The organism is Leclercia sp. CFBP8987 (assembly GCF_034044995.2).
Taxonomy (GTDB): Bacteria; Pseudomonadota; Gammaproteobacteria; order Enterobacterales; family Enterobacteriaceae; genus Enterobacter; species Enterobacter tamurae.
Window position 1 is genome coordinate 2114727 of the sequence record NZ_CM188255.1, and the last position, 922746, is coordinate 3037472.

The 922746-nt window shown below is 56.2% G+C and carries 886 protein-coding genes, 3 tRNA genes, 12 pseudogenes, 1 riboswitch and 1 other annotated feature (2 of these 903 running past the window's edge); of the genes and pseudogenes, 389 read left to right on the top strand and 512 right to left on the bottom strand.

Annotation, left to right across the window (positions count from 1 at the left end):
- On the top strand, positions 1–280 hold the 3' portion of the coding sequence (locus SOM40_RS10240; RefSeq protein ID WP_320456925.1) for an MBL fold metallo-hydrolase. 701 nt of this gene lie to the left of the window's left edge; 280 of the gene's 981 nt are visible here — the last part of the coding sequence; its start codon lies off the left edge, out of view; its stop codon occupies positions 278–280.
- 15 nt (positions 281–295) lie between these two features.
- On the top strand, positions 296–1150 hold the full coding sequence (locus SOM40_RS10245) for an alpha/beta fold hydrolase (protein ID WP_313824637.1): 855 nt from the start codon (positions 296–298) through the stop codon (positions 1148–1150).
- Positions 1151–1189: 39 nt separating this feature from the next.
- Here the strand turns inward: SOM40_RS10245 and SOM40_RS10250 are convergent, their stop codons facing one another.
- Together SOM40_RS10250 and manA are read right to left on the bottom strand one after the other, a co-directional pair.
- Entirely contained in the window at positions 1190–2740 is a 1551-nt protein-coding gene (locus SOM40_RS10250) for a YdgA family protein (RefSeq protein ID WP_106993744.1), read from the bottom strand.
- A 101-nt stretch (positions 2741–2841) separates the two neighbouring features.
- Positions 2842–4014, bottom strand: coding sequence for a mannose-6-phosphate isomerase (manA, locus tag SOM40_RS10255; RefSeq protein ID WP_320456924.1), 1173 nt, complete (start codon positions 4012–4014; stop codon positions 2842–2844).
- A 200-nt stretch (positions 4015–4214) separates the two neighbouring features.
- Between manA and fumA the strand changes: the two genes are divergently transcribed.
- Together fumA and fumC are read left to right on the top strand one after the other, a co-directional pair.
- Entirely contained in the window at positions 4215–5861 is a 1647-nt protein-coding gene (gene fumA, locus SOM40_RS10260; RefSeq protein ID WP_106993746.1) for a class I fumarate hydratase FumA, read from the top strand.
- Positions 5862–6000: 139 nt separating this feature from the next.
- Positions 6001–7395: a class II fumarate hydratase gene (gene fumC / locus SOM40_RS10265; protein WP_320456923.1), complete on the top strand. Its 1395-nt coding sequence runs from the start codon at positions 6001–6003 to the stop codon at positions 7393–7395.
- Here fumC and tus read toward each other — a convergent pair whose 3' ends face one another.
- The 6 genes from tus to rstA form a co-directional block, all read right to left on the bottom strand.
- A complete protein-coding gene (tus, locus tag SOM40_RS10270; protein WP_320456922.1) occupies positions 7396–8325 on the bottom strand; it encodes a DNA replication terminus site-binding protein in 930 nt (309 codons plus the stop codon).
- Positions 8326–8398: 73 nt separating this feature from the next.
- On the bottom strand, positions 8399–9697 hold the full coding sequence (rstB, locus tag SOM40_RS10275) for a two-component system sensor histidine kinase RstB (RefSeq protein WP_320456921.1): 1299 nt from the start codon (positions 9695–9697) through the stop codon (positions 8399–8401).
- A 65-nt stretch (positions 9698–9762) separates the two neighbouring features.
- Positions 9763–10533 (bottom strand): ABC transporter ATP-binding protein, encoded by a 771-nt coding sequence (locus SOM40_RS10280; protein ID WP_320456920.1) that lies wholly within the window; start codon positions 10531–10533, stop codon positions 9763–9765.
- The gene (locus SOM40_RS10285; protein ID WP_320456919.1) at positions 10530–11582 is read right to left on the bottom strand and encodes a FecCD family ABC transporter permease; all 1053 of its coding nucleotides are present in this window, start codon (positions 11580–11582) and stop codon (positions 10530–10532) included. Before SOM40_RS10285 ends, SOM40_RS10280 begins: the two co-directional genes overlap by 4 nt.
- Positions 11579–12580, bottom strand: a complete 1002-nt coding sequence (locus SOM40_RS10290) for an ABC transporter substrate-binding protein (RefSeq protein ID WP_414672270.1) — start codon at positions 12578–12580, stop codon at positions 11579–11581. The genes SOM40_RS10285 and SOM40_RS10290 overlap by 4 nt, the downstream gene beginning before the upstream one ends.
- 96 nt (positions 12581–12676) lie before the next feature.
- Positions 12677–13393 (bottom strand): two-component system response regulator RstA, encoded by a 717-nt coding sequence (gene rstA / locus SOM40_RS10295; protein WP_320456918.1) that lies wholly within the window; start codon positions 13391–13393, stop codon positions 12677–12679.
- Between the two features lie 128 nt (positions 13394–13521).
- Here rstA and SOM40_RS10300 point away from each other — a divergent pair, with 128 nt between their 5' ends.
- Complete coding sequence (locus tag SOM40_RS10300) at positions 13522–13857, top strand: GlpM family protein (RefSeq protein WP_106993753.1); 336 nt, start codon at positions 13522–13524, stop codon at positions 13855–13857.
- Here SOM40_RS10300 and folM read toward each other — a convergent pair.
- The 3 genes from folM to ydgH form a co-directional block, all read right to left on the bottom strand.
- Positions 13854–14576: a dihydromonapterin reductase gene (folM, locus tag SOM40_RS10305; RefSeq protein ID WP_106993754.1), complete on the bottom strand. Its 723-nt coding sequence runs from the start codon at positions 14574–14576 to the stop codon at positions 13854–13856. The two genes, SOM40_RS10300 and folM, sit on opposite strands and share 4 nt — an antisense overlap.
- Positions 14577–14614: 38 nt before the next feature.
- A complete protein-coding gene (locus SOM40_RS10310) occupies positions 14615–15997 on the bottom strand; it encodes an amino acid permease (protein WP_106993755.1) in 1383 nt (460 codons plus the stop codon).
- Between the two features lie 186 nt (positions 15998–16183).
- Complete coding sequence (ydgH, locus tag SOM40_RS10315; RefSeq protein ID WP_320456917.1) at positions 16184–17137, bottom strand: DUF1471 family protein YdgH; 954 nt, start codon at positions 17135–17137, stop codon at positions 16184–16186.
- Between the two features lie 536 nt (positions 17138–17673).
- Here ydgH and pntA point away from each other — a divergent pair.
- The 3 genes from pntA (at position 17674) to SOM40_RS10330 (ending at position 21829) form a co-directional block, all read left to right on the top strand.
- A complete protein-coding gene (gene pntA / locus SOM40_RS10320; protein WP_320456916.1) occupies positions 17674–19203 on the top strand; it encodes a Re/Si-specific NAD(P)(+) transhydrogenase subunit alpha in 1530 nt (509 codons plus the stop codon).
- 10 nt (positions 19204–19213) lie between these two features.
- Positions 19214–20602: a Re/Si-specific NAD(P)(+) transhydrogenase subunit beta gene (gene pntB, locus SOM40_RS10325; RefSeq protein ID WP_166182315.1), complete on the top strand. Its 1389-nt coding sequence runs from the start codon at positions 19214–19216 to the stop codon at positions 20600–20602.
- A 111-nt stretch (positions 20603–20713) separates the two neighbouring features.
- Positions 20714–21829 carry a mechanosensitive ion channel family protein gene (locus SOM40_RS10330; RefSeq protein ID WP_225758927.1) on the top strand — a complete coding sequence of 372 codons (1116 nt, stop codon included), beginning with the start codon at positions 20714–20716 and terminating at the stop codon, positions 21827–21829.
- Between the two features lie 38 nt (positions 21830–21867).
- On the opposite strand, the gene uspE is transcribed toward SOM40_RS10330, so the two are convergent.
- The 6 genes from uspE to SOM40_RS10360 form a co-directional block, all read right to left on the bottom strand.
- The gene (gene uspE / locus SOM40_RS10335) at positions 21868–22818 is read right to left on the bottom strand and encodes a universal stress protein UspE (RefSeq protein ID WP_106993760.1); all 951 of its coding nucleotides are present in this window, start codon (positions 22816–22818) and stop codon (positions 21868–21870) included.
- 134 nt (positions 22819–22952) lie between these two features.
- Positions 22953–23705, bottom strand: coding sequence for a fumarate/nitrate reduction transcriptional regulator Fnr (gene fnr, locus SOM40_RS10340; protein ID WP_032617879.1), 753 nt, complete (start codon positions 23703–23705; stop codon positions 22953–22955).
- Between the two features lie 182 nt (positions 23706–23887).
- Complete coding sequence (gene ogt, locus SOM40_RS10345; protein WP_106993761.1) at positions 23888–24403, bottom strand: methylated-DNA--[protein]-cysteine S-methyltransferase; 516 nt, start codon at positions 24401–24403, stop codon at positions 23888–23890.
- 10 nt (positions 24404–24413) lie between these two features.
- Positions 24414–25940, bottom strand: coding sequence for a p-aminobenzoyl-glutamate transporter (abgT, locus tag SOM40_RS10350; protein WP_320456915.1), 1527 nt, complete (start codon positions 25938–25940; stop codon positions 24414–24416).
- A 36-nt stretch (positions 25941–25976) separates the two neighbouring features.
- A complete protein-coding gene (locus SOM40_RS10355; protein WP_320456914.1) occupies positions 25977–27422 on the bottom strand; it encodes a M20 family metallopeptidase in 1446 nt (481 codons plus the stop codon).
- A complete protein-coding gene (locus SOM40_RS10360) occupies positions 27422–28732 on the bottom strand; it encodes a M20 family metallo-hydrolase (RefSeq protein WP_320456913.1) in 1311 nt (436 codons plus the stop codon). The genes SOM40_RS10355 and SOM40_RS10360 overlap by 1 nt, the downstream gene beginning before the upstream one ends.
- 175 nt (positions 28733–28907) lie before the next feature.
- Between SOM40_RS10360 and SOM40_RS10365 the strand changes: the two genes are divergently transcribed.
- From SOM40_RS10365 to SOM40_RS10375, 3 genes are all read left to right on the top strand, one after another.
- Complete coding sequence (locus SOM40_RS10365; RefSeq protein WP_106993765.1) at positions 28908–29816, top strand: LysR family transcriptional regulator; 909 nt, start codon at positions 28908–28910, stop codon at positions 29814–29816.
- Positions 29817–30154: 338 nt separating this feature from the next.
- Entirely contained in the window at positions 30155–30718 is a 564-nt protein-coding gene (gene smrA, locus SOM40_RS10370; RefSeq protein ID WP_225758923.1) for a DNA endonuclease SmrA, read from the top strand.
- A gap of 3 nt (positions 30719–30721) precedes the next feature.
- The gene (locus SOM40_RS10375; RefSeq protein WP_320456912.1) at positions 30722–31678 is read left to right on the top strand and encodes a zinc-dependent alcohol dehydrogenase family protein; all 957 of its coding nucleotides are present in this window, start codon (positions 30722–30724) and stop codon (positions 31676–31678) included.
- Here the strand turns inward: SOM40_RS10375 and SOM40_RS10380 are convergent.
- Positions 31675–32712 carry an AI-2E family transporter gene (locus SOM40_RS10380; protein WP_320456911.1) on the bottom strand — a complete coding sequence of 346 codons (1038 nt, stop codon included), beginning with the start codon at positions 32710–32712 and terminating at the stop codon, positions 31675–31677. The genes SOM40_RS10375 and SOM40_RS10380 overlap by 4 nt on opposite strands.
- 134 nt (positions 32713–32846) lie before the next feature.
- Between SOM40_RS10380 and SOM40_RS10385 the strand changes: the two genes are divergently transcribed.
- From SOM40_RS10385 to SOM40_RS10400, 4 genes are all read left to right on the top strand, one after another.
- Positions 32847–33014 (top strand): protein YdgV, encoded by a 168-nt coding sequence (locus SOM40_RS10385; protein ID WP_422655537.1) that lies wholly within the window; start codon positions 32847–32849, stop codon positions 33012–33014.
- Positions 33015–33129: 115 nt separating this feature from the next.
- Positions 33130–33492, top strand: a complete 363-nt coding sequence (gene mdtJ, locus SOM40_RS10390) for a multidrug/spermidine efflux SMR transporter subunit MdtJ (RefSeq protein ID WP_166182323.1) — start codon at positions 33130–33132, stop codon at positions 33490–33492.
- Entirely contained in the window at positions 33479–33808 is a 330-nt protein-coding gene (mdtI, locus tag SOM40_RS10395) for a multidrug/spermidine efflux SMR transporter subunit MdtI (RefSeq protein ID WP_166182324.1), read from the top strand. Before mdtJ ends, mdtI begins: the two co-directional genes overlap by 14 nt.
- A gap of 85 nt (positions 33809–33893) precedes the next feature.
- Complete coding sequence (locus SOM40_RS10400) at positions 33894–36056, top strand: bifunctional diguanylate cyclase/phosphodiesterase (RefSeq protein ID WP_320456910.1); 2163 nt, start codon at positions 33894–33896, stop codon at positions 36054–36056.
- A gap of 1 nt (position 36057) precedes the next feature.
- Here SOM40_RS10400 and SOM40_RS10405 read toward each other — a convergent pair whose 3' ends face one another.
- The 9 genes from SOM40_RS10405 to ynfM all read right to left on the bottom strand — a co-directional run bounded on the left by SOM40_RS10405 (position 36058) and on the right by ynfM (position 42731).
- The gene (locus tag SOM40_RS10405; protein WP_106993772.1) at positions 36058–36882 is read right to left on the bottom strand and encodes a trypsin-like serine peptidase; all 825 of its coding nucleotides are present in this window, start codon (positions 36880–36882) and stop codon (positions 36058–36060) included.
- Positions 36883–36985: 103 nt separating this feature from the next.
- The gene (ydgU, locus tag SOM40_RS10410; protein WP_475421985.1) at positions 36986–37069 is read right to left on the bottom strand and encodes a small membrane protein YdgU; all 84 of its coding nucleotides are present in this window, start codon (positions 37067–37069) and stop codon (positions 36986–36988) included.
- Positions 37070–37161: 92 nt separating this feature from the next.
- A complete protein-coding gene (gene asr, locus SOM40_RS10415; RefSeq protein WP_106993773.1) occupies positions 37162–37470 on the bottom strand; it encodes an acid resistance repetitive basic protein Asr in 309 nt (102 codons plus the stop codon).
- Between the two features lie 167 nt (positions 37471–37637).
- A complete protein-coding gene (locus SOM40_RS10420) occupies positions 37638–38192 on the bottom strand; it encodes a thioredoxin fold domain-containing protein (protein WP_312077606.1) in 555 nt (184 codons plus the stop codon).
- Positions 38193–38352: 160 nt separating this feature from the next.
- Positions 38353–39840: a carboxypeptidase M32 gene (locus SOM40_RS10425; RefSeq protein ID WP_106993775.1), complete on the bottom strand. Its 1488-nt coding sequence runs from the start codon at positions 39838–39840 to the stop codon at positions 38353–38355.
- A gap of 160 nt (positions 39841–40000) precedes the next feature.
- Positions 40001–40333 carry a DUF1493 family protein gene (locus SOM40_RS10430; protein WP_320456909.1) on the bottom strand — a complete coding sequence of 111 codons (333 nt, stop codon included), beginning with the start codon at positions 40331–40333 and terminating at the stop codon, positions 40001–40003.
- Entirely contained in the window at positions 40327–40770 is a 444-nt protein-coding gene (locus SOM40_RS10435) for an STM2901 family protein (RefSeq protein ID WP_320456908.1), read from the bottom strand. The genes SOM40_RS10430 and SOM40_RS10435 overlap by 7 nt, the downstream gene beginning before the upstream one ends.
- A gap of 6 nt (positions 40771–40776) precedes the next feature.
- A complete protein-coding gene (locus SOM40_RS10440) occupies positions 40777–41262 on the bottom strand; it encodes an Hcp family type VI secretion system effector (RefSeq protein WP_262664555.1) in 486 nt (161 codons plus the stop codon).
- A gap of 218 nt (positions 41263–41480) precedes the next feature.
- Positions 41481–42731 (bottom strand): multidrug efflux MFS transporter YnfM/SxtP(Kp), encoded by a 1251-nt coding sequence (gene ynfM / locus SOM40_RS10445; protein ID WP_225758916.1) that lies wholly within the window; start codon positions 42729–42731, stop codon positions 41481–41483.
- A 122-nt stretch (positions 42732–42853) separates the two neighbouring features.
- Between ynfM and ynfL the strand changes: the two genes are divergently transcribed.
- The 3 genes from ynfL to bioD all read left to right on the top strand — a co-directional run bounded on the left by ynfL (position 42854) and on the right by bioD (position 45922).
- Positions 42854–43753, top strand: a complete 900-nt coding sequence (gene ynfL, locus SOM40_RS10450) for a multidrug efflux transcriptional activator YnfL/SxtR(Kp) (protein ID WP_106993777.1) — start codon at positions 42854–42856, stop codon at positions 43751–43753.
- Positions 43754–43880: 127 nt separating this feature from the next.
- The gene (mlc, locus tag SOM40_RS10455) at positions 43881–45101 is read left to right on the top strand and encodes a sugar metabolism global transcriptional regulator Mlc (protein ID WP_320456907.1); all 1221 of its coding nucleotides are present in this window, start codon (positions 43881–43883) and stop codon (positions 45099–45101) included.
- Positions 45102–45226: 125 nt separating this feature from the next.
- Positions 45227–45922, top strand: coding sequence for a dethiobiotin synthase (gene bioD, locus SOM40_RS10460; RefSeq protein ID WP_106993778.1), 696 nt, complete (start codon positions 45227–45229; stop codon positions 45920–45922).
- Here bioD and clcB read toward each other — a convergent pair.
- From clcB to SOM40_RS10495, 7 genes are all read right to left on the bottom strand, one after another.
- Positions 45857–47167 (bottom strand): voltage-gated ClC-type chloride channel ClcB, encoded by a 1311-nt coding sequence (gene clcB / locus SOM40_RS10465; RefSeq protein ID WP_106993779.1) that lies wholly within the window; start codon positions 47165–47167, stop codon positions 45857–45859. The genes bioD and clcB overlap by 66 nt on opposite strands.
- A 91-nt stretch (positions 47168–47258) precedes the next feature.
- A complete protein-coding gene (gene osmV / locus SOM40_RS10470) occupies positions 47259–48407 on the bottom strand; it encodes an osmoprotectant ABC transporter ATP-binding protein OsmV (protein ID WP_166182337.1) in 1149 nt (382 codons plus the stop codon).
- Positions 48407–49054: an osmoprotectant ABC transporter permease OsmW gene (osmW, locus tag SOM40_RS10475; RefSeq protein WP_106993781.1), complete on the bottom strand. Its 648-nt coding sequence runs from the start codon at positions 49052–49054 to the stop codon at positions 48407–48409. Before osmW ends, osmV begins: the two co-directional genes overlap by 1 nt.
- 9 nt (positions 49055–49063) lie before the next feature.
- Positions 49064–49963 carry a glycine betaine ABC transporter substrate-binding protein gene (gene osmX, locus SOM40_RS10480; RefSeq protein ID WP_225758911.1) on the bottom strand — a complete coding sequence of 300 codons (900 nt, stop codon included), beginning with the start codon at positions 49961–49963 and terminating at the stop codon, positions 49064–49066.
- Between the two features lie 18 nt (positions 49964–49981).
- Entirely contained in the window at positions 49982–50692 is a 711-nt protein-coding gene (gene osmY, locus SOM40_RS10485; RefSeq protein ID WP_106993783.1) for an osmoprotectant ABC transporter permease OsmY, read from the bottom strand.
- A gap of 258 nt (positions 50693–50950) precedes the next feature.
- Complete coding sequence (locus SOM40_RS10490) at positions 50951–51694, bottom strand: YoaK family protein (protein ID WP_166182338.1); 744 nt, start codon at positions 51692–51694, stop codon at positions 50951–50953.
- A 170-nt stretch (positions 51695–51864) separates the two neighbouring features.
- Positions 51865–52488, bottom strand: coding sequence for a glutathione S-transferase family protein (locus tag SOM40_RS10495; protein WP_320456906.1), 624 nt, complete (start codon positions 52486–52488; stop codon positions 51865–51867).
- On the opposite strand from SOM40_RS10495, the gene SOM40_RS10500 reads away from it, so the two are divergent.
- From SOM40_RS10500 to pgaD, 10 genes are all read left to right on the top strand, one after another.
- Entirely contained in the window at positions 52487–53167 is a 681-nt protein-coding gene (locus tag SOM40_RS10500) for a histidine phosphatase family protein (RefSeq protein ID WP_320456905.1), read from the top strand. The genes SOM40_RS10495 and SOM40_RS10500 overlap by 2 nt on opposite strands.
- Before the next feature lie 97 nt (positions 53168–53264).
- A complete protein-coding gene (locus SOM40_RS10505) occupies positions 53265–53975 on the top strand; it encodes a YnfC family lipoprotein (protein WP_320456904.1) in 711 nt (236 codons plus the stop codon).
- Positions 53976–53986: 11 nt separating this feature from the next.
- Complete coding sequence (locus SOM40_RS10510) at positions 53987–54286, top strand: putative quinol monooxygenase (RefSeq protein WP_106993787.1); 300 nt, start codon at positions 53987–53989, stop codon at positions 54284–54286.
- Between the two features lie 186 nt (positions 54287–54472).
- Complete coding sequence (locus SOM40_RS10515) at positions 54473–55087, top strand: hypothetical protein (protein ID WP_320456903.1); 615 nt, start codon at positions 54473–54475, stop codon at positions 55085–55087.
- 434 nt (positions 55088–55521) lie between these two features.
- A complete protein-coding gene (locus SOM40_RS10520) occupies positions 55522–56274 on the top strand; it encodes a Slam-dependent surface lipoprotein (RefSeq protein WP_320456902.1) in 753 nt (250 codons plus the stop codon).
- Positions 56275–56326: 52 nt separating this feature from the next.
- Positions 56327–57742: a surface lipoprotein assembly modifier gene (locus SOM40_RS10525; RefSeq protein WP_320456901.1), complete on the top strand. Its 1416-nt coding sequence runs from the start codon at positions 56327–56329 to the stop codon at positions 57740–57742.
- Positions 57743–58065: 323 nt separating this feature from the next.
- Positions 58066–60531: a poly-beta-1,6 N-acetyl-D-glucosamine export porin PgaA gene (gene pgaA, locus SOM40_RS10530; protein WP_414672269.1), complete on the top strand. Its 2466-nt coding sequence runs from the start codon at positions 58066–58068 to the stop codon at positions 60529–60531.
- A 9-nt stretch (positions 60532–60540) separates the two neighbouring features.
- On the top strand, positions 60541–62556 hold the full coding sequence (pgaB, locus tag SOM40_RS10535; RefSeq protein ID WP_320456899.1) for a poly-beta-1,6-N-acetyl-D-glucosamine N-deacetylase PgaB: 2016 nt from the start codon (positions 60541–60543) through the stop codon (positions 62554–62556).
- Positions 62553–63887, top strand: a complete 1335-nt coding sequence (gene pgaC, locus SOM40_RS10540; protein ID WP_312996396.1) for a poly-beta-1,6-N-acetyl-D-glucosamine synthase — start codon at positions 62553–62555, stop codon at positions 63885–63887. The genes pgaB and pgaC overlap by 4 nt, the downstream gene beginning before the upstream one ends.
- On the top strand, positions 63884–64321 hold the full coding sequence (pgaD, locus tag SOM40_RS10545) for a poly-beta-1,6-N-acetyl-D-glucosamine biosynthesis protein PgaD (protein WP_166182345.1): 438 nt from the start codon (positions 63884–63886) through the stop codon (positions 64319–64321). Before pgaC ends, pgaD begins: the two co-directional genes overlap by 4 nt.
- A 42-nt stretch (positions 64322–64363) precedes the next feature.
- Here the strand turns inward: pgaD and SOM40_RS10550 are convergent, their stop codons facing one another.
- Complete coding sequence (locus SOM40_RS10550; RefSeq protein ID WP_320456898.1) at positions 64364–65299, bottom strand: LysR family transcriptional regulator; 936 nt, start codon at positions 65297–65299, stop codon at positions 64364–64366.
- A 31-nt stretch (positions 65300–65330) separates the two neighbouring features.
- Entirely contained in the window at positions 65331–66233 is a 903-nt protein-coding gene (locus SOM40_RS10555) for a LysR family transcriptional regulator (protein ID WP_262673376.1), read from the bottom strand.
- A gap of 394 nt (positions 66234–66627) precedes the next feature.
- On the opposite strand from SOM40_RS10555, the gene SOM40_RS10560 reads away from it, so the two are divergent.
- From SOM40_RS10560 to SOM40_RS10570, 3 genes are all read left to right on the top strand, one after another.
- Positions 66628–67545 carry an alpha/beta hydrolase gene (locus SOM40_RS10560; RefSeq protein ID WP_320456897.1) on the top strand — a complete coding sequence of 306 codons (918 nt, stop codon included), beginning with the start codon at positions 66628–66630 and terminating at the stop codon, positions 67543–67545.
- 33 nt (positions 67546–67578) lie between these two features.
- Positions 67579–68343, top strand: a complete 765-nt coding sequence (locus tag SOM40_RS10565) for an SDR family NAD(P)-dependent oxidoreductase (protein WP_320456896.1) — start codon at positions 67579–67581, stop codon at positions 68341–68343.
- A gap of 146 nt (positions 68344–68489) precedes the next feature.
- Positions 68490–68807 (top strand): nitroreductase, encoded by a 318-nt coding sequence (locus SOM40_RS10570; RefSeq protein WP_320456895.1) that lies wholly within the window; start codon positions 68490–68492, stop codon positions 68805–68807.
- Positions 68808–68874: 67 nt separating this feature from the next.
- Here SOM40_RS10570 and SOM40_RS10575 read toward each other — a convergent pair whose 3' ends face one another.
- Positions 68875–69744, bottom strand: coding sequence for a LysR family transcriptional regulator (locus SOM40_RS10575; protein WP_320456894.1), 870 nt, complete (start codon positions 69742–69744; stop codon positions 68875–68877).
- A 101-nt stretch (positions 69745–69845) separates the two neighbouring features.
- Here SOM40_RS10575 and SOM40_RS10580 point away from each other — a divergent pair, with 101 nt between their 5' ends.
- The 3 genes from SOM40_RS10580 (at position 69846) to catA (SOM40_RS10590) (ending at position 72296) form a co-directional block, all read left to right on the top strand.
- Positions 69846–70805 (top strand): NAD(P)H-dependent flavin oxidoreductase, encoded by a 960-nt coding sequence (locus tag SOM40_RS10580; protein WP_320456893.1) that lies wholly within the window; start codon positions 69846–69848, stop codon positions 70803–70805.
- A gap of 69 nt (positions 70806–70874) precedes the next feature.
- On the top strand, positions 70875–71495 hold the full coding sequence (locus tag SOM40_RS10585; protein WP_320456892.1) for a LysE family translocator: 621 nt from the start codon (positions 70875–70877) through the stop codon (positions 71493–71495).
- A gap of 117 nt (positions 71496–71612) precedes the next feature.
- Entirely contained in the window at positions 71613–72296 is a 684-nt protein-coding gene (catA, locus tag SOM40_RS10590; protein ID WP_320456891.1) for a type A chloramphenicol O-acetyltransferase, read from the top strand.
- On the opposite strand, the gene SOM40_RS10595 is transcribed toward catA (SOM40_RS10590), so the two are convergent.
- On the bottom strand, positions 72283–73473 hold the full coding sequence (locus tag SOM40_RS10595) for an MFS transporter (protein WP_320456890.1): 1191 nt from the start codon (positions 73471–73473) through the stop codon (positions 72283–72285). The two genes, catA (SOM40_RS10590) and SOM40_RS10595, sit on opposite strands and share 14 nt — an antisense overlap.
- Positions 73474–73533: 60 nt before the next feature.
- Positions 73534–74670, bottom strand: coding sequence for an alpha/beta hydrolase (locus SOM40_RS10600; RefSeq protein WP_320456889.1), 1137 nt, complete (start codon positions 74668–74670; stop codon positions 73534–73536).
- Positions 74671–74793: 123 nt separating this feature from the next.
- Between SOM40_RS10600 and SOM40_RS10605 the strand changes: the two genes are divergently transcribed.
- Complete coding sequence (locus SOM40_RS10605) at positions 74794–75678, top strand: LysR family transcriptional regulator (RefSeq protein WP_320456888.1); 885 nt, start codon at positions 74794–74796, stop codon at positions 75676–75678.
- Between the two features lie 141 nt (positions 75679–75819).
- Here the strand turns inward: SOM40_RS10605 and SOM40_RS10610 are convergent, their stop codons facing one another.
- The 4 genes from SOM40_RS10610 to SOM40_RS10625 form a co-directional block, all read right to left on the bottom strand.
- Positions 75820–76389: a hypothetical protein gene (locus SOM40_RS10610; RefSeq protein ID WP_320456887.1), complete on the bottom strand. Its 570-nt coding sequence runs from the start codon at positions 76387–76389 to the stop codon at positions 75820–75822.
- Between the two features lie 93 nt (positions 76390–76482).
- A complete protein-coding gene (locus SOM40_RS10615; protein WP_320456886.1) occupies positions 76483–76965 on the bottom strand; it encodes a glutathione peroxidase in 483 nt (160 codons plus the stop codon).
- A 103-nt stretch (positions 76966–77068) separates the two neighbouring features.
- Positions 77069–77308 (bottom strand): DinI family protein, encoded by a 240-nt coding sequence (locus SOM40_RS10620; protein ID WP_106993802.1) that lies wholly within the window; start codon positions 77306–77308, stop codon positions 77069–77071.
- A gap of 99 nt (positions 77309–77407) precedes the next feature.
- Positions 77408–79597 carry a TonB-dependent siderophore receptor gene (locus SOM40_RS10625; protein ID WP_320456885.1) on the bottom strand — a complete coding sequence of 730 codons (2190 nt, stop codon included), beginning with the start codon at positions 79595–79597 and terminating at the stop codon, positions 77408–77410.
- Positions 79598–79994: 397 nt separating this feature from the next.
- Here SOM40_RS10625 and SOM40_RS10630 point away from each other — a divergent pair, with 397 nt between their 5' ends.
- Positions 79995–80183 (top strand): hypothetical protein, encoded by a 189-nt coding sequence (locus SOM40_RS10630; protein ID WP_320456884.1) that lies wholly within the window; start codon positions 79995–79997, stop codon positions 80181–80183.
- Positions 80184–80481: 298 nt separating this feature from the next.
- Here the strand turns inward: SOM40_RS10630 and SOM40_RS10635 are convergent, their stop codons facing one another.
- Positions 80482–80835: a helix-turn-helix domain-containing protein gene (locus SOM40_RS10635; protein WP_225758894.1), complete on the bottom strand. Its 354-nt coding sequence runs from the start codon at positions 80833–80835 to the stop codon at positions 80482–80484.
- A 336-nt stretch (positions 80836–81171) separates the two neighbouring features.
- On the opposite strand from SOM40_RS10635, the gene oqxA reads away from it, so the two are divergent.
- Together oqxA and oqxB are read left to right on the top strand one after the other, a co-directional pair.
- Positions 81172–82347 (top strand): multidrug efflux RND transporter periplasmic adaptor subunit OqxA, encoded by a 1176-nt coding sequence (oqxA, locus tag SOM40_RS10640; protein ID WP_225758893.1) that lies wholly within the window; start codon positions 81172–81174, stop codon positions 82345–82347.
- A gap of 24 nt (positions 82348–82371) precedes the next feature.
- On the top strand, positions 82372–85527 hold the full coding sequence (gene oqxB / locus SOM40_RS10645; RefSeq protein ID WP_320456883.1) for a multidrug efflux RND transporter permease subunit OqxB: 3156 nt from the start codon (positions 82372–82374) through the stop codon (positions 85525–85527).
- Positions 85528–85590: 63 nt separating this feature from the next.
- Here the strand turns inward: oqxB and oqxR are convergent, their stop codons facing one another.
- From oqxR to SOM40_RS10660, 3 genes are all read right to left on the bottom strand, one after another.
- On the bottom strand, positions 85591–86070 hold the full coding sequence (gene oqxR / locus SOM40_RS10650; protein WP_010430601.1) for an efflux pump transcriptional repressor OqxR: 480 nt from the start codon (positions 86068–86070) through the stop codon (positions 85591–85593).
- 137 nt (positions 86071–86207) lie between these two features.
- Positions 86208–87596 (bottom strand): sensor histidine kinase, encoded by a 1389-nt coding sequence (locus SOM40_RS10655; RefSeq protein WP_320456882.1) that lies wholly within the window; start codon positions 87594–87596, stop codon positions 86208–86210.
- Entirely contained in the window at positions 87596–88273 is a 678-nt protein-coding gene (locus SOM40_RS10660) for a response regulator (RefSeq protein WP_262673394.1), read from the bottom strand. Before SOM40_RS10660 ends, SOM40_RS10655 begins: the two co-directional genes overlap by 1 nt.
- A gap of 202 nt (positions 88274–88475) precedes the next feature.
- Between SOM40_RS10660 and SOM40_RS10665 the strand changes: the two genes are divergently transcribed.
- From SOM40_RS10665 to atzF, 9 genes are all read left to right on the top strand, one after another.
- Complete coding sequence (locus SOM40_RS10665) at positions 88476–89312, top strand: MipA/OmpV family protein (protein WP_312187106.1); 837 nt, start codon at positions 88476–88478, stop codon at positions 89310–89312.
- 182 nt (positions 89313–89494) lie between these two features.
- Positions 89495–89776 carry a hypothetical protein gene (locus SOM40_RS10670; protein WP_039032642.1) on the top strand — a complete coding sequence of 94 codons (282 nt, stop codon included), beginning with the start codon at positions 89495–89497 and terminating at the stop codon, positions 89774–89776.
- A gap of 344 nt (positions 89777–90120) precedes the next feature.
- Positions 90121–90219: riboswitch (guanidine-I (ykkC/yxkD leader) on the top strand.
- Between the two features lie 57 nt (positions 90220–90276).
- Positions 90277–91335, top strand: coding sequence for a putative urea ABC transporter substrate-binding protein (locus tag SOM40_RS10675; RefSeq protein ID WP_225758886.1), 1059 nt, complete (start codon positions 90277–90279; stop codon positions 91333–91335).
- 17 nt (positions 91336–91352) lie between these two features.
- The gene (locus SOM40_RS10680) at positions 91353–92168 is read left to right on the top strand and encodes an ABC transporter permease (protein WP_225758885.1); all 816 of its coding nucleotides are present in this window, start codon (positions 91353–91355) and stop codon (positions 92166–92168) included.
- Positions 92165–92941, top strand: a complete 777-nt coding sequence (locus SOM40_RS10685; protein ID WP_320456881.1) for an ABC transporter ATP-binding protein — start codon at positions 92165–92167, stop codon at positions 92939–92941. Before SOM40_RS10680 ends, SOM40_RS10685 begins: the two co-directional genes overlap by 4 nt.
- A gap of 4 nt (positions 92942–92945) precedes the next feature.
- On the top strand, positions 92946–93653 hold the full coding sequence (locus tag SOM40_RS10690; RefSeq protein ID WP_320456880.1) for an urea amidolyase associated protein UAAP1: 708 nt from the start codon (positions 92946–92948) through the stop codon (positions 93651–93653).
- 11 nt (positions 93654–93664) lie between these two features.
- Positions 93665–94297 carry an urea amidolyase associated protein UAAP2 gene (locus tag SOM40_RS10695; RefSeq protein WP_320456879.1) on the top strand — a complete coding sequence of 211 codons (633 nt, stop codon included), beginning with the start codon at positions 93665–93667 and terminating at the stop codon, positions 94295–94297.
- Positions 94298–94449: 152 nt separating this feature from the next.
- A complete protein-coding gene (gene uca, locus SOM40_RS10700) occupies positions 94450–98052 on the top strand; it encodes an urea carboxylase (protein ID WP_320456878.1) in 3603 nt (1200 codons plus the stop codon).
- Positions 98049–99839 (top strand): allophanate hydrolase, encoded by a 1791-nt coding sequence (gene atzF / locus SOM40_RS10705; protein WP_320456877.1) that lies wholly within the window; start codon positions 98049–98051, stop codon positions 99837–99839. The genes uca and atzF overlap by 4 nt, the downstream gene beginning before the upstream one ends.
- Positions 99840–99896: 57 nt before the next feature.
- On the opposite strand, the gene SOM40_RS10710 is transcribed toward atzF, so the two are convergent.
- The 7 genes from SOM40_RS10710 to SOM40_RS10740 all read right to left on the bottom strand — a co-directional run bounded on the left by SOM40_RS10710 (position 99897) and on the right by SOM40_RS10740 (position 105798).
- Positions 99897–100388 (bottom strand): GNAT family N-acetyltransferase, encoded by a 492-nt coding sequence (locus SOM40_RS10710; protein ID WP_320456876.1) that lies wholly within the window; start codon positions 100386–100388, stop codon positions 99897–99899.
- Positions 100376–100642, bottom strand: a complete 267-nt coding sequence (locus tag SOM40_RS10715; protein WP_225758878.1) for a type II toxin-antitoxin system TacA family antitoxin — start codon at positions 100640–100642, stop codon at positions 100376–100378. Before SOM40_RS10715 ends, SOM40_RS10710 begins: the two co-directional genes overlap by 13 nt.
- Before the next feature lie 134 nt (positions 100643–100776).
- Positions 100777–101376: a Tat proofreading chaperone DmsD gene (gene dmsD, locus SOM40_RS10720; RefSeq protein ID WP_320456875.1), complete on the bottom strand. Its 600-nt coding sequence runs from the start codon at positions 101374–101376 to the stop codon at positions 100777–100779.
- Between the two features lie 43 nt (positions 101377–101419).
- A complete protein-coding gene (locus tag SOM40_RS10725; protein ID WP_320456874.1) occupies positions 101420–102274 on the bottom strand; it encodes a dimethyl sulfoxide reductase anchor subunit family protein in 855 nt (284 codons plus the stop codon).
- Position 102275: 1 nt separating this feature from the next.
- Entirely contained in the window at positions 102276–102893 is a 618-nt protein-coding gene (locus SOM40_RS10730; protein WP_501050768.1) for a DMSO/selenate family reductase complex B subunit, read from the bottom strand.
- A gap of 10 nt (positions 102894–102903) precedes the next feature.
- Positions 102904–105342: a selenate/tellurate reductase subunit YnfE gene (gene ynfE / locus SOM40_RS10735; protein ID WP_320531008.1), complete on the bottom strand. Its 2439-nt coding sequence runs from the start codon at positions 105340–105342 to the stop codon at positions 102904–102906.
- 150 nt (positions 105343–105492) lie between these two features.
- Positions 105493–105798, bottom strand: coding sequence for a DUF1161 domain-containing protein (locus SOM40_RS10740; RefSeq protein WP_312077557.1), 306 nt, complete (start codon positions 105796–105798; stop codon positions 105493–105495).
- 106 nt (positions 105799–105904) lie between these two features.
- Here SOM40_RS10740 and SOM40_RS10745 point away from each other — a divergent pair, with 106 nt between their 5' ends.
- Positions 105905–106615, top strand: coding sequence for a YnfC family lipoprotein (locus SOM40_RS10745; protein WP_262673871.1), 711 nt, complete (start codon positions 105905–105907; stop codon positions 106613–106615).
- Between the two features lie 39 nt (positions 106616–106654).
- On the opposite strand, the gene SOM40_RS10750 is transcribed toward SOM40_RS10745, so the two are convergent.
- A complete protein-coding gene (locus tag SOM40_RS10750) occupies positions 106655–106984 on the bottom strand; it encodes a DUF1283 family protein (protein ID WP_312077555.1) in 330 nt (109 codons plus the stop codon).
- Between the two features lie 147 nt (positions 106985–107131).
- Here SOM40_RS10750 and SOM40_RS10755 point away from each other — a divergent pair, with 147 nt between their 5' ends.
- From SOM40_RS10755 to SOM40_RS10785, 7 genes are all read left to right on the top strand, one after another.
- Positions 107132–107458, top strand: a complete 327-nt coding sequence (locus SOM40_RS10755; RefSeq protein WP_225758874.1) for a YnfA family protein — start codon at positions 107132–107134, stop codon at positions 107456–107458.
- A 109-nt stretch (positions 107459–107567) separates the two neighbouring features.
- Positions 107568–108782 carry a D-mannonate dehydratase ManD gene (gene manD / locus SOM40_RS10760; protein WP_106993827.1) on the top strand — a complete coding sequence of 405 codons (1215 nt, stop codon included), beginning with the start codon at positions 107568–107570 and terminating at the stop codon, positions 108780–108782.
- 11 nt (positions 108783–108793) lie between these two features.
- Entirely contained in the window at positions 108794–109807 is a 1014-nt protein-coding gene (locus SOM40_RS10765; RefSeq protein WP_320531007.1) for a Zn-dependent oxidoreductase, read from the top strand.
- A 53-nt stretch (positions 109808–109860) separates the two neighbouring features.
- Complete coding sequence (locus tag SOM40_RS10770) at positions 109861–111240, top strand: MFS transporter (protein ID WP_320531006.1); 1380 nt, start codon at positions 109861–109863, stop codon at positions 111238–111240.
- A 125-nt stretch (positions 111241–111365) separates the two neighbouring features.
- Entirely contained in the window at positions 111366–112910 is a 1545-nt protein-coding gene (locus tag SOM40_RS10775; RefSeq protein ID WP_106993830.1) for an MFS transporter, read from the top strand.
- Positions 112911–113127: 217 nt separating this feature from the next.
- The gene (locus SOM40_RS10780; protein WP_106993831.1) at positions 113128–114591 is read left to right on the top strand and encodes a mannitol dehydrogenase family protein; all 1464 of its coding nucleotides are present in this window, start codon (positions 113128–113130) and stop codon (positions 114589–114591) included.
- A 161-nt stretch (positions 114592–114752) separates the two neighbouring features.
- Positions 114753–115184 (top strand): universal stress protein, encoded by a 432-nt coding sequence (locus SOM40_RS10785; protein WP_106993832.1) that lies wholly within the window; start codon positions 114753–114755, stop codon positions 115182–115184.
- 42 nt (positions 115185–115226) lie between these two features.
- Here SOM40_RS10785 and SOM40_RS10790 read toward each other — a convergent pair whose 3' ends face one another.
- Both SOM40_RS10790 and ydfG read right to left on the bottom strand, forming a co-directional pair.
- Entirely contained in the window at positions 115227–115913 is a 687-nt protein-coding gene (locus SOM40_RS10790) for a GntR family transcriptional regulator (protein ID WP_106993833.1), read from the bottom strand.
- Positions 115914–116004: 91 nt separating this feature from the next.
- On the bottom strand, positions 116005–116751 hold the full coding sequence (ydfG, locus tag SOM40_RS10795; RefSeq protein ID WP_032618025.1) for a bifunctional NADP-dependent 3-hydroxy acid dehydrogenase/3-hydroxypropionate dehydrogenase YdfG: 747 nt from the start codon (positions 116749–116751) through the stop codon (positions 116005–116007).
- 153 nt (positions 116752–116904) lie between these two features.
- Between ydfG and dcp the strand changes: the two genes are divergently transcribed.
- Positions 116905–118950, top strand: a complete 2046-nt coding sequence (dcp, locus tag SOM40_RS10800; RefSeq protein ID WP_320531005.1) for a peptidyl-dipeptidase Dcp — start codon at positions 116905–116907, stop codon at positions 118948–118950.
- Between the two features lie 446 nt (positions 118951–119396).
- Positions 119397–120035 (top strand): hypothetical protein, encoded by a 639-nt coding sequence (locus SOM40_RS10805; protein WP_320531004.1) that lies wholly within the window; start codon positions 119397–119399, stop codon positions 120033–120035.
- A 270-nt stretch (positions 120036–120305) separates the two neighbouring features.
- Here SOM40_RS10805 and SOM40_RS10810 read toward each other — a convergent pair whose 3' ends face one another.
- Positions 120306–120596: a Bor family protein gene (locus SOM40_RS10810; RefSeq protein WP_106993836.1), complete on the bottom strand. Its 291-nt coding sequence runs from the start codon at positions 120594–120596 to the stop codon at positions 120306–120308.
- Positions 120597–121012: 416 nt separating this feature from the next.
- Here SOM40_RS10810 and SOM40_RS10815 point away from each other — a divergent pair, with 416 nt between their 5' ends.
- Positions 121013–121534, top strand: coding sequence for a hypothetical protein (locus SOM40_RS10815; RefSeq protein WP_320531003.1), 522 nt, complete (start codon positions 121013–121015; stop codon positions 121532–121534).
- A 51-nt stretch (positions 121535–121585) separates the two neighbouring features.
- On the opposite strand, the gene SOM40_RS10820 is transcribed toward SOM40_RS10815, so the two are convergent.
- The gene (locus SOM40_RS10820; protein WP_320531002.1) at positions 121586–122779 is read right to left on the bottom strand and encodes an MFS transporter; all 1194 of its coding nucleotides are present in this window, start codon (positions 122777–122779) and stop codon (positions 121586–121588) included.
- Positions 122779–123303 carry a GNAT family N-acetyltransferase gene (locus SOM40_RS10825; protein WP_106993898.1) on the bottom strand — a complete coding sequence of 175 codons (525 nt, stop codon included), beginning with the start codon at positions 123301–123303 and terminating at the stop codon, positions 122779–122781. The genes SOM40_RS10820 and SOM40_RS10825 overlap by 1 nt, the downstream gene beginning before the upstream one ends.
- 98 nt (positions 123304–123401) lie before the next feature.
- On the opposite strand from SOM40_RS10825, the gene SOM40_RS10830 reads away from it, so the two are divergent.
- The 9 genes from SOM40_RS10830 (at position 123402) to zinT (ending at position 132424) form a co-directional block, all read left to right on the top strand.
- Positions 123402–124304, top strand: coding sequence for a LysR family transcriptional regulator (locus SOM40_RS10830; RefSeq protein WP_320531001.1), 903 nt, complete (start codon positions 123402–123404; stop codon positions 124302–124304).
- Between the two features lie 42 nt (positions 124305–124346).
- Complete coding sequence (locus tag SOM40_RS10835) at positions 124347–124667, top strand: hypothetical protein (protein ID WP_320531000.1); 321 nt, start codon at positions 124347–124349, stop codon at positions 124665–124667.
- Between the two features lie 295 nt (positions 124668–124962).
- On the top strand, positions 124963–126066 hold the full coding sequence (locus SOM40_RS10840) for a cobalamin-independent methionine synthase II family protein (protein ID WP_320530999.1): 1104 nt from the start codon (positions 124963–124965) through the stop codon (positions 126064–126066).
- Between the two features lie 204 nt (positions 126067–126270).
- A complete protein-coding gene (urtA, locus tag SOM40_RS10845; protein ID WP_320530998.1) occupies positions 126271–127542 on the top strand; it encodes an urea ABC transporter substrate-binding protein in 1272 nt (423 codons plus the stop codon).
- A gap of 25 nt (positions 127543–127567) precedes the next feature.
- The gene (urtB, locus tag SOM40_RS10850) at positions 127568–129142 is read left to right on the top strand and encodes an urea ABC transporter permease subunit UrtB (protein ID WP_106993843.1); all 1575 of its coding nucleotides are present in this window, start codon (positions 127568–127570) and stop codon (positions 129140–129142) included.
- A complete protein-coding gene (gene urtC, locus SOM40_RS10855; protein ID WP_106993844.1) occupies positions 129142–130215 on the top strand; it encodes an urea ABC transporter permease subunit UrtC in 1074 nt (357 codons plus the stop codon). Before urtB ends, urtC begins: the two co-directional genes overlap by 1 nt.
- Complete coding sequence (urtD, locus tag SOM40_RS10860) at positions 130215–131006, top strand: urea ABC transporter ATP-binding protein UrtD (RefSeq protein WP_166182394.1); 792 nt, start codon at positions 130215–130217, stop codon at positions 131004–131006. Before urtC ends, urtD begins: the two co-directional genes overlap by 1 nt.
- A gap of 9 nt (positions 131007–131015) precedes the next feature.
- Complete coding sequence (urtE, locus tag SOM40_RS10865) at positions 131016–131714, top strand: urea ABC transporter ATP-binding subunit UrtE (RefSeq protein WP_166182395.1); 699 nt, start codon at positions 131016–131018, stop codon at positions 131712–131714.
- A gap of 68 nt (positions 131715–131782) precedes the next feature.
- Entirely contained in the window at positions 131783–132424 is a 642-nt protein-coding gene (gene zinT / locus SOM40_RS10870) for a metal-binding protein ZinT (RefSeq protein ID WP_320530997.1), read from the top strand.
- Between the two features lie 93 nt (positions 132425–132517).
- Here zinT and ydeE read toward each other — a convergent pair whose 3' ends face one another.
- A complete protein-coding gene (ydeE, locus tag SOM40_RS10875) occupies positions 132518–133711 on the bottom strand; it encodes an efflux MFS transporter YdeE (protein WP_225758860.1) in 1194 nt (397 codons plus the stop codon).
- A 193-nt stretch (positions 133712–133904) separates the two neighbouring features.
- Between ydeE and eamA the strand changes: the two genes are divergently transcribed.
- Complete coding sequence (gene eamA / locus SOM40_RS10880) at positions 133905–134804, top strand: O-acetylserine/cysteine exporter (RefSeq protein ID WP_320530996.1); 900 nt, start codon at positions 133905–133907, stop codon at positions 134802–134804.
- A 32-nt stretch (positions 134805–134836) separates the two neighbouring features.
- Here the strand turns inward: eamA and marB are convergent, their stop codons facing one another.
- The 3 genes from marB to marR form a co-directional block, all read right to left on the bottom strand.
- The gene (gene marB / locus SOM40_RS10885) at positions 134837–135052 is read right to left on the bottom strand and encodes a multiple antibiotic resistance protein MarB (protein ID WP_106993850.1); all 216 of its coding nucleotides are present in this window, start codon (positions 135050–135052) and stop codon (positions 134837–134839) included.
- A 176-nt stretch (positions 135053–135228) separates the two neighbouring features.
- Entirely contained in the window at positions 135229–135612 is a 384-nt protein-coding gene (gene marA / locus SOM40_RS10890) for an MDR efflux pump AcrAB transcriptional activator MarA (protein ID WP_072250842.1), read from the bottom strand.
- Positions 135613–135630: 18 nt separating this feature from the next.
- On the bottom strand, positions 135631–136065 hold the full coding sequence (gene marR, locus SOM40_RS10895; protein ID WP_106993851.1) for a multiple antibiotic resistance transcriptional regulator MarR: 435 nt from the start codon (positions 136063–136065) through the stop codon (positions 135631–135633).
- Between the two features lie 257 nt (positions 136066–136322).
- On the opposite strand from marR, the gene SOM40_RS10900 reads away from it, so the two are divergent.
- On the top strand, positions 136323–136991 hold the full coding sequence (locus tag SOM40_RS10900; protein WP_106993852.1) for a MarC family NAAT transporter: 669 nt from the start codon (positions 136323–136325) through the stop codon (positions 136989–136991).
- A 36-nt stretch (positions 136992–137027) separates the two neighbouring features.
- Here the strand turns inward: SOM40_RS10900 and SOM40_RS10905 are convergent, their stop codons facing one another.
- Positions 137028–138224, bottom strand: coding sequence for a sugar transporter (locus SOM40_RS10905; protein WP_106993853.1), 1197 nt, complete (start codon positions 138222–138224; stop codon positions 137028–137030).
- A gap of 175 nt (positions 138225–138399) precedes the next feature.
- Here SOM40_RS10905 and SOM40_RS10910 point away from each other — a divergent pair, with 175 nt between their 5' ends.
- Positions 138400–139188 (top strand): PhzF family phenazine biosynthesis protein, encoded by a 789-nt coding sequence (locus SOM40_RS10910; protein WP_106993854.1) that lies wholly within the window; start codon positions 138400–138402, stop codon positions 139186–139188.
- Positions 139189–139205: 17 nt separating this feature from the next.
- Entirely contained in the window at positions 139206–140000 is a 795-nt protein-coding gene (locus tag SOM40_RS10915; RefSeq protein ID WP_106993855.1) for a PhzF family phenazine biosynthesis protein, read from the top strand.
- Between the two features lie 90 nt (positions 140001–140090).
- On the opposite strand, the gene SOM40_RS10920 is transcribed toward SOM40_RS10915, so the two are convergent.
- From SOM40_RS10920 to SOM40_RS10945, 6 genes are all read right to left on the bottom strand, one after another.
- On the bottom strand, positions 140091–140768 hold the full coding sequence (locus SOM40_RS10920) for an SDR family NAD(P)-dependent oxidoreductase (RefSeq protein WP_320530995.1): 678 nt from the start codon (positions 140766–140768) through the stop codon (positions 140091–140093).
- A gap of 1 nt (position 140769) precedes the next feature.
- Positions 140770–141240 carry a NanQ anomerase/TabA/YiaL family protein gene (locus SOM40_RS10925; RefSeq protein ID WP_225758855.1) on the bottom strand — a complete coding sequence of 157 codons (471 nt, stop codon included), beginning with the start codon at positions 141238–141240 and terminating at the stop codon, positions 140770–140772.
- Positions 141237–142406 carry a sialidase family protein gene (locus tag SOM40_RS10930; RefSeq protein WP_320530994.1) on the bottom strand — a complete coding sequence of 390 codons (1170 nt, stop codon included), beginning with the start codon at positions 142404–142406 and terminating at the stop codon, positions 141237–141239. The genes SOM40_RS10925 and SOM40_RS10930 overlap by 4 nt, the downstream gene beginning before the upstream one ends.
- 1 nt (position 142407) lies before the next feature.
- Positions 142408–143820: a sodium:solute symporter family protein gene (locus SOM40_RS10935; RefSeq protein ID WP_106993859.1), complete on the bottom strand. Its 1413-nt coding sequence runs from the start codon at positions 143818–143820 to the stop codon at positions 142408–142410.
- A 77-nt stretch (positions 143821–143897) separates the two neighbouring features.
- Complete coding sequence (locus SOM40_RS10940) at positions 143898–144782, bottom strand: dihydrodipicolinate synthase family protein (RefSeq protein WP_320530993.1); 885 nt, start codon at positions 144780–144782, stop codon at positions 143898–143900.
- Positions 144783–144800: 18 nt separating this feature from the next.
- A complete protein-coding gene (locus SOM40_RS10945) occupies positions 144801–145946 on the bottom strand; it encodes an iron-containing alcohol dehydrogenase (protein WP_320530992.1) in 1146 nt (381 codons plus the stop codon).
- A 175-nt stretch (positions 145947–146121) separates the two neighbouring features.
- On the opposite strand from SOM40_RS10945, the gene dtnK reads away from it, so the two are divergent.
- The 3 genes from dtnK to SOM40_RS10960 are packed head-to-tail and all read left to right on the top strand — an operon-like array spanning position 146122 to position 149078.
- Positions 146122–147336, top strand: a complete 1215-nt coding sequence (gene dtnK / locus SOM40_RS10950; protein WP_320530991.1) for a D-threonate kinase — start codon at positions 146122–146124, stop codon at positions 147334–147336.
- A complete protein-coding gene (locus SOM40_RS10955; protein WP_106993862.1) occupies positions 147329–148315 on the top strand; it encodes a D-threonate 4-phosphate dehydrogenase in 987 nt (328 codons plus the stop codon). Before dtnK ends, SOM40_RS10955 begins: the two co-directional genes overlap by 8 nt.
- 1 nt (position 148316) lies before the next feature.
- The gene (locus SOM40_RS10960; protein ID WP_320530990.1) at positions 148317–149078 is read left to right on the top strand and encodes a DeoR/GlpR family DNA-binding transcription regulator; all 762 of its coding nucleotides are present in this window, start codon (positions 148317–148319) and stop codon (positions 149076–149078) included.
- 3 nt (positions 149079–149081) lie between these two features.
- Here SOM40_RS10960 and SOM40_RS10965 read toward each other — a convergent pair whose 3' ends face one another.
- On the bottom strand, positions 149082–150026 hold the full coding sequence (locus SOM40_RS10965) for an L-lactate dehydrogenase (protein WP_320530989.1): 945 nt from the start codon (positions 150024–150026) through the stop codon (positions 149082–149084).
- A 151-nt stretch (positions 150027–150177) separates the two neighbouring features.
- Between SOM40_RS10965 and SOM40_RS10970 the strand changes: the two genes are divergently transcribed.
- Positions 150178–150660, top strand: a complete 483-nt coding sequence (locus tag SOM40_RS10970; protein WP_262673849.1) for a GNAT family N-acetyltransferase — start codon at positions 150178–150180, stop codon at positions 150658–150660.
- On the opposite strand, the gene ptrR is transcribed toward SOM40_RS10970, so the two are convergent.
- Positions 150614–151492 (bottom strand): putrescine utilization regulator PtrR, encoded by an 879-nt coding sequence (ptrR, locus tag SOM40_RS10975; protein ID WP_166182412.1) that lies wholly within the window; start codon positions 151490–151492, stop codon positions 150614–150616. The genes SOM40_RS10970 and ptrR overlap by 47 nt on opposite strands.
- 99 nt (positions 151493–151591) lie before the next feature.
- On the opposite strand from ptrR, the gene sad reads away from it, so the two are divergent.
- From sad to SOM40_RS11045, 14 genes and pseudogenes are all read left to right on the top strand, one after another.
- On the top strand, positions 151592–152974 hold the full coding sequence (gene sad / locus SOM40_RS10980; protein WP_320530988.1) for a succinate-semialdehyde dehydrogenase: 1383 nt from the start codon (positions 151592–151594) through the stop codon (positions 152972–152974).
- A gap of 204 nt (positions 152975–153178) precedes the next feature.
- Positions 153179–153977: pseudogene (locus SOM40_RS10985) on the top strand (Fic family protein); the annotation flags it as partial.
- Between the two features lie 171 nt (positions 153978–154148).
- Entirely contained in the window at positions 154149–155726 is a 1578-nt protein-coding gene (locus tag SOM40_RS10990; RefSeq protein WP_320530987.1) for a methyl-accepting chemotaxis protein, read from the top strand.
- 63 nt (positions 155727–155789) lie between these two features.
- Positions 155790–156716 (top strand): glutaminase B, encoded by a 927-nt coding sequence (gene glsB / locus SOM40_RS10995; RefSeq protein WP_320530986.1) that lies wholly within the window; start codon positions 155790–155792, stop codon positions 156714–156716.
- 161 nt (positions 156717–156877) lie between these two features.
- Complete coding sequence (locus SOM40_RS11000) at positions 156878–158329, top strand: GGDEF domain-containing protein (protein ID WP_106993871.1); 1452 nt, start codon at positions 156878–156880, stop codon at positions 158327–158329.
- Positions 158330–158510: 181 nt separating this feature from the next.
- A complete protein-coding gene (locus tag SOM40_RS11005) occupies positions 158511–159503 on the top strand; it encodes a sensor domain-containing diguanylate cyclase (RefSeq protein ID WP_320531011.1) in 993 nt (330 codons plus the stop codon).
- 52 nt (positions 159504–159555) lie between these two features.
- Entirely contained in the window at positions 159556–160521 is a 966-nt protein-coding gene (locus SOM40_RS11010; protein ID WP_261643564.1) for a sensor domain-containing diguanylate cyclase, read from the top strand.
- Positions 160522–160602: 81 nt separating this feature from the next.
- Positions 160603–161130 carry a GNAT family N-acetyltransferase gene (locus SOM40_RS11015; protein ID WP_320530985.1) on the top strand — a complete coding sequence of 176 codons (528 nt, stop codon included), beginning with the start codon at positions 160603–160605 and terminating at the stop codon, positions 161128–161130.
- 118 nt (positions 161131–161248) lie between these two features.
- A complete protein-coding gene (locus tag SOM40_RS11020; RefSeq protein ID WP_320530984.1) occupies positions 161249–162700 on the top strand; it encodes a tagaturonate reductase in 1452 nt (483 codons plus the stop codon).
- A gap of 216 nt (positions 162701–162916) precedes the next feature.
- Positions 162917–163831 (top strand): bestrophin family protein, encoded by a 915-nt coding sequence (locus SOM40_RS11025; protein WP_106992830.1) that lies wholly within the window; start codon positions 162917–162919, stop codon positions 163829–163831.
- Positions 163832–163962: 131 nt separating this feature from the next.
- Positions 163963–164958, top strand: a complete 996-nt coding sequence (locus SOM40_RS11030; protein WP_320530983.1) for an alpha/beta hydrolase — start codon at positions 163963–163965, stop codon at positions 164956–164958.
- A 47-nt stretch (positions 164959–165005) separates the two neighbouring features.
- On the top strand, positions 165006–165746 hold the full coding sequence (locus SOM40_RS11035; RefSeq protein ID WP_320530982.1) for a response regulator: 741 nt from the start codon (positions 165006–165008) through the stop codon (positions 165744–165746).
- Complete coding sequence (locus SOM40_RS11040) at positions 165743–167044, top strand: ATP-binding protein (protein WP_320530981.1); 1302 nt, start codon at positions 165743–165745, stop codon at positions 167042–167044. The genes SOM40_RS11035 and SOM40_RS11040 overlap by 4 nt, the downstream gene beginning before the upstream one ends.
- 256 nt (positions 167045–167300) lie before the next feature.
- On the top strand, positions 167301–168491 hold the full coding sequence (locus SOM40_RS11045) for a cytochrome c biogenesis protein/redoxin (RefSeq protein WP_320530980.1): 1191 nt from the start codon (positions 167301–167303) through the stop codon (positions 168489–168491).
- On the opposite strand, the gene tam is transcribed toward SOM40_RS11045, so the two are convergent.
- Positions 168492–169250, bottom strand: a complete 759-nt coding sequence (tam, locus tag SOM40_RS11050; protein WP_320530979.1) for a trans-aconitate 2-methyltransferase — start codon at positions 169248–169250, stop codon at positions 168492–168494.
- Positions 169251–169325: 75 nt separating this feature from the next.
- On the bottom strand, positions 169326–169910 hold the full coding sequence (locus SOM40_RS11055; RefSeq protein WP_225758835.1) for an NUDIX domain-containing protein: 585 nt from the start codon (positions 169908–169910) through the stop codon (positions 169326–169328).
- Between the two features lie 87 nt (positions 169911–169997).
- Between SOM40_RS11055 and SOM40_RS11060 the strand changes: the two genes are divergently transcribed.
- From SOM40_RS11060 to SOM40_RS11080, 5 genes are all read left to right on the top strand, one after another.
- Positions 169998–170759 carry a DeoR/GlpR family DNA-binding transcription regulator gene (locus SOM40_RS11060; RefSeq protein ID WP_320530978.1) on the top strand — a complete coding sequence of 254 codons (762 nt, stop codon included), beginning with the start codon at positions 169998–170000 and terminating at the stop codon, positions 170757–170759.
- Between the two features lie 191 nt (positions 170760–170950).
- Positions 170951–171289 (top strand): hypothetical protein, encoded by a 339-nt coding sequence (locus SOM40_RS11065; RefSeq protein WP_146145502.1) that lies wholly within the window; start codon positions 170951–170953, stop codon positions 171287–171289.
- A gap of 137 nt (positions 171290–171426) precedes the next feature.
- On the top strand, positions 171427–171765 hold the full coding sequence (locus tag SOM40_RS11070; protein ID WP_261643582.1) for a metalloregulator ArsR/SmtB family transcription factor: 339 nt from the start codon (positions 171427–171429) through the stop codon (positions 171763–171765).
- The gene (locus SOM40_RS11075; RefSeq protein WP_320530977.1) at positions 171755–172186 is read left to right on the top strand and encodes a YeeE/YedE family protein; all 432 of its coding nucleotides are present in this window, start codon (positions 171755–171757) and stop codon (positions 172184–172186) included. Before SOM40_RS11070 ends, SOM40_RS11075 begins: the two co-directional genes overlap by 11 nt.
- A 10-nt stretch (positions 172187–172196) precedes the next feature.
- Entirely contained in the window at positions 172197–172607 is a 411-nt protein-coding gene (locus SOM40_RS11080; RefSeq protein WP_320531010.1) for a DUF6691 family protein, read from the top strand.
- On the opposite strand, the gene SOM40_RS11085 is transcribed toward SOM40_RS11080, so the two are convergent.
- Positions 172604–173152 carry a GNAT family N-acetyltransferase gene (locus SOM40_RS11085; protein ID WP_320530976.1) on the bottom strand — a complete coding sequence of 183 codons (549 nt, stop codon included), beginning with the start codon at positions 173150–173152 and terminating at the stop codon, positions 172604–172606. The two genes, SOM40_RS11080 and SOM40_RS11085, sit on opposite strands and share 4 nt — an antisense overlap.
- A gap of 169 nt (positions 173153–173321) precedes the next feature.
- On the opposite strand from SOM40_RS11085, the gene grxB reads away from it, so the two are divergent.
- The 5 genes from grxB to SOM40_RS11110 all read left to right on the top strand — a co-directional run bounded on the left by grxB (position 173322) and on the right by SOM40_RS11110 (position 178297).
- Positions 173322–173957: a glutaredoxin 2 gene (grxB, locus tag SOM40_RS11090; RefSeq protein ID WP_320530975.1), complete on the top strand. Its 636-nt coding sequence runs from the start codon at positions 173322–173324 to the stop codon at positions 173955–173957.
- A gap of 104 nt (positions 173958–174061) precedes the next feature.
- The gene (locus SOM40_RS11095; RefSeq protein ID WP_312186984.1) at positions 174062–174838 is read left to right on the top strand and encodes an isocitrate lyase/PEP mutase family protein; all 777 of its coding nucleotides are present in this window, start codon (positions 174062–174064) and stop codon (positions 174836–174838) included.
- Positions 174822–175889, top strand: coding sequence for a bifunctional transcriptional activator/DNA repair enzyme AdaA (locus SOM40_RS11100; RefSeq protein WP_320530974.1), 1068 nt, complete (start codon positions 174822–174824; stop codon positions 175887–175889). Before SOM40_RS11095 ends, SOM40_RS11100 begins: the two co-directional genes overlap by 17 nt.
- Positions 175890–175937: 48 nt before the next feature.
- Positions 175938–176792, top strand: a complete 855-nt coding sequence (gene dapF / locus SOM40_RS11105) for a diaminopimelate epimerase (protein WP_320530973.1) — start codon at positions 175938–175940, stop codon at positions 176790–176792.
- Positions 176793–177046: 254 nt separating this feature from the next.
- Positions 177047–178297 (top strand): MFS transporter, encoded by a 1251-nt coding sequence (locus SOM40_RS11110; RefSeq protein ID WP_320530972.1) that lies wholly within the window; start codon positions 177047–177049, stop codon positions 178295–178297.
- 53 nt (positions 178298–178350) lie between these two features.
- Here the strand turns inward: SOM40_RS11110 and SOM40_RS11115 are convergent, their stop codons facing one another.
- Together SOM40_RS11115 and SOM40_RS11120 are read right to left on the bottom strand one after the other, a co-directional pair.
- Complete coding sequence (locus SOM40_RS11115; protein WP_320530971.1) at positions 178351–179574, bottom strand: MFS transporter; 1224 nt, start codon at positions 179572–179574, stop codon at positions 178351–178353.
- A 385-nt stretch (positions 179575–179959) separates the two neighbouring features.
- The gene (locus tag SOM40_RS11120) at positions 179960–180868 is read right to left on the bottom strand and encodes a LysR family transcriptional regulator (protein ID WP_320530970.1); all 909 of its coding nucleotides are present in this window, start codon (positions 180866–180868) and stop codon (positions 179960–179962) included.
- A 122-nt stretch (positions 180869–180990) separates the two neighbouring features.
- On the opposite strand from SOM40_RS11120, the gene SOM40_RS11125 reads away from it, so the two are divergent.
- Entirely contained in the window at positions 180991–182379 is a 1389-nt protein-coding gene (locus tag SOM40_RS11125) for an MFS transporter (protein ID WP_320531009.1), read from the top strand.
- Positions 182380–182470: 91 nt separating this feature from the next.
- A complete protein-coding gene (locus tag SOM40_RS11130) occupies positions 182471–183307 on the top strand; it encodes an alpha/beta fold hydrolase (protein WP_261643602.1) in 837 nt (278 codons plus the stop codon).
- Positions 183308–183348: 41 nt separating this feature from the next.
- Here the strand turns inward: SOM40_RS11130 and SOM40_RS11135 are convergent, their stop codons facing one another.
- From SOM40_RS11135 to SOM40_RS11155, 5 genes are all read right to left on the bottom strand, one after another.
- Positions 183349–184530 carry an aminotransferase-like domain-containing protein gene (locus SOM40_RS11135; RefSeq protein ID WP_106992853.1) on the bottom strand — a complete coding sequence of 394 codons (1182 nt, stop codon included), beginning with the start codon at positions 184528–184530 and terminating at the stop codon, positions 183349–183351.
- Positions 184531–184629: 99 nt separating this feature from the next.
- On the bottom strand, positions 184630–186624 hold the full coding sequence (locus SOM40_RS11140) for a TonB-dependent receptor domain-containing protein (protein ID WP_320530969.1): 1995 nt from the start codon (positions 186622–186624) through the stop codon (positions 184630–184632).
- Between the two features lie 10 nt (positions 186625–186634).
- Positions 186635–187696, bottom strand: coding sequence for a 7-bladed beta-propeller protein YncE (yncE, locus tag SOM40_RS11145; RefSeq protein WP_320530968.1), 1062 nt, complete (start codon positions 187694–187696; stop codon positions 186635–186637).
- A gap of 116 nt (positions 187697–187812) precedes the next feature.
- Positions 187813–189105 (bottom strand): type II toxin-antitoxin system HipA family toxin, encoded by a 1293-nt coding sequence (locus SOM40_RS11150; protein WP_414672298.1) that lies wholly within the window; start codon positions 189103–189105, stop codon positions 187813–187815.
- Between the two features lie 29 nt (positions 189106–189134).
- Positions 189135–189386 carry a helix-turn-helix domain-containing protein gene (locus SOM40_RS11155; RefSeq protein ID WP_106992856.1) on the bottom strand — a complete coding sequence of 84 codons (252 nt, stop codon included), beginning with the start codon at positions 189384–189386 and terminating at the stop codon, positions 189135–189137.
- Between the two features lie 806 nt (positions 189387–190192).
- Here SOM40_RS11155 and SOM40_RS11160 point away from each other — a divergent pair.
- Together SOM40_RS11160 and SOM40_RS11165 are read left to right on the top strand one after the other, a co-directional pair.
- Entirely contained in the window at positions 190193–193993 is a 3801-nt protein-coding gene (locus tag SOM40_RS11160; protein WP_320530966.1) for an NAD(P)-binding protein, read from the top strand.
- 298 nt (positions 193994–194291) lie between these two features.
- Positions 194292–195632 carry a glycoside hydrolase family 10-like protein gene (locus SOM40_RS11165; protein ID WP_320530965.1) on the top strand — a complete coding sequence of 447 codons (1341 nt, stop codon included), beginning with the start codon at positions 194292–194294 and terminating at the stop codon, positions 195630–195632.
- 69 nt (positions 195633–195701) lie between these two features.
- Here SOM40_RS11165 and SOM40_RS11170 read toward each other — a convergent pair whose 3' ends face one another.
- Complete coding sequence (locus SOM40_RS11170) at positions 195702–196958, bottom strand: MFS transporter (RefSeq protein ID WP_320530964.1); 1257 nt, start codon at positions 196956–196958, stop codon at positions 195702–195704.
- 148 nt (positions 196959–197106) lie between these two features.
- Here SOM40_RS11170 and SOM40_RS11175 point away from each other — a divergent pair, with 148 nt between their 5' ends.
- Positions 197107–197385 carry a VF530 family protein gene (locus SOM40_RS11175; RefSeq protein WP_106992861.1) on the top strand — a complete coding sequence of 93 codons (279 nt, stop codon included), beginning with the start codon at positions 197107–197109 and terminating at the stop codon, positions 197383–197385.
- Positions 197386–197394: 9 nt separating this feature from the next.
- Here the strand turns inward: SOM40_RS11175 and glgX are convergent, their stop codons facing one another.
- The 5 genes from glgX to SOM40_RS11200 all read right to left on the bottom strand — a co-directional run bounded on the left by glgX (position 197395) and on the right by SOM40_RS11200 (position 207028).
- Positions 197395–199470: a glycogen debranching protein GlgX gene (glgX, locus tag SOM40_RS11180; RefSeq protein WP_106993541.1), complete on the bottom strand. Its 2076-nt coding sequence runs from the start codon at positions 199468–199470 to the stop codon at positions 197395–197397.
- Positions 199471–199499: 29 nt separating this feature from the next.
- On the bottom strand, positions 199500–202016 hold the full coding sequence (gene treY / locus SOM40_RS11185) for a malto-oligosyltrehalose synthase (protein WP_320530963.1): 2517 nt from the start codon (positions 202014–202016) through the stop codon (positions 199500–199502).
- Positions 202016–203788, bottom strand: coding sequence for a malto-oligosyltrehalose trehalohydrolase (gene treZ, locus SOM40_RS11190; protein ID WP_320530962.1), 1773 nt, complete (start codon positions 203786–203788; stop codon positions 202016–202018). The genes treY and treZ overlap by 1 nt, the downstream gene beginning before the upstream one ends.
- 254 nt (positions 203789–204042) lie before the next feature.
- The gene (locus tag SOM40_RS11195) at positions 204043–205593 is read right to left on the bottom strand and encodes a methyl-accepting chemotaxis protein (RefSeq protein WP_320530961.1); all 1551 of its coding nucleotides are present in this window, start codon (positions 205591–205593) and stop codon (positions 204043–204045) included.
- A 217-nt stretch (positions 205594–205810) separates the two neighbouring features.
- Complete coding sequence (locus tag SOM40_RS11200) at positions 205811–207028, bottom strand: diguanylate phosphodiesterase (RefSeq protein WP_320530960.1); 1218 nt, start codon at positions 207026–207028, stop codon at positions 205811–205813.
- Positions 207029–207181: 153 nt separating this feature from the next.
- On the opposite strand from SOM40_RS11200, the gene SOM40_RS11205 reads away from it, so the two are divergent.
- On the top strand, positions 207182–208162 hold the full coding sequence (locus SOM40_RS11205; protein ID WP_320530959.1) for a mannuronate-specific alginate lyase: 981 nt from the start codon (positions 207182–207184) through the stop codon (positions 208160–208162).
- Here SOM40_RS11205 and SOM40_RS11210 read toward each other — a convergent pair.
- Positions 208159–208908, bottom strand: a complete 750-nt coding sequence (locus SOM40_RS11210) for an SDR family oxidoreductase (RefSeq protein ID WP_106992866.1) — start codon at positions 208906–208908, stop codon at positions 208159–208161. The genes SOM40_RS11205 and SOM40_RS11210 overlap by 4 nt on opposite strands.
- Positions 208909–209033: 125 nt before the next feature.
- Between SOM40_RS11210 and SOM40_RS11215 the strand changes: the two genes are divergently transcribed.
- Complete coding sequence (locus SOM40_RS11215) at positions 209034–209939, top strand: LysR family transcriptional regulator (RefSeq protein ID WP_320530958.1); 906 nt, start codon at positions 209034–209036, stop codon at positions 209937–209939.
- Positions 209940–209964: 25 nt separating this feature from the next.
- Here SOM40_RS11215 and SOM40_RS11220 read toward each other — a convergent pair whose 3' ends face one another.
- Positions 209965–210393, bottom strand: coding sequence for an OsmC family protein (locus SOM40_RS11220; RefSeq protein WP_106992868.1), 429 nt, complete (start codon positions 210391–210393; stop codon positions 209965–209967).
- Between the two features lie 134 nt (positions 210394–210527).
- Between SOM40_RS11220 and SOM40_RS11225 the strand changes: the two genes are divergently transcribed.
- The 4 genes from SOM40_RS11225 (at position 210528) to SOM40_RS11240 (ending at position 213498) form a co-directional block, all read left to right on the top strand.
- Positions 210528–211049, top strand: coding sequence for a VOC family protein (locus tag SOM40_RS11225; protein WP_320530957.1), 522 nt, complete (start codon positions 210528–210530; stop codon positions 211047–211049).
- Positions 211050–211191: 142 nt separating this feature from the next.
- The gene (gene bdm, locus SOM40_RS11230; protein ID WP_106992870.1) at positions 211192–211407 is read left to right on the top strand and encodes a biofilm-dependent modulation protein; all 216 of its coding nucleotides are present in this window, start codon (positions 211192–211194) and stop codon (positions 211405–211407) included.
- Positions 211408–211487: 80 nt separating this feature from the next.
- Positions 211488–211625, top strand: a complete 138-nt coding sequence (sra, locus tag SOM40_RS11235) for a stationary-phase-induced ribosome-associated protein (RefSeq protein ID WP_039028746.1) — start codon at positions 211488–211490, stop codon at positions 211623–211625.
- Positions 211626–211800: 175 nt separating this feature from the next.
- Positions 211801–213498, top strand: a complete 1698-nt coding sequence (locus SOM40_RS11240) for an NAD-dependent malic enzyme (RefSeq protein ID WP_166182457.1) — start codon at positions 211801–211803, stop codon at positions 213496–213498.
- Between the two features lie 48 nt (positions 213499–213546).
- On the opposite strand, the gene cspE (SOM40_RS11245) is transcribed toward SOM40_RS11240, so the two are convergent.
- Positions 213547–213759, bottom strand: coding sequence for a transcription antiterminator/RNA stability regulator CspE (gene cspE, locus SOM40_RS11245; RefSeq protein ID WP_166182458.1), 213 nt, complete (start codon positions 213757–213759; stop codon positions 213547–213549).
- 333 nt (positions 213760–214092) lie between these two features.
- Here cspE (SOM40_RS11245) and SOM40_RS11250 point away from each other — a divergent pair, with 333 nt between their 5' ends.
- Positions 214093–214257: a YnfU family zinc-binding protein gene (locus tag SOM40_RS11250; RefSeq protein WP_219906973.1), complete on the top strand. Its 165-nt coding sequence runs from the start codon at positions 214093–214095 to the stop codon at positions 214255–214257.
- Between the two features lie 101 nt (positions 214258–214358).
- On the opposite strand, the gene SOM40_RS11255 is transcribed toward SOM40_RS11250, so the two are convergent.
- From SOM40_RS11255 to SOM40_RS11265, 3 genes are all read right to left on the bottom strand, one after another.
- Positions 214359–214577 carry a cold shock domain-containing protein gene (locus SOM40_RS11255; protein WP_106992873.1) on the bottom strand — a complete coding sequence of 73 codons (219 nt, stop codon included), beginning with the start codon at positions 214575–214577 and terminating at the stop codon, positions 214359–214361.
- Positions 214578–214878: 301 nt separating this feature from the next.
- Positions 214879–215226, bottom strand: coding sequence for an HNH nuclease YajD (gene yajD / locus SOM40_RS11260; RefSeq protein WP_106992874.1), 348 nt, complete (start codon positions 215224–215226; stop codon positions 214879–214881).
- Between the two features lie 53 nt (positions 215227–215279).
- Positions 215280–216494: an MFS transporter gene (locus SOM40_RS11265; protein WP_320530956.1), complete on the bottom strand. Its 1215-nt coding sequence runs from the start codon at positions 216492–216494 to the stop codon at positions 215280–215282.
- 362 nt (positions 216495–216856) lie between these two features.
- Between SOM40_RS11265 and SOM40_RS11270 the strand changes: the two genes are divergently transcribed.
- Positions 216857–218563: an ABC-F family ATP-binding cassette domain-containing protein gene (locus SOM40_RS11270; RefSeq protein WP_225758799.1), complete on the top strand. Its 1707-nt coding sequence runs from the start codon at positions 216857–216859 to the stop codon at positions 218561–218563.
- A gap of 39 nt (positions 218564–218602) precedes the next feature.
- On the opposite strand, the gene SOM40_RS11275 is transcribed toward SOM40_RS11270, so the two are convergent.
- Positions 218603–219202, bottom strand: coding sequence for an inorganic diphosphatase (locus SOM40_RS11275; protein ID WP_166182461.1), 600 nt, complete (start codon positions 219200–219202; stop codon positions 218603–218605).
- A 273-nt stretch (positions 219203–219475) separates the two neighbouring features.
- Between SOM40_RS11275 and adhP the strand changes: the two genes are divergently transcribed.
- Positions 219476–220486: an alcohol dehydrogenase AdhP gene (gene adhP / locus SOM40_RS11280; protein WP_166182462.1), complete on the top strand. Its 1011-nt coding sequence runs from the start codon at positions 219476–219478 to the stop codon at positions 220484–220486.
- 33 nt (positions 220487–220519) lie between these two features.
- On the opposite strand, the gene SOM40_RS11285 is transcribed toward adhP, so the two are convergent.
- Entirely contained in the window at positions 220520–221026 is a 507-nt protein-coding gene (locus tag SOM40_RS11285) for an RrF2 family transcriptional regulator (RefSeq protein ID WP_320530955.1), read from the bottom strand.
- 202 nt (positions 221027–221228) lie between these two features.
- On the opposite strand from SOM40_RS11285, the gene SOM40_RS11290 reads away from it, so the two are divergent.
- The 9 genes from SOM40_RS11290 (at position 221229) to SOM40_RS11330 (ending at position 231046) form a co-directional block, all read left to right on the top strand.
- Complete coding sequence (locus SOM40_RS11290) at positions 221229–222431, top strand: NAD(P)/FAD-dependent oxidoreductase (RefSeq protein ID WP_320530954.1); 1203 nt, start codon at positions 221229–221231, stop codon at positions 222429–222431.
- A gap of 143 nt (positions 222432–222574) precedes the next feature.
- On the top strand, positions 222575–224194 hold the full coding sequence (locus SOM40_RS11295) for a TIGR04028 family ABC transporter substrate-binding protein (RefSeq protein ID WP_320530953.1): 1620 nt from the start codon (positions 222575–222577) through the stop codon (positions 224192–224194).
- 10 nt (positions 224195–224204) lie between these two features.
- A complete protein-coding gene (locus tag SOM40_RS11300; protein ID WP_225758795.1) occupies positions 224205–225149 on the top strand; it encodes an ABC transporter permease in 945 nt (314 codons plus the stop codon).
- Positions 225146–225997 carry an ABC transporter permease gene (locus tag SOM40_RS11305; RefSeq protein WP_320530952.1) on the top strand — a complete coding sequence of 284 codons (852 nt, stop codon included), beginning with the start codon at positions 225146–225148 and terminating at the stop codon, positions 225995–225997. Before SOM40_RS11300 ends, SOM40_RS11305 begins: the two co-directional genes overlap by 4 nt.
- Positions 225994–227595, top strand: coding sequence for a dipeptide ABC transporter ATP-binding protein (locus tag SOM40_RS11310; protein ID WP_320530951.1), 1602 nt, complete (start codon positions 225994–225996; stop codon positions 227593–227595). The genes SOM40_RS11305 and SOM40_RS11310 overlap by 4 nt, the downstream gene beginning before the upstream one ends.
- A complete protein-coding gene (locus tag SOM40_RS11315) occupies positions 227592–228581 on the top strand; it encodes a putative FMN-dependent luciferase-like monooxygenase (protein WP_320530950.1) in 990 nt (329 codons plus the stop codon). The genes SOM40_RS11310 and SOM40_RS11315 overlap by 4 nt, the downstream gene beginning before the upstream one ends.
- A 9-nt stretch (positions 228582–228590) precedes the next feature.
- Positions 228591–229682, top strand: a complete 1092-nt coding sequence (locus SOM40_RS11320; RefSeq protein ID WP_320530949.1) for an alkylhydroperoxidase domain protein — start codon at positions 228591–228593, stop codon at positions 229680–229682.
- Between the two features lie 96 nt (positions 229683–229778).
- On the top strand, positions 229779–230372 hold the full coding sequence (locus SOM40_RS11325) for a TetR/AcrR family transcriptional regulator (protein ID WP_106992887.1): 594 nt from the start codon (positions 229779–229781) through the stop codon (positions 230370–230372).
- A 74-nt stretch (positions 230373–230446) separates the two neighbouring features.
- On the top strand, positions 230447–231046 hold the full coding sequence (locus SOM40_RS11330) for an NAD(P)H-dependent oxidoreductase (RefSeq protein WP_320530948.1): 600 nt from the start codon (positions 230447–230449) through the stop codon (positions 231044–231046).
- Between the two features lie 86 nt (positions 231047–231132).
- Here the strand turns inward: SOM40_RS11330 and araJ are convergent, their stop codons facing one another.
- The gene (gene araJ, locus SOM40_RS11335; protein WP_320530947.1) at positions 231133–232308 is read right to left on the bottom strand and encodes an MFS transporter AraJ; all 1176 of its coding nucleotides are present in this window, start codon (positions 232306–232308) and stop codon (positions 231133–231135) included.
- Between the two features lie 201 nt (positions 232309–232509).
- Between araJ and ppk2 the strand changes: the two genes are divergently transcribed.
- The 3 genes from ppk2 to SOM40_RS11350 all read left to right on the top strand — a co-directional run bounded on the left by ppk2 (position 232510) and on the right by SOM40_RS11350 (position 234022).
- Positions 232510–233334: a polyphosphate kinase 2 gene (gene ppk2, locus SOM40_RS11340; RefSeq protein ID WP_166182471.1), complete on the top strand. Its 825-nt coding sequence runs from the start codon at positions 232510–232512 to the stop codon at positions 233332–233334.
- 176 nt (positions 233335–233510) lie between these two features.
- Positions 233511–233699 carry a hypothetical protein gene (locus SOM40_RS11345; protein ID WP_312997505.1) on the top strand — a complete coding sequence of 63 codons (189 nt, stop codon included), beginning with the start codon at positions 233511–233513 and terminating at the stop codon, positions 233697–233699.
- Positions 233699–234022 (top strand): CcdB family protein, encoded by a 324-nt coding sequence (locus SOM40_RS11350; RefSeq protein WP_106992892.1) that lies wholly within the window; start codon positions 233699–233701, stop codon positions 234020–234022. Before SOM40_RS11345 ends, SOM40_RS11350 begins: the two co-directional genes overlap by 1 nt.
- A 98-nt stretch (positions 234023–234120) precedes the next feature.
- Here the strand turns inward: SOM40_RS11350 and fdnI are convergent, their stop codons facing one another.
- From fdnI to fdnG, 3 genes are read right to left on the bottom strand one after another with little or no spacing between them, the layout of a single operon-like run.
- Positions 234121–234777 carry a formate dehydrogenase-N subunit gamma gene (gene fdnI / locus SOM40_RS11355; protein ID WP_106992893.1) on the bottom strand — a complete coding sequence of 219 codons (657 nt, stop codon included), beginning with the start codon at positions 234775–234777 and terminating at the stop codon, positions 234121–234123.
- On the bottom strand, positions 234770–235654 hold the full coding sequence (gene fdxH, locus SOM40_RS11360; protein ID WP_106992894.1) for a formate dehydrogenase subunit beta: 885 nt from the start codon (positions 235652–235654) through the stop codon (positions 234770–234772). The genes fdnI and fdxH overlap by 8 nt, the downstream gene beginning before the upstream one ends.
- 11 nt (positions 235655–235665) lie before the next feature.
- Entirely contained in the window at positions 235666–238713 is a 3048-nt protein-coding gene (fdnG, locus tag SOM40_RS11365; protein ID WP_166182475.1) for a formate dehydrogenase-N subunit alpha, read from the bottom strand.
- A gap of 222 nt (positions 238714–238935) precedes the next feature.
- Between fdnG and yddG the strand changes: the two genes are divergently transcribed.
- Positions 238936–239823, top strand: coding sequence for an aromatic amino acid DMT transporter YddG (gene yddG / locus SOM40_RS11370; protein WP_320530946.1), 888 nt, complete (start codon positions 238936–238938; stop codon positions 239821–239823).
- A 120-nt stretch (positions 239824–239943) separates the two neighbouring features.
- Here the strand turns inward: yddG and SOM40_RS11375 are convergent, their stop codons facing one another.
- On the bottom strand, positions 239944–240876 hold the full coding sequence (locus tag SOM40_RS11375) for a LysR substrate-binding domain-containing protein (RefSeq protein WP_261643672.1): 933 nt from the start codon (positions 240874–240876) through the stop codon (positions 239944–239946).
- 171 nt (positions 240877–241047) lie between these two features.
- On the opposite strand from SOM40_RS11375, the gene SOM40_RS11380 reads away from it, so the two are divergent.
- From SOM40_RS11380 to SOM40_RS11410, 7 genes are read left to right on the top strand one after another with little or no spacing between them, the layout of a single operon-like run.
- Positions 241048–241998, top strand: coding sequence for a branched-chain amino acid ABC transporter permease (locus SOM40_RS11380; protein WP_320530945.1), 951 nt, complete (start codon positions 241048–241050; stop codon positions 241996–241998).
- 9 nt (positions 241999–242007) lie between these two features.
- The gene (locus SOM40_RS11385) at positions 242008–243114 is read left to right on the top strand and encodes a branched-chain amino acid ABC transporter permease (RefSeq protein ID WP_106992899.1); all 1107 of its coding nucleotides are present in this window, start codon (positions 242008–242010) and stop codon (positions 243112–243114) included.
- Positions 243111–243878 (top strand): ABC transporter ATP-binding protein, encoded by a 768-nt coding sequence (locus SOM40_RS11390; protein WP_106992900.1) that lies wholly within the window; start codon positions 243111–243113, stop codon positions 243876–243878. Before SOM40_RS11385 ends, SOM40_RS11390 begins: the two co-directional genes overlap by 4 nt.
- A complete protein-coding gene (locus SOM40_RS11395) occupies positions 243871–244590 on the top strand; it encodes an ABC transporter ATP-binding protein (RefSeq protein WP_320530944.1) in 720 nt (239 codons plus the stop codon). The genes SOM40_RS11390 and SOM40_RS11395 overlap by 8 nt, the downstream gene beginning before the upstream one ends.
- A gap of 23 nt (positions 244591–244613) precedes the next feature.
- Positions 244614–245771, top strand: coding sequence for a branched-chain amino acid ABC transporter substrate-binding protein (locus tag SOM40_RS11400; RefSeq protein ID WP_320530943.1), 1158 nt, complete (start codon positions 244614–244616; stop codon positions 245769–245771).
- 17 nt (positions 245772–245788) lie between these two features.
- Positions 245789–246271 carry an L-2-amino-thiazoline-4-carboxylic acid hydrolase gene (locus tag SOM40_RS11405; RefSeq protein ID WP_106992903.1) on the top strand — a complete coding sequence of 161 codons (483 nt, stop codon included), beginning with the start codon at positions 245789–245791 and terminating at the stop codon, positions 246269–246271.
- Positions 246268–247494 (top strand): Zn-dependent hydrolase, encoded by a 1227-nt coding sequence (locus tag SOM40_RS11410; protein WP_320530942.1) that lies wholly within the window; start codon positions 246268–246270, stop codon positions 247492–247494. The genes SOM40_RS11405 and SOM40_RS11410 overlap by 4 nt, the downstream gene beginning before the upstream one ends.
- Positions 247495–247632: 138 nt before the next feature.
- On the opposite strand, the gene SOM40_RS11415 is transcribed toward SOM40_RS11410, so the two are convergent.
- A complete protein-coding gene (locus SOM40_RS11415) occupies positions 247633–249120 on the bottom strand; it encodes an MFS transporter (RefSeq protein WP_320530941.1) in 1488 nt (495 codons plus the stop codon).
- Positions 249121–249235: 115 nt separating this feature from the next.
- Here SOM40_RS11415 and SOM40_RS11420 point away from each other — a divergent pair, with 115 nt between their 5' ends.
- The 8 genes from SOM40_RS11420 (at position 249236) to mazF (ending at position 259298) form a co-directional block, all read left to right on the top strand.
- Complete coding sequence (locus tag SOM40_RS11420) at positions 249236–249811, top strand: TetR family transcriptional regulator (RefSeq protein ID WP_313825732.1); 576 nt, start codon at positions 249236–249238, stop codon at positions 249809–249811.
- A gap of 199 nt (positions 249812–250010) precedes the next feature.
- The gene (locus tag SOM40_RS11425) at positions 250011–251402 is read left to right on the top strand and encodes a NarK family nitrate/nitrite MFS transporter (protein WP_312186884.1); all 1392 of its coding nucleotides are present in this window, start codon (positions 250011–250013) and stop codon (positions 251400–251402) included.
- 67 nt (positions 251403–251469) lie between these two features.
- Positions 251470–255210 carry a nitrate reductase subunit alpha gene (locus SOM40_RS11430; RefSeq protein ID WP_320530940.1) on the top strand — a complete coding sequence of 1247 codons (3741 nt, stop codon included), beginning with the start codon at positions 251470–251472 and terminating at the stop codon, positions 255208–255210.
- On the top strand, positions 255207–256751 hold the full coding sequence (gene narH / locus SOM40_RS11435) for a nitrate reductase subunit beta (RefSeq protein ID WP_142489509.1): 1545 nt from the start codon (positions 255207–255209) through the stop codon (positions 256749–256751). The genes SOM40_RS11430 and narH (SOM40_RS11435) overlap by 4 nt, the downstream gene beginning before the upstream one ends.
- Positions 256751–257446, top strand: a complete 696-nt coding sequence (gene narW / locus SOM40_RS11440) for a nitrate reductase molybdenum cofactor assembly chaperone (RefSeq protein ID WP_320530939.1) — start codon at positions 256751–256753, stop codon at positions 257444–257446. The genes narH (SOM40_RS11435) and narW overlap by 1 nt, the downstream gene beginning before the upstream one ends.
- Complete coding sequence (gene narI, locus SOM40_RS11445) at positions 257443–258123, top strand: respiratory nitrate reductase subunit gamma (protein ID WP_106992911.1); 681 nt, start codon at positions 257443–257445, stop codon at positions 258121–258123. Before narW ends, narI (SOM40_RS11445) begins: the two co-directional genes overlap by 4 nt.
- A 600-nt stretch (positions 258124–258723) precedes the next feature.
- On the top strand, positions 258724–258972 hold the full coding sequence (locus tag SOM40_RS11450; RefSeq protein ID WP_059307895.1) for an AbrB/MazE/SpoVT family DNA-binding domain-containing protein: 249 nt from the start codon (positions 258724–258726) through the stop codon (positions 258970–258972).
- Positions 258972–259298 carry an endoribonuclease MazF gene (mazF, locus tag SOM40_RS11455; RefSeq protein ID WP_106992912.1) on the top strand — a complete coding sequence of 109 codons (327 nt, stop codon included), beginning with the start codon at positions 258972–258974 and terminating at the stop codon, positions 259296–259298. Before SOM40_RS11450 ends, mazF begins: the two co-directional genes overlap by 1 nt.
- Before the next feature lie 28 nt (positions 259299–259326).
- Here mazF and nhoA read toward each other — a convergent pair whose 3' ends face one another.
- From nhoA to SOM40_RS11475, 4 genes are all read right to left on the bottom strand, one after another.
- On the bottom strand, positions 259327–260172 hold the full coding sequence (gene nhoA / locus SOM40_RS11460; protein ID WP_320531079.1) for an N-hydroxyarylamine O-acetyltransferase: 846 nt from the start codon (positions 260170–260172) through the stop codon (positions 259327–259329).
- Positions 260173–260243: 71 nt separating this feature from the next.
- Positions 260244–261899, bottom strand: coding sequence for an ABC transporter permease (locus SOM40_RS11465; protein WP_320531080.1), 1656 nt, complete (start codon positions 261897–261899; stop codon positions 260244–260246).
- Between the two features lie 38 nt (positions 261900–261937).
- Positions 261938–262906, bottom strand: a complete 969-nt coding sequence (locus SOM40_RS11470; protein ID WP_320531081.1) for an ABC transporter substrate-binding protein — start codon at positions 262904–262906, stop codon at positions 261938–261940.
- Positions 262903–263595: an ABC transporter ATP-binding protein gene (locus SOM40_RS11475; RefSeq protein WP_312078187.1), complete on the bottom strand. Its 693-nt coding sequence runs from the start codon at positions 263593–263595 to the stop codon at positions 262903–262905. The genes SOM40_RS11470 and SOM40_RS11475 overlap by 4 nt, the downstream gene beginning before the upstream one ends.
- Positions 263596–263731: 136 nt before the next feature.
- Between SOM40_RS11475 and SOM40_RS11480 the strand changes: the two genes are divergently transcribed.
- Positions 263732–264307: a flavin reductase family protein gene (locus SOM40_RS11480; RefSeq protein WP_262673753.1), complete on the top strand. Its 576-nt coding sequence runs from the start codon at positions 263732–263734 to the stop codon at positions 264305–264307.
- Here the strand turns inward: SOM40_RS11480 and SOM40_RS11485 are convergent.
- The 5 genes from SOM40_RS11485 to SOM40_RS11505 form a co-directional block, all read right to left on the bottom strand.
- The gene (locus SOM40_RS11485) at positions 264301–264918 is read right to left on the bottom strand and encodes a S1 family serine peptidase (protein WP_320531082.1); all 618 of its coding nucleotides are present in this window, start codon (positions 264916–264918) and stop codon (positions 264301–264303) included. The two genes, SOM40_RS11480 and SOM40_RS11485, sit on opposite strands and share 7 nt — an antisense overlap.
- 15 nt (positions 264919–264933) lie before the next feature.
- Complete coding sequence (gene fusA, locus SOM40_RS11490) at positions 264934–267036, bottom strand: elongation factor G (RefSeq protein WP_320531083.1); 2103 nt, start codon at positions 267034–267036, stop codon at positions 264934–264936.
- A gap of 298 nt (positions 267037–267334) precedes the next feature.
- A complete protein-coding gene (locus SOM40_RS11495; RefSeq protein ID WP_320531084.1) occupies positions 267335–268597 on the bottom strand; it encodes a glycerate kinase type-2 family protein in 1263 nt (420 codons plus the stop codon).
- A 3-nt stretch (positions 268598–268600) separates the two neighbouring features.
- Positions 268601–269668, bottom strand: a complete 1068-nt coding sequence (locus tag SOM40_RS11500; protein ID WP_312186866.1) for a tartrate dehydrogenase — start codon at positions 269666–269668, stop codon at positions 268601–268603.
- A gap of 15 nt (positions 269669–269683) precedes the next feature.
- Positions 269684–270991 (bottom strand): MFS transporter, encoded by a 1308-nt coding sequence (locus SOM40_RS11505; RefSeq protein ID WP_320531085.1) that lies wholly within the window; start codon positions 270989–270991, stop codon positions 269684–269686.
- Positions 270992–271120: 129 nt separating this feature from the next.
- On the opposite strand from SOM40_RS11505, the gene SOM40_RS11510 reads away from it, so the two are divergent.
- Positions 271121–272017 carry a LysR family transcriptional regulator gene (locus tag SOM40_RS11510; RefSeq protein WP_320531086.1) on the top strand — a complete coding sequence of 299 codons (897 nt, stop codon included), beginning with the start codon at positions 271121–271123 and terminating at the stop codon, positions 272015–272017.
- A 184-nt stretch (positions 272018–272201) separates the two neighbouring features.
- On the opposite strand, the gene pptA is transcribed toward SOM40_RS11510, so the two are convergent.
- The 11 genes from pptA to SOM40_RS11565 form a co-directional block, all read right to left on the bottom strand.
- The gene (gene pptA, locus SOM40_RS11515) at positions 272202–272432 is read right to left on the bottom strand and encodes a tautomerase PptA (protein WP_039028695.1); all 231 of its coding nucleotides are present in this window, start codon (positions 272430–272432) and stop codon (positions 272202–272204) included.
- Between the two features lie 32 nt (positions 272433–272464).
- A complete protein-coding gene (locus tag SOM40_RS11520) occupies positions 272465–273085 on the bottom strand; it encodes a glutathione S-transferase family protein (RefSeq protein WP_320531087.1) in 621 nt (206 codons plus the stop codon).
- 39 nt (positions 273086–273124) lie between these two features.
- A complete protein-coding gene (locus SOM40_RS11525; RefSeq protein ID WP_320531088.1) occupies positions 273125–274012 on the bottom strand; it encodes a transporter substrate-binding domain-containing protein in 888 nt (295 codons plus the stop codon).
- Between the two features lie 9 nt (positions 274013–274021).
- Positions 274022–274795: an amino acid ABC transporter ATP-binding protein gene (locus SOM40_RS11530; protein ID WP_225758760.1), complete on the bottom strand. Its 774-nt coding sequence runs from the start codon at positions 274793–274795 to the stop codon at positions 274022–274024.
- Entirely contained in the window at positions 274779–275702 is a 924-nt protein-coding gene (locus SOM40_RS11535; RefSeq protein ID WP_106992935.1) for an amino acid ABC transporter permease, read from the bottom strand. The genes SOM40_RS11530 and SOM40_RS11535 overlap by 17 nt, the downstream gene beginning before the upstream one ends.
- Before the next feature lie 9 nt (positions 275703–275711).
- Complete coding sequence (locus tag SOM40_RS11540) at positions 275712–276221, bottom strand: GNAT family N-acetyltransferase (RefSeq protein WP_262673741.1); 510 nt, start codon at positions 276219–276221, stop codon at positions 275712–275714.
- Between the two features lie 9 nt (positions 276222–276230).
- Entirely contained in the window at positions 276231–277163 is a 933-nt protein-coding gene (locus SOM40_RS11545; RefSeq protein WP_106992937.1) for an ABC transporter substrate-binding protein, read from the bottom strand.
- A gap of 11 nt (positions 277164–277174) precedes the next feature.
- On the bottom strand, positions 277175–278491 hold the full coding sequence (locus tag SOM40_RS11550) for an NtaA/DmoA family FMN-dependent monooxygenase (protein ID WP_501050815.1): 1317 nt from the start codon (positions 278489–278491) through the stop codon (positions 277175–277177).
- A 15-nt stretch (positions 278492–278506) separates the two neighbouring features.
- On the bottom strand, positions 278507–279628 hold the full coding sequence (locus SOM40_RS11555; protein WP_262661033.1) for an amidohydrolase: 1122 nt from the start codon (positions 279626–279628) through the stop codon (positions 278507–278509).
- The gene (locus SOM40_RS11560; protein ID WP_320531089.1) at positions 279625–280620 is read right to left on the bottom strand and encodes an LLM class flavin-dependent oxidoreductase; all 996 of its coding nucleotides are present in this window, start codon (positions 280618–280620) and stop codon (positions 279625–279627) included. Before SOM40_RS11560 ends, SOM40_RS11555 begins: the two co-directional genes overlap by 4 nt.
- A gap of 110 nt (positions 280621–280730) precedes the next feature.
- A complete protein-coding gene (locus SOM40_RS11565; protein ID WP_313824852.1) occupies positions 280731–281270 on the bottom strand; it encodes a P-loop NTPase family protein in 540 nt (179 codons plus the stop codon).
- Positions 281271–281619: 349 nt separating this feature from the next.
- Between SOM40_RS11565 and SOM40_RS11570 the strand changes: the two genes are divergently transcribed.
- Positions 281620–283155 carry a methyl-accepting chemotaxis protein gene (locus tag SOM40_RS11570; protein ID WP_320531090.1) on the top strand — a complete coding sequence of 512 codons (1536 nt, stop codon included), beginning with the start codon at positions 281620–281622 and terminating at the stop codon, positions 283153–283155.
- Between the two features lie 127 nt (positions 283156–283282).
- Complete coding sequence (locus SOM40_RS11575; RefSeq protein WP_106992943.1) at positions 283283–283429, top strand: hypothetical protein; 147 nt, start codon at positions 283283–283285, stop codon at positions 283427–283429.
- Here the strand turns inward: SOM40_RS11575 and SOM40_RS11580 are convergent.
- Positions 283426–284040: a Fic/DOC family protein gene (locus SOM40_RS11580; protein ID WP_320531091.1), complete on the bottom strand. Its 615-nt coding sequence runs from the start codon at positions 284038–284040 to the stop codon at positions 283426–283428. The genes SOM40_RS11575 and SOM40_RS11580 overlap by 4 nt on opposite strands.
- 180 nt (positions 284041–284220) lie before the next feature.
- Between SOM40_RS11580 and SOM40_RS11585 the strand changes: the two genes are divergently transcribed.
- The 3 genes from SOM40_RS11585 (at position 284221) to ansP (ending at position 288509) form a co-directional block, all read left to right on the top strand.
- Entirely contained in the window at positions 284221–285468 is a 1248-nt protein-coding gene (locus SOM40_RS11585) for an MASE1 domain-containing protein (protein WP_320531092.1), read from the top strand.
- A gap of 2 nt (positions 285469–285470) precedes the next feature.
- Positions 285471–286778 carry an HdeD family acid-resistance protein gene (locus SOM40_RS11590; RefSeq protein WP_320531093.1) on the top strand — a complete coding sequence of 436 codons (1308 nt, stop codon included), beginning with the start codon at positions 285471–285473 and terminating at the stop codon, positions 286776–286778.
- A gap of 234 nt (positions 286779–287012) precedes the next feature.
- Positions 287013–288509, top strand: coding sequence for an L-asparagine permease (ansP, locus tag SOM40_RS11595; protein WP_106992947.1), 1497 nt, complete (start codon positions 287013–287015; stop codon positions 288507–288509).
- Positions 288510–288641: 132 nt separating this feature from the next.
- Here ansP and SOM40_RS11600 read toward each other — a convergent pair whose 3' ends face one another.
- Entirely contained in the window at positions 288642–289034 is a 393-nt protein-coding gene (locus SOM40_RS11600; RefSeq protein WP_106992948.1) for a RidA family protein, read from the bottom strand.
- A 118-nt stretch (positions 289035–289152) separates the two neighbouring features.
- Here SOM40_RS11600 and SOM40_RS11605 point away from each other — a divergent pair, with 118 nt between their 5' ends.
- On the top strand, positions 289153–289746 hold the full coding sequence (locus SOM40_RS11605) for a TetR/AcrR family transcriptional regulator (RefSeq protein WP_414672302.1): 594 nt from the start codon (positions 289153–289155) through the stop codon (positions 289744–289746).
- Positions 289747–289843: 97 nt separating this feature from the next.
- Here the strand turns inward: SOM40_RS11605 and yncE (SOM40_RS11610) are convergent, their stop codons facing one another.
- On the bottom strand, positions 289844–290905 hold the full coding sequence (gene yncE / locus SOM40_RS11610; RefSeq protein WP_262673732.1) for a 7-bladed beta-propeller protein YncE: 1062 nt from the start codon (positions 290903–290905) through the stop codon (positions 289844–289846).
- A 264-nt stretch (positions 290906–291169) separates the two neighbouring features.
- Between yncE (SOM40_RS11610) and pqqU the strand changes: the two genes are divergently transcribed.
- Positions 291170–293284 (top strand): TonB-dependent receptor PqqU, encoded by a 2115-nt coding sequence (pqqU, locus tag SOM40_RS11615; protein WP_320531095.1) that lies wholly within the window; start codon positions 291170–291172, stop codon positions 293282–293284.
- An 89-nt stretch (positions 293285–293373) separates the two neighbouring features.
- Here pqqU and SOM40_RS11620 read toward each other — a convergent pair whose 3' ends face one another.
- The 3 genes from SOM40_RS11620 to SOM40_RS11630 all read right to left on the bottom strand — a co-directional run bounded on the left by SOM40_RS11620 (position 293374) and on the right by SOM40_RS11630 (position 295978).
- Complete coding sequence (locus SOM40_RS11620; protein ID WP_320531096.1) at positions 293374–294042, bottom strand: GntR family transcriptional regulator; 669 nt, start codon at positions 294040–294042, stop codon at positions 293374–293376.
- Between the two features lie 257 nt (positions 294043–294299).
- Positions 294300–295337: an NADPH-dependent curcumin/dihydrocurcumin reductase gene (curA, locus tag SOM40_RS11625; RefSeq protein ID WP_320531097.1), complete on the bottom strand. Its 1038-nt coding sequence runs from the start codon at positions 295335–295337 to the stop codon at positions 294300–294302.
- A gap of 65 nt (positions 295338–295402) precedes the next feature.
- Positions 295403–295978 (bottom strand): helix-turn-helix domain-containing protein, encoded by a 576-nt coding sequence (locus SOM40_RS11630; protein WP_166182517.1) that lies wholly within the window; start codon positions 295976–295978, stop codon positions 295403–295405.
- Between the two features lie 152 nt (positions 295979–296130).
- Here SOM40_RS11630 and SOM40_RS11635 point away from each other — a divergent pair, with 152 nt between their 5' ends.
- Both SOM40_RS11635 and SOM40_RS11640 read left to right on the top strand, forming a co-directional pair.
- Positions 296131–296649, top strand: a complete 519-nt coding sequence (locus SOM40_RS11635; protein ID WP_225758744.1) for a GNAT family N-acetyltransferase — start codon at positions 296131–296133, stop codon at positions 296647–296649.
- Positions 296646–297095 carry a DMT family transporter gene (locus SOM40_RS11640; protein WP_225758743.1) on the top strand — a complete coding sequence of 150 codons (450 nt, stop codon included), beginning with the start codon at positions 296646–296648 and terminating at the stop codon, positions 297093–297095. The genes SOM40_RS11635 and SOM40_RS11640 overlap by 4 nt, the downstream gene beginning before the upstream one ends.
- A 2-nt stretch (positions 297096–297097) precedes the next feature.
- On the opposite strand, the gene SOM40_RS11645 is transcribed toward SOM40_RS11640, so the two are convergent.
- The gene (locus tag SOM40_RS11645; RefSeq protein WP_262673725.1) at positions 297098–297331 is read right to left on the bottom strand and encodes a YdcY family protein; all 234 of its coding nucleotides are present in this window, start codon (positions 297329–297331) and stop codon (positions 297098–297100) included.
- Between the two features lie 74 nt (positions 297332–297405).
- On the bottom strand, positions 297406–299004 hold the full coding sequence (locus SOM40_RS11650; RefSeq protein ID WP_320531098.1) for an ABC transporter substrate-binding protein: 1599 nt from the start codon (positions 299002–299004) through the stop codon (positions 297406–297408).
- Between the two features lie 281 nt (positions 299005–299285).
- Here SOM40_RS11650 and SOM40_RS11655 point away from each other — a divergent pair, with 281 nt between their 5' ends.
- Genes SOM40_RS11655 through SOM40_RS11665 form a run of 3 tightly spaced genes read left to right on the top strand, consistent with a single transcriptional unit; the run spans position 299286 to position 305771 of the window.
- Positions 299286–300626 (top strand): SrfA family protein, encoded by a 1341-nt coding sequence (locus SOM40_RS11655; RefSeq protein WP_320531099.1) that lies wholly within the window; start codon positions 299286–299288, stop codon positions 300624–300626.
- A gap of 4 nt (positions 300627–300630) precedes the next feature.
- The gene (locus SOM40_RS11660; RefSeq protein ID WP_320531122.1) at positions 300631–303612 is read left to right on the top strand and encodes a virulence factor SrfB; all 2982 of its coding nucleotides are present in this window, start codon (positions 300631–300633) and stop codon (positions 303610–303612) included.
- Positions 303609–305771 carry a virulence factor SrfC family protein gene (locus SOM40_RS11665; RefSeq protein WP_320531100.1) on the top strand — a complete coding sequence of 721 codons (2163 nt, stop codon included), beginning with the start codon at positions 303609–303611 and terminating at the stop codon, positions 305769–305771. Before SOM40_RS11660 ends, SOM40_RS11665 begins: the two co-directional genes overlap by 4 nt.
- 95 nt (positions 305772–305866) lie before the next feature.
- Here SOM40_RS11665 and SOM40_RS11670 read toward each other — a convergent pair whose 3' ends face one another.
- Entirely contained in the window at positions 305867–306040 is a 174-nt protein-coding gene (locus SOM40_RS11670; protein WP_106993544.1) for a GhoT/OrtT family toxin, read from the bottom strand.
- Between the two features lie 412 nt (positions 306041–306452).
- On the opposite strand from SOM40_RS11670, the gene SOM40_RS11675 reads away from it, so the two are divergent.
- On the top strand, positions 306453–306782 hold the full coding sequence (locus tag SOM40_RS11675) for a TehB family protein (RefSeq protein WP_225758737.1): 330 nt from the start codon (positions 306453–306455) through the stop codon (positions 306780–306782).
- A 15-nt stretch (positions 306783–306797) separates the two neighbouring features.
- Complete coding sequence (locus tag SOM40_RS11680; protein ID WP_059307860.1) at positions 306798–306980, top strand: DUF1869 domain-containing protein; 183 nt, start codon at positions 306798–306800, stop codon at positions 306978–306980.
- A gap of 10 nt (positions 306981–306990) precedes the next feature.
- Here the strand turns inward: SOM40_RS11680 and SOM40_RS11685 are convergent, their stop codons facing one another.
- The 8 genes from SOM40_RS11685 to ymcF (SOM40_RS11720) all read right to left on the bottom strand — a co-directional run bounded on the left by SOM40_RS11685 (position 306991) and on the right by ymcF (SOM40_RS11720) (position 316008).
- Positions 306991–308439, bottom strand: a complete 1449-nt coding sequence (locus SOM40_RS11685) for a flagellin N-terminal helical domain-containing protein (RefSeq protein WP_320531101.1) — start codon at positions 308437–308439, stop codon at positions 306991–306993.
- 188 nt (positions 308440–308627) lie between these two features.
- Positions 308628–310052, bottom strand: coding sequence for an aminobutyraldehyde dehydrogenase (gene patD, locus SOM40_RS11690; protein ID WP_166182525.1), 1425 nt, complete (start codon positions 310050–310052; stop codon positions 308628–308630).
- A 24-nt stretch (positions 310053–310076) separates the two neighbouring features.
- Entirely contained in the window at positions 310077–310883 is an 807-nt protein-coding gene (locus SOM40_RS11695) for an ABC transporter permease (RefSeq protein ID WP_225758735.1), read from the bottom strand.
- Positions 310873–311817: an ABC transporter permease gene (locus SOM40_RS11700; protein WP_320531102.1), complete on the bottom strand. Its 945-nt coding sequence runs from the start codon at positions 311815–311817 to the stop codon at positions 310873–310875. The genes SOM40_RS11695 and SOM40_RS11700 overlap by 11 nt, the downstream gene beginning before the upstream one ends.
- A gap of 1 nt (position 311818) precedes the next feature.
- Positions 311819–312832, bottom strand: a complete 1014-nt coding sequence (locus SOM40_RS11705) for an ABC transporter ATP-binding protein (RefSeq protein ID WP_320531103.1) — start codon at positions 312830–312832, stop codon at positions 311819–311821.
- 17 nt (positions 312833–312849) lie between these two features.
- Positions 312850–313995 carry a putative ABC transporter substrate-binding protein YdcS gene (gene ydcS / locus SOM40_RS11710; RefSeq protein ID WP_313825087.1) on the bottom strand — a complete coding sequence of 382 codons (1146 nt, stop codon included), beginning with the start codon at positions 313993–313995 and terminating at the stop codon, positions 312850–312852.
- A 292-nt stretch (positions 313996–314287) separates the two neighbouring features.
- Positions 314288–315706 (bottom strand): aminotransferase-like domain-containing protein, encoded by a 1419-nt coding sequence (locus SOM40_RS11715; protein ID WP_320531104.1) that lies wholly within the window; start codon positions 315704–315706, stop codon positions 314288–314290.
- A 113-nt stretch (positions 315707–315819) separates the two neighbouring features.
- Entirely contained in the window at positions 315820–316008 is a 189-nt protein-coding gene (gene ymcF, locus SOM40_RS11720; protein ID WP_106992970.1) for a cold shock small protein YmcF, read from the bottom strand.
- Between the two features lie 378 nt (positions 316009–316386).
- Here ymcF (SOM40_RS11720) and SOM40_RS11725 point away from each other — a divergent pair, with 378 nt between their 5' ends.
- From SOM40_RS11725 to SOM40_RS11755, 7 genes are all read left to right on the top strand, one after another.
- Positions 316387–317415 (top strand): LLM class flavin-dependent oxidoreductase, encoded by a 1029-nt coding sequence (locus tag SOM40_RS11725; RefSeq protein ID WP_313825086.1) that lies wholly within the window; start codon positions 316387–316389, stop codon positions 317413–317415.
- Positions 317416–317593: 178 nt separating this feature from the next.
- Positions 317594–318076 carry an Hcp family type VI secretion system effector gene (locus SOM40_RS11730; RefSeq protein WP_166182533.1) on the top strand — a complete coding sequence of 161 codons (483 nt, stop codon included), beginning with the start codon at positions 317594–317596 and terminating at the stop codon, positions 318074–318076.
- Positions 318073–318552, top strand: coding sequence for a DUF2778 domain-containing protein (locus SOM40_RS11735; RefSeq protein WP_320531105.1), 480 nt, complete (start codon positions 318073–318075; stop codon positions 318550–318552). Before SOM40_RS11730 ends, SOM40_RS11735 begins: the two co-directional genes overlap by 4 nt.
- 469 nt (positions 318553–319021) lie before the next feature.
- Entirely contained in the window at positions 319022–320428 is a 1407-nt protein-coding gene (locus SOM40_RS11740) for a cytochrome ubiquinol oxidase subunit I (protein WP_320531106.1), read from the top strand.
- Entirely contained in the window at positions 320428–321438 is a 1011-nt protein-coding gene (gene cydB, locus SOM40_RS11745) for a cytochrome d ubiquinol oxidase subunit II (protein ID WP_261643785.1), read from the top strand. The genes SOM40_RS11740 and cydB overlap by 1 nt, the downstream gene beginning before the upstream one ends.
- Positions 321438–321566: a DUF2474 domain-containing protein gene (locus SOM40_RS11750; RefSeq protein ID WP_106992974.1), complete on the top strand. Its 129-nt coding sequence runs from the start codon at positions 321438–321440 to the stop codon at positions 321564–321566. Before cydB ends, SOM40_RS11750 begins: the two co-directional genes overlap by 1 nt.
- A 503-nt stretch (positions 321567–322069) precedes the next feature.
- Positions 322070–322300 carry a DUF2554 family protein gene (locus tag SOM40_RS11755; protein WP_225758728.1) on the top strand — a complete coding sequence of 77 codons (231 nt, stop codon included), beginning with the start codon at positions 322070–322072 and terminating at the stop codon, positions 322298–322300.
- Here the strand turns inward: SOM40_RS11755 and SOM40_RS11760 are convergent, their stop codons facing one another.
- Entirely contained in the window at positions 322301–324265 is a 1965-nt protein-coding gene (locus SOM40_RS11760; protein WP_320531107.1) for a peptidase U32 family protein, read from the bottom strand.
- 80 nt (positions 324266–324345) lie between these two features.
- Positions 324346–324873 (bottom strand): helix-turn-helix domain-containing protein, encoded by a 528-nt coding sequence (locus SOM40_RS11765; RefSeq protein WP_320531108.1) that lies wholly within the window; start codon positions 324871–324873, stop codon positions 324346–324348.
- Between the two features lie 89 nt (positions 324874–324962).
- On the opposite strand from SOM40_RS11765, the gene SOM40_RS11770 reads away from it, so the two are divergent.
- On the top strand, positions 324963–326129 hold the full coding sequence (locus SOM40_RS11770; RefSeq protein ID WP_320531109.1) for a benzoate/H(+) symporter BenE family transporter: 1167 nt from the start codon (positions 324963–324965) through the stop codon (positions 326127–326129).
- Here the strand turns inward: SOM40_RS11770 and SOM40_RS11775 are convergent.
- The gene (locus tag SOM40_RS11775) at positions 326109–326981 is read right to left on the bottom strand and encodes a helix-turn-helix domain-containing protein (protein WP_106992979.1); all 873 of its coding nucleotides are present in this window, start codon (positions 326979–326981) and stop codon (positions 326109–326111) included. The two genes, SOM40_RS11770 and SOM40_RS11775, sit on opposite strands and share 21 nt — an antisense overlap.
- 186 nt (positions 326982–327167) lie before the next feature.
- Here SOM40_RS11775 and SOM40_RS11780 point away from each other — a divergent pair, with 186 nt between their 5' ends.
- Entirely contained in the window at positions 327168–328064 is an 897-nt protein-coding gene (locus SOM40_RS11780) for a DMT family transporter (protein ID WP_262660991.1), read from the top strand.
- A gap of 39 nt (positions 328065–328103) precedes the next feature.
- On the opposite strand, the gene SOM40_RS11785 is transcribed toward SOM40_RS11780, so the two are convergent.
- Both SOM40_RS11785 and SOM40_RS11790 read right to left on the bottom strand, forming a co-directional pair.
- Positions 328104–328781, bottom strand: a complete 678-nt coding sequence (locus SOM40_RS11785) for a DUF3313 domain-containing protein (RefSeq protein WP_106992981.1) — start codon at positions 328779–328781, stop codon at positions 328104–328106.
- 140 nt (positions 328782–328921) lie between these two features.
- A complete protein-coding gene (locus SOM40_RS11790) occupies positions 328922–330514 on the bottom strand; it encodes an ABC transporter substrate-binding protein (protein WP_320531110.1) in 1593 nt (530 codons plus the stop codon).
- Between the two features lie 114 nt (positions 330515–330628).
- Between SOM40_RS11790 and pepT the strand changes: the two genes are divergently transcribed.
- Entirely contained in the window at positions 330629–331858 is a 1230-nt protein-coding gene (gene pepT / locus SOM40_RS11795) for a peptidase T (RefSeq protein WP_320531111.1), read from the top strand.
- Between the two features lie 134 nt (positions 331859–331992).
- On the opposite strand, the gene tehB is transcribed toward pepT, so the two are convergent.
- Complete coding sequence (tehB, locus tag SOM40_RS11800) at positions 331993–332589, bottom strand: tellurite resistance methyltransferase TehB (protein ID WP_320531112.1); 597 nt, start codon at positions 332587–332589, stop codon at positions 331993–331995.
- The gene (tehA, locus tag SOM40_RS11805; RefSeq protein WP_106992987.1) at positions 332586–333590 is read right to left on the bottom strand and encodes a dicarboxylate transporter/tellurite-resistance protein TehA; all 1005 of its coding nucleotides are present in this window, start codon (positions 333588–333590) and stop codon (positions 332586–332588) included. Before tehA ends, tehB begins: the two co-directional genes overlap by 4 nt.
- Before the next feature lie 122 nt (positions 333591–333712).
- Here tehA and ydcK point away from each other — a divergent pair, with 122 nt between their 5' ends.
- Positions 333713–334693, top strand: coding sequence for a YdcK family protein (gene ydcK, locus SOM40_RS11810; RefSeq protein WP_261643801.1), 981 nt, complete (start codon positions 333713–333715; stop codon positions 334691–334693).
- Here ydcK and rimL read toward each other — a convergent pair.
- The 4 genes from rimL to SOM40_RS11830 form a co-directional block, all read right to left on the bottom strand.
- On the bottom strand, positions 334688–335236 hold the full coding sequence (gene rimL / locus SOM40_RS11815) for a 50S ribosomal protein L7/L12-serine acetyltransferase (RefSeq protein WP_320531113.1): 549 nt from the start codon (positions 335234–335236) through the stop codon (positions 334688–334690). The genes ydcK and rimL overlap by 6 nt on opposite strands.
- A 65-nt stretch (positions 335237–335301) precedes the next feature.
- Positions 335302–336957 (bottom strand): glucan biosynthesis protein D, encoded by a 1656-nt coding sequence (locus tag SOM40_RS11820; RefSeq protein WP_261643803.1) that lies wholly within the window; start codon positions 336955–336957, stop codon positions 335302–335304.
- 250 nt (positions 336958–337207) lie between these two features.
- Entirely contained in the window at positions 337208–337981 is a 774-nt protein-coding gene (locus SOM40_RS11825; RefSeq protein WP_106992991.1) for an ABC transporter substrate-binding protein, read from the bottom strand.
- A gap of 11 nt (positions 337982–337992) precedes the next feature.
- Complete coding sequence (locus SOM40_RS11830) at positions 337993–339162, bottom strand: pyridoxal phosphate-dependent aminotransferase (RefSeq protein WP_320531114.1); 1170 nt, start codon at positions 339160–339162, stop codon at positions 337993–337995.
- Between the two features lie 110 nt (positions 339163–339272).
- Between SOM40_RS11830 and SOM40_RS11835 the strand changes: the two genes are divergently transcribed.
- Positions 339273–340115, top strand: coding sequence for a LysR substrate-binding domain-containing protein (locus tag SOM40_RS11835; protein ID WP_166182552.1), 843 nt, complete (start codon positions 339273–339275; stop codon positions 340113–340115).
- On the opposite strand, the gene SOM40_RS11840 is transcribed toward SOM40_RS11835, so the two are convergent.
- A complete protein-coding gene (locus SOM40_RS11840) occupies positions 340102–341610 on the bottom strand; it encodes a carboxylesterase/lipase family protein (protein WP_320531123.1) in 1509 nt (502 codons plus the stop codon). The two genes, SOM40_RS11835 and SOM40_RS11840, sit on opposite strands and share 14 nt — an antisense overlap.
- 42 nt (positions 341611–341652) lie before the next feature.
- A complete protein-coding gene (gene hglS / locus SOM40_RS11845; RefSeq protein WP_320531115.1) occupies positions 341653–342996 on the bottom strand; it encodes a 2-oxoadipate dioxygenase/decarboxylase HglS in 1344 nt (447 codons plus the stop codon).
- A 274-nt stretch (positions 342997–343270) separates the two neighbouring features.
- On the opposite strand from hglS, the gene SOM40_RS11850 reads away from it, so the two are divergent.
- Both SOM40_RS11850 and SOM40_RS11855 read left to right on the top strand, forming a co-directional pair.
- Positions 343271–344194 carry a LysR substrate-binding domain-containing protein gene (locus SOM40_RS11850; protein ID WP_225758712.1) on the top strand — a complete coding sequence of 308 codons (924 nt, stop codon included), beginning with the start codon at positions 343271–343273 and terminating at the stop codon, positions 344192–344194.
- Between the two features lie 280 nt (positions 344195–344474).
- Positions 344475–346853: a glucose/quinate/shikimate family membrane-bound PQQ-dependent dehydrogenase gene (locus SOM40_RS11855; protein WP_320531116.1), complete on the top strand. Its 2379-nt coding sequence runs from the start codon at positions 344475–344477 to the stop codon at positions 346851–346853.
- Positions 346854–346893: 40 nt separating this feature from the next.
- Here SOM40_RS11855 and SOM40_RS11860 read toward each other — a convergent pair whose 3' ends face one another.
- From SOM40_RS11860 to SOM40_RS11875, 4 genes are all read right to left on the bottom strand, one after another.
- Positions 346894–347346: an energy transducer TonB gene (locus tag SOM40_RS11860; RefSeq protein WP_312996057.1), complete on the bottom strand. Its 453-nt coding sequence runs from the start codon at positions 347344–347346 to the stop codon at positions 346894–346896.
- Positions 347347–347508: 162 nt separating this feature from the next.
- The gene (locus SOM40_RS11865) at positions 347509–349200 is read right to left on the bottom strand and encodes a methyl-accepting chemotaxis protein (RefSeq protein WP_312996055.1); all 1692 of its coding nucleotides are present in this window, start codon (positions 349198–349200) and stop codon (positions 347509–347511) included.
- Positions 349201–349373: 173 nt separating this feature from the next.
- Positions 349374–350492, bottom strand: a complete 1119-nt coding sequence (locus tag SOM40_RS11870; RefSeq protein ID WP_106993000.1) for an S-(hydroxymethyl)glutathione dehydrogenase/class III alcohol dehydrogenase — start codon at positions 350490–350492, stop codon at positions 349374–349376.
- Between the two features lie 29 nt (positions 350493–350521).
- A complete protein-coding gene (locus tag SOM40_RS11875) occupies positions 350522–350797 on the bottom strand; it encodes a metal/formaldehyde-sensitive transcriptional repressor (protein WP_032610935.1) in 276 nt (91 codons plus the stop codon).
- Positions 350798–351027: 230 nt separating this feature from the next.
- Between SOM40_RS11875 and SOM40_RS11880 the strand changes: the two genes are divergently transcribed.
- Positions 351028–351351, top strand: a complete 324-nt coding sequence (locus tag SOM40_RS11880; RefSeq protein WP_146145505.1) for a hypothetical protein — start codon at positions 351028–351030, stop codon at positions 351349–351351.
- 68 nt (positions 351352–351419) lie between these two features.
- Here the strand turns inward: SOM40_RS11880 and SOM40_RS11885 are convergent, their stop codons facing one another.
- The gene (locus SOM40_RS11885; protein WP_320531117.1) at positions 351420–352793 is read right to left on the bottom strand and encodes an FAD-binding oxidoreductase; all 1374 of its coding nucleotides are present in this window, start codon (positions 352791–352793) and stop codon (positions 351420–351422) included.
- A gap of 175 nt (positions 352794–352968) precedes the next feature.
- Between SOM40_RS11885 and SOM40_RS11890 the strand changes: the two genes are divergently transcribed.
- From SOM40_RS11890 to SOM40_RS11915, 6 genes are all read left to right on the top strand, one after another.
- A complete protein-coding gene (locus tag SOM40_RS11890) occupies positions 352969–353166 on the top strand; it encodes a hypothetical protein (RefSeq protein ID WP_106993003.1) in 198 nt (65 codons plus the stop codon).
- 1 nt (position 353167) lies between these two features.
- On the top strand, positions 353168–353938 hold the full coding sequence (locus SOM40_RS11895; RefSeq protein ID WP_106993004.1) for a hypothetical protein: 771 nt from the start codon (positions 353168–353170) through the stop codon (positions 353936–353938).
- A gap of 162 nt (positions 353939–354100) precedes the next feature.
- Positions 354101–355084 (top strand): DUF1852 domain-containing protein, encoded by a 984-nt coding sequence (locus tag SOM40_RS11900; protein WP_106993545.1) that lies wholly within the window; start codon positions 354101–354103, stop codon positions 355082–355084.
- A gap of 27 nt (positions 355085–355111) precedes the next feature.
- Positions 355112–356134 (top strand): methionine synthase, encoded by a 1023-nt coding sequence (locus tag SOM40_RS11905; RefSeq protein ID WP_106993005.1) that lies wholly within the window; start codon positions 355112–355114, stop codon positions 356132–356134.
- Positions 356135–356344: 210 nt separating this feature from the next.
- Positions 356345–356671 carry a DMT family transporter gene (locus tag SOM40_RS11910; RefSeq protein ID WP_106993006.1) on the top strand — a complete coding sequence of 109 codons (327 nt, stop codon included), beginning with the start codon at positions 356345–356347 and terminating at the stop codon, positions 356669–356671.
- Positions 356668–356994, top strand: coding sequence for a DMT family transporter (locus SOM40_RS11915; RefSeq protein ID WP_312186783.1), 327 nt, complete (start codon positions 356668–356670; stop codon positions 356992–356994). Before SOM40_RS11910 ends, SOM40_RS11915 begins: the two co-directional genes overlap by 4 nt.
- Before the next feature lie 61 nt (positions 356995–357055).
- Here SOM40_RS11915 and SOM40_RS11920 read toward each other — a convergent pair whose 3' ends face one another.
- Positions 357056–357940, bottom strand: a complete 885-nt coding sequence (locus SOM40_RS11920) for a LysR family transcriptional regulator (RefSeq protein ID WP_320531118.1) — start codon at positions 357938–357940, stop codon at positions 357056–357058.
- A gap of 312 nt (positions 357941–358252) precedes the next feature.
- Here SOM40_RS11920 and SOM40_RS11925 point away from each other — a divergent pair, with 312 nt between their 5' ends.
- The 4 genes from SOM40_RS11925 to SOM40_RS11940 all read left to right on the top strand — a co-directional run bounded on the left by SOM40_RS11925 (position 358253) and on the right by SOM40_RS11940 (position 362363).
- Positions 358253–360670 carry an excinuclease ABC subunit UvrA gene (locus SOM40_RS11925; protein ID WP_414672301.1) on the top strand — a complete coding sequence of 806 codons (2418 nt, stop codon included), beginning with the start codon at positions 358253–358255 and terminating at the stop codon, positions 360668–360670.
- Between the two features lie 116 nt (positions 360671–360786).
- Positions 360787–361011, top strand: coding sequence for a hypothetical protein (locus SOM40_RS11930; protein WP_501050861.1), 225 nt, complete (start codon positions 360787–360789; stop codon positions 361009–361011).
- Between the two features lie 84 nt (positions 361012–361095).
- On the top strand, positions 361096–361668 hold the full coding sequence (locus tag SOM40_RS11935) for a DUF1349 domain-containing protein (protein WP_106993010.1): 573 nt from the start codon (positions 361096–361098) through the stop codon (positions 361666–361668).
- A gap of 221 nt (positions 361669–361889) precedes the next feature.
- Positions 361890–362363 (top strand): hypothetical protein, encoded by a 474-nt coding sequence (locus tag SOM40_RS11940; protein WP_106993011.1) that lies wholly within the window; start codon positions 361890–361892, stop codon positions 362361–362363.
- 340 nt (positions 362364–362703) lie between these two features.
- Here the strand turns inward: SOM40_RS11940 and SOM40_RS11945 are convergent, their stop codons facing one another.
- From SOM40_RS11945 to SOM40_RS11965, 5 genes are all read right to left on the bottom strand, one after another.
- Positions 362704–365394 carry a sulfotransferase gene (locus SOM40_RS11945; RefSeq protein WP_320531120.1) on the bottom strand — a complete coding sequence of 897 codons (2691 nt, stop codon included), beginning with the start codon at positions 365392–365394 and terminating at the stop codon, positions 362704–362706.
- Complete coding sequence (locus SOM40_RS11950) at positions 365391–374837, bottom strand: cadherin domain-containing protein (protein WP_501050318.1); 9447 nt, start codon at positions 374835–374837, stop codon at positions 365391–365393. Before SOM40_RS11950 ends, SOM40_RS11945 begins: the two co-directional genes overlap by 4 nt.
- A gap of 78 nt (positions 374838–374915) precedes the next feature.
- A complete protein-coding gene (locus SOM40_RS11955) occupies positions 374916–376148 on the bottom strand; it encodes a beta-barrel domain-containing protein (protein WP_320530014.1) in 1233 nt (410 codons plus the stop codon).
- Complete coding sequence (locus SOM40_RS11960; RefSeq protein WP_320530015.1) at positions 376138–378228, bottom strand: peptidase domain-containing ABC transporter; 2091 nt, start codon at positions 378226–378228, stop codon at positions 376138–376140. Before SOM40_RS11960 ends, SOM40_RS11955 begins: the two co-directional genes overlap by 11 nt.
- A 134-nt stretch (positions 378229–378362) precedes the next feature.
- Positions 378363–379571: a TolC family protein gene (locus SOM40_RS11965; RefSeq protein ID WP_261645322.1), complete on the bottom strand. Its 1209-nt coding sequence runs from the start codon at positions 379569–379571 to the stop codon at positions 378363–378365.
- Between the two features lie 728 nt (positions 379572–380299).
- Here SOM40_RS11965 and SOM40_RS11970 point away from each other — a divergent pair.
- Entirely contained in the window at positions 380300–381226 is a 927-nt protein-coding gene (locus tag SOM40_RS11970; RefSeq protein WP_320530016.1) for a hypothetical protein, read from the top strand.
- Positions 381227–381437: 211 nt separating this feature from the next.
- On the opposite strand, the gene SOM40_RS11975 is transcribed toward SOM40_RS11970, so the two are convergent.
- On the bottom strand, positions 381438–382376 hold the full coding sequence (locus tag SOM40_RS11975; protein ID WP_225758695.1) for a LysR family transcriptional regulator: 939 nt from the start codon (positions 382374–382376) through the stop codon (positions 381438–381440).
- Positions 382377–382587: 211 nt separating this feature from the next.
- Here SOM40_RS11975 and SOM40_RS11980 point away from each other — a divergent pair, with 211 nt between their 5' ends.
- Both SOM40_RS11980 and SOM40_RS11985 read left to right on the top strand, forming a co-directional pair.
- Complete coding sequence (locus SOM40_RS11980; RefSeq protein ID WP_320530017.1) at positions 382588–383718, top strand: alkene reductase; 1131 nt, start codon at positions 382588–382590, stop codon at positions 383716–383718.
- A 115-nt stretch (positions 383719–383833) separates the two neighbouring features.
- Positions 383834–384661 (top strand): N-acyl homoserine lactonase family protein, encoded by an 828-nt coding sequence (locus tag SOM40_RS11985; protein ID WP_320530018.1) that lies wholly within the window; start codon positions 383834–383836, stop codon positions 384659–384661.
- Between the two features lie 167 nt (positions 384662–384828).
- Here SOM40_RS11985 and SOM40_RS11990 read toward each other — a convergent pair whose 3' ends face one another.
- Genes SOM40_RS11990 through hflK form a run of 4 tightly spaced genes read right to left on the bottom strand, consistent with a single transcriptional unit; the run spans position 384829 to position 390467 of the window.
- Positions 384829–386721, bottom strand: coding sequence for a heavy metal translocating P-type ATPase (locus SOM40_RS11990; RefSeq protein ID WP_320530019.1), 1893 nt, complete (start codon positions 386719–386721; stop codon positions 384829–384831).
- Complete coding sequence (locus tag SOM40_RS11995) at positions 386718–387749, bottom strand: SPFH domain-containing protein (RefSeq protein WP_225758691.1); 1032 nt, start codon at positions 387747–387749, stop codon at positions 386718–386720. The genes SOM40_RS11990 and SOM40_RS11995 overlap by 4 nt, the downstream gene beginning before the upstream one ends.
- Complete coding sequence (hflC, locus tag SOM40_RS12000; protein WP_106993021.1) at positions 387742–388722, bottom strand: protease modulator HflC; 981 nt, start codon at positions 388720–388722, stop codon at positions 387742–387744. The genes SOM40_RS11995 and hflC overlap by 8 nt, the downstream gene beginning before the upstream one ends.
- On the bottom strand, positions 388719–390467 hold the full coding sequence (hflK, locus tag SOM40_RS12005; protein WP_320530020.1) for a protease modulator HflK: 1749 nt from the start codon (positions 390465–390467) through the stop codon (positions 388719–388721). The genes hflC and hflK overlap by 4 nt, the downstream gene beginning before the upstream one ends.
- Before the next feature lie 477 nt (positions 390468–390944).
- Between hflK and SOM40_RS12010 the strand changes: the two genes are divergently transcribed.
- The 3 genes from SOM40_RS12010 to SOM40_RS12020 all read left to right on the top strand — a co-directional run bounded on the left by SOM40_RS12010 (position 390945) and on the right by SOM40_RS12020 (position 394411).
- Complete coding sequence (locus tag SOM40_RS12010) at positions 390945–391532, top strand: DUF4142 domain-containing protein (protein ID WP_320530021.1); 588 nt, start codon at positions 390945–390947, stop codon at positions 391530–391532.
- 117 nt (positions 391533–391649) lie between these two features.
- Positions 391650–392531, top strand: a complete 882-nt coding sequence (locus tag SOM40_RS12015; protein ID WP_320530022.1) for an SDR family oxidoreductase — start codon at positions 391650–391652, stop codon at positions 392529–392531.
- Positions 392532–392578: 47 nt separating this feature from the next.
- Positions 392579–394411 (top strand): glycoside hydrolase family 15 protein, encoded by a 1833-nt coding sequence (locus SOM40_RS12020; RefSeq protein WP_320530023.1) that lies wholly within the window; start codon positions 392579–392581, stop codon positions 394409–394411.
- Here SOM40_RS12020 and SOM40_RS12025 read toward each other — a convergent pair.
- Complete coding sequence (locus SOM40_RS12025) at positions 394386–395216, bottom strand: DMT family transporter (RefSeq protein WP_320530024.1); 831 nt, start codon at positions 395214–395216, stop codon at positions 394386–394388. The genes SOM40_RS12020 and SOM40_RS12025 overlap by 26 nt on opposite strands.
- Before the next feature lie 80 nt (positions 395217–395296).
- Between SOM40_RS12025 and SOM40_RS12030 the strand changes: the two genes are divergently transcribed.
- Complete coding sequence (locus tag SOM40_RS12030) at positions 395297–395974, top strand: SOS response-associated peptidase (RefSeq protein WP_320530025.1); 678 nt, start codon at positions 395297–395299, stop codon at positions 395972–395974.
- Positions 395975–396016: 42 nt separating this feature from the next.
- Here the strand turns inward: SOM40_RS12030 and SOM40_RS12035 are convergent, their stop codons facing one another.
- From SOM40_RS12035 to SOM40_RS12055, 5 genes and pseudogenes are all read right to left on the bottom strand, one after another.
- Complete coding sequence (locus SOM40_RS12035; protein WP_106993028.1) at positions 396017–396418, bottom strand: type II TA system antitoxin MqsA family protein; 402 nt, start codon at positions 396416–396418, stop codon at positions 396017–396019.
- A 2-nt stretch (positions 396419–396420) separates the two neighbouring features.
- Positions 396421–396720 (bottom strand): type II toxin-antitoxin system MqsR family toxin, encoded by a 300-nt coding sequence (locus SOM40_RS12040; protein ID WP_320530026.1) that lies wholly within the window; start codon positions 396718–396720, stop codon positions 396421–396423.
- A gap of 313 nt (positions 396721–397033) precedes the next feature.
- Positions 397034–397228 carry a cold shock small protein YmcF gene (gene ymcF / locus SOM40_RS12045; RefSeq protein ID WP_475421986.1) on the bottom strand — a complete coding sequence of 65 codons (195 nt, stop codon included), beginning with the start codon at positions 397226–397228 and terminating at the stop codon, positions 397034–397036.
- A 116-nt stretch (positions 397229–397344) separates the two neighbouring features.
- Positions 397345–398316: pseudogene (umuC, locus tag SOM40_RS12050) on the bottom strand (translesion error-prone DNA polymerase V subunit UmuC); the annotation flags it as partial.
- 160 nt (positions 398317–398476) lie between these two features.
- Entirely contained in the window at positions 398477–403051 is a 4575-nt protein-coding gene (locus SOM40_RS12055; protein WP_320530027.1) for an NACHT domain-containing protein, read from the bottom strand.
- 307 nt (positions 403052–403358) lie between these two features.
- On the opposite strand from SOM40_RS12055, the gene SOM40_RS12060 reads away from it, so the two are divergent.
- From SOM40_RS12060 to SOM40_RS12070, 3 genes are all read left to right on the top strand, one after another.
- Positions 403359–404624, top strand: a complete 1266-nt coding sequence (locus tag SOM40_RS12060) for a Y-family DNA polymerase (RefSeq protein ID WP_320530028.1) — start codon at positions 403359–403361, stop codon at positions 404622–404624.
- A gap of 516 nt (positions 404625–405140) precedes the next feature.
- Positions 405141–406925, top strand: coding sequence for an ATP-dependent nuclease (locus tag SOM40_RS12065; protein ID WP_320530029.1), 1785 nt, complete (start codon positions 405141–405143; stop codon positions 406923–406925).
- Positions 406918–408693 carry an ATP-dependent helicase gene (locus tag SOM40_RS12070; protein ID WP_320530261.1) on the top strand — a complete coding sequence of 592 codons (1776 nt, stop codon included), beginning with the start codon at positions 406918–406920 and terminating at the stop codon, positions 408691–408693. The genes SOM40_RS12065 and SOM40_RS12070 overlap by 8 nt, the downstream gene beginning before the upstream one ends.
- Before the next feature lie 406 nt (positions 408694–409099).
- Here SOM40_RS12070 and arsH read toward each other — a convergent pair whose 3' ends face one another.
- Entirely contained in the window at positions 409100–409798 is a 699-nt protein-coding gene (gene arsH / locus SOM40_RS12075; RefSeq protein ID WP_262671742.1) for an arsenical resistance protein ArsH, read from the bottom strand.
- 85 nt (positions 409799–409883) lie between these two features.
- On the opposite strand from arsH, the gene SOM40_RS12080 reads away from it, so the two are divergent.
- The 4 genes from SOM40_RS12080 (at position 409884) to SOM40_RS12095 (ending at position 412684) form a co-directional block, all read left to right on the top strand.
- A complete protein-coding gene (locus tag SOM40_RS12080; RefSeq protein WP_023479906.1) occupies positions 409884–410204 on the top strand; it encodes a transcriptional regulator in 321 nt (106 codons plus the stop codon).
- Positions 410205–410246: 42 nt separating this feature from the next.
- Positions 410247–411536 (top strand): arsenic transporter, encoded by a 1290-nt coding sequence (locus tag SOM40_RS12085; RefSeq protein WP_023479682.1) that lies wholly within the window; start codon positions 410247–410249, stop codon positions 411534–411536.
- Positions 411537–411548: 12 nt separating this feature from the next.
- On the top strand, positions 411549–411974 hold the full coding sequence (gene arsC, locus SOM40_RS12090) for a glutaredoxin-dependent arsenate reductase (protein ID WP_312190863.1): 426 nt from the start codon (positions 411549–411551) through the stop codon (positions 411972–411974).
- Between the two features lie 107 nt (positions 411975–412081).
- Entirely contained in the window at positions 412082–412684 is a 603-nt protein-coding gene (locus tag SOM40_RS12095; protein WP_023479883.1) for a site-specific integrase, read from the top strand.
- 326 nt (positions 412685–413010) lie between these two features.
- On the opposite strand, the gene SOM40_RS12100 is transcribed toward SOM40_RS12095, so the two are convergent.
- On the bottom strand, positions 413011–413199 hold the full coding sequence (locus SOM40_RS12100; RefSeq protein WP_023479866.1) for a hypothetical protein: 189 nt from the start codon (positions 413197–413199) through the stop codon (positions 413011–413013).
- Positions 413200–413407: 208 nt separating this feature from the next.
- On the opposite strand from SOM40_RS12100, the gene SOM40_RS12105 reads away from it, so the two are divergent.
- On the top strand, positions 413408–413602 hold the full coding sequence (locus tag SOM40_RS12105; RefSeq protein WP_023479757.1) for a hypothetical protein: 195 nt from the start codon (positions 413408–413410) through the stop codon (positions 413600–413602).
- 638 nt (positions 413603–414240) lie between these two features.
- Here SOM40_RS12105 and SOM40_RS12110 read toward each other — a convergent pair.
- Positions 414241–414468 carry a hypothetical protein gene (locus SOM40_RS12110; protein WP_320530030.1) on the bottom strand — a complete coding sequence of 76 codons (228 nt, stop codon included), beginning with the start codon at positions 414466–414468 and terminating at the stop codon, positions 414241–414243.
- Between the two features lie 312 nt (positions 414469–414780).
- Complete coding sequence (locus tag SOM40_RS12115) at positions 414781–414999, bottom strand: cold shock domain-containing protein (RefSeq protein ID WP_106995985.1); 219 nt, start codon at positions 414997–414999, stop codon at positions 414781–414783.
- Between the two features lie 280 nt (positions 415000–415279).
- Between SOM40_RS12115 and cspF the strand changes: the two genes are divergently transcribed.
- From cspF to SOM40_RS12130, 3 genes are all read left to right on the top strand, one after another.
- On the top strand, positions 415280–415492 hold the full coding sequence (gene cspF / locus SOM40_RS12120) for a cold shock-like protein CspF (RefSeq protein WP_106995984.1): 213 nt from the start codon (positions 415280–415282) through the stop codon (positions 415490–415492).
- Between the two features lie 102 nt (positions 415493–415594).
- Positions 415595–415738, top strand: a complete 144-nt coding sequence (locus tag SOM40_RS12125; protein WP_234006120.1) for a YnfU family zinc-binding protein — start codon at positions 415595–415597, stop codon at positions 415736–415738.
- Between the two features lie 155 nt (positions 415739–415893).
- Positions 415894–424476, top strand: coding sequence for a GH36-type glycosyl hydrolase domain-containing protein (locus SOM40_RS12130; protein ID WP_320530031.1), 8583 nt, complete (start codon positions 415894–415896; stop codon positions 424474–424476).
- A 19-nt stretch (positions 424477–424495) separates the two neighbouring features.
- Here the strand turns inward: SOM40_RS12130 and SOM40_RS12135 are convergent, their stop codons facing one another.
- Complete coding sequence (locus SOM40_RS12135) at positions 424496–424729, bottom strand: YnaE/YdfK family cold shock protein (protein WP_032992301.1); 234 nt, start codon at positions 424727–424729, stop codon at positions 424496–424498.
- 153 nt (positions 424730–424882) lie between these two features.
- On the opposite strand from SOM40_RS12135, the gene SOM40_RS12140 reads away from it, so the two are divergent.
- The 4 genes and pseudogenes from SOM40_RS12140 to SOM40_RS12155 form a co-directional block, all read left to right on the top strand.
- Positions 424883–425059 carry a YnfU family zinc-binding protein gene (locus SOM40_RS12140; RefSeq protein WP_213076229.1) on the top strand — a complete coding sequence of 59 codons (177 nt, stop codon included), beginning with the start codon at positions 424883–424885 and terminating at the stop codon, positions 425057–425059.
- A 79-nt stretch (positions 425060–425138) separates the two neighbouring features.
- The gene (locus tag SOM40_RS12145) at positions 425139–425411 is read left to right on the top strand and encodes a hypothetical protein (protein WP_280713838.1); all 273 of its coding nucleotides are present in this window, start codon (positions 425139–425141) and stop codon (positions 425409–425411) included.
- 202 nt (positions 425412–425613) lie between these two features.
- Positions 425614–426522, top strand: coding sequence for a kdo(2)-lipid IV(A) palmitoleoyltransferase (gene lpxP / locus SOM40_RS12150; protein WP_280713837.1), 909 nt, complete (start codon positions 425614–425616; stop codon positions 426520–426522).
- Between the two features lie 295 nt (positions 426523–426817).
- Positions 426818–426931, top strand: a pseudogene (locus SOM40_RS12155) (VapC toxin family PIN domain ribonuclease); the annotation flags it as partial.
- 188 nt (positions 426932–427119) lie between these two features.
- Here the strand turns inward: SOM40_RS12155 and SOM40_RS12160 are convergent.
- Entirely contained in the window at positions 427120–427887 is a 768-nt protein-coding gene (locus SOM40_RS12160) for an alpha/beta fold hydrolase (RefSeq protein WP_320530032.1), read from the bottom strand.
- A 59-nt stretch (positions 427888–427946) separates the two neighbouring features.
- Positions 427947–428768, bottom strand: a complete 822-nt coding sequence (locus SOM40_RS12165; protein ID WP_320530033.1) for an alpha/beta fold hydrolase — start codon at positions 428766–428768, stop codon at positions 427947–427949.
- Positions 428769–428916: 148 nt separating this feature from the next.
- On the opposite strand from SOM40_RS12165, the gene SOM40_RS12170 reads away from it, so the two are divergent.
- Positions 428917–429384, top strand: coding sequence for a MarR family winged helix-turn-helix transcriptional regulator (locus SOM40_RS12170; protein ID WP_320530034.1), 468 nt, complete (start codon positions 428917–428919; stop codon positions 429382–429384).
- Positions 429385–430320: 936 nt separating this feature from the next.
- On the opposite strand, the gene SOM40_RS12175 is transcribed toward SOM40_RS12170, so the two are convergent.
- Positions 430321–431106 carry an IclR family transcriptional regulator gene (locus SOM40_RS12175; RefSeq protein WP_071444128.1) on the bottom strand — a complete coding sequence of 262 codons (786 nt, stop codon included), beginning with the start codon at positions 431104–431106 and terminating at the stop codon, positions 430321–430323.
- 148 nt (positions 431107–431254) lie between these two features.
- Between SOM40_RS12175 and SOM40_RS12180 the strand changes: the two genes are divergently transcribed.
- Both SOM40_RS12180 and SOM40_RS12185 read left to right on the top strand, forming a co-directional pair.
- Positions 431255–432847 carry an MFS transporter gene (locus SOM40_RS12180; RefSeq protein ID WP_312187273.1) on the top strand — a complete coding sequence of 531 codons (1593 nt, stop codon included), beginning with the start codon at positions 431255–431257 and terminating at the stop codon, positions 432845–432847.
- Positions 432848–432857: 10 nt separating this feature from the next.
- Entirely contained in the window at positions 432858–433886 is a 1029-nt protein-coding gene (locus SOM40_RS12185; protein ID WP_180210379.1) for an HlyD family secretion protein, read from the top strand.
- A 257-nt stretch (positions 433887–434143) separates the two neighbouring features.
- Here SOM40_RS12185 and pdxR read toward each other — a convergent pair whose 3' ends face one another.
- Complete coding sequence (gene pdxR, locus SOM40_RS12190; protein WP_320530035.1) at positions 434144–435523, bottom strand: MocR-like pyridoxine biosynthesis transcription factor PdxR; 1380 nt, start codon at positions 435521–435523, stop codon at positions 434144–434146.
- A gap of 109 nt (positions 435524–435632) precedes the next feature.
- On the opposite strand from pdxR, the gene SOM40_RS12195 reads away from it, so the two are divergent.
- The 3 genes from SOM40_RS12195 to SOM40_RS12205 are packed head-to-tail and all read left to right on the top strand — an operon-like array spanning position 435633 to position 437169.
- Positions 435633–436058, top strand: coding sequence for a GNAT family N-acetyltransferase (locus tag SOM40_RS12195; RefSeq protein WP_071444132.1), 426 nt, complete (start codon positions 435633–435635; stop codon positions 436056–436058).
- Between the two features lie 7 nt (positions 436059–436065).
- Positions 436066–436674: an FMN-dependent NADH-azoreductase gene (locus tag SOM40_RS12200; protein WP_228302848.1), complete on the top strand. Its 609-nt coding sequence runs from the start codon at positions 436066–436068 to the stop codon at positions 436672–436674.
- 15 nt (positions 436675–436689) lie between these two features.
- Positions 436690–437169: a carboxymuconolactone decarboxylase family protein gene (locus SOM40_RS12205; RefSeq protein WP_048993039.1), complete on the top strand. Its 480-nt coding sequence runs from the start codon at positions 436690–436692 to the stop codon at positions 437167–437169.
- A 194-nt stretch (positions 437170–437363) separates the two neighbouring features.
- On the opposite strand, the gene SOM40_RS12210 is transcribed toward SOM40_RS12205, so the two are convergent.
- On the bottom strand, positions 437364–437813 hold the full coding sequence (locus SOM40_RS12210) for a carboxymuconolactone decarboxylase family protein (RefSeq protein WP_071444133.1): 450 nt from the start codon (positions 437811–437813) through the stop codon (positions 437364–437366).
- Between the two features lie 857 nt (positions 437814–438670).
- Here SOM40_RS12210 and SOM40_RS12215 point away from each other — a divergent pair.
- Positions 438671–439750 (top strand): DUF2442 domain-containing protein, encoded by a 1080-nt coding sequence (locus SOM40_RS12215; RefSeq protein WP_320530036.1) that lies wholly within the window; start codon positions 438671–438673, stop codon positions 439748–439750.
- A gap of 26 nt (positions 439751–439776) precedes the next feature.
- Here SOM40_RS12215 and SOM40_RS12220 read toward each other — a convergent pair whose 3' ends face one another.
- From SOM40_RS12220 to SOM40_RS12255, 8 genes and pseudogenes are all read right to left on the bottom strand, one after another.
- On the bottom strand, positions 439777–440241 hold the full coding sequence (locus SOM40_RS12220; protein WP_320530037.1) for a hypothetical protein: 465 nt from the start codon (positions 440239–440241) through the stop codon (positions 439777–439779).
- The gene (locus tag SOM40_RS12225; protein WP_320530038.1) at positions 440222–442261 is read right to left on the bottom strand and encodes a hypothetical protein; all 2040 of its coding nucleotides are present in this window, start codon (positions 442259–442261) and stop codon (positions 440222–440224) included. The genes SOM40_RS12220 and SOM40_RS12225 overlap by 20 nt, the downstream gene beginning before the upstream one ends.
- On the bottom strand, positions 442258–443988 hold the full coding sequence (locus tag SOM40_RS12230; RefSeq protein ID WP_320530039.1) for a site-specific integrase: 1731 nt from the start codon (positions 443986–443988) through the stop codon (positions 442258–442260). Before SOM40_RS12230 ends, SOM40_RS12225 begins: the two co-directional genes overlap by 4 nt.
- Entirely contained in the window at positions 443981–445270 is a 1290-nt protein-coding gene (locus tag SOM40_RS12235) for a site-specific integrase (RefSeq protein ID WP_320530040.1), read from the bottom strand. The genes SOM40_RS12230 and SOM40_RS12235 overlap by 8 nt, the downstream gene beginning before the upstream one ends.
- A 73-nt stretch (positions 445271–445343) precedes the next feature.
- Positions 445344–445649 (bottom strand): annotated as a pseudogene (locus tag SOM40_RS12240) (Y-family DNA polymerase); the annotation flags it as partial.
- Between the two features lie 166 nt (positions 445650–445815).
- A complete protein-coding gene (gene dsbG / locus SOM40_RS12245) occupies positions 445816–446571 on the bottom strand; it encodes a thiol:disulfide interchange protein DsbG (protein ID WP_225758683.1) in 756 nt (251 codons plus the stop codon).
- Positions 446568–448589, bottom strand: coding sequence for a protein-disulfide reductase DsbD family protein (locus SOM40_RS12250; RefSeq protein ID WP_320530041.1), 2022 nt, complete (start codon positions 448587–448589; stop codon positions 446568–446570). The genes dsbG and SOM40_RS12250 overlap by 4 nt, the downstream gene beginning before the upstream one ends.
- 46 nt (positions 448590–448635) lie before the next feature.
- Positions 448636–448971 (bottom strand): copper-binding protein, encoded by a 336-nt coding sequence (locus SOM40_RS12255; protein ID WP_225758681.1) that lies wholly within the window; start codon positions 448969–448971, stop codon positions 448636–448638.
- A 218-nt stretch (positions 448972–449189) separates the two neighbouring features.
- On the opposite strand from SOM40_RS12255, the gene SOM40_RS12260 reads away from it, so the two are divergent.
- Entirely contained in the window at positions 449190–449513 is a 324-nt protein-coding gene (locus SOM40_RS12260; RefSeq protein ID WP_320530042.1) for a YebG family protein, read from the top strand.
- Positions 449514–449605: 92 nt separating this feature from the next.
- On the opposite strand, the gene SOM40_RS12265 is transcribed toward SOM40_RS12260, so the two are convergent.
- Genes SOM40_RS12265 through SOM40_RS12275 form a run of 3 tightly spaced genes read right to left on the bottom strand, consistent with a single transcriptional unit; the run spans position 449606 to position 450899 of the window.
- Positions 449606–450079, bottom strand: coding sequence for a LysR substrate-binding domain-containing protein (locus SOM40_RS12265; protein ID WP_320530262.1), 474 nt, complete (start codon positions 450077–450079; stop codon positions 449606–449608).
- A gap of 28 nt (positions 450080–450107) precedes the next feature.
- Complete coding sequence (locus SOM40_RS12270) at positions 450108–450512, bottom strand: LysR family transcriptional regulator (protein WP_414672277.1); 405 nt, start codon at positions 450510–450512, stop codon at positions 450108–450110.
- Positions 450513–450899, bottom strand: a complete 387-nt coding sequence (locus SOM40_RS12275; protein ID WP_262673656.1) for a winged helix-turn-helix transcriptional regulator — start codon at positions 450897–450899, stop codon at positions 450513–450515.
- A gap of 112 nt (positions 450900–451011) precedes the next feature.
- Here SOM40_RS12275 and SOM40_RS12280 point away from each other — a divergent pair, with 112 nt between their 5' ends.
- Positions 451012–452061: an NAD(P)-dependent alcohol dehydrogenase gene (locus tag SOM40_RS12280; RefSeq protein WP_106993035.1), complete on the top strand. Its 1050-nt coding sequence runs from the start codon at positions 451012–451014 to the stop codon at positions 452059–452061.
- Positions 452062–452086: 25 nt separating this feature from the next.
- On the opposite strand, the gene SOM40_RS12285 is transcribed toward SOM40_RS12280, so the two are convergent.
- From SOM40_RS12285 to SOM40_RS12305, 5 genes are all read right to left on the bottom strand, one after another.
- Positions 452087–452944 carry an alpha/beta hydrolase family protein gene (locus tag SOM40_RS12285; protein ID WP_320530043.1) on the bottom strand — a complete coding sequence of 286 codons (858 nt, stop codon included), beginning with the start codon at positions 452942–452944 and terminating at the stop codon, positions 452087–452089.
- 94 nt (positions 452945–453038) lie between these two features.
- Positions 453039–453515, bottom strand: a complete 477-nt coding sequence (locus SOM40_RS12290) for an SRPBCC family protein (protein WP_320530044.1) — start codon at positions 453513–453515, stop codon at positions 453039–453041.
- A 15-nt stretch (positions 453516–453530) separates the two neighbouring features.
- Positions 453531–454250, bottom strand: a complete 720-nt coding sequence (locus SOM40_RS12295; protein WP_414672275.1) for a DUF1571 domain-containing protein — start codon at positions 454248–454250, stop codon at positions 453531–453533.
- A 173-nt stretch (positions 454251–454423) separates the two neighbouring features.
- Complete coding sequence (locus SOM40_RS12300; RefSeq protein ID WP_320530264.1) at positions 454424–454861, bottom strand: GNAT family N-acetyltransferase; 438 nt, start codon at positions 454859–454861, stop codon at positions 454424–454426.
- Between the two features lie 106 nt (positions 454862–454967).
- Positions 454968–456068 (bottom strand): oxidoreductase, encoded by a 1101-nt coding sequence (locus tag SOM40_RS12305; protein WP_312079600.1) that lies wholly within the window; start codon positions 456066–456068, stop codon positions 454968–454970.
- Between the two features lie 142 nt (positions 456069–456210).
- Between SOM40_RS12305 and SOM40_RS12310 the strand changes: the two genes are divergently transcribed.
- Positions 456211–457083 (top strand): LysR family transcriptional regulator, encoded by an 873-nt coding sequence (locus SOM40_RS12310; RefSeq protein ID WP_261645339.1) that lies wholly within the window; start codon positions 456211–456213, stop codon positions 457081–457083.
- 43 nt (positions 457084–457126) lie between these two features.
- Here the strand turns inward: SOM40_RS12310 and SOM40_RS12315 are convergent, their stop codons facing one another.
- Positions 457127–457618: a GNAT family N-acetyltransferase gene (locus SOM40_RS12315; protein WP_320530045.1), complete on the bottom strand. Its 492-nt coding sequence runs from the start codon at positions 457616–457618 to the stop codon at positions 457127–457129.
- A gap of 116 nt (positions 457619–457734) precedes the next feature.
- On the opposite strand from SOM40_RS12315, the gene SOM40_RS12320 reads away from it, so the two are divergent.
- Complete coding sequence (locus tag SOM40_RS12320) at positions 457735–458673, top strand: LysR family transcriptional regulator (protein WP_320530046.1); 939 nt, start codon at positions 457735–457737, stop codon at positions 458671–458673.
- On the opposite strand, the gene SOM40_RS12325 is transcribed toward SOM40_RS12320, so the two are convergent.
- From SOM40_RS12325 to SOM40_RS12340, 4 genes are all read right to left on the bottom strand, one after another.
- On the bottom strand, positions 458670–459089 hold the full coding sequence (locus SOM40_RS12325) for a translesion error-prone DNA polymerase V autoproteolytic subunit (protein WP_106993043.1): 420 nt from the start codon (positions 459087–459089) through the stop codon (positions 458670–458672). The two genes, SOM40_RS12320 and SOM40_RS12325, sit on opposite strands and share 4 nt — an antisense overlap.
- Positions 459090–459317: 228 nt before the next feature.
- Positions 459318–459677, bottom strand: coding sequence for a helix-turn-helix domain-containing protein (locus tag SOM40_RS12330; protein WP_106993044.1), 360 nt, complete (start codon positions 459675–459677; stop codon positions 459318–459320).
- Positions 459678–459680: 3 nt separating this feature from the next.
- The gene (locus tag SOM40_RS12335; RefSeq protein ID WP_166182593.1) at positions 459681–459983 is read right to left on the bottom strand and encodes a type II toxin-antitoxin system HigB family toxin; all 303 of its coding nucleotides are present in this window, start codon (positions 459981–459983) and stop codon (positions 459681–459683) included.
- A gap of 282 nt (positions 459984–460265) precedes the next feature.
- Entirely contained in the window at positions 460266–461150 is an 885-nt protein-coding gene (locus SOM40_RS12340; protein ID WP_312079602.1) for a DMT family transporter, read from the bottom strand.
- Positions 461151–461240: 90 nt separating this feature from the next.
- Here SOM40_RS12340 and SOM40_RS12345 point away from each other — a divergent pair, with 90 nt between their 5' ends.
- The 3 genes from SOM40_RS12345 to SOM40_RS12355 all read left to right on the top strand — a co-directional run bounded on the left by SOM40_RS12345 (position 461241) and on the right by SOM40_RS12355 (position 463400).
- Positions 461241–462575, top strand: a complete 1335-nt coding sequence (locus tag SOM40_RS12345) for an aminotransferase-like domain-containing protein (protein ID WP_320530047.1) — start codon at positions 461241–461243, stop codon at positions 462573–462575.
- Positions 462576–462882: 307 nt separating this feature from the next.
- Positions 462883–463065, top strand: a complete 183-nt coding sequence (locus tag SOM40_RS12350; protein ID WP_039028538.1) for a con-10 family general stress protein — start codon at positions 462883–462885, stop codon at positions 463063–463065.
- A 116-nt stretch (positions 463066–463181) separates the two neighbouring features.
- Positions 463182–463400 carry a hypothetical protein gene (locus tag SOM40_RS12355; RefSeq protein WP_166182596.1) on the top strand — a complete coding sequence of 73 codons (219 nt, stop codon included), beginning with the start codon at positions 463182–463184 and terminating at the stop codon, positions 463398–463400.
- Positions 463401–463467: 67 nt separating this feature from the next.
- On the opposite strand, the gene SOM40_RS12360 is transcribed toward SOM40_RS12355, so the two are convergent.
- A complete protein-coding gene (locus SOM40_RS12360; RefSeq protein ID WP_320530048.1) occupies positions 463468–464736 on the bottom strand; it encodes an MFS transporter in 1269 nt (422 codons plus the stop codon).
- Positions 464737–464745: 9 nt separating this feature from the next.
- Positions 464746–465273 carry a cytochrome b561 gene (gene cybB, locus SOM40_RS12365; protein WP_320530049.1) on the bottom strand — a complete coding sequence of 176 codons (528 nt, stop codon included), beginning with the start codon at positions 465271–465273 and terminating at the stop codon, positions 464746–464748.
- A gap of 185 nt (positions 465274–465458) precedes the next feature.
- Here cybB and gap point away from each other — a divergent pair, with 185 nt between their 5' ends.
- Positions 465459–466460 carry a type I glyceraldehyde-3-phosphate dehydrogenase gene (gene gap / locus SOM40_RS12370; protein ID WP_320530050.1) on the top strand — a complete coding sequence of 334 codons (1002 nt, stop codon included), beginning with the start codon at positions 465459–465461 and terminating at the stop codon, positions 466458–466460.
- Positions 466461–466563: 103 nt separating this feature from the next.
- Positions 466564–467490, top strand: coding sequence for an alpha/beta hydrolase (locus SOM40_RS12375; protein WP_320530051.1), 927 nt, complete (start codon positions 466564–466566; stop codon positions 467488–467490).
- A gap of 98 nt (positions 467491–467588) precedes the next feature.
- Here the strand turns inward: SOM40_RS12375 and aldA are convergent, their stop codons facing one another.
- Both aldA and SOM40_RS12385 read right to left on the bottom strand, forming a co-directional pair.
- A complete protein-coding gene (gene aldA / locus SOM40_RS12380) occupies positions 467589–469028 on the bottom strand; it encodes an aldehyde dehydrogenase (RefSeq protein WP_106993051.1) in 1440 nt (479 codons plus the stop codon).
- A 199-nt stretch (positions 469029–469227) separates the two neighbouring features.
- Positions 469228–470031, bottom strand: coding sequence for a YdcF family protein (locus SOM40_RS12385; protein WP_106993052.1), 804 nt, complete (start codon positions 470029–470031; stop codon positions 469228–469230).
- Positions 470032–470220: 189 nt separating this feature from the next.
- Here SOM40_RS12385 and SOM40_RS12390 point away from each other — a divergent pair, with 189 nt between their 5' ends.
- From SOM40_RS12390 to SOM40_RS12405, 4 genes are all read left to right on the top strand, one after another.
- A complete protein-coding gene (locus tag SOM40_RS12390) occupies positions 470221–471873 on the top strand; it encodes an MFS transporter (protein WP_414672276.1) in 1653 nt (550 codons plus the stop codon).
- A 33-nt stretch (positions 471874–471906) separates the two neighbouring features.
- On the top strand, positions 471907–472986 hold the full coding sequence (locus SOM40_RS12395) for an HlyD family secretion protein (RefSeq protein ID WP_166182601.1): 1080 nt from the start codon (positions 471907–471909) through the stop codon (positions 472984–472986).
- Positions 472983–474359 carry an efflux transporter outer membrane subunit gene (locus SOM40_RS12400; protein WP_320530052.1) on the top strand — a complete coding sequence of 459 codons (1377 nt, stop codon included), beginning with the start codon at positions 472983–472985 and terminating at the stop codon, positions 474357–474359. Before SOM40_RS12395 ends, SOM40_RS12400 begins: the two co-directional genes overlap by 4 nt.
- Positions 474360–474422: 63 nt before the next feature.
- Positions 474423–475082, top strand: a complete 660-nt coding sequence (locus tag SOM40_RS12405) for an O-methyltransferase (RefSeq protein ID WP_320530053.1) — start codon at positions 474423–474425, stop codon at positions 475080–475082.
- 80 nt (positions 475083–475162) lie between these two features.
- Here SOM40_RS12405 and hrpA read toward each other — a convergent pair whose 3' ends face one another.
- A complete protein-coding gene (gene hrpA, locus SOM40_RS12410) occupies positions 475163–479065 on the bottom strand; it encodes an ATP-dependent RNA helicase HrpA (protein ID WP_320530054.1) in 3903 nt (1300 codons plus the stop codon).
- A 203-nt stretch (positions 479066–479268) separates the two neighbouring features.
- Between hrpA and azoR the strand changes: the two genes are divergently transcribed.
- The 3 genes from azoR to nadS all read left to right on the top strand — a co-directional run bounded on the left by azoR (position 479269) and on the right by nadS (position 480730).
- The gene (gene azoR, locus SOM40_RS12415; protein ID WP_106993057.1) at positions 479269–479874 is read left to right on the top strand and encodes an FMN-dependent NADH-azoreductase; all 606 of its coding nucleotides are present in this window, start codon (positions 479269–479271) and stop codon (positions 479872–479874) included.
- A gap of 237 nt (positions 479875–480111) precedes the next feature.
- The gene (locus SOM40_RS12420; RefSeq protein ID WP_313824658.1) at positions 480112–480444 is read left to right on the top strand and encodes a type II toxin-antitoxin system RelE/ParE family toxin; all 333 of its coding nucleotides are present in this window, start codon (positions 480112–480114) and stop codon (positions 480442–480444) included.
- 1 nt (position 480445) lies between these two features.
- Positions 480446–480730 carry a NadS family protein gene (gene nadS / locus SOM40_RS12425; RefSeq protein ID WP_262661521.1) on the top strand — a complete coding sequence of 95 codons (285 nt, stop codon included), beginning with the start codon at positions 480446–480448 and terminating at the stop codon, positions 480728–480730.
- Positions 480731–481386: 656 nt separating this feature from the next.
- Here nadS and paaY read toward each other — a convergent pair.
- From paaY to paaA, 13 genes are all read right to left on the bottom strand, one after another.
- Complete coding sequence (paaY, locus tag SOM40_RS12430) at positions 481387–481983, bottom strand: phenylacetic acid degradation protein PaaY (protein WP_320530055.1); 597 nt, start codon at positions 481981–481983, stop codon at positions 481387–481389.
- 10 nt (positions 481984–481993) lie between these two features.
- The gene (gene paaX, locus SOM40_RS12435) at positions 481994–482929 is read right to left on the bottom strand and encodes a phenylacetic acid degradation operon negative regulatory protein PaaX (protein WP_225758661.1); all 936 of its coding nucleotides are present in this window, start codon (positions 482927–482929) and stop codon (positions 481994–481996) included.
- Between the two features lie 87 nt (positions 482930–483016).
- Positions 483017–484333: a phenylacetate--CoA ligase PaaK gene (gene paaK, locus SOM40_RS12440; RefSeq protein ID WP_106993550.1), complete on the bottom strand. Its 1317-nt coding sequence runs from the start codon at positions 484331–484333 to the stop codon at positions 483017–483019.
- Between the two features lie 34 nt (positions 484334–484367).
- Positions 484368–485573, bottom strand: a complete 1206-nt coding sequence (pcaF, locus tag SOM40_RS12445) for a 3-oxoadipyl-CoA thiolase (RefSeq protein ID WP_320530056.1) — start codon at positions 485571–485573, stop codon at positions 484368–484370.
- On the bottom strand, positions 485573–485995 hold the full coding sequence (gene paaI, locus SOM40_RS12450) for a hydroxyphenylacetyl-CoA thioesterase PaaI (RefSeq protein WP_225758659.1): 423 nt from the start codon (positions 485993–485995) through the stop codon (positions 485573–485575). Before paaI ends, pcaF begins: the two co-directional genes overlap by 1 nt.
- Positions 485985–487409, bottom strand: a complete 1425-nt coding sequence (gene paaH, locus SOM40_RS12455; protein ID WP_320530057.1) for a 3-hydroxyacyl-CoA dehydrogenase PaaH — start codon at positions 487407–487409, stop codon at positions 485985–485987. Before paaH ends, paaI begins: the two co-directional genes overlap by 11 nt.
- 1 nt (position 487410) lies before the next feature.
- On the bottom strand, positions 487411–488196 hold the full coding sequence (gene paaG, locus SOM40_RS12460; RefSeq protein ID WP_320530058.1) for a 2-(1,2-epoxy-1,2-dihydrophenyl)acetyl-CoA isomerase PaaG: 786 nt from the start codon (positions 488194–488196) through the stop codon (positions 487411–487413).
- A gap of 2 nt (positions 488197–488198) precedes the next feature.
- Positions 488199–488966: a 2,3-dehydroadipyl-CoA hydratase PaaF gene (gene paaF / locus SOM40_RS12465; protein WP_320530059.1), complete on the bottom strand. Its 768-nt coding sequence runs from the start codon at positions 488964–488966 to the stop codon at positions 488199–488201.
- Positions 488963–490033, bottom strand: coding sequence for a 1,2-phenylacetyl-CoA epoxidase subunit PaaE (paaE, locus tag SOM40_RS12470; protein WP_312995970.1), 1071 nt, complete (start codon positions 490031–490033; stop codon positions 488963–488965). The genes paaF and paaE overlap by 4 nt, the downstream gene beginning before the upstream one ends.
- Before the next feature lie 7 nt (positions 490034–490040).
- On the bottom strand, positions 490041–490538 hold the full coding sequence (gene paaD / locus SOM40_RS12475; protein WP_106993068.1) for a 1,2-phenylacetyl-CoA epoxidase subunit PaaD: 498 nt from the start codon (positions 490536–490538) through the stop codon (positions 490041–490043).
- 14 nt (positions 490539–490552) lie between these two features.
- Positions 490553–491299, bottom strand: a complete 747-nt coding sequence (gene paaC / locus SOM40_RS12480; RefSeq protein WP_320530060.1) for a 1,2-phenylacetyl-CoA epoxidase subunit PaaC — start codon at positions 491297–491299, stop codon at positions 490553–490555.
- 8 nt (positions 491300–491307) lie between these two features.
- Positions 491308–491595 (bottom strand): 1,2-phenylacetyl-CoA epoxidase subunit PaaB, encoded by a 288-nt coding sequence (paaB, locus tag SOM40_RS12485; RefSeq protein ID WP_320530061.1) that lies wholly within the window; start codon positions 491593–491595, stop codon positions 491308–491310.
- Positions 491596–491606: 11 nt separating this feature from the next.
- Entirely contained in the window at positions 491607–492536 is a 930-nt protein-coding gene (paaA, locus tag SOM40_RS12490; protein WP_312995962.1) for a 1,2-phenylacetyl-CoA epoxidase subunit PaaA, read from the bottom strand.
- Positions 492537–492818: 282 nt separating this feature from the next.
- Between paaA and paaZ the strand changes: the two genes are divergently transcribed.
- The gene (paaZ, locus tag SOM40_RS12495; protein ID WP_320530062.1) at positions 492819–494864 is read left to right on the top strand and encodes a phenylacetic acid degradation bifunctional protein PaaZ; all 2046 of its coding nucleotides are present in this window, start codon (positions 492819–492821) and stop codon (positions 494862–494864) included.
- A 176-nt stretch (positions 494865–495040) separates the two neighbouring features.
- Complete coding sequence (gene tynA / locus SOM40_RS12500; RefSeq protein ID WP_320530063.1) at positions 495041–497308, top strand: primary-amine oxidase; 2268 nt, start codon at positions 495041–495043, stop codon at positions 497306–497308.
- A 142-nt stretch (positions 497309–497450) separates the two neighbouring features.
- Here the strand turns inward: tynA and SOM40_RS12505 are convergent, their stop codons facing one another.
- Positions 497451–498950 (bottom strand): aldehyde dehydrogenase family protein, encoded by a 1500-nt coding sequence (locus tag SOM40_RS12505; protein WP_320530064.1) that lies wholly within the window; start codon positions 498948–498950, stop codon positions 497451–497453.
- Positions 498951–499185: 235 nt separating this feature from the next.
- On the opposite strand from SOM40_RS12505, the gene feaR reads away from it, so the two are divergent.
- Positions 499186–500091, top strand: a complete 906-nt coding sequence (gene feaR, locus SOM40_RS12510; protein WP_320530065.1) for a transcriptional regulator FeaR — start codon at positions 499186–499188, stop codon at positions 500089–500091.
- On the opposite strand, the gene SOM40_RS12515 is transcribed toward feaR, so the two are convergent.
- The 4 genes from SOM40_RS12515 to SOM40_RS12530 all read right to left on the bottom strand — a co-directional run bounded on the left by SOM40_RS12515 (position 500092) and on the right by SOM40_RS12530 (position 503616).
- Positions 500092–500418, bottom strand: a complete 327-nt coding sequence (locus SOM40_RS12515) for a YdbL family probable chaperone protein (RefSeq protein ID WP_320530066.1) — start codon at positions 500416–500418, stop codon at positions 500092–500094. It lies immediately after the preceding gene.
- A 7-nt stretch (positions 500419–500425) separates the two neighbouring features.
- On the bottom strand, positions 500426–500617 hold the full coding sequence (locus SOM40_RS12520) for a YnbE family lipoprotein (RefSeq protein WP_059307766.1): 192 nt from the start codon (positions 500615–500617) through the stop codon (positions 500426–500428).
- Positions 500614–503250 (bottom strand): YdbH family protein, encoded by a 2637-nt coding sequence (locus SOM40_RS12525; protein ID WP_320530067.1) that lies wholly within the window; start codon positions 503248–503250, stop codon positions 500614–500616. The genes SOM40_RS12520 and SOM40_RS12525 overlap by 4 nt, the downstream gene beginning before the upstream one ends.
- 201 nt (positions 503251–503451) lie before the next feature.
- Positions 503452–503616: a hypothetical protein gene (locus SOM40_RS12530; protein WP_166182623.1), complete on the bottom strand. Its 165-nt coding sequence runs from the start codon at positions 503614–503616 to the stop codon at positions 503452–503454.
- 403 nt (positions 503617–504019) lie between these two features.
- On the opposite strand from SOM40_RS12530, the gene SOM40_RS12535 reads away from it, so the two are divergent.
- On the top strand, positions 504020–505009 hold the full coding sequence (locus SOM40_RS12535) for a 2-hydroxyacid dehydrogenase (RefSeq protein WP_320530068.1): 990 nt from the start codon (positions 504020–504022) through the stop codon (positions 505007–505009).
- A 137-nt stretch (positions 505010–505146) separates the two neighbouring features.
- Complete coding sequence (gene hslJ, locus SOM40_RS12540; RefSeq protein ID WP_225758646.1) at positions 505147–505560, top strand: heat shock protein HslJ; 414 nt, start codon at positions 505147–505149, stop codon at positions 505558–505560.
- On the opposite strand, the gene SOM40_RS12545 is transcribed toward hslJ, so the two are convergent.
- Positions 505561–505827 (bottom strand): putative hemolysin, encoded by a 267-nt coding sequence (locus tag SOM40_RS12545; RefSeq protein WP_262673615.1) that lies wholly within the window; start codon positions 505825–505827, stop codon positions 505561–505563.
- 267 nt (positions 505828–506094) lie between these two features.
- On the opposite strand from SOM40_RS12545, the gene nifJ reads away from it, so the two are divergent.
- The 3 genes from nifJ to SOM40_RS12560 all read left to right on the top strand — a co-directional run bounded on the left by nifJ (position 506095) and on the right by SOM40_RS12560 (position 511478).
- Positions 506095–509619 carry a pyruvate:ferredoxin (flavodoxin) oxidoreductase gene (gene nifJ / locus SOM40_RS12550; protein ID WP_320530069.1) on the top strand — a complete coding sequence of 1175 codons (3525 nt, stop codon included), beginning with the start codon at positions 506095–506097 and terminating at the stop codon, positions 509617–509619.
- A 400-nt stretch (positions 509620–510019) separates the two neighbouring features.
- Entirely contained in the window at positions 510020–511129 is a 1110-nt protein-coding gene (gene ompC / locus SOM40_RS12555) for a porin OmpC (RefSeq protein ID WP_261645367.1), read from the top strand.
- Between the two features lie 136 nt (positions 511130–511265).
- Entirely contained in the window at positions 511266–511478 is a 213-nt protein-coding gene (locus tag SOM40_RS12560; RefSeq protein ID WP_106993083.1) for a KTSC domain-containing protein, read from the top strand.
- Positions 511479–511523: 45 nt separating this feature from the next.
- Here the strand turns inward: SOM40_RS12560 and SOM40_RS12565 are convergent, their stop codons facing one another.
- The 3 genes from SOM40_RS12565 to SOM40_RS12575 all read right to left on the bottom strand — a co-directional run bounded on the left by SOM40_RS12565 (position 511524) and on the right by SOM40_RS12575 (position 512847).
- Positions 511524–511937 carry a GFA family protein gene (locus SOM40_RS12565; RefSeq protein WP_106993084.1) on the bottom strand — a complete coding sequence of 138 codons (414 nt, stop codon included), beginning with the start codon at positions 511935–511937 and terminating at the stop codon, positions 511524–511526.
- A 97-nt stretch (positions 511938–512034) separates the two neighbouring features.
- On the bottom strand, positions 512035–512541 hold the full coding sequence (locus SOM40_RS12570; RefSeq protein ID WP_312079629.1) for a hypothetical protein: 507 nt from the start codon (positions 512539–512541) through the stop codon (positions 512035–512037).
- 228 nt (positions 512542–512769) lie between these two features.
- Positions 512770–512847 carry a hypothetical protein gene (locus tag SOM40_RS12575; RefSeq protein WP_225759512.1) on the bottom strand — a complete coding sequence of 26 codons (78 nt, stop codon included), beginning with the start codon at positions 512845–512847 and terminating at the stop codon, positions 512770–512772.
- Positions 512848–512880: 33 nt separating this feature from the next.
- On the opposite strand from SOM40_RS12575, the pseudogene SOM40_RS12580 reads away from it, so the two are divergent.
- Positions 512881–512985: pseudogene (locus SOM40_RS12580) on the top strand (hypothetical protein); the annotation flags it as partial.
- A 74-nt stretch (positions 512986–513059) separates the two neighbouring features.
- On the top strand, positions 513060–513995 hold the full coding sequence (gene ttcA / locus SOM40_RS12585) for a tRNA 2-thiocytidine(32) synthetase TtcA (protein ID WP_106993087.1): 936 nt from the start codon (positions 513060–513062) through the stop codon (positions 513993–513995).
- 45 nt (positions 513996–514040) lie between these two features.
- Here the strand turns inward: ttcA and dbpA are convergent, their stop codons facing one another.
- The 4 genes from dbpA to SOM40_RS12605 all read right to left on the bottom strand — a co-directional run bounded on the left by dbpA (position 514041) and on the right by SOM40_RS12605 (position 518172).
- Entirely contained in the window at positions 514041–515414 is a 1374-nt protein-coding gene (gene dbpA, locus SOM40_RS12590) for an ATP-dependent RNA helicase DbpA (RefSeq protein ID WP_106993088.1), read from the bottom strand.
- 28 nt (positions 515415–515442) lie between these two features.
- Entirely contained in the window at positions 515443–515619 is a 177-nt protein-coding gene (gene ynaL / locus SOM40_RS12595; RefSeq protein WP_269468323.1) for a proline-rich small protein YnaL, read from the bottom strand.
- A gap of 281 nt (positions 515620–515900) precedes the next feature.
- Positions 515901–516884 (bottom strand): zinc transporter ZntB, encoded by a 984-nt coding sequence (gene zntB, locus SOM40_RS12600; protein ID WP_106993091.1) that lies wholly within the window; start codon positions 516882–516884, stop codon positions 515901–515903.
- A gap of 169 nt (positions 516885–517053) precedes the next feature.
- Entirely contained in the window at positions 517054–518172 is a 1119-nt protein-coding gene (locus SOM40_RS12605) for a methyl-accepting chemotaxis protein (protein WP_261645369.1), read from the bottom strand.
- A 601-nt stretch (positions 518173–518773) separates the two neighbouring features.
- On the opposite strand from SOM40_RS12605, the gene SOM40_RS12610 reads away from it, so the two are divergent.
- Entirely contained in the window at positions 518774–520006 is a 1233-nt protein-coding gene (locus tag SOM40_RS12610) for a diguanylate cyclase domain-containing protein (protein ID WP_261645370.1), read from the top strand.
- A 44-nt stretch (positions 520007–520050) separates the two neighbouring features.
- Entirely contained in the window at positions 520051–520617 is a 567-nt protein-coding gene (locus tag SOM40_RS12615; protein ID WP_166182634.1) for a DJ-1/PfpI family protein, read from the top strand.
- Positions 520618–520646: 29 nt separating this feature from the next.
- Here SOM40_RS12615 and SOM40_RS12620 read toward each other — a convergent pair whose 3' ends face one another.
- From SOM40_RS12620 to SOM40_RS12750, 27 genes are all read right to left on the bottom strand, one after another.
- Positions 520647–521126 (bottom strand): hypothetical protein, encoded by a 480-nt coding sequence (locus SOM40_RS12620; RefSeq protein ID WP_261645371.1) that lies wholly within the window; start codon positions 521124–521126, stop codon positions 520647–520649.
- 27 nt (positions 521127–521153) lie between these two features.
- The gene (locus tag SOM40_RS12625; RefSeq protein WP_320530070.1) at positions 521154–522431 is read right to left on the bottom strand and encodes a VasL domain-containing protein; all 1278 of its coding nucleotides are present in this window, start codon (positions 522429–522431) and stop codon (positions 521154–521156) included.
- 22 nt (positions 522432–522453) lie between these two features.
- Positions 522454–522906, bottom strand: a complete 453-nt coding sequence (tssE, locus tag SOM40_RS12630) for a type VI secretion system baseplate subunit TssE (RefSeq protein WP_320530071.1) — start codon at positions 522904–522906, stop codon at positions 522454–522456.
- The gene (tssJ, locus tag SOM40_RS12635; protein ID WP_320530266.1) at positions 522899–523435 is read right to left on the bottom strand and encodes a type VI secretion system lipoprotein TssJ; all 537 of its coding nucleotides are present in this window, start codon (positions 523433–523435) and stop codon (positions 522899–522901) included. The genes tssE and tssJ overlap by 8 nt, the downstream gene beginning before the upstream one ends.
- Complete coding sequence (tssG, locus tag SOM40_RS12640) at positions 523416–524519, bottom strand: type VI secretion system baseplate subunit TssG (RefSeq protein WP_320530072.1); 1104 nt, start codon at positions 524517–524519, stop codon at positions 523416–523418. Before tssG ends, tssJ begins: the two co-directional genes overlap by 20 nt.
- Positions 524474–526237 (bottom strand): type VI secretion system baseplate subunit TssF, encoded by a 1764-nt coding sequence (tssF, locus tag SOM40_RS12645; protein WP_320530073.1) that lies wholly within the window; start codon positions 526235–526237, stop codon positions 524474–524476. Before tssF ends, tssG begins: the two co-directional genes overlap by 46 nt.
- 23 nt (positions 526238–526260) lie before the next feature.
- A complete protein-coding gene (locus SOM40_RS12650; protein WP_320530074.1) occupies positions 526261–526995 on the bottom strand; it encodes a YidX family protein in 735 nt (244 codons plus the stop codon).
- Positions 526996–527058: 63 nt separating this feature from the next.
- The gene (gene tssA / locus SOM40_RS12655) at positions 527059–528654 is read right to left on the bottom strand and encodes a type VI secretion system protein TssA (RefSeq protein WP_320530075.1); all 1596 of its coding nucleotides are present in this window, start codon (positions 528652–528654) and stop codon (positions 527059–527061) included.
- Positions 528654–532073, bottom strand: a complete 3420-nt coding sequence (locus tag SOM40_RS12660) for an ImcF-related family protein (protein ID WP_320530076.1) — start codon at positions 532071–532073, stop codon at positions 528654–528656. Before SOM40_RS12660 ends, tssA begins: the two co-directional genes overlap by 1 nt.
- A complete protein-coding gene (locus tag SOM40_RS12665; RefSeq protein ID WP_320530077.1) occupies positions 532060–533214 on the bottom strand; it encodes a KPHS_23130 family T6SS system protein in 1155 nt (384 codons plus the stop codon). Before SOM40_RS12665 ends, SOM40_RS12660 begins: the two co-directional genes overlap by 14 nt.
- Before the next feature lie 3 nt (positions 533215–533217).
- A complete protein-coding gene (locus SOM40_RS12670) occupies positions 533218–533484 on the bottom strand; it encodes a PAAR domain-containing protein (RefSeq protein ID WP_320530078.1) in 267 nt (88 codons plus the stop codon).
- Positions 533485–533538: 54 nt separating this feature from the next.
- Positions 533539–534105, bottom strand: coding sequence for a tetratricopeptide repeat protein (locus tag SOM40_RS12675; protein WP_320530079.1), 567 nt, complete (start codon positions 534103–534105; stop codon positions 533539–533541).
- 69 nt (positions 534106–534174) lie between these two features.
- Positions 534175–534960 carry a DUF2931 family protein gene (locus tag SOM40_RS12680; protein WP_320530080.1) on the bottom strand — a complete coding sequence of 262 codons (786 nt, stop codon included), beginning with the start codon at positions 534958–534960 and terminating at the stop codon, positions 534175–534177.
- Positions 534929–535576 carry a DUF2931 family protein gene (locus tag SOM40_RS12685; protein ID WP_320530081.1) on the bottom strand — a complete coding sequence of 216 codons (648 nt, stop codon included), beginning with the start codon at positions 535574–535576 and terminating at the stop codon, positions 534929–534931. The genes SOM40_RS12680 and SOM40_RS12685 overlap by 32 nt, the downstream gene beginning before the upstream one ends.
- A 97-nt stretch (positions 535577–535673) precedes the next feature.
- Positions 535674–536321 carry a DUF2931 family protein gene (locus SOM40_RS12690; protein ID WP_320530082.1) on the bottom strand — a complete coding sequence of 216 codons (648 nt, stop codon included), beginning with the start codon at positions 536319–536321 and terminating at the stop codon, positions 535674–535676.
- Positions 536318–537901 carry a T6SS phospholipase effector Tle1-like catalytic domain-containing protein gene (locus SOM40_RS12695; RefSeq protein WP_320530083.1) on the bottom strand — a complete coding sequence of 528 codons (1584 nt, stop codon included), beginning with the start codon at positions 537899–537901 and terminating at the stop codon, positions 536318–536320. The genes SOM40_RS12690 and SOM40_RS12695 overlap by 4 nt, the downstream gene beginning before the upstream one ends.
- A 2-nt stretch (positions 537902–537903) precedes the next feature.
- The gene (locus SOM40_RS12700) at positions 537904–540441 is read right to left on the bottom strand and encodes a DUF2345 domain-containing protein (protein WP_320530084.1); all 2538 of its coding nucleotides are present in this window, start codon (positions 540439–540441) and stop codon (positions 537904–537906) included.
- 371 nt (positions 540442–540812) lie between these two features.
- Entirely contained in the window at positions 540813–541280 is a 468-nt protein-coding gene (locus tag SOM40_RS12705; RefSeq protein ID WP_320530085.1) for a putative T6SS immunity periplasmic lipoprotein, read from the bottom strand.
- Positions 541274–541828: a type IV secretion protein Rhs gene (locus SOM40_RS12710; protein ID WP_320530086.1), complete on the bottom strand. Its 555-nt coding sequence runs from the start codon at positions 541826–541828 to the stop codon at positions 541274–541276. The genes SOM40_RS12705 and SOM40_RS12710 overlap by 7 nt, the downstream gene beginning before the upstream one ends.
- A complete protein-coding gene (gene tssH, locus SOM40_RS12715) occupies positions 541821–544454 on the bottom strand; it encodes a type VI secretion system ATPase TssH (RefSeq protein ID WP_320530087.1) in 2634 nt (877 codons plus the stop codon). The genes SOM40_RS12710 and tssH overlap by 8 nt, the downstream gene beginning before the upstream one ends.
- A gap of 170 nt (positions 544455–544624) precedes the next feature.
- On the bottom strand, positions 544625–545116 hold the full coding sequence (hcp, locus tag SOM40_RS12720; protein ID WP_041908841.1) for a type VI secretion system effector Hcp: 492 nt from the start codon (positions 545114–545116) through the stop codon (positions 544625–544627).
- Between the two features lie 4 nt (positions 545117–545120).
- Complete coding sequence (locus tag SOM40_RS12725; RefSeq protein ID WP_320530088.1) at positions 545121–546839, bottom strand: OmpA family protein; 1719 nt, start codon at positions 546837–546839, stop codon at positions 545121–545123.
- 3 nt (positions 546840–546842) lie between these two features.
- Positions 546843–547496, bottom strand: coding sequence for a type VI secretion system protein TssL, short form (tssL, locus tag SOM40_RS12730; protein ID WP_320530089.1), 654 nt, complete (start codon positions 547494–547496; stop codon positions 546843–546845).
- Positions 547493–548830 (bottom strand): type VI secretion system baseplate subunit TssK, encoded by a 1338-nt coding sequence (tssK, locus tag SOM40_RS12735; RefSeq protein WP_320530090.1) that lies wholly within the window; start codon positions 548828–548830, stop codon positions 547493–547495. Before tssK ends, tssL begins: the two co-directional genes overlap by 4 nt.
- 13 nt (positions 548831–548843) lie before the next feature.
- Positions 548844–550379, bottom strand: a complete 1536-nt coding sequence (gene tssC / locus SOM40_RS12740; RefSeq protein WP_320530091.1) for a type VI secretion system contractile sheath large subunit — start codon at positions 550377–550379, stop codon at positions 548844–548846.
- 42 nt (positions 550380–550421) lie between these two features.
- The gene (gene tssB / locus SOM40_RS12745; RefSeq protein WP_106993109.1) at positions 550422–550913 is read right to left on the bottom strand and encodes a type VI secretion system contractile sheath small subunit; all 492 of its coding nucleotides are present in this window, start codon (positions 550911–550913) and stop codon (positions 550422–550424) included.
- Between the two features lie 419 nt (positions 550914–551332).
- A complete protein-coding gene (locus SOM40_RS12750; protein WP_320530092.1) occupies positions 551333–552949 on the bottom strand; it encodes a peptide ABC transporter substrate-binding protein in 1617 nt (538 codons plus the stop codon).
- A 185-nt stretch (positions 552950–553134) separates the two neighbouring features.
- Between SOM40_RS12750 and mpaA the strand changes: the two genes are divergently transcribed.
- Positions 553135–553848: a murein tripeptide amidase MpaA gene (gene mpaA / locus SOM40_RS12755; protein WP_262673604.1), complete on the top strand. Its 714-nt coding sequence runs from the start codon at positions 553135–553137 to the stop codon at positions 553846–553848.
- Here the strand turns inward: mpaA and ycjG are convergent.
- Positions 553839–554804 carry an L-Ala-D/L-Glu epimerase gene (ycjG, locus tag SOM40_RS12760; protein ID WP_106993112.1) on the bottom strand — a complete coding sequence of 322 codons (966 nt, stop codon included), beginning with the start codon at positions 554802–554804 and terminating at the stop codon, positions 553839–553841. The two genes, mpaA and ycjG, sit on opposite strands and share 10 nt — an antisense overlap.
- 105 nt (positions 554805–554909) lie before the next feature.
- On the opposite strand from ycjG, the gene tpx reads away from it, so the two are divergent.
- Positions 554910–555416, top strand: a complete 507-nt coding sequence (gene tpx, locus SOM40_RS12765) for a thiol peroxidase (protein ID WP_032611112.1) — start codon at positions 554910–554912, stop codon at positions 555414–555416.
- Between the two features lie 38 nt (positions 555417–555454).
- Here the strand turns inward: tpx and tyrR are convergent, their stop codons facing one another.
- The 3 genes from tyrR to SOM40_RS12780 all read right to left on the bottom strand — a co-directional run bounded on the left by tyrR (position 555455) and on the right by SOM40_RS12780 (position 559567).
- The gene (tyrR, locus tag SOM40_RS12770; protein ID WP_106993113.1) at positions 555455–556996 is read right to left on the bottom strand and encodes a transcriptional regulator TyrR; all 1542 of its coding nucleotides are present in this window, start codon (positions 556994–556996) and stop codon (positions 555455–555457) included.
- Positions 556997–557123: 127 nt separating this feature from the next.
- Entirely contained in the window at positions 557124–558173 is a 1050-nt protein-coding gene (locus SOM40_RS12775; RefSeq protein ID WP_106993114.1) for a YcjF family protein, read from the bottom strand.
- On the bottom strand, positions 558170–559567 hold the full coding sequence (locus tag SOM40_RS12780) for a YcjX family GTP-binding protein (RefSeq protein ID WP_320530093.1): 1398 nt from the start codon (positions 559565–559567) through the stop codon (positions 558170–558172). Before SOM40_RS12780 ends, SOM40_RS12775 begins: the two co-directional genes overlap by 4 nt.
- A gap of 154 nt (positions 559568–559721) precedes the next feature.
- Here SOM40_RS12780 and SOM40_RS12785 point away from each other — a divergent pair, with 154 nt between their 5' ends.
- Positions 559722–560732, top strand: coding sequence for a LacI family DNA-binding transcriptional regulator (locus SOM40_RS12785; RefSeq protein WP_320530094.1), 1011 nt, complete (start codon positions 559722–559724; stop codon positions 560730–560732).
- A gap of 34 nt (positions 560733–560766) precedes the next feature.
- On the opposite strand, the gene SOM40_RS12790 is transcribed toward SOM40_RS12785, so the two are convergent.
- From SOM40_RS12790 to pspA, 15 genes and pseudogenes are all read right to left on the bottom strand, one after another.
- On the bottom strand, positions 560767–561681 hold the full coding sequence (locus SOM40_RS12790; protein WP_320530095.1) for an OmpG family monomeric porin: 915 nt from the start codon (positions 561679–561681) through the stop codon (positions 560767–560769).
- 66 nt (positions 561682–561747) lie between these two features.
- A complete protein-coding gene (locus SOM40_RS12795) occupies positions 561748–562830 on the bottom strand; it encodes an ABC transporter ATP-binding protein (protein WP_166182659.1) in 1083 nt (360 codons plus the stop codon).
- 2 nt (positions 562831–562832) lie between these two features.
- On the bottom strand, positions 562833–563510 hold the full coding sequence (gene pgmB / locus SOM40_RS12800; protein ID WP_320530096.1) for a beta-phosphoglucomutase: 678 nt from the start codon (positions 563508–563510) through the stop codon (positions 562833–562835).
- Positions 563500–565779 (bottom strand): glycoside hydrolase family 65 protein, encoded by a 2280-nt coding sequence (locus SOM40_RS12805; RefSeq protein ID WP_320530097.1) that lies wholly within the window; start codon positions 565777–565779, stop codon positions 563500–563502. The genes pgmB and SOM40_RS12805 overlap by 11 nt, the downstream gene beginning before the upstream one ends.
- Positions 565773–566831, bottom strand: a complete 1059-nt coding sequence (gene ycjS, locus SOM40_RS12810) for a D-glucoside 3-dehydrogenase (RefSeq protein ID WP_225758631.1) — start codon at positions 566829–566831, stop codon at positions 565773–565775. Before ycjS ends, SOM40_RS12805 begins: the two co-directional genes overlap by 7 nt.
- 11 nt (positions 566832–566842) lie before the next feature.
- Positions 566843–567631 (bottom strand): 3-dehydro-D-guloside 4-epimerase, encoded by a 789-nt coding sequence (gene ycjR, locus SOM40_RS12815; RefSeq protein ID WP_106993120.1) that lies wholly within the window; start codon positions 567629–567631, stop codon positions 566843–566845.
- Positions 567632–567648: 17 nt separating this feature from the next.
- Positions 567649–568701 carry a D-guloside 3-dehydrogenase gene (gene ycjQ / locus SOM40_RS12820; RefSeq protein ID WP_225758630.1) on the bottom strand — a complete coding sequence of 351 codons (1053 nt, stop codon included), beginning with the start codon at positions 568699–568701 and terminating at the stop codon, positions 567649–567651.
- A 28-nt stretch (positions 568702–568729) separates the two neighbouring features.
- A complete protein-coding gene (locus SOM40_RS12825) occupies positions 568730–569572 on the bottom strand; it encodes a carbohydrate ABC transporter permease (RefSeq protein ID WP_166182665.1) in 843 nt (280 codons plus the stop codon).
- Positions 569559–570440: pseudogene (locus SOM40_RS12830) on the bottom strand (carbohydrate ABC transporter permease). The gene SOM40_RS12825 and the pseudogene SOM40_RS12830 overlap by 14 nt, the downstream one beginning before the upstream one ends.
- Before the next feature lie 22 nt (positions 570441–570462).
- On the bottom strand, positions 570463–571755 hold the full coding sequence (locus SOM40_RS12835) for an ABC transporter substrate-binding protein (RefSeq protein ID WP_106993124.1): 1293 nt from the start codon (positions 571753–571755) through the stop codon (positions 570463–570465).
- Between the two features lie 14 nt (positions 571756–571769).
- Positions 571770–573467, bottom strand: a complete 1698-nt coding sequence (locus SOM40_RS12840; RefSeq protein WP_106993125.1) for a sugar phosphorylase — start codon at positions 573465–573467, stop codon at positions 571770–571772.
- Positions 573468–573650: 183 nt separating this feature from the next.
- Positions 573651–573875, bottom strand: a complete 225-nt coding sequence (gene pspD, locus SOM40_RS12845) for a phage shock protein PspD (RefSeq protein ID WP_106993126.1) — start codon at positions 573873–573875, stop codon at positions 573651–573653.
- A 14-nt stretch (positions 573876–573889) separates the two neighbouring features.
- On the bottom strand, positions 573890–574249 hold the full coding sequence (gene pspC / locus SOM40_RS12850) for an envelope stress response membrane protein PspC (RefSeq protein WP_225758628.1): 360 nt from the start codon (positions 574247–574249) through the stop codon (positions 573890–573892).
- Positions 574249–574473, bottom strand: coding sequence for an envelope stress response membrane protein PspB (pspB, locus tag SOM40_RS12855; RefSeq protein WP_106993128.1), 225 nt, complete (start codon positions 574471–574473; stop codon positions 574249–574251). Before pspB ends, pspC begins: the two co-directional genes overlap by 1 nt.
- A gap of 54 nt (positions 574474–574527) precedes the next feature.
- Positions 574528–575196 (bottom strand): phage shock protein PspA, encoded by a 669-nt coding sequence (gene pspA / locus SOM40_RS12860; RefSeq protein ID WP_106993129.1) that lies wholly within the window; start codon positions 575194–575196, stop codon positions 574528–574530.
- A 166-nt stretch (positions 575197–575362) separates the two neighbouring features.
- On the opposite strand from pspA, the gene pspF reads away from it, so the two are divergent.
- From pspF to pdeR, 10 genes are all read left to right on the top strand, one after another.
- Complete coding sequence (gene pspF / locus SOM40_RS12865) at positions 575363–576340, top strand: phage shock protein operon transcriptional activator (RefSeq protein WP_262661445.1); 978 nt, start codon at positions 575363–575365, stop codon at positions 576338–576340.
- Between the two features lie 88 nt (positions 576341–576428).
- The gene (gene sapA, locus SOM40_RS12870) at positions 576429–578069 is read left to right on the top strand and encodes an ABC transporter substrate-binding protein SapA (protein WP_106993131.1); all 1641 of its coding nucleotides are present in this window, start codon (positions 576429–576431) and stop codon (positions 578067–578069) included.
- The gene (gene sapB, locus SOM40_RS12875) at positions 578066–579031 is read left to right on the top strand and encodes a putrescine export ABC transporter permease SapB (RefSeq protein WP_320530098.1); all 966 of its coding nucleotides are present in this window, start codon (positions 578066–578068) and stop codon (positions 579029–579031) included. Before sapA ends, sapB begins: the two co-directional genes overlap by 4 nt.
- Positions 579018–579908, top strand: coding sequence for a putrescine export ABC transporter permease SapC (gene sapC / locus SOM40_RS12880; protein WP_262673591.1), 891 nt, complete (start codon positions 579018–579020; stop codon positions 579906–579908). Before sapB ends, sapC begins: the two co-directional genes overlap by 14 nt.
- Positions 579908–580900 carry a putrescine export ABC transporter ATP-binding protein SapD gene (gene sapD / locus SOM40_RS12885; RefSeq protein WP_225758627.1) on the top strand — a complete coding sequence of 331 codons (993 nt, stop codon included), beginning with the start codon at positions 579908–579910 and terminating at the stop codon, positions 580898–580900. The genes sapC and sapD overlap by 1 nt, the downstream gene beginning before the upstream one ends.
- A 1-nt stretch (position 580901) precedes the next feature.
- Positions 580902–581708: a putrescine export ABC transporter ATP-binding protein SapF gene (sapF, locus tag SOM40_RS12890; protein ID WP_106993135.1), complete on the top strand. Its 807-nt coding sequence runs from the start codon at positions 580902–580904 to the stop codon at positions 581706–581708.
- Positions 581709–581829: 121 nt separating this feature from the next.
- Positions 581830–582618: an enoyl-ACP reductase FabI gene (fabI, locus tag SOM40_RS12895; protein WP_166182672.1), complete on the top strand. Its 789-nt coding sequence runs from the start codon at positions 581830–581832 to the stop codon at positions 582616–582618.
- 161 nt (positions 582619–582779) lie between these two features.
- Positions 582780–583787 (top strand): CMD domain-containing protein, encoded by a 1008-nt coding sequence (locus SOM40_RS12900; protein ID WP_262673590.1) that lies wholly within the window; start codon positions 582780–582782, stop codon positions 583785–583787.
- Between the two features lie 88 nt (positions 583788–583875).
- Positions 583876–585810: an exoribonuclease II gene (locus tag SOM40_RS12905; RefSeq protein WP_320530099.1), complete on the top strand. Its 1935-nt coding sequence runs from the start codon at positions 583876–583878 to the stop codon at positions 585808–585810.
- Positions 585811–586133: 323 nt separating this feature from the next.
- Positions 586134–588125, top strand: a complete 1992-nt coding sequence (gene pdeR / locus SOM40_RS12910) for a cyclic di-GMP phosphodiesterase (protein ID WP_225758623.1) — start codon at positions 586134–586136, stop codon at positions 588123–588125.
- Here pdeR and SOM40_RS12915 read toward each other — a convergent pair.
- The gene (locus SOM40_RS12915) at positions 588122–588991 is read right to left on the bottom strand and encodes a crotonase/enoyl-CoA hydratase family protein (RefSeq protein WP_106993140.1); all 870 of its coding nucleotides are present in this window, start codon (positions 588989–588991) and stop codon (positions 588122–588124) included. The genes pdeR and SOM40_RS12915 overlap by 4 nt on opposite strands.
- A 192-nt stretch (positions 588992–589183) precedes the next feature.
- Here SOM40_RS12915 and yciZ point away from each other — a divergent pair, with 192 nt between their 5' ends.
- From yciZ to osmB, 3 genes are all read left to right on the top strand, one after another.
- Positions 589184–589366, top strand: coding sequence for a protein YciZ/DeoL (yciZ, locus tag SOM40_RS12920; protein ID WP_106993141.1), 183 nt, complete (start codon positions 589184–589186; stop codon positions 589364–589366).
- Positions 589367–589434: 68 nt separating this feature from the next.
- Positions 589435–590190: a DNA-binding transcriptional regulator YciT gene (yciT, locus tag SOM40_RS12925; protein WP_106993142.1), complete on the top strand. Its 756-nt coding sequence runs from the start codon at positions 589435–589437 to the stop codon at positions 590188–590190.
- A 261-nt stretch (positions 590191–590451) separates the two neighbouring features.
- On the top strand, positions 590452–590667 hold the full coding sequence (gene osmB, locus SOM40_RS12930) for an osmotically-inducible lipoprotein OsmB (protein ID WP_106993143.1): 216 nt from the start codon (positions 590452–590454) through the stop codon (positions 590665–590667).
- A gap of 113 nt (positions 590668–590780) precedes the next feature.
- On the opposite strand, the gene yciH is transcribed toward osmB, so the two are convergent.
- From yciH to pgpB, 5 genes are all read right to left on the bottom strand, one after another.
- The gene (gene yciH, locus SOM40_RS12935) at positions 590781–591107 is read right to left on the bottom strand and encodes a stress response translation initiation inhibitor YciH (protein ID WP_320530100.1); all 327 of its coding nucleotides are present in this window, start codon (positions 591105–591107) and stop codon (positions 590781–590783) included.
- Complete coding sequence (gene pyrF, locus SOM40_RS12940; protein WP_225758622.1) at positions 591107–591844, bottom strand: orotidine-5'-phosphate decarboxylase; 738 nt, start codon at positions 591842–591844, stop codon at positions 591107–591109. The genes yciH and pyrF overlap by 1 nt, the downstream gene beginning before the upstream one ends.
- A 184-nt stretch (positions 591845–592028) precedes the next feature.
- A complete protein-coding gene (lapB, locus tag SOM40_RS12945) occupies positions 592029–593198 on the bottom strand; it encodes a lipopolysaccharide assembly protein LapB (RefSeq protein WP_106993146.1) in 1170 nt (389 codons plus the stop codon).
- Positions 593199–593204: 6 nt separating this feature from the next.
- Positions 593205–593513 (bottom strand): LapA family protein, encoded by a 309-nt coding sequence (locus SOM40_RS12950; RefSeq protein ID WP_106993147.1) that lies wholly within the window; start codon positions 593511–593513, stop codon positions 593205–593207.
- Between the two features lie 151 nt (positions 593514–593664).
- Complete coding sequence (gene pgpB, locus SOM40_RS12955; protein ID WP_166182679.1) at positions 593665–594429, bottom strand: phosphatidylglycerophosphatase B; 765 nt, start codon at positions 594427–594429, stop codon at positions 593665–593667.
- Positions 594430–594626: 197 nt separating this feature from the next.
- Between pgpB and ribA the strand changes: the two genes are divergently transcribed.
- Positions 594627–595217 (top strand): GTP cyclohydrolase II, encoded by a 591-nt coding sequence (gene ribA, locus SOM40_RS12960; RefSeq protein WP_106993149.1) that lies wholly within the window; start codon positions 594627–594629, stop codon positions 595215–595217.
- Between the two features lie 48 nt (positions 595218–595265).
- On the opposite strand, the gene acnA is transcribed toward ribA, so the two are convergent.
- The 6 genes from acnA to topA all read right to left on the bottom strand — a co-directional run bounded on the left by acnA (position 595266) and on the right by topA (position 602742).
- Positions 595266–597941, bottom strand: a complete 2676-nt coding sequence (acnA, locus tag SOM40_RS12965; protein WP_320530101.1) for an aconitate hydratase AcnA — start codon at positions 597939–597941, stop codon at positions 595266–595268.
- 167 nt (positions 597942–598108) lie between these two features.
- On the bottom strand, positions 598109–598210 hold the full coding sequence (gene ymiC / locus SOM40_RS12970; RefSeq protein ID WP_225758619.1) for a small membrane protein YmiC: 102 nt from the start codon (positions 598208–598210) through the stop codon (positions 598109–598111).
- 126 nt (positions 598211–598336) lie between these two features.
- Positions 598337–598507, bottom strand: a complete 171-nt coding sequence (locus tag SOM40_RS12975; RefSeq protein WP_501050319.1) for a YciX family protein — start codon at positions 598505–598507, stop codon at positions 598337–598339.
- 2 nt (positions 598508–598509) lie between these two features.
- A complete protein-coding gene (locus tag SOM40_RS12980) occupies positions 598510–598650 on the bottom strand; it encodes a YmiA family putative membrane protein (protein WP_225758618.1) in 141 nt (46 codons plus the stop codon).
- Between the two features lie 335 nt (positions 598651–598985).
- On the bottom strand, positions 598986–599960 hold the full coding sequence (gene cysB / locus SOM40_RS12985) for an HTH-type transcriptional regulator CysB (protein ID WP_106993152.1): 975 nt from the start codon (positions 599958–599960) through the stop codon (positions 598986–598988).
- 187 nt (positions 599961–600147) lie between these two features.
- Positions 600148–602742, bottom strand: coding sequence for a type I DNA topoisomerase (gene topA / locus SOM40_RS12990; protein WP_106993153.1), 2595 nt, complete (start codon positions 602740–602742; stop codon positions 600148–600150).
- A 396-nt stretch (positions 602743–603138) separates the two neighbouring features.
- Here topA and SOM40_RS12995 point away from each other — a divergent pair, with 396 nt between their 5' ends.
- A complete protein-coding gene (locus SOM40_RS12995; RefSeq protein WP_106993154.1) occupies positions 603139–603390 on the top strand; it encodes a YciN family protein in 252 nt (83 codons plus the stop codon).
- A gap of 34 nt (positions 603391–603424) precedes the next feature.
- Here SOM40_RS12995 and sohB read toward each other — a convergent pair whose 3' ends face one another.
- A complete protein-coding gene (gene sohB / locus SOM40_RS13000) occupies positions 603425–604471 on the bottom strand; it encodes a protease SohB (protein ID WP_262673585.1) in 1047 nt (348 codons plus the stop codon).
- A gap of 249 nt (positions 604472–604720) precedes the next feature.
- Here sohB and SOM40_RS13005 point away from each other — a divergent pair, with 249 nt between their 5' ends.
- Positions 604721–605482 (top strand): YciK family oxidoreductase, encoded by a 762-nt coding sequence (locus tag SOM40_RS13005; RefSeq protein WP_106993156.1) that lies wholly within the window; start codon positions 604721–604723, stop codon positions 605480–605482.
- Positions 605479–606069, top strand: a complete 591-nt coding sequence (cobO, locus tag SOM40_RS13010; protein WP_262673584.1) for a cob(I)yrinic acid a,c-diamide adenosyltransferase — start codon at positions 605479–605481, stop codon at positions 606067–606069. Before SOM40_RS13005 ends, cobO begins: the two co-directional genes overlap by 4 nt.
- A gap of 32 nt (positions 606070–606101) precedes the next feature.
- Here the strand turns inward: cobO and rluB are convergent, their stop codons facing one another.
- The 6 genes from rluB to rnm all read right to left on the bottom strand — a co-directional run bounded on the left by rluB (position 606102) and on the right by rnm (position 610214).
- The gene (rluB, locus tag SOM40_RS13015) at positions 606102–606977 is read right to left on the bottom strand and encodes a 23S rRNA pseudouridine(2605) synthase RluB (protein ID WP_261645307.1); all 876 of its coding nucleotides are present in this window, start codon (positions 606975–606977) and stop codon (positions 606102–606104) included.
- A gap of 276 nt (positions 606978–607253) precedes the next feature.
- On the bottom strand, positions 607254–607745 hold the full coding sequence (locus SOM40_RS13020; RefSeq protein WP_106993160.1) for an Hcp family type VI secretion system effector: 492 nt from the start codon (positions 607743–607745) through the stop codon (positions 607254–607256).
- Position 607746: 1 nt separating this feature from the next.
- Positions 607747–608019: a hypothetical protein gene (locus SOM40_RS13025; RefSeq protein WP_320530102.1), complete on the bottom strand. Its 273-nt coding sequence runs from the start codon at positions 608017–608019 to the stop codon at positions 607747–607749.
- A complete protein-coding gene (locus tag SOM40_RS13030; protein ID WP_166182693.1) occupies positions 607994–608515 on the bottom strand; it encodes a DUF2778 domain-containing protein in 522 nt (173 codons plus the stop codon). Before SOM40_RS13030 ends, SOM40_RS13025 begins: the two co-directional genes overlap by 26 nt.
- A 200-nt stretch (positions 608516–608715) precedes the next feature.
- The gene (locus tag SOM40_RS13035; protein ID WP_106993163.1) at positions 608716–609336 is read right to left on the bottom strand and encodes an L-threonylcarbamoyladenylate synthase; all 621 of its coding nucleotides are present in this window, start codon (positions 609334–609336) and stop codon (positions 608716–608718) included.
- Entirely contained in the window at positions 609333–610214 is an 882-nt protein-coding gene (rnm, locus tag SOM40_RS13040) for an RNase RNM (RefSeq protein ID WP_320530103.1), read from the bottom strand. Before rnm ends, SOM40_RS13035 begins: the two co-directional genes overlap by 4 nt.
- A 138-nt stretch (positions 610215–610352) precedes the next feature.
- Here rnm and trpL point away from each other — a divergent pair, with 138 nt between their 5' ends.
- From trpL to SOM40_RS13085, 9 genes are all read left to right on the top strand, one after another.
- Positions 610353–610397, top strand: a complete 45-nt coding sequence (gene trpL, locus SOM40_RS13045) for a trp operon leader peptide (RefSeq protein ID WP_106993556.1) — start codon at positions 610353–610355, stop codon at positions 610395–610397.
- Positions 610374–610468, top strand: a sequence feature (Trp leader region). (Overlaps the previous gene by 24 nt.)
- A gap of 24 nt (positions 610469–610492) precedes the next feature.
- Positions 610493–612055: an anthranilate synthase component 1 gene (locus SOM40_RS13050; RefSeq protein ID WP_320530104.1), complete on the top strand. Its 1563-nt coding sequence runs from the start codon at positions 610493–610495 to the stop codon at positions 612053–612055.
- Positions 612055–613650 carry a bifunctional anthranilate synthase glutamate amidotransferase component TrpG/anthranilate phosphoribosyltransferase TrpD gene (gene trpD, locus SOM40_RS13055; RefSeq protein ID WP_320530105.1) on the top strand — a complete coding sequence of 532 codons (1596 nt, stop codon included), beginning with the start codon at positions 612055–612057 and terminating at the stop codon, positions 613648–613650. The genes SOM40_RS13050 and trpD overlap by 1 nt, the downstream gene beginning before the upstream one ends.
- Before the next feature lie 3 nt (positions 613651–613653).
- Complete coding sequence (trpCF, locus tag SOM40_RS13060; protein ID WP_261645310.1) at positions 613654–615012, top strand: bifunctional indole-3-glycerol-phosphate synthase TrpC/phosphoribosylanthranilate isomerase TrpF; 1359 nt, start codon at positions 613654–613656, stop codon at positions 615010–615012.
- Positions 615013–615022: 10 nt separating this feature from the next.
- Positions 615023–616216: a tryptophan synthase subunit beta gene (trpB, locus tag SOM40_RS13065; protein WP_106993168.1), complete on the top strand. Its 1194-nt coding sequence runs from the start codon at positions 615023–615025 to the stop codon at positions 616214–616216.
- Positions 616216–617025, top strand: a complete 810-nt coding sequence (trpA, locus tag SOM40_RS13070) for a tryptophan synthase subunit alpha (protein ID WP_312995832.1) — start codon at positions 616216–616218, stop codon at positions 617023–617025. Before trpB ends, trpA begins: the two co-directional genes overlap by 1 nt.
- A 156-nt stretch (positions 617026–617181) precedes the next feature.
- Positions 617182–618393 carry a selenium metabolism membrane protein YedE/FdhT gene (gene yedE / locus SOM40_RS13075; protein WP_320530106.1) on the top strand — a complete coding sequence of 404 codons (1212 nt, stop codon included), beginning with the start codon at positions 617182–617184 and terminating at the stop codon, positions 618391–618393.
- A complete protein-coding gene (yedF, locus tag SOM40_RS13080) occupies positions 618390–618623 on the top strand; it encodes a sulfurtransferase-like selenium metabolism protein YedF (RefSeq protein WP_039030671.1) in 234 nt (77 codons plus the stop codon). Before yedE ends, yedF begins: the two co-directional genes overlap by 4 nt.
- Positions 618624–618712: 89 nt before the next feature.
- Positions 618713–618985, top strand: a complete 273-nt coding sequence (locus SOM40_RS13085; protein WP_103179906.1) for an ElaB/YgaM/YqjD family protein — start codon at positions 618713–618715, stop codon at positions 618983–618985.
- 30 nt (positions 618986–619015) lie between these two features.
- Here the strand turns inward: SOM40_RS13085 and ompW are convergent, their stop codons facing one another.
- Positions 619016–619648, bottom strand: coding sequence for an outer membrane protein OmpW (gene ompW, locus SOM40_RS13090; RefSeq protein ID WP_166182701.1), 633 nt, complete (start codon positions 619646–619648; stop codon positions 619016–619018).
- A gap of 225 nt (positions 619649–619873) precedes the next feature.
- Here ompW and SOM40_RS13095 point away from each other — a divergent pair.
- From SOM40_RS13095 to yciA, 4 genes and pseudogenes are all read left to right on the top strand, one after another.
- A pseudogene (locus tag SOM40_RS13095) lies at positions 619874–619963 on the top strand (YkgJ family cysteine cluster protein); the annotation flags it as partial.
- A 25-nt stretch (positions 619964–619988) separates the two neighbouring features.
- Entirely contained in the window at positions 619989–620732 is a 744-nt protein-coding gene (locus SOM40_RS13100) for a YciC family protein (RefSeq protein WP_106993172.1), read from the top strand.
- Positions 620733–620788: 56 nt separating this feature from the next.
- The gene (locus tag SOM40_RS13105; RefSeq protein ID WP_106993173.1) at positions 620789–621328 is read left to right on the top strand and encodes a septation protein A; all 540 of its coding nucleotides are present in this window, start codon (positions 620789–620791) and stop codon (positions 621326–621328) included.
- A 105-nt stretch (positions 621329–621433) separates the two neighbouring features.
- On the top strand, positions 621434–621829 hold the full coding sequence (gene yciA, locus SOM40_RS13110) for an acyl-CoA thioester hydrolase YciA (RefSeq protein WP_106993174.1): 396 nt from the start codon (positions 621434–621436) through the stop codon (positions 621827–621829).
- A 42-nt stretch (positions 621830–621871) separates the two neighbouring features.
- On the opposite strand, the gene tonB is transcribed toward yciA, so the two are convergent.
- Positions 621872–622603 (bottom strand): TonB system transport protein TonB, encoded by a 732-nt coding sequence (gene tonB, locus SOM40_RS13115; RefSeq protein WP_166185311.1) that lies wholly within the window; start codon positions 622601–622603, stop codon positions 621872–621874.
- Between the two features lie 221 nt (positions 622604–622824).
- On the opposite strand from tonB, the gene SOM40_RS13120 reads away from it, so the two are divergent.
- Positions 622825–623121: a YciI family protein gene (locus tag SOM40_RS13120; RefSeq protein ID WP_032611245.1), complete on the top strand. Its 297-nt coding sequence runs from the start codon at positions 622825–622827 to the stop codon at positions 623119–623121.
- Between the two features lie 35 nt (positions 623122–623156).
- Here the strand turns inward: SOM40_RS13120 and leuE are convergent, their stop codons facing one another.
- Together leuE and SOM40_RS13130 are read right to left on the bottom strand one after the other, a co-directional pair.
- The gene (gene leuE, locus SOM40_RS13125) at positions 623157–623792 is read right to left on the bottom strand and encodes a leucine efflux protein LeuE (RefSeq protein ID WP_261645314.1); all 636 of its coding nucleotides are present in this window, start codon (positions 623790–623792) and stop codon (positions 623157–623159) included.
- A 70-nt stretch (positions 623793–623862) separates the two neighbouring features.
- Positions 623863–624036 (bottom strand): YciY family protein, encoded by a 174-nt coding sequence (locus SOM40_RS13130; protein WP_146145509.1) that lies wholly within the window; start codon positions 624034–624036, stop codon positions 623863–623865.
- 142 nt (positions 624037–624178) lie between these two features.
- Here SOM40_RS13130 and cls point away from each other — a divergent pair, with 142 nt between their 5' ends.
- Together cls and SOM40_RS13140 are read left to right on the top strand one after the other, a co-directional pair.
- Positions 624179–625639 carry a cardiolipin synthase gene (gene cls, locus SOM40_RS13135; RefSeq protein ID WP_106993177.1) on the top strand — a complete coding sequence of 487 codons (1461 nt, stop codon included), beginning with the start codon at positions 624179–624181 and terminating at the stop codon, positions 625637–625639.
- A 37-nt stretch (positions 625640–625676) separates the two neighbouring features.
- Positions 625677–626006 (top strand): HI1450 family dsDNA-mimic protein, encoded by a 330-nt coding sequence (locus SOM40_RS13140; RefSeq protein WP_032611249.1) that lies wholly within the window; start codon positions 625677–625679, stop codon positions 626004–626006.
- Between the two features lie 43 nt (positions 626007–626049).
- Here the strand turns inward: SOM40_RS13140 and oppF are convergent, their stop codons facing one another.
- The 6 genes from oppF to SOM40_RS13170 all read right to left on the bottom strand — a co-directional run bounded on the left by oppF (position 626050) and on the right by SOM40_RS13170 (position 633058).
- Positions 626050–627054, bottom strand: a complete 1005-nt coding sequence (gene oppF / locus SOM40_RS13145) for a murein tripeptide/oligopeptide ABC transporter ATP-binding protein OppF (RefSeq protein WP_320530107.1) — start codon at positions 627052–627054, stop codon at positions 626050–626052.
- Positions 627051–628064 carry an ABC transporter ATP-binding protein gene (locus SOM40_RS13150; protein WP_225758606.1) on the bottom strand — a complete coding sequence of 338 codons (1014 nt, stop codon included), beginning with the start codon at positions 628062–628064 and terminating at the stop codon, positions 627051–627053. Before SOM40_RS13150 ends, oppF begins: the two co-directional genes overlap by 4 nt.
- A gap of 11 nt (positions 628065–628075) precedes the next feature.
- Positions 628076–628984 carry an oligopeptide ABC transporter permease OppC gene (gene oppC, locus SOM40_RS13155; RefSeq protein WP_320530108.1) on the bottom strand — a complete coding sequence of 303 codons (909 nt, stop codon included), beginning with the start codon at positions 628982–628984 and terminating at the stop codon, positions 628076–628078.
- A gap of 14 nt (positions 628985–628998) precedes the next feature.
- The gene (gene oppB, locus SOM40_RS13160; RefSeq protein ID WP_106993181.1) at positions 628999–629919 is read right to left on the bottom strand and encodes an oligopeptide ABC transporter permease OppB; all 921 of its coding nucleotides are present in this window, start codon (positions 629917–629919) and stop codon (positions 628999–629001) included.
- Between the two features lie 85 nt (positions 629920–630004).
- On the bottom strand, positions 630005–631636 hold the full coding sequence (gene oppA, locus SOM40_RS13165) for an oligopeptide ABC transporter substrate-binding protein OppA (protein ID WP_106993182.1): 1632 nt from the start codon (positions 631634–631636) through the stop codon (positions 630005–630007).
- 774 nt (positions 631637–632410) lie between these two features.
- A complete protein-coding gene (locus tag SOM40_RS13170; RefSeq protein ID WP_106993184.1) occupies positions 632411–633058 on the bottom strand; it encodes a YchE family NAAT transporter in 648 nt (215 codons plus the stop codon).
- A gap of 476 nt (positions 633059–633534) precedes the next feature.
- Here SOM40_RS13170 and adhE point away from each other — a divergent pair, with 476 nt between their 5' ends.
- Entirely contained in the window at positions 633535–636216 is a 2682-nt protein-coding gene (gene adhE, locus SOM40_RS13175) for a bifunctional acetaldehyde-CoA/alcohol dehydrogenase (protein WP_106993185.1), read from the top strand.
- Positions 636217–636303: 87 nt separating this feature from the next.
- Here adhE and tdk read toward each other — a convergent pair whose 3' ends face one another.
- Positions 636304–636918 carry a thymidine kinase gene (gene tdk, locus SOM40_RS13180; protein WP_225758603.1) on the bottom strand — a complete coding sequence of 205 codons (615 nt, stop codon included), beginning with the start codon at positions 636916–636918 and terminating at the stop codon, positions 636304–636306.
- Positions 636919–637467: 549 nt separating this feature from the next.
- Here tdk and hns point away from each other — a divergent pair.
- Positions 637468–637881, top strand: coding sequence for a histone-like nucleoid-structuring protein H-NS (hns, locus tag SOM40_RS13185; RefSeq protein ID WP_106993187.1), 414 nt, complete (start codon positions 637468–637470; stop codon positions 637879–637881).
- Positions 637882–638086: 205 nt separating this feature from the next.
- Here the strand turns inward: hns and galU are convergent, their stop codons facing one another.
- The 3 genes from galU to rssA form a co-directional block, all read right to left on the bottom strand.
- Positions 638087–638995: a UTP--glucose-1-phosphate uridylyltransferase GalU gene (gene galU, locus SOM40_RS13190; protein ID WP_106993188.1), complete on the bottom strand. Its 909-nt coding sequence runs from the start codon at positions 638993–638995 to the stop codon at positions 638087–638089.
- Positions 638996–639196: 201 nt separating this feature from the next.
- Positions 639197–640210 (bottom strand): two-component system response regulator RssB, encoded by a 1014-nt coding sequence (gene rssB / locus SOM40_RS13195; RefSeq protein ID WP_106993189.1) that lies wholly within the window; start codon positions 640208–640210, stop codon positions 639197–639199.
- Between the two features lie 92 nt (positions 640211–640302).
- Positions 640303–641205: a patatin-like phospholipase RssA gene (gene rssA, locus SOM40_RS13200; protein ID WP_166182707.1), complete on the bottom strand. Its 903-nt coding sequence runs from the start codon at positions 641203–641205 to the stop codon at positions 640303–640305.
- 118 nt (positions 641206–641323) lie between these two features.
- Here rssA and SOM40_RS13205 point away from each other — a divergent pair, with 118 nt between their 5' ends.
- The 4 genes from SOM40_RS13205 to SOM40_RS13220 all read left to right on the top strand — a co-directional run bounded on the left by SOM40_RS13205 (position 641324) and on the right by SOM40_RS13220 (position 643032).
- Positions 641324–641782 carry a YchJ family protein gene (locus SOM40_RS13205; RefSeq protein ID WP_166182708.1) on the top strand — a complete coding sequence of 153 codons (459 nt, stop codon included), beginning with the start codon at positions 641324–641326 and terminating at the stop codon, positions 641780–641782.
- 46 nt (positions 641783–641828) lie between these two features.
- Complete coding sequence (gene purU / locus SOM40_RS13210) at positions 641829–642671, top strand: formyltetrahydrofolate deformylase (RefSeq protein WP_032611289.1); 843 nt, start codon at positions 641829–641831, stop codon at positions 642669–642671.
- A gap of 156 nt (positions 642672–642827) precedes the next feature.
- Positions 642828–642912, top strand: a tRNA-Tyr gene (locus SOM40_RS13215).
- Between the two features lie 35 nt (positions 642913–642947).
- Positions 642948–643032, top strand: a tRNA-Tyr gene (locus tag SOM40_RS13220).
- Between the two features lie 143 nt (positions 643033–643175).
- Here the strand turns inward: SOM40_RS13220 and SOM40_RS13225 are convergent.
- Positions 643176–643619, bottom strand: a complete 444-nt coding sequence (locus SOM40_RS13225; protein ID WP_261643886.1) for an Lrp/AsnC family transcriptional regulator — start codon at positions 643617–643619, stop codon at positions 643176–643178.
- A 107-nt stretch (positions 643620–643726) separates the two neighbouring features.
- Here SOM40_RS13225 and SOM40_RS13230 point away from each other — a divergent pair, with 107 nt between their 5' ends.
- Positions 643727–644623 (top strand): DMT family transporter, encoded by an 897-nt coding sequence (locus SOM40_RS13230; RefSeq protein ID WP_320530109.1) that lies wholly within the window; start codon positions 643727–643729, stop codon positions 644621–644623.
- On the opposite strand, the gene narI (SOM40_RS13235) is transcribed toward SOM40_RS13230, so the two are convergent.
- The 5 genes from narI (SOM40_RS13235) to SOM40_RS13255 form a co-directional block, all read right to left on the bottom strand.
- Complete coding sequence (gene narI / locus SOM40_RS13235) at positions 644620–645297, bottom strand: respiratory nitrate reductase subunit gamma (RefSeq protein ID WP_106993195.1); 678 nt, start codon at positions 645295–645297, stop codon at positions 644620–644622. The two genes, SOM40_RS13230 and narI (SOM40_RS13235), sit on opposite strands and share 4 nt — an antisense overlap.
- Complete coding sequence (gene narJ, locus SOM40_RS13240; RefSeq protein ID WP_166182711.1) at positions 645297–646007, bottom strand: nitrate reductase molybdenum cofactor assembly chaperone; 711 nt, start codon at positions 646005–646007, stop codon at positions 645297–645299. Before narJ ends, narI (SOM40_RS13235) begins: the two co-directional genes overlap by 1 nt.
- Positions 646004–647539: a nitrate reductase subunit beta gene (narH, locus tag SOM40_RS13245; RefSeq protein ID WP_320530110.1), complete on the bottom strand. Its 1536-nt coding sequence runs from the start codon at positions 647537–647539 to the stop codon at positions 646004–646006. The genes narJ and narH (SOM40_RS13245) overlap by 4 nt, the downstream gene beginning before the upstream one ends.
- Positions 647536–651279 carry a nitrate reductase subunit alpha gene (locus SOM40_RS13250; RefSeq protein ID WP_320530111.1) on the bottom strand — a complete coding sequence of 1248 codons (3744 nt, stop codon included), beginning with the start codon at positions 651277–651279 and terminating at the stop codon, positions 647536–647538. The genes narH (SOM40_RS13245) and SOM40_RS13250 overlap by 4 nt, the downstream gene beginning before the upstream one ends.
- Positions 651280–651661: 382 nt before the next feature.
- Positions 651662–653056 (bottom strand): NarK family nitrate/nitrite MFS transporter, encoded by a 1395-nt coding sequence (locus SOM40_RS13255; protein ID WP_106993199.1) that lies wholly within the window; start codon positions 653054–653056, stop codon positions 651662–651664.
- Positions 653057–653365: 309 nt separating this feature from the next.
- On the opposite strand from SOM40_RS13255, the gene narX reads away from it, so the two are divergent.
- Together narX and narL are read left to right on the top strand one after the other, a co-directional pair.
- On the top strand, positions 653366–655162 hold the full coding sequence (gene narX / locus SOM40_RS13260; protein ID WP_320530112.1) for a nitrate/nitrite two-component system sensor histidine kinase NarX: 1797 nt from the start codon (positions 653366–653368) through the stop codon (positions 655160–655162).
- Complete coding sequence (narL, locus tag SOM40_RS13265) at positions 655155–655805, top strand: two-component system response regulator NarL (protein WP_039030700.1); 651 nt, start codon at positions 655155–655157, stop codon at positions 655803–655805. Before narX ends, narL begins: the two co-directional genes overlap by 8 nt.
- A 2-nt stretch (positions 655806–655807) precedes the next feature.
- Here the strand turns inward: narL and SOM40_RS13270 are convergent, their stop codons facing one another.
- The 7 genes from SOM40_RS13270 to nasR all read right to left on the bottom strand — a co-directional run bounded on the left by SOM40_RS13270 (position 655808) and on the right by nasR (position 668194).
- The gene (locus tag SOM40_RS13270; RefSeq protein ID WP_320530113.1) at positions 655808–657211 is read right to left on the bottom strand and encodes a YchO/YchP family invasin; all 1404 of its coding nucleotides are present in this window, start codon (positions 657209–657211) and stop codon (positions 655808–655810) included.
- A gap of 176 nt (positions 657212–657387) precedes the next feature.
- Positions 657388–659898 carry a nitrate reductase gene (locus SOM40_RS13275; protein ID WP_320530114.1) on the bottom strand — a complete coding sequence of 837 codons (2511 nt, stop codon included), beginning with the start codon at positions 659896–659898 and terminating at the stop codon, positions 657388–657390.
- Positions 659895–663875: a nitrite reductase large subunit NirB gene (nirB, locus tag SOM40_RS13280; protein WP_320530115.1), complete on the bottom strand. Its 3981-nt coding sequence runs from the start codon at positions 663873–663875 to the stop codon at positions 659895–659897. Before nirB ends, SOM40_RS13275 begins: the two co-directional genes overlap by 4 nt.
- 11 nt (positions 663876–663886) lie before the next feature.
- On the bottom strand, positions 663887–664675 hold the full coding sequence (locus SOM40_RS13285; protein WP_106993205.1) for an ABC transporter ATP-binding protein: 789 nt from the start codon (positions 664673–664675) through the stop codon (positions 663887–663889).
- 9 nt (positions 664676–664684) lie between these two features.
- Positions 664685–665563 carry a nitrate ABC transporter permease gene (ntrB, locus tag SOM40_RS13290; protein WP_106993206.1) on the bottom strand — a complete coding sequence of 293 codons (879 nt, stop codon included), beginning with the start codon at positions 665561–665563 and terminating at the stop codon, positions 664685–664687.
- A 1-nt stretch (position 665564) separates the two neighbouring features.
- Positions 665565–666812: a CmpA/NrtA family ABC transporter substrate-binding protein gene (locus tag SOM40_RS13295; RefSeq protein WP_106993207.1), complete on the bottom strand. Its 1248-nt coding sequence runs from the start codon at positions 666810–666812 to the stop codon at positions 665565–665567.
- Positions 666813–667039: 227 nt separating this feature from the next.
- Positions 667040–668194 (bottom strand): nitrate regulatory protein NasR, encoded by a 1155-nt coding sequence (gene nasR / locus SOM40_RS13300; protein ID WP_320530116.1) that lies wholly within the window; start codon positions 668192–668194, stop codon positions 667040–667042.
- Positions 668195–668265: 71 nt separating this feature from the next.
- Here nasR and ychN point away from each other — a divergent pair, with 71 nt between their 5' ends.
- Together ychN and SOM40_RS13310 are read left to right on the top strand one after the other, a co-directional pair.
- Complete coding sequence (gene ychN / locus SOM40_RS13305; RefSeq protein ID WP_166182721.1) at positions 668266–668619, top strand: DsrE/F sulfur relay family protein YchN; 354 nt, start codon at positions 668266–668268, stop codon at positions 668617–668619.
- Positions 668620–668725: 106 nt separating this feature from the next.
- A complete protein-coding gene (locus SOM40_RS13310) occupies positions 668726–670510 on the top strand; it encodes a methyl-accepting chemotaxis protein (protein WP_320530117.1) in 1785 nt (594 codons plus the stop codon).
- 37 nt (positions 670511–670547) lie between these two features.
- On the opposite strand, the gene SOM40_RS13315 is transcribed toward SOM40_RS13310, so the two are convergent.
- Both SOM40_RS13315 and chaB read right to left on the bottom strand, forming a co-directional pair.
- The gene (locus SOM40_RS13315; protein ID WP_106993210.1) at positions 670548–671243 is read right to left on the bottom strand and encodes a gamma-glutamylcyclotransferase; all 696 of its coding nucleotides are present in this window, start codon (positions 671241–671243) and stop codon (positions 670548–670550) included.
- A 193-nt stretch (positions 671244–671436) separates the two neighbouring features.
- Positions 671437–671667: a putative cation transport regulator ChaB gene (gene chaB, locus SOM40_RS13320; protein ID WP_166182724.1), complete on the bottom strand. Its 231-nt coding sequence runs from the start codon at positions 671665–671667 to the stop codon at positions 671437–671439.
- A 268-nt stretch (positions 671668–671935) separates the two neighbouring features.
- On the opposite strand from chaB, the gene chaA reads away from it, so the two are divergent.
- A complete protein-coding gene (gene chaA / locus SOM40_RS13325; protein ID WP_320530118.1) occupies positions 671936–673036 on the top strand; it encodes a sodium-potassium/proton antiporter ChaA in 1101 nt (366 codons plus the stop codon).
- 203 nt (positions 673037–673239) lie between these two features.
- On the opposite strand, the gene kdsA is transcribed toward chaA, so the two are convergent.
- Genes kdsA through hemA form a run of 6 tightly spaced genes read right to left on the bottom strand, consistent with a single transcriptional unit; the run spans position 673240 to position 678543 of the window.
- Positions 673240–674094 carry a 3-deoxy-8-phosphooctulonate synthase gene (gene kdsA / locus SOM40_RS13330; RefSeq protein WP_106993213.1) on the bottom strand — a complete coding sequence of 285 codons (855 nt, stop codon included), beginning with the start codon at positions 674092–674094 and terminating at the stop codon, positions 673240–673242.
- Between the two features lie 35 nt (positions 674095–674129).
- The gene (gene sirB1, locus SOM40_RS13335; RefSeq protein WP_166182726.1) at positions 674130–674939 is read right to left on the bottom strand and encodes an invasion regulator SirB1; all 810 of its coding nucleotides are present in this window, start codon (positions 674937–674939) and stop codon (positions 674130–674132) included.
- Positions 674940–674942: 3 nt separating this feature from the next.
- Complete coding sequence (sirB2, locus tag SOM40_RS13340) at positions 674943–675335, bottom strand: invasion regulator SirB2 (protein ID WP_320530119.1); 393 nt, start codon at positions 675333–675335, stop codon at positions 674943–674945.
- Entirely contained in the window at positions 675332–676162 is an 831-nt protein-coding gene (prmC, locus tag SOM40_RS13345; RefSeq protein WP_312187639.1) for a peptide chain release factor N(5)-glutamine methyltransferase, read from the bottom strand. Before prmC ends, sirB2 begins: the two co-directional genes overlap by 4 nt.
- On the bottom strand, positions 676162–677244 hold the full coding sequence (prfA, locus tag SOM40_RS13350) for a peptide chain release factor 1 (protein ID WP_106993217.1): 1083 nt from the start codon (positions 677242–677244) through the stop codon (positions 676162–676164). Before prfA ends, prmC begins: the two co-directional genes overlap by 1 nt.
- Positions 677245–677286: 42 nt before the next feature.
- Entirely contained in the window at positions 677287–678543 is a 1257-nt protein-coding gene (hemA, locus tag SOM40_RS13355; RefSeq protein WP_225758591.1) for a glutamyl-tRNA reductase, read from the bottom strand.
- Positions 678544–678753: 210 nt separating this feature from the next.
- Between hemA and lolB the strand changes: the two genes are divergently transcribed.
- From lolB to dauA, 4 genes are all read left to right on the top strand, one after another.
- Positions 678754–679365, top strand: coding sequence for a lipoprotein insertase outer membrane protein LolB (lolB, locus tag SOM40_RS13360; RefSeq protein ID WP_106993219.1), 612 nt, complete (start codon positions 678754–678756; stop codon positions 679363–679365).
- Positions 679362–680231, top strand: coding sequence for a 4-(cytidine 5'-diphospho)-2-C-methyl-D-erythritol kinase (gene ispE, locus SOM40_RS13365; RefSeq protein ID WP_320530120.1), 870 nt, complete (start codon positions 679362–679364; stop codon positions 680229–680231). Before lolB ends, ispE begins: the two co-directional genes overlap by 4 nt.
- Before the next feature lie 123 nt (positions 680232–680354).
- The gene (gene prs, locus SOM40_RS13370) at positions 680355–681302 is read left to right on the top strand and encodes a ribose-phosphate diphosphokinase (RefSeq protein WP_003856663.1); all 948 of its coding nucleotides are present in this window, start codon (positions 680355–680357) and stop codon (positions 681300–681302) included.
- Positions 681303–681422: 120 nt separating this feature from the next.
- On the top strand, positions 681423–683099 hold the full coding sequence (gene dauA, locus SOM40_RS13375; protein ID WP_166185320.1) for a C4-dicarboxylic acid transporter DauA: 1677 nt from the start codon (positions 681423–681425) through the stop codon (positions 683097–683099).
- Here dauA and SOM40_RS13380 read toward each other — a convergent pair.
- Complete coding sequence (locus SOM40_RS13380; RefSeq protein WP_320530121.1) at positions 683085–684128, bottom strand: MerR family transcriptional regulator; 1044 nt, start codon at positions 684126–684128, stop codon at positions 683085–683087. The genes dauA and SOM40_RS13380 overlap by 15 nt on opposite strands.
- Positions 684129–684248: 120 nt before the next feature.
- Positions 684249–684524, bottom strand: coding sequence for a stress-induced protein YchH (gene ychH, locus SOM40_RS13385; protein ID WP_106993222.1), 276 nt, complete (start codon positions 684522–684524; stop codon positions 684249–684251).
- A 276-nt stretch (positions 684525–684800) separates the two neighbouring features.
- Here ychH and pth point away from each other — a divergent pair, with 276 nt between their 5' ends.
- Both pth and ychF read left to right on the top strand, forming a co-directional pair.
- The gene (gene pth / locus SOM40_RS13390) at positions 684801–685385 is read left to right on the top strand and encodes an aminoacyl-tRNA hydrolase (protein WP_106993223.1); all 585 of its coding nucleotides are present in this window, start codon (positions 684801–684803) and stop codon (positions 685383–685385) included.
- 126 nt (positions 685386–685511) lie between these two features.
- A complete protein-coding gene (ychF, locus tag SOM40_RS13395) occupies positions 685512–686606 on the top strand; it encodes a redox-regulated ATPase YchF (protein WP_225758588.1) in 1095 nt (364 codons plus the stop codon).
- A 58-nt stretch (positions 686607–686664) separates the two neighbouring features.
- Here ychF and SOM40_RS13400 read toward each other — a convergent pair whose 3' ends face one another.
- From SOM40_RS13400 to ftrA, 5 genes are all read right to left on the bottom strand, one after another.
- Positions 686665–688431: a glycosyltransferase family protein gene (locus SOM40_RS13400; RefSeq protein WP_320530122.1), complete on the bottom strand. Its 1767-nt coding sequence runs from the start codon at positions 688429–688431 to the stop codon at positions 686665–686667.
- A gap of 5 nt (positions 688432–688436) precedes the next feature.
- On the bottom strand, positions 688437–689291 hold the full coding sequence (locus tag SOM40_RS13405) for a hypothetical protein (protein ID WP_320530123.1): 855 nt from the start codon (positions 689289–689291) through the stop codon (positions 688437–688439).
- Positions 689278–689925: a class I SAM-dependent methyltransferase gene (locus SOM40_RS13410; protein ID WP_320530124.1), complete on the bottom strand. Its 648-nt coding sequence runs from the start codon at positions 689923–689925 to the stop codon at positions 689278–689280. Before SOM40_RS13410 ends, SOM40_RS13405 begins: the two co-directional genes overlap by 14 nt.
- A gap of 21 nt (positions 689926–689946) precedes the next feature.
- Entirely contained in the window at positions 689947–690912 is a 966-nt protein-coding gene (locus SOM40_RS13415) for a glycosyltransferase family 2 protein (RefSeq protein ID WP_320530125.1), read from the bottom strand.
- A gap of 87 nt (positions 690913–690999) precedes the next feature.
- Positions 691000–691989 (bottom strand): transcriptional regulator FtrA, encoded by a 990-nt coding sequence (gene ftrA / locus SOM40_RS13420; RefSeq protein ID WP_320530126.1) that lies wholly within the window; start codon positions 691987–691989, stop codon positions 691000–691002.
- A gap of 109 nt (positions 691990–692098) precedes the next feature.
- On the opposite strand from ftrA, the gene SOM40_RS13425 reads away from it, so the two are divergent.
- Positions 692099–692494, top strand: a complete 396-nt coding sequence (locus tag SOM40_RS13425) for a rhodanese-like domain-containing protein (protein WP_320530127.1) — start codon at positions 692099–692101, stop codon at positions 692492–692494.
- 41 nt (positions 692495–692535) lie between these two features.
- On the opposite strand, the gene SOM40_RS13430 is transcribed toward SOM40_RS13425, so the two are convergent.
- Entirely contained in the window at positions 692536–693921 is a 1386-nt protein-coding gene (locus SOM40_RS13430; protein WP_320530267.1) for a purine-cytosine permease family protein, read from the bottom strand.
- A 322-nt stretch (positions 693922–694243) separates the two neighbouring features.
- Here SOM40_RS13430 and SOM40_RS13435 point away from each other — a divergent pair, with 322 nt between their 5' ends.
- From SOM40_RS13435 to SOM40_RS13445, 3 genes are all read left to right on the top strand, one after another.
- On the top strand, positions 694244–696517 hold the full coding sequence (locus SOM40_RS13435) for an FdhF/YdeP family oxidoreductase (protein WP_320530128.1): 2274 nt from the start codon (positions 694244–694246) through the stop codon (positions 696515–696517).
- A 104-nt stretch (positions 696518–696621) separates the two neighbouring features.
- Positions 696622–697029: an MbcA/ParS/Xre antitoxin family protein gene (locus SOM40_RS13440; protein WP_106993229.1), complete on the top strand. Its 408-nt coding sequence runs from the start codon at positions 696622–696624 to the stop codon at positions 697027–697029.
- Positions 697026–697715, top strand: a complete 690-nt coding sequence (locus SOM40_RS13445; protein ID WP_320530129.1) for an RES family NAD+ phosphorylase — start codon at positions 697026–697028, stop codon at positions 697713–697715. The genes SOM40_RS13440 and SOM40_RS13445 overlap by 4 nt, the downstream gene beginning before the upstream one ends.
- Before the next feature lie 9 nt (positions 697716–697724).
- Here the strand turns inward: SOM40_RS13445 and SOM40_RS13450 are convergent, their stop codons facing one another.
- From SOM40_RS13450 to SOM40_RS13465, 4 genes are all read right to left on the bottom strand, one after another.
- On the bottom strand, positions 697725–698126 hold the full coding sequence (locus SOM40_RS13450; protein ID WP_320530130.1) for a YybH family protein: 402 nt from the start codon (positions 698124–698126) through the stop codon (positions 697725–697727).
- A gap of 110 nt (positions 698127–698236) precedes the next feature.
- On the bottom strand, positions 698237–699304 hold the full coding sequence (locus SOM40_RS13455) for an FUSC family protein (RefSeq protein WP_320530131.1): 1068 nt from the start codon (positions 699302–699304) through the stop codon (positions 698237–698239).
- A 302-nt stretch (positions 699305–699606) separates the two neighbouring features.
- Positions 699607–700086, bottom strand: coding sequence for an Hcp family type VI secretion system effector (locus SOM40_RS13460; protein WP_320530132.1), 480 nt, complete (start codon positions 700084–700086; stop codon positions 699607–699609).
- A gap of 237 nt (positions 700087–700323) precedes the next feature.
- A complete protein-coding gene (locus SOM40_RS13465) occupies positions 700324–701016 on the bottom strand; it encodes a hypothetical protein (RefSeq protein WP_320530133.1) in 693 nt (230 codons plus the stop codon).
- 692 nt (positions 701017–701708) lie between these two features.
- Here SOM40_RS13465 and SOM40_RS13470 point away from each other — a divergent pair.
- Entirely contained in the window at positions 701709–702164 is a 456-nt protein-coding gene (locus tag SOM40_RS13470; RefSeq protein ID WP_320530134.1) for a hypothetical protein, read from the top strand.
- Between the two features lie 223 nt (positions 702165–702387).
- On the opposite strand, the gene SOM40_RS13475 is transcribed toward SOM40_RS13470, so the two are convergent.
- The 18 genes from SOM40_RS13475 to SOM40_RS13560 all read right to left on the bottom strand — a co-directional run bounded on the left by SOM40_RS13475 (position 702388) and on the right by SOM40_RS13560 (position 717563).
- Positions 702388–703083, bottom strand: a complete 696-nt coding sequence (locus SOM40_RS13475; protein ID WP_320530135.1) for a hypothetical protein — start codon at positions 703081–703083, stop codon at positions 702388–702390.
- 554 nt (positions 703084–703637) lie between these two features.
- Positions 703638–704564: a catechol 1,2-dioxygenase gene (gene catA / locus SOM40_RS13480; RefSeq protein WP_320530136.1), complete on the bottom strand. Its 927-nt coding sequence runs from the start codon at positions 704562–704564 to the stop codon at positions 703638–703640.
- 36 nt (positions 704565–704600) lie between these two features.
- A complete protein-coding gene (gene catC, locus SOM40_RS13485) occupies positions 704601–704891 on the bottom strand; it encodes a muconolactone Delta-isomerase (RefSeq protein ID WP_312079335.1) in 291 nt (96 codons plus the stop codon).
- A gap of 15 nt (positions 704892–704906) precedes the next feature.
- The gene (locus SOM40_RS13490; protein ID WP_262673550.1) at positions 704907–706019 is read right to left on the bottom strand and encodes a muconate/chloromuconate family cycloisomerase; all 1113 of its coding nucleotides are present in this window, start codon (positions 706017–706019) and stop codon (positions 704907–704909) included.
- The gene (gene pcaD / locus SOM40_RS13495; RefSeq protein ID WP_320530137.1) at positions 706016–706783 is read right to left on the bottom strand and encodes a 3-oxoadipate enol-lactonase; all 768 of its coding nucleotides are present in this window, start codon (positions 706781–706783) and stop codon (positions 706016–706018) included. Before pcaD ends, SOM40_RS13490 begins: the two co-directional genes overlap by 4 nt.
- Positions 706784–707446 carry a 3-oxoacid CoA-transferase subunit B gene (locus tag SOM40_RS13500; RefSeq protein ID WP_320530138.1) on the bottom strand — a complete coding sequence of 221 codons (663 nt, stop codon included), beginning with the start codon at positions 707444–707446 and terminating at the stop codon, positions 706784–706786. It abuts the gene before it with no gap.
- A 9-nt stretch (positions 707447–707455) separates the two neighbouring features.
- Positions 707456–708142, bottom strand: a complete 687-nt coding sequence (locus SOM40_RS13505; protein WP_320530139.1) for a 3-oxoacid CoA-transferase subunit A — start codon at positions 708140–708142, stop codon at positions 707456–707458.
- Positions 708139–709464, bottom strand: coding sequence for an MFS transporter (locus tag SOM40_RS13510; RefSeq protein ID WP_242685323.1), 1326 nt, complete (start codon positions 709462–709464; stop codon positions 708139–708141). The genes SOM40_RS13505 and SOM40_RS13510 overlap by 4 nt, the downstream gene beginning before the upstream one ends.
- Before the next feature lie 24 nt (positions 709465–709488).
- On the bottom strand, positions 709489–709983 hold the full coding sequence (locus SOM40_RS13515) for a flavin reductase (protein ID WP_312187595.1): 495 nt from the start codon (positions 709981–709983) through the stop codon (positions 709489–709491).
- Between the two features lie 9 nt (positions 709984–709992).
- The gene (locus tag SOM40_RS13520) at positions 709993–710925 is read right to left on the bottom strand and encodes a PDR/VanB family oxidoreductase (RefSeq protein WP_320530140.1); all 933 of its coding nucleotides are present in this window, start codon (positions 710923–710925) and stop codon (positions 709993–709995) included.
- Positions 710926–710934: 9 nt separating this feature from the next.
- A complete protein-coding gene (locus SOM40_RS13525) occupies positions 710935–711675 on the bottom strand; it encodes an SDR family NAD(P)-dependent oxidoreductase (protein WP_320530141.1) in 741 nt (246 codons plus the stop codon).
- A gap of 10 nt (positions 711676–711685) precedes the next feature.
- Entirely contained in the window at positions 711686–712165 is a 480-nt protein-coding gene (locus tag SOM40_RS13530; protein WP_312079404.1) for an aromatic-ring-hydroxylating dioxygenase subunit beta, read from the bottom strand.
- Positions 712165–713475, bottom strand: coding sequence for an aromatic ring-hydroxylating oxygenase subunit alpha (locus SOM40_RS13535; RefSeq protein WP_320530142.1), 1311 nt, complete (start codon positions 713473–713475; stop codon positions 712165–712167). The genes SOM40_RS13530 and SOM40_RS13535 overlap by 1 nt, the downstream gene beginning before the upstream one ends.
- Positions 713476–713503: 28 nt before the next feature.
- Positions 713504–714016: a nuclear transport factor 2 family protein gene (locus tag SOM40_RS13540; protein WP_261643945.1), complete on the bottom strand. Its 513-nt coding sequence runs from the start codon at positions 714014–714016 to the stop codon at positions 713504–713506.
- Between the two features lie 11 nt (positions 714017–714027).
- Positions 714028–714384, bottom strand: coding sequence for an IacB protein (locus tag SOM40_RS13545; RefSeq protein ID WP_225758565.1), 357 nt, complete (start codon positions 714382–714384; stop codon positions 714028–714030).
- A gap of 21 nt (positions 714385–714405) precedes the next feature.
- Entirely contained in the window at positions 714406–715533 is a 1128-nt protein-coding gene (locus SOM40_RS13550; protein WP_320530143.1) for an acyl-CoA dehydrogenase family protein, read from the bottom strand.
- A gap of 106 nt (positions 715534–715639) precedes the next feature.
- Positions 715640–716764: an amidase gene (locus tag SOM40_RS13555; protein WP_320530144.1), complete on the bottom strand. Its 1125-nt coding sequence runs from the start codon at positions 716762–716764 to the stop codon at positions 715640–715642.
- Between the two features lie 334 nt (positions 716765–717098).
- Positions 717099–717563, bottom strand: coding sequence for a MarR family winged helix-turn-helix transcriptional regulator (locus SOM40_RS13560; protein WP_166182752.1), 465 nt, complete (start codon positions 717561–717563; stop codon positions 717099–717101).
- A gap of 278 nt (positions 717564–717841) precedes the next feature.
- Between SOM40_RS13560 and hpaX the strand changes: the two genes are divergently transcribed.
- Positions 717842–719224 (top strand): 4-hydroxyphenylacetate permease, encoded by a 1383-nt coding sequence (hpaX, locus tag SOM40_RS13565; RefSeq protein ID WP_320530145.1) that lies wholly within the window; start codon positions 717842–717844, stop codon positions 719222–719224.
- Between the two features lie 84 nt (positions 719225–719308).
- Here the strand turns inward: hpaX and SOM40_RS13570 are convergent, their stop codons facing one another.
- A complete protein-coding gene (locus SOM40_RS13570) occupies positions 719309–720505 on the bottom strand; it encodes an MFS transporter (RefSeq protein ID WP_320530146.1) in 1197 nt (398 codons plus the stop codon).
- A 115-nt stretch (positions 720506–720620) separates the two neighbouring features.
- On the opposite strand from SOM40_RS13570, the gene SOM40_RS13575 reads away from it, so the two are divergent.
- Entirely contained in the window at positions 720621–721577 is a 957-nt protein-coding gene (locus SOM40_RS13575; RefSeq protein ID WP_320530147.1) for an AraC family transcriptional regulator, read from the top strand.
- Positions 721578–721588: 11 nt separating this feature from the next.
- Here the strand turns inward: SOM40_RS13575 and SOM40_RS13580 are convergent, their stop codons facing one another.
- From SOM40_RS13580 to SOM40_RS13590, 3 genes are all read right to left on the bottom strand, one after another.
- Positions 721589–722338, bottom strand: a complete 750-nt coding sequence (locus tag SOM40_RS13580; protein WP_106993255.1) for a phage antirepressor KilAC domain-containing protein — start codon at positions 722336–722338, stop codon at positions 721589–721591.
- 128 nt (positions 722339–722466) lie between these two features.
- Positions 722467–723303 carry an MBL fold metallo-hydrolase gene (locus SOM40_RS13585; protein WP_320530148.1) on the bottom strand — a complete coding sequence of 279 codons (837 nt, stop codon included), beginning with the start codon at positions 723301–723303 and terminating at the stop codon, positions 722467–722469.
- Positions 723304–723315: 12 nt separating this feature from the next.
- The gene (locus SOM40_RS13590; RefSeq protein WP_320530149.1) at positions 723316–724113 is read right to left on the bottom strand and encodes an OBAP family protein; all 798 of its coding nucleotides are present in this window, start codon (positions 724111–724113) and stop codon (positions 723316–723318) included.
- Positions 724114–724341: 228 nt separating this feature from the next.
- On the opposite strand from SOM40_RS13590, the gene SOM40_RS13595 reads away from it, so the two are divergent.
- Positions 724342–726105 carry an alpha,alpha-trehalase gene (locus tag SOM40_RS13595; protein ID WP_320530150.1) on the top strand — a complete coding sequence of 588 codons (1764 nt, stop codon included), beginning with the start codon at positions 724342–724344 and terminating at the stop codon, positions 726103–726105.
- 79 nt (positions 726106–726184) lie between these two features.
- Here the strand turns inward: SOM40_RS13595 and SOM40_RS13600 are convergent, their stop codons facing one another.
- Positions 726185–726439: a GlsB/YeaQ/YmgE family stress response membrane protein gene (locus tag SOM40_RS13600; RefSeq protein ID WP_106993259.1), complete on the bottom strand. Its 255-nt coding sequence runs from the start codon at positions 726437–726439 to the stop codon at positions 726185–726187.
- A 207-nt stretch (positions 726440–726646) separates the two neighbouring features.
- Between SOM40_RS13600 and ycgR the strand changes: the two genes are divergently transcribed.
- A complete protein-coding gene (gene ycgR / locus SOM40_RS13605; protein ID WP_106993260.1) occupies positions 726647–727378 on the top strand; it encodes a flagellar brake protein YcgR in 732 nt (243 codons plus the stop codon).
- Positions 727379–727414: 36 nt separating this feature from the next.
- On the opposite strand, the gene emtA is transcribed toward ycgR, so the two are convergent.
- A complete protein-coding gene (gene emtA, locus SOM40_RS13610) occupies positions 727415–728026 on the bottom strand; it encodes a membrane-bound lytic murein transglycosylase EmtA (protein WP_106993261.1) in 612 nt (203 codons plus the stop codon).
- 113 nt (positions 728027–728139) lie between these two features.
- Here emtA and ldcA point away from each other — a divergent pair, with 113 nt between their 5' ends.
- Together ldcA and SOM40_RS13620 are read left to right on the top strand one after the other, a co-directional pair.
- A complete protein-coding gene (gene ldcA, locus SOM40_RS13615) occupies positions 728140–729054 on the top strand; it encodes a muramoyltetrapeptide carboxypeptidase (protein ID WP_106993262.1) in 915 nt (304 codons plus the stop codon).
- A 98-nt stretch (positions 729055–729152) separates the two neighbouring features.
- Positions 729153–730820: pseudogene (locus tag SOM40_RS13620) on the top strand (potassium/proton antiporter); the annotation flags it as partial.
- Here SOM40_RS13620 and SOM40_RS13625 read toward each other — a convergent pair.
- From SOM40_RS13625 to SOM40_RS13635, 3 genes and pseudogenes are all read right to left on the bottom strand, one after another.
- Positions 730818–730907, bottom strand: a pseudogene (locus tag SOM40_RS13625) (hypothetical protein); the annotation flags it as partial. The pseudogenes SOM40_RS13620 and SOM40_RS13625 overlap by 3 nt on opposite strands.
- 67 nt (positions 730908–730974) lie before the next feature.
- Positions 730975–732045: a catabolic alanine racemase DadX gene (dadX, locus tag SOM40_RS13630; protein WP_320530151.1), complete on the bottom strand. Its 1071-nt coding sequence runs from the start codon at positions 732043–732045 to the stop codon at positions 730975–730977.
- 12 nt (positions 732046–732057) lie between these two features.
- A complete protein-coding gene (locus tag SOM40_RS13635) occupies positions 732058–733356 on the bottom strand; it encodes a D-amino acid dehydrogenase (RefSeq protein ID WP_320530152.1) in 1299 nt (432 codons plus the stop codon).
- 322 nt (positions 733357–733678) lie between these two features.
- On the opposite strand from SOM40_RS13635, the gene SOM40_RS13640 reads away from it, so the two are divergent.
- A complete protein-coding gene (locus SOM40_RS13640) occupies positions 733679–735211 on the top strand; it encodes a SpoVR family protein (RefSeq protein ID WP_106993266.1) in 1533 nt (510 codons plus the stop codon).
- Between the two features lie 119 nt (positions 735212–735330).
- Here the strand turns inward: SOM40_RS13640 and fadR are convergent, their stop codons facing one another.
- Complete coding sequence (fadR, locus tag SOM40_RS13645; RefSeq protein WP_320530153.1) at positions 735331–736050, bottom strand: fatty acid metabolism transcriptional regulator FadR; 720 nt, start codon at positions 736048–736050, stop codon at positions 735331–735333.
- A gap of 197 nt (positions 736051–736247) precedes the next feature.
- On the opposite strand from fadR, the gene nhaB reads away from it, so the two are divergent.
- The gene (gene nhaB, locus SOM40_RS13650; protein WP_312187559.1) at positions 736248–737786 is read left to right on the top strand and encodes a sodium/proton antiporter NhaB; all 1539 of its coding nucleotides are present in this window, start codon (positions 736248–736250) and stop codon (positions 737784–737786) included.
- A gap of 142 nt (positions 737787–737928) precedes the next feature.
- Positions 737929–738459: a disulfide bond formation protein DsbB gene (dsbB, locus tag SOM40_RS13655; protein ID WP_106993269.1), complete on the top strand. Its 531-nt coding sequence runs from the start codon at positions 737929–737931 to the stop codon at positions 738457–738459.
- 117 nt (positions 738460–738576) lie between these two features.
- Here dsbB and ycgN read toward each other — a convergent pair whose 3' ends face one another.
- From ycgN to SOM40_RS13680, 5 genes are all read right to left on the bottom strand, one after another.
- Complete coding sequence (gene ycgN, locus SOM40_RS13660; protein WP_106993270.1) at positions 738577–739020, bottom strand: cysteine cluster protein YcgN; 444 nt, start codon at positions 739018–739020, stop codon at positions 738577–738579.
- Positions 739021–739113: 93 nt separating this feature from the next.
- Positions 739114–739773 carry a fumarylacetoacetate hydrolase family protein gene (locus SOM40_RS13665; protein ID WP_106993271.1) on the bottom strand — a complete coding sequence of 220 codons (660 nt, stop codon included), beginning with the start codon at positions 739771–739773 and terminating at the stop codon, positions 739114–739116.
- Between the two features lie 47 nt (positions 739774–739820).
- Positions 739821–740096, bottom strand: coding sequence for a YcgL domain-containing protein (locus SOM40_RS13670; RefSeq protein WP_166182762.1), 276 nt, complete (start codon positions 740094–740096; stop codon positions 739821–739823).
- Between the two features lie 147 nt (positions 740097–740243).
- Complete coding sequence (locus tag SOM40_RS13675; protein ID WP_274486777.1) at positions 740244–740561, bottom strand: hypothetical protein; 318 nt, start codon at positions 740559–740561, stop codon at positions 740244–740246.
- On the bottom strand, positions 740561–740800 hold the full coding sequence (locus SOM40_RS13680; RefSeq protein ID WP_320530154.1) for a PH domain-containing protein: 240 nt from the start codon (positions 740798–740800) through the stop codon (positions 740561–740563). Before SOM40_RS13680 ends, SOM40_RS13675 begins: the two co-directional genes overlap by 1 nt.
- A gap of 111 nt (positions 740801–740911) precedes the next feature.
- Here SOM40_RS13680 and SOM40_RS13685 point away from each other — a divergent pair, with 111 nt between their 5' ends.
- From SOM40_RS13685 to SOM40_RS13695, 3 genes are read left to right on the top strand one after another with little or no spacing between them, the layout of a single operon-like run.
- Complete coding sequence (locus tag SOM40_RS13685) at positions 740912–741274, top strand: GtrA family protein (RefSeq protein WP_320530155.1); 363 nt, start codon at positions 740912–740914, stop codon at positions 741272–741274.
- Positions 741271–742182 carry a glycosyltransferase family 2 protein gene (locus SOM40_RS13690; RefSeq protein WP_320530156.1) on the top strand — a complete coding sequence of 304 codons (912 nt, stop codon included), beginning with the start codon at positions 741271–741273 and terminating at the stop codon, positions 742180–742182. Before SOM40_RS13685 ends, SOM40_RS13690 begins: the two co-directional genes overlap by 4 nt.
- Positions 742182–743642 carry a glucosyltransferase domain-containing protein gene (locus tag SOM40_RS13695; protein ID WP_320530157.1) on the top strand — a complete coding sequence of 487 codons (1461 nt, stop codon included), beginning with the start codon at positions 742182–742184 and terminating at the stop codon, positions 743640–743642. The genes SOM40_RS13690 and SOM40_RS13695 overlap by 1 nt, the downstream gene beginning before the upstream one ends.
- An 81-nt stretch (positions 743643–743723) precedes the next feature.
- Here the strand turns inward: SOM40_RS13695 and SOM40_RS13700 are convergent, their stop codons facing one another.
- From SOM40_RS13700 to SOM40_RS13795, 20 genes and pseudogenes are all read right to left on the bottom strand, one after another.
- Positions 743724–745478, bottom strand: a complete 1755-nt coding sequence (locus SOM40_RS13700) for a tail fiber/spike domain-containing protein (protein WP_320530158.1) — start codon at positions 745476–745478, stop codon at positions 743724–743726.
- A gap of 54 nt (positions 745479–745532) precedes the next feature.
- Positions 745533–748010, bottom strand: a complete 2478-nt coding sequence (locus SOM40_RS13705) for a host specificity factor TipJ family phage tail protein (RefSeq protein ID WP_320530159.1) — start codon at positions 748008–748010, stop codon at positions 745533–745535.
- The gene (locus SOM40_RS13710) at positions 747997–748362 is read right to left on the bottom strand and encodes an NlpC/P60 family protein (protein WP_320530160.1); all 366 of its coding nucleotides are present in this window, start codon (positions 748360–748362) and stop codon (positions 747997–747999) included. Before SOM40_RS13710 ends, SOM40_RS13705 begins: the two co-directional genes overlap by 14 nt.
- A 13-nt stretch (positions 748363–748375) precedes the next feature.
- Positions 748376–748846, bottom strand: a complete 471-nt coding sequence (locus SOM40_RS13715) for a hypothetical protein (RefSeq protein ID WP_320530161.1) — start codon at positions 748844–748846, stop codon at positions 748376–748378.
- Positions 748847–748869: 23 nt separating this feature from the next.
- Positions 748870–749154 carry a hypothetical protein gene (locus SOM40_RS13720; protein ID WP_320530162.1) on the bottom strand — a complete coding sequence of 95 codons (285 nt, stop codon included), beginning with the start codon at positions 749152–749154 and terminating at the stop codon, positions 748870–748872.
- The gene (locus SOM40_RS13725; protein ID WP_320530163.1) at positions 749154–750641 is read right to left on the bottom strand and encodes a phage head spike fiber domain-containing protein; all 1488 of its coding nucleotides are present in this window, start codon (positions 750639–750641) and stop codon (positions 749154–749156) included. The genes SOM40_RS13720 and SOM40_RS13725 overlap by 1 nt, the downstream gene beginning before the upstream one ends.
- A complete protein-coding gene (locus SOM40_RS13730) occupies positions 750638–751189 on the bottom strand; it encodes a hypothetical protein (RefSeq protein WP_320530164.1) in 552 nt (183 codons plus the stop codon). The genes SOM40_RS13725 and SOM40_RS13730 overlap by 4 nt, the downstream gene beginning before the upstream one ends.
- Positions 751189–753516 carry a tape measure protein gene (locus tag SOM40_RS13735; protein ID WP_320530165.1) on the bottom strand — a complete coding sequence of 776 codons (2328 nt, stop codon included), beginning with the start codon at positions 753514–753516 and terminating at the stop codon, positions 751189–751191. The genes SOM40_RS13730 and SOM40_RS13735 overlap by 1 nt, the downstream gene beginning before the upstream one ends.
- 57 nt (positions 753517–753573) lie before the next feature.
- Positions 753574–753948: a hypothetical protein gene (locus SOM40_RS13740; protein ID WP_320530166.1), complete on the bottom strand. Its 375-nt coding sequence runs from the start codon at positions 753946–753948 to the stop codon at positions 753574–753576.
- A gap of 72 nt (positions 753949–754020) precedes the next feature.
- On the bottom strand, positions 754021–754764 hold the full coding sequence (locus SOM40_RS13745) for a DUF6246 family protein (RefSeq protein ID WP_320530167.1): 744 nt from the start codon (positions 754762–754764) through the stop codon (positions 754021–754023).
- Between the two features lie 50 nt (positions 754765–754814).
- Positions 754815–755570: an Ig-like domain-containing protein gene (locus tag SOM40_RS13750; RefSeq protein WP_320530168.1), complete on the bottom strand. Its 756-nt coding sequence runs from the start codon at positions 755568–755570 to the stop codon at positions 754815–754817.
- 58 nt (positions 755571–755628) lie between these two features.
- A complete protein-coding gene (locus SOM40_RS13755) occupies positions 755629–756012 on the bottom strand; it encodes a phage tail termination protein (protein WP_320530169.1) in 384 nt (127 codons plus the stop codon).
- A complete protein-coding gene (locus tag SOM40_RS13760; protein ID WP_320530170.1) occupies positions 756009–756377 on the bottom strand; it encodes an HK97 gp10 family phage protein in 369 nt (122 codons plus the stop codon). Before SOM40_RS13760 ends, SOM40_RS13755 begins: the two co-directional genes overlap by 4 nt.
- Positions 756378–756379: 2 nt before the next feature.
- Positions 756380–756736, bottom strand: a complete 357-nt coding sequence (locus SOM40_RS13765) for a hypothetical protein (protein WP_320530171.1) — start codon at positions 756734–756736, stop codon at positions 756380–756382.
- Positions 756736–756909, bottom strand: coding sequence for a hypothetical protein (locus SOM40_RS13770; protein ID WP_320530172.1), 174 nt, complete (start codon positions 756907–756909; stop codon positions 756736–756738). Before SOM40_RS13770 ends, SOM40_RS13765 begins: the two co-directional genes overlap by 1 nt.
- Positions 756909–757289 (bottom strand): DUF7370 family protein, encoded by a 381-nt coding sequence (locus SOM40_RS13775; RefSeq protein ID WP_320530173.1) that lies wholly within the window; start codon positions 757287–757289, stop codon positions 756909–756911. The genes SOM40_RS13770 and SOM40_RS13775 overlap by 1 nt, the downstream gene beginning before the upstream one ends.
- Before the next feature lie 167 nt (positions 757290–757456).
- Positions 757457–757699, bottom strand: a pseudogene (locus tag SOM40_RS13780) (hypothetical protein); the annotation flags it as partial.
- Positions 757700–757709: 10 nt separating this feature from the next.
- The gene (locus tag SOM40_RS13785) at positions 757710–758804 is read right to left on the bottom strand and encodes a major capsid protein (protein WP_320530175.1); all 1095 of its coding nucleotides are present in this window, start codon (positions 758802–758804) and stop codon (positions 757710–757712) included.
- 11 nt (positions 758805–758815) lie between these two features.
- Positions 758816–759244: a hypothetical protein gene (locus SOM40_RS13790; RefSeq protein WP_320530176.1), complete on the bottom strand. Its 429-nt coding sequence runs from the start codon at positions 759242–759244 to the stop codon at positions 758816–758818.
- 3 nt (positions 759245–759247) lie between these two features.
- A complete protein-coding gene (locus tag SOM40_RS13795; RefSeq protein ID WP_320530177.1) occupies positions 759248–760630 on the bottom strand; it encodes a DUF2213 domain-containing protein in 1383 nt (460 codons plus the stop codon).
- Positions 760631–760707: 77 nt separating this feature from the next.
- Here SOM40_RS13795 and SOM40_RS13800 point away from each other — a divergent pair, with 77 nt between their 5' ends.
- A complete protein-coding gene (locus tag SOM40_RS13800; protein WP_134215703.1) occupies positions 760708–760908 on the top strand; it encodes a hypothetical protein in 201 nt (66 codons plus the stop codon).
- On the opposite strand, the gene SOM40_RS13805 is transcribed toward SOM40_RS13800, so the two are convergent.
- From SOM40_RS13805 to SOM40_RS13820, 4 genes are read right to left on the bottom strand one after another with little or no spacing between them, the layout of a single operon-like run.
- Positions 760901–761902 carry a phage minor head protein gene (locus SOM40_RS13805; protein ID WP_320530178.1) on the bottom strand — a complete coding sequence of 334 codons (1002 nt, stop codon included), beginning with the start codon at positions 761900–761902 and terminating at the stop codon, positions 760901–760903. The two genes, SOM40_RS13800 and SOM40_RS13805, sit on opposite strands and share 8 nt — an antisense overlap.
- Positions 761829–763286: a DUF1073 domain-containing protein gene (locus SOM40_RS13810; RefSeq protein ID WP_320530268.1), complete on the bottom strand. Its 1458-nt coding sequence runs from the start codon at positions 763284–763286 to the stop codon at positions 761829–761831. The genes SOM40_RS13805 and SOM40_RS13810 overlap by 74 nt, the downstream gene beginning before the upstream one ends.
- Before the next feature lie 28 nt (positions 763287–763314).
- Entirely contained in the window at positions 763315–764877 is a 1563-nt protein-coding gene (locus SOM40_RS13815; protein ID WP_320530179.1) for a terminase large subunit domain-containing protein, read from the bottom strand.
- Complete coding sequence (locus SOM40_RS13820) at positions 764874–765437, bottom strand: terminase small subunit (RefSeq protein WP_256024929.1); 564 nt, start codon at positions 765435–765437, stop codon at positions 764874–764876. The genes SOM40_RS13815 and SOM40_RS13820 overlap by 4 nt, the downstream gene beginning before the upstream one ends.
- Positions 765438–765461: 24 nt before the next feature.
- Between SOM40_RS13820 and SOM40_RS13825 the strand changes: the two genes are divergently transcribed.
- On the top strand, positions 765462–765707 hold the full coding sequence (locus SOM40_RS13825; RefSeq protein ID WP_317457713.1) for a hypothetical protein: 246 nt from the start codon (positions 765462–765464) through the stop codon (positions 765705–765707).
- Positions 765708–765938: 231 nt separating this feature from the next.
- Here the strand turns inward: SOM40_RS13825 and SOM40_RS13830 are convergent, their stop codons facing one another.
- The 23 genes and pseudogenes from SOM40_RS13830 to SOM40_RS13940 all read right to left on the bottom strand — a co-directional run bounded on the left by SOM40_RS13830 (position 765939) and on the right by SOM40_RS13940 (position 776030).
- Positions 765939–766127, bottom strand: coding sequence for a hypothetical protein (locus SOM40_RS13830; RefSeq protein ID WP_320530180.1), 189 nt, complete (start codon positions 766125–766127; stop codon positions 765939–765941).
- A gap of 89 nt (positions 766128–766216) precedes the next feature.
- The gene (gene lysC, locus SOM40_RS13835; RefSeq protein WP_422655542.1) at positions 766217–766543 is read right to left on the bottom strand and encodes an Rz1-like lysis system protein LysC; all 327 of its coding nucleotides are present in this window, start codon (positions 766541–766543) and stop codon (positions 766217–766219) included.
- Positions 766485–766781 (bottom strand): annotated as a pseudogene (locus tag SOM40_RS13840) (hypothetical protein); the annotation flags it as partial. The pseudogene SOM40_RS13840 and the gene lysC, both read right to left, overlap by 59 nt.
- Before the next feature lie 70 nt (positions 766782–766851).
- The gene (locus tag SOM40_RS13845) at positions 766852–767346 is read right to left on the bottom strand and encodes a lysozyme (protein ID WP_320530270.1); all 495 of its coding nucleotides are present in this window, start codon (positions 767344–767346) and stop codon (positions 766852–766854) included.
- A gap of 7 nt (positions 767347–767353) precedes the next feature.
- Positions 767354–767653, bottom strand: a complete 300-nt coding sequence (locus tag SOM40_RS13850) for an SHOCT domain-containing protein (protein ID WP_320530182.1) — start codon at positions 767651–767653, stop codon at positions 767354–767356.
- Positions 767654–767830: 177 nt separating this feature from the next.
- Positions 767831–767905: transfer RNA gene (locus SOM40_RS13855), tRNA-Ile, on the bottom strand.
- 92 nt (positions 767906–767997) lie between these two features.
- A complete protein-coding gene (locus tag SOM40_RS13860; protein WP_320530183.1) occupies positions 767998–768687 on the bottom strand; it encodes a bacteriophage antitermination protein Q in 690 nt (229 codons plus the stop codon).
- On the bottom strand, positions 768687–768797 hold the full coding sequence (locus SOM40_RS13865; protein ID WP_320530184.1) for a PPVAKH motif-containing phage-derived small protein: 111 nt from the start codon (positions 768795–768797) through the stop codon (positions 768687–768689). The genes SOM40_RS13860 and SOM40_RS13865 overlap by 1 nt, the downstream gene beginning before the upstream one ends.
- The gene (locus SOM40_RS13870) at positions 768794–768976 is read right to left on the bottom strand and encodes a hypothetical protein (RefSeq protein WP_058106376.1); all 183 of its coding nucleotides are present in this window, start codon (positions 768974–768976) and stop codon (positions 768794–768796) included. The genes SOM40_RS13865 and SOM40_RS13870 overlap by 4 nt, the downstream gene beginning before the upstream one ends.
- The gene (locus SOM40_RS13875; RefSeq protein WP_320530185.1) at positions 768973–769572 is read right to left on the bottom strand and encodes a recombination protein NinG; all 600 of its coding nucleotides are present in this window, start codon (positions 769570–769572) and stop codon (positions 768973–768975) included. The genes SOM40_RS13870 and SOM40_RS13875 overlap by 4 nt, the downstream gene beginning before the upstream one ends.
- Positions 769565–769735: a NinE family protein gene (locus SOM40_RS13880; RefSeq protein WP_320530186.1), complete on the bottom strand. Its 171-nt coding sequence runs from the start codon at positions 769733–769735 to the stop codon at positions 769565–769567. The genes SOM40_RS13875 and SOM40_RS13880 overlap by 8 nt, the downstream gene beginning before the upstream one ends.
- Positions 769728–770165, bottom strand: coding sequence for a recombination protein NinB (locus SOM40_RS13885; protein ID WP_312077139.1), 438 nt, complete (start codon positions 770163–770165; stop codon positions 769728–769730). Before SOM40_RS13885 ends, SOM40_RS13880 begins: the two co-directional genes overlap by 8 nt.
- A 209-nt stretch (positions 770166–770374) precedes the next feature.
- The gene (locus SOM40_RS13890) at positions 770375–770614 is read right to left on the bottom strand and encodes a DUF2767 family protein (RefSeq protein WP_312077141.1); all 240 of its coding nucleotides are present in this window, start codon (positions 770612–770614) and stop codon (positions 770375–770377) included.
- A gap of 34 nt (positions 770615–770648) precedes the next feature.
- Complete coding sequence (locus SOM40_RS13895) at positions 770649–771113, bottom strand: hypothetical protein (protein ID WP_320530187.1); 465 nt, start codon at positions 771111–771113, stop codon at positions 770649–770651.
- Positions 771114–771398: 285 nt separating this feature from the next.
- Positions 771399–771824: a hypothetical protein gene (locus tag SOM40_RS13900; protein WP_320530188.1), complete on the bottom strand. Its 426-nt coding sequence runs from the start codon at positions 771822–771824 to the stop codon at positions 771399–771401.
- Positions 771790–772140 (bottom strand): hypothetical protein, encoded by a 351-nt coding sequence (locus SOM40_RS13905; RefSeq protein ID WP_320530189.1) that lies wholly within the window; start codon positions 772138–772140, stop codon positions 771790–771792. The genes SOM40_RS13900 and SOM40_RS13905 overlap by 35 nt, the downstream gene beginning before the upstream one ends.
- Entirely contained in the window at positions 772137–772424 is a 288-nt protein-coding gene (locus tag SOM40_RS13910; protein WP_320530190.1) for a hypothetical protein, read from the bottom strand. Before SOM40_RS13910 ends, SOM40_RS13905 begins: the two co-directional genes overlap by 4 nt.
- Positions 772421–772720, bottom strand: a complete 300-nt coding sequence (locus tag SOM40_RS13915; RefSeq protein ID WP_320530191.1) for a protein ren — start codon at positions 772718–772720, stop codon at positions 772421–772423. The genes SOM40_RS13910 and SOM40_RS13915 overlap by 4 nt, the downstream gene beginning before the upstream one ends.
- On the bottom strand, positions 772717–773589 hold the full coding sequence (locus SOM40_RS13920) for an ATP-binding protein (RefSeq protein ID WP_320530192.1): 873 nt from the start codon (positions 773587–773589) through the stop codon (positions 772717–772719). Before SOM40_RS13920 ends, SOM40_RS13915 begins: the two co-directional genes overlap by 4 nt.
- The gene (locus SOM40_RS13925; RefSeq protein ID WP_320530193.1) at positions 773574–774425 is read right to left on the bottom strand and encodes a replication protein; all 852 of its coding nucleotides are present in this window, start codon (positions 774423–774425) and stop codon (positions 773574–773576) included. The genes SOM40_RS13920 and SOM40_RS13925 overlap by 16 nt, the downstream gene beginning before the upstream one ends.
- Positions 774412–775056, bottom strand: coding sequence for a GIY-YIG nuclease family protein (locus SOM40_RS13930; protein WP_320530194.1), 645 nt, complete (start codon positions 775054–775056; stop codon positions 774412–774414). Before SOM40_RS13930 ends, SOM40_RS13925 begins: the two co-directional genes overlap by 14 nt.
- Before the next feature lie 85 nt (positions 775057–775141).
- Positions 775142–775681, bottom strand: a complete 540-nt coding sequence (locus tag SOM40_RS13935; protein ID WP_320530195.1) for a toxin YdaT domain-containing protein — start codon at positions 775679–775681, stop codon at positions 775142–775144.
- 103 nt (positions 775682–775784) lie between these two features.
- On the bottom strand, positions 775785–776030 hold the full coding sequence (locus tag SOM40_RS13940) for a transcriptional regulator (RefSeq protein ID WP_320530196.1): 246 nt from the start codon (positions 776028–776030) through the stop codon (positions 775785–775787).
- 127 nt (positions 776031–776157) lie between these two features.
- On the opposite strand from SOM40_RS13940, the gene SOM40_RS13945 reads away from it, so the two are divergent.
- Complete coding sequence (locus SOM40_RS13945; RefSeq protein ID WP_320530197.1) at positions 776158–776850, top strand: S24 family peptidase; 693 nt, start codon at positions 776158–776160, stop codon at positions 776848–776850.
- Positions 776851–776863: 13 nt separating this feature from the next.
- On the opposite strand, the gene SOM40_RS13950 is transcribed toward SOM40_RS13945, so the two are convergent.
- Positions 776864–777238, bottom strand: a complete 375-nt coding sequence (locus SOM40_RS13950) for a hypothetical protein (protein ID WP_320530198.1) — start codon at positions 777236–777238, stop codon at positions 776864–776866.
- Between the two features lie 441 nt (positions 777239–777679).
- Between SOM40_RS13950 and SOM40_RS13955 the strand changes: the two genes are divergently transcribed.
- The 26 genes from SOM40_RS13955 (at position 777680) to minE (ending at position 790317) form a co-directional block, all read left to right on the top strand.
- Positions 777680–777928 carry a transcriptional antitermination N peptide gene (locus SOM40_RS13955; protein ID WP_320530199.1) on the top strand — a complete coding sequence of 83 codons (249 nt, stop codon included), beginning with the start codon at positions 777680–777682 and terminating at the stop codon, positions 777926–777928.
- Positions 777929–777974: 46 nt separating this feature from the next.
- Positions 777975–778601: an Nmad5 family putative nucleotide modification protein gene (locus SOM40_RS13960; RefSeq protein ID WP_320530200.1), complete on the top strand. Its 627-nt coding sequence runs from the start codon at positions 777975–777977 to the stop codon at positions 778599–778601.
- A gap of 37 nt (positions 778602–778638) precedes the next feature.
- Positions 778639–778803 carry a hypothetical protein gene (locus tag SOM40_RS13965; RefSeq protein ID WP_320530201.1) on the top strand — a complete coding sequence of 55 codons (165 nt, stop codon included), beginning with the start codon at positions 778639–778641 and terminating at the stop codon, positions 778801–778803.
- Positions 778804–778946: 143 nt separating this feature from the next.
- The gene (locus SOM40_RS13970) at positions 778947–779309 is read left to right on the top strand and encodes a hypothetical protein (protein ID WP_320530202.1); all 363 of its coding nucleotides are present in this window, start codon (positions 778947–778949) and stop codon (positions 779307–779309) included.
- Entirely contained in the window at positions 779306–779464 is a 159-nt protein-coding gene (locus tag SOM40_RS13975) for a hypothetical protein (RefSeq protein ID WP_320530203.1), read from the top strand. The genes SOM40_RS13970 and SOM40_RS13975 overlap by 4 nt, the downstream gene beginning before the upstream one ends.
- Complete coding sequence (locus SOM40_RS13980) at positions 779464–779673, top strand: cell division protein FtsZ (protein WP_414672278.1); 210 nt, start codon at positions 779464–779466, stop codon at positions 779671–779673. The genes SOM40_RS13975 and SOM40_RS13980 overlap by 1 nt, the downstream gene beginning before the upstream one ends.
- Positions 779674–779683: 10 nt before the next feature.
- Entirely contained in the window at positions 779684–779926 is a 243-nt protein-coding gene (locus tag SOM40_RS13985; protein WP_320530205.1) for a hypothetical protein, read from the top strand.
- A 72-nt stretch (positions 779927–779998) separates the two neighbouring features.
- On the top strand, positions 779999–781003 hold the full coding sequence (locus tag SOM40_RS13990) for a hypothetical protein (protein WP_320530206.1): 1005 nt from the start codon (positions 779999–780001) through the stop codon (positions 781001–781003).
- Positions 781004–781011: 8 nt separating this feature from the next.
- Positions 781012–781209, top strand: a complete 198-nt coding sequence (locus tag SOM40_RS13995; protein ID WP_320530207.1) for a thioredoxin reductase — start codon at positions 781012–781014, stop codon at positions 781207–781209.
- Positions 781206–781364, top strand: coding sequence for a phage-type recombination accessory function protein (locus SOM40_RS14000; protein WP_320530208.1), 159 nt, complete (start codon positions 781206–781208; stop codon positions 781362–781364). Before SOM40_RS13995 ends, SOM40_RS14000 begins: the two co-directional genes overlap by 4 nt.
- Positions 781361–781987: an ERF family protein gene (locus SOM40_RS14005; RefSeq protein ID WP_320530209.1), complete on the top strand. Its 627-nt coding sequence runs from the start codon at positions 781361–781363 to the stop codon at positions 781985–781987. The genes SOM40_RS14000 and SOM40_RS14005 overlap by 4 nt, the downstream gene beginning before the upstream one ends.
- Positions 781988–782476, top strand: coding sequence for a single-stranded DNA-binding protein (locus tag SOM40_RS14010; protein WP_320530210.1), 489 nt, complete (start codon positions 781988–781990; stop codon positions 782474–782476).
- Between the two features lie 8 nt (positions 782477–782484).
- Positions 782485–783033, top strand: coding sequence for a 3'-5' exonuclease (locus tag SOM40_RS14015; RefSeq protein WP_320530211.1), 549 nt, complete (start codon positions 782485–782487; stop codon positions 783031–783033).
- A gap of 21 nt (positions 783034–783054) precedes the next feature.
- Positions 783055–783384, top strand: coding sequence for a hypothetical protein (locus SOM40_RS14020; RefSeq protein WP_320530212.1), 330 nt, complete (start codon positions 783055–783057; stop codon positions 783382–783384).
- On the top strand, positions 783384–783542 hold the full coding sequence (locus tag SOM40_RS14025) for a DUF1317 family protein (protein WP_320530213.1): 159 nt from the start codon (positions 783384–783386) through the stop codon (positions 783540–783542). The genes SOM40_RS14020 and SOM40_RS14025 overlap by 1 nt, the downstream gene beginning before the upstream one ends.
- Positions 783539–784090, top strand: a complete 552-nt coding sequence (locus tag SOM40_RS14030) for a phage N-6-adenine-methyltransferase (RefSeq protein WP_320530214.1) — start codon at positions 783539–783541, stop codon at positions 784088–784090. The genes SOM40_RS14025 and SOM40_RS14030 overlap by 4 nt, the downstream gene beginning before the upstream one ends.
- Positions 784087–784305, top strand: a complete 219-nt coding sequence (locus tag SOM40_RS14035; protein ID WP_320530215.1) for a hypothetical protein — start codon at positions 784087–784089, stop codon at positions 784303–784305. Before SOM40_RS14030 ends, SOM40_RS14035 begins: the two co-directional genes overlap by 4 nt.
- Before the next feature lie 12 nt (positions 784306–784317).
- Positions 784318–785034, top strand: a complete 717-nt coding sequence (locus tag SOM40_RS14040; RefSeq protein ID WP_320530216.1) for a DNA cytosine methyltransferase — start codon at positions 784318–784320, stop codon at positions 785032–785034.
- A gap of 294 nt (positions 785035–785328) precedes the next feature.
- Positions 785329–785547, top strand: a complete 219-nt coding sequence (locus SOM40_RS14045; RefSeq protein ID WP_320530217.1) for a TraR/DksA family transcriptional regulator — start codon at positions 785329–785331, stop codon at positions 785545–785547.
- A gap of 196 nt (positions 785548–785743) precedes the next feature.
- Positions 785744–786142 carry a phage protein NinX family protein gene (locus tag SOM40_RS14050; RefSeq protein ID WP_320530218.1) on the top strand — a complete coding sequence of 133 codons (399 nt, stop codon included), beginning with the start codon at positions 785744–785746 and terminating at the stop codon, positions 786140–786142.
- The gene (locus SOM40_RS14055; RefSeq protein ID WP_320530219.1) at positions 786105–786344 is read left to right on the top strand and encodes a DUF4222 domain-containing protein; all 240 of its coding nucleotides are present in this window, start codon (positions 786105–786107) and stop codon (positions 786342–786344) included. Before SOM40_RS14050 ends, SOM40_RS14055 begins: the two co-directional genes overlap by 38 nt.
- 9 nt (positions 786345–786353) lie before the next feature.
- Positions 786354–786971 carry an Eac protein gene (locus SOM40_RS14060; protein ID WP_320530220.1) on the top strand — a complete coding sequence of 206 codons (618 nt, stop codon included), beginning with the start codon at positions 786354–786356 and terminating at the stop codon, positions 786969–786971.
- A gap of 317 nt (positions 786972–787288) precedes the next feature.
- Positions 787289–788338, top strand: a complete 1050-nt coding sequence (locus SOM40_RS14065; protein ID WP_320530221.1) for a tyrosine-type recombinase/integrase — start codon at positions 787289–787291, stop codon at positions 788336–788338.
- 177 nt (positions 788339–788515) lie between these two features.
- The gene (gene minC, locus SOM40_RS14070) at positions 788516–789208 is read left to right on the top strand and encodes a septum site-determining protein MinC (RefSeq protein WP_106993273.1); all 693 of its coding nucleotides are present in this window, start codon (positions 788516–788518) and stop codon (positions 789206–789208) included.
- 23 nt (positions 789209–789231) lie between these two features.
- Entirely contained in the window at positions 789232–790044 is an 813-nt protein-coding gene (gene minD / locus SOM40_RS14075) for a septum site-determining protein MinD (RefSeq protein WP_106993274.1), read from the top strand.
- A 3-nt stretch (positions 790045–790047) separates the two neighbouring features.
- Positions 790048–790317, top strand: a complete 270-nt coding sequence (gene minE, locus SOM40_RS14080; protein ID WP_032611475.1) for a cell division topological specificity factor MinE — start codon at positions 790048–790050, stop codon at positions 790315–790317.
- 59 nt (positions 790318–790376) lie between these two features.
- On the opposite strand, the gene rnd is transcribed toward minE, so the two are convergent.
- The 5 genes from rnd to yoaA all read right to left on the bottom strand — a co-directional run bounded on the left by rnd (position 790377) and on the right by yoaA (position 796772).
- Complete coding sequence (rnd, locus tag SOM40_RS14085; protein WP_320530222.1) at positions 790377–791504, bottom strand: ribonuclease D; 1128 nt, start codon at positions 791502–791504, stop codon at positions 790377–790379.
- Between the two features lie 74 nt (positions 791505–791578).
- Complete coding sequence (fadD, locus tag SOM40_RS14090) at positions 791579–793264, bottom strand: long-chain-fatty-acid--CoA ligase FadD (protein ID WP_146145510.1); 1686 nt, start codon at positions 793262–793264, stop codon at positions 791579–791581.
- Positions 793265–793468: 204 nt separating this feature from the next.
- Positions 793469–794062 (bottom strand): Slp/YeaY family lipoprotein, encoded by a 594-nt coding sequence (locus SOM40_RS14095; protein WP_262663535.1) that lies wholly within the window; start codon positions 794060–794062, stop codon positions 793469–793471.
- Between the two features lie 37 nt (positions 794063–794099).
- A complete protein-coding gene (tsaB, locus tag SOM40_RS14100) occupies positions 794100–794795 on the bottom strand; it encodes a tRNA (adenosine(37)-N6)-threonylcarbamoyltransferase complex dimerization subunit type 1 TsaB (protein WP_106993277.1) in 696 nt (231 codons plus the stop codon).
- A 66-nt stretch (positions 794796–794861) separates the two neighbouring features.
- Positions 794862–796772 (bottom strand): DNA repair helicase YoaA, encoded by a 1911-nt coding sequence (yoaA, locus tag SOM40_RS14105; protein WP_106993278.1) that lies wholly within the window; start codon positions 796770–796772, stop codon positions 794862–794864.
- A 127-nt stretch (positions 796773–796899) separates the two neighbouring features.
- Here yoaA and SOM40_RS14110 point away from each other — a divergent pair, with 127 nt between their 5' ends.
- Complete coding sequence (locus SOM40_RS14110; RefSeq protein ID WP_225758554.1) at positions 796900–797244, top strand: RidA family protein; 345 nt, start codon at positions 796900–796902, stop codon at positions 797242–797244.
- A 5-nt stretch (positions 797245–797249) separates the two neighbouring features.
- Here the strand turns inward: SOM40_RS14110 and SOM40_RS14115 are convergent, their stop codons facing one another.
- Positions 797250–797435: a YoaH family protein gene (locus SOM40_RS14115; protein WP_166182766.1), complete on the bottom strand. Its 186-nt coding sequence runs from the start codon at positions 797433–797435 to the stop codon at positions 797250–797252.
- A 61-nt stretch (positions 797436–797496) separates the two neighbouring features.
- Between SOM40_RS14115 and pabB the strand changes: the two genes are divergently transcribed.
- From pabB to pdeD, 4 genes are all read left to right on the top strand, one after another.
- The gene (pabB, locus tag SOM40_RS14120) at positions 797497–798849 is read left to right on the top strand and encodes an aminodeoxychorismate synthase component 1 (RefSeq protein WP_320530223.1); all 1353 of its coding nucleotides are present in this window, start codon (positions 797497–797499) and stop codon (positions 798847–798849) included.
- A gap of 3 nt (positions 798850–798852) precedes the next feature.
- On the top strand, positions 798853–799431 hold the full coding sequence (locus SOM40_RS14125; protein WP_106993282.1) for a CoA pyrophosphatase: 579 nt from the start codon (positions 798853–798855) through the stop codon (positions 799429–799431).
- Positions 799432–799614: 183 nt separating this feature from the next.
- Positions 799615–800979, top strand: coding sequence for an L-serine ammonia-lyase (sdaA, locus tag SOM40_RS14130; protein ID WP_106993283.1), 1365 nt, complete (start codon positions 799615–799617; stop codon positions 800977–800979).
- Positions 800980–801143: 164 nt separating this feature from the next.
- A complete protein-coding gene (gene pdeD, locus SOM40_RS14135) occupies positions 801144–802736 on the top strand; it encodes a cyclic di-3',5'-guanosine monophosphate phosphodiesterase PdeD (protein ID WP_106993284.1) in 1593 nt (530 codons plus the stop codon).
- On the opposite strand, the gene yoaE is transcribed toward pdeD, so the two are convergent.
- Together yoaE and SOM40_RS14145 are read right to left on the bottom strand one after the other, a co-directional pair.
- Complete coding sequence (gene yoaE / locus SOM40_RS14140) at positions 802737–804296, bottom strand: CNNM family cation transport protein YoaE (protein WP_106993285.1); 1560 nt, start codon at positions 804294–804296, stop codon at positions 802737–802739.
- Positions 804284–804442 carry a protein YoaL gene (locus SOM40_RS14145; protein ID WP_371811700.1) on the bottom strand — a complete coding sequence of 53 codons (159 nt, stop codon included), beginning with the start codon at positions 804440–804442 and terminating at the stop codon, positions 804284–804286. Before SOM40_RS14145 ends, yoaE begins: the two co-directional genes overlap by 13 nt.
- A 317-nt stretch (positions 804443–804759) precedes the next feature.
- On the opposite strand from SOM40_RS14145, the gene manX reads away from it, so the two are divergent.
- From manX to mntP, 5 genes are all read left to right on the top strand, one after another.
- Positions 804760–805734: a PTS mannose transporter subunit IIAB gene (gene manX, locus SOM40_RS14150; protein ID WP_166182768.1), complete on the top strand. Its 975-nt coding sequence runs from the start codon at positions 804760–804762 to the stop codon at positions 805732–805734.
- 46 nt (positions 805735–805780) lie between these two features.
- A complete protein-coding gene (locus tag SOM40_RS14155) occupies positions 805781–806578 on the top strand; it encodes a PTS mannose/fructose/sorbose transporter subunit IIC (protein ID WP_106993287.1) in 798 nt (265 codons plus the stop codon).
- Between the two features lie 12 nt (positions 806579–806590).
- The gene (locus SOM40_RS14160) at positions 806591–807442 is read left to right on the top strand and encodes a PTS mannose transporter subunit IID (RefSeq protein ID WP_039030789.1); all 852 of its coding nucleotides are present in this window, start codon (positions 806591–806593) and stop codon (positions 807440–807442) included.
- A 56-nt stretch (positions 807443–807498) separates the two neighbouring features.
- Positions 807499–807957, top strand: coding sequence for a DUF986 family protein (locus SOM40_RS14165; RefSeq protein ID WP_166182769.1), 459 nt, complete (start codon positions 807499–807501; stop codon positions 807955–807957).
- A 389-nt stretch (positions 807958–808346) separates the two neighbouring features.
- Positions 808347–808910, top strand: a complete 564-nt coding sequence (gene mntP, locus SOM40_RS14170; RefSeq protein ID WP_106993561.1) for a manganese efflux pump MntP — start codon at positions 808347–808349, stop codon at positions 808908–808910.
- Here mntP and rlmA read toward each other — a convergent pair.
- The 7 genes and pseudogenes from rlmA to mgrB all read right to left on the bottom strand — a co-directional run bounded on the left by rlmA (position 808907) and on the right by mgrB (position 814131).
- Positions 808907–809722, bottom strand: a complete 816-nt coding sequence (rlmA, locus tag SOM40_RS14175) for a 23S rRNA (guanine(745)-N(1))-methyltransferase (RefSeq protein ID WP_166182770.1) — start codon at positions 809720–809722, stop codon at positions 808907–808909. The two genes, mntP and rlmA, sit on opposite strands and share 4 nt — an antisense overlap.
- Positions 809723–809785: 63 nt before the next feature.
- Entirely contained in the window at positions 809786–811504 is a 1719-nt protein-coding gene (gene ftsI2 / locus SOM40_RS14180; protein WP_320530224.1) for a peptidoglycan DD-transpeptidase FtsI2/PBP3(PARA), read from the bottom strand.
- A gap of 217 nt (positions 811505–811721) precedes the next feature.
- Positions 811722–811931: a transcription antiterminator/RNA stability regulator CspE gene (cspE, locus tag SOM40_RS14185; RefSeq protein ID WP_001062678.1), complete on the bottom strand. Its 210-nt coding sequence runs from the start codon at positions 811929–811931 to the stop codon at positions 811722–811724.
- Positions 811932–811943: 12 nt separating this feature from the next.
- Positions 811944–812088: pseudogene (locus tag SOM40_RS14190) on the bottom strand (DUF2627 domain-containing protein).
- Positions 812089–812614: 526 nt separating this feature from the next.
- Positions 812615–813604 carry an MBL fold metallo-hydrolase gene (locus SOM40_RS14195; RefSeq protein WP_320530225.1) on the bottom strand — a complete coding sequence of 330 codons (990 nt, stop codon included), beginning with the start codon at positions 813602–813604 and terminating at the stop codon, positions 812615–812617.
- A gap of 19 nt (positions 813605–813623) precedes the next feature.
- Positions 813624–813914 (bottom strand): YebO family protein, encoded by a 291-nt coding sequence (locus tag SOM40_RS14200; protein ID WP_106993294.1) that lies wholly within the window; start codon positions 813912–813914, stop codon positions 813624–813626.
- A 73-nt stretch (positions 813915–813987) separates the two neighbouring features.
- Positions 813988–814131 carry a PhoP/PhoQ regulatory lipoprotein MgrB gene (mgrB, locus tag SOM40_RS14205; protein WP_103180034.1) on the bottom strand — a complete coding sequence of 48 codons (144 nt, stop codon included), beginning with the start codon at positions 814129–814131 and terminating at the stop codon, positions 813988–813990.
- Between the two features lie 158 nt (positions 814132–814289).
- Between mgrB and SOM40_RS14210 the strand changes: the two genes are divergently transcribed.
- A complete protein-coding gene (locus SOM40_RS14210; RefSeq protein WP_106993295.1) occupies positions 814290–814529 on the top strand; it encodes a YobH family protein in 240 nt (79 codons plus the stop codon).
- A 54-nt stretch (positions 814530–814583) separates the two neighbouring features.
- On the opposite strand, the gene kdgR is transcribed toward SOM40_RS14210, so the two are convergent.
- Entirely contained in the window at positions 814584–815375 is a 792-nt protein-coding gene (gene kdgR / locus SOM40_RS14215; protein WP_106993296.1) for a DNA-binding transcriptional regulator KdgR, read from the bottom strand.
- 178 nt (positions 815376–815553) lie between these two features.
- Here kdgR and SOM40_RS14220 point away from each other — a divergent pair, with 178 nt between their 5' ends.
- A complete protein-coding gene (locus SOM40_RS14220) occupies positions 815554–816927 on the top strand; it encodes an MFS transporter (RefSeq protein WP_320530226.1) in 1374 nt (457 codons plus the stop codon).
- A 47-nt stretch (positions 816928–816974) separates the two neighbouring features.
- On the opposite strand, the gene htpX is transcribed toward SOM40_RS14220, so the two are convergent.
- From htpX to msrC, 4 genes are all read right to left on the bottom strand, one after another.
- Entirely contained in the window at positions 816975–817856 is an 882-nt protein-coding gene (htpX, locus tag SOM40_RS14225) for a protease HtpX (RefSeq protein WP_106993298.1), read from the bottom strand.
- Positions 817857–818050: 194 nt separating this feature from the next.
- Complete coding sequence (gene prc, locus SOM40_RS14230; protein WP_106993299.1) at positions 818051–820099, bottom strand: carboxy terminal-processing peptidase; 2049 nt, start codon at positions 820097–820099, stop codon at positions 818051–818053.
- Between the two features lie 19 nt (positions 820100–820118).
- Positions 820119–820805 (bottom strand): RNA chaperone ProQ, encoded by a 687-nt coding sequence (proQ, locus tag SOM40_RS14235; RefSeq protein WP_106993300.1) that lies wholly within the window; start codon positions 820803–820805, stop codon positions 820119–820121.
- 97 nt (positions 820806–820902) lie between these two features.
- A complete protein-coding gene (gene msrC, locus SOM40_RS14240; protein ID WP_106993301.1) occupies positions 820903–821400 on the bottom strand; it encodes a free L-methionine (R)-S-oxide reductase MsrC in 498 nt (165 codons plus the stop codon).
- A gap of 131 nt (positions 821401–821531) precedes the next feature.
- Between msrC and yebS the strand changes: the two genes are divergently transcribed.
- The 5 genes from yebS (at position 821532) to SOM40_RS14265 (ending at position 827575) form a co-directional block, all read left to right on the top strand.
- Entirely contained in the window at positions 821532–822815 is a 1284-nt protein-coding gene (gene yebS / locus SOM40_RS14245) for a membrane integrity lipid transport subunit YebS (protein WP_166182775.1), read from the top strand.
- Positions 822784–825417, top strand: a complete 2634-nt coding sequence (locus SOM40_RS14250) for a PqiB family protein (protein WP_106993303.1) — start codon at positions 822784–822786, stop codon at positions 825415–825417. The genes yebS and SOM40_RS14250 overlap by 32 nt, the downstream gene beginning before the upstream one ends.
- A 75-nt stretch (positions 825418–825492) precedes the next feature.
- Positions 825493–826935 carry a 16S rRNA (cytosine(1407)-C(5))-methyltransferase RsmF gene (rsmF, locus tag SOM40_RS14255; RefSeq protein ID WP_106993304.1) on the top strand — a complete coding sequence of 481 codons (1443 nt, stop codon included), beginning with the start codon at positions 825493–825495 and terminating at the stop codon, positions 826933–826935.
- Positions 826936–827039: 104 nt separating this feature from the next.
- A complete protein-coding gene (locus tag SOM40_RS14260) occupies positions 827040–827279 on the top strand; it encodes a YebV family protein (protein WP_106993305.1) in 240 nt (79 codons plus the stop codon).
- 104 nt (positions 827280–827383) lie between these two features.
- A complete protein-coding gene (locus SOM40_RS14265) occupies positions 827384–827575 on the top strand; it encodes a YdfD/YebW family protein (protein WP_106993306.1) in 192 nt (63 codons plus the stop codon).
- On the opposite strand, the gene pphA is transcribed toward SOM40_RS14265, so the two are convergent.
- Positions 827576–828220, bottom strand: coding sequence for a protein-serine/threonine phosphatase (pphA, locus tag SOM40_RS14270; RefSeq protein WP_320530227.1), 645 nt, complete (start codon positions 828218–828220; stop codon positions 827576–827578).
- A 177-nt stretch (positions 828221–828397) separates the two neighbouring features.
- Here pphA and SOM40_RS14275 point away from each other — a divergent pair, with 177 nt between their 5' ends.
- Positions 828398–829345 carry a VirK/YbjX family protein gene (locus SOM40_RS14275; RefSeq protein ID WP_313824129.1) on the top strand — a complete coding sequence of 316 codons (948 nt, stop codon included), beginning with the start codon at positions 828398–828400 and terminating at the stop codon, positions 829343–829345.
- Positions 829346–829744: 399 nt separating this feature from the next.
- Here SOM40_RS14275 and SOM40_RS14280 read toward each other — a convergent pair whose 3' ends face one another.
- From SOM40_RS14280 to yobA, 3 genes are read right to left on the bottom strand one after another with little or no spacing between them, the layout of a single operon-like run.
- Positions 829745–830083 carry a YebY family protein gene (locus SOM40_RS14280; RefSeq protein WP_225758544.1) on the bottom strand — a complete coding sequence of 113 codons (339 nt, stop codon included), beginning with the start codon at positions 830081–830083 and terminating at the stop codon, positions 829745–829747.
- 14 nt (positions 830084–830097) lie between these two features.
- Positions 830098–830970 (bottom strand): copper homeostasis membrane protein CopD, encoded by an 873-nt coding sequence (copD, locus tag SOM40_RS14285; protein ID WP_261644004.1) that lies wholly within the window; start codon positions 830968–830970, stop codon positions 830098–830100.
- Positions 830971–831345 (bottom strand): CopC domain-containing protein YobA, encoded by a 375-nt coding sequence (gene yobA, locus SOM40_RS14290; protein ID WP_320530228.1) that lies wholly within the window; start codon positions 831343–831345, stop codon positions 830971–830973.
- A 136-nt stretch (positions 831346–831481) separates the two neighbouring features.
- On the opposite strand from yobA, the gene SOM40_RS14295 reads away from it, so the two are divergent.
- From SOM40_RS14295 to exoX, 3 genes are all read left to right on the top strand, one after another.
- Positions 831482–831712 carry a DNA polymerase III subunit theta gene (locus SOM40_RS14295; protein ID WP_032611906.1) on the top strand — a complete coding sequence of 77 codons (231 nt, stop codon included), beginning with the start codon at positions 831482–831484 and terminating at the stop codon, positions 831710–831712.
- A gap of 107 nt (positions 831713–831819) precedes the next feature.
- Entirely contained in the window at positions 831820–832476 is a 657-nt protein-coding gene (locus SOM40_RS14300; RefSeq protein WP_312076956.1) for a nitrilase-related carbon-nitrogen hydrolase, read from the top strand.
- A 24-nt stretch (positions 832477–832500) separates the two neighbouring features.
- On the top strand, positions 832501–833163 hold the full coding sequence (gene exoX, locus SOM40_RS14305) for an exodeoxyribonuclease X (RefSeq protein ID WP_106993313.1): 663 nt from the start codon (positions 832501–832503) through the stop codon (positions 833161–833163).
- Here the strand turns inward: exoX and ptrB are convergent.
- From ptrB to yebF, 3 genes are all read right to left on the bottom strand, one after another.
- A complete protein-coding gene (gene ptrB / locus SOM40_RS14310; RefSeq protein ID WP_225758540.1) occupies positions 833145–835226 on the bottom strand; it encodes an oligopeptidase B in 2082 nt (693 codons plus the stop codon). The two genes, exoX and ptrB, sit on opposite strands and share 19 nt — an antisense overlap.
- A gap of 90 nt (positions 835227–835316) precedes the next feature.
- Complete coding sequence (locus SOM40_RS14315; protein WP_320530229.1) at positions 835317–835967, bottom strand: tellurite resistance TerB family protein; 651 nt, start codon at positions 835965–835967, stop codon at positions 835317–835319.
- A gap of 87 nt (positions 835968–836054) precedes the next feature.
- On the bottom strand, positions 836055–836408 hold the full coding sequence (gene yebF, locus SOM40_RS14320) for a protein YebF (RefSeq protein ID WP_106993316.1): 354 nt from the start codon (positions 836406–836408) through the stop codon (positions 836055–836057).
- Positions 836409–836556: 148 nt separating this feature from the next.
- On the opposite strand from yebF, the gene purT reads away from it, so the two are divergent.
- Positions 836557–837735, top strand: a complete 1179-nt coding sequence (gene purT, locus SOM40_RS14325; RefSeq protein WP_106993317.1) for a formate-dependent phosphoribosylglycinamide formyltransferase — start codon at positions 836557–836559, stop codon at positions 837733–837735.
- Between the two features lie 90 nt (positions 837736–837825).
- On the opposite strand, the gene SOM40_RS14330 is transcribed toward purT, so the two are convergent.
- The 3 genes from SOM40_RS14330 to zwf all read right to left on the bottom strand — a co-directional run bounded on the left by SOM40_RS14330 (position 837826) and on the right by zwf (position 842027).
- Positions 837826–838467 carry a bifunctional 4-hydroxy-2-oxoglutarate aldolase/2-dehydro-3-deoxy-phosphogluconate aldolase gene (locus tag SOM40_RS14330; protein ID WP_106993318.1) on the bottom strand — a complete coding sequence of 214 codons (642 nt, stop codon included), beginning with the start codon at positions 838465–838467 and terminating at the stop codon, positions 837826–837828.
- Between the two features lie 39 nt (positions 838468–838506).
- Positions 838507–840318, bottom strand: a complete 1812-nt coding sequence (gene edd, locus SOM40_RS14335; protein WP_320530230.1) for a phosphogluconate dehydratase — start codon at positions 840316–840318, stop codon at positions 838507–838509.
- 233 nt (positions 840319–840551) lie between these two features.
- On the bottom strand, positions 840552–842027 hold the full coding sequence (zwf, locus tag SOM40_RS14340; RefSeq protein ID WP_106993320.1) for a glucose-6-phosphate dehydrogenase: 1476 nt from the start codon (positions 842025–842027) through the stop codon (positions 840552–840554).
- A gap of 322 nt (positions 842028–842349) precedes the next feature.
- Between zwf and SOM40_RS14345 the strand changes: the two genes are divergently transcribed.
- Both SOM40_RS14345 and pyk read left to right on the top strand, forming a co-directional pair.
- Positions 842350–843255, top strand: a complete 906-nt coding sequence (locus SOM40_RS14345) for a MurR/RpiR family transcriptional regulator (protein WP_106993321.1) — start codon at positions 842350–842352, stop codon at positions 843253–843255.
- Positions 843256–843378: 123 nt separating this feature from the next.
- Entirely contained in the window at positions 843379–844821 is a 1443-nt protein-coding gene (pyk, locus tag SOM40_RS14350; RefSeq protein ID WP_106993322.1) for a pyruvate kinase, read from the top strand.
- A gap of 92 nt (positions 844822–844913) precedes the next feature.
- Here the strand turns inward: pyk and lpxM are convergent, their stop codons facing one another.
- The 3 genes from lpxM to znuA all read right to left on the bottom strand — a co-directional run bounded on the left by lpxM (position 844914) and on the right by znuA (position 848284).
- Positions 844914–845885, bottom strand: coding sequence for a lauroyl-Kdo(2)-lipid IV(A) myristoyltransferase (gene lpxM, locus SOM40_RS14355; protein WP_320530231.1), 972 nt, complete (start codon positions 845883–845885; stop codon positions 844914–844916).
- A gap of 116 nt (positions 845886–846001) precedes the next feature.
- Positions 846002–847324, bottom strand: a complete 1323-nt coding sequence (mepM, locus tag SOM40_RS14360) for a murein DD-endopeptidase MepM (protein WP_106993324.1) — start codon at positions 847322–847324, stop codon at positions 846002–846004.
- 15 nt (positions 847325–847339) lie between these two features.
- The gene (znuA, locus tag SOM40_RS14365; protein ID WP_166182787.1) at positions 847340–848284 is read right to left on the bottom strand and encodes a zinc ABC transporter substrate-binding protein ZnuA; all 945 of its coding nucleotides are present in this window, start codon (positions 848282–848284) and stop codon (positions 847340–847342) included.
- A gap of 78 nt (positions 848285–848362) precedes the next feature.
- Between znuA and znuC the strand changes: the two genes are divergently transcribed.
- Positions 848363–849118, top strand: coding sequence for a zinc ABC transporter ATP-binding protein ZnuC (gene znuC, locus SOM40_RS14370; protein ID WP_106993325.1), 756 nt, complete (start codon positions 848363–848365; stop codon positions 849116–849118).
- The gene (gene znuB, locus SOM40_RS14375; protein ID WP_261644024.1) at positions 849115–849900 is read left to right on the top strand and encodes a zinc ABC transporter permease subunit ZnuB; all 786 of its coding nucleotides are present in this window, start codon (positions 849115–849117) and stop codon (positions 849898–849900) included. The genes znuC and znuB overlap by 4 nt, the downstream gene beginning before the upstream one ends.
- A gap of 41 nt (positions 849901–849941) precedes the next feature.
- Here the strand turns inward: znuB and ruvB are convergent, their stop codons facing one another.
- The 6 genes from ruvB to aspS form a co-directional block, all read right to left on the bottom strand.
- Positions 849942–850952 (bottom strand): Holliday junction branch migration DNA helicase RuvB, encoded by a 1011-nt coding sequence (gene ruvB / locus SOM40_RS14380; protein WP_106993327.1) that lies wholly within the window; start codon positions 850950–850952, stop codon positions 849942–849944.
- A gap of 8 nt (positions 850953–850960) precedes the next feature.
- On the bottom strand, positions 850961–851572 hold the full coding sequence (gene ruvA, locus SOM40_RS14385) for a Holliday junction branch migration protein RuvA (RefSeq protein ID WP_106993328.1): 612 nt from the start codon (positions 851570–851572) through the stop codon (positions 850961–850963).
- Positions 851573–851654: 82 nt separating this feature from the next.
- Positions 851655–852176, bottom strand: coding sequence for a crossover junction endodeoxyribonuclease RuvC (ruvC, locus tag SOM40_RS14390; protein ID WP_106993329.1), 522 nt, complete (start codon positions 852174–852176; stop codon positions 851655–851657).
- A gap of 34 nt (positions 852177–852210) precedes the next feature.
- A complete protein-coding gene (locus SOM40_RS14395) occupies positions 852211–852951 on the bottom strand; it encodes a YebC/PmpR family DNA-binding transcriptional regulator (protein ID WP_106993330.1) in 741 nt (246 codons plus the stop codon).
- Positions 852952–852978: 27 nt separating this feature from the next.
- On the bottom strand, positions 852979–853422 hold the full coding sequence (gene nudB, locus SOM40_RS14400) for a dihydroneopterin triphosphate diphosphatase (RefSeq protein WP_106993331.1): 444 nt from the start codon (positions 853420–853422) through the stop codon (positions 852979–852981).
- A 1-nt stretch (position 853423) separates the two neighbouring features.
- Complete coding sequence (aspS, locus tag SOM40_RS14405) at positions 853424–855196, bottom strand: aspartate--tRNA ligase (protein WP_320530232.1); 1773 nt, start codon at positions 855194–855196, stop codon at positions 853424–853426.
- A 240-nt stretch (positions 855197–855436) separates the two neighbouring features.
- Between aspS and SOM40_RS14410 the strand changes: the two genes are divergently transcribed.
- The 5 genes from SOM40_RS14410 to cmoB are packed head-to-tail and all read left to right on the top strand — an operon-like array spanning position 855437 to position 859013.
- Positions 855437–856003, top strand: a complete 567-nt coding sequence (locus SOM40_RS14410) for a hydrolase (protein ID WP_320530233.1) — start codon at positions 855437–855439, stop codon at positions 856001–856003.
- A complete protein-coding gene (locus tag SOM40_RS14415) occupies positions 856000–856818 on the top strand; it encodes a DUF72 domain-containing protein (protein ID WP_261644030.1) in 819 nt (272 codons plus the stop codon). The genes SOM40_RS14410 and SOM40_RS14415 overlap by 4 nt, the downstream gene beginning before the upstream one ends.
- A 50-nt stretch (positions 856819–856868) precedes the next feature.
- Positions 856869–857264, top strand: a complete 396-nt coding sequence (locus tag SOM40_RS14420; RefSeq protein ID WP_106993335.1) for an MAPEG family protein — start codon at positions 856869–856871, stop codon at positions 857262–857264.
- Between the two features lie 40 nt (positions 857265–857304).
- Positions 857305–858045 (top strand): carboxy-S-adenosyl-L-methionine synthase CmoA, encoded by a 741-nt coding sequence (gene cmoA / locus SOM40_RS14425; protein ID WP_225758531.1) that lies wholly within the window; start codon positions 857305–857307, stop codon positions 858043–858045.
- Positions 858042–859013, top strand: coding sequence for a tRNA 5-methoxyuridine(34)/uridine 5-oxyacetic acid(34) synthase CmoB (gene cmoB, locus SOM40_RS14430; RefSeq protein ID WP_106993337.1), 972 nt, complete (start codon positions 858042–858044; stop codon positions 859011–859013). Before cmoA ends, cmoB begins: the two co-directional genes overlap by 4 nt.
- 137 nt (positions 859014–859150) lie before the next feature.
- On the opposite strand, the gene cutC is transcribed toward cmoB, so the two are convergent.
- Complete coding sequence (gene cutC / locus SOM40_RS14435) at positions 859151–859894, bottom strand: copper homeostasis protein CutC (RefSeq protein WP_320530234.1); 744 nt, start codon at positions 859892–859894, stop codon at positions 859151–859153.
- Positions 859895–859903: 9 nt separating this feature from the next.
- Positions 859904–860464, bottom strand: coding sequence for a VOC family protein (locus SOM40_RS14440; protein ID WP_312187509.1), 561 nt, complete (start codon positions 860462–860464; stop codon positions 859904–859906).
- A 175-nt stretch (positions 860465–860639) separates the two neighbouring features.
- On the opposite strand from SOM40_RS14440, the gene argS reads away from it, so the two are divergent.
- Positions 860640–862373: an arginine--tRNA ligase gene (argS, locus tag SOM40_RS14445; RefSeq protein WP_320530235.1), complete on the top strand. Its 1734-nt coding sequence runs from the start codon at positions 860640–860642 to the stop codon at positions 862371–862373.
- A gap of 38 nt (positions 862374–862411) precedes the next feature.
- Here argS and SOM40_RS14450 read toward each other — a convergent pair whose 3' ends face one another.
- From SOM40_RS14450 to SOM40_RS14545, 20 genes are all read right to left on the bottom strand, one after another.
- A complete protein-coding gene (locus SOM40_RS14450; protein ID WP_225758529.1) occupies positions 862412–862861 on the bottom strand; it encodes a DUF3421 domain-containing protein in 450 nt (149 codons plus the stop codon).
- A 50-nt stretch (positions 862862–862911) separates the two neighbouring features.
- Positions 862912–863202, bottom strand: coding sequence for a hypothetical protein (locus SOM40_RS14455; protein ID WP_262673503.1), 291 nt, complete (start codon positions 863200–863202; stop codon positions 862912–862914).
- 218 nt (positions 863203–863420) lie between these two features.
- Entirely contained in the window at positions 863421–864560 is a 1140-nt protein-coding gene (gene bglB, locus SOM40_RS14460; RefSeq protein ID WP_106993343.1) for a beta-galactosidase BglB, read from the bottom strand.
- A gap of 4 nt (positions 864561–864564) precedes the next feature.
- The gene (locus SOM40_RS14465; protein WP_225758528.1) at positions 864565–866148 is read right to left on the bottom strand and encodes an MFS transporter; all 1584 of its coding nucleotides are present in this window, start codon (positions 866146–866148) and stop codon (positions 864565–864567) included.
- 260 nt (positions 866149–866408) lie between these two features.
- Positions 866409–866801: a flagellar protein FlhE gene (flhE, locus tag SOM40_RS14470; protein WP_312187501.1), complete on the bottom strand. Its 393-nt coding sequence runs from the start codon at positions 866799–866801 to the stop codon at positions 866409–866411.
- The gene (gene flhA, locus SOM40_RS14475) at positions 866801–868879 is read right to left on the bottom strand and encodes a flagellar biosynthesis protein FlhA (protein ID WP_320530236.1); all 2079 of its coding nucleotides are present in this window, start codon (positions 868877–868879) and stop codon (positions 866801–866803) included. The genes flhE and flhA overlap by 1 nt, the downstream gene beginning before the upstream one ends.
- The gene (gene flhB, locus SOM40_RS14480; protein ID WP_106993563.1) at positions 868872–870020 is read right to left on the bottom strand and encodes a flagellar biosynthesis protein FlhB; all 1149 of its coding nucleotides are present in this window, start codon (positions 870018–870020) and stop codon (positions 868872–868874) included. The genes flhA and flhB overlap by 8 nt, the downstream gene beginning before the upstream one ends.
- Before the next feature lie 132 nt (positions 870021–870152).
- Positions 870153–870716 (bottom strand): helix-turn-helix transcriptional regulator, encoded by a 564-nt coding sequence (locus SOM40_RS14485; RefSeq protein ID WP_312076995.1) that lies wholly within the window; start codon positions 870714–870716, stop codon positions 870153–870155.
- A 77-nt stretch (positions 870717–870793) separates the two neighbouring features.
- The gene (locus tag SOM40_RS14490; RefSeq protein WP_106993347.1) at positions 870794–871018 is read right to left on the bottom strand and encodes a hypothetical protein; all 225 of its coding nucleotides are present in this window, start codon (positions 871016–871018) and stop codon (positions 870794–870796) included.
- A 317-nt stretch (positions 871019–871335) separates the two neighbouring features.
- Positions 871336–871980 carry a protein phosphatase CheZ gene (cheZ, locus tag SOM40_RS14495; protein ID WP_106993348.1) on the bottom strand — a complete coding sequence of 215 codons (645 nt, stop codon included), beginning with the start codon at positions 871978–871980 and terminating at the stop codon, positions 871336–871338.
- 10 nt (positions 871981–871990) lie between these two features.
- Positions 871991–872380: a chemotaxis response regulator CheY gene (gene cheY, locus SOM40_RS14500; protein ID WP_032611971.1), complete on the bottom strand. Its 390-nt coding sequence runs from the start codon at positions 872378–872380 to the stop codon at positions 871991–871993.
- A 16-nt stretch (positions 872381–872396) separates the two neighbouring features.
- Positions 872397–873446, bottom strand: coding sequence for a protein-glutamate methylesterase/protein-glutamine glutaminase (locus tag SOM40_RS14505; protein ID WP_106993349.1), 1050 nt, complete (start codon positions 873444–873446; stop codon positions 872397–872399).
- Positions 873443–874312: a protein-glutamate O-methyltransferase CheR gene (gene cheR / locus SOM40_RS14510; RefSeq protein ID WP_106993350.1), complete on the bottom strand. Its 870-nt coding sequence runs from the start codon at positions 874310–874312 to the stop codon at positions 873443–873445. Before cheR ends, SOM40_RS14505 begins: the two co-directional genes overlap by 4 nt.
- A gap of 23 nt (positions 874313–874335) precedes the next feature.
- Positions 874336–875937 carry a methyl-accepting chemotaxis protein IV gene (tap, locus tag SOM40_RS14515; protein ID WP_320530237.1) on the bottom strand — a complete coding sequence of 534 codons (1602 nt, stop codon included), beginning with the start codon at positions 875935–875937 and terminating at the stop codon, positions 874336–874338.
- Positions 875938–875981: 44 nt separating this feature from the next.
- A complete protein-coding gene (gene tar, locus SOM40_RS14520; RefSeq protein ID WP_106993352.1) occupies positions 875982–877637 on the bottom strand; it encodes a methyl-accepting chemotaxis protein II in 1656 nt (551 codons plus the stop codon).
- Positions 877638–877720: 83 nt separating this feature from the next.
- Complete coding sequence (locus SOM40_RS14525; RefSeq protein ID WP_320530238.1) at positions 877721–878686, bottom strand: Csu type fimbrial protein; 966 nt, start codon at positions 878684–878686, stop codon at positions 877721–877723.
- Positions 878683–881067: a fimbria/pilus outer membrane usher protein gene (locus SOM40_RS14530; RefSeq protein WP_261644056.1), complete on the bottom strand. Its 2385-nt coding sequence runs from the start codon at positions 881065–881067 to the stop codon at positions 878683–878685. Before SOM40_RS14530 ends, SOM40_RS14525 begins: the two co-directional genes overlap by 4 nt.
- Positions 881043–881762, bottom strand: a complete 720-nt coding sequence (locus SOM40_RS14535; protein WP_225759507.1) for a fimbrial biogenesis chaperone — start codon at positions 881760–881762, stop codon at positions 881043–881045. The genes SOM40_RS14530 and SOM40_RS14535 overlap by 25 nt, the downstream gene beginning before the upstream one ends.
- Positions 881763–881817: 55 nt before the next feature.
- Positions 881818–882297 carry a Csu type fimbrial protein gene (locus SOM40_RS14540; protein WP_409418452.1) on the bottom strand — a complete coding sequence of 160 codons (480 nt, stop codon included), beginning with the start codon at positions 882295–882297 and terminating at the stop codon, positions 881818–881820.
- Positions 882298–882381: 84 nt separating this feature from the next.
- Positions 882382–882951: a Csu type fimbrial protein gene (locus SOM40_RS14545; protein ID WP_320530239.1), complete on the bottom strand. Its 570-nt coding sequence runs from the start codon at positions 882949–882951 to the stop codon at positions 882382–882384.
- Between the two features lie 425 nt (positions 882952–883376).
- Between SOM40_RS14545 and SOM40_RS14550 the strand changes: the two genes are divergently transcribed.
- The gene (locus SOM40_RS14550) at positions 883377–884636 is read left to right on the top strand and encodes a dicarboxylate/amino acid:cation symporter (RefSeq protein ID WP_225758520.1); all 1260 of its coding nucleotides are present in this window, start codon (positions 883377–883379) and stop codon (positions 884634–884636) included.
- Between the two features lie 585 nt (positions 884637–885221).
- Here SOM40_RS14550 and cheW read toward each other — a convergent pair.
- The 6 genes from cheW to flhD form a co-directional block, all read right to left on the bottom strand.
- A complete protein-coding gene (gene cheW / locus SOM40_RS14555) occupies positions 885222–885725 on the bottom strand; it encodes a chemotaxis protein CheW (protein ID WP_032611989.1) in 504 nt (167 codons plus the stop codon).
- Positions 885726–885746: 21 nt separating this feature from the next.
- Positions 885747–887777, bottom strand: a complete 2031-nt coding sequence (cheA, locus tag SOM40_RS14560) for a chemotaxis protein CheA (RefSeq protein WP_313824147.1) — start codon at positions 887775–887777, stop codon at positions 885747–885749.
- 4 nt (positions 887778–887781) lie between these two features.
- Positions 887782–888711 carry a flagellar motor protein MotB gene (gene motB / locus SOM40_RS14565; protein ID WP_166182855.1) on the bottom strand — a complete coding sequence of 310 codons (930 nt, stop codon included), beginning with the start codon at positions 888709–888711 and terminating at the stop codon, positions 887782–887784.
- Entirely contained in the window at positions 888708–889595 is an 888-nt protein-coding gene (motA, locus tag SOM40_RS14570; protein ID WP_032611994.1) for a flagellar motor stator protein MotA, read from the bottom strand. Before motA ends, motB begins: the two co-directional genes overlap by 4 nt.
- Before the next feature lie 123 nt (positions 889596–889718).
- Entirely contained in the window at positions 889719–890297 is a 579-nt protein-coding gene (gene flhC, locus SOM40_RS14575; protein WP_166182856.1) for a flagellar transcriptional regulator FlhC, read from the bottom strand.
- A gap of 2 nt (positions 890298–890299) precedes the next feature.
- Positions 890300–890650 carry a flagellar transcriptional regulator FlhD gene (gene flhD, locus SOM40_RS14580; protein ID WP_106993361.1) on the bottom strand — a complete coding sequence of 117 codons (351 nt, stop codon included), beginning with the start codon at positions 890648–890650 and terminating at the stop codon, positions 890300–890302.
- A 786-nt stretch (positions 890651–891436) separates the two neighbouring features.
- On the opposite strand from flhD, the gene uspC reads away from it, so the two are divergent.
- Positions 891437–891865, top strand: a complete 429-nt coding sequence (gene uspC, locus SOM40_RS14585; protein WP_106993362.1) for a universal stress protein UspC — start codon at positions 891437–891439, stop codon at positions 891863–891865.
- A 20-nt stretch (positions 891866–891885) separates the two neighbouring features.
- Here uspC and otsA read toward each other — a convergent pair whose 3' ends face one another.
- The 6 genes from otsA to SOM40_RS14615 form a co-directional block, all read right to left on the bottom strand.
- Positions 891886–893310 carry an alpha,alpha-trehalose-phosphate synthase gene (gene otsA, locus SOM40_RS14590; RefSeq protein ID WP_106993363.1) on the bottom strand — a complete coding sequence of 475 codons (1425 nt, stop codon included), beginning with the start codon at positions 893308–893310 and terminating at the stop codon, positions 891886–891888.
- Positions 893285–894091, bottom strand: a complete 807-nt coding sequence (otsB, locus tag SOM40_RS14595; RefSeq protein WP_106993364.1) for a trehalose-phosphatase — start codon at positions 894089–894091, stop codon at positions 893285–893287. Before otsB ends, otsA begins: the two co-directional genes overlap by 26 nt.
- A 175-nt stretch (positions 894092–894266) precedes the next feature.
- Positions 894267–895247, bottom strand: coding sequence for an arabinose ABC transporter permease AraH (araH, locus tag SOM40_RS14600; protein WP_106993365.1), 981 nt, complete (start codon positions 895245–895247; stop codon positions 894267–894269).
- Between the two features lie 14 nt (positions 895248–895261).
- Complete coding sequence (araG, locus tag SOM40_RS14605) at positions 895262–896776, bottom strand: L-arabinose ABC transporter ATP-binding protein AraG (RefSeq protein ID WP_225758517.1); 1515 nt, start codon at positions 896774–896776, stop codon at positions 895262–895264.
- A gap of 69 nt (positions 896777–896845) precedes the next feature.
- Positions 896846–897835, bottom strand: a complete 990-nt coding sequence (gene araF / locus SOM40_RS14610; protein WP_106993367.1) for an arabinose ABC transporter substrate-binding protein AraF — start codon at positions 897833–897835, stop codon at positions 896846–896848.
- A gap of 313 nt (positions 897836–898148) precedes the next feature.
- The gene (locus SOM40_RS14615; protein WP_312077018.1) at positions 898149–898706 is read right to left on the bottom strand and encodes a DJ-1 family glyoxalase III; all 558 of its coding nucleotides are present in this window, start codon (positions 898704–898706) and stop codon (positions 898149–898151) included.
- Between the two features lie 539 nt (positions 898707–899245).
- On the opposite strand from SOM40_RS14615, the gene SOM40_RS14620 reads away from it, so the two are divergent.
- Positions 899246–899749 (top strand): non-heme ferritin-like protein, encoded by a 504-nt coding sequence (locus SOM40_RS14620; RefSeq protein ID WP_225758515.1) that lies wholly within the window; start codon positions 899246–899248, stop codon positions 899747–899749.
- 167 nt (positions 899750–899916) lie between these two features.
- Positions 899917–901260 carry an anaerobic C4-dicarboxylate transporter gene (locus tag SOM40_RS14625; RefSeq protein ID WP_106993369.1) on the top strand — a complete coding sequence of 448 codons (1344 nt, stop codon included), beginning with the start codon at positions 899917–899919 and terminating at the stop codon, positions 901258–901260.
- Positions 901261–901340: 80 nt separating this feature from the next.
- Here the strand turns inward: SOM40_RS14625 and SOM40_RS14630 are convergent, their stop codons facing one another.
- Both SOM40_RS14630 and azuC read right to left on the bottom strand, forming a co-directional pair.
- On the bottom strand, positions 901341–901592 hold the full coding sequence (locus tag SOM40_RS14630) for a DUF2766 family protein (RefSeq protein ID WP_106993370.1): 252 nt from the start codon (positions 901590–901592) through the stop codon (positions 901341–901343).
- 95 nt (positions 901593–901687) lie between these two features.
- Positions 901688–901771, bottom strand: a complete 84-nt coding sequence (gene azuC / locus SOM40_RS14635) for a stress response protein AzuC (RefSeq protein WP_098946254.1) — start codon at positions 901769–901771, stop codon at positions 901688–901690.
- Positions 901772–901983: 212 nt separating this feature from the next.
- Between azuC and SOM40_RS14640 the strand changes: the two genes are divergently transcribed.
- Positions 901984–903405 (top strand): MFS transporter, encoded by a 1422-nt coding sequence (locus tag SOM40_RS14640; protein ID WP_320530240.1) that lies wholly within the window; start codon positions 901984–901986, stop codon positions 903403–903405.
- Between the two features lie 42 nt (positions 903406–903447).
- Here the strand turns inward: SOM40_RS14640 and SOM40_RS14645 are convergent, their stop codons facing one another.
- Positions 903448–904086 (bottom strand): RpiB/LacA/LacB family sugar-phosphate isomerase, encoded by a 639-nt coding sequence (locus SOM40_RS14645; RefSeq protein WP_032612023.1) that lies wholly within the window; start codon positions 904084–904086, stop codon positions 903448–903450.
- A gap of 294 nt (positions 904087–904380) precedes the next feature.
- On the opposite strand from SOM40_RS14645, the gene yecR reads away from it, so the two are divergent.
- From yecR to tyrP, 3 genes are all read left to right on the top strand, one after another.
- Positions 904381–904716 carry a YecR family lipoprotein gene (gene yecR / locus SOM40_RS14650; protein ID WP_106993372.1) on the top strand — a complete coding sequence of 112 codons (336 nt, stop codon included), beginning with the start codon at positions 904381–904383 and terminating at the stop codon, positions 904714–904716.
- A gap of 207 nt (positions 904717–904923) precedes the next feature.
- Positions 904924–905421 (top strand): non-heme ferritin, encoded by a 498-nt coding sequence (gene ftnA / locus SOM40_RS14655; protein ID WP_106993373.1) that lies wholly within the window; start codon positions 904924–904926, stop codon positions 905419–905421.
- A 236-nt stretch (positions 905422–905657) separates the two neighbouring features.
- Positions 905658–906869, top strand: coding sequence for a tyrosine transporter TyrP (tyrP, locus tag SOM40_RS14660; protein ID WP_320530241.1), 1212 nt, complete (start codon positions 905658–905660; stop codon positions 906867–906869).
- A 78-nt stretch (positions 906870–906947) separates the two neighbouring features.
- On the opposite strand, the gene SOM40_RS14665 is transcribed toward tyrP, so the two are convergent.
- Positions 906948–907616 (bottom strand): YecA/YgfB family protein, encoded by a 669-nt coding sequence (locus SOM40_RS14665; protein WP_166182865.1) that lies wholly within the window; start codon positions 907614–907616, stop codon positions 906948–906950.
- A gap of 428 nt (positions 907617–908044) precedes the next feature.
- Here SOM40_RS14665 and SOM40_RS14670 point away from each other — a divergent pair, with 428 nt between their 5' ends.
- The 5 genes from SOM40_RS14670 to SOM40_RS14690 all read left to right on the top strand — a co-directional run bounded on the left by SOM40_RS14670 (position 908045) and on the right by SOM40_RS14690 (position 913078).
- Positions 908045–909166 carry a branched-chain amino acid ABC transporter substrate-binding protein gene (locus SOM40_RS14670; protein ID WP_320530242.1) on the top strand — a complete coding sequence of 374 codons (1122 nt, stop codon included), beginning with the start codon at positions 908045–908047 and terminating at the stop codon, positions 909164–909166.
- 100 nt (positions 909167–909266) lie between these two features.
- Positions 909267–910181 carry an ABC transporter permease subunit gene (locus SOM40_RS14675; protein WP_059309089.1) on the top strand — a complete coding sequence of 305 codons (915 nt, stop codon included), beginning with the start codon at positions 909267–909269 and terminating at the stop codon, positions 910179–910181.
- 10 nt (positions 910182–910191) lie between these two features.
- A complete protein-coding gene (livM, locus tag SOM40_RS14680) occupies positions 910192–911493 on the top strand; it encodes a high-affinity branched-chain amino acid ABC transporter permease LivM (protein ID WP_106993377.1) in 1302 nt (433 codons plus the stop codon).
- Positions 911490–912365, top strand: coding sequence for an ABC transporter ATP-binding protein (locus SOM40_RS14685; protein ID WP_166182867.1), 876 nt, complete (start codon positions 911490–911492; stop codon positions 912363–912365). Before livM ends, SOM40_RS14685 begins: the two co-directional genes overlap by 4 nt.
- Positions 912362–913078 carry an ABC transporter ATP-binding protein gene (locus SOM40_RS14690; protein ID WP_261644076.1) on the top strand — a complete coding sequence of 239 codons (717 nt, stop codon included), beginning with the start codon at positions 912362–912364 and terminating at the stop codon, positions 913076–913078. Before SOM40_RS14685 ends, SOM40_RS14690 begins: the two co-directional genes overlap by 4 nt.
- 12 nt (positions 913079–913090) lie before the next feature.
- Here SOM40_RS14690 and SOM40_RS14695 read toward each other — a convergent pair whose 3' ends face one another.
- The 4 genes from SOM40_RS14695 to SOM40_RS14710 form a co-directional block, all read right to left on the bottom strand.
- On the bottom strand, positions 913091–914662 hold the full coding sequence (locus SOM40_RS14695; protein WP_320530243.1) for a phosphoethanolamine transferase: 1572 nt from the start codon (positions 914660–914662) through the stop codon (positions 913091–913093).
- A 285-nt stretch (positions 914663–914947) separates the two neighbouring features.
- Positions 914948–915229: a heavy-metal-associated domain-containing protein gene (locus SOM40_RS14700; protein WP_320530244.1), complete on the bottom strand. Its 282-nt coding sequence runs from the start codon at positions 915227–915229 to the stop codon at positions 914948–914950.
- On the bottom strand, positions 915226–915582 hold the full coding sequence (locus SOM40_RS14705) for a mercuric transporter MerT family protein (protein WP_166182870.1): 357 nt from the start codon (positions 915580–915582) through the stop codon (positions 915226–915228). Before SOM40_RS14705 ends, SOM40_RS14700 begins: the two co-directional genes overlap by 4 nt.
- A complete protein-coding gene (locus SOM40_RS14710) occupies positions 915560–916705 on the bottom strand; it encodes a transglutaminase-like domain-containing protein (RefSeq protein ID WP_320530245.1) in 1146 nt (381 codons plus the stop codon). The genes SOM40_RS14705 and SOM40_RS14710 overlap by 23 nt, the downstream gene beginning before the upstream one ends.
- A gap of 608 nt (positions 916706–917313) precedes the next feature.
- On the opposite strand from SOM40_RS14710, the gene SOM40_RS14715 reads away from it, so the two are divergent.
- Together SOM40_RS14715 and SOM40_RS14720 are read left to right on the top strand one after the other, a co-directional pair.
- On the top strand, positions 917314–917982 hold the full coding sequence (locus SOM40_RS14715) for an Ssp6 family T6SS pore-forming effector (protein ID WP_320530246.1): 669 nt from the start codon (positions 917314–917316) through the stop codon (positions 917980–917982).
- A gap of 198 nt (positions 917983–918180) precedes the next feature.
- Positions 918181–918660, top strand: a complete 480-nt coding sequence (locus SOM40_RS14720; RefSeq protein WP_166182872.1) for an Hcp family type VI secretion system effector — start codon at positions 918181–918183, stop codon at positions 918658–918660.
- A 169-nt stretch (positions 918661–918829) separates the two neighbouring features.
- Here SOM40_RS14720 and SOM40_RS14725 read toward each other — a convergent pair whose 3' ends face one another.
- Entirely contained in the window at positions 918830–919084 is a 255-nt protein-coding gene (locus tag SOM40_RS14725; protein WP_320530247.1) for a lF-82, read from the bottom strand.
- A 683-nt stretch (positions 919085–919767) separates the two neighbouring features.
- Between SOM40_RS14725 and SOM40_RS14730 the strand changes: the two genes are divergently transcribed.
- The 3 genes in view from SOM40_RS14730 to SOM40_RS14740 are tightly spaced (at most 57 nt apart) and all read left to right on the top strand, a layout consistent with a single transcriptional unit that may run on beyond the window.
- Positions 919768–920751 (top strand): autoinducer 2 ABC transporter substrate-binding protein, encoded by a 984-nt coding sequence (locus tag SOM40_RS14730; protein ID WP_106993384.1) that lies wholly within the window; start codon positions 919768–919770, stop codon positions 920749–920751.
- Between the two features lie 57 nt (positions 920752–920808).
- Entirely contained in the window at positions 920809–922290 is a 1482-nt protein-coding gene (locus SOM40_RS14735; RefSeq protein ID WP_320530248.1) for a sugar ABC transporter ATP-binding protein, read from the top strand.
- Positions 922283–922746 carry the 5' end (the start) of an ABC transporter permease gene (locus SOM40_RS14740; RefSeq protein WP_320530249.1) on the top strand. It continues 517 nt past the right edge of the window, so the window shows 464 of its 981 coding nt (coding positions 1–464); its start codon is at positions 922283–922285; its stop codon lies beyond the right edge, outside the window. The genes SOM40_RS14735 and SOM40_RS14740 overlap by 8 nt, the downstream gene beginning before the upstream one ends.

Consider the following 922746-nt stretch of genomic DNA (forward strand, 5'->3'; position numbering starts at 1 on the left):
AGGGAAGGCTATCAACTTTATCGGGGATCTGATCCACGCCCCGGCCGTGCAGTTCCCGCACCCGGAAGTGTCGATTCGCTTTGATGTGGATGCAAAAAAAGCCACCGCCTCCCGGGGACAGGAGTTTAACGCCCTGGCGAAAGACGGCGAGTGGATGGCGGCGGCACACCTGGCCTTCCCGGGCATCGGGCATATCACCACCAGTGCCCAGGGTTACCGCTGGAACCCGGCAATATATGGCCCTTATCAACGTGCGGCCGACGTGCCCCTGCTGAAATAAGACGAGGAAAACATCATGAAAAGTTACACCGTAACGGCTAATGGCATTCGTCAGTTCGTGGTTGAAGAGGGAGAAGGCGCCCCGGTGATCCTGCTCCACGGTTTTCCGGAAACCAACTACGCCTGGCGCTATCAAATTCCCGTCCTGGCAAAACATTACCGGGTTATCGCCCCGGATTTGCGCGGCTACGGGGAGACCGATAAACCGGCCTCCGGGTACGATAAACGCAACATGGCGCGGGATATCCGGGAGCTGATGCGCGCCCTGGGTCTGGAGAAAGTGGTGCTGGTGGGGCATGACCGCGGCGCGCGCGTCGCGACACGCTTTGCGAAAGATTACCCTGAGCTGGTGGACCGTCTGGTGGTGATGGATAACGTGCCGACGCGTATCGTGGCGCGAGATCTCAACGCCTCTATCGCCCGTGCCTACTGGTTCTTCCTGTTCCATCTGGTGCCCGATCTGCCGGAAGCCCTGATTGCCGGTCGGGAGCATATCTGGTTACGCCATTTCTTCTCGGACTGGACCTACGATCCCGCCACCATCAGCGGTGAGGCATTTGATACCTACGTGCGGGCGTATCAGGCGCCCGGTGCCGTGCGCGGAGCGATGGCGGACTATCGCGCCAACGCCGAGGATGTGGCGCAGGATCTGGCCGATGCGGAGGTGAAAATTGCCTGCCCGGTGATGTCGCTGTGGGGCAATGATTTTCACGCCGTGGGGAAACTGTTCGATATGCCGAGCGTCTGGGCAGAAATGGCGGACGATCTCAGGGCTTATGCCATTGAAGAGTGCGGCCATCTGCCGCAGGAGGAACAGCCGGAGAAAGTGAACGCCCTGCTGATGGACTTCCTCACCGGCTGGAAAGGATGACCGGCAATAAAAAACCCCTCGAAGAGGGGTTTTATACGCTTACTGCTGCGGTACAACCGGTGCGGCCGGTGGTGCCGGAACCGCTGGCGCGGCAGGTGCGCCCGGTACGCCCAGGTTCAGCGTCGGAACGCCAAACATGCCGACAAACTCTTCCAGCGGCATTTTCTGACCGTTCAGGGTTACCTGACCATTGCTGTACTGCAGGCTGGTGCTGATCACGTTATCTTCCACGGTGGTGATGCGGAACATCTGACCCATCGCCGCCAGGCCTTTAACCTGCTGGCTGGCCAGCTTGCCAGCGTCATCTTCGTTATAGCCTTCCAGCTTCGCAATCTGGGTCATGAACTCGGTCGCCATGTCCATCGGGATGGTCAGCTTGCTCTCCAGCGATTTCACGCTGCGATCCACTTCCTGAGTCAGGGTCTGGGCTTCACCCGTGGCGGTGGCCGGATCTTTCAGGAACAGCGACAGGTTGAAGTTGGTCTCGCCTTTGCTGTTTTTCCAGCTCAGCGGCGCCAGGGTCACCACTGGCTCGCCTTTCAGCAGGATCGGCAGGCTGCTGAAGAAGACTTCTGTTGCTTTCTGCTGATACAGGGCCGGGTTTTCCATCAGCGTTTTATCTGCCATCAACGCCTGGCTCTGGGTACGATACTGCTGGCTGAACTGATGCCACGCCTGGCCGTCGATATTGCCGATTTTCAGCGTCAGCTTGCCGGTACCCAGATCCTGGTTCTGCACCTTCAGGCTCTTCAGGCTGTAATCCAGCTGGCTGTTAACGCTCTTACCGTCTTTCGACAGCTCAGCCTTACCGTTCAGATCTGTCCCTTCCAGCACCGCCATCTCTTTGCCTTCAATGGCGATAGCCAGCTTATCGAGAGTCACTTTCTGATCGCCGATCCGCTCGTTAAAGTCGGTCAGATGGCTGTTGCCCTCGGTTTTCAGGTTGTTGAAGGTAAGCTGCACTTTCTGGCCGTACTCATTGACGGCATTTACCAGGCCGCTTGCCGCTTCACCTTTCAGGGAGAAGGCCTTGCCATCACGATCGGCATCCAGCTGGAAATTGCCGCCGCTGAAGGCCACTTTTTCATCGCCATTCTCGTAATTCAGCGCTTTCAGCGCGATGTCGGAGCTTGTATCACCGGAATAGCTGATGCGGGTATTGGCCTCGAACGGGGATTCATTCTTCGCCAGATCGAACAGCGGCTTAGAGGCTTCGTTGTTCACCAGCGTCGATTTCACCGAGGCCATGGACGGGATAAGGTTAAAATGCTTCAGTTGGGCCAGCGGGAAGGGGCCGTGATCAACCACTTCGTTCAGGATCAGGCTCTGCCCTGGCTGCAGCCATGGACTTTGCGTGCCAGCGGCTGGTTTCAGCACCAGCTGCAGATGGCTTTTGAACAGCCCGCGCTGGTAATCCTGATAGCCCAGCTCCAGACCGGCTTCCGGTGCGGTACGCTTCAGTTCGCTATTGGCCTGCGCCACCATCTCTGCCAGATGGCTCTCCAGCTGTTTCCCGGTATACCAGGCCGCACCTGTCCAGACCACCCCTAATGCAACAATAACGCCTGCAGCTATAACCGATTTCTTCATCGTGATTATCCCTAAAATGAAACCGAGCGGTAAAAACCGCCCAGTGAGGTCATAAGATTACCAATAGCTTAGCAACAATTGTTAAAAAATTCAGTAGACCACTAGAGCTTGTTGAAAACCCGAGCCAGACGGCCCACGCCGCTGACGCTGACCGGCGAGTCACTGGCGGCAATAAACGCCGACTCGCCCGGCTTCAGCACCAGACGCTCGTCGCCTTTGCTGACCACCGCTTCGCCCTCGACGCAGAAGAGGATCGCCGCGCTCTGCTGGGCAATCTCAGCGTCGGCGCTGCTGAGGTCGTGCAGCGAGAAGGCAAAATCCTCCACCGGGATCGGGAAGTCCAGCTCCGGGCCATTTTTCACCGGCTGGGTCAGCAGCTCTGCCGCCGGTTTGGCGACGAACTTAACGTTAGCCACCAGTTCAGGAATATCGATGTATTTCGGCGTCAGGCCCGCACGCAGCACGTTATCGGAGTTGGCCATCACCTCCAGCGCCACGCCCTTGAGATAGGCGTGCGGCGTTTCGGCGAACAGGAACATCGCTTCACCCGGCTCCAGTTTGACCACGTTCAGCAGCAGCGGCGAGAACAGGCCGCTGTCGTCCGGGTAGAATTCAGAAATGACGCGGATGGTCTGCCACGGCTCACCCTGCTGGCTGTTGAGCGCCGCTTTCAGCACCCCCAGCGCGCGGGATTTTTCGTCGCCCTGCATGTTCAGCAGGCTGGCAAAGAGGTGGCTCAGGCGATCGGCATCCGGCTTTTCGAGGAAGTGAGCAATGGCGCTGTGCGCCCCGGCCACCGGCTGCAGCAGGGAGACAATTTCAGAGAATTCGCGGAAGGCGTTCATCGCCAGGAACGGCGTTAAGGCGAACACCAGCTCCGGTTTGTGATTCGGATCTTTGTAGTTACGCTCGGCGGCATCCAGGGGAATACCCGCCGCATTCTCTTTGGCAAAGCCCGCTTCGGAGGCCTGCTTGTTCGGGTGAACCTGAATGGAGAGCGGCTGATCGGCGCACAGCACCTTAAAGAGGAACGGCAGTTCGCCAAAACGATCGGCGACTTTACTGCCCAGCAGCGTGGTTTTATCTGCGTCGATGACCTCGCGCAGGGAACGCTCCCCGCGGGCATCGGTAATTTTTGAGCTGCTCTTCGGATGCGCGCCCATCCACAACTCTGCCATCGGCAGATTGTCCGGGTTGGCGATACCGTAGAGATCCGTTAACGCAGTTTTACTTCCCCAGGCGTAGTTCTGCACTGAGTTGATGAGTTTTTGCATTATCAAGCCCTGTTTCAAATGTGGAATTAACTGCCCGTATTAAAGCAATAAACCGTCCGGAAGTAACCTGCGCACGGAAAAAGTCGTACTAGTCTCAGTTTTTGTTAAAAAATTGTGTAGGATAAGCCAACTCGCTTTTAAGCAGGGCAAACGGAACATCTGCCTGAACCATAATCAGCAATGTCGTAAGTGAGAGATCAATGTCGAATAAACCCTTCCATTATCAGGATCCTTTCCCGCTGGCAAAGGATCAGACCGAGTATTACCTGTTAACCCGCGACCACGTCTCTGTCTCTGAGTTTGAAGGACAGGAGATCCTGAAGGTTGACCCGCAGGCGCTGACCTTACTGGCGCAACACGCCTTCCACGATGCCTCCTTCATGCTGCGCCCGGCGCATCAGCAGCAGGTGGCGGATATCCTCAGCGACCCGCAGGCCAGTGAGAATGACAAATACGTCGCCCTGCAGTTCCTGCGTAACTCCGATATCGCGGCGAAAGGCATTCTGCCGACCTGTCAGGACACCGGCACCGCCATCATCACCGGTAAAAAAGGCCAGCGCGTCTGGACCGGCGGCGGCGACGAAGCGGCTCTGGCGCACGGCGTCTATAACACCTACATCGAAGACAACCTGCGCTACTCGCAAAACGCCGCGCTGGATATGTACAAAGAGGTAAATACCGGCACCAACCTGCCGGCGCAGATCGACATCTACAGCGTCGACGGCGACGAATACAAATTCCTCTGCATCGCCAAAGGCGGCGGTTCAGCCAACAAAACCTATCTTTATCAGGAAACCAAGGCGCTGCTCTCTCCGGGCAAGCTGAAAAACTACCTGGTAGAGAAGATGCGCACCCTCGGCACCGCGGCTTGCCCGCCGTACCATATCGCGTTTGTCATCGGCGGCACCTCGGCTGAAAGCACCCTGAAAACCGTCAAGCTGGCCTCCACCAAATACTACGACGGCCTGCCAACCGAAGGTAACGAGCACGGTCAGGCGTTCCGCGACATCCAGCTTGAGCAGGAGCTGCTGGTGGAAGCGCAGAACCTCGGCCTCGGCGCGCAGTTTGGCGGCAAATATTTTGCCCATGATATCCGCGTGATCCGCCTCCCGCGTCACGGCGCCTCCTGCCCGGTGGGGATGGGCGTCTCCTGCTCGGCGGACCGTAACATCAAGGCTAAGATCAACCGCGACGGTATCTGGATCGAAAAACTGGAAAACAACCCAGGCAAATACATTCCGGAAGAGTTACGTAAAGCGGGCGAGGGCGAAGCGGTCCACGTTGACCTTAACCGTCCGATGAGCGAGATCCTCGCCCAGCTGTCGCAGTACCCGGTCTCCACTCGTCTCTCCCTGAACGGTACCATTATCGTTGGCCGTGACATCGCGCACGCTAAGCTGCAGGAGCGTCTGGATAACGGCGAAGGGCTGCCGCAGTACGTTAAAGATCACCCGATCTACTACGCAGGCCCGGCAAAAACCCCGGACGGCTATGCCTCCGGCTCCTTAGGCCCAACCACCGCCGGACGCATGGACTCCTACGTGGATCAGCTCCAGGCCAACGGCGGGAGCATGATCATGCTGGCGAAGGGCAACCGCAGCCAGCAGGTAACGGACGCCTGCCACAAACACGGCGGCTTCTACCTCGGCAGCATCGGCGGCCCGGCCGCGGTGCTGGCGCAGGGCAGTATCAAAAGCCTCGAGTGTGTGGAGTACCCGGAGTTGGGGATGGAAGCCATCTGGAAAATTGAAGTGGAAGATTTCCCGGCGTTTATCCTCGTGGATGACAAAGGCAACGACTTCTTCAAACAGATCCAGTCCTCTCAGTGTGCGGCCTGTGTGAAGTAGTTTGAAAACCCGCCGGGTGGCGCTGCGCCACCCGGCAACAAAAAGAGCGCACAAAGCGCCATACCCTTTCCCCGTTCTCATCAATACTTGTTTCTTTGAGCTGTGAGCAATCCACTTCAGTGTTATCAAGGAGAAAGTAATGACCACCTCACGCAGTGAGAAAGATTCGATGGGTGCCATCGACGTCCCGCAGGACAAACTCTGGGGCGCGCAAACCCAGCGTTCGCTGGAACATTTCCGCATTTCCACTGAAAAAGTGCCGGTTTCGCTGATCCAGGCTCTGGCGCTGACCAAACGTGCTGCCGCCAAAGTAAACCAGGATCTAGGCCTGCTGGCGGCGGAAAAAGCCACCGCGATTATCAACGCTGCCGATGAAGTGCTTGCCGGCAAGCATCCCGATGAATTCCCGCTCGCCATCTGGCAGACCGGCTCTGGCACCCAGAGCAACATGAACATGAACGAAGTGCTGGCCAACCGCGGGAGCGAACTGCTCGGCGGCGTGCGCGGTATGGAGCGTAAGATCCACCCCAACGATGACGTCAACAAAAGCCAGAGTTCCAACGACGTCTTCCCGACGGCGATGCACGTGGCGGCGCTGATTGCCCTGCGCGAACAGCTGATCCCCCAGTTGAACGTGCTTAAACAGACCCTCGACGACAAAGCCCGGGCCTTTGCCGATATCGTCAAAATTGGCCGCACTCATCTGCAGGATGCCACGCCCCTGACCCTCGGCCAGGAGATCTCTGGCTGGGTAGCGATGCTCGACCACAACCTGCGCCATATCGACCATAGCCTGCCGCACCTGGCGGAGCTGGCGCTGGGCGGTACCGCGGTGGGGACCGGGCTCAATACCCATCCAGAGTATGCAGTGCGCGTGGCGGAAGAGCTGGCGACCATCACCGGCCAGCCGTTTGTCACCGCGCCGAACAAGTTCGAAGCGCTGGCCACCTGCGATGCGCTGGTCCATGCCCACGGGGCGCTGAAAGGGCTGGCGGCCTCGCTGATGAAAATCGCCAACGACGTGCGCTGGCTGGCCTCCGGGCCGCGCTGCGGCATCGGCGAGATCAGCATTCCCGAGAACGAGCCGGGCAGCTCCATCATGCCGGGCAAGGTCAACCCGACCCAGTGCGAAGCCATGACCATGCTCTGCTGTCAGGTGATGGGCAACGACGTGGCGGTGAACATGGGCGGGGCCTCAGGCAACTTTGAGCTGAACGTCTATCGCCCGATGGTGATCCATAACTTCCTGCAGTCGGTGCGACTGCTGGCGGATGGCATGGAGAGCTTTAACGAGCACTGCGCGGTGGGCATTGAGCCGAACCGCGAGCGCATCAGCCAGCTGCTTAACGAGTCGTTAATGCTGGTGACCGCGCTCAATACCCATATCGGCTACGACAAGGCGGCGGAAATCGCCAAAAAAGCGCACAAAGAGGGGCTGACCCTCAAAGCCGCTGCCCTGGCGCTGGGGTATCTCACCGAGGCCGAGTTCGACAGCTGGGTTCGCCCGGAAGAGATGGTCGGCAGCCTGAAATAGTTACTCCGCCACGTACAGGTGCAGCCGCGGGATGATTAAGCGCAGCGGCTGTGCCTGCGGTTTATAGCGGTGCTGAACGTTATCCGCATCGTAATTCAGTAGTTCACCAATATCCGGGATCACCGCCCCCTGGTCGGCGTCGTACAGGGCGATCAGCGGCGTCGGACAGGCATACTGAACCTGCTTCTGCTGTCCGGCATACCAGACCCGGGCGATGGGTTGCACCTTCACCGGCCGTTTGATCTTCAGCCGCGCCTCCGCCGGCAGGGAATGAATGGCGGTGTACTCCGCCTCCAGCCGCTCCACCCACTGATCCCGGGACCAGGGCGCCACGGCGCGCGGGGACTTGAGGCTTTTCTCCAGCATCGCCAGCACTTCATCGCGGGTGAAATTTTTGATGATGTGCTTATTGGCCCAGCCGAAGCGCAGGGTGGCGGGGTGGTTGATGACCGTTAACGTGCGGTAGGCGTTGAGAGTAATCAACCCCGGCAACTGATGATGCACCCACTCAAAGCGGGCGGCGGGAGCCAGTCCAGAGTCCTCGGTGACGATTTTTTCAAATTCCGCCTTCAGGGCGTTAATGCTCGCGATCTGGTCCGTCAGCTGCGCCCTGTGGACGGCATCGCTCTGCAGGCAGATCACCCCTGGCAGGCGCACGGCGGCCTTGCTGCTGCGGGTTTCCGACTGCTGCTGAATAAACAGGTGACGGTAATGTTGCAGCGCCATCATCAGCGCCTCCTTGCCAATATGCTGCTTCACCGCGATGGCGTTGAGCGGATCGTGCTCGGCGCCTTTGGCGACGTCCGGCAGGGAAAAGACGCGGCCCGCCAGTAAGCGGCAGGACTGCAGATCGTCCGTGAGTTGTGCCAGCTCATGCTCCATCTGGCGGAAGGTTGAGTTTAAGCGTTCGAGCAGATCGTAAGTTGCCATAGCACACCACATTAGTTACAACATACTCAATATATAGCACAGCACGCCGGGTCAGGCCAGCGTGCGGTTTGGGTCAGTCAGGGATCGGCAGGGCGATGTGGTGCCAGACGGGCCAGGTAAAGCAGAACCGGGCTCCGCCGAGATCGCTCGCGTCACAGCTGACGTCACCCCCCAGCGCCTGGGCGATAGAGTGGACGATAGCCAGCCCGAGCCCGCAGCCGCCGGTAGCGCGGTCCCGGCTCGGGTCGAGACGGACAAAGGGCTCAAACACCTGCTGGCGGGCCTCTGGCGCGATACCGGGGCCATCATCTTCCACCGACAGCGTGGCGCGACTGCCGTTCAGCTGCAGCGAAATCCGCAGGGTATTATCGCTGTAGCGCAGGGCGTTATTGACCAGGTTATCCAGCACCCGCTCCATCAAACGCATATCCAGCGCGCCATAGTCCCCGTTCATGCTGTCGATCAGCAGCCTGCGCTGGGGGTTGACGCTCTGGACGTCCTCAACGTAGCTGCGCAGCCAGCCGGGCAGGTCCGGGGTAGTGAGCTTCAGTTCATTCTGCGGACGGTCGAGGCGGGCATAGGTCAGCAGCTCCTCTATCAACGCTTCAAGCTGGCCGATATCACGGTTCAGCGCCTGCGACTCCGCCGCGGTCAGGTTTTCACTCATCTCCAGCCGGTAGCGCAGCCGCACCAGGGGAGTGCGCAGCTCGTGGGCGATACCGTCGATCAGCTGTTTTTTGCTGGCGATCAGAGCATTGATATTGTCGGCCATCTGGTTAAAGGCCACCCCGAGGCGCTCAAAGCTGGACCCGCTGTCGAAGTGGATCCGCTCGGTCAGATGTCCGTCGCCAAAGCGCTGGGCGGCGGCCTCGAGGCGCAGCATGTCCTGCCAGTGAGGCCGCATCCAGATAAACACCGGGAAGGCCAGCGAAATGGCGATAAAGGCCAGCAGGGCGATATCCAGCAGGCGCATCTGGTGCAGGAAGTAGAGGTAGGGCACCGGACCAACCGCCAGCACGTAGTGGCTGCGCGGGATGCGCTGGATAAAGGTGTACTGATCGTCCAGCGCTACGATGTCACCGCTGCGCAAACGCTGCATGGTCGGGGCATCCAGGTCGTACTTTTTCAGCGGCTCGATGCGCAGCTTGAAGGAGAGATTCAGATCCAGCTCTTTGATGGTGCGCGCCCAGTCGTGAGGGGGGATCTCACGCAGTTCGCTGCGCATCAGATAGAGCGAGCTTTTCATCAAATCATCCAGCGACTGCCTGCCTGCGCGCTCGGCGGTGAACTTGTAGACCAGCCCGACCAGCATGGTCATCACCAGGAAGCAGACAAACAGCAGGAGGTAAAACTGCACGAACAGTTTTTTCATTACATATTACCCAACTACAACGCGTTAATGATGCTGCCCCGCCAGAGGAAGGGACCTGGCACACTTTACGCAATCGGCTGCCTCATGGCATAGCGAATATTTAACGTAGCGCCTCGCTTAATGACGTTCGCTTTGACATGCCAGGCATTCTCGATCAGATCCGGAGTCAACACGGCATCAGGCGGCCCGCTGGCCATCACTGTACCTGATTTCAGCAGGACCAGCCGCTGGCAGTAGTTGGCGGCGAGATTAAGATCGTGCAGCGCCACCACCACCGTGACGGGCAGCTGCGTTATCAACGTCATCAGCTCCAGCTGATACTCAATATCCAGGTGGTTAGTGGGCTCGTCGAGGATCAGTAGCCCCGGCTGCTGGGCCAGGGCGCGGGCGATTTGCGTCCGCTGCCGCTCCCCGCCGGAGAGTTGCCGCCACAGCCGGTGACGCAGACCGGAGAGTTTCATCAGCCGGATCGCGTTCTCAACCGCGATGTCGTCGGTTTCGTTCCAGCCAAAAAGTCCCCTGCGGTGCGGGGTGCGTCCCAGACGAACAATCTGCTCAACGCAAAGCTCGCCGTCGACCTCAGCGTGCTGAGGCACAAACGCCAGCTGTTTGGCCCGCTCCCGCAGGGGGATCTCGTTGAGTGGGGTACCGTCGAGCCGGATGTGGTGGGCATGACGCGGCAATAACCCGGCCAGACAGCGCAGCAGCGTGGATTTACCCGAGCCATTCGGCCCCAGCAGGCCAACAACTTCACCCGTCGCCAGATCCAGGTCGATATCGTGCAGGATTTTTCGCGACTGCAGGGTTACCTGCAATCCGCGTAATGCAATAGTCATACTCTTTTCTCCCGGCTGCGATACAGCAGGACCACAAAAGCGGGCGCGCCCACCAGCGCGGTCACCACGCCAATGGGTAGCACCTGATGAGTAATAAGCGTCCGGGAAACCACATCGGCGAGGATCATAAAATGACTCCCGATCAGGAAGGTCAGGGGAATGGCGCGGCGATGCCCGGGACCACACAGCATCCGGGTAATATGCGGGATCACCAGCCCGACAAACCCTACCGCACCAATGATACTGACCATCACCGCGGTCACCAGCGCACAGGTGAGGAGCAGCATCATGCGCACGAGGGCTACCGGCACGCCCAGCGTGGTCGAAACATCGTCCCCGAAGGTAAAGGTATCCAGCGAACGCGAAAAGGTGAATATCACCGTAAATCCGGCCAACACCACCGCCAGAGCCAGCAGGGCATCCGGCCAGCGAACGCCGCTCAGACTCCCCAGCAGCCAGAACATCACGCTGCGCGACTGCTCCGCATTTGCGGAGGTGCTGACAATGTACGCGGTCATGGCGTTGAACAGCTGCGTGCCGGCGATGCCCGCCAGCAAGATGCGTGGTGGGCTGTCGGTCATGCCGTGGGTGATCAGCATGATAAGCCCAAACGCGCAGCAGGCGCCCAGAAAGGCCCCCCCGCTGATACCCAGCGTACTGCCACCCAACCCCAGTAACATGACGCAGACCGCGCCCAGCGATGCCCCCGAGGAGATCCCCAGCAGATAGGGCTCGGCCAGCGGGTTACGCAGAATGGCCTGCATCACCAAACCGCACAGCGCCAGCCCCCCTCCGCTGCAGGCCGCCATCAGGGCCCGGCTCATGCGGTACTGCCAGACAATGCCTTCCTCAACCTGCGGCAGAGGCCAGGTGCCCAGCCCCAGACCGTTGAGGATGGCTTTGCCCGCAGTGGTATACGAAACCGGCATATCACCCACGGTCGCGGCGAAAACCAGCATTAACGGCAGCGTCAGTAACCCAACAGCCATCAGGCCAGGCTGTCGCCAGCGCGGCGCGATAAAGGGAACACGGAGAGTTACTATGTTCATCGTTCAGCCTGAAACGCCGCCAGTTTTTCACTGATCGCCTCGACGGCATCGACATTGCGCAATGATGGATTCAGGGACATCGCGGGCACGACAATAATGTGGCCTTTTTTCACGGCGGGTAAGTTTCTGGTTACCGGGTCATCGTACAAAAAGGCTTTTTTAACAGCCACATCATCAGCCGGGTAAAGCCGCCGGGACATCTCTGCAATCACGATCACGTCAGGCTGCGCCTGGACAATGTGTTCCCAGGTTACGGCGGGCCATTCATCCCGGGAATCAATAATGTTCTTCAGTCCCAGGGTGTGGCTGATCCAGCCCGGCGTGCCATAATCGCCCGCCACCCAGGGCTCGCCTTTGAGACGGCTGCTGGAGAACCAGAACACCACTTTCAACGGTTTGACGTGCTGAGAAGCAACGCGCGTCTGTGCCTTCTGAATACGCAGGTTCAGCGCCTCGTTGAGTTTTTTTCCCTGCGACTGGACATCGAAAAGGGTAGCCAGCTCATCGATTTCACGTTCGATTTCCGCGATGGAGAACGGTGTGCTGCGAGCGCCGTCGGCATTCGAGCTGTCGGTGACGCTTTTGCCGATGCAGTCGGCGGGGGAAATCCAGGTCGGAATACCCAGGGTGGCAAACTGCTCGCGAGTGCCTGTTTCCCCCTGCGGCCCGATATGCCAGTGATATTGCGCCAGCACCAGATCGGGATTTTGTGCAGTCACCGCTTCAAAGGATGGGGCGTTATCTGCCAGTTTTTTTATTCCCTTACCGCGCTCCGCCAGCGTATCGGGGAGTGGACCAAACCAGACCGACGTGGCGCTGATCTTCTTTTCAAGCCCCAGCGCCAGCAGGAGCTCCGTCTCGTGCTGCCCGACAGTCACCACCCGCTGCGGGGCGTGCGTAAAGGTCTCTTTGATCCCGCAGTTTTCTATCGTCAGCGGATAAACCGGTGCCGCAAAAACCGAATGTGCGAAGGTTGCCAGAACCGACGCCAGCACCATCTGTTTGATTACCACAATCCCACCCTCATAATTGTTATGTTATAACATAATACATATTATGCAGACGGGCGCAAAAGATTAATCAGCAGGAGAGAGTCAGATATCCCAGGCGTGCGGCGCGAAAAGATAGCCTTTATTGCGCACGGTTTTAATCCGGAAGGGTTCGGTGGCGTTATCCAGCAGTTTTTTGCGCAGGCGGGAGATCGCCACGTCCACGCTGCGGTCCATGCCATCGTAGCTGACGCCGCGCAGGTTTTTCAGCAGCGCGTCCCGGTCCATGATCTGTCCGGCATGGGTCGCCAGCTCCCACAGCAGATCGAAATCCGCCGTCGACAGCGCCACCTGCTCACCGGACAGCAGAACCTGACGATTCACCGGATCGATGGACAGCGTGCCAAACCTCAGGGCTTTATGCGGGGTTAACAGCGGGGCGGGGGCATCACTGGAGGCCGCAACGTGCTGGCGCAGATGCAGGCGCAGGCGTGCGAGCAGCACTGCCGGTGGGGTGGTTTTCAGAATATAGTCGTTGGCCCCCATCTCGAGGGATAAAATATGGTTCATGTCGCTGTCGAGGGAGGTCAGCAGCACAATCGGGCCCTGCCAGCGGGCACGCAGATCCCGGCACAGGGTCATACCGTCTTTACCGGGTAACATAATATCCAGCAGCACCAGATCGGGTTTTTCGCTCGCCACTAGCCCTTCGGCACGATCCCCACGCGGTTCGACGATAACGTCCATATCATGTTTAGCCAGATACGCGGCTATCAACTGGCCGACTTCGGGTTCATCTTCAACGTATACGATCTTGTTCATAGCCAGTCTGCGTCTGCGAAAAAAACCAACATACACCGCATAACCTTAACCTTACATTAATCATTCGCAAATAGTTGCCGTTCCGCTATGCTGCCGGGGATTGTTATTCAGTTGTTAAGGGAAATGGGATGGGACTGGTGATAAAAGCGGCCATCGGCGCGCTGGTGGTTTTACTGATTGGCATACTGGCAAAAACGAAAAATTATTACATCGCCGGGTTGCTGCCGCTGTTCCCGACTTTTGCCCTGATTGCCCACTATATTGTCGCCTCCGAGCGCGGCATCGAGGCGCTGCGCACCACCATCATCTTTGGCATGTGGGCAATTATTCCGTACTTCCTCTATCTGCTGTCGCTGTGGTACTTCATCGGCGTGATGCGTCTGCCCCTGGCGCTGGGCGGGGCAGTGGTCTGCTGGTGCCTCAGCGCCTGGGTATTAATCTTCTGCTGGAGCCGTTTTCACTAGCGTAACGGCCGCCCGCCATCGACGCCGAACGACCGGCCGGTCACATAGCAGCTGGTCAGAATGTAGTCGATTAAGTCGATCACCTCTTTTTCACCGGGGGCGATCTTCATCAGCGATTTATTCAGCGCCTGCTGGCGATAGTCGGCATCGTCGTGCTCGTTAAAGAGGATCAGCGACGGGGCGATGGCGTTGACCTTCACCTCCGGCGCCAGCTTGCGGGCAAACGAGCGGGTCATGTTATCCAGCGCGGCTTTGCTGGCGGCATAGGCAATATGCTTGTCGCTGCCCCGTTCCACCACGTAGTCGGTGAAGTGGATGATGTCGCTGGCAGCATGGCCATGACCGCGAAGCAGATCCTGCAGGGCATGGTTCAGCAGGTAGGGGGCGTGAACGTGGATCTGCAGCATGCAGGAGAGGGTTTCGCTGAGCGAGGTCCCCGGAGTTTCCGACATCCATGCGCTGGCGTTATGAATGATACCGCGTAACGCCGGGGTTTCGGCTTTCACGCGCTCGGCAAAGGCCAGAATTCCCTCGTCAGTGGAAAAATCGGCCTGAATGCAGGTCGCGCCCGCCTCGCACAGGGTGGCAATCGCGGGATATTTCGTCCGATAGCTGACGATCACCGGCTGATGAAGATTCAGAAAGTGGTGGGCAAGCGCGAGGCCGATGCGACGGCCTCCGCCAGTAATCAGGATCGGGAGCGGCTTTGCATGTCCCATCGTATTCTCCTTATCCGTTCGACGATGGGAAAAGTCGCTTATCCCATCAGCATCCACGTTGCCGGTAATGCGGCAACCAGTAACATTCCAATCAACACCATTTCACGGCGTTTAAGCGCGTGTTGCAGCTGATGCGTACGTCGGGCGTAAATAAACACCAGCAGCCCAGGCGCATAAAGTACCACGGAGAGCAGCAGATGCATCGGACCAGAGGCATACAGCAGCCATAAGCCATAAATACAGGCTCCCATTCCCACGACGGTGTGCATTGGGCGGGTCGCTATTTTTAACAAATATGCGCCCACCAGGAAATAGGGTACCAGAATCATTTCCGAGGCGATGGTTAACAGCGTGTTATAGTCCGAACCTGTGAGCCAGATCAGCACCAGACAAACCTGCACGCTGATGTTGGTCAGCCACAGCGAGGCGGAAGGGGCACTGTTTTTGTTCTGACGGGCAAACAGACGGGGAAACGCTTTATGCGTCGCGGCCAGGAACGGCACTTCGGCCGCCATAATGGTCCAGCTCAGATAGGCCCCGCAGACCGACACGATCAGCCCGGCGGCAATCACCACTTCGCCCCAGGAACCCATCATGTTGACCATCAGGCCCGCCATCGACGGGTTACGCATCTCCGCCAGCTCAGGGCGGGCGACCACGCCCAGGGAGAGCAGGGTAACCAGCAGATAAACGGTCAGCGCAGCCAGCACCGCCAGCAGCGTGGCGCGGCCAACATCCTGCTTATTGCGCGCCCGGGCCGACACCACCACCGCGCCTTCCACCCCGATAAACACCCACAGGGTGATGAGCATGGTGTTTTTCACCTGCTCCCAGACCGGGACGCCCAGCGCCACGCCGGAAAAGTCCATGCTGAACACATCGAGACGAAACGCGATAAACGCCAGCACCACAAACAGCCCCAGCGGCACCAGCTTCGCCAGGGTCGCGACCAGGTTGATGCTCGCAGCGGTCTGCACGCCGCGCAGCACCAGGAAATGGACGAACCACAGCAGTACCGAGGAGCCGACGATGGACTGCCAGGTATTGCCATCGCCAAACAGGCGCAGTTCAGGCGTATCGGTAAAGAAACTCAGCGCAGAGAAGACGATCACCAGATAAGAGACGTTGGCGATCACCGCGCACAGCCAGTAACCCCATGCGGAACAGAAGCCCACCAGCTCACCAAAGCCTTCACGGGCGTAGGTGAAAATGCCGCCGTCGAGATCGGGACGGATGCGCGTCAGCAGCAGCATGGCGAAGGCCAGCAGCAGGATCCCGACACCGGTGATCCCCCAGCCGATAAGCAGCGCGGACGGGCTGGCAACGGCTGCCATATTCTGCGGCAGACTGAATACACCTGCACCGAGCATGGAGCTTAAAACAAGCGCAGTTAAAGCGCTCAGGCCAAGTTTCTTTTCCATTGGCTTCCTTTTTAAAAAGGGTCAGATCCAGAATAATTATTTCGTCGAAGCGCATAAAAATGGTGGATCACACTAAGGCGCGGGATTTTACGGAGTGTCACGAAGGCATGCAATGAGGAAGGGCTGAATTGTGCTTAAAAAGCCAAAAAAAAGGCGGCATTACGCCGCCTTTGGGTATCTGATGACTTATTTGTACAGATCGGCGCTGATGGTGATGTTATTACCGCGTTCCTGCCACTGGCGGGTGATGTGGTAATACTTGGCCCCTTTCTTCGCCGCACGCTTCGCCACCTGGTAGGAGATCTCGGTCATGTTGCCGTAGTTACCGGTGAACTTGATGCTGTCGAACGGCACCATCTGCGCAGCAGTGGCGTTGTTCAGCTCTTCAATTTTGGTGCCGTCGTTGAGAGTAACGCTGTAGCGGCCGCCTTTGGTGGTCTGGGTTTCAAAGAAACGGCCCACACCGGCAACGGAGGCACCAGGCGCTGCGCTGGTTGCCACGCCAGGGATTTCCACTTTCTTCGCTTCTTCGCCGCCTTTAGCGATCGCTGCGCGACCTGCCTCAGAGTTGGCCGGGATCGCATCCGGGCTTTGCAGGACGCGTTTTTTGGCGTCTTTTTTGTAGACGTAGGCGGTGATGCGCTGGTTGCCGCCATCGTTGGCATCGATCTGGCGAACGATGTAGTAAGAGTCAGCCCCTTTCGCCTTCGCGGCTTTGGTGATGGCGTCGTTCACATCCGGCTGGCTGCGGTAGAAGCCCTGAACGGTGACGGTATCAAACGGTTCAAGCATCACGGCCTGATCTTTAGGCAGCTCCATCACATTGTTGATAACGCGATTTTTCTGCACTTCCGCTTTTGGGGCATTCTCTTTATACAGTGCAACGGTTACGCGCTGGTTGCCGCTGCTGCCGTATTCGGAGTTATCCACGACGTAAAATGCGGCGGCGCCCTCTTTATCGGCGCGTTTGGAGGCGGCATTGACCGCATCGCTAATGGAGTTAAAACGACCTACGATCGTAACGCTATCGTAAGGTTTCGTAGCAGCCGCTTGCTCCGGCGTTAACTCTGTTGCGGCATTGGCAGACAGGGCGGTCGCAGCAAGGAGTGCGGACGCCAGGAGAGTGTTCTTAAGCTTCATAAAAATAATCCTTCGCCTTACGCAAACCAGGTACTGGTCTAATTGTTAATTTGAAAACGTTGACGATTATGGCATTTAACACCCGTCGCTGTCTGCGCGATTTTTCACGACCGATGCGAAGTAAGTTGCCAAAATATATAACCTTTACTGATATGTTGAAAAAACACGCGTTTGACCAGTAAAACTCATAAAGCATATAACTTCCACTGGTTGATTTAATGTTAATAAGTTGTTTCTGGCTGGGGCTATATCGTGTTTTTGCCGCTTCGCCTGAGCTAAACATCGGCCCTGGCGGTGAAATAAGAGCAGATATGCCTGTCTGAGACCCCGATCGCTTATTTTTGACAGATAAAGTCATAAATAGTGTTTTCTTGCTGTGGATCACAGGCGGTATTTTCAGTAGGTTATAGAAAGTTTGTTACTGTTTTATTTTCTGCGGGTAGAGGTGAGTGGCAGGTTAAGTCCTGTCACTGCTGTTGTATACCCGTGATGAATGTTCGACAAACCATCATCAAAAACCGATGGAAGGGATTACTATGCGTATTGGGGTACCAAGAGAACGGTTTGCCAATGAAACCCGCGTAGCGGCGACACCGAAAACGGTGGAGCAGCTGCTCAAACTGGGTTTTACCGTCGCGGTTGAAAGCGGCGCGGGCAAGCTGGCAAGTTTCGATGACGAGGCGTTTATTCAGGCTGGCGCAGAGGTTGTCGACGGCGATAACGTCTGGCATTCGGACATTATTCTGAAGGTTAATGCACCGGAAGAGAATGAGATCGCGCTGCTCAATCCGGGCACCACGCTGGTGAGCTTTGTCTGGCCGGCGCAAAACCCGGAGCTGATGGAGAAGCTGGCGGCGCGTGGCGTCACCGCGATGGCGATGGACTCTGTGCCGCGCATCTCGCGTGCGCAGTCGCTGGACGCCCTCAGCTCAATGGCGAATATTGCGGGCTACCGCGCCATCGTCGAAGCTGCACACGAATTTGGTCGCTTCTTTACCGGACAGATCACCGCGGCGGGTAAAGTTCCCCCAGCGAAGGTGATGGTTATCGGGGCAGGTGTTGCTGGTCTGGCCGCCATTGGCGCAGCCAACAGCCTGGGCGCGATTGTCCGTGCCTTTGACACCCGTCCGGAAGTGAAAGAGCAGGTGCAGAGTATGGGCGCCGAGTTCCTTGAGCTGGACTTTAAAGAAGAGGCTGGCAGCGGCGACGGTTACGCCAAAGTGATGTCCGAAGCCTTTATCAAAGCCGAGATGGCGCTGTTCGCCGCCCAGGCGAAAGAGGTGGACATTATTGTCACCACCGCGCTGATCCCGGGTAAACCGGCGCCGAAGCTGATTACCCGTGAAATGGTCGACACCATGAAGGCCGGTAGCGTGATCGTCGATCTGGCTTCGCAAAATGGCGGCAACTGCGAATACACCGTTCCGGGCGAGGTTACCACCACCGCCAACGGCGTGAAGGTGATCGGCTATACCGATCTGCCGGGCCGTCTGCCGACCCAGTCTTCTCAGCTGTACGGTACCAACCTGGTCAACCTGCTGAAGCTGCTGTGCAAAGAGAAAGACGGCAATATCACCGTTGATTTTGACGACGTAGTGGTGCGCGGCGTGACCGTGGTTCGCGAGGGTGAAATCACCTGGCCAGCACCACCGATTCAGGTCTCTGCGCAGCCGCAGGCAGCCGCCAAAGCCGCGCCGGCACCAAAAGAGCCGGAAAAACCGGCGTCCCCGTGGCGTAAGTTTGCCTTTATGGCGCTGGCTATCGTGCTGTTCGGCTGGCTGGCAGACGTCGCACCGAAAGAGTTCCTCGGACACTTCACCGTCTTTGCGCTCTCCTGCGTAGTGGGTTACTACGTGGTCTGGAACGTCTCCCATGCGCTGCATACGCCGCTGATGTCGGTCACCAACGCCATCTCCGGGATCATCGTGGTTGGGGCATTACTGCAGATTGGTCACGGCGGCTGGGTCAGTTTCCTCAGCTTTATCGCGGTACTGATCGCCAGTATCAATATTTTCGGTGGTTTCACCGTGACTCAGCGCATGCTGAAAATGTTTCGTAAGGGATAAGGGGTAACCTATGTCTGGAGGATTAGTTACAGCTGCATACATTGTTGCCGCGGTCCTGTTTATTTTCAGCCTCGCGGGGCTTTCAAAACATGAAACGTCGCAGCAGGGTAACAACTTTGGTATCGCCGGGATGGCGATTGCGCTGATTGCCACCATCTTCGGGCCGGACACCGGCAACGTGGCGTGGATCCTGGTGGCGATGATCATCGGCGGTGCGATTGGTATCCGTCTGGCGAAGCGCGTTGAAATGACTGAAATGCCGGAGCTGGTGGCGATCCTGCACAGCTTCGTGGGTCTGGCAGCGGTGCTGGTGGGCTTTAACAGCTACCTGTATCACGAGCCGGGGATGGAGCCGATTCTGGTGAACATCCACCTGACCGAAGTGTTCCTCGGGATCTTCATCGGTGCGGTGACCTTTACCGGTTCTATCGTGGCGTTCGGCAAACTGCGCGGCAAGATCTCCTCTAAACCGCTGATGCTGCCAAACCGTCACAAGCTGAACCTGGCGGCGCTGGTCGTCTCCTTCCTGCTGATGGTGGTGTTTGTGCGCACCGACAGCGTGGGCATGCAGGTGCTGGCTCTGCTGGTGATGACCATTATCGCCCTCGCCTTCGGCTGGCATCTGGTAGCCTCCATCGGTGGCGCAGATATGCCGGTGGTGGTCTCAATGCTGAACTCCTACTCCGGTTGGGCGGCAGCGGCGGCGGGCTTTATGCTGAGCAACGACCTGCTGATCGTGACCGGTGCGCTGGTCGGTTCGAGCGGGGCAATCCTCTCCTACATCATGTGTAAGGCGATGAACCGCTCGTTCTTCAGCGTGATTGCCGGGGGCTTTGGCACCGACGGACAGACCTCCAGCGGTGATGAAGAGGTGGGTGAGCATCGTGAGATCAACGCCGAAGATACCGCTGACATGCTGAAGAACTCCCACACGGTGATCATCACCCCGGGCTACGGCATGGCGGTAGCGCAGGCTCAGTATCCGGTTGCGGAAATCACCGAGCGTCTGCGTGCCCGCGGCATCAAGGTGCGCTTTGGTATTCACCCGGTTGCCGGGCGTCTGCCGGGTCACATGAACGTGCTGCTGGCGGAAGCGAAAGTACCGTACGACATCGTGCTGGAGATGGATGAGATCAACGACGACTTCTCCGACACCGATACCGTGCTGGTGATTGGCGCGAACGATACCGTTAACCCGGCCGCGCAGGACGATCCTAACAGTCCTATCGCCGGTATGCCGGTTCTGGAAGTGTGGAAGGCGCAGAACGTTATCGTCTTCAAACGCTCCATGAACACCGGTTACGCTGGGGTACAGAACCCGCTGTTCTTCAAAGAGAACACCCACATGCTGTTTGGCGATGCCAAGGCCAGCGTGGATGCGATCCTGAAAGCGCTGTAATTCGGCAACGCACTCTAAAAAAACCGCCCCTCTGGGCGGTTTTCTCATTTCTGCAGGCTGTGCACGCTCACTGTCTATACTTTCCTTTTTTGCGTAAAGGGAGGAGGGAGCATGCAGTTCTTGTCACGTTTCGATTTTTTGACGTTAATGATGACCCCCAGATTCTGGATTGGCTTTGCCACGGTGACGGTGGTAACCCTGCTGATCTACTGGCTACTGAAACGCCTCATCACCTTTGTCCATAAGGGCATTACCAACTGGGGTGACAAACATCCCGCCACCCACAAGATGCATTTTGTCCTCACGGAGATGCTCAACAGAACCAGCCGGGTGCTGCTGTTTGTGGTCGCCTTTCTGTTTAGCCTGCGGTTTGTCGAACTGCCGGATCGCCTCTACGGCGCCCTGAGCCATGCCTGGTTCCTGGTGCTGGCGATTCAGGTGGCGCTGTGGATGGATCAGGGGGTGGTCTCCTGGCTACGGCACGTGATGCTGACCCCGGGGAGTCACAAAAACCCCGTTACCCTGGTGATCACCGGGCTGATCCTGCGGGCGATTGTCTGGTCAGTGATGCTGCTGTCTATTCTGGCCAACGCAGGCGTCAACATCACCGCGCTGGTAGCCAGCCTGGGGGTAGGGGGTATTGCCATTGCGCTGGCGGTACAGACCATTCTCAGCGACGTCTTTGCTTCGCTCTCCATTGGTTTCGACAAGCCCTTTGAGATCGGGGATTTTGTGGTGTTCAACGACGTGGCCGGGACGGTGGAGCATATTGGCCTTAAGACGACGCGTATTCGCAGCCTGAGCGGGGAACAGATTGTCTGTGGTAATGCGATCCTGCTTCAGCAAACCCTGCATAACTACAAGCGGATGCAGACCCGTCGTATCGTCTTTACCTTCGGCGTGGCCAGCGATACGCCGCCGGAAAAGCTGCGGGTTATTGGCGATAACGTGAAGAAGATCATCACTGATATCGGCGAAACGCGTTTTGACCGCGCCCACCTGCTCGGTTTTGATAAGGACAGGCTCACCTTTGAGGTGGTGCATATCGTCAACACGGCGGATTACAACAAGTACATGGATATCCAGCAGGAGATCAATATCCGTATTCTTGAGAGCCTGAATGATGAAGGGGTAAAACTGGCCTTGCCAAGCATGGTGCTGCATGCGCCGTGGATGAAAGAGGGCGAGGGCGCGCAACAGCCGCCTCAGCCCGTCACTCAGAGCTAAAAAAAAGCCCGCCGTTATGGCGGGCTTTTCACTGTGAGTTAATCGTCTTCGTCGTCGTCCAGCTCAACCGGGGTTTGATACTGGTCCGGCTTAATGACCAGCAGGTCACAGCGCAGATGATCGATCACCTGTTCCGCCGTATTACCCAAGAAGGCGGCAGAGATACCGGTGCGACCGATGGTGCCCAGCACCACGATCCCCGCCTGCAGATGCTCTGACAGATCCGGGATCACCTCTTCAGGCAGACCTTTCTCGACGTGGGTCAACTTCTCATCAATACCGAATTTCTGTCGCAATGCTTTCATCGCCAGCAGGTGCTGGCCGCGAATGGCGTCGTTATACACGCTCGGATCAAATTCCGGCAGTTCGATGGCAATGTTAATCGGGGTAATCGGGTAGGCCCCCACCAGGTGGACTTCGGTATGGTTGACCTGTTCGGCGAGCTGAATGGTCTCTTTCACCAGCTTTTCGTTCAGGGCGTTGTGATAGTTCTCTTCGCTGGCGAGATTCACCGCCACCACCGCTTTACCGCCTTCCGGCCACGGCTGGTCTTTCACCATCCACACCGGGCACGGGCATTTACGCAGCAGGTGCCAGTCGGTCGGGGTGAAGATCACCGCTTCCAGCTTGTCGTGCTGGTGGGCCATCTTCAGCAACAGGTCATGTTTGCCGCTGACCACTTCCTGAATGATGGCTTCGAACGGACGGTTGTGCCACACCACTTTGATCTCAATGGGGACACCGGCTTCAAGATAGAATTTTGCCTGCTCGCGGATCCAGGCGGTACGCTGGCTGATCACTCCCTGACGCATAGCGGTGCGTTCGTCAGGCGACAGAAGGGTGGTCATTTCGTAAGAAAAGTCATATATCGGCAGAAACGCTTTAATTCTGCCACCAATCCGTTGATGTAAATAGACAGCTCGTCGTAACGCCGGTTGATCGTCCTGATTAGGATCGATGGCCACCAGCATGTTTTGATACTTTGCCATACAGGTCTCCTTACTACTGTCACCACAGTCTGTAATTAAAAGAGTAACCTATATATCTGAAATGAAACAGAGGGGAAGATTTGCCAGATCAATAAATCAGTAAAATTATCGATCTGGCAGGGAATCAGAGGACGTTATGCCACGTTACGTGAGTGGCCCGCCAGCACTGCCAGCGCTTCACCGTTTTCAATGGTGATATATTTGCCTTTCACCGCCAGCATCCCGCTTTTCTGGAAACGACCCAGCAGACGGCTGATGGTTTCCACGGTCAGGCCCAGGTAGTTACCAATATCGCCACGGGTCATGGTCAGACGGAACTCACGCGGAGAAAAACCGCGCTCGGCGAAACGACGGGACAGGTTGTAGATAAACGCCGCCAGACGCTCTTCAGCGTTCTTTTTGGACAGCAGCAGGATCATGTCCTGATCGCCTTTGATCTCACCGCTCATCAGACGCATCATCTGCTGGCGCAGGTTCGGCATTTTGCCTGACAGGTCGTCGAGGGTTTCAAACGGGATTTCGCAAACCATTGAGGTTTCCAGCGCCTGGGCAAAGCTCGGGTGGTTACCGGTGCCAATGGCATCAAAGCCCACCAGATCGCCCGCCAGGTGGAAGCCGGTGATCTGCTCGTCGCCCTGTTCGGTGATGGTATAGCTCTTGATGGTGCCAGAACGGATAGCGTACAGCGATTTCAGTTCGTCTCCCGCTTTAAACAGCGTCTGCCCTTTCTGAATCGGCTTTTTACGCTCGATAATATTATCAAGCTGATCAAGCTCGTGCTCATTCAGGGTAAACGGGATACAGAGCTGGCTGATGCTGCAGTCCTGACAATGGATAGCACAACCGCCAGACTGAATGCGTCGAATAATTCGCTTTTCCGGGATCATAGGTTTGCTCAAGCCTTAATTGATATTAGTCAATTTTAACATCTTTTTGGACCCGGCGTAAGCCTGGTAAACCATCAATCAGGACAAGAAGCGTGAATGCGGTAGCATGTTCTTGAAATTCCACAAATTAGCTGCGGACTTTATCGCTAACATAAGGAAAATTAAGCACTAAAAGCCTGGAACTACAGCAATAAATACCCTTCGTGACGCAGCAACCACTCCTTGCGCTGCACCCCGCCGGCATAGCCGGTCAGGGTACCGTTGCGGCCGATCACGCGATGGCAGGGCACTACAATACTGACCGGGTTTGACCCGTTCGCGGCACCCACCGCGCGCGCCGCGCCCGGGCGTCCGAGCTGTTCCGCCAGCTGACCATAATGCATCACCTGACCGCAGGGAATGGATCGCAACGCCTGCCAGACTTCACGCTGAAAAGGGGTGCCGGCCGTGGCGGTCGGCAGAGTGTCAATAATGCTGAGATCGCCCTCGAACCAGGCGGCCAGCTTATCGCTAAGCCCGCCTGGATTGCTGGCGCTGATACGCTCGTAGCCCTGCGCCCGGTAGTGGATATTGAGCAGCTCCACCATCCGGTTGCTGTGCTCCTCCCACTCGACGGCGCGCAGGTTGAACTGCTCATCCGCAATCACCCACAGTGGCCCCAGCGGGGTGGCAATTTTATCTTCGAGTAATCTCAGCATATGCTCTTCCTTAATTCAGTCGCGGGTAGACCCCCGGCCCGATGGGCAGGCCGACAAGATACCATGCCACCAGCATGAGCAACCATACTCCTAAAAAGATAAGCGGATAGGGTAGCACCAGCGAATAGTAGGTACCCAGTTTGGCCTCGGGCTTGTAGCGCTGCAGGAAGCCTAAAAACAGCGGCACGAACGGCGACACCGGGGCCAGCGGGATCACTGAAGAATCCGCCACGCGGAACAGGATCTGCGCGAAGGCCGGGTGGAAGCCCAGCAGCATAAACATCGGCACGAAGATCGGGGCCAGAATCGACCAGATGGCCGACCCGCTGGCGATAAACATGCACAGCAGGGAGGAGAGCAGCGCCAGGCCGACAAACGCGGGCACGCCGCTCAGGCCGGCGGTTTCCAGCAGGTCGGTCAGGCCCACCGCCATAAACTTGCCCATGTTGCTCCAGTTAAACATGGCCACAAACTGCGCCAGCGGGAACACCATCACGATAAACCCGGCCATCTCCTTCATCGGCTCGATCATCAGCTGAGGCAGATCGCCCTGACGACGCACTTTCCCGGTGGCGATGCCGTACGCCAGCGACACCACAAAGAAGAAGAGGATAATCAGCGGCACGATGCCTTTGATAAACGGCGAGGGCAGCACGGTGTGCTGGACCGGATCGCGCAGGATGCCGTTCTCCGGTACCACCATCAGGGCGATGGCGGCGATAAACAGCAGGGACACTACTCCGGCAACCCGCAGCCCGCGACGCTGCTCCGGCGATAACGCGTCCAGCTTCTCGTCGCTGCTACCCTGCCACTTGCCCAGACGTGGCTCCACGATCTTATCGGTGATCACCCCCCCGACAATCGTCAGCACAATCACCGAGCTGGCCATAAAGTACCAGTTGTCGATCACGCTGACGTGCATCGCAGCATCGATGGTTTTGGCCGCTTCGGTGCTGATGCCGGAGAGCAGCACGTCGGTGGTGACGATCAGCAGGTTAGCGGTAAAACCACACCCGACCCCGGCAATCGCCGCCAGCAGGCCTGCCACCGGATGACGCCCGACGGCGAGGAAGATCAGCGCGCCCATCGGAGGCATAATCACCAGTGCCGCATCTGAAGAGATATGGCTGAAGAAGGCGATAAACAGCACCATATAGCTGGCGTAACGCGCGTTGACCTGAGAGGCCATTTTCACCATCAGGGCGGGCAGCAGACCGGAACGTTCGGCCAGTCCGGCACCCAGCACCAGGGCGAGGATCGCCCCCAGCGGGGCAAAACCGCTAAAGTTTTTGATCACATTCGGTAAAAACCAGTGCAGCCCTTCGACGCTCAGCAGGTTTTTAACTGCCACCATGCTGCCATCGGCCGGGTTGCGGGCGCTGACGTTAAAGGCCGACAGCACGGCGGTGGCCGCGGCCAGGATCACAATCAAATAAACGAACAGCAGGAAAGGGTGCGGCACTTTGTTGCCGACTCTTTCAACCCAACCATAGAGCTTGCCGGATGGGGAATGCGAAGGTATGGAAGACATACTCATGGGCGTTCCTCGGGAGTGTTGTGTTGTTATGTTTTATTATTTTAAAGGTGACGGTGTCACATTTTCTGGGATCGGGCAGACGTACGGTTTTTCATTTAACTGTTGAGCAAACTCCTCGCGGCAGGCGGCCAGTAGCGCCGGGTCTTGCAGCAGTGCCAGGGCAGTAGCGCCCATCACTTTTCCGGCCAGCAGCATCCCTTTATGAGCGATAGAGGTACGGCCCTGGGCCACCAGCTGCCAGGTGTGCAGCGGTGTGCCGACGGTAAAGCAGGGGCTGAAGCACTGGGCGACCGGCATTTTCCAGCTGACGTCGCCCACGTCGGTAGAGCCCGCCAGCACGTTATCGGTGATGGCATAGGGGGCCACCTCATCCACCAGCAGGGTCTGCTGATGTCGACGGGCAAACTGCTTGCCTTCTTCTCCGCCGGTAGCGGCGATATTTTTCAGGCTGTTTTGCAGATCGTTGTCGGTCAGCGTGGCGCGGATCTCCGCCGCAAAGGCGCGTTCTTCCTCGCTCCATGCCGGGGTGCCGAAATGCTGTAGAGCGCTGTACATGGCGGTCTCCAGGGTGCGGTTCGGCAGATAGCTGGAGCAGGCTTTATCGAAGCGGCGTTCAACGCTGGTTTCGGTCATCAGCGCTGCGCCCTGGGCAATCTTTTCGATCCGCTCGTAGATCTGCTGCGCATCGGCCATCTCCGGGGCGCGGATCAGATACAGCACTTCCGCCTGGGCCTGCACCACGTTTGGAGAGATCCCGCCGGTATCGGTGATGGCGTAGTGGACGCGGGCTTTTTCAATGATGTGCTCGTTGAGGAAGTTGGTCCCGGTGGTCATCAGGGTGACGGCGTCCAGCGCGCTGCGCCCCAGATGCGGGGAGTTAGCGGCATGGGCTGCGGTACCGTGGAAACGCCACGCCGCCTGGATGTTGGCTAAGGTGCTGACGTTAAACATCCCGGCAAAGGCTTCCGGATGCCACGTAACCGCGGCGTCCACATCGTCGAACAGCCCTTCGCGCACCATAAAGGTTTTACCCGATCCGCCTTCTTCGCCAGGGCAGCCGTAAAAACGTACCGTACCGCTGCCGCCGTGCTGCTCCAGCCAGGATTTTGCCGCCACCGCAGCCGCCAGCCCGGCGGTGCCGAGCAGGTTATGCCCGCAGCCGTGGCCGTTGGCCCCCGGGGTCTCTGTTTGCGGGGTGGCGCAGTGCGCCTGCTGGCTTAACCCTGCCAGGGCATCGTACTCCCCCAGAATGGCAATCACCGGTTGCCCCTCGCCGTAACTGGCGATAAAGGCGTTCGGCACGCCGCCCGCCTCGCGGGTCAGGCTAAAACCGGCCTCTTCGAGGGCGCTGGACAGCCGTTCAGCGGACCAGAACTCTTCGAAGCGGGTCTCAGGATGATCCCAGATCTCATCGGCAATCCTGGTGAAGTGCTGAGATCGGGTGTCGATAGCATCCTCAACAAAACGGTACATGCTCTGCATTACACACCTCGCGTCCACGGGAAGTTAAGCGCGGTTCGCGCCAGGGTTTCGATGGCGATGAGCATCACCGTCTCGTCGAAATCGAATTTTTCGTTGTGGTGTCCGGCGCTGAGGGTGGTGCCAAACACCATATAGGAGGCGAGGCCGCCGTTCTGCTGAACCCGGGCCATCATCAGGGTGGCATCTTCCGATCCGGCAGGGGCTTTTACTCTGTCGATGGCCTGCTCCACACCCGTCACCCGGGATGCCTGCTCGCGCAGATAGTTCACCCACGCCGGCGAGGGTGCGCTGGAGGTCGCTGCACCCATCAGACGCAGCTCGGTGCTGACGCCGTGCATCGCCGCCGCCCCGTCAATGACCGCTTTCGCGCGCTCGAACACATAGTTATTAATGGCTTCGCACTCGCCGCGGGTCTCCACCTTCAGCAGCGCAGTGGCGGGGACGACGTTACGCCCGCTCCCCGCCTGCATCACGCCGACGTTGACGCGGGACGCGCCTTCGCTGTGCGGGGCGATGCTGTGCAGGCCAATGGCGGCCTGGGCGGCGGCCAGCAGAGCATTGCGTCCCTCTTCGGGTTTGCCCCCCGCGTGCGCCGCCACACCGGTGAAGCGCACGTCAAACTTGGTGGTGGCCATAAAGTTATCGCTGCCGCAGATCACAGTACCCGCCGGCACGCCGGTGCCAATGTGGATGGCGGTGAAGTAGTCCACGCCGTCGAGTGCGCCCGCTGCAACCATGGCTCGTGCGCCGCGGGTGCCCTCTTCGGCAGGCTGGAAGATCAGTTTGATGGTGCCGTTCAGCTGCGCGCGGTACTGCATCAGCAGGTGCGCCAGCCCGAGTCCAATGGTGGTGTGGCCGTCGTGGGCGCAGGCATGCATCATGCCGCTGTTGCAGGAGGCAAAGCCTTCCCGGACCGGAAGATGGTCATCCTGAGTAGATTCATCCAGATCCAGCGCGTCCATATCGACCCGAAACGCCAGCGTCGGCCCCGGACGGCCGGTATTGAGTGTGGCCACAATCCCGGTGAACCCGCCTTCAAAGATGCTCAGCCATTTTTCCGGCGCACCCTGCTGACGGGCGCGGGCAAAGGCCTGGGCCAGGGTCGCCTCGTCGGGCAGGCCCATCCGGCTGTCAGCGTCGACCACATCGCGGCCCATCGCCAGTTCGTAGCCCAGTTGATCCAGAACCTCTGCCACTTTTGCCGCGGTGCGGAACTCCACCCAGCCGGACTCGGCAAAGTGATGGAAGTCGCGTCGCCAGGCGGTGAGTTGCGGGAAGAGGGTTTGCAGGTCCTGCGCCAGTGTATGCATATCGTTTCCTGTCATCATAAGAATATGTGAACTGCTTCACACTGTGATAGTTTTTACTTATCACTAACCGTTTTTTCACAGATTTAACCGTTCGTGGCTTACCCTGGCACAATCAATTCCATTACAGTAGATGACAGTTTCTTTACTCTGATAAACAACGGTTATCGGTGCCGACATGACATTCCAGGTAAAATTTCATCAGTTGCGGGCCTTTGTGGAAGTGGCGCAGCAGGGGAGCATCCGTGGGGCGGGGCGGGCGTTGAATCTGTCGCAACCGGCGTTAACCAAATCCATTAAAGAGCTGGAAGAGGGCATCGCGGCGCAGCTGTTTATTCGCCGCAGCAAAGGGGTGACCTTAACCGAGTGCGGGGAGAGTTTTTACCAGCACGCCAGGCTGATCCTCGAGGAGTTACGCAGCGCCCAGGACGATATTCGCCAGCGACAGGGCCAGCAGGCCGGACAGATTAATATCGGGATGGGGGCCAGCATTGCCCGCCTGTTAATGCCTGGGGTCATTTCCCGCTTCCATCAGCAGCATCCGCAGGTCAAGGTGCGTATTATGGAAGGACAATTAGTGTCGATGATTAATGAATTACGCCAGGGGGAACTTGATTTTACCATCAATACCTATTACCAGGGGCCGTATGATCATGAATTCACGTTCGAAAAATTGTTTGAGAAGCCTTTTGCGATATTTTGTCGGGCAGGCCATCCGGCAATAGAAGCTGAATCTATTAGCGAATTACTTAAATATAGCTGGACGATGCCGACGCCGCGAGGCAGTTATTATAAGCAGCTGGAAGAGATGTTTTCCCACCGGGATCAGATCCCCCATATAGGCGTAGTCTGCGAAACCTTTTCGTCCTGTATTAGTCTGGTCGCGCAGAGCGATTTTCTCAGCATTCTGCCGCAGGAGCTGGGCTGCGACCCGCTGCTGGCCAACAGGCTGGTGATGTTGCCGGTGAAAGAGCCGTTACCGAAAGCGACCTATTACCTTATTCAAAGAAGGGATTCCCGACAGACGCCGTTGACTACCGCATTAATCACACAATTCAGACGGCATGCCCGGCAGGTTATTTATTAGACAGTATGAGGATAAAAAAATGGAGCCCATCGACATCCAATAGACTCCACAGTACACACAGCATTGCTCCACATGCATCTCTGCTTATTATTTCCATTGTGCAGATACCTTCATGTATAACATCTTTTGGTGATAAATAAAGAAATTAAGTCCACGCGATCATAAAAATTTAATGTAAGTCATAAAGTTAATCATTAATAAAATTTCGTTTTAGTCCAGTTACATTAATTATTAAATTAACTGAACTGATTATTATTTTTTTAATAGTCAATCGACGCCGCATTGAGCCCCGAGAAAGGGGCAGGTATAGTACCCTGTCAGCTAAGCAGGAGGATGCCATGAACCCAGACGATAAATCGCTTTTTCTCAACGCGATGGAGGATGTCCAGCCTCTCAGGCGTTGTGCCGACGTTCACTGGCAACCCGCCCCGACAACGCGCGTCCGTCAGCCTGTGGACACCAGCCAGCTGGATAACTTTCTCACCACCGGCTTTCTGGATGTCATTCCTCTGGCAGAGCCGCTTTCGTTTCAGCGTGAAGGAGTGCAACTGGGGGTCATCGATAAGCTGCGCTCGGGCAAATACCCCCGCCAGGCGAGCCTCACCCTATTGCGTCAGCCCGTTGAGCAGTGCCGCCAGCAGCTGTTTACCTTTATCCGCCAGGCGGAGCGCGACGGCTTACGTAACCTGATCATCATTCACGGTAAAGGCCGCGACGATAAGTCTCACGCCAACATTGTGCGCAGCTATCTGGCGCGCTGGCTGACGGAGTTCGAGGCGGTGCAGGCCTATTGTGTGGCCCAGCCTCACCACGGCGGCAGCGGGGCCTGTTATGTCGCGCTGCGCAAGTCCAGCGAGGCAAAACTCGAAACCCGCGAGCGACTGGCCAAACGCAGCCGCTAGATCATGGACAACACCGCATTATGCTACCGCCAGTTTGGTGAGCCTGAGTCAGTTTTGCAGCGGGAAACCGCGGTAAAAGCGCCGCTGCAGCCGGACATGCTCCGGGTGCAGATGCTGCTCTCTCCGGTCAACGCCTCGGATCTGATCCCCATCACCGGTGCTTACCGGCATCGCATTACCTTGCCCGCCATCGCCGGATATGAAGGCGTAGGGCGGGTGATTGCCGCCCCCGTCGGTTTCACCCACCTGTTGGGCCAGCGGGTGCTGCCGCTGCGGGGAGAAGGCACCTGGCAGCACTATGTCGACTGCCCGGCGGCGCTGGCGATCCCGGTTCCGGATATTATTGATACTCTTCTGGCGGCGCGGGCGTTTATCAACCCTCTGGCGGCCTGGCTGATGCTCAACCTCTGGCCTGTGCAGGGTAAACGGGTGCTGCTGACCGCCGCCGGATCGGACTGCGCCATTCTGCTGGGACAGTGGGCGCTCCGGCGTGGGGCGACGGACGTATACGGCATTCATCGCTCGGCAATTCATGCCGACAGGCTGCGGGGGATAGGGATCGTCCCGATAGCGCAGCAGGAGAGCGACAGCGTGCGCGCCATCGCCGCCGCCAGCGATATCGTCTATGACGCCACGGGGGGCGAGCTGGCGCAGAGCATCTTAAGTGCAATGCGTAACAGCGCGGCATTTATCTGCTACGGGTTGCTCTCCGGACAACCCTTTACGTTACAACGTCACTTTCCACCGATGCACTGGTTTCATATTCGCAACCACTTTGACGCGCTTAGCCCGCAGGCATGGCAGGCAGCGTTTATCGAAATCTGGCCGCTGCTGACCAGCAGCCACTACAGTGGCGCCCGGCTGCTGCCGTTCAGTGCCTGGCAGACGGCCCTGGCCGACTACCGGCAGGCGGGGCGAGACCACAAGCCGCTGCTGGAGTTTACCTGCGATACCCCTTAGCTCGCATGGCTCATATCACTGAGCAGCAGCGCAATGCTTTTGCCGCCGGAGGTCTGCTCCAGCGCAATCTTGACGATAATGGTCAGGGGCACCGAGAGCAGCATTCCCACCGGCCCCAGCAGCCAGCCCCAGAAGATCAGCGACAAAAATACCACCAGCGTCGAGAGGCCCAGTCCGCGCCCCATTAACCGGGGCTCGAGAATGTTGCCGAAGATCAGGTTGATAAACAGATACCCCGCCAGCAGCACCAGCGCCGGGTAAAAGCCGCTGAACACCAGCACCTGCGCAATCGGTGGGATAGCCGCCAGCACCGATCCGATGTTCGGAATATAGTTCAGGGCAAAGGCCAGCAGCGCCCAGACGAAGGCGAACCGGACCTCCAGCACCGCCAGCATTCCCCAGACCACCAGCCCGGTCACCAGGCTGATGGCGGTCTTTAACACCAGATAGTGCGAGACGCTGTTGAGGGCGCGCTGGATCGCAGCCATGCCTTCCACCGGGCGGGACATCAGAGGCTGGAGCTTCGCCGGCAGCTGCGGCACCTCCAGCAGCATAAATACCACCGTCAGCAGCAGTAAAAAGATAGCGGTCATGGCGCTGGAAAGCTGCGACAGTAGGGCGGTCACCAGCGTCATGGCGGCATTGGGATCGATGTACTTCAGCAGCTCTTCCATCGACACTTCAATCCCGGCCCGCTGCAGCCAGGGCTCCAGATGCAGCAGCGGCACGGCCAGCGAGGAGCGGTAGTGCGGCAGGGTGCGCGCCAGCTCATTCAGCGAGGTGCCCAGATAGGCCACCAGCAACGCCATGAAGATCACGATAAGCAGGATCGGCAGTGTGATTGCCAGCACCCGGGGAAGACGCAGCCGCACCAGCCACCGCACCAGCGGATGCAGCACCACGGCGATAAACAGCGCCAGAATAAAGGGCACAATAATATCCGCCGCAACGCGGATCCCCGTCAGCACAATCACCAGCATGCCAAGCATGATGACTATTTTTAATCCGTTGAGAGTAATAATGGGTTTGGCCATGCTGGCTCCTGATACCGTTCTTTTTATATATTCTAACGGCGCGGCGCGTTTAAAAAATTAACCAAACACAAACAGTAAGGGTAAAGAAATGAAAAGGCTTTGAGTAAAATCCTGGCTTGTGGTAAAAATCAGCTGTGTTTAACTACCGGAGACAATTTTCATCTGCACTGACGAGAAGCAACACCGCAGATAATTGTAATTTTATGGACAATCTGTTCAGGACGCATTTTTCAAACATCTCTGCTTTCTCCTCCTCTTTTTGCCTGCTGTCTGGCGAGCAACACTGGCGCAACGCGCTGTAGATCCTCTCTCTGCCTGAGCTGGCGCTTTGCGCCCGGCTGAATCTTCATTCGTTTTTACCCGGCTGCCACCTTTGGCGAGCCGCGAAGGATTATATTCTCAAGCAGGAGAAAAAATATGTTTTACTGGATCCTCTTAGCCCTGGCTATCGTTGCTGAAATAACCGGCACACTTTCAATGAAATGGGCCACCATCAGCGGTGGTCACAGCGGCTATATTTTAATGCTGTCGATGATTGCGCTGTCCTATATTTTCTTGTCTTTTGCGGTTAAAAAAATCGCGCTGGGCGTGGCGTACGCATTATGGGAAGGGGTAGGTATTTTCTTAATCACCCTTTTTAGCGTTTTACTGTTTGATGAGTCGCTGTCGCTAATGAAAATGGCGGGTCTGACGACGCTGGTCGCGGGAATAATATTCATTAAATCCGGTACCCGCAAACCGGCAAAACAGCGCAAGGAGGCGACCCATGCCACAGTTTGAGTGGGTTCATGGCGCCTGGCTGGCGCTGGCCATCGTCCTGGAGATTGCCGCCAACGTGTTGCTGAAGTTTTCCGACGGTTTTCGCCGCAAAGTGTTCGGCCTGCTGTCGATTGCGGCGGTACTCGCCGCCTTCAGCGCCCTGTCGCAGGCGGTCAAAGGTATTGAGCTGTCGGTGGCCTATGCCCTGTGGGGCGGTTTCGGGATTGCGGCGACGCTGGCGGCGGGCTGGATCCTGTTTGGGCAACGGCTGAATAAGAAGGGCTGGATTGGCCTGCTTCTGCTGCTCGCCGGGATGATCATGATAAAACTGGCCTGATACTCTCGCTGCCTGCCATTACAGGCAGCGAAATTTATGACCTGTATTACGCTTAGTCTGAGGGCATTAACATAATGAGGAATGAATGCATACCCTTTTAAGCTGGCGTAAAATCCCTTCTGCAAAAACCTTGTTTGTCATGATTTTTATGGCAGGGCTCGGCTTAATCGTCTCGGTTGTGATCCTGCTCTACCTCTCGCTCAACCTCATCAGCAGTAAAGCCAATGAAATCGACGAACAGCGCACGGCCCTCTCCGTACAGGGTGCCGTTCAGACCTCTGTCAACCGGGTCTGGTCGCTGGTGATTGATAATGCCGTCTGGGATGACGCGGTGCGCGAAGCCTACCGCCCGGCGCTGGACGTGGACTGGCTCTATAACACCTGGGGCGCAGGATACAAGGTGAATAACCTGTATGACGGCACCTTTGTGCTCGACGAACGTTTCCGGGTGCTGTGGGGCTCATTCAGAAGCCAGCCTTTCACGGAAAAGAACCTCGACTTCTTTGGCGATGGCCTGAAATCGCTGATCCAGATGCACCCCAATGCCCTGAAATCGGATAAAAATATCTACGCCGGGATCACCCGCACCCGCGCGGGGATTGCCTTTGTCGGCGTCGGTCTGATCCGCCCGACGATGGGCAGCCTGCAGGCAGGGGATAATACCCGCCGCTTTCTGGTCATCACCCGCCACATCAATCCGCAAATTTTGCGCGATCTGGGTAACACCTTTCAGATCGACGATCTGACCTTTACCCCGGAGCAGATCACCGACGTGAGCGTGCCGCTGAAAAGCGCCTCGGGCGAGGTGCTGGGCTTTCTGTCGTGGACGCCGCGCCTGCCGGGGGCCGCCGCGGCGAAGGCCGCTTCGCTGGACATCACCCGGATCGTGCTGTTCACCGCGGCGCTGATTTTGCTGTTCATCCTCTTCAGCTGCGTGGGGCTGTATAAACTGGCGCGCGGTGAGAACCTGGCGCGAAAGGTGGCGCGTACCGACTGGCTCAGCCATTTACCTAACCGCCGGGCGCTGATTGAAGAGCTGGAGCGGGTGAGCCTGCGCGGCGATACCGATCGCAAAAGCGTGGTCTTTATCGACCTCGACGGCTTTAAAGACGTGAATGATATCTACGGTCATGAGGTCGGGGATGAGCTGATCGTGATCATCGCCGGGGCGTTACGCGACAACGTGCCGAAGGACGGTATGCTGGCCCGCATGGGCGGGGACGAGTTTGCCATGACCATCGGCGGAGAGAACGCCGAAGCGCTGGCCTCAGCCTTTGCGGGCTTTGTCCTCGATTATCTTCACAACGCGATCCGCGTCGGGGAGCGCACCATCCATATTGGCGCCAGTATCGGCATCGCCAGCGGCACCCTGGTGGAGTGCACCAGCTCGGAGCTGTTCCGTCGCGCCGATATCGCCATGTACCACTCCAAAATCACCGGCAAGGGGCGGGTGACGCACTATGATACGGAGCTGAACAGCGTCCGGGAGCGCCAGGTGGCGATTGAAGGCCAGATCCGCAGCGGCCTTGAACGTGAAGAGTTTGATGTTTGGTATCAGCCGATCATTGATGCGCGCAGCCAGAAGATGGTGAGCGTGGAGGCGCTGGTGCGCTGGCCGCGTCGCCCGGAGGGGCCGCTGCCGCCGGACGTGTTTATCACCATCGCCGAGACCAGCGGACTGATTTACGCCCTGGGGCAGTTTGTCCTGCGCCGGGCCTGTCAGGATCTGGAGCCCTTCGCGGATTTAAAACTGTCGGTCAATATCTCACCCGCCCAGTTCCGCGACCCGGATTTTGAGGCCAAAGTGGCCGGCGCGCTGGAGTTCAGCCGCTTCCCGGCCACGCGCCTGCAGCTGGAAGTCACCGAAACCTACGTGCTGGAAAATCCCGAGCGGGCCCGCTCAGCTATCAGCAACCTTAAAGCCCAGGGCATCGCCGTGGCGCTGGACGATTTTGGCACCGGCTACTCCAGCATCGGCTATCTGAGGCGCTTTAACTTCGACACCATTAAGATCGACAAATCGCTGGCGGGGCTGGTGGATCGTGACGAGCAGGCCGCGGCGCTGGTCAGCGGCACGGTACGCATCGCCAGCGCTCTGGGGATGTCCGTGGTGGCCGAAGGGGTGGAGAACGAGAAGCAGATGAAACTGCTGCGGCTGGCGGGCTGCGATCAGTTGCAGGGCTTCTGGTACAGCCAGCCGATGCCAATAGAGGCGATTAGGGCGCTACGCCAGCAGCGACAGTGTTAAATCACTGCTGGGCCAGCTCTTCCAGCTTGTCACGAAAACCGGTAATCGACAGGGCGCGGTTATCGGCCCGCCAGCGATCTTTGGCCGCAGGGGCGGAGCTTTGTACTCCGATAACCTGCCAGCCTTCGGCGGTTTGCAGCATCAGCGGCGAGCCGCTGTCCCCGGGCAGGGTATCGCACTGATGCGACAGCACGCCGGTTTGCGCCCAGCCGGTGACGATGCAGTCCTGATGGGTATAAAGCACGTCGAGATGATCTTCCGGGTAGCCCGCCTGATTTACCTTGCGGTCGGCCGCTTTCAGGGCGGCGGTCAGGGCGTCTTTGTCACCGGTAAACAGCGGCAGCGGGGTGATCCCCGACGGCGGATTACGCAGCACCACCAGACCAAAATCCCACGAGGCGGCAGACGGCGGCACGATCCAGCCATCGCCGTCGGCTTTCAGCCGCCGTCCCAGTGATGACGGAACGCGTCCTTCAATGCCGTGGATCTCATAGCGCCAGCTGCCTTTTAGCGACACAAAGCGCAGGGCAACGGCGGTATCCGGTTTACCGTTCGGCGGCACCAGCAGACAGTGACCGGCGGTCAGCGCCAGCCGGGGGGTGATGAGGGTCGCGGTACACAGATTTCCGCTGGCGGTTTCCAGTTGGCCAATGGCATCCCACGGCGAGCTGGACGGATCGGTGACACGCGTACGGTCGTCATGACCAAAAAACAGCGTTTGTACCTCTTTTTTGACGTTCGCAGCGTCGTCGCTGCCATCGTCCGCATGACTCAGCCCAGAAAAGAGAAAAAACGTTCCCAGTACAACCACAACAGATTTACGCATATCACACTCTGAAGGGGGATAATTATGATTATTAAATATGAACCCTGGTTATTAACTATAGACGGGACAGCGCGAAAGTGGGAGTAAAATCAGCGTGCTACATTCATGAAATATAAAACACACTGGCGATAAGTGCGCATAAAATAAGCGTGATAAGAATGAACTCAAACCGATAGCGCTGAAACATAACGCCCTCCGGATAGAAAAACGGCGCTGCAACCAGGGTGGTTCAGCGCCGGGGACCAACGCACCCCTCAGGGCACGTTAAGGTAAGGCGGCTTATGCAGCCGGTTTTGCTGCCGGGGCTGCAGCGTCATGTTTAACGGCTTTTTTATGGTGTTTTTTGGCAGCCTGCGCTTTCTGAGCAACCGGCGCCGCGTCTTCTTTTTTCACCGCTTTTTTATGGTGCTTTTTAGCAGCCTGCGCTTTCTGTACCGCAGCTTTGTGGTGTTTTTTGTGATGCACGGTTTTCGCAGCCGGTGCTGCGGTTGCCGCTGGTGCAGCAGTGTTGGCGACGGTGTCAGCAGCGAATGCAGCAGAAGAGAGACCCATTGCAGCGGCAACAACCAGAGCTAATACTTTTTTCATCATCCTACCCTCGAATTTGGTTTTTCATTTAACCCCACTGCGGGGCCGTTGAAAGAACTATATCCCTGAAAACTGAGGGCTTCCGTGAGTGATTGGTGACGGCGTGTAACGCAATGTACAAAGGCGGGTGTAACGCGTACGAACGAGCCCGCTCGTACGCGTTATCGTTATTTCTTCAATGCCGCGAGAATGGCTGCCGGGGGTTGGCTTCCCACTATTGTGCGCGTTTCGGGCTCGACCACCACCATCACCGGCGTGACGGTGATGCCCAGCCTGTCTGCCAGCGCGGACTGACGTGTGACCAGATCGGAACAGGCCGGGGTAGTGTCGTTATCAGGTAAAAATCCTGCCATTGCCTGCTGAAGGCTTTTCGTCTTATCGGTGGAGCACCATACGCGCCCCATATCTTCTATCACCGAGTCGCGAATCGATTTCGGGGCAACGGTCAAAAATGACATGGTTAACCCGGCGTCCGTATACTTTTTAACGTTTTTCACCACCGTGCTGCAGTAGCTACACTGGTTATCAATAAACACCAGCAATTTGTACTTTTCGGCGGGTGCCTGGAAGGTGATGGGGTGGAGGTCGTCCAGTGAGCGGGTGATATCGTCGTAAGCTTCTTGCGGCGTGTTGTCCGTGGCAGGGGGCGTCGCGGCGAAAGCGCCGGAACTCACCGCACACAACAGGGCAATAGCTATATTTTTGGTAATGCCATTCATCATTTATCCCTTTGTTTATGATTTATGCCTGGTCTGTTAATGGCTTGATTATGCGAACAGGTTAATACCTCATACAGAAAGTGACGGCACGTAGATATGTGCAAAATCATCTTCTTATTGCATAAAGGGAAAAAAACGCCGGAGCAGGCTCCGGCGGGAGGTATTACAGATAGCGCGAGGTGAGATGGTCGCGGAAGTAGCGGCTGTTAAGATCTTCCCCGGTGGCCTGCTCGATCAACTGGGCGGTGGTGAAGCGGCTGCCATGCTGCCAGATGTTCTGGCGCAGCCAGTCGAACAGGGCGCTGAAATCCCCGACGGCGATGGCGGCGTCCAGATCCGGCAGGGCTTTTTTGGCCGCAGCGAACAGCTGGGCAGCGTACATTGCCCCGAGGGTGTACGACGGGAAGTAACCAAAGCCGCCGTCTGTCCAGTGGATGTCCTGCATACAGCCGTTGCGGTAGTTATCTTTGGTCGATAAGCCCAGCCACGCCTGCATCTTCTCATCCCACAGCGCCGGGATGTCCTCCACCTCGATGTCGCCGTTAATCAGCGCCCGCTCGATCTCGTAGCGCAGCACCACGTGCGCCGGATAGCTGACCTCGTCAGCATCCACGCGGATATAGCCGGGCTTGACGCGCTGGTTCCAGGCGACAAAGTTCTCCGGCGTAAAGGCCGCCTGGCTGCCGAACCGCTCGCGCACTGCCGGGAGCAGGTGGTTCAGGAACGCCTTGCTGCGCCCAAGCTGCATCTCAAAGAACAGGCTCTGGGATTCGTGGATGGCGGTAGAGCGCGCCAGGGCGATGGGCTGACCGAGCCAGTTGCGCGGCAGGTTCTGCTCGTAGCGGGCGTGACCGGTTTCGTGGATCACACCAAACAGGGCGCTGAGCAGCTCCTCTTCGTCGTAACGGGTGGTGATGCGCACATCTTCCGGCACGCCGCCGCAGAACGGGTGGGCGCTGACGTCCAGCCGACCGGCGTTAAAATCGAACCCGAGGGTCTTCATCGCCTCCAGCCCCAGCTCACGCTGGATCGCCGTCGGGAACGGGCCCTGCGGGGGCACGAAGGATTGCTGCGCCTGCTTCTCGACCACCTGGTTCAGCAGGTCCGGCAGCCAGGATTTGAGATCGCCAAACAGCACGTCGAGGCGGGCACTGGTCATGTCCGGTTCGAAAATATCCAGCAGCGCATCGTAAGGGGTGCAGCCTTTGGCGTCGGCGCGCAGGCGGGCTTCTTCCCGGCTCAGTTTTACCACCTCTTTCAGGTTGGCGGCAAAGCCCGGCCAGTCATTGGCCGGACGCTGGGTGCGCCAGGCATGCTCGCATTTACTGCCCGCCAGCGATTTGGCTTCCACCAGCGACTCCGGCAGTAGCGCAGCTTGTTGATAGTGGCGGGTCATCTCCCGCAGGTTGGCCTGTTCGACGTCGTTCAGATCTTCGCTTTCGGCATTACGCAGCCAGTCAGCTACTTTCGCATCGGTCAGGATTTGGTGTTGCAGGACGCTCAATTCAGCCAGCGCTTCGCCGCGGGCAGTACTGCCCCCTGCTGGCATCATCGTAAACATGTCCCAACTGGCGATGGCGGAGAGATGGGAGAAGCGGGAGAGACGCTGGAAGGTACGGGTGAGTTGCTGATAAGAAACGTTTTTCTGCATAGTTCTTGTTCTCGTTCAGATGGATGTGTTCAGGTGAGTTTACCGTGATTTATGAGCGAATCATGCACTTTTCATGTATTCGTTTGAGGCGAGGAAAAGGAATGGGCTGGCCACCGCAGAGTGCTGATATGAAAAAGGGGCCTAATCGCCCCTTTGATTGTTAGTCATATAACCATTTACCTGCTTTTGCAGACTCAGCAAGCATACGAAGTGTTAGCGGTTCTGGTTCATCGTCGTCCTTTCCGCTAGTGAATAAGGAGTAAAGGATAAATGTCTCCTCAGGCCAGTATCGGTAAAAGTCGAAGTTGGCAGGGTCCACATCAAAGCGTTGAAAATATTCCCTCATGATGTCTGCCCCTGTTTCACTTGCCCAAACGTAATCACCTGTGGAGAGGCTGGTATCAAGGGATACGGGCCATGACTTCCTGGTAAACAGGGCAGGTTTGTTGAACCGTTCACAGTACCAGCTAATCACATCTTCATTTGTCACCATAACTTGTCGTTTCCTTTGGCTATGGTGTTGTATTTCATTGTCGCCTTATAAGCGATGGCTGAGACATCAGCAGCAATAACAAAAATCCCAAGGACAGGAATCCATCGACCCACAAATGCACCGAGATTGGTAACATAGGCAAACTTCATCCTTCTGATACTTGAGTTAGTCAAGGTGGGTAAGCGTCTGGTTTCGATGTTCAGCCAGTGACGTAACTGTGAGCTGAGTGGTGATGTTCCGGGGGTTGTCCCTCCAGGTTTGCCTCTTGTCGCTATTTCAGGTTGACCTAGCAGAATTAGCCCAACGGTTAAAAGATCGCTTGTTCCGAACTGTTCAGCCGCTTCATCAAGAAAAATCCAAAAGAGCAACTCTCCGGCGGAAAGGTTGGAGTATCCCTTATAGAAATACGTTCCGTTAAGTTCTTCCACACTATCCATGCATAGTTACCTGGTTACACGTTCTGCCCATGCGTCGGAATACTGAATATTTCCGTCCTTGAATGTCCACGTGATTTTAGCGTAGCGTAATTGTACCTGCTCAAGGTGACCTGCATTTATCACAGTTTTTGTGTCGTGCATCATTGGTGTGACTGAAACAATCTTCACCCCTTCCAGGAACATGTTGTAATACTCAACTTCCTGGCCTGCATCATTGATGCGATACCATTTAAACTCCGCACTCTGAAGAGTTTGCCCTGTAGCTACAGCTTTCATGAGATAAGGGGATGAACTGTCGAACTCCTTTTCGAACATCAGGGCACCGTGAACGCGTGTCCCTGTAAGTTTTCCGGTATTGCCATCGGTCGGGATATAGAGGTTATGGCTGAATGATGTGATTTCTATGGATTGCTCACGGTGCCTTACATCTACAGAACCCTTGATGAGAGCGCCGCCATCGTCTTTTAGCCAAAGATAAGCCGGTATTGCCATATTTCATTTCCTTATGATATGTATGGGTAATCCGTTGAAAGCCTAACCTGTATGCAATGATGAGTAAATGAACAATATGCGGTAAGTTATTGTTTAGTAATGCTTGATATGGAATTTAGAATGATTAAAAACGAAAAAAACCCGTACTCGTTTTGCACAAATACGGGGTCGTAAATAAAGCCAGGGATAGATTTGCTACTGGTGATCACCTGATGAGTTTATTTCAAACGACAATGAAGGCTCCTGCCCACCAGCAACGCCCCACACAGCATCAATGCAATAAACCCGCCCACGCCGTTCCAGCCGTACTGATGCCAGAACACGCCGCCGAGTGTCCCGGCGATACTGGAGCCCAGATAGTAGCTGAACAGATACAGCGAAGACGCCTGGCCCTTGGCGCGACGGGCGCGCGGGCCGATCCAGCTGCTGGCGACCGAGTGGGCAGCAAAAAAGCCGGCGGAGAAGAGCAGCATCCCGGCAAAAATCACCCACAGGTTACTTACCAGGGTTAGCAAGACCCCGGCCAGCATAATGCCCGTCGAGGCCAGCATCACCGGGCCGCGCCCGAAGCGGGTGGTCATCGCCCCGGCTTTCGGTGAACTCCAGGTCCCGGTCAGGTAGGCCACCGACAGCAGGCCGACCAGCGCCTGGTTCAGGTGCCAGGGGGCGAGCATCAGCCGGTAACCAATGTAGTTAAACAGGGTGACAAACGAGCCCATCAGCAGGAATCCGGTCAGGAACAGCAGAGGCAGACCCCGGTCGCGCCAGTGCAGGCGGAAGTTAATCAGCAGTGTTTTAGGTCGCAAGGCGGTAGGGCGAAAGTGGCGCGATTCCGGCAGGATTTTCCAGAACATCAGCGCCGATGCCAGCGCAAAGCAGCCGATCGCCGCCAGCGCAATTCGCCAGCTGAAGAAGTCGGTAAAGACCCCGCTCAGCAGCCGTCCGCTCATCCCGCCAATAGAGTTACCGCTGATATAGAGCCCCATCGAGAAGGCGACAAAGCTGGGGTGGATCTCCTCGCTAAGGTAAGTCATGCCCACCGCCGCCACGCCGCTGAGGGAGAGGCCGATCAGCGCGCGCATGATCAAAATCCCGTGCCAGCTGGTCATCATCGTCGACAGCAAAGTACAGACCGAGGCCAGCAGCAGGGCGGTGACCATCACCGGTTTGCGCCCGATGGCGTCCGACAGCGGCCCGGTAAAGAGTAAACCAACCGCCAGCATCCCGGTGGAGATTGAGAGCGAGATACTGCTGGTGGCAGGCGTCACGCCAAACTCGTGCGACAGCACTGGTAGGATCGGTTGCACGCAGTAGAGGAGGGCGAAGGTCGCCAGTCCGGCGGAGAACAGCGCCAGGGTAACGCGCATAAACTGCGGGGTGCCGCGTTTGATTAACTGAACCGGACGGGGCCTGGTTGGTATATCGATATCATCTGTCGGGGCGATATCAGCCGTTGTTGTACGACTCACGTAAGTTCCTTGCTTCAACATCCCCGTGATTTCTGGTGACGGGTATGACCACAGGGATCAGGGTAGGAAAATGTAAATATTCTGTCTAATATATTAATAATCTCAAATGATACGTTAAAGATATGAATATCGAACTGCGTCATCTGCGCTACTTTGTCGCCGTCGCTGAGGAGCTGCATTTTGGGCGCGCCGCGGCGCGGCTGAATATCTCCCAACCGCCGCTGAGCCAGCAGATCCAGGCCCTGGAGCAGCAGGTGGGAGCCCGTCTGCTGGCCCGCACCAACCGCAGCGTGGGGCTGACGGCGGCAGGGCGCCAGTTTCTGGCCGACAGCCGCCAGATCCTGATTCAGGTGGACGAGGCGGCCGCCCGGGCAGAACGCCTGCATCATGGCGAAACCGGGGAGTTACGCCTCGGGTTTACCTCGTCTGCGCCCTTTATCCGCGCCATTTCGCACACCCTGTCGACCTTTCGCCGCCTCTCACCGGATGTGCATATCCAGACCCGGGAGATTAACACCCGGGAGCAGATCGTCCCGCTCAGCGAAGGTTCGCTGGATCTCGGCCTGATGCGCAATACCCAGCTGCCGGATACCCTGGCGTGGCAGCGGGTGCTGCGCGAGCCGCTGCTGGTGATGATCCACCGGGATCACCCTCTGGCGGCCAAACCGGCCATTTCTCTTGCCGAGCTGGCTAACGAGCCGTTTGTCTTTTTTGATCCGCGTGTTGGCACCGGCCTGTATGACGACATCCTGGGGCTGTTGCGCCGCTACGGTGTTACCCCGGTCATCACCCAGGAGGTGGGTGAGGCGATGACCATTATCGGCCTGGTGGCGGCCGGGCTGGGGGTGTCGATCCTGCCAGCCTCGTTTAAACGCCTGCAGCTGAATGAAATGCGCTGGGTAGCGATAGCCGAACCGGATGCGGTGTCAGAGATGTGGCTGGTATGGTCGAAGCATCATGAGCTCAGCGCTGCGGCACAACGTTTCAAAAAACTGTTGATTCAGGCCTCGTCGGGCGGTTAAGCCGCAAAAAAAGCGGGTAAAAATGTGCTGTAAATCACAAGGCTAAGTAAAAATTTGACGATCACTGTAGAAGTGCTTCACCATAGCCCACAGTTTATTTCGAAGCTCGAAAATAAGGGAGTACGTGGTGGTTGCTGATAGTCAGCCTGGGCATATCGATCAGATTAAGCAGACCAATGCGGGTGCAGTATATCGCCTGATTGATCAGCTTGGGCCGGTCTCGCGCATCGATCTTTCCCGCCTTGCGCAACTGGCACCTGCCAGTATCACCAAGATTGTACGAGAAATGCTCGAAGCGCATCTGGTGCAGGAGACCGAAATTCAGGAGCCGGGCAGCCGTGGCCGTCCGGCGGTAGGGCTGGTGGTGGAAACCGAAGCTTGGCACTACCTCTCGTTGCGCATCAGCCGGGGCGAAATCTACCTGGCGCTGCGCGATCTCAGCAGCAAGCTGGTGGTGGAAGAGCAACTCCCGCTGGCGCTGAAAGCTGAGCTGCCGCTTGAGGTACGGATCACCGCGCTTATCGATCAATTCTTTATACATCACCAGCAGAAGCTGGAGCGTCTGACCGCCATCGCCATCACCATGCCGGGCATTATTGATACCGAAAATGGTATTGTCCACCGGATGCCGTTCTACGACGACGTCAAAGAGATGCCGCTGGGAGAGGTGCTGAAAAACCACACCGGCGTGCCGGTCTATATTCAGCATGACATCAGCGCCTGGACCATGGCCGAGGCATTGTTCGGCGCTTCACGCGGGGCGCGGGACGTGATTCAGGTGGTGATTGACCACAACGTGGGAGCCGGGGTGATCACCGATGGCCGTCTGCTACACGCCGGGAGCAGCAGCCTGGTGGAGATTGGCCATACCCAGGTTGATCCCTACGGCAAACGCTGTTACTGCGGTAACCACGGCTGCCTGGAGACCATAGCCAGCGTGGATAGCGTGATGGAACTGGCCCAACTCCGGCTCGGCCAGTCGATGAGTTCTACGCTGCATGGCCAACCCCTGACCGTGGCGTCGCTGTGTGCGGCCGCCCAGCAGGGGGATCTGCTGGCCAAAGATATCATTACCGGCGTGGGCACCAACGTCGGACGCATCATTGCCATCATGGTTAACCTCTTTAACCCGCAAAAGATCCTGATCGGTTCGCCCCTGAGCCAGGCGGCAGACGTCCTCTTCCCGGCGATCGCCGACTCCATCCGCCAGCAGTCCCTGCCGGCCTACAGTAAACATATCGTGGTGGAGAGCACCCAGTTTACCAATCAGGGGACGATGGCCGGTGCGGCGCTGGTGAAAGATGCGATGTACAACGGGTCCCTGCTGATCCGTCTCCTGCAGGGTTAACAGATTCCTGTAGTCTTACCAAAAATTGCGCTATCTCAAACTGGGCGGATAGCGCATGCCTTAGACTTCCCCCACTGAATTATTTCCTAGATTTATATTTCCAAAGCATAACGGTGGAGTGAGTGATGCTTAAGCGTTTCTTTGTAACGGGTACTGATACTTCTGTCGGTAAGACGGTGGTGTCCCGCGCCTTACTGCAAGCCCTGATGGCTAGCGGGAAGCGCGTAGCAGGGTACAAACCGGTAGCAAAAGGGAGTAAAGAGACGCCAGAGGGATTGCGCAATAAAGATGCGCTGGTGTTACAAAGCGTCTCCTCGCTTGAACTGCCTTATCACGCAGTGAACCCCATTGCGCTCAGCGAAGATGAGAGCAGCGTGGCGCACAGCGGGCTGGTTAATTACACCCTGTTATCAAACGGGCTTGCCAGCCTGAGCGAGCAGGTCGATCACGTGGTGGTAGAAGGGACCGGCGGCTGGCGCAGCCTGATGAATGATTTGCGTCCGTTATCAGAGTGGGTAGTGCAGGAGCAACTCCCGGTCCTGATGGTGGTGGGCATTCAGGAAGGCTGTATTAACCACGCCCTGTTGACGGCACAGGCGATTGCCAATGATGGCCTGCCGCTGGTGGGCTGGGTGGCAAACCGCATTAATCCGGGCCTGGCCCACTATGCTGAAATCATTGAGGTGCTGAGTAAAAAGCTGCCGGGTCCGCTGGTGGGCGAGCTGCCGTATCTGCCCCGCGCTGAGCAGCGCGAGCTAGCGCACTACATCGACCTCTCGACTCTCAGCAGTGTGTCGCCCGTAGATCGAGTCGTGGCGTAACGTCCGCGACAGGACTGACGCCACCACGCAGGCAATCAGCAAGCCGGGTAGAAGCAGATACTGCCCGGTCATTTCACAGACCATCAGCGCCGACATGATTGGCGCGTGCGTCGTCGCAGCGAGCAGCGTCGCCATCCCCGCCAGTCCGAGTAAAATCGCGGTTTCAGACCCGGGTATCCACAGCATAAAAAGTTGCGCAAACAGCATCCCGGTCGCCATGCCGACAAACAGCGTGGGCGTAAATACCCCGCCCGGTGCCCCCGAGCCGCTGCTGGCGAGTACGGCCAGCAGCTTGCAAATGAATACCCCGGCAATCACCGACAGCAGCGGCGGCGCGAGCAGAAACCCCTGCACCACGCTGTAGCCATTGCCCCACACCTTTGGCGTCAGCAGCGAGAGCAGACCGACGATCAGCCCACCCAGCGCCAGCTGCCACGGCGGCGAGAGCCGCAGGCGCAGAAACAGGGAGTGACTGAAATCCATTAACCACATCAGCGCCGGGCCGCAGATGCCGGCCAGCAGGCCCATGCCGACCATCAGGGCGTAATCCACCCCGGTGAGCGTTTGGCTGAAATGTACTTCATACAGCGTGCTGGCGTCGGGGCTGAGCAGGCGAGTGGTGAGCAGGGCGACCACGGCGGCAATCACCACCGGGCCGAGCGAGGCCAGCATCAGGGTACCGAATAAGATCTCGGCAATAAACAGGCTCCCGGCTAAGGGGGCGTGGTAGGCGCTGGCCATCCCGGCGGCGGCCCCGCAGGCGATCCACAGTTTCCATTCTGATTTCGGCGTAAAGCGCCGGGCAAAAAAGGAGGCGGCGAGGGCGGCCAGCAGGATCATCGCTCCTTCGCGCCCAATGGCGCTACCGCTGGCGACCACCAGTAATGATGCCAGAGATTTCACCAGGCTGGCACCGTAGTCAAACTGCCCGTCGCCCGTCTCCAGGGCTTCCATATAGTCGGTAGGCGCATGCGGACGCTGCGCCGTCATGCGCTGCCATCCCCATAGCAACAGCCCGGCCGCCAGCCCGCCCAGCGCGGGGGTGAGTGCACGGCGCCAGGGCGAAAGCGCGCTGGCGGCATTCACCAGGCTGCCGCTCTCATTACTGAGAAACAGCCACTCCAGCAAATACATGGCGTGACGAAACAGCGCCACGGCCAGCGCTGCCAGCACGCCGGTGACGGTGGCAATCAGCAGCCTGCGAAACATCGCGCGGATGTCAGGGTAAGCATGGAGTCGATGCATGGGTTACGCGTAAACAGGGAAGATACAATATTGTGAGGGGAAATCGGGGGGTTAGCAACGTAAAGAGCCGGGCAGAGCCCGGCTGACAGGATTAGCTTTCGCTATAAATATTCAGCGCCCGGCGCGTGCGGCCAGAGCTGAGGTATTCCGCAATATAGTCCTGGGAAATCTCGCCGTTATAGCGCCCGTCCTCATCGACAATCGGCATCCAGCTGGTGTTGCTCTCGTACAGACGCGACAGCACCACGCGCAGGTTGTCTTCCGCCTTGCCGGTCATGCGGAACGGGTGGATCAGATCGGCGCAGGTGCCGTTGGCATGACGCGCTTCGCGGCGCTTCACAAAGCCCAGCGGCTTGCCGTTTTCGTCCACCACGGTGACCGCGCGGATGTCGTTGTCATCCATGATAGCGAAGGCTTCAGGCAGCGGCGTCGCCGGGCGCACGGTCAGGGTCGGCTGCTGATCGGTCACATCTCCCGCCGAGACCAGCAGCAGGCGCTTCAGGGTACGGTCCTGGCCGACAAACGAGCCGACAAACTCATTCGCCGGTTTTGCCAGCAGTTCGTCCGGGCTGGCGCACTGGACAATTTTCCCCTGGCGGAAGACGGCGATACGGTCGCCGAGCTTCAGCGCTTCGTCGATGTCGTGGCTCACCAGCATCACGGTCTTTTTCAGCTTGCGCTGCATCTCGAGGAACTGGTTCTGGATCACCTCGCGGTTGATCGGGTCGACCGCACCGAAGGGCTCATCCATCAGCAGTACCGGAGGATCCGCCGCCAGAGCGCGGATCACGCCGATACGCTGCTGCTGACCACCGGACATCTCGCGCGGATAGCGGTTGAGGAATTTATGCGGGTCCATCGCCACCATATCCATCAGCTCTTCGGCGCGGGTTTTACACCGGGCTTTGTCCCAGCCCAGCATTCGCGGCACCACGGTGATGTTCTCTTCGATGGTCATGTTCGGGAAAAGACCAATCTGCTGGATCACGTAGCCGATGTTGCGGCGCAGTGTGACGGTATCCATGTCGCTGGTATCCTGACCGTTGATCAGGATCTTGCCGCTGCTCGGGGTAATCAGGCGGTTAATCATCTTCAGGGTGGTGGTCTTGCCGCAGCCGGACGGGCCTAGCAACACACACATTTCCCCTTCTGGCACGTTCAGGTTGACGTTGTCCACGGCCTTAAAGGTCTGGCCCTGTTTCTGTGAAAATTGTTTGGTGAGGTTTTCCAGTTTTATCATTATCGAATCCCCTTTGGAGTCAGAACGATCTGCAGACGGTGCAGTAACCAGTCGAGCACAATCGCTAAAAGACAAATCATCAGTGCACCGGCAATCAGCATACGAATATCGCTTCCGCCAATGCCGTTAAGCAGCAGCAGGCCCAGCCCGCCCGCGCCAATGACGGCGGCAATCGCCATCACGCCGATGTTCATCACCACGGCGGTACGGATCCCGCCAAAAATCACCGGCAGCGCCATAGGGATCTCTACCCAGCGCAGACGTTGCCAGAAGGTCATGCCGATCCCGCGACCCGCTTCGCGCAGACCTGGCGGCAGGCTGTCGAGCGCGGTGTGGGTGTTACGCACAATCGGCAGCAGCGAGTAGAGGAATACCGCCGTAATGGCGGGCAGGGCGCCAATACCCTGACCGATCATGGAAAAGAGCGGGATCATCAGGCCGAACAGAGCAATCGACGGGATGGTCAGCACGATGGTGGCAATCCCCAGCACCGGGGTCGCCAGCCATTTGTGACGCACAATCAGAATGCCCAGCGGCACGCCAATGATGATGGCCAGGCCCACGGCCAGCGCCACCAGCCACAGATGCTGCAGCGTCAGGCTTAACAGATAGCCCCAGTTATCAATAATGTAGTGAACCGTATCCATAGCGCCTCCTTACAGCAGCTGCTTGCTACGCAGGAAATCACGGGCGACCTGCTGCGGTGACTGATGATCGATATCCACCTTCTTGTTGAGCTCGGTGATAACGTCGTTATTGAGCTGGGCGGAGAGTGTGTTCAGCGCCTCCTCCAGACCCGGATTGGCTTCCAGCGTGTCCTTACGCACCACCGGGGTCACCGCATAGCTCGGGAAGAAGCCTTTATCATCTTCCAGTACCTTCAGGTCGAAGCCCTTCACGCGCCCGTCGGTGGTGTAGATCAGCCCGGCGTCAACGAAGCCGTCGCGCACCGCGTTATAGACCAGACCGGGGTCCATCTGGCGGATCTGCGGGCGATCCAGCTCCAGGTTATAGGCGGCCTGCAGCGGCTTCATGCCGTCGCTGCGCCCGGAAAACTCGAGGTCCAGACCCAGCATCCAGTTGTTGTCCGGGTCGGTTTTACGCACCTGCTCGACCTTAGCGACCAGCTCCGACATGGTGTTGATATTTTCCGCTTCGGCGCGCTTACGCTGCATGGCAAAGGCGTAGGTGTTGTTCATGTCCGCGGGGTTGAGCCACACCAGACCATGTTTGGCATCAAGACGTTTCACCGTCTCGTAAGACTCCTGCGGGGACATGCGTTTGTTGATGTGGTTAAAGATGATCAGCGACGTACCGGTGTACTCCCAGGTCATGTCGATCTGCTTGTTGATCATCGCATTGCGGGAAATCACCGTCGCAATGTTGGTCTGGGGCTGCACCTGGAATCCTTTCTTTTGCAGGTACTGCACGGTCATGGCCGAGAGAATATGCTGCTCGGTAAAGCTCTTGGTCGCCAGAATCAGCGGTGCGGCGAGCGCCTGGCTGGAGAAGAGCGCGGCGGCGCACAGCGCCGTCAGGCCGGTAAACAGTCTCATAGAAGCTCCTTGTTATAATTATCGCGCGAGATGCGGGCTCATCAGACGACCCAGCGCCGCCAGCAGCGTATCCAGAATCAGGGCGAACAGGGCGGTGGCCGCCGCGCCCAGGATCAGGGTCGGGAAGTCGTTCAGGTAAATACCCGGGAAAATCAGCTCGCCGTAGCTGCTGGCGCCAATCAGGAAGGCCAGCGGGGCCGTACCGACGTTAATCGCGGTAGCGATGCGGATCCCGGAGAGCATCACCGGCCAGGCATTAGGAATTTCGACCTGGCGTAGACGCTGCCATTTGGTCATCCCGATCCCGTTCGCCGCTTCCAGTAACGACCCAGGCACCGAGCACAGCCCGGCATAGGTGTTACGCACAATCGGCAGCAGCGAGGCCAGGAACAGGGCGATGATCGCCGGGGTATCGCCAATGCCAAGCACCACCATCGCCAGAGCCAGAACGGCCAGCGGCGGCAGGGTGTTACCGACGTTAAAGATCTGCATCACGTATTCGGCGATACCTCGCGCAGCCGGACGGCTCAGCAAAATACCGCTGGGGATACCAACCAGCAGGGCGAAGAACATGGACGAGAAGACTAAAATCAGATGCTGTTGCCCGAGATAGACCAGGTCAACCTGGCGCGCTTTGATCGTCTCGAGCCCAATTCCCCAGACGAGGAGGGCGACGACCACAATAATCGCGCCGACAAAAAGCAGCGAACGTTTGAATAATGGATGCATTGCGATGTGTCTCCCTGTGCGCATGCGTTATAGCAACCACCGGTTGCCTGTTGTTATGCCATGAATCGGCAGGGGTAATTGAGCTATAGCAAGCGTTTGGGAAGGGTTCCAGCGAAGCGGTAAAATCTGTAACCCTATGAAAGTGAGGGAAACTCGCGGTTAAGCCTTATGGGATAAGGCCTGGTCAGGGGCAGACAGAATAGTCTTAAAGATAAATTCATTAAGTGACACCGTCACTTAATGAATGGGCGGCGTCCGTTATTTGCTAAACGCAGCGCGGACTTTTCGCACCCGTAGCGAGGTATTAATGATGGAGAAGGTGGCCACGAAAACCAGCATCAGCCCCAGCGCCAGCATCGCATGAAAGTCAAACCACCTGAACAGTATCAGCCCCGCGATACCCCCGGTGATAAAGGAGAAAAGGGTGGTGAGATGGGTTTTAAGCTGGCTTCTCTGAGCTGCCGTATCTTTGGAATAATCCCGGCGTAGCATCGCCACCACCACGGAGGCCAGCGAAATGCCTGCATCGGTTAAGGTGCCGGTAATGTGGGTGGATCTTACCCGACCGCCGGAAAGCTGGGTGGAGGTTGAATTATGGATCCCCATCAGGCCACAGAGGAAAACAATAATTTCCCGATTGGTGGTGAAGGTATGGAAAAACATCTCATACAGTGAGACGCCAGCCAGTAATAATCCTTCAATAAACAGAACCTGACAAAAAATGAGCCGCACATTATGCATGATGCCCCATAAAACAATAATCCGCGCAATGATTGCGCCCGTCACAAACGACAGAATAATGGTGGCAAAGAAGATAATATCGTTCAGATCCGTCGAGGAGACTTCGCTGGAAAATTGTGAGGTGTTGCCGGTCATATGGGAAGGAAAAAAACCGAAGGCCCCCAGCGCAATGGCATTCAGTAATCCTGCGGAGGTAGCCAGCCAGAGGGCAAGCCGACGATCCTCCTGATGCGTTCGTTCTTTCTTGAGTTTTATCAGCAAAGAATACCTCCGGTTTGAGCTTTGCCTGAATAATCAGGCTAGCAAAGACAATTCGCGGGTTGTCCAGGATAGCGCTTAATTATTACGGCACCGGAGGCCTGTGTGGATTTAGTAATTAATTAAAATAACCCTGCTAAGAAAGCGATTATTAAGCATCGGGCGGGCTATGTTCACAGCATGCCATTATTTCCGTGGCGTAAAAAAGCCTCGCGCTGGTTTAAGCGTTCAAACCATGCCTCAATGGCGCGAACCTGCGGCTTTTCAAACGGGGTCATCTTCCAGCGGTTCACCGACAGCCCCAGCACCACGTCGGCAAGGGTAAAGGTCTCGCCCGCTACCCACGCCCAGGTGTGTTGCAGCTGCTGCTCAAGGATCATGATGTGGTGGTTCCACTCCTTAATTCCCGCCGCAATCCGCGCGGGATCGTTAAACTCCGGGTTTTTGCGCCCCAGCGCCGGGAAGACGTAGCGCCAGGCGTTATTGAATTCCGTTGCCTGCCAGTCCATCCAGCGCTCTATATTGGCGCAGGCCTGCGGATCTGCGGAGAGCAGGTCATCGCGTCCGGTTTTGCGTACCAGATAGCGGCAAATGGCATTGGATTCCCACAGCACAAAGTCGCCGTCGATCAGCACCGGCACCATGGCGTTCGGATTCAGCTTACGGAAGGCGTCGGTTTCCGTCGAGGCAAAGCCGCTGCCGTAATCTTCCTGCAGATAGTCCAGACCGGCTTCTTCGCAGGTCCAGAGCACTTTGCGCACGTTGATGGAGGTGGTTTTGCCGAGGATTTTTAGCATGGTGCAGGCATCCTTTTTAAGAGTGTTTAAGAGCAGGTCAACCCTAAATAGGGTAGTAGTTCCTTCTGCCTTTATCGCGTTAGTCTGTTTACGACAAAAGGACCACAACAAGAAGCACGGTATGGAAATTATTTTGATGCGTCATGGAAGGCCTGCTTTTACAGGTGCTTCAAGAGTAATAAGCCTGGAGATGGCAGAGTGGATTTCACACTATAATCTCTCAGATACGGGCAGCGATCTGCCCCCGCAATCCAGTCAGGCGTTAGCATCCAGCGCGTTGCAGATCCTGAGCAGCCCACTTCCCAGAGCGATTTCCTCCCTGCACGCATTAGGGCGTACACCGGATCGCATTGATGACGTCTTCAGAGAAGCTGACCTGCCCGCATTCCATATACCCGGTATTAGGTTAGCCCCCACTTTATGGGCGTCGGTTTTCCGTATTATGTGGCTGTGTGGCATCTCCCCTCATGTTGAGCCCCTGGCGACAGCTAAACAACGCGCCGTTCAGGCTGCGGATATCCTCGTAACATGTGCAAAAGCATCAAACGGCCCTGTGCTGCTTATGGGGCATGGGGTGATGAATCGGCTGATTGCGAGGGTACTTAAATTGTCAGGCTGGAAGGAGGTTCGTCGACAGGGTAGAGGTTACTGGAACGCAGGAATCTACCGCTTAGACTAAGTGAAGATGTTGATTTTTCGCGGCTATTTGCAAAGAATTTGGTAACGTGAGTCTCCTGTCACCTTAGCGTGCAATCGGATTAATAAAGGAATGGTTAATGAAAGCAAGGGCGCTTTTCAGTCTCTGTTTTTTGGCAATGTCATCTCATGCCGCTGCCTATACGCAGTTCAAACCTGCGGTCTTAAATGCTGCGCTTTTGTTCCAGCATGATGCAACAACCGGCAACGTAAAACATAGCCTTCAGTGGGTCCGGGACGTTGAGGGTAAACTGCAGGTTATGACAGAAGTGAGATATGACCCCAGCGGGTGCTTTACCCATATCAATATGATCGACAGGGCCACTCCCCGGGAATTCCATCTGGTAAACAAGGATGGCGTACTGAGCTCATTCAAAGGTGAGCATATTACTGGAAAAATCAATAAACGCTGCGAAATTACCGAGCTTGAGAATAAAAAGGGCAAATTTTTGCTCAGCTATAATGTGCGCGGGTTGCTTGAAACGATGGTTGATAAAAGTACGGGGGAGGTTGTAGAACGATATGAATATCAACATAGCCAGTTCCCTGTACGGGTAAGAAACTACAAAGAGCGACTGGACAAGCGGATCTATTACCCATCCGGAAGTGCGCAATTTATTGATTCAGAAATAGTGTCAAAAGGAGAGGAGCGCACTGTCCGGGTGAAGCAGAGCTGTGCTTACACCCCAGATGGCAATGCAGATAAATGCTCACTGATAACCTCCACTGATGACGACTACCGCGGTTCTTTCTTCCTGTGGATTTCTAATCACGAAACAGAGTACTTCTGAGTTTATTAAACATGTTAAAAGTTATCGCCGAAGATTTTATCAAACCCGAGTTCGTCGACGTCGTTCTCCCTTTGTACCGCGAACTCATCGCGGCGACGAAGAAAGAACCCCTGTGTATTGCTTATGATTTGTACCGGGATGAAAAAGATCCAGGGCATTTTATTTTCATTGAAGAGTGGCCCGACCGCGCAGCACTCGATGCGCATTGTGCCAGCGAGCATTTCACTCGGCTTGTTCCTTTAATTGATCAATATGCGCGTAAAGCGGCGCAGTATATCCTGATGGATGGTCGGGTGGAGCCGGAGCGATAGCGTCGCCGTGCCAAACGCGAGGAAATTGACAAAAAATAGGCAAGTAATATTGTTAAAAGAAAATAATGACCGCAGTTTGTTGGCGCATTCACAATTAACCTGATGAGAATTTTCCCGTTAAGTTGCAAAGCAAACTTTGTGGATGTAAATTACAATCTTAAATTCATTGCAATTATCAGAGGGAAAATGAAAATTCGCCTGCAATACCCCTTATATTTAGTAGTTTTATCTTCTTCACTTATGTCTGTATCAGCAAATGCAATTCCTCCTGTTAAGGCCGTAGACGTCAAATCATTTGACATTGGTGGTGTTAAAACGGGAATGAGCATTGAAGAAGCGCAAGCTGCAATGCAGAAAAACTTTGGTATAAAGCCTGCTCAAATAAGGGCATCAAAGTCGATGGAAAGTCAGACTCCAAGTATCGTTACAGGGAGTCAGCAGATTATGCACCTGGTATACGAAGATAATGGAACCCGTATGCAGGTGAATTTCGAACCCCGAGTTCCTTATAACAAATCTAATCCGATGGCTGTTTCGCAGGTCCTCTATGAAATACCTTGGACGAAAGAAAATGAAAACAATATGGTCGAGGCTGCCTTGAATAAGTACGGGCCGGTATCAACTGGTGGTGTATTTCCTGTTTGGTGTGAAAAACCAATGCCTACTTCAGGAATGGGCTGTGAGAGCGGTACGGCAAGCCTTTCTATGGGAAACACGAAAATTGAGCTGATTGATCCTGCATGGCAGAATGCCGTCATAAATTACATGGATCAACAAAAAAAGACTAAGCCTATGTTGTAAAAAATGAATCCGGATTCATTGTAAATTTGTTTTAGTGAGTTACTGGATCCGGATTTATTAAGCCACGAACCAAACATTCTTAAGTCCTTTTGGTATCTGAACATCGCCTTGCCTGTCGTTATGAATTTTCTGATGCAGACTGCAGTCCGCACGCCCTAAGTGACATTATTTGTCATGATCAAGAGAGAGGATGAATAAGGGCGCATAATAAAAAGCGCGTGCAAAAAGCGCTAATTAATCGACTTAACTCAAATTAACGCTGATTAACCGATCCGTAGGCGCAACGTTGTATTAACGGCGGCTAAGATTAATCTTAGAATTACCGGGAATAAGAACTATTCATTAGAGATGCTGAATGTTTTGACGTAAATTTATTCGTAAAAAATTTTGTTACAAATCCTACGAATTTATTCACAACCAAGGACGTTTAGCGTATGGGGATCTTAAAACCTGGTTTATTACTGACTGCTTTTGTGCTGACTGCATGTGGCGGTGGCGGCGGCGGCGGCGGTGGTGGCGGCGGCGGTAGCGACAGCACGCCCCCGGTAACTACTGCGCCTGTGCAAACGGATAACGGCAATCCGGCTACCACACCGGAAACCCCTGCCGCGGCACCGGCCAGTCTGTCCACCGGTGGTACCATTTCTGGTTGGACCTACACCACCCCGGAGGGTCGTGAATACGTTATGCGCGGCACCGGGATCTCTGCGGGCCTGACGCAAACCCAACGGCTCACCCGTGACGACCATTCCCCGGTCTCCTCAACGTCATGGTGCTGCGGTCGCATGAGTTACACCACGTTTGGTACCTGGACACAGTATGAAAAAGGTCAGCATGAGGTCTTCTACACCGGGGATGCCACGCTGGCGGCTAACGTGCCAACCCAGGGAACGGCGACCTATGTGGGTTACGGTATGCGTGAAAATATCCTGAGCGATGCCAGCTTTAACATTGATTTCGCGGCGAAAACCATCAACGGTACCATTGCCGGAAATGAAGTCTTTGGTAGCGAAGTGGCGATGCAGGGCAACATTGCCAACGGTGGTTTCACCGGTAGTGCGCAATCCGGCGAGCAGGCGGGGACCTTCACCGGTCATTTCAATGGCCCCACGGCTGAAGAGTTAGGCGGTCTGGCGCAGTTTGCAGACACGACTAAAAACGCATCCTTTGGCGCGACACGTCAATAAATCGTTTTCCGGTCAGCCTGGCTGACCGGACCTTCAGATGGTAAGCCTTTCTATGAATATTTTGCGTACTGGCGCACTGAGTTTGCTGTGCCCGCTCAGCGTTGCGTTTGCTGCGCCGCCGGAAACCGACTCGATTCCTGCTGCTCCCCACTTTGAACGACTGACCACGCCGGACAAGCGCACCGTGCCTGGCGAAAAGACGCTGCATGTTACCAATGCTCAACTGGCGGAACAGCCAGAGCTGGCGATGGCGCTGCTTGATCAGGCCATTCGTGAAGAAAAGTGGCCGATGGTTCGTGCCATTTTATCTGTCTATGCGGCGTCACCCAATCCGGATTCTACCCTGATTCATTTTGCAAAAGCCGGTCTGGCGCGCAGTAAGGGACATTATGCAGAGGCGATTGAACACTATCGCGCTATTCTGAGCAGTCATCCTGACTTTGCTGCGGTGCGTCTGGATTTAGCGCGTGCCATGTTTGAAAATCGTCAGTTTGACGCCGCTGATTATCAATTTCGTCGTGTATTACAAAGCAATCCGCCTGAGAATATTCAGCAGGTCATTGCACAATATCTTGAGCGCATTCAGAAAGGCAGCGCATTAACGGGTTCATTCAGCGTGAGTTATCTGAATGACAGCAATGTGAATAATGCTTCATCAGGTAAAACCATTCGGGTTGGCGATCGCCTGTTTATTCGTAATAAGGATAGTTTCCCTCAGCGCGGAGAAGGTTTCTGGTTCAATGGCGCATTACAAAAAGATGTTCAACTCTACGATCAGCATGGCTTGCGATTCCTTGGTACGGTAAACGGTAAGAGTTACTGGAATAATCATGATTTTGATGATATTACCACCCGTGCTTATGCCGGATATCAATGGCGTAATTTCCGCCAACAGTTTGCCCTGTTGCCTTTTTATGAAAAAAGATGGTATGGCACCGAGGCGTACTCTTCTGGCCCTGGTGTCCGCGCCGAATACAGTTATTTACTTACGCCCACCTGGCAGGTGAGTCAGGCGCTGGAATATCAGAAACTGGATTATGATGATGAAGATTATCGATTCTTGCGCGGACAAAATCGTTACTCTTCCACAACCCTGTCCCATGCCTTCAGTAACCGGGTGTCAGGATTTGCCGGCTTCGATCTGCTCGATCAGCAGACCTTCACTCGCAGTGAATCTAACCATCGGGTAGGTTTGCGCAGCGGGGTGCAGGTTGATATGCCCTGGCAACTCTCCTTTGCCGCCACCACGGCCATTGCCAGACGCAATTACCAGGCCGACAGTGATATCTTCTCGACACGACGGAAAGATAACGAACAGATCTATAACCTCTCGCTCTGGCATCGCGACCTTTATTTCTTTGGGGTTATGCCGAAACTGAATTTCACCTATAAACGGGTCGATAGCAATATCGATTTCTATGATTATCGACAGAGGAATGTCACGCTTTCTCTGGATAAGAATTTTTAGCAGACGTTGGCCAGCACTTTTTACTGAGTATGCAGAAAAAGTCTAATACGAAAGGGTGAAATTAACATGAAAAGCACGCTCCGGCGTGTTTTTTTATTTTATGGGTTGGTAAAAGGTAAATATGGCTGCTAACTTTTGGAGCGGTGCCCCGGTGTTGTGTGATAATACGTAGCCCTTGCCTTGATAATGAGAAATACGGAAAAAGCATGATATTTTAAATTCATCTGCGCTTTTTTGTTGCTTGCTTAGTTATTAAATTTTCGTCATCTTCTAGTCATGAATAAATGAAAAGCTCACGTTAAAACAGAGAAAAAGGGTTAGCTATGTTCAGAGTTTTCTGCTCCTCTTGCGTCATTAAACCCTTGCGTTCAGGACGATACTTATTAATGGTGAGTATGTTATTCCCGACATGGGTATATGCCGAAACCTCTACCTACGACGAACTTATTATTCAGGCGCGGGATGGCGACCGCCAGCCTTTATTGCAATACCTTGCCGTTCGCGAAAAGCAGACCCAGTTAACGGCGGGAGAGATTGCTGACTGGCTTCAGGTTTCCTCATGGGCCAATAATGACGTTGAGACGCTGGCGGTATGGGATCGTTATCGCCAAAGCATGGACATCCCTGCCAGAGGGCAAATCGCTGCCGCCCGCGCGCTGCGTAACCAAAAGCAGTGGAATGCCTCGCTGGCCGTCTGGGAAACCGTTCTGCAAACTGAGCCCGGCAATAGCGATGCCCGCACAGGCTGGATAATGACGCTCGCAGATGCTCATCGCAACGAGCAGGCCATCACCGAAGCCCAACGCTGGGCAGACGAGGAGCCGGGGCCAGAGAGAGAGGCCCTGCTGGCTTATGTTTATCATGCTCAGGGGAAAAACTGGGATTCAGTACTGGCGGCCAGCCAAATCGATACCGATTCAGACCACAACAAAAACGTGGTGCCCACGCTGCTGGCTGCCATGTCGGCCAACCGCATTGCCGGCCCCGCGCTGACCCTTTCAGAGCGTTACCCGCAGCCTGATGCCATTACACGTCAACTTGAACTGGATGCGGCGGCGCAAACCGTCCGCGCTGCGTTCACGCCCACCCGCAATGAAGATGAACGATTCCTGGTGGCTGATAAAGCCCTGGCTCGCTATGACGCGCTGATTGCCGCGTGGGAACAACAGCCCGAGGCGCAAGGTGATGTGCGACGCGCCAGAATTGACCGACTGGGGGCGCTGGTGATCCGTAAACGCATGGATGAGACGATAGCCGAATTTGAATCGCTCGAGGCGAGCGGAACGCCGGTTCCTGACTACGCCAGAAGATGGGTCGCTTCTGCCTATCTTGCGCAGAAGCAGCCGGACAAAGCCGAGTCGCTGCTTGAAAGCATCTATTTTCCGCGCGGCTCGACCCTGGCATCACAGCCGATGACCATGGACGATCAACAGGAACTGCTGTTTGCCCGTCTCGATAACAACCATTTCGACGAAGCGGAGCAGCAACTGGATGCCTACACCAGAGAGACTCCTTATCTGCAAAAGGTCTATGGCTCTCCCACGCCGCAGCCCAATGACAACTGGCTGCTGGCCAGAACCTTACGAACCGAATACCTGGTGGCCGTCAATAATTTGCCTGCAGCCGAGACGCATGCGGAGCAGTTGGCGCGTACAGGATCGGGTAACCAGGCACTGCGTATTGCCTATGCGTCAGTGCTGCTGGCGAGAGGATTACCTCGTGCCGCAGAGCGCGAACTTAAGCTTGCCGAAGTCCTGGAACCCAGCAACCTGGCGCTGGAAAGGCAACAAGCATGGACGGCCATGGAGCTTCAGGAGTGGCAGCAGGCCGACGAACTGACGAAGGATGTGGTCACCCGCAGCCCGGATGACGCCGCCACGTTGCAGCTTGAACGACTGATGGAGGTGCATAACAAAGCTGAACTGCGGATAGCCGGGTCTCAGGGCATCTCATCCGACAGTCCGGTCAGTGGCAAAAATGATTTTACTCTCAACGCGGCGCTTTATAGCCCACCCATTAACCAAAACTGGCGACTGTTTACCGGCTACAACTTTGCCCGTGGCGATTTTGAGGAGGGGAAGGGAATAAGTCGGGACCTGCTGGCGGGCGCGGAATGGACGTCAAGGGATAGCTGGGCCGAAATGGAGGTCTCCGGGCGCAACGATGGCAGCGATCAGAAAATCGGCGGACGCCTCTCTGGCTGGTACGATTTCAGCGACAGCTGGCGGGTCGGGGGCTCGGCGGAGCGGCTATCACGTAACACCCCGCTGCGTGCCCTGCGCAATGGGGTAAACGCCAACGGTGGCGATCTGTGGTTGCGCTGGTATCAGAACGAACGACGCGAATATCAACTTTCACTTTCCGGCGCCCATTTCACCGACGGCAACGATCGACTGGAATATGGCATCAGCGGTAAAGAACGCCTCTGGACGCTGCCACGTTTTACGCTGGATTTTATCCCCGGCATCGGCGGCAGCCATAACAGCAAAGAAAATGTGCCTTATTACAACCCCAAACGTGATGTTTCGGCGGTAGCAGGGCTGCGCGCCGAACATGTGCTGTACCGCCATTACGAGACGGTCTGGAAGCAGCAGTTTGAGGCGGGGGCGGGCGGTTACTGGCAAAAGGGGTACAGCGCTGGGGCCATCAATCAGTTAGGTTACGGGCAACGTATTCAATGGAATAACGTAGTGGATGCCGGGGTGACACTTACCTGGGATAAGCGTCCTTACGACGGTAAGCGGGAGCGCAATATTGCCCTCGCATTTGATCTGAATGTCAGGTTTTAAGGGCGATTGATGATGAAACGATGGCTTCTCGCCGCGAGGGTAATAGTTGGGTGGATGATGATGAGCATGTGTGCACTGGCCGCGGCACCGCGTTATCTTCCTCCCGCCGAGCGGCCGGCGCTGTATGCGGATCAGCGCTGGCCCACAAACAGCTTTCTGGTGCTGGGCTGGCATGACGTGGAGGACGGTGCCGCCGATCAGCGTTATCTGTCCGTGCGCACCAGCGCTCTGAACGACCAGTTTGCCTGGTTGCATGATAATGGCTACCACCCGATTAGCGTGCAGCAGGTGCTGGATGCCCATGCCGGGAAAATCACCTTGCCTGAAAAGGCGGTGATGCTGACCTTTGATGATGGATACAGTAGCTTCTCAACGCGCGTTCTGCCGCTGCTTCGGTTGTTCAAATGGCCTGCTCTGTGGGCGCCTGTCGGCAGTTGGGTGGATGCACCGGAACATTCGCTGGTGGATTTTGGCGGACTAAAAACGCCGCGGGAAAAATTTGCCACCTGGAAGATGGTACGCGAGGCCAGCGAGTCGGGGCTCGTGGAAGTGGGGGCGCACACCTGGGCCTCCCATTACGGCCATCAGGCCAATCCGCAAGGCAGTAAGGAACCCGCAGCCGCTAACCGTTTTTACGATAAAACCAGCGGACAGTACGAAACGGATGCGCAGTTTGAAAAGCGGATGAGTGCCGACCTGTCTCGCATTACGGGCAAAATCGAAGAGGTCACCGGGAAAGCACCGCGAGCCTGGGTCTGGCCTTACGGGGCGGCGAGCGGGACCACACTGAAGATCGCGCATCAGCAGGGCTACCAGATGGCTTTCACCCTGAACCAGGGGCTGGCGAATGCCTCAAATCTGGAAGATGTTCCCCGGGTGCTGATTTCCAATAACCCTTCGCTGCGTAGCTTCGCCAGCCAGATAGCTCAGGTCAGGGAACCTGAAACCATGCGGGTTATGCATGTCGATCTCGACTATGTGTACGACAAAAACCCGACTCAGCAGCGCAAAAATATCGATCTGCTCATTCAGCGGGTTTTCGATATGAAGATAACCCATGTCTTTTTACAGGCTTATGCCGATCCGAAAGGGGACGGCAACGTCAATGCGCTCTATTTCCGCAGTCGCTGGCTACCTATGCGGGCGGATCTGTTCAACTTCGTTTCCTGGCAGTTGCAGACCCGTGCCGGGGTGAAGGTTTACGCCTGGATGCCGGTCCTGGCGTTTGGGTTAGACCCCTCTGTGCCACGCGTGGCGGCGTGGTCGTCAGACACCGGACGAAGTGCGCCAGATAATCGCCAGTACTTGCGCTTATCACCCTGGAATGCGGTTGCCCGGCAGAGAATCAACGACATCTACGAGGACCTGGCGCGGCACGCCAACTTCAGCGGCATTCTGTTCCATGATGACGCTTTTTTGACCGACTTTGAGGATGCCTCCCCGGATGCGCTCAAAGCCTATCGTTCAGCAGGCTTCCCGGACGACCTTGCGCAGATCCGCGCCAACCCGCAACTGCTGGCGCGCTGGACGCGCTTTAAAAGTCGCGCCCTGATTGATTTTACCCGACAGCTCACGCAAACCGTGCGTGCGGTGCGCGGTCCACAGATCAAAACCGCCCGCAACATTTACGCCATGCCGATACTGGATCCGCAGAGCGAAACCTGGTTTGCGCAAAACCTGAATGATTTTCTCGGCACCTACGACTGGACAGCCCCGATGGCGATGCCGCTGATGGAAAATGTCCCGGTCAACGATGCCAATGCCTGGCTGGACAGACTCGTCGGGCAGGTAGCCCGTTTCCCGGGCGCGCTGGATAAAACGGTTTTTGAACTTCAGGCCCGCGACTGGCGTAAGGGGGCAGGGCAGGACAACATTAGCGGTGAAATGCTTAACGGGTGGATGCGGCAGCTCAAGATGAGCGGTGCCAGAAACTATGGCTACTACCCGGACGATTTCATTAACGATCAACCCCGGATGGCAGAGATCCGTTCTGCTTTTTCCTCCTACTGGTATCCGCAAAAATGACCGATCGCCTCATCGCCTTCCTGATCCTTTGCCTGATGTTCAGTTTTCCGCTCGGCGTGGCGGTGATTTTTACCGGTGAAGTGATCCTTGATTTCGTCTTTTTCTGGCCGCTGTTTATGTCGGCCCTCTGGATTAGCGGTGGACTTTACTTCTGGTTTCACCGCGAGCGCCACTGGCCATGGGGGCCGGGCACACCGCCACCTGTACTCGAAGGCAATCCGCTGATTTCCATTCTTGTGCCGTGCTTTAACGAAGGGTTGAATGCCCGTGAGACTATCGAAGCGGCGCTGGCGCAACGTTATGAAAATATAGAAGTGATTGCTATCAATGACGGTTCTATCGACAGCACCGCGGCCGTGCTGGACAAGCTGGCGAGTGAATATTCGCGGCTGCGGGTGATACACCTGGCGGAAAATCAGGGTAAAGCGGTAGCCCTGCAGGCGGGTGCTGCGGCGGCACGCAGTGATTTTCTGGTGTGTATTGATGGTGATGCGCTGCTGGATAAGGATGCGGCAGTGTATATGGTCGCCCCGCTGCTCAATTACCCTCGCGTGGGGGCGGTGACCGGTAATCCGCGTATCCGTACGCGTTCAACGCTGGTGGGGCGAGTCCAGGTGGGGGAGTTTTCATCTATCATCGGCCTTATCAAGCGTACCCAGCGCGTCTATGGTCAGGTCTTTACCGTTTCCGGTGTCATTGCCGCTTATCGCCGTCGCGCCCTGGCAGAGGTGGGATACTGGAGCCCGGATATGATCACGGAAGATATTGATATCAGTTGGAAGTTACAGCTGCGCCACTGGTCAATTTTCTTCGAACCTCGTGCGCTGTGTTGGATTTTGATGCCCGAGACGCTAAAAGGGCTTTGGAAGCAGCGTCTGCGCTGGGCACAGGGGGGCGCGGAGGTATTTATTGTCAATATGCGTCGCTTGTGGAGCTGGGAGTACCGACGCATGTGGCCTCTGTTTATTGAGTTTTGTATGTCAACCGCATGGGCCTTTGCCTATGCCGTCAGCATTCTGTTGTTCCTCTTCGGGCTGCTTATTCCGATGCCCGATTCTTTATATGTTCAACACCTTTTCCCACCGGCTTTTACTGGCCTGATGCTGGGCGTGGTCTGTCTGTTGCAGTTCATGGTCAGTCTGATTATTGAAAGACGCTACGAGAAAGGTATTGCGGCGTCTCTGTTCTGGATTATCTGGTTTCCGGTGGTGTACTGGATGTTGAGCCTGTTCACTACGCTTGTGGCTTTCCCGAAAGTCATGCTGCGCCGCAAACGCAGCAGAGCTCGTTGGGTGAGTCCCGATCGCGGTATTGGGAGATTAAAACCATGATCCAACCTTTAATTTTTACTGAACAACGGCTGTTTCCACGCGCGCTGGATGCCCTGTTAACGATCGTGGCCTGGCTGGGGTTTAGCTGGCTGATTTACAATGGTCTGATAACCGCAATTGAACATGATCCTTTTATAGGGACCAGGCCGTTCTACACCACGCTCAGTACGCTGAGTATCTACCTGCTGGTGGCCTGTCTTATCAGTCTGGCGCTGATCGGCTGGGCAAAATACAACCAGCTGCGCTTTCGTATTGAACGGCGTAAGCGTCGGCCAGAACTTGAGCGCCATGAAGTTGCGGCAAGTTTCAATATCACCCCCGAACTGGCGCTAATGATGAGTCAGGCCAAGATCTTTACCCTCGCCCATTACGAGACGGGGGCAATTGACCGTGTGTGGATGGCAAAAATCCTCGCTGACGTGCAGCGCGAGTAACGAAAAACCTGCCGGTAATGCTGAATGTTTGCTGGCAGGTTTTTAAGGATTGCCTGCGGCTTGCTTAGTACAGGAGGGCATGAACCCTGGCTCATAACGTAATGTCTCAATAATCATCGAGAGTGCCGGCAGGAGCTGACGCTCGCTGGAATAAAATATATGGAACCCCTGACGCGGCGGACACCACGCCTCAAGCACTGCCTGAAGACGGCCATTTTCCAGCCCCGGACGGGCAAGTATCTCCGGCACATAAGCCAGGCCATATCCCGCCAGCGCGGCGTCGAGGGCGGCATACACCGTATTGAAGATCAGAGGGCCATCGACACGGCAGGCCTGAACGCCGTCTCCCTTTTTCAGTTCCCAGGGGCTGATCCCCTCCTTCATAGCGTATCGGGTGTTGATGCAGGCGTGCCGGACTAAATCCTCGGGCGTGAGTGGGAGATCTTTTCCGGAGAGATAATCCGGGGAGGCGACAATCACGTTTCGCCAGTCGGGTGATATGCGGACTGACGCCATATTTTTGCCGAGCCTGTCGCCCGGCCTGATACCGGCGTCAAAACGGTCAGCAACAATATCCGTCAGGGCCGGATCGTTGGATACCTCCAGCTGTACGTCAGGATAGTGACGCAAGGCAGGAGAAAGGCGCGGCCAGACGAAGGTGTTCCAGGCGAAATCCGACGCCGTTATCCGCACGGTACCGGCGATTTTGCTCCCCAGCTCGCTCAGGGAGGCCAGTTCATCGGCAATCACATCGAAGCGGGGTGACACCCGCTCCAGCAGGCGCAGCCCTGCCTCCGTAGGAGAGACGCTGCGCGTGGTGCGGATCAGCAGCCGTAGCCCCAGCCGCGCCTCAAGATTACGGATGGTGTGGCTTAACGCCGACTGAGAAACGCCCAGTTCAGCGGCCGCCCGGGTAAAACTGAGTTCCCGGGCGATAGTGATGAACGCCACGATATCCCTGAAGATTTCACCTGACATATTCCGCCTCGTTTATGCGTTAAAAGCCCCGTCAGGGCTGCTGCTCATGGAACCGCAACGCCTCAACCATCAGCGTCATCGCCCGGGAATGCTGGCGTCGGTTAGGGTAGTAGAGATGCAGGCCCGGCCAGAGCGGGCACCAGGCTTCGAGTACCGACACCAGCTCGCCTGAATCCAGCCAGGGCTGAACCATATCCTGTGGCAGGTAGGCCAGACCCAGGCCCGCTTTTGCGGCCTCGAGAATGTCGTAGGCGTTATTACAGATGACGGGGCCGCCGATCCTGACGGCGAACTCACGCTGCTCCTCGGTAAACTCCCAGTCATAGAGGCCGCCATAGGTGGAGGTGCGCAGCCGGATGCACCTGTGTTGAGTGAGATCCTCAGGCCGCTCGGGTAGGGGAAAGCGCGTGAAATAATCTGCCGAACCGACAACCGTATTCTTCACGTCCGGGCTGATTCGCACCGAGATCATATCCTGCGCCAGCTCCATGCCAAACCTGACCCCGGCGTCATAGCCTCTCGCGGCAATATCGACGCTGGCATACTCGCTGATCAGCTCAACGGTGATGTCCGGATACTGCTGCAAAAAAGGGGAGAGTTTAGGCCACAACACCTGGCGGATGGCGTAGTCAATGGCGGTGATGCGCAGGGTGCCGGTTGGCTTGTCCCGCAGGTCGTTCAGGGATTCCAGCTCCTTCTCGATGTATGCAAATTCCGGCACGATCCTGTCTACCAGGTGTTGACCCGCCATCGTCAGGGTGACCCGGCGCGTGCTGCGCAGCAACACGCGCACGCCAAGCCGCTCCTCCAGACCGCGGATGCTGGCACTCAGGGCGGGCTGGGTGACGCCCAGCTGTGCCGCTGCCCGGGTAAAACTCCCGGTCTGCGCTATCGCGATAAGTGCTAATAGATCGCTGAAACCCTCGCGAGCCATGTCTTCCTCACTAAGAAGCGATAAAGGGGATAAGTGGGGCTTAAAAAGATTAATGAATTCTGTTTATAAATGCAAGAAACAGGCAGGGCTGGTCGGGGTTGAAGAGGTTATGTATATTTACCTTCAAGCAAATACGATAGCCGGGAAAATATCTCCGGGCGTGATTGGGGAAATAGTCTAGCTGTATTAAGTTGACTCTGGTGAATATTGTATTTCGCGCCATAGCTTTGTTGTAATTAACCCTAAAACACTTCAATCAAACTGATAATAATATCGGTCGGGAGGCCTCATGTCTTTATCTAAGGTTTCATTATTATTGGCATCAATACTTATTGCCAATACGGCACTCTCTGCACAAACAGAGCCAACGACCGTTGCGGAAGGTATTAATGTCATGAACGCGCAAAAAGTCTCATTTCAAAACGGCACCATCAACATGGCGGCCAATCTCTACCTGCCGCCCAATTTCGATAGCGCGAAAAAATACCCGGCGATTGTGGTTTCCCATCCCTGGGGCGGAGTAAAAGAGCAGACGTCGGGTCTGTACGCCCAACAGCTGGCGAAGCGCGGATTCATCACCCTGGCCTATGACGCCTCTCACTACGGTGAAAGCGGAGGCTTACCGCGTGACCTCGAAAACCCGGCCGATCGGGTGCAGGATATCCGCAGCGCGATTGGCTATCTGAGCACTCTCCCGCAGGTTGATGCCGCCCGCATCGGAACCCTGGGGATCTGTGCTGGCGGCGGCTATACCCTCCACGAAGCGCAAACCGATCTGCGGGTTAAAGCGGTTGCCGGGGTGGTGACCTATGACATCGGGGATGCCACCCGTAACGGTATTGAGGGATCGCCTGTCTCTGCTGACGACAGGGTGAAATTACTGCAAAGCGTCGATGCTCAGTTAAATAAAGAGGCCGCCGGTGCGCCGGTGCGGGGTGAACAACTGCTCCCGGCGCGGGATAGCGTCAATGCCAGCACGCCCAACTTTGTGCGCGAAGCGACGGAGTATTATCTCACCCCACGCGGCGCGCATCCGAATGCCCGCAACCGGTATGTGGTGACCAGCCCGGGGCTACATATGGCGTATTATCCGCTCGAGCATATGGCGGATATTTCTCCGCGGCCGGTATTATTAATTGCCGGAGGAAAAGCGGAAACCCGTAAATTTAGCCAGCAGGCTTATGATAATGCCAAACAGCCGAAGGAGTTAACGATTATTCCTGGCGCATCGCATTTTGATTTATATGACAAGCCGCAGTTCGTTAATCCGGCGGTAGAGAAACTCGCTGCCTTCTTCAGTAAAAATCTTTAATAACCCGCTTCGTCTTCAATCAGGAAATTATTTATGACTTATTCTCTCGAAAATAAAATTGCCTTAGTGACCGGTGCCGCTTCGGGTATTGGTCTTGCCACTGCAAAAGCCTACGCGGCGGCGGGCGCCTCCGTGATGCTGGCTGATATCAACGCCGGGGCGGTGAATCAGGCCGCTGAGTCGCTGGTGGCTTCGGGCTACACCGCCAGAGCGGTGACCTGCAATGCGGCGGATCTGGATGACGTCGCGGCGATGGTGGCGGAGACTGTCGCCACCTTTGGCCGTCTCGATATCGCCTTCAACAACGCCGGTATTCAGAATGTGCTGGCGGAGATCGCCGATGCCACCGCAGAGGATTTCGACCGCGTCACGGCGGTAAACCTGCGCGGGGTCTGGGGCTGCATGAAGTATGAACTGCAGCAGATGCGTAACCAGGGGAGCGGCGTTATCGTGAACTGCTCTTCGATCGGCGGGATTGTGGGCGGGGCACAACGCGCTAACTACCATGCCGCCAAGCATGGGGTGCTGGGCCTGACAAAAAGTGCTGCGCTTGAATATGCCGCGCGCAATATTCGCGTCAACGCCGTCTGCCCGGGGCTGATCTGGACCCCGATGGTTGACGCCATGGTTGCCGCTGGTCAAAAAGAGGCGCTGGAGGCGATGGTGCAGGGCGTGCCCATGCAGCGTCATGGCAAGGCAGAAGAGATTGCAGATGTGGTGCTTTGGCTCTCCAGTGACGCATCATCCTACGTCACAGGCCAGTCCATCTCGATTGATGGCGGCCTGACCATGCGTTAATCCCTCATCTGGCCAGATGCCAGCGGCGGCCTCTGGCCTTTTCAAACTTAAGAAAGTCTTACTATTTAAGCAGTGATTAATTCATTTATTATATATATTCCGATAGCAGCAATTTTTTGCGTTTCAAACCGTCATGAGGGATAAAAATGGACAAAAATTTCACGCCAGAACAAATCGACATGATAAACCGTATCGTCTTTGCACACCTTGACCAGATGAAACAGAAAACGGCTGAAATTGTTGAAGAAACAGAAAGAGCAGCACACCAGCAGCTCCAGGACAGCGGGATCGATATAACAGATTTCTCTCCTGCTAATCAGAGTTTTTTGATGGTGACGCTCATCCAGAACCTGATAGATCGCGTTCATGGCGGCGATATGGCCGTTGCCCAACAGTTAATAACGATGGAAGCCAAAAGGCTTAACATCAGCGTAAACGTTGAGGCTGATCAATCGAGAAGTTAGGTCCCGTTTTATGCGCAGCTACAGGGTGCTTTCTGCCTGACAGGCGCATGGACCTTCACCGGAAACGCTAACGCAGTTTTGCCACCCATTCTTCGCAAAAATCCAGATAGGCCCGCACCAGGGCTGAAGGATGTTTATGACGGGCGTAAACAAGGTGCAATGGCAGGACTTGTTTGGCTGTTTCGGGCAAAAGCGCTATCAGCTCACCGTTCTCCAGCCAGGGCCTGGCTAATAAATCGGGGAGCTGTGTGACGCCCATACCACTCAGTGCGTAATGTATTAATCCCTGGACATTATTAGTGGAAAAGAAGGGTTCGTATTTTACTTTTTCCGTTCCTGACCCCCATTCAAAAGAACTCTGATTCAGGCTTTCCCAGGCAGCAACAGGAAGTCGGCCCATTTCAGCCAGTGACGTTGGCGTACCATGTCGGGCCAATAATGAGGGACTTGCCACGAACAAAACTTCCACTGTCATGAGAGGTTTAGCAATTACATCATCCGTATTTAAGTTGCCCATTCGTAGCGCAACATCGACGCCATCTTCAAACAAATCAACGACTCTTTCGCTTGAATGACAAAAGACATTGATATCCGGATAGCGCTGCTGAAATTCAATCAGTAAATCCCACCAGATAGAGAAATTAGGGGGCACGGACAGACGTAACTTACCCTGTAAGTTGTGGGCTGAGGTTACCGACTTTTGTGCATCCTCCAGCAATTCGATACCCAGACGAGCCTGTTCAAAGAACTGTTGTCCTTTATGGGTTGGCCTAACACCCTGTCGTGAGCGTTCCAGGAGTTGAACGTTCAAGGCCTGCTCAAGCTCATTAATTTTTCGACTTAACGTGGAGATGGGCACCCCTGTTTTGTCACTCGCCGCAGAAAAGCTTCCGGCATTCATCACCGCGATGAACAATTTCGTTGCATTAAAATCCATTGTTCTTTCCATTTTTGGGGATGATGTTCCTATTTTTGATGATTCCATTCCATTTTTCAAAGGGTAAAATTCTCCAGTCTGATTTTCTCCAGGATTTAAAAATGAATAACCGCGTCACTAAAATCTTAAACATTCGCTATCCACTCATTCAGGCACCTTTGTATTTCCTGACCAATGCGGAACTGGTTGCTGCGGTGTCAAACGCGGGTGGGCTGGGCACGCTGGGTCCCCACGCCGGGCAAGAAAGTCAGCCAGGCTCGCGCTTTGTGGCGCTGGATCGTATGCGGAAGGAGATCCGAAAAGTTAAAAAACTGACGAATAAACCCTTTGCTGCGACCCTGATTAACGGTCCGGATATGAGCTTCTGGCGACCCACTGCTGAGATGCTGGTCGAAGAAGGTGTAGAGGTAGTGCTTATCAATGAAGTGCTGGATGCAGAGATATTTGAATTCTTTAAAAGCAACGGCATAAAAACCCTTTATCGCGCTCTGACACCCACTATCGCTAATTCAAAAGAAGCAGAAAAATTAGGAGCCGACATCATCATCGCCACAGGTTTTGACGAAGGTGGGACCGTACCGAGCCGGGAGATTGGCACATTCAGCATCGTTCCCATGATCGTTGATAGCGTGAACGTGCCGGTCATCGCAGCGGGTGGAATAGGTGATGTGCGCGGCGTGCGTGCCGCAATGGCTCTGGGGGCAGAAGGGGTCTATGCGGGCACTCTTTTTTTGACTGCGCTTGAAAACCCAGCGGCTGAAAAAGTTAAACGTCTGATTGTCGACTCCACGGCAGAGGATTTGCTGTTGTTCCGCACACTGCCAGCCTATTACCGTAGCTTGCCCACCGATTTGAGTCCAAAGCTGGCAGAGTTAGATGCTCAGAACACGGATCGTGAAACCATGTTTAAGGCCATGAACGGCTATCACTCGCTGTGGCAGGCGATGAGGCTGGGGAATTTTGATCAGGGTGTTGTGTCAACCGGCACAGGTATTTCCGTCATCAAATCCATTCGTCCGGCGGCAGAGATTGTTTCAGACCTGATGCAGGACTTTTTATAACAAAAATAGCCTCAATGAATTGATTGGGAAAAAGTAACTCGGTAACATCCACGCTTTCGGATAAAGAAAATGTCGGTTACCGATTCACTTCTCGCTTTCTCTCTCGCGGCACTCTTGCTTACCCTCACCCCTGGCCTGGATACGGCACTCATTCTTCGAACCGCCTGTGCTGAAGGGGGTAAAAAGGCTTTTCAGGCTGCGCTTGGAATTGATGCTGGTTGTTTCGTCTGGGGAGCGCTTGTCGCGCTCGGTCTCGGCGCTCTGATGGCGGTTTCAACGCTCGCTTACACAGTACTGAAAATCTGCGGGGCGGCTTACCTTTGCTGGCTGGGCCTGCAATTACTGATGCGCCCCCGAACCTCTTTCAGTCAGAACGCGGATGACACGGCTGCCCACGGGAACTGGTTTATCAAAGGCATGCTCGGAAACGTACTCAATCCCAAGATGGGCATTTTTTATGTGTCGTTTCTACCTCAATTTATCCCCGCCGGGCATTCACCTGTACTCTGGACATTTATCCTCGTCGGCATTCATGTCCTGATCGGCACCCTGTGGTCAGCCACGCTAATCATCTCCACGCACTTTGCATCAGGTATCCTGAAAAGACCCCGTGTTATCAGCGCCATGGATCGTGCAACCGGGGGACTCTTTTTATGCTTTGCCGCCAGACTGGCGTTCAGCAGCCGATAACGGGCTTTAGAGTCGTAGGCCGGGCAAGCGAAGCGCCCCCGGCACCCGAGTGTTTGCTTAACTTAAGAAAAAGCTTAGGCTAACATCGTATATATTCTTGCTAATCAAAGGCTAAAAATGAAAACAACAACCCCGGAATATACCTCTGTTGATCTCTCTGGTTGGGCAAGAAAGGAGCACTTTGAGGTATTTCAGTCGTTTGCTCAATCGACAATTAACCAAACGGTTCTGGTAGACATTACTGCGCTGTTAAAGCATATCAAAAAGGTTGGCTGGAAATTTTACCCTACTGTGATTTCCCTCCTGTCTGAAATCGTAAACAGGCATACGGAGTTCCGTATGGCCATGAAGAACAATGAGCTGGTTATATGGAACAGAGTTCATCCAAGCTATACCATTTTCCATAATGAAACCGAGACCTTTTCATCCTTATGGAGTCAATACGATGGCAATATTCAACACTTCCAGACGGTTTATTCAGAAGATGTTGCCCAATACGGGAATAACCTTGCTTATTGGCCTAAAGGTGAGTCGCCGGATAATGTATTTTTCGTTTCTTCAATTCCCTGGGTGACCTTTACCAACTTTAATATCAACGTTGCTAATATGCAGAACTTCTTTGCCCCCATGTTCACCTTTGGGAAATACTATGAACATGAGGGGAAAGTCTTGTTGCCTCTCGCCATTCAGATACATCACGCCGTGTGCGATGGTTTCCATGTGGCAAGACTGTTCAATGAGTTACAGGTGATGTGTAACGACATAATCCACCACCCGTCGGGGCTGGCTACTTCCCGGTAGCGCTTTTCCGCGCGGTGAACCCGGTCAGCACCACCGCGCTCAGCAGCAAAATAGCGCTCATCGCAAAGGTGCTCTGCCAGCCGATATGGTCAAACACCATTCCGCCTGCCGTGGAGCCCAGCGCGATTGAGAGCTGGATCACCGCCACCATCAACCCGCCACCGGCTTCTGCATCCTCGGGCAGGGTACGGGCGATCCACGTCCACCATCCCGTTGGCGCCGCCGTGGACAGCAGACCCCAGAACCCCAACAGCAGGGCGACGATCCAGAGGCTGTGCCCGACCAGGATTAACAGCCCGGCAATGGCGGCCATCAGAAGCGGAATAGCCATTAGCGTCAGATAGAACCTGGCGTTCAGGAACAGGGCAACGATCAGCGTGCCAATAAAACCCGCGATACCGATGGTGAGCAGGATCAGCGATAGGCCGGAGGCGCTGACGTGGGTGACAGTCTCCAGGAACGGACGCACATAGGTGAACAGCGCAAACTGACCCATAAAGAACAGGCCGCAAGCCAGCAGACCGGTAGACACCACCGGCAGACGGAACAGGCGAAAAACGGTCCCGCGTGAGGTCTGACTTTTATTGCCATTCATATCGGGCAGGCTAAACCACTGCCAGATAAACGCTGCGGTTGCCACCGGGACCAGACACAGGAAGGCTCCGCGCCAGCCGATGGTGGCACCAAGATAGCTGCCGAGTGGGGCAGCCACGACCGTCGCCAGGGCGTTACCGCCGTTGAAAATCGCCAGCGCACGGGAGACCTGATGCTGCGGCACCAGGCGAATGGCCGTCGCTGCCGACATAGACCAGAAGCCGCCGATGGCGATCCCAATCAGGGCGCGTCCGGCCATATAGACCAGATAGCTGGAGGCAAACGCAATAATCAGCCCCGATACCGCCATCAGGATCGTCATGCCCAGCAGGAGGGTTTTACGATTCATATTCCCGGCAATATGCGAAAGGCTAAGGCTGGTCAGGACCGCCAGCGCGCCGGAGATGGCAATCCCCTGGCCCGCCAGACCCTCGGTGACGCCCAGATCGCTGGCAATGGGGGTCAGCAGGCTGACCGGCATAAACTCCGATGCAATCAGGACAAATACGCACAGGGTCATGGCAAAAATGCCGCCCCAGTACGCGCGTTCGTTATTCTGTGTGGTTTGGCTCAGTGTGGACATAATCAGATTTCATGAAGGGAAGGGGTAACGCCACCTGCCAGGGACAGGCAGCGTAAAGGGTTATTTCAGGCTGGTTTTGAAGAACTGCTCAAACTGTGCAAACGGGATCTTACCGGCGACGTTGTCGTACAGATCGACATGGTTAGCACCCGGGACAATCACCAGTTCTTTCTGCTTGCTGCCAACGGCTTTGTAGGCATCTTCAGCGAAATAGCGTGAGTGCGCTTTTTCACCGGTGACGATCAGCGTCGGGATGGTGATCTCTTTGGCATAGCTCAGCAGCGGCATATTCATGAACGACAGCGGCATCGTCGCGGTCCATGCGCCGGTGGAGTTCACGGAGCGTTCGTGGAAGCCGCGCGGCACCCGGTAGTAATCAAAGAACTCTTTCAGGACCGGATGCGGATCTGCCGGTAACGCTTCGGGCAGAATGCGGTCAGCCGCGGTCACTTTGCCGTTCTGGTCGACATTAATATCGTGGCCGCCGTGGGCAAAGGTGCCGCTTTCGGCATCTTTCCAGCGCTGTTCGTTCAGATACGCCAGCACGGCATGGCGATCTGCCGCAGAGTAGCGATCTTTGCCATCCCCCACGCCGTGGCCCATCGCGCGGCTCATGTCGTACATCACGCTGGTGGCGACCGCTTTCACGCGGGTATCCATAGACGCCGCGTTCAGCGCCATCCCGCCCCAGCCGCAGATGCCGAGAATACCGATGCGGTTGCGATCAACTTCTTTTTGTAATCCCAGGAAATCAACCGCGGCGCTAAAGTCCTCGGTGTTGATGTCCGGAGAGGCGACATTCCGCGGCTGGCCGCCACTTTCGCCTGTATAAGAGGGATCGAACGCGAGGGTCACAAATCCTTCTTCCGCCAGGGTCTGGGCATACAGGCCGCTGGACTGCTCTTTCACCGCGCCAAACGGCCCGCTTACTGCAATCGCCGCCAGCTTGCGATCGCCCCGGTCTTTCGGCAGGTACATATCGGCCACTAAGGTGATCCCGTAGCGGTTCTGGAAGGAGACCTTGCGGTGATCGACCTTATCGCTCTCGGCAAAGGTCTTGTCCCACTTCGTGATCATCGAAACGGGCGCGTTCGGATTGGTGGTATCTGCATAACTCATTGTCGTTACTCCACTTAAGGATGCGCACAGCAGCATCGCGGGTATGGCAGCTGTCAGTTTTCGGGTGAATGTTTTCATAGGAGGCACCGGGCTGTGTTGTTGTGTGGAGTCCAGTATAGTTAGCAGTAATAGTGCTGATTAGAGGCCGAATACTGCTAAGATTCATACCATATTGTTATGAATTATTGAGGGGAGAGGGTGATGGCGAAGCGGGAAAACTACAACGAGCTGTACCTGTTTATGCAGGTGGTGCGGGAGGGCAGCTTCACCGCCGCCGCGCAGCGGCTGGGGCTGGCTCAGTCGGGGATCAGCCGTTCGGTGCGCGACCTCGAAGCGCGGCTGGGCGTCCAGTTGCTGGTGCGCACCACCCGCAGGCTGTCGCTGACCCAGGCCGGGGAGCAGCTCTATCAGACCACCGAGTCCGGGTTTGATGCGCTGGATACCGGGCTCGCCACTCTGGCGCATTATCGTGAGACCCCCTCCGGCACGGTGCGCATCAATGCCAGCCAGCACGCTATCGAGAAGTGTCTCCTGCCAAAGCTGGCGATATTCAAACAGCGTTACCCGGATATCCGCCTGGAGCTGATGAATGAGAGCCGCTTCGTGGATATCATCGCCGAGCGGTTCGATGCCGGCGTCCGGCTGGGGCCTGAGGTTGGGCAGGGGATGGTCGCGGTACGCATTACCCCCGACATGGAGATGGCGGTGGTCGGTACGCCCGACCACCTGCGCCGCTACGGCTTTCCCCAGATCCCCGCGGATTTAGCGGCCCACCCCTGCATTGCCTATCAGTTTGCCGACGGCGGACTCTATCAGTGGGAGCTGGTTCTGGACGCCAAAAGCATTACCCATCGCCCCGAAGGACAGTGGGCCTTTTCTGACAGCTATATGGAAGCCCAAGCCGCCCGGCTGGGACTGGGGCTGGCCTACGTCCCGGTTGAGCTGGTGGCGGACGATCTGGAGCGCGGAACGCTGATCCGGGTGTTGCAGCGCTACAGCCTGCGCATGGACGGGCTGTTCCTCTACTATCCGCACCGCAACGTGTCGCCCGCCTTGAGGGCGGTGATTGATACCCTGAAAATCTGAATGTGATTTTGTAGGCCGGGCAAGCGCAGCGCCCCCGGCGTTGCCTTTCTGGAACGTCTTTGCTTAAAAAATTGAGCGATACCTTCAGATGAGTTTTACCAGGCCATATTTCCCCGGGCTGAAAGAGAAGTAATACTACATTTACCTGTAAATAAATTCGTAGTTAACGATATACGTCCCAATTTTATTTACGCGAGCTGTTACCCATACTCCTGTCATTCCCTGCTTACGGTGGCTGCGCAGATACTCTTTATTGGTACAAAGCTGTATCCATCTGGTAGTGTTCTGATCTTTTATCCAGATCCCTGCTTCACAATGCCCATGCTTACCTCTCGATGGCCCCGGGAAGACAACCTCATATTCCGATTCATAGCCAATTATGTTGTCCGGGAAGAGATAAACATAGACATCATAACAGTTTAAGCTCAATAACAATCCCAGGCTAAAACCGCCGAGAAATGCATTACTAAGATACTTTAATGTTTTGTTAAAAGTGCGACGATAAAAAGCGTAGATAAAAGAGAAACTTCCCATCAGTATGCTGAAAGAAATATACGTTAACCATTCAGGTATCGATTTTTTTAGAATGGTTTTATGGGAGAGGCTGGATGCCCACAACATATACCAGCACCATAAACCCGCAATGATGAGTGTCACGGCTGTAATGGACCATTTCTTGTATTTATTTTCGAAGTAATAACTTTTATTCATAATTATATTTTTTTATAGGTATTAAAAGAGAAACTGGCTTTGCTCCGTAAGGCTATTTTAACTTATTAATGTGAACAGGCATCCGGTTTCCACTTAGATTTTGAGCGCAGCAACAATAGAATCTTCAATTTTCTCCGGCGTAGAAATCGGTGCAAAACGCTTGAGCGGTTTACCGTCGCGTCCAATCAGGAACTTAGTGAAGTTCCACTTGATCCGCCCACCCAGCACGCCGGGCAGTTCCGCTTTCAGGTAACGAAACACCGGGTGCGTTGCGGGGCCGTTAACCTCCACTTTCCCGAACATCGGAAAGCTCACACCGTAGTTAATGTTACAGGTCTGCGCAATGTCGTCGGCACCGCCGGGTTCCTGCTTACCGAACTGGTTGCAGGGGAAACCCAGTACTACCAGCCCCTGATCGGCATATTTTTTGTAGAGCATCTCAAGGCCTGCGTATTGCGGCGTGAAGCCACAATGGCTGGCGGTATTCACCACCAGAACGACCTTACCTGCATAGTCGGCCATAGAGATGTGCTCGCCACGCAGGCTGGTGGCAGTCAGTTGATGGAAGGTCGTCATGTCGGAAACCTCAAAGCAGCGCTTTTTTGCAAACGTTCTGGATTATAGACGCTGGTTTTAATCACGTCTGCTTCTGCCACGAAGCGGTCTCCGGATCGTTAAATCACTCCGCAACCAGCCACATATCTGCTTCGTCAAACATCTCCTCCAGCATGCGGTTCAGCTTCTCTCGATCGCTTTTACTGGCATCGCTGTTCAGGCCGTTGGCCTGCATCGGTTTTACCTTCACCTCGGCATCCGGAAAGATCCGGTGCACCCGGGTGGTTAACTCAGCCAGGATGATCTCCCTTGCACCGGGGAGTCCCGCAACATTTCTTTTGTCGTAAACCAGTTCAACGAACATCATATATCCCCTTAAATACTGTTTTAATGTACAGCATTCTTACCGGGGTAATGACATCTGTCAACTGCCGCCCGCTATGCAGGCGGCAGTTAATGCGTATCAGAATAAGACCGAGTAGTTCAGGCCGAAGGTACGACCGCGACCTTTGTAGGTATAGAGGTTCTCAGCGCCGTAGGTTGGGCTGTAAAGACCCGGTGCCCGCTGTCCCCATGCGGTGGTGTAGTCTTCATCCAGCAGGTTTTCGACGCTAAAGCTCAGCTTGCCCACCGGCAGAAGATAACTGCCGATGAAGTCAGCGGTGTTATAGCCATCAATGTGCTTACCGGCTTCGTCAGACAAATCAAACGTCTGCGTACTTTGCAGACGCAAGGTCCAGTCGCCCGGGGCCCAGGTGACCCAGGCGCTCATCTTGGACGGGCTGGCGCTATCTACCGTCAGTTTCTCCCATTTTCCGTCGACGCGGGTTTCTGATTTGATGAGGTTGAAGTTGGTGCCGGTGCTCCACGCGCTGTCGGTGAAGAAATAATCCACCTGACCCTCAACACCGTAGATGCGACGCTCGTCATCTTCGACGTTGATGGTCATGTCGCTTTTATTGATGTTGATGGTTTTGTCGGAAAGCGAATAGTATCCGGCGATCTGCGTGCGCAGGTTGTCCCCGGTGTAGCGCCAACCCAGCTCGTACGCATCAACCTTAATGCCGTCGAGTTTTGAGTCATTCACGTTCACGCTGTTGACCAGACGATAATGGCCGTTTACCAGTTGATAGGTGCCGGAGCCGTAATATTTCGCCAGATCCGGGATCTCAAAGCCCTGGGAGAAGTTGAACCACAGCTGCTGGCGCTCGGTCAGATGACCCAGGATACCGGCGTTAAACAGCAGGTTGTTGTAGTCGGTTTTCCCGCCTGGCACAGCATCTGCCGAGGAGGCTCTGCCGGTGGCAATACCCTGTTGTTGGGCGTAACCAATAAAGTCATCGACCTTGTTTTCCGTATACTGATAGCGCACGCCGCCGCTCAGGGTGATCGCGGAGAAGTCGTAGCTCGATTGCAGGAACGGAGCGAGGTTGGTGATGCTGTAACCCGGATAGCGTCCCACGTTGTAGGCATTATCCAGCTTCATACCCCCGCTGGCTGCCGCTTTGTTAAGGTCGAAGAATTGCTGATTGGCGTCGAAGGTTTCATGCTCGGCATCGACACCCCATGTCAGGGTCAACGCATCCAGCGGTTTGCTGTTGAGGGTGAGTTTGCCCCCGTAGAAATCGGTCTTTTGCTGGGATGCACCAATGTTGGTGACCCGGCCGCCTGCAAGCGTAGGGAAGGGGTAGTAGGTCAGGCTTTCATCGCGGTAGTAAATCTGAGCGAGCAGATCCTGGCCCCAGAAATCGGTGTTGGAATATTGCAGGTTGATCAGGTGGCGTTCGGTGCCCGGAATACGGTCGGAGTCGAGATTGTTTTTGTTGTAAGCGTCGCCGGAACCGGTCACTGCCGAGAAGTTCTCGCCAAGATAGAGACCGTGCTTACCGTCGGATTCACTTTTGTAATACTGCGTGGTGAGCTGCAGTTGCTGGTGGTCATCGATATTCAGGGTGCCGGTGCCCATCACGTCCAGACGGTCAGAGTATTGCAAACCGGTCTGGGTATTATCAATGTTCACCTCGTTGCCTTTGCCGTCGTACCAGCCGCCAAAGCGCTGATACGCGACGGAAAGCCGCCCTGAAGCGTTGTCGTTGCCGCCGCTGAACGCCGCCGCGATGTTTTCGTCATTATCGTTATGGCTATTGAAGCCCGTCTTCAGGCCGGTCTGGAACTCGACTTCCGTTTCCGGCTGGCCCTTTTTGGTGACGATATTGATTAAGCCGCCGGTACTGCCGCCGCCGTAGAGGGAGGTTGCGCCGGAGATGACTTCAATGCGGGAGATATTGAACGGATCGATTGAGTCCAGCTGGCGGCTGTCGCTGCGCGAGGAGTTTAACCGCACCCCGTCGACCATCACCATCATCGAACGGCCACGCATATTCATACCGTAATTGGTTCGCCCCTGGCTGCTGACATCCATCCCGGGGATCAGCTGCGCCAGCACCTCTTTAAGCTCTTTACCACCCTGAACCTGCTGTTCAATATCAGCCTGTTCAATGACCCAGGTGGTCTGCGCCATATCGGTAATGCTGTGGTTTGTGCGGCTGGCGGAGACCACCAGCGACTCTTCTTTTTGTCCTTCAGCCGAGGCATTAGCGGCTAACATCATTAACAAGCACGGGTTTAAAGCCCAGAGGTAACGCGGTTTCATTATTATGATCATCCTGATTTTTCGAGGTGTCAGAGGCGCTAATGCCCGGCACCGCAAGAACATCACCCGCCAAGGTGATAGTGATTATCAAGATGATATGAATAATCATTACAATGTAAACAGGTTGTGTTAAAAAATGTTTCTATAATGGCTTGATGTTTATGGGGTTTTTGGTGCAGGGCAGGTATAAACAGTTTCACAGGACGGGCAAGCGAAATGCCCCGGCAGCCTTTTCTGGAAGACGTCTCGCAAACCTCAAAGTAACCCTAGGTAATTCAGGGTTAACGCTTTTCTTCATATCCTCAGGGTCGTAAAGTCACTGCGTTGCGGCACATCCGCAATCGGGCGTAGGAACTCATCGGTGATTATATTTTCTGCATAAAGAGGATGCCTTATTATGGCTACTACCCTAGCCCTGACTTATCTGCATTCTGACGAAAGCATTATTCATCCACTTATCACCCAGCCGGATCTGGAGGAGATGGATCTCTTCGAGTCCGCCGATCGCTGCGCCGCCCTGGTCAGCGTGCTGCTCGAAACCGACGACCCCGCAACACGCTCTTCGCTCTGTGAACGCCTGCTGTAAACCCTCCGCCACCTGGGAGTTCGCAATTGAATCACGGAGGGCATTTTTAGCATTTCAATGTGATAATCAACGGAGTCTGGTCACAGACTCCTTAAAAATTCGGTTAAGTTGATGCTAACTCAAGTTAGTGGAGGTGCATTGCTCAGCCAATATGGCTTTTAGTGTTAGTAATTTCTGATCTTTTCAGCCTGCATTTCATCCATCTGCATTCCGCTTTGCAACAGCCATCGTGCACCTCGCTGCACCGTGTTTATACACAGTGTCGCGGCTACAGATCAACGTTGCAGCAAAATATGCATTACTGGCGTAGCTCCTGCGTTTCCGGGCCACCCATACTCCGCCGCCATGCCCCAGGCGCCTGACCATACTGACGCTTAAAGCTGCGGTTGAAGGACTGCTGGGAGTCAAAGCCCAGTGCGATCGCCACGTTCAAAATCGGCTCGTCGCTGCGGGTTAAGCGCTCAACCGATTTTTGCAGCTTTTGCGCGCGAATGTACCCGGCGAGGGGATAGCCAGTATGTTCCTTAAACAGACGCTGGAGATGCCATTTTGAGTAGCCGGAACGCCTGGCAACGGACTCAATATCCAGACGGCTATCCAGGTTGTTGTCGATCCAGTCGAGTAAATCATGCATAAATGCGCCAGTGTTCATCTGGTTATCCTCACGCTGCCTGTATAAAGGTATCTTTATCTGTTGCATTTAAAGGTGGCGCGTTTTTCGGTTAATTGCAAATTTTATTATTGCATTTAAATCCCTGAGCGAAACGGGTGTTTTAACATCGACTCAAATAGCACATTAAGTGCAACAATTATTCTTGCACTTAATTAAGCGCCTTCCTACAATCGCCGGGAATAGTGTATTCGCAACTGTTACAGTTTTGTGGCGATGAACGACACAAATGGCCTTAAGCCAGCCACCGGACAAAGGAAGTAGCGCAGCGCCTCCCCTGCGTCTTGCCCGGCGGCTACAATTACCGGAATAAAAATAATGAGCCTGCAAAAAACCTGGGGTAACTTTCATCTGAGCGCACTGGGGGCGATGTTCGCCTCCGTGTTGCTCGTCGGGTGCGATGACAGCGTCGCGCAAAACGCTACGCCACAAGCACCCGCTGTCAGTGCAGCTAACGTGGTCGTGAAATCCATCAGCCAGTGGGATAGCTTTAACGGCCGGATCGAAGCGGTGGAGAGTGTTCAGCTACGCCCGCGCGTTTCCGGCTACATTGATAAAGTGAATTACACCGACGGCCAGGAAGTGAAGAAGGGCGAGGTGCTGTTCACTATTGATGACCGAACCTATCGCGCCGCACTGGAACAGGCGCAGGCGAACCTGGCGAGAGCCAAAACGCAGGCCAGCCTGGCGCGTAGTGAAGCGAACCGTACCGATAAATTAGTCAATACCAACGTGGTATCCCGCGAAGAGTGGGAGCAGCGTCGTTCGGCTGCCACCCAGGCGCAGGCCGACATTCGCGCGGCACAGGCGGCGGTTGATGCCGCGCAACTTAACCTCGATTTCACCAAAGTCACCGCGCCTATCGATGGCCGCGCCAGCCGCGCGTTGATCACCAGCGGTAATCTTGTCACCGCGGGTGACAGCGCCAGCGTCCTCACCACGCTGGTCTCGCAGAAGACGGTTTACGTCTACTTTGACGTGGATGAGTCGACCTACCTTCACTATCAAAATCTGGCCCGCAGCGGGCAGGGTGCGTCCAGCAATCACACGGCGCTACCGGTCGAGATTGGCCTGACGGGCGAGGAGGGGTATCCCCATCAGGGCAAAGTGGATTTTCTGGATAATCAGCTAACGCCGAGTACCGGCACTATCCGCATGCGCGCGCTGCTGGATAACGCGCAGCGTCAGTTCACGCCGGGCCTTTTTGCCCGCGTACGCCTGCCGGGCAGCGCGGAATTCAAAGCTACGCTGATCGACGACAAGGCGGTGCTGACCGATCAGGATCGCAAGTATGTTTACGTGGTTGATAAAGAGGGTAAAGCACAGCGTCGCGATATCACGCCAGGACGTCTGGCAGACGGTCTACGCATCGTGCGGCAGGGGCTGAACCCTGGCGATAAAGTGATCGTCGACGGTTTACAAAAAGTGTTTATGCCGGGTATGCCGGTTAACGCCAAAACCGTTGCCATGACCGCCAGCGCCGCCCTCAACTGATCCCTTGACCTGAGAATCCGACCCATGGACTTTTCCCGCTTTTTCATCGACAGGCCGATTTTTGCCGCGGTGCTGTCGATTCTGATTTTTATCACAGGGTTAATCGCCATCCCGCTGCTGCCGGTGAGCGAATATCCTGACGTCGTGCCGCCAAGCGTGCAGGTGCGCGCGGAGTACCCGGGGGCCAACCCAAAAGTGATTGCTGAGGCCGTGGCGACGCCGCTGGAAGAGGCGATCAACGGCGTTGAGAACATGATGTACATGAAGTCCGTCGCGGGCTCCGACGGCGTGCTGGTGACCACCGTCACCTTCCGTCCGGGAACCGATCCGGATCAGGCGCAGGTACAGGTGCAAAACCGCGTCGCGCAGGCCGAAGCGCGTCTGCCGGAAGACGTGCGGCGCTTGGGTATTACCACCCAGAAACAGTCCCCGACGCTGACGCTGGTGGTGCATCTGTTTTCGCCCAACGGTAAGTACGACTCCCTGTATATGCGTAACTACGCCACGCTGAAGGTGAAGGACGAGCTGGCACGCCTGCCCGGTGTTGGTCAGATCCAGATTTTCGGCTCGGGTGAATACGCGATGCGCGTCTGGCTGGATCCCAACAAGGTGGCGGCCCGCGGGCTGACCGCTTCGGATGTGGTCACGGCGATGCAGGAGCAGAACGTGCAGGTATCCGCCGGGCAGCTTGGTGCCGAGCCGCTGCCGAAAGAGAGCGATTTCCTGATCTCCATTAACGCCCAGGGCCGTCTACATACCGAAGAAGAGTTTGGCAATATTGTCCTGAAAACGACGCAGGACGGTACGGTCGTGCGCCTGCGCGACGTGGCGCGTATCGAAATGGGGTCCGGCAGCTATGCGCTGCGTTCCCAGTTGAACAACAAAGACGCGGTCGGGATTGGTATCTTCCAGTCTCCGGGGGCGAACGCCATCGATCTGTCTAACGCGGTGCGCGCTAAAATGGACGAACTGTCGACCCGTTTCCCGGAAGATATGAAGTGGGCGGCACCTTACGATCCGACCGTTTTCGTGCGCGACTCCATTCGTGCAGTCGTGCAAACGCTGCTGGAAGCGGTGGTGCTGGTAGTGCTGGTGGTGATCCTGTTCCTGCAAACCTGGCGCGCGTCGATCATTCCGCTGATCGCGGTGCCGGTGTCGGTGGTGGGGACCTTCAGCATTCTCTATCTGCTGGGCTTCTCGCTGAATACCCTGAGTTTGTTCGGGCTGGTGCTGGCCATCGGTATCGTGGTGGACGACGCCATCGTGGTGGTGGAAAACGTCGAGCGAAACATTGAAGAGGGGCTTGCTCCGCTCGCGGCGGCGCATCAGGCGATGCGGGAAGTGTCCGGGCCGATTATCGCGATTGCGCTGGTGCTGTGCGCCGTGTTTGTGCCGATGGCGTTTCTCTCGGGCGTTACCGGGCAGTTCTACAAGCAGTTTGCGGTGACGATCGCGATTTCCACGGTCATCTCTGCCATCAACTCGCTGACGCTCTCTCCGGCGCTGGCAGCACTGCTGTTAAAACCGCACGGCGCGCCGAAAGATTTCCCGACCCGGCTTATCGATCGTCTGTTCGGCTGGATTTTCCGTCCGTTTAACCGCTTTTTCCATCGTAGCTCGAACGGCTATCAGGGGCTGGTGGGCAAAACGCTCGGCCGACGCGGGGCGGTGTTTGGGGCGTATCTGCTGCTGCTCTGTGCCGCAGGCGTCATGTTTAAAGCGGTTCCTGGCGGGTTTATTCCGACGCAGGACAAGCTGTACCTGATTGGCGGCGTGAAGATGCCGGAAGGTTCATCGCTGGCGCGCACCGATGCGGTGATCCGCAAAATGAGCGAAATCGGGATGAATACCGAAGGCGTGGACTACGCGGTCGCATTCCCGGGGCTGAACGCGCTGCAGTTCACCAATACGCCGAATACGGGGACGGTCTTCTTCGGCCTTAAGCCGTTCGACCAGCGTAAACATACTGCGGCGGAAATTAACGCGGAGATAAACGCGAAAATCGCGCAAATCCAGCAGGGTTTTGGCTTCTCCATCCTGCCGCCGCCGATTTTAGGGCTGGGTCAGGGGTCGGGGTATTCCCTGTACATTCAGGATCGCGGCGGTCTGGGCTATGGCGCGCTGCAAAATGCGGTAAACACCATGTCCGGTGCGATTATGCAGACGCCGGGAATGCACTTCCCGATCTCAACCTACCAGGCTAACGTTCCGCAGCTGGACGTGCAGGTTGACCGTGACAAGGCGAAAGCGCAGGGTGTGTCGCTGACCGATCTTTTCGGTACGCTGCAAACCTATCTGGGCTCGTCGTACGTGAATGACTTCAACCAGTTCGGGCGTACCTGGCGCGTGATGGCGCAGGCCGACGGGCAGTTCCGCGACAGCGTGGAAGACATTGCGAATCTGCGCACCCGTAATAGCCAGGGTGAAATGGTGCCGATTGGCAGTATGGTGAATATCACGACCACCTACGGCCCGGACCCGGTGATTCGCTACAACGGTTACCCGGCGGCGGATCTGATTGGCGATGCCGACCCGCGCGTACTTTCGTCCTCGCAGGCGATGGCGCAGCTGGACGGAATGTCGAAGCAGATCCTGCCAAACGGGATGAACATTGAATGGACGGACCTGAGCTTCCAGCAGGCCACGCAGGGCAATACGGCGCTGATCGTCTTCCCGGTCGCGGTGCTGCTGGCGTTCCTGGTGCTGGCGGCGCTGTATGAAAGCTGGACGCTGCCGCTGGCGGTGATCCTCATCGTGCCGATGACCCTGCTCTCTGCGCTGTTTGGCGTCTGGCTAACCGGTGGCGATAACAACGTGTTCGTGCAGGTAGGGCTGGTGGTGCTGATGGGACTGGCGTGTAAAAACGCGATTCTTATCGTGGAGTTTGCCCGCGAGCTGGAAATTCAGGGCAAAGGCATTATGGAAGCCGCGCTGGAGGCGTGCCGCCTGCGTTTACGCCCGATTGTGATGACCTCCATCGCCTTTATTGCCGGGACCATTCCGCTGATCCTCGGCCATGGCGCGGGCGCAGAAGTGCGCGGCGTTACCGGGATCACGGTCTTCTCCGGGATGCTGGGGGTGACGCTGTTTGGTCTGTTCCTGACGCCGGTGTTCTATGTGACGCTGCGTAAGTTCGTGACGCGCGGCAAAAAAGCGGAAAGGGATGTTCTGCCCGCGTAGGGATGTTGCAGATAATAAAAAACCGCCTTCATAGCAAGGCGGTTTTTTTGCATTCAAAGAAAGTTAAAGGGCTTCTTTATACTTGGCGATAAGTTCAGGCACCGGATCGCAGCCGCTGGTATCGGCTTTTTTCACTTCTTCCAGCGCGCTTGCCACGGTGTGGCGCGCCAGTACCTGTAACGAAGCCTGCTCCGCTTCTTCGGAGATAGACTTGAAGTACCAGCAGGCATTAGCGCTGACTACGCAGCGGGCCGGTACGTCAGGACGTGATGCCCACAGCTTTTTATCTTCGATGACGGAGAGGTAGATATCGCGCAAGGTGATCTCTTCCGCCGGGCGTCCAAGATGAATAGAGCCGTTACGGCCAAGCGTGGAGACGATAATACCGTCACGCGTGAGAGGAACCATCAGTTTGCGGATGAAGCTCGGGTTTGCTTCCAGACCGTAGGCCAGAATCGCACTCGTCGAACGTTCACCCAATTGCTCCGCCATTGCTACGCTGAGAACCATCTGCAAAGCTGTCGGGAAGCGATAATCTAACATTTTTGTATCCTGGGTTGCGGTGAATCTTGTTCTTTTTGGCACCGCAGAGGTGAATAAGCAATAAACAACAATATAACAAATACGGTAATTATTTTGAAGCAATCTGCGGCATTTGCGATCGAACCCCTTGTTCTTGTTTAGCTAAACGTGCGGTTCGGGAAGTCAACCGTCACCATCAGGCCACCTTCTGCGGAAGTGCTCAGGTTTACACAGCTGTTGTGCTGCTGCGCCACCGCTTTAACGATGGCAAGCCCCAGTCCACTCCCGCTTTGCAGTTGATTGGGATCGCGGAAAAATCGGTCGAACACGCGCTCGCGTAATTCAACCGGAATGCCGGGCCCTGCATCGGAAACGTGTAGCTGAGTGGATTTCTCTAATGAACGAACATCCACCTGAATCCGCCCACCCTCAGGGCTGTACTTCACGGCATTTTCAATCAAATTGTCGATCAGCGACATCAGACATTCCCGGATACCTGAAATCCAAACTTCATCTTCAGCGAAGAACTCCAGCTCAACCCTGCGCTCAGAGGCTAACGGTTCCAGCGCAGCCATTCGATCCTGGATGAGGGACATCAGCGGTACGGGCTCCATAACCGTGTCAATGCGTGCTTCACTGTGCATCATCAGCAGCAACTGATTGACGAGACGCGCAGCACGGCTATTGCTGCGAACAATCCCTGCAAGCAATTCCTGTTGGCTCTGGCTGAGTACATACGATTGCAACGCTTCCACGTTGATTCGCATCGCCGCCAGCGGCGTTCGCAGTTCGTGAGCCGCATCGGCAATGAAAACCCGCTCCCTTTCCGCGCTTTCTCGCACCCTGGCGAGAAAGTCGTTAATTGCATCCACCATCTGGCGAAGCTCCCTGTGTTTTGGTACAGCTTTTAAGGGGGAGAGATCGTCTGGCGTGCGCAATGAAATTTCATTGACCACCTTGTTCCAGGGGCGCATGGCAATGCGAATTGACAGCCACGCGGGGAACAGAAGAAAAGGGAAACAGACCAACAGCGGCAGGATGTAATAGCCGCGCGAGTTCAGGTAGATAAAGAAGTTCCAGCCGCTGGCAGGGGTGAACAGGGTGACTTCCACGTCGGAGTGAGCGGATTTAAGGGTGCGGCTGGTCCAGGCTCGACCTTCACTCTGAACATGCTCCATTTCTCCGGGACGGGTGTTGGTTACCCCCACAGGTGCGCCCGCAGATGAAAAAATAACGGCACCGTTCTTGCGAACGATGAGGTTAATCGATAGTGCGGGATCTTCACCGCCGCCATAGCTTTCGCGTAACGCCTTGCTGAAGGCTTCCAGGACTTCGGTTCGCGCCTGCGGGCGCTCGTCCATTCGCTCAACCAGGGTAAAAAGCGTTTCGTAAGTCTTACTGCCCGTGAGTATGGGAGGGCTGCGCAGGTCCTCCCAGAGAATGAAGGTTAAAAAAAGAGTCCACAGCAGGGTAAGCAGCAGCATCTGGGCGATGATAATTCGGCCTACCAGCGTTGGGCGCCTCAGGTGATACCACGCGTTTCGCATTAAGTCGTTACCTTCTGAACAGCAACGGTATCAATAACATACCCGACGCCACGCACCGTTCGCACGTAACCGTCGCCGATCTTTCGCCGCAAATTCCCCATATGCACGTCGAGCGCATTACTGAGGTTCTCTTTGTTGCCGAATATCCGTTCTTCCAGAAACCGTCGCGTTATCACGCGGTCAGCACGCAGCATCAACGTTTCAAGCAGCGCGTATTCACTGGCCGTCAGTTCGACGTGACGCGCGTTTACCGTCACGCGCCGCGTCGGCATATGAAGGAATAAGCCTCGAATTTCTATCGTCTCATTCTCGAAACCGTAACTGCGCCGCGCAAGGGCTCTTACCCGCGCCAGCAGTTCGGCGAGAACAAAAGGTTTAACGAGATAGTCGTCTGCGCCTGCATCCAGCCCGTACAGGCGATCCTGCAGCGTGCCTCGCGCCGTCAGGATGATGACGGGGATCCCCTTAAGCTGCTGGCGTAAGCGCGTCATGAGGCTCATGCCGTCGCCGTCGGGCAGCCCCAGGTCGAGCAAAATAAGTTCTGGCACGCAGACGTCAAGCTGATGTAGTGCATCCTCTTTACGGCGAACCCATATGACGTCAAATCCTTGATCGGCAAGGGCGATACGTACGCCATTGCCCAGATCCAGGTCGTCTTCGATTAGTAGAATTTTCACACTGGTAACTGTATCAACCGTGAATGAAGAACATCTTAAGAAAAAACGGTATCAGGAAATCTATCCGGTTTACAGCACCCGCGCGCGCTTCAGTCTTTCTTCATTTTCGGCTCATAAGAACCTTAGGGTCAGTATTCAAAATGGGCGTCCTGGCGTTTAACCGCTTGCATCGTCACCATTTGAATCCAGAAGGACTTCTTTAATGAGAAACATTGAACTGCGTCATACGTCCCCACACTTGCTCTCGGGCCGCAGCCTGAAAAACATCGTGCCGGGCGTCGTTCTGGCGTTACTGGCCACGCCTGTACTGGCGGCAGAACAGAGCCAGGGTAACGTCTTAACACTGGGCGGAGGCGTGGATGTCGCGCCACGCTACTCGGGTTCGGATAAAAGCCGCGTCAGTGCGGCGCAGGTGGTGGATTACGCCATGGCAAACGGCTTCTTTATCAGCACCACGCGAGGGATTGGTTACGGCAACAACATCGGCAACCTGGATTACAGCGCCGCAGTGAGCTATCGAACAGGCCGTAAAGATAAAGACGTGAGCAGTGATTCGATCAGCTCCGGCAGCGATTACCTGAGGGGTATGGGCGACATCAAAGGCTCGGCCATCGTTGTGCCTGGGCTGGGGTATAAGGTGACCGGCTGGCTTCATCTGCAGCTGCAGGCTGAGGTCCCGGTTTCAGAGAGAGACAACGGGGAGGCGGTGCATTTCGGTATTATCAGCCCGCTCTATACATCACCAAAAAATGAGGTGACGCTGGCGCTGACAGGCAGTTGGGGATCCGACAAGTATATGCAGACGTACTATGGTGTCAGTTCCGCCCAGTCGAGCGCATCGGGATTTGCCCGACATGACGCCGGAGCCGGTATTTATGCCTGGTCGATGAATCTGGACTGGACCCACAGGCTCACCTCGCGCTGGAGCGTGCTTGCCTCAGCGGGTGCAACGCAGTTGACGGGGGATGCGGGTGATAGTCCTATTGTTCAACGCAAAACGTCGCCCACGGGGAGTTTGAAGGTGACGTACAGTTTTTGAGGGTTGGTTTCTTATGGATATGAGCGCGCAATAGCGATGAATTCGAGCCGCCCCGGGAAGTGGCGGACGGGCGAGGAGTGGGCGTAGGTCCGCTCTGAGCGAACAGTGGACATTGAGCAATCCTTTCCTATGCCGACGTTTTATGTTTTCCTTTACTTAGGAAACGGAACAAGGAAATCACCGTGAAAATCTATTGGACCCTAAAAAGTATTACCGAACTAAAAGACTTATCTTTTCGGGAGCGCGGAAGACGGTGGCGGAGCGCGTATAAATCGGCCTTCAGGCACTGGCAGACCTGGTGCGGTCTCGCCATCTGCGGGGCCTTCAGCGGCGCTGGAGCGCATTTTGGCGGCATGGTCGGCACCGTAATATTTGCCGGGCTGGGCGGCTTTATTTACGGCCAGATCGTGACACTCGTTGTCCTGAAATATTATCGGCACCGGCTGAAGGGCGAAGCCAATTGATTTGCCTGGAAGGCTTCCAGACTCAGCCCTCATTGCGCAAACCGCATACCCTGTGAACTGCTCACGGTTAATAAAAAACGATGCTAATAACGCCCGCTATTGGCACAAAGCGGACCCTCTGTTTCGGGCATTAAGTTCATCAACTTTGCCCAAATACGTGATTAACCAACTCCCATCTAACCAGCCTTTCCTGAGCACCACCACAGTGCACCCACCCCGCACCGCCTCCCCAAAACAGTGAAACCCAATCCGTACATTCTCCCAAGCCACTAATAAATATCACAAAAAATTCCTGGCACACCCTTTGCAATCACCAATCACGAAGGGCAGCACCACACAACATGACAATAGCTGGCTAGGGTTCCGGTTCACTTTGGTGAATGACTGGTCCAAGAGCTGGCGACCTCTGAGAGGTTACACGGCGGGACAAAAGCCCGGGAGACAGCAGCACCAGACGGTGTCGCGCTGCCCCCTTATTTTGTGCCACTCAGAGGTCAAGCATGAACAAAACGCCATTACTCCGCTCTCTTGTACTGTCGCTGGCAATGCTGGTCAGTCTCCCCACCTTTGCGGCCGTTAAAAAAGAGTTCAACGTCTGCTGGACCATCTACGCAGGCTGGATGCCCTGGGGCACCATCAGCACTAACAAAATCATTGATAAATGGGCCGACAAGTACGGCATCAAAATCAACGTCGTGCAGCTCAACGACTACATCGAATCCATCAACCAGTACACCGCTGGCCAGTTTGACGGCTGCACCATGACCAACATGGATGCGCTGACCATTCCGGCGGCGGGCGGGGTGGATACCACGGCGCTGATCCTTGGCAGCTACTCGGAAGGCAACGACGGCGTGGTGATGAAAGGCGAGGGCAAAACCCTTACCGACCTCAAAGGCATGAAGATTTATCTGCCGGAACTGTCCGTCTCCCACTACCTGCTGGTGCGCGGGCTGGAGAAAGCCGGGCTGGCGGAGAAAGACGTCACCGTGGTCAACACTTCAGACGCGGATATCGTCTCGGCCTTCGCCACGCAAAATGTGCAGGCCGCCGTGGCCTGGAACCCGCAGCTCTCGGTTATCAAAGGCACACCGAAAACCACCGAGGTGTTCAGCTCCTCGCAGGTGCCCGGCGAGCTGATCGACATGATGGTGGTCAACAGCGAAACCCTGAAGGACAACCCGGCGCTGGGCAAAGCGCTGACCGGGGCATGGTACGAGATGATGGGGCTGATGATAGCCCAGGATGCGAACGCCCTGAATGCGATGGCGGCGGCGTCCGGCACCGATCTCACCGGCTATCAGGCGCAGCTCAAAACCACCCACCTGTTCTACACCCCGCAGGACAACATCGCCTTTGTCACCTCGGCGGATCTGGTGAAAACCATGCAGCGCGTGGCGGCGTTCTCCTTCGATAAAGGGCTGCTGGGCGATGGCGCACAGAGCGCTGATTTTATCGGGATGAGTTTCCCGGGCAACGTAACCCAGGGCGATGCCAGCAACGTCAAACTGCGCTTTGACGACAGCTTCGTGAAGATGGCTGCCGCGGGCCAGCTGTAATGAGTGACGGAGTCTCCATGCGACAAATTAATCGTCATCCCACACCGGGCATGCGGCTGATGCTGGTGATGCTGCCCTTTGTCCTGCTGCTGGCCGCCTATTTTTTGGGCTCGGCGGTGCGCCTCGAGGCCAACCCCCAGGACAAGCTGCTGCCCGGTCTGCAGCAGATGCTGGATGCGATCTCGCGGATGGCCTTTACCCCGGATAAACGCAGCGGCGAGTACCTGTTCTGGGTCGATACCCTGGTGAGCCTGGCGCGTCTGCTGGTGGGGCTTTCGATCGCCTCGCTGATCGGCCTGTGCATCGGCGTCACCGCCGGGGTGTTCCCCCTGTGGCGCGCGTCGCTGTCGCCGCTGATGACGGTGCTGTCGATGGTCCCGCCGCTGGCGATTTTACCGGTGCTGTTTATTGTTTTCGGCCTCGATGAGCTGTCAAAAATCATGCTGATTGTTATCGGCATCACCCCGATGCTGGCCCGGGATCTGGAGCATCGCGCCTGTGAAATCCCGCCGGAGATCCTGATCAAAGCCCAGACCCTGGGGGCCAACAGCTGGACGCTGGTGCTGCGGGTGGTGTTGCCGCAGCTGCTGTCGCGCCTGCTCACCTCGCTGCGCCTGCTGCTTGGTTCGGCCTGGCTGTTCCTCATCTCGGCGGAGGCCATCTCCTCCACCGCCGGGCTGGGGTATCGCATTTTCCTCGTCCGCCGCTATATGGCGATGGACGTAATTATCCCCTATGTCCTGTGGATCACGCTGCTGGCCTGGCTGATGGATCTGGCCCTGCGCCAGCTGCACAAACGCTGTTTCCCATGGGCAGAAGGAGGGAAAGCATGAGTTTTATCACCATCAACAATATCTGGCAGGAGTACGGCGACCATGTGGTGCTGGAGCGCCTGAATCTGCAGATCAACGAGGGCGAGTTCTGCTCGATGGTCGGTGCTTCCGGCTGCGGGAAATCGACCTTTCTGCGCCTGCTGCTGGGGCAGGAGACGCCAAGCCGGGGAACGATCACCCTGGACGGTAAACCGCTGAGCGCCGAACCGGACAGCCGCCGGGGGGTGGTGTTCCAGCGCTACTCGGTCTTTCCGCACCTCAGCGTGCTGGATAACGTCGCTATCGGCCTCGAACTGCCGCAATCCCCGCTGTTCGGACGGCTGTTTGGGGCGAAAAAACGCGCCGCGCGGGAGCAGGCCGCGCAGATGCTGGAGAAGGTCGGCCTCGGCCATGCCCTGGATAAATATCCCGCCCAGCTCTCCGGCGGGATGCAGCAGCGCCTTGCCATCGCCCAGGCCTTTATCATGCAGCCGCGGGTTCTGCTGCTGGACGAACCCTTCGGCGCGCTGGATCCCGGCATCCGCAAAGATATGCACGCGCTGCTCCTGCAGCTGTGGGGCGAAACCCGCATGACGGTGTTTATGGTCACCCACGATCTCTCCGAAGGCTTCAACCTCGGCACCCGCCTGCTGGTGTTTGACAAGGTGCGCCTCGACCCGCAGGCCCCGAACGCCTACGGGGCGCGCATTACCTACGACATTCCGCTCAACGAGACCCGGCTCTCCGCGCTGAGCGGTTCGGCTCCCGACAACGTTTATGCCTTAAGGGGTTAACACTATGACGACTTTACGTGAAGCGATCCTGCCTGGCGGCGGCCACCTCTCATTTGTGCTTAAGCGCGGACAGATCCTGCGCATGACCGACCTCGACGGCGGGGCGAACGTCAGCCTGATGATGCTCAACCCGCACGAGAAGAGCGAACGCCTGAACCTACCGGACACCCTGAAAGGCCAGCACACCGCGCGCCTGACCGCCGGGCACTGCTTCTACTCCGATATGGGCCGGGTACTGGCGGGCATTACCGCTGATACCGCTGGCTGGCACGATCCGTTCGGCGGGGTGCTTAATGCCGCCGAAGTGACGGAAAAATATGGCCAGGGACGCTATCAGGAATTGCGCAACGGCTTCTACCGTAACGGCACCGACAACCTGCTGGTGGAGATGGGCAAGTGGGATCTCAACCTTGAGGATCTGCTGATGGTGGTCAACTTCTTCAGCAAAGTGACCGTGGACGATCACGGGCAGTTCAGCTTCCACCGCGACCATTCCCAACCGGGCAGCTACGTCGAGCTGTTCGCTCCGATGGACACATTGATGGTGATGACCGCCCTGCAGCATCCGATGGACCCGTCCACCGAGTATGCCCCGCGCCCGGTACAGCTGGGCTGGCGGCAGGCAGAGGACGAGGAGGGGGCCATTAACGCACTCCTCACGCGCCCGGAAAACGGCCGCGCCATCACCAACACCCAACTTTTCGCCCTGTAAGGAGCCGCAAGATGACGAATGTCCGCGAAAAACAGCCCCAGGAGGCGACCTTCCGCCACGTGATCCCGGCGGGCGAGCCCTACCTGTTTGAAGTGAAAAAGGGCCAGACCCTGCGCCTGCTGGATCTGGAGGGTAACCAGGCGGTGGATACCCTGTTCTATAGCGCCGAAAACCCGCGGGAGCGCTACGACGCCCAGCGCACGCTGCGTCGGCAGAACAACGCCTATCTGACCAGCGGGAGCGTGCTCTACTCCAATCTCGGCAACCCGCTGCTGACCATCGTGGCCGATACCTGTGGACGACACGATACGCTCGGCGGGGCCTGCGCCCAGGAGAGTAACACCGTGCGCTATGCCCTCGACAAGCGCCATATGCACAGCTGCCGGGACAACTTCCTCTGTGCCTGTCTGCACGACGGCCGCCTGCAAAAGCGCGATATCGCGGCCAACATCAACTTCTTTATGAACGTGCCGGTCACCCCGGAGGGCGGGCTGACCTTTGCCGACGGTATCTCCGCCCCAGGGAAATACGTCGAGCTGCGCGCGGAGTGCAACGTCATCGTGCTGATCTCCAACTGCCCGCAGCTGAACAACCCCTGCAACGGCTGGAACCCGACCCCGGCGGAGGTGCTGGTATGGAACTGACGCCCACCCGCTGGCAGCGCCTGCGCCAGATGCTTTACCGCCTGTTCGAGGTGCGCGCCGGACGCATCCTGCCGTAAACGTTTTTTCCCCGTGGACGACCATGCGGTGAGCCAATTTTCGGCGGGACGACCCGCCACGATTGAGTCTGAACTATGTTGACGAAACTCCTGATTGCCAACCGCGGGGCGATTGCCTGCCGCATTCTGCGCACGCTGCGCGCCATGAACATCGGCGGCGTGGCGGTCTATTCCGAAGCGGATATCAGCAGCCTGCATCTTCGCGAGGCCGACGAGGCCCTGAGCCTGGGCGACGGCCCGGCGGCGAACACCTATCTGGTCAGTGAAAAAATCATTGCCGCGGCGAAAGCCAGCGGTGCTCAGGCCATTCACCCTGGCTACGGCTTTCTCTCAGAGAATGCCGCCTTTGCCGAAGCCTGCGAGACCGCGGGTATTGCCTTTGTCGGCCCCACGCCGGAGCAGCTGCGACTTTTTGGCCTGAAACATACCGCCCGGGCGCTGGCCAGGGCCCAGGGGGTGCCGATGCTGGAAGGCACCGAACTGCTGGCGGATGTGAATGAGGCGCTGGCAGCCGCCGAACAGGTCGGCTACCCGGTGATGCTGAAAAGCACCGCGGGCGGGGGTGGGATCGGCATGCGCGTCTGCTCTACCGCCGCCGAACTCCTGGAGGCATTCGATGCGGTGGTGCGGCTGGGTAAAAACAACTTCAGCGATGCGGGGGTGTTTATTGAAAAATACATCGAGCGGGCGCGGCATCTCGAAGTCCAGCTGTTTGGCGACGGCGAGGGGGAGGTGATAGCCCTCGGCGTGCGCGACTGCTCGGTGCAGCGACGTAACCAGAAGGTGCTGGAGGAGACCCCCGCACCGAACCTGCCCGACGGGATGGCGGACGCCCTGTGCCATGCTGCGATCACCCTGGGTAAAGCGGTCAACTACCGCAGCGCGGGCACCGTGGAGTTTGTCTACGACAGCAACGAAGAGCGGTTCTACTTCCTCGAAGTGAATACCCGTTTGCAGGTGGAGCACGGCGTCACCGAGCAGGTGTGGGGCGTGGACCTGGTGCGCTGGATGATTGAGCTGGCGGCCGGAACCTTGCCGCCGCTGGCGGAACTGTGCAATAGCCTGCAACCTGACGGCCATGCCATTCAGGCGCGAGTTTATGCGGAAGATCCCGGTCGTCAGTTCCAGCCCTCACCGGGCCTGCTCACCGAGGTGGTGTTCCCGGCGGATGACCGCCGCTCACTGCGCATCGATACCTGGGTAGAGTCCGGCTGTGAAGTCCCGCCATTTTTTGATCCGATGCTGGCGAAAATCATCGCCTGGCAGCCCACACGCGATGCGGCGATGGAGGCCCTGCACGCCGCCCTGGGTAACACGCATCTGTACGGCGTGGAAACTAACCGCAGCTACCTGCAGCAGATCTTAACCTTTACCCCGTTCGCCAGCGGCGAGCCCTGGACCCGCTGTCTGGAGGGGCTAACCTACCAGGCTTCTACCCTGGAGGTGCTGAGCGCCGGAACGCAAACCACGGTGCAGGATTACCCAGGGCGCATTGGCTACTGGGCGGTCGGGGTGCCGCCATCGGGACCCATGGACAGCCGGGCGCTGCGTCTCGGCAACCGTCTGCTGGGCAACGACGACCGCGCCGCGGCGCTGGAGATCACCCTCAGCGGCCCGACGCTGAAATTTAACTGCGATGCCCAGCTGGTGGTGACCGGGGCAGAGATTGACCTCACCCTCGACGGCGAGCCGCTGGAAAACAACCGTGTCTTTACCGTGCAGCGCGGCATGACGCTGCGAATGGGGGATATCACCAACGACGGCGTACGCAGCTATCTGTGCCTGCGCGGCGGGTTTAACGTCCCGGATTACCTCGGGAGCAAAAGCACCTTTACCCTCGGGCAGTTTGGCGGCCACGCCGGACGCGCCCTGCGTACCGGGGATGTGCTGCACATTGCGCCATTGACCGCGCCATGTCCGGAGCAGGCGCTGCCTCAGGCCTTACGCTCCACCCTCGAGGCGGTGCGGGAACTGCGGGTGATCTACGGCCCGCACGGCGCGCCGGAATATTTTACTCCTGAATACATGCAGACCTTCCTGACCACCGACTGGGAAGTGCATTTCAACTCCAGCCGCACCGGCGTGCGCCTGATCGGCCCTAAACCCGAGTGGGTGCGCGACAGCGGCGGCGAAGCGGGGCTCCATCCGTCGAACATTCACGACAACCCCTATGCCATCGGCGCGGTGGATTTTACCGGCGATATGCCGGTGATCCTCGGCCCGGATGGCCCGAGCCTGGGCGGGTTTGTCTGCCCGGTCACCATCATCGAGGCCGATCTGCCCGCGGTCGGGCAGCTGAAAGCGGGGGATAAAGTGCGCTTTGTTCCCGTCGGCATCGCCACCGCCCGACGTCTGGCGCAGGCAGAGGAGGCGCAAATCGCCAGCCTGCACCCGCTGGCGGTCGACTGGCAGCCAGCCAAAATCACCTCGCCGGTAGTGCTGGAGCAGGGGCAGTCCGATAAACGGCTGGTGGCACGGCTTTCCGGCGACACCCATCTGCTGCTGGAGATTGGCGAACCGGAGCTGGATCTGGTCCTGCGTTTTCGCGCCCACGCCCTGATGCAGGCCCTGGAAGCGCGGTCCCTGGACGGCGTTACCGATCTGACCCCGGGCATTCGCTCCCTGCAAATTCACTATCAGCCTGAGGCGCTCAGCCTGACAGCGCTGCTGGAGGTGGTCGCTGGGTTGTGGCAGGACGTGTGCCTGCAGGATGCGCTGGAGGTGCCGTCGCGCGTCGTCTGGCTGCCGCTCTCCTGGGACGATCCGGCCTGCCAGAAAGCCATCGACAAATACATGACCACCGTGCGCCGGGATGCGCCCTGGTGCCCAAGTAACCTCGAGTTTATCCGCCGCATTAACGACCTGGCGAATATCGACGAGGTCTACAAAACGGTATTCGACGCCAGCTATCTGGTGATGGGGCTGGGGGATGTCTATCTCGGCGCGCCGGTGGCGACGCCGCTCGATCCGCGTCATCGTCTGGTCACCACTAAATACAACCCGGCACGCACCTGGACGGCGGAGAACTCGGTGGGGATCGGCGGGGCTTATCTGTGCGTCTACGGCATGGAGGGGCCGGGCGGGTATCAGTTCGTTGGGCGCACGCTGCAGATGTGGAGCCGTTATCACGCGGTAGAGGATTTTGGCGGCAAGCCCTGGCTGCTGCGCTTCTTCGATCAGATCCGCTTCTACCCGGTCTCCGCTGACGAGCTGCTTACCATCCGCCGCGATTTCCCGCTGGGGCGCTATCCGCTGCGCATCGAGCACACCACCCTGAAGCTTGCCGAATATCAGCAGTTTCTCGCTGACGAAGCCCAGGACATTGAGGCGTTTCGTACCCATCAGCAGGGGGCGTTTAACGCCGAGCGTGAGCGCTGGATCGCCAACGGCCAGGCGCACTTCGACAGCAGTGACGTGCTGGCGGAGGAGGGCGAGGATGCTCCGCTCCAGCCGGGACAGGCCGGGATAGACAGCCCGATATCCGGCAATCTGTGGCAGGTGAACGTTGAGGTCGGTACCCCGGTGCGCGAAGGTGATGTGCTGGTGGTGCTGGAGTCGATGAAGATGGAGATCCCGCTGGTGGCCTCACGGGACGGCGTGGTTAGTCAGGTGCGCGTCCAGCCGGGTTCCTCAGTGCGGGCGGGTCAGTGTGTGGTGGTTCTGGAGAAAACAGCATGATGCATCCCTTTGATTTACGCCTCGATGTACTGGCGCAGGCTTACCGCGAGGGCCGCTTCACGCCGCGGGAGGTGATTGCCGCCCTGCGCGAGCGGGCGCAGGCCCTGAACCCGGAGTTCAACACCTTTATTTATCTGCTTACCGCCGAAGAGCTGGAGCCCTATCTGGCCGCACTGGAGGGCGCGTCGCCGCAGACGCTGCCGCTCTACGGCGTGCCCTTTGCCATCAAAGACAACATCGATCTGGCGGGGATAGAGACCACTGCCGCCTGTCCGGCGTTTGCCTACCGGGCAGAACAGGATGCGACTATCGTCGGCCAGCTGATTGCGCTGGGGGCCATTCCGCTGGGTAAAACCAATCTGGACCAGTTCGCCACCGGCTTAAACGGCACCCGCTCGCCCTGGGGCGCCTGTCGCAACAGCGTTAATGCGGATTATCCGTCAGGAGGCTCCAGCGCCGGTTCGTCCCTGGCGGTGGCGCTGGGGCTGGCCAGCTTTGCCCTTGGCACCGATACCGCCGGGAGTGGTCGCGTGCCGGCCTCGCTGAATAACCTGGTCGGGCTGAAGGCAACCAGGGGGTTAATTTCCACTGCTGGGGTAGTCCCGGCCTGCCGCACTCTGGACTGCGTGACCTTCTTCACCACTACCGCCGCCGAAGCCAGCCAGCTGCTGGCGCTAACGGCGGTGAAAGACTCGCGGGATGACTACAGCCGCGCTAATCCGGCATGGAACGGGGCGCAGGCGTTCGGCCTACCTGAAAAAGGTTTCCGTTTTGGCGTGCCGGACCGGCTGGAGTTTCTCGGCTGCGCGGAGAGCGAAGCGCTATATCACTCTGCAAAAAACCGTTTAATCGCGCTGGGTGGCATCCCGGTGACCATCGACTTTTCTCCGTTTTTAGCGGCGGCAACGCTGCTCTACGACGGCCCGTGGGTCGCCGAGCGCTATCACGTTGCGGGGAAAATGATTGAGCAGCAGCCGGAGGCGGTCCTGCCGGTCATCCGCGACGTGCTGCGCAAAGCCCCCGGAACTGACGCGGTGGCGGCATTTGACGCCCAGTACAAACTTCAGCACTTCAAAACGCTCTGCGACGGGATCATGGCGGATCTGGACTGTGTGTTAACCCCGACCTATCCGCGTCCGGTGACCCTGGCGGAACTGGCGGAGGAGCCGGTAAAACGCAACTCCGAGCTGGGAGTCTACACCAACTTTATGAACCTGCTGGACTATGCCGCCGTGGCGGTGCCTGCGGGCGTGATGGCGAATGGTTTGCCGTCAGGCGTGACGTTGTTTGGGCGGGCTTTTACCGACCAGTATCTGCTCAGCCTGGCCGGGGCGTTACAACGTCACCAGAAGCTGACTTTGCCCGGCGATCGCCAGATTCAGGCGGCTACACCCGTTACCACCGCCAGCCACGATCGCCTGTCGGTGGTGGTCTGCGGGGCGCATCTCGACGGGCTGGCGCTGAACCATCAGCTGCGTCAGCGGGGGGCAACGCTCCGCGAGACCACCCGTAGCGCAGCGCACTATCGGCTGTATGCTCTGGCCGACGGTAAACGCCCCGGCATGGTGCGCGACCGCGAACAGGGGGCGGCCATCGCCGTTGAGGTGTGGGATCTGCCCCATACCGAAGTGGGATCGTTTCTGGCCGGGATCCCGGCACCACTGGGGCTCGGCAAAGTTGAACTGGAGGACGGACGCTGGTTAACGGGATTTATCTGCGAGGCGTATGGTCTGCAGGGGGCAAAAGATATCACTTCGTTTGGCGGCTGGCGGGCATGGATCGCCTGAGCATTCAGGTAAATCTGACATCTCCCCGGAGCATTTTCAGGGGAGTTTGGATGTTTGTTACAGGGGAACAGGCAAACGGAGAAAAAGCGTATTTTCTTGCGTGGTGGAGGGGGTAAAGCCATGGTGCAGATAAAACTGTTTTGCAGCGTTTGAAAGGGCATGAACCATAACCGCCCGAACGCCAATATTCTCAGCGACACGGCAGATGCGCAACACTGCATCATGAAGTAAATCTGCGCCAAGGCCTGTGCCGTGATAACTGGCATCAACAGCCAGCCGCGCCAGAATAATAACAGGGACAGGATCGGGCATGTTTCGTTTCAGGCTACCGGTTGCGATGGCATGCGTTACGCTACCGGTAGCAAGCGAGTAAAAACCGACAACCTGTGAAGAGTGTTCCCTGCATACCACAAAAGTCCTGGCAGCACCGAGAGATTGATTTTTTAATCCCCGGTTTCTGATCCATTCATCCAGGACCCCCTCTCCACAGTAAAATTCAGAAAGAATATGCGTTGCATTGAGTGGTGTCGGTGCTGTTATTTTTCCCACTGCGGTTTTCTCGCCAGAAGGGTATCTAAAGCAGGATTCGCAGTAACAGGGGCATCCAGCATATCGATAAATTCAGCGTATTGCGCATCGTTGAGGTTGAACATACGCTGGTCAAGAATAACGTTTTCAGCAGCCTGACAGGCCATTTCCAGTATAAAGTCTGTACGGGTTTTATGGAGAATGCCTGCTGCCGTATCGATCAGCGCTCGCTGAGCCTCTTTAGCTCTGATGTTGAGCTGAACGTCAGATTTCATAATGTCTTCCTGTATAGCAAATGGTATACATATTCTACACCTATTGTATAGCAACTGCTATACGGAAATCTTTTCAGTAGTGTTAGTTCGACTGAACATGAGCGCAGCCAGTGGGTCACACTGGCTGCCTGTCATTAACGGTAGAGCGGCTTCTCCGCCACCGGGATCAACAGCGTGGATTGCCAGTCGGCCAGCGTCAGCTGGGCCAGCTGTCCGAGCGCCCGGTAGAACGGGTGGCCTGCGTTTTCGACAAACACGGTGAGAAAACGGGTGCTCCACGGCAGCAAATGCCAGGCCAGAAGCTGATCCCGCTCCGCATCACGCCCTGTTTCTGCCAGCCAGGCGGCCAGCAGCAGCAGGGTACTGAAGTGATCTTCCGGTTCGTTCTGCGCCATCTTAAAGACAATGCCGTTGTCGCGCATCCACTGACGCAGCGCCAGGGTGGAGTCGCCGAACAGCACCGATTCGCGATCCAGCCAGACCGATCCCCATGGCGGGGCGGGCAGCGCCCAGGGGCCGATAAACAGCCGCTGCCAGGCATCCGGGAGCGATTCGTCAGACGGCTGGCGCAGGGCGTCGGCGATGGGGGCTAACTGCCCGGGCGGCAGCGGCCAGTCCTGCTGCCAGTCGCCCTGAGTCAGGGCCGTCACCAATGGGGCAGCCTGCTCGCTGTCCGGGGCGAAATAAAACAGTGCGCCCAGGACCCGGGCGGTAAACGCAAAACCTTCATTCATTACTGCATTCCTTGAACGGCGCGGGTTGCCCCGCGCTGACACATTATCCGGCAATCGCCATACCTACGGTCATATGCAGGCCATAGAAGACGCCACGGCCAATAAGCTCTCCGGCCACTACCAACAGCAGCCCCAGCGTGAGTCCCGGTAAGGTCGGGACTTTGCGCCGTACCAGCGCGCAGAGCCAGCAGCCCAGTCCGGCCGCCAGCAGTATGATACGCCACACCTGCAGGGAACCATAATCGGGCACCAGGGCATTGGCCTGCTGGACGGAAGTGTGGATGTTCCCGAGATCGTGACTCTGCATGACCACTGCCGCCACGCCGATCAGCAGCGCCACCACGGCGATCCCTGCCGCCACATGGGCGTTAAACGGCATTCTCGCCAGCCGCATCAGCAGGGCAGCAAACAGCGGGCCGCCGAGGAGCATCGTCAGGAAGAAATTGAGGGTGGTGTAGCCGTTATGCCAGGTGGGCACCGTATCAATCTGATACACGCGGGTCATCGCCCAGACAAACACCAGCCCCAACACCATGCTCAGCACCAGCCAGATCTTGCCCAGCGTTGCCGGCATTTTGCCGAGGACGGCCACCAGCCACCAGAAGCCGCCGACGGCAAAGAACAGCGACCCGCTGGCAATTTCGTTGCTCAGGCCTGAGGCGCCGACGCGGTTCAGGGAGTTAAAGGCGCGTAGCGGTGAGCCGAGGTGCAGCACCGAGGCGACAAAACCCAACCCCATCACCAGCCATAAAAAGAACATGCTGCGCACCAGGCGGTAGCGCACCACCGGGTCGTGCTCGCGGATCCAGGCTGCGCCTGCCACTATCAACGCCCCGACGACGCACTGACCGAACACGGTAAAAATGACCAGCGGCCATTCATGCCATCCATTTCCCATCTCACACCTCCTTTGGATTGGCCAGATAGCCGGTGGTATCACCCGTGGGTCGGCTGTTGGCATTGGGTTTAATGACGATACTCGGCTTCGTAAAGTGCGCCGACGGCAGCGGGGCGACGGCGGCCAGCTTGCCGTGTTTCTGACGCAGCTCCTCAATCGGGCCGAAGTCCAGAGCCCGCAGCGGGCAGGACTCGACGCAGATTGGTTTTTTACCGTCGGCGGCACGCTCATGGCAGCCATCACACTTGGTCATATGGCCTTTGGCGGCGTTGTACTGCGGGGCGCCGTACGGGCAGGCCATATGGCAGTAGCGACACCCGATGCAGACATCCTCATTCACCACCACAAAGCCGTCGTCGCGCTTGTGCATCGCCCCGCTGGGGCAGACTTTGGTGCAGGCCGGATCCTCGCAGTGGTTGCAGGCGATGGAGAGGTAGTAGGCAAACACGTTCTGCTGCCAGACGCCGTTGTCCTCCTGCCAGTCGCCGCCCGCGTACTCATAGATGCGGCGGAAGCTGACGTCCGGGGTCAGGTCCTTGTAATCCTTGCACGCCAGTTCGCAGGTTTTGCACCCGGTGCAGCGGCTGGAATCAATAAAAAATCCATACTGAGTGGTCATCGGCTACTCCTTACGCCTTCTCGATTTGCACCAGATTGGTGTGTTGTGGGTTGCCCTTCGCCAGCGGCGACGGACGGTGCGTGGTCAGGGTGTTCATGCAGGCCCCGTGGTCAACGCGGTCGCCCTGCATATCCGCCTGATGCCACGCCCCCTGGCCCATGGCGCTGACGCCCGGCATGATCCGCGGCGTGACTTTGGCGGCAATGCGCACTTCGCCCCGGGTGTTAAAGACCCGCACCATGTCGCCGTTTTGGATGCCGCGCGCCCGGGCATCCACCGGGTTAAGCCACACTTCCTGGCGGCAGGCGGCCTGCAGCACGTCCACGTTGCCGTAGCTGGAGTGGGTGCGGGCTTTATAGTGAAAGCCGAACAGCTGGAGTGGGAACTGGCCGCGATCGTCCGAGTCCCAGCCTTCGAAGGTGGAGGCATACACCGGCAGCGGGCTGATGGTTTCATCCGCCTGCAGCTCCCACGTGCGGGCGATCTCTGCCAGCCGACTGGAGTAGATCTCGATTTTGCCCGACGGGGTTTTCAGCGGGTTGGCCTCAGGATCGTCGCGGAATTTCTTGTAGGCCACAAAGTGACCGTTGGGATCTTTTCGCTTATAGATGCCCATCTCTTTGAGCGCCTCGTAAGAGGGGAGCTGCGGATCTTTCGCCACCATTTTGGCGTACAGATACTGCAACCACTCCTCCTGAGTACGGCCTTCGGTAAAGCGCTGATGGATATCCGGTCCGAGTCGTTTCGCCACTTCGCTCATGATCCAGTAGATAGGTTTACGTTCGAATTTTGGCGCGGTCACCGGCTGGAGGAAAATTAGGTAGCCCATATTCCCGGCGTAATCGTTGGGAATAATGTCCTCCTGCTCGACGGTCATCAGATCGGGCAGCAGCAGGTCGGCATATTTCGCCGACGAGGTCATGAAGTTGTCGATTACCACGATCATTTCGCACTTATTTTCGTCCTGCAAAATGTCGTGGGTTTTGTTGATGTCCGAGTGCTGGTTGATGATGGTGTTGCCGGCGTAGTTCCAGATGAACTTAATCGGCACGTCGAGCTTATCTTTGCCGCGCACCCCGTCGCGAGTAGCGGTCATCTCCGGCCCGCGGGCGATGGCGTCGGTCCAGCTAAAGCAGGAGATCTGCGTTTTGACCGGGTTATCCGGCAGCGGCATCCGCTCGATGGTGATGGTGTAGGTCGATTCACGCGCGCCGCTGTTGCCGCCGTTAATCCCGACGTTGCCGGTGAGGATCGGAAGCATGGCGATGGCCCTTGACGTTAGCTCGCCGTTGGCCTGGCGCTGCGGACCCCAGCCCTGGCAAATGTACGCCGGTTTTGCCGTACCGATCTCCCGGGCCAGCTTGATAATCCGGTCTGCGGGAATACCGGTGATAGCCGCGGCCCAGTCCGGGGTTTTGGCGGTGGCGTCCTCGCCGTGGCCCAGAATATAGGCCTTGTAATGGCCGTTGGCCGGGGCACCTTCCGGCAGCGTTTTCTCGTCGTAGCCGACGCAGTATTTATCGAGGAACGGCTGATCGACGAGGTTTTCGTTTATCAGCACCCAGGCGATACCGGCTACCAGCGCCGCATCCGTGCCGGGCCGGATCGGGATCCACTCGTCTTCACGCCCGGCGGCGGTGTCGGTGTAGCGAGGATCGATGACGATCATGCGCGCATTCGAGCGTTCGCGCGCCTGCTCCAGGTAATAGGTAATCCCGCCGCCGCTCATGCGCGTTTCCGCCGGGTTATTGCCGAACATCACCACCAGTTTGCTGTTCTCGATATCGGAGGTGCTGTTGCCGTCGTTACTGCCGTAGGTGTAGGGCATGGCGCAGGCGATTTGCGCCGTACTGTAGGTACCGTAATGGCTGAGGAACCCGCCGTAACAGTTCATCAGACGCGCTACCAGAGAGGCGTAGGGCGAGGAGCGGGTGATGTTACCGCCCACAATTCCGGAACTGTAATTAATGTAGACCGCTTCGTTGCCGTATTTAGCCACAACGTCACGCAGGCTGTTGCTGAGCAGATCCAGCGCCTCATTCCAGCTGATGCGCTCGAACTTGCCTTCGCCGCGTTTACCGACGCGTTTCATGGGGTAATTCAGGCGGTCGGGATGGTTTATCCGTCGACGGATCGAGCGACCGCGCAGACAGGCGCGTACCTGATGGTTGCCGTAAACATCGTCGCCGGTATTGTCCGTTTCGACCCAGTACACTTCCTCATCCCGGACGTGCAGCCGTAGCGCGCAGCGACTACCGCAGTTCACCGAGCAGGCTCCCCACACCACTTTATCCGCGCCGGGATTAAGCGACGTGTTGAGGGCGGCAGCGGCAGGGCGTAAACCGAAGGGTAATGACACACCGCCAGCGGCCAGCGCAAGCGACCCGATGGCGGTGGATTTGACGAGGGTGCGGCGGCTGATCCCGCCGCTTTGCGCATTATCTGACATGGCTCACTCCATTATGTTCTTTATTAATGAACGTTTTCAGCCGTGATTAGGATCGGGCTAATGGAGTGAGAGTGTTACCCATTAAGGGGGAGATAATCTTAATGTATATCAAAACAAAGGGGATTCCCCCGCCTTAACGGGGGAGAACGTTTACTGTGGCTCGCGTGGTGCAGGGGCCTGATTGCCGCCGCCGCTGACCGGGTAGTTTCCGCTGCTGGTGCGGGTGTAGAGGATTTTTAGAGTGTCATTGGCGCAATGACCCACCACTTCAGCGTCGGGTTTATCGGCCTGATCGTTTGGCACAATGTTCAGCATAAAGCCGGATTCCGGGACGCCATTGTTGATAATTCTCTGCTGAATATCGCTTTTGATCCGCTCGCAGTTGTCGGGCGCGGCCAGCGCGGCCGGGGCAATGCCCGCCAGCAAAAGTGCAGTAATCCAGGGTAACCGTGTCATATCTGCCTCCTTACGACTGTGTGTGACTATAATATTAGCAGGGTTAATGTAAATGGTTGTATTTGCTACTATGACGGGCAATTATCTTCATCTATCGGTAGGTCATGTGAATAAACACGCGCTTATGCTTCTCCTGGCGGGTCTGTTGGTGGGGTGTGACAACACCAGCGCACCGCTGTCGTTTACGCCAGAGATGGCCAGCTTTTCTAACGAGTTCGATTTTGATCCGCTCCGCGGACCGGTGAAGGATTTCAGCCAGACGCTTTTTAATGACAAAGGGGAAGTGGCGAAGCGCGTCAGCGGGACGCTGTCGACAGAAGGGTGTTTTGACAGCCTGGAAATGCAGGATCTGGAGTCGAACTCCGGCATCGCTCTGGTGCTGGATGCCAACTACTATCTCGATGCCCAGACTCAGCAGAAAAAGCTGCGGTTGCAGGGTAAGTGCCAGCTGGCGGAGATGCCTGCCTCGGGCGTCTCATGGGATACCGATGACAACGGGTTTATCGTGAGCGCCCACGGCAAAGATATGGAAATACGTTATCGCTACGATACCGACGGCTATCCGCTGGGTAAAACTACCGTGGCCGGGGAGCAACACCTGACGATTACGGCGACCCCGTCGGCCGACAAGCGCAAGCGAATGGACTATACCGCGGTCAGTCTGCTGAACGATAAACCCTTGGGAAATGTGAAGCAGACCTGCGAGTACGACCGACATAACAACCCGGAGGAGTGCGAGCTGGTGATTGTGGATGCGAGCGTGAAGCCTGCGGTGTCGCGGAAGTACACCATCAAAAACAGCATTGAGTATTACTAACCACCGCGCAGCAGGCTGCGCGGTGCGTTCGGACTGAAATCAGGGGGCCATCGTGCGGCCGGTGCGGCGATCCAGGCAGCGCAGGGTGTTCGGCTCCCAGTAGGCATTGACGTTGGCGCTCTGCTGGCATTTATCCCGCGCATCAAAGGCTACATCTTCTTTATCCCACTCTTTCTCCGCGCGGGTATTCACCTTATGGCGCAGGTTGCGGGTGTCGTTCCATTGCTCTTTATCCATGGCGGCATTCTGGCGGCTCTGGGCGCTGTCGCCGGATTCAATAATCAGTTTGCTGGTGTTGGCGGATACTGGCGCGACGAAGACCGAGGCCAGCAGGGCAACCAGACAGAGGCATGAGCTCAATTTACGCATAGCGATTTCCTTATGAATGGTGGAGATTCGAATCCCACCGCAGATTCTATAACAGTCCATTTTGAGGGCAAACCCATATCGGGTATGTGGAAAGGATCCTCTCACATTCGGGTATGATACCGCATCACTCCTCAGACAACGTTAAATATGTTTAAAACAACTTTGCTCTTTTTTGCCACCGCGCTGTGCGAAATTATCGGCTGTTTTCTGCCCTGGCTGTGGCTGAAGAAAGGCGCGTCGGTGCTGCTGTTAATCCCCGCGGGCGTTGCCCTGGCGCTGTTTGTCTGGCTGTTAACGCTCCATCCCGCAGCAAGCGGACGCGTCTATGCCGCCTACGGCGGGGTGTATGTCTGCACCGCGCTGCTGTGGCTGCGGGTGGTGGATGGCGTTAAGTTAAGCCCGTACGACTGGGCTGGCGCCGCGATCGCGCTGTGCGGCATGTTGATTATCGTCGCAGGCTGGGGGCGCGCTTAAGCGCCCAATCTGTGATCAAGCGGGGATTTTTCGATCTTCATACTTGTATGGTAGTAGGGTTGTTGCGTAAATTTCCTGCATCACAACAAGAGATGTAAGGAACCGGAAAATGAAGATTGTAGGGGCTGAAGTATTTGTCACCTGTCCAGGGCGCAACTTTGTCACGCTGAAAATCACCACCGACGAAGGGATCGTCGGTCTGGGTGATGCCACCTTAAACGGCCGCGAACTGTCCGTGGCCTCGTACCTGAAAGATCATCTCTGCCCGCAGTTAATTGGCCGGGATGCCCACCGTATCGAAGATATCTGGCAGTTCTTCTACAAAGGCGCCTACTGGCGTCGCGGCCCGGTCACTATGTCGGCGATTTCCGCCATCGACATGGCGCTGTGGGATATCAAAGCCAAAGCTGCCAACATGCCGCTGTACCAGCTGCTGGGCGGTGCCTCCCGTGAAGGGGTGATGGTTTACTGTCACACCACTGGCCACACCATCGACGATGTGCTGGAAGATTACGCCCGTCATAAAGAGATGGGATTCAAGGCCATCCGCGTCCAGTGCGGCGTGCCGGGAATGAAAACCACTTACGGCATGTCTAAAGGAAAAGGGCTGGCGTATGAGCCTGCCACCAAAGGCAACTGGCCGGATGAACAGCTGTGGTCAACCGAAAAATACCTCGATTTTACCCCGAAACTGTTTGACGCCGTGCGCAGCAAGTATGGCTTTAATGAACACCTGCTGCACGACATGCACCACCGCCTGACGCCGATTGAAGCCGCGCGCTTCGGCAAGAGCATCGAGCAGTACCGCATGTTCTGGATGGAAGATCCAACCCCGGCCGAGAACCAGGAGTGCTTCCGCCTGATCCGCCAGCATACCGTCACCCCGATTGCGGTGGGCGAGGTGTTCAACAGCATCTGGGATTGCAAACAGCTGATTGAAGAGCAGCTGATCGACTATATCCGCACCACCATTACCCATGCGGGTGGCATCACCGGGATGCGTCGGATCGCTGATTTCGCCTCGCTGTATCAGGTGCGTACCGGCTCCCACGGCCCGTCGGATCTCTCCCCGATTTGCCACGCGGCGGCGCTGCACTTTGACCTGTGGGTACCGAACTTTGGCGTGCAGGAGTACATGGGCTATTCCGAGCAGATGCTCGAGGTCTTCAACACCAACTGGACCTTCGAAGACGGCTACATGCATCCGGGCGATAAGCCGGGCCTGGGCATCGAGTTTGATGAAAAACTGGCGGCAAAATATCCCTACGATCCAGCCTACCTGCCGGTTGCCCGTCTGGAAGACGGCACGCTGTGGAACTGGTAAAGGAGCAGAAGATGAAAAGTATCGTTATTCAACAACCGAATATGCTGGTTATCGAAGATCGCCCATTACCGACCCCCGCAGCGGGCGAGGTGCGCGTCAAGGTGAAGCTGGCGGGGATCTGCGGTTCCGACAGCCATATCTATCGCGGCCATAACCCGTTCGCCAAATACCCGCGTGTTATCGGTCATGAGTTTTTCGGCGTGATTGATGCCGTCGGCGACGGTGTCGATACCGCTCGCCTGGGGCAGCGCGTGTCGGTGGATCCGGTGATCAGCTGCGGACATTGCTATCAGTGTTCGGTGGGTAAACCGAACGTCTGCGCCTCGCTGGTGGTGCTGGGCGTGCACCGCGATGGCGGCTTCAGCGAATACGCCGCGGTCCCGGCTAAAAATGCGAAGGTCATTCCGGACTCCATCAGCGACAAGCACGCGGTGATGATTGAGCCCTTCACCATTGCGGCCAACGTTACCGGACACGTTAGTCCGACCGAGCAGGACGTGGCGCTGATTTACGGTGCCGGTCCGATGGGGCTGGTTACCGTTCAGGCGCTGAAGGGCGTCTATAAGGTCAAGCAGGTGATTGTGGTCGATCGCATCGACGAGCGTCTGGCGATGGCCCAGCGCAGCGGGGCGGACTGGGTGATTAACAATGGCAACCAGTCCCTGCCGGCGCTGCTGGAGGAGAAGGGCATCAAGCCGACATTGATTATCGATGCGGCCTGCCATCCGTCCATTCTGCAGGAAGCCATCACCCTGGCCGCACCGGCGGCGCGCATCGTGCTGATGGGCTTCTCCAGCGAGCCGAGCCAGATCGTGCAGCAGGGGATCACCGGCAAGGAACTGTCGATTTTCTCCTCACGACTGAACGCCAATAAGTTTCCGGTTGTGATCGACTGGCTGACGAAGGGACTTATCGATCCCGACAAACTGATTACTCACTCCTTTGAGTATCGGCATGTAAAAGACGCCATCGAACTGTTTGAGAAAGACCAGCGGCAGTGCTGCAAGGTGTTGCTGACGTTCTAATAACTATGAATGCGGTTTAGCGGTACGCATCTTACCCTGTTGAGATAGCCATTATGACTCAAGTACAACATGAAAGATCCACATCTGACCTGATCAAAGCCGCCGTCTCAGGATGGCTCGGAACCGCGTTAGAGTTTATGGACTTCCAGCTTTACTCGCTGGGCGCAGCATTAGTCTTTCACGAGATCTTCTTCCCGGAACAATCGGCGGCGATGGCGCTGATTCTGGCGATGGGGACCTACGGTGCGGGCTATATCGCCCGTATCGTCGGGGCCTTTATCTTCGGCAAAATGGGCGACCGCGTGGGGCGCAAAAAGGTGCTGTTTATCACCATCACCATGATGGGGATCTGTACCACCCTGATCGGCGTGCTGCCGACCTATGCGCAGATTGGTATCTTCGCGCCGGTGCTGCTGGTGACGCTGCGTGTTATCCAGGGTCTGGGCGCAGGGGCGGAAATCTCCGGCGCGGGCACCATGCTGGCGGAATACGCGCCAAAAGGAAAACGCGGCATTATCTCCTCGCTGGTGGCGATGGGTACTAACTGCGGCACCCTGAGCGCCACGGCGATCTGGGCGGTGATGTTCTTTGCCCTCGACCGCGAAGAACTGCTGGCCTGGGGATGGCGCGTGCCGTTCCTTGCCAGCGTGGTGGTGATGATCTTTGCCATCTGGCTGCGTATGAACCTGAAAGAGAGCCCGGTCTTCGAGCAGGTTAATGCCGAAGAAGCCCCGGCACAGGCGGCTGTGCAGGAAAGCACCCTGGGTGCAATGATGAAGAGCAAATCGTTCTGGCTGGCAACCGGCCTGCGTTTCGGCCAGGCGGGTAACTCCGGTCTGATTCAGACGTTCCTGGCCGGTTATCTGGTACAGACGCTGCTGTTTGATAAAGCTATCCCGACCGACGCCTTAATGATCAGCTCGATCCTCGGCTTTATTACTATCCCGCTGCTGGGCTGGTTGTCGGATAAATATGGCCGTCGTCTGCCTTATATTCTGCTGAGTATTTCCGCCATTATTCTGGCCTACCCGATGCTGTCGATTATTGTCGATAAATCCTATACGCCTGGCGTGATTATGCTGTCGATTATCGTGATCCATAACTTCGCGGTACTGGGACTCTTTGCCCTGGAAAATATCACCATGGCTGAAATGTTCGGTTCACGAAATCGCTTCACCCGAATGGCGATATCGAAAGAGGCGGGCGGTCTGGTGGCGGTTGGTTTTGGTCCGGTGCTGGCGGGTATCTTCTGCAACATGACCGGCTCCTGGTGGCCAATTGTGGTGATGGTGATGCTCTATTCCTTCATCGGCCTAATCTCAGCCCTGCTGATGCCGGAAGTGCGCGACCGCGATCTGAGCATCCTGGAGGATGCCGCAGAAGACAAATCTGTCGCGCTGGGCATCAACAATAAACATCGCGCTATCTCCTGACCCTGATGACTCTCCTGCCAACGCAGGGGAGTCTTTTTTTATCCCTCGCAAAACACAACGCTATTACCAACCATTTCAGGGAAGCATCGGGAATTAACTGGATTATTTTCAGGTAAGGAAACTGTATGTCTCGTGCAAAGAAAAACATCACCATACCGGTGAGTATTGGATACGGATTAACCGATATTATGGGCGGCGGCGCTTTTACCGTCATCGGCGCCTGGCTGCTATTTTTCTACACCACCTTTGTGGGCTTGTCCCCAATGGAAGCGGCCTCGATCGTTGCCATCGCCCGTATTGTCGATGCGGTAGTCAGCCTGTTTATGGGCAGCCTGACCGACCACTTCTATAAGAACTATTTTGGTAAGAAATTTGGCCGTCGGCGCTTTTTCCTGCTGATTGGTGCGCCGCTGATGCTGGTCTACGCCTTGCTGTGGCTCGACGGCATGAGTTACGGTTTCTACCTCGCGGTCTATCTGGCGTTTGAAATCATTGCCGCCATGGTGCTGATCCCGTGGGAAACGCTGCCGTCAGAGATGACCAAAGAGTTTAACGGCCGCACCAAACTCTCCACCTGCCGCATGTTCCTCTCGGCCTCCGGCACCTTCCTGGCAACCTTTATTCCCGGGCTGCTGATCGGCCATTTTGGCGAGCAGAGCGCCAATGCCTACCTGATTAACGGCGTGATCTTCGCGGTGCTGTTCATGGTCTGCGTCTTAATCTCGTGGAAAGTGACCTGGGAGCGGGAGCTCACCCCGGAGATGCAGGCCGAGCTGGAAAAGTCAGCCTTGCCCACCAGCTTCTCTGACAAACTGCGAATGGTTGTCGAGCTGTTCAAATCCTACGCCTCGACGCTGAAAATCCGCGCTTTCAGAAAGCATCTGGCGATCTATCTGCTGTCGTTCACCGGCAAAGATGTCTACAACACCGTGTTTGTCTTCTTCTGCGTCTACTGCCTGAACGTCTCGTCATCCCTGGCGGGCAGCCTGCTGTCGATGAGTATCGTTGGTTTGCCGGTGACGCTCATTGCGGGCCTCGGGATCATCAAATACGGTCCGGCCCGGCTGTACGTTTTTGCCTATCTGGTGATGATGCTGTGCCTTGCCGGTTTCCTGGCGGTGTACCAGATCCCGGCGTTGAATACCGTTTTCACGCTGTTCATCCTGGCCGGGTTGTATCAGGTGGGCCGCTGCGTGCTGGAATTCACCCCGTGGAACGTGTTCCCGTTCATTCCCGATATTGACGAAATGGTCAGCCGTCAGCGCCGGGAAGGGCTGTTCGCCGCGGTGATGACTTTCTCGCGCAAAACCACGGTTGCCATCGCCACCTTTGTGGTCGGTTTTCTGCTGCAAACCGGGGGCTTCGTGAAGGGGAGTCAGGTCCAGCCGCCGGAAGCGATTCATATGATCGCCATGCTGATGTTTATCGGTACCGCCGGGCTGCTGATCCTCGCCCTCTGGCAGGCCCTGACGTTCCGTCTGAACAAACAGACTCACCAGATCTTCGTGGAAGAGGTGGAGCGGTTGCGGGCCAATGGTTCTAAAGCGGCGGTTGAACCCCACGTGCGGCGCATCGTGGAAGACCTGACGGGCCATGACTACGACAGGCTCTGGACGGAGCAGACTCCGGTTGTATCTCAAACGCGTGAAAGCGTCACCACGACCGGATGAGTGGTTTACAGCATTTTAATGCTGTCACACAACTTGCAATTGATGTCACACCAGATGGTGAAAAGTTAACGTAAATCAATATCACGCCAGCAACAATCAGTATGGTTAACGGCAGAGAATTTTTTATGCCATCTACCATTCTAGTTGGGTTAGTAAGCCGGGCGGGTAAGCACTACCGCCCGGATCGATCGCTTAATCACTTTTAACGAGTACTATCATGAAAAATCCGTTATTACATGCGCAAGCCACGCTTCCTCACTACAACCGCGATGCCTTACAGTCGCGCATCGTGCATCTGGGTTTTGGCGCCTTCCACCGCGCCCATCAGGCGGTGTATGCCGATATGCTGGCAGCGGAACACGGCAGCGACTGGGGATACTGCGAAGTTAACCTGATCGGCGGCGAGCAGCAGATCGCGGATCTTAAGGCCCAGGATAACCTCTACACCGTCGCCGAAATGTCAGCCGATGCCTGGACGGCGCGGGTGGTTGGGGTGGTGAAAAAAGCGCTGCACGCCCAGGTGGATGGGCTGGAAGCGGTGCTGGCTGCCATGTGCGAACCGCAGGTGGCGATCGTCTCGTTGACCATCACCGAGAAAGGCTACTGCCATGCGCCGGCCACCGGGCAGTTGATGCTGGATCACCCATTGATCGCCGCCGATCTGCAGAATCCACATCAGCCGGTTTCCGCGGTAGGCGTCGTGGTGGAAGCGCTGGCGCGACGTAAAAATGCCGGTCTGCCTGCCTTCACCGTGATGTCCTGCGACAACATGCCGGAGAACGGCCATGTAATGCGCAATGTTACCTGTGCCTATGCCCGGGCGGTTAGCAGCGAGCTGGCCGACTGGATCGAAGCCAACGTCACCTTCCCGTCCACCATGGTCGACCGTATCGTGCCTGCCGTCACCGCCGACACGCTGAGCAAAATCGAACAGATTACCGGCGTGCGCGATCCGGCGGGGGTGGCCTGCGAGCCGTTCCGTCAGTGGGTCATCGAAGACAACTTTGTCGCCGGACGTCCGGCCTGGGAGAAAGCGGGTGCCGAGCTGGTGGCCGACGTGATCCCGTTCGAAGAGATGAAGCTGCGCATGCTCAACGGCAGCCACTCATTCCTCGCCTATCTGGGTTATCTGGCCGGGTATCAGCACATCAACGACTGCATGGAAGACGCGAACTACAAGCGTGCCGCCCACGCGCTGATGTTAAACGAGCAGGCCCCGACGCTGAAAGTCACCGGGGTGGACCTGGCCCGTTACGCCGATCTGCTGATCGACCGCTACAGCAACCCGGCGCTGCGCCACCGTACCTGGCAGATCGCCATGGATGGTAGCCAGAAGCTGCCGCAGCGTATGCTGGACTCCGTGCGCTGGCACCGGGTGCACCAGCGCAGCTTCCCACTGCTGGCGCTGGGCATTGCGGGCTGGATGCGCTATGTCGGTGGCGTCGATGAACGCGGCGAGGCTATCGAGGTATGCGATCCGCTGCTGCCGGTGATCCAGGCGGCGGTACAGGGCAGTGCAGAAGGTGAAAGCCGCGTGAAAGCCCTGCTGGGGATTGAGACCATTTTCGGTCAGGAGTTGCCGCACGACAGCGTCTTTGTTGAAGCTGTGATGAACGCTTACGCTGGGTTGCTGAAGAACGGGGCGAAAGCCACCGTCGCTCACTACGCCGCGCAGATTTAACCCCCTCCACATGCCGCCGTTTCCGGCGGCATGATCGTATTCCCACATTTCTTTACTCATACCGCTTATTTCCTGACCCAGCCGTTTAACCTTCGTTTGATAAAGTCATGTCACTCTGAATATCGTTAAGCAACATATTATCGATATAAGGAGAAAGGCGTATGTATAAGAAGATATTGATGCCTGTCGATGTATTTGAAATGGATTTAAGCGATAAGGCGGTGCGTCACGCGGCATTTCTGGCGCGGGCGGATAATGCTGAAATTACGTTATTAAATGTTCTCCCGGTCAACAGTCGCGCCATGCTGCGGGGCTTCTCCTCGGATATTGTCAAATTCGAGGCTTATATGACTGAAGAGTCCAACAAAAAGATGAATGCGTTAAAGCGGCTGTTTGATATTCCGACTGAGAATATTCATACCCTGGTGCGGTTTGGCAGCGTGCGCGATGAAATTATCGCGCTGGGTAAAGAAGGGGAGTTCGATATCATTGTTATCGGCTCGAAAAAGCCGGGGGTAACAACGCATCTGTTGGGCTCGAATGCCGAATCGGTATTACGCTATGCCAAAATTCCGGTATTAGTGGTGCGCTAAATTCATTTCCGCATCCCGGGTATTCGACGGGATGCGGATCTCTTACTCTTCGCTGAACCAGTCGCTGTTTTCCTGACGGATTAACTGCACCGACTCGCCAATCTCCTGCAGATGCAGGGTCATCGCTTTTTCGACCGCATCGGCGTCGCGCTTTTCCAGCGCAGTGAAAATATCATGATGCTGACGCAGTAACATCTCCGGCGGTGAGACGTGGTCAAGGCTCATGTAGCGCACCCGGTCCATCGTCGCCTTGATGTTCTCGATGGTATCCCACGCCAGCTGACAGCCGGCAATCTGCGCCAGCTTCTGGTGAAACTCGTCGTCGAGCAGGAAAAAATCGTTCAGCTGCTTACGTTCAATGGCGATGCGCTGCTGGTGGAGGTTCTGCTCCAGCAGATAGCACTGATGATCGTCCACCAGGCTTGCCGCGCGACGGACCACGGCGCACTCGATCGCCTGACGGACAAAGCAGCCATTCTGCACCTGGGTGAGGGAGATCTTATTCACGTAGCTGCCGCGCTGAGGGCGGATCTGAATCAGGCCATTTTCAGCCAGCTTAATAAAGGCTTCGCGAACCGGCTGGCGGGAGACATCAAAGCGGACCGACACCTCTTTTTCCGAGAGTGGCGTTCCGGGTGGGATCAGACAATGCACAATGTCGCTGCGCAAAATACGGTAAATCTGCTGATTAACGGGTTGGGTCGGATTAAGTTGCGATTCAGCGGCCATTGGTTGTGATTTCTCAGAGAATTAACCGGTAAATACTACCATTCTTTTGCCGGGCATCCCAGACCTGGCCCGCAGGCCAGGTCCGGAAAAATCATCCGCGATGGACGCTCAGACCGGCAAAACTCTGGCTGACCGGCATCATTTCAACGGTGTTGATGTTGACGTGCTTCGGCAGGGTAGCCACCCACCAGACCGCCTCGGTGACATCGTCCGGCGTCAGGGCAGTGGTGTTCTCGTACGTTTTACCTGCTTTGTCGTCATCGCCTTTGAAGCGCACGTTGGAGAACTCCGTCCCGCCAACCAGACCCGGCTCGATATCCGTCACGCGAATAGCGGTGCCGTGCAGATCGGTGCGCAGATTCAGGCTGAACTGACGCACAAAGGCTTTGGTCGCACCGTAGACGTTGCCGCCCGCGTATGGCCAGCTGCCCGCCGTGGAGCCGATGTTAATGACATGACCGCGGTTGCGCTCAACCATGCCAGGCAGCACGGCGCGGGTCATATAGACCAGACCTTTATTATTGGTGTCGATCATCGTTTCCCAGTCTTCGACGCTGGCTTTATGCGCAGGCTCAAGGCCCAGCGCCAGTCCGGCATTGTTGACCAGCACGTCGATGTCGCGCCATTCAGCTGGCAGGTTAGCAATCATCTCTTCGATGGATGCGCGGTTACGCACGTCCAGCTGCGCGGTCAGAATGCTGTCCCCGAGCTCCTCTTTCAGCTCCTGCAGACGCTCCTGGCGACGGCCGGTGGCAATCACCTTATGCCCGTTGGCGACGAAGCGACGCGTGATGCTTTCACCAAAACCTGCTGTCGCCCCGGTAACTAAAATAATCATGTCACTGTTCCTCAACGCTTTTTGTGTAGTACTACCATAGCATGTGATCTGACGCAGAGTAAGGCGACTTTTCGACCCCTGTTGGTGACAGAGATTGCAGCCACTGCCGGGCTGGCCTACTCTGGTGAAATTCATCGTATTCAGGAGTCTGATATGTCTGGCACTAATCCCTTTTTCGCAACCAGCCTGCTGCCGTACCAGGCGCCGCATTTTGATCTGATCGACGACAGCCACTATCGTCCGGCGTTTGACGAGGCGATCCGCCAGAAGCGCGAGGAGATCGCCGCGATCGCCGGATGTGCGGCGGCACCTGACTTTACCAATACCGTGCTGGCGCTGGAGAAGAGCGGCGGCCTGCTGAGCCAGGTGAGCAACGTCTTCTTCGCCATGACCTCGGCACATACCAATGATTATCTGCAGCAGCTGGAAGAGGCGATCTCTACCGAACTGGCGGCGCTGGCCAATGATATCTGGCTGAATGATGCGCTCTTCGCCCGGGTCGATGCTGTCTATAACGCCCGGCAGACGATGGCCCCGGACGCAGAGTCCCTGCGCCTGATCGAGGAGCTGCATCAGCGCTTTATTCTCGCCGGAGCCCGGCTGGGAGAGGCAGAAAAGCAGGCGCTGAAAACCATCAATACCGAGTCTGCCGCGCTCACCAGCCAGTTTAACCAGCGTCTGCTGGCAGCCGATAAGGCGGGTGGGTTGGTGGTGGATTATCCTCATCAGTTGGATGGGCTCAGCCAGACAGAGCTGGCTGCGGCCGCTCAGGCGGCGGCGGAGAAAGGTCTCAGCGATCGCTGGTTGATTCCGCTGCTGAACACCACCCAGCAACCGGCCCTGCAACAGCTGCGCGATCGCCAGACCCGGGAAAATCTGTTCCTGGCAGGCTGGCTGCGTACGCAAAAAAACGATGCCAACGACACCCGCGAGCTGGTACGGCGTCTGGTGGCGCTGCGGGCGCGCCAGGCGGAGCTGCTGGGCTTCGACAGTTATGCCAGCTGGAAAATTGCCGATCAGATGGCCAAAACTCCCGACGCCGCGCTGGCGTTTATGCGCGGGATTGTCCCGGCTGCGCGCGGGCGTGCATTGCAGGAGCAGGCCGATATCCAGAAGGTGATTGATGACGAACAGGGTGGGTTTGAGGTACAGGCCTGGGACTGGTCGTTTTACGCCGAGCGCGTGCGGCTGGCGAAGTACGCCCTCGATGAATCCCAGGTTAAGCCCTATTTTGCCCTCAATCGGGTGCTGACCGACGGTGTCTTCTGGGCGGCGACCCAGCTGTTCGGCATTACCTTTGTCGAGCGCAGCGACATCCCGGTTTACCATCCTGATGTACGCGTCTGGGAGATCTTCGACCACCACGGAGAAGGGATGGCGCTGTTTTACGGCGACTTCTTCGCCCGCGACTCCAAAGGCGGCGGGGCGTGGATGGGGAATTTTGTCGAGCAGTCCCATGAGTTTGGTACGCGTCCGGTGATCTATAACGTCTGCAACTATCAAAAGCCTGCCGCAGGCCAGCCGGCGCTGATCTCCTGGGATGATGTCATCACCCTGTTCCACGAGTTTGGTCATACCCTGCACGGGCTGTTTGCCAGCCAGCGTTACGCCACGCTCTCCGGGACCAACACACCGCGCGATTTTGTGGAGTTCCCGTCGCAAATTAACGAGCACTGGGCCAGCCATCCACAGGTCTTTGCCCACTATGCCCGCCACTATGAAACCGGGGAGCCGATGCCAGACGCCCTGCGCGAGAAAATGCTCAGCGCCACCCAGTTTAACAAAGGCTATGACATGACCGAGCTGCTCAGCGCCGCGCTGCTGGACATGAACTGGCACGGATTAACCGCCAGCGAAGCGCCAGAGGATGTCGAAGCCTTCGAAACCGCAGCCCTGGAGCGGGAGCAACTCCATCTCACCGCTGTACCGCCGCGCTATCGTAGCAGCTATTTCGCCCATATCTTCGGCGGTGGTTATGCCGCGGGTTATTACGCCTATCTGTGGACGCAAATGCTGGCCGATGACGGCTATCAGTGGTTCGTGGAAGAGGGCGGACTGACCCGCGAAAACGGACAGAAATTCCGCGAGGCGATTTTGTCGCGTGGGAATAGCACTGATTTAGCGGAACTTTATCGGGTTTGGCGTGGGCACGATCCGCAGATTGAGCCGATGCTGGTGAAACGCGGATTGAGTGCGTAAGGGCTTTTTAGGCTTGAAAAAGACCGGGCGCAATGCCCGGTTTTTGTCCGGTTTTTTCTTCCCCAAAACTCCTCCCCAAAATGAATCCTTAATCACTACCACTATCGAACTGACGGTAAAACAAGCCTGATGAAAGAGGGTACGTACCACGCCTGCCCCTGCATAGTAACGAGTGAGACGATTAAATATGCGCTGTAAGCAATTGTTGATTTGCATAGAAATTAACCGCAGCCGGATTTGAGGACTCACCCCTGACTAAATTCACCAAAGAGCTAATGGCCATACACTTTCGCGCTAAGCAGGAAGGCCTGACGCCGCATACTATCAGCCCTCACTTTTATTAAAATTCAAAACCCGGCTCAATTGCAGGACTTTATTGTTTCTATTGTCTTGTCATCAAGTCTGATATATTTGATGATATAGGCATTATTTTTATATGGGTTTTTATGAAGCGCGTCGCCTATATTATTACAGGATTACTTTTCAGCTCATATAGCATTGCCGGCGGCGAGTTGATGGTTAATAATTCGCCGCTTACGCTGATTTTTAATGACGGGAATCAGGCAAATGTTTCAACCTGTACCGATTTTGTGGCTCTGCGCATGGCAGGTGAGCAAGTGAAGGAGCTTCCAGGGCTTTCAGATCCTGATTTCCATGATGCCAAATCTGCCTTGTTTGGCTGCTGGCTCAGTGCGTATGTCATTAAACATGGCATGATGACAGTTAATGCCGCAGCGCCTGACCTGCCTACCGTACTGAAGCATTTCCCGGCTAATGCGGCCTTTGTCGTTAGCGATTATGAAGCGAAGACAATACAACGCGACTTTTCCAATAAAACGATTCAGGACTTTACACCCGATCTGACTTATAACGACGATCAGGCGGTTTCAACGGCACAAGATACGGGCTACAGAGTAAAAGATTATTATTCTTATTTAGACAAAAATGGCAATCAGCTAAATGTGTTGGCGCTGGTGGGGTATTCATTAAGCGGCACTGCAGGTAGCAAGACATTCTGGCGAATTGACGATACCAGTCAGCCAATATGGAAAGTTACTATGCTGGATGAAAACAGCCCCCTGTAATGTATGAAAGGCGCTCAATGAGCGCCTTTTGCTCAGTGACCGCTTGCAGTTTGTTGACGCTCCAGCCATGAGACAGGGCGCAGGGCTTCATGGGAACCCGCAACGCTAAGGATAAGCAGATCGGTGTTAATCATGGATTACAGCGAATCTATCGAGGGCGGGGCGAAAGAAGTCGAGGTCATGGGTAGGGTAGCAGTGTACTAACAAAACCGGGCGCAATGCCCGGCTCTTTTTCCGTATAAGCAGGAATAAACCCTGCCGACGAAATCTTTATTTGGCGCAGTAAACGCGCGCTTCACGCGGCGTATAAATACCAAAGGTAACAACGCCCAGCAGGCCATTCACAAAAGTCTGCTGCACTTCAGTACGAACGACTTTGTCTGCACTGCCGCACACCTGAGCTGCGTCGATTTGCTTAGACTGGCCGATACCGCTAACGAAGAAATGGTGCGTTGTGACTTTCTGTGGTTCGAAAGTTGTTCCTTTATTTACCGAAAATGATTGTTGAGCACAGCCGGAAACTGCACCTGCAATCAGCGCTACCATGATTAACTTTTTCATAAATGATCCTGTTGTTTGTATAATTCGAAAAAATGATGACATGATTAATGAACGCTACATATTAGACCAGTCGAGTGGGAGTTTATTAAGTAGCCAATGGCTAAAAATTATATGTAATCCCTTCGACATAATCGCAACTTCGGGAACATCTTCTGGCCACGGATGATGGCATGGCAAATGCACTGTATAATTAACCCTAAGGATAATCCTAAAGGCGCTCTATTCTTCCACCTCCATACCCGTGCCCTGAACAAACTCCCTACGTTGTACGTCACCAGCAAGGCACTGGTGGCGAGGGCATGTCTGGCCGTTATGAGCGAGGGGAAGTCATACGCTCCATGAGAATTACTCTTTGAAAACGCTGACAAATTATTGTATTTAATATGGACAACAAACTATACACAATAAAGGACGATATGAAATTGAATAAAACCCTGATATTAGCAATGATCTCAATTGGACTTACAGGGTGTGCCAAGGTATTACCACTTGATTATGATAATTACAATGGAAGTGATGCTGCGACGTTGTATGTTCTTAACCGTGAGGGCAATGTAGGGACCATATATCTGGGTTCATACACCATGAACAGCAAAGACAATTGCTACGATATGTCCGATCGCTATGAACTTGACTCTAACGTTTTTCAGGCTAAAGGGAATATAATAGTAAGCAAGGTGAAACCGGATGTTCTGTACTCTGTATCGCAGATCAACAGTTCCGGACGATTTATTCAAAGTACTAACTCTTCACTCATTCCAGAAGCCGGGAAATATTACTATATAGTCTCAGGAAACAAGGCTGTGCAGGTCCCTTCTGACTTCGTTCCTGATGCTTCCGTCAACTCCGATGAAATAGTCAACAAATACAGCAATAATCCGGTCAAATACTGGAATGTTAAAAAAATCTGCAGTCGCCCGTTCTGGAAGATTGGCTGATTCAAAAACCATTGCTTAGCTATGATCAATTTTCCGATAAATCGCGCGACATCAACGTTGCTGGATCAATTGCCCAGCAATATGTCGTTTCCAGAGCACCACGGAAATTGCTGAAATGCACAAAGTTATAATAGCGGAAATAAGCAGCATACCGGATATGCCATATTTTTCTATCAGCATGGCATAGGCACCCGGAGCAAGCGCCGCGAGGAAAAAGCCCGGTGACAGCAATACGCCTGTTTTTCGGGCGTACTGCTGCGGTTCAAACAAGGCGAGCGGAAGGAGGGCCTTTACAATTGTGCTCAGGCCGTTCACGGCACCGTAAACCAGGACAAAGGAGATGGCAGCCAGGGGAGTCGTGCTACCCATCAGGCCAGCAAGAAAACAGAGTGGCAACAGGATGCCGATAATGAGGTTCAGGTTTAGCGCGGAGATGCGCGCACCGGCGACGACATCCAGAAGACGGGCGGTGACCTGTCCCAGACCCCAGAGCATGCCAGCCAGTGCAGGCAGCCCAAACGCGGTCAGTATGCGGGGAAACTGTGTCGATACGCCGGTCGAGACAAAACTGAGCAACGCAATCAGGGCCGCATACCACAGGCCGCTAATGAATGCTTTTCGACTCTCCACTTCCCTTGCCGTCGCAATTGTGAGCCGATCGGTAGTGGGCGGTGATACCGGATCGCCTGTCGGAACGGCGTACAGAAAAAGCAGGCTTACCAGGCCCGCACAACCGTAAACGATGAGGGCATGTCGCCAGTCGGTGAAATGTAACAGGGCATCGCCTATCGGCCAAAACGCTGCAGAAGCCAGACCGCCGAGCAGGGTAATGTGAGAGATTATCCGCCGGGCGCCTGTACCTGCGGTTTCCACCAGTAAGGCAAACGCGGCGTCATAAAGGGAAAGCCGCATACCGATGCCCGTCAGCACCCATATCGCAATCCACGCTGTGCTGGTGTGAACAAAAGCCATAAGAAAACAGCCGACAATAATAGCGAGGGTACCCGTCATCATCATCGCGCGTCCGCCGATGCGGGCCATGACATGACCTGTGAGCGGTGAAACCAGCCCCATAACCAGCATGGCGACAGTCAAACCGGAGAAAGTCATCACAGGCGTCCAGCCCCTCTCCGCCATGATGGCATTCCCTAGCGCTCCGGGCATATAAAACGTAATCCCCCAGTTGATAAGCTGCGTCATGCCGATACAGAAAACGATGCGGCCTGTCAGATTTCCGTTTTTCACTATTGTCTCTCCGGAAGCGTGGCATCGCCCTGTCCGAGCGTGCGCTGCAGGAGGACCGTATCAAGCCAGCGTCCGTGTTTGAACCCGACCGATCTGAGTGTGCCCGTCATGCTGAAGCCTGCGCCACTATGCAGGGCAATAGAGGGGGCATTCTCGCTGTTACCCACTATGGCCACGAGCTGACGAAAACCCTGTGTTTCTGCCCAGGTTACCGCATGGGTTAACAGTCGTTTGCCGATACCCCGGCCCAGAAACGTAGGGTCGATATATATCGAGTCTTCCAGGGTTAAGCGATATGCAGGTCGCTCCCGGTAAAAGGAGAGGTAGCAATATCCGCAGACCTGGCCTTCATCAATCGCGACGAGCCAAATCAATCCTGCAGCACGTACCTTTTTCAGGCGATTTGCCATTTCAGCGATATCTGGTGGGGTGGTTTCAAAGCTGGCGGTGCCATGTAATACGTGATAAGCATAAATCTGTTGAATGGCAGGAATATGTTGTTCGTCGGCTTCAATTATTTTCACTGGTACAGCTCCTCTTCTAATCATAAAAAGAGCCTAATCCCGATGAATAATTTCAGACAGACCGTGGAGCTTATCTGCGGCATAAGGAAAACGTTGAGATGGCAACCCTTAACCTCGATCACCTTGTGACCTTCAGGATGGTCATCAGCCGGGGGAGTTTCTCCGGGGCGGCTGAAGCGCTTGGAATATCGCAACCCGCCGTCAGTCTGCAGATAAGACAACTGGAGCAGGTGTTTCAGGTTCGGCTTATTGAGCGAACCAGCCGGGGAATAAAGCCCACGCCTGCTGGCATGACTCTCTCTGAGCATTCCACGAAAATTGATGCAGCCGTCGGCGCTGCTGTTGAATCAGTATCCCTGCATTCGGACGAAATCACTGGCACAGTTGTTGTCGGGACAGGCGCAACGGCCTGCATTCACCTGCTGCCGCCTTTACTGCAACAGTTGCGACTCCGCCATCCTCTGTTGAAAGTGGATGTTCGCACAGGCAATACCTCAGATATCGTGCGGGGCGTGGAAGAAAATCGTATCGATATTGGTCTGGTTACACTACCGGCAGCAGGCAAATGCCTGAGCGTTAGCCCGCTGGGCACGGATGAGTTTGTGGTGATCATGGAAAAAGATCTCTCCGGGCGGAGCGCAAAAGCGCTTTCTCCGGACGACCTGTTGCCGCTGCCATTGATTATCTTTGAGCCCGGAAGCGGAACCCGTTCCCTGATCGATGAGTGGTTCCGCGATGCCGGATATGCTGCCCGCCCAGTAATGGAACTTGGCAGTATTGAAGCCATTAAACGGATGGTTCGTGCTGGGCTGGGTTACAGTATCGTTCCTCGCATGGCAGTCGACGTCATGGAAGAACGAGAGGGGCTTAGCCTGCATTCAATGGTCCCCCCACATTATCGCACTCTCGGAACGATCATGCGGGAGGACAGGATTGTCAGCAGAGGGATCAACGAGGTATTGAAACAGTTACACTGTGTTTTCGCCAAAGATAAGCACTAGTCTTGTATGTTTTTACCCAAACAATAAGCTATGGACACCAAAATGGATTTCTCCCCTCTACTGCACGCCTTAGCCGCCTTAACCCTCCAGTGCCTCTGCGGCCTCAGACTGGGCAAATGGGGCATCGGCGGAGCAATGGGCTGTCTGTGGTTTATCGCCCGGGAACAGACTCAGGCGGAATACCGCTGGATCGCCCTGTTTGGTCACGGCAAGCGCGCCAACATGCCGTGGTGGGGCGGGTTTGACTGCCAGGTCTGGAACCTGGCCAGCCTGCTCGACTGGCTGGTGCCGGTCGTGGCCTGCACAGCCGTCTGGCTTGTTGCGCGTTATCGGTCTTCGTCCGCCAGCTCAAACCTCGTTTAACCTTCATTTATCTTGCTCATGCTAACCTGGTCAGGATCCGCAGCCCGGTATGGATTACCGGGTCCGTAGATATCAAAATACAAATCTATCCATGCAAGCATTTACCGCCAGTCTCTGGCGGTTTTTTTTGTCTTTCGCTCAACATGAATTTTTTTCATCACCCATGAATTTTTCTCGTTTGCCGGGAGGCGGGCGCTGTGACATCTTTTGGACATATAGCCATCCAGAAGTCTAAAGTTCACATAATGAATTATCACTGTCGGCAATTACCTGGCGACAGTTAAAGGAGATAAGCATGCAGCGACAACACGCCCCGAACCGCGCCGATGTGGTAGGCAGTTTCTTACGTCCCGACGCCATCAAACAGGCGCGGGTGAAATTTGCCAGCGGTGAGATCGACGCGCAGCAGCTGCGTGCGGTAGAAGACGAGGCGATTCGCCATGTGGTGGAGCAGCAATGCGCTTGTGGCCTGCAGGTGGTGACTGACGGTGAGTTCCGCCGCGCCTGGTGGCATTTTGATTTCTTCGATGGCCTGCAGGGCGTAGAGCGTTACGACTCGAACCAGGGGATCCAGTTCAACGGCGTGCAGACCAAAGCCCACGGCGTGCGCGTCACCGGCAAGCTGGGGTTCGGTAGCCATCCGATGCTGGACGACTTCCGCTATCTGCAGAGCGTCAGCGGCAACGCCCAGCCGAAGATGACCATCCCGAGCCCGAGCGTGCTGCACTTCCGCGGCGGGCGTAAGGATATCGACGCCACGGTCTATCCGGATCTGGATGTTTACTTTGATGACCTGGCGCAAACCTGGCGCGATGCGATCCATGCTTTCTACAACGCCGGTTGTCGCAACCTGCAGCTGGACGACACCGTCTGGGCCTACCTCTGCTCGGACGATCAGCGCCGCCAGATCCGCGAGCGCGGAGATGACCCGGACCAGCTGGCGCGCACCTATGCTCGCGTGCTGAATAAGGCCCTGGAAGGCAAGCCGGACGATCTGACCATCGGGCTGCACGTCTGTCGCGGTAACTTCCGCTCGACCTGGATCTCCGAGGGGGGCTACGAGCCGGTGGCCGAAATCCTGTTTGGCACCGTTAACGTTGATGCCTTCTTCCTCGAATACGACAACGATCGCAGCGGCGACTTTGCCCCGTTACGCTTTGTCCGTCCGGGCAAACAGCAGGTGGTACTGGGCCTGATCACCACCAAAAGCGGCGAGCTGGAGAACCCGGAAGGGGTGAAAGCGCGTCTGGAAGAGGCGGCGAAGTATGTGGCGAAAGAGCAGATCTGCCTCAGCCCGCAGTGCGGCTTTGCCTCCACCGAGGAGGGCAACGCCCTGACCGAAGCCCAGCAGTGGGATAAGGTTCGCCTGGTCACGCAAATCGCCAGCGAAGTCTGGTAAGTGCTTATCCACAGCGTTGCATTAATTAAGTGCAACGCTGTGCCATTCTGATCCGCCCCTGCGTGTAAAACCCTCTCCAGCCCCCTGATCCGGCTGCTTTTTCATTCTGGCATCCTTTTTGCTCTGACTAATCCTGAATGCTTTTTCTGCGTCCACGCCGTAACGGACGATTTCGCACAGCGTTGTTTTTCAGGAGTGAAAATTATGCATCGTCGTACCTTAATCAAAGCCTTTGCTTTATCGGCCTCCGTGGTGGCCATGGGGATGAGTTTCAGCGTGCAGGCAGCCGACACCATCAAGATTGGCATCATGCACTCGCTCTCCGGCACGATGGCGATTTCCGAAACGCCGCTGAAAGACGTGGCGCTAATGACCATCGACGAGATCAACGCCAAAGGTGGGGTTCTGGGCAAAAAACTGGAGCCGGTGGTGGTGGATCCCGCCTCCAACTGGCCGCTGTTTGCCGAGAAAGCCCGTCAGCTGTTGAGCCAGGATAAGGTGGCGGCGGTCTTTGGCTGCTGGACCTCGGTGTCGCGCAAATCGGTGTTGCCGGTGTTTGAGGAGCTGAACGGTCTGCTGTTCTACCCGGTGCAGTACGAAGGGGAAGAGATGTCACCGAACGTCTTCTACACCGGGGCCGCACCTAACCAGCAGGCCATCCCGGCGGTGGAGTACCTGATGAGCGAAGACGGCGGCGAAGCGAAACGCTTCTTCCTGTTGGGCACTGACTACGTTTACCCGCGCACCACCAACAAAATTCTCCGCGCTTTCCTGCACTCGAAAGGCGTTCAGGATAAAGACATCGAAGAGGTCTACACCCCGTTCGGCCATAGCGATTACCAGACTATCGTCGCCAGCATCAAGAAATTCTCTGCCGCAGGCAAAACCGCGGTGGTCTCCACCATCAACGGCGATTCCAACGTGCCGTTCTACAAAGAGCTGGCGAACCAGGGCGTAAAAGCCACCGATGTGCCGGTCGTCGCCTTCTCGGTGGGTGAAGAGGAGCTGCGCGGCATCGATACCAAACCGCTGGTGGGCAACCTGGCGGCGTGGAACTACTTCGAGTCGGTGGATAACCCGGCCAACCAGACCTTCGTCGCCGCGTATAAAAACTGGGCTAAAACGCAGAAGCTGCCGAACGCCGGCACTGTAGTGACCAACGATCCAATGGAAGCCACCTACGTGGGGATCCACATGTGGGCCCAGGCGGTAGAGAAAGCGGGTACCACCGACGTGGATAAAGTGCGTGCCGCCATGGCCGGTCAGTCCTTCAAAGCGCCGTCGGGCTTCACCCTGACCATGGATGCCACCAACCACCACCTGCATAAGCCGGTGATGATTGGCGAGATCGAGGGTAATGGCCAGTTCAACGTCGTGTGGCAGACCGAAGCCCCGGTGCGTGCCCAGCCGTGGAGCCCGTACATCGCCGGGAATGACAAAAAGCCCGACACCCCGATCAAAACCGCCAGCAACTGAATCCGGATCATAAAGAGGTAAAGCCATGAACGTCATGCGCATGATCTTCGCTCTCGTATGGCTTGCCGGACTGCTGCCAGGGATGGCACAGGCAACGGACGCCGATAACTTTGTCGCTGCCAGCCGCAGCCAGCAGGCGGTACTGCTCGAGCAGTGGGCCGCCGCACCCGATCCCGCCCGACTGGCGCTGCTGCGCGCCTTGCAGCAGGAAAATGTCTTTGTCGATAGCCATAAACAGGCCTTCACCCGGGAAAACGGCGCCTTAACCGCTCTCGGTGAAGCCGCCCAGCCCGAGGGGGCCACCAAAGCCGTGCGGCTCACCAACCGCCTGCGGGTGCTGGCCGCCACGGCGCTCGCCACCCATCAGCTGACAGGTGACAGCGTCACTGAAAGGCTGGCGGCGGCGAAACAGCTCCAGCGCGATCCCCAGCCGCAGATGTTGCCTTTTTTACAGCGTCAGCTGGCAAGCGAGAGCGATGACGCGGTGCGTCAGGTGCTGAGCCTGGCCGTCGCCAGCCTGCAACTGACCAGCACCCAGCCAGCGGTGCGCCAGCAGGCCGTCACGCTGCTGGGCGAGTCGAGCGATCCGGAGGTGCAGTCCCGACTGCTGCCATATACCCATGTGCAGACCGAGCCGGACGCTGGCGTGCGGGAAGCCGCCGCGGAAAGCCTGCGCCAGATCCAACACCGTCAGACCATCAGCGACCTGCTGGGCCAGGCGTTTATGGGTCTGTCGCTGGGCTCCATTCTGCTGCTGGCCGCGCTCGGCCTGGCGATCACCTACGGCCTGCTGGGGGTGATCAACATGGCCCACGGCGAAATGCTGATGCTCGGGGCCTACGCCACCTGGATGGTGCAGCAGGCGATGGCGCAGTTTACCCCGCAGTGGCTCACCTTCTACCCTCTGGTGGCGCTGCCGGTGGCGTTCGCGCTTACCGCAGGCGTAGGCATGGCGCTGGAACGCACGGTGATCCGCCACCTCTATGGCCGTCCACTGGAAACATTGCTGGCGACCTGGGGTATCAGCCTGATGCTGATCCAGCTGGTGCGCATGATCTTCGGGGCGCAAAACCTTGAGGTCGCTAACCCGGCGTGGCTCTCCGGCGGCGTGCAGGTCTATGCCAGCCTGATCCTGCCGTGGAATCGGCTGGTGGTGTTGGGCTTTGTGTTGCTGGTGCTCTTTTTCACCTGGCTGATCCTCAACAAAACCCGGCTGGGGCTCAACGTGCGGGCGGTGACGCAAAACCGCAGCATGGCAGCCTGCTGCGGGGTGCCCACCGGACGCGTCGATATGCTGGCCTTCGGGCTGGGTTCCGGCATTGCCGGTCTCGGCGGGGTGGCGCTGTCGCAGCTGGGCAACGTCGGGCCGGAGCTGGGCCAGGGCTATATCATCGACTCCTTCCTGGTGGTGGTGCTCGGCGGCGTGGGTCAACTGGCCGGCAGCGTGGCAGCCGCCTTTGGGCTGGGGATTTTCAATAAGATCCTCGAGCCGCAGATGGGGGCCGTACTCGGCAAAATCGTGATTCTGGTGGCGATCATTCTGTTTATTCAGAAACGTCCTCAGGGCTTGTTTGCACTGAAAGGGAGGGTAATCGACTGATGAGCCAGCCACTGACCTTAACCCTGGCGCGGAGAGCGCCGCGCAGCGTACCGATACTCCTCGGCCTGCTTCTCGCCGCACTGCTGGTGCTGCCGTTTCTGGCCCTGCTGCCCGCCACCCATCCGCTGGCGGTCTCCACCTGGATGCTGACCCTGGTGGGCAAAATCCTCTGCTATGCGATTGTCGCCGTAGCGCTGGATCTGGTCTGGGGCTACGCCGGCATGTTGTCTCTGGGCCATGGCCTGTTCTTTGCCCTCGGCGGCTACGCGATGGGGATGTACTTGATGCGCCAGGCTGCGGGCGACGGGCTCCCGGCCTTTATGTCGTTTCTCTCCTGGAGCGAGCTGCCCTGGTTCTGGTGGGGCACCCAGCATTTTGCCTGGGCGCTGGTGCTGATCGTGATGGTCCCCGGCCTGCTGGCGCTGCTGTTCGGCTGGTTTGCCTTCCGCTCAAAAATCAAAGGGGTCTATTTCTCGATCATGACCCAGGCGCTGACCTTCGCCGGGATGCTGCTGTTCTTCCGCAATGAAACCGGCTTTGGCGGCAACAACGGCTTTACCGGCTTTACCACGCTGCTGGGCTTCCCGGTCACCGCCACCTCGACGCGCATCGCCCTGTTTATTGCCACCGTGCTGCTGCTGGCGGCGTCGCTGGGAGTGGGTTACGCGCTGGCAAAAAGTAAGTTTGGCCGCATTCTGACCGCGGTGCGCGACGCGGAAAACCGGTTGACCTTCTGCGGCTACGATCCCCGCGGGTTTAAGCTGCTGGTCTGGACCCTATCCGCAGTGCTGTGCGGGCTGGCCGGGGCGCTGTACGTTCCGCAGGTGGGGATCATCAACCCCGGCGAGATGTCGCCGACTAACTCCATCGAAGCGGCAATCTGGGTGGCGCTTGGCGGACGCGGCACGCTGATCGGTCCGGTGATGGGCGCCGCGCTGGTCAATGGGGCAAAAAGCTTTTTCACCGTGGCGATGCCGGAGTACTGGCAGCTGTTCCTCGGGCTGATCTTTATCGCGGTCACGCTGTTCTTACCCCGCGGCGTAACGGGACTGTTCCGCAAAGGAGACCAGTAATGAGCGAGCAATTATTTACCCGCCAGCTGCCCGGGGATCGCTACCGCGACCAGACCGACCCGGTGCTGCAGCTGGAAGGAATTAACGTCAGCTTTGACGGTTTTAAGGCGTTGACCGATCTGTCGCTCAATATCGGCGTAGGCGAGCTGCGCTGCGTGATCGGCCCCAACGGCGCGGGAAAAACCACGCTGATGGATGTCATCACCGGCAAAACGCGGCCCCAGAGCGGGCGGGCGATATACGATCAGTCCACCGATCTCACCACCCTCGATTCGATCGCCATTGCCCGCCAGGGCATCGGGCGCAAGTTTCAGAAGCCGACGGTGTTTGAGGCCCTGACGGTGTGGGAGAACCTCGAGCTGGCGATGAAGGGGGATAAATCGGTGTGGGCCAGCCTGCGTGCCCGGCTGAGCAGCGAGCAGGGGGACAGGATCAACGAGATGCTGAGCCTGCTGCGCCTCGGCGCGGAGCGGCATCGCCGGGCGGGGTTGCTGTCGCACGGTCAGAAGCAGTTTCTCGAGATCGGCATGCTGCTGGTGCAGGAGCCGCATCTACTGCTGCTCGACGAACCGGCCGCCGGGATGACCGACGCTGAAACCGAGTACACCGCCGAACTGTTTCGCACTCTGGCGGGGAAGCACTCGTTGATGGTGGTGGAGCATGACATGGGTTTTGTCGAAACCATTGCCGATCACGTCACCGTTCTGCATCAGGGCCGGGTGCTGGCTGAGGGCTCGCTGCGCGAGGTTCAGGCCAACGAGCAGGTGATTGAAGTCTATCTCGGACGCTAAGGAGCGCGGATGCTACAGGTTAACGAACTGAATCAGTATTACGGCGGGAGCCACATCCTGCGCGGGGTCAGCTTCGAGGCGCTGCCCGGAGAAATCACCTGCCTGCTCGGGCGTAACGGGGTGGGCAAAACCACGCTGCTGAAATGCCTGATGGGGCTGATCCCGGCCCGCAACGGGGAGATCCTCTGGCAGGGCAAACCCATTACCCACGCCAGACCACATCAGCGGGTGCAGGCGGGGGTGGCCTATGTGCCTCAGGGGCGGGAGATCTTTCCCCGCCTGACGGTGGAGGAGAATCTGCTGCTCGGGCTGTCGCGTTTTCCGGCGCGCGAGGCGAAGCAGGTGCCGGAGGAGATCTGGCAACTGTTTCCGGTATTGCAGGAGATGAAGCAGCGCCGGGGGGGCGATCTCTCGGGTGGGCAACAGCAGCAGCTGGCGATTGGCCGGGCGCTGGCGAGCCGTCCTCAGCTGTTAATTCTTGATGAGCCGACGGAGGGGATCCAGCCGTCGGTGATTAAGGAGATTGGTCAGGTGATCCGCCAGCTGGCGAATCGGGGCGACATGGCGATCCTGCTGGTAGAGCAGTTTTACGACTTCGCCGCCGAGCTGGCCGACAGCTATCTGCTGATGTCCCGGGGCAGCATCATCCAGCGCGGCCGCGGGGAAAATATGGAACAGGAGGGCGTTCGCGGCTTGGTGGCAATATAACGGGGTTGTTTTGCGGTATGTTATAATATAACATCCAAAACTCTTTAAAATGGAGTGAGGACGTTATCTTGGCAGGACCTATTGGTAAATATGCAATGACTCTGGGGGCGCTGCTGGTCAGCGGCCAGCTGTATGCCCACTCGCACGGCCATCAGATGACCGAGGCGGAACAAAAAGCGGCCAACGGCGTGTTTGACGACAAAGAGGTGAAGGATCGGCCGCTCTCCAACTGGGACGGCGTCTGGCAGTCAGTCTATCCATTCCTGCTGAGCGGCGATCTCGACCCGGTGTTCAAAAAGAAAGCTGAGAAAGACAGCAGCAAAACCTTTGACGAGGTGAAAGCCTATTATCGCACCGGCTACGCTACCGACGTGGAGACCATCGGCATTGAGAACAATGTGATGGAGTTCCACACCGGCAAAAACGTCAGCCGCTGTGAATATGTCTCTAACGGCTACAAGATCCTGACCTATGCCTCCGGCAAGAAGGGCGTGCGTTACCTGTTTGAATGTAAGGATGCCAGTAGCAAGGCACCGAAGTTTGTCCAGTTCAGCGACCACACCATCGGCCCGCGCCAGTCTGCCCATTTCCATATCTTTATGGGCAACACCTCCCACGAGGCGTTATTAAAAGAGATGGATAACTGGCCGACCTATTATCCAAACGAAATGTATAAAAAGCAGGTGGTAGAGGAGATGCTGCACCATTAATTCGGTGCGGCCTGTGCGCCGGGTGGCGGCTATGCCTTACCCGGCCTACGGGTTTGTAGGCCCGTGCAAGCGAAGCGCCGCCGGGCACTGCTCTTAAGCTACACGAGGCATATCAACCCACGCCTTTACCCGCATTCCACGCAAAATCATCATCCACGCCAGCACAATGGCGACCATCATAATCACAAACAGCGACCAGTGCGGGAGGTGGGTCAGGATCAGCCCAGTGATCATCGGGTTAAAGGCCGCGCCCAGCCAGCCGAGCGCCTGAGCGGAGAAGTAGCTCGCTTTCATCCCCGGCGGGGCGATGTTGTCGATCAACATATATTCGCCCGGGGCATAGATGATTTCGCCAATGGTAAAGACCGCCGCGGCGAGCCCCCAGTAGACCAGGTTCTCCCCGGAGAGCATAAACCCGGCCAGACCGAGGACGAAGAACAGGGTGCCCAGGGTCATCAGCGGGCGGATGTTACGCGCCGACAGCTTGCGGCCAATGATGTACTGCAGCGACACCACCATCGCGGCATTCACCGGCAATACCACGGCCACCACATTCTGCGCGAAATCGCTGTCGTAATCCGCCGCCAGCACGTACTGAGAAATACAGCTGGCGAAGGAGCCGCCCACGTAGGAGGCCAGCAGCCCGGAGAGGGTATACCAGAATAGCGCCCGATCCCGCAGCAGCACCGACGGCTGCCACGGCACCGGGGCCTGTTCGCTGTCTGCCACCACGCTCTTCTGCACATAAACCTGAATGAGCACCAGCGGTAAGGCGGCGCAGAAGGCCGCCATCCAGAAGGGCAACTGCAGGCTGTACATCATCAGCAGGGTGCTTAACGGTGGCCCGATGGTCCAGCCAATGTTGAGAAAGCTGTAGTTAAGCGAAAATACCCGCGCCTTTTCCGCCGGGTTCAGCACATCGGAAAACCAGGCTTTCAGCACCGTGGAGAAGATCGAATAAGCGCAGTTGATCAGCGCGAAGGCCAGCACCACCAGCACCACGTTGTCCACCAGCGGGATCGCCAGAAAGCCCAGCGCCACCGCCGTAATGGCGATCAGCATGTAGCGTTTTTTATCGAACTTGTCGGCCAGGATGCCAAAGCCCAGGCTGAAAACCACCCCGATAGTCAGCGCCACCGTCAGGGCATAACCAATATTCTCCACGCTCATGTTGTAGACGCGGGTGAGATAGATGGTCATAAACGGCAACGTCGCGCCGCGCCCAATGGTGAGTAACAGCGACGACGCCAGCAGCGCTGCCGTTGAGCGCCTGAGTGATGATTTCATTTTCCTGCCCGACAATTGCGTGTGAATTTTTTGTTATGTCTTATCAGGATTATCACGGCATAAGAGGCTTGTATAGCTCCAAATTTATCCCTAAGTGCTTCGCCTGACTGCCAGAATTAATGATCTGTTCCTCGGCGTTTTTTTTCGTTACTTTGAAGAGTGTTTACAAAAATTTAATAAACAGGGGCAGGGTATGACACGCAAAGACGGGCTGCTGGCATTGCTGGTGGTGGTGGTTTGGGGGCTGAATTTTGTGGTGATCAAAGTCGGATTGCACAACATGCCGCCGCTGATGCTGGCCGGTTTACGCTTTCTGCTGGTGGCCTTCCCGGCGCTGTTTTTTGTCGCCCGCCCGAAAATCCCGTTTCGTTTGCTGCTCGGCTATGGCCTGACCATCAGCTTCGGTCAGTTTGCCTTTCTGTTCTGCGCCATTAATTTCGGCATGCCCGCCGGGCTGGCGTCGCTGGTGCTGCAGGCTCAGGCCTTCTTCACCATCATCCTCGGGGCGCTGGTGTTTGGCGAGCGTCTGCAGGGCAAACAGCTGGCAGGGATTGCCCTCGCGGTGGTCGGCGTGCTGGTGCTGGCTGAAGCCAGCCTCAACGGGCAGCACGTCGCGCTGCTGGGCTTTTTACTGACCCTGGCGGCGGCCTTCTGTTGGGCCAGCGGCAATATCTTCAACAAAAAGATCATGCAGCTTGAGACGCGTCCAGCGGTGATGTCCCTGGTGGTGTGGAGCGCCCTGATCCCGATAGTGCCCTTTATGGCGGCGTCATATCTGCTGGATGGCCCGACGGTGATGCTGCATAGCCTGGTCACCCTCGATCTGACTACTGTGCTGTCGCTTTTCTATCTGGCCTTTGTCGCCACCATTGTTGGTTACGGCATCTGGGGGGCATTGCTCGGTCGCTACGAAACCTGGCGGGTGGCACCGCTGTCGCTGTTGGTCCCGGTAGTGGGCATCGCCAGTGCGGCGTTCTTGCTGGATGAAAAACTGGGCGCGTTGCAGCTGGTGGGGGCGCTGCTGGTGATGGCCGGGCTCTATATTAACGTCTTCGGCCTGCGGGTGCGTCGGGCGGCACGGGTCAAAGGGTAAAAAAAGCCCCGCACGGGCGGGGCCAAAACGAATCAGACGCCCTGATTGTAATAGGGCACGCCTAATTCGTCGGATTTGTCGCTGCCTGCGCCCATATGGTTAAAATCGTGGGGCGACTGGCCATTAGCCGTTGGCAGGATCATGGTGTCGCGGCTGTTCTGCGGCGAAACACCTGGCGTTTGCTCCGCAAAACTCTGGCCGGAGACCAGCACCAGGGCGGTGAAAACAGCGGAAGCGAATAATTTCATAATTTCCTCGATACGTCTTAGAGCCTATCCCATTAGGCTATTTTATTTGCCATTTTGAACCTGGGCAGTGCTCACAATCCTCACGTACTTAAAGTACGCTCCGGTTGTTCCGTGCTGTCCGTGTTCAAACTGTCTGCAACAATTACGCCTACTGGGATAGCCTAAAATACAGGCGATTAGCAGTTACAGTGATTGATCGGAAGCAGATACCGGGATTCCCCGCGCATATTGGTGATGCGATATTTATGCGGTGGAACGTCGAAGTAGTTTTTGAACGTGCGGGTCAGGGTCTGCTGCGATTCAAACCCGTAACGCTCAGCCAGATACAGGATCGGCTCGTTACTTTCCTTCAGCTTCTGTGCGATTTCCGTTAATTTGCGGCTGCGGATGTACTGGCCTAATGAGTGGCCGGTCTCTTTTTTAAACATCCGTTGCAGGTGCCATTTTGAGTAACCTGAACGCTCAGACACTTTCTCAAGCGAGAGCGGTGACTCCAGGTTATCTTCGATCCAGCCCAAAATGCTATGAATAGTGATGGCGTCAGTATTGCGTCTGGACATCGTCATACCTCTTTCTGTTTACGGCAGGATCTTCTTAAGCAAGTGCTCAAGCGTTGCCACTTCGTCCGCCGTTAAGTTTTTTGTTAGTTCCTGGTGCAGTTTTTGTCCTACTAATTGATGACATTGTTCACACATTGCCGCGCCGTCGCTGGTCAGTTGCACCAGTACGCCGCGTTTGTCATTCGGGTTCGGGCGGCGTTCAATCCACCCTTTGCAGACCAGACGATCCATCATGCGCGTCAGCGCACCGAGGTCGACAGACAGGATCTTCTTCAGCTCAACCGGGGTGATACACACTTCGCAGCGCACAGAACAGAGCACTTTAAACTGGGTTGCGGTGATATCCAGCGGTGACAGATAGTCATTGAGCAGGCGGTCTTTCTTTTGGTTAACCATATAGATAAGCCGACCCAGCGGAATGATTTCGTTGAAGAGGTCACTGGTGCTTTTCACAATGGTTGCCCTGGCAAGTAGTTTAATCACGGCAGATATTATTGCTCAGGCAACTATAAGTCAACTGAATGCATAAGCTTATGACACGATTTGCTAAAGCGATTCAGATCACATTTTTGTCCGCTTCACGGATCGTCATATCACTGGGGTAAATTGATTGCGGAGCGAAAATAATACTTACGATGTGAGCATGGTTGTTACGGTCGTTTTAACCCTATACTTGGCTGGTAAAATTTTGCTAAGGACAACTCTATAAAATGGTTGATTTATTTAAAGCAATTGGCCTTGGGCTGGTGGTGTTGCTGCCGCTGGCAAACCCGTTAACCACGGTTGCGCTTTTCCTCGGCCTCGCGGGCGACATGAACCGTGAACAGCGTAATCATCAGTCGCTGATGGCCTCCGTTTACGTCTTCGCGATCATGATGGTGGCGTACTACGCCGGGCAGTTGGTCATGAACACCTTCGGGATCTCCATTCCCGGGCTGCGCATTGCGGGTGGTCTGATCGTGGCGTTTATCGGTTTCAGGATGCTCTTCCCGGCCCCGAAATCACCGGATGCTGCTGACGCCCAGGACGCGCTGGAAGACAAGCAGGGCAGACCGGCCCCGAACATCGCCTTCGTGCCGCTGGCGATGCCAAGCACTGCGGGCCCGGGGACCATTGCGATGATCATCAGCTCCGCTTCGACGGTGCGCAGTGGCTCTGATTTCCCGGAGTGGGTGGTGATGATTGCCCCGCCGCTGATTTTTGCCATTATCGGCGTGATCCTGTGGGGCTGTCTGCGTAGCTCGGGCGCGATTATGCGCTGGGTGGGCAAAGACGGTATCGAAGCGATCTCCCGTCTGATGGGTTTCCTGCTGGTCTGTATGGGCGTGCAGTTTATTATTAACGGCGTGCTGGAAATTATTCAAACCTACCCTAACTAACAAAGCCGGGTGGCGCGCTGCCACCCGGTCACTTCTTTAGCCGTGATGGGGCTGCTCTTCCAGAGCGACAGGCCATTTCCTGAAGATCAGCACCGACCAGATTAACGCCGCCAGCGCCGGGATCGCCCCCAGATAGCCAATCGACGCCATCGACAGATGCAGGATCACCTGATTCCCCACCAGCGCGCCTGCGCCAATCCCCAGATTGAAAATCCCGGAGAAGAGGGCCATCGCCACGTCCGTGGCATCCGGCGCCAGGGCCAGCACTTTCACCTGCATCCCAAGGCCGATAATCATAATCGCCACACCCCAGACGACGCTCAACAGCGCGAGACTGGTCTCGCTACCCGAGGCGGGCAGCAGCAGCAGCAGACACCCCAGCAGCAGAGCAATAGCGCTGCTCACCAGCAGCGAGGCGTGACGGTTGCCGAGCTTACCAAACAGCAGGCTGCCGATAATCCCCGCGCCACCTAACAGCAACAACAGTATCGTGGCGAAGCTGGCGCTGAACCCGGCGATGGTCTGCACAAACGGCTCGATATAGCTGTAGGCGGTGTAGTGCGCGGTGACCACGACCACCGTCAGCAGATAGAGGCTCATCAGCGCCGGACGACGCATCAGCAGCGGCAGGCTTTTCAGCGATCCGGAGTGCTCGCTCGGCAGTTTCGGTAACAGCTTGATCAGGCACAGCAGGGTGAACAGCGCCCCGAGCCCGATAACGAAAAAGGTGGTGCGCCAGCCGAACAGCTGCCCAACGATGCGCCCGATCGGCAGTCCGAGCACCATCGCCAGCGCGGTGCCGGTAGCCAGCAGGCTCAGCGCCTGGGCGCGCTTCCCGGCGGGGGCCAGGCGGATCGCCAGCGAGGCGGTTATCGACCAGAAAATGGCGTGCGCAAAGGCAATCCCGATCCGGCTAATGACCAGCACCGTGAAGTTCCACGCCAGGAACGACAGCACATGGCTGGCAATAAACAGGACAAACAGCCCGATCAGCAGCTTGCGCCGCTCCATCTGGCTGGTGAGCAGCATAAAGGGTAACGACATCATCGCCACCACCCAGGCATAGATGGTGAGCATGATCCCCACCTGCGCGGTCTCCATGCCGAAGCTGCTGGCGATATCCGACAGCAGGCCGACGGGAACAAATTCAGTGGTGTTAAAGATGAAGGCGGCAACGGCGAGCGTGACCACGCGTAGCCACGCGACCCTGCGGGAAACGGTGTGAGTTGTCATGGAGATGTCCGGGAGTCGTTACGTCAATGAGGTGGGACGATCTTAAAACCTTCCCTGGTGGAAATACAATCGTTTTGTGATCTGGATCTCACTCCGTCCTAAAACTAATCGCTGGTGAAACCGGCTATTTTCCATAAATATAGGATGCAACATAACGTTAACAGTGGGTCAGGCGATGCAGGAAATTGAGTTTTATCTGGTGGATGCGTTCAGTGAGGTCTCGTTTGGCGGCAACCCGGCGGCAGTTTGTCCATTGCCGGAATGGCTGCCGGACGAGACGCTGCTGCGCATGACGCGGGAGCACAACCAGTCCGAGACTGCCTTTTTTGTGCGCCACAAGGGCGGCATCGAGCTGCGCTGGTTCACCACGAACGGCGAGGTCAACCTCTGCGGTCATGCCACGCTGGCGACCGCCTGGGTACTGTTTAACGAGCTGGACTATCCCGACGTCCGGATCCATTTTGATACCGCCTCCGGCAGGCTGACCGTCACCCGCGAGGGCGACTGGCTGACCCTCGATTTCCCTGCCTGCCCGAGCGAGCCGCAGACCCCGCCGCCAGAGATGCTTGCCGCGCTAGGGGTCCAGGACTACGTCGAAGCCCGCAAAGGGCGCGCCTGGGTGATTGTGCTGGAGAGTCGTGAGCAAGTTGAGGCGGTCACGCCGGATATCAATGCCATGACCCCCGGCGAGCATAAGGTGTCGATCACTGCCCGCGGTGAAGGCGAATACGATTTCGTCAGCCGCTTTTTCTCCCCGGGCGCGGCCCTGTGGGAAGATCCGGTCACCGGCTCGGCTCACACTATGCTGATCCCATACTGGAGTGAAAAGTTAAATAAAACGTCGCTCTTCGCCCGGCAGGTTTCTGCCCGCGGTGGCGATGTGCGCTGTGAACTGAAAGGCGACCGGGTATTAATGAGCGGCAGGGCATCGCTGTATATGAAAGGTCATCTGTTTTTACGCTAACGATAAGGGTTAACCCAATGAAAGAAATTGAATTTTATCTGGTCGATGCGTTTAGCGACCGCGCGTTTGGTGGGAATCCTGCAGCCGTTTGCCCGCTCGAGGAGTGGCTGCCGGATGACGTGCTGTTAAAGATGGCCCAGCAGCATAACCAGTCGGAGACCGCGTTTTTCGTGCGCACCGATGCGGGTTTTGAGCTGCGCTGGTTTACGACGCAGTACGAGATTAACCTCTGTGGTCACGCCACGCTCGCCAGCGCCCATGTGATTTTTGAGTATCTCGATTATCCGCACACCGAGATTGTCTTCTCCACACGCTTTGTCGGCGACCTTAAAGTCACCCGCAGCGGTGACTGGCTGACCCTGAACTTCCCGGCGTGGAGCAGCGAGGTGGTAGACAACCCACCTGCATTACTGTTCAGCACTCTGGGCATCACCGGGGCCAAAGAGGTACGGGCAGGGCGCGACTACATGGTGGTGCTGGAAAACCAGCAGCAGGTTGAGGCGTTGACGCCGGATATCGACGGCATGATGCCGCTGGATAAGATGGTCTGTGTCACCGCTCCGGGGGATGAGTATGACTTTGTCAGCCGCTTCTTCTGCCCGGGCGAGTCGGTGGCGGAAGATCCGGTCACCGGCTCAGCCCACAGCATGCTGATCCCGTACTGGAGCGAGAAGCTGGGTAAAACGGCGATGCAGGCGCGGCAGGTCTCCCCCCGCGGCGGCGATCTCCGCTGCGAGCTGAAGGGCGACCGGGTATTGATTGGCGGCCAGGCAGCGCTTTATCTTAAGGGCACCGTGTTCCTGCGGAGGTAAAAGCAAAACGGCAACCGAAGGTTGTCGTTTTTAGTGTTTGCTCCCTCTCCCTGTGGGAGAGGGTCGGGGTGAGGGCATCAGGCCGCACATTCACCCCAACGACGCCCCACCGCACAGCACCAGTTCCTGCCCGGTGATGGGTGCGGCCTCGGCGCTCAGGAGATAGTTCACCATCGCCGCCACCTCTTCCGGGGCGATCAGCCTCCCCATTGGCGGCACGTTTGGCGGTGATGTCTCACGTCCTGGCGCACTCAGCATCGGTGTTGCCGTCGCTCCCGGGGCCACCACGTTGGCGGTGATCCCGCGCGGGGCCAGCTCGGCTGCCCAGCTGCGTACCATGCCCACCAGCGCCGCTTTGGTCGCCACATACTGCGAACGCCTAGCGGCACCCCGTGAGGTACGACTCCCGATCGCCACCAGCCGTCCGCCCGCTGTCATCCGCGGGGCAAAATGGTTGAACAGGATCTCCGCGGCATGAATATGCAGCCCCCATAGCCGGGCGCTGACCGCCGGGTCCAGCTCGCCGAGCGGGGCAGCCGCCATCATGCCAGCGGCATGCACTATCGCCTGTGGCACCGGTAGGGTATTCAGCGCGGCTGCGAGCGTGACACTGTCACTCAGATCTACGCTTACACTGGTAAAATTCGGATGTCCGCACTCCACTCCGCGTCGGCTTAACCCCGTCACCTGCCAGCCTTCTGCCAGCAGGCGGGTGACGATAGCTTCGCCAATCCCCGAACTGGCCCCGGTGATAATCGCATGGCGCATATCACACCTCCAGCAGGGCGCGCGGCACCTTGAACACCGCCTTGCGCACGGTCATAGGTTGGTTAACGGCACACAGCGCCTGATGCGGCTCCCCGGGCAGAAACACCGCGAAATCACCGGGCTTCAGGGTGATGCTCACCGGGTGCACCGCGCCAGGAGCAATAAACAGATCCGGTTTGCGCTCTTCGTCGCCAGGTTGCGCGACAGACTGCATCCCGGCGCGGATCGTCTCCTCTCCCGTCAGCACCACCTGAATATCGGCCCACTGATGGTGATACTCGGTATGCCGCTCGGCAAGTGGCTGGGTCTGCGCCGGGCCGATATGACAGAACCACGGGCAGCCCTCGGGCTGCCAGCGTCCATCGTCCCGGGCGGACAGCGCCGTAAGCGTACAGTCGGCGCGATCGAGGATCTGCCGCAGCACAGGCGGGAGCCCGGCCAGCGGCAGGGCATTAAGATGACCAATAATCACTGCTGCGCCTCCTTTACCCACTCCGGCGACACGCGCACATACTTGATCGCCTGACGGAACCAGGTATAGGCGATATGCAGCGACCCGTCGGCACCCTGTTTGATGCTCGGATAGGAGAACTCGCGGTTGAGTTTCTCCAGCGAGTTGTTGGTCATGCAGTAGCCGTCGCCCTCATCGAGGTTGCGCTGCCAGGCCCAGCTTTTGCCGCCGTCAACAGAGATGGCCACCGTCATCGGCGCGCGCGGTGCACCCCAGAAAGCGGCGCGACCGTCCTTCACTTCCGGCTCTTTGCGCCCGTCGCCGTCGTCGATTTCGTCATACAGCGAGGCGCGACGCTCCAGCGCACCCGCTGCGCTCATGTGGTTGAACACCAGCGCCAGCTCGCCGCTCGCAAGGGTGGTGACCTGAATCGACGAGTTGTTGTTCGGCAGTTCGGTCGGTTCCGGCACCGACCAGCTTTCGCCGTTGTCCAGCGACTGGCTGATATAGATATTGTCCGCCCAGCGGCTGCGGTACAGCGCCACCAGATGGCCGTTGTTCAGGGCGGTGATATTCATATGCACGCAGCCGAGGCTCTCCGGCACCTCGACGTCGCGCCAGCTTTTTCCCTGGTCTTCGGAAATTTTCACCGCGCTGATGTCGTCGTTACCCACCCATTTCTCGCCCGGCTGAGTGCGGCAGTAGAAGACCGGCAGTAGCCAGTTGCCGTTCTCCAGCACGGTAATCGGCTGGCGAATAAAGGTGCCAGGCTTATCCAGCAGGGTGGCGATCTCGCCCCAGCTGTTGCCCAGATCCTCAGACTTACGGTAGCGCACGATGGCGGTATCCTGATTGCCGGAGAGCTGCGCGGTCCACAGCAGCCACAGCACGTTGTCCGGGGCGAGGAACAGCACCGGGTTCTGCTCCGAGCGGCTGGCGTCGTCCGACAGCTTCACCGCCTCGCTCCACTGGTTGCTACCGGGAGCCAGACGTGATCCCCAGACCGAAATATCAGCGATCCCCTCCTGGGTGCCGCCAAACCAGACGCACATCAGGGAGCCATCCGGTAGCGGCAGCAGGTTGGCTGCATGATTCTGCGGGCAGGAAGAGGGCAGCATGGCCGTTTCCACGCGGGCATCCTGCGGCGTCGGGCGAACAATCCCGTCACAGGTTACGGTTACAGACATATCAGACTCCATTATGTTGAACAGGGGCAGGCGCTTTACGATCCGCTTTATTTGGGATCAGGCGGTCGAGAACCATAATCACCGCCGGGGTGATCAGCGCGATATACATATTGTTAATACCAAACGGGTCGCCCAGCAGATACCACACCGAGGTCACGACACAGGCGCCAATCAGGCCGGCATTCGCGCCGCGGGCACTTTTGAAGAACGGGGCATAGAAGGCGATCACTGCCACCACCGTAATCGACAGACGAATGGCGCGGGTGAAGAACGACAGCTTCAGCACCTCCGGTACCAGCAGAACGAAAATCAGCGGCAGGAAACCAATCAGCAGCGATATCCAGCGGGTCGCTTTAAATTCCTGCTCCGGGGTTGGGTTGCGGTAAGGCACGTAGAAATCTTTCACTACCAGCGAGGCAATAGCCAGCGCCACGGTACTGACGCTAACGAAAATCGAAGCCACAAGTGACGTTGTCACTAAACCGGCCAGCCACGGGTTCATGTCCTGCAGGAAGATTGGCATCGCGTACAGGCTGTCGATCTCCGGGTGCAGATATTTCGCCGCCACGCCAATCACCGCAATGGCCAGCGCAATCGGCAGGCAGAAGAAGAAGGCCACCCAGGTCGAACGTTTAGCCGATTTCACATCTTTAGTGGACGAAATCGCCTGAATCACAAACTGGGTACAGAAGATGGAGCCGATGGTGCCAATCAGCCAGGCAAAGATGGTGCTGGCCCCGATGTTGCCATCCCAGGTCCAGTAGTAAGAAGGCATCTGCTCAATCATTGGCGTAAAACCGCCGGTTTTGGAGAGCGCAAAGCCCATGATCACCAGGATGCCGAAATACTTGAGGGCGCTGTGCAGGAGCGTGACCCAGGCCACGCCCTTCATGCCGCCAAAGGCGAAGTAGAAGGTACTGACAATCGCGGTAATAAAGGCCGCGACCGGCAGGTTAACCTTCAGCACGGTGGAGATCGCCGCCGCACCTGAGACATAGTTGCCGACGTTCACCAGCAGCAGGGCGTAGATCATGATGATCGAGATGATGTTTTTAGTGCTGTTGCCGTACTTCTCGGCAATCGCCCCGGAGATGGTGATTTTGCCGGTGCTATAGATGCGCTTCACCAGCAGCAGGCCAAACAGCGGGAAACCAATGGCTGCGCCAATCACCGACCAGGAGGCGGCAAAACCATCCTCGAACGCCGCCTGCGCGGTACCGATGGTGGATTTGGCGCCGATGTACTCCGACATCAGCAAAATCCCGACGATAAACGCCGGCATTGCGCGGGAGCCTTCCATAAAATCGCCGGAGTTTTTACTGCGCAACCGGAAGGTCAGCCAGGTGGTAAACAGGATGTAGACAATCACAATGCCTACGATGATCAGGGTATCTTCAGCGGTAAAGTTGTTCATCTTTGCCTCTCTTCAGGGCGTAGGAAACCTGGGCGCCAGCGGCACCCGGTATTCTTATGGACGAAATCAAACGCCGGTTACTGCAGTGACGTTGTCACTATCTGGCGGATCTGTTCAGTCTGTTGCGCATCGAAAGCCACCGCGTAGCGGCTTTCACCCACCTCTTCGCCCATCACCTGCAGCGCCTTTTTCACAGCTGCCGGGGAGAAGGCCACGTTGTATAAACGGGTCCGCAGTTCAGTCACCCCTTCCTGCGCCTGACGCGAGCCGTCAATATCGCCCGCATGGAAACGCGCCCAGATGGCGTTGATTGCCTCCGGTGCGACGTTGGCCAGCCCGGAAATACAGGCGGAACAACCTTCGACAAAGCCCTGATGGATCAGCGAGTCCGGGCCGTTCAGCACGTCGAAACCGTCGATATCCTGGGCGGCCTTCAGGAAACCGCTCAGGCTCTCGTAGCTGCCCGCGCTGTCTTTAATCCCGATAATGTTCGGGTGCGAGGCCAGCACGCGCGCGGTCTGCGGCTCAATGGTATTGCCGGTTCGCGCCGGAATGTTGTACAGGAAGACCGGCACCGTCAGGGCATCGGCGATGGCGGTGTAATGGGTAATCAACTCCGCCTGCGTCAGGGGGACAAACCACGGGGTGATCACCGAAACGGCATCCACGCCCAGCGTTTCAACCTGCTTGCCGAGGCGAATGGTGGCCCGGGTGGAGATCTCCCCGATGTGCGCCACCACCGGCGCGCGTCCGGCGACTTCTTCCACGCAGGTGCGGGTGACGGCCACTTTTTCCTCTTCGGTCAGGACAAAGAACTCACCGTTGGTGCCGCCGCAGAAAATACCGTTACCCGCCGCGAGTTGGCGCTGGATCTGGCGTTTCAGGCCCGTCAGATGCAGACCGCCATCCTCGGTAAAGGGGGTGACGATCGCCGTCAGCACGCCTTCAATCTTGTTACGCATTTCTCACTCCTTCGATGTTTACATTTCGGGGAACAGGGTCTGGTAAATGCCCTGCACCTCGGCATGGCTGACCTGACGCGGGGCGTTGTTCATCAGGCGTTTAACGTTCAGGGCGGCATCGCTCAGGGAGGCGATGTCATCCCGCGGGACGCCCAGCGTTTCGAGGTTGTCCGGTAAATTCAGACGACGCACCAGGGCGGCAAACCACTCCACCAGCGCGTGAGATTTCTCTTCTGCCGACAGGGAGGTATCGGCACCCGGCACCAGATCCCAGACCTGAGCGAATTTTTCGATCGCGTTCGGGCGCACCACGCGCATGCAGGGCGCCAGCAGAATGGCGTTGGCTACCCCGTGCGGGAGGTGGTATTTGCCCCCCAGCGGATAAGAAAGGGCGTGCACCAGATGGGTACCGGCATGGGCAATGGCCACGCCGCCGTAGTACGAGGCCCACAGCATCTCCAGCTTCGCCGCCAGGTTGTGCGGCTCGGCGCAGGCGGTTTCGATGTTGTTCAGCAGTTTGCGCAGGCCAATCAGCGCCGCGTTATCGCTCACCGGATTCGCCACGGTGGCGGTAAAGCACTCGATCAGGTGGCACAGCGCGTCGATCCCGGTCGAAGAGGCAATGTGCGGCGGCATGCTGGTGGTGAGTTCCGGTAACAGGGCCACGTAATCCGGCAGCAGCACCGGGGAGATGATGCCGATTTTGGTGCTCTGCTCAGGGATGGCGAGGATCGCGTTCGGCGTGGCTTCAGAACCGGTGCCGGCGCTGGCCGGAATCAATAATGAGGGGAGGCGAACGGTCGGTTTTTCTCCCGCCAGCAGGGCGTCCAGCCCCGGAGAAGAGTTATGGCACAGGACGGAGAGCAGCTTGGCCACATCCAGTACGCTGCCGCCGCCCACGCCCACCACCAGATCAACGTCGGTGTCGTTGATCCCGGTCAGCAGGGCGCGAACGTCATGATCGGTTGGCTCCGGCGGCACGCTGTCGATCACGCTGACGTGGCGGTTGTCGGCTTCCAGCAGAGTGCGGATAGCGCGGGCCGCGTCCAGACGGGCGATATTGCCGTCGGTGACCAGTAAAAGGCGCGTCTTGCCGGCCAGCAGGGGCGCGAGGGCCGGGATGGCCCCTGCACCGCTGATAATCGTACTGTTAATGGTTAACACATTGCTCTCCTGTTGCTGTGTCTGTGATTAATTTCGCTCAAAAAAGGCAATCACAGTCATCGTGTGTCTAAATTTATAATTTATTCGCAAACTGAATAACTTGATCTTGCTCACATATAATCAATCATGATTGAATATAATCATTAACAGGAAATGCGAACCTTTGGGGATGTAAGTGAACAACCTGAACAGAGAAGTGGTGGTGATCGCCGATGACTTTACCGGCGCTAACGATGCGGGGGTCAGCCTGGCGTTAAGCGGCAAAAAAGTCAGCGTGGCGTTTCAGACTCCCTTTACCGGCGACACCGATGCGCTGGTTATTAATAGCGACAGTCGATCCCTTCGGGCATCAGAGGCCGCTGAAAAGCTGGCGCGCTTTGCCGCCGAGATTGATGCCGCAAAATGGCTGGTGAAGAAAATCGACTCCACCCTGCGCGGCAACCCGGGGGCAGAAGTCGAGGCGCTGCTGCGTCTTAGCGGTCAGCGTCAGGCGATTATCGCCCCGGCATTCCCGGCAGCGGGACGTACCACGCAAAACGGCGTCTGCCTGGTGAAGGGCGTGCCGGTCACGGAGACCGAATTTGCCAGCGACCCGAAAACCCCGGTGCGTCATGCCCATATCGCGGCAGTGCTGGTGGAGCAAACTGCGCTTAACAGCGTGGTGGTTACCCCGGCGCAGCTGGCGGCGGCTCTACAGGGCGATGCGCACCTGCTGATTGTGGATGCGCAGAGCGACGACGAACTGGATCAGATTGTCAGTGCGGCCTTTGCCAGCATTGAGCGTCCGCTGCTGGTGGGCTCCGCCGGGCTGTGCGATGCCCTGGCGCGCCGTCTGGCTACCCCGCGTCAGCTGCTGGCGGTAATCGGTTCGATGAGTGAGATTGCGCAACAGCAGATCCAGCTCGTCCGCAATCACCCTGATGTCAGTACGGTACTGATTGATATTAATGATGTGTTTAACGGTGCGCTGGCGGGTTATCAGCAGCAGATCGCTGCGGCGCTGGCGGCGGGCCAGCACTGCGTGGTGCATACCTGCGCCGATACTCAGGCCCGGCATCGAATAGATGCCCTGTGTCAGCAGCGCGGATTAAGCCGCGCCGCGCTGGGGGAGACCATCAGCGCATTTCTGGGGGAATTAACGCGCAACGTGCTTGAGAGCCACAACCCGGCGGCGCTGTATGTCTCCGGCGGCGATGTGGCGATGGCGGTTGCCCGCGCGCTCAACGCGCAAGGGTTTGCCATTCGCGGACAAGTGGCGCAGTGCGTGCCGTTTGGTCGGTTTTTGGGTTGTCACTGGCAGGGGCCAGTCATGACCAAAGCGGGCGGTTTTGGTACTGAATCCACGCTGCTTGAGGTTTTGCATTTTATCGAGGAGAAGATGAGTGACTAATATCATTGCTGTAACCATGGGCGACCCGGCGGGCATCGGCCCGGAGATCATTATCAAATCCCTGACCGAGGGCGAACTGTCCGGCGCGGAGGTGGTGGTGGTAGGGTGTGCCAGAACCCTGCAACGGGTGCTGGCGAAAGGCATCACCGCCCCGGCGGAGTTACGCGTGATTAGCCGCGTCAGCGAGGCGCAGTTTGGCCCGGCCATTATTAACGTGCTGGATGAACCGCTGGCGGATCCCGAGGCGTTGCAGCCTGGGGTGGTGCAGGCCCAGGCCGGGGATCTGGCCTATCGCTGCGTGCGTCGCGCCACCGGGCTGGCGATGGCGGGCGAGGTAAAAGCCATTGCCACCGCGCCGCTAAACAAAGAGGCGCTGCATCTGGCGGGCCATCACTATCCGGGCCATACCGAACTGCTGGCGCACCTCACCGACAGTAAAGATTACGCCATGGTGCTCTATACCGATCAGCTGAAAGTGATCCACATCACCACCCATATCGCGTTGCGCAAATTCCTTGATACCCTCAACCAGGATCGGGTAAAAACCGTGATTGGCATTGCGGACACCTTCCTTAAGCGCGTGGGATATAAGAATCCGCGCATCGCCGTGGCCGGGGTCAACCCGCACGCCGGGGAGAACGGTCTGTTTGGCGACGAAGAGATTAAGATTGTCGGTCCGGCCGTACAGGCGATGAAGGCACAAGGGCTGAATGTGTCAGGGCCGTGCCCGCCGGATACAGTGTTTATGCAGTGCCATGAAGGGATGTACGACATGGTGGTGGCGATGTACCACGATCAGGGCCACATTCCGTTGAAATTACTTGGGTTTTATGACGGGGTGAACATCACCGCCGGGCTGCCGTTTATCCGTACTTCTGCCGACCATGGGACCGCGTTTGACATTGCGTGGACAGGTAAAGCGAAGTCTGAGAGCATGACGGTCTCTATCCAGTTAGCGATGCAAATCACACGGGAATAATATGAAGGGATATAGCCGGTTAGAACAGATAATGGACTACCTGAAAGGGCACAACCTGGTGACGGTGGATCAGCTGGTGGTGGCAACGGATGCCTCGCCCGCGACCATTCGCCGGGATCTGATTAAGCTCGATCAGGAGGGGGTCATCAGCCGCACCCACGGCGGCGTAACCCTGAACCGGTTTATTCCTTCCCAGCCCACCACCAGCGAAAAAATGCAGCGTAGCCTGGCGGAGAAACACGCCATCGCCTGCGCGGCCGCCAGCTTTGTGAAGGCTGGTGACGCGGTGGTGCTCGATGCGGGCACCACCATGATTGAACTCGCTCGCCAGCTGACCCATCTACCGTTGCGCATCATCACCAGCGATCTGCATATCGCCCTGTTTCTGTCGGAGTTTAAGCAGATTGAGGTGACGATCATTGGCGGGCGCATCGATGACTCCAGCCAGTCCTGTATTGGCGAGCACGGTCGCCGCCTGCTGCAGAACATCTGGCCGGATATCGCTTTTGTCAGCTGTAACGGCTGGGATCTGGAGCGCGGCATTACCTCGCCGACGGAAGAGAAAGCGGCCCTGAAGCGGGATCTGATCGCTAACGCCCGACGCCGGGTGCTGCTGGCCGATAGCTCGAAATACGGCGCCTGGTCGCTGTTTAACGTGGTTCACCTCAACACCCTGACCGATATCGTCACCGACAAACGGCTGGACGAAGGGGTGCAGCAGACCTTAAGCCAGCTGGATGCCACCCTGACCCTGGCACCTTGAGGCTCAGGGCAGGCGGACGATATTAGCTTTGATCACCTCCGCCGAATGGCGGAATTTTTGCACTTCATCCTCTGCCAGCTTCAGCTCAATGATCTGCTGGACGCCGCTCTGGGCCAGCACCGCTGGTACTCCGATCGCCACGCCGTCCACACCATACTCCCCGTCCAGAATGCAGGAGATTGCCAGCGCCCGGTGGCTGCCGGTAAAGATATTGCGGCAGATCTCAGCGATGGTGGCGGCGATACCGTACTCGGTGCAACCCTTGCGGGCGTAGATCTCAAACCCCTGTTTGCGCACGCGCTCCGCCAGCGCATCAAAATCCAGCGTTTTGCCGGTGTGGCGTTGATACACCTCGGCAATCGGCGAGCCGTAGACCGACGAATGGGACCACACCGGGAACTGCGTATCCCCGTGCTCGCCCAGAATAAAGGCGTCAATACTCTGCGCCCCTATATCCAGCGCCTGGGCCAGGGTGCGGCGCAGACGGGTGGTATCCAGCCACACCCCGGTACCAATCACCTGATTGCGCGGCATGCCGGAGAGCTGCCACACCTGCCAGGTAATTATGTCGCACGGGTTAGTGGCAATCAGGAAAATGCCGTTAAACCCGCCCGCCATCATCTGCGGCACAATGCTTTTCACAATGCGGGCCGTGGCGGTCAGCTCATCCAGCCGGGTCTGCCCCGGTTTGAGCGCGCCGCCGGAGACGGTGATCACCGCGATATCCACATCGGCACAGTCGCTGGCCTCGCGGGTGGAGATGGTCATCATCCCGGGCATATAGGCCGCGGCATCTGACAAATCCCAGGCGTGGCCTTCGCTGCGCGGCTGGTTGATATCCACCAGCAGCAGCTCTTCGCAGATATTCTGGTTCAGCAGGGCGTACGCGGCGGAGGTACCGACGTTTCCGGCCCCGATAATCATTACTTTGCGGGCTTTGGTGTTCATTGTTTTTCCTGATGTTTTAACCGTGACTGTGCCCAAACTTACCCCCGGGCGGCAGGGGGCGCAATGGCTGGCGGCAGCTATAAGTTAAAAATATGCCTGTTCCTTCGCCGCCCGGCGCTATGGTGGAGAAAAACGACAAAAGGAGCCTGCCATGTATTCCATTACCTCAGAATCGCCCGCCCATCCGGATATCACCACCCTGATTGCCGACCTCGACAGCTACCAGAGCGCGCTCTATCCGGCGGAAAGCAACCATCTCTTGGATCTGACCGGGCTACCGGAGCACAGCCTGATCATGATGGTGATCCGCGATCGCCAGCTCAATGCCGTCGGCTGCGGAGCCGTGGTGCTGAACGCTGACGGCAGCGGGGAGATGAAGCGGGTCTATATTGATCCGACCCATCGTGGGCAAAAGCTGGGGGAAAAACTGCTGGCGGCGCTGGAAGATGAAGCCCTCAGCCGGAGCTGTCATACCCTGCGGCTGGAGACCGGGATCAAGCAACTGGCAGCCGTGCGTCTGTATGAACGCTGCGGATACCAGATGTGCGAGGCCTTTCCCCCATACGCCCCCGATCCATTGAGCCTGTTTATGGAGAAGGCGCTGGTGGCTGATCTTCGTTTAGCAGTGCTATAAACGCTTCGAGCTGGCGGGTCATCGCCCCCCGACGCCATACCAGCCAGGTGGTGAGCCAGCGCCAGTTTTCTGCCAGCGGCCAGGCTTCCACCTGATGATGGCCGGGCATGCTTTCCAGCATGGAGCGCGGCATCAGCGCAATCCCCGCCCCGGCAATCACGCAGGCCAGCATGCCGTGGTAGGACTCCATCTCATGAATGCGCCCCGGCGTGGCGCGATCCGCATGAAACCAGCTCTCGAAATGTCGGCGATAGGAGCAGTTGGCGCGAAAGGCGTAGATATCGCGCCCGCTGATTGCCAGCGCCCGATCCACCTTCGGCTGCCCGGCGGGCACCACCAGCATCATCTCCTCCCGGTAGACCGGCATCCCTTCGAGTTCCGGGTGGGTTAACGGTCCGTCGACAAACGCCGCGCTCAGCGTGCCTTCCAGCACCCCGTCGATCATCGTCCCGGAAGGGCCGGTCGCCAGCGCAAACTGAATCCGCGGATAGCGCTGGTTAAACTGCGCCAGCGAGGCCGGGATACGCACCGCGGCGGTGCTCTCCAGCGACCCGAGGGTAAACAGCCCCTGGGGTTCATCACCCGCGACTACCATTCGGGCCTCATCCACCAGGGCGAGGATCTGTCGGCTGTAGCGCAAAAAATTATGCCCCGCCGGAGAGAGGCGCAGCCGCTGATTCTCGCGGATAAACAACTCCACGCCGAGATCGGCCTCCAGCTGCTTGATGCGGGTAGTCAGGTTCGACGGCACGCGATGCACCTTCTGCGCGGCCTGGGTGATGCTGCCGGTCTGGGCGACGGCGTTAAACATTTCCAGCTGGGTCAGATCCATATCGTTCTCGTTTCGTGAATAAGGTGGTCACTATTATTCATTTTTAAGAAATAGCAGAGTGCGCCACACTGAAGCAACTGTTATTACACGGAGCCGATCATGACTACACCTTCTGTTAACCATGCCCTGTCCATCAACCCGGCAAACGGTGAAACCCTGGCCGTGTGGCCGTGGGCGACCGTCAGCGAGGTTGAACATGCCCTCGCGCAGACCGATGCCGCATTTCGTCAGTGGCGCAGCGTGCCGGTAGCGGCGCGTGCGCAAAAATTACGCGATTTGGGCGATGCCCTGCGCAGCCGCGGTGAAGAGATGGCTCAGATGATCACTCGCGAGATGGGCAAACCCATCGCTCAGGCGCGCGCAGAGGTGGCGAAATCCGCCGGTCTCTGCGACTGGTATGCCGACCACGGCCCGGCCATGTTGACCACCGAGACGACCCAGGTAGCGGACGCGGTGATTGAATATCGCCCCCTGGGCCCGGTGCTGGCGGTGATGCCGTGGAACTTCCCCCTGTGGCAGGTGCTGCGCGGCGCGGCGCCGATTATCCTCGCGGGCAACAGTTATCTGCTGAAACATGCCCCTAACGTGCTGGGTGCCGCGAACCTGATCGAACAGATTTTTAACGATGCCGGTTTCCCCCAGGGAGTGTTCAGCCAGCTGAATGCCACTAACGACGGGGTAAGCCAGATTATTGCCGATCCGCGCATTGCGGCGGTGACCGTCACCGGCAGCCTGCGTGCCGGGGCGGCGATTGGTGCTCAGGCCGGAGCGGCGCTGAAAAAATGCGTCCTTGAACTGGGCGGGTCCGATCCCTTTATCGTCCTGAATGACGCCGATCTGGATCTGGCGGTCAAAGCGGCGGTCACCGGCCGCTATCAGAACACAGGACAGGTCTGTGCCGCCGCCAAACGCTTTATCGTCGAGGCGGGGGTTGCGGATGAATTCAGCCGGCGGTTTGTAGAGGCCACCGCGGCCCTGAAAATGGGTGCGCCGGACGCAGAGGAAAACTACCTCGGCCCGATGGCGCGCTACGATCTGCGTGACGGGCTGCATCAGCAGGTACAGGCCACGCTGGCCGAAGGCGCCACCCTGTTACTGGGCGGCGAGAAGGTGGCCGGGGCAGGGAACTACTATGCGCCAACGGTGTTGGGCAACGTGACGCCTGCGATGACCGCGTTTCGTCAGGAGCTGTTTGGCCCGGTCGCAGCCATCAGCGTAGCAACCGATGCGGATCATGCCCTTCAGCTGGCCAACGACAGCGATTTCGGCCTCTCAGCGACGGTGTTTACCGCCGATGCTGCAACGGCGGATCGCTTTGCCCGCCAGCTCGAGTGCGGCGGGGTGTTTATCAACGGCTACAGCGCCAGTGATGCCCGGGTGGCGTTCGGTGGGGTGAAGAAGAGCGGCTTTGGCCGGGAGCTGTCGCACTTTGGCCTGCATGAGTTCTGTAATGTGCAGACGGTGTGGAAAGACCGGGTGTGATCTAGCGCCGGTGTTTTGCCGGGTGGCGCTGCGCTTACCCGGCCTACCGATCTGTAGGCCCGTGCAAGCGCAGCGCCGCCGGGCAAATCGGCACATTTGCGAAACGTGTCGATAAAAATCCATTTTTTAAGCATTTAGGCGTGACATGTTTATACCATCGACATAAAAAAGCTATATGTCGATAAAAATGGTTTTTTTAAACATATGAGCTGGGATCCCGTAGTACCAGTACCCTATAACGAACTTCCCGCGCTCCCCCCCCGATTTGGAAAGCATTGAAACACGCAGAGTACTCAAAGCCTGTATCAGTGCGCGCGCAGCGATGGCAGAGCTAAAAACTGCGGGTGAATTAATACCTGATCAGAGTTTGTTGATAAATATTCTTCCGATGCTGGAAGCAAAGGATTCTTCCCGTATAGAGAATATTGTCACCACCAGCGATCAGCTTTTTCAGTACGTCGACCGCGCCGAAAATGCCGATCCCGCTACGAAGGAAGCACTACGCTACCGTACAGCGTTATACGATGGATATCTCCATCTCAACAGTTACCCCTTATGTACAAATACCGCGATAAAGATTTGTACTACGCTGCGAGCCGTGCAAACCGATATTCGTAAAACACCGGGTACCGTTTTGCGCGACCAGTACGAGGATGTGGTCTATACCCCGCCAGTTGGCGAGACAACTATCCGCGATCTGCTGGCTAACTGGGAGCGCTTCCTCCATGCAGAGGATGATGTCGATCCGCTGATCAAAATGGCAATCTCGCACTATCAGTTTGAATGCATTCATCCTTTCCCTGACGGTAACGGGCGCACGGGACGGATCCTGAATATCCTGTATCTAATTCAGTCAGGCTTGTTGTCGTTGCCCATTTTGTATTTGTCTCGTTTCATCCTGGAAAGGCGTAACGATTACTACACCTTGTTGCGTAGTGTGACTGCGAATGGGGATTGGCAATCATGGATCCTCTTTATGCTCGAAGCAGTAGAGAATACGGCTATATGAGAAGTTGTATATCAATACCCGATTATTACTTGAATTAAATCATTAGTATCCTGAAAGGGTTGGGAAGAATTGTACCTCCAGCCCCTTGTCATCTCCCTGAAATAGTTCTGTCATTTTCACTGCGTAGACTCGCCCACGTCTAAGGCATTGTTAATGAATACAATTATGAACTTAACCAAAATTTTCCGCCGCTTTACTCCCCGGCAGTTTGGTTTGCTGGCGGGGATCTTCTGCATTATCGGGCTCTTTTCCGCCCTGCAAATCTCTTCTTCGGTTTTACTCTCCGTCTCGCTGCGTGATGCCCAGCGCAATGAACAGCGTAACCAGATGGCGTACCTGCAACAGACCAAGGTCGATCAGGCGCGTATATCCCTGCTGGCGGCCAGCGATCTGCTTAACCGGGCGGGGGTTTACTTTATGCAGGATAAAGAGACCGGCTCGGACGGAAGCTGGCACAGCCTGATGGATGAGGCCCAGCAGGCGTTACGGGATTCTCAGCAGGCCTGGCAGGCGTGGCAGGCGATGCAGCCGCCGCGGGATGAGGCACTGCTCAACAGCTATCAGCTGTTCTTCGATGCCATCCGCGAACAGGCCGATGGACTGGTCAACAGCCAGTCGATTGACGCCTTTTTTGCCGTACCCGCCCAGGCTTTTCAGGCCGATTTCAATGACAACTACGCCCGCTATCAGCAGGCAAGCGCCCAGCGCGCCGCGGAAGGGCGTCAACTGCTGACCGCCAGCCTCTCCAGCCTTCAGTTCCTCTATCTACTGGCTCCGGTGGTGCTGGTGGCGATCGCCGTGGCGGTGTGGTTTGCGATGTCGCGCTGGGTGATCGTGCCCCTGCGCCGCCTGATCGCCCATATCAATCTGCTGGCGGCGGGGGATCTCTCCGCGCCGCCGCCCGGCGTGAAGCGTTTCAACCGCGAGATGGCGCAGCTTGGTGACAGCGTCGATACCCTCCAGCAGGGCCTGCAACAGTTGGTGACCCAGGTCAGCGAGGCGACCACCTCGATGGTGACCAATATTGGTTCCCTGGCGCAGGGCAATCAGAAGCTTTATCACCAGTCGGCGCGCCAGGCGCAGGAGCTGAAAGAGGTCACCGCGCACATTGCCGATCTGGAGACCCACGTCGAGGGCAACAGCGGCTATGCCAGGCTGGCAAGCTCCCGGGCGGACGAGGCGCGGGCGATGGCGGCAGGCGGGGATCGGATGATGGAGACGGTGAACGCCTCGATGGCGGCGATCGTGGAGCGTTCTTCCGAGATGCGCGGCATCGTGGCGATCATCGATAACGTGGCGTTTCAGACCAATATTCTGGCGCTGAATGCGGCCATCGAAGCGGCGCATGCCGGGAATCAGGGGCGCGGCTTTGCAGTAGTGGCGCGGGAAGTGGGCCTGCTGGCGCGCAAAAGCAGCCACTCGACGCAAACCATTCAGCAGCTCATTAACCACTCGTTGCAGGGCATCGAAGAAGGCTCGAAAGCGGTCACCAGGCTGGAGGATAACCTGCAGCAGGTGATCGGTCTTGTGGGCAATCTCTGCAGCTTACTGAACGAGATTTCCGCCGCCACCCTCAGCCAGGGCGACAGCATTCACCGGATGACCGGCCAGCTGCAGGCCCTGAACCAGGTGGCGCGCCAGACCGACGACCTGGTTAACACCGCCTCCATGGCCTCCCAACGGCTGCATGATGAATCCGGCCTGCTGTTACAGGCGGTGTCGCGGTTCCGACTTCCTGCCTGACGTCATCCATAAGCCTCTGTTATACTCGCAGGCCGTTTTTGGCCTGTGAGCAAGGAGCAACCGATGGCTGCGAACATCAATAATCAGATGCTGGAAGCCATTCTGGCGCAAGTACGTCCCTTACTGGGCCAGGGTAAAGTGGCCGATTACATCCCGGCGCTGGCGTCGGTTAACGGCAACAAGCTCGGGATCGCCATCCGTACCGTCGACGGCCAGCACTTCCAGGCCGGGGATGCCACCGAGCGTTTTTCTATTCAGTCGATCTCGAAAGTCCTCAGCCTGGTGGCGGCCATGCGTCAGTATGACGAGGACGAGATCTGGCAGCGGGTGGGGAAAGATCCCTCCGGCCAGCCGTTCAACTCCCTGCTGCAGCTGGAGATCGAACAGGGCAAGCCCCGCAATCCGTTTATCAACGCCGGGGCGCTGGTGGTGTGCGATATGCTGCAAAGTCGTCTTAGCGCACCCCGTCAGCGGATGCTGGAGATCGTGCGTCAGCTCTCCGGGGTGAGTGATATCGCCTACGATGCTGCCGTGGCCCGATCGGAGTTCGAACACTCGGCGCGCAATGCGGCGATCGCCTGGCTGATGAAGTCGTTCGGTAATTTCCATAACGATGTGCCGACGGTTCTGCAAAACTATTTTCACTACTGTGCGCTGAGGATGAACTGTGTCGAACTGGCTGACACTTTTCTGTTTCTGGCCGCGCAGGGCTATGCGCCGCACCTCTCTGAGCCTGTGGTCACCTCGATGCAGGCCCGGCAGGTGAATGCCCTGATGGCGACCAGCGGCATGTATCAGAGCGCCGGTGAATTCGCCTGGCGGGTGGGGCTGCCTGCTAAATCAGGGGTTGGCGGTGGGGTGGTGGCGATTGTGCCGCACGAGATGGCCATTGCGGTCTGGAGCCCGGAGCTGGACGAGACGGGAAACTCCCTTGCAGGCGTCGCGGTGCTGGAGCGTCTGAGCCAGAAGCTGGGGCGTTCGGTCTATTAAGCGGGTCCTGCGGCGGGGGCTGACCGCCGGACCGTTAACCCCCCCTTAACGGGGTGGTGATTGTCATACCCCTAATGTGATATACATTAATCCCAAACTTTTAACATTCACCCGCGCGGGTGAAAATCATTGTTAAAAGCAACCCTATGGATTGATATTGCATGTCTTCTGCCTCCACCAGAACCTTCGCGCTTTTTCAGCCGCAAAGTCCCTTACGTAATGCGGTGGGCATATTTGTCCTGACCACGCTGTTCTATTTTATTGGCGCGCAGCTACGTCTGGTGGAGTCTCTGTCGATGTTCTGGCCGCTGAATGGGGTGATGGCGGGGGTGTTTGCCCGTTATGCTTACCTCAACCGGCTGCACTACTATGCGATATCGTACATTGCCATGCTGCTGTACGATCTTATCACCACCAACTGGGGTATCACCTCGCTCGGCATTAACCTCTCGAATATGATGTTTATTGTCACCGTTGCGCTGCTGGTTCAGCGCGACAGGCGGCTGAAAAACAGTACCCCGGATCCGGTCAATGCCCTGCGGCTGTTTAACTATTGCCTGCTGGCCGCGCTACTGTGCGCCCTGGTCGGGGCGCTGTCGTCAGTCGGGTTGGACAATCGCACTTTCTGGCCGCTGGTCGCCGACTGGTTTAGCGAACAGTTTTCCACCGGGGTGTTAATCGTTCCCTGTCTGCTGACCATCACCTGGCCCGCGTTCACCCGGACCCTGCGCGCCAGCCATTTGATGCCGGTGGTGTTACTGGTGATCTCTGTCGTGGCCTCGGTGGCGATCGGCGGGGCCGGTGCGCTGGCGTTTCCGATGCCGGCGTTGATCTGGTGCGCGGTGCGTTATTCGCTGCCGGCAACCTGCCTGCTGACCTTTGTCACCGGGGCGGTGGAGATCACCCTGGTCGCCAACTCCATTATTACCATCGTGGCGACCACGCCGCTCACCACCCCGATGATGTTCTCCGCCCGTCTGGGGATCGCCACCATGGCCATCTGCCCGATAATGGTGTCGGTTAGCATGGCGGCGATCAACTCCCTGATCCGCCAGGTCTCCCTGCGTGCCGATTATGACTTTTTAACCCAGGTTTACTCCCGTTCCGGGCTGTATGAAGCGCTGAAGCGCGATGAGGGAACACGCAAAAGCCCGCTGCTGACCGTCATGCTGCTGGATATCGACTATTTTAAAAGCATTAACGACAACTTCGGTCATGAGTGTGGCGATACGGTCCTGGCGGCCTTTGCCCGTAAAGTGCAGGAGACCGTGGGGAGCGAGGGGCTGGTGGCGCGAATGGGTGGGGAGGAGTTTGCGGTGGTGATCAACACCACGTCGGCACAGCAGGGTTACGCCCTGGCGGAACGTATCCGTACCACCATTGAACAGTATCCGTTCAAATGGCGCGGGCAGGCGCTGTTTTTAACCGTCAGTATTGGTCTGGGCAACGGAAAATCGGAGTCGTGGCAGCTGACGGACGTTTTCAATCGTCTGATGAGCGAAGCGGATGATTATCTGTATCGCTCGAAAAAAGCAGGGCGAAATCGCACCAGCGCCCGAATGACAGAGATAACGTCTGCTGCGCAAAAGGCTGCGGCATCGGAACCGCTGTAATCGTTTGCCTGCACGGCACACGGGCCACTAGCATATATTCATGAAACTGATAAATGCCTTGATACGTATTTTGTACGTCAATAATATAATGGGGTGATTATTTCGGAAAATTCGTGTGATGAACGCATCTGACAGACTCAGTAAATCCCCTCGCGTGCCTGGCAGACGGTTTATCAAACGCATGTTCCTGATGCGAGTGCTTGGAACATTTCTCTGCTTTTTCCCCATTCTTTCGGTGCTGGTGGAACAGCAACGTTCACCCTGGCTTATGGGTCTTCTGGCGATAAACGCCTTTATCTGGCCGACGCTGGCCTTCTGGCGTGCGCGTCGCTCTGCCGCGCCGCTGAGTACCGAACACCAAAACCTGGTGCTGGACGCCGGTGCGGGCGGGTTCTGGATCGCGATGATGTCGGCGAACCCGCTGCCGTCCGTCGCCATTGCTACTATCCTACTGGCCGATCGGCTGGCGGCCGGGGGGTTCCCGCTGATGAAAAAAGCCGGAGCGGTGATGCTGGCGGTCTTCATGGCCAGCTGGCTGACGCAGGGGATGGCGCTGGTTCCCTGGGTGTCGGAGCGTACGATGTACGCCACGCTGCCGCTGATTGGCATCTATACTGTAGCGCTGAGCGTGCTCACCAACAGTATCGCCATGCGGCTGCGCTTTAAATCGCGCGAGCTGGAACGCATTGCGATGATGGATCCGCTGCTCGACATTGCTAACCGGCGTCTGCTGGAGAAGCGTATCGATCATGAGCTGCACAAGCTGCGGCAGACCTGCAGCGAATCGGCGCTGATGTTTATTGATATCGATAACTTTAAAGAGGTTAACGATCGCTTCGGCCATAAGGTAGGGGATATGCTTTTAGTGACAGTGTCACAGATATTGCATATCGCCACTCGCCAGAGCGATACCCCGGCGCGGCTGGGCGGGGATGAGTTTGTGATCCTGCTGCCGGATACGACTCTGGACGAGGCGCACGTTGTCGCGTCCCGCATTATGGATGCCGCCGCCGTGATCGACGGCGTAGCGGAAGACGTGGTCCAGTGTACGATGAGTATTGGCATCGCCATTGCCACCCGGGAAATGAAAAATGTTACAGACTGGTTACAGGCGGCCGACACTGCACTGTACCAGGCGAAACGTGAAGGGAAAAACCGCATCTTTGCCCACTAAGCGGCGTCAGGATGCGCTAAGCTTTTAAAAAGCCTGATGTCCGGAGCCCCCAATGAAATCACCCTCACGACCCAACAATGAAGTGGAGCGTCTCAGCGCCTTGCGCGAATCCGGGCTGCTGGAGATCGAGAATCACCCGAGCTATGACCGTGTGACCCGGCTGGCAAAACGCCTGTTTTCCGTCCCGGTGGCGATGATCAATCTGGTGGACGAGCATGTGGTGGTGGTTAAATCCGCCGATGGCGGTGACGCCACCAATCTGCCGCGAAATCTCTCTTTTTGCGGCCATACCGTGCTCAGTAATGCCCCGCTGGTAGTGCCTGATACCCTCGACGATGCCCGTTTTGCGGATAATCCGCTGGCGACCGACGATAATCCTGTCCGGTTTTATGCCGGTCATCCACTGCATCTGCCCAACGGTGCGACGGTGGGATCGCTGTGCATTATCGACCACCAGCCGCGGCAGTTTTCGTCCTCTGACGTTGAGGCGTTGGCCGATCTGGCGGCGCTGGTGGAGGCTGAATTCGCGGCAATCTGCGCCAACATCGTCGACGACCTGACCGGGCTGTATAACCGCCGTGGTTTTCATCATCTTGCTACCTACGCCATCAGCGCCGCACGCCGTCGGGCTGAGCCGCTGACCCTCGCCTGGCTGGATCTCGACCGCTTCAAACAGATTAACGCCCGGTACGGTCGCGCCGATGGCAATAACGCCCTGAAGGCGATGGCCGGTCTGCTGAGTTCCACCTTCCGCCAGGCCGACGTGCTGGCGCGCTACGGCGGGGATGAGTTTGCGATCCTGTTTGCCAACAGCGACGAGAAGGGGGCGTGGATCGCCATGCAGTATCTCACCGAGCAGGCCGCGGTATGGAATGAGCATGCCGAGTATCCGTGGGCGCTCTCTTTCTCCTGGGGCGTCAGAGAGTTTGATCACGATCGCGACGATCTGGCCAGCTGGCTGACCACGGCCGATGAGATGATGTACTCCATGAAACAGCAGCGCGGCACCGGATGCTGAGATAAGAAAATCCTCTGACACAGGCCCTTGTGTTACAAAAATGTAAAGCGCATGGTGATGCCGTTGATAAAAAGGAGAATAATGATGCCATCACCTGCTATTCAGATCTTTTCGCGTGAGGATATCCTTGCGCACCTCCCTCAATTAGCTGACATCCTGCACAGCTGTGTCACCGGCGGCGCGTCGGTGAGCTTTATGTTGCCCTACAGCCATGAGCAGGCCAGCTCATTCTGGCGTGGCGTGGCCGACAGCGTCGGGCGCGGGGAGCGTACCCTGCTGATATCGACCAATGCCGAAGGCGACATCACCGGCACCGTGCAGCTGATCACCGATCAGCCCGACAACCAGCCGCACCGGGCAGATGTTGCCAAACTGCTGGTTCACCAGAACGCGCGCCGCAACGGTGATGCCGGACGACTGATGCAGGCTCTGGAAAACGTGGCCCGCGACAAGGGTAAAACCGCGCTGGTGCTGGATACGGCCACCGGCAGCGGGGCGGAGACCTTCTATCAACGGGCGGGATGGCAAAAAGTGGGGGAGATCCCGCGCTATGCCCTGATGCCCGACGGTGAGATGACGGCTACCTCAGTCTTCTACAAATTCTTATAGATCCTGTCACAATTCGCACCGGGTTTGATCCAGACCGGGGTTTGTGGTCGTTAAGTTTTGATAAGTTATCGTACCAATCTTATCAGGCTGTATGACTAATCATTACAAGGACCCCATTGTGAACACACTGAACCGTCGTGATTTCCCCGGTGCTCTCTATCCTGAACGTATCATCCAGTTTGGTGAGGGCAACTTCCTGCGCGCGTTTATTGACTGGCAGATTGACCTGCTCAATGAACATACCGACCTCAACGCCGGTATTGCGATTGTCCGCCCGATCAAAAGCGATTTCCCGCCTTCACTGAGCACCCAGGACGGCCTCTATACCACCATCATCCGTGGTCTGAACGAGCAGGGCGAAGCGGTCAGCGACGCGCGTCTGATCCGCTCAGTTAACCGCGAAATCAGCGTTTACGACCAGTACGATGAGTTCCTGAAGCTGGCACATAACCCGGAGATGCGCTTTGTCTTCTCCAACACCACCGAAGCGGGCATCAGCTATCACGCCGGGGATAAGTTCGAGGATGCGCCTGCGGTGAGCTATCCGGCAAAACTGACGCGTCTGCTGTTCGAGCGTTTCAGCCATTTCAACGGTGCCGCCGATAAAGGTTGGGTGATCGTCCCCTGCGAACTGATCGACTATAACGGCGACGCCCTGCGCGAACTGGTGCTGCGTTATGCTCAGGAGTGGGCGCTGCCAGCGGCCTTTACCCAGTGGCTGAACGACGCTAACAGCTTCTGCTCAACCCTGGTTGACCGCATCGTCACCGGCTATCCGCGTGACGAAGTGGCCCAGCTCGAAGCCTCTCTCGGCTATCACGATGCTTTCCTCGATACTGCTGAACACTTCTACCTGTTTGTGATCCAGGGGCCGAAATCACTGGCGCAGGAGCTGCGTCTCGACAAGCTGGCGCTGAACGTGCTGATTGTTGATGACATCAAGCCTTACAAAGAGCGCAAAGTGGCGATCCTCAACGGGGCGCATACCGCTCTGGTGCCGGTGGCCTTCCAGGCCGGGCTGGATACCGTGGGTGAGGCGATGAACGACACCGAGATCTGTGCGTTTGTTGAAAAAGCTATCCATGAAGAGATCATTCCGGTGCTGGATCTGCCGCGTGATGAGCTGGCCTCCTTCGCCAGCGCCGTGACGGGCCGTTTCCGCAACCCGTATATCAAACACCAGCTGCTGTCGATCGCCCTTAACGGTATGACCAAATACCGCACCCGCATTCTGCCGCAGCTTCTGGCAGGGCAGCAGGCCAGCGGCAAACTCCCGGCGCGTCTGACCTTTGCCCTGGCGGCGTTGATTGCCTTCTACCGCGCAGAACGTAACGGCGAAAGCTATCCGGTGCAGGACGATGCACACTGGATCACCCGTTTCCAGCAGCTGTGGACCCAGCATCATGACCAGCAGATCACCACCCGTGAGCTGGTGACGGCGGTGCTGAGCGTCAGCGAGCACTGGGAGCAGGACCTGACTCAGGTCAATGGCCTGGTAGAGCAGGTTGCGCTGGATCTGGATGCGATTCTGCTGAAAGGGATGCGCGAAGCGGTTAAACCGCTGTGTTAATTCGTTGAACTTTTCCCTCTCCCTTTGGGAGAGGGTTGATCCCCTTCATCCATAATAGTTACAACATACTTTAACCTATTCCTGTTACGCCACATCTTAGCCCCCGTGCGGTCTGCCATCCGCCTCGCAACAACGTCATCATTTTTTAACATGCTTGCAACCGTGACGACGATCACGTTTAATAGTCACCGCTCTTTTTTCCCGATGAAGCTGACTATGATTGTTCGTCCTCAACAGCACTGGTTGCGCCTGATCTTTGTCTGGCACGGTTCCGTGCTGACCAAAATCTTTTCCCGCCTGTTTCTTAACTTTTTGCTCTCTATCGTCGTGATCCTGATGCTGCCCTGGTATACCTCGCTGGGCATCCGGCTGACGGTAGCACCGTTCAGCATTCTCGGGGTCGCTATCGCGATTTTCCTCGGTTTCCGCAATAACGCCTGCTACGCGCGCTATGTCGAAGCGCGCCTGCTGTGGGGCCAGCTGATGATTGCCTCGCGCTCGCTGTTCCGCGAAGTCAAAAACACCTTGCCGGACGATCCGGCGCTGGGTGAGTTTGTTCGCCTGCAAATTGCCTTTGCCCATTGCCTGCGCATGACCCTGCGCAGACAGCCGCAGGCCGACCAGCTGTCGGCCTATCTTTCCGAGGAGAACCTGCGCCTGGCGATGGACTCCAGCTCGCCTGCCAACCGCATCCTGCTGATCATGGGAGAGTGGCTGGCGGTCAGGCGCCGGAAAGGGGAGCTGTCGGATATTCTGTTCCACAGCCTGAATATTCGTCTGAATGATATGTCGATCGTGCTGGCCGGCTGCGAGCGTATCGCCAACACCCCGGTGCCTTTTGCCTACACCCTGATCCTGCACCGCACCGTCTACCTGTTCTGCATCATGCTGCCGTTTGCCCTGGTCAGCGATCTGCACTATATGACGCCGTTCGTGTCGGTACTGATCTCCTACACCTTTATCTCGCTGGATACCCTGGCGGAAGAGCTGGAGGAGCCGTTCGGCGTCGAGAATAACGACTTGCCGCTGGATGCCATCTGCAATGCGATGGAGATTGATTTGCTGCAGATGAATGATGAGCAGGAGATCCCGGCGCGCAAGATGCCAGACAAGTATTACCAGCTGACGTAGGAGTTTGTATCCCACTGTATCTGCGCCGGAGCAGGATACAGCACCTTGCAAAACGGGCAATTTTGCACATATTCGCCATACATCATGGTGGTGAGATAAGCGGGTGTTATTCATAACCCGGAGATACCACCATGATGAACAAACTGGCTTACTCAACCCTCGCTCTGACGCTCTCTCTCGCCACCGTTTCTGCCTGTCAGGCCGAAGCGGCAGGCACCGACTATGCCGCCGCCTTTAAACAAATCCGCCAGATTGACGCGGGCGATCTGAATATTGGCTATGTCGATATCGGCCCGAAAAACGGCGAGCCGGTGATCCTGCTTCACGGCTGGCCGTATGATATTCACAGCTACGCCCAGGTCGCTCCCGCGCTGGCGGCCAAAGGCTACCGGGTGATCGTCCCGTACAACCGCGGGTTCGGTACCACGCATTTTCTGTCACCCACCACACCGCGCAACGGTCAGCCTGCGGCCATGGCAAAAGATGTCATTAACCTGATGGATGCTCTGAAAATCAAACGTGCGGTCTTCGCCGGTTATGACTGGGGCGCCAGAACGGCGGATATCGTGGCGGCGCTGTGGCCGGAGCGTGTTAAATCGCTGGTTTCGGTGAGCGGGTATCTGATTGGTAACCAGAAGGCCGGGGAAAAACCGCTCCCGCCGCAGGCTGAGCTGCAGTGGTGGTATCAGTTCTATTTCGCCACCGAGCGCGGCGAGAAGGGCTATGCCGCCAACACCCATGACTTTGCCAAACTCATCTGGACCCTGGCCTCGCCCGGCTGGAAATTCAGTGATGCCACCTTTAACGTCAGCGCCAAAGCCCTGGATAACCCGGATCACGTGGCGGTGACCATCAGCAATTACCGCTGGCGCCTGGGACTGGAAAAAGGTGAGCGCCGCTACGACAGCTATGAACAACGGCTGGCAGCGGGCCCGACCATCAGCGTGCCGACCATCACCATCGAAGGCGACAATAACGGCGCACCGCACCCGGCACCTGAGGTGTATGCCCCGAAGTACACCGGTAAATATCAGCATCGCACCTTTACTGGCAACATCGGCCACAACCCGGCCCAGGAAGATCCGCAGGACTTTGTTAAGGCGGTGGTGGATGCGGATAAGTTGTAAGCAATCTATGCTATTTTTGGCGCATCGCTGATAAACAGGAGCTTAGGGTGGAGACAACCGATCACATTCTTGTCGTTGATGACGACCGGGATATTCGCGAGCTGGTCGTCGATTATCTGGTGAAATCGGGCTACCGCGCCACCGGCGCCGCCAACGGCAAAGAGATGCGCGCCGTGCTCGATAAACAGGCGGTCGATCTGGTGGTGCTGGATATCATGATGCCCGGCGACGACGGGCTGACCCTGTGCCGCCAGCTGCGCAGCGGTCAACATAAAGATCTGCCGATTTTGATGTTGACCGCGCGCCACGACGACATGGATCGCATCCTGGGCCTTGAGATGGGTGCGGACGATTATGTGGTCAAACCCTTTGTGGCGCGCGAGCTGCTGGCGCGGATCAAAGCCATACTGCGCCGCCATCGCACGCTGCCGCCCAACCTGCAGGTGACCGAAGCCGGGCGGATCATCGCTTTTGGCGACTGGCAGCTCGACACCAGCGCCCGTCATCTGCTGGATGCCTCCGGCACCATCGTGGCGCTGAGCGGGGCGGAGTACCGTCTGCTGCGGGTGTTTGTCGATCATCCCCAGCGCGTATTAACCCGCGATCAGCTGCTTAACTTCACCCAGGGGCGGGATGCCGAGCTGTTTGAGCGCTCCATCGATCTGCTGGTCAGCCGCGTGCGTCAGCGTCTGAATGAGGATGTACGCTCACCACGGTATATAAAAACAGTGCGCAGCGAAGGGTATGTCTTTTCGATGCCGGTGAGCATTCTTGAGGCTAAAGAGTGAGGCTCTGGCCGCGTTCGCTGCATTATCGTCTGCTGGTGATCGTCCTGCTGGGATTGCTGCTCGCCAACGGCCTGAGCCTGACCCTGGTGATGGCCGAGCGCATGAGCAGCGTGCGCAACGTGATGCTGGGCAATCTGCAGGACGATGTCTCCACCAGTGTGGCGATTCTGGATCGGCTGCCGGCGAATGAGCGGGCGCAGTGGCTTCCGCGCCTTGACCGGGATAACTATCACTATCTGCTGGGGCCGGGGGAGCCGGGGGCTCCGCCGGCTGACGCCCGTTCCCGGGATGCAGTCCGCACCTTAACGGAGACGCTGGCGACCCACTATCCGCTGCGCTTCACGGCGGTACCGGGGCCGGTTTCGCATATTCAGGCGCACCTGACGCTGCGCGACGGCTCGCCGCTGACGCTGGATCTTACTCCCCGGATGCCGCCGGTGGCCCGCTGGCTGCCGGTGGTGTTTATTATTCAGCTGCTCCTGGTAGTGATCTGCGCCTGGCTGGCGGTGCGCCAGGTGGTGCTTCCCTTCACACGTTTTACCCGGGCAGTGGATACCCTCGAGCCCACCAGCCCCAATCCGCTGACCCTCACCGAGCAGGGCCCGCTGGAGGTGCGCCACGCCGCGCGGGCGTTCAATGCGATGCAGGACCGGATCCAGACCTCCCTGAAGGAGAGGGCGCAGATCCTTGCCGCCATTTCTCATGACTTGCAGACCCCCATTACCCGGATGCGGCTGCGGGTGGAGATGGCCGACCAGCCGGAGCTGCGCGACAAACTGACCCAGGATCTGGACAGCATGACTCGGCTGGTGCGGGAGGGGATCGACTACGCCCGTTCGTCTGGGGTATCACCCGAGCCGGTGCGCAAGGTCGATCTCTATAACTTTATTGATACGCTGGTCTGTGATTACGCCGATACGGGTAAAAACGTGCAGTTTAACGCGACCCGTACTGCCGTCCCTTTTGCTACCCGTCCGCAGGCGCTGCACCGCATCCTGACCAATCTGCTGGATAACGCCCTGAAGTTTGGCGACGCCGCAGAGGTGACGCTGACGGTGCACGACGACAGAGTGCAAATCGCCGTGGCGGATAACGGCCCGGGTATTCCGCGACATGAGCTGGCGGCGGTGTTACAGCCGTTCTACCGCGTGGAATCCTCCCGCAACCGGGAAACTGGCGGCACCGGGCTTGGGCTGGCGATTGCCGCTCAGCTCACCGCCCAGCTTGATGGTCAATTGCAGCTGGCGAACCGGCCCGAAGGCGGGCTTTGCGCACGGATTACCTTGCCGGTGACCTGACTTTCTCCCTCTCCCTTTGGGAGAGGGTTGGGGTGAGGGGGAACAAGCCGCACCGGTGCTTACCGCCGGGTGGCGGCTTCGCCTTACCCGGCCTACGAAACCACCGAAACCCGCCATTTGTACCAAACTGTATCCACCCGCTAAACAAATACAGCACCTGACAAAAATCGCAATCCACCACACATGCCGAACACATCTCCACGCTGTAATAGCCTCACTGCAATCGTCGCAGCCAACTGCTTTAGTGAGGTCTGTTATGTTTCTCGTGATCGCATTTTTAGGGGGCATGGTCAGCCTGCTCAGCCCCTGTACGCTTCCGGTTATTCCGCTGCTGTTCGCCGGCTTTCGTGGGCAGAAGCGCCAGCTTATCGCCATGCTGTTCGGCATGGTGCTCATGTTTACCCTGGTCGCCAGCCTGATCACCGTCGCCAGCGACTGGGTGGTCAGCGCGACCCTGGTCGGGCGCTGGATTGCGCTGGGGTTGTTGAGCCTGGCCGCGCTGGCCCTGATCTTCCCGACCTTTGCGCAGCGCATTGCTGGCCCGGCATTACGCCTCGGCAATACAATTAATACCCGCAGCACCCGCACCCGGGGGATAACCTCGGCGATGTTCGCCGGGCTGGCGGTCGGACTGCTGTGGTCACCGTGCGCCGGGCCGGTGTTAGGGGCCATTCTCAGTCTGAGTATCGCAGGGCATAACCCCGTCGCCACCGGTAGCCTGCTGGCGGCCTACGGCAGCGGCTGTGCGGTGATGCTCGCGCTGCTCGGCTTTAGCGGGCAGGCATTGATTGCGCGGCTGAAAACCAAATCAGGACTGATGGACGGGCTGCGAAAAGCGGCGGGGGTGGCGATGCTGATGTCGGTAGCCTTTACCGCATTCGGGCTGAATAGCGTCTTTCAGGGGGCAAACGGCGTGGCCGACCGTCTGGAGAAAACGCTGCTGCAGCTGGCGCCGGAAAGTCAGCCTCAGCCGACCCTCCAGCCGGTCGCGCAACCGGTCACCACCAGCGCCATGCCGTCGCTTGAAGGCGGTACCGGGTGGCTGAACGGTGAGCCGGTCACTCGGGCGTCGTTAAAAGGCAAAGTGGTGCTGATCGACTTCTGGACCTGGGACTGCATCAACTGTCAGCACGCCCTGCCGCACGTTCGCGAGTGGGCCAATAAGTATCAGGCCCAGGGACTGGTGGTGATTGGGGTACATACGCCGGAGTATCCGTGGGAAAAACCGCTGGCGTCGGTGCAGCAGGCCATCAACAAATGGCAACTCCCGTACCGGGTGGTTACCGACAACAACTATAAGATCTGGACGGCCTTCGGTAATCGCTACTGGCCAGCGCACTATTTCTTCGATGCCAAAGGCCAGCTGCGCTACGTCTCGTTTGGGGAGGGGAATAACGACAAGCAGGAGCAGGTGATCCAGCAGCTGTTGAAAGAGGCGAAGGCGTAGTTACGGTTCGCGTCGCGCAACTATAAACAACCGCGGAAAAGCCAGCAGTATCTGCCCGTTCTCCTGCAGCGGATACTGCTCCTCCAGCAGCTGATGATAGCGGTGCAAATAGCGTTGTTGCTCGCGCTCATTCAGCTCCTGCAGCCAGGGGCGCAGGCCGGTGGCGCTCACCCAATCGATAATGGCCTGATGTGAACTCATCTGGTGATAATAAGTAGTGCGCCAGATATCCACCTCGCATCCCGCCTCGGTCAGAATGTCGTAATACGCATGGACGCCCAGCAGGGCAGCGCGGCCGCGATCCGGATAATCCTGTTCAGATGCCACCTCCCGCATCAGCACATGGGTTGGCTCGAGATCGTTATCCGGCATCTGGATCGCCAGCACGCCGTGCAGTTTTAGCAGCGAGACCAGATGCGGCAGCAGTTCGTAGTGGTTTTCCACCCACTGCAATGAGGCGTTGGCGTAAATCACACTCAACGCCTTTTCCGGGCGATAGTGGCGAATATCGGCCTCAACAAAATGGCAGCCCGGCAGGGCGGCTCTGGCTTCTGTCAGCATAGCGGGTGAGGTATCAACGCCCGTGATATGTGCCGAAGGCCAGCGTTGTTGCAGCAGCGCCGTGCTGTTACCGGGCCCGCATCCCAGGTCGACCACATCGGTGACCTCATCCAGCGCAATGCGGGAGAGGAGCTCTAAGGCGGGGCGAGTACGTTCGGCACCGTACTGCAGATAGAGAGCGGGGTTCCAGTCGGTCATGCAGTCATCTCCGGTTTGTTCTTTCCAGAAGTGTAGATGATGATGACAGAAACCCGTTTCTGTCGGTGTGATTCGCTAGAGGATCCCCTTCAGGGCAACGTGATACAGCAGCATGATGGTTTTGCCATCGACAATCAGGCCGTCATCGATGGCCTGCAACGCCTGGTCAACAGGCCACTCCAGCACCTCGATATCTTCACCTTCGGCTTCAATGCCGCCTCCCTGGCCTTTGCGATCGTCAGGACGATACTCCGCGATGTAAAAGTAGAGTTTCTCGGTGACCGAGCCGGGGCTCATAAAGGCGTCGAAGACCTTCTCCACGCGGTCGATCTGATACCCGGTCTCTTCTTCCGCTTCGGCTTTAATCCGCTGTTCCGGCGCCATGTTGTCGAGCAGACCGGCGGCGGTTTCAATCAGATAGCCGTCGTGACCATTGATGTACACCGGAAAGCGGAACTGGCGGGTCAGGATCACCGTCCGTTTGTCGCGGTTGTAGAGCAGAATGGTCGCGCCGTTACCCCGGTCGTAAGCCTCGCGGTTCTGGCGTTGCCACTCCCCGTTACGGCGGCGCACATCGAAGGTATATTTTTTGAGTGTGTACCAGTCATCTGACAGCGTTTTGCTGTCGAGAATGCGTACTTCTGCACGATTTGATTGCACGGTGCCTCCTGTTTACGTAGAGTGGGCATCATAAACTGCACTTTCGTGCAATATCAAGATCAAACATGCAACCTCAGGAAAAGACCCATGCTCACTCGTCAACGCAAACAGCTGATCCTCGAAAAACTGAGTTCCGAAGGGCAGGTGCTGTCAAAAAACCTCAGCCTGGAATTTGAGGTGTCGGAAGATACCATTCGTCGGGATTTGCGTGAGCTGGCGGCTGACGGCCGCTTACAGCGAGTCCACGGCGGCGCACTACCGGCATCACAGGCGGTCTCCAGTTTTGCCGAGCGCAGCAGTCTGGGTATCGAGGCGAAAAAGCGGGTGGCGAAGAAGGGGGCGGAGCTGATCTCCCCGGGCCAGGTGGTGATTATTGACGGGGGGACCACCACCGCTGAGCTGGTGCGCTGCCTGGCTGCAGATCTCTCTTTCACCGCCGTAACCCATAGCCCGGGCATTGCTCTGGCGCTGGTGGACTATCCGCAGGTGGAGGTGATCCTGATTGGCGGGCGGCTGTTCCGCCACTCGGTGGTCACGGTAGGTGCTGCGGCCATAGAAGGTATTGCGCATATCCATGCCGATCTGTTTTTCATGGGGGTAACCGGGATACATCCTGACGCCGGGTTAACTACCGGAGATTATGAAGAAGCGTGCATCAAACGTGCATTTTCCGGCAGAGCTGCAGAAACGGTAGTGCTGGCCTCCCCGGAAAAAATCAACACTGCATCATCCTTCAGGATCGGTGAGCTATCGCTAATTAATACTGTGGTGGTTGAGGCCGATAGCGACAGCCGCTGGGTGGAGGCGGTCACTGGGCAAGGTGTTTCGGTTGTTAAAGTCAGATCCTGATAATTCCATTATTATGTTGCTTAAGTCTTATTTTCCGCGTTTATTCTCTTTGCCAGGAAAAATCACTCCGGCCACACGGCATGCCATACAAAAGCAAATAGATGCAAATATCAGCCAGCTCCGCTAAACAGAGGAAGAGCGCAGCCGCATAAGCTACGCTTCAGCTAATGCTTATTTAATAAAAGGACTGCATGATGCTGCAAAAAATCAGCCTGATATCTCTCGCCTGTTTGCTGTTTACCGGGTGTATGTCCAATGAGGGCACATCCCCCGAAGAGAAGAAGTTTCGCAAAGTCGAGTCCGCGGCAAGCGAGTGCGCCGAGATTGTGAAAAACCAGACTATCGAACTCACCGCCGAAGGACAGGATGCCAATACCCGCTGGACGACCATAGAGTATGTGGTGCCTGGCCAGCATACCCGCACGGTGGAGTATCGTACCTCCTCGGTGCTGGATAACGGCGAGCCGGGCAAGGCGTGGCAGACCTGTATGTCGGACAAAAAAGCCCTGGTGCCTGAACTGAAAATATAAACTTTTGCCAGGAATAACCGGCAGCGATCCCAGGATCCCTGTCGGTTTTTTTTTGCAGCACGGTCCGACATACAATATACTAAATTACAATATACTAAATTACATTATATAAAATTATATATTGATGGATGCAAACCATGGCTGTGATGGCAGATACTGATATTCAGGATGCAATGAAACAGGCGGCGTCAGGTGCCGCGGAGATCTTACGTGGTTTGTCCAATGCGGACAGGCTGCTGTTGATGTGTCAGTTAAGTCAGGGGGAAGCGAGCGTCGCGCAACTCGAAGAGGCGGTGGGGATCCACCAGCCTACGCTCTCCCAGCAGTTGGGGGTGCTACGCCGTTTAAAGCTGGTGGAGACCCGACGCACCGGCAAACAAATTTTCTACCGGATTGAGGATCAGCGGATCTTCGCGCTGCTCAATACCCTGTATGACCTCTATTGCCCACAGGCAGGAGACAATCATGTCGATTGATTTTATTCACTTTACGCCGCTGAGTAGCCTCGGCGGCGGGTTGTTAATCGGGCTTGCCGCCATACTGCTGATTCACTTTTGTGGGCGCATCGCCGGGATCAGCGGCATTGTGGCGGGCATGCTGACGAAGCAGACCCGGAAAGAAGGGTGGCGGATCGCTTTTTTAGCCGGTCTGATTGGCTCGCCGCTGCTGTTTGCGCTGTTTTTCCCGTTGCCGGACATTAACGTTGAGGCCTCCTGGCCGGTGATTATCGTGGCCGGTTTGCTGGTGGGCATCGGGACACGTCTCGGCTCGGGGTGTACCAGTGGGCACGGCATTTGCGGACTGTCGCGCTTTTCTAAGCGATCTCTGGTCGCCACGCTGACCTTTATGGTTGTCGGCATTGTTATCGCAACGCTGACCGGTTTATGGCTGGGCTGAGGAAAATATGATGCTGGTAATTATGGCGTTTCTGTGTGGTCTGATTTTTGGCGCCGGCTTGCTGATTAGCGGTCTGGCGAATCCTGAAAAGGTGCTTGGTTTTCTGGATCTCTCTCAGGCCTGGGATCCCTCACTTGCCTTCGTGATGATTGGGGCGATTGCGGTGGGGATCATTGGCTTTGCGCTGGTGAAAGGCAGAAAAAAGGCGTTTTGCGGGGTGCCGATTCTGCTACCAGACAATAACACCGTTGACCGCACACTGGTGGTGGGCGCGATCCTGTTTGGTCTGGGCTGGGGGCTGGCAGGCATTTGTCCCGGGCCGTCGTTGATATTGTTGGGTGCGGGCATTGGCAAGGGACTGCTGTTTGTTTTATCAATGCTTGCCGGGATGTGGATCGTTACCCGGGTCCGGTCATCTTAATCCACTTCTGGAATCACCAGGGAGGTGAGCACGTGGTCCTGCCAGACCCCATTGATCTTGAGATAAGAGGGCGCATACCCCTCTTTAACGAAGCCGAGGCTGGCCAGGGTTTTACTGCTGCGCGCATTATCAGGTAGGTGGTTTGCCATAATCCGATGAAAGCGGTAATTGACCTGCACATAGCTCAGCGTTTCCTTCAGCGCCTCGTGCATCAGTCCTTGCCCCTGATAAGCGCGATCGAGCGAGAAGCCGAGATAGCACGCCTGGAAAACACCAAAGATAAAGTTGGTGAAGTTGATGCTGCCGATTATTTTATTCTCGCCTTTTAAGGTGAAAACCAGTTGCAGGCATTTTCTCGCGTTGTAATCGCTCTGCGCACTCTCAATTCGTTGAGATACGCTCTCCAGCGTGAAATATTCCTCATCACGCAAGGGCTCAAAGGGCGCGAAATGCGATCGGTTTTCCCGCAGGAAAAGCAGGAGGCTGTCTGCCAGATCGGACGTCAGCAGATAAACGTCCGTCCTTTCGGTGGAGAATAACTTCATGTCGCGCTCTCATTAACATTATTGTCACATCGATTGTACTGATAATGATGTTGATTTCCAGCCTGCAACTGACTCAACCTACTAAAGTTAGGCTGGAAACCTTGACCCGATTTGCCAGAGGCTATGGCGTAGACATCCTGTTATCGAACTGTTCTGAAAAGAGAGTGCTATGAAATTATATGTGTATGAGCATTGCCCGTTCTGTATCCGCGCGAGAATGATCTTCGGCCTCAAACAGGTGCCTTTTGAGCTGGGCGTGATCATGGAAGGGGATGCGGAGACGCCAACCCGCATGGTGGGTAAAAAGGTTGTGCCGATCCTGCAGAAAGAAGAGGGCGTATACATGCCGGAAAGCATGGATATCGTTCACTACGTTGACCAGCTTGATGGCGCGCCGGTTATTACCGGGGAGTGCAATCCGGTCATTGAAGCCTGGTGCAAAGAGAATACGCGTGCCGTATTCAATCTGGCGATCCCGCGTTTTACCCGCGCCGATTTTAAAGAACTCGCCACACCCGCCGCGCGCGAGGCCTATACTCAGCGCGAGATTAACGCCTTTGGCGATATGGATACGTTGATGGCGAATAGCCAGACCTACATCGACACGCTGGTGGAAGCGCTCGGTAAAATCGAGGCGTACTTGCAAGGGCGACATCCTGTCAGTATCACTGATTTTTATCTCTTCCCGATCCTGAATTCGCTGACGATTGTGAAAGGCTTCCCGTACACAGAGGCGCTGCGCGGTTATCTGGACCATATTTCCTCGGCCTGTAACGTACCGCTGTTTACAGACAAAGCTTTATAACGGCCAGGGGGTATGCCCCTTAAAAAATGGTCTTCCGATTTTCGGTTGTGAGGGATTCATCGAATCCCTTAGATTCACCCTGTACCTTATTACAGGAGAGAATCATGACCTTCGCTGAACTTCACCATCAACACACACCCTTAGTTATCGCTAATGTCTGGGATGCGACCAGTGCTATAGCGGCGCAACAGGCAGGTTATCAGGCTCTGGGGACGTCAAGTGCAGCCATCGCTGCGATGCTGGGTTACGAGGATGGAGAAGCAATGTCGTTTGACGAATTGCTCTATATTGTCACGCGGATCACGTCCGTCAGTAATCTGCCATTAAGTGTTGATGTTGAAGCGGGGTATGGCAGTAACGCGGATGAGATAGCGGAGCATCTTAAGCGTCTTGCGCAGGCGGGCGTGGTAGGGATAAACCTTGAGGACAGTAAAGTCGTTAACGGGGTCAGACGACTTGTGGACGCGCTGCTATTCTCCAGGAAGTTAGAAGCGATTCGCACCCGGTTGAACGCAGAGAATCATCAGTTGTTTCTTAATATCCGTACCGATACCTACCTGCTGGATCATGAGCACGCGTTACAGGAAACGCTTTACCGGGGCCGCCTCTACAAAGCCGCGGGCGCGGACGGGCTTTTTGTTCCATGCCTGACGTCAGAACAGGATATAGCGATGATTGCTAAGGAGCTCAACCTGCCATTGAACGTCATGTGTATGCCCGATCTCGCCACCTTCGGGAGACTGAAGCAAGCAGGAGTAAGCCGTATCTCAATGGGGAACGTTGTGCATTCGGCTATTCAGTTGCAGCTGAAGAATTTGCTGGAACGTATCCAGGCGCAGCAGTCATTTGCAGAGGTCTTTATTGATGAAAGTGCTCAATAGTAAGCAGTGCGATCTCTGGTATCAGGCATTACTTGAGCGTGATTCCGGGTATACGGGGGTATTTTATGTCGGCGTCAAAACGACAGGGGTATTCTGTATTGCGGTATGCCGGGCCCGGAAACCGAAACGTGAGAATGTGGAGTTTTATACAGATTTTAAATCTGCCCTCGATGCCGGGTACCGTCCCTGTAAAGTGTGTCGACCCACTGAAAATGCGCACAGTGCGCCGACGTTCATCGAACAGGCGCTTGAGCTTGTTCGCGCAGATCCTAAAACCAGGATAAGCGATACGGCTCTACGTAATCATGACATTAGCCCCGAGCGGGTGCGGCGCTGGTTTCTGCAAAATCACGGTATTACTTTTCAGGCATTTCAACGAATGCAGCGGGTTAATATTGCCCTGCAGGAGTTAAAAAGTGGACGTAACGCGACCGATGTCGCTTTTGACAGTGGTTACGAGTCATTAAGCGGTTTTGGCTATACCTGTAAACGTCTTACGGGCGTTGCGCCGACCGAACAGACCAGGGTGATCGTTATTCAACGTTTCACCACCACGCTTGGCCCCATGTTTGTGTGCGCCACGGAACGGGGAGTGTGTCTGCTGGAATTTACCGACCGTCGTATGCTGGAGACAGAGTTTCGCGATCTCCAGCGTCTGTTAAAGGCGAGGATCATGGCGGGGGAAAATAGTCATACCCGCCAGACGGAAAGAGAGATACATGAGTACTTCTCTGGTACCCGGCAACATTTTGATCTCACGCTGGATGCCCCGGGCACGGATTTCCAGCGCGCCGTGTGGCAGGCGTTACGCGACGTTCCTTACGGTCAGACATCCTATTATCAATCCCTTGCCGGGCAGATTGAAAAACCGGCTGCCGTACGCGCGGTAGCGGCGGCAAATGGCGCTAACCGGATAGCCATTGTAATTCCATGTCACCGGATTATCGGCAAAGAGGGGGCAATGACCGGTTACGGGGGAGGGATCGCACGTAAAGAGTGGCTTATTGAACATGAACGAAAGCAGCGTTCACTTTTTTGTCCTGCGGGCTGAAAAATACGGTAATGTATTTGTTAAATAAACAAATTCAGAACGCTATCCATGACACCTTTGCTATTCCATAAATATCACGGGCTCGGTAATGATTACCTGGTGTGCCACCGTTCTGTCGCAGAGCAGCTGAGCACCGAGCAGATTCGTATCCTATGCCATCGCCATTATGGTGTAGGCTCTGACGGTCTGCTTATTGACAGTGGGGATCAACATCAGCCCACCTTACGCATCATCAATCCGGACGGTTCAGAAGCCGAGAAAAGCGGTAACGGTCTGCGCATCTATGCTCGCTATCTTTTCGATATCGGCCGCGTCGGACACGAGCCGTTTTTAGTGCACACCGCAGGTGGGGATGTACGTTGCCGGGTACATGACGATCCGCATCAGATCACGGTGGAGATGGGGCAGGCGAATTTCAGTCCGGCGGCACTGCCCGCGCTGATTGACCAACCTGAAGTGCTGAATCATCCCTTAAAGATGGCGGATGAAACTATCCTGGTATCGCTGGTCTCAATGGGCAATCCACACTGTGTTGTGCTGGTGGATAAGCTCGATCTGGCGCTGGTTCACCGCTTAGGGCCGCAAATAGAAAATCATCCTGTGTTCCCGAAACGCACCAACGTCCAGCTGGTGGAGGTCGTCGATCGCACTACGCTGCGTATTGGTATCTGGGAGCGGGGCGCCGGTTTTACGATGGCTTCCGGCAGCAGCAGCTGTGCAGCAGCCAGCGTTATGCGTAAATTAGACCGGGTCGATAATTGGGTCAGCGTGAATATGCCCGGTGGGCAGCTGCAAATCAGCTTTGATGACAATTTTCAGGTCAGCATGTCTGGCCCGGTGCATAAAATTGCCAGCCTGACGCTGGACGAAGACTGTTTTGCTGGTGGGAAGGTCGCCAGCTGATTTTGCGTCTTCTCGGACTGGCAGCCTGCAACGGGTTGCCGGTCGTTTTAGGATTAACTACCGCGTTCTATAGCCTGATTCATCCTTTCCCTTATATTTCTCTGCGACCAATAGCCCTCACATCATAAGCTGGCAAATTATACATTTCGTTAACATTTATATTGCAGCTGCTGATGAATAATCTTAATAATATTTAGGCGCTTATATTTCATAGCGATCCAATATGTTAATAAAAATAATTATCAGGATAACTTATGACGACAAAACCTGCCGCTGAAGTGAGTGCGGTACCGGGTCTGTTTCAGACGCTAAAAACCTTCCCGGCAACTGTCCATGCGCTGCTCTTTTTTACCTTCATTGTTCGCTTTAGCTATTTCATGGCATGGCCGTTTATCGCGGTGATCATGACGCAGAATTACCATATGTCGCCGATTGCCATTGGCGTGGCGATGACCAGCAGTGCGCTGTTATCGGTGGCGCTCGGCATGTATGGCGGGCAGATTTCGGACAGGTTAGGGCGCCGGATCATTCTTCTGCTGGGCTGTGGCTTTTCTGCCGTAGGCTATATCACCCTGGCGCAGGCCACCGGGATGGGGCTGTTTATTACCGGCCTGATGATCATCGGCGTGTGTTTTGCGTGGGTTGATCCCCCGGTGCGTGCTCTGATGAGCGATCTACTTGGCGATCGCCGCCGCCGTGCACTGGCCCTGCAAATGCGTTACTACCTGATCAACGTCGCGGCGGTATTTGGTCCGCTGGTCGGGATAGTCTTTGGCCTGACATCCCAGAAGGGGACGTTCCTGATCACCGGGCTGACCTATCTGCCGTTTTTTGTCTACGTGCTGCTGTTTATCCCGGCGGGTAAACTGCTGGGGGAACAGCAGGGGGCCAGCGCCCCGGCGATTAAGCTGCATCAGGTGATGGGAATCATTGCCAGGGACAAAATCTATATTGCGGCACTGCTGTGCAGCATTTTATGCAGCATTGTTTTTATCCATTACGAAGCTGTATTGCCGCAATACCTGATGTTACTTGACGGCAACGCGGCGGTTAAGTTGATAACCCTGATACTGGTGACCAATGCCTGTACCGTGCTGGTGTTCCAGAGTTTTATTATGCGGTTTCTGGCGCAAATCAACCTGCCAAAACGCATTCTGCTGGGTGGCGCCATTTTTGCTTTGTCGCAGCTCTGCATGTTTGCCACGCGTTCGACGGAAGTCTGGCCATGGCTGACGGTCACCGTCGTGTTCAGTATGGGGGAGGCGATTCTGATGCCGAACCTGAACATCCTGCTCGATCAACTGGCACCGGCTGAGCATCGCGGTGCTTATCTGGGGGCTTCAACATTAACGACGCTGGGGGTAGCTCTCGGGCCGTTGATCGGCGGCGTGATGCTGGCCATGACCGGAGCGGGCGTATTTATCAGCACCGCATTACTGAGCCTGCTGCTGTGTGCAATTATTTATGCTTGTCGGGTCAGGATGTTGGTGCGTTTGCAGGATTGATAGTGATGATAGCCAGCATGGAACATAAAGCCTGAGGATCCTCAGGCTTTATTTTAATGTGAGCGCTGTCTTCGTCGGATATATAGCCATACGAAGGTCAGCGTGAGTAATGGAATTCCATGGAAAATAATAATGACCATTGAGGGCGCTAACCAGATATAGAAGGGCGCCACTATCAACATTCCAACACCAAAACCTGTCATCTGTAAGAGCGTGATCAGGCTAAAAATAGGTAGCCTTAATGATTCAACTTCACTTTGGATGCGTGAGATGAGGCTAACATCCGCAAGTCCATCTCCAGTGCCTGCGAAGAAAATAAAGAATAATGCCAGAGAGACGGCGTTTTGTTGGAACGTTAAAATAAACCCCAGCGACATTAATGCTACACCATAAAAGAATAAACGCTCAGTTCGTATCCCTCGCTTAAGCAAAAGATAATTTGCCGCTCTTGCACCTGCAAATTTCCCACCGGCCCAGACTGCCAGCAGAAGACCCATCGTTTTTCCTGGTGATTCAGACGTCAGAAGCTCTGAAATGACAGGAAACCCTACGTTGTGGGCAGCACTCCCGAGAGTATCAGCCATAGTTACCAGCAACATGCCTGCCATCAGCGGTGCTGTTTTAAGTCCTTTAACAAGATTACTCCATTCGTTACGCTGATTTTTCTTCTCTACGCCCGCCGGGGTAACCAGAAAGCGTAAAGGCAGTATAGATAAACCTGCAAGGAGGTAAGTGAGAATATTGGTGATGAATACCAGCTCATAACCGTTCGCAGCCAGCAAAATACCCGACACCATACTACCCGTAACTGCACCGGTCGCAGATGCTGATGTTAACCAGGCATTAGTCGCAACCCGGCGGGAATCATCCACCCAGTATGGCAACTGGCTGTTTAGCCCAATTGCAAACATCGAATTGCCTATGCCAATTCCCAGAGCGATAAAAGGCAAAAGATAGATTTGTACGGAATAAGGAAAAATTAATAATGATGCCAGCAGCGCCGCGCGAAGAACATCCAGTATTACCAGGGGCAGGCGTCCGGTGAAACGTCTGAAATAAGGGACGCCAAACAAGCTTGCTAAAATTCCGCCGGTAACGCGACAGGCCAGAAAAATACTCACTTGCATCACACTTTGGCTTAGCACGTATACATAGGTGGATAATGCCACCATGTTTAAAAAAGCGCCGAAATCGGAGATAAAGCGGGCGGAAACGATCAGCCAGCCATTTCTGGCAGACCGATTAATCATTTCTTCATCCGGGTGCGCATCAGTCATACAGTTATCCTTTGCGGAAACGACAGGTGATCAGCAACAAGTATCATAGTCTGCAGCGTAATTTCACACAGCCTACAAAATATAGAAAAGACGCGACCGGACGGTATCCTGTGCCAGATGAACATTGAGCTGGTCTGCGAGTCTGAATCCCTTGATGGCGAATCCAGGTGTCTGACATCTTAAGTCTCTTAGTCCTGAGCAGACAGGACTATTTCGCGGTTATAAACATCAGTGCGCATAATGTATATTATGTTAAATGCGATATTGCGATACCCAGGTCAGCCATCTCCTCAGCACCACTCCCGGCATTTACCGCTTTAATAACTCCCGCTCACGCCCTGATTCTGGCGCGCCGAATCGAAGATGTGCGATTCGGCGCGCGGATTCACTGTCCCACCGTCCGACACACCGCAATCACCCTCTCTCTCAGCCAGCGATGGCCGGGATCGTTTTCCATTCTGGGATGCCACATCTGCGATACCGTTATGGTTCGGGTTTTAAAGGGCAGCTCAAAAACATGCAGTTGTTCTGTCATATGCGGGTTTTGCAGATAGAGCGCCGGCACCATGGCGACAAGATCGGACGCCAGCGCCACGGACAACGCTGTCGGAAATCCGGGCACCACGCTGGCAATCTTTCGCGTCATCCCTGCCTCTGCCAGCGCATCATCCACAAACCCGTGTAACGATCCGTCGGGCGCGGCCACCACATGACCCCAGGAGACATAGTCGTTGAGGCCGATGCTGGTTAACGATGCCAGCGGATGCGTCTTACGAACCGCACCCACAAACCTGTCCTGAAAAAGTCGTTGGAGACGAATTTCCGGGCCCATATTGCTCTGCACGCCAATCTCCAGATCCACCAGGCCCTCGCGCAGATAGCGGGATGTTTTTTCAGGTTTCGGTGCAAAGCGGATGCAGACGTCAGGCGCCACTTCAGCCACGGCGGCAATCAGCGCCGGGCCAAACGCGACGACAAATCCATCATTGGCTCTGATAGTGAAAAAACGCGCCAGATTTTGCACGTTGAGCGTCTCCATGGAAGGTTGCAGCACCGCCCTCGCCTCATGCACCGCGTTCCGGGCGCGATCCCGGGACGCTTCAGCCCAGGGCGTCAACACCATATTGCGTCCTGCCCGCACCAGGATCGGATCCCCCGTCACGTCCCGTAGCCTGCTGAGCGTGCGGCTCATGGCTGACGTACTCAGGTTTAAACGCCGCGCTGCCCCTGCAACGCTGGCCTCTGCCAGCAGAATGTCGAGCGCGACGAGCAAGTTAAAATCAGGATCGGACATGAGAACCTCTGAGCTTAGATAAGGCGTTCGGTGCAATGATTAAGTGTAAACGCTGCATCTTCCGCACTCTATACCCCAGGAATATAGTTTCTTCATCTCAACACCCTCGAGGATTCCAGATGATGACACTATTTTCAAACCAACCCGGTGACGAAGGGCTGCCAGGCCAGGCGCGCGCCCGGGTTATGATCGCCGTGATGATGACCACGCTGATGGGCGTATTTGATGGCACGATGATCAACATTGCCCTGCCCTCGATGGCGCAAGCCATGCAGGTGCCCGCGGGTTACGCCGTCTGGTTCGCCAACGGTTATCTGCTTTCTGCGGCCATGACGTTGCTCATTTTCGCCGCGCTCGCGGCCCGCTACGGAACGCGCCCTGTTTTTCTGGCGGGCCTGGCGACATTCACCCTGACATCACTGGGCTGCGCGCTGGCAACAACGCCGGTGATGCTTATCGGAATGCGCATTTTGCAGGGGATCGGCGGCGCGGCCACATTGAGTATCGCCCCGGCGATCCTGCGCTCCGTCTTTCCGGGGCGACTGCTCGGGCGCGTTCTGGGTCTGCACGCCCTGCTGATTGCGTCCAGTACGGCTATTGCCCCCGTGCTGGGCGGCACCATCCTCGACATTCTGAGCTGGCAGTGGCTGTTTGCCATTAATTTGATTCCGGGAACCCTCGCGCTGGTGCTGGCAGGCAAGGCATTACCGGGACACGTCACGTCCGGCATGGCTGGGTTCGATTTACCCGGCGCAGTGCTGTCGGCGACGCTTCTGGGTTCAACGATCATGATGGCCAACAGCTTTTCCCGCCCTCACGAGGCGCTCTGCTGGGGGCTCCTCGCCCTGGGCTGCACGGTTGTGTTTATCTGGCATATCCGCCGCGTCCGCGCGCCGATACTGCCGCCCGCCATTTTCCACAACGGGCGTTTTACCCTCGCCGCCTTAACATCGCTGGCCTCTTTTATCAGCCAGGGCATCACTTTCATCGCGTTGCCTTTCCAGTTTCAGACTGTGTATGGCTACAGCCCTGTTGTGTCCGCACTGCTGTTTATCCCCTGGCCGATCGGCATCGTGCTGATTGCGCCTCATCCAGGCCGTTGGGCCGATACGTTTTCTGCGCCGCTGATCTCCACCCTTGGGCTGATTATTTTTGTCGTCGGGTTGATCCTGCTGGCGACGCTGCCCGCCACGCCTGCCATGTGGGATATCTGCTTACGTAGCCTGGTGTGCGGGATTGGGTTCGGCTGTTTCCAAAGCCCCAACAACCGGGAAATGCTGGCGAATGTTTCCCGGGAGTATGCCAGCTATGCCTCCGGGATCTTGTCCATCGCGCGGACGTTTGGGCAATGCCTGGGCGCTGCGGTAGTCGGGATCCTGCTCGCCGTTATGTCGACTGAAGCCGTTAATATTGCCCTGTGGATCGCCGTCGCCGCCTCTGTCGCATCGGTGGTTTTCAGCCTGAGCCGGCTGCGCAAATCGCTGAACTACTCATTTGGAGGCAATCGCTAATTATCTCAACTAGACTTCTAAGCGGCTGTTCGTCATCACGTATCGGCTCAGCCACTTCACTCAGGTTTTTTCACTCCCCGAGAGGTCTACCATGTCATTTGTCACCACAAAAGATAATGTCAGTATCTTCTATAAAGATTGGGGCCCCAAAGATGCACAACCTATCTTCTTCCATCACGGCTGGCCATTAAGCGCGGATGACTGGGATAACCAGTTACTGTTCTTTTTAGCGGAAGGTTTCCGGGTCATCGCCTCCGACCGTCGTGGTCATGGCCGTTCCGATCAGGTCAGCGACGGCCATGATATGGACCATTACGCGGCCGATGTCTCTGCCATTGTTGAGCATCTGGATCTGCACAATGTGGTACATGTCGGCCACTCCACCGGCGGTGGTCAGGTGGCGCGTTATGTGGCGCAATACGGCCAACCGCAGGGCCGGGTGGCGAAAGCCGTTCTGATCAGCGCCGTACCGCCATTGATGGTCAAAACGCCAGACAATCCGGGCGGCACGCCGATTGAGGTGTTCGATGGGTTCCGTCAAGCGCTGGCGGCAAACCGGGCGCAGTTCTATCTCGACGTGGCGACAGGTCCTTTCTACGGCTTTAACCGTGACGGGGCTGAAATTTCGCAGGGCACCATCCAGAACTGGTGGCGACAAGGGATGATTGGTAGCGCGAAGGCGCACTATGAAGGCATTAAAGCGTTTTCAGAAACGGATCAGACCGCCGATCTGAAAGCGATCACCCTGCCGGTGCTTATTTTGCAGGGGGATGACGATCAGGTTGTGCCTTATAAGAACGCCAGCCTGCTCCAGGATGAACTTCTCAGCAACAGCACCCTGAAAGTGTATCCGGGCTATCCGCACGGGATGCACACCACACATCCAGATACCATCAACAAAGATTTACTGGAATTTATTCGCAGTTGATAAGTTACAAACGGGTGGCCAGGGCCACCCGTTCCGGGAAGTTACAGGGAGGCTTTTAACCGCGCCACTGCTTCTTTCAGGTTCTCATCCGTGACGCTGACGTAAGACATACGCAGCGTGGCATGATCCGGTTCGTTGCAGTAGAAGAACTCCCCAGGCACATAGACCACGCCGTTGTTCAGCGTCTTTTTCAGCCACTCCGTGGTGTTCATCTCGTATTTGAATTTCGCCCACAGGAACATGCCGCCCATCGGTTTATGGAAGGTCAGATGATCGCTCAGCTCACTTTCTACGTGCTGACACAGGATCTGGCATTTGTGTTTATAAGCCTCGCGGATCAGGTCGATTTGCCCGGCCAGGCGGCCGCTCTCCAGGTAGTGATACGTCAGCGACTGCGATAATGAGCTGGTGTGCAGGTCGGTCGCCTGCTTGAGGATCACCACCTGACGTTTTATCCAGTCCGGCAGCACTAACCAGCCAACCCTTGCGCCTGGCGCGAGGATTTTTGAAAAGGTGGAGGTGTAAATGACGTTATCACTGCAGCCCATCTCTGCCGCCCAGGCTTTCAGTGGCGTGAAGGTCTTGTCGGTGAAGTTGATTTCACCGTAGGGATCGTCCTCGATGATAACAAAATCGTAGCGCTGGGATAATTCCACCAGTTGCTTACGACGCTGCTCTGCCAGAGTGACGCCGCCCGGGTTACCGAACGTTGGCACAATATAGACGGCTTTGACGCGCGTGGTCTTAACCAGCGCTTCCAGCTCATCGATAATCATCCCTTCGCCGTCGGTCCCCACCGACATCAGGTTAGCTTCCGCTAACTGCAGAACCTGCAGTGCAGCAAGATAAGTTGGGCGTTCGACGACCACGATGTCGCCCGGGTTAATCAGCGCCCGCGCCAGAATATCCAGTGACTGCTGGGAGCCGGAGGTCACCACCACGTCGTCCACGCCGCAGTTAATCCCCCTGCCGCTCAGCAGCTGGCAGATGGCGCCGCGCAGCTCCGGGCTGCCCTCGCTCAAACCGTACTGAAACGCCTCTTTCCAGGTGCTGGAGAGCACCTTCTCCATAGCCAGTTCCAGCCCTTCACGATCGAAAAGATCCGGGTTGGGAATGCCCCCGCCGAGTGAAATCACCCCTTCCATCTTGCTGTGTTTTAATAATTCTCTGATCGCGGATGACTGGAGGTTTTGTACTTTGTGGGCAATTTTGTTCTGCGACATCTTTTATTATCCTGGTTTGTTGTATCCCAGTTTAAGTATCACATGTAGAACGTTTTAACCAGCCGAAGAGACCGGAGCCCACAGGCTCCGGCAGTGGGATCAGAACTCGATACGGGCACCAACGTTATAGCGTCGACCTTCCAGCATAGAAGACTGGTTGTAAGAGGTGCGGTAGATCGGGTTCACATCAAACAGGTTATAGATGCCGGTCATCAGCGTCACGTTCTTGTTCAGATGATAACGCGCGCCCAGGTCGACCAGCGCGTAGGCGTCCGTTTCGCTCGATTTGCCAATGTCCGGGGAACTGCTGCGCCAGCTGGCTTTGGTCCACAGCTCGAGATCATTCACCGCGTTCCAGGTCAGGGAGACGTTGGCCATACTTTCCGGGAAATCGCTCAGGGCATAGCCTTTATACTCCCCGCTCTGCTGTTCGCTGTGCGTGTACGTATAGTTGGCGTTGGCTTTCAGGGAAGCGGTAACCTGCCAGTCGCCGTTCAGCTCCAGACCGTAGATCTGCGCATCGCTGACGTTGGCGTACTGGAAGACGGTATCGGCGACATACCCGTTATAGGTACACTTCTGCGTGTCCGACGCGGTACAAATGAGATGGTCGCTGATTTTGTTCTTGAATTTGGTGTAGAAAAGCGTCGCGTCCAGCGCCAGCGCATCCCGCTGCCAGTACAGGCCCAGCTCGGTGTTGACACTCTCCTCCGGCTTCAGATCGTCATTCCCGATACCGATTTCCGAGTAAGGATAAGCCCCGTATACGCTGGTAAAGCCTTCGTTATTCTGGCGCAGATCCGGTTTCTTATAGCCAGCAGAGACGCCGCCCTTCAGCGCCCAGCTTTCATCGATGGTCCAGTTGCCGTAGAGCTTAGGCGTGACGTGGTAACCGAAATAGCTGTCGTGATCCAGACGCGCCGAGGTGGTCAGGGTGAAGTCCGGAACGATCATCCAGGCATCTTCAGCAAATACCGCCCAGCCGTCGCGCGTAATTTCACTCACCGGCGTAACGCCCGGGGCTTCTTTATCCTTGATACCGAACTCATCGTCCAGTTCGTTGCGGGTAAAGTTCACGCCCAGCGTCAGCTTGTGATCGCCCAGCGTAAAGGTATTGGCGCTGTTGGCCTCGTAGTTTTTCTGGGTAATAAACTGCGATGACATCCCCGGGACGCGGTACTCGGTTTTGGCTTTTTCGTAGCTGACGAAGTTCTTCACTTCCAGGATATCGCCATACCAGGCATGTTGTGACAGCGAGGCGGCATCGCGATCAAAGCCCCAGTACCACTGCTTATCGTTATGGGTCTTCTCCTGGTTGCCCTTGGTGGCATTCAGATCCCAGAGCTGGGTATCGGTCGGCGACATAGAGATGGTCGCGTCCAGATTCCCGGACTGATGCTTCACAAAGCGTTCATCGTTGATGCTGTCATCGTCGCGGCGATCGAGATAATCGGCAGCCACACTCACCCCGAGCTTGCCCGGGATCACCGGCCCCATTAAAAAGAGGTTGGTCTGGTTGGTATTGCCGTATTCGCTCTTCTCCTGCAGGAAGTAGTTATCCTCCAGAACTCCGGTCCACGTCTCCAGGTTATAGGCTTTTTTGGTAATGACGTTTACTACACCGCCGATGGAGTCAGAGCCATACAGGGAGGACATCGGCCCGCGGATCACTTCGATTCGCTCGATGGCGGAAAGCGGCGGCATAAAGGCGGCTTCGGTGCCGATATGGTGTCCATACGGGCGGGATTCGCGGGTAGCCTGTTTGATACCGTTCACCATGTACGAGGTATACGTAGAGTCCATCCCGCGCATCTGCACATCGCCGGTCGCCAGGCTACCGTGACCGTTACCGACCAGCACGCCCGGCATTTCGCGCAGGGCTTCGGTGACGTTCTGATTCGAGCGAGTGTTCAGCTCTTTTTCATTTACCACGGAGATTGTCGCTGGTGCTTCGCGGCGTTCCTGGCTAAAACCGGTCGCGGTTACCACCAGTTCATCTTCGTTCACAGCGGTGTTTTCTGCGGCGAAAACGGCCACCGGCAGGTTAGCCAGGGCGAGCGAAACCGCCACGGCCATGCGTGTTTGCTTTATCACAACAGGATCCTTAGAACTGGGTTAAATCAATCTTGAGCACGTAATCAGCGTTATTCGCTTTCTCATCCTGCTTGACGCTGGCGTAGAGCGTGCGTGCATCGGCAGAAAGCGCGAGGCTGTTAGGCATCGCCGCGGTTTTAATGGTGTGTTTCAGGCGGTTGTTGGTCGCGTCGATCACGCTAATCTGACGATCGTTGCGATGGGTGACATAGACTTCATCGCGCGCGGCGTTGTAGAGCACGGCAACGGAATTAGGTGTCGGGACACGGTGCAGGAGTTTGCCGGAATTCAGCTCCACAACCAGTAGATCTTTGGTGTTGGTGTCCGCGATATACCCCACCCCTTTCGCGGTGTTGAGCGCGATGTTGAGGAAGTAATGTTCCGGATCGGCAGGATCGACTTTTACGCGGGCAAGCGGCTGCGAGGTTTTACCATCCAGGGTGATCAGCTCCCCGGCGCCGGAGACAACGTAAACCTTGTCGCCTGCCTCATCCACGGCAAAACCGACGGGCTCCAGTTTTTCCAGCGTCTGGTCCAGCGCCTGCTTATGTGTATCCACGACCCACAACAAACCTTTACCTTTGCGCCCAATCCCGGAGACATAAAGACGCTGATGCTTCTTATCCAGCACCACTTCCCGAACGTGGGCTTTCTTATTCGGATCTGAATCGTCGCTCAGCTGGATCGTTTTGATGACCTTATTGTTACGCGTGTCGAGCAGCGTGACCGACCCTTCCAGGGCATTGCCCAGATAGAGAATGTGCTGCTCCTGATCCAGCGCGACGGCAAAGGTGCGACGTTCGGTCGGGATCTGGTGCTCAATGTTCAGCGTGGAGGCCGCCAGCTGGAAGACCAGCCCTGCCGTCTTGTCTTTATCAAACGAGGGTGCAGAGGCGGCATAGAGGGCATTCTGGCCTTTATCATAGGCCAGCTCATAGACTCCCGGCCCCAGCGGCTGGACGAGAAAATCCTTCTCAGTGAACTCTTTAGCGAATAGCGAGCCAGCGTGCATAGCCAGACAAATGGCGAGGGCACACAGAGTTTTGTTCTTTACGGCAGAGGCGTTTTTCATGTCATTATTCTTTACAGTTGCTTACGTAAAGAAAAATGATAATGAAAATAAATATCATTTACAATTGTAAATATATCTCAATTACCTACCAGTTTTGGTACCCGTATCCATTGCGATTACGTGGCCAACCCATTGAAACGCCCTATCCTTGCCGCCTGGCTGGCCAGACCGTCGAAAATAGCCTTGCTCACCTGCGGCGGGAAATCTGACGGCAGTTCTGCCCTGACGGAGGCGATAACCTCGTTGGTGCGATCGGCCATCTCCGTCATCAAACGGCGGGCAGCCTCCTGCGAAAAGCCTGCAAAGGCCGCGGTGCTGATAAAGTGACGCGGCTGGATCATCGCGAAATGGTACTGCCGGTTCTTCCCTTGCAACGCCATCGCCATCTTGGCCTTTTTGAGGGGGATCCCCCCGGCCTCGAACAGCGGAAACGCGGAGATCACGTCGTACAGCGGCGTCATGCGAAATGAGGAATCCGCCTCAATAAACAGGCTGAAATTCTTGCCGTGGCCATCAATGGCGGCCAGCATCCAGAACAGGATCTGCGTCTTAAAGAACATCTCGCGATCCTGTCCCGCCAGGCGCGAACCAAGCAGCAGCTTCATGGCGTCGGCGATCCCGGGCCCACCATGCGACTCATATTTCAGCGCCGGTGAGACGCCCAGGGCCTGACAAAAATCCTCCTGCGGCAGACGCATCAGCCAGCCGCTACGGGCCCAGCGCCGATCGAAACGCTCGATAATCAGCACTTTTTTGCCACCAAACTGCGCCATTTCGGCATGCGCAACGGGGAAACCAAAGGCTTTTGCGATGCGCAGGCACAGCCATTCGTTCTCGCAGCTTTCGCTCAGGTCGATGTTGTTCTGCTCGATTCTGCCGATCGGCAGCTTGAAAATATGGCTGGTTGGGGTACTGCCCTGGGGCCGCTGCCAGCGATCCTGATACCACAGCAGCGCCGTTTTCTCCTGCGCCCCGGCCAGCGAAATGCGGAAATCGGCCTCCTCCTCTGTCATCCCCAGCGGTGCCATCTGATATCCGTCGAGCAGCGCGGCAATCTGCTCATCATCCAGTGGTTCAGCCACCATATCCATTACCGGAGGGATCTCCTGCCCGGGCGGATAGAGCTGAATAGCGCCGACGCAGTCCCGGCCGACGCTGGCAAGCAGATCAAAAGGATGGGCGGTCTCAACCTGGAAACGGGCCTGCATGCGGGCAATGATCGCCTCGGAGTCAGGCAGCAGGTTGCTGAAGAAATTAAAAACCTGCGCGCCTTTGATCCTGCCGTGCTGCAGCGGCAGTGAGAGGGAAATCCCGCGCGAACCGGGCTCTGCTAGCCACTCGGGGGCATACTGAAAGGACATCGCCCCGCTACCGTCGCGATGCAGCGTACCTACCACGTCGCCATTCATCGCGACAGTCAGACGTTGTGCGCGCACCCTTACCACTCCTTCGTCCAGGCGTTGTTATCCGGAAGCGAAGCACCGCGTTTCACCACGTGCAGCTCCAGATCCAGCGCCGCGAGAATTTTGAACAAGGTTTCCAGCTTGGTTGAGCCCGGTTTGTTCTCGAAATCCGATACGGTGGTTTGTTTGATGCCAACCTGTTCAGCCGTCGCCGTTTGGGTTAACTTATTGACCTTACGCTGATCCCGGACGGCCTGTGCCAGAGCGTCTGCTGATGTCACTTTCATGATTATCCCCCATAGCGGATATTTTGAGAAAATCCCCTACAGGGGATAAAATGAGAATAACCCCTTCAGGGGATAAGTGCAATTTATCCCCTCAAAAGGATACGTGTCCGCTCCTGGCCTGTTGTTCTGTCAGACTCTGTTAATGAGCACTATGCTGAGGTACATATTTGAAAGAGCAGTTATTGTATGTTGTAACTACGGATAGTGTTTATATTGCAGTAGTTTATTTATTGCGCTTAGAAGATTCTTGTTTTTATATTCACCCCATAATTAGAGCCCACCAAAAATAATTAACCATAAAGGCTCGCTTGCCGGTTCGTTAATTCAGATGTGTAAAACACGCGGTGACGGGAAACTAACGTACCGGCATCTAATGCTTTACGCGGACAATAAAAAATAATGTCGCTTAACCGAAGCGTGACATGTAAAAAAAGCATCGCTATCCACCAATGATTTTAATCATCTTTTTGAAAACCGAAGCCGACGCCCCATGAAAAGACCCCGCTGTTCATCAGCGTTCCCGTCTATGATTTAAAGATAAGAGAGCGGTAAATCTGGTTCGCACTTATTTCTGCAAGGGATGTTGAAACAAACCTGGTACTTCCGGGTGGTTTTTTTTTGACTCTGTTTCGCGTTTAATCAAATAAGTGGAGGGGATAAATATGCCTGGACTTGAAGTAAACCGTAGTGAGGTTCTTATTATTCTGCCGAGTATTGAACCCTGAAAGGGATAATTAATTTTCCCATTTAAATACCATGCCGGTTTGTTTTTTATTGATTAGCACTATCCATACGGGAGCAGTGAGATGCCTATTTTTCACTCATTCTGGCAGGCGGGGTTTGAGGGTGCGAATTTTGTTACACGGCAGGGTCATGCCCTATCCATGGATCATGAAACGGGCCATGACAGCAGACATCACGATGATTACAGGGCGCTTAGCCCTTTTAATATCGCCACGGTCAGAGAGAGCGTTGGCTGGCGCCTGACTGATAAATCAGGCGGTTACGATTTTAGCACTGTTACCGCAAAAATGGTGTCGGCAAAGGAGAACGGTATCCAGATTTGCTGGACGATTTGTCATTACGGCTGGCCAGACAATGTCGATTTTTTCTCAGATGAATTTGTAGCGCGTTTCGCCCGGCTGTGCGGCGCGCTGGCCGCCTTCTTGCGCCCCTGGTATCAGGAGCCGCCGGTCTACTCCCCGGTCAACGAAATCTCCTTCACCGCCTGGGGTATTGCCGTGGGTCTGTTTCCTGCCGCCCTTCCTGCAGACATAAACGGTATACAAATCAAACGGCAACTGGTTCGCGCCAGCCTGGCTGGCTGCGATGCCATCTGGGCGGCCGATCCCCGGGCGAGAATTTTGCACTGCGACCCAATTGTTCATCTGATTTCTCCCGACGAAGACCCCACGACCAAAGAGGAAACCGAGGCACTGCGTACCGCGCAGTTCCAGGCGTGGGACATGTTAGCGGGACGACATGAGCCGGAGCTGGGTGGCCACCCGCGTTATCTGGATCTGATCGGGGCCAATTATTACCACGACAATCAGTGGATAACGGGAAACAACCAGCGCCTTCCCTGGCATCTTGGCGATCGCCGACGACGACGATTACACGAGATGTTGCAGGAACTTTATGAACGCTATCACCGCCCTATTCTGCTTGCCGAAACAAGCCATGTTGGCAGTGGACGTGGAGCCTGGATTAACGACGTCGCCTCTGAGGTGGCTCAGGCTCAGCTGGCGGGCGTTGAGCTCTCCGGAATTTGTCTTTACCCCATTATTGACCGCCCCGACTGGGAAAATAATGCCGTCTGGCATCACTGCGGTTTATGGGACATCTCCCCGGATAAAGAGCGACATCTTAATACCGTTTATGCACGCGCGCTTAAGCAAACCCAGTCCCGGCTGGAATATTTTCAACAGCCATCAGGCGCCTTTACCTGCAACGGCACAGAGGTATCAGATATGAAAAAAATCTATGTGTTTAGTCACCTGCGCTGGGACTTTGTCTTTCAGCGTCCACAGCATCTGATGACACGTCTTGCCCAGCACTATCACATCGTCTTTATCGAAGAGCCGCTGTATTCAGCGGACAAACCTGAGCTGAAGCTCTCCCGGCCCGCACCGAACGTCACCGTGGTTCAGCCGCACACCCCGTCAACGACGCCAGGATTCCATGACGAGCAGATTGCTTTTCTGGAAACGCTCCTGACAGAGCTTCGGGAGCCGGACGAAACCCCGGTGGTCTGGTTCTACACGCCGATGGCGCTTCCGCTGCTGAAGGTATTTACGCCGGCAATCGTGATCTACGACTGCATGGACGAACTTGCCGCCTTTGAGAAAGCCCCACGCCAGCTTTTGCAGCGTGAGTCAGCCCTCCTGACCCGGGCGGATATTGTCTTCACCGGCGGCCCAAGCCTGTATGAGGCAAGAAAAGGACGTCACCCGAACATTCACTGTTTTGCCAGTAGCGTCGATGCGGTCCATTTTGAGCAGGCGCTGGATCGCGGAAATCATCACCCGCTGCAGGAAGACATTCCGCATCCGCGGTTGGGGTATTACGGGGTCATTGATGAACGGATGGATTTATCGCTGATTGCCGCCCTGGCGGATTCACATCCGGAGTGGCAGATCGTGATGGTCGGCCCGGTGGTGAAGATCGATCCTGCCACCCTGCCCAGACGTAGCAACATCCATTATCCCGGCATGCAGCCGTATCAGGCGCTGCCCCAGTTTCTTGCCGGCTGGGATGTGTGCCTGATGCCGTTCGCGCTGAACGAATCCACGCGTTTTATTAGCCCGACAAAAGTGCTCGAGTACATGGCCGCGCAGCTTCCGGTGGTGAGCACCGCCATTGCCGATGTCGAAAAACCCTATAGCCACGTGGTAGCCGTCGCTCACGACCAGTCAGCGTTTATCGCCGCCTGTGAACAGGCGCTGGCGCTGCCGGAAGAGACCCGACAAGCACAGCAGCAGATGATGCAGCGTATTATCGCCAGCACCTCCTGGGATAAAACCGTGCAGAGCATGCACGAGCTGATTGAGCGCGCATTTTCACACTATCTGGATGCCTCCGCTGCGACGGTCAATGCAGCGGATAGCAACCCGGAGGACGCTTCTTCCGAGCCGGTTTTACGCCTGATACCAGCGAAACAGGCCCATACGGAAACCGAAAAGTGTTTGATCCTCGGGGCCGGACCCACCGGCCTGAGCGCGGCCTATCACTATGGTGAAGGGGCGACGTTGCTTGAGCGCAACACCACGGTTGGAGGGCTCTGCCGCTCGATTCAGGACAAAGGTTTTACCTTCGATTATGCGGGCCACATTATGTTTTCCGCGGACGAAGAGGTGCTGGCGCTGTACAAGACGTTACTGGGGGACAATATCCACTGGCAGATCCGCGAAGCCTGGGTCTATACCGACGGCGTCTATACCCGCTACCCCTTCCAGGGATCGCTTTACGGTCTGCCGGCCACGGTTGTCAAAGAGTGCATTCTGGGGGCTATCGAGGCGCGCTACGGAACAGGCTCTGACGTACAAAGCATGACGAACTGCGCAGAGAAAACCGGTCAAGGTAAGCATCACCACGACTGCTGTGCCGATGGCGCGGTGCCGGACTACATCAGCGCAGATCCGGCAGAAAAAGCCCCCCGTAAAGACAGTTTTGAAGCCTTCATCTATGAGACGTGGGGCAAGGGGATCGCCCGGCATTTCGCCATTCCTTACAACAAAAAGCTCTGGACGGTACCGCTGTCGGAAATGGAGACATCCTGGCTGGGTGGTCGCGTCCCCCTGCCCGACCTGGAGCAGATTATCGAGGGTGCCCTGAATGAGACTGCGAAGCCGATGGGGCCAAATGCCCGCTTCGGTTATCCGCTACAGGGTGGTTTCCAGGCGCTGATGAACGGATTCCTGCCGCACATCAAAGGACGGATCGAGACCGGGGCTGAAGTCAGTAAAATTTACGCCAATCAGCATATTGTTGCCCTCGCAGACGGACGGCAGTATCGCTATGAACGGATGATCAGCACCCTGGTGCTGCCGGAGCTGATTCGCCTGATGGGTGATGAGGTGCCGCCAGAAGTCCGCAAGGCAGCGAAAGGCCTGCGCCACGTCTCGGTTCGCTGCGTCAATCTGGGGGTTGGCCGGGACAATCTGACCGACAAACACTGGATCTACTACGCCGGTAAGACGGTATTCCACCGCATTTTTGTTCAGGGCAACGCCAGTCCCTTCTGCAGTCCACCCGGCAGCTGCGGCCTGACCTGCGAAATCAGTTACTCACCGGATAAACCGCTGCCGGTCGATGGCCAGGCGCTGATCGACCGCTGCATTAAGGAGTGCATCGAATCCGGCATCATTTCGGCCGAGGATGAGATTATCACCGCCAACCAAATCGATATCCCTTACGCCTACGTGATTTACGATCAGAGCAGGAAGGAGAACGTAGAAACGATCCGCAAATGGCTGTTGCTGCATGGCATCACCCTGGCCGGACGTTACAGCGAATGGGAATACTACAATTCGGACCATGCGTTTATCGCCGGGAAAGTCGCCGTTGAGAAAGTCCGGGGGTCAGCTTACCGGCATTCTGTTTCCTGACGGTAAGATGATTAACCTGTTCAGCCGTCGCCGTTTGCGCTAACGTATTGATCCTACGTCGGTCGCAAACGGCCCCGCATTTCTGCGAGGCTACGGCCAACGGGCACGATGCTGAGTGTTATATTGCAATGATTAGATTGTATGTTGTAACTATTAGCATGGCCATTTAGGGTCCACCAGCCAATTGCCGCCAGGGATGATAGGGATGATAGGGATGATTATTGTCTTCCCCCCTCCCTGAGATTGACTTACCTCCGAATAGAACCAAAATAAATGTTCCCGGCGACACACTGTAGAAATGGAGTCTATCATCGCCTGCTCACGTCATTCTCAGCTTGCTACCCACCTTAAACGCTCCGGCGCGCTGATCGCCTGGGCGTTGTTACTGGTCAGTTGCAGCTCTACCCCACCCAAATCACTGGTCACCCCGCTGCCGCCGGTCGCTAAACAGCCCCTGCCGGATAAAACAGGACCTCATGAGCCGGTGCGCGGCGTCTGGCTGGCGACCGTCTCTCGTCTCGACTGGCCACCGCTGGCGTCGGTGAACGGTCGCCCTGCCGCATCGCGGATCGCCATGCAGCAAAAGGCCCTGACCGATAAGCTGGATAACCTGAAAAGTCTCGGGATTAACACCGTGTTTTTCCAGGTCAAACCGGACGGCACGGCGTTATGGCCATCAAAGATTTTGCCATGGTCGGATATGCTGACCGGCAAAATCGGGGAAGCTCCGGGCTACGACCCGCTGCAGTTTATGCTCGATGAAGCGCACAAGCGTGGGATGAAGGTCCATGCGTGGTTTAATCCGTACCGCGTGACGACCAATACCCGGCCCGGCACGGTCGCGGAGCTGAACCGTACCCTGTCGCTCAACCCACCGAGCGTGTTTGTTCTGCATCGGGAGTGGATCCGCACCGCAGGCGATCGCTATGTTCTCGACCCTGGCATTCCGGAAGCCCGGGAATGGATCACCAGCATCGTGGCGGAAGTGGTATCGCGCTATCCGGTGGACGGCGTGCAGTTCGATGATTACTTCTATGCGGAATCCCCGAACTCAACGCTCAACGATAACCAGACGTACCGCCAGTATGGGCAGAGTTTTGACTCGAAAGCTGACTGGCGACGTGATAATACCCAACAATTGATTACCCAGGTGTCGCGGACCATTAAGCAGATCAATCCCAACGTTGAATTTGGCGTGAGTCCGGCAGGAGTATGGCGTAACCGCTCTCACGATCCGGCCGGGTCCGATACCCGGGGTGCCGCAGCTTACGACGAGTCTTTCGCCGATACCCGACGCTGGGTGCAGCAGGGTCTGCTGGACTACATCGCCCCGCAGATCTACTGGCCGTTTTCCCGCGATGCGGCGCGCTATGACGTGCTGGCGAAATGGTGGGCTGGCGTGGTGAAACCAACCCATACCCGGCTCTACATTGGTGTCGCGCTGTATAAGGTGGGCGAGCCGTCGAGCAAGGAGCCTGACTGGACGGTGCAAGGCGGCGTGCCGGAGTTGAAAAAACAGCTGGATCTGAACGAATCCGAGCCGCAGATCGACGGCACTATCCTGTTCCGAGAGAACAACCTGAATCAGCCCCAGGCGCAGGAGGCAGTGCGGTATCTGCGAACCCGCTGGGGGTCGTAGCCTTTGCCCGGAGCTGCCGGGCAGTTTGGTTCCAGAAAGGAATTGCCGGGGGCGCTTCGCTTGCCCGGCCTACAGGCTGCGATCGGCGGACATATCGTGCGCTTTAATGTCAGAACCACTCTCGAGCCGTCTGATAGCCGGCACCAGGCAGGCCCCTGCCGTGGCGATCACCACCGCAACGGCGGAGACCAGCAGCACGTTGCTGGTGCCGTACTGGATCGCCAGCGGGCCAGCGATGAGCTCACCGAAGGGAATGGCCACAAACGACCCCACCGCATCGTAGGCGTAGACACGCGCCAGCTTTTCCGGGGGAATGTGGGTTTGCAGCGACTGAGCCCAGGCCACGCCAAACAGACCAAAGGTGACGCCAGCCATAAAGAACGCGGCCATAAGCCAGGATGTAGCGGCAAGCTGGCTGAGCATGAAGATGGGTAAGGCGCAGAATGACATCAGCATGACCCCAATGAAGAGGTCTCGACGCGGACGCCAGCGCAGGGCGAGAGATGACCCGACGATCAGGCCCACGCTCTGGGACGCAATAATCATCCCCCAGTGCGCCCGCCCAAAAGAGGCATCCGCAATCACCGGCCCGAGCACCATCATCACGCCACTGAAGGCGGCGTTAATAATGGTGAACTGGACGACGATAGCCCATACCCAGGCCCGGCTGGCGAACTCTTTCCATCCCTCTTTCAGGTCCTGCAGGATATTACTTTGCGATGTCCCGGCATCCAGTCGCGTCACGCGGATCAAAGAGTAGAGCGGTGCCGCGGCAGCGAAGCCCAGCGCATCAATGGCCAGCCCCCAGCCGGGGCCGACGTAGCTGATCAGAATCCCCCCCAGCGACGCGCCGATCACCGTTCCACCGTAAATACCGGCCTGCAGAAAGGCGTTAGCCTCACGCAATTTCTGCGCAGGAACCGTCTGAGGGATCAGCGCCGACGAAGCCGGCAAGGCGATCCCGGCGGCCGCGCCATTGAGCGCCCCCAGCAAGGCCAGCCCGATCACCGTGGCGGAACCGTCCAGTACCGACCAGGCTACCATCGCCTGCGAGACGGCTGCCACCAGCGAAGACGAAACTAACACCCGGCTGCGGGAATAGCGGTCCGCCAGGACGCCGCCCAGCAGCAGGAACAGCACATTGAAGATTGACCGGGACGCGACAACGATACCTAAATCAGAAACCGATCCCCCAATATCCAGGACCGCAAAAGCCAGCGCGATGGGGGCAATGCCATTGCCCAGCACGGTGAGGAAGCGGGCGGCAAACAGATTGCGAAAGGCGGAGAAGTGAAAGGCACGAAGGTTTTTATGATGCGTTGTCATGAGATCAATAGCGTCGGGATTGGGAGAAGCATTATAACGAAACGGCGTTTCAAAAACATCCAGTAATGCCCTGAGCGCTTGCTGGCTCCCTGCTTTTCTTGTAACCTTCCCCGCTTTCTGCCCCTTTCCAGATAATAAAAGGATGCCTGTGACAGCTCACCCTTCGAAAGATCCTTTGCATGGCGTCACGCTTGAGATGCAGATCAATGCCCTGGTGGCGCGTTACGGCTGGGTGCAGCTGGGAAAGCTGATTAAAATCAACTGTTTTAACAGCGATCCCAGCGTCAAATCCAGCCTCAAATTTTTGCGCCGTACCCCGTGGGCCCGCGCCGAAGTCGAAGCCCTCTATCTGGACTCGCTGGAGGATCCCGCGCCGACTGACGCTGAATCCACCAGCCCGTGGGACAGAGCGCGGGCCAACAAGTAACGCCCCGCGTTATGGCCGCCGTAACAGCACGATACTGCGGCCTGGCAGCGGAAAATCGGTATCCGGGCTCACTGACTGCCCCTGGTCCTCATCCCCTGCCGTACTCAGCTCCAGCACCCAGCCCTCTTCACCGCATTCCGGGATACGGAACGGTACCTCCCCTTCGTACGGATTGATTAACAGCAGCACCTCCTGCCAGATCCCCTTCTGCCCATGCAGATCGGGCCGGGTGAGATAGAGTCCCAGGGTGGTGCCCTCGTCCCAGTGCTCTGGCAGCTGCGGCCCGCCGCCGGCATTGAACCATGTGATCTCCATCCCGTCACGCCAGCTTTCGCGGCGCAGCAGCGGCTGGCTGGTACGCAGCTCGATCACATGGCGGGTGAAGTTACGCAGCGTCTCGGCGCTTTCCGGGAGATTTTCCCAGTGCACCCAGCTGATCTCGCTGTCCTGACAGTAACCGTTATTGTTACCCATCTGGCTGCGGCCAAACTCATCCCCGGCCAGCAGCATCGGCGTACCGTGGGAGAAGAGCAGCGTAGTAAGGAAGTTGCGTTTCTGCTGTTCGCGTATCGCATTGATCTGCTCGTCATCGGTCGGACCTTCGGCGCCGTAATTCGATGACCGGTTATCATTGTGGCCGTCGTTGTTATCCTCGCCGTTGGCCTCGTTGTGCTTCTCATTGAAGGAGACCAGGTCGTTGAGGGTGAAACCGTCGTGGGCGGTAATGAAGTTGATGCTCGCCCACGGGCGACGCCCGCGCTGGTCATACAGATCCCCGGAGCCAAGCAGACGCGCGGCAAAATCGGAGGACACGTTATCCCCGCGCCAGTACTCCCGCACGGTATCGCGATACTTATCATTCCACTCGCCCCAGCCCGGCGGGAAGCCCCCTACCTGATAGCCACCGGGGCCAATATCCCAGGGTTCGCCAATCAGTTTCAGCTTTGAGAGGGTCGGATCCTGCATCATGGCATCGAAGAAGCCGCCGCGCTGGTCGAACCCTTCCGGCTCGCGCCCGAGAATGGTGCCGAGATCAAAGCGGAAGCCGTCGATATGCATCGATTCCGCCCAGTAGCGCAGGGAGTCCATCACCATCTGCAGTACACGCGGGTGCGAGGTATTCACCGTATTGCCGGTGCCGGTATCGTTCACATAGTAGCGATGCTGCCCGGCTATAGTGCGGTAGTAAGAGAAGTTGTCGATCCCCTTGAACGACAGCGTCGGGCCTAACTCGTTACCCTCGGCGGTGTGGTTATAAACCACGTCGAGGATCACCTCGATACCGGCATCATGGAAAGCGCGCACCATATCGCGGAAGCCCTGAATACCATTCGGGCCGCCGTAACGCGACGCCGGGGAGAAGAAGTTCAGGGTGTTATAGCCCCAGAAGTTTTTCAGCCCCCGCTCAAGCAGATGCTGGTCGTCCGGGAAGGCGTGCACCGGTAGCAGCTCAACGGAGGTGATGCCGAGGCTCTTGATGTAGTCCACCGTAGCTTTATGCCCCATCCCCTCAAAGGTGCCGCGCAGTTCAGGCGGGATCGCCGGGTTGAGCTGGGTAAAGCCCTTCACGTGGGTTTCATACAGAATGGTGCTGGACCACGGCACCGCCGGGCGATGGGGATCCTGCCCGTCAAACACCCGCGGGTCGATGACCCGGCATTTCGGGGTATAAGGCGCGCTGTCCCGGGTATCAAAGCTGAGATCGAGCTCTTCGTGCCCCAGCTCATAGCCAAAATGGGAAGGGTTCCAGATAAGCTCCCCGGTCAGTGCTCTTGCATAGGGGTCAATCAGCAGCTTATGCGGATTGAAACGGTGCCCGTTTTCCGGATCGTAAGGGCCATACACGCGATAGCCGTACAGCGCCCCCGGTTTCAGATCCGGGACGTAGCCATGCCAGACTTCATCGGTGTACTCCGGTAACTCCAGACGGGCAATTTCAGATTTACCACTCGGGTCAAACAGACACAGCTCAACGCGTTCGGCGCAGGCCGAAAAGAGGGCAAAATTCACCCCTTTGTCATCGTAATTCGCCCCAAGGGGATAACTCTGCCCCGGCTGAATTTCATAAATTTTGTCATAAGCCATAATGTCTTTCCCTCGAACAGTAATAATCATTAGCCGCAGGCAAGTAACACCCGCCAGCAATCCTGTGCATCACTCAATTGCAGGCTTTCGCCTAACGTCAGGGTTTCACCGCTGAAACAGTCCCGGTAGCTGCGTCCGGCAAGCTCGGGAGGAAGCACCACCTCTGTCGCCCCCCACAGGGCCGCTCCGGTTACCGGAAACGCCTGGGCGGCGTTCGCCAGGGCCAGCCGCGGTGCCACTACGATCAGCACGTCATCGTCATCAACGCGGGCGTAGGCGATCGCCTTATCCGCCCGTTCGCCACGGGTCAGGAGCGCCATATAGCTACCCAGACGGAACAGCGCCGGTTTACGCTGGCGCAGATGCAGCAGCGTGCGGGTGACGGAGAGCTTCAGCTGCCCATCCAGCCAGCTTGCTGCGCGTGTAGCAATCTGCCGATCCGCCGTTGCCATCTGCTGGCGGAGCTGATCGAAATCGGGCTCGCGGCGGTTATCCGGATCGACGAGGCTGAAGTTGAGTCCCTCACTGCCCTGATACACATCCGGCACGCCCGGGGCGGTGAGTTTAATCACCGTCTGGCTCAGACTGTTCACCAGCCCGGCACGGATAAACGGCCGCAGCGAGGAGGTAAAGTCTTGCAGGAAATCCTGATTGTCCGGTGAGAGCAGATGACGGGCGTACTCCAGCACCACCGTCTCATAGGCTTCGTTGCTGTCCACCCAGTCGGTGCGCAGCTTGGCCTCGCGCAGCGCCTTCTCCACAAAGGCGAGGAAACGCGCTTCCAGCGCCTTCAGCCCCGCTACATCCTGCGTATCCAGCTCCGGCGGCCAGACCCCCGCCAGCGCCTGATAGAGCATCCAGGTGTCGGCGGCACGCGGTGCTGTACCGTCATTCAGGAAGCGGACATGAGTCTGGTTCAGCTGCTGCCAGCGGGTCACGCACTCGGCCCAGACCTCCGGCGCTTCGGTCAGGGAATAGAGCCGGGCGCGGGCATCTTCCCCGCGCTTGGTGTCGTGGGTCGAGGTGCCGGAGAGCGCGTCCGGCTGACGATCCCGCCGTGCGGCCATCTCGGTGTGGAAACGCGTCAGCGAGAAGGCGCGCGGTACCGGTTCGGCTCCCACCTCGTTGAGGGCCAGATCCATGTGCTGACGGAAGAACAGCGTGTCCTCCACCGATTTCGCCATCAGCGGCCCGGTCAATTGCTGGAAACGGGTACGGAAATTAGTGGCGGTATCACGAGCCTCCTCAGAGAGCTCGCCTGTCAGAATGCGCATCAGCAGCGCGATGGCGTCGGGATCGGCGTTGACCGTCGACACCACGTGGTTCAACAGCCGCATATCCGCGGCAGACATCCCCTGCGCGGTGCCGTAGGTGCGGTAAACCGGGAAGGCCACCAGCAGTTCGCGCAGCGCCAGCCGCAGAGGTTCCTCTTCGATGCTGATGCCTTCGATCCGGGCAAGATTTGCCGCCAGCTTCAGCAACGTGGAAAACTCCCCGGCAAAGTTTCGGTCCACCATCAGCAGACGGGCGTCGCGCAGTTCCGCATCCATATCCACCGGACGGCCCATCACTGTGTCATAGGCCTGGCGCAGGCCATCGATTTTGTCATCGTCAATCAGCACTTCCGACAGCGAAGCGATAAATTCATAGCCAGTGGTGCCGGAGATGGGCCAGTCTTTGGGCAGGTTCTCGCCTTTACTGAGGATCTTCTCCACCGTGATATAGCAGTCGGGACCCGCCTCCTGCCGCAGACGTTGCAGGTAGGCGCGTGGGTCGGCCAGCCCGTCCACGTGATCGATACGCAGCCCGTCCACCGCCCCCGAGCGCACCAGCTCAAGGATCAGCCTGTGGCTGTCATCAAACACCGCGTCGTCCTCAACCCGCACGCCCACCAGACCGGTGATTTCGAAGAAGCGTCGCCAGGAGAGATCGCGCGGAGCATCGCGCCAGCTGGTGAGCCGCCACGGCTGTTGGTCGTGCAGCTTCGTAATGGCAGCCGGATCGCGAAGGCTCAGCACCTCCTCTTCCCGCCCTTCCCAGCTCTCAGGGGTCAGCGGATAGAAGGTGTCGAAATAGGCCAGCGCCGGTTTACCGGTCTCAGGGTCGCGCTGGACGCTAATTTCGCCGTTGGCCAGCACGACATCAAAATCATCCCCCAGAAACGGCAGCGTCAGCCGCCGGGACCAGTCGATATCAAAATGCCGGGCGTAGCGACTCTTCTCCCCATGCTCAATCACATCCCGCCACCAGCCATTTTCCAGCGAGGTGGACATGTGGTTCGGCACAATATCGAGGATCAACCCCAGTCCGGCCGCCTTCAGGGCGCTGACCATCCGATCAAAACCGGCGCGCCCGCCAATGGAGGGATCAATCTCGTTAGCATCGGTGACGTCATAACCGTGCGTCGAATCCCGGGCGGCGGTGAAAACTGGAGAAGCATACAGATGGCTGATACCGAGCTGTTGCAGATACGGCACCAGACTGGCGGCACGATCGAAGGTCATGCCATTGCGAAACTGAATACGCCAGGTCGCTGTGGGCATCATCAGGTTGGTTCTCCTTGTGCAAAACGTACAATAACGGTGTTCGCGAGCAGCTCCGTGCGGCCTTCCGGCCAGGCAAACAGCGTTTCACCTGCGATATCGGGCATCAACTGAGGCTGGTCACCCGTATTAAATGCCAGCGACAACGTGCCCTGTGTAAAGGTCCAGCTCACCACCACGCAGCCCGGCGCGGCTTTCAGCACCCGGCCGGTACCGCCTTGTGCACCGGCCAGCAGCGGGACAATCGCCCGCTGGCGCAGCTGCAACAACTGCTGGGTAAAGCGCAGCCAGCTCTGACCGTCAGGCTGATTGAGTTTGTTCCAGTCCAGTTTCGAACGGGCAAAGGTCTCCGGCGCGTTGGGGTCCGGCACCGTCTCGTCGTGATCGCTGAACTCCTTCGCGCGCCCTTCCCGCACCGCGCGGGCCAGATCGCCGTGGAAATCGGTAAAGAACAGGAACGGCTGGGTTTCACCAAACTCCTCGCCCATAAACATCAGGGGGATGTGCGGGGAGAGCAGCAGCGCGGCCATCAGCACCCGGGTACGCGCCTCCCCAATCAGGCTCAACAGACGATCGCCCTGAGCACGATTACCTACCTGATCGTGATTCTGGATGAAATCGACGAAGGCCGTTGGCGGTTGAGCGATACTGCTCACTCCCCGGAGTTCACCGGTTTGCGGGGAACGTTCCCCCTGATAAGAAAAGCCCTCAGCCAGCGCCCTTGCCACCCACTGCTCTGGTTTTTCAGCAAAATCCTGGTACCAGGCGTGGGTTTCTCCGCTGGCCATCACGTGGACGGCATTGTGCAGGTCATCATTCCACTCCCCGGTGAACAGCGGCACGCTGCCGTCCTCCTCTCGCGGATGGAGAAACACCACGTTGCGGCTGTCTTCGGTAGTGAGATGCACCGGCCGGTCGGTGATAGCGGCGCGGATGCGGGTGGCGATCTCAATCAACACGTGGGTGTCGGAGGAGTCTTCAATCTGATCGATAGCGTCAAAGCGCAGGCCATCGAAGTGGAACTCCGTCAGCCAGTACAGCGGCGCCTCGACAATAAACTGACGCACCGGGGCGAGGTCATAGGCAATGCCGTTCCCCCACGGGGTCATGCGTTCCGGATGGAAAAAGTCCGGGGCCAGTTTCGGTAGATAGTTACCCTCCGGGCCAAAATGGTTAAGGACGATATCCAGCACCACCGATAGCCCCAGCCCGTGGGCAGTATCGACAAAGGCTTTCAGCTCGTCCGGCGTGCCGTAGGCGCTGTGCGGGGCATACAGCAGGACCCCGTCGTAGCCCCAGCCGCGATTGCCCCCGGCCTGGGAGACCGGCATCAGCTCAATCATGGTGATGCCGAGCGAGGCCAGATACGGCAGTTTGTCGGCGGCCGCGCGGAAGGTGCCCTCGGGGGTAAAGGTCCCGATATGGAGCTCATAGACCACGCTCTCTTCCCAGGGCCGGCCCTGCCAGTGGGTGTTGCGCCAGACATAGCTGTGAGGATCGCACACCAGCGACGGGCCGTTAACGTCCCCTTGCTGAGCGCGGGAGGCCGGATCGGGCACCGTTGTGCCGTCAGGCAGGATAAAGCTGTACGCTGAACCGGGGGCAACGTTGTTGACCGTCAGTTCAAATCCGCCGTCGGCGGTCGGGTTCATCGGCAGTGTTTCGTCGTTCAGGCGCAGGGAAATTTGCTGCTGACCGCTGGCCCACAGATGAAAGCGAACGCTGTTCGCATCGCTATATTCACAACCCCAATACCTAATAGATTTAGCAGTCATTCCACCACCTCGTTTGACCCATGATCCTCGGGTTGCCCGGCGTTTATCGCGAAGCAGAGGGAAAAAGAGAAAATGCGCTGGTGTTAAACCGCGCATGAACATCAAGCATAGACCAGGAAATTAATGTGAGATGGGTCACTGCGAAGGGTGCGGAGAAGATAACTATTGGGCACTATCGGCTCCCTCTCCCTTGAGGGAGAGGGTTGGGGTGAGGGGGAACCGGCCGCACCAGCAGACCGGAGCGCTCCCCCGTGTTATGCCGGTTCCGGCAGTCTGAAGCTGGCGATGCTCTGGGTCAGGTGTTTCGCCTGCTCTTCCAGCGAGGCGGCCGCGGCGGCGGACTCCTGCACCAGGGCGGCGTTTTGCTGGGTCACACCGTCCATCTCGGTCACCGCCTGGCCGACCTGGCCGATGCCGCGGCTCTGCTCCTCCGACGCCACCGAGATCTGCTCCATCAGCGCATTCACTTTATTGACCGAACTGATGATGGCATGAATCACCTCTCCGGAACGATTTACCAGCTGCGAACCGTTTTTGACGCTGGAGACCGACTGGGCAATCAGGTTTTCAATGTCCTTCGCCGCCACGGCACTCTTCTGCGCCAGGGTACGCACTTCGGTCGCCACCACCGCAAAACCGCGGCCCTGGGTACCGGCACGAGCGGCTTCAACCGCGGCGTTCAGGGCCAGGATATTGGTCTGGAAGGCGATGCTGTTGATCACGCTGGTGATATCTTCAATGCGCTGGGAGTTGGCGGCGATGGTGTTCATGGTCTCGATCACCTCGCGGGTGACCGCCTCCCCGGTGCGGGCATTGTTCACCGCATCCTGCACCAGCTTACCGGCCTGATGCACATTGTCGGTGTTATTGGCGACCGTGGCGCTCAGCTGCTCCATGCTGGCGGCGGTTTCCGTCAGGGCTGACGCCTGCTGCTCGGTACGTGAAGCGAGGTCGATGTTGCCCGAGGCGATCTCCTGCGAGGCGTAATTAACGGTGCGACAGGCTTCGCGCACCTGGGAGATGGTATCCAGCAGGGCCAGACGCATCTGCTCCATCGAGCCCATCAGCAGATCGATTTCATTGTTCGAACCCGCCTTCTGCGGTACGGCCTCCGTCAGCTGACCGGCGGCGATCTGGCTGCAGTGTTCCCGGGCCAGGTTAATCGGGGCAAAGACAAAGCGCTTCATCAGAACGCTCACCCCAATAATCACCACCACAAACAGCGCGGCAAAGGCGGCAATAATGGTTAAGCCAGAGGCGAAATGCGCCCGCGCATCGTCATTGAGCTGCTTCGCGTATGTCTGATGCACCGTCAGAACCTGATCAAGGACGATTTCATACTGGCGGTCGAGACGGGAAATCTGCGGGATCAGGGCATCAAATTTTGCCGCATCCTGCGCCGAGGCCGCGTCGATCAGCGGCGACAACCCCTGATTGCGGTAGGCGAGCCAGGCATCATCATAGGCCTGAACTAACGGGGCCTCATCCGGCAGACGCGGCGCGGCATTGAAGGTGGCGAACGCGCCATCCGCTTTGGTCAGCGCCAGCTTCACCGAGTCCAGCTTCTCCGCAAGACCGGCGGTGTCACCGCTCTCCACCTGCTTCATGTACTCCATGACCCGCACGCGCAGGGTACGGCTGTGGTTAATGGGATCGATAATGGATAACACCACCTGAATTTCTTTATTCACGTTATCCAGAGAATCATTGCTTTTAATGGCCAGCCAGACATTACTGGCGGCACTGGCAACAAAGAAAAACAGCAGGGCAAGCAGAATGGCAAGGGACGACTTTTTTAACGACATAACTACCTCAGAAATAAAACGGTCTGAAGTGTTATCGGCATCCATCCCTTAATATTGAATTAAAGTTATTTATTTACAGGGATATTAATAATGCTGTGAATAGTTATTTAAATCATCATATTGCACAGCAGGACCTGATATTTTGGCCCTGCCATAGATGGAAATTTTTTATCTGTTTAGCGGGTGATTATGTGCTGCAGAGTTAATCGTCTAAATATTAAGCGTGGTGAAAGTGCGGCCAGTGAATTTCGCCCACACCGTTTAATTTGGGTCGGGCGAATAAAAAGCCCTGAAAACGTCTGATGCCTGCCGACTCCAGCCAGCACCACTCTTCAATTTTTTCAATGCCTTCTGCCACCAGCGCAATCTCCATATCGGTGCAGCAGCTGATGATCGACTTCACAATCGCCTGCTTAGGGCCACTTAAATGGATGTTGCTGACAATCTCACGATCGATTTTCAGTTTATCCGGCTGGAAGCGGGTCAGCAGCGATAGCCCGGCATAGCCTGAGCCAAAATCATCAATCGCCAGGCCAATCCCTGCCGCCCTTAACTGCTTGATGGCGCTGTTGAACTGGTTAAAGCCGGAGATCATCTCGTTTTCGGTGACTTCAATCACCACCTGCTCCGGCTGTAGCCGGTGGGCGAGGATCTGATCCATCAGAAAATCGACGGCGCCGGGCACATTGACCAGCGACATCGGCAGCAGGTTAATGGCAATTTTATGATCGCCAATGCCAATCTTTTCTGCCAGCGCAAAGGCGTATGCCTTGGTCAGGAGATCCACTTCATAGACTTTGTCCTGATCGAGGGTGCTAAAAAAGCGCTCGGGGCTCCCGCCGTCGTTGCTGCGGATCAGCGCCTCCAGCGAGGAAATTTTGCCCTCGGTGGGTTGCACGATGGGCTGCAGGGCAAACTGACAGACCTGATTCTCAATCAGCCCGGCGATGGCATCGCCAAAGGGGTTATGCTCTGCGGCCAGTGACCACCTCTCCGGCCGGAACTGAGATCCGCTCGACGTCCTTTTGGGCTGCGTGATAAACGTCTTAATAAATTTAAAGACCCGGTCTTCCGCCGCCAGATAATTATCCAGCTTGCTGTAACGCAACACCGATGAGAGCACCGATTTTGGCGTGTCGATGCGCAAATCGAACAGCAGCATGCCGACGTTTTCAAAGCGGCGGCGCGGGCCGTAATCACGCATCAACTCCACCACGCTGTCATGACGCTTGTCTTGGCCGATCTTCGCGAACAAGGTCTCAATGACCGCTTCAGAGCCTTCAAGGATCTGCAGAAAATCATGACCGTTAAACAGCAAAATACCCGTGACATCCAGCGCGGTATTGTTTTTCCTGGCCTTTTCAACAAGTGTGAGGAGGGATATAGATTTGCAGGATGGATTTAACTGGCTTTTGTAAATGAGTGTCGTCAGCACAGTCATTGTTCCCGATAGAGTGTTAGGCCTTATAAACTATTGTTTAACATAAATTACATTTATCGACTAATAGTATTAAAAGGATATATCAGGAAAGAAGCGATTCGGCTCAAAAACAATCAATATGAATGTTTAATTCTGGCGGAGATGAAAATGAAACGTACGCTGCGGCTGTTGCTCTGTTTACCGGTATACGCCTTCGCCGCTCCACTGGTGCCGCCCGCCGGTTTTACCCAGCCGCTACCGCACACGGGAAAAGGTGGCTGCGTTCCCCTGCCCGCGCCCTATACCGCCCCACTGACGCTGCGCAGTAAATATGAAGGGTCCGATAGCGCCCGCGCCACCCTCAATCCGCAGGCCGAACAGGCATATCGCACGGCAATCAAACCTGTCGTCGGCTTTGAACGCGGGATCTCAACGATGGTGTGGCGCTATAAACAGAGCGGGGATCCGCACACCCTGGAATGTATTCTGGACGGCTACGCGGCCTGGGCTAAAGCAGATGCATTGCTCTCCGGGGAGACCAGCCACACCGGTCGTGCCATGCGCAAATGGGCGCTGGCGACGCTGGCCAGCAGCTGGCTGGATCTGAAGTTTACGCCGGGTACATCCTCTGGCGGACAACAGGACACTGAACGCTGGCTGGGCCAGCTGGCGGATCGGGTGGTACAGGAGTGGGACGGCCTGCCGCTGAAAAGCACCAATAATCACAGCTATTGGGCAGCATGGGCGGTGATGGCCAGCGCCGTGGCGCTCGACCGGCGGGATCTGTTCGACTGGTCGTTAAAAGAGTACCGCATCGCCGCGGGGCAAATTGCTGCCGACGGCACGCTGGCAAATGAACAGCGCCGCGGCCAGCGGGCGCAGGCCTACCACAATTATGCCCTGCAACCGCTGGTGATGATCGCCAGTTTCGCCAGAGCCAATCAGGTGGATGTGATAAAAGAGAACGAGGGTGCGCTGGCGCGGCTGGCGGGGTATGTGTTGCGACAGAATGAGGCTCATTTGGAGTGGCTGGAGCCCTGGTGCGCCATGAATCACTGCGATTCAGTCACGCTGTCACGCCTGCAAGCCAGCCGTCCAGCAGAGGATCGCCGCCTCGGCGGCAATCTCACCTTGCTCTATCAGCGTTAAATCTGCGCCATCCCGCCATCCACGAACAGCTCGGTGGCATTGATAAAGCTGGCGGCATCGGAGGCAAGGAACGCCACGACTTTGGCCACCTCTTCCGGTTCGCCAATGCGACCCAGCGGCACCGTTGCGGCTAAGGCATCGAACAGCCCTTGACGCTGTTCTTCCGGCACCAGCTCTCCCAGCCCCGGGGTTTTAATCGGACCCGGGCTGACGACGTTGACCCGGATCCCACGCCCCTGCAAATCGAGCGCCCAGGAGCGGGCAAAGTTTCTGACTGCCGCCTTGCTGGCGCTGTAGACGCTGAAATTAGCGGTACCTTTCACGGAGACGGTCGAGCCGGTGAGGATCACCGACGACCCGGCAACCAGCAGCGGCAGCGCCTTTTGTACCGTAAACAGCACCCCACGCACGTTGGTGGCGAAGATGCGGTCGAAGTGTTCTTCGGTGATGGCGCCCAACGGCAGCATATCTCCGCCACCCGCATTGGCGAACAGCACGTCCAGCCGTCCGGCCTGTTCGGCGATCTGCGCATACACCGTATCGAGATCGGCAAGACGTGACGCGTCGGCGCGAATACCGGTCACCTGCCCGCCCAGACTGGCGACGGCGTTGTCCAGTTCAGCCTGACGGCGGCCAGTGATGTACACCTTCGCCCCCTGAGCCATCAGCTCTTTTGCGGTTGCCAGACCGATACCGCTGGTGCCGCCGGTGACGAGTGCGATTTTGCCTGCTAATGCTGAGTTCATGTGATTTACCTTGTGCGTTGTGGGTGTGGACGCACTCTACCGCTTGCGGCATTAGCGAAAAATCAGCAAAAATGGAAATCACTTTTTCCTCACGTGAATAATCCTCGCTTGTAAGGGCCCGCTCTATGGATCAGTTAATGGCAATGCGCGCTTTCACGCGCGTGGTGGAAACCGGCAGCTTTACCCGGGCGGCGGACTCCCTGAACATGCCCATCGCTACGCTCAGCAAGCTGGTGAAGGCGCTGGAGGCGCATCTGGGCGTGCGGCTGTTGCAGCGCACTACCCGCCGGGTGACATCGACACCGGAAGGAGAGGATTATTACGACAAGGCCCGGCGGGTGCTGATTGATATCGAAGATATCGACACCTCCTTTAGCGCGGTAAAACTTCAGCCGCAGGGGCATTTGCGAATCGATGTGGGCGGCTCGACAGCGCGGGACGTGCTGATCCCGCTGCTGCCGGATTTTATGCGTCGCTATCCCGATATCCGTATCGACCTGGGGGTGGCAGACCGGCCAGTGGATTTAATCAGCGGTAACGTCGACTGCGTGATCCGCGGCGGCGCGCTGGGGGATTCATCCCTGATTGCCCGGCATATCGGCAATGCGGAGATGGTCACCTGCGCCACACCGGGCTATCTGAAGCAGCACGGGATCCCCGCCTACCCGGAGGAGTTGCGTAATGGTCATAAGCTGGTGAGCTATCTCTCTCCGGTGTCCGGTCGCGCGGTGCCGTTTCGCTTTACCCACGTCGATGAAACCCGGGACATCACCCTGCAGCACCATATCGGGATCAACGAAAGCAATGCGCATCTGGCGGCGGCCGTTGCCGGGATAGGGATTATCCAGACCTTTCGCTACTCCGTCAGGGAGCTGATTGAGGCGGGATCGCTGGTGGAAATTCTGGCGACATGGCGTCCGCCGCACTACCCGTTTTACGTAGTGTATCCACAGAACCGGCATGTGACGCAGCGTTTAAGGGTATTTATCGCGTGGCTGGGGGAGGTTTTTCCGCAGGCGGTGACGGGATAGCCGGGCATGGCGCCCGGCGAAAGGCTTAGTTCAGAGTGTAGTCGAGGGTGATTTCAGCTTTCAGCACCTGCGACACCGGACACCCGGCTTTGGCCTTCTGAATGATGCCGTCAAACTGCTGCGGGTCAATGCCCGGGACGGTCACTTTACTCTGCAATGCAATTTTGCTGATGGCAAAGCCACTGTCGGTTTTATCCAGCGACACATCGGCAGTGGTGTCGATGGAATCAGCGGTGTAACCAGATTCGCCCAGCATCAGTGACAGCGCCATTGAGAAACAGGCCGCGTGCGCCGCGCCAATCAGCTCTTCCGGGTTGGTACCCTTTTCCCCTTCAAAGCGGGTATTAAAGCCGTAAGGTTGCTGATTAAGGACGCCGCTCTCGGTTGAAACCGTCCCCTTGCCGCGTTTGATATCGCCAGACCAGTGTGCCGAACCGTGCTTGTGAATTGTCATAAATTGCTCTCCTTTTGGCTTACAAGGGGTTAAGTATAGAAGAGAGATTGCGCTTTGCGGCCAAGACGGAACATTCTCATCCCATTGCGCAGATATTCACCTGCTATATTTGAATTTTTAAAAAGGAGGATAAAATGAATTCACCCGTCAGAGGTATTGACCATATCGGTATTACCGTACCGGATATTAATCAGGCCACGCTATTTTTTGAGCAGGCGTTTAACGCGAAAGAAATATATCGTTCCGTTGAAGCCGGGGACGGAAATATCGATCCTGATGCCCAGCAGAAGACATTGCGCTTATTTCCGGGAACTGAGGTTCGCGCCATTCGTATGCTAGCGATGCCCCACGGGCCGGGCGTTGAACTGTTTGAGATGCACGGCCCGGAGCAACAACCCCCGGCACGGCCTAGTGATTTTGGCCTGCAACATTTCGCCGTCTATGTCGATGATTTCGCACAGGCGATAGCCCGCTTCACGGCGGCGGGCGGCGAGATGTTTACCGAGCCTAAGCCGCTCTCCTTCCCGGCGGAACAGGGAGAAGGCAATGCTTTTTGCTACGGTAAAACGCCCTGGGGAAGCGTAATTGAATTGATATCCTGGCCCTCGCCTATGCCTTATGAAAAATACACGGACCTGCGTCGCTGGAAGCCATGATATATCCTTAAAAGAACAGGGATTATGATATTTTTATTTCCAGGACGAGTCTTACACACAGCACGATAAAATTTTGCCATTCTGAATGTGCATTACGTCATTGCGAACCGGAACACTAAATAGAAAACGACACGGAGGCACTATGTTTACTTATACTTCAGCAACCACACCATCCGCACAGCCGGAGCTGGTAAATGCAATTGCACAGGGTTTACGCGCAGAACTGGGCGCTGTCACCGAAGATGACATTTTGATGGAACTCACCAAATGGGTGGAAGCCTCAGATAATGACATCCTCAGTGACATCTACCAGCAGACCATTAACTACGTCGTCAGCGGCCAGCACGCCAGTTTCTGAAAATCTGCTATGCTGGATCAGCAACCTTAGGGGTTACATTTCGTTCGCCTTATCACTATCAACAGGATTGAGGAGTTAATATGAAATCGAACCGTCAGGCACGCCATATTCTGGGACTGAACTACAAGCTCTCTAACCAGCGTAAAGTGGTGATTGAGGGTGACAGCGAAACGCAGGTCACCAACGCCACTGGCAGAAAACGCCACGAACCTAAGTAAGTTCGCTAAAGCATAACTGACACCACCGGCAAAACCGGTGGTGTTTTTGTTTGTATGTTGCGGTTTTTAACATTCACCTCCTCTATAATACCTGCCTGACATCCCCTGCGGGCACGACAGCAACAATGATTAACACCAGTGCCAGGGACGGATTTCCAAAAATTAAGTGAGTGACATGGAAAACAAAGCAACCCGACATCGTTCCCTTTACATCCCTTATGCCGGTCCGGTTCTGCTGGAGTTCCCCCTGCTGAACAAGGGCAGCGCCTTTAGCATGGAAGAGCGCAGTAACTTCAACCTGCTAGGCCTGCTGCCGGAAGTGGTGGAAACCATCGAAGAACAGGCCGAGCGCGCATGGATCCAGTATCAGGGCTTCAAAACCGAAATCGATAAGCACATCTACCTGCGCAATATCCAGGACACCAACGAAACCCTCTTCTACCGGCTGGTGCAAAACCATCTCGACGAGATGATGCCGGTGATCTACACCCCGACTGTCGGGGCTGCCTGTGAACGCTTCTCCGAAATTTACCGTCGCTCGCGCGGCGTGTTTATCTCGTATCAGAATCGTCACAACATGGATGACATTCTGCAGAACGTGTCGAACCACAACATCAAGGTGATCGTGGTGACCGACGGGGAACGTATTCTCGGTCTGGGCGACCAGGGGATCGGCGGGATGGGCATTCCGATCGGCAAGCTGTCGCTGTACACCGCCTGCGGCGGCATCAGCCCGGCCTACACCCTGCCGGTGGTGCTGGATGTGGGTACCAATAACCAGCAGCTGCTCAACGATCCGCTGTATATGGGCTGGCGTCACCCGCGCATCACCGACGACGAGTACTATCAGTTCGTGGATGACTTTATCCAGGCGGTAAAACATCGCTGGCCGGACGTGCTGCTGCAGTTTGAAGACTTCGCCCAGAAAAACGCCATGCCGCTGCTGAATCGCTATCGCGACGAAATCTGTTCCTTTAACGACGACATTCAGGGCACCGCGGCAGTGACCGTCGGCACCCTGATTGCGGCCAGCCGCGCGGCGGGCAACCAGTTAAGCTATCAGAAGATCGTCTTCCTCGGCGCCGGTTCCGCCGGGTGCGGTATTGCCGAGCAGATCATCGCCCAGACCCAGCGGGAAGGCTTAAGCGAGGAGCTGGCCCGCTCGCGCGTATTTATGGTGGACCGCTTTGGCCTGCTCACCGATGCGATGCCGAACCTGCTTCCGTTCCAGACCAAACTGGTGCAAAAGCGCGAGAACCTGAAAAACTGGGATACCGACAACGAAGTGCTCTCCCTGCTGGATGTGGTGCGCAACGTCAAGCCGGATATCCTGATCGGCGTCTCCGGGCAGACTGGACTGTTCACCGAAGAGATCATCCGCGAGATGCATAAGTACTGCGCGCGCCCAATCGTGATGCCGCTCTCGAACCCAACCTCCCGCGTGGAAGCCACCCCGCAGGACATCATCGCCTGGACCGAAGGCAATGCGCTGGTCGCTACCGGCAGCCCGTTTGCCCCGGTGGTATGGAAGGATAAAACCTACCCGATCGCCCAGTGCAACAACTCCTATATCTTCCCGGGAATTGGCCTGGGTGTCATCGCCTCCGGCGCCTCACGCATTACCGATGAGATGCTGATGTCCGCCAGCGAAACCCTGGCCAAGCACTCGCCGCTGGTGAACAACGGTGAAGGGCTGGTACTGCCGGAGCTGAAGGATATTCACGTGGTGTCGAAGGCGATTGCCTTTGCCGTGGGTAAGATGGCGCAGCAGCAAGGCGTGGCGGTGAAAACCTCTGCCGATGCGTTGCAGCAGGCGATTGATGAGAACTTCTGGCAGCCGGAATACCGCAGCTACCGTCGAACGTCGATTTAAAATAAAAAAACCCGCTCAAGGCGGGTTTTTTTATTATCAAAGCGCAAATTAAAGCGCTGATACGTTTCCGGCAGCAGGGCCTTTAGCGCCGCTTTCAATAGTGAAGGAAACTTTCTGGCCTTCATCAAGGGTCTTAAAATTATCGCTCTGAATCGCAGAGAAATGCACGAATACATCCTTGCTGCCGTCGTCAGGGGTAATAAAACCGAAACCTTTGTCAGCATTAAACCATTTTACTAAACCAGTCATTTTGTTAGACATAAATACTTCCTTAATTGATGAGCCACTTAACCGCGGCGATGATGGCCTGTATTTTAGAGTGACTTATTAGGCACTATAGGAGGAGGCTCATGAAGAAGAGTATCGGGTGATAACACTTGAACTGAGGACTGCTTTACTAAAATTGCTTTCATAAGGTCTGTTTTCCAAACCGATGAGTCATTAAGACACAGGGAAATTAATTATGCAATGTTTATGTTTTTTATCTTAACCACTTAACCACCCGGATGGCTAAATGCCCGACAAAAAAAATAAATACAAGCATCGGGATGATTAAGCGTGTAAGGTGGCAATCCCTTAAATCAGGAGATGCCTATGTCCGGACGTAAAAACACGCAAGCCCGTCGTAATTACTTAGTAAAATGCCCATGCCCAGGCTGTTCAAAAGATTCTGAACATAGCTTTAGCCGCGTACAGAAAGGGGCTCAACTTGTCTGCCCGTACTGCAGTACCTTATTTAAATCCACTCAGCGAATTTAAAAATCAGCAATTGCCAAATGCTCCGGATGCATTCGTTGCGTTACCGGCTCATTTGGCAATATAACTCACGTTCGATCGCTAAAGCAGACCTGTGATGCGGTTTATCTGTCGCACAGTCTTACTCTGGTGGCGGTAGGCCTTTTGTCGTCACTGCGGATGGTAAATTCAACCTTTTGCCCTTCAAAGAGCGTTTCGACGTTATCATCTTCCAGCGCAGAAAAATGTACGGCGACATCTTTACTCCCGTCCAGCGGGGAGATAAAACCAAAACCTTTGTCTTCTTTGAACCACTTTACCAGGCCTGTAATTCTTGCGGACATACTGACTCCTGTTGAGCATCAATAGAGGTGAGCGTTCATAATAAACGTAATGGATTAAACGTCTGGGCTCAAAGGGAGGGGATATCAGCGATAGCGCCAGGTTATGAGAACTACTTAGTAAAATTTTTACGTTCGTTTGTATGTCGAACCGAAGATTTTATTAATGCACGTCCAGTGTCAATAAGCAAATTTATCTTAGCCATACCGACGACCCGAAAAAAAATAACGAGAATAATCGGGAATACCAGCGCATTATTTTTCGTAGGCCGGGTAAGCGCAGCGCCACCCGGCGTTTCGACAATTATTTCTTCTTATTCAACATCGCCTGTAAATCGGCAAACGGGTTGTAGGTCGCCGCACCGACATCTTTTTGCGCGTCTTCACCGGCTACCACGGTGGTGCCGTACAGATCCGCTTCCGTGTATTTGGAATGCTCATGATCGTGGCAGAACAGACACAGCAACTCCCAGTTACTGCCATCTTCCGGGTTGTTGGTATGGTCGTGATCGATATGGTGAACCGTTAATTCACGCAGGTTCGAATAAACGAACTCCCGCGAACAACGTCCGCATACCCACGGATAGATTTTAAGTGCTTTCTCGCGGTAGCCGCTTTCCAGCCGCGCGTAGTTTTTAGGGATCAGAGCCATTGCTGAATTTACCTGTGGCAAAAAGCTAATTTTACGCCAGTACGGCCGGGATTTCACCTGCGTTCACTGGCGCAGTCCATGGTTTCTGCGACCTGATGCTGCGTCAACCACCAGAACACCAGCGCCAGCAGGCTGACTACCGCCCCCAACAGACATACCCCCTGCCAGCCAAAATGAGCATATGTGGCGGTGGTGCCAATGGCGCCCAGTCCGCTACCGACGGCGTAAAACAGCATATATAGCCCTACCAGCCGGCTGTGCGCATCCGGGCGGGTGCGGAAGATCAGGCTCTGATTGGTGACGTGCAGCGCCTGGCCGCCCAGGTCCAGCAGCACGATACCGATCGCCAGCGCCCACAGCGACACACCCATCAGCGATAGCGGCCACCAGGCCAGCACCAGCGCCAGAAGCGCTATCCCGCTGGTGCGCCGGGCATATCCCCTGTCCGCCCACTCCCCGGCCCGGGCCGCGGCCAGCGCGCCGACCACACCTGCCAGCCCGAAGGCACCAATCGCCGTGTGCGAAAAGCTGTAGGGCGGCGCGCTCAGGGGCAGCACGAGCGCACTCCAGAAGATGTTAAAGGCAGCGAACATCAGCAGGGCCAGCATGCCCCTCACCTGTAACACCTTCTCATCACGTAGCAGGGTCAGCATCGAGGCCAGCAAACGGGGATAACTCAGCGTACGCGAGGCCGGAGGCAGAACCGGCAGCCGTCGCCACAGGGGGATCGCAATCGCCAGCATCAGGAGCGCGGCGCAGAAATAGACCCCGCGCCAGCCCGCGAGGTCGCTGATGCCCCCGGCAAAGACCCGGGCCAGCAGCAGTCCAGTGAAGACCCCGCCCTGCGCCGTACCCACTACCCGCCCCTGTTCATGGGGCGCAGCGGCGCTGGCTGCATAGGCGATCAGCCCCTGGGTCATCGCCGTGCCGAGCAGCCCAACGGCGAGCATACCTGCCAGCAATACCGGGGCGGACTGCGCCATCCCCACCGCAATCAGAGCGACGATCAGGGCTACCATTTGTATCGCCATCAACCGACGGCGATCCACCCGGTCCCCCAATGGCACCAGAAACAGCAGCGCCAGCGCGCAACCCAGTTGGGTGGCGGTGATCACCCCTCCCACCGCCGCCTGGCTGATGCCAAAATCCCGCGCCAGGGCGTCGAGTAGCGGCTGGGCGTAATAGACATTCGCCACGCTCAGGCCGCTGGCGATGGCGAACAGCCACACCAGGCTGGGTGATATACGCGCACTCGGTTGCACATTCATGCTGTTCGCTTCCTGTAATATGGTTTCAAAATAAAACCATTTAAAGGTAGGTCAGGTGGTTTTAAAATGCAACCACCAGCTTTATGCCGGTGCCCTTGCTGGTCATACAAAACCCCGCTACACTCCTTTCATTCATCAACCCACTGAATATAAAAGGAGGCTAATTATGCTGTGCTGTGAAATCTTTGAAATTTCACTTCACCTTGGTGATCGCACCTGCTCAAGCGTTATCGGTTTCGTGCTGCGATAACTTCGGCTTGAGCGAAGACACCTAAGACTGAATCCCTTCTCTCGGGCTTACCGGGTTATCGTCAGCGATGTATGACGAGGCATTTTCATGCCTGTAACTCTTGAGTAAGCAAATGAGCACATTACTGACTGCACTTTCTCTCCGTGTTGATACCGCCTTTGACACGCTGTTCAACGACCTCACCTTTAGCCTGAAAAAAGGCGACCGCATTGGTCTGCTGGGCGATAACGGCTGCGGCAAAAGTACCCTGCTGAAGATCCTCGACGGCACAGACACGCCCCTCTCCGGGACGGTCGCGCTGGCCGGGCACTGCCTGATGGCACGGGTGGAGCAACATCTCCCGGAATCTGTCTATCCGCTGACCATGATCGACGCGGTGCTGGCGCAGCTGCCGGTAGCCGAGCGCGAAAGCCTGCGCTGGCGGGCAGAAACATTGCTGGCGGGCATGGGTTTTACCCCGCAGGACACCGGCCTGCAATCGGCTACCCTCAGCGGCGGACAGCACACCCGACTGCTGCTGGCGCGGGCGCTGATTAACGAGCCGGATCTTCTGCTGCTGGATGAACCCAGCAACCACCTCGACCTGCCGACGCTGCTGTGGCTGGAGCAGTTCCTGCAAAACTGGTCCGGCAGCTTTGTGCTGGTTTCTCACGACAGACAACTGCTGGATGCCGTCACCAACGGCAGCTGGATCCTGCGCGATAAAACCCTGCACTACTTCGCCCTTCCTTGCACCCGGGCGCGTCAGGCCCTGGCGGAGAAGGACGAGAGCGACGCCCTGCGCCATAAAGCCGAGCAAAAGGAGATCGACCGGGTCACCGCCAGCGCCAGACGGCTGGCGACCTGGGGCAAGGTCTACGATAACGAGGATCTGGCCCGCAAAGCCAAGCAGATGGAACGTCAGGTGGAGCGGCTGAAGGAGAGCCAGACGGCGCTGACAAACGGCACGCCCTGGACCTTGACCCTGCGCGGCGATGCGCTGCGGGCGGACCGGCTGCTGGAGATCGACACGCTCAGCGTTCCGCCTGCGCCGGGCCTGCCGGCGCTGTTCTCGGCAGAAAACGTCCGGCTTAAAAGCGGCGATCGTGTAGCGATTGTCGGGCGCAACGGCTGCGGGAAATCCTCCCTGATGCGGCTGATTTGGCGGCAGTGTATTGCCAGCGAAACGCATGCCGGGCTGAAGATCCACCCACGCGTGGCCATGGGCTATTACGACCAGACCCTGCATCAGCTGGCGGATGACGCCACGCTGATCGACGCCCTTGAGCCCTTCGCGCCTGACCCGCAGCATCGCAAGATGGCGCTGATCTCCGCCGGGTTCGCCTGGGCACGGCACGGGCAAAAGGTCAGCACTCTCAGCGGGGGTGAACGATCCCGGCTGCTGTTTATTGGCCTGACCCTGGCGCGCTTCAGCCTGCTGATGCTCGATGAACCGACCAACCATCTGGATATGGAAGGCAAAGAGGCGCTGGCCGAAACGCTGCAACAGTTCGAAGGCGGCGTGCTGCTGGTCAGCCATGACCGGCAGTTAATCACCCAGAGCTGTAACCGCTTCTGGTTGATTGAACATGGCCAGCTCAGCGAATGGTACGATGCCGACGCGGTATTTACCCGCCTGCGGGACGGCAACGGGGTCAGCGCCGTGTCGGTTCAGGCCGTGCGGCAAGAGGAGCCCGAGTCACATGAGGATCTGCTGGAACGGTTAATTATGCTGGAGACGTTGCTGGAAGAAGATCGGCTCCGTAAGCCCAAGCATCAGAAGCCGCAGCTTCAGGCCCAGTGGCAGGAGGAGATTGCCGCGCTGACGGCGCAGTTGTAGTAAATGGCCCGGCGGGTAGCCGCCGCCGGGCCATTTTTTTTACTTCGGCTGATTCGTTTTCCAGGCATCCCATGCCTGTTTAATTTCCTGCTTCGCGGTGGCGGCATCATTGAAGCCGTTCAGCTCCACCGACTTGCGCCCTTCCGGCAGCTGTTTGTAGACGCGGAAGAACGACTCCAGACGCTGCTGTTCAATCTTCGGCAGATCGCTCAGCTCTTTGATGTCGTCATAGGTCGGATCAATTTTGCTGGCCGGAACGGCAACAATTTTGTCGTCTTTCTCACCGCCGTCGATCATCTTCAGCACGCCAATGGCGCGCAGTTTAATCAGAGTACCCGGGGCCATCGGGGCGCGGGTATAGAAGATCACGTCCAGCGGATCGCCATCTCCCGCCAGCGACTGGGTCAACGAGCCGTAGTTCGCCGGGTAGGCCACCGGCATCGACTGGAAGCGGTCGGCAATGATAAAACCGGTTTTGGCATCCGTTTCATATTTAATAATCCCGCCCGCCGGAATTTCGGTGACGGCATAAAACTCTTCCGGGTTGTTATCAGGCTGCGGGAATTCGAGGATATTCTGCGCCTGCACAGAAGCGGACAGGAGGACGCTAACAGCGAGAAGTTTTTTTACCAGATGCATTGTCTTGTTAACTCTTCGGTTTTTAAGAAGACCACACCTTACGGTTTCGAAATGTCAGAAACATGACAGATTTACTGCAGAAATATTGCCCGTGCATTCATTAAGGCTATTACTTATTCTGCTATCACCGTTCCGCTAAACCTCATTTAAATAATGACATTATGTTTCACAGCCCTTGCCTCAACCATTAAAAAAATTAATCCTTAAGGAGTATGTCGCGCTGTTGGACGCATACCTGCCCCGCAGATCCTCAATATGAAAATGGAGATACATATGAAAGCTGCTGTCGTGACTCAAGACCATCAGGTAGAAGTGACCGAGAAAACCCTGCGCCCACTGAAACATGGCGAAGCGCTGCTGAAGATGGAGTGCTGTGGCGTTTGCCACACCGATCTTCACGTTAAGAACGGCGACTTTGGCGATAAGACCGGGGTGATCCTCGGCCATGAAGGCATTGGGGTCGTCAAGGAGATCGGCCCGGGCGTGACCTCGCTGAAGCCGGGCGATCGCGCAAGCGTGGCGTGGTTCTTCGAAGGCTGCGGCCACTGTGAATACTGTAACTCCGGCAACGAAACCCTGTGTCGTACCGTGAAGAACGCCGGGTATTCCGTGGACGGAGGGATGGCCGAAGAGTGCATCGTCACCGCCGACTATGCGGTAAAAGTGCCGGACGGACTGGAGTCCGCCGCCGCAAGCAGTATCACCTGCGCCGGGGTGACCACCTATAAAGCAGTGAAAGTATCGGAGATCAAACCCGGCCAGTGGATTGCCATTTATGGCCTCGGTGGTCTGGGCAACCTGGCGCTGCAGTACGCCAAAAACGTCTTTAACGCCAAAGTGATCGCCGTTGACGTCAATGATGAACAGCTGAAGCTTGCCACCAGCATGGGGGCCGATCTGGTCGTTAACTCCCGCAGCGACGATGCCGCGAAATTCATTCAGGAAAAAACCGGCGGTGCCCACGCGGCAGTGGTGACGGCGGTGGCGAAAGTCGCCTTTAACTCGGCGGTGGATGCGGTTCGTGCCGGTGGCCGCGTGGTGGCGGTCGGTCTGCCGCCGGAAGCGATGAGCCTCGATATTCCGCGCCTGGTGCTGGACGGCATTCAGGTGGTGGGCTCGCTGGTCGGTACCCGTCAGGACCTGACCGAAGCCTTCCAGTTTGCCGCCGAAGGTAAAGTAGTGCCGAAAGTGGCGCTGCGTCCGCTGGGCGACATTAACGCCATCTTCAAGGAGATGGAACAAGGCCAGATTCGCGGCCGCATGGTGATTGATTTCCGTTCATAAGTTGCATGCCCGGCGGCGCTACGCTTGCCGGGCCTACGAATTCCGCCGCTCCGCAATCCACTCCTGCACCTCAATCAAAAATGTATCTGGTGCCTTACGGTACATTTTGCGCGCCAGATCGAGAATGGTATGTCGCGCCAGCTCCTCTTCCATCCGCTGCTGGGCGCTGTCCATCACCGAGCGCACCCCGCACGGCCCGTCGCAGACCCAGGCCGGAGGCGTTTCGTCGAACACCGCCAGCCGCTGACGCACTTCCCGACACTCAAACATGTTCTTCTCGCCGTCGATGGCGTGGGCCACATCCAGCACGGTGATCAGTTCCGCAGGCCGCGCCAGGCGGAAACCGCCGCCCTTTCCTTCGGTGCTGCTCACCAGCCCGGCGCGTGACAGGCGCGTGAAGATTTTGCCCAGATAGTCGTAGGGTACGCCCTGCAATGCCGCCATCTCCCTGACGCTCATCTCGCGGTCGTTCCCTTTCGCATCCACCATGGTCATCAGGCTATGAATGCCGTACTCCACACCGGAACTGTAAAAAGCCATGCTTAACTCCGAAGTTATTATTCCGGGTCATTATAGCCGTATTCAGCGTAGTAAAGACAGCCCGCACCCCACCTTTCCAGCTAACCTTCTGTTTTTAAAGCTCATCACCTTTTAACTCAGAAAGAAGTTGTCGCAGTTAACTACGACAAGTATAGTTGCAGTCACGTCAGCCAGAGGGCTTGATGAGAAAAAAGGATCGAAGATGAAGAAGCACATTTTAATTGTCGGCAGCGGTTTTGCCGGTATGTGGGCAGCAGTGAGCGCCGCGCGTCTGGCTGATTTAACGGGAACTGATGACCTGCAGATCACCGTACTGGCCCCTCGCCCGGAGCTGCGCATCCGCCCGCGCTTTTATGAAGAGCAGGTCGCAGGCTATGCCGCCCCGTTAAGCGATCTCTTTGCTGAACTTGATATTCACTTTATTGCCGGTTCCGCAGAACGTATTGATGCAACACAGAAAAGCGTCTGGTATCGCGATCCTCTGGGCAATGTAACCCTGGTCTGTTACGACCGTCTGATTGTGGCGACCGGCAGCCAGACCCGCCGTCCGGCCATTGCCGGTCTGGCCGAATTTGCCTTTGATATCGATCAGCTGGAATCCGCCCAGTTTTTTGAAAATCACCTTGATTCACTGGCCTCACGCCCTTCCACGCCGGAACGTAACACCGTGGTGGTGTGCGGGGGCGGTTTCACCGGCATTGAGCTGGCAACCGAACTTCCTGCCCGTCTGCGGGCCCGTTTCGGCAATGATACACAGACTAAAGTTATCGTAGTTGAGCGAGGCACCGTAATTGGCGGGCGCTACAGCGAAGAGCTTCGTCATACCATCGAAGAGGCGAGCAAAGAACTGGGCGTAGAGTGGCGGCTCAACAGTGAGATCGAAGCCGTCGATGCCTGCGGTGTCACCCTGAAAAACGGCGAGCGTATCCCTGCCGCCACCGTCGTCTGGACGGCGGGGGTGGAAGCCCATCCCCTCAGCCAGCAGATTGCGGGCGAGCGCGACGGCCAGGGGCGCTTAGTGGTCAACGAGAGCCTGCAGGTGCCTGGCCACCCGGAGGTCTACGCCACCGGGGACATGGCCCACGCCCGTACCGACGATCTTGGCAACACGGCGTTGATGACCTGCCAGCACGCCATCCAACTGGGCAAATTCGCCGGGCATAACGCCGCCGCCAGCCTGTTAGAGGTAGCACCCTTTCCCTATCGTCAGGTGAACTACGTTACCTGTCTCGATCTGGGTGGCTGGGGCGCGGTTTACAGCGAAGGCTGGGACCAGAAGGTAAAATGCGTTCGCGATGAGGCGAAGAAAATCAAAATCGCCATCACCAACGAGTTGATTTATCCCCCGGCGGCCGACCGCGCCGTGGCCTTTGCCGCCGCCGATCCGCTGGCGAAATTTGTTTAGTGCCTGCCAACCGCGCCACTCCCGGCGCGGTTTTATTATTTCCACTTTCCGCAAATCCTTAGCTCAATTCCTTGGTTCCTTTCTGTTCTTCCCCGCCCGAAGATGCTTTCGACGCTAACAAGAAAAAACATAAGGAATTCACCATGCAAACCCCATTTCGCCTGCCGCTGCTGACGGCGCTTATTCTTGCGACAACGGCGGCTTATGCTGCCGATACCCCGGTTAAAGGCGGCATCCTGGTTTATCTGGAACAGCAGGCGCACACCAACCTCTATGCTCCGGCGGGCGGGTTTTACCCCAACGGCGGGATCCTGAATCAGATAACCGACAAGCTTACCTGGCAAAACCCGAAGACGCTGGAAGTAGAGCCGTGGATCGCCGAGAGCTGGTCCACCAACACCGATAAAACCGAATACACCTTTAAAATCCGTCCAGGGGTGACCTTCTCCGACGGCACGCCGCTGGATGCTACCGCGGTAGCGAAGAACTTCGATACCTACGGCAAAGGCAATAAGGCCCAGCGCCTGCCGGTGTCTGAAGTGATCAACAACTACGACCGCAGCGAAGTGATCGACCCGCAGACGGTGAAGTTCTACTTCAAAAAGCCGTCCCCGGGTTTCCTGCAGGGCACCGCCACTATCGGCTCGGGGCTGGTCTCGCTGAGTACGTTACAACGTAACTTTGAAGAGCTGGGCGACGCCCGACATATCATCGGCTCTGGCCCATTTGTGGTGAAAGATGAAAAGCTGGGCCGGGAAGTGAATCTTCAGGCGCGGAAAGACTACGCCTGGGGGCCGAAAAACCTCGCCCAGCAGGGCCCGGCTAACCTCGACGGCATCACCTATCTGGTGACCCCGGAAGACAGCGTTCGCGTCGGGGCGCTGCTGGCCGGTCAGGCCGACTTTATCCGCCAGGTGCAGGCCTATGACGAAAAACAGGCCACCGAACAGGGATATCACATCTATGCCGCCCCAACTCGCGGGGTAAACGACAGCATCAGCTTCCGCCCTGATAACCCACTGGTGGCCGACCTGCGGGTACGCCAGGCGCTGCTGCACGCCACCAATGCCAGACAGGTGGTTGAGACCCTGTTTTCGTCGAACTACCCGCAGGCCAAATCAGTGATTGCCGATTCCGCCGCTGGGTATGTCGATCTCAGCGACAAGCTCACCTTCGACCCGGCCAAAGCCAGCGCCCTGCTGGATGAAGCTGGCTGGAAAGCAGGCAGCGACGGCATCCGCTCTAAAGACGGTCAGCGTCTGGCCCTGACCATCTACGAATCCCTGCCGCAGCCGCAGAATAAAGAGGTGTTGCAGCTGGTGGCCCAGCAGTGGCGCCAGGTGGGTGTCGCCCTCAACGTGAAGGCCGGTGATGCCGGGAGTCACGTTCTCGACAACCTCGATCCGCTGAAAACGCCGCTCACCGTCTCGGAAGTGGGCCGCGCCGACCCGGACGTGGTGAAGAGCATGTTCTACCCAAATAACCGCGACGCCCTGCTGCAAAAAGGGGGCTCCAGCGACAAGGTCAACAGCTTCCGCGACGACAAGCTCAACGAGCTGCTGGTGAACATCTCCGCCGAAATAGACCCGCAGAAGCGCCTCCAGCTAACCGGCGATGCCCAGCGCTACCTGCTGGATAACGCCTACGTGATCCCGATCTTCGAGGAGCCGCAGGTGTTCGCCGGTGCGCCCTGGCTGAAAGGGGTGAGTTTTGAAGCGGTCGGTCGCCCGTCGTTCTACGGCGCGTGGCTCGAAAAACACTAAGGGGACAATGATGAGCCACTATCTGCTGCGACGGGCCGGGCTGGGGCTGCTGGTGCTCTGGGCGGCGTTTACTTTGTCCTTCGTGCTGCTTCAGGTGCTGCCGGGGGACGCGGTGCTGATCAAGTTCCAGAACCCGGACCTGGGTCTGAGCCCGGCGCAAATCGAAGAGATGCGGATTGCTTACGGGGCCGACAGCCCGCTGTGGCAACAGTATCTGCATACCCTCGGGGCGATGCTGCGCGGCGATTTTGGTTTCTCCGTTCAGGCGGGGGTGGCGGTGAGCGAGCTTATCGCCACCAATCTGCCGGATACCTTAAGCCTGGCGCTGCCCGCCTTTGCGCTGGCGGTGGTGCTGGCCTTCTCCCTGGCGCTGGCCTCGCGCCTGCCAGGGCTGCGCTGGCTCAGCAACGCTATTCAGTCCCTGCCGGTGCTGTTTATCTCCCTGCCGACCTTCTGGCTGGGGATCGCCCTGATTCAGCTGTTCTCCTTCCAGCTGCGGCTGATCCCGGTGATTAACCCGACCCCATTGCAGGGGCTGATCCTGCCGATAATCACGGTCGCCATTCCGATCTCCGCCCCGCTGGCGCAGATCCTGATGCGCAGTCTGGATCAGGTGGCTGCCCAGCCGTTTGTCGCCGTGGCGCGGGCCAAAGGGCTAAGCGAAACCGCCGTCCTCTGGCGGCACGTCACCGGCAATGCCCTGCTACCGGTGCTGAACATCGCCGGGCTGCTGCTGGGCGAACTGATTGCCGGGGCGCTGATCACCGAAACCGTGTTTGGCCGCAGCGGGCTGGGGCTGCTGACCCAGCAGGCGGTGAATAACCAGGATATCGCCGTGTTACAAGCAGTGGTGATGATCTCTGCCCTCGGTTTTGTGCTGATTAACCTGCTGGTGGATCTGCTGATGCCGCTGTTCGATCCCCGCCTGCAAACCGTTACCGGAGGTGCTGCATGAGCCTTGTTGATTATGCTGCCGCGGCGCGTAAGCGCATCCCCACCTGGGGCGGAGTGCGCTGGCAGCCGGGATTATGGCTGGCCTGGGCCATTATTACCGCCGCCGCACTCGCCGCCATCGCGCCGGGGCTACTCACCCACTTCAGCCCGATTGAGGGCATTGCCGGGGCGCAGCGGCTGGCTCCCCAGGCGGACTACTGGCTTGGCACCGACCAGCTGGGACGCGATGTCTATACCCGCATCGTCTATGGCGCCTCGCACTCCCTGAGCGCCGCGCTGGTGGCAGTGGCGATGGGGCTGTTTATTGGCACCGCTATCGGCGTAATTGCCGGGGCCTTTGCCGGACGGGTGGAATCGGTGCTGATGCGCCTGGTGGACGTTCTGCTTGCCATCCCCTCGCTGCTGCTGTCGCTGACCGTCATCATTCTTCTTGGCTTTGGCACGGTTAACGCCGCCATCGCCGTTGGGGTAGCGTCGATCGCCAGCTTTGCCCGCCTGGCGCGAGGAGAGGTGGTGCGTATCCGCCACAACGACTATGTCGAAGCGGCGTTTGGCAGCGGGGGCACCTTCTGGACGGTGCTGTGGCGCCACATTCTGCCCAACTCCCTGACCGCGGTGCTGGCTTTTGCCACCTTGCAGTTTGGTCAGGCAATCCTGGCGCTGTCCACACTCAGCTTCCTTGGCTATGGCACCCCACCGCCGATCCCGGAGTGGGGCTTGCTGATTGCCGAGGGGCGTAACTATCTCTCCACCGCCTGGTGGTTAACCACCTTCCCCGGCCTGGTGGTGATCGCCGTGGTGCTGGCCACAAACCGTATCAGCCGTCAGTTAAGCGGAGATCGCTCATGACCGTGTTATCAGTGGAAAACCTGACCCTCAGCTACCGCACCGGACGCGAGTGGCGCGAGGTTGTGCATAACGTCAGCTTTACCCTCGGGCGCGGCGAAATGCTGGCCTTTGTCGGCGAGTCCGGCTCGGGCAAAACCACCACCGCGCAAGCGATTATCGGCCTGCTGGCGGATAACGCCCGCCGCGACGGGGGCAGCATTCGCCTGAACGGGGAAGATCTCAGCCAGTGGTCGGCCAAACGCCTCGACAGCCTGCGCGGGGCGCGCATCAGCCTGGTGCCGCAGGATCCGGGTAACTCCCTTAATCCGGTGAAAACCGTCGGTGCCCAGGTGGGTGAAATCCTGCATCTGCATCAAAAAATCAACAAGGCCGAGGGCGATAAACAGGTGCTGGTGCTGTTGACTAAGGTCGGCCTCAGCCACCCGGAGCAGCGGATGAAGCAGTTTCCGCATCAGCTCTCCGGCGGCATGAAGCAGCGGGTATTGATTGCCATCGCCATCGCCCTGCGCCCGGACGTGATCGTTGCCGATGAACCCACCAGCGCCCTGGACGTCACGGTGCAGAAACGCATTCTCGATCTGCTGGACGTCCTGCGGCGTGAATCCGGCACCGCGGTGCTGTTTGTCACCCATGACCTCGCCCTCGCGGCCCAGCGGGCCGATCGGCTGCTGGTATTCCGCCACGGCGAGGTGCAGGAGCATGGCGCTACCGCCGACGTGGTGCGCGCCCCGCAGCACGCCTATACGCGCCAACTACTGAGCGATCTGAACGGACAGCGCTTGACCATCGCCCCGGTGTCGGGTCGTGCTCTGGCCTCTCCGGCCATCCAGGCTATTGGTATTAGCAAACGCTTTGGGCTGGGCAAAGGTCATCAGCTGCAGGCTCTGGATGACGTCAGCTTTGCCGTGCAGCGCGGCAGCACCCACGCGCTGGTGGGTGAGTCGGGTTCGGGTAAAACCACCCTCGCCCGGATCCTGCTCGGCTTTGAGCAGGCCGACAGCGGCCAGGTGATCATCGATGACATCGACGCCACCACCCTCAGCCACGAGGCGCGCCGTCAATTGCGACAGAAGATCCAGTTCGTCTATCAGAACCCGTTTGCCTCGCTGGACCCGCGCCAGACGCTGTTTGAGATCATCGAAGAGCCGCTGAAGAATTTCGCCCCGGTCAGCAAGGCCGAACGCGCCGCCCGGGTGGAGAGCGTCACCCGTCGGGTGGCCCTGCCACCGGATCTGTTAACCCGCACCGCACAGGAACTGTCGGGCGGCCAGCGACAGCGCGTGGCCATTGCCCGGGCCCTGATCCTCGAGCCGACCATTCTGGTGCTGGACGAGGCCACCTCGGCGCTGGACGTCACCGTGCAGGCGCAGATCCTCGCCCTGCTCCAGCAGCTACAACAGCAGCTGGGGCTGACCTATCTGTTTATTACCCACGACCTGGCGACCGTCCGGCGTATTGCCCACAGCGTCACCGTGCTGCGCAGCGGTCAGGTCGTGGAGCACGGCGCGGTGGAATCACTGTTCGCCGCCCCGCAGAACGACTACACCCGCGAGTTGATCGCCGCCATTCCCCACTTTTCAAAGAAGGAGTACGCATGACGCGTAAACGCCTGGGTTTCTTCACCCGCCTGCTGGACGATGTGCCAGCCAAAGAACGCTATCGCCTGGCGACAGAGCAGATCCGCCATGCCGAGCGCTACGGCTTTGACACCGCCTGGATCGCCCAGCACCACTTCCACGAGCGTGAGGGCGGCCTGCCGTCGCCGCTGGTGTTCCTTGCCCATATCGCAGCATTCACTTCCCGCATTCGGTTGGGCACCGCCATTATCACCCTGCCGCTGGAGAACCCGCTGCGGGTGGCGGAAGACACCGCGGTACTGGATCTCTTATCCGACGGGCGGCTGGAGGTGGGGTTTGGTTCCGGCGGGACGCCGACCTCGTTTTTGCCGTTCGGACTGACCATTAACGAGCGGGCGGCCACCTTTGCCGATCACCTGCACCTGATCAACAGCGCCTGGCGCGGAGATTCCCTGACCCACCCGGATAACCATCTCTATCCGCCTGCGCCAGGGCTGACGGAGCGGGTATGGATCGCCACCTTCTCGGTGGAGGGCGGCGTGCGTGCCGCCCGGCAGGGCCATGGGTTGATGCTCTCCCGCACCCAGCCGCGCCCGGAGGACAATCTTGCGCTGCCGCTGGATGCGATCCAGAACCCGATAATCGACGCCTATCTCGACGCCCTGCCGTCCGGGGTTGCCCCGCGCATTCTGGCCTCGCGCACCGCGTTTGTCGCCGACAGCGATGCGTACGCCCTTAAGGTCGCCGAGCCGGGCCTGACCCGTCAGGCGCAGCAGCATCAGGCCGCCGGGCATGCGCTTAATGGTGACACTGTCACGGATTATATCCGCCAGTTTGACGCCCATATCGGCGCGCCGCAGACGGTCCTCGCTTCGCTGGCGCAGGATTCGGTCCTGACGCGCGCCACCGACATTTCGTTCCAGGTGCATTCGGTTGAGCCGTCGCATCAGGACACCTTGCGTTCGATTGAGTTAATCGCAGAGCAGATCGCCCCTCATCTTTTATAAGGAGTCACTATGGCTTTAAGTCAGGATATTCTCGCCGAACTGGCGGAGATCGCCCCGGGTTCCCCGCTGGCACAGGCACGACTCACCCGCGAGGCGGCAACGCGTCACGCGCAGGGGAGCTACGAAACGTTATTCAGTCAGCAGGACGCCGACTTTGCGCTGGACGAGCGCTTTGCGGTGGCGGCAAAAGTGGCGAAATGGCACAACGCCGACGCGCTGGCAGCCCACTACGCCGGGTTTGGCCTGGCGGATCCAACGTCCGTGCGCCTGACCCCTGCCCTGACCTTTGCCCGGCTGCTGACCTTCTCGCCGGTTCAGGCTACCCCAGGGGCGATCAACGCCCTCACTCTGGCGGGCTGGAGCAAAGAAGGCATTGTTACCCTTGCGCAGCTGATCGCCTTTGTCAGCTTCCAGAGCCGCCTGATTGTCGGCCTGCGGCTGCTCAATGACAAACCAGTGCCGGCCAGCGATGACCCGGTGGTGGCGGGCCCCTGGCACACCGTGCCGCTGACTAAAAACGGCAAAGCGGCCCCGGTGGAATTTACTCAGCTGGAGTTAGGCTGGGAGCCGTGGCTGGCCCCCAAACCGCTGGCGGAATTTACCCCCGATGAGCAGGCGATCCTCGCGAAATTCGGCCATACCGACTCGGACTATTTCCGTCTGCTGGGACGCAATCTGCCGGTGCTGGAGCAGCGTACCTTAACCGATAAAGGCATTTTCTATACCTCGGGCGGCCTGTCCCGGGCGGAGCGAGAGCTGGCCGCCGCGGTGACCAGTAAAATCAACGGCTGCATCTACTGCGCGTCCGTTCATGCGCGCAAAGCCAGCCAGCTGTCGAAGGACAACGCTGCCGTAGAAAGGCTGCTGGCGGTCGAGCCGGGGCAGTCGCTGAGCAGCGGGCAGTCCCCGCGCTGGCAGGCGGGGATTGATTTTGCTGCCGCGCTGTCGGTCACCCCGCCTGCGGTAACACCAGGGCATTTGGCCGAGCTGGAACGTCAGGGGCTGGATACCCTCGCCCAGCTTGATCTGGTGCAATCCGCAGCGTTCTTCGCCTGGGCTAACCGGCTAATGTTGACGTTGGGTGAGCCCTCGCTGCCATGAATGCATTCAGGCTCCCGCTACGGGAGCCTTTTATAATTCAGCCTCGCCAATAAACCGTGTAAACTACTTTTAGTAGACAACGGGCGCGAGGGAAATATGGTTGTTAAGCGGTTAAGAAAAGAGGATCGCCGGGTGCAGCTGCTGGAGGTTGCTCGCGGGATCGTGCGTCAGCAAGGCACCGAGGCGCTGACGCTGGGTTATCTGGCCGAGCGGGCGAATGTCACCAAGCCTATCCCCTACGATCACTTTGGCGACCGTGAAGGGTTGTTGATGGCGCTGTATCAGGATTACAGCGACCAACAGTTAAAAAAATTCCGTGAGACGCTGAAGGTCGATAACAAAACGCTGGAAAAGACTGTCCGCTTTTTCAGTGCCGCCTATATTGATTGCGCGATCAGCGCCGGGCCAGAGACCGGGCCTATCGCCGCTGCACTCTCCGGCTCCCGGGCGCTGCAGACCTTTCGCGAGGCTTGCGTCGCCGATTGTGCAGACTGCCTGCGCATGGCGCTGTCCCCCTATATCACCCTGAAAGGGGTGCAGGGTGAAGCAGCGTTGACGGCCATCATTGGTGCGGCGGATGCGCTCAGCACCGCCGCGAGCAACGGCGTACTGGCACGTAACGTCGCGGAGAATACGCTCAGCGGCGCGATGTTTGGCGTACTGAACACCTGTACCAATAGCACAAAATGAGTGCTGCCGACGGATTGACACCTAAGTTACCAATAGTAATATAAGTAGCACGTTAACTCCGTGCTGAGGTGGTTATGTCTGTAACAGATGTCATAGATAATGCGCTGATCTTGACGGCTCACCCTGTCGAAAATTCGTTATCCCACACCCTGGCGGCGCGCATTGCCGCGCGCCTGCGTGAACAAGGTACTCAGGTCGAGATGGCCGATCTGCATGCCGAAGCCTTTACACCAGCTATGCAACGTGCCGATCTTGCGCTGTATCACGGGGATGCCAGCGCCCTTCCCGCCGATATTCTGCGTGAACAACAGCGTGTGGAGCGGGCTGATATGCTGGTGTTTGTCTTCCCGGTGTACTGGTGGTCGGTGCCTGGCCTGCTGAAAGGCTGGTTTGATCGGGTGCTCACCCTGAACTGGGCCTACAAAGTGGCGGAAGATGGCCGGATTGTGGGAAATTTACGCGATGTTCCGGTCCGCCTGATCGCGACGGGGGGTAGCGATCTTACAGGTTTCGATAAACACGGTTATTCGACGGCGATACGCACCCAGTTAGTCGAAGGTGTTTTTGGTTTTTGCGGCCTGAAGAACGTCAGTCTGGATATTCTCTATCAGGCAGATACCGCCTCGTCAGATCAGATCGACGATTTCCTGCACAATCTTGAAAGCGTGATGTGAGTGTTTTTTGCCCGGCGGCGCTGCGCTTGCACGGGCCTACTGATTTTGTAGGCCGGGTAAGCGCAGCGCCACCCGGCAATTCACTCTCAGGCTAACGCCTGGGCATTCCCCCCAGCACGGCGGCCTTTCAGATACCCATACATCAACAGCGACGACATGGCGCAGAACGACAGCGCCGCCGCAGGCAAGGTCACGTAACTCCAGCTAAAGCCCAGGGTAATCATCATCCCGCCAAAGTACGCCCCAATAGCGCTGCCGAGATTAAACGCCACCTGCCCCCCCGCCGCACCCAGCATCTCCCCGCCCTGCGCATTTTGCAGGAGCAGGATCTGCAGCGGTGCCGACAGCGCAAACAGCCCGGCGCAGCAGATAAAGCCCATCACCAGCGAGGCCGCAGGCATCTGACCGAAGGCAAACAACAGCAGAAGCGACAGGACAATCACCAGATCGGTGATCGCCGCAATGCGCAGCGGGCTGTAGCGCCCGGAGAGCTTGCCGCTGAACAGGTTGCCCAGCACCATCCCCAGCCCCATCAGCATCATGATGGCGGTCATCACCCCTTCGGAAAAGCCCGACACGTTGATCATGAACGGCTTCACGAAGCTGAACCAGGCGAAGACCCCGGCGTTGCCGAACATGGTGGCGGCGAAGATAAACCACGGCTCCGGTTTCTTCAGGAAGTGGAACTGCTCACTCAGGCGACGCTGGGTGGTATCGAACGTCTGCGGCACCCACAGGACGATCGATACCATTACCAGCAGGTTAAAGGCGGCAATCAGGAAGAAGGTGTAACGCCAGCTGAAATGATGCCCGAGCCAGGTCCCGAATGGCACCCCCGCAAGGTTGGCCACCGTCATCCCGGCGACCATACCCGCCACCGCCAGCGTCACTTTGCCCGGCGGCGCAATACGCGACAGGATAATGGTGCCGACGCCAAAGAACGCCCCGTGGGGAAAACCGGAGACCAGCCGCCCAATCGCCAGCATGGTATAGGAGGTGGAGAAGGTGAAAATCGCATTGCCGATAAGGCACAGCGCTACGAGGAACAGCAGGATCGACTTTAAGGAGAACTTACTGGAGAACAGCGCGATGATCGGCGCCCCTATCACCACCCCAAAGGCGTAAAACGAAATCATATTTCCGGCGGAGGGAATGGTGATCCCCACATCCCGCGCCAGTTCGGTTAACACACCCATAATGCCAAATTCGGCCATGCCGAGGCCAAAGGTGCCAAGTGCTAACGAAAACACCGTCTTTTTCATACCACAACCACTTGTTAAAAAATTGCAACCAGCATTATTGAACAATCTTGTATGGTGAGCCAGTTCAAATCGCACCGCTGGCCGATTCCTCCATCAATTCGGGTAGGCTGTGAATATTTTCCGCAAGCTAGCTCAGCCCTGATTACACTTCAAAGTGTTATGTCGCACCGTACCGTCAGAATCCCTGTAAAGGAACGCATCATGGCAGATAAAGATAAGAAGAAAACCAAACCTGTAGAGAAGCTAACGCCCCCCGCCCCGCTTAAGCGTACGGAGTACGAGAAAGAACTGCACCGCCTGCATGTGGAGCTGGTCAAGTTGCAGCGCTGGGTGGTGAGTAAGGGCCTGAAAGTGTGCGTCGTCTTCGAAGGGCGCGACGGCGCGGGTAAAGGGGGCACCATCAAGGCCCTGACCGAACGCGTCAGCCCACGCGTGTTCCGGGTGGTGGCCCTGCCGGCCCCGACTGAGAAAGAGAAAAGCCAGCTCTACTTCCAGCGCTATGTGCCGCATCTGCCCTCAGCGGGGGAGATCGTGATATTTGACCGCAGCTGGTACAACCGCGCGGGCGTTGAGCGCGTGATGGGATTTTGTACGGAAGACCAGGTCGAGAAGTTTCTCGATGGCGCGCCTATCATCGAAAAAGCGATGGTCGATGCGGGCATTATTCTGATCAAATACTGGCTGGAAGTGACGCCGAAAGAGCAGGAGCGGCGTCTGCGCGACCGCATCAACGACGGGCGCAAAACCTGGAAGCTGTCGCCAATGGACATCAAATCCTTTAACCGCTGGGATGAGTACACCGAGGCGCGCGATGCGATGTTTGCCGCCACCGACACCGCCTGGGCACCGTGGTTTGTTGCCCGCTCCGAAGATAAAAAGCGTGCGCGGCTGAATATTATCTCCCATCTGCTGACGCAAATTCCCTATAAAGAGTTGCCAGAAGAAGAGGTCAAATTACCGAAACGTAAAATCGGCAAAATTAAACCAACCGCTTATCCGTTCCGTTATATTAAAGAGAAGTTCTGACGATTACTGCCCTCCTGGTTATTTATCGGGAGGGTGCTCCCCAATAATCTTGCCTGATTTCACCGTATTGCTTTTGTCTGGAAGCATGCTCGCAATTCCTGAATTACCAGGCGGTTCGGTATTGTTTTTTATTGTTGGCGACTGATAATGGCTGCACCGACACAGGAGAACAAACAATGAAAACAAGTATCAAGGAAAAAAGCCCAGGAAAGGATCATTTAACTGGCGCCCCACCGCGCCCGGTATTAACGGCAGAGGAGCGCACCGAGCAGCGCAAACGCGATAAAGAATTCATGAAGGCTATGAATGAGTTCGTCGCTAAATATGGAACCCTTACCGACGATGAATTTTTTAGGGTGATATAATGCTAAAACAATTTAACGTTTATCGTAATTCGTCTATTTTGACCAATAAAGAACTACCCTACTATATGATTATTCAACATGATTGTTATGACGATCTGGAAACACGCGTCATCGTTCCTTTAGTACGGGCGCGTAAGCTTCCACTCTGGCATGAACACCTTGCACCGCGCATCAATATTGATTTCGAAAGCTTATTAATATTTTCACCTATGGTGACGAACGTCAATAACAGAAAAATTAACAGCAGAGATTTAATTTGTAATTTGCGTAATACGCGCCAGGATGTCGTTGGTGCCATTGACTCGCTAATAACCAACACCTGACCTCCCAAAAAACCCGCTCCGAAATACCTTCCGGAGCGGGGGGCTTTCCCCGTAGGCCCGCGCAAGCGCAGCGCCGCCGGGCACAACAGGCGATGAGATTACTTCATCCCTTCACTAACATCTTTTTTCGCTTCCAGACGTTCCACGTCCCGATACCAGCGTGGGTGGTGTTTCTGCGCCCAGCGGCGGCTCACCTTCCCTTCGATCATCCCTTTAATCGAGCCTTTGACCCAGAACGCCATATACATATGGATCAGAATGGCGTGGATCAAAATAATGGCCGAGGTGGCATGGATCAGCAGGCTATAACGCACCACCTGCATCGGGAAATAGTGCGCAAAGTACGGACGCCAGATAATGACCCCGGTTACCAGCAGGACAAAAATCATGCTCATGATGGTCCAGAACATCATCTTTTGCCCGGCGTTATATTTACCCACTTTCGCGACTTTGTGCTCGTTGCCTTTCAGCACCTCAACAATACCCTTCAGCCAGGGAATATCCTGCTTGTCCGGGATGTTGTGATGCACGAAACGCACGAACATAAACATCAGCGCCACGAAAATCAGCACCCCAAAGAACGGATGCAGAATGCGTCCCATCTGCGGTGTGCCGAAGGTCTCCGTCAGCCACTGCAGCGTCGGGAAGAAGAACGAAATCCCCGACAGCGACACCAGGAAGAAGCAGATCACCACCGTCCAGTGACAGGCGCGGTCAACAAACTTCGTGCGCACGATCATCTTTGACTTACTCATGGTGCTCCTCCTCATCGTCATCCACCTCTTTGTTCGGCCCGATACCAATGTAGTGATAAATCAACCCGGCAAAGGTGGCGATAAAGCCCGCCGCAGAGAGCGGTTTAAGCGCGCCTTTCCACAGGTTGATGGAGGTATCGATCGCCGGATCTTTCGGCAGATTGTGATACAGCTCCGGCTGGTCGAGATGGTGCAGGACATACATCACGTGCGTCCCACCCACCCCTTGCGGATTGTAGATGCCCGCATTGGCGTAGCCGCGCGCTTTAAGCTTATCGACCCGCTGCTGGGCTACCTCCAGCATCTCCTTCTTGGTGCCAAAGTGAATGGCGCCCGTCGGACAGGTCTTCACGCACGCTGGCTCCTGACCGACGCTGACGCGATCCACGCACAGGGTGCATTTGTAGACCCGGTTATCCTCTTTATTGAGGCGCGGCACGTTGAACGGACACCCGGCGATGCAGTACCCGCAGCCGATGCAGTTATCCTGCTGAAAATCGACGATGCCGTTGGCGTACTGAATAATCGCCCCGGCGGACGGGCAGGCTTTCAGGCAGCCCGGATCCTCGCAGTGCATACAACCGTCTTTGCGGATCAGCCACTCCAGCTTGCCGTTCTGCTCGGTTTCGCTAAAGCGCATTACCGTCCAGGATTTGGCGCTCAGATCTGCCGGGTTGTCGTACACCCCGACGCAATGGCCCACTTCGTCGCGGATATCATTCCACTCTGAACAGGCCACCTGGCAGGCTTTGCAGCCCACGCAGGAGGAGACATCGATAAGCTTTGCCACTTCAGCTTTGTAATCCCGCGCGCGAGGCGCGGGCGTAATGCCGTTTGTGGCGGAGCGTTTGATGACGTCTTGTGTTTCCATCGACATGTATTCGCTCCTTATGCTTTCTCGATGTTGACCAGAAACGCCTTATACTCCGGCGTCTGCGAGTTGGAATCCCCTACCGCAGGCGTCAGGGTATTGGCGATATAGCCCTTCTGCGCCACCCCTTCAAAGCCCCAGTGCAGCGGAATACCCACCGTTTCCACCTGCTGTCCGTGAACGTTCAGGGCCTGCAGACGACGGGTAACCACCGCCACGGCACGAATAAACCCGCGCTGGCTGCTGACCTTGACGCGATCGCCGTTGGCAATCCCTTTGGCCTGCGCCAGGGTCTCGCTGATCTCGACAAACTGTTCCGGCTGAGCGATAGCGTTCAGTCGCGCATGCTTGGTCCAGGTGTGGAAATGCTCGGTCAGGCGATAGGTGGTGCCGACGTACGGGAACTTGTCTTTCTTGCCCATCCGCACGGCATCTTCCTCGTAGACTCGCACCACCGGACTGGAGACCACGTTCGGGTGCAGCGGGTTGGTGCCCAGCGGCGTTTCCATCGGCTCGTAGTGTTCCGGGAACGGCCCTTCTGCCAGCTTGTCGATGGCAAACAGACGTCCCAGCCCTTCCGGCTGCATGATAAACGGCCCGGTGTTACTGCCCGGCGCGGCGGTGTTGTAGTCCGGAATATCGTTCCCGGTCCACTTCGTCCCGTTCCACTGGATCAGCATCCGTTTCGGATCCCACGGCTTGCCGTTGATATCCGCCGAGGCGCGGTTGTAGAGCACGCGGCGGTTGAGCGGCCACGCCCAGGCCCAGCCCAGCGTATTGCCCAGCCCTGACGGGTCGGCATTATCGCGGTTGGCCATCTGGTTGCCCTGCTCGGTCCAGCTCCCGGTGTAGATCCAGCACGACGACGCGGTGCTACCGTCATCACGAAGTTGGGCGAAGCTGCTCAGCAGCTGGCCTTTCTTCGCGATCAGCACACCGTTAGCGTCGTAGAGATCCGCCAGCGCGTAGCCGTTGTTCTCTTTCGCCACCTCTTCCGATTCCGGATGATCCGGCTGTTTGTAATCCCAGCTCATCCGCAGCAGCGGCTCGACGCCTTTACCGCCTTCGGTGCGGTACATCTCGCGCAGGCGATGGTAAATCCCGGCCAGGATCTCGCCGTCATTACGCGCTTCGCCCGGGGCATCCTGTCCTTTCCAGTGCCACTGCAGCCAGCGGCCGGAGTTAGCAATAGAGCCGTCCTCTTCCGCGAAGCAGGTGGACGGCAGACGGAAGACCTCGGTCTGAATGGAGGCGGGATCCACGTCATTCATCTCGCCGTGGTTCTGCCAGAAGGTGGAGGTTTCGGTCACCAGCGGATCGATTACCACCATGTACTTCAACTTGCTGAGGCTGGCGACAATCTTGTTCTTATCCGGGAACGATGCCACCGGGTTGAAGCCCTGGCAGATATAGCCTGTGACCTGGCCTTTCGACATCATGTTGAAGTACTTAATGACGTCGTAAGACTGATCCCATTTCGGCAGCCAGTTAAAGCCCCAGTCGTTCTCCTTCTGTGCCGCATCGCCGTAGAAAGATTTCATCAGGCTGACGAAAAACTTCGGATAGTTGCTCCAGTAGTTCACCTGGTCAGGCAGCGTCGCTTTCGGCGTGTTTGCCGTCATATAGCTCTGCAGATCGGTCTGTTTCTCGGACGGCAGCGTCAGATAGCCGGTCAGGCTGGTGGACAGCAGACCGAGATCGGTCAGGCCCTGGATGTTGGAGTGTCCACGCAGGGCGTTGACCCCGCCACCGGCCATGCCCATGTTGCCGAGCAGCAGCTGGATCATCGCCATGGTGCGGATGTTCTGCGCCCCGACGGTGTGTTGCGTCCAGCCCAGCGCGTACAGGAACGTCGTGGTTCTGTCCGCGGCACTGGTGGAGGCCAGCACTTCGCACACTTTCAGGAAATCGGCTTTTGGCGTGCCGCAGATATTCTCCACCACCTCTGGCGTATAGCGGGAGACGTGCTGTTTCAGCAGGTTCCACACGCAGCGCGGGTCGGTCAGGGTTTCATCGCGTCTGGCATAGCCGTTCTCGTCGAACTGATAGTTCCAGGAAGACTTATCGTACTGGCGTTTTTCGGCGTCGTAGCCGCTGAACAGCCCGTCTTCAAAGGCAAAATCTTCCCGCACCAGCAGATTGGCGTTGGTGTAGTGCTTAACGTACTCGGCGTTAATTTTGTTGTTTTCGATCAGGTACAGCAGCACGCCGGAGAGGAACGTAATGTCCGTGCCGGAGCGGATGGGCGCATAGATATCAGCCACCGATGCCGTACGCGTAAAGCGCGGATCGACGACGATAAGCGTCGCATCATTATTGTTTTTCGCTTCCATCGCCCAGCGGAATCCCACTGGATGAGCTTCAGCGGCGTTACCGCCCATCACCATCACGACGTTGGCGTTTTTGATATCAACCCAGTGGTTGGTCATCGCACCGCGACCAAATGTTGGAGCAAGACTTGCTACCGTTGGTCCGTGTCAGACGCGCGCCTGGTTATCTACCGCCAGCATGCCGAGGGAGCGCACAAATTTTTGCGTCAGCATGCCGGTTTCATTACTTGCCGCCGAGGCGCACAGCATCCCGGTGGAGGTCCAGCGGTTCACCGTCACGCCCTGGTCGTTGGTCTCAACGAAGTTGGCGTCGCGGTCGGCTTTCATCAATTTCGCAATCCGGGTGAAGGCCTCATCCCAGGAGAGTCGCTGCCATTTGTCGGAACCCGGCGCACGGTATTCCGGGTAACGCAGACGGTTTTCGCTGTGGACATAGTCCAGCAGTCCCGCCCCTTTCGGGCATAACGCCCCACGGCTGACCGGATGATCCGCGTCGCCTTCAATATGATAAATCGACTCTTTGGCGTTCTTCGCGCCATCACCCAGGCTATACATCAATAGCCCGCATCCCACGGAGCAGTATGTGCAGGTGTTACGGATCTCTTTCGCGCGCAGCAACTTATAGTTGCGCGCCTGAGCCAGCGCCATTTTGGGAGCGAACCCTAAAGCAGCTACTGTCGTACCGGCCATACCGCCCGCGCAGATTTTAAAAAACTGTCTGCGGCTGACGTCCATTGCTGTCCTCGTTAGATCATTGAGAATTCCGGCGGAAAACTAACAGCAAAGCCCCTGTTTTTTTTGCGGCAAATCAATATCGGAAAACTTCGCCCTCTTAATAGTCAGCGGGGAGCCGTTTTGTTACTGCTTAAGGAGTAGCGGCGAGGAGAATAATTCGCGGAAGGTACTGAATCAGTGCTATAAATTTGCCCCTGAAAATGTAAAGACTGTGGAAATAAGATGGACAGAAAAAAAGCCACACTCATCGGGCTGGCCGCGATTGTGCTCTGGAGTACGATGGTCGGCCTGATCCGGGGAGTGAGTGAGGGGCTGGGCCCGGTAGGCGGCGCGGCGATGATCTACACGCTCAGCGGTTTACTCTGTCTGGTCACGGTCGGGTTTCCCAATCTGCGCCGTTTCTCGCACCGCTACCTGATGGCCGGCAGCGTGCTGTTTGTCAGCTATGAGATCTGTCTCGCCCTGTCGTTAGGCTACGCCACTACCCGACACCAGGCGATTGAGGTGGGAATGGTTAACTATCTCTGGCCGAGCCTAACCATCGTCTTTGCCATTCTGTTTAACCGCCAGCGCTCGACCCTGTGGGTGATCCCGGGGCTACTTATCTCCCTGCTGGGCGTCAGTTGGGTACTGGGTGGCGAAAATGGACTCAATCCGACGGAGATTGCCCGCAATGTCATCTCCAACCCGCTAAGTTACGGCCTGGCCTTTGTCGGGGCCTTTATCTGGGCGGCCTACTGCACCGTGACCAGTAAATATGCGAACGGGCAGAACGGGATCACGCTGTTTGTGCTGCTGACGGCCCTGACCCTGTGGGTTAAATATCTCTTCAGCGATCAGCCGGAGATGGTGTTCAGCGTGCCGGTGGTGATCAAGCTGCTGATGTGCGGCGTGGCGCTGGGGTTTGGTTATGCGTCGTGGAATATCGGCATTCTGCACGGCAATGTGACGCTGCTGGCAGCGGCCTCCTATTTTACCCCAGTGCTGTCAGCGGCGCTGGCGGCGGTGCTACTCAATGCGCCCCTGTCGTTTAGCTTCTGGCAGGGAGCGCTGATGGTGTGCGCCGGGTCGCTGCTGTGCTGGTATGCTACCCGCACGCGGAGGGGGTGAGGGCAACGCCGGGCGGCGCATGCGCTTGCCCGGCCTACGGCGTAGAGTCGTTTGTCGGTTTTGTAGTTTTGTAGGCCGGGTAAGGCGTAGCCGCCACCCGGCGTTGTTGCACCCGTGTAACTATTCCTGCCCTGCCGCACGCCGCAGCCAGCTTTGCAACAGCTTGCCGTCCTGGCTCATCTCGCCGTCCTGACGCACGCACAGGTAGTAATCCCGGCCATCGTCGATCGGCAGGTCAAAAATCTTCACCAGTTCACCGCTCTCCAGATAGGGCGCAATCAGCGGCTCGCGCATCAACGCGCAGCCCAGTCCCGCCTGCACCCCCGCCAGGGTTAACAGCCCGTCTTCAAACATCGGTCCGCTGCGGCGCAGGGGGCGTTTTACCCCCTGCTGGACAAACCACTGCTGCCAGGTGGCGCGCTCCTCATCATGCAGGAGCGGCATCTGCAGCAGCTGTTCGGGGGTATCGATATGCCCGTGCAGGCGCAAAAAGGCCCGGCTACAGACCGGCACCATCTGCCCGGAGATCAGCTTCTCGCTCTGATAGCCCGCCCACTGCCCGTTACCAAAGCGGATCGACATATCCGAGGCATCGCTCAGGTAGTTGCGGTGGTTGGCGTAGACCACGTTAATTTCGGTCTGCGGGTTCGCCCGCATAAACCCCGGCAGGCGCGGGATAAACCACCCCATGCCAAACAGCGGGATCAGGCTGATGGTCACCTGGCGGGTCTGCACCTGCTCAAGCAGATGCCCGGTGGCCTGACGCAGGACGTTAAAGGCCGCGCGGATCGAGCGGTAATAATCCCGCCCCTGCTGGCTGAGGATCAGTCCGCGTCCCTGGCGTTCGGTCAGCGGCATCTGCAAATACCCTTCCAGCACTTTCAGCTGATGGCTGACCGCCGAGGGCGAGATGGCCAGCTCCTGGGCCGCCTGGGTCACGCTGCCCAGCCGGGCTATCGCCTCGAAGGCCCGTACTGCCCGCAGCGGCGGATCGTTCGCCAGTCGGCTCTCGGCAAAGGCTGACAACGCCAGGGATTGTTCTGTTTTATTCATATATTGATCTGTTATGGATAATCAGGTTATTCAGCCATTTATCGTTACCTTGAAAATCAATCAGATAACGCAAGCTCCAAAAATCATAAGAAAGAATATATGCGTATTTCACAATTTAATTCAATTATTAGATGTTACCCGCTGAAAAGAGCAATTTGTCGGGTAGGAACGTTGGACACTCTCATACAACAACTGATCAACGGCGTGATGCTGGGCAGCATCTACGCGCTGATCGCGCTGGGCTATACCATGGTGTATGGCATTTTGCGCATTATTAACTTCGCCCACGGCGATATTTTGATGGTCGGGGCGCTGACCACCCTGTCGGCCCTGAATCTTCTCAGCAACCATTTCCCGGCCATGCCGCAGCTGCTGCAGCTCGGCTTTGCGCTGCTGATCGCCATGGCGGTCTGCGCCCTGCTGGCGATGGCGGTTGAGCGCTTTGCCTATCGCCGCCTGCGTAATGCTCCCCGGCTGGCACCGCTGATCTCCGGGATTGGCGTGTCGGTGCTGCTGCAAACCGTGGCGATGATTATCTGGTCGCGTAATCCGCTGATGTTCCCGCAGATCCTGCCGATGGACCCGATTGCCATCACCGCGGGCAGCGAAGCGCATCCTCCGGCGATTGTCACCGTCACCGGTATCGTGACCGTGGCGCTGGCCCTGATGGTCATGACCGGCCTGTGGCTGCTGGTGGAGTACACCCGCCTCGGCCGCGGTATGCGTGCTGTGGCGGAAAACCCGCGTGTCGCCACCCTGATGGGAGTCAACCCTAATGCGATCATCACCCTGACCTTTGCCATCGGCGGTATTTTTGCCGCACTGGCGGGGGTGATGATGGCCAGCAACTACGGCAACGCCAGCTTCTCGATGGGCTTCCTGCCCGGGATCAAAGCCTTTACCGCAGCGGTACTTGGCGGCATCGGCAACATTCGCGGGGCGATGATTGGCGGGATCCTGCTGGGCATTATCGAAGCGCTGGGCGCGGGCTATCTGGGCGAGCTGACGAACGGCGTGTTCGGCAGTAATTATCAGGATGTGTTTGCCTTTATCGTGCTGATTCTGGTGCTGGTCTTCCGTCCGGCGGGTCTGCTGGGCGAGCGCGTGGCGCACAGGGCGTAAGGGAAAAATATGACTGCCATTGAACTCAAAACACCGGCAACCCGCCGTAAACTCTGGTCCGGCATGACGCTGTTTGTCCTTGCCCTGATCCTTGCACCGGTAGTGGCTACCCAACTGGGCGGCAACTACTGGGTGCGGGTGATCGACTTCGCCCTGCTCTACATCATGTTGGCCCTGGGGCTGAATATCGTGGTTGGCTACACCGGCCTGCTGGATATGGGCTTTATCGCCTTCTACGCCGTCGGGGCCTATCTGGCGGCGCTGCTGGCCTCCCCGCATCTGGCGGAGGTGTTCCCGATCCTCAACCTCTGGTTCCCGGACGGGCTGCACACCTCGTATCTACTGATTATCCCCATCGCGGCGCTGGTCGCGGCGGTATGCGGCATTCTGCTCGGTGCCCCGACGTTGAAGCTGCGCGGGGATTATCTGGCCATCGTCACCCTCGGGTTCGGGGAGATCATCCGCATCCTGATGCGTAACCTCGACCGCCCGGTGAACATCACCAACGGCGCCAAAGGCATTACCGGTGTCGATACCCTCAACCTGTTCGGCCTCAAGTTCAGCGGGGTTTACCACTGGTTCGGCGTCAAAGTCCCGGCCCTGTGGCTGTGGTACTACCTGCTGATGCTGGTGATTGTCGGGATCATTTTTGTCTGCCTGCGCCTGCAACACTCGCGCATTGGCCGGGCGTGGCACGCCATCCGCGAAGATGAAGATGTTGCCCGGGCGATGGGCATCAACGTGCGCAACTTTAAGCTGCTGGCCTTCGCCATGGGTGCCTCTTTCGGCGGCGTGGCCGGGGCGCTGTTCGGTGCCTTCCAGGGCTTTGTCTCCCCGGAATCCTTCACGTTGCAGGAGTCCATTGCGGTACTGGCGATGGTGGTGCTGGGCGGGATGGGCCACATTCCCGGCGTGATCCTCGGCGCGGTGCTGCTCACCGCTCTGCCCGAGCTGCTGCGCAGCCAGGCGGCCCCGGTGCAGCAGGCGCTGTTTGGTTCGGTGCTGATTGACCCGGAGATCCTGCGTCAGCTGTTCTACGGCCTGGCACTGGTGGGCGTGATGTTGGTTCGCCCGTCGGGCATCTGGCCGAAGCGCCACAAGGAGGTGCAAGCATGAGCCTGTTAACCGTAAACAATATGTCCAAACGCTTTGGCGGCCTGACGGCGGTCGATAACGTCTCGCTGTCGATTAACAAGGGCGAGATCTACGGCCTGATTGGCCCTAACGGCGCGGGGAAAACTACCTGCTTTAACCTGATCACCGGGCTCTATCCGGCCGACAGCGGGGAGTTCGCCATTGCCGATAAACCCTACTTCCCGACGCAGATCGAGAAAGTGACCGCCGCAGGCATCGCCCGCACCTTCCAGAACGTGCGGCTGTTTAACGAGATGTCGGTGCTGGAAAACGTCATGGTCGGTCGCCACGTGCGGACCCGCAACGGGCTGTGGGCGGCGCTGAGCCGTCACAAGCGCGCCCGGGAAGAAGAGGCCCAGACCCTAGAGCAGGCCTGGCACTGGCTGGAGTACACCGGCATTGCGAAGTTCGCCCACTACCGCGCCTGCGACCTGGCCTATGGCCATCAGCGGCGGCTGGAGATTGCCCGGGCGCTGGCTACCGATCCGCTGCTGCTGGCGCTGGATGAACCCGCCGCCGGGATGAATGCCGCCGAAAAAGGCACCCTGGGCGAACTGCTGATCCGCATACGTGATGACGGAAAAACCCTGCTGATGATTGAACACGATGTGAAGCTGGTGATGGGCATTTGCGATCGCCTGACGGTACTGGATTACGGCAAAACGCTGGCCAGCGGCACCCCGGACAGCGTGCGACGCGACCCGGCGGTGATCGCCGCCTGGCTGGGAGGTAATGCCCATGTCTGAATTACTCAAAGTGGAACGTCTCGACGTGCATTACGGCGGGATCCAGGCGGTCCGCGACGTCTCCTTTAGCCTGCATGAAGGCGAACAGGCCACGCTGATAGGTGCTAACGGCGCGGGCAAAAGCTCCACCGTACGGGCCATCACCGGGCTGGAGCGTTTTGGCGGCAATATCGAATTTAACGGCAAGCCGGTGCGCAAACAGAAAGCCGAAGCGCTGCTGCGCGACGGGCTGGTGATGGTCCCGGAAGGCCGCGGCATCTTCGCCCGTATGACGGTGCTGGAGAATTTGCAGATGGGCGCCTGGCTGCGCCGTGACACCGTCACAGTGAGGCAGGAGATGAACGAGATTTTCGACCGTTTTCCGCGCCTCGGCGAACGCCAGCACCAGCTGGCCGGGCTGCTCTCCGGCGGGGAACAACAGCTGTTGGCCCTAAACCGTGCCCTGCTCAGCCGACCGCGCCTGCTGATCCTCGACGAGCCGTCGATGGGCCTCGCGCCGAAGATGGTGGAGAACATTTTTGCGGTGATCGCCGGGCTGCGCAAGCGCGGCGTCGCCCTGCTGCTGATCGAGCAGAACGCCCGCCTGGCGCTGGAAGTGACCGACCAGGCCTGGGTGATGGACAGCGGCAGCATCGTTCATCATGGCGAATCGAAAGCGATGCTCGACGATGACCAGATTGCACAGATTTATTTGGGCGAAATGCCCGTTTAACACACCAACATCAGGGAATAACAATGAAAACCGTAAAAATCAGCGCCCTCAGCGCCGCTATTCTGCTCAGCGGGTTTACCTCAACCGGAGCCTGGGCCGCCGACAGCGAAACCGTGGTAATTGGCCTGGCGGGCCCGCTCACCGGCCCGTCTGCCCGTATCGGTAAGGATCTGGAGAACGGTGCCCAACTGGCGATTGACGATATCAACAAGCAGCACCCAACCATCGGCGGCAAAGCGGTGACCTTCAAACTGCAGTCCGAAGATGACCAGTCGGATCCGCGTACCGCAGTGGCCGTGGCCCAGCGTCTGGTGGATAGCGGCGTGGCGGGCGTGGTCGGACACTGGAACACTGGCACCAGCATCCCGGCGGCACGCGTCTATCACGATGCCGGAATCGCCCAGGTCGCTCCGGTGGCGACCGGTCACGCCTATACCAAACAGGGCTTCGACACCAGCTTCCGCGTGATGGGCCACGACGATGACGGCGGTCAGTTTGCCGGGCAGTACGCCATCGATACCCTGAAAGCCAAACGCATCGCGGTGATCGACGACCGTACCGCCTTCGGTCAGGGGCTGGCCGACGAGTTTATTAAATCCCTGGAAGCTCAGGGCGTGAAGATTGTCGACCGCCAGTACGTTGACGACAAAACCGTCGACTTTAGCGCCGTGTTGACCGCCATTCGCAGCAAAAACGCCGACCTGATCTTCTTCGGCGGCGTGGACAGCCAGGCGGCACCGCTGGCGCGTCGTATCAAACAGCTGGGGATGAACGCCACCCTGATGGGCGCGGGCGGCTTTGTCAGCCAGACCTTCCTGCAGCTGGCGCAAAAAGAGGGTGAAGGCGTGGTGGCGCTGGAGCCGGGCCTGCCGGTGGACCAGATGCCTGGCGGCAAAGCGTTCGAACAGGCGTATCAGTCCCGCTACCACACCCATATCGAACTGCACGCCCCATTCGCCTATGACGCGACGCGCGTGCTGGTGGCGGCGATGGAGAAAGCCGACTCGGTGGATCCGGCCGAGTACCTGCCGGCCCTGCGCGCCATCAGCTATTCCGGCGTCACCGGGCAGATCGCCTTTGACGATCAGGGCAACCTGAAAGCCCCGTCGTTCACCGTCTATAAAGTGGTCGATGGCAAATGGCAGCCGCAAACCGTACTCGGCGGCGCAAAAGCTAAGTAACGCAGTGAGGCAATGTGATGAGTGATAATAATGAGCTGGGCATTCTCGCCCGCCGCAAAATTGAAGCAGAAATTATTAAGCCAATTTACGAGATCCTGGTGCGCGAGATCGGCAAGACCCGCGCCCAGGCGGTGATTGGCGAGGCCATTGAGCAGGCCGCCATTAACGCTGGCAAAGAGTTTGCCAGTCAGGAGCCGAACGGCGCGGACGTGAAGAGCTTTATCGCCCTGCAATATCTGTGGGAGAAAGATAACGCCCTCGACGTGAAGGTGATCGACGCCGACGACCAGCAGTACAACTACAACGTCACCCGCTGCCGCTATGCCGAGATGTATCACGAGATGGGCCTGGGCGAGATCGGCCACCTGCTGTCGTGCGCCCGGGATGAGAAATTCATCGTCGGCTATGCGCCGGACGTGGAGCTGACCCGCACCACCACCATCATGCAGGGCGGCAAGTGCTGTGACTTCCGCTACCGCAGCACGAAGGACAAAGCATGATCCGCGTGAACGCCGACCGGCTATGGTCGACGCTGGAGAGGATGGCGCAGATCGGCGGCACCCCCGCCGGGGGCGTCACCCGCCTGGCGTTAAGCGATGAGGATAAGCTTGCCCGCAACCTGCTGCGCGACTGGGCGCGGGAGGCGGGGTTTTCCTGTGACGTCGACAGCATGGGCGATATGTTTATCCGCCGTGCGGGCAAGAATCCCACTCTCCCCCCGGTGATGACCGGCTCGCACGTGGATTCCCAGCCGCTCGGCGGTAACTATGACGGGATCTACGGCGTGCTGGCCGGGCTGGAACTGCTGCGCACCCTGAACGACCATCAGGTAGAAACCGAGCGCGATATCGTGCTGGTCAACTGGACCAACGAAGAAGGGGCGCGTTTTGCCCCGGCGATGCTGGCCTCCGGCGTCTGGGTCGGGCAACTCTCGCAGGAGTTTGCTTATGCCCGTACCGACAGCGCAAAAATCACGGTGCGTGAAGCGCTGGAAGCTATCGGCTATCGCGGCGAACGCCCTGCCCGCGCCTTCCCGATCCACGCCTGCTACGAGCTGCATATCGAACAGGGGCCAATCCTGGAAGATGAAGCCGTGGATATCGGGCTGGTGCGTGCAGCAATGGGCCAGCGCTGGTTTACCATCACCCTCGACGGTTTCGCTGCCCATGCGGGTACCACACCGATGCACAACCGCCGTGACGCCTTAACCGCCTTTGCGGAGCTGGCGCTGAAGGTGGAAGCTATTGGCTATCAGCATGCGCCTGACGGTCGGGCGACGATTGGGATGGCGGAAATCACGCCAAACTCGCGCAACGTGGTTCCGTCACGGGTGCTGTGCAGCGTCGAGTTCCGTCATCCGCAACGCGAGGCGCTGGTGGCAATGGAAGCCGCCCTGCACCAGGCGGCGGAGAGCCTGTCTGCCAGGGGCGTCAGCGCTAAGGTCGAGCGGATCTTTGACTATGCCCCGATTGCCTTTGATGCCGCCTGCCTGGCGCGCAGCGAGCAGGCGGTAACTGCGCTGGGCTATTCGGCGAAGCCGATGGTGTCCGGTGCCGGGCACGATACCTGCTATATCAGCAAAATCGCGCCGGCTAGCATGATCTTTATCCCCTGCGTAAAAGGCATCAGCCATAACGAAGCGGAAAAGATCCTGCCGGAATGGTCAGAGAAAGGCGCCAATGTGTTGCTGCATAGCGTGCTAAGCGCAGCGCAGGAGCCATAAAAAAACGCCGGATGCGCTGCGCTTATCCGGCCTACAGTTCGTAATTTTGTGCGGCCGGTTGCCCTCACCCCAACCCTCTCCCACAGGGAGAGGGAGCACACCGTAGGCCCGGCAAGCGCAGCGCCGCCGGGCAGGTTTTTAACGCTGCGCGACCCTCGCGAGGCTAAACCAAATCCCGATCGCCAGCACCGTTAACATCGCGCCTGCGCTGCCCAGCGCCACGCTGTGCGAGGTGATAAACGCGGTTTTCGCCGCCTCAATCACCGACTCCGCCAGCGACGGCGTCAGATCCTGAGCCACCTTCACCGCCTCACCGATGGAAGATGACGCTTGATCCGCCCGTGAAGCATCCAGCCCCGGCGGCAGTTCAATCGATGCCGAGAAACTGCGGGTCAGGAGCAGACCAAAGATCGCGATCCCCAGCCCGGCTCCCAGCTCGTAGGACATGGTTTCAATCGCCCCGGCCGCAGCGGCCTTCTCTTTCGGCGCGGCGGCCATGATTGCCGAGGTCGAGGCCAGCAGCGCGCTGGCGGCGCTAAAGCCCAGCAGCACCATCAGGCACCAGGCCTGCCACTGCTGGGTACTGAAATCGAGCGTCGACAGCCCGATAAAGCTGAGCGCACTCAGCCCCATGCCGCCGGTCGCCACGATTCGCAGCCCCAGACGGCCCACCAGCACCCCGGCAATCGGGCCGCTAAAGCCGCTGGCAACCATCACCGGCAGCATAAACATCCCCGCCTCAAACGGTGTGAAGCCGTGCACGAACTGCAGCTCCTGAGCCATCAACAGCTCAAACCCCACCAGGGCGATCATCGCCGTCATCGCCATCACCACGCCGCTGAGAATAATGCGGTGGCCGAACAGGCGAATGTCGATCATCGGTGTAGGGGCGCGGAGCTGGATGCGGACAAAGGTCCACAGCATCGCCGCCCCGGTCAGCAGCGTGCCCGTCACCAGCCACGGGGAGAGCTCCCCTTTCAGTGCTGTTTTAGCGCTGAAGACCAGCAGCAAAATCGCCACGATCAGCATCAGGGCATGGGTGATGTTCAGCGGCTGCTCAGGTCGCCCCTGCTGGGCCGGAACAAACCGCGCCGCCAGGGAGACCACCAGCAGCACAATCGGCACGTTGATCAAAAATACCGATCCCCAGTAGAAGTGCGCCAGCAGCATCCCGCCCACCAGTGGGCCAAAAGCCGCCCCGCCGGACCCCACCGCGGCCCAGACCCCAAGGGCAATATTGCGCTGGCGCGCATCCGGAAACAGCGTACGGATCCCGGCAAGCGTAGCGGGAATGATCATCGCGGCGCCAATCGCCAGCGAGGCCCGCGCGGCAATCAGCCACCCCGCAGTGGGGGCAAACGCCGCCGCCAGCGACGACAGGCCAAACAGGGTGCTGCCCATTATCAGCAGCCGCTTAAAGCCGATGCGATCCCCGAGCGCCCCCATCGGCAATACCATCCCGGCCATCACCAGCGAGTAGATATCAATGATCCACAGCAATTCATTGCCGCTGGCAGCCAGGGTCATGCTCAGCGTCGGGGCGGCGACGTGGAGCACCGTGGCATCAATCGCAACCGGGATGTAGACCAGCACAATAATCACTAACGCTAACCACTGACGAAACATAACTATCCTTATTTTCCAAACCTGGACACATGTCCAGTTTGCGATCCTACGGAAAGTTGAACGCGTGTCCAGCTTTTTTGTTACACTCGTTGTCTCCCAGTTGAGAGTGAAAAGAATGAGCTATCTGAGCAAGGACGAGCGGCGGGAAGAGATCATGCAGGCGGCGATGCGCGTGGCGCTGAGCGAAGGCTTTACCGCGATGACCGTAAGACGGATCGCCACCGAAGCGAAAGTGGCGACGGGTCAGGTCCATCACCATTTTGCCTCCGCAGGCGAACTCAAGTCACAGGCCTTTATCCGCCTGATCCGCGATCTGCTGGACGCTGAGGTGGTGGCAGAAAACGCCAGCTGGCGCGAAAAGCTGCATGCCATGCTCGGCAGCGACGACCGTAGTTTTGAACCCTATATTCGTCTATGGCGGGAAGCCCAGCTGTTAGCCGCCCGCGATGCAGAAATAAAAGGCGCTTATGTATTAACCATGGAGATGTGGCATCAGGAGACGGTCGCCATCATACGGGCGGGTGAACAACAGAACGCCTTCAGGCTGAAAGACACTCCTGAAAACATTGCCTGGCGGCTGATTGGTCTGGTCTGCGGGCTGGATGGCTTATACGTTTTATCCATGCCGGAAATGGATGACGCCGCGTTTAATCGACATCTTGAGACGCTTATTACCCTGGAACTGGGTTAATCATCAGCCTTTCTTAACTGTTACGATTTGTAACACATTAAGCGGACCCTCTTCTCCCTTATAAACTCATGGGTTCGCTTTTTTTCTCTATCCTTTCAGAAGACTCCCAAAACACATCTAATAATTTCTCATCAAAAGTTCAGGCAACTGCCTGATTGTATTTCTCTTTCTGCCATTTACGGATATGCAAGAGGGTAATATGTCACAACAAGCTGAGAAGAATAATCATTATTTGTTAAGCAACTGGAAACCGGAAAACGCGGCATTTTGGGAAAATAAAGGCAAACCGATTGCGCGACGAAATTTAGTTATTTCGGTTGCCTGTCTGCTGCTGGCATTTTGCGTCTGGATGTTATTTAGCGCGGTGGCGGTAAATCTGAATAAGGTGGGTTTTAATTTCACCACCGATCAGCTGTTTATGTTAACCGCTCTGCCATCGCTCTCCGGGGCCATATTACGCGTACCCTACTCCTTTATGGTGCCCATATTTGGTGGCCGCTACTGGACAGTATTAAGCACCGTTATTCTGATTATTCCCTGCGTCTGGCTCGGTATTGCGGTACAAAATCCGGCTACCCCTTATGCGGTATTTATTACTATTGCCCTGCTGTGCGGTTTTGCCGGGGCGAACTTTGCCTCCAGCATGGGCAACATCAGCTTTTTCTTCCCCAAAGCCAAACAGGGCAGCGCGCTGGGTATTAACGGCGGGCTGGGCAACCTCGGCGTCAGCGTGATGCAGATGGCGGCCCCGGTGGTGATCTTCCTGCCGATGTTTACCTTCCTCGGGGTCCACGGCGTGCCGCAGGAGGATGGCTCGACGCTGTTCCTCGCCAACGCCGCCTGGATCTGGGCCCCGCTGCTGCTGCTGGCCACCCTTGCCGCCTTCTTCGGCATGAACGATATCGCCAGCTCGAAGGCGACCATCGCCAGCCAGCTGCCGGTGCTGAAGCGCCTGCACCTGTGGCTGCTGAGCCTGCTCTATCTCGCCACCTTCGGCTCCTTTATCGGCTTTTCTGCGGGCTTCGCCATGCTGTCGAAAACCCAGTTCCCGGACGTCAATATCCTGCATCTGGCCTTCTTTGGCCCGCTGATCGGCGCTCTGGCGCGCTCTGCCGGCGGGGTGATCTCCGATAAGCTCGGCGGAGTGCGCGTCACGCTGGTGAACTTCGTCTTTATGGCGGTGTTCAGCGCCCTGCTGTTTCTTACCCTGCCGGGCACCGGCTCCGGCAACTTTACCGCCTTTTATCTGGTGTTTATGGGGCTGTTCCTCACCGCCGGGCTCGGCAGCGGCTCCACCTTCCAGATGATCGCTGTCATCTTCCGGCAAATCACCGTCTATAGAGTCAAACTGCACGGCGGCACGGACGAGCAGGCCCAGAAAGAGGCCGTTACCGACACCGCCGCTGCGCTGGGCTTTATCTCGGCCATCGGCGCCGTCGGCGGGTTCTTCATTCCTAAAGCCTTCGGCACCTCGCTGGCAATGACCGGCTCGCCGGTAGGAGCGATGAAGGTCTTCCTGGTGTTCTACATCGTCTGCGTGTTCATCACCTGGCTGGTGTATGGCCGTCGTCAGAAGCACGTCAAACCATAACGAGTAGTTCAATTTTTTGTGAGCAGTGTAACCACGGGGCGGGAGTCGCTCCGTCAGGAGAAACGTCATGAGTAAATTGTTGGATCGCTTTCGTTATTTCAAACTCAAAGGCGAGACCTTCGCGGATGGACACGGTCAGGTGATGCACACCAACCGCGACTGGGAGGACAGCTATCGCCAGCGATGGCAGTTCGACAAAATTGTGCGATCCACCCACGGCGTGAACTGTACCGGCTCCTGTAGCTGGAAGATCTACGTCAAGAACGGCCTGGTGACCTGGGAAACCCAGCAGACCGACTACCCCCGCACCCGCCCCGACCTGCCAAACCACGAGCCGCGCGGCTGCCCGCGCGGGGCCAGCTACTCCTGGTATCTTTACAGTGCCAACCGCCTGAAGTACCCCCTGGTGCGCCGCAAGCTGATCGAGCTGTGGCGTGAGGCGCTGGCCCAGCACAGAGATCCGGTGCTGGCCTGGAACGCCATCCAGAATGATCTGCAAAAGAGCCAGAGCTACAAGCAGGCGCGCGGCCACGGCGGATTTATCCGCTCCAACTGGAAAGAGCTGAACCAGCTTATCGCCGCCGCCAACGTCTGGACCATCAAACACTACGGCCCGGACCGGGTGGCAGGCTTCTCGCCGATCCCGGCGATGTCGATGGTCTCCTACGCCGCTGGCACCCGCTATCTCTCCCTGCTGGGCGGCACCTGTCTCAGCTTCTATGACTGGTACTGCGACCTGCCGCCCGCCTCGCCGATGACCTGGGGCGAGCAGACTGACGTGCCGGAGTCCGCCGACTGGTACAACTCCAGCTACATCATCGCCTGGGGCTCCAACGTGCCGCAGACCCGTACCCCGGATGCCCACTTCTTTACCGAGGTGCGCTACAAAGGCACCAAAACCATCGCCATCACCCCGGACTTTTCGGAAGTGGCGAAACTCAGCGACCAGTGGCTGGCGCCGAAACAGGGCACCGACAGCGCCCTGGCGATGGCGATGGGCCACGTGATCCTGAAAGAGTTCCACCTCGATAACCCGAGCGACTACTTCCTCAACTACTGCCGTCGCTATACCGACATGCCGATGCTGGTGATGCTCGATCCGCGTGAGGACGGCAGCTACGTGCCGGGCCGGATGCTGCGCGCCTCCGACCTTACTGACGGGCTGGGCGAAGCCAATAACCCGGAGTGGAAAACCGTCGCCTTTACCGCCACCGGCGATCTGGTGGTGCCAAACGGCTCTATCGGCTTCCGCTGGGGCGAAAAAGGCAAATGGAACCTCGAACCCCAGGCGGCAGGTCAGGAGACCGAGCTGACGCTCTCCCTGCTCGGCACCCACGACAGCGTCGCCGGGGTGGCCTTCCCCTACTTTGGCGGCAATGAAAACCCGCATTTCCGCAGCGTGAAGCAGGAGCCGGTGCTGGTCCGCCAGCTGCCGGTGAAAACCCTGACCCTTGCTGATGGCCGCCAGCTGCAGGTCGCCAGCGTCTACGATCTAGTGCTGGCCAACTACGGCCTCGATCGCGGCCTGGAGGATGAGCTCGCGGCAAAAGATTACGCCGGGATCAAAGCTTACACCCCAGCCTGGGGGGAGCAGATCACCGGCGTGCCGCGTCGCCACATCGAACAGATCGCCCGGGAGTTCGCCGACACGGCGCACAAAACCCATGGCCGGTCGATGATTATCCTCGGTGCCGGGGTCAACCACTGGTATCACATGGACATGAACTACCGGGGAATGATCAACATGCTGGTCTTCTGCGGCTGCGTGGGCAAAAGCGGCGGCGGCTGGTCGCACTATGTCGGCCAGGAGAAGCTGCGTCCGCAAACCGGCTGGCTGCCGCTGGCCTTCGCGCTGGACTGGAACCGTCCGCCGCGCCAGATGAACAGCACCTCGTTCTTCTACAACCACGCCAGCCAGTGGCGCTATGAAAAACTCACCGCCCGGGAGTTGCTCTCTCCCCTGGCGGACGCCTCAAAATTCACCGGGCATCTGATCGACTTTAACGTGCGCGCCGAGCGCATGGGCTGGCTGCCCTCTTCGCCGCAGCTGAACCTAAACCCGCTGCACATCAAGGCCCAGGCGGAGGCGGCAGGCATGTCGCCGCAGGAGTACACCGCCCAGGGGCTGAAATCCGGCGATATCCGCATGGCCTGCGAGCAGCCGGACAACGGGAAAAACCACCCGCGCAACCTGTTCGTCTGGCGCTCAAACCTGCTCGGCTCCTCCGGGAAAGGCCACGAGTACATGCTCAAGTACCTGCTGGGCACCGAGAGCGGTATCCAGGGCGATGACCTTGGTAATACCGATGACGTGAAGCCGGAAGAGGTGGAGTGGCAGACCGCTGCTATCGAGGGCAAGCTGGATCTGCTGGTGACCCTCGATTTCCGCATGTCCAGCACCTGCCTGTTCTCGGATATCGTCCTGCCGACCGCCACCTGGTATGAGAAAGACGATATGAATACCTCGGATATGCATCCGTTTATTCATCCGCTCTCCGCCGCGGTGGACCCGGCCTGGGAATCGCGCAGCGACTGGGAGATCTACAAGGGCATCGCCAGAGTCTTCTCCGAGGTCTGCGTCGGGCATCTGGGGACCGAAACCGACGTGGTGTTGCAGCCTCTGCAGCACGACTCCCCGGCGGAGCTCTCCCAGCCGTTCGATATTGCCGACTGGCGCAAAGGTGAATGCGACCTGATCCCCGGCAAAACCGCCCCGGCCATTGCCGTGGTCGAGCGTAACTACCCGGACACCTACGAGCGCTTTACTTCCCTCGGGCCGCTGCTGGACAAGCTCGGCAACGGCGGGAAAGGCATCTCGTGGAACACCCAGGACGAGGTCGATTTCCTCGGCAAGCTCAACTACGTCAAGCTCGACGGCCCGGCGAAAGGCCGTCCGCGCATTGAGACGGCGATTGACGCCTCGGAGGTGATCCTCGCCCTCGCCCCGGAAACCAATGGGCAGGTGGCGGTCAAAGCCTGGGAGGCGCTGGCGGAGTTCACCGGTCGTGAGCACAGCCATCTGGCGCTGAACAAGGAAGACGAGAAGATCCGCTTCCGCGATATTCAGGCCCAGCCGCGCAAAATCATCTCCAGCCCGACCTGGTCCGGCATCGAGAGCGAGCACGTCTCCTACAACGCGGGCTATACCAACGTCCACGAGCTGATCCCGTGGCGCACCCTTTCGGGGCGTCAACAGCTGTATCAGGATCACCAGTGGATGCGCGCCTTTGGTGAGAGTCTGGTGGCCTATCGTCCGCCGATTGATACCCGCAGCGTGACCCACATGCGCGAGATCCCACCCAACGGCTTCCCGGAGAAGGCGCTGAACTTCCTGACGCCGCACCAGAAATGGGGCATCCACTCCACCTACAGCGAAAACCTGCTGATGCAGACCCTGTCGCGCGGGGGACCGATTGTCTGGATCAGCGAAACCGACGCCCGCGAGCTGGGCATCGAAGATAACGACTGGATCGAGTGCTTCAACGCCAACGGCGCCCTCACCGCCCGCGCGGTGGTCAGCCAGCGCGTGCCGCCGGGGATGACCATGATGTACCACGCCCAGGAGCGCATTCTGAACATTCCGGGTTCAGAAGTGACCGGACGACGCGGGGGGATCCACAACTCGGTCACCCGCATCTGTCCGAAACCGACCCACATGATTGGCGGCTACGCCCAGCTGGCGTATGGCTTCAACTACTACGGCACCGTCGGGTCGAACCGCGACGAGTTCATCATGATCCGCAAAATGAAAAACATTAACTGGCTGGATGGCGAAGGTCGGGATCAGGTTCAGGAGGCGAAAAAATGAAAATACGCTCACAGGTTGGCATGGTACTCAATCTCGACAAATGCATCGGCTGTCACACCTGCTCGGTGACCTGCAAGAACGTCTGGACCGGGCGCGAAGGGATGGAGTACGCCTGGTTTAACAACGTCGAAACCAAGCCGGGCATCGGCTACCCGAAAAACTGGGAGGACCAGGAGCAGTGGCAAGGTGGCTGGATCCGCGGCATCTCCGGCAAACTGACCCCGCGCCTCGGCGGCAAGCTGGGGGTGCTGTCAAAAATCTTCGCCAACCCGCAGATGCCGCAGATCGACGACTACTACGAGCCCTTTACCTTTGACTATCAGGATCTGCACCGCGCCCCGGAGGGCAATCACCTGCCCACCGCCCGCCCGCGCTCGTTGATTGACGGCAAACGTATGGACAAAATCAAATGGGGGCCAAACTGGGAGGAGCTGCTGGGGGGCGAGTTCGAGAAGCGCGCCCGGGACCGCAACTTCGACCGGATGCAGAAGGAGATGTACGGTCAGTTCGAAAACACCTTCATGATGTATCTCCCGCGCCTGTGCGAGCACTGCCTGAACCCGAGCTGTGCGGCGACCTGCCCGAGCGGGGCGATCTACAAGCGCGAAGAGGATGGCATCGTACTGATCGACCAGGACAAGTGCCGCGGCTGGCGTCTGTGCATCAGCGGCTGTCCGTACAAAAAGATCTACTTCAACTGGAAGAGCGGCAAGTCAGAAAAATGCATCTTCTGCTACCCGCGTATCGAATCCGGCCAGCCCACCGTCTGCTCGGAAACCTGCGTCGGACGCATCCGCTACCTCGGCGTGCTGCTGTATGACGCCGACCGTATTGAAGAGGCGGCCAGCACCGAACATGAAACCGATCTTTATGAGCGTCAGTGCGACGTGTTCCTCAACCCGCACGACCCGGCGATTATTGAAGAGGCGGTTAAGCAAGGTATTCCGCAGAACGTGATCGACGCGGCGCAGCGTTCCCCGGTCTACAAAATGGCGATGGACTGGAAGCTGGCCCTGCCACTGCACCCGGAGTACCGCACCCTGCCGATGGTCTGGTATGTGCCACCTCTGTCACCGATCCAGTCCTATGCCGATGCCGGTGGTCTGCCGCAGACCGACAGCATTCTCCCGGCGGTCGAAAGCCTGCGCATTCCGGTGCAGTATCTGGCCAATATGCTCAGCGCTGGCGATACCGGCCCGGTGCTGCGCGCCCTGAAACGGATGATGGCGATGCGCCACTACAAACGCTCCCAGACCGTGGAAGGCGTGACCGATACCCGCGCCATCGAGGAAGTGGGCCTCAGCGTCGAGCAGGTGGAGGAGATGTACCGCTATCTCGCCATCGCCAACTACGAGGACCGCTTCGTGATCCCGACCAGCCACCGGGAGATGGCCCGTGACGCCTTCCCGGAGAAAAACGGCTGCGGCTTTACCTTCGGCGACGGCTGCCACGGCTCCGACACTAAATTCAACCTGTTCAACAGCAGCCGCATCGATGCCATCAACATCACCGAGGTGCGCGAACATGGGGAGGGAGAGTGATGCAGATCCTCAAAATTATCGCCCTGCTGATTGAGTATCCGGATGAGGCGCTGTGGGAGAGCCGCGACGAGGCGATCTCACTGGTGGCGCAGGACGCGCCGGGGCTGCTGCCGTTTGCGCAGCAGTACCTTAATGCCCCACTGCTCGATCGCCAGGCCGAGTGGTGCGAGGTGTTCGATCGCGGGCGCGCCACCTCGTTGCTGCTGTTTGAACATGTGCATGCCGAATCCCGGGATCGCGGTCAGGCGATGGTCGACCTGATGAGTCAGTACGAGCAGGCCGGGCTTCAGCTCGACTGCCGCGAGCTGCCGGACTATCTGCCGCTCTATCTGGAGTATCTGAGCATTGTGCCCGAGGCGCAGGCCCGGGAGGGGTTACAGAACGTCGCGCCGATCCTGGCCCTGATTGGTGGACGGCTGAAACAGCGCCAGGTGGCGCATTATCAACTGTTCGACGCCCTGCTGAAGTTCGCGGGGAGCAAGCTTTCCAGTGACAGTGTCACGCAGCAGGTGGCAGGTGAAAAACGGGACGATACCCGCCAGGCGCTGGATGCGGTCTGGGAAGAGGAGCAGGTGAAGTTTATTGAGGATAACGCCACGGCGTGCGACAGCTCGCCCATGCAGCAATATCAACGACGCTTTAGCCAGGACGTCGCGCCGCAGTACGTGGACGTCAGCGCCGGAGGCCCAAAATGACACACCATCTGAACGTCTTTTTCTTTGATATTTATCCGTACATCTGCGCCGCGGTCTTCTTCCTCGGCAGCTGGCTGCGGTATGACTACGGCCAGTACACCTGGCGCGCCTCCTCCAGCCAGCTGCTGGACAAGCGCGGCATGAACTGGGGCTCTAACCTGTTCCACATCGGCATTATTGGGATTTTCTTCGGCCATCTGTTTGGAATGTTAACCCCACACTGGATGTACGCCTGGTTCCTGCCGATGGCGGTCAAGCAGCAGCTGGCGATGATTGCCGGGGGGATCTGCGGGGTGCTGACCCTGATTGGCGGCTCGATGCTGTTGTATCGTCGCCTGTTTAATCAGCGGGTGCGCGCCACCTCCACCACGCCGGATATTATCATCATGAGCATTCTGCTGACCCAGTGCGTGCTCGGCCTGACGACCATTCCATTCTCGGCACAATACCCGGACGGCAGCGAAATGCTGAAGCTGGTCGGCTGGGCGCAGGGGATCTTCACCTTCCGCGGGGGCTCGTCTGAGATGCTGACCGGGGTAGCATTTATATTCCGCGTCCATCTGGTGTTGGGGATGACCATCTTCCTGCTCTTCCCCTTCACCCGTCTGGTCCACGTCTGGAGTGCGCCGTTCGAATACATCACCCGGCGCTATCAGCTGGTGAGATCCCGGAGATAGTGTTTGTTCCCTCTCCCTGTGGAAGAGGGCTGGGGTGAGGGGGAACATGCGACTGAGGTGGTGGTTCCGTTCACCTTACGTTCTGCACTTCTCTGTCAACCGCGACACCCGTGAACGTGCGAAGGGGGCTCGCCGCCGCCCCCTTCACAATCCCGGCTCCCGGCAAAGAAAATCGCCGCTTCGCGGTGCCCTCAGCTTATTCCTTCAGGCTTTCGGGTCGGGCACCAGCCTGCATCCATGCAGGCTATGCCCTCTCGGCGCGTCCCTGCGCCTCGCCCCGGCCTTCCGGAAACGCTTCGGCCATTTTCAGCCGGACCAGGGAGCCGCTGTAAGTCATTTATGATTATGTAATTATTTCATTGCTTTAAATGCAAAGAAATTACTGGGGATCGGCAGAGGGCCGGAGTGACGGCATCAAACCGCACAACAATGCCGGGTGGCGGCTACGCCTTACCCGGCCTACAAAACCGCACCATGTAGGCCGGGCAAGCGCCAGCGCCGCCCGGCGTTGCAACAATGCCAATGTATCGACAATGTTGACACACCAGAATGACCCCGCCTAAGATGGCGATACTTTGTATCAACATCTGGAGTGTTTTTATGCCGCAGGTCACCGTTAAAAAATGGGGTAACAGCCCTTCCGTCAGGCTTCCTGTCGCGGTTATGCGTGAGGCAGAACTGCACGTTGACGATGTGGTGAACGTTAACGTAGACGAAGAAGGACGTATTATTTTGACACCGGTCAGAAAGGACGAACCGACGCTGGAATCGCTGCTCGCGGCGATCACCGACGACAATCTGCATCACGAAGTCACCTTCGGGGAACCGCAAGGTAAGGAGCTGCTGTAATGGACTACATCCCGGAAGCGGGCGATATCGTCTGGCTGGATTTTGATCCGCAGTCAGGACATGAACAGGCAGGACATCGCCCCGCGCTGGTTATTTCACCCGCCACCTACAATGGACGTACCGGTTTAATGCTCTGTTGTCCGCTCACGTCGCAAATCAAAAACTATCCCTTCGAAGTGGTTATTAGCGGTTCACGCCGCAACGTCGCCCTCGCCGATCAGATCAAAAATCTGGACTGGCGGGCGCGTAACGCGGTGAAAAAGGGAACGGCAACCGCCGAAGAACTGGATGCCGTGAGAATGCGCGCTAAGGTTCTCATCGGCTAACAGAAAGGGGCTTACGCCCCTTCCCGCCCTATTTCCCCGCCTGTGGATGGGTTTCAAACCCGGCCATCACCGCCGTCAGTTCTGCCAGTGAAAAACCGTACTTCGGATCGTCCACCCCCAGCCCGAACCGCTCCTGCATCAGCTGATACAGCGCCCCGGCATCCGGCAAATTACTCTGCTCCACCACGTGCCCGTCCTGCCAGTGGGTAAAGTGCAGGTTGGTGAGGGTCAGTTTACCGCCGTCCGGCAGATGGCGGCACATCAGCAGATGATGACGAAAATGGGACTGCGGCCAGTGTGCGGACCAGAAGTTGCCCATCACGTAATCGGTCTGATACTGGGCGGCGAGATCGAAGTGATACATCGACTGCCAGTGGTCATGATGACGGAACTGGAGTACCCAGTCCTGGCCGTCGTTGATCAGCCGGTAGACCCCGTGCGGCGTCGCCTGCTCCGCTTCGGCGATTAACCGAATCGGCGCGGTCAGCGTTTGCCCACCAAAACCGACATCGGCGATCCAGCGTTCATCGTTCAGCTCCACCAGCAGCAGGCGATGCGTGCGCGGCGGCATGTGGGGCGGATTCGCCAGCACTACCCGGCCCAGCAGGCTGCGGACGTTAAAGCCCACCTCACGCAGCACCCGCTCAAACAGGCCGTTCTGCTCAAAGCAGTAGCCCCCGCGCCGGGCGGTGACCAGCTTATCCACCAGGGATTGCTCATCGAGCTGGATCTCCCGCGGCAGCACCACATCGATATTTTCAAACGGAATGGTACTGTTGTGCTGCAAATGCAGCGCCCGCAGGGTGTTGATGTCCACAGAAACCGGCTGCTGCCAGCCGGTACGGGCGAAATAGGCGCTTAAAAACGGGGTCATAATCAGTTTCCTTTTACAGTCTCCCTTGTTTATAAACTATTTTTACCCGTCCACTGTCGCAATAGTGCTTTTTATCCCCGAGCCGAGCGCTGCATGATCCCCAGCGCCGTGAGCATTAATACCAGCCCGGTAAGCAGCGTCAGGGTCGCCATCGCCATTCCCTGCCCGACCGAGCCCTGCTCAAACTGCCGCCAGATGAATACCGACACGGTCTGCGTCCCCGCCGGGGCCAGCAGCAGCGAGGTAACAAGCTCCCGCGAGGCGATGGCAAACACCATCAGCATCGCCGCCAGCATCGCCGGAGAGACCAGCGGCAGGACGATAAAGCGCAACGCCTGCAATGCCGACGCGCCATGCACCCGCGCGGCAGGCTCGAGGTTGCCCCCCAGCTGGCGCAGCGCGCTGCCGACATAGCGCACCGGCCACGGCAGCAGCAGGCAACAGTAGGAGAGCAGCAGGATCGCCCAGCTGTTGTAGGGTGATACCGGCCAGAACGGCTGGTTCCACAGCAGGATCAGCCCCACCCCGACCACCACGCCGGGCAGCGCGGCAGGCATCAGCGACAGCGCATCTAACAGCCCGTGGCCTTTGATCTTCTGCACTACCACCAGCCAGGCGGCCAGCAGCCCGAGTAAACCGGTGATACAGGCCGCCCCAAGGGCCAGCGACAGGCTGGTGCCCAGCGCCGACAGGGCGTCCCCCTGCTGGCTGAACAACGCCGCATAGTGGGAGGTAGTCAGATTGGCGAGCGTCACTCCCCCCGATAAGGTGCCCAGCACCCCGGACAAGGCCATGGAGGCTCCCGGCAGGATCACCGCGATAAATCCGGTCAGGGCCAGCAGCGCCACCACCGGCAGGGTAAAGCCACCGGCATCCGCGCCCATGTTCTCCGTCGGTTTGCCGGTAATACTGGTCACGTCCTGATTGCCGGTCAGCTTTTTCTGCAGCCACCAGGCGCTCAGGGCGATGGTCACCAGCACCACCGAGAGCATCGACGCCCCCGACAGATCGATCGGCCATTCAGCGAGTTTTTTCTCGATATCGGTGGTGAGCATCAGTACCCCGGCACGGGTCCCGAGCGCCGCGGGCACGCCATACTCTTCAATCGCCAGGGTGAAGGCCAGCAGCATCCCCGCCGCCAGCGACGGCGACAGCATCGGCAGCGTGATATGCCAGAAGGCCCGGCCAGGACTGGCCCCATGTACGCGCGCCACCAGCGCCAGCCGTTGTCCGCTCGCCAGCAGGCTACGCGACACCGCAAAATAGACCACCGGGAAGATGTTCAGGGCCATCACCAGCACGATCCCGGTCTGGCTGAACAGCAGATTATTCAGGTTGAGACCGGTAAGCTGTTGCAGATAGCCGTTGGGTTGCAGCACCAGCATCCACGACAGCGCGGCGATATAGGGCGGGGTTAAAAACGGGATCAGAAACAGCAGATCCCACAGCCGGGGCAGCGGCAGATTAAGCAGCCCGCGCGCCACGCCAAGGGGAAAGCCGATCAATGCGCTGACCAGCGCCACGCCGACCGCCACCTGTAGCGTACCGCCCAGCATGGCGGGCAGTTGCGGCTCGGCCAGCAGCGTCGCGACGCCGCTAAAGGCCCCGGCGAAAACGCCGGCGCTGAACTGCGGAAACACCGCCTGCAGCAGAATAAACGTGAGCGGAGACGCCACCAGGATCACCAGCAGCGCCAGCGTCGTCACCGACAAGAATTTAGGATTCACAAAACAGTCCTGAAGACGGGGTTGCCCCCGTCAGGTGATTATAAGGTGAAGAGCGTGTTGAAACGCTTGAGGATATCGCTGCGTTCGCTCGTACCGTCGCTTTTGGTCGGCAGGATTTTCAGATCGTTGAGCAGCGGGCGCTTAGCCTGCACGTCGCCACGGGCGGGCATCAGCCAGGCATCGGCCACCATCGCCTGGCCTTCTGGCGACAGGACGTAATCGACGAAGGCTTTGGCATCCTCCGCGTGTTGGGTAGATTTGAGGATCATCATTGGACGCGGGGCGATTACCGTCCCGCTGGCCGGGAAGATCACCTTCAGGGATTCGCCCTGGCTGATGTTGCCATACGACACATAGTCCACCGCGCCAAACACCGCCGCTTTGGCCCCCTGCATCACCGGCGTCACCGCCTGGGCATTCGGGCCGCTGACCACCATGCCGTTCTTTTTCAGCTCATCAAACAGGGTCCAGGCCTTATCGCCCATCCCATTTTGCAGCCCGATCAGCAGATCGAGCGACGCGCCGGACAGCGCCGGGTCCGGGGTGGTGACTTTATCTTTGAAAGCCGCGGTGGTCAGATCGCGCCACTCTTTCGGCTCCGGGGTGCCGCTTTTTGTGTTCCAGACGATGCCCAACGCTGAAATGCCCTGCGCGACGTAGTCGTCAGATTTCAGATCCGCAGGCACCTTCGCCGCATTGGCGCTCTGGTACGGCAGCAGCCAGCCGCGGTTATGCAGATCTTCTGCGGTATCCCAGGAGGCGGAGATCAGAATATCGGCCTGCGGATTCGCCTGCTCCGCCTCAAGGCGGGCCATCACTTTGCCGGTAGTCGCCTGGAAGATATCCACCTTCACGCCGGTTTTCTTTTCAAAACCGCTGGCGAGGTTTTTAGCCAGCGACCCCGGGCCTGCGGTGTAGACGGTCAGCGCGTGGGCGCTGGAGATCATAACGGACGATAACGCCATGGCTAACAGCACTCCTTTTTTAACGGACATTGCAGCTTTCATGCGAACTCCCCTGAGGATGTAATCAAACGATCGGCAGCGACGCTGCCAGCAGACAAATGCACGATGCGATCGGCCAGGATTTCAGCCTCCCGGCGGTCGTGGGTAACATAGACGGCGGTGGTGCCGAGCTGGCGCAGCAGCGTGGCCATCTCATGACACAAGGTGCCACGCAGTTCGCTGTCGAGGTTGGAGAGCGGCTCGTCAAACAGCAGCACCCGCGGCTCGGCGACGATCGCCCGGGCCAGCGCCACGCGCTGTTGCTGCCCGCCGGAGAGCCCGGCCGGTTTGCGTTCGGCGAAATCGCTTAACCCGACGCGGGCCAGCGCCTGCGCTACCCGGCGGTCGCATTCCTGACGCGGGATATGGCGCATTCGCAGTGGGAACGACACGTTCTGTGCCACAGTCATGTGCGGCCAGAGGGCGTAATCCTGAAACACCATGCCGATGTCCCGGGCTTCCGGCGGTAAGGCCCATCCGGTTTTCGCCACCAGGCGATCGCCAAAATGGATCTCTCCTTCTGCGGGCTGGGTTAACCCCGCCAGCAGACGCAACAGGGTGCTTTTGCCGCAGCCCGACGGCCCCAGCAGCGCAACCACGCTACCCGGCTCGATATGCAGATCGATTTGATTCAAAACGGTGTTCGCGCCAAAAGCGTACGAGACGCCTTTGAGCGTAATGGAAGTGAGCATATTGTTATCCTCTTTGGGATTTGATGCTCGCCACTGTAGGCAGCTTGTGTGACGAATAAATTACGCATTTGTTGCAGCTTGATTTCCAATGGCTTTCAGCCGTTTAATGCTCTGACGCTATTTATGAGGAAAATCGATGAGCCACTTCCGCCCCGTTGAGTTAATGCACGCCAGCCGCCTGTTGAATCACGGCCCGACCGTTTTGATCACCAGCCGCGACGAGACCATCGACCGCCGCAACGTGATGGCCGCCGCCTGGTCGATGCCGGTGGAGTTCGAGCCGCCGCGGATCGCCATCGTGGTGGATAAAAGCGCCTGGTCGCGGGAGCTGATCGAGCGCAGCGGCAGGTTCGGGATCGTCATTCCCGGCGTGGCGGCCACCAACTGGACGTATGCAGTGGGCAGCGTCAGCGGCCGCGATGAGGATAAGTTCAACTGCTACGGCATTCCGGCGATCGACGGCCCGGTGCTGGGGCTACCGGTGATTGAGGAGAAGTGTCTGGCGTGGATGGAGTGCCGTCTGTTGCCTGCCACCTCGGCGGCAGAAAAATATGACACCCTGTTTGGCGAGGTGGTCTCTGCCGCAGCGGATGAACTGGCATTCGTGAACGGGCGATGGCAGTTTGACGACGATAAGCGCAATACCCTGCACCATCTCGGCGCGGGAACCTTTGTGACCAGCGGGAAGCAGGTCAAAGCGCCGGGTCAGTAACTCTTATAGGGAATACGCATCCGGTCCAGCAGGTTAGTAAAATCCTGCACCGCGACGAATGCCACCGCCCCTTTGCCAGGAATGACGTTGGTGATGATCCCCACCGTCTCCCCGGTCATACTGTCCACCACTGGCCCGCCGGACATGCCGGATACCGCCCCCGCGCCGGTAATGATGCCGTAGTAGCAGCCGTCACGCTTCACGAAGCCGTCGATTTTCCCCATGCTGGATTTGGGCAGGCTGTTGATGGCGCTGTAGCCGAACAGAGTCACGTTGCGCCCGACCCTGGCGTACGCCAGCTGATGCACGATCTTGCCGCGGTTGTTATCGCCAATCACCGCCACATCGCAAACAGGATGTTGCGCCCTGACCGGCTTGAGCAGCGGCACGGCGACATGGGCGGCGGTAAGAGAAAGCGTGCTTGAGACCGGAAAGGTGGTGCCCTGCATTCCCGCCGCCAGCCAGTTCAGCGGCGCAGGCAGGCCGATAAAGACTAAATCCGCCTGCTTCGTGGCGGAAAAGTCAGTGCGGCTGGTGCCGGACATCACCACGCACCCCAGCAGTGTAAGGGGTGCCATGAGTGCGGCGAGAGCAAAATGCAGACGCTTCATGGTTCACCCCAGGATCTACTTTTTCGACCGCCCGGCGATAATCTCATCGGCCACGATACGCGGCGCTTCGGCGTAATGGTGGAACTCCATGCTGTAGGTGGCCCGTCCCTGAGACATGGAGCGCAGCGTGGTGGCGTAACCGAACATCTCCGCCAGCGGCACGTCGGCACGGATAATCTGGCTGCCGAACTGCTCCTCCATCCCCTGCACCAGCCCGCGTCGGGAAGAGAGATCCCCCATAATATTCCCGGCGTACTCCTCCGGGGTTTCAACCTCGACGTGCATCATCGGCTCGAGGATCACAGGATCGGCTTTGCGCGCCGCATCCTTAAAGCCGAAGATCGCCGCCATGCGGAAGGCCATCTCCGAGGAGTCGACGTCGTGATAGGAGCCAAAGGTCAGGGTCGCTTTGATATCGACCACCGGATAGCCCGCCAGCACGCCGCTGTTCATCGCCTCCCGCAGCCCTTTTTCCACCGACGGAATATACTCCCGCGGCACCACCCCGCCCTTGGTGGCATCGACAAAGGCAAAGCCGCTGCCCGGCGCCTGCGGCTCGAGGCTCAGCACCACATGGCCGTACTGCCCTTTGCCGCCGGACTGGCGAACAAACTTACCTTCGATGTCGCTCACCCCTTTGCGGATAGTTTCCCGGTAGGTGACCTGCGGACGGCCGATATTGGCCTCGACACCGAACTCGCGTTTCATGCGATCGACGATGATCTCCAGGTGTAGCTCCCCCATCCCGGAAATAATGGTCTGGCCGGACTCTTCATCGGTATGCAGATGGAAAGAGGGATCTTCCGCCGCCAGTCGATGCAGGGCGATGCCCATTTTCTCCTGATCGGCTTTGGTTTTCGGCTCGATGGAGAGGGAGATCACCGGGTCCGGGAACTCCATCCGCTCAAGGGTGATCACTGCCCCGGGGTCGGTCAGGGTGTCACCGGTAGTGACATCCTTCAGCCCGACGCAGGCGGCGATATCCCCGGTCCGCAGCTCCTCGACGTCGTGGCGATCGTTGGCATGCATCAGCACGATGCGCCCGATGCGCTCTTTCTTACCCTTCACCGGGTTAAATACCGCATCGCCTTTTTTCAGTACCCCGGAGTAGACGCGGATAAAGGTCAGCTGCCCGACGTAGGGGTCGGACATCAGCTTGAACGCCAGCGCTGAGAAAGGTTCTTCATCGCTGGGATGACGTTCGGCGTGCTGCCCCTTTTCATCCACGCCGTCGATGGCGGGCACGTCGAGGGGGGATGGCATCAGCTCAATCACCGCATCCAGCATCCGCTGCACCCCTTTGTTTTTAAAGGCGCTGCCGCAGAGCATCGGCTGGATCTCCCCGGCTACAGTGCGTTTGCGCAGGCCGCGGATAATTTCCGCTTCGTCGAGTTCGTTGGTTTCGAGGTATTTATCCATTAACTCGTCGCTGGCTTCCGCCGCCGCTGAGACCATTTTCTCCCGCCAGGTTTTGGCGGTGGCCTGCAGATCGTCCGGCACCGGGGCATAGCTGAAGGTCATCCCCTGAGTAGTGTCATCCCAGATGATGGCCCGCATGTGGATCAGATCCACCACCCCGGTGAAGTGCTCCTCGGCCCCGATGGGGATGACAATCGGCACCGGGTGGGCTTTCAGCCGGTCGATCATCATCTGCACCACGTGAAAGAAGTCAGCCCCCGGACGGTCCATCTTGTTGACGAAGGCGATGCGCGGCACCCGGTACTTATTGGCCTGCCGCCAGACGGTTTCTGACTGCGGTTGTACCCCGCCGACGGAGTCATAGACCATCACCGCCCCGTCCAGCACCCGCATGGAGCGCTCCACCTCAATGGTGAAATCGACGTGCCCGGGGGTGTCGATGATGTTGATGTGGTGCGGCTCAAAACCGCGGTCCATCCCGGACCAGAAGCAGCTCACCGCCGCCGAGGTGATGGTTATCCCCCGCTCCTGCTCCTGCGCCATCCAGTCGGTGATCGCCGCGCCATCGTGGACCTCCCCCATCTTATGGCTCACCCCGGTATAAAACAGGATGCGCTCGGTGGTGGTGGTTTTACCGGCGTCGATATGCGCCGAGATACCGATGTTGCGATAACGCTCGAGAGGAATGGACCGGATCATGATGCATCCTTATTTAATGGACATGACAATTACGCGCTGGGGTAGCGCGTGCAGGTATGTAGATCAGTGTAGTGCCCTGTCAACGGGGGGACGGGTGATTTACGGTGAGGGAATCAGACCGAGCTGCAACGCCGGGTGAGGCACAAACGGTTCCCTCTCCCTTGAGGGAGAGGGTTAGGGTGAGGGGGAACAAGCCGCTCCGAAACAACAACGCCGGGTGGCGGCTACGCCTTACCCGGCCTACGGGATCGGTGTGGTAGGCCGGGCAAAGCGAAGCTGCCGCCCGGCATAACCCAAGTCAGGTGATCACTATCGCCCGAATATCATTCACATTGGTTAATGTCGGGCCGGTCACCACCAGATCCCCCGCTTCGGCAAAGTAGCTGTAACTGTCATGCCCGCGCAGCATCGCCTTCGCATCCAGTGAGGTTCGGACCAGCGTATCCGGGGTGACAATCGCTCCTGCCGCATCCTCGGTGCCGTCAATCCCGTCGCTGTCTCCGGCGATGGCGTAAATCCCCGCCTCGCCCTTCAGCGCGCAGGCCAGCGCGAGCAAGAACTCGGTGTTGCGCCCGCCGCGTCCGGCACCTGCGTTCCCAATCGTGACCGTGGTTTCTCCGCCGCTGAGCAGTACCGCCGGGCCTTTGACCGGCAGACCGTGCTGCTTCACCGATTTGGCGATCCCGGCCATCATGATCCCCAGTTGAGCGCTCTCTCCTTCCAGGGCATCCCCCAGAATCAGCGGGGTGAAGCCCATTCGCTGCGCTACGGCTGCAGCGGCCGCCAACGCACCGGAAGGGGTGGCGATCAGGCGGATATCATCATCTATCTCCTTAGCAGTCACCGGGGCGCGCGGCGTGTTCAGCACCCGCATCACCGGCTCCGGCAGATCCAGACCGTAGCGGGCGATAATCTCCAGCGCCTCTTCCGCCGTGGAGCTGTCCGCCACCGTCGGGCCGGAGGCGATGCTCTGGGGATCGTCGCCGGGCACATCGCTGATAATCAGGGTGATCACCCGGGCGGGTCTGGCCGCCAGCGCCAGCCGTCCGCCTTTAATATCCGACAGCTGTTTGCGAACGGTATTCATCTCCTGGATGGTCGCCCCGCTGTTCAACAGCGCTTTGTTTACCGCCTGCTTATCGGCGAGGGTGATCCCTTTGCGTGGCAGGGCCAGCAGCGATGAGCCCCCGCCGGAGATCAGCGCGATGACGCAGTCGTCGGCGGTAAGATTTTTGACCTGCTCCATCATCAGCATCGAGGCCACTTCGCTCATCGCATCCGAGACCGGGTGCGCCGCCTCGACGATGCGAATTTTTTGCGTCGGGGCCGCATGACCGTAGCGCGTCACCACCACGCCGTGCAAATCGACATCCGGCCAGGCGGCTTCCAGCGCGGCAGCCATGGCGGCGCTGGCTTTCCCGGCCCCGACCACGATGCAACGCCCACGCGGTTTCTCCGGCAGGGCTTTAATCAGCGCTTCATGGGGATCGGCACTCTTTACTGCCGCCATGAAGATCTCAGTAAGCGCCCCTTGCAGGGCGCTGTCGTCGTGTTGTGCCATAGGTCAGCCTTCTGCGATGGCGCGGATCACCGCCTGAGTGACCTCGCGGGTGTTGGCCGTGCCGCCCACGTCCGGGGTCATGATGCCCTCAGCACAGACTTTTTCCACCGCGGTCATCAGGCGGATTGCGGCCTCGCCTTCGCCAAGATGCTCCAGCATCTGCGCCGCGGTCCAGAAGCTGGCGACCGGGTTGGCGATGCCTTTGCCGGTGATATCAAACGCCGAGCCGTGGATCGGTTCGAACATCGACGGGAAACGACGCTCGGGATCGATGTTGGCGGTCGGGGCCACCCCCAGACTGCCCGCCAGTGCGCCGGCCAGATCGGAAAGAATATCGGCGTGCAGGTTGGTCGCCACGATGGTGTCCAGCGACTCCGGATGTAGGGTCATGCGCACGGTCATGGCATCCACCAGCATTTTGTCCCAGGTGACGTCCGGGAACTCGCGCGCCACTTCGGCAGCGATCTCGTCCCACATCACCATCCCGTGACGCTGGGCGTTGGATTTGGTGACCACGGTTAACAGCTTACGCGGACGGGTCTGCGCCAGACGGAAGGCGTAGCGCATAATGCGCGTTACCCCGGTGCGGGTGAAAATGGCCACCTCGGTGCCCACCTCTTCCGGCAGGCCGCGGTGCGCGCGACCGCCATGGCCGGAATATTCTCCTTCCGAGTTCTCACGCACGATCACCCAGTCGAGGGTGCCCGGCACCGCCTTGCGCAGCGGGGACTGAATGCCCGGCAGGATTTTGGTTGGACGCACGTTGGCATACTGATCGAAGCCCTGACAGATCGGCAGGCGCAGCCCCCAGAGGGTGATGTGATCCGGTACGTCCGGAGCCCCCACCGCGCCAAAATAGATGGCGTCGAAGGCTTTCAGCTGCTCCAGCCCGTCTTCCGGCATCATCACCCCGTGGGTTTTGTAGTAGTCCGAGCCCCACTCGAAGGTGTGCACCGAGAAACGCATATCGCCCTGACGCTGGGCCAGCGCGTGTAACACTTCCACACCTGCGGTGATCACTTCCGGGCCGATACCGTCTGCGGGGATAGCTGCAATGGCGTAATCTTTCATCTTTTATTCCTTAAATTAATGTTTTGACTGAATTAATGTGTCGTTGGCCTGCGCCTTGCGGCTGGACGCCGAGAGCCACAGCACCACGAGTGAAGAGAGGATCAGCAGCCCGGCGACAAACCACAGCCCCCAGGTGTAACTCCCGGTCTGTTGCTTAATCAGACCAATCATGAACGGACCGACAAAGCCGCCAAGATTGCCGAGTGAGTTGATGGTGGCGATACCCGCCGCAGCCGCCGACCCGGACAGGAACAGGGTCGGCATGCTCCACAGCGGTGGTTTAGAGGCGCTGATGCCGCAGTTAACGATGGTCAGCGCGAGGATCACCCCGACGATGCTCGCCGTGCTGCCCGCCATAAACAGCCCCGCCGCCGCGACGATGCAGGCTGCAATCACGTGCCACGAGCGTTCGCCGGTTTTGTCGGAATGACGCGCCCAGAGCACCATCGCCACCACCGCCATTACCGCCGGGATCGCATTCAGCAGGCCGACGGTCATTGAGGAGACGCCGAGGGTTTTGATGATCTGCGGCGACCAGATGCCGAGGGTATAGAGCCCGGCGGAGGTGCCGAAGTAGACCAGCGACAGGGCCAGAACGCGTTTATCCAGCAGCCCTTTCCAGACGCTGTGCTGCGCCGTGCCCTGTTTAGCGGCCTGCTCACGTTGCAGGGTAGAAATCAGCCAGCCGCGCTCCTCCTCGCTGAGCCATTTCGCTTTTTCCGGGCGGTCGGTGAGCCAGAACAGCACCACCACGCCGAGGATCACCGCCGGTACCGCTTCGAGGACAAACATCCACTGCCAGCCGGCAAAGCCCATCATGCCGTGCATCTCCAGCAGCGCGGCGGAGATCGGCGAGCCAAGCGCGGTAGAGATTGGCGCTGCAGCCATAAAAATTGCCGTTACCTGAGCGCGCTTTTGCGCCGGGAACCAGTAGCTTAAGTAGAGGATGATCCCCGGGAAGAAGCCTGCCTCCGCCACACCGAGCAGGAAACGCAGGGTGTAGAAGCTGGTGGTGCCCTGGACAAAGGCCATCCCGCCGGAGACCAGCCCCCAGGTGATCATCACACGGGCAATCCAGATGCGGGCCCCGACCTTGTGCAGGATCAGGTTGGATGGGACTTCAAACAGGAAGTAGCCGAGGAAGAAGATCCCGGCACCAAACCCGAACACCGCCGGAGAGAAGCCGAGTTCGGCGTTCATGGTGAGCGCCGCGAAGCCGATGTTGACGCGGTCGAGGAAGGCGATGAAGTACAACAGCATGATGAAGGGGACGATGCGCAAGGTGATTTTGCGCATTACCCGTTGTTCGATTGTGCAGGTCATGTGAGGTGTTCCTCATAATTATTTTGTAGGGTACGCAGTCGGGCTGCCTTGATGAGTATGCTGATATTTCTTGCATGATCATGCGCATCGGTTTATACAAAAAAATGCAATAATCGCGAGCGAGCCAAAATGGAACTACAACACCTGCGCTGTTTCCTGGCAGTAACCGAAACCCTGCATTTCGGTCAGGCGGCACAAAAACTGGATATGCTGCCCTCTGCCCTGGGAAGGAATATTCGTCTTTTAGAAGAGACACTTGGCACCCGGCTGTTTACCCGATCGACCCGCCGGGTGGCGCTCACCGAGAACGGGGTATTGCTGCGGGAAGAGGCACGCAAACTGCTCGCTCATGCCGACGCGATTATGTTGCAATTTCGTCAAAATCCACGCCGTTCACAGCCGCTGTTGCGCGTCGGCACCATCGACAGCGCGGCCATCGGATTGCTGCCAGGATTGTTGCAATTGTTCCGTCAGCACTACCCGGCGGTAGAGATCCAGCTCTTCGAAGATAAGACCGTCCATCTGCTGCCGAAGCTGAAAAGCGGCAGGCTGGATCTGGTGTTTATCCGCCCTCCCGCGCAGCTCGACGCTCAGTTTGGCCGGGCATTTCTCTGCAATGAGCCGGGGATTCTGGCTCTGCCTGCCAGCCACCCGTTTGCTGACCGGGAAACCGTCGATATTGCCGAGCTGGAAGGCATGCCGATGATCCTGCCGGAGCGACGTTCCCGTCCGCACAGCCATGATTTGACCATGAACCTGTTCCATACCGCCGGGATTGAGGTGACAGTGTCACAGATGGCGGACGAGAAGCAGACCATCATCAACCTGGTGGCGGCGGGGATTGGGCTGGCGATTGTCCCGGCGTGGAGCAGCCGCTATCTGATGCCGGGAGTGAAATTTGTGAAGCTGAACGGTGCAGATAAGATGGGAATGCCGCTGGAGGCGGTATGGATGGCCGGGGCGCAGGATGAGATACGGGATAATATGCTGGCGATGCTGGAGGCGCATCCGGAGTTGTATGTGTGAATCGCCGGGTGGCGGAGGTAAAAGCAAAACGGCAACCGAGTTGCCGTTTTATGTGTTTGCTCCCTCTCCCTATGGGAGAGGGTCGGGGTGAGGGCATCAGGCCGCAGAGCAATGCCGGGTGGCGGCTGCGCCTTACCCGGCCTACGTGTACTACGTGTACGCCGCCCGGCAAACGGCACCGTACTTACATCGAATAACCCGGCTTCTTAATCAGCTCATCCAGCTTCGGGCCAATTTCCGTATCCCAGACCTGCGCTTTCCAGTCGGCTTCCTGAACTTCGTTCAGGGCCACGGAAATAGAGCGATCTTTACTGTTCAGATGGCGCGTAATCACCTCGGCGATATCCGCCGCCAGGGCGGTTTTTTGCTCGTCGTTCAGATCGCGGGGAAAACATTTAATATCAACGTGTGGCATGGGCAGGGCTCCTTTTGAGTAATGGTTCCAGACTAGCAGAGTATGTCGTTGTCTTTTAGCACCTTGTGCAGTTTCGGGAGCTTGCCCACGCTATCGGCAACGGCGGTGATCTTCGGTGTGTTGGCGGCAAACCAGTCCGGACGCGGCCCCCAGATACGCATCACGCACAGATAGCAGTCGATAAGGGTGATCTGCTCGCCAAAGGCGTACGGCGTGGCTTTGAGGTGGTTATCCAGCCACAGGTAGAGCGATTTGCGGTACTCCCGGCAGTTATGCTGCAACTGCTCCGGGGCATCCGGTGCCCAGCGTTCCGGGTAGTCGGCATAGGTAAAGGTGGGATAGACGTTAGCCACCAGCCAGATCAGCAGGCGCTGAAACTGCTGACGCTCGCTACTCCCGAGCGGAGGGGCCAGATCGGGACGGCGATCGAGGATCATCAGCGCAATCGCCGCCGTTTCCGTCATGATCTCGCCGTTCTCCAGCTCGAGGGTCGGGACCTGACACAGCGGGTTGAGTTTTTCCAGCAGCTCACGGGTTTCGCCAGGCTTATCGAACCCGTCGACGTTGATAAACTGGTACGAAATATCGGCCAGGGTCAGCATCACTTCACTGATGGCTGAGCCCCAGCCGGGAACGCCATAGACTTTGATCATCGGCTATACCTCGGTCAAAGCCTTAAGTGTAGAGCAGCCTCAGTAGGTTATCCCGGGCGGGTTGACCTCCGACTGCGCCACCGCTTCGCCCTGCTCCCCCCAGCGGGCCAGCACCTTCTGGTAGTCACCCCGCTGGATGGCCCCGTCGAGCGCGGCCTGCAGGGCATACACCAGCTCGTTGCCTTTTTTAGTAGTGGTGGCCACGTAAGCCTTTTTCGGCCCTAAGCCCACCACCCGGGTTTTGCCGGTCAGGGCCTCTTTGTAGGCGGAAACCGACTGCGGGCCGAAGAACACATCCGCCCTGCCGGACTGAATATAGAGATTGCCGGAGGCGTCGTCGGTCAGGTAGACCGGCAGCGCAGGCTCGCGCCCGGCGGTTTTGTTCTCCTCGTTCCAGCCCAGCAGAATACGCTCCTGGTTAGTTCCCGAACCAACTATCACCTTTTTACCGGACAGATCGGCAGCGCCCTTGATCGACTGGACTTCGCTGGTGGATTTCACCGAGAAGGCCAGGTTATCGACGCGATAGGTGGCAAAATCAAACTTCTGTTTGCGCTGCTCGGTCACCGCAATGTTGACCAGCGCCACGTCGTAGCGCCCGGAGGTGATGCCCAGCGGCCAGTCCTCCCACGCTGTCGGCACCAGCTTGAGTTTTAAACCCAGGCTCCCCGCCAGCAGCCGGGCGATATCCGGGTCGCTGCCGATGCGGGTGCGGTTATCGCTGGCCAGCAACGCCAGCGGCGGCGAGTTAAGGGCCGAAATGGCGACGGTTAAGGTGCCCGGTTCAACAAATTTGTAGTTCGCCGGGATCTTCGCCACCGCCTGCCTATCCACCGTCACTGGCAGCGGCTGCTCGTTAGCCTGTAAATCAATCGAGGCGTGGCTTGCAGAGGCCACCAACAACAACGCCAGTAATCCCTTTTTCATCTTCTCCCCTTACAGGACTTTGGACAGGAACTGCCGCGTTCGGGCGTGGGACGGACGGTTCAGCACCTCGTCGCTGCTCCCCTGTTCGACGATTTTGCCATCAACCATAAACACCACCTGGTCCGCCACTTCCCGGGCAAACCCGATCTCATGGGTTACTACCACCAGGGTAGTGCCGGAGCGGGCCAGCTTTTTGATCACATCCAGCACCTCACCCACCAGCTCGGGATCCAGCGCCGACGTCGGTTCATCAAACAGCATTACCCGTGGGCGCAGGGCCAGAGCGCGAGCGATGGCGATGCGCTGCTGCTGCCCGCCAGACAGATGCCGGGACCAGGCGTCGGCCTTATCGCGCAGCCCGACCACGTCGAGCAGATCGTAGGCCCGTTCGACGGCTTGTTTACGGCTCAGCTGTTTATGGGCAATGGGTGCCTCGATCAGGTTCTCCAGCACCGTCAGGTGTGGGAACAGGTTGAAGTTCTGGAATACGTACCCGACGTTGATGCGCTGTTTGAGGATCGCTTTCTCCTTCAGCTCATACAGAGTGTTGCCCTCCCGGCGATAGCCGATGTAATCCCCGTCAATCTGAATAAAGCCTTCATCCACGCGTTCGAGGTGGTTAATGGTGCGCAGCAGGGTCGATTTACCGGAGCCGGACGGGCCGAGGATCACCGTCACCGAGCCCGGCGGGATCTCCAGCGAGACGTTATCCAGCGCCTTGTGACGACCAAAGAACTTGCTCACGCCGGTAATGGAAATATGTCCTTCAGGAGAGGCTTGCATGGACAGGCTCCTGTGTGGTTTGGGTGGTCACGGAACGGGTGCGGGTGGCGCGGGTGGTGTTCACCGCCGAGCGGCGCTCGCTGCGGGCCAGGGCACGTTCCACCAGATGCTGGATTGCGGAGAGCACGGTGGTGATCACCAGATACCAGACGGCACCGACCATCAGGAGCGGGATCACCTCCTGGGTGCGGTTGTAGATCATCTGGATGGTGTAGAACAGCTCCGGCATCGCGAGGACGTAAACCATCGCCGTGCCCTTGGCGAGGCTGATGATTTCGTTGAACCCGGCCGGCAGAATGGTGCGCAGCGCCTGGGGCAGGATGATGCGCAGGGTACGGCGCGAGGCTGGTAAACCCAGCGCGGCAGCGGCTTCATACTGGCCGTGATCGACCCCGAGGAAACCGCCGCGAATAATCTCCGCAGTGTAGGCGCTCTGCACCAGCGTCAGCCCGACCACCGCGGTGGAGAACTGCCCCAGCACGTTGATGGTCTCAAAACTACCCCAGGTGATGCCGGTGAACGGCACGCCGAGCGACAGCGTGTCGTACAGATAGGAGAAGTTGTAGAGGATGATCAGGACCACAATCAGCGGCAGGGAGCGGAACAGCCAGATATAGCCCCAGGCGAGGCTGCTCAGCAGCCACGAGGACGACAACCGGGCCAGGGCTAACAGGCCGCCGATCACCACGCTCAGCGCGGTGCCGATCAGGGTCAGGAGTAACGTCTGCCCCACCCCTTCAAGGATCACCGGGTCGAAGAACCAGCGCGCGAACACGCTCCACTCCCAGCGGGGGTTGAATGCCACCGACTGTACGACAACCGCCAGCACAAACAGCGCCACAATCGCCCCCACCGTGCGCAGCGGGTAGCGCGCCGGGACCACTTTGATGGTTTCAACGTTGTTCATGGTCGTTCCTCATGCCGATTTACTGAACGCTTCGCGTACCAGCGTTTTGGTGAAGCGCAGCCGCCCGTCGAACGGCGGCTGGCTGTACTCTTCCGGGTCGCGGTCGAGGTCGAACTGCGCCGCGTAGCCCTGGCTCAGGTAGAGCCGCACCGCTTCCGGCTGACGGAAACCGGTGGTGAGGTAGATCTGGCTGTAACCGGCCAGCACCGCCCGGCGTTCAAGCTCCTGCACCACCCGGGCGGCAAGCCCCTGCTGGCGCAGGGATTTGTCGGTCCAGATCCGTTTGATCTCGGCGGTGTGATCATCGAAGGGTTTGTACGCCCCGGTGGCGATGATTTTCCCGTCGCGCTCCAGCACAATAAACAGCCCCTGCGGCGCCAGATACCACTCGGTCAGTTCGATCTCAGCATCTTTGGAGAAGTAATCCCCGTAGCGCGCGGCGTATTCCCCGAACAGCCCCTCGATGATGGGCTGAAGTTCGGCATCCGCAGGCGTTACGTCACGAAAAAGGTCGCTCATAGGTTCTCCTTAGTCGCCCAGGCCAGCCGGATTCACTTCTGAACTCGGGATACGCTCCACGCCTTCCCCCCAGCGGTTCAGCACCTTGTCGTAGTCGCCGTTCTTGATCGCCCCGTTGAGGGCGGTCTGCACCGGTTCGGCCAGACCGCTGCCTTTCTTCAGGGTCACGGCGATGTGCGCCGCTTTCGGCCAGCCACCGTCAACGCTGCCCACCAGTTTGGTTTTGCCGGTGAGGGCCGCTTTCCACGCGCCAATCACGTTCGGGCCAAAGTAGGCGTCCGCGCGACCGGACTGTAACGCCAGCGTCTGGGCAGCATCATCTTTGGTGTAGATCGGGGTGAACGGCTTGAGGCCCTTCTTCTGGTTTTCCGCATCCCACGCCAGCAGGATCGCCTCCTGGTTGGTGCCGGAACCCACGATAATCCGCAGCCCGGCGATATCTTCCGCCTTCTCAAGTTTCTTAATCGGGCTGGTGGATTTCACGTAGAAGCCCAGCGAATCCTTACGGTAGGTGGCGAAATCGAACTTCTGTTTGCGCTCTTTGGTGACGGTGATGTTGCTGATCGCCGCGTCGTATTTCCCGGAGGTGACACCCAGCGGCCAGTCTTCCCAGGAGGTGGGCACCACGTTCAGCTCCAGCCCGAGGCTGTCGGCCACCAGACGGGCGATATCGGCCTCGCTGCCAATCAGGGTTTTGTTGTCATCGGCAAACACCGTCAGCGGCGGCTGGCTCTGCGCAGAAATCGCCACGGTAAATTTCCCCGGCACCACCGGCTTAAAGCTCGCGGGAAGCTGGGCGATGGCCTGCGGGTTTTTCGCGGTATTGATCGGCGTTTTGTTGGCTTCGAGGCTGACCCCGGTGCCGTTAATGTTGACGTTCTCTGCCCAGACGGCAGGGGTAAAGGCCAGCGCGAGCGCCAGAATAAGCGATGATTTTTGCATGGCAGGTTCTCTTATTGTTGTGTGAACTGATTTGCTGGTTGGTCTAATCCCAGGCTCTCACGCAGGGTGGTGCCGGGATATTCTGTGCGGAACAGGCCGCGGGCCTGCAACAGCGGCACCACCTGATCCACGAAGCGCGGGAAGGTATCCGGCGTGCCGCCCTGGATGATAAAACCGTCTGCGGCATAGCCTTCAAACCACTGCTGCAAGCCGTCGGCCACCTGTTCCGGGGTGCCGGAAAAACGCGGGCGCGGCGAGGCAGCTTCCAGTGCCACCTGACGCAGGGTTAAGTTGCGTTCCCGGGCGTTACGCTTGATCTCATCGGTGGTGCTGCGGAAGCTGTTTTTTCCCAGGTCGCCAACGTCCGGGAAGGCTTCATCCAGCGGATACTGGCTGAAATCGTGGTGCTCAAAATAGCGACCGAGATAGTTCAGGGCATCGTTGATGGAGACCAGCGCGGCAGTGGTCTGGTACTGCGCCTCCACGTCGTCGGCGTCTTTTCCGACGATCACGCTCACCCCCTGGAAGATGTGCAGCTCGTCCTCGCTTCGACCATGCTGTTTCAGCTGGCTTTTGACGTCATGCCAGAAGGCCTGGGCTTCTTCGTAGGTTTCATGGTGGGTAAAGATGGCGTCAGCATGTTTCGCCGCCAGCTTTTTGCCGTCGTCCGAGGCCCCGGCCTGGAAAACGATTGGCCTGCCCTGCGGCGTGCGGCCAATGTTCAGCGGCCCGGCCACCTTGAAGAAATCCCCGTGGTGATCGAGGGTGTGCAGCTTTTTAGGGTCGAAGAACTGTCCGGTCTCTTTGTTACGCACAAAGGCGTCGCCCTCCCAGGAGTCCCACAGCCCTTTCACCACGTCGAGATACTCATCGGCGATGCGGTAACGCAGGGCGTGCTCCGGGTGCTTGTCACGGGAGAAGTTCTTCGCTGACCCTTCCAGCGGCGAGGTGACCACGTTCCAGCCCGCCCGGCCGTTGCTCAGGTGATCGAGGCTGGCGAACTGGCGCGCTACGGTGAACGGCTCGCTGTAGGAGGTGGACAACGTCCCCACCAGCCCCAACCGTGATGTGACGGTCGCCAGCGCCGACAGCACGGTCAGGGGCTCAAAGCGGTTGAGAAAATGCGGGATCGACTTCTCGTTGATGTAGAGACCATCGGCGACAAAGATAAAGTCGAGCTTGCCCGCTTCGGCCTTCAGGGCCGTCTCTTTGACAAAGTTAAAATTGATGCTGGCATCGGCCGGGGCTGCCGGATGACGCCAGGCGGACATATTTCCCGAGGCGCCGTGCAAAATCGTGCCCAGGCGCAGCTGTCGTGGTGCGGACATATTCCCTCCTTACCCTTAAAGTTGATTCAGTGCTTTTTCCGCAAGTCGGGCGAAGTAACGCGCGGCGGGTTCGATTAAGGCTTCGTCCGGGTTAAAGGCCGGATGATGTAAGCCATACTGGCTGGCGCTGCCGATGCTGACGAAAGCCCCGGGGATCTGCTGCAGGTAGACGGCGAAATCCTCCCCGCCCATGTGCAGTTCAGCATGCCGGGTTTCATAGCCGCTTTCGCTAGCCACCGAGGTGGCAAACTCGGCCCAGTTGGCGTCGTTAACCAGCGCGGTAGGCCCGGCGTACCAGGTGATGTCGATCTGCGCGTTAAAGGCGGCAGCAAAGCCAGCAGCGATTTCGGCCACCCGGGCCTTCACGTTCTGCTGCACTTCGGTGCGATGGGTTCTGAGGGTGCCTTCCAGCTCGACGCTCTCCGGCAGCACGTTCCAGGTGTTGCCCCCGGTAATGCGGGTCACGCTCAGCACCACCGAGTCGAGGGTATTGACGTTGCGGCTGGCGACGCTTTGCAGAGCAGTGACTAACTGGCTGGCGAGCAGGATGGCGTCGTTGCCTTCATGCGGACGAGCGGCATGCGCCCCTTTGCCGGTGATGCGGAACACGAAGCGGTCGACGTTGGCGTAGAACGGTCCGCCGCGGGTGGCGAAACTGCCCACCGGCAGACCGGGTTCGTTATGCATGCCGAAGATGGCGCTGACGTCGCGCAGGGCCCCGGCGCGCACCAGGCTTTTGGCGCCGCCGAAATTCTCCTCCGCGGGCTGGAACAGGATCCGCACCCGGCCGTTCAGCGAGGCTTCCCGTTCTTTCAGCTTCAGGGCCGCGCCGAGGATCACGCTGGTGTGGATGTCGTGGCCGCAGGCGTGCATCACGCCGGGGCGCTGAGAGGTAAAGGCTACGCCGCTGCGCTCCTCGATCGGCAGGGCGTCAATATCAGCGCGCAGGGCGATCTGTTTTTCACCCTTCCCCACCTCGGCGACCACGCCGGTTTCCAGGTCGTAAGGCAGAACCTTAATTCCGGCGTCGCCTAACCACTGACGCAGGCGGGCGGTGGTTTGGACTTCCTCCCCGGAAAGCTCCGGGTTCTGGTGCAGTTCGCGGCGCCAGGCGATCAGCTGTTGTTCGAGGCTCATACTGCCACCTCCCGCGGCTCGCGGGCCTGGGCCAGCAGGCGCAGGGATTGCACCCGGGCGGTGCCCTCCGCGACCGGCGTATCAATGATGAACTCGTCGATGCCCCACTGCTGATGCAGCGCCTCCAGCTGTGCGAGCACCGACTCGGCGGTACCTGCCAGCAGCGACTGGGCGCGACGGGCGATGCGCAGCGGCTCGCTGCCTGCCTGACGGGCAAAGGCGTAAGCCTGCTCTTCGCTGGCAACGGTGACCCGCTGGCCGTTGGCAAGCTCAACGCCCCACACCTCCACTGATTTTGCTAATTGGTCAGCCTGGGCCTGAGTTGGGGCCACAATGGCCTGCACCGCGACAATCACCTCCCGGGCGCTATGGGCGCGCCAGGTGACGATCGCCTCACGCAGCAGTTCCGGGTCGCCATTCAGATGGGCGGCAAAGACAAAGTCCCAGTCGAGGCTGGCGGCAAGACGCGCGCTCTCCGCGCTGGCCCCCAGCAGGAAGCCAGCCGCCGCCACCTGCGGTAACGGGGTGGCACGAACCGCCTCCTCCTGTGATGTTGGGTTGATCCAGCCATTCAGCTGCGCCAGTTGGGAGGCGAAGTCGCCCTTCTCCTGCTGGCTGAGGCCGAGCTGTAATGCCCGGGTCGAGAGCGGCAGGCCGCCCGGCGCTTTGCCGACGCCCAGATCCACACGACCAGGGGCGATAGCCGCCAGCAGGTTGAAGTTTTCTGCCACTTTGTAGGGGCTGTAGTGTTGCAGCATTACTCCGCCAGAGCCGACGCGAATGCGTTTCGTCTGCCCGAGGATCCAGGCAATCAGCAGCTCGGGTGACGGGCTCGCCAGCTGTGGGGTGTTATGGTGTTCGGCAATCCAGAAGCGGTGATAACCCAGGGTTTCGGCCTGCTGCGCCAGGCTCAGCGTGCGCGCCAGTGCATCGGCGGCCGTTTCGTTTTCTGCGACAGGACTTTTATCCAGAATGCTGATTCGCCAGGACATGTTGCAATCTCGTTTGACTAAACATGTCGCCATTATTAAGGGGCGATTTCAGCGCTGAGAAACAATTAATTTACATTTGGTTTGCCGGATTTCAGATATAAGGTGTCAGATTACAGCGTTGCACGAAGCTCAGCGATCAGGGCATCGGCCTGTTGCCGGGAGGTGATGCGCACGAAGCGGATGTGGGCAAAAGCCGGATTCTGCATGTCGGCTTCATAGCGTGCGCGGTTGCTGCGCCAGGTCTTGATCGTCCACAGTAATATCGACTCGCGGCTGAAAAAGGTGCGGCGAAAGCTCTCCCGATTGCCGGTGCCGGGCCACAGCTCCTGCTGAGTCCAGGCGCGTTTTACCGCCCGGGTGACGGCCTGACGCAGGGTGCGAGCCAGGCCGTAATCGACCCACACCACCAGATCGACGTGGCGCCATTTTATCGGACGGGTGCGGTTGTAGTTGCCGTCCAGCACCCAGCCAGGCGTGGCGCTGAGCGCCGCCTCCAGCTTTGCGAACATGACGTCGTCCGGGGTGCCCTGCCAGTCGGGACGCCAGTACAGGGTATCCATTTCGATACAGGGTAGCGCCAGTTCGGCGGAGATCCGGCGGGCAAGCGTGCTCTTGCCGCTGCCGCTGGTACCAACCAGGTTGATTTTCATCACATTTCCTGATGAGTCGGGGAAAACGGGCTAACAATGATAATGTTTTATCATTGTTAATGAAACACGATTTCGGCGGTATGGTTTAGGCCACGGATTCATTATTTTCTTAATATTTACCTTAAGGCGGTTTATTTCCCGCCTGCTTTACTTTCTGCATCCCGCTGATTGCATTTTTATGACCTGGATACTCATTAATACGAAAAAATAGTTAATTGCGGCGCTTTCTAATTCATTACTTTTTGTGGAGAATACGCCAGCCGTAATATTACAGAATAAATATCCAACCTTGCCTGACTCTTTTATCGGGCGGCTACTCTTTTACACAGACATCACCATGGAGTTATTCATGAGGCGTAACAATCACGTTACACAAAACGAGCATTTGCTTAACGAAGGGTCGACCTTAATGTCGACCACCGATACCCTGAGTCATATTACGTATGCGAACTCGGCCTTTATTGATGCCAGTGGTTATAAAGAAGAACATCTTATTGGTGAACCGCATAATGTGATCCGCCATCCGGATATGCCTCCGGAGGCGTTTGGCGATATGTGGTTTACCCTCCAGCAGGGCGAGAGCTGGACCGGGCTGGTAAAGAACCGCCGCCACAACGGGGATCACTACTGGGTGCGAGCCAACGTTACACCGGTCTACCAGAATGACACTTTGACCGGTTATATTTCGGTGCGGAATATTCCTGAGCGTCGTGAGGTCGATGCCAGTGAAGCGCTTTATCAGCGGGTACGAAATAACGAATTAAAAAGCCATCGCTTTTATAAAGGTGTGCTGGTGCGTCGGGGTATATTCTCCTTTCTCTCTATTTTCAAACGACTCAGCACTGCAAAACGGGTTAATTACTCCCTTGGTATTACCGCCCTGATTGCCCTCGCCCTTCCTTTATTATTTCCTGATGAAATAATGCAGTCCGGTGGCCTCGCGGTGCTGTTTATTTTGCTGTCGATATTTCTTAATGCCCAGATCTGCCGCCCGGTGAAAACCATTGTTAAACAGATGCAGCGCGTCGTCTCAGGCCGCAAGACCGACTATTACCACTTCGATCGCGTCGATGAGATTGGCCTGATGATGCGGCTGGTTAATCAGTCCGGATTAAACCTGAATTCACTGGTGGATGATGTCGGGACGCAAATCAGCGGCATCCGCGCCATCAGTCAGCAGGTCGCTAAAGAAGGCGACGCTCTGCAGGCCCGCTCGGAAGAGACCTCGGGAGATCTGCAGCAGACCGCCGCGGCGGTGGAAGAGATTGCCAGCGCGGTACAACAGACGGCCCAGACGGCGGAAGACGCAATCCGCATGGCCGACCAGACCAGCGCCAGCGCTTACAGCGGCGAAGCGGTGCTGAAGCAGACCATCGGCGTGATGCAGTCGGTGTCGCGGGATAACGGCCAGATAGTCGATATCATCGCGGTGATCGACCGTATCGCCTTCCAGACCAATATCCTGGCGCTGAATGCCGCGGTGGAAGCCGCCCGCGCCGGGGAAGCAGGCCGCGGTTTTGCGGTGGTGGCCGCCGAAGTGCGTAATCTGGCCCAGCACTCAGCGTCTGCCGCGAAGGAGATCGCGTCGCTTATCGAGAAGAATGTCGCCAGCGTCAATGCCGGGGTCAATATGGTCGAGCAAACCGAAACCCAGCTAACCACCATGATCGGCAACGTGCTGAACATGTCGGCGTTGATTAAAGAGATCGGCCACGCCACTCAGGAGCAGACCCAGGCGCTGACCCTGATTAATGAGTCCATTTCCCGTATCGGAGTGATGACCCATAACAACACCGGGATGGTGGAGCACGTCACCCAGGCGGCCAACCACCTCACCCAACGCACCACCCGCCTGCAGCAGGCGATTGCGGTGTTTGGCGGCTAATCACTATCGGGGCGAAATTGTCATTTCGCCCCGATGAAATGTCAGGAGCAAGGCCGCTGTAATAACAGCCTTGCTAATGGCCCTGTTCCTCCCTAGAATTTCCAGAGTCGCTCAGGAGATACGTAGCATGAGAAAAAAAACCATTACAAAAGCGCAGATTTATCGTTCCGTTGCCAGCTCAACCGCGATCGAAACAGGTGTTGCTGTGCAAAAAATCGAGCAGCAACTTAAACAAAATCTGGCCCAGGCGAAAGCCGTTGGTCTAGCCCGCTAATCTGGCAAAATATCGCTTACCAGTTGCATCATGGGTCTGTAGTTGCCTGAGACACCAGCCTGAATTGCCTTGAAGTAAAAAAGCTTGTGCTCGTCCCATAAGCTGTAATCCAGCACTCCTTTTCCCGCCAGAACGGACAGCATATCGAAGAGTAGCCGCGACAGACGTCCATTACCTTCCCTGAATGGATGAATCAAAATAAACTCAACATGACATTCGGCCAGATAACTCACCAGCTCAGGACGCGTCAGGTTTTTTAGTTCACCAGAACGGGAGAGATATTGCTTCTCGAAGCCAGCAATCAGCAACGGGATCCTGTTGGCTGCGGCGAACTGAAAACCGTCCTTTGTCAGGTTTGCATTACGCAACTTCCCCGCCCAGTCGTACACATTTCCCAGCCATTTCCGGTGCCATACCCTGATATGTTCAAAAGCCAGCCCCGAAAGCGGCTGATCTTCGATGAACAGTTCTTCATACAGCATCAGCAACAAGCCCGATTCCAGCGCTTCCATTTCATCGACATCGATGATCCCTAATTTGTTCGCCAGAACCGAGTCGCCAGAGCCAGGCTGGTAACGCTGTTCCGCTGAATGAAGTTCATATTTTGACAAGCCGTTACCTCCTCTCTAACGCGTTTTAACGTTGCACCCTGCGCCTTACTGTCGTGAAATCTGTCGAGCGTAGCGATTCGGGTTCATCATATCTACCACCATTCATCGCTACGGCAAAATGGCTAACCCGGCGAAAAGGACATATCTTTTTTAAAGCGACGGTCGCTGCCGGGAGCCTGGATGAAAGCAGATAAACTGACGTTTGCGGTCTCGTTACTCGCCTGGGGGGCGCTCTACTATCTGCTGGGCTGGATCTCCTTATTCCTCGACGGCCCGGAGAGTCGGGTGGCCTTTATCTGGCTACCCTCGGGCGTGGCTGTCGCCGCCTTTTTGATCGCGACGCGAAAGCAGTGGCTCGCGCTGTGGTTTATCCTGTTCCTCGCCCGCCTGGCGCTGGGGCTGACCTTTCAGCATACGTTTCACGTCTCGCTGGTGGTGGCCCTGTTTTCGCTCACCAGCCAGATGGGGATTGCCTGGTGCGTGCGCTACTTTTCCCGGGGCTACGACCAGTTGCATAAGATCGTTACCTGGGTGATCTCGACGATTGTCATCAGTGCCCTGGCGGCGCTGGCGGGGGTCGGCTGGCTCTCCCTGCTGGCCGGGAGCGTGCAGATGCAGTGGCTGTGGATCGCCTGGAGCGCCAACGTCACCGGCACGCTGTTTGTTACCCCGCCGCTGATGGGTCTGCTGGCCCCGGCTGATAAAGAGGCGCGGCGTGAGTCGCTGGCGGGTGTCTGTTTAGTTTTCGCCGTCTTGCTGGCGACCCTGTATATCTTCAGCGACGTGCCCGACCCCAGCGACAATGTCGCCGTGATTTACGCCCTGGCCTGCCTGCCGTTGGTTCTGCTGACTGCCGCTACCGTTATCTGCGGAAATCGGCTGGCGTCGCTGGCGTTTATCCTGTTTAGCGCCGGGGTGATCTATGCCTCCTGGCGGGAAACCGGCCCCTTTTATTTTGCCCGTCTGACGCCGGAAGAGTCGGTCCTACTGGCGCAATCTTATCTTTCAGCCGCCGCCCTGCTGCTGGTGTTTATCCGCGCCCAGAAAATGCACAGCACGGCCGATCGTCATTCCCGGGCGATGGCCTATTCCCTCGATCCCGAAACGGGCCGGATGAGTTGGGATCCTCAGGCGGACCCAACTCTCGCCGCCGCGTTAGCCCCGGTCACCCACCGGGAAGCGTTGCTGGCCCTTGTGCCCGATCCGCAACAGCAGGCCCGGATGACCGCCCGCTGGCAGGCGGTGGCGAACAACCAGCCCGTTGCAGAGACGTTTCGTTTTACGCTGGCGATTGCAGGCCATCCGCCCATCACCTTAACAGAGCGAAATATGCTGCTGATGAGCGATAAGGATCGCCCGGTGATTGTCGCGTTCTGGTCTGAGGACCAGGGAAGCCTGTTTCAGCCCGCACCGCAGGAGGAGGGATAACCATGCTGCAGATCGCCTTTTTACTCGCCGGGGCGGCGTTTGTCCGCAAAGCGGCCCCCTTCTTTATGGTGGCAGGCATGCTCTGGGGCGGGCTGGGGCTGGCCATTTTTATTGATGGCCTGCAGGGCGGGCTGCATTTCCCGCTACACGTCTTTGGCCTGTTTCTGCTGCTCGACAGCCTGGTGTCGCTGACACTGGGCTCGGCGGCCAAAGGGACTCAGCGCGGCATTTTTTACTTCAAGGGCGGCGTGTTCCTGCTAATCGCCATTCTGATCCTGTCAGGTCGCCACGATGGCACCCTGGTGCTGGCGATCGTCTTCGGGATTGCGTACTTCATCACCGGCCTGTTTACCATCGCCTCTGCGGTGGTGGTGCGCTTTACCCACTGGCGCCGGGCCCTGCTGTCCGGGGTGTTACAGATCCTGTTTGCCATTTTCCTGTTCCTGCCCTTTCCGACCGAACATGACGGCACCGTCTCACAGTTTATCGGCATGGTGATGCTCACCGGCGGACTGCAATCGGTGATCCTCTCCCTGCGGATGCGCCAGATCCGCCAGGGTCGCTCGGTGTTCGATATTCTCGCCCCGCAGACGCTGATGACCGCCCGGCGTGAGACCCTGCCCCAGGCGGTAGCGAACACGCCGGGCCATCAGCTGATCGTTCACGTCTGGACCCCGGAAGGTTCGGCTAAACAGCAAACCCTGCCGCGCCCGGTGATCAACCGCTATATCGCCGCTGTCGACGCCAACGGGGTGATCTCAACCGGCCATGCGGCGCTTGAGGTTCCTCCTGCCCTCTATATCAGTCTCTATCCGGCGGCGGAGATCGACCGTTCGCCTTCGGAGTTTTTCAACCTGCTGAAAGCGGTAGAAGCGAATACGGTAGCGGGCAAGTATCAACCGGATTACCGCTTTGAAGCCAATATGTGGTGCGAGTCTGACCGCAAAATCCACTTCTCCACCTTCAATGTGGCATCGTTAACCCACTTCTGGACCCAGTACCGACAAACTGAAACCTACAACCTCACCTGGCGCAACTGTTCCAGCAGCGTGGCATACGCCCTCGAAGCGGCCCTCGACGGGGCCTTAAAAGAGCGCTGCTCCCGGGGCGGTTTTGTGCGGCTGCTGTTTATTCCGGAGCTGTGGATCGCCGCGCAACTGCGCAAGCGCGCCACTAATATGGCCTGGACACCCGGGCTGGTGCTGGACTATACCCGGGCGCTGCATGCGGTGGTTCACCCCACGGACGTGTCGCTTCTGCACCTGATTAAAAAGAGATGGTTTACGGCTGCGGATACGGGTCGTCAGTAACCTTTTCCAGCCAATCTGCAACGCCTGATATTTACGTCGACATACATCACTTTCGCCCCGTTATTTTTTGCGTCGATTATTAATTGCAGGTAGGATGCTTCGCCATGTTTTGCCTTATCCATACGCAGAATGACTGGAAAGGCAGCACATTTCCGCGCAAGAGCAATCGTTTGTATTGCGACTGCCGGGTACGGACATCATGAAAGTGATTTTGACAGGTAAACAGGTAACTCAATGAAAACAAGCAATAAAAGCGCAGCCGATCATCAGGCCGCGAAACGTCGCTGGTTGAACGCCCACGAAGAGGGCTATCACAAGGCGATGGGCAACCGTCAGGTGCAGATGATCGCCATCGGCGGCGCTATCGGTACGGGGCTGTTTTTAGGTGCAGGCGCCCGCCTGCAGATGGCTGGCCCGGCCCTCGCCCTGGTCTATCTGGTGTGCGGGATCTTCTCCTTCTTCATTCTCCGTGCCCTTGGCGAACTGGTATTACACCGTCCGTCCAGCGGCAGCTTCGTCTCCTACGCCCGTGAGTTCCTCGGTGAAAAAGCCGCCTATGTTGCGGGCTGGATGTACTTCGTCAACTGGGCGATGACCGGGATCGTGGATATCACCGCGGTGGCCCTGTACATGCACTACTGGGGCGCGTTTGGCGATGTGCCGCAATGGGTGTTTGCCCTTGGCGCGCTGGCGATTGTCGGGACCATGAACATGATCGGCGTGAAGTGGTTCGCCGAGATGGAGTTCTGGTTTGCGCTGGTTAAGGTGCTGGCGATTGTCATCTTCCTGGTGGTGGGTACGGTGTTCCTTGGCACCGGTAAACCGCTGGACGGCAACATGACCGGCTTCCACCTGATCACCGATAACGGCGGTTTCTTCCCGCACGGCCTGCTGCCTGCGCTGGTGCTGGTTCAGGGCGTGGTATTCGCCTTTGCCTCCATCGAGCTGGTGGGTACGGCGGCGGGCGAATGTAAAGATCCCGAGAACATGGTGCCAAAAGCGATCAACAGCGTGATCTGGCGTATCGGCCTGTTCTATGTCGGCTCCGTGGTGCTGCTGGTTCTGCTCCTGCCGTGGAACGCCTATCAGGCGGGTCAGAGTCCGTTCGTGACCTTCTTCTCGAAGCTGGGCGTGCCGTACGTGGGCAGCATCATGAACATCGTGGTTCTGACCGCGGCGCTCTCCAGCCTCAACTCCGGCCTCTACTCTACCGGCCGTATCCTGCGCTCCATGTCGATGGGCGGTTCTGCGCCGAAGTTTATGTCGAAGATGAGCAAGCAGCAGGTGCCGTACGCGGGCATTCTGGCGACCCTGGTGGTGTATGTCTTCGGCGTGTTCCTGAACTATCTGGTGCCGTCGCAGGTGTTTGAGATCGTGCTTAACGTGGCGGCGCTGGGCATTATCGCCTCCTGGGCCTTTATCGTGGTGTGCCAGATGCGTCTGCGCAAAGCGATTAAAGAAGGCACCGCGGCTGACGTGAGCTTCAAAATGCCGGGCGCGCCGGTCACTTCCTGGCTGACCCTGCTGTTCCTGTTCAGCGTGCTGGTGCTGATGGCGTTCGACTACCCGAACGGCACTTACACCATCGCCACGATCCCACTGCTGGCAGTCCTGCTGGTGGCTGGCTGGTTTGGCGTGCGTAAGCGCGTGCATGAGATCCACAGCACCGCGCCGGTCCATCCGGACGATGAAAAGCGTGATGGTCCGCTGGTGGAAGAGACCTCAAGGTAAAAGCAAAACGGTCACTCAGGTGACCGTTTTTTTTATCTGTGCTCCCTCTCCCTGTGGGAGAGGGTCGGGGTGAGGGCATCAGACCGCACCTACCTTTTTGCCCGGCGGCGCTACGCTTGCACGGGCCTACGTTTACTGCGGAATGCGGGCGATCACCTTAATTTCAAAATCAAATCCAGCCAGCCAGGTCACGCCAACGGCGGTCCAGTTCGGATAAGGCGGCTGCGGGAATATAGCCTGCTTGACCTCCATGATCGTTGCAAACTGATTTTGCGGATCGGTGTGGAAGGTCGTGACATCAATCAGATCATCGAACGTACACCCCGCCGCGGCAAGGGTCGCTTTCAGGTTATCAAAGGCAAGCTGCACCTGAGCTGCAAAATCCGGCTCCGGCGTGCCATCGGCGCGGCTGCCCACCTGACCGGAGACAAACAGCAAATCGCCGGAACGGATCGCGGCAGAATAACCGTGCTCCTCATAAAGAGCATGTCGGTTGGCAGGGAAAACCGGTTCGCGCTGGATCATAGCGTCTCCTGTCCTGTATCGAGGGTGAAAAACGCGTAGGGATGATTTAATATACGCGGCGTATGTCAAATTAATCACACATACGCCGCGTATGTCAAATGAAGATGGAGAACCTGTGATGGCCAAACGCCGCAGCGAAACGATGGAAGAGACCCGCGAAAAACTGATCGCGGCAGCGCGTAAAGCCTTTGCCGAAAAGGGCTTTGTCGCGGCATCAATGGATGAACTCACGGCCAGCGTCGGCCTGACTCGTGGGGCGCTATATCACAATTTTGGCGATAAAAAGGGACTTCTCGCGGCAGTTGTCGACCAGATTGATGGAGAAATGGCGCAACGGGCTAAGGCTGAGGCCTCTGGAGTGGTTGATGACTGGGAAAGATTGTTAGCCGAAGGGGTCGCCTATATCAAAATGGCGCTGGATCCGGAGGTGCAACGCATCGTTCTGCTCGATGGCCCGGCGTTTCTGGGCGATCCCGCCCAATGGCCGGGTCAGCTGAGCTGCCTGGAATCGACCCGTCAGAGCATCATAAAAATGCTCGAACGCGGCGTGATAAAGCCAGTGGACGCAGCTGCCGCGGCCTATATGTTAAACAGCGCCGCCATGAGTGCTGCCCTGTGGATAGCGGCCAGCCAGGACCCAGAGAAAGCGCTGCCGGACATTATTGCGGTATTCACGCAGCTGGCAAGCGGCCTGTGCCAGCGTCCGGAATAACACATTTGCCCGGCGGCGCTGCGCTTGCACGGGCCTACGGTTTACGTGGTGTTGTAGGCCGGGTAAGGCGAAGCCGCCACCCGGCACGGCACTCACCTTACAGCGCGATACGGATCACATCATCCGGCTGGGTGGCTTCCTGCTGGCGGGAAGACTTCTGCTTCACGGTCACGAACAGGGTTTTACCGTCGGCGGAGAGCGCCAGGCTGTTCGGGAAGGTTGGGGTGTCGTGAGTCTTCGTCACTTTATAGGTTTTCGCGTCAATCACGCTTACCTTGCCCGCTTCGCGGTGGGTAACGTAGGCTTCATTGCGTGCCGGGTTGAACAGCACTGCCAGTGATTCCGGCGCGGCCACTTTACTGATGACGCTGCCATCTTTCAGGGAGACAACCAGCACTTCCGGCTGCTTAGAGTCGGTAATAAACGCGCGCTGGCCTTTCACATCGAGGCTCAGGTTCAGGTAGAAGTGCTCTTTCCCGTCGTCCTGCAGTTTCTTGCGCTCGATGATTTTGTGGGTCGCGGTGTCGATGGTCAGCAGCTCGCCGTCACCGTTGGTGGTGTACAGACGTTTCGCCTGCGCGTCCAGCGCCAGACCGGTGCTGAACTTACCGGTGCCGGTAATGGTCTCTTTCAGCTTCAGCGTTTCGCCATCCACTACCCAAATCACGCTCTCTTTACCGATGCCGGTGATATAGACGGTATTGGTGGTGTCATCAGCCACCAGCTCACGCGGCTGCAGCGGTTTAACGGTTTCGCTGCGCTTACGGTCGTCAAGCACCAGACGGCCCTTCACGTCACCGGTTTTGGCATCAATTGCGGTCACTGCGCTGTTCGTGGTGTTACCAAACCACAGCGTCTGGGTAGCGTTGTTGATGGTCGCGCCAAAAGGTTTCAGATCGCTATGAATCGCCTGGGTCACTTCCAGCGTCAGCGGATCGAGACGGTAAACCACCCCACCCTTATCGGTTTTGCGGCTCTGCGTGGTAGCGACCCACAGCGCGTTCTCCTGCTGGCTGACGGCCATCTCATACGCGCCTTTACCAACTGCTTTACGCAGCATCTCTTCTGCAGCGTGAACATTAAAGGTCCCGGCGACCAGCAGAGTACCTAACAGCAGTGAGCCACGCAGACGCGGCGAGCACAGGTGACGTAAATTCATAACAACTCCCTTTTAACGTAAATGGTATCGCTGACATCGCTTCCGGCTGGCAAAGTCATCGCTTCGCCTGATTATGGATGAGAATAGTAATCATTATTTATCGCAATGTGGAGTAATTCTTGATCGCGTCAGGACGATCCGCTGATTTAACCTACACTTTGCTTAACGCTATGTGCTGTTATGGTTTTCAAAACATTTACAAAAGATTTACCATGTAAGCACATGTTCCATTTGGTTCGTCATTTCCTTAAGCGGCTTTTATTAATGAAAATCTTTTCTGCCCGTAAGGCAACGCTTCCCCTGCTGTTGGTTCCTGTTATTTTTTCTCCTGTCGCCACCCTGGCGGCAGAAGAGCAGACCATGATCGTCAGCGCGTCGCCACAAACGCTCTCTGAGCTGGATACCCCTGCTGCGGTCAGCGTGGTCAACGGCGACGATATGCGCCATGCCACCCCGCGTATTAATCTCTCTGAAACGCTTGGCAGCGTGCCAGGACTGCAAATCCAGAACCGGCAGAACTACGCCCAGGATCTGCAGTTATCGACCCGTGGTTTCGGTGCACGTTCCACCTTCGGGGTGCGCGGTATTCGCCTCTATGTCGACGGGATCCCGGCCACCATGCCGGACGGCCAGGGGCAAACGTCCAATATCGATCTCAACAGCATCGAGAGCGTCGAGGTCCTGCGCGGGCCGTTCTCCGCCCTGTACGGCAATGCTTCGGGCGGCGTGATAAACATGACTACCGAAACCGGACGCCAGCCTAATACCGTGGAGGCCAGCAGCTATTACGGCAGCTACGGCAGCTGGCGCTACGGCATGAAGGCTACCGGCGCGATGGGCGACGGCACCCAGCCAGGAGATGTGGATTACACCGTCTCCACCACCCGCTTCACCACCCACGGCTATCGCGATCACAGCGGCGCGCGTAAAAACCTCGCCAACGCCAAACTGGGCGTGCGTATCGACGACGCCAGCAAGCTGACCCTGATTTTCAACAGCGTGGACATGAAAGCCAACGATCCCGGCGGCCTGGACTATCAGGAGTGGCGGGATAACCCGCGGCAGTCCCCGCGCGGGGATCAGTACAACACCCGTAAGACCATCAAGCAGACCCAGGCTGGCCTGCGCTATGAGCGTCAGCTGAGCGCGCAGGACGACCTTAGCGTGATGGCCTATGCGGGCGAACGCGAGATGACTCAGTACCAGTCAATTCCGTACCAGCCCCAGCTGCGTCCTACCCACGCGGGCGGCGTGATCGACATGCAGCGCCACTACCAGGGGATCGACACCCGCTGGACCCACCGCGGGGAGCTGCTGGTGCCGATGACCTTCACCACCGGCCTGAACTACGAAAACCTGAGTGAAGATCGTCGCGGTTATGAAAACTACGTGATGAACAACGGGACACCGGACTACGGCGTGAAAGGGGCGAAACGCCGCGATGAGCGCAACCTGATGTGGAACGTCGATCCCTACCTGCAAACCAACTGGCAGCTGACGGATAAGCTCTCCCTCGACGCAGGCGTTCGCTACAGCTCCGTATGGTTCGACTCGAACGACCACTATGTGCAGGGTGCCAACGGCGATGACAGCGGTGAGGCCAGCTATCACAAATGGCTCCCGGCAGGTGCGCTGAAGTACCGCGTGACCGACGCATGGAACCTGTATGCCGCCGCAGGCCGTGGTTTTGAGACCCCGACCATCAACGAACTCTCCTACCGTACCGATAACCAGAGCGGCCTGAATTTCGGCCTCAAGCCGTCCACCAACAACACGTATGAAGTGGGGAGCAAAACGCGGATTGGCAACGGCCTGTTCACCGCGGCGCTGTTCCGTACCGATACCGACGATGAGATCGTGGTGGACGCCAGCGCAGGCGGACGCACCAGCTACAAAAACGCCGGGAAAACCCGTCGTCAGGGCGTGGAGCTCGGCCTTGACCAGCAGTTTGCCGAGAACTGGAAGCTGAAAATGGCGTGGACCTGGCTGGATGCTACCTACCGCAGCAACGTCTGCGGCGACGCAGACTGTAACGGCAACCGGATGCCAGGCATTGCGCGCAACATGGGCTATGCCTCGTTTGGCTGGCAGCCTGAAGAGGGTTGGTATGCGGGATCGGATGTGCGTTACATGAGTGACATCGAGGCCGATGACGAGAATAACGCCAAAGCGCCCTCTTATACCGTCGTGGGTCTGAACACCGGCTATAAGATGAATCTGGGTAACTGGGGGATGGATGTTTTTGGTCGCGTGGATAACCTGTTCGATAAAGAATATATCGGGTCGGTGATCGTTAATGAATCCAATGGACGTTATTACGAGCCGGCGCCAGGACGTAATTATGGCGTTGGGTTATCAATCTCTTACCGCTTTGAGTAATTAAACTACCCGGCAGGCATTCGTCTGCCGGGAATAAACAAGCGAAGCGGTAATATTAAAAAATATAGCGTTTCGCTGGCGGTTAAATATTAAGCTAAATATTGTTGCAGCAGCAGGTTATTCGCTTTGTCCACGACATCAGCGACGGCGGCGCGGCACCGTTCAACATCGCGTTTCTCCAGCGCGTCGATCAGTTCATCATAGCGATAGGTGGTCGCAGGAAGTTCGATATCCTGATCGTACCAGTAGCTAAAGCAGGGACCGATCCGCATCCACAGCTGTTCGATCAGGGTGCAGAGCGTTGGCATTTCGGCGTGTTTGTACAGGGTAAAACGGAAGATGCGGTTGGCCTCCAGAGACTTCTCCACATCGTTGTTGCTCATGGCGTCGTGAAACGCCTCACTGAGTTTACGCAACTCCTCTAGCTTGCTGTCCGTCATGCGTTCGCAGGCGGCGGCAACGGCCAACATCTCCAGCTCCCGACGGATGCGGTTGACCTCGTCATACCCTACCTGTGTCACTTCAGGCACCAGAAAGGCCTGAGCCGGTGCAGCGTGCAGTACGCCTGCGGAGACCAACCGCAGCAGTGCTTCACGAACCGGAGTAATACTGGTGCCTAATTTATCGGCAATCTCTTTCGTCACAAGACGTGACCCTGGCCTAAGCGAACCGGCAATTAACGCCCCTTTTAGCGCCACTTCCACCTGAGTCGTCAGACTCATGCGCTGCGCTTTTTCAATATTATCCAAATCAAGCATGTTCAATTCCTGTAACAGATGCAAAACGCGCTTTGCCAAATGGGCAAAAGGCGTGAAGCGACGCGTGATGATATATCCTGTATCTGCATGCCTGGTATTCTTGACCGCATAAAAACAGAACTAAAATTAATTGATTTCTTTAGGTATCTCATCCGTCAATTTTGCGGCTGAGTTATTGTAGACATGTATTATTAAAGACGTTATTCAGAATTTTGCATAGTCCGTAAGGGCGGTTTTACCCGCCCTTACAAGTACTATTAGTTATCCTTCGCGACGCGTATCACGACTTTGCCGAAATTTTTACCTTCCAGCAGACCAATCAGCGACTGCGGGGCATTGTCCAGCCCATCAACCACTTGCTCGCGGTAGTGGATTTTGCCCTCGTTGACCCAGCGGCCCATCTCCTGCTGAAACTCTTCGATGCGATGGCCATAGTCCTGGTTAATGATAAAGCCCTGCATGCGAATACGTTTTTTCAGCAACGTACCCATCAGCAGTGGCAGCCTGTCCGGGCCGTCCGGCAGGGCGTCGTTGTTATACCCGCTCACCAGACCGCACACCGGCACCCGCGCCCCGGTGTTTAACAGCGGCAGTACGGCGTCGAACACCTTCCCGCCGACGTTTTCGTAATAGACGTCGATCCCCGCCTGGCAGGCCTTAGCCAGCTGGTCGGCAAAATCGGCGGCATGGTGATCGATACAATGGTCAAAGCCCAGCACCTCGGTCGCATGGCGACATTTCTCCGCGCCCCCGGCAATACCGACTACCCGGCAGCCTTTCAGCTTGCCAATTTGCCCGACGGTAGCCCCTACCGGACCGGTTGCGGCCGCCACCACCAGGGTTTCGCCCTCTTTAGGCTGGCCAATATCCAGCAGCCCCATGTAGGCGGTAAAGCCTGGCATTCCCAGCACTCCCAGCGCCCAGGAGGGACGCTCAGGGTTATCGCCCAGCTTGACCAGATCCTTGCCGTCGGAGACGTCATACTCCTGCCAGCCGCTGTAGCCGAGCACCCATTCACCGGCTTTATACTCCGGGTGGTTCGACTGCTCAACGCGGCTGACCGTGCCGCCCACCATCACCGCCCCGATCTCCACCGGCGGCGAGTAGGATGGCGCATCGCTCATGCGGCCGCGCATATAAGGGTCCAGCGACAGCCAGACGGTACGGAGCAGGATCTGCCCTTCAGCCAGCGGAGGAACAGAACGCTCCTCCAGGCGAAAATTATCGGCAACCGGGGCGCCCTTTGGACGCGAAGCGAGAACCCAACGACGGTTTGGTGTAGAAGGCTGACTCATATATGACTCCAGATTACACAAATGTCCTTAGAGACTAGCTGCATATCCTCCAGCCTGCCTTCGCATTACGAGCCGGATTGATTGAGCCGTACCACCAGATAGACACAGGGTTCGCGACTCTCGTTGATAAAACGACAGTCGTTCGGCGGCCCCAGTTCCAGACAATCCCCGGCGCGCATTTCGTGGCGGGTATCGCCTTCCTGAAAGACCAGTTCACCCGACTGCAGCCAGATCAGCTGGCGTGCAAGGGCATAAGAGGAGGCAGGCATCGGTACATCGCTCCCACCGGGAAGTTCAACCTGCACCATATCGATAGGCAGATCGCTGCGAGGTGAGACATGACGACGCAGATAGTGCGTTTGCGGGTCGCGCCAGACCGGCTGGTTGGCAAAGCGTAACAGCTTGCCTTCCTGCAGTTCAGCGCGCGCAATAAGCGTTGACATACTGATGCCAAACGCGCCGGAGAGACGGGCCAGCAGCGTGGCCGTCGGGCTGCTCTCTGCGCGTTCAATTTTATGGATCATCGCTCGTGAGACACCGGCGCGTTCCGCGAGCTCGCTCAGCGACCAGCCGCGGGCTTCACGCTCCAGCCGGATACGGGCGCTGATCCGTTGATTGATATTGTCTGGCATAGTTGTCATCGCGTAATACTATAGTGAAAGTAATGGATTACAAGGCGCTTTTTTACATAACAAAAAGTTATGACTTATAGCATAGTGCTAAGTCAGCCGCTCTGTGTAATATTGTGACAATACGTACCACTATAGTGAACACATTCAGCCTGAGGATCCCTATGATTATTCGTCACGCCTGCAAAGAGGATTGCGCCGCCATCGGTGAAATTTATAACCACGCGGTGCTGTACACCGCCGCGATCTGGAACGATGCCACGGTCGATACCGATAACCGTATCGCATGGTTCGAAGCGCGCCAGATGGTGGGGTATCCGGTGCTGGTAAGCGAGGAAAATGAGGTGGTGACGGGCTATGCCTCCTTCGGTGACTGGCGCGCCTTTGACGGCTTTCGTCATACCGTGGAGCACTCGGTGTACGTTCACCCGGACCACCAGGGTAAAGGCATTGGTCGCGAGCTGATGAAGGCCCTGATCGCAGAAGCGCGGCGCATTGGCAAACACGTGATGGTGGCAGGCATTGAAGCGCAAAACAGCGCCTCCCTTCATCTGCATGAGACGCTGGGCTTTGTCACCACCGGACAGATGCCGCAGGTGGGCACTAAGTTTGGCCGCTGGCTGGATCTGACCTTCATGCAGTTGCAGCTCGACGAGCGCAGTGACCCGGATAACATCGGATGAATCAGTCCCTGACGCTGGTGTTTCTGGTAGCGGCAGGCATTGGCCTGGTGGTGCAGAACACCCTGATGGTGCGTATTACCCAGACCTCGAGCACCATTCTTATCGCCATGCTGCTCAACTCACTGGTGGGGATTGTGCTGTTTGTGTCGATCCTGCTGATTAAAAACGGCGTGGCCGGGTTCAGCGAGCTGGTGCATACGGTGCGCTGGTGGACCTTAATCCCTGGCCTGCTGGGGTCGTTTTTCGTTTTTGCCAGCATCAGCGGCTATCAGTATGTCGGGGCCGCGACGACCATTGCGGTGCTGGTCGCCAGCCAGTTGATTGGCGGTCTGGTGATGGACGTGGTGCGCAGTCAGGGGGTGCCGCTGAAGGCGCTGATCGGCCCGGTTTGCGGCGCGGTGTTGCTGGTCATTGGCGCCTGGCTGGTGGCAAGGCGCTCATTCTGACATCAGAGGATCACTCCGCCTTTGGTCAGGCTCTCCTGACGGGCCTCCTGATCCTCTTTATAGTGTTTGCCGTGATGGGCGATGGTAGTGCGCAGACGCTGCTGCTGGGTATAGCGATCTTCCCGGCTGAGTTCGGTATCTTCGCTTAATTCGATCAGCAGCTCGTTCATATGAACGATCACGCTTTCCTCAACCGCCGCATCAACGCGGGCGATCACTTCCTCTAAATGTGACATTGTCACTCCTTATGTTTTTTTCCCTCTCCCCTATGGGGAGAGGGTCAGGGTGAGGGGCTCAGGCCGCACCAGACTCAGTTAAGCTTCGCCTTCGAGAAATCGCTCCCCATCAGGCTGACGCTATACCCGCTGACGTTGCTGCGGGTAGCATAGAAGGTTTTGCCGTTCGCCAGCGCAATCCACGGCGCCTGCTGGTAGAAGATCTCCTGCGCCTGGCTATAAAGCTTCGTGCGGGCAGCCGGGTCGCTGGTGAGCTTCGCTTTCTGGACGAGGTCATCATAGCCCTTGTCGCACCAGCGCGCAGCATTGGAGCCGGTTTTAATGCTGTTGCAGCCCAGCAGTACATCGGCGAAGTTATCCGGGTCGCCGTTATCCGACATCCAGCCAAACAGCGCGCTGTCGTGCTCGCCTTTACGCATCCCGGAGAGATATTCGCCCCACTCATAGGAGACGATCTTCGCCTTAATCCCCACCTTCGCCCAGTCGCTCTGGATCATCTCGGCAATGCGGCGTGAGTTCGGGTTATAGGGACGCTGCACCGGCATCGACCACAGGGTCACTTCCGCCCCCTGCTCCAGCCCGGCCTGTTTCAGCAGCGCTTTCGCTTTTTCCGGATCGTAGCTGTAGTCCTGCAAATCTTTATTAAAGCCCATCATATTCGGCGGGATCGGCGATTTTGCCACCGTGCCGGAACCCATAAACACCGCGTTAATAATCGCTTTTTTATCGGTGGCGTAGTTCAGCGCCTGACGCACCAGCACGTTATCAAACGGTTTTTTCTCGGTGTTAAACGCCAGATAACCGACGTTCAGCGCATCTACCGAGTGCAGGGCCAGATCGTTGTTTTTCTTAATCACATCAAACTGCACCGGGGATGGCGCAGGGATAATCTGGCACTCGTTGGTCTGCAGCTTCGCCAGACGAGTCTCAACGTTCGGGGTGATGGAGAAGATCAGATGTTTGGTCGGCACCTCGCCATCCCAGTAATTCGGGTTAGCCAGATAGCGGATCTGGGAATCGGTTTTGTACTGCTGGAGCACGTACGGCCCGGTGCCGATCGGCCAGGTATCGACGTTCTCCGGGGTGCCTTTCTTCAGCATCGCGTCGGCATATTCCGCAGAGAGGATCGAGGCAAAGTCCATCCCCCAGTCGGCGAGGAACGCGGCATTAGGTTCGCTCAATACAAACTGAACGTGGGTATCATCTACCTTCTTCACCTCCTGGATCAGCTTATCCAGCCCGACGTCATTGAAGTATTCATAGTTGCCCTGTGACACCTTGTGGTACGGGTGATTAGGGTCTTTCTGACGCAGCACCGAGAAAATAACGTCGTCGGCATTAAAGTCGCGGGTCGGTTTGAAGAATTTATTGCTGTTGAACTTCACCCCTTTGCGCAGGGTAAAGGTATAGGTTTTGCCATCCGGGGAGATGGTCCAGGATTCTGCCAGCGACGGTACCGGGGTATTTTTGACCGGATCAAAGTTAATCAGGCGGTTATACAGCACCTGCGAACTGGCGACAAAGGTCGGGCCGGAGCTGGCGATCTGCGGGTTGAACGACTCAGGCGAGGCCTCTGAGCAATAGATAATGGTGTCGTTTTTCGCCGCCGAGGCGGCACCTGCCGGTAACAACGCGCTTAATGCCAGCGCGAGGAGCGTTTTCCCTGTAGACATGTTTATTACCTGTTTGGTTTTATTATACAGAAGGGTAATAACAGCATAGCCCCTCTCCTCTGGCAAATAACGAAACACTATCAGGTTATTCTAAAGCAGTTATTTCCGCTGATTTTCCCACCAGCCGCGGGAGAGTGATTTGCCTTAAGGTACATTCAACGTCAAGCACTTTCCGCTGCCTCAATGCTGTAAGAAATCGCCGCTTTTGCCGTCTCTTCTGCCGTTTGCTTGCCCGCAGATTTCGTAAAGTAGACGCGTGAAAAAGTCTATGGGACCAAATCGTGGCAAAAACCCTTTTACGCAGCGGCAATCTTGATGATTTTCAGGCCGTTGGCGGCGGCGGACAGGCCGTTTTTGAATCAGCATTGCAAATCCGTGAAGCCCTGCGCCTGCGCAAACAGCAGTCGATTGTCGACTGCCTGGCGATCCCGCAGGTCAATGATGAAGGCGACCGGGTAGACTGGTACTCGCCCACGGAAGGCACCGTGACCAGCTGGAAAGCCGCCGACGAAGACGCGCGCTTCCGGGCCCTGCGCCTGCTGGAAAGCACCCTGTCCAGCGTCGAGTCCCTGAGCAAAAAATCGCTCCAGTCGCCAAAAACCGCCCAGCAGCTGTTTGGTTCCCTGCTCTCTAAAGCGTTTCAGTTTCCTGGCGAGAACTTCCTGTTCCTGGTGGACGGCAAGCCGGTGATCACCTTCTGGGGGTTTGTGAACCTCAATGAAAATGCGCGGGAGGATATCCTCGACTGCCTGCGCGCTTCCCTGCTGCCGGCCCCAATGCCTGCCCCGGTTGTTGAGCCCGAGCCTGAATCCGAGCCGGAACCGGCCATCGTCTTTGAAAAAGCCGATGAACCGCTGGTTGCTGCCCCCTCAACGGTGCATATCACCGCCGACGATCTGTACGAGGCCCATCCCGCTCCGGTGATGACCGCCAGCGAGCCTGAGCCGGAACCAACCCCGGTGGTGGTGGCCGCGAAAAAACGCCGCCTTCCACTCTGGCCGCTGCCGGTTGCCGCCGTCGTGGTTGCTGCCGTTGCCGGCCCGCTGCTGTGGCAGAAGCACGCCCCTACCGCTGAGCCGGTACAAGCCGTGGCGGCCGCCCCGGTGGCCATCGAGCCAAAACCGGTTGCCGCCGTCGAACCTCTGCCCCTGAATTTACCGCTGCACCAGGCTGAAGTCGCCGCCGTGAAAGCCCCGGCCCCGGTCGCGGCCGAACCGGTGGTGATTGCCGCGATCCCGAAAGAGGCGATGGTGATGGAAGCCGGTCAGGTGAAATCCGGCTCGACCCGTTTTCTTAACGGCAGCTGGCGGGTGATGCTGGATGTGACCGATCCGATTACCGGCAAACCACCGTCACTGCGCTATCAGATCCAGAACAATAAAGGGACGGCCCGCGTCGTTCACGGCGACAACGTGGTCTGCCGCGTAGAGGTCTTCTCCGGTCTGCACAGCAACGGTGAGCTGCTGATCAAGACCCGGGGCAACGCCCGCTGCGCCGACGGCTCGCGCTACCCGATGCCGGAAATTACCTGTAAAGCCGGTACCAACGACGTGGCGGAATGCAGCGCGCGCTATGACGCGAAAACCGTAGTTCCATTGACATTCAGGAAGGCAGGTGCGTGATCCTATGCTGGTAAACCTTTGCGACTACAAACAGAGCGTCACGCTGATTGCGAACAGCGGCGTTCAGTTTCTTGATTTTGGCCTGACGCCGCAGGACTCCGCCCAGAGCGGACGTTTCGTGCGTAAAACCGCGAACGGCCCCCTGCTGCGCCTGAACTTCGATCTGGTGAATGGCCGTTACACCCTGCCCACCACCGGCGGCGGACAGCCGGAGGTGGTCAAACCCGAAAGCACCATTCTGCTCCAGCAGTCGCTGGCGGTACTGGACGGCGTCTGGCTGCCGATGCCGTTTTTACGCTTTAACCCGCCGCGCACCTTTGTTGATGGTCCGGATAACTGGGCGCGGGTGCAGGTGCGCAAGCTGAAGACTCCGGACAACGCCGGGAACAGCCACCGCGTGACCCTGGCGCTGGACAGCCAGATTGCCGCCCACGCCACCAGCCCTCTGTCGCCGGTGGAGAACGACATTCTTAACGGCACCCGCTTCGCGCTGGCCTGGCGCGATGACGAAGTGGCGAACTTCCTCGACCAGACCTGGATTGACGGTTGGCTGCGCGAGGCCTTCACCCAGTATGCCGCGGGGGTAGAGAACCGCGCCGAGCGCGATCTGCAGCTGGCGATGCGTAACTTTGAGTATCAGGCCCACTGGCTGAACATTATGGCGATGCTGGGCGAACAGCTCACCGTGCCGGAAGTGAAATTTGTCACCCATACCCTCAGCACCCCGGCGATCCCGGTGGATCTGATTCTGGATGTCGGCAACACCCACACCTGCGGCGTGATCATTGAAGACCACGGCGATGCCAACGACGGCCTGCGCCAGACCGCCGAGCTGCAGGTGCGCTCCCTGAGCGAACCGCAGTTCCTCAACGAGCCGCTGTTTACCAGCCGTCTGGAGTTTTCCGAAGCCCGCTTCGGCAAGCAGCACTTCTCGGTGGAGAGCGGTCGGGAAGACGCCTTTGTCTGGCCTTCCATCGTGCGCGTCGGCGATGAAGCGCGGAAGCTGGCCACCCAGCGTCTGGGTACCGAAGGCAACAGCGGCATCTCCAGCCCGCGCCGCTACCTGTGGGATGAAACCCCGGTGGTGCAGGACTGGCGCTTTAGCCAGATGAACAGCAAAACCCAGCGCGAACCGCTGGCGACCGCCTTCCCGCTGATGAACCTGATGAACGATGACGGGCAGCCGCTGTTCACCCTGCCGCAGGATGAGCGTCTGCCGGTCTTCTCGCCGCAGTACAGCCGCAGCACCCTGATGACCCACATGCTGTGCGAACTGCTGGCGCAGGCGCTGGGGCAGATCAACAGCGTGGCTACTCGTCTGCGTCTGGGCTTCCCGGCGTCGCCGCGTCAGCTGCGCACCCTGATCCTCACCCTGCCGTCGGCAATGCCGAAGCAGGAGCGCGAGATCTTCCGCCGCCGCATGTTCGAAGCCATCGCCATCGTCTGGAAAGCGATGGGCTGGCACCCGCAGGATGACGACTTCTCCAGCCGTAAGCAGCAGGAGAAAAGCGTGGTGCCGGTGCCGGAGATCCAGATGGAGTGGGACGAAGCCAGCTGCGGCCAGCTGGTATGGCTCTATAACGAAGCGATCTCCCATTACAACGGCCAGACCGAAGCCTTCTTCGCGGCGGTAGCCCGCCCGGATCGCGAGCCGGAGCCAGGCTGCGCCCCGGGTCGCGCCCTGCGCGTGGCCTCGATTGATATCGGCGGAGGCACCACCGATATGGCGATCACCCATTACCAGCTCGACGATGGCTCGGGCAGTAACGTCAAAATCACCCCCCAACTACTGTTCCGCGAAGGCTTTAAGGTGGCGGGCGATGACACCCTGCTGGATGTGATCCAGCGTTATGTCCTGCCTGCCCTGCAGACGCAGCTGCAGAAGTCCGGCATTGCCGATGCCTCGCTGTTGATGGCCTCGCTGTTTGGCGACTCCGGGCGCATCGACACCCAGGCGGTGCTGCGCCAGCAGACGGCGCTGCAGCTGTTTATGCCGATTGGGCATGCGATCCTCGCCGCGTGGGAAGCCAGCGATATCGACAATCCGCTCGACGGGCTGCACGCCACCTTTGGCGATCTGCTCACCCGCAAGCCGACGCGCAATGTGATGAATTATCTCCAGCAGGCCATCGAACACGCTCTGCCTGCGGGTTCTGAGCCGTTCGACCTGTTCGCCGTGCCGCTGCACGTTAACTTCCGCGAGATGCAGGATGCGATGCTGGCCGGGCACTTTACCCTCGCCGCGCCGCTGCACGCAGTAGCGGAAGCGATCTCCCACTACGCCTGCGATATCCTGCTGATCACCGGGCGTCCGGGCTGTCTGCCGGGCGTTCAGGCGCTGATCCGCCATCTGCAGCCGGTGCCGGTCAGCCGGATGGTGTGGCTGGATAAGTACCGGGTGCATGAGTGGTATCCGTTCAGCCAGCAGGGGCGGATCGGCAACCCGAAATCCACCGCGGCGGTTGGCGCGATGCTCTGTAGCCTGGCGCTGGATCTGCGCCTGCCGCGCTTCAACTTTAAGGCGGCGGATATCGGGGCCTACTCCACCGTGCGTTATCTCGGCGTGCTGGATAATACCGTCAACACCCTGCGCGACGAGAACGTCTGGTATCAGGATATCGATCTCGACAAACCGGGGGCGAAGCTGGATACCCGCCTGCACTTCCCGCTGCGCGGTAACGTGACTCTCGGCTTCCGTCAGCTGGCGAATGCCCGCTGGCCTGCCACCCCGCTCTACACCCTGAGCATCAACTCGGCGGAACTGGCGAAATCCATCGCCGGGGATGGGGTTCTGAACGTGCGCCTGAAGCTGTGCGGCGGCAACAAACATGATGGCCCGGAAGCCTTTGAACTGAGCGATGCCTGGCTGCAGGACGGCACCCCGGTGCCACCCGATGCCCTGACCTTTAAACTGAATACCCTGGCCGACCGCCGACACAGCGGTAGCCACTACTGGATCGACAGCGGGAGCCTATACCTGAAATGACAGCCACGACGACCACAACTCAGGCGTTAATCGGGTGGATCAATACAACGCGTCAGCACGCCCCGATCCTCGATAACGACGCCGACGCCCTGCTGGCCAGACTGGCGATAGCCGACGCGCGGGAGCACGCCATCGAGCGGGCGCTCTCCTCAGGAAGCACCATCGGCTTGTACGGTCACGCCCAGGCGGCGAAAGCCCACCTGCTCGCCACCCTGTGCGGAAGCGACAATCAGCGCATGAACGTGATTGTCGGCCAGCGGACCTTTGACTATTTTTCACACATCAACCCCGGCCACGCCCTGACCAACATGGCGCTGCGCTTCAGCCCGAACGCGGCAGAGATCGCGGACGACGCCTTTCCGCTGCGCCTGAGTCTGCTCACCGAGGCCGAACTGGTGCAGGTCTTCCTGGCCCGCGCCACGCTGCCGGCGGTAGACAAAACCGTGATTGAAGCCCGGCTGGAGAAGTGGCGCGCCCTGCGTCAGCCCCAGAGCGTACCGGGGATCACGCCCGCCGAGGTGGGTACCATCGCCCACTACTGGCGCGATACGGTGCCCGCCGCAGCCCAGCAGATGGACGATGCCCTGTGGCACCAGTTTGCCCTGCTGCTGCCGTCGCTGGATCTGAGCACCCGCGCCAGCGTCTGGTCGCTGCTGTGGGGCGAACAGCAGGAGCTGACCCAGCAGTGGCTGAAGCTGGCGCATATTCTGCATCAGACCAGTCATGCCCGGGCGCTCGCCGCGCCGCTGAGCCTGCTGGTGGATAACTTTGGTCTGCCGACCGAGGGCTTCCTCACCCGGGGCGACATGGCCCTGCCGGACGTGCAGCAGGCCGTGCTGCACCCGCTGCACAACGGCGAGCTGCTTAACGCCATCAGCATCCCGCTGGACGTGCTGGCCCTGCTGACCCGCGAGCTGATCCTGCCGGTAGAAAACAGCGCCCTGGCCGGGGTGGATATTATCGATATTCCGGCCCCGTCAACCCAGCCTGATTTACCCCTGGCTCAGGCCAAACAGCAGTGGCTGCTGGAGCACTATCGCCAGCATCTCCAGCCGGACGTGCTGGTGATCTGCAACGCTACCGCCCACCACGGCGAGACGGCAAAAACCGCAAAAACGCTGCTCAACTGGGTGAAAGAGACCCAGCCGGGTGATGACGCCGCCCTGCCGGGGCTGGTGTGGGCGATCACCCCGCAGGATGCGCGCTTTACCCGACGGACTAATCTCGACGAAGCGGTACAGCAGCTGCTCGGCAAACCCGGTCAGCACTGGGGCACCCTGCAGGCGCTGGACAGCAGCAGCATGCAGCGGGTGATCGAGTGGCTGTCCCAGGCGACATTGCCATCCCAACGCCAGACGCGTCTGCTGGCCCTCCGCCAGCACCATCACCGTGAACTGCACCAGCTGATGCAGGGGTATCTGGCACCATTGACTCAGGATCCTGCCGCCCAGCGCGGTGCCGCCGAAGCGATGGTGCGTACCCTGCAGGGAAGCGCCGCCCGTCATGGCGAGCTGCTGGAAGGGTTGCTCCCGCCGCTGCGCGCCTTTGAAACGCTGCTCGCGGTACAACAGCCGCGCGAAGAGCAGGTCAACGGCCTGTTTACCGACGCCATCGACCTGTTTGCCGACAGCGCCCAGGATGCCGATGAGATCTGGCAGCCGACGGACAAAGCCCGCCTCGCCCATCAGGTCTGGGTGAATCACCTGCGCCAGTGGAGCCGCGATGAAGCCGTCGCCAGCCGTCTGGGGCTCGATAATGCGGTGTTACAGAAGATTAGCGATGTGCTGGTGATCGCCAGCTATCGACTGAACCTGCTCGCTCAGCTGAAGAAGATTGTCGATACCGATAAAAGCAGTGCTGCGCAGCTGCATGCCGCGCTGGGGAATTTCGTGGGCTGGGTCGGCTATGCGCAGACACCCGCTTCTGATCGCCCTGCCAGCCGCATCCGCAAAGGCCAGCCGGTGTTTGTAACCCCAACGGTTAACAGCAGCGCGCCCCGCCTGACCCGCCTCGGCGAGCAGCCGGTGCATGCGGCCACGGCCTATGTCTATGACTGGCTGGTGGCGTTGTACACCCAGGCGATTGATAACATCGGGTATCAGCATCCGCACGATATGTCGATGGAGGATCGCAAGGCGTTGCAGGCCTTGCTCGCCTGATGGCGCTGCGCTTATCAGGCCTACGGACGATGCAGTTTGTAGGCCGGATAAGGTGCTTGCAGCGCATCCGGCAAAAAGCCGCGCAGGGGCGGCTTTTAGAAGAGAGAGATCAGCAGCGCAACCGGGAAACTCATCGGCCAGGTGGAGCCCACCAGAAAGGCGCTCAGGAAGCGGATGCGTTTGCGATCTTTAGAGAGAAACCAGGTGATAAGCGCACAGATGGTCGCCATGATGGCGTAAAACATTAACATTTTCTGGTACAACGTCATCTCATTCACCCAATCTGCTGTTCAATAACCGCGCGCAATATGCGGCAAATGTTGAACCAGATCAAGTTTTTTGTTACATATTAGCCACATAGATTTTATGGTTACTAACAATTGAGTAGCTTTAGCTACATCTCTGGCGTGACGCTTTCAATTAAAAGGGCCGCACTATGCGGCCCTGATTTCCGGGACTACTTCTTCACCGGCTGAGGCTTCTTATTCCCCGAGTCGGGTACTTTACGGGATTTGTCTTTATCGACGTGTAGCATAAGACTCTCCTTTATGGCCTTCGGAATGAGTAAGTATAGCCCAACTGAGGAGTACTACTTTAAAGCCGCATTTTAAATGCACTTTCTGGTAAGTGCCGGTAGGCGATCCGTGCTGTAATATCCTCACTTTTTATAAGGAGGACGTTATGCTGCGTATTCCGCAAAGTTGTATTCACACCCGCTCCACCCCATTCTGGACCAAAGAGACCGCCCCGCCGGGGATTTTTAAACGCCATCTCGATACCGGGACGCAGCCCGGCGTCTATCCTCGTCTCAGCGTGATGCAGGGTGCGGTGCGTTATCTCGGTTATGCTGACGAAACCTCGCCCGATCCCGACAGCGTTCTGATCATTGAAGCCGGGCATTTCGGCGTATTCCCGCCTGAACGCTGGCACCACATCGAAGTGATGACCGACGATACGTATTTCAATATCGACTTTTTTGTTGAACCCGACGTACTAAGAAGTCGTAAATAGAGAAGGAGTAACATCATGGGCAAAGCAACTTATACCGTCACCGTGACCAACAACAGCAACGGCGTATCGGTGGATTACGAGACGGACGCCCCGATGGAGCTGATGATCCCGGACGTCGCCGCTCAGGTAGTAAAAGATCTGGTGAATACGGTGCGCGCGTACGACACGGAGAATGAACACGAGGTGTGCGGCTGGTAGCCGCCCCCCGTTACATTTTGAGCAGTTCAAGCACCGTCTGCGGCACCTGATTCGCCATTTTCAGGGCCGCATTCTGGCTCTGTTCCAGGATCTGCGCCCGGGCAAGCTGGCTGGCCTCGGCGGCGTAGTCGGCATCCTGAATGCGGCTGCGGGCCGTTTGCAGGGAGATGCTCTGCTGGGAGAGCACCGCCTTACTGGATTCAAACCGGTTGATCGCCGCGCCATACTGCGCGCGATAGCCACTCACCTTCTCCAGCGCGGCATCCAGTAACCCCATGCACTTGCGAGCGCCCGCCTCGGTGATCATGTCGGTATTTTCCAGCTGCAGGGTCTTCAGATCTGTCGGCGTTGGCTCGATGGTCGTGGACTGCATGGCTTCACCGAAATTGGCACTGGTCACTATCTCAACGGGGCGACTCTGCTTCGGCGGAACCGCCGGGGTGATCGTCGGTGTCGGTAAGGTTCCCCAGGTGATATTGCTGGTAAAGGAGCCGCTCCCCACCACCATCACCAGCAAATCTTCCGTAACGGTATCCAGCGTAACGCGTTCGATGCGGTTTGAGCCGTTAGCGCCGTCGTTCCAGGCTCCGGAGGCCACATCTTCATAGCGATCCCCATCCCCGCTGTAGGTAATGGTCATCCCGTTATAGTTGAGCGTTTCACCGCTGAGGCTCCAGCTGGCACCGCCAGAAATCAGCTGCGAGTCATCATACACTGCTCCGCTGTCAAATCCGTTTTTGGCCGTCAGCACCGAGGCGGTGGCTTTGGCGCCATCGGTAATGCCACGGCTGACCCAGGTATAATCCGCGTCCGGGCCGGATAAAGGCGTGCCCGCGAGATGTTTGCCATCCCGGGTAAATATCTGCAGATCGTCATCCAGACCCAGCGAATCAATGGTAATGCTGATATTGATCGACCCGGCGGGAATATAGGCCAGCGGAATAACACCGGAACTGAAAGAATAATCTGTTCCGGCCACCGGGAATTTACGGTCCAGCGGTGCAACATCGCCAATTAATTGCGGCGGTAATACCGGTTTATCCGTTGCCAGCGGATATTGACCAAATATTTCAGTTTGCTCAGAGACTTGAGTAATCGTCCCGAGGATCTGCTGATACTCCTGGTTGATACTGTTGCGGTCAGACTGCGATAAAGTACCAGTTGCCGCCTGAATGGCCAGACTTTTGGCTCTGATCAGCATAGCGCCGATATCGCTCAGACTCCCTTCTGCCGTCTGCGCCAGGCTTATCGCGTCATCCAGCCCACGGGAAATCACCCCATCCGCATTAATGTTGGCGGTCATGCGGTTGGCAATCGCCTGCCCGGCTGCGTCATCCTTCGCGCTGTTAATACGCAAGCCGGACGACAGCCGTTCAATGGTCTGGGACAGTAAAGTACTGTTGGTATTCCGGGACTTAAGCGAGAGCCCGGCAATCTCGTTATGATTAATTGCAAGCATGGTCAGGGCGATTTTATTATGGATTTACTTCGGTATCGGCGGCCTGGCGATTTAATTTAGGGTAATAGTTAAAAAAAACTGACGATATATTCTCGCGGGGATATAAAAGATAAATATTAAATATATTCACTTAAAGAATATATTAAATCACCGCCGGCTTAGTCTCCCAGAACCGGCGGTGAGGCTTATCAGTGCTTAAACATCACGTGCCTGACCACGGTGTAATCCTCCAGACCATACACCGACATATCTTTGCCGTAGCCCGACATTTTCATCCCCCCGTGAGGCATTTCACTCACCAGCATAAAGTGGGTGTTCACCCAGGTGCAGCCATACTGCAGGCGGGCGCTGATCCGGTGCGCGCGGCCCACATCCTGGGTCCAGACCGAGGAGGCCAGCCCGTACTGGGATTCATTGGCCCACTCCAGGACCTGATCCTCATCGTCAAATTCGGTGACGCTGACCACCGGGCCAAACACCTCCCGCTGTACGATGGCGTCCTCCTGCTTCGCTCCTGCCAGCAGGGTCGGCTGGAAGTAATAGCCTTTGCCGTCGTGCTTGCTGCCGCCAGCGATCACCTGCACATGCCCCAGGGCTTTGGCCTCATCCACCGCTTTACACACCCGGTCGAGGTGCGCCTGCGAGCTTAGCGGGCCGAGTTCGGTGCTCTCATCATCCGGGGCGCCGATCTTCAGGCTGGCGACTGCGGCACCCAGTTTTTCCACCAGCTTCGTGTAAATGCCTTTTTGCGCGTAGATGCGACAGGCGGCAGTACAGTCCTGCCCGGCGTTGTAGAAGCCGAAGGTGCGTACCCCCTCCACCACCGCGTCAAGGTCAGCGTCATCAAAAACGATCACCGGCGCTTTGCCGCCCAGCTCCATATGGGTGCGCTTAATGGACGAGGCGGTATGGCCGATGATGTGTTCCCCGGTGGCGATAGAGCCGGTGAGCGACACCATCCGCACCTTTTCATGCCCGGTCAGCGGATCGCCGACCGTTTTACCTCGCCCGAACAGCACGTTAAGCACCCCGGCAGGGAAAATTTCTTTTGCCAGCTCCGCCAGCTTGAGAGCGGTGAGCGGCGTGATTTCAGAAGGTTTAAGCACCACGCAGTTCCCGGCGGCCAGCGCCGGGGCCAGCTTCCAGGCTGCCATCATCAGGGGGTAGTTCCAGGGCGCAATCGAGGCGACAACCCCCACCGGGTCGCGGCGGATCAGCGAGGTGTGCCCCTCCAGATATTCCCCCGCCGCCGAGCCGTGCAGGGTGCGCGCCGCCCCGGCAAAGAAGCGAAACACGTCGGCTATCGCCGGAATCTCATCTCCCAGTACGCAGTGCAGCGGCTTGCCACAGTTTTGCGACTCCAGCCGGGCCAGCGTGTCGGCATTGGCTTCGATGGTGTCGGCCAGTTTGAGCAGGCACTCGGCGCGGCTTTTCGGCGTGGTACGTCCCCACTCGATAAAGGCCCGGTCGGCGGCCAGCACGGCAGCATCGACCTGTTCAGCGGAGGCTTCGGCGATCTCCAGCAGTACTTCGCCGGTCGCGGGGTTATAGACCGGCTGCTTTTCCCCTTCGCCGTTGACCAGTTCACCATTAATCAGCAGTTGAGTTTGCATAGTATTGTCCTGTTGAAATCAACGTTATTTCCCGCTGCCGGCAATGGTTTCGCCGTCGCGGGTGAGCCACCAGGCCCCCAGAATGGGTATCGCGGTCACCAGCATTACCAGCAGGGCCACCACGTTGGTCACCGGGACATCACGCGGGCGGCCGAGCTGGTTTAACAGCCACAGCGGCAGGGTGCGCTCATGTCCGGCGGTAAAGGTCGTGACGATGATCTCGTCGAACGACAGCGCGAAGGCCAGCATGCCCCCCGCCAGCAGCGCCGAGCCCAGGTTGGGCAGCACCACGTAGCGGAAGGTTTGCCAGCCGTTAGCCCCCAGATCCATTGACGCTTCCACCAGGCTCCATGAGGTGCGTCGGAAACGGGCGATCACATTATTGAACACCACCACCACGCAGAATGTGGCATGACCGAGAATGATGGTGAAGAAACCGGGCTCCAGATTGATGGTCTTGAACGCCGTCAGCAGCGCCAGGCCAGTGATGATCCCTGGCAGGGCAATCGGCAGGATCAGCATCAGCGACACCGCGTTCTTACCAAAGAACTCCCGCCGCCATAACGCTGCGGCCGCCAGGGTGCCCAGCACCAGCGCAATCACCGTTGAGAGCGCAGCGATTTTTAGTGACAACGTCACCGCTTCGATAATGTCGCTGCGCCCCGCCGCCGCGCTGAACCACTTCAGCGTCAGCCCCTGGGGCGGAAAACTGAACGCGGCGTCCTCCGTATTAAAAGCATAGATGGCAATAATCAGCAGCGGGAAGTGGAGGAAGATCACCCCGCCCCAGGTGGCAATTTTCAGGAACAGCGGCGCGCGTTCAGAGTGCATCAAACGCTCCAAGGCGCTTCACGAACGCCAGATAGACAGTGATGAGAACAATGGGCACCAGCGTAAAGGCGGCTGCCATCGGCATATTGCCGATCGCCCCCTGCTGGGAATACACCATCTGCCCGATAAAGTACCCCGGCGGGCCCACCAGCTGCGGGACGATAAAGTCGCCCAGCGTCAGGGAGAAGGTGAAGATCGATCCCGCGGCAATGCCCGGGATGGCCAGAGGTAGCACCACGTAGCGGAAGGTCTGCCGCGGGCGGGCGCCCAGGTCGGCAGAGGCCTGCAGCAGAGACGGCGGCAGACGCTCAAGCGCCGCCTGCACCGGCAGGATCATAAACGGTAGCCAGATATAGACGAACACCAGGAAACGTCCCAGCCCGGAGGTGGAGAGCGTACTGCCGCCGATGCCGGGTACCGTCAACAGCGAGGTCAGCACCCCTTCCAGCCCCATATGGCTGAGAAACCACTGCGCCACGCCGTCTTTCGCCAGCAGCAGCGTCCAGGCGTAGGCTTTAACGATGTAGCTGGCCCACATCGGCAGCATCACCGCGATATAGAAGAAGGCTTTCCACTTCCCGCGGGTGTAGCGCGCCATATACCAGGCCATCGGGAAAGCGAGGATCGCGTTGCCGATAGTGACGGCGATCGCCATCGTCAGGGTTCGCAGGATGATGTCGTAGTTGGCGGGGTTAAACAGGGCGCGGATGTTGGCGAAGGTCAGGTCCGGCGTCACCGACATGGTGAAGTCATCGAAGGTGTAGAACCCCTGCCATAGCAGAGCAAACAGCGACCCCAGATAAACGATGCCAAACCACATCAGCGGGCCGAGCAGAAGTAAGAACAGCCCCAGGGCCGGTCTGCGCCAGAACAGCGCTGACAAGCGGCCCGCAAGGCCGTGCGATGCCGGAGGAGGCGAAACGCTCATGTCCATATCACCCCTCCTCATTCAGCGGCACCATGGCGTCGCGCGCCCAGGAGGCAGTCACCATCTGCCCGGGCTCCACGCCTGTCGCCAGCCCGGAACCGGTAAGGTTCGCCTGGCTCACCAGCAGCTTTTCCCCCTCGGCAAGGCGTAGCTCGTAACGGGTGGCAGCCCCCTGGAACTGCACGGCCTGGACCCGGCCCTGAACCTGGATTTCCCCCTCCCCGTCGAGGCGGATATGCTCCGGGCGCAGGGAGTAACTCCCCGTCAGGCCGCAGACGCGCTGCGCCAGGGCGTTGGTGAAAACGTTCGAGGTGCCGACGAAGCTGGCCACAAACGGCGTGCGCGGGCGCAGATAGAGTTCGCGCGGGGTATCCACCTGCTCGATCCGCCCGTTATTGAATACCGCCACCCGGTCCGACATCGACAGGGCTTCGCCCTGATCGTGGGTGACGAAAATAAAGGTGATGCCCAGCTCCTGCTGCAGTTTTTTCAGTTCAAACTGCATCTGCTCGCGCAGCTTCAGATCCAGCGCCCCGAGGGGTTCATCCAGCAGCAGCACCCGGGGCTGATTGACCAGCGCCCGGGCAATCGCCACCCGCTGACGCTGGCCGCCGGAGAGCTGCGAGGGTTTGCGTGCCTCGGCGAAACTAAGGCCGACTTTGTCCAGGGCTTCCCGCGCCTGGGCCTGACGGGTAGGTTTGTTGATCCCTTTGACCATCAGCCCGTAGGCCACGTTCTCGAGGATCGACATGTGGGGAAACAGGGCGTAGTCCTGAAAGACGGTGTTAACGTCGCGCTCCCAGGGCGGGAGCTCGCTGGCGTCTTTGCCAAAGATCGAGATGCTGCCACCGCTCAGCTGTTCAAAACCCGCTATCAGGCGCAGGCAGGTGGTTTTGCCGGAGCCCGAAGGCCCCAGCATGGAGAAAAACTCCCCGTCACGGATGCGGATCGTTACCCCGTCCACCGCACGCACGTCGCCATACAGGCGCGAGACATCGTTAAACTCTACTGCGTACGTCATAATCCGCTCCCTGGCGCTTAACGACCGCCCATGATGGCGATGTAGTCCTGCACCCAGCGGCTGTAAGGCACAAACTTGCCGCCGTTGGCGGTTGGCGTTTTCCAGAACATGATCTTGTCGAAATAGTTGTAGCCGTTGGTTTCACAGCCTTTGTCGCCCAGCAGGGTGCTGGCTTTACAGCCTTCCGCCACCACCGGCAGTGAACCAAACCATCCCGCCAGATCGCCCTGCACTTTTGGCGTCAGGGACCAGTTCATCCACTTGTAGGCACACATCGGATGTTTGGCGTCGGCATGGAGCATGGTGGTGTCCGCCCAGCCCGTTACCCCCTCTTTCGGGAAGACGGTGCCAATCGGCTGATTCTCGCCTTTCAGGGCGTTAGCCTGATACGGCCAGGCGCTGGAGGCGACTACCCCTTCGTTCTTGAAATCACTCATCTGCACGGTGGTGTCGTGCCAGTAGCGGTGGATAAGCGGACGCTGATCTTTCAGCACTTTCACCACCGCCGCGTACTGCGCCTCCGTCAGCTGATAAGGATCGGTGATCCCCAGATCGGGCTGGGTGGCTTTGACGTAGAGCGCCGCATCGGCGATGTAGATCGGGCCATCGTAGGCCTGAACCCGCCCTTTGTTGCTTTTGCCGTCCGGGAGGTTTTGTTCTTTAAATACCACGCCCCAGCTGTCAGGCGGGGTCGGGAAAGTTTTGGTGTTGTACATCAGCAGGTTTGGCCCCCACTGATACGGGGTGCCGTACGCCTTGCCATCGACGTTAAACCACTCGCCTTTGACGATCCGCGGGTCAATGGTTTTCCAGTTGGGGATCAGGTCGGGGTTAATGGGCTGAACGCGTTTGCCCATGATCAGACGCAGGGAGGCGTCGCCGGAGGCGGTCACCAGGTCGTAACCACCCTTCGCCATCAGGCTGACCATCTCATCAGAGGTGGCGGCGGTTTTGACGTTCACTTTGCAGCCGGTCTCTTTTTCAAAAGCGGTGACCCAGTCGTAGGCTTTATCGGTCTCGCCGCGCTCGATGTAGCCCGGCCAGGCAATAATATCCAGCCGTCCTTCGCCCTGACCGATCTCTTTTGGCGGCTCCGCCGCTTGCGCAGTCAACACCGTCATGCCGAGCGCGCACAGGCTGCTACGGGCAAATTTTTTGCTCATACGTATTACTCCTGTCGTAATGAAATCAGAAGGCAGCCGTGCCGGTAGAATATCTCCTTAATTAAACGTAGACCGCGCTATTGCCGCGCACCCGGCGGCCTGCAGAAATTTCACCAGGTTGTGACCGGGGGCGCATTCCCCGGTAAGTGGATTATAGACAAGGGGTTAGCTGGCGCAGGGGTTATGCATATTTCCTATGAGCGATAATAAAAAAACGCCGCAAATTAATTGCGGCGTTATTAACGGGATAAGAAACAATTATTCAGGCGCGGTGTTCAATAGCGAGAAAATACTATTTTTGCCCTTTTAACATAGCGCTAATTATTTGCGCTAACTGGATCACCGCCTGCTCTTCCCGCTCTCCCCAGGCCCAGGAGGTATTGAAGCGGAAAAACGGCGTCCAGGTATCGGAGGTGGAGAACATCTTGCCCGGGGCAATGCTGATGTGATGCTCCAGCGCCCTGGCGCTAAGCTCCCCGGCATCCAGCGGCGCGGGCAGCTCCAGCCATAAAAAGTAGCCGCTGTCGCTGTGGTGAATTTTCACCTCTGCGGGCAGATGGCGCAGCAGGGCCTGCCACGCCTGTTGTTTACGTTCCGCCAGCGTGCGGCGCAGACGTCTGAGGTGGGCGTCGTAGCGTTTGGTGGCGAGATAATCCACCAGCGCCAGCTGCATCGGGGAACTGGTGGATAAGGTGCTCATCAGCTGCAGCTGCTGAATGCGGCGGGCATGTTTCCCGGCGGCCACCCAGCCAATGCGGAACCCGGCGACCAGACATTTCGAGAAAGAGGAGCAGTGCAGCGTCATGTCGCTGCGATCCCAGGCTTTCGCCGGGAGCGGCTTTTCGCGTCCGTAGTAGAGCTCGCTGTAAACATCGTCCTCGATCAGGGTGACGTTATGTTCGGTGAGCAAGGCGATAAGCTGCGCTTTTTTGTCGGCGCTGAGGGTGAAGCCCAGTGGGTTCTGGCCGTTGGTCATTAACCAGCAGGCTTTCACCGGATAGTCGTTTAACGCCTGGTCCAGCGCGTTGAGATCGATCCCCTCGCGCACGTCGGTGGCCACCGACAGCGCCTTGAGCTTCAGACGTTCCAGCGCCTGTAACGCCCCGTAGAAACAGGGGTTTTCGACGATCACCCAGTCGCCCGGCTCGGTAACCGCCTGCAGGCTGAGGTTCAGCGCTTCGAGGGCCCCGGCGGTAATCACAATTTCATCCGGGGAGATGTTCATCCCCTGCTGGGCATAGCGACGGGCAATGGCATGACGCAGATCGACGTTGCCCGGCGGCAGATTCTCGATGACGCTCATGGCGGTGGCAGTTTTACTGACATTGGCCAGAGAGCGGTTCAGCTGTTGTAAGGGGAAGAGACGCGGATCGGGAAAGGCCGAGGCAAAAGGGACCACCGAGGGATCGCGGCTGGCCTGTAAGACATCGAAGATATAGGTATTGATATCCACCGCTTCATCGCGCATCACCTGCGCTGGCGGCATCTGCTGCTGCCCGGTGGGACGGGCCGCCACGTAGTAACCTGATTGCGGGCGCGCGACAATACGCCCCTGGCTCTCCAGCATCTGATACGCGTGACCGACGGTCATAAAGCTCATTCCGCTGCTGGTCACCTGCTCACGCAGGGAGGGCAGCTTATCGCCGGGCTGCCAGACACCGAGCTCGATCTGCGAAATGATTTGCTGCGCCAGGCGCTGGTATTTTTTCATCGGGTTCTCCTTGCTGCATCACAGTGTATATCAGCAGGAGAAAAAAGGCAGGATTAATAAACTGTTATAGATAGTAGTGAGGATTTCAGCAGGCGTGACGGCGCCCGACTGACTTACTTACGAAACTCAAACGGCACCTGGCGCGCATGGCGGGAGGCCGCTAAATGATCCAGTGTGATCATCGAGGATTTGCAGAAAATGCACTTCGCACCGAGTGGATTTTTTTCAGACACGTCGAAAGCGGAAGTACGGAACTGCGAACCATGACAGCAAGGGCAACGAAAATGAATATGTGAACTCATGTAAATCTCCTGAACGTAAAAACGTCAAATACTAAATTGGGCCTTAGCGGCATTAGAGGTCTGAGACAAAAACTAATCAGAGCGTTCAGAGCGTAAAGAAAAAACCCAAGAGAGGCTGCGGAGAGGCACAACGTGTTGAGAGATGCTTTAAGGGACTGCGACGGATATTCTTTTGGCATTCAAACCGAAAATCCATTTACGCACAACCGGTGGAAGGATGCAAGCGCTTTTAAAAGATAAAATTCTGTGCTTTAGCCTGCTGTCATTGTTATCGGTCAAATTATTTGATGGCTTCTGTGAAATAAAGCCCATTTTCATTCCTCAGGCAATCCGTAAAGTAAAGGCCACGCTTATCATTTGAAACCAGGATAACCCGACATGAAAAAGATCGGCTTTTTGTCATTTGGTCACTGGACGCCGTCACCGCAGTCGGGCACCCGTACTGCCGCCGACGCCCTGCTGCAATCCATCGATCTGGCGGTAGCCGCCGAAGAGCTGGGCGCAGATGGCGCTTACTTCCGCGTGCACCACTTTGCTCGCCAGCTAGCCTCCCCCTTCCCGCTGCTGGCGGCGATTGGCGCGAAAACCAGCAAGATTGAGATCGGCACCGGCGTTATCGATATGCGCTATGAAAATCCGCTCTATATGGCAGAAGACGCGGGTTCTGCCGATTTAATTTCCGGCGGACGTTTGCAGCTGGGGATCAGCCGTGGCTCTCCGGAACAGGTGATCGATGGCTGGCGCTACTTTGGTTACGTGCCAGGCGAAGGTGAAAACGAGTCTGATATGGCGCGTCGCCACACCGAAGTGCTGTTAGACGCCCTGCGCGGCGAAGGATTTGCCAAACCCAATCCGCAGCCGATGTTCCCTAACCCGCCGGGCCTGCTGCGCGTTGAGCCGCACGCCGAAGGGCTGCGGGATCGGATTTGGTGGGGGGCGGGTTCGAACGCCACTGCCGTGTGGGCCGCGAAGCTGGGGATGAACCTGCAAAGCTCAACCCTGAAGGACGACGAAACCGGCGAGCCTTTCCACATCCAGCAGGCAAAACAGATCCGCGCCTACCGCGACGCCTGGGCCGAAGCGGGCCATACCCGCACGCCGCGCGTATCGGTCAGCCGGAGTATCTTTGCCCTGATGGACGATCGCGACCGGATGTACTTCGGTTCCAGCCGTAACGAAAGCGACAGCGTGGGTTACCTGGATGAGAAAACCCGTGCCATTTTTGGCCGCAGCTATGCCGCCGAACCTGACAAGCTGATTGCTCAGCTGAAACAGGACGAAGCGATTGCCGAAGCAGATACGCTGTTACTCACCGTGCCGAACCAGCTGGGCGTGGAGTATAACGTGCATGTGATTGAGTCAATTCTGAAGCATGTAGCACCAGCTATGGGCTGGCGCGACGAATAAAAGTATAACGTCTCGTGTAGGTAATACTATGCGAGGCGTTTACCTCACCGAATTATTATTTCGCATATAACCACATGATATATTTATAATAACTATGGCACGTTATGCCTGGCCGTTGTCATAAAACCATTGTTAATTAATGCCTGTTTTTTAAGCTAACTGACAAAAGGAGTTTGACATGGCAATACCGGCCTATCTGTGGTTAAAGGATGATGGTGGCGCGGATATCCGTGGTTCTGTAGATGTTCAGGAACGTGAAGGAAGTATTGAGATATTTGGATTTGGTCACGGGCTTCATTTACCTACGGACAGCAATACTGGAAAGATAACCGGTACACGCATTCATAGCGCACTTGTTTTTGAGAAAGAATTCGACTCTTCCAGTCCATACCTCTATAAAGCCGTTGCTCACGGGCAAACGCTCAAATCAGCAGAATTTAAATGGTATCGTATAAATGATGCCGGATTTGAAGAAGAGTACTTTAATATGCTCCTCGAAGGGGTGAAGGTCGTTTCCGTTTGTCCTCTTATGCATGATGTGAAAAATCCTTCCACTGAAAAACATAATCATCTCGAGTCTATCGCTTTGCGCTACGAAAAAATCACATGGAAGCATTGTGATGGAAATATTATTTTTTCTGATGCGTGGAATGAGAGATGATCCGCTGCTCTTTTCATTTAAACGGTGGGCAGATGTCTACCTTAAGCTGTCCTGGGTTGGGATTCTTTCCGGCATATTCTGGACATGCCGGTGCCAACAGAAATAATCCGGATGCTATTGCCCTGAAAAAGAAAGGTCCCTTGCCTCCCGGAAAATATTTCATCGTAACCCGTTCCCGCGGAGGCACCGGGTCCCGATGGCACGATATGCTCAAAGAACTGGAGAGCGGTTCAAATCGTGACTTTTGGTTTGCGCTTTACCGGGATGATGGGGCTATAGATGATTCAACGTTTATTGGTAACGTGGAACGTGGTGCTTTTCGTCTACATCCTGCTGGCACTTCTGGAATCAGTGAAGGCTGTATTACATTGCCAAACCATTCTCATTATCGAATCCTTCATCATGCATTATTAAGCAACGGTTCTTTACTCATTACCTCTGAGCTTAAAGCATTTGGCACTATACAGGTATATTGATGAAACCTAGCACAAGCGTCGTTATATGGCTGATGGAGTTAGCGCTTCTGTGCCTTGTTTATTCGTTGTTATGCATCGTTATGCCCGATATTTATCTCTATGACATTTACACGGATAAGTTTGGTTTTCTGACAGAAGCACAATGGTACGACCGTTATATTTTCACTTTATCGGTTTTGTCTCTGCTGTTAACGACTTTTTTAATATGGCTTTTCGCCCGTTATAAGCATAAGCGTTTAGCCCGCTGACTATGACGGGGCTTTAGCCCCGTCATCTCCTTGAATTATTACATTCTCAGGCCTGAATAAGGCGTAAACATTTACAAGCATGGGCTTCAAAGACATAACAGCGTTGTATTTTAATACTATTCCCCCAAACTGTTATAGCTAAATTCCCCTTTACTGTCTCTGATACTCGACTTCCCGCCGCTTTACCATAACAGCCACACCGTTTTACCCTGAGGTTGTGCATGTTTGGTTTAGATGCGTTTCACCTGGCGAGGATCCAGTTTGCTTTTACTGTCTCCTTCCACATTATTTTCCCGGCGATCACCATTGGCCTCGCCAGCTATCTGGCGGTGCTGGAGGGGTTATGGCTGAAAAGCAAAAACCCTGTCTGGCGGTCGCTGTACCATTTCTGGTCGAAGATCTTCGCCGTCAACTTTGGCATGGGCGTGGTCTCCGGGCTGGTGATGGCCTACCAGTTCGGCACCAACTGGAGTGGTTTTTCCCAGTTTGCCGGGAGCATTACTGGCCCGCTGCTGACCTATGAAGTATTGACCGCCTTCTTCCTCGAAGCCGGTTTTCTCGGCGTGATGCTCTTCGGCTGGAACAAAGTCGGACCGGGGCTGCACTTCTTTGCCACCTGCATGGTGGCGCTGGGCACCATCATCTCGACCTTCTGGATCCTCGCCTCTAACAGCTGGATGCAGACCCCGCAGGGCTTTGAGATCGTCAACGGCCAGGTGGTGCCGGTGGACTGGTTTGCAGTGGTATTTAACCCCTCCTTCCCGTATCGCCTGCTGCACATGTCGATTGCGGCGTTTCTCAGTAGCGCCCTGTTTGTCGCGGCCTCGGCGGCATGGCACCTGCTGCGGGGCAATAACACCTCTGCCATTCGCCGCATGTTCTCCATGGCGCTGTGGATGACGCTGATCGTCGCCCCCATTCAGGCGATGGTCGGGGATATGCACGGCCTGAACACCCTGGAACATCAGCCCGCCAAAATCGCCGCCATCGAAGGTCACTGGGAGAACCCGCCCGGCGAACCTACTCCGCTGCTGCTGTTTGGCTGGCCGGATATGGAGCAGGAACGCACCCGCTATGGTCTGGAGATCCCGGCAGTCGGCAGCCTGATCCTCACCCACAGCCTCGATAAGCAGGTGCCGGCGCTGAAAGAGTTTCCGAAAGAGGATCGGCCTAACTCCACCATTGTCTTCTGGTCGTTCCGCATTATGGCCGGGCTGGGGATGTTGATGCTGTTGCTGGGCACCGTCGCCCTGTGGCTGCGCTATAAGCAGCGGCTCTACCACTCCCGGCCTTTCCTGTGGTTTGCCCTACTGATGGGACCATCGGGATTAATTGCCATTCTCGCCGGATGGGTGACGACCGAAGTGGGCCGTCAGCCGTGGGTCGTCTACGGTCTGCAACGTACCAAAGATGCGGTATCGGCCCATGGCGATCTGCATATGAGCGTCAGCCTGCTGGCCTTTATTGTGGTCTACACCTCGGTGTTTGGCGTCGGCTACAGCTACATGGTGCGCCTGATTAAAAAGGGTCCGCAGGAAGAAGAGACCTTCCCGACCGAAAACGATGGTCGCCCGGCGCGCCCGCTCTCGGCAGCAAACGCTGAATTTACTACCAAGGAGACACCATAATGGGTATCGATCTCTCCCTGATCTGGTTTGTGATAATCGTCTTCGCCACCCTGATGTACATCGTGATGGACGGGTTTGATTTGGGTATTGGCATTCTGTTTCCCGCCATCCAGGACGCGGACGACCGGGATGTGATGGTCAACAGCGTCGCCCCGGTGTGGGACGGGAACGAAACCTGGCTGGTGCTGGGGGGAGCGGCACTGTTTGGCGCGTTTCCGCTGGCTTATGCGGTGATCATCGATGCCCTGACCATCCCGCTGACCTTAATGCTGATTGGGCTGATTTTCCGCGGCGTGGCCTTTGAGTTCCGCTTTAAGGCCACACCCGCGCACCGGCCCTTCTGGGATAAGGCCTTTATCGGCGGCTCGGTACTGGCCACCTTTACCCAGGGCATGGTGGTGGGAGCGGTGATCAACGGCTTTACGGTCAGCGGACGCGCCTTTGCCGGCGGTCCGTTCGACTGGTTCACGCCGTTCAACCTGTTCTGCGGTCTGGGGCTGGTGGTGGCCTATGCCTTTTTAGGCGCCACATGGCTGGTGATGAAAAGCGAAAACCCGCTGCAGGGGCGGATGCGGCAGGTATCGAAACGTCTGTTGCTGGCGCTGTTGGGGATTATCGCGGCGATCAGCATCTGGACGCCGCTCTCCCAGCCCGCCATTGCCGACCGCTGGTTTAGCCTGCCGAACCTCTTCTTCCTGCTGCCGGTTCCGGCGCTGGTGGTGGTGCTGGGCCTGTGGCAGTGGCGCAGCCTCAGTAACCCGCGCAGCCACCATCTGCCGTTCGTGTTGACCCTCGGGTTAATCTTTCTCGGCTTTAGCGGGCTGGGGATCAGCATCTGGCCACATATCATTCCGCCGTCGATTACCCTGTGGCAGGCTGCGGCACCTCCGCAGAGCCAGGGCTTTATGTTAGTGGGGGCGTTATTCATTATCCCGATCATCCTTGTCTACACTTTCTGGAGCTATTACGTGTTTCGCGGCAAAGTCCAGCCTGGGGAGGGCTATCACTGATGAATCAACCTGTCTGGAAACGTCTGATGTGGATGGTGATTATCTGGGGCGGGAGCGTGCTGGCGCTGACGCTGGTCGGGATGTTCTTCCGCGTGCTGATGACCGCAGCGGGGTTCAAGGCGCATTAATCATGAGTTACTTACCCATAAAGCAATAAAGAAATTCAAGGATAATAAATAACTTACAGCGTTTCCCTGGTCCGGCTGAAAATCGCTGAGGCGTTGACCGCAGGCCGGGGCGAGGCGCATGGATGCGCCGAGAGGGCGTGACCTACAGGGATGTAGGATCACGCCCGACCCGATAGCCGAAGGGAATAAGGCGAAGGCACCGCGAAGCGGCGATTTTCTTTGCCGGGAGCCGGGATTGCTAAGGGGGCGGCGGCGAGCCCCCTTAGCACGTTCACCGGTTCTGTAGTGACAAAAAAGCAAGGACCGTAAGGTGAACGGAACCACCTCTACAGCCGCATGTTTCCCCTCACCCTAACCCTCTCCCCATAGGGGAGAGGGAATAGTCCGGTGCGCCATTCACCGACATAATCTGACAAAACCTTTTCGCGCCTTTGAAGATCCTAATAATAACCTAACTGAACTATCGGCATGATGGCCGCTCAACGTAACCGGGTGGTGGCAGAATGTTTACAAGAGCGTTATCAATAGTGTTACTGACCTGTGCGTTATTTTCCGGTCAGCTGATGGCAGGACATAAGGGACATGAGTTTTTTTGGGTGAAGAACGTGGATCAGCAGTTACGTCATGAAGCAGATAGCGATGAGCTGCGTGCGGTGGCAGAGGATTCAGCAGAAGGTTTGCGCGAACACCACCACTGGCAGAAGTCGCGCAAACCGGATACTCACTTTCGTTAATTAACTGCTTTTACGCTTCGGCAGCGTTTTCAGCAGATCGTCAGGGCTGACCGATGCCACAATGCTGCCCGGCTGCGGCATTTTGAAGATGTGGTTTTTCATCTTGCCGATAACGTGCATTTCGCACGGACGGCAGTCGAACTTCAGGGTTAACACTTCATCGCCATTCACCAGCTGCATCGGGGTGGCCTTCCAGCTCTTGATGCTGCCCTTCGCCTGCTTCGGACAGAGGTTAAAGGCGAAGCGCAGACAGTGCTTGGTGATCATCACCGGCACGTCGCCCTTCTCTTCGTGCGCTTCATAGGCGACATCGATCAGCTCAACGCCATAGCGCTGATAGAAGGCCCGCGCTTTATGGTTGTAGACGTTCGCCAGAAATGAGAGGTGCGTTTCCGGGTAGACCGGCGGCGGTACAGAGACCGCTTTGCGGCTGCCGCGTGGGTAATTCGCCAGACGGGCTTCGTCGAGCATCCCGGCGGTTTCACGGCGGAACTGGTTCAGCAGGCTGTTCGGAATAAACAGCGCATCCGCCAGATTGACCTGAATGTCCCGGGCGTAATAGATCGTCTGACCCAGTTTTGCCACCCCGTCTTTCAAACTGTTCAGCGCTTTTTCGGCGTTGTTAGCTATCTCAAACATCCCGTCCAGGGTATGAGTCACGCTGATGCCATCTTCGCAGGTCATGGTGAGGATCAGCTGCTCTTCCCAGCCGCCCAGCTCGATATCCACCGCGATACGACGCTCGCTGGAGGTTTTCATCAGCGCCTGCTGCCAGTTATGGTCGAGGTTGCGGTTCAGTGCGGCATTTGGGCGTGCTTTATACATGTCGGCGGGCATTTCGTTCGGCCAGACGCGATAGCGGTTTTCGCCGGTTTTCTCTACCGTATTGGCGCGAAAGCCCACCACTTCACGTTTAATCATCACGTTCAGGCCATCGCCGTTCGCCAGCGGTTCGGTCACTTCCACGTCGAGATACTCTTTCGTCACCTTGAGCACTTCCCCTACCGGCAGGCCGATAAATTTCGGGGAGTCGAAGGCGCCGATGTCATCTTTACGTGCATTCACAAAGTAGTCGGTGCTGCCGCGGTGGAAGGTCTTGTCGGTGGACGGAATAAAGAAGTGCTCGGTGCGCCCGGCTGAGCTGCGCGCCAGACCGCCGCGATCCTCGATAATGGCATCCAGCATCTGACGATAGTGGGCGGTAATGTTCTTCACGTAACTCATGTCTTTGTAGCGCCCTTCAATCTTGAAGGATTGCACGCCCGCATCGATCAGCGCGCCAAGGTTGGCGGTCTGGTCGTTGTCTTTCATCGACAGAAGGTGTTTATCGAAGGCCACCACGCGGCCCTGATCGTCTTTCAGGGTGTACGGCAGACGGCAGGCCTGAGAACAGTCGCCACGGTTGGCGCTGCGCCCGGTCTGGGCATGGGAGATATTGCACTGTCCGGAGTAGGCCACGCACAGGGCGCCGTGGATAAAGAACTCAATGGTCGCGTCGGTCGCCTGGCGAATATCGCGGATCTGATTGAGGTTCAGCTCGCGGGCCAGCACGATCTGGGTAAATCCGGCATCCGAGAGGAACTTCGCTTTCTCCACGCTGCGGATATCGCACTGGGTACTGGCGTGCAGCTCAATCGGCGGGATATCCATTTCGAGGACACCCATATCCTGGACGATCAGCGCATCAACGCCGGTCTGGTACAGATCGGTAATCAGACGCTGCGCCGGCTCCAGTTCATCATCATGAAGAATGGTGTTCAGGGTCACGAACACCTTCGCCCCGAAACGGTGGGCGAACGGCACCAGGTCGGCGATATCGCGCAGGCTGTTGCTGGCATTATGGCGGGCGCCAAATCCAGGGCCGCCGATATAGACCGCATCGGCACCGTGAAGGATCGCTTCACGGGCAATGGCGGCGTCACGAGCCGGGCTTAAGAGTTCAAGATGATGGGATGGCAGGCGCATACTTCGTCGTTATCCGTTATGGTCAAAATGGCGGCTATTGTAGTCAGAAGTATGGGCCAGTGAAACAGTTTTGCGCACCTTTAGCGGGGATAATGGATCAGCGAGTGAAAGTGCACCGTCTGGCCGCTGCGGTTGCGGTAGGCGTGCGGTTTATCTCCGGCAAAACGCAGGCCGGTATCCGGGACCAGCGTCTGCCAGATACCCTCGATCTGCATCTCCAGCTCACCGCTGATCACCACCACGTGCTCAACCACTCCGGCTTCGTGCGGCGTGGATTCACTGAGCGCCCCCGGCGCGAGGGTAATCGAGAAGTGGTCATACTTCAGGGTGTCGTCCCAGGGGAACAGCGGTTTGACCACCATCGCCTGCTGCTGCGGGTCAAACACCGGCGGGTTCTCCGCTTCGGGGCTGATAAAGGTGGAGAACGGCACGTTCAGTCCGGTAGCGATCTTCCACAGCGTCGAGACCGTCGGGCTGGATTCGTTGCGTTCCACCTGGCCGAGCATCGCTTTCGACACCCCGGTCTCTTCAGCCAGCTTCGACAGGCTCCAGCCGCGGGCCTGACGCAGCGTTTTCAGTGTGATGGCAAGATGTTGTGTGATGTCCATGGTCCCTCCCGTTGCCGCGAGTGTAGCACTTGTATGCTATAACGCACAGTGATACATTTGCGGCTGTTATAACGCACAACGGAGTTCCCATGCGCCCATCCTCGCTCACCTTTCCCACCCTGTTATCCGGTTTTGTTGCCGTTCTGGTGGGCTATGCCAGCTCTGCGGCCATCATCTGGCAGGCCGCGGCGGCGGCAGGCGCAACGGCACCGCAGATTGCCGGCTGGATGACGTCGCTGGGGATCGGCATGGGGATCAGCACCCTGGCGCTGTCGTGGTGGTATAAAGCGCCAGTGCTCACCGCCTGGTCGACGCCCGGTGCCGCCCTGCTGGCGACCAGCTTGCAGGGGGTAACACTCTCAGAGACCATCGGCATCTTTATCTTTGCCAATGCCCTGATCCTGATTTGCGGCATCAGCGGCCTGTTCGCCCGCCTGATGAAGATTATCCCCCATTCGCTGGCGGCGGCGATGCTGGCGGGCGTCCTGCTGCGCTTTGGTTTGCAGGCCTTCAGCAACCTCGAGGGGCATCTGCTGCTGTGCGGCAGCATGCTGCTGGCCTGGCTGGTGACCAAAGCCTTTGCGCCGCGCTATGCGATCGTCGCAACCCTTCTGGTGGGAGGCGCGGTGGCGGCGCTGAAAGGTGACGTTGTCACCGAGCAGCTCAGCTTCGCGGTGGTGATGCCCGAATTTATCGCCCCAACCTTTGATATGACCACGCTTGTAAGTATCGGTCTGCCCTTCTTCCTGGTCACTATGGCCTCGCAGAATGCGCCGGGGTTCGCGACGCTTCAAGCCTCCGGTTATCCGGTAGCGGTATCGCCGCTGATGGTCTTTACCGGAGGGCTGGCGCTGCTGCTGTCGCCGTTCGGGGTCTACTCGATCTGCATTGCGGCGATCACCGCCGCCATCTGCCAGAGCCCGGATGCGCACCCGGATGCCAGCAAGCGCTGGCTGGCCGCGGCGGCGGCAGGCGTCTTTTATCTGCTGGCAGGGATTTTCGGCGGTTCGATTAGCGGGCTGATGGCGGCCCTGCCGTTAAGCTGGATCCAGACCCTGGCAGGGCTGGCGCTGCTGGGCACCATCGGCGGTAGCCTGCATCAGGCGCTGCACAATGAAGCTGAACGCGATGCGGCTATCGTGACGTTTCTGCTCACCGCCAGCGGCGCGACGCTTGCCGGGATCGGCTCGGCGTTCTGGGGATTAGTGGCGGGTGGCGTCTGCTATGCCCTGTTGTTACGCACCCGACGCGCGTAGCTGGGACGGCGTCAGCCCGGTGGCGACGCGAAAGCGGTTGCTGAAGTGGCTGGCGGAGCTGAATCCGCACGCCAGGGCGATCTCGGTCAGCGGCTGGCGGGTGTAGCGCACCAGGGTTTTGGCCTTCTCCATCCGCCGCTGCATGACATACTGGTGGGGTGCCATCTGCATCGACTGCCGGAACATGCGGGCAAAATGAAACTCGCTTAAGCTCGCCTGACCAGCCAGATCCGCCAGCGTCAGCGGCTGGGCCAGATTCTCTTCGATAAACCCGAGCACGTTGCGCAGCACAAAAGGCGACAGGCCGCCCGTGACCGTTGGCAGCGTCCACTGCACGTTGCTGTACCGCTGCACCAGATGGGTCAGCAATAGCGTGGAGGCGGTGCTCAGCGTGAGCTGATTGGCAGGCTGCTGCCAGTCGCAGCCGAGGATAAAATGGCGGTACAGGGCGGTAATGCTGGCATCATCGCCGAACAGATTTTCGTCGAGGGTGAAGCTGTAAGGGCTTTTGTCCCAGATCTGCTCCCCGACGTTGCGCAGATGATCGTCGGTACAGTAGAGGTGGATAAACGACAGATCGTCGCGAATATCCCAGCTGGACTCGCTCTCTTTCGGCATCAGACAGAAACGGTCCGGGCCGCCGCCGTTTTTCCAGCCCGCAGAGGTTTTGTGATAACTCTCGTAGCCGTCGGCGATATAGAGACTCAGGGTATGGTGATCGCAATATTGCGTGATGGTGTCGCGTTTATTTGACCAGGCCGCCAGCTGGATACCCGAATTCAGCGCCACGGCATTGTGCAATACCGCTTTATGCTTGCGCAGATTTTCAAAGGCACCGTACATCTCAGCCATCGCAACTCACACCCTGATACATAAGAACCATTGAGTCTAAAAAGATCTTCCCTTCAGTGCCAGCCCTGTTGACTCCCCGGCGGGAAAAAAGCGCAAGAATATGCAAGTCCGGCGCAAGTCTGTGAAAGAAGGCCGTTCTCTCTGCCGCCATACTGACTCCAGACTTTGCTGATAAGAGAAAAAACGATGAACGCATTACTGTACGCGCTGGTAGTTGTTATCTGGGGAACGACGTGGATTGCCATCTTCTTACAACAGGGGCCGGTGCCCGCCCCGGTCTCGATTTTCTGGCGCTTTGCCGTCGCCACCGCCACCATCATGACAGTGCTGTTAATCCTGCGCCGTCTGCGCCCGCTGGCCTTGCGCGACCACCTGTTTTGCGCCCTGCAGGGCTGCTGCGTGTTCTGCTTTAATTTCTGGTGCTTTTATACCGCCGCGGGGTATATCAACACCGGCCTCGAATCGGTGATTTTTTCGATGGCGGTGCTGTATAACGCCCTGAACAGCTTCCTGTTCTTTGGCCAGCGCCCGCCGACGCGTTTTTATCTGGCGGCGGCGCTGGGACTGCTCGGCATTATTACCCTGTTCTGGAACGACCTGTTAGCCAGCGGCTGGAGCGCCGGTCTGCTGTTCGGCATTGCCCTGTCGGCGCTGGGCACTTACGGCTTCTCACTCGGGAATATGATCAGTCTGCGCCACCAGCGCAACGGGCTGGAGACCATGACCACCAACGCCTGGGCGATGCTGTACGGCACCCTGGTGATGGGGGCGATTGCACTGATCCGTGGGGATGACTTTACGCCGGTCTGGTCGGTGAGCTATATGGGCGCCCTGCTCTATCTGGCGCTGTTTGGCTCGGTGATTGCCTTTGGCGCTTACTTCACGTTGGTCGGACGAATTGGCGCGGGCAAAGCGGCATACAGCACCTTGCTGTTCCCGCTGGTGGCGCTCTCGTTCTCGACGGTGTACGAAGGGTACGTCTGGCACAGCAACGGGATTGCGGGGCTTCTGCTGATCTTAACCGGGAATCTGGTGATGTTTGCCCGGCCGGAGAACTGGTTTAAGCGGCTGCGAATGGCGTAAAAAAAACCGGCCTGCGCGATGCAGGCCGGTCTGTTGTGATTATTTTGCTGCGGTTTTATTGACATCAAACATGGTGGCATCAGTCGCCATGTCATCAACAACCTGCTTCAGCGTCGCGAAGGTCATTGGCGTATTTTCGTTATTCAGCTCTTTCCCTTCACCCTTACGGACCACTTTAATGACCGGCTTGTTGGTCTTAGAGTCAATCAGCTCACCTTCAAAGAACAGATGGGTATCCATGGTACGGTGACCGGTTGCCATTTGCGTGCCGGCTACGACCAGCGCCACAGGGACAACTTCATAGAACTGCAGGCCTTCTTTCTGCGAGCTCACACCGGTGATGGCACCGCGGAAGATCAGGCTGCGTGAGCCTGGCGTGGTCACAATCGGCTTACGCTGACCGATTGCGGTCTTCATTTTGGTGTTGGTGTAATTTAACAGTTCATCCAGCGTGCGTTGACCGATCTGGGTGGTTGGCTTTGGCGTTGGATAATAGGTGATATTGTTCCAGATAATGCTGTCGTAGTTTGATTCGTTATAAGACGGATCAACCCAGCGCAGCGTCGGTTTACCGGAAGCAGAGGTGGTTTGCTGGAGCCCGGAGTAGTCTTTTAAAAAACCTGAATATTGTTCAGGCGCAGCCACTTTTGACGCACAGCCAGCAAGAAGCAACAGGCCGGAGAGCGCGGCAACTTTAAATAAAGTATTAGTACGCATAGTGGGTGTATCCCTGTTAAGTGCAAATATGCACTTGAAGTTATAGCAAAAGCTGGCTGAAAAAGAAGTGACAAAAAATGATGAAGACAGCACAAATTGAAAAAAAAGTGCCCGTCATAATGACGGGCTGAATTAAAGGTTTATTTTATATCCACTTGCCAGAATAAATGTTTACCAAACGGATCAATTTCGTAGCCGGTCACCTCTTTACGCACCGGCTCGAATATTGTTGAGTGCGCAATCATTACCGCAGGCATTTGATCGTGCATCATCTGCTGCGCCTGCTGATATAATGCTACGCGTTTATCGTGATCGGTAATAGATTTCGCTTCAGCAATAATTTTGTCGAATGGTTGATAACACCATTTGGCGGAATTGGAACCGCCGTTGGCCGAGGTGCAGGTAAACAGCGGGCCGAAGAAATTATCCGGGTCGCCGGTCGCCGTGGTCCAGCCCATGAGCGCCGCCTGATGTTCCCCGCCCTTCACCCGCTTGAGATATTCCCCCCACTCGTAGGTGACCACTTTGGTCTGCACGCCGATTTTTGCCCAGTCGGACTGGATCATCTCGGCCATCCGTTTGGCATTGGGGTTATACGGACGCTGCACCGGCATGGCCCACAGGTCAATGGTCATCCCGTTGGCAAACCCGGCCTCCTTCAACAGCGCTTTGGCTTTATCCGGATCGTAATCGTAGTCCTTCAGCGAACTGTCTGCGCTCCAGACACCCGGCGGCAGCAGGTTTTTGGCGGCGGTGCCGGTGCCCTGGAAGACAGCCTCGATAATGGCCGGTTTGTTGATCGCCATCGCCAGCGCCTGGCGTACCTTGACGTTATCCAGCGGCGGCTTTTGCGTGTTAAATGCCAGGAAACCGGTATTCAGCCCCGCCTTGCTCATCAGGTTGATGTCTTTATTTTCCTTCATCCGCGGCAGATCGGCGGGGTTCGGGAATGGCATCACCTGACACTCGTTTTTCTCCAGCTTGGCGAGACGCACCGAGGCATCCGGAACGATGGTAAACACCAGCCGATCCAGCTTCGCCTTACCCTGCCAGTACTCCGGGAAGGCGGTGTAGAGGATCCGCGAGTCCTTCTGGTATTTCGCCAGCTTAAACGGCCCGGTGCCGATAGGCTCCATATCCACCTTCTCCGGGGTGCCCGCTTTCAGCATCGCATCGGCATATTCGGCAGAGAGAATCGAGGCGAAATACCAGCCAAGGTCAGCCACGAACGGCGCTTCCGGGTGGGCCAGGGTGAAGCGCACCGTATGGTCGTCGACTTTGTCGATGGCGGTGATCAGCTTGCCAAACTCCAGGCTCTCGAAGTTGGAGTAGTTGCCGTTGGAGACGTTGTGATACGGATGATTAGCGTCTTTCTGCCGCATAAACGAGAAGATCACATCATCCGCGTTAAAGTCTCGCGTCGGCGTGAACAGCTTGTTGCTCTGGAACTTAACGCCCTTGCGCAGATGGAAGGTATAGACCTTACCATCCTCGCTGACCTCCCAACTTTCGGCCAGGCTCGGCACCAGATCGGTCGTGCCCGGAGTAAAATCCACCAGCCGGTTGTACACCGGTACGGCGCTGGCATCCACGCTGGTGCCCGAGGTATAGAGTTGCGGGTTAAAGTTCTCCGGCGATCCTTCCGAACAATAGACCAGCGTTTTAGCGGCGACGGTGGAACTGACCGTCAGCGCGGCAAAGGTCAGTGCCAACGTTGTGAGGTTGCTTTTCATCGCGTTTTCCTGTCTTTTAATTTGACGGCTAATGAATTTTTGTCGTGCCAAACCATAAATATCATTAAAGTGATTGTGCAAACACCTGATAACACAAATAAAGAAGGATCAACCATGGCTCACGCGCTCGCCAGTCAATTAACCCAACGCTTCTTTCGCTATCTGGCTATCACCAGTCAGAGCGATCCGAAGGTGAAAACCTTGCCCTCCACACCCGGCCAGCACGAGATGGCTCGGGCACTGGCGATGGAGCTGCAAACGCTGGGTCTGGACGACATTGTGATCGACGAATTTGCCACCGTTACGGCGGTCAAAAAGGGCAACGTGCCCGGCGCGGCGCGGATCGGTTTTATCACCCATATCGATACCGTCGACGTGGGTTTGTCACCGGATATTTATCCGCAGATCCTCACCTTTACAGGCGATGATCTCTGCCTGAATGCCGAAAAAGATATCTGGCTGCGGGTCAGCGAGCACCCGGAAATTCTGGCCTACCCCAACGAAGCGATCATCTTCAGCGACGGCACCAGCGTGCTGGGTGCCGACAACAAAGCGGCGGTGACCGTGGTAATGACGGTGCTGGAAAACCTCACTGCAGAGCATCGGCATGGCGATATCGTGGTGGCCTTTGTGCCGGACGAAGAGATTGGTCTGTGCGGAGCGAAAGCGCTGGATCTGGCGCGTTTTGACGTCGATTTTGCCTGGACCATCGACTGCTGCGAGCTGGGAGAAATTGTTTATGAGAACTTCAACGCCGCGGCGGCAGAAATTCGCTTTACCGGCGTGACGGCGCACCCGATGTCGGCCAAAGGCGTGCTGGTGAACCCGCTGCTGATGGCCACCGACTACATCAGCCACTTCGATCGCCTGCAAACCCCGGAGCACACCGAAGGCCGCGAAGGCTATATCTGGTTTAACGGCATCCAGGCCGGGCAAAACGAGGCGGTGCTGAAAGCCAATATCCGTGATTTCGATCGCGACAGTTTCGCCGCCCGCAAGGCGCAGATTAGCGACGTAGCGGAGAAAATTGCCGCACAGCACCCTACCGCAAAGGTGAGCTGGCACATTGAAGATACCTACAGCAATATCAGCAACGCGGTGGGTGAAGACCGTCGCGCCATCGACCTGATGTTTGAGGCGATGGAGAGCTTAGGCATCACGCCGAAACCGACCCCGATGCGCGGCGGCACCGACGGCGCGGCCCTGTCAGCGAAGGGGCTGCTGACCCCGAACTTCTTCACCGGTGCCCATAACTTCCATTCGAAGTTTGAGTTTTTACCGCTGAAATCGTTCGAGGCCTCGTATAACACGGCGCTACAGCTCTGTTTGCTGGCGGCACGTTAAGCCGAAGATGGTTTAGTGCGGTCTGATGCCCTCACCCCAACCCTCTCCCACAGGGAGAGGGAGCAAACACTAAAAACGACAACCTCTGGTTGTCGTTTTGCTTTTACCTTCGAAGCGCCGCCGGGCAATGCACGTTAAGCCGGTTTGCGCGCCAGCAGCGTGGCGAAACGCAGTTTAATACGATTCCCCTGGGCGTCGGTGCGGTGTAATTCGCCGACGTCCTCGTTGTATTTCAGCTGTTCCCAGCCCGCATAGTAGCCGCTCAGCTCCCCGGTTTTAAACGCAAACGGGAAGCCGACGTTGCACGGATAATCTTCGGTATCCATCGCCGCGACAATCAGGTTATAGCCACCCGGTCTGGTGCAGCGCTGCATATTGTCGATCAGGCCAGGAATGGTTTCTGCCTGCAGGAACATCAGCACCACGGTCGAGAGGATAAAATCGTATTCGCCGTCAAAATGCAGGCTGTTGAGATCCTTAATCGCCGTCTGCAGGTTAGTGATGCCCTCTTTCGCCTTGATGCTCTCGATGTTATCGATGCTTGCCGCATTCTTATCCCAGGCGGTGACATCAAAGCCGTTCGCCGCCAGATAGAGGCTGTTGCGCCCGTTGCCGCAGCCGAGATCCAGGGTTTTGCCCGGTTTAACCATCCCTGCGCTATACACCACCTCAGAGTGGGTGCGGGTCATGCCATATTTTTCGGTGAAGTAGTTCTCATCAAACACAGTCATTCTCTTTCCTCAACTTGCATAAGCGTTGCTTTGTCTGCACGGACCAACAGTTTCCCCTGCATCAGCAGGATAAACGTGCGCACCAGTAATAGCGCAATGATGGCGTTGGTAAAAATAAATAGCGGGATGGCGATGGCGTGGAAAAAACCGGACGGGCTACTCTGCCCCAGATGCAGACCGGTGGTGGCCAGCGCCGAGACGCCGAACGAAAAGCTCCAGAACGACGCATTAAACGGCTGCGACAGATACCAGGGCATCAGGCGCAGGGTAAATAACAGCTGCAGCAGGCCGTAGCCAAACAGCATTTTGGCGAAGGTATCGGCTTCGCCGCCGTTGACGCTCAACCAGGCGCTACAGGCCACCAGCGCGGGCGCCAGCTGGATCCCAAGGGAGGTGCGCATCGCCGAAGGCAGTTCGCCTGCACTGCGCAGACGCTGCAAAATCACCGGCTCCAGGCTCAGCCAGGAGAAAACCCCGGCCCCAAGGAACACCAGCCCGGCATCGTGAAACCCGAGCGCCCCGCAGGCCATGGCGCTGATAAAATTATTCGCCACCGTCGGCAGATAGAGGCCCGGTGTAGTCGCCTCCTCCGGGTGTTTGCCGCGCCACAGTCCGGCAGACTGCCACGCCGCATAGCTCAGCTGCACCACCACCCCGACGGTGAACAGGGCCAACGCCAGCGGACGAAACCAGGGCACGAAGCCAATCGCCACCAGCATGGTGGTGGCCGGAAACAGGCTGACAAAGCTGCTCATCACCGGGTGGCGCATCTCCGCCAGCACGCTGCGCGGAAAACGTATCGCGCGGGTGAGAAACGCCGCGGTCAGCAGGAGCCACATCACCATCGCCAGCGTCACCAGGATCTCCCCCGGCCAACGCGTCACCGGCCAGAGGGTGCTGGCGTAACGCCAGGCAAAGCCCATACCGATGGTTCCCAGCACCATCCCGTAGTAACCCGCGGGTAAATTAAGAACGCGTTCAGTCGCTTGCGTTTTATACATAAATTTTAATCTATAAAATATATTTGAAATACTAGTTTAAGGTGTTTCATTTGCGGATGCCACTGTTTCGATCAAGCTAAAGTTTGCTACGTTTAGTGGAGACGACAACTGCGGGCACAGTGATGAAAAAATATCGACTTAGTGATGAAAGCCGTTTGCACCACTGGCAGGACGGTGAGACAAAAACAGCGGTAAAAGTGCGCCAGATTATCGCCGAACGTGATTTCAGCGATGTGAAATCAGGCACCCGGGGTGGCTGGATCGATGACGAATCGGCCCTGTCTCACGAGCACGACTGCTGGATCTACGATGAGAACAGCGTGGTCTTCGCCGGCGCGCAGGTCAGCGGCAACGCGCGGATCACCCAGCCTTGCGTCATCAGCCATCAGGTTTCCATTGGCGATAACGTCTGGGTGGATGGGGCTGAGATCGGCTATGGAGCTCGCTTAAGTGACAACGTCACGGTGCAGTCTTCAGTGGTGCGCGGGGAATGTCATCTGTTCGACAACGCCCGCATTCTGCATAACAGCATGGTGATTGCCGCCAAAGGCCTGACCCCGGACCCGCATCAGATCCTGCGCATTTTCGGCGAGGCCACCGTTAGCCAGTCGCGGGTGGTGCATCAGGCGCAGATCTACGGCAATGCCATCGTCAGTTATGCCTTTGTCGAGCATCGTGCCGAAGTGTTTGAGAACGCGCTGCTCGAGGGCAACGAGGTGAATAACGTCTGGGTGTGCGACTGCGCCAAAGTGTACGGCAACGCCCGCCTGCTCGCCGGGCTGGAAGAGGATGCCATCCCAACCCTGCGTTACAGCTCCCAGGTGGCGGAAAACGCGCTGGTCGAGGGTAACTGCGTGATCAAACATCACGTCCTGATTGGTGGCAACGCCTGGCTGCGCGGCGGGCCGATCCTGATTGACGATAAAGTGGTGATCCAGGGTCGGGCGCGCATTCACGGAGAAGTGCTGATCGAGCATCATATTGAAATTACCGATGACGCGGTGATTGAAGCGTCACACGGAGACGTGATTCACCTGCGCGGCGAGAAGATGATTAACGGCGCGCAGCACATCACGCGCACGCCGTTGCTCGGGGCATTATGAGGTGCAGATCCGGGCGTAGATATTCTGGTCGTCATAGCGCCCGTTGAGGAACTCGGCCTCTTTCAGGCACCCTTCCAGCAGGAAGCCGTTGCGCAGCGCCACCTGGTTACTGGCGGGGTTGTCGACCCGGCACTTGATCACAAAGCGGCGGATCTCGCCGCGTCTGGCGTAGTGGCGGATAAACGCCTCCAGCGCCTGAGATAAAATCCCCTGCCCCTGATGCGCTTCATCCAGCCAGTAGCCGATATAACCCGTTTTGTTCAGCGGCTCGATGGAATTGAACGACAGCACGCCTGCCAGGACGTTATCCCTGAAGATAAGGAACATTTTGGCGTAACCGCGCTGATGCAGCATCTGGTTGCTGAGGATGTTCTGGCGGGTGTCCTCTTCTGAGCCCACAAACTGCGGCCAGTTGAGATAGTCCTGCAGATACGCCCGGTTTTTGACCACCAGATCGTGCAGCTCGGTGGTGTAACGCTCATCGGTGGCGCGCAGTTCGAGATGCGCATTGACGGGGATAATTTCTTCGGTTGTGGTGGTCATTGTGCATCCTGTGCAATGCCGGGCGGCGCATGCGCTTGCCCGGCCTACGGTTTGTGCCTGTTGCCTTAACGCATTACCCGGTCATCAACGTACTGGCGTTTATCCGCTGCGGGTGGGAAGTAGTGATACAGCCAGGTTTCGCTGATCGCCTCGCCCTGGCAGCGCAGGAACATGCGCATGTCCACGGTATCGGTGGAGTCGCTGGTCGGGTACCAGTCAAACAGGATGCGATACCCGTCGAACGGCTCCACGTAGAGGATCTCAATCTGCTTCGCTTCCCCACTGGAGAGGGTGATCACCGGCTCGATCCCTTTCGGTGCAGCCGCCTTCAGATCGCCACCAACAAAATCGACCGCGAAACGGCGCGACCACACTTTCGGGAAGTGCTCGCCCGGGGCCCAGCCTTCCGGGAAGCCGCCCATCCCGGTGCGGGTCGCCATCACGTTGGCCAGCGGAGAACGGACCGGCGGTTTGGCGCTCCAGTAGAGACGATACTGGAAGTCCAGCTTATCTCCCGCTTTCACCGGTTTTTCCGGCTGCCAGAAGCAGACCACGTTATCCAGGGTTTCACCGGTGGTCGGGATCTCCATCAGCGACACGGTGCCTTTGCCCCACTGGTTACGCGGTTCGACCCACAGGCTTGGGCGTTTGTTGTACCAGCCCATAATGTCCTGATAATGCGAGAAATCACGATCAAGCTGTAACAGACCAAACCCTTTCGGGTTCTTGTCGGTATAGGCGTTGAACTGCAGCTTCTGCGGGTTATTCAGCGGACGGCAGATCCACTCCCCGTTGCCGCGCCACATCGCCAGACGATCGGAATCGTGGATCTGCGGGTGTATGGTGTCGCACATGCGGCGCTCGTTGTTGCCGCAGGCGAACATGCTGGTCATCGGCGAAATGCCCAGCTGCTGAATGTCCTTGCGGGCATACAGATGGTTTTCGACATCCATGATCACCTGGGTCTTCTCGCAGTGGATCACGAACTTATAGGCCCCGGTGATGCTCGGACTGTCGAGCAGGGTATAGACCGTAAAGGTGGTCGCGCCCGGTTTGACGGTTTCAAACCAGAACGAGGTAAAGTCCGGGAACTCTTCTTGCGTATCGGCGTAGGTGTTCAGCGCCAGGCCACGCGCCGAGAGGCCGTACTGGTAAGTATCATCCACCGCTCGGAAGTAGCTGGCACCGAGGAAGGAGACGATATCGCGACGCGCCAGCTCCGGAGATTTAAAGGCGCGGAAACCGGCAAAGCCTAAATCGCTCTGGCCTTCCAGCTGTTTAGTGTCGACGCCCGCGTCATGGTAGTTGAACAGCTCCGGGCGGAAGTGAATCTCACGCGCCTGGGCGCTCTGGCTGTCCAGAGAGAACATGCGCACCCGGCGGCGGAAGCCCATCCCGACGTGGAAGAACTGCACGTCGAGCTGGCGGTTTTCGATGTTATTCCACAGCGACTGCTTCGCATCGTACTGGATGCTGTTATAGGCCTGCGGCGTCAGCGTCGCTAAGGTATCCGGCAGCGGACGCGGCGCACCGCCCCACGGTGTTTGCGCCAGGTCGTGCGCCATGGACTGCAGCACGGAAAAGTCGAAACGACGGCTCGTACCGTCCGCAATATCCGATTCAGCCGCACTGGCCGCCCGGGAAAAGAGCGCGGCGAGTCCGGAAGTCCCGCTCAGTGCGGCAACGGCCATTGAGCCTTTTAAAAAACGTCTGCGATTCATGCCTGGGAAAACGTCCTTATGGTCGTGGGGAGTGGGTTTCGCATCGGCGAAACAACGGCAAGAAAGAACATCATTAAGAGGGCACAGCCTAAACAAAAACGGTTAAGAATCCAATTATTGACAGGCGAGAATCTGCGCAAAGGGAGAAAGATTTTTCTGTCGAGGAGAATTGCCCGAAACGGAGGTAAAGAAAAGTATAAAAAAGCCCCTGCCGGACATCAACGCCAGGGGCTAAACGGCTAAATTGTTGTTATTTTACGCTGACATCGATACCCGGGAAGTACTTCTTCGCCAGCTTATCGATAGTGCCGTCAGCGCGGACTTTATCAATGGCGGCATCAAGCTGCTTCTTAGTGGCCTCATCGCCTTTACGCAGACCATAACCGATCCCACTTCCGAGAATAGTGTCATCCGCCACCGGCTTGCCGATAAAGCCGAAGCCTTTCCCCTGCGGCTTGCTGAGGAATCCTGCCTGCCCGGCGGCAGACATCACCAGCGAGGCGTCAATACGCCCGTTCAGTAGGTCGCCCCAGGCCATGTTCTGATCTTTATAGGACACCACGGTAACGCCCTGCTTTTCCCAGTGCTCCTTGGCGTAGGTCTCCTGAATGGAACCCTGCAACACGCCAATGGTCTTGCCTTTCAGCCCTTCCGGGGTGGCATCGACCGCGGTGCCGGTCTTGCCCACCAGTTGGGAAGGAATACGATAGATCGGCTGGGTAAAGTCGATGCTCTGACGACGCTGGTCGGTGATGTTCATCGCCGAGTTGATAGCATCGAATTTCTTGGCCACCAGCCCCGGGATCAGCGCGTCAAACGAGGTCTCCACCCAGCTGCATTTCAGGGCGGCGGCGGCGCAAATGGCGTTCCCGAGCTCAATATCAAACCCTTCCAGCTCACCCGAGGCGTTACGGCTCTCAAACGGCGGATACTCGGCTTCTACGCCATAACGTAATTCTGTTGCGGCGATGGAAGAGAACGAACACAGCAATCCCAGGCCGACAACGAAGGCTTTTAATTTCATGACTGAACTCCTTAGCGTGGTGTTACCCGACACAGGGCCTGCGCACCTGCCCGTAATGTTGCCTCATCTTTCGCAAAAGAGAGGCGGATTAATTTGTTATCTGTCCCGTCGGTGTAAAACGCCGACAGCGGAATGGTGGCAACGCCGTGGTCAACAATCAGCCGTTTCACCATCTCGCTGTCGCGCTCGTCGCTGAAGTGGCTGTAATCCGCCAGCAGGAAGAACGAGCCAGCGCTCGGCAGCAGACGGAAGGGTGAATCCGCCATCAGGTTAACCAGCAGATCGCGTTTACGCTGGTAAAACGCCGCCAGCGAAAGCCAGGTTTGCGGGTCGGCCATATGCTCAGCAAAAGCGTACTGCATTGGCGTATCGGCTGAAAACATTAAAAACTGATGGATCTTGCAGATCTCGTCCATCAGCTCCGCCGGAGCGACACAGTAGCCAACGCGCCAGCCGGTAACGTGATAGGTTTTGCCAAACGACGAGACGATCACGCTGCGCTCCGCCAGCCCGGGATGGGTCGCCATGCCGTGATGCGGCACGTCGTCAAACACCACGTGCTCGTACACTTCGTCAGAGAGAATGATGATATCGGTGTTGCGGGTAATGGCCGCCAGCTGTTGCAGATCCTCGGCAGAGAAGACCTGTCCGCTCGGGTTATGCGGCGTGTTGATGATGATCATCCGCGTGCGCGAGGTAATGGCGGCGCGGACTTCATCCCAGTTCACCGCGAAATCCGGCACCGTCAGCTTGATGGCGACCGGGGTCGCGCCCTGCAGACGCACAATCGGCGCATAGCTGTCGAACGAAGGTTCAAAGTAGATCACCTCGTCGCCGGGATGCACCAGCCCGCTGATGGCGGAGTAAAGCCCTTCGCTGGCGCTGGCGGTGATCAACACTTCGCTGGCGGGATCGTATTGCGTGCCATACAGCGAGGCGATTTTATCGGCGATGCGCGCTTTCAGCGGTGCCAGCCCGGTCATCGACGCATACTGGTTATGGCCCGCCTGCATCGCCCGGTGGACACCGGCAATCAGCGCCGGATCGCATTCGAAGTTCGGCGCACCCTGGGAAAGGTTGATGGCATTGTGCTCAGCGGAGAGTTGACCGATAACGGTAAAAATGGTGGTGCCAACGTCCGGCAGTTTGGAACGGGGTTGTATCGGAGTACGCAGCGTCATCGGAAATTCCTCTGGTAGAGATTGCATAACTATTCAACCCGAAGGCTATTGTGGCGACAATCGAATTGTTGTCATAATAGCCATGACAAAAAATCATACCTGGAGGTTCTGTGTCGCGTCGCTCGTTCCCGCTTACCGCCGTTGAGGCCTTTATCGTCACCGCGCGGCATCTGAACCTGACCCATGCCGCTAAAGAGCTGTGCCTGACTCAGGGGGCGGTGAGCCGCAAGATTGCCGCCCTCGAAAGCTGGTTCGGCTTTCCGCTGTTTGAACGTCACGCCCGCGGGCTGCGCCTCTCCTCCCAGGGCAGCGCCCTGCTGCCGGATCTGCGCGCCTCGTATGAACAGATTCTGACGGTGGTGGATCAGGCCCGCGCCCAGCAAACCGTGGTGCGTCTTAAAGTCCCCACCTGCGCCATGCGCTGGCTGGTGCCGCGGTTGTTGCAGGTGGAGCGCGAGCAGCCTGAACTGCAGATCGCCCTGACCACCACCAACGAGCACAGCGTTAATTTCAAAACCGAATCCTATGATGCCGCCATCGTGTTTGGCACTCAGCTCAGCGCCGGGGATCTGCTGTTTGAGGAGGCGTTAACCCCGGTGTTAAGCCCCCTGCGCCAGGGCTCAGCGGTGGAGTCGCTCACCTTCCTGCACCCGACCCGGGATAAGACCGACTGGTCGCTGTGGCTGGAAAAACAGACCGCACAGCCGTCTGTCATGCACAAAAATCAACACTTCGACACTATGGATCTGGCAATCACTGCCGCCATTCAGGGGCTCGGAGTGGCGATTGCCGATGAGACGCTGGTGGCGGAAGACATCCGCGCCGGGCGGCTGGTGCGGCCTTACGCCAGCAGCGTCAGAACCGGGGCCAGCTACCGACTGGTGCTGCGGGAGTCGCGCGACAAAGCGGCCGGACTGGCCGCCTTTCGCGAGTGTCTGCTTAATCCAGGCTGACGTGGTGCTTCATCACCCGTTTAAACAGCACCATCCGGGCGCGCATAAAGCGGTTTTCAAGCTTAAATCCCGCATGTTTATTCACTCCGATGCGCAGCAGTACGTCCCGCCCGTGGTGACAGGCAGGCCAGCGCGTCGGGCCATCCAGGATGTCACACGTCTGGCTGGCATGGCGGGCGAAGTTAACCCAGTAATCGGCAACCTGGGCTGAGAACGCCAGATCGTTGTTATTCACGTAGTGCCGGGCGGGCTCGGCCAGGGTAAGCGTATCAAACACATACGGCACCTCATTGCCGTGCCATGCGCCGTTAACGTAGGTGGCGTGCTCGGCTTCGGCGACATAGTCAAACCAGTAGCGCCAGCACGGCTGCCCTACCCGCCGCTGGGCCTGCATCACCACAAACCCCAGGGTGGTGAAGGCCATATCCCGACACACCTGGCGCCCTAACTCGGTATCATCCTTAACCCCCGGATAGAGCAGCTTGATTAACCCCAGCCCCAGCCGCCGCTCCCGGCGCAGCTTCTGGATCTGCCCCGCGAGATCGATACCAAACACCGCCATCACGCTGGCTTCGTCGCTGTTGGAGCCCACCATGATCGGCACCGGATGGTGGCGGGCGGCGAAAAAGACCTCCAGCATCGGCTCGGGTAACACGCAATCCCCGACGATGGGCGCAGGTGCCACGTTCAGCGGGGCCGTCAGCGGCCAGAGCGCCTCTGGCGGGATCGCCCGCAGCTGCTCGGCGGTAGCGTTTTGCAGCCCAAAATGAGCCGCCAGCGCCTCGCCCTTTCTGAGCGCCTGCTCCCGGGGCGTATCCGGCAGAGTATATCCGCTCTGAACAATCGCCTTATGAAACAGCCCCTTTGCCAGCGGTGAGGCCAGCAGTGACAGCACGCTGCGCGCGCCGGCGGACTCGCCGAACAGGGTGATATTGTGCGGGTCACCGCCAAACCGGGCGATGTTGTCCCGCACCCACTCCAGGGCGGCGATCTGATCGAGCAGGGCAAAGTTATGCACCACCCGCTCCTCTTCCCCTTCCAGCGCCGGATGGGCAAAAAAGCCCAGATGGCCCAGCCGGTAGTTCAGCGTCACCACAATCACGCCGCGCTGTGCCAGAGCCTTCCCGTCATAGGGCGGCAACCCGCCCGCGCCAATGGTAAAGCCGCCCCCGTGCAGCCAGACCATCACCGGGAGGGGTTCCGGACGCTGAACCGGCGACCAGACGTTCAGGTAGAGGCAATCTTCCGAGAAACGCCCCGGATCGCCCCCGCCCAGCTGCTGGCAATACTCACTGCTCTGCCAGCTCGACGGTGAAAAGGCGGTGGCCTGACGCACCCCCTGCCAGCTTTCAACAGGCTGCGGCGAGCGCCAGCGCAACGCGCCCACCGGCGGCGCGGCGTAGGGAATGGCGCGCCAGTTCTGCACATCGCCATCCGTGATGCCGCTCAGCGCCCCCTGGCGCGTGGTAATTATCTGAGATGAGGCGTTTTCCATACTGACCTTACATTGCTGACTCATCCCCGCAGAGTACCGTTTTCAGAGCAAACCGCAACGCCGCTTGCTGCGCTCTTCAGCCTCCTGGTAGAGGGTGAACTCATCCAGCACCGGGCACCCCAGCGCCTCCTCAAAGGCATCGCGGCTGGCGTTGCCGTGGGTGCGGGCCTGGGTTTCATTCCCGAGGTTCGACTGAAAGATCCCGGCGGCGCTCACCGGAAGAAAATCTTCATAGGTGATGGGCTGGGCCACCACCCAGCCGCGCTCAATCAACGGCTGAGGATCGTCCCCAGGGCCAAAGGAGTGCCGGTGCGACTCGCCCGCCGGGGTCAGGCGATAGCGGAACCATGCCAGCCCCTGACGGCGCAGGAAGATGTCGCTGTCGGGAAAGGCCCGGAAGACCTCCTGGAGATGCAGCTGATGAGTCAGGTTATCCTTGCCGGTACCGGACTCGGCCAGCAGGCGATCGTACAGCTCGCGTCCTTTCGGGGTTAACGCCACGCCGCGCTGCTCGATCTCACCGAAGCGAGCGGTATGAGTTCCGCGATGTTCGCCTGCAAACAGAATCGGTTCCTCCAGCGCCTTAAAGCTGGTCTGACGCAGCAGAAGCGGCACCTCCCGACGCGGCGGCCCCTCAATCAGCATCTTCGGCTCAATGCCATACTCCGGCATCAGGGCCTGCACCCGGTCGATATCCAGGGTGCGCGGCGTCAGGTGGTTGATATGGCAGCCCGGGAAGCAGACCACGTCGGCAATCAGCCGGTGTTCGTTGTGCAGCGCCTGGTAAGTTTCGTGATCCACCGTGGCATGGCGGTGCCAGCGGAACGTCTCCAGCGCCTGCTGGACAAACTCCTCAGCCTGCGCCGGGGTGAATTCCCCTTCCGCCTCGTGCAGGGCAATCAGCTCCAGACAGCGGGGAGTGAAGATGTTGCGGCGGGCCAGAATCTCTGCCGCCTGCTCGCGCAGGGAAACGTTGTCGATCAGATCGAGGCGCAGCAGCGAGGTGAAAATTCGAAACGGGTTACGGCACAGGGCGGCATCGTCAACCGGACGAAACGCGGTGGAGTGGACCGGCACCCCGGCCTGGGAGAGATCGTAATAGCTGACCGGGAACATCCCCATAATGGCGAACATCCGCCGCAGGGTGGCCAGCTCCAGGGCCGTACCGACACGGATTGCCCCGTGGCGTTCGAGGTTGAGGCGAGCCAGTTCATCCGCGTTGGCCAGTTGCTCATGCAGTTTCGGGTTATTTTCCAGTACCGCCAGATTCACATCTGCGACCAGCTCCAGCAGCGTTCCGTATTGCGGAACTTCCTGCTGATACATTGCCGACATCGCCTGTGAAAAGTTCTCCCGAATATCATCAGCCGTGATGTTGTTCGCCATGATTTAATGCCTCCAGTGAATATTACCTGGAGTGTAGAGAAGGCCATTGCGGCTGGCGGGAAGAATTTACGATTTGTGATCCAGGTGGAGGGGTGCTCATTTCCTGACTAGCAGCGACGTTAAGCGATTCAGGCGTCTGCACAACTATTTCCGGACATATCCAAAAAATGCTTGTTACTCAATTAGATTGAATGTTAATAATATTTTGCTAGCAGGTTATCAAAATTAAACAACTTTACTTGTCACTTCGCTACCTCTGTTTTTAACATCGCCTATGGAAAAAAATGGTTTGTTTAGTCAGCGCATTCGTCTGCGCCATCTGCACACTTTTGTGGCCGTCGCTCAACAGGGAACGCTGGGGCGTGCGGCTGAGACGCTTAATCTGAGCCAGCCTGCGCTCTCCAAAACGCTGAACGAGCTGGAGCAGCTGACCGGTACCCGCCTGTTCGACCGGGGACGACTGGGTGCACAGCTGACGCTGGTGGGAGAGCAATTCCTGACCCACGCCGTTAAAGTGCTTGATGCCCTGAATACGGCGGGCCAGTCGCTGACGCGGCGTAACGACGTGCCGGGGGATGTGGTGCGCATTGGGGCTCTCCCTACCGCAGCGCTGGGCATTCTGCCTGCGGTTATCGGCCAGTTTCACAAGCAGCAGCGCAACATCACGCTGCAGGTGGCGACCATGAATAACACCATGCTGCTGGCGGGGCTCAAGTCCGGGGAGCTGGATCTGGGGATCGGCAGAATGTCGGACCCGGAGCTGATGAGCGGCCTCAACTATGAGCTGCTGTTCCTTGAATCCCTGAAGCTGGTGGTGCGCCCACGTCATCCGATCCTCAATGATACCGTGACCCTCAGCCGGGTGATGGAGTGGCCGGTAGTGGTCTCCCCAAAAGGCACCGTTCCGCGCCAGACCGCAGAAACACTACTGGAAACGCAGGGGTGTAAACTGCCGTCGGGCTGTATCGAAACCCTGTCGGCCTCCCTGTCGCGCCAGCTGACGGTCGATTTTGACTATGTCTGGTTCGTGCCTTCCGGCGCGGTGAAAGAGGATCTGCGCCAGGGCACGCTGGTGGCGCTGCCGGTAACCACCTCCAGCCCCGGCGAACCGATTGGGGTATTAACCCGCGTGGAGGCCCCACTCTCCACCGCCACCCAGACGCTGCTCAGCGCGATACGTAAATCCATGCCGGTGTGATCACACTTCCTCTATGCCCGTCTTGATGACGGGCTTTTTGTTTCCGTTACTCAAATAATGCGAAATCATTCATTAACAATTGCGCAAAACAATTTAACAGATTTATCATACCCGCCGATTTCACCAAATGGTTCATTCAAATAACGCAGCGGTGATCTCCAAGACGCTATAAAGGCGTTATGTCCGACTTTTTCATCATGGATCTTCTCTTCTGTTACCCATTTGGTTCAGATGCAATGCTGTCTGGCCAGCGAAGACAAGATTATTTCAGGAGACAGAAATGGCTTTAGGTAATTCGCTACGTGGGTTCCCCCGGATCCTGCTGTGGCTGCTGGTCGGTCTGATGGCACTCATCGGGCTGGCGGTCGGTGGGCTGGGCTTTAAGCTCGCCACCGTAGGGGGAAGCTGGTACTTCCTGATCATGGGCGTGGTGATGCTGATCGCCGCGTTCCTCATTGCGCGCCGTCGCGCCAGCGGCATCATCCTTTACGCGGTGGCGTTTATCGCCTCGCTGGTCTGGGCCGTGAGCGACGCGGGCTGGGATTTCTGGCCGCTGTTCTCGCGCCTGTTCACCTTTGCGGTGCTGGCCTTCCTCGCCGCCATCGTCTGGCCGTTCCTGCGTGGCGCAGATCAACCGGTTAACAAAGCCCCGGCGTTCACCATTGCTGCCGTGCTGGCGGTGGTGATGCTGGTGAGCATCGGCTGGATGTTTAAGCCGCAAACCCTGGTTGCCGCTAACGAACCCGTCCCGGTTAAACCGGTCGCCGAAGGTCAACAGCAGAAGAACTGGGCGCACTGGGGTAACACCACTCACGGCGACCGTTTTGCCGCGCTGGACCAGATTAACAAGCAGAACGTAAACGATCTGAAGGTGGCCTGGGTTGCCCATACCGGCGACATTCCGCAGAGCAACGGCTCCGGCGCGGAAGACCAGAACACCCCGCTGCAGATTGGCGATACGCTGTTTGTCTGTACCCCGTACAGCAAAGTGCTGGCGCTGGACGTGGACTCCGGGAAAGAGAAGTGGCGTTACGATTCGAAAGCCACTGCACCCAACTGGCAGCGCTGCCGTGGGCTGGGCTATTTTGAAGAGACCCCCAAGGTGACAACGTCACCGACAGAGACACAGCCTGCCGCCTGTGCGCGCCGTCTGTTCCTGCCGACCACCGATGCCCGTCTGATTGCACTTAACGCCGATAACGGTCAGCTGTGCGACGACTTTGGCGACCACGGCGTGGTTGACCTTGGCGTGGGCATGGGTGAAATCAAGCCTGGCTACTATCAGCAGACCTCCACCCCGCTGGTGGCGGGTAATGTGGTGGTCGTGGGTGGACGCGTGGCGGATAACTTCTCCACCGGTGAACCGCCGGGTGTGGTCCGTGCTTATGATGTGCATACCGGGAAACTGGCGTGGGCCTGGGATCCAGGCAACCCGAACCTCACCGGCCTGCCGCCGGAAGGCCAGACTTACACCCGCGGGACGCCGAACGTCTGGTCAGCGATGTCCTATGACGCGAAGCTAAACCTGATCTACCTCCCGACCGGTAACGCCACCCCAGACTTCTACGCGGGCGAACGTACCGAGCTGGACGATAAATACAGCTCCTCGATTGTGGCGGTGGATGCCGCAACCGGTCAGGTCCGCTGGCATTTCCAGACCACCCACCACGATCTGTGGGATTTCGACCTGCCTTCTCAGCCGCTGCTGTACGATCTGCCGGATGATAAAGGCGGCTCAACCCCGGTGCTGGTGCAGACCAGCAAGCAGGGCATGATCTTTATGCTCAACCGCGAAACCGGCGAGCCGGTGGCGAAAGTGGAAGAGCGTCCGGTGCCTGCCGGGAATGTCGAGGGCGAGCGTTATTCCCCTACCCAGCCGTACTCGGTGGGCATGCCAATGATTGGCAACCAGACCCTGCACGAGTCGGATATGTGGGGCGCGACGCCGGTTGACCTGCTGCTGTGCCGCATCCAGTTTAAAGAGATGCGCCATCAGGGCGTCTATACCCCGCCGGGTCTGGATCGCTCCCTGCAGTTCCCGGGCTCGCTGGGCGGGATGAACTGGGGCAGCGTGTCGGTGGACCCGAATAATAGCCTGATGTTCGTCAACGATATGCGTCTGGGGCTGGCGAACTACATGGTGCCGCGCGCCAATGTGGCTAAAAACGCCAGCGGGATTGAGATGGGGATCGTCCCGATGGACGGTACACCGTTTGGCGCCATGCGTGAGCGTTTCCTGTCGCCGCTGGGCATTCCGTGCCAGAAACCGCCGTTCGGCACTATGTCTGCGGTCGATCTGAAGTCCGGCAAACTGGTGTGGCAGGTTCCGGTGGGTACAGTGGAAGATACCGGTCCGCTGGGCATTCGCATGCATATGCCAATCCCAATCGGCATGCCGACCCTGGGGGCATCGCTCTCCACCCAGTCTGGCCTGCTGTTCTTCGCCGGGACTCAGGACTTCTACCTGCGCGCGTTCGATACCGCCAACGGGAAAGAGATCTGGAAAGACCGTCTGCCGGTGGGCAGCCAGTCCGGGCCGATGACCTATGTGTCACCGAAAACCGGGAAGCAGTACATCATCATCAATGCGGGCGGTGCACGTCAGTCACCGGATCGCGGGGATTACATCATCGCGTATGCCTTGCCTGATAAGCAGTAATCGTGAAACCGGCCACTGATGTGGCCGGTTTTTTTTGTCTTTATGGTGTGCCGGACAGAGAGTTTTCGACCCAGGTCGCCGTCTTGCCGTTCTGGTAACTTGCTACCAGATTCTGCCTGACCCCGGCTGGCCAGCAGCTGCGCATCACCGCCCGCTTTGTCTCGTCGAAGAAGGGTTTATCTCCCGCCGCTTCGTAGTCCGCCGCCCGCCCGTTCAGCTTGACGTTAAACGACACCGTGACTCTGCCGGAGTAGTTCTGCGCCGCGGCCTGCTCTGGATAGCGGGGTTGCACCCGATAAACATCGCCGTCGCAGTCCGCCTGACCGCTCTCCGCGGTAGACGTGCTGCCGCCCACCGGAAAGGAGAGGCCAACCCCTACACCGCTGCTCCCCCCGCCTCCGCCGATCCCTACACCGCCAATCCCCACGCTGCCACCTGATGCGCATCCGGCCAGTAGCCACGCGGCGCAAACCACCTGCATAAATTGTCTCATCGCCTGTTCCTCTTCAGCCCTTACAACCAGCATAGCGGGGAATAAAAAAGGGTTCATGTCGAAACATGAACCCTTTTTGCCCGGCGGCGCTTCGCTTGCACGGGCCTACGGTTTGTAGGCCCGGTAAGGCGTAGCCGCCACCGGGCAGGATACGCGCTGGGATCAGAAAGTTTCCCAGTTATCCCCATCGGCAACGGCCGGGCGCAGCGGTGCAGCTGCCGTGGCCGGGACAACTGTGCTGCTGCTGCGGGTCTGGGTCATACCGTGCAGACGGAAGGTACCCACTGCTTCGGTCAGACGGGCAGCCTGATCTTCCAGCGAGGCGGCGGCGGCGGAGGCTTCTTCCACCAGCGAGGCGTTCTGCTGGGTCACTTTATCCATCTCCGAAATCGCCTGGCTGACCTGCACAATGCCACGACTCTGCTCGTCAGAGGCGGCGGCGATCTCCAGCATAATATCGGTCACGCGTTTCACCGCGTCCACGATCTCGCTCATGGTGTTACCAGCAGCAACCACTTCCCCGGAGCCCTGGTCAATCAGCGACACCGACTCGTTGATCAGCCCTTCAATCTCTTTCGCAGCGTTGGCGCTGCGGCTGGCCAGCGTACGCACTTCGCTGGCAACCACCGCAAACCCACGGCCCTGCTCACCGGCGCGGGCCGCTTCCACCGCGGCGTTCAGCGCCAGGATGTTGGTCTGGAAAGCGATGCTGTTGATCACCGCGGTGATCTCAGAAATTTTCTTCGAGCTGGTGGAGATGTTGCCCATGGTTTTCACCACCCCGGAGACCATCTGGCCGCCACGGCTGGCTTTACCGGAAGCATCTTCCGCCAGTTTGCTGGCGTGATGCGCGTTGTCGGCGTTCTGCTTCACGGTGGCGGTCAGCTGCTCCATGCTGGCTGCCGTCTGCTCAATGGCAGCGGCCTGCTGTTCGGTACGGGATGAGAGATCGGTGTTCCCGGCCGAGATTTCGCTGGTGCCGCGGTAGATCTCTTCCGCGCCCTGACGCACGGTGCCAACGGTACCCACCAGTGAACGCTGCATGGTTTGCAGGTCGTGGGTCAGACGGCCAATTTCGCTGCGTCCGGTGAGATCGTCGGCCAGGGTCAGGTCGCCTTTGGCGATATGGGCAATGCGATTCGCCGCGCGCTGCAGCGGGTTAATCACCGTGCGACGCAGCACGATAAATGTAAGCACCGTCATCACCAGCGCCAGACCAATGGCACCGACCATAAAGATCAGCCCCATCTGGGTGCGGGTGTGCGCCTCTTCGGTCAACATATTTGCGCGGTCAGTACGGATCTTAATCGCCTTCAGCAGCACCACGTTATAGGCGTCATCCAGCGGACGCGCCGACTCATTTTCATGGTTGATGATGGCTTCGAACATGCCGTTTTTGGCATATTTCAGCATCGGCTGCAGGCCGTCGATGTAGGCCTGATAGTTCGATTTCAGTTCGCCATCCAGCGCTTCATCCGCCGGGGTGCGAACGCCGCGATCCATATAGGCGGCAAAGCCTGCCTGGGACTGTTTAATACGTTGTTCTGCTTCGGCGATGTTCTTTTTCATCGCCTCCATTTCCGCGATACGGCTGGCGGCACCCGCGTGGATCATGTTGATACGCGCCGTGCGCAGGTGGTTTGAACTGTTGGATAACCCGGTACGCACCTGGATTTCAGCGGTCACATCCCGCAGGTCCTTATCAGCCTGCAGTAAAAAATAGCCTGCCAGCCCGGCGCTCAGGGCAAACAGCAAAATAATACCACCCAAAATCGAGGAGATAAGCGGAAGCAGCCTGATGTGATGCAGGAAGCCCAGCTTATGTTGCGCCCGAACTGTTGTTGTTTTGTCCATAGCCGTTGACTCTCTTAGAGGTAAGATGCGTGCAAACACGCCTGTAAAATAGTCATCGGCACTACAAGGAATTTGATTACGGCTAAGATCGCAACACGGGTCACACTTTCGCAATGATTTTTAAAGAAATGTCGTCCCGCTGCCCGTAAAGGCACAGCGGGAGAGAAGATCGATCAGTTATCGCCGAAATGGATAACGGTGCGGATAGATTTACCTTCATGCATCAGATCGAACGCTTCGTTGATCTGGTCCAGCGGCAGACGGTGGGTAATGAACGGATCGAGCTGAATTTTGCCCGCCATCGCATCTTCTACCATGCCCGGCAGCTGGGTACGGCCTTTGACGCCGCCAAAGGCAGAACCACGCCAGACGCGACCGGTGACCAGCTGGAACGGACGGGTTTTGATCTCCTGCCCGGCCCCGGCCACGCCGATGATGACGCTTTCGCCCCAGCCCTTGTGGCAGCACTCCAGCGCCGCACGCATCACGTTGACGTTACCGATGCACTCGAAGCTGAAGTCGACGCCGCCGTCGGTGAGGTCAACAATCACCTCCTGCACCGGCTTGTCGTAGTCGTTCGGGTTGATGAAATCGGTCGCGCCCATTTCTCCGGCCAGCTTGAATTTCTCCGGGTTGGTATCCACGGCCAGAATGCGTCCGGCTTTCGCCTGCACCGCACCCTGGATCACCGCCAGACCGATCCCGCCCAGACCGAATACCGCGACGGTATCGCCCTCTTTTACTTTGGCGGTATTGTGCACGGCACCAATCCCGGTGGTGACGCCGCAGCCCAGCAGGCAGACTTTATCCAGCGGTGCCTGCGGGTTCACTTTCGCCAGAGAAATTTCTGCACACACGGTGTATTCGCTGAAGGTGCTGGTGCCCATGTAGTGATAGATCGGCTCGCCGTTATAGGAGAAACGGGTGGTGCCGTCCGGCATCAGGCCTTTACCCTGGGTGGCGCGAACCGCCTGGCAGAGGTTGGTTTTGCCGGATTTACAGAACTTACACTCGCGACACTCGGCGGTGTACAGCGGGATGACGTGATCGCCCGGCTGCAGGCTGGTGACGCCCTCACCGACTTCCACCACCACGCCGCCGCCTTCATGGCCGAGCACCGCCGGGAAAACGCCTTCCGGATCGTCACCCGACAGGGTAAACGCATCGGTGTGGCACACGCCGGTGTGGGTGATTTTGACCAGCACTTCGCCTTTCTTCGGCGGTGCCACATCAATCTCAACAATTTTCAGCGGCTGGCCTGGGCCAAATGCAACAGCTGCACGTGATTTCATCTTGCTTTCCTTTTAGTGATGTCAGGTGTTTATTTTAGATAAGAGCGCAGCAAATGACCGACTTCTGCCATTCTGACGGCCCGCTGATCGGCGGTAGTCTCGCCCGTCACCAGCTCATCTTTGAGGTGAATTTCAACCATCTCGCCCATCAACCCGTTTGCCGCCCCGCGCACCGCGGCGATCTGCTGCAGGATGGCGAGGCAGGGTTCGCCGGATTCGAGCGCCCGCTCCAGGGCATCGACCTGCCCGCGAATGCGGCGCACGCGCGTCAGGACACGTTTTTTATCTTCAGGTGAATGTGGCATGGGAGGGGCTCCTGGATACTGTAGGGGGGTATGGTATGCGATCTGCTACAGCGATGTAAACCGTGATCTCTGCGCAGCCCGGTAAAGGTGGCGTCCCACTGGCTTACCCAACTTTGCGCTTTCTTACTTTAGCGCTCGAATAAATATCAAAGCGGCATGTCATCATGTTGGCAAATACCATCACCACGACGTTGCGACACGTCCGGATAATGAAAAAGGCCTGCACCACTATGATCAAACTTACCCCGGCACTCCTTCTTGCGGGAAGCGTTCTCCTCGCGGGCTGTGATATGGAGCTCTCGCAGGAAGCGAAATCCAAAGTTGAAGAGACAACTCAGGAGGCGAATGCCTCGGTAGAGGCGTTAACCCACTCCGTGAACAGCGAAATGGAAAAAGCTAAACAGAGCGCCCTCACCTCTACCCTGTCGGAAGAGACGAACAAGCAAATCGACAGCGTTAAGCAGAAAGCGGAGGAGATCGGCAATATGAAAGTCTCCGAACTGCTCAGTTTTGGTGGCGATAACGACGCGGAAAGTGAATCTGAAGAGAACTGATCCCGGTTAACGCTAAACGCCAGTCCGACTCGCTGCGGACTGGCTTAGCTGATGCGTCCTGCCCGACCTCATACCGGCTTGATGTTCTGATTCATCCGGAACAGATTTGTCGGGTCATACTTGCTCTTGATCTCCACCAGCCGGTTCCAGGTCGCACCGTAGGCGAAGGCGATGCGGTCGGTCTCCTCTTGAGTGAGGAAGTTAATATAGGCCCCGCTGCTGGCAAAGGGCTGGGATTGGGCGAAGAACGCCCGCGCCCAGGCGATGCAGCGCTCATCCTCGGCGGCGGTTTCCCAGCGGCCATGTACGTTCATCACGTAATTCGCATCCCGGCTGGAGTAGGCCATGGCCTCGGGGGCGATGCGGGTCGTCTCACCGCCAATCGTCCCGATAAATATTTCACAGTGCGGTGACGGCAGTCTGGCCGCGTAGTCGACGATGGCATCGATCACCCCGTCGCTGATTTGCGTGAAGTTGTGTGACTTCCAGTAGTTGCGCGCCCCTTTCGCCAGCAGCGGATCGAATGCCTGCTGCCAGGCGACATAGGGCTGCACGCCGACGTGCTCGCCAATCACCGTCCCGAAGTCGCGCAGCGGCGCGATAAGTTGCGCTCCCATTTCAGGATGGCCGACATAGCACAGGGCGAGCGCCACCATCTCTTTCCCGTGAAACGCGTCAGGCAGGAAAGGCAGCGGTGGTGCCTTGCGGGTGACCATCCAGACATTGAGCTCTTCCGGCATGCTACAGGTGAAGCGGGCAAACTGGGTGATCACCTGCTTTGCCTCTTCAAACGGAAAGACGATCAGCCCGCTCAGCACGTCCGGTCCAACGGGATGGAGCCGGAAGTCAAAGCGTGTTACTACCCCGAAGTTACCGCCCCCGCCCCGCAGGCCCCAGAAGAGATCCGCGTTTTCTGATTCGCTGGCATAAAGCTGTCGGCCATCTGCCGTGACCACTTCCGCCGAGAGCAGGTTGTCTATGGTCATGCCGTACTTGCGACTCAGCCAGCCGAAACCGCCCCCGAGCGTCAGGCCAGCCACCCCGGTGGTCGAATTGATGCCCAGCGGCGTGGCGAGGCCATGAGCCTGCACCGCCCGATCAAAATCCCCCAGCGTGCAGCCGGGCCCGACGCTGGCCGTTCGGGTGGTCGGGTCTACCTGCACGTCCTTCATCAGCGAGAGGTCGATCATCAGCCCGTCGTCGCACACGGCGTTGCCGGCGATGTTGTGTCCTCCTCCGCGGATCGAAATGAGCAGATTTTGCGTGCGACCAAACTGAATGGCCTGAATAACATCTTCCGTTGACGCGCAGCGTGCGATTACTGCGGGTTTGCGGTCGACCATGGCGTTCCAGATCTGGCGCACCTCGTCGTAGCCAGCATCGTCCGGAAGAAGCACTTCCCCCTGGAAGTGCGTTTTAAATTCATCGATTGTGACCTTCATGATTATCCCCTGGCGTTGTTTAACCCTACTAATTATGGTGGGTTTCGCGCGTCATGAGGGTGTGAAGCGGGATTTATTCAGGTGTACCCGTAAGGGAAATTTTCAGCATAACCTTAAGGCAGCCCCAGCCGGGATCGGCCAGACTTAACCTTTTTGTTTATAAGGATGCCCCGCGATGAGACGTTTGGTCATGTCGATCTTCTCCAGCCCGGAGTCATTGCTGCAGGTAATGAGTCAGCAGGAAATCATTGAAGCCGTCGAGGACGGCGACCGTATTATTATCGATCAGGACGGTAACGCCTCGGTCAACTACAAGAGCAAAGAGGTGCGTGAGGACTTTCTGCGCCATGTTAACGCGCTGAAGAGGGCCTGATATGGGAACGGCGATATTTATGGTGTTGATGGTGTGCGGATACTGGTACACCAGCCGCGACCTCTCCACCCGGTTTAAAATTAAGCGTTCTTTTGGCTGGGATGTCTATTTTCTGGTCGCGCTGTATGGCTGTATTTTCGTCCTGCAGGGGGTGATCGCCACTGGCCTGCTCTGGCTGCTGCTGCTCGGGGTCTCCTGGGCTGCCAATACCTTCCATCTTACTGCGCAGCCCGACGCTAACTGGCAAGTGGATTTTATGAACTGGAGCTTTCTGGGCATCCAGGCGCCGGTGGTGATAATGCTGGCCTTTGCCATCCTGTTTTGTCTTTATCGCTCTAACTGGGCGGGCAGCGCCAGGCTGGACGGCGAAGGCCGGAAACAGCTGTATAAACGCCTGTCGCAATCAAGCGGTATCGAGCAGTTGCTGTATCAGTGTATGGAGGAAGGTGAACTGGCGCTGGTGACCCTCAAGTCGCGACGCATTTACATCGGTATGATCCATACCGCGACGCTGGAATACGAAAAGACGGCCAATATCGTGCTGATCCCGATGCTCAGCGGCTACCGTGACGGTACGACGCTGAACCTGTGCATTGAGCATAATTACAGCAAGTGGTATGCCGACCATGACATCACCCTCGACTCCCAGCCCAGAAGCGCGATGGCCTTTCGAAAAGTGATTATGTTGGATCAAATTGAAAGTCTCTCATTATTCGATCCGGCCAGTGCCAGCGCGCTGGATCTGGAGCAGCGTTCGGAGAAAATTGACTGATCGGTTCAGCGATCATGAAGATGGCTCATGTTGTAGTGAAATTTAGTCGCTTTCACTCGTTCCGGGGCTCTGGCATAAAAGATGCATTAACGTATCAGTAACATAAAGAGTGAAATGGAATCGTTTCACTCTTTATGCCAGCGCTCAGGAAGTGAGATGACGATGAATAAAGACTTCACCTTTACGATCAAACGCAGTCGGTTCGATGAGAATTACAATCCCTCAGAAAACACGCGCATTACCACTAACTTTGCCAATCTGGCCCGGGGCGACAACCGCCAGCAGAACCTGCGTAATACCTTAGCGATGATCGATAATCGTTTTAACGCCCTCGCCCACTGGGATAACCCCAAAGGCGATCGTTATACCGTTGAGCTGGACATTATCTCTGTTGAGATGAATATTGCTTCGGAAGATAACCGCTTCACCTTCCCGGCAATCGAAATATTAAAAACCAATATTGTCGATAAACAAACCAACGAGCGTATTGAAGGTATTGTCGGGAATAACTTCTCTTCCTACGTCCGCGATTATGATTTCAGCGTCTTGCTGCCGGATCACAATAAGCAGCAGACCGAGTTCAGCATTCCGCAGGATTTTGGCGCGTTGCATGGCAATATCTTCAAGCATTTCGTGAATTCAGAAGCGTACCAGCAGAACTTTAACAAGCCGCCGGTGATCTGCCTCAGCGTCTCTAATAAAAATGTCTATCAGCGCATCGGGAATGAACATCCGGTGTTAGGCATCGAATATCAGCAGCAGGGGTCGTCCCTTACGGAAGCGTACTTCAAAAAAATGGGCCTGCAGGTGCGCTATTTTATGCCGCCAAACAGTGCCGCCCCGCTGGCGTTCTTTTTCATCGGCGATTTACTGAATGACTACAGCTTTATTGAGCTGATCGGCACCATCAGCACCATGGAGACGTTCCAGAAAATCTACCGGCCTGAGATTTACAACGCGAACTCGGTTGCCGGGCACTATTATCAGCCCAGCCTGACGAACCAGGATCACTCCTTAACCAAGATTGTTTACGATCGCGAAGAGCGTAGCCAGTTAGCGATTGAGCAGGGCAAGTTTACTGAGAAACACTTCATCACCCCGTACAAGAATATTCTTGAGCAATGGTCTGCTCAGTACGCGCGTTGATTCATTAAAAATATAAGGTCACCTGTTATGAAAACATTGCTCCCCACGTCTACAGCCGGCAGCTTGCCTAAACCGTCCTGGCTTGCCCAACCTGAGACCCTGTGGTCCCCCTGGAAGCTGGAAAACGAGGAATTACTCGCCGGTAAGCAGGATGCGCTGCGTTTATCCCTCGACGATCAGCTGCGGGCGGGGATTGATATTGTCAGCGATGGTGAGCAAACGCGTCAGCATTTCGTCACCACGTTTATTGAGCACCTCAGCGGCGTCGATTTTGAGAAGCGCGAAGTGGTTAAAATCCGTAATCGCTATGATGCCAGCGTGCCGACGGTAGTGGGTGCTGTCGCCCGCCAGAAGCCGGTGTTTGTTGAGGATGCTAAATATCTCCGTCAGCTCACCACCCAGCCGATTAAATGGGCGCTGCCGGGTCCGATGACGATGATCGACACCCTCTATGACAACCACTATAAAAGCCGTGAAAAGCTGGCCTGGGAGTTCGCCAAAATTCTCAACCAGGAAGCCAGAGAGTTAGAGGCAGCGGGTGTGGATATCATCCAGTTTGATGAACCAGCCTTTAACGTGTTCTTCGACGAGGTCAATGACTGGGGCATCGCCGCGTTAGAGCGAGCCATCGAGGGGCTGAAATGCGAAACGGCGGTACATATCTGCTACGGCTATGGCATCAAAGCCAATACCGACTGGAAAAAGACCCTGGGCTCAGAGTGGCGGCAATATGAAGAGGCGTTCCCGAAACTGCAGACCTCGAATATCGATATCATCTCGCTGGAGTGCCATAACTCCCACGTGCCGATGGATCTGCTGGAGCTGATCCGCGGTAAGAAAGTGATGGTGGGTGCCATCGACGTGGCAACCAATACCATCGAGACGCCGGAAGAGGTTGCCAATACCTTACGTAAAGCGCTGCAGTTCGTTGATGCTGACAAGCTCTACCCTTCCACCAACTGCGGAATGGCGCCGTTATCCCGCCAGGTGGCTAACGGCAAGCTCAATGCGTTAAGCGCCGGCGCGGAGATTATTCGCAGAGAGCTGTAAGGTTTAGTTCGAGCGTAGGCCGGGCAAGCGAAGCGCGCCCGGCTTTTCCATTTTGTCACTTCTGAAATTCACTTTATTCGTATTGCCTGAATCACCCCCTCACCTTATTATTTTTCCCGTTCTTTCACGCCCCGGGATAATCCGCAAAAATAGCCATTAAATTATTTAATTCCAGAAATTCAGGCATCATAATAAAATCAGAAGGTCGTTATGAATACAAAAGGTTTACTCCTTATTATTATTGGCGCGCTGTTTGAATGCGCATGGGCTTACGGGCTTAAACACGCTGAAGGCACTGTAGAAATCTTTTTAACCGTCGTGTGCGTGGTGGCCAGTTTCGGCATCTTCATGCTTTCGTTCAACTATGTCGGAGCGAGTATTGCCTACGTGGTTTACACCGGACTCGGCACCCTGTTTGTCGTCCTCATCGAAATGGCAGACACCTTGTCTCACGGAGGTCAGCCGGAACTCCTTCGTATCGTTTTTGTTGTTACTTTGATGCTGGGCGTGATTGGCGTGAAAGGAGCAAAGTCATGATCTCTTATATTATTTTATTCGTGGCTGGATGCTTTGAGGTTGCAGGTATCTCCACGCTCAACGGTTATGCTAATGCAGGCAGTGTAAGTCGTAAGGTTATGTTCCTTCTGGCCACAATTTTACTCTTTGCCGTTGCACTCAGCGCCCTGAGTATCTCCATGCGTGAGATCCCACTCTCCGTGGCCTATGCCATTTTTACGGGGGTGGGTGCCGTCGGTGCGGTGGCGGTGGGTGTGTTTATTAACGATGACAAAATCCACCTGCGTAAGGGTCTTAGTATTTCTCTTATTATCTTCAGCGCGATCATGCTGAAACTGGTTTGATTTATTTGTCCTCTCTTTCAGACAGGATATTGAATGAAAGAGAGCATTTTTTAAATCAGTATTACCTGTCGGTAAAATAATTCACTATAAAATCAGTAAAGGCTTTGAGTCTTGAGGGCGCATATTTATTAGTGGGCCAGACCAGATTCATTTCATAATTTTGTTCCACGATATTTACCAGCACAACGTCCAGTTCGCCTGATGCAATATATTTCTCCGTCAGCAGCCCCGGCATAAAGGCAATACCTTTACTATCGAGCGCCAGCCCGAGACGCACGTCCGTGCTATTACAGATGAGAGACGGGATAACGTCCACAACGCCGGATGCCGGATGCTGCAATGGCCAGGGCTCGGTCCGTCCACTTGAGGGATAACGGTACTGGATGCAGGTATGGGAACGGAGATCGTCCACGGTCGCAGGGACGCCATATCTCCTGAGGTAGTCCGGCGATGCCACCAGATTCATGGCGCAGTTGCCGAGTGAACGGGCGGTCAGCCGGGAATCCGACAGCTGCCCGACGCGTATCACCGCGTCGAACCCCTCATCTATCACGTCTACCAGCCTGTCACTGAGATCGACCTCCAGAGTTACGGCCGGGTATTGCGCCATAAAACGGCTGATAACCGGCAGGAAAAAGGACGGCATATTGGGCAGGCTCACGCGAAGCTTGCCTCTGGGCTCGCCTGAAATGGACGAGAGTTCTTCCTTTGCTGACGTCAATTCATCAAGAATGACCCGGCTGCGCTCAAGAAACATCTCCCCTTCCTGCGTCAGGCTTAAGCCGCGCGTGTTCCGGTTAAGCAGCCGGGTACCCAGCTCCTCTTCGGTTTTGCTGACCAACTTGCTCACGGCTGAGGGCGAGATATTCAGCTCACGCGCTGCGGCCGCGAAACTGCCCAGGTCGGCAATCTTCACGAACGCTGTAATACCGTCAACCAGGTTCATCCTCTTCTCCTGTGAAATGGGGGTTGCAGTCCTGCCATCTTATCCCATCCTTACATTCCATTTCGTCACGACTGAATTACCGGAACAGACAATTGTTCGATGCGCTTCTCAGGTCTACCCTTGAAGTTCTATTCTCAGGCCGTCTGTCCGACTTTCTTCATCAGAACGGAGCTCTTAGAGGAAACCATGTCATCAGAAAAACGATCAGCAAGCATAAGCGCACAACCTCTGGATATCAGCACAAGCGTCAGCGTACACGGCGCCAGAACACACAATCTCAGGGATGTTTCCTTCTCCTTTCCCCGCGACGCCATGGTGGTATTTACCGGGATCTCCGGCTCGGGTAAATCCTCCCTGGCGTTTGACACACTGTATGCCGAGGCGCAGCGTCGGTTTATGGAATCCATCGCGCCGCACGCGCGACGCCTGATTGAACAGGCTTCCGCCCCGGACGTGGATGGGATAGACGGTCTGCCGCCCGCCGTTGCCCTGCAGCAGAGCCGGGCCGGGGCGCAGGAGCGCTCTACGGTAGGCAGCCTGACGCGGATCTCCGTCACCCTGAGGCTGCTGTTTTCCCGCGCGGGCCTCCGTCCCGCTGACGTCCCGTTCCTGCCCGCCGAATCATTTTCCCCTAATAACCCCCAGGGCGCCTGCCCCGCCTGTCAGGGAATGGGAATGATCCATGAAGTCAGGGACGATGCGCTTGTCCCTGACGGGTCGCGAAGCATCCGCGAAGGCGCAATAGCCTCCTGGCCCAACGGCTGGCAGGCTAAAAATCTGCGTTCAATTCTCGATTCGCTGGGCTACAACATCGATGCCCCGTGGGATTCTCTGGCTGAAGAAGACAGGAAGTGGATCCTCTTCACCGACGAACAGCCCTCGGTCCCCATCTTTATGGGGTTGAATGCGGAGCAGCGCCGGGAGGCGATCGCGGCAGGCACCGAACCCGCCTATACCGGCACCTATACCAGCGCCAGAAAATACCTGCTACAGAGCTACTCAGGCGGTAAGGATTCGGTGAAAAAACGCCTTTCACGCTTCATTACCGTTGCCCCGTGCCACGAGTGTCAGGGTAAGCGGCTCAACCAGAATGCCCTTGCTTATACCTTTGCAGGCCACGACATTGCCGAAATGGGTGAGCTGACGATAACGCAACTCAAAGCGCTGCTTTTACCCTTTGCCGAAGGCCGTTCCCGGCAGATCTCCAGCGAGGCCGCGGTCCGGGAGGCCGTCATCAGGATGACAACCGATATCTGCGGTCGCCTCGATCAGCTCGAAAAGCTGGGCCTCGGTCACCTGTCTCTCGGCCGGCGGACTACCATGCTGTCGTCCGGAGAGCTGCAGCGTATCCGTCTGGCCACGCAGCTTATCTCCCGGCTGTTTGGCGTGATCTACGTACTTGACGAACCCGCAGCCGGCCTGCACCCAGAGGACGTACGTGCCCTGCTCCAGTCCCTGCGCTTACTGCTGGAGGCTGGCAACTCACTGGTTATCGTCGAGCACAATCTGGACGTTATCGCCGAAGCCGACTGGCTAACGGAGATTGGTCCCGGGCCGGGACGGCTGGGCGGCGAAATTGTTTATAACGGTCCCCCCGCCGGGCTTAAACAGATATCCCGATCACCTACCGCAGGTTACCTGTTCGATAAGCACCGTCCGGGCCTGCGCCAGCGTCGCCTTCCCGAGCACTGGCTGAAGCTTGAGCAGATAATCTGCAATAATCTTCACGGGCTGGATGTCGGCATTCCCCTTGAACGGATGACCGTTATCACTGGCGTGTCCGGCTCGGGTAAGTCAACGCTGCTGGCCCGGGTGCTCCCCACCCTGCTTCAGCGACTCGACAAAACGCCGAAGGATGAAGATAACGAGGAAGAGAGCCTGGTGCCGGACGTACAGGGTCACATCACCGCGGGTGGTACTTCCCTCAAGCGTCTGGTCAGTATCGATCAACGGCCTATCGGGCGTACGCCGCGTTCAAATCTGGCCACCTATACCGGCTTTTTTGACACCGTGCGTAAGCTTTTTGCCGAAACCGACGAGGCGAAAAAACGCGGTTTTGACGCCAGCCGGTTTTCCTTTAACCTGCCCGCAGGACGTTGCTCCGCCTGCGAGGGCCAGGGGCAAATCACCATTGAGCTGATGTTTATGCCTCAGGCGAGCGCGCCGTGTTCCGCCTGCGGTGGACGTCGCTACAACGACGAGACGCTGGAGGTGCGGTGGCACAACAGAACCATAGCGGATGTGCTGGATCTCACCGTCGACGAAGCCATCTCTGTCTTCAGGAATAACGACACCATCCAGCGATCCCTTGCCGCCCTTGCCTCACTCGGCCTCGGCTACCTGAAGCTTGGCCAGCCGGCCACCGAGCTGTCCGGCGGTGAATGCCAGCGCATTAAGCTTGCCTGGGAGCTCCAGCGCGCGCAGCGAGGTAAAACGCTCTATCTGCTGGACGAGCCCTCCACAGGGCTGCATCCGGCAGATATGGATAAACTGATGGGGGTCCTCGACAGGCTGGTTCAGCGCGGTGATACGGTGGTGATGGCGGAGCACGATATGCGGATTGCGTCAGAAGCCGACTGGATCCTCGATCTCGGACCCGGCTCGGGCGAAAACGGCGGTCAACTCGTTGCGGCCGGCACGCCGGAAGAGGTCAGCCGCTCACTGCAAAGCCTCACCGCGCCCTATCTGTCGGCCAGGTTGAAAAAACGGATTGGCGATCTTGTGGAATAACCTCGGTCAGATCTTCTCATGGTACTGAGCGGACGGGGATATGGCGCTAAGGGTCCGCTTAGAGGGAGAATGACGTTACTATCGGCGACCGCGTCTGGGTTGGATGTAGATCGGTAATTCTTCCGGGAGTAAAGATTGGCAATGATGTTGTTATTGCCGCAGGTAGTGTCGTGACCCGTGATATTCCTGACAGGGTTATAGCCGGTTGGGTACCCGCCAGAGTGTTAAAACATATTCAATCTTCCATAATAATATTGGCATTCAGGGGACCGGTTACGGTAGATATTATCAAACCGGGACGGAGAGCGCAGCGGGGCATGGGGAGTCAGGTAAGCTGTTGAATGCGTTAAACTGCTTAACAGCTATACTGATTTAATTCTGAGCCGCATTCGTTGCGGTCAGCCATAACCATTTTTGGAACCGTTATGTTTAAATCGTTCGCCTGGATAAATGAGCCTGCAACGTGGCATTGCCAGAAAGGCACTCTACAGGTCACCACTGATGACAAAACGGATTTCTGGCGCGAAACCTGGTACGGGTTTGAACGCTTTTCCGGTCATGTTTTTGCCACTGAGGTTGAGGGAGATTTTACTTTCCAGCTCAAGATCTGCGCAGACTTTACCACGCTGTACGATCAGGCCGGACTGATGCTGATATGTGATGAACAGCACTGGTTAAAAGCGGGGATTGAATATAACGACGGCGCGCCCGCCATTGGCAGTGTGCTGACACTCGGCCATTCCGACTGGGCTACAGGCATTTTTCCCGGCGATGCGCGAGCGTTCTGGCTGAGGCTCACGCGTAAAGGAGACAGCCTGAGACTACAGTATTCAACAGAGGGACAGACGTGGCCTTTAATACGCCTGAGCTATTTTCCGCCGGGTCCGGTCAAGATCGGTACAATGTGTTGTACTCCGGAGCGGGCTGGCCTGGATGTCGTGTTTCAGGACATCCTTTTAACGCCGCCGCTGGATAAGGCACTACATGATTTGAGCTAATGTCACAAGGCCATCCATAAAAGGCGACTACGTCGCCTGCCTGCTTCATAAAGATGTATGAATCAATGGGGAGCAGGTCAGGAATTAACTCGTCGAATACCTTACGCGACTCGACGGCGTATTCGGTCCAGCCAGCTGCCCTGGTCCTGATAACCCGCCACCACGCGCCTGCGCAGACTGCCGTCTGAATACAAAAACTTTATTTATCCGGGAGATAACTGATGAAAATTACCGATTTTGTTTATTCCGCCCTGATTGGTCTTGTCGCCAGCTGCCGTTCCATGACGCCGATGGCGGCCATTGCTGCAGCACGCCTTAGTGGGCGCGACACCTCGGGCAAGCTCTTGCTGCTGGACCGTCCGCTATTCAAATTTGGCGCATTAGCGATGGGTGCAGGTGAACTGTTTGGCGACAAGATGAAGTCAGCGCCAGACCGCACCGTCTTTTTGGGTTTGTCCGCACGCGTGGCCAGCGCGGGGATTGCGGGGGCTGCGCTGGCACCCAGAGGAGAAGAAAAAATCGGGGCCGCTATCGCCATCTCTGCCGCGGTGCCAATGGCCTATGCAACGCTTGCGGCACGTAAAAAAGCCATGGCACAGATAGGCCAGACCCGAAGTGGCCTGATTGAAGACACGCTTATCGTCGCCCTTGGGGCAGCGGTGGTCTTCCTGGCAACGCGCTCAGACCGGAATTAAATGCCTCCTGGCAGGGAGTGTGTACCTGACTTCTAAGCACTTTTACCCAGGAGCGAACATCGTCAACATAGTCAGCAATCGTCACCGCATTCGCATCCTCTACGGCCATTGCGCTAGCGAACATTCCACATTTGTCGATACGACGCGTTGCAAAGCCTTTTGCAGCCAGGCCTTCAGCAAGAAGTGGGTAAGGCGATGCATTCACACCAGGCGGGTTGTTTCCATCCCGATCGGTCGGCCCGAAGCCCGGAACGATTAGAACAACAGCGGTTATCGCCTGACTGATACCGCCAACGTGTATGGCCCGCTTAGATGTTTGCGGGCCTCCTTGCCCGCTAAATTAAAACAGTGCCGTCGCGGAGGTGCGAATGGAATAGCCCAGAGGAAGTGCATCATCCTGGTCAATATCTATTACGCTCATCACTCTGTCATCCATACCGACGTGACGCCCCCTTACCCTCTGTGCTTTTTCCGGTTGCTCCGCTAATTCGTATGCCAGCGCCAGATCGCGTCGCCAGTTGACATTCCATGGGCAGGCCTGGTGTCCCTTTTCCATGTGCGCAATGCCATCCGCCAGGTGCCCTTTACGCACGCAAATCAGGCCCACCATGAAATGCGCGGTCGCGTGTTCGGGCACGTGATGCAGCAGACGCCTGAAGAGCATCTCGGCTTCATCAAGCTTCCCCTCGCGATAGCGGGCGATGCCGTCGGTCTGCATTCCCGGCACGGGCAAGCTCACCATCTCGATAGGTTCATGCACAATCCTCGCGTTAGTCCCCGCGATCAGCGGCGTCAGAAAGTCCGCGTAACGTCGCCAGCGTTCACGTGCAGTCTGATAGATAGGCTGACGCACCTGCCACACGCTGGCTGTCTTGACCGGTCTGTTCAGCTCAGAGGTGTCGAGCACCTGCGGCTCCCATTGCACGCCCACGTATTCCAGCATGCGACGCGCCTCGCGCTCCGGCTCAGAGACCACGTCTTCATAGCGCACCTCGAGAATGTCGCCAGGGAACAGCTGGTTCCAGTGGTGCATCATCAGGTTGTGGTCGGCCAGTTGTTCGCCAATCCACCGCAGGTCATAGGCGAAGCCCATCCCGCCGTGCCTGGCCGCGTAGTCGGTGAAGTAGTTGGAGATAGCGATATCGCGTGGGTCGCGTCGCACTGAGATTATCCGCGCGTTCGGGAACAGCAGCTTGATAAGACCAATGTTCTCGAAATTGTGTGGCAGCTTGTCCACCACGTGCCGGACCTCAGACGCATTTTCGGTCAAGGTTTCCCGCAGTTCCCTAAGCAGGCTGTCGGTGATACCCGCCACGACATCGGCCGATAGATCGTCCACACAATCCGGGTAATGACGTCCTGAACCCGTATGACGTTCCCAGCGTTCCAGCCGGGCAATCGTACTGGGGATCACCCCCAGTTCGCCCGCGCCGTGGATTTGGCTGTGGCCCGCGAGGATCTGTTCGACAAGCGTGGTCCCGGAACGCGGCATACCCAGTACGAATACCGGCAGCGTTGAATCGTTGCCGATGCCGCCACGGTGTTCGTAGAGCGAACGACTGAACGCGTGACGGATACGCGCGCTGCCCTGCCGGTGCGAAACCGGGTCGTAGCGCAGCAGTGCGCGGCTGGCCGCATTGGCGTCATTGGCCAGGGTGAAGGCTTTGGTGTAGTCCTTGCGCTTTTCCCAGGCCGCAGCCAGTTGCAGCAGCAATCCAGGCTGCACCGGGCCGGACAGGCCAGGCCGTCGGGCCAGGGTTTCCAGGCGAATCAACGTTTCGTCGTCTTGCGGAAAACGTCGGGCGTTAATCAGTGCCGCATGACCGCGTGCCGGGTCGACAACCAACACCTGCTCGAACAACGCGACCGCCTCGTCGATGCGCCCCAGTTGCATATACAGCTGCCCCAGCCCCTGCAGGGCGGGTACCAGGTGCGGATACGCTTGCAGTACCTCGAGGTATCGCGCCTCTGCCCCACTGTAGTGCTGTTCTTGCGCATCCGCCCCGGCGAGTGCCACTTGCGCCTGGGCCAGCCACTGGCCGATCTGCCCGGCGTCCATCTCGGATGATGGCGTCAGCGCCCCGGCCTCCTCGATAGCCTGTTCAGCCATCTGACGCGCCAGCGCCGGATGGCCCTGAGTGGCAACGCTGGCCAGCTTCAGGCGCAAAGGAAGCGTCTTGTTTTGCTGCTGTCCGGCCAGATGGATGGCACGGTGCAACAATGAGATAGCCTGAGGCAGACGCCCCTGTAACTCCGCCAGTTCAGCCTGCTGTTGATACAGGTCCGGCTGTTCCGGGTAATGCCCCAGACCACGGCGCAGCGCATCCTCGGCCTGGGCATGGCGTCCACGCTCGGCCAGACGCTGAGCATAGCCGGTCAGCAGGCCGCAATAATCGTCCTCAGCCAGTTCAGCATGGCGTGACTCCAGCCAGGTTTCAGCGCGGGCGTTGTCGTCACGGGCCAGCCACAGCTCCAGGCGCAGGCCGCGCAGCTGTTGGTCGTGCAGAGCCGCCTGCGGTGCAGGCCAGTGCTCCCGTTCGCCTGCCCAGAAGAGGTCGGCGGCGGCCAGCGTCTCCTCGGCCTGCGGCAAATTCTCCCGTTGCAGATGGAGACGCAACAGTTGCTGATAAACGTCGACGTCGGGCTGCAGGCGCAGACTGCGTTCATACAGGGGGATAGCCTCCTCCCCCCGCTGATGCTGCACATAACAGGCAGCCAGACGCGCCAGCAAAAGCGCGTGGTCTGGCGCCTCTGTGCGGGTGGCTTCCAGCAGCGCCTGCGCCGCGTCACATTCCCCAAGAAACAGGTGTATGGCGGCCAGGTCGACGCGGGCGTCGACCTCCAGTGCCGCCGGGCTCAGCACCATCAGCGCCTGGCGGGCCGCCTCTGGCTGGCCCAGATGGGCCTGGGCCAGAGCCAGCAGCACCTGTTCTGCCGGTGACATCACCGGCAGGCTATAACAGGCCTCATGCAGCGCGTCGAACTGCCGCATGTCGACCAGACGGCGTAGCAACGTCAGAGAACCTGTCATGGCAGCGCCAGCCCTTGCGAGGTGAGGAGGCCAGCAGGCATCGCCGGCAGATACGCCTGAGCAAACGAACTGTCCCCATTCGGGTTTTGGGCCCATGAGCCGGTCCAGAGATCCGCGCTATAACCACCACGATAGAATTGGCCGTTAGCATCAACACCGGCGGCGTTATAAGCAGAAAACGAAGTAGAGAACCCCGCCAACCAGTTAACGGCATTCCCACCGTGATTCATATTCATCACGGGATCGCCATACTGTCCCCGAACATCACTGCCCGTGCCCACCAGCACAATCTTGTCGTCCTGGCTCAGATTCTGCGCGCCCGACCACATCTCGTTGCTGTCCAGCCCAGCCAGCGAACCGTAATTGCTGTTGACCTGGATATAGATGGTGTACGCGGTATTGGCATCAAAGACGCGCCCGTTGTGATCGGAGCTTTGGCCCGTCGTCAGGTCGAATACCACAATGGACGGATCCCCCATCCCGGCGGAAACGGTCGTGAAATTCAGCCCCGTCGAGGTACTGATCCCGGCATAGTCATTGCCCGCCGTATCGTGCAGCGCTGTGCTGTCGATCTGGACGTGGTAGTTTGCGCCTGCCGCCAGATCCGTTGTCGGGTTCACCGTCACCGTGTTGCCGCTGATGCTGACCTGCGAACTGTCGGTGATGTCGATAACCTTGTTCAGACTGCTGTTGCTCTCGTTGACGAGGGTGATATGGCCGCTGCCAGCCTGCACATCCTCGCTGAAGGTCAGCGTGAGATTCGCGCCCGTGGCAACGCTGCCGCCGTTGTCCTGCGGCGTGCTGCTGGTGAGCATCGGCGCAGTGTTGTCTACCGTCAGGCCGGTGCTGTCCGCCGCAGTCGCCATGCCGTGGTTTGCCGTGGTGACCGTGACGGCGACGTTGCGACTGTCTACGTGGTTAATGGCACCGGCGGTGAGGGTGTATTGCGCCGTGAATTTCCCATCGCCCGCGATGGCATCCCCGTGGGTACCGTCGTCCCAGGCGGTCGTTGGCGTGCTGGCACCAAACTGGCTGAAGTCCATGGTGACGCTGCTTACAGTGCTGGCATTGGCATCGCCGCTGGCGGAGTTGTCCCACATGGCGGTAACGGTGTCGCCGACCTTGTAGGTACTGCCGTCTGCGCCACCTGGCATGGAGGTGATGGCGATATGGGCATCGGTTACTGTCGGTGCCACAGGCGCATTCAGGCCGATCTGGTAGATACCACCCACTGCGTAGCCGCTTTTGCCGCCATCGCTTGAGTCGGAATCAAACAGCACAGAATAGGTGATGTCATAGCCGCCCGCGCCGTCGGAGACGATCCGCGGGTTATACAACTGCCCGCCCTGAGGCACCGTGATACCGCTGTCGGTCACGGCACTGGTCAGCTCGCCGGTGGTTTTGGAGATGGTGACCTGGCTAAAGCCGCCGTTACCGTCAGGGAACACAAACACCAGATCGGTGCCGTTGTCATAGGCCGTAGCCGATGCAGCCACGGAGCCGCTGCTTGCCCACGCCAGCTCGTCATGAAGCGTTTTGTCCATCGCGCCAACGTCCACGGCGTGATAGCTCTGGGTCCCCATGTTATAGACGGTATTGCTCTGAACGTTGGTGGTGATCAGCGTCCCGTTGTTGTTGTAGAGCGTGACCTCCCAGGTCGCGGAGCGGTATTCCTGGCTAAAGACGGCAAAACCGCCGTCGAACGCAATGACGTTGGTCGGAGAAGTTTGCTCGTCATTCCAGTTAACGCGCTGCCAGGTGGTGCCGCCGTCGAAATTGACCAGCGCGCCGGTGTCGTCGAGCTTGAAGATGAAGGCACCAATAGGCGTGCTTGTCGCCGACTGACCCGGCGTGCCAATCCAGTCGTAGACCTCGGAGGCCAGGACATAGCTGCCATCGCTCAGTGCCGTCAGTACACCTGGCGACAGCTGGAATTTCATCAACTGGACTGCCGGGCTGGCAACGCCGCCGAAGTTTTGACTCGCGCTGTTGCCGCCGATCAGGGTCTGCGCGACCGGTGTGAAGCTGGTTCCGCTGCCGTTGTAATGGAAGACAGAGACGGCCTGCTGCTGGTCGGTCCCCGGTCCGTAAGTCTGGTAAGCGATCGCGAAATCACCGCCATTCGCGCTGCTCTGCGCGGCAATGGTGACGCCTTGGCCAGGTGACGCCAGCGTGTCGCTCGATTGCAGGTTGCCGCTGTTGTCGTAGATAGCGTAGTGGACGCTGTAGTCATTCCAGTTAAGGGTATCCACCTGCGACCAGGCCACAACGAAGCCGCCGTTGGCCAGCGCCTTGATCTGCGTATCCAGCATGGTGTAGCCCGCAGGAATGCTGATGTCCAGGGTCTTGACGACGTTGTTGTTCACGTCCAGCACCCTGACGACGCCGTCGTACAGCGCACCGGTCGGATCCCAGGTGATATAGTCGCCGCCGGTCTGCCGCATATATTCGACAACCGTATAGCCGTTACTCAACTTCTCCAGGCCGAGGTTGATGGTCATCTCGGTAGAGGTGTCGTTGGTGCTGCCCGAGACCATTGCGCTGCCATCAAGGTTGAGGCCTGGCGCCACCTCAACGGTAACGGTCTGGCTACTGTGGTTGCCCGCCGCATCGGTGGCGGTCACGACCAGGTTATAACTGCCAGCCACGGCGGCGCTGTTCAGGGTGATGACACCGGTGGTGGCGTTGATGTCGAACCAGCCGAGGCTGTCCTGATCCAGGCTGTAGGTGACGGCGTTGGCATCGCTGGCGTTGGCGTCGTACACCTGGGTGCCCGCCGCTGCGCCGCTGGTGAGGGTGGTGCCGGTAGCAGTTGCGCCGCCTGCAATAACAGGTGCGGTGTTGTCCACGATCACGCTGCTGCCGGAGATAGCAGAGACATTGCCGGACGCGTCCACGGCGTAAGCGTGGTAAGTGCCGTCGGCAAGGCCAGTCAGCGCAAGCGTAGAGCCGTTGTTGGCCGTGACGGCAACGCTATTTACCAGGTTGTCGGCAGCACTGGTGAGGCTGTTCAGATCCGTCACTGTCACGCTGTCGCTGACCAGGTATACCGTGCCAGCTTCGGTGCTCTGCACGCTCACCGTCTCGCCGCTGTTCTCCACGCCATCCGCGTCACGGATAAGCGTGGCGATCGGCGGTGTAGTATCGACGACGTTGTAGGTGACGGTCTGCGTGGTTTGATTACCGGCGGCATCGGTGGCGGTGACAATGAATTGCGCACCGGTGGCCTTGGCCGGGCTGGTGAGCAGCGTCACGACGCCGGTGCTGGCGTTGATGCGGAAGTGCTGGATGTCGTTCAGGCTGTAGGTGACCCCGTGCGCGTCGGTCGCGGCAGCGGTGTAGACCGTGTCGCCAGCGACGGTGCTGTCCGTAATGTCGGCGGCGGTGGCCGCGCTGGTGAAGACAGGGTCGACGTTATCCACCATCACGCTGCTGCCGGAAATGACTGACAGATTGCCTGCCGCATCAACAGCCCAGGCATGGTAGGTACCGTCAGCGAGGTTGGCTGCGGAGATCGCTGCAGGGGTATTGGCGGTAACGACAGTGCTGGCCCACTGGTCGCTAGCCGCGCCGGTAATGTCGCTAAGCTGACTGACCACCACTGTGTCGTTGACCAGATAGACGGTGCCGCTTTCGCTGCTTTGCACGGTCGCGTGGCCATCATGGTTCAGCACGACGAGGTTTTCGTAGGTGCTGCCGTCGGCGTTAAATTTCTGCACATACAGGTTGAAGTTAAAAATACCGTTGGCAGGATTGAAAGCGTACCAGGTCACCATGTATTCGCCGTCTGCACCGACGGCGGTGACTTGTGGGTATTGGTCAATCGCGCCGCCGGAAGCCTCCAGACGCACAATATCGCCTACCGCGACACCGCTGGCATTGAACTTCTGCACATAGATGTCCGGGCTCGAGCCGCTATTACCCATCCAGGTGATGACGTAGCCGCCATCACCCAGCGCCGTGATGCGCGGGTTTTCGTCGTAGTTATTGCTCGTATTGTTGTGCGGTGCATCGAGTTGCACGACAGCGCCCACTTTGCTGCCACCTGCAGTGAACTGCTGCACATAGACAGTGTAATCCCAGGATCCGTTGGTGGTGTCGTATTCCATCCAGGTGATGGCGTAGCCGCCGTCGGCCAGCGCGGCAACATACGGATAGGTATAGTTGCCACCGTTACTGCCGCTGCTCAAGCCGTCCAGTTCGACGGGGGTGCCGACTTTAGCGCCAGTGGCATCGAACTGCTGCACCCAGGTGCTGCTGTCGTAATTCGAGCTGTTGTAGTCGAAGCCCGACCAGGTGACGACATAGCCGCCGCCAGTCAGCGCCGTGATCTGCGGCTGGGTTTCGTAGCTGGAACTGTTTCCGGTAGTGCCATCCAGCACCACCGGGGGGGAACCGGTGCCGGTAGCGTCGAACTGCTGCACGTAGATGTGGTAATCGCCGGAGGTATAGCCCTGCCAGGTCACCACGTAGCCGCCATTGTCCAGCACGGTGATCTGCGGGCTGGCATTGCTATAAGAGCCAGGCACCACCAGTGGCACGGTGTTGCCCACGGCGACACCGGCGTTGTCAAAGCGCTGCACGTACACGCCGTCGCTGCCGCTGGTGTACCAGGTCACGATATAGCCGCCATCGGCCAGCGTCGCGATCTGCGGGGCGATGTCCTGCGCAGAAGCGTACCCATCCAGTTTCACAGCTGCGGATAGGGAGATGCCGTCAGCGTTGAATAACTGCGTATAGATGCTGGTGTCGTTGCTGCCATCGTTCTGGCCGATCCAGGCCACAGCGTAAGCCCCTGCATCATTAATGGCTGTCACGCTGACAACACTGTCTGACCAGTTGTAGAACGAGTTGGTCGCACCTGATGCCAGCTGTACGGCATCACCCAGCGCCACACCCTGAGCGCTGAGGCGCTGCGCATAGATCCCGTAGCTGCCATTGTTGTTGCCTGCCCATGTCACCAGGAAGCTGCCGTCACCCAGCGCGGTGGTGTCAAAACCGTTGGGGTAAGTGGAGTAGGTCGCCGGGCTCAACATTACTGGCCCCGACGAGCTGCCGTCGAGGGTGACAGTCGGTGCGATTTCGTCCACATCGGTGACATTGACGGTAACGGTCTGCGTGGTTGCGTGACCCGCGGCGTCAGTGGCAACGACGTTGAAGGTGTATTGCGGCACGTGGGTGCCTTCATAGTCGGGGCTGGTATTAAAGGTGACCGCACCCGTTGCAGCGTCGATAGTGAAATACTGGGCGTCTGCGCGACCAGGCTCGTCAGCCAGGCTATAGGTGACATGCTCGCCACCGTCGGCGGCGTCATTATCGTTGGCCTGTGCGGTATAGATGGCGGTGCTGGCGGCGGTATTCTCAGCAACGCTTACCGTGGCGCTGGCATAGCTGTCGCTGCTGTTGCCGGTGGTGAAGCTCGGGGCCTGCTCATCAACGTTGTTGATCCCCAGGGTCACCTTCTGGCTGCTGGCGTTGCCCGCCGCATCGGTGGCCACCACGGTGAAGCTGTAGCTGGCTTTGTTCTCAAAGTCCGGGTTGCCGATCAGGGTGACCGCGCCGGTGATCGGATCAATCGTCAGATCCGCGTCGCTGCCCGCTTTCAGGGAGAAGGTGACGCCGTTGCTGATATCGGCGCTATCGGTGGCCGTGGCGGTGTAGATCACCTGGCCTGCGCCGCTGTTTTCGTTGATTGCGGTAGCGGTGGTGCCGCTGGTGATGGTCGGGGCAACTTCATCGAGGTTGTTGATCCCCAGGGTCACCTTCTGGCTGCTGGCATTGCCCGCCGCATCGGTGGCCACTACGGTGAAGCTGTAGATGGCTTTGCTCTCAAAATCCGGGTTGCCGGTCAGGGTGACCGCGCCGGTGATCAGATCAATCGTCAGATCCGCGTCGCTGCCCGCTTTCAGGGAGAAGGTGACGCCGTTGCTGATATCGGCGGTATCGGTGGCCGTGGCGGTGTAGATCACCTGGCCTGCGCCGCTGTTTTCGTTGATTGCGGTAGCGGTGGTGCCGCTGGTGATGGTCGGCGCAACTTCATCGAGGTTGTTGATCCCCAGGGTCACCTTCTGGCTGCTGGCGTTGCCCGCCGCATCGGTGGCCACCACGGTGAAGCTGTAGCTGGCTTTGCTCTCATAATCCGGGTTGCCGGTCAGGGTGACCGCGCCGGTGATCGGATCAATCGTCAGATCCGCGTCGCTGCCCGCTTTCAGGGAGAAGGTGACGCCGTTGCTGATATCGGCGGTATCGGTGGCCGTGGCGGTGTAGATCACCTGGCCTGCGCCGCTGTTTTCGTTGATTGCGGTAGCGGTGGTGCCGCTGGTGATGGTCGGCGCAACTTCATCGAGGTTGTTGATCCCCAGGGTCACCTTCTGGCTGCTGGCGTTGCCCACCGCATCGGTGGCCACTACGGTGAAGCTGTAGCTGGCTTTGTTCTCAAAGTCCGGGTTGCCGGTCAGGGTGACCGCGCCAGTGATCGGATCAATCGTCAGATCCGCGTCGCTGCCCGCTTTCAGGGAGAAGGTGACGCCGTTGCTGATATCGCCGGTATCGGTCGCCGTGGCGGTGTAGATCACCTGGCCTGCGCCGCTGTTTTCGTTGATTGCGGTAGCGGTGGTGCCGCTGGTGATGGTCGGCGCAACTTCATCGAGGTTGTTGATCCCCAGGGTCACCTTCTGGCTGCTGGCGTTGCCCACCGCATCGGTGGCCACTACGGTGAAGCTGTAGCTGGCTTTGTTCTCAAAGTCCGGGTTGCCGATCAGGGTGACCGCGCCAGTGATCGGATCAATCGTCAGATCCGCGTCGCTGCCCGCTTTCAGGGAGAAGGTGACGCCGTTGCTGATATCGCCGGTATCGGTCGCCGTGGCGGTGTAGATCACCTGGCCTGCGCCGCTGTTTTCGTTAATCGCCGGGGCGGTGGTGCCGCTGGTGATGGTCGGCGCAACTTCATCAAGGTTGTTGATCCCCAGGGTCACCTTCTGGCTGCTGGCGTTGCCCGCCGCATCGGTGGCCACCACGGTGAAGCTGTAGCTGGCTTTGTTCTCAAAGTCCGGGTTGCCGGTCAGGGTGACCGCGCCGGTGATCGGATCAATCGTCAGATCCGCGTCGCTGCCCGCTTTCAGGGAGAAGGTGACGCCGTTGCTGATATCGGCGCTATCGGTGGCCGTGGCGGTGTAGATCACCTGGCCTGCGCCGCTGTTTTCGTTGATTGCGGTAGCGGTGGTGCCGCTGGTGATGGTCGGGGCAACTTCATCGAGGTTGTTGATCCCCAGGGTCACCTTCTGGCTGCTGGCATTGCCCGCCGCATCGGTGGCCACTACGGTGAAGCTGTAGATGGCTTTGCTCTCAAAATCCGGGTTGCCGGTCAGGGTGACCGCGCCGGTGATCGGATCAATCGTCAGATCCGCGTCGCTGCCCGCTTTCAGGGAGAAGGTGACGCCGTTGCTGATATCGGCGGTATCGGTGGCCGTGGCGGTGTAGATCACCTGGCCTGCGCCGCTGTTTTCGTTGATTGCGGTAGCGGTGGTGCCGCTGGTGATGGTCGGCGCAACTTCATCGAGGTTGTTGATCCCCAGGGTCACCTTCTGGCTGCTGGCGTTGCCCGCCGCATCGGTGGCCACCACGGTGAAGCTGTAGCTGGCTTTGCTCTCAAAATTCGGGTCGCCGGTCAGGGTGACCGCGCCGGTGATCGGATCAATCGTCAGATCCGCGTCGCTGCCCGCTTTCAGGGAGAAGGTGACGCCATTGCTGATATCGCCGGTATCGGTCGCCGTGGCGGTGTAGATCACCTGCCCTGCGCCGCTGTTTTCGTTGATTGCGGTAGCGGTGGTGCCGCTGGTGATGGTCGGGGCAACTTCATCAAGGTTGTTGATCCCCAGGGTCACCTTCTGGCTGCTGGCGTTGCCCGCCGCATCGGTGGCCACCACGGTGAAGCTGTAGCTGGCTTTGTTCTCAAAGTCCGGGTTGCCGATCAGGGTGACCGCACCGGTGGCGGCATTGATGCTGAACAGCGCGCTATCGCCGGTGGTGCTCAGGCTGTAGCTAAACTGGCTGGGGTCGGTGGCGACAGCAGTCCAGACCACCTGGCCTGCCCCGATGTTCTCATCCACGCTGGCCGTCGTGGCGCTGCTGAAGACAGGCGCATGGGTATCAATAATGAGGCTGAGTCCACCGGACGTGTCAGTGGCGGTCGCTGCGCCTTTAATCAGCAACGACTGCACCTCATCGGACAAACTGCTACTGCTGCCGAGTGTGATCCCGGCAGTGACGGTGTCAAGGATGGCCTGGGTGGATGCACCGGCGTTGGCTTCCGCGCCGGAGAATGCCGCCAGCAGCAGGCCATATTTTTCACCGGTACTCAGGCCATCGGTAGCGTCATAACTACCGCCGTTGGTTGCCACGACCGTAGTGTTCAGAATGTCATCCACACCAAACAGGCTGCTAATGGCGGCGGACGTGTCGGCCACCTGCGTCGCACTCAGGGTGGCTGGACTGTCAGGCGTGCCGCCGATGGCTTCCTGAGCCTTGTTATAGGCGAGAGTGGTCAACACGTTAATATTGAGAACGAGGGTACTGTTGTCTCCGGAGATAACACCCATGCTCCAGAGCTGCGCAGAGAGGTCTTTTCCCGCGCCAGTCGCTTCGTCCAGGTAGTCAGCAGCGCTGCCGCTGTTGACGAGCTTAACAATCACCACGCCGCTGTAACTGCCAGCAGAGATGGTTACCGAGCCGTTGGGCCCCAGCGTCCCCGAGCCAATCAGCGTTTTTCCATCGGCCTGATAAATCTCTACATTCAAATCGTTACTGCTGAGCGCCGGGCCGCCGACAAAATTAAGCTCGACGGCGTTCTGTACAGCGGGTTCTCCACCGCCGTTATCGTGCTTGCCGCCATTGTCACTCCCGCTATGACCACTCGCCACGGCAACCCCGACCACGCCACCTAATGCGAGAGCGCCAGCCAGGTAGCCCACGTAAGAGTGCGATTGAGGAAGGTAGGTGATCGGATGGCCAGACACCACAGAGCTATTCTGCAGGCCGGCTAAGATACTCTCGAGACCCGGGTGACCAGAGGTCATGCTGGCCAGCGCGTCCGGCGAACCGTGCGCATAGAGAACATGGCTGCCGTCGGCCAACGCCGCCCCTTCGGTGCTACCGGGCGTCATCAGTTGGGTAGCGGTGCCATCAGCAGGCAGGGTGACGCTGGTATCGTTTTGCGAATACCAGTCCTGCAGGGTCAACGTGGTGCCATCGGCATAGTCCAGCTGCAGATCTTGCCCGTGACGCGAAGCCACGACGTCATCGGCCAGCTTTTCCTGATCTTTATCGCCCTGGCGCTTGAGCACCCGGTAAGCTTCACCCGGCGCGGCCTTGTGAATGTTGGCCTGCCCGGCCTGCAGGGTAATACGGGTTTTACCGGTACTGAGCGTATATTGGCGTGGGTTCATCTGGGTCTCGGATGTCATTGTGTGTTGTGTCCAATTGGGGCGAACAGGAAAATCGGGTTGCAACGACCACCTGCGGTGTCATCGCTCCTGGAATGATTCACTGAGTGTTTTGCGCAAAGGTTTAAGTAAAAAGTCCATCAGCGTGCGATCGCCGGTACGGATATCGAGCTGAGATGTCATGCCCGGCAGGATGTCCAGCTGACGACCTGTCGTACTGCGCACAAGCTGCCCCTCTCCTTCTGCATGGCTTTTCAAACGAACATGAACGCGGTAGTAGATCTCCTCGCCACGGGGTGTGTTTTCTTTAAGGGTGTCGGCCGACACATAGATCACCTCCCCCTGCAATGCGCCATAAATGGTGTAATCGAAGGGATCGAGGCGTACGGTAGCTGGCAGTCCAACCTGAACGCGGGCAATATCAGCAGGCAGAACCTTAGCCTCAATGATGAGGGCATCATCTGACGGGACGATCTGCATGATCTCATCACCGGCACGTAATACCCCACCCAGCGTGGTGACGCGGACGTTTTTGACTATCCCAGGTCCCATGGCCGTAAAGACCGTATCGTGCACCTGCTGGCGACGGCCGGCCATCTGTTGCAGCGTCTGGCTCAGGTCATCTTCGGCCTTGGTGAGATCGGCTCGCGCGTCATCCAGAAACTTATTGCGTCGACCCAGCAGGCGGGCACGGGCTTCATTGAGATCGCGCTGCGCGTTAAGCCGCTCACTGGTGCTCACATCCCCAGAGCGTTCAAGCCCGTTCACCAGGCTAAGTTTCTGACTGGCTAAATTGACAGCGGTTTGCAGCGCAGTGATATCTTCCTGCAGGCTCTGACGGCGCTGCAAAAACAGGGCGCGTTCAATGTCTGCCTGTTCGCGCAATGCCGGGCCGGGATCGGACGGGAACCGGGGGGCTGACTGGCCCGTTGATTCTGCGCGCAGTCGGGCAATACGCGCCCGTAGACCGACGATACGCGCGTCCACTTCACCCGCCGCTGCCTCAACGCGGGTTGGGTCGAGACGAGCCAGAATCTGCCCCGCCTTAACATGGTCACCCTCTTTGACGCCCAGCTCGGACAGTACGCCCCCGTCCACGGTCTGGATTATCTGCACCCGGCTGCTGGCGATCACTTCCCCGTGTGCCCGTGCGACTTCATCAATGCGAAAATAGATCGCCCAGATGACAAAACCCAGCACCAGGACGACGATGCTCCCGATAAGCCCGGCGGAGAGTCGGCTACGGTGGTAGTTTTCCAGCCGATGCACGCGAGCGGCGTCAGCGACCTCGTCGTCAAACAGTTCAACGGCCATTAAGGACTCCTGCTGAATTAGATGCTTCAGGCATACGTGTTTTTAAGTTCGTTACTTCAACGGTGGGCCGCGAACCCGTGGCGCGGGCCATTAGTCCTGGCATCAGTTTTTCCGGTGCACCATCACGTACGATGGTGCCTTCCTGCACGACCAGGACGCGGGTGGCAAAATTAACGGCAGCCATCGGACGGTGAGTGGCGACGATGAGGATATCTTCTGGCTGCAGCCTGGCCTGTAATGCTTGCCAGACACGGGCCTCCGCTTCGCCATCCAGCGAGGCCGTCGGTTCATCCAGTAGCCAGATACGGGGACGAGACATCAGCACACGTGCCAGCCCTACCAGCTGGCGCTGACCGCCAGAAAGACCCGAGCCACCTTCGCTGATCGCCATATCCATACCCAGCGGATTACTGGCAGCCACCTGATCCAGCGCCAGATCGCGGGTGACGTCGGTCAGCGTGGTGTCGCTGACTGCTCCTGCGAGCATCAGATTGCTTCGCAGCGTGCCTTTGAAGAGCTGCACCGCTTGTGGCAGATAGCCAACCTGAGCACTGACCAGTTGGGGATCGATCTCCCACAAATCGGCATCGCCCAGGCGTACGCGGCCCTCACCGGGGCGATACAGCCCGGACAGGATCTTCAGCAGCGTCGATTTACCGCCGCCAACGGGCCCTAACAGCAGAACGCGTTCACCGGCGTGAAAGCGAAGTGCGGGAATATTGAGTTGTTGTACCGGAGACTGCGGAAAGGCGAAGCGCAGCTTTTCCACACTAATATGTTCTGGCAGGCGATCGGGCAACAGCAGGGTCTGTCCGGGACGACGCTCCGTCGGTTTACGCAGCAGGTTGTTCACCATGTCCAGCGCTTCTCTGACCTGCTGCCATTGCATCAGGTACTGAACGCCCTGACTCACCGGCCCGATGACACGCCCCCCCAGAATACTGCAGGCGACCATGCCCCCGGTGGTCAAATATCCGGCCTCGACGCCCCAGACGCCCACCACGATCCCCATAACATACGCCAGCGTCGACAGACTGCCGGTGGTGTTAGTACAGAACTGACTGAGCGATTTTTGCTGAATGCTGTAGCCAGCGATGGAATTGCTGAGCGTCTGCCAGTCTTGTGCAAAACGCCAGCCAGCATGACTGGCGCGCAGCGTCTCGGCACCGCGAATACTGTCGACTAACAGGCCCAGACGCTCGTTGCTGCGAAGCATCTGTTGGCGCGTGAGACGGCGTAAGCGCATACGCGTGAACAGGCCAAGCGCCAACGCGACAGGTAGCATTCCAAGGTAAACCCAGCCGACGGGCCCACCGATCAAACCAATCAGCCCGATAAACAGAAAGGCAAACGGCAGATCCACGATCCCAAAGACCAGACCGGCAGAGACAACCTGCCGTACCGAATCCAGTGCCCCCACCTGCGCGGCCAGCGTGCCCAGACTGCCGGGCTGCTGGTCGAGTTGCAGGTGCAGCAGGTGTTCATAGACATGCTGGGAAAGGCGTTTATCCACACTGCTGGCAACGCTGTCCATGATACGGGCCCGCAGCATTTTGAGCAGCCAGTCCAGCCCCACAACCAGCACCATCCCCACGACCAGCGTGGTCAGGGTTGCCCAGGCCAGGGTAGGCACCACGCGATCGTAGACCTGCATCGCGAAGAGCGAGGTGGGAATGGCCAGGATGTTCACCAGCAGCGTGGCGGCTACGACCTGGAACACCCAACGGCGGTCGCGCAACAGCTCGCGCCAGACCAGGCGCATGGCCGGGTTTTCACTATCAGAGAGGTTTTCTGACTGTACAGGTGAAGCCAGTCTCACCCAGAGAACAGCCGTTTCGTCACCCGCAACCGTACCCGGCGCACCGGTCAGAATATCGTCTACCGTCAGCGTTCGGGATTCGGCACCTTCACGGGTCAGCGTAAGGGTATCGGTATTCCCTCCCTCACTGTGTCGCTCGGCTAGCCACCATGTCTGTTCGTGCCACATCAGTGCCGGGAGTTGGCGGGGATCAAAACGCCGCCAGGGAAGCAACGCCAGCCGGACATCTTTCATCCCCGCGTCCGACAGTAAACTGCGCACATGATCCTGGGGGCGATCTGTCAATGAAGGAACGGTCTGCGCACGTGCATACGCCTGCGTTAACGCCGCTTTATTCACCGGGGCCTTTAGCTTGTCCAGCAAGGCCAGTAATTCAGAGAGAGGAACAGATATCATCAGGGAAGGCTCGCAGACGTGTTAGCTAATTGGGTGCCTGGCAGGGCGCCAGAGGTATCGTCCATACGTCCTGTGCGTGCAGCCAGGCGCAGGCAATCGACCCGCCATGCCGATCGTACCGCTACCAGTGCTTGTTGTTGTTCAGTTAATTCGCGCACGGCGTTGAGGACATCCAGCCAGCTCTTGTAGCCCGATTCATACTGGCGTCGGAAGGATGCCAGCGTGTCGCTGAGCTCAATGACAGACTGCTCATAACCCGTCATCAGCATTTGGTTAGCATCACGCTGATCGAGCAGCTGGCGCGTCTGAATGTCTTCGCTGTGGCGTTGTTGAGCCAGATCCTGTCGTGCGGACTCCACGCGTTCCATTGCTGCGTTCTGAAGGCCGCGGTTCACCAGTCCCAGACCTTCCATCGTGCCGGTCACCACAACATTGATCGTATTTTCATTTCTCTGATTGGGGATGCCCGAGTAGTCATTGCGAGAGGCTTGCAGGGAGACGGTCGGCATGGATGAGGTGCGCTGACGTTTCACATCCGTTTCGGCAAGCGTGACCCCCGCTTCGCGGGCTCGTACGGTTGCACTCTGCGCAAGAATTTGTTCCTGTATAGCCCGATCGGCAGGCAGTTTGAGGATGCTGCCAGGCACCGGCAGGTCGCTTGCGACCGGCACCTGCGTCAAGGATAACAGCGTGGATTCAGCGGTAAGCAGGTCCGATTTGGCCTGTTCGAATGAGGAACGCGCCTGTAACAACCGGGCCTTCGCCAGGCTGACATCAGCCGAAGACGCCAGTCCCCCCTGCTGACGGCGCTGGATCTGTTCCTGCAACGCCTGATGGTTGGTAACGTTCGATTCGGCAACGGCAAGACGCTCGCGAACACCCTGGACATTCGCATAGGCCACTGCGGTCTCTTCCAGCAAGTCACGACGTGTCGCCCAGGCCGTGGCTTGCTGAGCAAGTGTGTCAGTGTCGGCGTAGTCAATGGCGCTGTCGATGCGCCCAAACGCCCATAATGGTTGCGATACACTCAGCGTGGTCGAACTGGAATCATTGTAACCAGAAATTTGCCCCGTCCCTGCGCTGGCCCCAAGGGTTGGCAAACGTGCCGCGCGGGCGCTGTCGGCGTTGGCCTCTTTGGAACGCACAAGCGCCTGCTGACTGGCCAGACCGGGGTGATGGAGCATGGTGCTGCGCAGTGCGGCGTACAACCCCCCCGGCGAAGTGTCGTCAGAGATAGAGTGCGAAGGCGCCCTCGCCTCAGCAATGGTCACAGAAATGACAAAGGCTAAAGGAAGTATGATTGCAGGAAGAATGCGACAACCGTGTCGCACTGGAAGAAACCCCATGTCTGAAGAGCCCTGTATTTAAGAAAGAGTAAAAGGCCCACCGATCACGATTTTTCTCAGGTTATCCCGACATAACAATGATTTAATAAATGGCACGGCCGGATAACGAGTTGGAAATAAGAAAATGCCTATTGTTTTACGCAATGATTACCGATCAACAACATTCATGTCAATGTGTGTAATCGTGTAATAAAGACTGTAAAACATCGTTAATTGAGACGATAAGTTCATTTAACTCAAATATCCGCAGGATTAAGAAAAACTTTATTAGTGGAATATCTGTTAAGGCAGTGGATAATTTGTTACTAGCAAAAAGTGGCAGAGGGAGGTGTTGATTGTTGAGTTAGGTAAGAGAATGTCGTTGCCCCTGAGAGGCAGTGACGTTGTATGGCAAATCAAGGCTGTTATAAAGCGTTATTAACTCATCCAGATCCCAGCCCCGACGTTTACTGTCCAGAGCCATGTTAAACAGAGCCAAAATGAATCCGACAGACGTTTTTCAGTTTGTTGGGCCTAAAGGTAAGCAATACTGTAATTTTGAAAAGCCTGAAATAAGTATGATGCATAAGACATAAAGCTAAAGGACAGACATGACAGCATATTCCAATTCTGATGCGGCAAGGGACTTACGCCCGGCCTTAGACAAGGCACCCGCTGGCGCGGTGAACGGAGAATGGTTCTTTATCACCGAACAGGCAGGCGTCTCCTCACAAACCGGAGGTTACATGTATGCCGACGGGAGTCACGTTGCAGAGGGTAACCACGCCTTACAGAAGGTCCGGGAGGTTGTCGAGAAACTCGAAGCATCAAGGGTACAGCCCTTCAATAAGGTTATCGTTGACTGGACAAGGTCTAAAATACCGTTAATACGGGGGCGCGTTACGGTTGAGACATTATTCGATGAGACAATTGTGCCGCGTGGTCCTCAGGACCCGATTTATGAGGTTGCTGCTGTAGCAAGGCGAGCCTTCTGGGAAAGGTATGGCAGCGTCTCAGATGGCTTTACGGTTGAACGAGATGACGCAAACGTACATAACCAGACGAAATGGTTCGGGCCCCATCGCCGGGTGCTCAATATTAAGAGGAACACCACATTAACGCTTGCCACTGATGGCCTCTCGACGCCCTGGGCCGGCATTGCAGACCCGGAAAATGGCGTAGGATGCGAACTTTTCATGGAATTAGACGCTTCGAATATGATCAGCCAGCAGATTGATGACTGGGCTCATCTCTTGATTACCCTGGGGGATCTCGTTGCCGATGGCTATCAGGTTGCTGCTGATGTAGAAAATTATGGCGCAATCCTGTTTTGCGCTCTTACAGACGAATATAACCCAGTGACCCGAATCATCCTCAGCCGTGATAGCCGCAGGATTGATAATTTGCCTTTCGGTTCAGTTCCGCTCATTCGTGTAACGCCGATAGCAGAGTCAGAGATTGCACACCTGGACCAATCCGATGAATGGGCATCAAGCGCAGCAAGACATGCTCTCGCGGAACGGCAGATAGCAATATAGACAATTAACGCGACGTTATTCACGCCCCTTACGAGGCAGAGTGAGTTCAGTCGCTTTCCTTAAAGGAAGAACGGCATCAAATGATTGAGCTTGTTCCGCTGTGAGCGATAAGCGGAACTTCTCTCGCGCTATTATTGCTTATTTCAGCGTTAAGGCAAATGGTTCGAAAGTTCATCATTTCATTACCTATTTTTTAGACATACGCCAGCGGTTAATGATTGTTAATAAAGTATTGATCCCAGTATGGAGGGGAGCCGATCTCATCAACCATAAATTTGAGAATTTCACGTATGCGGTGCGAGCGAAGCTTATTTTCGGGATAGAGAGCGTGTATAACGGTCGGGACAGATTCTGCTGACATATCCCATTCAGGAAGGAGTCTTATAAGACTACCATTCACAAAAATTTCAGGGCTAAAAATCCATGTTGGAAACAGCACAATGCCTGCTCCGTCCTGTGCCGCAGCGACCAGTGCTCCAGCATTGTTGCTACTTATGCCGCCACTGACCTCAATATTCTTATACTTATCTTTCAGAGATGTACGGTAATACCACCGCTGTTCTCCTGATCCCCCACGATACAGCAGGCAGTTATGGTTGCGGAGATCTTCCGGTTGCATCGGTATACCGTTCTGCTGCAGATAGGTCTGGCTGGCTGCCACAATATACTGTTGATCGCAAATTACCTTACCTAACATTCCGGAATCCTCGACCGTACTTACCCTGAAGGTAATATCATTTCCCTCCTGTACCGGGTCACGAAAGGTATCTGTCAGGGTCAGTTCAACGGATACGCCCGGATATTTCCTTCTTAATTGACTGACGAGATTAACAATATGCAGCCTGCCCAGTGCTTCCGGGGCATTAATCCTTATTTTGCCACTTATTTGCTGGCCTTCCTGAGCAATTTGCTCGGCAGCGTTATCCAGCAGGTCCAGAGCCTCCCTGACCTGAGACCGGAACCAGGTTCCTTTTTCTGTCAGAGTTACCGCTCGTGTGCTTCGGTACAAAAGCTGCTGATTTAGCTCTTTTTCCAGTGCTGCTATATCACGCGATACCGATGAGGCCGGGACACCAAAGTGACGCGCTGTTGCGAGAAAGCTGCCGGAGCTGGAAACCATTAAAAAATAACGAAGTGCCTTAAGCTGCATAAGCCCTCTCAATGTATGCGAAACGGATTAACTCACTGTCAGTTGTTGCTGTGATGACTAACTAATAAGCTATAAATTGTCATTATTGCAATAATGTTTTGCATTTTAGCCTAATTGTTCCTTTAATAACATTTTTCTAGACTGTATCCAGACCTGACGGCTGAGATGAATTTCAAAGCCGTCGTGAACGTAAATTCATTCTGGGGACGTTATGAAAAACACATTATTTGAAGCCTACAATCTGTCAGGAACCTCCTTAAGCAATCGCGTAGTCATGGCTCCGATGACGCGCTCCCGTGCACCCTGCGACGTCGCTGACACGATGACAGCCCTCTATTACACCCAACGCGCCACGGCGGGCCTGATCGTGACTGAAGGCACCCCGGTGTCACGTGAAGGGCAGGGATATCTGTTCAATCCGGGGATTTACAGTGATGATCAGATTGCTGGCTGGAAGCTGACCACGGATTCAGTACATGCTGTTGGAGGACGAATCTTTGCACAACTCTGGCATGTAGGCCGGTTGTCCCATCCCTCAATTCAGGAAGGCGGTAAGCTACCTGTCAGCCCGAGTTCCAGAAAAGCAGAAGGGACGAAAGCCTTCGGCTATGATGAAAACGGGCAGCCCGCCCTGATTGACACTTCTGCTCCGCGACCATTGAATACGGATGAGATCCCACGGCTTGTTGAAGACTTTGCCTGGGCTGCTGAAAACGCGATAGCTGCCGGTTTTGATGGTGTCGAGATCCATGCTGCCAATGGCTATCTTTTCGAGCAGTTTCTCAATCCAGGTGTCAATGACCGTACCGACAAATATGCAGCCGACACGCTGGATAACCGGCTAAGATTCACGCTTGAAGTCATCGATGCAGTAACGACAAGGATCGGTGCAAATCGAACAGGTATTCGACTGTCTCCTTATGGTCAGATTTTTGATATGCCGGTATATCCCGAAATTAATGAAACTTACCTGGCCCTTGCCGCAGAAATCGGTAAGCGTGAGCTTGCCTACCTGCATCTTATGAATCAGTCAGGCTTCTCTCGTGCAGACGGCAAAGTTGAAGGATCTGCTGAAAATGGTTTCTTCGAGCTTATGCGAGGAATGAAGTCACCGCTGAACGCTACAGCATTGATCCTGGCTGGCGGACTGACCCGTGATCTGGCAACGGAAATGATTGAGGGAGGTGAAATTGACCTCGCCGGGTTTGGCGCGAACTTTATCAGCAACCCGGACCTGGTAGCACGTATGCAGAATGGGCTGCCGCTTGCAGAACCCGATCGGGAGACATTCTATGGTGGGGATTCAAAAGGTTATGTCGATTACCCTCCCTATGGAGCTTAATCATTGAATGAGAGGGTTCGCCTGTTTCTGTGAAAATATCGCAAACCGGCTGAAATTTTTCTGACTGAGTAAACAAACTTTTCTGGCAGAACGGAAAATTTGAAGGGTTCAAAATATGAACTGGGTAAAATATGTCGTTGCCGCCGTTGCGCTTTACAGCCTGAGCCTGACCGCTCATGCTGAATCAATTAAATTATGGCGACTTAACTGTGGCACCATCGAGTTATCGGATATGAGTCCTTTTTCCGATACCTTCGATTATGCAGTTAAGCCGCGACACGTGGCCGATAGCTGCTATCTGATTAGCCATAACAACACATGGATGTTGTGGGATACAGGCCTTCCTTTGTCTGACCTGGGAAAAGATCAGAGCGGGACAGGTATACGGCCGCGTCTTGAACGTCCACTGGTTGAGCAGCTCGCAAAGCTAAACGTGACGCCTGATATGATCTCATTGGTCGCGCTCAGTCATTACCATTTTGATCACGCTGGCCAGCTCTCCAGCTTTCCTAAAGCTCGCTTGCTCATCGGCGCGAGCGATATGGCAGTGATTCGTTCCCAAAAGTCTGACGAGAACCTCGACCGGAGCCAGTTCACTCACTGGCTTTCCGGTAACGCAAAGGTGACTGAAGTAGAGGGTGATTTTGATATTTTTGGCGACGGTAAGGTGGTCATGCTTAAAACACCAGGACACACTCCAGGCCATCATTCCTTGCTGGTACGCCTTCGCGACAGGAATATCATTCTTTCCGGAGACTTATGGCATTTTGCTGCCTCAGTACCGATTAATGGTGTACCGACATTTAATACTAATCGCGCCGATACGCTTGCATCACAGGACAGATTAAACCGTATTATCCATAACCTTAACGCCGAACTCATCATTGGCCACGAGGCTGCGGATATTGAAAAATTACCCAAATTTCCTCAGGCTGCAGAATAACTACAGAGAACCTTTTTAAGGTGATGAATGAATCATCCTGACATTTCATCCGCGAATGTCAGGGTGGACATTATTTATCACTCTCGAAACCTACTGAGCTATATAGTACAACGACTGCTTTTGGCACCAGGCGGACATCTTTATCATCGCCAGCTAACTAACCTCAACTACATATTCTCCTCAAACCGTAACAGACGTCCGGCATTTCCCAGCACCAGCAAGGTGCTCATATTGTGCAAAATCGCCGCAATGATTGCACCCGACGCGCCTAACCACCCAAACGCGGCGGCAGCGACAATGACCAGCGTCCAGCCAAGGCCAATCATCACGTTAATGTGCAGCGTGCGGCGACAGCGGCGGCTTAAGCGCACGCAGGTGCCGAGGCGACGTAAGTCTCCGCCAATCAACACGATATCCGCTGATGCCATGGCAATATCTGAACCACCTGCCCCTATCGCTACGCCGACCACGCCTGCTTTTATCGCCAGCGAATCGTTGATCCCATCGCCGACCACCATCGGGCGGAAGCCGTTGTCGATCTGCTCTTTCACCTGGTGCAGTTTGTCGGCGGGCAACGCGCCGGCGATAACCTGGTTAATACCGACCTTTTTGGCGATACGTTGTGCCACGGTCAGGCGATCGCCGGTGAGTAAGAGTTGCTGATGAAGGCCAAGGTCGCGCAGCTGCGCCATCGCGTCGTGCGCTTCTTCGCGAAGGCTGTCGGCAAGTAAAATCCAGCCCCGGAAGCGCCCTGCCAGTACCAGGCCCACTATCGGCCCGTCGTGTGGGGGTTCAGGCGGTAAATCCGCGACCTGGATTGCCAGTAATGCATATCTGCCAAGCCAGGCCTCGCCCGCCGCGGTCGTGGCGGATACGCCGAGGCCCTGATGCTCATGCACATTCTGCAACGCAGGCCACGCGCCTTGTGCCGCGATGTTGACCAGCGCGCAACTGACCGGGTGATTGCTGGTCGAACCGAGACTGGCCGCCAGCGCTGCCAGGGCCTCCGGCGATTCCCCCGCTTCCGGACGCAGTTCATGCAGTTGCAGTCTGCCGTGGGTGAGCGTGCCGGTTTTGTCGATAATCACCGCATTGAGCTCGGCGAGTTCTTCAAGGAACGCGGCACCGCGAATCAAAATACCGTGTCGCGCGGCAACGGTCAGGCCAGCAATGGAGGTCGCAGGGGCAGACAGCACCAGCGCGCAAGGGCAAGCGGCCACCAGCACGGCGAGCATTGCCTGGCTATTCTGCGTTAAAAACCAGGTGCTGGCGGCGATCAGCAACACCAGCAGCAAGTAGCGGGCCGCATGACGCTCCAGCAGGCGGGTAATCGGCGGGCTGGCCTGCTCCGCGCTTTGCATCAGCGCGATAACACGTCCGAGCGTTGAGGTTTCGCCGGTGCGCGTGACTTCAATACGTAACCGTCCGTCGAGGTTGATCGCGCCGCCGTACACGTCCATCCCCGGTTTCACTTCCAGCGGCACGGATTCACCGGTGATCGGCGCGGTATCCAGACTCGCCTGCCCTTCCAGCACACGCCCGTCGGCAGGCAAACGGTCGCCCGCTCTTACCTCCACGATATCGCCTGCCACCAGTTGGTGGTTATCGATGTCATGCAGTTTGCCGTCGGCAGCAACACGCCGCGCACGGCTACGGGTAAGCTTGCCAAGCGCCTCGATTGCCTCTTGCGAGCCAATCACGCTGCGTTCTTCAAGAATATGCCCGACGATCATGATCAGCGGCAGCAGTGCGGCGGTGAGCATATCTCCTGTTGCCCACGCCCCCAGCAGCGCCAGCGCCACCAGTTGATCGGTAATGCCGTGCAGGTCTGGATAGCGCAGGCTGTAAACGGCGTGGCGCAGCACCGGAATGCCGACCATCAACGAGGCGGCCCCCAGCAGCATATCGGCGACGGCCACCTGCTCCGGTGCCAGGGCGCGCCACAGCAGGCCGAGAATTAACGTACCGCTGGCCAGCATGGCCAGAATCAGCCGTTGGGCAATGTTGCGCTGTTCCTGATGACTTAACGCGCCACCCGGATTCATTGAATCGGTGCTCATTGTGGAGAAGGTTCCTTTTGCCCGGCTGCCTGCAGGATCAGCCTGGCATCATCCTGCGGTGCAACGGTAATGACAGATGCCGCCTGGGCCAGAATTGCCGCAATGCGTTCCCGGTAAATGCGCGCCAGCAGATCCGGATCCTGCGGCGTGTTCGCTAATCGCGTAACCATCGCGGTGTCGGCCTGCGCTTTGGCGACCTTTTCCCGGGCCTGTGCCTGGGCAGTCTGGCGTATCTGGTCAGCATGTTGAGTGGCTTTTTGCCGAATGACAGACGCCTCCGTATTTGCCGTAGCAATCACCTGTGAGGCCATCTGGCTGGCCGTGAGTACGCCATTAAAGGCGGTGACTGTTGTAGCCGGCAGCATCGATTGTACGGTGACGCGCTCAAGGGTAATGCCGGGCGAACTGCCGGCCCGGGCAAGGCGTTGCAGATTATGCTCGATGTTGTGCTGAACGTCGGTGCGCAGACGTTCGCGCTGTTGGGCCACGTTCATGTTGTTGCTGACCATCTCCGGGCGAGCCACCAGGATCCTGTCGAGATCGCGGGCAGCACAAACCGCCACCGCCGCGCGCTCAACCAGGCGGTCGAGGGCGGGGATCACATGTTCGCCCTGCAACACATAATCTGCCGGGCTGTTGACGCGGTAAAAGACGCTGATATCCAACTGCACCACGCCCGCATCGCCGGTGAGCAAATAGCCTGAACCGGCTAGCGCATCACTTGTATCCGCCTCCAGCGCGTCGGGCGAGCGCAACAGCGCAGTTACGCGATGTTCAATAACCCGGTCAGGCGCAGGCACCATCACCACCTCATCAATCGGCTTCGGCCAGCTCAGCAATAATCCGGGTTCGGTAACGCGTTGCAGGGCGCCAAAATGCAGCACCACGGCGCGACTGTCAGCAGGCACCTGGCGGATGTTCGAAAACAGCCAGCTTGAGGCGGCTATAAGCGTCAACCCAAGCAAGGCATAAAAAGCGAGGCGGATGGACTGCGTCCAGGGCCCGGCAGGTTTTTGCCTCTCACTCATGGGTTTTATCCAGTTTCGGGCCATCGACTAACAGGTGGAAAGGGGCAGCATCGGTGCGTAATACCAGGCGGGTACTTGTGTTCACCACCCCGCTCAGGGCATCAAGCTGGCGCAACAGGCTGTAAAGCTGCGGTGAACTGGCGTAAGCCTTAGCGTAAATGTCTGCCGCCTGCGCCTGAGACTGCGCTTCAATATCGGCAGCCTGAACCTCTGCCTGCGCCTCCACAATGCGCGCGTCGCGCTCTGCCGCCGAACGGATTTCCGCTGCGGCACGTTTGCCTTCGGCGGTGCGCACGGTGGCGATAGTTTCACGTTCGGCCCGCATTCGGTCGACGGTGGCATTCAGCGTCACCGCCGGAAGCGTCAGGCGTTCGGTTCCCACCTGCACCAGGCGAATGCCGTAGCTTTCCAGCAGCGGCTGGCTGATTTGCGCCTGCAGGTGTGATTCAAACTGGCTGAGTTGCACCTGTGTGCTGTCGGTATTCACCAGTTGTGAAAGCGTAAAGCCGCTGGTGGTGGTTTCCAGCGCCGATCCTAAATACGCCCGGATTTGCCGTGCTGCTTCATCGGGCTGATTTTGCACCGCACGCAGGAAGCGCTGCACATGTTCCGGCGTGTTATCAACCTGCCAGACCGCGTAAGACTGCACGATAATGCGCAGCCCATCACGGGTGCCGACATCCTGCAAGCCGCTCGAGGTGGTGCGCATGCGCAGATCCACGGTGGTTGCCGTTTCAAACGGCGCGGGAAGACGCCATGCCAGGCCGGGGTTAAGCAGCACACGCACCGGGTTGCCAAAGCGGGTGATAATCAGCGATTCACCCGAGCGGACCTGCACCAGACTGGCCACCGCAACAAGAACCAGCACCAGTAAACCCGCACCGGCAATGCGCTTCCAGCCGCCCGTTGCAGGCCCGGTTGAATGGTGGTGGCTACAGCCGTGGCTGCAACCATGATGATGTGAATGGCTCAACGGGAAGGCTCCTGTGTCGGTTTTGCAGGCACATCGCGGCGTGCTGCGGCGTTCAATGAGGGAAATTCGCGCAGGTCGATGGTCGGGGATGCACCTGCCCCAATGCGGCTGTCGATAATCAGCAGCGGGCTGTGGCCGAGCGTCTGGCGCAGCTGGCTAAACCATAATTCGTCGATAAAGACCTGCCCGGCGTGCGCGACCGCCTGCTTTTGCGCGGCAAAGCTGACTGCCGTGGCCTGCGCCTTGCTGGTCACATCGGTGGCATTCATTTGCGCCTGGTTCCGGCGAGTGGTCGCCTGGGTTTGCGCGCTGGCGGCCAGCTCAGCGGCATGACCGCGCTCGCGTGCTACCAGCGCCTGAGCGGAAATTTGTGCCGCCTGCACGCCGTGAAACGCATCGGCGGCACCGGCTGGCGGGTGAATGGCTTCGACCACGGTAGAGAGCAATTCCACGCCGCTGTGTAAGGCGTCGAGTTTTTGCTGCACCGCCCGGTTGATCTGGCTGGCTAACGCGTTGCGCTGCTCACCGAGTAACTGTTCCAGCGTGAGTGAGGAAAATTGATGCACCAGCACCTGATTGGCGGTGCTGCGGATCAGCGCTGGCAGATTGTTGCTGCGGTAAGTTGCCGCCAGTGCCGCGTTATCGGTCAAGCCAATGCGCCACATAAAACGCACGTCGCTGTTGATGATTTGCAGGCTCTGCTGGTCATCACTTTGGCTGGCGATGATCTGGGCTTTATCAAAACTGTGGATCGCGTCCCAGAGACGGTCTGCCCCTGGTGGAGCATTACCTTCGGCACTGGCCAGCGGTTCGGGTGCGGTATCGTCCTGTTCCCCGGCGGCCAGTTCATGTACCTGGCCGTTTTCGGTTAACTTCACCTGCCCAAAAGGCCATGGCAGCCCGTAATGCAGCCCTGCAGGCAGCACCGTCACCGGTTTGCCGAACCGTTCGTAGATCCCGCGTTGCGTGGTGGAAACTTGCTGGAACCCGGTCAGCAACCAGCCGCAAACGATCATCACCGTCAGTACAGGCATAGACACGCGCTTCAGAACCGTTAACGCCCAAAGTTGGCGCAGATCGATGCCAAAGCGCTGATGGATTTCGTGTTGTAAAAACAGCATCGGGCGCGGGGGCCAGACAAGCTGGGTCGCCAGCTGGCTTTTTGCCAGATAGTCAGGTTCAGCCTCTTCGGTTTTCGGCGGCATAAACAGCGAGAACAGGCCGCGCAGCAGGAACTCAATCGCCACCACCAGCACCAGTACAGCGGGCAGATTAATGAAGAGTGCGATATTGAGGGTGGGAAAAACGAACGCCGGTAACGAGAAGCATTGCACCGCCAGCGTCAGGCGCAATATCGGCGCGATAAATTTTGCTTCCGGCCAGGCTTCGTTGGCCGTTGCCGCCATATGCCGTTCGGCAACCAGCACGGCAAACATCGCTGCCGCAATAATACCCACCGCCACCCATCGCAGCCTGCCGTCATCCAGCGCGACGTAATTTTCGCCCCACCCCGCAAGCGCAACACCTATCACGAAGACCGCCATTACGGCGAGCCCCACGCCATCGCTTTTAAGCAGTGCCCCGATGCGTCTGAAATTAATCGGGAGCAACCCAACAAAGCGCGGGTAAATACTCAACTGAGGTGCAGATTCTGGCAGAACCTCTTCCATTTTGAGCGGCGGCGAGAAGATGTCCGCGCGCCACTGGCAAATCCGCTGAGCGTGATACCACGTGACCGCTAACAAAATTAGCGCCCCGGCGTTGCTGCATAACAACGCAGGCCACCGGGAAGCTGGCGCGAAAAATTGCGCGATCAGCGCCGTCATGAGCATAAGAAAAATTGTCGCACCGAGCCCAAAAACGACTCTGGCGGCGAGTAAGGCCTGAGAGGATGCTAATGAATATCGAGCCTGAGAGGGTTGCATGGCGTTTTGACTTTCGGACGCAAGAGGATACGTCATTGACGTGTATTGTTATCACATAACATATCATCATCGTAAATTTTCGTAAACGAACCGCGTGTAACCATTTGTACAACCGAGCCGTGGGCAAGCGCCTTACTCTCGTCATTTCCTGCCGCCCTCCGACCAGGACAATAGCTGAATCTGCTGCCACACCCCACCCATCCACTATACTGACCATTGCAGTTGTAATTTGGACAGCAGGAAATGCACGGTTAATGATCTGACATCAACCCTACCCATGACCATCAGGAGAACAACATGCAAAAGCGTAACAACCTGAAAGTGCTGCTGATTGCCTCAGCAGTTGCCGCCATGTTCGGCACTGTCGGCGTGAAGGCCCAGTCGACGAGCGCCGCGCAGAGTGACGCCGCAGCCCAGACCAGCTCCACCGGCTCCATGGCTAAGCTGGACTCCGGCGACGAAAAAGCGTTGAAGGACATGGCGCAGGCCAATATCAATGAAGTTGCCGCCGCTAAGATCGCGCTGAGCAAGGCCGACAGCAGCGACGTCAAAGCCTTCGCCCAGAAGATGGTCGATGACCACGGCGCTGCCCTGACCAAAGTCCAGGCGGTCGCCCAACAAAAAGGGGTGACACTCCCGACTGAGCCGGATCCAGCCCATAAAGCCATGGCCGATAAGCTGGAAAAAGAGAGCGGCGATGCGTTTGACAAGATGTATATGGAGAATGCCGGCACCAAAGATCACAAGATGGTGTTGTCGAAACTGCAAAGTGACGCCAAAAACATCAAGGATCCCGATGTGAAGGCCCTGGCGGACGCACACACGCCGGTGGTTGAGCAGCATCTGAAGTCTGCCGAGCAGATGAAAATGGCAGCAGATAAATAACCCGCCTGAATTTCAGCCCGTTAACGGGCTGAATTCTCAAATGTTCCCCCTGAAAGCGCGATATCCGTCACATTATGCCAGGCTTTATATTCATCACCGAAATATATGGAGCCTGCTATGTCGCATCACACCTCACCGGATCAGTACCCTCGCCCTCCTTTCACCGAACAACTTCAACCCTGGCCGGGGCTCGCCTCGCAGATGACGCCTCAGGCCGACCATGGCGAGACCAGCTATCGCGGCACTGGCAGACTCAAAGGCCGCAAAGCGCTTATCACCGGCGGGGATTCGGGGATTGGCCGGGCGGTGGCGATTGCCTATGCCCGCGAAGGCGCAGATGTGGCCATCAATTATCTGCCCGAAGAGGAGAGCGACGCGGCGGAAGTGATCAAACTCATCCAGGCTGAAGGCCGTAAAGCCGTCGCTATCCCCGGCGATATTCGCACCGAGTCCTTCTGCGAAACCCTTGTGGAGCGCGCGGCCGCAGAGCTGGGCGGGCTTGATATCCTGGTGAACAATGCCGGGCGTCAGCAGTTCTCCACCTCGATTCGCACTCTCTCTACCGCCGACTTTGACGCCACCTTCAAAACCAACGTCTATGCCATGTTCTGGATCACCCGCGCCGCACTCAACCATCTTTCGGCCGGCTCGGCGATTGTGAATACCTCCTCCGTTCAGGCCTTCGATCCTGACGCTATCGTGCTGGACTATGCCCAGACCAAAGCCGCTATCGTGGCCTTTACCAAATCGCTGGCCAAACAGTTGGGTAGTGAAGGCATACGCGTAAATGCCGTGGCGCCAGGCCCCTACTGGACGCCGTTGCAGGTGAGCGGCGGCCAGCCGCAGGAGAAGATTGTCAGCATGGGCTCCGGCACACCGATGGATCGCCCGGGACAGCCGGTAGAAATTGCCTCGCTTTACGTGACCCTTGCCTCCGATGAAAGTAGCTATTGTTCGGGTCAGGTCTGGTGCGCAGACGGTGGCAACGGCACGCTTTAATTATCCGTAACGAAAAGACAACGCGACCTGCTGCGCCAGACGAAGGGATGACTCATTTGAAAAATGCTAAATACACTATGCCGTTGCGCGAGGAAGGATTTATTGGTCTGGGGGATTATGCCGCCATCGGTGAGGGCCGCTCGGTGGCGCTCATCGCCCCGGATGGTTCGATCGACTGGTGGAGCGCGCCCAATCTGGACTCGCCGCCCCTTTTCGACCGGCTACTGGACCCGACCATCGGCGGTTTTTTCAGCCTGACCCCTGCGGTGGAGTATACCGTCTCGCGCGCCTATCGCGAGGACAGCAACGTGCTGGAAACCCGTTTTGAGACCAAAGATGGCACGGTGTTGTTAACCGAATCGATTAACAGCACCCTGGCGGGGCGTCTGCCCTGGAGTGAACTGGCCCGGCGGCTGGAAGGCGTCCGCGGCACCGTGCCTTTCCGGCTCCATCTGCGCTTCGGGACGATGGTCGAAACGCGCTCCCCCTGGCGGTCAGATACCTTCAAGGGGAGCGTTTACCATATCGGCGATCTGATGGCGATGCTGCACACCAGCGAAAACGTCATTATTACTCACGCTGATGACGAAGAGATCGAAGCGGAGATCACCCTCAAAAAGGGAAGCCGGGAAGTTGTCGCCCTGCTCGTGACCCAGAGCGAGCCGCTGGCGGTGCCGGACATTCAGGCGATTGATAACCGCATTGAAACCAGCCACACCGCCTGGCAGGACTGGGTGAAGGGGCTCAAATATGACGGCCTCTATAAAGATCACGTTATCCGTTCCGCGCTGGCGCTGAAGTTCCTCTGGTATTCACCAACCGGCGCGCTGGCCGCGGCGGCCACCACCTCCCTGCCGGAAGGGATCGGCGGCGAGAAAAACTACGACTACCGCTTCGCCTGGGTGAGAGATGCCTGCCTGATCATTAAAGCCTTTACCTTCCTCGGCACCCTTGAGGAGTGTAAGGCGGCGTTTTCCTGGCTGTCGAAAACCATTATCAAACACGGCCCGGAGATGCAGGCCTGCTACACCCTCGAAGGCGAGCTGGTACCGGAAGAGCGTTACGCGGAACTCCAGGGCTACCGGGGTTCGCAGCCGGTACGCATTGGCAATAACGCCCGCGACCAGCGTCAGTTGAGCATGTATGCCGATATGCTTGGCGTGGCAAAACTGTTTGTCGAAGCGGGCCATATTCTGGATACGGGCACCTCGCGCTTCCTCGGGCATCTTGCCAATCAGTGCGCTGACCGCTGGCGCATGAAGGACTCCGGGATCTGGGAGTTGCCGGAAGAGCGACACTACACCCACTCGAAAATGTCCTGTTGGCTGGCGCTGGACTGCGCCGTGGTGCTGGCGGAGCACAGCCATATCGAACCGACATGGAAAGCGCGCTGGGAACGCGAGCGGGACCGCATCCGCGACTGGGTTGAGGAGCACTGCTGGTCCGAAACCCATCAGTCCTACTGCTTTTACGTCGGGGACGGCGGACAGCTGGACGCCTCCCTGGCGCTGGTTTCACGCTACGGCATGAAAGTGAATCCGAAACGCATGAAGCTGACCTATGAGGCTATCCATCGCGAACTGGGCCATAACAGCGCGATGGTCTACCGCTACAGCGGCGTCGAGCAGGAGGAGAGTACCTTCATCGCCTGTTCATTCTGGCTGGCAGAGGCCTGGGCCTCGATGGGCAAGCCAGCGGTTGGCGAGGAGATGATGGAGGAAATTCTGGAGACGCTGTGCCACCGCGGCAACGTTGAAACCTTCAATGAGATGTTTGATACCCGCACCGGCGAATGGGTGGGCAATATGCCCCAGGGCCTGAGCCATCTCGCCCTCATCTGCGCGGCGCAGGCCATCAGCGAGCATCACGGGCCCGAATGACCAGCGTAATGCCGAGCAGCACGGCACACATCGACACCAGCATGCGCAGGCTGAAGGTTTCGCCGAGCAGCACCACGCCGCCCAGAGTGGCAAGGCAGGGAACGCTAAGCTGTACCGTACTTGCGGTCATGGCTTTCATCTTCGGCAGCAGCGTATACCACAGCGCGTAAGCCGCGCCTGATGCCAGTGCCCCGGACGTCATGGCTAATAACAGTCCGGGCGCGCTGGTAAACCTTTCCCCGGACAGCAAGAGCGAGAGAACGACGGTGAAAGGTACGGCGAGGATAAAATTCCCGGTCGTCGCCGGTATGGCTTCCGGCATGCTTTTCCCTTTCACCGAGTAGTACGCCCAGGCCAGCCCGGAACCGATCATCATCAACGCGCTGGTTGGTTCCGGGGCGTGCGCGCCGGGGAGCAGCAACAGCAGGGTTCCAGCGACCGCCAGCAACAGCCCCGCGCCCTTCAGCACACCGATTTTTTCTCCCTGCCGCCAGCCATAGATGACCATTGCCGTCTGCACGGTCCCGAACAGTAACAGCGCCCCGGTCCCGGTATCGATCTGCAGATAGGACCAGGACATCGCCAGCACATACAGCGTCAGGGCCAGACCGCTCCGCCAGTCATAATGTATTTTTGATGCCGGCCTTTTTCTGACGCTCATCAGCATCACCAGGAACAGTGCGCCGCTGACGATCCGCACATCGCTGAAGGTCGCCGGATCGATGTGCCCGCCCGTCAGCGCCACCCGGCACAGGACGGAGTTCGCCGCAAACGCCAGCATGGTGAGTATTATTTTTCCTGTCATACCCTCTCTCACAAATGCAACCTGCCCGTTTCCGGAAAATAGACAACCTATAATACTTACATATACCACCGGAGGTGACTATGTGTGGACGTTTTGCCCAGGCGCAGACCCGGGAAGAGTATCTTGCCTTTCTGGCCGATGAAGCGGATTGCGACATCCCCTACGACCCGCAACCTATCGGCCGCTATAACGTGGCGCCTGGCACCAAAGTGTTACTGCTCAGCGAGCGCGAGGATCTGTTGCATCTTGACCCGGTATTCTGGGGTTACGCCCCTGGCTGGTGGGACAAGCCGCCGCTGATCAATGCCCGGCAGGAGACCGCCGCCAGCAGCCGGATGTTTAAACCGCTGTGGAACCATGGTCGGGCGATTGTCTTTGCCGACGGCTGGTTCGAGTGGAAAAAAGAGGGGGATAAAAAGCAGCCTTACTTTATCTGTCGCGCCGACGGACAACCCATTTTTATGGCGGCCATCGGCAGCACGCCGTTTGAACGCGGGGATGAGGCGGAAGGGTTTCTGATCGTCACCGCCGCGGCGGATAAAGGGCTGGTGGATATTCACGATCGGCGTCCGCTGGTGTTAACGCCAGAGGCAGCACGGGACTGGCTACGCGAGTCGGTGAGCGGGCAAGAAGCAGAAGAGATTGCGCAGACGGGTGCAGTCCCCGCGGACGTATTCCATTGGCATGCCGTTACAAAGGCCGTGGGGAATGTGAAAAACCAGGGGCCAGAATTAATTGATGAGATCAGCGCGTCTTAAAGTCTGGATTATCTGAGCATCTTTTCTGGCCAGGTTGACCGGTTAAGCCTGCTTCAGTTCGTCCAGAAGTTCAGGATGTTTATCCAGCGCTTTAAACAACAACACTAATGGCCGTGGCGGCGCGACACGCCCCGTTTCATAGCGACTAAAAGCATTGACTCCGCCGCCAAAAATTTCGGCTGCCTGACGTTGGTCCAGATTCAGGCGTTTACGCACGTTTGCGATGAAGGTTGGATCGACCTCTTCAGCGTTTACCTTACGGTTAAACGCCAGAATGGCGGCAAAGTACTCGTCCCCTTCCCCATTGCTAAAAATAATCTCATCGCACGCATCGCAAAACTGCCCTTTAACGGCATGAAAGATCGTTTTCTGGCCTTTGTATTCATACGCAATATCGCGGCTTTCGTGTTGAAGCTCCGCGCCACCGCAAACAGGACATTTCATCTTCATAGCTCCTTAAATGACACCACCAGTACGCCATCGGTCACAATAAACTTTATGTAAATCTGTTGGCCGTTGTAGACCGTTCGGTACACGTCATGCCAGCACGTATGATCGTGATGGGCGGTCATACTTTTGTAAAAATCAGCCGGTTCCAGCGTCAGGATGACATCAAAAATTTCCTGTCTGGAGCAAAAGCCCATCTGGGCTGCGCCGATCAATGCGGAACGGGTTATTGCCGTCAATCCAGCTCGTACCATCGTTTTAACGATATGTAAGCGAGTATGCGGCGTTCTCTTTTCCATAAGATTAACCTATATGCCAAATTGTGCAAACAGGTTAAATTCGTGACGTAAGCAAGTAAAGATAGCCTGAGATGAAAATGCGAGGATGGCCGCAGACCCGTTTCAATGGCCTGCCATTAGCCGGGCCGTGGGGAATGTGAAAAACCAGGGGCCAGAATTAATTGATGAGATCAGCGACGCGTAAAATAAAGCGGATGACGTGATACTCTTATTTACTGGAATTTACTAACACTCAATTAATATAAAAGTGCCGTAAGCGAAGCGGTAAAAACAAATAATCCAGGAGGGCCCAGGACGGGCCCCCGCATTACACTTAAACAACCTGTTTTGGCCAGCGTCTCCTTTTCGGGAGTGGCACGCATGAGTGAGGGGTGAGTCGGGTTCCACAAACGGAACAAACAGCACCATGAGGTTGGGTTTGCGCTGGGCTAAACGTGGTAAAACGAAATCGCGTACTTGTGCAAACCGGGCACTCAAATTTTAGGTTGGGAATAGCCCCTCCGGGCAAGTGAATAGAAACACCACCATACAGTAATTATTAATAGAACAGGGATATATCGTATAAATAACTTTCTTTACACCTATATTTCTTTTTTATAAGCAGACTAATTTTGGGATAAGGATTTATCTCACCCGCAATAAATCAGAAAAACGCGTGGTATATCGGGGAGATAACATCTCTCTTTTCATTTGCCATTGCTGTTCAATCCCCTGCCCGGCAAACCAGAGGGTTCCGCGCCCTTCTTTTTTATTGAGTTGGTCGATAACCGCCATCAGTTCTGCGCTGTTGCGTCGGGGAGGATTTTCATCAAACAGATTAAGCTGCGCGACGCCAAGACTGAAGAAATCCCCCAGCATGACCCCGGCTTTCTGATAGCGCAGCCCCTCTTTCCAGATAGCGTCCAGACAGCGAGTCGCCGCGTTAATAATATCCCGGCTGTCTTCGGTGGGCGTCAGGAGCTTAATCGAGGCGCTGTTGCCATAGTAAGGCTCGTTCAGCGCGAACGGCGAGGTCTTCACAAAGGCGGAAATAAACCGGCAGTACTGGTGCTCGGCCCGCAGTTTTTCGGCGGCGCGCGCGGCATAGCTGCAGATGGCCTGGCGCATCGCCTCGTAGTCTGAGACCTTCTCGCCAAACGAGCGGGAGCAGATAATCTCCTGCTTGTGCGGGGCAAACTCTTCAAACCCCAGGCAGGATTCGCCGCGCAATTCCCGCACGGTGCGCTCCAGCACCACGCTGAAATGCTTGCGGATCACGGCGGTGTGGGTGTCGGCCAGATCCAGCACGGTTTTAATCCCCATGGCATCCAGCCTTTTACTCAACCGCCGCCCAACGCCCCATACCTCCTCGACGGGCAGCGCCGCCATCAGCTTACGCTGCCGCTCGACGCTGGAGAGATCGAGCACGCCGCCGGTTTGCCGCTGCCATTTTTTGGCCGCGAAATTCGCCAGCTTGGCGAGGGTTTTGGTGGGGGCAATACCCACCCCGACGGTCAGGTGCGTACGTTGCAGCAGCGTTTGTCGAATTTCACGGCCAAAGGCCTCCAGATTGAGGCAATTGCTGACGCCGGTGAGATCGCAAAAGGCCTCATCAATGTAAAGGAAAGATGATCGATTATGGACATGAAATTTTTTCAGTTAAGTGAGCTAGTTACTTTCAAACAAAATGTCCATAGAAAAGTATCTTTTTCACGTTTTTTGACCCAAGTATGTCCATGGTCTAAGCAGTTTTCAAAACCATCCAGTTTTGGGGCAGTCATGGTCGTTCCGCCGCCCTCAACCAATCAGCTATGCCTTTAATACCCATTGAAAGTAAGTTGTCTTGTAATGACACAACGCGCTGCAACATCGCACCACAGTCAGACTCTTCATGTTCTTCTGCTTCCGCAAAAAGATGAGTCATCAATTGTGTGAGATTATTATGGTTATCATACATATGCAGTTTGCTATCGCGCACATATGCCACATAAATTTCGGTTGCTACAAGAGCTTGCTTAGGATCATGTTGTGACAACTTATTGAGCCACTCATGAAATCCATAAGGCTGCGGTTTTTTATTATCATTATTACTATCTTTTTCAAATACAGAAAAGCAGTTGCTAATTAACTCTGTTGGAACAGATATCGCCTCTCTTTTATCTTGAAAGATACGAATTGCTTGTCCCGCAACTTTCAGTGCATGTTTGCTATTTGCTTTTAAACCGGCATTAACTCCGGAAAAACATTGTTCCCTGTGGCGTTGAATATTTTCAGCGTTTGTCCAGACGGTTGCTGCACCATACCAAGCCTCAGGGCTATCTAATGTATACAAATCATATAGTAATGTCTCAAAAGGAATATGCTGAGTCATGGCGGCTAAGGCAGAAATGCGTCCCCATATTTCCATATCATTGCCGCGTCCTTCGCTCCAAAGGCGTGCCAGTAACGGCTTCACTATTTTGAAATGTCTATGATACGCATAATAAAGACAACGCTCAGCAATTTTCCAAAGTTCATAAGCATCTTTCATGGCTAGGTGAAATAAATCCCAACCCAAATCAAAATCTTTACTTTGTAAATATGGCAAGCGGCGTAGAATCGTGGCACGAACTGCTAAGTGCTCGTCACTTGCAAAGCGACGCAACGTGGGCACTAGCAATTGCGGCAACTCGATTTCATGCTCTATAAGATTATCTGCGACAATCATCAAAGATTCAGAAATATTTCCTTTTGCCATATTCATTCCCAAGCTGAGTAAACTTACGGAGTCATCCTTAATTAGGTCATACTCATGGCACCATGCAAATCCAATGGTTAAAAATATTAACCGTTCGGCTTTAAGTTGGTCATGTATGACATGTGAGCAAGCCTGAATTGCTTTAGCTGTAGATCGCTTATATTGCCATTGCTTTGAATGCCTTTCTAGTTCATCAAGTATCTGACTCGCCAGCAGGGAAGAATCAGGATCCTCGATCGGTGTCCACCCTTCATTCGGACTCAAATTGCCATAGCGATGGGCTAAATATGTAGTGACCCCCATCATGATATCATCACGAAAATTTTCAGGTATTGCAGCCCAATAATTGGATAAAAATCTCAAGAATCGAGAGGGATTACGTGAGGAAGCCTCTCGTAGTTGGGAGCCCACTTCCCGCTCCCCGCCAACAAGCATTTTAATTCCATCGCAATCCGAATGCCCATCATAGTGCATCAGTAATTTCAACACCCCTTTATCGCTTATTCCCAAAAATATTTCAAATGGAAATGGAGCCCTAACAATATTTTCATATGAGTGATTTTTAGGTTGACGTACTATTATTCCCGCTTTTTTCTCATATTTATCAACCACAGCTTGTGCTTTTAGTGAGCGTAAGTAGCAAGGAATAGATGCTATCAATGCTGCTTTCTTCTCCAATACCCACAATTCACTTTCGGTGGATTCATACTTCTCCCATATAGTTAAAATATTATCCATGACAGCATCCTGTGCTGAAACGGGTAGAAATCTGAAGCTTGCCTGTATTAGTTCATCTAATTCATGAGAAACATCAAACTCAAGTATGTTTCGACTACACAATATACGCTCTATCAAAGAAAGATTAGTTAATGGCGAAATAGTACAAGCAAGAATACAAAAATAGAGTAAAGCGCCTTCATCATTTAGGCAAAGTCGTTCACTATTTTGTTGCCACCAGTCTGAGTGTATTTTTGCTTGGTAGAGGACACTTGCTTCAACAGCGTCAAATAGAACATTTATGCTCTCCGCATGATGTATATCTAACAGATTGCCCTTTCTTTCATAGGAAGTCTCGCTCAGAAAACCATATCGATAATTCATTTTGGGATTTTTATATTGTGACTCCCTATACTGACTCCAGTATTCTATTGCATCTACTGCCAAATCCAGCAACGTACTGGATTGCATCATTCGGTTTTTTAGAAAATTTTCATTTTGAATTCCAAATTCATGCGGACGGCAACGTAACTCATTCTCAAAGCTGTACTTCAATATATTCTCATCTGTTAGCCCAACAGTTATATAACGCCAGAGAAAGATATCATCGACTACGCCAATCGCCACACACTTAGCAATAACTTCACCAAGCGAACTGTACTCAGACAATGGCATATCAAGTAAACGCTGTAACAATGGAGCAACCAGTTGCAAATTCCCATGTTCAATTTCTAACAAAATCCTTGCAAGCTGATCTGCAATACTTTTGTTATCAAAATAATCTAATTCAATAATTTCAGTCCAGAATGACACCACTCCTACAGTATCAGCATTACTCCATTGAGCAATTCGATGAACATGTATCTTTAGGCCTTCAATATCTCGGTTGGTTATTAGATTAGGACACAGAAATTTCATCCAGAAATGATGCCACTCAACAGATCTACCAGCCGTGTAAATCACCTGAAAAACATCACGGTAATCTTCGCGTAAATCACGTATTAAAGACCAATCGTCATTCTGTGGTGTTTGCTCAGCGAAAGATTCTGCTGCGAGGCGTCGGATATGAAAGGCCGTATCGCCCGTTAATACCGTCCTGAGTTGTTTTCTGAACTCACGGCGCTCACCTATCGCCAACTGAGCGATAAAACTTCGGATGCTTGGTCTTACAAAAGGAACCGGCGGTAAGTCTTTTATGAATTCATTTAGTGTGACGCCATTCCGTATAGCCCGACTTATGACGAGGACATCCAGTAAGGTTTGATGGCCAAAAGTCAGTTTCCCATCTACAGTTTCCTGCAATACATTAAGACTGCGAAGTTTTCTCTCAATATCTAAAGATGCAGTGAAACGCTGTCGAGGAACCGTCAGGCTTCGCAAACGCAGCATCTCGGTGGCAAGACCTTCAATCGCTTGTAAAGCCATATCCCCCAATTCAACATCGGCAAGCACAATACTATTTAGATAGCGTTGCGCCAAAGCATGGCTGGTTACCACATTGAAACTGCCACCTCGTAAGGCTAGTTCTACAAACAGCGCCAATTCACGCGGATTACGTATCAATTCACGTGTGACGATGTCAATTTCTGTTGCAGCAATTTTCAACGTAGCCAGTAATGGAGCAACTACAACATCCCAGTTTAATGGCTGACACTCAAATTCGCAGTCCCAATGCCGTTCAGCAATCCGTCTGTCGTAATGCCTGTCAAATTCGCGGCATGCGGTAACAACGGTGATATTTGGAATCAATAACAAGCGATCGATTTGAGCAAGGAAATACTGTAGTACGCGATGCTCACGGGCAATGGATAATACATCTAAGGAATCAATAACGACTATTACATAAGCGCTTTCAGCAAGTCTTGCAGCTTTCTCTACCCATTGCTGGGACAGTCCCTGAGCCTGGCGCTCTTCTGGTGTTGCGAGATCTGCGAACTCACGTGACTGGATAAAAAGTGGTGCCATGTCTGAACAGTTTATTGCCCGTTCTTCTAAAGCCTCCTGCAATTCAAGCATGATACAGGTTTTTCCTGAACCTGGGAGACCAGTAAGCAGGATAGACTTTTTTCTTGCATCAATTGCAGCCAACAGTTCATTCAGGATTGGGTTGGCAATTCGCTGCCCAGCAATATCTCGCCGCCATGACCTACCAATAGCCGAAGTGCTAGAAAAAGAATGGCGAATCTCAGCGATACCCATCGGCGGAACCAGGGTTGACCCAGACTGCTGGACAATGTTCCGAAGATCGTTTTTAGTCAAACGATGTATAGTCGCAGCAGACGAGCTACCACCACCTAATCGTGCCCCTAGTTTCTCAATGCTAACCCAGAGTGCGTTAAAAGCTGCTTCATGGTTACTCGCTATGCTACGTAAGCGGCCACGTAACTGGAGTTCCATCTGATCGAGGTCATCACTGGTAATAAAATTAGTTCGACGAAGGAATTCAAATACTGAAAGGTCAGGAGCAGTTTTTTTTAGGAGATGAGCCAAGGTGTCATTTAGTCCCCTCTGTGCTTTCCCTAAACTTTGTAGATAGTTCATTTCATCTGGTTGGGATGAGCTGTGCTCTTTGATTTTTGCAAGGTCGCCAAAGTTATTTCGCGAATAAAAGCGGACATTAACTCTGGGGTTATCAGCCAGCAGAAGGAAGGCTTTATCCAGTTCGTCACCAAGGTCAGCTATCGTCCAGGCCTTGAAATCTGTTTGATTTTTTTTGCACTGGCAGGCGATCAAGGTTCCGTCAGTTCTGCCAACAACGACATCATCAACGGAATAACTTATCGAATCTACTTCAAGCCATTCGAAGTCCGGATCGGACAAGACTATTAATGCCCAATCAAACGCTACCAGGGTCTGATAGCCATCGCCGCGATTTGAACGTATACCTGCAATACTCATAGATTATTCCTTTCAGGGGACAGTTCCCCTTTTTCATCCAGAGATGATTAGCATCGATTAAATTGTGGACATAATATTAGCCCTTCTGGGCTTGCACCAGAATGTCCAGAAGGTTCCCGCCCCTTGATCTTTGCTACCGACATACAATACTGTATATAAATACAGTTCATTTAGCGGTGATCATAATGCAGTTTTTCACACCCACCAGGTTACACCAAATCGTGGCATCCCCTGGGTTCAGTAATTTTATTCCCTACGTTTTACCAGTTGCCGCTCAGAACGATGTCGTGAAATCCGGGAACTGATCATGTTTGCACTCTGCGATGTGAACTCTTTCTATGCTTCCTGCGAAACCGTTTTTCGCCCGGACCTGAAGGGCCGGCCAGTCGTCGTTTTATCAAATAACGACGGTTGTGTTATCGCACGTTCTGCGGAAGCGAAACCTTTTGTGAAAATGGGTGAGCCGTATTTCAAACAAAAAGATCTTTTCAGGCATCATGGGGTGGTTTGCTTCAGTAGCAATTATGAACTCTACGCAGATATGTCCAACCGGGTGATGACCACGCTTGAAGAGATGTCTCCCCGCTGCGAAAGATACTCAATTGACGAGCTTTTTTGTGACCTTACAGGTATAAGTAACTGTCGCGACCTTACCGAGTTTGGCCGTGAAATCAGAGCCACTGTTTTACAGCGCACGCATCTGACCGTTGGGGTAGGAATTGCGCAGACTAAAACCCTGGCGAAGCTGGCAAATCATGCGGCAAAACGATGGCAGCGCCAGACCGGAGGCGTGGTTGACTTATCGGATGTGGCTCGTCAGAGAAAACTGATGGCAGCGCTGCCCGTTGAAGAGGTGTGGGGTGTGGGTCGACGCCTGACAAAAAAGCTTGAAAGTATGGGTATCAAAACAGTATTACAGCTGGCAGATACCGATATAGGGTTCATCAGAAAACACTTCAGCGTCGTGCTTGAGAGAACGGTCCGTGAATTACGCGGTCAACCCTGCCTTGAGCTGGAAGAGTTCCCGTCCGTAAAGCAGGAGATTATCTGTTCTCGGTCATTCGGCAGCCGCATCACAGAATATGAAGAGATGCGCGAGGCTATCTGTAGTTATGCGGCCCGGGCAGCAGAGAAACTACGTAATGAGCATCAGCATTGTCGATTTATATCTGCATTTGTTAAAACCTCTCCGTTCACAATTAACGAACCGTATTACGGTAATAGCGCATCGGTAACGCTGCTCACTCCGACCCAGGACAGCAGAGATATCATCGGCGCTGCTACTCGCTGTCTGGATGTAATCTGGAAAAACGGATATCGGTATCAGAAAGCAGGCGTCATGCTGGGAGATTTGTATAGCCAGGGCGTCGCACAACTTAATCTGTTTGACGAGAACCCACCCCGCAAAAATAGCCAGAAGCTGATGAATATCCTAGATCACCTGAATGCTGAAAACGGGCATGGGACGCTTTATTTTGCCGGACAAGGGATCCAGCAACAATGGCAGATGAAGCGGGAAATGCTCTCCCCGCGATACACCACTCGATATACTGATCTCCCCATCGTTAAGTGATATTGCCAGCTCTATATTAGAGCGGCCCGTGCTCCTGCATGTCAATAAAGAGCAACGTGTACACAATATATTTAAAGCCTGCGAGTACTATTAAAAAACTTAGAAAACCTAGTGCATTTATTTATATAACAATATTGCCTCCTCCTGACTCAGGCTGTCATTCATTATTTTTCACATTAATTATAGCTACATTATTTAACGATACTGTCAAATTAATCACCATGGTTTTATAAAAACTACTGAGTCATTACTGATCTTTTTTATATTTTACGTCAGTTCCTCGCTCGCAGCTGTTCCTTTTGCCTCGCCTACGGTAGCTTTATGCCATAAGCTGACATAGTGGGCTGCCCCACTAGAGTAAGTCCTAAATCTAAGTGTTGAACTTTTGCCATTAACGGCCGATGATAAGAAAAGAATAAAGTACAATCGCTCAGAACCTCCGCTGTTAAATTTTCTGAGCTTCTTGGCAGAAGAACGCCTTTCCACAGCCTTTATAATGCATTTAGAGGGATTTTTATGTATTTATCAAAACTCGGAATCCGCAATTTTAGAAATTTTGAGGCGGCTCACATTCCCTTGGCAGGTAATGTTGTGCTGTTGGGGGAAAATCGCGTTGGTAAAAGTAATCTGCTTTTCGCAATTCGACTGGTTATTGATCCTACTCTGCCTGATTCAGCCAGGCAGCTTAAGCTGTCAGATTTCTGGGATGGCTGCGACCTTGAATCAAACCCTCAAATTGAGGTGCACCTTGAATTCGCCGATTTCGACAGTGACCCTTCCCTCTCCGCTCTGTTGACAGATTTTCGCATCGCAGAGGATCCTACCGTAGCAAGGTTGAGCTACATTTTCCGTCAAAAGGAAGAAGTCGATGGAGCTCCCCGTTCAAGTGAGGACTGTGAGTTTATTGTTTTTGGCGGATGTCAAGAATCGCGAACCATTCCTGGGCGCGTCAGACGCCGGATCTCCATTGATATGCTTGACGCGTTACGCGATGCAGAAGCACAGCTTGCTTTCTGGCGAAACTCCCCGCTACGCCCCTTGTTGGAAGATGCATTCTCTTCGCTGAGTCGGGCCGATTTAGATCGCGTAGCAACTGAGCTTCAGGCAGCAACGGAAACCATGGAGAAGTTCCCTTCAATTAGGGATCTGGAGGATTCTCTGCGTGGTGGCATTCTTGACCTGGCTGGAACTGCTCACGATTTAGATGCCCGCCTCCGTTTTGCACCTGCTGACCCGCTCAGATTGATGCGTTCTATCTCTATGTTCATTGATGATGGAAAGAGAGGCATTATTGAAGCGAGCCTAGGTTCTGCGAACGTGGCTCTGATATCACTCAAGCTAGCAGAGTTTGCATGGCGACGTGAAAAGAATGAACGTAATTTCTCCCTGCTTTGTATTGAAGAACCCGAAGCACACCTTCACCCACAGCTTCAGCGCGCTGTTTTTGACAAACTCTTCAATAATGCCGACAAAGATCAGTCATTGATTGTGACTAGCCATTCTCCCACGCTGGCAACCATTGCTCCTCTTCGTTCTATCGTTCGCATTTGCAGGGATCCTGAAGGGCGATCGCGAGCTTTTTCCCTAGCTGAACTGCCAGTAACCAGTGAAGAACTCGACGACATTGAACGGTATCTAACAGCAACCAGATCGGAGCTTCTTTTTGCTAACGGTGTGATATTTGTTGAAGGCGATGCTGAGGAGGTTTTGCTTCCAGGTTTCGCACAGGCCATGGGGATCAATCTCGACCAGCTTGGGATTACGGTATGTAACGTAGCGGGAGTTAATTTTGAACCATACGTGAAGCTGGCAGCCAGCCTCGGACTACCCTTTTCCGTCGTAACCGACTGGGACCCACTGGATGGTACGAAACAACCGATGGGTAAAACACGCTCAATTGGTATCTGGCAGGCATTTAGCGATGTATCGGGAAAACTAAAAAAACTAACTCCTGGGAATATTAATTGGCTCAATAATTGTTCTTATGAAGAGTGTAAGCCTTCATTTGAAAAGATTGGTATTTTTTTAAACGATCAGACGTTTGAAGTCGCCGTGGCCAATACGGCTGGCCTCAAAGAAGCGCTGCTGGATATCCTCGATGAACAGGGATTTGGTGTGTTACGTTCATCAAGGATTGCTTCATGGCGTGCCGGTATGGTTCCAGACCCGACGCAACTTCTCGCGATGATATCTGACATAGGTAAAGGACGGTTGGCTGCCAAGCTGAAGCAAAAAGCCCCTGGGCTTACGCCGCCGGAGTATATTGCTTCAGCTATTCAATATGTGGTGTCGAATGTCTGACCGGCGCGCACTTTCAGAGGCTCTGAATGAGCTATTACCGAACAGAGAGCAGTACGCTGCGGCCACATACCCCGGCCACTGCGTAGTTATTGCTGGGCCAGGCAGCGGAAAAACCAAAACACTTACGACCGCCATGGCACGTGCCCTGATTGAAGAGGTCGCTGACCCCCGAGGCGTGGCCTGTATTACTTACAATAATGAATGCGCTTCTGAACTTGAAGGACGTCTGGCCTGCTTTGATGTCATTGGCGATGATCGGAACTTTATTGGTACCGTGCATAGCTTTGCTTTAAATCAGGTTTTAATCCCCTACTCACGATGTATACCGGGCTTGCTGCCGGAGGATTTTCGTGTGGCGACTAGAGACGAAAGTCGCGCGGCTGTAGAAGTGGCTTACCAGGCTAGATTCGGAGCTATCGGAGATCCCCATGCACGGTGGAAATTTGCAGAAGAGAAACGACGCCGGGATGTGAACCGACTCCTACCGGCTTGGCGAAATAATAATCCGGAGCTGGCAGATTTTATTGAAGCTTATGAAGAAGAACTTCGGCGCTTAGGACTGATTGACTTTGATGATATGCCACTCATCGCTTTTCGTATTATTAGCGAGCATGAATGGATACGTAATGCTATCCGGTCGCGCTATCCTGTTTTGTTTGTAGATGAATATCAGGATCTAGGGCACGCTCTTCATGAGCTGGTTCTACTGCTGTGCTTTAACGGTGGAATACGATTGTTTGCGGTCGGTGATGCAGATCAGTCCATTTACGGATTTAATGGTGCAAATCCAAGTCTACTGGACAGTCTAGTTTCACGGGCAGATGTTAGACCGTTCCGTCTTCGTTTCAACTATCGATCTGGCGCAAAAATTATCAGGGCATCACTAGGAGCGCTGGGAGAAGACCGGGATTATGTTGGCCCCGATGGTAATTCAGAAGGAGAGTTAGGGTTCCATGGGATTAAAGGCAATTATGACACACAGGCGCATTTTATCGCCCATAATCTAATACCCTCATTGTTTGATAGAGGATTCCAGCCTGACCGCATCGGGGTTCTGTACCGGGCAGCTTGGCTTGGCGATAAGGTTGCGGAAGAGCTAAAGAACAGAAATATTGCCATAATACGTGCTGACAGTAATGCTCTCATAAAACGTAATTCTCGTCTTGCCTGTTTCATCGAAGCCTGCAGTCAGTGGGTGACAGGTGGATGGAAAGAAGCCTCTCCTACATTTAACCTGTTACTGAGTCAGGCACTCTTTCTGGTTTATGGCCGCCGCGCAAACCGTGCTGAAGAACAATTACTGACCGTACAGCTCATCACATTTTTACGAAACGGAATTGATAAAGCGGAAAGTGCCCACGAGTGGCTTAGACGTTTAAATGATGAGATCATCACCGGCTGGATGAATATGTCACAAAACACCCAGCAGGAATGGGATGTCCTTGCGGAGTTACTAAAACGAACCGATCCCGTCAGGGGAATGGATGTAGCTCTGAATGTATTCGCGGGGAAAGTAGAAGGAACCGGGCGCATCACCCTTAGCACTCTTCATAGTGCAAAAGGCCGAGAATTTGATGTAGCCATAATGTTTGGGGTGAATAAATATGACTTCCCGAATAAGCGAGATCTAGCTTCAGATAATGCCCTTCGCGAGGCCCGGCGCCTCTTTTATGTAGGCGTCACCCGTCCCCGAAAAGAGCTACACATGGTTTATGAAAAGGGTAAACACTCCCCTTGGATTGCCGAACTATATCATCGCAGCCAGTAGATATAGAACCTTATGCACCTCATAAGCCTGTGGAAAACAAAGGGAGCGGTATATCAGTCCGCAGGAGAGTCACACAGAGGATTGATAAGCACCTTCTAGGTCGACACTCGAACCTCTGCATCTTATTATGCGCAGCAAAATCAGGGTAACCAAAGGGTTAAATGAAGCCAACACCATGTTTATATTGTTGTTCCAGGGGCACAAGACGGTAATTGCGCATCTTTTCGCATAGCTCTATAGCGACTCCTGTCAGGCATACTTCTTCTACACATCAGCTATTTAAACACGCCCTACTCAAAGTCCGCTTTTTGCTCACTGCGGACATTCTGCTCAGTTAGCTTGTCTACTTTGTGCCAATAGCGGACGTTGTTAAGCTCATGCAGTATGGATTCACGAAGAACAGACGTTATATTTTGTCCTGATTGACACGGGATGAAAGCTCCTGATGGCTCTCTTTTCGCTCGCTGTAACGATCCGCAAGATAACCGGTTTGTCCCTTAAGCAGCAGTGTGATTTTAAACAGCTCCTCGGCTACATCGACGATGCGGTCATACCATGACGAAGGTTTCATTCGGCCGTTTTCGTCGAACTCTTGCCATGCCCTGGCTACGGAAGACTGGTTGGGTATCGTAAACATCCGCATCCAGCGGCCCAGAATACGCATCTGGTTCACTGCATTGAAGGACTGGGAACCACCGCAGACCTGCATTACCGCAAGTGTTTTGCCCTGCGAAGGACGAACCGCGCCTTCACTTAAGGGTATCCAGTCAATCTGCGCCTTCATAACTGCGCTCATAGCCCCGTGCCGTTCCGGAGAACTCCACACCATCCCGTCACACCATCTGACCAGACCGCGCAGCTCGGTGACTTTAGGGTGCGTGTCCGGCGCATCATCCGGCAGGGGTAAACCGGAGGGGTTAAAGCGTTTTACCTCCGCGCCCATCGCCGTCAGCAGGCGACCAGCTTCTTCCGCGGCAAAACGGCTGTAGGAGCGCTCTCTTACTGAGCCATACAGAATCAGAATCCGTGGTGGCTCCTGCAGGTGCAGACGTTCAGCGATGTGTTGATCAAAGCATTCGGTGTTCAGGGCAGGAAATTGTTCCATTTTTCTCCTCCGGACAGACCAGATGATTTCAAAGTTAATACATATGATTTACCATATGTATATTCTAAAGGGAATGGAGTGACAAATGCTACAACCTGTTCAGCTTTTCAAAATCCTGTCGGATAAAACACGGCTCACCATCGTCATGCTTCTCCGGGAGTCCGGTGAACTGTGCGTCTGCGATATCTGCGCGGCCACCTCTGAATCACAGCCAAAAATCTCGCGACATATGGCTATCCTTCGTGAGGCCGGGCTGGTACTTGACCGTCGTGAAGGCAAATGGATCCACTATCGTCTGTCACCCCACATACCAGCGTGGGCAGCTGAGACAATCACAACGTCCTGGCAGTGTATGCGGGAGGATGTGCGTGAATGGCTGGATAAATCAGCCTGCACCTCCTGCTGAGGCAGGAAGATATTTACATAATCATATATGATGGAGTCTGAGATGCTTCTGGCAGGGAGTATATTTTTACTGACGCTGGTACTGGTGATCTGGCAACCCAGAGGCCTGAGTATTGGCTGGAGCGCGAGTATCGGGGCAGTGCTGGCGCTGGGAACCGGTGTCATCCATGTCGCTGATATTCCCGTTGTCTGGAATATCGTCTGGAACGCGACAACGGCATTTATTGCGGTCATCATCATCAGCCTGCTGCTCGATGAGTCCGGCTTCTTTGAATGGGCCGCACTGCACGTCTCCCGCTGGGGTAACGGACGTGGCCGCCTGCTGTTCACCTGGATAGTCTTGCTCGGTGCCGCTGTTGCTGCGTTGTTTGCCAATGACGGCGCCGCGCTGATCCTGACGCCGATTGTGATTGCGATGCTGCTCGCACTGGGGTTCAGCCAGGGCACGACACTGGCCTTTGTCATGGCTGCAGGGTTTATTGCAGATACGGCCAGCCTGCCGCTCATTGTTTCTAACCTGGTTAATATCGTCTCGGCGGACTTCTTCGGTCTGGGCTTTACGCAGTATGCTTCCGTTATGATCCCCGTGGATGCGGCAGCGATTGCGGCCACGCTGACCATGCTGCATTTCTTCTTCCGCAGGGATATTCCGGCAACGTATGACGTTTCGCTGCTGAAGAAACCAGCCAGTGCGATCAAGGATCCGGCAACCTTCAGGGCGGGCTGGATTGTCCTGTTATTGCTGCTTGTCGGTTTCTTTGTTCTGGAGCCGCTGGGGATCCCGGTCAGTGCGATAGCGGCGGCTGGCGCAGCAGTGCTGTTTGTGGTGGCGAAAAGAGGCCATGCCATCAACACCGGGAAAGTCCTGCGCGGTGCGCCATGGCAGATCGTTATTTTCTCGCTGGGCATGTACCTCGTGGTCTATGGCCTGCGCAATGCAGGGCTCACGGAGTACCTGTCTGGTGTGCTGAATCAGCTGGCAGACAAGGGGTTATGGGCAGCGACGTTCGGCACCGGCTTCCTGACGGCATTTCTCTCATCAGTGATGAACAATATGCCGACGGTGCTGATTGGTGCGCTGTCGATTGACGGGAGTGCGGCGACTGGCGTCGTCAAAGAGGCAATGATTTATGCCAATGTGATTGGCTGCGATTTAGGCCCGAAAATCACCCCGATAGGCAGTCTGGCAACCCTGCTGTGGCTGCATGTGCTTGCCCGGAAAAATATGACGATCACCTGGGGATATTACTTCCGGACCGGCATTGTCATGACTGTGCCGGTGCTGTTTGTCACTCTGGCCGCTCTGGCGTGGCGGCTCTCTGTCACTTTGTAATGAGATACTGATATGAGCAACATTACCATCTATCACAACCCGGCCTGTGGCACCTCACGCAACACGCTGGAGATGATCCGTAACAGCGGCAACGAACCGACGATAATTCATTATCTCGATACGCCACCCACCCGTGATGAGCTGATTAAACTTATTTCAGATATGGGAATTACGGTGCGTGCATTACTGCGTAAGAATGTTGAGCCTTATGAACACCTGGGTCTTGATGAAGAGAAATTTAATGATGAGCAGTTGATTGATTTCATGCTTCAACATCCGATCCTGATTAATCGGCCGGTTGTCGTTACGCCGCTTGGCACTCGTCTTTGCCGCCCTTCAGAAATAGTGCTGGATATTCTACCGGAAGGCCAGAAAGGAGCGTTTACCAAAGAGGATGGCGAGAAGGTCATTGACGAAACGGGGAAGCGGATTAAGTAATCTGCCCACTTCAAAATATCGGACGCCTGTTTACGCTATGCGGGCATCCGATTTTCGCTCATATGGGACAACCATAATCACATCTCCTAACCCAAAGGAGAATGAGCATGACAACATCCCCTTGGAACAAAGGCCGTATTATTGGCCAGAAACGGCCTCTTCAGATCTCTCATATCTGGGGAATCCGTATCAGACTTGAGATGGAAGGAAAAGTACGCGATTTAGCTCTGTTTAACATGGCTCTGGACAGTAAACTTCGGGGCTGTGATCTGGTTAAGCTAAAAGTTTCTGATGTGGCCTATGGGCACTCTGTTTCGGGCAGAGCGACAGTGCTGCAGCAAAAAACGGGAAGCCCCGTTCAGTTTGAACTGACTAAGGGAACCAGAGAGGCTGTAGCAGCATGGATCAAAATGGCTCATCTACGTAGTAGCGACTATCTGTTCCAGTCCCGCGTCGGTTCTTCACGACATATCTCAACCAGGCAATATAACCGTATTTTTCATGGATGGATTGATAAGCTAGGTCTCGACGAGACTCTGTACAGTACGCATTCTATGCGAAGAACCAAGCCATATCTGATCTATAAAAAAACGAAGAATCTTCGAGTGATCCAGCTATTGTTAGGTCACAAAAAACTTGAAAGTACAGTCCTTTATCTCGGTATTGAAGTGGATGATGCCCTGGAGATATCTGAGTCTATTGAAGTTTAATTTGTGAGGGCTGCAACAGCAGCCCTTTGCCAGAAGCGGAATTTTATTACATCTCTATTGAATTTGTTAATGCTGAGCAGGTCAATACATGCAGGAAGTTCCGGCTGTTTCTTTGAAGTTAACGAACCAAGTAGAGTAAGCGTCGACGCGGAAATCGTCTTTGGAAAAAGCTAAGGCATTGACCAGAATTTTTTGATCAATACATAAAGTTAGGGCGGTTTCGAATGTGTGGTTGTATTCTTTACGAATTGCTCCTGCGGCAAGGTTTCTGGGCGGCGATGAACCAAATACGAACATTAGAAAAGAAAAGACGATATTTACCGTTACTATTTCCCTTCATTTTCAAAGCACAGTAAATCAAAAATTAATTCCATATTGTTACTTTTTAGAATGTCAACATCTTTATATATTTTTTCAGACGCCCCTCCTTCATCTTCCCATTCGTTAATGGAATACTGCCATTCTTCTTGCATCAACCTGACATCTGCGGTTGGGATCTCTAAATAAGTTAGCATAGTCTACTCCGGCATCCTATCTTTATGAGGTTTTAATAGTATAGGGTACCCTACACTGTAACGCCGATTAGGTTTGCATATACTCATTAAATATATAAAAAGCACTGTAAGAAAATAATAATCTAAGTCGTGTTATTTAGCTGCAACTTTTTATTTCCCTAAGGGTGTTGACTATACTTAAATAAATAATTTCAAACCGGAGAGTGCCATGTTTAACCATTCACCTGAAAAGTCTGAAAATGAATTTAAGGAAACAGTAAAAGAATACGCCACTAAAACCGATGATGCGTTACGTAGTGGGGCTAACAGCATGAAGAATAAAGTTGAGTCATATCCTGCGACAAGTATTCTCATAGCAGTCGGTATAGGCTTCGCTTTAGGTTTTATCTCAGGAAGAAGATGATTATCTTCGAGATGAAATTTAACTGTATCTCCTTACTTCATGAGTGCATTATTTAACAAAAATAAGATAAGTATTGAAAATATTATAGTCATTAAAGAAATCACCAATTTGTAAAAAGTGAAATCCTCCTTAAAAGAAGCACCGAACTCGGAAAGGAAGTAACTAACCATTATAGTTGCCAGACATATTGCTGGACTAAATATATAACAATCTTTCAATAATTCTTACAAAACAAGAAGCATAAAACATCCAGAGAAAAATCCTCTGCTGCATCGCTTGATGCTTATGAATATGATGCCGATGCCTCCCGGTAAGCCTTTGGGTATCCCTATGACCCGCTGCTTCGTTCGTGCATGATGAACATTCCATTAGAAAATTCATCAGGTTAATTTGCCCTGCCGCTCAGAAGGATTCATCATAAGAGGCAAAATAGCATGAAGGGAGGTAGAGGGCCATCTGTATTTTGTCAATGCACATAGTGTGACCTCCTGATTTGACAGCGATTTTTAAAAGAATGTGTTGAAAAAAAAGCCTGCGGTTAGCAGGCTATAAAGTTTTTTTACTTATTTTTTTTGTTTGTATCTTATAAATAGGGTAGGTACGCAATTAAACATGAAGCAGAGAAGGTAATGAAACTGCTATAAATATTTCCTGGCAGCATCGAGTATCTCCTGCGACGTTAACTGCCTGTCAGAATCCACGTAAACAACACCATGATCGCCGGTTAATGAAGGAAAGCCAGCGGACATAATCCGAAGATGTGCTTCATCACCGTTCGGATATTCTCGTCTGATAGAGGATATACCCTCCAGAACGGTCATGACTTTACAGGGTTCGGCATTAAAGAAAACAAGAATTTTTATCATATGCCACCATGAATCTGTTAATCTTTTCTCTCAGTGATGTTTACTGGTAGATGCCACTAAGGTAAAAATAAAGACGTGATGCTTTCGGAGGCAGCCTCGCCCCTTACGCACTTTATTATTTAACAAGCAGTTAGCTTCTGTTTTGAAATTTTTATGCAGCAGTCCTGCACCTCATCAAATCGGTCAACACATTCATACATATGCAAAAATATGCTGACCTGATATTAGGATTAAACGGCTTTTATCACATTTAATTTATGGGTATGTCTACTCAGGAATAATCCTTGATCGTTGTCGCAGATCCACAAAGATTTATTTATCGCAAAGTATTACGTTTGCAGCAGCAGGACCTTTGTCACCGCTGTGAATGGCGAATTCAACTTTCTGTCCTTCAAATAAAGTTTTAAAGTTGTCGCCGCTAAGCGCAGAAAAATGGACAAAGATATCTTTACTGCCATCAAGAGGAGAGATGAAGCCAAAACCTTTGTCTCCGTTAAACCATTTTACCAGGCCTTTAATTCTTGAGGTCATACTGACTCCCGTTATAAATGATTGTATTGATAGCAAACATATCGTATTAAACGTTTGGACTCAAAAGGAGGGGATATCAGAGATAGCGCCTGGTAATGAGGACTTCCCGAAAAATGTTAAACGTTCGTTTTTACATCGAACTGATGGGATTCATTAAGGCACGGTAAATAATAATAAGTAAATTATATTTTAGCCGTCCAGAGATTCTGCAAGGAAAACAAAAGTGGCAGCGTGCTATTTTCAATGTATACTATTTACGTGTTTTCAATAAGGAATTGACTTGTCCCATAAAATGACCGGAATTGTCAAAAGTTTTGACATTCTCAGCGGTAAAGGCCTCATCATCCCCTCTGATGGCCGAAAAGACGTCCTGCTTCACATTTCAGCCGTTAACTCCCGCGAATCAGAATTACTCATCCCAGGAAGCCGCATAGAATTTTGCCGGATCAACGGTAACAGGGGGCCTGTGGCTGCGAACATTTATCTTTCCTGAATTTCTGTGCCTCAAAATATATAGATTAAAACTTAACCATATGTGATACGGTGAAGCTCATTCATTGAAAGGTTAATGGTCATGTCTGTTATCAATTACGCAATGAAACTCTTCAGCAGTGCGTCTACTGCCACTGCTGCCTGTCCTGTTTGTGGCTTAAAATCAGCACAGCCGTTGTCAAAAATCCGACTCAACCAAGCCATGCTTTGCCCCGGATGTAAAGCTCTGTTTATCTCCCGACGCTAGCTCGACCACAACCGCAGATCAGAGCCCATGTCCTATACTTATGTTAGATTCCGGCAGCTGTTAAATCCCTGATGCCTGACGCCCATCCTGAGAGAACGTTTCTGAACTGATTTCGCAACTGCTCCTGCGTGCTAACGTTGCATCAGAGCAATGCTATGAAAATGAACCCCAAAGTGTGGTTTAACCGCTCCCGTATTCCGAGGGATGCTGCTGAAAACGTAACGTTTTCAGCGAACGATCCTGCCGGTGAAAGTCCTCCGCGGTTAGAACTCTTTTCGACCGCCCAGATGGAGCGCTACGGTCAGAAGCTGGCGCGAACCCATAAATTATCACCGGATAAACATCCTTATTATCTTCTGAAAAGGCTTGGCGACAATGAGGCTATCATCACTCAAAACTGCTATGAGCTTAACGCGGGTAAAAAGACCAGTATCATGCCCGCCGGAGAGTGGTTGCTGGACAATTACTATCTGATTGAAGAACAGATACGCACTGTCCGCCAGCACTTACCAAAAAGCTTTGGTAAAGGACTCCCGTCGCTGATGTCGCCGCTGAATTGCCCACGAATTTACAACATTGCATCAGAGGCTATTGCTCACGGTGATGGCCGCTGGGATGCCGCCAGTCTGACCAGCTATCTCACAGCTTATCAACAGGTGACACCTCTGACATTAGGTGAAGTCTGGGCATTACCGGGAATGCTGCGCCTGGCGCTGATAGAAAATCTCCGTCGTATAAGCGTGGAAGTGGTAAAAGCGCAGCAGGACAGAAATCTGGCCGATACGTGGATAACAAGGATTTTCGAATGCGCCGAGAGTGCGCCTGGTGATTTAATCATGGTAGTTGCCGACATGGCACGCTCCCGGCCTCCTTTAACCAGTGCGTTTGTCGCCGAACTGGTGCGGCGCCTGCAGGGGCATGGTAACGCGCTGTCGTTACCTCTGAACTGGGTTGAACAGAGCCTTCGGGAACAGGGGATCACCTCCGACGTTCTCATACATAACTTTAATCAACAGCTTGCCGCCAGCCAGCTGTCTGTCAGCAACAGCATCGCGGGTCTGCGGTTACTGAGTGAAACGGACTGGGCTGATTTCGCCGAAACGATAAGTGTCGTCGAACAGGCTTTACGTAATGATCCTGCCGGGATCTACCCCCGGATGCACTTCAATACCCGGGATCATTACCGACACGTTGTTGAGGTCCTGGCCAGAGACAGTGGTCTCAGCGAGCCAGAGGTTGCTGACAGAGTACTGCGGCTGTCAGGAAAGAATGCTCCCGATACACCGGAACATCATGTTGGTTATTATCTCGCAGGCGAAGGTCGACAGGCGCTGGAAATTCATCTCCTGGCAGATACTTCAAGTCTCATACGCTTGCGGCACAGTTTCAACAGAATAACCCTGCTGTCATGGCTTGGAAGCCTGGCGTTGTTGACCACCGCAACAACCGCGGCAATTTTGCACGAAACTGCCATGCAGGGCGCACAGTGGCTGTTGATCGCAGTGATACTGCCTTTGATTATCGCTTTAACTCAGTTAATAAGTGATTTACTCAGTGACGCAACCACCCGCTTTCGTGTTCCTCGCCCGTTGCCGGGAATGGATTTTTCAACCGGTATTCCCGCTGACAGCGCCACCCTGTTAGTCATCCCCTGCATGCTGACCAGCCACCAAAGTTTCACTAAGCTCCTTACCAGCCTTGAAGTCTGTTGGCTGGGGAATGAAAACGAAAATCTCAGGTTCGCGCTGCTCACTGACTTCGCTGATTCTGAAAATGAACCCTCGCCAGAAAGTCACATACTGCTGAGACAGGCGATCGCCGATACGCAGGCGCTGAACCGCCGCTATCCCTCCGGGCGGCCACGTTTTTATCTGCTACACCGCCAGCCTGAATGGAACTCCGCTGAAGGAACCTGGATGGGCTATGAACGCAAGCGGGGAAAGCTGGCGTTACTGAACAGCTGGTTACGCCATCCGGGGACACAATTCGTCAGCGTAGCAGACATGCCTACCCACCTTTTACCAGGTCACATTAAATACGTTATTACCCTGGACAGTGATACGTTGCTGCCGCGCGATACGGCACACAAACTGGTCGCGGCAATGGCACATCCGCTGAATACGCCAGTATATGATCCAGTAAGCCAGAGGGTTGTCAAAGGATTCGGCATTCTGCAACCCGGCCTTGCAGAGGAGATACCACGCAACGGTCAGGGGCGTTACGCAGCGCTGCGCAGCAGCATACCGGGCAATAACCCCTATTCGATGATGTCTTCGGATATTTATCAGGATCTGTTTGGGGAAGGATCGTTCGTGGGCAAAGGGATTTACGATGTTGATATTTTTATGCAGGCCACCGCCAACACCTGCCCGGAAAATCTGGTCCTCAGCCATGACCTCCTCGAAGGATGCTATGCCCGTTCGGGTCTGCTGAGTGAGGTGTTGCTCTACGAACAATACCCTAATAATTATTTGTCGGATGTTGCACGGCGTTCACGCTGGATCCGGGGTGACTGGCAACTGCTTAACTGGCTGAAACCACGCGTCAGAAAAGCCGATGGAACCCGAGACAGGAATCCGCTGACCGCGCTTTCTTACTGGAAATTACTTGATAATCTGCGGCGCAGTCTGGTCGCCCCCTCTTTACTGGTATTGCTGTTCTTTACCCTGCTTGGGGTACCCAATCCGGTTTACTGGCTGGGCGTACTTTCACTGATATGGCTATTACCATCCATCCTCTGCATTGCCCATGATCTTCTGCATAAACCTCTGCGTCGCCGCCTGAAGCCGCATCTGTTACTGGTGGGGGCGGGCGCGCTGAAGCGTTTGTCAGGTATCGGGATTAATTTTGCGGTACTGCCACACGAAGCCGGATATTCGTTGAAGGCGATTGCCGTGACGCTATGGCGACTGGGGATCAGCAGGCGTAGCCTCAGCCAGTGGGTCATTCACAGCCACGACAGCAATCAGTCCACACCCGCTTTTGCGCGGTTTTATCAGGCGATGTGGCTGAATGTAGCCTGTGGCGTGACGCTGATAATACTGACCGGACAATTTGCACCACAACTGCTGGGAATTGCGTTGCCGATCGGTATGTTATGGTGTGTGGCACCGCTGCTGATGAGCTGGCTGAGTCGCCAGCCCGTGCGTAAGGTGTTTTCGCCAAATCAGGAACAAAAACAGCTGTTACGCCAGACTGGCCGTGAAATCTGGGCGTTTTTTGAAACCTTTGCCACAGAAAAAGAGAACTGGCTTCCGCCTGATAACTACCAGGAACTACCGCAACCGAAGGTGGCCCATCGCACTTCCCCTACCAATATTGGCCTTTCCCTTATGGCTAACCTGACGGCATGGGACTTTGGCTATCTGCCCGGCGGAGAGGTGCTCCGGCGCGTGTCGCTCACGCTCGACACGCTGGATAAAATGGAGCACTACCGGGGCCATCTCTACAACTGGTATGACACCCGTACGCTGGCCCCCCTCAGCCCACGCTACATCTCGAGTGTTGACAGCGGCAACCTGGCGGGGCATCTGTTGACCCTGCGTGCAGGGCTGTCCGCCATGCGTCATCAGCCTGTTTTAAACAGCCAACAAATACTGGAAGGACTGAACGATACGCTGGGTATTCTGGAAAACCAGTGGGGTCAGAATCCCCCGGACAGCCTGCGGCTGCTGCGCAAACACTACCTGTTCGCGGTGTCGCTCTCTCCGCAGGCATTTTTCAGCGAGCTGAAAAACATGCGCACCCAGAGCAACCATCTGATCACGCAATGTCATCATGGAGCCCCCCTCCAGATGCGCTGGGCAGGACATCTGGAGCATCAGCTGGTTCAGCTTTGCCATGAGTGGTCGCTGCTGCTTGGCTGGTTACCTGCATCCTGGAACAAACAAACGCTGCCGACGCTGAGCGAGCTTGCCCGGGAGACATTTACCGGTAAAGAAACACCCTCTGCATCAGCGACGGGGCAGGCCCGGATGCGACTCAATATTATCACCGAGCTTGAACAGCGGCTGGATGAACATGCCCGGATGGATTTCGCCTTCCTGTACAACGAAGCAACCAGTCTGCTCAGTGTTGGTTATAACTGTGACACAAATACGCCTGACAAGAGCCACTATGATCTCCTGCCGTCTGAAATTCGCCTGACCAGTTTTCTTGCCATTGCGACTAATCAACTTCCTCTTAAAAGCTGGTACGCGCTGGGTCGACTTTTTACCACGATTGATAATGAAACTGCCCTGATGTCGTGGAGCGGATCCATGTTTGAATACCTGATGCCGAATCTTGTAATGCCTACCTGGCCTGGTAGCCTGCTCGATGAGATGAGTCAGTCGGCAGTTATGCGCCAGATCCACTGGGGGAAAGAACGCGGAGTACCGTGGGGGGTTTCAGAGTCTGGTTATCATGCTTTTGATGTTCAGTATAATTATCAGTATCAGGCCTTTGGCGTGCCGGGCCTCGGTCTGCGCAGGGGGCTTGCTGATGACATGGTTGTCGCCCCTTATGCCACATTGCTGGCGTTGATGGTCTCTCCACAGAAAGCCTGTGAGAACCTGTTCAGGCTGCAAAAAAATGGCGCACACGGCGAATATGGTTTTTATGAAGCGCTGGATTATACCCCCTCACGCCTCGCATCTGGTCAGCTCTATGCGGTGGTTCAGTCCTGGATGGCACATCACCAGGGCATGGCATTTCAGGCGTTGGCCCATGTATTGCTTGGGGCCCCCATGACTGAGCGATTTATGTCCAGTACGACCTTCCGTTCAGCGAGTCTGTTGTTACAGGAGCGCGTGCCGGATGCGCTCGATCTCTACAGCCCACGTCGTCATTTTGAATCTCATGAGGGCAGAGTCAAACCCGTTCGCTATGAACCCCGCATTTTCAATGGGGTGGACACGCCAGCTCCGGATATTCAGCTCCTGTCCAACAGTCAATATCATCTGATGTTGACGGTAGGCGGTGGCGGTTACAGTCGCTGGAAAAATATTGCTCTTACACGCTGGCGCAGTGATACCACCCGAGATAACTGGGGAGCATTCTGCTATATCCGCGATATGCAGACGGGCAACGTGTGGAGCAATACCTGGCAGCCGACAGGCAACGCCAGCGAACACGAAGAAGAAGTGATATTCACCGATGCGAGTGCTGAATTCAGACGTACCTTTGGTGGACTCAGCGTCAAAACTCAGATTGTTATCTCCCCGGAAGATGACATTGAACTGCGACGTCTCACACTCATTCATCGTGGACGCCAGCCCCGCTCTCTGGAGCTGACAACCTATGCCGAAGTGGTACTGGCCCCTGATGCCAGCGATCTGGCACACCCGGCATTCAGCAATCTGTTTATTCAGACTGAACTTGAACCTGAGCGTGACGCTATTCTTTGCCACCGGCGCCCGCGCACCCCGGATGAACCGAGTCCCTGCTTGTTTCACATGATGGTGGTGCATGGCGATACACTTCATACCGTCTCATTTGAAACGAATAGGGCAAAATTTCTTGGCCGTGGCAGAAGTCCTGCTGATGCCCTGGCAATAGAGGCTGGAGGAGCGCTTAGTAACACGTCGGGGTCAGTACTGGATCCTGTACTGGCGATACGCCATGCCATCATTATGCAGCCGGGGCAGACGGTCACGATTGATATCATTTATGGCATCAGCGAGACCCGTCAGCAAAGTCTGGCTCTGCTGGAAAAATACCGCGATTACCCTATCGCTGATCGCGTCTTCGAACTGGCCAGGTCTCACAGTCAGGTGGTATTACGTCAGATGAATGCCAGTGAAGATGATGCCACGTTGTTTAATCGTCTCGCCAGTGCAGTGCTTTACCCTGTCCAGGAGCTGCGAGTCGAGGGACAGGCGATCAGCCGCAACCGTCGCGGTCAGTCCGGTCTGTGGGGCTGGGCAATTTCAGGCGATCTGCCGATAGTGCTGCTGAGTATTACCAGCGAAGAAAGTATCGCTGCCGTGACCACTCTGATTCAGGCACACCGGTACTGGAGACAGAAAGGGCTGGAGGTGGATCTGGTGATCCTCAATAACAGTCCCGGCGGTTATCAGCAGGGATTACAAAATCAGATTATGGAGTTAATTTATGCCGGGGCTGAAGCCAGTCTGCTGGATAAAACGGGTGGGCTTTTTGTCCGTAATGGCGAGCATCTCTCCGCTGAAGATAAGTTGCTTTTGATGAGCGTGGCCTGTCTTTATCTTGATGATCGTGCAGGTGGAATTGGTGAGCAGCTTAATCAGCGTATTCATACTCTCAAACCTCCGGCCAGAGCATTCGTACCTCACGCAGTCCGGGAACGTAATCAGCACAAGGAGTGGAATCCCGATGTCGGTCAGTTACAACATTTCAACGGATACGGTGGGTTTTCTCAGGATGGTCGGGAGTATCAGATTGTCCTGCGGGAAAATGCGCTGACACCGGCACCATGGTCAAACGTACTGGCAAATTCCCGTTTTGGCAGTGTGATTTCAGAGGCGGGACAGGCCTATACCTGGTATGAAAATGCGCATGAATACCGGTTGACACCCTGGGAGAACGATCCGGTGAGCGATCGCAGCGGCGAGGCGTTTTATCTGCGCGATGAAGAGAGCGGCGAGTACTGGTCGCCAACGGTTTTGCCTGTTCGCGGACACGGTGATTACCTGACGCGCCATGGTTTTGGTTACAGCGTCTTTGCCCATCGTGAAAGCGGTATAGACAGCGAGTTGACTGTTCTGGTTGCCGAAGACGCGCCGGTTAAACTTGCACTCCTGACGCTCAGTAATACGTCGGGCCGGACACGCAAACTTTCCGTAACTGGCTATGTGGAATGGACGCTGGGTGAATCCCGACCTCGCTCGGCTCCTCACATTGTGACACAGGCAGCCAGTGTTCCTGGCGGCTGCGGGGTACTGGCGAACAACTTTTATGGTGATAACGGCGGTGACCGTACTGCATTTTTTGCCGTCAGCGGTAATGACTGTTCGCTGACTGGTGACCGCCGGGAGTTTATCGGTCGCAACGGCTCGCTGCACGCCCCGTCTGCGATGAAACTGCTCAGGCTATCAGGTAAGACGGGCGCCGGCCAGGATCCCTGCGGGGCGGTGCAATCTGCCGTCAAATTAATCGACGGCGATCAGAGGACCTTTATTTTCATCCTTGGCGCTGCTGAGAATCATGCTCGCGCTCAGGAGACGCTTGCCCATTATATGAACGAAGATGCGGTCCGCCAGGCGCTGAACCGGGTTCATATCCACTGGCACAATATGCTCGATAAAATTGTGGTTAACACCCCCGACACGTCCGTAAATTTACTGGTTAATGGCTGGCTAATGTATCAGACAGTAGCCTGTCGTCTTATGGCCCGCAGTGGTTACTATCAGTCTGGTGGGGCATTTGGTTTTCGCGATCAGCTGCAGGATACGCTGGCACTGAGCCATGCTGCTCCGGATCGAATGCGTGAACAGATAATGCTCTGTGCATCACGGCAATTTATCGAGGGTGACGTGCAGCACTGGTGGCACCCGCCACACGGAAACGGTGTGCGTACCCGCTGTTCCGATGACTACCTGTGGCTTCCTTTTGCTGTTTGCCACTATGTTGAAACGACGGGGAATATGGATGCACTGGAAACACGCATTCCTTATCTTGAGGGACGGCCGCTTCAGCCGGGTGAAGAGTCAGTCTATGACACGCCGGTCATCAGCGGCACCGAAGAGACACTCTGGTTACACTGCGTCAAAGCTCTTCAGTATGGACAGCGGTTCGGGGGGCACGGCCTGCCGCTGATGGGGGCAGGTGACTGGAATGACGGGATGAACCAGGTGGGTATCGAAGGCAAAGGTGAAAGCGTCTGGCTGGGCTTCTTCCTGTACGATATTTTGCAGCGGTTTGCAGCGCTGGCGGAGCGCAGGATGGATGAGAATGTCGCCTCTATGTGCCGTGCACAGGCCCTGCGTCTGCAAAGCAATCTCGAAGCCCATGCCTGGGATGGTGAATGGTACCGGCGCGGGTATTTTGATGATGGTACTCCCCTGGGGTCGAAAGCCTCTCAGGACTGCCGGATCGATGCGATTGCGCAGAGCTGGTCTGTATTGTCCGGGGCCGCAGACCCGGGACGGTGCGCAAAGGCCATGCAGGCGCTGGATAAGCACCTTGTGGATAACGAAGGAGGGCTGATCAAACTGTTAACGCCTCCTTTCGACGGACACGGCCCGAATCCGGGCTACATACAGGGGTACCTGCCCGGCGTGCGGGAAAACGGAGGGCAGTATACGCATGGCGCCATCTGGGCAGTGATGGCCTTTGCCCGAATGGGGAATGCCGAACGAGCCTGGCAACTCTGGTCAATGCTCAACCCTATAAATCACACCCTGAATGCGGACTCGGTCGGGATTTATAAAGCTGAGCCTTATGTCATGAGTGCTGATGTCTACAGCGTCGCTCCCCATACCGGACGTGCAGGGTGGAGCTGGTATACCGGTTCCGCAGGCTGGGCCTGGCGTTTACTTACCGAGGAATTACTGGGGATAAAACGTTCCGGCACTGACTTTAGTGTTCATGCCAGGTTACCGGATGCGTGGTCGTCTTTTTCTATGGCATATCAGTATGGTGAAAGCCATTATCAGATTAGTGTTTCACGCGGCGATGCAGAATATTGCGTGACGCTGGATGGTGTTCTCCTCCCTGATGACAGAATACCGCTGAAGGATGATAGACAAAACCATACGGTTGAGATCATTCAGAACTGACGCTGATCCCGGAGGTGCATTAACGTCTGCCGTTAATGCGCTGATTATCCCTGAGAACGTCAATCGCTGTCTGCATGGCGATTTTGTCATCCCTTTTTTTTTGCCTGCCCTGCATGACCTGAAGGTATTCCAGCAAGGTTCGGGTATTAATCGGTCGGCCCTGTTTACCCACAGCCAGCACGGCTTCGCCAAGAATAATTTTTACTGGCGGTAGCTGGGACGGGTACCAGTCAAGGGTGTCTTCTGATTTCATTATAAATTTCTCATGGAAGGGTATTATATCATAAATCGGACGTTCAATTTTCAATATCTGCTATCGTGATTCAGTCATAAATCAACATAACTTAACCCGGCTGTTTTTAGAGTAAAGCGTATAATAATTAATGTATTCCTCAGAGAGTTATTTATGTCTTATACAAATGGGCTCAGGTATTTTAAAGAAAGACCGGTTCATGTTGCCTGCCCGGTATGCGCACACAGAGCCGATCAGAAAGCAGGTAAACTAAGAAAAGATGCGGTTCTTGAGTGCCCTGCCTGCGGACTGTTGTTCAGACCTTCAGAATGCTGGTGTATCGGCGGCTGATCAGCTTCTGCCACTTAACGTCAGTGATGTCGGGAAATGACAACATTTCTCCTGTACTGCAGTTGTCGAGGGTATGATAATGAAATCTAAAAAATCTGTTTTTATTGAAGGACATATCCTGTCAAACAGCTGTCACGGGCAGGCCGGTCAACCTTTCTGTATTCACCGGGTCAGGTTTAGTAATGGTAAATATGCGATTATTCGGATGGCATCCGGAATATGTTTCAAACCAGGCGAAATTATTCAACGAAACGATTGTGAGTGGTTTTATAAACTTACCAAAATTCGGCTTTTTTCTTTTGAGTACCTTGATGATGATGAATCAAGAAGACAATTCCTTGAGTATCAATGATAAAACCATGGATTTATAACAGAATAAATTTGCTGACTTACAATTCATTCCTGGCTCTTTAAATTCTTTACCAGGCATTGCAAAATTATTTTTTCTGAATTTAGATGGGTTTAAATTGTCTAAAACAAAATGTATCGCTAAAGACAAATTGCCTCATTGTTTTCCTTTTGCGTTATAACCTTCATTAGCATTAAGGAAATTTATGGCACAGACTTTTACTCATAATTTACTTCATCCTCGCCACTGGCTTACCTGGTCTGGTTTGGGTCTGCTGTGGCTTCTCGTTCAACTTCCTTACCCGGTTTTACATATTCTGGGCTCTGGCCTTGGAACAATATCCAGACCCTTTCTGAAACGCCGGGAAGGGATTGCGATTAGAAATATCGAACTGTGCTTTCCCGAGATGACACCGTTTGCCCGGAGCCAGATGGTCAATAAAAACTTTGCTTCTCTCGGGCTGGGACTGATGGAAACAGGAATGGCCTGGTTCTGGAGCGATGCGAGAGTCAAAAAATGGTTTGATGTCGAAGGGCTTGAAAACCTGACCGGTGCGACAAGAGGAGTAATGGTTGTAGGGATTCATTTTATGTCCCTTGAGTTGTGTGGAAGAGTAATGGGGTTATGCCATCCTATGATGGCAACGTATCGCCCACACAATGATCCATTAATGGAATGGGTACAGACAAAAGGGCGTATGCGTTCAAATAAGGCTATGATTAATCGACGTAATTTATCAGGTTTTGTTCATGCGCTAAAAGCAGGTGAAGCCGTTTGGTTTGCACCAGACCAGGATTATGGGTCTAAAGGAAGCGTTTTTGCACCTTTTTTCTCGGTAAAAAAAGCAGCCACGACGAACGGAACGTATGCTCTGTCAAAACTCGCTGGTGCACACTTGATCACACTTAGCATGATTCGACGTAGCGATAAAAAAGGTTATCACATGTATATCAGCAATCCGTTGTCAGGCTATCCAGGGGAAGACAAGGTCGCCGCAGCGGCTTATATGAACAAGATCATCGAGCGTGAAATTCTCCGTGCTCCTGAGCAATACCTGTGGATGCATCGCAGGTTCAAAACGCGTCCTGAAGGCGAAGTCTCTTTATACAAATGAACAACTCTACTTGTCATGAGCCAGAATCTATCTTTCTTGCCACTGCGTATTTGTAAAAATGCGATAAGGAATTTTCGATCGGATTCATGTTAACGATGGCTTGACTGACAGCCAAAGTTAATCAATTGAACCGGTTTGGATTTGAAGGTCCGTTTTTCGCTCATAGCGGACGTGTCTTTTGCTGTCACCCCTTCTGTTAGATCTCATTCATGTAGTAATCAAACACTATCTTATCCATCTTTTGAGTGGAAATCTGACTGTACCTTTTTCGGATCTCAGCGGAAAAAGAGATGAACTACGGCTAGCCGGGACGCCGATCGGTCCGAATGACACGGCGCTCGCCGGACACCCCATTACGGCCGGCGCAATCCTAGTGACAAATAATTCGCAGGAGTTTGAGCGGGTGTAGGGTCTGGTGCTGGAAGACTGGACTCGCTAGATACCCTGAGGAAAACGCCCGCCTTTACCACAGGCGGACGATCTTTCTTCTGTTTATTTCGAAGGCAACTAACACTGAATACCCCGGCAGTTGCAGCGCAGGAAAAATGCGGGACAGTGCTCCTGACGGGAAGATCGCTAAAAACAGGACAAAAACGTTTATTTCGCTGCTTCCTCAATAAGTGAGGCTACGTCCTGAGGGTGAGAAACCATCACGACATGGGATGCCTCTTTGATCACCACGGTGTGCTTTGATCCCGCACGTTCAGCCATAAAACGCAAACTTTGGGCAGGGATATTTTTGTCGCTGTCACCATAAATGAAGTAAGAGGGCACTGTTTTCCAGGCAGGAGCCCCCGATTTTTCAGTTAATGCTGCTTCGGTCACAGGTCGTTGTCCTGCTGCCATCAGCGCAGCTTTTTCAGCTGACACGTCATGAGCGAATTGCCGATGGAACTTCGACTGCTCAATGTACAGATCGACGTTACCATCAGCCAGCTTAACCGGCGCGGAAAGTGCCTCGCCAAGGGTGCTGCCCGGGAATTTCCCTGCCAGTTCAGCGGCCGCTTCACCTGCGTCAGGAGCAAATGCGGCGACATAAACCAGGGATTTAATATTGTTCTTTTCCCGGGCTGCGTTCGTTATTACCTGGCCACCATAGGAATGTCCGACAAGTACAACAGGTCCCTTAATATTGTTCACAACAGAAGAGACGTAAGCCGCATCAGTCGAAACACTGCGCAACGGATTAGCCGCTGCGAAGACGTTATATCCGTCTTTTTGCAGGATCCGCGTGACATCATTCCAGCTTGATGAGTCAGCAAAGGCACCATGAACCAGGACAACAGTCGGCTTTGTGGCTTCGGCGAAAGCACTGGCAGACAGCAGAGCGGTAGCAATGGCGAGGGAGGCAGCAAATTTAGACATGATAGTTCCCCTTTTTAACACAGTTGATGGGTGTGGCCTGTATGGAACAGGCCACCTCGTTAGCCGCGAATAAAGCTCAGTACGTCAGCATTAAAGCGGTCGGCCTCTGTCTCAGCCAGACCATGTGAACCGCCGGCATATATCTTCAGTGTTGCGTTCGCAACGATCTCAGCGGCGCGGTGTGCTGATGCCTTAATGGGCACAATCTGGTCATCGTCACCATGAATAATCAGGGTAGGACGATCAATCTGCTGCAGATCGCGTGTGTAGTCGACCTCTGAGAACTCATGGATGCAGTCATATTGTCCTTTAATCCCCCCCTGCAGCCCGATCCTGCGAAAGTTTTCCCGCAGCCCGTCATTGGTTGGTACATGGTCGCGATTGAAGCCATAGAATGGCATGGTCAGGTCGAAGAAGAACTGGGCACGGTTTTTAGCCGTTCCTTCGCGGATGGCATCAAATACGTCCAGCGGAGTACCGTCGGGATTAGCATCCGTCCGGAGCATCTGAGGAGGTACTGCGCCAACCAAAACAACTTTAGCTACACGCGAAGTACCATGACGACCGATATAATGTGCTACTTCGCCCCCCCCTGTGGAATGGCCTACTAAAATCAGGTTCTTCAGATCCAGCGCTTCAATAAGTTCGGCCAGATCGTCAGCATATTGATCCATATTGTTGCCATGGAATGTCTGGTCCGAACGCCCGTGGCTGCGCCGGTCATGAGCGATAACCCTGAAGCCATTCTGGCTGAAGAAGAGCATCTGCTGATCCCAGGCGTCAGACGATAACGGCCATCCGTGAGCAAAGAGGACTGGCTGACCTGAGCCCCAGTCTTTATAGAAAATGCCAGTCCCGTCTGTCGTTGTGAATGTGGACATATCGTTCTCCAGTTATGCGTTGTATGTTTTTGTGCAATTGATTTGTGCACGACTTGTTTGTGTATGAGTTAATTTGGCACTGAATTTTGTTGTTGTCAATCGCTTGCAATTAAATCGCACACAAATTATTTTAGAGACTGGAGGACATATGACTAAAGAGATAAATACCGGGGATTTACTTCCGGATGTGCACGGCATGCTCTGTTTCTCGCTATACTCCGCGGGACATGCGTTTACGCAGCTCTATCGCCCAATGCTCGATAAGCTGGGATTAACCTATCCCCAGTACCTGGTGATGATCACGTTGTGGAATCAGGATGGACGCACTGTGAAGGAACTGAGTGGAATACTCTTCCTTGAGTCCAGCACGCTGACTCCTTTACTTAAGCGGCTGGAGAGTGCGGGGTTGATCACCCGGACACGCAATCCGAAGGATGAACGTGAAGTGCTTATTCATCTGACAGAGAAGGGGGATACACTGAAGATTGAGGCCAGCAATATCACGCGCTGTATTGTAGATACCCTTGGAATGGATGCGGATGCAGTTGCTGACATCAAAGCATCAGTTGATAAGATCCGTGATCAGATACACCGTGCACATAGACCGGACATCTGATGAAGCTATAAAGACAATAGGGTCCTGCATAACATGAAGTTGCAGGGGGGATATCTTCTGGAATTCATCCAGGGGATTAATCCTAGAAAACCCGGTGTCGTTTTGCAGGTACCCTTTTGCTGACGCTTATAGCGATTAACTGCAAGAGTTGTTTTCCCGTTTCCATGCTCAGAAATACGAGTTAGCTTCCAGAGCTTTTTTGCTTTTGGCGCCTGCTCAGTCTCTTGATCCGCTGTCCTTGGTCTGACTTTTTTCTGTAATGTAGACTCTTTCCTTGGTTACTCTTTACACCTGCTTGTGATTGCTCTGAATTATATGGCTGAGGGGGAAATCAGTACAGAACGTGGCCTGCACGCTGAGATATGACTCGGTGAGCGCATTCATCACCATGTTCAGGAAAGTGCTGGGTAAATCGCTGATGCAGTATTTTGCTTCGCTGAACTGAGGCGTTGCCGGTACGATTAAGCTTTACTATGCCGTCACAACCTGTACGACATCGGATGGATAGAAGCTTAATCCATCCGCAGTGAGAATAACGCCGGATATTCGCTTCTGGCTGGGAGTTCAATTGATGGATGCAACAAACTAGCTGAAATGCTTTGCTGGTGATCCATCATATAGCATTTTTCCTGGCCTCTTGCTGAGCTATCTGGCAACACTGTTTAGTCTTTGCTTGCTGTACACCGATATGTTAGTTCCTTTCAGTAAATGCTGTCTGAGCATTCTATTGGTACTTTCATTTTAGTCACGTTGCTAAGGTGAGCGAGGATCAAACAAATAAACCTCTATGCCTGTGGTAATAGTAAACCGGGATGGTTAGTCATTTTAGCCCTGACGATTACATAATATTCTATGTAACAAATAATCACGCAGAATGGGGTAGGCCATGCCAGCGTCCTATCTGATTTCGTTAAGAATACTTATTCTTGTTGTTAATTATTCTACCACCGTAATTATTCTTCCAATTTCATTAGCTATCGCCTCCTTGCATTGCATTAGTTCTTTCCGATAAAAGGTTTCATTTTTATGGAAACGTGCCGCTGGAACTAATAATGAGATAGAAAAGCGACCAAAAAGTGTGTCTAGCGCTACTGCTATCGTGCAGACGCCCTCGAGAGTTTCACCCAGATCTATAGCCAGCCCATTGGCACGAACATCGGCGATCAGCTCCAGAAGTTGTGGAAGAGTTTTAACTGTCATTCCGGTTAGATCTTCATAGGCTTCGCCTACCAAGATGCGGACATCTTCATCACTTTCCATAGCCAGTAACACCCGACCGCCGGAAGTACTGTAGAGCGGCAAATTAAGTCCAATACGAGGTACAACACGTAATTCACGTGATGCTACAACGTAATGGACGATTGCCAGCTGGGTACCACTGGCACGTGCAAGGGTCACTGTTTCATTAATATTGGCCGAAAGTTGTTCCAGGAAGGGACGTACAAGATCCACTACATCGCTGTGCACACTGGAAATAAGTTTGAGTAGTGCTGGTCCCAGACGCAGGCCACCTGCACCGCTGCTACGCACAAGTTGAGCACTCTCTAAGGCCGCGACTATACGCTGCACCGTTGAACGAGGGAGAGCAACCTCCTGCGCAATTTCCCCCAGACTCATGCCGCCAGGGTGCTTACCCAGCACATTCAAAATTGCAGCTGCGCGGGCGATAACCTGAATCCCCGCGGGTTTTTCATCCTCAAAGCTTGAAGCATTTACGGCCATATAGAGCTCCTTATTGTCCGGTGACGGCAGCCTGTTACCTCAGTTCATGTATTAATTATCACATTGCAACGGACGCTCTCGCAATGTAAGATGTCACACTGTACCACAATACGGTACATCGTACCGATTTAATGCACGAGAACATTGTATGAATGCACAGCGTTCTACCCCACCCTCGCCCCCCTTTACCTGGCGCCTTGCAATGGGATTTGTGGGTGTACTGATTGCAGCCTTGACCTCCGGCCTTAATGGTCGGGTTATAGATATAGCGCTTGCAGATGTGCGTGCCGGAATTGGCGTGACTTATGATCAAGCCAGTTGGTTCACATCTGCCTACCAGGCCGCGGAAGTAGTGGCGATGATGATCGCACCATGGTTTGCTGTGACTTTTTCGCTGCGTAAATTGGCTCTTGGTTGCGCTGGCGGTTTTATGGTTTGCGGCATACTTTTACCCTTACTACCGAACGCGCATTTGTTTATTCTCTTGCGAACGATACAGGGCCTGTTTAGCGGTGCACTTCCTCCCTTACTCATGACTGTGGCGCTACGTTTTCTGCCACCATCTATAAAACTTTATGGCCTGGGAGCTTATGCTCTGACTGCGACTTTTGGTCCAAATGTGGCACCTTCACTGGCGGCATTCTGGACAGATGAAGTGAGCTGGATGTTCATGTTCTGGCAAGTGGTCCCCGCCATTTTGATTTCGATGATATTTATTGGCTGGGGTTTGCCGCAGGACCCGATTTATCTCGACCGATTTAAACAGATCGACCTGTTCGGTATGCTTACCGGCTGTTCTGGTATGACGTTTTTAATAATCGCCATCACTCAGGGTGGACGTCTGGACTGGTTTGAATCGCCGTTATTTAATTGTCTGTTATCCAGCGCCATCGTGTGCCTGGCGATTTTTCTGATTAATGAATGGTTTCATCCCCTCCCTTTGTTCAAATTACAGATGCTGGAGAGAAGTAACTTTTCATATGGCCTGATGGCGCTCGCTGTAGTGTTGGTACTGGCGCTGGCTGGCTCGGCTTTGCCGTCCAATTTCTTTGGCAAAGTAGAGGGCTTTCGAACAGCGCAATTTGCGCCACTGGCTTTGACCATTGGGCTCCCGCAGTTAATTATCACCCCGCTTGTTGCCGCACTGCTTAGTCTGCGCTGGGTTGATTGTCGCTGGCTGATAGCTTTCGGGATTGCTCTGATGATTTCCGCCAGCCTAATGGGTATGCAGATAACCAGCGGCTGGGCACGCCAGAATTTCTGGGCCATACAGGTTCTGCAGGCGATTGGATTACCGTCAATTATTTTACCGTTGCTTATGAGCGCAACCAGTGTTGTGGCTCCCCCGGAAGGACATTATGCCTCTGCTATGTTCAATACCGTACGGGGTTTTTCAAGTATCGCTGCTGGCGTTTTAGTGGAATGGTTTATAAATCACAGAGAACAATTTCATTCTAATGTTCTGGTCAATAACGTAGCCAACCGCCCATGGTTGATATCGACACCGGTCAGTGAGCAGGCCAGCAGCAGTATCCCTTTATTACACGACGGCAACATCAGCAACACCGAGAACATCGCGGGATTTATCACCTTATTGAAACATCAGGCAATTGTTCTGAGTCTGGGCGACAGCTATCTGCTGATGACTGGCTTTGCCGTCCTGCTGTTATTACTCACTATCTGGTTGCCAAAACGTGTCTGGCCGCCCCAGACACGTTTTCAACCTGCCATGAAAAAATAGAGGTGGTTAAATGATATTTCCTGTATCCAGAAGAACGATTCTGCTCAGCGCATTATTAATACTGATGATGACAATGATATTTTTCGTCTGGTCGACAATGCTGAATAATGATACCCGTACCAATGATGCCTATGTAAATGCGGATTACACACTGGTAGCACCAAAAGTATCGGGTTATATCAAAAATATCTATGTCGCAGATAACCAACGCGTTAAAGCAGGGCAAACACTGGCCACGCTGGATGATCGTGACTACAAAATAGCGCTTGAAATGGCGCAAGCTAATTTGCAGCTTAGTGAAGCAAAACACCTGAGCAGCCTTGCACAACTGGAGCAGCAACAATCCATTATTGCCCAGACAAAAGCGACCCTTTTAGCCAGTCAGGCATCGGCGCAGTACGCCAGTCAGAACGCTGAACGTTTTAACAAGCTTTATCAAAGAGGTACCGTCGCTGCGGACGATCAACAAAAAGCCCATTCAACGCAGCGTTCTGCATCCGCAGTCGTTCGTCAGAACGAAGCTGCTCTGACCTCAGCAGAAAAACAGGTAGGCGTGTTGAGGGCTGCATTACGTCAGGCGGAAGCCGATGTTGCAGTCGCGCAGGCAAAGGTCAGTCAGGCGAGGGTTAATCTTTCTTATACGCGTATTGTTGCACCAGTCGATGGGATGGTAGGCCAGCGTTCGGTGCGCCTCGGTGCCTACGTTAACGCAGGGACACGTCTGCTGGCTGTGGTTCCGCTACATCAAACTTACATCATTGCCAACTATCTTGAAACACAGCTGACAAATGTTCAGCAGGGGCAGAAAGTCTTAATTAAAATTGATGCCATGCCTGGCAAAAAGTTTACTGGACATGTCGATAGTATCGCTCCTGCAACCGGCGCAACATTTTCTGCCATCCAGCCAGACAATGCAACGGGTAACTTTACTAAAGTCGTTCAGCGTTTACCGGTAAAAATAGTGCTGGATGGTAATCAACCCGATGCAAAATTATTGCGCGTTGGGATGTCAGCCGTTCCTGAAATTGAGATCCGCTAATATTCCAGACATTCTCAAAACCCCGATCTATTTTTGAACGTCTGGCTTAGAAACGGTGTTCCCGTTATCTATACATAATTTCCTGTAGAAAATTAAGGGCACTGAAACCAAGCTAGCTTCCTGTAAGAAAAACGCATGTACTATCACGATCATATTTAGTCGATCCTCATTTACAGAGAGTGATCGACTAAATATTTTTATCAGGCAACAACACTAGTAAACAATAGGTTATTATTCACGTCAGGCTATCAAAAAACTTAATGCTGCATAAGCGCCAGTGTTTTTCCCTTAACCCGCTCCAAAATTTTCTGCGCCTCTTCGGTTGAGCGAATATTAGTGTATCCAATTACTAACCCATAACGTTTTTGTGTCTGCGCATACCAGCTTGAGAGTGGCCGGACGTAAAGCTCGTGCTGTGTCCATAATGCAGCTAATGCAATATCTTCAATACCGCGTTGCAGGAAGGCAACAATATGCATCCCGCCATCTGTAAGCTCAAATTCAAATAACCCTGGAAAGCTCGTTTCAATTGCTTCAAGCATCATGCGACGCCGCTGCTGGTAGAGTAAGCGCATCTTTTTTATATGCCGGTAGAAGTGTCCTTCGCTAAGGAATTGCGCAAGTATTTTTTGCGGCAGTAATGGCAGACCCGTTTCAAGGATTTCGCCCAGTTCACTGAAACGGGCTACCGTCTCCTGTGGTATTACCATATAGCCGATACGCATAGCTGGCATTATCGTTTTACTAAACGTACCAGTATAAATAACCCGGTCATGCATATCGAGGCTTTTCAACGCCGGGATTACTTTTCGTGTGTAATGAAACTCTCCGTCGTAGTCATCTTCGATTATCCAGCTACTGTTTTGCTGTGCCCAGGCCAGCAACTGATGCTTACGCGGTAATGAAAGGCTAACTGCGAGCGGACTTTGATGAGTGGGTGTAACGATAGCGAAGCGTGCATCGTTGTGATAGCGCTGAAGATAATCAACATCCATGCCCTGCCGATCAACAGGTATATAGTGCAGATTGGATGCCATTCGCTTCAATAATTGCTGACCATAAAAGTAGCCAGGATCTTCAAACAGCACTTTATCTTCAGGCTGTGCAAGTACCGACAGAATTAACCGTAAGTTGGCCCGATAGCCGCTGGTAACAAAGATTTGCTCCGGTCGGCAATCCAGTCCTCTTGAAATATTGAGATAACTTGAAATGGCCTCACGTAGCGGCTGAAAGCCCATTACCGGGGGCATGAGCATTTCTTCTGGACGAAGACTTCGCGCCGCTTTTCCCGATATTAGTAACCATTTTTTATGGGGAAATTCATCCAGAGCAGGGATTCCGAGCCTCAGATCACCCTTCCTTTCAGTAACCTGAGCGTTAAGTGAACAAGAAGATACAGCGTTGTCTGCGCTGACCGTTGAAGTCAGCCTGAGCTCCGGATTTATATAGGTCCCCTTCGCCCCCAGACTCACGAAATAGCCTTCTCCAATAAGAATTTCATACGCGGTTTCTACCGTTTTTCGCGCTACCTGCAACTCGCTCGCTAGCGAACGAATCGAGGGTACGCGCGCTCCCGGTTTCAGAAGACCGTCCTGAATCTGCTGACGATAGCGGGCATAAATCTCTTTGTACCCCATTAAATGCACCCTTAGATGTCATATCAATTAAGTTCAATAATGGCCCTTTTTAATCAGACATACAAGATTAAGATATGGCTATTAACTAAGCCACTCAATATGAGACGTCATGAAGATTGAACATTACGACACCGCTACTGACCTTGCCCATTGCTTTGCGCTGATGCGGGAACTACGCAGCAAACTGACGAATGAGAAACAATTTATCGCCCAGGTACAGCGCCAGCAGGCGCAAGGCTATCGGCTTGCAGGACTAGAGCAGGATGGCAAACCAATAGCGCTGGCCGGATATCGACTGCTCGAAAATTTTATTCACGGGCAATTCTGTTACGTCGACGATCTGGTAACAGTGAGCGAGGCTCGCGGTCAGGGGATGGGTGCAACGCTGTTGAATCACTTAGCGGTAATCGCACGTGAATACGGTTGTGGTCAGATGGTCCTTGATACCGCCATTAGTAATTCAGGAGCCCAGACATTTTATCAGCGTGTCGGATATACCGCCCTCGGCCTGCACTTTTATCGCGATCTCACCTGAGGAAAAAATGATGAAACTGCTTCACATTAAAGTCAGTCCGGATTTATCAGGATCGGCATCCCGCGCGGCGTCTGAACGCCTGGTAGAAAAATTACGCGCGCATCATGCCGAGCTTGAAGAATCAGTGCTGGACTTGGCTCAACGGCCGCTACCGCATCTTGATGCATTTACCATTGCTGGTTTTTTTACCCCACCAGACCTACGCAGTGAAGCTCAGCTCAACGCTATTAAGACTTCGGAACAACTGGTAGATCAGATTTTTGATTGTGACACGCTGGTTATCTCATCACCGATGTGGAACCTCGGCCTGCCTTCCGTGCTGAAGGCTTGGTTCGATCATATAACCCGCGCCGGACGAACTTTCGCCTTTACGCCAGAGGGCAAAAAAATAGGGCTAGTCAGCGGCAAAAAGGTGTATTGCGTTGTCGCCAGCGGCAGCGTATTTGCCCACGGTCCATATGTAGCAGATGACCAGTTCACGCCATACATTCGCGTAGCGCTTGAATATATTGGCATTACCGACGTGCAATTTATTCGGGTAGACGGAACGCATGATCCCGTCACTCGTACTACCGCATTACCCCATGCACTACAAACCATTGATCGTTTATTTTAAAAAGAGGATTACAATATGTCGTCACGTGTGAATCATTTCAAAACCATCCCGGCACTGGCTAAAACACTTGCCGATGCTTCTATGGCATTAGGAAAAATCTCGCTGGATAAAAAACTTAAGCACTTAGTGGATATCCGTGCCTCACAGCTAAATCATTGTGCATTTTGTCTGGATATGCATGTTAAAGAAGCAAAAATGCATGGGGAGCGTGAACTGCGTCTTTATCACGTTGCAATTTGGCGGGAATCGCCATTGTTCAGCGCCAAAGAGAAAGCAGCTCTGGCACTGACTGAAGCTTTGACCCGCATTGGTGATAATGGTGTAAGCGAAGCGCTTTACAACGAATTGCGCGAACATTTCTCTGAAGTGGAAGTATCAGAGTTAACATTCACCATTGCTGTAATCAACGCTTGGAATCGCCTGCAGATTTTATCACAGATGGCACCAGGCTCGATGGATAGCGCTTACGGTCTGGATCGTGCTGAATTACATTGATAAATGTCCGCCGCCAACACTTCACGTTGGCGGCTTTATTTTTGAATCTAAGCTTGCATAAGTTTCCATACCTAAAAGAATGTTAAGATTGATTATTTTCATGACTTGCTGCTAAAAAATGAAAAAACCGCCTTTCGGCGGTTTTTTCATTGGGGAAATTAATAACCAATCGCGAGAAGAAAACGAATGGTAATTTACGCCTTGGCCAGCGGCTTCATTCGAAAGCTGATGCCCATACGATTAAGTGCATTCATTGTTGCAATAACGATGGTCAAGTCGACCAAATCTTTTTCACCAAATACTGAAAGCGCTGCAGAATACGCTTCATCCGAAGCATGTGTCTCACTTACACGGGTAACTTCTTCTGCCCATGCCAATGCCGCTTGCTCCAGATCCGAGAATAAATAAGTAGCCTCTTCCCACACTGGAATCAGTACTATCTTATCTACTGACATACCACACTTTATAAGATCGCGTGTGTGAATATCAATACAATGCGCACAGCCATTAATCTGAGATACTCTTAAAAAAACCAAATGTATTAGCTCTTCCGGAAGATTTGTTCCTTTTGTGGCGAAATGATGCAGCGCTCCCAGTGCCTTTGAGCCTTCTGCAGATACTTGAAACCAATTTGGACGATTCATTTTCTTTCCTTTAGAGATAGTTAGGTAGATGATTTATCTACGGAAATAGCCCCACCTTCTTCAGAAGGGTTACTAACTGATACTTCAGAGTTAAATCATAATAATCAAAATTGACATATAAAAAAGACACAAAGAAGAAGAAAACGCGTAGGACATGATAAAAAACGGAATACTATGGCTCTAATTGGAGTTTAAATTTATTTGACAATGATGGTTTTAGAATGGCCACTTTTAATCTTCAAGCTGGAACGGAACCTTGGGATATGACTCGGTAGATACTCCATAATTGTGATCAAGAAGGTACAAGATATATCGTCTGGACAATATTTCGTCTTGCAGAATTGACGATTACCAGGATGCTAAAACCTGGTTATCACAAATGAAAACCGAGGTTCACAAGGAAAAGATGTTTAATCCATCAGTAATGAAAGTAATTCTGTATGTCCGCCTCTCGCTCATATGGGACAACCATAATCACATCTCCTTACCTAATGGAAATTGAACATGAAAATACTCTATAATGATAGACCAAGCGTGTTTCGCTATTAATGGATTCTTAACCTCCATTATATGGCCTACATTGATTCTTTAATCATACAGGCTATGTCTGGTAAAACCTCTCTGAAAGCACGGCTCCTACTCTAACTTCACGGGGAATTGATACGTGCTTATCCACTGGGTTTAACTATCTTCACTATAATGATCATAGACTGCCACAAAGATTTTAGTTAGCATATGGAGAGTATCAAAATGGACGGGAATTAAATTAATCTCTGGTGATAAACACTCATAATTTGACGGCAGACATTTTTTCCAGGGTAATGCTTTCATTAACCCTATAATTAGAGGCTTATTGGATGAATTGGCATTTGTACTCCCTTCCGACAGATAAGTTGCAGGTGATTATTGCCGACCAGTTGGGGAAAATAGGTGGGGATATACCTCCGCTAGATATCTTCCAGCATGATATCAATACCGTCTATGTAAGGTACTGGAAAAAGCGCCTTACCTCACTTCATCGAGTTGTTATTACCCGTACCAGATACGCTCAGCTTATAGAGCAGGTTATTAAAGGACATAGCGAAACATTCAAAATCTACTCCGGAATTGAGGCGTCTCTTGGCGAGCGTGCAAAAATGCTTAAGGATTTAGTAGATTCACCTGCTGGAGCAGATATTACAGAAGAACTTAATATCCGATATTACCGCATATCAAAGTGTGACCGTCAAGCAATGACCATTATTCAGCGTACAGCTGCGCTGGAAGGTATTGCTAAATGGATTCGCGATAACAACGCACCTGAAAGCAAAATCGTGGAGTTAGCGGAAGAGTATGAACGGGTGGTAGTGTTGGGTAAATTAGTAGGCGCTGAATTATTGATGCTTTATGCTGATTCTGCTGTCGAAATGAGCCGCTATGCAGAACTAACTGATAAGATCAAAAGCGCAACAGGAGAAAAGTTCCGGAGCCTTACAGTACCGCTTAAGGAAGAAATCAACTGGCAATCTTTCCAGCGAAAGATTATCAGCGCAACGAAAGAGCATTGCCTCAGCATACAGCTCTTCGCGCTGCAACAGATGCTGGAATCTGCAAATGCTGAACGAAATATTAGTCAGTCAGCTTTTTCCGCCTCAGTGAAACAAGCTGATCGTATAAAGTTGACGGTAATATCGGAACCGCAGCATGCGCTCGAATTTCCGGTTAATGTGTCTTTTGAGCATGCTATGATCTGGATTGAACTAGCTGATGGGCGGGTTTTAGGGGCGCCACTACAGTGGTTTCCGAAGCTGCGTGCAGCCAACAGACTTGAACGTGATAAATACAAAATGACCCCCGTAAGTTTGATATGGAAAGATCTTGATACTACAATCCATATGGATGACCTTTTTGATAACAATAATGCCCCTTTATATCCCATAGATGACCCAAATAAATGAATATGGTAATTATTAATCTTTACGGTTCATAGTTTCCTATCGCCTCGAGGGTCTATAAGTAAAACATTCGTGGCCGGCAGTTGTCTTTCTAGTTCAGCTATACGGTCATATAGCTCGATAATAGTCGCGTCAGCTTCACTTAGCAGGCTTGCAAGATGATCTCGTTGCTGCTTAATTTCACCTATTCGCTCCCTGAGCCCGCGATTCTTTTTGCGAGCTAATAAATTAAGCTGACGCCCCGATGGCTGCTGTCCCTTTGAATATGATTCCACATACATTTGAATTTCGGCGATGAGTAATGGGAAGCGAGTTTTTTTCAATGCAGAGGGATCACTGCCAGCTTCTTTTGCAACATTATTTTGACTGACCAGAGTCCCTTTCGGTAATCGTTCTGGTTTATTATTTTTTAAACGCTCGAATGCTGCACGATACTGCTCGGCAGCACTTATACGTTTGCTCCTAATAATGGAGTTATTTTTTACAGATGACACGGCGATAGTTCTCCAGGCTACGTTTCTGGGCTTCCAGCGAAGCCCTTAAAGGAGTGCCTGCATCGGCAGCAGCCAGGCGCTCGTCCAGCACAGCTTCTAACATTTCGACTTCGTCAAGTTGTTCAGTATCGAACAATACGTCGGCACAAGGTTTGGGTTCTGAAAAAGAGTCCCCCCCGCCACAGCGAGCTATGTTATCAATTCCACCATAGGGGCATGGAGTTCGGCTTGTGCAGATACCCAGCAAAATAGGTCTATGAGCCACGATGCCTTTTTTGGCCAAATCTATCACTTTCCTGGCGTCTTCGGCCGACATAAGTCGGACGATATCTGATTTTCGTCTTTCCCCGTGGGGACTAATGAATCGATCGCTCGTAAGTTGCTGTAGTTGTCGTCCCAAAGTTTCGTACATGGTGCGGATATAGTAATCATGAGCCTTTTCTTCCAACCGTACACGTGAATGATTTTGCCCATAGTAAAGACTCATCGCTTTGGCGACATGCTTTAGTTGAAACTGCAAAGAGGCGTCGCTTACCAAACCTGATGCTTGCATATTGACAGCGCCGGTTCGTCGTAGTTGATGCCAAGCCAGTGGCCATATTCTTCCAACCGCAAACTCGTCTGTCAAAGTTGGAGTTACCTGACGAGCTAATTCAAAATCTTCTCTTTTTATTCGCAATTGTTCGGGATCGAAAAGCTTGTTGAACGACCTAAGTATATATAAGTAGCTGGGAATTGACGGGCGATTCGAAGGGTTTCTTTTGGTGAATTGTGTTCCCCATAGTTCAAACATGTAATCAAACAAATAACGATTGGGCTTATAAAGTTGCTTATAGTCACTTCCTAGAGGAAAACTACATTCCGCACGGAGGTTTGCAATTCCACGTAGTGCTTCAACCGCCACGCTGACTGAAGGTGACGTCACCCATATTGCTTCAGCATCTGACATTGTTTTGGTTGTTCTTCCGCGCAGAACATAGATGTCACCAAACCGTGGATCGTTTTCAATGTGCAGGCAATCTCCTCGCAAATTCCAGGCTTCTTCGACTCGCATTAGACTGAAATTAAGTAGATAGCTCAATGCTGCGCTACTTACGAGTTTCAAGTAGCTACTTAGCGTTTGAATTCGAATTTCATTAGCATTTACTCCCAGCCACCGATTAAATAATTCTACTATACCAAAACGATGAGCTGTCTTGATAAACAGACCATAGTACTCATTTCCCGCCAACTTCCCCTTTGATCCCTCCAACGGCGACTGAAAAGGGTAGAAAGATTGCGGTCTGGATTGTCCCCGAAGATTGATAGCATTATGTTTATACGCAGCCAGGCAAAATCTAAAACATTCCTCAACCTGTTTTTGGTGAGTCATAAAATCATCCAGACACTCACGCAAGCGCGTAATTTGATAGTTCCAAATACGTGGGGGTATGTAGGGAGTCTGAAGCTGTTGATGGTCGGGGATACACATAGCTAGACGAGCAAGCCCTTTACGATCAAGCAATGTAAAACCAAGGTCTTCTCTCCTCTCGTATAGTTCATGCAGCAATGCCACAAATTCCTTGGCCCGGGATGCCTGGGGTATATTCGGGATAAACTCGGCCACATTTGGATACTTACTCAAATTGGATGCAAGAATGCCTTTTTGAGTACACAGAACAAATATTCTACGCATCTGATCGAACCGGGTTTTAAGACCTCGATGTCCACGAGAACCATTGGGACCATATAACCACCAACCTGTTACGGTGCGCAATAAATTGGCGTTACCAGGATCTATCGCGGCAACATGTTTCTTAACTGGACCATCGCCAAAATTAAGGGTGAGCGCCTTTCCTGCCCATGGGTCAAGCCGCCAAACTGCATCTCCCCAACGACTCACCACCTCACCATTTGCCGCAATAATTACCGGCCAATCAGGTAAAGGTGGCCAAATCGGTGGGCGATAATTTGGCGAATCAGGAACAACTAGGGGTGACTCGATGCTGAGTCTCAGTTCCGAGAGAATATTTGTCTTCATAATGTTTTTTGCCGTAACTCTACCAACCTAATGAAACCTTCCCATGCCGGATGATAATGCCCTTCAGATATACGTATTCTTACCTCTTCAATCCAGCTCTTACGTACTTCGCTGCTTTCTTCGAAAAAGCGAAGTTTAGCTGTCAGCCGATCAATGACAGCCAGTGCTGGATGTTCAGTTGACAGTTGCGGATCCAAAGTTGGGGGGCGGTACCGGGCTAACTCAAGCGATTTGAGGTAGCGTAAACTATCCAGAGACCATACATGATCTTCACTTTCTATATCCCGGTGCTGTGTACAGAACAAGCAGCCCGCAGCATTTATGCAATCGGGACGAGGGGCATTCCTCGGTATAATATCTACTGATTCAGGTATGGCCGATATACATCTACCGGGTGCTGGAGGTGCAAGATAAGGATCAGTTTTCTGATGAAATCGAGCAATCTCCATCATGGTAATTTGAGGATGAGGGTCGGTGTAAACACGTATCAACGTTTCTACTGTATGTTGAGCCAACTCTGCAACTTGATTTGGATTCCGCGACTCCCGAAGCAGCCAATTGATACGGGTCCCTCGTAGTTGACGAGGTTTTATCATCGAAATGCCAAGCTCATGGCAGATATTGTTAATATTCTCGAATTGAGTCGCCTTTTCCAGAATTCGCCCGCCACTGCGTATGAGTGGAAAAAGTAGACTATCCGGCTCATTCGCAAACCATGCAGAACGCCATTCGAGATAGCGCTTGAGCCAAGCTTGATAGCCAGCAAAGATCTCGAATAGCACTTCCCCTTCACGTCGATTTTTGTAAGCGCGAACCTGGTAGCCATCCAGATGACTCGTATAATGAAACTGTTCAACCCGCAAGGTATGGGCTTGTTGCAGATTTAACCCTGTCTGGCCAATGAACATAAGTAATTCACACTCTATACGTAAATTGACTAATGAATAGCGTGTTCGCAGTGTTCGATCTTCTTCCCAGGCAGTACGTTTTGATCGCGAAACTTCAATTTGACGCCGGGATCGAAGTTTAATACGGTGTTTTTCCCCCGTCTGCGGGCGGGGCAGTCCTGACCAATGCTCCAGCTCTTGTCCCGTACGTAACTTAATACAGACCGGCAATGGCCCAATAGTTGCCTCAGTCGTCAGCGAATTACATATATCAGCCAGAGCATGGCCAAATTGAAAAGTATTATGTAGGTATTGTTTATCTGCTTTGCTTGTATGTACTTTGCCTTTGCCACGGGGCTTACGAACGCGAGTATTTTTGCTCAGGCTTGACTGACGACATAACACACGATCAAGCATCGTCGCTGTTAACCTGGTTAAATCATATAGACTCCCTTCGCTAAGCTTGCGATCAACCATATGACGGTGTCGCAAATAGTCTGACCAACGAATGTAAGTATCTGCAACAGTCTCGAGACTAAGGTCGCCGCCTTCTGAATCGCTCCAGGAGAAAAAAGTACGTAAGGCATTAATTTTGTTTTTTGTCGAGAATCGACTTCCGCCGCCAGCTAGATCATCAGTTAGTTGTTCATGTAGTTGTATCACCAATCCAACACGTTCCGTTAAGAGATGACCGAGTTCGCCTTGAGCGATCTGCCGAGCCACACGCTTCACCTTTGCCGCTGCGCCGCCACGAAACAGTAAAGGCAGGAGATCCCAGGGTGTTTCAGTTGCACCATACTCTAGCATCGGGAAGGTAAGCTCTATTTCGCAACTATCCATTCTTCCGTCTCCCTAAACTGATCCCGCTAAATGCCACCATGAAATTATGAGAGAGAGCTTCTTTGATTGGCTGAGCCTGTACGAATCGAATATATTTAAAGGTAGTAGCTTCCGAATTAGGGGCATGAAGTAGCGCGTCGCTGACTATCGCAATGACCAGAGCCACGTCGGCGCAATTGGACAGAGCCAAACGTGCCAGCTCGGTACCAAAGGTGCATCGCGACTGATGGAAGCGAAATCTGCGAAGCACATGTAACCCAGCCTTAACTCCTCGGTGTCGAAATTCTGACATCTCGACATTCACTGCTGATGACTGATCGGATCCACGCCTACCATAGGTGTTCCCGAAACGGGTCAGGAATAGCAAATCATGATTTTCGGGCGAGGTTTTCAATACCCTCCCCATTCGACGCAACCCCTTTGCATATTCAAGCAATGCATCGCGCAAAGCTTCAGGTACCCAGATTTGGCCTGACACATCAAATTTCGTATGTACTGGTGGGGTTACACCTGGACCAATTGCTATCCGCAGCAGCCCTTTAGCAGATGAATCAGGGACGGCATTTTCAAGCGTCTGAATTTTAAGGTCGCAAATGCTTCCCAGCCTCATACCTGTAAAAAAACCAAGTGCCAACATGTAGTAGAGTTCAGGCGTGGCATTCTCTCTGGCGAAATCCAGAATGGCGTCGCGATCCTTCTCAGACACAGGTAACAGTCCGTCTTCCAAGCTCTGGCCAAGTCGTTTGCGATTTGGAATGCTGAGATCGGTTGTAGTTCCATTTATTGTTCTTTCAAAACCTATCCGGTCAAAAACTTTGAAGATATAGGGTTTATCCCGCCACAAAGTTACATGTGGTGCAAGAAGCTCTCTTTGCTTTACCCATCTATAGAACATGATGCAATTGCGCATGTATTCAGATGCTGTTGAGGGGCTGATATGGCCTGCATTACGCATTTTAATCAACGCACCACGGTATAAAACCAGACAGCGTTCAGCTTTTCGAGTAGGAAACTCTAACCAATACAGTTCGCGCAATTCTAGAAACTTGGCGTAATTTAAAAGACCATTCATGTTGCTACTAATGGTCTTAAGAGAAGCTTCTCCACTCATTGCTCGCTCAAAAGCCCACAAATTTGCTTCTCTCCATGGCGTAAAATCTGCCCAGAAAATCTGAGGCAAGCCATCCAGAGAAGGCCGATTATTGCTGGCAGAATAAGTTACGTTATTTTTATTGCGTTCAATATTGTGCGGGATGAAATGAATACGCTCCAGTGTCGCCATACGAGTACCTCGATAGACTAAAGAACGTCCATAGATTGGACCATGTTGTTTGGATGACCACACTATATAACTTACTCTTATCAATGGAGTAGATCTCAACCCCCGGGGTGATCTCTTCCAGGGTGGTCATCACCCGGTGGCTCATATCGGCGTACAGTTCGTAATTACTGCTGAAGGTGACAATCCCGTGGCGGCGAAAAATCTCTCTCTGCTTGAAATAGGGTGCCCCCATCGTCACCAGCCCTTTCGCTTCGGCGCTGCGGGCGATGACGCAGCCATCGTTGTTCGACAGCACCACCACCGGGCGCCCCTTCAGATCCGGGCGAAACACGGTTTCGCAGGAGGCATAGAAGCTATTCACGTCTACCAGCGCAAACATGATTATTGGCGCGCTTTGACTGGCGCGATAACGCGCGAAAGGATGAGTTGCATAATATCAAATCCATTTAACTGTATATCTATACAGTATTCATGAATCGATGGATAAATCAAGGCCTGTCCGCAACCTTTCTTCTGGCGCGGACAGGACATATGGCCAGAGTGGCTTATTTACAGGCCACCAGATCGGCCATTTGCTCAGCATCAGGCATGCCGATGATTTGTTGCAGGACTTGCGCCTTATTCAGGTAATAAATGGCAGGCGTGCCGCTGGCACCGAGTTTTTCCATCAGTTGCTGATTGTGCTGGATCTGCTTAAACACCGCAGGCGGAGTGTCGCCCTGCAGCGCAGGTTTGGTTTTTCCGTCGCTGCTTTCCAGGTCATACCAGACTTTAGCCGGATCCTTCGCGGAGAGAATTGCCGCTGCATACTGGGCGCTGTCCGGGCGGATCACGCCAACCAGCAAGGTTTTGGTGTTGATGCTTTTATCTTTGATAAAAGGCTGGGCCTGGTGCCAGAACTTATTGCAGTAGGGGCAGAAGGGATCGGCAAATACCACCACCTGGCACTTCGCATCCGGGCTGCCTTCTGCGATCCCTGGCGCGGCGGTAAGCTGCTTCCACATCTCGCGCCCGGCGGGAATATAAATCTCATCATTAATGATTTTTTCGCTCAGGTTATTTCCCTCGGCATCATACATATAGCCTGAAATCACATGCTTTTTATCCGGGGTAAGATAAAGCGTGACGCCCATGTCCTGATATTTACCCAACCAGCCTTCCACGCCACCGGGGGCGCTGAACGGCTTAATAATTTCAATGCCCTGCTTCTGCACTTGTTTAACTGCTTCAGGTAAGTCAGTGGTCTGCGCCTGCGTGGTGGCGCTTATCAGTAAAATTAACAGGGTCAGGATCTTGTTCATTGTTTTTCCTCAGTGAAATCAGGTGATGTGGCTGCATTCGCACTCATCAGGGTGGTCAGCAGCGCGTCTTTACTAAGCAGGGATGGCAGCACGTGCCCCTGCGGAATTGCAGGGCCAAAAACAGCGTTAAAAGGAATGCCACTGGCGCCGTAGCGGCGCAGGAATCGCTCGATTTCAGCAGAAGGCTGACTCCAGTTTCCCTGCAGCAATACAACGTCGTCGCGGTTTAAGGCAGCGATCACCTCAGGGCGATGAAGAACCAGCACTTCGTTCACCCGGCAGTTAAGGCACCAGTCGGCGGTGATATCCACCAGCACGCGCTTTCTGGCATTCAGCGCCTCACTGAGCGCCGCTTCGCTGAGCGGTTGCCAGTTCAGGGGGGAGTCGTCCTTCCCCTGGGGCTGGGGAGCCAGAAAAGCATACAGCCCCGCGCCAAACAGCACGCCAAACACCAGACTGCGCAGATTTTCTTTGTGGTTCGGCATGGCCTTCGCGCAACGGAAAAGGAAAAACGCCACCATCAGGCCGCCGCCGATCAGCACATAGCGTGCGCCCCACTCCTTTACCAGCAGCGACATCAGCCAGATACAGGAGCCCAGCATCAGGAGCACCAGCCCCAGACGCAGTTTTCCCATCCAGGGACCGGGTTTAGGCAGCCAGCGCGCCACGCCGGGAACCATGCTGATCGCCAGCCAGGGAAGACTCATCCCAAGCCCCAGCACCAGGAAGATGAGCCACAGCTGATGCACCGGTGCCGCTAACGCGAAGGTGACAGCAGTGCCAAGGAATGGCGCTGTACAGGGCGTGGCAAGCAGGGTCGCAAAGGCGCCTTCAAGAAAACTCCCGCCGATACCGTTGCCACCGGCGGTAGCCAGCCGGGTGGACAGAGCGGAAGGCAGGCGGATTTCAAGCAGGCCGGCCAGACTGAAACAAAAAATCCAGGTCACCAGCACCATAGCGGCGATGAACCAGGGGCTCTGGAACTGAAACCCCCAGCCAATCCAGGCCCCGGATAACCGCAGGCCGGTAATGACCGCCGCCAGCACCAGAAACGAGAACATTATCCCGGCCGCCGTTGCCAGGAAACGCACCCGCGTCTGACGGCGGCTGCTTTCTGCCAGAGTCATCAGCGAAGCGAGTTTTATCCCGAGGACAGGCAGAACACAGGGCATCAGGTTGAGGATAAGGCCACCCGCTAACGCCACGGCCATGATCTGCCACAGCGTGGTGGACGAACTGATATCAACCCGGAGTTGCTGGCTCTGCGCACCATCGCTGACCAGCAGAGAGAGCGGCGGCAACCCGGAGGCCTCCAGCGGTTTTCCCTGGCTATCGCTGACGTTAAACCGGGCGGTCAGCGTGTCACCGAGGATCGCGGTCTGCGGCGACGACAGATTCACCCCCGTCGGGTTGTCAGGAAAGAGATCGGGCTGGGACCAGCCTTCCGGGGAGGTCAGTTTGACGGTCAGCGTGTCATTGTCAGCGGCGACGGATTTAACCGCCACAGGACCGTTATCTGGCGGAACCGCGCGCATCGCGTTGTCCCAGGCATCGGCAAACTGCGCTGACGGACCGGTGGCCAGGTTGATATCCAGCGGGAAGGTATTGACCACGCAGAGCGTGCTGCACAGCGAAAGCGTCAGTTTCCCGCGCAATCGCTGCCGCTCATCGGTGGCCACGTCGAGCGGAAACACAACGCGGCGATCGTAGCCAACTGAACTGAAGCCAGCAGAATCAAAGCGGACAGGCCGGGGCCAGTGCCACTGCGTTTTGGCCTGCGGCTCCCACGCAATCACCGGCCGAAAGCCGCCGTCACCGGGGGTACGCCAGTAGGTTTTCCACCCTTCATTAGGGGTCACGTCCAGCAGCAGACGAACTTTCCCCTCTGCGGGCGCATCATGCCAGACGTGAACCTGAGCATGGGAATTTTCAGGCTTCATCGACCAGCCCGGTACCGCAGCTGAGGCCGCAGACAGGCTGAATAACAGGAACCACAGGCTCCTGAAAAAGGTTTTCATCTATTTTCTCCGTAAAAAATTAACTAAACAGGAACGTCCAGTTCAGTCATTCACGGAAAACGCAGTTTTTGAGGTGTATTCGAAGTAAAGGCGGTCGAAAAAGGATCACCGGTCTCGGCAGGACGCTGATTTTGATCAGCACCGCTAACACCAGAACCAGCAGACCGGGTAACAGCAGAAGCGTATCGAAATGGAGGGGTTGGGCGTTCAGCAGCGAGTGGGCGCTGAGCTCACAGGGGGACAAGGCGGGCGACACGCGCTCCTGCACGCTGTTTTCAGCGCTCAGGGAGAGCGCGGCGGCTTTCACCTGCATGTTATGCAGGATACTCGCCCGCTGAGTCAGGCAGATCAGCATGACAAAACAGGCAACCACCAGAAGCACGATGGCTTTCAGTTGCCTGTTTTTTTGATGAGCCGGACCCGTCAGGATATTCATGGGCAATGAGAATAGTGAGCGGCGCGCCTGCGGGCAAGCGGCAATTTGTAAAGGAATGCCAACCCAAGCGGTCTCCTCACCTTCTACCTAACGATGTCATTTTTTGCTGCAACAAAAACCCGGAGCTGTTATACTGTATATAATTACAGTACGGAGGGCGCATAATGGCTGTTGAAACAAAATTTGTTGTCGTAAGAAAAGGTGAAGAGAAAATGACATTTGCCAGTAAGAAAGAGGCTGACGCTCACGACAAACTGCTCGACCTGGCAGAAGCGTTCACCGACTGGCTGTTGCAAAGCGAAATGCAGATGGATGAAACCCAGGCTGAGAATCTTGGGCTATATCTGGCCGAGCAGAAAGAGGCCGTGCAACATATTCTGCGTACCAGCAAGCTTCCTGAGCTGAATGCCGCACCTGCAACAGATAAAATAGAGTCAGATGCAGATACCGCTGGCAGTAAAAAAATCAGAGCCGTTAAAGCAGCCTGATCGCCAGAACAGATCATCACTGAACCTGTCGCCGTGAGTGGGAAACCGCTCGCGGCTTTTTTTATGGGGGGTATGGTTGCCGGATACGCTTTTCAGGCGTGATGCCCGGAAAGTCTCTCTACCATCCAGTCAATGAAGAGCCGGAGACGCGCATTCAACTGCTTCGTTGGCGGATAAATTATTGATACAGGAAATCGTGTATGGGTCGCGTCTTCAAGAAGGGGAACGAGCTGCCCTGACTGAAGAAAGCTTTTTGCTACAGAAGCGTGTGTTTGCCCTACTCCCATGCCGCGCACAAGCATATTGATCAGCGCAGCACTGTCATTCGTGGCGATATCGAAGTTAAGCACCTGCTTTTCACCGCCCCGGTTCCGGAAACGAAGAGGCCAGGCTTCTCCTGTCGCGGCGCTGAAGTAACCCACCACCCTGTGCCCGTTTTCAAGGTCAGCGACACGCCTGGGTACACCAAACTTTTCAAGATAGTCAGGGCTTGCGCAGGTCACTAAGCGATCTTTATATAAGGTTCGGCCAATCAGAGACGAATCCGCCAGCTCGCCCGCGCGAATAACGCAGTCTACTCCCTTTCAATAAGGTTTACTGGCCGGTCGCCGATCCCCAGCACGAGCTGGATATGAGGATGGCGTTCCCGAAACTCGTCGAGAATGGGGAGCAACACAAAGTTGGCGAGTGAAGATCGATTCGCAGCCTTCCTTTAGCCGCAGCGCCCCTGTCCCGCATGGCAGATTCAGTCTCATCCAGCCTGGCGACAAGCCTGCTGATTCTCTGGTAATACTCAGCGCCTTCGATCGTTAAGGTAACCGATCGCGTCGTGCGCTGTATCAGCTTGATGCCAAGGTGCGCTTCAAGATCCTTGAGCGCTTTACTGACAGTAGAGCGTGGCAACCCCAGGTGTGCAGCGGCCTTAGTGAATGAGCGCGTTTCAACGATGCGCTGGAATGTGCGAAGCCCACCAGGCGGCAGGCCGCTGTTGCAAAGCAGTCAGCTGGACGTCGCCGCCTGATAACAGGCTTCCATTTCATCCAGCGCGGACTGATTTTCTAACCCCCACTGGTACATTTGCTCAATGGGTTCGGCAAAGGTTCTGCCAAGTGGGGTCAGACGGTAATCGACTTTGGGGGGGATTACGTCATACACATGGCGGGCGATCAACCCTCGCTGCTCCAGCTCTTTCAGCGTCTGGAACAGCATTTTCTTCGAAATCCCCTGCAGGCTGCGCTGTAACTCACCCGTGCGGGCACGTTCATCCGGCCAGTGGTACAGCGCGTGCAGCACCATCGTGCTCCATTTCACAGAAAAGAGATCCATCAGGCGGCGCGGCGGCGAGTCCGCATAGAAAAAGAGTTTACCCTCAACCCAGGCTGGCATTGTTCTTCCCTCTGCTTATGGTCACCAAATGGTGACTACTATCAATATGGAACCCTGTTGACTATAGTCTGCCCCCTTGAGTTAACCAACACCAGCACATTCCTGAGGTAAGATGAAAATCAACGCTTTAGTCGCACATGACGCGGCACAACCTTTAGTATCAGGCCAGGTTTCGCTGCGCGCCTTACAAAAGCAGGATGTCAAAATCGAGATCCTCTATTGCGGCGTGTGCCACTCCGATCTCCATATGGCGCGTAACGAATGGGCGGTGAGTGAGTACCCCCTGGTACCGGGACATGAAATCGTCGGACGCGTGGTGGAGACTGGAGACGAAGCCAGCCATTTTAAACCCGGTGATATCGTCGGTGTGGGGGTAATGGTCGACTCCTGCCGCGAGTGCCATTTCTGCAAACACCACGAAGAGCAGTACTGTGAGGCGGGGTTTACGGCAACCTACAATGGCATTGATAAATATACCGGCGACAGAACCCGGGGCGGCTATGCCCAGAGCATCATTGTCGATCAACATTTTGTTGTTTCTGTACCGCAAAACCTGCCGCTTGCCGGAGTTGCACCGCTGTTGTGTGCGGGCGTGACTGTCTGGTCGCCGCTACGCCATTTCAATGTCAAAGCAGGCGATCGTGTGGGTGTGGTGGGCCTGGGTGGATTAGGCCATATGGCCGTGAAGCTTGCCAGTGCGATGGGGGCGGAAGTGACGCTGTTTACCACCTCCCCCGGGAAGGGCGACGATGCCCGTCGTCTGGGGGCAAAACAGGTCGTGGTATCGCGAGATGCCGCGCAAATGGCTGCCTGCCAGACCTCGCTCGATTTTATCATCGACTGCGTAGCGGCCCCGCACGACCTGGACCCTTATCTGGCAACGCTGAAAACCAATGGCCGCCTGGTATTGATCGGCATTCCGGACCAGCCACACAACTCGCCGAATATTACCCCCATGGTGTTCCGACGTTTAAGCATCAGCGGGTCGTCGATTGGCAGCATTCAGGAAACCCAGGAGATGTTGAACTTCTGCGGCGAACACAATATTACCGCCGAGGTTGAAACGATCGGCGGCGAGGATATTGAGGCTGCCTTTGCCCGCATGCTGAAAGGGGACGTTAAGTATCGCTTTGTGATTGATATGCAGGCGACACGCTGGTAGCAGAGCAACCCCCTGCCCGCGTCGTTCAATCCGGGCACTGTTTCTCCAGCCATTGACCGACGACGGGCCATAATTTCTCCGCACATCGGCTACGGAAAAAGCCCATATGGCCAATGGCCGGAATACCGAAATCGGCGCGCCGTATCTCGCGGCGTTCTATTTTGGCGTTTCGCACTGGCGCCATCAGCCGCGTAATGGCTTCAGGGTTAGCCCAGGGGTCGTCATCAAACCCCATCACCAGCACGGGTAAGGTTATCTCGCTTGCCCGCTGGCGTGCATCCCAGTCTGGATCGTCGTAGAAATAGCCCGGCATTGCGCTCCAGCGCCCCCACTGACGCATCACTGGCGCCGGTAAATCCTCGCCCAGCCCAAGACGCCTGGCAGGCATGTACCCGAAGAGTCGGCAAAGAACCGGGGCCAGAACACGCAATAAGCACCAGACTCGCACCTTTTCTGTCGTCTGTTTTATGGTGCTTGTCACCCCGGCATGTGAGGCCACTATCACCGCGGCCTGCAGAGCGTGCGTAGCTGGCGAAAGCAGAACGGCGTGCCCTCCCACACTGTGCCCTACCGCCAGCAGGCTAAGACCGGGGCAGCGCGCTTTAGCCCAGGCGGTGATGCATCCGACGTCCTGCTCGATCCAGTCTGACATTGAGACGCTGTAGCTCCGGACTTTCCCGGATTTTGAAAGGCCTGTGCCACGGTAATCGTACGTGAGAACACTGAATCCCCTGTTAAAAAGGTACTCTGCAAATCCTTTATAAAATGTCTGCACAACCGCCGTTGCGGGGTGAAGGATAACCATCGCTTTGGCATCGCTTCTTTCCCATATCGTGGCCGCCAGAAATCCGCCTTCATTTACGGGTATTATTATTGAATTCATGCGTTGAGCCTTATCTATGTGGTCATACCAGTGGCAACTGAATTCAATCTAGACCTTACTTTCCATTCTGGCGATTTTTTTCTGCCCTGGTCTTTCACCCGGCATACACTTCAACACGCGTGCCTAATCTCCGGGCCAGCCCGTTAGCGCCGTCGCGCATCACCTGATAGTGGTTCCAGCGAAAAACGGGCCCAGCCAGCGGCGCAAGAAGGTTCATCCAGCGGGTGTTGGTGCGAATATCCCAGTCATAGCGGACAATCGTCTCTTGCCCGTGATCGGACAACGACCACACGCCGCGCCCGACTACCTCTCCGCTGGCTTCTCCTTCCAGAAGGGACAGCGGCTGAATAGTTAAGACATGAATATCAAAAGTGATGTGATACGGGAGCGCGCCCTTCCATGTATAGCGATGCAGAGCACCAATCCCCCGCACATCGCCTTTCTTCAACTCGACGATCTGCACCAGGCTTTCCCACCATTCGGGCCACAAATCCGGATGACACAAAATATCCCATACCTCCTGGACAGAAGCCTCAACCCGCCAGATGGTGGAAAACTGATAGTCAGCCATAGCGTTCGTCTCCCGTCAGGGTGCGAAGAAATCAGGAGGGAAACGCACGTTGATCGCCATGGCCTCCATCAGGACGGTTTCCAGTAATTTGCCCGCCAGTCCATAGCTGACCACTTTGATGGGCAATCCGGATTGCTTATCGAACCAAATCTCATAGTGATGAACCGCATCGACGGTCTTTCCTTCGGGGCCGACCACCGACAAATGCAGCGTCGGTTTCCCGGCGACAATCGCCTCCCCGAGGGTGGTGGTGGTGCCCCCCTGTTGCAGATGCCGAATGTTATTCAGCAACACGCCAAGGTCGGATTGATCCACCCGATGACCATTTTCATCCGTTATCAGTGAATCCGTGGGCGACAGATTCAGAACCGGGAACGTCCCTACGCCAAAGGGCCACAGCTTCACCTTGCCATTACCCGGATTATAGATGAGCGCCGCTCCGGCATGTGGAGTGGAAAAATCCATCCGCACATGACCCGGTTTACGGTAGCTATAGCGGATGACTTTGGTTTCATCCTGCGAGGAGACGGAGCGCACCATCACCTGGTAAGACTGGAGTTGGGCAAAACGTTGCAGGGCGCGCGCAACGGGATCGGAGGTTGTGCCGCTTTGCAAAAAGGCTGCGGCCACAACCAGCTTGTCCGCGGCGTGCGCAGGCTCATGAAAGCTGAAGAGCAGCAATGTTGTCAGCATTACTGCCACAGAGAGGAAGCCGCTGATGATGGTCTCCTGCAATAACATGATCGGGAATAGGATCAGTATGTCGGATAACCATTGAATGTGCAGAGTTGGCTTTAACGTGGGCTTACGCCAGAGTACGTGCCCTCTACAAGGATCATACACACCATCGATGGCGCGTTTGGCGCTTAATCTTTCGGGAAGTGTGTGCGGGTGATACCCGCCAGGCCTCACACAGAAGGCGGATCAGCAAGAAGCTTAACGAAGCGCTTCCTGACCTCCTTATAGCCATTATTTTCATAAAAATTGTGGGCCCTGACGCGTCTTTCACTGCTTGAAAGCTCAATCTGCGTGCAGCCTTTATCAAGGGCGTGCTGCTCAGCGGCGATAAGGAGTTTCTGGCCTATGCCTGTTCCTCTTGCAGACTCATTGATCACCAGGGCGGAGATCAATGCCCACAGGCCACTCTCATGCACAGGGGTGATAAAGTTCACCACAATTACGCCGCAAACGTCCTGCTCTGCTTCCGCCACTAACAGGTTGAAGCTGGTATTCGCTTCGGTAATGTGTCGCGTCAGTTTCTCAGGATCTGTCTGGTAGCCCAACTGGAGAAAAAGCGTTTGCAGAGAGGGAATGTCTTTTAACGCTGCCGCCCTTATTAAGGCCATTGTCATTAACTCCTTACGTTAAGTTCAACGCAAATTTATACCAGTTGCTGACGTTATTACTCCCATACTTTATGCAGAGCGTCCGCATTAACATTAACCACCGTGCCTATTGCCCAGGAAGTTCGGCATCTTTGATATCGGCTATGGGCCCCAGAATGGCACTATCAAATTCACGTACCGCTTCACCGGCAGCCACGCGTTCAGGCCAGTCATGGTTCGCAAGCGCGCCACGGCCAAGTGAAATGAGATCGGCTCCCATATCCATGACCTGCTGTGCCCGGGATGCATCATGCAGACTCCCGTTAGCCATAATGGTTAACCGCGGCGCATATTTCCGTGCCAGCTCAACCAGTGAGACTGGGTTCTCCGGGAATGCTGGCTGCCATGCTTCAAACTCAGTCAGATGCAGATAATCAATCCCGGACTCAGCGAGCAACGTAAATACGACCCGCGCATCGTCTTCACCGTTCGCCCATTTATGGAAGAAGTCATTCACTTTTCCCTGCGAGATGCGAATACCCACCGGGATCGCCTGACCTACACGCTTTCTGACAGCCTTGATAACCTCAAGACTCAGGCGCAGACGTCCTGCAATGTCTCCGCCCCAGTAGTCAGTACGCTGGTTGGTGTAATCCGTAAAAAATTGATCAAGCAGGTAGCCATTTGCGCCATGGATCTCCACGCCATCGAAGCCCGCGTCGAAAACAGCATAGGATGCGGCATCGGCAAAGCTATCAATAATGCTCTGAATCTCTTCTTCATTGAGTTCTCGTGGAACGGGATAGTCACCTTCCCCACGATAAAACGTCATTTGTTTGCCAACAGGGCGAACGGCACTGGGACCAACGGTCCCGTCCAGAAAATGGTTCCCCTGAGAAAGCGCGCCAGAATGCTGGATTTGAGCAAAAATCCGGCCATTCTGTTGATGGACGGCGTCAGTAATATGACGCCAACCCGCAACCTGTTCCGGGCTGGTCAATCCCGCCTGAAAGGCATACGTCTGGGACCAGGCTTTATCAATATAAATCCCTTCCGATATCACCAGGCCGAAACCGCCACGGGCAAAATCTTCGTAATAGGCCTTCATGCGCTCACTGGCTATGCCCTCTTCTGACGCTGTTACGCGGGTCATTGGGGCGACCGCGAGGCGGTTTTTTAAGGCGACGTTCCCGATATGACCGGGCGTGAATAAGGACAATGTCTTCATGGGTTTTCCTGAACAGGTTTAAATCATAAAGACAATATAATGATTGTATGCAAGGCCATAAACAGACCAAAATGATAAGGCTGTATAACGATTTTAGTTATAATGTGGTTTTTTATTTTGTGTTTCCGCTACCGGAGTCGCCATGAATTTACAGGATGTGTCCCTCTTTCTGGTTATCACCGAAACGCGCAGCCTGACACAGGCGGCGAAACGGCAGGGTATTTCAGCGATGGCCGTTTCAAGACGACTCGCCTCGCTTGAGCAGGCGCTCGGAACGCGCCTTTTACAAAGAACCACCCGTTCGGTGTCGTTAACTCAGGAAGGTATGGAGTTTATCCCTTATGCCCGGGCGCTCATTGATGCGGAGACCGGCGCCAGGGCATTGTTCTCGCCATCAACGCAAGGGGCTTCAGGGTTACTGCGGATAACAGCCCCCTCGGGCTTCGGGCGGCGTAATATTTTGCCGCTGGTCCCTGAACTTCTCTCAGAGAACCCGGAGCTCAGCATCGACCTGCAGTTAAGCGAAGACGTGGTTGATATCGTTGGCAGAGGTATCGACGTTGCTATTCGTATTGCACCGCTGAAGGACTCGACCCTTATCGCGCGCAAAATCACCGATAATCCACGGATCATTTGTGCTTCACCCGCCTATCTGACCGCGAAGGGTAAGCCTGTGACGGTGGAGGATTTAACGCAGCATAACTGTCTGAGACTCAGTAGCGTACCGCAATGGATCCTTGAGCGTGATGGCGACATTCTGCGCGTCGGCGTTGAGGGTCGTTTCAGTTCAGATAATGTGGAAGGTGTCAGAGAGATGTGTGTTCTGGGGTTGGGTATCGCGCAATTAACTCGCTGGGATGTCATGCAAGAGATTCAGGAAGGCACGCTGGTTGAAATTGAATTATCTGATGCCCGTCCTCAGGATCTATCCGTGTGGGCCGTTTTACCGACAACACGTTACCTTCCCCTCCGGGTGAGTACTTTTATTGATAAATTAAAATTCTCCCTGACGTGATCCTCCTCCGGGACCGCGTGATACTCGTCCCGGGCGGTTTAAATCAGAGCGTCATCATCATTTCATGCCACGCCATCCCGCCGTGATCGGACGCCGACGGCTTGATATAGCGGTAGCCAAAATGGGCATACAGATCGACGTGGCGATCTTTGCACATCAGGTGAATTGTCTTTTTGTTCATCGCCTTCAGGCGTGACACGAACTCACGCATCAGCAGCGACGAGTAGCCTTTCCTCTGGAAATCCGGGTGAACCACCACGGACATGATCACTGCGTTTGGCGCATCCGGATCGTGGCCCACCAGCTCTTTAAACTCCTCGTCGGACATCACCACTTCCCATGCACAGCCCGCATTAATGAATCCGATGACATTGCCCTCCAGCGCCATACAGAGGAAGCCTTCCGGATAGCGGTGAATGCGGGTGGCTATTTTTTCGCGCGTTGCCGCTTCATCCCCTTCATAGGAAGTCATTTCAATTTCATAGCAACGATCGACGTCAGTTGGGGTTGCCTGTCGGAATACGGGAGTGGTCATGTTTTTGCCTTTCATTATTTTGTGCGAGACAGGTTACTTTGTTCCTGGCATGTTTGCGCTGCATGTTATGCAATAATAAACTGCATAACATGCAGTTAACCGAATTCAGGAAAAACATGTACTCGTCCTTACGTAAGATCGACATGAATCTGCTGCTGGTCTTCGACTCTCTCTACCGTCACGGCAGCGTAACGGATGCCGCCAATGAGCTGGCCCTTAGCCCTTCGGCGCTGAGTCATGCCCTGAATCGCCTGCGGATGGCGCTTGAGGATCAACTGTTCGTGCGTACCGGCGGCCGGATGGTGCCCACCGCCAGAGCGGAGAGTATCGCGGCGAAGGTTTCCGGGGCGTTAGGCAGCCTCTCTTCCTGCCTGCACGAGCCCGGGCACTTCGAGGCGGGAAAAAGCTGGGAGACATTCACCTTTGCCGCAACGGACTACACCGCCGCGGTGATCCTGCCCGCGCTGGTGGCGCGCGTAAACCGGCTGGCACCGGGCATCACCATTAAGATTGTCTATTCGCGGGATTTTAATGCCGACGACGATCTGCTGTCGGGTAAGGTCGACTTCGCCCTGGGGTTCGAAGAGGAGCAAAAACACCCCCGGCGCGGCATCGAATCCATGACCTGTTTTACCGATGATTATGTGGTTGCCGTGCGCCATGGTCACCCGGATATTCAGGATTCACTGACGCAGGAGCATTACCTGAGTGCCGGGCATGTGGTGGTGCGGCCGTGGATGGAAACTCGCGGGATGATCGATCGTTATCTGGAAAGTCAGCAGGTCCGCCGTCGGATCGTTGTTGAACTGCCCAGCCTGATGATCGCCCCGCTTATTGTCTCCCGCTCCGATCTGGTGATCACCCTGCCGAAAAGAGGCATAGCGTCGGTCTTTGATATGAAAGATCTGGTGGTTTTTGCTCCCCCCTTCCCGACACCGCAGTACACCCTGAAGGCGTATTACAGCCCTGCGCTGGGTAACTCACCCGGGCATCTGTGGATGAGGGAGCAAATTTTAGCGATATGCGATGGGCAAGAGCCGGTGCATGCAGGCTAATCCGCCGATTTGACGATATAGGTCACCACGCCAAAAATATCGAGTGAATCTTCGCTGCTCACGACAATCGGTGAATAGGCGCTGTTCATCGGGTTAAGCTGCACCCGGGGTCTGAGCTGGAGGCGCTTTACCGTAAACTCCCCCTCCACCGCGGCGATCACAATATCTCCGTGCTGCGCCGTTCTGGCGCTGTCGACAATCAGCAGATCGCCGTCGCCAATGCCGGCATCAATCATTGAATCCCCGGCGGCTTTTACGAAATAGGTTGAGCTGGGGTGCTGGATCAGCAATTTGTTCAGGTCGATACGCTGTTCCACGTAGTCCTGCGCCGGACTGGGGAAGCCGCACTGCACGACATCGCTGAAAAGGGGTAGCGCGATCACCTCGCGCAATGCTGCAAGTTGGTAAAACACCATGATTCGTTCCTCGAATACTGTTTTTATATACAGTAGTCGTAGCGAGGGGCGCAGGCAAGTCATGGGGCAGCGGCAGCTGTTTATTGCTTAACCGCTTCGCTTATAAGTGATTAATGTGTCTAACAATATTGATTTTGTAAATATTTCAGGACGTTGCATAGAGGTATCCCCTCACCTGCACGAACGGGACGGCTCCATGCACCTTAGTTTTTTGCTTCTACTGCGCTGTTACACACCCACCAGGCTTTCAAGAGGAATGCCAAGTTGGGCATGCAAACGGCGGATCATCGGTAAAGTGAGAGTCCGCGTTCCGTTCAAAATTTCGTAAACACGATTCGACTTACCGATGGCTGGCTCGAGATCCTTAGCACTCAGACCTTGCTGTTCCATGCGGAACTTAATGGCCTCAACCGGGGAAGGTGGCTCAATCGGATAGTGCTTTTTCTCATAGTCTTCGATTAAAAGGCACATCACTTCAAAATAGTCACCTTCTGGTGTATCCAGTGCAGGTTCATTTTCGAACATCGGTTCGACCGCTCGCAGGGCCGCTTCATAGTCTTGTTCAGTTCGGATAGGTTTAATGTTCATCGTTTACTCCAGGTCAATCGTATCCGCGTCTACTGCATCATATTCCTTATGCGTTCCGATAAACTTAACGAAGATCCATCCACGCTGATAGGCAATTGCAACTATTAACCGGTAACTGTTTCCCTTGATATTGAAGACCACTCGCCTGTCTTTAAGAATACTGGCACTGCGGTACTGTACTTTAATTTCTGCTGGGGTTTTCCAGTCAGCTTTTGTAGCCTCATCCACCCAAGCCCTTAGCGGTTGTTCAGCATCGGGGTTCTCCGCCCAGAAATCCCTTAATATTTTCACCGAGATGATCTTCATGCACAAATGATAGTCCCAATATGGGACTTCAGCAATCCTTTAGTCCCATATTGGGATATGAGTAATAAATCATAGCCTTTGACAAATGGCTAACCGACAAGTTACGCCAGGAACGAGAGGAACCACAAAATGACAGCGTCCTTTGCAGGCGCAACAAAAACATACTGCGGGAAGATCGAGGCGACAAGCCAGGAAAAACATTACCGGAAGGTGTCTCGCAAAACAGCGAGAGCGCATGTTCCCGGCCCGTATAGTCCTCAGGGAGAGGGAGCAGCTCTACCTTCAGCGGCCATATTTCCGCGAGGCAATCACACATAAAATCACACCCAGGGTGATAAACATCATCAGCGGGCTAACCCTCTCATGCAGCAGCGTGGCGGACAGCGCCAGCCCGAGAAACGGCTGCAGCAGCTGCAGCTGTCCGACGGCGGCGATCCCGCCCTGGGCCAGCCCTTTGTACCAGAAGATAAACCCGATCAGCATGCTGAACAGCGACACATAACCCAGCGCGGCCCAGGCTGGAATACCGATGTCGCTGAAGGATACAGGCATCATCAGCAAGGAGGCCACCACCATAAACGGCAGCGCCAGGATCAGCGCCCAGCTGATCACCTGCCAGCCGCCACACTCGCGGGTGAGCGCGGCCCCTTCGGCATAGCCCAGGCCGCAGACGATCACCGCCGCGAGCATCAGCAGATCGCCCGTCAGGGAGAGCGATGCGCCTTGCGACAGGGCAAATCCCATCACCAGCAGGCTGCCCAGCACCGAGAAGATCCAGAAGGCCCGGGCAGGACGCTCATTGCCGCGCAGCACTGCGAAAATGGCGGTCATCAGCGGCAGCAGCCCGAGAAACACAATCGAGTGGGCGGCGGTGACATGCCGCAACGCCAGGGCGGTCAGCAGCGGAAAACCGACCACCACGCCCAGGGAGACCATCATCAGCGGCACAATCCGCGCGGCTGGCGGGCGTTTTTCCCGCCATCCCAGGATCAGGATCAGGATCAGGGCCACCATCCCGGCAAGGGAGGCCCGGGCAAAGGTCAGGAAAAAGGGATCGAAATCCTGCACCGCAACCCGCGTGGCGGGCAAGGAACCGCTGAAAATGACGACGCCCAGCAGGCCGTTGAGCCAGCCTGAAAGCGCGTTTTTATCTACTGCAATATTCATTACCCTTATCTTCCCGATCTTGAGCCTCTGTGGAGCCGATGGTAGTCTCGCTCATTCAATACAATCAAATTATTGTCATGGATACATTTGATGAAAGCGCGCTACAAAGAGATTGTGGATCGCTACGCCGGATTGATTCGCTCGGCGCAGATCCCGGCAGGTACCCGCCTGCCCACCCACCGCACGCTCGCCACCCGGGAACATATCTCCCTCGCCACCGCGACGCGGGTCTACGCCGAGCTGGAGAAGATGGGGCTGGCGAGCGGGGAAACCGGACGCGGCACCTTCGTCAGGGAGATCCTGTTGCCGTCGGGCCAGGGGATCGATCAGCATGCGGTTGCCAGCGATGTGCTGGATCTGAACTTCAACTATCCCGCCCTGCCGGGCCAGGGGGAACTGCTCCGGGAGGCGCTCCGGCAGGTCGCCGCCGGGGGCGATATTGAAGCGCATCTGCGCTATCAGCCCCATGCCGGCAGGCAGACCGAGCGGGAGATTGTCGCCGCGCACCTCGCGGGGCCACATTTTCAACCCTCGGGGGATAACGTGCTGATCGTGAACGGGGCTCAGCATGGCCTGACCGTCACCGTGATGGGGCTGCTCCGGCCCGGCGACGTGGTGGCGGTAGACGCCCTCACCTACCCGGGCTTTAAGGCCCTGGCGGCGCTCTATCATCTGGAACTGCTCGCCATTCCCTGCACGGAAACCGGCCCGGACCTGGCGGCGTTACGCCAGCTTTGTCAGCGGCGTCAGGTGCGTGCGGTTTACACCATGCCCACCTTGCACAACCCGCTGGGCTGGGTGCTGAGCCGGGAGCAGCGCAGGACGCTGGCAGAGATTGCCCGGCAGCACGATCTGCTGATCGTCGAAGACACCGCCTACGGCTGGCTGATCCGCCGCCCGCCGCCCCCTGTCGCCAGCTTCGCTCCGGAACGGACGGTCTACGTCACCGGCTTTTCCAAAAATGTGGCGACCGGTCTGCGGGTCGGGGCGGTGGTCTGTCCGCCGGATCTGCGCCCGGCGCTGGAGAGAGCCATCCGGGCCACCACCTGGAATACCCCCTCGGTCATGACCGCCATGGTCTGTCACTGGATCCAGGACGGCACCGTGGCCCGGTTTGAAACCCTGAAACGACGCGACGCCCGGCAGCGGCAAGCCGTCCTCAACGCGGTGCTGGGGGATCTGCCCTGCATCACCCATCCCGAATCGTACTTTGCGTGGCTGCCCCTCGCGGACGAGGCCCGAGCCGATCGGGTGGTGAAAGCGCTGATGGACAACAACATCTCCGTCTCGACCGCCGAGCCGTTCTCCACCTCCGGCACGGTGCCGCAGGCGATCCGCATCGCCCTGGGATCGGTGACGGTGGATAATTTACGCCAGGCGTTAATGCAGGTTCGCGCGGCGGTGGAGCTGGAGCAGAGCCGTTAGGCCTGCCCCGCTTATTAAGAGTTGTCTTAATTATGTCCATAAGGCTTATTTTTCCGGGTCTGCATCACAGTAGAAATTAAGGCTGAAATTATTCGGCCCGCATGTAACTTTTGCTAACTTATTTATTAGCGTCGATATATTCTCCCCCGCCGCCGAAAGCGCCTAAAATATATGCAGACCGCGAATAAAATCGCGCCGAATGGCTTATTGAACTTTCTGCCGTTCTGTCTACATTTATTTGTGCACACATTTGAAGAGGTTAATTTCCTCTCAGTAAATATTTTCAACGAAACACTGGAGACATGTTATGACTAAACATCGAGGCGGTTCCGGCAATTTCGCAGAAGACCGGGAGCGTGCATCCCAGGCCGGCCGCAAAGGTGGACAGAGCAGCGGCGGGAATTTTAAAAATGACCCGCAGCGCGCATCCGAAGCGGGAAAAAAAGGCGGACAAAATAGCCGGGGCGGTGGTCGTAAACCAGCGGCGTAAGTTTCACAATATATTCTCGGTCTGACCTCTTTTGTCAGACAATATAGTTGAGGCGAACAGAGCGGTATAAATACCGCGCCATTAACAGGCAGTTCGATGAATTATGCGGAGGTTATATGCTGCATTTAAGAAGACGAGTTCGCAATGCCCGTAATAATCATCGCACCAGTGATGATGTCGGCTGGATAATTCCGGGAGACGCTGAGCGTACCCGTTCACCGGATAGCGGTCCGGCACTCCAGCTCAGAAGAGATAATGACGCCAGCAGTGAGGTGAGGCTCAGCCAGCGTCAGTCGTATCTGGTCAACGCCATGGCGCGCCGCGACCTGAAGTAAGTATCTGTTAAGTGATGAAAAACTTGTTGTGCTTTGTTGTTCGCCCGGCCTTCCCCGCCGGGCTTTTTTATGCCCGCAGCGGCAGCCCGGCAGTCTCTCTGGCACGCAGCACCGTCAGAAGGGTAATCAGCGCCGCCACCATCACGTACAGCGCTGGCGAGAGCGGATTGCCGGTCGCGGTCAGCAGCCAGGCCAGCAACCACGGCGTTATCCCGCCAAACAACGCCACCGCAAGGTTATAGGCGATCGCCATGCTGCCATAGCGGATCCGGGTCGGGAACAGCTCCGCCATCGCCGCATTGCTGGCCCCGTCAAAGGCGGCAATGCACAGCCCCACCAGCAGCAGCCCCAGCACCGCCGGGAACATCTCCCCGCTCGCCATCAGCGTCATGGCTGGCCAGGCGAAGAGGATCAACCCGAGACATCCCGCCAGCATCAGCGGCTTACGGCCAACCCTGTCCGATAAGTAGCCCATAAAAGGCACTAGCACGGCGACGGCCAACAGCCCGAGGGTGGTGATGGTATACGCATCCAGCGCCGGGAAGTGCAGCGTCGCCACCAGATAAGCAGGAATAAAGGTTTGCAGCATCCAGTGCACCACCGCCTTGATCGCCACAAACCCGATGCAGAAGCCCAGCGCCCGCCTGCCGGTGGTGACGGCCCTGTGCAGCGGCGCAGGTTCCGTTTGATGGCTTTTCCGCAGCGCCTCAAATTCGGGGGAGTCCTGAAGATGGTTGCGCAGATAGAGGCCAATCCAGCCCAGCGGCCCGGCCAGCAGGAACGGAATGCGCCAGCCCCAGTCGTTCATCGCCGCCTCCCCCAGTAGCGCGGTCAGCAGCAGCACCAGGCCCGATCCGGCGACAAAGGCCATAAAGCCGAAGCTGTCGGTCCAGCAGGTGAAGTAGCCCCGGCGACTGGCGGGGGCAAATTCGGCCAGAAAGGTGGTGGCGCCTGCGCTTTCGCCTCCGGCGGCAAACCCCTGGATCATCCGCACCAGCACCAGCAGGACCGTGGCGAAAAGCCCGGCCTGCGCGTAGGTGGGCAGTAACCCAATGGTAAAGGTGGCGCCGGAGGTCAGCAGGATCACGGTGGCCAGCACCTTGCGCCGCCCGATCCGGTCTCCAAGGGAGCCAAACCACAGTCCGCCCAGCGGGCGGATCACAAACCCGGCGCCAAACACGGCAAACGATGAGAGCAGCGCCGTCGCCGGGTCCTTGGTATGGAAGAACTGCATGCCAATGATGGTTGCCAGCGTACCGTAGAGCCCAAAATCGAACCATTCGACAAAATGGCCGATGCCGGTGGCAACCAGCACCTTACGCTGTTGATGAGACACCGGCTGCCCTTAACGCTTTTTCGGCATCATGCGCAGCAGGGTGTTGTCTTTCCAGAAGTAGTGATGAAGCAGCGCGGCAAAAGCGTGAATGCCGATGATGTAGTATCCCAGGTTCGCCAGGGTGACATGCCAGGCTTTCAGCGTGTCCACCAGGTCGAAATTGCCTTCGGCAGTGTGCGGCATCCCCAGCCCAAAGGCAAACCAAGTGTTGCCCCGGTTATACATCATCACCAGGCCAATCAGCGGCAGGGCAATAAACAGCAGGTAGATAGCAAGGTGGCCCAGATGGGATAAGCCGATGTACATCGGTTTTGGCTTCGGCACGATCGGCGGCGCAGGATACTTAAGACGTACCAGCAGGCGTGCCACCATCAGCACCAGAATCGAGATACCGCAGGAGACGTGGATCATGTTGATCAGCGGGCGGTCGCTGCGCGGGAAAAAGCCGCGAAACTCCATGGCACAGTAGGCCACAATCACCAGCAGAAAAACCAGCCAGTGAATTGCAATCTGCAGGCCGGTGTATTTATTGCGCATAGTCTTTCCTGAATAGAAGGCTAACAAAAAGGTAAAATAACCAGCTTCAGTTAAAAATTCATTATTTATTGTCCCCGCCTTTTCAAAAACTTCCGCGCAGATGAGCCATCTTCAATTGCCTCGCTGGGCTTCATGGTCTAATCCTGGATGAGTTCAACGTCCCGTCCATCACACAGGAGAAGATCATGAGTAAGATTGGCATTAACGGATTTGGTCGCATTGGCCGACTGGTTCTTCGTCGGTTACTGGAAACTCAGGACAGTAACAGCATCGTGGCAATTAACGATTTAACGTCACCGAAAGTGCTGGCCTACCTGCTAAAACACGACTCCAACTATGGCCCCTTCCCCTGGAGCGTGGACTTTACGGAAGACTCCCTGATCGTCGACGGTAAATCCATTTCGGTATACGCCGAGAAAGAGGCGAAACATATCCCGTGGAAAGCCGCCGGGGTGGATCTGGTGGTGGAGTGCACCGGGTTCTACACCTCTCAGGAGAAGTCGCAGGCGCATCTGGATGCCGGTGCTAAAAAAGTGCTGATCTCCGCCCCGGCCGGGGAGATGAAAACCATCGTCTTTAACGTCAATGACGACACCATCGAGGCCAGCGACACCATTATCTCAGTTGCCTCCTGCACCACCAACTGCCTGGCACCGCTGGCGAAAGTGCTGCACGATTCGTTTGGCATCAAAGCTGGCACCATGACCACTATCCACGCCTACACCGGCACCCAGGCGCTGGTGGATGGCCCGCGCGGGAAAGATCTGCGCGCCTCACGCGCCGCAGCGGAAAATATCATCCCGCACACTACGGGCGCGGCGAAGGCCATCGGGCTGGTGATCCCCGCGCTGAGCGGCAAGCTGAAGGGCCATGCCCAGCGCGTGCCGGTCAAAACCGGCTCCGTGACCGAGCTGGTGTCGATTCTGGAGAAAAAAGTGAGCGTGGATGAGATCCACCAGGCGCTGAAAAAAGCCACCGAAGGCAACGAGTCCTTTGGCTATACCGATGAAGAGATTGTCTCGTCGGATGTGATCGGCTCAAACTTTGGTTCGATCTTCGATGCCACCCAGACGGAAGTCACCGACGCGGGCGACGTCCAGCTGGTGAAAACCGTGGCCTGGTACGATAACGAATATGGGTTTGTAACCCAGCTGGTGCGTACCTTAGATAAGTTCGCTGCCCTGTAAACACGCCGCGGACAGCCCTGCTGTCCGCAACCTGTGAGTCGGTGCTGGTTTTCATTTTGTTAACCCTGATATAACAAAGGCTTTCCAGAGAGGGAGCCTTATCATGGAAGCACTGAGCCGCGACACATTAGAACAACAGATGGCGCAAGCCGTGGGTCGATCGACCACCTTTACCATCTGGCCCGATAATGAAGCCCCTGGCGCACGCACCAGCGACGCCGTTTTTACCCCTGAACCCCGCCATACCGGGACCTCCGACTACGATCGCGCCGTTACTGGCATCCGCGCGCCGGAGATCACCGTTTACGCCCCTGCCCGCCCTAACGGCGTGGGTATTCTGGTGGCACCCGGCGGCTCTTATCGCCGCGTGGTGCTGGATAAAGAGGGCAGCGCGCTGGCCGCGTTCTTTAATGCCCGCGGTTATACCCTGTTTGTGATGACCTACCGTATGCCGGGGGATGGTCACGAAGAAGGGGCCGACGCGCCGCTGGCCGACATTCAGCGGGCGATGCGGGTGATTCGCGCCGGGGCTCAGGAGTGGAAGCTGGATCCGACCCGCATTGGCGTACTGGGTTTCTCTGCGGGTGGGCACGTGGCGGCGAGCCTCGGCACCCGGCACGATGAAGCGGTGTATGCCCCAATGGACGCCGCCGATGCGTTCCCTGCCCGTCCGGCCTTTATGGCGCTGGTTTATCCGGTAATCACCATGCGCGAGGCGCATCATCATTCTGGTTCACGTCATGAGCTGATCGGGGATAACCCGACAGAGGCGCAGATCCACCATTACTCGCTGGAGGAGCGCGCCACCCGCGAGGCGCCGCCAACCTTCCTGCTGCACGCCGCCGACGACCCGGCAGTAAACGTTGAGAATAGCCTGGGGATGTTCAGCGCCCTGCGCCGCCTGGGGGTGCCGGTGGAGATGCATATCTTCGAGCGAGGAAAACACGGGTTCGGCATCCGCGATGCCCAGGGGTTGCCGGTGGCCGTCTGGCCAGAGTTGATGATGAACTGGATTGCGACAAAGGTGTAGCCTGTAACGCCGGGTGGCGGCTACGCCTTACCCGGCCTACGGGATCGGGGTCGGTTTTGTAGGCCCGGCAAGCGAAGCGCCGCCGGGCATCTTCAGGCTCAGGACTGCAAATAGACCACCTGAGTCTGCAGGTACTCATGCAAGCCATGCTTGCCATCCGCCCCGCCGATCCCGGATTTACGCCAGCCGGCGTGGAAGCCCTGCATCGCTTCAAAGTTCTCGCGGTTGATGTAGGTTTCGCCGAACTTCAGTCCTTTGATGGCTTTCATCGCCACGTTCAGATCCCGGGTATAAATCGACGACGTCAGGCCATAGTCGCTGTCATTGGCCATCTTCAGTGCCTCTTCCAGAGTGTCAAACATCACCACTGGCAGCACCGGTCCGAAGGTCTCTTCGTGCATGATGGTCATCTCCTGACGCACGTCGAGCAGCAGTGTTGGCGGGTAATAATAGCCTTTACCCTCTACCGCTTTACCGCCCAGCACCACTTTCGCCCCCTCCTGCACCGCCAGGGCCACTTTCTGCTCCACGCGCTCCAGCGCCGCCGCGTTGATCAGCGGCCCCATGGCGATGTCGTTGCGCTCGGCCGGGTTGCCAAACTGCACGGCTTTCATCGCCTCGCCAAGACGGTTCACAAAGCGGTCGTAGATGCCCTTCTGGACATACACGCGCTCGGCGCAGTTACACACCTGCCCGGTGTTGATCACCCGCGAGTCGACAATCGCTTTGACCGCCAGCTCCAGATCCGCATCGTCCATCACGATAGCCGGGGCTTTACCGCCCAGCTCCAGGCACACTTTGGTGATGTTCTTCGCCGCGGCGGCCATGATCTTCTCGCCTGCGCCCACGCTACCGGTCATGCTGACCATCGCCACTTTCGGGTTGCCCGCCAGCTCCTGACCCACGGTTTCGCCGCGGCCCAGCACCAGGTTAAAGACCCCTTTCGGCAGGCCAATCTCGTCGACGATTTTGGCAAAGGCGATGGCGTTGTTCGGCGTGAACTCGCTCGGCTTAATGACGATGGTATTGCCGGTCAGCAGCGCCGGGGCCAGCTTGCGGGCAATCAGGAAGAACGGGAAGTTCCACGGCAGAATGCCGGTGGTGACGCCGAGCGCGCGCTTAAACAGCAGGATGTTTTCACCCGGGCGATCGCTCTGGATAATTTCGCCTTCGTAGCGGCGCGCCCACTCGGCCATGTAGTCGAGATAGTCGGCGGTGAACGCTACTTCCACCTCCGCCAGTTGCTGAATTTTGCCGCCTTCGGCCACGATCAGAGCGCTGATCTCGCTGGCGCGCTCACGAATACCGGCGGAGATTTTACGCAGCCAGCCCGCACGCTGGATGGCCGGCAGCGCCTCCCAGTCAGCCTGGGCGCGCTCGGCGGCGTCGATGGCCTTGCGGGCCTCTTCGGCGCTGCCGTCGGGAATACGGGAAATGACCTCTTCGGTGGCCGGGTTGATCACATCAATCCAGGCATCACCCTGCCAGGCTACAAACTGTCCATCGATATACATAGGATGTTGTACGGGTACTGTCATGACCTGCTCCTGTAATTGCACTGTTTTTAACAAGTAAAATTATTGTTAAAAACTACAGTTCCCGATCCGCAATCCCAGTCTATCGCGCTGTTTTTGTGAGATATCTCATAAAAGAAACGGATCAGCAGGGGGAAATAATTACAAGTCGACAACAAAAGCGTGCCCGTTTGCGGGAAAGTCATCGCAAACGGGCAACGTGTTACAGCAGGGAGCGGCTGACCAGCGCCTCGGTGAGAATGACGTCGTTGCGCAGGATCTGCCAGGCGGTCTCAACCTCAGCAGGAATATCGACATGAACGATGAAATCGCGGCCGAGCGGGCCATAGCCGTTGATGTCGTCGCGCAGGCGCGGGAGCTCACCCAGCACCAGGGAGAGATAGCGTTCCACCGGCCACAACCCCTCGCCGCCGCCGCGGAATACCAGCCCTTCCTCGCTGTTCTGCAGCTGCGGCACGATACCGGGATGGCTGGTCCACGCCGGGGCATCGGGCTTATCGCGCCAGACCCGGGCAAAGGTCGCCATGGTACGGCGCTGCATGGTGGGGTCCTGGACCACAATTCCGCGCTTCACCGTCAGGTGATGATGGGTGATGGTGGCGGCGCTGAATCGGGCATTTTCACCGCAGTTGGTGGACTGATCTTCCACCAGCAGACGCTCCGGTGGAATATGCCAGAACTCCCGGGCGATCTCCGCCAGGATGGTGGCTTCGGCTTTGCCGGTGGTACGCACCCTGTTGTAGCGCGGGTGCCGCGCAATGGCGGCGTATAAAAAGGTGGTTGAATGACCGATGCCGCCGCTGATCAGCAGAGGGATGGCCAGCTCCGACGCCAGACGACAGGCCGCGTCGATGGAGGGGATCACCGCATTACCGGCCAGCACCACCAGATCCGGCTGCAGCGCGGGTGGATTGAAGGGCAGATTATCCTCAGCGAGCCAGGCCCCGACGGTATTGACCGCAGCCAGGGTTTTATCCGGCAGAGATGGGAAGATTGTGAGACTCATCGTTACCTCCTTCCAGCAAGTAAGTTCAGAGTAACGCATAGGATACGGGTTAACAGAGGATCCCTCTGAAATATTTTCGCTCACATTTGCGTAACCTCGCATGATCATATTCACTTGAAACAGTCTTTACGTCAGACGTAGAATCATTAGCCCACTAACCATTCATTAATGCGACAGGTAATTACCGCTATGCGACTGCCCCAACGCGACCCCTATGCTCCTCGCGAGTGGCAGCCTCACGAAAAGCCGATGCTGTTAGGCTCCCCGTCCACGCCGGTGCACAGCACCCCGAAGCGCATCGCCTATGGGGTGGTGGGTTTGCTGGTCTGCCTGACCGGGGCGCTGGGCAATGCGATGGTTGCGGCCAACCTGCAAAATTTGCAGGGCACCTTCTCCGCCTGGTCCACCGAGATCGCCTGGCTACCGGCGGTGTACGTGATGACCAACGTGTCGATCAACCTGTTGCTGGTGAAGTTTCGCCAGCAGTTTGGCCTGCGCGCCTTCACCGAAGGCTTTCTGGTTCTGTATGTGCTGGTCACCTTCTTTCACCTGTTCGTCAACGATCTCAGCTCGGCGCTGATGGTGCGCGCCGCCCACGGCATGGTGGCTGCAGCGCTGAGTTCGCTGGGCATCTACTATCAGATTCAGGCCTGGCCAGCGAAACATCGCCTGAAGGCGCTGACCATCGGCATCACCGGCTCGTCGCTGGCGATCCCCATTGCGCGGCTGTTCTCTACCGAGCTGCTGCAGCTGGACGAGTGGCGCGGGCTCTACCTCTTCGAACTCGGTCTGGCCCTGATCTCACTGGGCTGCGTGATCGCCCTCAAGCTGCCTCCCGGCGACCGGCGCAAAGTGTTCGAGAAGAAAGATTTCATCACCTTTATTCTGCTGGCCCCGGGGATGGCGCTGTTGTGCGCGGTGCTGTCGCTCGGGCGCGTCGACTGGTGGTTTGAAGCGCCGTGGATCGGCTGGGCGCTGGCGGGTTCACTGGTGCTGATCGTCTCGGCCATTTTCTTCGAGCATAACCGCAGCAACCCGCTGCTGAACACCCGCTGGCTCTCCAGCGGCAGCATCCTGCGCCTGGGGCTGATCATGCTGCTGATCCGCATCGTGCTGGCGGAGCAGAACACCGGGGTGATTGGCTGGCTGCAGTATGTCGGCCTGCAGAACGAACAGATGACTCACCTGGCATGGGCGATTTTTGCCGGGATCGCCTGCGGCATCGCCGTCAGCTGCCTGACCATCAAACCGACCCGACTGGCCTGGCCGATTGTCACCTCGCTGGTGCTGATGATTATCGCCTCCCTGCTCGACAGCCAGTCCACCAGCCTCACCCGCCCGGATCAGCTGATGCTGAGCCAGTTCCTGCTCGGGTTCGGCAGCGCCTTCTTCCTCGCCCCGGCGATGCTGGCGGGGATTGGCGGGGTGATTGCCGATCCCCGCAATCTGGTCAGCTTTTCGGTGCTGTTCGGCATGAGTCAGAACCTCGGCGGCCTGTTGGGTTCCGCCATTCTGGGCACCTTTCAGACCTGGCGCGAGAAGTACCACTCTGGCCTGCTGGCCGAACAGCTCACCAGCCTCAACCCGCTGGTGACTGAACGGCTGCAAATGTACAGCCAGATGTACCAGAGTCAGATTGGCGACAGCGCCCTGCTGAGCACCCAGTCGGCACTCCAGCTGCAAACCGCCAGCACGCTGCAGGCAAATATTCTCGCTTACAACGATACTTATCTTCTGACGGCTAGCATTGCCACCGCCACGCTGGTCTGGATTTTATGGCGCTTGCTGCGCTTGCGCATCACTGCCCGTCTGGCGCTGAAAAAGGCCACCGGCAGTCAGTAATGGATAAAAATTAATGATGTTTCTGGAGAAGTTATGAGTCAGCAGGATGCCGCTAAAGAGCAGGCCAATACCCGTAATAATCTGCGCGTGGTGTCAGTGTTCGCCGCCGCCGCGATCGGCATCGTTGGCGTGCTGGTGATCCTGTACGCCTGGCAGCTACCGCCCTTTACCCGCCACGTTCAGTTTACCGATAACGCCTACGTGCGCGGCCAGACCACCTTTATAAGCCCCCAGGTGAATGGCTACATCACCGAGGTGAAGGTACAGGATTTTGAGCAGGTGAAGAAAGGCGACCTGCTGCTGCAGATCGACGATCGCATCTACCGCCAGCGGGTGCATCAGGCCGAAGCCCAGCTGGCGATGAAAATCGCCACCCTCAACAACAACCTGCAACAGCGCAAAAGCGCCGAAGCGGTGATCCAGCGTAACGAGGCGGCGCTGAAAAACGCCCGGGCCCAGAGCCAGAAAACCCAGGCCGACTTAAAGCGCGTGAAGGACCTTACCGCCGACGGTTCGCTGTCGATCCGTGAGCGGGATGCCGCGCTGGCAAGCGCCGCCCAGGGCAGCGCCGATATCGACCAGGCGAAAGCCACCCTGGAGATGTCGCGCCAGGATCTGCAGACCGCGATCGTCAACCGCGCCGCGCTGGAGGCCGATGTCGAAAACGCGAAGGCGGCGCTGGAGCTGGCGCAGATCGACCTGCAGAACACCCGCATCGTTGCGCCGCGTGACGGCCAGCTGGGGCAGATTGCCGTGCGTCTGGGGGCCTACGTTACCGCCGGGACCCACCTCACCACCCTGGTGCCGCCGCAGCACTGGGTGATCGCCAATATCAAAGAGACCCAGCTGGCGAACCTGCGCGTCGGCCAGCCGGTGAAATTTACCGTCGATGCCCTGAACGACCAGGCCTATGAAGGCCGGGTGCAGAGCATTTCCCCCGCCACCGGGGTAGAGTTCAGCGCCATTACCCCGGATAACGCCACCGGCAATTTCGTCAAGATAGCCCAGCGGATCCCGGTGCGCATTGAGGTGCTCGGCAAGGCCGAAGACGCGGCACGGCTGCGCCCGGGAATGTCGGTGCAGGTGACGATTGATACCCGGGAGGCAGAATGATCCGCCGCCCGCTCATCGCCCTGCTGATTGCCGCCGCCCTGAGCGCCTGCCAGTCGGTGGATGTCGCCCCGGCGAAACCCACCCTGCAGATCCCCGCCCAGTGGCGGGCCAGCACCGGCCCTGCCAGCCCGGCAGAGCAGTTGTGGTGGCGCAATTTTCACGACAATCCTCTCAACGCTTACGTGGATCAGGCCCTGCGCAACAACAGCGATGTGCTGATTGCCCGGGAGCGGATCAACGAGTATCAGGCCCGGGTGTACGCCAGCGAGGGCAACCTGTTTCCGACCCTCGATGCCGATCTGAATGCGGGTCGCGCCCGGTCCCAGTCGGCGGCCACCGGTTTGCCCACCTACGGCGCGCTGTACAAAGGGAGCCTGACCGCCAGCTATGATGTGGATATCTGGGGGGTGAACCGCCGCACCACCGATGCCGCCCGGGCCTCGCTCGAGGCGCAAAAAGCGGCGGCGGTAGCGGCGGATCTGACCGTGGCCTCCTCGGTGGCTTCGGGTTATGTCACCCTGCTGGCGCTGGACGAGCAGCTCCGGGTGACGCAGTCGACCCTCAAAGCGCGGGAAGAGGCCTTCAACCTGGCGAAACGGCAGTATCAGACTGGCTACAGCTCGCGTCTGGAGCTGATGCAGTCTGACTCCGAGCTGCGCTCGACGCGGGCCCAGATCCCGCAGGTGCAGAATCAGATTGCCCGTCAGGAGAACGCCCTGACCCTACTGCTGGGAAACAACCCGGGAGCTATCGCCCGCAGCGCGGATTTCGACACCCTGACTCCGCTGCGTATCCCGTCGCAGCTGCCTTCGTCGCTGCTTAATCGCCGCCCGGATATTGTGCAGGCGGAACGGCAGCTGATCGCCGCCGATGCCTCTCTGGCATCCGCGCGCGCCAGCCTGCTGCCGTCGATCAACCTGACCGCAACCGGATCGATCCAGGATCGCACCCTGCCCGGCCTGCTGGACAACCCGCTGGAGCTGTGGAGTATCGGCGGCAGTATTCTGGCCCCGCTCCTGAACCGGCAGGCGCTGAATGCCCAGGTGGATATCGGCCAGTCGCAGCGTAATCAGGCGCTCTACAGCTATGAAAAAACCGTGCGCAACGCCTTTAAAGAGGTGAATGACAGTCTGGATGCTATCACCCGCTACGGCGAGCAGTTGACCGAACTGGTGGCCCAGCAGGAGGTCGCCCAGGAGACATTGCGGATCGCGCAGAACCGCTATAACAACGGCTATTCGTCCTATCTGGACGTGCTCGACGCCCAGCGGACGCTGTTCTCGGTGCAGACCAGCGTGGTGCAGGCGAAAAATAATCTGCTGCTGGCGCAGATCGATCTGTATAAGGCGCTGGGGGGTGGGTGGTCGGCATAATCGGATCGTAGGCCCGCGCAAGCGTAGCGCCGCCGGGCAAAACTCTCACTAAGGGGTCAATCTATGCAACAACAGTGGTCTGCCGTCGATAATTACATCATTTCCGAGCTTATTCCTCAGGATGAGGTGCTCCAGCAGGTGCTGGAAAATAACCAGCGTGCCGGTTTACCGGCGCACGACGTCGCCGCCAATCAGGGGCAGCTGCTGGCGCTGTTTGTGCGCATGACCCAGGCCAGGCGCATTCTGGAGATTGGCACCCTGGGGGCCTACAGCAGCATCTGGATGGCGCGCGCCCTGCCGCCGGACGGGCAGCTGATTACCCTTGAGGCCGATCCGGTTCACGCGAAGGTCGCGCGCCAGAACATCCACCTGGCGGGGCTGGACTCTCGCATTGAGCTGATTGAAGGCCCGGCGCTGCTCTCCCTTGAACGCTTCGACACCATCCCGCCGTTTGATCTGATCTTTATCGATGCCGACAAACCGAATAACCCGGGCTATCTGGAGTGGGCCCTGCACTACTCCCGGCCCGGGACGTTAATCATCGGTGACAACGTGGTGCGTGACGGGGAAGTGATTAACGGCCAGAGCGATGATGCCCGGGTGCACGGCGTGCGACGCTTTATTGAGATGATTGGCGATAACCCGCGCCTGACCGCCACGGCGCTCCAGACGGTGGGCGTAAAGGGGTGGGATGGGTTTACGTTGGCAGTGGTCAACGGCTGAGGAAATGCCCGGTGGCGCTGCGCTTACCGGGCCTACAGGACTCCGTAGGCCGGGCAAGCGAATGCGCCGCCCGGCGTTTTTTAGGCTGAAATCTGCTCCATCGCCTGCAAAATACGCTTGTCGGAGATCGGATACGGCGTCCCCAGCTGCTGCGCAAAGAAGCTGACGCGCAGCTCTTCGATCATCCAGCGGATCTCCTGCACATCTTCGTCATCGCGACGGGCAGGTGGCAGCTTATTCAGCCACTGCTGCCAGCGCTGCTGCACCGCTTCCACCTTCAGCATCTGCGCTCGGTCGCGGTGCGGATCGATGGCCATCTTCTCCAGACGTTTTTCAATCGCCTGCAGATAACGCAGCGTATCCCCTAAACGCTTGTAGCCGTTGCCGGTGACAAACCCGCGATAGACCAGCCCGGCCATCTGGGCCTTCACATCCGACAGCCCCAGCGCCATGGTCATATCCACCCGCCCTTTCAGGCGCTTGTTGATATTGAACACTGCGGTGAGGATCTGCTCGACCTGCTTCGCAATGTTGACCACCGTCTCATTGAGCTCAGCGCGCACTTTTTCGTGCAGCTTCGCAAAGCCCTCTTCGGTCCACACCGGCCCGCCCGCGGCGTTGATCAACTGGTCCACGCCGCAGGAGATGCAGTCGTCGATCAGATCCAGCACCTTGCCGTACGGGTTAAAGTAGAGTCCCAGCTTGGCTTTGTTCGGCAGCTTCTCGTGCAGATACTTGATCGGCGACGGGATGTTCAGCAGCAGTAAACGGCGCAGCCCGCGCCACATCGCCTGCTGCTGCTCCTGCGGGTTATCGAACAGCTTGATCGCCACGCTGTCGCGCTCGTCCACCAGCGCCGGCCAGGCTTTCACCTTGTAGTTGCCGCGCTTCTGCTCGTAGCTTTCCGGCAGTTGACCAAAGCTCCAGATATGCAGCCCACTCTGCTCGATCCCGTCGTCGGCCACGGCAGAGAGGGTCTCCTGCACTTTGCCTTTCAGGGCGTCTTTCAGTTCGGTCAGGGAACGGCCTTCCTGCAATTTCTTGTTTTTCTCGTCCACCACGCGGAAGCTGATTTTCAGGTGATCGGGCACCTGATCCCAGTGCCACTCTTCGCGGTCGATGGTTACGCCGGTCATACGCCTAAGCTCGCGCTCCAGCGAATCCAGCAGCGGCAGCTCCAGCGGCGTCACGCGGCCTAAAAACGCCTCGGCGTAGTTCGGAGCCGGGACAAAGTTACGCCGCACCGGCTTCGGCAGAGATTTGATCAGGGCGATAATCAGCTCCCGGCGCAACCCGGGAATTTGCCACTCGAAACCGCTCTCTTCCACCTGGTTAAGCAGCGGCAGCGGGATGTGAACGGTGACGCCGTCGGCATCGGTGCCCGGTTCAAACTGGTAGCTCAGGCGCAGCTTGAGGTTGCCCTGATGCCAGAAGTTCGGGTAATCGAGCTTGCTGACCTGCTCCGCCCCCTCTTTGATCAACATGCTCTTTTCAAAGTTGAGCAGATCCGGGGTGTCGCGGCTGACCTTCTTCCACCAACTGTCGAAGTGGCGGGCCGAGACCACATCGTGGCTGAGGCGCTGGTCGTAAAACTCAAACAGCGTCTCGTCATCCACCAGGATGTCGCGGCGACGGGTTTTGTGCTCCAGCTCTTCCACTTCGCTGCGCAGCTTCAGGTTTTCGCGGAAGAAGGCGTGACGGGTCTGCCAGTCGCCCTCCACCAGCGCGTGGCGGATAAACAGCTCGCGGGACAGCGCCGGGTCGATCTGGCTGTAGTTAACTTTGCGTGCGGCCACCACCGGCAGGCCGTAGACGGTGACCTTTTCGGTGGCCATCACCGCGCCCTGCGCCCGCTCCCAGTGCGGTTCACTGTACGAACGTTTCAGCAGATGCTGGGCCACCGGCTCGACCCACTCCGGATCGATGCGTGCGGCAATGCGCCCCCACAGGCGGCTGGTCTCTACCAGCTCGGCCACCATCGTCCACTTCGGCGGCTTCTTGAACAAGCCGGAGCCCGGGAAGATGGAGAAACGGGCGTTACGCGCGCCGGTAAATTCCTGCTTGTCGGCATCTTTCATCCCGATATGCGACAGCAGACCGGTCAGCAGCGCGATGTGAATCTCGCGGTACTCTGCCGGTTCGCTGTTCACCGGAATACCCAGCTCTTTCACCACCTGGCGCAGCTGGGTGTAGATATCCTGCCACTCGCGCACCCGCAGGTAGTTGAGGAAATCAAGCTTGCACTGGCGGCGGAACTGGTTCGAGGAGAGCGCTTTCTGCTGCTCCCCGATGTAGTTCCACAGGTTCACAAAGGCGAGGAAGTCGGACTCTTTGTCGTGGAAGCGGCGGTGCTTCTCGTCGGAGGCTTGCTGCTTGTCCATAGGACGTTCGCGCGGATCCTGAATGGAGAGCGCCGAGGTGATGATCATCGCCTCACGCACGCAGCCATGTTTTTGTGCCTCCAGCACCATCCGCGCCAGACGTGGGTCCACCGGTAGCTGGCTGAGCTGACGCCCCTGCGGGGTCAGCTTGTAGGCCGTGGCCTGCTCGTCGGTGGTGATTGCCCCCAGCTCTTCCAGCAGGCGCACGCCGTCCTGGATATTGCGTTTATCCGGCGCTTCGACAAACGGGAAGGCGGCGATATCCCCCAGCCCAAGAGCGGTCATCTGCAGAATGACTGACGCGAGGTTGGTACGCAGAATTTCCGGGTCGGTAAATTCCGGGCGCGACAGGAAGTCGTCTTCGGAATAGAGACGAATACAGATCCCTTCCGAGACGCGTCCGCAGCGGCCCTTACGCTGGTTAGCCGAGGCCTGGGATACCGGCTCAATCGGCAGGCGCTGCACCTTGGTGCGGTAGCTGTAGCGGCTGATACGCGCCGTGCCGGGATCGATAACATATTTAATGCCCGGCACGGTGAGGGAGGTTTCCGCCACGTTGGTCGCCAGCACGATGCGGCGGCCGCTGTGAGACTGGAACACGCGGTTCTGCTCGCTGTTGGACAGACGGGCATACAGCGGCAAAATTTCGGTATGGCGCAGGTCGCGCTTGCTGAGCGCGTCGGCAGTATCGCGGATTTCGCGCTCGCCGCTCATAAAGATCAGGATATCGCCCGGGCTTTCGTTGCCCAGCTCGTCCACCGCATCGAAGATGGCCTGGAGCTGATCGCGCTCGGTGTCGTCGGCCTCTTCCACCATCGGACGGTAGCGCACTTCCACCGGCCAGGTTCGACCGGAGACTTCAATGATTGGCGCATTGTTGAAGTGGCGCGAAAAACGTTCCGGGTCGATGGTGGCCGAGGTGATGATCACTTTCAGATCCGGACGACGCGGCAGCAGCTCCCGCAGATAGCCCAGCAGGAAGTCGATGTTCAGGCTGCGCTCGTGCGCTTCATCGATGATGATGGTGTCGTACTGCATCAGCAGCCGGTCCTGCTGAATTTCCGCCAGCAGGATCCCGTCGGTCATCAGTTTGACCATGGTGTTGTCGCTGACGTGATCGCTGAATCGCACCTTATAGCCGATACAGCCGCCCGGCTCGCTTTGCAGCTCTTCGGCAATACGGTTCGCTACCGTACGCGCCGCCAGACGCCGCGGCTGGGTGTGGCCGATCAGACCCTTGAGCCCGCGGCCCAGCTCCATACAAATTTTTGGCAGCTGAGTGGTTTTACCCGAGCCGGTCTCCCCCGCCACAATCACCACCTGGTGATCGCGCACGGCTTCAAGGATCTCCTGCTTCTTCTGGCTGACGGGCAGGTTTTCCGGGTAGGCGATCGCCGGACGCGCGGCTTCGCGCAGCACGACCTTACCGGCAGCCTGTTCAATCTCTTTCGCCATCTCCTGGTAGATAGCCTGTTGTGCATCAGGATTTTTAACCTTCTTGACCCCGTGCAGACGGCGGGCAAATCGCTGTTTGTCACGCAGCATCAGCGATTCCAGCTGTTGCATCAGCATCGGGAAGGTTAATTTCTGTTGTTCTGTCATAGCGTTAACGGGCAGTGCACTGCCGGATAAAATCTCTTTTTAATGATTGATATAGAGTACCACATCGGTGGTTTTTGCGCCTTATTCAAAAAATTCGAACATAGGCTTCGATATATTGCGCTATCCCTGCGACAGGATTGTGAATAAAGTGTCAGCAAGCAACGGGGCAACCCCCCTTATCAAATACATAAAAGGAATCACCCATGAGCAAAGTATTAGTTCTTAAATCCAGTATTCTGGCAGGGTACTCTCAGTCTGGTCAGCTGTCTGATTATTTCGTTGAACAGTGGCGTGAACAGCACAGCGGTGACGAAATCACCGTCCGCGATCTGGCCGCTCAGCCAATCCCGGTACTGGATGGTGAACTGGTAGGTGCTCTGCGTCCGAGCGATGCGCCGCTGACCCCGCGTCAGCAGGAAGCGCTGGCGCTCTCTGATGAGCTGATTGCTGAGCTGCAGGCGCACGACGTGATCGTGATTAACGCCCCGATGTATAACTTCAACATCCCGACGCAGCTGAAAAACTACTTTGACCTGATTGCCCGTGCTGGCGTCACCTTCCGCTACACCGAGAAAGGGCCGGAAGGTCTGGTTACCGGTAAGCGTGCGGTTGTGCTCTCCAGCCGTGGTGGTATTCACAAAGATACCCCAACTGACCTGATTGCCCCGTATCTGTCCGTGTTCCTGGGCTTCATCGGCATTACCGACGTGAACTTCGTGTTTGCTGAAGGTATCGCATACGGTCCGGAAGTGGCAACCAAAGCCCAGTCCGACGCGAAAGCCGCGATCGACAGCTTGGTAGCAGCATAAGATTTCCCACTCCCACCGCCCGGTGGGAGTTTTTTATTTTCCCTGCCTTCTCTCGCATCTTTACGAGACGCCTCGTAGAGTCAGCACGCTTTTCAGCACACTCTTCCCACGCTTCATACAATGCCAGCCAGCATCAGAGATCGTTTTAGTTCACGCGTTCTCTGGCAGCAAAATAATTATGGACCTGTACTATGTACACCAAGGGGTGTACGTGGTACCTTACATGGAGAGAGTATCGTGTGCCATGCAATAGAATTTATCGAGACGTCACTGTTTACGCGGCAAATTAAACAGATCGCGACTGATGATGAGCTTCTGACATTACAAAGAGAGCTCATTGCCTTTCCGGACAAAGGCGATGTCATCCAGCATACCGGCGGGCTGCGAAAAGTCCGGATGGCAACGGGCACTCAGGGTAAAAGCGGTAGCGCCAGGGTGATTTACCTTCTGGCAACGCGGGAGATTATCTGGCTAGTGCTCGCTTATCCGAAAAGCGCCAAAGAGAATCTGACTGATGCAGAAAAGTCTGAACTCAAGAAACTGACAACCTTACTGAAAAATGAGGTATGAAATGAATTTTTTTGACGAACTGAAAACGTCTCTGGAAGAGGCGGTAGAGATCAAAAACGGGACCAAAGCCCCTGCCCGTGTCACCCGCTATGAGATTGCCGATGTGAAGGCGATCAGAGAGCAACTCAACGTTTCCCAGGCTGAAATGGCAAAAGCGCTGGGCACCAGCGTGGACACTATCAAAAGCTGGGAATCCAGACGACGTAACCCTACGGGCCTGGCGGCAAAAGTGCTGGCCACGATCCAGGCAAACCCGGCCTTCTTTTACGAACTGGCTGCACATTAATGGTCGTTTTTACACCATCAACAGCGGGACGGGAATTAACTCTGCAGAAATGAAAAAGCCCCAGCGATATTTTGCCGGGGCTTTTAGGGTACTACCAAATTAATAATTAACATTCATCAACTTAATTACACACTAAAACTTCAAAGATGTACGTATTCTCACAGGATTACCGTTTAAACCAGTTAACGCTACCTCCTTCGATAAGTATGTGAAATAACATTTTTTCCTGTCGTGTACATCACCCACGCGATATATACTCTTGATGCGTTGCCTTAATTGCGTCGCGATATTCTTAACGCCATACTTACGTACCCAAGTCGCGACCATTACTCTTTGAAACAAGGCCTTACATCATCGCGTTAACTTCCCCATCATGCGATCGTACTGATTTACTGCATGGCCTGAAAGCGTGTTCACACTGGCGTTTACTTATTACCAGGACCCAAACTACACTACTTCGTGGCCTTTATCGCATCTCGTTACTGCTCTATTACCGCACCGTGAAACATTTATTTCTCTGTGGTGCTGAGTTCTAATTTACTCATTATAGACGCAGTGTCAACCCTCAGATTGAGGCCTATTATATTTTCTTGTTTAATATCATAAAAACAGATATTTACGTGATCCCAATCTCGTTATGAAGCGGGTTTTGCCGCTCAACCGGCGGATTTGGGCCGCAGATTTTCATCAAACACCAGCCGCTTACGGTCCGGTTCCACCTCGTGCAGCGGCTCCACCTGATGCATCGTCTGTTTGCAGCGATCCACCAGGGTCTGATACTCCCGGGTGCCCTGCTTTTTCCACGCTTTTTCCTGCTCGCTCAGCACCCGGATCGCTTTCGCCGGGCTGCCGATGATCAGATGGTCGGCCGGCATTTCCGCCTTCGCTTTCACAAACGCGGCCGCGCCAACAATGCTGTTTTCGCCAATCACCGCCCCGTCGATGATCACCGCATTCATCCCCACCAGCGCATTGCGGCGGATGATGCAACCGTGCAGGATCGCGCCATGACCAATATGGCCCTCCTCCTCCACCACCGTATCCTGCTCCGGGAAACCGTGCATGATGCAGTTATCCTGGATATTGGCTCCGTCTTTCACCAGGATACGGCCAAAATCACCGCGCAGGCTGGCGTTGGGCCCCACGTAGACCCCCTTGCCAAGGATCACATCGCCAATCAGCACCGCGGTCGGGTGGACATAACTCTCTGGCGGAACAACCGGGGTCATCCCATCGATTTGATATACAGGCACACTACCTCCTTTACGCAGGCGTCAGGCCGCCGAAGCGTTGCCAGTAAGAAGAGCCCGGCGACGGCAGTTCGCCGACGCTGGTCTCGCCTTTCTCACTGACAAACGCCAGCGCACCCGGCGCGACGCGCTGATAAATGTTGATGCACAGCTGGCGGGCCGTCTGGCCTGCCCAGTGCGACGGGAGTAACTCTTCAGGCAACAGCGGATCTTTCAGCACCACCCGGCGATAAAAATGGATCAGCAGCAGCTGGATCTGGAAGCAGCGTTCCGGCGTCAGCTCATCCGGGGTGGCCTCCCGCAGCAGCGGCAGGAGCGGACGGAACGAGTCGATAAAGGTTTCATACATGCCGTTCTGCTCGCTGAGCTGCCAGCACTCCTCCACCCGGGAGCGCAGCGCGGCGCGGGAGAGCGCCAGCGGCGAATGCGCCTCAAAGCAGATGACGTTCTCGGCCACCCCCGCTTCGTGCAGTAACGTCTGCACGTCTGCCAGCTGCTGCGATGGCGAGGCCATCAGGCTGGGTGCCAGAGTGCCGAACCCCTGCCAGATCAGCTGCTTTTTCACATCCGCCAGCGTGGCTTTGTCCATCCCTTCGGAGAGCAGCAGCAACCATTTGCCGTCCCAGGCCGGTAATTCTGCGCGGTAAATTTTTGCCTCGGCGCGACGGGTTAAGCGCAGCCCTTTGTCGCTCAGGCGGTAAAAGCTGCGTCGGCCGATACGGACCACATCCAGCCAGCCCTCTTTGTTCAGGCGGAACAGCGCGGTGCGCACGAAGCGTTCACCAAATCCCATTCCCTCCAGCAGTGCCGCCAGGCTTCCCAGCCAGACTTCGCCGCCGCGATGCGACAGCGCATCACCGTACAGGGAGGAGATCAACGAGGTGCCGCTGACGGGAACGGAACTGACTGCGTGCTGGATAAAGGCGTCGAGTTTACTCATGTGATTCATTCTGTTGTGATTATTATGTCGGATGAATCATAGCATAGCCCCAAAAGCCTGACCCTCCCCAATACGGAGAGGGTCGGCAGGCCGGAATTAACCGTTGGCGGCAACCTTACGCAGGTCGAAGACGCGACAGGCTTTGCCTTCGGAACGCGGGATGCTGCCGCAGTTGACAATGGTCACGTCGGTGGAGATCCCTACCATCGACTTGATGCGATGGCGCAGCTCATGGCACACGTGGCAGCGCTGCTCGTGGGTCAGGGTTAAGCTGCTCTGTTTCAGCTCCACCTTCACCGAAAGCGAATCAAGATGGCCCCGACGATTCACCTCCAGTTGATAGTGCGGCGACAGGTGCTCGAACTTGACGATCTCCTCTTCCAGCTGGGACGGGAAGACGTTCACGCCGCGGATGATCAGCATGTCGTCGCTGCGACCGCTGATGCGATCCATACGGCGCATGGTGCGGGCGGTACCCGGCAGCAGGCGGGTCAGGTCGCGGGTGCGGTAGCGGATCACCGGCAGCGCCTCTTTGGTCAGGGTGGTGAACAGCAGTTCGCCCTGCTCGCCGTCGTTCAGCGGCGTGCCATCGTTCGGGTTGACAATTTCCGGGTAGAAGTGATCTTCCCAGATGGTCGGGCCGTCGGCGGTTTCGATACACTCCATCGCCACGCCCGGGCCCATTACTTCGGAGAGGCCGTAGATGTCAAGGGCGGTAATGCCGAGGCGCTTCTCGATTTCGCGGCGCATCGCCAGGGTCCAGGGCTCGGCACCAAACACACCGACCCGCAGGGAGCACTGGCTGGCATCGCCGCCCATCTGGCGCTCAAGCTCTTCGATCAGGTTGAGGCAGTAGGATGGCGTCACCATGATCATGTCCGGCTGGAAGTCGCGGATCAGCTGGGCCTGTTTCTCGGTCTGGCCGCCGGACATCGGGATCACCGTCGCGCCTAAACGCTCGGCACCGTAGTGCGCCCCCAGTCCGCCGGTAAAGAGTCCGTAACCGTAAGCCACATGAATTTTATCTTTCGCACTGCCGCCTGCGGCCCGCAGGGAGCGCGCCACAATGTTGGCCCAGTTATCAATGTCGTTTTGTGTGTAGCCGACCACGGTCGGTTTGCCGGTAGTGCCCGAGGAGGCATGAATACGCACCACCTGCTCCATCGGTACTGCGAAAGTGTCGAAGGGATAGTTGTCGCGCAGATCCTGTTTGGTGGTGCACGGGAACTTGCGGATATCCGCTAACTCTTTGAAATCGTCAGGATGGACACCCGCCGCATCAAACTTACGTTTGTACATCGGGACGTTGTTATAAGCGTGTTCTAAGGTCCACTTCAGGCGCTGGGTTTGCAGGGCCTGCAGTTCATCCAGGGACGCGGTTTCGATCGGATCCAGCTTAGTTGTCGTTGTGATTGTCATTGTAGGGTACTCACATTTTTATAATTGTTCAGACACGCTCAAGGATCATGGCAATGCCCTGACCGACACCAATGCACATCGTGCAGAGCGCATAACGCCCTTTCCGACGGTGCAGCTCGTTGCTGGCGGCCAGCGCCAGACGGGCTCCGCTCATCCCCAGCGGATGGCCTAAGGCAATCGCGCCCCCGTTAGGGTTCACATGGGGAGCATCGTCCGGCAGCCCCAGCTCACGCAGCACGCCCAGCGCCTGCGAAGCAAAGGCTTCATTCAGTTCGATAACGTCCATATCGTTGATGCTAAGCCCGGCGCGCTCCAGCACGCGGCGGGTGGCCGGCACCGGGCCCAACCCCATCAGACGCGGTTCCACCCCGGCGGTGGTCATCGCCACGATGCGGGTACGCGGGGTTAAGCCCTGCGCCGCGGCCATCTCCTCGCTGGCGATAATCAGCGCTGCGGCACCGTCGTTCACGCCGGAGGCATTACCTGCGGTGACCACGCCACCGGCGCGGAACGGGGCTTTCAGCCCGGCCAGCATCTCCAGGGTGGTATCCGGACGCAGATGTTCGTCATGCATCACTTCGGTCACCGCCCCTTTTTTGCCTTTAATCATCACCGGGACGATCTCCTGGGCCAGGATGCCGTTGGCCTGAGCCTGAGCGGTGCGCTGCTGGCTGCGGAAAGCAAAGGCGTCCTGATCTTCACGGGAAATCTTTAACAATTCTGCTACATTCTCTGCCGTTTCCGGCATGCTGTCAGAACCAAATTGCTGCGCCATGAGCGGGTTCACAAAACGCCAGCCGATGGTGGTATCGAAGATTTCATTCTGACGCTGGAAGGCGCTGGTGGCTTTTCCCATCACGAAGGGCGCGCGTGACATCGACTCCACGCCCCCGGCGATCATCAGGTCACCATCACCGGCGCGAATGGCGCGGGCAGCAAAGCCCAGCGCATCCAGGCCGGAGCCGCACAGGCGGTTGAGGGTGGTGCCGGAGACGGTCTGCGGCAGCCCGGCCAGCAGCAGGGACATTCGCGCCACGTTGCGGTTGTCTTCCCCCGCCTGGTTGGCACAACCAAAAATCACGTCATCAATGCGTTCCGCGTCCAGACCCGGGTTACGCACCAGCAGCTCGCGCAGGGGGATAGCCCCCAGATCGTCCGCGCGCACGCCGGATAATGCCCCGGCATAGCGGCCAATAGGGGTTCGGATCCCGTCACAAATAAAGGCGTCACGCATTATGCTTCTCCTGTAATAGTGCCGCCGATGCGGTGGGATTTCCCACGGAACAGGGCAATGGTTTTTTGCTGTTGGTTAACAATTTCAATGTCGTACACGCCGGTCTGTTTCCCCTGATGGCGCACCTGCGCGGTGGCGGTGAGCCTGTCATGGGCAAAGGCCGGACGCACAAAATCGATGGTGCAGCCCGAGGCCACCGCCGCCAGCCCCTGGCTGTTACAGGCGTAGGCGAAGGCCGTATCGGCGAGGGTAAACAGCTGGCCACCGTGGCAGCTTTTGTGGCCGTTGAGCATCTGCGGGGTGACGGTCATGGTCAGCACGGCGACGCCGTCATCCATCTCGATAATGTCGATGCCACAGGACTGGGCGCAGGCATCGTTTTCATACATGGCGCGGGCGTTGCGCCAGGCGTTATGACTCATAGCTACTCTCCAGAAGCGCGCGCTGGCGCAGCAGGGATGACGGACGGTAACGCTCTTCGCCGTAGTGGCGTTGCAGGTTTTCCAGCAGAATCAGCAGACGCTGCCAGCCAAGCTGTTCTCCCCACGCCAGCGGGCCGCGCGGGTAGTTCACCCCGAGGCGCATGGCGGTATCGATATCCTGTTCGCTGGCAACCCCTTTTTGCAGGGCGTCGAGGGCTTCGTTGACGATCATCGCCACCGTGCGCCAGATCAGCAGACCGGGATAATCCGCCACCTGCAGGACGCGCTTGCCCTGCTGCTGCAGATGCCGGACCGCTTTCAGGGTAGCGGATGCCGGGTTGCTGGCCGCGGCGGCAATCACCGCTACATCCCCTTCTTGCCGATCGATGACTACTACCGGCTGGCCGTAACGGTTCGCCAGCGCCTGGGCAGTCTCGCCCTGGGTCTCGATCAGCAGCAGGCCGTCAATTTCGGTGACACCGTCACTTCTTCGCTGCACGCTCATGGCGCTCCATGTGTCGCCAACAGTCTCCAGCCAGTTCACGGCAGGCCTCTCGCTGCGCCAGTTGTAGACGCCCTGGCCGCTCTTCTTACCGAAGCGCCCGGCCAGCACCAGCTCCTGCTGCACCAGCGACGGCAGGAAACGGCGCTCCTGCCAGAAGGCGTTAAATACTGAACAGGTGACGGCGAAGTTGACGTCCTGGCCGATCATGTCGGTCAGCTCCAGCGGCCCCATCGGGAAGCCCGCGCCGTCGCGCAGCGCCGCGTCGATAATTTCCGGGGCGGCCACCTGCTCTTCCAGCGCCCGCCAGGCTTCGGCGTAGTACGGACGCGCCACGCGGTTAACGATAAAGCCCGGGGTGGACTGGCAGCGCACCGGCTGTTTACCCCAGTTCACCGCCAGCTCGCTCAGTTGCGCCACCACTTCTTCCGAGGTCGCCAGACCGCTCACCACCTCCACCAGCTTCATCACCGGGGCCGGATTAAAGAAGTGCAGCCCGGCCACGCGCTCGGGGTGGCGCAGGTCGGCGGCAATTGCGGTGATCGAGATAGAGGAGGTGTTGCTGGTCAGGAGCGTGTTGGCCGGGCAGATCTCTGCCAGTTCAGCAAAGAGCGCTTTTTTAATTTCCATCTGCTCAGAGGCCGCTTCAATCACCAGGTCGGCCGCCGCCAGGGCGTGAATGTCGGTGACCGGGTTCAGGCGCTGGAGCGTCTGCTCGCAGGCCTGGGCGCTCAGCTTGCCCCGCGCCACGCGGGACTCCAGACGGGTGCGGATGCCGTCAATGGCGCGTGTGATGGCCCCGGCATTGATGTCATACACCAGCACCGGATGCCCGTGGCTGGCCGCCACTTCGGCAATCCCCGCCCCCATGATGCCGCTGCCAATCACCGCCACGGTATGAATTGTCGTCATCTTATTTCCCCGTAAACTGCGGCGCGCGTTTGTTGAGGAAGGCGCTGACGCCTTCCCGGTAGTCGGCGCTGCGTCCGGCCAGGCGCTGATAGTCACGCTCCAGATCCAGCTGTGCGTCCAGGGTGTTGGTTTCGGCGGCGTTGATCGCCTGCTTGATCAGCCCCAGGCCAAAGGTCGGCTGCGAAGCGAGATGCATCGCCAGCTGGCGGGCGGTGTCGTTCAGTTCAGCATCATCCACCACCTGCCAGATCATCCCCCAGGCGTGCGCCTGTTCAGCGCTGATCTTCTCCCCCAGCAGGGCCAGACCCATCGCCCGGGCGCGGCCGGTGAGGCGCGGCAGCAGCCAGGTCCCGCCGGAATCTGGTATCAGACCCAGCTTGCTGAAGGCCATCACAAAGTTCACCGAGCGGGCGGCGATCACGATGTCGCAGCCCAGCGCCAGGGTGGCACCGGCCCCGGCAGCCACGCCGTTCACCGCGCAGATCACCGGCTTGGGCAGTTTTGCCAGGCGCTTAACCAGCGGGTTATAAAATCTTTCCACCGACATCCCGAGGTCCGGCGCGGGGCTGTTCGGGTCGACGTTGCGGTCGTTGAGATCCTGTCCGGCGCAAAAACCGCGTCCGGCACCGGTCACCAGCAGGCAGCGCACGCTGTCGTCGCGCTCGGCCTGGGTCAGGCACGCCGCCAGCTGCAGATGCATCTCCTCGTTGAAGCTGTTGAGACGCTCCGGGCGGTTCAGGGTAAGGGTCATTACCCCCTGCTCAACGTGACTCAGAATGAAATCCATGGTTAGCGTCCTTTAAAGTCGGGGGTGCGTTTTTGCAGAAAGGCATCAATGCCCTCGCGGCGATCCTCGGTGGCCGCCAGCAGGGTAAAGAGCTGACGCTCCTGGGCCAGCCCGGCCTGCAGGGGCACCTCCTGAGACTGGCGTAACGCCTGCTTCGCGGCCTGTAAAGCCAGCGGAGAGTGGCGCGCCATCAGCGCCGCCTGCTGGAGGGCATATTCCAGGGTCAGGGCGTCGGGATAAACGTCGCTCACCAGACCCGCGGCCAGCGCCTGACGGGCGGTAATGCTCTCCCCGGTCAGCACCATTTTGCTGGCCAGCGATTTGCCGACGCTGCGGATCAGGCGCTGGGTGCCGCCCGCGCCGGGCATGATGCCCAGCGTAATTTCTGGCAGGCCGAAACGGGCATTCTCTCCGGTGATGACCACGTCGCACAGCAGCGCCAGTTCGCAGCCTGCGCCCAGCGCGTAGCCGTTGACCGCGGCGATCAGTGGTTTGCTGAAGGCGTTGATCCGCCCCCATAGCTGGGGACGAATATCGTTCAAGGTGGCGGCCAGATCTTTTTCCGCCATTTCATTCAGATCGGCCCCGGCGGCAAAGAAGCGTTCGTTGCCGGAAATCACACACACCGAAATCTCGCGGTCGTCAGCCGCAGCTTCGAGGGTGATCGCCAGCTCGCTCAGCAACGCATTGTTAAGAGCGTTGCGGGCCGCCGGGCGGTTGAGAGTCAGGTGCAAAACCCGACCCTGACGGGTAACAATCAGGTCGCTCATGCCATCCCCTTCGCGTCAAAGTCCACCACCACGTCGCTGGTCAACGGCAGGGCCTGGCAGCTCAGAACGTAGCCCGCCGCCAGTTCGTCCGGCTCGAGGCTGTAGTTGGTCGCCATATCCACTTTCCCGCGCAGCACTTTGCATTTGCAGGTGGCGCAGACCCCGCCCTTGCAGGCGTACGGCAGATCCGCCCCCTGACGCAGGGCGGCGTCGAGAATGCTCTCGTCGTCGGCGGTAAGGGTGATCTCGCGGTCGCGTCCGTCCTGGCGCACGGTCACTTTCTGGCCCTCCACCTGCACGGTGTGGGCGCGTTTTACGCTGGTGCCCGGGGTGTTGAAGCGTTCCAGATGCAAGGATTTTTCCGGCATGCCCAGCGCTTTCAGGGTCTGCTCGGCCTCGTCCATCATCGCCGCCGGGCCGCAGATAAAGGCCTCGTCAAACTGGCTGAAGTCGATCAGATGTTTCGCCAGCGCCTGCAATTTTTCGCCGTCGATGCGGCCGTGCAGCAGCTCGCTGTCCAGCGTCTCCTGGCTGAAGATATTGACCACCTGCAGGCGGGTCGGATAGCTGTCCTTCAGGTCGGCCAGCGCCTGGCGGAACATCATGCTCTGGCTGCTGCGATTGCCGTAGATCAGGGTGAACTGGCTGGTGGGTTCGGTTTTCAGGGTGCTGGAGACGATCGCCAGCATCGGGGTGATGCCGGAACCGGCGGCAATCGCCAGGTAGCAGCCTTCGCGTTCCGCCTGGGGCTGATAACCAAAGTGGCCCTGGGGAACCATCACCTCCAGCGCCATCCCCTGTGTGATCTCATCCCGGGCATAGCGCGAGAAGCGCCCGCCGTCGATGGCTTTCACCGCCACGCTGATCTCGCCCGGCTGTACGCTGCGGCAGATGGAGTAGCAGCGGCGCAGCTCTTCCCCCGCCAGATGGGCTTTCAGGGTCAGATGCTGGCCCGGACGGAAGCGATACGCCTCCTGCAACGCCTGGGGAACCGCGAAGGTAATGGTCACCGCATCGCGGGTTTCGGGTTCTACTTTTGCCACCGTTAAGGAGTGAAACGTTGTCATGGCGACCTCAGATACATTTGAAATAGTCGAAGGGTTCCCGGCAGCTGTCGCAGCGATAGAGCGCTTTACAGGCCGTGGAACCAAATTCACTGATCATCGTGGTACGGGTGCTGGCGCAGCGCGGACAGGTCACCTCGGCAGGCAGATGCGCGTGGCAGCTGTGACCGGCCGGGGGGCTGATGCCGTACTGGCGCAGACGCTCCCGGGCGTCCGGGGTCATCCAGTCGGTGGTCCACGCCGGGTCGAGCTGGATGCTGATCTGCACCGGTCCATAGCCGTGGGCGGTCAACGTGTCGCGGATAGCCCCCATCAGGTGGTCGGTGGCCGGGCAGCCGGAATAGGTCGGCGTAAAGCCGATGGCCCAGCCCTCACCCTGCGGGGTCACGCTGCGCACCATCCCTAAATCAGTAATGGTTAGCACCGGGATCTCCGGGTCCGGGATCTGGCTTAACAGGGACCAGATCTGCGGGACCGCGGCGGGTGCGGGTTCAGCGAAACGTTGCATAGCGCTCTCCTGCTCTACCACTGCTGGCCGGGATTGACGCGCTGCAGATATTGCATCTCTGCCAGCATCGGTCCCAGATGTTCGGTGTGCAGCCCTTTACGGCCGCCGCTGCGGTAGGCCGACTCCTCCGGCACGCTCAGCGTCGCCGCGTTCAGCCCGGCAAAGACTTCCGCTTCCCATTCGTCACGCAGGCTGCGCGGATCGACGGCGATACCCTCGGCCACCAGGGCTAAGTCAATCTCGTCGGCTTCGAACAGTTCGGCGGTGAAGCGCCACAGGTCGTTGACCGCCTGCTGCATTTTCTGCGTGGAGACGGCGGTGCCGTTCCCCAGGCGTTCCAGCCAGCCACGGCTGAAGCGCAGGTGATAGCGCGCTTCTTTGATGGATTTGGCGGCGATGGCGGCCAGCTGCGGATCCCGGCTGTTCGTCAGACGGGTAAACAGCGCCACGTGCCAGGCGTCGATAAAGTATTGCCGGGCGATAGTGTCGGCGAAGTTGCCGTTCGGCAGCTCCACCAGCAGCAGGTTGCTGAACTGGCGTTCGTCGCGCTGGAAGGCCAGCGTATCTTCATCGCCCGCCCCTTCCAGTTCGGCGGCGTAGGTTAAGAAGTTGCGTGCCTGGCCCAGCAGGTCGAGGCCGATATTGGCCAGCGCGAGGTCAATTTCCAGCTCCGGGGCGTGGCCACACCAGGCCCCCAGACGTTGAGAGAGCACCAGGCCGTTATCACCCAGACGCAGAACATAGTGCGTTAACGTTTTCATCCCGGACCTCACATGTGCTCGATGCCATCAGGGATGGTGTAGAAAGTGGGATGACGATAAACCTTGGTTTCCGCCGGATCGAAAAACTCGCCGCGCTCTTCCGGCTGCGAGGCAACGATTTCGCTCGCCTTCACCACCCAGATGGAGCAGCCTTCGCTGCGGCGGGTATAAGCATCGCGCGCGTTTTCCAGCGCCATGCGGTCGTCGGCGGCGTGCAGGCTGCCGACGTGACGGTGATACAGACCCTGTTTGCTGCGGACAAAGACTTCGTATAACGGCCAGTATGTTTTGCTCATCGTGATTCCCCTTACGCGACCTTGCGGGCGTGTTGTTTTTCTGCGTGCGCCAGGGCGGCTTCGCGCACCCACGTCCCCTCTTCCCAGGCTTTATTCTTGGCGGCCAGGCGTTCGTGATTGCAGACGCCGCGGCCGTTGATCACCTCGTCAAACTCCTGCCAGTCGATCTCGCCGAAACGGTAGTGACCGGTTTCAGCATCGAAGTGCAGATCCGCATCCGGGACGGTCATCCCCAGCATCTCCACCTGCGGCACGGTGTTGTCGACGAAGCGCTGACGCAGCTCGTCGTTACCAAAGCGTTTGATCTTCCAGGCCAGGCTGCGGGCGCTGTTCGGCGAGTTGTCGTCGTTTGGCCCGAACATCATCAGCGCTGGCCACCAGAAACGGTTGATGGCGTCCTGCAGCATCTGCCGCTGGGCCTCGCTGCCCTGAGCCAGCGCCATACAGGCTTCAAAGCCCTGACGCTGGTGGAAGCTCTCCTCTTTACAGATTTTCACCATCGCCCGGGCATAAGGACCATACGAAGTACGGCACAGCGCCACCTGGTTAACGATGGCCGCGCCATCCACCAGCCAGCCAATCACGCCGATATCAGCCCAGCTCAGGGTCGGGTAGTTGAAGATCGAGGAGTACTTCATCTTGCCGTCGAGCATCTTCTGGTAGATGTCTTCCCGGGCGCAGCCCAGCGTCTCCGCCGCGCTGTAGAGATAGAGACCGTGTCCGGCTTCATCCTGCACTTTCGCCAGCAGGATGGCCTTGCGGCGCAGCGTCGGGGCGCGGGCGATCCAGTTCCCTTCCGGCAGCATGCCGACAATTTCGGAATGGGCGTGCTGACCAATCTGCCGGATCAGCGTCTTGCGGTACGCGTCAGGCATCCAGTCCTGCGGCTCGATGGCCGTCTCTTGCGCGATTCGCTGTTCAAAGCGTTGTTCTTCCGTCACGTCATCACCTTTATGATTCGTTTAACTGGTAAATTTCATTCAATGATGAATCACTTCGTTTCTTAAAAGTTACACAAAGGTTAAATATAACCCCAAGGAGTGTTTGTTTATTTTGTGATGCGGCTCGCAAGCCTTTTGCTGAGCCCCTTCTGCGGCGGGAAACAGAGAGCGGGAATAGTCAGACAAGATCACACTGTTAACAAATCATTAAAACATCCCTTGCATTTTATGATTCATAATCAAACTATCTATAGTGAAATCACGAACCACTCGGAGAGAAAAATGCAGCAGTTAGCCAGCTTTTTGTCCGGCACCTGGCAGTCTGGCCGGGGCCGTGAGCGCACTATTCAGCACGCTATCAGCGGCGAAACCCTCTGGCAGGTCACCAGCGAAGGGCTGGATATGGCCGCCGCGCGTCGTTACGCCATTGAGCAAGGCGGTGAATCACTTCACGCCATGACCTTTATCGAGCGCGCCGCAATGCTGAAAGCGGTGGCAAAACATCTGATGAGCCAGAAAGAGGTGTTCTATGCCCTCTCCGCGCAGACCGGAGCGACCCGCGCCGACAGCTGGGTGGATATCGAGGGCGGGATTGGGACGCTGTTCACCTTCGCCAGCCTCGGCAGCCGCGAACTGCCGGACGACACCCTGTGGCCGGAAGATGAACTGATCCCCCTGTCGAAAGAAGGCGGTTTTGCCGCCCGTCACGTCCTGACCTCGAAATCCGGCGTGGCCGTCCACATCAACGCCTTTAACTTCCCCTGCTGGGGGATGCTGGAAAAACTGGCTCCAACCTGGCTGGCGGGGATGCCGGCAATCATCAAACCGGCCACCGCCACCGCCCAGGTGACCCAGGCGATGGTAAAAGCGATTGTCGACAGCGGCCTGGTGCCGGACGGCGCCATCAACCTGATCTGCGGCGGCGCGGGGGATCTGCTCGACCAGCTCGATCATCAGGACGTGGTGACCTTTACCGGTTCCGCCGTCACCGGCCAGATGCTGCGCGTTCACCCGAATATCGTCGCCAAATCGATTCCGTTCACCATGGAGGCCGACTCCCTGAACTGCTGCGTGCTGGGGGATGACGTTACGCCAGAGCAGCCGGAGTTTGCCCTGTTTATCCGCGAAGTGGTGCGGGAGATGACGGCCAAGGCCGGACAGAAATGTACCGCCATCCGCCGCATTATTGTGCCGCAGGCGCAGGTAGAGGCCGTCAGCCAGGCGCTGATCGCCCGACTGGAGAAAGTGGCCGTAGGTGACCCGGCCCAGGAAGGGATCAAGATGGGTTCGCTGGTCAACGCCGACCAGCGCGCTGACGTGCAGGAGAAGGTGGATGCCTTAGTGACGGCAGGCTGTCAGATCCGTTTGGGCGGTAAAGCCGACCTGAATGCCGCCGGGGCCTTCTTCCCGCCGACGCTGCTGTTCTGCCCGCAGCCGGACGAAACCCCGGCCGTACACGCTACCGAAGCTTTTGGCCCGGTCGCCACCCTGATGCCGTATCAGGACCGCGAGCACGCCATGGCCCTGGCCCGCGCCGGGGAAGGCAGCCTCGCCGGGACTTTGGTGACCGCCGATCTGCGCCTGGCGCGTCAGTTCATCGCTGGGGCCGCGCGGGCCCACGGGCGTATCCAGATCCTCAACGAAGAGTCGGCCAAAGAGTCCACCGGCCACGGCTCCCCGCTGCCGCAGCTGGTGCACGGCGGTCCGGGCCGTGCCGGGGGTGGCGAAGAGCTGGGCGGTCTGCGGGCGGTGAAACACTACCTGCAACGCACCGCGATCCAGGGCAGCCCGAGCATGCTGGCCGCCATCAGCCAGCAGTGGGTGCGTGGCGCCCAGGTGCAGGAGGATCGCGTTCATCCGTTCCGCAAATACTTCGAAGAGCTGCAGCCGGGCGACAGCCTGCTGACGCCGCGTCGTACCCTGACCGAGACCGATATCGTTAACTTTGCCTGCCTGAGTGGGGATCATTTCTACGCCCACATGGACAAGATTGGCGCGGCGGAGTCGATTTTTGGCGAGCGCGTGGTGCATGGGTACTTCCTGATCTCCGCCGCGGCCGGGCTGTTCGTCGATGCGGGCGTCGGGCCGGTGATCGCCAACTACGGCATGGAAAACCTGCGCTTTATCGAGCCGGTGAAACCGGGCGATACCATTCAGGTGCGTCTGACCTGTAAGCGCAAGACCCTGAAGAAACAGCGCACGGCGGAAGAGAAACCGACCGGCGTGGTGGAGTGGTCGGTTGAGATCGTCAATCAGCATCAGCAGCCGGTGGCGCTCTATTCGATCCTGACCCTCGTCTCCCGCCAGCACGGCGATTTTGACGCCTGATCCCCTTCCCACCGGGTAACGTCGCGCACGTTACCCGGCTTCTGGCACATCTGACAAAACATCTGGCAAATGCAGGCAAACGGTACGCACAGCGATATTGCTATGTTGGCAATGAATAAACCGCGCGCAGAACAGCGGTCCCGAGTGGATAACAACACATACAACAGAGGTTAATCATGGGAAGCTCCTCAATCTTTTCTCCACGTAAAACGGCGCTGGCGTTGGCCGTTGCTTGTCTCTTTTCCGGTCAGGTGCTGGCTCACGGTAGCGCGGCGCATATGGTCGAGATGGACAAAACCCTGGCCGAATTTGGCGCTGATGTGAAATGGGATGACTATGCCGGGATCTACACCATCAGCAAAGACGGGGCATTCATCAAAGTGAAGCCGGGCGCAACCACCGCCATCGTCAATGGTAAACCGCTCACCCTACAGGCACCGGTGGTAATGAAGGACAACAAGGCCTGGATCTCCGATACCTTTGTCAACGATGTGTTCCAGTCCGGCCTCGACCAGACCTTCCAGGTGGAGAAGACCCCGCACCCGCTGAATGCCCTGTCAGCAGATGAAATTAAACAGGCTGTCGAGATTGTGAAAGCCTCGCCGGACTTTAAACCCAATACCCGCTTTACCCAGATCGCCCTGGCCGAGCCGGAAAAAGCCAAAGTGTGGGACTTCGTGCTGAACGGCACGGCGGTGGATGCGCCGCGCCAGGCCAATATCACCATGCTGGACGGCAAATTCGTTATCGAAGCGCTGGTGGATCTGAAAGATAAGAAAATCATGCACTGGGAGCCGATTAAAGATGCCCACGGCATGGTGCTGCTGGATGACTTTATGGCGGTACAGAAGATCGTCACCGGCAGCCAGGAGTATGCCGACGCGCTGAAAAAACGCGGTATCAATGACCCGGGCAAGGTGATGACCACCCCGCTGACCGTTGGCTACTTTGACGGCAAAGATGGTCTGAAGCAGGAAGATCGCCTGCTGAAAGTGGTGAGCTATCTGGACACGGGCGACGGTAACTACTGGGCGCACCCGATTGAAAACCTGGTCGCGGTGGTGGATCTGATCGAGAAGAAGATCGTTAAAATCGAAGAAGGTGCGATTGTCCCGGTACCGATGGAGCCTCGTCCTTATGACGGCCGCGACCGCGAGCCGGTCGTCCATAAACCGCTGGAGATCACCGAGCCGGAAGGCAAGAACTACACCATCACCGGCAATATGATCCACTGGCAGAACTGGGACTTCCATCTGAGCCTCGACTCCCGCGTCGGGCCCATCATCTCCACCGTGACCTTTAACGACAACGGCAAAAAACGCCAGGTGATGTATGAAGGATCGCTGGGGGGGATGATCGTGCCTTACGGCGACCCGGACGTGGGCTGGTACTTCAAAGCTTATCTCGACTCCGGCGACTACGGGATGGGTACCCTGACCTCACCGCTGGTGCGCGGCAAAGATGTGCCGTCCAATGCCGTGCTGCTGAATCAGACCATCCCGGATTACACCGGAGCGCCGATGGAGATCCCGCGGGCGATGGCGATTTTCGAACGCTACGCCGGGCCGGAGTATAAGCATCAGGAGATGAATCAGCCGAACGTCAGCACCGAGCGTCGTGAGCTGGTAGTGCGCTGGATCAGTACCGTCGGCAACTATGACTACATCTTCGACTGGGTGTTCCACGAAAACGGCACCATCGGCATCGATGCCGGGGCGACCGGTATCGAAGCGGTGAAAGGGGTAACGGCGAAAACCATGCACGACCCGAGCGCCAAAGAGGATACCAAATACGGGACCCTGATCGACCACAACATCGTCGGTACCACCCATCAGCACATCTATAACTTCCGTCTGGATATGGACGTGGATGGCACCAGCAACAGCCTGGTGGCGATGGATCCGGAGGTGAAGCCGAACACCGCGGGCGGCCCACGTACCAGTACCCTGCAGATCAACCAGTACAACATCGATACCGAGCAGCAGGCGGCGCAAAAATTTGACCCGGGCACCATTCGTCTGCTGAGCAACACCAGCAAGGAGAACCGCATGGGCAACCCGGTCTCCTACCAGATCATCCCGTATGCGGGCGGTACGCACCCGGTGGCCACCGGCGCGAAGTTCGCTCCGGATGAGTGGATCTATCACCGTCTGAGCTTTATGGATAAACAGCTTTGGGTGACCCGCTACCATCCGAACGAGATGTACCCGGAAGGCAAATTCCCGAACCGCTCCAGCCAGGATCAGGGGCTGGGCCAGTTCAGCAAGGATAACGAGTCGCTGGATAAGCAGGATAACGTGGTGTGGATGACCACCGGTACGACCCACGTGGCGCGGGCGGAGGAGTGGCCGATCATGCCAACCGAGTGGGTGCATACCCTGCTCAAACCCTGGAACTTCTTCGACGAAACGCCGTCTTTGGGCAAGAAGAAAGAGGGGCAGTAACAATAAACCGGGCAATTGCCCGGTTTTTTTTACGCCTGTGCGGTTTGTTGCCGGGTGGCGGCTGCACCTTACCCGGCCTACGGGCATTGTGCGGCCTGATGCCCTCACCCCGACCCTCTCCCACCGGGAGAGGGAGAAAACATTAATACCTCACGCACACCGATTTGGTTTCACACCAGCCATCCAGCCAGTCCGGGCCGAAATCGCGGCCGGTGCCGGACTGCTTCATGCCGCCGAACGGCAGGTTGGCGTCGATCAGGGTATGGCTGTTGACCCATACCGTGCCGGCCTGCAGGCGGTCGGTATACTCCAGCGCCTGGCTGATGTTTTGCGTCCAGACGCTGGCGGTCAGGCCATATTCGGTATCGTTCGCCAGGCGCAGGGCCTCTTCGCCGTCGGCCACGCGCACCAGGTTCACCACCGGACCAAATACCTCTTCGCGGGTCAGACGCAGGCTGGCGTCCGGGTTGACCACCAGCGTCGGCGAAACGTAGTAGCCCTCACCATTCGGACCGCGGTTACCGGTAATCAGCTCGGCCTGACGCGACTGCGCCTCGTCGAGGAAGGTCTGCACTTTGTCACAGTGGGCACGGGAGACCAGCGGGTTGATGTGCGCCTCCTGGGACATTCCCGGCCCGACGCTCAGGGACTTCACCGCCTGCTCAAAGCCGCTAACGAGGGTATCAAACAGCGGCGCTTCGATGTAAATGCGCGAGCTTGCCGCACAGACCTGGCCCTGGTTCAGGAAGCTGCCGGTCATCAGCCCTTCGATAACCCACGCCGGATCCGCATCTTTCAGGACGATGGCCGGGTTTTTACCGCCCAGCTCCAGGGTCACCCCCATCAGGCGATCGGCGGCCGCGCGCGCAATCTGTTTGCCGGTGGCGGTCGAGCCGGTGAAGCTCACTTTGGCGATATGCGGATGGTTGGTCAGCGCGGTGCCACACACCGCCCCGCTGCCGGTCACCACGTTGAAGACGCCGTCCGGGATCCCGGCAACGCTAGCCAGTTCAGCTACGCGCAGCAACGTCAGCGGCGTGGTTTCCGACGGTTTGATCACAATGGAGCAGCCAGCGGCCAGGGCGGGCATCACTTTCCACATGCCGATCAGCAGCGGGAAGTTCCACGGCACGATCCCGGCCACCACGCCAATCGGCTCTTTGCGGGTCCAGGCCTGATAGCGGGCCCCCTGCGGCATCGGAATGGAGAGATCCAGCGTCTTACCGGAAATTTTAGTGGTCAGCCCGGCGGTGTAGCGCATCCAGTTCAGGGTGCAGCCCACTTCAAAGGCGCGGGAGATGTTAATGGATTTACCCTGCTCAAGGGTCTCGAGCTGGGCCAGCTCCTCGGTGTGCTGCTCCACCAGATCGGCGAAGCGCAGCAGAATACGTTCACGTTCCGCAGGCAGTTTACCTGACCAGCTGCGGGCTACGAAGGCACGCCAGCCGGACATCACCGCGCGGTCCACATCCTGCGCGCTGGCATCGGCCGTCGAGGCAATTACCTGGCCAGTGGCCGGGTTAAAGATCTCCAGACGCTTTTCGCTGTCGGAGGCGGACTGGCCTCCCTCAATCCAGAGGCCATGTTGGCGATCCAGAAATTGCTGCACGCTGGGCAGTACGTCGACCTGTGTATCAGACATAGCGATTCCTTATTATTCGCAGGGTGTCAACGCAGTCTAAGATGGCTTTGCCGAATGCGCTTTTATCTCTGTGACATTCGCTTTGTCCGCTGTGACAGGCGCCGCAAAACACGACAATACCGCCGTTTCGTTCTGTTGGGCAGCGGAGTTTTTGCCGGGATTTCGCCCCATGTCACGGGTAATTCGAAACATAAATGCAACAATGTTTAAACATTGACGACGTAGCGGGTATGACATGTTTGCAGACGAACAGGACAACTACCAGCGCTGGCTGGCGCAGATTAACCAGGTTTGCGGCAGTTTTGCTGCCCGGCCGATGAGCGGTGAGTTTTATGGCGAGCTGGAGTCGACCTGGACCGGCAACCTGAAACTCAGCACCGTTACTGCTGGCGGTGTGAACCTGTTTCGTACCCGTCAGGAGATCAAGACCAGCAACGACGCCTGGTTCTACACCGTGTTTCAGCTGGAAGGCGAAGCGGGACTGGAGCAGGATGACCGGCAGATTGTGCTGAACGCCGGGGATATCACCCTGATTGACGCCTCCCGCCCCTGCTCAATCTACTGGCCGGAAAAATCACGTCAGATCTCGCTCCTGTTGCCGCGTCAGATCCTCGAGCAGCACTTTCGCTTTCAGGAAGTGACCTGCGCGCAGAAGCTCTCCCGCAGCCTGCCCACCGTCCAGCTCAGCTATCGCCTGCTGCAGGACAGCATGAACAACCCGGCATTAAGCGAAACCGAAAGCGAAGCCGCCCTCGAAGCGATGGTCTGCCTGCTGCGCCCGGTATTGCAGCAGCGTGACAGCGTGACGCCGCGCAAGGAGCGTCAGTTCACCCATGTGCTGAGCCTGATCGACGACCATATTCAGGCCGAGCACCTGCGTCCGGAGTGGATTGCCTCGGAGTGTGGAATGTCGGTGCGGAGCCTGTACCGAATGTTTGCCGAGAAAGGGCTGGTGGTGGCGCAGTACATTAAAAATCGCCGTCTGGATCTGTGCGCGCAGATGCTGCGCGCCACCGGCGACGATGAAAAGCTGGCGGGCATTGGCTACAGCTGGGGGTTTACCGATCACAGCCACTTCTCCACGGCCTTCAAGCAGCGTTTCGGCGTGTCGCCTGGCGAGTACCGCAAACGCCACCGCTGATCACTTCTGCATCCACTTGCCGTTAATCCCCTGGACATACTCGCCGGGGTTAGCGCGCGATACCAGCTTTGTCCCGGCCATTTTCGCCACTTCATCCACCGGAAGGTTATTGCTGTCGGCAAGCTTCTGATAGCTGTCGGTGCGGGCCTTGTTGATCTGCTCCACCAGCGCCAGCGTCTCACGATCCTGACTCCGCGGCGCAATATAACCGCTCAGGGTTTCACCGACCCGTCCGGCACTGCGGGCCTCGTTGAGGGTCAGGGTCAGCGCCAGCGCGGGCGCACAGAGCCCCAGCGTCAATATCATCAGCGGGATGAGTTTTTTCATGGCTACCTCAGAACAGATCGCTGCGTGATTTCAGCAGCGTCTCGACGTCTTTATCCACTTTGATATGGATTTCATGTTCAATTTTAACGTTCATGTTGATGGTGATTGGCTCTTTCGACGCCGCCACTTCGATCCTCGGCGTACAGCCTGTCAGCGTCAGGATCACAATCGCGGTGAACCCACCGGCCAGCTTTTTCATGGTTGTTCCTTACATTCCTTGCCTGTCGGGCAGCGGTTATCCGGTAATGCTGCGTGTTGCTCCAGCCAGGTCTGCAGATTGTCGCCAAAACGCAGGCTGCGCCAGAGGGTGAACAGGTTCTCCTGATGGGTGTAGTTAAGGTTAACGGCTTGCGTCTGGCCCCCGGAACGGCTGGCGCCACGGAGAGTCGATGCCAGGGTTAATTCACCCAGATTATCTACATTGAGTGTCGTCCACGACTGCGAAATTTCCATATAGCGAAGCCAGTTAATCGCCCCTGCCGCACTGTTATCGGCAACCAGAGCATCAGCGGTGTCCTGGTCGAGACGCAGGGTCATCGGGCCAGAATTGGTCAGCCAGCCATCTTTGATGATCCACTTGTCGTTGTCCAGCCAGAACGGCAGCGCCCCGCTGAACGGCCCGGACATGGCAAACTGTTTCGGATTGATGGCGCTAATCAGCTCGCTGGAGGAGATGTTATTCACCCGCAGCAGAGCCGCGTCGTGCTGCGGCATGCGCAGCTGCTGCATGGTCACTTTGCCCCCCAGCAGATCCACGCTGACGTCGGTCAGCAGGAGCGGATTCGCTTCGCTCCAGGGGTAGTCGCCCTGCAAATCGGCGGTGATATTGCGGGCCGTAACCTGATTGATCACTTCGCCGATCCGCAGCGTCACCGGACCACGGGTGCCCAGCGACCAGGTGCCTTCGCTGAAGCGGAACGGCAGAACGAAATCGACGCCATTGATTTTGTTATCGGGCATCCAGACGCTGCCGCTTTTCACCACCCCGTGGCCCCCGGCCTCAAAGCCCTGATCGGCCGCCGCGGAGAACGCCACCTGAGCGTACAGCTCTCCTTCGCGCAGCGTCATTTTCCAGTCCGGCGGCACCAGCGGCTGGAAGACGGTCAGGGACTGCTTCGGCCACCAGGCCTGGCCGCGCAGACGCTCCCCGTCCCAGCGCCCGTTCAACTGCACCGGGCCGATCGCTTCGGCGTTGAGGGTACCTTTGAACTGGAACAGGGTAGGATCGCTGCCATCGACGCTGAATTTGACGGTCGACGGTGGTAATACGCTGCCGCCGGTGAAGGTGGTTTCCCCGGCGTCAAAGGATAATGCGCCGCTGAAGTGTGGCCGGGCGGGATCGCGCTGCCAGCGGATCGGGCTGTCCAGCACCATTCGCGGGGCGCTGGCATGCATGGAACCGTACTTCAGCTGGTCGAACCCGGTTGAGAGTTCCCTCAGTTCAATCACGCTGTCGCGCCATTCGCCCCTGCCCGCCACGTCCCAGCGGGCCTGCATCGGGGTGAAGTTGCCTTCACCCCAGTAGCGCCACTGCCATAAGCCGCTATCCGGCAGGAAATCATTCGCCCGGCCATCAAGGTGCAGGGTGAAATCCCCCATCTCCTGTTCATGGGCGCGCAAAATCGCCTGCAGGCGACCGTCGATACCCTTGCGGGTCAGCGCTACTCCGGCCAGCGGCCAGCGCACTTCATCGATATTCAGGGAATCAATAATTCGCCCGCGGGAGCGCAGCAGCGCCCCTGGCGCAAAGGCCAGCCGGGGCTCGGCCAGGCTACCGGTCAGCATGGCAGGCAACCCGATATAGAGGATCAGATCGTTCTGTTTGGCTACGCCGGTAAGCTGCAGCGGCATGGCGCTGTCATCCATACTTAGCTTGCCGGGGCCAAAGCTCAGTACCGCGTTGCCTTTCCCGGCATCGCCCTGGGTCAGGACGTTCATCCGCCCGCTGATAACGGCGCGCTCCGTGCCCTGCTGCCAGTTGTCAATCTTCAGCCCCAGGCGACCGCTCAACGGAATACCCGCGCGATCCCAGCGCCAGCGCCCGTCGCTGATGGTCAACTGGTCGGGCGTGATCTGCCAGGGGAGATCCAGCAGCGGCTCGCCGCTCTCCCGTTCTACCATCACCAGTTGGCCCTGATTGTCCTGCCACGCCAGATCGGCATCCACCAGCGACGGAAGCTGCGGCACCGAGAAGGTCGCTGCCGCATGTCCCTGCACCGGCAGGCCGTCCGGCACCAGCGGCAGGGTAAATTCCCCCACCAGGGTCACGGGCTGCGGGTTATCGGGCAGATTAAGCGTGACGTCGCTGACGGTCAGAGAACGGCCCCGGAGTGTGCCACGCAGGCTAAACTGATCTCCGTGGTAAGCGATCTCCTGCCGCGTCGGAGTCAGCGAGGCGGTTAGCTTCCCCTGCCACTGTTGCCAGGGAGAGAGCGTCAGGCGATCGATGGTCAGCCAGGTATTGGGCAGTAGCGACTGCCACTCGGCCAGCGTTCGCGGTGCGGCGGGCGTGGACTCACTGGCGGGGATTTTACTCAGGCAGGCACTGTTGAGATCCAGTCCGGCGATGTCGATTTTCCAGCGGCTCGGGTGGCTGAGGGTAGCATCTTCGATGCGGGCGATTTCGCAGTCGTCTACCAGATAGCGCAGATCGGCGATCACCAGCGCGTTGCGGGTCAGGCGCGGACTTTTTTCAAACGCGATCCGGGTACCGGCAGGCAGCCAGATCCCGGCAAGCGTAGGAACCCACTGCGCAAGGGTCAGCAGCAGCGTCAGCGGCAAAAGAACGATCAGCAGCAGTAGCGCGATTGCGGCTTTGTATTTACCCCTCATGGGCAGTTAATATCCTGATTTAGCGAAAAAATTAGCCGACAGTATGGAATATTGTGGCATGTTTCGTCAGGCAGGTGAAGCGAAGGCCTGTTTAAGAATAGATGTGTTAATCCTGAATGTGAGCGTTTTTAATCTCCGCCCATGCCCATTTTTGGCAACAAAAAACCGCCCGGAGGCGGTTTTGAAAAGCAGTTTCTGACCCTATCTTCTGATCACATCAGGGTCATCAGGATCCAGCGGGTCATTCACATCAGGTATGTCATCACCCGGGAGGAGTGGATCGGTGTCACCCGGGAGGGGATCGCTGCCACCAGGAAGTGGTTCATCATCAGGAATGGGATCAATATAGTCGGGACGATCAGCCATAAAGCCTCCGTCAAACTGCGTTATGAGAGGTTATTTCGATTTACCTGGTTTCTGTTTGGTCTGCTCATCTTGATTCTTTTGCGGCTGCTTAGGTTGTTCTTTTGAGACATGTTGTGCGGTGGATTTCATTTTGAAACTCCGATTGTAGATGCAGCAAGTCGCCACCCTGAAACTATAAGTTACGCTTATAGTTATATCGAGCGAAACGGCAGTGAATTAATTTTATGCTGCTGTTTTATATAGGTTTATTGTGAGGTGAAACGAACGCCCTCTCTATTTCACCTGCGGGAGGTGGGATAGTGTAAAATCATTCTCAGAACTTATTGAATTCAATAATATTTTATAATTTGTATGATTATTTTAATCATGCTAACGTAGTTCCAAAATCACTGGAGAAAGTCTTATGAAACTCGCGGTTTATAGCACAAAGCAGTACGACAAAAAGTATCTGCAACATGTTAACGAGGGATATGGATTCGAACTTGAATTTTTCGACTTTCTGCTTAACGAAAAAACAGCCAAAACCGCCCACGGCTTCGATGCGGTCTGTATTTTTGTTAACGATGACGGCAGTCGCCCAGTGCTGGAAGAGTTAAAAAAACAGGGCGTGAAGTACATCGCCCTGCGCTGCGCGGGCTTCAACAATGTTGACCTCGACGCGGCCAAAGAGCTGGGTCTGCAGGTGGTACGCGTACCGGCCTACTCCCCGGAAGCTGTGGCTGAACATGCCATCGGCCTGATGATGTCCTTAAACCGTCGTATTCACCGTGCTTATCAACGTACCCGTGATGCCAACTTCTCGCTGGAAGGGCTGACCGGTTTCACCATGTACGGCAAAACTGCAGGGGTGATCGGCACCGGTAAAATCGGTATCGCCGCGCTGCGGATCCTGAAAGGCTTTGGTATGCGCCTGTTGGCGTTCGACCCGTATCCAAGCGCTGCCGCGCTGGAGATGGGCGTGGAGTATGTCGACCTGGCAACCCTGTATGCCGAGTCAGACGTCATCTCCCTGCACTGCCCGCTGACCGCAGACAATTACCATCTGCTGAACCAGAGCGCATTTGACCAGATGAAAGATGGCGTGATGATTGTTAACACCAGCCGCGGTGGCCTGGTGGACTCTCAGGCGGCCATTGAAGCGCTGAAAACGCAAAAAATCGGCGCGCTGGGGATGGACGTATACGAGAACGAACGCGATCTGTTCTTTGAAGATAAGTCTAATGACGTGATCCAGGATGACGTGTTCCGTCGCCTGTCCGCCTGCCACAACGTGCTGTTTACCGGCCATCAGGCGTTCCTGACCGCCGAGGCGCTGATCAGTATTTCGGAGACCACGTTGGGGAACCTGAGCCAGCTGGAGAAAGGCGAAGCGAGTCCGAATGCGTTGTTCTGAGTGACGTAATTCCCCCTCTCCCTTAAGGGAGAGGGAACAAACCCCGCCCGGTTTTCAGATTTTCCCGCAAGACAATTCCCGCCAGCGCAATAGACTATGCAATAGATATTTATGAAGTGAATATATTGAGAAGAACCATGAAAACGCTCGTCGCAGTAACGATCCTCAGCATGGCACTGGCAGGCTGTGTGAATCCAGGAAAAGCCTCTGTTCAGGAAGAACAGCTTCAGCAGCACCGCTTCGTGCTGCAAAGCATCAATGGCACCGCCATCAACCCGGCTACTACCCCGCCGGAAATCGCCTTTGGGGAAGACCTGGCCGTATCCGGTGTGATGTGTAACCGCTTCAACGGACAAGGCAAGCTGTCAGATGGCGAGCTCAAGGTAAAAGCGCTCGCCATGACGCGAAAACTGTGTACCGAGCCACAGCTCAATGACCTGGATCACGCGATCGGCACGATGCTGCGTAACGGTACGCAGGTCGATCTGACGGAAGACGTGTTAACCCTGGCGACGGCAGAGACGACGCTGGTCTTTAAACGCGCTGAGTAATCAGTAAGTCCCGCACGAACCGCCGGCAAGCGACTGTTCATTGCAGCGTTTGCCGTTAGGCAGCGCACACATGCCGATGGCCGAGCCATCCAGCTGACGCGCAATGGACAGCGACCCGCCAATCATGGCGCAATTCGCCTCGCCGGAACTGGACATTGCCGCTCTCATCCCCGGCGCGACGTGCGCGGCGGTAGCCTGCTGTACTGGTTCATTGCTACAGGCCGACAGTAACAAAGCGGCACACCCTACCCAAAATCCTGCGCGCATATTCTCTCCCCATATTGAATTGCAAAACCTATGCATGATAGGCATCCCACGTCCTGCCGTCGAGAGCCGAAGCGCGGTTTTCTGCGCTGTCAAAACAATTGCAGACTATTTTCAGGCAAAAGTTTGATCAAACCATTGATGGCATTAATAAGCAGGACACAAAAGCGAAAATCGTTTCAGCGGGCCTTTGCTAAAATAAAAAGATAACTACAGGACGCGTCGAAGTATTACGGGTCCCTTTTTCTTTGCGCAATGTAAGGGTGTCATATGCAAACTATTGACGGGAATGGCGCAGTCGCGTCCGTCGCGTTTCGCACCAGTGAAGTGATCGCCATTTATCCCATTACACCCAGCTCAACCATGGCTGAACAGGCGGATGCCTGGGCCGGAAACGGGCTGAAGAACGTCTGGGGCGATGTCCCTCGCGTGGTCGAAATGCAGTCAGAAGCCGGGGCGATTGCTACCGTCCACGGCGCGCTGCAGACCGGGGCGCTGTCCACCTCCTTCACCTCGTCGCAGGGGTTGCTGCTGATGATCCCGACGCTGTACAAGCTGGCGGGACAGCTCACCCCCTTCGTGCTGCACGTCGCAGCGCGCACCATCGCCACCCACGCCCTGTCGATTTTTGGCGATCACTCCGATGTGATGGCCGTCCGCCAGACCGGCTGCGCCCTGCTCTGTTCCGCCAGCGTGCAGGAGGCGCAGGATTTTGCCCTCATCTCCCATATGGCGACGCTGAAAAGCCAGGTGCCGTTTATCCATTTCTTCGACGGGTTCCGTACCTCGCACGAGATTAACAAGATCGTGTCGATTTCCGACGACACCATCCGCAGCCTGCTCCCGCAGGCGGAGATTGACGCCCACCGCGCCCGCGCACTGAATCCGGAACATCCGGTGATCCGCGGCACCTCCGCCAACCCGGATACCTACTTCCAGTCCCGGGAAGCTACCAACCCGTGGTACAACGCGGTCTATGACCACGTAGAGCAGGCGATGACCGATTTTGCCGCCGCCACCGGACGCGAGTACAGACCGTTCGAGTATTACGGCCATCCGCAGGCGGAGCGCGTGATTGTGATCATGGGGTCGGCCATCGGTACCTGTGAAGAGGTGGTGGATGAACTGCTGAGCCGGGGTGAAAAAGTCGGCGTGCTGAAAGTGCGCCTGTATCGCCCGTTCTCCGCGAAACACCTGCTGGCGGTGCTGCCGGAAAGTGCACGGTCGGTGGCGGTGCTGGATCGCACCAAAGAGCCGGGCGCCCAGGCCGAGCCGCTCTATCTGGACGTGATGACCGCTCTGGCCGAGGCCTTCAACGGCGGCGAGCGCGAGACCCTGCCGCGGGTGATTGGCGGACGCTATGGCCTCTCCTCCAAAGAGTTCGGTCCGGAGTGCGTGCTGGCGATCTTCAACGAGCTGAGCGCTGCAAAGCCGAAGCCGCGCTTCACCGTCGGTATCTATGACGATGTGACCAATCTGTCGCTGTCGTTGCCGGAAAATACCCTGCCCTCCACCGCGAAGCTGGAAGCGCTGTTTTACGGTCTGGGCAGCGACGGCAGCGTCTCGGCCACCAAAAACAACATCAAGATCATCGGTAACTCCACGCCGTGGTATGCCCAGGGCTATTTCGTCTATGACTCGAAGAAAGCCGGGGGCCTGACGGTTTCCCACCTGCGCGTCAGCGAGCAGCCGATCCGCTCGGCATATCTGGTCTCACAGGCCGATTTCGTCGGCTGCCACCAGCTGCAGTTTATCGACAAATATCAGATGGCCGAGCGCCTGAAACCGGGCGGGATATTCCTGCTCAATACCCCCTACAGTGCCGATGAGGTCTGGGGGCGGCTGCCGCAGGAAGTACAGGCGGTGCTGAACCAGAAAAAAGCCAAATTCTATATCGTTAATGCGGCAAAAATCGCCCGTGAGTGCGGCCTGGCGGCACGTATTAACACCGTTATGCAGATGGCGTTTTTCCATCTGACGAAGATCCTGCCAGGCGACAGCGCCCTGATGGAACTCCAGGGCGCGATCGCCAAAAGCTACAGCAGCAAAGGCCAGGAGCTGGTGGAACGCAACTGGCAGGCGCTGGCCTTGGCGCGGGAGTCGCTGGCGGAAGTGCCGTTGCAACCGGTGAATGCTCACAGCCCGAACCGCCCGCCGGTGGTTTCCGATGCCGCCCCGGATTTTGTCAAAACCGTTACCGCCGCGATGCTGGCCGGTCTGGGCGATGCCCTACCCGTCTCCGCCCTGCCGCCGGACGGCACCTGGCCGATGGGGACCACCCGCTGGGAAAAACGCAATATCGCCGAAGCGATCCCGATCTGGAAAGAGGAGCTGTGCACCCAGTGTAACCACTGCGTGGCGGCCTGCCCGCACTCCGCGATCCGCGCCAAAGTCGTCTCGCCTGAGGCGATGGAGAGCGCTCCGGCCAGCCTGCACTCGCTGGATGTGAAATCCCGCGACATGCGCGGCCAGAAATATGTCCTGCAGGTGGCACCGGAAGATTGCACCGGCTGTAACCTGTGCGTGGAAGTCTGCCCGGCGAAAGATCGCCAGAACCCGGAGATCAAGGCCATCAATATGATGTCGCGCCTTGAGCATGTGGAAGAGGAGAAGGTGAATTATGACTTCTTCCTCGACCTGCCGGAAATCGATCGCAACAGCCTCGAGCGCATTGATATTCGTACCTCGCAGCTGATCACCCCGCTGTTCGAATACTCAGGGGCCTGTTCCGGCTGCGGCGAAACGCCGTACATCAAGCTGCTGACCCAGCTGTATGGCGACCGGATGCTGATCGCCAACGCCACCGGCTGTTCGTCGATTTATGGCGGCAACCTGCCGTCAACGCCGTACACCACCGATGCTAATGGTCGCGGGCCGGCGTGGGCGAACTCGCTGTTTGAGGATAACGCCGAGTTTGGCCTGGGCTTCCGCCTGACGGTGGATCAGCACCGGGTGCGCGTGATGCGTCTGCTGGAACAGTTTACCGACAACATACCGGCCGAGCTCAACAGCGCCCTGCACAGCGAGGCCACGCCGGACGTGCGCCGTCAGCAGGTGGCGGAGCTGCGTCAGCATCTGGCGGGCGTTGACGGCGCTGAGCAGCTGTTAACCGATGCCGATGCGCTGGTCGAGAAATCGATCTGGCTGATTGGCGGTGACGGCTGGGCGTATGACATCGGCTTTGGCGGGCTGGATCATGTCCTGAGCCTGACCGAGAACGTCAACATTCTGGTGCTGGATACCCAGTGTTACTCCAATACCGGCGGCCAGGCGTCAAAAGCGACGCCGCTGGGGGCGGTAACCAAGTTTGGCGAGCATGGCAAACGCAAGGCGCGCAAAGATTTGGGGGTCAGCATGATGATGTACGGTCATGTGTATGTGGCGCAGATCTCGCTGGGCGCGCAGCTCAACCAGACCGTGAAGGCGATTCAGGAGGCGGAAGCCTATCCGGGTCCGTCGCTGATCATCGCCTACAGCCCATGCGAGGAGCACGGCTACGATCTGGCCCTGAGCCACGATCAGATGCGCCAGCTGACGGCTACCGGCTTCTGGCCGCTGTATCGCTTCGACCCGCGTCGTGCCGATGAGGGCAAGCTGCCGCTGGCGCTGGACTCCCGTCCACCGTCGGATGCGCTGGCAGAGACGCTGATGCAGGAGCAGCGCTTCCGTCGCCTCAACGCCCAGCAGCCTGAAGTGGCAGAGCAGCTGTGGAAAGATGCAGCCGCCGATCTGCAAAAACGCTACGACTTCCTGGCGCAGCTAGCCGGAAAAGCCGAAAAGTCGGCCAGCGAATAACACGTATAGCCCGGCATGTCCGGGCTTTTCTTTGGCTATAAAAAAACCCGCCAGGAAAGTACTGGCGGGTGATCCTGTTCAGCAATAAATAGCAGTTATGAATCAGAAAAGTATTTATCAAATAAACGGACAAAAATACTACAGGCATATAACAAACCAGAGTCTACTGAGTTTATTGAGAAATGAGTAATTTTTGTTTTATATAGTTTTATTTAATGCATTCACTGAACTTATGATTATTTCACTGGCAGCAAATACTTGAGATTTCACTTAATTGGTAACAATTATGCTTTATCGCTGGAAGGAAGAGTGATTTAGCATGTGACCACTTTCCAACGCAGAAAGTTCAATGGAAAGTTTAAAAATATTAAATATAAAAACAGCATAAGGAATAGTCACAATGCAAAGAAAAGTACTGGCTCTGATGATCCCTGCCCTGTTAATGGCAGGCGCAGCAAATGCCGCTGAAATTTATAATAAGGACGGCAACAAATTAGATCTTTACGGTAAAGTTGACGGTCTGCACTATTTCTCCGACGACAGCAGTGCTGACGGCGACCAGACATATATGCGTATCGGCTTTAAAGGCGAAACCCAGATCAACGATATGCTCACCGGTTACGGCCAGTGGGAATATAATATTCAGGCAAACAACACCGAAGGTTCATCAAATCAGTCCTGGACCCGTCTGGCGTTTGCTGGTCTGAAATTCGATCAGTACGGTTCCTTCGATTATGGCCGTAACTACGGCGTGCTGTACGACGTGGAAGGCTGGACCGATATGCTGCCAGAGTTCGGCGGCGACACCTACACCAAAGCCGATAACTTCATGACCGGTCGCGCGAACGGCGTGGCGACCTACCGTAACAGCGATTTCTTCGGCATGGTTGAAGGCCTGAACGTCGCCCTGCAGTACCAGGGTAACAACGAAGACAGCGGTAACGGTAACGAAGGCACCAACAACGGCCGTGACGTACGTCATGAGAACGGCGACGGTTTCGGTATCTCCACCTCCTACGACTTCGGTATGGGCTTCAGCGCGGCGGCGGCCTACACCTCTTCTGACCGTACCAATGCACAGGTTAACGAAACCACCGCAGGCGGCGACAAAGCGGACGCATGGACTACTGGTCTGAAATACGACGCCAACAACATCTACCTGGCAGCCATGTACTCTGAAACCCGTAACATGACCCCGTACGGCGACCAGGCTGACGCGGTAGCAAACAAAACCCAGAACTTCGAAGTAACGGCTCAGTACCAGTTTGATTCCGGCCTGCGTCCGGTGGTTTCTTACCTGCAGTCTAAAGGTAAAGACCTGGGCAACGGTCAGGGCGATCAGGATCTGGTTAAATATGCTGAAGTCGGTGCGGTTTACTACTTCAACAAAAATATGTCCACCTACGTTGATTACAAAATCAACCTGCTGGACGAAGACGAGCAGTTCTACAAAGACAATGGCATCGGCACCGATGACATCGTCGCCGTCGGTCTGGTTTACCAGTTCTGATGAAATTAGCCCGCGTTACGGCGCGGGCTAACGCTTTATATCCCTTGCCGCCTTACCTTCAAATTTTGTTGCGCCGCTTAACCTTTCTGATACAAGATAAATCTTATGTCTGCCCGGCTGTAGAGGACTCGCTATCGTGAACCACCATTCTGTTAAATCTTCGCGCATCGCCTCGATTGCCTACGATACAAGCAACGAGACGCTGGAAGTCCGTTTTCGGGATCACAGCGCCTGGCAATATCAGTCCGTGCCTGTGCGTATTTTTAACGATTTCCTGAGCGTGGTTTCAAAGGGACGTTTCTATGACGGGGTAGTGAAAGGCAAATTCAAAGAGAGAAAAATTGCCTGATCGCACATCCGCTGTGCCTATGACCTGCCCTGATAAATGGCTGCCCTAGCTGTCGGTCGCGCGATAGCTCAGCACACCGGCCACACCGCCACCCCCGTCGTTAGGGTGGTGTCTTCCCTCCATCACCAGCACCTCCGGGAAATCAAACGGCGAGACCCCCTCAAGGCAGGCGACGTTGACGCCATACTGATCCGGCGTTGAACGACGCTGGTGGAAGGTGTAAATCCCGCAGACCGAACAAAAATAGTGCACTGCCGCCCGGGTGTTAAACCGATACTCGGTCAGCAGCGACGCGCCCTGAATAATGTCCAGCCCGGATAACGGCGCGGAGACCGCGATTGCCCCACGCATCCGGCAGAACGAGCAGTTACAACGCCGGATAGTGTTGAACCCGTCCGAGAGTTCAACGGTAAACCTGACCGCACCACAGTGGCACTGGCCAGAGACTTTATTTGCCATAACTGGCTCCTTTCCGATAAGCATGACTCGCCTGAACGGCGTGACGGAACGCCGCGTACCGGCTAAGTGTAAGCCAGCCTCCCCCCCTGCGCCGTTATCAGCGGCGGCTAAATTCCTGCGCGCTCTTTTTCAGCCAGGCCTCCTGAAAGAGTTGTTCTGAGTAGGTGAGTTTCATGACGGGTGCTAAATACGGGGCATCGAGCTCGATTAAATCATTTTCATTCTGGTATTTGGCGTATTTGTCACCGGCGAAAGAGATCTGTTTTTTCAGCGCCACATATTTATGCTCGAGCATACTCTCAACTTCATCAAATCGTGTCTTATCCAGCTCAAGCATAATCGCGGTGATCCTTCCCGCTTGATTGAAGATAACCGCATTATTTTTTGCGCCCTCTAATCCCAGTTCATTATTGGGAATAGAGAAAATATCACCGTCGCTCCACTTACTGCGCCCCTCATGCTGGGCGGAAGGATAGGCTTTAATGAACTGCTGCAGCGTGGTTTTACCTAACGTCAGCCCCATCGCCGTGGTATCTGCTTTTGCGGATGAAAATACTGCCAGTAAAACAAACATACCTATCAGTAATTGCCACTGTTTACCCATCGTTAGCACCTCATCGTATCAGTCGTGTTTTTGCTGACCATCGCCTTCAGTACCTGTCTCTTCTCTATCGTACAGAATTGATCTTCAACAACACATGGGCCTTTTTGATGAGTATGTAAGGCCGATACAGCACTACTTACTGAGCGCCGTCAGGATGGCGCGGGCCGGGATGAAAGCATGAAAAAGCCACCAGCGAATGCCGGTGGCGTGGGCATGACGCACGGTCAGCTATTTTTTGACGGGTTGGGGCTTTTTATCGCCCGACTCCGGGGCCTCGCGTGGGTCATCTTTTTCAACATACTGCATGACTACCTCCCGTTTTCGTGGATGGACTACAACTATAGCGTCTATTGTTTAAAACCAGCCAGGCGGCAGGCGTTTGCTGTAAAACGTGCTGACATTCACCGCCGTAATCCGTACCATACACGCCATACTTTTTCATGTTGACCTGCTGCCCCCCATCTTAACGGTGGGCCGCCTGGGCGGCTTTAGCCACAAACGAATTGAGCCACTATTAAATGTCGCAAAATCAAGAAATTACCAAGAAAGACCAGTACAACCTCAACAAACTGCAAAAGCGTCTGCGCCGTAACGTCGGCGAAGCCATTGCGGATTACAACATGATTGAAGAAGGCGACCGCATCATGGTCTGCCTGTCTGGCGGCAAAGACAGTTACACCCTGCTCGAAATCCTGCGCAATCTTCAGCAAAGCGCACCGGTCAATTTCTCATTAATTGCCGTCAACCTGGATCAGAAGCAGCCAGGATTCCCGGAACATATCCTGCCGGAATATCTGGAGCAGTTGGGCGTTGAGTACAAAATTGTCGAAGAGAACACCTACGGCATCGTCAAAGAGAAGATCCCAGAAGGCAAAACCACCTGCTCGCTCTGCTCCCGCCTGCGTCGTGGCATTCTGTATCGCACGGCTACCGAGCTGGGCGCGACCAAAATTGCTCTCGGTCACCACCGGGATGACATCTTACAGACGCTGTTCCTGAACATGTTCTACGGCGGCAAAATGAAAGGCATGCCACCGAAGCTGATGAGCGATGACGGGAAGCACATTGTGATCCGTCCCCTTGCCTACTGCCGCGAGAAGGACATCGAGCGTTTTTCCGAGGCGAAAGCCTTCCCGATCATTCCGTGCAACCTGTGTGGCTCCCAGCCAAACCTGCAGCGTCAGGTGATTGGCGATATGCTGCGCGACTGGGACAAACGTTATCCGGGCCGCATCGAGACCATGTTCAGCGCGATGCAGAACGTGGTGCCTTCGCACCTGAGCGATATCAACCTGTTTGATTTCAAAGGGATTAAGCACGGTTCAGAAGTGGTGAACGGTGGCGATCTGGCATTCGATCGCGAAGAGATCCCGATGCAGCCAGCGGGCTGGCAGCCGGAAGAAGATGACACTCAGCTGGACGAGATGCGTCTGAACGTTATTGAAGTGAAGTAATCGTTAAGCGTCTCAGCGATCGCGCTGAGACGCTCTCCCGCCCGCTTATTTCAGCAGACGAACCTTGCAGGTTTTACCTTTAATCTTGCCGTTTTGCAGCTGTTTCCACGCTTTTTGTGCCACTGACTGACGCACCGCCACATACACGTGCGCCGGATGTACCGCGATTTTGCCGATATCAGCACCATCCAGCCCAATATCACCCGTCAGCGCGCCCAGCACATCACCCGGACGCATTTTGGCTTTTTTACCGCCGTCGATACAGAGCGTCGCCATCCCGGCAACCAGCGGCACAACGCTGACGTTGGCCGGAGCATCGACCCAGTTGAGCTTAATTTGCAGCATTTCCGCCAGGATATTGGCGCGCTGCGCCTCTTCCGGGGCGCAGAAGCTGATCGCCAGACCGCTGTTACCGGCCCGGGCAGTACGGCCGATACGGTGAACGTGAACTTCCGGATCCCACGCCAGCTCGTAGTTCACCACCAGCTCGAGGGATTTGATGTCCAGACCGCGGGCGGCCACGTCGGTCGCCACCAGCACGCGGGCGCTACCGTTGGCAAAACGCACCAGGGTCTGATCGCGATCGCGCTGCTCCAGGTCACCATGCAGGGAAAGCGCGCTCTGCCCGGCCTCGGTCAGGGCATCGCACACCGCCTGACAATCTTTTTTGGTGTTGCAGAACACCACGCAGGAGGCTGGCTGATGCACGCTGAGCAGCTTTTGCAGCAGCGGAATTTTGCCTCGTTGGGTGGTATCGAAGAACTGCTGTTCAATTGCCGGCAGCGCGTCGACGGTGTCGATTTCGATGGCGATCGGGTTTTGCTGCACGCGGCCGCTGATGGCGGCAATCGCCTCTGGCCAGGTGGCAGAGAACAGCATGGTCTGACGCGACGGCGGTGCGAAACGGGTCACCTCGTCGATGGCCTCGCTAAAGCCCATATCCAGCATCCGGTCAGCTTCGTCCAGCACCAGCGTCTGCAGCGCGTCGAGGGAGACGGTGCCCTTTTGCAGGTGATCGAGCAAACGCCCCGGCGTGGCGACGATGATGTGCGGCGCATGCAGCAACGAGTCGCGCTGGGCGCCGAACGGCTGACCACCGCAGAGGGTTAAAATTTTGGTGTTGGGCAGAAAACGCGCCAGACGACGTAACTCAGCCGCGACCTGATCCGCCAGCTCGCGCGTCGGGCAAAGCACCAGAGACTGGGTCTTATAAAGGGTGGCGTCGATATGCTGTAACAGCCCGAGGCCAAACGTTGCCGTTTTGCCACTGCCGGTTTTCGCCTGTACGCGGACATCGCGTCCTTCCAGGATCGCTGGCAGGGCGGCAGCTTGTACAGGGGTCATCGTCAGGTAACCCAACTCGTTAAGGTTATCGAGTTGGGCGGCAGGCAGTACGTTCAGCGTTGAAAAAGCAGTCACAGTTATTCTCGCGGTAAAAGACACACAGTCAGCAGGCGCGTATCCTCGCAGATCTCCGCCTCTGATGCGACATTTTAATGGGCACTTCATCCGGTGGCGGATCCGGCATCGGCTGTGGGCGTGGGATCGGTTCGGGAACAGGCACCGGATCGGTGGGGACCGGGTCCGATTGCCGCGTCTGTTGCAGCAGCAGTGTTAAAAGCATGCTCATATTACCCTCCAGAAGAGCGGGATGACTCTTTTAGGGTAGTCGCTGCTGGGTTGCAGGCAAAAAAAAGCCGACTTATTTAAGTCGGCGTCGTACGAATCAATTTTGCTATGCAGTAATTCAAAAAAGGAAGTAAGACAATATGGAGCGCAACGCCCATCGCTTGACGTTGCATTCACCTGCGGAAGAGATATTGCACCTTATGGGTAAAGGGTTTATTGACCTCGCTCAATTAAAATGGTGTTTCAGACCTGCCAGAACGACAAAATTGTGCAAATTTACAACCATTTACTGCGATGTAACCACCATGCAACACCACCTATTAAAACCACTAACATGATGCAAAACAGTGAGAAGCCAAAGCGGAATTCCCCGCCGGGGATCCCCCCGAGATTGACACCAAATAGCCCGGTTAAGAAGGTGCTGGGCAGAAAGACCATCGCCATCAGCGACATGGTGTAGGTTCGGCGGGAGAGCGACTCCTGCATAACCTGGGCGATTTCGTCGGTCAGTATCGCGGTACGGGCAATACAGGCGTCAATTTCATCGAGGCCGCGCCCGAGCCGGTCGGCAATATCCTGCATTCTGCGGCGCTGATCGTCATTCATCCAGGGAAGACGTTCACTCGCCAGCCGGGCATAAACATCGCGCTGCGGGGCCATGTAGCGGCGCATGACGATCAGCTGTTTGCGCAGCAGCGCGAGGAAGCCGCGAGGGGGAATGACCTGATCGATCAGGTTATCCTCCAGATCGATAATTTTGTCGTGCAGCTCTTCAATAAACTCGCTGGCATGATCGGTGAGCGCGTCGCAGACATCCACCAGCCAGCCACCGCAATCGCCCGGACCGGTGCCCTCTTTTAAATCCCCGACGACATCGTCCAGCGCCAGCACTTTTCGCTGGCGGGTGGAGACAATCAGCCGCTCATCCATATAAACGCGCATCGCCACCAGCTGATCCGGCCGCTCATCGGTGCTACCATTAATACAGCGCAGAGTAATGAGCGTCCCCTCGCCCATGCGGGTCACGCGCGGGCGCAGGCTTTCTCCGGCCAGCGCGTCGCGGACGTTATTGGGCAATAACGGGGTTGAGGCCAGCCAGTGAGCGCTCTCCGGCTGGGTATAGTTCAGGTGCAGCCAGCAGGGATGTTGCTGATCGATAACGTCATTGTTGGTGAGCGGTCTTGCCCCGCCTTTACCGTCGAGTATCCACGCAAAAACTGCGTCAGGAACGTTAACTTCCGATCCTTTTAAGCCTTCCACAGCGCCTCCGCCAGTAGCTGTTCTTTGCTGTCAGTCTAGCCACCCCGGCAGGTTAAGCAACCATTTCCCTCGCCATCGCGCTGAATTTATTCATAAAAGAGACTATTCCTGAATGGAACCTAGCGTACAAAAAAGCCTGGCGAACCAGGCTCTTATATCTGTTGTGATATCAGGCTCGCGCGGGTTTGAACTGCCCATCGTATAGTGATGCCGGTTCCAGATGGAAGTTTCGCGTGCGGGCCTGCAGCTCAACTACCTGATTTTTCAGCACCGCCGAGGAGCCGGACAGCTCCTCCACCATCCCCACATTACTCTGGGTGACGTTTTCCAGATCGGTTAACGCCTGAGTGATCTGCGCGATGCCCTTCTCCTGTTCATAGGTTGAAGTGGAGATCTCATCCATCAGTTTGCTGACCTGCCCGGAGCCGCTGACGATCTCCTGCATGTTCTTCTCGGCTTCAGCGACGACCATCGCCCCCTGGTTGACGTTGCTGCTGGTAACGGCGATCAGGGATTTGATGCTTTTTGCCGCCTCGGCACTGCGATGCGCCAGGCTACGCACTTCCCCGGCCACGACGGAGAAGCCTTTGCCATGGTCACCGGCGCGGGCCGCTTCGACCGCCGCATTGAGCGCCAGTATATTGGTCTGGAAGGCGATACCGTCGATCATGGTGATGATCTCGGTCATCTGCTGAGCGCATTCGGTGATGGAGTTCATGTTGGTGGCGACCTGCCCCATTAGCTCCCCGCCTTTCTGCGCCTGTCGGGTCGCCACGTTGGCCTTCTCGTTAGCAAGGCGGGTGTTATCGGCAGTGTTTTTAGTGGTGGCGGCCATCTGTTCCATACTGGCAGAGGTCTGGATCAGCGATGCGGACTGCAGCTCTGTTTTCGCCGCCAGGGCTGAACTGCGAGCGGCCAGTTGTTCAGATAGACTCATTGCGGTCGCAGAGGAAGAACGGATCTCGCGCACCAGCGTGGCGATGTTGCTCGACAGTGTGTTGATGCCCGGGATCAATCGCCCCGCGCAGTTATCACCAAATTCCGGGATCGTGACACCCAGATTGCCGGAGACCACCTCTTCTATGCTTCTCTTAACCGTATTGATGGGCACGACCAGGTATTGGGTCATGTAAACCCGCAGGAGCACGAACGCGACGACGAATAAAACATTAAGTGCAATTAACAAAGATGTTTGCGGTGCTAAAAGAATGACCATTCCATCAATTAACAGAAGCACAACTAATAGATAAGAAAGAATAAAGGTTCTTACGCTAATGTTTCTGAGCATAATATATCCCGCAGCGGTATTTTCATATGATAGGGAATATATAGCATTCTGATTTTAATTTTTCACCCTCATTTCGTAGAGACAATTTATTAATCTTAAAGGTTCTGGAATTTACCTTAAGGAGGAGATAAAACCTGTTTGAGCAGGACTCCCATGCATTAACATCTGACAAAAAGAAGATTGCATGCTTAACGCCTTGAAAAGTAGTGGCCCTGATTAATTATACACTTAAGCCGCACGCACGCTTTAAGGCTGTATTCGTTAGCCGGGCTTAAACTATTTTGTGTCGAATATGTTTTTATGATTTTTTTGAAAAAAGCCCTAATGTTTTCTTAACCTCAATCCGATACTAAACACATTTTCGCATAAAACAGCACTACCTTTCCTTCGGGCAGACAGAAAAATTAATTCAATCAATCAATGCTGCCGACCCGTTGAGAATAAAACTATTCCTGTTGGTAAAATTAATACGAATTTCATACGAATATCACAAAAAAATCCTGCCTGAGCGTATGAAGTAGAGTATGTTTCAAAGAAGCCCACGCGTTCCGCTCCGCCGTGGTTCTCAGACATTTGATGTGCCGATAAATGAGACTGAGCTATGTCGCCTACAGGGTTTGCTGCACTGGATATGCTTAAAACGCCCGTATGGGTGGTATCCCCGGTTACGGAGGATCTCCTGTTCGCCAATACGGCCGCAAAAAAGATTATGCAGGATGCGACGCTTGACAGCCTGCGCAAAGGGGTCTGCTCGGCACATGCCCAGGCAACGCTTGCGATGTATGTGCCCGATTTAAAAACCCAGCAAGAGATCATCGAGATCTGGAGCGTGCTGGTCAATAACCAGCAGACCAGCCTCAGTTGCCGACTCTCGCTGGCCGTGTTTGACAGCTGTGGTGAGGTGATTATTTTTGAGGGCATTGCCCGACAGCCGGTCACGGGCCTCAAGGCCACCAGCTCTGGCACCTATCAACGCAAAAAACAGGGGTTCTACGCCCGCTTTTTCCAGACCAACAGTGCGCCAATGCTGTTAATCGATCCCGCCCGGGACGGTCAGCTGGTTGATGCCAATCTCGCGGCTCTCAATTTTTATGGCTACACCCATGAGGAGATGTGCAGCAAGCACACCTGGGAGATCAATACCCTCGGGCGCAATATCATGCCGGTGATGACGGAGATCTCACGCCTGCCCGGCGGCCATAAGCCGCTCAACTTTGTCCATCGCCTGGCTGACGGCTCCACCCGACATGTACAGACCTATGCCGGCCCGATTGAGATCTACGGCGATAAACTGATGTTGTGCATCATTCACGATATTACCGAGCAAAAACGGCTCGAGCAGGAGCTGGAACACGCCGCGCTACGCGATTCGTTAACCGGGCTGCTTAATCGCCGCCAGTTTTATCACCTTACCGATCAGGCCTCACCGAATCATCTTCCGGCCCAGCAGGAGTTCAGCCTGCTGCTGGTGGACACGGACCACTTTAAACGCATTAATGATGTGTTTGGGCATCAAAAAGGGGATGAGGTGTTGATTGCCCTCTCGCGGATGCTGGAAAGCTGTTGTCGGAAGGATGATTACGTTTTCCGCTGGGGTGGCGAGGAGTTTGTGCTGCTGCTGCCCCGCACGTCGCTGGACGCGGCAATGCAGATCGCTGAAACCCTGCGTGCGGCGATCGCCCGCATTTCCATTCCCGGCCTGCCCCGCTTTACCGTCAGCATTGGGGTGGCGCGGCATAACCCGGATGAGAGTATTGACGATCTGTTTAAGCGCGTGGACGATGCGCTGTATCGCGCCAAGAATGATGGTCGTAATAAAGTGCTGGCGGCGTGATGTCGCCATCTGTCTTTCAATATATTCCTTGAGGAGTGGTTAAGATGAGCAAGAAGATTTTGATGCTGGTCGGGGATTACGCTGAAGATTACGAAACGATGGTGCCGTTTCAGGCACTACAGATGATTGGCCATCAGGTTGATGCGGTCTGTCCTGACAAAGCCAAAGGTGACTTTATCATGACGGCGATCCATGATTTTGACGGCGCCCAGACCTACAGCGAGAAGCCAGGCCATCGCTTTATTCTCAACGCCAATTTCGCTGATGTGAAAGAAGAGGATTATGACGCCCTGTTAATTCCGGGCGGACGGGCGCCGGAATATCTACGGCTGAACGAGCAGGTCATTAAACTGGTTCAGGCCTTTGACCAGGCGCGTAAACCGATTGCCGCCGTGTGCCATGGCGCTCAATTACTGGCTGCCGCTGATGTTCTGAAGGGACGCACCTGCAGCGCCTATCCAGCCTGCGCGCCAGAAGTCCGACTCAGCGGCGGGTACTATGCCGACATCGGTATCGATGAGGCGTATGTCGATGATAATCTGGTGACCGCCCCCGCCTGGCCTGCGCATCCGCAGTGGCTGGCGAAATTTGCTGAACTGTTGCAGAAGTAGGCCCGCCAGAGAGTTGACAGGCTCGGGCTTCACGCCAGCCTGTCAACAGCCTCAAAAAACAGCGCTTCCGTCATAATGACGTTATCTCTGGCGCTCTGATATTGACGCCGAATAAACCATCCGGTCTCTGGCGCCATGCTCAGATAAAAGACCTGCCTGATATCGGGCGCATCGACATGCAGGATCACAATGCCCGTTTCGGAGCCATTCCAGAGCTGCTCCGGAAGAAGTCGGACGCTACGATCACCGTTCTGTAACTGGATCGCGGTGATGTCATACCGATATATTCCGCTGTTCAGGCTGTAGCCCACCGCGCTCAGGTCATGGAGGTGTCTGGTGGAAAATGTCACCTCAATTCCGGAACCCGCAAACCACTGGCTTATTTGCTGCGCAAGTTCATCCATTCGGGAGCAGAATGCCCTGACCTCTGCGTCAGCGGATTTTTTGCCCGACGTAACTCTGTTGTTTTTGTCCTGCACTTTTTTAAAAAAACGTTCTCTGGCTGACACGTTGTCGTCCTTGTCATCTTTTCGGCTTTATTCAGTCTGGATTGATTTCAGCGCAGCCCAGGAGGCAATTAGCTGTTGCAGATGCTGTTCCACCTGGCGTTGCCGGACGGCGTTACTGTCCTGCTCTGCGGGGAGCTCAGAGAGCTGACGCAACTGCTCCTCTACCGGCACGGTGCGATTCAGCGACTGCATGATGGCGAACACCGCCGATTTCAGTTCGCTGACCGTCATGTATTTACCTTTCTGCTGATCCAGGGCGTTAAGCCGGTTCGCCAGCTGCTCAAGCTGCGTCATTCCCTGATGCCAGCCGGTCAGGTTTTCCGGTGCCAGGGCAATAGCCGCCTTCTGCTGTTGCCACTGCTGCGCCAGGCCTTTGCCCTGCTCCGGCCACTGCATAAGTACCTGCTGCACGAGGCTATCGCCATAGCTAAGAGCCCAGTCCGGCTTTAACTGCAATAACTGCTGTGTCTGGCGAATAACAGCCTCAGGTGACTGAGGCGGCTGTCGCCGATCGTTAGAAAGCGTTGTGGCAATCTGTTCCTGGACAGGGTCAGGCTGGCGCAGCATCTCCCATCCCCATGCCAGGGTTCCAGCCAGCACCAGCATGGTCGCCATACCAGCGGCAAAAGGCTTCCAGGGTTGCGCGGGGGACAGGTATTCCGGAAGCGGTTCAGGATCAGGTACATACGTACTTTCAACGCACTCTGTTACCTCACCGGGCGTGTCGCTGACAGGGTGCGACGATTCAACCGGCGCAATAAGCGCCTTATCACAACTGGGTTCTCTGTTTTCCAGCCGTGCCGCCGCGTTATGGATATGGGTCCGCAGGATGTCGAGCTGGCTGACCGGCGTTAATTCCAGACGCTGTAATTCCACGTCCAGCACGTGCAGGTATTCTTCCGCCTGATTCAGTTGGCTGATGTCGTCATATGCCGGGGAGTGGGAGCGCAGAACCTGCCTGAGCCGTTTGCTGAGCGTGCCGAGAATATCCATCCGGGCAGGCACCGGTTGCGGCCACAGATTGCTCCATTGTCGGGTGATAAGCGCCACCAGAGTCCCCAGCCCATCGTTCAGACCAGACAGCCCGGCCAGGTGTGCGCGAGCGAGGGTGTACCAGGCGGCGGTTTGAAGGTCTACACCGTTGTGTTCAAACAGCGCCAGGCAGAGGTTTTCTGCCTGCTGCCAGTTCACATCCGGACGCGCCGGATGAGTCAGTTTGTTCATTTCATTACGCAAAGCAGCAAAATCCGCAAGCGTGCGCGGGTCGCCACCGGTTTTAAGGTGGCGCTCAGAGAGAGTTATCATGAGGGTTCAGCCAGAGTAAAGACTATATTGCGGAGCGGGCATCCAGATACTGCTGCTGTTTCAGATGGCGAATAAGCACCCGGCCTTCGGGCATAAATTCGGTGCCGTAACGCACAAGGCCGATGCCTTTGAGTTCCGCGTCAATGGCGTAGCGCAGTTCGCCGGGCTGGGTCTGATCAAGCATAACCACCGTAATTCTGCTCAGGCGCGGCTCGTACTTCAAAAGTACCGCCGACAGCGTGGTGATCAGCTGATGCGCCGAACCCGGCATTCCCTGCAGGATTTTGGTCATATCTGGCAGGCCATAGTCAGGCAGATGCGCCAGCGTACCGGCGCGGCAGTTGAGGATGCGCTGCATATTATCCAGTACTGACAGGATGACCTGGTTTTCCTCGCTGACGCTGTGCAGATCAAGACCGCCGGCGAAATTGCCGTACAGAATTTCATACAGGGACGGACGGAGTGACTCACTCATTTTTCAGCGCCTGCTGGGTCAGCCGGTTGTTGCCCGCTTCGATGACGCGTGCCTTATCCGGATCAAGGTCATCGCGGCTCAGCACCACCCGCCAGGTGTTGTTCGCCTGGTCCGGGGACATAAACATCCCGGCCACCGCCACGTACTGCGCATTTTCATCCATTGGCATATCGACCGTGACCGCCCCGCCCGGCTGCAGGCGGATATCTTTCTCTGCCACCAGGTCTGCTTTAATGGCTTGGCTGTCAGCCTTAAACAGTGACGGGTAGTCCGTCGTGTCGAATGTTTTCCGGTCTTTAAGCTGATAAATACGCACCACGGTGGACAACGCCACCCCGCCAGCATTGCTGTTGACGGCCTCGCGGGCGCGAATATCCAAATGCAGGGTCTTTATCTGCTTATAAAAAATCGATTTGGTCACAGCAACAGTGCCATCTGTTACTTTTTGAGTCAGCCCACAGCCAGCCAGTATCAGTGTGATACCGACGGCCAGCGCAGCCAGAGGAAATTTACCAGCGGTAATCGCCATCTTCATCGGTCTCCCTGCGGTGAATATTTTCCTGTACCCGTTCATAGCGGCCAAGATTGATGGTTATAGTTTTGGAGTGCGTGACGGTGTTCGCTGCATTCAGCGGCCGCATCACGGCGGTGCGGCCCAGTTGCACTGCTCCGGCGTTGGGTTTAGCGCTCATTGTCGCGTCCGGCAGCAGGCTACGGTCGACACACAACTGCAGGCGGACATCCAGGCGAGACCCAAGATACACCTGCAGCAGCGCCATCAGGTCCATGTGAAGCTCCCCGCCCGGTAACCAGCCCTGCACTTCAGCCGGGTCAGAGGTAGTCAGGCGCATCAGCACCTGGCTGTTAACGTCGGTGGCATAGCTGCCCATCACCGGACGGGTTGTCAGGGTGACGGGCTGATTGACGCTCATGGTCAGAGGCTTCTTCAGCGGCACACGGCGTTTGTCATGGTGCCATATTTTCGCCTGCGTGCCGGGTGCCAGCAGACGCACCAGCGAGGCCATACCTTCTGCGGTACGTCCGGGCAGCAACATGACCGGCAGCAGTGCCAGAAAGCGCGAAGCTGGAGTCGCGATACTGTCCGTGCAGCCGTTAATACCGAGCCCGGCCAGCCCCAGCAGGTACTGCGAGATATTGTCCTTACCGCCAGCTTCGAAGCTCGCCGGGTATGAGTATTTACGCCAGATACGGTAGTACTGGGCAATCAGCCGGTGGTTGAAGATATCGAGGAAATCCGCGGTGGCCTCATACCCTTCCCGTCGCTGGGTAATGTCATCGATATAGTGCGTCGGCAGCGGGGACTCCGCGCCGTAGAGCCCCATAAAGGTGATGCGTACCGTCGGCGGCAAGTGCGAATGCTCAGGCTGCTCAATCCCTTTGATTTCAGATGCCGGAAAGCCCATGCCCGGATGTGGCCGAAAACGTACTGGCTCATAACGTACCTTCCAGGTACTGCCCGTAACCGGTTTGTCCGGCTGGCTCTGCTCCAGCAACTGGCAGAAGCGGTAAAAGTTGATATATGGCAGCCGGTCCCCCAGCGGCGCTATCAGCCGGGCAGACGTGGACTGTGGTTCTCTTTCCACCGGATGCATTTTCCTTCTGGCTGTACGATGAGGGTAAGCTGATTGAACTGATTCATATCGGCATAGAGTGCAAAGAACCGGTTGAGCATTTCACCAAAGAGGTGAATATCGCCCTCACCGATGAAGCCGTTGCTATCGAGGGTCACCTCAATATCCAGGCCGCGCAGAAGGAATCCCTGTTCGAATCGCTGCAGGCGATGATGTGCCACATGTTGAATCGCCTCCAGACGGCGGGTGTTCAGTTCATCTTCCTGCCAGTTATAGAGCGCCAGCGTGCCGCGTAGCACTTCGGCGGTGCTCATCATGTTCAGGAATCCGGAGCCGAGGTGGCTCAGCACCCGCCAGTGGAAACGGTCTTCGGCAGGCGGATAAACCGGCAGCGTCGGCTTGCAGAGGTTTCTTACCGTCAGCGGCGTCTGCACCACCTGCTCACAGCGATCGAGCAGCGTGCTCTGCAATGCCCGACGCGGTAACTGACCGTTGGTGCCGGTGATTTGCAGCGACACGGCCTCACGCTCAAACAAACGGTCATCTTCCCACTGGTGCCCGCCGAGGATAAGCCATGTGTCATACAGACCGGTGACGCCACGCTTAACACGGGTGTGGTAATAACGCGGGGGTGCATGAAGACGCATCATCCCTCCTTTGTGGCGGAAGCTGCTGAACGGCACGTATTCCGCATCACTGGTGCGGTTTGAGCCAGTAACCGAATCCACCGCATAAATTTCAGTATGCCCGTCCTGCAGACGCTTAGGGCGCAGCAGGTACTCACTTTCAAGGCCGGTGATGGTGAGCGGGTCAGCTTCCAGCGTGAACAGGTTAATCACCGGCACACAGTGCAGACGAACCGCGTCATCGGTGACCGGCAGGTCTGATGGCCACGGCGTACTGAACACGACTTCAATGTCGAAGTACTCTGCTCCGGCAGGTGGCGTAATGCCGTCCAGGCCGTTGAGGTGGACAAACATAAACTTGTCGCGGAAGGTGAAATACTCCAGCAGCAGCTGGTAACCACTGAACGCGGTATCACCTTTTGGCCACAGCCCGTCTTCCTCCGCAAATCCCCCCGGCGAGAAGTATCCGTCGAGGCGAATACGGTCGATCTGCCCGGGCAGACGCATATACAAAGCAGCCTGCCGTTTGGTCAATATCAGATGCAGTTGACTGCTGACGGGCGCATCCGCGCCGAGATAAAGACTCAGGTGACTGAGGTCCGCATGTGACCAGTCCGCCTGGGGGCTGCAGGCAAAGCGCATCCGCAGTAACGAGCGCCCGTCGGGCTCAGTGGTCATGGTCACCCCTGAGATGTTCAATGGGTTGAGCATCACATCGCGGGTGGTGCGGTAGCGGCAGACCGTGTTCTTTGACCCCACCGGGCGGGAGTACACTTCCAGACCCGCGGGCATCACTTCCGCCATCTTCACGGCCTGAAGCGCAGGTGTGAACGCCACCACTGAGAGTGACGGAATGGTACGCAGGTAGTGTGGCCAGAGCATACTGACCAGCCCTTCGGTCAGTTCCGGCAGGTCGTCATCAATCTTTTCGCGCAGTCGCCCCATTGAGAAAGCAAAGCCTTCAAGCAAGCGCTCTACATACGGATCGGGTGTGCCGGCCTTATCCAGATCCAGCATCGCGGCCCGGTCCGGGTGGGTCAGAGCAAATTCTTTGGCCGCTTCACGGAGGTAGCGCATTTCTGCATCGAAATAGCGCAGGGTCTGATCTTTCATATGAGTTCCTGCAGGAGTTAGCCCTAGTGTTGTTGCCCGATGATTAAGCGCAGAAACGTGAGGGAGACAGGGAAAAATAGGATATCTGCAGCAAGTACCACAGGTGTGAGCACAATGTTAGTAGCAAGATTCTTCGGATAAAAATCGGTTTCATTGTCAGTCGCGTAAAATTCAACTTTATACTTTCGCCCCAGTGATGCGGTATTGGTAAATGTATAATTGAGACTTTCCCTCGAAAGAACCATGCCCTCAATATTCACGTCTTTCCAGTACCCCCCCTTCGTGCTCTGGAAGCCTGAATGCTTAATGACACCTATATCGTATTCTGAAAGCTCACCTGCACTTTTATTAACCCAGACACGTAACGAATCCTTAAAACGAACGACAGCATCCCTTTTTACAGGACGAGCCAACTGAAGCTTGAGCGTATTTTCTTCTTTACCTGCAATCAGTGGGATTTTGTCTGTTAATTTGTTTAAAGACAGTAACTCATCAGCTCCTCTTGTCAGAATATAGACATTTTTTTCACCTAAAAATGCAATTCCTTTCGAAGGAATAATTAGAGGTATATTGGTCTTATCCTGAACAACAGAAGCGGAGATATTTTCATACTGAAAAATATCGGTGACATTATCCTGCATTTTCATAACATTTACCCGATGACTACCTGAAACTTTATTTCCACCCCACAAAATTGCAGTACACCCGGACAGAAATAGCACCATGACAATGCATGCTGCAGATTTAGTTATTTTCATGAAAATTTATATTCCTAAAATCATTAATATCACTGGTATCATTTCCGGAAGTCATTTTTTGCATTACCCACACAGGACTGCAGCGCGGGCAGGATCGATAGCAATTAACCCGGCAAGCAGGCTTTCCATTTCAGTGTGCAGGCGAGCTTTATCCGATTCTGTTCGACCCGCTTTAATTCTCAGCAGTTTCAGGTGGCGGGCCTGAACCTCAAACAGCAGCTCAGGCTCCCAGTTCGTAAGAGTGAGCTCATCGGCCCGCTCGCCCAGCTCTGCAAACAGATGCACCGCCAACTCATTTTTACCGTACTGCTCAGCAATGCGGCCCATCAGCAGACGCAACAGCCACTTCTGACGATCGGTGGTTATACCCGGCCGGGCCTGTAACCAGCCCAGCGCGGCATCCGCTCCTTCACTGTCCGCCAGCGCCATGGCTTCCGGCTCCAGCGCCAGAATGCCATCGTTATCGGCGGTGACCGGGGCAGATGAGGTGTCATTGCCCCAACCACCGACGCTGTCCAGAACGCTCTGCTGGATCCAGTTCAACGTCACTTCGTCCGCAAACGGGGTACCGTCACTGAACGCCAGCGTCTCCAGCCCGGACAGGCGAGACAGCAGCCCTTTCAGGTCAGCGGCAATAATGTCAGCCAGCGTTTCCTGGCCGGACTTCGTCAGCGCCTGATGGATATACCACTGCAGATCCAACCACAGGTGATTGGCACCGCGGGAGAAGGTGCTGTCGGCCGCTTCCAGCATCTCAGCCCAGTTCTGCTGCAGGTAGAGGCGTTTGAGTAACGCGCGCTGATCCGCCCTTGGTGGCTCGATGCGCGTGCGACCCTGAGCATCCGGAGCCGGGATTGCCCGTAGGGTGTCGTGACGCAGGCTTTTCATCAGATGGTGTGCTGACATCCAGCCATCCGGCTGCTCACGCAAATATTCGGTGAGTGTGCGGGCCTGAGCCAGCAAATCCTGACCAGAGGTGATCCGCCCGATAGGCGGGGCATCGTCGTGACTGGCAAACGAAGGGGGTTCGCTGGTTCTGGCGTTCTGCGGTACCACCGCATCCACGCCCCCCGCTTTCTGCAGACGAATTTCAAGCGCGCCATACAACGCGTTAAGTTCCGGATGGGTTTCTTCCGGCTCATTTTCGGTCAGCTGTGCTATCAGCAGCAGCGCGCCTGTGGTGCGCGTCGCCTCTTCCCTGACCACTTCCGGGTACAGTGAGAGCGAATCCGTCATACGCGAACCCGCCAGCCATTCCAGCGCCGCCTTACGACTGCGGTCACGCTGCGGGTGCAGTTGAGTACCAAAGCGCTCCAGCAAGCCGCACAGCAGTTCGAGTCCTTCGGCCAGGCCCTGCTCACCTTCGCGATGCAGCTTCGCCCAGCAGTAGTAGGTGGCAACACGGATATCTTTGGCGGTGGTAGTTAGCAGCTTCTCTGCCAGCCGGCAGATGAGTTCTGTATCTGCACCGGAAAGTTTGTTGACCTCTTCGCGCATCTGCTGGAAGTCATCGTCATAGACCGGGTCTTCGCCAGCGGGCGATTGCCCGGACAGCGGCTGAAGCCATCTGTCCCACTGCGCCACACGCTCACGGGTTGCTACAAGTAATGGTTCCTGTTCTGTCTGGCAGGCACTGAGTAAGGTATTGAGCGTGCTCATCAGTAGACCTCCTCTGCATCACTGTTCGCACTGGCAACCTGGTCTGACGGTGCAACTCCGGTAGTGCTGAAGATGGTTTCCGGCAGACGGAAATTACGCAGCTTCAGCAGTGCCAGCGGCCCCTCTCCCGCTTCGGTACGTAGAGTGTAATTAAGCATGCGGCCGTCCTCGGCTTTCCAGCTCAGGCTGTAGCTGCTGCCCACACCCGGGTAAGCACTGACCGCGGCTTTATCGAGCAGGCGGATCCAGCCCCAGGCGCCAGGAATATCGGCGTACTGACGGGTTCCGGCCTGGGTGCTGATCCAGCTCAGGTTCGCACCAGGAGCCTCCGTATCCGCAGGCCACGAGAAGCGCTTCCATGCAGGTAACTGGTTCACGTAGGTCAGCTTCTGGCTGTCGATAATCATGTCGGTCTGCATCACGCCATCGGCGGTCCCCGGACGCAGCTCGAAGTTCATGCCGGCACTGCCTTCGGTGAAGGCGACATCCGAGATATGACTTAGCGTGTTGATGGCATTGAGGAACGCCGGGTTAAACGCCAGCCCCTGCGAGTTGATACTGTCCGGTACCCAGTGGTTACCCTCTTTGTGCAGCACACCTTTGAGGCGGGTCTGCAGGAACTGGGCGATACGCCCGGAATCCCCGTTAAGGTATTTGGCCAGCAGAGGCAGGGAAACATCACTGCTGGAGTTGTTAAACGGATAGCGTCCACCAAAGGCACTGTTCCACTCAGCCACCACCGCCTGCTGCCACTGGGCATTGAGGCTGTCGGCCGCCGGGGTCAGCACCTGCTGCCAGGCCTGCTCCATCGGGTTCACAAACACCGTGCGGCCAAAGCCGCTCCACTCCTGGCCCAGTCCGGCGGCAATCAGGCTGCCATAGTCCCGGGTTTCGGTCAGATCAACGGCTTTCCCCTGGAATACGGTCTGGGCGATGGTCTGGGTCATTGCCTGCGGGTCGGCAGCATTGGTCACCTGCTGCAGACGCAGACGCACCTGTGTCACACGGGTCAGGTATGACTGCAGACTTTGCTCCTGCGCTCCCGTGCGGTTTTTGTCCATCAGCGCCAGGACCGGACCAAAGGTTGCATCCAGCGGACCGTGAACGCCGGCACTCTGGTCAATGGCATCCTTGTTACCACCCCCGAGCAGATTCTTCGCCGATTTCACCAGGGAATCTGAAATCGCCTCACCTGTTTGCCCGGTGCGGCCTTGCACGTTCAGGGTGTTCATCAGTGCCACCAGAGGTGACTGACGTACGTCGGCCATCAGGGTCAGCTGGTCAATGGAGTCCGACAGCGTAGTGGCCTGGTTCCAGCGCAGGCTGTTGAGGAACTCAAGCCATGCGCCGCCGAAGTCCGCAAAGTAACGTTCCATCAGACGCTTTTTCAGCGCTTCCGGCGAGGTTTCATCCTGTTTACTCACCTGATGTTTACTGTCAGTAAGTACCCAGTCAAGCTCGTCCCGGCGCGCTTTCACCACTTTCTCGATGGCGGGCTGCACGGCCTGCTCCCAGGCCAGGCGGGTGAACATCCCCGGTATGATTTCGGTGGTACTGAACAGGCGGGAGGCATCGGTGTCGCCGGTCATGTCTTCCAGACGCATATCGACATACAGATGAGCAACCTGAGCGAGCATCTTCTGATACAGGGTCGATTCACTGTTACGCATCCCCATCAGGCGAACCAGCAGAGAGCGGGCCTGACTGACCATGCTCTCATCGGCACGGAGCTTCCACTCCGGATGCGTTGCCAGCTGCGCGCCCCAGAACGACAGCAGTGACGGGGCCATGCCCTGCCAGACACCGTCTTTCACGCCTTCACGCTTTGGCCAGTCTTTCAGCAGCGCCGTGCTGAACCAGGCGGCGTCCATGTGCTCCGGACGGGCCAGCATCAGGTAAAGTTTCAACTGGTCATAGCTGGTTTTAGCCCTCTGCTCACGCAGCGGGTTGCCTGGTGGCAGGGCATTAAAGGCATTCAGTTGCGCCTGCAAATGGCGGGCTGCGGCATCGCGCAACAGGGGCTGCGCGCTGTCCTGATAACGCGGCCAGAGTGCGGCCAGTAGCGCATCATTCTGACTTAGCCCGGCACGCTCATACCAGGGTACGCCGTGTTGTGAGCGGTACTGCAGGCGGGCCAGGGTTTTCTGCAGTTCCGACAGGGCATGCAAACGCTGCTCCAGGGGCTGATTCTGTCGAGCAGCCGTCGAGGCCTGTACATTAGCGCCATCTATCTGGCTGCGGTTGGTGACATACGCGATGCCCATCCACGCAGCCCAGCCCACCATCGCCAGGGCGACAACCGATGCAAACACTTTACGCCATGGAATGCCCGGTTTGCGCGGACGCAGTCCAGCAGGAAGCATCCGGACAGATTCAGGCAGAATATCCCAGCGCTTATCCATGCCCCAGTGATGCATCACAGCACGTTCAGCACCGGTAGATGGCTGACTGAACACTACACCGGCCAGCGGCAGCGGGCGGTACGGATTGAGCATCACCGACAGCGGTGCGGTCACGCTTTCCGGCTCACGAATGAGCTGGTCGGCAAGCGTCAGTAAGAAGTTATGTTTCACTTCACCGCAGGTCTGCTGCAGGCCCAGTGAGGTCAGATCTGGCGTCAGGGCGGAGAGTTGCTCTGCCAGCCCTTCGGTGCGACAACCGGTAGGCAACAGACAGCCGGTCGCCTGTACAACCCGTCCTTCCGGCTTAGCGGCTCGCGGGTGCAGGGACCAGACATACAGCGGGATCTGCCAGCCAAGCGCATCCATACGGGCGCTGATGGCATGACACAGGGAATCCATGATGCTTTCAGACGGTACCGGCAGCGGCTGCTCCAGCCCTGGTGCTGAGAGCTGGTCAAAGGCCGAGGTGACCCATACCATGCCATCCACCGGACGACGGCGCAGCTTACGCAGCGCGGTCAGCCAGGCACTGTCGGCTGGGATATTGAGGTCACCGCCCCACAGCAACAGCGTGCCGCGGTCTTCCTGCCAGAGCTGAGCTGTAAGACCCGGAGTCAGTTGCTCCACTTCAGAGGCGGTGCCAGTGACCAGCAGGATGCGTGTTTTGCGGCCCCAACGCCGACCGTAGAGGTTACGCATGGCCTCACGGATGGTGTCAGCAGTGACATTGCGGGGCGCGGTCTGCTTGACGCGGCCTTCATCGGCAGGCAGGACATTCTTTCGCTTAGCCTGAAAGCGATGCCAGCCCTGTTTAATTGCGAGCGTGATGGTTTTGCCATGGCGCAGCATCATCAATAAAATCAGGGCACCGGCAATGACCAGCCCTTTTAGTAATGGGGTATGCAACCCCATCTGGTCACCGAAGTGCCAGATACCCCAGGTAATCCCCCCTACCAAAAGCGCGGAGAAACCCAGTCTTCCCCAGCCTCCACGCCATGCTGAATCACCCGTTGTCATCGTTTCTGTTCCCTGTTTGCACTGTACATATAAATTTCTGCTCACCATCTGTAGAAAGCATCAGACAGTCTGCTTTTTGTATATTCACGATATCGCTGGTTACTGCGGCCATTATCCATGGCGAAAAGGGGCCACTGAGCCCGGCATATTTCTCAAGCCAGTGGAGTTGTTCAGGTTTCCAGTGACCGCCATAATCTTGTGCCGCTGTGAGCAAATCAGAAAATGTATTACCCCATTCCACTCTGTCGCCGACAATACTGGCGGTGGCACACGCCTGATTTTGTGTCGAGAAAAATGTATCCAGCGATTTTTCTGAAATCGCCATATCAAGAGCCATTGGACGCAACAGGCGGGTATTAAGCGAAAGATTATATTTTGTGGCGACATCATCGGAGGTCAACAACAGGGTTGCGAGTGCATCACTGTACGCGTCCCGTCCCTGTGTCTGGTGAATAAGGATTAAATCCACATTCAGCGTCGGTGATTTAATTCGCTCATCCAGTGAGAGGAAGGTCTTTGACGTAAGTATCGTCAACTGTGGAACAGGGCGATCCAGAATGGCTGTCTGCCAGGCCTGAACAAATGCATTCTGCAATACCAGTATGTCACCGTGAGAATCTGTCAGTAGCGTGACAGCGGGTACTAAATCTAAAGGCAAATTTGCCAGTACATGACTTAACCCGGTCAACAGAACTGAAAAATATGTCTCATGATCTTGCAGACAAATTCGTTGGGTCAGAGAAGTGCTCTGCTCCAGCGCTGGCGGGGCAACTATAAAATGTTGAGGCGTCAGATTTACAGGCAGCATTACACCACTATGTAATACTGCGATATTGCGTCCAGACCACTCCATCCACTGTTGTTGCGCATACTCTGCCTCATTAGTTTCAAATTCGTGTCTGTCAAAAACATTGTTATAGAGCCAGCCACGCAGACACAAAAACAAAAACCAGACAACTGCAGGGCATGCGGTGACAACCCAAATATTAAATGTTTGAAGTGGCCCGGCCAGTTTATTGGCATGCAGGACAAACAGCAGTACACAACCGACCAGCGCGAAAACCCCAAGCATCATCCACAGGATAAATGAAGGTTCTTCAGGCTTAGTCGATATTGTTGATTTCTGACGCTCCCAGCTCATTACTTATCCTATTACACATTCCGGTGCACTGGAGATCACCTGACAACCGCACTCACAGTGGCAACCATCCACAACCACGGCTTTACCGTCAGAGGTCCATTCAGGCGATCCTTCAATAATGGCATTAATGCCATGCCCATCTTTTGGGCAACTGACCTTATCACCCACGAGGGCAACATTTTTTCCATTTATTACCATTGTTGATGAGGCAGAAATAACTTGGACGCCATGCGTGGTTTTATCACCAATCAATACAAAACCTTTAGACATCCGAAGCTCCATTTTTTGACTTCCGCATATTCATATCTTTATGCAGATATAAGATTATTTCTCTGCTTTAATTTCTTTTAACTTATCACACGCATTCGAATCACCTTCAGAGCAGCTTTTTTTAAATAGCGGGATAGCCTTATTTTGATCTTTAGCTACACCTTTACCCTCAAAGTACATCATTCCCAAATGATTCATGGCTGAAGGATCGCCTTGTTTAACTGCAAGCTCAAGAAAACTTTTGGCTTTATCATAATCCACAGCGACGCCCTTACCATTAAGGTATGCGTAACCTAAATACATCTGAGCTTTGGCACTATTATTTTTTGCAGCCTTCTCATACCAATAATTGGCCTTTTCGTAACTCTGAGAAGTTTCTTCGCCAGAATAATACATATCTCCTAAATCGATCTGAGCATCCGTGTTTCCGAGTTCAGCAGCAACCTGATAGAGTTCAAAGGCTTTCCTCATATCTTTTGGAACACCCATGCCCATACGATACATATTGGCTATTGTATTTGCATCATCTGCTTTAGTTGTTGATGTTGGATCTATAGTGACAGTTTCAGCAAAACATAAAGTCGAGGTAAAAAATAACACTAATACATAAAATGGTTTCATAAAATCACCTTTTACAAAAACATGATAGAACATTAATGGTTTATGTTGTACATCTTTAAAAATCACTATTTACAACGAGTACCAATTACCATAAGGGTATGTTTTATCTTTGATAAAATCAGGAGTATCACCAAAGTAAACATACCCATCAGGGTGCCCTGTCCCCCCTTTACACATATCAAGGTCTTTACCTGAAACAGTCGTTATTTTTGTATCATTTAGTGGGATGTCCGAATGACCATATTGCCTCAACCAGACTCGTACTTTTCCCTCAGGTGCCAAACCTATCAGCATCGTCTGTCTGTATGCATCTTTCCCAGGTTCTAAAACATCAGGATAAGGGCTAATCATTTTAGCCCATGTATCATGCGTAAAAAATAAAGTTGACTGATATGTTTTTTTATCAATGATTGAGTCCCAACAAAATATCATTATCTGTGGCAACCTGTCGGCTTTATTAAATTGGGTGTTCCCCGCAGAGTTACGTTCACTCCATTTTCCGACACTGATTCCACGCGGCTGATCAATAGTCCGATATGTAGACGCATATCCATCAACATCCAATAGTTTTAACAATGTAACCTGTGCTGGTAAAGCTTTTGGTGTAGTAAAGGCAAAGTACCATTTGTCCCAGGGGGTTTTAAGACTGTTAGGTTGTTTACTGGCACAGCCATTAGCAAAACCCATAAGTAATAAAATCGAAGTTATTCTGGTGATTGTTTTCATGATTTCCCTCACTGCATATTTCAGACAGCGCGCCCCCAACTGAGGTTTGAATGATTCGCGGATATTTAGCGCACTACCATCTTTTAAAGATGATGGTTCACCATGAGCCATAAGGGTATTTTTTACCATTTATAAATTTCTTTATACCCTCGCTATATTCATATCCATTAGGAAAGTTCGTTTCACCTTTGCACATATCAAGATCTTTACCTGAAACAGTCGTTATTTTTGTATCATTTAATGGGATATCTGAATGACCATATTGTCTTAGCCAGACTCGTACTTTCCCCTCCGGGGCCAACCCTATCAGCATCGTCTGTCGGAATGCATCTTTCCCAGGTTCTAAAACATCAGGATAAGGACTAATCATTTTAGCCCATGTATCATGCGTAAAAAATAAAGTTGACTGATATGTTTTTTTGTCAATGATTGAGTCCCAACAAACTATCATTATCTGTGGCAACCTGTCGGCTTTATTAAATTGGGTGTTCCCCGCAGAGTTACGTTCACTCCATTTACCTACACTGATCCCTTGTGGCTGATCGATAGTCCGATATGTCGATGCATAACCATCAACATCCAACAGTTTTAACAATGTAACCTGTGCTGGTAAAGCTTTTGGGGTAGTAAAGGCAAAGTACCATTTGTCCCAGGTGGTTTTAAGACTATTGGGTTGTTCACTAGCACAGGCACTAACAGAGCCCAAAAGAAATAAGATCGAGATAATTCTGATATTTGATTTCATGGTTTACTTCTCTGCATATTCTAAGCAACTTAAACTGAGCAAAGGTTCATGTGAATAAAGAGTATTGAACACAACTCCGTCTTTGAAATGCGATTATTCACCATGAACCATAAGGATATTTTTTACCCTTGATGAACTCTTTGGTTGTATTACTATACCCATAGGAAAAATCACTTCCCGTTACCCCTTTACACATATCAAGGTCTTTACCGGAAACTGTCGTTATTTTTGTATCATTTAATGGGATATCCAAATGGCCATATTGTCTCAACCAGACCCGTACTTTTCCTTCCGGCGCTAATCCTATTAACATCGTTTGCCGATATGCATTTTTCCCAGGTTCTAAGACATCAGGATAAGGGGTTGTCATCTTATTCCAAGTATCCTGAGTAAAGAATAAAGTGGACTGATAAACCTTTTTATCAATGATTGAGTCCCAACAAAATATCATTATCTGTGGCAACCTGTCGGCTTTATTAAACTGGGTGTTCCCCGCAGAGTTACGTTCACTCCATTTATCTACACTGATCCCTTGTGGCTGATCGATAGTCCGATATGTCGATGCATAACCATCAACATCCAACAGTTTTAACAATGTAACCTGTGCTGGTAGAGCTTTTGGTGTGGTAAAAGCGAAATACCACTTGTCCCAGGGAGTTTTGAGACTGTTAGATTTCTCATTAGCGCAGGCACTAACAGAGCCCAAAAGAAATAAGATCGAGATAATTCTGGCAATTGATTTCATGATTTCCCTCCCTGCATATTCCAGACAGCTCGAAGCCAACCCGGATTTGGACGATTGATATAAAAAAACAAATCAGATGATTTCACTGCCCCGTAAATGGTTTTCACTTTATTCCCGTCCAGCCAGACATCTTTTACAACCACAGGGTTCCAGTGAGCGGAGCAGTGAATATATTTGCCAATTAACTGTAATTCTGGTGAGATAAAAGGCGTCGGCACACCACCACTTCTTACAGTCTTTCCTTGGTCAATTGCTTTTTTGCATAAGGATTTAAGATCCTCAGGTAAATTCAAATATTCATTCGTAGGTTCAATTTCTTTCATCGCTACCCCCGCCTCCTGAGCCGCATCCAGCATTACCCGTAAACTAACTTTGCTCCAGTCGTTAGTTACTACCCTCTCAATAGTGACTGCCGCCCCAACACGCTTTTGTGTGATGCCACCACGTTTTTTATCCTCGTTAACAAGATAGTCGTACCAGGTTTCTGTCTTTACTTCACCGCTCGGAATTATCGCACTTAACGCTGGCAGGCTCTTTAAGTCAGGTATTTCAGCCGCTGAACGCCGGTAGATATCAGTCACTTCAGAAGGAATACTTTCACTGACAGTTTCGTTTTGGGGCTGAGTCAGAAAAAGATATTCCTTTTCCTTCGGATTATAGCCACCGCCGATATCGGAATGTGCTCCCGGCAGAGCCAGTTCCGGCCACGATTCCTTAATGCTGTTAAGGCTAAAGTTGTAGCGGCACTCATGCATTGCCGTGATCTGAAAGATTTTCTGTGCAATATCTGGAGGCAGATCCAGCTCAACGCCGGGGTTCACACCACTATGAACATCAAATAGATTACTTACTGTACCCACCGCGCACACGGTATCAAATAACCCCAGAAAGCGGGTCTCACCTGCAGGTTTCCCATGCTGATTTCGACCACCAAGCCCTTTCGATATGGCCTGCTGTATGGCTTTATCGTTATTTCTTACACGGTTAACAAAGTGGCGAGCCGCCGCCGCACCGCGACTAAATCCAAAAACATCAAACTGGATTTTCTCAATTGCGAAATTTTGCCCTTGGTTAAGAACCAGGAATTTCGAAATTTGTTCAGAAATAAGGCTGACGCCTTCATCAGTTTTTTCAACGACACCATAAAACCAACCACCGGTCCCCATACTTATCGAGCTATCGCTATTACCTTTATCGGTACCGATTCCCTGTACATAGACTGCTCGTTGATAAACTGCTTGTCCCTCAATCACTTCGTCATTTGTGGCGTAAAGTGTATTAAGCCAGTGGATGTTAGAATAATAGCCAATATAACTCGCCGCATTATCAAGATTTTTCCCAAGTTTTTTGGCGCAGGCTTCAGCGTCTTCTGGCTTCATTCCAACGTCAAGATGAGAACAGGACTCCAGGATGCGATTCTGGGTATTAAACGCATTATTTCCTGTACCATCAAAAAACATCCCGATCGTGATAGTTATCCCCGGAACGGGTTTTCGTTTGCAGACAACTGTTTTTTCAGAAATATTAACATCAGTGAAATGCTCGCAATCACTGGTTTCCCATGCATGATAATCACTCATACTTATTCACTCCCTGTTGTTGAATTGCCGGTTCCAAGGATCTCAACGTTTAATTTTCCAGGCATTGAGGTATAAATCGGCAGAGTTTTGCCATTGTCATCTGAAATGCCATGAAACACCTGCCCGTCAGCTGTCGTCACTTTATATTCAGTCTGAGGGATGATTTTCCCTTCTTCGTCAGTCAGAGAATAAACACCACCATAACCTTTTGGAAATTCAGGGGCTGGCGTGTTCAGCGAAGCTGCTCCCATTTTCTGAGCATTGGCACATTTCAGAAGAATATTTCCAGGACAACCCAACTCAATATTCCCGCCACTTAACTTGATATAGGCCCCACCACAGTTAACTACCAGTTCCGTTGCTGCTGTAATTTCAATTTTGCCTTCGGCACTCGTTACTGTAATGTCTTTCTTGGCGATAGCGTCCAGTGCATCATCCTGCGCCTGCATTTCGACTTTCCCCTTCGCAGCAAACAGCTTCATACCCCCCTGACGGGCCAACATACTGATAGCTTCACCTGCCGCTACCGTGAAGCGCTTCATAGCGCTAATGTCTGCATTATTTTGCGCGACGATCCCCACGCTGGCACTTCCCGAGGAAATGCGTACACCTTCCGGGCTGCTGATGCTAACTCCTTGCGGTGCATTCAATACCATCCCCGGCTGTGCCAGTTCTGTCAGTGCATCCGTCAGCATTTTCTGGCTCTGGATATCCGCCGGATACGCCTGAGCACTTTCTGCCGCATCTGACAGGCTTCTGGCGATACTTAACGCATTTTCAAGCTGTGCTACAGCCTCTTTCATAGAGAGCATTTTGTCACTGGCAGACGGTTGCTTGTCTGCACTAATGAACACACCGGCTCCACCACGAACTGCCACCCACTTATCAGTACGTAACTCCGCACCTTCACCACGAAGAGAACGAGAAGCGTCTACATTGTGCCCTAAATTGAGTTGGGTCTTTCCGCCATACTCCGTGCTGAGCTTGACGTGCTCTTCGCCGCGCTTGTCCTCCATCCTCAGCTTGTTCAGGCCAGCTGTGCGGATAACATTGCGCGTGCTGTTGGCCTCAGTGATGTGGTCAACGTGGCGGGAGTCGTGGAGCGCATGGGCGATATACGGTCGATCCGGATCGCCTTCGTGGAACGCAATGGCGACTTCAGTACCCTGTATCAGCGGGAAGTGGAAGCCGTATTTGTCACCACCGTAAGGTTTGGCAAAGCGCACGGGCATACTTTCCATCCCCTGGCGTTTATCGTCGCGATCAGCATCGAATTTCACCCGGTACATACCCGATGCATCCTGCCAGGCGTAGATATCGTTATCTTTGGCGCTGGTCACGCGCGCCATCAGGGTACCGCTGACCACAGGGCGTTTTTTGGGAGCCGGACGCAAGCATCGGTTCTCGTAGTACGGCATCCCTTCCCACGTCACTACCAGGGCATTTTTACGACTGGCTATATAGCCCGTGCGGGTAATGATAATGCCGTTATCCGTTTCTGAGGGTAAAGTCGGCGGGATCGCCAGTTCACTGATGGTCAGCACCTGAGCCGGAGACAGCAGGGCATCATTACTGCATCCGCTGACAGTCGTTTGCCCCGACAGAAAACGCTCGTGCTCGAGGCGGGCCCAGAAGTTGCCGGTTTCCGCTGAAGGTGTGATTTTGTCGCCACGTTCAAGATGACGCGGCAGGTAGTGATAAACCTCGCCGTAGGTCACACCATCACCTTCACCACGGGTCATGTCCGCCGGTACAGAGGTCAGGACATTCTGGGCTTCACGGTGGTTGTAATCACTAGCGGTGACAGATCGCTCAACCACATTTTGCCGGACGTTTACGCCCCATACAGAATCGGCTTTATTGTCATTCATCCCTGACGGGCTGTTCAGAGGTAGCGTTTTACCGAAGGTCCATGCACTCTGTTTATCCGCGAAGTGTACCACTTCGGTTTGCGTTTCCGGCTGCAGGCTGAAGAAGTAGAAAATCCCCACTTCGGCCAGCAGGCGCTCTATGAAAGCGAGGTCACTTTCCTTGTACTGGTTTATCTGCTCACGCTTCGGATAATCGGCTATGAGGGTAAACTCATACTCCCAGCCTTTCAGGCCATGTTCCTGCAATACTTCGGTGACAACTTCCGGGACCGACTTATTGACGAAAAAGCGGTGGGTACGGAATTGTTTGCGCAGCAGAGACAGGAACGGCTCAATAATGATCTGGTATGTCGCCTGGTCACGTGAACCACTGATACGCTTAAAATGCGTCACCACGCCATGTACCACTTTCTGCCCGGTCAGCCCCATCAGCGGCCCTGTCCCCATGGTCAGCGTGACAGGCCTGGTCAGCATTTGCGCTGAACTGATATTCAGGTCACTGCTGGTAAAGATAACCTGATAGTAGTAAAGCTCACTCATAAACTCCTTACCGGTGAAAGTTTCCACATCCAGTGCTGCTGTGCAGGATGGAATATCCAGGCGGTAGCGGTTCAGCCCACTTTCAGTTAATGAGGACAGGTTATTCTTAAGCGTATCGGTCAAACTCATGATATTGACTCCATGGGATAACCTGCTGTCCATGACGCTCTTACCGACGAGCACATTGCAGGTTTAATCGGGGTACTCAGCGAGTACAAAAAAGAGTGATGACTACTCCAGCTCCGGCAGCGCACATAAAGGCCTTTATTAGCAGTGAGATCATTTCAAAATTATCCACCGCATATTTCTCATCGTCACCAATAAGAATCAAAGGCTTAACAGATTTGTGAATAAAAGCCTCAGGTAGAAATAGAACACCAACGATAACAAACAGAAATAAGATGAAAAATTTCAATCTATTAGCCACCCCAACGTCAGGAAACAAAAGATTAAGCTATATATTTACAAAAAAATTTAAATGCGGACACTTATTACACTTGCTATTCTGGCACCTTAATTGAACCATACGGCCTTGAGAATTCGCGATCTGTCAAAGGAAAATTATACACTTGATTATTATTAATACCGACACCAACGACAAAGCTTCCCGCCTCTTTATTATCAAGTGTTGGATGAAGTACAAACTCAACAATATACTTGCTACCATTTTCAAAATAAAAATAAGATGGAGGAATACATAATTCACCTTCAATAACCTTAAGGCCGGGAGAAAAATTAAAATCTTTCTCCTTTGAAGGCGTCCCTCGCAGATTGATACCCATATCTACTGGCTGATAATCTTGTGCATTATCAATATTCACGCAAACATTACCACCCTTTTTACTCACCAGTGCAGTTTCATCAAAACGAAATCTGTCACCTGGTCCAGGGCATCCCGTCAGGATTGGAAGACAAAAAAACGCTAACAACAAAAAGTTAAGCTTAATAAAATAGTTACTTCTCACCATGGAAAACCCCTCAAAGCATTTTTATATCCCTCACGTATCACCGACTCAGAAGTATCCCCGTCGAGCGTAATATCGGGATATCTTTTATTTTCAAGGTGACTCCAGATTTCATACCCAAATGTCTGTAAAACAAAATTATCTGCAATAATCTGCGCCTGCTGCTCCATCAGATATTCGCTTAAGAGACGACCGTCAAGGGTATAACGGTAACTCACCATCCAGCTCACCAGCCCTCTGAAGATCACATTCATTCCTTTTTCACGCTGCCAGACATGACTCATTTCATGGATGAAAAGATGCTGAAAACTGTCGGTTGTCTGTGAGAAATCATCGAAATATAAATCACGAAAATAGATCTCCCCATTTGGGGTCATCGCCGTATTCTTATCCTGTAAATTGAAAGGAAGATAACTCTCTCTGTGGATCCATACTTTCGAATAATCAATAGTGGATAGAAAAACAGATTGAGCCAACTTTATCTCACCAAGAGTGAGTAGTCTGATACCACCTTCTTTTATATTGAATTGATCCTGAGTTTCTTCAGACATTGGCAAACTCCAGCACAATCCCTTCTTCATCATTCCATCCCAGCGTCAGAGACTGCGGCTTTTGCTTCGCCGCCATATGGGTCAGCAGCTGCTGGCTCAGCACCGGCAGAATCTGTTGATTGAGCAGGCTGTCGACGTTGCGTGCGCCGGTATCCGGCAGCAGGCAGGCGGCGGTCAGCGCGTCATACAGCGATTCATCGATGTGGGTAGTCAGGCCGTAGTGGCGGTGTAAGCGCTGGCTGACCTGTGACAGCTTAATTTCCACGATGGTACGCATAGCCGCTTCGGCCAGCGGGCGATAAATCACCGTCTGGAAGCGGGCCAGCAGCGCGGGCTGGAAGTGGTTGCGCAGAACCGGACGCAGCAGTTCCTGCAGGCCCGGCTCGGTGGCTTCCGGTTGTTCTTCCAGCAACTGCATGATGAGATCGCTGCCGAGATTGGAGGTCATCAGGATCACGGTATTACGGAAGTCGATTTCACGCCCTTCACCATCGCGCATAAAGCCCCGGTCAAAGACCTGGTAGAACAGGTTCATGACGTCCCGGTGCGCCTTTTCCACTTCATCCAGCAGCACCACGCTGTACGGACGTTTGCGTACGGCTTCGGTGAGAATGCCACCCTGGCCGTAACCGACGTAGCCCGGAGGAGAACCCTTCAACTGAGAGACGGTGTGTGGTTCCTGATATTCGGAGAGGTTGATAGTGATAAGGGATTTTTCGCCGCCGAACAGTTCGTCTGCCAGGGCCAGCGCGGTCTCGGTTTTACCGGTGCCGCTCGGGCCGGTCAACAGGAACACACCCTGCGGGCCGTTCTCTGGGGCCAGGCCAGTTTTGCTTGCACGCAGGCGTTGTGCGATGGCGTTTAGCGCCGCATCCTGACCGACAACCCGTTTTCCAAGATTATCTTCCAGCTTCAGTAACTCCGTCTGCTCATCCTTCATTAATGAAGAGAGCGGTATCCCGGTCCAGTCGGCGATAACGGTGGCGACGGTGCGCGCATCCACGTCAAGGCCCAGTAGCGGGTTACCCTGCTGAACGGCAATAAGCTGAGTCAACAAAGCTGAGATTTCTGCATGACGGGAGATGTCCGCGCGACAGGCCAGCAGTTCTTCAGTCAGCGTCAGCTCCTGGCCATACTGCGTTTCCAGGGTGTCCAGCGCCAGGATAATGCGAATTTCCTCCTGTTCGATGATCGCCAGACGTTCGTCGTGAGTGCTGTTACCCACCGCAATATCGCCCAGCAAAGCCTGCTTCTCCATATCCAACGCAGTCAGCTGCGCCCTCATGCGGGTCAGCTGTTCCGGGACGGTATCGAGACTCATGCGGATCCGGGCAGAGGCGGTATCCAGCAGGTCCACTGCCTTGTCCGGCAACTGGCGTCCGGTGAGGTATCGACGGGAAAGCGTAACAGCGGCCTTAACGGCCTCATCGGTAATGTGTACGCCGTGGTGTTGCGCGTAGCGGGATTTCAGGCCGCGCAACATCAGGCAGGCGGTGTCGTCATCCGGCTCATCCACCTTCACCATCTGGAAGCGGCGTTCCAGTGCGGCGTCGCGCTCGAAATACTGCTTATACTCGCTCCAGGTGGTGGCCGCGATGGTCCTGAGCTCGCCGCGAGCAAGTGCAGGTTTCAGCAGATTAGCCGCATCCGCTCCGCCCGCCTGATTGCCGGCCCCGATGATGGTATGGGCCTCGTCGATAAATAGCAGCACCGGTAGAGGCGATTGCTGCACTGCTTCAATGATGTTTTTCAGTCGCTGCTCAAATTCCCCTTTTACGCCTGCGCCCGCCTGAAGCAGTCCGAGATCAAGGGTGCGGATACTCACTGGCTTCAGGCTGTCCGGCACGTTACCTTCGGCAATACGCAGCGCCAGCCCCTCCACCAGCGCGGTTTTGCCGACGCCCGGTTCACCGACCAGAATGGGGTTGTTCTTGCGTCGACGGGAGAGAATATCCACCATCTGGCGGATTTCATTGTCGCGGCCAAACACCGGATCGATTTTGCCGTCACGAGCGCGGGCGGTAACGTCGAGGGTGAACTTATCCAGCGCGTTCTGCAGCGCCGGGGTCAGCTCGCCTTCTTTGATATCTGCATTGACCGGACGGCCTACAAATTCAACCTCCCCACCCTGCGTCAGCTCTGCCGCCTGCTGGACTTCCGGGCGTTCATCAGACTGCGCATCCAGGAGCGGACGCAGACGCTCAAACTGGCTCTGCCCCAGGGTCAACAGCGGCCAGAGTCCATCGCAGCGGATCTGTTTCGGCTTTTCCACCAGCGCCATCAGCAGGTGAATACTGCGGATCTGCTCTTCCCCTGCGAGCGAGGCGCGCAGCCATGCATCCTGCAACAGCACCTGAATGCTTTCCGAAAGCTGCGGGCGAGTGCGGACAGAGCGAGGAAGCGTGTCCATATGTGCCAGGAGATCCTGCCATATCGCATCCATATCCCACTCATAACGGCGGGCCAGCACCGTCAGATCGCCCTCGCCCTGTTCCAGCAATTTCAACAACCAGTGCTCAGGTAAAATTTCCGCATGAGCACGGGTCTGGCACAGGGAGGCTGCGCCTTCCATCGCGCGGGCACAGTAAGGATTTAGACGGCGTAACAGGATCGCTGGATTTTCCATGAGAGTCTCTCTTTATCGGTTCCGGACACGCTACCGCCCATCGCTTTTCCTTATTCAAGGAACCCAAAGCGCATAAGGTCAGGCAGGCAGATTGTGTTTTTCTTTGCTTAACGCCCGCATTCATGGACGTTAAGCAAAAAAAGCAGACGGATAACCGTCTGCTACAGAAATCAGGCAGTGGCGCGTTCATTCCATGAATCGGAATGAATGATGTTGCCGTCTTTGTAGGTCCAGGTGATTTTTTCGTAGCGCAGCTCCACGCGCTCAAGATGGTTGTGCTTCTCTTTGGAAGGATCCTTGATGTCGTACATTTCAGGATTCACTTTCACCACTTTCACGTTTTCCAGTTTGGTGTTGAAGTACTCGACTTCCTGGCCCGCGTCGTTGATTTTGTACCACTTGAATTCCGCAGACTTGAGGGTCTGACCGGTGGTCACAGCCTTGTACAGGTACGGGCTGGACGAGTCGATTTCCTTGGTAAACAGGAACGGGGTGTGGATACGGGTGCCGGTCAGTTTGCCGGTGTTGTTGTCGGTCGGGATGTACAGGTTATGCTGCTGTGCAACCACTTCGATGCTGCCTTCACGGTCCTGTACGTCAACAGACCCTTTTATGTCCGCACCGCCGTCGTCCTTCAGCCAAAGATAAACAGGAATTGCCATGGAATTACTCTCCATTGTGTTGTGATGCGTCATCTTCCTGCGATGACGCCTGGGTGTGGCCCGGTATCTGGCAGGCACTGGCCTGCGGTACCAGACTAATTTCGACACGGCGGTTAAGCGCACGCCCTTCCGGAGTGTCGTTGGTTGCGACAGGGCGGCTTTCACCATAGCCCTGTACCGCAAAACAGCTTTCAGGCACGTCACCGGTGTCGCGCATCCAGTCGCGCACCGCTTCGGCACGTTTCTGAGAGAGCGTCTGGTTCAGTTGCGCATTGCCGGTGTTATCGGTGTGGCCGGCGACCACAATCAGCCAGCCCGGCTTCGCCTTGACGCCGATCAGCGAGTTCACCAGCATTTTGGTGGACCCGGCTTTCAGCGCCGATATGCCGGAATCGAACAGCGACATGCTGTCAAGACGAATGGTTTTCGGCCCCTGAATGATTTGCTTAATGACCGGCGGAGGCGGTGGCGCCCAGTTACTGACAGCGGCCTCAACAGGTGGAACCAGGCGCAGCCCCTGATACAGACCCAGGCGATAACGCAGTGGCTCCCCGCGACGCGCCCAGTCGTCCAGCAATGCGCCATCGGCCCGCAGGCGCTGCTGCGCCCGCAGTTTAGGTGCCACAGGCTGACCCGTTAGCTGGTGATATACCGCAAGGTGATCGCCAACATTACGAATGAGGCGCTGGTTGTTCATCCAGGACGCCAGCATGGCCAGGGCCAGGAAGATCCCGCCCAGTAATCCGGCATAGCGCCAGAACACCATTCTGTGGCTAACGCCCTGTATTCGCGGTAACGCCGGCAGCAGCAGTTCAGGCAGCGGCAGTGGCTCTGTCGTCACAACGGCATCCGGTGGCAGCGCCGTTACGGAAGTAATGTGCTGTTGCCAGAGATTGCCCTTGATACCACTCACCGGCACCATGCACATGCCCTGCACGCAGGGCTTCATCACCGGTAACTCACCCCGCCGTACCGACAACAGGTCATTCACCGCACTGTTCTGCCAGGCAAGCAGACTGTCCAGCCACAGGCCATGGCTCAGACGCGTAAGACGGCCATCCGTTCCGGTTTCCCGGGTCCACTCCGTCACTGACACATTGCCCTGACCGGGCTGATACACCTGCATACCGCTCCGCTGGCTTACCGTAGTAAACCAGACGGGCTCTGCCTCCGGGCAGAACGCAGGTGGCGATACCCAGGTCACGGTCCACAGCGGGGGGAGAGTGCCAAATGCCGCACGGCACCGAACGACAGCCCGCTGCCAGCCCCGAAGATTCTGGGTAAAATCATCCCCGGAGGTGTGCTGTTCAGGCACCACCGCCAGCATGACGGAGATTTGCGACGCCAGGGCCGGGCGCACCAGGCTCAAGTGCTGCGCCAGGAGTGGCAGCTGTTCCGAATCCTTTACCCACAGATACCATCCCTGTCGGGTTTCCCGGTGACGGGTGCCAGACACAAACAGCGGGGCGTTGTCGCCACAGCCGAGGATAACCGCCCCCTGAAAATCTTCCGGCGGCAGGTTTTCATCCACAATCTCACGGACAGCGGTCGTTCGCGCCTGAGAAGCCCGACGCTGACGCCAGAACATCACCCCGGACACCAGAACAACCAGCAGGCTGAGTGCCACACGGCTACCCGTGGACAGTGGCCAGAATCCCAGAATGAGCCACAGTGCCAGCACGGCACCCAGGGCAGTTAACAGGCTTCGGTAAGCATCCCGCATCGCTTACCCCGGCCTGACGATCTGGCTTACCAGTTTGGTAAGCGAAGACGAAAGGAAGAACCACAGCGCCACCAGGGCGACAGCGGCCACAACCCAGGTCAGCCAGTACCCGCGAAGACCGCTGCGCAGGCATGATGCCCGGACAACAATGGGAGCATCCTGTGCAAGCGTGAAGGCCGGCACCCGTTCCGCGAGGGCGCGAACTATATCTTCCCGACGCTCATCATGCTGAGCGCGATACTGACCAACAAACCCTAGCTGCAGGGTCCGGTACATGCAGGTCAGCACGGCCGTGTCCGGTGCAGTCTCTTTCAGCAGGGTACGGATCCGTTCCCACAGTTCCTCACCGGCGTTCAAGGTTCCGAAGAAATGCGCCTGCAGCGGGTCACGGCGCCAGGTCAGGTAGCCATCATCAGTGGTTCCCCGGTTCATCACGCTCTCATCAAGCAGCGCACACAGCGCATACACCATATGGTCACGGCTGATGTCGCTGTAACCTGCCTCCGCGAGCGCAGCTTTCGCTTCCTGCACCAGACGGCATGCCCGGTGATAGAGTGCCTCCCCGTCCCGGACTTCCTGCCCACCCCGCAGCTGGCTGGCCATCAGCCAGCCCGGGTAGAAAATACGCTCTGTCTGACTGAGAATGGATTTATTCATGTGCGCAGTACCGCAAAGAGTTCAAGTTTCACATCTCCCAGTGAGCGCGGGGTGTAGAAGGTGCAGCTTCTGGCTTCCAGCATCGCCCGCGCCGCCTCAGTACTCAGATCCAGAGAGAAGTACTGGTTCTCAAGACGTAACGGGATAGCGGCCGGAACGTGGGTCAGGGGCTTGATAACCATCCCGCTCAGAGCAACATTCACCACATCCGAAACATCATCAAAGCTGCCCGCTTTACACAACTGCGGGAATTTCGTCTGAAGTTCATGGTTCGGCATTGAGGAGCGTACGGAGAGATAGAAGTCTGCCCCTTCGCGCAGGCGCGCATCGTGCAGGGCACCTTTCCAGATCTGATCCTGATGCTCCAGGTGAATACTCACCACCCGCGAAGGCAGGCTCGCTTCCAGCAGCTTATCGAGCAGTGTGAGCAACGGTGGGAATACCCGTTCCGGTGCATTGTGCTGATAAGCAGGAATATCCCCGGCGTCGTGCTCAAGGGAAAAAGTCAACAAGCTGCCGGCCAGACGGGTCAGTTCACGGTACAGCAGTTCCGGGTGCCTGCCCGGTGTCTGCAGCAGTTCTGTCAGCACCGGCTCAGCGCTGTTCAGGGCATTGAGCAGCCAGAACAGGGAAACATCCGCGACCGCAAAGTCGGCCATCCGCTCATTACTTTCCCGGCGCATGGCCATCAGGCGGCGGCGGCGAACCTGCAAGCGAACCAGCAGGTCACCCAGTTCGGTAGTCAGCAACGGGCTTGCAGCAACGGCAAGCATCGGCGGAATGAAGGCCGGGTCCAGGCTCCACTGCCCCTGTGCATTACGCACCAGACGGGCTACCGGACAGGTCAGGTATGCCGTGTTTTCCTGACTGGACAGACGCAGGGTCAGCGCATGACGCAAAATTGCGAGTTCCCCGCTTTCATGGCCGGCCAGTTCCTGCACCACTACGCGTTCGGCTTTCCAGCGACGCGGGCGCTCACTGTCCTGACCGTTATCGAGGTTGCCGCCACTGGCGCTCAGCAGCGGCAGCGCGATAACCACGTCAACAGCCTCACTGCCAGCTGCAACAGACACATCACAGACCGGAGGAAGCGTGTCTGCCAGGTCAGTATCAACAAGGGTACCGTCCTGAAAGCGCACCACCAGACGGGTGGCGTTCAGGCGCGAGAGCGCCAGTGCTGCATCATCAAATTCTGCTGCCACCACGCCCCAGGGATGAGAAATACCCATCCGGGCGACCATGTCGGCAACGTTTTCATTCCAGCGGGTCTGCTGCTGGAACTGTTGCGGGGCCAGAGCGGCCCCATCCTCCCAAAGCGGACGATAAATTTTCATCCCTGCTACCGCCTTACGCTTTCGCTTTTGGCATCTGGGAAACCAGCGACAGATTCACATCCATCCCTTCCACCTGGAAGTGCGGTACTGCATACAGCCGCACGCGGAAGAAGCCCGGGTTGTCCTCGATATCTTCCACAATCACCTTCGCGTCGCGTAGCGGATGAGAGGCCTGCAGCTCGTCGCCCGGATCGGTCATTTCGGTCACCAGACCGCGTACCCAGGTGTTGAGCTCCAGCTCCAGCAGGCGACGGTCCTTGGTGGTACCGATGTTTTCGCGCTGAATAAGCTTCAGGTAGTGAGCGATACGGGACAGCAGGAAGATATAAGGCAGGCGCGCGTTGATGCGGCTGTTAGCCGTGGCATCTGCCGTATCGTACAGCGCCGGTTTTTGTGTGGAGTTGGCCGAGAAGAAACAGGCGTAGTCGCGGTTTTTGTAGTACGACAGCGGGATGAAACCGAGATTGGCGAATTCGAACTCGCGGGTTTCCGGGATCATCACTTCGGACGGGATCTTCACCTGGTTGCCGGTACCCAGATCGTACAAATGGATCGGCAGATCTTTCACTGCGCCACCGGCCTGTGGGCCGCGGATCTGCACGCACCAGCCATTATTAATGAAGCTCTTCACCATGTTGGAGGCAAAAGCAAACGACGCGCTGGTCCAGAGGTATTTCTCGTGGTCCGGCCCTTTCACCTGCTCAACGTAATTGAAGCTGCGTACCGGCACAGTGTCCGGGCCATACGGCAGGCGTCCGAGTACGCGGGGCATTACCAGACCGATATAGCGGGAGTCGTCGGTGTCGCGGAAGGATTTCCATTTGATGTACTCGGCACGATCGAAGTAGTTGCCGATATCTTTAATGGCCGCCACCTCTTCCATCGACTCTTTCAGGAAGAATTTTGGCCCGACAGATCCGATAAACGGCATATGCGCCGCGGCGGAGACTTTTGAGATATTGCGCAGCAACGCCACGTCCTGCGGACTGGCGTCAAATTCGTAAGAGGAAATCACCGAGCCAATCGGCTCACCGCCCGGGGTATCGTATTCAGCAGTGTAGGTGTGCCAATAAAGTCCGCTCTGGATAAGCTCTGGTGCATCCTCAAAGTCCTGACGCAGGTCGTCTTTGGAAACGTCAAGAATTTCTGTTTTCACGTTCTGGCGATAGTCGGTGTTGTCCACCAGCTGTTTCAGGCCGCGCCACAGGGACTCTACCTTCTGGAATTCTTCATGATGCATCACCGCATCCAACTGGCGGCTTATTTGAAAGTCCAGTTCGGCGATATGGTGATCGATCAGCGTTTTGTCGAGCTTTTCCACCTGCTGGCCAGATTTACGGATACAGTCCATAAACACCTGCATGGCGGCAGTGAGGCGCTCGCCTGCAGGGGCATCAGCCAGCGCGGCATCATCCAGAAACGCATTAATATCCCCGATGCTGGACGCCGGGGTGAGGTTAATTTTTTCAAACAGGGAGGCGTAAACGCCCTCTTTTTCCAGTACGGTGGTTTGCCCCTGAGCAGAGCCAGTTTCAGTATTCACAGACATCAGCATATTCCCGGTTAATCCATTAAAAGAGATGCCCGCATTTTATTTCGGGGCAAGCGCACTCATTTCGTCACGTAATTCCTGAGACAGCGCCGGATCCTTGAGAATTTTCTCGAGTTCTTTTCTGAAAGTGGCGTTATCAAGGAGATTGGATTTCAAATCACGTAATAAATTACGCATCGCCAACATGGCGCGAAGTTGAGGAATTTGACGGGCAACCTGTTCTGGCTCGAAATCTTTCATGCTGGAAAACTGCAGTCGGATATTTTCTTCTGAACCCTCACCCGCCAGCGTGTTCTGCACATCCAGGTTAATTTCCGGGTTAAATTCCGAAAGTACACTGTCAAAATTATTTTTATTGACGTTTATCTTCTCACGTTCGGATAACGGCCGGTTTTCTTTGCCATTACTGAAGTCACCCACAGTAAGAAGCTTCAGCGGCAGTTCAACTTTCTTCTGTGCGCCGCCGGTGTGTAGGGCCAGTTTTAAATTTATGCGTGCCTTGGGCACCTCATTCTGAAATGTATCAGCCATAGCAGTCCCTTTTCCTTAAGGAATAGTTATTAAGTAAATCTACATTTGTTCGCCGGGGTCGATATTAGACCAATTAATTAGAATGAATCAACTAACTCGTGGTCCAAAACTAGACTTCCCTCTAACAGATATCGTTAATTCCCCACAATAAGCAATATCAGATAGCAATTATATATTCAGGACTTTAATCATTCGCGCAGGCATAAAGAAGAGATGTCCCTCGCAAATAGCAAGGTACTATTTTTACACTGAATACTTCTCCTTTATTAAATCAATGAGGTTTATAAATGGCGCAGCGAGTTTAATAAAGGAAAATAAAAATCAGAATGGGCGCAGTTATAATTGACTGTTAAATGAAAACTGGCGCTGATGATCGCGCCAGTTCCGGTTACAGCAGAGCCTGTCTTACGCAGGCCCCGTCAATGCTTCTCGATATACATTGTGCGACTGTACGCCACATCTTCCGGGTTGTTGATCGGATAGCCTTTCACCCAGGGTTTGATTAAGCGCCCGTTGGTGTACTGATAGATCGGCGCAATTGGCGCTTTTTCGGCGAGGATTTTCTCCGCCGTATTGTAATCCGCGTTGCGGGCCTTAACGGTGGTCTCCAGCGACGCCTGATTTATCACCTTGTCATACGCCGGATCGTTAAAGCGGGAGATATTACCCGTATGCGTGGAGGTCAGCAGCGAGAGGAACGTCGACGGCTCGTTATAATCCCCCACCCACGAAGCGCGGATCACATCGAAATTACCGGTGTTACGGCTGTCGATATAGGTTTTCCACTCCTGATTTTGCAGCTTCACATCGACGCCAAGATTCTTTTTCCACATTGATGCCACCGCGATAGCGATTTTCTGGTGGTTTTCCGAGGTGTTGTACAGCAGCGTCAGCTTGAGAGGTTTCTGCGCGTTGTATCCTGCCGCCTGCAGCAGCGTTTTGGCCTGCACATTCATCTCTTCCTGACTCATCTGCTCGAAGGGAGATGGCTCAGGGGTAAAGCCTGCGGTGACGTCCGGCGTGAAGTGCCATGCCGGTTTCTCACCGGTGCCCAGCACTTTCTCGGCCATGATCCGCCGGTCGATGGTCATGCTCAGCGCCAGACGCACCCGGGCATCCGCCGTCGGGCCTTTCTGGGTGTTAAAAGCATAATAATAGGTGCCGAGTTGCGGCGGGGTATAGACCTGGCCCGGAATGTCCTTCAGCAGCTTCTGGTAGAGGTTTTTAGGGAATGATTCAGTGATGTCGATATCGTCCGCCAGGTAGCGCTTGGTGGCAGAGGACTCCTGGTTAATCGGGATAAAGGTCACTTTCTGCAGCACCGTTTTGTTGTTATCCCAGTAATGAGTGTTGCGCTCAACAACCAGCTTCTCATTGACCACCCGGTCTTTCAGAATGTATGCCCCATTACCCACCAGCGCACCGGGCCGGGTCCACTCCGCGCTGCTCTCCACGTTGGCTTTTTGTACCGGGTAGAAGGCGAAGCTCGCCGTCAGGTTGGCAAACCACGGCAGCGGTTTATCCAGCTGCACGCGCAGGGTTCTGTTATCCACCGCGGTCACGCCCAGCTTATCCGGCGTAGCCTTGCCATCGATGATGGCCTGCGCGTTGCTGATCCCCGCCAACGCTGCAAACCAGGCGAACGGCGACGTGGTTTTCGGATCCACCAGGCGCTGCCAGCTGTAGACAAAATCCTGTGCGGTGACGGGGGTACCGTCAGACCACCGGGCGCTCTCGCGCAGGGTGAAGGTCCAGGCGCGGTTATCGTTACTCTGCCAGCGGGTGGCAACCCCTGGAACCAGTTCACCCTTTTCGTTCTGATTGACGAGGCCTTCAAACAGATCGCGGATCACCTGAATCTCGGGCAGCCCCACCGCTTTGGCGGGATCCAGCGAGGCCGGTTCATCTTTAATATGACGCACCAGTTCCTGCTTCGGCGCCAGCGTCGTCCCGGAGGGCACATCCGCAGCAAAGGAATAAGAAGAGAAGCCACACAACCACAGGGCAGAACAAATCAACGAAACCGGATGCTTCATGAGATCCCCTTTGAAATGATGGGTAACGAGCAGATGCGTAATTATTTGTTTCAGAACAGGGAAATGCAAACAACTTCCGTCGGAAAGTTGATATCGGCCGGTTTTGCCCCGGCACTGAAACTATTTGATTAACCGTGTGTTTTGCACAACACTGCCAGTAGTATAACTTTGATTCAGGAACATCTATGTCCCTTACTCGCCCAAGAACGGAACGTGGTGCTTTCCCGCCTGGAACCGAACATTATGGCCGCTCGTTCCTCGGCGCGCCCTTGATCTGGTTCCCTGCGCCGCAGGCCGATCGCAACAGCGGCCTGATCATTGCCGGGACCCACGGGGATGAAAACTCATCGATAGTAACCCTCTCCTGCGCCCTGCGCACCCTCGCCCCGGATCTTCGTCGTCACCATGTCATTTTAACCGTCAACCCGGACGGCTGTCAGTTGGGGCTGCGCGCCAACGCCCGCGGCGTGGATTTAAATCGTAACTTCCCGGCGGCCAACTGGCGTGAAGGCGAGACGGTTTACCGCTGGAACAGTGCCGCCCAGGACCGGGATGTGGTATTGCTGACCGGTGACAAACCGGGCTCAGAGCCGGAAACGGAAGCGCTGTGTCACCTGATCCACAAGCTGCATCCGGCCTGGGTGGTGTCATTTCACGATCCGCTGGCCTGCATTGAGGATCCGGCCCATACCGCGCTGGGACGCTGGCTGGCTGATGCGTTTTCGCTGCCACTGGTCACCAGCGTCGGGTATGAAACGCCGGGATCGTTCGGCAGCTGGTGCGCTGATTTAAGCCTGCACTGCATCACCGCCGAGTTCCCGCCGATCTCCTCCGACGAGGCCAGTGAGAAATACCTGAGAGCGATGACCGATCTGCTGCGCTGGGAACCTCAGAGATGAACTACGCCGGTGGTGTAATGCAGCGCCGGTGAGACGTCCACCGCCAGCCAGGTCGGGCCATCCAGATCGGCAAACTGCACCTCGCCCGCCAGGGGTAACGCCGCATTAATGGCGCGTGAGGTGCAGAGCATACAGCCCAGCATCAGCGCAAAACCGTTCTCCCGCGCCTCGGCGGCCAGCGCCAGCGCTTCAGTGATCCCACCCGTTTTATCCAGCTTAAGATTCACCATCTCGTAGCGCCCTTTCAGGGCGGGCAGGCTCGCGCGCGTATGGCAGCTTTCGTCGGCGCAGATGGGCAGCGGGTGAATGAAATTCGACAGCGCGGCATCGTCACCCGCAGGCAAGGGTTGCTCGAGCATGGCAACATCCAGATCCGCCAGCAGCTGGCAGCGCGCGGCCAGCCCTTCGCTGTGCCAGGATTCGTTAGCATCAACGATCAGCGTAGCCTCAGGAACTGCACCGCGAATGGCGACCATCCTTTCGCTGATCAGACGATCGTCCATCTTCACTTTCAGCAGTCGCGCCCCGGCGGCGTACAGGGCTTTGGCGCTGGCGGCCATCTGCGCGGGTTCGCCGATCACCACCGTCTGGGCGGTCACCACCGTTTGCGGCAGCGTCACCCCGGCCAGAGCGGCCAGCGGGATCCCCTGCTGGCGCGCGGCTAAATCCCACAGGGCGCAGTCAACGGCATTGCGCGCCGCACCGGGTGGCAGCAGCGTCTGCAGTGCTTCCCGGCTAAGCCCCTGCTCAAGTTCCGGCCCCAGTGCCATAATCTGCGCCATCACCGAGGCGATACTTTCACCATACCGCGGGTACGGGGTACATTCCCCCACCCCTTTGACACCCTCTTCCTCTATTTCGACTACCACCACGCAGGCCTCGCTCCGGGTTCCCCGGGAGATCACAAACGGCGTATGCAATGGCCAGGCTTCTTCATAAACCTTGAGGGTTCTCATCACTCACTCCTGTATAGCGGCTTCGCGTAAATAGGGTTTGCTGTGTTATTGGCTGATGACATACACTAACGGCGACGTTAACTATATGTAAACAGGAAGATAACTATGTCACAACTCGTTCATTTCCAGGGCAACCCGGTTTCTGTTGCAGGATCCATTCCTCAGACTGGCAGCAAAGCGCAGGCGTTTACGCTCGTGGCAAAAGATCTGTCTGACGTCGTGCTGAGCCAGTTTGCCGGCAAACGTAAAGTACTGAACATTTTCCCAAGCATCGATACCGGCGTATGTGCCGCATCTGTGCGTAAATTCAATCAGCTGGCGACTGAAATGGACAACACCGTTGTGCTGTGCATCTCCGCCGACCTGCCGTTCGCCCAGTCTCGTTTCTGCGGTGCTGAAGGCCTGAGCAACGTCATCACCCTCTCCACCCTGCGTAACCCGGAATTCCTGGAGCAGTACGGTGTGGGCATCGCTGAAGGCGCCCTGAAAGGCCTGGCTGCCCGCGCAGTTGTGGTGATCGACGAAAACGACACCGTCGTGTTCAGCCACCTGGTGAATGAAATCACCACCGAGCCGGACTATGCTGCCGCGCTGGAAGCGCTGAAAGCCTGAGACCAAAAATAAAGCCTCCCTGCGGAGGCTTTTTTCTTTTACTCGTCACCCTTCTTCTGGCTCAGTCCATACTCACGCAGTTTATTGGCAATCGCGGTATGCGATACACCCAGCCGTTTCGCCAGCTTGCGGGTGCTGGGATAGTTGCGGTACAGCTGCGTTAACACCGAGCGTTCGAAGCGGCTGGTAATGTCATCCAGCGACCCTTCCATCGCCTCTTCGCCCACCGCCACCGTACCGGCGTCATAATCTGGCAGCAAAATATCCTGCGGCCGCAGCTCATAGCCTTCAAGCTGGGTCAGCGCGCGATAAATCGCATTCTTCAGCTGACGGATATTTCCCGGCCAGCCGTAACGGGTAAGCACCGTATTCAGATCGGCCGAAAACTTCGGCCGTGGAATGCCCTGTTCGTCGGCAAAGCGCGCCACAAACAGCTCGGTCAGCGGCATGATGTCCTGCGGGCAATCGCGCAGTGGCGGGATATTCAGCGTCAGGACGTTAAGGCGATAATAGAGATCTTCCCGGAAGACACCCTTCTGCACCAGCTCCACCAGGTTCTTCTGGGTGGCGCAGATCACGCGTACATCCACATGCACCTCATGATCTTCCCCCACCCGGCGGAACGTACCGTCGTTAAGGAAACGCAGCAGTTTGGCCTGCATCCGCGGTGACATTTCACCGATCTCATCCAGCAGCACCGAGCCGCCGTTGGCCTGCTCAAAGAAGCCTTTTTTGCCTTCCGGGGCGTGGCCGAACAGCTCGCTTTCGACGGCGTCTTCCGGGATGGAGGCGCAGTTCAGCGCCAGATAAGGTTTAGCCGCACGCGGGCCCGCCTGATGTACCGCATGGGCCAGCAGATCCTTGCCGGTGCCGGTATCGCCGGTAATCAGCAGAGGCGCCGCCAGATTCGCCAGCTTGCGCGCCTGCTCCACCACGTGGCGCATTTTCGGGCTGACGGCGATGATCTGGCTAAAGGCGCCGACATCCTGGCTGGAAAGGTTTTGCAGCTGACGTCCCATGCGCACCGTGGAGCGGAGCATGATCACCGACCCGGTCAGAGTGCGGTCGTCGTTGTCACCCTGCAGGTAGACCGGAGTGATCTCCATCAGGAAATTCTGCCCGTTGATGATCACATGCTCGCTGTGGGTCGAGCGTGGGTTGCTCTCCAGCCAGCGCTGGAAGTTGAAGCCGGGGATCAACTGGGCGGCATTGTGGCTGCTCAGCTTGTCCTGCTCCTGGGCAAACAGCTGACAGCTCGCCAGGTTGGCCCGGTCAATTTTGCCCTTCAGATCCAGGGACAAGAACGGCTCCGGCATCGCTTCCAGCAGTGCGCTCAGAGCCAGATGCTCGCGCTCGGAGGGCATCCACGGCACGGTGCGCACATCCGTAACGCCAGCGATACGGCGGATTTCAGCCATCAAGCTGCTGAATGTATCGAATGCAATTTCGGCAAAGTTCAGGTAAATCTTCCCGATAGGGTCGATCTCAATTCCACGCAGGTCAATGCTACGCAAAACAAGGAGATCGAGTAACTCGCGAGTCAGGCCGAGACGGTCCTTACAAAACACTTCCAGACGCATGGGAAAATCACTCTATAAACAGTAACTCTGAAATGATAAGCCAGATATCGGCGATCGGGAAGAAGGCTGTCAACAAATATTGACAGCCTGTGAAGCGAGAGGCGGAATTATGTGCGAGGCGGAAGGGCTACTGCGGTTTTTTATTGAGCGTTTCTTTCAGCTGGCCGATTAATTCCCGGCGGAAATCGCCCAAACGTGGTTTATCGTCCGCTGTCCACGGTAGAGGACGGCACAACTCCATCGCTTTGATCCCCAGCCGCGCGGTCAGCAATCCGGCGCCAATCCCCTGGGCCGCGCGGGCCGAGAGGCGTGCGGCCAGATCCTGCGACATCCAGTCCATTCCCACTTCGCGCACCACCTCGCTGGCGCCGGCAAAGGCCATATTCAGCAGAACCAGACGGAACAGTCGCAGGCGGCTGTAATAGCCCAGTTCAATGCCGTAGAGGGCGGCGATGCGGTTGATCAGGCGCAGGTTACGCCAGGCAATAAAGGCCATATCCACCAGTGCCAGCGGGCTGACGGCGATCATCAGGGTCGACTCTGCCGCCGAGCGGCTGATCTCCCGACGCGCCTGGCCATCGAGCACCGGCTGAACCAGATGAGCATACAGCGAGACCACTTCCCGGTCGTTCTGCGTTTCGTGGATCGCGGCATACCAGCGCTGGAGCGCCGGGTGAGACTGATCCAGCCCGGCCTGTTTCGCCAGTTTTTCGCAAAACGCCCGTCCGTTACCGGTGCCGTGGCTATTGAGCAGATCCCGGGCTTCGTCACGCTCGTGCGCGCGCTGGCGCAGTCGCCATAAGCGTCGCCATTCGGTAGCAATGGAGCCCACGCCTGCGCCGACGATCAGCGCCCCGGCCGCGCATCCACCCAGCGCCACCCAGTCCTGGGTTTGCCAGGCGTTCATCGCCCACTGTACGCCTTGTCCCACCACCGTGACGCCAGCCAGCAGCAGTCCGGCGCTGACCATTTTGCGCCACAGGCTGCGTTTCGGGCGCAGGGCTGCCTCAACCACGGCTTCGGCCTGTCCCTCTTCAGCGGGAAGCATGTCCGTCACCACCGGGGCAAACTGCTCAGCCTGCGTCGCATCGAAAGTCTGTGACGCCTTGAAGGCCTCTTGCTGTTCCTGCTCCAGTGTCCCGCTGAAATCCATCCGCGGTTTTAAGGGTTCGGTCATCGCAATTTATCTCCAATTAAAAACTCCAGCGCGGCATCGAGACGGATGTGCGGAAGCGGCTGGTCAACGTTCATTGTCTGCGGGCGGAAGGCTTCAAACTGGAAGCCCTGCTTTTGCCAGAACGCCTGGCCGGGCAGCCGGGCGGGAACCTCGCCGGGGTAGACCGTCAGCGGGGCGCCATCGATCAGGCGGTGCCCGCGCAGCGCCGGGATTTTGTCGCCATTGACGTCAATCAATCCGCTCTGGGTGGCCTGCACCGAGGCCAGGCCCAGACAGTCCATGCTGATGCCTTCGAACGCCGCGTTCTGCCAGGCATCCTGCACGAGCTGTTGCAGGAGCGACACCATATTGGCGTGCTGATCCACCGTGACGTGATCCGCCTTGGTGGCGGCGAAGAGCAGTTTGTCGATCACCGGGGAGAACAGGCGACGGAACAGCGTGCGCTGCCCGTAGTGGAAGCTCTGCATCAGTTGGGTGAGGGCCAGACGCATGTCGTTGAAGGCCTGCGGGCCGCTGTTGAGCGGCTGCAGGCAATCCACCAGCACGATCTGGCGGTCGAAGCGTAAGAAGTGGTTGGTGTAGAACCCCTTCACCACTTTTTCGCAGTAGTAGTTGAAACGTTCCCGCAGCATTCCGGCGTTGGTCTGTTTATCTGCCTGGGCAAGCTTAGATTCGCCAACGGCGTCCACATCCGGCCAGGGGAAGAATTGCAGCGCCGGAGCACCGGCCATATCGCCCGGCAGCACGAAGCGGCCCGGCTGGATAAAGTGCAGCCCCTCTTTTTTGCATTGATGCAGATAATCGGTCCAGGCTTCTGAGATGGCCGCCAGCCGGTTTTCATCGGCAGGGGCCAGCGGATCCAGCCCCTCACACAGCGTACGCCAGCGGGCTGACCACTCCGCGCGTTGCCCCTGCAGTAAACCGGTCATCTGTCGCGACCAGCTCAGATAATCCTGGGTCAGCATCGGCAGATCGAGTAGCCATTCACCCGGATAATCGACGATCTCCAGATAGAGGGTGGAGGTCTCTTTAAAGTGACGCAGCAGCGAATCGTTAGAGCGAAAACGCAGCGCCAGACGGATCTCGCTCACCCCACGAGTCGGCGTCGGCCAGGTGGGCGGAGAGCCATACAGCTGGGCCAGCCCTTCATCGTAGGTAAAACGGGGAATGCCAAAATCGCGCTGCGGCACGCGCTTTACGCCCAACAGGCGCTCTTCGCGCACGGCGCTCAGCAGAGGTAAACGCGCCCCGGCGTGCAGGTTAAGGAGTTGATTGACCATTGCCGTTATAAACGCGGTTTTGCCGCTGCGGCTCAGTCCGGTGACCGCCAGGCGTAAATGACGGTCAACCCCACGATTGACCAGAGAATTGAGTTCATTTTTAAGTCGCTTCATCGTCATCCTTCATTGCCTGGAAGCCTGGAATCACTTGCCTCAGAATACAGTAAATTGGGGCAGTTCGTTGATTATCAATTCATAATTATTGCTATTGCCGTTTTTTCTCCAGTAAGATGGCCCTCATTGCCGTCTATCGGAGTGAGTAAGGTGTATGTCACCCACCATCTATGATATTGCGCGCGTTGCTGGCGTATCGAAATCAACCGTGTCCCGGGTTCTGAATAAGCAAACGAATATTTCCCCTGAAGCGCGGGAAAAAGTGCTGAAGGCGATCGAAGAATTAAATTATCAGCCCAATAAAGTGGCCCGCGCCCTGACCTCTTCTGGCTTTGACGCCATTATGGTTATTTCGACCCGCTCTACTAAAACCACCGCCGGCAATCCTTTTTTCTCCGATGTTCTGCATGCCATTACTGCAAAAGCAGAAGAGGAAGAGTTTGACGTCATTTTGCAAACGTCAAAAAGCAGTGAAGACGATCTGCTGAAATGCGTGAACAAAATAAAACAAAAGATGATCAAAGGGATCATTATGTTGAGCTCTCCGGCAGATGAATCCTTTTTCTCAACGCTGGACCCTTATGGCGTACCGGTGGTTGTTATCGGGAAAGTGGAAGGTGAATATCAGAATATCTACTCTGTCGATACCGATAATTTTCACGACAGCGCCACACTGACGGATAATTTTATTAAGAACGGGCGCCGTAACATTGCCTGTCTGCATGCTCCTCTCGATTATCACGTCTCTGTTGATCGTCTGGCGGGTTATAAAGCCAGCCTGGAAAAGCATAATATTGCGATTAACCCGGAGTGGATCATCGATGGGGGATATACCCACGAAAGTGCGCTTGCTGCGGCCCGTGAATTACTGTCGTCAGCCAGGCCGCCGGACGCGGTATTTGCTACTGACAGCATGAAGTTGCTCAGCCTGTATCGCGCAGCGGATGAATTAAAGCTGGTACTCTCTGAACAGGTGGCGGTGGCGGGTTACAGTGACCCGATGCTGTCGCTCATTTTGACCCCTGCACCCGGAGGCTTTGACATCCCAACGCGTAAGCTGGGAGAAGAGAGCTGCGACCTTCTGTTCAAGCGCATCGCAGGTAAACCGGCCCCGCGCAAGGTACTGGTGGATACCCATTTAACGTTCGCCGACGTCGCGCGTTAACACCAGGGGCCATGAGCCCCTGGGGATCCGTCTGTCAGAACGCGTAGTTGACGCCGATACCGGCATAGTGGAAGCGATCGCTGTCGCCTTCGTCATGGTTTTCCCATTCGTAGGCATACTCCAGCGTCATGGATAATCCATTATTGAAATCATAGGCGTACAGCAGGCCCAGGCGGTTAAAGTCGTGCCCTTCCCGCGACGGATCGTCCTGCCAGTCCCAGTTCGACCAGCGGTCAAGGCCCAGTCGGGTATAAGGGGTTAATGTGGTCTGCCCCAGTGCAATGGGCAGATAGGCGCGAACCTCCTGGGTGGAAAACTCACCGTTATTACGCGAACCATCCATATTAAATCCGCGCTCCAGATAATAATTTACTTTCGCAGAGACCGTTTCGTTAATAGCCCAGGTAAACCCGGTTTCTGTTTCAACCCGGCTGTCGGCATACCCCGTTTTCTCCAGATCGTTGGCAAACTGATACAGGGCTAACCAGCCGCCAAAGTGCCAGTCGTCGGTTAATTTAAGATCCCAGTCCGGCTGAACTTTATAGCGCTGCATATTTGCGCTGCCGTCTTTCGCGCCGTGTTCATCTTTAAAGTGATAACCATAATTACGGAACCCGCCGGTCAGGCCCAGCGTAAAGTCATCAGAACGGATAAAGCGATAACGTAATTCGAACTCAGGCCGATCGAACCAGGTGCCACGCGTCATGCTGCTGTAATCAACGGGCCCTTCCTGATACATGGCAAGCGAGAGCGTCCAGGCGTCCCATGTGGCATTAAACCAGACGGAAGGTTCATATAATCCATCTTTATCGTCACCCTGCCCTTCGACGTTTTCAATTTCATACATGGCTCCAATATTAAATTCCCACTGTTTAGCTGTTTCGGTTGCTTGCGCGCAGCCGATCCCTGCGCACAGAACGAGCGCAGCACGTCTTAGTAGAGTACTCATTAAAATAGTCCTTTATCATTTACACACAAAAAAGCCGGAAATGAATATTCCCGGCGAAGACCTTTCTTATCTAATAGCCGCTTCAGTTTCAGCGTCGAAGAAATGGCACTTATTCATATCGAACTGGATGCCGATATTATCTCCGGCGGCATAGTCATTTGCCGCACCAGCGCGGACCACCAGTTCATGTCCGCCCACGGTGGCATAGAGCATAAACTCCGCGCCCGTCAGCTCCGCAACGCTGACTTTTGCCGTAATATCCTCACCAGCGTTTTGAAGCGTGAAAATATCTTCTGGCCGAATGCCAAAGACCACGGCTTTGCGCTGGTATCCCAGCGCATTGAGTCTGGCGAGCCGGTCCGCAGGGATCGCCAGCCGCAGCGTTTCGGTCACGAAATAGCGGTCGTCTATCGCCCCGCGAATAAAATTCATTGCTGGCGAACCGATAAAGCCTGCCACAAACATATTGGCCGGTTCGTTATAGACCTGCTTCGGCGCCCCCACCTGCTGAATGATACCGTCCTTGAGGATCACGATACGGGTCGCCATGGTCATGGCTTCGGTCTGATCGTGGGTAACATAGATCATGGTAGTGTTGAGCTTCTGGTGCAGCTTGCTGATTTCGGCGCGCATCTGTACGCGAAGCTTGGCGTCGAGGTTTGAGAGCGGTTCATCCATCAGGAACACCCCCGCTTCGCGTACGATCGCCCTGCCGAGCGCCACACGCTGGCGCTGGCCGCCGGATAACGCCCCAGGCTTACGCGTGAGGTAGTCGCGCAGGCCCAGGATCTGCGCCGCCCAGCTAACCCGCTCTTCAATCACCGCGGGCGCGATTTTCTGCATCTTCAGGCCAAAGGCCATGTTGTCGTACACCGTCATATGCGGATAGAGCGCATAGTTCTGGAAGACCATCGCGATGTCACGCGACTTGGCCGGGACGTCATTCATGCAGACGCCGTCGATCACCAGTTCACCGGCGCTGATCTCCTCCAGACCGGCAATCATGCGCAGCGTGGTCGATTTACCGCACCCCGACGGCCCAACGAAGACAATGAACTCTTTGTCCTCAATCTCGAGGTTAAAATCCTTCACCACGTGGACCTGGTTATCGTAGATTTTCTGAATGTGTTTCAGAGAGAGTTGAGCCATTGTTAGTTCCTTATCAATACCGGCCGGGATGCCCAGAAATCGGTCAGGCATTTCCAGGTCAGTTCCCGCGTTGAATGAAGTTGTAGTCCCGCCTGCTCCAGGCCCGAGCCAATCCCCACCGACAACATGCCCGCCGCGTTGATTGCCTCAACGCCTGCTGCAGCATCTTCTATCCCGATGGCGCTTTCAGGGCGTACCTTCAGCCCGGCACAGGCCGCGAGGAAGATCTCCGGGTCGGGTTTTGAGCAGGCAATACGGGACGCATCGGCGCAAAAATCAAACGCCTTGTGTACCCCCAGCGCCTGCACTATTCGTGGGGCATTAAGGGAAACCGAGGTCAGCCCAATCTTGACCTTCGCGGCGCGGATCTCCGCCAGCACCTCGCGGATTCCCGGCAGGAGTGACGCTTGCGTCAGCGATGCCAGCGACCGGACATAGAGATCGTTTTTCTTCCCGGCCAAGGCCAGACGCTGCTTATCACTAAACGCCCCGGCTTTCCCGCCGTGTTGCAGGATCCGCTGCAGGGAGTCCATGCGGCTGATCCCCTTCAGGTGTTCGTTAAAGTTTTCGTCAAAGGTGATGCCGATCTCCTGCGCCACGGCTCGCCAGGCAAGGAAATGCAGATGCGCGGTATCGGTGATCACCCCGTCCAAATCAAACACAACGGCGTCAGGCGTCATGGCTTCCCTCCGTGGTAGCGGTCCCAGTATCAGGCGTTATAAAATCCTTCTGCGGCCAGACTTGCCGACCTGAAGTCATAAGGGTTTTACCCCACAGCGTTAAGGTGACGGGAGCCGAGGTTTCGATGGTTAACACCGCATTCTCAAGGGTGAAATGCATGCGCGCATTTCGCCACCGTAACGGGAACGTGAGCTTTTGCCAGTGGGCGGGGATGCGCGGGGCAAGGTGCAGTTCCCCTTCCACGATCTGCAATCCGGCAAACCCCTGAATCACGCCGGACCAGATTGCGCCGGTGGCGGCAGCGTGGATGCCGTCATCACTGCTGTGCGGATCATCCCCCAGATCGATGGCGATACCGTCACGCCAGAAGGCGTATGCCCCTTCCGTGTCGCCGCAGCGGGCGGTCACAATCCCGTGGATAGCCTTGCTCAGGGAAGAGTCGTGGATGGTGCGCGGCTCGTAGAACGCCAGATTGGCGGCGCACTGCTGCGGCGTAAACCGTTCCGGTAACAGGTAATTGAGCATCACCACATCCGCCTGCTTCAGGATCTGCATCTCATTCACTTCCGCCCGGGAGTAATCGAGCAGGATGGTCTGTTTGCCCGCCTGCGCTTTGTAGCGACTCAGATCGATAACCGGTTTCGCCAGGAAGCTGTCATCCTGCGGGATCACCCCGTCGGGTCTGGCCTCCGGCAGCCATAAGCGTTCCAGGAAACGGCTGGCATTTTGCGTAAAACACGCATCTTCACGGTTAAACCTCGCCATAAACTCACATGCGCTGGCGACATTGTGCCAGGCCAGATAGTTGGTATAGGCGTTGTTATTCACATGTTCTGTGTATTCATCCGGCCCGATCACGTCATGGATCTCGAGACGACCGTTAACCTCGGTGGCGCGCCCCATCCAGAACGTCGCGGTTTCCATCAGCAGCTTCAGGCCTTCATTGCGCATAAAGTCATCATCGTGCGTCGCCTGCCAGTAGGCGACGACGGCCCAGGCAATGTCCGCCACAATGTGGTGTTCAGCCAGCGCAGAGGCCACTTTCTGTCGCGTCCCGGTGCGGATGTTGATCGCCGCAAACTCCGGCGTCTCTTCCTGACCGCTGGCGGCGCTTTCCCATGGGAACAGCGCGCCTGGCCAGCCATTACGGCGGGCCTTTTCTCGCGCCCCCGGGAGGTTGAGCCAGCGATAACGCAGCAGGCTGCGGGCAATCTGAGGCCGGGTAAAGAGATGGAAAGGCAGCAGGAAAATTTCCGTATCCCAGAAAACGTGTCCTTTATACCCTTCCCCGGAGAGCCCTTTAGCCCCGATGCTGCTGCGTTCGTCATGGGCTGGCGTCATGGCCGTCAGATGCCAGACGGCGTAATCCAGCGCGATTTGGTCCTGAGGTTCCGTTGAAGCCACTTCCACCCGCCCGTCACGCCAGATTTTTTCCCAGGCGTCGGCAGAACTTTTCAGCAAGGCGGCGTAGCCTTTCACCGCACAGACTTTCAGCTCTGCCAGCGCATTCCGGGCGAAAGCCTCCTGTGAAAGGGTTTTGTCCCTGCGGTGTGCGACCCACACCAGCTTCTCCAGCGTGACAGTGTCACCCTGCGGGATCCTGAATGCCTGGTGGGCCGTAATACGACGATTTTTTGCGGTAAAACAGCTGTCGCTCTGCGTCGACAGGCAGCAGTATGCCGACATCACCACCTCTGCGGCGTGGTCCTGCGTCTCATATACTCCCTGCAGGTAATGCTGGTCGAAGACTCTGACCGACATCTCATCCAGATGCTGCCTGCCGGTATTGGTTTGGGTCGCGTCGATGCCGGTCTTCAACACCACCTGCGAAGCGTCATCTACCGGCGTAATGGAGAGCTGCATTGCCACCAGCGGGAGTTGAGCCAGCGAAACAAACCGACGGCTCTCCAGCCGGTAGCGTTTCCCTCCCGGCGAGCGCCAGAGGACGCTGCGACGCAGTTCCCCGTTGGCGAAAGCCAGTTCTCGCTGCCAGCTCAGGATCTCCCCTGCTAGCAGGGTAAAATTCTCGCCATCGAGCTCAATATCAATACCGACCACATCAGGCAGATTGACCAGCTCGTTGGTCTCGTTGCAGCCTGCGCGATGATAGAGACCGGCAAGATACATACCGCGCGTTTGCCGGGTGTAATCTTCTTCATGCGTGGCGCGAACGCCCATGTAGCCATTACCGCCAGCCATAATGGATGCGTATTTATTCAGGCTATGCGGGCAGAAGCCCGGATCGGTTAATACAGACAGGTTCAGCATAAGGTCACGCTTTCCCCTGTTTCCGCCGCTTGATATAGCGCGGCGACCAGCTGCTGGATCACCAGCCCCTGCTCCGCATCGGCGATCATCACCGGCTCGCCGAACAGATGGCGAACAAAAGCATCCATACTGCGCAGATGCCGCTGATCGTCCGCCTCTTCACGCTGCGCGATTGTCTGTAATACCCCTGCTTCGTCGTGATAAATATGGGCCGGGAACAGCGTTGCCCCGGCCTTTTCACCGCAGAAGGAGACATTCAAGATCGACTGCTCGCGGATATTCAGCGCAAAGGAGGTGTCCAGCCGCAGAACGCCGCCATTGCAGAACTCAATCGTCCCGAACAGGGCATCTTCAACCGTAAACTGAGCGGGATCCCACTCGCCGAACTGCCCCCGGTTTTTACGATTTCCCAGCTTCTGAAAGCTGTGCGCCGTCACCCGTTTTACCGCCGGGAACCCCAGCACATACATCGCGGCATCCAGCATATGAATGCCGATATCAATCAAGGGTCCGCCGCCCTGCAGGGATTTGTTGGTAAACACGCCCCACCCCGGCACACCGCAGCGGCGCAGCGCCTGGGCCGTTGTGAAATAGATCTCCCCGAAGGTGCCGCTCTGCACGGCCTCACGCAGCAGTTGTGTATCCTGAGCAAAACGGTGGTGAAAATCATAGGCCAGCACTTTCCCCGCCCTGCGGGCCGCGAGACGCATCTCATCGGCCTGCTGTGGCGTCATGGCGGGCGGTTTTTCACACATCACATGGCACCCGGCCGCCAGGGCCGCTATGACATGTTCATAATGAAAGCGGTTGGGCGAACAGACGCTCACCACTTCCGGCTTGACCGTTTCCAGCATCTCGTGCGCGTCCTGCCATGCCGACGGGATAGCATGACGTTCCGCAAACGCCTGAGCCTGTTCCAGGCGGCTGTCCATGACAGCCACCATCTGAACATCACTGCGCGTGGCGTAATACGAGGCATGCACTTTGTCTGCAACCTGCCCGGCGCCGATGATGGCGACGCGCAGAGGCAAAGCTGTTGAAGCACTTATCACGCTCGTCATCCTTAGCATTCACGCAAATAAGTGAGGGAGTCCTGGTAAGCCTGCGCAGGATCGTCAGCACGAACGCGACACTCGTACACCACGTAGCCCTGATAATTGTCGGCACGCAGTTGATCGAACAGAGTGGCGAAATCCAGGCTGCCGCTGCCCGGTTGATAACGGTGGTTATCGGCAATATGCACGTGCCCAAGCAGATCCCGGTTGTGATGCAGCGCCTCCGTCAACGAATCTTCTTCGATGTTCATATGATAGAAATCGCCGATGATCTGCACCTGCTTCAGGGCGTTCTCTTTGATATAGCGGCGCGCATCCGCCAGGGTGTTGATCATATGATCCTGATAGCGGTTCAGCGGCTCCAGGTAGACGGTAGTCCCGGTACGCGCCGCCACCTCATCCAGCCAGCGCAGCGAGGCGCTCACCGCGTTGCGGTCACCGTCGAGGCTGCGCGGGGAGGTCATCGGCGGCAGGCGGAAGGTAAACATCCCCCAGGCGGCAGGAACGATAATGCCCTTTCCTCCGACCTCAGCCAGCGCTTCAAGAATGCGTTCAATCTGATGTAACCCGTTCAGGCGACGCTCTTCGATGAAGTCACCGATCCAGCCGTCGTAGCCGCCGCAGGCGGTGGTCACCGGTAAGCCAGTGGCTTTAATGGCGGCTTTCACCTCATCCAGATTCTCCACCAGCAACTTGCCGTCGATCTCATAGCCGTCAAACCCCATGGCTTTGATGAACCTGAATTTCTCCAGGATGTTGGTCGGAAAAAAGGCCTGATTTTGCGTTGCGATTTTCATTGTGTGCTCTCCTTAGCTCAGAAAGTGACGCCCATTTTGATGCTCAGTTCCGGGTGCTGATCGACATACTGCATATAGCTTTCAGCGCTGGTGGTGAAGGTCACTACCGGGTCGATCAGATCCTCACAGTTGAGATATCCGTTCATCAGCAATTCCCAGCAGGTCTCTTCGATCCGCTTGCGATCCCAGCGCGGGTAATCCGGATTAGGCTCGCTACAGGCGCGGGAGAAGACAATTTTCGCGTTGTTAAAATGCGCCTCACGTCCGAGATTAAAGCCCTCTGCGAAGGGTTTCGCGAAGGCAACGTAAGAGATCGTTCCGCCGTAGGCCAGCCCGCGCAGGGCGGATTGCAGCGCATCGGCAAAGCCGCTGGTTTCGATGATGACGTCCGCGCCCTGCTTACCGGTCAGCTTTTTGATTTCCAGACCGACATCTGTCCCGATCGGATTGAGGCAATGGTCCGCCCCATGGCGGCGGGCAATCTCGCAGCGGTGTTCGATAGGATCGACGCCGATAACAATTGATGCTCCGGCTTTTTTCGCCAGCTGAATGGCTATCTGACCAATCGCCCCCAGCCCGACTACCACCACGAAATCCCCGACCCGCACGTTGGCATCCCGTACGCCGCTCATGGCGAACTGCGCCGGGTCATAGCAGACGGCATTTTTCCACGACGCGCCCTGCGGCATTTTGCGCAGCTTGTAGTTATTGACGGCATTAACAATCACCGTTTCCTGCAGCGGCCCGTAGCAGCAGACGCTCTCGCCAACTTGGTAATCCGTCACGTCAGTGCCGCACTCGATGATGTCGCCGACGATCATATTCCCCAGCTGGAATTTGCCGAATTCGATCCCACGAGCCGTACCCTCTTCACGCGGGGTAAACATCTGCCACTCCGGGTTAAACTCTTCATCGATAAACGGACTCGCCGCCCGGAAATCCACCACCTCGGTACCGTGTTTCGGTGCGCCAAAGCGGGCGCGAATCTTCACTTCGTGAACGGCAACCGGACGATCTTCATACTCCACCAGCGCCGCCACGCGGGGCGCTGTCGCAACTAACTTCTTCATGACTGACTCCTTGTTAAAATCGGCCGCCTCAGCCCTTTACGCCCCCGGCGGTCAAACCACTTTTAATAAAACGTTCTGACAGCGCGTACATGATCACCACCGGAAGTGCCGTCACCAGCGAGGCGGCCATCATGCGACCCCAGATGTAATCCGGCGTGCTGAAGAGCGTGTTAAGCCCTACCGGCAAGGTGAAGTTGCTGGCACTGGACAGGAAAATAGAGGCGAACAGATAGTCGTTCCACGCCACCATAAAGCAGTAGACGAAGACCGACACCAGCCCGGAAATCGCCAGCGGCACGGTAATGCGAAAGATGATCTGCAGGCGGTTGAGGCCGTCCATCATCGCGGCCTCTTCGATCTCGTCCGGGATGGTGTCGAAATAGCTGCGCAGCATAAATACCGCCGTCGGCAGCGTCTGGGTCACCATGGTGATAATCAGCGCCAGCTCGGTGTCATAAATTCCGAGTGCAGTGATGATTTTGAACAGCGGTACCACCAGCAAAATCCCGGAGAACATATAGACGGTGTAGAAGCTGGCATTGATCGTCGCCCGCCCTTTAAACCGCAGTTTAGAGAGGGCATACGCCCCCAGCGTGCCGAGAAATACGGCGATCACCGATGAGGTCAGCGACACCACCATGCTGTTTCTGAAGTAGTCCACAAACGGGAAGATCAGCGGGTTGAAGATGTCGACGTAATGCTGCAGGGTCCACGCCTGCGGCAAAATGGTCGGGTGCAGCGATATCGCCTCTTTCGCGCTCTTAAACGACGTCATTAACATCACGAAGAACGGGAACAGCGTGATAATCAGGAACACCGCCAGCCCCAGATAAAAACCGAGCCGGCCCAGCAGGCGTTTATTTGTTGCCATTGAGGTTTACCCTTTTTCTGGTCAGCAGAATGACGGCAAAGATAATTACGAACAGCACCACCGAGATCGCCGCGGCTTTACCGAGGTCGTTAAAGGCAAAGGCGGTTTTGTAGAGATAGACGCCCAAAATATCGACCTTGGTGGTCAGCAGATACACGTCGGCAAACATGTAGAACATCCAGATAGTGCGCAGCGTGATGACCGTGGCCAACACCGGCATAATCGCGGGCAGCGTGACGATGCGAAAACGCTGCCAGGCATTGGCCCCGTCCATTTCTGCCGCTTCGTACAATGACTTATCGATGGTTTGCAGAATGGCCAGAAACGAAATGAACGCATACGGGAAGTAGCGCCAGATGGCGAACAGCACCACCAGTACAAAACTGCTGCCGGGGTTGTCGAACCACAGCGGGGCCTGATCGTATAGATGCAGCAGATCCACACCCAGTTAGTTCACAATCCCGTAGCCGTTGTTGAACATATACTTCCAGGCAAAGACCAGCGATATCGACGGGGTGACGTAGGACAAAATCACCAGGGAGCGCGCCGTTTTACGCAGGCGAAATTCCCGGTTAAAGAAGACGGCGACCGCCAGCCCTAACCCCGTGCTGCCCATCACCACCAGCGCGGTGTACCAGAACGTCATCCACAGGGAGTGCCAGAACGCGGCATCACTCAAAATGCGAATGTAGTTATCCAGCCCCACAAACACCGCATCGATGCGCGGATTGAGCGGCAAGCGTAAAAAACTGATTTCAATGTTGGATATCATCGGCCAGGCCACCAGGCCCCCCAGCAAAATCAGGCTGGGGGCCAACAGCAGTATGGCGAAAGGCATATCTGAACGACCAGAAAACAACGTTTTCATAATTCCCTTCCGCAGTGCGCCCCTATCGTTGTGTGATCAGGTCAGTCAGTCGCTTCTGGCTGCTGCTTAACGTCGCGTTGAGGTCCTGTTGACCCACGGTGACGTTATGCACCATAGAACTGATAATGCCGGACCCGGTGACGTCACCCATGCGGGTAAAGTTTTTGTCACCCACGGCACCAAACACCTGCACATTAGGGAACTGGGCGATCAGCTCATAAGGGAGATGCCCAAAGGCTTTAATCACATCGTTGTTTTTCCAGGTTTCGGTCCCGACCACCAGCTTGTTAACCGGCAGCGCCGCACCCGGCGACATCATCACCCAGTCGGTTGCGTTTTGAGCCTGCTCCATCCAGGTGACAAATTTCTCTGCTGCTTTGGTCTCCTCTTCGCTCTGGCCAGAGGTGATGGTCAGGGAGGTCACCATGCCGTAGACCGCAGAGGATTTTTCCGTCGGGACGACAAATCCCAGGTTGGCAGGGTTTCCGTCTTTGAACACCGCCGGGAGTATGTAGGTGGAGTAAACGGCCATCGGCGCGGAGCCGTTCATAAAGGCGTCTTTGATCTCCATGACGTCGTTGGACCCCGGCATGGTGGTGGCCGCCAGCCCTTTATAAAATGCCAGCGCTTTCGCCATTTCAGGGGTATCGATCTCAATATCGCCTTTCGCATCAAAGACATTCGCGCCACCCGAGAGGGCAAACTGCGAGAATGCCTGCTCTGTCATCACGCTTTCCGCTGTGGGTAACGCAATGCCGTAATGTTTGTTGGCTGGGTCGTTGAGCCTCTGGCTGGCATTCAGCAATTGATCCCAGTTGCGTGGCTCCTCAAGGCCCGCAGCGGCGAGAACGTCTTTGTGGTACCAGACGCCGGACAGCCAGGCGCTGATGGGTACCCCGGTCCACGCCGCGCCGTCTTCCGTACGCACCACGCGCAGAATGCCGTCATAGAAGGTCTCTTCCCCTACGGCATTAATGGCGTCGCTGATAGCAGCGCGATCCAGCAGTTGCTCCTTGTCCATGACTTTTGCATAGTCGTGGCTCACCTCTATCACTTCCGGCAGGGCACCGGTTCGCGCCAGAGTAATGACCTTGGTGTTGTAGGCGTCCTCTTCCACCGGCACCTGTTTTACCGTGATGCCAGGATTCTCTTTCTCGAATTTCTCAATCAGACGAGTAATCACCGCCTGGCGCTCCTGTTCCACCGAGGAGTGCATAAACTCGATGGTGACCTGAGACTTTTTATCGTCCTTACAGCCTGTCAACAGGGCGCACGAAACCAGTGCTGAGATCAGCACAATTTTGGGTATCTTCATTGTTAGGGTCCTTTTTAGTGTTCTTTAATCCACATTACCTGCCATGGATTCAGGGACAGATCCGTACCGCGAATATCCTGGTGTGAAATCAGGTCCGTACCGGATAAATCTTCCGAATAAACAGACTGAATACGATCGCTAAAATTAAATAATGCCGTTATCCGCTCACCCTTATCGGCAACACGAGTAATTTTAAGAATAAGTTCCCCTGATGTTTCAAATAAAGCCTGACTGTCAGGATGAAATGCTTTTTCTGCGCGACGAAGGGCAATCAGATCGCTTAATTGATGATAAATCTTATGGCGAAGGCTACGTTTATTTTCCAGTTCCGCATCAATCTGCCCGGCAGGGTATTTCTTACGATTAATCGCACGATTATAGCCAAGACGTTTAACCCCTTCATAATCGTTACCTGAACCCAGGATGCTTTGAATATAGATCGCCGGCACACCCGGGAAAGTTAATAGCACCGCATGGGCCAGAATAAAGCGCGCAATGCGTTTATCCTCTGCAGCGTCTTTTGAACTTAATGCATCGAGATAGGTTACGTTGATTTCATACGGGCTTCGCGTACCGTCAGGATTATTTTTCCAGTTGACCAGCGCCCCTTCCTGCTGGAGTTTCTCTACCAGGGAGAGGATCTCTGGCTCGGGTAAAATACCCCGCAACGGATTAAGGCCGATGCCATCGTGAGAAGCTAAAAAGTTAAACCAGGTGGTCTTGACTGAAGGCAGATTCAGCGTCGTCGCCCACTGACAGAGGGCGCGGACATCCTGACGATGGATAGCATGCAGCACAAGCGGAGGTAATGAGAACTGATATACCATCTGCGCCTCATTTTGCCCGTCGCCAAAATAGGAAACGTTATCTTTATGGGGAACATTGGTCTCGGTGATCAGCACCGTGCCAGGCGCGACCGCATCAGTAATGGCGCGGAAGAGCTGGATAAGGCGGTGAGTCTGCTCAAGATGGATGCAGGTGGTTCCGGGGATCTTCCACATAAAGCCAACCGCATCCAGGCGGATATAACGGGCCCCTTCCGCCAGGTAATGCAGGAGCACGTCCACCATGGCAATCAACACCTCTGGCGAGGCGAAATTGAGATCGACCTGGTCCTCGCTGAAGGTGGTCCACAGATGGCGTACGCTGCCATCCTCCAGCGTAAATGGTGTCAGGAGCGGTAATGCCCGCGGGCGCGTCACGGCGGATAAATCGGTTCCAGGTGCGACAGAAATAAAGAAATCTTCATAGCCTGGGGCTTGTTTAAGGTAATTAGCAAACCACTGGCTTTTGGCTGACATATGGTTGCAAACAAAATCAAACATCAGACCGGTCGACTGTTTTAAATCGGCAATATCCTGCCACGTGCCTGTTTCAGGCGCGACCTGGTGATAATCAATAACGGAAAATCCATCGTCAGATGACCATGGATAAAAAGGCAAGAGATGGACATGAGAAAAAGAGCGTGCAAGCCACCTATTATAAAAGCGCGTAAAAACGGGCAGCGCCTTCTCCCCTTTCGCAAAAAATTGATCGGCATAGGTAATCAGGACGATATCTTTTTCATCCCATCCTGGCTTACGCCTCTCGTTAATACGAGAAGCCCCCCGGCTGATGTTTTCTGACAACATCTCAAGATGGCGTTCAGAAAACGTTTTCCCGTAAATAAGATTGATTAAATTTTTAATTTTGTCGTTCACATTATTTTCCATGGTAGCGGTCCCACGAAGGGCAATCTACTCCCATGGTAAATATCTGTCAACGGACCAGGCGGCAGAAAAACGCGATCATAAAGGCGCGCAGATCGTTAATGTGAACTGACGCAAAGAAAGGATGAAATAAGAAGAAACGTCGCCAGCCCTGTTCATTGCGAAAAGGGCTGGTGCGGTGAGGAATTAGCGGGAGAAGTATCGGCGTGAGACGCGGTTAGCCACTTTTTTCAGCATCGGCTCCAGCGCCACCGCAAGCAGCATCCGGACGGGTTTACGGGCGACAGATTTAATGGCCCACCCGGCCACGCCTGCAGGGCCGTAACGCAGTGCGGTAAGTAAAACCAGCTTCCCTGCGAATTTCAGGCCCGGCTTAACGCGATGTCCGGCCTGTTGCCAGCGTTGATTCATATGAAATCTCTCCGTTAAAGCTGACGAAAACGGCTTCGCAGCGAGAAGGTATCAGAGGTGACATACCGCTCCATCTCGCGCAGGCGTTGTTCACCTGCCGACAGTTGGGCATCCACCGTATCCAGCAGTTCACTGCTGGTGGGGGCATTTTCATCGCCCATCGCACCGTCCGGCATCGGATCCAGCACGAAGGATAAAATGATATAGGCCACCAGAGTAATAAACGCCAGGCCAAAGAAAATGGAGAGCACCGTCACCACGCGCACCAGCTTTACCGGCACGTCGAGGTAGTGCGCCAGCCCGGCACAGACGCCGCGCACCATCCCCTGCTGGGGGATACGCCACAATTTTTTATTCAGGTTTAGTCCGGCCATTAGCGATCCCTCCAGTTCGGATGTTCCGCATCCAGGATTGCTTCCAGCGCCTGAATACGTTCACGCATTTTATTCGCGTCCTGGGTTAACTGCGCCAGACGCTGTTGTTCGCTTTGCGACAGCTCGCTTCGGGAAGAACGGTTGCTGTAATGCAGCCACAACCAAATCGGCAACACAAACAGCACGAAAATGGTCAGCGGAATGGCAAGAAAAAGCGCGCTCATGTCTACTCCTTGTCTTACGATGAGTGGCGGCGCCAGCTGGCGCCGCAGATATTATTATTGATTGTCTTGTTTCATTCTGGCTTTCAGCGCGGCCAGTTGCTCGCCGATTTCATCATCCGCTTTCAGATCGGCAAACTGCTGATCCAGCGTCTTCTGTTTGCCAAAGCTGTGGCTTTCCGCTTCGGCTTCCATCTGATCGATACGGCGCTCAAATGACTCGAAACGGGCCATAGCTTCATCAATCTTGCCGCTGTCGAGCTGACGACGCACGTCGCGGGAAGAATTTGCCGCCTGATGGCGCAGCGTCAGCGCCTGCTGACGGGCACGGGTTTCGCTCAGCTTGTTCTCAAGCTCGGCAATCTCTTTTTTCATGCGGGTGAGGGTTTCATCCACCAGCGTCACTTCCTGCTCCAGCGTAGCGACGATATCGGTCAGCTTCTGCTTTTCAATCAGCGCGGAACGGGCCAGATCGTCTTTATCTTTACGCAGCGCCAGTTCGGCTTTTTCCTGCCATTCGTTCTGCTGGGCGGTCGCCTGCTCAATGCGGCGCGAAAGCTGTTTCTTCTCGGCCAGCGCACGGGCGGAGTTTGAACGCACTTCGACCAGCGTATCTTCCATCTCCTGAATCATCAGGCGAACCAGCTTCTGTGGATCTTCCGCTTTTTCCAGCAGCGAGTTGATGTTGGCGTTCACGATGTCGGCAAAACGAGAAAAAATACCCATAATTGAATCCTCATAGTTCTGTTATCGGGCTAAGCCCTGCTGTTTAGCTAATACAAATCCCGTGCCAAGTTTTTATCTTATTGATTTTACGCAAGGTGATTGCTTTTTCGCCCATTCCACCCTACTCTCGCTTAGTGAATCACACCAATAAGTGGTTAATTTCATCATGGCTGAATTTAAAGATACATTATTGGGGGAAGCCAACAGCTTCCTCGAAGTGCTGGAGCAGGTTTCGCGCCTGGCCCCGCTGAATAAACCGGTGCTGATCATCGGAGAGCGCGGCACCGGGAAAGAGCTGATAGCCAACCGTCTGCACTATTTATCCGGGCGCTGGGATGGCCCTTTTATCTCCCTGAACTGTGCCGCGCTGAACGAAAACCTGCTCGATACCGAGCTGTTCGGTCATGAGGCGGGCGCCTTTACCGGGGCCCAGCGGCGTCATCCCGGGCGTTTCGAGCGCGCCGACGGTGGGACGTTGTTCCTGGATGAGCTCGCCACCGCCCCGATGCTGGTGCAGGAAAAGCTGCTGCGCGTCATTGAGTATGGCGAGCTCGAGCGCGTGGGCGGCAGCCAGCCATTACAGGTGAATGTGCGACTGGTCTGCGCCACCAACGCCAACCTGCCGGAGATGGTCGAGCAGGAGCGTTTTCGCGCCGACCTGCTGGACAGGCTGGCCTTTGACGTTGTCAACCTGCCCCCGCTGCGCGAGCGGCGCAGCGATATCATGCTGCTGGCGGAACAATTTGCCATCCAGATGTGCCGCGAACTGGGCCTGCCGCTGTTCCCCGGCTTTAGCCAGCACGCCCGCGAAACCCTGCTCGATTACCGCTGGCCCGGTAATATCCGCGAGCTGAAAAACGTGGTTGAGCGCTCCGTCTATCGCCATGGCAGCAGCGAAACCGAGCTGGATGAGATTGTGATCGATCCTTTCCATCGCCCCACACAGTCGCCTGTCGATAAACCCCGCAACGCCGCTTCCCCCACCCTGCCGCTGGATTTACGTCAGTTCCAGCAGGCGCAGGAAAAGCAGCTGCTGGAGCTGAGTCTGCGGGAGGCAAAGTTTAATCAGAAACGGGCGGCTGAACTGCTGGGGCTGACCTACCATCAATTGCGGGCATTGCTCAAAAAGCATCAGATGCGCTGACAATATCAGCACTTATCCGCAGACATTTTTACGAAGCAGGTGTAAGTGCGATACACTTTGCAGATCGTCACTAAAAACCTTAAAAATTATGCGTCTGGTTTTCTCGTCCCTGATTGCGCTCGGTCTGTTAAGTAGCCAGGCTTTTGCTGCGCCCATGCCTGCAGATCGCGCCGATATTCGCGACAGCGGCTTTGTCTACTGCGTCAGTGGGCAGGTCAACACCTTCAACCCGCAAAAAGCGAGCAGCGGCCTGATCGTCGATACCCTCGCCGCGCAGCTGTATGATCGGCTGCTGGATGTCGATCCCTATACCTACCGCCTGGTGCCGGAGCTGGCCGAAAGCTGGGAGGTCCTGGACAACGGCGCGACCTACCGTTTTCGGCTGCGCGACGATGTGAACTTTCAGACCACGCCGTGGTTCAAACCCACCCGTAAACTGAATGCGGATGACGTGGTCTTCACCTTCCAGCGCATTTTTAACCGCGACCATGCGTGGCACTACGTCAACGGCGGCAGTTTCCCTTACTTCGACAGCCTGCAATTTGCCGATACGGTAAAGAACGTGCGCAAGCTGGATAACCGCACCGTCGAGTTCACCCTCGCCCGCCCGGATGCCTCTTTCCTCTGGCATCTGGCGACGCATTACGCCTCGGTCATGTCCTCGGAGTACGCCACCCAGCTGACCCTGAAGGATAAACAGGAGCTGATGGATCGCCAGCCGGTGGGCACCGGGCCGTTCCAGATCGCGGAGTATCGCGCCGGGCAGTATGTGCGTCTGCAGCGCCACGAAAAATTCTGGCGCGGCAAACCGCTGATGCCCCAGGTGGTGGTGGATTTAGGATCGGGCGGAACGGGTCGCCTGTCGAAGTTGCTCACCGGTGAATGCGATGTGCTGGCCTGGCCCGCCGCCAGCCAGCTGACCATCCTGCGCGACGACCCGCGTCTGCGCCTGACCCTGCGTCCGGGCATGAACATCGCCTATCTGGCGTTTAATACCAATAAGCCGCCGCTGAATAACCCGGCGGTGCGGCACGCCCTCGCGCTGGCGATCAATAACCAGCGTCTGATGCAGTCCATTTATTACGGTACCGCAGAAACCGCCGCCTCCATCCTGCCCCGCGCCTCGTGGGCTTACGATAGCGAGGCTAAAATTACCGAATACAATCCGGATAAATCCCGCGAACAGCTTAAGGCGCTGGGGGCGGATAACCTCACCCTGCAGCTGTGGGTGCCCACCAGCTCTCAGGCCTGGAACCCCAGCCCGCTGAAGACCGCCGAGCTGCTGCAGGCCGACCTCGCCCAGGTGGGTGTCACGGTGGTGATCGTTCCGGTGGAAGGCCGTTTTCAGGAGGCGCGCCTGATGGACATGAACCATGATTTAACCCTGGCAGGTTGGGCAACCGACAGTAACGACCCGGACAGCTTCTTCCGGCCGCTGCTGAGCTGTGCGGCGATCGACTCCCAGACCAACTACGCCCACTGGTGCCACCGCGAGTTCGATGATGTGCTGCGCAAAGCCCTCTCGACTCAGCAACTGGCGGCACGAATTGACGCCTACGACGAAGCGCAAATTATTCTGGCCAAAGAGCTGCCGGTACTGCCCCTGGCCTCCTCCCTGCGTCTGCAGGCGTACCGTTACGACATTAAAGGCCTGGTGCTGAGCCCGTTCGGTAGCGCGTCCTTTGCCGGCGTCTCCCGTGAAGAGCAAGAAGAGGTGAAAAAACCGTGATTATTTTTACCTTACGTCGGCTGTTGCTGCTGCTGATCACCCTCTTCTTTCTGACCTTTGTCGGCTTTAGTCTGAGCTATTTCACCCCTCATGCGCCGCTGCAGGGCGCCTCCCTGTGGAATGCGTGGTGGTTCTGGTTTGAAGGGGTGCTGCAGTGGGACTTTGGCGTCTCCAGCATCAACGGCCAGCCCATCGCCGAGCAGCTGAAAGAGGTGTTCCCCGCCACTATGGAGCTGTGTATCCTGGCGTTCGGCTTTGCGCTGGTGGTGGGGATCCCGGTCGGGATGCTCGCCGGGATCACCCGCAACAAGTGGCAGGATAAGCTAATCAGCGCCATCGCCCTGCTCGGCTTTTCGGTTCCGGTGTTCTGGCTGGCGCTGCTGCTGACGCTCTTCTTCTCCCTGACGCTCGGCTGGCTGCCGGTGTCCGGTCGTTTCGACCTGCTGTATACGGTGAAGACGGTGACCGGTTTCGCGATTATTGACGCCTGGCTCTCAGATTCGGTCTGGCGGCATGAGATGATTATCAGCGCCGTGCGCCACATGGTATTGCCGGTGCTGGCGCTGGCCGTTGCACCAACCACCGAGGTGATCCGCCTGATGCGCATCAGCACCATCGAGGTGTTTGATCAGAACTATGTTAAAGCAGCCGCCACGCGCGGCCTGTCGCGGCTGACGATTTTACGCCGCCATGTTCTGCATAACGCCCTCCCGCCGGTGATCCCGCGTCTTGGCCTGCAGTTCTCCACCATGCTGACCCTGGCGATGATCACCGAGATGGTCTTTAGCTGGCCGGGCCTGGGCCGCTGGCTAATCAACGCTATCCGCCAGCAGGACTACGCCGCGATCTCCGCCGGTGTGATGGTGATTGGCGCGCTGGTCATTATTGTTAACGTAATATCCGATATTTTGGGCGCTATGGCTAACCCGCTGAAACATAAGGAATGGTATGCCTTACGATAGCGTATACAGTGAAAAGCGCACCCCCGGGGCATTGCGCACCGCGTGGCGTAACTTCTACGGCGACGCCACCGCCATGATCGGCCTGTACGGCTGCGGCGGCCTGGTGCTGCTCTGCATCCTGGGCTCCTGGTTTGCCCCCTACGGCATTGACCAGCAGTTCCTCGGCTATCAGCTGTTACCGCCCTCGTGGTCGCGTTACGGCGAAGTCTCTTTCTTCCTCGGCACCGATGACCTCGGACGCGATCTCTTAAGTCGCCTGCTGAGCGGTGCGGCGCCAACGGTGGGCGGTGCTTTTGTGGTGACGCTGGCGGCCACGCTGTGCGGTCTGCTGCTCGGCATTGTCGCCGGGGCTACCCACGGCCTGCGCTCGGCAGTGACGAACCACATTCTCGACACCCTGCTGTCAATTCCGTCGCTGCTGCTGGCGATCATCGTGGTGGCGTTCTCCGGGCCGCACCTGATCCACGCCATGTTTGCGGTGTGGCTGGCGCTGCTGCCGCGCATGGTGCGCTCGGTCTATAGCCTGGTGCACGATGAGCTGGAAAAAGATTACGTGGTCGCCGCCCGTCTGGATGGCGCTACCACCTTAAATATTCTGTGGTTCGCCGTGTTGCCCAATATCGCCTCCGGGATGGTTACCGAGATCACCCGCGCTCTGTCGATGGCAATCCTCGATATCGCCGCGCTCGGGTTTCTCGATCTGGGCGCGCAGCTCCCGTCCCCGGAATGGGGCGCGATGCTGGGCGACGCGCTGGAACTGATCTACGTAGCCCCCTGGACGGTGATGCTGCCGGGTGCAGCAATCATGATGAGCGTGCTGCTGGTGAACCTGCTTGGCGACGGCATTCGTCGCGCCATCGTGGCGGGGGTGGAATAATGCCATTACTGGATATTCGCAATCTGACGATTGAATTTAAAACCAGCGAAGGCTGGGTGAAAGCGGTCGACCGCGTCAGCATTACCCTGAGCGAAGGCGAAATCCGCGGGCTGGTAGGCGAGTCGGGCTCGGGAAAAAGCCTGATTGCCAAAGCGATTTGCGGCGTGGCGAAAGATAACTGGCGCGTCACCGCCGACCGGATGCGCTTTGACGATATCGACCTGCTGCGCCTCTCCGTCCGGGAGCGACGCAAGCTGGTGGGTCACAACGTGTCGATGATTTTTCAGGAGCCGCAGTCCTGTCTCGATCCGTCGGAGCGTGTCGGCAAACAGCTGATGCAGAACATTCCCGCCTGGACCTATAAAGGCCGCTGGTGGCAGCGTTTTGGCTGGCGCAAACGCCGGGCCATCGAGCTGCTGCACCGGGTGGGGATCAAGGATCACAAAGACGCCATGCGCAGCTTCCCCTATGAGCTGACCGATGGCGAGTGTCAGAAAGTGATGATCGCCATTGCGCTGGCCAACCAGCCGCGCCTGCTGATTGCCGACGAACCGACCAACGCGATGGAGCCCACTACCCAGGCGCAGATTTTCCGCCTGCTCACCAGGCTTAATCAGAACAACAACACCACCATTTTGCTGATCAGCCATGACCTGCAGATGCTGAGCAAATGGGCGGATAAGATTGACGTGATGTACTGCGGCCAGACCGTGGAAACCGCCGGCAGCGAAGAGCTGGTTACCATGCCGCATCATCCCTATACCCAGGCGCTGATCCGTGCGATCCCCGATTTTGGCAGCGCTATGCCGCATAAAAGCCGTCTCAACACCCTGCCAGGGGCGATCCCGCTGCTGGAGCATCTGCCGATCGGCTGTCGCCTGGGGCCACGCTGTCCGTATGCCCAGCGAAAATGCATTGAAACGCCGCGCCTTGCCGGGCCGAGAAACCATCTGTTTGCCTGCCATTTCCCGCTGAACATGGAGAAAGAGTGACATGGTCGAAACCTTGCTGGAAGTGCGCAACCTGAGTAAGACCTTTCGCTACCGCACCGGTTTATTCCACCGTCAGACCGTCGAAGCGGTGAAGCCGCTGAGCTTTACCCTGCGGGAAAAGCAGACCCTGGCGATTATCGGTGAGAACGGGTCGGGGAAATCGACGCTGGCGAAAATGCTGGCCGGGATGATCGAACCCTCCGATGGCGAAGTATTGATTGATGACCATCTGCTGAAGTTTGGCGATTACTCGTTCCGCAGTCAGCGGATCCGCATGATTTTCCAGGATCCCTCGACCTCGCTGAACCCGCGCCAGCGTATCTCACAGATCCTCGATTTCCCGCTGCGTCTGAATACCGATCTGGAGTTTGAAGCGCGGCGTAAGCAGATTATCGAAACCCTGCGCATGGTCGGGCTGCTGCCGGATCATGTCAGTTACTATCCGCACATGCTGGCCCCGGGCCAGAAACAGCGTCTCGGCCTGGCGCGCGCGTTGATCCTGCGACCTAAAGTGATTATCGCTGACGAAGCGCTGGCCTCGCTGGATATGTCGATGCGTTCTCAGTTAATCAATCTGATGCTGGAACTGCAGGAGAAACAGGGTATCTCCTATATTTACGTCACCCAGCATCTGGGAATGATGAAGCACATCAGCGATCAGGTGCTGGTGATGCATGAAGGCTCGGTGGTGGAACGCGGCAGTACCGCGTCGGTGCTGGCCGCGCCGCTTCACGATCTGACCAAACGCTTAATTGCCGGGCATTTTGGCGAAGCCTTAACCGCCGACGCCTGGCGGAAAGACCGCTAATCGGCTCTGCAGAGTGGTCGGATTAATTCTGTTGGCGACCCATGCTATTATCGCCGCGTTTTAACGACGGGTGCCCAGAAAGACGGCAGCCGCCACCACAATGATTATAAGGATTAGAGCTATGGGTTTTCTTTCCGGTAAGCGCATTCTGGTAACCGGCGTTGCCAGCAAACTCTCCATCGCATACGGCATCGCACAGGCGATGCATCGCGAAGGTGCTGAGCTGGCATTCACCTACCAGAACGACAAGCTGAAAGGCCGCGTAGAGGAGTTTGCCGCGCAGCTGGGTTCCAGCATTGTTCTGGAATGCGACGTTGCACAAGATGAAAGCATCGATGGCATGTTCGCTGAGCTGGCAAAAACCTGGCCGAAATTTGACGGTTTTGTTCACTCCATCGGTTTCGCACCAGGCGATCAGCTGGATGGCGACTACGTCAACGCGGTTACCCGTGAAGGCTTCAAAATTGCCCACGACATAAGCTCCTACAGCTTTGTGGCGATGGCAAAATCCTGCCGCACCATGCTGAATCCGGGCGCAGCCCTGCTGACCCTGTCTTACCTGGGTGCTGAGCGCGCCATCCCGAACTACAACGTGATGGGCCTGGCGAAAGCCTCTCTGGAAGCCAACGTGCGCTACATGGCGAACGCTATGGGGCCTGAAGGCGTGCGCGTGAACGGGATCTCTGCGGGTCCAATTCGTACCCTGGCCGCTTCCGGCATCAAAGACTTCCGTAAAATGCTGGCGCATTGCGAAGCGGTTACGCCGATCCGTCGCACCGTCACCATCGAAGACGTGGGTAACTCTGCGGCCTTCCTGTGCTCTGACCTCTCTGCTGGCATCTCCGGTGAAGTGGTCCACGTTGACGGCGGTTTCAGTATTGCTGCAATGAACGAGCTGGAAATCAAATAAGTTCGTCACCTTCCCGCTGCGGCGGGAAGGTTTGCCTGTTGTTACGCCCCGCTTTTCCCCTCGTTATTCCGTTCCGCTATTTGTTATCACCTAACAATATTTTTCCGCTTATCCGCCTTACGCCAGGATATTGATCGCCATTATGAGATCAAGGAACGCACATGGAACAACGCCGTATTTCTGGCAAAGGCCACTGGTATCACGAAACCCAGTCCAGTAGCAGCCCGACGGAAGTCCTGCCTTTGGTTCCCGAAGCCGCACAGGTCGCGGATCGTTTTTTGCTGAACCTCACATTACCGGCGTCGCTGCTGGCGGCCTGTGAACGCTGGTTAACCCCGGCCCGGGCGCTGTGCGACCTCTTTTTCCCGCGCGCCGTGCCGGTCAATCGCCTGCGCACGCTCAGCGCGTATGACCGATTCAGCACCGCCCTGACGGTAGCCCAGGTGTGTGGCGTACAGCGGCTGTGTAATCACTACGCCGCGCTACTCGCCCCGCTCCCCGGCCCCGACTCCTCCCGTGAAAGCAATCGCCGTCTCGCCCAGATCACCCAGTACGCCCGCCAGCTTGCCAGCTCACCCGACGTGATCGACACCAAAGCGCAGCAGGAGCTCGATGAGGTGGGCCTGACGGTGTATGACATTGTGACCATCAACCAGATCATCGGCTTTGTCGGCTTTCAGGCCCGGGTGGTGGCGGTGTTCCAGGCCCTGCTCGGCCATCCTGTCCGCTGGCTGCCCGGGCACCATATCCCGCCGCACGTCCTGATTGACGATAGCGCGCTGAACATGGATACCTGGGAGCCAGTCGTCCCGGGCGTTGAGCAACGAAATGCCAGTGCACAACAGCTGGCGTCCCTTGAACGCTGGCAGGCCGAGCCGCTATTGCAGCAGCTCACGCCAGTGCTGTGTCATGAGCCGGCGCTCCTCGATTACACCGGTGAAATTCTGGTCAGCGGGCTCGATGCCGCACAGCCAGCGGGTGCTTCAGATGAGGCGGTGAGACGCGCTGTGGAACAGCTGGCACGCTCCCCGGATCGGTTCAGCGCCGCGCAATTTACCCCGCTGACGGACGAGGGGCTTCCTCCGGCGCAGGCTATCAACCTGCTGACCTGGAGCGCTTTTTGCGGCTGGTTGAACCGGCTTAAAATCGCCATCGGCAGAGGCGAATAACCATACTAATTACCTAAAGAGCGCTTGCTGTAGCAGTGAGATTCGCGTAAAACTGTCAGCCGCTCAATGGCTACGAAAATAGATCACTATGCTCCAGGACAACCCGCTGCTAGCGCAGCTTAAACAGCAACTGCATTCCCAGACGCCACGTGCTGAAGGGGTGGTAAAAGCCACGGAAAAAGGCTTTGGCTTCCTTGAAGTCGATGCACAGAAAAGTTACTTCATTCCGCCTCCGCAGATGAAGAAAGTGATGCACGGCGATCGTATTACTGCCGTGATCCATAGCCAAAAGGATCGTGAATCCGCCGAGCCTGAAGAGCTGATTGAACCCTTCCTGACCCGCTTTGTGGGTAAGGTGCTGCGTAAAGATGACCGTCTGTCCATCATCCCGGACCATCCCCTGCTGAAAGACGCCATCCCTTGCCGCGCAGAGCGCGGCGTCGAGCATGATTTTAAAGAAGGTGACTGGGCGGTAGCTGAGATGCGCCGTCACCCTCTGAAGGGCGACCGCGGCTTTTATGCCGAACTGACCCAGTTTATTACCTTTGGCGACGACCACTTCGTGCCATGGTGGGTCACCCTGGCACGCCATAATCTGGAAAAAGAAGCGCCAGAAGGCGCGGCGACGGAGATGCTGGACGAAGGTCTGGAACGTCGCGATCTCACCGCCCTCAATTTCGTGACCATCGACAGCGCCAGCACCGAAGATATGGACGATGCGCTGTATGTGGAAGAGCAGGCTGACAGCAAGCTGCTGTTAACCGTGGCGATTGCCGATCCAACGGCCTGGATTGCTGAAGGCACCCCGCTGGATGAGTCTGCCAAAATCCGCGCCTTTACCAACTACCTGCCGGGCTTCAACATCCCGATGCTGCCGCGCGAACTCTCTGATGACTTGTGCTCCCTGCGCGCCAATGAAGTGCGTCCGGTCCTCGCCTGCCGCATGACCATTGCTGCCGATGGCACCATCGAAGAGAACATTGAGTTCTTTGCCGCCACCATCGAGTCGAAAGCCAAACTGGTGTACGACGAGGTGTCTGACTGGCTGGAAAACAGCGGTAGCTGGCAACCTGCCAGTGACGCCATTGCCGAACAGATCCGTCTGTTGCAGCGCGTCTGCCTGAGCCGCAGCGAGTGGCGTAAGACCCATGCGCTGGTATTCAAGGATCGCCCTGACTACCGCTTTATTCTTGGTGAAAAAGGCGAAGTGCTGGATATCGTTGCTGAACCGCGTCGCATTGCTAACCGCATTGTTGAAGAGTCAATGATTGCGGCGAACATCTGTGCCGCTCGCGTCCTGCGCGATAAACTCGGTTTCGGCATCTATAACGTGCACACCGGCTTTGACCCGGCAAATAGCGAAACGCTGGCTGCCCTGCTGAAGACCCACGACGTACACGTTGATCCGCAGGAAGTCCTGACCCTGAACGGCTTCTGCAAGCTGCGTCGTGAGCTGGATGCACAGCCGTCCGGCTTCCTCGACAGCCGCATTCGCCGTTTCCAGTCTTTCGCTGAGATCAGCACCGAACCGGGCCCGCACTTTGGCCTCGGTCTGGAAGCCTATGCAACCTGGACCTCCCCGATCCGTAAGTATGGCGATATGGTTAACCACCGCCTGCTGAAAGCGATCGTTAAAGGTGACACCATCGCCCGTCCGCAGGACGAAACCACCGTGCAGATGGCGGAGCGTCGTCGCCTTAACCGCATGGCGGAGCGCGATGTCGGTGACTGGCTGTATGCCCGCTTCCTGAAAGACAAAGCCGGGACTGATACCCGTTTTGCGGCCGAGATCATCGATATCAGCCGCGGCGGCATGCGCGTTCGTCTGGTGGATAACGGCGCTGTGGCCTTCATTCCGGCTCCGTTCCTGCACGCCGTGCGTGATGAACTGGTCTGCAGCCAGGAGAACGGCACCGTTCAGATCAAAGGTGAATTGGCCTTTAAAGTGACCGAGGTTATCGACGTCACTATCGCTGAAGTGCGTATGGAAACACGCAGCGTCATCGCCCGCCCAGCCGTCTGATTATTGTCTGCTAAAAAGTCGGATTCACCCACCCCGGGTGATCCGACTTTTTTATTACCACTAAAAACCATTCTCACTATTTTTACTGACCTTTTCCTCCCACAAATTGCAAAAAGCGATCACAATTATTAGCGACGGGCGGGTTCACGCTATGCTGCATTTGTAGAATATTCATTCGCCTGTATCCTTTTTCGCTATTCTCGTTCTACTATTAAGAATACTGGGAAAAACAATAAGTTTAGCTCGGGGTCACCGCCGTTTTAACGCGATTAAACCGACTGAAAATGCACAATGTGTGCAATTAAGTGCGCCTGGGAGAGAGCATGATTGACGATCTGGAGCAAAATTTGCTGTTTCGTTACATGGGCACCCACAGTCCCTGGTGGCGACTGACGGCGGACAGCAATGCTCTGCATCTTGCGGCCAGTGAAAGTGCCGATACGACGCAAGTTGTCGCGCTCTCCGATGAGCAGGCCAGTCATATTCGCCAGATGACGGTGATCACCTCCAGCATTACCATGACACTCTCCCTGTACGGAACCGAGGTGCCGGTGCATCTGGTGGGCCGTAAAATCACCAAAAAAGAGTGGGCTGGCACCGCCTCCGCCTGGCATGATACCCCCTCCGTTGCCCGCGATCTGGCGCAGGGTTTATCCTTTGCCGAACAGGTAGTTTCCGAAGCCAACTCGGTAATTGTCATCCTCGACCGGCACGGCAATATTCAGCGCTTTAACCGCCTGAGCGAAGAGTACACCGGGATGAAGGAGCAGGAGGTCATCGGCCAGAACGTTTTCAAGCTGTTTATGAGCCGCAGCGAAGCCGCCGCCTCCCGCCGCAATATCAGCGGTTTTTTTCGCGACGGTAGCTCCTATGAAGTGGAGCGCTGGATCAAAACCCGCAAAGGGCAACGCCTGTTCCTGTTTCGGAATAAATTCGTGCACAGCGGCAGCGGTAAAAACGAAATCTTTCTTATCTGTTCCGGGACGGACATTACCGAAGAGCGCCGCGCCCAGGAGCGACTCCGGGTCCTGGCCAATACCGATACCATCACCGGCCTGCCAAACCGCAATGCTATTCACGATATGATCACCGAAGCGATCGACACGCGCGGCGATACCCAGGTGGGCGTGGTCTATCTTGACCTCGATAATTTCAAAAAGGTGAATGACGCCTACGGGCATATGTTTGGCGATCAGCTGTTACAGGCGGTGGCGCTGGCGATCCTCAGCTGTCTGGAAGATGGGCAGGTGCTGGCCCGTCTTGGCGGGGATGAGTTCATCGTTCTGGCCAGTGGCACCTCCCAGGGCGCGCTGGAAGCCATGGCCTCGCGGATCCTTACCCGACTGCGCCAGCCCTTCCGGATTGGTTTGATCGAAGTCTATACCGGCTGCTCGCTGGGTATCTCTCTCGCCCCGCAGCACGGAACCGACCGTGAGAGCGTGATCCGCAATGCCGACACCGCCATGTACACCGCCAAAGAGAACGGCCGCGGGACGTTCTGCGTCTTCTCCCCGGAGATGAATCAGCGCGTCTTTGAATACCTGTGGCTGGACACGAACCTGCGCAAGGCGCTGGATAACGACCAACTGGTGATCCACTATCAGCCCAAAATTACCTGGCGGGGCGAGGTCAGAACCCTCGAAGCGCTGGTTCGCTGGCAGTCGCCGGAACGCGGGCTGATCCCGCCGCTGGAGTTTATCTCCTATGCGGAAGAGTCCGGGCTCATTGTACCGCTGGGCCGTTGGGTAATGCTCGACGTGGTGCGCCAGATCGCTAAATGGCGTGATAAAGGCATTAACCTGCGGGTAGCGGTCAACGTCTCTGCCCGTCAGCTGGCGGATCAAACCATCTTCAGCGATTTGAAACAGGCGTTAAAGGATCTCGACTTTGAGTACTGCCCGGTTGACGTGGAGCTGACGGAAAGCTGCCTGATTGAGAACGAGGAGCTGGCGCTGTCGGTCATTCAGCAGTTCAGCAAGCTGGGGGCGCAGATCCATCTCGACGATTTCGGCACCGGGTATTCGTCGCTGTCGCAGCTGGCCCGCTTCCCCATCGATGCAATTAAGCTCGATCAGGCTTTTGTGAGGGATATTCATAAGCAGTCGGTGTCGCAGTCGCTGGTGCGCGCGATTGTTGCCGTTGCTCAGGCGCTGAATTTACAGGTCATTGCCGAAGGGGTGGAGAGTGCGAAAGAAGACGCCTTTCTGACGAAGAATGGCGTCAACGAACGACAGGGTTTTCTGTTTGCTAAGCCCATGCCCGCTGTCGCATTCGAGCGATGGTTTAAACGTTACCAGGCACGCAACGCGCGTTAGCTGGCTTTACGCAGGCCTGATGCAGTGTGGCGATCCTGAAGCTGAACCAGCCGCTGCATATAGGCCACGTCCTTCGGCTGGAGGCAAAATGCAGCGTCCACCCAATCTTCCGTGATGTCCATCAGCTCACTGCGCGGCAACTGTAATACCCGTTGACGGGCGCGCAGCATGGCTCTGACGCCGTTCATTTTAGGTTGTAAGGTGTCGATGAAGGTCCGTGTCGCCACGTAGCCCTGACCGGGTTCGAACAGCACGTCCACCAGCCCCTGCTGCTCATACCACTCCGCCGTGTGGGACTCCCCTTTATAGATCAGCTCCTCTGCCAGTTTCATGCCTGAACGGCGCGCCACCAGCGAGTAGCCACCCATGCCGGGGAACAGATTAAAAGCGATCTCCGGAAAGCCTAAGCGCGCATCCCGTTGAGCCAGTAGGAAGTGGTGCGCCAGCGCGGCCTCAAATCCGCCGCCAAGCGCACTACCCTCCACCATCGACAGGGTGATCGCCCCGGTATCAAAGCCCCGCGACGCCGCATGGACGCAGTCCACACAGGCGCGAGCATACGCCCGAAGCGCTTCGCGACGACCATTCTCTATGCACTCAACAAAGAAGCGTAAATCCCCGCCGGTGTTGTAGATATCTGGCACCAGCGATCCGGTTACCCAAAAATCAACCTCAAACCCCGACTGCCTTACCAGCCACGACAGGTTCATGATCTCCTCAATGAGGGCATGATTGAAGCAAGGGCGCGGCTGAGCTCGCAGCATCATCCACAGGGTGCGTCTTTCCTCCTCGTAGTAACCGGCGAGTTGGGTGAATCGTACAGAATCAGTAAACAGTTTACAGGTAGCCTGATTGATAATTGTCATAGTCTAATTCCTCATAGAAAAAAGCGCCTTGCGCGCAGAATTAGACTAATCCACTACTAAAGTCCTCTGTATAAAGAAGTACGAAAATATCACTACCATTAATGTGCTTTCGTTAGCACACTTTTTCCCTTCTCTTTTGCCTTCAATTTCTGCATCATTGAATTTATTCACTTTTCATTTAGGGATGAGATTATGTCTGATATCGATGCACTGAAAGTTGCCCAACGTATTGATACTGTGCTGGATATTCTGGTTGCAGGTGATGTGAACTCTGCTCTGCGTAATCTCGAGATATTAAAATCAGAATTACTGACTCAAGCGGGCGCACAGAAAAACGGCGATGCAGCACAGCCTAAATCGCCGTGGGAAGTTTAAGGGTCGCAGCAGCCCACATGGTAATGTCAGTTTTCAACTAACGGCTCTGCCGTTTTAATATGGATGCTATGAATTCCCGACAACAAATAATATTACAGATGGTGATCGACACGGGTCGCATGAGCGTCGTTGATCTGGCTAAAAGCACCGGCGTATCTGAAGTCACCATTCGCCAGGACCTCAATCTTCTGGAAAAGATGAGTTATCTGCGCCGCGCACATGGCTATGCCGTGCCGCTGGACAGCGAAGATGTCGAAACGCGCATGATGAACAACTACGCCCTGAAACGTGAACTGGCAGAGTTTGCCGCTTCTCTGGTCAACAATGGCGAAACGGTGTTTATCGAAAATGGCAGTTGTAATGCCCTGCTGGCGCGAACGCTGGCTGAGCAGAAAGAGGATGTGACCATCGTGACGGTGAGCAGCTACATTGCTCATCTCCTGAAAGAGACGCGCAGCGAAGTCATTTTGTTGGGCGGTATCTATCAGAAAAAAAGCGAAAGCATGGTTGGCCCACTGACGCGTCAGTATGTTCAACAGGTGCATTTCAGCAAGGCTTTTATCGGTATCGATGGCTGGCAGCCTGAGACCGGTTTTACCGGGCGGGACATGATGCGTTCTGACGTGGTTAACGCGGTACTTGAGAAAGGCGCTGAGGCCATTGTGCTGACCGACAGCACCAAGTTTGGCGCAGTGCATCCCTACACGATGGGCCCTGTCTCCCGCTTCAATCGGGTGATCACTGACGAGGGCATCAAAGCGGCCCACAGCGAGAAGCTACAGCAAGAAGGCCTGATCGTCGATATCGTTAAAAAACCGGCCTGACTCTCCTCTACGCCCGCCTCGTCGGGCGTTTTTTCTGCCCTTTCGCTCTGAGATTATTCTGACGCAGCCTTTAAGACTATTTACCTGTCGGATCAGTGATAAAGACGTAAAATTATTGTTAGCGATATAACAGGAAGTAACTATCACCTGCGTGATTTTGTAACGCCTGCGCAATCAAGTTTCATGGAAAACTGGCTTAAGAGTTTTACACTTATTTAAGCAGAGCTATTTCCGTGGATCACTATTTCAGGAGAATGAGTTATGTCTATTAACAGCAAAAAATTATCCGCTGCTATGCTGGCTGTCACGCTGGCGTTATCACTGAGCGCATGCTCCGGCATGAGCAGACAAGATCGTAATACCGCGATTGGTGCGGGTGCAGGCGCAATCGGTGGTTCCGTCTTAACAGACGGTAGCACGCTGGGTACCCTGGGTGGTGCTGCAGTGGGTGGTATCATCGGTCACCAGGTTAAATAACTTACCGATTACCACCGCAGTCATTTGATACCGCCCTGTTGTTTCTGGCGCTATCTCAAAATAAAAACAATAAGCCACGGTCTCGACCGTGGCTTATTTGTTTCTGCTAAGCGTTAACCGCCCGCTAATTTCACTTTCATCCCTTTTGCTTCCAGCAGGGATTTAATCAGATCCCGCTTATCGCCCTGGATCTCAATCACGCCATCTTTAACCGATCCGCCACAGCCACACTTTTTCTTCAGCTCGGCGGCAATGGCTGTCAGGGTGGCATCGTCGGCATCAATGCCGGTCACCAGGCAAACGCCCTTGCCTTTGCGTCCGCTGGTCTGGCGTTGAATGCGCACAATGCCGTCGCCTTTCGGGCGCTCAGCTTCCACCTTCGGTTCATCGATGCGCCCGGTGCCGGTCGAATAGACCAGGCGGCTGTTGGTATCGCGCATTAGGCCCCCTTGTGAAGTGATGCGTTGATGGCTTTCAGGGTCTGAGCCGGATCCGCAGACTGGGTCACCGGTCGACCAATAACCATATAGTCTACGCCCGCTGCCAGCGCCTGCTCAGGGGTCATAATGCGGCGCTGATCGCCGGCATCGCTGCCCTGTGGACGAATGCCTGGGGTGACCAGCTTAAAATCCTGACCGATAGCACTTTTGAAGCGCACCGCTTCCTGAGCAGAGCACACTACACCGTCCAGCCCGCAGGAATGGGTCAGCCGCGCCAGGCGCTCGGCATGCTCAGCCGGTGACAGGGTCACGCCGAGATCCAGCAGGTCGCTGGCTTCCATGCTGGTCAGCACGGTGACGGCAATCAGCAAGGGGGCGTCTTTGCCAAACGGCAGCAAGGCTTCCCGGGCGGCTGTCATCATCCGTGCCCCACCTGAAGCGTGGACGTTCACCATCCAGACGCCCAGCTCGGCCGCCGCGGCTACCGCATGGGCCGTAGTGTTAGGAATATCGTGGAATTTTAGATCCAGAAAGATATCAAAGCCGCGCTGCTGCATGTCACGCACGATTTGCGGGCCAAAGAGCGTGAACATCTCTTTGCCGATTTTCAGGCGGCAGTCGCGCGGGTCAATACGATCAACGAACGCAAGCGCGTTATCGCGATTGTTGTAATCCAGAGCGACAACAACAGGAGATTCAGTACCTGCGCGGGAAGAAGAGGGAGCTACAGACGTCATGACCGGACCTTCTCGTCGATGGGCGCCGCATCGGCGCGGGAATGATAAACGGCGTGCATTCTACCTGTGCCTCGCTGAAATTAACAGGTTCCATTTCCATTCCTGCCAGACCGCAGCGCGCACCGACCAGCCTGGATGCCAGACTTAGAGTATGTTGTAACTAAAATGAGATTTTTTTTAAAAATTACTGCCCATCGAGGCCGCGAATCGGCTTGATGGTGGACCAGGCGCGGCAGGACGGACAGTGCCAGTACAGCGTATAGGCGGTAAAACCGCACTTCTGGCAGCGGTAGCGCGGCTTACTGCGGATCTGCTCGCCGACCATGTCACGCAGAACCATCAGACTCTCTTTAGCACGCCCCTCTTCTGCATCGTGCAGGTGATAATCCATCAGCTTGTGGAAGACACGCATGGTGGGATGACGCTGCAGCTGACGTGTGATGTAGACCTGCGCCGTGTCACTGCCTTCATGCTCCTGGACGACATCCGCCAGCATCAGCTCCGCATACGCCCCGGTGTTCTCTTCCACGCAGCGGCGCAGGAAGGCAACCCACTCTTCGGCCATACCCAGTTGCTGATAACAGGTTTGCAGCATCTCCAGAGTTTCGCTGACCAACTCTTTATCCTGCTCGATGACCCGTAGCAGGCTCTCTACCGCTTTCTGATAATCGCCTTTCGCCATGTACACGCGCCCCATCATGATGGAGACGCGCGCGCTGCTGCGATCGGCGGCAGCGCCTTTCCTGAGCAGCGCCATGGCTTTATCCATGTCTTCATTGCCCATCTGCTGGAGAGCCAGTTCGCAATAGAAATGGGCAATTTCGACGCGCTGTTTGTCTTTACCCAGCTTCACCAGACGTTCGGCAACGTCGATCGCCTTCTGCCACTCGCTGGTGGCCTGGTAAATCTGCAGGAGTTGTTGCAGGGCGCTGATGCGGAAATCGGTTTCGTCCACCAGCTGGTTAAACATCTCTTCGGCGCGGTCGTACAACCCGGCCGCCATATAGTCACGACCCAGCTGTTGTACGGCCAGCAGACGCTGCTCATAGGTTAATGAGGCGCTTTCCATTAAGGTCTGGTGAATGCGAATGGCGCGGTCAACTTCACCGCGGGAACGGAACAGATTGCCGAGAGTAAGATGGGCCTCAACGGTGCCGGTATCCTCTTTCAACATCTCGAGGAACAGGTCGACCGCTTTGTCCTGTTGGTTGCTCAGAAGGAAGTTAACCCCGGCAACGTAGTCGCGTGACAGGCGGTTAGCTTCATCCTGTTTTGTTTGTTGCGCACTTCTGCGGCCCATATACCAGCCATAGGCTGCGGCTACAGGCAAAAGCAGAAACAACAACTCCAGCATCTTTGATTATTCCTTCGCTACCGGCACACCTGAACTCACCGGAACGTCGGTCGTGGGCGCAATCTGGTATTCAAGACGTTTAATTTTACGTTCAGCACGGGCAAGTGAAACCCGAACTTTCAGCCAGAACAGGCCGCAAATAAGCCAGCCGATTGCAAACCCGGCCGCAAAGAGTACCGCCAGCAGGCTGGAAATCCGATATTCGCCTTGCGCCAGCAGATAATTAAAGGTTACCTGTTGATCGTTTTGCGCACCCAATGTGACGGAAATGACGAAAATCGCCAATACCAGTAAGAAAATGAGTAAATATTTCACATTACTTCCCGTTATGTGGTTTGAGCGAATAAAGAGTGTTCAACATCGCGTAGCCAGCCTTATAAACTACCATTTTAAGGACGGGCGCGAAACGGAAAAAGCATCGCGCCACGGTGAGATCTGCGGCTAAATATGAGAATTTCAACCGCTGTCAGCTTTCCTGGTCCCTGTCGGCTATTTCCCGCTTCTCTTCTACTGGCGGCGTGAGTGGACCACAGACGCGCTGAGCAAGCCAGGTCGCACAGGTGATCAGCAGCCACGACATCAGGGTGGCCACCACCAGATCCCGCGGCCAGTGCATGCCGAGCAGCAGGCGGCTCCCCATGACACCCGTCGCCCACACCAGCAGAATGGCGATAGTGAACGTGCGTCGGCGCGGCCACAGCAATCCTACCCCTAACAATGCCCAGCTCGCGGCGAACATTGTGTGGCCAGACGGGAAGGCAAATCCTGTCTCTTTTTGCCAGTGCTTGCGTAAGAATGTCGGGACAGCCTGTTGTTCAGTAAGCTGTTCTTTCACCAGTTCGCCGCGTTCTTTACGCTTTAAATTGTAGAAGTCGTTGACCGGGACATGGTGAGTTTTTTCCAGCCAGACGACAAACGGACGCGGCTCCTGAACCTGATCTTTCACCCAGGATTTGAGTCCCTGGCCGATCAGGATCACGCCGGCGAGAATGGCAAAGAGCATAATGGCGGCCCGCAGGCGAAAACGCAGGCACCATAGAAACCATCCGCACAACAGCGCGTGCGTAATAATGCCCCAGGGTTGGGTGACCGTCTCTGTGATCCAGTACAGCGCCTTGAGCCACCCGCTATCCGCGCCAGGCTGCCACTGCCAGCCCGATATCCATACAGTCGCAGGCATAATGAGTAAAATCCCTGCACCAACTGCCGTGCGGCGGGCAATAGAAAGCATGTCGTCTCCTTTTTTCGATAAGCCTCACAATCATAACCGAAAAATTACAGTCGCGTAAAAATGTCGGATTGTGCGTTTAACGTTCGTTAAGCTGGCGGTGATTAGGTGAACCCGCGCAGCTTGTGGCAAAATATGACAATACCGACAGCCAAACAGGCAACAGACACAAGGCGTGTCAGCATTTTCTGGAGAATCACATGCAGCTTAAACGTGTGGCAGAAGCCAATCTGCCAACCCCATGGGGCGATTTCCTGATGGTGGGTTTTGAAGAACTGGCAACCGGGCAGGATCACGTTGCGTTAGTGTTCGGGGATACCTCCGGGCAGACGCCAGTGCTTGCTCGCGTCCATTCCGAGTGTTTGACGGGTGACGCCCTGTTTAGCCTGCGCTGCGATTGTGGTTTTCAACTGGAAGCCGCCCTGTCGCACATTGCGGAAGAAGGCCGTGGCATCCTGCTATATCACCGTCAGGAGGGTCGTAATATTGGCTTGCTGAATAAAATCCGCGCCTATGCCCTGCAGGATCAAGGGTACGACACCGTGGAAGCGAACCACCAGTTAGGCTTTGCTGCCGATGAGCGCGATTTCACCCTCTGCGCCGATATGTTCAAGTTGCTGGGCGTGGACGAAGTGCGTCTTCTGACCAACAACCCGCGTAAGGTCGAAATTCTGACCGAAGCCGGCATCAACATCGTTGAGCGCGTGCCGCTGATCGTGGGCCGCAACCCGAACAACGAACACTATCTGGATACCAAAGCGGCGAAGCTTGGGCATCTCCTTAGCGAATAAAAAACAACAGCCCGGCAGCGCAAGGCAAGCCGGGCTGGTCACAGCACGTTAATTCAACATATTACGAATCACATAGTGCAGGATGCCGTCGTTCTGGTAGTAGGTCAGCTCTGTAGCGGTATCAATACGGCAGCGACACGCCACCATCTCGGTTTGCCCGTCCGCCCGCGTCAGTTTGACCGGTACCGTGGCACCCGGCGTCAGACTTTGCAGATCCGCAATATCAATGCGTTCCTCCCCGGTCAGCCCCAGCGTTTTACGTGATGTCCCCTGCGGGAACTCCAGCGGTAAAATCCCCATCCCAATCAGGTTTGAACGGTGGATACGCTCAAACGACTCAGCGATCACCACGCGCACGCCCAGCAGTCGAGGCCCTTTTGCAGCCCAGTCGCGACTGGATCCGGAACCGTACTCTTTCCCGGCAATGACCGCCAGCGGCGTACCTTCCTGCTGATACTTCATGGCAGCATCGTAAATCGAGATCACTTCCGTGCCCGGCAGATGGCGGGTCATCCCACCTTCGACCCCTGGCACCATCTCGTTGCGGATACGGATATTAGCGAAGGTGCCGCGCATCATCACCTCATGGTTGCCGCGACGCGAACCGTAGGAGTTGAAGTCACGTCGCTCCACGCCACGACTCTGCAGATATCGCCCAGCCGGGCTATCGGCTTTAATGCTGCCCGCCGGGGAGATGTGGTCGGTGGTCACCGAGTCGCCAAGGATGGCTAACACCCGCGCGCCGTGAATATCTTCCAGCGGTTTTGGTTCGGCCAGCATCTCGTCGAAGAAAGGCGACAGACGAATATAAGTCGAATCATCCTGCCAGCTGTAGGTGTCTGAGCGCGCCACCTCAATCGTTTTCCACTCCGGCGTGCCTTCGAACACTTCGGCATACTCTTTGCGGAACATGTCGGTGGAGACTTTTTCCACCGCGAGGGCGATCTCCTGCGCTGACGGCCAGATATCCTTCAGATAAACCGGATCCCCTTTGCGATCGTGCCCCAGCGGCTCGGTCGCGAGGTTAATATTCATGTTGCCGGCCAGGGCATAGGCCACCACCAGCGGCGGCGATGCCAGCCAGTTGGTTTTAATCAGCGGATGGATACGACCTTCGAAGTTACGGTTGCCAGAGAGCACCGCCCCTACCGTCATATCGCCCTGCTTGATGGCCGTCTCGATAGGCTCCGGCAGCGGCCCCGAGTTCCCGATACAGGTGGTACACCCGTAGCCGACCAGGTTAAAGCCCAGCTCATCCAGGTACGGTGTCAGCCGGGCCTGGGCCAGATAATCGGAGACCACCTTGGACCCCGGGGCCAGCGAGGCTTTTACCCACGGCTGGCGTTTCAGCCCAAGAGTAACGGCTTTTTTTGCCAGCAGCCCGGCCGCCATCAACACGCTGGGGTTAGAGGTGTTGGTACAGGAGGTAATGGCCGCGATCACCACCGCGCCATCCGGAAGCTGGTACTGATGGCCGTTCATAACATAATCAATGGGACGGCTATCCTTGTGGGCGGTGTTAACCTCCAGCTCGGTGCTGGCGGCAAAGGCCTTCGGCACATCTGCCAGCGCCACCCGATCCTGAGGACGTTTCGGCCCGGCAAGACTGGCTTCCACTTCGCCCATATCCAGCGCCAGAGTGCTGGTGAACACGGGTTCATCACCCGGGTTACGCCACATTCCTTGCGCTTTGGCATAGGCCTCGACCAGCGCGACCTGCTCGCTGCTGCGCCCGCTGAGGCGCATATATTCCAGCGTTACGCCGTCAATCGGGAAGAAGCCACAGGTTGCGCCATATTCCGGCGCCATGTTGGCGATGGTGGCCCGGTCAGCCAGCGGCAACGTATCGAGCCCGTCACCGTAGAATTCAACGAATTTGCCCACCACCCCATGCTTACGCAGCATCTGCGTCACGGTGAGCACCAGATCGGTTGCGGTGATGCCTTCACTCAGTTTGCCGGTCAGCTTAAAGCCGACCACGTCAGGGATCAGCATCGAGACCGGCTGGCCGAGCATGGCGGCCTCAGCTTCGATCCCCCCTACCCCCCAGCCCAACACGCCAAGACCGTTGATCATGGTGGTGTGCGAGTCAGTACCGACCAGGGTATCCGGGTAGGCCACCCACTCTTTATCCTGCAGTTCGCTCCACACCGCTTTGCCAAGGTATTCGAGATTGACCTGATGGCAGATGCCGGTGCCGGGCGGGACAACGCTGAAGCGGCTGAAAGCCTGCTGGCCCCACTTCAGAAACACATAGCGCTCGTGGTTACGCTCCATCTCCAGACGCACGTTCTCTTCAAAGGCCTCATCGTCGCCAAAGTGGTCCACGGTTACAGAGTGGTCAATAACGAGGTCCACAGGAGAAAGCGGGTTCACTTTGGCGGTATCGCCGCCGAGGCGTTTAACCGCTTCGCGCATCGCCGCCAGATCGACTACCGCCGGGACGCCAGTGAAGTCCTGCATCAGGACCCTGGCCGGACGATAGGCAATTTCCCGGTCGGCATGGGCATTTTGCAGCCACCCGGCGAGGGCGTGGATATCCTCGCTGGTGACAGAGTCCTCATCCTGCCAGCGCAGAAGGTTTTCCAGTAATACTTTAAGCGACTTGGGTAAACGCGCGATGTCCCCAAGCTCCCTGGCGGCCAGCGGCAGGCTGTAGTAGTGATAGGTTTTGTTCTCGGCCTGCAATGTGTCCTTACTGGCTTCGCGTAAGGTTAACGACATAAGCTCCTCCTTAATTACCGGGATTGCGATACCCTGACCTTTATCAGGGCCGTAATTAAAGATAACACATCGTCACCGTAACGATTTGATAACAACTCAAATGGACAAATTTAAGACTACAGGAGAGGGTAAAAACAAAAAGCCCCGCTTTAGCGAGGCTTTATTTTTCAGTGTAAGGTGAGGGAGATGAGCTGGTACCAGAAGAGAATCGACAGGGAGAACGCAGCGATCCACGACCAGTATTTAACTCCGGATATATTATTCATCATTGTGACACCCGTCTTTATTTATTTGTTTACGGCTGAGTCTGGCTCAGTTCGGTATTGCTGAAATGTATTTATTTAAGAGTACAAAAGTGCACTGGATTATTAATGCACTACGCCTGAGCGGCAGAATTATTGTTTTTTGGTATCGTCTTCTGCGAACGAATCAATGAAGGCTTGCTGCTGCGGAGACAGTGTCCAGGAAGCAGGCACTTGCCCTTTAACTTCTTTACGGACTTTGCGGCGAGTGTCACGTTGCTGACACATTGGTTTCACTGCTTCACTGCGCCCCTGTACCGTCATAGTTAACCCCAAAATTTCCAGACCAGTAACGCCACCACCACCCAAAACAGCGTGGAGCCGAGAAACACCGCCAGCCAGGCTTTACGCTTAAGCCCTGGGTTCCGTTGCGGATCCTGACGTCCTGACGGCATTGCTAACCTCATACAATCGATATCGCTTATCATTTAGATACCAAACAATTGGTATAAGTAATCATGGTTGAGATAAATCCTAAAGAAACTTTAGTTGAAAATCCAGTGAATTTACCAATCGTATACCGTGAAATATCTAATCTTTTGAGCGGAAATATATAAATGAAACGAGGAATTTGCGTAGCGGCTATTTATTTTCTATTTTGGTTGTCTTTTTGTTACGGACAGGTACAGAAAGCGCTAAAACTCTATGGTTATTCTGAGGAATGGCAAGCGTGAGGCGGGGTTTAATTCGGATAAACGCAGGGATAACGGTATCCTTCCCGCAGGAAAGATACCGCAGGGTATTATTTCTCTGGCAGCTTAATATCTTTAAACATCGCTTCGATGTCTTCATTAGAACGCAGCGCCACTGCCGTATCCACCACATCGCGGGTTAAATGTGGAGCGAAACGCTGAATGAAATCATACATATAGCTACGCAAGAAAGTGCTACGACGGAAACCAATTTTGGTGGTGCTATGGCCGAACACCCCCTGGGTATCCAGGCGCACCAGATCGGGATCGGCTATCGGATCGACTGCCATGCTGGCAATTACCCCTACCCCCAGCCCCAGCCGTACATAGGTTTTAATCACGTCGGCATCGGTGGCGGTAAAGACGATCCGTGGCGTCAGCCCCGCACGATTAAAAGCGGTGTCCAGCTCTGAACGGCCGGTAAAGCCAAAGGTATAGGTCACCAGCGGATACTGAGCGAGCTCTTCGATCGACACCGACGTTTTGGCCGCCAGCGGGTGTTCCGGCGTCACTACAATCGAGCGGTTCCAGTGATAGCAAGGCAGCATGACCAGATCGTCGTAAAGATGCAGCGCTTCGGTGGCAATAGCAAAATCCGCATTGCCTTTGGAGACCGCCTCAGCAATCTGCGTCGGTGAGCCCTGATGCATATGCAACGACACGCGAGGGTAACGCTCGATAAAGCCTTTAATCACGCCCGGCAAGGCGTAACGTGCCTGAGTGTGGGTGGTGGCGATATACAGGGAGCCTTTGTCAGGCCAGGTATGCTCGCCTGCCACGGATTTAATGGCATCGACCTTCGACAGCACCTCGCGGGCGATACGGATAATCTCCTGCCCCGCCGGGGTCACCTGGGTAAGATGTTTACCGCTGCGGGCGAAAATCTGGATCCCCAGCTCATCTTCAAGCATACGGACCTGCTTACTGATACCGGGTTGGGAGGTATAAAGACCTTCTGCGGTCGAGGAGACATTAAGGTTGTGGTTGACCACCTCAACGATATAGCGAAGCTGCTGTAGTTTCATGCGGGACCATCCGATTGAGCGCACACGGGCAATCGCTTAAGACGATTTGATAATAAGAAAAGGATTAACTATAACCACTATATCATTTATATCATTGCTGTATAGCCCGTAACAAAAAATAATAAACAGGCAATAAAAAAGGGCCGGATGTCCGGCCCTTTTACAGGTAAGTTGCGGTAATTAAGGCTTATTTCTTGCCTTCAACCCATTTGCCGTCAACATAAAATGCTGACCAGCCGGTGGCTTTACCGTCCTTTTCAGCAGCAACATACTGCTGCTTGGTTTTACGGCTAAAACGTACAACCGTTTTGTTGCCTTCAGGATCCTGCTGTGGCGCATCGGCCAGATAGCGCAGCTTCTCTGCCAGGCGATCGCGGAAGCGGAACAGCTCTTCCACTAACGGCGCACGCGTTTCACGTGATTTCGGGAAGGTGTTAGCCGCCAGGAAGACGCCTGCGGCACCGTCACGCAGGACGAAGTAGGCATCAGACTTCTCGCACGGCAGCTCCGGCAAAGGAACCGGATCTTCCTTCGGCGGTGCCACTTCACCGTTACGCAGGATCTTACGCGTGTTTTTGCAGTCGTCGTTGGTACAGGCCATGTACTTGCCAAAACGCCCCATCTTCAGGTGCATTTCAGAACCACATTTTTCACACTCCACGATCGGACCGTCATAGCCCTTAATGCGGAACTCGCCCTCTTCGATCTCGTAACCGTCGCAGGTCGGGTTGTTACCACAGACGTGCAGCTTACGCTTCGGATCGATCAGGTAGCTGTCCATCGCTGTGCCGCACTTGTTACAGCGGCGCTTAGCGCGTAATGCGTTGGTTTCCGCATCATCGCCTTCCAGCACGTTCAGCACTTCGTTTTCCGGCACCAGGTTGATGGTGGTTTTGCAGCGCTCTTTCGGTGATAAAGCATAGCCTGAGCAGCCGAGGAACACGCCGGTAGTGGCGGTACGGATCCCCATCTTGCGGCCGCAGGTCGGGCAGTCGATGCTGGTCAGCACCATCTGGTTCGGCTGCATGCCACCCTCTTCAGGGTCTTTTTCCGCTTTTTCCAGCTGGTTGGTGAAGTCGCCGAAGAAGCTGTCGAGCACTTTCTTCCACTCGGCTTCGTGGTTCGCCACCTGGTCCAGGCTGTTTTCCATCTGCGCGGTAAAGTCGTAATTCATCAGCTCGCGGAAGTTAGCTTCCAGACGATCGGTTACGATTTCACCCATTTTCTCTGCATAGAAACGGCGGTTTTCCGTACGCACATAGCCGCGATCCTGGATGGTCGAAATGATCGACGCATAGGTAGACGGGCGACCGATGCCGCGTTTTTCCAGCTCTTTCACCAGCGAAGCTTCGCTGAAGCGAGCCGGTGGCTTGGTGAAGTGCTGGGCTGGCGTCAGTTCAACCAGAGAGAGTTCATCCCCGGCGTTGACCGCTGGCAGGGTTTTGTCTTCATCACCCTTACGCAGCGCCGGCATCACTTTGGTCCAGCCATCGAAACGCAGAATACGGCCACGCGCTTTCAGGCGGAAATCACCCGCACCAACGGTCAGGGTGGTGGAGTCGTACTGCGCTGGTGTCATCTGGCAGGCGACAAACTGGCGCCAAATCAGCTGATACAACTTCTGCGCATCGGCTTCCATATCCTTGAGGGATTCCGCCACCACAGCAACGTCAGAAGGACGAATCGCTTCGTGCGCTTCCTGTGAATTCTCTTTGCTGTTGTACTGGTTGGCGCTCTCCGGCAGATACTTCTTACCGAAGTTATCGCCAATGTAATCACGCACCATGTTCACTGCGTCCTGGCTCAGGTTGGTGGAGTCAGTACGCATATAGGTAATGTGACCCGCTTCATACAGACGCTGAGCCATCATCATGGTTTTCTTCACGCCGTAACCCAGACGGGTACTTGCCGCCTGCTGCAGCGTGGAAGTGATAAACGGCGCGCCCGGCTTGCTGCTGGTCGGTTTGTCTTCACGATCCAGCACCTGATAGCGGGCCTTTTCCAGCACCGCAACCGCAGCCATCGTCTGCTCACGGTTTTCAGGGCGGAACGGCTTATCGTTCTGGTGCGACACTTCCAGCGGCAGCGTATCGCCGCCTGGCGTGGTCACGCTGGCGTCAATTTCCCAGAACTCTTCTGGCACAAACGCTTTGATTTCGCGTTCACGCTCAACCACCAGACGCACGGCAACAGACTGTACGCGGCCCGCTGACAGGCCACGGGCAATCTTTTTCCACAGTAGTGGAGAGACCATGTAACCCACGACGCGGTCCATAAAGCGGCGCGCCTGCTGAGCATTAACGCGATCGATGTTCAGCTCGCCCGGCTTTTCAAAAGCCTGACGGATCGCGTTTTTCGTAATTTCGTTAAACACCACGCGGCTGTAGCGGGTGTCATCTCCCCCGATCACTTCCCGCAGGTGCCATGCAATGGCCTCCCCTTCGCGGTCAAGGTCGGTTGCGAGATAGATGTGGTCGGCTTTTTCCGCCAGCTGTTTCAGCTCGGAGACGACTTTCTCTTTACCCGGCAGCACTTCGTACTGTGCCTGCCAGTTATCCCACGGGTTAACCCCCATGCGATTTACGAGCGCGCTACGTTCATCCTTTTTAGGCTTTTTGGCCCCTTTGGTGGAGGTAGAGTCGGCGCTCTTCTTGGCTGAGCCACTGGTCGGCAGATCGCGGATATGACCGACGCTGGACTTAACCACGTAGTCACTACCCAGATACTTATTGATCGTTTTGGCTTTTGCCGGGGACTCAACGATAACGAGAGCTTTACCCATATTCACCTTTACCTAATTTGTTTCTTCCAGGAATACGTCGCGTGAGTTCACCTTCCACTGGCGACGAGTCATCTATATAACGACGTCATCAGTGGATATCAACCCCCATTCGGACCAGTCGCCAAAAACGACCTCAGCCAGGTGGTTGAGATTACGGGCTTTTTCTCGCTCCGGTGTGACTGCACGACGAGATTTAGGTCGAATGTCAAGCAAATCTATTGCCAGAATGACGAAAGCGCACACTCTACCTGATAAAATCCGTTACGCAACTTTATTAGCATGCAAAAGCAAATCACGCCAGCGCTGTCCGTCTTGCCCTGCATGCCCGAAAACGGGGAAAATTTGCTCCCGGGACCGCGTCAGCGTAGACTAATATCACTGTTTAAGGAGGGGATAATGCAGCAAACTACCCAACCAATTGACCGCGCAACGTTGCTTGCCGAAGCAAATAAACTCATTCGTGAACATGAAGACACTCTGGCAGGGATCGAAGCCACTGGAGTGGAACAGCGTAATGGCGTGCTGGTGTTCAGCGGCGAGTACTATCTCGATGAGCAGGGGCTACCTACCCCACGCAGCACGGCGGTATTTAACATGTTTAAATACCTGGCCCATGCGCTATCGGAAAAGTACCACCTGGTCGATTGAAGCAAAACGCGAGGCACTGGCCTCGCGTTTTTGTTTACAGCAGGGGTTTTTGTCCACGCTGCAGCCAGCGTAGCAGGAGACGATCCGCACTCTCTGCGGCGCTATTGGTAAAACGGTCCATCAGCTTTTTCCGTCGCATATAGCGCACGCCTACCAGCTCGCGGCCCTCCATCAGACCCAGCAGCAGATCGTCGCTGGTCCCCACCTGGTCCACCAGCCCTTTTTCCAGTGCCTGGGTGCCGTACCAGTGTTCACCGGTCGCTACCTGCTCGATATCAAGCGTTGGACGCATCTGCTTCACAAAGCTTTTAAACAGCAGGTGCGTGTCGTTAAGATCCTCACGGAACTTCTGTCGCCCTTCCTCGGTGTTTTCACCGAGCAGAGTCAGGGTGCGCTTGTACTGACCCGCCGTGTGCAACTCAACGTCAATATCTTTGTTTTTCAGGAAACGATTGAAGTTGGGGATCTGCGCCACTACGCCAATCGAACCAATAATAGAGAAAGGCGCAGCGACGATTTTATCGGCCACGCAGGCCATCATGTAGCCACCGCTGGCGGCAACTTTATCTACCGCCACCGTCAGTGGGATCTGCCTGTCACGCAGGCGTTGCAGCTGCGAGGAGGCCAGCCCGTAGCCGTGCACTACCCCACCCGGGCTTTCAAGACGCAGGACAACCTGGTCTTCAGCTCTGGCCACTGCCAGCACGGCGGTGATCTCTTCGCGCAGGGAGGAGACCTCATGCGCATCCATGCTGCCTTTGAAATCCAGCACATAGACCCGCGGTTTTGGCACCTCGGCGCGGTGCTCCTGCTTTGCTTTCTGCTTTGCCGCTTTCGCGTCAAGCTTGAGCTTTTTCTTCTGCGCTTTGTGCCACAGCTTTTGTTGATGCGGGTCAAGCAGCGCCACCGACATCTCTTCCTTCATTTCCGTGTACTGCTCGCTTAACCGGGTGATCCGCAACTCACCGCGCTGACGTTTACGCTGCGTCAGGTTGACAATCAGAACTGCGACCACCGCAATGGCAATCACTACCGTTGCTATTTTGGCCAGAAATAAACCGTATTCAGAAAGTAATTCCACGCGTCCACCTTGGTTTAACCACTTGTTTTCACACCCAGTGTACAACAGCCTTCGCCAGGCGTCTCGCACCTGACGATACCCTTGCGAGGCGTCTTCAGGAATTGGCATTTCACGGAAAAATGTTTGCAAATTGTTAATTTTACAGTGAACTCTCCGGATGACTGATTGATATCCTGCTCACTTTCGGGCATAAAGCCGAAAAGAGACCGCACAGCATGGGCCGCGCCAACGCGCGCCAGAGGAGTGACTTTGCACTATCAACCCAAAAAAGATCTACTGCAAAACCGTATCATCCTGGTCACCGGCGCCAGCGACGGTATTGGCCGTGAGGCGGCGCTGACTTACGCCCGCCATGGCGCACACGTCATTCTGTTGGGGCGGAATGAAGATAAACTGCGCGACGTTGCGCAAGCGATCGCCAGCGAGGGCGGCGCACCGACCCACCAATATACGCTCGACCTGTTAACCTGCACTCCAGAAGAGTGCCAGCAGCTTGCCCGGCGTATTGCCGCAGATTATCCGCGTCTGGACGGGGTATTGCATAATGCGGGTTTCCTCGGTGAAGTGCGCCCGATGGATCAGCAGACCCCGGAGATCTGGCAGCAGGTGATGCAGGTGAATGTCAACGGCACCTTTTTCCTTACCCAGGCACTCCTTCCTTTATTACTGCAGTCCGATTCCGGCTCGCTGGTGTTCACCTCGTCCAGCGTCGGGCGTCAGGGGCGCGCCAACTGGGGTGCTTATGCGGCCTCGAAATTTGCTACTGAAGGGATGATGCAGGTGCTGGCGGAGGAGTATCAGAGCCGCCACCTGCGCGTGAACTGCATCAACCCCGGCGGCACACGCACCGGGATGCGCGCCAGTGCGTTCCCGAGCGAAGATCCGCTTAAACTGAAAACCCCGGCCGATATCATGCCGCTCTATCTGTGGCTGATGGGCGACGACAGTCGCCGCAAAACCGGTATGACCTTTGATGCCCAACCCGGCCGTAAACCAGGAATATCGCAATGAGTGATGAACGTCATCAGCAGCGCCAGCAGCGCCTGAAAGAACAGGTTGATGCCCGCGTTGCCGCCGCTAAGGATGAGCGCGGAATTATTATCGTCTTCACCGGCAACGGCAAAGGCAAAACCACCGCGGCCTTTGGCACCGCGACCCGCGCCGTGGGTCACGGGCAGAAGGTGGGCGTGATCCAGTTCATCAAGGGAGAGTGGCCGAACGGCGAGCGTAATCTGCTTGAGCCTCACGGAGTTGAGTTTCAGGTGATGGCGACCGGGTTTACCTGGGACACCCAGAACCGCGACACCGACACCGCGGCCTGTCTGGCCGTCTGGGAGCAGGCGAAGCGCATGTTGGCCGATCCAACGCTCAATATGGTGCTGCTGGATGAGATCACCTATATGGTGGCTTACGACTACCTGCCTTTGCAGGAGGTGGTGGAGGCACTGAACAACCGTCCGACACACCAGACGGTGATTGTCACCGGGCGCGGCTGTCATCGGGATATTCTGGAGATGGCGGATACGGTCAGCGAGTTACGCCCGGTCAAACATGCCTTTGATGCCGGCATTAAAGCGCAAATCGGTATCGACTATTAAGAAAAAACCCGGCGATACCGGGTTTTATTTTTTTAGCCGTTGTTGTTACGGCTGCCAGAGCGGCGATTGCTGCTGACCTGGCTGTGACGTTTGACCGCCCGACGAATCTGATTTGCTTTCATGCGACGACGATCTTTTTCTACCGCTACTTTCGAGGTGGTTTCCGGCGTCAGTGACACCAGTTCGCGCAGATAGTTAGTCTGGGTTAAATCCAGCTCGGTATAGCCGCCGCGTGGCAGCCCTTTCGGCAGCAGGATGTCGCCGTAGCGTACACGGATCAAACGGCTAACCTGCACACCAACGGCTTCCCACAGGCGACGCACCTCGCGGTTACGGCCTTCGGTCAGGGTCACGTTGTACCACTGGTTAATGCCTTCACCACCGGTAAATTTGATGGTTTTGAAGGCGGCCGGGCCATCTTCAAGCTGCACGCCGCGCGACAGATCGCGGATCTTGTTCTCGTCGACTTCGCCAAACACGCGAACAGCGTATTCACGCTCCACTTCACGGCTTGGGTGCATCAGACGGTTTGCCAGCTCGCCGTCGGTGGTGAACAGCAGCAGACCGCAGGTGTTAACGTCCAGACGACCTACAGCGATCCAGCGCGCACCGCGCAGTTTTGGCAGACGGTCGAACACGGTCGGACGGCCTTCCGGATCGTTACGGGTGCAAAGCTCGCCTTCAGGCTTGTAGTAAGCCAGCACGCGGCAAATTTGCTCGGCAGACTCTTTCACTGAGATCAGGTGGCCGTCAATACGGATTTTCAGGCCTGGCACGATGTCGACACGGTCGCCTAGGGTGGCGATTTTACCGTCCACACTGACACGACCTGCTTCGATAATGGTTTCGATTTCACGGCGTGAGCCGTGGCCGGCGCGGGCCAGCACTTTCTGTAATTTTTCGCTCATTGAGCTTCCTTCAGGTGTCGCCTTCACAGGCGTCTGGTATACTTTCGAAAACAACGAGTCAGGCCCAAAAAGACCTTAACTCGCTGATCTATAACTCTTTCATAGCACACAAAATGGCGGACAAGGTGCCGCACATAGTGATTCATGGCCGCACATACTACATGAATTTTAGACTAAATGATTCAACAAGTTTTGTGCAGCAGCGTTCTGGTATGGATAACCTGAAGCAAACCCAACGGATCGGCTCTCTCGTACAGATGGGGCCGTCAGATTTCGTTATGCTGTAGGGCGCTCGTTCCATGCGTCGGTATGCTGAATGTTGCCATCCACTATGCGCCAGGTGATTTTCTCATATTGGATACTGATGCTTTCTACGTGGTTCATTTTATCGTTTCCCGATAATTTAACGTTAGGTACAGCGCAGTTAACGCCAGTAATCTTTACATTTTCCATCAACACCGTGTAATAGCAGACTTCTTGTCCGGCATCGTTAATGTGATAAAACTTAATCTCTGCACTTTTCAGCGTCTGACCTGTAGATGCTGCTTTATAAAGGTAGGGCGTGGAGCTATCCACTTCCTTTTCAATCATCATGGATGAGTGCTGGCGTGTCCCGGTGATTTTACCGTTAGCACTGTCTACAGGCAGGTTTATCCCGTGGCTTAACCCTATTATCTCTATGCTTCCTTCGCGATCCTCAACGTCAACAGATCCTTTAATATCTGCGCCGCCATCGTCTTTCAACCACATATACGGAGGGATTGGCACTTTATTTTATCCTTATTTTTTTGATTAACTTCATTGTTATGACATAGATAAATATAGCCACTGGCAAGATAGCAATTATGTGAATATATAAATACAGATCATAAAAATTATCCGCACCAATCTCATCCGGCCCATAAATAATATGACCAATGCGTGTGGCTAAGTCATCGTTAAACCAGAGTTCAGGGTCACCTATCAGGCGGCCTACAACTATAAATAATGTAATAAAATAAATAACTTTACTTATTCTACGAACGAATGTTGTTATAGCCACCAGCAACTACCTCCACCCATCCTCTCGCCATCAACGACCGCATACAGGGAACCTGAACAAGTGATGTATTCATAAGCGCATTATAAATCATCGCAAAATCAGAATTATGAGCGATTGTTATGCAGCCTTTTGACGAAGCACCGGGATGCAAACGGAAGCTACCGCGCTTAACACCCTCTATCCAGGCATTATCGTCGATTCCCCAATCATCTCGCCACAAGGCAAACCAATCCGATTTACCAAAAGGGCTGATATTCAGTATTCTCTTTGTAAAATCTTTAATTTCAAGTTGCTTTTGCGAGAACCAGTTCCCCTCATGCCGATCCACAATCCAATACTTACCGGGCGGAATTGGGCCATTGTCAGGAATATTTCGGCATCCCCCATTATTGCGACAAACGCCTTTACCTGAGTGCGCCATAAACACACCCACACCGTACAAATTAAATGGTGCATAGTCTGCCCCGTTCAGAATTAACGTCCCTTGTAACGCCATAGATAACCCTTTTACTTATAAATATGTATTCACGTATCGTACATCTACATATTCATGCGGGAATAGTGTCATTCCGGACACTGGCTCATTTTCAGAGAATAACAAGACATTAAACGTGCGAAAAAATAAGAGAGGTGTTAATAACAGGGCCATAGTAGCGAAAATTTTATGCTAATAAGATGGCCCCGTAATAGAGGAATTTACAGGAAAGGTTTAACGTCCCCTACCCCTTCACGCAGTACTACCGGGGCATCTTCCGTTAAATCAACGACCGTTGTCGGTTGCTGGCCGAGGTAACCGCCGTGAATAACCAAATCCACCTGTTTCTCCAGACGATCTTTGATCTCATCCGGATCGGATTCGGTGAAGTCGCTGCCTGGCAGCATCAGTGAGGTCGAAAGCATCGGCTCACCCAACGTCTCGAGCAGCGCCTGGGCAATCGGGTTCGCTGGCACGCGCATCCCGATAGTTTTGCGTTTTTCCTGCAGCAGGCGACGCGGCACCTCTTTTGTCCCTTTGAGGATAAAGGTGTAGTTGCCCGGGGTGTTATTTTTGATCAACCGAAACGCCACGTTATCCACGTAGGAGTAGGTCGACAGCTCCGACAGATCGCGGCACATCAGGGTAAAGTTGTGCCCGTTCGGGATGTGGCGGATCCGGCAAATGCGCTCCATGGCGCTTTTGTCTTCGATTTTACAACCCAGCGCGTAACCCGAATCGGTTGGGTAGACGATAACGCCGCCCTTACGCACGATCTCCACGGCCTGATTAATCAAACGCGGCTGCGGATTGTCAGGATGGATATAAAAAAATTGGCTCATACTTCCCTCTCTTCAATTGGCGTTGGCTGCTCCCAGAGTTGCCACACTGGCTCGACGCCACCGGGTAACCAGAGCTTGCGTCCCAGCTCGATCCACGGGCAAGGCTGATGGAAATCAGAGCCCTGGGAGCCAAGGAGGCCGTACTGGCGGGCATACTCAGCCAGTCGACTGCGCTCGTTGGGCGCCTGCTGACACTGCGCGACTTCCATCGCGTCTCCGCCGTGTTCGGCAAAGTACGCCAGCAGACGTTTCAGCCATTTGGCAGAGAGGTTATACCGCCCGGGATGGGCAAGCACCGCCTTTCCGCCAGAATGATGAATGACATCAATAGCTTGTTCTATTGTACACCACTGGGGAGGAACGTATCCGGTTTTCCCCCGTGCGAGATATTTTTTAAACACATCCGCAATGTTATTCGCCTTCCCGGCCTCAACCAGAAAACGGGCAAAGTGTGCCCGGGTTACCGCGCCGCCTTTGGCCAGACGCAGCGCCCCTTCCCAGGCGCCGGGGATGTGGGCTTTATCCAGCCGCTCGGCGATCAGTTCTGCCCGCAGAATGCGACGCGCCTTCTGCTGGTCCAGGAACGCACGCAGGGTCGGGTTCTCAATGTCGATGTTCAGCCCGACGATATGGATCTCATGGTTTTCCCAGACGGTGGAAATTTCCACGCCTGCTATGAGTGTAAGCGGCAATTCACTGCGGGCAATTTCCGCCCGCGCGGCCGCAATGGCCTCGGTGGTATCGTGATCGGTGATCGCCAACGTGCCGACGCGCATCTCATGGGCGCGATGGACGAGTTCTTCGGGCGTAAGCAGGCCGTCAGAGGCCTGAGTGTGGCTGTGTAAATCGTAAATCACTGCGTAATTCGTGTCGCTCAAAGCGGCTCCCGTCACTCATCTTCAATATCTGCGCCGCTATAATAACGTTATGTGGTGAAATTCTGAAATCGGGGGGTTGACATTACGCCATCGAACTAGTTAACTAGTACGCAAGTTCACTCAACGAGGTATCTGAAAATGACCGCACATTTCACTCTGCATGGCTGGTGGCGCACTTCCTGATAATCGGGCAGTGTCGTACGTCTGCGTCATGCAAACAGATACCTGGCCCGCCACTGAGCGGGCTTTTTTATGAACAGAATAAAGAGAACAACAACATGCAAACAGCCAAACCGACCCTTGAACTGCTGACCCGTGAGGCGGCGTATCGCCACAACCCAACCGCCCTGTTCCATCAGGTCTGCGGCGCGCGCCCTGCCACGTTACTGCTCGAGTCTGCGGATATCGACAGTAAGGACGATCTGAAAAGCCTGCTGCTGGTTGACAGCGCGCTGCGCATCACCGCCCTGGGCGACACCGTCACCCTGCAGGCGCTCTCCGAAAACGGCGCAGCGCTGCTCTGTTTGTTGGACGGCGTGCTGCCAGCAGGCATCGAGAATGAACATCGCCCGGACCAACGCATCCTGCACTTCCCGCCGGTGAGCCAGTTGCTGGACGAAGATGCCCGCCTCTGCTCGCTGTCGGTGTTTGATGCCTTCCGTCTGCTGCAGGGGCTGGTGAACGTGCCGGAACATGAGCGCGAAGCGATGTTCTTCGGCGGGCTGTTTGCTTATGACCTGGTTGCCGGATTTGAGGAGCTGCCGGAGCTTGAACAGGGCAACCGCTGCCCGGACTACTGCTTCTACTTGGCGGAAACCTTACTGGTGATCGACCACCAGAAAAAATACACCCGCATTCAGGCCAGCCTGTTTACGCCATTACTGGCGGAGAAACAGCGACTGGAGCAGCGCATTGCCCAGCTGCAGGAGCAGATGAATGAAGCGCCACCGGCGTTGCCGGTGCAACGGGTGGAGCAGATGCGTTGTGATGTCAGCCAGACGGACGATGAGTTTGGCGTGGTGGTGCGTCAGATGCAGAAAGCGATTCGCGCTGGCGAGATTTTCCAGGTAGTGCCGTCCCGTCGCTTCTCCCTGCCATGCCCGTCCCCGCTGGCAGCCTACGACGTGCTGAAGAAGAGCAACCCCAGCCCGTACATGTTCTTTATGCAGGATAACGATTTCACGCTGTTCGGCGCCTCGCCGGAGAGCTCCCTGAAGTACGACGCCACCAGCCGTCAGATTGAAATCTATCCGATTGCCGGAACCCGCCCGCGCGGCCGCCGCGCCGACGGTTCTCTGGATCGCGATCTCGACAGCCGCATTGAGCTGGAGATGCGTACCGACCAGAAAGAGATGTCCGAGCACCTGATGCTGGTGGACCTGGCGCGTAACGACCTGGCGCGCATCTGTACCCCAGGCAGCCGTTACGTGGCCGATTTGACCAAAGTTGACCGTTACTCCTTCGTGATGCACCTGGTCTCCCGCGTGGTGGGCGAACTGCGTCAGGATCTCGATGTGCTGCACGCCTACCGGGCCTGCATGAACATGGGCACCCTGAGCGGCGCGCCGAAAGTCCGCGCCATGCAGCTTATCGCCCAGGCTGAAGGTCGACGTCGCGGCAGCTACGGCGGTGCAGTGGGTTACTTCACGGCACATGGCGATCTCGATACCTGCATCGTGATCCGCTCTGCTTACGTTGAAGAAGGGATCGCTACTGTCCAGGCGGGCGCAGGCATTGTGCTCGACTCGGTTCCGCAGTCTGAAGCTGACGAAACCCGCAATAAGGCCCGCGCGGTACTGCGCGCCATTGCGACTGCCCATCACGCACAGGAGATTTTCTGATGGCTGACATTCTGCTGCTCGATAATATCGACTCATTTACCTACAACCTGGCGGATCAGCTGCGTGCAAACGGTCACAACGTGGTGATTTACCGTAACCATGTCCCGGCCCAGACCTTAATCGACCGTCTGGCCACCATGCAAAACCCGGTGCTGATGCTCTCCCCGGGGCCAGGCGCACCGAGCGAAGCGGGCTGTATGCCGGAGCTGTTAACCCGCATGCGCGGCAAGCTGCCGATCATCGGCATCTGTCTCGGCCACCAGGCGATTGTCGAGGCCTACGGCGGTTACGTCGGTCAGGCCGGTGAGATCCTGCACGGCAAAGCTTCCAGCATTGAACATGACGGCCAGGCGATGTTTGCCGGGCTGATGAACCCGCTGCCGGTGGCGCGCTATCACTCGCTGGTGGGCAGCAATATCCCGGCGGGCCTGACCATCAACGCCCACTACAACGGGATGGTGATGGCGGTGCGTCATGATGCAGACCGGGTGTGCGGCATGCAGTTCCACCCGGAATCCATTCTGACCTCGCAAGGCGCACGCCTGCTGGAGCAGACCCTGAACTGGGCGCTGCAGAAGCTGGAGCAGACCAACAGCCTGCAGCCGATTCTGGAAAAACTCTATCAGGCGCAGACCCTGAGCCAGCAGGAGAGCCACCAGCTATTCTCCGCCGTGGTGCGTGGTGAGCTGAAGCCCGAGCAGCTGGCCGCCGCGCTGGTGAGCATGAAAGTGCGCGGTGAGCAGCCGCAGGAGATCGCCGGTGCCGCCACCGCCCTGCTGGAAAACGCCGCCCCGTTCCCGCGTCCGGACTACCTGTTTGCGGACATCGTCGGTACCGGCGGCGACGGCAGCAACAGTATCAACATCTCCACCGCCAGTGCCTTTGTGGCGGCGGCCTGCGGGATGAAGGTGGCAAAACACGGGAACCGCAGCGTCTCCAGCCGTTCAGGATCGTCGGATCTGCTGGCCGCCTTCGGCATCAATCTGGACATGAACGCCGAGAAGTCCCGCGATGCGCTGGACGAGCTGGGCGTCTGCTTCCTGTTCGCGCCTAAGTATCACACCGGATTCCGACACGCGATGCCGGTGCGCCAGCAGCTGAAAACCCGCACCCTGTTTAACGTGCTGGGCCCGCTGATCAACCCGGCCCATCCGCCGTTAGCGCTGATTGGCGTCTACAGCCCGGAGCTGGTGCTGCCGATTGCCGAAACCCTGCGCGTGCTCGGATATCAGCGCGCCGCGGTGGTGCACAGCGGCGGGATGGATGAAGTCTCCCTGCATGCGCCGACTCTGGTGGCAGAGCTGGATAACGGTGAAATCAAAAGCTATCAGCTTGAAGCCGCGGACTTTGGCTTGACGCCATATCACCAGGAGCAGCTGGCAGGCGGCACCCCGGAAGAAAACCGTGACATTCTGACGCGCCTGTTACAAGGTAAAGGTGAGCCTGCGCATGAGGCCGCTGTGGCCGCTAACGTCGCCATGCTGATGCGTCTGCACGGCGACGAAGATCTCCATAAAAACGCGCAAAAAGTGATGGACGTGTTGCGCTCTGGCGCAGCCTACGATCGAGTGACCGCACTTGCGGCAAGAGGGTAAACAATGCAGACCGTATTAGCGAAAATCGTTGCCGATAAGGCCATCTGGGTTGAAGCGCGTAAAGAGCAGCAGCCGCTCGCCAGTTTCCAGAATGAGGTGGTACCGAGCAGCCGTCGTTTTTATGATGCCCTGCGGGGCGCGCGCACCGCGTTTATCCTGGAGTGCAAAAAAGCCTCCCCGTCGAAAGGGGTGATCCGCGACGATTTTGACCCGGCCCAGATCGCCGCCATCTACAAGCACCACGCTTCGGCTATTTCGGTGCTGACCGATGAGAAGTACTTCCAGGGCAGATTTGATTTTCTGCCGATCGTCAGCGGGATCGCTCCGCAGCCGATTTTGTGCAAAGACTTTATTATCGACCCGTATCAAATCTGGCTGGCGCGCTTTTATCAGGCCGATGCCTGCCTGCTGATGCTCTCGGTGCTGGACGACGAGCAGTACCGCCAGCTCGCCGCGGTAGCGCACAGCCTGAACATGGGCGTGCTGACCGAAGTGAGCAACGAAGAGGAGCTGGAGCGCGCCATCGCCCTGGAGGCGAAAGTGGTCGGTATTAATAACCGCGACCTGCGCGATCTCTCCATCGACCTCAACCGCACCCGTCAACTGGCGCCGCGTCTGGGCGCAGGCGTGACGGTGATCAGCGAGTCCGGCATCAACAGTTATGCTCAGGTTCGCGAGTTGAGCCACTTCGCCAACGGCTTCCTGATTGGATCCGCCATGATGGAACAGGCCGATCTCAGCGCGGCGGTGCGTCGCGTTCTGCTGGGTGAGAACAAAGTGTGTGGCCTGACGCGTCCTCAGGATGCCGCCGCGGCCCATGAAGCGGGCGCGATTTACGGCGGGCTGATTTTTGTTGAGTCCTCCCCGCGCAACGTCAGCGAAACCCAGGCGCGCGAAGTGATTGCCGCCGCCCCACTGCAGTACGTGGGCGTGTTCCGCAATGCCACTCTTGAAAAGGTGGTTGCCACGGCAGAGGCGCTTTCTCTCGCCGCCGTTCAGCTGCACGGCAGTGAAGATCAGGCCTATATCGATGCCCTGCGCGCCGCGCTGAACCCGCAGGTGCAAATCTGGAAAGCGCTGAGCGTGACCGGTACCCTGCCGCCGCGCACGCTGCACCATGTCGATAAATATGTTCTGGATAACGGCCAGGGCGGAACCGGGCAGCGTTTTGACTGGTCGCTGCTCAATGGTGAGAAGCTGGACAACGTCCTGCTCGCCGGGGGTTTAGGCCCGGATAACTGCGTTGAAGCCGCTAAAGCGGGCTGCGCAGGTCTCGATTTCAATTCAGGCGTTGAGTCGCAGCCGGGCATCAAAGATGCCAGCAAGCTGGCTTCGGTGTTCAAAACGCTGCGTGCATATTAAGGAAGAGAAGATGACCACATTATTAAACCCTTACTTTGGCGAATTCGGCGGCATGTATGTGCCGCAGATCCTGATGCCCGCCCTGCGCCAGCTGGAAGAGGCGTTCGTGAGCGCGCAAAAAGATCCGCTCTTCCAGGCTGAGTTTACCGACCTGCTGAAAAACTATGCCGGTCGTCCGACGGCCCTGACCAAATGTCGCAACCTGACCGAGGGCACCAACACCACGCTCTATCTGAAGCGTGAAGATCTGCTCCACGGCGGCGCGCATAAAACCAACCAGGTACTGGGTCAGGCGCTGCTGGCAAAACGGATGGGTAAAACCGAAATCATCGCCGAAACCGGTGCCGGTCAGCACGGCGTGGCGTCGGCGCTGGCCAGCGCCCTGCTGGGCCTGAAATGCCGCATCTACATGGGGGCAAAAGACGTTGAACGTCAGTCGCCGAACGTGTTCCGTATGCGTCTGATGGGCGCGGAAGTGATCCCGGTATACAGCGGCTCGGCCACCCTGAAAGATGCCTGTAACGAGGCCCTGCGCGACTGGTCCGGTAACTATGAAAATGCCCACTATATGTTGGGTACCGCCGCGGGCCCGCACCCGTTCCCGACCATCGTGCGTGAATTCCAGCGCATGATCGGCGAAGAGACCAAAGCGCAGATCCTCGAAAAAGAGGGTCGCCTGCCGGATGCGGTTATCGCCTGCGTAGGTGGCGGCTCTAACGCCATCGGCATGTTTGCTGACTTCATCGACGACGCCAACGTGGGGCTGATTGGCGTGGAACCTGCCGGTCACGGGATTGAAACCGGTGAACACGGTGCACCGCTGAAGCATGGCCGCGTCGGCATCTACTTCGGCATGAAGGCGCCGATGATGCAGACCGACGAAGGGCAGATTGAGGAGTCGTACTCCATCTCTGCCGGGCTGGACTTCCCGTCCGTCGGGCCGCAGCACGCACACCTGAACAGCATCGGTCGCGCTGAATACGTATCGATCACCGATGACGAAGCGCTGGAAGCCTTCAAAACCCTGTGCCGTAAAGAGGGGATCATTCCGGCGCTGGAGTCCTCCCACGCCCTGGCGCATGCCCTGAAAATGATCAAAGACAACCCGGAAAAAGAGCAGCTGCTGGTGGTGAACCTTTCCGGTCGCGGCGATAAAGACATCTTCACCGTTCACGATATTCTGAAAGCACGAGGGGAAATTTGATGGAACGTTACGATAACGTGTTTGCTGAGCTGAAAGCCCGCAAGGAAGGCGCTTTTGTTCCCTTCGTTACCCTGGGGGATCCCTCTCCTGAGCAGTCGCTGAAAATTATCGACACCCTGATCGAAGCGGGCGCCGATGCGCTGGAGCTGGGCATTCCCTTCTCTGACCCACTGGCCGACGGCCCGACCATCCAGGCCGCCACCCTGCGCGCCTTTGCCGCGGGCGTGACCCCGACGCAGTGCTTCGAAATGCTGGCCACCATCCGCCAGAAATACCCGACCATTCCCATCGGGCTGCTGATGTACGCCAACCTGGTGTTTAACCGCGGCATCGACGAGTTCTACGCGGAGTGCGCCCGCGTGGGGGTGGATTCAGTGCTGGTGGCCGATGTACCAGTAGAGGAGTCGGCGCCGTTCCGCCAGGCGGCGATGCGTTATAACGTCGCGCCGATCTTTATCTGTCCGCCGAACGCCGACGACGAACTGCTGCGCCAGATCGCCTCTCATGGTCGCGGCTATACCTACCTGCTGTCGCGCGCCGGTGTAACGGGGGCTGAGAACAAAGCTGCGCTGCCGCTGCATCATCTGGTAGAGAAACTGGCGGAGTACCATGCCGCTCCGCCGCTGCAGGGCTTTGGTATCTCCGCGCCGGAGCAGGTCTCTGCCGCGCTGGGTGCCGGTGCTGCCGGGGCGATTTCCGGTTCGGCAATCGTGAAAATTATCGAGAACAACGTCGATAAGCCTGAGCAGATGCTGAGCGAGCTGAAAACGTTTGCCAGTGCCATGAAAGCGGCAACCCGTCCGCAGTAATGAAATCGCCGTCTGGTTTTACCAGACGGCTTTCCATATAAATTGATCCCTTCGAGCTTTAGCGCATTTAACGCTTTTCAAACCCGATTCCCGGCGTATTATCCCCTCGTCTTTTAAGGCTTCCTCCTTAATCCTTCTGAGTTCAGAGGTTTATCTATGTCGTGGCAACATTTTAAACAGGCTTATTTAATTAAGTTCTGGTCCCCCGTTCCTGCCGTTATTGCTGCAGGGATCCTCTCCACTTACTACTTCGGCATCACCGGCACCTTCTGGGCCGTCACCGGCGAATTCACCCGCTGGGGCGGGCAGCTGCTGCAGCTGGCGGGCGTTCACACCGAAGAGTGGGGCTACTTCAAACTGATCCACCTTGAAGGTACCCCGCTCACCCGTATCGACGGCATGATGATCATTGGCATGTTCGGCGGCTGTTTTGCTGCCGCGCTGTGGGCCAACAATGTCAAACTGCGTATGCCGCACAGCCGGATCCGCATCGCCCAGGCAGTGGTCGGCGGCATTATCGCCGGGTTCGGCGCACGTCTGGCGATGGGCTGTAACCTGGCCGCCTTCTTTACCGGGATCCCCCAGTTCTCCCTGCACGCCTGGTTCTTTGCCCTGGCCACCGCCGTAGGCTCGTACTTTGGCGCTCGCTTTACGCTGCTGCCCCTGTTCCGTATTCCGATCAAAATGCAAAAGGTGAGCGCCGCTTCGCCGTTAACGCAAAAGCCGGATCAGGCGCGCCGCCGCTTTCGTCTGGGGATGCTGGTCTTCTTCGGCATGCTGGCCTGGGCGCTCTGTACCACGCTGGATCAGCCCAAACTCGGGCTGGCGATGCTGTTCGGCGTCGGCTTTGGCCTGCTGATTGAGCGGGCGCAGATCTGCTTTACCTCGGCCTTTCGCGATATGTGGATCACCGGGCGCACGATGATGGCCAAAGCGATCATCGCCGGGATGGCGGTGAGTGCTATCGGCATTTTCAGCTACGTCCAGCTGGGTGTGGCACCTAAGATCATGTGGGCAGGCCCGAACGCCATTATCGGCGGGCTGTTGTTTGGCTTCGGGATTGTGCTGGCCGGCGGGTGCGAGACGGGCTGGATGTACCGCGCGGTGGAAGGTCAGGTCCACTACTGGTGGGTCGGTCTGGGTAACGTGATTGGCTCCACCCTGCTGGCCTTTTACTGGGATGATTTCGCACCGGCGCTGGCGACCAACTGGGACAAGGTCAATCTTCTCACCACCTTTGGTCCACTGGGTGGGTTGCTGGTGACCTACCTTTTGCTGTTGATCGCCTTTTTACTGGTGCTGGCGCAGGAGAAACGCTTCTTTCGTCGCGCTGCCGTGAAAACTGAAATTCGTGAGGAAGCCGTATGAAAGAGATTGTTCCCGACTATCGCCTCGATATGGTGGGCGAACCTTGCCCTTACCCTGCCGTGGCTACCCTTGAAGCGATGCCGCAGCTGAAGAAAGGCGAGATCCTGGAGGTGGTCAGCGACTGTCCGCAATCCATCAACAATATTCCGCTGGACGCCAAAAACCACGGTTATACGGTGCTGGATATTCAGCAGGATGGACCGACTATCCGCTATCTTATCCAGAAATAATGACAGCGTAGCGCCAGGTATTAATCCCATTTTCTTCAGGATATCTCTATTGGGTCTATGCTTTACATTGACTACAAAAGGAGAACGTTATGTCAGACCAAAATCTTGATAATGATGCACAATACGCAGGTGAAAAAGCGAAGAACAAACTGGATGAATTCGCCGGTGCTGCCCAGCAGCAGTTTGGCGAGGCCGTTGATTCGCCTAAACATCAGTTGAAGGGTGCCGGGCGCAAATATGCTGCACAGGCCAGCGACGTGGTGACTGATGTGACCGATGCCGTTAAAAATAACCCGCTGACCGGCCTTATTGCCGCAGGTGCGGTGGGTATTGTCCTCGGCCTGTTACTGGGTCGTAAATAGTAAAAAAGGCCCTTCGGGGCCTTTTTACTTTCAGAAACGGTATCCCGCCGAGAACATAAACACCCACGGATCCAGACGGGTGCTGATATTTTGCTGTTGATCCCCCGCCTTAAAGCGCACCTCGGTGTCGATATCCATGTACCAGACTGACATGTTAATCAGCCAGTCACGGTTGATAAGGTAATCCAGCCCCGCCTGCCCCGCTACGCCCCATGAATCTTTCAGACTCAGGTCGGAAAGGCCCGCCTCTTTACCGGTATCGTTAAACTTCTCATCAAAGAAGGTGGTGTAGTTGACCCCGGCACCAATATAGGGGCGAAGCTTGCTACCGGCGTCGCCGAAATACCACTGGGCCATCAGGGTGGGTGGCAGATGATGAACCGTGGCGATGTCCCCGGTCGGGCCCGTCCCTACCTTGTGACGAAACGGCGTGGCCGCCAGCAGTTCAACGCCGACGTTGTCGGTGGCCATCCAGGTAAAGGTCATCCCGGCCTGGGTATTGTTACTGACGTTAAATCCGCCCAACCCCAGCACATTGTCCGAACCTTCCGTGGGACGAACCGTGGCGGTTCCCAGGCGGAAAAAGAACTCGCCTGCTTCGTGGGCCACGGCGCCACCGGAAAACGTGCTCAGAATCAATGCTGCAACCACTGCTTTTTTCATATCCATTCCCTCGTTATGGTTTTATTGAGGAACGGAATATACCCACAAATGATTAATAAGTGATCCAACAGAGATCACACTAGATTCAGCAATTTAACATTCATTGATCTAAATTAATTTTTTTAACCCTACGCAAAAATTGGTAGTGGCTATCTGGATCAATTTTGCCGTTTCGGGCAAACCCTGCGCAGCGGCATAACCACCGCGCAAAATTACAGCGATGCATTACGGGCGCTTTACAAAGATATGCTTTTCCATACAAGGCTTGATACTGCCACCAGGCAGTTATCCAGGGTACAATTGCCCGCTAATTAACATCTGCAATACTCAAGGAGAGTGCATGTCTATCACGGCGAAGTCTGTCTACCGTGACACGGGGAATTTCTTCCGCAATCAGTTCGTTACTTTTTTACTGATCGCCTTGTTGTGCGCATTAATCACGGTGGTACTTGGTCATGCCTTTTCGCCGAGTGAGGAGCAGATAGCCAGCCTGAGTGAAGGCGATCCCGTCACCAGCAGCGTCGGGCTGTTTGAGATGGTGCAAAATATGTCCCCGGAGCAGCAGCAGATCCTGTTGCGAGCCTCTGCGGCGACCACCTTTTCCGGATTGATTGGCAATGCCATTCTGGCGGGTGGCGTACTGTTAATGATCCAACTGGTCTCGGCCGGGCAACGCGTCAGCGCCCTGCGGGCGATTGGCGCCAGCGCGCCACTGCTGCCGAAACTGTTTATCCTGATCTTTTTGACCACCATGCTGGTGCAATTAGGGATTATGCTGGTCGTGGTGCCGGGCGTGCTGTTAGCGATTGTGCTCGCCTTCGCGCCGATTATGGTGGTGCAGGACAGAATGGGCATTTTTGTCGCCATGCGTAGCAGCATTCGGCTGGCATGGTCTAATATGCGTCTGGTTGCCCCGGCGGTGATGAGCTGGCTGCTGGCTAAAACTCTGCTGCTGCTGTTTGCCCCGAACCTGGCCGTCCTGACCCCGAACGTCGGTGCCGTGGTGGCGAATACGGTGAGCAACCTGATCTCAGCGGTCTTGCTGGTCTATTTGTTCCGCCTGTATACGTTAATTCGCCAGTAATTTTTCTGATGGTCCGGGCACCACGCCCGGGTCGTCGCAGATGATGGAATCGAAGAATGAAGCAGTTTCTTGATTTTTTACCCCTGGTTGTCTTTTTTGCCTTCTACAAACTGTATGACATCTACGCGGCCACCACCGCCCTGATCGTCGCTACCGCGGTGGTGCTGATCTACAGCTGGGTGCGCTACCGTAAGGTCGAAAAAATGGCCTTGATCACCTTCGTGCTGGTGGCCTTTTTCGGTGGCCTGACCGTCTTTTTCCATAACGATGAGTTCATCAAGTGGAAAGTGACCGTTATCTACGTGCTGTTTGCCGGTGCCCTGCTGTTCAGCCAGTGGGTAATGAAAAAGCCGCTTATTCAGCGCATGCTGGGCAAAGAGCTGGCCCTGCCGCAGAGCGTCTGGTCGCGCCTGAACGTTGCCTGGGCGGTGTTCTTTATTCTCTGTGGCCTGGCGAATATCTATATCGCTTTCTGGCTGCCGCAGAATATCTGGGTCAACTTCAAAGTGTTTGGTCTGACTGCCTTAACGCTGATTTTCACCCTGCTGAGCGGGATCTACATCTACCGCCACATGCCGCAGGACGACAAGCAGTAATCTCCCCCGCCAGGCTCAATAAGCCTGGCGTTTTCTTCTGTTCTCTCCGGCTGTAAATCATAGTAGCATCCCGCCTGAAGTCCTCCGTAATGAGTAGAGTCCATAATGACAACAACGAACGCCCCGCAGGGCGAACTGGTTTTACGCACACTTGCAATGCCCGCCGACACCAATGCGAACGGCGATATTTTTGGCGGCTGGCTGATGTCGCAGATGGATATGGGTGGGGCGATCCTCGCCAAAGAGATTGCTCAGGGCCGCGTGGTGACGGTCCGGGTCGATGGCATGACGTTTCTGCGCCCTGTCGCGGTCGGTGATGTGGTGTGTTGCTACGCGCGTTGCGTGAAGCGTGGAAATACGTCAGTGTCGATCAACATTGAGGTGTGGGTGAAAAAGGTCTCTTCTGAGCCTATCGGCCAGCGTTATAAAGCGACCGAAGCGCTGTTTATCTATGTCGCGGTCGATAACGACGGGAAACCGCGTCCTCTGCCGCAGGTCTGACAATCAGGCCAAAAAAAAGCCTCCATCCGGAGGCTTTTTTTATTATTCCATCTGTGCCCCGCCGTTGAGGCGGAAAACGATATTCACAATCAGCCCGCGGCCTGGCTTACCGGCTTCGTATCGCCATTTACGCATCGCGGTTTTCACATCCCGCTCAAACATATTCGACGGCTGCGCGGAGAGGATTTCGACATTATCCACTCGCCCGTCTGCGGTCACGTCAAACTTCACACGGACACGCCCTTCAATGCGTAATGCCTGCGCTCGCGCAGGATAAACCGGCTGGTTACGGCTCAGCGCACGCGGACCAGAAGGGGCCGCCGCAACCGGCTTAGCGGTGGCCGGGGACGAGTTCATCACCGGGCGAGTCGGGGCAGCTCTTTCAACCGGTTGAGTAGTGCGAGGCTCGACCGGGCGCTCTTCACGCTTCGGACGCTCTTCCACCTTTTTCACCGGTTTTGGTTTCGGCTTCGGTTTTGGCTTAGGCTTGGGCTCCGGTTTCGGGATCACTACCGGCACTTCTTTAGGCGGTTCAGGAACGATTTCAGGTTCCGGTTCCGGCTCGGGTTCTGCGACAGGTTCCGGTGGTGGCGCTACCTGTACGGGCTCCAGCTCCGCAGGCGTCACCATGGTCACAGAAATCGGCTGCGCGGGCGCTGGCATTTCAATAACCTGATGTACCGATGTGTAAAGCAGACCCGCAACGACGGCGCCATGAATTGCGACGGACAACAGCGTCGGCCAGGGAAAGCGGCGAGGTAATTCAAGGGTCATTGAAGTCATAATCGTTTCAGTTAAAAAGCCAGGCCCTGATTTTAAATGCAAATAGCAATCATATTCAATAAGCCAGTTAAACTTCGCCTGAATAAACCGTCCGGCAGGCGAAAAAAGGCACGCAGTGCGCAGGGTTTTAACAATGTGGCTATCTTTACATTGCAGTCCCCTGCACTTTCACATAACGTAATTCACACTTTTATTGGTTAAGGAGCTCCGCTGTGCTTTATGTGATTTTTGCTGCAGATGTTGCTGATTCTCTGGAAAAACGCCTCTCCGTGCGCCCTGCCCATCTGGCACGCTTACAGCTGCTGCATGACGAAGGCAGATTACTGACTGCAGGGCCCATGCCTGCCGTCGACAGCAACGATCCGGGTGCGGCCGGCTTTACCGGCTCGACGGTGATTGCCGAGTTTGAATCACTCGAAGCGGCGCAGGCCTGGGCGCAGGACGACCCATATGTGGCGGCTGGCGTATATGATAACGTCGTGGTGAAGCCGTTTAAAAAAGTTTTCTAGGATAAAAAAAGGCTCCTTATCAGGAGCCTTTCTTGTCAGTGCAGCGACGCCAGCCGCGCCGCGAATCCAACGAACAACAAGCCGATCAAACCATTTCCCAGCGTCGCCAGTTTCTTTTTGGTTTTCAGGTAACGGGTGACAAATGCCCCGGAGAAAATCAGGAAGCTCATATAGATAAAGCTGATGACCTCCAGCGTGATCGCGAGGATCATAAACGCCACGCCGGTGTTGTTAGCCTGTACGTCGATAAACTGCACAAAGAACGAGACATAAAACAGGATCGCTTTCGGATTGGTCATACTCAGCACCAGCGAGCGTTTCATGATGGTTTTTGCCGGTTCGATACCGCCCGCTTCGCCCTGCTGTTTATGTCGGATCACCGACCATAGCATCTTCCCGCCCAGCCATAACAGGTAGAAAGCCCCGAGATAGCGAACCACATTAAACAGTATTGGGGTGGTCTGAATCAGCGCCGCGACCCCGGCCCAGGCGAGAAACATCAGCACCGCATCACCGATAAACACGCCGCTGGCCGCCAGATAGCCTTTCTTGACGCCATGACCAATGCCGGTTTTTAAGACAAACAGGGTATTGGGACCCGGAACCAGAACAATGAAAATGGCTCCAACAACATAGGTCCAGAAATTAAGCACACCAAAATCCGCAAACACTTCATCCTCCTTTTCGAAATAGCGAATCTTTAAAAAACATCGGGCACCTCAGAGGGTGCCCTTGTGTCATTCAGTAATCCTGAACGGCGAACAGTAACGCATTGCGATGACGGTTCGTACTGCATTTTCTGATGGCGTGGATACGCATATTACGGCGGGATTGTGCTTCCAGCCAACGCGCTTTGCGACGACCTGTCTGTCGCAACATGCGCCAGCGCCCTACTTCTGTTCTACTGCGCTTCATGTTAACAACTCTTCCTAAAACAGAGCGCTCATTATAGACCCTTGCCTGCGGCAAACCAGTGCTTTTATCTGGCGTTTTTATTTGCCAGAAAAATCCTGACGCGTAAACTCTTAACAATACGCTTTCAAAAGGATTTTTTATTATGACAACCTTCTACACCGTGGTGAGTTGGCTGCTCATTCTGGGATACTGGCTGATCATAGCAGGGGTAACATTACGCATCCTGATGAAGCGCAGAGCCGTTCCTTCCGCCATGGCATGGTTGTTGATTATCTTTATCCTGCCGCTGGTCGGCATCATCGCGTACTTATCCTTTGGCGAACTTCACCTCGGTAAACGACGCGCGGAACGTGCCCGCGCCATGTGGCCCTCAACGGCCAAATGGCTCAACGATCTCAAATCCTGCAAACATATCTTTGCCGAAGAGAACAGCGACGTCGCAGCGTCCCTGTTTCAGCTCTGCGAGCGCCGCCAGGGCATTGCGGGCGTCAAAGGCAATCAGCTCCAGCTGATGACCACCTCCGATGACGTGATGAATGCCCTGATCCGCGATATTCAGCTGGCACGCCATAACATCGAGATGGTGTTTTACATCTGGCAGCCGGGCGGGATGGCCGATCAGGTCGCGGAATCCCTGATGGCCGCCGCACGCCGGGGTATTCACTGTCGTCTGATGCTCGACTCCGCCGGTAGCGTGACCTTTTTCCGCAGCAACTGGGCATCGATGATGCGCAATGCCGGGGTGGAGGTGGTCGAAGCCTTAAAAGTAAACCTGCTGCGTGTGTTCCTGCGCCGGATGGACCTGCGCCAACACCGTAAAATGGTGCTGATCGACAACTACATTGCCTATACCGGCAGTATGAACATGGTGGACCCGCGCTTCTTTAAACAGGACGCCGGCGTCGGCCAGTGGGTTGATCTGATGGCGCGCATGGAGGGCCCGGTCGCCACCGCGATGGGGGTTGTCTACTCCTGCGACTGGGAGATCGAAACCGGCAAGCGCATTCTGCCCCCGCCGCCTGATGCCAACATCATGCCGTTTGAGCAGGCCAGCGGGCATACCATCCACACCATTGCCTCTGGTCCTGGCTTCCCGGAAGATTTGATTCACCAGGCGCTGCTCACCGCGGCCTATTCCGCCCGCGAATATCTGATCATGACCACCCCCTACTTCGTGCCGAGCGACGATCTGCTGCACGCCATCTGTACCGCCGCCCAGCGCGGGGTGGATGTCAGCATCATCCTGCCGCGCAAGAACGATTCGGTACTGGTGGGCTGGGCCAGCCGGGCCTTTTTCAGCGAACTACTGGCCGCCGGGGTGAAGATTTACCAGTTTGAAGGTGGCCTGCTGCACACCAAAAGCGTGCTGGTGGATGGCGAACTCAGCCTGGTGGGGACGGTTAACCTGGACATGCGCAGCCTGTGGCTCAATTTTGAGATCACCCTGGTGATTGATGACGCCGGTTTTGGCGCTGATTTGGCCGCGGTGCAGGACGACTATATCTCCCGCTCCCGCTTGCTGGACGCGCGGTTGTGGGTGAAAAGACCGCTGTGGCAGCGAATTACCGAACGACTGTTTTACTTCTTTAGTCCGTTGCTGTAAAACGTGCCCAACCAACGATGTTAAACAGGTAGTCATCATGGAAATGGATCTGAACAATCGCCTGACCGAAGACGAAACGCTCGAACAGGCCTACGATATCTTCCTCGAACTGGCCGTCGATAATCTCGATCCGGCAGACGTGATTCTCTTTAATCTGCAGTTTGAAGAGCGTGGCGGTGCCGAGCTGTTCGACCCGTCTGAAGACTGGGCCGAGCACGTCGATTATGACCTGAACCCGGACTTCTTCGCAGAAGTGGTGATTGGTCTGGCCGATACCGACGGCGGTGAGATTAACGACATCTTTGCCCGCGTCCTGCTGTGTCGCGAGAAAGACCACAAGTTGTGCCACATCCTCTGGCGCGAATAAAAAAAGGCTGCGAATGCAGCCTTTTTTATTACCTGTTATCCGTTCAGAGCGGGTCAACCTTCAGGCAGGAGACCGCATGGCGGAAACTGCCTTCCAGCACCGGGCGCGTTTTCGCACACTCCGGCCCGGCAATCGGGCAGCGGGTACGGAACACACAGCCGGACGGCGGATTGATCGGCGACGGCAGCTCCCCTTCCAGAAGCTGAATCTTTTTATTCTTCTCCAGATCCGGATCGGGCACCGGCACCGCAGACATCAGGGCTTTGGTGTAAGGGTGCAGCGGGTTGTGGTACACCTCATCATAGGTGCCCAGCTCTACCGCATGGCCGAGATACATCACCAGCACGCGATCGGAGATATGCTTCACTACCGCCAGATCGTGGGCGATAAAGATCAGCGACAGGCCCATCTCACGCTGCAGTTTTTGCAGCAGGTTCACTACCTGCGCCTGAATCGACACGTCCAGCGCGGAGACCGGTTCGTCACAGATAATCAGTTTCGGCTCAAGGATCAGCGCGCGGGCAATCCCGATACGTTGACACTGGCCGCCGGAGAACTCGTGCGGGTAACGGTTGATGAGGTTCGGCAGCAGGCCCACTTTCATCATCATCGCTTTGACGCGATCGCGCACTTCAGTCCGCGGCATCTTAGGATGATAGGTGCGCAGCGGCTCGGCAATGATCTCCCCGATGGTCATACGCGGGTTCAGGGAGGCCAGCGGATCCTGGAAAATCATCTGAATGTCGCTACGCACGGCGCGCCACTCGTCAGGCTTCATCCCCAGCAGATCTTTGCCCAGCCAGGCCACTTTACCGTCGGTGGCTTTCACCAGACCGATAATCGCGCGGGCAAAGGTCGACTTACCGCAGCCCGACTCACCCACCACGCCCAGGGTCTCCCCTTCGTACAGACGCAGGGTGACGCCGTCCACGGCTTTCAGGGTTTTTGCCGGCTGCCAGAACCACTGCTTGCCATCTTTAATGTCAAAGTGGACTTTCAGATCCGCGATTTCGAGCAGGACATTACGTTTTTCGTCGATGACAGTCATACCAGCTCCTCGTACGGCTTAAAGCAGGCACGCAGACGGCCTGGGGCAAACTCTTCCAGCGGTGGTGCGGTGTTGCAAATCTCCATCGCATGCGGGCAGCGCGGCTGGAACGGACAGCCTTTCGGCAGACGCAACAGGTTCGGTGGGTTGCCCGGGATGGTCAGCAGCGCCTCGCCTTCCGCATCCAGACGCGGGACAGCATTCAGCAGGCCGATAGAGTACGGGTGCGCCGGGTTGTAGAACACGTCGCGCGCTCGACCGTACTCCATGGTACGACCGGCATACATCACCAGCACCTTGTCACAGATCCCGGCGACCACGCCCAGATCGTGGGTGATCATGATGATGGCGGTATTGAACTCACGCTTCAGCTCGTTTAGCAGGGTCATGATCTGCGCCTGAACGGTCACGTCCAGCGCGGTGGTGGGTTCATCGGCAATCAGCAGTTTTGGTCGGCACAGCAGGGCCATGGCGATCATCACACGCTGGCGCATCCCACCGGAAAACTCATGCGGGAACATCCGCATGCGCTTACGCGCTTCCGGCATTTTCACCGCATCGAGCATTTTGACCGACTCTTCAAAAGCTTCGGCTTTGCCCAGCCCTTTGTGCAGCATCAGAACTTCCATCAGCTGCTCACCCACACGCATGTACGGGTTGAGGGAGGTCATCGGATCCTGGAAAATCATCGAGATCTGCTCGGCGCGCAGCTTGTTCAGCTCGTTTTCCGGCAGGTTGAGGATCTCTCTGCCGTTAAAGGTCGCAGACCCTCCGATGACGCCGTTTTGCGCCAGCAGCCCCATCAGCGCAAAGGCCGTCTGGGATTTACCGGAACCGGATTCACCCACGATCCCCAGCGTCTCACCGGCCCGCAGGCTGAAATTGAGATCGTTTACCGCGGTTACATCGCCATCCGGCGTTTTAAAGGTGACGCGCAGATCTTTCACATCCAGCAGGGCATTGCCCAGCTGTTGGGTTTGTGGCGCAGATGCCGTTTCAATAATGGTCATGGCGGCGCTCCTTAACGGTCTTTCGGGTCGAGGGCATCACGCAGGCCATCGCCGATAAAGTTGAAACAAAACAGTGTCACGACCAGGAACCCTGCCGGGAACAGCAGCAGCCACGGTGAAACTTCCATCGAGTTCGCGCCATCACTCAACAGCGCACCCCAGCTACTCAACGGCTCCTGGGTACCCAGGCCGAGGAAGCTGAGGAAGGATTCGAACAGGATCATGCTCGGCACCAGCAGGGAGGCGTACACCACTACCACACCCAGCACGTTCGGCACGATATGACGGACCACGATATTGCCGGTAGAGACCCCACCGACCTGCGCCGCTTCGATGAACTCTTTGCGCTTCAGGCTCAGGGTCTGGCCGCGCACGATACGCGCCATATCCAGCCAGGAGACCATGCCGATAGCGACAAAGATCAACAGGATGTTCTGGCCGAAGAAGGTCACCAGCAGGATCACGAAGAACATGAACGGGAAGGAGTTGAGGATCTCAAGGATACGCATCATCACCGAATCCACTTTACCGCCGAGATAGCCGGAGAGCGATCCGTACAGGGTGCCCAGAATCACCGCCACAAAGGCTGCGGCGATACCCACCATCAACGAGATTCGCCCGCCGATGGCGACACGCACCAGCAGGTCACGCCCGGATGAGTCGGTACCAAAGTAGTGGCCCGATTCGCTATCCGGAGCGCTGGACATCATGCCCCAGTCAGTATCGAAGTAGCTGAACTGCGACAGCATCGGCGCTAAGGTCACAAACAGGGCAATAATCACCAGCACAACCAGGCTGGCAACCGCCGCGCGGTTGTGCATAAAGCGACGGCGGGCATCCTGCCAGAGACTGCGTCCTTCGACTTCCAGTTTTTCACTGAAGTTTTCCAGCGCCTCGCTATTTTTCTTACTTAACATCATGGCGAGCTCCAGTGTCAGTAGCGGATTTTCGGATCGATGACGGCATACAGCACATCAACAATCGCGTTAAAGAAAATGGTCAGCGCACCGACGAGGATGGTCAGACTCAATACCAGGGAGTAGTCGCGGTTCAGGGCGCCGTTAACAAACAGCTGGCCGATACCCGGCAGACCATAAATGGTTTCGATAACCATTGAACCGGTAATGATACCGACGAACGCCGGGCCTAAATAAGAGAGAACCGGCAATAACGCAGGTTTTAATGCGTGACGGAAAATAATCCGCCGCATCGGCAGCCCTTTGGCACGCGCGGTACGAATGAAGTTTGAGTGCAAAATTTCAATCATCGAACCACGGGTGATACGCGCAATGCTGGCAATATAGGCCAGTGAAAGCGCCACCATCGGCAGGATCATGTACTGCAGCGCCCCGCCATTCCAGCCGCCGCCGGGCAACCACTTCAGGGTGATTGCAAATATCATGACCAGTAAGGGCGCGACGACAAAACTCGGTATGACGACCCCGGTCATTGCCACCCCCATAACGGCGTAGTCCCATTTGGTATTTTGATTCAGCGCGGCTATTACACCCGCCGTCACGCCAAGAATGACGGCCAGTAAAAATGCCGCGGCGCCTAATTTAGCCGAAACGGGGAAGCTGGACGCCACCAGATCGTTTACGGAATAGTCTTTATATTTGAATGACGGCCCAAAATCGCCGTGCGCCAGCTGCTTCAGATAATTGAAATACTGGGTGGAGATCGGATCGTTTAAATGGTATTTCGCTTCGATATTCGCCATCACTTCTGGCGGCAGCGTACGTTCACCGGTAAATGGACTACCCGGTGCGAGACGCATCATAAAGAAGGAGATCGTTATGAGAATAAATAGCGTTGGAATCGCTTCAAGACAGCGACGTAGGATAAATTTCAACATTGCCCGTACCTTCTGGCGTGTGCCTATATAATATTACGATGAGTAGACACCGTGGGGCGAGCGCTGCCCGCCCCACTCATTGCCATTAATGCTTGATGATATACAAGTTTTTAACGTAGATATTATCCATCGGGTCTTTACCGGTATAACCACCTACCCACGGTTTCACCAGACGGGCGTTCACGTAGTAGTAAACCGGCACGATCGCAGAGTCTTTATCGAGCTGCTGTTCTGCTTTCGAATACAGCTCAGCGCGCTGCGCTTCGTCAGTGACTTTCAGGGTATCGCCGATCAGCTTATCGAACTCTGCGCTCTTATAGTGCGCGGTGTTGTTCGAGCTGTCGCTCAGCATGGTGTTCAGGAAGGAAGTTGGTTCGTTATAGTCCGCACACCAGCCTGCACGCGCTACATCAAAGGTGCCCTGATGGCGGCTGTCAAGGAAGGTTTTCCACTCCTGGTTTTCCAGCTTCACGTTCGCACCCAGGTTTTTCTTCCAGATGGAGGAGACGGCGATAGCCAGTTTTTTATGCAGATCGGAGGTGTTGTACAGCAGGCTGAAGGTCAGCGGCTTGTCAGCGGTATACCCGGCTTCGGCCAGCAGTTTCTTCGCTTCAGCATTACGCTGTTCCTGGGTCATTTTGAACCATTCTGGCTCGGTCAGCTTCGCGCCATCGGTGTACGGCGGGGTGTAGCTGTAAGCCGGCAGGTCGCCCTGATTTTTCACTTTATTGACGATGATATCGCGATCCAGTGCCAGCTTCAGCGCGGTACGCACGCGAACGTCGGTGAATGGCGCTTTCTGGTTGTTGATTTCGTAATAATAAGTACACAGATACGGGTCAACGTGAACTTCAGCCGGGATCTCTTTTTTCAGCTTCTGGAACAGTTCGATCGGCATGTTGTTATAGGTCATGTCGATTTCGCCGCTGCGGTAGCGGTTAACGTCTGTCACTTCAGAAGCGATTGGCAGGTAGGTAACCTGGTTGATAACGGTTTTCGCATTATCCCAGTAGTTGGTATTACGCTCGAGGTCGATACGTTCGTTAACCACCCAGGCTTTCAGCTTGTAGGCGCCGTTGGTAACGATATTGGCAGGCTGGGTCCACTTCTCGCCGAATTTTTCAACCGCTGCTTTTGGAACAGGGGAAACGGACGGGTGCACCAGCAGCTTGTAGAAATACGGGACTGGCTCGCTCAGGGTCACTTCGAAGGTGTGGTCATCAATGGCTTTTACGCCGAGGTCGGTAATCGGTTTTTTGGCGGTGATGATGTCATCGATATTGGCGATATGGCCATACTGCAGATAGCTCGCATACGGAGAGGCGGTATTTGGATCCGCCAGGCGCTGCCAGCTATAAACGAAATCTTGTGCGGTAACCGGGGAACCATCAGACCATTTTGCGTCTTTACGCAGGTGGAAGGTCCAGACTTTAAAGTCTTTGTTTTCCCATTTTTCAGCAACCCCGGCAACCGGGTGGCCGTCTACGTCAGTGACCAGCAGACCTTCGAACAGGTCGCGGTTAACGTTAGACTCCGGTACACCTTCAATTTTGTGCGGATCCAGAGACTGAACCTCAGCACCGTTGTTACGCACCAGCGTTTGCTTCTCCGCCAGCTGAACCCCAGCAGGTACGTCAGCAGCCATTGCAACGTTGCCCGCGATTAGCGCAGTTAAAATCCCCGCCGCGACCAGACTTTTTTTTGTGATGATGGACATTGTGTTGGTACTCCACTCTTTATAATTACTGGTTTTTTACCAGCCTGTTTAATTCCCCTTTTTTGGGGTTCCCTGACAACGTAGGAGTTTATGCTGCTGTCAGGCGTTTTTTACTTCTCGCTATCACCGACTTTACTATTACTAACGGCTCGTCTGGCCGCCTTGCGTCGATTCTTAACAAGCCTCCCCTGTCGAGGCCCGTCTTAATTCTTTTAGATCAGAATCGTTAATGAAAAAGATTCTCATCTAAAAGATTTCTGCGGAAAATATAAGGCCGGAAAGTACCAAATGGCTTTCCCGGGTGCCAATACATTTTGCAAATTTGTTAACCAATTCTCTTTTACGGAACTTACCGTTATGTTGTGGGCTACCCTGCCGCGCATCAAAAGCGGATAAAATCTTCGCTTTTCAATGGGATGTAGAAAGTGTGCTCGACGATGGCGTCGCAGTGCTGGAGACGAGGCGTTGTTTGTACAAAAAATTAACAACTGTCTATTATTTAGCACATTCATCTAATTCATTCATCAAATTACTAATATCATCTCAGTTATCCCGCAGCAAGCCCCAGAGTATCGTGTGAGTAAAATAACAGTCTTATTGCGCGGAATGTGACCAGTGCTGTGTCGGGGTGGGAGACAAGTGGTTGATAGTTAACAAAACAAAATTATTAGTAAAATTTATTATAGTTAAAGCGATTTTCAACTTTCATTATATGATTTGCTGATAATGACAAAAAAAACGGCGCCACTGGCGCCGCTCTTTCATTTGAAATGGTTAACTCAATAAGCCCGGAAATATTGATTTCAGCCCGGTAACAATAAATTCAATCCCCAGTGCCATCAGCAGCAGACCCATAATACGGGTGATAACGTTAATGCCGGTCTGGCCAAGGAGTCGCACCAGCCAGGGCGCAATGCGGAATACACCCCAACAGCAGAATGCAAACAGCGCAATGGCGATGGAGAAGCCAATCAGATGCATCAGGTTGTGGTAGCGCGTTCCCCAGACGATGGTGGAACTGATCGCCCCCGGACCCGCCATTAATGGCAGCGCCAGCGGCACCACGCCGATACTTTCCCGGATAGCGGTCTCTGACTTTTCTTGCTTGTTTTGTTTATCCTCGCCCAGCTTGCCGCTAATCATCGACATCGCGATGGTCACCACCAGGATCCCGCCGGCAATCCGGAATGAATCGATAGAGATGCCAAAAATCTGCAATATAGAATCGCCAAGATAGAGAGAGGTCAGCAGGATGATAGCGACCGACAGGTTCGCCGTCAGGTTGGTCTTATTCCTGGCAAGCGCGGTCTGATAGCTGGTCATACTAATAAAGACGGGAATTATGCCCACCGGGTTGACCAGCGCGAACAGACCGATAAAAAACTTGAAATAAGTTGGAAAATCAAAGAGCGATAGGCTCACTGTTAGCTCCGCTGATAAGCAAGACTGAAGATAAAGAATGGCAACGCCAATAACCGCGCAGAAGATACGCTTTTTACGCATGCACTTCATCACAATATTGTGAATTATAGTGGTTTGACGCTGTAAAATATTTGTGTACTAAATGCATACCTGTGGTTCAATTGCTTTTGCAATTATTTAACATCGTTGGCAATGCCCCAAAATACCCCTGCTGAAAGGTATCAGCTTATGGATAAATTGATACAGATCATGTTTTCCGTACTCAGAAGTGAGTAATCTTGATTACGCCACCACGGAGATTCAGTATCTGAACGTAGGCTACTGATGGGAGGCTCTTTTAGTAAATCAGGGGAACGATAAAAACGTTAACACCTTGTTTTTATGTAAGTTAAGCAAGTGGCAATGGCGCTGACTATACTGTTTTCGTGTCGAGCAGCTGATTTACTAAAAGAGTTTAACATTATCAGGAGAGCATTATGGCTGTTACTAATGTCGCAGAGCTTAACGCACTTGTAGAGCGCGTAAAAAAAGCCCAGCGTGAATATGCCAATTTCACCCAAGAACAGGTTGATAAAATCTTCCGCGCCGCCGCTCTGGCTGCTGCAGATGCTCGAATCCCTCTCGCTAAAATGGCCGTTGCCGAATCCGGCATGGGTATCATTGAAGATAAAGTGATCAAAAACCACTTTGCTTCTGAGTATATCTACAACGCCTATAAAGATGAGAAGACTTGTGGCGTCCTGTCTGAAGATGACACCTTCGGTACCATCACCATTGCAGAGCCTATCGGCATCATCTGCGGTATCGTTCCTACTACCAACCCAACGTCTACTGCTATCTTCAAATCGCTCATCAGCCTGAAGACGCGTAACGCAATCATTTTCTCTCCACATCCACGTGCTAAAGATGCGACCAACAAAGCGGCCGATATCGTTCTGCAAGCGGCGATCGCTGCAGGTGCACCGAAAGACCTGATCGGCTGGATCGATCAACCTTCTGTGGAGCTGTCTAACGCACTGATGCACCACCCTGACATTAACCTGATCCTTGCGACCGGTGGTCCAGGCATGGTTAAAGCCGCTTATAGCTCCGGTAAACCGGCTATCGGCGTAGGTGCAGGTAACACCCCGGTTGTTATCGACGAAACTGCCGATATCAAACGTGCTGTTGCATCGGTACTGATGTCTAAAACCTTCGATAACGGCGTTATCTGTGCTTCTGAGCAGTCTGTCGTCGTTGTTGACTCCGTATACGATGCCGTTCGCGAACGTTTCGCCAGCCACGGCGGCTATCTGCTGCAGGGCCAGGAACTGAAAGCCGTTCAGGACATCCTCCTGAAAAATGGCGCACTGAACGCGGCTATCGTGGGTCAACCAGCGTATAAAATCGCTGAACTGGCAGGCTTCTCCGTACCGGTAACCACCAAGATCCTGATTGGTGAAGTGACCGATGTTGATGAAAGCGAGCCGTTTGCTCACGAGAAACTCTCTCCTACGCTGGCCATGTACCGTGCGAAAGATTTCGACGACGCGGTCATCAAAGCAGAGAAACTGGTTGCCATGGGCGGTATCGGTCATACCTCATGCCTGTACACCGACCAGGACAACCAGCCGGAGCGTGTAGCGCACTTCGGTCAGATGATGAAAACTGCACGTATCCTGATTAACACCCCTGCTTCTCAGGGTGGTATCGGTGACCTGTATAACTTTAAGCTCGCGCCTTCCCTGACTCTGGGTTGTGGTTCATGGGGTGGTAACTCCATCTCTGAGAACGTTGGTCCTAAGCACCTGATCAACAAGAAAACCGTTGCTAAGCGAGCTGAAAACATGTTGTGGCATAAACTTCCGAAATCTATCTACTTCCGCCGTGGCTCCCTGCCAATCGCGCTGGATGAAGTGATTACTGATGGCCACAAACGTGCGCTCATCGTGACTGACCGTTTCCTCTTCAACAATGGCTATGCAGACCAGATTACCTCTGTGCTGAAAGCAGCTGGCGTAGAAGTGGATGTGTTCTTCGAAGTTGAAGCTGACCCAACCCTGTCCGTTGTTCGTAAAGGCGCAGAGCTGGCGAACTCCTTCAAACCAGACGTGATTATCGCCCTGGGCGGCGGCTCCCCAATGGATGCAGCCAAAATCATGTGGGTAATGTACGAACATCCGGAAACGCACTTCGAAGAACTGGCGCTGCGCTTTATGGATATCCGTAAACGTATCTACAAGTTCCCGAAAATGGGTGTGAAAGCAAAAATGGTTGCGATCACCACCACGTCTGGTACAGGTTCTGAAGTCACGCCGTTTGCCGTTGTAACCGACGATGCTACCGGCCAGAAATACCCGCTGGCAGACTATGCCCTGACTCCGGACATGGCAGTGGTTGATGCCAACCTGGTGATGGATATGCCGAAATCACTCTGTGCGTTCGGTGGTCTGGATGCGGTAACTCACGCCCTGGAAGCTTATGTTTCCGTGCTGGCGTCGGAGTTCTCTGACGGTCAGGCTCTGCAGGCGCTGAAACTGCTGAAAGAGAACCTGCCAGCCTCTTACAACGAAGGTTCTAAGAACCCGGTTGCTCGTGAGCGCGTTCACAGTGCTGCCACCATCGCAGGTATCGCGTTTGCTAACGCCTTCCTGGGTGTGTGTCACTCCATGGCGCACAAACTGGGCTCCCAGTTCCACATTCCTCACGGCCTGGCAAACGCCCTGCTGATTGGCAACGTTATCCGTTACAACGCGAACGATAACCCAACCAAACAGACTGCTTTCAGCCAGTACGACCGTCCGCAGGCGCGTCGTCGCTACGCAGAAATTGCTGACCACCTGGGCCTGAGCGCACCTGGCGATCGCACTGCCGCGAAGATTGAGAAACTGCTGGCATGGCTGGATAGCATTAAAGCTGAACTGGGTATTCCGAAGTCTATTCGCGAAGCTGGTGTTCAGGAAGCAGACTTCCTGGCGCACGTAGACAAGCTGTCTGAAGATGCCTTTGATGACCAGTGTACTGGTGCGAACCCGCGCTACCCGCTGATCGCAGAGCTGAAACAGATCCTGCTGGATACCTACTACGGTCGTGAATACTCCGAAGGCGTATCTGCACCCGCAGCACCTGTTGTAGAAGTGCCGGTGAAAGCTGATAAGAAAGCGAAGAAAAGCGCTTAATTAACTGCTTAATAAAAAACCCGCTCCGGCGGGTTTTTTTATGTTTGTTATACAGAGTGAACAGAGAGAGGATATGAAATAGCGTCGTTAACGACGACAGGCTTCCTGAATGGCCGTCAGAGAGCCCACAACCAGCGCCTCTTTATAATGCTTACGGCAGACTGAGACATAGCGTTCATTGCCGCCAATCACCACCTGTTCACCTTCCGCATAGGGTGTGCCCGCCTGATCCAGGCGCAGCACCATACTCGCTTTACGGCCGCAGAAACAGATAGTTTTCAATTCAACCAGTTTATCCGACCAGGCCAGTAAATACTGGCTGCCAATAAACAGTTCACCGCGGAAATCAGTACGCAGGCCATAACAGAGCACCGGAATATCCAGCTCGTCGACCACCTCGGACAACTCATGCACCTGCTGGCGGGTTAAAAACTGGCTCTCATCCACCAGCACACAATGTATAGCCTGACTGGCAACCTCTGCGCGGATCTCGTCCAGCAGATTGGTTTGCGGGTTATATAGCTTTGCCGGCGACGAGAGACCAATTCGCGAGCTAACCTTTCCGCTACCAAAACGGTCATCGATCTCTGCGGTGTAAACGAGGGTCTGCATTCCGCGCTCCTGGTAATTGTAGGAGGATTGCAGTAATGCGGTCGACTTACCTGCGTTCATTGCTGAATAGTAGAAATACAGTTGTGCCATTGGCCGTTAAACCCTAATCAATGTGTATTATTACCGATGCGCGATTGTACCATATTTTGTCTGGTCTTCCGTGCTGCAGCGCGCTTTGCAGGCGGTGCGGAACATTTTAACCGCTGAAGGGATATACACCAGACGGTGATAAAGGCCGGTAAAAACATGAATTACAGTACGGTTTTAAAAACGGTAAGTTCAGGAAAAATCTGTTATTTTAATGTCGTTACGGGGTCAGAATTGAAGCCGGAATAATTAACAGTTTCAGCGAGCAACCCTGTTTTCGGCACTAATACAAAAGGTTGATATTTATCCGCAGTAACAATAATCCCGAAGAAAATTACTCTCAAAAGATGCGTTCCCCGTCAGGTTTACAACGCATCTTTTGATAACACTCCCCTCTTTTGGCCACGGAAATTTAAGTTAGCGTTATTAATAATAATGCCAAATATTAGGCGTTTTTTGAATTCCTTACATTCTGACCTATTGCATATATCAATTTATGCCTCTATTATTACTTCAACAAACCCCCCACATTATAAGTTTGAGATTACTACAATGAGCGAAGCACTTAAAATTCTGAACAACATCCGTACTCTTCGTGCCCAGGCGAGAGAATGTACTCTGGAAACGCTTGAAGAAATGCTGGAGAAATTAGAAGTCGTTGTAAACGAGCGCCGTGAAGAAGAAAATGCCGCGGCTGCTGAAATCGAAGAACGTACGCGTAAACTGCAGCAATATCGTGAAATGCTGATCGCTGATGGTATTGATCCAAACGAATTGCTGAACAGCATGGCTGCTGCTAAAACAGGCACCAAAGCTAAACGCGCTGCGCGTCCAGCTAAATATAGCTACATCGATGAGAACGGCGAATCTAAAACCTGGACCGGCCAGGGTCGTACTCCAGCTGTTATCAAGAAAGCGATGGAAGAAGAAGGCAAACAACTGGACGACTTCCTGATTAAGGAATAAGTCAGAGAGTTATCAGAAAAATCCCGCTTAATGCGGGATTTTTTATGCCTGTATTTTATACGGCGTGACATTCCGTTACATACTGTCATATATAACTCAGGCGATGCTATTCACCTGCTCCCGAGCGGCCAGGCTGAAAAGACGCATAAAAAAACCGGTGATAGCCATGCTGTCACCGGTTTTTGCTTAACGCATTAGCGTCTGGTTAGTTTTTAATGCCCAGCGTCTCTTTCAGCCAGCCTTTAAATTCTTCACCCAGGGTCTGGTGGCGAACACCATATTCAACGAAGGCCTGCATGTAACCGAGTTTATTACCGCAGTCGTGGCTCTTACCTTTCATATGGTAGGCTTCAACGGTCTCTTTCTCGATCAGCATGTCGATGCCATCGGTCAGCTGGATTTCATCCCCGGCGCCTGGAGGCGTTTTCGCCAGCAGCGGCCAAATCTCTGCACTCAGGACATAACGCCCTACCACAGCCAGATTAGACGGCGCTACGTCGGCTTTTGGCTTCTCAACCACGCCCACCATTGGCACGCTGTCGCCCGGGTTCATTTCAACGCCTTTGCAGTCGACAACACCGTAAGCGGTCACGTCTTCAACCGGTTCAACCATGATCTGGCTGCTGCCCGTTTCGTCGAAACGTTTAATCATTTCTGCCAGGTTATCCTGAGACAGATCGGATTCAAACTCGTCGAGAATAACGTCCGGCAAAATAACCGCCACTGGCTCGTTACCCACAACCGGATGAGCACACAGCACTGCATGACCCAGACCTTTTGCCAGACCCTGACGGACCTGCATAATAGTCACGTGCGGCGGGCAAATAGACTGCACTTCCTGTAAAAGCTGACGCTTAACGCGTTTTTCCAGCATGGCTTCAAGTTCAAAACTGGTATCGAAATGGTTTTCGATAGAGTTTTTGGATGAATGTGTTACCAGCACAATTTCAGTAATGCCGGCGGCAATACATTCGTTGACCACATACTGGATTAATGGCTTATCAACGAGTGGCAGCATCTCTTTTGGAATTGCCTTCGTTGCTGGCAGCATCCTGGTTCCCAACCCGGCAACCGGGATAACGGCCTTTGTCACTTTCGAATTTACGGCAGCCATTGAAACTCTCCTGAACTGTTCATGTTTTGAACTTTAGTCTGCATTAATAACGCGTTCAGTATATCAGCCAGAGGATGAGGTCCGGGTCTGAAAAGGACGCGCTACCGCTTAATTAGGATAAATACGAATGAAAACTTGTCCCGATAGTAGCATTGCCGGTGAAACGACGGTAAAGCTATCTACCGTTTAAATTCCAACTGATTATTCCGTGGACAACATTAAGCGCAACCGTCCTCCCGTACCCCAAATTTGGCATTGCCATGAAGTACAGCGGTGGCTTATTTGATTAAGATAGGTGTTGCCTAACGTTCCTAACGGAACACCGTTGCTGACCTGAATATGATGTTCGCCAGTATTAAGCGTGGCATTAAGTCCGGCCGAGACCAGAATCAAATTTTTCAGGCCGCTGTGGTAATAACCAACCAGTAACGGGAATTGCCCGGGCAAACTTGCCTGACGCAGCAGCTGATTTACCTGTTTAAGTAAACTCCCTAACTCTGGCAACCGTTGTCCCTGATGCGAGAGTTGTTCCTGAAGTAAACCATTGAACAGGGCGCGTAATAATAACGCCGCCAGCACGCCATTATCCCCCGCCCGGGTAACGTCCAGACAATAAAACGCCAGATCGTTATCGGATAACGGAGCGATATCCAGCACCAGGCCATGTTGATCGGCAGCCATCAACTGACGGTAATTCACTTTGCATCCGGAGATGTTCTGTTGCACTGGCGGCTGCAGTTCCTGTAAAAGCTTTGCCGCCGCAGTAGGGTTATTAACCAGCGCATCCCAGTCCTGAAAAAGTCGCTCTTCCTCTTCTACCCGCGAATTAAACATATTGGGATAGAGGCATGCGAGGACGGTTTCACGCAGGCGATTAAGATCTTTCACCGGCTTGAGCAGGACATCCTGCACGCCCAGACGCAACGCTTTCGCGATATCAGCCATATTCTCGGTCGCAGAAATGACGAGGATAGGGATCTGATCCCCTGCGTTACGTAAATGCTCCACCAGCTTCAGACCGTTCATCCGCGGCATGGCGATATCACAAATCATCAGATCGGGCTTTAGTCCCGCCATTTTTTCAAGGGCGTCGACACCATCCCCTGCGAGTGCTGTTGTTGCTCCCAGTGATGAAAGCCACGAATCCAGTAGTGAGCGGAAAACAGGCTCGTCTTCAACTATAAGAATTTGTTTCCCGGCTAATGGCTGTGTCATGGTCTCTCCCGGCGCTGACAATAGATCAATAGTGGCATGCTATCGGTACTATCGCCTGTCAGATTTTGCTGAAGTAATCAAAAAAAGCGTGCTCAGGCAGAAGCCCGCACCAAAGGTAATAATTCATCCATTTTCTTTTCGACGGCCTGCGCGCCAGCGGTGATTGCCGCCTCTGCGCGATGGAAATCGAGCGTTGAGATTTGTGGACAAAAAGGTTGAATCAATATATCCGGCGGGTCACCCGCCATTCGATTGCGTTTCAGGCGATTTTCCAGCACCTGAATCGAGGTGGTCATAATTTCCATAGCGGTCGGCGCAGCGACCCGTTTACGCGTCGCCACACGGCTAAGACGTCCGCGCAGCTTTTCATGCCACGCTAGATCGTCAAGTGCGCCGTCATCCGTTTGGGTATTCACCGGCATCAGGTCCTGCTGCATCAGATGCGCATCATGCTGGAGATCGACCGCAATCACGATATCGGCCCCCATCGCGCGGGTCAGAGAAATGGGCACAGGATTGACAACACCGCCGTCCACCAGCCAGTAGCCGTTGTGCGGAACCGGCGCCATCAGGCCCGGCATACTGCAGGAGGCGCGTACGGCAAGATGAATATCGCCTTCGGTGAACCAGATTTCCCGGCCGGTGCTGAGGTTGGTCGCGACCGCACCGAAAGGCATCTGGCAGCTGGAGAATTCGGTCAGAGGCATCACCTGGCGAAAACGGTTGAAGACGCGCTCACCGCGTAACAACCCGCCACGTTGCCAGGAGAGATCCATCAGGCGCAGGACGTCCCAGTAGCTAAATGATCGTACCCAGGTTTCCAGCTCGGGAAGTTTGCCACACGAATAGGCGGCCCCCACCAGAGAACCTATTGAACAGCCTGCGACGATATCTATTTCGATACCTAAACGTTGTAAGGCATTGATCACACCAATATGCGACCAGCCCCGGGCTGCTCCCGAGCCCAACGCCAGTCCGATTTTAACTTTTCTCATTAGCCCTGTTTAACGTCCCCTGGATTCCTGGCATAGCGTCATTGCAACCGCTCGGTTAACATAGTGCCACCCTGGCGTTATGCGCCATTTATTCATTTATTGTTTCAGGAAGAGAATCGTGTCTCAACTCTGTCCCTGCGGTAGCGCTCACGAGTATAGCCTATGTTGCCAGCGATATCTTACTGGTGAACAGGTTGCACCGGACCCGGCCTCACTTATGCGGTCCCGTTATACCGCTTTTGTGATGCGGGACGCAGACTACCTGGTTAAGACCTGGCACCCGTCATGTCATGCTGCTGATTTTCGTCAGGAGATCGAATCCGGTTTTGCGAATACGCAATGGTCCGGGTTGACCCAGTATGAAACGGCGTCAGGCAAAGACGAGAACGAGGGGTTCGTCAGTTTTGTTGCCCGCTTTACCGAGCACGGGAAAGCCGGTGCCATCATCGAACGCTCGCGTTTCTTAAAGGAGGGCGGACGGTGGTACTATATTGATGGTACGCGTCCGCAGTTCGGTCGTAATGACCCCTGCCCCTGTGGTTCAGGTAAAAAATTTAAAAAGTGTTGCGGGCAATAAGGCCTGACGATACCGTTTCAGCAAACACGCAAAGGATTTTCCGGCAATGCAATCAACACAACGCAAAGTGCTGCGCACCATTTGTCCCGACCAGAAAGGGCTGATCGCCCGTATTACCAACATTTGCTATAAGCATGAACTGAACATCGTGCAGAACAACGAGTTTGTTGATCACCGTACCGGCCGCTTCTTTATGCGTACCGAGCTGGAAGGGATTTTCAACGACGCGACGCTGCTGGCCGATCTGGACGGCGCGCTGCCGGAAGGTTCCGTGCGCGAGCTGACGCCAGCCGGTCGTCGCCGGGTAGTTATCCTCGTCACCAAAGAGGCGCACTGCCTGGGCGATCTGCTGATGAAAGCTAACTACGGCGGTCTGGATGTGGAGATCGCCGCGGTCATCGGCAATCATGAAACGCTGCGCACTCTGGTCGAGCGCTTTGATATTCCGTTTGAGCTGGTGAGCCATGAAGGCCACACCCGCGAAGAGCATGACAATTTAATGGCCCAGGCCATCGAAGCGCACAACCCGGATTACGTGGTGCTGGCGAAATACATGCGCGTATTGACGCCATCCTTCGTTGCGCGGTTCCCGAATAAGATCATCAATATTCACCACTCGTTCCTGCCAGCCTTTATCGGCGCGCGTCCTTATCACCAGGCGTACGAGCGCGGGGTTAAGATCATCGGCGCAACGGCGCACTATGTGAATGATAATCTGGATGAAGGCCCAATTATCATGCAGGACGTGATTCATGTTGATCACACCTACACGGCGGAAGATATGATGCGTGCCGGACGCGACGTCGAAAAAAATGTCTTAAGCCGGGCGCTGTATCAGGTGCTGGCGCAGCGCGTGTTTGTCTACGGTAACAGAACGATTATTCTTTAATCCTTTATAAAATGAATCGATTAGCTTTGCGTCTTTATGCGTAAAAATCAGGCAAACGATTCAATTTAGCAAAGGAAGTCTTTACAGGGGCGCGTCATTTGATATGATGCGCCCCGCTTCCCACAAGGAAGCAGGCCAGTAAAAGCATTACCCCGTGGTGGGGTTCCCGAGCGGCCAAAGGGAGCAGACTGTAAATCTGCCGTCATCGACTTCGAAGGTTCGAATCCTTCCCCCACCACCATCTTCAAGCTTTACCTCAAAATCTGAATTACCCCTGGTGGGGTTCCCGAGCGGCCAAAGGGAGCAGACTGTAAATCTGCCGTCATCGACTTCGAAGGTTCGAATCCTTCCCCCACCACCATCACTTCTCTAAAAAAACAATTCAAAATAAATATCTATTCTTCGGATCCCGCGCACCTGTTCTCCCCGGTGGCGCTGCGCTTACCGGGGCTACAAAACCAAATCGTAGGCCGGGTAAGGCGCAGCCGCCACCCGGCAAAATCCCTACAACGGTGGCAATCGACGCGTCACCGGTGAACTCTTCACAATCGACGTATTGCACTGGGCATGCTCTGCCAGCCCATCCAGAAGCGTATCCAGTTGCTCTATCGAGCGCACCACCAGCCTGATAACAAAACAGTCCTCACCGGTTACTTTGTCGCTTTCAATGCACTCCGGCATCGCCTGGATATATTTATCCACCTTATGCAATAACCCCGGCAGCGGGCGCACGCGTACCAACGCCTGTAGGGTATAGCCTAACGCTGCCAGATTCACCCTGGCGCCATACCCCTGAACCACGCCCCGCTCTTCCAGCCTTTTCAACCGCTCTGCGGTGCTGGGTGATGTCAGCCCCACCCGGCCGCTCAGCACCTTCAGCGACATGCGCGCATCCTCCACCAGACAGGCCAGGATCTGGCGGTCGATCTCATCGATAAGGTAATCCATAGCATTCACCTAATTTATAAAACCAACTAACGTTTTTTACCTTAGATCGGCGCTGTTAAACCGGACAAGCTTTTATCACAATAAGGGCATTAATCAGGAGGTGTGCGATGCGTGAAATCCAACAGGGCGTCTGGCAAATGAGCCTGGCGATGCTGATATCCGGCTCCATTGGAGCCTTTGTTTTGCTCTCCGGTTTGCCGGTAACAGAGGTGGTGTTCTGGCGCTGTCTGATCGGCGCGATTGCGCTGTTTCTCTTTATTCGTTTCAGTAAACAGCCTTTCAGCCCGTTAACCAAAGTCACGTTGGGCCTCGCCGTTCTTGGCGGCGTCGCGCTGGTGGTGAACTGGCTGCTGCTGTTCGCCGCCTTTGAGCGTATCTCTATCGGCCTGTCGACGGTGGTCTATAACACTCAGCCCTTTATGCTGGTGCTGATGGGGATGTTGCTGGGTGAACGGGTAAGCCTGGTGAAATGGGGCTGGCTGTTCCTCGCCTTTGGCGGCGTGGTGATTCTGCTCTCCAGCGAACTGACGGGCGGGCATGAGGCGGGATGGCTGGCGGGTATCGGCCTCGCGCTGGGTGCGGCTTTCTTTTATGCCCTCACCGCTATCATCACCCGCAAATTAAAGACCATTGCACCGCAGCATATCGCCTTTATTCAGGTTCTGACCGGCGTGGTGATGCTCCTGCCGCTGGCGCATATGCCCGCTTTATCAGGTGAGTTCCCGTGGGGGATTTTATTGACGCTGGGCATCGTCCACACCGGGATCATGTATCAGCTGCTCTACAGCGCCATCCAGAAGCTGCCAACTCCCATCATCGGCTCACTGTCGTTTATCTACCCGGTGGTGGCGCTGATTGTCGATAACCTGGTGTTTGGCCACTCGCTGAATCTCACCCAACTGGCCGGCGGGGCGCTGATTCTGTTGGCCGCAGCGGGCAACAACCTCGGCTGGGGCGAAAAAAAACCCCACCAGAGCGGGGTTTCGATTAAAACAGCGGATTAACGACGAGCTCGCACAATCTGATACCGGCGCGTCAGGTACTCCACCGGCGCGCTCCAGATATGCACCAGACGGGAGAACGGGAACAGCAGGAACAGGGTCATACCCAGCACCAGGTGCACGCGGAACACAAAAGCCACACCGTCGAGATGCTCAGACGCCCCGCCGTGGAAGGTCACCACCGACTGCGCCCAACCCACCAGCTTCAGCATTTCGCTGCCGTCCATGTGTTGTGCAGAGAACGGAATGGTCAGCAGACCCAGCGCACACTGCACCATCAGCAGGGAGAGGATCAGAATATCCGCTCCGGTGGTGGTGGCCCGCACGCGAGGGCTGAACAGACGACGTTTCAGCAGCATCAGGCCGCCCACCAGGGTCATCACGCCGCAGGCGCCCCCGGCAATCATCGCCATCTTCTGCTTCACGTCCATCGGCAGGAAGGATTCATACATCCAGTGCGGGGTCAGCATCCCGAGGAAGTGACCGGCAAAGATACCCAGAATCCCGATGTGGAACAGATTCGAGGCCATGTTCATCCCTTTGCGATCCAGCATCTGGCTGGAGGCGGCGCGCCAGGTGTACTGACCGTAGTCGTAACGCAGCCAGCTACCAATCAGAAAGACCGAACCCGCAATGTACGGATAGATATCGAAGAAGAACATATTCAGGAAGTGCATTATTGCTGTCCTCCGGTAGAGATATTTAAATATTGCGGGGCAACGGCACCGGCAAAACGACGCTGGTGAGCAGAGATTTCCGACTCGCCGCAGCTCTGGTCAGCAAAGAACTTCACCTGCTCCTCTTCCCAGACCGCATCCAGCGCCTGGGGGGTGTCATCCCGGGCTTCATCCGCGATTTTCTCCGCCACTTTTTCACTGTCGACCGAAGCGTTGGCCAGCTTCACCAGCAGATCGAACAGCACTGCATAGCGGCTTTCACGCTGCTGCAGACGTGCGCCCAGCAACGCCAGGATCGGCGCGATATCCTGCAAACCGCCCAGCGCCTCTTCTTTTGGCAGCTGCGCCAGATATTCCAGATACAGCGGGAGGTGATCCGGCAGCTCGCGGCTGTCGAGATGCAAACCGTGCTGCTCGTACTGGGCCATCAGATCGACCATCGCCTGACCGCGATCGCGGGATTCACCGTGAACGTGTTCAAACAGCAGCAGCGAGGTGGCGCGGCCGCGATCAAACAGCTGGCTGTAGTCAGACTGGGCATCCAGAAGATCGCGCGCCAGCAGGTCGCGGAGGAAAACGCCCAGTGTCTGGGCATCCTCTTTATCCAGGTTTTCCGATGACGCGAGTGCATCAAAGAGTTCCTGTTGATGCTGCGCAAGGGCAGCATCCGGGTACTCGAGCAGACGCGAAACAATGACGAGTTCAATCATTGGTGCGGCTCCGTTTTGCTGGTCACATCCATCGCATCGATGCGGCGGCTGTTGAACAGGTTGAATTTATTGTCTGAACCGTGGCAACCGTCGCCGAAAGTAAAGCCACACCCGCTTTTCTCCGGGAAAGCTTCACGAGCCAGCTCACGGTGGCTACTCGGCACCACGAAACGATCTTCGTAGTTAGCAATCGCCAGGTAGCGGTACATCTCCTGGGCCTGCGCTTCGCTTAAACCCACCTCTTCCAGCGCGCGGGTATCGATGACGCCGTCAACAGTTTCCGCACGTTTGAAGTGGCGCATCGCCAGCATACGTTTCAGGGCCAGCAGCACCGGATGGGTGTCACCCGCAGTCAGCAGGTTCGCCAGATACTGCACCGGGATACGCAGGCTTTCGACATCCGGCAGGATGCCGTTGCTGCCCAGTTCGCCCGCGTCCGCCGCAGACTGAATCGGCGACAGCGGTGGCACGTACCAGACCATCGGCAATGTGCGGTATTCCGGATGCAGCGGCAGGGCCAGCTTCCAGTCCATCGCCATTTTGTAGACCGGCGACTGCTGCGCTGCGTCGATCACGCTCTGCGGAATGCCGTCGGCCAGCGCCTGAGCGATTACCTTCGGATCGTTCGGATCGAGGAACACATCCAGCTGACGCTGATAGAGATCTTTCTCATGCTCGGTGCTTGCCGCGTTCTCAATCGCATCTGCGTCATACAGCAGCACGCCGAGGTAGCGGATACGGCCTACGCAGCTCTCGGAGCAGACGGTTGGCATCCCGGCTTCGATACGCGGGTAGCAGAAGATGCACTTCTCGGACTTACCGCTCTTCCAGTTGAAGTAGATCTTTTTGTACGGGCAGCCGGTGATACACATACGCCAGCCGCGGCACTTGTCCTGGTCGATCAGCACGATGCCGTCTTCTTCACGCTTGTAGATGGCACCGCTCGGGCAGGTGGCGACACAGGCCGGGTTCAGGCAGTGTTCGCACAGGCGCGGCAGATACATCATGAAGGTGTTTTCGAACTGGCCGTACATTGCCTTCTGCATGTTCTCGAAGTTCTGGTCTTTGGCGCGTTTTTCGAACTCGCCGCCCAGAATCTCTTCCCAGTTTGGCCCGCTGGTGATTTTGTCCATGCGCTGACCGGTGATCAGCGAGCGTGGACGGGCGATCGGCTGGTGTTTACCTTCCGGCGCGTTGTGCAGGTTCTGGTAGTCAAAATCAAACGGCTCGTAGTAATCGTCGATGCCCGGCAGATGCGGGTTCGCGAAGATTTTACCCAGCAGCAGCGCGCGGTTACCCATGCGCGGCTGCAGTTTGCCGTTGATTTTACGGATCCAGCCGCCCTTCCACTTTTCCTGGTTTTCCCAGTCGGTCGGGAAGCCGGTGCCCGGCTTGCTTTCAACGTTGTTGAACCAGGCGTACTCCATACCTTCCCGGCTGGTCCAGACATTTTTACAGGTGACTGAGCAGGTATGACAGCCGATGCATTTATCCAGATTCAGCACCATGCCGACTTGTGAACGAATTTTCATTTTACGCTCTCCTGTACCTGGTCATTACCTTCGCCGTCTAACCAGTTAATATTCTTCATCTTACGTACCACCACGAACTCATCGCGGTTCGATCCTACGGTGCCGTAGTAGTTAAAGCCGTAGGCCAGCTGCGCATAGCCGCCGATCATGTGGGTTGGCTTCGGCGTAATACGGGTCACGGAGTTGTGAATACCGCCGCGCTGCTCGGTGATTTCTGAACCCGGCAGGTTCACGATACGTTCCTGCGCGTGGTACATCATGGTCATCCCGGCCGGCACACGCTGGCTCACTACCGCACGCGCCGTCAGGGCACCGTTGCTGTTGAACACTTCGATCCAGTCGTTATCTTCGATACCCAGATCTTTGGCGTCCGCTTCACTCATCCAGACAATCGGGCCACCGCGCGACAAGGTCAGCATCAGCAGGTTGTCGCTGTAGGTGGAGTGGATACCCCACTTCTGGTGCGGCGTCAGGAAGTTCAGCGCCTTCTCCGGGTTACCGTTGGATTTCTTGCCCATAACGGCTTTCACAGAACGGGTGTCGATTGGCGGACGGTACACCAGCAGGCTCTCACCGAAGTCACGCATCCACTGGTGATCCTGATACAGCGACTGACGGCCGGTCAGGGTGCGCCATGGGATCAGCTCGTGAACGTTGGTATAACCGGCGTTGTAGGAGACGTGCTCATCTTCCAGACCAGACCAGGTCGGGCTGGAGATAATTTTGCGCGGCTGGGCCTGAATATCGCGGAAGCGGATCTTCTCGTCTTCTTTATTCAGCGCCAGATGGGTATGGTCACGACCGGTAAATTCACTCAGCGCAGCCCAGGCCTTCACCGACACCTGGCCGTTGGTTTCCGGGGCCAGGGTCAGGATCATCTCTGCCGCATCAATCGCCGTGTTCAGCATTGGCTGGCCTTTGGCCGGGCCGTCTGCTTTGGTGTAGTTGAGCTTACGCAGCAGATCCATTTCGGTCTGGGTGTTCCAGGCGATGCCTTTCCCGCCGTTACCGATTTTCTCCATCAGCGGGCCGATAGAGGTAAAGCGCTCGTACGTTGCCGGATAATCACGCTCAACCGGAATGATGTGCGGTGCTGTCACGCCCGGGATCAGGTCGCATTCGCCTTTTTTCCAGTCCTTCACGTCCAGCGGCTGCGCCAGTTCGGCGGCGGAGTCGTGCTGGATTGGCAGTGTGACCACGTCGGTCTCTTTGCCCAGATGGCCCACGCAGACTTCGGAGAATTTCTTCGCGATGTCTTTGTAGATATCCCAGTCGCTCTTCGATTCCCAGGCCGGGTCAACGGCAGCAGACAGCGGATGAATAAACGGATGCATATCCGAGGTATTCATGTCGTCTTTTTCATACCAGGTGGCGGTTGGCAGCACGATGTCGGAGTAGAGGCAGGTGCTGGAGAGACGGAAGTCCAGAGTCACCACCAGATCCAGTTTGCCGTCGAGACCGTTGTCTTTCCACTCCACCTCTTCAGGCATCACGCCGCCCTGCTTGCCGAGATCTTTACCCTGGATACCGTTTTCGGTCCCGAGCAGGTATTTCAACATGTACTCGTGACCTTTACCGGACGAGCCCAGCAGGTTGGAGCGCCAGATGAACAGGTTACGCGGGTGGTTTTTACCGTTCTCAGGCTGTTCAGCCGCAAAGCGAATCGAGCCCTCTTTCAGGGATTTGACGGTGTAATCCACCGGGGTCATCCCGGCTTTCTTCGCCTCTTCCGCAATGTGCAGCGGGTTGGTTCCCAGCTGAGGTGCGGACGGCAGCCAGCCCATGCGTTCTGCACGCACGTTGAAATCGATCAGGTGGCCGCTGTAGCGGGATTTATCCGCCATCGGGGAGAGCAGCTCCTGGGCAGTCACCGTCTCGTAGCGCCACTGGCTGGAGTGGTTATAGAAGTACGAAGTGCTGTTCATGTGACGTGCCGGACGCTGCCAGTCAAGGGCAAACGCCAGCGGCTGCCAACCGGTCTGCGGACGCAGTTTTTCCTGGCCGACATAGTGGGCCCAGCCGCCGCCGCTCTGACCGACGCAGCCGCAGAAGATCAGCATGTTGATCAGGCCACGATAGTTCATATCGAGGTGATACCAGTGGTTGAGACCGGCACCGACGATGATCATTGACCGACCGTGGGTCTTGTCTGCGTTATCAGCAAATTCACGCGCGGTACGGATGATGTGCGCCCGCGGAACACCGGTGATCTGCTCTGCCCAGGCCGGAGTGTAAGCTTTGACGTCGTCGTAGCTGGTAGCGCAGTTTTCATCGTTCAGACCACGCTCCAGGCCGTAGTTGGCCAGGGTCAGGTCGTAAACGGTGGTCACCAGCGCGGTAGAACCATCGGCCAGCTGCAGGCGTTTCACCGGCAGTTTGTGCATCAGGACGTTCTGGAGTTCAACCTTGTTGAAGTGCTCAGACCCTTCGCCGCCGAAGTACGGGAAGCCGACATCAGCGATCTCGTCCTGGCTGCCCAGCATGCTCAGGCGTAGTTCGGTCTCTTCGCCTGAGGTGCCATCACGCTGCTCGAGGTTCCATTTGCCCTTCTCGCCCCAGCGGAAGCCGATAGAGCCGTTCGGAGCAATCATGTCGCCATTGCTGTTGTAAGCAACAGTTTTCCATTCCGGGTTGTTTTCCTGGCCCAGCGCATCCACCAGGTCAGCGGCACGCAGCATACGGCCTGCGGCGTAGTAACCGTCACGCTCTTCCAGCATCACCAGCATCGGCATGTCGGTATATTTGCGCACGTAGTCGGTGAAGTACTGGCTTGGCTTGTCGAGGTGGAACTCACGCAGCATCACGTGGCCCATCGCCAGCGCCATCGCGGCATCGGTACCCTGCTTTGGTGCCAGCCACAGGTCGCACAGCTTAGCGATTTCGGCGTAGTCCGGGGTTACGGCAACGGTTTTGGTGCCTTTGTAACGCACTTCGGTAAAGAAGTGGGCGTCCGGGGTACGGGTCTGTGGAACGTTAGAGCCCCAGGCGATGATGTAGCTGGAGTTGTACCAGTCAGCGGATTCCGGCACGTCGGTCTGCTCACCCCAGGTCTGCGGAGACGCAGGCGGCAGGTCGCAGTACCAGTCATAGAAGCTCAGGCAGGTTCCGCCAATCAGGGAGAGGTAGCGGGCGCCGGACGCATAGGAGACCATCGACATCGCCGGGATCGGCGAGAAGCCTGCAACACGGTCCGGGCCGTAGGTTTTGACGGTATAGACGTTAGAGGCGGCAATCAGCTCATTCACTTCCTGCCAGGAGGAGCGGACAAAGCCGCCGCGACCGCGGGCCTGCTTGAAGCTTTTCGCTTTGTCGGCGTCTTCGATAATGGATGCCCAGGCATCAACAGGATCGCTGTGCTGCACTTTCGCTTCACGCCACATCTTCATCAAGCGCTTACGCATCAGCGGGTATTTCAGACGGTTGGCGCTGTAGAGATACCATGAGTAGCTGGCGCCACGCGGGCAGCCACGCGGTTCGTGGTTCGGCATATCCGGACGGGTACGCGGGTAGTCCGTCTGCTGCATTTCCCAGGTCACCAGACCGTTTTTCACGAAAATCTTCCAGCTGCATGAGCCGGTGCAGTTTACGCCGTGGGTGGAGCGGACAACTTTGTCATGCTGCCAGCGCTGACGGTAACCGTCTTCCCAGTCCCGGTTGGTCTCCAGAACCTGGCCGTGCCCATCGGCAAAAGTCTCACCCTTCTGTTTGAAGTAGCGAAACCGGTCCAAAAATTTGCTCATCGGGTATCTCCTGTATGGAGCCTGTGGCTCTCTAAATCGACATTGCTGATTTGCAGCGAAGGTAACGCTATGAAAGATGGTGGGAATTGATAACGATCAAGAGGAACGGGGGATGTTAAGCGCGGCTAATCCGCGACTACCCCTAAAGCGGTACAAAACCCAACATATCAACCTGCTGTTTTATATGCATATTTTGTATTTATCGTACAAAAGCACACGAGGCAGATACCTGGAGGGGTATTAAGGGGTAGAGCCCCCTGATTAGCGATGGCGATCACAGCGGCTGCGCGGCGGCCGGGGTTATCCCCTTGAGTATGTTGTAACTAATATCAGGGTAAAAAAAGCGCGGCACCAGGCCGCGCAAACGGATAATCAAACTTACTTATTTTTTATTAGAATTTCGTCCATATACCAGCCAGGTGACAAACACGCAGACGATATAGAAAACAAGGAACACTTTCATGGCGCCCGCCGGGGAGCCGGTCAGGTCCAGCGAGATGCCGAATGCTTTAGGGATAAAGAACCCGCCAATGGCACCAATCGCAGAGATGAAGCCCAGCGCGGCGGCAGTGTCGGTAGCCGCTTCACGCATCGCCTGCTGCTCGTCGCCGCCCTGCGCTTTGACGCGGTCCATGGTCAGCTTACGGAAGATCACCGAGATCATCTGGAAGGTCGAGGCGCTACCCAGCCCGGCGGTCAGGAACAGCACCATAAACACCGCGAAGAAGGCGCCAAAGTTGCCGCCCACGCCGTTAACCGGCAGGGTCATAAACAGCAGGCCACAGAAGATTGCCATCAGCACGAAGTTCACCAGCGTCACGCGGGTACCGCCCAGACGGTCGGAGATCATCCCCCCGGTGGAGCGCGCCAGAGCCCCAATGAACGGGCCGAAGAAGGCGTAGTGCAGGATCTGCACGTCCGGGAACTGGGTTTTGGACAGCATCGCAAACCCGGCGGAGAAGCCGATAAAGGAGCCGAAGGTGGCCAGATAGAGCAGCGCCATGATCCACAGATGGGCACGCTTCAGCACCGGGAGCTGTTCGCTCAGGGAGGCTTTCGACGCCGCCAGATCGTTCATGCCGAACCATGCGGCCAGGGTTAATACCACCAGGAAAGGCACCCAGATCCACGCCGCGTTCTGCAGGAACAGGTATGAACCATCAGCCTGCTCAACGCCCGCACCGCCAAAGGCTGCGAAGATAGAAACCGAGATCGCCAGCGGCGCAATCAGCTGCATGACGCTGACGCCCATGTTGCCCAGCCCACCGTTAATCCCCAGCGCGCCACCCTGCTTCTGTTTCGGGAAGAAGAAGCTGATGTTAGCCATGCTGGAGGCAAAGTTAGCGCCCGCAAAGCCACACAGCAGAGAGATAATCACAAAGACGCTGAACGGCGTAGAGGTATCCTGCACCGCAAAGCCCAGCCACACGCACGGAATAATCATGATCCCGGTACTGAACGCGGTCCACCGGCGACCGCCAAATAGCGGCACCATAAAGGCATAAGGCACACGCAGCAACGCACCGGAGAGCGCCGGCAACGCTGTTAACATAAACAGCTGGTCGGTAGTAAACGTAAAGCCCACTTTTGGCAGGTTAACGGCGACGGCGCTGAACAACATCCAGACGCAGAACGCCAGCAGCAAACAAGGAACGGAAATCCACAGATTACGACTGGCTATACGTTGGCCGCGCTGTTGCCAGAACGCCGGATCTTCCGGACGCCACTCCGTAATGACCGGGCCGGAATCCCTTTCGGGGGTAGTTGAGTGACTCATAGACACCTCTGATTCTTAAAAGATGCTACAAAGATCAGGGTTTTAAGCCGACAGGAAGTTGATATAAATCAAGGGCAAGGCAGGCAAATTCCGGCGGAAAAAGTTGATGTACTCCCTGGTGAGTAGCCCATTCCGCTAAAAAAGGTGTGGTTTTTCACTGGACTGCTACTCCCCGCTTACCCCCTCCCCCCATTCATCAGACAAATGGCAATTAATGGGTAATCCTTTTTAGGTATGGGTATACTCCAGGGTATGGCTGAGAATAGAGCCCTTGCCGAGTTCAGGCATTGTCAGGAGCCAGACTACCCTATGTTTAAACGCTGTTTTTCACCGCTGACGCTGGTTAACCAACTGGTGCTGATTGTCATGCTGTCTACCGCAATCGGGGTGGCGGGAATGGCAATTTCCGGCTGGCTGGTGCAGGGCGTTCAGGGCAGCGCGCACGCCATTAACAAAGCCGGTTCGCTGCGCATGCAGAGCTATCGCCTGCTGGCGGCGATCCCGCTGGAAGCCAAAGATCAGGTCCTCCTTGATGAGATGAATGCCACGGCCTTCAGCCCGGTGCTGCAAAGCGCGGCGCAGCACGATGACCAACAGGTGCAGCTGAAAGCCCTGCAGGATTACTGGCAAAACCAGCTGGCGCCGGGCCTGCGGCAGGCACAAAACCCTGACGCGGTCGCCGATGATATCTCCGCTTTTGTTAGCCGGATCGATAATCTGGTCACCGCCTTCGACAGCAGCACCGAACAGCGCATTGCGCGGGTAGTGGTGATGCAGCGGCTGATGGTGCTGTTTATGGCCCTGCTGCTGGTGTTCACCATTATCTGGCTGCGTGCCCGGCTGTTGCATCCCTGGCGACAGCTGCTGGCGGTGGCCCGGGCGGTTACCCAGCGCGATTTTACCCAACGCGCGCACATTAACGGCCGCAATGAGATGGCGATGCTCGGCGAAGCGCTGAACACCATGTCCGGGGAGCTGGCCGAAAGCTATGCAGTGCTGGAGCAGCGGGTGCGGGAAAAAACTGCCGGGCTGGAGCAGAAAAACGAGATCCTCTCCTTCCTCTGGCAGGCCAACCGCCGCCTGCACTCTCAGGTACCGCTGTGCGAGCGGCTCTCGCCGGTGCTTAACGGCCTGCAAAATCTGACCCTGCTGCACGATATTGAGCTGCGGGTGTATGACATGGAAGATGAAGAAAATCACCAGGAATTTACCTGTCAGTCAGATATGAGCTGCGATGAAATCGGCTGCCACCTCTGTCCGCGCAGCCTGCCGCCGCTGACCACCAGCGGCACGACCCTGAAGTGGCGACTGGCGGATAACCTGACCCAGTACGGCATTTTACTGGCCACCCTGCCTGCCGGACGCCACCTTAACCACGATCAGCAGCAGCTGGTGGATACCCTGGTGGAGCAGCTGACCGCCACCCTGGCGCTCGACCGCCACCAGGAAAAACAGCAGCAGCTGATTGTGATGGAAGAGCGCGCCACCATTGCCCGGGAGCTGCACGACTCCATCGCCCAGTCGCTCTCCTGTATGAAGATGCAGGTCAGCTGTCTGCAGATGCAGGACACCGACCTGCCGGAGAGCCACAAACAGCTGTTGAGCCAGATCCGCAACGAGCTGAACACCTCCTGGGTGCAGCTCCGCGAGTTGCTGACCACCTTCCGCCTGCAGCTGACGGAGCCCGGCCTGCGCCCAGCCCTCGAAGCCAGCTGCCAGGAGTTCAGCGCCCGGCTCGGCTTTACCGTCTCGCTGGATTACCAGCTGCCACCGCGGTTTGTCCCCTCTCACCAGGCCATTCATCTGCTGCAGATCGCCCGGGAAGCGTTAAGCAACGCGCTGAAACATTCCGGGGCGACGGCGGTTTCGCTCACCGTCAGTCAACACGACAACCAGGTCAAACTGGTGGTACGCGACAACGGCCGCGGTTTACCAGCCAACGCCGAAAGAAGTAACCACTACGGTCTGATTATTATGCGCGACCGCGCACAAAGTCTGCGTGGAGATTGTCAGGTCCGTCCAGGCGAGTCTGGCGGAACGGACGTCATTGTCACCTTTATTCCCGAAAAGCCTCTTTTCACTGCCCAAGGAGAACACCATGTCTAATCAGGAGCCAGCCACAATCCTGCTGATCGACGACCATCCGATGCTGCGCACCGGCGTAAAACAACTTATCAGCATGGCCTCGGATATCACCGTCGTGGGCGAAGCCAGCAATGGTGAACAGGGCATTGAACTGGCCGAGGCGCTCGATCCTGATTTGATCCTGCTCGACCTGAATATGCCCGGCATGAACGGCCTTGAAACCCTGGACAAGCTGCGCGAGAAATCGCTCTCCGGCCGGGTGGTGGTGTTCAGCGTCTCCAACCATGAAGAGGACGTGGTCACCGCCCTGAAACGCGGCGCCGATGGCTACCTGCTGAAAGACATGGAGCCGGAAGAGCTGCTGAAATCCCTGCAACAGGCGGCGGCCGGTGACATGGTGCTGAGCGAAGCCCTGACGCCAGTGCTGGCGGCCAGCCTACGCGCCAACCGCGCTACCTCTGATCGCGACGTCAGCCAGCTGACCCCGCGCGAGCGCGATATTCTAAAGCTGATTGCTCAGGGGCTGCCGAACAAGATGATCGCTCGTCGCCTGGACATCACCGAAAGCACGGTTAAAGTGCACGTGAAACATATGCTGAAGAAGATGAAGCTAAAATCCCGCGTGGAAGCCGCGGTGTGGGTGCATCAGGAACGCATTTTCTGAGTCTACTCGTCCGGCAGCAGCGTCCAGCGCGGGTCCTCTTCTGGCAGCGCCAGCAGCGGCTGCGTCAGCGCCAGCGTGATCTCATTGGAAGAGACACGCTGCCCGGCTTTATCTTCCACCACCACCGACAGTTTCCAGCGATTGCTCGCCCCCTCGCGGTTATCCCACGCCGGCAGAATAATACTCCAGCCGTCACTGTCACTGGCCTGCGCCGGTGAGGTCAGGCTCAACGCCTGAGTATCCCCCTGCCAGTGCAGCGCACGCACCCCATGTCGGCTGCGAATATCCAGCTTCAGTACCACCGTCTCACCCGGGTGCAGATCCCACGGCGGCGTGGCCAGCCATACCGACAGGGTCTTCAGCTTCCGGAATTCCAGCACCGGCAGGCTCTCGCGTTCCGGCGGATCGTAGCGACTGCCCCGCAGGGAGCGGCTGTCCATCACTTCGCTGGCAGAGAGCTGTTTTTTCAGCGGTACCCCGAAGCGATAGTTGAGCTTCAGGCCGAGGTTATTCTGACTCACCCCGCTCTCCCCCTGCTTGTGCGCGGCGGAGAAGGTCACCAGCGGCACCGGGGTGTAATCCAGCCCCAGATTGACCGCCAGCGGGTTGCGATACCCGGTCCCGGTATGAAACAGATCGACGTTATCACCGTAGTATTGTTCAAAGCTGACGCTGGTATTGAGGTGATGCCAGAACGGCAGCCAGGCTTTGGCGGTGACGTCGTACCCGCGCGCCATGCGCTGCTCCTCTACCGTCGAGCTGTCCCGCCAGCTGGCAAAGGGCTGATAGTAGTTGGCCGACAGCCGCAGGTATTCGCCCCAGGCTTCCGCCCCCAGCCCGGCGCGCTGCAGGTTTTCATCCAGCAGATTGTCGTAAAAGGTGTTGTAACCCAGCAGCCATTTGCCCGCCACCCAGCGCTGGCCGATGCCCGCGTTGCTCACCAGGCCGTCCTCCTGCTGGGTCAGGCCGAGCTGGCTCCAGGTCAGGTAGCGATTGTTATCCTGCCAGGGGATAAACCAGCTGCCCTTGCTGCCGGTGAATTGCCCCTCATCATCCACCAGCAGATCGACGCTGGCGTTGCCCCAGGGAGAGAGCCACGATTCGATGTGCTGATTGACCTCCTGACTGACCGCGTCCCGCACCTGGCTCAGGGCAAACTGCCGGGCCTGCTCCTCGGTGGTCAGGCCGTTGTCGGTCATGCTGGCCTCCCCGAAGGCTTTCGCCATCTCCGCCAGATGCTTCTCACCCTCCCCCGTTTGGGTCGCCATGCCTAAGTCCGGCAGGCTGTCGCCGTTATTATCAAAGGGGTTTTGCGCCTGCTGGATAAAGGAATTCGGGGCACTGTGAACGGCTCCGGGAGTACAGAGGAGGAGGAACAGCCAGCGTAAGCGGGGAGAAACAACCATCACCGTCGTGAAAGGGAGCCTGTGTTGATGAAAACAGAGTTAACACCTTAGCGCGGTTAAGGAAAAATTTCAGCCCTAAGGAAAATTTCAGGAATAACCTGAAGATTGCCGGGTGGCGCTGCGCTTACCCGGCCTACGGGACCGTAGGCCTGATAAGCGTTAGCGCCATCAGGCACTTACACCCGCACGGAAAGCATCTCCTTCAGCTCCGGCACGCAGGAGCCGCAGTTAGTGCCGCAGCGCAGTTTCGCCCCCAGCGCCGCCGCCGAGTCGCACCCTTGTGCAATCGCCGCACGGATCGCGTTTTCGCCAACGCTGAAACAGCTACAGATAATACGCCCGGGATCAACGCGCTCCCCGGGATGTTGCCCGTCCAGCAGAGCGTGACGTTCGGCCAGCTCCACCGGGGCGGTGCGAAACGCCTCTTCAATAAAGGCATGCCCCAGCGTCGGTAATACGCTGCCCTGCCAGAATCCCAGCATCAGCGCCCCGTCATGCCAGGCCAGGAGGCTGCTACGCTCGCCGGTTTGCGCGATTTGCAGCTGCCAGCCCTGCCCGGTGCAGTGTGCCATTAGCCACTCCAGCAGCGGCTTATCCCCCGCCAGGGTCAGGCGCGGCACCCCGGCGGTCGCCTTGCGCCACCAGTGGACGTGCGTCGGCAGAGTCAATTCCTCGCGGCTGTACAGCTCCCCCTGCCAGGCGGGCTGCCAGGGCATCAGCCGCACCGCGGTCTGCTTGCTCTCCGGCTGACCGGAATGGGGATCGCAGCGTCCCTCCACCAGGGCATTAACCTTGCCCTGGCGCGAAAAACAGCTGTTCCAGTGCATCGGGACAAACAGCTCCCCGGCGCGCTGCCCGGCAGCGATCCGCGCCCGGGCCACCATCAGCCCACGCGGGCCGCTGATGCGCGTCAGCTGTCCGTCCTGAACTCCCAGCCGGGCGGCATCCTGCGGGGAAATATCCACCGTCGGCTCATCCCGGTGCTGCATCAGGCGCGGGACATAGCCGGTGCGGGTCATGGTGTGCCACTGATCCCGCAGTCGCCCGCTGTTGAGCATAAAGGGATAGAGCAGATCCGGCGTGGCGCCGTGCGGCTGCGGAGTGACCGGGATAATACGTGCGTGGGTTAACGCCTCAGGATGAATGGGCCACTGCCAGGGAGTCAGATCATCCCACTGCTCGCGGGTCAGGTTTGCCAGTTCAGCGAGGTTAAACGCCCGTTCACCCTGGTTTTCAAACGCCGACAGCCCGGCATGCTCGGTAAAGATGGCGTGGGGATGATCCCATGCAAAGGCCGCGCCGTAGCCTAGCCGCTCCGCCATACGGGCGATGATCCACCAGTCGGGTTTTGCCTCGCCGGGCGCGGGCAGAAAGGCGCGCTGGCGTGAGATACGTCGTTCGGAGTTAGTGACGGTGCCGTTTTTCTCCCCCCAGCCAAGCGCCGGAAAGCGGATGTGGGCGAAGCGGCTGGTATCGGTGTCGCGCATCACTTCCGAGACCAGCACCAGCGGACAGGTGGCCAGGGCCTGACAGACCGCATGGCTGTCCGGGAGTGACACCGCCGGGTTGGTGCCCATGATCCACACCGCTTTCACCTCCCCGCGGGCAATGGCCTCGAACAGCTCCACCGCCATCAGGCCCGGGGTCTGTGCCAGCCGCTCCGTTCCCCAGAAGCGCGCCACCCGGCTGAGATCGTCCGGGGTAAAGTTCATGTGCGCCGCCAGCTGATTCGCCAGACCGCCCACCTCGCGGCCGCCCATGGCATTGGGCTGACCGGTCAGCGAAAACGGCCCGCAGCCTTCGCGGCCAATTTTGCCGCTCGCCAGATGGACGTTAATAATCGCATTGCACTTGTCGCTGCCGCTGGTGGACTGGTTGATCCCCATGGTGTAGAGCGTCACCGCCCGCGGGGCGGCGTTAAACCAGGCGTAAAAGGTGGCGACCTCCTCAGGCGGCAGGTCGCAAAACGCCGCCACCCGCTCGGGCGGCCAGTCGCTGGCCTGCGCAGGATCGATGGCGTTCAGCAGGCCGACAAACAGCCCGGCATCGCTGCCCGGCGCCAGGGCCAGATGCAGGTCGGCAATGTCGCAGGTCGCGGTGCGCCGCGGGTCGATCACCACCACCTTCATCGCCGGGTTAGCGGCGCGAGCCTGCGCCAGCCGCTGCCAGAGCACCGGATGGGTCCAGGCAGCGTTGGAGCCCACCAGCACCACCAGGTCGGTCTGCTCAACGTCGTCGTAGCTGCACGGAACGATGTCCTCCCCGAAGGCGCGCTTGTAGCCCACCACCGCCGAGGACATGCAGAGCCGGGAGTTGGTGTCGATATTGGCCGCGCCGATAAAGCCTTTCATCAGCTTGTTGGCGGCATAGTAATCCTCGGTCAGCAGCTGGCCTGAGGCATAAAAGGCCACCGCCTGCGGCCCGTAGGTGTCGATGATTTCCCGCAGGCGGGTACCCGCCGTTTCCAGCGCCTGCTCCCAGCTCACCGGCTGGTCGTCCACCTCCGGGTGCAGCAGCCGTCCCGCCAGGCCGGTGGTCTCACCTGATGCCGAGCCTTTGACGCACAGCCGGCCGAGGTTGGCCGGATGGCTGTCGTCGCCGCGCACGCTCACCGTGCCATCTTCCACGGTTGCAATGATTCCGCAGCCGACGCCGCAGTAGGGACAGGTCGTTTGGGTTTCACTCATGAGGCCTCCGCACGCATCACCAGCTCTTCGCTGCCCACCAGCACCCGGTCGCAGTCAACCTTCACCGGCCAGGCGCGGACCGCCACTTCGCCGGTATCGACCTGACGCCCGTCGCGCAGACGGATCCGCGTTTTATACAGCGGGGAGATCACCACCGGCTCACCGCCGACATCACCGAGGATACCGCGGGAGAGCACGCTGGCGCTGCCGCCCGGCTCCCGGTCTTCCAGGGCGTAGACCGACTTACCAAAGCGGAACAGCGCGATGGGCTGCTCACCCAGACGGGCACCAATTCCCGCCTCCTCGGGGATCTCCTCCAGGGAACAAACCGCCTGCCAGCGTTTGGTTGCCGCAGGCTGCGCATCGAGGGTGCGGAACTGCGCCAGACGGCCCGGGTCCTGCAGGGTGGTCTGCCATTCGCACTGATACGTGTCCACCACCCGCTGCATCTCCTGCTCCAGCTCGTCGGCAATGCCGAGGCTGTCGTCGATGATCACCTCCCGCAGGTACTCCAGTCCGCCCTCGAGGTTATCCCGCCAGGTGCTGGTGCGCTGCAGGCGATCGGCGGTGCGGATGTAGAACATCAGGAAGCGATCGACGTAGCGCAGGAGCGTGGCGTCATCGAGATCGCTGGCAAACAGATCCGCATGGCGCGGCTTCATCCCGCCGTTGCCGCACAGGTAGAGGTTCCAGCCCTTGTCGGTGGCGATCACCCCCACGTCCTTGCTCTGGGCTTCGGCGCACTCGCGGGTGCAGCCCGATACCGCCATCTTGATCTTGTGCGGGGCGCGCAGCCCTTTGTAGCGGTTCTCCAGCACCACCGCCAGCCCGGTAGAATCCTGCACGCCGTAGCGGCACCAGGTGGAACCGACGCAGGATTTCACCGTGCGCAGGGATTTGCCGTAGGCGTGGCCGGTTTCAAACCCGGCATCAATCAGCTGCTGCCAGATCTCCGGGAGCTGCTCCAGCCGGGCACCAAACAGGTCGATACGCTGCCCGCCGGTGATTTTGCTATACAGCTGATAGCGTTTGGCGATCTGGCCGATGGCGATCAGCCCGTCAGCGGTCACTTCACCCGCGGCCATGCGCGGCACGATAGAATAAGTACCGTCTTTCTGGATGTTGGCAAAGTAGCGGTCGTTGGTGTCCTGCAGCGGCAGATGGGCCGGTTTGAGCAGATATTCGTTCCAGCAGGAGGCCAGCACCGAGCCCACCAGCGGCTTACAGATCTCGCACCCGTGCCCCTGGCCGTAACGACTAATCAGTTGCTCAAAAGTGTGGATACGGTTGACGCGCACCAGGTGGTAGATCTCCTGGCGTGACCAGGCGAAGTGCTCGCAGATATCCTTTTTCACCTCCACGCCCTGGGCTGCCAGCTGGAACTCCATCACCTGTTTTACCAGCGCGCTGCACCCGCCACAGCCAGTGGCCGCTTTGGTGCACTGTTTTACCGCCCCGATGTCGGTGGCACCGTTGCTCACCGCCTGGCAGATATCGCCTTTGCTAACGTTATGGCAGGAGCAGATCTGCGCGATCTCCGGCAGCGCTGCCACCCCCAGCGCTTTCGGGGCGCTGCCTGCCACGGCGGGCAGGATCAGGGTCTCAGGATCCTTCGGCAGGCGGATATCGTTGAGCATCATCTGCACCAGGGTGGCGTATTCGCTGGCATCCCCCACCAGCACCCCGCCGAGCAGGGTTTTATTGTCGGCGCTGACCACGATCTTTTTGTAGATCTGCTGCGGGCCGTGGGTCCACTGGTAACTCTGTGCCCCCGGCGTACGGGCGTGAGCATCGCCAAACGAGGCCACATCCACCCCCAGCAGCTTGAGTTTGGTGCTCATGTCCGCCCCGGTGAAAGCGTTCGCCTCCCCGGCCAGCGCGGCGCTGGCTACCCGCGCCATCTGGTAGCCGGGCGCGACCAGTCCGTAGATTTTACCTTCCCACAAGGCGCACTCCCCGATGGCGAAGATATCCTCGTCGGAGGTGCGGCACTGGTTGTCGATGGCGATCCCGCCCCGCTCGCCCAGCAGCAGATCGCAGCCCCGGGCCAGCGCATCCTGCGGGCGGATCCCGGCGGAAAAGACCACCATGTCGGCGGCCAGCTCGCTGCCGTCGGCAAAGCGCAGCACCTTGCCCGCGTCGGTGTCGGCGATCTCAGTGGTGGCTTTGCTGGTGTGCACCCCCACACCGAGGGCTTCGATTTTGCGCCGCAGCATGGCGGCCCCGTCGTTATCAAGCTGCACCGCCATCAGGTTCGGGGCGAACTCCACCACGTGGGTCTCCAGCCCGAGCTGTTTCAGGGCGTTGGCCGCCTCCAGCCCCAGCAGCCCGCCGCCGATCACCACCCCGGTGCGGGAGCCTTTGGCATGGGCAGCAATCTGGTCCAGATCGTCAAGGGTACGGTAGACAAAGCAGCCCGGCAGCTCGCGCCCCGGCACCGGGGGTACAAACGGATAAGATCCGGTGGCCAGCAACAGTTTGTCCCAGTGGGTCTCGTGCCCGCCTGCGGTGCGCACCACCCGGGCGTCGCGATCGATGGCGACAATCTGCTGGGACAGGCGCAGCTCAATGCCGTTATCGGCAAAGAAATCACCGTTTACCATCGACAGCGAGTCGGCGCTGCGTCCGGCAAAGTATTCCGAGAGATGGACGCGGTCGTAGGCGGCATAGCGCTCTTCACCGAAGACCACAATCTGGTATTGCTGATGCAAACCGCGGTTCACGCAGTCTTCAAGAAAATGGTGGCCGACCATACCGTGCCCAACCACAATCAGAGTAGGTTTTGTCATCGCGTTTTGTCCTGCAACCAGCGGCTGCGTAGTGAATCGATCGAACAGCCAGTCCGCCTGAGCGGGTTCTGACGTTGCCAGTAAATCGGTAAGGGTGGCCGCGCTGCGACACTCCCCCATAAGCAGCACGCCTGCCAGCGTGCCGTTACGAACCAGTAAGCGGCGGTAGTGGCGGGTCAACGGATCCCAGCTGGTCCACACCGCGTCATCCTGTTGCGCGGTGACTTCCCCGACGCTGAACAGCTCCACGCCGGTCACCTTCAGGCGCATACCGTTTTGCTGCGGGGTAAAGGGGGTGACGTTCTCCCCGGCCAGACGGGCGGCAAGGATCTCCGCCTGATCCAGGCACGGAGCCACCAGGCCCCAGGTCTGGCCGTCAATTTCGCAGCACTCGCCGATGGCGCTGATGCCCTCTAAGGCAGCGCGCATCTGGTCATCTACCCGAATGCCGCGCCCGCACGGCACGCCGCTGGTCTGGGCCAGGGCGATGTTGGGCGTCACGCCCGTGGCCAGCACCACCCGCGTGGCGGCTAAAGTGCGACCGTTGCTGAGGGTGGCGCTGTCTGGATTGATGGCCGTCAGGCCTCCGTTCAGCTCGCAGCCGATGCCCCGCTCGCTCAGCGCCTGCTCCAGCAGCAGCCCGGCCTGCTGATCCAGCTGCTGCTCCATCAGCCAGGGGCCTCGATGGACTAAAGTGACGTTGTAACGGTGACGTTGTAACGCCGCGGCGGCTTCTACCCCGAGCACCCCACCCCCTAGCACTATCGCCGGGCCGGGGGTCGCCAGAATGGCGTTGACGTCATCGAGGGTGCGGAAGGTAAAGACATGCGGCAGACCCACGCCGGGGATCGGTGGCACAAAGGGCCGGGACCCGGTGGCAAACACCAGCTCATCCCACCCCATCAGACGTTTATCGGTGCGCAGCATCCGCGCTTCGCACTCTACCGCCAGCACCCGCTCGCCGCTCAGCACCGTGACGCCGCGCGCACGATACCAGGCGTCATCGTGCAGTCGCGTGGCGTTCGCCTCTTTCTCGCCACCCAGCACCGGGGAGAGCTGAATGCGGTTGTAGGCCGGAGCCCGCTCATCACCAATGACGGTGATGACGAAGCGCCCGGGGACGCGGTCGGTCAGCGACTCAATCAGCCGCGTTGCCGCCATTCCGTTTCCAATGATGACCAGGCGCATGGTGGTGCTCCTCAGGCCGCTTTCGGCTGTTTTTCGTAGAGGAAATGGAGGATCTGCTGGCGCATATGGTGATAGCGGCTCTCCTCCGCCAGCTGCACCCGGTTACGCGGGCGCGGCAGGTCGACGCGCAGGATCTCGCCGACGGTCGCCGCCGGGCCGTTGGTCATCATCAGGACCCGATCCGAGAGCAATACCGCCTCGTCGACGTCGTGGGTGATCAGCACGATGGTGGTGTTGAGCTCCTGCTGAATTTTCATCACTGAATCCTGCAGGTGGGCACGGGTCAGGGCATCCAGCGCGCCAAACGGCTCATCCATCAGCAACACTTTCGGCTTCATCGCCAGGGCGCGGGCAATGCCGACCCGCTGCTTCATCCCGCCGGAGATCTCCCCCGGACGCTTGTGGATGGCGTGCCCCATCTGCACCCGCTCGAGATTGTGTTCGATCCACTCCCGGCGCTCGGCCTTGCTCATGCTGCGGCGGAACACCTGATCCACCGCCAGGGCCACGTTGTCGAAGCAGGTGAGCCACGGCAGCAGGGAGTGGTTCTGGAACACCACCGCCCGCTCCGGACCCGGCCCGGCGATCTCGCGGTTGTCGCAGATCAGCCCGCCTTCCGTCGGCAAGGTAATACCGGCGATCAGGTTCAGCAGCGTCGATTTGCCGCAACCGGAGTGGCCGATCAGGCTGACGGTCTCCCCCTCGTGAATATCAAAAGAGACATTCTGCAGCGCCAGAAACTCGCCGCTGGCGGTGGAAAAACGCTGGCTGACGGCCTGGACCTGAATTAATGGTTTCATGTGCGCTCCTTATTTTTCCTGCCAGCTGAAACGGCGGGCGATCAGCATCAGCCCCTGCTCCAGCAGCAAACCCACCACGCCGATAATGACGATGGCGATGAGAATGTTTTCGACGTTGAGGTTGTTCCACTCATTCCAGATCCAGAAGCCGATCCCCAGGCCCCCGGTGAGCATCTCGGCGGCAACGATCACCAGCCAGGCGATGCCGATGGAGAGGCGTACCCCGGTCAGCACCGCAGGCAGCACGGCGGGGAACAGAATGCGGCGCATCACCGTCCACTCGGAGAGTTGCAGGACCCGGGCCACGTTGAGGTAGTCCTCGGGAATACGGCGCACCCCTTCGGCGGTGTTGATGACCATTGGCCAGATCGAGCAGATAAAAATGGTCCAGCTGGAGGCGGGCTCCGCTTTCTGGAACAGCAGCAGGCCAATCGGCAGCCAGGCCAGCGGACTGACCGGGCGCAGGAGCGCGATCAGCGGGTTAAACATGCGGGCCAGAAAGGTAAAGCGACCGATCATAAAGCCGAGCGGGATACCCACCAGTGCCGCCAGGCCAAAGCCAATGGCGACACGCTGCAGCGAGGCCAGCACGTTCCAGCCCACCCCCATATCGTTCGGCCCGTCACGGTAGAACGGGTCGGCAAACAGGGTGATGGCTGAATCCAGCGTGCTGAGCGGGGTCGGGAAGCCTTTGCTGTTGATGGCCGCCAGCTGCCAGGCGATGACCAGTAGCCCCAGACCGAGCAGCGCCGGAATAAGACGTTGCAGCAGGTCGTTGATCCGGCGAGCAAACGCGGGTGTGCGGCGGCGCACCTGCACCGGTGGCAGGGCGATCACTTCTCCGCTGACCGGCGCAGCGGGTGCCGCTTTGGTGTTAACTTTTTTCATATCAGGCCCCTGTACGATGAATGGCAAAACGGTTGGCGTAACCCTTCGGATCGGTGCCGTTCCAGACGGTGCCGTCCATCAGGGTGCTGCTGCGCAGCGGCGAGGATGGCGCGCGAATACCGCCCACTGCGGTGGCGGCGTCCTGCCAGACGTCGGTGCGGTTGATGCGTTGGGCAACGGCGGCGTAGTCCGGGTCGGTTTTCAGCAGCCCCCAGCGGCGGAACTGGGTCAGGAACCACATTCCGTCGGAGTGCCACGGGTAGCTGACTGCCCCGTCCTCAAAGAAGCGGATCGGGTGAGCATCCTGCCAGCGCTGCCCCACCCCGTTGTCGTACTCGCCCAGCATCCGCCCGGTGAGGTACTGCTCTTTGGTGTTAAGCCAGGCGCGGCGGGACAACAGTTGGGCGGTCTCCTGTTTGTTCTGCGGCGAGGCGTCGATCCAGCGCTGGGCCTCCAGCAGGGCACTGACCAGCGCCCGGGCGGTGTTGGGGTGGGCGTCAACCCACTCCTGACGGGTGCCGAGGATCTTCTCCGGGTGTTCCGGCCAGATAGACTGGGAGGTGGCGGCGGTAAAGCCGATGCGATCGTTAATGGCCCGGGCGTTCCACGGCTCGCCGACGCAGAAGCCGACCATATTGCCGATACGCATGTTCATCACCATCTGCGGCGGCGGCACCACCACGGTGCGCACGTCGTCAAAGGGGTTAATGCCCGCACTGGCCAGCCAGTAGTAGAGCCACATGGCGTGGGTGCCGGTGGGAAAGGTATGGGCAAAGGTGTAGGTGCCCGGCGCCTGCTGACCGATCAGCTTCTTCAGACCCTCGACGTCGCGCACGCCCTGTTGGGCCAGATCGCTCGACAGGGTGATCGCCTGGCCGTTCTGGTTGAGGGTCATCAGGTTGGCCATCGGCTTAGGTTTGCCGGCGATACCCAGCTCCAGACCGTACAGCAGGCCATAGAGAATGTGCGCGGCATCCAGCTCCCCGGCCACCAGCTTGTCGCGCACCGCCGCCCAACTGGCCTCTTTGGTGGGCACCAGGGTGAAGCCATATTTTTTATCGAACCCTTTATAGGCCGCGATCGCCAGCGGCGCGCAGTCGGTGAGCGGGATAAAGCCCACGCGCACCGTCTCGAGTTCCGGTTTATCGGAGCCTGCGGCCCATGCAGCCTGCATGACGCCCGGTAACATCAGCGCCCCGCCTGCCAGCGCGCTGGCTTGTAAAAAACGCCGCCTTGTCCATTCCACCATGCTCACTCCTGAAAAAAGCCAAAAAAAAGCGCCCGGCAGTGCCGAAGCACTGCAGGACGCCTTTATCCTGAAGACCGTCGCACCGCCGTTGGCGCGTCGTCTCAAATTGTTAATTCAGTAATGCAAAGGGGATGCCAGCTTTTAACCTCTTAGAATCCGGGCATTTTATGTCCACGGACAGGGGGAACGCACCTCAACCATGCAACCGTTGCCCAGCGGGAGTGCATCTACTGTTGCCAGAGCGCCTTCACCGTCAGCAGCGCCCGGGCGATATCCACCATCCGCTGGTTCTTGTCCATCGCCATCTTGCGCAGCTGGCACCAGGCCTGCTCCTCGCTCATCTGCTGATGGGTCATCAGCACGCTTTTGGCCTTATCGATCACCTTGCGCTCCTCCAGGGTATCGCGCATTGAGGCGAGCTGGCGGGAGAGCTGTTCGATCTCCCGCGCCTGCTGGCGCACCAGCGGCAGGAGCGGTTTTTGCGGATAGAGAGACAGCGGCTCCTGCGACGGCGGCTCCTCAGGTAAATCCTCATCGGCCTGGCCAATCAGGGCCTCCACCGCCAGCATCAGATCGGCAATCTGCATCTCTTCGAGGCCGCGCAGATGTTCCAGACGTTCGGTCTGCAATGAGAACCAGTGCAGCGCCAGCACGCCCTTATCCGCTGCAGGCTGCCGGGTGCAGGCCAGGCGGCGCAGCTGTTCGGTTTCGGCCCCCGGCACGCTGAGGCTGAAATGGTCATGCAGGCTGGCAGGCGTCAGAGAGAGAAAGATCTCGAAGCAGGCCTGCTGGCCGTCGATACGATCCACCAGGGTCTGGCGCATCTCCTCGCTGAAAAAGCCCTGGGTAAAGCCTATCGCCCCCAGCGCCCGCTCCTGGCCGACCAGCTCTTTGCCCTGCATCAGGCTGTAAAGGGCAACAAACCTGCCGGCGAGTTGCGGATCGTCAATGCTGTCATTGAGCTGGGGTACGATACTGAGCAGGTTGCGCAGGGTGCGGCTGTAGCGCTCCATCGCCACATCGGCGGGCAGCGCGCAGGCGGTAATCGCCTCGCGCAGGGCGGGAAGTTGCTCCAGGCTCTGCAGGGCATTCCCTACCCGCTCACTGAGGGCACCGCTGGCCATCAGCGGCGTACCCAGAGCCTGGTGCAGCGCCCGGAGATGCTCGTCCACCAGCGCGCGGCTGGCTTTACACTCCAGGGCATACAGCGTGCCCTGAGAACAGAGCCAGATGTTGGAAGCCCCGCGCTCGCACTGTAGCATGTGCGCAAGATGGCTGATCCGGCTGACAAGCTGGCCCAACTGCGCCAGTTTGCACAGCTGCTGTTTACGCATTAGTCGGGCGTGCTGAAACCATTCGGTGGCACCGGTGATGTTAGTCATGCTTCCTCTCCCGGGTCAGTGTTTGACTGAGAGAAGCAATTTTCATGCCTTTTTACCTTTCAGGAGTCAAGATGCAGAAGATCGTGATAGTCGCCAACGGTGCGGCCTATGGCAGTGAATCCCTGTTTAACAGCCTGCGGCTGGCGATCGCCTTACGCGAGCAGGAGAGCGACCTGGATCTGCGCCTGTTTTTAATGTCCGACGCGGTGACCGCCGGGCTGCGTGGCCAGAAGCCTGCCGAGGGGTATAACATTCAGCAGATGCTGGAGATCCTGACCGCGCAAAACGTGCCGGTGAAACTGTGCAAGACCTGCACCGACGGCCGCGGCATCAGCGCCCTGCCGCTGATTGACGGGGTGGAAATCGGCACTCTGGTGGAGCTGGCGCAGTGGACGTTATCCGCGGATAAACTATTAACTTTCTAATAATGCTTTAACTGAAATATTTTTTTCTTATGAGCGCGGTTCCAGCATCAAGTTTGCCTGCCCGATGCCGATAGGCTACTTACAACAACACAGCAGGTATTACATTATGTTCAGGTCAATTCGCGCTCGTATTATTGCGGCGACGGTCGGATGTCTGATCGCCGCGCTCCTTCTGAATACCGTGATTAATTTCCAGGTCACGCGCCAGGACAATCAACAATCGCAACGCGATATGCTGGCCAGCACCAGCGCCAGCCATAGCCTGGCCATCGCCGACTGGGTTAACAGCAAAACCACTATTATTAACTCCCTGCAGAGCGTCGCCCTGAGCGACGATCCGGTGCCCATGTTCAAACAGCTGGCGCAGGCGGGCGGGTTTATCAACGTCTATGTCGGCTATGCCAGCAAAACCGCGAAGTTCTCCAATCCGGACGGCGTGCCTGCCGACTACGATCCGACTATCCGCCCGTGGTATCAGCAGGCGGTGAAAGAAGATCGGGCTATCGTCACGGCCCCTTATGTCGATACCGGCACTAAGAAGCTGGTGGTCACTTTTGCGGTGCCGGTGAAAGAGAACGGCGAGCTGAAAGGCGTGCTGGCGGGTGACGTGGCGATGGACAGCGTGATCGCCAACGTGCGCGGCATTCGTCCGACCCCAGCCAGCAGCGGGCTGTTGATTGACAGCGACGGGACGGTGATCGCCGCCAACGACCCTGCCCTGACCCTGAAAGCCTTCACCGATGTCATTACCGGCGTCGATCTGAATGCACTCAAGAGCGGCAAGAACGCCGAAGGCCAGTTTAACGACGCGAGCAAAACCTTTGCCGCCACCCCGATTGCCGGAACCCAGTGGCAGCTGGTCGTTGCTCTCGACAGCGATGATGCCACCTCCGGGATGCGCACCCTGCTGAAAGCTTCTTCCCTGTCGCTGGTGATCCTGGTCCTGCTCAGCGCCGTGGTGGTGCATGTCGTGATTGCCCGTCTGCTGAAGCGCCTGTCGGATATTCGCGATGCGATGCACGCCATCGCCAACGGCACCAACGATCTCTCCCAGCGTCTGCCGGAGAAAGGCGAGGATGAGGTGGCGCAGATCGCCCATGCCTTTAATGCCTTCAGCGACAAACTTTCGGTGGTGATGGTGCAACTGCGTGACGCCAGCGCCTCGGTGAAAAACGCCGCCCAGGAGATTGCCGCCGGGAACCAGGATCTCTCTGGCCGTACCGAGCGGGCCGCCTCCAGCCTGCGTGAAACCGCCAGCGCCGTGGAGCAGATCACCGCCTCCGTCGCCCAGTCGACCGAATCGGCCGCCATCGCTAACGAGCAGGCGGGTAAAGCCTCCGAGGCTGCCACCCGCGGCGGGAGCGTGGTCTCCCGGGCGATCACCACCATGCAGTCCATCGAAGCCGCCTCGACCAAAATTGGCGATATCACCAGTGTGATCGACGGCATCGCCTTCCAGACCAATATTCTGGCCCTCAACGCGGCGGTTGAAGCGGCGCGCGCAGGCGAACAGGGTCGTGGCTTTGCGGTTGTCGCAGGGGAAGTGCGCAGCCTCGCCAGCCGCAGCGCCCAGGCGGCAAAAGAGATCAAAAGCCTGATCGACTCCACCACCGACAGCGTGGCGACCGGTTCACGCTATGTGCACCTGGCCGGACAGAGTATGGATGAGATTGTCACCAGCATCGGCAGCATGTCGGGGATCATGCGGGAGATCACCGTCGCCACCAGCGAGCAGATGAAAGGTATTCAGGAGATTAACCGGGCGGTGACCCACCTCGACAGCATGGTGCAGCAGAACGCCGAACTGGTGGTAGAGTCGGCCGCCGCGGCCAGCGCCCTGCAGGGTCAGGCAGGCGAGCTGGCTGAAACCGCCGGACATTTCCGCATTTAATGTTAACCCGGTGTCCACAAGGCCACCGGGCGTTTTTTCAGGCGAAGCTCGCACTCATCGGACTGTCGGGCTGGCTGCCGTCGAGCAAGGCCCGAACGCGCGATACCAGTTCATTCAGACAATCATCCCGCATACCCAGTCGCGTCAGCTCCTGGTCGAGGGAGAAGAGATACTGTGCATTGGTGCCGAGCGGACCGCTGGCCGCGGCAATCAGCGGGGCAATAACCTGTGCCCGGGTGTCGGCTTCAAACAGCGGATGGCGCGGGTCCATAATAAACACCAGCGCATTAACGGTGCGTCCGTCATCAAGTTCCAGCTTGCACCAGCTCGGCATATAGCAGCCAGTGATCATCTCCCGCTTCCACAGCAGGGCCAGCTCCTCTTCCAGCGTCGCATCCGGCAGGCGATAGGCCACGCCGGTGGTGCGCCCGCCCTCTTTCAGTGCAAGCATTCGACCTGGCTGGCAGGCGCTGCCGCGACCGGCGGTGAGGCGCAGACAGAATGCGCGGTGCCAGCCCGGCAGGGTGCCGGTGGCCGATTCGACAAACTCCAGCGCCGGGTTCCACATCAGGGAACCGTAGCCGAAGAGCCACACCGGACCGGTGTCCGGGCGACAGGCCAGCGTTGCCGCCAGCGATGCCGCACGCTGTTCGGCTGACCACAGCAGCGATTCTTCAATCGCACCGAAAGCCGTTTTACAGTCAGCCTTCATAAGAAAATCACGCGTTAACATATTGCACCTCCGCCACTGCCTGCTTCCCTGCGCACACTTTTATGAACCTTCCGGGTCTTTTTACTGCTCAATTAGAAAGCAGTACCGTGACGATATGCAATAAACTCGCCGGGTGCAATACAGCGATAGCGCAACCGCCACAAAAGTCAAAGCGCAGGGTGCAAACTAATAAACACAGGCAATCAGGCTGGCGCTATTTCTTCTTGTGCCACTTATCATCATCACCTTTCTCGTAGTCATTCTTCACTGCCGCCCAGGCCACGCGGTGCGCGGTCTCCTCCCGACTGGCGTCCCCCCGGCGGTCCTCTTCATCCTTGTACTGATCCCAGGCGCTGTTGAAGGCTTCTTTATAAATATCCTGAGCATGTGCCGGCAGTACATGCTTAACGTTGTCCGGTAAATCGCTTTTCGATTTGTATGGCATGTCAAACCCCTCTTTTTAATCAATTAATAAGTGTGGTCGACAATGGCTGAGGCTTCCAGTCAAATTGATAATCGGATAATTATTTTCCTTAATTAGCTGTTATTAAGACTATATTTAATAAAAATGTCTTATTATGGCAATCTCAGCACATAATGACTTCATACCGTAAAATTAGGTAAAAGATAACTAAGATTTAACAGTAATCTGTTAATTTAACGTCCTCTTTTTCTGTCTACAATTATAAGCACCTGCAACTCTGGAGAATTACATGACAACCGCACTCGAGACGGTGAAAACCCGTCATAAGGAGACGTCTCTCATTTTCCCGGTGCTGGCCCTGGCCGTGCTGCTCTTCTGGGGAAGTAGTCAGTCACTGCCAGTGGTCATCGGCATCAATATGTTGGCACTTGTTGGTATTCTGAGCAGCGCCTTCAGCGTTGTCCGTCACGCCGACGTGCTGGCCCACCGGCTGGGAGAGCCCTACGGCTCGCTGATTTTAAGTCTTTCCGTCGTTATTCTCGAAGTAAGCCTCATTTCCGCCCTGATGGCGACCGGTGACGCGGCGCCGACCCTGATGCGCGATACGCTCTACTCCATCATTATGATTGTTACCGGGGGGCTGGTTGGCTTCTCACTGCTGCTGGGCGGGCGCAAATTCGCAACCCAGTACCTGAACCTGTTTGGTATTAAGCAGTATCTGATCGCCCTCTTCCCGCTGGCGATTATCGTGCTGGTGTTTCCGATGGCGCTGCCGGGCGGCAACTTTACAACCGGGCAGGCTCTGCTGGTGGCATTGATCTCAGCGGCGATGTACGGCGTGTTCCTGCTGATCCAGACCAAAACGCACCAGAGCCTGTTCGTGTATGAGCATGAAGATGAGAGCGACGACGATGACCCGCATCACGGCAAGCCCTCTGCCCACAGCAGCCTGTGGCACACTATCTGGCTGGTCGTGCATCTGATTGCGGTTATCGCCGTCACCAAGATGAATGCGAACCCGCTGGAAACGCTGCTGACCGAGCTGAACGCGCCGGTGGCCTTTACCGGCTTCCTGGTCGCGCTGTTAATCCTCTCCCCTGAAGGGTTGGGGGCGCTGCGTGCGGTGCTGAACAATCAGGTACAGCGCGCGATGAACCTGTTCTTTGGTTCGGTACTGGCGACCATCTCCCTGACCGTTCCGGTGGTAACGCTGATTGCCTTCCTGACCGGGAACGATCTGCATTTCAGCCTGGGCGCGCCAGAGATGATTGTGATGGTAGCGTCGCTGCTGCTGTGCCAGATCTCGTTCTCCACCGGCCGCACCAATGTGCTTAACGGCGCAGCGCATATGGCATTGTTTGCAGCCTATCTGATGACGATATTTGCGTGATGCCCTCACCCCGCCCCTCTCCCACAGGGAGAGGGAGAAAATCGTCCCCGTAGGCCCGCGCAAGCGCAGCGCCGCCGGGCATTACACTGTGCGGCCTGATGCCCTCACCCCAGCCCTCTCCCACAGGGAGAGGGAGAACACATAAAAAAAGGCAACTTACGTTGCCTTTTTGTTTTATTTCGCGGGTTTTTTCATTGTCTGGATTAGTTGGACGTATCCAACTCTTCAAAGTTCTTAACCAGATCGTCAATCGCTTTGATCTGCTTCAGGAACGGCTCCAGCTTGTCCAGCGGCAGCGCGGACGGGCCGTCGCATTTCGCGTTGGCTGGATCCGGGTGCGCTTCGATAAACAGGCCTGCCAGACCGGTTGCCATACCGGCGCGCGCCAGTTCGGTAACCTGACCACGACGGCCGCTGGAGGCTGCACCAAACGGGTCGCGGCACTGCAGGGCGTGGGTCACGTCGAAGATCACCGGCGACTGGTTAGAGACGTTCTTCATCACGCTGAAGCCCAGCATGTCCACAACCAGGTTGTCGTAACCGAAGTTAGCGCCACGGTCGCACAGGATCACCTGGTCGTTACCGCCTTCGATAAACTTATCAACGATGTTCCCCATCTGGCCAGGGCTCACGAACTGCGGTTTTTTCACGTTGATAACGGCACCGGTTTTCGCCATCGCTTCGACCAGGTCAGTCTGACGGGCAAGGAACGCGGGCAGCTGGATCACGTCAACCACGTCGGCCACAGGCTGCGCCTGGCTGGCTTCATGGACGTCGGTGATCACTTTCACGCCAAAGGTCTGCTTCAGCTCCTGGAAAATCTTCATCCCCTCTTCCAGGCCCGGGCCACGGTAAGAGTGAATAGAGGAGCGGTTGGCTTTGTCAAAAGAGGCTTTAAACACGTACGGGATGCCCAGCTTCTGGGTCACGGTCACGTAGTGTTCGCAGATACGCATCGCGAGATCGCGGGATTCCAGAACGTTCATGCCGCCGAACAGCACGAACGGCAGGTCGTTCGCCACGTTGATATCGCCAATGCTAACCACTTTTTGTTTCATAGAATCGCCTTATTCAGGGTGAATCGGAGTTAAGATTAATGCAGTGTAATCTGTTTATGCGCGATGGAATTAATCTGCGCGCGAATCATCTCGCTGATCGGATCTTCCGGGCACTGCTCAACGAAATAACTCAAATCAGTCAGCGCGACGTGGTCGCACTCGAGCTGGACGTAGATCAGACCACGGTCGCGGATCTCATACGGATCTTCCGGGTTAAACTGCAGCAGCACCTCGCTGGCACGCAGCGCCAGTTCCATCTGCCGCTCTTCCATCAGCGCCGATTTTAAGGTGTCCAGCAGCTTGCGCACCACTTCAGCGTTATCCGCTTCGTCCAGATCTTCGTTGTAGAGCTCTGCCATCGGGCTGATGTTGCCCTTCAGCCAGACATCCAGCGTATGATCGTCGAGGGTTTCGCCATTGAACGGGTTGATTAACCACATTTCGCCGTCAAGCCACTCGGCACGCAGCAGCATCTGCGTCGGGAAGATGACCGGCACCAGCGGAATATCCAGGCGGTGCGCCACCCATAATAAAATGGCCCCCAGGGAGACAGCGCTACCCTGACGGTTTTTCAGTACCTGATCGAGCCACAGCGCATCGGAGAGTCGATACACGCCACGCGTATCGCAAAAGCCCCATTCGCCGTAGAACAGCTCAATCAGTTTCTCCAGTTGCCAGTCCTGCGGGCGCGCCTGACTTATCTCTTCACGCGCCAGACTCACCAGGTTCTCCAGCTCGTCGTAGACATATTGTGAAATGAAATCATCGCGGATCATCTCTGATACTTTGATCATTCCATCGCACAACGGCACTTTGTTAAATTCGAAATCGGCCAAGGACTCCATGACTTACCCCAGTAACGGTATTCTTGTGGTGGCGAGTTTAATGATGATGTACAGCACCACCAGCCCCAGCAGAAAGGCGATAAACCCCACCTGCTGGCTGCGCGGACGATGACGCCCCAGCGCAATAAAACCCAAAACGATGTAGATGATAACGCCAAACAGCTTCTCAGTCAGCCATGCACCGTCATCGGTGAACGGCAGATAACCCGTTACCCACATCAACCCCGCGCCCGACACAAAGAGTACGGTGTCAATGCAGTGCGGCAGCACCCGCACCCAGCGGGCGTTGATCAGCTGATTATTGCTGTAACGCCACCAGTAACGCAGCGCGAAAAAGCTGATGGTGAGGGTGACGGCGGCCAGATGCAAGGTAATCAGCACAGAGAAGCTGTTCATGGCCGTTTGCCCAGGGTCAGACGCTCATTGCCGCCATAGTCGCGACAGGTTGCAACCTGGTCAAAACCGGCCTGCAGTAAGAGCGCACGCACCGCCTCGCCCTGGGTCCAGCCGTGCTCCAGCAACAGCCAGCCGCCGCTCACCAGGTGCTGGCGAGACTGAGTAATGATATGGCTGAGATCGGCCAGGCCCTGATCGCCAGCAACCAGGGCGCTGCGCGGTTCGAAGCGCACATCGCCTTCGGCAAGATGCGGATCGGCTTCATCAATGTAGGGCGGGTTGCTGACGATCATCTCAAACTGCCGATCGCCGAGGGCGGTGAACCAGCTGCTGTGCAGCACCGTGACGTTAGGCAGCGCCAGACGCGCAAGATTGCGCTGTGCCAGCGCCACCGCATCGGGCATGACATCCACGGCGGTAACCTGACAATCCGGACGCTCACTGGCCAGCGCCAGGGCAATGGCCCCGGTGCCGGTACCTAAATCGAGAAGGCGCGCGGGCGTGGCGGGCAGTCTCGCCAGGGCCTGCTCCACCAGACACTCGGTGTCGGGACGGGGGATCAGAGTAGCCGCCGAGACATACAGCGGCAGCGACCAGAACTCACGCTCCCCCACCAGGTGCGCCACCGGCTCGCCGGTCTTGCGGCGGGCCAGGAGTTGGTCAAGCTGAGCCTGCTGGTCGGCAGTGAGCTCGGTTTCACCAAAGGCGAGAATCCAGGTGCGCGCTTTGCCCGTCACATGCTCCAGCAGGATCTCCGCATCACGACGGGGGCTTTCGCCTCCCGCCAGTGCGCTAATCGCCTGCTGTAGCCAGTGCTGAAAATCCATTAATCCTGCTCTGCCAGCGCCGCCAGCTGATCGGCCTGGTACTCCTGCACGATAGGTTCGATCAGGGAGTCCAGCTTGCCCTCCATGGTCTCATCCAGACGGTAAAGGGTCAGGTTGATGCGGTGATCGGTGACGCGGCCCTGCGGGAAGTTATAGGTGCGGTTGCGATCGCTGCGATCGCCGCTGCCCAGCAGGTTGCGACGGGTGGAGGCTTCGGCCTGCTGGCGTTTGGCCATTTCCGCGGCGTGAATACGCGCCCCGAGCACCGACAATGCTTTGGCTTTGTTTTTGTGCTGGGAACGTTCGTCCTGGCACTCAACCACAATGCCGGTTGGCAGGTGGGTAATACGGATCGCGGAGTCGGTGGTGTTAACGTGCTGACCGCCCGCGCCGGAGGAGCGGAAGGTATCGATACGCAGATCTGCCGGGTTGATGTCCGGCAGTTCGGCTTCCGGCAGCTCGGGCATCACCGCCACGGTGCAGGCGGAGGTGTGAATACGCCCCTGAGATTCAGTGGCCGGGACGCGCTGCACGCGATGGCCGCCGGATTCAAACTTCAGACGACCGTATACCCCGTCACCGCTGATTTTGGCGATCACTTCTTTATAGCCGCCATGTTCGCCTTCGTTGGCGCTCATGATCTCCACGCGCCAGCGGCGGGATTCGGCATAGCGGCTGTACATGCGGAACAGATCCCCGGCAAACAGGGCCGCTTCGTCCCCGCCGGTCCCGGCGCGAACTTCGACAAAGGCGTTGCGTTCATCGTCCGGATCTTTTGGCAGCAGCAGCACCTGCAGCTGTTGCTCCATCTCTTCCGCGCGGACTTTGGCATCCTGCAACTCTTCCTGCGCCATCTCGCGCATTTCCGGGTCGTCGAGCATCATCTGCGCGGTTTCAATATCTTCCTGAACCTGTTGCCAGTCGGTAAAGCATTTTGAAACATCACTTAATTGCGCATACTCGCGCGAAAGAGCGCGAAAACGTTCCTGGTCGGCAATGGTTGCGGCATCGCCGAGCAGCGCCTGAACTTCTTCATGGCGCTCGTGCAATGCTTCCAGTTTGGCGACGATAGAGGGCTTCATAGGCGTAAGTGCACCTTATAATAATAAAATGGGTATGGCGCGCTATTCCAGCCCGAGGCTGTCGCGCAGAATGTTCAGGCGTTCGTCGTCCCCGTCACGGGCGGCCTGTTGAAGTGATTTGGTTGGGGCATGGATCAGGCGATTGGTCAGTTTCCATGCCAGTTCCTGCATGATGACCTGCGGATCGCCGCCCTGCTCAAGGGCCGCCATCGCTTTGGCAGTCAGTTCATTTCGGACCTGTTCCGCCTGACCGCGGTACTCGCGAATGGTCTCGCTGACGCTTTGCGCGCGCAGCCAGGCCATAAATTCGCTGGTTTCCTGCTCGACTATCGTCTCCGCCTGCACCGCTGCCGCTTTACGCTGGGCAAGGTTGTGCGAAATGATGCTTTGCAGGTCATCCACGCTGTACAGATAGGCGTTCGCCAGTTTGCCGACGTCAGGCTCGACATCACGCGGAACGGCGATGTCCACCAGCAGCATCGGCTGATTACGGCGGGATTTCAGGGCGCGCTCCACCATGCCTTTGCCGATGATTGGCAGCGGGCTGGCGGTAGAGCTGATGATGATATCCGCTTCGCTCAGACGGGCGTCGATGTCGCTGAGGGCAATCACTTCCGCCCCCACTTCATCTGCCAGCACCTGGGCGCGTTCACGGGTACGGTTGGCGATCATCATCTTTTTGACTTTGTGTTCGCGCAGATGGCGCGCCACCAGCTCGATGGTTTCGCCCGCGCCCACCAGCAGTACCGAGACCGTGGAGAGCGATTCAAAGATTTGTCGCGCCAGGGTACAGGCAGCGAAAGCAACCGAAACGGCACTGGCGCCAATGTCGGTTTCGGTTCGCACTCGCTTGGCGACGGAGAAGGATTTCTGGAACATACGTTCCAGCTCGCTGGCCTTGAGGTGGCCTTTTTGCGAATCGGCAAAGGCTTTTTTCACCTGGCCGAGGATCTGCGGCTCGCCCAGCACCAGCGAATCAAGACCGCTGGCCACGCGCATCAGATGGCTGACCGCATCGTTATCCTGATGCCAGTACAGGCTGTTGCGCAGCTCGTCTTCGTTCAGATTGTGGTATTCGCATAACCAGCGGACCAGCGCTTCATGCAGGTTGTCCTGCTCTTCAACGCTGAGATAGAGCTCAGTACGGTTGCACGTTGACAACACCACGCCCCCCTGCACCATCGGCTGGGCAAGCAGACTTTCCAGCGCCTGGTCGAGCGTGTCCGGCGAAAACGTCACACGTTCTCGCAGTGATACCGGGGCTGTTTTGTGGTTAATACCGAGTGCTAAAAGGGTCATATGAGCGGGAGTAGTACCAGCGTTAATAAGGTTAGCAGGCCGCATCATACAGGATGCGCGAGATCAATAAAAGAGACCGCCCCCTTTCGGAGTAATAGGTGCCCCACGCTAATTTCATGATTTAAGACAATATGAGCGTAGACGCTGCGGCATGCGGGCGCTAGCATTAAGCGATATAACTGCCACGTATCTCAAGGATTTGCCATCATTATGACCAGACTGATTCGCCTGCTGCCCCTGGCCGCGCTGGTGCTGACCGCATGTTCCATTACGCCGCCTAAAGGGCCGGGCAAAAGCCCCGATTCGCCACAGTGGCGCCAGCACCAGCAAGAGGTGCGTGCATTAAACCAGTATCAAACCCGCGGCGCCTTTGCTTATCTGTCGGATCAGCAGAAAGTGTACGCCCGCTTCTTCTGGCAGCAGACCGGCCAGGATCGCTACCGCCTGCTGCTGCTTAACCCGCTTGGCAGCACGGAAATGGAACTGATTGCCCAGCCTGGCAGCGCACAAGTTACCGACAATAAAGGCAAGAAATACACCGGCACCGATGCCGAAGAGATGATCGGCAAGCTGACCGGGATGCCTATTCCAATCACCAGCCTGCGTCAGTGGATCCTCGGCCTGCCGGGTGACGCCACAGACTATAAACTCGATGACCAGTATCGCCTCAGCGAAGTGAACTACAGCCAGAACGGTAAAAGCTGGAAAGTGGTCTACGGCGGCTACGACAGCAACAGCAAACCGGCCCTGCCATCCAGCCTGGAGCTGACCGAAGGCAGCCAGCGCATTAAGCTGAAGATGGATAACTGGATTGTCAAATGATGACCCACTGGCCTTCGCCCGCGAAACTGAACCTGTTTTTATACATCACCGGCCAGCGTGCTGACGGGTATCACACTCTGCAGACGCTGTTTCAGTTTGTTGACTACGGCGACACGATTTCCATTGAACTGCGCGATGACGGGCAGATCCGTCTCCTGACGCCGGTCGAAGGCGTGGCCGATGAGGATAACCTGATCGTGCGCGCCGCTCGTCTGCTGATGAGCACTGCAGAACGCTCCGGGCGTCTGCCGGCGGGCAGCGGCGCGGATATCAGCGTGGAAAAACGTTTGCCTATGGGCGGCGGGCTCGGCGGCGGGTCGTCTAACGCTGCTACCGTGCTGGTGGTATTGAACCATCTGTGGGGCTGCGATCTTACGGTGGATGAGCTGGCCGCGCTCGGGCTGACGCTCGGGGCCGACGTGCCGGTGTTTGTCCGCGGACATGCAGCTTTTGCTGAAGGGGTGGGCGAGATCCTCTCTCCGGTCGAACCCGCAGAAAAATGGTATCTGGTGGCCCACCCGGGCGTCAGTATTCCGACCCCGGTTATCTTTAAAGATCCGGACCTTCCGCGCGATACCCCAATAAGGTCAATAGAAACGTTATTAAACTGTGAATTCAGCAACGATTGCGAGGTTATCGCAAGAAAACGTTTTCGCGAGGTTGATGTCGCGCTTTCCTGGCTGTTAGAATACGCGCCGTCGCGCCTGACTGGCACAGGGGCCTGTGTCTTTGCTGAATTTGATACGGAATCCGCTGCACGTCAGGTGCTCGAGCTGGCTCCAGAGTGGCTGCATGGTTTCGTAGCGCGTGGTATGAACGTCTCCCCGCTGCAGCAGGCCATTCTGGCGCAACCTGAGTTTCGGTGACAACGTCACCCTGTTCCAGACGTTGCATCGCGCTCTTTAATACACCGCCTGGATAGCATTCGCCTGGCCCGCACAGTTTACGGCGAACTATCCACCACTGGACGCATGCCTGAGGTTCTTCTCGTGCCTGATATGAAGCTTTTTGCTGGTAACGCCACCCCGGAACTAGCACAACGTATTGCCAACCGCCTGTACACTTCTCTTGGCGACGCCGCCGTAGGTCGCTTTAGCGATGGCGAAGTCAGCGTACAAATTAACGAAAATGTACGCGGTGGTGATATTTTCATCATCCAGTCCACCTGTGCTCCAACTAACGACAACCTGATGGAATTGGTTGTCATGGTCGATGCCCTGCGCCGTGCTTCCGCTGGCCGTATCACTGCTGTAATTCCTTACTTTGGTTATGCCCGTCAGGACCGTCGCGTCCGTTCCGCACGTGTGCCAATTACCGCTAAAGTTGTCGCTGATTTCCTCTCCAGTGTTGGCGTTGACCGCGTTCTGACGGTTGACCTGCATGCCGAGCAGATCCAGGGCTTCTTCGACGTTCCGGTTGATAACGTATTCGGCAGCCCAATCCTGCTGGAAGACATGCTGCAGCTGAACCTGGATAACCCAATTGTGGTTTCTCCGGACATCGGCGGTGTGGTTCGCGCACGCGCTATCGCCAAACTGCTTAACGATACCGACATGGCGATCATCGACAAACGTCGTCCACGCGCTAACGTTTCTCAGGTGATGCATATCATCGGTGACGTTGCTGGCCGTGACTGCGTGCTGGTTGACGACATGATCGACACCGGCGGCACTCTGTGCAAAGCCGCCGAAGCGCTGAAAGAGCGTGGTGCTAAACGCGTATTCGCTTACGCGACTCACCCGATCTTCTCCGGCAATGCAGTGAACAACCTGCGCAACTCCGTCATTGATGAAGTTGTGGTGTGTGACACCATCCCACTGAGCGACGAAATCAAAGCGCTGCCAAACGTGCGTACTTTGACCCTGTCCGGGATGCTGGCCGAAGCGATTCGTCGTATCAGCAACGAAGAATCTATCTCTGCAATGTTCGAACACTAATCGGACGCAGTCTGAAAACCCGCTACGGCGGGTTTTTTTGTCTGTGGTATTTATTTGTATGATTAATGCCTCCTTCACCTGCCATTGATATGACAGATGATGCGCACCTGGATGATGATTGTGAAAAACGCTTCCTCTCACGTTCTGCCCTTCCGCGCCCTCATCGACGCCTGCTGGAACGAAAAATATACCCTGTCACGCTTCACCCGTGACCTGATCGCCGGGATCACCGTCGGCATTATTGCTATCCCACTGGCGATGGCGCTGGCGATTGGTAGCGGTGTGGCACCGCAATACGGTCTGTACACCGCCGCCGTTGCCGGGATTGTGATCGCCCTGACCGGCGGGTCGCGCTTTAGCGTCTCCGGGCCGACCGCCGCCTTTGTGGTGATCCTCTATCCGGTTTCCCAGCAGTTCGGCCTCGCCGGGTTGCTGGTGGCGACCCTGATGTCCGGGGTATTTTTGATTTTGTTCGGCCTGGCGCGCTTTGGCAGGCTAATTGAGTACATTCCGCTTTCCGTGACCCTGGGCTTTACCTCTGGGATCGGCATCACCATCGGGACCATGCAGATCAAGGATTTCCTTGGCCTGCAGATGGCCCATGTTCCGGAACATTACCTGCAAAAAGTGGGTGCGCTGGCGATGGCGCTGCCAACGGCAAACCCGGGGGATGCGGCGATCGGCGTGGTGACGCTGGGCACGTTGATCCTCTGGCCGCGACTGGGCATCCGCCTGCCGGGCCATCTGCCCGCCCTGCTGCTGGGCTGTGGGGTGATGGGGGTGGTGAACCTGCTGGGCGGCCACGTCGCCACTATCGGCTCGCAGTTCCACTATGTGCTGGCGGATGGCTCCCAGGGTAACGGCATCCCGCAGCTGTTGCCCCAACTGATACTGCCGTGGAATCTGCCTGGCTCCAGCTTCACCCTGAGCTGGGACTCCCTGCGCGCCCTGCTGCCTGCCGCCTTTTCGATGGCGATGCTGGGGGCGATTGAGTCGTTACTCTGCGCAGTGGTGCTGGACGGCATGACCGGCACCAAACACAAAGCCAACAGCGAGCTGGTCGGCCAGGGGCTGGGGAACATTATCGCCCCGTTCTTTGGCGGGATCACTGCCACGGCGGCCATTGCTCGTTCAGCGGCTAACGTCCGCGCCGGGGCGACATCTCCTGTCTCAGCAGTGATTCACTCGGTGCTGGTGATCCTCGCTCTGCTGGTGTTGGCTCCCCTGCTCTCGTGGCTCCCACTGTCGGCCATGGCGGCCCTGCTGCTGATGGTGGCGTGGAACATGAGCGAGGCGCATAAAGTGGTGAACCTGCTGCGCCGCGCGCCGAAGGACGACATCATCGTGATGCTGATCTGCATGTCGCTGACCGTGCTGTTTGACATGGTGATTGCGATTAGCGTCGGAATTGTGCTGGCCTCGCTGCTGTTTATGCGACGCATTGCCCGCATGACCCGGCTGGCAACTGTCAATGTCACGGTCCCGGACGACGTGCTGGTGCTGCGGGTGATCGGCCCCCTGTTCTTTGCCGCCGCCGAAGGGTTGTTCAGCGAACTGGAGTCGCGCATCGCCGGGAAACGGATCGTGGTGTTGAAATGGGATGCGGTACCGGTGCTGGATGCCGGCGGGCTGGACGCCTTCCAGCGCTTTGTGCAACGCCTGCCGGAAGGCTGTGAACTGCGGGTGAGTAATCTCGAATTCCAGCCCCTGCGCACCATGGCACGCGCAGGAGTGCAACCCATTGCGGGTCGTCTGGCGTTCTATCCGAACCGCGAGGCAGCGTTAGCGGATCTGTGACATTCGCCGCTGCATCATGATACCGATCGCCTGCTGGAGCCACTCAAGGACAGCGGGCGTCATCCAGGTTCCCTTCATCAGATGCGGCTCCTGCTGCATCGCCTGGCGGAATTTTTGCTGCGTCACCGGGCTGGTTCCCGCGTAGGACTGGAACAACGCCAGCCAGTTTTCGGCCAGCTGCTGCGCGCCGTCGGATGCGGGATCCAGCTCCTCCGTCTGGGCCTGGTGCAGCTTCGCCACCAGCGGCGGCCACTCCATCATGCGATCAAAATAGTGCGTCCGGGTAAAGGCCATCTCCTCCGGAGAAAGGTAGTTTTGCCAGATGCTCAGCTTTGATTCGGCAAAGGCCCGGGTAATGTAATCCATCATCTCTGCCGTGATCCCCGTTTGCTCACGCATCTGGGGTTCGACGCTGTGCATCTCGTTGAGACGGGTGAGAAACTCCGGTTTGCCCGCCGTGTCCTGCTCGAGACGCACCATCCAGCGTGTGGCCAGATCTCTCGCCCGCGGATCGGTGACCGCAACATCCCTCTCCAGCAGGCTTTTCGCCTCCTGAACCAGAGCGGCCCAGATATCTGCCAGCGCCTCTTTTTGCTGTGCAAACGGCAACTGCTGTAACTCATCTTTGCTAAACCAGCGATCGTACATGTTCATTAACTCCAGAGTCTGTAGCCAGGACTCCAGATCGAGATCCTCATGGGTATCAAGCCCGGTACGCAAATCCACAAGCCTGTCGCGCAGCGTAGTAATGCTGCGCATCTGCTTATCCAGCAGGCGGATTTGTGCCTCTAGCAGCTCTGATAACGAGAGTGAATCTTTTTCCAGAAAGTCCCTGATTTCAGCAAGTTCCAGCCCCGCCTTTGCCAGCGCCTGAATCATATGCAGACGCTGAACATCGGCCAGATTGTAGAGCCGGTAACCTGCCGCGCTTCTGGCAGAAGGTAGCAGCAACCCTGTTTGCTCATAATGGTGCAAGGTGCGCACGGTGATCCCGGCGCGTTTCGCCAGTTCCCCGACCTGAATTAACATAACAGCTCCTTCTTGTGCCAGTGGTGTCACTCTGGAGCCTTACGTTACGTGAGGGTCAATACGAGATGCAAAAAAAAACGACTCCAGAGGGAGCCGTTTCGCTGTTCATTGGTTAGCACATTAGCTGTGCTTATGCTGATCGCGACGGCAGCGCTTATCGTAGTGGCGCACCCACCAGTATCTGTCGCAGACCTGCTCGTGACCGCTGACGCGGGCACCCGCCAGCCACAATACGGCACCCAGGAAGATGCTCAGCACCGCACCATGTGCGAAGTATTGCGGCAGGTCAAGTTGCGGCAGCTGGTTTAAAATGGAATAACCGACGCCAACAACCATGACCACCAATCCCAACCCCATCAGCACGTTACCGAGTAACGAAGCGTTTCTGCGTTTCATGTGTCACCTCCGGAACTTTGGGTTGCAGGGGAATAATCTCCCTAATCCTTGTGTGTAAAGTATAGACAACACCCCTTGTGCTGATTGCGCCAGGGATCACATTTACGCACATCGGGGCAACAAAACTTTACAAATAAGCCTTTGAGTAGCATGAAATTCTAATGGTTCAAAGGCGGTATTATTCATCTTCTACGCAACGGCGCGCAGAATTTTGTCAAGCGACCCGGCAGACAGTACACTACGCGCCAGACTTAGCACTTTCAGGAATAAAAAAACGTGACGATTAAACTGATTGTCGGCCTGGCCAACCCCGGCGCGGAATATGCGGCCACCCGCCACAATGCGGGCGCCTGGTATGTTGATCTGCTGGCCGAGCGGTTGCGCGCTCCCCTGCGCGAAGAGCCGAAATTCTTCGGGTATACCTCACGCGTTAACCTGGCCGGAGCCGATGTGCGTTTGCTGGTGCCGACCACGTTTATGAACTTAAGCGGTAAAGCCGTGGCCGCGCTGGCGACCTTTTACCGTATCAATCCGGATGAAATCCTGGTGGCGCACGACGAACTGGATCTGCCCCCGGGCGTGGCAAAATTCAAACTCGGCGGCGGTCACGGCGGGCATAACGGTTTAAAAGACATCATCAGCAAACTGGGCAATAATCCCAATTTCCACCGTTTGCGCCTCGGTATTGGTCATCCGGGCGATAAAAACAAAGTTGTCGGCTTTGTCCTCGGTAAGCCCCCGGCCTCGGAACAGAAGCTGATCGACGACGCGGTAGACGAAGCGGCGCGTTGCACCGAAATCTGGTTGCAGGATGGCTTAACCAAGGCCACCAACCGTCTTCACGCTTTCAAAGCGCAATAAGCGGCGCGAGACGCCTTTTTTGACCCGCATGCTGCGGGTTACGTGTATAATAGGCAAAGTTATTTACTTTTCTTCGACTCGTTAATGTTAACGTGTTGAATATCAAGACATTAAGGTGATTCAGAAATGGGATTCAAATGCGGTATCGTTGGTCTGCCTAACGTTGGCAAATCCACCCTGTTTAACGCGCTGACTAAAGCGGGCATCGAAGCAGCTAACTTCCCGTTCTGCACCATCGAGCCAAACACCGGTGTCGTGCCAATGCCCGATCCACGTCTGGACCAGCTCGCGGAGATCGTTAAGCCGCAGCGCATTCTGCCAACCACCATGGAGTTCGTGGACATCGCTGGCCTGGTGAAAGGCGCGTCCAAAGGCGAAGGCCTGGGCAACCAGTTCCTGACCAACATCCGTGAAACCGAAGCCATCGGCCACGTTGTACGTTGCTTTGAAAACGACAACATCATCCACGTGAATAACAAAGTGGATCCGGCTGATGATATCGAGGTTATCAACACCGAGCTGGCCCTGTCTGACCTCGACACCTGCGAGCGCGCCCTGCACCGCGTGCAGAAGAAAGCCAAAGGCGGCGACAAAGACGCGAAAGCGGAACAGGCTGCGCTGGAAAAATGTCTGCCACAGCTGGAAAACGCCGGCATGCTGCGTGCCCTGAAAAATCTGACCGAAGAAGACAAAGCGGCGATCAAATACCTGAGCTTCCTGACCCTGAAGCCAACCATGTATATCGCTAACGTCAACGAAGACGGTTTTGAAAACAACCCATACCTCGACAAAGTGCGTGAAATCGCTGCGGCCGAAGGTTCTGTGGTGGTGGCAGTCTGTGCTGCGGTGGAATCTGATATCGCCGAACTGGACGATGCTGACCGCGACGAGTTCATGGCCGAACTGGGTCTGGAAGAGCCAGGCCTGAACCGCGTGATCCGCGCCGGTTACGAGCTGCTGAACCTGCAGACCTACTTCACCGCTGGCGTGAAGGAAGTGCGTGCATGGACTATCCCTGTTGGCGCGACCGCTCCACAGGCTGCGGGTAAGATCCACACCGATTTCGAGAAAGGCTTTATCCGTGCGCAGACTATCGCCTTTGAAGACTTTATTGCCTATAAAGGCGAGCAAGGCGCGAAAGAAGCCGGCAAGATGCGTGCAGAAGGGAAAGATTACATCGTTAAAGATGGCGATGTGATGAACTTCCTGTTTAACGTCTAATCCCTGCTAAACAGACAAAAATCCACGCCCTTGCGTGGATTTTTTTATTGCGGATATGCTACTGGAAATAGAGGCGGAAGGCATACGCGCCACCCACATTTGCGCCATCCACATAAGCTTTGCCTTTGGCGTATCTGTCTCCGGCACCCGGGCCAAACCTTGTGAGTAAAAAGACAGGAGCCTCGAATTCCTGTTTTATCGCCCACCAGGTGATGGCATTATCCTGGGTACACTCATCGCACGTCAGCCGCAGGGTATATTGCTGATTTTTGATTATTTTTACTCGCCTGAAGTCAAACCATGCATAGGTATTGTCTGCAAGGTTTTCCATCATGATCACTTCAGAGGCAACGGTTTTTCCGGAGTTATCAATCAACACCAGGGTTACTGGACCATGATTTTTCCGTGCAAAGGTGGCCAGCATCAACTCAACACCTCTTAATGTATTGGATTCAGCCAGAATGGTCTGTTCAAAGCGACGCCCCTTGATAAGGTATCCATAACTGGTATTAAAAAGCGGCTGCTCTATTATCGTCGTGGATTGCCACACTTGAAGCTCTGAGACTTTAATTAACGCAGGATAGCCAGACATTACCAAAGCCGCGCTCATCATTATAAAAACTATGCCTTTGATCAAATTACTTTTAATCCGTGACAGAACTTTTGCTATCACTAACGAACAGATCGGTAAAAATCCAAAAAAATATCTGGCCTGCATTGCACCTGTATAGCCTGTCTTTAAATGCATATCTCTGATAGTGAAAAGGTAAATAATAAAGAAAATAAAGAATGCCATTACAAAGGAGAATGTGACACGGTAAAAATCATTATTACTCGTCGTCTTTTTTAATAAAATGCAACCTGCCATAACGGCCACTATAATCAAGATAACTTTTACAATGAATATTCTGAATTCACTGTCCATTATATAGACATGCCCATAGGGGATAGTCAGAGTCACAAAATTACCGTTAAGAAAATTCCCGAAAAACTCTGAAAAAGGCAGTCTTTTAGCATCAGGATGTTCAATCCAAAACCAGGCCGCAGGCGTGCCCTGAGGCGCTGGATAAAATCCACTATAGACACTATGCGTCCAGACAAAATAAATGACAACAATCGCTATCGATGCGGTTATAATTAGCCATTGTTTGACAGAGATTTTCTTTATTATTTTAATGAGCAATGAAAAATTAAAAATCGCAACGGAGACTAACAAACAGACGATAACTAAAGAACCTGTTGCTTTACTCAGCGAAGCTATAATCCCACCGGCACAAATAAACACAATGCATGAGGTTAATGGCTTGCTATCTTTATGAACCTCCATCAACCCCAGTAACCCGCAGATAACCAGAGTACAACCCAGCACATTGATCTGATCGTTACTTACTGCGCTTCCTAACAGCACAAACATGGGGATAATAAGTAAAAAAGCGCCCCCTACAAAAGTTGCGAGTCTGGACTGAGTGGTCTGGTACAACATCCCGCATGTCAATGCGATGATGATAAGAGAGATGGCCATGTTTACGTAACGGCCCAGGGTAGCAAATGCATCCTGCAAATGTAAGAGACTCGCCAGTTCGCCTACGATGAAATAATACAATGCCGGATGATTCAGGTAATTAAGTTTATTACTTGAATAAATAAGGCCATTATTATAATCGGGAAAGTTGTTTTTCATAACATCAACCACATATCCCATATGCGCAAACTCATCCGGGAAAAACCCAGGGTTATAGGATTGCGAATAGCCTATCCCTAATATGAGATAAAATATTGAAAGAAAAACAACAATCAAAACAACGGTAACTTTTTGTTTGTTCATAACAATCATCTTAAGGAGAGAGAGTAGAGGTAAAAAAAGCAATCACCTACAACCGTAGTGATTCGACTTATTATGACTGCCAGAACAATGTCAACCTCAGCAAAGAATGGCTTTAACAATAAAATAAGTATAAATTCTCTGACCCCTACCCCAGCAGGAGAGCCTGGCGTAATAAGCCCTGCAAGCCATGCGATGACATATGCTCCAATGAGCGGCAGTACCAGCGCCGGGGTGGCAGTCCAGTTATCGACAATGGAATAGAGTACGCACAGGAACACAGTACCTGAGATCACCAGGAACAGGAAGTATCGTGCTATGGCCTTGATTAAACTGCTCTTATCCTGCCATTTCAACCCCAGAGCAATTAACGTTGCAATAATAATGAACAGCGATAAGCCATAGATAATATTAAAAGCAGGATATAATAGGGGTAACATCCATAATACAAAAGCGGCACCAGTCAGAACTAACAGCAGTAACTCCAGAAAAGTGCTCTTTGCAATCGCTTTTCCTGAAAAACCATGAGACATCGCCAGAAATTGCCTGCCCGCGAACTGGAAAATATTGCCAGGCACATATTTCGCTAACTGAGTCAGGCCGTAAATCCTGGTGGCAATCCGGGAGGTAATGGACTGTTCCAGCCCTACCATTAGTATGCGCCATGCAGAAGCAAGAATAATATTGGCGGCACCATAGATTCCTGCCAGTATCAGAATTAGAGAAAGTAACTTTAGCGTAAATGTGTCTTCCGGAATCTGCGCCCAGTACGCCATTATTCTGTGCACAACAAACAGGACACTCAGAACTGCTATAACACTGCCTGCAATATTGAGCGCTTTCCGTAAATTATTTTTTGTCATACGGCACGCATAACAACATGGTCCAGGGAAAAGGTGAAGACACCTCGATTATTTTGAAATAATTCCCGGTGAATTTTATAAAGGCTTTTTTTGACCAATGCTGTATATGCCCAGGCGTATTACCAAAGCTTTTTAAATATTTCCCACGAGCCATATTGAGCGCACACCAGATGGGTTCACGTGGCACGCTGACGATAAGATAGTTATTGACCAGCGTCTGTAAGACCTTCATCGCCTTGTCAGGATCCTCCAGATGCTCCATCACTTCACAGCAGACAATTAAATCAGCACTGTCCGTATCAGACTTGAGATCATAAATACTCTTTGCATTGAACACGTCAGGTCGCAAATCTGCCGCTAGCGCATTTTCTCGTGCTAAAGAGATTACATCATGAGAAAAATCGCTGCCGACAGCCTGTAACCCTTGGCCATTCCATTTATTGACCCAAAAACCTTCACCACAGCCAACTTCATGAATCGTTGTTGGATTTGCTCGTAATACAAAAGTTTCAAGAGAGGAGTCAAAACCATTCATCATCCATTTAACAATGGGATTTTTAGAGCCATATTTGTCATAAGCGTTACCGAATACGACACCGTCTTCAGACTTACCACCCGAAACTTTGAAACCCATAATCACCTCATATCTCTGTTCTTAATCATTATTCCCTGTTTTATTATTCGGGCTTGATTCCAGCTGCGCAACTTTGAAACGTAAGTCTTCGAGAAGTTTCCGGTTGGCCGATAAAAGATCGGTAACAAAAGCTACAAGTATGGTCTGGAAGCCCATTCCCATAAGTATCGATGCCAGAATTAATGACTGGACATAGCCATCACCATCGCCAGTGAAATATTTATAGAGAAAACGCATGCCTAACAAGAAGCCAGCCGAAAACAGTACTGTCCCTATAGCACCAAAAAACCGAAATGGACGATAAATTACAAAAATACGGACTATGGTAATAATACTTCTTTTAATATAGGACGAAATACTCTTTACCAGACGAGATGGCCGCAGGTCTTCATTGACCCGAACTGAAACTGAAGTAATAGCGATATTTTTTTGGCCTGCCTGAATAATGGTTTCCAGGGTATAGGTGTAATCATTAAAAACCATCAGTTTTTGTGCTGTTGCTCTCGACATAGCCCTGAATCCACTTGGTGCATCGGGAATATTGGTATTACTGGCCACACGGACAACCCAACTTCCTAGTTTTTGCAGATATTTTTTAACAGGAGAAAAATGGTCAATGGTAGAAATAGGTCTTTCACCGATTACCATCTCTGCGCGGTGTTCAAGTATAGGGGCAACTAATAATGGGATATCTTCAGCAGAATATTGATTATCTGCATCAGTGTTTACGATAACATCAGCATCTAAGCTCAGACATGCATCGAGTCCGGTCATAAAGGCTTTAGCTAACCCTTTATTAGCTGCATGTTTCACGACATGGTCAACACCATTTTGTCTGGCTACGTTGACAGTGTCATCGGTACTGCCATCATCAATAATCAGCCATTCCACCGTATCAAAACCGGCAATCTGTCTGGGTAGCGCATTCAAAGCAATTGCAAGTGTCTCAGCTTCATTAAAGCAGGGAATCTGTATGATTAATTTCATTTACCCTTCACCTAACATTTTTTGAATGCCTAGATAACATCTCCTTATAACATTTAACACTTTATATACAAAGGAATGGCTTTTCAATTATTCAGTTTTAATTTCCTCCCCTCGTATTGTTGCTAACTCAGCAACCCCCCTCCTGTACGCCGCAGGCGTCGTCGACAGCTGATTCCTGAAGTGATGGCGCATCGTTCCCACGCTGCCAAACCCCACCTGCTCCGCAATCCGCTCTATCGACAGCTGGCTGTTTTCCAGCAGATCCTGGCTGCGGCTCAGGCGAGCATGCAATAACCATTGGGCAGGCGTCTTGCCAGTAGTCGCCGCAAAACGGCGCAAAAAGGTTCGCGGGCTCATGCCGACAAATTTTGCTAGGGAATCGACGCTGTGTGGGGCGGCAAGGTTTTCAAGCAGATAATCAAACAGCGCGCCAAGCCGATGGCCTTCATAGGCGACCGGCACCGCCTGCTGGATAAACTGCGCCTGGCCGCCATCGCGATGCGGGGACACCACCAGCCGACGCGCCACCTGGTTGGCCGCCACGCTGCCATAATCCCGGCGCACCAGGTGCAGACAGAGGTCGATGCCCGCCGCGCTACCGGCGGAGGTCAGGACATCACCGCTATCGATATATAAGACGTCAGGGGTGACCTGAATGGCGGGATAACGCTGTTGCAGCAGGTCTGTGTAGCGCCAGTGGGTGGTGGCCTGGCGATTATCAAGTAACCCTGCGGCCGCCAGCACAAAGACGCCGGAGCAAATGGATAAAATTCTCGCCCCACGCTGATGGGCGGCGATCAGTTGCTCGCATAGAGCAGCAGGCACCGGAACATCGGCGCCCCGCCAGCCGGGAACGATAATGGTCCCGGCCTCGGCCAGCAATTCCAGCCCGCCGTCGACCATCAGCCGGATGCCCCCCGTGGCGCGCAGCTCCCCCGGCTCGACACCCGCTACCGCAAAGCGATACCAGTCATCCCCCATTTCAGGGCGGGCAAGGCCGAAAATTTCCACGGCAATGCCGAATTCAAACGTACATAAGCCGTCATAGGCCAGCGCAACCACCAGAGGATTATTCATCACCGCACTCAGGGTATTTTTGTCATGATCCTGATGGTATATGGCATTTCTGCCAGCTGTCAAAACTGCGCTGCCGCCGTAGAGTAAAGCCTCAAACCTGGAGGAAACGATGAGCTATGTGACTGATTATCCTGCTGCGACAGCAGAAAACGCGGCGAACCATTTTTTACAACGGCTGAGTGTGGAAACGGATTGCGACGACGTCCACACCGCGTTCAAAGAGGGCGATATCGATTTTGTGTTGCTGCATGTGGTGGGCAGCCCGGAGGCATTTGCTCGCCGTCATATTCCGGGGGCGGTGCATCTACGCCATCGCGATATTACAGCCGACAGAATGGCGGAGTGGCCACCCGAGACCCTGTTCGTTGTCTATTGCGCCGGACCGCACTGCAACGGTGCCGATCGCGCAGCGCTGAAGCTTGCGCAACTGGGTCGTCCGGTGAAGATTATGATCGGGGGCATGACCGGCTGGGCCGACGAAGGTTTTGCCTTTAACGCCGGATAATACCGACGCCGACCCTGCATTCAGGGTCGGCATCTCTCCCCTTACCTGCCCGATGCCGGGTAGATAGTCTGCTCCGGCAATACCCTGCGATCAAAACGTCGTAAGGCATAGTACAGCCCCGCCGTACAGAACCAGCCGATGATCCACGACACATCATTCCCGGCAAAAATCCAGGTCAGCGAACCGTGGTAGAGCGGGTTCTCAATGAACGGCAGCTGGATCAGCACGCCAACGGCATAGACGCTGATACCGAACAAATTCCAGTAGCCGTAGCGTTTACGCGGATCGAACAGCGCCGGAATATCGACGGCTTTACGGGAAATAATAAAGTAGTCGGTCAGACTAATGGCGCTCCACGGCACGAAGAACGCCAGCAGGAACAGCAGGAAATGGGTGAAGTGTTTCAGGAATGCGGGCTCACTGAGCAACGCAATCACGCAGGAGATGGCCACCATCAGCACCACAAAGATCACCCGACTTCTCTGGCTCAGCGTGCTCTGGTTGCGGAACCCCGACACGATAGTGGTCAGCGACATAAAGCTGCCGTAGGCATTCAGTGTGGTGAAAGTAATTTTGCCGAAGCAGATCGCAAAGTAGATCACCATCGCCATCGCTTCGCTTTTGCCCAGCCCGACGATATAGCTCACTTCATGCCCCTTGAAGGCGCTGCCGGCAATCGCCGCGGTGATCACCCCGAGGGTCATCGACGCCTGAGTGCCCAGCACCGTGCCGCTGAAGACCGAGAAGAAGGTTTTCACCCCGGAGACGTCGCGCGGCAGATAACGTGAGTAGTCTGACACGTAGGGGCAAAACGCGATCTGCCATGAAGAGGAGAGCGACACCGCCAGCAGGAACATCGGCATCGAGAAGTGGTTGTTCTGCGCAATCGCCCCCAGATCGCTGGACATCAGCTGGGCGATAAACAGATACACAAATGCCAGTACGCCCACCACGCTCGCCACTTTGCCGAGCTTGTGGATCACGCGATAACCCAGCACCGCAATCACGATAATGATCGCGCTGAACAGGATCATGCCCGCCACGTTCGACACCGACAGCAGTTTCGCCATCGCCTGTCCGGCCAGCACCGTGCCGCTGGCGGAGAAACCGACGTACATCACGCAGACCAGCACCAGCGGGATCACCGCCCCCAGCACGCCAAACTGGGCGCGGCTGATGATCATCTGTGGCAGACCGAGACGCGGCCCCTGCAGGGCATGGAACGACATCACCGTCGCCCCAAGCACCTGCCCTACCAGCAGGCCCACGATCGACCACACCACATCGCCGCCCAGCACCACCGCCAGCGCGCCGGTCACGATAGCGGTGATCTGCAGGTTGCCGCCAAACCACAGCGTAAACTGGCTGAAGGGGTGGCCGTGGCGTTCATCATCCGGGATGTAATCGATGGATCGCGTTTCTGACAACCGCGTCCCGTTTTTGTTTGACTGCTCTTCTGAAGACGATAAAGACGACATAGTTTCCTCTCTGAGTGCCTGATTACTGGCAGCCAAACATCCCGCTTGCGCTGACCCACCCGCCATATGACAGAACATGTATATACAACCAATAATCTTGCTTCACATTACCCGGAAGATGATTTTGTGAGCTGAACTGTGAATAATTTGTAATTAATTTGAAAATTATCTGTAGCAGAGAAAAACCGTCAGACGCGATAATCTGGCTGATACTGAGAGAATCAGGTGCGTTGTTGGGATAGCAAAACGCTGAGAACATGCAGGAGTAAAGATGAATCATAAACGACGTGCCGTTCCGGGCATTCACCATTACGCCGGTCCGGCGGGCGGCTGGGGAGCCTTAAAGGCCACGGCGATTGCCGTGCGTACGCAGATGGATGCTTTTGACGCCCCTGCCACCCTGCTGCGCACCAACCAGCCCGACGGTTTTGACTGCCCGGGCTGCGCCTGGCCAGACAAAGAACACAAATCCACCTTCCAGTTTTGCGAGAACGGTGCCAAGGCGGTGACCTGGGAGGCGACCACGAAGCGCGTCACCCCGTCGTTTTTCGCAGAACACACCGTCAGCGCCCTGTGGGAGAAAAGTGATTTTGAGCTGGAAGGCTATGGCCGTCTGACCCATCCCATGAAATACGATCCGCAGAGTGATACCTTTCGCCCGGTAAAATGGGACGACGCCTTCGCCCGTATCGGGGAGGTGCTGCGCGGCCTGGCACCCAATCAGGTTGAATTTTACACCTCCGGGCGCGCCTCGAACGAAGCCGCGTTCCTGTATCAGCTGTTTGCCCGCGAACTGGGCACCAATAATTTCCCTGACTGTTCTAACATGTGCCATCAGGCCACCAGCGTTGGCCTGCCCCGCTCCATCGGCATTGGTAAAGGCACCGTCTCGCTGGAGGATTTTGACCACACCGAACTGGTGATCTCTATCGGCCACAACCCGGGCACCAACCACCCGCGGATGATGGGCACCCTGCACGAGCTTGCCCGCCGGGGGGTGCCGATTATCGTTTTTAACCCGCTGCGCGAAACCGCGTTAGAGCGTTTTGCCGATCCGCAAAGCGTCAGGGAGATGGCGACGTACAGCGCCACCGATATCGCCTCGACCTACTATCAGGTGAAAGCCGGGGGCGACGCCGCCGCGTTAAAAGGGATTGCAAAACATCTGCTGGTGCTGGACGCGCTGGATCACGACTTTATCGCTACCCAGACTCAAGGGTTCGCAGAATTTGCCGCTGACATCGCCGTGACATCGTGGGAGGCCATTGAACGTGAGTCCGGCCTCAGCCGCGCCGATCTGGAAAACGTGGCGCAGATCTACGCCAGGTCCCGCGCCACCATCATTACCTACGGCATGGGGATCACCCAGCATAACAAGGGCACCGCCAACGTGCGCCTGATTGCCGACCTGCTGTTGCTGCGCGGCAATATCGGCAAGCCCGGGGCGGGCATCTGCCCGTTGCGCGGCCACTCCAACGTGCAGGGCAACCGCACGGTGGGAATTACCGAAAAACCGACCGCCGCCTTCCTTGACCGGCTGGGCACGGTGTTTGGCTTTACGCCACCCACCGCCCACGGCCACGACGCGGTACAGGCTGCTCAGGCGATGATCGACGGCGAGGCCAAAGCGTTGCTGTGCCTCGGGGGTAATTTTGCCGTAGCAATGCCCGATCACGACAAAGCCTTCCCGGCGTTGAAAACACTGGATCTCAGCGTGCATGTCGCCACCAAGCTGAACCGCACCCACCTGCTGGTTGGTAAGGAGACCTGGCTCCTGCCCTGCCTCGGGCGCACCGAGCTGGACATGCAGCCCAGCGGCCAGCAGTCGATTACCGTGGAAGATTCAATGTCGATGGTGCATGCTTCCAGCGGTAAGCTGAAACCGGCTTCACCCTTGCTGCGCTCGGAGCCAGCCATTGTCGCCGGGATCGCCCACGCCACTCTGACGAACAGCAACACCGACTGGCTGGAGCTGGTGGCCGACTACGACCGTATCCGCGAGCGGATCGAACAGACCCTGCCCGGCTTTGAGAACTTCAACGCGCGTATCCGAATTGCTGGCGGATTCCGCATGCCGCTGCCACCCACCGAACGCATCTGGCCGACGCCCACCGGCAAAGCGATGTTCTCCCTGTTTGACGGCGTTGAGGAGAATCTCCCCGGTGAAGGTGAGAATGTGCTGCGTCTGGTCACCCTGCGCAGTCACGACCAGTACAACACCACCATCTACGCCCTCGATGACCGCTATCGCGGGGTGTTTGGCCGCCGCGACGTGCTGTTTATGAACGAAGCCGATATGCAGCAGCTCGGGCTGGAGCATGGCGATCGGGTGGATATCACCACCGCCCTGCCCGACAGCCAGCAGCGCCTCAACGATATTACCCTGGTGGCCTACAGCATCGCCCCCGGCACGGTGGCCGCTTACTATCCCGAGGCTAACGTGCTGGTGCCGCTAAATTATCTCGATAAAGAGAGCGGCACGCCGTCGTATAAATCGGTGCCGGTGCATATCACCCTGCGCTCTAAGGAGATCCAGGCGTTATAAAGCAGAGTGACCAGGAATCAGGTAAAGGCGTCTTCACGTAGACAGATTGTTATATTTAGTTCATGCTAAGACTATATTAATCAATCTGAGCTGAGGGGTATCCTATGACGAAGCACCTGAACCCTGCCTCTGAATCCCGCGGCGATCGCGATCTGATCGCCATCAGAGCTGCGATGAACATTCTGGAAAAATGGGGCTGCACAACAGAGCAGCAGCAGAACATACTGCAACTCTCCAGAGCGGCGCTCTATAAGTACCGCCATAACGATACGAAGACGGCCTCGTTAAGTCACGATCAGTTAACCCGGATCAGCTACCTGCTGAATATGCACTCGGCGCTGCGCATCGTGTTCAGTAACCCCGAGAACGTCTACGGGTTTATGACCATGGCGAACCACAATGCTTACTTCAATGGGGCAACGCCGTTATCCCTGATTGAGGATGGCGAGTTCGGCAATCTGCATGAAGTCGCCCGGCGTGTTGATGTCCTGCGCGGAGGCCTGGCCGGATGATCCATCCTGAGATCCCCAGAACAGCGCTAATCCCCTTCAAAGGCTATCGCCTGCTGCATACCAAGTACCCGGCCATTTACGTGTTTGAGGACGTTGCCACCCCGGAGGAGTTTGACGTTCTCTACGACATCCAGAAACTAACCAACCCGCGCCTGTCGCAGGAAGTGGGAAATCTGGATCTGCTGCCGCGTGAAGAGTGGGTGCTGGGGATCCGCGGCGCACATTATGCGATGGCGGCCTTCACCCATATCAACCCCGACGGCAGCCGCTTTTCGAATGGCGATTTTGGCGTCTATTACCTCGGGGACAGCCAGGAAACGGCGCTGGCCGAAGTTGTTTACCACTGTCAGCGCTACTGGCGGAACGTGCCTGAACTGAAGTTCGAGCGCTTCGAGTATCGTTGCCTGGAAACCGAGCTGAGCAGTTCGTCATTTGTCGATATTACCGGCCTGCCGGATACCCATCCCTGGTATCACCCTACCGACTACCGCGAATCGCAACAGCTGGGCGCCAGCCTGCGCGTGGCGGGTGAAACCGGCGTAACTTACCGCTCGGTTCGTCACCGGGACGGTATCTGCTGGGCGCTGTTAACGCCGAAAACCATCACCAGCATCATTCAGACCTCGCTACATCAGATCATCTGGAATAAAGGCATGGTCAGCATCGGGCTGGTCACCCCCACCTGATCACAACTTTCAGGCATTCTCGCCATCTAACAGAGAAGTGCCGTAAGAGTTGTCGATGGTGCAGAGCCAGCGGTCGTTTTCCAGGCGGAAGACATAGGTTGCGCGACGTGTTATCTCAGACGTTCCCCCCAGTTCATCGGGGTAAAAAAGCTGTGTTTCCATGATCACCAGCGCATCGCCGCCACCTTCGATAATCTCCATTTCGCCCTGTTTGACGATGAGCTGATCCTGAAAATAGTCTGAGATAGAAATAAAGGCGCTGCGGATATTGTTTTTGCCTCTGACAATCGTCCCGGGCTTCACCACCAGCACGGCGTCTTCAGCGTAGTACTCCATCAGCGAATCGAAATCTTTGGCTGAGATCGCCCTGTCACACGCCTTAATGATCTGGCGAAGCGGGTGTTCGTTCATATGCTTTTCTCCTGGTGCGTGGTTGCCTGTATTCACTGTATCACTGGATCGCCAACTTTGTAGGCCGGGCAAGCGAAGCGGCCCGGCATTGCCCTTTGCCTCACATCATTTCAAACACTCAGTTTTAACCAGCGAAAAACCGTCATAACCATGCCAATGGTCATAATGGCGATCAGTATGCTGACACAGCGCATAACCGCCTGAATCGGCTCAGTCAGCCATAACGTCTCCTGGATAAAAACGATGATCCAGGCCACGGTAAACTGACGACCAAAATAACTGACGAGCAGTTTTCCCTGTTGCAGGTGACACCCCAGCCATAGCCCTGCAATCAGCGTGGCGATATAAACCGGAGGATAATGATGCATGAAGGGTAAAAGGATCAAACTCAACAGCGTCGCGGCCATGCAACCATATAAACGTTGCTGCATTCGCTGGCCGATCTGCTGCTGTACGGGCTGAGTCGAGGTCGGAAGAATAAAGACCGCCAGCACTGAAACCATCGCCTGCCAGAATCCTGTCAGATGGAATACAAGCAGTATCGGCGTCAGCAGTAACAGCGTGATCCCGGCCTGCAAGGGCAACAGCGGTCGTCGGGGCGGCTCAGGGTGATTAACCTGATGCGGCGCTACAACCTGTCTGCGCCGTTTCAACGGGTACAAAAGTACGGTAACCACAATACAGACGGCGCAACCCAGAACCACCTCTTCGATGCGGTTAAACGTAAAGCGTAGCAGGTGGCGAAACTCCCCGATCTTCTGCGCTTCAGCCATTACCATCATGGAGGTGACCGCCCCCAGCACCCAGGAATATGACCAGCGCGACACGTCTGCCAGCCATACCGCCACGCCCCCGACAACCGTGCAGAACAGGATCAGAAACGCCGAATCCTGAATAAGATACGTTGAAAGCAAGAGCGCCAGCACACCGCCAAGCACCGTCCCTGTCACCCAGTTGAACGCCCGAACTGTCGAGGCCTTGACTGAGGTATTCATCACCGCATAGCTACTCAGTGCTGCCCAGCCAGGGTAATCAAAACCCGCCAGATCGGACAACAACACCGACAACAACACAGCAGCGATGACCTGAATCGCGAATATGCTGTTCAGGGTTGCGGCAGCCAGACGACTTAGCCACTGTTTGAGTTGAGCGGTCGGTGAATGAAAGCTGGTGTTCACGATCTACCCCCTCTTTTTTATATGGTTACTGGGGAGTGTGGTTATCCGCGAAGGGCAAGCAAATCACCCGGTATGACCTTTCTGGAAGCCGCCTCGCAAAGCCTCAAGTAACCTTATGTAATTCGGGGTTAAGTCTTTAAGTTGGCGTATTGAAGAGAGAAATAACGGTGATATTTTTTGATCGCTAGTGAAGTAGCTGTGCGTTATGCAAACTCTTTAAGGTAGTCAGGGATTGAACACAAAATTATATGAAGTACGGGAAAAAGATAGGCCGCTAACACGGCCTCATATCTCATGGTTAGTCAGGCGCAACAACGATCATTCCATGAATCGCGATACATAATATTCCCTTCAGTATATTTCCATGTAATCGCCTCATAACGAAGCTCGAGCGTTTCCAGGTGCGTACTACTCAAGCCATTAGGCGCGAGATACGGTGATACAGTTACAACTTTGACATTGTCGAGGATGATATTGAAATACTCCGCCTCGATACCGGCGTCCCGGATGCGGTACATCTTAATCGTCGCTTTCTTCATGATTCGTCCTTCGCACACCGCCCGATACAGGAGTGGTGTGGTTTGGTCGAACTCCTTTACTACTGTTATTGGACGATGTACGCGTGTTCCGGTGAGTTTTCCCCAACTCGGATCTACAGGGATGGTCACGCCGTGGGAAAAGGATTTCAGTTCAATGGAACCCAAGCGCGTAGGCATTAAGCAACTTCCAACAACTGGCGAACCGTTTTCATCGTCGAGCCATAAATAAGCGGGAGTAGACATATAATTTCCTTATCATTGAATTATTAATAGTGGTTATTCTCGGCTATTACCATCTGCAGTAACGTGTGAAAATTATAATTATTACCATAGCGAATACACCAATAGGCCAGACCGGACTACCGGGGAAAAAATAATCCTGAAGTATCGCAAAAATAGCGGTCAAAATCACTGGACCATATAGTGATGATAAAAATCGCATTTGCCACAGAATGAATTTTTTAAGCGATTTAAGCATAGTTACCTGATCATCCTGCTAATGATGCTTGCTATGTTAGAATCCGATGACCATTGCGCATTGAATGCGCCCGCACGTTCGAAAACAGGCTCAAGCAAGAAATACATCATTTCTAACTCCTGAACATACAGCGCTGCGTAATAGGACGGATGCTGGACATGTAGCCTGTTAGCACTGTCGGCCGCCTTTTGTACTATCCCATATGCGACAACAAGAGTAGCGATTGTACCTACTGCACGGCCTGTAAGAGCGCTGAGTTGTACGCTTAGATTTAATCCCATGCGGACGGTAGTTGCCACTGCTAATGCAAACCCTGCTCCTGTAAGAGAACTGGCGGCAATATGAATGTTTACGGCCATAAGCTCCTTTTTAATGCGCTCTAATTGGTCATGAGTTTTGTATTTAAATATTTCTTCAAAGTAGATTCTAAGCATGTCATACACGACATCGCCATGCTGGATTACGCGAGCCACTGCGTGTCTGAACCGTTTGTCTTCCAGTTTTTGTTGCCGGCATACATCGTTATATTCATCAGTAAAGCAGGATGAATAATACAGCAGGCGAGTAGCGCCCATACCTAACGTTTCGATTTGATTCTCGACTTGTTTCCCAACGGCTGAAACAGCACGATCAAGTTTTAATGCGAGTATTTTATTAGCCTGCAAATAACCAATGACTTCACTGTTACCGTACATAGCTACTCCTTGCCAGTTTGCGTTAAGTACGAAGGAATTTTAAGCTGCTCATTGTTCCACGTAAATGAAAATCTTTAAATAAAGAGAGGCCTGCACCGCAAATCATTTAAATTAATTATATTAGCGGGAAAAGTATAAATTCAGTCTGATGTAAGAAAGTCATTACTATTACCGCTCTTAATAGCTGCGTTGAATAACGCAATGCCATTGCTAGTCCATATTTTACGCCAGTATATGGGCTGGTAATTTCGGGTTTATGTTATCTGGCATACTGCCGTAAGGCACGGAAGAGTGTACCGCGTATCGACTATTCTCGCTGGTACTGATTTGAGGTTCAGGATGTATTGGCTTTGAGAATGAAATGCACACCAGCATCCATCTTCTGGAAGGCTCCTCGCAAAGTCCAAAGTAACCCTATGTAATTCATAGTTAGTTCTTTTTTTCAGGTGATCGGCGCCGTAGAGTGACGGTATTGCGGCACATCCGCAATCGGGCGTAGGAACCCGTTAGCACAAGCGACATTTATTATGTCGCAGCAGCGTATATCCCGTTAAAATCACGGTGGCGCTGGCGGAGCAGCCGTAAGGCTGGCCGTTTTCATTGTGCACGGCATTCCTACCTCCGTCAGCGCTACCACCTCGAGCGTAGGAACTCACGGGTGGTCAATCAAAACTGCACAATGAGGATGCCCTATGGCTACTATCCCTGGTTTTTCTTACATCCAATCTAACGAAAGCGTTATTCAACAACTTATCGCCCTTCCCTTTCCGACTGATGCGGATCTCTTTGAGACCGCCGAACACTGCGCTGCACTGGTGAGCGTGCTGGTTGAGACTGATGACGCAGCTATATTCACTGCGCTTTGCGAACGTCTGCATCATGGCCTGCGCCAGCTGCGGGAACTCTGCAATGCCGAGCTGCCGCCGTATCTGGTCGCGCAGCTGATTGTGGGGGAAAAAGTTACCTCCTGCGTACCGGAGTGCTGGCAGGAAACGGCGTTACAGGTGGACTATGCGCTGGCGTTAACTCAGGCGCTGCTGGCTGGTACTCTGCCACCTGGTGTGGCGAAGGAGTTGACGGGGTTGCTGCATGATATGGTGTGGCTGTTGGCTGAGTTTGTGAAGGAGCCTTATATTACGGCGCATTAAGTGCTGCTGAAAGTCAATGAAACGCTTTCTGAAAGTAAGTAACCCGGCCATAAAGACCGGGTTTTTGGTACTTATATGCCAACTTTAAATATTGCTGTCAAAGCTGTTCATCACAATCTGTGATATGAAGAGCAGGGCCGCTCATTAATATCCGGAATATTTATACCGCTATTGGTTTTTTCATTATAGATCTATACGAGTTAAAGCGGAGCAGCTGATTTTTCTATTTTTTGGAATTCACAACTACTGGTTGCTCACTAAATACGGCCCTATTTAAAGTAAACCTGTAGCACTCATTGTTATTTTTACGCAGATACATCACCCGCCATTGTTTTGCTCCGCAGTCAGATATAAATGACGCATCTGACAAAATAGCAACCCTTGCGACATAATCTGAAGATAGGGCAGCAAGGAAAAAGGGAATTGCTGCAACGACAACCAGATACTGGAGCAGTGCAACAATTTTGACAAATATTGACTGCTCATAATTAACTTTTATCCACTCGGGAAGAAAGCCAACAACGTTACCACTAATCATGCCTGCCGCACTAGATATACCTGTGAAAAACACCAAGAAAAAATACAGAACACAAATAGAAACAGGAATGGCAACAATGCCAGGAGAATATTTTAAATATTCCTCATTAACATCATAAATCACACTAAGCATTTTGAGTGTCAATACATATGAAACAAACCAAGTGACCACATTATAAAACTTAATAGCAAATACACTGCTTATTATTTTTACCAGCAGATGTCTTTCAGGGTATAGCTTGTAAAAGCTGTACATGAACAAAATTGAAAATGCGATAAAAACATATTCGAACCTCATAAAAAGCAGCCCAGCCGCAACTACGCCAATAAGCAGTAAAAAATCCTTTATTTTTCCTCTCATGCCATCGTCCTTGTAATTCATTAGTAAAATTCCAGTAAGGCTTTATTAACAATACACATTTAACTTTAAAAATATGATATCAATTGTTTATCTTTCCATTTTTATGGTTGTACTTCAAGTTATTAAGTGGTTAAAAATAAGTTCTGTGGGGTGGCACATTTAATTTAGCCACTAATTCAAATGTGTAAATATTTTTGCGCACACCAGACCAATCGAGATTCTGAAGCGGTAACCTGGAGCGAAAAGCGTAAAAACAATGTATTTCAGCAGGTCAGCCCTTCACCTCAGCCACCCTTATAGATCTCTACAAGCATTCATTAATGTATTCCTGTAGGCGTCGTTTGGCTTCCAGATATACATTAGGTTAGCCAGCAGATAAGCAAAGAAGCTTGAGAGCTTCGCCCTTGTGTACTCATGTGAATTTGCGTCATGTTGTTTAACAAGGCGTAAGTTTGCAATATCTGTTGCTGCCAATTAACAGTTATTCGAACGAAGCTTTTCTGTACGCACCAATGTCCTACCCCTCAAAAAACCGGGGCCGCTACGCGGCCCCGGCTCTTTCAACGCATCAGAACTCACTCCTTAACCCGTGCCCGCTTCCCTCTCTGCTCTTCCCCGCCTTCATTCGCCTCAACCAGCGTAAAGCTAAAGTTCACCTCCGTATGCTCCCCGTCAAGGTCCCGCTGTTTAGCTACGGCACTGTCCGTAATCTTCACCGGATCCGCAATCAGTTCCGCCCTCGTCGCAAACGCAAAGTCATCCCACAGGTACTCATCCCCGTTCAGGTTGATCTGGGTGGTCAGGTGCTTATACCCCGGTGCCGACACAAAGAAGTGCACGTGCGCCGGACGATTACCATGACGCCCCAACGCGGTCAGCAGCTTCTGAGTCGGGCCATCCGGTGGGCAGCCGTAGCCGCACGGCACGATGCTGCGCACCGCGTAGCGGCCATCATCACCAGTACGGACGCGGCGGCGCAGGTTGTATTCGCTCTGGGACTGGTCGAAGAAGGAATAGCCGCCGAGGGTGTTAGCGTGCCAGATATCGACAATCGCGCCGGCCACCGGCTTACCTTGCAGATCCGTTACCTGGCCCTGCAGCCACATGGTTTCAGCCTGCTCTTTTCCGTCGTCCATGCGGGCAAAGCCTTCGCTCAACGGCGCGTTGGCCACGTACAGCGGCCCTTCGATGGTGCGCGGGGTGCCCACGTCGTTACCGGATGCGGCTTCTTTCTCATCGGCACGCATATCCAGATAGTGCTCCAGCCCCAGCCCGGCGGCCAGCAGCGCCGCTTCCTGGCGGCCGCCTAGCTCGTTGAGGTAGTTCACCGCCACCCAGAACTCTTCGTCGGTCACGTCGAACTGCTTGATGGTCTTGCATAGATCGCTCAGCAGCTGGTGCATGATGTTTTTCAGACGGTCGTTGCCGCCGGTGGCGTTTAAGCCGCTGCTGATCGCCAGTAAGGATTCCAGTTCGGTTTGATGTACAGGATTCACGGTCATTGCTTCTTCCTCATTGTAGGGTACGGATTGTTGTTGTTATTTCTGTTCGTGATGAATCGAGGACGGATGCAGGCACAGGGGCTGCACGCTGATTTCCATCCACGGGTAGAGCGGCAGCGCGGTCAGGATGTCGTGCAGCTCCTGGTTATCCGCCACGTCAAAAATGCTGACGTTGGCGTACTGTCCGACCACGCGCCAGATGTGCGGCCACTTGCCTTCGCGCTGTAAACGCTGGGACCAGGCTTTCTCTTTCGCTTTGATCGCCTCAACCTCTGCCGACGGCAGCGAGGACGGGATGTTGACCGTCATTTCCACTTTAAAAAGCATCGCGTTTTCCTTTTATTAACGTGCGTAATGACGCAGCTTGTCTTCGTCGATGTCGACGCCCAGTCCTGGCCCCGGCGGTAACGTCACCTCGCCCTGGCTGAAGTCCAGCGGACGGACCACGATGTCATCCTTCAGCAGCAGCGGGCCGAACATCTCGGTGCCCCACTGCATTTTCACCGTCGACCAGGCGTGCAGCGAGGCCACGGTGCCGAGCGTCCCTTCCAGCATGGTGCCGCCATACAGCGCCACGCCCGCCGCCTGCGCCACGTGCGCCAGCTTCAGGGCCTGCGCCGGGCCACCCGCTTTGGCGATCTTCAGGGCGTACACGCCGGTAAAACCGCCGCTCGCCAGGGCGTAGCCGTCATGGCTGGTGGCCACCGCTTCGTCGGCCAGAATCGGCACCGCAAAACGCTGGCTGAGGGTGATAAGCCCTTGCCGATCCCACAGCGGGATCGGCTGTTCCACCAGGTCAATCCCGCCCTCCTGCAGCCGGGTCATCCCTTTGATGGCGGTGGTCAGATCCCAGGCCTGGTTGACGTCCACGCGGATGCTGACCTCACCCCCGAGCGCGGCTTTGATCGCCAGGGCGTGACGAACGTCCACATCCAGCCCGCGGGCACCGATTTTCAGTTTGAAGGTGTTATGTCGCCCTTCCGCCAGCAGGCGTTTGCCCTCTTCGATGTCTTTTTGCGTGTCGCCGCTCGCCAGGGTCCACAGCACCGGCAGGCGCGTGGTAAGCGCCCCGCCCAGCAGCGAGCTGACCGGCAGGCCCAGCGCTTTGCCCTGGGCATCGAGAAACGCGGTTTCGAGGGCGGATTTAGCGAAGGTGTTGCCCTTCACGCTGGCGTTCATCTTCTCTGCCAGGTCGGCCACGCCGTGGAACGACTGGCCGCACAGCAGCGGAGCCAGATAGGTCTCAATGGCGGATTTGATCGCCTCCGGGCTTTCGGCGCCATAGCTGAGGCCGCCGATGGTAGTGGCTTCGCCCCATCCGGTGATGCCGTTCGCGCATTCCATGCGGACGATGGTCAGCGTCTGGCAACCCATGGTAGCCATCGACAGCTTGTGCGGGCGAATAGTCGGGATATCCACCAGCCAGCAGGCCAGGGATTCAATGGTGATACTCATGTCGCAACTCCTGCGGTTAAAAAGGTGATCACGTGCTGGTTAAACCCGGATGGGCAGGCGACGTTCGACAGGTGTGAGGCGGGTAAGGCGACGCATTCGGTCTGCTTCGCCTGGGCGGCGAGCCACTCCGCGTCCTGCAGGGTGGTGACCGGATCTTCTTCCCCGGCAATCACCCGCATCGGGCGCAGCATGGCGGCCACCTCAGCGCGCAGATCCGCCGCGGCCAGCGCTTCGCAGCAGGCGGCATAGCCTTCGGTCGGGGTGTCGGCGAGATCGTCGATCAGCAGCTGGACCATGCCAGGGTTCTGCTTGCGAAAGGCCGGGGTAAACCAGCGATCCGCCGCGGTGCTGGCCACCGGGGCCATCCCCTGCTGGCGCACGGTAGCGGCGCGCTGCAACCAGCCTCTGGCCTCGCCGATCTTCGCCGCGGTGTTGGCCACTACGAGGCGCGGAAAGCGCGACGGGGCGTGACGGTTGAGCCACATCCCGGTCATCCCGCCGAGGGAGATACCGCAGAAGAAGGCGCGCTCAATATCCAGATGATCCAGCAGAGCGATCACGTCCTGCCCCAGCGAATCGAGAGTGATACCCCCTTCCGAAACCGGAGAGTGGCCGTGCCCGCGGGTGTTGTAGCGCAGCACGCGGAAGTGTTGAGTGAAGTCAGCCATCTGCGGCTGCCACATCTGCCAGGTGGTGCCAAGCGAGTTCGAGAGCACCAGCACCGGGGCCTCTTCCGGGCCATCGAGGCGATATTCGAGATCCATTCACGCCTCCTCGGTTTCGGCGTTGAGGGCAAAGGTCAGCGCCACCGGGGTGACGGACTGGAGATATTCCTCGGTCACGTCGCCAAACAGTTCGCGCACCACGATGCCCTGCGCAGTGATATCCATCACCGCCATGTCGGTGTAGATCCGGTCGATGCAGGCCATCCCGGTCAGGGGATAGGTGCAGGTTTTAACGATCTTGCACTCGCCCTGACGGGTCAGATGTTCGGTCATCACATACACGCGCTTTGCGCCAATCGCCAGGTCCATCGCCCCGCCCACCGCCGGAATGGAAGAGGGTTCGCCGGTGCTCCAGTTCGCGAGATCGCCGCGCTCGGAGACCTGATAGGCCCCCAGCACGCAGATATCGAGGTGGCCGCCGCGCATCATGGTGAAGGAGTCGCCGTGGTGGAAATAGCAGCCGCCCTCGAGCAGCGTCACCGGCTGCTTGCCGGCGTTAATCAGTTCCGGATCTTCACAGCCGGGCGCAGGCGCAGGCCCCATACCGAGAATGCCGTTTTCGCTGTGGAGGAAGATCTCGCGATCCGCCGGAAGGTAGTTGGCAATCCGGGTCGGCAGGCCGATGCCGAGGTTGACATAGGCCCCTTCCGGGATATCCCGGGCGATGCGTTCGGCCAGCTGTTGATGGGTCAGTTTATTCACGGGATCTCCTTATGCCGTCTGCGACAGGCGAACGGGCGCAACCGTCACCACGCGTTGAACGAAAATCCCCGGCGTCACCACCGCTTCCGGATCGAGTTCGCCGAGGGCGACGATTTCGCTCACCTGGGCTATGGTGCAGCTGGCGGCGGCGGCCATGATCGGCCCGAAGTTGCGCCCGGTTTTGTCATACACCAGGTTGCCCCAGCGGTCGGCCTTCAGGGCTTTGATCAGGGCGAAATCGGCTTTCAGCGGATACTCCAGGACGTAATATTTGCCGTCGATGTGGCGGGTCTCTTTGCCCGCCGCCAGCTCGGTGCCAAACCCGGTGGGGGTGAAGATCGCCCCCAGCCCGCTGCCGCCCGCCTGGATGCGTGCCGCGAGGTTGCCCTGCGGGACCAGCTCCAGCTCGACTTCGCCGCGGCGGTAGAGGTCGTCAAACACCCAGGAGTCGGTCTGGCGCGGGAAGGAGCAGATCACTTTTTTCACGCAACCGGCTTTCAGCAGCGCCGCCAGGCCATAGTCGCCGTTCCCGGCGTTGTTGCTGATCAGGGTCAGATCCCGCGGCTGACGGCGGATCAGGGCATCCAGCAGCTCGGCGGGCTGTCCGGCCGCGCCAAATCCGCCCACCATCACCACCGCGCCGTCGAAAATGTCCGCCACGGCACTATCGGTAGCGGCAATCTGTTTATCAATCATTTGCTTACCTCGTTATTTTTCGTTGTCGACGGCAGGCTGCGCAGGGCAATCCACGCCAGCAATGCATAAGCCATCAGCAGCAGGGAGACCGGCCAGGAGGCGTCGAAGTACATCAGCAGCGCCACCGCCAGCATCGGTCCCAGGCCGCCGGAGAAGATCGAGCCCACTTCATGCCCCAGCGCCAGGCCGGAGTAGCGCACGCGCACCGGGAACAGGTCGCTCATGATGCAGGGCTGAGTGCCGATCATCGCCCCGTGGCAGAACGGCAGACCCAGCAGCATCGCCAGCATGATCCAGCCGTAGTCCCCGGTGGAGAGCAGCCAGAAAAACGGGAAGGCCATCACCAGCAGGCCGATGACGCCGATGTAGTAGACCGGCTTCAGGCCGATGCGGTCCGAGAGCGCGCCCCAGAACAGGATCGAGAAGAACTCCACCAGCATCGCCAGCGTCACGGCGCTGATGATCTCCCCGGTGCCGATGCCGATGTGTCTGGCGTAGACCACCGAGAAGGTGAAGAAGATATAGGAGGCCCCGTTCTCCGGCAGGCGCAGGGCGATAGCCTGCAGCAGCGCTTTCGGGTGTTCGCGGATCAGCACCATCAGCGGGATCTTCTCGTGCTTCGCCTCCGGTTTTGCCTGAGTGAAGGCCTTGCTCTCGCGGATGTTTTTGCGGATATAGACCCCGACCAGGAAGATCAGGATGCTGAGCAGGAAGGGCACGCGCCAGCCCCAGCTCATCAGCTCCTCTTCCGGCAGCTTCTGCACCAGATAAAAGGCGAAGGCCGAGAGGACAAACCCGCCGGAGACCCCCATCTGGCTCCAGGCGGTAAAGTAGCCGCGGCGGGATGCAGGCGCGTTTTCGCTCAGCATCAGCACCCCACCGCCCCACTCCCCACCGGAGGCCACCCCCTGTAAAAAGCGCAGGGTGATGAGGGAGATCGGCGCCCAGATGCCAATCTGCGCATAAGTCGGCAGCAGGCCGATAATAAAGGTGGTGGCCCCCATCAGGGTCAGGGTCATGATCAGGGTCATCTTGCGGCTGTAGCGATCCCCGATGTGGCCGAAGACGATCCCGCCCAGCGGACGGGCGAGGAAGCCCACCGCAAAGCCCGAGAAGGCCAGCAGCGTGCCCTGCATCGGGTCGCCGCCCACCGGGAAGAACAGCGGGCCGAAGACCAGCGCCGCGGCGGTGCCATACAGGAAGAAGTCATACCATTCCAGGGCATTGCCCAGCACCGAGGCGATCACCAGCTTGCGCAGCTGTCCGGCATCCTGCGTCACCGCAGCCGGAGCGGCGGTGGTTTGAGTCACGACATTGCTCATCCGCGTTACCTTTTATTGTGGGTGTTACGCTTCCAGGTCATGCCCGACGGCATGGTAGCGACGGTTGAAGTAGACCAGCCCGCGCGGCGCTTCGCTGATGCGGATCGCCTGCACCTGGCAGTAGAAGACGGTGTGGCTACCCACTTCATGACAGGTGTCGATCAGGCAGTCGAAGCTGGCGACAGCCGAGCTGAGCACCGGCGCACCGCTGGCCATCACCTGCCAGGAGTCATACTCAAAACGCTGCTCGGAGCGCAGGCTGGCGTTGGCAAACACCCCGGAGAGATGCTGGTGGTCGCTGGAGAGGACGTTGACGCACAGGGCCCCGTTCTGTTTGAAGTGCTCGTTGGCGAAGGAGTTGCGGTTCATGCAGACCAGCAGCGTCGGCGGCGAGTCCGTGACGCTGCACACGGCGGAGGCGGTGAAGCCAAACTTGCCCGCCGGGCCGTCGGTGGTGATCACAGAGACCGCACTCCCCAGCTGCGCCATGGCATTACGAAATTCGGTTTGCAGTGTCATAAGGTTTCCTCACAGATCGATGACTAAACGGGCGTTTTTCGCCCGGGAACAACACAACAAAATCTGGTCGCCGTCGGCTTTCTCTTCGTCGGTCAGGTAGCTGTCGCGATGGTCCGGCTCGCCTTCCAGCACGTCGGTCAGACAACTGCCGCAGATCCCCTGCTTGCAGGAGACGCACACCTTCAGCCCGGCAAGCGCCAGCGCCTCGACGATGCTCTGGTTCTCCAGCACCTGCACGGTGATGCCGCTGGAGGCGGCAAACACTTCAAAGGCCGCGCCGCCGGTTTCGACTTCGGCGCTGAAACACTCCTGATGTACCTGCTCCGGGCGGTAACCCAGGGCCGCGGCCTGTTCAGTAATGGCATCCATCAGGCGAACCGGACCGCAGGTGTAGACGTGGGTGTTGGCCGGAACGTCGCTCAGCACCGCCGCCAGGTTCAGGCGCTGGGTGTCGCTGAAGTGCAGCTGAACGCGGTCGGCGTAAGGCGCCTGCTCCAGCTGGGAAATAAAGGCCGCCCCGTCGCGCGAGCGGGCGCAGTAGTGCAGGCTGAAGGATCGCCCGGCAGCGTGAAGCTCGGCAGCCATCGCCAGCATCGGGGTGATGCCAATCCCGCCGCCAATCAGCAAGCTGTGACCGGCTGACGCATCCAGTGCAAACAGGTTGCGCGGGTCGCTGACCTGGATCCGATCCCCAACGTTGAGGGCATGGGCGGCCAGGGAGCCCCCCTGCGACTTTTGGTCTTTCAGAATGCCAAGCTGGTAGTGCTGGCGATTTTTAGGGTCGCCGCACAGGGAGTACGGTCGCACCAGGTCCTCTGCCAGATACAGATCGATATGCGCCCCGGCGCTGAAGGGTGGGAGGTCGATTCCGTCAGCATGCGCCAGCGTCAGCAGGACTACCTCGCCCCGCAACTCCCGCCCGATCACCTGTAATGTCAGCATGTTGACTCCTTAACGCATAAACAGGCCGCCGTTGATGTCCCAGGTCGCCCCGGTGACAAACGACGCCTGCTCGGATGCCAGCAGGGCCACGGCCTGGGCGACAAACTCAGCTTCCCCTAGCTGACCCACCGGGATCATCTGCAGCAGCCCGGGCATCTTCTTTTCCGGCACCAGGGCGTGAACCATCGGCAGATCCAGCGGGCCCGGGGCGATGGCGTTGACCGTCACGCCGGATTTGCTCAGCTCGCGGGCAAAGATTTTGGTCAGGGTTAAAATGCCGCCCTTCGAGGCCGCGTAGTGCGCTCCGGAGGCGGTGCCGCCGTTCTGCCCGGCCAGCGAGGCGAGGTTGATGATGCGACCGTAGCCGCGGGTGGCGAAGTAGCGCCCAAAGGTCTGGCAGCCGACAAAGGTGCCGCGGAGGTTGGTGGCGATCACCCGGTCGAACTCCTCGACGGCAATCTCCATTACCGGCGTGGCGAGAGTGAGCGCGGCGTTGTTGACCAGCACCTGCAGGCTGCCGAAGCGTTCAAGAGTGGCGTCGAGCGCCTTCGCGAAATCCTGCGGCTGGCAGATATCCAGCCCCAGCGCCAGCACCCGGCCCTGACCGTCATCGAGACGATCCGCGGCCTCCCGGGCGCGATCCTGAGCGACATCGGTCAGCACCACCTGATAACCCTGCTTCAGCAGATGAGCGGCAATCGCGTTGCCCAGACCGGCGGCCGCGCCGGTCACTAATACGGTTTGCGTCATGGACGGCTCCTCAGAGGATGTAGCCGATGCTGTGCAGCACATCGTCGCTGTTGACCAGGCGGATCACCTTCTGGGTAATCAGCAACCTGCCGTCCTGGGGCTTCAGGTGCCAGGTGATGTCCGCCGCGTAGTGACGACTGTGGCCTTTGCGGTGCTCCCACAGGGATTGCGCCCCGCGCACCACGATCAGATCCTCGCTGGATGCCAGCAGGCGGAAGCGCGACAGGGTGCGCAGCGTTCTGGCCCGCGGCGTGGTGGAGATCGACTCCCCGCTGTAGAGACGCTTCACCCGGCGCTCGCGCATGTGGTGATCGTCGCAGGCGTAGTTGAGGGTGTTTTTAAAATCCTTCTCGTTCGGGTCGATGGGCACCACGTACAGGCCGTCGTGCTGCCAGAGATCCAGCCAGGCGTTGAACTCGCCCTGGTCCAGCAGATCGCCTTCGAGGTTGATTACGGACATCGCCGCAAACAGCACAGAATCCGGGGTCATCATTTTTCGCTCTCCGTCATCAATTTTTTCCACTGCTGGTAGGCCGCACGCATCCCGGTTTCGGCGCTGACGTCGCTGCGCAGGCCATCATCGGTGCGATACTCCCCGGCCAGGCCGCGGTTGAGCATGATCCACAGGTCATCCCCCGCGGTGGCCCCGCGCTGAACGCGCTCCCAGGCTTCGGAGTCATCCGGGGTGCCAAAGCCCATCGGGCCCTGGAAGTGTTCGTGCAGACGCAAACGCGCCTGGTTAGCAATCTCCGGCCCACCGTCCATGGTGATCACCGCGTGGTGAATCTCAGTTTCCATCACCGAGATCGGCTGCAGGACGCGGAAGAAGGCCATCGAGCAGGCGATGTTCGGGAACAGGTTGAGGTTGAAGCCGGAGCCGCCCACCGCACGGACGATGCGGCGGACCTGCTCTTCGTCATGCTCTTTGCGCAGTTCGTCCGCCAGCTCGACAAAGCGTTCCGGGATCGGCGCATCAAGGTTGGCCTCCAGATCCACCAGCTCGGGGATCATCACCATCACGCTGTGGCCGTTGCCGAGAACTTCGACATAGCCGCTGCCGTCGACGAAGTTCAGCATCTCTTCGGTCTGCTTATCGACCGAGCTCAGGAAAGAGCGGTGCACCACCGGGAAGTGGTAGCCGTCGGTGGTGTTCTCCAGCTGGATTTTCCAGTTGCCGGGGAAGCGGAAGCGGTGTGCAGGCCCGGTCTTGATCGGGTAGCCCGCCCCCTGCTTCATAAACAGATCCATCCACTTCTTCGCCGCGCCGAGGAAATCTTCCAGGGGTTCGATCTGCTCGTTAAAGGTGGCGAAGACCATGCCGGCATACTGCTCGGTACGCAGCGACACCAGCCCCAGCTCGTTTTTCTCCAGCTGATCGGCATAGCTTTCCGGGTGCGGCACGCCGCGCAGGCTGCCGTCGAGGGCGTAACCCCAGCCGTGATACGGGCAGACGAAACTGTTGGTTTTGCCGGTGCGGTGTTCGCAGACGGTGGCCGCACGGTGGCGGCAGCGGTTCAGCAGGGTGTGAATGGTGCCTTTGCGGTCGCGGACCACGATCACCGGCTGGGTGCCGATCTCGGTGGTTTTGAAGCTGCCGGTCTCGGGGATCTCGCTGACGTGGGCCACCCAGACCCAGGTCCTGGTGAAAATACGGTCCAGCTCCAGCTGGAACAGCTCGTCTGAGGTGTAGAGCGAGGTGTGGACGCGGTCGGCTTTGACCAGCGCCGCAATCTCTTCCCGGCCTGGGACTGTCGCGTTGGTATCGATATTTTTGACATTGATGATGTGGTCACACTGCATAATTTCTCTCCTGCTCGTCGTCGGGGTTCTACTTGTTGTCAGGTACCGGGAGCGCATCCGCCGTCTGCCAGTGGCTTACCGGCCTGCTGAACAGGTTGCGGGTGGCGAAATGGTGGATGGTCATCTCCCCCGCCTCGCGACGGAAAATAATCTGCAGCTCAGCCGCGTTCAGGTGCGCGCCGCCCGCGGTAAAGGCGGAGGTTTGCAGCATCAGCCAGCGGCCGTGCAGCTCGCCGTCGGCATCCTGATAGAGCGCTTCGGAACAGAGAAAATGGGCGTTCAGGGCAAAGTGCGCCGGGTGGCGGACGTAGCCCGCCATCATCGCCTCAATTGCCGCACGTCCCTGATGTCTGCCCAGCCGGGTGGCGTAGGGCTCACCCACTCCTTCCCAGCAGGCGTCTGCGCTGAACAGCGCCCCGATGGCCTGCACCGTCTCCATGCTCTCCAGCCGATCGCACAGCCGCATGTAGTTGCTGATACAGACCCGGGCGGCCTGCTGATCTTCCAGCTGCTGTAAACGCAGCGCATCCTGTGGGCTCATGATCGGCTCCGTTACTGAATAATCAGTTCGCGCCCGACGCGGGCTTCGATCTTGCAGTACTTCCACAGCTTGCTCTCCCCGTCGCCCACCGGGGTGGTGCGGAACAGGTTGCAGGCGGCCACCACGCTGTCGAGGTTGTCGGCATCCGCCAGCACGTAGGTGGTCCACGGCGAGGCGGTGGACGGGCCGACCATCAGACGGTCGTCATCCATGTTGCCGATCACCCGGATGCCCTGGGTTTCGTCGATGCCTTTCATCATCACGCCGAACGCGCCCCACACCTGTTTGGCTTCTGCCGGGCTGGCATCAAAGAAGTTCTGGTTTACGCCGATGCAAAACAGCACGCGTAAGGTTGTTGTCTGGCTCATCTGTTGCTCCTTTGGTCAAAATTACAAATAACCCGGCAGAGGCTGGCCACCGAAATAGACCGTACCGGCGTTGAGATAAGAGAGGTCGCCCATAAAGGCGTGCTGGGTGATCACCATGGTGTCGCGCACGTAGCGTTGCAGCGGGCTTTTCATGGTGATGCCGCCCATGCCGTTCAGCGCCAGCGCCTGACGGGTGACCTCAGCAGCCACGCGGGTGACGTGGGTGGACGACAGTCGCAGGGCGTTGATCTGCTCACAGTCAGGCTCGTTCCCGGCGAGAATGTCCTGCCAGACATCATCGATGGCGTCGTAGAACCAGGCCCGGGCGGAGCGCAGATCCGCTTCGCAGCGGGCAATCTGCATCTGTGCCTGCGGTCGATCCGCCAGCCGCGGGGCGCCGGTCACCGACTGCTGACGATGGGCAATGGCATAGATCTCATTCAGGGCGGCGCGGGCCACGCCGAGGGCCACGACCGACAGCACCTGGGTGGCAAGGGAGAGCACCGGATAGCGATAGAGCGCCCCGTCGAGGTTCAGGGCGCCGCCGCGCACGAAGGTCCACTCCCGGGGCACGAAGGCATCGTTAACCACCAGATCGTGGCTGCCGGTTCCTGCCAGCCCGACGGTGTTCCACACCGGGTCGATCTGCACGCTGTCGCGCGGCAGGACCGCCATCCGTGGCAGGGTTTCACCACTTTCCGGCAGGATGCCGACGCCAAACACCGACGCGCCCATGCTGCCGCTGGCAAAACCCCAGCGCCCGGTGACGCGGTAGCCGCCGTCGGCCAGCACCGCTTTCTGCGGCGGGAAGATGCCCCCGGCGAAGACCACATCCGGGCCGTCGCGGTAGAGCGCTTTCAGGGTGTCCGGCGGCAGCGCGCCGAGATAAAACGGGCTCATGCCGAAGCTGGCGACCCAGCCCGCGGAGCCATCGGCGGTGGCGATCTGCTCGATCAGCTCGCAGAACTGCGCCGGGGAGCACTCCTCGCCGCCGTAGATTTTGGGGACCAGCGCGCGATAGACGCCGATCTGCTTAAACCGGGCGATGATGTCGTCAGAGATATGACGCTGTTGCTCAAAATCGGCGCTGCGGGCCGCAACGTCATTCAGCAGTGGAACGAGCTCCTCACGAACATGAACGGCTGACATAGCTTCCTCCCGAAAAGAGTGTGCGGCCCGCAGAGAGACGAGCGCTGCCGCAATGAGTGGTACTCACTGAGTTATTGTTGGAACGGTGTTCGGTAAAACGGGATGGTTAGCGGCGTCGTCGTTCAGCCAGCCATTCGGCGGCCTGCACCAGCAGGCCCTCCTGGCCTTTGGCGGCGATCAGCTGCAGGGCTACCGGACGGCCATGAAGGTCACCCATCGGCAGGGTCAGCGCCGGGTGGCCGCTGAGGTTGAACGGGCGCACCAGCCGGGTCAGGTTGACCACGCTCAGCGGATCTTTCGCCTCTTCCAGGGTCGGGGGCAGTTCCGGCAGGGTTGCCAGCGCCAGCAATGGAGTCGTCTTCAACTGAGCATCGACCCGGGCGGTAAACGTCTGGCGGATGTGCTCTGCGGTGTTCAGGGCATCGGCATCAACGCTTTCCCCGGCGCGAATGCGGGTTGCCACGTCGGCGGAGACGCGGTCATCGCTCAGTAACGGGCTAAAGGCCTGCCAGTTTTCGTGGCTGATGAGGGTCAGCCCGGCACGATGAGCATCGCCCAGCAGGGGGAGATCAACCTGCTGTGGGCGCAGGCCCCACTGCGCCAGACCATTCAGCAGCAGCGCGTCAATGTCGCGGGTGGCGGTCGGGATAAAGCCGATGGCAGGCAGGGTTGTCAGCGGTGCGCCGACCGGAATAGCCAGCCGGGTCAGCACCTGGCGCAGAACATCGGCATCGCGGGCGAAGATGCCCACGCAGTCCAGCGAGCTGTGAGCGGGCATCACCCCTACCCGGCTAAGCCGGCCGTAAGTCGGTTTTAAGCCGAGGATCCCGCAGCAGGCGGCGGGCATTCGCACCGAGCCGCCGGTGTCGGTGCCGAGGGCGAAATCCACCTCACCGGCGGCGACCACCGCAGCAGAGCCGCTGGAGGAGCCGCCGGGGATCAGGTCAGGAAATTCGGGGTTAACCGGCGTGCCGCTCCAGGGGTTAATCCCGGTGACGCCAAACGCAAGTTCATGCAGGGTCGTTTTTCCGCTCAGGACGCAGCCCTGTCCGAGCAGGGTTTTCACCACCTCCGCATGCTGCGGTGCCGCCGGGTTGGCAGCCAGCGCCGGGCAGCCGGCACGGGTCGGGTAGCCTGCGATGTCGAGGGTGTCTTTCACAGCGAAGCAGAGATCGCCTTCGCCGAGGGTAAACCGTTCTACGTAACCATTGCTCTCAGTAACGGGCTGCATCATTCACACCTCAACCAGAAAAAACGAATCATATTCGGCCGGGCAGTCTTCGCTGCGATTCGACCTACCTGAACTCAGGTCAATCATGGAAGATTTAGATGAATATTCAAGTAATTTTTCACGTTAATTTTACGAAAAAATAACATGGAAACATTTTTATAACACTTGCGGGAGGGAAGGTTATGACGATGATAAATAACAATAAACACTGCGCGGAAATGAAAAAAGAGCCGCACCAGGGCGTGGCGCGACTCTTTTTTAAGTGATTGTTTTAATGTGGATTACCAGGAATTTTTAAGGCTGTCACAAAACCGCAATTCTCTCTGCGGCGCCTTCAAAGCTCGTTCAGGTTATCGAGCACCTTCGACAGCGAGAGGTTCATTTTTTCCATCTGGGCGGCGGTCATGCCCTTAAAACCCTTCTCAAAAACCTTGCTGGCCAGGCGATGCGCTTCGGCCACTTTTTCACGTCCGGTCTCGGTGAGCATCACCTCGGTGACCCTGGCATCCTGCACGCTGCTGGCGGTAGTCACCAGGCCGTCATCACGCAGGCGACCGACAATTTTGGTGACGGTAGGCATTTTGGTCATCGCATATTCGGAGATCTGCGAGATGCTGGCTTTACCGTACTGTTCGGTAATCATCAGCACCCGAAAGCGGGAAACATCGAGCTGCACCTTTTTTAACGTGATTTCCATAACTTGCGTGTAGCGCGCATAGACATTAACGATCCAGTAGAACGGGAACTCTTCGCGATGAAAAGCGGCCCCGGTGTCTGACGATGTGTTGGTTTGACTCATGCAATGAGGTTCCGGCAGTGATGCAATGGCGGCAATTATACCCGCTATTGTCCGCCCGCTATAGCCTCTTCACGCCCGGCAATGCCTTCTGTTATTACCTGCGCGCCACGAAAGCCGATCGACATCGCAATATGATTCGAAAACGCTACGAGATTAACAATTGCGTATCATTTTTCAAACATAACATTGACGTTTATATGTGCGATTTCCTATACGTTAGCGCACGTGTTCAGGTTGCACGACACAACAATACCAATAACCGCAATGTGGAGCTTTTCATGAATGAGAGTCCATCGCTGGAACAGACACGCACTGACGTGCTGGCTCCACCTTCCCCTGCTGACGCCACGCTCGATCCGCGTCAACAGCGGGTGATTAAAAAGTTATTCCGCAGACTCATCACTTTTTTGTTCATTCTGTTCGTCTTTTCATATCTGGACCGTATCAACATCGGCTTTGCCGGGCTGACGATGGGCAAGGATCTGGGGCTAACCAGCACCATGTTTGGCCTGGCGACAACCCTGTTTTACGTGATGTACGTTATCTGCGGGATCCCCAGCAACGTGATGCTGAGTATCGTGGGTGCCCGGCGCTGGATCGCCATTCTGATGGTGGTCTGGGGGATTGCGTCCACCGCCACCATGTTCGCCACCGGCCCTGGTAGCCTGTATGTGCTGCGTATGCTGGTGGGGATCGCCGAAGCTGGCTTCCTGCCGGGCCTGCTGCTCTATTTAACCTTCTGGTTCCCGGCGCACTACCGCGCCCGCGCCAATGCCCTGTTTATGATTGCCATGCCGGTGACGATGGCGCTGGGCTCGGTGGCCTCGGGGTATATTCTCAACCTCGATGGGGTGATGAACCTGAAGGGCTGGCAGTGGCTGTTCCTGCTGGAAGGTTTCCCGTCGGTAATTCTGGGCTTTGTGGTCTGGTTCTGGCTGGACGACAGCCCGGATAAAGCCCGCTGGCTCACCAGCGATGACAAGGCCTGCCTGAAAGAGATGCTGGAGGCGGATCGCGTCAATGCGCTGAGCGCCCAGCAGCGGGAAAAAGCCGCGCTGGTGCCAACGCAACGCAGCATGTTCCGGGAGCTGTTCACCCCAACGATCATGCTTTATACCCTCGCCTACTTCTGCCTGACTAACACCCTGAGCGCCCTCAGCGTCTGGACGCCGCTGATCCTGCGCAGCATCAGCCAGGAGAGCAGTAACGTGACCATCGGGATCCTCAGCGCCATCCCGCAGGTCTGTACTATCGTGGCGATGGTCTGGTGGAGTAAGCATTCCGACAAGCACAACGAGCGTAAAGTCCACACCCTGCTGCCGTATCTGTTTGCCGCCGCAGGCTGGATCCTGACCGCCACCAACAGCGATCCGATGCTGCAGTTCACCGGGATTGTAATGGCTTCGTCGGGTGCCTTTGCCGCGATGGTGATCTTCTGGACGACGCCGGACCGCGCTATTTCACTCCGCGCCCGGGCGCTGGGGATCGCGGTGATCAACGCCACCGGGATGACCGGCGCCGCGCTGGGGCCGCTGCTGATGGGCTGGATGAAGGATGTCACCGGCAACTTCAACGCCGGGATCTTTATGGTGGCCGGGTTCCTGGTGCTGGGTGCGTTGGTGATTTCGTTGATTCCAATGAAGAAAGTAGCGCAACAATAGTGACACTGCCGGGTGGCGGCTACGCCTTACCCGGCCTACGGTTTTTGTAGGCCTGGCAAGCGCAGCGCCGCCGGGCATGCAAACTTACTCCGCTGCCACCGGTTTCACCCTTACCCCGGCAAACACCATTACCATCGCCGCCACCAGCAGCACGCCGCTGGCGGTAAATACGCCGCTCGCCCCGTTGAGATCGAATACCGCCCCGCCGCCTGCCGCACCGGCGCTGATCGCCAGCTGAATCGCGGCGACCATCAGGCCACCTGCGCTCTCGGCCTCGTCGGTAACGGTGGTTGCCAGCCAGGTTGACCAGCCCACCGGCACTAAGCCGAAGGCGAAGCCCCACAGGCTCACCAGCAGACCGTCCACCAGCGCCAGATGACCAAAGGCCACCATCAGCCAGGCCAGGATCCCCATCGCGAACGGCACCAGCGCCAGGGTCAGGCGCAGGTTGCGCGCCAGCAGATGTCCGGCAATGGAAGTACCGACAAAGTTCGCCACGCCAAAGCCGAGCAGGATCAGCGAAATCGTTTCAACGCTCGCCTGCCCTACCGTCTCGAGGAACGGTCGCAGGTAGGTAAAGAAGGCGAAATGGCCGCTGAAGATCAGGATGGTCGCCAGCAGGCCGCCCATCATCCCCGGACGACGCAGGACCCGCATCAAAGTGCTCAGGCTGGCGCTATTCTCCGGACGCATGGAGGGCAACACCCACAGCTGCCACAGCAGCGCCAGCAGGCTTGGCACCACGCAGAGGAGAAACACGTTGCGCCAGCCGATCAGACTTCCGAGATAGCTGCCCAGCGGCGCGGCTACCACGGTAGCGATCGACACCCCGGAGAAGATAATGGCCAGCGCTTTCGGCACGTCGCTGGCAGGCACCAGGCGCATCGCGGTGGCGGTGGACATCGCCCAGAAGCCGCCGATCGCCACACCCAGCAGCAAGCGTCCCATCAGCAGGACATGCAGCGAGGGCGCGAAGGCCACCATCAGGCTGGAGATAATCTGCAGTACCGAGAAGAACATCAGCACCCAGCGGCGGTCGATGCTTTTGGTGGCGGGAGTGATCAGCAGACCAGTGACCAGCGCCACCAGCGCGGTGGCGGTAACGGATTGCCCCGCCACCCCTTCGCTGACCCCCAGACTGGCCGCCATTGGCGTCAGCAGGCTGGCAGGCAGAAACTCGGCGATGATCAGGCCGAATACCCCCAGCCCCAACGACCAGACCGCGCGCCAGGCGGGTCTGGCCGGGGCACTGGCCTCGTTTGCGACGATGGATGAATGCATCTGTTACTCTCCGGTTATAAAAATGTGATGTATGTCGCAAAGCATAGGCAGTTCACCGTGGACGATCTATGACATATAATCTCCACTTATTGATTAATCGTCCGGGAATAGAGAAATGACCATCCAGTCGCCTGATTTGATCAGTGAATTGCTGCGCGGCATGCGCCTGTCAGGGGTGAAATACCGTCGGATTGAAGCCAGCACGCCCTTTGGCGTGGCCTTTGGTTATGCGCCGGGCAAAGCACAATTTCACTTTATCAGCCGCGGCCCGGCGGTTCTGCAGATGCACAGCGGGGCGCGGTTCGCGCTGAACAGCGGCGATGCGGTGTTTATCCCCAACGGTGATGCCCACGCCCTGCTCTCCGGGGATGACGCGACGGTGACGCCGGTGTCGGCCTTTCCCAGCGAGCCCATCTGCAACACGGTATGCGACATCCACTGCGAGCCCTGCCCGGACAGCGATAACGTAGTGATATTCAGCGGATGTATGGATTTCGATCTCGGTGGGATGCAGCCGCTGATCAAAGCGATGCCGGAAGTGATGATGGTCAGTCGCCTGATGACTACGTGGCCGGAGATCCATCCCCTGCTGGAAGCGATGGAGCGCGAGTCGATGGCGCGCCAGGTAGGCTTTGCCGGGATCCTCGCCCGGCTGGCGGACGTGGTGGCAGCGCTGATTGTCCGCGGCTGGGTCGAATCCGGATGCGGGAAAGCCACCGGTTGGATCCAGGTGCTGCGCGATCCGCGCCTCAGTCGGGCGATCTACGCCATGCACCAGCAGCCGGGGGTCAACTGGAGCGTGGCGGAACTGGCCAAAGAGGCGGGAACGTCGCGGTCGGTATTTGCCGAGCGGTTTCTCACCGCCACCGGCACTACCCCGGCGAAATACCTGACCGAGCTGCGGATGCGGCTGGCGATCCAGTATATCAGTCAGGAGAATCAGGCGATTGAAACCGTGGCATTGCGGCTGGGCTACGGGTCGCTGGCCGCCTTTAGCCGGGCGTTTAAGCGAATTGTCGGTCAGTCGCCAGGGGCGTTACGCGAAGCCAGTCAGATCCCACAGGAGATCTGACCGGGTAACAGTTAAAGCCAGCTCTGCTGGGTCATTTTCCCTTCGGTGCGATCCTCGCGCGGCAGTTCGATGGCCAGGGTGGAGAGATGTTTCGACCACAGATCCGCCACCCATTTTACGCCGCGGGCAGTAAAGCGCGCCTGGGACCAGGTGTGCTGGTTCTCGCCCACGCCGCTGTGCAGGGTAAAATAACCCGCGTCGATATGGTGCTGCGGCGGAACCAGATTGCCGCCGACGCGCTGCATGATATTGCGCTCCAGCAGGAACTCGCGGAACTGCGGCTCTTTGGCTTTGAGCATTTTACAGAGCTGACGGAACCCCATCGCCTCTTTCACCTTAACGAACTGGTCAAAAAACGCCGCCTTTGGGGCCCAGAGTGCCAGCTGCTCCTCCGCCCGATGGCATTTTTCATACTGCTCGGCCCAGGCGCGTGCTGCCGCCGCCGGGTTAGTGAAGTCCGGGATATTGGCGTTTCGTTCCCGCTCCTGCCAGCGATCCAGCATGGCAGCCGTGAAGCCCGGAGAGATACGCGAAACCGTCAGCAGGGAGTCTCGTTTATTCAGCAAAAACTCCTGCCGCGTTTCACCTTCGCGCTCGTACAGACTGGCCGTTACCGGCTGCGAAAGACGCTGCGCTGTTTCCAGACTCGTCACCATGCGTTTCACCTCGGTATGGGCGATACCGGTCATTTTGGCGATTTCGCGGCTGCTGATGGTGGCAAGCCGATCGTTGGACTGGAAATTTTCAACAGGAATTACCATAGGTTTCACCCCTCACTCATACATTACATGGGTAATTTGCTCTAATAGTATACAAATACCTGTTCAAATATCCAGTATAATTTTTAGGCGTCTCCCCCGGAAAGCAGGCCACGCCTAAGTTCCGGTAATCAGGACGGTTTTGGCTGCGTCGCCAGGCTTTCCAGTTCCCGTGCGTCATGGCTACAGAAAAAAGTGATGTCGTGGGCGTGCGAACAGGAGAGCTCGCGCAGCCGCTGCTGATTGCGCTGCCGGGTAGCGTTGTCCATCGCCATCATCCACTGGTAAAAGCGCAGCCCGGGGGTACAGTGGCGCTGCGGCTGGCGCATCTCATCCCGGTAAAACCAGGCGTCGCCCCCGTGCAGCAGCCACCCCTGCGGCTGCTGGATGGCAATCCCGGCGTGACCCGGCGTGTGCCCGGCCAGCGGCACCAGCAGAATCTCCGGCGGCAGGCCGTTCAGCGCCGTTACCGCGTCGAAGCCAAACCAGCGCTCGCCCTGCACCTGATAGCCCTCCCAGCCTGAGGTGGCGCTCCACTGCCCGGGGCGATAGCGCTCCCGCTGCAGCCAGCTGTGGCGTCGCTGGGCGGTGTCGATCTCCTGCTGCATTAAATGGATGCGCGCGTGAGGGAAATCGGTCAGCCCACCCGCGTGGTCGAAATCCAGGTGCGTCAGGATGATATGGCGGACATCCGCCACGCTGAAGCCCAGCGCCTCAACCTGTGCGCGTGCCGTGAGCGACTCCCGGCGCTGGATGTTATTCAGCACCCGGAAAAAGCCCGACAGCCGGGAGGGCTCGCGCACGTCTCCCTGCCCAAAGCCGGTATCCACCAGCACCAGCCCGTCGCGCTCGGTTTCAATCAGCAGGCAGTGGCAGACCAGATGCGCATGCAGCCCCTTGCTGAAACCATCGTAAAACGCGCCGCCCAGCGGGCACATACACCCGCAGTTAAGGTGATGGATCTTCATATCGCCTCCTCATCAATGTGAATGCGTCTGCTGGCTCTGCTCGGCGGTGCCAAAATGCGCGGTGTCGCCGTGACCGTGTTCCCCGCTCCCCTGCACGCGCCGAAGCTGAATCACCTCACCCTGCTGCCAGGCATTGGCGCCTTTCGCCACCGGGTGGGCGACGATATCGGCGCGCTGGCGTTTAATCTCCTGGGTATCAATATCAAGACGACGGTCGCGATCCGCCAGCAGGGCCGGGTCGAGCTGCCCTTCCCCGGTAAAGCCCATCATCAGGGCCGGGATGCCGAGCGGCAGGGTTTTGTCGCGATCCGTGTGCCAGGTGTGCCAGGTTTTGCCGTAGGTGTTGACGATCTTGCTCATCAGCGCCTTGTCGGCCACCGCAGGCAGGCCGGGTGCTACCAGACTGCCCGACTTCACTTCGTACTGATGGCTGTGCCAGAGCTTTTTCTCCTCCGGCGGCAGGGTGTTAAACAGGCGCTCGCTGATGATGTACTCGACCCCCATCAGCCGGGCATCCTTCGTATTGCCGTCATAGATGACCGCCTGCATAACGTCTTCGTTAAGCACGGTCACGTAGTGATGGGCCTCCATCTGGCCGTTTTTATCCCCGCTGTAAAAATGAAAGCCGTCAAGATAAGCGCTGATGGCCTCCACCGGCGGGCGGGACTGAATAACCTGGGCGCCCGTTTCCAGAGTGCGCATTTTGGCGGAGGTGCTTTCACCAGGGATGGGTGCCTGCGGCGGGGAGTTGTTCGCCCCACAGCCGACAAGAAGCAGGATGGCTGGCACGATCAAAGGTAACGATTTCATTGGCACTCCCTTTTGCTTAACCTGGTTATGAAGGTAGTGCAGATGTCGGGATTGATCCGGCATATATCAGAAAAAACAGCGGCTTCGCTGTGGTTTGTCCGCAACGGTAAATTGTCTGGTTATGCGCAAAATGCGCTATCCGACACGCTAAGTGGCTAAGATTCGTCTAAGGTTTTCAGGTGATTGATGACAGCGGTCACGTTGCCCAGCGAACTTAGGAGAACAACCATGATGAGACCTCAACGCCACCCTACACTGCGGCTGGCGATTGGCGGCATCCTGCTTGGGATCACCGCCTTCAGCTATGCGGACGACTCGTCCAGCACCCTGAAACAGCCCCCGGACATTCTGTTTGGTCCTCTGTTTAACGATGTGCAAAGCGCCAAACTCTTCCCCGACCAGAAAACCTTTGCCGATGCGGTGCCAAAAAACGATCCCCAGGCGATCCTTGCTGATTACCACATGCAACGAAAACAGTCCGGCTTCGACCTGCGGCATTTTGTCGACATGAACTTCACCCTGCCGACTGAAAATGAAAAATACGTTCCGCCAGCCGGGCAGAGCCTGCGTGCGCATATCGACGGCCTGTGGCCGGTGCTGACCCGCACCACCTCCAGCGCCGGGAAGTGGGATTCACTGTTGCCGCTGCCGAAACCTTATGTGGTGCCAGGGGGACGTTTCCGCGAGATCTACTACTGGGACAGCTACTTCACCATGCTGGGGCTGGCCGAGAGCGGTCACTGGGACAAAGTCGCCGATATGGTGGCTAACTTCGCTTACGAACTGGATAGCTGGGGCCACATCCCCAACGGCAACCGCAGCTACTACCTGAGCCGCTCCCAGCCGCCGTTCTTCTCCCTGATGGTTGAACTGCTGGCGACCCACGACAGCGAGGCGCTGAAAAAATACCGTCCGCAGATGGAAAAAGAGTACGCCTACTGGATGGAGGGGGTGGATGCCCTTCAGCCGGGTCAGGCCAGCCAGCGGGTGGTGAAGCTGGACGATGGTGCGGTGCTGAACCGCTACTGGGACAACCGCGATACGCCGCGCCCGGAATCCTGGCTGGATGACATCAATACCGCGAAAAAATACCCGAACCGCCCGGCGACCGAGATCTACCGCGATCTGCGTTCCGCCGCCGCCTCCGGGTGGGACTTTAGCTCGCGCTGGATGGACGATCCGCAGCAGCTGGGGACGATCCGCACCACCAGCATCGTGCCGGTGGATCTGAACGCCCTGATGTTCAAGATGGAAAAACTGCTGGCGAAGGCCAGTCAGGATGGGGGCGACAGTGCAGCCGCCAGCCGTTATGAAGGTCTGGCAGCCGATCGTCAGAAAGCGATGGAGCGCTATCTGTGGAACGACAAACAGGGCTGGTATGCGGATTACGATCTGAAAACCAAACAGGTGCGCGATCAGCTGACCGCCGCGGCGCTGTTCCCGCTGTACGTGCAGGCGGCTTCTCAGGAGCGTGCGGACAAGACGGCCTCGGCCGCCGAGGCCCAGCTGCTGAAAGCCGGTGGGATTGCGACGACCAACGTCAACAGCGGTCAGCAGTGGGATGCGCCAAACGGCTGGGCACCGTTGCAGTGGGTGGCCACCGAAGGCTTGCAGAACTACGGGCATAAAAAAGTGGCGATGGACGTCACCTGGCGCTTCCTCACCAACGTGCAGCACACCTACGATCGCGAGCAGAAGCTGGTGGAGAAATATGATGTGTCCACTACCGGCACGGGTGGCGGTGGCGGTGAGTATCCGCTGCAGGACGGCTTCGGCTGGACCAACGGCGTGACGCTGAAGATGCTGGATCTGGTTTGCCCGCAGGCCAACCCTTGCGACAAACTGCCCGCCCAGCAGCCTGCGGCGAATGATGAACCGGTGACCACCACCCCAGCGGCCACCAGTACTCAACCGGCGGTCAGCACCCCGTCCACCTCACAGCCAGCCGCGAATGATGAATCGACACAAACGCAGAAGAGTGTCGGGCAGTAAGCTGTCCCAGGCCGGGTAAGGCGTAGCCGCCACCCGGCACAAAAAAACGGCTCTTATATAAGAGCCGTTTTTACGTGGGTCAGGCGCGTCGTACCATCCTGTAGATAAGCAGCACGAGAATAGCGCCAACCACGGCCACCAGAAAACTTTGCAGGTTAAATCCGGATACATTGCCGCCGATGCCAAACATCGTTGCCAGCCAGCCGCCGACAACCGCACCTACGACCCCAAGGATACAGGTCACAATAAAGCCACCACCATCCCGTCCAGGCATGATGAATTTTGCGATAACACCAGCAATAAGACCAAAAATAATCCAGGCGATGATACCCATAGCGATGCCCTCTTGCAGAGTTAAGCTTACGCAGAACACCCGTCTGCGCAGGTCAATTAAGTATAGGCAATAGCCAGAAAACCATTTTGAGTACACTGACTTAATTGCGGCTCTGACGAAAAAAATAATTGCTGGTTTGTATTAAGTTCCGCGCACAGATGCCGATAACGCAACCACAGACTGTCATCTATCGAGGAGCCCTCGGGCGTGAGTAATTACAGTGAGCAGTTCCTGAAAACTAATCCGCTGGCTGTATTAGGGGTATTACGCGATCTGCAAAAACAGGGCGTTCCCGTGCGTATCAGCTGGGGGAACAACCAGTTCATCAGCAAAATCCTGGATGCCACGCCAGAGCGGCTGGTGATGGATTTGGGTAGTCAGGAGTACGAAAACCGCTCGGTGCTGCGCGCAGAAATCATCACCGTGGCCGCCGACACCCAGGGGGCAAAGGTGGAGTTTGACCTGCCGCAACTGGAACAGGGAACCTGGCAAGGACTACCGGCCTTTATCACCTCCCTGCCGGCCTCGGTATGGTGTATCCAGCGACGGGAGTTTTTCCGTATCAATGCCCCCCTGCATCCGGCCTACTTCTGCAAAGCCAAAATGCCGGACAAGAGCGTGATCCGTTTTCGTCTGCACGATCTGTCGCTGGGCGGCATGGGGGCGCTGATGGATAGCGCAAAACCTGAGGCTCTGGTGGAGGGGATGCGCTTCTCGCAAATCGAACTGGATATGGGCGGCTGGGGTCGCTTCTTCTTCGATGCGCAGCTGATCACGGTGAGTGAACGTAAGGTCGTGGACAGCAAAAACGAAACCATCACCACGCCGCGTCTGAGCTTCCGTTTTCTCAATGTCGGGCCAGGCCCGGAGCGTGAACTGCAGCGGATTATCTACTCGCTGGAACGTGAAGCGCGGGAGCGCGCCAACAAGGTGCGTTGATCGCGACCGGGCAGCGCGTGGCTGCCCGGCAACGGATTACATGGCGTCCATCGCCTTCTGTACTTTCCAGATATAGCGCGGCGCCTGCGGGGCCGGGTGATTATTCACGACGTGCTCAAAGAACTCGTCTTTGTCCAGATCGTTGATCTCGGCAATCGCCTTTTTGCGATCCGAGGAGAAGGTGCGCAGCAGCGCGCCTGCCCCGTTAACGTACGACACCACCAGCGCATACTGCATCACTTCCGGATCCTCAATTCCCTTCAGGATCCCGTGCTCCAGAATGCTCAGGTAAGCGGTGCCCATTGAGATATTGCGCTCCGGGTTCTTCAGCTCGCTGGTGGAGGGCTGTCCGCTCCAGCCCATATGCCGGTAGACCTCTCGCCCGGCAGTGGAGGCTTTCAGCTGCATCAGGCCCACCGCGTTCGATTTACTGACCAGATTTGGATTCCCGCCCGACTCCACCGCAATGATGGCAGTCACCAGACGCGGGCTGACGCCCCAGGCTTCACCGGCTTTTTCGCTGATCGGCATCCACTGCATCGCCCGTTTGACCGGCACTTCCGGGTTCCATTCGGTTTTGTTGTAATCCTGCTTTGAACTGCATCCTGCAAGCAACACAATCAAAAAAGCAAACCATCTCAATTTCACGTCATCTGTCCTTATGGTCATTCATCGCTGTTACCCTATCCTCCGCTTGATGAAGGATGCGCTCAGGCGGCATGATATATACATTTAGATTTATAAGTCAGCAAGGAAATGCCATGTCTCAGTTTCATCTCATCGCACCATCAGGTTACTGCATTAATCAGGAGGCGGCCCAACGGGGCGTTGCGCGTTTACTGGACGACGGGCATCAGGTGCAAAATCAGATAATTATACCCCGCCGCCAGCAGCGATTTGCCGGGACCGAGGCGCAGCGGCTGAACGACATTAACGCCCTCACCCGCCTCGAGGGGGCCAACCAGATAGTGCTGGCGGTGCGCGGAGGATACGGCGCCAGCCGCCTGCTGGAGCAGATCGACTGGCAGGGTCTGGCTATACGCCAGCAGCAGGATCCACTGCTGATTTGCGGTCACAGCGATTTCACCGTTATCCAGCTGGGCCTGCTGGCGCTGCATAACGTCATCACCTTTAGCGGCCCGATGCTGGCGGGCAACTTTGGCGCCCCCGAGCTGGACGCCTTTACCCTGGATCATTTCTGGCGCGCGCTGCAAAACAAAACCTACTCCGTGGAGTGGCAGGGCGAAGGTCCGGCGTGTGAACGCGCAGGCCAGCTGTGGGGCGGCAATCTGGCAATGGTGGTGTCGCTGATCGGCACCCGCTGGCTGCCCGCCATTGAGAACGGCATTCTGGTGCTGGAGGATATCAACGAGCATCCGTTCCGGGTTGAGCGCATGCTGCTCCAGCTGCACCACGCGGGGATCCTCGACCGCCAGCAGGCGATCGTCCTCGGCAGTTTTAGCGGTGCGGCCGCCAATGATTACGATGCCGGATACGATCTGGCGACTATGATCGATTACCTGCGCTCCCGGGTGTCGGTGCCGATTATCAGCGGGCTCGATTTTGGTCATGAACAACAGACCGTCACCCTGCCGCTCGGCGCGCAGGCTTCGCTTGTTCACGCCGCAGGTAAGACCTGTTTGACCCTGAGCGGTCATCCGGTGCTGAAGGCATAAAAAAAGCCCCTTAAGCGCCGGATTAGCACGCTGTAAGGGGCATTAATATGTTAGGGTTTTAATAATAGTCACCGCGTCACGCAGGGAGTACGCACACATTGGATGCCGCAGCAATAATCAGTCTTTTTATCCTGGGTTCAGTTCTTGTAACCTGCAGTATTTTATTGAGTTCATTCTCGTCTCGTCTCGGCATCCCCATTCTGGTTATTTTCCTCGCCATCGGCATGCTGGCGGGGGTTGATGGTGTCGGCGGGATCCCCTTCGATAACTACCCGTTTGCCTACATGGTGAGTAACCTCGCGCTGGCGGTGATCCTGCTGGACGGCGGGATGCGCACCCAGGCCAGCTCGTTTCGCGTGGCGCTGGGCCCGGCCCTGTCGCTGGCAACGGTCGGGGTACTGATTACCTCCGGCCTGACCGGGATGATGGCAGCCTGGCTGTTTAATCTGGATATCATGGAAGGGCTGCTGATTGGCGCCATCGTCGGCTCCACCGACGCCGCGGCGGTCTTCTCCCTGCTGGGCGGCAAAGGGCTGAACGAACGTGTCGGCTCGACGCTGGAGATTGAATCCGGCAGTAACGACCCGATGGCGGTGTTTCTCACCATTACCCTGATAGAGATGATCCAGCAGCATGAGACCAGCCTGAGCTGGATGTTCGCCTGGCACATCATCCAGCAGTTCGGCCTTGGGATCATCATCGGCCTCGCCGGTGGTTATCTGCTGCAACAGATGATTAACCGTATCTCGCTGCCGGCCGGGCTCTACCCGCTGCTGGCCCTGAGCGGCGGGATTTTGATTTTCGCCCTGACCACCGCGATGGACGGCAGCGGCATTCTGGCGGTCTACCTGTGCGGCTTCCTGCTGGGGAATCGCCCGATCCGCAACCGCTTTGGCATTCTGCAGAACTTTGACGGCCTGGCCTGGCTGGCACAGATCGGCATGTTCCTGGTGCTGGGGCTGCTGGTCACTCCGTCGGACCTGCTGCCGATTGCCATTCCGGCCCTGCTGCTGTCGATATGGATGATCTTCTTTGCCCGTCCGCTGTCGGTATTTGCTGGCCTGCTGCCGTTCAGAGGGTTTAACCTGCGCGAGCGGGTGTTTATCAGTTGGGTGGGACTGCGCGGCGCGGTGCCGATCATCCTCGCGGTATTCCCGATGATGGCCGGGCTGGATAACGCCCGCCTGTTCTTTAACGTGGCCTTCTTCGTGGTGCTGGTGTCGCTGCTGTTCCAGGGCACGTCCCTGTCGTGGGCGGCGAAAAAGGCCAAAGTGGTGATCCCACCGGTGGGCTGGCCGGTCTCCCGCGTGGGGCTGGACCTTCATCCGGAAAACCCGTGGGAGCAGTTTGTCTACCAGCTCAGCGCCGACAAGTGGTGCGTGGGTGCCTCCCTGCGGGATCTGCATATGCCTGAGGAGACGCGCATTGCCGCCCTGTTCCGCGATAACGCCCTGCTGCACCCGACCGGGAGCACCCGGCTGCGTGAGGGGGATATTCTCTGCGTGATTGGCCGCGAGCGCGACCTCCCTGCTCTCGGCAAGCTGTTCAGCCAGTCGCCGCCGGTGGCGCTGGATCAGCGCTTCTTTGGTGATTTTATTCTCGAAGCCAGCGCCAAATTTGCCGACGTGGCGTTGATCTACGGCCTGGAGGAAGGGCTGGAGTATCGTGACAACCAGCAGACGCTGGGCGAGATTATCCAGAAACTGCTCGGTGCCGCGCCGGTGGTGGGTGACCAGGTGGAGTTTGCCGGGATGATCTGGACGGTGGCGGAGAAAGAAGATAACAGGGTGCGGAAAGTGGGCGTGCGCGTGGCGGAGGATGCCGAGGAGTAACGTGCGGCCTGATGCCCTCACCCCAACCCTCTCCCACAGGGAGAGGGAGCAAACACTAAAAAGGGCAACTGACGTTGCCCTTTTGCTTTTATATCGTGACTACCGGCACGCGCGGGGCAAGCGCGCTTAGCAATTCGTACCCGATGGTCCCTGCCGCAGCCGCGACGTCGTCCACTTTCACCTCATTGCCCCACAGCTCAACCGGCGTGCCGATCCCGGCCTGCGGGCAAGGGGTAAGATCAATCGCCAGCATATCCATCGACACGGTACCGACCGTGCCGGTACGCACGCCGTCCACCCATACCGGAGTGCCGTTTGGGGCGATACGCGGATAACCGTCGGCATAGCCACCAGCGACAATCCCGATCCGCTGCTCGCCCGAGGCGCGATAGCGGCTGCCATAGCCCACGGTATCCCCCGCTTTCAGGGTCTGAACCCCGATAATCTCACTGCGCAGGGACATTACCGGCTTAAGGCCACTGTTGGCGATATCCTGCCACTGGCCGGATGGTGACGCGCCGTACAGTACGATCCCCGGACGCACCCAGTCGAAATGCGCTTCCGGATGCCAGAGGGTCGCCGCCGAGTTAGAGAGCGAGCGCGGGCAGTCCAGCCCCTCCGCCGCCTGCTCTATGCGCTTCATGGGCTCAGCAATGCCGTCCGGCTTTTCCGCATCGGCAAAATGGGCCATCAGCGTCATCCCGCCGATGTTCTTCAACGCCCGCAGCTGCTGCCAGACGCTGTGGACCCGATCCGGCTGGAAACCGAGGCGGTTCATGCCGCTGTTCACCTTCAGATAGATATCGAGCGGGGCATGCAGCTTCGCATTCTGCAGCGCCTTAACCTGCCAGTTACTGTGCACGCTGGTGGTCAGGCGGTACTTATCAAACAGCGGCAGTTCATCGCTGCTGAAGAAACCTTCGAGCATCAGGATCGGCCCTTTCCAGCCACGCTCACGCAGCAGGATCGCCTCCTCCAGATTGAGCATTGCAAAGCCATCGGCGGCGCTTAACGCGCTCCAGACGCGATCCAGACCGTGACCATAAGCATTGGCTTTGACCACCGCCCAGACGCGTGAATCGGGCGCAGCGCGCCGGACAATTTGCAGGTTATCTTTCATAGCCTGCAGATCCAGCTGAGCCACAACAGGACGGGACATGACGACTCCTTGTTAGTTATGCGCGCCGTGTAAATGCTGTGGACGTGACGGGGTGAACCCGGGCCGGTAGCGCGCGACGCTTAAATCATCAAACGGAATGGCCGGTGTGCGCCCGGAGATCAAATCACTGAGGAGCTGCCCCGATCCGCAGGCCATCGTCCAGCCCAGCGTACCGTGACCGGTGTTGAGCCACAGGTTCTTAAACGGGGTACGGCCCACGACGGGCGTGCCGTCCGGGGTCATCGGGCGCAGCCCGGTCCAGAAGGTCGCCTGTTCGATAAAGCCGCCGCGCGGGAAGAGGTCACCCACGACCATCTCCAGCGTTTCCCGACGCGGTTGCAGCAACTCGGTGTTAAAGCCGACGATTTCCGCCATTCCTCCCACGCGGATCCGGTTATCAAAACGGGTGATCGCGATTTTGTATGTTTCATCAAGGATAGTTGAAACCGGGGCACCACTCTCCTCTTTCACCGGGATAGTGAGCGAGTAACCCTTAAGGGGGTAGACCGGAATATCCACAATCCCTTTCAGCATGGCGGTGGAGTAAGAGCCAAAGGCCATTACGTAGGCGTCAGCTTTCACCACTTCGTCGCCGCACAGCACACCGTAGATATTGTCCCCTTCGTACAGAAGCTTATCCACCGACGTGTTGTAGCGGAATTTAACCCCCGCCTGCTCTGCCATCTGCGCCAGATTCTGGGTAAAGAGCTGGCAGTCGCCGGTTTCGTCATTGGGCAGACGCAGACCGCCGGTGAGCGTGTGCGCCACCTCGGCCAGCGCCGGTTCGACCTGCGCCAGCTGGCTGGCTTCCAGCAGCTGATACGGGACCCCGGCATCCTCGAGGACCGCGATATCCCGGGTGGCGTTTTCATACTGCTGGGCGGTGCGGAACAGCTGCAGGGTGCCTCCCTGACGGCCCTCATACTGAATGCCGGTGGAGGCGCGCAGCGCTTTCAGGCAGTCGCGGCTGTACTCCGCCAGGCGCACCATTCGCCCTTTGTTTTCCATGTAGTGCGAGGTGTCGCAGTTGCGCAGCATCTGCCACATCCACTTGAGCTGGAACTGCGTGCCGTCGAGGCTGATCGCCAGCGGCGCATGGCGCTGGAACATCCATTTAATCGCCTTCAGGGGCACACCCGGTGCCGCCCAGGGCGCCGCGTAGCCCGGCGAAATCTGCCCGGCGTTGGCGGCGCTGGTCTCCAGAGCCGGACCCGGCTCACGATCAATTACCGTCACGTTGTGCCCGGCCTGACTCAGGTACCAGGCGCTGGTTACGCCAACGACGCCACTTCCCAGTATGACAACACGCATAGCCACTCCCTTAATAAGCAAAAGAACAATCTTCTGATTACATATTGATAACCCAGCCGAAAATATTATTCAACATAGGCCTTTTTTATGGTGACTTACCTCACACCTTCCCCTGCTGACGGGGGTAGCACGGTTTTGGCATCTCCTGCTGCGCGGCATTTTTAACCAGAATATTATTCTGCCGGACACCCCCTTTTCGTCATGGAAAAAACGGGAAATCGCAAAGAAAAAAATAGCGTCCCAGCACGCTTTTGAATGGCGTGTTCTATGCTTGAAAAGAGGTTCTCCAGACAGAGAGAGCTACCAACAATGAGGGCGCGCTATGGCTACTATTGATTCCATGAATAAGGACACCACACGTCTGAGCGATGGACCCGACTGGACATTCGAGCTGTTGGATACCTATCTGGCAGAAATTGACCGGGTAGCGAAACTCTACCGTCTGGACGCCTATCCCCATCAAATCGAAGTGATCACCTCCGAACAGATGATGGACGCTTACTCCAGCGTCGGGATGCCCATTAACTATACCCACTGGTCGTTTGGCAAAAAATTCATTGAAACCGAACGGCTGTACAAACATGGTCAGCAGGGGCTGGCCTATGAGATCGTCATCAATTCCAACCCCTGCATTGCCTACCTGATGGAAGAAAACACTATCACCATGCAGGCCCTGGTGATGGCGCACGCCTGCTACGGACACAACTCGTTTTTCAAAAATAACTACCTGTTCCGCAGCTGGACCGACGCCAGTTCGATTGTCGACTATCTGATCTTTGCCCGTAACTACATTACCCAGTGCGAAGAGCGCTACGGGGTGGACGAGGTAGAGAAGCTGCTCGACTCCTGCCATGCGCTGATGAACTACGGCGTGGATCGCTACAAACGTCCGCAGAAAATCTCCCTGCAGGAGGAGAAAGCCCGTCAGAAAAGCCGGGAAGAGTATCTGCAGAGCCAGGTGAATACCCTCTGGCGTACCCTGCCGAAACGCGAGGAGGAGAAAACGGTAGTGGAAGCGCGCCGCTATCCTTCCGAGCCGCAGGAGAACCTGCTCTACTTTATGGAGAAGAACGCCCCGCTGCTGGAGCCGTGGCAGCGTGAGATCCTGCGCATCGTGCGCAAGGTGAGCCAGTACTTCTATCCGCAAAAACAGACCCAGGTGATGAACGAAGGCTGGGCGACGTTCTGGCACTACACCATCCTTAACCACCTGTATGACGAAGGCAAAGTGACTGAGCGCTTTATGCTGGAGTTCCTGCACAGCCACACCAACGTGGTGTTCCAGCCGCCGTACAACAGCCCGTGGTACAGCGGTATTAACCCGTATGCGCTGGGCTTTGCCATGTTCCAGGACATCAAGCGTATCTGTCAGAACCCGACGGAAGAGGATAAATACTGGTTCCCGGATATCGCCGGGTCCGACTGGCTTGAGACGCTGCATTTCGCGATGCGTGACTTTAAGGATGAGAGCTTTATCAGCCAGTTCCTGTCGCCGAAAGTGATGCGTGACTTCCGCCTGTTTACGGTGCTGGATGACGATCACAATAACTTCCTGGAGATTTCGGCGATCCACAATGAAGAGGGGTATCGTGAGATCCGCTCCCGCCTCTCGGCTCAGTACAATTTGAGCAATCTGGAGCCGAATATTCAGGTCTGGAATGTGGATCTGCGCGGGGATCGCTCCCTGACGCTGCGCTATATACCGCATAACCGCGCCCCGCTGGACAAAGGGCGCAAGGAAGTGCTGAAGCACGTCCATCGCCTGTGGGGCTTTGACATTATGCTTGAGCAGCAGAACGAAGACGGCAGCGTGGAACTGCTGGAACGGTGCCCGGTTAAGGGGAATATGTTGTAGCCTGTTTGCCGGGTGGCGCTTCGCTTACCCGGCCTACGCGTGTTGCAGATGTTGTAGGCCGGGTAAGGCGCAGCCGCCACCCGGCGAAAAAAAACCTCTCGTTTGAGAGGTTTTTTGTTTTAGCGCCCCTGGATGACCAGGTCGCCCGGCAGGGATTTCTGCATCCGGTGCCAGATCTCGCCGCTTTCACGACCGTAGCGACGCACGGTGTCGTACACCTGATCGTGCATCCCTTTAGAGCAGAGTTCGCTCAGCTTATGGTAGAAGCCAAGCGCCAGGCTGCGGGCTTCCGGATTGGCGAAGTAGTGACGGCCAATGCGGGTATAGAGCCCTTTCATGCCGTTGAGGATCAGGCCGTAGATCGGGTTACCGGAGGCAAAGGCCAGGCCGCGGAAGACATTGTAATCCAGCAGGGCAAAGGCATCGGCGTGATCTTCCACCGCGGTGGCGCGATTCAGCACTTCCAGGGCCTTATCCGGGTGCTGGCGGAATGCCGTGCGGATAAAGATGGTGGCGATGTTGGTACGCACGGAGAGCAGATTATCGATCAGCTGCGGAACGCTCTCGTGATCGAGGCGCGCCAGCGTTTCAAGAATATTCAGACCCGACGTTTCCCAGAAGTTATTCACTTTGGTCGGTTTGCCGTGTTGGATCGTCAGCCAGCCATCACGGGCCAGTCGCTGCAACACTTCACGTAAGGTGGTACGTGTGACGCCAATCAGTTCAGAGAGTTCGCGTTCTGCGGGAAGGATCGAGCCAGGGGGAAAACGGTTATTCCAGATGCTCTCGATAATGTACTCTTCCGCGAAACCCGCCGGGCTTTGCGCCTTTATGACCATAGTGAGTTTTCCATTAACTGCTTTTTACAAAATTCACTCATCATACCAGAGGCAGACAGAGGCAGATAGCGCAGCGAGGCGAGAAAAAAGGGATCGCCGTTTTATTTTTATCATTTAAAATTCCGGCCCGCGCCCCTTGCCCGGCCCGGTTTGCGTATACTTAAGCCGTAATTATGTGACGGGCAAGGAAATCTGTTGTGGAAATGTCGTATAGCCGCGCCCTGTGGCGCAATTTTTTAGGCCAGTCCCCCGACTGGTATAAAGTGACCCTGGTTGTTTTTCTGGTTCTTAACCCGCTTATCTTTGTTATCGATCCCTTTATTGCCGGCTGGTTGCTGGTGGCAGAGTTCATCTTTACCCTGGCAATGGCGCTGAAATGTTACCCCCTGCTGCCGGGCGGCCTGCTGGCCTTCGAGGCGGTGGCGATCGGCATGACCAGCGCGGAACATGTGAAAGAGGAGCTGGCAAATAATCTGGAAGTGCTCCTGCTGCTGATGTTTATGGTGGCCGGGATCTACTTTATGAAGCAGTTGCTGCTGTTTATCTTTACCCGCCTACTGCTGAGTATCCCCTCGAAAACGCTGTTGTCGCTGGCCTTCTGCGTAGCGGCTGCGTTTCTGTCGGCCTTCCTCGATGCCCTGACCGTGGTGGCGGTGGTGATCAGCGTCGCCGTCGGCTTCTATGGGATCTATCACCGGGTGGCCTCCGCGCAGCCGGAAGATGGCCTGCACGATGACAGCCAGGTCGATGCCCAACAGCGCGAGGTGCTGGAGCAGTTCCGCGCGTTCCTGCGCAGTCTGATGATGCACGCCAGCGTCGGCACCGCGCTGGGCGGGGTGATGACCATGGTCGGCGAGCCGCAGAACCTGATCATCGCCAAAGCCGTTGGCTGGAACTTTACCGACTTTTTCCTGCGCGTGGCCCCGGTCAGCGTGCCGGTACTGGTGTGCGGTCTGCTCACCTGCTGGCTGGTGGAGAAGTGTAAATGGTTTGGTTACGGCACCCTGCTGCCGACCCAGGTTCGCGAGGTATTACAGCGTTATGACGATGAGAGCCGCAGCCAGCGTACCCGTCAACAGAAGCTGGCGCTGATTTTTCAGAGCATCATTGGCGTCTGGCTGATTATCGCCCTGGCGTTTCATCTGGCGGAGGTGGGGTTAATCGGCCTGTCGGTGATCATCCTGGCGACCTCCTTTACCGGCGTGACGGATGAGCACGCTATCGGCAAGGCCTTTACCGAAGCGCTGCCGTTTACCGCTCTGCTGGCGGTGTTTTTCGCGGTGGTGGCGGTGATTGTCGACCAGCAGCTGTTTGCGCCGATCATTCGCTATGTGCTGCAGGCTGAGGCGGATGCCCAGCTGTCGCTGTTCTATCTGTTTAACGGTCTGCTGTCGGCCATCTCCGACAACGTGTTTGTCGGCTCGGTCTATATCAATGAGGCCAAATCTGCGCTGCAGAGCGGCGCGATAAACCAGCAACAGTTTGAACTGCTGGCGGTGGCGATTAACACCGGTACCAACCTGCCCTCCGTCGCCACGCCGAACGGCCAGGCGGCGTTCCTGTTCCTGCTCACCTCGGCGCTGGCCCCCCTGATAAGACTCTCTTATGGTCGGATGGTGTGGATGGCGCTGCCCTATACGGTGGTATTAACCGGCGTCGGTTTGTTGTGCGTCAAAATTACCCTCATTCCTGTTACCCAATGGATGCTGCAGGCGGGTATACTGGCGACGCATTAAGTGAGTCAGCCGGGTAATTTATTACCCGGCTGCGCTGACAAATGATAAATATCCGATTACGTTATATTTTGCGCGCCGAGGCTGGCGCGCAAATTGTTTTCGTTTACACTGCGCTTTCTATACCTGTTCCAGGGAAATGATTATGTTGAAATTTTTAAATCAGTGCTCGCGTGGACGCGGAGCCTGGTTGCTGTTGGCCCTGACCGCCTTCGCGCTCGAAATGGTGGCATTGTGGTTCCAGCATGTGATGTTGCTGAAGCCCTGCGTGCTGTGTATTTATGAACGTTGCGCGCTGTTTGGCGTAATGGGCGCAGGCCTGGTGGGCGCCATCGCCCCAAAAAGCCCGCTGCGCTACGGTGCGATTGCTATCTGGCTGTACAGCGCCGGAAAAGGGCTTCAGCTGGCCTGGGAGCACACCATGATCCAGCTGCACCCGTCGCCGTTTCAGACCTGTGATTTTGCCGCCAGCTTCCCGAGCTGGCTGCCGCTGGACAAGTGGCTGCCACAGGTGTTCGTGGCCAGCGGTGACTGCTCCGTGCGTCAGTGGGAGTTCCTGACCCTCGAGATGCCGCAGTGGCTGGTGGGCATTTTTGCCGCTTACCTGGTCGTGGCGCTGCTGGTGCTGATTGCCCAGCCGTTTAAACCGAAAAAACGCGATTTGTTTGGTAGGTAAAAGCAAAACGGCAACTCTGTTGCCGTTTTTAGTGTTTGCACCCTCTCCCCGTGGGAGAGGGTTGGGGTGAGGGCATCAGGCCGCACTCATAAAAAACCCGCCGAGGCGGGTTTTTTATTAGCTGCGGTTGGGATGATTCATAATATGGTCTTCCCAGTCGCGCACCTCAGATTCTCGCACCGCAATATGGCGCACCGAAATCCGCTCGCCGTGCATCGCCGCTTTCGAACCCGCCAGCAGCGGGTGCCACTTCGGCAATTCCTTCCCTTCCGCCAACAGGCGATAGGCGCAGGTCGGCGGCAGCCACTCAAAGGTTGGCAGGTTGTCGCGGGTCAGTTTGATGCAGTCCGGCTCTAACTCGAACCGGCGCTCGTAGTTACGGCACTGGCAGGTTTTGATATTCAGCTGGTTGCAGGCGACGTTGGTGAAATAGATTTCATCCGAGTCTTCATCCATCAGCTTATGCAGGCAGCACTGCCCGCAGCCGTCACACAGCGATTCCCACTCGGCGTCGGTCATGTTGTCGAGAGTTTTGCTTTGCCAGAAAGGAATGTCGCTCATAAGGATGTCCACACGTCAAAATAAAGCGCACCTTATAACCAGTCTGGCACCTCGATGCAAGTTTTGCCGCCCAAAAGGGGCGGCAAGCGGGGATTACAGCACGCGGGTTTTCAGTGACAGGCCGTTAACGGCCACTTCCAGCTCGTCGCCGCCTGAGAGCGGACCCACCCCTTCCGGGGTGCCGGTGAGGATCACATCCCCCGGTTTCAGGGTGAAGTAACGGCTCATATAGGCAATCAGCGGGACAATCTTGTGGATCATGTCGGCGGTGGAGCCCTGCTGACGCACCTCGCCGTTCACCTTCAGGCTCAGGGTGGTGTTCTGCGGATCGTCCTGAAATTCCGATACCGGTACAAACCCGGAGATCGGGCAGGAATTATCAAAGCCTTTGGCTTTTTCCCACGGCTGGCCCGCTTTCTTCATTTTGCCCTGCACGTCGCGCAGGGTCAGATCCAGCGCCACACCATAACCGGCAATCGCCTTCTGCACATGATCTTCAGAGGCCTGGCGCAGCGTAGCACCAATAAGCACCGCCAGCTCCACTTCGTGGTGAACCGAGCCCAGTCCCTGCGGTAACGCCAGCGGCTGGCGAATATCACAGAGTGCCGTTTCCGGTTTAATGAACAGCACCGGCTCGTCCGGAACCGCACTTCCCATTTCCTGAATATGCTTAGCGTAATTACTTCCTACGCAGACGACTTTACTTACCGGATAATCCAGTAAGGCTCCTTGCCAGTTATGATGTTGATACATAGACGTCCCCTGAACGGTTAATGTGTCGCTGACAGATAATTCTTAAACTATTTTTTCCCCTGCGCCTCAAGATGCTGTTTGAGTAAATTTTCTTGCGGTGGAGGGAGTTGTAAATAATAGCCCTGTTCGGCCAGCGCGGTTTTTACTTTTTCCAGATCGGCGTTGCTCAGTTGCTTGCGCCCGTCGAGGGGCATCAGCATCACCAGCTGCGGCTTACCGAAGCTCTTCATCAGGGCCTCAGGCACGCGGGAAAAATCGTCCTTTTTTTCGACATACAGGTAGGTCTGGTCGCGCTGGGTACTTCTGTAGATCACACAAAACATATATTTACTCTCTTTAATGCGTAATTGCGACATACGCTACCACCAACCAAACCCGCGCCACAAGCCAGCCAGCTTAAAACGGGTTTGCAGATTTCTGCCCTTCCCTGTGTTTTTGTGTCATTCCTCCGGCACAATTTCGTCACACTGTCACACCACCCTGTCGTCTTCGATCGCGCTGTTGATGAAGTACGTCACCCGCCCCATCACCTCAACCTCTTCCGCTGCAGATCCCTCTATCGCTTCACCATCATCACAAATCAGCGCCCTACCCATCACCCTGGCAAACTGAGTACGGCCGCCGGACAAAATCAGCAGCACCTGATTCTGTACCAGCCTGGTGCATGGCTCGATGACAGCGAACCCGCTCGACGTTTCGAGAATACGGCTATCCATGCCTATGCCGCAGATACGTTCCGGTGTTAACCGCTGCTCTACATAGTCGCCCGCCGGTGAAGGAAATCCCATCAGTGAACCCTCCCCATGTTGCGGAGCATCCAGAGGCGGTTTTCACTGTGGTCAGGCGTCTTGTCGACGAAGAACTCTTGATAGCGCTGGATCCACTCGTTGGCATCTTGCTGGCTGAAATGCCAGTTCCGGGCGCGCAACTCACGGATGAAGTCGTTCGTGTGAAGGCACTGATAGCCTTTGGGGTTTTGCTGTATGGCAGCGACAAATGCGCTGTGAATGTCTGATTTGCGGGGCATGATCTGCACTCCCTTACTGTTTTTATATACAGTATCGCCAGATATGGCTGTCGATCAAGTTGTCAATGAGTGCTAAACTTTCGCACCTCTCAGAATTGACTGATTTATATAATGTTAAAGCTATTTGCCAAGTACACATCGATAGGTATCATCAATACACTCATTCACTGGGTCATATTCGGTGTCAGCATCTATATCTTCCACACTAACCAGGCTCTCGCTAACTTTGCCGGCTTTGTTGTGGCTGTAAGTTTCAGCTTCTTTGCTAATGCCAGGTTCACGTTTGAAGCAAAGACAACCACACTTAAGTATATGCTTTACGTCGGGTTCATGGGCACGTTGAGTGCAGCTATTGGCTGGGCTGCTGATGAGTGCGGCATGCCACCTATTGTCACGCTGTTTGTATTCTCTGCCATTAGTCTGGTGTGTGGTTTCATCTACTCAAAATACATCGTCTTTAGGGATGCGAAATGAAAATTTCTTTAGTTGTTCCAGTCTTCAATGAAGAAGAAGCTATACCTCTTTTTTATAAAGCGGTGCGAGAGTTCGACGAATTAAAACACTATGAAATTGAAATAGTTTTCATTAACGACGGCAGCAAAGATGCGACAGAATCAATAATTAAAGCGCTCGCTGTTTCAGATCCGCTTGTTAAGCCACTCTCCTTCACTCGTAACTTTGGCAAAGAACCAGCTTTGTTTGCCGGGCTGGATAACGCCACTGGCGAAGCAGTAATCCCGATCGATGTTGACCTGCAAGACCCGATTGAGGTTATTCCTCGTCTCATTGAAAAATGGCAGGCTGGCGCAGATATGGTGCTGGCAAAACGATCTGATCGCTCTACTGACGGTAGGCTGAAGCGCAAAACCGCAGAATGGTTTTATAAGTTACACAATAAAATTAGCAACCCGAAAATCGAAGAGAATGTCGGTGACTTCCGGTTAATGTCTCGCGAGATGGTGGAAAATATCAAACTAATGCCCGAGCGGAATTTGTTCATGAAAGGAGTGTTAAGTTGGGTTGGCGGCCACATCGATGTTGTTGAATACGCTCGAGCAGAACGTGTTGCTGGAAATACGAAGTTCAATGGATGGAAGCTGTGGAACCTAGCACTCGAAGGAATTACAAGTTTCTCAACATTTCCATTGCGCGTATGGACATATATTGGCTTGTTTGTTGCTAGTTTATCATTCCTGTACGGCACATGGATGATTCTGGATACATTAGTATTTGGCAATCCAGTGCGTGGCTATCCATCGCTGCTTGTTTCAATATTATTTTTGGGCGGTGTGCAACTAATTGGAATCGGAGTCCTTGGGGAATATATTGGAAGAATATATATTGAATCCAAAGGGCGTCCAAAATATTTACTCCGGAAATAATGAAAATGCTTTATAACGTAAGAAACTACTTTTTTGCGATGCTTGCCTTTTTTGTGCCAACATTGCTTGCTAACACATATTATATAGATGACAATGGGCGCTCTATTGATGGCTATTACAACTGGGGTATAGACGGCCGCCCATTAGCCGAAAGAATAATGAAGTCAATAATGTTCTCAAGGGATGTTGTTGACATCTTCCCTCTAAATATATTTTTATCTTGCCTTATACTCGCACTGGCTTTTTCAGTGTTGCGCCTTTTTTTAGAAAAAGGTGAAAGCATTTCAAAATGGTCATTCCCGATACCTTTGCTAATTGCTTTTAACATTTTCTATATAGAACCTTCGTATTATAGATTCGACTCCATAACTATTTCACTTGCTATAGCGTTAAGTGTTGTATCCTCGGTATATTACCTCAAAGCAAAGTGGGATTTTTTAGTTACTGCTATTGCAACCGCATCTGTATTAAGTCTTTACCAAACGTCAATTAACATATTAATGTTGCTTTGTGTTGCTAATGCTGTTTTTTTAGCAGTCAAACAAGAAAACATTCTCAGCGTACTTAAATCTTTAGCGATAAAAGGAGTTGCTGTCGCTTTAGGCTCTGCAATTTATTTTGCTGTTATTTTACCTTATTACGTACTAACTACGCATGGCGCTGATCATCCGGGAGTTAACCTTGCTTCAGCAGTATCTAATCTTTCGAAAAATTTCTCTTTAATCTTGAGCATTATATCTTCATACGCTTCTCCTAAGCATGGCTACACCTACATGAGCCTCGTGTTTTGCCTGGCAATAGCGTCATCATTATTTTTGGCGTGGAAGGGTAGGCATAAAGGGATAATATCATATGCTTTCATTATCTTATCGCCAATTGTGTGCTTGTGCTTGATGCTTGGAGTATCTCTTGCACTGGACCAGGTTCTTTATTCGCCTCGGGTTTACATCTCTTTTGGAGCGATGGCATATTTTTGCTTCGCAATTTTTTACATTTGCCTCCCAAGAAATGCAAAGTATCTTTCATTAATCTGCCTGCCTTTCCTAACCTATCCTACAGTATTAAATTATGCTTATGGGAATGCAATGAAATCGCAAGATGCGCGGAATATACAAACACTAACGGAGATTGCAGAAGCAATTTCATTCTCCGAAAAGAAAGTGAAAGTCATATTCAATGGAGACTACCCTTACTCGGCAGTAACAAAAAATACTCTTGACTCTTTTCCTGAACTAGCGCGCCTAATTCCTAACTATTTTACAAATTGGTGGTGGAGTTTCCAGTATATGAAAAGAAATGGACATGCCTATGACTTTCCTGCCGGGCAAGACGCAAATTATGCTGTTAGCGCTCTTAATATGTGCGCCGATTCTACAATTAAAAAGGGGAATGACTTTACTGCATACTTAAAAAATGATTATGCCTTAATTGATTTCACCAATTCAATTTGCAGCAAATGAATTTAATGGCGGGCATTGCCCGCCATTAAATCCCAGGCTCATGATATTGAACCCGCACTATATATCTATTTTAATAATACTCTAGACGATTCTAGATATCATAAAGTTAAATCCACATGCAACGCCAGCCCCAGCGGAGTTTCGTACTACAACCCGAAAAGCAGTAGCGCTGAGATTTGTTGTTTCAATGGTTACATCCGCATTAGCGGCATATGGTGTCACTGATACTATATAGGTCCCGCTATCTCGTCCCAAAGTCCCTTGATTATATGTGACAGTATAGATGCCAGCTGCACTTGTCTGAGCGGTAAATCCAGGGGAGGAAACACCAATTTGCCCTGACGAGGTTACTCTTCCAGCATAAACCATGCTCTGGGACGTTTGTGCCATGGCAGTTTCGTCATCATAGACGCAACCTATTGGAATTACTTCACAGTTGTTGGATGTGGCCCAATATGGCCTATCAACCGAAGGGATATACCCAGAACTGTTGGCAAAAGCGACCCCTATAAGGATAACTTTTGTTTTGCCGCCCGCCGACGCTACAGAAATATTGTTTGTAGTGTATTCTGTGGCGCTCCCTCGATTAAATAAACCGCCATTAATTATTACAGTCACTGGTTTTGTTGCACTGGTATTGACAATTTGGAGATCCGCACCACCTTTATTCAGCTCGAAGTATGGTGAATTTAAAACTACAGCGGGTACAGTTATATTACCTTGTATGTTAATTAACATTCCGCCAGAATTGCTATCCCCCATGGTGCCGTTGCCTTCACAAGTGAGCCCATTGATTACGTTAGACGCCCCCCATCTTTCACCTAAAATTCCATATTTAGAATTATTACTCGCTGATACCCTGTTGAAAACCACCGCATTTAAATCAGAACCGACAGGGTTTTGCCCTATCACTCTTATGCCAATATTATTATATTGGGAATAGACATTACTTAATTCACTGGTTATGAAGTTCTCAAGCCGGATCCCTTCACCTGCAGTAAAGTTTATTGCTGTTATGTTATCTATTTTACTATATGCTTTTCCTTGAACTAGCAACCCATAAGCGGAAGATGAGCCTTTTAATGTAAGGCCTCCAATATAGTCGTAAGCATGAACCCTTTGAGTGCTATAACTATTATCGCCCTTCATTTGGATGGCAAAGGTATTTACATTGCAATTGAAAATTGTTTCAGCCATATTTTCGCCCTCATAATGTGAGCGAACTCCAGAAACCCCCGGGAATTGCGGGCTGAAATTTGCGTAGTCAAGGATCAAAGGTGATGCAATGTCATATGACCCCTGCTTTATTTTTAATGTTCCGCCATTAGGCCATTTCAAGAGAGGATCTTGGTAGAAATCATTCAGAAAATCTTGAACTGTTGTTTTTGAACCATCAGGATAAAGCGCCCCTACTATACTGGCACCACTTGAACTAGCCAGCTCTCGACGAAGCACATCACTGACATCAACTGCTTGCCACTTCCCAAATTCTACCCCTCCGGTACTAGAAGGTGTTGAGCCAGTGGGCACTATTTTTGGTAGAGTTGAAAGGTCATCCCAGCGGTACCAGACGCCAGTAGAAGTATCCTGGATAATATCGTTTGCTGCAGTAAGCGTTGCGCCAGCTTGAAATGAGCCGTTCGGATTGAATCCGAGATTATAAATCGCCTGCTTGATTAATTTAGTTAATCCTTCGATCGTGTAATGCTCACTGCCAAAACGGTCAATATATGTCTCTGCCAGCGAAGTGGCGAACTCATCAATTTTCCCGGCGTTAAATTTAAGATCACGCGGAGATTCACTTGGAACGGGCAGATTAGTTGGTTGCGTAGTCATATTTATTCCATAAAAAACCCGGCATAATGGCCGGGTTAGGTTGGTGGGAAGGATTTATTTGTAGATGGCATCGCTATACTCAGCGAGCGTCAAAGATACCGTGTTATCTGTGTTCGGCTTGATGCTACTGACCTTCCATAGTTGACTGTCCAGTTCTTCTACTGTCGCTATGATGTAGCGCGATGGAAGCTGAACAGTGTCTCCGTTCCATACGTTGAGCTGAGTTCCGGGAATTTCCGCGGTGAAGCCATACTCCGTGTCACTGCGGGCGGCTGCTGGATACCGAAGAGTCGGATTACCTAAACTGTCGGTCACCAGCACATACATCGAGCCGGTGAAGGTGATTGACTCACTGGTATCAAAGTCATTACCGGAGCGGCCGGTGATGTAACCCTGCTGCTGGTTGCTGTCGTAAATGTCCGGCATCTGGATAACGCTTCCGACCTGGATGATCCCATCTTCAAACACCCTGGCATTCATCCTGACACGGGAATACATCAGGCGCCTTGTTTCCCTCAGCGCACGCTCACGCGCCTGGTACTCGTTGCGGAAGCCGACGATCTCCAGTTTATTGGGGTTCTCCGCCTCCTGCTCAACAATCACCCCGTTCAGCACCCGGTAGTTGATGTAGGTCTTGTTGTTCGTGGTCGGATGAACATACGACACCTGCACGCCGTCATATCCGCCGGGCAGCGTAGCCTCGTAGGTGATTTTGTACTCGTCCGTTTTCATGTTGGCCCGGTTGAATACCGCCGCCGGGTAATCCACCCTCTGATCGCGGGTAAACGTCAGCACGCCATCGTCCCAGTAGGCCATTACCGAGGCGGCATTACAGATTGCGCGCACCCGGTCACCCAGCGAGTCGTTCTCGTCATCAAAGGTGTAATCGAATTGCCCAAGCCGGTCATCCGGCAGGCTTTCGGCGATCGCATACAGGCCGTACAGGTCAATGCTACTTACCGGCTGCGCGCCCATAACCAGCCAGGTGTGCGCCACCGCATCCGCAAATGAACGCGACGGCAGCAGGGTGTAATCCACCGTCTGCGTTGCCAGGTCGTAGGTGATCGTGTGGCGGGTTACCAGCGCGTTGTATTTCCGCTCCCGACTGCCCAAGGCGTTCTCAGTCGCCCTCACCTTCACCCGCACCAGGGTGTCGGTCGGGTGAACCACGTTCGTGCGGATGTTTATGGCGTGGATCTCTTCGACCTTCAGTACCGATGCGTCACTGGCGTTGTCGGTACGCTGGAAGCTGATCGCATATTTACCGAAGCCAGCAGCAGGCGTCAGTTTGTCAGTTCGGTAGAACACCTCGCTGGTATGGTCGTGCGGCGTGCCCTGGTAATAGGTGAATGTTTCCTGCGTCCCGGGGATCTGGTTGTAATCGTCGTCGATTTTCCAGATAACCACCTTCCAGTTGGTTTGTTTATTCCCGCCCAGGCTGGACTGGGTATGCAGCCACAGCTCAGTGGATTCCACCGGGGAGAAGAACGGTCCGACTGTCAGCGCCTCGTTGTCGTTCAGGATGAAAGTGGTCGTGTTAATTGTGGCCGTCGCCGGCACGTCAGAAGGCCCCTGCAGATCGCTCATGGTGAACGTGTACCGGGTGACAGGGTCAACTGGCGCGCCGTCGTTGGTCTCAACCGCCGAGATCAGCGTCCCGGAGAAAAGCACATCCTTCGTGACGCTGCCGGATGCAGTGGCGTAGGTCACGTTGATGGTGAATGTCACCGCATGCGGCAGCACCAGCCCCATGAAGTAGTCGAACTCGGCCTGCTTCACGATCTGCATGGCTATCTGGCCACCGGAATACGTTCCGCTCACGACTGTATTGGCCGTCGCTGTTTCGACCGGGAAGTCGTCAGCATCGTTCTGGCCAGGAACCTCCTGGCCGTCGACGTCATCGAAGCCGTAGCCCTCGACAATCTGCGGGATGACCTCGCCAGGCTGATGGAACTGATATTCCGCGCCCGCCAGCGAGCCCAGGCTTGATTCCGAATAGCGCACCGACTCGTAGCTGTAGTGGCCGATGCCGATGCACATCCACTCGGTGACGTATTTCAGGCCGCCGTCAAAATCATCCTGCCTGATGTACTCAAACACGGACTCCTGAATCAGATCCGGGAACGAACGCACCTGGCCGTAGATGTCCGGCTTCGCCTTATAGACGCGCGCGGTATTGGTCTGTCCGGTCAGGCTGTTGTTCGGCGAATCAACGGTGTTGCCGCTGGCATTCGCTATGGCCGGCTTCGGTGCGAGAAAGGAGAACACCTGGCCAACCACCTTGAAGATCGGGCTCAGGATGTCGCCGATAATGCCCTTTGGCTGGTCAAACAGCTGGATAACGTCCAGCTCGCTCAGTTCAAAATCCAGTTCGTCGTCATCACCCAGCGTAACGCCGTTGCGCACGATGAGCAGATCTCGATGCAGGTTGCCGTCGTTCTTCGTCAGCCAGGCATAAAAAAGGGTGCCGTTTGGCACCCTGTATCGTTCTTTTGGCGTTCCTGGGAAGCGCTGCAGCTCAATCAGAGCCATATTCGAAATACTCCACTCTGGTGAATGCCCGCTGGATAACCAGCAACGAATCCATACGCACGCTGCCGCCCTCGCCCCGCGCGTGTAGCGCCTGGCGGTTCAGCACAAGCCCAACATGCGCAGGCTGCGAACCCTGATAGCCGACGAAAATCCCGCCCTCAACCGGTTTATCGACCGGGCGCCAGAACGTGACATCACCCTGATAGCAGGTGAAGAAGTCAGCCCCGGCTTCGTAGTCCGGCGTCTGGTGCAGTTCGGTGCCGAGGACATGGCGGAAGTACAGCACCACCAGGCCCCAGCAATCGACCTTGTCAAAAGTGCAGGACCGGTTCGACCAGGGCACGCCGATCATCCTCCGGATAAACTCAGAGGTACTGCAGGCCGGTGTACTCGACTGGGTCATATAGCCTTCCGATATTGTTATTCAGCGGGTTCGTCATGGATAAGGTGATCGACGCGCTGTCCGTGTCGATATCGACGGTTTTCACGTATAACTGCCACGATTTTGTCGGCGCTGATACGTCAATGCTGTCGAAAATCTGGCGTGTTGCTGTGATGGGAGATAGCCGGGCCGCGCCCTTCCATTTCTTCATCAACGCTTTCACGTCCGTCGACAACCGGCCTAACTTCACCGTCGCGTCGATCACCGGCGTACCGCTCTGCTGGCTCTCTTCAATTTCGAACCTTGCTGGCGTGTACACCTGGCCGCCGAGTAACTTTTCGAAGAACTGCTTATTGACCAGGCGGACGTAGCCAAACGATGGATGGTAGAACGTGATTGTGTCGTAGAGGCCGCGCGTCGGGCGCTGTTGCTTATATTCTCGATAAGATGGCATATTCCACTCTCTGAAAGTAGTGGCTAAGCCCAAACGCGGGCAGGCGTTTTCGGGGTTACGACGAAGCCATTTAGTTCGGATAAATCAAGATCGTCGTTAATAACACGCAGATTCACGTGGTAGCCTGGCTCGGTCACATATTCCACAGACTCCGCATCACCGATGCTGTTAGTGATAACAGCCACCACATCCAGACTAATATCAGGGTGGTATAATTCGCCCTGCTCTTCATCGACCAAAAATCCCGCCTCGATTAATTGCTTGCGCATTTCGTCGGAGTCAGCGAAGCGTAGATATAAATCTTTCATTAGCGGAGCCCATTGATTTGATTAGATGTTAACTTTCGATGCCAGATACGGAAGTTACGGATGTGGAAGACTGCATTTGAGTTGCCCTGGATATCTATACTGGTAGGTATTGAGCTTGGCGTAGTTGGAGCGAGAGTTCTGCTGTTGGACTTCCCATCAAAATAGATGCTTGTTGTATTGGTCGAATCGATAGTTTGTACATAGACTTTGGATGCGAATGGGTAGGTCACAGCAATCGATGGGCCACTACCGCCAATATATGAATTTAGCGTTGATGATACTGCCCTGAAAATAATGTCGTTATTAGAGCCAGCTACTCTCACAAAGTCGATATAACCAACGGAGGGTGTAACATATTTATTAACTGAAACCTCAAATGCGAGAGCTCTGTTAAACGCATCACCAATTGTCCTATAGCCTACATTACCAGAAGGCTGCAGAGCGACTCGCTCTCCAGCCCGTGTAACCGACGAAGCCCCGGTCGGGATATAGCTGGTTGCCACTGGATTTTTCTCTACCTGAAGCATCTGTATATAAAGTACAGTTCCGATAGCAAGGTTAGCGTTACCTCTTAGCCAAACGCCAGCGGTTACCACACCAGCGCTTGGCGCAGTATATGTCGCGGTCAGGTATGCGTAGCCATCACTTCCCAATGACGTGGTATATGTAAGCCCGGCGGTGGAACTGATGAATGCCCCTGTAAGCGCATTAAAAAAGATATTTGCGATATCAGTACCATCAAGTGTAAACCTGAATCGAACAATGTCCGATGAGGCTTTTGCTCGCCCCGATATTGTGACGGTATCGCCCGCATTAACGGATATGTTCGAGCTAACCGTAGCCTGGTGATTGGCGCTGGTAGCAGCGTTTACCGTACCGGTGTAGGTGGTCGCCTGTGTAGTTCCATCCACAATTGAGGATTTAGTCAGAGTGCTGTTGCTCTGCCATAAAGAAGGCTCATTGCTGTTCAGAACATAGTTTGTGCTTTGCCCCTCTATCAAAAGACCTTCTCGCTCAAACCTTGGCTCATTCACGGCCGCCGTCTTCAGTACACCAGACTTGTCGATGTACGTTGCGGTCGTTGAGCGTGTAAATGTCATCGACTTCGTGGGCAAGGAGTAACTGGTTCCGGCCACTGTGATTGTGTCCGCAGGGGCGAACCCGGCCAACAGGCGCAGGTTATCATTGAGAGGAGCCCATACATCAGGGAAAGGCGCATCCTCAAATGGGACGGAGGTCAGCTTCTGCGCGGCGGCCAGCGATTCGGCCGCTTCCTCCGCATAACCAGCCGCCTCAGCGGCGGACTGAGCCGGGCTTTGCGTGAGCGCATCCAGCGAAGTCTTCACCCGAGTCGCCAGGCTGGGTTGAGGCGGGTGATTTGGCACACCAATGACCTCACCCTCTGCACCCGTCAAGATATGTTCGAATGCATCAACAGCTGTATCAAGCCGGGCAATAGCCGCTTCGCCGGCAGTAATATTTGTCATGTCTGGTCCTTAAATCCGAGTGAGCATGCATCTTCCACCTTGCTTGCCCAGAGCATAAAGTCAGCGTCAGTCATAACAGGTGGCATGGGAAGAATTTCAGTTACTACTTGGTCCAGCCAACTTCCCCAAGGTGGAGGCAGCTCAACAATGATGTCGTCGAACTCGTCATCAGCGTTGTTAAGGCGATTCGCGATAACCGTACCGGTCCAGGTTACCACCCCGCCGTCGATGCTGCCCTGCACCGGCATCTGCGTGAAGTGCAGCTCCTGCATCTGGAGGCCGCTGCCGCCCAAATTCACCTTCATTCTGAACCAGTTCAAACCCTTGTTAAGGTAGTTCGGGCTACGCAGCCATTGCTGGAAAGCCTTCTCTTCGTCCAGCGTAAAGATCCACGTCAGCGACCATGTCACTTTCAGGTCATCCGTGAGATTCTCGAAGATGGCCGGGCCGACCGCCGGTTGGTCGGTCTGAAACCCGGTATCGAAGGTCATGTTCTTGTTGGCCTTCTGCGCCAGCGGTAGCCAGCCAGGGTAGTCAATGATCGGCATTAATTTTGCCCCCTTGGCGTGCGCTTGACGTTGAAGTTGCTGGTTATGCCCTGACTTATCATGCCGCCGTTATTCAGGTCAGCGACGATCATGTCTATGGTCACGCCACCATTGCCGTCAGAACTGGCTTGGGCATCCACTGCTGACCCGTTGTAGTTCTGGACGTTGATGGACACGTTAATGCCGCCACCGCCCTGCATATCCTTATTGCTGATGACCTTCCCGTTATCGCCGGGGATCATGTACTGCTTGCCGGTGCTGGCCTGGTAAATCTCAGGCATCCCGCCTTCGCCGACCTGGTACATTCCGCCAGCGCTGACCGGGCCGCCGTTCTTGCGCTTGCCAGACAACGCAGCAACTGCCGCCACCGCCCCGAGACCAATAGCCACTGCGCCGCCGAACGATGCAATGGATGACATGATGGCTGCAGGTGTCCATGCAGCCGTTGTTGCAACGGCTGCCGTGGTACTGGCCGCAGTCTGAACGCCGATACCGGCCACTTGTGCTGCTGTTGTCGCCGCTATAGCTGTCTGCTGGGTTGTGGCTCCCATGATTGCCGCCTTCGCCCACTCCATACCCATCTGGACGAAGGTATTAATGACGCTGTTCAGAACGGTCATGCCGATACTGCGCATTGCGTCACTGGCAGACATACTGCCTGTGATGATTCCTGTCAGCGCGTTACTGGCAACCGAACCGAGTGAATCGAAAGCCGCTGCTGCTGCCTGTGTGGCCGCATTCTGCTGTGCCCATTCTTCCCACATCGCCGCGTTACGCTGATCGCGATACTGCTGCTCGATAGCGGCGCGCGCAGCCTCTGCCTCTCCGATCTTCTGCGGGTAAAGTTGGGCGTACTGGTCAATGTCGGCGATATCTTTTTGATACTGGCTATCAATACCAGCCGTTTTGCTCGTTTTACCCTGGATGGTGCTGAACTTATTGGCCGCATCAGCGCGTTCCTTTTCTGCCTTGGCCTGGGCGCGTAATGCGTTAGCGTTATCCCAGGCTTTTGCCGCGTACTGCCCGGCCAGAATGACCTGCTCCTGTGTCGCATCATTACCCAGAGACTGCTGAGCATTAAGCACGGCCTGCGCTCGCGATAACTCACCAACACTGCCAGCTGACAATTCGGCTTTCTGCTTCAGCTCATCCAGTTTTTGGTTAACCGACTCTTGAGCTTTTGCATATTTCTCAGCCTCTTTCTGTGCCGCAGACTTTCCGCCTTTTGCTTTGCTGCCAGTAGCAGCGCCGGTCGTTTTAATCTCGACCGGCTTTGTGTTAGCAGCATTCTGAGATGCTTTGGAAACAGCATCCAGATCGCCAACCAGCATGGCGGCTTTATTGCTCAGCCCGGCCAGGGCTTTGTTTTGCGCCTCCCAGCCATCAAGCCCAAGCCAGGACCATGTGCGCGCCCGGCGGTTAAACATCTCTGCTGTGCTGTTCAGATCAGAGATCTGAGCATCTGCGGAAATAGCTTTACCTGCCAATCTATCTAACGCTGCTGTTAATGAGTCGATTACCGTTACCATCCCTGAACTCGCGCCAGTAGCCTGGTTAACTGAGTCGATCATCGACAGGAATGAGTTAGTCAGTGCGTTATTGGCTTGAGCCAGAGTGCGAGGAAGTTTTTCGAACTCTGCATTTACTGAGCCTGTTTGTTTCTGGATGGCGTTCAGTGCGTCTTCGGCAGTCAGTTTCCCGTCCAGCATCAGCTGGCGAAGCTCTCCAACACTTACGCCCATCCCCGCGGCAATCTGACGCGCCAGTTCAGGCATTTGCTCGAGAATGGAGTTGAATTCATCAGCCCGGATTGTGCCAGAGGAGATCGACTGGCCGAACTGACGAAGAGCATTAGCCATTTCCTCGGTTGAAGATCCGCCGATGCGCCCGATTTTCTGAAGTGTCTCGGTGAGCTGAATAATCTGACCGTTCGTCGCTCCGGTATCGCGCAACGCCGTGCTGAGGGTTTCCCATAGCTTCGCCGTGTCCTGCAGCGAACCGCCCGTGGACGAACTGATACGCATCAGGCTCTGCATCGTCTGTGATGCCGCTGTAGCACTGCCTGTCAGCCTCTCAATGCGCGCGTTTAGCTGGCTCATGTTGTCAGCAGCAACGAGGAATGCCTTACCCCAGTCAACAACGAGTGAAGCGGCTATAGCCCCGGCGACGCGGTTGATATTCGTCTGCAGCTCATCCATCTTTTTGGCTGCGTTGGTGGCAGAGCTGCCTATGGAGTCGAGCGACTTATTGGCCTTTCCCTGTGCCTTGAGCAAGCCAGATACATCGGCCTCGATGTCGTAATAAATCTCGCCTGCTTTTTCAGACATCACTTTTCTCCGGGCATAAAAAAACCCACCGAGTGGTGGGTTAGTTATTCGTGTCGTTTATTGGCATCGTTCGGTGTAGGACGGCGGTGGAGGTGTATCTTTCGAGCTTAGAAAGTGATCACCAAGAGTGTAGTCGACACCTTTTGAGAACATCCCTTTCGATTTCATGTTCAGCTCAACGAAGAATGGATGGAAGCCTGCATAGGCACCGAAACTATTCTTTCCGTTAATCTCCCCGCAAACTACAGCAATGACACGGCCATCTTCAGCATCGGTCATTTTTGCAACTTTCACATTGCGGAACTGCGCGCTACCAGGATCCAGTAGATTGGCTGAAACTTCAGATTGCGCCAGCGAAATTGCCTTTTCCTCGCCCGGCTTGCAGCCAGCAAGAGCCAGCGGAATAGCCAAAGCCAAAAGTATTTTCTTCACTCTTATCCCCTGAGTTTTATTGTCGAGCCATATTACGCCCGGTCAGGCGATTACGGTACATCCATTATTAACTCAGGCGGATTTCTTTGATGATTTTTCGCGCTCAATCATTTCCTGCCAGCGGCGATCGTCATCGTCCATAACAGCGTCGTACTCCTCACGGGTGAAGCCTTTCTCGTCCGGGTATTTGGCATTCAGCATCATGGCAAACTCGGTCATGGTGAGATTTTCCGCCTCCTCCCTGCTGATCCCGAAGTGGTTTCGCGCTGCCATGATATACTCGGTGGCGTGAAACTCTGTCGTCGAGTCCTTCCCTTCGTGCTTCTGGAGTTTCCTTACCCGGGCACGGCCGATGATGCCGTGCATCATAAGTGACTGCGCAATGAGAATCAGGTTTTCAGGTGGCAGCACACCACGGCGCCATACGAACGTTCGCTTGCTGGCTTTAGCGATGTCATGCCATCCAACTAATTCAGCCACATCCTCATCGCAGCATGACTGAATGACATTGATAGCAGACAGTAGCGCCTCGCGCACAAATCCCGCAGATTTGGCAGCCTCGATCGCCCATCCCGGCAAATCAGCATCACCAAAGTAATGGGCATAGAACAACCGCTGATGCTCAGGTAACGATCTGTGAATGCTCCTGGCTTCGTCAATCAGCCTCGCAACATCATTATTGAACAGAGCATAGAACGCTCTGACGATATGCGCTGGCTCTCCTATACGCGACATATTGCGAAAGGACGGGCGAAAGAAATATTCGCGATCTCCTGCGCCTATAACGCACTCACCAATTTCTTTCAGGGGGGTCATAGAATTCTCCATAATCATTATCAAGGGCAGCGAACCACCCTTTGTAATGATTACGGTGCTGCAGTCACGGTAACAGCACAGGTATCGGTGAAATCACCGTCAGCCGTGGTCGCCGTAATTGTCGCCGTTCCTGCAGAAACAGCCGTCACCTGGCCGGTCGAACTGACGGTAGCGATGGAAGCTGCCGAGGTCGTCCAGGTGATCGCCTTGTTGGTTGCATCGTTTGGCTGTACTGCGCCGCTGAGTTGCTGCGTAGCGCCAACGACCAGAGAAGCAGTTGCAGGGGTAACTTCAACGCCAGTGACCGCGATAGAATCAGCGACCTCAAAGACAACAGTGTCAGCGTCGTATACCTTCCACTCTCCTGAGAAGGTGGCAATGTCGTTCGTGCCAAAGTCACCAGACCAAGAGGTTGTGTTGAAGTACCCCATGATGTAGGTGCCAGCATCTTCGCCAGCAAAATCAAATCTAACCCACAGAGTCGGCTGTCGACCGGCTTGCACTTCATCGAAGATGTATTTGCCCATTCTCCAGGCGCCAATTTCTGTGCTTTTGTCCCTCTTGCGAGCCTCGCCTTCACCAGAAATTGTAATGTCCATGTTATTGACCAGGTTCTCAACCAACCCCTTGGAATCATCAGCCTCGGAATTAATTGTGTTCATCGAATAATCGAGACCCTTGGTAGTCATAGCGCCGAGACGCTTCCATTCAGAAAGCGCTGGCACTGCGTCGGGGCAGCCATAGGCCATGCGTAGCACAGCTACTTTCCCGATCAGCTTGCCAAAATCATTAGCACAGCCTTGCATGTGTACCTCTCAAATAAAAAAGGCCGCCGGGTGGCAGCCTGATGGGTTGATGGTTGGGTTATTCGCCGTATACGCACATGAACTGCAGCCGGAAAAGCAGGCGGCCTTCTTCGGTCAGGACGGGAGCAGGCAGGTTACCGAGGTTTTGGATTAGCCCCAGGCACTCGTCGCCAATGTCGTTCTGTTCGACGTAATCGATAAGCTCCTGCGCCTTCTTTGCCGTAGCGCCTCGCTTATCCTTCGCCCCCACCACATCAACCATGACATAGTGGTCAGAACCGAGATCGTTACGGATATCGGTACCGCCATTTGGCCGAAACACGATGAAGGAGTCAGCAAGATTATTTGTGTCTTCGAACGCCAGCAACTGAACAATGCTGCCAGCTGTAAGTCCGGCATCGACGAAGAAGTTACGGACGCGCTCATACATGGCTGGCGTCATAATGAAAGCTCCTTGCGCATTACGGCATCAATCTGGCTGCGGGTGTCTTCAAAGCCTTTAGTGAGGAACTCTTTCTGCGCGATGGCGCGGCGGAAAGTTTGCGGCACATTCGGGTCGTGAACGAAAACAGCGTAATTCGCCGTGTATCCCACCCGTCCTGTCAGCCGAACGCCGTTGTTTATCAACTCCCGATACTGGCTATTCAACAGCGTTGAGGTGTCGATCGGCGTGTAAAGCGCGGCCTGGGAGCTACCGATTATCAGTGCTGACTGTAGTGCCCGGACAACCTTTCGCCCTTTCACGTCGTTGATGATGCGGTTGAGCCCGGCTTTCAACTGTCTGACGCCACGAACTTTGATGCCCATGGCTACACTCCCGTCAGGATGGCGAAATCGTCCGCCACCCGCTCAAACGTGTCGGCGTAACGGATAACCTGCCGCACCTCGTCAGCGCCAGCAGCAACCGGATCTGCTTCGGTAGACTCACCAATCAGCAGGTAATCACCGGCGTCGGCCAGCGCGTATTCGGTCCAGACCGTGTTCTTCACGACGATTTCGGAGCCCAGGTTGCCGATACGCTTTGACAGCCCGCCCTCATAATCGACCATGATGACGACCGGCGTAGCGTAGCCATTCAGCGGATCTCCATTTTCATCCCTGCCGCCTGCACCCTTGCGCCAGATAGTGGCTTTGGCAGTGTAGGACCAGTTCGCAGCTGATGACATCAGTTCTCCCTCCAGCGCAGCACCAACGCGCCCGTAGCGCGAATCTGTGGGCAGTTGATGAACCACTCACCGTCCGATTTGACGTAGCCGGTGGTCTCCCGCCCGGTATCGGTCAACACCCAGACGCGGGTGAATGAACGCGGCAGGCGGACGCTAACAGGTGTCCACGTCATCAGCAGCTCCCGACGACCATGAACAGGCCGACGCTGTTACCGACGCTGATCGGCAACTCACCGGTACAGCCGCTGGTATCGAGGCGGCCAAGTGAATCGCGCAGCCAGGTGATGCTGTCGTCGCCGTACTCAAACGAGCGTGACGCGCCAGACGGCGCACCCTGCGATTTGATTCGGCGCGCGCCGGACGACGTTGCCATCAGCGCGGCCGCGTACATCAGGATCAGCTTTGCGGTGCAGTCGTCATACCCGGCCCCATCGAGGCACGGGATGATTTTGTTTACCACGCAGAGGATCGGGTCCAGCAGCGCTCCCGGGATGGAGTAACCCAATTCACCGAGGAACGCCTGCACGTCTGCCGCCGTGATTGGGTCAGCCATGGTTATTTCGCCTTCTTCGATTTAGCGGAGGCTTCTGCCTGCTCTGCCTGCTCTGCCTGCTCTGCCTGCTCTGCCTGCTCTGCCTGCTCTGCCTGCTCTGCCTGCTCTGCCTGCTCTGCCTGCTCTGCCTGCTCTGCCTGCTCTGCCTGCTCTGCCTGCTCTGCCTGCTCTGCCTGCTCTGCCTGCTCTGCCTGCTCTGCCTGCTCTGCCTGCTCTGCCTGCTCTGCAGGATTATCGCCCGGCGTGGCAACTTCAAGCTTGCGATCACCACCGGATACGATTTCCACCAGGCCAGCGGCTTTCCACTTTTTCGCGGTGTCTTCGCTCACTTCCACCTTTGCACCAACCTCCAGTTTCTGGAGATTGGCACCGGAGAAAAGGTTATCGCTAATCACTTTGACCAGTGCCATATCTCACCCCTTAGCTGTGTGCGTAGATGACGCTTTTCTTGCTGTTGATGTCGGTCTTAACCATCAGGCCGGCAGCGCCCCAGGTGCGCCAGATGTAATCGCTGTTGTAGAACGGACGCGGATCGGCGACGGTGCCAAACGCCTGACCTACAATCGGAGCAATCACGCCAGCGGTCAGCGGAACAATCAGGATCTGGTTGCCAGTCAGCTGAGCATCTTCTTTAATCGCGGAAATGCCGGACAGCTTCAGAAGCTCCTGCAGGATGGTGTCAGACTGATAGTTGTCGCTGTAGTAGCGTTCCAGATTGGAGATGATGGCGCTCGACACATACCAGGTCTGCTCTGCGTACTGGTTGTTGGTCAGTTTGAGCGTATCGCGCAGCTTGATTGCCGCGTTATGGATGGCTTCCGCCGTAGCCGACGCGCTGGTGAAGTCGATATTCAGGCCGGTAGAGCCCAGATCCACCATCGCCACGCGCTCGTCGTTTTTCAGCCCCTTCCAGGTCTTCTCATCGAACTTGATGTAAGTCCCTTCCGCGTCACGGTAGCCGTTGTAGATGTAATCCACATACTGGCGGCGCACTTCGTTGGTGGACTCGAACTGGGCATCAGAGATGATGTCGAACGCATCCGGGTTGTTCAGTCGAGGCTCACGCCAGTGGAACTTGAAGCCGGTATCGTGCACCGGAACCATGGTGCCATCGTACTGGTACTGCACGGCATCCAGCGCGGCACCGATCTGACCGGACATGGAGGTGTGGGCCCACATGCGGCCGCCGGACTTGGCGTATTCGTACACGGTCTGGTTGATGCGCACCGAACGAGACAGCGGCATCAGGTCGTTGAACAGGGTGAACTCAGTGTTCGGCTGGAATTGACGCAGAACAGTCTGGTCAAACGCCTTATACAGATCCGCTGGGGAGCGCACCGCGTTAATGCCATTCAGGTGGTTAACCGCGTTGATGCGATCGGCCATCTCCTGCATGACGTTGATGCCCTGATGGTTCAGTGCCGCATCACGCTCCTGCGAAAGCATACCGAACTGGTACTGGTTCACGGCCAGGTTGCCGGTCTTTTCGCCCAGCGATTTAGAATAAACAAACATTCAGTGACTCCTTACTTAATCACTACGCGAATGAGGTCGCCAGCTACGGCGGTAATTGGGCGCTCTTCGTCGCAATAGCAGCGATCGGCTTCGCCAGTGGCCCACTTCTTGACCTGGCCGTTGGCGATAGAGAGAGCGTCGCCTTTTTTGTATGTCCCAGCCGCAGCGCGCACGTTCAGGAACATGCCCGGCAGCGGGTGAATGCCAACCAGCAGATCGTCTACCGCGAAGGTGTCATCCACCGTCTTGCAGCGCAGATAATCGTAATCCGCTGCGTAGATGATTGCCGTCTCGCTGCCGTCCACGGAGACTTTGAAAACGCCAGCATCGAAGAATCCCAGAGTGCCGGGCTTAACCGCGGTAGCGCGGCCTTCACGATTGAGGAGCGGATTAGGGAATACGCCACCGGCGTGGATTACGTGCTTTCCGTCTTTAGCCATTTTTTACTCCGGCATTTCGCTGACTGACTGGTTATTGGTTGCCTGGCGGAATGCACCATTCAGGCCGGTTGAGGTCTGGCACTGAGCGAACAGCTCTTTCAGCGGCTCGCCGTCCAGCGCATTTACTGCGACATCGGTCATGCCGAACTTGGCTTTCACCGCCGCACGCATGTTGCTTTTCTCGCCTTCAGCGTTGGCGTTGATCTGGCTATTCAGCGCAGTAACCTTCTCAGTAAGCACCTTGGCCCAGGCAGGCATCTCTTCGCTGTTGGCAGTCGGCTCTTTCTTTTTCGACTTGCCAGCATCATCGACGTCATCGCCGCCGTCTTTTTTGTCGTCAGAAGCAGACTTCTTCATCTGCTCGTTATAGGCATCCCAGACCTGATCGTCGGTCAGCCCCTCGGTTGTTACGCCTGCGGCATTGAGCGCGGCGATCATCTTCTGTTTCATCGGGTTTTGTTCTCCGTTGGTTTTGACTTCGTACTCAGTGGGTTTGCGCACGACTTCGATGGGCTCACCGACCAGCGTTACCGCGTTATCATCGATGAGGTATTTCTGCTGGAAGAGCTGCCGTCCCTCTTCGTAGATGAATTTGTCCGGCCAGACGGTCACCACATAGCGATAAACGTCACTGCCAGACGGCGCGCGGATAGACTCACGCAGCATCTGGTAGATTTCGTCGAATGAGGCGTCGGAGTTGTGGGTGAGAAAGAACTTCACCTTGTTCACAAGACCATCTTTGAGGCTGTTTGCCGCATCGATGAGGCTGGCAGTTTCGACCTTTCCTTCCTGCCCGTCGGCGTTCACGAACATGCCCACCCCCTCTTCCGGCGTCCCGGCACCCGGCTCGTCCAGCAGAATGGCGATGTGGTCGAACTGCATGTTGTGGGCGACCCAGGAGTGTTTCTTCCCCTTCGACTCACCAGCCTTTTGCTCTTTGTTCAGTAGCAGCCCGGTGGAGACGTGGATCGGATCGGCGTTATTGCCGGTGATCATGTCGTCGAGTCGCTGAATCAGTCGCTTGCCGTCAGGCTTGGCCTCTGCCACCGCCTTGTTGACGTAAACGTCCATCACCACCTTGTCGCTGGCTTTGCTGACGTTCTGCGCCCATGCCCCGGCGTAGTAATCATTCACCGCTTGCGGGTCGTTGGCGCTGACGTATTTGCCGTTCACCATCGGATGGCCGATCGGCATTAACTTACGCTCCATCGTCTGGTAGCTGTTGTTAATCTCCTCCGCCGGGTACAGGCCGCCATTCATCACGATGTCATCGACGATAGGAACCGCACCACGAATGACGTAGTGTTCCTGGCCGTTGATGGTGGTCGTTGAGATGTTGGAGGCGTTGATGGCGAGGGATTTAACGTGGATGCTGGATAGCTTCACGATTATTCCTCAGGTTTCTTGATCGCTTAATCAGCGGGCAGTAATTTGTTTAAGCCGAACACTTATGGAGGATTGCAATGGCTTTATTTAAGGTTACTTATCAGGTTAATGGGGATCCAACCTTCAGGGACGTCAATGTCAGTAGCGATAAAGAATTAACCACATTTGATGATGAGGTTATTCAGGCAGCGATGCGTGATTCTGTTCATTACACCCCGGCATCAAGCGCAACATCTATTAATGGACTGAGAGTGGTAATGGTTACGCCAATCAAGTAGTCCCCTTCCAAAGCTGGCGCTCTTTCGCCAGCTTATCAGCCAACCCTTCATTAAATATGCTTCCATCGTCATTGAGCAGCGCCGGAATCTGGCTGCAATAGCAGTTGTACCGGTTTCCGTTCTCGGCGTAGAAGTCCCGCACCTCTTCGGTGGTGTAGACTTTGCCGTGACGGCTGGCGTGCCAGGTGCGCGTCGTTGGCTTGAGCGCTGATAGCCACAGCAGACCAGTATTCAATCCCAGTCGGTCGGCGGCCCAGTCCGTTTCGTTCCACTGAGCCTGCCGAAGCGCGCCGACCTGCTCGGTCTGAGCAATCGACTTTGCCCGGCTCATTGACACGTCGAGGCGCTTACTGATGACGCTGGCCGTTTCACTCGGGTTAACCCCGCGCGCCACCGCATCGGTGATGATGCCTGTCAGGTCAGCCCGGGCGGCATCGCTGATCGCCTTCCAGTCGCTGAACGTCGTCAGCCTGGCGGAGGCGATCTGGTTTTGATAACCGGGACTGCTTAAAAGCTGCTGTAGCGTCGTCTGGCTGGCGTATACCTGCGACTGCTGCGAGAGGTTGTTAAACGCCTCCAACGTACCGCGCTGCGCCTCAGCGACGACGTAATCCATCGCCCACTGGTTGTTCTCGCCACCGTCCAGCAGGTAGTCATCCAGGATTCCCTGCACCGCCTCCAGCAGCTCCGCCAGTTCCTGGGGGGTCATATCGTAGATGAACTTCCCGGCGTTGACCTGGTAGAGCCTCTGATCCTCGCCGTTGACGTGGCACAGGAAGTGCCAGCTGTGGCTGTTGACCTCCCGCTTTCGCCCAGTTATGCGCTGGTCGAACAGGGCCTTAATGGCGCGCTTGATGCCGAGATAACGCTCTTCGATATCCCGGAACATCGCGGTGACCTGCTTTGCCGATCGCGTCGGGTCAATCTTGCTGCGCGGAACTACCGGCGTCCCCACCTTCGTCTTTTGCTCCGGCGTCATCGGAAAGAGGATCATCTGTCGTTACCTTTTTGCCAGGATCTGGAGGCTTAACATCTTCACGAGGCTCAAGCTCTCCGGCCTCTCGCACTTCGTTCTCGTCAACAGCAGGTGTGCCGTAGGCTTGCTGAGTATCCTTCGCGACTGCGGCCATTTCCTTCATGTTGGCAATCTTCTCTTTCTCGCTTGGAGCAAGAAGATCAGACCAGGTTAAAGTGATTTCGCCCGACTTCGGCGGCTCGATAACTTCCACTGTCCACAGGCGTTCGATGACTGCGCTGGCGCGGCCAGTCTGGAACCCGTTTCGGCGGCCATTGCAGCGCTTGGCAAAGTCGTTTTTGTCCTGATCTGATGCAAGCCTTCCTGTCTGCTGTCCAAACAGGATAGTGAATGGCATCTGAACTGAAGAGGAGAATTGGTTCGCTGACACTGTCCAAGTTGGGCCCGGGTCGGCAGCGGCGACAGAGAGGACTTTCGCCTCGCCGTCCTGGGTTACCAGCGCGGAATCTGTACCAGAGTTAAGCTTCTGGATGGCGGCGTTTAGTGCCTCAGCCAGCCCTGAATATCCGGCTTTCTTGGCATCCTCCATGATTTTTTCAATCTTGGTGTCTTTCGACATGTTAATGCCGAGCTGTCGGCTGGCATTTTTCAGGAATCCTTCAGCGCTGCCGCCGGAGGTTTTAGCCATGTCCAGCAGGTCGTTATAGCCTGCACGCAAGAAAGGGATGCCAGCCAGTGATGATTCATCCTCTGACCCCTCGCAAAACATGATGATACGTTCAGGGTGTATTTTGATGGAGCGCATCGGACCTACAATATTGCCGCTATCCCCGACGGGTTGCTCCTGGAAATAATAGAACTTCGGCATGGCGTAATCAGGAGACTTCTGATCTTGCTCTAACTCCCCCGGCTTAACCTGCGATTCCCATGCAGGAATCATCTTTACCAGCCCGCGCTCACGGGAATTACGCATTACGTCACGATTTACTGGCTCATACCATTCCCGACTGTCTGAAAACTGCAGGATGAGAGCGGAATAGTGCCCGACAAGATTCCGTCGATCGGCATCTTTCACCTTTGCCCAGTACTTCTTCATGAGCTTGGTGACTTTCTTTTCCCAGGGCGTGGTCTTTTTGGCCTTTTTGGTTTCGTCGCCATCCACGATTACCGGGCTATCAGACCAACATGCATCCAGGAGTTTATGAACCGCACCGAACGCAGCACCATTGCGCTCGTACATGTTATAGAAGTGGTCAAAGTCGAGACGCTCAGGGTAGCCAAATTCACACCACAGATGGTGCCGCTTGGTGTTACCTGATTTGTTGAAGCCAGCCGCATAAAGCTGACGTGATCTCGAGACCTCGTTGAGGCTGTTCACAATGAGCCCAGCGAGGACTTGCATTTCTGTATCGTTACTCACTGAGTTGTCCTTATGTGAAGAATATCGCCCCAGAACGGCGAGGAGAGTGCAGTACCCGGTAGCGGGTGGCGTCCCAGTCGTGGTCTTCCTGCTGGGTATCTACGTCATCAGGGTTTTTGCTGTCTCTGACCAACACAGGGATGCGGCTAATCCAGCCACGACAATGCTCGAAAACGTAAAATGCAGGCTTCTCAGGAACGCCGGATTCCAGCTTTTTGCCCTCAACGACTGCCTCAAGCATGTCAGCGAAAACCGAAGCCCCGTTTACTCGCGAGCCTGGCTTTTTATTGGCTTCAAGCCATTCCACACCCTGATTTTCCATTTTCTGTCCGATCGACAATTCATCGTCACCGGTATTGAAGATGGCGCTATCCGCCGGGCCGGGGATAACTTCCGAGCATATGCCCGGCATTATGTTCAGTTGCCCCTGAGTGACGCCATCGAGCTGGATCTCTTCCGGCTCGTCGACATCATCGCCTGTCAGCCGATTATCAATCCACGCCACGCCCTTAGCGACGTTGGTAGACGACATATTCAGGCCTTTGTTCAGCTCGTCAGGCGGACAGCCATACCACTCGCCAATCAGGATCAGAGACCCGGCAGGCGGGCAGAACTGGCGACCATCTGGCAGCTCAGCGGCAGTGCCATCAGCCTGTGCCCACCACAGGTTAGAGAACGGCTTCGACTCGCCCCAGTCATGAGAGCGGTCAACGGTCCAGCTATCCGGTATGCGGAACGGCTTAATGACGTGCAGGGACTCGTTCCACAGGTGGTCAAAGCGCCCGCCGCTGGTGACATCCCATGAGCCCTCTACCCATGCCTTACGGCGGTTCGGGTCTTTGATGGCCATCAGAGTCGCGATGTACTGCGGATCGAGATACGGGTTCTCTTTGAACGAGCCGTGAATCGCAACGCGGGTAAGCGTTACGTCCTCTTCGCGTTCGGTCTGCGGGTTGAACACCTTTTGCGTCTCGCGAATGATGGTGCCGCGCGGCGCAGGTTCGATGAAGCGCTTCTTAACCCAGGTATGGCCGATGCCAAACGGATTCGTCGTACTGAAGGTCTCCAGCGGGATCGGCTTGAGTAACGAGCCATCATCCCGCGGATAATTCTCAGGCCGGAACGAGGAGCGCCGGCAAGAGAACATCATCTCGTAGAACTCTCCAGACTGCTGCTTGGTCAGTTCGTTAAAGCCGATAAACGGGAACTCCTGACCGTGATAATCCCAGTAATCACCCTCTTCTTTGCCGAAGCGGAACAGCAGTTCCTCACCAGTGGGCCACACCCAGCGCAGTTCAGATGCTGACGCCAGATAGCGTGCGCCGTCGTTAAACAGGCGGTACATACGCTTTGACTGGGTGATGATGTCGGTGAGGTTTTTATACTCAGTATCGAATATCACCCCGCGCCAGAAAGATCCGTAACCAAGGCCGACAAGGCGACGAAAACGCGCTAATTGTGCGGCGGTCTTACCGGGCCCGCGAGTGCCCTCGTACAGGATTTCATTGCATGGACAGCTAAGGGACAGAGATTGTGATCCGGGAAGAGGTTTCCAGACGGCTTTGTAATTCATCCACCCAATACCTCACCCTGTTGTTTCTGAGCTGCCTTTTCCCATTCATCTGCGCTATCACAGAATGGAACTGGCATGATGTTGTGCGTTGCGGTGACCTTCTGCTCAACCTGCTCTTTAAATGCCTGCACACTGATATGCTTGCCGAGCAATTCAAGGTTCTTAACTTTATCCGGCCATTTAATCTTCTTCAGAAGACCCGCGGTGTCACCTTCCCCTGCCATCGTCATCACATCAAGACCGGACAGCGTGGTGCGCCATACCCTGGGCCACTGTGCCACCGGTTTTAGATCTCCTGATTCCGTCAGGATGTCGAGAACATCCATCTGGTCGATGTCGAATAAGCGCTTCAGCACATAATCAGCATCAATGTCGATTCGATCATTGCGCTCCGCTTTGAGTTCGGAGATTCTGGACTGGATACTAACTTTCGCTAAGTTTTGAGCGCCCTGTTCGTTCGCGGTCTTTTCGCTGTACCCCGCCCGAATAGCCGCTTGTGTAGCGTTTAAATCGATGAGGTACTCGCGACAAAACATTTCTTGTTTGTCGGTGAGTGCCATTATTTTACCTACAGAGGGATTTCAATGAGTCCAACTATCATTAATGCACTTGCTATCATCTTTGGTCTGGCTGGCTCATTACTGATGTTTATGAATGGCTATGTCCTAAAACCACACCCTTGGGGGATATTTCCTCCCGATAACTATCAAGAAATAGCGAGGCAGATTGATGATGAAAATAAACGTATTGTTCGGATGCAAAGATTAGGGATGTTGAGTCTTTCTGTTAGCTTTGCCTTGCAGGGCGTAGCCTTATTCATCTCATCATAATTTCTCATACACCACAGACTTAAAGTGGAACTGATTCGAACCATCTGGCAGGGAGTGAACCTACTCGCCATTTTAGGTAGTCAGGTTTATTAGGTAGATATAAGTTATAGAGTCTCTTTATCCCCTATAGGGCTTAACTACGATTTATCCGTTATAGCCATTACGATGGGTCTACCCATGGTGATGGCAATAAAAAACCGCCCGGAGGCGGTTGTATAAAAAGTCTGAAGCTTATTTTTTAAGTGCGGCCTCGATTGCATCCGCCAGCTTTCCAATGCGGTCCGAAGCCTGATCCAAGTTGCTATGCATAACTCCACCGGAGCTGGCAGTAGCTTTTACTATTTCAAGCGCTGCCTGAACAGCCAGTAAACGCTGCCTGTCTTCAGGTGATGGTCCATTACCAAAATACCCTTCTAACATAATGAGTCCTCATTAATTTAATGACGTTTTATTCCCATAACATCATGAGGGTATGGCCTTGGATTTCAAGTGGATATCACATCAAAATTTTATTGATGTGAAGCCCTCATAATTTCTATCTTCCTGATACTGGCCTTGTCGCTGTTGCACTGGCCCAGCGCCGACAGCAGGCTGACATTCAGATCCAGACTGGCCCCGTAGGTCAGCGGTTCAGGGATAGCGGGCTGTTGTGTCTCAGTTGTCAGGTTTGCCGGCAGCGGCACCACCGGAACCTTCACGTAAACTGTCCGCGTAGTCGTGCAACCGCTTAACGGCAGCAGCAGGCACAGGGCGATCAGCGCAACTATCGCCTGCAACAGCCACTCGGATGTCTTTCTGGGCACTCTGTGAGTCCAGTGCGATCTGATTCTTGGCATGCTGGTTGGCTTCCATGACGATGTTGTTTAGCCTGATGGTTTGCAGAACGTTTCCGGTCACAGCTTCGGATGCGTCAGCCCGGGAGGATTCTTTATCGCGCTCGCCTTTGTAGGCAATGGCACTGTCGCGGTAGTGATTAACCGCCCATGCCATCGATACGAGCAAGAGGATGATGACGGCGCAAATGATTGCAGTGAATCGACTCATAGAAGAATTACCCCTACGAACAGAAACCATCCCCACCCGTCATGTCCATTTGCAGCAATAAATCCAGCGGCCGCCATGCATATTGCTGAAGGCAGATATTTCATTTCTGGCCCCACTCACAGACTTCACGCTCAATCTCACGACGGGTGATGAGCCCTTTCCACTGCTTGCCACCGGCGTGCGTCCAGCGCTGCAGTTCTTTGCAGGCACCGGGCACATCACCGGAGTTGATTTTCTTTAGCAGCGTAGAGCTGGCGAAAGCTCCGGATCCGACGTTATAGGTGAAGGAGTAGAGTGCCGCCCGGGTAGCGTCTGGGATGCGCACCTTAATCAGCGGGTCGATGCCCGTCGCCACCTTTTGCAGGTCGGACTGCAGCAGCTTGTCACATTCCCGATCGGTGTAGCGGTGGCCGCGCCGAATGTCGCTGCCGGTGTGCCCATCACATACCGTCCATACGCCTACCACATCCTGATAGGCGTAATAGCGACGACCTTCAAGTCCACCGGCATTTCCCAACATGACAGCGGCGATCGCAATCGCACCGGAACCGGCAGTAATTGCACCGATAATTCGGCTGCGCAGTGTGGAAAACATAGCCATGCTATTGCTCCATAGGCTGAATAGCCGCGTCGATTTCCTGTGTGACTTTCACTGCTTCAGGAATATTTGATACGTCACCCCGCGCATAGGCTGTTTTTAGTATCTCGGTACGCTTACGATCTTCTTCAATAGCCGCTTTGTTTTTCCTGTCATTTGATCGGTAGGTCAGCCATGCGAATAACGCAGAGACCACTGCGCCGAACGCAAACAGCACATCCTGCAATGTCAGCATGGTCAGAAATCCTGTTATTGAAGACCAGAAATACGACCAAAAGCCGTTGCTTGTATTCATACGGTACATTCCACACCTCCGGCGTCAGGGGGTGCTGTGCGAGTCATAGGAATGCGCCTCATCCATCGAGGTAAGGGGTAAGGTGATTAGCTGTATGGATGGGCGCGAGTAAAAAAGGCGGGTTCTGGTCCGCCAAGATGAGGGTATTGCTTGAGCCGTAGCTCTTATGGTCCCAGGTAGGGGTATTGGTTCGCCTGGCTGGATTCGAACCAGCGATCATCCAATTATGAGTTGGGTGCTTTACCGCTTAGCTACAGGCAAATAAAAAGCCCCGCACGATGGCGAGGCTTGTTAATTCAGTCGACAACCAAAGCTATGGCGACGATATCAGATTTACATGAAATATATGCGTTTCAGTTCGGTTTTGCAAGACTTGAGTTAAAGTTTGTCGCCTTTTGTTGTGAACGTGATCGCGTTACTGAGATAAGAGAGTGGCTATCAAGCCGTGTAAAGCTGCTGCGCATTGCCAGCCAGTGCGGCAGATATGTTTCCGTAAAGGTGGATTTCGCCACGCCTATCAACTCGGCCAGTGCCTGATATTCATAAACGTCACGCCCAGCCAGCTCCTCTTTGACGTCCTGCGCCGCAAGCCAGATTAACGCCTTCAGCCTGTCCATCGTTTTCCCAGCCACCTTCTTCACGCCCAGTTGCGCCCTGAACTCACCCCAAGCCCATTGGGTAATCGCCAACTGGTTCTCCCAGCGTGTGTTCTCACTGTAGTTCCAGAGCAGCCACGCCTTCTGGTGCTCATCCAGCGACAGGACCGCGCGACGCCACGATGCGGTGGAGAACTCTACCGGCTGAACGAGAGGAATGTGCGACCCCTTAGCGCGTGACTGCTGCCCGGGGATCGGCGGATTGCTCGGATTAACCAGTTTCCCGTTAGCCGGGTTGATTACCTTCACGCGGGAACGGCTGCGCGGTGTGGCAGTGAACATAGCGTTTTCGGCAAAGGCGACCAGCTGGCCTTTAGTGGCGCCGCTCAGATCGGCAGTCGCAACGATCAGCTGCTCACGCACATACTGCAAATATTGAACGTTCATTAAGCGGCTTCCTTCTGAGGTTTTTTGGTCTGGCTGTGCTTTGCTACTGGCGGCTGTTTGGCGCGCATGACGCTTTCGGCCTGGTATCGGGCTATCTGATCGCGGGTCATTTCTGCCACCTTAGCGCTGCATCCAGATCAGCTTGAGGGATGGCAAGCAGCGTTTTCTTCTCGGCGGCAGTCAGGTTTCTCATGCCCATGAAGACAACCCCATGAGGAGTGCGTACGGCCTGAACATGCTTGTGCCGGTACGTGTTGATAATTGCCAGTGCGTTTACCGGATCTCTCATGCTGCCTCCTGCTGTTTCAGTTCTTTGAGTTTTGCGCGGTACTCATCTCGGATCCGGATGTAGTCGTCGCGTTTCCATTTCGTTAATTCGTGCGGCCCCATCAGGGCATCAAAGCGGGACTTGCCAATCTTGGCGATAAGCGCTGGCTGATAGGCGATCAGGTTGCCTGAAAGGTGGTTATTACAGGGGGCGCACTGGCGATGACAGTTGTCTTCATTGAAGCGAAGCTCTGGGTTAGCTCCAGTCGTGCGGAAGTGGCCGGCATGATACTGGCCGTAATGATAACGACCGCAGCTGATACATGGCTGATGCCGATCCCGGTACCGGATAAACTCGTTGAACGCTTGCTGCGCCTGCTTTGCGAAGTAACTCAGCGGCTTAACATCAAGGCGTTTTTTAGCCTTGCGATCCCGACTCTCTTTCTCGGCCTGATGCTTCTCCCTGATGCGCTTAGCCTCTGCCTTAACTTTCTCCTTGGCTCGAAGCTCCAGCGCATAGATAGCGCCATGAGCCGGGCAGCACCAACGGATATTGTCGTATTGCGGGATAAACTTCTCTCCGCATACTTTGCACTTGCGGCGGGATGGTTTACGCATGACCTCTCCTTGCTGCCAAGCGCAGCCATTTCTGATCGACGAGACGAGCGGTGTAGCCCTTGAGGGTTGGGATTTCTGATGGCTTGAGATCCGGCTTGCGCTTGCGGCGCGTCCGGACCCGGTAGATTTCGTTGGTGATGATGCGAGCGAGAGGACTAGCCACGGGCACCTCCGAAGCGGGAAGCCCATTCCATAGCCAGGCGTGATTCATCGCCCCAGCGGACGTTACGCTCAGCACCAAAGGCGTGAATCAGCTCGATGAGGTCACGCATCTGGCCGACGGTCATCTTGCTGGTTGACTGGCCCAGTACCACGAAGCCATCACCGGAAAGGTTCGGCACGACTTCCTGCTTAACCAGCGCGGCGGTGAAAATATGTTTCCAATTCTCAGAGGAGAGTTTGCGGCCATGCCATTCAACCTGGCTGCTGATGTCGCTCAGGCAGCACCAAAGCTTCGCGTTCTGGTCGATGGAGCGGGTCATCTCTTTTATCTCGATGACGACCGGCCGCTTCTCGTCGAGCTGCAGCTGGTTAATCGCGTTGATGGCATTGGCGCGGATATTGGTGTTACGGAGGAGGAATTGCTGTTTCATACGGCCTCCCCACAGGAAACCGCAGAATGCAGAAAATCGCCGGTGCATTTCTGCATCGGTGAAAGGGTATTGGTGTACTCGATGTGTGTCGTCATATCGTCCCCAATATGACGCGCCTGCACCGCCGGTCGTTCACTCCGGCGGCACAGTAATTATACCACTACTTTTGAGAATTGATTATCAACTTTCAGCGCAGTTGAATGCTTCGCTTACCCAGTGTATGGATTCTTCCAGTCTTCACTCGTTGCCAGTTTTTCAATCGCCAGAAGGATAGCCAGATTGCTTTCGTCGGCTTGCTCCATAATCTTCCAGTGCAGAATCTTCAACTGGTGCACGAGTTGATCCCTGTTCGTTTCCGCTCCGTTAGTCGCCAGCATAAGGCAGCACTCGCCAACAATCCGGCATGCCTCGTTGTAGAGCTCTTCGGATAATTTTTCGTACTCAGACATAAAACATCCCTCCCGGTCTGAGAGGGATTATATATCACTTGCCGTCATGCTGCGGTGCTGCTGCAATCATTGCAGCCCAGCACCACTTTGCCCGGTGCGCCGCCTGCTCGCAGCCACTCATAGCCTCGAATGCTTCCCAGGCTTCTGGGTCGCGGAACTCTTCGCGTAGCTCTGCCTCGAAACCAGCAATGACCATGCCCTCTGTCGGTTCTATCGGCACAGCCACCCACCCATCAGGCACGGCCTGCTGCATGATTTTCTCGTACTCAGCAACCTGCGGGTCTACTGGATGCGATAAGTCGCGGTGAGTACCCTGAAGCATGGCGGCGCGGCGATGTTGTAGCTCGGCCAGCGCTAGCATTACATCATCAATGACAGGCAGCTCCATTTCATACAATTCAAGAGAATCCCTAGCGACACGGATCAGTGCGCTCAGGCGCCCTTCCGTGAGCGGGCCGTTGGCTGGGTGAGTGGATGGGTCTTTGGTGAAAGTGTTCATAGCCCGCGTTCCTTTCTGGTTTGTGCCGCGATGGCTGCTGAAACGCCATCTGGAGTTAACTCAACGCTGTAGTGTAGGCCTGGGTTTTTGTTGCGATTAGGGTATCGCCAATCAACCAGCCCTTCGCGAAACAACACCGGAAGAGACGGGCAATTCACCCGATGGGGGACTTTATCCTGTTCCCCCTTTTTCATGTCGCCGCGCATAAAGTATCTTGTCCCGGATTTAATTCTGCGAAGCGTATAAATCTGAGCATCCGTTAATCTGATTTGCCGTGACATATCCCTACTCCCCCACCTTAGTGATGATTCCTGCGGATACCAGGTCTGCGGTCTTGGCATCCTGCTGGCGGCAGTCGCATTCAATTTCAATCGGTTCGCCCCAAGGTTGCGTCCCGCCACTATCCATCATGCCTGTGTCGTTGCATTTCGGGCATGGCATATATTGGATTCCATTCAGGCAGCGCTCATAAGTTGCTGTGGCAGGGTCTCTCGTGTCTTTATCTGGAAGCCTGATAAACCCCATCTCCACGCCATTCAAAATGAACTGACGACGCTCTTCGGATTCATCGGCCAGCGCCGCGCACTTGGCTTGCAGTTCGGCCACCACTTCCTGATGGTCTTTGTACTTAACGTATGAGCCGGTGATGTCATCACCCTTGGTGTTTAGCCATGCGTCATTGCAATTCACTGCGTAGGTTCTGATGCTCATGCTGATGCTCTCCCGCCCCTGACAGAAGCCAGGCACTGATTGAATAGGTTGTTAAGAGGGTTGGCTGTGTCACGGTTGGGCTGCTTTGGAATCCGCTTCGGTGCAGTTGCGGGCCGGTCTTCCGGGCGGATAACGAAGTAGCGGTATCGCTTCTCAAAGCCTTCACGACGCAGAGTTTTACCCGGGTAAGCTCGGTTAGCGCCGAAGCTATCGCCCCTTTCTGGATGGATGTGTCGCGACGGATGTCAGACATGTAGCAGCCAGGATGTTTGGTTACGTACTGGATGATTTCAGCGATTTGGTTGGGGCTTTTCATGATTTCCGCTCCTCAAAACGCCCTTCCCATGTCAACCACACGCAGCGGTGCACGAAGGGAATGAATGCTGAAAAGAATTCTGACCACTGGTCATCACGAAAGCCGGTTGCCTGATCGACCATCAACTCCACTGGTCTTAACCGCTTTGGTGGTCGCTGTACTTCAAACATTCGCTCGAAGTTAGATACCAGATCCTCTTCTTCGAGGCACCTCTCCAGCACCACAGAGAACAACGGCTCCGTAGCCATGGTGTGCAGCACCTCATCTGGCAGGCGATTACTCATGGTGAAACCCTCCCATACACCGCCAGAACGCGGCGCATAGCCGGACTCTTGCGGCACTCCTGGAATATCGTGTTGATGCCGTCGCGGCTGATCGGCTGGCCTTCATCGTCTTCCGCATAGACGTAGGTATTGCATCTCCACGCTTTCTGCTTCAGCACAATCTCGCCGTTTTCGCGCATCTTGTTTGAGGCCTGATCGACCTGTTTACGGGTCACGCCTAAAGCCCTGACCACGTCAGCGGCGTTGAATGAACCGTGAGTGTCGAGATACCACTCGATTGCTTCTCTTCCGGTCATGCGGCCCCCTTCGAACGGTATGAATCCCAGGTGAAAGACAATGTGCAGCCGCCGCCGTCGCTCATACGGTCAATGACTCGCTCACCGATAAACGCAGCCAGCTCGTCTTTGGTCTGGTTGCTGATCAGGATGGTTGGCTTCATCCGCTCGTACCGGGTGTTGATGATTTCGAACATGATCAACTTCTCCGCATCACTGCCGAACTGGACGCCTACCTCGTCGATTATCAGCAGGTCAGGCCTGGTGAAGTAGCGGATCACATCGTCCTCAGTGCGGCTAGAGCCCTTCGACCAGGTTGATTTGTACTCACGTGCGATTTTCAGTGCGGTTGTGAACACAGCTGAGCTTTGGTGCTCGGTGATCGCATGACGGGCGATAGCCAGAGCGAGGTGGTTTTTGCCGGTTCCGGGCTTGCCACACATCACCAGACCGCCACCCTTCTGCAGGCGCTCAGGCCAGCGGCTGGCGTATGCCTGGCAGACCTTCAGCGCGCGTTTTGCATCGTCATTCACCGGCTCGTAGTTCTCCAGTGAGCAGGATTCGAATCGGGCTGGGATGTTCAGACCATCCAGAAGCAGGCTGATATTTCTCTTACGGGCAGCTTCGTCGATGCGAATTTTTTCACCCTGCAGTCGGATCAGTTCATCGCTCAGGCAGCCTGGGCAAATACTTGGCCGAGGGGGGATCTTGATTACTGAGTTCACGTAAATTCTGGTTCTGCATTCAAACTGCCCATGCTTCTCACAGTTTTCAGTGCTGATTGAAACCTCGGTATCCTCGATGACAACTGGCGGCTTGCTCAGTTCTTCAAGGAGCTTTTCAAGTTGAGTGATTTTTTCATCCAGCGTCATGATCAGTCCCTCGCCCATTCTGGAATTTCAGTGGTGCCGTAGTCTTTCCCGGCAAAATTCTCGGTAACGCGAGACTGCTGCCGCGGTTGCTGTTTAGCTGATTTAGGTTCAAACAAGCCTTGCCAGCCATTGGCGATACTCTGGTTGATAATCTCTTCTGGCAGGTGACCACTTAGCCGGCAGCGATCGAGAAGATTTATCGCTTGGGTAACTGTCTGCTGGGATTTGATTGGCTTTTTCAGGTCACGACGATAGGACACCCAAGCTGCCCAGACTGAAGCTGATAACCACTCTGGCAATTCGGCATTGTTCGGGTCGAATGAAACTGACTTGGGTGACTTATTTGTTTTATTACTATTGTCTTTCTTTTCTTTTGTATGTTTGTCTTTTGTGTTTGCCTGATTCGGGTAAGTGTCGTTACCTGATTCGGGTAATCTTTTATTACCTGATTCGGGTAAACTTACCTCTTTCGGGTAAGCGTCTTTTTCCTTACCTTTTTGGGGTGATGTAGACCACTCTCCAATCACCTTGTTAATGCCTACTGCACGACCGGTCTGGATGAAAATCCCGCGCTTAACTAAGGCGCTTTTGGCCGCTGAACATTTATGGGGAAGAATTCCAGTGAGGCCTGAAATTTGCTCATTGCTGACCCAGTCAGACTTTTTGTTAAAGCCGTATGTTTTGCGCATTACAGCCATGAAGACCAGGAGTTGATGCTGAGAAAGCCCCGCCAGCATGACGGCCTCCAGAAGCTCATTGGCGATGCGCGTAAACCCATCCTCGAGATCTGCCACGCGCGGCTCCGTTAGTGCCACGACAGGCACAGGGAAGTTGAATATTTCAGCGGTGTTCATTTATCCCCCAATGCTCAAAATATTGAGCTTCAACTGATTTAACGAGAACCACTGAGCCATCAGGATTTATGAAGATGGAGCTATTGCTCCTGCTAATAAGGTCCTTCGCGTACGAAATTCCGGCACGAAGGAGGAAGTTTTTAACTGCTGGCGTGTGCCCGATAATCCCTCCCAATCCCAGCTCGTACAGTTCATCTGTAAGGTTTATTTCTCTTTCATTAGAAAAAGAGATAAAGGCGTCGTATACAGCCAGATCCGCCACATCTCGATTTCTCTCTGGCCCAATGATTGAATTCAACTCATCGATCGCATCTTCCAACTCATTTTGTGAGAACTTGAAAAACTCCCTGCTTTGGCTGATTCGCTCAGCAGAAAATGCCTCGTGAGCCAGTTTTTCATCTTTGGCTGGGTTTTTTGAATGGAATGCCGCAACGACTGAGAAAGGCGTAGGAACTCCAGTAGTTGAAGAAATTTCCTTCGCCCTCTGCTCAGGGGAGGTAGTGGTCATGCCTATTTTGTAAACTCCAGGCATAGACTCGTTTTTCAGGATGTAGATAAATCCATTCTCACGATATCCATCAGGCACTTTCATTTCCGTAAGCACCTGGTATTCACTATCATTGTTTGTCATACTTACTCCCGTTACTTGGCGTAACACAGTGTTGAGAAGGCCTTTGAAGTTACCGCTTCAAGGGCTTTTTCTTTTTCTGGGCCTCTCATACAACCCCCATCATCATTTGCACCATCTCCATCAGCGGCCCGGTTAAGCCAGGGTCGACGCGGTACATCTCGACGATCGACTCGCTCAACTCTTTCAGCTTCTGGTGTCGCGGCGCGTTCATGGCTATGGCTATCTTCGCTTCACTGGTTTCCTTCTCCAGTCGTGCCAGGCGAGCCATCAGGCTGTCTTCCGGCATCAGCTTCTCTCGATGCTCCAGTGGCAGAACGGCCATGATTGCCGGTGTCAGCTGGCGCACGTTCGCGCGGTACTGTTCAGAGTCGAACCGGTTATCCAGGAAGCGGAACAGCTTCTGGCGCTGCCTGCTGACATCCTCCGGAAAGGTGATATCCACCCCGCCCTGCTCCCGGTACTCATTGACGATCAGCATCGTCACCACGTCCTGACCCTGAACTGCTGCCCATGAGCGAATCGCATTGCGGATCGCGTCGTGGTTATCTTCTTGTTTTTGCTGAGCGCGATTTATCATCACGCCGGGCGAAAATCCGATATTCTGTTGATAAGTAAGTGATTGCATGTGCAGTCTCCTTAATTGAATTAGTTAGTGCGCATCGTTGAATGCTTTGTTTTTTCTCCACAAAGGCGGAGAGAAGATCAGCAATGTTAAAGAGCGGTGGTGCTTACATTCCGGTCGGGTGTGGGAATAGAGCTGGAAGGTCAGGCCTGAATTCATGAGCAGCCACCTTCCCATCAACTGCATTAACCAGGTCAGGCACGAAAGCAGGTGAAATGCGTTTCTTGCCGTTCAGCCAGTCACAAATCGTTGACTGGGCCTTGCCACAACGACGGGCCAGTTCTTTTTGACTGCCAGCAATGGCAATCGCTTTTTCTACTGCGGAGTTCTTCTCTACTGTTGGGGTCTTCATAATCACCTCAGCTATCAGTTTAAAGCGATTATGGATATCACTTTAGCGAATGTCAATCGCATAGGCGATTTTTTGCTAAATAATCGCTTGAGCGATAGGATTAAAGGGGTCATTTACAGAGGTGAATATGGGATTCTCAGAGCGCCTGTCGCAGGCGATGAAACTTGCTGGTTACACTCAAGGCCGTTTAGCCAAAGATGTCGGCATGGCTCAGTCCAGCGTCAATAAGTTGCTTAAAGATGCCAATGGTTCTCGCAAGACTGTTGAGATCGCCTCTGTGCTCGGCGTTCGGCCGGAATGGCTGTCGACTGGTGAGGGAGAGATGGATGCCGGTAGCCTGCGTGAGCCTAATGCGCTATACCAGGTAAAAGCATCTAAGAATGGGATCTACCGCGTGGATGTACTCGACGTAAAAGCCAGCGCTGGCCCTGGCTCACTTGTGACCAGTGATTTCATTGAGACGATTAGGGCTATCGAATACACCACGGAACAGGCAAGAGTTCTTTTCGGCAATCGACCAGCTCACCATGTAAAAGTAATTACCGTTAACGGCGACAGCATGGATGGCACGATAAGCCCCGGAGACCAGATCTTCGTTGATACTGGCATTACGCATTTTGATGGGGATGGTGTTTACGTCTTTGTGTTCGGAAAAACTCTGCACGTTAAGCGCCTGCAGATGCAGCGTGACCGTCTGGCTGTCATCTCAGATAACCCGATTTATGAGAAATGGTACGTTGAGCCCGGAGACGAAGACACGTTCTACGTTATGGCTAAAGTTCTGATCAGGCAGTCAATCGACTACAGACGATTCGCATAGCCCGGCATCCGGGCTAGCACCTCCAACCTTCTCGAATCAACTTTTCACGGATATCTTCAATCCGATCATGTTCCTTTCTTTTTTTCAGGATGACTGACAGCTGAGAGAATCCATAATGTGAAGGCGGGTAAAAATCACTGGGATATTTGCTCCCCGTTAACGACTCATATTCCTCAGCCCTTTTGTCATGAGCATGCCGCAAAGCCGGGAAAGCCAACTCTGATAGCGCAATCATCTGCTCGCATAAATGCTCTGCCCTGGCAAGGTTATCTCCCTCACCCCTCAGCTTGTAAAACTTCTTAATATCCTCCTGAAGACCGAAATGAACCTGAACGATCTGTTCAGGGCTTAACCATCGCAGTTTATCAACCCACTCTTTATGGTCCACGCACATCTCCCACCAAAAAAATCAGCATACCACGTAAATTAATTCCAATAAAAATCGCTTTACCAATCAATTAATTATCGCTTTATCTATGAATAATATCGTTTTGGCGATTGACTCCAATAATCGCTTTAGCTATTGTTAGCCCATCGAAACGAAATATCGACTGCGGCACAGGAAGTTCAGCCGCGCCAGACATGCAGTCAGGCTGCTTTTTAACATTGATGGGGTAATTTCTCCCGCCCTTGTGGGAGGCCAAAGGAAGTTGCTTTGGGATTGGATGAATGAGCAGGCTGATGCTCGACCGATGTATTAACAGCGCTCATGGCAAGTCGTAACCAACCGGCGCCTCAAGACAGTGTCACTGGTGGTGCGGGCGCTCCAACCAGTAAGCCGGAGATCAGCACCGGCCATCCAATCACCAAAGCAACCACTGGAGGACGTATGACCAATTTAATCGCAAGCAACAGCGTTACACGGCGTTATCTGAAACGTGGTGAGCTGATGGCTAAGCGTCGCGCTGAGGCTTCTCAGAACGCGGCACAGGAAAGAAAACAGGATATGTCACGAGTAGACCGCGCCACTTCGCTCGGCAGTCTGCGCGATACGAACACCGGCGGCGCAAGTTGCTTACCTGAAGTAGCAATCTTCGCAGCTGGTCATCGCAATTCAAAGCAAGTTACAGCGCGTTAATCAGCGGGTCGAGTGGCCTGCGGTGAATAAACAAAGGGGTGATGGTATGTCTTCAACACGATTAACAAATGCTTTCCGGGAGCGCATTGCAAAGAACGCGCTAATCAAATCAGGCGTTATTGCAGAGCTTGAGGACCTTCAGGTTAAGCGGCAAGAAATTGCCCGTGACGCGAGGGTCTTCGCGTTCGGCGGAAAAGAGAAAGCTGAAAAGCTTGATCGGCTCTACGAGAAGTTCGAGCGGCTCGAAAAGGAGCTAACTGAATCAGGAGTTTCAATGTATAGCTCCGATGGCAAGAGCCAGAACATTTTTATCTCCATCGGTGGAAGACGGCTTGGGTGGTGCTCATATGGCGATGACAGCGAGGGTTCAGGCATCCAGCTTCTTACTCCAACTCGAGATCGCTGCATGTTTGCGGCTGACCACGAGATTGCTACGCGGTTCGATGAAGTTTTCGCGGCGGAGTCAAAACTGGAAGCTCGCAAAAGAGACATCGAAAGCACGGTATGGGCTGCGCTGAACTCGGTAACCACCATTAAACGACTGATCGAGGTATGGCCTGAAAGCAAAGAGCTTATCCCTGACGATTTGGATGTCGCTAAGCAAACACTCCCGGCGCTTAAGGTTGAAGACCTAAACCGCATGATCGGACTTCCAACAGAACAGGCTGCATAACGCGGTCTTTTAGCGGGTAACTACAGAGGGTAAGGGTATGGAGGGAGGCAATCAGTTTCGCTGCACCGGGAAGTGGAATGACGAACCGTTTGACCGGGTGATAGAGGCTGAGGATGAAGGTGATGCCCGAGACCACTGGATGTATTGGGCGTGGGTTGCTGGAGCATCCCTGCAAAATTTGGAAGTAACTGAAGCCGCCTAATCAGCGGCTTTTTTCATACCTCATACCCTGACCCATTCACTGAGTGGATCACGTTATGAGACGGCGGCCATCCACCGCTAACCCTTTAGTGCGTGTCAACGACGCGTCTGCACTAGTTCAGCAGCCCAACGGGCGGAGAGAGTATGAGCACTGGAATCGGAAAGCATCAGTACAGTACCAACCATCGCAATGTCTACCATCCTGACCTGGCTATTTGCCCGTATTGCGGATTCGACAGCTGCGAGGCTGACCACTGCGATGTGGGGATCGGGATGGTTCAGTGCGGGCCTTACTACTGTCCTCAGTGTTGGGCGTCTGAAATTAGCAGCCTTGATAATCGCGAGTTAACGCCGCGAGAGGAAGAAACGGGATGGTTCCAGCCGGGCAGCCCGGTTAGTGATGTCGCCAACACGGTTAACGGCCAGTTGGTTGACCACAAGGAAGCCAAGCAGGCTTATGACATCGGCTTACTCGATGTGAAGAAATCAGATCGGGAGGCCTCATGACAGTCACCCATAACGGCAAGCAGTATACCGTAACCGAGTTAAACGATAACGAGTGGAAACTCTCATCGGTCGAGAAGCCGCGCGAGACCATAACCCTGAACCGTCAGCAGATGGCGTTTGCCGGGTTACTTGAGCAGGTGGAGGGGAAGTCATGATCGGCTCTCACTATGGAACTACCCCAATCATTCGCCAGTGTGTTGAGCCTGGCATGATGGCGCTGCATGAAGGCCGAACCTACCGCGTTTCAGCTGTCATTCACGAACGAAAATGGGTGTATCTGCATATTGGTGCAGAAGTAATCCGGGTTAACGACCGCGTTATCGACGTTCTGCTCGACGGCACCGGTCAGCCAATTCAGCACTGAGGAGAAGAACATGGAGTTAGTTCAGTTTATTAAGCGAGTCGGAGAGTATTACGACGACTGCACCCTGGGGTTCCCTGAAATCATTGAAATGAAAAATGAGTCAGGGCTGGAGAAGCAAGAGGACACGATTCACGGGATGCCATACGTTCTGGTTGAGCAACATAGCTCATATCCGTGCGAAGACTGCTATTACGGCTATCTGTTCTTCCCGCTCAAGAAGCGCAAATACATTCGCGTCCCGTTCAACATGTAATCCCCCACCCCATTTCACATCTGGCAGCCAATCGGTGCCGGGTGAAGCTTACGCAAATTTAAGGAGATCCCCATGAGTGAAGTAACGGATTTAGTCGTCATCGAGAAGTCGAACGCGATGGCAGTTTTTACCACCAAGGAGCAACTCGACCCGCTTCTTGAGCAAATCGAGAAAGAAGCCCGCAGCCTGGTGCCGGACCTGACCACGAAGAAAGGTCGTGACGCCATCGCATCCATGGCCCACAAGGTCGCCCGCTCGAAAACTTACATCGACAACGCCGGTAAAGACCTCGTTGCCGAACTCAAGGCGTTGCCGAAGCAGATCGACGAGAGCCGCCGCATTGTTCGTGAACGACTCGATGCACTGAAAGACGAAGTGCGCCGCCCGCTGACTGAGTGGGAGGCCGAGCAGGAGCGCATAGCAGCTGAGAAGGCAGCCGAAGAAGAACGACTTCGCATTGAAGCAGAAGAAAAGGCGGCACTTGAAGCACTGAAAAAGCAGGTAGAAGCCGATCATGAAATGGCTCTACTCCTGAACGACAAGTTTGACCGTGAAGCGGCAGAGAAGAAAGCCGAGGCGGAACGCCAGCGAGTTGCTCACGAAGAAGAGTTAAAGCGCCAGGCAGCGGAACAAGCTAAGCGCGAAGCGGAAGAGAAAGCAGAGCGTGAACGCGCCGATGCTGCCCGTCGCGAAGCTGAATTAAAGCTCAAAGCGGAGCAAGCGGAACGTGACCGTGTGGCCGCCGAGCAGAAGGCAGAAGCAGATAAGAAGGCGGCGCTTGAGCAGGCTGAACGTGAAAAGCAGGAAGCTATTGCCGCCGAGCAGCGTAAGGCACAGGAAGAAGCAGATCGCATTAAGCGTGAGGCCGAGCAGAAAGAAGCGGCTCGTCTGGCGGAAGAGAAGCGCATCGCTGATGAACTGGCAGCGCGTCAGGCTGATGTCAACCACCGCAAAACAGTCGGCACCGCCATCGTCAACGCGCTGACCGCACATACCAGCCTCACCCGCGAGCAGGCGATTGAAGTCCTTTCCGTGATGAAAGACGACCTGATCCCCCGCGTCGAAATTAATTATTGAGGTAACCCATGAACATCACATGCGAGTGCGCAGAGATGCGCACGTCTGTAGGTCAGCACAACACCATCAGGCTTGAGCTTGAAGGCGTGACGCTGGCTGGCACCATCGACACCAGAGAGGTGCTTAACCAGCTGGATGGCGCTGTCATCATCGAATGGCTGGCTGAGCAGGGATATACCGTCCTTCACCAGGAGCGTGCAGCATGAGTGCTATGGAACGCAGGGATGACGATGCTTTCGTCAGGCTGATGCGTGACGTGATCCCCGATACGCCGGATGAAGATGACGAGCCGGTTAACCTGGCTGCAGAACGCCAGAACCCGGTGATCAGTTGGGCAGAATTTGCAGGAGATTTCACATGACAGAGAAGAAGGTTTACGCCGCAATAAGTGGCGTTGCTTCCGCCCTTGCTGAGCAGGGGATCCGGAAGGAGAAAAAACAAGGCAGCCAGGTCAATTACGCGTTTCGTGGTATCGACGACATTTACAACGCGCTGGCCCCGGAGTTGGTAAAAAACAAACTCCTGATCCTACCCCGCTACACCGAACGCACCAGCGTCGAGCGAACCAGCAAAAATGGCGGTGCGCTGTTCTACATCACGGTTCGTGGCGACTTCGATTTCGTCAGCACCGAGGACGGCAGCATCCACACCGTCACCACCTATGGTGAAGCGATGGATAGCGGCGACAAGGCCACAAACAAGGCCATGTCGATAGCATACAAATACGCGGCGTTTCAGGCGTTTTGCATCCCAACCGAGGAAACTGCAATCGACGCGGATGCCGAAACCCATCAGGTGCAACCGGCAGATGCCGATCAAATTCTCGCTGAATTTACTCAGTACGCCAGTACTGAAAACGACAGCAAAAAATTGCAGGCGCAATACGCCACCACATGGTCACGACTTAATGGGTTTGCTGACCATCAGGCGAAATGCAAAGACGTAACCGGCATCCGACTTAAAGAACTAAAACAGGCGGCATAAATGGCAAGCAAAGGTATCAACAAAGTAATTCTGGTTGGCAACCTCGGGCAGGATCCTGAGGTTCGTTATCTGCCCAGCGGTGGAGCAGTAGCCAACATCACCCTGGCGACTTCTGAATCGTGGCGAGATAAGGCGACAGGTGAGCAGAAAGAGCAGACCGAATGGCATCGCGTGGTGCTGTTCGGCAAGTTAGCAGAAGTGGCTGGCGAATATCTCCGCAAGGGCTCGCAGGTTTATATCGAAGGCCAGCTACGCACCCGTAAATGGACGGATCAGTCAGGCACAGAGAAGTACACCACGGAGGTGCTGGTCAACGTCGGCGGGGTAATGCAGATGCTCGGTGGACGACAGGCAGGCGCACTGGCGGGAAGTGGTCAGCAGCAATCAGGCAACTCTTCCGGTAACGGTCAACCTCGTCAGCAACAACGCTCGGCCCCCGCTCAATCAAATGAGCCTCCAATGGATTTTGACGACGATATCCCATTTTAAGGAAAGATATGAACCACTTAATGATTGACCTCGAAACTATGGGTAACGGGCCATATGCGCCGATCATCTCCATTGGCGCTGTATTCTTCGATCCGAATACCGGGGCCACTGGCGATGACTTCCAGGTAAACGTATCGCTTGAGTCATCAATGAGGTTCCGTGCCCGACCTGATGCCTCAACAATTCTGTGGTGGATGGAGCAAGGCGAAGCCGCCCGAAAGGCGTTAACCAGTGACACCGAAGAGCTTTCCACCGCTCTGGGTTGGCTATCTGATTTCATCGCCAAGCACTCAAAGCCGCGATTCGTTCAGGTGTGGGGCAACGGCGCATCGTTCGACTGCGTCATTCTCCGCAATAGCTATGCACTGACCGGGCAGGAAGCGCCATGGCAATGGTGGAATGACCGCGATGTGCGCACCGTAGTCGAGATGGGTAAAGCGATCGGCTTCGACCCTAAGCGCGATATGCCATTCGAAGGCACCCGCCACAGCGCGCTAGATGATGCCATTCATCAGGCCAAGTATGTCTCTGCTATTTGGCAGAAGTTAGTCAAATAACCCTCCGTTAAGGAACACCAAATGTCACAACCTCCTCAAGGGGCGGGTTACTTTCGCGCGCCCAAAAAACTGGAATCGAAGGATGAAGTGATCGCTCGAGTCTGCGCCTTCCTTGCGGAGGAGTTGGGCAAAAAGCGGGTGGATAGCAGAACGCCAGAGCAAATTGAGCAGGCTGAGGACGCTTGCTGGGAGGCGCGGTCTCTTCGCCGGTACGAGTCACAACTCTGGCAGAACAACCTCAGGGCTTCCTTCTACCCGACATTCATACCGTGCGGGCCGATGAAGCCATCACGCATTAACGACCGTGACCGTGACTATATCGGTCGCTTCGGTCATGTGAGGAACGACTGATGAAACACGCTCACGACGACATAGTAGTTCACGGACTTCGCCTGACATTCATTGTCGGGCCTAACGGCTGGCTGATGCCATGGGGTGATGTTATCTGCAACCCTCTCAAGGCGCAGCGACTGGCCGAGGAGTTTATCAACAGGCAGGAGGCGGCATGACCGATTACACCGGAAGTAACACGCCAGCAGATCAGCGTGATTTATGGCGCACACCACCGGCACTGTTTGCCGCGCTGGATGCTGAGTTTTGCTTTCAGCTGGATGCCGCCGCAGCGCCGCATAACGCGCTATGTCGCAAGTTCATCACTGCTGAGCAGAACACACTGGAAACACCGTGGGCAGATTACCTCACCATCCCCGGCTATGCGTGGCTCAATCCACCTTACAGCGACATCACGCCATTCGTGAAAAAAGCCGCAGCGGAGAGCAAGAACCAGATCGGCACCGTCATGCTGGTTCCGGCTGATACATCAGTCGGCTGGTTCCGTGAGGCTATCGAGACGGCGAGCGAGGTGCGATTCATCACTGCCGGGCGGCTGGCATTCATTAACCCAGTCACTGGTAAGCCTGTCTCGGGGAACAATAAAGGTTCGATGCTGATCATCTGGCGCCCATTTCCGCGCACTCACTGCGAGTTCACAACGGTAGAGCGAGACGTATTAATGACTTTCGGAGCGAAACTTCTCGCCCGGAGGGAGGCAGCATGAAGGCTGAAGATGAAAATGCCATCCGGTCACAGTGCAAAAAATGCGTGGCTGAAATCCGCCAGGCAATGAAGGCCAGACCAAAACCCAAATGGAACGCCGTGGTTCCGGCCATCCTCGACAAGCGCTATCAGAAGATAGCCGCCATCGGCATCGATAAGCTTGGATTCATCAGCAAAATTGGCCGCATGCAGGGCCGCTATGGAGTGGAGTCATGATTAGGGGGTTATGTGAATGAGTTGGCTATTTTCGCTGGCGCTGGCGGAGGAATACTCGGCGGACACCTCCTTGGCTGGAGAACAGTTTGCGCAGTTGAACGTGATGCCTACGCCGCACAAGTTCTCGCGCAACGACAAAATGATGGAATCCTCCGACCTTTCCCGATTTGGTCTGACGTGTGCAGTTTTGACGGCAAGCCGTGGCGAGGAATTGTTGATGTCGTTTCTGGCGGATTTCCGTGCCAGGACATTAGCTCGGCCGGTCGCGGCGCTGGCATTGATGGAAACAAGTCAGGGCTATGGCGGGAAATGGCAAGAATCATCAGTGAAGTACGACCTCGATTCGTCTTCGTGGAAAACTCACCACTGCTTATTGGGAGAGGCCTTGCACTGGTCATCAGTGACCTTGCCGAAATTGGGTATGACTGCCAGTGGAGCCGTATTTCAGCAGAAGAATTTGGCGCGCCTCATAAAAGAGATCGCCTATGGCTGGTCGGGCGAGAAGTTCGCAACCCCGCAGGCGAGAGATTACCGCTCGGGCTCACTGGCGAGATGGAACGACCCACGGAGATCCCGGAACCTCAACGACCAGGTTGGTGGCCTGCTCAACCCGGAGTGGGAAGAGTGGCTAATGGGATGGCCCATCGGGTGGACAGAATTAAAGCCCTTGGCAATGGACAGGTTCCAAGAGTGGCGGCGGCAGCATTCTCCATGCTTAAACCAGATTGAGGACGCCGCATGACAGCACAAATCACCGGGTCGCTAATACGGCCTTTTTTATTGCTGGCGTTTGCCGTCAGCAGGATTAACCGACAGTTCAGGGAGCACTGACCATGGAAGACAAAAGAAACTGGCGGTGCTTTTTCGGCATGCATCAGTGGTCTGTAATCATCTCAAATGAAAGGCATTACTACAAGTCATCTACAGATAGCAGGCCGAATAGGATAGCGACTCTCCATACGCTCCAGTGCATGCACTGCGGGAAACTTAATTCCAAAGAAATAGGCTAAGCGGGAGTGATTAATGGCAGATATTGCAGACGACGCATCAGCCGTCGAAGAGTTGCAGCGTAATGCTGCGTTGAGTGCTCACAGGATTAACCGTGATGCGGTATCGGCAACGCACTGTGTTGAGTGCGATGAACAGCTCAGCGATGCGCGCCGGAAAGCGTATCCGGGATGCACGATGTGCGTTGATTGCCAGGGTGAGCAGGAATTTCGGAAGAAGCAAAGGGGGATGTGATGGCGGGGGAAATAATTAAGGGTGAACGCTTCCAGGTTGGCGAGGTATGGCAGTCGCCGCGGGGCTTTCTCTACAAAGTTGTCGATGTTGCAGGGAAGGAGGCGGTTCTTCGCATGGGGACGCATGGCCTTGGGCGAAAAACAAAGCGATGGGTTGACGCCATCAGTGGTTGGTCGCTGTATGTGGAGGAGGTGTGATGGATTACAGCAAGATGAGTGATTTCGAGATAAACCGGGCTGTAGCAATCGCCCACGGATTTCCTCCTGATGACTGCGACATTGCAAAGCTCGGATCTTCATTGGTTGGCGTTGAGTGGGATGAAGACACTGGATACGCGAATAAGGCGTTCGACTACTGCAACAACCCGGCGGACGCATGGCCGATTATCCTAAGCAATGGCATTTCACTCGTCAAATATGAGTATGAGCATGGGATGTGGCTTGCGTCATCAGATGCGTACTGGGTTGACGGTGTTGAATGGCAGATTGACGGAGAAGCACACCCACGCCCTCTCCGCGCAGCAATGATTGTCTTCCTCAAAATGCAGGAGTCAGCCAATGTTCAAACTAATCCAGCGCGGTCAGATATTCGCTGACCAGCACGGCTGGCCCGTCATTATCCACAGCAGCACATCAGAAGTAGTCCGCTACTGGCGACAGGGCCGGATCAACACCGCGTCAATCGACAGATTTAACCAAGACTTTGAGCCACTCGACCACCGGGAGGCGGAGCAGATCCGCGCCGAACTGGAAACGAGCGAGCACATTAAATCGCTGCGCGCTATGCGTGCGGCATGAGGAGAGATTATGTCAGACCAAAGCAAATTTTATGATTACTACATGGTTGAGGGCGATGAAGTGAAGTCGCTTATTGCAGGGTATGACTCCATCGCAGAGCAGCGTAATTCTATTCTCCCTGAAGCAGCCGAAAAGGTCGGGGCCATTGCGTGGACAACCACTAGCGGATGGGGTGGCAGCGGAGGGATGCTTAGTGGATTTGTGTGGGAGAAGGAATATCAATTTCCCTGCCCCATGACCATTAAGCGCGAAGAAATTTTTGATGGTAAGCGAGTGGTTCTAGGAAGGGGAAAGGGGAATACAAAAGATGGTCGCGCTTTCAACAAAGAGCTCGATGCGGTAAGGGATGAGGCCAACAAAAAGTTGAAATCCTTGCCTGAGTGGAAGGACTACATCGTTAACCACTTCGGAATTATGCGCACTGGAATTGGCGGCCCTTCCGGTCGGGGCTTCGGTTTCGCGATGCTATCCACGTATGGCGGTAAGCACCCGGGCCGTGATGATTGCTTGGTATTCGCTATCCCGAACAATAAAGAAGAGCGGCACGGCGAAGTAGAGATACCGGGAAACTTTCAGAAAATTACTTACGGGCAGTTTTACGACATCGCTAACCAGCAGAATGATTGACGCAACTGATAGCTGATTCACTGAGTCGGCTATTGGGTGCGAATGCACTGCCACGTTATCCCCCTTTCAGCCCTCCATTGCGAGGGCATTTTTTTTGCCTGGAGTAAGCCAATGGCAAGCGAAAAACCGTTCATGAAAGTGCCGGAACTGGCGGCACGGATCAACGTATCTCCCAGCACTATCTACCGGAACCCATCGCGCTATCACATGTTTAAGGTCGGCGGCTCATGGCGGGCAAGCGAAGAAAGCGTGGAAAAGTTCTCCCAAACAACTAACAATATCTTCCGGCTGGCTGTGGTCGGTAAGGAGCATTCAAAATGCCGATCTACAAAAGAGGGAAAAACTACTGGGTTGATATCTCAGCTCCAGATGGAACGCGAGTTAGACATTCTGCTGGCACCGAAGAAAAGGCAAAAGCGAAGGAGTACCACGACAAGCTGAAGCATGAGTTGTGGAATGAGTCGCGGCTGGATAAAAGGAAGGAACATCTGTTTGAGGAGATCATAATCCTGGCCCTCAAGGATGCGGAAGACCAGACGCTATACGGTTCTAAAAAGGGCTATGCCAAATACTGGCTGGCCGTGTTTAAGGGCCGGGCGATAACCAGCATCAAGGGTGAAGAAATTGCCCGGAAGATGCCAACTCATTCTCAGCACAAATCGCGGTACCCGCTGGAGAACGGAACCATCAACCGTTACCGGGCTTTCATCGTCCGAGCGTTTTCTCTGGCGCTGAAGCATGGATGGATTGATCAGCGCCCATACGTTCCCGAGCTGAGAGAGCCGAAGGTGCGTGTTAAGTGGATGAGGAAGTGGCAGGCCAGGGATCTGATTGACGCGATCCAGTCTGACCTGCTGAGGAGGATCGTCTCCTTTGCCCTGCTTACCGGAGCGCGGCGCGGAGAGATACTTTCTCTGAAGTGGGAGAATGTCGATACCGAAAATCGTAATGCGATGGTCACCGCTGAGAATGCAAAATCAGGCCGGGCCAGAGCGCTACCCTTAAACGATGAAGCGATCAGGATTTTACGCGAATGCGATATGTCCTGTGAGTACGTCTTCTCGGTTAATGGTGAACGGTTGAAGGATATCGAACGGAAAGAGTTTAACCGGGCCCTCGAGGCTGCACAAATCCCAGACTTCCGTTTTCACGATTTACGACATACTTGGGCAAGTTGGCACATCCAGAACGGAACGCCCTTGATGATGTTGAAAGAGATGGGCGGATGGGAAACTCTGGAGATGGTGAAAAAATACGCTCACCTGAGCGCCGAGCATCTTAATAAATTCGTCGATTCTGTCACGTTTTTGACACACGAAGATGAGTTGAAAATAAGGAGAACCAAAAACAAACGTGCAACTGGCTGATAAAGGTAGATATTTTTGAAGTGTGCGGAAAACGCATGCAAAAATAAAATAGATATTTACTCTGAATTAAGCGGGAGGGTGACTTGCCTCAATATAATTGTGACTATAACATGCCTGATACTCTTCGGAATATCACGGCGCACACGTCGTGGTAAAAGCAAATTGAGTAAGGCCAGGATGTCAAACACGCCCATCGAGCTTAAAGGCAGTAGCTTCACCTTATCAGTGGTTCATTTGCATGAAGCAAAACCCGAGGTTATTCGTCAGGCGTTAGAAGACAAAATCGCGCAGGCGCCCGCATTTCTTACCCATGCGCCGGTGGTCATTAACGTAAGCGGCCTCGAAGCGCCGGTTAACTGGCACCATTTGCAACAGGCGGTCACCGCCACCGGCCTGCGGATTGTGGGCATCAGTGGCTGCAAAGACGCTGAGCTGAAAGCCGAAATCGATCGGGCGGGTCTTCCACTGCTGAACGAAGGCAAAGACAAAGCCCCGCGCGCAGAGCCCCCTGCCCCGCCAGAACTCCCTGTTACCCCTGTCACAAAAACGCGATTGATTGATCTTCCGGTGCGTTCCGGTCAGCGCATTTATGCGCCAAACTGTGACCTGATTGTGACCAACCACGTCAGCGCAGGGGCGGAGCTGATTGCGGATGGCAATATCCATATTTATGGCTCAATGCGAGGCCGTGCGCTGGCGGGTGCCAGCGGCGATCGCGATGCGCAAATTTTTTGTACCCACCTGGAGGCGGAGCTGGTCTCCATCGCAGGTGTTTACTGGCTGAGTGATAACATCCCGGCCGAATTTTCTGGCAAAGCGGCACGTCTGCGGCTGGCAGACAACGCTTTGACCGTTCAACCGTTGAATTGATCCCTTTTTAACAAGGAATTTCTATGGCACGCATTATTGTTGTTACTTCGGGTAAAGGAGGCGTTGGCAAGACCACCTCCAGCGCGGCCATCGCTACAGGTTTGGCCCAGAAGGGAAAGAAAACCGTCGTTATTGATTTCGATATCGGCTTGCGTAACCTTGACCTGATTATGGGTTGTGAACGCCGCGTGGTGTACGATTTTGTGAACGTGATTCAGGGTGACGCCACGCTGAATCAGGCGATGATTAAAGATAAACGTACCGACAATCTCTATATTCTTCCCGCTTCACAGACGCGCGACAAGGATGCGCTGACCCGTGAAGGTGTGGAAAAGGTGCTCGATGAGCTGAAAAAGATGGAGTTCGATTTCGTGGTCTGCGATTCACCGGCAGGCATCGAAACCGGCGCGCTGATGGCGCTCTACTTCGCCGATGAAGCCATCATCACCACCAACCCGGAAGTGTCGTCCGTACGCGACTCCGACCGTATTTTAGGGATCCTCGCCTCGAAATCCCGCCGTGCGGAAAATGGCCAGGAACCGATTAAAGAGCACCTGCTGCTGACTCGTTATAATCCGGGTCGCGTTAATAAAGGTGATATGCTGAGTATGGAAGACGTGCTCGAGATCCTGCGTATCAAACTGGTTGGCGTCATCCCGGAAGATCAATCCGTGCTGCGCGCCTCTAACCAGGGTGAACCGGTTATCCTCGACGCTAACGCAGACGCCGGTAAAGCGTATGCGGACACGGTAGATCGTCTGCTCGGAGAAGAACGTCCTTTCCGCTTCATCGAAGAAGAGAAGAAAGGTTTCCTCAAACGCCTGTTCGGAGGATAAGTTATGGCATTACTGGACTTTTTTCTCTCGCGGAAAAAAAGCACCGCTAACATCGCAAAAGAGCGTCTGCAGATCATCGTGGCAGAACGCCGCCGCAGCGACGCTGAACCGCATTACCTGCCGCAGCTGCGCAAAGATATTCTGGAAGTGATCTGTAAGTACGTGCAGATTGACCCGGAAATGGTAACCGTACAGCTGGAGCAAAAGGACGGGGATATCTCGATTCTGGAGCTCAACGTGACCCTGCCGGAAGCGGAAGAGTCACGTTCATAACCGTGCCTGATGCCGGGCGGCGCTGCGCTTGCCCGGCCTACGGTTCCCCACCGGGGCGATTACTGCGGATACGCTTCCAGTAGCGCGTTCAGGCGATCGGCCATCAGTTCTCCGCGCCAGCCTGCCATCAGCTCCGGCGTACCGTTCTGCGGCTTCAGCTTCCAGTGCGCGTTCAGCAGCTGGTTGATCTGACGACGTGAGGCCAGCAGCTCGGCGCTGACTTTGCTCTCCGCTGCCACTTCCTGCACCAGGGCTTTAATCGCCTTAAACGCTTTGCGATAACCCGGCATATCCATCAGGTTCAACAGCGGCTGCGGCAATGCCTCTTCCGGCAACGCCTGCGCCTTCTCCACCAGCGCCAGCAGGGTTTTACCGTGGAAGCGGATCTCCGAACCGGAAAGGCCGATGCTGTCCAGCTCGCCCAAGCTACCCGGCATGTAACGCGCCACGGCCCACAGATGCTCTTCACGCACCACAAAGTTCACCGCCAGGTCGCGCTCGCGCGCCTTACGCAGACGCCATTCGGCCAGCAGTTGCAGACAGGCCAGCTGGCGGGTGCGCAGCTGCCAGGCGTTGCTGATATCGCGCCATGCCTCTTTCGGATCGGTGGTCTCCTGACGACGCAGCTGCGTCATCCGGCACTCATTGAGGGCAGCAGGCAGCCAGCCGGAGGCTTCAGCCTCTTTCATCAGTTGACCGGCAATCGGCAGCAGGTAGAACACATCCGCCGCCGCGTAGTCGAGCTGGCGTTCGGTCAGCGGGCGCGCCAGCCAGTCGGTGCGGGATTCGCTCTTGTCGATCGCCAGCCCGGTGTACTCTTCCACCATGGCGGCAAAACCCCATGACAGCGGGCGACCGGCAAAGGCAGCGAGGATCTGGGTGTCGATCAGCGGCTCCGGCATGATGCCGAAGGTATTGAGGAAAACTTCCAGATCTTCACTTCCGGCATGCAGATATTTAGTGATGGCGGTATTCAGCAGCAGCGCACGCATTGGCGCCCAGTCGGTGATCCCCAGCGGGTCGATAAGCGACACATTTTTTCCGTCATACATCTGGATCAGACCCAGCTGCGGGTAATAGGTGCGGGTACGGACAAATTCGGTATCCAGCGCGATGGCGGGTGCGTCACGGGTGACATCGCACAGCGAAGCCAGCTCGTCGTTGGTGGTGATCATCTGGTAATTCAAATCATATTCTCTTTGGTTTGCGCCCATAAAAAAACGCTGGCCAGGCCAGCGTTTTGGGGTGACTAACACGAAGCTCAGGCTTTATTGTCTACTTTGGCGCGCGCTTCGTCACGTAATTCTCGTCGTAATATCTTCCCGACGTTCGATTTTGGCAGTTCGTCGCGAAACTCCACCAGTTTCGGCACTTTGTAGCCGGTCAGCTGGCGACGACAGAAGGTAATCAGCGCCTCTTCGCTGAGGTCAGGATCTTTTTTCACCACAAAGATTTTGACCGTTTCACCGCTGCTGCCTGCCGGAACGCCTACCGCGGCCACCTCCAGTACGCCGTTGTGCTGCATTACCACGTCTTCAATCTCGTTCGGATAGACGTTGAACCCGGAGACCAGGATCATGTCTTTTTTACGATCGACGATGCGCAGGAAACCTTCGTCATCCATCACCGCAATGTCACCGGTGTGCAGCCAGCCATCTTTGATGATTTCGTCGGTGGCGTCCGGACGCTGCCAGTAGCCCAGCATCACCTGCGGCCCTCTCACGCACAGTTCTCCCGGTTCGCCATGCGGCACTTCGTTATCGTTGTCATCCACCAGTTTGGCTTCGGTGGAAGGCACCGGCAGGCCGATGCTGCCGCTGTGGTAGTCGATATCGTGCGGGTTGACGCTCACCAGCGGAGCGCACTCGGTCAGGCCATAGCCCTCCAGCAGATACTGCCCGGTGAGTTTGACCCAGCGCTCGGCCACCGCCTGCTGTACCGGCATCCCGCCGCCCGCTGACAGATGCAGGGTCGAGAAGTCGAGCTGCTGGAACTCTTTGTTGTTCAGCAGGGCGTTGAAGAGGGTATTCACCCCGGTCATGGCGGTAAACGGATATTTCGCCAGCTCTTTCACCAGGCCGGGAATATCCCGCGGGTTGGTGATGAGCACGTTCTGGCCGCCAAGCTCGATAAACAGCAGGCAGTTCATGGTCAGGGCGAAGATGTGGTAGAGCGGCAGCGCGGTGATCACCAGCTCTTTGCCGCGATGCAGCAGCGGGCCGTAGGTGGCATTGACCTGTTCGAGGTTCGCCAGCATGTTGCGGTGGGTGAGCATCGCCCCTTTCGCCACCCCGGTGGTGCCACCGGTGTACTGCAGGAAGGCCAGATCCTGCGGCACCACTTCCGGTTTAACGTACTGCATCCGGTAGCCGTTGTGCAGCGCCCGGCGGAAGGAGATGGCGTCCGGCAGATGATATTTAGGCACCAGACGTTTGACGTATTTAACAACAAAGTTAACCAGCGTCCCTTTGGCGGTGGAGAGCTGATCGCCCATCCGCGTCAGAATGACGTGTTTGACCTGGGTCTTGTCGACCACTTTTTCCAGGGTGTGCGCGAAGTTGGAGACAATCACAATCGCCGCCGCACCGCTGTCGTTCAGCTGGTGCTCCAGCTCGCGCGGGGTATAGAGCGGGTTGACGTTAACCACGATCATCCCGGCGCGCAGGATACCAAACAGCGCCACCGGATACTGCAGCAGGTTAGGCATCATCAGCGCTACCCGGTCACCTTTCTTCAGGCCTAAACCCTGTTGCAGGTAGGCCGCAAATGCCCGGCTGCGCTCTTCCAGCTTACGGAAGGTCATCACCTCACCCATGTTCACAAACGCAGGCTGATCGGCGTAGCGCGTCACGGAGTTTTCAAACAGTTCAACCAGGGATTGATAACGGTCAGGATTTATCTCTGCAGGCACATCCGCAGGATAACGGTTAAGCCAAACCTTCTTCACTACATCACCTCTGAAATGCGTGTTCGTCGTCATCACAGCCCCGGTTAATAAACAAGTCGTTAACATAATATTAACTCAGCGTACCAGTTTATTTATTGTCCGGATTTAAGGTTGCGAAGCGCGTCACTATTTATTTTTGTTATGGATATAAAAAAAACGAAACAGCGGCCAGGCCGCTGTTTCTTCTTCAGTCTTAACAGGGAGTTACTCTGTTACTACCGTCCGAACCTGAGCCGGTCCGGGACCGTAACCTGGCCAGCCGCCATAGCCGTAGCCATATCCATAGCGCCACGGATGCGGGCCCCAGTAGAAGGGATCGATCGGCTGCGGCGGCATCACCACCTGCTGCACTACCCGCCAGCGTTTATAGCCATTGGCCTGCAGGGTCATAAATTTATACGGCGTGTTGCCAATTTTTCCCTGCTCCGTTCCGGTGATCGTACCGACGACGGTGATCAGCTGGCCACGGAAATCCACCGGGTCGAGGAAACCGTTCACATCGGCATAGATGCGCCCACGCGAGGCTTCACCCAGAATCGGCCGCGCGCCGCTGTCCAGCGGGACGGTGGCGATTTCCAGACGGGTTTTCCCCTGCTGGTTCATCACCTCCACCACTTTACCGCCGAAGCGTGCTTCCTGGCCGACATACAGCTCCGGCGCGTTCATCACCCGGACCAGATCCTGCTGCGGCGTCGGGCTGCTGCCCTTGATCGCATCAGGGACAGAGACACATCCTGTTAATGCCAGGGCAAGGGCCCCGACGGTCAGCAGACGAACAACATATTTTTGAACCGCCATGATGCGACTCCTTTTTCTCAGGCTCTGATACTGAGATTCACTCCCGGCCCGGAAGTTTCTTCCACGCTACGGTGTTTCGCAAATAAACCGGCTCGGCCTTCTCGACCGCCACGGTGTTTCCTGCGGCCAGCAGCTGACGGGCGATAGGCAGCATATCTTCTGCGGCAGGCAGCAACACGTTACCGTCCACCAGGGTCAGACCGCTGTCGTTGGCCATATCGGGCCAGGCTGGCCAGCCGGTGCCGACGGTCGCCCACTCACCGGAAAGCTGCTTCATGCGTTCACCTGCTGCGTCCGGGGTGAGCACCGCTTCGCTCTCTTCCCCGTGCCAGACGCCCTGCTCATCGCGGGTGTACTCGGCCCAGTAAACTTCGCCCATCCGGGCGTCGATGGCGGCCAGCACGCGGGTAGCACCGGTGTTGCGCCAGGCACCCTCGGCCATGGTAGCAAGGGTCGAGACGCCAATCATCGGCAGTTCGGCGCCCAGCGCCAACCCCTGGGCGATGCCAATCCCGATGCGCACGCCGGTAAAGCTGCCCGGGCCACGGCCATAGGCCAGGGCATCGAGGTTATTCAGGGAGGTGTTGCCCTCGGTGAGGATCATCTTCACCAAAGGCAGGATACGTTGGGTATGTTCCCGGGGGCACTCTTCGAAATGAGCACAGAGTTTACCGTCGTTCCACAGGGCAACAGAGCAGGCCTCTGTGGCGGTATCAATAGCCAGAATTCGCATGTGTTGTCGCGCTCTCGCAAGGGTCAGTCACAAAAAGGCGCGCATTTTAACACATCCGCCAGTAAATTACTCCGCCTCAGACGCCGCCAGGAAACGCACTGCGCGATCGATATCCCGGGTACGCGGCGCCGGCGGCAGGCTGGCGATAAAAGTGGCCCCGTACGGGCGCATCACCAGCCGGTTATCGCAGATCACCAGCACCCCGCGATCGTCCACGTCGCGGATCAGGCGCCCCACCCCCTGCTTGAGGGTGATCACCGCGTCCGGAAGCTGCACCTCGTCAAAGGGATCCCCCCCGCGCAGACGGCAATCTTCCATTCGCGCCTTCAGGAGCGGATCGTCCGGCGAGGTGAAAGGCAGTTTGTCGATGATCACCAGCGACAGGGCGTCACCGCGCACGTCCACCCCTTCCCAGAAGCTGCTGGTCGCCACCAGCAGAGCGTTGCCGGCGGTGACAAACTGCTGGAGCAGCTGGCCTTTGCTGGTTTCCCCCTGCAACAGCACCGGCAGGGTCATGGTGGCGCGGAACTGCTCCGCCAGATCGCGCATCATGGCGTGGGAGGTACAGAGCATAAAGCAGCGGCCGTTGTTGGCCTCGATCATCGGCTTGAGCATCGCCGCCAGATGGCGGGCGGCACCGGGCTGATTAGGCAGCGGCAGATTACGCGGCACGCAGAGCAGCGCCTGGGTGGCGTAATCAAACGGGCTCGGCAGCAGCAGGGATTTGGCCTCTGCGATGCCGAGACGTTCGGTGAAGTGGTGCAGATCGTCGTTCACCGACAGCGTAGCGGAGGTAAAGATCCAGCTGCCCGGTTTTTGCGCCATCACCTCCTGGAATTTATCGGCCACGGTGAGCGGCGTCAGGGCGAGGGTGAAATGGCGCGAGTTGCATTCGTACCAGTAGCTGTAGCCTGGCTGGTTAAACTCTTTCAGCCGTTTCAGGCGGGTGCGGTAGAGCGTGGCGCGCTCGAAGGCGGCATCCAGCAGCGCGGAACGGCCAAGGGAGAGCTTCGCCACGTCGTAGCAGAGCTCGAGGGCGTCGTCGAGCAGCAGCAGCGCCCGCTGAATATGCTGATCGGCCAGCAGTTCGCGCAGGTTGCCGCGATAGCCCGGATCGCCGAGCTGCATACGGAAATCCTGAGTGCTTTGCGCCAGCCGGTCGGCGCACTTCTGCAGCTGCTGGGTATCTTTCAGTTCGGTGCGGTAGGCGATAGTGAAATCTTTCGCCAGGTCCAGCAGCTGGCGGCTGGAGAGGGACTGACCGAAATACTGGCTGGCGATATCCGGGAGCTGATGGGCTTCATCGAAGATCAATACGTCAGCCTCGGGGATCAGCTCACCAAAGCCGCTCTCCTTCACCACCATATCCGCGAGAAACAGGTGATGGTTGACCACCACCACGTCGGCATCCATCGCCGTTTTACGCGCTTTGACCACAAAACAGTCTTTGTAGAGCGGGCAGTCGCTGCCGAGACAGTTGTCATTGGTGCTGGTGACCAGTGGCCAGACGGCGGAGTCTTCGGCCACGCTGGCGCAGGTGCTGATGTCTCCGTCGAGGGTCTGGTTAGCCCAGGTGCGCAGGATGATCACATCGCTGAGCGTCTGCACCGGCAGATCGCCCCCGGCCAGCGCCTGCTGGTCGAGACGTTCGATACAGAGGTAGTTGGAGCGCCCTTTCAGCAGGGCCAGACGGCCTTTGTACTTCAGGGCTTTGGCCACGGTAGGCAGGTCGCGGCTGTAGAGCTGATCCTGCAGCGCCTTTGATCCGGTGGAGATGATCACTTTCTTTTTGGCACGCAGCGCGGGCGCGAGGTAGGCATAGGTTTTTCCGGTGCCGGTGCCCGCTTCTACCACCAGCGGCCGGGCGCTGTCGATTGCCTCGGCTACCGCGTGCGCCATCTGACGCTGCGGTTCGCGCGGCTTAAAGCCGGGAATTGCCTTTGCTAACTGTCCGTCTGCTGCGAAATCGTCTGCCACTCTGCCCCCTGTATTTTTGCACAGGGGATTATGTCAGGCCGCTCGCCCTGGCGCCAGTCGAGAGTGACGCAGGCAAAACAATATGGCAGTCTTGCCTGCTGAAACAGACACTCACGAGGAAACGTAAATGACAATTGTGCGCATTGATGCCGAAGCCCGCTGGTCAGATGTGGTGATCCACAACCAGACCCTGTACTACACCGGCGTCCCGGCCAATCTGGATGCCGAGGCTTATGAGCAGACCGCCAATACCCTGGCGCAGATCGACGCGGTACTGGAAAAACAGGGCAGCGACAAATCGCACATTCTGGATGCGACGATTTTCCTGGCGAACAAAGATGATTTCGCGGCGATGAACAAAGCCTGGGATGAGTGGGTGGTGGCAGGTCACGCGCCTGTACGTTGCACGGTACAGGCGACACTGATGAAACCGCAGTATAAGGTGGAGATTAAGATTATCGCCGCAGTGTAAGGGCGTTACTCTTCTTCATCCTCATCTTCAAAACGCGCCACGATCCGCTCGCCGGTATGGGTGGCGCGCAACTCGTTTGCCACCTGGGTAATGGCCTGCCCGCTGCTCATCCCCTGGGACATCAGCTCCTGAATACGCTCGACGGCCTTTTGCTGCTGGTCGTGGCTCAGTGAAGGTAAACCTGCAAACATCGTCAACTCCTGCTAAATTATCAGCGCTAATTATTTCACGCTGCCCGGTAGTCTACCACCCATGAACCCGTTATCCCCCACTGTTTTGACATTACCCTGGCGCCCGGACGCCGCAGAATTCTGGTTTGCGCCGCTAAGCTCTCTGCCGTGGGCGATGCTGCTGCATTCCGGCCATGCGGATCATCCCTACAGCCGCTTTGACATTCTGGTGGCCGACCCGCGTACCACCCTGGTAACCCACGGGGCGGATACGCTGATCGACGGTGTTCACTCGGACGCCTGCCCGTTGAGTTTGCTCCAGCAGGCTCTGGATGAGATGGGCCTGCCCTGCACGCCGAACCCGGAGCTGCCCTTCCAGGGCGGCGCGCTGGGGTTGTTCGGCTACGACCTCGGTCGCCGCTTCGAACAGCTGCCGGAACGGGCCGGGCGTGATATTACCCTGGCGGACATGGCCGTCGGCCTGTACGACTGGGCGATCGTTGTCGATCATCGCAAACAGCAGGTGTCGCTGGTCTGTCATGGCGACGCAGAAACCCGGCTGGCGTGGCTCGAATCACAGCGCGCGCCCGACAATACGCCCGCGTTCCGGCTGACCTCCGGCTGGCAGGCCAATATGACCGCGGCGGAGTACCATCAAAAATTCGACCGCGTGCAGGCCTTTTTGCACAGCGGCGACTGTTATCAGGTCAATCTGGCCCAGCGTTTTCAGGCCCGCTATGAGGGCGACGAGTGGCAGGCCTTTACCCGGCTGAATGCCAACAACCGCGCCCCGTTTAGTGCCTTTTTGCGTCTCGAAGAGGGGGCTATCCTGAGCCTCTCACCGGAGCGGTTTATCCATCTGGCGGAGGGCGTCATCCAGACCCGGCCGATTAAAGGCACCCTGCCGCGCCTCGCGGATGCGGACGCCGATCGCCGACAGGCGGAGAAACTCGCCGCCTCGCCGAAAGACAGAGCCGAAAACCTGATGATTGTCGATCTGATGCGCAATGACATTGGCCGGGTGGCGGAGCCGGGAAGCGTGCGCGTCCCGGAGCTGTTCGTGGTCGAGCCCTTCCCGGCCGTTCATCACCTGGTAAGCACCATTACCGCCCGGCTGCCGCCAACGCAGACCGCCTGCGATCTGCTGCGCGCCGCCTTTCCCGGCGGATCGATCACCGGCGCGCCTAAGGTGCGGGCGATGGAGATCATCGACGAGCTGGAGCCGCACCGCCGTAACGCCTGGTGCGGCAGCATCGGCTATCTCAGTCTGTGCGGCGGCATGGATACCAGCATTACCATTCGTACCCTGACGGCAGTGGATGGACAAATTTACTGTTCCGCAGGCGGCGGGATCGTGGCTGACAGCCAGGCCGCAGCGGAATATCAGGAAACCTTTGATAAAGTGAATCGTATTCTGCAACAACTGGAGCGCTAACTGGTGAATACCCACGACCTGACTCTCGACAATTTTTTATCGCGTTTTCAGCTTTTGCGTCCGCAGGTGAACAGCACGTCGTTAAACCAGCGTCAGGCGGCGGTGCTGATCCCGGTGGTGCGTCGGGAGCAGCCGGGCCTGTTGCTGACCCGACGATCCGCGCAGATGCGCAAACATGCCGGTCAGGTGGCGTTTCCTGGCGGCGCGGTGGACAGCACCGACGCCTCGTTAATTGCCGCTGCTCTGCGTGAAGCCGAGGAAGAAGTGGCTATTCCGCCGCACAAGGTCGAAGTGATTGGCGTCCTGCCGCCGGTGGACAGCGTGACCGGTTTTCAGGTGACGCCGGTGGTGGGCATTATTCCTCCCAACCTGCCCTATCATGCCAGCGTCGATGAAGTGGAGTCGGTGTTCGAAATGCCGCTCGCCGAAGCCCTGCGTCTGAGCCGTTATCATCCCCTGGATATTCATCGTCGTGGCCACGATCATCGGGTATGGCTCTCCTGGTATCAGCATTATTTTGTCTGGGGCATGACCGCGGGAATTATTCGCGAGCTGGCGCTGCAGATCGGCCTGAAACCTTGACTATACTTTACATTCGCCTCTTTTTTGCACCTTTGCGATCCGCCTCCCGCTATTAGTTAATCCCGCGTTGGCCATTAGTTTAATTCATGTGAATAGTTGAGCTGACGACGGGCTTCCCTCTTACACTATGCGAAGTTATTACATCGTTACTGGAAACCCGGTAACCCTGTCAGGAGTGTTAAAGTGATTAGTATATTCGACATGTTCAAAGTGGGGATTGGTCCCTCTTCTTCCCACACTGTAGGGCCGATGAAGGCCGGTAAACAGTTCGTCGATGACCTGGTCGAAAAAGGATTACTGGACAGCATTACCCGCGTGGCGGTGGACGTATACGGTTCACTGTCGTTAACGGGTAAAGGCCACCACACCGATATCGCCATTATTATGGGTCTGGCCGGAAATATGCCGGACACCGTAGATATTGACGCCATTCCGGCGTTTATCCGCGACGTGGAAACGCGCGGTCGTCTGTTGCTGGCGAATGGCCGGCAGGAAGTGGATTTCCCGCAGGACGACGGCATGCGTTTTCGCAGCGACAACCTCTCGTTGCATGAGAACGGGATGCAGATCCACGCCTTCAGCGGCGACAAAGTGGTCTACAGCAAAACCTATTACTCCATCGGCGGCGGCTTTATTGTCGACGAAGAGCATTTTGGCAAAGACACGGCGGGCGACGTGAACGTGCCTTACCCGTTCAAGTCAGCGAAAGAGATGCTGGATTACTGCCACGAGACCGGCCTGTCCCTCTCCGGCATGGTAATGCAGAACGAACTGGCGCTGCACAGCAAGAAAGAGATTGAAGACTATTTTGCTAACGTCTGGCAGACCATGCGCGCCTGTATCGATCGTGGCATCAATACCGAAGGCGTGTTGCCGGGTCCACTGCGCGTACCGCGTCGCGCCTCTGCCCTGCGCCGAATGCTGGTCACCACTGACAAGTATTCTAACGATCCGATGAACGTCATCGACTGGGTGAATATGTTTGCCCTGGCGGTAAACGAAGAGAACGCCGCCGGCGGACGTGTGGTCACGGCCCCGACCAACGGTGCCTGCGGGATCGTTCCGGCGGTACTGGCCTACTACGATCACTTTATCGAATCGGTGAGCCCGGATATCTACATTCGCTACTTCCTCGCCGCCGGCGCGGTGGGTGCGCTGTATAAGATGAACGCCTCCATCTCCGGCGCCGAAGTCGGCTGTCAGGGTGAAGTCGGCGTGGCCTGCTCAATGGCGGCTGCCGGTCTGGCTGAGCTGCTGGGCGCCAGCCCGGAACAGGTGTGCGTGGCGGCAGAGATCGGCATGGAGCACAACCTCGGTCTGACCTGCGACCCGGTTGCCGGTCAGGTGCAGGTGCCGTGTATCGAACGTAACGCGATCGCCTCGGTGAAAGCGATTAACGCCTCCCGCATGGCGATGCGCCGCACCAGCGAACCGCGCGTCTCGCTGGATAAGGTAATCGAAACCATGTACGAAACCGGCAAAGACATGAACGCCAAATACCGCGAAACCTCTCGCGGCGGCCTGGCGATTAAGGTGCAGTGCGACTAATCCTCTGACTGCCCTGCTGCAACTTTCGTCTTTCATACCCCCTTCGCCCATCTGATACAGATGGGCGAATTTCATGCACTTTTCTCGTTACCTGAAATAATGACCACTACACTAGCTGAGTTGCCACGGGCATTGGCGCCAGTGGCTTTTCGGGTGGCCGTGGCATGCAAACAGCTCACAGGATAATTAAAAATTATCGCCGCAAACGGATTATCGTCTGCCTGGTGCTGTCCTTCTCCACTCTCATCTGCTCGCTCATCATCGGCTTTATTTCGCAGCGTAATTTAAATCAGCAGTCTACCGCCGCTTTCGTGTCGCATGCGGTTGAGACCCTGGATAAGATCCTGCAGCCGTTGGAGACCGGGCGCGACGTGGTGCAGCCGCTGATAGGCCTGCCCTGCGTGGAGGTCAATTTTTTACTGCGTAAACAGGCCGCCTCCCTGCAAACCGTGCGCTCGATTGGCCTGATCAAGGACGGTATTCTCTACTGCTCCAGCATGTTCGGAAACCGCGATATCCCCATCAGCCAGTTCCAGCCCCGGCTGCCCGCTTCTCAGCCTTTACTGCTCCTTACCACCGACCATGCCCTGCTGCAGGGCAGTCCGGTGCTTATCCAGTGGTATCCGGTGCCGGGCCAGGTCGATGATGGGGTGATAGAGATTGTGAATATCGATCTTATTGCCAGACTGCTGCTGGAGCCCCAGCTGCCCATTATCAACGACGTTAACCTCAGCGTCGGCGGTAAGCATCTGAACTATGACCGCCAGCTCTCGGATGCGCTGGTGTTTGACAGCGACGAGACGGTGTTTCAGCAGGCCTCCAGCAATTTCCCGTTCACCATCACCGTGAACGGCCCTGGCCCGACAGATCTGGCCCTGAGAAACCTGCCCTCACAGCTGCCCCTGGCAGTGATATTCACCATGCTGGTGGGCTATATCGCCTGGCTTGCCACCGCCAGCCGCATGAGTTTCACCCGGGAGATCAATTATGGGCTGGCTGCAGGTGAGTTTGAGCTGTTCTGCCAGCCGCTGATCGATGCCAAAAAGCAGGACTGCGTGGGGGTAGAAATTCTTCTGCGCTGGAACAACCCGCGGCAGGGGTGGATCGCCCCGGATATTTTTATCCCGCTGGCGGAGGAGCATAACCTGATTGTCCCCCTGACCCGTTACGTGCTGATCGAAACCGTCAGCCATCTGGCGATGTTTCCCACCGCGTCGGGGTTTCATATTGGCATCAACGTGGCGGCCAAACATTTTCGCGACGGGGTGCTTCTCCACGATCTTAACAGCGTCTGGTTCAGCGCCGAGCCCGCGCAGCAGCTGGTGATTGAGCTTACCGAGCGCGATACCCTGCTGGAGATGGATTACAACATTGTGGAGGCCCTGCATCAGAAAGGGGTCAAGCTGGCGATCGATGATTTCGGCACCGGCAACAGCTCGCTGTCGTGGCTGGAAAAACTCAATCCGGAAGTGCTGAAAATAGATAAATCCTTCACCGCCGCGATTGGCACCGATGCCGTTAACTCGACGGTGACGGATATTATTATTGCCCTGGCCCAGCGTCTGAACATTGAGCTGGTGGCGGAAGGGGTGGAGACCTGCGACCAGGCGAAGCATCTACGCCTGCACGGCGTCGAAATTCTGCAGGGATTCCTGTATGCGCGGCCAATGCCACTGCGGGATTTCCCGCAGTGGCTGGCGGAGAGTTCACCTCCGCCAGCCTCTCACAACGGGAACATGATGCCGTCGTTACCCTGATTACTCGTCTTCGTCGTGGGCAGACTGCTCTTTAACAATGCGCACCAGGTCAACGCGGTAATCATTGGCGGTCACGATGGTTATCTTCAGCGGCGGCAATTCGAGCACATCACCGGCACGCGGGATCTGACCGTTAACGGCAATCACCAGACCCGCCACCGTCGCGATATCATCATCGTTGTTGGTCAGATGTTCCAGACCCAGCGTATGTTGCAGCGCATGCAGGTCGGTGGTGCCTTTTACCAGCCAGCCATCATTGTCGTTGATGATTTCCGGCGTTTCGTCAGCATCCGGGAACTCACCGGCAATCGCTTCCAGGACGTCCAGCGGCGTCACCAGACCCTGCACCACGCCAAACTCGTTGGTCACGATCACAAAGCTACCCCGGGCACGACGCAGCACGCCCAGCAGATTGATCGGGTCGAGGGTCTCCGGCACCACGATGGCAGGCGAGGCGGCCGCAATGGCTTCAACGTTCGCCCCCTCTTCCAGCGCCACCAGCATCTCTTTAGCACGCACAATACCGATGATCTCATCCAGCTCACCGCGACACACCGGGAACAGGCTGTGCGGGGAGGAGAGCAGCTGCTGGCGGATTTCTTCCACGCTCAGGCTGGCATCAACCCAGCTGATCTCACCGCGCGGGGTCATGATCCCGCGCAGGGAGCGCGAAGCCAGCGACAGCACGCCGTTGATCATATAGCGTTCTTCTTCCACAAAGGCGCCTTCAGGCACTGGCACCGGAGCATGGTTATCGTTGTCCTGCTGCGCTTTGGCTTCACGGCGGCCGCCCATCAGACGCAGAATCGCATCAGCGGTACGGGCACGCAGCGGCTGGTTCGACTGCTGGCGAATAAAGTTGCGGCGGGCAATCTGGTTAAACATCTCTATAATGATCGAGAAACCAATTGCGGCGTACAGATAGCCTTTCGGAATATGGAAGCCGAAACCTTCTGCCACCAGGCTCAGACCAATCATCAGCAGGAAGCTCAGACAGAGCACCACCACGGTCGGATGCTCGTTCACGAATCGTGTCAACGGCTTCGAGGCGAGCAGCATCACCGCCATCGCAATGATCACAGCAGCCATCATCACCGGCAGGTGGTTCACCATACCGACAGCGGTAATCACCGCGTCGAGGGAGAAGACGGCATCCAGCACCACGATTTGCATGACCACCACCCAGAAACTGGCGTAGCCTTTGCCGTGTCCGTCGTCATGCTGGCGGTTTTCCAGCCGTTCATGAAGTTCGGTTGTGGCTTTGAAGAGCAAGAATAGCCCCCCCACCAGCATGATCAGGTCACGCCCTGAGAAGGTGAAATCGAAGACAGTGAACAGGGGTTTGGTCAGCGTTACCATCCACGAGATGACCGACAGCAGCGCAAGACGCATGATCAGCGCTAAAGAGAGGCCGATTAAACGTGCTTTATCCCGTTGTTTAGGCGGCAGTTTATCCGCAAGGATGGCAATAAACACCAGGTTATCGATGCCGAGAACGATCTCAAGCACCACCAGCGTGAGCAATCCCACCCAGATTTGCGGGTCCATTAAGAATTCCATGACAAGCTCCTGCTAAAGGAATGGCAAAACGGCGCCGCGACAGATGCGGGCGAAACGGTAGAAGGCGTAAACAGTGAGTGGCGAGAGTCGCCGGTAAGGCTGGCCAGAATTGGCCGGATGTGTGACTGGCGTCGGTGACGGTCCATACAGTGGGCTACTGCCCAATACTCCTGACAAGTAAACGGACGCTAAACATATCAGAGACATGGGCTTTATGGCAAAGATTTACTTTCCTTTGCAAACAGATGTTTCAGCGCTTTTTTTGATCGCAGAAATATCTCATTGGCTTAGGCTAAATTACGGATCTTCATCACATAAATTATTTTTTCACTGTCTAAAATAAATCGCGTAAGTCTTAGTAAATTGAACTCTAACCCTTATCTGAATCGATTCGTTCTTTCGAAGATGATCTCTAATGTCCTGACTCATGATGGGCATTAACGATAATAAAAGGAGGTAGCAAGTGACTATTGCTATTGTTATAGGCACACATGGTTGGGCTGCAGAGCAGTTACTTAAAACCGCAGAAATGCTTTTAGGCGAACAGGAAAACGTCGGCTGGATCGATTTCGTTCCCGGTGAAAACGCCGAGACACTGATAGAGAAATACACGGCTCAACTCTCCAGACTGGATACCAGCAGCGGCGTATTGTTCCTTGTTGACACGTGGGGTGGTAGCCCGTTTAACGCCGCCAGCCGCATTGTTGTCGATAAAGACCAGTATGAAGTGGTCGCCGGGGTCAATATTCCGATGCTGGTTGAGACCCTGATGGCACGCGACGACAACCCGAGCTTTGACGAGCTGGTGGCGCTGGCGGTCGAAACCGGTCGCGAAGGCGTGAAAGCGCTGAAAGCGAAACCGGTTGAGGTTGCAAAAGCTGCACCGGTTGCCGCCGCAGCTGCCCCTAAAGCCGCCGCCCCGCTGAAGCCCATGGGCCCGAACGATTACATGCAGATAGGCCTTGCACGTATCGACGACCGACTGATTCATGGTCAGGTTGCGACACGCTGGACCAAAGAGACCAACGTCCAGCGCATCATCGTGGTCAGCGATGAAGTGGCCGCTGATACGGTGCGTAAAACCCTCCTCACCCAGGTGGCGCCGCCGGGTGTGACCGCCCACGTGGTGGACGTCGCCAAAATGATCCGCGTCTATAACAACCCGAAATATGCGGGCGAGCGCATCATGCTGCTGTTTACCAATCCGACCGACGTTGAACGCGTTGTCGAAGGCGGCGTAAATATTACGTCTGTCAACATTGGGGGTATGGCGTTCCGTCAGGGTAAAACCCAGGTGAACAACGCGATTTCAGTCGATGAGAAAGATATCGAAGCCTTTAAGAAACTCAATGCCCGCGGTATTGAACTTGAGGCCCGTAAAGTTTCCACCGATCAGAAACTGAAAATGATGGATTTGATCGGCAAAGTCGGGAAATAACCCTGCGCTGATTTTCACATAAAGCTTATGTCATAGGAGAAGTACAATGGAGATTACCACTCTTCAGATTGTGCTGGTGTTCATCGTCGCCTGTATAGCGGGTATGGAATCCGTACTTGATGAATTTCAGTTTCACCGTCCGCTGGTTGCCTGTACCTTAATCGGCGCCGTTCTCGGGGATATGAAAACCGGTATCATCATCGGTGGTACCCTGGAAATGATCGCCCTTGGCTGGATGAACATCGGTGCGGCAGTAGCACCGGATGCGGCTCTCGCCTCCATCATCTCTACCGTTCTGGTTATCGCCGGCCATCAAAACATCGGTGCCGGTATCGCGCTGGCTATCCCGCTGGCGGCTGCAGGCCAGGTTCTGACCATCATCGTGCGTACCATCACCGTTGCGTTCCAGCATGCGGCTGATAAGGCGGCGGAGAATGGCAACCTGACGGCACTCTCCTGGATCCACGTCTCGTCCCTGTTCCTGCAGGCGATGCGTATCGCTATCCCGGCGGTTATCGTGGCGATTTCTGTGGGTACCAGCGAAGTCCAGAGCATGCTGAACGCCATTCCTGAGGTGGTGACCGGCGGTCTGAACATTGCCGGCGGCATGATCGTAGTGGTGGGTTACGCGATGGTCATCAACATGATGCGCGCAGGCTACCTGATGCCGTTCTTCTACCTCGGCTTTGTTACCGCGGCATTTACCAACTTCAACCTGGTGGCACTGGGTGTGATTGGTGCGGTCATGGCTATCCTCTATATCCAGCTGAGCCCGAAATATAACCGCGTAGCCGGTGGTGCACAGGTTGCTGGTAATAACGATCTTGATAACGAACTGGACTAGCAGGTGAGCGACATGGTTGATATGACTAAAACTACCCCTCAGAAAAAACTGACTCCAGGGGATATTCGTGGCGTGTTCATCCGTTCTAACCTGTTCCAGGGTTCATGGAACTTCGAACGTATGCAGGCGCTGGGCTTCTGCTTCTCGATGGTGCCGGCGATTAAACGTCTGTATCCGGAAAATAACGAAGCGCGTCGTCAGGCGATTAAGCGTCACCTGGAATTCTTTAACACCCATCCTTACGTTGCAGCCCCGGTACTGGGCGTAACCCTGGCGATGGAAGAGCAGCGCGCAAACGGGGCCGAGATCGACGATGGTGCCATCAACGGTATCAAAGTGGGTCTGATGGGGCCGCTGGCGGGCGTAGGCGACCCCATCTTCTGGGGTACCGTGCGTCCGGTCTTCGCGGCGTTGGGTGCCGGTATTGCCATGAGCGGTAGCCTGCTCGGTCCTCTGCTGTTCTTTATCCTGTTCAACGTGGTGCGTCTGGCGACCCGTTACTACGGCGTGGCCTACGGCTACCGTAAAGGGGTGGATATCGTTCAGGATATGGGCGGCGGCTTCCTGCAGAAACTGACTGAGGGGGCGTCAATCCTCGGCCTGTTTGTCATGGGGGCGCTGGTGAACAAGTGGACGCACGTCAACATCCCGCTGGTGGTGTCAACCATCACCGGCCAGGATGGCCAGACTCGCGTCACCACCGTGCAGACCATCCTTGACCAGCTGATGCCGGGCCTGGTTCCGCTGCTGTTAACCTTCGCCTGTATGTGGCTGCTGCGTAAGAAAGTCAATGCGCTGTGGATCATCGTCGGCTTCTTCGTTATCGGTATCGTGGGTTACGCTATCGGTCTGCTGGGTCTGTAAGTTTTACTGAATACACCGGGGGCATGTACGCCCCCGTTTTTTTATCCGGAGGATGAATGACGGTCACGGACATCGTACTGGTTGTCTTTATTGTTGCCCTTCTGGCGTATGCCATCTACGACGAATTGATCATGCCCCGCCGCCACGGCGCGACCCTGCTGACCATCCCCCTGCTGCGTCGCGGCCGCGTTGATGCCGTCATCTTTGCCGGCCTGCTGATGATCCTGATTTATAACAACGTGATGAGCCAGGGGGCTTTATTAACCACATGGTTATTATGTGCTCTGGCATTAATGGCGTTTTATCTGTTCTGGATGCGGGTGCCGAAAATAATCTTCAAATCCACTGGATTCTTTTTCGCCAATGTCTGGATAGAATATAACCGTATTAAAGAGATGAATTTATCGGAAGACGGCGTGCTGGTGATGCAATTAGAGCAGCGGCGCCTGCTCGTTCGGGTCAAGAATATTGACGACCTGGAGAAAATATACAAATTACTCGTTAAAACTCAATGAGATAAAATAATAGCACTGGCTATATTTTGACGATGAATTTATCCAGTCATATAGCCAAAGCTATATTCGATGATGTAATACACGTCATATTATTAACGTTATTTTCACATCAAAATCTAAATGAAAATCGTTATCATCAAGCCTGACGAATAATACTTTCCGGCTGTTGTTTTAACTTCTCAAAATATGTTAAGGTTGCGCCCGTCGTTGGGGAGTAGCCGATTTCCGGTATACCGGAAATGTACGTGTCAACATACTCGTTGCAAAACGTGGCACGTACGGATTGTTTCTGCCTCAGGCAGAGGATCAGGCGAGACCATAGATGCATCAACTGCTGTTTACTGGGGGCAGTGATGTGTCATATGGATATTCCCGGTCTGGACGCGCTGATGAACCTCTCTGCAACCCTTCTTCTGGCCTTTGGTATGTCTATGGATGCATTTGCTGCTTCCATGGGGAAAGGTGCCACGCTCCACAAACCCAAATTCTCTGAAGCCCTGCGTACCGGTCTTATCTTCGGTGCGATTGAAACCCTGACGCCGCTGATCGGCTGGGGTCTGGGGATGCTCGCCAGCCAGTTCGTGCTGGAGTGGAACCACTGGATCGCCTTTATCCTGCTGACCTTCCTCGGCGGGCGTATGGTTATCGAAGGCATTCGTAATGATGTCGATGAAGATCAGCCCGTTCACCGCCACGGCTTCTGGCTGCTGGTGACGACGGCAATCGCCACCAGTCTTGATGCAATGGCGGTTGGCGTGGGGCTGGCGTTTTTGCAGGTGAACATCATCGCTACCGCGCTGGCAATTGGCTGCGCGACCTTAATCATGTCCACCCTGGGGATGATGATCGGCCGCTTTATCGGTCCGCTGTTAGGCAAACGCGCCGAGATCCTCGGCGGTGTGGTGTTAATGGGTATTGGGGCTCAAATCATGTGGAGCCACTTCGCCGGTTAACCGACGCGCTGCCAGCAGTGGATGCTAAAATCTGTCTGGCAGCTAAATAGTTCTTGTTTTGCCAGCGTCTCCCACACCTCCGGTTTTGCCCGCCACGCAAACGGCGTCATCTGTAACAGCGCCACCGCCTCTGTTCCGCTCAACGACATGTTATACGCCAGCGACTGCTCCTCCCGGAGCGCAAAACCTGCCAGCTGTTCTGAGTGCGGGGCATGCAGCAGAACGTCGCTGTAAATCAGCCCTTTCAGCTCCATCAGGTGACGCGGACCCGGCGTGACGGTAATCACCCAGCCGCCCTCTTTCACCACCCGGGCCAGCTCTTCCCCTTTGCAGGGGGCGTAAATGCGGATCACCGCATCCATGCTGCTCTCCTCAAACGGCAGTCGGTGGCTGGACGCCACGCAAAAGGTGACCTGCGAATAGCGTTTAGCTGCGGCACGAATGGCGGATTTAGAGACGTCCAGACCAAAGGTTCCGGCCCCCTTTGTCGCTGCAGTATCGGCAAAAGCTGCGGTGTAATACCCTTCCCCACAGCCGATATCAAGTATCGACGTTGCGCTATCGGGCAGTAAGGTCGCCAGCTTACCGGCGACTGCATCGCGCAGGGGCTGATAATGACCAGCGTCGAGAAAGGCTCTGCGCGCCTGCATCATCTCCGCGCTGTCGCCCGGATCGCGGGAACGCTTGTGCTGCACCGGGAGCAGATTGACATAGCCCTCTTTCGCCATATCGTACCGATGCCCCTGCGGGCAGGCGTAACTTTTATCCGTTTGCGCCAGCGGCGCGTGGCAAAGAGGACAGCAGAATGTCATGGGAACTCCGGGCAATCATAAAGGGCGAAAGTGTACCGCTAATCGCCCCGCTATAAAACGGCCTTAACGCATTACGATGAGATGGCTGGAATCGGCCGGTAAGCCGTCAGGTTTGATGTTTTCGATGCGCAGCACGTCACCCATTATCTGGCTGAACACCGGTGCCGAGACTGCCCCGCCATAATAGGCCCCGTTTTGCGGATCGTTGATCACCACCGCGAGGGCAAACACCGGACGGCTGGCCGGGGCCACGCCGGCGGTATAGGCCACGTATTTATCAACATAGTTGCCACCGTCATCAATTTTCTTCGCGGTACCGGTTTTCACCGCCACCCGGTAATCACGCACCGCCGCTTTAACCCCACCGCCGCCGGGCAGCGCCACGCTCTCCATCATGTGCTCCACCTCCTGCACAATGGATGCGGGCATCACCTGAGTGCCGATAACCGGCGGATCGATACGGGTGATGGAGAGCGGACGTTCCAGGCCATTGCTGCCAATGGTGGCGTAGACGTGGGCCAGCTGGAGCGGAGTGACCATCAGGCCATAGCCAAAGGCAAAGGTAGCGCGATCGAGCTGACTCCAGAATTTACGCTCAGGCAGCAGGCCGCTGCTCTCCCCAGTTAAACCGAGGCCGGTAGAGCGACCAAAGCCGAACCCATGATAGGTATCCAGCAGTCGCTGGATCGGCATCGCCAGCGAGAGGCGGGACACGCCGGTATCGCTCGATTTTTGCAGGATGCCGGTCAGCGTCAGCTCCGGGTAATAACCAACATCGCGGATGCGGTGTCCGGCCAGGGTGTAGGGATGGGTGTCGATAACGCTGTCCGGCTGCACCAGCCCTTGCTGCAGCGCGGTCATCAGCACCAACGGCTTGACGGTGGAGCCCGGCTCGAAGGTGTCGCTGATGGCACGATTACGAAAATCATTCAGCGTCGCGCCGTCACGGTTATTGGGATTGAAGTCCGGGAAGCTGGCCATAGCGAGGATCTCCCCGGTCTGGACGTTGATCAGCACCGCCGCGCCCGACTCCGCCTTGTTCCACGCCACGGCATTATCCAGCGCATCTTCGGTGATAGTCTGTAACCGCTCGTCAATGCTCAGCTGAATGTTATGGGCCGGAACTGGCGGGACTTCGGTAATATTCTCGATCACATGACCGAAGCGATCTTCGCGGACGCGGCGCAGGCCGGGCTTGCCGGTGAGCTGCGTGTTGAAACTTTTCTCGATCCCTTCGATTCCCTGCCCGTCGATGTTGGTAAAGCCGATCAGGTTGGCCGCCACGTGTCCGGCCGGGTAAAACCGTCGGGACTCATCGCGCAGGCTGATACCCGGCAGATGCAGTTTTTCGATCCACTGGGCCTGAGCGGGATCCACCTGGCGAGCCAGATAGATAAAACGTCCATGAGGATTGCTGTTGATCCGCGCGGCAAGGTTGCTGAGCGACAAATGCAGCGCACTGGCCAACGCCTGCCAGCGATCGTCATACCCGACCCCGCCTTTCGCCAGTACCGTTTTCGGATCGGCCCACACTGCCTGCACCGGCACGCTCACCGCCAGCGGCCGCCCTTCCCTGTCGACAATCATCCCTCTCGGGGCGTTGATAGCGACTTCCCGCAGCGAGCGCATATCCTCCTGCTTGACCAGCGGGTCCGGTTTAACAATCTGCAACCAGGCGACGCGCCCCAGCAGGAAGACCAGGCTGCCAAAGATGGCCAGACAGAGAAGGGCAAAACGTATTGGGGTGAAGTTTGCTGCGGGATTGACGGGTTTCTTTTTCACCAGAGCTCCAGGGCTGAATAACAACGCCCTGATTTAACGGCAAATTTGCACCCTGATGGGGAAAACAATGCTAATACTCTCGCAGCTTTGCAACAAACTGCAAACAGAGACGCAGGTGGTAACACTTTGAAAAAATTGCATTAAAAAGCCCCGCACAGGCGAGGCTTTATCTCTGCAACTGAAACGTCGAAACGCTTCAGATTAGGCAGGTGTTCGATCAGATAGCGGTTACGTTAACAGCAGCCGGACCTTTCTGGCCGTCCTGAATTTCGAACTCAACGTTCTGGCCTTCAGCCAGAGTTTTGAAGCCGTTACCCTGGATTGCAGAGAAGTGTACGAACACATCTTTGCTGCCGTCAGCAGGAGTAATGAAACCAAAACCTTTAGACTCGTTGAACCACTTAACTTGACCTTTAATCTTTGCCATTTGCAAAATTCCTTAGAATGTTTTCTTCGCCCGCGGGCATTCACTGAGATAAAACTGAGACATTACTGCATGAGGCACTAATATAAGGTTCGGCAGAGAAGCGGTATTCAACGACAACGTGTTTACTCAGGACTTCTTTACTGAAAATGCCACACATAAACAGAACTGTACCTCGTTTGACCCAAACCGTGTTATCACACACAACTTAAATAATGGCAAGCCATTTTTAAACGTGTCTCGATCAGCCGCACAAATTCAGGGACTGATTTGCCACAATCTGCACAGTAATGCACTTACGTGTATACATAGCCCGTATGTTGCTCGATCAGTAACCGTCAGGGTAGACGCTGTTATCAAAGACTTTTTTACCTTAGACCATTAACTTCATATCGTCCAGCAAGCGAGGCCGATTTCGTGATGCGGTTATTTACGTTAGAACATTTGGTAAGAAGTTATGCTCATTTAATCGTAACGGCAGGCATTTGTTTACGTGAAAAAAACAGCATCGAGCGCTTCGCTTGTTTAACTTATATACACCGCAACGTTGATTGTCGCTATGCACCAAAATAATGATATTTTTATGAACCTGCTTCAAAAAAAGGCAATCAAAACGTTTCGATTAAAATAAAATATGATCCGCGTCGGTTTAATACGGAATATGTACTAACCGAACACATAATAGTTTATATGGATAAATATTGACCAATTCGCAAGGGCTGAAAGTTATCGTCCGGCAGCGATAAATCCCTCAGGGCCTGAGAGAGCTCTCTGACCGGTTCATCCAGCGATTCGTCTGTCAGCTCAAATACGCCCCAGTGGATCGGGATCGCCTTCGGCATGCCCAGCTTTTGCCAGAGCGCCACCGCCGACTGTGGATCCATATGATGAACCGCCATGAACCAGCGTGGTGCATATGCGCCAATGGGTATCGCAATGGTATCCAGTTTTCCCAGCCGTTGCGGTATGGTCAGCAGCTCCGGGGTGTAGCCGGTATCGCCGCTGAACCAGAAACGCTGGTTTTGCCCCTCAAAGACCCAGCCACACCATAGCGAGCGGTTGCGATCCCACAGGGTGCGCATACTCCAGTGCTGTGCCGGGACAGCGGTGAACACCATCCCCTCAAAGACGTAGCTTTGCCACCAGTCCAGCTCGACGACCTGCCTGGCCCCGCGCCGACGGCACCACTCCCCCAGGCCCAATGGCACAAAAAAGGTGAGCTGCGGAAAACGTCGCAGAAGCTGGCGGATCGTGGCCGAGTCCAGGTGATCAAAATGATTATGGGAGATGACCAATGCATCGAGCGGCGGGAGTACCTTGACGCTCATCACCGACGGCGTTTTTCTGACAGGTCCGGCAAAGGAGACCGGGGAGGCGCGACGGGAAAAAACCGGATCGGTGAGAATGTACTTCCCGTTCAGGCGCAGCAGCAGGCTGGCATGACCCAACCACCAGACGCCGTCTTCTTCATGGGTATTCAGAGTGACAGGTTGCCACCACTGGCGGATAAACCGATCGTAGCCCTGTTCGGGCGGTTTCGGCAGGCCGGCGGCTTTGCGTTCTTTCTGCCAGCGTTCGACATCGCCGGGCTGGTGCTCAGATCCATCAGTATTGCGAAAACCCTGCGGGGTATGATGCGCGAGGGAGGCGTTATACCAGGGATTGCTCCAGGCCATACTCACCTCCCCTGACTGGTTAGCGTTCAGCTACCAGACGAATAAAGTCATCGTCCTGGCTGTTAGCCGTCTCTTCTGCCGCTTTTGGTGCTTCTTTCTCTTCCGGTTCATTGGCTTCGCACAGGCGGCGCAGCAGCGCGTTCTGTCGTTTCTGCAAATCGACTAATGTTTCCAGCAGTTCAATTTGCTCATTGGTACGGGAGCTTGCACGGTTGACGAAAAACCACACCACCAGCCCCACTACCAGCAATACCACCGAGATCGCCAGAGATACCACATTAAGCATCCCGGAATTCACTAACTCACCCATTTCACCCCCCAATAAAAACGCTCATATTACCACTCGCGTTAAGGAAGGAAATCATTTGCGATAAAAATGCCTGTTACCAGGGGATAAACTTATTGATAGAACAAATACCGCTAAAGAACTGTACATCCTGGTCACACATCACGTTGATGGTCTGCGTCCAGAGCAACACACAGGCCACCAATACCAGCACCAGAATCACCCAGCGTATTTTTTTCACTCCACTCTCCGTCCCATAACTGCCTGATGCCAGGTTATCATGCACAACTTAAACCATGCCTAACTGTAACGTGAAGACGAGCCTTTCGGAATCATAGACTTGTTAACGTGAATGTATGGGTTAGGCTGGGCGGCAGTCATTAAAAAAATGAGGCAATAATGCGCTTTTTTATTCGCACACTGATTGTTATAGCATTGATCTGGACAGGTTTACTGCTCGCAGGCTACGGCGTGCTGACGGGCAGTAAAGAGAATGCTGCCGGGCTGGGGATTCAATGCCAGTACCTCACCGCGCGCGGGTTCAGCACCGCGCAGTATATCCACTCTGATAGCGGCATCATCGGTCTCTCCCGCTGCCCGCTGCTGCGAAAGAGCGAAATAGTGGTCGATAACGGCTAACGCAAAGCATAAAAAACGCTGCCAGATGGCAGCGTTTTTTTATGCAGGAACAACTCAGAACGGATAGTCGTTGTAACCCATCTGCTCAGAAATCTTCCGCGCCGCCGTGTGCAGCATTTCCACATATTCGTGCAGATGCTCTTCAGAGAAACGCAGCGTCGGGAAGGAGATACTCAGGCCAGCGATCACCACACCGAAGCGGTCGAATACCGGTACGCCGATGCAGCGCAAGCCTTCTTCCTGCTCCTGGTTATCTTCGCCATAACCCTGCTCACGCACTTTATCCAGCACCGCTAACAGCTCGTCGGTGGTGGTAATGGTGCGTTCGGTGCTGCGTTTATACTCGACGTTCTCGAGGATCTGCTTCACTTCTTCACGGTCGCGCCAGGCCAGCAGGACTTTACCGATAGCGGTACTGTACAGCGGGTTGCGGCGACCAATGCGTGAATACATGCGCAGGTTATACATGGAGTCGATCTTATGGATGTAAACAATGCTGTCTTCATCCAGCGCACCGAGGTGCACCGTCTCTTTCGTCAGACGAGAGAGTTCGCGCATCTGAATATCAGCGCTACGGATCAGATCGACGTTCTGCAGCGCGCGTGCGCCCAGTTCAAAAAGCTTCAGGGTCAGGGAGTATTTTTCAGACTCGCCTTCCTGTGCAACATAACCCAGTGATTTCATGGTCTGCAAAAAGCGGTAAACGGTGCTTTTTGACATCATCACACGCTGGGACAGCTCAGTAATACCAATTTCGCGCTCTTCGCCAAGCGCCTGCAAGATGCCGAACACCTTTAACACAGAAGAAACAGAATCTGGCTGTTTATCCAAATCCGCGATTGCCATTAATCACCTCAACGCAAGTGTTTTATAAAATTCAGAACCGGTTTTTATTATAAATTCGCCGCCGCATTGCTGCAATCAATCCTGGCGAACCTGGTTACAAATCTGCGACATATAACCGAAATAACAGTGATAATATCGTTACCCTGTTAATAATAACCCCTATTGCTCATTCATTCTCATGATAAAAACCCTCACAGATGGCCTGCCGTTACCGCAGCGCTATGGTGCCATTGCGACCATTATCATCGGTATTTCAATGGCCGTACTGGATGGTGCCATTGCCAACGTCGCTCTGCCGACTATCGCCAGCGACCTGAATGCCTCCCCTGCCAGTTCAATCTGGATCGTTAACGCCTACCAGATAGCGATTGTCATCTCCCTGCTGTCGTTCTCGTTTCTGGGGGACATGTTTGGCTACCGCCGGGTTTATCAGTGCGGGCTGGCGGTCTTTACCCTGACCTCCCTGTTTTGCGCCCTTTCGGACACATTACACACCCTGACCCTGGCGCGCATCGCTCAGGGATTTGGCGGCGCGGCGCTGATGAGCGTTAATACCGCGCTGATTCGGCTTATCTACCCGCAGCGACATCTGGGCCGGGGAATGGGGATCAACTCCTTTATTGTCGCCGTCTCCTCGGCGGCGGGCCCGACCATTGCCGCGGCGATCCTCTCGGTGGCCTCCTGGCAGTGGCTGTTCTTAATCAACGTCCCGCTGGGGATCGTGGCCCTGCTGTTCGCCCTGCGCTATTTACCCGCCAACGGCCCAAAAAGCAGCATGCCTAAATTCGACCTGCCGAGCGCGATAATGAACGCCCTTACCTTTGGCCTGCTGATCACCGCCTTGAGCGGTTTCGCCCAGGGGCAATCCCTGAGGTTGATCGCTGGCGAGGTGGTGGCGCTGCTGGTGGTTGGTTTCTTCTTTGTGCGCCGGCAGCTGGCCCTGCCGGTGCCGTTGCTGCCAGTGGATCTGCTGCGGATCCCGCTCTTCTCCCTCTCCATCGGCACCTCAATCTGCTCCTTCTGCGCGCAGATGCTGGCCATGGTCTCTCTGCCCTTCTTTCTGCAGAGCGTGATTGGCCGCTCGGAAGTGGAAACCGGCCTGCTGTTAACCCCCTGGCCGCTGGCCACCATGGTGATGGCCCCATTGGCAGGCTATCTGATTGAGCGTGTGCATGCGGGATTACTGGGCGCGCTGGGGATGGTGATAATGGCAACCGGGCTTTTTGCTCTCGCCCTGCTGCCCGCGGCACCACAGGATCTGGATATCATCTGGCGGATGATGCTGTGCGGGGCGGGTTTTGGTCTGTTCCAGTCGCCGAACAACCATACCATTATTACCGCCGCCCCCCGTCATCGCAGCGGCGGGGCCAGCGGAATGCTGGGCACTGCGCGCCTGCTGGGTCAAAGTACCGGTGCGGCGCTGGTAGCCTTAATGTTTAATCTGGCCGGGCAAAGCGGCACGCACCTGGCGCTGCTGACCGCCGGCACGCTGGCTACCGTCGCGGCCATCATCAGCGGATTGCGGGTGACGCAGCCAGGTTCGCAGGCATAAAAAAAAGCGCGTCCGAAGACGCGCTTTTTTATTCGTGGCCGAAGCCGTTACTTCAGGTAATCGCCGCTACGCAGCGCTTCGATACGCTTGTCCAGCGGTGGGTGAGACATGAACAGTTCGCTCAGCGATTTCGATTTACCGTTGATGCAGAACGCCATCATGCTGGAAGCCTCCTGCGGCTCATAGCTGGTTTTCAGACGCTGCAGCGCGGCAATCATCTTCTCGCGGCCCACCAGTTTGGCAGAGCCCGCATCCGCATGGAACTCACGGTGACGGGAGAACCACATGGTGATAATGCTCGCCAGAATACCAAACACCAGTTCCAGCACCATTGAGACCGCAAAGTAGATCAGCGGGTTGCCGTTACTTGCTTCGCCTTCCTCACGATCCCCGCCCATAAAGCCTGCGGCAATCTGCGCGATAATACGTGAGATAAAGATAACGAAGGTGTTCACCACACCCTGCACCAGGGTCATGGTCACCATATCGCCGTTAGCAATGTGGCTGATCTCGTGGGCAATAACCGCCTCGGCTTCGTCACGGCTCATGTTCTGCAACAGGCCGGTACTGACCGCAACCAGAGAGGCGTCGCGACGCGCACCGGTAGCAAAAGCGTTGATATCCGGAGCGTGATAAATCGCCACCTGTGGCATTTTAATGCCCGCCTGGCGAGACTGGTTCGCCACGGTGGTCATCAGCCAGTGTTCCATATCGTTACGCGGTTGTTCAATAACCTCGCCACCCACGGACTTGAGCGCCATCCACTTGGACATCAGCAGCGAGACAAATGAGCCACCAAAACCAAACAGCAGCGCCATGATCAGCAAGCCCTGAATGCTGCTCGACTGAATTCCTGTCAGGCTAAGTACCAGCCCGAACACCACCATCACCGCAAGGTTGGTGAGCAGGAAGAGCCCGATTCGCATCATAATATTCTTTTAACCTCGATTTAACAAAACGCACTATGCGATTACCCACATCGTATGGGTATTCAGCGTATTTTCAAGCGTTGGAAGGGCGTAAGTCACCAGAAAGACACAACTTTACATAATGAAATGACTGGCTGACGGCAGAATGCTGTTAACAAAAAAACAGGCACAATTTCTTGTGCCTGTCTGGGAGATTATTTCGCCGGGGCGGGGTTTCCGGCAGGATGGTCTTTTTCCAGTTGCGCCAGGTCAATGGCGATCTTCACCGTCTCATCAAGATACGGATCGGGCTCCTGGTAATCCTTCGGCAGGTCATCCAGTTTTTTCAGAAGTGGCTTACCTTCACGTTTGAAGCGGTCATTGATACGCGCCAGACGTGTTGCATCATCCTCTTCGTTCTCCTTCAGACGCTGAGCGTAGTTCAGAGAGACGATATTGCGTTTCGCTTTCAGGGCGTTGAAACGGGCAATATCCTTCATGATGTACTGGAACTCAGGATCTTTGGCGATGCGTTCGTCGTGCTGTTTTAACAGCGCCGGACCAAACTGGGTAATATCGCCCGACTTCACGTAGGTGGCAGCGTTAACGCTATCCCACGGCAACGCGTTATCTTCGAACTTCTCACCCGTTTCCGTCTCTTCGGTCCCGGTCGGCATGATGATATCCGGGGTCACGCCTTTACGCTGGGTACTGCCGCCATTCACGCGATAGAACTTCTGAATGGTGTACTGTACCGAGCCCAGCGCCGGCCATTCCGGGCGCAGCATCTGATCGTAAATGCGGTTCAGGGAACGATACTGCTGCACCGTACCTTTACCAAAGGTCGGTTCGCCAACCACCAGAGCACGATTGTAATCCTGCATCGCGGCGGCAAAGATTTCGGATGCCGAGGCGCTGAAGCGATCGACCAGCACCACCAGTGGACCTTTATAGTAAACAACACCATCGGTATCGGCATCTTCACGCACTTTACCGTTGTTGTCGCGTACCTGTACCACCGGACCGGACGGAATAAACAGGCCTGAAAGCGAAACCGCTTCAGTCAGGGCGCCGCCGCCGTTGGTACGCAGATCGATAATTACGCTCTTAACATTTTGTTTTTCCAGCTTCTGCAGCTGAACCTTGACGTCATCCGTCAGGCCAACGTAGAAACCAGGGATATCCAGCACGCCGACCTTGTCTTTACCCACGGTTTTCACCGTCATTTTCACCGCGCGATCTTCCAGGCGGATACGCTCGCGGGTCAGAGTAACGATACGGGTCTTGGTGCCTTTACCGGCAGGCAGAATTTCCAGACGGACTTTGCTGCCTTTCGGCCCCTTGATCAGGGCAACCACATCATCCAGACGCCAGCCGATGACATCGACCATCGTCTGGCCAACCTGACCGACACCCACAATGCGATCGCCGACGCTTATCGCCTTGCTCTTGGCGGCCGGGCCCCCGGCAACCATGGAGTTGATCACGGTGTAATCGTCATCCATCTGCAGCACCGCGCCGATCCCTTCAAGGGAGAGGCTCATTTCGGTGTTGAACTGCTCGGTGTTGCGCGGAGAGAGATAGTTGGTGTGCGGATCGATTTCGTGCGCGAAGGCCGTCATCGCCAGCGAGAACACATCTTCACTGTTGGTCTGCGCCAGGCGACGAATGGCAAATTTGTAGCGACGGGTCAGCGTTTCGCGGATCTCTTTCTCATCTTTACCGGTGAGTTTGAGGCTCAGCTCGTCGTATTTGACTTTGCTGTCCCACAGCGCATTCAGCTCGGCTTCATCTTTCGGCCACGGCGACTTACTGCGGTCAAGATTAAAGGTGTCGTTACCCGTGAAGTCCATCGGACGTTCAAGCACCTTAAGCGCGTACTGATAGCGCTCGAAACGGCGTTTCTGCGACAGGTTATACAGGTCGTAGAACAGGTCCAGCTTGCCGCTGCGTAACTCGTCACCCACCTCAGACTGCTTTTTGGCAAACTGTTCGACATCGCTGGCCAGCAGGACGTTATGACTGTAGTCCAGCAGGTTCAGATAGCGGTCGAAAATTTTTGTCGAAAAAGCCTGGTCGAGGTCGAACTGACGATAGTGCGAACGGGTGAAGCGCGATGTGACGCGCTCACTGACCGTTGCGTGCTGGGTCTCTTCCTTTAATACCGGAATTTGATCGACACGCGTAATCTCGTCCACAGCGAAGGCGTGGCCTGTTATTGCAAACAGGCCAGCCAGCGCGGTGAGCTTAAAAAATGTGTTCATGCCGGGCCTGGCCTCCGTTTTAGAACAACAAGTGTTCTGCGCGTACAATCATTGACAGACCAGAAGTCAGCTGTACACGAACGCCATCTTTGGTGATTTCCAGTACGGTGGCATCCATAGCATTGTTACCCGCTTTCACCTTCAGAGACTGACCCACGCTCAGGGCGTTAATGTCAGAAACTGGGGTATGGCGTGGCTCTTCACGAGGCGCACGCGGGGCTTTTGCCGCTGGTTGCTCAGCACGTGGCTTACGCTCGGTGTTCTCTTTGCGACGCGGTGCCGGACGTGGCTTGCGATCGCGGCGAGGCGCTTCTTCTTCGCCATTGGCCGCGGCAGCTTCGCGCTTTTTCGCCTGCTGTTCAGCACGCTGGGCCTGAACGCGCGCTTTGGCTTCTTCGAGCTGCTTACGGGCGTGCTCTACGTGCTGCTCATCCAGCACACCGCAAGGGTTGCCGTCGAGATCGACACGTGTCGCGCCTGCTTTGATACCGTACAGGTAACGCCAGCTCGAAGTATAAAGACGTAAGGCGGAGCGGAGTTGGGTTTTGCTGAGGTTCATCTCACCTTCAACACGCTCTACCAGATCCTGAAAAATACCAATTTTCAGGGGACGAGCTTCGCCTTCGGCACTAAAACATTGTGGAAAACGTTCGGCCAAAAACGCGATAACTTCTTTACTGCTATTCAACTTAGGTTGATTTTCCATGAAATTTCCTGATTACAACGGACGTTGCCGACAAGCCGCAGGCATGAACAGGCGTCATTATAATGACGCCATCGCTAAATGCTACGTTATCCGTTGATTATCCTGCGACGCTCGCAAAGAATTTATGATAATCGGTCGCGGCGAGGACGTTCTCAAGGTTCGCCACCAGCTCGCGCAGCCCCTGCTCATCCTCGCGGGTAAAGCGATTAAAGACCGTGCTATCGATATCCAGTACACCAATAATCTGATTATTCACTTTCAGAGGAAGTACGATTTCAGCATTGCTGGCGCTGTCGCAGGCAATATGCCCGTCGAACGCGTGGACGTCATCAACACGCTGCACCTGGTCCTGCGCGACCGCGGTACCACACACGCCGCGCCCAACCGGAATGCGTACGCAGGCCAGTTTGCCCTGGAAGGGACCCAGCACCAGCGTCTCGCCTTCCAGCAGATAAAAACCGGCCCAGTTCACATCAGACAGACGTTCAAACAGTAACGCGCTGGTATTCGCCAGGGTGGCTAAAAAACTGGTTTCACCGGCCATCAATGCCTGAAAGTCACGGTTCAAATCCGCGTAGAATTCTGTTTTGCTCATTATTCAATCACTTGGTTGTCTTACAAAATTACAGCATAGCCTATTAAAATAAGCTTTATTTACGTTCATGCTCAAGATGAATCCATTCATGAGTTAAGATAACTATTAACTATCCTTTTTTAGCGCGACCGATGGCTCTTAAAACACCGAAAATAACACCGGCGAAGAAGATAACTGTGCATGCGGTCGGCGATGCGCTGCCTCGTGCACATTATCAGCGTTGTCCCCAATGCGATACGCTTTTTACGTTGCCAAAGATGAAATCACACCAAAGTGCTTTCTGCCCGCGCTGCGACGCAAAAATCCGCGATGGCCGTGACTGGTCCCTGACGCGGCTGGCCGCGATGGCCGTCACCATGATGCTGCTGATGCCCTTTGCCTGGAGCGAACCGCTGCTTAGTTTGCACCTGTTAGGGGTGCGCATCGACGCCAACCTGCTGCAGGGGATCTGGCAGATGACCCAACAGGGCGATCCGCTGACCGCTTCGATGGTGCTGTTTTGTACCGTCGGCGCGCCGGTGGTGCTGGTGGCCGCTATCGCCTACCTGTGGTTGGGCAATATCCTGGGGATGAACCTGCGCCCGGTACTGCTGATGCTCGAGAGGCTCAAAGAGTGGGTGATGCTCGATATCTACCTGGTGGGGATCGTCGTCGCCTCGATCAAAGTGCAGGATTATGCCTGGTTGCAGCCGGGAAGCGGTCTGTTTGCCTTTATCGCGCTGGTGATCCTGAGCATTCTGACCATGATTCACCTGAACGTGGAGCAGCTCTGGGAGCGGTTTTATCCCCAGCGCCCCGCCACCCGCTACAATACCGATTTACGGGTCTGTCTGGGCTGTCACTATACCGGGCTGCCCGACGGGCGCGGCCGCTGCCCGCGCTGCCATATTCCGCTGCGCCTGCGCCGCCACAACAGCCTGCAAAAATGCTGGGCAGCGCTGATCGCCTCGCTGGTGCTGCTGTTACCGGCTAACCTGCTGCCTATCTCGGTGATTTACGTTAACGGGGCGCGCCAGGAAGATACCATTATGTCGGGCATCGTCTCGCTGGCGCAGAGCAACATCGCCGTCGCGGCCGTGGTGTTCATCGCCAGTATTCTGGTGCCCTTTACCAAAGTCATCGTGATGCTGACTTTGCTCATCAGTATTCATTTCAAATGTGAACAGGGGCTGAGAACCCGCATACTGCTGTTGCGTTTCGTTACCTGGATTGGCCGGTGGTCAATGCTGGATCTGTTTGTTATTTCGTTGATGATGTCGCTGATCAATCGCGATCAGCTCCTTGCTTTTACTATGGGACCCGCAGCGCTCTATTTTGGCACTGCGGTGATATTGACTATTCTTGCAGTGGAATGGCTGGATAGCCGCTTACTTTGGGATGCACATGAGTCAGGAAACGCCAGCTTCGCCGACTGAAGCGCGAGTTAAAACAAAACGTCGTATTTCGCCTTTCTGGTTACTGCCGGTTATCGCTCTGATGATCGCCGGCTGGTTAATCTGGACCAGTTATGAAGATCGCGGCAATACCATTACCATTGATTTCCAGAGCGCCGATGGCATCGTTGCGGGCCGTACGCCCGTGCGTTTCCAGGGGGTTGAGGTGGGCACCGTTCAGGATATCTCCCTGGACAAGAACCTGAATAAAATTGAGGTTCGTGCCAGCATCAAGTCCGATATGAAGGATGCCCTGCGGGAAGAGACGCAGTTCTGGCTGGTGACGCCGAAAGCTTCTCTGGCAGGGGTCTCCGGGCTGGATGCGCTGGTCGGCGGTAACTATATCGGCATGATGCCGGGCAAAGGTGAGCCACAGGATCACTTTACCGCCCTGGATACGCAGCCGAAATACCGACTCAACAACGGCGATCTGATGATTCATCTGCACGCGCCGGATCTGGGCTCCCTGAACAGCGGGTCGCTGGTCTATTTCCGCAAGATCCCCGTCGGTCGCGTCTATGACTACGCCATCACCCCTAATAAGCAGGGGGTGACCATCGACGTGCTGATCGAACGCCGCTTCACCTCGCTGGTAAAAAAAGGCAGCCGTTTCTGGAATGTCTCCGGGGTTGATGCCGACCTCAGCCTGAGCGGAGCCAAAGTGAAGCTGGAAAGCCTCGCGGCGCTGGTGAATGGTGCCATCGCCTTCGATTCCCCGGAGGGATCAGAGCCTGCCACCCAGGAAGATGATTTCGGTTTATACAAAGATCTGGCCCACAGCCAGCGCGGCGTGATCGTCAAGCTGACCCTGCCCTCTGCGGATGGTCTGAAAGCTGACTCCACCCCGCTGATGTATCAGGGGCTCCAGGTGGGGCAACTCACCAAAATGACGCTGAATCCGGGCGGTCTGGTGACCGGTGAAATGACCGTTGACCCGAGCGTGGTGGATCTGCTGCGGGAAAAAACGCGCATCGAAATGCGTAGTCCTAAACTGTCCCTCAGCAACCCCAGCGTCAGCAGCCTGCTCACCGGCAGTACCTTTGAGCTGATCCCCGGCGGCGGCGAACCGGTTAACCAGTTTGTCATCGCCCCAGCCGATAAGGCGCTGTTACAAAAACCCGGCGTCCTGACCGTGACCCTCAGCGCCCCGGAAAGCTACGGTATCGATGCTGGTCAGCCGCTGATCCTGCATGGCGTGCAGATTGGACAGGTGCTTGAGCGATCGTTAACCAGCAAAGGGGTCACCTTTGAGGTGGCAATTGACCCGGAGTACCGCGAGCTGGTGCATGGCGACAGTAAATTTGTGGTCAACAGTCGGGTGGATGTCAAAGTCGGGCTCGACGGCGTCGAGTTCCTGGCGGCCAGCGCCAGCGAGTGGATCAGCGGCGGGATCCGTATCCTGCCCGGTGAGAAAGGCGCCATGCGCGACAGCTATCCGCTGTATGCCAACCTGGACAAAGCCCTGGAAAACAGCCTGAGCGATCTGCCGACCACCACCCTTACGCTGGTGGCCGATACCCTGCCGGACGTGCAGGCGGGCTCGGTAGTGCTGTATCGTAAATTCGAAGTGGGTGAAGTGATCCTGGTCCGCCCGCGCGCCAATGCCTTTGATATAGAACTGCATATCAAACCGGAATACCGCAAGCTGCTCACCAGCAATAGCGTGTTCTGGGCCGAAGGCGGGGCCAAAGTGCAGCTTAACGGCAGCGGGCTGACGGTGCAGGCCTCCCCGCTCTCCCGCGCCCTGCGTGGTGCCATCAGCTTTGATAACCTGAGCGGCGCCAGCGCCAGTCAGCGTAAGGGTGACAAGCGGATCCTCTATCCGTCTGAAACCGCTGCGCGCGCGGTGGGCAGCCAGATCACCCTGCACGCCTTTGATGCGGGCAAGCTCGCAGAAGGGATGCCGGTGCGCTACCTGGGGATTGATATCGGTCAGGTCCAGAGCCTGAAGCTGATTACCGCACGCAATGAAGTGCAGGCCACGGCGGTACTGTACCCGGAATATGTCGATAACTTTGCCCGCGCCGGGACGCGTTTCTCAGTGGTCACCCCGCAGATTTCTGCCGCGGGTGTTGAGCATCTGGATACCATCCTCCAGCCCTATATCAACGTTGAGCCGGGACAGGGCAAGTCGCGCCGTGACTTTGAGCTGCAGGAAGCGACCATCACCGATTCACGTTATCTCGATGGCCTGAGCATCGTGGTGGAAGTCCCGGATGCGGCATCGCTCGATATCGGTACGCCGGTGCTGTTCCGCGGAATGGAAGTGGGTACGGTTACCGGCCTGACGCTGGGGACGCTCTCCGATCGAGTGATGGTAGCCCTGCGCATCAGCGATCGTTATCAGCATCTGGTACGTAACAACTCGGTCTTCTGGCTGGCCTCCGGCTACTCGCTCGATTTCGGTCTGACCGGCGGCGTGGTGAAAACCGGGACCTTTAATCAGTTTATCCGTGGGGGGATCGCCTTCGCGACGCCGCCGGGTACGCCGCTGGCGCCGAAATCTCAACCCGGCAAGCACTTCCTGCTGCAGGAGAGCGAGCCGAAAGAGTGGCGCAGCTGGGGAACCGCCCTGCCACGTTAATGCCTGCGCTCCGGTGCAACCCACCGGAGCCTTTATGGTACACTGCGCGCCTCTTTTACTCCCTGTGGTGCGCTCGTGTCTCAACGTCCCGTCTATCTGCCAGATGAATTTCTGGCGCAAATGCGCCAGGCTCTGCCTGACCCTCTCGCTCTCGATGCGTTTATCGCTGCCTGTCAGCGGCCGCTGCGCCGCAGCCTGCGCGTCAATACCCTGAAAATCAGCGTGGCGGATTTCCTCACGCTTGTTGCCCCGTACGGCTGGCAACTCACCCCGGTTCCGTGGTGCGAAGAGGGATTCTGGATCGACCGTGACGACGAAGAAGCCCTGCCGCTGGGCAGCACCGCCGAGCACCTGAGCGGGCTGTTTTACATTCAGGAAGCCAGCTCCATGCTGCCGGTTGCCGCGCTGTTTGCCGACGACAACGCACCCGCCCGGGTGATGGACGTGGCGGCAGCCCCTGGCTCCAAAACGACCCAAATCGCTGCGCGGATGAATAATCAGGGGGCGATCCTCGCCAATGAGTTCTCCGCCAGCCGCGTTAAGGTGCTGCATGCCAACATCAGCCGCTGCGGGATCAGCAACGTGGCGTTAACCCATTTTGATGGCCGCGTGTTCGGTGCCGCCCTGCCGGAAGCCTTCGATGCGATCCTGCTGGACGCCCCCTGCTCCGGCGAAGGGGTGGTACGCAAAGATCCCGACGCGCTGAAGAACTGGTCCGTCGCCAGCAATCTGGAGATCGCCGCCACCCAGCGCGAGCTGATCGACAGCGCTTTCCATGCCCTGCGCCCCGGCGGCACCCTGGTCTACTCTACCTGTACCCTTAACCGCGACGAGAACGAAGCGGTCTGCCTGTGGTTACAGGAACAGTATCCCGACGCCGTAGAGTTCCTGCCGCTAAATGACCTGTTCGCCAGCGCCGGTGAATGCGTTACCCCGGAAGGCTTCCTGCACGTCTTCCCGCATATCTACGACTGTGAAGGCTTCTTCGTGGCAAGGTTGCGTAAAACTGCCGCTATCGCGCCGCTGCCTGCCCCGAAATTTAAGGTCGGCAACTTCCCGTTCACGCCGCTCAAAACCCGTGAAGCCGGGCAGATCGCCGCTGCGGCAAATCTGGCAGGTCTGCAGTGGGGCGATAATCTGCGCCTGTGGCAACGCGACAAAGAGGTGTGGTTATTCCCGACCGGGATTGAGCCGCTGATCGGTAAAGTGCGCTTCTCCCGCCTCGGCATTCGACTGGCCGAAACCCACAACAAAGGTTACCGCTGGCAGCATGAAGCGGTGATCGCCCTGGCTGGCAAGGACAATACCTTTGCCTTAACCCAGCAGGAAGCCGAAGAGTGGTATCGCGGCCGTGATGTCTGGCCGCAGGAGAGCCCTGCCGGGGATGATGCGGTAGTGACGTATCAGGGTTTTCCCATCGGGCTGGCGAAAAAAGTGGGCTCGCGTCTGAAAAACAGTTACCCACGCGAACTGGTTCGCGACGGTCGTCTGTTTACCGGTAACGGCGACGCGAGCTAAAAAAAGGCACTTTTTTACTGGCGCTTTTGCTCTCCATTGACCAGGCTGAAAAGTGGGCGACTATACTGGTCGTACCAGACCACAGTGAGTTTATGGAGAGCATTATGACGAAAACCAATGTGCGCATTGGCGCATTCGAAATCGATGATGCCGAGTTAAACGGCGATACGCAGGGCGAGCGAACGTTAACCATCCCCTGCAAGTCCGATCCCGATCTGTGCATGCAGCTCGACGCCTGGGATGCAGACACCAGCGTCCCGGCTCTCCTCGATGGCGAACACTCCGTGCTATACCGCGAGCATTACGATCACCAGTCCGATGCCTGGATCATGCGCCTTGCATGATTCAGAGAGAACCCGCCCGCAGGCGGGTTATTTGTCTGTCTTTTTCCCCCTTCCCTGAATCATCCCCTACAATATTAATACGATAGTGAATGCTGAGGGGCATGATGTACGCACTGGTGCTGTTTATCTGTTATCTGGACGCGGGTTGCGAAGACCTGGTCGTGGACGTTTACCGTACCGAAATCCAGTGTGAGGCTTCGATGGACGATCAGCGGATCCGCCACGGCGGGTGCTATCCGGTAGAGGATTTTATCGATGGCTTCTGGCGTCCGGCACAAGAGTATTCCGACCTCTGATCACTGCAGTTGCGCCAGGGTCAACGACCCGCCAAACACCGCTCCGGTGTCGATATAGTGCAGGTTCTGGCAATCAAACCGCTTACTTAGCGGCGTATGGCCAAACCAGAAGTGATCGGCTCCGGCAATTCCCTCCTCATGGCCGTTCATTAAGTCCCGCAGGCGGTCCCGGTTCCACAAAATGGGTTGCTTCGCGACCGGTTTATCCCAGTGATACTGCGATGACGGGTAATCGGCATGGGCAATCACGTTCACGCCGTTAGCGCAGGTGATTTCGATAATCCACGGCAGCGTTTCGCAACGCCTGAACAGATCCACAGCCTGCTGCCGCTGTTCGCCCTTTAATTCGGCAAACCAGACGCCACCATTCATTAACCAGAGTCCAAAGCTCTTATTATGCAGGGCATCCAGCGCCATCTGCTCATGATTGCCACGCACCGCATAAAACCAGTTTTCATTTAATAACTGCAGGCATTTCACGCTGTCCGGCCCGCGATCGATCAGATCGCCGACGCAAATAAGTAAATCCTCATACGGATTAAGATGTCGCTGCTTTATTTCATCCATAAGCAGTTGATAACACCCGTGAAGATCGCTTACCACCCAGACGTGTCGCCAGTTGTGACCATCAATTTTTAGATACATAGCGCCTCCTCAGGATCAGTATAGTCGCTGCGGAATGGACCACTGAGGAGGCAAGAAGGCGTGCGGTTTAATAACCTCAATCGATATTAAACGAAGCGGAAATAAAGGCTTAGCAACGGTTAAATCATTATCCGATGACCTTTAAGATAATCGCAGAATTATAAAGAGGCCTTCATCGTGTCAAATACTATCCTGCCTGCTGAGGTGCCATACGCGCACCGTTCTTCCGTTATTCTCGCGCTGGCGAAAGGCGATCTTACGCCCGGGCCGCTATGGCAGAAACGTGATTACCGGCTGAAATTCTTCCTGCGCACCCTGCTGTTCTGGTCTTCGACCACCCGTATGCTGGAGACGATCGCCCGCCGGGATGATTTTTCAACCCTGCTGAAGGCGCAGCCGACGCTGCCGGTGAAAACCCAGCGCCAGTATCTCACTCGCGGACTGTCGGCCGGTGAGCGCGCCGGTGCGATCCTGCACCACTATGCCTGGATTGATGCCCTGCCGGATAGCGGCCTGGCTCACCTCTTTACCAGCCCGACGCCGCTTCCGCTGCTGCAGTTCGCCACCAAAGAGGAGGCCAGCTATACGATCTATGCCACCTCCGCGGTGAAGGCCGAGCGTGAGGGTGAAACCACACTCTGGTTACGCGCCGGGGATAATACCCTGCTGGCGAGCCTGACCTTCAGCGTGATCGCGGAAAACGGGCGCAGCGCGCTGGTGATTGGTGGCCTGCAGGGGCCGCGCCGGGATGTCGGCCGGGAGACGATCAAAAACGCTACCCGCGCCTGTTATGGTCTGTTTCCTAAACGTATCCTGCTGGAAGCCGTTTTCAATCTGGCGAAGCAGTCAGGGATCGGCGCCCTTTACGGCGTCAGCGATGAAGGCCATGTCTTTCGCGCCTTGCGGTACCGGCTGAGTAAAGGCCGGCACCTGCACGCCAGTTACGATGAGTTCTGGGCCTCACTGGGCGCTAAGCAGGACAATGCCTTCCGCTGGGCGCTGCCATCCGGTATGGAGCGCAAATCGCTGGAGAGCATTGCCAGTAAGAAACGCGCTGAATATCGCCGTCGTTTTCAGCTGCTGGATGAGATTGAACAGGCTATCCACACCCGGTTTTGCTGCTAATACCTGCTTTCATCGGTAACAGGCAAAAATTTAACACAAGCGCTAAAAAGCGCTGGACTTCCGCCGGGCGTAGTGTGGTATGGTTTAAGGAATAACAGAGGATGTTGCCCAACTGTTAAAGTCCGCAACAGGAAAATGCGTTTACTTTCAACAGATAAAAAGAGACCGAATACGATTCCTGTATTCGGTCCAGGGAAATGGCTCTTGGGAGAGAGCCGTGCGCTAAAAGTTGGCATTAATGCAGGCTAAGTCGCCTTGCACTTTAAGAATAGATGACGACGCCAGGTTTTCCAGTCCGCAGCAAAAGTGGCCTGAAAAAAAGCGTTAGCCTGTCCTTAAACACAAAAACCGCAATGCTTCCGAAGAGAAGCCTGCGGTTTTTTTATTGGAAACGGAAAGCTAGCAGAGCGTGTTGGCGCGCTCAATGAACGGCGCCAGACTCTTTTTCTGTCCTGGGTTGGCCGGGTCATCAACCTGGATAATCGCGATCGGCTGGCCTTTGCTTGTACCGCTGTCGACCTGCTGCTGCGCTACATCATTCAGCGGATACTGTACCAGGGTACTCGGGTTGATGGCATACAGGGCATGACCCGGACGGCAGGTCAACATCACCTCTTCCCGGTTAAACGCCCATTTGTCTTTACCCACTTCAAACCGGCTAACGGTGATCACCTGCGGTGCCGCCAGCGCCGTGCCGGAACAGGCCAGCAATAAAAGAGAAAGTACGGTTTTTTTCATTGTGTTCCACCTCGTCAGAAGGGTTCCCAGGTCGCGAACAGGCTGACTGCCGCCAGAACCAGCGCCCCCAGCACAACCTCAGTCTGCGTCATCCTGATAAAATAACGTTGCTCACGTCCGTCGCCGGAACGAAATCGCGGCACCAGAACATACCGATTCACCAGGGCAATTACCACCATCATTGCCACCAGCGCACATTTCAACAACAGCAGTCGTCCCCATTCTGAGTGCCACGGCAGTGCCCAGCCCTGGATCAGCAGGGTATTGATCGCCCCCGTGAGTAAGACCCCGGCGACGGCCAGATGACCGTAGCGCGAGAAGCGCATCATGGTGAGGATAGCTGCCTCCCGCCAACGCCCGCGCGACAGACGCAGGCAAAACAGCAGCGGCATTAAGCCCCCCAGCCAGACAGCGGCACACAGCAGATGCAGGGCATGATTACTGCGCTGCACCCTGCCCAGAATGCCCTCATGCATCGCCGCATGCCCGGTTCCCGCCAGCAGGATAAACTGCGCGGCGGTAAACAGCAGCAGCAGGGGCGCGGCTTTGCGGGGTTCCAGCCAGGCAATCCACACGGTTACGAAGGCCAGCATCATCTGCCATAGCCAGACCCGACCAAACTGCGTGGTCAGCACCGCTTGCCAGGTGCCCGGGCTGATAACATCCTGCCAGCCATTGCCCATCATTCCACCTTGCAGCGCCAGCATGATCAGGGCTGAAAGCAGAGTGATAAGCGCAATCGCTTTTTGCCGACGGCGAAAGCGCCGCGTCAGTAAACGCCGCAGGGAGAGAGGCGCCAGCCAGGCGCTGTACAGGGCGTTGCCGAACAGCAGCATCAGGGCGGAAAAATGGACAAAGCGCAGCGTAACGTAGCAGAACGCCAGCATTTATTTCACGCTAAAACGGTAGCTACCCTGGGTTTTATGACCATCCACGGAGACCACGTGCCAGTCCACCTGGTAAGTGCCTGCCGTCAGGGATGACGCCATCGGCACGATCAACTGGGTCGGATCTTTTTCGTTGCGTTTTACCGCTCCGGTTTCAACGGGCTGCTGTTTATCATCCTTGACGGAAACGCCGCTAAACCGCGGTTCGATCCCCTCGGAGAAGTTAAGCGTCAGTGCCTGCGGCGCCGCATCCAGGGCAGCATCGGCCGCGGGGTACTGATGCTTTAAATGGGCATGGGCAAAGACAACCGGGGTTGTCAGCGTCGTCAACAACAGAGTCAGCGTGCAGACAGCACGGGAAAGGCGCATCGCCATCACATACATTCCTTTTTGTTATGCCTGATTGTCAGAGGATAACTCTGTATAATGTTCCAGTCGAGGATCATCCTGCCCGGGCTTGTCAATAGGCCGCCGTTTGGGTAACGTTGGCCCGCAAATGAAGGAGACGGTTATGAAGATTAATCTCGCCACCCTCCCCCAGGAGGAGATGGACAAAGTGAATGTGGATTTAGCCGCTGCGGGCGTGGCATTTAAAGAGCGCTACAATATGCCGGTTATCGCTGAGGTGGTAGAGCGGGAACAACCGGCGCATCTGCGCGACTGGTTTCGCCAGCGTCTGATTGCGCATCGATTGACCTCTGTGACCCTTTCGCGCCTGCCGTGGGAGCCGAAAGTTAAATAACCTTACGCCGGGTTACAATTCCTTACACAGATTATGCCAGGATACAAAGCCCTGATTCATTCAGGGGCTTTATGAATCTCTGCGACTCCGTGCATAAGGAAATCACGATGTCTCACTGGACTATTGCGGCTGCTCAGTACCAGCCGACCCATCATTGCGTGGACGACCACGTATCACACCATCTACGTTTTATCACCGCCGCCGCACACCAGCAGTGCAATTTGCTGCTCTTTCCGGAACTCTCGTTAACCGGCCCGGTCTTACCAGACAGCCAACTCCCTGCCCCACCCGCTCACCAGCAGATCGCGCCGCTGCACGAGGCTGCCCAGGCGTGTAACGTCTCGGTGATTGCCGGGATCACGGTGGAGGATAACGGCCAGCGTCAGCGTGGGCTGGCGTGGCTGAGCCCGGATCAGCCGCAGGCCATTTTCTACCCGCATGGCGCAGGTGCCTGTCTGGAGAGCCGACACAGCGGCCTGTCTCTTGTCGATGCCCACGCCGAGCCGCCCAATATCACCCCCAACGCCACGCTATTTACCCGCGGTATGGCGGTGAGTGAAGCGGAGAGGCCCGCCTCATTTGCGCAGTGGCAGCGTTTTGCCCACCGCTATGGGATTGCGGTGCTGGTGGCGAATCACGACGGCGGTAGCGCCCTGTGGGATGCCCGCGGACAGTTAATCCTTCGCGCCGATTCCGGAGAGGTGTTATTAACGGGTCGGTATGTGGAGCAGAGTTGGCAAGGCGAGATCATTCCATTACGCTAAACCTTTTACGGCCAGGAGAGAGCCATGCTACGTGTCATCGACACCGAAACCTGCGATCTGCAGGGAGGGATTGTGGAAGTGGCGTCTGTCGATGTTGTGAACGGGCAGATCGTCAATCCATGCAGCCATCTGGTGCGTCCGGATCGCCCTATTAGCCCGCAGGCGATGGCTATTCACCGCATCACCGAGGCGATGGTGGCCGACAAACCCTGGATTGAAGAGGTGATCCCGCATTACCACGGCAGCCAGTGGTATGTGGCCCATAACGCCAGCTTCGATCGCCGCGTTTTGCCCGAGATGCCGGGAGAATGGATCTGTACCATGAAGCTGGCCCGGCGCGTATGGCCGGGCATCAAATACAGCAACATGGCGCTCTATAAGTCGCGCAAACTCAGCGTCAGAACGCCGGAAGGGCTGCATCATCACCGCGCCCTGTACGACTGCTATATTACCGCCGCGTTGCTGATTGATATCATGAATACCACCGGCTGGACCCCGGATGAGATGGCCGACATCACCGGACGACCGGCGCTGCTAACCACCTTCACCTTCGGTAAATACCGCGGGAAACCGGTGGCAGAAGTGGCAGACAAAGATCCGGGCTATCTGCGCTGGCTGTATAACAACCTCGACAGAATGAGCCCCGAGCTGCGTCTGACGTTAAAGCACTATCTGGGCGGATCCTGATCCGCCTCGCCGGACCGGCTGGTCAATGTCTCCTGCGCCAGGCCGACAATAAACGCATATTCCAGCGCCACCCCTTCATAGGATTTAAAGCGCCCGGATTTCCCGCCGTGTCCGGCATCCATATCGGTGCAGAGCAGCAGTAAATTATCGTCGGTTTTCATTTCACGCAGTTTCGCCACCCACTTTGCGGGCTCCCAGTATTGCACCTGGGAGTCATGCAAGCCGGTGGTAACCAGCATATGCGGATAGGCTTTCGCCTCGACGTTGTCGTAGGGGCTGTAGCCTTTCATGTAGCGGTAGTAGGTTGCATCCTGCGGGTTGCCCCACTCCTCGTACTCCCCGATGGTCAGCGGGATGGATTCATCCAGCATGGTGGTCAGCACATCGACAAAGGGCACCTGCGCCACCACGCCTTTAAACAGCCCCGGACGTTCGTTAATCACGGTGCCCATCAGCATGCCGCCTGCGCTGCCCCCCATCGCGAAGCACTGTTTCCTGTCGCCATAGCCCAGCTCGAGCAGCCCATCGCAGACATCGAGATAGTCGTTGAAGGTGTTTTTCTTTTTCAGGAACTTGCCGTCTTCATACCACTTCTGCCCCAGCTCGCCGCCGCCGCGGATATGGGCGATAGCGAAGATAAAGCCCCGGTCGAGCAGGCTTAAGCGGCTACTGCTGAAATCGGCATCGATGCTGGAGCCATACGAGCCGTAGCCGTAGATGAGGATCGGGTTTTTGCCTTTGCGGAAATGGTGCTTATGGTAGACCAGCGAGACCGGGACTTCGGTGCCGTCCCGGGCCACAATCCAGACGTGCTCACTGCGGTAGAGTTCAGCGTTAAAGCCTTTGACCTCGGCCTGCTTCAGCACCTTGCGTTGCCCGGTGTCCATATCCAGCTCGAACAGGGTGTCCGGCGTGGTCATGGAGGAGTAGCCGTAGCGCAGACGCGATGTTTCCGGCTCGGGGTTATAGCCGATCCAGGTGACGTAGGCGGGATCGTCGAAGGCGATCCCGATCACCTCCCGGGTTTTGCGATTGATCTGCCGCAGGCTGGTCAGCCCGCGCTGGCGCTCTTCCACCACCAGCCAGTCGGTAAACAGGGTAAAGCCTTCGAGCATCACCTGATCCCGGGGTGGGATCAGCACTTCCCATTTGCGTTCATCGCGCACTTTGGTTTTGTAGAGGCCAAAGTTTTTGCCCTCCCGGTTGGAGCGCAAATAGAAGGTGTGCTGGAAGTGGTCGAGGCTGTACTCGTGATCCTTGCGCCGCGGCATAAAGCACAGGGGCTGAGCGTCCGGCAGCTCGGCGTCCAGCAGCAACACCTCGGTGGTCGTGGCGCTGGCGAGGAAGATAATCACGTAGTGTTTCGACGTGGTCTTATGCAGGCTGACGTAAAAGGTTTCGTCTTTCTCCTCATAGACCAGCTCGTCGCTGGTGGACGCAGTGCCTACCGTATGTCGCCAGACCTGAAAGGGGTGCAGCGTGGTGGCATGCTTTTTAATGTAGTAGACCGTCTCCGAGTCGTTGGCCCAGATAAAATCGGGGGAGACGTTATCGAGCATCTCGGGATACCAGTTCCCGGACTCCAGGTTGCGGAACCGGAGTCCGTACTGCCGTCGGGAGAGGTAGTCTTCGGCCAGCGCCATAATGGCGTTATCCGGCGAAACCGCCATGCCGCCCAGGGTATAAAACTCGCTGTGCGAGGCCCGCTGGTTAGCATCCAGCAGCGTTTCCCACTCTTCCCACTCGGCGCAGAGCACCGACTGGCGCTGATAGATGGCGTATTCGTTCCCGGGCTCATAGATGTGCCGGTATCGATAGCCATTGCGACTCCAGGGCGCTGAGACATCACGCTGCGGGACGCGCTCGACCATTTCGTTGAGCAGACGGTCCTGCAGCGCCTGCTGCGTCGACATGACCCTGCGACCATAGTCATTTTCATCATGGAGGTAGTCCAGTACCTCCGGCTGTGAGCGGGTATCGTCGCGCAACCAGTAATAGTTGTCGATACGCGTGTCACCGTGCGCGGTGAGAGCGTGCGGTATGCGTTGGGCTTTAGGTGGCATGTCAGTATGATTCTTTTACGATTTACACCCTATAAGGTTGGCAAAACATGCGCACGATGCAAGCGAAACGGGATACCCGGGGGTAAAAAGTTAGCCGGGGAGCGCCTGTTTTTGCTGGCGAATATCCTGTTCGATCCCCTCGCGGACGTCAGCCGGAATTTTCAGCGCATCCCCCAGCGCATTGAGATAACTACGCTCCATAAAGTGATCGATATCGATCGCCGCGCAGCTCAGGAAATAGAGCTCCAGCGCTTCCTCTTCGTTTTTGATCCCCTGCGCCAGACGCTGTGGATCAAGGGGCTGCTCAATGGCCTGCGCCACCAGCGCCCTGCCCTGCTCCTCCACGCCCGCTTCCCGCAGCTGCTGCTCAATGGCGGCACGCTCCTGATCGTCAATGTGGCCGTCACTCTTCGCCGCAAAGACCAGGGCCAGGATCAGCCTTTCGCTGCGCACATCCAGCGCCGAGGCCTGCTGACCAAACTGCGCTTCGCCCTGATGGGCGCTACGCACTCTGTCCTTATACTTGTTCCACAGCACGGAGCCCGCAATCGCGCCACCGCCTGCCAACAGGGCACCGGTGCCGTATTTCGCCAGCAATTTACGCGAGGATTTATTCGCCACCAGCAGCCCGGCAAGGCCGCCAAGCGCCCCTGGCGACAGCATTTTGCTCAGCCCTTCGCCCGAGGAGGACCCCGTTTTCTGCCCCAGCATAGACTGTAATTGATTCAACCAGCTTGACATGATTTCCCTCACTTAACGGTGGATGAATTTCACAGCCTAAGCGAGGGGATGTCAGGAAATGTCTACGCTGACAAAAGAAGCGAAAATTCACCTCTTCGACGCGAGATACTGCGCACTGCCCGCTTTGCAGTCGACCTTCACCTGATAATGAATATCGGTGTTTTTCCCGCGTACCGTCAGCGGCACGGTCCAGCGATCTTTTTCACCCTTCACCTCCTTCGGGTTGATCCACGCCACCGGGTCGGCCATCCCCAGCGTCTTTTGATCGTCAGCCCAGCGCACGATGCGGTTTTGCAGATAATCCCGCTTCACGCTGGCGGCCATGCCCTCGGCATTCTGACCTTCGCAGGTCGGAAACTTCACGGTTTTCTCATCGGCGGCCTGCGCCGTCAGGCTGGCACCCAGCATCGCCAGCGCCATCACTACCCCTGTTTTGTTCATCATGTTCTCCTGTATTGGTTCCCCAAAAGCATGGTCCAAAACGGCCGCGATGCAAATAACCGCCTGTCATCCCGATGGATTTCCGCGAAGCAAGACAGACGCAAACGTTTTCGTTTATACTGCGCGCAACTTTTTCAGGGGGATGATTATGACTCGTTTAGGTACTGCGCTGCGTCCGGCAGCGACGCGCGTAATGTTGCTCGGCTCCGGTGAACTGGGCAAAGAGGTGGCCATTGAGTGCCAGCGTTTAGGCATTGAAGTGATCGCCGTCGACCGCTATGCCGATGCCCCGGCCATGCACGTCGCCCATCGCTCGCATGTGATTAATATGCTGGATGGCGAAGCCCTGCGCGCCGTGATTGCCGCAGAAAAACCGCACTTCGTGGTGCCGGAAATCGAAGCCATCGCCACCGATACCCTGCTGGCGCTGGAAGCCGAAGGCCAGCGCGTGGTGCCCTGTGCCCGCGCCGCGAAGCTGACCATGAACCGGGAAGGCATTCGCCGCCTGGCGGCGGAAGAGCTGGCCCTGCCTACCTCCCGCTACCGTTTTGCCGACAGCAAGAGCGATTTTCTGCAGGCGGTGAACGACATCGGCTACCCGTGCATCATTAAGCCGGTGATGAGTTCCTCCGGCAAAGGACAGAGCTTTGTGCGCAGCGCCGACCAGCTGGATCAGGCCTGGGATTACGCCCAACAGGGGGGCCGCGCCGGAGCCGGACGGGTGATTGTTGAGGGCGTGGTGCAGTTTGATTTTGAGATCACCCTCCTGACCGTCAGCGCCGTTGATGGGGTGCACTTCTGCGATCCTATTGGCCATCGTCAGGAAGATGGCGACTACCGTGAATCCTGGCAGCCGCAGCAGATGAGCCCGCTGGCCCGTGCACGCGCCGAGGAGATCTCCCGCAAAGTGGTGCTGGCCCTGGGCGGCCATGGGCTGTTTGGCGTCGAGCTGTTCGTCTGTGGCGACGAGGTGATCTTCAGCGAAGTCTCCCCGCGTCCGCACGATACCGGCATGGTGACCCTGATCTCGCAGGATCTCTCCGAGTTTGCCCTGCACGTCCGCGCCTTCCTCGGCCTGCCGGTCGGCGGCGTGCGTCAGTATGGTCCCGCGGCATCGGCGGTGATCCTGCCCCAGTTGACCAGCCAGAACGTCACCTTTGATAACGTCGATGCGGCAGTGGGCGCGGGCCTGCAGCTGCGTCTGTTCGGTAAGCCAGAAATAGAAGGTTCGCGTCGTTTAGGCGTGGCGCTGGCGACGGGTGACAGCGTGGAAGAGGCGGTAGAGCGGGCGAAACAGGCCGCCGCCAGCGTGCAGGTCGCAGGATAAAAAAAACGGGCCGAATGGCCCGTTTTATTATCGGCGTAGGCCGGGTAAGCGCAGCGCCACCCGGCAAAAAACGCGCACAATACCTAAATCTTACTGCTGCGCGCCTTCAACCGCTTCGCGCGCCAGCTTAGTGATGCGATCCCAGTCGCCCGCTTCCAGCGCATCCGCCGGAACCAGCCAGGAGCCACCGATGCACAGCACGCTTTTCAGCGCCAGGTAGTCACGGTAGTTCGCCGGAGAGATGCCGCCAGTCGGGCAGAAACGCACATTGGCGAACGGACCTGCGATAGCCTGCAGCGCTTTGGTGCCGCCGTTGGCTTCCGCCGGGAAGAATTTGAACTCTTTCAGACCGTAGTCCAGACCCAGCATCAGTTCAGATACGGTGCTGATGCCCGGGATCAGTGGAATGGAACCTTCGGTTGCCGCTTTCAGCAGCGGCTCGGTCAGACCCGGGCTGATGGCGAACTGCGCACCGGCTTCGGTGACTTCAGCCAGCTGCTGTGGGTTCAGCACGGTGCCTGCACCAATGATGGCTTCCGGCACTTCTTTGGCGATGGCGCGAATCGCATCCATTGCACAGGCGGTACGCAGGGTCACTTCCAGGACGCGAACGCCACCAGCAACCAGCGCTTTCGCCATCGGCACAGCGTGTTCCAGCTTGTTAACCACGATCACCGGCACTACCGGGCCAGTTTTCAGGATTGCTTCTGCACTTGTCTTCCAGTTTTTCATCAGAGTTTTTCTCTCGCCAGATCGATAATTCTTGTCGTCTTAAAACGTAATACAGGTCGCGCCCTGCTCTGCGCCCGAGAGGTTCTCGCGCAGCGCACTGAACATTTCGCGCCCCGTGCCCACGCGCGATGCGCTCAGGTCAGGAATATGTGGCTTACGTGCGGCAAGGACCGCCTCATCCACCAGTAAGGTCAACTCGCCGGTCTGACCGTTAACGCGGATGATATCGCCATCGTACACTTTTGCCAGCAATCCACCGTCGTAAGCTTCCGGGGTGACATGGATGGCAGAAGGCACTTTACCTGATGCGCCGGAGAGGCGTCCATCGGTTACTAACGCAATTTTGAAACAGCGGTCCAATAATACACCAAGTGGCGGCATTAGTTTATGTAATTCTGGCATGCCATTCGCTTTTGGCCCCTGATGACGGACCACAACCACGCAATCTTTATCCAGCAGTCCGGCTTCAAACGCGGGCAGCACGTCATGCTGACTCTCGAATACCACCGCCGGCGCTTCAATAACCTGGTTCTCCACCGGCACCGCAGAGGTCTTCATGACTGCCCGCCCCAGGTTGCCGTTCAGCACTTTGGTGCCGCCGTGGTGAGAGAAGGGTTTGTCGAAGGTGGCGATCACGCTGTCATCCAGCGAGGCCTGAGCCCCTTCACGCCAGTCCAGCTCGCCGTCGTTCAGCCATGGCTCGAGGGTGTAACGCTGCAGGCCGAAACCGGCCACCGTATTGACGTCTTCGTGCAGCAGGCCGCCTTTCATCAGCTCACGCATCAGCACCGGTACGCCGCCCGCCGCCTGGAAGTGGTTAATGTCCGCCGGGCCGTTCGGGTAGAGACGGGTCATCAGCGGCACCACTTCAGACAGGTCAGAGAAATCGTCCCAGTTGATCAGAATGCCAGCCGCACGGGCCATCGCCACCATGTGCATGGTGTGGTTGGTGGAGCCGCCGGTCGCCAGCAGGGCCACGATACCGTTGACCACCACTTTCTCGTCGACCATTTTACCGAGCGGCATCCACTCGTTGCCGTTCCCGGTCAGGCGGGTCACCTGACGTGCCGCAGCGGCGGTCAACGCTTCGCGCAGGGGCGCATCCGGGTGGACAAACGACGAGCCCGGCAGCTGCATCCCCATAAATTCCACCACCATCTGGTTGGTGTTGGCGGTGCCGTAGAAGGTACAGGTGCCCGGCGCGTGGTAGGACGCGGCTTCTGACTCCAGCAGCGCCATGCGATCCACTTTGCCTTCTGCATACAGCTGGCGAATACGCACTTTCTCTTTATTGGCCAGGCCGCTGGCCATCGGGCCTGACGGCACGAACAGCGCAGGCAGGTGACCAAACGACAGCGCTGCCATCGCCAGGCCCGGGACGATCTTATCGCACACGCCGAGGTACAGCGCGCCGTCAAACATGTTATGTGACAGGCCCACCGCGGCAGACATGGCGATCACTTCCCGGCTCAGCAGCGAGAGCTCCATTCCGTCCTGGCCCTGGGTCACGCCGTCGCACATCGCAGGCACACCACCGGCCACCTGCCCTACGGCGTTGGCCTGGTGCAGCGCTTTACGAATGATGTCCGGGTAGGTCTCGTACGGCTGGTGCGCCGAGAGCATGTCGTTATAGGAGGTGATGATGCCGATATTGTTACGCAGCATGCTTTTCAGCGAGGCTTTATCTTCTGGCTGGCAGGCGGCAAAGCCGTGCGCCAGGTTACCGCAGGCCAGCTGCGAACGATGGACCGTATCGCTCTTCGCCTGCTGAATGCGAGCGAGGTAGGCTGAGCGGGTCTTCTGCGAGCGCTCAACAACGCGCTGTGTTACCCGTAACAAAATCGAATTCATAGAAGCTCCTGTCATTTATCTGTCCGCGCTCTGGAATTAACAAAGTGTTTAGCAGGCTATAACATCGCTGAAACGCTTGATTGCCGGAGCTCTGGGGCAAAATCGCTTCAGCCAGTGTAATAAAAAAAGCTCCGGGTGGAAATCCACCCGGAGCTTAAATGATTAAATATTGCGCACTGGCCTGAGCCAGATCATGTTACCGGTAAAATAACCCCTAAGGATTAACGGCCAGGTTACTCAAACTCGTTCCAGGAACGGCCATCACGGGTGATCATTGCCACAGAGGCAACCGGCCCCCAGGTACCCGCCTGATACGGTTTCGGTGCATCCTGATCCGCAGCCCAGGCTTCGGTGATGGAGTCAACCCACTTCCACGCCTCTTCCACTTCGTCACGGCGCACAAACAGCGCCTGGATGCCACGCATGGTTTCCAGCAGCAGACGTTCGTAGGCATCAGCCAGATGGTTCTGGTTGAAGGTTTCGGAGTAGCTCAGATCCAGCTTGGTGGTCTGCAGGTTGTGCTTGTGATCCAGGCCAGGCACCTTGTTCAGCACCTGAATATCCACGCCCTCGTCCGGCTGCAGACGAATGGTCAGTTTATTCTGCGGCAGCTCCTGCCAGGACTCTTTGAACAGGTTCAGTTCCGGATTCTTAAAGTAGACCACCACTTCAGAGCATTTGGCTGGCAGACGCTTACCGGTACGCAGGTAGAACGGCACGCCCGCCCAGCGCCAGTTATCGATATCCACGCGGATGGCGACGAAAGTTTCGGTACTGCTGGTTTTATTCGCACCCTCTTCTTCCAGATAGCCAGGCACTTTTTTACCCTGGGCAAAACCGGCGGTGTACTGGCCGCGAACCGTTTTTTCACGCACGTTGGAGCGATCGATGCGGCGCAGGGACTTCAGCACTTTTACTTTCTCATCGCGAATGCTGTCTGCGGAGAGATCTGACGGCGGTGCCATGGCGATCATGCAGAGGATTTGCAGCAGGTGGTTCTGGATCATGTCGCGCATCTGACCGGCCTGGTCAAAGTAACCCCAGCGACCTTCAATCCCCACCTCTTCCGCCACGGTGATCTCCACGTGATCGATGGTGCGGTTATCCCAGTTGTTCACAAACAGGGAGTTGGCGAAACGCAGCGCCAGCAGGTTCAGCACCGTCTCTTTACCGAGGTAGTGGTCGATACGGTAAACCTGGCACTCTTCGAAGTATTCCCCGACCTGGTCGTTGATTTCACGGGAGGTCGCCAGCGAGGTACCCAGCGGTTTTTCCATTACCACGCGTGCAGGCTTGGCGTTCAGTTTGGCTTCGCCGAGCCCTTTGCAGATGGCGCCAAAGGTGCTTGGCGGCATAGCGAAATAGTTGATGGTGACGCGATTTTTCTGATCGAGCATCGCGCCCAGTTCAGAAAAGGCCGAGGTGTCGTTCACGTCGAGGTTGCAGAAATCGAGACGTCCACTCAGCGTATCCCACAAACTTTCATCGATCTTCTCCTTCATGAAAGTTTCCAGCGCTTCGCGCACCACTTTGGTATACGCGTCTTTATCCCAGTCGGCACGGCCCACGCCCAGGATGCGCGTCTCCGGGTGGATTTGACCCGCTTTTTCCAGTTGATACAGGGAAGGCAGCAATTTACGGCGTGCAAGATCGCCTTTCGCGCCGAAAATGACCAGGTCACATGCCTGGGCTGTTTGCGTTACCGCCATGTCATTCTCCTCAGTTGGATACCCTGGTGCTTTTGCCAGAATATCGTTGTAATTTTATTACATGCACTCTACTGCTTTTATGTCATTCCCGAAACCATTTGCACTTATCCTCGCGTGCGATACGGCGATATTTCGCCAGGCAATAGCCCCGCGCAGGGTTATAAAGGTCAAATGGGTGAAACTTTGTTCTGCCAGGCCGTTGCTAAAATCCGACAGCGATCAAGTAATGAAAAAAAACAACAACATTTTTGTCGGGGTTTGCCCTTTTCGGCACATCACAGGGGTATATTCTTGCTAATTCGAATCGCGATTTCACCCCTTAATGAAATCGTTTCCACCGATGAGCGCCGTGTTAATAATGAACATGCTGGAAAAAATCCAGTTTCAACTGGAACACCTTAGCAAATCCGAGCGAAAAGTGGCTGAAGTAATTCTCGCCGCCCCGGCTCAGGCCATTCATTCCAGCATCGCCACTCTGGCCCAGGAGTCGGGGGTCAGCGAACCGACCGTTAACCGCTTCTGCCGCAGCATGGAGACGCGTGGCTATCCCGATTTTAAACTGCATCTGGCGCAAAGTCTGGCTAACGGCACGCCCTATGTAAACCGCAATGTCGATGAAGACGACAGCGTGGAGGCCTACACCGGCAAAATCTTTGAATCGGCGATGGCTACCCTGGACCAGGTCCGCCAGTCGCTGGATATGGGATCGGTTAATCGGGCCGTCGACCTGCTGACTCAGGCCAAGAAGATCGCCTTCTTTGGTCTCGGGTCGTCAGCCGCCGTCGCTCACGATGCAATGAATAAATTTTTTCGCTTTAATGTCCCGGTTATCTATTCCGACGACATCGTGCTGCAACGCATGAGTTGTATGAATTGTAACGAAGATGACGTGGTGGTGCTGATATCGCATACTGGTCGCACCAAGAGTCTGGTCGAACTGGCCCAGCTGGCGCGTGAAAACGATGCCATGGTGATTGCCCTCACCACCACCGGTACGCCGCTGGCACGTGAAGCGACGCTGGCGATCACCCTCGACGTGCCGGAAGACACCGATATCTATATGCCGATGGTGTCGCGTCTGGCGCAGCTGACCGTCATCGACGTGCTGGCCACCGGCTTTACCCTGCGCCGCGGGGCGAAATTCAGAGATAACTTGAAGCGTGTCAAAGAAGCGCTTAAGGAATCGCGTTTTGATAAAGAGTTGTTCATCAAGGGTGAAGTTCCCTGATCGTCACTGATAAAGTTGTTACTTTTTTCGGCATTCGGTAAGTTGCCAGTGTGTATTACGGCGGACAACGTGCCGAATCATCGTTCACGCAACACCAGGTTGTTTCAGACAACGGAGTATTACATGTCCAGAAGGCTTCGCAGAACCAAGATCGTTACCACCTTAGGCCCGGCTACTGACCGCGATAATAATCTCGAGAAAATCATCGCAGCAGGCGCCAACGTGGTACGTATGAACTTTTCGCACGGCACACCGGAAGATCATAAATTACGTGCAGATAAGGTCCGTGAGATCGCGGCAAAACTGGGACGTCATGTAGCTATTCTCGGTGACCTGCAGGGTCCCAAAATCCGCGTATCGACCTTCAAAGAAGGCAAAGTTTTCCTCAATATCGGTGACAAGTTCCTGCTCGACGCCAACCTGAGCAAAGGCGAAGGCGATAAAGAGAAAGTGGGGATCGACTATAAAGGCCTGCCTGCTGACGTGGTGCCAGGCGATATCCTGCTGCTCGACGACGGTCGCGTTCAGCTGAAAGTGCTGGAAGTTCAGGGCATGAAGGTGTTCACCGAAGTGACCGTTGGCGGCCCGCTCTCCAACAATAAAGGCATTAACAAACTGGGCGGCGGTCTCTCTGCCGAAGCCCTGACCGAAAAAGACAAAGCCGATATTCTCACTGCGGCTGAGATTGGCGTGGACTACCTGGCCGTCTCCTTCCCGCGCTGCGGCGAAGATCTGAACTACGCTCGCCGTCTGGCGCGTGACGCAGGTTGCGATGCCAAAATCGTCGCCAAAGTGGAACGTGCTGAAGCGGTCTGCAGCCAGGATGCAATGGATGACATCATCCTCGCCTCTGACGTGGTGATGGTGGCCCGTGGTGACCTTGGCGTTGAGATTGGCGACCCGGAACTGGTGGGGATTCAGAAGGCGCTGATCCGCCGTGCCCGTCAGCTTAACCGCTCCGTGATCACTGCAACCCAGATGATGGAGTCGATGATCACTAACCCAATGCCGACCCGTGCGGAAGTGATGGACGTGGCCAACGCCGTGCTCGACGGTACCGATGCGGTAATGCTGTCAGCCGAAACCGCTGCCGGCCAGTATCCGGCGGAAACCGTGGCCGCGATGGCGCGCGTCTGCCTGGGTGCAGAGAAGATCCCAAGCATCAACGTCTCCAAGCACCGTCTGGACATTCAGTTCGACAACGTCGAAGAAGCCATTGCGATGTCGGCGATGTATGCCGCTAACCACCTGAAGGGCGTGACCGCGATCATCACCATGACCGAATCCGGCCGCACCGCGCTGATGACCTCGCGTATCAGCTCCGGCCTGCCGATCTTCGCTATGTCCCGTCATGAGCGCACCCTGAACCTGACCGCGCTGTATCGCGGCGTGACGCCGGTGTTCTTCGACAGCAACAGTGATGGCGTGGCCGCGGCGAACGACGCCGTGAACCTGCTGCGCGACAAAGGCTATCTGGTCTCCGGGGATATCGTTATCGTGACCCAGGGCGATGTAATGAGCACCATCGGCTCAACCAACACCACCCGCGTGATGACCGTCGAATAAGTCGGCTGTTTTGCCGGGTGGCGCTGCGCTTACCCGGCCTACGTGACTTTTCCCTCTCCCCATTGGGGAGAGGGTCAGGGTGAGGGGTATTTTTATTTCTTCGGATACAGCTCTTTGCGCTTATACGGCTCTTTCTCGCCCGGCTTGCGCGTCTTCAGTAGTTTCAGGATCCAGGTGTATTGCTCCGCATGCGGCCCCACCAGAATCTCTACCTCTTCGTTCATCCTGTGCGCAATGGTGTTGTCGTCGGCGGTAAGCAGATCGTCCATCGGCGGGCGCACTTCAATCGTCAGACGATGCGTTTTGCCATCGTAAATCGGGAATAACGGGATCACCCGCGCCTGGCATACCTTCATCAACCGGCCAATGGCGGGCAGCGTCGCCTTATAGGTGGCGAAGAAATCGACAAACTCGCTGTGCTCCGGCCCGTGATCCTGATCCGGGAGGTAGTAGCCCCAGTAGCCCTGGCGTACGGACTTGATAAAGGGTTTGATGCCGTCGTTACGCGCATGCAGGCGGCCGCCAAAGCGGCGACGCACCGTGTTCCAGACATAATCGAAGACCTTGTTCCCCTGGTTGTGGAACATAGCCGCCATTTTCTGCCCCTGCGACGCCATCAGCATCGCCGGAATATCCACGCCCCAGCCGTGTGGCACCAGGAAGATCACCTTTTCGTCATTGCGACGCATCTCCTCGATGATCTCCAGCCCTTTCCAGTCAACGCGACTGGCGACCTTTTCCGGCCCGCGTATCGCCAGCTCGCCCATCATCGCCATCGCCTGCGGCGCGGTGGTAAACATCTCATCGATGATGGCTTCACGCTCCGCCTCGCTCTTCTCCGGGAAGCAGTAGAAGAGATTTATCTGTGCGCGACGGCGGGCGCTTTTACCCAGCTTGCCCGCCAGACGGCCCACTTTACCGAGCAGCGGGTCGCGCACGGACGCGGGAAGCATCGCAATACCCGCAAAGGCATATACACCCAGCCAGGCGCCCCAGAAGCGCGGATGACGAAAGGACTTCTCAAATTCAGGAATGTATTCACTGTTGTTTTTTTGGGTTTCCATGCTTTTTCCAGGGCGGGTGACACGTAAAAGAGTAATGCGTTAGTTTAGCGAGGCCATGCGTAAGGCACAAAAGAAAAAGCCGGTGCAGTAACGCCCCGGCTTTTATCGCTGCAGTATTAATCAATACTGAGCTGCGGAATAACCTCTTTGACCTGCGCCAGATAGTCGCTGCGGTCTTTGCCGGTCAGCCCCTCGGTACGCGGCAGCTTCGCCGTTAACGGGTTGACCGCCTGCTGGTTGATCCATACTTCATAGTGCAGATGCGGGCCGGTAGAACGACCGGTGTTGCCCGACAGCGCAATACGATCGCCACGTTTTACCTTCTGGCCCGGCTTCACCAACATCTTACGCAGGTGCATATAGCGGGTGGTGTAGGTCCGCCCGTGACGCACGGCAACGTAATAGCCTGCAGCACCGCTGCGTTTTGCCATGACCACTTCGCCATCACCCACCGCCAGAACCGGTGTCCCCTGCGGCATGGCGAAATCCACACCACGGTGCGGGGCCACGCGACCGGTGACCGGGTTCAGACGGCGCGGGTTGAAGTTCGACGAGACGCGGAACTGTTTCGAGGTCGGGAAGCGTAAGAAACCTTTCGCCAGCCCGGTACCGTTGCGATCGTAGAATTTGCCGTCTTCGGCACGGATCGCATAGTAATCTTTACCGTCAGAGCGTAGACGAACCCCAAGCAGCTGACTCTGCTCACGCTTGCCGTCCAGCATTTCGCGGGACATCAGCACCGACCAGGCGTCGCCTTTTTTCAGCTTACGGAAGTCCATCTGCCACTGCATGGCTTTGATCACCGAACTGATTTCACCGCTGGTCAGCCCTGCATCACGCGCGCTGGCAACGAAGCTACCGCCGCTTAAGGTGCCTTTAAGGGCGTTGTTAACCCAGTCGCCCTGCTGCATTTCACTGCTCATCTTGAAACCGTTATCAGCACGATCGTAGGTGCGGGTTTCACGACGGGAGACTTCCCAGGTCAGGCGCTGTAAATCGCCGCTGTCGGTCAGGGTCCATGAGAGCTGCTGACCAATTTTCAGGTTACGCAGATCTTTATCCGCGGCAGCAAGCCGGCTGATTTCACCCATATCGATACCGTACTGGTTAAGCACGCTGCTTAAGGTATCGCCAGTTGAAACCACATATTCATGGACGCCACTTTCAGGGGCGATTTTGTCATCCAGTTCATCCTGCGGAATAGCTTCTTCTTCCTGCGGGGCCTGGTCGATAGGTTCACTGGCTTCGGGTAACAGTGAGCGGATTTCGTTTCTTTCCAGTTCGATGGTCTTGATAACTGGCGTGGAATTCGGGTGATAAACATAGGGCCGCCAGACGGCGACCGCTAAGGTGAGAACAGTAAGCGACCCCAGCATGACGCGGTGGGGCCGGGGCAGATTATTAAATGCCAGGGCGACAGAGCGGGCTATCTGTTGCACGTATTCACTTCCTCGTTAATCTCCTTTCAGGCAGCTCGCATACTGGTTCGCCAGTTGGCTGAGAAACTGCGAATAACTCGCTTTGCTCAACTGGATAGAGGTTCCCAGTGGGTCAAGGGTGCCCATACGCACGGACGTACCCCTTGCCACGGCTTCAACGACCGCTGGCCTGAACTGTGGCTCAGCAAAAACGCAGGACGCTTTCTGCTCAACCAACTGTGTTCTGATTTCATGTAAACGCTGCGCACCGGGTTGAATCTCTGGATTGACGGTGAAATGGCCAAGCGGCGTGAGACCGTAGTGTTTTTCGTAGTAGCCATAGGCATCATGAAAAACGAAATATCCTTTACCTTTCAGTGGTGCGAGCTCGGTACCCACCTGCTTGTCGGTTGCGGCAAGTTGTGCCTCAAAATCCTTCAGGTTGGCGTCAAGTTTGGCTCGACTTTGCGGCATAAGTTCCACTAATTTTTCGTGGATTGCAACCGCCGAAAGGCGCGCTATCTCAGGGGAAAGCCAGAGGTGCATATTGTAGTCACCGTGATGGTGATGCTCGTCACCTTTTTCGCCTTCGGCCGCCCCGTGATCGTGGTCATGATCGTCATCATCAGACCCTTTCATGAGAAGCGGTTTCACACCAGGAAGATTAGCGATGCTAACCTGTTTGGCTGCCGGCAACTGATTGGCGGATTTCTGCATGAAGGCTTCCATCTCCGGACCAATCCAGACCACTAAGTCTGCGTTTTGTAAGCGTTTTACATCTGAAGGACGCAGGGAATAGTCGTGTTCTGAGGCGCCATCAGGCAGTAATACCTGGGTTTCTGTCACTCCGTCGGCGATAGCGGATGCGATAAAACCGAGCGGCTTTAGCGAAGCGACAACGGCGGCGTTAACATCTTGTGCTGTTGAACCCCAAAGGGCAGCGGATAATGCTGCGAAAAGAAGCGTATTTTTCTGTAACATAATGCGACTATTCATCGTAATGAGTTGGTGGAATGTGATATTATAACATTCGATGACTTCTGCAAGCATAAAATTGATATGACGAATCTGGTATCTCTCGAAAACATTTCGGTTTCATTCGGTCAGCGCCGCGTCCTCTCTGACGTTTCGCTGGATTTGAAGCCCGGCAAAATTCTGACGCTACTCGGCCCAAACGGCGCGGGTAAATCAACGCTGGTGCGCGTGGTGCTGGGCCTGGTAGCACCCGACAGCGGCCTTATCAAGCGTGACCGGCAGCTGCGCATCGGCTATGTGCCGCAGAAGCTGCATCTGGACGCCACTCTCCCGTTAACGGTCAGCCGTTTCCTGCGTCTGCGTCCCGACACGCGTAAAGAGGACATTCTTCCGGCTCTCAAGCGCGTGCAGGCCGGACATCTGATCGAAGCGCCTCTGCAAAAGCTTTCCGGCGGCGAGACCCAGCGCGTGCTGCTGGCCCGCGCCCTGCTGAACAGGCCGCAGCTGCTGGTGCTCGATGAGCCGACCCAGGGTGTGGACGTCAACGGTCAGGTGGCGCTGTATGACCTGATCGATCAGCTGCGTAAAGAGCTGGACTGCGCCGTGCTGATGGTGTCGCACGACCTGCATCTGGTGATGGCGAAAACGGACGAAGTGCTCTGTCTCAACCATCACATCTGCTGCTCTGGCACACCGGAAGTGGTCTCCATGCACCCTGAGTTTATCTCGATGTTTGGCCCTCGCGGCGCCGAACAGCTGGGCATTTATCGCCACCATCACAACCACCGCCATGATTTGCAGGGCCGCATTGTCCTGCGCCGGGGAAACGGTAACTCATGATTGAACTCTTATTGCCCGGCTGGCTGGCCGGGATGATGCTCGCCTGCGCGGCGGGTCCACTGGGCTCGTTTGTCGTCTGGCGCCGGATGTCCTACTTTGGCGATACCCTCGCCCACGCCTCCCTGCTGGGGGTAGCATTTGGCTTACTGCTGGATGTCAATCCATTCTATGCGGTGATTGTGGTGACGCTGCTGCTGGCCGCCGGTCTGGTGTGGCTGGAAAAGCGCCCGCACCTGGCGGTGGATACCCTGCTCGGGATCATGGCGCACAGCGCCCTGTCCCTGGGTCTGGTAGTGGTGAGCCTGATGTCCAACATCCGCGTGGATCTGATGGCCTATCTGTTTGGCGACCTGCTGGCGGTGACGCCGGACGATCTGATCGCCATCGCCATCGGGGTGGTGATCGTGCTGGCTATCCTGCTGTGGCAATGGCGAAACCTGCTGGCGATGACCATTAGCCCGGATTTAGCCTTTGTGGATGGCGTGAAGCTGCAGCGCGTCAAGCTGCTGCTGATGCTGGTGACCGCACTGACCATTGGCGTGGCGATGAAGTTTGTCGGGGCGTTAATTATTACGTCGCTGCTGATTATTCCTGCCGCCACCGCGCGCCGTTTTGCCCGCACGCCGGAGCAGATGGCCGGAGTGGCCGTAGGCGTGGGAATGATTGCGGTAACCGGAGGGTTAACCTTCTCGGCGTTTTACGACACCCCTGCCGGACCGTCGGTGGTGCTGTGTGCGGCTGCGCTGTTTATCCTTAGCATGATGAAGAAGCCTGCCAGCTGATGGCGTTGCCCGGTGGCGCTACGCTTACCGGGCCTATAAATTTACGGCATCTCCGGCGGCGTAATACCGAAGTGATCCCAGGCCCGCACCGTCGCCATGCGCCCGCGTGGCGTACGCTGCAAAAAGCCCTGCTGGATCAGGTACGGCTCCAGCACATCTTCAATAGTTTCCCGCTCTTCACCAATGGCTGCCGCCAGGTTATCCAGCCCCACCGGCCCGCCAAAGAACTTGTCCAGCACCGCCAGCAGCAGCTTGCGGTCCATATAGTCAAAGCCTTCGGCATCCACATTTAACATATCCAGCGCCTGGGCGGCGATATCCAGCGAAATAGTGCCGTCGTGCTTCACTTCGGCAAAATCACGCACCCTGCGCAGGAGACGGTTGGCGATACGCGGCGTACCACGGGAACGCTTCGCCACTTCAAAGGCCCCCTCCTCGCTCATCTCCAGCCCCATATAGCGCGCGCTACGGCTGACGATGTGCTGGAGATCGGGCACCTGATAAAACTCCAGTCGCTGGACGATGCCAAAACGATCGCGCAGCGGCGAGGTTAACGAGCCCGCACGGGTGGTAGCGCCAATCAGAGTGAACGGCGGCAGATCGATCTTAATCGAGCGCGCGGCCGGGCCTTCGCCAATCATGATATCCAGCTGGTAGTCTTCCATCGCCGGATAGAGCACCTCTTCCACCACCGGTGAAAGACGGTGGATCTCATCGATAAACAGCACATCGTGGGGTTCGAGGTTGGTCAGCATCGCCGCCAGATCGCCGGCCTTCTCCAGCACCGGACCGGAAGTGGTGCGCAGATTGACGCCCATCTCATTGGCGACAATATTGGCGAGGGTGGTTTTCCCCAGCCCTGGTGGGCCGAAAATCAGCAGGTGATCGAGGGCGTCACCGCGAAGTTTAGCTGCCTGGATAAAGATCTCCATCTGCGAGCGCACCTGCGGCTGGCCAATATACTCATCCAGCAGCTTCGGGCGGATCGCACGGTCCACCAGATCTTCTGCCTGAACGTTGCCTGCCGAGACCAGACGGTCTGCTTCAATCATCCTTTACCTCACAATGCGGCGCGCAGCGCTTCACGAATCAGGGTTTCACTGGTGGCGTCCGGTTTCGCAATTTTGCTGACCATCCGGCTCGCTTCCTGAGGTTTATAGCCCAGCGCCACCAGCGCGGCAACCGCTTCCTGCTCCGCATCATCGTCAGTCGGACCAGCAGGGGAAGTCAGGACCAGATCGGCTGCTGGCGTAAACAGATCGCCGTGCAGGCCTTTAAATCGGTCTTTCATCTCGACAATCAGGCGCTCGGCCGTTTTCTTGCCGATGCCAGGGAGTTTCACCAACGCCGCCAGCTCTTCACGCTCAACGGCATTCACGAACTGCTGCGCCGACATCCCGGAGAGGATCGCCAGCGCCAGTTTTGGACCGACGCCGTTGGTCTTAATCAGCTCTTTAAACAGCGTACGTTCCTGTTTGTTATTAAAGCCAAACAGCAGCTGAGCATCTTCACGAACGATAAAGTGGGTAAAAATTATCGCTTCTTGTCCCACTTCCGGCAGTTCGTAGAAACAGGTCATCGGCATATGCACTTCATAGCCCACGCCTCCGGTCTCAAGCAGCACTATCGGGGGTTGTTTTTCGAGGATGATGCCTCTGAGTCTGCCTATCACGTGACGCTCCTGCGTTAAGAACTAAAATTTACCGCTGCCATCATAAAAAAAGGCTGGATAAACATCCAGCCTGATTTTTCATTTAGCGTAATCGACCTCGCGCCAGATTGAGCCGCGATTCGCTTATTTGCATCGCGTTCTGGGTAACGTGGCAGTGGGTTATCGCGATGGCCAGCGCATCGGCGGCATCCGCCTGCGGATTGGCCGGCAGCTTCAGCAAGGTACGCACCATGTGCTGCACCTGGCTTTTATCTGCCCCGCCATTTCCCACCACGGTTTGCTTAACCTGTCGCGCGGCGTATTCGAATACCGGCAGATCCTGATTCATCGCCGCGACAATCGCCACGCCGCGGGCCTGACCGAGCTTCAGCGCCGAGTCGGCATTCTTCGCCATAAACACCTGTTCGATGGCGAAAAAGTCCGGCTGGAACTGGGTGATGATCTCCGTCACGCCTGCGTAGATAAGCTTCAGGCGCGACGGCAGATCCTCTACTTTGGTACGGATACAGCCGCTGCCCAGGTAGGTCAACTGACGCCCGACCTGGCGAATAACGCCATAACCGGTGATGCGTGAGCCCGGGTCAATGCCGAGGATAATTGCCATCACGCCTCTCCGGTTGTCGGTTTAAGCTCAGCCATTACAGCGTTGCCGCAACCTCGTCGGAGATTTCACCGTTGTGGTAAACTTCCTGCACATCGTCGCAATCTTCGAGCATGTCGATCAGACGCAGCAGTTTCGGTGCGGTTTCCGCATCCATGTCCGCTTTGGTGGACGGGATCATGGTGACTTCAGCCGCGTCGGCTTTCAGGCCTGCTGCTTCCAGGGCATCACGCACCGCGCCCATCTCTTCCCATGCGGTATAGACATCAATCGCGCCGTCGTCGTAAGTCACCACGTCTTCAGCACCCGCTTCCAGCGCCGCTTCCATGATCGCGTCTTCGTCGCCTTTCTCGAAGGAGATCACCCCTTTTTTGCTGAACAGGTAGGCTACGGAACCGTCGGTACCCAGGTTGCCACCGGTTTTGGTGAAGGCGTGACGCACTTCGGCAACGGTACGGTTACGGTTATCGGACAGGCACTCAATCATCACCGCGGTGCCGCCTGGGCCGTAACCTTCATAAATGATGGTTTCCATGTTCGCGTCATCGTCGCCGCCTACGCCACGGGCGATAGCACGGTTCAGGGTGTCACGCGTCATGTTGTTGCTCAGCGCTTTATCGATCGCCGCACGCAGACGTGGGTTGGAGGCCGCATCGCCGCCGCCCAGACGGGCAGCCGTCACCAGCTCACGAATGATTTTGGTAAAGATCTTACCGCGTTTGGCATCCTGTGCCGCTTTGCGGTGTTTGGTGTTGGCCCACTTACTATGACCTGCCATAAAAAGTTCTCCAAAAAGCGCGCCCTCTCAGGCGGCGTTAATTACAAATTCTTCAATCGCCTGCCGGTTGCTCCACGACTTGGTTAACGTTGCGGCCTCGGCCGCGTTAACCCAGCGGTAGGTCAGGTGTTCGGTGAACACGATCTCCCGCTCGTGAGGAAGCGCAAGGCAGAACCAGGATTCCGTATTGCGTTCAGTCCCCGGCGCATAGCGATGACGTAAATGGCTAAAAATTTCAAAATCCACCGTGCGCTGACAGTCCTTCAGGGTCAGTTGCTCGCGAGCAACATCAATGGTGACCTCTTCCTTTACTTCGCGCGCGGCGGCCTGCAGCGCGGTTTCACCCTCTTCCAGGCTGCCGGTAACCGACTGCCAGAACGCGGGATCGTCGCGCCGCTGCAACATCAGCACCCGCTTCGTGTCCTGGGCATAAATGACAACTAAGACAGAAACGGGAAGCTTATATGTCATATCAGTTTTTCTCTTCCTTTTTCACCACTTCGATACCCAGCTCGCTCAGGGAGGTTGGGTTAGCAAAGCTTGGCGCTTCGGTCATCAGACAGGCAGCGGCGGTGGTTTTCGGGAAGGCGATAACGTCACGGATGTTGTCGGTGCCGGTCAGCAGCATGGTCAGGCGATCCAGACCAAAGGCCAGACCTGCGTGCGGTGGAGTACCGTACTTCAGGGCATCCAGCAGGAAGCCGAACTTCTCGCGCTGTTCCTGTTCATTGATACCCAGAATACCGAACACCGTCTGCTGCATTTCCATGCTGTGAATACGCACGGAACCGCCGCCCACTTCGTAGCCGTTGATGACCATGTCGTAGGCGTTCGCCACCGCATCTTCCGGTGCCGCTTTCAGCTCTGCCGCGCTCATCTCTTTTGCCGAGGTGAACGGGTGGTGCATTGCGGTCAGGCCGCCTTCGCCGTCGTCTTCAAACATTGGGAAGTCGATAACCCACAGCGGCGCCCATTTGGCTTCGTCGGTCAGGTTCAGATCTTTACCCAGTTTCAGACGCAGCGCGCCCATGGAGTCGGCCACCACTTTCTTGTTGTCCGCGCCGAAGAAGATCATGTCCCCGTCCTGGGCTTCAGTACGCGCCAGAATGGATTCAACGATCTCAGCATTGAGGAATTTGGCCACCGGGCTGGTGATGCCTTCAATGCCTTTCGCGCGCTCGGTGACTTTGATGTAAGCCAGGCCTTTCGCGCCATAAATCTTGATGAAGTTGCCGTAGTCGTCGATCTGCTTACGGCTTAAGCTCGCGCCACCCGGTACACGCAGGGCAGCCACGCGGCCTTTCGCATCGTTAGCCGGACCGGAGAAGACCGCGAACTCAACCTCTTTCACCAGGTCAGCAACGTCTACCAGCTCCATCGGGTTACGCAGGTCTGGTTTGTCGGAACCGTAGCGACGCTCGGCTTCGGCGAAGGTCATGATCGGGAAGTCGCCCAGATCCACACCCTTCACGTCCAGCCACAGGCTGCGTACCAGCGCTTCCATCACTTCACGCACCTGCTCGGCGGTCATGAAAGAGGTCTCGACGTCGATCTGGGTAAATTCAGGCTGACGGTCAGCACGTAGATCTTCGTCGCGGAAGCATTTAACGATCTGATAGTAACGGTCGAAGCCGGACATCATCAGCAGCTGTTTGAACAGCTGAGGAGACTGTGGCAGCGCGTAGAATTTGCCTTTATGCACACGGGATGGCACGAGGTAGTCACGCGCGCCTTCCGGGGTCGCTTTGGTCAGCATCGGGGTTTCAATATCGAGGAAACCGTGATCGTCCATAAAGCGGCGTACCAGGCTGGTGATTTTGGCACGGGTTTTCAGGCGATCGGCCATTTCAGGGCGACGCAGGTCGAGGTAGCGGAATTTCAGACGCGCTTCTTCGGTATTGACGTGGTTGAAATCCAGCGGCAGTGATTCTGAACGGTTGATAATGGTCAGATCGGTCGCCAGCACTTCAACTTCGCCAGTCGCCATGTCGCTGTTGATGTTCTTTTCGTCACGCGCACGCACGGTGCCGGTCACCTGGATGCAGAACTCATTACGCAGCTCAGAGGCCAGCTTTAACGCGTCGGCACGATCTGGATCGAAAAATACCTGCACGATGCCTTCGCGGTCGCGCATATCGATAAAGATAAGGCTGCCAAGATCACGACGACGGTTAACCCAACCACACAGGGTCACCTGCTGTCCGACGTGGGACTGACGCAGCTGCCCGCAATATTCTGTACGCATGAGATATCCCTTAACTTAGCCGCAGGCTACAAGGTCGCAGCTTTTTGTATTTCAAACTGGATGAAAAAAGGCGGCTATTATACTGGAAATTCCGCCAGACGATAAGAGAGAAGCGCGCCAGACGCGCGATTGCTGCTCGCATCTTGCATATTCTCACAAAAATTAACAAAAATATCAGGCCCGGAACACGCCATGGCAGCGTAAGGTATTCACCACGCTAACTATTTAACAGGAAAAACCATGTTGACATTCGACGCCGCTAAAACCGCCCTGGTAGTCATTGATTTACAGGAAGGGATCCTGCCCTTTGCCGGTGGCCCGCATACGGCACAGGAGGTGGTCAGCCGCAGCGCCCGTCTGGCAGAAAAATGCCGCGCCAACGGTTCCCCGGTAGTGATGGTCCGCGTAGGCTGGTCCGCAGACTTCGCCGAGGCGCTGAAGCAGCCTGTCGATGCCCAGGGCGCGGCCCATGCCCTGCCGGATAACTGGTGGGACTATCCGCTGTCACTCGGCAAGCAGGACAGCGATATTGAAGTGACCAAACGCCAGTGGGGCGCCTTCTACGGCACCGATCTGGAGTTACAGCTGCGCCGTCGCGGGATCGACACTATAATTCTGTGCGGGATCGCCACCAACATTGGCGTAGAGTCCACCGCGCGCAACGCCTGGGAGCTGGGTTTTAATCTGGTGATCGCCGAAGATGCCTGCAGCACGGCCACTACCGAGCAGCACCAGGCCAGTATGACCCATATTTTCCCGCGCATTGCCCGGGTGCGCAGCACTGAAGAGATTATCAACGCGCTATGATCTATCTGGGGTTACCCCAATGGTCGCACCCGAAATGGGTGCGACTGGGCATTACCGGTCTTGAGGAGTACGCTCGCCACTTTAACTGTGTGGAGGGCAACACGACGCTGTACGCCCTGCCGAAGGCCGACGTGGTGGCGCGCTGGCGGGAGCAGACCAGCGACGACTTTCGCTTCTGCTTTAAATTCCCGGCCACCATTTCCCATCAGGCCGCGCTGCGCAACTGCGACGATCTTACCGAAGAGTTTTTCACCCGGCTGTCGCCGCTGGCGAACCGCATCGGCCAGTACTGGGTTCAGCTTCCTGCCACCTTTGGCCCCCGCGATCTGCCCGCGCTATGGCAGTTTCTTGACGCCCTGCCCCGGGAATTTACCTACGGCGTGGAAGTTCGTCATCCTGAGTTCTTTATGAAAGGCGAGGCGGAGCAAGCGCTCAACCGTGGTCTGCATGAGCGCGGTGTCAATAGAACCATCCTCGACAGCCGTCCGGTGCATGCCGCCAGCCCGCACAACGAGGCGATCATCGACGCCCAGCGCAAAAAACCGAAGGTGCCGGTACATGCGGTGATGACTGCCAGCAATCCGATGGTGCGCTTTATCGGCAGCGACAATATGGTGCAAAACCAGGCGCTGTTTGCCGTCTGGCTGCAAACCCTGGCGAAGTGGGAACAGGCCGGTACGCCTTATCTTTTTTTACATACTCCCGATATTGCTCAGGCGCCTGAACTGGTCGATGCTCTCTGGCAAGCCTTGCGGGACGTGGCGCCGTCGATGGGCGACGCCCCTAACATTCCGCAACAATCTTCTCTTTTCTGATCCCAGCCCCTATCATAGAAGTGCCATCTGCCAAAAAACAGGGAGTTTGTATGGTTTGCGCGCTGTATGCGGTGCTGGGTGCGTTGCTGTTAATTAAGTTTTCGTTCGATGTTGCGCGCCTGCGGATGTTGTACCGCGTCTCTTATGGAGATGGCGGGTTTTCGGAGCTGCAAACCGCGATCCGCATTCATGGCAATGCGGTGGAATACATTCCGGCTGCCCTGATTTTGCTGTTGTTTATGGAAATGAACGGCGCTGAGACCTGGATGTTGCATGTCTGCGGCCTGCTGCTGATCCTTGGACGCCTGATGCACTACTACGGCCTTCATCAACGCCTGTTCCGCTGGCGCCGCTCCGGCATGAGCGCCACCTGGTGTTCGCTTGTGCTAATGGTGCTGGCTAACCTGTGGTATATGCCGTGGGAGTTGGTTTTCTCATTGCATTAGCGCACAATACGCCCCTTTATTTTTCCCGGATTTTTACGTTATGTCAGATCGCGACACGCTTTTTTCTGCGCCTATCGCCAGTCTGGGCGACTGGACCTTCGATGAACGGGTAGCTGAAGTCTTCCCGGATATGATCCAGCGCTCGGTTCCCGGCTACTCCAATATCATCTCCATGATCGGCATGCTGGCGGAACGCTTTGTTCAGCCCGACACGCAGGTCTACGATCTGGGATGTTCGCTGGGCGCGGCCACGCTGTCGGTTCGTCGTAACATCAAGCACGACGGGTGTAACATCATCGCCGTCGACAATTCACCGGCGATGGTTGAACGCTGCCGCCGTCATATCGACGCCTGGAAAGCCCCCACCCCGGTTGACGTGATCGAAGGCGATATCCGCCATATCGAGATTAAAAACGCCTCAATGGTGGTGCTGAATTTTACCCTGCAATTCCTGGAGCCCGACGATCGTCAGCTGTTGCTGGACAAAATTTATCAGGGGCTGAACCCTGGCGGCGCGCTGGTGCTGTCGGAGAAATTCAGCTTCGAAGATGCCACCGTTGGTGAGCTGCTGTTCAACATGCACCACGATTTCAAGCGGGCCAACGGCTACAGCGAACTGGAGATCAGCCAGAAGCGCAGCATGCTGGAGAACGTGATGCTGACCGACTCGGTCGAAGCCCACAAAGCCCGCCTGCACAAGGCCGGATTCGAGCACAGCGAGCTGTGGTTCCAGTGCTTTAACTTTGGCTCTCTGGTGGCGCTAAAAGGCGGTAACGCATGATCGATTTCGGTAACTTTTATCAGCTGATTGCTAAAAATCACCTGTCGCACTGGCTGGAAACCCTGCCGGCGCAGATCGCTTCCTGGCAGCGCGAGTCCCTGCACGGTCAGTTTAAGCAGTGGAGCAACGCGGTTGAATTTCTGCCGGAGATGACCCCGTACAAACTGGATCTGCTGCACAGCGTCACCGCCGAAAGCGAAGCGCCGCTGAGCGAAGGTCAGATGGTGCGTCTCGACAAGCTGATGCGCAATCTGATGCCGTGGCGTAAAGGGCCGTTCTCCCTGTACGGCATGAATATCGATACTGAATGGCATTCGGACTGGAAATGGGATCGCGTGTTGCCGCACCTGTCCGACTTAACCGGGCGCACCATTCTGGATGTGGGCTGCGGTAGCGGGTATCACCTGTGGCGCATGATCGGCGCGGGCGCCCATCTGGCGGTCGGGATTGATCCGATGCAGCTGTTCCTGTGTCAGTTCGAAGCGGTGCGCAAACTGCTGGGCAACGACCAGCGCGCGCACCTGTTACCGCTGGGCATTGAGCAGCTTCCGGCGCTGGCGGCGTTTGATACCGTCTTCTCGATGGGCGTGCTCTATCACCGTCGTTCCCCGCTGGAACACCTCTGGCAGTTGAAAGATCAGCTGGTCAGCGGCGGTGAGCTGGTGCTGGAGACGCTGGTCATTGAAGGCGATGAAAATGCGGTGCTGGTGCCGGGCGATCGTTATGCGCAGATGCGTAACGTTTACTTTATCCCGTCGGCGCTGGCGCTGAAAAACTGGCTGGCGAAGTGTGGCTTTGTTGATATCCGTATCGCAGACGTCTGCGTCACCACCACCGAAGAGCAGCGCCGCACCGAGTGGATGACCACCGAGTCGCTGGCCGAGTTCCTCGACCCGAATGACAGCAGCAAAACCATTGAAGGTTATCCGGCGCCAGTACGTGCGGTGTTGATTGCCACCAAACCGTAGCGTTTAGCCGGGTGGTGGCGGCTGCGCCTTACCCGGCCTACAAAAACTGTGGACAAAAAAAGACCCCTGTTGAAATTGCAGGGGCCTGGTACAAACAAGCATCATGTTGGGCGACATGATGCGCGGTAAAAACTGTTTTAACGACAATACCTTTCGATTATCGCCTTCATCTCTGCAACCGACTCTCCGTCCACGCCATAGCGGGAATACTCATCCGCTTCGGCATCCGTCGACATCGACAAGCCTGTGTTGCGATAGCGCATGGGTGACGGCAACCATCTGCCTGCCGAGCTGTGAAGCTCGAATACCCCTGCCTGTAAAAACGTTTCCAGGTTAGCGGCGCGAACGCCAGCACCTGCCATTATTATTGGAACACCTGATTGCGCTTTTAGTTCCTTAATTAATGAAATACCTTTTTCGGCAGAGGCTTGTTGGCCCGAAGTAAGCACCCTCGCCACCCCCAGTTCCGCCAGATTTTCAAAGGCTTGCTGTGGGTTTACGCACATATCGAAGGCGCGATGAAAAGTTACCGCCATCCCCTGCGCGGCGGCCATAATCTGGCGCATGCGCGGCATATCGATATGGCCGTCCTCATTCAGCAGGCCGGTTACCAGCCCCGGGAAACCCAGCTGCTTCAGAAGGGCGATATCCTCCAGCATGGCGTTAAATTCGCCGGTGCTGTAGCAAAAATCCCCGCCGCGCGGACGAATAATCGGGTGCACCGGGATGGTCACCGCCTGACGCACCGATTTCAGCACGCCATAAGAGGGGGTCAGCCCGCCCTCTTTCGGGGCCGCACAGAATTCAATGCGATCGGCACCACGCGCCTGCGCGGTCACGGCACACTCCATGCTGTAACAACAGATCTCAAGCAATGCCATAAAACCTCCTTATTGTTCGCTGGCGACAATCTCTTCGATGGTCCAGGGATGAAACTTCACCGTCACGCTGCCGTCGGTGACCGCCAGAGTCGGATTCGGCAGGCGTTCGCGCTCCCCTTTTGGCGAGCTGGTTTTGACAAAGATCCCCGGCTGGCTTAAGCCATCGTCAGAAAGCAGCGCCAGGGCGCGGGCATTGAGGGACTCGGGGTCACCAGGCAGCACGATTTCGATGTGCTCCCAGCCTTCATGGGGATAGCGTTTCTCACCCGGCCACGGCAGTTCGACAACGTCAAAACGCCAGTGGTCGACGCAAACCGGCTCGTGCAGCTTAAACAGGCAGATCGGACGACCATTGATGAGGGTTTCCGAGAGCAGCTCGCCGCACTGCTCAAACCCGCGCCGCCAGCGATCGGCGGTGGCATTCTGGTGGCAACGCAGGGAGATATGATCCGCCGCCAGCGGAGCGATATCCAGACCCAGACGTTCGGCAAGCGCCGTAAAGGCCCCGATGAAACGCGGTAAATCAGCTGCAATATCCTGCAGCTCGTCAACAGATTGCCAGTTCGCCATCATTGATACTCTTATCGTCATGCAAAAGCGTTAATTTACTCTGTTGCCGGCCAGCGACCAACCGCTGATTTGAGCCAGTGCTGACGGCAACGGGCAATTGCAGTATACTCCCGGCCTAAATTCTTTAACGGGCGCGGCGGCATGATGGCCCGCGTCAAAAATGTAAGGTATCCCGGTGAATATTCAGGCTCTTCTCTCAGAAAAAGTCAGTCAGGCACTGATTGCTGCAGGCGCACCTGCAGACTGTGAACCGCAGGTTCGTCAGTCAGCGAAAGTACAGTTTGGCGACTATCAGGCCAATGGCGTGATGGCAGTGGCTAAAAAACTGGGCATGGCGCCGCGACAACTCGCAGAGCAGGTCCTGACGCATCTGGATCTCCAGGGTATCGCCAGCAAAACCGAAATTGCCGGGCCGGGCTTTATCAATATCTTCCTCGACCCCGCTTTCCTGGCACAACACGTTGATGCGGCCCTGAAATCCGACCGTCTGGGCGTGGCGCAGCCAGAAGCCCAAACCATCGTTGTCGACTACTCCGCTCCGAACGTGGCGAAAGAGATGCACGTCGGTCACCTGCGCTCCACCATCATCGGCGACGCTTCGGTGCGCACCCTTGAGTTCCTCGGTCACAACGTGATCCGCGCGAACCACGTCGGCGACTGGGGTACCCAGTTCGGGATGCTGATCGCCTGGCTGGAAAAACAGCAGCAGGATAACGCCGGTGAGATGGCCCTGGCGGACCTCGAAGGCTTCTACCGCGACGCGAAAAAGCACTACGACGAAGACGAAGCCTTTGCCGAGCGCGCGCGTAGCTACGTAGTGAAACTGCAGGGCGGCGACGACTATTTCCGTAAGATGTGGCGCCAGCTGGTGGACATCACCATGTCCCAGAACCAGCTCACCTACGATCGTCTGAACGTGACCCTGACCCGTAAAGATGTGATGGGTGAGAGCCTGTACAACCCGATGCTGGCCGGTATCGTCGCCGATCTGAAGGCTAAAGGGCTGGCGGTGGAAAGCGAAGGCGCAACGGTCGTATTCCTTGATGAGTATAAAAACAAGGAAGGTGAACCGATGGGCGTCATCATCCAGAAAAAGGATGGCGGCTACCTCTACACCACCACCGATATCGCCTGCGCGAAGTATCGCTACGAAACCCTGCATGCGGATCGCGTGCTCTATTATATCGACTCCCGTCAGCATCAGCACCTGATGCAGGCATGGACCATCGTGCGCAAAGCGGGCTATGTACCGGATTCCGTGCCGCTGGAACACCATATGTTCGGCATGATGCTGGGCAAAGACGGCAAGCCGTTCAAAACCCGTGCCGGCGGTACCGTGAAGCTGGCGGATCTGCTGGACGAGGCGCTGGAGCGTGCCCGCCGTCTGGTGGCCGAGAAAAACCCGGACATGCCTGCTGACGAGCTGGAAAAACTGGCCAACGCCGTGGGTATCGGTGCGGTGAAATACGCGGATCTCTCCAAGAACCGTACCACCGACTACGTATTTGACTGGGATAACATGCTGGCCTTCGAAGGCAATACCGCGCCATACATGCAGTATGCCTACACCCGCGTGCTGTCTGTATTCCGTAAAGCTGACATCGACGAAAGCGTGCTGGCCCAGGCGCAGGTCATCATCAGCGAAGATCGCGAAGCACAGCTGGCGGCCCGTCTGCTGCAGTTCGAAGAGACGCTGTCCGTGGTGGCCCGCGACGGTACGCCGCACGTGATGTGTGCCTATCTGTACGATCTGGCTGGCCTGTTCTCTGGCTTCTATGAGCACTGCCCTATCCTCTCCGCCGAGAGCGAAGCAGTACGCAACAGCCGCCTGAAGCTGGCGCAGCTGACGGCGAAGACCCTGAAGCTGGGTCTGGATACCCTGGGTATCGAAACCGTCGAACGCATGTAATGACGAGAACGTCCGCCTCTGACGAGGCGGACGTTTTATTACAGGGTGTCGTAATCACCCACTAACACTTCGTAATCTTCAACATCCCACTCTTTATTCTGGTAGCTAATACAGCATCCTTTCAACAGGTGCGTACCGGCTTTACCCACGAACAACCCGTTCGGGAACTTTGCTCGTGCCACATAAAGTTTTTTGCCATCGGCTTCTTCGCCCGCCTGAATTGCCCCTGCCGGGATCGCCTTGCCGTGAACCCGGACCCATTTCACCGGTCCGACGTACACCTCAAATTCGCGGCAGATATACTCCTTACCCCCAAAGGGAATATAGGCCCCAAACCCGTAAGCTAATTTCCCGGGATGTATTCCGCCCTTATAATTAGCACGAACAATAAATAAAGGGATGGGGATATGGACACCCGGCGCGTTATTTTCATAACCTGCGACAGGTGCATCCAGAGCAATAAAAACATCAGTGGACTTCTGCCACATGATTCCATCCTTATTGATAAAGCCACAGAGGTAAAATAACGCACCGGCGTTTAAATGGCAGAGATTTGGGAAATGGAAATGTGATTATCCGGCGTGAGGTAAATGACCACCTTGACCAGCGTCGGCGCTACCGCATGAGGGACTACCAACCGACACTCCGCGATGTACGCATGCTGAATACCTGCAACAACCTGACTGCCGATGTAGAGCAGCGGGGTGTACGTGGCGCCAGTAAAGTTGCGAAATGCGGTCTCGAATAGTGACATTTGTTCGGCCGACATGCCTGACAGGTTTTTATTTACTTTAACATCTATTTCCCAGCCACCGGGTACCATGTTCATAAATATGCATCCTTGTATTTTTGCGAAAGAACAATTTCTGCCGCAAAATAAAAATACGCCTGACCGGAAAAATATATTGCGGGCTGACTCACAAATTATAACGAATGGTGTAGTTTATTTACTCATTTACTGCATGTGTATATTTAAATTAATTATTCAGAAATAATATAAATAAAAAACCGCCCCCACGTTTGAAGGGGCGGTTTCTAATACGCTAATCAGAAATATTTGCGTAAATATTCTGTCAGACAGAGGATCGCCATCGCCTGACCATACGGCATCGAGGTTAACGGGATCTGCCGATAGAACTCCAGATCGCTGCCCATCCCGGTGCCGAACGAGGTTTGCAGCAGTTCGCCTTCCGGGGAGATGTTCTTCACGATCCCGCGAATGGCTTTCTCGGCCACCTCTGCATACTCCGCTCCCACATAGCGCTTACGCACTGCTTTCAGGATCCCGTAGCTGAATCCTGCGGTAGCGGAGGCCTCCAGATAGGAGTTCGGGTCATCGAGTAACGTGTGCCACAGGCCGCTTTCGTCCTGGCATTTCGCCAGGGCGGCAATCTGCGCATTCAGCACCTGCACCAGATAACGGCGCACGGCGTTGTTTTCCGGCAGATCCACCAGCTCGAGGAAGTCGGGGATAACGATCGTCAGCCAGCTGTTGCCGCGTGCCCAGCGGGCGTTGGCGAAGTTGTGCTGACCGTCGTAGTTCCAGCCGTGGAACCACAACCCGGTCTCCCGATCCATCAGGTTTTGCACGTGCAGCAGGAACTGATACACCGCCTCTTCCACGTACTCAGGCTTATTAAGCAGTTTGCCGATCTTTGCCAGCGGCAGGACGGTCATCATCAGAGTGTCGTCCCACATCTGCTGATGGTTCTCTTCCGCAAGGGTGATGTGCTGCATGCCGCCATGATCGGTGCGCGGCATCTCAACCATCGCCCACTCGGCCCAGCTCTCCAGCCACGGCAGCCAGGCCGGGTTACGCGTCTCTTCATAACGATACGCGAGGGTCAAAAACGGCGACATGGTGTTGACGTTTTTGGTGGTGGCCCCTTCGGCAAAGCGCTCGGCAAACCAGCTGTCGATAATATCGCGCATCCCTTCATCCCCGGTCTGGCAGTAATACTGCCAGATACCGTAGAGACCGACTCCGTGGGTCCACTCCCAGCCCGCCCAGCCTTTGGTGTCGATCACCCGCCCGTCGTCCAGCCGCAGTAAAAACTCGCCGGTTTTATCGTGAATGTTCACCAGGTTATGCGTCACTTTCTGGATCAGCGCTTTTAGTTCATCTCTGGCGATAAAACGCTCTGGCTGACGCAGTAACGGGCTATGTTTGACAGGCCAAACCTTCATAATCTTAACCTCTGTTGTATGTCGAATTCAGTGGAGCACGTTCTTTCAGGGACGGTGCAGCAGGTTTATTGCGATTCAGATAGCCGATGTTGTTATTACCCCACAGGCAGTCGTACGGCATCCCGGCCAGCATTTCGACCGTGGCGCGGGCCTGCGGTGTGGCGGCCTCCGGCATCGCACGACCGGACTCACGCATTTTGGCCGTCTCTTCCCGCAGCGTGCTGTGCGTTTGTAAGTTCAGCTTAAAGCGCAGGGAGACCAGGAAGCCGCAGCACAGGACCAGAATGGTGCCGACGCTCAGGATCATCAGAATGGTGTGGCTCACTTCTTCGGGCTGCACTTTCTGACCGCTCACAAAGCCGGACATCTGCATGACGATACCCACCAGCATGATGGCCCCCGCCTGCGACGCTTTACGGGTCAGGGTCATGATGCCGGCGAAGATGCCCTCGCGACGCTGACCGGTGATGACTTCATCGACGTCAGCGATGTAGGTGTAGGTGTTCCACGGCACATAGTTGATCCCCCCGCGGCCCAGGCCCGCCAGAGCAGAAACCAGCAGCAGCAGCGCGTAAATGTCGCTCATGCCGGCGTAGTACAGTCCGGCGTAGGACATTGAGGCCAGACCGAACAGCACGACTACCATGCGGTAGGACGGCGCCGGTCCAAAGCGGATGCACAGCGGGATCATGGCGATGACGGCAAGGAACTGGAAGATGGCCATGGTGCCCAGCAGGTTCGACGCCATCGACGCCTCCTGCATCAGCACAAAGACCACGTAGTAGGTGAAGACGGCGTTGAAGACGTCCTGGGCGATATAGCCCCCGAGGTACATCCCCAGATGCTGACGGAAAATTTTGATCCGCAGCGTGGAGCTTAACTCAACGAACAGACGATTCAGGCTTTGGCCGAGGGTCAGTTTTTTCTTCTCTTCTTCAGCACGCAGCGCGGCTTCGGTCCACTCCTCACGCGGGCGCTCCCAGGTGAAGAACCAGACGAAGGTCAGCATCAGGGCGCACAGCACCGAGAACACCAGGCTGGCATAGAAGAAGGAGACGGCGTTGTCTTTCCCGAAGTGGGTTAACAGAATGCCCGGCAGGAACGAGGCCAGAATGGCTGACATCTGCGCCATAGAGATACGCGCGCCGGAGAATTTGGTTTTCTGTTTGAAATCGTCGGTCATTTCCGGCACCAGCGTTTCGTACGGTACCAGGATCATGGTGTAGACGATATCGAAGATCAGATAGGTCAGCAGGTAGTACCAGAAACCCATATCCCCGACCCACATCAGCGAGTAGCTGAAGACGCAGGGGATACCGAGCAGGATAAAGAACTTACGACGGCCAAAGCGTTTGCCCAGCCAGGTGGTACCAAAGTTATCGGTCAGGAAGCCCATCAGCGGACTGACGACGGCATCCAGCACCCTCGCCGCGGCAAAAATAAATGTCGCTTCAATCGGCGTAAGGCCACAGAAGGTGGTATAGAAATAGAGCAACCAGGCAGCCGTCAGCGCTGTGGTTCCCGCCCCGAGAAAATCGCCCGATCCGTAGGCCAGATAGTTTGCGAGTCCAATTTTACGTGTTTTCATTACCGTCGACCCTGTAAGTTTCAGATGACTCCCGGTTAGCCCGGAGGGAACGGGAGTGACTACAGGGTTACAGTAAGAGTATCCCTACGCGGATACCTTTCTGTTTCTGCCACCGCCGGACGGCAACTGGCAAAAATGCAAAGAGATTTACTACGCGCGTCACTCTTTTATAAAACAGCGTTTCTCTTGCTTCAAAAGACGGGGTCAATTATGCGAGCCAGTCATCAGAATGGACTGATAACTGGCGAAAAAGCGGGCGGTTAGCGGTAATTAACGATCACTTCGTTGCGTTGCACCTTCAGGGCGGGGATCAGACGACCGCCGCCGGGCACTTCCCAGATAAAGCGCAGCGGCTCAGCCGCCGGAACGCTGTTAAAGGCCTGCGTGGTGCCGCTGGCGCCGTCGAGTTCGGTGCAGCGTGTCTGAGAGCACAACCGCACCCGAAGACCGGCCGGGATCGGGCCGTTCAGCTCATAGCGCCAGGCCACCAGGGTCATCAACCCCGAAACCGGCTGCTTTGCCGACAGCGGGCGTGACGAGGCCGCCACGCCGCGGTTGGTGAGGGTCAGACCGATACTGCTGTCCTGCCAGGCCCCCTCGCCTGCGGCCTGCGCCATCACCGGCAGCGCCAGTAACCAGAGTAATTTACGCATCACTGGCCTCCAATGCTGGCGGTCATGCGAATGTGACGATTGTCCGACAGCTCCATATTCGACAGGACCACCAGCTGCGTCAGGCTGCGGCGCAGGAAGCGCGACAGCAGCGGACGCAGGGCGTGGTTCACCAGCAGCACCGGCGGCGCACCGAGCATCTCCTGACGCTGTAACGCCTCCTGGGTTTGCGCCAGCAGACGATCCGCCAGCCCCGGCTCCAGCCCGCCGCCGCCCTGCAGGGCCTGCAGCAGCAGACGTTCAAGCGGCGTATCGAGACCAATCACCTGCACTTCGCCGGTACCCGGGAACCACTGCTGGGTGATGGCGCGGCCCAGCGCCACGCGCACCACCGCCGTCAGCTCGTGCGGATCGCTTTGCAGCGGGGCATGCTCCGCCAGCGTTTCCAGGATGGTACGCATATCGCGGATCGGCACCTTCTCGTCGAGCAGGTTCTGCAGCACTTTGTGCAGCGTGGTCAGGGTCAGCACGCCCGGAACCAGATCTTCGGTAAGCTTCGGCATCTCCTGGGTCACGCGGTCCAGCAGCTGCTGCGCCTCCTGACGACCAAACAGCTCCGCCGAGAACTGGCCAATAATATGGTTGAGGTGGGTCGCCACCACGGTACTGGCTTCCACCACGGTATAGCCCTGGATCTGCGCCTGCTCTTTCAGGGCGCTTTCGATCCAGATTGCCGCCAGGCCAAAGGCCGGGTCGATAGTTTGTTCCCCCGGCAACGTGCCTGCCGCGGTGCCCGGGTTAATCGCCAGCCAGCGCCCTGGATAGGCATCTCCGCTGCCAATTTCCACCCCTTTCATCAGGATGCGGTAGCGTGCCGGGGGCAGATCCATATTGTCACGGATATGCACCACCGGCGGCAGGAAGCCCATGTCCTGGGCGAATTTCTTACGGATACTGCGGATACGCCCCAGCAGTTCGCCGTCCTGTTGGGAGTCGACCATCGGGATCAGGCGATAGCCCACCTCCATCCCAAGGGAATCTTCCAGCTGAACGTCATTCCAGGTGGCTTCCACCGCCTGGGTGTTTTCTGGCATTTTAATCGGCGCAGGCTCGGCCTTCGGTTTGGTTTCGCGCCCGCGCAACCACCAGGCCAGCCCCAGCAGCGCACCGGTAAACAGCAGGAAGACGAAGTTTGGCATACCTGGTACCAGGCCCAGCAGCCCCAGTACCGCCGCCGACAGCATCAGCACGTTCGGGTTGGTAAACAGCTGGCTCACCATCTGCTCACCGACGTCCTGATCGGTGGCGACGCGGGTCACGATCACACCGGCCGCGGTGGAGATCACCAGCGCCGGGATCTGGGCGACCAGGCCATCACCGATGGTCAGCAGTGTATAGGTCTCTGCCGCATGACCCATGTCCATCCCGTGCTGCAGTACCCCCACCAGCAGGCCGCCGATCACGTTGATGACCATGATCAGAATACCGGCGATGGCATCCCCGCGAACGAACTTACTCGCACCGTCCATTGAGCCGTAGAAGTCCGCCTCCTGGGTCACTTCTGAACGGCGTTTTTTGGCTTCCTCTTCCGCGATAATTCCGGCGTTCAGATCGGCGTCAATCGCCATCTGTTTGCCCGGCATCCCGTCCAGCACGAAACGTGCACCCACTTCGGCGATACGTCCCGCACCCTTGGTGATAACCATAAAGTTGATGATCACGAGGATGATGAACACCACGATACCGATGGCGAAGTTGCCGCCCACCAGGAAGTGACCGAAGGCCTCAACCACCTTACCTGCCGCCGCACCGCCGGTATGACCATCCATCAGGATGATACGGGTGGAGGCCACGTTCAGCGCCAGGCGCAACAGCGTGGTGAACAGCAGAATGGTCGGGAACGCGGCAAACTCGAGGGTACGCTGGGTGAACATCGCCACCAGCAGCACCATGATCGAGAGCGCGATGTTGAAGGTAAAAAGCAGGTCGAGGATGAATGCCGGAAGCGGCAATACCATCATCGACAAAATTAGCAGGATGAGGATCGGCCCGGCCATAATCTGCCATTGGGTCGATTTCAGGTTGCTCGGCAAGCGCAACATTGCCACCAGATTAGCCATCAGTGTCCTTCTCGTTCATAAAATCCAGCGCTGCAGGCACCGGGAGATTCTCAGGTTTGACAGGCCGTTGTCCACCAGCCAGACGCCAGCGTTTCAACTGCCACACCCATGCCAGCACTTCCGCCACAGCGGCATACAGCTGGCCTGGGATCTGTTGTCCAATTTCCGCATGGCGGTAAAGCGCACGCGCCAGCGGCGGGGCCTCCAGCATCGGAATACGGTTTTCATTACCAATTTCACGGATCCGCAGGGCAATCAGCCCTGCCCCTTTCGCCACCACCTTCGGCGCGCTCATTTTGTTTTCGTCATACTGCAGCGCAACGGAGTAGTGAGTCGGGTTGGTGACGATGACATCCGCTTTCGGCACATCTTCCATCATCCGGCGACGGGCGGCGGCACGCTGCATCTGGCGAATACGCCCTTTGACGTGCGGGTCGCCTTCCATCTGTTTGTATTCATCACGAATGTCCTGGCGGGACATGCGCAGCTTTTTAATGTGGCTGTAGATCTGGAAGAAGACGTCAAACCCCACCATCGGGATAATCGCCAGCACCACCAGCAGCGAGCAGAGCCCCACCAGGTTGAGCGCGTTGCTCATCGCGGTAAGGGGCGATTCGCTAATCAGGCGCATCATCTCCGGCCAGTTGTGCCAGATAAAAAATCCGGCCATGCTGCCCATCAGCGTGGCTTTCATCAGCGCTTTCAACAGTTCGGCGGCGGTCTGCGCCGAGAACATCCGGGCGATCCCGGGCAGCGGGTTGAGTTTGGAGAATTTAAACTGCAGCGATTTACCGCTAAACACCAGCCCGCCCAGCATCACCGGAGATATCAGCGCCACCAGCACCACCCCGACGATCAGCGGCAGCAGTGCGACCATCGCACTTTTGATCAGCAGGATAATCTGGCTGAGGATCAGGTTCGGGTCGTTAACCATGCTGTGATCGAAGCGCAACCCGGCCGAGAGCATGCCCGCCAGTCTGCGGGCAAGGGACTCCCCACCGATCCAGATAATGCACACGCCCACCAATAAAATCAGCAGGGAGGTGAGTTCTCTGGATCGGGGTATCTGCCCTTCCTCACGCGCTTTATCAAGTCGGTGGGGTGTGGGGGCTTCTGTTTTGTCGTCGCTGTCTTCTGCCACGGCAAGCATCTCGCAGGTAGAGGTCTGGACGCTATGATGCCAAAGCGGCGGATGAACAATGGGCTAATTAGCGGCGATAAAAGGGCTGATTTAGGCCTTTCGGCGCAGTCAGGGGTTATCGGAGGCGGTTATTTATGCACATGCAGCCTGTTTGCGGCGGCGTGCCACCAGTAATGCGGCGAGAACCTCAATTTCTTCAAAGTCTTTTGAGGCGCTATTTCTGAGAACCAGGTTCCACTTACTGAGGACACGCGCGTTAACCACCAGCTCGCTGTCCTGTTTTAAGCGGCCATTCGTTGATAGCCAATGAGCCACGTCGCCCCAATCCCACAACGGAGACTGGCCTTTGATGCGCTGGATGGGGCAAGGAAAATCGCCGCTACCGCGAGTGCCGTCTTTCAACATGGCGATCGCCTGGCGCGACATGTGGGTCATTTCGGCTATGTCGCTCAAACCGACAAGGGCGGAGTCGACAGACTCTACGATAGCGCCAATGTCGGCTGATTCGATATTGTTTACCGCTGAGGAGATCGCTTCATCCAGGGAGCCTGCTTCACGGTCAAACTCGATATAGACGGAGTTGCCATAAGCGCAGATCAGCGCATCGTCGCAGCCGCTTTCGTACAGCGCATCCTCCAGCCCTTCAGTCTCGTAAGTTACGCCTGAGAGGGTCAGAGTGAAGTAATAAAGCGCCATAATACCTCTTTGTTTTTCGTCAGAGATTTTCTCGTATTCGGTAAAGAGCAGCAGCAGCCACCCTTTACCGGGCAAAATCAAAGGCAGTGTTTTACGTTGCGAATAATTTGCATGGCATGGTTTTCAGCGTTTTTCGGCGTCGACCATACGCTCATTTGGTGATCCCGATGTTCACCTTCTGGATTACCACAGCGTAACCTGCAGAAACAGTGCGCTGAATGACCGGGAGGAACCCAAACCCAACCTTTCCTCAGGGCATATTCAATTGCCTCCTGAATATGCTTGTTCGGATGTTTCTTCATTCGCCTCCGTTGCCAGGATCCTATTACGAGTGTTGACATGTGTCAACGGTGATTTTTATCACGCGTACATGTCGCTACCCTCCCGTCGCATGCTGTCTACGGCCAGCAGCAGACCCTGCTGAGACTATCAGAATGGCTGAATGTGAAATAACGGAAGTCGTGACAGATTGCTGATTCTGGAAGGATTATCGTAAAAGGGATGAAACAGATGCATAAAGAAAAATGCCACCTTTGCAGGTGGCATTTCTGCCGGGTGGCGCTGCGCTTACCCGGCCTGGAACACCGTAGGCCTGTGCAAGCGAAGCGCCGCCAGGCTATCAGAAGCCTAAGCTGTCCAGCAGGTCGTCGACCTGATCCTGGCTTGCCACGACACCGGCTTTGGTGGTGTCGAGTTGCGGGCCATTCAGCAGGCTTTCGTTTTCGCGCTGCGGACGCGCGGAAGGTTCCGGCATGTTCTCCAGCAGCACCATCAACAGCTGACGCTCGATCTCCTGGATCACGTCCATCATGCGCTTGATCACCTGACCGGTAAGGTCCTGGAAATCCTGCGCCATCATGATATCCAGCAGCTGCGCGTTGGTGAAGCTGGTATGGCCCGGTACGTCGCCGAGGTACTGGCGGGTATCGGTAACCAGTTCGCGGGCATCGGACAGTTCGATAGGGTTCTCGAACCACTCGTCCCAGCGTTTGGTCAGCGCTTTCGCGCCCTTTTCCATCTCATCCTGATGTGGCTGCGACGCTTCAACACTGTTCAGCGCACGCTCTGCCGCCTGGGCAGTCATTTGCACAACATAGTCAAGACGGTCGCGGGCATCGGGAATCGCTTCCGCCGCTTCCGCAATCGCCTGATCCAGTCCCAGCTCACGCAGGCTGTCGCGCAGCATGCGCGTCAGACTGCCGATCCGGGCAATTATATCGCCGGGTGAATGCTCATCCGTGGGTTTAATCAAAGGCTGCATCATCTCCCGTACCTCACATGCCGAGTTTCTCGAAGATCTTACCGAGTTTTTCTTCCAAAGTTGCAGCGGTGAATGGCTTCACCACATACCCGCTTGCGCCAGCCTGTGCCGCAGCAATAATGTTCTCTTTCTTCGCTTCGGCCGTCACCATCAGCACAGGCATAGAGGCCATCGCAGCATTCGCACGAATGGTTTTCAGCAGTTCCAGACCATCCATGTTTGGCATGTTCCAGTCGGAAATGACAAAACCAAAGCCGCCGGCATTCAGTTTGTTCAATGCATCGACACCGTCTTCTGCTTCTTCAACATTATTAAAACCCAGCTCTTTCAGCAGGTTGCGCACGATGCGACGCATGGTGGAAAAGTCATCCACAACCAAAAACTTGAGCTCTTTGTCCGCCATAAAACTACACTCCTCGTTAAATACGTATTGCCTGTCCGGCACTGATTTTTGCCAGCATCTGCTGACTAACCTGACTGAGATCGACCACTTCGCTGACGCCACCCATATTGATGGCCTCGCGCGGCATGCCGAACACTACACAACTTGCTTCATTCTGCGCGATGGTCCAGGCGCCAGCCTGGTGCATCGCAAGCATTCCGGCGGCGCCGTCGTTGCCCATCCCCGTCAGGATCACCCCAACGGCGTTGCGCCCCGCATGTTTCGCCACTGAATGAAACAGCACATCCACCGACGGACGGTGCCGGTTAACCGGCGGTCCGTCATGAATCTTGATTTGATAGTTCGCCCCGCTGCGCGCCAGCTCCATATGCTTGTCTCCCGGGGCGATATAGGCATGCCCCGGCAGAACGCGCTCGCCATCTTCCGCCTCTTTCACGCTGATCTGACACAGCTTGTTCAGACGCTCGGCGAAGGAGCGGGTAAAGCCTGGCGGCATGTGCTGGGTAATCAGAATACCGGGGCTTGAGAGCGGCAATGGCTGGAGTACATGGCGAATTGCCTCTGTTCCCCCGGTCGACGCGCCGATCACCAGCAGTTTTTCCGAGCTCAACAGCGGGCCCGCTTTCAGGGTGACGGGTGCGGCCATCGGCTTGTGCATGGCCACCCGCGCCCTGGCGGCGGTGCGAATTTTTTCCGCGATCATCTCGCTGTACGCCAGCATCCCCTCACGAATGCCGAGCTGCGGTTTGGTGACAAAATCCACCGCCCCCAGCTCCAGCGCCCGCAGGGTGATCTCGGAGCCTTTGCCGGTCAGGGAAGAGACCATCACCACCGGCATCGGACGCAGACGCATTAACTTCTCGAGGAAGTCGATGCCATCCATGCGCGGCATTTCGACATCGAGGGTCAGCACGTCGGGGTTATATTTTTTGATCAAATCCCGGGCTACCAGCGGATCGGGGGCCGTCGCCACCATCTCCATGTCGCTGTGGCTGTTGATAATTTCGGTCATGATCTGGCGCATTAACGCCGAATCATCAACTGACAAGACCCTGATTTTACTCATGCTTTATCCTTACTCAGCGCATATACCGTCTGCCCACGCAGGCTGAATTCGCGCACGAGATTGCTGAAATTCTCCGAGTGCCCGGCAAACAGTAATCCGTCCGGCTTGAGCAACGGTACAAAGCGGCGCAGGATCTCCTGCTGCGTCGTTTTGTCGAAATAGATCATCACATTACGGCAGAAAATGGCGTCAAACGGGCCCGCCACGTTGTACTGCTTCTCCAGCAGATTGAGCATGGAGAACTCCACCGCATTCGCCAGTTCGCTACGCACCCGCACCAGCCCGTCGTGCGGACCGGTGCCACGCATGAAGTAGCGCTGAAGCTGCTGCGGCGACAGGGTTTTCAACTCGTCCTGACGATAGATACCGCTCTGCGCTTTTTGCAGCACTTCGGTATCGATGTCGCTGGCAAAGACCTTCCAGCGGCCCGGCGCGGTCCCCAGAGTATCGGCCAGGGTGATGGCGAGCGAATAAGGCTCCTCGCCGGTCGAGGCCGCCGCACTCCAGACGCGATACTCGCCGCCGCTGCGGCGGCGCGCATGGTCCGCCAGCACCGGGAAGTGGTGTGCTTCCCGGAAAAAGGCGGTCAGGTTAGTGGTCAGCGAGTTGATAAACGCCTGCCACTCCGCGCTGTTCGGGTTCGCTTCCAGCATGCCGAGGTAGCGACCAAAATCATCCAGCTCGAGCGTCCGCAAGCGACGCACAAGACGGTTGTAGACCATGTCCCGCTTGTGATCGGCAAGCACGATCCCCGCGCGCTGGTAGATTAACTGACATATCCGACGGAAATGCGCATCGGACAGCGCGAGGCGCTGTGTCATCTGTAACAATAATGACGATTGCCCTGAGGGCAGTGGTGATGTCATAGCGCCTTCTTACTTAATCACGTTCAGGTTCCGACTGGAACGGCCTGCGACCGCCCGACTTCTGTAACTGTTTCACTACGTTCATTCACATTAAATACGGCGACCAGCGAGGTAAGATGATCCGCCTGGCCGGCTAACTGGTCGGTGGCGGCCGCGGCTTCTTCTACCAGCGCGGCGTTCTGCTGCGTCACCTGATCCATCTGGCTCACTGCCAGCGCCACCTGCTCAATGCCGCGTCGCTGCTCATCGGATGCCGAGGCGATTTCACCCATGATGTCGTTCACCTGGGTGACCGAACTGACGATCTCGGTCATGGTTTTCGCGGCGGTATCCACCAGCTCTGAGCCCTGCTGCACCCGGGAGACCGACTCTTCAATCAGCACCTTGATCTCTTTCGCCGCGTTGGCGCTGCGGCTGGCAAGATTACGGACTTCACCCGCCACCACCGCAAAGCCACGCCCCTGCTCGCCCGCACGGGCGGCTTCCACCGCGGCGTTCAGCGCCAGAATATTGGTCTGGAAGGCGATGCCGTCGATAACGCTAATAATGTCGCCAATCTTCTGCGAACTGGTGGCGATCTGATTCATGGTGTTCGCCACGTGGGACGCCTGCTCGCCGCCCTTCTTCGCCGTCTGCGCCGCGCTTTTCGCCAGACCGGAGGCCTGACGGGCGTTGTCGGCGTTCTGCCCGACGGTGGCGGTCAACTGCTCCATGCTGGCCGCGGTTTGCGCCAGGGACGCCGCCTGCTGCTCGGTGCGCGACGAGAGATCGTTATTGCCTTCGGCAATCTCGGAGATCCCGGTGTGCATGGCATAACTGCCCTGACGCACCTCGGACACCGTTTCGCGCAGCGAGCCCTGCATCGCTTTCAGGCTGGCGAAAATTGCCGAAATTTCATTCTTGCCGTAGACCGCCACCGGCCGCGCCAGATCGCCCTTCGCGATGCTGTCGAAATGGCTGCTGATAATCGCCAGCGGCTGGACGATCATTCTGCGTGACCAGAACAGCGCGGCGCTGGTCAGGATCGCAGTCAGCACAATCATGGTGGCGAAAATCACGCCCGACATGTGGTAGCTGGTGCGACTGTCGTTACCCGCCGCCTGCACAAACTGGTTAATCTCCTGTTGCCAGGCCTCGGTGCTGGCATCAAACGCCGCCTGCGACGCCTGCACCGGCGCGGTGAGGAAATCTGACAGCTGGTTGTTTTCCAGCCAGGTAGCCTGATGATCCAGATCGCTGTACCACTGGCTAAAGGCGGTCTGCATCGCTTTTTTCAGCTCGCCGTCTTTGGCGCTGATCGCCGCCTGTTCATTGAAGGTTTTGAACATGCCGTCAGCCTGTTTCAGGCTGTTGCGCGCGGTGGTCATCAGCGCCTTGATATCATCAGGCGGATAACTCAGCGCGGTCAGGGTGCCCGCTTTATTCAGCGCCGTGCTGGCCTGCAGCAGAACGGCGCGGCTCTGCGTAAGCAACGCCCGCTGCTGATTGCTACCCTGCATCTCCTGCAAATTCTGATAACCATCGCGAAAAGCCCAAAATGACAAGCCATTACTGCCAACCTGCAACACCCCGCAGACAATCAAAATCAAAAACAGGGTGGTCGAGATACGAATACGATTAAACATCCACGCTCCCATTTAGCGGCCAGCAGCCGCGATTTAACGTTCGATCAAAATGTTTCCCAGTTCTCATCTTTTCCGGTGGTCAGCGCGCGTACCTGCGCCGGTGCATTGACCGGTGCTGCCGGCTGATGGCTGGCACGCGATGACCCCGTTTTTCCAGGTGCAGAAGTAAGTCGAAACGCCGAAACGGCCATCTTCAGACGGCTCGCCTGCTCTTCCAGTTGCGCCGCAGCGGTGGCGGACTCCTGGACCAGCGCGGCGTTTTGTTGTGTGACACGATCCATTTCCGATACCGCCAGGGCGACCTGATCGATACCACGACTCTGCTCATCCGAGGCCGAGGCGATTTCACCCATGATGTCGGTCACGCGCGTTACCGCGTTGACGATGTCATTCATGGTTTCTCCCGCGCTTTCCACCAGCACCGAGCCGGTATCCACGCGCGCGACAGAATCTTCAATCAGGGCTTTGATCTCTTTCGCCGCATTGGCGCTGCGGCTGGCGAGGTTACGCACTTCACCGGCCACCACGGCAAAACCACGCCCCTGCTCACCGGCACGGGCGGCTTCAACCGCGGCGTTCAGCGCCAGGATGTTGGTCTGGAAGGCGATGCCGTCGATCACGCTGATGATGTCAGCGATCTTCTTCGAACTCCCGGCGATGTCGTGCATGGTTTTCACCACCCCATCCACCACCTTGCCGCCTTTCTGGGCGGTTTCTGAGGCGCTGTTCGCCAGCTGTGATGCCTGACGGGCGTTGTCGGCGTTCTGCTTCACGGTGGCAGTTAACTGCTCCATGCTCGCCGCGGTCTCTTCCAGGGCCGACGCCTGCTGCTCGGTGCGGGAGGAGAGATCGTTGTTGCCCATCGCGATTTCGCTGGTGCCGGTGTAGATGGCATCCGAGCCCTGGCGCACGTTAGCCACCGTCTCGCTCAGGGAGCGCTGCATATGGTCAACGGTAACCGCCAGCTGGGTGATTTCGCTGCGTCCGGCAATCGCCAGGGTATGAGTCAGATCGCCGCTGGCAATCTGACGAATGTGCTCGATAACGCGGTTCAACGGATTAAGCAGGGTATGGCGAATACCGTACCAGACCCCGACCAGCACGATCGCCAGCGCCAGGGCGAGGATCCCCATCTGCCATTTGGCAAAGGTGTAATCCGCCACGCTGGCGTTGAACGCCTCCTGGTTGCGGGCATCTGACGCGGAGACATAATCCCGCAGGGCGGTGCCGAGCGCGTTCTGCTTTGACTGGGTGGCCTGGGCAAAATAGGCGTCCATATTGCCGCTCTCAAGGAACTGGATCAGCTCCGTCAGGGCCGCAGCATAGTCCTGATATTTGTCGTTGATGGTCTGGCTCACCTGCGCCATTGACGGCTGTGGCGTGATGGCGCTGTAGGCCTTGAAGTGTTTGTCCGCTTCCGCCAGCGTGGTGCGGGCGCTGTTGATCAGCTCAGGCTGCGGCTTAGAGGGATCCGTCGCCATGCGCGCGGAGGCGCGGCTCAGGTTGATGCGCGTTTGCAGCAGGTAATCCCAGCTGGAGGTGATTTCGCTTTGTTGAACACGGAATTGGTTAGAAACCGCAAAACTGTCCTGGTTAGCCTTAATGGATGAGAAAAACAGACTGCCGGAAATAAGCTGCAGCAGTGCGAAGACAACCAGCACCAGCATCAGCATTGTGACAACGCGCATACGGTTCAACATACAACACCTTCTTATGAATTTGTTCTCGGTGTTATCGGCACAACTGACAGGAACTTTACATTTGCGAAAGGGAAAAGCGAGGGTCAGAACGCGACGTCGACGACCAGGGTGTCGCTGTAGTTACCGGCGGGAGGGGTGGTCTGCGTGGTCAGGACGCGAGCGGTGTAGTTGTAGCTGCGCAGCAGCCCGTCGGCGCTCACCTGGGAGGAGGCACCGCTGGACCAGCGTTCGCTGCCGCTGCTACCCCAGCGATTGGCGGTAGCTTCTTTATAGATCTCATAGCTCATGCGGTTATTGCCGCTGGCCATCCGGCGCACGTTATTGCTGGCGTTAGCGCCGTTATTAATGCCGATGGTATAGACGCTGCCCTTGGTGCAGGTGACCGAGATGGCCTGCGAGACGGTGGGGAAATTCTGCACCAGCGGCGCGCTGTTGAAGTTGACGTTTGGGGTGGTCATCGCGCTGCAGTCGTTGGTGACCGTCATGTTGAGGGTCAGGCTGACCGGGGTGGTGCCGGTTTGTGCGGAGGTACAGAGCCCCAGTGCCCCCAGCGCGCAGACGCTGTAGCTGACGTTGAAATTGAGGGTCACCTGATAGGGCCCGGCGCTGACGTTCTGCCCGGCGACGGTGCGAAAATAGAGCGGGATGTTGTACTGCCTTGACCCAAGCAGGCCCAGCAGCGATGAACCGCTCCAGGTATAGGCTTTGCCGATCTGCACTTCGCTGCTGGCGTTGCAGGTAGTCTGGCCGCACAGGCGAGTGGGGATCACGTCGGTGATGGTAGCATTATCGGTGCGCTTCATCGTCCCGCGACTGCTGGCGGCGATGGAGGCGCCGGTGAAGTTGAGCGTCACCGTATCGTTGGTCAGCAAGTTGAGCACCGTATCGCAGTTCACCACCAGCGTCCCGGTGGTGGCCACTTCATTGCTGCCGCTGAGGGCAAACGAGGTGACGCTGCCAAAGCTGGCATTGACGGTGCTGACCCGGCACGCTCCCCAGCTGGTCGCCGAAAACAGGATCAGCATCACCAGCAGCAGGAGGCGTTTCATGGTGCCACCCGGCAGGTCAGCGGCCCGTAGGTTTGCAGCTTATGCTCCGGGTTCGCCGTCAGGGTCAGGGTAATACGACAGCCTTTGCCGTCCGGGGTGATGACCTCCAGCGGGTTGACGTCCGCCAGATCCTCCAGCCAGGCAAGCCCGTCATAGCCCACCACCACCGGCTCCCGCCCCTGGCGTCGCACCTGGCTGCCGAGGGGGATCGCTTCCCCTGCCCCGTCATGAAGGATCACGCTGGCCACCCGCTCCTGCTCCATCGGGAAATCGACCAGATAGCCGCTGTTGCGCCGCAGGGCGACGCGGCGCTCGGTCTCCTTCAGGCGGGTGTCGGCGGGTAAATTGAGGGTGTTGATGCTGTAGCTGGCCGGATAATAGGCCGATACGCCGCTGATCAGCAGATAGCCGTTGCGGTTGGTTTTACCCACCGGCTGGTTCTCATAGCTGACCGGCACGTCCGGCTGCCCGTCGGTGCTGACCACCACGAAGGCGTCGTTGATTTTGTTGGCGGCAAACAGCTCGCCGTCCATCAGCACCACCGCCCCCATCGCCTCGCCCCACCAGGTCATCATGTCGCGGTCGCCGTAGCCGCCGCCCTGCAGCTCGATGTTGTTATTGCGCCAGCCCAGCGTGGCCTGCTGATAGTTGCTGGCCTGCGACTGGCGCGCCCACGCCATATTCCAGCTGAAGCCGCCGTCGGTGGGCATCGAGTGGTTGTAGTTGAGGCGCTGAGTGCTCCCGGCGTCCGGGGTATTTTCCAGGGTGATGGCGGCGCTGTCGCGCTCGCCGAGGGGGATCTGCAGCGACAGGGCCACCGTCCAGTCGCCCTGCTGCTGATCCCGGCTGGCAGCGAGGTAAATACTGCTGCTGCCCCACAGGTTACGGCTCCAGGAGAGGTTCAGCAGCTCGGTTTTCTGATCGTCGAAACTCTGCACGCCGATCCATGCCGCACCAATATTGCCGAAGTCGCCGAGGTTAAAAGTCAGGGAGTACTGATCGGTATTGCGGCTCAGGCTGGCGATGGGCTGGTTATATTCATCATAAACGGTGGGCTGATCGTAGAGGGCGAGGTTGCCGAAGCCGCGATCGCGACGGCTGTGCTGGGTGGCAATGCTGAAGGCGTTAGTGCTGTACTGGTAGCCCCAGTTTACCTGCCCGCCGGTGTCGCCGCGCATTTTGCTCTGGGTCCAGGCGCTGTTCACTACCCCCAGCCGCCCGAGTTTGACGATGGTTCCGGCCCCGCCCAGCGCCAATTCTTCCGCCCCTTCGACGTGCCCTTCCAGCGTCAGCCAGTCGGTAAGGCCATAGCGATACGAGCCGCTGCCCGCCGCCGGGCCGTAGTCAAAATTCTCGATACCGTAGTTGCGGCGCAGGCTGCCGAGGGTCATGGCCCCGTCGCTGAGCCCCTGGCGGAGCAGATCGCTGGTGACGTAGAACGGCATGGTGGTGCTCACCTGACGACCCAGCGCATCGGTGGTGACCAGCACCGCATCCCCGGCGCCGTTGATGTAAGGCAGATTGGTGAGGGTGAAGGGTCCCGGCTGCAAACGGGTCGAGCCCGCACGGTAGCCGTTGACGAACAGATCCACTGAGGTAGGTACCGCCGCTTCACCGGAGAATTCCGGTAATGGCCAGGTGACGAGGTCCGGGCGCAGGGAGAAATCGCGGCCATAGCTGATGCCGCCCATGCGCACGCTGCTGCTCCAGCTCAGGGCATCACTGATCACATCCCCGGCGGTCCAGGTGGTGGCATTCTCTTCGTCGGTAATCATCAGGGTGGTGTCGTAGCGCACGTACCCCTCCTGCTGCCCGCTGCCGCCGGAGAGGTTTTTCCGCACGTAACCGGTGGAGGATAACGATCCCCGGTCGTCAAAATAGCGCAACTCATGCCACAGGGAGGCCTGGCCGCCGCTGTGCTCGGTGTGGTTGGTATAAAAGTCGTAGTTGAGCAGCGCTCCTTTGCCAAAATGGGGCGTGCTGCGCGCCATCTGCCCGCTGAAGGGGGTGACGCGGGCGCCGATCCACTCTCGCGGCACGCTGAGCAACAGCCGTTGCCCGGTGCTGTCGTACTCGGTGCGCACCTCCGGCAGGCGGCTGACATTTACCTCCCCCGGCGGGACCTGTTCGGCGGGCAAACCCGCGCGGCGCAGATCGGCGCTGGCGACCAGATACTCCTCCTGCCGCCGGGTGACGGGCACCACCAGCCCGGTGTCATAATGGTTAACGACCAGCACCAGCTGGAACACCGCCTCGTCATTGACCGACTGCGGCACCGGCGGTGGAGGCAGCATATCATCACCAGGATCGGCCCAGCTTGCGGAGCTGACGCAGAGCAGGATAAGCATCGACGGCTTCAGTTGACGGGGGCCGACTGCCATTGCGTATCCCGGGCATTAATTTCCGCACGCATCTGGTTCGGCTGGCTGATCCCTGACGGAAGCGGCCAGCTACGGGCGCTGCCCGGTAGCACGTAACCCAGCAGGCCATCCGCGAGGGTACGATTTTGTCCCCCCTGCTGCAGCGTGACCTGGCTCAGGCGGACATGCACATTGCCCTGGTTGCGGACCTGCAGAGCGGGTTGGCCATTCTCACGGATCACCCGCCAGTTGAGATCCCGCGTCTCGGCCAGGGCGTGGTGCGCCCCGTCCTTGATGGTGGCGATCCCCTGCCCGTAGACAAACAGCGGTATGGAGTAACGCATCTGCAGTTTGAGTCCCATCTGCGGGGTCGCCTTATCCTGCGGCTGAGGGATTTCGTCCACGATAATACGGTAGGCTTGCTCGACACCGGCCGGCACCTCGCTCTGTTTGATCAGGCGGATTAACTGCTTGCTGCCCTTGGCAATGGTGACGATCGGCGGGCTGGCAACCACCTCCTGCTGCGCGGTATAGCGTTCAAGACCATTCTCCTGACGCCAGCGAACAATTCGCACCTGCATGGTGGTGGCGCTGTTGCCCTGATTCTGTACCCACAACTCTGTGGCTTTGGTATCCGCCGACAGCCACGGGTCGATAGGCCACAGCAGAATGGTGGCCGCCCCGTGGGCGGTGTTGAGCGTTGCACCCAGCGCCATCAGCAGACAGAGCGTACGAGTTCCCGAAAGTGCCTTCATCGTCCTTCTCCCTTTATCACCACGACAGGGTCACGGTGAGTTGATCGGAATAATTTCCAGCCGGGCTGAACCCGGTCAGAAGCGCCACACCAAAGAGCGGTAGCGCAATGTTGTTGCTGTTGGTGTATGTCACAGACACCGCCTGGTTAACCCCGATCTCACTGTTGGCCGCCAGGGAACTGCTGCTGTACAGGCGGTACGCCACCCGATCGGTTGCCCCGGAGCGCTGCATATTGCGCACCGAGGTGTAATACTGGCCCCCGTCGATACTCATGCTCAGCGCCACGCCAGGCGTACAGGCGATGGACAGCGAACCGTTCGGCACAAAGCTGGTATTCACCGATCCCCGCGCCACCCCGCTGTGGGTGCCAAAGTTCAGGGTGCCCAGCAGGCCACCGCTGCCTGCGGCGACGGAGCAGCCGGGGGTGATGGTGGCGCTCACCTGAAAGGATTGCGTCGTCACCGCCTCGCTGCTTCCCGCCGCAAGCAGCAGCATGCTCAGGCTAAAAAGAGCGCGCAGTTTTCCCTCTCCCCGGTGATGGAGCTTTTGGTTATTCACGCGCATTAAAACGTGCTGGCGCTAATAGGTGACGCTGACGTTGATGGTATCGGTGTAGGTGCCTGGCACCACGGTGACGCTGTTGCCCCCACCGGTGATGCGGCCGTACAGGGTGTAGCTGTCAACGCCCCCGGTGGTGGAGGTCACTGGCAACGGGGCGTTGTTGGCGATGATGTTGTTAAATCCGCCGTCGCTGAACAGGCTGTAGGCCACGCCCTGACTGGTATTGGATGTATTCACCAGATAGCGCGCGGGAGTACCCGGCGTGCCGACTACGGTGCCGGGAGCTGTCGAGTTGGTATTCCCGGTGATCGCTACTGTATAGCTGGCGGTGGTGCATTGAATGGTGAAGGTATTGCCGCCGCTGGCCCCGGTCAACTGGGTGGTCAGCGTGGAGAAGGTCGCCGGATGGGTACCGAAATCGAGGGTACCGAAGTTAATGCCGTCCTGCGTTGGCGAGCCGTTAATCAGGCAACCGTTGGTTAACGTCAAGGTTGCGCCGATGGTGCCGCTGCTGGTAACGGCCTGGCTATTGCCGGCTGCCATCGCCAGAACGCCGCCGGAAAACAGCATCAGGAGCTTTTTATTCATTTTCCACCCTCCAGAAAATGTCACGTGCGGTTATCAATTTTTTGATAACGCTCAGTCTGTTAGCACCCATCAGGCCACTGCCAGGGTGGTTATTGTGAAATTTAGTTTATGGATACAATCTCAACAACTTTTTGCAACAATACTCATACACTTACCGTATTGACACATTTTTACTTATTAAAACATGTGGATACGCAATGTAACCCGCCACGTTTTAAACAAACCGGGAGGATATATTGATTGCAATGTGATCTACATCACAATATATCGTCACGCAGCCATTAACAAAACTGATAAATATTAAAAAAATATTGAAAAGCGCGCTTTTTTACTTCAACGTAGGTTATGAATCATTCATGTGCTGAATAATTAAAATTAGATACATCAGCTGTTTAATTTCACCTTTTCGTTAATGAGGTATTTTGGTGGCAAGTGCAAACCGACTCACGATCTTCATCGTGGTCTTTATGCTGGCGGGCATCCTGTCCGGGGCAGTCATTCATGAGTACGCGTCCCCTGACGCAATCGCAGCCTGGTCAGATAACATCACGTTATTAACCGATATCTTTTTACGCCTGATTAAAATGGTCATTGCGCCGCTGGTGTTCAGCACCCTGACGGTGGGGATCATGCGTCTGGGTGAGACCGCCACCATTGGCCGCGTGGGCGGTAAAGCGATGGTGTGGTTTATCAGTTCGTCGGTGCTCTCCATCCTGGTCGGGCTGTTTATCGTCACCCTGCTCCACCCGGGCAGCGGCCTGAATCTGGCCGTTCCGGCTGGCGCGGTAGAGACCGGGCTGGCAACGGGGGGGATGTCGCTGAAAGGTTTCCTTTCCCACACCATCCCCACCAGCATCGTCGGGGCGATGGCCAATAACGAGATCCTGCAGATTGTGGTGTTCTCGATGTTCTTCGGCATTGGCGGCGCATCGCTGGGGGAGAAGTTTAACGCCCCGCTGGTGGCCGCGCTGGATGTGGTCTCCCACATCATGCTGAAAGTGACCGGCTACGTGATGTACGTTGCGCCGCTGGCGATCTTCGCCGCCATCTCCTCGGTGATCGCCACCCAGGGGCTGGGGATTTTGCTCAACTACGCCTCGTTTATTGGCGGGTATTACCTGGCGATCGTCCTCACCTGTCTGGTGCTGGTGGCGGTGGGGTATATGGTGCTAAAAAACGAGATCTTCCGTCTGGTGAGCATGCTGAAAGATCCGGTCCTGGTGGCCTTTACCACCAGCAGTTCGGAAGCGGCTTACCCTAAAACGCTGGAGCAGCTGACCCGCTTTGGCTGCTCGCGCAATATCGTCTCGTTTGTGCTGCCGATTGGGTATTCGTTTAACCTGGTGGGGTCGATGGTCTACTGCTCGTTTGCCTCCATGTTTATCGCCCAGGCGTACAATATTCAGCTGACGTTTTCGGAAATCACGGTGCTGATGTTAACCCTGATGCTGGCCTCAAAAGGGATTGCCGGGGTACCGCGCTCGGCGCTGGTGGTGCTGGCGGCGACTATCCCGAGTTTCCATATTCCGGTGGCGGGGATTTTGCTGCTGATGGGGATCGATCACTTCCTGGATATGGGGCGGTCAGCGATTAACGTGTTGGGGAACGGCGTGGCAACGGCGATGCTGGCGCAGAATGAGGGGCTGCTGGAGGATGAGGTGGAGCTGGCTAGCCAGGAAGCTTAAGTCTTATGTAAAAATTGTGGAAACGTTCCGTTCACTATAACTCTTTCGCCATATGTACTCCCCGCTGCGGTGAACGTGTTAAGGGGGCTATCGCCGCCCCCTTAACAATCCCGGCTCCCGGCAAAGAAAATCGCCGCTTCGCGGTCCCTTCGGCTATCGGGTCGGGCGTGATCCTACATCCCTGTAGGTCACGCCCTCTCGGCGCATCCATGCGCCTCGCCCCGGCCTGCGGTCAACGCCTCAGCGATTTTCAGCCGGACTATTACCCCCTCCAGCTTCTCCGTCGCCTGAATGTGGCACGGGTGTTGAGTCCCCGCTGAAATCGGCGAACCGGAGACCGGATGGCAAGGGCTGGACGCCATGGATGGCGGCCAGAGGCGAATCGAGACAGGATGTCGAGTTGAGCCGACCGCAGACAGCAGGTCGTGAGGTGAGTGTAGTGCGAAGCACCGATTTCGTCGCGGGGCCGCGGGGATTGATAAGGGGGCCGCGGTGGCCCCCTTATCCCGTTCACGGGCTGTGCAAGTAACATATTCCCCGTTCTTAAAGTGAACGGAAAAGCCCACGAATGTTACATTTACGAAATTAAGCTACGTGACTTGCCGCCACATCCAGTAACGCCATCTCGTCGCTGTTCAGCAGCTTCTCGATGTTCACCAGAATCAGCATACGATCGCCCAGCGCACCCAGGCCGGTCAGGTATTCGGTGGACAGCGTCACAGCAAATTCCGGTGCCGGGCGGATCTGCTCGGCGGTCAGGGAGAGCACGTCAGAGACCCCGTCAACCACGATCCCGACCACGCGCTGGCCCAGATTGAGCACGATCACCACGGTATTGTCATCATACTCCACGTCGCCCTGGCTGAACTTCACGCGCAGGTCGACGATGGGCACGATAACGCCACGCAGGTTGGTCACGCCTTTGATGAAATCAGGCGTGTTGGCGATGCGGGTCACCTGATCATAGCCACGGATTTCCTGCACTTTCAGAATGTCGATACCGTATTCTTCGTCACCTAAAGTGAAAACCAGGAATTCCTGCCCTGATGGCTCGCCGGCCAGCTTGGTTACATTACTCATACCGGTCATTTTTTTACCTTCTTAACTGAATCAGGCGGCTGTGTGCGCCATACGTTGTTCACGATTTAATCCCTGAAGCGCCGAAACATCGACGATCAGCGCCACGCTACCATCCCCGAGGATGGTGGCGGCTGAAATACCTGGTACCTTGCGGTAGTTGCTCTCAAGGTTCTTCACCACCACCTGATGCTGACCAATCAGCTGATCGACCAGCAGCGCATAGCGGCGACCCGCGCTCTGCAGGATCACTACGATCCCCTGTGTGGCTTCGGTTTTGGCGCCGTCCACGTCGAACACTTTCCACAGCTCCACCAACGGCAGGTACTCGCCACGCACTTCAAGTACGCGCTCACCGCCCGCCAGCGGATGTAAATCTTCTTCACGCGGCTGGAGTGATTCCATCACCGCGTTCAGCGGCAGAATAAACACTTCGCCCGCCACTTTGACCGACATGCCGTCGAGGATCGCCAGCGTCAGCGGGAGCAGGATTCGAATGGTGGTACCGGACCCCTGCTTCGACTTGATCTCAACGTGGCCGCCCATCTCCTGGATGTTACGTTTCACCACATCCATGCCCACGCCACGGCCGGAGACGTCCGTCACCTGCTCGGCGGTAGAGAAGCCCGGAGCGAAGATCAGCATGCCCACTTCTTCGTCGGTCATGTTTTCGTTGACCGCCATCCCCTGCGACATCGCTTTGGCCAGGATGCGCTCACGGTTCAGGCCTGCGCCGTCATCGGTCACTTCGATACAGATGTTCCCGCCCTGGTGTTCCGCAGATAGGATCAGGTTCCCGACCGGGGATTTCCCTGCGGCAACGCGGTTTTCCGGCAGCTCGATCCCGTGGTCGAGGCTGTTACGCACCAGGTGCGTTAACGGGTCGATAATGCGCTCAATCAGGCTCTTATCCAGCTCGGTGGAGCTGCCCATCAGCGTCAGTTCGATCTGCTTATTCAGCTTGGTGGCCAGGTCGCGCACCAGGCGCGGGAAGCGGCTGAAGACGTACTCCATCGGCATCATACGGATGGACATCACCGATTCCTGCAGGTCACGGGCGTTGCGCTGCAGCTGGCCCATGCTGGTGATCAGGTCCCCGTGGTTTACCGGGTCCAGCTCGTTAGAACGCTGGGCCAGCATCGACTGGGTGATCACCAGTTCGCCGACCAGGTTGATCAGCTGATCCACCTTCTCTACCGCTACGCGGATACTGGTAGATTCGCTGGAGCGGGCGGCCGGTTTTTCACGTTCGCCACGGTTTGGTGCAGCGGCTTCGCCCGGAACGGCCTTCAGCGCGGGTGCCGCCGGTGCCACTGCCGGTACCGCAGGCGCGGCCTCGACCACCTCAGCGACGTCGGCAGCCTCGGCAACCGGTGCATCCGTTACCGCTTCAAAGTCGATCTGCTCAGGCTCAATCACAAAGCAGAGCACCGCGACCACGTCATCTTTGCCGATGCCGCCATCGAGGGTCGCAGCCAGCGTGTCCTTGCCTTTTACCACGTTGCTCAGCGTCGCCAGATTGCTCAGTTCCTCTTCCAGCAGATTCACTTCGCTCTCTTTCAGACCGGAGAGCACCACGCGCACGCGGTCGTCAAGGGCTGGCGCGGCCGTCGGGGCGGCATCAACGACGCTCAGTTTTGCCGGGCTGACGGCAACGGCTGCCGTCTCACCTTTGGCTTCCAGCGCTAACTGACGCAGGGCGTGGCAGATATATTCGAAGCTGGCAGCATCCGGCTCTTGCGAGCTTTTATAGGCATCGAGCTGTTCCTGCATAATATCTTTCGTTTCCAAAAACAGGTTAATAATGTCGGTATTGAGCTGCATCTCACCGCGTCGGGCCTCATCCAGCAGGTTCTCCATCAGATGGGTCGTCTCCTGCAGAATGGTAAAGCCAAACGTACCGGCGCCTCCTTTTATGGAGTGGGCTGCACGAAATATGGCGTTGAGCTGCTCTGAATCCGGTGCCTCGGGCACCAGGTCCAGCAAATGTTGCTCCATATCCGCCAACAGTTCGTCGGCTTCATCAAAAAACGTCTGGTAAAAATCGCTAATATCCATGCTCACGCTATCACCTCGGATTGGCTGGTGGCGATGTTGGAACGGCAGCCGACGGCACAGGGCCTGGCTGTTTTAAATCATCCAGTGACTCATTTTTACTTTCGGCGTTTTCATGCAGGATGGCCTGCTCCGCCTGCTGGTTGAGCACTAAGAGACTAATTCGACGGTTGATGGCATCTTCCGGTCCGCGGTCGGTCACACGCATGGTGGCGGCCATGCCGACAACCCGCAGCACCTTGCCATCGTCCAGTCCGCCGATCACCAGCTCACGACGGGATGCGTTGGCACGATCCGCAGAGAGCTCCCAGTTGCTGTACCCTTTTTCGCCACCGGCGTAAGGGAAGTCATCGGTGTGACCGGAGAGACTGATTCGGTTTGGGATCCCGTTTAATACCGGGGCAATCCCGCGCAGAATATCGCGCATATAGGGTTCCACGTCGGCGCTGCCGGTTTTAAACATCGGACGGTTCTGGCTGTCGATAATCTGAATGCGCAGCCCCTCCTGAACAAGATCGATCTTCAGGTGTGGACGCAGGGCACGCAGCTTCGGATCCGCTTCGATCAGTTGATCCAGATCGCCACGCAGTTTCTTCAGGCGCGCCTGTTCCATGCGTCTTTTCAGCTCATCAATGTTGGGCTCGCGTTTCACTTCACCCTGCTTCTGCGTGTAGTCATCCCCACCGCCCGGGATCGGGCTGTCGCTGTTGGAGATACGCGGACCACTCGACACCGCGGTCGCCAGCGGGGTGCGGAAGTACTCTGCTATCTGAATCAGCTCTTTCGGGCTGGAGATAGAGATCAGCCACATCACCAGGAAGAACGCCATCATCGCGGTCATAAAGTCCGCATAGGCGATTTTCCAGGAGCCACCATGATGGCCCCCGTGGCCTTTGTGCTTGCGCTTTTTGACTATGACGATGGGATGGGACTGATTTTTCATGCGTCCTCAGTGCTCGTCTGCTGGTTTGGGTTCTTCACCGCGCGCACGTGCTCTTCGAGTTCGATAAACGACGGACGCTCGCTGGAGTACAGGGTTTTACGGCCAAACTCTACCGCAATCGGCGGAGCATAACCGTTCAGGTTGGAGAGCAGCGTGATTTTGACGCACTGCATCATTTTGGTGGTTTCAGCACTCTTCTGGCGTAATACGGTGGCCAGCGGAGAGATAAAACCGTACGCCAGCAGGATCCCGAGGAAGGTCCCCACCATGGCGTGGGCAATCAGCGCCCCCAGCTCTGCCGCCGGACGATCCGCAGAGGCCAGAGCGTGAACCACCCCCATCACCGCCGCCACGATACCGAACGCCGGCAAGGAGTCGCCGACCATCGCCAGGCTGTTGGCCGGCACTTCCGCTTCGTTTTCGTGGGTTTCGATCTCTTCATCCATCAGCGCTTCGATTTCGAAGGTGTTCATGTTGCCGCTGATGATCAGACGCAGATAGTCGACGATAAATTCGAGCATCATCGAGTCCGCCAGGATCCGCGGATAGCTGGCGAAGATCTCGCTCTCTTTCGGGTTCTCGATATCACGTTCCAGAGAGAACATCCCCTGTTGACGCGACTTGGCCATCAGGCGATAGAGCAGCGCCAGCAGGTCCATATACATACTTTTGGTGTATTTCGAACGACGGAACAGTAACGGCAACGCTTTTAACGTTCCCTTGATCGCCTTGCCGTTGTTGCCAACGATAAATGCACCCACCCCTGCACCGCCGATTATAACCAGCTCGGCCGGTTGATAGAGTGCCCCAAGGTGCCCGCCGGTCATCATGTAACCGCCGAAAACTGTACCGAGAACAACCAGGTAACCTAATACGATAAGCACGACATCATCCTTCCGCTAGTGACTTTAGCCAGAGGACACAGTTCGGGGGTTTACCTGTTCGCGGGGCAAAAAAAAGCAGCGGTAATTGCTTACCGCTGCTGGAGTCTTGCCCGTACGTTCGGGTTAAACAGCCTGTTTGATCTGTTCATCCAGCAGTTGTGGATTACTATCGGCAACATCCCGGGAAAGTTTACGTCTTTTTACCGCGCGAGACGGTGGTTGGCACAAACTGCAGGCAAAGCTGCCGGCAGGCTGGTGAGCGTGGGTGATAAAGTTACCGCTGCAGCAGTTGCAGCGAGATAATTCAAGCAATCCGCTCTCAACAAAACGCACCAGCGTCCATGCACGAGTCAGTGCCAGCAGCGGACCCTCTTCAGGCTGCGGGCACTGCTCGAGATACAGTTTGTACGCTTTAATGACTGCATCAACACCGGTGCATAAACCGGTCTTGAGCAGATACTGCCAGGCATTACAGAACATGGAAGCATGAATATTCTGCTCCCACGTCATAAACCAGTCGGTAGAAAACGGCAGCATGCCTTTTGGCGGCGGGCTACCGCGTAATTCTTTATACAGTTTGATAAGACGACCACGGCTCAGCTGTGTCTCGCTTTCAAGCATCTGCAAACGAGCACCAAGCGTAATCAGCTCCATCGCCAGTTGAATGTCACGCGCTTCCTGAACAATGCTCTTCTCACTCATGATTACGCTCTTTTCTTACGGGCTGCGTCATCAGGCTGGCTAATGTCGTTAAGCAAACGAGTAGAAAGCAAAATACCGGTGTGAACCTGCTGCAGATCGTCCACGCGGGACTCCTGAGTCAACTGGGTCACGGTCTGGTGACTATCGAAACGGAACTGGCACACTAACTGGTTAGTTTCGGCCAGTTTGACCATCTGTGGCAACGTTAAGCCGCCAAGTGTTGTCGCCATCTCTTCATGAATACCCAGGCGAAACATCGCCGAGGCTTTGTCCTGGCTAATCAAACGTTGTGCAAGCAATAAATATGACAGGTTGATGTCATAAATGTGTTTTAGCAATTCGGATGTGTTCATTTTCCCTTCCCGAATAACACTATATTCTTGTGCGGTAGACCGCACCCCGTGATGTCGCCGGGAAAACCCCGGTAAAAAAAGAAGAAAAGGCTAAAACGCTAGTTGAATTAAGTTCTGTATTGATGAATCTCGTAAAGAAAAACAATAATTGCTTCCTGACAGTTATCACTTCTTACAATTAACTAAGATTTTTCCTAATTCGGTGCAACTCTACCCGTCCGATGTAGGACATACAATGCAGCCTCGCCTGAAATTTAAAATAAATGTGATCCACGTCACATAATTTAGGTGAATTTGAACCAAAAATCCATCAGTATCACTTCTAAATTGTCTGTTTAATGAACAAATAACCGCCAGATATATTCTTTCTGGTCGAATATTCATGCACAAGTATGAACAAAACCGGCACGTTACTTGCCTGGGGTTGACAAATTACAAATCGCCTAAACCCCTTAATATATCTAAGATAGAAACAGTGGATTAAGCGATTGAAAATAAAGTAATTAAATCAGCGTCAATACGTAAGTTTTTTCTTACGTTTACGGCTGGATAAATGTTGCAAAGGGGTTAATCCCCTTGTTTTTGAGGGGGTTTTATTTGTATGATTTCCGTTAAGTTAGCCGTTTTAACCCCCTAAGCAGGGTTTAGCACTATTCATTACATAAGAATATTTAATGAATAATTATGATAACCATCACATGAATGTCATATCCCCCCCTTGCGTAAGTAAAAAAAGCGCGCTAAAGGTGAGGGATCGCTAATGTACAGCCAGGTCCGGAGGGTACTATGAGTTACTCCCATATCCTTGTTTCTGTTTCTGTTTCTCCCGAAAGCCATCAACTGGTTGCCAAAGCGGTGGCCATCGCCCGGCCGACCCAGGCCCGCATCACCCTCGTCACGCTTTCCGCCGATCCCGAGATGTACAATCAACTGGCCGCACCGATGCTGGAAGATATTCGTGGCGTTATTCAGGAGGAAACCCAGCAATTTCTGGACGAACTTATTGCGCGTGCAGAATATCCCATCGCCCAGACACTTTGTGCGTCAGGGGAATTAAGCACGAGGATACTTGATATATGTCAAAATCAGGAGGTCGACCTGGTGATTTGTGGCAATCATAATCACAGTTTTTTTTCGCGGACAGCCTGTTGCGCAAAGACAATCGTTAGCAACAGTAAAGTTGATGTGCTGTTAATTCCACTCAGCGCAGTGTAATGCGCTGAGTGAATTTATTTTCAGGCAAGTTTAGGGAAGGTTGCGACCTTTTTTTGCAGGTTGCTCTCCACGCTGCGAGGGGTGATCTGGTTCAGGTCCTCGATGAAACGCGCCTGCCAGCGATCGATATCGTTCTCACGAATCACCTTCATCATCTCCGCGTGGCGTGAAATACGCTCCGTAAGCGGCATATCCAGCGCCCGGTGCAGGGCGTTGGCGACATCATCCCGATCGTAAGGATTGACGATCAGCGCCGAAGTCAGCTCATTGGCCGCACCAGCAAACTGCGACAGCACCAGCACACCCGGATCGGCCGGGTCCTGCGCGGCGACGTACTCTTTCGCCACCAGGTTCATGCCATCACGCAGCGGCGTCACCAGCCCGACATCCGCATAGCGGAACACCTTCATCAGGATCTTGCGTTCAAAATGCTGATTGAGATAGAACAGCGGGGTCCAGCCCAGCTGACCATAGCGACCGTTGATGCGCCCGGCTTCGTTTTCAAGCTGATGACGAATGTCCTGATAAGCCTGCACCTCACCGCGCGAGGTCGGTGCGATTTGGGTGTAGCGGATCTTACCGTGGTGCTCGGGATATTTCTCCAGCAGGGTCTCGTAAGCCTGGAAGCGTTCCGGCAACCCTTTGGAATAATCGAGACGCTCAACGGAGAAGATGTTTTTTACGTTCTTAAGCTCTTCTTTCAGCTGCGCAAGCTTCGGCGGCAGCGGCCCGGAGGCCTGACCGGCAATCTCGTCCGGCTCAATACCAATCGGATAGACCTCGGTGCGGAAGCGCTTGCCCCAGGCGGAGTGCGAATCATCGTCATGGGCCGTCAGCCGCGTTTTGCTGGCTACGCTGTCGAGGAAGGCCAGTCGGTCGTTTTCGGTCTGGAAGCCCAGCAGATCGTAATCGCAGAGCGCTTCGAGCAGCTCGTCGCTGGGCGGCAGCGCGTTGAAAATCTCCGGAGTCGGGAACGGGATATGCAGGAAGAAGCCGATGCGGTTGTTAATGCCGCGCTTACGCAGCTCGCTGGCAAACGGCAGCAGATGGTAATCGTGTACCCACACCGTGTCGTCCTGCTGGACTAACGGCTGTAGTTTATCGGCCAGCAGGCTATTTACTCGCGAATACCCTTCCCAGGCCTCGCGCTTAAACTTCACCAGGTCGAGGCGATAGTGGAAGGCTGGCCACAGCACAGCGTTAGAGAACTGGCTGTAATATTCATCGTAATTCTGTTCACTAAGATTAAACGAGGCCCAGGTGATGTTCCCGCGGGTCACCTTTTTTAGCGGTTTATCCTCGTTACCAATCTCTCCACTCCAGCCAAACCAGAGCCCCCCCGTACTTTTTAACGCCCCCAGCACCCCTACAGCCAGTCCACCTGCGCTGGCTTTTTTGTCGTCCGGGGGAGCGATGCGATTAGAAACTACGATCAAGCGACCCATAAGGTTTTCTCCTGTTAATTTGCGCTATTTCTTTTTCTTGTTGATGGTTAGCGGCTTTTATTACCCATTGCCAGACATCGGGCACCGTCGCCAGCCGCCAGCTGGCTTTGGTATCGCCCGCGCCGACTTTTACTGATACCCCTTTAAGCTGGTTGACCACCTCAAAGCCATGCTCATCGGTCAGGTCATCGCCAAAGAACACCGGCGTTCTGCCGAGGAAAGGCGCTTCATGCATAAAGGCAGAAATGGCTTCGCCTTTGTGGATGCCCCTCGGTTTAATTTCTACGACACATTTACCCGGCTGCAGTGACAGCTGCGGATTGTCACGCACTACCTGCTCCGCCAGGTTAAACACTTCCTGCTCATACTGGGGCGCCTGGCGATAGTGGAGCGCAAACGCCATCCCTTTAGCCTCAAGCTCGGTACCTGGCAGATATAAAAGTGCCGTCGTCAACTGCGCATGCAGCGTCTGGACCAGATCAGGAGGAAGGGAAACGGTTTGCAGATGACCATGGATGTCGCGGCGCTCCGCCCCGTGTACACCGGCAAGCGGAAAACGGTAGGGACCGGCGAGCTGATCCAGCTCGGCGATTGAACGCCCTGATATCAATGCCAGTGCCCCCTGGTTCAGCTGCGCGAGCTGATTCAGCGCCTCTAACACTTCTACGGGAACTGCCACCTCATCGGGGTGCGGCTTGATTGTTGCCAGAGTCCCGTCGAGGTCAAAAAAGTACGCATAGTTTTCAGTTAGTAATGGCGGTGAAGTTAACGTATCGGCCACCCTGATCCTCCTTACAGTTGGCGAGATGAAAAACTGTTAACATCTCAGTAGCAGTGTAAGTATAGACAGTGTGACGAGGCTCGCCATTTGACAACCCCCTTCCCGCTGCGGCTGGAAAGGGGGTTAAGGTCGCGACTACACTTAAAAGTTAGGTCGCGGAAGGGAGGAAAACGGGTTAAACCGTACGCTTCGCTTTTTGTTTGTAACGGTCGAAGATCACCGCTGCAAGCAGGATTAGGCCACGTACCACATACTGCGAGAACGGAGAGATGTTCAACAGGTTCATGGCGTTCTCCACCGTCCCGAGTATCAGGATCCCCGCCACCACATATGAGATTTTTCCGATGCCGCCTTTGAGCGATACGCCCCCCAAAACGCAGGCTGAGATGACGATCAGCTCATAACCGATAGAGGTCATCGGCTGGCCGCTGGTCATACGCGAGGCCAGAATAATCCCCGCCGCCGCCGACACCAGACCGGAGAGCACGAAGATAATGATCTTGGTGCGCACCACCGGGACACCGGCCAGACGCGCCGCCTCTTCATTACCACCAATCGCCAGGGTGTTACGGCCAAAGGTGGTTCTGTTCAGCAGGAAACCAAAGATAATCAGACACCCCACCGTCAGCCAGATAGGCGCCGGCAGACCCAGCCAGTTGGCGTAGCCGAGGGTGAAGAAGCGCTCGTCCTCAATCCCCACCGCTTTACCGTCAGAGATGATATAGGCCAGCCCGCGCACGATCTGCATGGTAGCGAGGGTGGTGATCAGGGCGTTGATTTTCAGCCGGGCGATAACGAAGCCGTTGACCAGGCCGCTGAGCATGCCGAGCAGTAGCCCCGCCGCTACGCCAATCCACAGGCTTTCGGTCATATTGATGACTACCGCGGTGGTAACCCCGGCGCAGGCGATGACCGAGGCCACCGACAGGTCGAAGTCGCCGGATGCCAGACAGAACAGCATCCCGCAAGCGACCATCCCGGACATGGAGATCGCCAGACCCAGCCCCTTCATATTAATGAAGGTGGCGAAATTAGGTACAAAGATGGCGCAGCCGAGGAACAGCGCGGCAAAAACCACCAGCATGCCGTATTGATCCCAGATGCGCCCGAAGCTGAAGGCCGATTTCGGCGCTCCGGATGTAGTGACAGAGGACATCTTATTCTCCTTACTCAGGCGACAGCCTGGCTGACTTTAGGCATGGCGAGGCTTAAGGCCTGCTGTTCATTCGCCTGTTCATGAAGCAATTCACCGGCAATGGCCCCTTCGCGCATCACCACGATACGGTCGGCCACACCCAGCACTTCCGGCAGATCGCTGGAGGCGAAGAGCACCGCCACGCCGCGTTTTGCCAGAGCGTAAATCACGTTATAAATTTCGTGCTTCGCCCCCACGTCGATACCGCGGGTCGGCTCATCCAGCAGGATCACCTTCATCTCTTCCGACAGCCAGCGGCCCAGGATGGCCTTCTGCTGGTTGCCGCCGGAGAGGTTCATGATCAGCTGCTCAGCGCCCGGGGTTTTGATATTGAGCGAGCGAATGTGGTGATCGGCATTGCTGACCTCCCACGTATCGTTAATCAGACACCCGGCGCGAATGGTCTTACGGCGCGCCGAAATATTGATGTTGTCCCGTACCGAGTGCACCGGGATGATTCCCTCGGCTTTACGGTCTTCCGGGCAGAGCATCATCCCTGCGCGAATGGCGTGCGCCGGTTTCTGAATGTCGACCAGTTGCCCGTCGATAAACACCTGACCGCCGGTAATGCGGGTGCCACCAAACAGCCCTTTCATCAGCTCGCTGCGCCCTGCCCCCACCAGCCCGAACAGGCCGACGATTTCACCGCTGCGCACGGTGAGGCTGATCGGCGTGCGTACCCCCGGAGCTTTCACCTCCTGCAGACGCAGCAGCTCGCCGCCGTACTGGCGCGACTCCCAGTGATAGATATCGCCCAACTCGCGGCCCACCATCGCCTGCACCAGCTGGTCGTGATTGACCTGCTGCATATCAGTGAAGGTGCGAACATACCGGCCATCCTTGAACACGGTGATGGCATCGCTGAGGGCAAAAATCTCTTCCATACGGTGCGACACGTACAGAATGATGCGCCCCTCTTTACGCAGCTCGCGGATCACCCGGAACAGGTTTTCGATTTCGCGCGCTGAGAGCGAGCTGGTTGGTTCATCAAAAGCAATGACTTTGGCATTGCGCGCCAGCGCTTTGGCGATCTCCACCATCTGCCACTGGCCGATGGAAAGATACTTGAGCGGGGTCTGGGGATCGATATCCAGCCCGAGGTGTTTCAGCTGCAGCCCGGCTTCATAGTTGAGCAGCGAACGGTTAACGAAGCCGCCCTTATGGGGAAGTTGACCGAGATAAATATTTTCTGCGACGGTCATCTCAGGGACCAGATGCAGCTCCTGGTAGATGATAGCGACGCCGGCGTTCAGCGCGGCGGTGGTGTCCGCAAAGGCGACCTCTTTGCCCTGTAACGCCAGGGTACCCGTCGTGGGGGCGTAGTTACCGCTGAGGATCTTCAGCAGCGTGGATTTTCCGGCGCCGTTCTCCCCCATCAGGGCATGAACCTGACCCGGATAGCAGTCAAAGCTGATGTCGGTCAGCGCGTTGACACCGGGAAAGGTTTTGCCGATGCCGCGAAATGAGAGATAGGGTTCAGACTGGTGCATAACATCTCCGGGGAACGAGTAGTGAACGTCTGGCCCCCCGTTAATGCCGGGGGGCGCAATCACAGTAAATTACTTACCGCCCAGTCCTTTTTTCTCCAGCTCGGCTTTGAAGTTGTCACGGGTGATCAGCACCACGTCGGTCACTTCAGTAAATTTCGCTGGCTCTGCCCCTTTGGTCACCCAGTTGTAGAGCATTTCGCTGGATTTGTAGCCGTGAACGTCCGGGCTTGGCAGCAGGGAGCCGTAGAAGCCGGTGGCCTGCCCTTTAGAGAGTTCGCTCACCGCATCCACACCGTTGATGCCGATACCGATCACGTCTGCCGCTTTGAAGCCCTGGCCTTCAGTGGCGCGCACGCCGCCGAGCACGGTGTTGTCGTTCATCCCGACCACCAGCCAGTGTTTCACTTCAGAGTGCTGAACCAGCATGGAGTTGGCCGCATCGAAGGCGCCCGGGATGTCGTTAGATTTGGTTGGCACTTTGTAGATCTGTTTTTCCGGGAAGCCGGCAGCTTTCAGGGCATCCATCGAACCGGTGGTACGACGGCGCGCGGTATCCAGCTCGTCAGCCGTAATGGCCATCACCGCGGTGTCTTTCACATCCCAGCCGCGTTTTTGCATCTCTTTATACAGCTCCTGGCCCTGACGCTCGCCGATTTTGGTCGCCGCCATCATCACCAGAGGAACGGTATCCATCGGCGCGCCTTTGGCGTTGACGAACTGATCGTCCACCGCGATAACCTTCATGTCGTAGCCGCGCGCTTTCGCCACGATGGCGGCGCCCAGTTTTGGATCCGGAGTACAGATGACAAACCCTTTCGCGCCGCTGGCCGCCAGGCTATCGATGGCGTTCAGCGTTTTTTCACCGTCCGGCACGGCAATTTTGATCACTTCGAAGCCCAAATCTTTCCCGGCTTTATCAGCGAATTTCCACTCCGTCTGGAACCACGGCTCTTCCGGCTGCTTCACCAGGAAACCGAGCTTTAAGTTCTCCGCCATAGCGGATTGTGACATAACGGCAGCCAGACCGATGGCCGCCAGCGCTTTAGTAAATTTGTGCATGGTTAACTCCAGCTTTAGCGTTCTAATTTGTAGGGAAACAACTTCTCAATTTTGTTTAATCGGACGTAAAACAACGCATTAGCGCCAAAGGTGTTAAAAGCGCATTTGCTTGAGATAGTTTTAGCGGGAAATTAATCATCCATAAGAGAGCGCCATCACACCGCAGAATTACAGTAATTGCGTACATACATTCAGCGAGAAATGACATAAATGCGGAGATATTTGTCAGACAATTAGAAAGGGTTAAAGCAGATTAGTCCATAAGTTCAGCCAGGATATCCTTGTTAGACGGGCGCACGCGCGCCCGGCGATCTTACCAGGGATAGTAGATGTGTTCGGCGTGCTCGCGAACCGGGGCCTCATCGCCCAGCAGGCGCGCGGCGAGGGTCAGGGCGAAGTCGAAGGCATGACCCAGGCCTTTGCCGCTGATGAGGTTGCCCTCTTCCACTACCGGGGCATCGACATAGACGCCGTCCTGAACCGCCTGCCAGAGATCCCCCGAGCAGACATAGCGACGGCCTTTGAGCAAGCCGTTCCCGCCCAGCACGCGCGCGGCGGCGGAACAGATCGGGGCGATAATTTTGCCCGCTTCGTCATGCGCGGCGACAAAACGCACCACCTCTGCGCTGGCGGCGAGGTTTACGCTGCCCTGCGGGCCGCCCGGTAAAACCACGGCGTCGTAGTACGTATCGATTTTGTCGCTCAGGGTGTGGTCTGCGACCATCGGGATATTATGGTAGCTCACCACCGCGCGCGACCCGTCGCAGGCCAGGGTCTCTACCTCAATATTGAGACGGCGCAGAATGTCGATGGTAATGATCGCTTCCGCCTCTTCAAATCCGGGTGCCAGCAGCACCGCAACCTTTGCCATAAAAAAACTCCCTCAGATTAAAACAATGTTTCATTTTCTCAGAGTGCGGGGCGGCAAACTCCCTGTTGGATCACATATCGCACGCTTTCCCGCAAAAATGATCTGACGCAATTTTCACCAGGTGTAAAAAATGTTTAAATATAAGAATTATCTCTATTCCGTCTGGCGGAAATTATTATCAATTTATGTGCTAAACGCCCGTCTCACAGTTATCCGGTAAAACATTAAAAGCCCTAATCGATCAAATCGCTTCGTTTTTATAAATTTATATAAATTACAAATAGTTAACTATTTTCACTCTCCAGACAGCTCGCTCTGATCTCTTCGCAATTTTTAATTGCTGATGGGAGGTAAGGTTTAGTAAGAATATATTTATAAGGATTTTCTTATAAACCATCCGCTGTTATTATTATTTTTAACCGATGACTGAAGTGAATAAGGGATCACATACAGGGAAAACAGAATGCTTTTATTCTGAAGTGAACTATCGTTAATGATGATTATTTTTTAGGTTACATTACGAAGAAAAGGGAATGGATATGGCTGCCTCGGATATGATCAACAAGCTCAATACGCAGATGAACCTGGAGTTTCACGCGTCAAACCTCTCTTTGCACCTCAGCGAGTGGTGTTCAGAACATCAATTTACCGGTTCCGCAACCTTCCTGCGCACCCAGGCGCAGAGCAACGTCACCCAGATGATGCGCGTTTTCGATTTTCTGAAAGCCTCTGGCGCGATGCCAGTTCTGAAACCGGTGGATATGAGTGATGAAGACTGCAGCTGCCTGGAAGCGGTTTTCCAGCGTACGCTGGAGGAGTATGAGCAACGCTGCCAGACGCTGAATCAATTAACGGATGAAGCGCGAAAAATGGAAGATATCTCTACGCTCAACTTCCTGCATGATATTGAAAAAGAGCAACAGCAGGATGGGGTATTACTGAAGACCGTCCTCGATGAAGTTCGCCAGGCCCGGAGCACCGGCATGGGACTGGAACAGACCGATCGTCACCTGCTGAACGTCGTCAACTGTCAGCATCACTGATCCTGCGCTTTAAATGACTTACCCGGCCTGTGCCGGGTAATTTTGTTTCAGAACCACCAACCCTTTGCTTTTATTAATCTTTAACAAATCCGATCTGGCTCCCACCGAATAACCCCACTCCGTGTAATGATTTGCGAAAATTTCATTTTCACAGACGAGGGAAACGTATGATTACCGTTGAATTTGTTGTCATTATTCTGTGCCTGCTGGTCGGCACCCGGTTCGGTGGCATGGGACTGGGGCTGATCAGCGGCATTGGCCTTTTTATTCTCAGCTTTGTCTTTGGGCTTCAGCCCGGTAAGCCCCCGGTAGACGTGATGCTGACGATCCTGGCCGTTATCGGCTGCGCCGCCACGCTGCAAACCGCCGGAGGACTGAACGTGATGATGCAGTTTGCCGAAAGGCTGCTGCGGCGGCATCCGCAACACATTACCCTGCTCGCCCCCTTTACCACCTGGATGCTGACCTTCCTGTGCGGCACCGGCCATGTGGTCTATACCATGTTCCCGATCATTGCCGATATCGCGCTGAAAAAAGGCATCCGCCCGGAACGCCCGATGGCAGTGGCGTCTATTGCCTCGCAGATGGCGATTACCGCCTCTCCGGTGTCGGTTGCCGTCGTCTCGCTGGTATCGATTCTTGCCGCTCAGCACGGCGTGGGTCAGGCATTTGGCATTCTGCAGATCCTCGCCATTTCGGTCCCGGCCTCGCTGGCGGGGGTGGCGATTGCCGCCCTCTGGAGTCTGCGCCGCGGCAAGGATCTGGCCGATGACGAGGAGTTTCAGGCCCGGCTGCAGGATCCTGAGCAGCGCAAGTTCATCTACGGCAGTACCGACACCTTAATGGATCAACGTTTTCCGAAGCAGGCCTACTGGTCCACCTGGATCTTCTTCGCCGGGATTGCCGTCGTGGTGCTGCTGGGTGCCCTGCCCGAGCTGCGTCCGGCCTTTGAGGTGAAAGGTAAAATGACGGCCCTGTCGATGAACCTGGTGATCCAGATGATGATGTTGATTGCCGGGGCGGTGATGCTGATGGTGTGCAAAGTGAATGCCGCGTCCATCTCAAACGGGGCGGTCTTCAAGGCCGGGATGGTGGCGATTTTCTCGGTCTTTGGCGTGGCATGGATGAGCGACACCTTTTTCCAGGCGCATCTGGATGAACTGAAGATGGCCCTGGAGGGGGTGGTAAAAAGTCACCCCTGGACCTACGCCATCGTGCTGTTCCTGGTCTCGAAACTGGTCAACAGCCAGGCGGCAGCCCTGACGGCGGTGGCGCCGATGGGGTTAATGCTGGGAATCGATCCGAAGATGCTGATTGCTTTCTTCCCGGCGTCGTACGGCTATTTTGTTCTGCCGACCTACCCCAGCGACCTCGCCTGTATAGGCTTTGACCGCTCGGGCACCACGCGCATCGGCAAGTTTATTATCAACCACAGCTTTATTCTGCCGGGGCTTATTGGGGTGAGCTGTGCCTGTGCGGTGAGCTATCTGCTGGTGCAGACCTTTATGTAACCTGCATTCCGGGCGACCCGGGGTCGCCCGTTCACATTCTTCTCACAAAACCATTTCTAAATTCAAAACGTCGGTTTATTTTAGTGAGATTCGCCCTGCGGGGTGAACTTCAGTTCAATCAGCGCAATGGCTTTCTGAACCGCACGCAGCGTGACGGGGTCGGCCGAGGCAGGATTGCTGGCAAAATCGATGTTTCTGAGCTGGCTGGACATCTTCTCGCGCACCTCAGCCGGGGCGATGATTTCAATCACATCAAGGATTTGTTTGATAACCAGCTGACATGCAACAACGTCAGAGATCAGTTCCTGATCGGCACTCAGGTTTTGAGACATAGGCTTCTCCTGTTTGAAAGGCCGCCATAGTAGCAAAACGCCCGGCCTGTTGCGGCCTGCAGGCACAAAAAAACCTGCCGAAGCAGGTTTTTTTATCAGAACATCGCGCCTGGCGGTACGTCCTTGAAGGTCTTGCAATAGGATTCGAACATGCTTTTCAGAATTTTGCGCAATTTCATTGTTTTGCTCCGGCTAATTGTTATGCAGGTGTTATCGTTGATGCGCCTATAATATGACCGCCATCACAAAAATCAATCATTTTGTGATATTCATCACGGCAGTTTATTTAAAATAAAACAGCGTTCCTGTTAAAAATAAATACAAATCAGGCAATTAGCATCCTGCTTGTTCCTGTAAATTTTTAAAAAAAAGTTTAAGTGGCAGAGGAAAAATGAGCGAAAAAATCTCCGGCAACGCGGCCAGCGGGGTCTCTCCCGCTGCGCTGTTGGTGGCTGGCGCATTCTTTATGGAGTTTCTCGACGGGACGGTGATCGCCACCGCCCTACCCGATATGGCGAAAAGCTTTGGCGTACAGGCGGTGGATCTCAACATCGGCATCAGCGCCTATCTTATCACCCTGGCGGTGCTGATCCCGGCCAGCGGCTGGATTGCCGACCGGTTTGGCGCGCGCAAAGTCTTCACTCTCGCGCTGGCCATCTTTACCCTCGCCTCGGTGCTGTGCGGCCTCGCCACCAGCGTCGATCAGTTCGTTGCCATGCGCGTCCTGCAGGGGATGGGCGGCGCGCTGATGGTCCCGGTCGGGCGGCTGGCAGTGCTGCGCACCACTCCGAAACATCTGTTGATTACCGCCATCGCCACCCTGACCTGGCCCGCGCTGGTGGCGCCGATTATCGGCCCGCCGCTGGGCGGGTTTATCACCAGCTATGCCAACTGGCGCTGGATCTTCTTTATTAATGTCCCGCTGGGGCTGATTGCCATCGCGCTGGCGCTGCGCATTATCCCGGATATCTGTGAGGAGACGCGCCGTCCGTTCGACACCCCGGGCTTTATCGCTACTTCGGTGGCAATGGTTAGCCTGGTTTGCGCCATGGAGATGATGGGGGCGCACGACGTGAATACGGCGATCACCCTTGCACTGCTGGTCATCGGAGTAGTGACGTTGATCTATGCCCTGCGGCATTTCAGACGCGCTGAATGGCCGATGATCCGCCTCGACGCCCTGCAGGTGCCCACCTTTCGCGTGACGATGTACGGCGGGTCGCTGTTTCGCGCCTCCATCAGCGCCGTGCCGTTTTTGCTGCCGCTGCTGTTTCAGGTGGGATTCGGCATGGATGCGTTCCACTCCGGTCTGCTGGTGCTGGCGGTATTTGTCGGTAACCTGACCATCAAACCGGCGACCACGCCGCTGATCCGTGGGCTGGGGTTTAAAAAGCTGCTGCTGATTAACGGGGCGCTGAACGTACTGGCCCTGCTGGCCTGTGCGTTCCTGACCCCGCAAACCCCGGTGTGGATCATTATGCTGGTGCTCTATCTGGGCGGCGTATTCCGTTCCATTCAGTTTACCGCCATCAGCACCCTCGCCTTTGCCGATGTCCCTTCCCCGCAGATGAGCTATGCCAACACCCTGTTCTCAACCGCCACTCAGCTGGCAGTGGGGCTGGGGATCACCCTCGGTGCGATCGGGATCCGTCTCGGGGAGCTGAGTAGCGAAATGCTGGGGATGGACGCGCTGCCGGGGATCAGCTTCCGGCTGGCGTTTGTGGCGATTGCGCTGGTCTGTCTGCTGGGGATGATCGATACCCTACGTCTGGTGAAAGATGCCGGCAGTGCGGTATCCAGCAAACGGGCATAAAAAAAGCCAGCGTAAGCTGGCTTTATCACTGGCGTTGGCAACTTAGCCGATAATACCGCGGACAAAGGCTTCGATCTCTTTATCTTGGCAGTTCTCGAAGAAGCACTGCTGGAAACGCTGACCGGTTACTGCAGTTTTGACCAGCTCTGGATCGATAGCACGCAGGGTATCGAGATAGTTCTCTTTAACCACCGCGGCTTTCACCTGGTTCAGGATGCCAGCGTTGCGAACCTGAGGTTCTTTACGCTCTGGCGGATAACCTTCGCCATTACGGCCGGTGAAGGCTTTTTCAAAGATAAAGCGAACGTTCAGCTCTGCGCCCCAGCCGAAGCCTTTAGCAAATGGCAGAGAGAGCGCGTTACCGTTGTTGATCTGGGCGAACAGGAAGGCGTCAGCCGGATCGATGCAGTAGCCGCACACCACACCCGGGTGGATGTTCAGGGACATCAGCGCACCCTGGCCGGTACCGCAACCGGTCACCACGAAATCAACCGCTTTCGAGTTCAGCAGAATGCTCGCCATAATCCCCAGGTGGATGTAGGTCAGGTGGTGATCGTTTTCGTCGCTCATCCCAACGTTGTAGACCGGGAAACCTTTCTCTTCAGCAACGGCGTTCAATTCCTTGAGGATGATGGCGTTTTTTGGCGCCTGGCTGTTTTCCATCATCAGTGCAATTTTCATTCTTCGTCTCCTGAATGCGATGCGGGGCGTCCCGCTGTGGATAGCTTACCTGTCCAACCTTACTACTTAGCAAACGCACTTTCAAATTAAGTGAAAAATAGTTTCAAAAAACAAAGATGCGCTCACAATTTTGTGCCCGGAGAGGTTTTTGCCACCGCCTGATAGACGGATGGCTTAAGATTGAAGGAGCAAGGGCTCGTGGCAAAGAGAAGGGGCAGAACAGGCGTTTAATCCTGGCATTGCGGCGCACATCAGCCGCTAGTATAGGTTATTTCCATGCATCCAGAGTGTTCTATGAAGAGATTATGCACTGGCGGCCTGCTCCTGTTACTGGCGGGCTGTGGCGTTACCCGGCAAGCAGAAGTCAGCAGCGTCGACGTCACGTCAGGTGTTGTCATGCTCAATTACGATCAGGCCATGTTGCAGAACGCCCGCTATGACGATTACGTCACCAGCGGTACCGCGACCCGTGAATGCCAGGCGATGGGATACAGTACGGCCATGGCCTACGGGCAGCCGATCAAAACCTGTAGCCTCATCAGCGGCTCGCTGTGCCTGAATGAAACCATGACCATTCAGTATCAGTGTCATGGCTATACCCCGCGGCCCGTCGTCGTCACCTATTATTAATTCCGTTGCCAGCGATCCCGCTGGCAATAATAGTATTAAACACGAAACAGAATAATTCTCATTAATTTATTTACGTTACCCGCAATGCGTTTTATTCCCATTCGTATTATGATCGTTTAAATATTTATTTTACTTTTTGCAAATAAATAAATAACAAATTATAGTGACGCTCACGTTGACCAGTGAATAATAATACGGAGCGACACCATGCTTAAAACCGAAATGATCGACAAGCTCAATGAGCAAATGAATCTGGAGCTTTACTCCTCCCTGCTCTATCAGCAGATGAGCGCCTGGTGTAGCTATCACAGTTTTGAAGGCGCGGCGGCATTTATGCGTCGTCACGCGCAGGAAGAGATGACTCACATGCAGCGTCTCTTTGATTATCTTACCGATACTGGCAGCCTGCCGCGCATCAACCCGGTGGCGTCGCCGTTTGCTGAGTACGCCTCGCTGGACGAGCTGTTCCGTGCCACCTATGAGCACGAGCAGCTGATCACCCAGAAAATTAACGACCTGGTCCATGCGGCGATGATAAGCCAGGATTATGGCACCTTTAATTTCCTGCAATGGTATGTGGCAGAGCAACACGAAGAAGAGAAGCTGTTTAAATCCGTTCTCGATAAACTGTCGCTGGCGGGTAAATCTGGTGAAGGGTTGTATTTTATTGATAAAGAGCTGTCGACGCTTGACGCTCAAAATTAATATTACTGCGGCGCCTCTGGCGCCGCGTTATTTTTAATGACGGCATATTTTACTTCCTCCCCTGCCCACCTTGCGCTGGCGCAGAAATAGCTTTCAATTCCCCCTCCTGATGGCTTCCGATGAATATCGTAAAGCTACATTTACAGCACCTGTAACGGCGGTTTGACGAACCTGCGTTTTTCCCTTACGCTGCGCCGCAGATTTTGTCGTGATAGTGCAAGGCCGTAGAGGAAAACGTGAAGAACAGAACGCTGGGAAGTATTTTTATCGTCGCCGGAACCACGATTGGCGCAGGTATGCTGGCGATGCCGCTGGCGGCAGCGGGCGTCGGGTTTGGCGTCACGCTGGTGTTACTGGGCACGCTCTGGGCGCTGATGTGTTATACCGCCCTGCTGCTGCTGGAAGTGTATCAGCACGTTCCCGCCGATACCGGACTCGGGTCGCTGGCCGGGCGTTATCTGGGCCGTTTCGGCCAGTGGATCACCGGTTTCAGCATGATGTTCCTGATGTATGCCCTGACCGCGGCCTACATCAGCGGCGCGGGTGAGCTAATCGCCTCCAGCGTCAACGACTGGTTCAACACCGATATCTCTCCGACCACCGGGGTGATCTTCTTTACCCTGATCGGCGGCGGCGTGGTCTGCGTTGGCACCTCGCTGGTGGATCTGTTCAACCGTTTCCTCTTCTCGGCCAAAATCATCTTCCTGGTGGTGATGCTGGCGCTGCTGGCACCGCACATTCATAAGGTCAATCTTCTGACCCTGCCGCTGGAGAAAGGGCTGGCGCTGTCGGCTATCCCGGTGATTTTTACCTCGTTTGGTTTCCACGGCAGCGTGCCGAGCATCGTCAGCTATATGAATGGCAACGTGCGCAAGCTGCGCTGGATCTTTATCACCGGCAGCGCCATTCCACTGGTGGCCTATATCTTCTGGCAGCTGGTAACCCTCGGCAGCATTAACTCGTCAACTTTTATGGGGATGCTGGCGAGCCATACCGGCCTGAACGGGCTGCTGCAGGCCCTGCGTGAAGTGGTGGCGTCGCCGCACGTGGAGCTGGCGGTACACCTGTTTGCCGACCTCGCCCTGGCGACCTCGTTCCTCGGGGTGGCGCTGGGCCTGTTCGATTACCTTGCCGACCTGTTCCAGCGCAGCCGCACCGTGGGCGGGCGTATCCAGACCGGTGCGATCACCTTCCTGCCGCCGCTGGCCTTCGCCCTGTTCTATCCGCGTGGGTTTGTGATGGCGCTGGGTTATGCAGGCGTCGCGCTGGCGGTGCTGGCGCTGCTGCTGCCGTCGCTGCTGGTGTGGCAGAGCCGTAAGCATCATCCAGCCGGTGATTACCGGGTGCCCGGCGGGAAACCGACGCTGTGTCTGGTCTTCGCCTGCGGGATCGCGATAATCCTCGTGCAGTTTGGGATTGCGGCAGGGCTGCTTCCGGAAGTGGGATAAATGACCGCCGGGTGGCGCTACGCTTACCCGGCCTACGAAACCTGTAGGCCCGTGCAAGCGAAGCGCCGCCGGGCGCTGTTAATGCAGACAGCAGTTCTTGAATTTTTTGCCGCTGCCGCACGGGCAGGGATCGTTGCGACCGACTTTGGTGCCGTTGATCACCGGTTGCTGGGCAACCGGCTCTTGCGGGTTGGCAATCCAGTGATTATACAGGCGCAGCGCCGCCGGACGAATGCCCTCGATGCTCTGCTGGAACTCCTCTTCACTGAAGGTATCCAGACGCTCAAAGTTCTCTTCGGAGCCGTGCAGGGCGATAAGATCCAGATCCTCACGCAGCGACTCTGGCAGGGATGACCAGTCGGTCAGCGCCACGCCGCGCATATAACCGAAGCACCACTCTTCCACCACGGTAAAGGTTTCACCCTCAACATCGTTCATGCCGAACATCGGCTCAAACTGCTCCGGGTAGTCGCTAAGGCGCTCGGCAATATCGTTCAGGTGCTTAAAGCAGAGATCGATAAAGCGGTTCATCTCGCGATCGTTCTTCCAGCGCGGAATGTTTTTCTCGCCGCCCCACACCGCCACCAGCCAGCGATCCGGCTCAACCACCACCGGGCCGGACAGCACCGCGGTCAGCATCCCGTCGAGCTCCGAGACGTCCATTACGGACTCGCCGTCATGACCGTAGGTCATTAAGGTCTCTTCCAGCCACTCCATTTCGGTTTCGTTTAATGGACCTTCGCTCATGGTAAATCTCCTGCAGAATAGAATTGCGTGCAGGGTAACACAGAAAGCAGGCTCAACGGTCCCCTTCCCCTGTTGTTCCGGGGCGCGTTACTGGTGCAATTCCGTCTAAATCGTGACCGTTGCACAACTTATGTGCTTTGTTGTTAATGAGATGTGATCCCCGCTGTAATTTCACTTCATGCCGCCGGGCCGCTTAAAACGGCGCTCTATACTGAAAATTGTCGAAACACAGGCAATACGCTGCCGTTCTGGCAACCATTTTGCTTATTGTTGTGCTGAGGGTCATCACCCTCAGGCAATCTCGCCTGTTTCTGCGGTATGTCGTCCGTTTAGTGCATTACGTTTTGAACACGTTTTGGATTGGGTACGCCTCCGGCGTTCGACTACACAGGGTTGTGCCAAAAAACACTCAGAAAAGGTACATAATAATGTCGCTGAAATTGATCAGAAGTCCTCTCTCTCTTGTGCTGGCAGGGTGTCTGGTGACGGCGTTTTCCGCCCAGGCTGATATCGTGATTGGCGTGGCGGGTCCGTTCACCGGACCGAACGCCACCTATGGGGACCAGTACTGGCACGGCGCGACCCAGGCCGCGGAAGACATTAACGCCGCGGGCGGCATTAATGGCGAGAAGATCAAACTGGTGCAGGGCGATGACGCCTGTGAACCGAAACAGGCCGTCTCGGTCGCTAACCGTCTGGTTGACCAGGATAAGGTCAAAGCCGTGGTCGGCCACTTCTGCTCCTCCTCCACCATGCCAGCTTCCGAGGTCTATAACGACGCGGGCGTACTGGCTATCACCCCCGGCTCCACCAACCCGCTGATCACCGAGCGCGGCATGAGCGACATGTTCCGCATGTGCGGCCGTGATGACCAGCAGGGCCAGGTCGCCGCTGATTTCATTATTGATAAGCTGAAAGCCAAACGGGTGGTGATCATTCACGACAAAGACACTTACGGCCAGGGGCTGGCGGATGCCACCAAAGCGGCGCTGGCGAAACGTGATGTCAAAGACGTGATGTACGAAGGCCTGTCCCGCGGCGAAAAAGACTTTAACGCGCTGGTGACCAAAATCGGTGCCCAGAAACCGGACGTGGTCTTCTTCGGCGGCTGTCACCCGGAAGCGGGCCCGCTGGTACGCCAGATGCGTGAGCAAGGGGTGCAGGCCAAATTCTTCTCCGGCGACTGTATCGTCAACGAAGAGATGGTCACCGCCGCCGGGGGCGCGCAGTACACCAACGGCATCTATATGACCTTCGGCAAAGACCCGCGTCTGATCCCGGAAGGCAAAGCGGTAATCGACAAATTCCGCGCCAGTAAATTCGAGCCGGAAGGCTATACCCTCTACTCCTACGCCTCCATCCAGGCCATTGCTGCGGCCTTTAAAGCCACCGGTGGGGCCGATCCGGCCAAAGCCAGCGAATGGCTGAAGGCCAATTCGGTGGATACCGTGATGGGCAAAAAATCCTGGGGCAGCAAGGGCGACCTGAAAGTCTCTGACTACGTGGTGTATGAGTGGGACGACAAGGGTAAATATAAGGAAGTGCAGTAAGCGGACGGAATCACGCTCAACGTCGGTATGGCGACATACCGACGCACTATAACCCGAGGACCGCAGCGCAACCTGCGGTCTAAAACACGAGCGCGCGATGATGGAAACGTTCTTTCTGCAGCAGTTAATCAATGGCCTGACGCTGGGGTCGGTCTACGGCTTGATCGCTATCGGCTACACCATGGTCTACGGCATTATCGGCATGATTAACTTCGCCCACGGCGAAGTCTATATGATCTCCGCCTATCTCTGCGCCATCGGCCTGGCGCTTCTCTCCTTCTTCGGGCTGGAATCTTTTCCGCTGCTGATCCTCGGCACGCTGGTCTTCACCATCGTGGTGACCGGGGTGTACGGCTGGACCATCGAACGCATCGCCTATAAACCGCTGCGTAACTCCACGCGCCTGGCACCGCTGATCTCCGCCATCGGCATGTCGCTGATCCTGCAAAACTACGCCCAAATCAGCCAGGGGCCGCGTCAGCAGGGAGTGCCTACCATGCTCGACGGCGTGCTGCGCTTTCATATTGGCGAAGGCTTTGTACAGATCACCTACACCAAAGTTTTCATTCTGATCGCCTCGTTCACCGGGATGCTGCTGCTCACCTGGATAATCAGCAACACCCGGCTCGGGCGGATGTGCCGCGCCGTGCAGCAGGATCGCAAGATGGCGTCGATTCTGGGCATCAATACCGACCGGATCATCTCCCTGGTGTTTGTGATTGGCGCGGCAATGGCTGGCCTGGCCGGGGTGCTGATCACCATGAACTACGGCACCTTTGATTTTTACGCCGGGTTTATCATCGGGATCAAAGCCTTTACTGCCGCCGTCCTTGGCGGGATCGGCTCCCTGCCCGGCGCGATGCTGGGAGGCCTGATCCTCGGCATTGCCGAGGCGCAATTCTCCGGGATGGTGAACTCCGATTATAAAGACGTGTTCTCGTTTGGATTGCTGGTGGTGATCCTGATTTTCCGTCCTCAGGGACTGCTTGGTCGCCCTGTCGTGGCCAAGGTGTGAGGGAAAAAAGATGACTGCACAACTCGTTTCGCAACCCGTTGCCCACGACGGTTTTTCCCTAAAACGCTGCATTCTCGACGCCATTTTTGCGGGCATGGTGGCGCTGGTGATTTTTGGTCCGGTGGTGGGCGTGGTGCTGGACGGCTACAGCTTTAACTTCGAAGGACAGCGGCTGGCGTGGATCATCGCCACGGTGATGACCGGGCGTTTTTTACTCAGTGCCTTTTTAACCACCGCGCCGGGCCGACGGGTGATGGCCCGCTTCGACAACGATAATACCGGGGTTTACGTTCGCCCGCCGGAGTACAAAAGCCGGATGCGCTGGATCCTGCCCCTGATTATCGCCCTGGCGGTCTGCTTTCCGTTCGTCGCCACCAAGTACGTGCTGACGGTGGCGATCCTTGGCCTGATCTACGTCCTGCTCGGCCTCGGGCTGAACATCGTGGTCGGGCTCGCGGGCCTGCTGGACCTCGGCTATGTCGCCTTTTACGCCATCGGTGCCTATGGCCTGGCGCTGGGCTATCAGTATCTGGGGCTCGGCTTCTGGTCCATGCTGCCTCTGGCGGCGCTGATGGCCGCCGCGGCCGGGGCCTTGCTCGGCTTCCCGGTACTGCGCATGCATGGCGACTATCTGGCGATTGTGACCCTCGGCTTCGGGGAGATCATCCGCCTGGTGCTGAACAACTGGCTGACCTTTACCGGCGGGCCAAACGGCATCTCCGCCCCGCCCCCGACCCTCTTCGGGCTGGAGTTTGGTCGACGGGCAAAAGATGGCGGCGTGCCGTTCCACGAGTTTTTCAACCTGACCTTTAACCCTAACCTGAAGTTCATCTTTATCTACGCCATTCTGCTGCTGGTGGTCCTGCTGGTGCTCTACATCAAGCACCGCCTGACGCGGATGCCGATTGGCCGCGCCTGGGAAGCGCTGCGCGAAGACGAAATCGCCTGCCGCTCCATGGGCCTCAATCATGTCCTGGTCAAGCTGTCGGCCTTTACCCTCGGAGCCTCTACTGCGGGCATAGCGGGAGTATTCTTCGCCACCTATCAGGGGTTTGTTAACCCCACCTCGTTCACCTTCTTTGAGTCGGCTCTGATCCTCGCCATCGTGGTGTTAGGCGGGATGGGCTCCACCCTCGGGGTAGTGCTGGCGGCCTTCGTGCTCACCGTTACCCCGGAGCTACTGCGCACCTTCGCGGAGTATCGGGTGCTGCTGTTTGGCGTATTAATGGTGGTGATGATGATCTGGCGGCCGCGCGGGCTAATCCGCATCAACCGCAGCGGCTTTGCGGTACGCAAAGGAGTGGCGCCATGAACGGGACCATCTTAAGCGTCGAGCATCTGATGATGCACTTTGGCGGCATCAAGGCGCTCAACGACGTCAATCTCGAGGTGCAGCGCGGGTCCATCACCGCCCTGATCGGGCCGAACGGCGCGGGAAAAACCACAGTGTTCAACTGCCTGACCGGGTTTTATAAGGCCTCCGGGGGCAATATTCTGTTCAATACCCGGAGCAAAACCACCAACGTGATCCAGATCCTCGGGCAGAAATTCCAGCCGGGAGACTGGATCAACCCGGCGCAGTTCGGCCAGCGTCTGTTCTACAAGATGTTTGGCGGCACCCACCTGGTGAACCGCGCCGGGCTGGCGCGCACCTTCCAGAATATCCGCCTGTTCCGCGAGATGTCGGTGGTGGAGAACCTGCTGGTGGCGCAGCACATGCGGGTCAACCGCAACCTGCTGGCCGGGGTGCTGAACACTCCCGCTTACCGGCGGGCAGAAAGCGACGCCCTCGACCGGGCCTTTTACTGGCTGGAAGTGGTGGATCTGGTGGATTGCGCCAACCGGCTGGCGGGGGAGATGTCCTACGGCCAGCAGCGGCGGCTCGAGATTGCCCGGGCCATGTGTACCGGGCCGGAGATGATCTGTCTCGATGAACCGGCCGCCGGGCTCAACCCGGTGGAGACCCACACGCTGAGTAACATTATCCGTTTCCTGCGCGATCGCCACGACATTACGGTGCTGCTGATCGAACACGATATGGGGATGGTGATGGAGATATCGGATCACATTATCGTGCTCGACCACGGGGATGTGATTGCCCAGGGCAAACCGGCACAGATCCAGCACGATGAAAAAGTCATTGCCGCCTATCTGGGCACCGATGAGAGCGAGGTCAGTGTATGAGTGAGGCAATGCTGGAGTTTCATCAGGTGGATGTCTATTACGGTGTGATCCAGGCGCTGAAGCAGGTGTCGTTGCAGGTCAACGCCGGTGAAACCGTGGCGCTGATCGGCGCTAACGGGGCGGGAAAATCGACCCTGCTGATGTCGATTTTCGGCCAGCCGCGGGTGCGCAACGGGCAAATCCTGTTTTGCGGGGAGGACATTAGCCATAAATCGACCCACTACGTCGCCTCAGGGGGCATTGCTCAGGCCCCGGAGGGGCGGCGCATCTTCCCCGATATGACCGTCGAAGAGAACCTGCTGATGGGCACCATCCCCATCGGCAACCAGTTTGCGGCAGAGGATCTGCAGAGCATGTTTGATCTCTTTCCGCGCCTGAAGGAGCGGCGTAAACAGCGGGCAATGACCATGTCCGGCGGCGAGCAGCAGATGCTGGCCATCGCCCGGGCGTTAATGAGTCGGCCAAAACTGTTGCTGCTGGATGAGCCGAGCCTGGGGTTAGCGCCGATTGTGGTGAAGCAAATCTTCCAGACCCTGCGGGAGCTGGCGCGTAACGGAATGACGATTTTCCTCGTCGAGCAGAACGCGCACCATGCGCTGAAGCTCTCCGATCGCGGGTATGTGATGGTCAACGGCCAGATCCGCCTGAGCGGCAGCGGCGAGGAGCTGCTGGGCAATCAGGAGGTCAGAAAAGCCTATCTGGGGGGCGCCTGACCGGGGGCAAGATCAGTGGAGATCGTCAGGAAGCTGCGCGTAATCCACTTTTTGCAGCTTAAAGTTCATCACCCAGGGCGTGCCGGCATCCTGCTCCGAGACAAAGGGGTATTTCGGGGTTATCTCTTTCGCCTCGATCCCGGTCCAGACCGAGAAGAAATCGAGAAAATCGTTGGCAGAACGCCGGGCTTTAATCAGGCGATGTTCTTTGTCGTCGCTGGACATTATCATTAAGGGCACCTGATAGTTTTGCTGGAAGGCATCGCCATGGGCCATATATTGTCCGCCGGTCAGACGGGCTTTATAGGTCAGGCCGTGGTCAGAGAAATAGACCATCGAGAAACTGTCACCGCTATTTTGCAGCTGCTCATAAAGCTTTTTTAACAGGGTATCGGTCTGGGTGATGCTGTAGATGTAGCAGGAGGTCTCTTTCGACTGCACAAACTCGAGGTATTTCCCCTGGGTGCGCTCGCAGGCCTGCGGGTGTGAGCCCATCAGATGCAGGACGATCAGCCGCGGCTCGGTACGCGGGGCAGACAATACCTGCTGCGTCATCTGCAGCAGGGCTTCATCCCGCGGGTTATTTTCATCTTCGTAATAGCCTTTGCGCAGAAACTGTACCTCATCCGCACGCTTCGCAATGCTGGCGATGGCGGTATCGTACTCGCCAATTTGCCCCTGATTAGAGAACCACCAGGTGCGGAACCCGGCGCGGTTCGCCAGGGTGACGATGTTATTCTGGTACTCCGGGCTCCCTCCGCTCACCCGGCTCAGGGAGTGGCCCAGCGAGGTTTGGGTGGAGGCGCTGGCGGAGATAAAATCCGTGAATAACGTGCCATTAACAGCGCTGGCAAAGGGCGTGTTATTCCACTGCCCGCCAAAGGCACCCAGGGCATCCCGCCGTGCGCTTTCGCCGATCACCATCACGTAATTGTGGTAGCGGGGCTTCACCGCCAGCACGGTCCAGTTGTCCTTCATCTTCGCCAACTCCAGCATATGGGCCTTTTCCTGCACCACTTCCTGGTTGTTGATCACCACATCCTTCACGAAGCGGAACACCGGATAACCCACATCCAGCAGGGTGAAGTTTCCCCAGTAGACGAGGTTTTTCGCCGGGGTCATAAAGAAACAGGCCACGCTGAAGGCCAGACACAACATATCCAGGCGGCGCCAGGGCTGTTTTGGCCCAATTTTACGCGCCAGCGCCACCCCGCCTAACGCCAGAATGACTACAGAGACCAGATAGCTGTGCCACGGGAATATGGTGAGGGTCTCGACGGATTCATTGACGTTGGTGGCGTGGAGCGCCAGCAGGGTATTGAAATTCGGTGCGCCATAGGCCTGTTGAAAGGGGTAGTACATGGCCGCCAGCAGGCTGCAGAGGAGAATGACCCCTTTCTGCACCCGAGGGGCAAACCGCCAGAGGACAAACAAGACGCAGCAAAATGCTACCGAATAGAGCAGGCTAAATGAATATCCAAACGAGTAATTAATCAGCACCGACTGGAGAAAATAAAACGCTGCCCACGGATTAAGGGTAATATCGCGCATCCAGAGGGTATATTTACTCGCTGTTATATTCATATTGACCTTAATCCACAATAAGCCGCAATAAAATGCAGACACCAGGGATCAACAAACCGCCGTGGACGGCGATATAGGGATAAAAATGGAGCGTTTTATGGAGAAACTAATCCAAAGATAGAGCGCGCAGGCGGGAAGGTCAACGCTGTGTAACCAGATATTACGCAAACGGAAGCAATATCATCATAATTTATTAATAATTGCGTGGCAGCACGTCTTTCCCAAAATTTGAGAAAGACGTGAATACGATAATAATAATTAAGCCATCAGGCATTATTATTATATTTACGGTTTTTCAATACGGTTCACGGTTGCCGTATAGCCTGTTTTCGCCACCGCCTCTAATAACGTCCCGGTCGGGAAACCTTCCGGAACGATGACGTCGGTTTGGCGCGTCTTCAACGACGCTTTCGCTTTCACCACCCCTTCCGTTTCACGCAGGGCCTGGTTAACCGAAATCACGCACAGCGAGCAGGTCATGCCCTGCACATCCAGCACCACTTTTTCGTTTGCAGCCTGCGCGCACAGGGGCAGCAACAGACTCACGGTTATCAGCAGTCGTTTCATTCCATCACCTCATAATACCAGGCTACCACCGTGGGGTAGAACAGCACCAGCAACAGCACCGGCAGCGAGAGCCAGAACAGCAGACGCATCTGCCCCAGCGTCATCCGCCCGGTACACCACGGCCGCGTTGAAAAATAGAGCCGCCAGAATACCCGCAGCATCAGCCCTGTCGAGAGCAGGATCATCGGCACCCGCAGGAATTCGAGCTGGCTGAGCCCGGCAAAACCGGCAGCCGAAATACCAAACAGCAAATAGAGCAGCGGTCCGACGCAGCACAGCCCGGCGGTGACGGCCGCCGCAGCCGCCGTCAGCAGGGTCAGCCCCGCCCCTTTAGCGTTGTTCTGTTGAGACATAGTGGTAGGTAAACACCTTTGGATCGTAAAAATTGAGCGGGTCGCCGTCCACTTCGGCATAGGGGTAGCCAAAGTTATTCACTGCCCCCTGCTCCGTCGCCGGATAGAGTTCAAAATCGCGCCCGTAGTTGAAGCCCACCCAGTTCATCTCCCAGTTACCGAACAGGTAAGCATTTACCGCCTGCACATCGGGATCCTGATGGGCTTTTTTCTCCGCCAGACGCATTTTGGTGACGTCAGCCGGATCGCACGGCAACCAGCCATATCCCGCCAGATAGAATTCTGCCCGGCAGTGCTGTCCGCCGCTGACGTCGGACACGCCCGCGCTGTCGGCCTTGCCGAAGGCGCTTTTCGAGTAGCGTTCCAGCTTGTTGGCCTTGCCCAGACGGATGCCGAACAGCTCCCGCGCCGGGATACCGCTGGCGCGCGCCAGGGCGACAAACACCGAGCTGATGTCGGTGCATTTGCCGCTGAGCTTGCCGCTTTGCAGAATAGTTGCCACATCGCCGGTGCCACAGCCAATCACGTCGTTATCGCGCTCCATATGACTACTGACCCACTCGTAGATCAGGCGCGCTTTTTTCAGCGGATCGGTTTCGCCGGCCGTGATTTTTTGCGCCGTTTCGCGCACCAGGCCATCAACCGGAGTATGCGTCGTTGGCAGCAGGTACGGCTTCACCGCCAGCGGGTAGACAATCTGCTCCGGCGCCTGCCAGTTTTTCAGGGCGTCCTGTTTCAGCGGCTCCCAGTCTGCCGTTTCGATCTCCAGATCGAGCTGCAGGAGTAGATCGCCTTCTGATTTCGGCCAGGTCGCAAACAGCGTTTTCGCGCCGTAGGTATTGTTGGTGGTGATGTAGGCCTGCTGATAGTTGCCGCTGAACGACAGGCCGGTCATCTGCTGAAAGGCGGTATCCTCCGGCAGTGGGATCCAGAGTTTGACCACCCCGCTGGAGCCCTGCGGCGGTGCCAGCTTATAGGTTTGCGATAAGACGAAACGGCGGCGCATCACTGGCGCGGCGAGCGGCGCGCTGCTATGCACCACCGTCTGGCTGGCGACGGCAGGGCCTACTAAGCCTGCGGCAGAGAGAAGTACGCTGTTTTTAAGAAATTGTCGACGCTGCATGGTTACCTGTCCCTTGAAAATGAATGGTCATCACAGCAGACAGGAGCTGGCGCGGAGTGATAGAGATGATTCATCAATAACAGACCTGTTAACTGTGAATGAAAAAATAAGCGCCATTATTAGGCGGCATTCTGGCGGGGTTGTACAGGCGTGAAGTCAAAAAACCACAATAACCGCAACATAAGGTAATGGAGTCAACACTTTTGAGTAAATACTTACTCATTACGTTGTTGCGGTTAAAATGCCTGTCTCCAAACGTCGTCGCTTCGCTCCTCTAAGTTAGCGCCTCCGGCTTTTCGCCGGAGGCATAGTATATGCAGTATGAACAATAGCGAAAAGACACTTTTCGCGTACTGCTTCTATGCCAACTGATTGCTGGGTTAAAAGACTGGCTTAGATGCCCCTCAAATACGCTCATATGCTGCCCGTTACGGGGTTTATATGTTTCCCCCGAAGTATCGGCTTTTGAAACACTCTAAGCCCGTTAGGCGCAACAAGTTTTCTGTTAAAAAGAAGCAAGCAAAGTTGTTTGTTTTCCATACCGTTGCTCAGTTGAGCATTGCATGATAAAACCATGAGAAAGGGATGGTTTTGCAGAGGGAGAAGGAATGGGAAATATCACAGAAATGAATAGCATCAAGGAAATAGCTGAACGTTTAGCCGACATAATAATAAACCCAAACTCAGCTATCGGTTTTGCAGAGGGGGCTTTATCTGTCCCTCTGGATTTTGGTTACCTGGTTTGGGAGGTGTTTGATACTGATTCTCGCTATCACCGTGAAACAGAACGAATAAGACTACTTGCTGCTGTTCGGCGAGGGCTCCTGAATTATGAACAATTAAAAGAAGCTATCGCGTTAGCGCTTATAGAATTTGAAAAGCGCCTGACCAAAAGGAAAAAGGATGGTACCTATAGTAAAACAGTATTTTCACTTATCGGGCGAGCCTCCGCCAATTCATATATTACCACGAAAATAACAGCAGCCATTATTGAGCGAGTGACCTTCTTCGTAAAAATGCGGAATAGTATTTTTTTAGGAAACTTATTACTCCTTGGAGGAATGGCGGAACGCAGCATAAGAACATCGCAACAACTTGCTATTGATAATCCTGAAATATACGAGGTTTTACGTCCTCGAGATTACGATTTGTTATATTTCCTTTTTGAATCGTCAATAACTCCATTTGCTCAGGCTTTGCAAGTGCGGCGTGAGCTTGGAGAACCAGCATTTGAACAATTAATTGATATGGCAAATAAAAAAATAAATGGATATTAAAAGAATCGTTGATGGCGTGGTCGGATGGCTTGCGGATATGGTTTCGTGGGTTATAACCTGCCTTTGCATATTCTATCTTTCTTATTTTGATTCATGGCCTGTAACGCTGTTTTTCATCATTATTACAATTGTAACTGGGCTGCTATTAGCAAAACTAGCAGACCGCTTTTATAAATTTAAAGACAAGGAATAAATAAAATGTCAAATCCTGCTTATTTATGGTTAACTGACGAAAACGGCTCGCCAATTATAGGATCCTGTTTAATTCCTGGGAGACTGGGAGCCATTGAGATAAAAGCACTTACGCATAATATGAATATTCCGTCATGCCCAAATACTGGACGCTTAACGGGAACACGTATTCATACCCCAATGATAATGCAAAAAGAGTTTGATAAGACTACACCTTACCTCTATCGAGCTATTAGCCAGAATATGACATTGAAATCAGCCACGTTAAAAATGTATCGAGTTCTTGATTCTGGAGTGGAAACGGAATATTTCAATATCATTCTTGAAAATATAAAGGTCGTATCAATTACTCCTAATTTGTATCCGGGCAATCAAACAGGCACACACACGGAGTCAATCGAGATTCAATATGAAAAAATCACATGGAAGCATTGCGACGGCAATATCGTGTTTACTGATGCATGGAATCACCGCGCAATAGCATAAGGGGGCTGATGTTCAGTCGAACGCAAGCCTGTTTTTTGATAAGGCTTATGCTATCGCAATAGGGTGTCGTCACTTACCCGTATAGGTTAAAAAGCGCTCCTGACATACAATAATTCCCGTTTCCCAAACCGACCCCTACATAGTCGGTCGCGGGGGACGGGAAGGTCATTTATCCCTCCAGCTTAAAATCGTCATCCCAATCAGGAAGGGCTGCAACCCTACCGGCAGCGTTCAGGAACGCCAGTCCGTTTGTTAGCGACTTCGGTTGCTCCAGGCCAAGCTCAAAAATAATCTGGCCACATCCGGCAAGCCAGAAACCACCGTCCACCTCTTTAGCGCGCTGAACGAATATCCGCCTGCCCAGCGCAATGTAGTCTCGTTGTTCACCGCGATAGATGATGTTGTAGTTGCCGTCTTTGCCCATAATCCCCCCCTTAAAATTAATACTGTATACGTATACAGAATTTTGCTGAAGGCGGCCCGTCAACCGAAGCGGCGCATAAAAAGCCCGCTGGTGTGGGCTAGATGGTCAGAGACTGATTTTTACCGCGAAGACTTTCACCAGATCCGGGCCAAAGTGCTTATGCGTGATGGTTTTTATCTCACACCCGTCATACGGCATCATCAGACGGCGGGAGGCGCCATCCTTGGCGCGGTGTTATCAGCCACCAGCGCATACTGCAACGTCCTGCTTAGCTGTTCTCACAGCTGCTGGCACCCGACACATTTCACGGCCGTGTCACATTGTAGGGCTGGTGGGCAAAAGTGGGTAAATAGTCTGCGGCCTGCGTTCCCTCACCCTCTCCCCGCAGGGGCGAGGGGATCGTCTGTGCCATTTATTTAATTCAGCAACGGATATTTGTGATAACAATCTCAAAACAGAGTATTGGCATAATAGTCCATGCTATAAGCCGGTGGCTCCATAACATTATAAATTTAAAACCTTACTGTTTATTCTTTAAGGATAAGATTTGGCACGCTATTCCCCATTAAATTAATGGGGATGCTGCATGTGATTTCGCCTAATATTAAAAATGAACACCGCTATCTCAAACAACACTTCCAGATTTTTACTTTACTTTTTTTACCACCCTACAGAGGTATGAGATGAGTAAAATGTGCTTAACAAAATTATTGTCTGCGAGCTTGCTCGGGTTGATGGTTTTCTCGACCTCTGCAATGGCGAAAGAAATTGAAGTGGTCAATATTTCCAAGATAGATGGGATGCCCTGGTTTAATCGCATGGGGGAAGGCGTAACGAAAGCGGGCAGCGATCTCGGAATAAAAGCGTCTCAGGTGGGACCGTCCAGCACCGATGCCCCGCAGCAGGTCAAAATCATTGAGGATTTAATCGCTAAAAAAGTCTCCGCCATCGGCATTGTCCCCAATGACGCCGATGTTCTCGAGCCGGTATTCAAAAAGGCGCGTGAGGCGGGCATCGTAGTATTAACCAACGAATCCCCGGGGCAGCCCAGCGCTAACTGGGATGTGGAAATTATTGATAACCAGAAATTTGCCGCCGACAACGTGGAAGAGATGGCGAAAGCCATGGGCGGCAAAGGCGGTTATGTCATTTATGTCGGCAGCCTGACCGTGCCGCAGCATAACCTGTGGGCGGATTTGTTCGTGAAATACCAGAAAGAGCACTACCCGGATATGCACGAAGTCACCAACCGGATGCCGGTGGCCGAGAATATCGACGACGCCCGCCGTACCACCATCGATCTGATGAAAGCCCATCCTGACATGAAAGGGATTGTCTCATTTGGCTCTCAGGGCCCGATCGGTGCAGGCCGCGCGGTGAAAGAGAAACGGGCGAAAGGCAAAGTGTTTGTCTACGGCATGATGATCCCATCCCAGGCCGCTTCGCTGATCAAAAGCGGTGATATTGCCATGGGCATCACCTACGATCCGGCTTCTGCGGGTTATGCCATCACCGCCATTGCCGACAAGGTGCTGAAAGGCGAAGAGATCACCCAGGGCCTGGAGATCCCTAACCTCGGTAAAGCTGATGTGGATAGCGAAAAACGCATCATCAAATTCCACAAAGTCCTGCGCGTCACCAAAGAGAATATCGATAGCCTGTATTGATCCGTTGAACCCGCACGCCCTGACAGGGCGTGCGGCATGCGCCCCTGAGAGGTAGACATGGAGCCCTTTATTTCACTGGGTAAGATCAGCAAGACCTTCTACGGTGTGAAAGCGCTGGATAACATCAACCTGACGCTGTTTCCGGGAGAAGTTCACTGTCTGGCCGGGCAGAACGGCTGCGGCAAATCGACGCTGATTAAAATTATCTCCGGCGTCTACAAACCCGATCCCGGATTTGAGATCGCCATTGCCGGCAAACCTTACACCCATCTTTCGCCCATCGACTCCGTTAGAGCCGGGATTCAGGTTATCTATCAGGATCTCTCTTTATTCCCCAATTTAACCGTTGCGGAAAACATCGGTATCCACCAGCACCACCACAATCTGCTGGTCAACAAGCGGGAAATCCGCCGCATCGCCGAGCTGACGATGAAGAGCATCGATGCCAGACTGGATCTGGATGCCAACGTCGACTCTCTGCCCATCGCCCAACGTCAGATCGTCGCCATCTGTCGGGCGCTGGCCCAGGAAGCCAGGTTGATCATTATGGATGAGCCCACCGCCTCGCTGACCATGCAGGAGGTGAAGGGGCTGTTGCGGGTGATCGGCGATCTCAAGAAAAGAGATATCTGCGTGGTGTTTGTCAGCCACCGGCTGGATGAGGTGCTGGAGATCTCTGACCGTATCACCGTGCTGAAAAATGGCAATCTGGTCGGCACTTATCCCGCCAGCGATATCAATAATAAAAAACTCGCCTTCCTGATGACCGGGAAGGAGTTCTCTTATGCGGTCCTGCCGCCGATTGAGAAGATTGGCGAGGTGGCGCTGACGGTAAAAAACCTGACGAAACATCAGCAGTATCAAGACATCTCTTTCCGGATCCATCAGGGTGAGATCCTGGCCATCACCGGGCTGCTGGGCGCCGGGCGCACGGAGCTGTGCCTGAGCCTGTTCGGGCTGACAAAGCCGGATTCCGGCGAAATAGTGCTGGAGGGTAAAACGGTGCAGTTCGCCAGCAACCGGGATGCGGTGAAAGCCGGAATAGGCTACGTCTCTGAAGATCGGATGAGCACCGGTCTGGTGATGGATCAGTCGATTAACGACAATATTATCTCGACCGTGCTGCAGCGGCTGAAAACCCCCTTCCGCCTGCTGGACAGATCGAAATCGGACCGCATCGTCACGGATCTTATCGAGCAACTGAGCATTAAGATTGGCAGCGTGAACCTGCCGGTGAATACCCTCTCCGGCGGCAACGCCCAGCGCGTGGCAATTGCCAAATGGCTGGCCATCAACCCCAAAGTGCTGATCCTCGACTCCCCCACCGTCGGGGTCGACATTGCCAATAAAGCGGGGATCTACCAGATCATCTCCGCCCTGTCGCGCAAGGGGATCGCAGTGCTGATGATCACCGATGAGATCGACGAGGCGTACTTTAACAGCCATCGGATTTTAGTCATGCGCAAGGGGGCGATCGTCGCGGAAATCCTCCCGGAAAAAACCACCGAGGCCGCGCTGGCAGAGGTCGTCAATGGTTAATAAAATTGGGGTGAAAACCCACGAGCTGTTCCTCGGCCTGACCATTATCGTGATTGGCGGCTATCTGTCGTTTGCCAGCGCCGACTTTATGACGCTGGGCAATATCTACGACCTGATCAACAACTACGCCATGTTAACCATCCTGGCCTGCGGTCTGTTCATCGTCCTGATCTCCGGCGGGATCGATATCTCCTTCCCGGCGATGACCATCATCTCCCAGTACGTGATGGTCACCCTGATTCAGGGCACCAGCGGCAACTTTGCCCTCGCGTTTGCGCTGTCCGGCGGGCTGGGTTTACTCCTCGGCCTGGTCAACGCCACGCTGGTTAACCGGCTTAAGGTGCCCTCGATCATCATTACCATTTCCACCCTGAATATTTTTTACGGCCTGCTGCTGTACCTGACCAAAGGGGTGTGGCTCTACAGCTATCCGGAGTGGTTTGAACAGGGGGTGAT

What these genes read in the sequence shown, in the direction of transcription:
- SOM40_RS10245 (WP_313824637.1), top strand. Translation starts at nt 296, where the DNA reads ATGAAAAGTTACACCGTAACGGCTAATGGCATTCGTCAGTTCGTGGTT.
- narJ (WP_166182711.1), bottom strand. Translation starts at nt 646,007, where the DNA reads ATGATTGAACTCGTCATTGTTTCGCGTCTGCTCGAGTACCCGGATGCT.
- SOM40_RS13665 (WP_106993271.1), bottom strand. Translation starts at nt 739,773, where the DNA reads ATGTATCAACATCATAACTGGCAAGGAGCCTTACTGGATTATCCGGTA.
- abgT (WP_320456915.1), bottom strand. Translation starts at nt 25,940, where the DNA reads ATGAGTATGTCTTCCATACCTTCGCATTCCCCATCCGGCAAGCTCTAT.
- SOM40_RS12305 (WP_312079600.1), bottom strand. Translation starts at nt 456,068, where the DNA reads ATGAAGACATTGTCCTTATTCACGCCCGGTCATATCGGGAACGTCGCC.
- SOM40_RS13765 (WP_320530171.1), bottom strand. Translation starts at nt 756,736, where the DNA reads ATGTCATCAGCTGCGAACTGGTCCTACACTGCCAAAGCCACTATCTGG.
- SOM40_RS11420 (WP_313825732.1), top strand. Translation starts at nt 249,236, where the DNA reads ATGAGCTATCTGAGCAAGGACGAGCGGCGGGAAGAGATCATGCAGGCG.
- pdeD (WP_106993284.1), top strand. Translation starts at nt 801,144, where the DNA reads ATGCAAACAGCTCACAGGATAATTAAAAATTATCGCCGCAAACGGATT.
- SOM40_RS12385 (WP_106993052.1), bottom strand. Translation starts at nt 470,031, where the DNA reads ATGAGTCTCACAATCTTCCCATCTCTGCCGGATAAAACCCTGGCTGCG.
- SOM40_RS11535 (WP_106992935.1), bottom strand. Translation starts at nt 275,702, where the DNA reads ATGAACAACGTTGAAACCATCAAAGTGGTCCCGGCGCGCTACCCGCTG.
- edd (WP_320530230.1), bottom strand. Translation starts at nt 840,318, where the DNA reads ATGAATTCGATTTTGTTACGGGTAACACAGCGCGTTGTTGAGCGCTCG.
- trpD (WP_320530105.1), top strand. Translation starts at nt 612,055, where the DNA reads ATGGCTGACATTCTGCTGCTCGATAATATCGACTCATTTACCTACAAC.
- SOM40_RS13310 (WP_320530117.1), top strand. Translation starts at nt 668,726, where the DNA reads ATGTTCAGGTCAATTCGCGCTCGTATTATTGCGGCGACGGTCGGATGT.
- narX (WP_320530112.1), top strand. Translation starts at nt 653,366, where the DNA reads ATGTTTAAACGCTGTTTTTCACCGCTGACGCTGGTTAACCAACTGGTG.
- SOM40_RS11310 (WP_320530951.1), top strand. Translation starts at nt 225,994, where the DNA reads ATGACCGTGTTATCAGTGGAAAACCTGACCCTCAGCTACCGCACCGGA.
- SOM40_RS11500 (WP_312186866.1), bottom strand. Translation starts at nt 269,668, where the DNA reads ATGAAAGATTACGCCATTGCAGCTATCCCCGCAGACGGTATCGGCCCG.
- trpA (WP_312995832.1), top strand. Translation starts at nt 616,216, where the DNA reads ATGGAACGTTACGATAACGTGTTTGCTGAGCTGAAAGCCCGCAAGGAA.
- SOM40_RS14060 (WP_320530220.1), top strand. Translation starts at nt 786,354, where the DNA reads ATGTCAGACCAAAGCAAATTTTATGATTACTACATGGTTGAGGGCGAT.
- ompW (WP_166182701.1), bottom strand. Translation starts at nt 619,648, where the DNA reads ATGAAAAAAGCAGTGGTTGCAGCATTGATTCTGAGCACGTTTTCCGGT.
- SOM40_RS13535 (WP_320530142.1), bottom strand. Translation starts at nt 713,475, where the DNA reads ATGCAGTGTGACCACATCATCAATGTCAAAAATATCGATACCAACGCG.
- mntP (WP_106993561.1), top strand. Translation starts at nt 808,347, where the DNA reads ATGAACCTCTCTGCAACCCTTCTTCTGGCCTTTGGTATGTCTATGGAT.
- SOM40_RS10905 (WP_106993853.1), bottom strand. Translation starts at nt 138,224, where the DNA reads ATGACAACTCACACCGTTTCCCGCAGGGTCGCGTGGCTACGCGTGGTC.
- SOM40_RS13570 (WP_320530146.1), bottom strand. Translation starts at nt 720,505, where the DNA reads ATGCATTCATCCATCGTCGCAAACGAGGCCAGTGCCCCGGCCAGACCC.
- ycjR (WP_106993120.1), bottom strand. Translation starts at nt 567,631, where the DNA reads ATGAAAATCGCAACGCAAAATCAGGCCTTTTTTCCGACCAACATCCTG.
- SOM40_RS13895 (WP_320530187.1), bottom strand. Translation starts at nt 771,113, where the DNA reads ATGAACACTTTCACCAAAGACCCATCCACTCACCCAGCCAACGGCCCG.
- SOM40_RS14720 (WP_166182872.1), top strand. Translation starts at nt 918,181, where the DNA reads ATGTCAAATCCTGCTTATTTATGGTTAACTGACGAAAACGGCTCGCCA.
- SOM40_RS14420 (WP_106993335.1), top strand. Translation starts at nt 856,869, where the DNA reads ATGGTTTGCGCGCTGTATGCGGTGCTGGGTGCGTTGCTGTTAATTAAG.
- cheR (WP_106993350.1), bottom strand. Translation starts at nt 874,312, where the DNA reads ATGACATCACCACTGCCCTCAGGGCAATCGTCATTATTGTTACAGATG.
- SOM40_RS12695 (WP_320530083.1), bottom strand. Translation starts at nt 537,901, where the DNA reads ATGAGTGATTATCATGCATGGGAAACCAGTGATTGCGAGCATTTCACT.
- SOM40_RS13790 (WP_320530176.1), bottom strand. Translation starts at nt 759,244, where the DNA reads ATGGCTAAAGACGGAAAGCACGTAATCCACGCCGGTGGCGTATTCCCT.
- SOM40_RS11100 (WP_320530974.1), top strand. Translation starts at nt 174,822, where the DNA reads ATGAAAGTGCTCAATAGTAAGCAGTGCGATCTCTGGTATCAGGCATTA.
- treZ (WP_320530962.1), bottom strand. Translation starts at nt 203,788, where the DNA reads ATGACTGCTAAATCTATTAGGTATTGGGGTTGTGAATATAGCGATGCG.
- SOM40_RS13705 (WP_320530159.1), bottom strand. Translation starts at nt 748,010, where the DNA reads ATGGCTCTGATTGAGCTGCAGCGCTTCCCAGGAACGCCAAAAGAACGA.
- SOM40_RS12060 (WP_320530028.1), top strand. Translation starts at nt 403,359, where the DNA reads ATGTTTGCACTCTGCGATGTGAACTCTTTCTATGCTTCCTGCGAAACC.
- SOM40_RS14410 (WP_320530233.1), top strand. Translation starts at nt 855,437, where the DNA reads ATGTTGACATTCGACGCCGCTAAAACCGCCCTGGTAGTCATTGATTTA.
- SOM40_RS10715 (WP_225758878.1), bottom strand. Translation starts at nt 100,642, where the DNA reads ATGAAATCTGACGTTCAGCTCAACATCAGAGCTAAAGAGGCTCAGCGA.
- minC (WP_106993273.1), top strand. Translation starts at nt 788,516, where the DNA reads ATGTCAAACACGCCCATCGAGCTTAAAGGCAGTAGCTTCACCTTATCA.
- SOM40_RS12545 (WP_262673615.1), bottom strand. Translation starts at nt 505,827, where the DNA reads ATGCGCGCAGGATTTTGGGTAGGGTGTGCCGCTTTGTTACTGTCGGCC.
- SOM40_RS11950 (WP_501050318.1), bottom strand. Translation starts at nt 374,837, where the DNA reads ATGAACCCACGCCAATATACGCTCAGTACCGGTAAAACCCGTATTACC.
- adhP (WP_166182462.1), top strand. Translation starts at nt 219,476, where the DNA reads ATGAAAGCTGCTGTCGTGACTCAAGACCATCAGGTAGAAGTGACCGAG.
- yciT (WP_106993142.1), top strand. Translation starts at nt 589,435, where the DNA reads ATGAATTCCCGACAACAAATAATATTACAGATGGTGATCGACACGGGT.
- flhD (WP_106993361.1), bottom strand. Translation starts at nt 890,650, where the DNA reads ATGAACACATCCGAATTGCTAAAACACATTTATGACATCAACCTGTCA.
- SOM40_RS12390 (WP_414672276.1), top strand. Translation starts at nt 470,221, where the DNA reads ATGCGACTGCCCCAACGCGACCCCTATGCTCCTCGCGAGTGGCAGCCT.
- SOM40_RS14300 (WP_312076956.1), top strand. Translation starts at nt 831,820, where the DNA reads ATGTCTCACTGGACTATTGCGGCTGCTCAGTACCAGCCGACCCATCAT.
- SOM40_RS11725 (WP_313825086.1), top strand. Translation starts at nt 316,387, where the DNA reads ATGAAAAAGATCGGCTTTTTGTCATTTGGTCACTGGACGCCGTCACCG.
- fnr (WP_032617879.1), bottom strand. Translation starts at nt 23,705, where the DNA reads ATGATCCCGGAAAAGCGAATTATTCGACGCATTCAGTCTGGCGGTTGT.
- SOM40_RS11920 (WP_320531118.1), bottom strand. Translation starts at nt 357,940, where the DNA reads ATGAACCTGGTTGACGGTATTACAGCGTTCGTGAAGATTGCCGACCTG.
- prfA (WP_106993217.1), bottom strand. Translation starts at nt 677,244, where the DNA reads ATGAAGCCCTCTATCGTCGCCAAACTGGAAGCATTGCACGAGCGCCAT.
- SOM40_RS11520 (WP_320531087.1), bottom strand. Translation starts at nt 273,085, where the DNA reads ATGATCAAAGTCTATGGCGTTCCCGGCTGGGGCTCAGCCATCAGTGAA.
- SOM40_RS13295 (WP_106993207.1), bottom strand. Translation starts at nt 666,812, where the DNA reads ATGGTGGAATGGACAAGGCGGCGTTTTTTACAAGCCAGCGCGCTGGCA.
- SOM40_RS14530 (WP_261644056.1), bottom strand. Translation starts at nt 881,067, where the DNA reads ATGGCAGTCGGCCCCCGTCAACTGAAGCCGTCGATGCTTATCCTGCTC.
- SOM40_RS11240 (WP_166182457.1), top strand. Translation starts at nt 211,801, where the DNA reads ATGGAAAACAAAGCAACCCGACATCGTTCCCTTTACATCCCTTATGCC.
- SOM40_RS12565 (WP_106993084.1), bottom strand. Translation starts at nt 511,937, where the DNA reads ATGGCAAATAAAGTCTCTGGCCAGTGCCACTGTGGTGCGGTCAGGTTT.
- dsbG (WP_225758683.1), bottom strand. Translation starts at nt 446,571, where the DNA reads ATGAACAAGATCCTGACCCTGTTAATTTTACTGATAAGCGCCACCACG.
- SOM40_RS12340 (WP_312079602.1), bottom strand. Translation starts at nt 461,150, where the DNA reads ATGAATATTGCAGTAGATAAAAACGCGCTTTCAGGCTGGCTCAACGGC.
- SOM40_RS13100 (WP_106993172.1), top strand. Translation starts at nt 619,989, where the DNA reads ATGTCTATCACGGCGAAGTCTGTCTACCGTGACACGGGGAATTTCTTC.
- SOM40_RS13770 (WP_320530172.1), bottom strand. Translation starts at nt 756,909, where the DNA reads ATGACGTGGACACCTGTTAGCGTCCGCCTGCCGCGTTCATTCACCCGC.
- dadX (WP_320530151.1), bottom strand. Translation starts at nt 732,045, where the DNA reads ATGTCCCGTCCTGTTGTGGCTCAGCTGGATCTGCAGGCTATGAAAGAT.
- SOM40_RS10625 (WP_320456885.1), bottom strand. Translation starts at nt 79,597, where the DNA reads ATGAAACCGCGTTACCTCTGGGCTTTAAACCCGTGCTTGTTAATGATG.
- htpX (WP_106993298.1), bottom strand. Translation starts at nt 817,856, where the DNA reads ATGATGCGAATCGGGCTCTTCCTGCTCACCAACCTTGCGGTGATGGTG.
- flhC (WP_166182856.1), bottom strand. Translation starts at nt 890,297, where the DNA reads ATGAGTGAGAAGAGCATTGTTCAGGAAGCGCGTGACATTCAACTGGCG.
- SOM40_RS11095 (WP_312186984.1), top strand. Translation starts at nt 174,062, where the DNA reads ATGACCTTCGCTGAACTTCACCATCAACACACACCCTTAGTTATCGCT.
- SOM40_RS10620 (WP_106993802.1), bottom strand. Translation starts at nt 77,308, where the DNA reads ATGTTCGTTGAACTGGTTTACGACAAAAGAAATGTTGCGGGACTCCCC.
- pphA (WP_320530227.1), bottom strand. Translation starts at nt 828,220, where the DNA reads ATGTATCTAAAAATTGATGGTCACAACTGGCGACACGTCTGGGTGGTA.
- paaB (WP_320530061.1), bottom strand. Translation starts at nt 491,595, where the DNA reads ATGAGCAAAACATACTGGCCGTTATACGAAGTCTTTGTCCGCAGCAAA.
- SOM40_RS13030 (WP_166182693.1), bottom strand. Translation starts at nt 608,515, where the DNA reads ATGGCGTTACAAGGGACGTTAATTCTGAACGGGGCAGACTATGCACCA.
- SOM40_RS12995 (WP_106993154.1), top strand. Translation starts at nt 603,139, where the DNA reads ATGCAGCAAACTACCCAACCAATTGACCGCGCAACGTTGCTTGCCGAA.
- SOM40_RS13525 (WP_320530141.1), bottom strand. Translation starts at nt 711,675, where the DNA reads ATGACGCAAACCGTATTAGTGACCGGCGCGGCCGCCGGTCTGGGCAAC.
- SOM40_RS11715 (WP_320531104.1), bottom strand. Translation starts at nt 315,706, where the DNA reads ATGAAAAAATACCAGCGCCTGGCGCAGCAAATCATTTCGCAGATCGAG.
- SOM40_RS13460 (WP_320530132.1), bottom strand. Translation starts at nt 700,086, where the DNA reads ATGTCTACTCCCGCTTATTTATGGCTCGACGATGAAAACGGTTCGCCA.
- SOM40_RS11780 (WP_262660991.1), top strand. Translation starts at nt 327,168, where the DNA reads ATGAACGCATTACTGTACGCGCTGGTAGTTGTTATCTGGGGAACGACG.
- ptrR (WP_166182412.1), bottom strand. Translation starts at nt 151,492, where the DNA reads ATGGATCTGACCCAGCTGGAAATGTTTAACGCCGTCGCCCAGACCGGC.
- SOM40_RS14485 (WP_312076995.1), bottom strand. Translation starts at nt 870,716, where the DNA reads ATGGCGCTTTATTACTTCACTCTGACCCTCTCAGGCGTAACTTACGAG.
- tam (WP_320530979.1), bottom strand. Translation starts at nt 169,250, where the DNA reads ATGACCGACTGGAACCCCGCTCTCTATCTGCAGTACGGTGCCGAACGT.
- SOM40_RS14295 (WP_032611906.1), top strand. Translation starts at nt 831,482, where the DNA reads ATGAAGATTAATCTCGCCACCCTCCCCCAGGAGGAGATGGACAAAGTG.
- sapD (WP_225758627.1), top strand. Translation starts at nt 579,908, where the DNA reads ATGCCATTACTGGATATTCGCAATCTGACGATTGAATTTAAAACCAGC.
- SOM40_RS10665 (WP_312187106.1), top strand. Translation starts at nt 88,476, where the DNA reads ATGAGAAACATTGAACTGCGTCATACGTCCCCACACTTGCTCTCGGGC.
- narW (WP_320530939.1), top strand. Translation starts at nt 256,751, where the DNA reads ATGCAGATCCTCAAAATTATCGCCCTGCTGATTGAGTATCCGGATGAG.
- folM (WP_106993754.1), bottom strand. Translation starts at nt 14,576, where the DNA reads ATGGGACATGCAAAGCCGCTCCCGATCCTGATTACTGGCGGAGGCCGT.
- SOM40_RS13490 (WP_262673550.1), bottom strand. Translation starts at nt 706,019, where the DNA reads ATGAGTATCACCATTGAATCCCTGGCCTGCTGGCTGGTGGATATCCCG.
- SOM40_RS14640 (WP_320530240.1), top strand. Translation starts at nt 901,984, where the DNA reads ATGAGCGAAAAAATCTCCGGCAACGCGGCCAGCGGGGTCTCTCCCGCT.
- SOM40_RS13270 (WP_320530113.1), bottom strand. Translation starts at nt 657,211, where the DNA reads ATGGTTGTTTCTCCCCGCTTACGCTGGCTGTTCCTCCTCCTCTGTACT.
- SOM40_RS13405 (WP_320530123.1), bottom strand. Translation starts at nt 689,291, where the DNA reads ATGACAAAAAATAATTTACGGAAAGCGCTCAATATTGCAGGCAGTGTT.
- SOM40_RS12350 (WP_039028538.1), top strand. Translation starts at nt 462,883, where the DNA reads ATGACTAAACATCGAGGCGGTTCCGGCAATTTCGCAGAAGACCGGGAG.
- SOM40_RS10300 (WP_106993753.1), top strand. Translation starts at nt 13,522, where the DNA reads ATGGGACTGGTGATAAAAGCGGCCATCGGCGCGCTGGTGGTTTTACTG.
- SOM40_RS11680 (WP_059307860.1), top strand. Translation starts at nt 306,798, where the DNA reads ATGGGCAAAGCAACTTATACCGTCACCGTGACCAACAACAGCAACGGC.
- SOM40_RS11640 (WP_225758743.1), top strand. Translation starts at nt 296,646, where the DNA reads ATGAATCAGTCCCTGACGCTGGTGTTTCTGGTAGCGGCAGGCATTGGC.
- SOM40_RS14465 (WP_225758528.1), bottom strand. Translation starts at nt 866,148, where the DNA reads ATGAAAACACGTAAAATTGGACTCGCAAACTATCTGGCCTACGGATCG.
- sirB2 (WP_320530119.1), bottom strand. Translation starts at nt 675,335, where the DNA reads ATGAACAGCTTCTCTGTGCTGATTACCTTGCATCTGGCCGCCGTCACC.
- SOM40_RS11865 (WP_312996055.1), bottom strand. Translation starts at nt 349,200, where the DNA reads ATGGACAAAACAACAACAGTTCGGGCGCAACATAAGCTGGGCTTCCTG.
- ymcF (WP_106992970.1), bottom strand. Translation starts at nt 316,008, where the DNA reads ATGAGTTCACATATTCATTTTCGTTGCCCTTGCTGTCATGGTTCGCAG.
- SOM40_RS11130 (WP_261643602.1), top strand. Translation starts at nt 182,471, where the DNA reads ATGTCATTTGTCACCACAAAAGATAATGTCAGTATCTTCTATAAAGAT.
- SOM40_RS11220 (WP_106992868.1), bottom strand. Translation starts at nt 210,393, where the DNA reads ATGACAATTCACAAGCACGGTTCGGCACACTGGTCTGGCGATATCAAA.
- SOM40_RS11125 (WP_320531009.1), top strand. Translation starts at nt 180,991, where the DNA reads ATGACACTATTTTCAAACCAACCCGGTGACGAAGGGCTGCCAGGCCAG.
- SOM40_RS13955 (WP_320530199.1), top strand. Translation starts at nt 777,680, where the DNA reads ATGACCAATTTAATCGCAAGCAACAGCGTTACACGGCGTTATCTGAAA.
- flhA (WP_320530236.1), bottom strand. Translation starts at nt 868,879, where the DNA reads ATGGCTAATCTGGTGGCAATGTTGCGCTTGCCGAGCAACCTGAAATCG.
- urtE (WP_166182395.1), top strand. Translation starts at nt 131,016, where the DNA reads ATGCTACAGGTTAACGAACTGAATCAGTATTACGGCGGGAGCCACATC.
- SOM40_RS14095 (WP_262663535.1), bottom strand. Translation starts at nt 794,062, where the DNA reads ATGGCGGTTCAAAAATATGTTGTTCGTCTGCTGACCGTCGGGGCCCTT.
- SOM40_RS14695 (WP_320530243.1), bottom strand. Translation starts at nt 914,662, where the DNA reads ATGAATATAACAGCGAGTAAATATACCCTCTGGATGCGCGATATTACC.
- SOM40_RS13985 (WP_320530205.1), top strand. Translation starts at nt 779,684, where the DNA reads ATGGAGTTAGTTCAGTTTATTAAGCGAGTCGGAGAGTATTACGACGAC.
- SOM40_RS14540 (WP_409418452.1), bottom strand. Translation starts at nt 882,297, where the DNA reads ATGCTGCTGCTTGCGGCGGGAAGCAGCGAGGCGGTGACGACGCAATCC.
- lpxP (WP_280713837.1), top strand. Translation starts at nt 425,614, where the DNA reads ATGGCACAGACTTTTACTCATAATTTACTTCATCCTCGCCACTGGCTT.
- SOM40_RS12030 (WP_320530025.1), top strand. Translation starts at nt 395,297, where the DNA reads ATGTGTGGACGTTTTGCCCAGGCGCAGACCCGGGAAGAGTATCTTGCC.
- SOM40_RS14005 (WP_320530209.1), top strand. Translation starts at nt 781,361, where the DNA reads ATGACAGAGAAGAAGGTTTACGCCGCAATAAGTGGCGTTGCTTCCGCC.
- bdm (WP_106992870.1), top strand. Translation starts at nt 211,192, where the DNA reads ATGTTTACTTATACTTCAGCAACCACACCATCCGCACAGCCGGAGCTG.
- SOM40_RS11870 (WP_106993000.1), bottom strand. Translation starts at nt 350,492, where the DNA reads ATGAAATCACGTGCAGCTGTTGCATTTGGCCCAGGCCAGCCGCTGAAA.
- SOM40_RS13760 (WP_320530170.1), bottom strand. Translation starts at nt 756,377, where the DNA reads ATGGGCATCAAAGTTCGTGGCGTCAGACAGTTGAAAGCCGGGCTCAAC.
- SOM40_RS12405 (WP_320530053.1), top strand. Translation starts at nt 474,423, where the DNA reads ATGCAACAACAGTGGTCTGCCGTCGATAATTACATCATTTCCGAGCTT.
- topA (WP_106993153.1), bottom strand. Translation starts at nt 602,742, where the DNA reads ATGGGTAAAGCTCTCGTTATCGTTGAGTCCCCGGCAAAAGCCAAAACG.
- SOM40_RS10680 (WP_225758885.1), top strand. Translation starts at nt 91,353, where the DNA reads ATGCGACAAATTAATCGTCATCCCACACCGGGCATGCGGCTGATGCTG.
- ycjG (WP_106993112.1), bottom strand. Translation starts at nt 554,804, where the DNA reads ATGAGAACCCTCAAGGTTTATGAAGAAGCCTGGCCATTGCATACGCCG.
- SOM40_RS12840 (WP_106993125.1), bottom strand. Translation starts at nt 573,467, where the DNA reads ATGGAAAATAATGTGAACGACAAAATTAAAAATTTAATCAATCTTATT.
- cmoB (WP_106993337.1), top strand. Translation starts at nt 858,042, where the DNA reads ATGATCGATTTCGGTAACTTTTATCAGCTGATTGCTAAAAATCACCTG.
- SOM40_RS10565 (WP_320456896.1), top strand. Translation starts at nt 67,579, where the DNA reads ATGACTTATTCTCTCGAAAATAAAATTGCCTTAGTGACCGGTGCCGCT.
- SOM40_RS10570 (WP_320456895.1), top strand. Translation starts at nt 68,490, where the DNA reads ATGGACAAAAATTTCACGCCAGAACAAATCGACATGATAAACCGTATC.
- SOM40_RS13640 (WP_106993266.1), top strand. Translation starts at nt 733,679, where the DNA reads ATGGCTACTATTGATTCCATGAATAAGGACACCACACGTCTGAGCGAT.
- SOM40_RS11070 (WP_261643582.1), top strand. Translation starts at nt 171,427, where the DNA reads ATGGCTGTGATGGCAGATACTGATATTCAGGATGCAATGAAACAGGCG.
- SOM40_RS12685 (WP_320530081.1), bottom strand. Translation starts at nt 535,576, where the DNA reads ATGAAATCAAATATCAGAATTATCTCGATCTTATTTCTTTTGGGCTCT.
- tap (WP_320530237.1), bottom strand. Translation starts at nt 875,937, where the DNA reads ATGTTTAATCGTATTCGTATCTCGACCACCCTGTTTTTGATTTTGATT.
- SOM40_RS12280 (WP_106993035.1), top strand. Translation starts at nt 451,012, where the DNA reads ATGAAAATCAACGCTTTAGTCGCACATGACGCGGCACAACCTTTAGTA.
- SOM40_RS11210 (WP_106992866.1), bottom strand. Translation starts at nt 208,908, where the DNA reads ATGAACTCAGCATTAGCAGGCAAAATCGCACTCGTCACCGGCGGCACC.
- oppF (WP_320530107.1), bottom strand. Translation starts at nt 627,054, where the DNA reads ATGACTGTCATCGACGAAAAACGTAATGTCCTGCTCGAAATCGCGGAT.
- osmY (WP_106993783.1), bottom strand. Translation starts at nt 50,692, where the DNA reads ATGCATCCATTATTCAAACGTTCGCTGCTTTTTGTCGGCGCGATTATT.
- yecR (WP_106993372.1), top strand. Translation starts at nt 904,381, where the DNA reads ATGAAGAGATTATGCACTGGCGGCCTGCTCCTGTTACTGGCGGGCTGT.
- SOM40_RS12690 (WP_320530082.1), bottom strand. Translation starts at nt 536,321, where the DNA reads ATGAAATCAATTGCCAGAATTATCTCGATCTTATTTCTTTTGGGCTCT.
- SOM40_RS14525 (WP_320530238.1), bottom strand. Translation starts at nt 878,686, where the DNA reads ATGAAACGCCTCCTGCTGCTGGTGATGCTGATCCTGTTTTCGGCGACC.
- SOM40_RS11000 (WP_106993871.1), top strand. Translation starts at nt 156,878, where the DNA reads ATGTCTTCTGCCTCCACCAGAACCTTCGCGCTTTTTCAGCCGCAAAGT.
- SOM40_RS12085 (WP_023479682.1), top strand. Translation starts at nt 410,247, where the DNA reads ATGCTTCTGGCAGGGAGTATATTTTTACTGACGCTGGTACTGGTGATC.
- pspB (WP_106993128.1), bottom strand. Translation starts at nt 574,473, where the DNA reads ATGAGCGCGCTTTTTCTTGCCATTCCGCTGACCATTTTCGTGCTGTTT.
- SOM40_RS12230 (WP_320530039.1), bottom strand. Translation starts at nt 443,988, where the DNA reads ATGGATAGTTGCGAAATAGAGCTTACCTTCCCGATGCTAGAGTATGGT.
- cheY (WP_032611971.1), bottom strand. Translation starts at nt 872,380, where the DNA reads ATGGCGGACAAAGAGCTCAAGTTTTTGGTTGTGGATGACTTTTCCACC.
- SOM40_RS12065 (WP_320530029.1), top strand. Translation starts at nt 405,141, where the DNA reads ATGTATTTATCAAAACTCGGAATCCGCAATTTTAGAAATTTTGAGGCG.
- cspE (WP_166182458.1), bottom strand. Translation starts at nt 213,759, where the DNA reads ATGTCTAACAAAATGACTGGTTTAGTAAAATGGTTTAATGCTGACAAA.
- SOM40_RS14010 (WP_320530210.1), top strand. Translation starts at nt 781,988, where the DNA reads ATGGCAAGCAAAGGTATCAACAAAGTAATTCTGGTTGGCAACCTCGGG.
- nudB (WP_106993331.1), bottom strand. Translation starts at nt 853,422, where the DNA reads ATGACATATAAGCTTCCCGTTTCTGTCTTAGTTGTCATTTATGCCCAG.
- SOM40_RS10520 (WP_320456902.1), top strand. Translation starts at nt 55,522, where the DNA reads ATGGGGATCTTAAAACCTGGTTTATTACTGACTGCTTTTGTGCTGACT.
- sapC (WP_262673591.1), top strand. Translation starts at nt 579,018, where the DNA reads ATGCCTTACGATAGCGTATACAGTGAAAAGCGCACCCCCGGGGCATTG.
- pptA (WP_039028695.1), bottom strand. Translation starts at nt 272,432, where the DNA reads ATGCCACACGTTGATATTAAATGTTTTCCCCGCGATCTGAACGACGAG.
- SOM40_RS11385 (WP_106992899.1), top strand. Translation starts at nt 242,008, where the DNA reads ATGACTGCCATTGAACTCAAAACACCGGCAACCCGCCGTAAACTCTGG.
- SOM40_RS11860 (WP_312996057.1), bottom strand. Translation starts at nt 347,346, where the DNA reads ATGAGACAATTTATGCAGGTGGTTTGCGCCGCGTGGCTACTGGCCGGA.
- SOM40_RS11405 (WP_106992903.1), top strand. Translation starts at nt 245,789, where the DNA reads ATGAGTGATAATAATGAGCTGGGCATTCTCGCCCGCCGCAAAATTGAA.
- SOM40_RS12395 (WP_166182601.1), top strand. Translation starts at nt 471,907, where the DNA reads ATGAGTCAGCAGGATGCCGCTAAAGAGCAGGCCAATACCCGTAATAAT.
- ycjQ (WP_225758630.1), bottom strand. Translation starts at nt 568,701, where the DNA reads ATGAAGAAGTTAGTTGCGACAGCGCCCCGCGTGGCGGCGCTGGTGGAG.
- SOM40_RS14025 (WP_320530213.1), top strand. Translation starts at nt 783,384, where the DNA reads ATGAAACACGCTCACGACGACATAGTAGTTCACGGACTTCGCCTGACA.
- SOM40_RS10770 (WP_320531006.1), top strand. Translation starts at nt 109,861, where the DNA reads ATGACTCAAGTACAACATGAAAGATCCACATCTGACCTGATCAAAGCC.
- SOM40_RS11900 (WP_106993545.1), top strand. Translation starts at nt 354,101, where the DNA reads ATGAATAAAGACTTCACCTTTACGATCAAACGCAGTCGGTTCGATGAG.
- hcp (WP_041908841.1), bottom strand. Translation starts at nt 545,116, where the DNA reads ATGGCAATTCCTGTTTATCTTTGGCTGAAGGACGACGGCGGTGCGGAC.
- SOM40_RS12055 (WP_320530027.1), bottom strand. Translation starts at nt 403,051, where the DNA reads ATGAGTATTGCAGGTATACGTTCAAATCGCGGCGATGGCTATCAGACC.
- SOM40_RS13725 (WP_320530163.1), bottom strand. Translation starts at nt 750,641, where the DNA reads ATGACAAATATTACTGCCGGCGAAGCGGCTATTGCCCGGCTTGATACA.
- SOM40_RS11295 (WP_320530953.1), top strand. Translation starts at nt 222,575, where the DNA reads ATGCAAACCCCATTTCGCCTGCCGCTGCTGACGGCGCTTATTCTTGCG.
- SOM40_RS11160 (WP_320530966.1), top strand. Translation starts at nt 190,193, where the DNA reads ATGCCTATTTTTCACTCATTCTGGCAGGCGGGGTTTGAGGGTGCGAAT.
- SOM40_RS12015 (WP_320530022.1), top strand. Translation starts at nt 391,650, where the DNA reads ATGTCGCATCACACCTCACCGGATCAGTACCCTCGCCCTCCTTTCACC.
- narH (WP_142489509.1), top strand. Translation starts at nt 255,207, where the DNA reads ATGAAAATACGCTCACAGGTTGGCATGGTACTCAATCTCGACAAATGC.
- clcB (WP_106993779.1), bottom strand. Translation starts at nt 47,167, where the DNA reads ATGCATCGACTCCATGCTTACCCTGACATCCGCGCGATGTTTCGCAGG.
- SOM40_RS13150 (WP_225758606.1), bottom strand. Translation starts at nt 628,064, where the DNA reads ATGACCATTATTGAAACGGCATCTGCGCCACAAACCCAACAGCTGGGC.
- SOM40_RS11685 (WP_320531101.1), bottom strand. Translation starts at nt 308,439, where the DNA reads ATGCTTGCAATTAATCATAACGAGATTGCCGGGCTCTCGCTTAAGTCC.
- SOM40_RS12505 (WP_320530064.1), bottom strand. Translation starts at nt 498,950, where the DNA reads ATGTCTGATACACAGGTCGACGTACTGCCCAGCGTGCAGCAATTTCTG.
- SOM40_RS11695 (WP_225758735.1), bottom strand. Translation starts at nt 310,883, where the DNA reads ATGCACTCTGAACGCGCGCCGCTGTTCCTGAAAATTGCCACCTGGGGC.
- marA (WP_072250842.1), bottom strand. Translation starts at nt 135,612, where the DNA reads ATGTCCAGACGCAATACTGACGCCATCACTATTCATAGCATTTTGGGC.
- SOM40_RS14110 (WP_225758554.1), top strand. Translation starts at nt 796,900, where the DNA reads ATGACAATTGTGCGCATTGATGCCGAAGCCCGCTGGTCAGATGTGGTG.
- SOM40_RS13970 (WP_320530202.1), top strand. Translation starts at nt 778,947, where the DNA reads ATGAGCACTGGAATCGGAAAGCATCAGTACAGTACCAACCATCGCAAT.
- catA (WP_320530136.1), bottom strand. Translation starts at nt 704,564, where the DNA reads ATGACCGTGAATCCTGTACATCAAACCGAACTGGAATCCTTACTGGCG.
- SOM40_RS13380 (WP_320530121.1), bottom strand. Translation starts at nt 684,128, where the DNA reads ATGTTAATTCAGGTCGGGGAACTGGCGAAACGCGCCGGGATCACCGTG.
- SOM40_RS11255 (WP_106992873.1), bottom strand. Translation starts at nt 214,577, where the DNA reads ATGTCCGCAAGAATTACAGGCCTGGTAAAGTGGTTCAAAGAAGACAAA.
- SOM40_RS11985 (WP_320530018.1), top strand. Translation starts at nt 383,834, where the DNA reads ATGAACTGGGTAAAATATGTCGTTGCCGCCGTTGCGCTTTACAGCCTG.
- pdxR (WP_320530035.1), bottom strand. Translation starts at nt 435,523, where the DNA reads ATGGGGTACAAAGAGATTTATGCCCGCTATCGTCAGCAGATTCAGGAC.
- arsC (WP_312190863.1), top strand. Translation starts at nt 411,549, where the DNA reads ATGAGCAACATTACCATCTATCACAACCCGGCCTGTGGCACCTCACGC.
- SOM40_RS13735 (WP_320530165.1), bottom strand. Translation starts at nt 753,516, where the DNA reads ATGTCTGAAAAAGCAGGCGAGATTTATTACGACATCGAGGCCGATGTA.
- sra (WP_039028746.1), top strand. Translation starts at nt 211,488, where the DNA reads ATGAAATCGAACCGTCAGGCACGCCATATTCTGGGACTGAACTACAAG.
- SOM40_RS13800 (WP_134215703.1), top strand. Translation starts at nt 760,708, where the DNA reads ATGGCTTTATTTAAGGTTACTTATCAGGTTAATGGGGATCCAACCTTC.
- pqqU (WP_320531095.1), top strand. Translation starts at nt 291,170, where the DNA reads ATGAAAATCTTTTCTGCCCGTAAGGCAACGCTTCCCCTGCTGTTGGTT.
- SOM40_RS14195 (WP_320530225.1), bottom strand. Translation starts at nt 813,604, where the DNA reads ATGGCCTGGAGCAATCCCTGGTATAACGCCTCCCTCGCGCATCATACC.
- SOM40_RS13400 (WP_320530122.1), bottom strand. Translation starts at nt 688,431, where the DNA reads ATGAACAAACAAAAAGTTACCGTTGTTTTGATTGTTGTTTTTCTTTCA.
- SOM40_RS13885 (WP_312077139.1), bottom strand. Translation starts at nt 770,165, where the DNA reads ATGAAACAGCAATTCCTCCTCCGTAACACCAATATCCGCGCCAATGCC.
- lpxM (WP_320530231.1), bottom strand. Translation starts at nt 845,885, where the DNA reads ATGGAAACCCAAAAAAACAACAGTGAATACATTCCTGAATTTGAGAAG.
- SOM40_RS10510 (WP_106993787.1), top strand. Translation starts at nt 53,987, where the DNA reads ATGTTAAAAGTTATCGCCGAAGATTTTATCAAACCCGAGTTCGTCGAC.
- SOM40_RS13440 (WP_106993229.1), top strand. Translation starts at nt 696,622, where the DNA reads ATGACGAAGCACCTGAACCCTGCCTCTGAATCCCGCGGCGATCGCGAT.
- SOM40_RS10835 (WP_320531000.1), top strand. Translation starts at nt 124,347, where the DNA reads ATGGATTTCTCCCCTCTACTGCACGCCTTAGCCGCCTTAACCCTCCAG.
- tus (WP_320456922.1), bottom strand. Translation starts at nt 8,325, where the DNA reads ATGGCAACTTACGATCTGCTCGAACGCTTAAACTCAACCTTCCGCCAG.
- acnA (WP_320530101.1), bottom strand. Translation starts at nt 597,941, where the DNA reads ATGTCGTTAACCTTACGCGAAGCCAGTAAGGACACATTGCAGGCCGAG.
- SOM40_RS10435 (WP_320456908.1), bottom strand. Translation starts at nt 40,770, where the DNA reads ATGGATAGTGTGGAAGAACTTAACGGAACGTATTTCTATAAGGGATAC.
- SOM40_RS11765 (WP_320531108.1), bottom strand. Translation starts at nt 324,873, where the DNA reads ATGGACATCACACAACATCTTGCCATCACACTGAAAACGCTGCGTCAG.
- cydB (WP_261643785.1), top strand. Translation starts at nt 320,428, where the DNA reads ATGGGTATCGATCTCTCCCTGATCTGGTTTGTGATAATCGTCTTCGCC.
- SOM40_RS14145 (WP_371811700.1), bottom strand. Translation starts at nt 804,442, where the DNA reads ATGGACCGTCACCGACGCCAGTCACACATCCGGCCAATTCTGGCCAGC.
- bglB (WP_106993343.1), bottom strand. Translation starts at nt 864,560, where the DNA reads ATGAAGGTTTGGCCTGTCAAACATAGCCCGTTACTGCGTCAGCCAGAG.
- mdtJ (WP_166182323.1), top strand. Translation starts at nt 33,130, where the DNA reads ATGTTTTACTGGATCCTCTTAGCCCTGGCTATCGTTGCTGAAATAACC.
- rssB (WP_106993189.1), bottom strand. Translation starts at nt 640,210, where the DNA reads ATGACACAGCCATTAGCCGGGAAACAAATTCTTATAGTTGAAGACGAG.
- araF (WP_106993367.1), bottom strand. Translation starts at nt 897,835, where the DNA reads ATGCACAAATTTACTAAAGCGCTGGCGGCCATCGGTCTGGCTGCCGTT.
- SOM40_RS12205 (WP_048993039.1), top strand. Translation starts at nt 436,690, where the DNA reads ATGTCGTCACGTGTGAATCATTTCAAAACCATCCCGGCACTGGCTAAA.
- SOM40_RS12110 (WP_320530030.1), bottom strand. Translation starts at nt 414,468, where the DNA reads ATGATAAAAATTCTTGTTTTCTTTAATGCCGAACCCTGTAAAGTCATG.
- SOM40_RS12170 (WP_320530034.1), top strand. Translation starts at nt 428,917, where the DNA reads ATGACTAAAGAGATAAATACCGGGGATTTACTTCCGGATGTGCACGGC.
- SOM40_RS10970 (WP_262673849.1), top strand. Translation starts at nt 150,178, where the DNA reads ATGTATTCCATTACCTCAGAATCGCCCGCCCATCCGGATATCACCACC.
- SOM40_RS12835 (WP_106993124.1), bottom strand. Translation starts at nt 571,755, where the DNA reads ATGAAGATACCCAAAATTGTGCTGATCTCAGCACTGGTTTCGTGCGCC.
- proQ (WP_106993300.1), bottom strand. Translation starts at nt 820,805, where the DNA reads ATGGAAAATCAACCTAAGTTGAATAGCAGTAAAGAAGTTATCGCGTTT.
- SOM40_RS14705 (WP_166182870.1), bottom strand. Translation starts at nt 915,582, where the DNA reads ATGTCTCAACAGAACAACGCTAAAGGGGCGGGGCTGACCCTGCTGACG.
- SOM40_RS11630 (WP_166182517.1), bottom strand. Translation starts at nt 295,978, where the DNA reads ATGACAACTATGCCAGACAATATCAATCAACGGATCAGCGCCCGTATC.
- SOM40_RS12215 (WP_320530036.1), top strand. Translation starts at nt 438,671, where the DNA reads ATGAATTGGCATTTGTACTCCCTTCCGACAGATAAGTTGCAGGTGATT.
- patD (WP_166182525.1), bottom strand. Translation starts at nt 310,052, where the DNA reads ATGCAAACTCAACTGCTGATTAATGGTGAACTGGTCAACGGCGAAGGG.
- mdtI (WP_166182324.1), top strand. Translation starts at nt 33,479, where the DNA reads ATGCCACAGTTTGAGTGGGTTCATGGCGCCTGGCTGGCGCTGGCCATC.
- SOM40_RS12785 (WP_320530094.1), top strand. Translation starts at nt 559,722, where the DNA reads ATGTCACCCACCATCTATGATATTGCGCGCGTTGCTGGCGTATCGAAA.
- SOM40_RS11110 (WP_320530972.1), top strand. Translation starts at nt 177,047, where the DNA reads ATGACGACAAAACCTGCCGCTGAAGTGAGTGCGGTACCGGGTCTGTTT.
- SOM40_RS11975 (WP_225758695.1), bottom strand. Translation starts at nt 382,376, where the DNA reads ATGCAGCTTAAGGCACTTCGTTATTTTTTAATGGTTTCCAGCTCCGGC.
- SOM40_RS12300 (WP_320530264.1), bottom strand. Translation starts at nt 454,861, where the DNA reads ATGGCCTTAATAAGGGCGGCAGCGTTAAAAGACATTCCCTCTCTGCAA.
- SOM40_RS12610 (WP_261645370.1), top strand. Translation starts at nt 518,774, where the DNA reads ATGTCGCCTACAGGGTTTGCTGCACTGGATATGCTTAAAACGCCCGTA.
- oppC (WP_320530108.1), bottom strand. Translation starts at nt 628,984, where the DNA reads ATGATGTTAAGTAAGAAAAATAGCGAGGCGCTGGAAAACTTCAGTGAA.
- SOM40_RS13935 (WP_320530195.1), bottom strand. Translation starts at nt 775,681, where the DNA reads ATGCAATCACTTACTTATCAACAGAATATCGGATTTTCGCCCGGCGTG.
- SOM40_RS13860 (WP_320530183.1), bottom strand. Translation starts at nt 768,687, where the DNA reads ATGAACGTTCAATATTTGCAGTATGTGCGTGAGCAGCTGATCGTTGCG.
- SOM40_RS10550 (WP_320456898.1), bottom strand. Translation starts at nt 65,299, where the DNA reads ATGTCAGGTGAAATCTTCAGGGATATCGTGGCGTTCATCACTATCGCC.
- SOM40_RS11980 (WP_320530017.1), top strand. Translation starts at nt 382,588, where the DNA reads ATGAAAAACACATTATTTGAAGCCTACAATCTGTCAGGAACCTCCTTA.
- znuA (WP_166182787.1), bottom strand. Translation starts at nt 848,284, where the DNA reads ATGTTACAGAAAAATACGCTTCTTTTCGCAGCATTATCCGCTGCCCTT.
- SOM40_RS13960 (WP_320530200.1), top strand. Translation starts at nt 777,975, where the DNA reads ATGTCTTCAACACGATTAACAAATGCTTTCCGGGAGCGCATTGCAAAG.
- SOM40_RS14545 (WP_320530239.1), bottom strand. Translation starts at nt 882,951, where the DNA reads ATGAATAAAAAGCTCCTGATGCTGTTTTCCGGCGGCGTTCTGGCGATG.
- SOM40_RS13230 (WP_320530109.1), top strand. Translation starts at nt 643,727, where the DNA reads ATGCGTGAAATCCAACAGGGCGTCTGGCAAATGAGCCTGGCGATGCTG.
- yajD (WP_106992874.1), bottom strand. Translation starts at nt 215,226, where the DNA reads ATGGCTCTGATCCCTAAAAACTACGCGCGGCTGGAAAGCGGCTACCGC.
- SOM40_RS10330 (WP_225758927.1), top strand. Translation starts at nt 20,714, where the DNA reads ATGCAGTTCTTGTCACGTTTCGATTTTTTGACGTTAATGATGACCCCC.
- SOM40_RS12670 (WP_320530078.1), bottom strand. Translation starts at nt 533,484, where the DNA reads ATGTCTAAAGGTTTTGTATTGATTGGTGATAAAACCACGCATGGCGTC.
- pepT (WP_320531111.1), top strand. Translation starts at nt 330,629, where the DNA reads ATGGCTCACGCGCTCGCCAGTCAATTAACCCAACGCTTCTTTCGCTAT.
- SOM40_RS11590 (WP_320531093.1), top strand. Translation starts at nt 285,471, where the DNA reads ATGCTGCAGATCGCCTTTTTACTCGCCGGGGCGGCGTTTGTCCGCAAA.
- SOM40_RS13435 (WP_320530128.1), top strand. Translation starts at nt 694,244, where the DNA reads ATGAATCATAAACGACGTGCCGTTCCGGGCATTCACCATTACGCCGGT.
- lolB (WP_106993219.1), top strand. Translation starts at nt 678,754, where the DNA reads ATGACCAGACTGATTCGCCTGCTGCCCCTGGCCGCGCTGGTGCTGACC.
- SOM40_RS11350 (WP_106992892.1), top strand. Translation starts at nt 233,699, where the DNA reads ATGCTAAAACAATTTAACGTTTATCGTAATTCGTCTATTTTGACCAAT.
- pgaC (WP_312996396.1), top strand. Translation starts at nt 62,553, where the DNA reads ATGACCGATCGCCTCATCGCCTTCCTGATCCTTTGCCTGATGTTCAGT.
- SOM40_RS14155 (WP_106993287.1), top strand. Translation starts at nt 805,781, where the DNA reads ATGGAGATTACCACTCTTCAGATTGTGCTGGTGTTCATCGTCGCCTGT.
- paaI (WP_225758659.1), bottom strand. Translation starts at nt 485,995, where the DNA reads ATGAGTCATAACGCCTGGCGCAACGCCCGCGCCATGTATGAAAACGAT.
- SOM40_RS12020 (WP_320530023.1), top strand. Translation starts at nt 392,579, where the DNA reads ATGACTCATTTGAAAAATGCTAAATACACTATGCCGTTGCGCGAGGAA.
- SOM40_RS11425 (WP_312186884.1), top strand. Translation starts at nt 250,011, where the DNA reads ATGTCACAACAAGCTGAGAAGAATAATCATTATTTGTTAAGCAACTGG.
- SOM40_RS10375 (WP_320456912.1), top strand. Translation starts at nt 30,722, where the DNA reads ATGGACAACACCGCATTATGCTACCGCCAGTTTGGTGAGCCTGAGTCA.
- urtC (WP_106993844.1), top strand. Translation starts at nt 129,142, where the DNA reads ATGAGCCAGCCACTGACCTTAACCCTGGCGCGGAGAGCGCCGCGCAGC.
- SOM40_RS11510 (WP_320531086.1), top strand. Translation starts at nt 271,121, where the DNA reads ATGGAACTACAACACCTGCGCTGTTTCCTGGCAGTAACCGAAACCCTG.
- SOM40_RS13450 (WP_320530130.1), bottom strand. Translation starts at nt 698,126, where the DNA reads ATGAACGAACACCCGCTTCGCCAGATCATTAAGGCGTGTGACAGGGCG.
- SOM40_RS13425 (WP_320530127.1), top strand. Translation starts at nt 692,099, where the DNA reads ATGAGCTATGTGACTGATTATCCTGCTGCGACAGCAGAAAACGCGGCG.
- SOM40_RS11505 (WP_320531085.1), bottom strand. Translation starts at nt 270,991, where the DNA reads ATGACCTGCACAATCGAACAACGGGTAATGCGCAAAATCACCTTGCGC.
- SOM40_RS11215 (WP_320530958.1), top strand. Translation starts at nt 209,034, where the DNA reads ATGGATCAGTTAATGGCAATGCGCGCTTTCACGCGCGTGGTGGAAACC.
- SOM40_RS11995 (WP_225758691.1), bottom strand. Translation starts at nt 387,749, where the DNA reads ATGAGTGAGAGGCAAAAACCTGCCGGGCCCTGGACGCAGTCCATCCGC.
- tssJ (WP_320530266.1), bottom strand. Translation starts at nt 523,435, where the DNA reads ATGGCGATTACCGCTGGTAAATTTCCTCTGGCTGCGCTGGCCGTCGGT.
- narI (WP_106993195.1), bottom strand. Translation starts at nt 645,297, where the DNA reads ATGCACTTCCTGAATATGTTCTTCTTCGATATCTATCCGTACATTGCG.
- otsA (WP_106993363.1), bottom strand. Translation starts at nt 893,310, where the DNA reads ATGGGTCGCTTGATCGTAGTTTCTAATCGCATCGCTCCCCCGGACGAC.
- SOM40_RS10575 (WP_320456894.1), bottom strand. Translation starts at nt 69,744, where the DNA reads ATGGATTTTAATGCAACGAAATTGTTCATCGCGGTGATGAATGCCGGA.
- SOM40_RS12035 (WP_106993028.1), bottom strand. Translation starts at nt 396,418, where the DNA reads ATGAAATGTCCTGTTTGCGGTGGCGCGGAGCTTCAACACGAAAGCCGC.
- SOM40_RS11825 (WP_106992991.1), bottom strand. Translation starts at nt 337,981, where the DNA reads ATGAAATTAAAAGCCTTCGTTGTCGGCCTGGGATTGCTGTGTTCGTTC.
- fadR (WP_320530153.1), bottom strand. Translation starts at nt 736,050, where the DNA reads ATGGTCATAAAGGCGCAAAGCCCGGCGGGTTTCGCGGAAGAGTACATT.
- kdsA (WP_106993213.1), bottom strand. Translation starts at nt 674,094, where the DNA reads ATGAAACAAAAAGTGGTTAGCATTGGCGATATCAACGTGGCGAACGAC.
- SOM40_RS11895 (WP_106993004.1), top strand. Translation starts at nt 353,168, where the DNA reads ATGGGAACGGCGATATTTATGGTGTTGATGGTGTGCGGATACTGGTAC.
- SOM40_RS10815 (WP_320531003.1), top strand. Translation starts at nt 121,013, where the DNA reads ATGAAATTGAATAAAACCCTGATATTAGCAATGATCTCAATTGGACTT.
- uca (WP_320456878.1), top strand. Translation starts at nt 94,450, where the DNA reads ATGTTGACGAAACTCCTGATTGCCAACCGCGGGGCGATTGCCTGCCGC.
- SOM40_RS11905 (WP_106993005.1), top strand. Translation starts at nt 355,112, where the DNA reads ATGAAAACATTGCTCCCCACGTCTACAGCCGGCAGCTTGCCTAAACCG.
- SOM40_RS10765 (WP_320531007.1), top strand. Translation starts at nt 108,794, where the DNA reads ATGAAAAGTATCGTTATTCAACAACCGAATATGCTGGTTATCGAAGAT.
- SOM40_RS10690 (WP_320456880.1), top strand. Translation starts at nt 92,946, where the DNA reads ATGACGACTTTACGTGAAGCGATCCTGCCTGGCGGCGGCCACCTCTCA.
- SOM40_RS11730 (WP_166182533.1), top strand. Translation starts at nt 317,594, where the DNA reads ATGGCAATACCGGCCTATCTGTGGTTAAAGGATGATGGTGGCGCGGAT.
- SOM40_RS12980 (WP_225758618.1), bottom strand. Translation starts at nt 598,650, where the DNA reads ATGAGGTTAGCAATGCCGTCAGGACGTCAGGATCCGCAACGGAACCCA.
- azoR (WP_106993057.1), top strand. Translation starts at nt 479,269, where the DNA reads ATGAGCAAAGTATTAGTTCTTAAATCCAGTATTCTGGCAGGGTACTCT.
- glsB (WP_320530986.1), top strand. Translation starts at nt 155,790, where the DNA reads ATGGCTGCGAACATCAATAATCAGATGCTGGAAGCCATTCTGGCGCAA.
- SOM40_RS11285 (WP_320530955.1), bottom strand. Translation starts at nt 221,026, where the DNA reads ATGGCTTTTTACAGTTCCGGTGTGGAGTACGGCATTCATAGCCTGATG.
- SOM40_RS13130 (WP_146145509.1), bottom strand. Translation starts at nt 624,036, where the DNA reads ATGAAGCGCAGTAGAACAGAAGTAGGGCGCTGGCGCATGTTGCGACAG.
- SOM40_RS11330 (WP_320530948.1), top strand. Translation starts at nt 230,447, where the DNA reads ATGTCTGTAACAGATGTCATAGATAATGCGCTGATCTTGACGGCTCAC.
- SOM40_RS13140 (WP_032611249.1), top strand. Translation starts at nt 625,677, where the DNA reads ATGGAAATGGATCTGAACAATCGCCTGACCGAAGACGAAACGCTCGAA.
- SOM40_RS12665 (WP_320530077.1), bottom strand. Translation starts at nt 533,214, where the DNA reads ATGAGCTGGGAGCGTCAGAAATCAACAATATCGACTAAGCCTGAAGAA.
- SOM40_RS11345 (WP_312997505.1), top strand. Translation starts at nt 233,511, where the DNA reads ATGAAAACAAGTATCAAGGAAAAAAGCCCAGGAAAGGATCATTTAACT.
- SOM40_RS11620 (WP_320531096.1), bottom strand. Translation starts at nt 294,042, where the DNA reads ATGCTTGATTTGGATAATATTGAAAAAGCGCAGCGCATGAGTCTGACG.
- sad (WP_320530988.1), top strand. Translation starts at nt 151,592, where the DNA reads ATGACTACACCTTCTGTTAACCATGCCCTGTCCATCAACCCGGCAAAC.
- SOM40_RS12080 (WP_023479906.1), top strand. Translation starts at nt 409,884, where the DNA reads ATGCTACAACCTGTTCAGCTTTTCAAAATCCTGTCGGATAAAACACGG.
- SOM40_RS11565 (WP_313824852.1), bottom strand. Translation starts at nt 281,270, where the DNA reads ATGAAAATCAACCTGGTTGGTACCAGCGGCAGCGGCAAGAGCACGCTT.
- tssF (WP_320530073.1), bottom strand. Translation starts at nt 526,237, where the DNA reads ATGAAAGATCAGACCCTGCGCTATTTCGATGCAGAAATGCGCTACCTC.
- SOM40_RS14200 (WP_106993294.1), bottom strand. Translation starts at nt 813,914, where the DNA reads ATGGGTGAGTTAGTGAATTCCGGGATGCTTAATGTGGTATCTCTGGCG.
- smrA (WP_225758923.1), top strand. Translation starts at nt 30,155, where the DNA reads ATGAACCCAGACGATAAATCGCTTTTTCTCAACGCGATGGAGGATGTC.
- rlmA (WP_166182770.1), bottom strand. Translation starts at nt 809,722, where the DNA reads ATGACATTCTGCTGTCCTCTTTGCCACGCGCCGCTGGCGCAAACGGAT.
- SOM40_RS11120 (WP_320530970.1), bottom strand. Translation starts at nt 180,868, where the DNA reads ATGTCCGATCCTGATTTTAACTTGCTCGTCGCGCTCGACATTCTGCTG.
- SOM40_RS14045 (WP_320530217.1), top strand. Translation starts at nt 785,329, where the DNA reads ATGGCAGATATTGCAGACGACGCATCAGCCGTCGAAGAGTTGCAGCGT.
- feaR (WP_320530065.1), top strand. Translation starts at nt 499,186, where the DNA reads ATGTTTGCAGACGAACAGGACAACTACCAGCGCTGGCTGGCGCAGATT.
- SOM40_RS12375 (WP_320530051.1), top strand. Translation starts at nt 466,564, where the DNA reads ATGGAAGCACTGAGCCGCGACACATTAGAACAACAGATGGCGCAAGCC.
- SOM40_RS14165 (WP_166182769.1), top strand. Translation starts at nt 807,499, where the DNA reads ATGACGGTCACGGACATCGTACTGGTTGTCTTTATTGTTGCCCTTCTG.
- tssC (WP_320530091.1), bottom strand. Translation starts at nt 550,379, where the DNA reads ATGTCTGTGAATACTGAAACTGGCTCTGCTCAGGGGCAAACCACCGTA.
- SOM40_RS13285 (WP_106993205.1), bottom strand. Translation starts at nt 664,675, where the DNA reads ATGAAACCATTAATTCAGGTCCAGGCCGTCAGCCAGCGTTTTTCCACC.
- pspD (WP_106993126.1), bottom strand. Translation starts at nt 573,875, where the DNA reads ATGAATCAACGCTGGCAACAGGCCGGACATCGCGTTAAGCCGGGCCTG.
- ynfE (WP_320531008.1), bottom strand. Translation starts at nt 105,342, where the DNA reads ATGTCAGATAATGCGCAAAGCGGCGGGATCAGCCGCCGCACCCTCGTC.
- rstB (WP_320456921.1), bottom strand. Translation starts at nt 9,697, where the DNA reads ATGAAAAAACTGTTCGTGCAGTTTTACCTCCTGCTGTTTGTCTGCTTC.
- aspS (WP_320530232.1), bottom strand. Translation starts at nt 855,196, where the DNA reads ATGCGTACAGAATATTGCGGGCAGCTGCGTCAGTCCCACGTCGGACAG.
- SOM40_RS11575 (WP_106992943.1), top strand. Translation starts at nt 283,283, where the DNA reads ATGAGAAAAAAAACCATTACAAAAGCGCAGATTTATCGTTCCGTTGCC.
- SOM40_RS10630 (WP_320456884.1), top strand. Translation starts at nt 79,995, where the DNA reads ATGGCTACTACCCTAGCCCTGACTTATCTGCATTCTGACGAAAGCATT.
- SOM40_RS14250 (WP_106993303.1), top strand. Translation starts at nt 822,784, where the DNA reads ATGAGTCAGGAAACGCCAGCTTCGCCGACTGAAGCGCGAGTTAAAACA.
- pdeR (WP_225758623.1), top strand. Translation starts at nt 586,134, where the DNA reads ATGATTGACGATCTGGAGCAAAATTTGCTGTTTCGTTACATGGGCACC.
- SOM40_RS12160 (WP_320530032.1), bottom strand. Translation starts at nt 427,887, where the DNA reads ATGTCTAAATTTGCTGCCTCCCTCGCCATTGCTACCGCTCTGCTGTCT.
- SOM40_RS13530 (WP_312079404.1), bottom strand. Translation starts at nt 712,165, where the DNA reads ATGACCCCGGATTCTGTGCTGTTTGCGGCGATGTCCGTAATCAACCTC.
- SOM40_RS10505 (WP_320456904.1), top strand. Translation starts at nt 53,265, where the DNA reads ATGAAAGCAAGGGCGCTTTTCAGTCTCTGTTTTTTGGCAATGTCATCT.
- galU (WP_106993188.1), bottom strand. Translation starts at nt 638,995, where the DNA reads ATGGCTGCCGTAAATTCGAAAGTGACAAAGGCCGTTATCCCGGTTGCC.
- SOM40_RS13585 (WP_320530148.1), bottom strand. Translation starts at nt 723,303, where the DNA reads ATGAAGATCCATCACCTTAACTGCGGGTGTATGTGCCCGCTGGGCGGC.
- SOM40_RS12825 (WP_166182665.1), bottom strand. Translation starts at nt 569,572, where the DNA reads ATGGCAACAAATAAACGCCTGCTGGGCCGGCTCGGTTTTTATCTGGGG.
- SOM40_RS11170 (WP_320530964.1), bottom strand. Translation starts at nt 196,958, where the DNA reads ATGACAACGCATCATAAAAACCTTCGTGCCTTTCACTTCTCCGCCTTT.
- SOM40_RS10675 (WP_225758886.1), top strand. Translation starts at nt 90,277, where the DNA reads ATGAACAAAACGCCATTACTCCGCTCTCTTGTACTGTCGCTGGCAATG.
- SOM40_RS10355 (WP_320456914.1), bottom strand. Translation starts at nt 27,422, where the DNA reads ATGCAGAGCATGTACCGTTTTGTTGAGGATGCTATCGACACCCGATCT.
- SOM40_RS12010 (WP_320530021.1), top strand. Translation starts at nt 390,945, where the DNA reads ATGCAAAAGCGTAACAACCTGAAAGTGCTGCTGATTGCCTCAGCAGTT.
- yciZ (WP_106993141.1), top strand. Translation starts at nt 589,184, where the DNA reads ATGTCTGATATCGATGCACTGAAAGTTGCCCAACGTATTGATACTGTG.
- SOM40_RS12355 (WP_166182596.1), top strand. Translation starts at nt 463,182, where the DNA reads ATGCTGCATTTAAGAAGACGAGTTCGCAATGCCCGTAATAATCATCGC.
- SOM40_RS11660 (WP_320531122.1), top strand. Translation starts at nt 300,631, where the DNA reads ATGCTGGTAAACCTTTGCGACTACAAACAGAGCGTCACGCTGATTGCG.
- pgmB (WP_320530096.1), bottom strand. Translation starts at nt 563,510, where the DNA reads ATGACGCCTGACGCCGTTGTGTTTGATTTGGACGGGGTGATCACCGAT.
- SOM40_RS11665 (WP_320531100.1), top strand. Translation starts at nt 303,609, where the DNA reads ATGACAGCCACGACGACCACAACTCAGGCGTTAATCGGGTGGATCAAT.
- zwf (WP_106993320.1), bottom strand. Translation starts at nt 842,027, where the DNA reads ATGGCGGTAACGCAAACAGCCCAGGCATGTGACCTGGTCATTTTCGGC.
- ydcK (WP_261643801.1), top strand. Translation starts at nt 333,713, where the DNA reads ATGAAAAAATATCGACTTAGTGATGAAAGCCGTTTGCACCACTGGCAG.
- osmB (WP_106993143.1), top strand. Translation starts at nt 590,452, where the DNA reads ATGTCTATTAACAGCAAAAAATTATCCGCTGCTATGCTGGCTGTCACG.
- SOM40_RS12805 (WP_320530097.1), bottom strand. Translation starts at nt 565,779, where the DNA reads ATGCTGAACCTGTCTGTATTAACCGATCCGGGCTTCTGCCCGCATAGC.
- tyrR (WP_106993113.1), bottom strand. Translation starts at nt 556,996, where the DNA reads ATGCGTCTGGAAGTGTTTTGTAAGGACCGTCTCGGCCTGACTCGCGAG.
- purU (WP_032611289.1), top strand. Translation starts at nt 641,829, where the DNA reads ATGCAATCAACACAACGCAAAGTGCTGCGCACCATTTGTCCCGACCAG.
- SOM40_RS13720 (WP_320530162.1), bottom strand. Translation starts at nt 749,154, where the DNA reads ATGAAAGATTTATATCTACGCTTCGCTGACTCCGACGAAATGCGCAAG.
- tssL (WP_320530089.1), bottom strand. Translation starts at nt 547,496, where the DNA reads ATGAATAAATCCATTCTCAGTCAGACAGAGCGTATTTTCTACCCGGGC.
- SOM40_RS12525 (WP_320530067.1), bottom strand. Translation starts at nt 503,250, where the DNA reads ATGAGGGGTAAATACAAAGCCGCAATCGCGCTACTGCTGCTGATCGTT.
- SOM40_RS12325 (WP_106993043.1), bottom strand. Translation starts at nt 459,089, where the DNA reads ATGGTGTTTTACCAACTTGCAGCATTGCGCGAGGTGATCGCGCTACCC.
- ydfG (WP_032618025.1), bottom strand. Translation starts at nt 116,751, where the DNA reads ATGATTATTTTAGTTACCGGGGCGACAGCAGGTTTTGGTGAAAGCATC.
- livM (WP_106993377.1), top strand. Translation starts at nt 910,192, where the DNA reads ATGACTGCACAACTCGTTTCGCAACCCGTTGCCCACGACGGTTTTTCC.
- SOM40_RS10740 (WP_312077557.1), bottom strand. Translation starts at nt 105,798, where the DNA reads ATGACACGGTTACCCTGGATTACTGCACTTTTGCTGGCGGGCATTGCC.
- atzF (WP_320456877.1), top strand. Translation starts at nt 98,049, where the DNA reads ATGATGCATCCCTTTGATTTACGCCTCGATGTACTGGCGCAGGCTTAC.
- SOM40_RS10790 (WP_106993833.1), bottom strand. Translation starts at nt 115,913, where the DNA reads ATGGCCGCTGAATCGCAACTTAATCCGACCCAACCCGTTAATCAGCAG.
- hrpA (WP_320530054.1), bottom strand. Translation starts at nt 479,065, where the DNA reads ATGACAGAACAACAGAAATTAACCTTCCCGATGCTGATGCAACAGCTG.
- SOM40_RS10615 (WP_320456886.1), bottom strand. Translation starts at nt 76,965, where the DNA reads ATGACGACCTTCCATCAACTGACTGCCACCAGCCTGCGTGGCGAGCAC.
- minD (WP_106993274.1), top strand. Translation starts at nt 789,232, where the DNA reads ATGGCACGCATTATTGTTGTTACTTCGGGTAAAGGAGGCGTTGGCAAG.
- SOM40_RS11450 (WP_059307895.1), top strand. Translation starts at nt 258,724, where the DNA reads ATGCCGCAGGTCACCGTTAAAAAATGGGGTAACAGCCCTTCCGTCAGG.
- SOM40_RS13515 (WP_312187595.1), bottom strand. Translation starts at nt 709,983, where the DNA reads ATGACACTGCAAACCGAATTTCGTAATGCCATGGCGCAGCTGGGGAGT.
- SOM40_RS13680 (WP_320530154.1), bottom strand. Translation starts at nt 740,800, where the DNA reads ATGCCCCGCAAATCAGACATTCACAGCGCATTTGTCGCTGCCATACAG.
- SOM40_RS10805 (WP_320531004.1), top strand. Translation starts at nt 119,397, where the DNA reads ATGAAGCGCGTCGCCTATATTATTACAGGATTACTTTTCAGCTCATAT.
- SOM40_RS12345 (WP_320530047.1), top strand. Translation starts at nt 461,241, where the DNA reads ATGAAAGCGCGCTACAAAGAGATTGTGGATCGCTACGCCGGATTGATT.
- flhE (WP_312187501.1), bottom strand. Translation starts at nt 866,801, where the DNA reads ATGCGTAAATTACTCTGGTTACTGGCGCTGCCGGTGATGGCGCAGGCC.
- SOM40_RS12705 (WP_320530085.1), bottom strand. Translation starts at nt 541,280, where the DNA reads ATGGTGAGAAGTAACTATTTTATTAAGCTTAACTTTTTGTTGTTAGCG.
- eamA (WP_320530996.1), top strand. Translation starts at nt 133,905, where the DNA reads ATGACACGCAAAGACGGGCTGCTGGCATTGCTGGTGGTGGTGGTTTGG.
- SOM40_RS12130 (WP_320530031.1), top strand. Translation starts at nt 415,894, where the DNA reads ATGAAAATGAACCCCAAAGTGTGGTTTAACCGCTCCCGTATTCCGAGG.
- SOM40_RS13255 (WP_106993199.1), bottom strand. Translation starts at nt 653,056, where the DNA reads ATGAGTCACTCAACTACCCCCGAAAGGGATTCCGGCCCGGTCATTACG.
- SOM40_RS12570 (WP_312079629.1), bottom strand. Translation starts at nt 512,541, where the DNA reads ATGGGTAAACAGTGGCAATTACTGATAGGTATGTTTGTTTTACTGGCA.
- SOM40_RS11415 (WP_320530941.1), bottom strand. Translation starts at nt 249,120, where the DNA reads ATGTTTCGTCAGTGGTTAGCGTTAGTGATTATTGTGCTGGTCTACATC.
- SOM40_RS10960 (WP_320530990.1), top strand. Translation starts at nt 148,317, where the DNA reads ATGAAGGGATATAGCCGGTTAGAACAGATAATGGACTACCTGAAAGGG.
- SOM40_RS13815 (WP_320530179.1), bottom strand. Translation starts at nt 764,877, where the DNA reads ATGAATTACAAAGCCGTCTGGAAACCTCTTCCCGGATCACAATCTCTG.
- SOM40_RS10585 (WP_320456892.1), top strand. Translation starts at nt 70,875, where the DNA reads ATGTCGGTTACCGATTCACTTCTCGCTTTCTCTCTCGCGGCACTCTTG.
- SOM40_RS11150 (WP_414672298.1), bottom strand. Translation starts at nt 189,105, where the DNA reads ATGAATGGCGACGTGGTAGGTACGCTGCATCGCGACGGTAGCGGGGCG.
- pcaD (WP_320530137.1), bottom strand. Translation starts at nt 706,783, where the DNA reads ATGGATCTCGAATATCGCCTCGATGGCCCGGAAGAGGCCCCGGTGCTG.
- SOM40_RS13925 (WP_320530193.1), bottom strand. Translation starts at nt 774,425, where the DNA reads ATGAACACCGCTGAAATATTCAACTTCCCTGTGCCTGTCGTGGCACTA.
- SOM40_RS10380 (WP_320456911.1), bottom strand. Translation starts at nt 32,712, where the DNA reads ATGGCCAAACCCATTATTACTCTCAACGGATTAAAAATAGTCATCATG.
- ntrB (WP_106993206.1), bottom strand. Translation starts at nt 665,563, where the DNA reads ATGAAAAAAGTTAACACCAAAGCGGCACCCGCTGCGCCGGTCAGCGGA.
- SOM40_RS10425 (WP_106993775.1), bottom strand. Translation starts at nt 39,840, where the DNA reads ATGCAGAAAAACGTTTCTTATCAGCAACTCACCCGTACCTTCCAGCGT.
- ompC (WP_261645367.1), top strand. Translation starts at nt 510,020, where the DNA reads ATGCAAAGAAAAGTACTGGCTCTGATGATCCCTGCCCTGTTAATGGCA.
- SOM40_RS11495 (WP_320531084.1), bottom strand. Translation starts at nt 268,597, where the DNA reads ATGGCACAACACGACGACAGCGCCCTGCAAGGGGCGCTTACTGAGATC.
- SOM40_RS11395 (WP_320530944.1), top strand. Translation starts at nt 243,871, where the DNA reads ATGTCTGAATTACTCAAAGTGGAACGTCTCGACGTGCATTACGGCGGG.
- SOM40_RS11155 (WP_106992856.1), bottom strand. Translation starts at nt 189,386, where the DNA reads ATGAAAGTGACATCAGCAGACGCTCTGGCACAGGCCGTCCGGGATCAG.
- SOM40_RS11775 (WP_106992979.1), bottom strand. Translation starts at nt 326,981, where the DNA reads ATGGCTGAGATGTACGGTGCCTTTGAAAATCTGCGCAAGCATAAAGCG.
- SOM40_RS14455 (WP_262673503.1), bottom strand. Translation starts at nt 863,202, where the DNA reads ATGAACATGGTACCCGGTGGCTGGGAAATAGATGTTAAAGTAAATAAA.
- SOM40_RS10635 (WP_225758894.1), bottom strand. Translation starts at nt 80,835, where the DNA reads ATGAACACTGGCGCATTTATGCATGATTTACTCGACTGGATCGACAAC.
- SOM40_RS12200 (WP_228302848.1), top strand. Translation starts at nt 436,066, where the DNA reads ATGATGAAACTGCTTCACATTAAAGTCAGTCCGGATTTATCAGGATCG.
- SOM40_RS11785 (WP_106992981.1), bottom strand. Translation starts at nt 328,781, where the DNA reads ATGCGTACTAATACTTTATTTAAAGTTGCCGCGCTCTCCGGCCTGTTG.
- SOM40_RS13470 (WP_320530134.1), top strand. Translation starts at nt 701,709, where the DNA reads ATGGCTACTATCCCTGGTTTTTCTTACATCCAATCTAACGAAAGCGTT.
- SOM40_RS10360 (WP_320456913.1), bottom strand. Translation starts at nt 28,732, where the DNA reads ATGCATACACTGGCGCAGGACCTGCAAACCCTCTTCCCGCAACTCACC.
- rluB (WP_261645307.1), bottom strand. Translation starts at nt 606,977, where the DNA reads ATGAGCGAAAAATTACAGAAAGTGCTGGCCCGCGCCGGCCACGGCTCA.
- tynA (WP_320530063.1), top strand. Translation starts at nt 495,041, where the DNA reads ATGGGAAGCTCCTCAATCTTTTCTCCACGTAAAACGGCGCTGGCGTTG.
- SOM40_RS14260 (WP_106993305.1), top strand. Translation starts at nt 827,040, where the DNA reads ATGACGAAAACCAATGTGCGCATTGGCGCATTCGAAATCGATGATGCC.
- SOM40_RS14065 (WP_320530221.1), top strand. Translation starts at nt 787,289, where the DNA reads ATGCCGATCTACAAAAGAGGGAAAAACTACTGGGTTGATATCTCAGCT.
- SOM40_RS11270 (WP_225758799.1), top strand. Translation starts at nt 216,857, where the DNA reads ATGAGCACATTACTGACTGCACTTTCTCTCCGTGTTGATACCGCCTTT.
- prc (WP_106993299.1), bottom strand. Translation starts at nt 820,099, where the DNA reads ATGAACACATTTTTTAAGCTCACCGCGCTGGCTGGCCTGTTTGCAATA.
- SOM40_RS11650 (WP_320531098.1), bottom strand. Translation starts at nt 299,004, where the DNA reads ATGTCTACAGGGAAAACGCTCCTCGCGCTGGCATTAAGCGCGTTGTTA.
- SOM40_RS13575 (WP_320530147.1), top strand. Translation starts at nt 720,621, where the DNA reads ATGACCATCCAGTCGCCTGATTTGATCAGTGAATTGCTGCGCGGCATG.
- SOM40_RS13785 (WP_320530175.1), bottom strand. Translation starts at nt 758,804, where the DNA reads ATGTTTGTTTATTCTAAATCGCTGGGCGAAAAGACCGGCAACCTGGCC.
- SOM40_RS13675 (WP_274486777.1), bottom strand. Translation starts at nt 740,561, where the DNA reads ATGGGATTTCCTTCACCGGCGGGCGACTATGTAGAGCAGCGGTTAACA.
- SOM40_RS10290 (WP_414672270.1), bottom strand. Translation starts at nt 12,580, where the DNA reads ATGGTGCTGGCGTCGGTTCTGGCAACCTTCGCACATTCGGTTTTTGCG.
- SOM40_RS14220 (WP_320530226.1), top strand. Translation starts at nt 815,554, where the DNA reads ATGATAAAAACCCTCACAGATGGCCTGCCGTTACCGCAGCGCTATGGT.
- SOM40_RS13810 (WP_320530268.1), bottom strand. Translation starts at nt 763,286, where the DNA reads ATGCAAGTCCTCGCTGGGCTCATTGTGAACAGCCTCAACGAGGTCTCG.
- SOM40_RS11410 (WP_320530942.1), top strand. Translation starts at nt 246,268, where the DNA reads ATGATCCGCGTGAACGCCGACCGGCTATGGTCGACGCTGGAGAGGATG.
- SOM40_RS11760 (WP_320531107.1), bottom strand. Translation starts at nt 324,265, where the DNA reads ATGCGCCTGCCATCCCATCATCTTGAACTCTTAAGCCCGGCTCGTGAC.
- SOM40_RS11945 (WP_320531120.1), bottom strand. Translation starts at nt 365,394, where the DNA reads ATGACAGGTTCTCTGACGTTGCTACGCCGTCTGGTCGACATGCGGCAG.
- paaD (WP_106993068.1), bottom strand. Translation starts at nt 490,538, where the DNA reads ATGCAACGTTTCGCTGAACCCGCACCCGCCGCGGTCCCGCAGATCTGG.
- glgX (WP_106993541.1), bottom strand. Translation starts at nt 199,470, where the DNA reads ATGGCTTATGACAAAATTTATGAAATTCAGCCGGGGCAGAGTTATCCC.
- SOM40_RS13105 (WP_106993173.1), top strand. Translation starts at nt 620,789, where the DNA reads ATGAAGCAGTTTCTTGATTTTTTACCCCTGGTTGTCTTTTTTGCCTTC.
- SOM40_RS11570 (WP_320531090.1), top strand. Translation starts at nt 281,620, where the DNA reads ATGAGGCGTAACAATCACGTTACACAAAACGAGCATTTGCTTAACGAA.
- bioD (WP_106993778.1), top strand. Translation starts at nt 45,227, where the DNA reads ATGCTTAAGCGTTTCTTTGTAACGGGTACTGATACTTCTGTCGGTAAG.
- nasR (WP_320530116.1), bottom strand. Translation starts at nt 668,194, where the DNA reads ATGACTAACATCACCGGTGCCACCGAATGGTTTCAGCACGCCCGACTA.
- SOM40_RS14415 (WP_261644030.1), top strand. Translation starts at nt 856,000, where the DNA reads ATGATCTATCTGGGGTTACCCCAATGGTCGCACCCGAAATGGGTGCGA.
- cmoA (WP_225758531.1), top strand. Translation starts at nt 857,305, where the DNA reads ATGTCAGATCGCGACACGCTTTTTTCTGCGCCTATCGCCAGTCTGGGC.
- yciA (WP_106993174.1), top strand. Translation starts at nt 621,434, where the DNA reads ATGACAACAACGAACGCCCCGCAGGGCGAACTGGTTTTACGCACACTT.
- SOM40_RS11830 (WP_320531114.1), bottom strand. Translation starts at nt 339,162, where the DNA reads ATGACGCTGCGTACTCCGATACAACCCCGTTCCAAACTGCCGGACGTT.
- SOM40_RS11605 (WP_414672302.1), top strand. Translation starts at nt 289,153, where the DNA reads ATGGCCAAACGCCGCAGCGAAACGATGGAAGAGACCCGCGAAAAACTG.
- SOM40_RS13510 (WP_242685323.1), bottom strand. Translation starts at nt 709,464, where the DNA reads ATGAGCAATGTCGTGACTCAAACCACCGCCGCTCCGGCTGCGGTGACG.
- rimL (WP_320531113.1), bottom strand. Translation starts at nt 335,236, where the DNA reads ATGACCACCACAACCGAAGAAATTATCCCCGTCAATGCGCATCTCGAA.
- SOM40_RS12125 (WP_234006120.1), top strand. Translation starts at nt 415,595, where the DNA reads ATGAAACTCTTCAGCAGTGCGTCTACTGCCACTGCTGCCTGTCCTGTT.
- SOM40_RS11115 (WP_320530971.1), bottom strand. Translation starts at nt 179,574, where the DNA reads ATGACTGATGCGCACCCGGATGAAGAAATGATTAATCGGTCTGCCAGA.
- ydgU (WP_475421985.1), bottom strand. Translation starts at nt 37,069, where the DNA reads ATGTTTCAGCGCTATCGGTTTGAGTTCATTCTTATCACGCTTATTTTA.
- SOM40_RS12675 (WP_320530079.1), bottom strand. Translation starts at nt 534,105, where the DNA reads ATGAAACCATTTTATGTATTAGTGTTATTTTTTACCTCGACTTTATGT.
- SOM40_RS10560 (WP_320456897.1), top strand. Translation starts at nt 66,628, where the DNA reads ATGAACGCGCAAAAAGTCTCATTTCAAAACGGCACCATCAACATGGCG.
- SOM40_RS12105 (WP_023479757.1), top strand. Translation starts at nt 413,408, where the DNA reads ATGTTTAACCATTCACCTGAAAAGTCTGAAAATGAATTTAAGGAAACA.
- SOM40_RS12185 (WP_180210379.1), top strand. Translation starts at nt 432,858, where the DNA reads ATGATATTTCCTGTATCCAGAAGAACGATTCTGCTCAGCGCATTATTA.
- osmX (WP_225758911.1), bottom strand. Translation starts at nt 49,963, where the DNA reads ATGAGACTGTTTACCGGCCTGACGGCGCTGTGCGCCGCCGCGCTCTTC.
- uspC (WP_106993362.1), top strand. Translation starts at nt 891,437, where the DNA reads ATGAGTTACTCCCATATCCTTGTTTCTGTTTCTGTTTCTCCCGAAAGC.
- SOM40_RS12330 (WP_106993044.1), bottom strand. Translation starts at nt 459,677, where the DNA reads ATGAACATTAAACCTATCCGAACTGAACAAGACTATGAAGCGGCCCTG.
- SOM40_RS11010 (WP_261643564.1), top strand. Translation starts at nt 159,556, where the DNA reads ATGAAATCACCCTCACGACCCAACAATGAAGTGGAGCGTCTCAGCGCC.
- SOM40_RS12905 (WP_320530099.1), top strand. Translation starts at nt 583,876, where the DNA reads ATGCTCCAGGACAACCCGCTGCTAGCGCAGCTTAAACAGCAACTGCAT.
- SOM40_RS12515 (WP_320530066.1), bottom strand. Translation starts at nt 500,418, where the DNA reads ATGAAAAAACTCATCCCGCTGATGATATTGACGCTGGGGCTCTGTGCG.
- SOM40_RS12750 (WP_320530092.1), bottom strand. Translation starts at nt 552,949, where the DNA reads ATGAAGCATCCGGTTTCGTTGATTTGTTCTGCCCTGTGGTTGTGTGGC.
- SOM40_RS14020 (WP_320530212.1), top strand. Translation starts at nt 783,055, where the DNA reads ATGTCACAACCTCCTCAAGGGGCGGGTTACTTTCGCGCGCCCAAAAAA.
- pyrF (WP_225758622.1), bottom strand. Translation starts at nt 591,844, where the DNA reads ATGACGTCTGTAGCTCCCTCTTCTTCCCGCGCAGGTACTGAATCTCCT.
- SOM40_RS12165 (WP_320530033.1), bottom strand. Translation starts at nt 428,768, where the DNA reads ATGTCCACATTCACAACGACAGACGGGACTGGCATTTTCTATAAAGAC.
- SOM40_RS10910 (WP_106993854.1), top strand. Translation starts at nt 138,400, where the DNA reads ATGCAGGAAATTGAGTTTTATCTGGTGGATGCGTTCAGTGAGGTCTCG.
- SOM40_RS13685 (WP_320530155.1), top strand. Translation starts at nt 740,912, where the DNA reads ATGTTAAAGCTATTTGCCAAGTACACATCGATAGGTATCATCAATACA.
- SOM40_RS10780 (WP_106993831.1), top strand. Translation starts at nt 113,128, where the DNA reads ATGAAAAATCCGTTATTACATGCGCAAGCCACGCTTCCTCACTACAAC.
- exoX (WP_106993313.1), top strand. Translation starts at nt 832,501, where the DNA reads ATGCTACGTGTCATCGACACCGAAACCTGCGATCTGCAGGGAGGGATT.
- znuB (WP_261644024.1), top strand. Translation starts at nt 849,115, where the DNA reads ATGATTGAACTCTTATTGCCCGGCTGGCTGGCCGGGATGATGCTCGCC.
- SOM40_RS13505 (WP_320530139.1), bottom strand. Translation starts at nt 708,142, where the DNA reads ATGATTGATAAACAGATTGCCGCTACCGATAGTGCCGTGGCGGACATT.
- paaE (WP_312995970.1), bottom strand. Translation starts at nt 490,033, where the DNA reads ATGACAACGTTTCACTCCTTAACGGTGGCAAAAGTAGAACCCGAAACC.
- manD (WP_106993827.1), top strand. Translation starts at nt 107,568, where the DNA reads ATGAAGATTGTAGGGGCTGAAGTATTTGTCACCTGTCCAGGGCGCAAC.
- rssA (WP_166182707.1), bottom strand. Translation starts at nt 641,205, where the DNA reads ATGAGAAAAGTTAAAATCGGACTGGCGTTGGGCTCGGGAGCAGCCCGG.
- SOM40_RS11670 (WP_106993544.1), bottom strand. Translation starts at nt 306,040, where the DNA reads ATGACGTTGTACCAGAAAATGTTAATGTTTTACGCCATCATGGCGACC.
- SOM40_RS13965 (WP_320530201.1), top strand. Translation starts at nt 778,639, where the DNA reads ATGGAGGGAGGCAATCAGTTTCGCTGCACCGGGAAGTGGAATGACGAA.
- SOM40_RS13715 (WP_320530161.1), bottom strand. Translation starts at nt 748,846, where the DNA reads ATGCCATCTTATCGAGAATATAAGCAACAGCGCCCGACGCGCGGCCTC.
- msrC (WP_106993301.1), bottom strand. Translation starts at nt 821,400, where the DNA reads ATGAGCAAAACAGAATTCTACGCGGATTTGAACCGTGACTTTCAGGCA.
- SOM40_RS14670 (WP_320530242.1), top strand. Translation starts at nt 908,045, where the DNA reads ATGTCGCTGAAATTGATCAGAAGTCCTCTCTCTCTTGTGCTGGCAGGG.
- osmV (WP_166182337.1), bottom strand. Translation starts at nt 48,407, where the DNA reads ATGATAAAACTGGAAAACCTCACCAAACAATTTTCACAGAAACAGGGC.
- SOM40_RS12650 (WP_320530074.1), bottom strand. Translation starts at nt 526,995, where the DNA reads ATGAAAATAACTAAATCTGCAGCATGCATTGTCATGGTGCTATTTCTG.
- SOM40_RS11475 (WP_312078187.1), bottom strand. Translation starts at nt 263,595, where the DNA reads ATGCTCACTTCCATTACGCTCAAAGGCGTCTCGTACGCTTTTGGCGCG.
- fusA (WP_320531083.1), bottom strand. Translation starts at nt 267,036, where the DNA reads ATGATCCGGTCCATTCCTCTCGAGCGTTATCGCAACATCGGTATCTCG.
- SOM40_RS14450 (WP_225758529.1), bottom strand. Translation starts at nt 862,861, where the DNA reads ATGTGGCAGAAGTCCACTGATGTTTTTATTGCTCTGGATGCACCTGTC.
- SOM40_RS11320 (WP_320530949.1), top strand. Translation starts at nt 228,591, where the DNA reads ATGGCTTTAAGTCAGGATATTCTCGCCGAACTGGCGGAGATCGCCCCG.
- hns (WP_106993187.1), top strand. Translation starts at nt 637,468, where the DNA reads ATGAGCGAAGCACTTAAAATTCTGAACAACATCCGTACTCTTCGTGCC.
- SOM40_RS13905 (WP_320530189.1), bottom strand. Translation starts at nt 772,140, where the DNA reads ATGAAAAGCCCCAACCAAATCGCTGAAATCATCCAGTACGTAACCAAA.
- cobO (WP_262673584.1), top strand. Translation starts at nt 605,479, where the DNA reads ATGAGTGATGAACGTCATCAGCAGCGCCAGCAGCGCCTGAAAGAACAG.
- ymiC (WP_225758619.1), bottom strand. Translation starts at nt 598,210, where the DNA reads ATGATGAATAATATATCCGGAGTTAAATACTGGTCGTGGATCGCTGCG.
- SOM40_RS13410 (WP_320530124.1), bottom strand. Translation starts at nt 689,925, where the DNA reads ATGGGTTTCAAAGTTTCGGGTGGTAAGTCTGAAGACGGTGTCGTATTC.
- SOM40_RS14030 (WP_320530214.1), top strand. Translation starts at nt 783,539, where the DNA reads ATGACCGATTACACCGGAAGTAACACGCCAGCAGATCAGCGTGATTTA.
- SOM40_RS12025 (WP_320530024.1), bottom strand. Translation starts at nt 395,216, where the DNA reads ATGACAGGAAAAATAATACTCACCATGCTGGCGTTTGCGGCGAACTCC.
- SOM40_RS13475 (WP_320530135.1), bottom strand. Translation starts at nt 703,083, where the DNA reads ATGAATTACAAGGACGATGGCATGAGAGGAAAAATAAAGGATTTTTTA.
- fdxH (WP_106992894.1), bottom strand. Translation starts at nt 235,654, where the DNA reads ATGTCGATGGAAACACAAGACGTCATCAAACGCTCCGCCACAAACGGC.
- tonB (WP_166185311.1), bottom strand. Translation starts at nt 622,603, where the DNA reads ATGACCCTTGAATTACCTCGCCGCTTTCCCTGGCCGACGCTGTTGTCC.
- SOM40_RS14505 (WP_106993349.1), bottom strand. Translation starts at nt 873,446, where the DNA reads ATGAGTAAAATCAGGGTCTTGTCAGTTGATGATTCGGCGTTAATGCGC.
- SOM40_RS13825 (WP_317457713.1), top strand. Translation starts at nt 765,462, where the DNA reads ATGAGTCCAACTATCATTAATGCACTTGCTATCATCTTTGGTCTGGCT.
- SOM40_RS13050 (WP_320530104.1), top strand. Translation starts at nt 610,493, where the DNA reads ATGCAAACAGCCAAACCGACCCTTGAACTGCTGACCCGTGAGGCGGCG.
- SOM40_RS11925 (WP_414672301.1), top strand. Translation starts at nt 358,253, where the DNA reads ATGGTGGTATTTACCGGGATCTCCGGCTCGGGTAAATCCTCCCTGGCG.
- SOM40_RS14280 (WP_225758544.1), bottom strand. Translation starts at nt 830,083, where the DNA reads ATGAAAAAAACCGTACTTTCTCTTTTATTGCTGGCCTGTTCCGGCACG.
- narI (WP_106992911.1), top strand. Translation starts at nt 257,443, where the DNA reads ATGACACACCATCTGAACGTCTTTTTCTTTGATATTTATCCGTACATC.
- SOM40_RS11705 (WP_320531103.1), bottom strand. Translation starts at nt 312,832, where the DNA reads ATGACGTACGCAGTAGAGTTTAACGATGTCTCGCGCCTGTATGGCGAC.
- manA (WP_320456924.1), bottom strand. Translation starts at nt 4,014, where the DNA reads ATGCAAAAACTCATCAACTCAGTGCAGAACTACGCCTGGGGAAGTAAA.
- SOM40_RS10430 (WP_320456909.1), bottom strand. Translation starts at nt 40,333, where the DNA reads ATGGTGACAAATGAAGATGTGATTAGCTGGTACTGTGAACGGTTCAAC.
- pcaF (WP_320530056.1), bottom strand. Translation starts at nt 485,573, where the DNA reads ATGCGTGACGCCTTTATTTGTGACGGGATCCGAACCCCTATTGGCCGC.
- cysB (WP_106993152.1), bottom strand. Translation starts at nt 599,960, where the DNA reads ATGAAACTACAGCAGCTTCGCTATATCGTTGAGGTGGTCAACCACAAC.
- SOM40_RS13225 (WP_261643886.1), bottom strand. Translation starts at nt 643,619, where the DNA reads ATGGATTACCTTATCGATGAGATCGACCGCCAGATCCTGGCCTGTCTG.
- SOM40_RS13865 (WP_320530184.1), bottom strand. Translation starts at nt 768,797, where the DNA reads ATGACCCGCGATCAGATAGCCCGATACCAGGCCGAAAGCGTCATGCGC.
- chaB (WP_166182724.1), bottom strand. Translation starts at nt 671,667, where the DNA reads ATGCCATACAAATCGAAAAGCGATTTACCGGACAACGTTAAGCATGTA.
- SOM40_RS14620 (WP_225758515.1), top strand. Translation starts at nt 899,246, where the DNA reads ATGGCTGCCTCGGATATGATCAACAAGCTCAATACGCAGATGAACCTG.
- SOM40_RS13930 (WP_320530194.1), bottom strand. Translation starts at nt 775,056, where the DNA reads ATGACAAACAATGATAGTGAATACCAGGTGCTTACGGAAATGAAAGTG.
- SOM40_RS13900 (WP_320530188.1), bottom strand. Translation starts at nt 771,824, where the DNA reads ATGAGCATCAGAACCTACGCAGTGAATTGCAATGACGCATGGCTAAAC.
- SOM40_RS10400 (WP_320456910.1), top strand. Translation starts at nt 33,894, where the DNA reads ATGCATACCCTTTTAAGCTGGCGTAAAATCCCTTCTGCAAAAACCTTG.
- pntB (WP_166182315.1), top strand. Translation starts at nt 19,214, where the DNA reads ATGTCTGGAGGATTAGTTACAGCTGCATACATTGTTGCCGCGGTCCTG.
- arsH (WP_262671742.1), bottom strand. Translation starts at nt 409,798, where the DNA reads ATGGAACAATTTCCTGCCCTGAACACCGAATGCTTTGATCAACACATC.
- SOM40_RS11550 (WP_501050815.1), bottom strand. Translation starts at nt 278,491, where the DNA reads ATGTCCGCACCACGACAGCTGCGCCTGGGCACGATTTTGCACGGCGCC.
- SOM40_RS12575 (WP_225759512.1), bottom strand. Translation starts at nt 512,847, where the DNA reads ATGCAGTATGTTGAAAAAGATGACCCACGCGAGGCCCCGGAGTCGGGC.
- SOM40_RS10610 (WP_320456887.1), bottom strand. Translation starts at nt 76,389, where the DNA reads ATGAATAAAAGTTATTACTTCGAAAATAAATACAAGAAATGGTCCATT.
- paaF (WP_320530059.1), bottom strand. Translation starts at nt 488,966, where the DNA reads ATGAGCGACCTGATTGTTACCCGTCAGGGTCGGGTTTTGCACCTGACT.
- SOM40_RS10310 (WP_106993755.1), bottom strand. Translation starts at nt 15,997, where the DNA reads ATGGAAAAGAAACTTGGCCTGAGCGCTTTAACTGCGCTTGTTTTAAGC.
- ttcA (WP_106993087.1), top strand. Translation starts at nt 513,060, where the DNA reads ATGTCGCAAAATCAAGAAATTACCAAGAAAGACCAGTACAACCTCAAC.
- SOM40_RS14735 (WP_320530248.1), top strand. Translation starts at nt 920,809, where the DNA reads ATGGAGCCCTTTATTTCACTGGGTAAGATCAGCAAGACCTTCTACGGT.
- grxB (WP_320530975.1), top strand. Translation starts at nt 173,322, where the DNA reads ATGAAATTATATGTGTATGAGCATTGCCCGTTCTGTATCCGCGCGAGA.
- paaC (WP_320530060.1), bottom strand. Translation starts at nt 491,299, where the DNA reads ATGAAAACGTTAACGCACTATGTTCTGCGTCTGGGTGATAACGGCCTG.
- SOM40_RS14645 (WP_032612023.1), bottom strand. Translation starts at nt 904,086, where the DNA reads ATGAAAATTGCACTGATGATGGAAAACAGCCAGGCGCCAAAAAACGCC.
- SOM40_RS13830 (WP_320530180.1), bottom strand. Translation starts at nt 766,127, where the DNA reads ATGTTAGAAGGGTATTTTGGTAATGGACCATCACCTGAAGACAGGCAG.
- SOM40_RS13465 (WP_320530133.1), bottom strand. Translation starts at nt 701,016, where the DNA reads ATGTACGGTAACAGTGAAGTCATTGGTTATTTGCAGGCTAATAAAATA.
- SOM40_RS11400 (WP_320530943.1), top strand. Translation starts at nt 244,614, where the DNA reads ATGAAAACCGTAAAAATCAGCGCCCTCAGCGCCGCTATTCTGCTCAGC.
- SOM40_RS11315 (WP_320530950.1), top strand. Translation starts at nt 227,592, where the DNA reads ATGACGCGTAAACGCCTGGGTTTCTTCACCCGCCTGCTGGACGATGTG.
- SOM40_RS12195 (WP_071444132.1), top strand. Translation starts at nt 435,633, where the DNA reads ATGAAGATTGAACATTACGACACCGCTACTGACCTTGCCCATTGCTTT.
- SOM40_RS12225 (WP_320530038.1), bottom strand. Translation starts at nt 442,261, where the DNA reads ATGAAGACAAATATTCTCTCGGAACTGAGACTCAGCATCGAGTCACCC.
- SOM40_RS11470 (WP_320531081.1), bottom strand. Translation starts at nt 262,906, where the DNA reads ATGAAAGCTGCAATGTCCGTTAAAAAAGGAGTGCTGTTAGCCATGGCG.
- SOM40_RS10420 (WP_312077606.1), bottom strand. Translation starts at nt 38,192, where the DNA reads ATGATGAATGGCATTACCAAAAATATAGCTATTGCCCTGTTGTGTGCG.
- SOM40_RS12210 (WP_071444133.1), bottom strand. Translation starts at nt 437,813, where the DNA reads ATGAATCGTCCAAATTGGTTTCAAGTATCTGCAGAAGGCTCAAAGGCA.
- uspE (WP_106993760.1), bottom strand. Translation starts at nt 22,818, where the DNA reads ATGGCAAAGTATCAAAACATGCTGGTGGCCATCGATCCTAATCAGGAC.
- pgaD (WP_166182345.1), top strand. Translation starts at nt 63,884, where the DNA reads ATGATCCAACCTTTAATTTTTACTGAACAACGGCTGTTTCCACGCGCG.
- purT (WP_106993317.1), top strand. Translation starts at nt 836,557, where the DNA reads ATGACTCGTTTAGGTACTGCGCTGCGTCCGGCAGCGACGCGCGTAATG.
- SOM40_RS13275 (WP_320530114.1), bottom strand. Translation starts at nt 659,898, where the DNA reads ATGAGTGAAACCCAAACGACCTGTCCCTACTGCGGCGTCGGCTGCGGA.
- ruvB (WP_106993327.1), bottom strand. Translation starts at nt 850,952, where the DNA reads ATGATTGAAGCAGACCGTCTGGTCTCGGCAGGCAACGTTCAGGCAGAA.
- motB (WP_166182855.1), bottom strand. Translation starts at nt 888,711, where the DNA reads ATGAAAAATCAGTCCCATCCCATCGTCATAGTCAAAAAGCGCAAGCAC.
- gap (WP_320530050.1), top strand. Translation starts at nt 465,459, where the DNA reads ATGAGTAAGATTGGCATTAACGGATTTGGTCGCATTGGCCGACTGGTT.
- SOM40_RS13600 (WP_106993259.1), bottom strand. Translation starts at nt 726,439, where the DNA reads ATGGGTATCATCGCCTGGATTATTTTTGGTCTTATTGCTGGTGTTATC.
- pntA (WP_320456916.1), top strand. Translation starts at nt 17,674, where the DNA reads ATGCGTATTGGGGTACCAAGAGAACGGTTTGCCAATGAAACCCGCGTA.
- SOM40_RS13250 (WP_320530111.1), bottom strand. Translation starts at nt 651,279, where the DNA reads ATGAGCAAATTTTTGGACCGGTTTCGCTACTTCAAACAGAAGGGTGAG.
- fumA (WP_106993746.1), top strand. Translation starts at nt 4,215, where the DNA reads ATGTCGAATAAACCCTTCCATTATCAGGATCCTTTCCCGCTGGCAAAG.
- lysC (WP_422655542.1), bottom strand. Translation starts at nt 766,543, where the DNA reads ATGCCAAGAATCAGATCGCACTGGACTCACAGAGTGCCCAGAAAGACA.
- tdk (WP_225758603.1), bottom strand. Translation starts at nt 636,918, where the DNA reads ATGGCACAACTGTATTTCTACTATTCAGCAATGAACGCAGGTAAGTCG.
- SOM40_RS12320 (WP_320530046.1), top strand. Translation starts at nt 457,735, where the DNA reads ATGTACTCGTCCTTACGTAAGATCGACATGAATCTGCTGCTGGTCTTC.
- oqxR (WP_010430601.1), bottom strand. Translation starts at nt 86,070, where the DNA reads ATGTTAGATTATCGCTTCCCGACAGCTTTGCAGATGGTTCTCAGCGTA.
- pspC (WP_225758628.1), bottom strand. Translation starts at nt 574,249, where the DNA reads ATGGCCGGACTAAACCTGAATAAAAAATTGTGGCGTATCCCCCAGCAG.
- SOM40_RS12775 (WP_106993114.1), bottom strand. Translation starts at nt 558,173, where the DNA reads ATGACCGAACCCTTAAAACCGCGGATGGATTTCAGCGGGACACTGGAG.
- SOM40_RS12070 (WP_320530261.1), top strand. Translation starts at nt 406,918, where the DNA reads ATGTCTGACCGGCGCGCACTTTCAGAGGCTCTGAATGAGCTATTACCG.
- SOM40_RS10695 (WP_320456879.1), top strand. Translation starts at nt 93,665, where the DNA reads ATGACGAATGTCCGCGAAAAACAGCCCCAGGAGGCGACCTTCCGCCAC.
- znuC (WP_106993325.1), top strand. Translation starts at nt 848,363, where the DNA reads ATGACGAATCTGGTATCTCTCGAAAACATTTCGGTTTCATTCGGTCAG.
- cybB (WP_320530049.1), bottom strand. Translation starts at nt 465,273, where the DNA reads ATGCGCAATAAATACACCGGCCTGCAGATTGCAATTCACTGGCTGGTT.
- SOM40_RS11375 (WP_261643672.1), bottom strand. Translation starts at nt 240,876, where the DNA reads ATGAATAAAACAGAACAATCCCTGGCGTTGTCAGCCTTTGCCGAGAGC.
- SOM40_RS13695 (WP_320530157.1), top strand. Translation starts at nt 742,182, where the DNA reads ATGAAAATGCTTTATAACGTAAGAAACTACTTTTTTGCGATGCTTGCC.
- SOM40_RS12315 (WP_320530045.1), bottom strand. Translation starts at nt 457,618, where the DNA reads ATGACCACTCCCGTATTCCGACAGGCAACCCCAACTGACGTCGATCGT.
- nifJ (WP_320530069.1), top strand. Translation starts at nt 506,095, where the DNA reads ATGCAAACTATTGACGGGAATGGCGCAGTCGCGTCCGTCGCGTTTCGC.
- ydcS (WP_313825087.1), bottom strand. Translation starts at nt 313,995, where the DNA reads ATGAGCAAAAAATTTGCCCGTAGCAGCCTGTGCGCGCTCGGCATGACG.
- SOM40_RS12915 (WP_106993140.1), bottom strand. Translation starts at nt 588,991, where the DNA reads ATGACAATTATCAATCAGGCTACCTGTAAACTGTTTACTGATTCTGTA.
- yebS (WP_166182775.1), top strand. Translation starts at nt 821,532, where the DNA reads ATGGCTCTTAAAACACCGAAAATAACACCGGCGAAGAAGATAACTGTG.
- tssG (WP_320530072.1), bottom strand. Translation starts at nt 524,519, where the DNA reads ATGCATCCGGTGGAAAGAGAACCACAGTCCACGTCTGCCCGGCTGATA.
- yncE (WP_320530968.1), bottom strand. Translation starts at nt 187,696, where the DNA reads ATGAAAAACGCCTCTGCCGTAAAGAACAAAACTCTGTGTGCCCTCGCC.
- SOM40_RS10250 (WP_106993744.1), bottom strand. Translation starts at nt 2,740, where the DNA reads ATGAAGAAATCGGTTATAGCTGCAGGCGTTATTGTTGCATTAGGGGTG.
- SOM40_RS11850 (WP_225758712.1), top strand. Translation starts at nt 343,271, where the DNA reads ATGGAAAAAAATGGTTTGTTTAGTCAGCGCATTCGTCTGCGCCATCTG.
- SOM40_RS12100 (WP_023479866.1), bottom strand. Translation starts at nt 413,199, where the DNA reads ATGCTAACTTATTTAGAGATCCCAACCGCAGATGTCAGGTTGATGCAA.
- trpCF (WP_261645310.1), top strand. Translation starts at nt 613,654, where the DNA reads ATGCAGACCGTATTAGCGAAAATCGTTGCCGATAAGGCCATCTGGGTT.
- chaA (WP_320530118.1), top strand. Translation starts at nt 671,936, where the DNA reads ATGACAACCGCACTCGAGACGGTGAAAACCCGTCATAAGGAGACGTCT.
- SOM40_RS11855 (WP_320531116.1), top strand. Translation starts at nt 344,475, where the DNA reads ATGGCTTTAGGTAATTCGCTACGTGGGTTCCCCCGGATCCTGCTGTGG.
- SOM40_RS11600 (WP_106992948.1), bottom strand. Translation starts at nt 289,034, where the DNA reads ATGATCCAGCGCGAACCGGTTTTCCCTGCCAACCGACATGCTCTTTAT.
- SOM40_RS10515 (WP_320456903.1), top strand. Translation starts at nt 54,473, where the DNA reads ATGAAAATTCGCCTGCAATACCCCTTATATTTAGTAGTTTTATCTTCT.
- SOM40_RS12335 (WP_166182593.1), bottom strand. Translation starts at nt 459,983, where the DNA reads ATGAAGATCATCTCGGTGAAAATATTAAGGGATTTCTGGGCGGAGAAC.
- SOM40_RS12790 (WP_320530095.1), bottom strand. Translation starts at nt 561,681, where the DNA reads ATGAGTACTCTACTAAGACGTGCTGCGCTCGTTCTGTGCGCAGGGATC.
- SOM40_RS14700 (WP_320530244.1), bottom strand. Translation starts at nt 915,229, where the DNA reads ATGAAACGACTGCTGATAACCGTGAGTCTGTTGCTGCCCCTGTGCGCG.
- SOM40_RS11585 (WP_320531092.1), top strand. Translation starts at nt 284,221, where the DNA reads ATGAAAGCAGATAAACTGACGTTTGCGGTCTCGTTACTCGCCTGGGGG.
- SOM40_RS14315 (WP_320530229.1), bottom strand. Translation starts at nt 835,967, where the DNA reads ATGTCAAGCTGGTTGAATCAATTACAGTCTATGCTGGGGCAGAAAACG.
- SOM40_RS13845 (WP_320530270.1), bottom strand. Translation starts at nt 767,346, where the DNA reads ATGTTTTCCACACTGCGCAGCCGAATTATCGGTGCAATTACTGCCGGT.
- SOM40_RS13990 (WP_320530206.1), top strand. Translation starts at nt 779,999, where the DNA reads ATGAGTGAAGTAACGGATTTAGTCGTCATCGAGAAGTCGAACGCGATG.
- SOM40_RS12710 (WP_320530086.1), bottom strand. Translation starts at nt 541,828, where the DNA reads ATGTCTGAAGAAACTCAGGATCAATTCAATATAAAAGAAGGTGGTATC.
- yciH (WP_320530100.1), bottom strand. Translation starts at nt 591,107, where the DNA reads ATGCGCGATACCAACAGCCGCCTGGTCTATTCGACCGGCACCGGGCGC.
- SOM40_RS11915 (WP_312186783.1), top strand. Translation starts at nt 356,668, where the DNA reads ATGATCTCTTATATTATTTTATTCGTGGCTGGATGCTTTGAGGTTGCA.
- SOM40_RS13755 (WP_320530169.1), bottom strand. Translation starts at nt 756,012, where the DNA reads ATGACGCCAGCCATGTATGAGCGCGTCCGTAACTTCTTCGTCGATGCC.
- SOM40_RS11970 (WP_320530016.1), top strand. Translation starts at nt 380,300, where the DNA reads ATGACAGCATATTCCAATTCTGATGCGGCAAGGGACTTACGCCCGGCC.
- SOM40_RS11700 (WP_320531102.1), bottom strand. Translation starts at nt 311,817, where the DNA reads ATGGACATGAGCGTTTCGCCTCCTCCGGCATCGCACGGCCTTGCGGGC.
- tssB (WP_106993109.1), bottom strand. Translation starts at nt 550,913, where the DNA reads ATGGCTGATACATTTCAGAATGAGGTGCCCAAGGCACGCATAAATTTA.
- pabB (WP_320530223.1), top strand. Translation starts at nt 797,497, where the DNA reads ATGAACCCGTTATCCCCCACTGTTTTGACATTACCCTGGCGCCCGGAC.
- SOM40_RS11005 (WP_320531011.1), top strand. Translation starts at nt 158,511, where the DNA reads ATGTTCCTGATGCGAGTGCTTGGAACATTTCTCTGCTTTTTCCCCATT.
- SOM40_RS13710 (WP_320530160.1), bottom strand. Translation starts at nt 748,362, where the DNA reads ATGATCGGCGTGCCCTGGTCGAACCGGTCCTGCACTTTTGACAAGGTC.
- oqxA (WP_225758893.1), top strand. Translation starts at nt 81,172, where the DNA reads ATGAGCCTGCAAAAAACCTGGGGTAACTTTCATCTGAGCGCACTGGGG.
- SOM40_RS13750 (WP_320530168.1), bottom strand. Translation starts at nt 755,570, where the DNA reads ATGCAAGGCTGTGCTAATGATTTTGGCAAGCTGATCGGGAAAGTAGCT.
- urtA (WP_320530998.1), top strand. Translation starts at nt 126,271, where the DNA reads ATGCATCGTCGTACCTTAATCAAAGCCTTTGCTTTATCGGCCTCCGTG.
- SOM40_RS11540 (WP_262673741.1), bottom strand. Translation starts at nt 276,221, where the DNA reads ATGAGCGACCTTTTTCGTGACGTAACGCCTGCGGATGCCGAACTTCAG.
- SOM40_RS11560 (WP_320531089.1), bottom strand. Translation starts at nt 280,620, where the DNA reads ATGTCCTGGCGAATCAGCATTCTGGATAAAAGTCCTGTCGCAGAAAAC.
- nadS (WP_262661521.1), top strand. Translation starts at nt 480,446, where the DNA reads ATGAATTTTTTTGACGAACTGAAAACGTCTCTGGAAGAGGCGGTAGAG.
- SOM40_RS14055 (WP_320530219.1), top strand. Translation starts at nt 786,105, where the DNA reads ATGTTCAAACTAATCCAGCGCGGTCAGATATTCGCTGACCAGCACGGC.
- SOM40_RS14000 (WP_320530208.1), top strand. Translation starts at nt 781,206, where the DNA reads ATGAGTGCTATGGAACGCAGGGATGACGATGCTTTCGTCAGGCTGATG.
- SOM40_RS11990 (WP_320530019.1), bottom strand. Translation starts at nt 386,721, where the DNA reads ATGAGCACCGATTCAATGAATCCGGGTGGCGCGTTAAGTCATCAGGAA.
- SOM40_RS14160 (WP_039030789.1), top strand. Translation starts at nt 806,591, where the DNA reads ATGGTTGATATGACTAAAACTACCCCTCAGAAAAAACTGACTCCAGGG.
- SOM40_RS11030 (WP_320530983.1), top strand. Translation starts at nt 163,963, where the DNA reads ATGATGAACAAACTGGCTTACTCAACCCTCGCTCTGACGCTCTCTCTC.
- narL (WP_039030700.1), top strand. Translation starts at nt 655,155, where the DNA reads ATGTCTAATCAGGAGCCAGCCACAATCCTGCTGATCGACGACCATCCG.
- SOM40_RS10440 (WP_262664555.1), bottom strand. Translation starts at nt 41,262, where the DNA reads ATGGCAATACCGGCTTATCTTTGGCTAAAAGACGATGGCGGCGCTCTC.
- SOM40_RS10750 (WP_312077555.1), bottom strand. Translation starts at nt 106,984, where the DNA reads ATGCGTAAATTGAGCTCATGCCTCTGTCTGGTTGCCCTGCTGGCCTCG.
- SOM40_RS11645 (WP_262673725.1), bottom strand. Translation starts at nt 297,331, where the DNA reads ATGTCACATTTAGAGGAAGTGATCGCCCGCGTTGATGCGGCGGTTGAG.
- SOM40_RS10935 (WP_106993859.1), bottom strand. Translation starts at nt 143,820, where the DNA reads ATGAACAACTTTACCGCTGAAGATACCCTGATCATCGTAGGCATTGTG.
- SOM40_RS11530 (WP_225758760.1), bottom strand. Translation starts at nt 274,795, where the DNA reads ATGCAAGCCTCTCCTGAAGGACATATTTCCATTACCGGCGTGAGCAAG.
- SOM40_RS11525 (WP_320531088.1), bottom strand. Translation starts at nt 274,012, where the DNA reads ATGAAAAAGGGATTACTGGCGTTGTTGTTGGTGGCCTCTGCAAGCCAC.
- oqxB (WP_320456883.1), top strand. Translation starts at nt 82,372, where the DNA reads ATGGACTTTTCCCGCTTTTTCATCGACAGGCCGATTTTTGCCGCGGTG.
- SOM40_RS13850 (WP_320530182.1), bottom strand. Translation starts at nt 767,653, where the DNA reads ATGTACCGTATGAATACAAGCAACGGCTTTTGGTCGTATTTCTGGTCT.
- SOM40_RS12135 (WP_032992301.1), bottom strand. Translation starts at nt 424,729, where the DNA reads ATGAAATCAGAAGACACCCTTGACTGGTACCCGTCCCAGCTACCGCCA.
- SOM40_RS13920 (WP_320530192.1), bottom strand. Translation starts at nt 773,589, where the DNA reads ATGGGCGAGGGACTGATCATGACGCTGGATGAAAAAATCACTCAACTT.
- adhE (WP_106993185.1), top strand. Translation starts at nt 633,535, where the DNA reads ATGGCTGTTACTAATGTCGCAGAGCTTAACGCACTTGTAGAGCGCGTA.
- dmsD (WP_320456875.1), bottom strand. Translation starts at nt 101,376, where the DNA reads ATGAATGAAGGTTTTGCGTTTACCGCCCGGGTCCTGGGCGCACTGTTT.
- asr (WP_106993773.1), bottom strand. Translation starts at nt 37,470, where the DNA reads ATGAAAAAAGTATTAGCTCTGGTTGTTGCCGCTGCAATGGGTCTCTCT.
- catC (WP_312079335.1), bottom strand. Translation starts at nt 704,891, where the DNA reads ATGCTTTTTAAAGTGGAAATGACGGTCAACATCCCGTCCTCGCTGCCG.
- SOM40_RS10730 (WP_501050768.1), bottom strand. Translation starts at nt 102,893, where the DNA reads ATGACCACTCAGTATGGATTTTTTATTGATTCCAGCCGCTGCACCGGG.
- SOM40_RS14115 (WP_166182766.1), bottom strand. Translation starts at nt 797,435, where the DNA reads ATGTTTGCAGGTTTACCTTCACTGAGCCACGACCAGCAGCAAAAGGCC.
- cheZ (WP_106993348.1), bottom strand. Translation starts at nt 871,980, where the DNA reads ATGATGCAGCCTTTGATTAAACCCACGGATGAGCATTCACCCGGCGAT.
- dsbB (WP_106993269.1), top strand. Translation starts at nt 737,929, where the DNA reads ATGTTGAAATTTTTAAATCAGTGCTCGCGTGGACGCGGAGCCTGGTTG.
- azuC (WP_098946254.1), bottom strand. Translation starts at nt 901,771, where the DNA reads ATGAAATTGCGCAAAATTCTGAAAAGCATGTTCGAATCCTATTGCAAG.
- treY (WP_320530963.1), bottom strand. Translation starts at nt 202,016, where the DNA reads ATGATGCCCACAGCGACCTGGCGTATTCAGTTTCGCAATGGCATGACC.
- tssE (WP_320530071.1), bottom strand. Translation starts at nt 522,906, where the DNA reads ATGAGTGAGTCACTCCGTCCGTCCCTGTATGAAATTCTGTACGGCAAT.
- SOM40_RS13875 (WP_320530185.1), bottom strand. Translation starts at nt 769,572, where the DNA reads ATGCGTAAACCATCCCGCCGCAAGTGCAAAGTATGCGGAGAGAAGTTT.
- SOM40_RS11165 (WP_320530965.1), top strand. Translation starts at nt 194,292, where the DNA reads ATGGAGTCTATCATCGCCTGCTCACGTCATTCTCAGCTTGCTACCCAC.
- SOM40_RS11060 (WP_320530978.1), top strand. Translation starts at nt 169,998, where the DNA reads ATGCTCACTCGTCAACGCAAACAGCTGATCCTCGAAAAACTGAGTTCC.
- SOM40_RS11880 (WP_146145505.1), top strand. Translation starts at nt 351,028, where the DNA reads ATGATCAAACTTACCCCGGCACTCCTTCTTGCGGGAAGCGTTCTCCTC.
- sapA (WP_106993131.1), top strand. Translation starts at nt 576,429, where the DNA reads ATGCGTCTGGTTTTCTCGTCCCTGATTGCGCTCGGTCTGTTAAGTAGC.
- osmW (WP_106993781.1), bottom strand. Translation starts at nt 49,054, where the DNA reads ATGGATACGGTTCACTACATTATTGATAACTGGGGCTATCTGTTAAGC.
- rstA (WP_320456918.1), bottom strand. Translation starts at nt 13,393, where the DNA reads ATGAACAAGATCGTATACGTTGAAGATGAACCCGAAGTCGGCCAGTTG.
- pgaA (WP_414672269.1), top strand. Translation starts at nt 58,066, where the DNA reads ATGTTCAGAGTTTTCTGCTCCTCTTGCGTCATTAAACCCTTGCGTTCA.
- SOM40_RS11955 (WP_320530014.1), bottom strand. Translation starts at nt 376,148, where the DNA reads ATGGCCGTTGAACTGTTTGACGACGAGGTCGCTGACGCCGCTCGCGTG.
- SOM40_RS13995 (WP_320530207.1), top strand. Translation starts at nt 781,012, where the DNA reads ATGAACATCACATGCGAGTGCGCAGAGATGCGCACGTCTGTAGGTCAG.
- SOM40_RS12660 (WP_320530076.1), bottom strand. Translation starts at nt 532,073, where the DNA reads ATGACAACGGGTGATTCAGCATGGCGTGGAGGCTGGGGAAGACTGGGT.
- SOM40_RS14345 (WP_106993321.1), top strand. Translation starts at nt 842,350, where the DNA reads ATGAAATCGTTTCCACCGATGAGCGCCGTGTTAATAATGAACATGCTG.
- SOM40_RS13745 (WP_320530167.1), bottom strand. Translation starts at nt 754,764, where the DNA reads ATGACCCCCCTGAAAGAAATTGGTGAGTGCGTTATAGGCGCAGGAGAT.
- SOM40_RS13915 (WP_320530191.1), bottom strand. Translation starts at nt 772,720, where the DNA reads ATGACCGGAAGAGAAGCAATCGAGTGGTATCTCGACACTCACGGTTCA.
- SOM40_RS13870 (WP_058106376.1), bottom strand. Translation starts at nt 768,976, where the DNA reads ATGAGAGATCCGGTAAACGCACTGGCAATTATCAACACGTACCGGCAC.
- cspE (WP_001062678.1), bottom strand. Translation starts at nt 811,931, where the DNA reads ATGGCAAAGATTAAAGGTCAAGTTAAGTGGTTCAACGAGTCTAAAGGT.
- catA (WP_320456891.1), top strand. Translation starts at nt 71,613, where the DNA reads ATGAAAACAACAACCCCGGAATATACCTCTGTTGATCTCTCTGGTTGG.
- ydeE (WP_225758860.1), bottom strand. Translation starts at nt 133,711, where the DNA reads ATGAAATCATCACTCAGGCGCTCAACGGCAGCGCTGCTGGCGTCGTCG.
- SOM40_RS12140 (WP_213076229.1), top strand. Translation starts at nt 424,883, where the DNA reads ATGTCTTATACAAATGGGCTCAGGTATTTTAAAGAAAGACCGGTTCAT.
- prmC (WP_312187639.1), bottom strand. Translation starts at nt 676,162, where the DNA reads ATGGATTTTCAGCACTGGCTACAGCAGGCGATTAGCGCACTGGCGGGA.
- oppB (WP_106993181.1), bottom strand. Translation starts at nt 629,919, where the DNA reads ATGTTGAAATTTATCCTACGTCGCTGTCTTGAAGCGATTCCAACGCTA.
- SOM40_RS10840 (WP_320530999.1), top strand. Translation starts at nt 124,963, where the DNA reads ATGCAGCGACAACACGCCCCGAACCGCGCCGATGTGGTAGGCAGTTTC.
- SOM40_RS12285 (WP_320530043.1), bottom strand. Translation starts at nt 452,944, where the DNA reads ATGAATTCAATAATAATACCCGTAAATGAAGGCGGATTTCTGGCGGCC.
- marB (WP_106993850.1), bottom strand. Translation starts at nt 135,052, where the DNA reads ATGAAATTATTCGCTTCCGCTGTTTTCACCGCCCTGGTGCTGGTCTCC.
- nirB (WP_320530115.1), bottom strand. Translation starts at nt 663,875, where the DNA reads ATGCGCCTGGTCATCATTGGAAACGGAATGGCGGCAACGCGGCTGATT.
- SOM40_RS14685 (WP_166182867.1), top strand. Translation starts at nt 911,490, where the DNA reads ATGAACGGGACCATCTTAAGCGTCGAGCATCTGATGATGCACTTTGGC.
- SOM40_RS12725 (WP_320530088.1), bottom strand. Translation starts at nt 546,839, where the DNA reads ATGCGGGATGCTTACCGAAGCCTGTTAACTGCCCTGGGTGCCGTGCTG.
- SOM40_RS11195 (WP_320530961.1), bottom strand. Translation starts at nt 205,593, where the DNA reads ATGTCGTTAAAAAAGTCGTCCCTTGCCATTCTGCTTGCCCTGCTGTTT.
- SOM40_RS14035 (WP_320530215.1), top strand. Translation starts at nt 784,087, where the DNA reads ATGAAGGCTGAAGATGAAAATGCCATCCGGTCACAGTGCAAAAAATGC.
- SOM40_RS12145 (WP_280713838.1), top strand. Translation starts at nt 425,139, where the DNA reads ATGAAATCTAAAAAATCTGTTTTTATTGAAGGACATATCCTGTCAAAC.
- fumC (WP_320456923.1), top strand. Translation starts at nt 6,001, where the DNA reads ATGACCACCTCACGCAGTGAGAAAGATTCGATGGGTGCCATCGACGTC.
- SOM40_RS13315 (WP_106993210.1), bottom strand. Translation starts at nt 671,243, where the DNA reads ATGTTAACGCGTGATTTTCTTATGAAGGCTGACTGTAAAACGGCTTTC.
- paaX (WP_225758661.1), bottom strand. Translation starts at nt 482,929, where the DNA reads ATGAATCACATGAGTAAACTCGACGCCTTTATCCAGCACGCAGTCAGT.
- SOM40_RS11205 (WP_320530959.1), top strand. Translation starts at nt 207,182, where the DNA reads ATGAAACGTACGCTGCGGCTGTTGCTCTGTTTACCGGTATACGCCTTC.
- SOM40_RS12975 (WP_501050319.1), bottom strand. Translation starts at nt 598,507, where the DNA reads ATGACGGTACAGGGGCGCAGTGAAGCAGTGAAACCAATGTGTCAGCAA.
- minE (WP_032611475.1), top strand. Translation starts at nt 790,048, where the DNA reads ATGGCATTACTGGACTTTTTTCTCTCGCGGAAAAAAAGCACCGCTAAC.
- SOM40_RS10940 (WP_320530993.1), bottom strand. Translation starts at nt 144,782, where the DNA reads ATGCGTAACAAGATTGAAGGCGTGCTGACGGCGATCGTCACCCCCTTT.
- cheW (WP_032611989.1), bottom strand. Translation starts at nt 885,725, where the DNA reads ATGACCGGTATGAGTAATGTAACCAAGCTGGCCGGCGAGCCATCAGGG.
- araH (WP_106993365.1), bottom strand. Translation starts at nt 895,247, where the DNA reads ATGTCCTCTGTCACTACATCCGGAGCGCCGAAATCGGCCTTCAGCTTC.
- SOM40_RS11290 (WP_320530954.1), top strand. Translation starts at nt 221,229, where the DNA reads ATGAAGAAGCACATTTTAATTGTCGGCAGCGGTTTTGCCGGTATGTGG.
- paaG (WP_320530058.1), bottom strand. Translation starts at nt 488,196, where the DNA reads ATGGATTTCATTCTGAGTCACGTTGAGCAGGGGGTAATGACCCTTACC.
- SOM40_RS13940 (WP_320530196.1), bottom strand. Translation starts at nt 776,030, where the DNA reads ATGAAGACCCCAACAGTAGAGAAGAACTCCGCAGTAGAAAAAGCGATT.
- SOM40_RS11025 (WP_106992830.1), top strand. Translation starts at nt 162,917, where the DNA reads ATGATTGTTCGTCCTCAACAGCACTGGTTGCGCCTGATCTTTGTCTGG.
- ppk2 (WP_166182471.1), top strand. Translation starts at nt 232,510, where the DNA reads ATGGCAGATAAAGATAAGAAGAAAACCAAACCTGTAGAGAAGCTAACG.
- ptrB (WP_225758540.1), bottom strand. Translation starts at nt 835,226, where the DNA reads ATGCCACCTAAAGCCCAACGCATACCGCACGCTCTCACCGCGCACGGT.
- SOM40_RS13540 (WP_261643945.1), bottom strand. Translation starts at nt 714,016, where the DNA reads ATGAGCCCACAGGATGCGCTGCGTTTACAGCAGCTGGAAGATCAGCAG.
- SOM40_RS13775 (WP_320530173.1), bottom strand. Translation starts at nt 757,289, where the DNA reads ATGGCTGACCCAATCACGGCGGCAGACGTGCAGGCGTTCCTCGGTGAA.
- trpB (WP_106993168.1), top strand. Translation starts at nt 615,023, where the DNA reads ATGACCACATTATTAAACCCTTACTTTGGCGAATTCGGCGGCATGTAT.
- araJ (WP_320530947.1), bottom strand. Translation starts at nt 232,308, where the DNA reads ATGAAAAAGACGGTGTTTTCGTTAGCACTTGGCACCTTTGGCCTCGGC.
- narH (WP_320530110.1), bottom strand. Translation starts at nt 647,539, where the DNA reads ATGAAAATTCGTTCACAAGTCGGCATGGTGCTGAATCTGGATAAATGC.
- SOM40_RS12275 (WP_262673656.1), bottom strand. Translation starts at nt 450,899, where the DNA reads ATGCCAGCCTGGGTTGAGGGTAAACTCTTTTTCTATGCGGACTCGCCG.
- ynaL (WP_269468323.1), bottom strand. Translation starts at nt 515,619, where the DNA reads ATGCTTTTAACACTGCTGCTGCAACAGACGCGGCAATCGGACCCGGTC.
- SOM40_RS12400 (WP_320530052.1), top strand. Translation starts at nt 472,983, where the DNA reads ATGATCCGCCGCCCGCTCATCGCCCTGCTGATTGCCGCCGCCCTGAGC.
- SOM40_RS14050 (WP_320530218.1), top strand. Translation starts at nt 785,744, where the DNA reads ATGGATTACAGCAAGATGAGTGATTTCGAGATAAACCGGGCTGTAGCA.
- SOM40_RS12520 (WP_059307766.1), bottom strand. Translation starts at nt 500,617, where the DNA reads ATGAAAAAGCTGGCCGGTGGGTTCACCGCGATTGTGATCCTGACGCTG.
- ftrA (WP_320530126.1), bottom strand. Translation starts at nt 691,989, where the DNA reads ATGAATAATCCTCTGGTGGTTGCGCTGGCCTATGACGGCTTATGTACG.
- SOM40_RS10830 (WP_320531001.1), top strand. Translation starts at nt 123,402, where the DNA reads ATGGCAACCCTTAACCTCGATCACCTTGTGACCTTCAGGATGGTCATC.
- SOM40_RS11735 (WP_320531105.1), top strand. Translation starts at nt 318,073, where the DNA reads ATGATCCGCTGCTCTTTTCATTTAAACGGTGGGCAGATGTCTACCTTA.
- SOM40_RS14440 (WP_312187509.1), bottom strand. Translation starts at nt 860,464, where the DNA reads ATGGCGAACTGGCAATCTGTTGACGAGCTGCAGGATATTGCAGCTGAT.
- cutC (WP_320530234.1), bottom strand. Translation starts at nt 859,894, where the DNA reads ATGGCATTGCTTGAGATCTGTTGTTACAGCATGGAGTGTGCCGTGACC.
- SOM40_RS10915 (WP_106993855.1), top strand. Translation starts at nt 139,206, where the DNA reads ATGAAAGAAATTGAATTTTATCTGGTCGATGCGTTTAGCGACCGCGCG.
- SOM40_RS13820 (WP_256024929.1), bottom strand. Translation starts at nt 765,437, where the DNA reads ATGGCACTCACCGACAAACAAGAAATGTTTTGTCGCGAGTACCTCATC.
- SOM40_RS13805 (WP_320530178.1), bottom strand. Translation starts at nt 761,902, where the DNA reads ATGATCCTCTTTCCGATGACGCCGGAGCAAAAGACGAAGGTGGGGACG.
- nhoA (WP_320531079.1), bottom strand. Translation starts at nt 260,172, where the DNA reads ATGACCCCGTTTTTAAGCGCCTATTTCGCCCGTACCGGCTGGCAGCAG.
- ispE (WP_320530120.1), top strand. Translation starts at nt 679,362, where the DNA reads ATGATGACCCACTGGCCTTCGCCCGCGAAACTGAACCTGTTTTTATAC.
- SOM40_RS10500 (WP_320456905.1), top strand. Translation starts at nt 52,487, where the DNA reads ATGGTGCAGGCATCCTTTTTAAGAGTGTTTAAGAGCAGGTCAACCCTA.
- ribA (WP_106993149.1), top strand. Translation starts at nt 594,627, where the DNA reads ATGCAGCTTAAACGTGTGGCAGAAGCCAATCTGCCAACCCCATGGGGC.
- SOM40_RS11940 (WP_106993011.1), top strand. Translation starts at nt 361,890, where the DNA reads ATGAAAATTACCGATTTTGTTTATTCCGCCCTGATTGGTCTTGTCGCC.
- SOM40_RS13890 (WP_312077141.1), bottom strand. Translation starts at nt 770,614, where the DNA reads ATGTCTGAGTACGAAAAATTATCCGAAGAGCTCTACAACGAGGCATGC.
- SOM40_RS12605 (WP_261645369.1), bottom strand. Translation starts at nt 518,172, where the DNA reads ATGCTCAGAAACATTAGCGTAAGAACCTTTATTCTTTCTTATCTATTA.
- SOM40_RS14490 (WP_106993347.1), bottom strand. Translation starts at nt 871,018, where the DNA reads ATGAAGAAACATCCGAACAAGCATATTCAGGAGGCAATTGAATATGCC.
- SOM40_RS12180 (WP_312187273.1), top strand. Translation starts at nt 431,255, where the DNA reads ATGAATGCACAGCGTTCTACCCCACCCTCGCCCCCCTTTACCTGGCGC.
- SOM40_RS14330 (WP_106993318.1), bottom strand. Translation starts at nt 838,467, where the DNA reads ATGAAAAACTGGAAGACAAGTGCAGAAGCAATCCTGAAAACTGGCCCG.
- SOM40_RS11635 (WP_225758744.1), top strand. Translation starts at nt 296,131, where the DNA reads ATGATTATTCGTCACGCCTGCAAAGAGGATTGCGCCGCCATCGGTGAA.
- copD (WP_261644004.1), bottom strand. Translation starts at nt 830,970, where the DNA reads ATGCTGGCGTTCTGCTACGTTACGCTGCGCTTTGTCCATTTTTCCGCC.
- SOM40_RS12175 (WP_071444128.1), bottom strand. Translation starts at nt 431,106, where the DNA reads ATGGCCGTAAATGCTTCAAGCTTTGAGGATGAAAAACCCGCGGGGATT.
- pspF (WP_262661445.1), top strand. Translation starts at nt 575,363, where the DNA reads ATGGCTGAATTTAAAGATACATTATTGGGGGAAGCCAACAGCTTCCTC.
- ynfL (WP_106993777.1), top strand. Translation starts at nt 42,854, where the DNA reads ATGAATATCGAACTGCGTCATCTGCGCTACTTTGTCGCCGTCGCTGAG.
- SOM40_RS11015 (WP_320530985.1), top strand. Translation starts at nt 160,603, where the DNA reads ATGATGCCATCACCTGCTATTCAGATCTTTTCGCGTGAGGATATCCTT.
- tar (WP_106993352.1), bottom strand. Translation starts at nt 877,637, where the DNA reads ATGTTGAACCGTATGCGCGTTGTCACAATGCTGATGCTGGTGCTGGTT.
- SOM40_RS11790 (WP_320531110.1), bottom strand. Translation starts at nt 330,514, where the DNA reads ATGAAAAGCAACCTCACAACGTTGGCACTGACCTTTGCCGCGCTGACG.
- SOM40_RS10685 (WP_320456881.1), top strand. Translation starts at nt 92,165, where the DNA reads ATGAGTTTTATCACCATCAACAATATCTGGCAGGAGTACGGCGACCAT.
- SOM40_RS14615 (WP_312077018.1), bottom strand. Translation starts at nt 898,706, where the DNA reads ATGGCAAAGGTTGCGGTGCTGCTGGCACCCGGATTTGAAGAGGCGGAA.
- dcp (WP_320531005.1), top strand. Translation starts at nt 116,905, where the DNA reads ATGTCTGGCACTAATCCCTTTTTCGCAACCAGCCTGCTGCCGTACCAG.
- fabI (WP_166182672.1), top strand. Translation starts at nt 581,830, where the DNA reads ATGGGTTTTCTTTCCGGTAAGCGCATTCTGGTAACCGGCGTTGCCAGC.
- yebF (WP_106993316.1), bottom strand. Translation starts at nt 836,408, where the DNA reads ATGAACAAAACAGGGGTAGTGATGGCGCTGGCGATGCTGGGTGCCAGC.
- SOM40_RS12615 (WP_166182634.1), top strand. Translation starts at nt 520,051, where the DNA reads ATGAGCAAGAAGATTTTGATGCTGGTCGGGGATTACGCTGAAGATTAC.
- SOM40_RS11080 (WP_320531010.1), top strand. Translation starts at nt 172,197, where the DNA reads ATGCTGGTAATTATGGCGTTTCTGTGTGGTCTGATTTTTGGCGCCGGC.
- SOM40_RS14675 (WP_059309089.1), top strand. Translation starts at nt 909,267, where the DNA reads ATGGAAACGTTCTTTCTGCAGCAGTTAATCAATGGCCTGACGCTGGGG.
- SOM40_RS13595 (WP_320530150.1), top strand. Translation starts at nt 724,342, where the DNA reads ATGATGAGACCTCAACGCCACCCTACACTGCGGCTGGCGATTGGCGGC.
- SOM40_RS10280 (WP_320456920.1), bottom strand. Translation starts at nt 10,533, where the DNA reads ATGACTATTGCATTACGCGGATTGCAGGTAACCCTGCAGTCGCGAAAA.
- SOM40_RS13700 (WP_320530158.1), bottom strand. Translation starts at nt 745,478, where the DNA reads ATGACTACGCAACCAACTAATCTGCCCGTTCCAAGTGAATCTCCGCGT.
- cls (WP_106993177.1), top strand. Translation starts at nt 624,179, where the DNA reads ATGACAACCTTCTACACCGTGGTGAGTTGGCTGCTCATTCTGGGATAC.
- tssA (WP_320530075.1), bottom strand. Translation starts at nt 528,654, where the DNA reads ATGAGCACGCTCAATACCTTACTCAGTGCCTGCCAGACAGAACAGGAA.
- paaZ (WP_320530062.1), top strand. Translation starts at nt 492,819, where the DNA reads ATGCAGCAGTTAGCCAGCTTTTTGTCCGGCACCTGGCAGTCTGGCCGG.
- SOM40_RS13690 (WP_320530156.1), top strand. Translation starts at nt 741,271, where the DNA reads ATGAAAATTTCTTTAGTTGTTCCAGTCTTCAATGAAGAAGAAGCTATA.
- SOM40_RS12290 (WP_320530044.1), bottom strand. Translation starts at nt 453,515, where the DNA reads ATGGCTGACTATCAGTTTTCCACCATCTGGCGGGTTGAGGCTTCTGTC.
- SOM40_RS13545 (WP_225758565.1), bottom strand. Translation starts at nt 714,384, where the DNA reads ATGAGCCAGACAACAACCTTACGCGTGCTGTTTTGCATCGGCGTAAAC.
- SOM40_RS12700 (WP_320530084.1), bottom strand. Translation starts at nt 540,441, where the DNA reads ATGAGTTTGACCGATACGCTTAAGAATAACCTGTCCTCATTAACTGAA.
- ychF (WP_225758588.1), top strand. Translation starts at nt 685,512, where the DNA reads ATGGGATTCAAATGCGGTATCGTTGGTCTGCCTAACGTTGGCAAATCC.
- hslJ (WP_225758646.1), top strand. Translation starts at nt 505,147, where the DNA reads ATGAAAACGCTCGTCGCAGTAACGATCCTCAGCATGGCACTGGCAGGC.
- SOM40_RS13975 (WP_320530203.1), top strand. Translation starts at nt 779,306, where the DNA reads ATGACAGTCACCCATAACGGCAAGCAGTATACCGTAACCGAGTTAAAC.
- yedE (WP_320530106.1), top strand. Translation starts at nt 617,182, where the DNA reads ATGTCGTGGCAACATTTTAAACAGGCTTATTTAATTAAGTTCTGGTCC.
- SOM40_RS12680 (WP_320530080.1), bottom strand. Translation starts at nt 534,960, where the DNA reads ATGGTAAAAAATACCCTTATGGCTCATGGTGAACCATCATCTTTAAAA.
- SOM40_RS11910 (WP_106993006.1), top strand. Translation starts at nt 356,345, where the DNA reads ATGAATACAAAAGGTTTACTCCTTATTATTATTGGCGCGCTGTTTGAA.
- SOM40_RS14535 (WP_225759507.1), bottom strand. Translation starts at nt 881,762, where the DNA reads ATGGCGCTGGGTGCAACGCTCAACACCGCCCACGGGGCGGCCACCATT.
- mpaA (WP_262673604.1), top strand. Translation starts at nt 553,135, where the DNA reads ATGTCCCTTACTCGCCCAAGAACGGAACGTGGTGCTTTCCCGCCTGGA.
- SOM40_RS14710 (WP_320530245.1), bottom strand. Translation starts at nt 916,705, where the DNA reads ATGCAGCGTCGACAATTTCTTAAAAACAGCGTACTTCTCTCTGCCGCA.
- SOM40_RS13910 (WP_320530190.1), bottom strand. Translation starts at nt 772,424, where the DNA reads ATGAGTAATCGCCTGCCAGATGAGGTGCTGCACACCATGGCTACGGAG.
- lapB (WP_106993146.1), bottom strand. Translation starts at nt 593,198, where the DNA reads ATGCTGGAGTTGTTGTTTCTGCTTTTGCCTGTAGCCGCAGCCTATGGC.
- SOM40_RS14265 (WP_106993306.1), top strand. Translation starts at nt 827,384, where the DNA reads ATGTACGCACTGGTGCTGTTTATCTGTTATCTGGACGCGGGTTGCGAA.
- pspA (WP_106993129.1), bottom strand. Translation starts at nt 575,196, where the DNA reads ATGGGTATTTTTTCTCGTTTTGCCGACATCGTGAACGCCAACATCAAC.
- SOM40_RS12260 (WP_320530042.1), top strand. Translation starts at nt 449,190, where the DNA reads ATGGCTGTTGAAACAAAATTTGTTGTCGTAAGAAAAGGTGAAGAGAAA.
- SOM40_RS11545 (WP_106992937.1), bottom strand. Translation starts at nt 277,163, where the DNA reads ATGCAAAAATCATCGCTTATTCTGGCGCTCGCGCTGGCCTTTACCCCT.
- yobA (WP_320530228.1), bottom strand. Translation starts at nt 831,345, where the DNA reads ATGGCGATGCGCCTTTCCCGTGCTGTCTGCACGCTGACTCTGTTGTTG.
- SOM40_RS11430 (WP_320530940.1), top strand. Translation starts at nt 251,470, where the DNA reads ATGAGTAAATTGTTGGATCGCTTTCGTTATTTCAAACTCAAAGGCGAG.
- SOM40_RS11755 (WP_225758728.1), top strand. Translation starts at nt 322,070, where the DNA reads ATGTTTACAAGAGCGTTATCAATAGTGTTACTGACCTGTGCGTTATTT.
- SOM40_RS14665 (WP_166182865.1), bottom strand. Translation starts at nt 907,616, where the DNA reads ATGAGCGAAGGTCCATTAAACGAAACCGAAATGGAGTGGCTGGAAGAG.
- hpaX (WP_320530145.1), top strand. Translation starts at nt 717,842, where the DNA reads ATGAATGAGAGTCCATCGCTGGAACAGACACGCACTGACGTGCTGGCT.
- SOM40_RS13085 (WP_103179906.1), top strand. Translation starts at nt 618,713, where the DNA reads ATGTCAGACCAAAATCTTGATAATGATGCACAATACGCAGGTGAAAAA.
- paaH (WP_320530057.1), bottom strand. Translation starts at nt 487,409, where the DNA reads ATGACGACAATTCATACCGTGGCGGTGATTGGCAGCGGCATCATGGGG.
- SOM40_RS10365 (WP_106993765.1), top strand. Translation starts at nt 28,908, where the DNA reads ATGACATTCCAGGTAAAATTTCATCAGTTGCGGGCCTTTGTGGAAGTG.
- SOM40_RS12900 (WP_262673590.1), top strand. Translation starts at nt 582,780, where the DNA reads ATGGAACAACGCCGTATTTCTGGCAAAGGCCACTGGTATCACGAAACC.
- tssK (WP_320530090.1), bottom strand. Translation starts at nt 548,830, where the DNA reads ATGAAAATTTATCGTCCGCTTTGGGAGGATGGGGCCGCTCTGGCCCCG.
- SOM40_RS11875 (WP_032610935.1), bottom strand. Translation starts at nt 350,797, where the DNA reads ATGCCACATTCACCTGAAGATAAAAAACGTGTCCTGACGCGCGTGCGC.
- SOM40_RS10785 (WP_106993832.1), top strand. Translation starts at nt 114,753, where the DNA reads ATGTATAAGAAGATATTGATGCCTGTCGATGTATTTGAAATGGATTTA.
- SOM40_RS13580 (WP_106993255.1), bottom strand. Translation starts at nt 722,338, where the DNA reads ATGGTAATTCCTGTTGAAAATTTCCAGTCCAACGATCGGCTTGCCACC.
- SOM40_RS11275 (WP_166182461.1), bottom strand. Translation starts at nt 219,202, where the DNA reads ATGCATCTGGTAAAAAAACTTCTCGCTGTTAGCGTCCTCCTGTCCGCT.
- SOM40_RS10775 (WP_106993830.1), top strand. Translation starts at nt 111,366, where the DNA reads ATGTCTCGTGCAAAGAAAAACATCACCATACCGGTGAGTATTGGATAC.
- SOM40_RS11300 (WP_225758795.1), top strand. Translation starts at nt 224,205, where the DNA reads ATGAGCCACTATCTGCTGCGACGGGCCGGGCTGGGGCTGCTGGTGCTC.
- ydgH (WP_320456917.1), bottom strand. Translation starts at nt 17,137, where the DNA reads ATGAAGCTTAAGAACACTCTCCTGGCGTCCGCACTCCTTGCTGCGACC.
- SOM40_RS11770 (WP_320531109.1), top strand. Translation starts at nt 324,963, where the DNA reads ATGCGCCCATCCTCGCTCACCTTTCCCACCCTGTTATCCGGTTTTGTT.
- SOM40_RS14715 (WP_320530246.1), top strand. Translation starts at nt 917,314, where the DNA reads ATGGGAAATATCACAGAAATGAATAGCATCAAGGAAATAGCTGAACGT.
- SOM40_RS14015 (WP_320530211.1), top strand. Translation starts at nt 782,485, where the DNA reads ATGAACCACTTAATGATTGACCTCGAAACTATGGGTAACGGGCCATAT.
- mazF (WP_106992912.1), top strand. Translation starts at nt 258,972, where the DNA reads ATGGACTACATCCCGGAAGCGGGCGATATCGTCTGGCTGGATTTTGAT.
- SOM40_RS11065 (WP_146145502.1), top strand. Translation starts at nt 170,951, where the DNA reads ATGATGCTGCAAAAAATCAGCCTGATATCTCTCGCCTGTTTGCTGTTT.
- SOM40_RS14725 (WP_320530247.1), bottom strand. Translation starts at nt 919,084, where the DNA reads ATGGGCAAAGACGGCAACTACAACATCATCTATCGCGGTGAACAACGA.
- aldA (WP_106993051.1), bottom strand. Translation starts at nt 469,028, where the DNA reads ATGACAGTACCCGTACAACATCCTATGTATATCGATGGACAGTTTGTA.
- SOM40_RS10965 (WP_320530989.1), bottom strand. Translation starts at nt 150,026, where the DNA reads ATGAACACCAAAGCCCGCAAAGTAATGATTATCGGGGCCGGAAACGTC.
- SOM40_RS13555 (WP_320530144.1), bottom strand. Translation starts at nt 716,764, where the DNA reads ATGCAGCCCGTTACTGAGAGCAATGGTTACGTAGAACGGTTTACCCTC.
- SOM40_RS13730 (WP_320530164.1), bottom strand. Translation starts at nt 751,189, where the DNA reads ATGCCGATCATTGACTACCCTGGCTGGCTACCGCTGGCGCAGAAGGCC.
- SOM40_RS11390 (WP_106992900.1), top strand. Translation starts at nt 243,111, where the DNA reads ATGAGCCTGTTAACCGTAAACAATATGTCCAAACGCTTTGGCGGCCTG.
- SOM40_RS12530 (WP_166182623.1), bottom strand. Translation starts at nt 503,616, where the DNA reads ATGGCTGATCGTCCCGACTATATTGATCCCATTCCTGATGATGAACCA.
- pgaB (WP_320456899.1), top strand. Translation starts at nt 60,541, where the DNA reads ATGATGAAACGATGGCTTCTCGCCGCGAGGGTAATAGTTGGGTGGATG.
- SOM40_RS10810 (WP_106993836.1), bottom strand. Translation starts at nt 120,596, where the DNA reads ATGAAAAAGTTAATCATGGTAGCGCTGATTGCAGGTGCAGTTTCCGGC.
- SOM40_RS11740 (WP_320531106.1), top strand. Translation starts at nt 319,022, where the DNA reads ATGTTTGGTTTAGATGCGTTTCACCTGGCGAGGATCCAGTTTGCTTTT.
- SOM40_RS10990 (WP_320530987.1), top strand. Translation starts at nt 154,149, where the DNA reads ATGAACTTAACCAAAATTTTCCGCCGCTTTACTCCCCGGCAGTTTGGT.
- fdnI (WP_106992893.1), bottom strand. Translation starts at nt 234,777, where the DNA reads ATGAGTAAGTCAAAGATGATCGTGCGCACGAAGTTTGTTGACCGCGCC.
- SOM40_RS11935 (WP_106993010.1), top strand. Translation starts at nt 361,096, where the DNA reads ATGTTTAAATCGTTCGCCTGGATAAATGAGCCTGCAACGTGGCATTGC.
- SOM40_RS11485 (WP_320531082.1), bottom strand. Translation starts at nt 264,918, where the DNA reads ATGAAGCGTCTGCATTTTGCTCTCGCCGCACTCATGGCACCCCTTACA.
- SOM40_RS10555 (WP_262673376.1), bottom strand. Translation starts at nt 66,233, where the DNA reads ATGGCTCGCGAGGGTTTCAGCGATCTATTAGCACTTATCGCGATAGCG.
- SOM40_RS11480 (WP_262673753.1), top strand. Translation starts at nt 263,732, where the DNA reads ATGAGCCACTTCCGCCCCGTTGAGTTAATGCACGCCAGCCGCCTGTTG.
- SOM40_RS10600 (WP_320456889.1), bottom strand. Translation starts at nt 74,670, where the DNA reads ATGAAAACATTCACCCGAAAACTGACAGCTGCCATACCCGCGATGCTG.
- SOM40_RS11085 (WP_320530976.1), bottom strand. Translation starts at nt 173,152, where the DNA reads ATGAAGTTATTCTCCACCGAAAGGACGGACGTTTATCTGCTGACGTCC.
- tehB (WP_320531112.1), bottom strand. Translation starts at nt 332,589, where the DNA reads ATGACTGTGTTTGATGAGAACTACTTCACCGAAAAATATGGCATGACC.
- oppA (WP_106993182.1), bottom strand. Translation starts at nt 631,636, where the DNA reads ATGTCCATCATCACAAAAAAAAGTCTGGTCGCGGCGGGGATTTTAACT.
- ruvC (WP_106993329.1), bottom strand. Translation starts at nt 852,176, where the DNA reads ATGGCAATTATCCTCGGCATTGACCCGGGCTCACGCATCACCGGTTAT.
- SOM40_RS11885 (WP_320531117.1), bottom strand. Translation starts at nt 352,793, where the DNA reads ATGAAGGTCACAATCGATGAATTTAAAACGCACTTCCAGGGGGAAGTG.
- pgpB (WP_166182679.1), bottom strand. Translation starts at nt 594,429, where the DNA reads ATGCTTTCTATTGCCCGCCGCACGGCAGTTGGTGCAGGGATTTTACTC.
- curA (WP_320531097.1), bottom strand. Translation starts at nt 295,337, where the DNA reads ATGAGTCAGCCTTCTACACCAAACCGTCGTTGGGTTCTCGCTTCGCGT.
- SOM40_RS12095 (WP_023479883.1), top strand. Translation starts at nt 412,082, where the DNA reads ATGACAACATCCCCTTGGAACAAAGGCCGTATTATTGGCCAGAAACGG.
- SOM40_RS11750 (WP_106992974.1), top strand. Translation starts at nt 321,438, where the DNA reads ATGAATCAACCTGTCTGGAAACGTCTGATGTGGATGGTGATTATCTGG.
- SOM40_RS11075 (WP_320530977.1), top strand. Translation starts at nt 171,755, where the DNA reads ATGTCGATTGATTTTATTCACTTTACGCCGCTGAGTAGCCTCGGCGGC.
- SOM40_RS12780 (WP_320530093.1), bottom strand. Translation starts at nt 559,567, where the DNA reads ATGAAGCGACTTAAAAATGAACTCAATTCTCTGGTCAATCGTGGGGTT.
- ansP (WP_106992947.1), top strand. Translation starts at nt 287,013, where the DNA reads ATGAAAACAAGCAATAAAAGCGCAGCCGATCATCAGGCCGCGAAACGT.
- SOM40_RS13635 (WP_320530152.1), bottom strand. Translation starts at nt 733,356, where the DNA reads ATGCGTGTTGTCATACTGGGAAGTGGCGTCGTTGGCGTAACCAGCGCC.
- tssH (WP_320530087.1), bottom strand. Translation starts at nt 544,454, where the DNA reads ATGGAAAATCCAGCGATCCTGTTACGCCGTCTAAATCCTTACTGTGCC.
- SOM40_RS14690 (WP_261644076.1), top strand. Translation starts at nt 912,362, where the DNA reads ATGAGTGAGGCAATGCTGGAGTTTCATCAGGTGGATGTCTATTACGGT.
- SOM40_RS13590 (WP_320530149.1), bottom strand. Translation starts at nt 724,113, where the DNA reads ATGAAATCGTTACCTTTGATCGTGCCAGCCATCCTGCTTCTTGTCGGC.
- SOM40_RS13415 (WP_320530125.1), bottom strand. Translation starts at nt 690,912, where the DNA reads ATGAAATTAATCATACAGATTCCCTGCTTTAATGAAGCTGAGACACTT.
- hemA (WP_225758591.1), bottom strand. Translation starts at nt 678,543, where the DNA reads ATGACCCTTTTAGCACTCGGTATTAACCACAAAACAGCCCCGGTATCA.
- pyk (WP_106993322.1), top strand. Translation starts at nt 843,379, where the DNA reads ATGTCCAGAAGGCTTCGCAGAACCAAGATCGTTACCACCTTAGGCCCG.
- SOM40_RS10605 (WP_320456888.1), top strand. Translation starts at nt 74,794, where the DNA reads ATGGCGAAGCGGGAAAACTACAACGAGCTGTACCTGTTTATGCAGGTG.
- SOM40_RS12310 (WP_261645339.1), top strand. Translation starts at nt 456,211, where the DNA reads ATGAATTTACAGGATGTGTCCCTCTTTCTGGTTATCACCGAAACGCGC.
- SOM40_RS13670 (WP_166182762.1), bottom strand. Translation starts at nt 740,096, where the DNA reads ATGTTTTGTGTGATCTACAGAAGTACCCAGCGCGACCAGACCTACCTG.
- SOM40_RS14630 (WP_106993370.1), bottom strand. Translation starts at nt 901,592, where the DNA reads ATGTCTCAAAACCTGAGTGCCGATCAGGAACTGATCTCTGACGTTGTT.
- SOM40_RS11675 (WP_225758737.1), top strand. Translation starts at nt 306,453, where the DNA reads ATGCTGCGTATTCCGCAAAGTTGTATTCACACCCGCTCCACCCCATTC.
- SOM40_RS12625 (WP_320530070.1), bottom strand. Translation starts at nt 522,431, where the DNA reads ATGATAACTCTCTCTGAGCGCCACCTTAAAACCGGTGGCGACCCGCGC.
- sirB1 (WP_166182726.1), bottom strand. Translation starts at nt 674,939, where the DNA reads ATGGAGTCCTTGGCCGATTTCGAATTTAACAAAGTGCCGTTGTGCGAT.
- SOM40_RS11265 (WP_320530956.1), bottom strand. Translation starts at nt 216,494, where the DNA reads ATGAATGTGCAACCGAGTGCGCGTATATCACCCAGCCTGGTGTGGCTG.
- ldcA (WP_106993262.1), top strand. Translation starts at nt 728,140, where the DNA reads ATGTCTCAGTTTCATCTCATCGCACCATCAGGTTACTGCATTAATCAG.
- SOM40_RS10755 (WP_225758874.1), top strand. Translation starts at nt 107,132, where the DNA reads ATGTTTAAAACAACTTTGCTCTTTTTTGCCACCGCGCTGTGCGAAATT.
- SOM40_RS10405 (WP_106993772.1), bottom strand. Translation starts at nt 36,882, where the DNA reads ATGCGTAAATCTGTTGTGGTTGTACTGGGAACGTTTTTTCTCTTTTCT.
- SOM40_RS13035 (WP_106993163.1), bottom strand. Translation starts at nt 609,336, where the DNA reads ATGAGCCAATTTTTTTATATCCATCCTGACAATCCGCAGCCGCGTTTG.
- SOM40_RS13945 (WP_320530197.1), top strand. Translation starts at nt 776,158, where the DNA reads ATGGGATTCTCAGAGCGCCTGTCGCAGGCGATGAAACTTGCTGGTTAC.
- SOM40_RS11840 (WP_320531123.1), bottom strand. Translation starts at nt 341,610, where the DNA reads ATGGAAAACGCCTCATCTCAGATAATTACCACGCGCCAGGGGGCGCTG.
- araG (WP_225758517.1), bottom strand. Translation starts at nt 896,776, where the DNA reads ATGCACCAGTCTGAACCCTATCTCTCATTTCGCGGCATCGGCAAAACC.
- dapF (WP_320530973.1), top strand. Translation starts at nt 175,938, where the DNA reads ATGACACCTTTGCTATTCCATAAATATCACGGGCTCGGTAATGATTAC.
- yedF (WP_039030671.1), top strand. Translation starts at nt 618,390, where the DNA reads ATGAAAGAGATTGTTCCCGACTATCGCCTCGATATGGTGGGCGAACCT.
- SOM40_RS10595 (WP_320456890.1), bottom strand. Translation starts at nt 73,473, where the DNA reads ATGTCCACACTGAGCCAAACCACACAGAATAACGAACGCGCGTACTGG.
- SOM40_RS11325 (WP_106992887.1), top strand. Translation starts at nt 229,779, where the DNA reads ATGGTTGTTAAGCGGTTAAGAAAAGAGGATCGCCGGGTGCAGCTGCTG.
- yoaE (WP_106993285.1), bottom strand. Translation starts at nt 804,296, where the DNA reads ATGGAATTCTTAATGGACCCGCAAATCTGGGTGGGATTGCTCACGCTG.
- SOM40_RS12235 (WP_320530040.1), bottom strand. Translation starts at nt 445,270, where the DNA reads ATGGCGACACTGGAGCGTATTCATTTCATCCCGCACAATATTGAACGC.
- ogt (WP_106993761.1), bottom strand. Translation starts at nt 24,403, where the DNA reads ATGCTGAGATTACTCGAAGATAAAATTGCCACCCCGCTGGGGCCACTG.
- ycgN (WP_106993270.1), bottom strand. Translation starts at nt 739,020, where the DNA reads ATGAGCGACATTCCTTTCTGGCAAAGCAAAACTCTCGACAACATGACC.
- SOM40_RS10900 (WP_106993852.1), top strand. Translation starts at nt 136,323, where the DNA reads ATGGTTGATTTATTTAAAGCAATTGGCCTTGGGCTGGTGGTGTTGCTG.
- tehA (WP_106992987.1), bottom strand. Translation starts at nt 333,590, where the DNA reads ATGTATAAAACGCAAGCGACTGAACGCGTTCTTAATTTACCCGCGGGT.
- SOM40_RS12250 (WP_320530041.1), bottom strand. Translation starts at nt 448,589, where the DNA reads ATGAAAACCTTTTTCAGGAGCCTGTGGTTCCTGTTATTCAGCCTGTCT.
- SOM40_RS13445 (WP_320530129.1), top strand. Translation starts at nt 697,026, where the DNA reads ATGATCCATCCTGAGATCCCCAGAACAGCGCTAATCCCCTTCAAAGGC.
- SOM40_RS11820 (WP_261643803.1), bottom strand. Translation starts at nt 336,957, where the DNA reads ATGAATCGCAGACGTTTTTTAAAAGGCTCAATGGCCGTTGCCGCACTG.
- SOM40_RS11225 (WP_320530957.1), top strand. Translation starts at nt 210,528, where the DNA reads ATGAATTCACCCGTCAGAGGTATTGACCATATCGGTATTACCGTACCG.
- SOM40_RS14730 (WP_106993384.1), top strand. Translation starts at nt 919,768, where the DNA reads ATGAGTAAAATGTGCTTAACAAAATTATTGTCTGCGAGCTTGCTCGGG.
- sapF (WP_106993135.1), top strand. Translation starts at nt 580,902, where the DNA reads ATGGTCGAAACCTTGCTGGAAGTGCGCAACCTGAGTAAGACCTTTCGC.
- SOM40_RS10930 (WP_320530994.1), bottom strand. Translation starts at nt 142,406, where the DNA reads ATGTCTGTAACCGTAACCTGTGACGGGATTGTTCGCCCGACGCCGCAG.
- yncE (WP_262673732.1), bottom strand. Translation starts at nt 290,905, where the DNA reads ATGAATTTACGTCACCTGTGCTCGCCGCGTCTGCGTGGCTCACTGCTG.
- SOM40_RS12795 (WP_166182659.1), bottom strand. Translation starts at nt 562,830, where the DNA reads ATGGCTCAACTCTCTCTGAAACACATTCAGAAAATCTACGATAACCAG.
- SOM40_RS10655 (WP_320456882.1), bottom strand. Translation starts at nt 87,596, where the DNA reads ATGCGAAACGCGTGGTATCACCTGAGGCGCCCAACGCTGGTAGGCCGA.
- SOM40_RS14625 (WP_106993369.1), top strand. Translation starts at nt 899,917, where the DNA reads ATGATTACCGTTGAATTTGTTGTCATTATTCTGTGCCTGCTGGTCGGC.
- urtB (WP_106993843.1), top strand. Translation starts at nt 127,568, where the DNA reads ATGAACGTCATGCGCATGATCTTCGCTCTCGTATGGCTTGCCGGACTG.
- ftnA (WP_106993373.1), top strand. Translation starts at nt 904,924, where the DNA reads ATGCTTAAAACCGAAATGATCGACAAGCTCAATGAGCAAATGAATCTG.
- SOM40_RS10725 (WP_320456874.1), bottom strand. Translation starts at nt 102,274, where the DNA reads ATGGGAAATGGATGGCATGAATGGCCGCTGGTCATTTTTACCGTGTTC.
- SOM40_RS11305 (WP_320530952.1), top strand. Translation starts at nt 225,146, where the DNA reads ATGAGCCTTGTTGATTATGCTGCCGCGGCGCGTAAGCGCATCCCCACC.
- SOM40_RS11250 (WP_219906973.1), top strand. Translation starts at nt 214,093, where the DNA reads ATGTCCGGACGTAAAAACACGCAAGCCCGTCGTAATTACTTAGTAAAA.
- SOM40_RS11555 (WP_262661033.1), bottom strand. Translation starts at nt 279,628, where the DNA reads ATGAGCCTCGAACAACAGCTGATCGCCTGGCGCCGCGAACTGCACCAG.
- SOM40_RS10525 (WP_320456901.1), top strand. Translation starts at nt 56,327, where the DNA reads ATGAATATTTTGCGTACTGGCGCACTGAGTTTGCTGTGCCCGCTCAGC.
- SOM40_RS11890 (WP_106993003.1), top strand. Translation starts at nt 352,969, where the DNA reads ATGAGACGTTTGGTCATGTCGATCTTCTCCAGCCCGGAGTCATTGCTG.
- SOM40_RS12040 (WP_320530026.1), bottom strand. Translation starts at nt 396,720, where the DNA reads ATGGAAAAGAGAACGCCGCATACTCGCTTACATATCGTTAAAACGATG.
- SOM40_RS12535 (WP_320530068.1), top strand. Translation starts at nt 504,020, where the DNA reads ATGAAACTCGCGGTTTATAGCACAAAGCAGTACGACAAAAAGTATCTG.
- SOM40_RS11045 (WP_320530980.1), top strand. Translation starts at nt 167,301, where the DNA reads ATGTTTCTCGTGATCGCATTTTTAGGGGGCATGGTCAGCCTGCTCAGC.
- yddG (WP_320530946.1), top strand. Translation starts at nt 238,936, where the DNA reads ATGGACAGAAAAAAAGCCACACTCATCGGGCTGGCCGCGATTGTGCTC.
- SOM40_RS10285 (WP_320456919.1), bottom strand. Translation starts at nt 11,582, where the DNA reads ATGAACATAGTAACTCTCCGTGTTCCCTTTATCGCGCCGCGCTGGCGA.
- SOM40_RS12115 (WP_106995985.1), bottom strand. Translation starts at nt 414,999, where the DNA reads ATGACCTCAAGAATTAAAGGCCTGGTAAAATGGTTTAACGGAGACAAA.
- SOM40_RS14210 (WP_106993295.1), top strand. Translation starts at nt 814,290, where the DNA reads ATGCGCTTTTTTATTCGCACACTGATTGTTATAGCATTGATCTGGACA.
- SOM40_RS10580 (WP_320456893.1), top strand. Translation starts at nt 69,846, where the DNA reads ATGAATAACCGCGTCACTAAAATCTTAAACATTCGCTATCCACTCATT.
- SOM40_RS11135 (WP_106992853.1), bottom strand. Translation starts at nt 184,530, where the DNA reads ATGTCGCAGAACAAAATTGCCCACAAAGTACAAAACCTCCAGTCATCC.
- urtD (WP_166182394.1), top strand. Translation starts at nt 130,215, where the DNA reads ATGAGCGAGCAATTATTTACCCGCCAGCTGCCCGGGGATCGCTACCGC.
- SOM40_RS14395 (WP_106993330.1), bottom strand. Translation starts at nt 852,951, where the DNA reads ATGGCAGGTCATAGTAAGTGGGCCAACACCAAACACCGCAAAGCGGCA.
- hglS (WP_320531115.1), bottom strand. Translation starts at nt 342,996, where the DNA reads ATGGCGAACAACATCACGGCTGATGATATTCGGGAGAACTTTTCACAG.
- ychH (WP_106993222.1), bottom strand. Translation starts at nt 684,524, where the DNA reads ATGAAACGCAGAAACGCTTCGTTACTCGGTAACGTGCTGATGGGGTTG.
- SOM40_RS10920 (WP_320530995.1), bottom strand. Translation starts at nt 140,768, where the DNA reads ATGCGCCATGCGATTATCACCGGGGCCAGTTCGGGGATTGGCGAAGCT.
- kdgR (WP_106993296.1), bottom strand. Translation starts at nt 815,375, where the DNA reads ATGGCAATCGCGGATTTGGATAAACAGCCAGATTCTGTTTCTTCTGTG.
- SOM40_RS10495 (WP_320456906.1), bottom strand. Translation starts at nt 52,488, where the DNA reads ATGCTAAAAATCCTCGGCAAAACCACCTCCATCAACGTGCGCAAAGTG.
- SOM40_RS13560 (WP_166182752.1), bottom strand. Translation starts at nt 717,563, where the DNA reads ATGAGTCAAACCAACACATCGTCAGACACCGGGGCCGCTTTTCATCGC.
- SOM40_RS13520 (WP_320530140.1), bottom strand. Translation starts at nt 710,925, where the DNA reads ATGCTGACATTACAGGTGATCGGGCGGGAGTTGCGGGGCGAGGTAGTC.
- tsaB (WP_106993277.1), bottom strand. Translation starts at nt 794,795, where the DNA reads ATGCGAATTCTGGCTATTGATACCGCCACAGAGGCCTGCTCTGTTGCC.
- ychN (WP_166182721.1), top strand. Translation starts at nt 668,266, where the DNA reads ATGCAGAAGATCGTGATAGTCGCCAACGGTGCGGCCTATGGCAGTGAA.
- SOM40_RS13550 (WP_320530143.1), bottom strand. Translation starts at nt 715,533, where the DNA reads ATGTCAGCCGTTCATGTTCGTGAGGAGCTCGTTCCACTGCTGAATGAC.
- tpx (WP_032611112.1), top strand. Translation starts at nt 554,910, where the DNA reads ATGTCACAACTCGTTCATTTCCAGGGCAACCCGGTTTCTGTTGCAGGA.